At 69.2% G+C, this 904,264-nt stretch carries 917 protein-coding genes, 13 tRNA genes, 9 pseudogenes and 1 riboswitch (1 of these 940 cut by a window edge); of the genes and pseudogenes, 389 read left to right on the top strand and 550 right to left on the bottom strand.

Features of this window, described 5'->3' with window-relative positions:
• Positions 1 to 69: 69 nt before the first annotated feature.
• From sucD to ND450_RS36310, 3 genes are all read right to left on the bottom strand, one after another.
• A complete protein-coding gene (sucD, locus tag ND450_RS36320) occupies positions 70 to 957 on the bottom strand; it encodes a succinate--CoA ligase subunit alpha (protein ID WP_089915029.1) in 888 nt (295 codons plus the stop codon).
• A 5-nt stretch (positions 958 to 962) separates the two neighbouring features.
• The gene (gene sucC, locus ND450_RS36315; RefSeq protein ID WP_089915033.1) at positions 963 to 2,129 is read right to left on the bottom strand and encodes an ADP-forming succinate--CoA ligase subunit beta; all 1,167 of its coding nucleotides are present in this window, start codon (positions 2,127 to 2,129) and stop codon (positions 963 to 965) included.
• Between the two features lie 212 nt (positions 2,130 to 2,341).
• Positions 2,342 to 4,021: a hypothetical protein gene (locus ND450_RS36310; RefSeq protein WP_253322712.1), complete on the bottom strand. Its 1,680-nt coding sequence runs from the start codon at positions 4,019 to 4,021 to the stop codon at positions 2,342 to 2,344.
• A 134-nt stretch (positions 4,022 to 4,155) separates the two neighbouring features.
• Between ND450_RS36310 and ND450_RS36305 the strand changes: the two genes are divergently transcribed.
• Together ND450_RS36305 and ND450_RS36300 are read left to right on the top strand one after the other, a co-directional pair.
• The gene (locus ND450_RS36305) at positions 4,156 to 5,136 is read left to right on the top strand and encodes a triacylglycerol lipase (RefSeq protein ID WP_253322711.1); all 981 of its coding nucleotides are present in this window, start codon (positions 4,156 to 4,158) and stop codon (positions 5,134 to 5,136) included.
• A 281-nt stretch (positions 5,137 to 5,417) separates the two neighbouring features.
• On the top strand, positions 5,418 to 6,134 hold the full coding sequence (locus ND450_RS36300) for a M23 family metallopeptidase (RefSeq protein ID WP_253322710.1): 717 nt from the start codon (positions 5,418 to 5,420) through the stop codon (positions 6,132 to 6,134).
• 1,233 nt (positions 6,135 to 7,367) lie between these two features.
• On the opposite strand, the gene pcrA is transcribed toward ND450_RS36300, so the two are convergent.
• The gene (gene pcrA / locus ND450_RS36295) at positions 7,368 to 9,674 is read right to left on the bottom strand and encodes a DNA helicase PcrA (RefSeq protein ID WP_253322709.1); all 2,307 of its coding nucleotides are present in this window, start codon (positions 9,672 to 9,674) and stop codon (positions 7,368 to 7,370) included.
• A gap of 60 nt (positions 9,675 to 9,734) precedes the next feature.
• Positions 9,735 to 10,220, bottom strand: coding sequence for a hypothetical protein (locus ND450_RS36290; protein WP_253322708.1), 486 nt, complete (start codon positions 10,218 to 10,220; stop codon positions 9,735 to 9,737).
• Between the two features lie 219 nt (positions 10,221 to 10,439).
• Here ND450_RS36290 and ND450_RS36285 point away from each other — a divergent pair, with 219 nt between their 5' ends.
• Entirely contained in the window at positions 10,440 to 10,703 is a 264-nt protein-coding gene (locus ND450_RS36285; protein WP_089915050.1) for a chorismate mutase, read from the top strand.
• Positions 10,704 to 10,720: 17 nt separating this feature from the next.
• Here ND450_RS36285 and ND450_RS36280 read toward each other — a convergent pair whose 3' ends face one another.
• Positions 10,721 to 11,773: a histone deacetylase gene (locus ND450_RS36280; RefSeq protein WP_253328089.1), complete on the bottom strand. Its 1,053-nt coding sequence runs from the start codon at positions 11,771 to 11,773 to the stop codon at positions 10,721 to 10,723.
• A gap of 70 nt (positions 11,774 to 11,843) precedes the next feature.
• On the opposite strand from ND450_RS36280, the gene ND450_RS36275 reads away from it, so the two are divergent.
• The 6 genes from ND450_RS36275 (at position 11,844) to ND450_RS36250 (ending at position 18,451) form a co-directional block, all read left to right on the top strand.
• Complete coding sequence (locus ND450_RS36275) at positions 11,844 to 12,170, top strand: hypothetical protein (RefSeq protein ID WP_253322707.1); 327 nt, start codon at positions 11,844 to 11,846, stop codon at positions 12,168 to 12,170.
• Between the two features lie 112 nt (positions 12,171 to 12,282).
• Positions 12,283 to 13,140, top strand: coding sequence for a hypothetical protein (locus tag ND450_RS36270; protein ID WP_253322706.1), 858 nt, complete (start codon positions 12,283 to 12,285; stop codon positions 13,138 to 13,140).
• 226 nt (positions 13,141 to 13,366) lie between these two features.
• Entirely contained in the window at positions 13,367 to 14,161 is a 795-nt protein-coding gene (locus ND450_RS36265) for a hypothetical protein (RefSeq protein WP_253322705.1), read from the top strand.
• 206 nt (positions 14,162 to 14,367) lie between these two features.
• A complete protein-coding gene (locus ND450_RS36260) occupies positions 14,368 to 15,207 on the top strand; it encodes a hypothetical protein (protein ID WP_253322704.1) in 840 nt (279 codons plus the stop codon).
• A 147-nt stretch (positions 15,208 to 15,354) separates the two neighbouring features.
• The gene (locus ND450_RS36255; RefSeq protein WP_253322703.1) at positions 15,355 to 16,686 is read left to right on the top strand and encodes a serine/threonine-protein kinase; all 1,332 of its coding nucleotides are present in this window, start codon (positions 15,355 to 15,357) and stop codon (positions 16,684 to 16,686) included.
• A gap of 157 nt (positions 16,687 to 16,843) precedes the next feature.
• On the top strand, positions 16,844 to 18,451 hold the full coding sequence (locus ND450_RS36250; protein WP_371927505.1) for a protein kinase: 1,608 nt from the start codon (positions 16,844 to 16,846) through the stop codon (positions 18,449 to 18,451).
• A 13-nt stretch (positions 18,452 to 18,464) separates the two neighbouring features.
• Here the strand turns inward: ND450_RS36250 and ND450_RS36245 are convergent, their stop codons facing one another.
• The gene (locus tag ND450_RS36245) at positions 18,465 to 19,367 is read right to left on the bottom strand and encodes a LysR family transcriptional regulator (protein WP_253322701.1); all 903 of its coding nucleotides are present in this window, start codon (positions 19,365 to 19,367) and stop codon (positions 18,465 to 18,467) included.
• 81 nt (positions 19,368 to 19,448) lie between these two features.
• On the opposite strand from ND450_RS36245, the gene ND450_RS36240 reads away from it, so the two are divergent.
• The 3 genes from ND450_RS36240 (at position 19,449) to ND450_RS36230 (ending at position 22,460) form a co-directional block, all read left to right on the top strand.
• Complete coding sequence (locus tag ND450_RS36240) at positions 19,449 to 20,375, top strand: DMT family transporter (protein ID WP_253322700.1); 927 nt, start codon at positions 19,449 to 19,451, stop codon at positions 20,373 to 20,375.
• Positions 20,376 to 20,496: 121 nt separating this feature from the next.
• A complete protein-coding gene (locus ND450_RS36235; RefSeq protein ID WP_089915073.1) occupies positions 20,497 to 20,916 on the top strand; it encodes an SsgA family sporulation/cell division regulator in 420 nt (139 codons plus the stop codon).
• 260 nt (positions 20,917 to 21,176) lie between these two features.
• Positions 21,177 to 22,460, top strand: a complete 1,284-nt coding sequence (locus tag ND450_RS36230; protein ID WP_256557353.1) for a serine/threonine-protein kinase — start codon at positions 21,177 to 21,179, stop codon at positions 22,458 to 22,460.
• Here the strand turns inward: ND450_RS36230 and ND450_RS36225 are convergent.
• Genes ND450_RS36225 through ND450_RS36215 form a run of 3 tightly spaced genes read right to left on the bottom strand, consistent with a single transcriptional unit; the run spans position 22,453 to position 24,857 of the window.
• The gene (locus tag ND450_RS36225) at positions 22,453 to 23,034 is read right to left on the bottom strand and encodes a phosphatase PAP2 family protein (protein WP_253322699.1); all 582 of its coding nucleotides are present in this window, start codon (positions 23,032 to 23,034) and stop codon (positions 22,453 to 22,455) included. The genes ND450_RS36230 and ND450_RS36225 overlap by 8 nt on opposite strands.
• Before the next feature lie 6 nt (positions 23,035 to 23,040).
• Positions 23,041 to 23,691, bottom strand: a complete 651-nt coding sequence (locus ND450_RS36220; RefSeq protein ID WP_089915080.1) for a response regulator transcription factor — start codon at positions 23,689 to 23,691, stop codon at positions 23,041 to 23,043.
• Complete coding sequence (locus ND450_RS36215; protein WP_371927503.1) at positions 23,688 to 24,857, bottom strand: PspC domain-containing protein; 1,170 nt, start codon at positions 24,855 to 24,857, stop codon at positions 23,688 to 23,690. Before ND450_RS36215 ends, ND450_RS36220 begins: the two co-directional genes overlap by 4 nt.
• Before the next feature lie 132 nt (positions 24,858 to 24,989).
• On the opposite strand from ND450_RS36215, the gene ND450_RS36210 reads away from it, so the two are divergent.
• The 4 genes from ND450_RS36210 to ND450_RS36195 all read left to right on the top strand — a co-directional run bounded on the left by ND450_RS36210 (position 24,990) and on the right by ND450_RS36195 (position 28,120).
• Entirely contained in the window at positions 24,990 to 26,162 is a 1,173-nt protein-coding gene (locus ND450_RS36210; protein ID WP_253322697.1) for a PspC domain-containing protein, read from the top strand.
• The gene (locus ND450_RS36205) at positions 26,155 to 26,352 is read left to right on the top strand and encodes a hypothetical protein (RefSeq protein ID WP_089915090.1); all 198 of its coding nucleotides are present in this window, start codon (positions 26,155 to 26,157) and stop codon (positions 26,350 to 26,352) included. The genes ND450_RS36210 and ND450_RS36205 overlap by 8 nt, the downstream gene beginning before the upstream one ends.
• A 131-nt stretch (positions 26,353 to 26,483) precedes the next feature.
• Entirely contained in the window at positions 26,484 to 26,981 is a 498-nt protein-coding gene (locus tag ND450_RS36200; protein WP_253322696.1) for a DUF4365 domain-containing protein, read from the top strand.
• Positions 26,978 to 28,120 (top strand): hypothetical protein, encoded by a 1,143-nt coding sequence (locus tag ND450_RS36195; RefSeq protein ID WP_253322695.1) that lies wholly within the window; start codon positions 26,978 to 26,980, stop codon positions 28,118 to 28,120. The genes ND450_RS36200 and ND450_RS36195 overlap by 4 nt, the downstream gene beginning before the upstream one ends.
• 43 nt (positions 28,121 to 28,163) lie before the next feature.
• Here the strand turns inward: ND450_RS36195 and guaA are convergent, their stop codons facing one another.
• Positions 28,164 to 29,723, bottom strand: coding sequence for a glutamine-hydrolyzing GMP synthase (gene guaA / locus ND450_RS36190; protein ID WP_089915092.1), 1,560 nt, complete (start codon positions 29,721 to 29,723; stop codon positions 28,164 to 28,166).
• Between the two features lie 19 nt (positions 29,724 to 29,742).
• Between guaA and ND450_RS36185 the strand changes: the two genes are divergently transcribed.
• Together ND450_RS36185 and ND450_RS36180 are read left to right on the top strand one after the other, a co-directional pair.
• On the top strand, positions 29,743 to 30,411 hold the full coding sequence (locus ND450_RS36185; RefSeq protein ID WP_253322694.1) for an aminoglycoside phosphotransferase family protein: 669 nt from the start codon (positions 29,743 to 29,745) through the stop codon (positions 30,409 to 30,411).
• 10 nt (positions 30,412 to 30,421) lie between these two features.
• A complete protein-coding gene (locus ND450_RS36180) occupies positions 30,422 to 31,867 on the top strand; it encodes an aldehyde dehydrogenase family protein (protein WP_253322693.1) in 1,446 nt (481 codons plus the stop codon).
• Here ND450_RS36180 and ND450_RS36175 read toward each other — a convergent pair.
• From ND450_RS36175 to ND450_RS36145, 7 genes are all read right to left on the bottom strand, one after another.
• Positions 31,862 to 33,088 carry an FAD-binding oxidoreductase gene (locus tag ND450_RS36175; RefSeq protein WP_253322692.1) on the bottom strand — a complete coding sequence of 409 codons (1,227 nt, stop codon included), beginning with the start codon at positions 33,086 to 33,088 and terminating at the stop codon, positions 31,862 to 31,864. The genes ND450_RS36180 and ND450_RS36175 overlap by 6 nt on opposite strands.
• Positions 33,072 to 34,304, bottom strand: a complete 1,233-nt coding sequence (locus tag ND450_RS36170; RefSeq protein WP_253322691.1) for an FAD-dependent monooxygenase — start codon at positions 34,302 to 34,304, stop codon at positions 33,072 to 33,074. Before ND450_RS36170 ends, ND450_RS36175 begins: the two co-directional genes overlap by 17 nt.
• The gene (locus ND450_RS36165) at positions 34,301 to 35,260 is read right to left on the bottom strand and encodes an MBL fold metallo-hydrolase (protein ID WP_253322690.1); all 960 of its coding nucleotides are present in this window, start codon (positions 35,258 to 35,260) and stop codon (positions 34,301 to 34,303) included. Before ND450_RS36165 ends, ND450_RS36170 begins: the two co-directional genes overlap by 4 nt.
• 12 nt (positions 35,261 to 35,272) lie before the next feature.
• The gene (locus ND450_RS36160) at positions 35,273 to 36,949 is read right to left on the bottom strand and encodes an FAD-dependent oxidoreductase (protein WP_253322689.1); all 1,677 of its coding nucleotides are present in this window, start codon (positions 36,947 to 36,949) and stop codon (positions 35,273 to 35,275) included.
• Between the two features lie 33 nt (positions 36,950 to 36,982).
• Positions 36,983 to 37,522 (bottom strand): type II toxin-antitoxin system RelE/ParE family toxin, encoded by a 540-nt coding sequence (locus tag ND450_RS36155; RefSeq protein ID WP_253322688.1) that lies wholly within the window; start codon positions 37,520 to 37,522, stop codon positions 36,983 to 36,985.
• On the bottom strand, positions 37,515 to 37,835 hold the full coding sequence (locus tag ND450_RS36150; RefSeq protein ID WP_253322687.1) for a type II toxin-antitoxin system Phd/YefM family antitoxin: 321 nt from the start codon (positions 37,833 to 37,835) through the stop codon (positions 37,515 to 37,517). Before ND450_RS36150 ends, ND450_RS36155 begins: the two co-directional genes overlap by 8 nt.
• Positions 37,836 to 37,898: 63 nt before the next feature.
• A complete protein-coding gene (locus ND450_RS36145) occupies positions 37,899 to 38,117 on the bottom strand; it encodes a hypothetical protein (RefSeq protein ID WP_143091564.1) in 219 nt (72 codons plus the stop codon).
• A 100-nt stretch (positions 38,118 to 38,217) separates the two neighbouring features.
• Between ND450_RS36145 and ND450_RS36140 the strand changes: the two genes are divergently transcribed.
• On the top strand, positions 38,218 to 38,430 hold the full coding sequence (locus ND450_RS36140; RefSeq protein ID WP_253322686.1) for a hypothetical protein: 213 nt from the start codon (positions 38,218 to 38,220) through the stop codon (positions 38,428 to 38,430).
• Here the strand turns inward: ND450_RS36140 and ND450_RS36135 are convergent, their stop codons facing one another.
• Together ND450_RS36135 and guaB are read right to left on the bottom strand one after the other, a co-directional pair.
• Entirely contained in the window at positions 38,431 to 39,564 is a 1,134-nt protein-coding gene (locus ND450_RS36135; protein ID WP_089915117.1) for a GuaB3 family IMP dehydrogenase-related protein, read from the bottom strand. It abuts the gene before it with no gap.
• Positions 39,565 to 39,625: 61 nt separating this feature from the next.
• Positions 39,626 to 41,137 carry an IMP dehydrogenase gene (gene guaB / locus ND450_RS36130; RefSeq protein WP_253322685.1) on the bottom strand — a complete coding sequence of 504 codons (1,512 nt, stop codon included), beginning with the start codon at positions 41,135 to 41,137 and terminating at the stop codon, positions 39,626 to 39,628.
• A gap of 127 nt (positions 41,138 to 41,264) precedes the next feature.
• Between guaB and ND450_RS36125 the strand changes: the two genes are divergently transcribed.
• A complete protein-coding gene (locus tag ND450_RS36125; protein ID WP_253322684.1) occupies positions 41,265 to 41,648 on the top strand; it encodes a DUF5319 domain-containing protein in 384 nt (127 codons plus the stop codon).
• Between the two features lie 151 nt (positions 41,649 to 41,799).
• On the opposite strand, the gene ND450_RS36120 is transcribed toward ND450_RS36125, so the two are convergent.
• The 6 genes and pseudogenes from ND450_RS36120 to ND450_RS46140 all read right to left on the bottom strand — a co-directional run.
• The gene (locus tag ND450_RS36120) at positions 41,800 to 42,693 is read right to left on the bottom strand and encodes an anti-sigma-D factor RsdA (protein WP_253322683.1); all 894 of its coding nucleotides are present in this window, start codon (positions 42,691 to 42,693) and stop codon (positions 41,800 to 41,802) included.
• Positions 42,694 to 43,266, bottom strand: coding sequence for a sigma-70 family RNA polymerase sigma factor (locus ND450_RS36115; RefSeq protein WP_089915126.1), 573 nt, complete (start codon positions 43,264 to 43,266; stop codon positions 42,694 to 42,696).
• Between the two features lie 321 nt (positions 43,267 to 43,587).
• On the bottom strand, positions 43,588 to 44,184 hold the full coding sequence (locus tag ND450_RS36110) for a response regulator transcription factor (RefSeq protein WP_030471988.1): 597 nt from the start codon (positions 44,182 to 44,184) through the stop codon (positions 43,588 to 43,590).
• An 81-nt stretch (positions 44,185 to 44,265) separates the two neighbouring features.
• Positions 44,266 to 45,162, bottom strand: a complete 897-nt coding sequence (locus tag ND450_RS36105; RefSeq protein WP_253322682.1) for a hypothetical protein — start codon at positions 45,160 to 45,162, stop codon at positions 44,266 to 44,268.
• Positions 45,163 to 45,363: 201 nt separating this feature from the next.
• Positions 45,364 to 45,930: a hypothetical protein gene (locus tag ND450_RS46145; protein WP_371927813.1), complete on the bottom strand. Its 567-nt coding sequence runs from the start codon at positions 45,928 to 45,930 to the stop codon at positions 45,364 to 45,366.
• A gap of 138 nt (positions 45,931 to 46,068) precedes the next feature.
• Positions 46,069 to 46,302: pseudogene (locus ND450_RS46140) on the bottom strand (MerR family transcriptional regulator); the annotation flags it as partial.
• Positions 46,303 to 46,482: 180 nt separating this feature from the next.
• On the opposite strand from ND450_RS46140, the gene ND450_RS36095 reads away from it, so the two are divergent.
• Positions 46,483 to 46,779 carry a WhiB family transcriptional regulator gene (locus ND450_RS36095; protein WP_089915132.1) on the top strand — a complete coding sequence of 99 codons (297 nt, stop codon included), beginning with the start codon at positions 46,483 to 46,485 and terminating at the stop codon, positions 46,777 to 46,779.
• A 94-nt stretch (positions 46,780 to 46,873) separates the two neighbouring features.
• On the opposite strand, the gene groL is transcribed toward ND450_RS36095, so the two are convergent.
• Positions 46,874 to 48,502, bottom strand: a complete 1,629-nt coding sequence (gene groL, locus ND450_RS36090) for a chaperonin GroEL (RefSeq protein ID WP_253322681.1) — start codon at positions 48,500 to 48,502, stop codon at positions 46,874 to 46,876.
• 84 nt (positions 48,503 to 48,586) lie between these two features.
• A complete protein-coding gene (gene groES / locus ND450_RS36085; RefSeq protein ID WP_030478362.1) occupies positions 48,587 to 48,880 on the bottom strand; it encodes a co-chaperone GroES in 294 nt (97 codons plus the stop codon).
• A gap of 172 nt (positions 48,881 to 49,052) precedes the next feature.
• Between groES and ND450_RS36080 the strand changes: the two genes are divergently transcribed.
• Positions 49,053 to 50,558: an alkaline phosphatase gene (locus ND450_RS36080; RefSeq protein WP_253322680.1), complete on the top strand. Its 1,506-nt coding sequence runs from the start codon at positions 49,053 to 49,055 to the stop codon at positions 50,556 to 50,558.
• Positions 50,559 to 50,614: 56 nt separating this feature from the next.
• Here the strand turns inward: ND450_RS36080 and ND450_RS36075 are convergent, their stop codons facing one another.
• From ND450_RS36075 to alr, 8 genes are all read right to left on the bottom strand, one after another.
• On the bottom strand, positions 50,615 to 51,031 hold the full coding sequence (locus ND450_RS36075) for a WXG100 family type VII secretion target (protein WP_253322679.1): 417 nt from the start codon (positions 51,029 to 51,031) through the stop codon (positions 50,615 to 50,617).
• A 365-nt stretch (positions 51,032 to 51,396) separates the two neighbouring features.
• Positions 51,397 to 52,452: a tRNA (adenosine(37)-N6)-threonylcarbamoyltransferase complex transferase subunit TsaD gene (gene tsaD / locus ND450_RS36070; protein ID WP_089915145.1), complete on the bottom strand. Its 1,056-nt coding sequence runs from the start codon at positions 52,450 to 52,452 to the stop codon at positions 51,397 to 51,399.
• Positions 52,445 to 52,903: a ribosomal protein S18-alanine N-acetyltransferase gene (rimI, locus tag ND450_RS36065; protein ID WP_089915148.1), complete on the bottom strand. Its 459-nt coding sequence runs from the start codon at positions 52,901 to 52,903 to the stop codon at positions 52,445 to 52,447. Before rimI ends, tsaD begins: the two co-directional genes overlap by 8 nt.
• The gene (gene tsaB / locus ND450_RS36060) at positions 52,900 to 53,580 is read right to left on the bottom strand and encodes a tRNA (adenosine(37)-N6)-threonylcarbamoyltransferase complex dimerization subunit type 1 TsaB (RefSeq protein ID WP_253322678.1); all 681 of its coding nucleotides are present in this window, start codon (positions 53,578 to 53,580) and stop codon (positions 52,900 to 52,902) included. The genes rimI and tsaB overlap by 4 nt, the downstream gene beginning before the upstream one ends.
• Before the next feature lie 132 nt (positions 53,581 to 53,712).
• Positions 53,713 to 54,057 carry a hypothetical protein gene (locus tag ND450_RS36055; RefSeq protein ID WP_253322677.1) on the bottom strand — a complete coding sequence of 115 codons (345 nt, stop codon included), beginning with the start codon at positions 54,055 to 54,057 and terminating at the stop codon, positions 53,713 to 53,715.
• 63 nt (positions 54,058 to 54,120) lie between these two features.
• A complete protein-coding gene (gene tsaE, locus ND450_RS36050) occupies positions 54,121 to 54,579 on the bottom strand; it encodes a tRNA (adenosine(37)-N6)-threonylcarbamoyltransferase complex ATPase subunit type 1 TsaE (RefSeq protein WP_245786103.1) in 459 nt (152 codons plus the stop codon).
• Complete coding sequence (locus tag ND450_RS36045) at positions 54,576 to 55,673, bottom strand: alpha/beta fold hydrolase (RefSeq protein WP_177229729.1); 1,098 nt, start codon at positions 55,671 to 55,673, stop codon at positions 54,576 to 54,578. The genes tsaE and ND450_RS36045 overlap by 4 nt, the downstream gene beginning before the upstream one ends.
• Positions 55,670 to 56,755, bottom strand: a complete 1,086-nt coding sequence (alr, locus tag ND450_RS36040) for an alanine racemase (protein ID WP_253322676.1) — start codon at positions 56,753 to 56,755, stop codon at positions 55,670 to 55,672. The genes ND450_RS36045 and alr overlap by 4 nt, the downstream gene beginning before the upstream one ends.
• Before the next feature lie 115 nt (positions 56,756 to 56,870).
• Between alr and ND450_RS36035 the strand changes: the two genes are divergently transcribed.
• Positions 56,871 to 57,494, top strand: coding sequence for a maleylpyruvate isomerase N-terminal domain-containing protein (locus tag ND450_RS36035; RefSeq protein WP_253322675.1), 624 nt, complete (start codon positions 56,871 to 56,873; stop codon positions 57,492 to 57,494).
• Here ND450_RS36035 and ND450_RS36030 read toward each other — a convergent pair.
• Entirely contained in the window at positions 57,491 to 58,873 is a 1,383-nt protein-coding gene (locus tag ND450_RS36030) for an NAD(P)H-hydrate dehydratase (protein WP_253322674.1), read from the bottom strand. The two genes, ND450_RS36035 and ND450_RS36030, sit on opposite strands and share 4 nt — an antisense overlap.
• Positions 58,874 to 60,733 (bottom strand): glutamine--fructose-6-phosphate transaminase (isomerizing), encoded by a 1,860-nt coding sequence (gene glmS, locus ND450_RS36025; protein ID WP_253322673.1) that lies wholly within the window; start codon positions 60,731 to 60,733, stop codon positions 58,874 to 58,876.
• Positions 60,734 to 60,867: 134 nt separating this feature from the next.
• On the opposite strand from glmS, the gene ND450_RS36020 reads away from it, so the two are divergent.
• Entirely contained in the window at positions 60,868 to 61,713 is an 846-nt protein-coding gene (locus tag ND450_RS36020) for a dienelactone hydrolase family protein (RefSeq protein ID WP_253322672.1), read from the top strand.
• Between the two features lie 57 nt (positions 61,714 to 61,770).
• On the opposite strand, the gene ND450_RS36015 is transcribed toward ND450_RS36020, so the two are convergent.
• The 15 genes from ND450_RS36015 to eccCa all read right to left on the bottom strand — a co-directional run bounded on the left by ND450_RS36015 (position 61,771) and on the right by eccCa (position 84,609).
• Complete coding sequence (locus ND450_RS36015; RefSeq protein ID WP_253322671.1) at positions 61,771 to 62,223, bottom strand: hypothetical protein; 453 nt, start codon at positions 62,221 to 62,223, stop codon at positions 61,771 to 61,773.
• Positions 62,220 to 64,919 (bottom strand): hypothetical protein, encoded by a 2,700-nt coding sequence (locus tag ND450_RS36010; RefSeq protein ID WP_253322670.1) that lies wholly within the window; start codon positions 64,917 to 64,919, stop codon positions 62,220 to 62,222. The genes ND450_RS36015 and ND450_RS36010 overlap by 4 nt, the downstream gene beginning before the upstream one ends.
• 6 nt (positions 64,920 to 64,925) lie before the next feature.
• Positions 64,926 to 65,138: a hypothetical protein gene (locus ND450_RS36005; RefSeq protein WP_253322669.1), complete on the bottom strand. Its 213-nt coding sequence runs from the start codon at positions 65,136 to 65,138 to the stop codon at positions 64,926 to 64,928.
• A gap of 329 nt (positions 65,139 to 65,467) precedes the next feature.
• Positions 65,468 to 65,818, bottom strand: a complete 351-nt coding sequence (locus ND450_RS36000; protein WP_253322668.1) for a hypothetical protein — start codon at positions 65,816 to 65,818, stop codon at positions 65,468 to 65,470.
• 19 nt (positions 65,819 to 65,837) lie between these two features.
• Positions 65,838 to 67,172: a phosphoglucosamine mutase gene (gene glmM, locus ND450_RS35995; RefSeq protein WP_253322667.1), complete on the bottom strand. Its 1,335-nt coding sequence runs from the start codon at positions 67,170 to 67,172 to the stop codon at positions 65,838 to 65,840.
• Between the two features lie 188 nt (positions 67,173 to 67,360).
• Positions 67,361 to 67,909: a 30S ribosomal protein S9 gene (gene rpsI, locus ND450_RS35990; RefSeq protein ID WP_089915758.1), complete on the bottom strand. Its 549-nt coding sequence runs from the start codon at positions 67,907 to 67,909 to the stop codon at positions 67,361 to 67,363.
• Positions 67,910 to 67,935: 26 nt separating this feature from the next.
• Positions 67,936 to 68,379, bottom strand: a complete 444-nt coding sequence (rplM, locus tag ND450_RS35985) for a 50S ribosomal protein L13 (protein ID WP_089915189.1) — start codon at positions 68,377 to 68,379, stop codon at positions 67,936 to 67,938.
• 258 nt (positions 68,380 to 68,637) lie between these two features.
• A complete protein-coding gene (locus ND450_RS35980; protein ID WP_253322666.1) occupies positions 68,638 to 68,916 on the bottom strand; it encodes a WXG100 family type VII secretion target in 279 nt (92 codons plus the stop codon).
• Between the two features lie 70 nt (positions 68,917 to 68,986).
• The gene (locus ND450_RS35975) at positions 68,987 to 69,298 is read right to left on the bottom strand and encodes a WXG100 family type VII secretion target (RefSeq protein ID WP_253322665.1); all 312 of its coding nucleotides are present in this window, start codon (positions 69,296 to 69,298) and stop codon (positions 68,987 to 68,989) included.
• 148 nt (positions 69,299 to 69,446) lie between these two features.
• Positions 69,447 to 69,833, bottom strand: a complete 387-nt coding sequence (locus tag ND450_RS35970) for a hypothetical protein (RefSeq protein ID WP_253322664.1) — start codon at positions 69,831 to 69,833, stop codon at positions 69,447 to 69,449.
• A gap of 23 nt (positions 69,834 to 69,856) precedes the next feature.
• Positions 69,857 to 71,665 carry a type VII secretion-associated protein gene (locus tag ND450_RS35965; RefSeq protein WP_253322663.1) on the bottom strand — a complete coding sequence of 603 codons (1,809 nt, stop codon included), beginning with the start codon at positions 71,663 to 71,665 and terminating at the stop codon, positions 69,857 to 69,859.
• 73 nt (positions 71,666 to 71,738) lie between these two features.
• Positions 71,739 to 74,597 carry a BTAD domain-containing putative transcriptional regulator gene (locus ND450_RS35960; RefSeq protein WP_253322662.1) on the bottom strand — a complete coding sequence of 953 codons (2,859 nt, stop codon included), beginning with the start codon at positions 74,595 to 74,597 and terminating at the stop codon, positions 71,739 to 71,741.
• 2 nt (positions 74,598 to 74,599) lie between these two features.
• Positions 74,600 to 77,266, bottom strand: a complete 2,667-nt coding sequence (locus tag ND450_RS35955; protein WP_253322661.1) for a BTAD domain-containing putative transcriptional regulator — start codon at positions 77,264 to 77,266, stop codon at positions 74,600 to 74,602.
• Between the two features lie 151 nt (positions 77,267 to 77,417).
• The gene (locus tag ND450_RS35950) at positions 77,418 to 79,751 is read right to left on the bottom strand and encodes an AfsR/SARP family transcriptional regulator (RefSeq protein ID WP_253322660.1); all 2,334 of its coding nucleotides are present in this window, start codon (positions 79,749 to 79,751) and stop codon (positions 77,418 to 77,420) included.
• Between the two features lie 832 nt (positions 79,752 to 80,583).
• Entirely contained in the window at positions 80,584 to 84,609 is a 4,026-nt protein-coding gene (gene eccCa, locus ND450_RS35945; RefSeq protein WP_253322659.1) for a type VII secretion protein EccCa, read from the bottom strand.
• A gap of 229 nt (positions 84,610 to 84,838) precedes the next feature.
• On the opposite strand from eccCa, the gene eccD reads away from it, so the two are divergent.
• Positions 84,839 to 86,242: a type VII secretion integral membrane protein EccD gene (gene eccD, locus ND450_RS35940; protein ID WP_253322658.1), complete on the top strand. Its 1,404-nt coding sequence runs from the start codon at positions 84,839 to 84,841 to the stop codon at positions 86,240 to 86,242.
• Positions 86,239 to 87,654 (top strand): type VII secretion-associated serine protease mycosin, encoded by a 1,416-nt coding sequence (mycP, locus tag ND450_RS35935; protein WP_253322657.1) that lies wholly within the window; start codon positions 86,239 to 86,241, stop codon positions 87,652 to 87,654. Before eccD ends, mycP (ND450_RS35935) begins: the two co-directional genes overlap by 4 nt.
• A gap of 66 nt (positions 87,655 to 87,720) precedes the next feature.
• Here mycP (ND450_RS35935) and ND450_RS35930 read toward each other — a convergent pair whose 3' ends face one another.
• From ND450_RS35930 to eccB, 3 genes are all read right to left on the bottom strand, one after another.
• Positions 87,721 to 88,785 (bottom strand): WXG100 family type VII secretion target, encoded by a 1,065-nt coding sequence (locus ND450_RS35930; RefSeq protein ID WP_253322656.1) that lies wholly within the window; start codon positions 88,783 to 88,785, stop codon positions 87,721 to 87,723.
• Between the two features lie 10 nt (positions 88,786 to 88,795).
• Positions 88,796 to 89,113 carry a type VII secretion target gene (locus ND450_RS35925; protein ID WP_089915225.1) on the bottom strand — a complete coding sequence of 106 codons (318 nt, stop codon included), beginning with the start codon at positions 89,111 to 89,113 and terminating at the stop codon, positions 88,796 to 88,798.
• An 87-nt stretch (positions 89,114 to 89,200) separates the two neighbouring features.
• Positions 89,201 to 90,817, bottom strand: coding sequence for a type VII secretion protein EccB (eccB, locus tag ND450_RS35920; RefSeq protein ID WP_253322655.1), 1,617 nt, complete (start codon positions 90,815 to 90,817; stop codon positions 89,201 to 89,203).
• Positions 90,818 to 91,091: 274 nt separating this feature from the next.
• On the opposite strand from eccB, the gene eccE reads away from it, so the two are divergent.
• From eccE to ND450_RS35905, 3 genes are all read left to right on the top strand, one after another.
• Positions 91,092 to 92,297 carry a type VII secretion protein EccE gene (gene eccE, locus ND450_RS35915; RefSeq protein ID WP_245786105.1) on the top strand — a complete coding sequence of 402 codons (1,206 nt, stop codon included), beginning with the start codon at positions 91,092 to 91,094 and terminating at the stop codon, positions 92,295 to 92,297.
• Positions 92,294 to 93,022, top strand: coding sequence for a hypothetical protein (locus ND450_RS35910; protein WP_253322654.1), 729 nt, complete (start codon positions 92,294 to 92,296; stop codon positions 93,020 to 93,022). Before eccE ends, ND450_RS35910 begins: the two co-directional genes overlap by 4 nt.
• Before the next feature lie 220 nt (positions 93,023 to 93,242).
• Entirely contained in the window at positions 93,243 to 94,805 is a 1,563-nt protein-coding gene (locus ND450_RS35905; protein WP_253322653.1) for a S8 family peptidase, read from the top strand.
• Between the two features lie 319 nt (positions 94,806 to 95,124).
• Here the strand turns inward: ND450_RS35905 and truA are convergent, their stop codons facing one another.
• The 12 genes from truA to secY form a co-directional block, all read right to left on the bottom strand.
• Entirely contained in the window at positions 95,125 to 95,919 is a 795-nt protein-coding gene (gene truA, locus ND450_RS35900; protein ID WP_253322652.1) for a tRNA pseudouridine(38-40) synthase TruA, read from the bottom strand.
• A gap of 59 nt (positions 95,920 to 95,978) precedes the next feature.
• Positions 95,979 to 96,548, bottom strand: coding sequence for a 50S ribosomal protein L17 (gene rplQ, locus ND450_RS35895; RefSeq protein WP_089915245.1), 570 nt, complete (start codon positions 96,546 to 96,548; stop codon positions 95,979 to 95,981).
• Positions 96,549 to 96,599: 51 nt separating this feature from the next.
• Positions 96,600 to 97,658, bottom strand: coding sequence for a DNA-directed RNA polymerase subunit alpha (locus ND450_RS35890; protein ID WP_089915248.1), 1,059 nt, complete (start codon positions 97,656 to 97,658; stop codon positions 96,600 to 96,602).
• A 151-nt stretch (positions 97,659 to 97,809) separates the two neighbouring features.
• On the bottom strand, positions 97,810 to 98,415 hold the full coding sequence (gene rpsD, locus ND450_RS35885) for a 30S ribosomal protein S4 (RefSeq protein WP_089915251.1): 606 nt from the start codon (positions 98,413 to 98,415) through the stop codon (positions 97,810 to 97,812).
• A 23-nt stretch (positions 98,416 to 98,438) separates the two neighbouring features.
• The gene (gene rpsK / locus ND450_RS35880) at positions 98,439 to 98,846 is read right to left on the bottom strand and encodes a 30S ribosomal protein S11 (protein ID WP_065915981.1); all 408 of its coding nucleotides are present in this window, start codon (positions 98,844 to 98,846) and stop codon (positions 98,439 to 98,441) included.
• A 37-nt stretch (positions 98,847 to 98,883) separates the two neighbouring features.
• Entirely contained in the window at positions 98,884 to 99,264 is a 381-nt protein-coding gene (rpsM, locus tag ND450_RS35875; protein WP_089915254.1) for a 30S ribosomal protein S13, read from the bottom strand.
• Positions 99,265 to 99,484: 220 nt separating this feature from the next.
• On the bottom strand, positions 99,485 to 99,598 hold the full coding sequence (gene rpmJ / locus ND450_RS35870; protein ID WP_010148647.1) for a 50S ribosomal protein L36: 114 nt from the start codon (positions 99,596 to 99,598) through the stop codon (positions 99,485 to 99,487).
• Positions 99,599 to 99,623: 25 nt separating this feature from the next.
• Positions 99,624 to 99,845: a translation initiation factor IF-1 gene (gene infA, locus ND450_RS35865; RefSeq protein WP_005166804.1), complete on the bottom strand. Its 222-nt coding sequence runs from the start codon at positions 99,843 to 99,845 to the stop codon at positions 99,624 to 99,626.
• Positions 99,846 to 99,967: 122 nt separating this feature from the next.
• Entirely contained in the window at positions 99,968 to 100,549 is a 582-nt protein-coding gene (locus ND450_RS35860) for a hypothetical protein (RefSeq protein WP_253322651.1), read from the bottom strand.
• Positions 100,550 to 100,834: 285 nt separating this feature from the next.
• The gene (map, locus tag ND450_RS35855; RefSeq protein ID WP_253322650.1) at positions 100,835 to 101,617 is read right to left on the bottom strand and encodes a type I methionyl aminopeptidase; all 783 of its coding nucleotides are present in this window, start codon (positions 101,615 to 101,617) and stop codon (positions 100,835 to 100,837) included.
• 109 nt (positions 101,618 to 101,726) lie between these two features.
• The gene (locus tag ND450_RS35850) at positions 101,727 to 102,287 is read right to left on the bottom strand and encodes an adenylate kinase (protein ID WP_089915262.1); all 561 of its coding nucleotides are present in this window, start codon (positions 102,285 to 102,287) and stop codon (positions 101,727 to 101,729) included.
• A complete protein-coding gene (gene secY / locus ND450_RS35845; RefSeq protein WP_089915265.1) occupies positions 102,288 to 103,604 on the bottom strand; it encodes a preprotein translocase subunit SecY in 1,317 nt (438 codons plus the stop codon). It lies immediately after the preceding gene.
• A gap of 727 nt (positions 103,605 to 104,331) precedes the next feature.
• Between secY and ND450_RS35840 the strand changes: the two genes are divergently transcribed.
• Positions 104,332 to 104,712 (top strand): hypothetical protein, encoded by a 381-nt coding sequence (locus ND450_RS35840; RefSeq protein ID WP_253322649.1) that lies wholly within the window; start codon positions 104,332 to 104,334, stop codon positions 104,710 to 104,712.
• Positions 104,713 to 104,780: 68 nt separating this feature from the next.
• On the opposite strand, the gene rplO is transcribed toward ND450_RS35840, so the two are convergent.
• The 25 genes from rplO to rpsL all read right to left on the bottom strand — a co-directional run bounded on the left by rplO (position 104,781) and on the right by rpsL (position 119,331).
• Positions 104,781 to 105,224, bottom strand: coding sequence for a 50S ribosomal protein L15 (gene rplO / locus ND450_RS35835; protein ID WP_166044653.1), 444 nt, complete (start codon positions 105,222 to 105,224; stop codon positions 104,781 to 104,783).
• Complete coding sequence (gene rpmD / locus ND450_RS35830) at positions 105,221 to 105,406, bottom strand: 50S ribosomal protein L30 (RefSeq protein ID WP_089915761.1); 186 nt, start codon at positions 105,404 to 105,406, stop codon at positions 105,221 to 105,223. The genes rplO and rpmD overlap by 4 nt, the downstream gene beginning before the upstream one ends.
• Positions 105,407 to 105,408: 2 nt before the next feature.
• Positions 105,409 to 106,017, bottom strand: coding sequence for a 30S ribosomal protein S5 (rpsE, locus tag ND450_RS35825; RefSeq protein WP_030473451.1), 609 nt, complete (start codon positions 106,015 to 106,017; stop codon positions 105,409 to 105,411).
• A 34-nt stretch (positions 106,018 to 106,051) separates the two neighbouring features.
• Complete coding sequence (gene rplR / locus ND450_RS35820; protein WP_089915272.1) at positions 106,052 to 106,453, bottom strand: 50S ribosomal protein L18; 402 nt, start codon at positions 106,451 to 106,453, stop codon at positions 106,052 to 106,054.
• Position 106,454: 1 nt separating this feature from the next.
• On the bottom strand, positions 106,455 to 106,994 hold the full coding sequence (gene rplF / locus ND450_RS35815) for a 50S ribosomal protein L6 (RefSeq protein ID WP_089915275.1): 540 nt from the start codon (positions 106,992 to 106,994) through the stop codon (positions 106,455 to 106,457).
• A 12-nt stretch (positions 106,995 to 107,006) separates the two neighbouring features.
• Entirely contained in the window at positions 107,007 to 107,405 is a 399-nt protein-coding gene (gene rpsH / locus ND450_RS35810) for a 30S ribosomal protein S8 (protein WP_030473454.1), read from the bottom strand.
• 119 nt (positions 107,406 to 107,524) lie between these two features.
• Positions 107,525 to 107,710 carry a type Z 30S ribosomal protein S14 gene (locus ND450_RS35805; protein WP_030473455.1) on the bottom strand — a complete coding sequence of 62 codons (186 nt, stop codon included), beginning with the start codon at positions 107,708 to 107,710 and terminating at the stop codon, positions 107,525 to 107,527.
• Positions 107,711 to 107,714: 4 nt separating this feature from the next.
• Complete coding sequence (gene rplE / locus ND450_RS35800; protein WP_089915278.1) at positions 107,715 to 108,278, bottom strand: 50S ribosomal protein L5; 564 nt, start codon at positions 108,276 to 108,278, stop codon at positions 107,715 to 107,717.
• A gap of 2 nt (positions 108,279 to 108,280) precedes the next feature.
• Positions 108,281 to 108,595, bottom strand: coding sequence for a 50S ribosomal protein L24 (gene rplX / locus ND450_RS35795; protein ID WP_045309812.1), 315 nt, complete (start codon positions 108,593 to 108,595; stop codon positions 108,281 to 108,283).
• Positions 108,596 to 108,597: 2 nt separating this feature from the next.
• Positions 108,598 to 108,966, bottom strand: a complete 369-nt coding sequence (gene rplN, locus ND450_RS35790) for a 50S ribosomal protein L14 (protein WP_089915281.1) — start codon at positions 108,964 to 108,966, stop codon at positions 108,598 to 108,600.
• Positions 108,967 to 109,040: 74 nt separating this feature from the next.
• Positions 109,041 to 109,322 carry a 30S ribosomal protein S17 gene (gene rpsQ / locus ND450_RS35785; RefSeq protein ID WP_089915284.1) on the bottom strand — a complete coding sequence of 94 codons (282 nt, stop codon included), beginning with the start codon at positions 109,320 to 109,322 and terminating at the stop codon, positions 109,041 to 109,043.
• Positions 109,319 to 109,561 (bottom strand): 50S ribosomal protein L29, encoded by a 243-nt coding sequence (gene rpmC / locus ND450_RS35780; protein ID WP_089915286.1) that lies wholly within the window; start codon positions 109,559 to 109,561, stop codon positions 109,319 to 109,321. The genes rpsQ and rpmC overlap by 4 nt, the downstream gene beginning before the upstream one ends.
• Positions 109,561 to 109,980 (bottom strand): 50S ribosomal protein L16, encoded by a 420-nt coding sequence (gene rplP, locus ND450_RS35775; protein WP_089915289.1) that lies wholly within the window; start codon positions 109,978 to 109,980, stop codon positions 109,561 to 109,563. The genes rpmC and rplP overlap by 1 nt, the downstream gene beginning before the upstream one ends.
• Positions 109,981 to 109,983: 3 nt before the next feature.
• Positions 109,984 to 110,817: a 30S ribosomal protein S3 gene (rpsC, locus tag ND450_RS35770; RefSeq protein ID WP_089915292.1), complete on the bottom strand. Its 834-nt coding sequence runs from the start codon at positions 110,815 to 110,817 to the stop codon at positions 109,984 to 109,986.
• Positions 110,817 to 111,215, bottom strand: a complete 399-nt coding sequence (gene rplV / locus ND450_RS35765; RefSeq protein ID WP_089915295.1) for a 50S ribosomal protein L22 — start codon at positions 111,213 to 111,215, stop codon at positions 110,817 to 110,819. Before rplV ends, rpsC begins: the two co-directional genes overlap by 1 nt.
• A 34-nt stretch (positions 111,216 to 111,249) precedes the next feature.
• Positions 111,250 to 111,531: a 30S ribosomal protein S19 gene (gene rpsS / locus ND450_RS35760; protein ID WP_030478300.1), complete on the bottom strand. Its 282-nt coding sequence runs from the start codon at positions 111,529 to 111,531 to the stop codon at positions 111,250 to 111,252.
• Between the two features lie 18 nt (positions 111,532 to 111,549).
• Positions 111,550 to 112,383: a 50S ribosomal protein L2 gene (rplB, locus tag ND450_RS35755; protein ID WP_089915298.1), complete on the bottom strand. Its 834-nt coding sequence runs from the start codon at positions 112,381 to 112,383 to the stop codon at positions 111,550 to 111,552.
• 19 nt (positions 112,384 to 112,402) lie between these two features.
• Positions 112,403 to 112,702, bottom strand: coding sequence for a 50S ribosomal protein L23 (rplW, locus tag ND450_RS35750; protein WP_065915972.1), 300 nt, complete (start codon positions 112,700 to 112,702; stop codon positions 112,403 to 112,405).
• Positions 112,699 to 113,403, bottom strand: coding sequence for a 50S ribosomal protein L4 (gene rplD, locus ND450_RS35745; protein WP_253322648.1), 705 nt, complete (start codon positions 113,401 to 113,403; stop codon positions 112,699 to 112,701). The genes rplW and rplD overlap by 4 nt, the downstream gene beginning before the upstream one ends.
• Complete coding sequence (gene rplC / locus ND450_RS35740) at positions 113,403 to 114,053, bottom strand: 50S ribosomal protein L3 (protein ID WP_253322647.1); 651 nt, start codon at positions 114,051 to 114,053, stop codon at positions 113,403 to 113,405. Before rplC ends, rplD begins: the two co-directional genes overlap by 1 nt.
• A gap of 27 nt (positions 114,054 to 114,080) precedes the next feature.
• Positions 114,081 to 114,386 (bottom strand): 30S ribosomal protein S10, encoded by a 306-nt coding sequence (gene rpsJ / locus ND450_RS35735; RefSeq protein WP_003938093.1) that lies wholly within the window; start codon positions 114,384 to 114,386, stop codon positions 114,081 to 114,083.
• A 577-nt stretch (positions 114,387 to 114,963) separates the two neighbouring features.
• Complete coding sequence (tuf, locus tag ND450_RS35730) at positions 114,964 to 116,157, bottom strand: elongation factor Tu (RefSeq protein ID WP_086669027.1); 1,194 nt, start codon at positions 116,155 to 116,157, stop codon at positions 114,964 to 114,966.
• Between the two features lie 146 nt (positions 116,158 to 116,303).
• A complete protein-coding gene (gene fusA / locus ND450_RS35725; protein ID WP_253322646.1) occupies positions 116,304 to 118,406 on the bottom strand; it encodes an elongation factor G in 2,103 nt (700 codons plus the stop codon).
• Between the two features lie 78 nt (positions 118,407 to 118,484).
• On the bottom strand, positions 118,485 to 118,955 hold the full coding sequence (rpsG, locus tag ND450_RS35720; protein ID WP_030473470.1) for a 30S ribosomal protein S7: 471 nt from the start codon (positions 118,953 to 118,955) through the stop codon (positions 118,485 to 118,487).
• 1 nt (position 118,956) lies between these two features.
• Positions 118,957 to 119,331: a 30S ribosomal protein S12 gene (gene rpsL, locus ND450_RS35715; RefSeq protein WP_030473471.1), complete on the bottom strand. Its 375-nt coding sequence runs from the start codon at positions 119,329 to 119,331 to the stop codon at positions 118,957 to 118,959.
• 306 nt (positions 119,332 to 119,637) lie between these two features.
• Between rpsL and ND450_RS35710 the strand changes: the two genes are divergently transcribed.
• The 7 genes from ND450_RS35710 to ND450_RS35680 all read left to right on the top strand — a co-directional run bounded on the left by ND450_RS35710 (position 119,638) and on the right by ND450_RS35680 (position 123,197).
• Positions 119,638 to 120,147, top strand: a complete 510-nt coding sequence (locus ND450_RS35710; protein ID WP_253322645.1) for a hypothetical protein — start codon at positions 119,638 to 119,640, stop codon at positions 120,145 to 120,147.
• The gene (locus tag ND450_RS35705; RefSeq protein WP_253322644.1) at positions 120,144 to 120,593 is read left to right on the top strand and encodes a hypothetical protein; all 450 of its coding nucleotides are present in this window, start codon (positions 120,144 to 120,146) and stop codon (positions 120,591 to 120,593) included. The genes ND450_RS35710 and ND450_RS35705 overlap by 4 nt, the downstream gene beginning before the upstream one ends.
• A 51-nt stretch (positions 120,594 to 120,644) precedes the next feature.
• Positions 120,645 to 121,469, top strand: a complete 825-nt coding sequence (locus ND450_RS35700) for a phosphotransferase family protein (RefSeq protein ID WP_253322643.1) — start codon at positions 120,645 to 120,647, stop codon at positions 121,467 to 121,469.
• Positions 121,470 to 121,509: 40 nt separating this feature from the next.
• On the top strand, positions 121,510 to 121,821 hold the full coding sequence (locus ND450_RS35695) for a zf-TFIIB domain-containing protein (RefSeq protein ID WP_089915336.1): 312 nt from the start codon (positions 121,510 to 121,512) through the stop codon (positions 121,819 to 121,821).
• A gap of 93 nt (positions 121,822 to 121,914) precedes the next feature.
• Entirely contained in the window at positions 121,915 to 122,361 is a 447-nt protein-coding gene (locus ND450_RS35690; protein WP_089915338.1) for a hypothetical protein, read from the top strand.
• Positions 122,358 to 122,795: a hypothetical protein gene (locus tag ND450_RS35685; protein ID WP_253322642.1), complete on the top strand. Its 438-nt coding sequence runs from the start codon at positions 122,358 to 122,360 to the stop codon at positions 122,793 to 122,795. The genes ND450_RS35690 and ND450_RS35685 overlap by 4 nt, the downstream gene beginning before the upstream one ends.
• Before the next feature lie 120 nt (positions 122,796 to 122,915).
• A complete protein-coding gene (locus ND450_RS35680; protein WP_253322641.1) occupies positions 122,916 to 123,197 on the top strand; it encodes a DUF4287 domain-containing protein in 282 nt (93 codons plus the stop codon).
• Positions 123,198 to 123,421: 224 nt separating this feature from the next.
• On the opposite strand, the gene ND450_RS35675 is transcribed toward ND450_RS35680, so the two are convergent.
• The 15 genes from ND450_RS35675 to rplJ form a co-directional block, all read right to left on the bottom strand.
• Positions 123,422 to 127,318, bottom strand: coding sequence for a DNA-directed RNA polymerase subunit beta' (locus ND450_RS35675; protein ID WP_089915352.1), 3,897 nt, complete (start codon positions 127,316 to 127,318; stop codon positions 123,422 to 123,424).
• Positions 127,319 to 127,420: 102 nt separating this feature from the next.
• On the bottom strand, positions 127,421 to 130,906 hold the full coding sequence (locus ND450_RS35670; RefSeq protein ID WP_253322640.1) for a DNA-directed RNA polymerase subunit beta: 3,486 nt from the start codon (positions 130,904 to 130,906) through the stop codon (positions 127,421 to 127,423).
• Between the two features lie 897 nt (positions 130,907 to 131,803).
• Positions 131,804 to 132,622, bottom strand: coding sequence for a hypothetical protein (locus tag ND450_RS35665; protein ID WP_253322639.1), 819 nt, complete (start codon positions 132,620 to 132,622; stop codon positions 131,804 to 131,806).
• Between the two features lie 87 nt (positions 132,623 to 132,709).
• Positions 132,710 to 133,210, bottom strand: coding sequence for a hypothetical protein (locus ND450_RS35660; protein ID WP_089915360.1), 501 nt, complete (start codon positions 133,208 to 133,210; stop codon positions 132,710 to 132,712).
• Positions 133,210 to 134,442, bottom strand: a complete 1,233-nt coding sequence (locus ND450_RS35655) for an MCE family protein (protein ID WP_253322638.1) — start codon at positions 134,440 to 134,442, stop codon at positions 133,210 to 133,212. The genes ND450_RS35660 and ND450_RS35655 overlap by 1 nt, the downstream gene beginning before the upstream one ends.
• Positions 134,439 to 135,578, bottom strand: coding sequence for an MCE family protein (locus tag ND450_RS35650; RefSeq protein ID WP_253322637.1), 1,140 nt, complete (start codon positions 135,576 to 135,578; stop codon positions 134,439 to 134,441). The genes ND450_RS35655 and ND450_RS35650 overlap by 4 nt, the downstream gene beginning before the upstream one ends.
• On the bottom strand, positions 135,575 to 136,741 hold the full coding sequence (locus ND450_RS35645) for an MCE family protein (RefSeq protein ID WP_253322636.1): 1,167 nt from the start codon (positions 136,739 to 136,741) through the stop codon (positions 135,575 to 135,577). The genes ND450_RS35650 and ND450_RS35645 overlap by 4 nt, the downstream gene beginning before the upstream one ends.
• The gene (locus tag ND450_RS35640) at positions 136,738 to 137,739 is read right to left on the bottom strand and encodes an MCE family protein (RefSeq protein WP_253322635.1); all 1,002 of its coding nucleotides are present in this window, start codon (positions 137,737 to 137,739) and stop codon (positions 136,738 to 136,740) included. Before ND450_RS35640 ends, ND450_RS35645 begins: the two co-directional genes overlap by 4 nt.
• Positions 137,736 to 138,767 carry an MCE family protein gene (locus ND450_RS35635; RefSeq protein WP_253322634.1) on the bottom strand — a complete coding sequence of 344 codons (1,032 nt, stop codon included), beginning with the start codon at positions 138,765 to 138,767 and terminating at the stop codon, positions 137,736 to 137,738. Before ND450_RS35635 ends, ND450_RS35640 begins: the two co-directional genes overlap by 4 nt.
• On the bottom strand, positions 138,764 to 140,068 hold the full coding sequence (locus ND450_RS35630; RefSeq protein ID WP_253322633.1) for an MCE family protein: 1,305 nt from the start codon (positions 140,066 to 140,068) through the stop codon (positions 138,764 to 138,766). Before ND450_RS35630 ends, ND450_RS35635 begins: the two co-directional genes overlap by 4 nt.
• The gene (locus ND450_RS35625; RefSeq protein WP_090065886.1) at positions 140,065 to 140,874 is read right to left on the bottom strand and encodes an ABC transporter permease; all 810 of its coding nucleotides are present in this window, start codon (positions 140,872 to 140,874) and stop codon (positions 140,065 to 140,067) included. Before ND450_RS35625 ends, ND450_RS35630 begins: the two co-directional genes overlap by 4 nt.
• A 2-nt stretch (positions 140,875 to 140,876) precedes the next feature.
• A complete protein-coding gene (locus ND450_RS35620) occupies positions 140,877 to 141,662 on the bottom strand; it encodes an ABC transporter permease (RefSeq protein WP_089915383.1) in 786 nt (261 codons plus the stop codon).
• On the bottom strand, positions 141,659 to 142,726 hold the full coding sequence (locus tag ND450_RS35615; protein ID WP_253322632.1) for an ABC transporter ATP-binding protein: 1,068 nt from the start codon (positions 142,724 to 142,726) through the stop codon (positions 141,659 to 141,661). Before ND450_RS35615 ends, ND450_RS35620 begins: the two co-directional genes overlap by 4 nt.
• Positions 142,727 to 143,107: 381 nt before the next feature.
• Complete coding sequence (gene rplL, locus ND450_RS35610) at positions 143,108 to 143,494, bottom strand: 50S ribosomal protein L7/L12 (RefSeq protein WP_089915389.1); 387 nt, start codon at positions 143,492 to 143,494, stop codon at positions 143,108 to 143,110.
• Between the two features lie 56 nt (positions 143,495 to 143,550).
• Positions 143,551 to 144,105, bottom strand: a complete 555-nt coding sequence (rplJ, locus tag ND450_RS35605; RefSeq protein WP_089915392.1) for a 50S ribosomal protein L10 — start codon at positions 144,103 to 144,105, stop codon at positions 143,551 to 143,553.
• 245 nt (positions 144,106 to 144,350) lie between these two features.
• Between rplJ and ND450_RS35600 the strand changes: the two genes are divergently transcribed.
• Together ND450_RS35600 and ND450_RS35595 are read left to right on the top strand one after the other, a co-directional pair.
• Entirely contained in the window at positions 144,351 to 145,052 is a 702-nt protein-coding gene (locus ND450_RS35600) for a hypothetical protein (RefSeq protein ID WP_253322631.1), read from the top strand.
• A 9-nt stretch (positions 145,053 to 145,061) separates the two neighbouring features.
• On the top strand, positions 145,062 to 145,832 hold the full coding sequence (locus ND450_RS35595) for a methyltransferase domain-containing protein (RefSeq protein WP_253322630.1): 771 nt from the start codon (positions 145,062 to 145,064) through the stop codon (positions 145,830 to 145,832).
• On the opposite strand, the gene ND450_RS35590 is transcribed toward ND450_RS35595, so the two are convergent.
• Positions 145,791 to 146,681: an NAD(P)-dependent oxidoreductase gene (locus tag ND450_RS35590; RefSeq protein WP_253322629.1), complete on the bottom strand. Its 891-nt coding sequence runs from the start codon at positions 146,679 to 146,681 to the stop codon at positions 145,791 to 145,793. The two genes, ND450_RS35595 and ND450_RS35590, sit on opposite strands and share 42 nt — an antisense overlap.
• 84 nt (positions 146,682 to 146,765) lie before the next feature.
• Here ND450_RS35590 and ND450_RS35585 point away from each other — a divergent pair, with 84 nt between their 5' ends.
• Positions 146,766 to 147,734: a GlxA family transcriptional regulator gene (locus ND450_RS35585; RefSeq protein ID WP_253322628.1), complete on the top strand. Its 969-nt coding sequence runs from the start codon at positions 146,766 to 146,768 to the stop codon at positions 147,732 to 147,734.
• A gap of 61 nt (positions 147,735 to 147,795) precedes the next feature.
• Here ND450_RS35585 and rplA read toward each other — a convergent pair whose 3' ends face one another.
• The 12 genes and pseudogenes from rplA to ND450_RS35525 all read right to left on the bottom strand — a co-directional run bounded on the left by rplA (position 147,796) and on the right by ND450_RS35525 (position 155,702).
• Complete coding sequence (rplA, locus tag ND450_RS35580; RefSeq protein ID WP_089915404.1) at positions 147,796 to 148,506, bottom strand: 50S ribosomal protein L1; 711 nt, start codon at positions 148,504 to 148,506, stop codon at positions 147,796 to 147,798.
• An 80-nt stretch (positions 148,507 to 148,586) separates the two neighbouring features.
• Entirely contained in the window at positions 148,587 to 149,021 is a 435-nt protein-coding gene (gene rplK / locus ND450_RS35575; protein ID WP_065915943.1) for a 50S ribosomal protein L11, read from the bottom strand.
• 85 nt (positions 149,022 to 149,106) lie between these two features.
• The gene (gene nusG / locus ND450_RS35570; RefSeq protein WP_253322627.1) at positions 149,107 to 149,907 is read right to left on the bottom strand and encodes a transcription termination/antitermination protein NusG; all 801 of its coding nucleotides are present in this window, start codon (positions 149,905 to 149,907) and stop codon (positions 149,107 to 149,109) included.
• A 40-nt stretch (positions 149,908 to 149,947) separates the two neighbouring features.
• Positions 149,948 to 150,361 (bottom strand): preprotein translocase subunit SecE, encoded by a 414-nt coding sequence (secE, locus tag ND450_RS35565; protein WP_089915773.1) that lies wholly within the window; start codon positions 150,359 to 150,361, stop codon positions 149,948 to 149,950.
• Positions 150,362 to 150,397: 36 nt separating this feature from the next.
• Positions 150,398 to 150,470: transfer RNA gene (locus ND450_RS35560), tRNA-Trp, on the bottom strand.
• A 238-nt stretch (positions 150,471 to 150,708) separates the two neighbouring features.
• Complete coding sequence (locus tag ND450_RS35555) at positions 150,709 to 151,128, bottom strand: MaoC/PaaZ C-terminal domain-containing protein (protein WP_253322626.1); 420 nt, start codon at positions 151,126 to 151,128, stop codon at positions 150,709 to 150,711.
• Positions 151,125 to 151,574, bottom strand: coding sequence for a MaoC family dehydratase N-terminal domain-containing protein (locus ND450_RS35550; RefSeq protein ID WP_253322625.1), 450 nt, complete (start codon positions 151,572 to 151,574; stop codon positions 151,125 to 151,127). Before ND450_RS35550 ends, ND450_RS35555 begins: the two co-directional genes overlap by 4 nt.
• A gap of 70 nt (positions 151,575 to 151,644) precedes the next feature.
• Positions 151,645 to 151,809 carry a 50S ribosomal protein L33 gene (rpmG, locus tag ND450_RS35545; RefSeq protein WP_053733184.1) on the bottom strand — a complete coding sequence of 55 codons (165 nt, stop codon included), beginning with the start codon at positions 151,807 to 151,809 and terminating at the stop codon, positions 151,645 to 151,647.
• Between the two features lie 101 nt (positions 151,810 to 151,910).
• Positions 151,911 to 151,983 (bottom strand) — tRNA-Met (locus ND450_RS35540).
• Between the two features lie 45 nt (positions 151,984 to 152,028).
• Positions 152,029 to 152,101: transfer RNA gene (locus ND450_RS35535), tRNA-Thr, on the bottom strand.
• Positions 152,102 to 152,173: 72 nt separating this feature from the next.
• A complete protein-coding gene (locus tag ND450_RS35530; RefSeq protein ID WP_253322624.1) occupies positions 152,174 to 154,780 on the bottom strand; it encodes a bifunctional diguanylate cyclase/phosphodiesterase in 2,607 nt (868 codons plus the stop codon).
• 158 nt (positions 154,781 to 154,938) lie between these two features.
• A pseudogene (locus ND450_RS35525) lies at positions 154,939 to 155,702 on the bottom strand (PhzF family phenazine biosynthesis protein).
• A gap of 30 nt (positions 155,703 to 155,732) precedes the next feature.
• Between ND450_RS35525 and ND450_RS35520 the strand changes: the two are divergent.
• Both ND450_RS35520 and ND450_RS35515 read left to right on the top strand, forming a co-directional pair.
• Complete coding sequence (locus ND450_RS35520) at positions 155,733 to 156,545, top strand: GNAT family N-acetyltransferase (RefSeq protein ID WP_253322623.1); 813 nt, start codon at positions 155,733 to 155,735, stop codon at positions 156,543 to 156,545.
• A gap of 140 nt (positions 156,546 to 156,685) precedes the next feature.
• Positions 156,686 to 156,895, top strand: a complete 210-nt coding sequence (locus ND450_RS35515; RefSeq protein WP_245786109.1) for a hypothetical protein — start codon at positions 156,686 to 156,688, stop codon at positions 156,893 to 156,895.
• Positions 156,896 to 157,017: 122 nt separating this feature from the next.
• Here ND450_RS35515 and ND450_RS35510 read toward each other — a convergent pair whose 3' ends face one another.
• Both ND450_RS35510 and ND450_RS35505 read right to left on the bottom strand, forming a co-directional pair.
• On the bottom strand, positions 157,018 to 157,752 hold the full coding sequence (locus ND450_RS35510) for an SDR family NAD(P)-dependent oxidoreductase (RefSeq protein WP_253322622.1): 735 nt from the start codon (positions 157,750 to 157,752) through the stop codon (positions 157,018 to 157,020).
• The gene (locus ND450_RS35505) at positions 157,749 to 158,567 is read right to left on the bottom strand and encodes an NAD(P)-dependent oxidoreductase (protein WP_253322621.1); all 819 of its coding nucleotides are present in this window, start codon (positions 158,565 to 158,567) and stop codon (positions 157,749 to 157,751) included. The genes ND450_RS35510 and ND450_RS35505 overlap by 4 nt, the downstream gene beginning before the upstream one ends.
• Before the next feature lie 82 nt (positions 158,568 to 158,649).
• Between ND450_RS35505 and ND450_RS35500 the strand changes: the two genes are divergently transcribed.
• A complete protein-coding gene (locus ND450_RS35500) occupies positions 158,650 to 159,003 on the top strand; it encodes a helix-turn-helix domain-containing protein (RefSeq protein ID WP_253322620.1) in 354 nt (117 codons plus the stop codon).
• Between the two features lie 7 nt (positions 159,004 to 159,010).
• Here ND450_RS35500 and ND450_RS35495 read toward each other — a convergent pair whose 3' ends face one another.
• Together ND450_RS35495 and ND450_RS35490 are read right to left on the bottom strand one after the other, a co-directional pair.
• The gene (locus ND450_RS35495; protein ID WP_253322619.1) at positions 159,011 to 159,688 is read right to left on the bottom strand and encodes a protein phosphatase 2C domain-containing protein; all 678 of its coding nucleotides are present in this window, start codon (positions 159,686 to 159,688) and stop codon (positions 159,011 to 159,013) included.
• 92 nt (positions 159,689 to 159,780) lie between these two features.
• The gene (locus ND450_RS35490) at positions 159,781 to 160,131 is read right to left on the bottom strand and encodes a nuclear transport factor 2 family protein (protein ID WP_253322618.1); all 351 of its coding nucleotides are present in this window, start codon (positions 160,129 to 160,131) and stop codon (positions 159,781 to 159,783) included.
• A gap of 78 nt (positions 160,132 to 160,209) precedes the next feature.
• Here ND450_RS35490 and ND450_RS35485 point away from each other — a divergent pair, with 78 nt between their 5' ends.
• Positions 160,210 to 161,004 carry a MerR family transcriptional regulator gene (locus tag ND450_RS35485; RefSeq protein WP_253322617.1) on the top strand — a complete coding sequence of 265 codons (795 nt, stop codon included), beginning with the start codon at positions 160,210 to 160,212 and terminating at the stop codon, positions 161,002 to 161,004.
• Between the two features lie 237 nt (positions 161,005 to 161,241).
• On the opposite strand, the gene ND450_RS35480 is transcribed toward ND450_RS35485, so the two are convergent.
• Positions 161,242 to 161,322: transfer RNA gene (locus ND450_RS35480), tRNA-Tyr, on the bottom strand.
• Positions 161,323 to 161,441: 119 nt separating this feature from the next.
• Between ND450_RS35480 and ND450_RS35475 the strand changes: the two genes are divergently transcribed.
• Together ND450_RS35475 and rfbA are read left to right on the top strand one after the other, a co-directional pair.
• Complete coding sequence (locus tag ND450_RS35475) at positions 161,442 to 161,933, top strand: YajQ family cyclic di-GMP-binding protein (protein ID WP_089915440.1); 492 nt, start codon at positions 161,442 to 161,444, stop codon at positions 161,931 to 161,933.
• Positions 161,930 to 162,802: a glucose-1-phosphate thymidylyltransferase RfbA gene (gene rfbA / locus ND450_RS35470; protein ID WP_253322616.1), complete on the top strand. Its 873-nt coding sequence runs from the start codon at positions 161,930 to 161,932 to the stop codon at positions 162,800 to 162,802. Before ND450_RS35475 ends, rfbA begins: the two co-directional genes overlap by 4 nt.
• Here the strand turns inward: rfbA and htpX are convergent.
• From htpX to ND450_RS35450, 4 genes are read right to left on the bottom strand one after another with little or no spacing between them, the layout of a single operon-like run.
• On the bottom strand, positions 162,799 to 163,662 hold the full coding sequence (htpX, locus tag ND450_RS35465) for a zinc metalloprotease HtpX (protein WP_253322615.1): 864 nt from the start codon (positions 163,660 to 163,662) through the stop codon (positions 162,799 to 162,801). The two genes, rfbA and htpX, sit on opposite strands and share 4 nt — an antisense overlap.
• A gap of 17 nt (positions 163,663 to 163,679) precedes the next feature.
• Positions 163,680 to 164,132, bottom strand: a complete 453-nt coding sequence (locus ND450_RS35460; protein WP_089915449.1) for a 4Fe-4S binding protein — start codon at positions 164,130 to 164,132, stop codon at positions 163,680 to 163,682.
• On the bottom strand, positions 164,129 to 164,659 hold the full coding sequence (locus ND450_RS35455; RefSeq protein WP_253322614.1) for an NADH-quinone oxidoreductase subunit C: 531 nt from the start codon (positions 164,657 to 164,659) through the stop codon (positions 164,129 to 164,131). The genes ND450_RS35460 and ND450_RS35455 overlap by 4 nt, the downstream gene beginning before the upstream one ends.
• Positions 164,656 to 165,066 (bottom strand): NADH-quinone oxidoreductase subunit B, encoded by a 411-nt coding sequence (locus ND450_RS35450; RefSeq protein ID WP_089915455.1) that lies wholly within the window; start codon positions 165,064 to 165,066, stop codon positions 164,656 to 164,658. Before ND450_RS35450 ends, ND450_RS35455 begins: the two co-directional genes overlap by 4 nt.
• Before the next feature lie 225 nt (positions 165,067 to 165,291).
• Between ND450_RS35450 and ND450_RS35445 the strand changes: the two genes are divergently transcribed.
• The gene (locus tag ND450_RS35445; protein ID WP_253322613.1) at positions 165,292 to 166,323 is read left to right on the top strand and encodes a LysR family transcriptional regulator; all 1,032 of its coding nucleotides are present in this window, start codon (positions 165,292 to 165,294) and stop codon (positions 166,321 to 166,323) included.
• 24 nt (positions 166,324 to 166,347) lie between these two features.
• On the opposite strand, the gene ND450_RS35440 is transcribed toward ND450_RS35445, so the two are convergent.
• From ND450_RS35440 to ND450_RS46125, 6 genes and pseudogenes are all read right to left on the bottom strand, one after another.
• On the bottom strand, positions 166,348 to 166,500 hold the full coding sequence (locus ND450_RS35440; protein WP_177229733.1) for a hypothetical protein: 153 nt from the start codon (positions 166,498 to 166,500) through the stop codon (positions 166,348 to 166,350).
• Positions 166,501 to 166,639: 139 nt separating this feature from the next.
• Positions 166,640 to 166,990 (bottom strand): annotated as a pseudogene (locus ND450_RS35435) (transglycosylase SLT domain-containing protein); the annotation flags it as partial.
• Between the two features lie 932 nt (positions 166,991 to 167,922).
• Positions 167,923 to 168,300, bottom strand: a complete 378-nt coding sequence (locus tag ND450_RS35430) for a hypothetical protein (RefSeq protein WP_253322612.1) — start codon at positions 168,298 to 168,300, stop codon at positions 167,923 to 167,925.
• A gap of 9 nt (positions 168,301 to 168,309) precedes the next feature.
• Positions 168,310 to 168,711 carry a phosphotransferase gene (locus ND450_RS46135; RefSeq protein ID WP_371927801.1) on the bottom strand — a complete coding sequence of 134 codons (402 nt, stop codon included), beginning with the start codon at positions 168,709 to 168,711 and terminating at the stop codon, positions 168,310 to 168,312.
• Complete coding sequence (locus tag ND450_RS46130) at positions 168,708 to 168,968, bottom strand: hypothetical protein (protein ID WP_371927812.1); 261 nt, start codon at positions 168,966 to 168,968, stop codon at positions 168,708 to 168,710. Before ND450_RS46130 ends, ND450_RS46135 begins: the two co-directional genes overlap by 4 nt.
• A gap of 124 nt (positions 168,969 to 169,092) precedes the next feature.
• A pseudogene (locus ND450_RS46125) lies at positions 169,093 to 169,287 on the bottom strand (DUF6196 family protein); the annotation flags it as partial.
• Positions 169,288 to 169,851: 564 nt separating this feature from the next.
• On the opposite strand from ND450_RS46125, the gene ND450_RS35420 reads away from it, so the two are divergent.
• Positions 169,852 to 170,229, top strand: coding sequence for a MerR family transcriptional regulator (locus tag ND450_RS35420; RefSeq protein ID WP_253322610.1), 378 nt, complete (start codon positions 169,852 to 169,854; stop codon positions 170,227 to 170,229).
• Positions 170,230 to 170,450: 221 nt separating this feature from the next.
• On the opposite strand, the gene ND450_RS35415 is transcribed toward ND450_RS35420, so the two are convergent.
• The 5 genes from ND450_RS35415 to ND450_RS35395 form a co-directional block, all read right to left on the bottom strand.
• The gene (locus tag ND450_RS35415; RefSeq protein ID WP_253322609.1) at positions 170,451 to 170,750 is read right to left on the bottom strand and encodes a putative quinol monooxygenase; all 300 of its coding nucleotides are present in this window, start codon (positions 170,748 to 170,750) and stop codon (positions 170,451 to 170,453) included.
• Between the two features lie 367 nt (positions 170,751 to 171,117).
• Positions 171,118 to 171,498: an MEDS domain-containing protein gene (locus ND450_RS35410; RefSeq protein ID WP_253322608.1), complete on the bottom strand. Its 381-nt coding sequence runs from the start codon at positions 171,496 to 171,498 to the stop codon at positions 171,118 to 171,120.
• A gap of 632 nt (positions 171,499 to 172,130) precedes the next feature.
• Entirely contained in the window at positions 172,131 to 172,580 is a 450-nt protein-coding gene (locus ND450_RS35405) for a hypothetical protein (RefSeq protein WP_253322607.1), read from the bottom strand.
• Positions 172,580 to 172,966: a helix-turn-helix domain-containing protein gene (locus ND450_RS35400; RefSeq protein ID WP_253322606.1), complete on the bottom strand. Its 387-nt coding sequence runs from the start codon at positions 172,964 to 172,966 to the stop codon at positions 172,580 to 172,582. Before ND450_RS35400 ends, ND450_RS35405 begins: the two co-directional genes overlap by 1 nt.
• 65 nt (positions 172,967 to 173,031) lie before the next feature.
• The gene (locus ND450_RS35395) at positions 173,032 to 173,376 is read right to left on the bottom strand and encodes a type II toxin-antitoxin system RelE/ParE family toxin (RefSeq protein ID WP_253322605.1); all 345 of its coding nucleotides are present in this window, start codon (positions 173,374 to 173,376) and stop codon (positions 173,032 to 173,034) included.
• A gap of 583 nt (positions 173,377 to 173,959) precedes the next feature.
• On the opposite strand from ND450_RS35395, the gene ND450_RS35390 reads away from it, so the two are divergent.
• On the top strand, positions 173,960 to 174,448 hold the full coding sequence (locus ND450_RS35390; protein ID WP_253322604.1) for a hypothetical protein: 489 nt from the start codon (positions 173,960 to 173,962) through the stop codon (positions 174,446 to 174,448).
• A gap of 378 nt (positions 174,449 to 174,826) precedes the next feature.
• On the opposite strand, the gene ND450_RS35385 is transcribed toward ND450_RS35390, so the two are convergent.
• From ND450_RS35385 to ND450_RS35375, 3 genes are all read right to left on the bottom strand, one after another.
• Complete coding sequence (locus ND450_RS35385) at positions 174,827 to 177,829, bottom strand: tetratricopeptide repeat protein (RefSeq protein WP_253322603.1); 3,003 nt, start codon at positions 177,827 to 177,829, stop codon at positions 174,827 to 174,829.
• A gap of 19 nt (positions 177,830 to 177,848) precedes the next feature.
• The gene (locus ND450_RS35380) at positions 177,849 to 178,178 is read right to left on the bottom strand and encodes a trypco2 family protein (RefSeq protein WP_253322602.1); all 330 of its coding nucleotides are present in this window, start codon (positions 178,176 to 178,178) and stop codon (positions 177,849 to 177,851) included.
• A gap of 110 nt (positions 178,179 to 178,288) precedes the next feature.
• Positions 178,289 to 178,996 carry a haloacid dehalogenase-like hydrolase gene (locus ND450_RS35375; protein ID WP_253322601.1) on the bottom strand — a complete coding sequence of 236 codons (708 nt, stop codon included), beginning with the start codon at positions 178,994 to 178,996 and terminating at the stop codon, positions 178,289 to 178,291.
• 79 nt (positions 178,997 to 179,075) lie between these two features.
• On the opposite strand from ND450_RS35375, the gene ND450_RS35370 reads away from it, so the two are divergent.
• From ND450_RS35370 to ND450_RS35350, 5 genes are all read left to right on the top strand, one after another.
• A complete protein-coding gene (locus tag ND450_RS35370) occupies positions 179,076 to 180,281 on the top strand; it encodes a helix-turn-helix domain-containing protein (RefSeq protein WP_253322600.1) in 1,206 nt (401 codons plus the stop codon).
• Between the two features lie 103 nt (positions 180,282 to 180,384).
• Positions 180,385 to 180,627, top strand: coding sequence for a hypothetical protein (locus ND450_RS35365; protein WP_253322599.1), 243 nt, complete (start codon positions 180,385 to 180,387; stop codon positions 180,625 to 180,627).
• Positions 180,624 to 181,496, top strand: a complete 873-nt coding sequence (locus tag ND450_RS35360) for a Scr1 family TA system antitoxin-like transcriptional regulator (RefSeq protein WP_253322598.1) — start codon at positions 180,624 to 180,626, stop codon at positions 181,494 to 181,496. Before ND450_RS35365 ends, ND450_RS35360 begins: the two co-directional genes overlap by 4 nt.
• A gap of 2 nt (positions 181,497 to 181,498) precedes the next feature.
• Complete coding sequence (locus ND450_RS35355; RefSeq protein WP_253322597.1) at positions 181,499 to 182,356, top strand: helix-turn-helix transcriptional regulator; 858 nt, start codon at positions 181,499 to 181,501, stop codon at positions 182,354 to 182,356.
• A gap of 94 nt (positions 182,357 to 182,450) precedes the next feature.
• A complete protein-coding gene (locus tag ND450_RS35350) occupies positions 182,451 to 183,368 on the top strand; it encodes a phosphotransferase family protein (RefSeq protein ID WP_253322596.1) in 918 nt (305 codons plus the stop codon).
• Here the strand turns inward: ND450_RS35350 and ND450_RS35345 are convergent.
• Together ND450_RS35345 and ND450_RS35340 are read right to left on the bottom strand one after the other, a co-directional pair.
• Positions 183,365 to 184,780, bottom strand: a complete 1,416-nt coding sequence (locus tag ND450_RS35345) for a hypothetical protein (protein WP_253322595.1) — start codon at positions 184,778 to 184,780, stop codon at positions 183,365 to 183,367. The genes ND450_RS35350 and ND450_RS35345 overlap by 4 nt on opposite strands.
• A gap of 183 nt (positions 184,781 to 184,963) precedes the next feature.
• Positions 184,964 to 185,332: a GntR family transcriptional regulator gene (locus ND450_RS35340; RefSeq protein WP_253322594.1), complete on the bottom strand. Its 369-nt coding sequence runs from the start codon at positions 185,330 to 185,332 to the stop codon at positions 184,964 to 184,966.
• Positions 185,333 to 185,449: 117 nt separating this feature from the next.
• On the opposite strand from ND450_RS35340, the gene ND450_RS35335 reads away from it, so the two are divergent.
• The 12 genes from ND450_RS35335 (at position 185,450) to ND450_RS35280 (ending at position 193,126) form a co-directional block, all read left to right on the top strand.
• Positions 185,450 to 185,839: a hypothetical protein gene (locus ND450_RS35335; RefSeq protein WP_253322593.1), complete on the top strand. Its 390-nt coding sequence runs from the start codon at positions 185,450 to 185,452 to the stop codon at positions 185,837 to 185,839.
• Between the two features lie 194 nt (positions 185,840 to 186,033).
• Positions 186,034 to 186,246, top strand: a complete 213-nt coding sequence (locus tag ND450_RS35330) for a hypothetical protein (protein WP_253322592.1) — start codon at positions 186,034 to 186,036, stop codon at positions 186,244 to 186,246.
• Complete coding sequence (locus ND450_RS35325) at positions 186,243 to 186,509, top strand: hypothetical protein (RefSeq protein ID WP_253322591.1); 267 nt, start codon at positions 186,243 to 186,245, stop codon at positions 186,507 to 186,509. Before ND450_RS35330 ends, ND450_RS35325 begins: the two co-directional genes overlap by 4 nt.
• A 3-nt stretch (positions 186,510 to 186,512) precedes the next feature.
• Positions 186,513 to 186,698 (top strand): hypothetical protein, encoded by a 186-nt coding sequence (locus tag ND450_RS35320; protein WP_253322590.1) that lies wholly within the window; start codon positions 186,513 to 186,515, stop codon positions 186,696 to 186,698.
• A gap of 79 nt (positions 186,699 to 186,777) precedes the next feature.
• Positions 186,778 to 188,148 (top strand): FtsK/SpoIIIE domain-containing protein, encoded by a 1,371-nt coding sequence (locus ND450_RS35315; protein WP_253322589.1) that lies wholly within the window; start codon positions 186,778 to 186,780, stop codon positions 188,146 to 188,148.
• A 48-nt stretch (positions 188,149 to 188,196) separates the two neighbouring features.
• Complete coding sequence (locus ND450_RS35310; protein WP_253322588.1) at positions 188,197 to 188,658, top strand: hypothetical protein; 462 nt, start codon at positions 188,197 to 188,199, stop codon at positions 188,656 to 188,658.
• Positions 188,655 to 188,981 (top strand): WhiB family transcriptional regulator, encoded by a 327-nt coding sequence (locus tag ND450_RS35305; protein WP_253322587.1) that lies wholly within the window; start codon positions 188,655 to 188,657, stop codon positions 188,979 to 188,981. The genes ND450_RS35310 and ND450_RS35305 overlap by 4 nt, the downstream gene beginning before the upstream one ends.
• Positions 188,981 to 189,166, top strand: coding sequence for a hypothetical protein (locus tag ND450_RS35300; protein ID WP_253322586.1), 186 nt, complete (start codon positions 188,981 to 188,983; stop codon positions 189,164 to 189,166). The genes ND450_RS35305 and ND450_RS35300 overlap by 1 nt, the downstream gene beginning before the upstream one ends.
• Positions 189,167 to 189,174: 8 nt before the next feature.
• A complete protein-coding gene (locus ND450_RS35295; RefSeq protein WP_253322585.1) occupies positions 189,175 to 189,966 on the top strand; it encodes a hypothetical protein in 792 nt (263 codons plus the stop codon).
• 82 nt (positions 189,967 to 190,048) lie between these two features.
• The gene (locus tag ND450_RS35290) at positions 190,049 to 191,395 is read left to right on the top strand and encodes a replication initiator (protein WP_253322584.1); all 1,347 of its coding nucleotides are present in this window, start codon (positions 190,049 to 190,051) and stop codon (positions 191,393 to 191,395) included.
• Complete coding sequence (locus tag ND450_RS35285) at positions 191,379 to 191,582, top strand: AlpA family transcriptional regulator (protein WP_253322583.1); 204 nt, start codon at positions 191,379 to 191,381, stop codon at positions 191,580 to 191,582. The genes ND450_RS35290 and ND450_RS35285 overlap by 17 nt, the downstream gene beginning before the upstream one ends.
• Positions 191,579 to 193,126, top strand: a complete 1,548-nt coding sequence (locus ND450_RS35280) for a tyrosine-type recombinase/integrase (protein ID WP_253322582.1) — start codon at positions 191,579 to 191,581, stop codon at positions 193,124 to 193,126. The genes ND450_RS35285 and ND450_RS35280 overlap by 4 nt, the downstream gene beginning before the upstream one ends.
• Positions 193,127 to 194,039: 913 nt before the next feature.
• Here the strand turns inward: ND450_RS35280 and ddaH are convergent.
• The gene (gene ddaH / locus ND450_RS35275; RefSeq protein ID WP_371927492.1) at positions 194,040 to 194,924 is read right to left on the bottom strand and encodes a dimethylargininase; all 885 of its coding nucleotides are present in this window, start codon (positions 194,922 to 194,924) and stop codon (positions 194,040 to 194,042) included.
• 75 nt (positions 194,925 to 194,999) lie between these two features.
• Here ddaH and ND450_RS35270 point away from each other — a divergent pair, with 75 nt between their 5' ends.
• From ND450_RS35270 to ND450_RS35255, 4 genes are all read left to right on the top strand, one after another.
• Positions 195,000 to 195,440 (top strand): Lrp/AsnC family transcriptional regulator, encoded by a 441-nt coding sequence (locus ND450_RS35270; protein WP_089915782.1) that lies wholly within the window; start codon positions 195,000 to 195,002, stop codon positions 195,438 to 195,440.
• A gap of 10 nt (positions 195,441 to 195,450) precedes the next feature.
• On the top strand, positions 195,451 to 196,191 hold the full coding sequence (locus tag ND450_RS35265) for an enoyl-CoA hydratase (protein WP_253322581.1): 741 nt from the start codon (positions 195,451 to 195,453) through the stop codon (positions 196,189 to 196,191).
• 211 nt (positions 196,192 to 196,402) lie between these two features.
• Entirely contained in the window at positions 196,403 to 198,241 is a 1,839-nt protein-coding gene (locus ND450_RS35260; protein ID WP_089915483.1) for a 2-oxoacid:acceptor oxidoreductase subunit alpha, read from the top strand.
• Entirely contained in the window at positions 198,238 to 199,287 is a 1,050-nt protein-coding gene (locus ND450_RS35255; protein ID WP_253322580.1) for a 2-oxoacid:ferredoxin oxidoreductase subunit beta, read from the top strand. Before ND450_RS35260 ends, ND450_RS35255 begins: the two co-directional genes overlap by 4 nt.
• A gap of 61 nt (positions 199,288 to 199,348) precedes the next feature.
• Here the strand turns inward: ND450_RS35255 and ND450_RS35250 are convergent, their stop codons facing one another.
• Entirely contained in the window at positions 199,349 to 201,370 is a 2,022-nt protein-coding gene (locus ND450_RS35250; RefSeq protein ID WP_253322579.1) for a hypothetical protein, read from the bottom strand.
• A gap of 145 nt (positions 201,371 to 201,515) precedes the next feature.
• Here ND450_RS35250 and rarD point away from each other — a divergent pair, with 145 nt between their 5' ends.
• A complete protein-coding gene (rarD, locus tag ND450_RS35245) occupies positions 201,516 to 202,439 on the top strand; it encodes an EamA family transporter RarD (protein ID WP_256557346.1) in 924 nt (307 codons plus the stop codon).
• A 21-nt stretch (positions 202,440 to 202,460) separates the two neighbouring features.
• Here rarD and ND450_RS35240 read toward each other — a convergent pair whose 3' ends face one another.
• From ND450_RS35240 to ND450_RS35150, 19 genes are all read right to left on the bottom strand, one after another.
• On the bottom strand, positions 202,461 to 203,444 hold the full coding sequence (locus tag ND450_RS35240) for a polyprenyl synthetase family protein (protein WP_253328085.1): 984 nt from the start codon (positions 203,442 to 203,444) through the stop codon (positions 202,461 to 202,463).
• A gap of 37 nt (positions 203,445 to 203,481) precedes the next feature.
• The gene (gene nuoN / locus ND450_RS35235) at positions 203,482 to 205,059 is read right to left on the bottom strand and encodes an NADH-quinone oxidoreductase subunit NuoN (protein WP_253322577.1); all 1,578 of its coding nucleotides are present in this window, start codon (positions 205,057 to 205,059) and stop codon (positions 203,482 to 203,484) included.
• Position 205,060: 1 nt separating this feature from the next.
• Complete coding sequence (locus tag ND450_RS35230; protein WP_089915504.1) at positions 205,061 to 206,629, bottom strand: NADH-quinone oxidoreductase subunit M; 1,569 nt, start codon at positions 206,627 to 206,629, stop codon at positions 205,061 to 205,063.
• Positions 206,626 to 208,563, bottom strand: coding sequence for an NADH-quinone oxidoreductase subunit L (nuoL, locus tag ND450_RS35225; RefSeq protein ID WP_253322576.1), 1,938 nt, complete (start codon positions 208,561 to 208,563; stop codon positions 206,626 to 206,628). The genes ND450_RS35230 and nuoL overlap by 4 nt, the downstream gene beginning before the upstream one ends.
• A 10-nt stretch (positions 208,564 to 208,573) precedes the next feature.
• Positions 208,574 to 208,873, bottom strand: coding sequence for an NADH-quinone oxidoreductase subunit NuoK (nuoK, locus tag ND450_RS35220; RefSeq protein WP_030473209.1), 300 nt, complete (start codon positions 208,871 to 208,873; stop codon positions 208,574 to 208,576).
• The gene (locus ND450_RS35215; RefSeq protein WP_371927491.1) at positions 208,870 to 209,724 is read right to left on the bottom strand and encodes an NADH-quinone oxidoreductase subunit J; all 855 of its coding nucleotides are present in this window, start codon (positions 209,722 to 209,724) and stop codon (positions 208,870 to 208,872) included. The genes nuoK and ND450_RS35215 overlap by 4 nt, the downstream gene beginning before the upstream one ends.
• Positions 209,721 to 210,236 carry an NADH-quinone oxidoreductase subunit NuoI gene (gene nuoI / locus ND450_RS35210; protein ID WP_089915513.1) on the bottom strand — a complete coding sequence of 172 codons (516 nt, stop codon included), beginning with the start codon at positions 210,234 to 210,236 and terminating at the stop codon, positions 209,721 to 209,723. Before nuoI ends, ND450_RS35215 begins: the two co-directional genes overlap by 4 nt.
• A gap of 2 nt (positions 210,237 to 210,238) precedes the next feature.
• Positions 210,239 to 211,534, bottom strand: a complete 1,296-nt coding sequence (gene nuoH, locus ND450_RS35205) for an NADH-quinone oxidoreductase subunit NuoH (protein WP_089915791.1) — start codon at positions 211,532 to 211,534, stop codon at positions 210,239 to 210,241.
• 23 nt (positions 211,535 to 211,557) lie between these two features.
• Complete coding sequence (locus ND450_RS35200) at positions 211,558 to 214,005, bottom strand: NADH-quinone oxidoreductase subunit G (protein WP_253322575.1); 2,448 nt, start codon at positions 214,003 to 214,005, stop codon at positions 211,558 to 211,560.
• On the bottom strand, positions 214,002 to 215,282 hold the full coding sequence (gene nuoF / locus ND450_RS35195; RefSeq protein ID WP_253322574.1) for an NADH-quinone oxidoreductase subunit NuoF: 1,281 nt from the start codon (positions 215,280 to 215,282) through the stop codon (positions 214,002 to 214,004). Before nuoF ends, ND450_RS35200 begins: the two co-directional genes overlap by 4 nt.
• Positions 215,283 to 215,290: 8 nt before the next feature.
• Positions 215,291 to 216,010, bottom strand: coding sequence for an NADH-quinone oxidoreductase subunit NuoE (nuoE, locus tag ND450_RS35190; protein WP_253322573.1), 720 nt, complete (start codon positions 216,008 to 216,010; stop codon positions 215,291 to 215,293).
• Positions 216,007 to 217,404: an NADH-quinone oxidoreductase subunit D gene (locus ND450_RS35185; protein ID WP_253322572.1), complete on the bottom strand. Its 1,398-nt coding sequence runs from the start codon at positions 217,402 to 217,404 to the stop codon at positions 216,007 to 216,009. Before ND450_RS35185 ends, nuoE begins: the two co-directional genes overlap by 4 nt.
• Positions 217,401 to 218,150, bottom strand: a complete 750-nt coding sequence (locus ND450_RS35180) for an NADH-quinone oxidoreductase subunit C (protein WP_253322571.1) — start codon at positions 218,148 to 218,150, stop codon at positions 217,401 to 217,403. Before ND450_RS35180 ends, ND450_RS35185 begins: the two co-directional genes overlap by 4 nt.
• Positions 218,147 to 218,698, bottom strand: a complete 552-nt coding sequence (locus tag ND450_RS35175) for an NADH-quinone oxidoreductase subunit B family protein (RefSeq protein WP_089915533.1) — start codon at positions 218,696 to 218,698, stop codon at positions 218,147 to 218,149. The genes ND450_RS35180 and ND450_RS35175 overlap by 4 nt, the downstream gene beginning before the upstream one ends.
• 7 nt (positions 218,699 to 218,705) lie before the next feature.
• Positions 218,706 to 219,071: an NADH-quinone oxidoreductase subunit A gene (locus tag ND450_RS35170; RefSeq protein ID WP_030478224.1), complete on the bottom strand. Its 366-nt coding sequence runs from the start codon at positions 219,069 to 219,071 to the stop codon at positions 218,706 to 218,708.
• Positions 219,072 to 219,336: 265 nt separating this feature from the next.
• Positions 219,337 to 220,602 carry a geranylgeranyl reductase family protein gene (locus ND450_RS35165; protein ID WP_089915536.1) on the bottom strand — a complete coding sequence of 422 codons (1,266 nt, stop codon included), beginning with the start codon at positions 220,600 to 220,602 and terminating at the stop codon, positions 219,337 to 219,339.
• Between the two features lie 210 nt (positions 220,603 to 220,812).
• Entirely contained in the window at positions 220,813 to 221,529 is a 717-nt protein-coding gene (locus ND450_RS35160) for a demethylmenaquinone methyltransferase (RefSeq protein WP_253322570.1), read from the bottom strand.
• 35 nt (positions 221,530 to 221,564) lie between these two features.
• Positions 221,565 to 222,662 carry a glycosyltransferase family 1 protein gene (locus ND450_RS35155; protein ID WP_253322569.1) on the bottom strand — a complete coding sequence of 366 codons (1,098 nt, stop codon included), beginning with the start codon at positions 222,660 to 222,662 and terminating at the stop codon, positions 221,565 to 221,567.
• Positions 222,659 to 223,732, bottom strand: coding sequence for a glycosyltransferase family 1 protein (locus ND450_RS35150; protein ID WP_253322568.1), 1,074 nt, complete (start codon positions 223,730 to 223,732; stop codon positions 222,659 to 222,661). The genes ND450_RS35155 and ND450_RS35150 overlap by 4 nt, the downstream gene beginning before the upstream one ends.
• Before the next feature lie 144 nt (positions 223,733 to 223,876).
• Between ND450_RS35150 and ND450_RS35145 the strand changes: the two genes are divergently transcribed.
• A complete protein-coding gene (locus ND450_RS35145; RefSeq protein ID WP_253322567.1) occupies positions 223,877 to 224,707 on the top strand; it encodes an inositol monophosphatase in 831 nt (276 codons plus the stop codon).
• Here ND450_RS35145 and ND450_RS35140 read toward each other — a convergent pair.
• From ND450_RS35140 to ND450_RS35105, 8 genes are all read right to left on the bottom strand, one after another.
• Positions 224,692 to 225,312, bottom strand: coding sequence for an ECF transporter S component (locus tag ND450_RS35140; protein WP_253322566.1), 621 nt, complete (start codon positions 225,310 to 225,312; stop codon positions 224,692 to 224,694). The genes ND450_RS35145 and ND450_RS35140 overlap by 16 nt on opposite strands.
• A 117-nt stretch (positions 225,313 to 225,429) precedes the next feature.
• Positions 225,430 to 225,885 carry a hypothetical protein gene (locus ND450_RS35135; protein ID WP_253322565.1) on the bottom strand — a complete coding sequence of 152 codons (456 nt, stop codon included), beginning with the start codon at positions 225,883 to 225,885 and terminating at the stop codon, positions 225,430 to 225,432.
• A 149-nt stretch (positions 225,886 to 226,034) separates the two neighbouring features.
• Complete coding sequence (gene paaE, locus ND450_RS35130; protein WP_253322564.1) at positions 226,035 to 227,075, bottom strand: 1,2-phenylacetyl-CoA epoxidase subunit PaaE; 1,041 nt, start codon at positions 227,073 to 227,075, stop codon at positions 226,035 to 226,037.
• Positions 227,076 to 227,567 carry a 1,2-phenylacetyl-CoA epoxidase subunit PaaD gene (gene paaD / locus ND450_RS35125; RefSeq protein WP_089915550.1) on the bottom strand — a complete coding sequence of 164 codons (492 nt, stop codon included), beginning with the start codon at positions 227,565 to 227,567 and terminating at the stop codon, positions 227,076 to 227,078.
• Positions 227,564 to 228,448 (bottom strand): 1,2-phenylacetyl-CoA epoxidase subunit PaaC, encoded by an 885-nt coding sequence (gene paaC, locus ND450_RS35120; RefSeq protein WP_253322563.1) that lies wholly within the window; start codon positions 228,446 to 228,448, stop codon positions 227,564 to 227,566. The genes paaD and paaC overlap by 4 nt, the downstream gene beginning before the upstream one ends.
• The gene (paaB, locus tag ND450_RS35115; RefSeq protein ID WP_089915556.1) at positions 228,445 to 228,729 is read right to left on the bottom strand and encodes a 1,2-phenylacetyl-CoA epoxidase subunit PaaB; all 285 of its coding nucleotides are present in this window, start codon (positions 228,727 to 228,729) and stop codon (positions 228,445 to 228,447) included. The genes paaC and paaB overlap by 4 nt, the downstream gene beginning before the upstream one ends.
• Positions 228,726 to 229,667, bottom strand: a complete 942-nt coding sequence (paaA, locus tag ND450_RS35110; protein ID WP_253322562.1) for a 1,2-phenylacetyl-CoA epoxidase subunit PaaA — start codon at positions 229,665 to 229,667, stop codon at positions 228,726 to 228,728. The genes paaB and paaA overlap by 4 nt, the downstream gene beginning before the upstream one ends.
• A 9-nt stretch (positions 229,668 to 229,676) precedes the next feature.
• Complete coding sequence (locus ND450_RS35105; protein WP_253322561.1) at positions 229,677 to 230,108, bottom strand: DUF3592 domain-containing protein; 432 nt, start codon at positions 230,106 to 230,108, stop codon at positions 229,677 to 229,679.
• A 78-nt stretch (positions 230,109 to 230,186) separates the two neighbouring features.
• Between ND450_RS35105 and ND450_RS35100 the strand changes: the two genes are divergently transcribed.
• A complete protein-coding gene (locus tag ND450_RS35100; RefSeq protein ID WP_253322560.1) occupies positions 230,187 to 231,419 on the top strand; it encodes an isochorismate synthase MenF in 1,233 nt (410 codons plus the stop codon).
• A gap of 3 nt (positions 231,420 to 231,422) precedes the next feature.
• On the opposite strand, the gene ND450_RS35095 is transcribed toward ND450_RS35100, so the two are convergent.
• From ND450_RS35095 to menD, 6 genes are all read right to left on the bottom strand, one after another.
• Positions 231,423 to 232,172 (bottom strand): SDR family NAD(P)-dependent oxidoreductase, encoded by a 750-nt coding sequence (locus ND450_RS35095; RefSeq protein ID WP_253322559.1) that lies wholly within the window; start codon positions 232,170 to 232,172, stop codon positions 231,423 to 231,425.
• Between the two features lie 50 nt (positions 232,173 to 232,222).
• Positions 232,223 to 233,521: a hypothetical protein gene (locus ND450_RS35090; protein WP_253328165.1), complete on the bottom strand. Its 1,299-nt coding sequence runs from the start codon at positions 233,519 to 233,521 to the stop codon at positions 232,223 to 232,225.
• A gap of 23 nt (positions 233,522 to 233,544) precedes the next feature.
• Complete coding sequence (locus ND450_RS35085) at positions 233,545 to 234,084, bottom strand: DUF3558 family protein (RefSeq protein WP_253322558.1); 540 nt, start codon at positions 234,082 to 234,084, stop codon at positions 233,545 to 233,547.
• A gap of 9 nt (positions 234,085 to 234,093) precedes the next feature.
• Positions 234,094 to 234,546, bottom strand: coding sequence for a hypothetical protein (locus ND450_RS35080; RefSeq protein WP_253322557.1), 453 nt, complete (start codon positions 234,544 to 234,546; stop codon positions 234,094 to 234,096).
• 187 nt (positions 234,547 to 234,733) lie between these two features.
• Complete coding sequence (locus tag ND450_RS35075) at positions 234,734 to 236,236, bottom strand: M1 family metallopeptidase (protein WP_253322556.1); 1,503 nt, start codon at positions 236,234 to 236,236, stop codon at positions 234,734 to 234,736.
• Between the two features lie 54 nt (positions 236,237 to 236,290).
• A complete protein-coding gene (gene menD, locus ND450_RS35070) occupies positions 236,291 to 237,862 on the bottom strand; it encodes a 2-succinyl-5-enolpyruvyl-6-hydroxy-3-cyclohexene-1-carboxylic-acid synthase (RefSeq protein WP_253322555.1) in 1,572 nt (523 codons plus the stop codon).
• Between the two features lie 19 nt (positions 237,863 to 237,881).
• Here menD and ND450_RS35065 point away from each other — a divergent pair, with 19 nt between their 5' ends.
• Together ND450_RS35065 and menE are read left to right on the top strand one after the other, a co-directional pair.
• Entirely contained in the window at positions 237,882 to 238,784 is a 903-nt protein-coding gene (locus tag ND450_RS35065; protein ID WP_371927487.1) for a 1,4-dihydroxy-2-naphthoyl-CoA synthase, read from the top strand.
• Positions 238,785 to 238,813: 29 nt separating this feature from the next.
• Positions 238,814 to 239,848, top strand: coding sequence for an o-succinylbenzoate--CoA ligase (menE, locus tag ND450_RS35060; protein ID WP_253322553.1), 1,035 nt, complete (start codon positions 238,814 to 238,816; stop codon positions 239,846 to 239,848).
• Positions 239,849 to 239,934: 86 nt separating this feature from the next.
• Here menE and ND450_RS35055 read toward each other — a convergent pair whose 3' ends face one another.
• Positions 239,935 to 240,336 carry a hypothetical protein gene (locus ND450_RS35055; protein WP_253322552.1) on the bottom strand — a complete coding sequence of 134 codons (402 nt, stop codon included), beginning with the start codon at positions 240,334 to 240,336 and terminating at the stop codon, positions 239,935 to 239,937.
• A gap of 139 nt (positions 240,337 to 240,475) precedes the next feature.
• On the opposite strand from ND450_RS35055, the gene ND450_RS35050 reads away from it, so the two are divergent.
• Positions 240,476 to 241,567 carry an SH3 domain-containing protein gene (locus tag ND450_RS35050; protein WP_253322551.1) on the top strand — a complete coding sequence of 364 codons (1,092 nt, stop codon included), beginning with the start codon at positions 240,476 to 240,478 and terminating at the stop codon, positions 241,565 to 241,567.
• Between the two features lie 47 nt (positions 241,568 to 241,614).
• Positions 241,615 to 242,487, top strand: coding sequence for a 1,4-dihydroxy-2-naphthoate polyprenyltransferase (locus ND450_RS35045; RefSeq protein ID WP_253322550.1), 873 nt, complete (start codon positions 241,615 to 241,617; stop codon positions 242,485 to 242,487).
• 4 nt (positions 242,488 to 242,491) lie between these two features.
• Here the strand turns inward: ND450_RS35045 and ND450_RS35040 are convergent, their stop codons facing one another.
• From ND450_RS35040 to ND450_RS35000, 9 genes are read right to left on the bottom strand one after another with little or no spacing between them, the layout of a single operon-like run.
• Positions 242,492 to 242,893: a hypothetical protein gene (locus ND450_RS35040; RefSeq protein WP_253322549.1), complete on the bottom strand. Its 402-nt coding sequence runs from the start codon at positions 242,891 to 242,893 to the stop codon at positions 242,492 to 242,494.
• Positions 242,893 to 243,342 (bottom strand): hypothetical protein, encoded by a 450-nt coding sequence (locus ND450_RS35035; RefSeq protein WP_253322548.1) that lies wholly within the window; start codon positions 243,340 to 243,342, stop codon positions 242,893 to 242,895. The genes ND450_RS35040 and ND450_RS35035 overlap by 1 nt, the downstream gene beginning before the upstream one ends.
• Positions 243,343 to 244,314, bottom strand: coding sequence for a hypothetical protein (locus ND450_RS35030; RefSeq protein ID WP_253322547.1), 972 nt, complete (start codon positions 244,312 to 244,314; stop codon positions 243,343 to 243,345). It lies immediately after the preceding gene.
• Complete coding sequence (locus ND450_RS35025) at positions 244,311 to 244,730, bottom strand: hypothetical protein (protein WP_253322546.1); 420 nt, start codon at positions 244,728 to 244,730, stop codon at positions 244,311 to 244,313. The genes ND450_RS35030 and ND450_RS35025 overlap by 4 nt, the downstream gene beginning before the upstream one ends.
• Positions 244,730 to 247,807 (bottom strand): hypothetical protein, encoded by a 3,078-nt coding sequence (locus ND450_RS35020; RefSeq protein ID WP_253322545.1) that lies wholly within the window; start codon positions 247,805 to 247,807, stop codon positions 244,730 to 244,732. The genes ND450_RS35025 and ND450_RS35020 overlap by 1 nt, the downstream gene beginning before the upstream one ends.
• Positions 247,804 to 248,109, bottom strand: a complete 306-nt coding sequence (locus ND450_RS35015) for a hypothetical protein (protein ID WP_089915611.1) — start codon at positions 248,107 to 248,109, stop codon at positions 247,804 to 247,806. The genes ND450_RS35020 and ND450_RS35015 overlap by 4 nt, the downstream gene beginning before the upstream one ends.
• 54 nt (positions 248,110 to 248,163) lie before the next feature.
• A complete protein-coding gene (locus tag ND450_RS35010) occupies positions 248,164 to 249,252 on the bottom strand; it encodes a PLP-dependent cysteine synthase family protein (protein WP_089915614.1) in 1,089 nt (362 codons plus the stop codon).
• Between the two features lie 27 nt (positions 249,253 to 249,279).
• Positions 249,280 to 249,549: a DUF4229 domain-containing protein gene (locus ND450_RS35005; RefSeq protein WP_253322544.1), complete on the bottom strand. Its 270-nt coding sequence runs from the start codon at positions 249,547 to 249,549 to the stop codon at positions 249,280 to 249,282.
• A gap of 4 nt (positions 249,550 to 249,553) precedes the next feature.
• Complete coding sequence (locus ND450_RS35000) at positions 249,554 to 250,018, bottom strand: Lrp/AsnC family transcriptional regulator (RefSeq protein ID WP_253322543.1); 465 nt, start codon at positions 250,016 to 250,018, stop codon at positions 249,554 to 249,556.
• A 164-nt stretch (positions 250,019 to 250,182) separates the two neighbouring features.
• Between ND450_RS35000 and ND450_RS34995 the strand changes: the two genes are divergently transcribed.
• Both ND450_RS34995 and ND450_RS34990 read left to right on the top strand, forming a co-directional pair.
• The gene (locus ND450_RS34995; RefSeq protein ID WP_089915625.1) at positions 250,183 to 250,389 is read left to right on the top strand and encodes a BldC family transcriptional regulator; all 207 of its coding nucleotides are present in this window, start codon (positions 250,183 to 250,185) and stop codon (positions 250,387 to 250,389) included.
• A 57-nt stretch (positions 250,390 to 250,446) separates the two neighbouring features.
• Entirely contained in the window at positions 250,447 to 250,614 is a 168-nt protein-coding gene (locus ND450_RS34990; RefSeq protein ID WP_086667950.1) for a hypothetical protein, read from the top strand.
• Positions 250,615 to 250,669: 55 nt separating this feature from the next.
• On the opposite strand, the gene ND450_RS34985 is transcribed toward ND450_RS34990, so the two are convergent.
• The 4 genes from ND450_RS34985 to ND450_RS34970 all read right to left on the bottom strand — a co-directional run bounded on the left by ND450_RS34985 (position 250,670) and on the right by ND450_RS34970 (position 255,452).
• Positions 250,670 to 252,145 (bottom strand): AAA family ATPase, encoded by a 1,476-nt coding sequence (locus ND450_RS34985; RefSeq protein ID WP_371927485.1) that lies wholly within the window; start codon positions 252,143 to 252,145, stop codon positions 250,670 to 250,672.
• Between the two features lie 102 nt (positions 252,146 to 252,247).
• Entirely contained in the window at positions 252,248 to 253,159 is a 912-nt protein-coding gene (gene ccsB, locus ND450_RS34980) for a c-type cytochrome biogenesis protein CcsB (protein WP_253322542.1), read from the bottom strand.
• Positions 253,159 to 254,634 (bottom strand): cytochrome c biogenesis protein ResB, encoded by a 1,476-nt coding sequence (locus ND450_RS34975; RefSeq protein WP_253328082.1) that lies wholly within the window; start codon positions 254,632 to 254,634, stop codon positions 253,159 to 253,161. Before ND450_RS34975 ends, ccsB begins: the two co-directional genes overlap by 1 nt.
• Positions 254,635 to 254,675: 41 nt before the next feature.
• On the bottom strand, positions 254,676 to 255,452 hold the full coding sequence (locus ND450_RS34970; RefSeq protein ID WP_253322541.1) for a cytochrome c biogenesis CcdA family protein: 777 nt from the start codon (positions 255,450 to 255,452) through the stop codon (positions 254,676 to 254,678).
• A gap of 132 nt (positions 255,453 to 255,584) precedes the next feature.
• On the opposite strand from ND450_RS34970, the gene ND450_RS34965 reads away from it, so the two are divergent.
• On the top strand, positions 255,585 to 256,571 hold the full coding sequence (locus ND450_RS34965) for a M64 family metallopeptidase (RefSeq protein WP_253322540.1): 987 nt from the start codon (positions 255,585 to 255,587) through the stop codon (positions 256,569 to 256,571).
• A 377-nt stretch (positions 256,572 to 256,948) separates the two neighbouring features.
• On the opposite strand, the gene ND450_RS34960 is transcribed toward ND450_RS34965, so the two are convergent.
• From ND450_RS34960 to ND450_RS34880, 17 genes are all read right to left on the bottom strand, one after another.
• Positions 256,949 to 257,506, bottom strand: coding sequence for a TlpA disulfide reductase family protein (locus tag ND450_RS34960; protein WP_253322539.1), 558 nt, complete (start codon positions 257,504 to 257,506; stop codon positions 256,949 to 256,951).
• Positions 257,503 to 258,132, bottom strand: coding sequence for a histidine phosphatase family protein (locus tag ND450_RS34955; RefSeq protein ID WP_089919035.1), 630 nt, complete (start codon positions 258,130 to 258,132; stop codon positions 257,503 to 257,505). The genes ND450_RS34960 and ND450_RS34955 overlap by 4 nt, the downstream gene beginning before the upstream one ends.
• Positions 258,129 to 259,424: a glutamate-1-semialdehyde 2,1-aminomutase gene (gene hemL / locus ND450_RS34950; protein WP_253322538.1), complete on the bottom strand. Its 1,296-nt coding sequence runs from the start codon at positions 259,422 to 259,424 to the stop codon at positions 258,129 to 258,131. The genes ND450_RS34955 and hemL overlap by 4 nt, the downstream gene beginning before the upstream one ends.
• An 11-nt stretch (positions 259,425 to 259,435) precedes the next feature.
• The gene (locus tag ND450_RS34945; RefSeq protein ID WP_253322537.1) at positions 259,436 to 259,786 is read right to left on the bottom strand and encodes a hypothetical protein; all 351 of its coding nucleotides are present in this window, start codon (positions 259,784 to 259,786) and stop codon (positions 259,436 to 259,438) included.
• A gap of 5 nt (positions 259,787 to 259,791) precedes the next feature.
• Positions 259,792 to 260,211, bottom strand: coding sequence for a DUF3093 family protein (locus ND450_RS34940; protein ID WP_253322536.1), 420 nt, complete (start codon positions 260,209 to 260,211; stop codon positions 259,792 to 259,794).
• Entirely contained in the window at positions 260,211 to 260,810 is a 600-nt protein-coding gene (locus ND450_RS34935) for a hypothetical protein (protein ID WP_253322535.1), read from the bottom strand. Before ND450_RS34935 ends, ND450_RS34940 begins: the two co-directional genes overlap by 1 nt.
• The gene (locus ND450_RS34930) at positions 260,807 to 261,211 is read right to left on the bottom strand and encodes a hypothetical protein (protein WP_089919025.1); all 405 of its coding nucleotides are present in this window, start codon (positions 261,209 to 261,211) and stop codon (positions 260,807 to 260,809) included. The genes ND450_RS34935 and ND450_RS34930 overlap by 4 nt, the downstream gene beginning before the upstream one ends.
• Positions 261,208 to 261,651 carry a hypothetical protein gene (locus ND450_RS34925; RefSeq protein WP_253322534.1) on the bottom strand — a complete coding sequence of 148 codons (444 nt, stop codon included), beginning with the start codon at positions 261,649 to 261,651 and terminating at the stop codon, positions 261,208 to 261,210. Before ND450_RS34925 ends, ND450_RS34930 begins: the two co-directional genes overlap by 4 nt.
• A gap of 10 nt (positions 261,652 to 261,661) precedes the next feature.
• Positions 261,662 to 262,171: a hypothetical protein gene (locus tag ND450_RS34920; protein WP_253322533.1), complete on the bottom strand. Its 510-nt coding sequence runs from the start codon at positions 262,169 to 262,171 to the stop codon at positions 261,662 to 261,664.
• A complete protein-coding gene (gene hemB, locus ND450_RS34915; RefSeq protein WP_253322532.1) occupies positions 262,156 to 263,130 on the bottom strand; it encodes a porphobilinogen synthase in 975 nt (324 codons plus the stop codon). Before hemB ends, ND450_RS34920 begins: the two co-directional genes overlap by 16 nt.
• A 78-nt stretch (positions 263,131 to 263,208) precedes the next feature.
• On the bottom strand, positions 263,209 to 264,741 hold the full coding sequence (locus ND450_RS34910) for a bifunctional uroporphyrinogen-III C-methyltransferase/uroporphyrinogen-III synthase (protein ID WP_089919018.1): 1,533 nt from the start codon (positions 264,739 to 264,741) through the stop codon (positions 263,209 to 263,211).
• A gap of 18 nt (positions 264,742 to 264,759) precedes the next feature.
• Positions 264,760 to 265,695, bottom strand: a complete 936-nt coding sequence (hemC, locus tag ND450_RS34905; protein ID WP_253322531.1) for a hydroxymethylbilane synthase — start codon at positions 265,693 to 265,695, stop codon at positions 264,760 to 264,762.
• On the bottom strand, positions 265,692 to 267,005 hold the full coding sequence (locus ND450_RS34900; protein ID WP_253322530.1) for a glutamyl-tRNA reductase: 1,314 nt from the start codon (positions 267,003 to 267,005) through the stop codon (positions 265,692 to 265,694). The genes hemC and ND450_RS34900 overlap by 4 nt, the downstream gene beginning before the upstream one ends.
• Positions 267,006 to 267,042: 37 nt before the next feature.
• Positions 267,043 to 267,798, bottom strand: coding sequence for a redox-sensing transcriptional repressor Rex (locus tag ND450_RS34895; RefSeq protein ID WP_245786294.1), 756 nt, complete (start codon positions 267,796 to 267,798; stop codon positions 267,043 to 267,045).
• Positions 267,799 to 267,966: 168 nt separating this feature from the next.
• Positions 267,967 to 269,436, bottom strand: a complete 1,470-nt coding sequence (locus ND450_RS34890; protein ID WP_253322529.1) for a molybdopterin-dependent oxidoreductase — start codon at positions 269,434 to 269,436, stop codon at positions 267,967 to 267,969.
• A gap of 64 nt (positions 269,437 to 269,500) precedes the next feature.
• Positions 269,501 to 269,737, bottom strand: a complete 237-nt coding sequence (locus tag ND450_RS34885; RefSeq protein WP_253322528.1) for a glutaredoxin family protein — start codon at positions 269,735 to 269,737, stop codon at positions 269,501 to 269,503.
• A 4-nt stretch (positions 269,738 to 269,741) separates the two neighbouring features.
• Complete coding sequence (locus tag ND450_RS34880) at positions 269,742 to 271,217, bottom strand: AMP-binding protein (RefSeq protein WP_253322527.1); 1,476 nt, start codon at positions 271,215 to 271,217, stop codon at positions 269,742 to 269,744.
• Positions 271,218 to 271,428: 211 nt separating this feature from the next.
• Here ND450_RS34880 and ND450_RS34875 point away from each other — a divergent pair, with 211 nt between their 5' ends.
• The 3 genes from ND450_RS34875 (at position 271,429) to ND450_RS34865 (ending at position 274,070) form a co-directional block, all read left to right on the top strand.
• Positions 271,429 to 272,001: a sigma-70 family RNA polymerase sigma factor gene (locus ND450_RS34875; RefSeq protein WP_253322526.1), complete on the top strand. Its 573-nt coding sequence runs from the start codon at positions 271,429 to 271,431 to the stop codon at positions 271,999 to 272,001.
• Between the two features lie 138 nt (positions 272,002 to 272,139).
• Positions 272,140 to 273,132: a DUF5667 domain-containing protein gene (locus ND450_RS34870; RefSeq protein ID WP_253322525.1), complete on the top strand. Its 993-nt coding sequence runs from the start codon at positions 272,140 to 272,142 to the stop codon at positions 273,130 to 273,132.
• A gap of 41 nt (positions 273,133 to 273,173) precedes the next feature.
• A complete protein-coding gene (locus ND450_RS34865; RefSeq protein WP_089919001.1) occupies positions 273,174 to 274,070 on the top strand; it encodes an HAD family phosphatase in 897 nt (298 codons plus the stop codon).
• Here ND450_RS34865 and ND450_RS34860 read toward each other — a convergent pair.
• Positions 274,063 to 274,713 (bottom strand): helix-turn-helix transcriptional regulator, encoded by a 651-nt coding sequence (locus tag ND450_RS34860; protein ID WP_253322524.1) that lies wholly within the window; start codon positions 274,711 to 274,713, stop codon positions 274,063 to 274,065. The two genes, ND450_RS34865 and ND450_RS34860, sit on opposite strands and share 8 nt — an antisense overlap.
• A 66-nt stretch (positions 274,714 to 274,779) precedes the next feature.
• On the opposite strand from ND450_RS34860, the gene ND450_RS34855 reads away from it, so the two are divergent.
• The gene (locus ND450_RS34855) at positions 274,780 to 276,051 is read left to right on the top strand and encodes an isocitrate lyase/phosphoenolpyruvate mutase family protein (RefSeq protein ID WP_253322523.1); all 1,272 of its coding nucleotides are present in this window, start codon (positions 274,780 to 274,782) and stop codon (positions 276,049 to 276,051) included.
• Here ND450_RS34855 and ND450_RS34850 read toward each other — a convergent pair.
• The 14 genes from ND450_RS34850 to ND450_RS34785 all read right to left on the bottom strand — a co-directional run bounded on the left by ND450_RS34850 (position 276,020) and on the right by ND450_RS34785 (position 287,972).
• The gene (locus ND450_RS34850) at positions 276,020 to 276,979 is read right to left on the bottom strand and encodes a lysophospholipid acyltransferase family protein (protein ID WP_253322522.1); all 960 of its coding nucleotides are present in this window, start codon (positions 276,977 to 276,979) and stop codon (positions 276,020 to 276,022) included. The two genes, ND450_RS34855 and ND450_RS34850, sit on opposite strands and share 32 nt — an antisense overlap.
• A 15-nt stretch (positions 276,980 to 276,994) precedes the next feature.
• On the bottom strand, positions 276,995 to 278,032 hold the full coding sequence (locus ND450_RS34845; protein WP_089918993.1) for an NAD-dependent epimerase/dehydratase family protein: 1,038 nt from the start codon (positions 278,030 to 278,032) through the stop codon (positions 276,995 to 276,997).
• A 263-nt stretch (positions 278,033 to 278,295) separates the two neighbouring features.
• Positions 278,296 to 278,397, bottom strand: a complete 102-nt coding sequence (locus ND450_RS34840; protein ID WP_015105422.1) for a 30S ribosomal protein bS22 — start codon at positions 278,395 to 278,397, stop codon at positions 278,296 to 278,298.
• A gap of 120 nt (positions 278,398 to 278,517) precedes the next feature.
• Positions 278,518 to 278,730 (bottom strand): helix-turn-helix domain-containing protein, encoded by a 213-nt coding sequence (locus ND450_RS34835; RefSeq protein ID WP_030477960.1) that lies wholly within the window; start codon positions 278,728 to 278,730, stop codon positions 278,518 to 278,520.
• A gap of 138 nt (positions 278,731 to 278,868) precedes the next feature.
• On the bottom strand, positions 278,869 to 279,678 hold the full coding sequence (proC, locus tag ND450_RS34830; RefSeq protein ID WP_253322521.1) for a pyrroline-5-carboxylate reductase: 810 nt from the start codon (positions 279,676 to 279,678) through the stop codon (positions 278,869 to 278,871).
• A 10-nt stretch (positions 279,679 to 279,688) separates the two neighbouring features.
• Complete coding sequence (locus tag ND450_RS34825; protein ID WP_089918989.1) at positions 279,689 to 280,471, bottom strand: thioesterase family protein; 783 nt, start codon at positions 280,469 to 280,471, stop codon at positions 279,689 to 279,691.
• Positions 280,468 to 281,364 (bottom strand): proline dehydrogenase family protein, encoded by an 897-nt coding sequence (locus tag ND450_RS34820; RefSeq protein ID WP_253322520.1) that lies wholly within the window; start codon positions 281,362 to 281,364, stop codon positions 280,468 to 280,470. The genes ND450_RS34825 and ND450_RS34820 overlap by 4 nt, the downstream gene beginning before the upstream one ends.
• A gap of 233 nt (positions 281,365 to 281,597) precedes the next feature.
• Positions 281,598 to 282,443, bottom strand: a complete 846-nt coding sequence (locus ND450_RS34815) for a sugar phosphate isomerase/epimerase (protein ID WP_253322519.1) — start codon at positions 282,441 to 282,443, stop codon at positions 281,598 to 281,600.
• Positions 282,440 to 283,720 (bottom strand): hypothetical protein, encoded by a 1,281-nt coding sequence (locus tag ND450_RS34810; protein WP_253322518.1) that lies wholly within the window; start codon positions 283,718 to 283,720, stop codon positions 282,440 to 282,442. Before ND450_RS34810 ends, ND450_RS34815 begins: the two co-directional genes overlap by 4 nt.
• Positions 283,720 to 284,700: a Ppx/GppA phosphatase family protein gene (locus ND450_RS34805; protein WP_253322517.1), complete on the bottom strand. Its 981-nt coding sequence runs from the start codon at positions 284,698 to 284,700 to the stop codon at positions 283,720 to 283,722. The genes ND450_RS34810 and ND450_RS34805 overlap by 1 nt, the downstream gene beginning before the upstream one ends.
• A 27-nt stretch (positions 284,701 to 284,727) precedes the next feature.
• Complete coding sequence (locus ND450_RS34800; RefSeq protein ID WP_089918981.1) at positions 284,728 to 285,408, bottom strand: response regulator transcription factor; 681 nt, start codon at positions 285,406 to 285,408, stop codon at positions 284,728 to 284,730.
• Entirely contained in the window at positions 285,405 to 286,577 is a 1,173-nt protein-coding gene (locus ND450_RS34795) for a cell wall metabolism sensor histidine kinase WalK (protein ID WP_253322516.1), read from the bottom strand. The genes ND450_RS34800 and ND450_RS34795 overlap by 4 nt, the downstream gene beginning before the upstream one ends.
• Before the next feature lie 199 nt (positions 286,578 to 286,776).
• Complete coding sequence (locus ND450_RS34790; protein ID WP_253322515.1) at positions 286,777 to 287,523, bottom strand: phosphoglyceromutase; 747 nt, start codon at positions 287,521 to 287,523, stop codon at positions 286,777 to 286,779.
• 5 nt (positions 287,524 to 287,528) lie between these two features.
• Positions 287,529 to 287,972 carry a VOC family protein gene (locus tag ND450_RS34785; protein ID WP_253322514.1) on the bottom strand — a complete coding sequence of 148 codons (444 nt, stop codon included), beginning with the start codon at positions 287,970 to 287,972 and terminating at the stop codon, positions 287,529 to 287,531.
• 59 nt (positions 287,973 to 288,031) lie between these two features.
• Between ND450_RS34785 and ND450_RS34780 the strand changes: the two genes are divergently transcribed.
• Positions 288,032 to 288,676 carry a TetR/AcrR family transcriptional regulator gene (locus ND450_RS34780; RefSeq protein ID WP_253322513.1) on the top strand — a complete coding sequence of 215 codons (645 nt, stop codon included), beginning with the start codon at positions 288,032 to 288,034 and terminating at the stop codon, positions 288,674 to 288,676.
• On the opposite strand, the gene ND450_RS34775 is transcribed toward ND450_RS34780, so the two are convergent.
• The 6 genes from ND450_RS34775 to ND450_RS34750 all read right to left on the bottom strand — a co-directional run bounded on the left by ND450_RS34775 (position 288,654) and on the right by ND450_RS34750 (position 295,199).
• On the bottom strand, positions 288,654 to 290,216 hold the full coding sequence (locus tag ND450_RS34775) for a 4-coumarate--CoA ligase family protein (protein ID WP_253322512.1): 1,563 nt from the start codon (positions 290,214 to 290,216) through the stop codon (positions 288,654 to 288,656). The two genes, ND450_RS34780 and ND450_RS34775, sit on opposite strands and share 23 nt — an antisense overlap.
• 409 nt (positions 290,217 to 290,625) lie before the next feature.
• Positions 290,626 to 291,387 carry a DUF4349 domain-containing protein gene (locus ND450_RS34770; protein WP_253322511.1) on the bottom strand — a complete coding sequence of 254 codons (762 nt, stop codon included), beginning with the start codon at positions 291,385 to 291,387 and terminating at the stop codon, positions 290,626 to 290,628.
• A gap of 144 nt (positions 291,388 to 291,531) precedes the next feature.
• Positions 291,532 to 292,011, bottom strand: coding sequence for a YbjN domain-containing protein (locus ND450_RS34765; protein ID WP_089918968.1), 480 nt, complete (start codon positions 292,009 to 292,011; stop codon positions 291,532 to 291,534).
• Positions 292,008 to 293,255, bottom strand: coding sequence for a D-inositol-3-phosphate glycosyltransferase (gene mshA / locus ND450_RS34760; protein WP_253322510.1), 1,248 nt, complete (start codon positions 293,253 to 293,255; stop codon positions 292,008 to 292,010). The genes ND450_RS34765 and mshA overlap by 4 nt, the downstream gene beginning before the upstream one ends.
• Complete coding sequence (locus ND450_RS34755) at positions 293,252 to 294,016, bottom strand: alpha/beta fold hydrolase (RefSeq protein ID WP_253322509.1); 765 nt, start codon at positions 294,014 to 294,016, stop codon at positions 293,252 to 293,254. The genes mshA and ND450_RS34755 overlap by 4 nt, the downstream gene beginning before the upstream one ends.
• A gap of 43 nt (positions 294,017 to 294,059) precedes the next feature.
• Positions 294,060 to 295,199 carry an Ig-like domain-containing protein gene (locus tag ND450_RS34750; protein ID WP_253322508.1) on the bottom strand — a complete coding sequence of 380 codons (1,140 nt, stop codon included), beginning with the start codon at positions 295,197 to 295,199 and terminating at the stop codon, positions 294,060 to 294,062.
• A gap of 93 nt (positions 295,200 to 295,292) precedes the next feature.
• On the opposite strand from ND450_RS34750, the gene ND450_RS34745 reads away from it, so the two are divergent.
• Complete coding sequence (locus ND450_RS34745) at positions 295,293 to 296,024, top strand: SDR family oxidoreductase (RefSeq protein ID WP_253322507.1); 732 nt, start codon at positions 295,293 to 295,295, stop codon at positions 296,022 to 296,024.
• On the opposite strand, the gene ND450_RS34740 is transcribed toward ND450_RS34745, so the two are convergent.
• Both ND450_RS34740 and ND450_RS34735 read right to left on the bottom strand, forming a co-directional pair.
• Positions 295,978 to 296,991 (bottom strand): S1 family peptidase, encoded by a 1,014-nt coding sequence (locus ND450_RS34740; RefSeq protein WP_253322506.1) that lies wholly within the window; start codon positions 296,989 to 296,991, stop codon positions 295,978 to 295,980. The two genes, ND450_RS34745 and ND450_RS34740, sit on opposite strands and share 47 nt — an antisense overlap.
• A 255-nt stretch (positions 296,992 to 297,246) precedes the next feature.
• Complete coding sequence (locus ND450_RS34735) at positions 297,247 to 298,347, bottom strand: UDP-N-acetylmuramate dehydrogenase (RefSeq protein WP_253322505.1); 1,101 nt, start codon at positions 298,345 to 298,347, stop codon at positions 297,247 to 297,249.
• On the opposite strand from ND450_RS34735, the gene ND450_RS34730 reads away from it, so the two are divergent.
• From ND450_RS34730 to purU, 4 genes are all read left to right on the top strand, one after another.
• Positions 298,346 to 298,834, top strand: a complete 489-nt coding sequence (locus ND450_RS34730) for a DUF2505 domain-containing protein (protein ID WP_253322504.1) — start codon at positions 298,346 to 298,348, stop codon at positions 298,832 to 298,834. The two genes, ND450_RS34735 and ND450_RS34730, sit on opposite strands and share 2 nt — an antisense overlap.
• Entirely contained in the window at positions 298,813 to 299,619 is an 807-nt protein-coding gene (locus ND450_RS34725; RefSeq protein WP_253322503.1) for a class I SAM-dependent methyltransferase, read from the top strand. Before ND450_RS34730 ends, ND450_RS34725 begins: the two co-directional genes overlap by 22 nt.
• Positions 299,620 to 299,709: 90 nt before the next feature.
• A complete protein-coding gene (locus ND450_RS34720) occupies positions 299,710 to 300,435 on the top strand; it encodes a maleylpyruvate isomerase family mycothiol-dependent enzyme (protein WP_253322502.1) in 726 nt (241 codons plus the stop codon).
• A 13-nt stretch (positions 300,436 to 300,448) separates the two neighbouring features.
• Entirely contained in the window at positions 300,449 to 301,324 is an 876-nt protein-coding gene (purU, locus tag ND450_RS34715; RefSeq protein ID WP_253322501.1) for a formyltetrahydrofolate deformylase, read from the top strand.
• 142 nt (positions 301,325 to 301,466) lie between these two features.
• On the opposite strand, the gene ND450_RS34710 is transcribed toward purU, so the two are convergent.
• Positions 301,467 to 302,441 (bottom strand): aminotransferase class III-fold pyridoxal phosphate-dependent enzyme, encoded by a 975-nt coding sequence (locus ND450_RS34710; RefSeq protein ID WP_253322500.1) that lies wholly within the window; start codon positions 302,439 to 302,441, stop codon positions 301,467 to 301,469.
• Positions 302,442 to 302,569: 128 nt separating this feature from the next.
• Between ND450_RS34710 and ND450_RS34705 the strand changes: the two genes are divergently transcribed.
• Positions 302,570 to 303,637: an LOG family protein gene (locus ND450_RS34705; protein WP_253322499.1), complete on the top strand. Its 1,068-nt coding sequence runs from the start codon at positions 302,570 to 302,572 to the stop codon at positions 303,635 to 303,637.
• 1 nt (position 303,638) lies between these two features.
• On the opposite strand, the gene ND450_RS34700 is transcribed toward ND450_RS34705, so the two are convergent.
• From ND450_RS34700 to ND450_RS34690, 3 genes are read right to left on the bottom strand one after another with little or no spacing between them, the layout of a single operon-like run.
• Positions 303,639 to 304,091 (bottom strand): hypothetical protein, encoded by a 453-nt coding sequence (locus tag ND450_RS34700; protein WP_253322498.1) that lies wholly within the window; start codon positions 304,089 to 304,091, stop codon positions 303,639 to 303,641.
• Complete coding sequence (locus ND450_RS34695) at positions 304,088 to 304,519, bottom strand: hypothetical protein (RefSeq protein WP_253322497.1); 432 nt, start codon at positions 304,517 to 304,519, stop codon at positions 304,088 to 304,090. Before ND450_RS34695 ends, ND450_RS34700 begins: the two co-directional genes overlap by 4 nt.
• A gap of 55 nt (positions 304,520 to 304,574) precedes the next feature.
• On the bottom strand, positions 304,575 to 305,846 hold the full coding sequence (locus ND450_RS34690; protein WP_253322496.1) for a hypothetical protein: 1,272 nt from the start codon (positions 305,844 to 305,846) through the stop codon (positions 304,575 to 304,577).
• Between the two features lie 111 nt (positions 305,847 to 305,957).
• Between ND450_RS34690 and ND450_RS34685 the strand changes: the two genes are divergently transcribed.
• A complete protein-coding gene (locus ND450_RS34685; protein WP_253322495.1) occupies positions 305,958 to 309,371 on the top strand; it encodes a WD40 repeat domain-containing protein in 3,414 nt (1,137 codons plus the stop codon).
• Here ND450_RS34685 and ND450_RS34680 read toward each other — a convergent pair.
• The gene (locus ND450_RS34680) at positions 309,351 to 309,899 is read right to left on the bottom strand and encodes a YbaK/EbsC family protein (protein ID WP_253322494.1); all 549 of its coding nucleotides are present in this window, start codon (positions 309,897 to 309,899) and stop codon (positions 309,351 to 309,353) included. The genes ND450_RS34685 and ND450_RS34680 overlap by 21 nt on opposite strands.
• Positions 309,900 to 309,974: 75 nt before the next feature.
• Here ND450_RS34680 and ND450_RS34675 point away from each other — a divergent pair, with 75 nt between their 5' ends.
• Positions 309,975 to 310,733, top strand: a complete 759-nt coding sequence (locus ND450_RS34675) for a MerR family transcriptional regulator (RefSeq protein WP_253322493.1) — start codon at positions 309,975 to 309,977, stop codon at positions 310,731 to 310,733.
• Between the two features lie 27 nt (positions 310,734 to 310,760).
• Here the strand turns inward: ND450_RS34675 and ND450_RS34670 are convergent, their stop codons facing one another.
• From ND450_RS34670 to ND450_RS34650, 5 genes are all read right to left on the bottom strand, one after another.
• Positions 310,761 to 311,312 (bottom strand): type 1 glutamine amidotransferase domain-containing protein, encoded by a 552-nt coding sequence (locus ND450_RS34670; protein ID WP_089918941.1) that lies wholly within the window; start codon positions 311,310 to 311,312, stop codon positions 310,761 to 310,763.
• Between the two features lie 9 nt (positions 311,313 to 311,321).
• The gene (locus ND450_RS34665) at positions 311,322 to 311,978 is read right to left on the bottom strand and encodes an alpha/beta fold hydrolase (RefSeq protein ID WP_253322492.1); all 657 of its coding nucleotides are present in this window, start codon (positions 311,976 to 311,978) and stop codon (positions 311,322 to 311,324) included.
• On the bottom strand, positions 311,975 to 312,268 hold the full coding sequence (locus tag ND450_RS34660; RefSeq protein ID WP_089919150.1) for a DUF2516 family protein: 294 nt from the start codon (positions 312,266 to 312,268) through the stop codon (positions 311,975 to 311,977). Before ND450_RS34660 ends, ND450_RS34665 begins: the two co-directional genes overlap by 4 nt.
• Positions 312,269 to 312,536: 268 nt before the next feature.
• Positions 312,537 to 313,196: a hypothetical protein gene (locus ND450_RS34655; protein ID WP_253322491.1), complete on the bottom strand. Its 660-nt coding sequence runs from the start codon at positions 313,194 to 313,196 to the stop codon at positions 312,537 to 312,539.
• 5 nt (positions 313,197 to 313,201) lie between these two features.
• A complete protein-coding gene (locus ND450_RS34650) occupies positions 313,202 to 313,579 on the bottom strand; it encodes a helix-turn-helix domain-containing protein (RefSeq protein ID WP_089918933.1) in 378 nt (125 codons plus the stop codon).
• Positions 313,580 to 313,696: 117 nt separating this feature from the next.
• Between ND450_RS34650 and ND450_RS34645 the strand changes: the two genes are divergently transcribed.
• Both ND450_RS34645 and ND450_RS34640 read left to right on the top strand, forming a co-directional pair.
• Positions 313,697 to 314,764 (top strand): methyltransferase domain-containing protein, encoded by a 1,068-nt coding sequence (locus ND450_RS34645; protein WP_253322490.1) that lies wholly within the window; start codon positions 313,697 to 313,699, stop codon positions 314,762 to 314,764.
• A gap of 72 nt (positions 314,765 to 314,836) precedes the next feature.
• Positions 314,837 to 316,852 carry an NACHT domain-containing NTPase gene (locus tag ND450_RS34640; protein ID WP_253322489.1) on the top strand — a complete coding sequence of 672 codons (2,016 nt, stop codon included), beginning with the start codon at positions 314,837 to 314,839 and terminating at the stop codon, positions 316,850 to 316,852.
• On the opposite strand, the gene ND450_RS34635 is transcribed toward ND450_RS34640, so the two are convergent.
• Genes ND450_RS34635 through ND450_RS34625 form a run of 3 tightly spaced genes read right to left on the bottom strand, consistent with a single transcriptional unit; the run spans position 316,788 to position 320,220 of the window.
• Positions 316,788 to 319,016: an FtsX-like permease family protein gene (locus ND450_RS34635; protein ID WP_253322488.1), complete on the bottom strand. Its 2,229-nt coding sequence runs from the start codon at positions 319,014 to 319,016 to the stop codon at positions 316,788 to 316,790. The two genes, ND450_RS34640 and ND450_RS34635, sit on opposite strands and share 65 nt — an antisense overlap.
• A gap of 5 nt (positions 319,017 to 319,021) precedes the next feature.
• Positions 319,022 to 319,699 (bottom strand): ABC transporter ATP-binding protein, encoded by a 678-nt coding sequence (locus ND450_RS34630; RefSeq protein WP_253322487.1) that lies wholly within the window; start codon positions 319,697 to 319,699, stop codon positions 319,022 to 319,024.
• Positions 319,696 to 320,220: a PadR family transcriptional regulator gene (locus tag ND450_RS34625; RefSeq protein ID WP_253322486.1), complete on the bottom strand. Its 525-nt coding sequence runs from the start codon at positions 320,218 to 320,220 to the stop codon at positions 319,696 to 319,698. Before ND450_RS34625 ends, ND450_RS34630 begins: the two co-directional genes overlap by 4 nt.
• Before the next feature lie 85 nt (positions 320,221 to 320,305).
• Here ND450_RS34625 and ND450_RS34620 point away from each other — a divergent pair, with 85 nt between their 5' ends.
• Complete coding sequence (locus ND450_RS34620; protein WP_245786286.1) at positions 320,306 to 320,791, top strand: CGNR zinc finger domain-containing protein; 486 nt, start codon at positions 320,306 to 320,308, stop codon at positions 320,789 to 320,791.
• Here ND450_RS34620 and ND450_RS34615 read toward each other — a convergent pair.
• Positions 320,764 to 321,960, bottom strand: a complete 1,197-nt coding sequence (locus tag ND450_RS34615; protein WP_245786298.1) for a DUF445 domain-containing protein — start codon at positions 321,958 to 321,960, stop codon at positions 320,764 to 320,766. The genes ND450_RS34620 and ND450_RS34615 overlap by 28 nt on opposite strands.
• Before the next feature lie 269 nt (positions 321,961 to 322,229).
• Here ND450_RS34615 and ND450_RS34610 point away from each other — a divergent pair, with 269 nt between their 5' ends.
• From ND450_RS34610 to ND450_RS34590, 5 genes are all read left to right on the top strand, one after another.
• Positions 322,230 to 323,393: a pyridoxal phosphate-dependent aminotransferase gene (locus ND450_RS34610; protein WP_253322485.1), complete on the top strand. Its 1,164-nt coding sequence runs from the start codon at positions 322,230 to 322,232 to the stop codon at positions 323,391 to 323,393.
• Positions 323,394 to 323,489: 96 nt separating this feature from the next.
• A complete protein-coding gene (locus ND450_RS34605; protein ID WP_253322484.1) occupies positions 323,490 to 324,020 on the top strand; it encodes an RNA polymerase sigma factor in 531 nt (176 codons plus the stop codon).
• Positions 324,017 to 324,376 carry a hypothetical protein gene (locus tag ND450_RS34600; protein WP_253322483.1) on the top strand — a complete coding sequence of 120 codons (360 nt, stop codon included), beginning with the start codon at positions 324,017 to 324,019 and terminating at the stop codon, positions 324,374 to 324,376. Before ND450_RS34605 ends, ND450_RS34600 begins: the two co-directional genes overlap by 4 nt.
• On the top strand, positions 324,373 to 326,613 hold the full coding sequence (locus tag ND450_RS34595) for a CHAT domain-containing protein (RefSeq protein ID WP_253322482.1): 2,241 nt from the start codon (positions 324,373 to 324,375) through the stop codon (positions 326,611 to 326,613). Before ND450_RS34600 ends, ND450_RS34595 begins: the two co-directional genes overlap by 4 nt.
• 811 nt (positions 326,614 to 327,424) lie before the next feature.
• A complete protein-coding gene (locus ND450_RS34590; protein ID WP_253322481.1) occupies positions 327,425 to 328,243 on the top strand; it encodes a hypothetical protein in 819 nt (272 codons plus the stop codon).
• A gap of 297 nt (positions 328,244 to 328,540) precedes the next feature.
• Here the strand turns inward: ND450_RS34590 and ND450_RS34585 are convergent, their stop codons facing one another.
• Positions 328,541 to 329,977: a PLP-dependent aminotransferase family protein gene (locus tag ND450_RS34585; protein ID WP_253322480.1), complete on the bottom strand. Its 1,437-nt coding sequence runs from the start codon at positions 329,975 to 329,977 to the stop codon at positions 328,541 to 328,543.
• Between the two features lie 61 nt (positions 329,978 to 330,038).
• Here ND450_RS34585 and ND450_RS34580 point away from each other — a divergent pair, with 61 nt between their 5' ends.
• Entirely contained in the window at positions 330,039 to 330,692 is a 654-nt protein-coding gene (locus tag ND450_RS34580) for a YitT family protein (RefSeq protein ID WP_253322479.1), read from the top strand.
• On the opposite strand, the gene ND450_RS34575 is transcribed toward ND450_RS34580, so the two are convergent.
• Both ND450_RS34575 and ND450_RS34570 read right to left on the bottom strand, forming a co-directional pair.
• Positions 330,643 to 331,170 (bottom strand): Clp protease N-terminal domain-containing protein, encoded by a 528-nt coding sequence (locus ND450_RS34575; protein ID WP_253322478.1) that lies wholly within the window; start codon positions 331,168 to 331,170, stop codon positions 330,643 to 330,645. The two genes, ND450_RS34580 and ND450_RS34575, sit on opposite strands and share 50 nt — an antisense overlap.
• Positions 331,167 to 331,376: a helix-turn-helix domain-containing protein gene (locus ND450_RS34570; RefSeq protein ID WP_089918904.1), complete on the bottom strand. Its 210-nt coding sequence runs from the start codon at positions 331,374 to 331,376 to the stop codon at positions 331,167 to 331,169. The genes ND450_RS34575 and ND450_RS34570 overlap by 4 nt, the downstream gene beginning before the upstream one ends.
• A gap of 61 nt (positions 331,377 to 331,437) precedes the next feature.
• Between ND450_RS34570 and ND450_RS34565 the strand changes: the two genes are divergently transcribed.
• Positions 331,438 to 332,148, top strand: coding sequence for a protein phosphatase 2C domain-containing protein (locus ND450_RS34565; RefSeq protein WP_253322477.1), 711 nt, complete (start codon positions 331,438 to 331,440; stop codon positions 332,146 to 332,148).
• 48 nt (positions 332,149 to 332,196) lie between these two features.
• On the opposite strand, the gene ND450_RS34560 is transcribed toward ND450_RS34565, so the two are convergent.
• The 5 genes from ND450_RS34560 to ND450_RS34540 all read right to left on the bottom strand — a co-directional run bounded on the left by ND450_RS34560 (position 332,197) and on the right by ND450_RS34540 (position 333,623).
• Positions 332,197 to 332,270 (bottom strand) — tRNA-Phe (locus ND450_RS34560).
• Positions 332,271 to 332,284: 14 nt separating this feature from the next.
• Positions 332,285 to 332,358, bottom strand: a tRNA-Asp gene (locus ND450_RS34555).
• 53 nt (positions 332,359 to 332,411) lie between these two features.
• Positions 332,412 to 332,484, bottom strand: a tRNA-Glu gene (locus tag ND450_RS34550).
• Positions 332,485 to 332,633: 149 nt separating this feature from the next.
• Complete coding sequence (locus ND450_RS34545; protein WP_253322476.1) at positions 332,634 to 333,263, bottom strand: ScbR family autoregulator-binding transcription factor; 630 nt, start codon at positions 333,261 to 333,263, stop codon at positions 332,634 to 332,636.
• A 114-nt stretch (positions 333,264 to 333,377) separates the two neighbouring features.
• Entirely contained in the window at positions 333,378 to 333,623 is a 246-nt protein-coding gene (locus ND450_RS34540; RefSeq protein ID WP_089918898.1) for a hypothetical protein, read from the bottom strand.
• Between the two features lie 151 nt (positions 333,624 to 333,774).
• Here ND450_RS34540 and ND450_RS34535 point away from each other — a divergent pair, with 151 nt between their 5' ends.
• The 4 genes from ND450_RS34535 (at position 333,775) to ND450_RS34520 (ending at position 337,482) form a co-directional block, all read left to right on the top strand.
• Positions 333,775 to 334,035 (top strand): hypothetical protein, encoded by a 261-nt coding sequence (locus ND450_RS34535; protein WP_253322475.1) that lies wholly within the window; start codon positions 333,775 to 333,777, stop codon positions 334,033 to 334,035.
• Between the two features lie 55 nt (positions 334,036 to 334,090).
• On the top strand, positions 334,091 to 334,297 hold the full coding sequence (locus tag ND450_RS34530) for a heavy-metal-associated domain-containing protein (protein WP_089918894.1): 207 nt from the start codon (positions 334,091 to 334,093) through the stop codon (positions 334,295 to 334,297).
• Positions 334,297 to 336,480, top strand: coding sequence for a cation-translocating P-type ATPase (locus ND450_RS34525; protein WP_253322474.1), 2,184 nt, complete (start codon positions 334,297 to 334,299; stop codon positions 336,478 to 336,480). The genes ND450_RS34530 and ND450_RS34525 overlap by 1 nt, the downstream gene beginning before the upstream one ends.
• 696 nt (positions 336,481 to 337,176) lie before the next feature.
• A complete protein-coding gene (locus tag ND450_RS34520) occupies positions 337,177 to 337,482 on the top strand; it encodes a hypothetical protein (RefSeq protein ID WP_089918890.1) in 306 nt (101 codons plus the stop codon).
• 86 nt (positions 337,483 to 337,568) lie between these two features.
• Here the strand turns inward: ND450_RS34520 and ND450_RS34515 are convergent, their stop codons facing one another.
• Positions 337,569 to 337,772 carry a cold-shock protein gene (locus ND450_RS34515; RefSeq protein WP_030477903.1) on the bottom strand — a complete coding sequence of 68 codons (204 nt, stop codon included), beginning with the start codon at positions 337,770 to 337,772 and terminating at the stop codon, positions 337,569 to 337,571.
• A 413-nt stretch (positions 337,773 to 338,185) separates the two neighbouring features.
• Between ND450_RS34515 and ND450_RS34510 the strand changes: the two genes are divergently transcribed.
• On the top strand, positions 338,186 to 339,256 hold the full coding sequence (locus ND450_RS34510; protein ID WP_253322473.1) for an Ig-like domain-containing protein: 1,071 nt from the start codon (positions 338,186 to 338,188) through the stop codon (positions 339,254 to 339,256).
• A 158-nt stretch (positions 339,257 to 339,414) separates the two neighbouring features.
• Here ND450_RS34510 and ND450_RS34505 read toward each other — a convergent pair whose 3' ends face one another.
• Together ND450_RS34505 and ND450_RS34500 are read right to left on the bottom strand one after the other, a co-directional pair.
• Positions 339,415 to 340,230, bottom strand: coding sequence for a glutamate ABC transporter substrate-binding protein (locus ND450_RS34505; RefSeq protein ID WP_253328081.1), 816 nt, complete (start codon positions 340,228 to 340,230; stop codon positions 339,415 to 339,417).
• Between the two features lie 82 nt (positions 340,231 to 340,312).
• Positions 340,313 to 341,095, bottom strand: coding sequence for an oxygenase MpaB family protein (locus tag ND450_RS34500; protein ID WP_256557340.1), 783 nt, complete (start codon positions 341,093 to 341,095; stop codon positions 340,313 to 340,315).
• A 64-nt stretch (positions 341,096 to 341,159) separates the two neighbouring features.
• Here ND450_RS34500 and ND450_RS34495 point away from each other — a divergent pair, with 64 nt between their 5' ends.
• Positions 341,160 to 341,570, top strand: a complete 411-nt coding sequence (locus ND450_RS34495; RefSeq protein WP_253322471.1) for a PPOX class F420-dependent oxidoreductase — start codon at positions 341,160 to 341,162, stop codon at positions 341,568 to 341,570.
• Positions 341,571 to 341,656: 86 nt separating this feature from the next.
• Positions 341,657 to 342,148 (top strand): hypothetical protein, encoded by a 492-nt coding sequence (locus tag ND450_RS34490; protein ID WP_253322470.1) that lies wholly within the window; start codon positions 341,657 to 341,659, stop codon positions 342,146 to 342,148.
• Here ND450_RS34490 and ND450_RS34485 read toward each other — a convergent pair.
• Genes ND450_RS34485 through ND450_RS34475 form a run of 3 tightly spaced genes read right to left on the bottom strand, consistent with a single transcriptional unit; the run spans position 342,138 to position 349,008 of the window.
• Complete coding sequence (locus ND450_RS34485; protein WP_253322469.1) at positions 342,138 to 346,556, bottom strand: DNA repair ATPase; 4,419 nt, start codon at positions 346,554 to 346,556, stop codon at positions 342,138 to 342,140. The two genes, ND450_RS34490 and ND450_RS34485, sit on opposite strands and share 11 nt — an antisense overlap.
• Positions 346,553 to 348,478, bottom strand: coding sequence for a flotillin family protein (locus ND450_RS34480; RefSeq protein ID WP_253322468.1), 1,926 nt, complete (start codon positions 348,476 to 348,478; stop codon positions 346,553 to 346,555). Before ND450_RS34480 ends, ND450_RS34485 begins: the two co-directional genes overlap by 4 nt.
• 2 nt (positions 348,479 to 348,480) lie before the next feature.
• Positions 348,481 to 349,008 carry a hypothetical protein gene (locus ND450_RS34475; protein ID WP_089919141.1) on the bottom strand — a complete coding sequence of 176 codons (528 nt, stop codon included), beginning with the start codon at positions 349,006 to 349,008 and terminating at the stop codon, positions 348,481 to 348,483.
• A gap of 92 nt (positions 349,009 to 349,100) precedes the next feature.
• Here ND450_RS34475 and ND450_RS34470 point away from each other — a divergent pair, with 92 nt between their 5' ends.
• Together ND450_RS34470 and ND450_RS34465 are read left to right on the top strand one after the other, a co-directional pair.
• Complete coding sequence (locus ND450_RS34470; RefSeq protein ID WP_253322467.1) at positions 349,101 to 349,898, top strand: LLM class F420-dependent oxidoreductase; 798 nt, start codon at positions 349,101 to 349,103, stop codon at positions 349,896 to 349,898.
• Positions 349,899 to 349,909: 11 nt separating this feature from the next.
• Positions 349,910 to 350,818, top strand: coding sequence for a GTP-binding protein (locus ND450_RS34465; protein ID WP_253322466.1), 909 nt, complete (start codon positions 349,910 to 349,912; stop codon positions 350,816 to 350,818).
• 6 nt (positions 350,819 to 350,824) lie between these two features.
• Here the strand turns inward: ND450_RS34465 and ND450_RS34460 are convergent, their stop codons facing one another.
• The 3 genes from ND450_RS34460 to ND450_RS34450 all read right to left on the bottom strand — a co-directional run bounded on the left by ND450_RS34460 (position 350,825) and on the right by ND450_RS34450 (position 354,142).
• Positions 350,825 to 351,847 carry a serine hydrolase gene (locus ND450_RS34460; RefSeq protein ID WP_253322465.1) on the bottom strand — a complete coding sequence of 341 codons (1,023 nt, stop codon included), beginning with the start codon at positions 351,845 to 351,847 and terminating at the stop codon, positions 350,825 to 350,827.
• A complete protein-coding gene (locus tag ND450_RS34455) occupies positions 351,844 to 352,968 on the bottom strand; it encodes a serine hydrolase (RefSeq protein ID WP_253322464.1) in 1,125 nt (374 codons plus the stop codon). The genes ND450_RS34460 and ND450_RS34455 overlap by 4 nt, the downstream gene beginning before the upstream one ends.
• 100 nt (positions 352,969 to 353,068) lie before the next feature.
• Positions 353,069 to 354,142: an aldo/keto reductase gene (locus tag ND450_RS34450; RefSeq protein WP_253322463.1), complete on the bottom strand. Its 1,074-nt coding sequence runs from the start codon at positions 354,140 to 354,142 to the stop codon at positions 353,069 to 353,071.
• 185 nt (positions 354,143 to 354,327) lie between these two features.
• Between ND450_RS34450 and ND450_RS34445 the strand changes: the two genes are divergently transcribed.
• Positions 354,328 to 354,403: transfer RNA gene (locus ND450_RS34445), tRNA-Lys, on the top strand.
• A gap of 78 nt (positions 354,404 to 354,481) precedes the next feature.
• Here ND450_RS34445 and xerC read toward each other — a convergent pair.
• The 8 genes from xerC to ND450_RS34405 all read right to left on the bottom strand — a co-directional run bounded on the left by xerC (position 354,482) and on the right by ND450_RS34405 (position 360,541).
• Complete coding sequence (gene xerC, locus ND450_RS34440; protein WP_371927482.1) at positions 354,482 to 355,459, bottom strand: tyrosine recombinase XerC; 978 nt, start codon at positions 355,457 to 355,459, stop codon at positions 354,482 to 354,484.
• 200 nt (positions 355,460 to 355,659) lie between these two features.
• On the bottom strand, positions 355,660 to 355,854 hold the full coding sequence (locus ND450_RS34435; RefSeq protein ID WP_065915790.1) for an AlpA family transcriptional regulator: 195 nt from the start codon (positions 355,852 to 355,854) through the stop codon (positions 355,660 to 355,662).
• Between the two features lie 17 nt (positions 355,855 to 355,871).
• Positions 355,872 to 357,446 carry a replication initiator gene (locus ND450_RS34430; protein WP_253328080.1) on the bottom strand — a complete coding sequence of 525 codons (1,575 nt, stop codon included), beginning with the start codon at positions 357,444 to 357,446 and terminating at the stop codon, positions 355,872 to 355,874.
• A 26-nt stretch (positions 357,447 to 357,472) separates the two neighbouring features.
• On the bottom strand, positions 357,473 to 358,936 hold the full coding sequence (locus tag ND450_RS34425) for an FtsK/SpoIIIE domain-containing protein (RefSeq protein ID WP_253322461.1): 1,464 nt from the start codon (positions 358,934 to 358,936) through the stop codon (positions 357,473 to 357,475).
• 438 nt (positions 358,937 to 359,374) lie between these two features.
• Positions 359,375 to 359,635, bottom strand: a complete 261-nt coding sequence (locus ND450_RS34420; RefSeq protein ID WP_253322460.1) for an AMED_5909 family protein — start codon at positions 359,633 to 359,635, stop codon at positions 359,375 to 359,377.
• Positions 359,622 to 359,882 (bottom strand): hypothetical protein, encoded by a 261-nt coding sequence (locus ND450_RS34415; RefSeq protein WP_253322459.1) that lies wholly within the window; start codon positions 359,880 to 359,882, stop codon positions 359,622 to 359,624. Before ND450_RS34415 ends, ND450_RS34420 begins: the two co-directional genes overlap by 14 nt.
• Positions 359,882 to 360,082 (bottom strand): hypothetical protein, encoded by a 201-nt coding sequence (locus ND450_RS34410; RefSeq protein ID WP_065915786.1) that lies wholly within the window; start codon positions 360,080 to 360,082, stop codon positions 359,882 to 359,884. Before ND450_RS34410 ends, ND450_RS34415 begins: the two co-directional genes overlap by 1 nt.
• A 3-nt stretch (positions 360,083 to 360,085) precedes the next feature.
• Entirely contained in the window at positions 360,086 to 360,541 is a 456-nt protein-coding gene (locus ND450_RS34405; RefSeq protein ID WP_253322458.1) for a hypothetical protein, read from the bottom strand.
• 158 nt (positions 360,542 to 360,699) lie between these two features.
• On the opposite strand from ND450_RS34405, the gene ND450_RS34400 reads away from it, so the two are divergent.
• A complete protein-coding gene (locus ND450_RS34400) occupies positions 360,700 to 361,443 on the top strand; it encodes a DUF5919 domain-containing protein (protein WP_253322457.1) in 744 nt (247 codons plus the stop codon).
• A 10-nt stretch (positions 361,444 to 361,453) separates the two neighbouring features.
• On the top strand, positions 361,454 to 361,927 hold the full coding sequence (locus ND450_RS34395; RefSeq protein ID WP_253322456.1) for an NUDIX hydrolase: 474 nt from the start codon (positions 361,454 to 361,456) through the stop codon (positions 361,925 to 361,927).
• Here the strand turns inward: ND450_RS34395 and ND450_RS34390 are convergent.
• A complete protein-coding gene (locus ND450_RS34390; protein ID WP_253322455.1) occupies positions 361,912 to 362,478 on the bottom strand; it encodes an HD domain-containing protein in 567 nt (188 codons plus the stop codon). The two genes, ND450_RS34395 and ND450_RS34390, sit on opposite strands and share 16 nt — an antisense overlap.
• Before the next feature lie 233 nt (positions 362,479 to 362,711).
• Here ND450_RS34390 and ND450_RS34385 point away from each other — a divergent pair, with 233 nt between their 5' ends.
• Together ND450_RS34385 and ND450_RS34380 are read left to right on the top strand one after the other, a co-directional pair.
• On the top strand, positions 362,712 to 363,890 hold the full coding sequence (locus ND450_RS34385) for an ATP-binding protein (RefSeq protein WP_253322454.1): 1,179 nt from the start codon (positions 362,712 to 362,714) through the stop codon (positions 363,888 to 363,890).
• Positions 363,891 to 363,939: 49 nt separating this feature from the next.
• On the top strand, positions 363,940 to 364,824 hold the full coding sequence (locus tag ND450_RS34380; protein ID WP_253322453.1) for a hypothetical protein: 885 nt from the start codon (positions 363,940 to 363,942) through the stop codon (positions 364,822 to 364,824).
• 843 nt (positions 364,825 to 365,667) lie between these two features.
• On the opposite strand, the gene ND450_RS34375 is transcribed toward ND450_RS34380, so the two are convergent.
• Both ND450_RS34375 and ND450_RS34370 read right to left on the bottom strand, forming a co-directional pair.
• On the bottom strand, positions 365,668 to 366,423 hold the full coding sequence (locus tag ND450_RS34375; protein WP_253322452.1) for a class I SAM-dependent methyltransferase: 756 nt from the start codon (positions 366,421 to 366,423) through the stop codon (positions 365,668 to 365,670).
• Between the two features lie 156 nt (positions 366,424 to 366,579).
• The gene (locus tag ND450_RS34370; RefSeq protein ID WP_253322451.1) at positions 366,580 to 368,025 is read right to left on the bottom strand and encodes an MDR family MFS transporter; all 1,446 of its coding nucleotides are present in this window, start codon (positions 368,023 to 368,025) and stop codon (positions 366,580 to 366,582) included.
• A gap of 258 nt (positions 368,026 to 368,283) precedes the next feature.
• Here ND450_RS34370 and ND450_RS34365 point away from each other — a divergent pair, with 258 nt between their 5' ends.
• Positions 368,284 to 368,970 carry a hypothetical protein gene (locus tag ND450_RS34365; RefSeq protein ID WP_253322450.1) on the top strand — a complete coding sequence of 229 codons (687 nt, stop codon included), beginning with the start codon at positions 368,284 to 368,286 and terminating at the stop codon, positions 368,968 to 368,970.
• Here the strand turns inward: ND450_RS34365 and ND450_RS34360 are convergent.
• Positions 368,935 to 369,411, bottom strand: coding sequence for a DUF6328 family protein (locus ND450_RS34360; protein WP_253322449.1), 477 nt, complete (start codon positions 369,409 to 369,411; stop codon positions 368,935 to 368,937). The genes ND450_RS34365 and ND450_RS34360 overlap by 36 nt on opposite strands.
• A 77-nt stretch (positions 369,412 to 369,488) precedes the next feature.
• Between ND450_RS34360 and ND450_RS34355 the strand changes: the two genes are divergently transcribed.
• Positions 369,489 to 370,034 carry a superoxide dismutase gene (locus ND450_RS34355; RefSeq protein ID WP_253322448.1) on the top strand — a complete coding sequence of 182 codons (546 nt, stop codon included), beginning with the start codon at positions 369,489 to 369,491 and terminating at the stop codon, positions 370,032 to 370,034.
• On the opposite strand, the gene ND450_RS34350 is transcribed toward ND450_RS34355, so the two are convergent.
• Together ND450_RS34350 and ND450_RS34345 are read right to left on the bottom strand one after the other, a co-directional pair.
• Positions 370,031 to 371,119, bottom strand: a complete 1,089-nt coding sequence (locus ND450_RS34350) for an IS630 family transposase (RefSeq protein WP_253322447.1) — start codon at positions 371,117 to 371,119, stop codon at positions 370,031 to 370,033. The genes ND450_RS34355 and ND450_RS34350 overlap by 4 nt on opposite strands.
• Positions 371,120 to 371,161: 42 nt before the next feature.
• Positions 371,162 to 371,842, bottom strand: coding sequence for a DUF4241 domain-containing protein (locus ND450_RS34345; protein WP_253322446.1), 681 nt, complete (start codon positions 371,840 to 371,842; stop codon positions 371,162 to 371,164).
• 123 nt (positions 371,843 to 371,965) lie between these two features.
• On the opposite strand from ND450_RS34345, the gene ND450_RS45785 reads away from it, so the two are divergent.
• The 6 genes from ND450_RS45785 (at position 371,966) to phoU (ending at position 378,811) form a co-directional block, all read left to right on the top strand.
• Positions 371,966 to 372,094, top strand: a complete 129-nt coding sequence (locus tag ND450_RS45785; protein ID WP_256557337.1) for a hypothetical protein — start codon at positions 371,966 to 371,968, stop codon at positions 372,092 to 372,094.
• Between the two features lie 53 nt (positions 372,095 to 372,147).
• Complete coding sequence (gene dusB / locus ND450_RS34340) at positions 372,148 to 373,314, top strand: tRNA dihydrouridine synthase DusB (protein WP_253328079.1); 1,167 nt, start codon at positions 372,148 to 372,150, stop codon at positions 373,312 to 373,314.
• Positions 373,307 to 373,759: a hypothetical protein gene (locus ND450_RS34335; RefSeq protein ID WP_253322445.1), complete on the top strand. Its 453-nt coding sequence runs from the start codon at positions 373,307 to 373,309 to the stop codon at positions 373,757 to 373,759. Before dusB ends, ND450_RS34335 begins: the two co-directional genes overlap by 8 nt.
• A gap of 141 nt (positions 373,760 to 373,900) precedes the next feature.
• On the top strand, positions 373,901 to 374,749 hold the full coding sequence (locus ND450_RS34330; RefSeq protein ID WP_089919127.1) for a GGDEF domain-containing protein: 849 nt from the start codon (positions 373,901 to 373,903) through the stop codon (positions 374,747 to 374,749).
• 298 nt (positions 374,750 to 375,047) lie between these two features.
• Positions 375,048 to 378,074, top strand: coding sequence for an LCP family protein (locus ND450_RS45900; RefSeq protein WP_305885185.1), 3,027 nt, complete (start codon positions 375,048 to 375,050; stop codon positions 378,072 to 378,074).
• A 71-nt stretch (positions 378,075 to 378,145) separates the two neighbouring features.
• Positions 378,146 to 378,811 (top strand): phosphate signaling complex protein PhoU, encoded by a 666-nt coding sequence (gene phoU, locus ND450_RS34320; protein WP_089918836.1) that lies wholly within the window; start codon positions 378,146 to 378,148, stop codon positions 378,809 to 378,811.
• 9 nt (positions 378,812 to 378,820) lie between these two features.
• On the opposite strand, the gene ND450_RS34315 is transcribed toward phoU, so the two are convergent.
• From ND450_RS34315 to ND450_RS34285, 7 genes are all read right to left on the bottom strand, one after another.
• A complete protein-coding gene (locus tag ND450_RS34315) occupies positions 378,821 to 379,981 on the bottom strand; it encodes a hypothetical protein (RefSeq protein WP_253322444.1) in 1,161 nt (386 codons plus the stop codon).
• A gap of 28 nt (positions 379,982 to 380,009) precedes the next feature.
• Positions 380,010 to 380,786, bottom strand: coding sequence for a phosphate ABC transporter ATP-binding protein PstB (pstB, locus tag ND450_RS34310; RefSeq protein WP_089918831.1), 777 nt, complete (start codon positions 380,784 to 380,786; stop codon positions 380,010 to 380,012).
• A gap of 10 nt (positions 380,787 to 380,796) precedes the next feature.
• Positions 380,797 to 381,711, bottom strand: a complete 915-nt coding sequence (gene pstA, locus ND450_RS34305; RefSeq protein WP_089918829.1) for a phosphate ABC transporter permease PstA — start codon at positions 381,709 to 381,711, stop codon at positions 380,797 to 380,799.
• Positions 381,708 to 382,772, bottom strand: a complete 1,065-nt coding sequence (gene pstC, locus ND450_RS34300; RefSeq protein ID WP_253322443.1) for a phosphate ABC transporter permease subunit PstC — start codon at positions 382,770 to 382,772, stop codon at positions 381,708 to 381,710. The genes pstA and pstC overlap by 4 nt, the downstream gene beginning before the upstream one ends.
• Positions 382,773 to 382,805: 33 nt before the next feature.
• Positions 382,806 to 383,921: a phosphate ABC transporter substrate-binding protein PstS gene (gene pstS / locus ND450_RS34295; RefSeq protein WP_253322442.1), complete on the bottom strand. Its 1,116-nt coding sequence runs from the start codon at positions 383,919 to 383,921 to the stop codon at positions 382,806 to 382,808.
• Positions 383,922 to 384,120: 199 nt separating this feature from the next.
• A complete protein-coding gene (gene mshD / locus ND450_RS34290; protein ID WP_253322441.1) occupies positions 384,121 to 384,996 on the bottom strand; it encodes a mycothiol synthase in 876 nt (291 codons plus the stop codon).
• 10 nt (positions 384,997 to 385,006) lie between these two features.
• A complete protein-coding gene (locus ND450_RS34285; RefSeq protein ID WP_089918821.1) occupies positions 385,007 to 385,765 on the bottom strand; it encodes a response regulator transcription factor in 759 nt (252 codons plus the stop codon).
• A gap of 159 nt (positions 385,766 to 385,924) precedes the next feature.
• Between ND450_RS34285 and ND450_RS34280 the strand changes: the two genes are divergently transcribed.
• The 11 genes from ND450_RS34280 to ND450_RS34235 all read left to right on the top strand — a co-directional run bounded on the left by ND450_RS34280 (position 385,925) and on the right by ND450_RS34235 (position 395,158).
• Positions 385,925 to 386,662 carry an alpha/beta hydrolase gene (locus ND450_RS34280; protein WP_256557335.1) on the top strand — a complete coding sequence of 246 codons (738 nt, stop codon included), beginning with the start codon at positions 385,925 to 385,927 and terminating at the stop codon, positions 386,660 to 386,662.
• Positions 386,659 to 387,480, top strand: a complete 822-nt coding sequence (locus ND450_RS34275; protein WP_089918816.1) for a DUF2993 domain-containing protein — start codon at positions 386,659 to 386,661, stop codon at positions 387,478 to 387,480. Before ND450_RS34280 ends, ND450_RS34275 begins: the two co-directional genes overlap by 4 nt.
• A complete protein-coding gene (locus ND450_RS34270) occupies positions 387,477 to 387,884 on the top strand; it encodes a thioredoxin family protein (protein WP_253322439.1) in 408 nt (135 codons plus the stop codon). The genes ND450_RS34275 and ND450_RS34270 overlap by 4 nt, the downstream gene beginning before the upstream one ends.
• 79 nt (positions 387,885 to 387,963) lie before the next feature.
• The gene (locus tag ND450_RS46120; protein ID WP_371927800.1) at positions 387,964 to 388,041 is read left to right on the top strand and encodes a putative leader peptide; all 78 of its coding nucleotides are present in this window, start codon (positions 387,964 to 387,966) and stop codon (positions 388,039 to 388,041) included.
• A 42-nt stretch (positions 388,042 to 388,083) separates the two neighbouring features.
• Positions 388,084 to 388,551: a DUF4395 domain-containing protein gene (locus ND450_RS34265; RefSeq protein WP_089918811.1), complete on the top strand. Its 468-nt coding sequence runs from the start codon at positions 388,084 to 388,086 to the stop codon at positions 388,549 to 388,551.
• A 31-nt stretch (positions 388,552 to 388,582) separates the two neighbouring features.
• Complete coding sequence (locus ND450_RS34260) at positions 388,583 to 389,428, top strand: sulfurtransferase (protein ID WP_253322438.1); 846 nt, start codon at positions 388,583 to 388,585, stop codon at positions 389,426 to 389,428.
• Positions 389,428 to 389,727, top strand: a complete 300-nt coding sequence (locus tag ND450_RS34255; RefSeq protein WP_253322437.1) for a DUF1416 domain-containing protein — start codon at positions 389,428 to 389,430, stop codon at positions 389,725 to 389,727. Before ND450_RS34260 ends, ND450_RS34255 begins: the two co-directional genes overlap by 1 nt.
• A gap of 480 nt (positions 389,728 to 390,207) precedes the next feature.
• On the top strand, positions 390,208 to 390,819 hold the full coding sequence (locus ND450_RS34250; protein WP_253322436.1) for an FABP family protein: 612 nt from the start codon (positions 390,208 to 390,210) through the stop codon (positions 390,817 to 390,819).
• A 283-nt stretch (positions 390,820 to 391,102) separates the two neighbouring features.
• Complete coding sequence (pxpB, locus tag ND450_RS34245; protein ID WP_253322435.1) at positions 391,103 to 391,690, top strand: 5-oxoprolinase subunit PxpB; 588 nt, start codon at positions 391,103 to 391,105, stop codon at positions 391,688 to 391,690.
• Positions 391,687 to 392,538 carry a biotin-dependent carboxyltransferase family protein gene (locus ND450_RS34240; RefSeq protein ID WP_253322434.1) on the top strand — a complete coding sequence of 284 codons (852 nt, stop codon included), beginning with the start codon at positions 391,687 to 391,689 and terminating at the stop codon, positions 392,536 to 392,538. The genes pxpB and ND450_RS34240 overlap by 4 nt, the downstream gene beginning before the upstream one ends.
• 133 nt (positions 392,539 to 392,671) lie before the next feature.
• Positions 392,672 to 395,158 (top strand): glycosyl hydrolase family 18 protein, encoded by a 2,487-nt coding sequence (locus tag ND450_RS34235; RefSeq protein WP_253322433.1) that lies wholly within the window; start codon positions 392,672 to 392,674, stop codon positions 395,156 to 395,158.
• Between the two features lie 12 nt (positions 395,159 to 395,170).
• On the opposite strand, the gene ND450_RS34230 is transcribed toward ND450_RS34235, so the two are convergent.
• The gene (locus tag ND450_RS34230) at positions 395,171 to 396,013 is read right to left on the bottom strand and encodes an aminodeoxychorismate lyase (RefSeq protein WP_253322432.1); all 843 of its coding nucleotides are present in this window, start codon (positions 396,011 to 396,013) and stop codon (positions 395,171 to 395,173) included.
• A gap of 72 nt (positions 396,014 to 396,085) precedes the next feature.
• Between ND450_RS34230 and ND450_RS34225 the strand changes: the two genes are divergently transcribed.
• Genes ND450_RS34225 through ND450_RS34205 form a run of 5 tightly spaced genes read left to right on the top strand, consistent with a single transcriptional unit; the run spans position 396,086 to position 400,231 of the window.
• Complete coding sequence (locus tag ND450_RS34225; protein WP_371927799.1) at positions 396,086 to 396,475, top strand: Fur family transcriptional regulator; 390 nt, start codon at positions 396,086 to 396,088, stop codon at positions 396,473 to 396,475.
• Positions 396,472 to 397,533 carry a folate-binding protein YgfZ gene (locus ND450_RS34220; protein WP_253322430.1) on the top strand — a complete coding sequence of 354 codons (1,062 nt, stop codon included), beginning with the start codon at positions 396,472 to 396,474 and terminating at the stop codon, positions 397,531 to 397,533. The genes ND450_RS34225 and ND450_RS34220 overlap by 4 nt, the downstream gene beginning before the upstream one ends.
• A gap of 18 nt (positions 397,534 to 397,551) precedes the next feature.
• Complete coding sequence (locus ND450_RS34215; protein ID WP_089918789.1) at positions 397,552 to 398,376, top strand: 3-keto-5-aminohexanoate cleavage protein; 825 nt, start codon at positions 397,552 to 397,554, stop codon at positions 398,374 to 398,376.
• A gap of 60 nt (positions 398,377 to 398,436) precedes the next feature.
• Positions 398,437 to 399,006 carry an aerial mycelium formation protein gene (locus tag ND450_RS34210; RefSeq protein WP_089918787.1) on the top strand — a complete coding sequence of 190 codons (570 nt, stop codon included), beginning with the start codon at positions 398,437 to 398,439 and terminating at the stop codon, positions 399,004 to 399,006.
• A gap of 43 nt (positions 399,007 to 399,049) precedes the next feature.
• A complete protein-coding gene (locus ND450_RS34205; protein WP_253322429.1) occupies positions 399,050 to 400,231 on the top strand; it encodes an MFS transporter in 1,182 nt (393 codons plus the stop codon).
• Here the strand turns inward: ND450_RS34205 and ND450_RS34200 are convergent.
• Positions 400,174 to 401,034, bottom strand: a complete 861-nt coding sequence (locus tag ND450_RS34200; protein WP_089918783.1) for a hypothetical protein — start codon at positions 401,032 to 401,034, stop codon at positions 400,174 to 400,176. The two genes, ND450_RS34205 and ND450_RS34200, sit on opposite strands and share 58 nt — an antisense overlap.
• A 173-nt stretch (positions 401,035 to 401,207) precedes the next feature.
• On the opposite strand from ND450_RS34200, the gene ND450_RS34195 reads away from it, so the two are divergent.
• Entirely contained in the window at positions 401,208 to 401,396 is a 189-nt protein-coding gene (locus ND450_RS34195) for a DUF3073 domain-containing protein (RefSeq protein ID WP_191297952.1), read from the top strand.
• Positions 401,397 to 401,469: 73 nt separating this feature from the next.
• Here ND450_RS34195 and ND450_RS34190 read toward each other — a convergent pair whose 3' ends face one another.
• Together ND450_RS34190 and ND450_RS34185 are read right to left on the bottom strand one after the other, a co-directional pair.
• The gene (locus tag ND450_RS34190; protein WP_089918779.1) at positions 401,470 to 402,465 is read right to left on the bottom strand and encodes an NADH:flavin oxidoreductase/NADH oxidase; all 996 of its coding nucleotides are present in this window, start codon (positions 402,463 to 402,465) and stop codon (positions 401,470 to 401,472) included.
• Positions 402,466 to 402,547: 82 nt separating this feature from the next.
• A complete protein-coding gene (locus ND450_RS34185) occupies positions 402,548 to 403,324 on the bottom strand; it encodes a pentapeptide repeat-containing protein (protein ID WP_253322428.1) in 777 nt (258 codons plus the stop codon).
• Between the two features lie 134 nt (positions 403,325 to 403,458).
• On the opposite strand from ND450_RS34185, the gene ND450_RS34180 reads away from it, so the two are divergent.
• Positions 403,459 to 404,625, top strand: a complete 1,167-nt coding sequence (locus ND450_RS34180) for a transposase (RefSeq protein WP_253322427.1) — start codon at positions 403,459 to 403,461, stop codon at positions 404,623 to 404,625.
• Positions 404,626 to 404,700: 75 nt separating this feature from the next.
• Here ND450_RS34180 and iolD read toward each other — a convergent pair whose 3' ends face one another.
• The 9 genes from iolD to ND450_RS34135 are packed head-to-tail and all read right to left on the bottom strand — an operon-like array spanning position 404,701 to position 414,108.
• Positions 404,701 to 406,569 carry a 3D-(3,5/4)-trihydroxycyclohexane-1,2-dione acylhydrolase (decyclizing) gene (iolD, locus tag ND450_RS34175; protein WP_253322426.1) on the bottom strand — a complete coding sequence of 623 codons (1,869 nt, stop codon included), beginning with the start codon at positions 406,567 to 406,569 and terminating at the stop codon, positions 404,701 to 404,703.
• On the bottom strand, positions 406,566 to 407,453 hold the full coding sequence (gene iolB / locus ND450_RS34170) for a 5-deoxy-glucuronate isomerase (protein WP_253322425.1): 888 nt from the start codon (positions 407,451 to 407,453) through the stop codon (positions 406,566 to 406,568). The genes iolD and iolB overlap by 4 nt, the downstream gene beginning before the upstream one ends.
• On the bottom strand, positions 407,450 to 408,355 hold the full coding sequence (locus tag ND450_RS34165) for an aldolase (RefSeq protein ID WP_253322424.1): 906 nt from the start codon (positions 408,353 to 408,355) through the stop codon (positions 407,450 to 407,452). Before ND450_RS34165 ends, iolB begins: the two co-directional genes overlap by 4 nt.
• Positions 408,352 to 409,284, bottom strand: a complete 933-nt coding sequence (gene iolC / locus ND450_RS34160) for a 5-dehydro-2-deoxygluconokinase (protein ID WP_253322423.1) — start codon at positions 409,282 to 409,284, stop codon at positions 408,352 to 408,354. The genes ND450_RS34165 and iolC overlap by 4 nt, the downstream gene beginning before the upstream one ends.
• Positions 409,281 to 410,051: an ATP-binding cassette domain-containing protein gene (locus tag ND450_RS34155; protein WP_253322422.1), complete on the bottom strand. Its 771-nt coding sequence runs from the start codon at positions 410,049 to 410,051 to the stop codon at positions 409,281 to 409,283. Before ND450_RS34155 ends, iolC begins: the two co-directional genes overlap by 4 nt.
• A complete protein-coding gene (locus ND450_RS34150; protein ID WP_253322421.1) occupies positions 410,048 to 411,097 on the bottom strand; it encodes an ABC transporter permease in 1,050 nt (349 codons plus the stop codon). The genes ND450_RS34155 and ND450_RS34150 overlap by 4 nt, the downstream gene beginning before the upstream one ends.
• Positions 411,098 to 411,112: 15 nt before the next feature.
• Positions 411,113 to 412,099, bottom strand: a complete 987-nt coding sequence (locus ND450_RS34145) for a sugar ABC transporter substrate-binding protein (protein ID WP_253322420.1) — start codon at positions 412,097 to 412,099, stop codon at positions 411,113 to 411,115.
• A 14-nt stretch (positions 412,100 to 412,113) separates the two neighbouring features.
• Positions 412,114 to 412,974: a TIM barrel protein gene (locus tag ND450_RS34140; RefSeq protein WP_253322419.1), complete on the bottom strand. Its 861-nt coding sequence runs from the start codon at positions 412,972 to 412,974 to the stop codon at positions 412,114 to 412,116.
• Between the two features lie 3 nt (positions 412,975 to 412,977).
• On the bottom strand, positions 412,978 to 414,108 hold the full coding sequence (locus ND450_RS34135; protein ID WP_253322418.1) for a Gfo/Idh/MocA family oxidoreductase: 1,131 nt from the start codon (positions 414,106 to 414,108) through the stop codon (positions 412,978 to 412,980).
• Between the two features lie 133 nt (positions 414,109 to 414,241).
• On the opposite strand from ND450_RS34135, the gene ND450_RS34130 reads away from it, so the two are divergent.
• The 4 genes from ND450_RS34130 (at position 414,242) to ND450_RS34115 (ending at position 418,630) form a co-directional block, all read left to right on the top strand.
• Positions 414,242 to 415,312 carry a LacI family DNA-binding transcriptional regulator gene (locus ND450_RS34130; RefSeq protein ID WP_253322417.1) on the top strand — a complete coding sequence of 357 codons (1,071 nt, stop codon included), beginning with the start codon at positions 414,242 to 414,244 and terminating at the stop codon, positions 415,310 to 415,312.
• On the top strand, positions 415,309 to 416,802 hold the full coding sequence (locus ND450_RS34125) for a CoA-acylating methylmalonate-semialdehyde dehydrogenase (RefSeq protein WP_253322416.1): 1,494 nt from the start codon (positions 415,309 to 415,311) through the stop codon (positions 416,800 to 416,802). Before ND450_RS34130 ends, ND450_RS34125 begins: the two co-directional genes overlap by 4 nt.
• Positions 416,803 to 417,857: 1,055 nt before the next feature.
• The gene (locus ND450_RS34120) at positions 417,858 to 418,124 is read left to right on the top strand and encodes a hypothetical protein (RefSeq protein ID WP_253322415.1); all 267 of its coding nucleotides are present in this window, start codon (positions 417,858 to 417,860) and stop codon (positions 418,122 to 418,124) included.
• Positions 418,121 to 418,630 (top strand): BTAD domain-containing putative transcriptional regulator, encoded by a 510-nt coding sequence (locus tag ND450_RS34115; protein WP_253322414.1) that lies wholly within the window; start codon positions 418,121 to 418,123, stop codon positions 418,628 to 418,630. The genes ND450_RS34120 and ND450_RS34115 overlap by 4 nt, the downstream gene beginning before the upstream one ends.
• A gap of 46 nt (positions 418,631 to 418,676) precedes the next feature.
• On the opposite strand, the gene ND450_RS34110 is transcribed toward ND450_RS34115, so the two are convergent.
• From ND450_RS34110 to ND450_RS34095, 4 genes are all read right to left on the bottom strand, one after another.
• A complete protein-coding gene (locus tag ND450_RS34110) occupies positions 418,677 to 419,807 on the bottom strand; it encodes an IS30 family transposase (protein ID WP_253328013.1) in 1,131 nt (376 codons plus the stop codon).
• 171 nt (positions 419,808 to 419,978) lie between these two features.
• A complete protein-coding gene (locus ND450_RS34105; protein WP_253322413.1) occupies positions 419,979 to 421,490 on the bottom strand; it encodes a tripartite tricarboxylate transporter permease in 1,512 nt (503 codons plus the stop codon).
• On the bottom strand, positions 421,491 to 422,012 hold the full coding sequence (locus tag ND450_RS34100; protein WP_089918749.1) for a tripartite tricarboxylate transporter TctB family protein: 522 nt from the start codon (positions 422,010 to 422,012) through the stop codon (positions 421,491 to 421,493).
• The gene (locus tag ND450_RS34095) at positions 422,009 to 422,977 is read right to left on the bottom strand and encodes a tripartite tricarboxylate transporter substrate binding protein (protein WP_253328077.1); all 969 of its coding nucleotides are present in this window, start codon (positions 422,975 to 422,977) and stop codon (positions 422,009 to 422,011) included. Before ND450_RS34095 ends, ND450_RS34100 begins: the two co-directional genes overlap by 4 nt.
• 130 nt (positions 422,978 to 423,107) lie before the next feature.
• Between ND450_RS34095 and ND450_RS34090 the strand changes: the two genes are divergently transcribed.
• On the top strand, positions 423,108 to 424,646 hold the full coding sequence (locus ND450_RS34090) for a sensor histidine kinase (protein WP_253322412.1): 1,539 nt from the start codon (positions 423,108 to 423,110) through the stop codon (positions 424,644 to 424,646).
• Positions 424,643 to 425,308 (top strand): response regulator, encoded by a 666-nt coding sequence (locus ND450_RS34085; protein WP_253322411.1) that lies wholly within the window; start codon positions 424,643 to 424,645, stop codon positions 425,306 to 425,308. The genes ND450_RS34090 and ND450_RS34085 overlap by 4 nt, the downstream gene beginning before the upstream one ends.
• Positions 425,309 to 425,311: 3 nt before the next feature.
• On the opposite strand, the gene arfB is transcribed toward ND450_RS34085, so the two are convergent.
• The 6 genes and pseudogenes from arfB to ND450_RS34055 form a co-directional block, all read right to left on the bottom strand.
• Entirely contained in the window at positions 425,312 to 425,734 is a 423-nt protein-coding gene (gene arfB / locus ND450_RS34080) for an alternative ribosome rescue aminoacyl-tRNA hydrolase ArfB (protein ID WP_253322410.1), read from the bottom strand.
• Between the two features lie 651 nt (positions 425,735 to 426,385).
• Positions 426,386 to 426,844: pseudogene (locus ND450_RS34075) on the bottom strand (SigE family RNA polymerase sigma factor); the annotation flags it as partial.
• A 54-nt stretch (positions 426,845 to 426,898) separates the two neighbouring features.
• Complete coding sequence (gene purM, locus ND450_RS34070; protein WP_253322409.1) at positions 426,899 to 427,960, bottom strand: phosphoribosylformylglycinamidine cyclo-ligase; 1,062 nt, start codon at positions 427,958 to 427,960, stop codon at positions 426,899 to 426,901.
• Between the two features lie 30 nt (positions 427,961 to 427,990).
• Positions 427,991 to 429,517, bottom strand: coding sequence for an amidophosphoribosyltransferase (purF, locus tag ND450_RS34065; protein ID WP_089918742.1), 1,527 nt, complete (start codon positions 429,515 to 429,517; stop codon positions 427,991 to 427,993).
• Positions 429,518 to 429,644: 127 nt separating this feature from the next.
• On the bottom strand, positions 429,645 to 429,947 hold the full coding sequence (locus tag ND450_RS34060; protein ID WP_253322408.1) for a hypothetical protein: 303 nt from the start codon (positions 429,945 to 429,947) through the stop codon (positions 429,645 to 429,647).
• On the bottom strand, positions 429,947 to 430,693 hold the full coding sequence (locus tag ND450_RS34055; protein WP_253322407.1) for a maleylpyruvate isomerase N-terminal domain-containing protein: 747 nt from the start codon (positions 430,691 to 430,693) through the stop codon (positions 429,947 to 429,949). The genes ND450_RS34060 and ND450_RS34055 overlap by 1 nt, the downstream gene beginning before the upstream one ends.
• 95 nt (positions 430,694 to 430,788) lie before the next feature.
• Between ND450_RS34055 and ND450_RS34050 the strand changes: the two genes are divergently transcribed.
• Positions 430,789 to 431,112 carry a type VII secretion target gene (locus ND450_RS34050; protein WP_253322406.1) on the top strand — a complete coding sequence of 108 codons (324 nt, stop codon included), beginning with the start codon at positions 430,789 to 430,791 and terminating at the stop codon, positions 431,110 to 431,112.
• Positions 431,109 to 433,079: an alpha/beta hydrolase gene (locus ND450_RS34045; protein WP_253322405.1), complete on the top strand. Its 1,971-nt coding sequence runs from the start codon at positions 431,109 to 431,111 to the stop codon at positions 433,077 to 433,079. Before ND450_RS34050 ends, ND450_RS34045 begins: the two co-directional genes overlap by 4 nt.
• A 7-nt stretch (positions 433,080 to 433,086) precedes the next feature.
• Here the strand turns inward: ND450_RS34045 and ND450_RS34040 are convergent, their stop codons facing one another.
• On the bottom strand, positions 433,087 to 433,434 hold the full coding sequence (locus ND450_RS34040) for a sterol carrier family protein (RefSeq protein WP_371927798.1): 348 nt from the start codon (positions 433,432 to 433,434) through the stop codon (positions 433,087 to 433,089).
• 89 nt (positions 433,435 to 433,523) lie between these two features.
• Between ND450_RS34040 and ND450_RS34035 the strand changes: the two genes are divergently transcribed.
• Together ND450_RS34035 and ND450_RS34030 are read left to right on the top strand one after the other, a co-directional pair.
• Positions 433,524 to 435,185 (top strand): hypothetical protein, encoded by a 1,662-nt coding sequence (locus ND450_RS34035; RefSeq protein ID WP_253322404.1) that lies wholly within the window; start codon positions 433,524 to 433,526, stop codon positions 435,183 to 435,185.
• Positions 435,182 to 436,870 carry an FtsK/SpoIIIE domain-containing protein gene (locus ND450_RS34030; protein WP_253322403.1) on the top strand — a complete coding sequence of 563 codons (1,689 nt, stop codon included), beginning with the start codon at positions 435,182 to 435,184 and terminating at the stop codon, positions 436,868 to 436,870. Before ND450_RS34035 ends, ND450_RS34030 begins: the two co-directional genes overlap by 4 nt.
• Here ND450_RS34030 and ND450_RS34025 read toward each other — a convergent pair.
• The 5 genes from ND450_RS34025 to ND450_RS34005 all read right to left on the bottom strand — a co-directional run bounded on the left by ND450_RS34025 (position 436,865) and on the right by ND450_RS34005 (position 441,746).
• Positions 436,865 to 438,508 carry a glycosyl hydrolase family 28-related protein gene (locus ND450_RS34025; RefSeq protein ID WP_253322402.1) on the bottom strand — a complete coding sequence of 548 codons (1,644 nt, stop codon included), beginning with the start codon at positions 438,506 to 438,508 and terminating at the stop codon, positions 436,865 to 436,867. The two genes, ND450_RS34030 and ND450_RS34025, sit on opposite strands and share 6 nt — an antisense overlap.
• A 56-nt stretch (positions 438,509 to 438,564) precedes the next feature.
• On the bottom strand, positions 438,565 to 439,371 hold the full coding sequence (locus tag ND450_RS34020; protein WP_253322401.1) for an ESX secretion-associated protein EspG: 807 nt from the start codon (positions 439,369 to 439,371) through the stop codon (positions 438,565 to 438,567).
• Entirely contained in the window at positions 439,368 to 440,636 is a 1,269-nt protein-coding gene (locus ND450_RS34015) for a PPE domain-containing protein (protein WP_253322400.1), read from the bottom strand. Before ND450_RS34015 ends, ND450_RS34020 begins: the two co-directional genes overlap by 4 nt.
• 15 nt (positions 440,637 to 440,651) lie before the next feature.
• The gene (locus ND450_RS34010; protein ID WP_253322399.1) at positions 440,652 to 441,023 is read right to left on the bottom strand and encodes a transcriptional regulator; all 372 of its coding nucleotides are present in this window, start codon (positions 441,021 to 441,023) and stop codon (positions 440,652 to 440,654) included.
• A 123-nt stretch (positions 441,024 to 441,146) separates the two neighbouring features.
• A complete protein-coding gene (locus ND450_RS34005; RefSeq protein ID WP_253322398.1) occupies positions 441,147 to 441,746 on the bottom strand; it encodes a DUF3558 domain-containing protein in 600 nt (199 codons plus the stop codon).
• A 150-nt stretch (positions 441,747 to 441,896) separates the two neighbouring features.
• Here ND450_RS34005 and ND450_RS34000 point away from each other — a divergent pair, with 150 nt between their 5' ends.
• Positions 441,897 to 444,536 (top strand): glycoside hydrolase family 2 TIM barrel-domain containing protein, encoded by a 2,640-nt coding sequence (locus ND450_RS34000; RefSeq protein WP_253322397.1) that lies wholly within the window; start codon positions 441,897 to 441,899, stop codon positions 444,534 to 444,536.
• Here ND450_RS34000 and ND450_RS33995 read toward each other — a convergent pair.
• From ND450_RS33995 to ND450_RS33985, 3 genes are read right to left on the bottom strand one after another with little or no spacing between them, the layout of a single operon-like run.
• A complete protein-coding gene (locus tag ND450_RS33995) occupies positions 444,533 to 446,335 on the bottom strand; it encodes a glycoside hydrolase family 15 protein (protein WP_253322396.1) in 1,803 nt (600 codons plus the stop codon). The two genes, ND450_RS34000 and ND450_RS33995, sit on opposite strands and share 4 nt — an antisense overlap.
• A 20-nt stretch (positions 446,336 to 446,355) precedes the next feature.
• Positions 446,356 to 448,521: a bifunctional diguanylate cyclase/phosphodiesterase gene (locus ND450_RS33990; protein WP_177229856.1), complete on the bottom strand. Its 2,166-nt coding sequence runs from the start codon at positions 448,519 to 448,521 to the stop codon at positions 446,356 to 446,358.
• A 60-nt stretch (positions 448,522 to 448,581) separates the two neighbouring features.
• Complete coding sequence (locus tag ND450_RS33985) at positions 448,582 to 449,397, bottom strand: SAM-dependent methyltransferase (protein ID WP_253322395.1); 816 nt, start codon at positions 449,395 to 449,397, stop codon at positions 448,582 to 448,584.
• Positions 449,398 to 449,468: 71 nt separating this feature from the next.
• Here ND450_RS33985 and ND450_RS33980 point away from each other — a divergent pair, with 71 nt between their 5' ends.
• Together ND450_RS33980 and ND450_RS46115 are read left to right on the top strand one after the other, a co-directional pair.
• Positions 449,469 to 450,341, top strand: a complete 873-nt coding sequence (locus ND450_RS33980) for a pentapeptide repeat-containing protein (RefSeq protein WP_089918719.1) — start codon at positions 449,469 to 449,471, stop codon at positions 450,339 to 450,341.
• A gap of 256 nt (positions 450,342 to 450,597) precedes the next feature.
• A pseudogene (locus ND450_RS46115) lies at positions 450,598 to 451,050 on the top strand (pentapeptide repeat-containing protein); the annotation flags it as partial.
• A 150-nt stretch (positions 451,051 to 451,200) separates the two neighbouring features.
• Here the strand turns inward: ND450_RS46115 and ND450_RS45895 are convergent.
• On the bottom strand, positions 451,201 to 452,103 hold the full coding sequence (locus ND450_RS45895) for a LysR family transcriptional regulator (RefSeq protein WP_371927479.1): 903 nt from the start codon (positions 452,101 to 452,103) through the stop codon (positions 451,201 to 451,203).
• A 75-nt stretch (positions 452,104 to 452,178) separates the two neighbouring features.
• On the opposite strand from ND450_RS45895, the gene ND450_RS33960 reads away from it, so the two are divergent.
• A complete protein-coding gene (locus tag ND450_RS33960; RefSeq protein WP_089918717.1) occupies positions 452,179 to 453,018 on the top strand; it encodes an aldo/keto reductase in 840 nt (279 codons plus the stop codon).
• A 42-nt stretch (positions 453,019 to 453,060) separates the two neighbouring features.
• On the top strand, positions 453,061 to 453,849 hold the full coding sequence (locus ND450_RS33955) for a lysozyme (RefSeq protein WP_253322393.1): 789 nt from the start codon (positions 453,061 to 453,063) through the stop codon (positions 453,847 to 453,849).
• Between the two features lie 38 nt (positions 453,850 to 453,887).
• On the opposite strand, the gene purL is transcribed toward ND450_RS33955, so the two are convergent.
• The 4 genes from purL to ND450_RS33935 all read right to left on the bottom strand — a co-directional run bounded on the left by purL (position 453,888) and on the right by ND450_RS33935 (position 457,822).
• Positions 453,888 to 456,146, bottom strand: coding sequence for a phosphoribosylformylglycinamidine synthase subunit PurL (gene purL, locus ND450_RS33950; protein ID WP_253322392.1), 2,259 nt, complete (start codon positions 456,144 to 456,146; stop codon positions 453,888 to 453,890).
• Entirely contained in the window at positions 456,143 to 456,814 is a 672-nt protein-coding gene (gene purQ / locus ND450_RS33945) for a phosphoribosylformylglycinamidine synthase subunit PurQ (protein ID WP_253322391.1), read from the bottom strand. The genes purL and purQ overlap by 4 nt, the downstream gene beginning before the upstream one ends.
• On the bottom strand, positions 456,811 to 457,050 hold the full coding sequence (gene purS / locus ND450_RS33940; RefSeq protein WP_030477798.1) for a phosphoribosylformylglycinamidine synthase subunit PurS: 240 nt from the start codon (positions 457,048 to 457,050) through the stop codon (positions 456,811 to 456,813). The genes purQ and purS overlap by 4 nt, the downstream gene beginning before the upstream one ends.
• Before the next feature lie 232 nt (positions 457,051 to 457,282).
• Positions 457,283 to 457,822 (bottom strand): hypothetical protein, encoded by a 540-nt coding sequence (locus ND450_RS33935; RefSeq protein ID WP_253322390.1) that lies wholly within the window; start codon positions 457,820 to 457,822, stop codon positions 457,283 to 457,285.
• A gap of 149 nt (positions 457,823 to 457,971) precedes the next feature.
• Between ND450_RS33935 and ND450_RS33930 the strand changes: the two genes are divergently transcribed.
• Complete coding sequence (locus ND450_RS33930) at positions 457,972 to 458,952, top strand: NAD-dependent epimerase/dehydratase family protein (RefSeq protein WP_253322389.1); 981 nt, start codon at positions 457,972 to 457,974, stop codon at positions 458,950 to 458,952.
• On the opposite strand, the gene ND450_RS33925 is transcribed toward ND450_RS33930, so the two are convergent.
• Positions 458,936 to 459,862 carry a serine protease gene (locus tag ND450_RS33925; protein ID WP_177229853.1) on the bottom strand — a complete coding sequence of 309 codons (927 nt, stop codon included), beginning with the start codon at positions 459,860 to 459,862 and terminating at the stop codon, positions 458,936 to 458,938. The two genes, ND450_RS33930 and ND450_RS33925, sit on opposite strands and share 17 nt — an antisense overlap.
• 264 nt (positions 459,863 to 460,126) lie before the next feature.
• Here ND450_RS33925 and ND450_RS33920 point away from each other — a divergent pair, with 264 nt between their 5' ends.
• Positions 460,127 to 460,750, top strand: a complete 624-nt coding sequence (locus ND450_RS33920) for an MBL fold metallo-hydrolase (protein ID WP_253322388.1) — start codon at positions 460,127 to 460,129, stop codon at positions 460,748 to 460,750.
• Here the strand turns inward: ND450_RS33920 and ND450_RS33915 are convergent.
• Positions 460,713 to 461,363, bottom strand: a complete 651-nt coding sequence (locus tag ND450_RS33915; RefSeq protein ID WP_253322387.1) for a DUF2334 domain-containing protein — start codon at positions 461,361 to 461,363, stop codon at positions 460,713 to 460,715. The two genes, ND450_RS33920 and ND450_RS33915, sit on opposite strands and share 38 nt — an antisense overlap.
• A gap of 50 nt (positions 461,364 to 461,413) precedes the next feature.
• Positions 461,414 to 462,289, bottom strand: a complete 876-nt coding sequence (locus ND450_RS33910; RefSeq protein ID WP_253322386.1) for a phosphoribosylaminoimidazolesuccinocarboxamide synthase — start codon at positions 462,287 to 462,289, stop codon at positions 461,414 to 461,416.
• A gap of 88 nt (positions 462,290 to 462,377) precedes the next feature.
• Here ND450_RS33910 and ND450_RS33905 point away from each other — a divergent pair, with 88 nt between their 5' ends.
• Positions 462,378 to 462,824, top strand: coding sequence for a hypothetical protein (locus tag ND450_RS33905; protein WP_253322385.1), 447 nt, complete (start codon positions 462,378 to 462,380; stop codon positions 462,822 to 462,824).
• Here ND450_RS33905 and ND450_RS33900 read toward each other — a convergent pair.
• The 7 genes from ND450_RS33900 to ND450_RS33870 are packed head-to-tail and all read right to left on the bottom strand — an operon-like array spanning position 462,821 to position 468,248.
• Positions 462,821 to 463,609 carry an MOSC domain-containing protein gene (locus tag ND450_RS33900; RefSeq protein WP_253322384.1) on the bottom strand — a complete coding sequence of 263 codons (789 nt, stop codon included), beginning with the start codon at positions 463,607 to 463,609 and terminating at the stop codon, positions 462,821 to 462,823. The genes ND450_RS33905 and ND450_RS33900 overlap by 4 nt on opposite strands.
• Before the next feature lie 2 nt (positions 463,610 to 463,611).
• Complete coding sequence (purB, locus tag ND450_RS33895; RefSeq protein ID WP_253322383.1) at positions 463,612 to 465,030, bottom strand: adenylosuccinate lyase; 1,419 nt, start codon at positions 465,028 to 465,030, stop codon at positions 463,612 to 463,614.
• 25 nt (positions 465,031 to 465,055) lie between these two features.
• Positions 465,056 to 465,823, bottom strand: a complete 768-nt coding sequence (locus ND450_RS33890; protein WP_253322382.1) for a hypothetical protein — start codon at positions 465,821 to 465,823, stop codon at positions 465,056 to 465,058.
• Positions 465,820 to 466,353: a SigE family RNA polymerase sigma factor gene (locus tag ND450_RS33885; protein ID WP_089918696.1), complete on the bottom strand. Its 534-nt coding sequence runs from the start codon at positions 466,351 to 466,353 to the stop codon at positions 465,820 to 465,822. The genes ND450_RS33890 and ND450_RS33885 overlap by 4 nt, the downstream gene beginning before the upstream one ends.
• 57 nt (positions 466,354 to 466,410) lie before the next feature.
• Positions 466,411 to 466,992 carry a TetR/AcrR family transcriptional regulator gene (locus ND450_RS33880; RefSeq protein ID WP_253322381.1) on the bottom strand — a complete coding sequence of 194 codons (582 nt, stop codon included), beginning with the start codon at positions 466,990 to 466,992 and terminating at the stop codon, positions 466,411 to 466,413.
• Positions 466,993 to 467,019: 27 nt separating this feature from the next.
• Positions 467,020 to 467,709, bottom strand: coding sequence for a hypothetical protein (locus ND450_RS33875; RefSeq protein ID WP_253322380.1), 690 nt, complete (start codon positions 467,707 to 467,709; stop codon positions 467,020 to 467,022).
• Positions 467,710 to 467,729: 20 nt separating this feature from the next.
• Positions 467,730 to 468,248, bottom strand: a complete 519-nt coding sequence (locus ND450_RS33870) for a SigE family RNA polymerase sigma factor (protein WP_089918690.1) — start codon at positions 468,246 to 468,248, stop codon at positions 467,730 to 467,732.
• A 183-nt stretch (positions 468,249 to 468,431) separates the two neighbouring features.
• Here ND450_RS33870 and ND450_RS33865 point away from each other — a divergent pair, with 183 nt between their 5' ends.
• On the top strand, positions 468,432 to 469,373 hold the full coding sequence (locus ND450_RS33865; protein WP_371927797.1) for a low specificity L-threonine aldolase: 942 nt from the start codon (positions 468,432 to 468,434) through the stop codon (positions 469,371 to 469,373).
• Position 469,374: 1 nt separating this feature from the next.
• Positions 469,375 to 469,971 (top strand): HAD-IA family hydrolase, encoded by a 597-nt coding sequence (locus ND450_RS33860; protein WP_089918689.1) that lies wholly within the window; start codon positions 469,375 to 469,377, stop codon positions 469,969 to 469,971.
• Here the strand turns inward: ND450_RS33860 and ND450_RS33855 are convergent.
• The 9 genes from ND450_RS33855 to ND450_RS33820 all read right to left on the bottom strand — a co-directional run bounded on the left by ND450_RS33855 (position 469,915) and on the right by ND450_RS33820 (position 476,787).
• Complete coding sequence (locus tag ND450_RS33855) at positions 469,915 to 470,640, bottom strand: potassium channel family protein (RefSeq protein ID WP_253322379.1); 726 nt, start codon at positions 470,638 to 470,640, stop codon at positions 469,915 to 469,917. The genes ND450_RS33860 and ND450_RS33855 overlap by 57 nt on opposite strands.
• Positions 470,641 to 470,679: 39 nt before the next feature.
• A complete protein-coding gene (locus tag ND450_RS33850) occupies positions 470,680 to 470,829 on the bottom strand; it encodes a hypothetical protein (protein ID WP_177229852.1) in 150 nt (49 codons plus the stop codon).
• Between the two features lie 56 nt (positions 470,830 to 470,885).
• Positions 470,886 to 472,016: a pyridoxal phosphate-dependent aminotransferase gene (locus tag ND450_RS33845; RefSeq protein ID WP_253322378.1), complete on the bottom strand. Its 1,131-nt coding sequence runs from the start codon at positions 472,014 to 472,016 to the stop codon at positions 470,886 to 470,888.
• 54 nt (positions 472,017 to 472,070) lie between these two features.
• Positions 472,071 to 473,240, bottom strand: a complete 1,170-nt coding sequence (locus ND450_RS33840) for a transglycosylase SLT domain-containing protein (RefSeq protein WP_371927476.1) — start codon at positions 473,238 to 473,240, stop codon at positions 472,071 to 472,073.
• A 1-nt stretch (position 473,241) separates the two neighbouring features.
• Positions 473,242 to 473,376, bottom strand: coding sequence for a hypothetical protein (locus ND450_RS45780; protein WP_256557334.1), 135 nt, complete (start codon positions 473,374 to 473,376; stop codon positions 473,242 to 473,244).
• 305 nt (positions 473,377 to 473,681) lie between these two features.
• The gene (locus tag ND450_RS33835; RefSeq protein WP_371927475.1) at positions 473,682 to 474,404 is read right to left on the bottom strand and encodes an ESX secretion-associated protein EspG; all 723 of its coding nucleotides are present in this window, start codon (positions 474,402 to 474,404) and stop codon (positions 473,682 to 473,684) included.
• A gap of 38 nt (positions 474,405 to 474,442) precedes the next feature.
• Positions 474,443 to 475,723 (bottom strand): hypothetical protein, encoded by a 1,281-nt coding sequence (locus tag ND450_RS33830; protein ID WP_253322376.1) that lies wholly within the window; start codon positions 475,721 to 475,723, stop codon positions 474,443 to 474,445.
• Between the two features lie 9 nt (positions 475,724 to 475,732).
• Positions 475,733 to 476,329 (bottom strand): DUF3558 domain-containing protein, encoded by a 597-nt coding sequence (locus tag ND450_RS33825; RefSeq protein ID WP_253322375.1) that lies wholly within the window; start codon positions 476,327 to 476,329, stop codon positions 475,733 to 475,735.
• The gene (locus tag ND450_RS33820; protein WP_253322374.1) at positions 476,326 to 476,787 is read right to left on the bottom strand and encodes a hypothetical protein; all 462 of its coding nucleotides are present in this window, start codon (positions 476,785 to 476,787) and stop codon (positions 476,326 to 476,328) included. Before ND450_RS33820 ends, ND450_RS33825 begins: the two co-directional genes overlap by 4 nt.
• A 332-nt stretch (positions 476,788 to 477,119) precedes the next feature.
• Here ND450_RS33820 and ND450_RS33815 point away from each other — a divergent pair, with 332 nt between their 5' ends.
• Together ND450_RS33815 and ND450_RS33810 are read left to right on the top strand one after the other, a co-directional pair.
• Entirely contained in the window at positions 477,120 to 478,307 is a 1,188-nt protein-coding gene (locus tag ND450_RS33815; protein WP_253322373.1) for a hypothetical protein, read from the top strand.
• Between the two features lie 49 nt (positions 478,308 to 478,356).
• Positions 478,357 to 479,205: an AraC family transcriptional regulator gene (locus tag ND450_RS33810; protein ID WP_253322372.1), complete on the top strand. Its 849-nt coding sequence runs from the start codon at positions 478,357 to 478,359 to the stop codon at positions 479,203 to 479,205.
• On the opposite strand, the gene ND450_RS33805 is transcribed toward ND450_RS33810, so the two are convergent.
• The 5 genes from ND450_RS33805 to ND450_RS33785 form a co-directional block, all read right to left on the bottom strand.
• Positions 479,195 to 480,103: an ADP-ribosylglycohydrolase family protein gene (locus tag ND450_RS33805; protein WP_253322371.1), complete on the bottom strand. Its 909-nt coding sequence runs from the start codon at positions 480,101 to 480,103 to the stop codon at positions 479,195 to 479,197. The two genes, ND450_RS33810 and ND450_RS33805, sit on opposite strands and share 11 nt — an antisense overlap.
• Entirely contained in the window at positions 480,100 to 481,356 is a 1,257-nt protein-coding gene (purD, locus tag ND450_RS33800; RefSeq protein WP_089918667.1) for a phosphoribosylamine--glycine ligase, read from the bottom strand. The genes ND450_RS33805 and purD overlap by 4 nt, the downstream gene beginning before the upstream one ends.
• 16 nt (positions 481,357 to 481,372) lie before the next feature.
• On the bottom strand, positions 481,373 to 482,353 hold the full coding sequence (locus ND450_RS33795; RefSeq protein ID WP_245786272.1) for a TAXI family TRAP transporter solute-binding subunit: 981 nt from the start codon (positions 482,351 to 482,353) through the stop codon (positions 481,373 to 481,375).
• Positions 482,340 to 484,229: a TRAP transporter fused permease subunit gene (locus ND450_RS33790; protein WP_253328074.1), complete on the bottom strand. Its 1,890-nt coding sequence runs from the start codon at positions 484,227 to 484,229 to the stop codon at positions 482,340 to 482,342. Before ND450_RS33790 ends, ND450_RS33795 begins: the two co-directional genes overlap by 14 nt.
• 125 nt (positions 484,230 to 484,354) lie before the next feature.
• Positions 484,355 to 484,615, bottom strand: a complete 261-nt coding sequence (locus ND450_RS33785; RefSeq protein ID WP_253322370.1) for a UBP-type zinc finger domain-containing protein — start codon at positions 484,613 to 484,615, stop codon at positions 484,355 to 484,357.
• Between the two features lie 29 nt (positions 484,616 to 484,644).
• Between ND450_RS33785 and ND450_RS33780 the strand changes: the two genes are divergently transcribed.
• Positions 484,645 to 486,192 (top strand): Na+/H+ antiporter, encoded by a 1,548-nt coding sequence (locus ND450_RS33780; RefSeq protein ID WP_253322369.1) that lies wholly within the window; start codon positions 484,645 to 484,647, stop codon positions 486,190 to 486,192.
• Between the two features lie 66 nt (positions 486,193 to 486,258).
• The gene (locus ND450_RS33775; protein ID WP_253322368.1) at positions 486,259 to 487,341 is read left to right on the top strand and encodes a glycerophosphodiester phosphodiesterase; all 1,083 of its coding nucleotides are present in this window, start codon (positions 486,259 to 486,261) and stop codon (positions 487,339 to 487,341) included.
• Here the strand turns inward: ND450_RS33775 and ND450_RS33770 are convergent.
• The 5 genes from ND450_RS33770 to ND450_RS33750 form a co-directional block, all read right to left on the bottom strand.
• Positions 487,331 to 488,455 (bottom strand): LLM class flavin-dependent oxidoreductase, encoded by a 1,125-nt coding sequence (locus tag ND450_RS33770; RefSeq protein ID WP_253322367.1) that lies wholly within the window; start codon positions 488,453 to 488,455, stop codon positions 487,331 to 487,333. The genes ND450_RS33775 and ND450_RS33770 overlap by 11 nt on opposite strands.
• On the bottom strand, positions 488,452 to 489,426 hold the full coding sequence (locus ND450_RS33765) for an ABC transporter substrate-binding protein (protein WP_371927473.1): 975 nt from the start codon (positions 489,424 to 489,426) through the stop codon (positions 488,452 to 488,454). The genes ND450_RS33770 and ND450_RS33765 overlap by 4 nt, the downstream gene beginning before the upstream one ends.
• A complete protein-coding gene (locus ND450_RS33760; protein ID WP_253322366.1) occupies positions 489,410 to 490,111 on the bottom strand; it encodes an ABC transporter ATP-binding protein in 702 nt (233 codons plus the stop codon). Before ND450_RS33760 ends, ND450_RS33765 begins: the two co-directional genes overlap by 17 nt.
• A complete protein-coding gene (locus ND450_RS33755) occupies positions 490,096 to 490,905 on the bottom strand; it encodes an ABC transporter permease (protein WP_253322365.1) in 810 nt (269 codons plus the stop codon). Before ND450_RS33755 ends, ND450_RS33760 begins: the two co-directional genes overlap by 16 nt.
• Positions 490,906 to 491,033: 128 nt before the next feature.
• Complete coding sequence (locus tag ND450_RS33750; protein WP_191297873.1) at positions 491,034 to 492,323, bottom strand: adenylosuccinate synthase; 1,290 nt, start codon at positions 492,321 to 492,323, stop codon at positions 491,034 to 491,036.
• 110 nt (positions 492,324 to 492,433) lie between these two features.
• Between ND450_RS33750 and ND450_RS33745 the strand changes: the two genes are divergently transcribed.
• Together ND450_RS33745 and ND450_RS33740 are read left to right on the top strand one after the other, a co-directional pair.
• Positions 492,434 to 493,042 carry a hypothetical protein gene (locus ND450_RS33745; protein ID WP_253322364.1) on the top strand — a complete coding sequence of 203 codons (609 nt, stop codon included), beginning with the start codon at positions 492,434 to 492,436 and terminating at the stop codon, positions 493,040 to 493,042.
• A gap of 104 nt (positions 493,043 to 493,146) precedes the next feature.
• On the top strand, positions 493,147 to 493,776 hold the full coding sequence (locus ND450_RS33740) for an HNH endonuclease family protein (protein ID WP_253322363.1): 630 nt from the start codon (positions 493,147 to 493,149) through the stop codon (positions 493,774 to 493,776).
• 159 nt (positions 493,777 to 493,935) lie between these two features.
• Here ND450_RS33740 and ND450_RS33735 read toward each other — a convergent pair whose 3' ends face one another.
• Both ND450_RS33735 and ND450_RS33730 read right to left on the bottom strand, forming a co-directional pair.
• On the bottom strand, positions 493,936 to 495,096 hold the full coding sequence (locus ND450_RS33735; protein WP_253322362.1) for an aromatic acid exporter family protein: 1,161 nt from the start codon (positions 495,094 to 495,096) through the stop codon (positions 493,936 to 493,938).
• 348 nt (positions 495,097 to 495,444) lie between these two features.
• On the bottom strand, positions 495,445 to 495,855 hold the full coding sequence (locus tag ND450_RS33730; protein WP_089918642.1) for a DUF3151 domain-containing protein: 411 nt from the start codon (positions 495,853 to 495,855) through the stop codon (positions 495,445 to 495,447).
• Between the two features lie 288 nt (positions 495,856 to 496,143).
• Here ND450_RS33730 and ND450_RS33725 point away from each other — a divergent pair, with 288 nt between their 5' ends.
• A complete protein-coding gene (locus tag ND450_RS33725) occupies positions 496,144 to 497,265 on the top strand; it encodes a hypothetical protein (protein WP_253322361.1) in 1,122 nt (373 codons plus the stop codon).
• Here ND450_RS33725 and ND450_RS33720 read toward each other — a convergent pair.
• Positions 497,231 to 497,602, bottom strand: coding sequence for a helix-turn-helix domain-containing protein (locus ND450_RS33720; RefSeq protein ID WP_253322360.1), 372 nt, complete (start codon positions 497,600 to 497,602; stop codon positions 497,231 to 497,233). The two genes, ND450_RS33725 and ND450_RS33720, sit on opposite strands and share 35 nt — an antisense overlap.
• Before the next feature lie 84 nt (positions 497,603 to 497,686).
• On the opposite strand from ND450_RS33720, the gene ND450_RS33715 reads away from it, so the two are divergent.
• The gene (locus ND450_RS33715; RefSeq protein ID WP_253322359.1) at positions 497,687 to 498,514 is read left to right on the top strand and encodes an SDR family oxidoreductase; all 828 of its coding nucleotides are present in this window, start codon (positions 497,687 to 497,689) and stop codon (positions 498,512 to 498,514) included.
• 51 nt (positions 498,515 to 498,565) lie between these two features.
• Here the strand turns inward: ND450_RS33715 and fbaA are convergent, their stop codons facing one another.
• Entirely contained in the window at positions 498,566 to 499,600 is a 1,035-nt protein-coding gene (gene fbaA, locus ND450_RS33710) for a class II fructose-bisphosphate aldolase (RefSeq protein ID WP_089918636.1), read from the bottom strand.
• Between the two features lie 157 nt (positions 499,601 to 499,757).
• Between fbaA and ND450_RS33705 the strand changes: the two genes are divergently transcribed.
• Complete coding sequence (locus ND450_RS33705; RefSeq protein WP_253322358.1) at positions 499,758 to 500,042, top strand: DUF427 domain-containing protein; 285 nt, start codon at positions 499,758 to 499,760, stop codon at positions 500,040 to 500,042.
• Here ND450_RS33705 and ND450_RS33700 read toward each other — a convergent pair.
• The gene (locus tag ND450_RS33700) at positions 500,032 to 500,805 is read right to left on the bottom strand and encodes a TIGR03620 family F420-dependent LLM class oxidoreductase (protein ID WP_253322357.1); all 774 of its coding nucleotides are present in this window, start codon (positions 500,803 to 500,805) and stop codon (positions 500,032 to 500,034) included. The genes ND450_RS33705 and ND450_RS33700 overlap by 11 nt on opposite strands.
• Positions 500,806 to 500,843: 38 nt before the next feature.
• On the opposite strand from ND450_RS33700, the gene ND450_RS33695 reads away from it, so the two are divergent.
• Both ND450_RS33695 and ND450_RS33690 read left to right on the top strand, forming a co-directional pair.
• Positions 500,844 to 501,770, top strand: a complete 927-nt coding sequence (locus ND450_RS33695) for an aldo/keto reductase (RefSeq protein WP_253322356.1) — start codon at positions 500,844 to 500,846, stop codon at positions 501,768 to 501,770.
• A gap of 45 nt (positions 501,771 to 501,815) precedes the next feature.
• A complete protein-coding gene (locus ND450_RS33690) occupies positions 501,816 to 502,667 on the top strand; it encodes an SDR family oxidoreductase (RefSeq protein WP_253322355.1) in 852 nt (283 codons plus the stop codon).
• Here ND450_RS33690 and ND450_RS33685 read toward each other — a convergent pair.
• Positions 502,657 to 502,938 (bottom strand): YciI family protein, encoded by a 282-nt coding sequence (locus tag ND450_RS33685; protein WP_253322354.1) that lies wholly within the window; start codon positions 502,936 to 502,938, stop codon positions 502,657 to 502,659. The two genes, ND450_RS33690 and ND450_RS33685, sit on opposite strands and share 11 nt — an antisense overlap.
• Positions 502,939 to 502,978: 40 nt before the next feature.
• On the opposite strand from ND450_RS33685, the gene ND450_RS33680 reads away from it, so the two are divergent.
• The 9 genes from ND450_RS33680 to ND450_RS33640 all read left to right on the top strand — a co-directional run bounded on the left by ND450_RS33680 (position 502,979) and on the right by ND450_RS33640 (position 510,185).
• Positions 502,979 to 503,542 (top strand): SigE family RNA polymerase sigma factor, encoded by a 564-nt coding sequence (locus ND450_RS33680; protein ID WP_253322353.1) that lies wholly within the window; start codon positions 502,979 to 502,981, stop codon positions 503,540 to 503,542.
• A 12-nt stretch (positions 503,543 to 503,554) separates the two neighbouring features.
• Entirely contained in the window at positions 503,555 to 504,145 is a 591-nt protein-coding gene (locus tag ND450_RS33675; RefSeq protein WP_253322352.1) for a GNAT family N-acetyltransferase, read from the top strand.
• Positions 504,146 to 504,248: 103 nt separating this feature from the next.
• Complete coding sequence (locus tag ND450_RS33670) at positions 504,249 to 505,157, top strand: ROK family protein (protein ID WP_253322351.1); 909 nt, start codon at positions 504,249 to 504,251, stop codon at positions 505,155 to 505,157.
• Positions 505,157 to 506,308 (top strand): N-acetylglucosamine-6-phosphate deacetylase, encoded by a 1,152-nt coding sequence (nagA, locus tag ND450_RS33665; RefSeq protein ID WP_253322350.1) that lies wholly within the window; start codon positions 505,157 to 505,159, stop codon positions 506,306 to 506,308. Before ND450_RS33670 ends, nagA begins: the two co-directional genes overlap by 1 nt.
• A gap of 4 nt (positions 506,309 to 506,312) precedes the next feature.
• On the top strand, positions 506,313 to 506,507 hold the full coding sequence (locus ND450_RS33660; RefSeq protein ID WP_089918620.1) for a hypothetical protein: 195 nt from the start codon (positions 506,313 to 506,315) through the stop codon (positions 506,505 to 506,507).
• Positions 506,508 to 506,530: 23 nt separating this feature from the next.
• Positions 506,531 to 507,247: a DedA family protein gene (locus ND450_RS33655; RefSeq protein WP_253328072.1), complete on the top strand. Its 717-nt coding sequence runs from the start codon at positions 506,531 to 506,533 to the stop codon at positions 507,245 to 507,247.
• 140 nt (positions 507,248 to 507,387) lie between these two features.
• Positions 507,388 to 508,533: a glycoside hydrolase family 18 protein gene (locus ND450_RS33650; RefSeq protein ID WP_253322349.1), complete on the top strand. Its 1,146-nt coding sequence runs from the start codon at positions 507,388 to 507,390 to the stop codon at positions 508,531 to 508,533.
• A gap of 2 nt (positions 508,534 to 508,535) precedes the next feature.
• Entirely contained in the window at positions 508,536 to 508,736 is a 201-nt protein-coding gene (locus tag ND450_RS33645; protein WP_089918618.1) for a hypothetical protein, read from the top strand.
• A gap of 33 nt (positions 508,737 to 508,769) precedes the next feature.
• The gene (locus ND450_RS33640) at positions 508,770 to 510,185 is read left to right on the top strand and encodes an amidohydrolase family protein (RefSeq protein ID WP_253322348.1); all 1,416 of its coding nucleotides are present in this window, start codon (positions 508,770 to 508,772) and stop codon (positions 510,183 to 510,185) included.
• On the opposite strand, the gene ND450_RS33635 is transcribed toward ND450_RS33640, so the two are convergent.
• Positions 510,182 to 511,558, bottom strand: a complete 1,377-nt coding sequence (locus tag ND450_RS33635) for an FAD-binding oxidoreductase (protein ID WP_253322347.1) — start codon at positions 511,556 to 511,558, stop codon at positions 510,182 to 510,184. The genes ND450_RS33640 and ND450_RS33635 overlap by 4 nt on opposite strands.
• A 157-nt stretch (positions 511,559 to 511,715) precedes the next feature.
• Between ND450_RS33635 and ND450_RS33630 the strand changes: the two genes are divergently transcribed.
• Positions 511,716 to 512,384 (top strand): DedA family protein, encoded by a 669-nt coding sequence (locus ND450_RS33630; protein WP_253322346.1) that lies wholly within the window; start codon positions 511,716 to 511,718, stop codon positions 512,382 to 512,384.
• A gap of 7 nt (positions 512,385 to 512,391) precedes the next feature.
• On the opposite strand, the gene ND450_RS33625 is transcribed toward ND450_RS33630, so the two are convergent.
• Genes ND450_RS33625 through ND450_RS33610 form a run of 4 tightly spaced genes read right to left on the bottom strand, consistent with a single transcriptional unit; the run spans position 512,392 to position 516,398 of the window.
• Complete coding sequence (locus ND450_RS33625) at positions 512,392 to 512,796, bottom strand: hypothetical protein (RefSeq protein ID WP_253322345.1); 405 nt, start codon at positions 512,794 to 512,796, stop codon at positions 512,392 to 512,394.
• A gap of 46 nt (positions 512,797 to 512,842) precedes the next feature.
• Positions 512,843 to 514,951, bottom strand: coding sequence for a helix-turn-helix domain-containing protein (locus tag ND450_RS33620; RefSeq protein ID WP_253322344.1), 2,109 nt, complete (start codon positions 514,949 to 514,951; stop codon positions 512,843 to 512,845).
• Positions 514,952 to 514,953: 2 nt separating this feature from the next.
• On the bottom strand, positions 514,954 to 515,589 hold the full coding sequence (locus tag ND450_RS33615; RefSeq protein ID WP_089918601.1) for a nucleoside/nucleotide kinase family protein: 636 nt from the start codon (positions 515,587 to 515,589) through the stop codon (positions 514,954 to 514,956).
• A complete protein-coding gene (locus ND450_RS33610; RefSeq protein WP_253322343.1) occupies positions 515,553 to 516,398 on the bottom strand; it encodes a PfkB family carbohydrate kinase in 846 nt (281 codons plus the stop codon). The genes ND450_RS33615 and ND450_RS33610 overlap by 37 nt, the downstream gene beginning before the upstream one ends.
• Positions 516,399 to 516,432: 34 nt before the next feature.
• Here ND450_RS33610 and ND450_RS33605 point away from each other — a divergent pair, with 34 nt between their 5' ends.
• Positions 516,433 to 517,407 (top strand): LacI family DNA-binding transcriptional regulator, encoded by a 975-nt coding sequence (locus tag ND450_RS33605; RefSeq protein WP_089918598.1) that lies wholly within the window; start codon positions 516,433 to 516,435, stop codon positions 517,405 to 517,407.
• Entirely contained in the window at positions 517,401 to 518,132 is a 732-nt protein-coding gene (locus tag ND450_RS33600; protein WP_253322342.1) for a sugar phosphate isomerase/epimerase, read from the top strand. Before ND450_RS33605 ends, ND450_RS33600 begins: the two co-directional genes overlap by 7 nt.
• Here ND450_RS33600 and ND450_RS33595 read toward each other — a convergent pair.
• The 7 genes from ND450_RS33595 to clpB all read right to left on the bottom strand — a co-directional run bounded on the left by ND450_RS33595 (position 518,122) and on the right by clpB (position 525,291).
• Entirely contained in the window at positions 518,122 to 519,219 is a 1,098-nt protein-coding gene (locus tag ND450_RS33595) for a glycoside hydrolase family 76 protein (protein ID WP_253322341.1), read from the bottom strand. The genes ND450_RS33600 and ND450_RS33595 overlap by 11 nt on opposite strands.
• Before the next feature lie 25 nt (positions 519,220 to 519,244).
• On the bottom strand, positions 519,245 to 519,922 hold the full coding sequence (locus tag ND450_RS33590; RefSeq protein ID WP_253322340.1) for an RNA methyltransferase: 678 nt from the start codon (positions 519,920 to 519,922) through the stop codon (positions 519,245 to 519,247).
• Positions 519,882 to 520,250 carry a DUF2784 domain-containing protein gene (locus ND450_RS33585; protein ID WP_253322339.1) on the bottom strand — a complete coding sequence of 123 codons (369 nt, stop codon included), beginning with the start codon at positions 520,248 to 520,250 and terminating at the stop codon, positions 519,882 to 519,884. Before ND450_RS33585 ends, ND450_RS33590 begins: the two co-directional genes overlap by 41 nt.
• A gap of 59 nt (positions 520,251 to 520,309) precedes the next feature.
• Complete coding sequence (gene pyrE / locus ND450_RS33580) at positions 520,310 to 520,858, bottom strand: orotate phosphoribosyltransferase (protein ID WP_253328071.1); 549 nt, start codon at positions 520,856 to 520,858, stop codon at positions 520,310 to 520,312.
• A gap of 43 nt (positions 520,859 to 520,901) precedes the next feature.
• Positions 520,902 to 521,675: an SDR family oxidoreductase gene (locus ND450_RS33575; protein WP_253322338.1), complete on the bottom strand. Its 774-nt coding sequence runs from the start codon at positions 521,673 to 521,675 to the stop codon at positions 520,902 to 520,904.
• Positions 521,676 to 521,718: 43 nt separating this feature from the next.
• Positions 521,719 to 522,456, bottom strand: coding sequence for a hypothetical protein (locus ND450_RS33570; protein ID WP_253322337.1), 738 nt, complete (start codon positions 522,454 to 522,456; stop codon positions 521,719 to 521,721).
• A gap of 252 nt (positions 522,457 to 522,708) precedes the next feature.
• On the bottom strand, positions 522,709 to 525,291 hold the full coding sequence (clpB, locus tag ND450_RS33565; RefSeq protein WP_253322336.1) for an ATP-dependent chaperone ClpB: 2,583 nt from the start codon (positions 525,289 to 525,291) through the stop codon (positions 522,709 to 522,711).
• A gap of 126 nt (positions 525,292 to 525,417) precedes the next feature.
• Between clpB and ND450_RS33560 the strand changes: the two genes are divergently transcribed.
• Positions 525,418 to 525,801: a VOC family protein gene (locus ND450_RS33560; RefSeq protein WP_089918577.1), complete on the top strand. Its 384-nt coding sequence runs from the start codon at positions 525,418 to 525,420 to the stop codon at positions 525,799 to 525,801.
• Here the strand turns inward: ND450_RS33560 and ND450_RS33555 are convergent.
• Together ND450_RS33555 and ND450_RS33550 are read right to left on the bottom strand one after the other, a co-directional pair.
• The gene (locus ND450_RS33555) at positions 525,699 to 527,375 is read right to left on the bottom strand and encodes an MDR family MFS transporter (RefSeq protein WP_371927470.1); all 1,677 of its coding nucleotides are present in this window, start codon (positions 527,373 to 527,375) and stop codon (positions 525,699 to 525,701) included. The two genes, ND450_RS33560 and ND450_RS33555, sit on opposite strands and share 103 nt — an antisense overlap.
• 215 nt (positions 527,376 to 527,590) lie before the next feature.
• On the bottom strand, positions 527,591 to 528,208 hold the full coding sequence (locus tag ND450_RS33550; protein WP_342717527.1) for a pyridoxamine 5'-phosphate oxidase family protein: 618 nt from the start codon (positions 528,206 to 528,208) through the stop codon (positions 527,591 to 527,593).
• A 332-nt stretch (positions 528,209 to 528,540) separates the two neighbouring features.
• Between ND450_RS33550 and ND450_RS33545 the strand changes: the two genes are divergently transcribed.
• Both ND450_RS33545 and glyA read left to right on the top strand, forming a co-directional pair.
• Positions 528,541 to 529,644 (top strand): FAD-binding oxidoreductase, encoded by a 1,104-nt coding sequence (locus ND450_RS33545; RefSeq protein ID WP_089918571.1) that lies wholly within the window; start codon positions 528,541 to 528,543, stop codon positions 529,642 to 529,644.
• A 6-nt stretch (positions 529,645 to 529,650) separates the two neighbouring features.
• Positions 529,651 to 529,735: riboswitch (ZMP/ZTP riboswitch) on the top strand.
• A gap of 13 nt (positions 529,736 to 529,748) precedes the next feature.
• Entirely contained in the window at positions 529,749 to 530,966 is a 1,218-nt protein-coding gene (gene glyA / locus ND450_RS33540) for a serine hydroxymethyltransferase (protein ID WP_253322334.1), read from the top strand.
• On the opposite strand, the gene ND450_RS33535 is transcribed toward glyA, so the two are convergent.
• A complete protein-coding gene (locus ND450_RS33535; protein ID WP_253322333.1) occupies positions 530,949 to 531,524 on the bottom strand; it encodes a TetR/AcrR family transcriptional regulator in 576 nt (191 codons plus the stop codon). The genes glyA and ND450_RS33535 overlap by 18 nt on opposite strands.
• Positions 531,525 to 531,609: 85 nt before the next feature.
• On the opposite strand from ND450_RS33535, the gene ND450_RS33530 reads away from it, so the two are divergent.
• On the top strand, positions 531,610 to 532,509 hold the full coding sequence (locus ND450_RS33530; RefSeq protein ID WP_253322332.1) for an SDR family oxidoreductase: 900 nt from the start codon (positions 531,610 to 531,612) through the stop codon (positions 532,507 to 532,509).
• Here ND450_RS33530 and ND450_RS33525 read toward each other — a convergent pair.
• The 9 genes from ND450_RS33525 to ND450_RS33485 form a co-directional block, all read right to left on the bottom strand.
• A complete protein-coding gene (locus ND450_RS33525; protein ID WP_253322331.1) occupies positions 532,491 to 532,994 on the bottom strand; it encodes a hypothetical protein in 504 nt (167 codons plus the stop codon). The two genes, ND450_RS33530 and ND450_RS33525, sit on opposite strands and share 19 nt — an antisense overlap.
• Complete coding sequence (locus tag ND450_RS33520) at positions 532,991 to 533,419, bottom strand: heat shock protein transcriptional repressor HspR (protein WP_089919078.1); 429 nt, start codon at positions 533,417 to 533,419, stop codon at positions 532,991 to 532,993. Before ND450_RS33520 ends, ND450_RS33525 begins: the two co-directional genes overlap by 4 nt.
• Positions 533,420 to 533,424: 5 nt before the next feature.
• Positions 533,425 to 534,588, bottom strand: coding sequence for a molecular chaperone DnaJ (dnaJ, locus tag ND450_RS33515; RefSeq protein ID WP_089918563.1), 1,164 nt, complete (start codon positions 534,586 to 534,588; stop codon positions 533,425 to 533,427).
• A 183-nt stretch (positions 534,589 to 534,771) separates the two neighbouring features.
• Complete coding sequence (gene grpE / locus ND450_RS33510) at positions 534,772 to 535,404, bottom strand: nucleotide exchange factor GrpE (protein WP_089918561.1); 633 nt, start codon at positions 535,402 to 535,404, stop codon at positions 534,772 to 534,774.
• Positions 535,401 to 537,269 carry a molecular chaperone DnaK gene (gene dnaK, locus ND450_RS33505; protein ID WP_253322330.1) on the bottom strand — a complete coding sequence of 623 codons (1,869 nt, stop codon included), beginning with the start codon at positions 537,267 to 537,269 and terminating at the stop codon, positions 535,401 to 535,403. Before dnaK ends, grpE (ND450_RS33510) begins: the two co-directional genes overlap by 4 nt.
• Before the next feature lie 181 nt (positions 537,270 to 537,450).
• A complete protein-coding gene (locus tag ND450_RS33500) occupies positions 537,451 to 538,293 on the bottom strand; it encodes a DUF4097 family beta strand repeat-containing protein (protein WP_253322329.1) in 843 nt (280 codons plus the stop codon).
• 77 nt (positions 538,294 to 538,370) lie between these two features.
• A complete protein-coding gene (locus tag ND450_RS33495) occupies positions 538,371 to 538,925 on the bottom strand; it encodes a hypothetical protein (RefSeq protein ID WP_253322328.1) in 555 nt (184 codons plus the stop codon).
• A gap of 4 nt (positions 538,926 to 538,929) precedes the next feature.
• On the bottom strand, positions 538,930 to 539,505 hold the full coding sequence (locus ND450_RS33490) for a TetR/AcrR family transcriptional regulator (protein ID WP_253322327.1): 576 nt from the start codon (positions 539,503 to 539,505) through the stop codon (positions 538,930 to 538,932).
• A gap of 8 nt (positions 539,506 to 539,513) precedes the next feature.
• Positions 539,514 to 539,837 (bottom strand): multidrug efflux SMR transporter, encoded by a 324-nt coding sequence (locus ND450_RS33485; protein WP_089918551.1) that lies wholly within the window; start codon positions 539,835 to 539,837, stop codon positions 539,514 to 539,516.
• A 144-nt stretch (positions 539,838 to 539,981) separates the two neighbouring features.
• Here ND450_RS33485 and ND450_RS33480 point away from each other — a divergent pair, with 144 nt between their 5' ends.
• A complete protein-coding gene (locus tag ND450_RS33480) occupies positions 539,982 to 542,243 on the top strand; it encodes a (Fe-S)-binding protein (RefSeq protein WP_253322326.1) in 2,262 nt (753 codons plus the stop codon).
• Positions 542,244 to 542,304: 61 nt separating this feature from the next.
• Here ND450_RS33480 and ND450_RS33475 read toward each other — a convergent pair whose 3' ends face one another.
• The 3 genes from ND450_RS33475 to ND450_RS33465 all read right to left on the bottom strand — a co-directional run bounded on the left by ND450_RS33475 (position 542,305) and on the right by ND450_RS33465 (position 544,705).
• Positions 542,305 to 542,685, bottom strand: a complete 381-nt coding sequence (locus ND450_RS33475; RefSeq protein ID WP_253322325.1) for a phage holin family protein — start codon at positions 542,683 to 542,685, stop codon at positions 542,305 to 542,307.
• Between the two features lie 32 nt (positions 542,686 to 542,717).
• On the bottom strand, positions 542,718 to 543,992 hold the full coding sequence (locus tag ND450_RS33470; RefSeq protein ID WP_253322324.1) for a hypothetical protein: 1,275 nt from the start codon (positions 543,990 to 543,992) through the stop codon (positions 542,718 to 542,720).
• Between the two features lie 161 nt (positions 543,993 to 544,153).
• On the bottom strand, positions 544,154 to 544,705 hold the full coding sequence (locus ND450_RS33465) for a MarR family winged helix-turn-helix transcriptional regulator (protein ID WP_253322323.1): 552 nt from the start codon (positions 544,703 to 544,705) through the stop codon (positions 544,154 to 544,156).
• Positions 544,706 to 544,970: 265 nt separating this feature from the next.
• Between ND450_RS33465 and ND450_RS33460 the strand changes: the two genes are divergently transcribed.
• A complete protein-coding gene (locus tag ND450_RS33460) occupies positions 544,971 to 545,951 on the top strand; it encodes a cation diffusion facilitator family transporter (RefSeq protein ID WP_253322322.1) in 981 nt (326 codons plus the stop codon).
• Here the strand turns inward: ND450_RS33460 and dcd are convergent.
• Positions 545,948 to 546,529 carry a dCTP deaminase gene (dcd, locus tag ND450_RS33455; RefSeq protein ID WP_089918540.1) on the bottom strand — a complete coding sequence of 194 codons (582 nt, stop codon included), beginning with the start codon at positions 546,527 to 546,529 and terminating at the stop codon, positions 545,948 to 545,950. The two genes, ND450_RS33460 and dcd, sit on opposite strands and share 4 nt — an antisense overlap.
• Before the next feature lie 73 nt (positions 546,530 to 546,602).
• On the opposite strand from dcd, the gene ND450_RS33450 reads away from it, so the two are divergent.
• Positions 546,603 to 546,676, top strand: a tRNA-Gly gene (locus ND450_RS33450).
• Between the two features lie 68 nt (positions 546,677 to 546,744).
• On the opposite strand, the gene ND450_RS33445 is transcribed toward ND450_RS33450, so the two are convergent.
• Positions 546,745 to 547,161: a hypothetical protein gene (locus tag ND450_RS33445; RefSeq protein WP_253322321.1), complete on the bottom strand. Its 417-nt coding sequence runs from the start codon at positions 547,159 to 547,161 to the stop codon at positions 546,745 to 546,747.
• Between the two features lie 117 nt (positions 547,162 to 547,278).
• Between ND450_RS33445 and ND450_RS33440 the strand changes: the two genes are divergently transcribed.
• The gene (locus tag ND450_RS33440) at positions 547,279 to 547,641 is read left to right on the top strand and encodes a hypothetical protein (protein ID WP_253322320.1); all 363 of its coding nucleotides are present in this window, start codon (positions 547,279 to 547,281) and stop codon (positions 547,639 to 547,641) included.
• Here ND450_RS33440 and ND450_RS33435 read toward each other — a convergent pair.
• The gene (locus tag ND450_RS33435) at positions 547,601 to 549,109 is read right to left on the bottom strand and encodes a sodium:solute symporter family protein (protein WP_253322319.1); all 1,509 of its coding nucleotides are present in this window, start codon (positions 549,107 to 549,109) and stop codon (positions 547,601 to 547,603) included. The two genes, ND450_RS33440 and ND450_RS33435, sit on opposite strands and share 41 nt — an antisense overlap.
• Positions 549,110 to 549,386: 277 nt before the next feature.
• Between ND450_RS33435 and ND450_RS33430 the strand changes: the two genes are divergently transcribed.
• Positions 549,387 to 550,025, top strand: a complete 639-nt coding sequence (locus tag ND450_RS33430) for a response regulator transcription factor (RefSeq protein WP_253322318.1) — start codon at positions 549,387 to 549,389, stop codon at positions 550,023 to 550,025.
• A gap of 120 nt (positions 550,026 to 550,145) precedes the next feature.
• Here the strand turns inward: ND450_RS33430 and ND450_RS33425 are convergent, their stop codons facing one another.
• Positions 550,146 to 550,721 (bottom strand): TetR/AcrR family transcriptional regulator, encoded by a 576-nt coding sequence (locus tag ND450_RS33425; RefSeq protein WP_253322317.1) that lies wholly within the window; start codon positions 550,719 to 550,721, stop codon positions 550,146 to 550,148.
• A gap of 81 nt (positions 550,722 to 550,802) precedes the next feature.
• On the opposite strand from ND450_RS33425, the gene ND450_RS33420 reads away from it, so the two are divergent.
• Both ND450_RS33420 and ND450_RS33415 read left to right on the top strand, forming a co-directional pair.
• Positions 550,803 to 551,837, top strand: a complete 1,035-nt coding sequence (locus ND450_RS33420) for an NAD(P)/FAD-dependent oxidoreductase (protein ID WP_253322316.1) — start codon at positions 550,803 to 550,805, stop codon at positions 551,835 to 551,837.
• A 151-nt stretch (positions 551,838 to 551,988) separates the two neighbouring features.
• Entirely contained in the window at positions 551,989 to 553,824 is a 1,836-nt protein-coding gene (locus ND450_RS33415; RefSeq protein ID WP_089918528.1) for an acyl-CoA dehydrogenase, read from the top strand.
• Between the two features lie 71 nt (positions 553,825 to 553,895).
• Here the strand turns inward: ND450_RS33415 and ND450_RS33410 are convergent.
• Positions 553,896 to 554,921, bottom strand: a pseudogene (locus ND450_RS33410) (Cmx/CmrA family chloramphenicol efflux MFS transporter); the annotation flags it as partial.
• A 172-nt stretch (positions 554,922 to 555,093) separates the two neighbouring features.
• Here ND450_RS33410 and ND450_RS33405 point away from each other — a divergent pair.
• Positions 555,094 to 555,540: a hypothetical protein gene (locus tag ND450_RS33405; protein ID WP_253322314.1), complete on the top strand. Its 447-nt coding sequence runs from the start codon at positions 555,094 to 555,096 to the stop codon at positions 555,538 to 555,540.
• On the opposite strand, the gene ND450_RS33400 is transcribed toward ND450_RS33405, so the two are convergent.
• The 4 genes from ND450_RS33400 to ND450_RS33385 all read right to left on the bottom strand — a co-directional run bounded on the left by ND450_RS33400 (position 555,504) and on the right by ND450_RS33385 (position 560,570).
• Positions 555,504 to 556,295 (bottom strand): DUF1206 domain-containing protein, encoded by a 792-nt coding sequence (locus ND450_RS33400; protein ID WP_253322313.1) that lies wholly within the window; start codon positions 556,293 to 556,295, stop codon positions 555,504 to 555,506. The two genes, ND450_RS33405 and ND450_RS33400, sit on opposite strands and share 37 nt — an antisense overlap.
• A 47-nt stretch (positions 556,296 to 556,342) precedes the next feature.
• Positions 556,343 to 558,142 carry a VanW family protein gene (locus tag ND450_RS33395; RefSeq protein WP_371927796.1) on the bottom strand — a complete coding sequence of 600 codons (1,800 nt, stop codon included), beginning with the start codon at positions 558,140 to 558,142 and terminating at the stop codon, positions 556,343 to 556,345.
• A gap of 283 nt (positions 558,143 to 558,425) precedes the next feature.
• On the bottom strand, positions 558,426 to 558,719 hold the full coding sequence (locus ND450_RS33390; RefSeq protein WP_089919073.1) for a co-chaperone GroES: 294 nt from the start codon (positions 558,717 to 558,719) through the stop codon (positions 558,426 to 558,428).
• 36 nt (positions 558,720 to 558,755) lie between these two features.
• The gene (locus ND450_RS33385; RefSeq protein WP_253322311.1) at positions 558,756 to 560,570 is read right to left on the bottom strand and encodes an NHL domain-containing thioredoxin family protein; all 1,815 of its coding nucleotides are present in this window, start codon (positions 560,568 to 560,570) and stop codon (positions 558,756 to 558,758) included.
• Positions 560,571 to 560,661: 91 nt separating this feature from the next.
• Here ND450_RS33385 and ND450_RS33380 point away from each other — a divergent pair, with 91 nt between their 5' ends.
• Positions 560,662 to 561,153: a helix-turn-helix domain-containing protein gene (locus ND450_RS33380; RefSeq protein ID WP_253322310.1), complete on the top strand. Its 492-nt coding sequence runs from the start codon at positions 560,662 to 560,664 to the stop codon at positions 561,151 to 561,153.
• A 112-nt stretch (positions 561,154 to 561,265) separates the two neighbouring features.
• A complete protein-coding gene (locus ND450_RS33375; protein WP_371927467.1) occupies positions 561,266 to 561,730 on the top strand; it encodes a PIN domain-containing protein in 465 nt (154 codons plus the stop codon).
• An 18-nt stretch (positions 561,731 to 561,748) separates the two neighbouring features.
• On the opposite strand, the gene ND450_RS33370 is transcribed toward ND450_RS33375, so the two are convergent.
• Genes ND450_RS33370 through ND450_RS33360 form a run of 3 tightly spaced genes read right to left on the bottom strand, consistent with a single transcriptional unit; the run spans position 561,749 to position 563,626 of the window.
• Entirely contained in the window at positions 561,749 to 562,162 is a 414-nt protein-coding gene (locus ND450_RS33370; protein WP_253322308.1) for a DUF4259 domain-containing protein, read from the bottom strand.
• Positions 562,163 to 562,191: 29 nt separating this feature from the next.
• The gene (locus ND450_RS33365; protein WP_253322307.1) at positions 562,192 to 563,085 is read right to left on the bottom strand and encodes a pentapeptide repeat-containing protein; all 894 of its coding nucleotides are present in this window, start codon (positions 563,083 to 563,085) and stop codon (positions 562,192 to 562,194) included.
• Between the two features lie 22 nt (positions 563,086 to 563,107).
• Entirely contained in the window at positions 563,108 to 563,626 is a 519-nt protein-coding gene (locus ND450_RS33360) for a hypothetical protein (RefSeq protein ID WP_253322306.1), read from the bottom strand.
• A gap of 116 nt (positions 563,627 to 563,742) precedes the next feature.
• Here ND450_RS33360 and ND450_RS33355 point away from each other — a divergent pair, with 116 nt between their 5' ends.
• Positions 563,743 to 564,795, top strand: coding sequence for an NAD(P)-binding domain-containing protein (locus ND450_RS33355; protein ID WP_253322305.1), 1,053 nt, complete (start codon positions 563,743 to 563,745; stop codon positions 564,793 to 564,795).
• Positions 564,796 to 564,798: 3 nt separating this feature from the next.
• Here ND450_RS33355 and ND450_RS33350 read toward each other — a convergent pair whose 3' ends face one another.
• Positions 564,799 to 565,467 (bottom strand): dienelactone hydrolase family protein, encoded by a 669-nt coding sequence (locus tag ND450_RS33350; RefSeq protein ID WP_253322304.1) that lies wholly within the window; start codon positions 565,465 to 565,467, stop codon positions 564,799 to 564,801.
• Positions 565,468 to 565,493: 26 nt separating this feature from the next.
• On the bottom strand, positions 565,494 to 566,408 hold the full coding sequence (locus tag ND450_RS33345) for an SDR family oxidoreductase (protein ID WP_253322303.1): 915 nt from the start codon (positions 566,406 to 566,408) through the stop codon (positions 565,494 to 565,496).
• 96 nt (positions 566,409 to 566,504) lie between these two features.
• Between ND450_RS33345 and ND450_RS33340 the strand changes: the two genes are divergently transcribed.
• Entirely contained in the window at positions 566,505 to 567,176 is a 672-nt protein-coding gene (locus ND450_RS33340) for a TetR/AcrR family transcriptional regulator (RefSeq protein ID WP_253322302.1), read from the top strand.
• Between the two features lie 7 nt (positions 567,177 to 567,183).
• Positions 567,184 to 567,957 (top strand): HAD family hydrolase, encoded by a 774-nt coding sequence (locus ND450_RS33335; protein WP_253322301.1) that lies wholly within the window; start codon positions 567,184 to 567,186, stop codon positions 567,955 to 567,957.
• Here the strand turns inward: ND450_RS33335 and ND450_RS33330 are convergent.
• From ND450_RS33330 to ND450_RS33310, 5 genes are all read right to left on the bottom strand, one after another.
• The gene (locus ND450_RS33330; RefSeq protein WP_253322300.1) at positions 567,947 to 568,291 is read right to left on the bottom strand and encodes an NTP pyrophosphohydrolase; all 345 of its coding nucleotides are present in this window, start codon (positions 568,289 to 568,291) and stop codon (positions 567,947 to 567,949) included. The genes ND450_RS33335 and ND450_RS33330 overlap by 11 nt on opposite strands.
• Before the next feature lie 14 nt (positions 568,292 to 568,305).
• A complete protein-coding gene (locus tag ND450_RS33325) occupies positions 568,306 to 569,676 on the bottom strand; it encodes a S28 family serine protease (RefSeq protein WP_253322299.1) in 1,371 nt (456 codons plus the stop codon).
• 52 nt (positions 569,677 to 569,728) lie between these two features.
• Complete coding sequence (locus tag ND450_RS33320) at positions 569,729 to 570,580, bottom strand: NAD(P)-dependent oxidoreductase (RefSeq protein ID WP_253322298.1); 852 nt, start codon at positions 570,578 to 570,580, stop codon at positions 569,729 to 569,731.
• 230 nt (positions 570,581 to 570,810) lie between these two features.
• A complete protein-coding gene (locus ND450_RS33315; RefSeq protein WP_169746017.1) occupies positions 570,811 to 570,957 on the bottom strand; it encodes a hypothetical protein in 147 nt (48 codons plus the stop codon).
• 158 nt (positions 570,958 to 571,115) lie between these two features.
• Positions 571,116 to 572,309 carry an ATP-binding protein gene (locus tag ND450_RS33310; RefSeq protein WP_191297794.1) on the bottom strand — a complete coding sequence of 398 codons (1,194 nt, stop codon included), beginning with the start codon at positions 572,307 to 572,309 and terminating at the stop codon, positions 571,116 to 571,118.
• A 154-nt stretch (positions 572,310 to 572,463) separates the two neighbouring features.
• Between ND450_RS33310 and ND450_RS33305 the strand changes: the two genes are divergently transcribed.
• Together ND450_RS33305 and ND450_RS33300 are read left to right on the top strand one after the other, a co-directional pair.
• The gene (locus ND450_RS33305) at positions 572,464 to 573,078 is read left to right on the top strand and encodes an SIMPL domain-containing protein (protein ID WP_089919064.1); all 615 of its coding nucleotides are present in this window, start codon (positions 572,464 to 572,466) and stop codon (positions 573,076 to 573,078) included.
• 83 nt (positions 573,079 to 573,161) lie between these two features.
• The gene (locus tag ND450_RS33300; RefSeq protein ID WP_253322297.1) at positions 573,162 to 573,899 is read left to right on the top strand and encodes a trypsin-like serine protease; all 738 of its coding nucleotides are present in this window, start codon (positions 573,162 to 573,164) and stop codon (positions 573,897 to 573,899) included.
• Here the strand turns inward: ND450_RS33300 and ND450_RS33295 are convergent.
• Positions 573,829 to 574,089 (bottom strand): hypothetical protein, encoded by a 261-nt coding sequence (locus ND450_RS33295; protein ID WP_253322296.1) that lies wholly within the window; start codon positions 574,087 to 574,089, stop codon positions 573,829 to 573,831. The genes ND450_RS33300 and ND450_RS33295 overlap by 71 nt on opposite strands.
• 83 nt (positions 574,090 to 574,172) lie before the next feature.
• The gene (locus ND450_RS33290) at positions 574,173 to 575,378 is read right to left on the bottom strand and encodes an acetyl-CoA C-acetyltransferase (RefSeq protein ID WP_253322295.1); all 1,206 of its coding nucleotides are present in this window, start codon (positions 575,376 to 575,378) and stop codon (positions 574,173 to 574,175) included.
• A 53-nt stretch (positions 575,379 to 575,431) separates the two neighbouring features.
• On the opposite strand from ND450_RS33290, the gene ND450_RS33285 reads away from it, so the two are divergent.
• Positions 575,432 to 576,667 (top strand): 3-oxoacyl-ACP reductase, encoded by a 1,236-nt coding sequence (locus ND450_RS33285; RefSeq protein WP_253322294.1) that lies wholly within the window; start codon positions 575,432 to 575,434, stop codon positions 576,665 to 576,667.
• Positions 576,667 to 577,428, top strand: a complete 762-nt coding sequence (locus ND450_RS33280; RefSeq protein ID WP_253322293.1) for a MaoC/PaaZ C-terminal domain-containing protein — start codon at positions 576,667 to 576,669, stop codon at positions 577,426 to 577,428. Before ND450_RS33285 ends, ND450_RS33280 begins: the two co-directional genes overlap by 1 nt.
• Here the strand turns inward: ND450_RS33280 and ND450_RS33275 are convergent.
• Positions 577,417 to 578,052, bottom strand: coding sequence for a TetR/AcrR family transcriptional regulator (locus ND450_RS33275; RefSeq protein ID WP_089919062.1), 636 nt, complete (start codon positions 578,050 to 578,052; stop codon positions 577,417 to 577,419). The two genes, ND450_RS33280 and ND450_RS33275, sit on opposite strands and share 12 nt — an antisense overlap.
• Positions 578,053 to 578,155: 103 nt before the next feature.
• Here ND450_RS33275 and ND450_RS33270 point away from each other — a divergent pair, with 103 nt between their 5' ends.
• The 3 genes from ND450_RS33270 to ND450_RS33260 all read left to right on the top strand — a co-directional run bounded on the left by ND450_RS33270 (position 578,156) and on the right by ND450_RS33260 (position 580,501).
• Positions 578,156 to 578,785, top strand: coding sequence for an SCP2 sterol-binding domain-containing protein (locus ND450_RS33270; protein WP_089918477.1), 630 nt, complete (start codon positions 578,156 to 578,158; stop codon positions 578,783 to 578,785).
• A 15-nt stretch (positions 578,786 to 578,800) separates the two neighbouring features.
• Positions 578,801 to 580,015: an acyl-CoA dehydrogenase family protein gene (locus ND450_RS33265; RefSeq protein WP_089918473.1), complete on the top strand. Its 1,215-nt coding sequence runs from the start codon at positions 578,801 to 578,803 to the stop codon at positions 580,013 to 580,015.
• Positions 580,016 to 580,120: 105 nt separating this feature from the next.
• Positions 580,121 to 580,501, top strand: a complete 381-nt coding sequence (locus ND450_RS33260; protein ID WP_253322292.1) for a hypothetical protein — start codon at positions 580,121 to 580,123, stop codon at positions 580,499 to 580,501.
• Here the strand turns inward: ND450_RS33260 and ND450_RS33255 are convergent.
• Together ND450_RS33255 and ND450_RS33250 are read right to left on the bottom strand one after the other, a co-directional pair.
• Complete coding sequence (locus tag ND450_RS33255; protein ID WP_253322291.1) at positions 580,498 to 580,824, bottom strand: hypothetical protein; 327 nt, start codon at positions 580,822 to 580,824, stop codon at positions 580,498 to 580,500. The genes ND450_RS33260 and ND450_RS33255 overlap by 4 nt on opposite strands.
• A gap of 67 nt (positions 580,825 to 580,891) precedes the next feature.
• A complete protein-coding gene (locus tag ND450_RS33250; protein ID WP_253322290.1) occupies positions 580,892 to 581,812 on the bottom strand; it encodes a MerR family transcriptional regulator in 921 nt (306 codons plus the stop codon).
• Positions 581,813 to 581,873: 61 nt separating this feature from the next.
• Here ND450_RS33250 and ND450_RS33245 point away from each other — a divergent pair, with 61 nt between their 5' ends.
• Positions 581,874 to 583,001 (top strand): pentapeptide repeat-containing protein, encoded by a 1,128-nt coding sequence (locus ND450_RS33245; RefSeq protein ID WP_253322289.1) that lies wholly within the window; start codon positions 581,874 to 581,876, stop codon positions 582,999 to 583,001.
• Here ND450_RS33245 and ND450_RS33240 read toward each other — a convergent pair.
• The 3 genes from ND450_RS33240 to pdhA are packed head-to-tail and all read right to left on the bottom strand — an operon-like array spanning position 582,995 to position 586,619.
• Complete coding sequence (locus ND450_RS33240) at positions 582,995 to 584,383, bottom strand: dihydrolipoamide acetyltransferase family protein (RefSeq protein WP_253322288.1); 1,389 nt, start codon at positions 584,381 to 584,383, stop codon at positions 582,995 to 582,997. The two genes, ND450_RS33245 and ND450_RS33240, sit on opposite strands and share 7 nt — an antisense overlap.
• Positions 584,384 to 584,397: 14 nt before the next feature.
• Entirely contained in the window at positions 584,398 to 585,423 is a 1,026-nt protein-coding gene (locus tag ND450_RS33235; protein WP_253322287.1) for an alpha-ketoacid dehydrogenase subunit beta, read from the bottom strand.
• On the bottom strand, positions 585,423 to 586,619 hold the full coding sequence (gene pdhA, locus ND450_RS33230; protein ID WP_253322286.1) for a pyruvate dehydrogenase (acetyl-transferring) E1 component subunit alpha: 1,197 nt from the start codon (positions 586,617 to 586,619) through the stop codon (positions 585,423 to 585,425). Before pdhA ends, ND450_RS33235 begins: the two co-directional genes overlap by 1 nt.
• A gap of 355 nt (positions 586,620 to 586,974) precedes the next feature.
• On the opposite strand from pdhA, the gene ND450_RS33225 reads away from it, so the two are divergent.
• Positions 586,975 to 588,393 (top strand): M20/M25/M40 family metallo-hydrolase, encoded by a 1,419-nt coding sequence (locus ND450_RS33225; protein ID WP_253322285.1) that lies wholly within the window; start codon positions 586,975 to 586,977, stop codon positions 588,391 to 588,393.
• On the opposite strand, the gene ND450_RS33220 is transcribed toward ND450_RS33225, so the two are convergent.
• On the bottom strand, positions 588,344 to 590,377 hold the full coding sequence (locus ND450_RS33220; protein ID WP_253322284.1) for a hypothetical protein: 2,034 nt from the start codon (positions 590,375 to 590,377) through the stop codon (positions 588,344 to 588,346). The genes ND450_RS33225 and ND450_RS33220 overlap by 50 nt on opposite strands.
• Before the next feature lie 136 nt (positions 590,378 to 590,513).
• Between ND450_RS33220 and ND450_RS33215 the strand changes: the two genes are divergently transcribed.
• The 7 genes from ND450_RS33215 to ND450_RS33185 all read left to right on the top strand — a co-directional run bounded on the left by ND450_RS33215 (position 590,514) and on the right by ND450_RS33185 (position 601,273).
• Positions 590,514 to 593,168, top strand: coding sequence for a glucosidase (locus ND450_RS33215; RefSeq protein WP_253322283.1), 2,655 nt, complete (start codon positions 590,514 to 590,516; stop codon positions 593,166 to 593,168).
• Between the two features lie 241 nt (positions 593,169 to 593,409).
• Positions 593,410 to 594,228: a transporter substrate-binding domain-containing protein gene (locus ND450_RS33210; RefSeq protein ID WP_253322282.1), complete on the top strand. Its 819-nt coding sequence runs from the start codon at positions 593,410 to 593,412 to the stop codon at positions 594,226 to 594,228.
• Between the two features lie 73 nt (positions 594,229 to 594,301).
• Positions 594,302 to 595,099 (top strand): amino acid ABC transporter permease, encoded by a 798-nt coding sequence (locus ND450_RS33205; protein ID WP_089918445.1) that lies wholly within the window; start codon positions 594,302 to 594,304, stop codon positions 595,097 to 595,099.
• Positions 595,096 to 595,857, top strand: coding sequence for an amino acid ABC transporter ATP-binding protein (locus ND450_RS33200; RefSeq protein WP_253322281.1), 762 nt, complete (start codon positions 595,096 to 595,098; stop codon positions 595,855 to 595,857). The genes ND450_RS33205 and ND450_RS33200 overlap by 4 nt, the downstream gene beginning before the upstream one ends.
• A gap of 175 nt (positions 595,858 to 596,032) precedes the next feature.
• Entirely contained in the window at positions 596,033 to 598,141 is a 2,109-nt protein-coding gene (locus tag ND450_RS33195; protein WP_253322280.1) for a hypothetical protein, read from the top strand.
• 52 nt (positions 598,142 to 598,193) lie between these two features.
• Positions 598,194 to 600,362, top strand: coding sequence for an NEW3 domain-containing protein (locus tag ND450_RS33190; RefSeq protein WP_253322279.1), 2,169 nt, complete (start codon positions 598,194 to 598,196; stop codon positions 600,360 to 600,362).
• Positions 600,363 to 600,373: 11 nt separating this feature from the next.
• Positions 600,374 to 601,273 (top strand): ROK family protein, encoded by a 900-nt coding sequence (locus tag ND450_RS33185; RefSeq protein WP_253322278.1) that lies wholly within the window; start codon positions 600,374 to 600,376, stop codon positions 601,271 to 601,273.
• A 140-nt stretch (positions 601,274 to 601,413) separates the two neighbouring features.
• Here the strand turns inward: ND450_RS33185 and ND450_RS33180 are convergent, their stop codons facing one another.
• The gene (locus ND450_RS33180) at positions 601,414 to 602,193 is read right to left on the bottom strand and encodes a LamB/YcsF family protein (RefSeq protein ID WP_253322277.1); all 780 of its coding nucleotides are present in this window, start codon (positions 602,191 to 602,193) and stop codon (positions 601,414 to 601,416) included.
• A gap of 97 nt (positions 602,194 to 602,290) precedes the next feature.
• Here ND450_RS33180 and ND450_RS33175 point away from each other — a divergent pair, with 97 nt between their 5' ends.
• The 5 genes from ND450_RS33175 to ND450_RS33155 all read left to right on the top strand — a co-directional run bounded on the left by ND450_RS33175 (position 602,291) and on the right by ND450_RS33155 (position 607,141).
• On the top strand, positions 602,291 to 602,977 hold the full coding sequence (locus ND450_RS33175) for a GntR family transcriptional regulator (protein ID WP_253322276.1): 687 nt from the start codon (positions 602,291 to 602,293) through the stop codon (positions 602,975 to 602,977).
• 105 nt (positions 602,978 to 603,082) lie between these two features.
• Positions 603,083 to 603,349 (top strand): DUF3311 domain-containing protein, encoded by a 267-nt coding sequence (locus ND450_RS33170; protein ID WP_253322275.1) that lies wholly within the window; start codon positions 603,083 to 603,085, stop codon positions 603,347 to 603,349.
• A complete protein-coding gene (mctP, locus tag ND450_RS33165) occupies positions 603,349 to 604,983 on the top strand; it encodes a monocarboxylate uptake permease MctP (protein WP_253322274.1) in 1,635 nt (544 codons plus the stop codon). The genes ND450_RS33170 and mctP overlap by 1 nt, the downstream gene beginning before the upstream one ends.
• 71 nt (positions 604,984 to 605,054) lie before the next feature.
• On the top strand, positions 605,055 to 606,302 hold the full coding sequence (locus ND450_RS33160; RefSeq protein WP_253322273.1) for a hypothetical protein: 1,248 nt from the start codon (positions 605,055 to 605,057) through the stop codon (positions 606,300 to 606,302).
• Positions 606,299 to 607,141 carry a septum formation family protein gene (locus tag ND450_RS33155; RefSeq protein ID WP_253322272.1) on the top strand — a complete coding sequence of 281 codons (843 nt, stop codon included), beginning with the start codon at positions 606,299 to 606,301 and terminating at the stop codon, positions 607,139 to 607,141. Before ND450_RS33160 ends, ND450_RS33155 begins: the two co-directional genes overlap by 4 nt.
• A gap of 286 nt (positions 607,142 to 607,427) precedes the next feature.
• Here ND450_RS33155 and ND450_RS33150 read toward each other — a convergent pair whose 3' ends face one another.
• The 6 genes from ND450_RS33150 to ND450_RS33125 form a co-directional block, all read right to left on the bottom strand.
• Positions 607,428 to 607,640: a hypothetical protein gene (locus ND450_RS33150; RefSeq protein WP_253322271.1), complete on the bottom strand. Its 213-nt coding sequence runs from the start codon at positions 607,638 to 607,640 to the stop codon at positions 607,428 to 607,430.
• Between the two features lie 74 nt (positions 607,641 to 607,714).
• Entirely contained in the window at positions 607,715 to 609,526 is a 1,812-nt protein-coding gene (locus tag ND450_RS33145) for a phosphoenolpyruvate carboxykinase (GTP) (protein WP_089918426.1), read from the bottom strand.
• 311 nt (positions 609,527 to 609,837) lie between these two features.
• The gene (locus ND450_RS33140; protein ID WP_253322270.1) at positions 609,838 to 610,524 is read right to left on the bottom strand and encodes a DUF6802 family protein; all 687 of its coding nucleotides are present in this window, start codon (positions 610,522 to 610,524) and stop codon (positions 609,838 to 609,840) included.
• A gap of 104 nt (positions 610,525 to 610,628) precedes the next feature.
• The gene (locus tag ND450_RS33135; protein ID WP_253322269.1) at positions 610,629 to 612,449 is read right to left on the bottom strand and encodes a dynamin family protein; all 1,821 of its coding nucleotides are present in this window, start codon (positions 612,447 to 612,449) and stop codon (positions 610,629 to 610,631) included.
• Positions 612,446 to 612,811 carry a nucleotide exchange factor GrpE gene (grpE, locus tag ND450_RS33130; protein WP_089918417.1) on the bottom strand — a complete coding sequence of 122 codons (366 nt, stop codon included), beginning with the start codon at positions 612,809 to 612,811 and terminating at the stop codon, positions 612,446 to 612,448. The genes ND450_RS33135 and grpE (ND450_RS33130) overlap by 4 nt, the downstream gene beginning before the upstream one ends.
• Positions 612,808 to 614,310, bottom strand: coding sequence for a dynamin family protein (locus ND450_RS33125; protein WP_253328070.1), 1,503 nt, complete (start codon positions 614,308 to 614,310; stop codon positions 612,808 to 612,810). Before ND450_RS33125 ends, grpE (ND450_RS33130) begins: the two co-directional genes overlap by 4 nt.
• Before the next feature lie 81 nt (positions 614,311 to 614,391).
• On the opposite strand from ND450_RS33125, the gene ND450_RS33120 reads away from it, so the two are divergent.
• Positions 614,392 to 614,814 (top strand): hypothetical protein, encoded by a 423-nt coding sequence (locus ND450_RS33120; RefSeq protein ID WP_253322268.1) that lies wholly within the window; start codon positions 614,392 to 614,394, stop codon positions 614,812 to 614,814.
• Here ND450_RS33120 and ND450_RS33115 read toward each other — a convergent pair.
• Together ND450_RS33115 and ND450_RS33110 are read right to left on the bottom strand one after the other, a co-directional pair.
• Entirely contained in the window at positions 614,799 to 615,167 is a 369-nt protein-coding gene (locus ND450_RS33115) for a GntR family transcriptional regulator (RefSeq protein ID WP_089918413.1), read from the bottom strand. The genes ND450_RS33120 and ND450_RS33115 overlap by 16 nt on opposite strands.
• Positions 615,164 to 615,832, bottom strand: a complete 669-nt coding sequence (locus tag ND450_RS33110) for a hypothetical protein (RefSeq protein ID WP_253322267.1) — start codon at positions 615,830 to 615,832, stop codon at positions 615,164 to 615,166. The genes ND450_RS33115 and ND450_RS33110 overlap by 4 nt, the downstream gene beginning before the upstream one ends.
• Before the next feature lie 116 nt (positions 615,833 to 615,948).
• Here ND450_RS33110 and ND450_RS33105 point away from each other — a divergent pair, with 116 nt between their 5' ends.
• Both ND450_RS33105 and ND450_RS33100 read left to right on the top strand, forming a co-directional pair.
• Complete coding sequence (locus ND450_RS33105; RefSeq protein WP_371927463.1) at positions 615,949 to 617,127, top strand: sensor histidine kinase; 1,179 nt, start codon at positions 615,949 to 615,951, stop codon at positions 617,125 to 617,127.
• A 9-nt stretch (positions 617,128 to 617,136) separates the two neighbouring features.
• Positions 617,137 to 617,793 (top strand): response regulator transcription factor, encoded by a 657-nt coding sequence (locus ND450_RS33100; protein ID WP_253322266.1) that lies wholly within the window; start codon positions 617,137 to 617,139, stop codon positions 617,791 to 617,793.
• Here the strand turns inward: ND450_RS33100 and ND450_RS33095 are convergent.
• From ND450_RS33095 to ND450_RS33085, 3 genes are read right to left on the bottom strand one after another with little or no spacing between them, the layout of a single operon-like run.
• Entirely contained in the window at positions 617,790 to 618,710 is a 921-nt protein-coding gene (locus ND450_RS33095; RefSeq protein WP_253322265.1) for an SDR family oxidoreductase, read from the bottom strand. The two genes, ND450_RS33100 and ND450_RS33095, sit on opposite strands and share 4 nt — an antisense overlap.
• Entirely contained in the window at positions 618,694 to 619,167 is a 474-nt protein-coding gene (locus ND450_RS33090) for a pyridoxamine 5'-phosphate oxidase family protein (RefSeq protein ID WP_253322264.1), read from the bottom strand. The genes ND450_RS33095 and ND450_RS33090 overlap by 17 nt, the downstream gene beginning before the upstream one ends.
• Positions 619,160 to 619,696, bottom strand: coding sequence for a TetR/AcrR family transcriptional regulator (locus ND450_RS33085; RefSeq protein ID WP_253322263.1), 537 nt, complete (start codon positions 619,694 to 619,696; stop codon positions 619,160 to 619,162). Before ND450_RS33085 ends, ND450_RS33090 begins: the two co-directional genes overlap by 8 nt.
• Before the next feature lie 48 nt (positions 619,697 to 619,744).
• Here ND450_RS33085 and ND450_RS33080 point away from each other — a divergent pair, with 48 nt between their 5' ends.
• Positions 619,745 to 620,527, top strand: coding sequence for an HAD family hydrolase (locus ND450_RS33080; protein WP_253322262.1), 783 nt, complete (start codon positions 619,745 to 619,747; stop codon positions 620,525 to 620,527).
• Here ND450_RS33080 and ND450_RS33075 read toward each other — a convergent pair.
• Complete coding sequence (locus tag ND450_RS33075) at positions 620,524 to 620,958, bottom strand: PPOX class F420-dependent oxidoreductase (protein ID WP_253322261.1); 435 nt, start codon at positions 620,956 to 620,958, stop codon at positions 620,524 to 620,526. The genes ND450_RS33080 and ND450_RS33075 overlap by 4 nt on opposite strands.
• A 130-nt stretch (positions 620,959 to 621,088) precedes the next feature.
• Between ND450_RS33075 and ND450_RS33070 the strand changes: the two genes are divergently transcribed.
• The 3 genes from ND450_RS33070 to ND450_RS33060 all read left to right on the top strand — a co-directional run bounded on the left by ND450_RS33070 (position 621,089) and on the right by ND450_RS33060 (position 623,756).
• Positions 621,089 to 622,000: an ABC transporter ATP-binding protein gene (locus ND450_RS33070; protein ID WP_089918398.1), complete on the top strand. Its 912-nt coding sequence runs from the start codon at positions 621,089 to 621,091 to the stop codon at positions 621,998 to 622,000.
• Positions 622,001 to 622,005: 5 nt separating this feature from the next.
• Positions 622,006 to 622,761, top strand: coding sequence for a hypothetical protein (locus ND450_RS33065; protein WP_253322260.1), 756 nt, complete (start codon positions 622,006 to 622,008; stop codon positions 622,759 to 622,761).
• Positions 622,762 to 622,853: 92 nt separating this feature from the next.
• Positions 622,854 to 623,756: an ABC transporter ATP-binding protein gene (locus tag ND450_RS33060; RefSeq protein WP_253322259.1), complete on the top strand. Its 903-nt coding sequence runs from the start codon at positions 622,854 to 622,856 to the stop codon at positions 623,754 to 623,756.
• Here the strand turns inward: ND450_RS33060 and mycP (ND450_RS33055) are convergent.
• The gene (gene mycP, locus ND450_RS33055; protein ID WP_253322258.1) at positions 623,722 to 624,870 is read right to left on the bottom strand and encodes a type VII secretion-associated serine protease mycosin; all 1,149 of its coding nucleotides are present in this window, start codon (positions 624,868 to 624,870) and stop codon (positions 623,722 to 623,724) included. The two genes, ND450_RS33060 and mycP (ND450_RS33055), sit on opposite strands and share 35 nt — an antisense overlap.
• 167 nt (positions 624,871 to 625,037) lie before the next feature.
• Here mycP (ND450_RS33055) and ND450_RS33050 point away from each other — a divergent pair, with 167 nt between their 5' ends.
• The 5 genes from ND450_RS33050 to ND450_RS33030 all read left to right on the top strand — a co-directional run bounded on the left by ND450_RS33050 (position 625,038) and on the right by ND450_RS33030 (position 630,711).
• On the top strand, positions 625,038 to 625,547 hold the full coding sequence (locus tag ND450_RS33050) for a hypothetical protein (protein ID WP_253322257.1): 510 nt from the start codon (positions 625,038 to 625,040) through the stop codon (positions 625,545 to 625,547).
• Between the two features lie 82 nt (positions 625,548 to 625,629).
• Positions 625,630 to 626,274, top strand: a complete 645-nt coding sequence (trmB, locus tag ND450_RS33045; RefSeq protein WP_253328068.1) for a tRNA (guanosine(46)-N7)-methyltransferase TrmB — start codon at positions 625,630 to 625,632, stop codon at positions 626,272 to 626,274.
• Between the two features lie 132 nt (positions 626,275 to 626,406).
• Positions 626,407 to 627,513 (top strand): nitric oxide synthase oxygenase, encoded by a 1,107-nt coding sequence (locus ND450_RS33040; RefSeq protein ID WP_256557331.1) that lies wholly within the window; start codon positions 626,407 to 626,409, stop codon positions 627,511 to 627,513.
• 301 nt (positions 627,514 to 627,814) lie between these two features.
• Positions 627,815 to 628,972, top strand: a complete 1,158-nt coding sequence (locus ND450_RS33035; protein ID WP_253322255.1) for a sensor histidine kinase — start codon at positions 627,815 to 627,817, stop codon at positions 628,970 to 628,972.
• Between the two features lie 431 nt (positions 628,973 to 629,403).
• Positions 629,404 to 630,711, top strand: coding sequence for an amidohydrolase family protein (locus tag ND450_RS33030; protein ID WP_253322254.1), 1,308 nt, complete (start codon positions 629,404 to 629,406; stop codon positions 630,709 to 630,711).
• Positions 630,712 to 630,715: 4 nt separating this feature from the next.
• On the opposite strand, the gene ND450_RS33025 is transcribed toward ND450_RS33030, so the two are convergent.
• Positions 630,716 to 631,393 carry an SDR family oxidoreductase gene (locus tag ND450_RS33025; RefSeq protein ID WP_253322253.1) on the bottom strand — a complete coding sequence of 226 codons (678 nt, stop codon included), beginning with the start codon at positions 631,391 to 631,393 and terminating at the stop codon, positions 630,716 to 630,718.
• A gap of 12 nt (positions 631,394 to 631,405) precedes the next feature.
• On the opposite strand from ND450_RS33025, the gene ND450_RS33020 reads away from it, so the two are divergent.
• On the top strand, positions 631,406 to 632,581 hold the full coding sequence (locus ND450_RS33020) for an MFS transporter (RefSeq protein ID WP_253322252.1): 1,176 nt from the start codon (positions 631,406 to 631,408) through the stop codon (positions 632,579 to 632,581).
• Here ND450_RS33020 and ND450_RS33015 read toward each other — a convergent pair.
• The 5 genes from ND450_RS33015 to ND450_RS32995 all read right to left on the bottom strand — a co-directional run bounded on the left by ND450_RS33015 (position 632,554) and on the right by ND450_RS32995 (position 639,262).
• Complete coding sequence (locus ND450_RS33015; RefSeq protein ID WP_253322251.1) at positions 632,554 to 633,093, bottom strand: DUF3455 domain-containing protein; 540 nt, start codon at positions 633,091 to 633,093, stop codon at positions 632,554 to 632,556. The genes ND450_RS33020 and ND450_RS33015 overlap by 28 nt on opposite strands.
• Before the next feature lie 46 nt (positions 633,094 to 633,139).
• Entirely contained in the window at positions 633,140 to 633,676 is a 537-nt protein-coding gene (locus tag ND450_RS33010) for a DUF3455 domain-containing protein (protein WP_253322250.1), read from the bottom strand.
• Positions 633,677 to 633,793: 117 nt separating this feature from the next.
• Positions 633,794 to 635,887 (bottom strand): PhoX family phosphatase, encoded by a 2,094-nt coding sequence (locus ND450_RS33005; protein WP_253322249.1) that lies wholly within the window; start codon positions 635,885 to 635,887, stop codon positions 633,794 to 633,796.
• Positions 635,888 to 636,016: 129 nt separating this feature from the next.
• Positions 636,017 to 638,038, bottom strand: coding sequence for a PhoX family phosphatase (locus ND450_RS33000; protein ID WP_253322248.1), 2,022 nt, complete (start codon positions 638,036 to 638,038; stop codon positions 636,017 to 636,019).
• Positions 638,039 to 638,095: 57 nt separating this feature from the next.
• A complete protein-coding gene (locus ND450_RS32995) occupies positions 638,096 to 639,262 on the bottom strand; it encodes an MFS transporter (protein ID WP_253322247.1) in 1,167 nt (388 codons plus the stop codon).
• 66 nt (positions 639,263 to 639,328) lie between these two features.
• Between ND450_RS32995 and ND450_RS32990 the strand changes: the two genes are divergently transcribed.
• On the top strand, positions 639,329 to 639,958 hold the full coding sequence (locus tag ND450_RS32990) for an HAD family phosphatase (protein ID WP_253322246.1): 630 nt from the start codon (positions 639,329 to 639,331) through the stop codon (positions 639,956 to 639,958).
• Here ND450_RS32990 and ND450_RS32985 read toward each other — a convergent pair.
• Positions 639,907 to 640,488 carry a hypothetical protein gene (locus ND450_RS32985; protein ID WP_253322245.1) on the bottom strand — a complete coding sequence of 194 codons (582 nt, stop codon included), beginning with the start codon at positions 640,486 to 640,488 and terminating at the stop codon, positions 639,907 to 639,909. The genes ND450_RS32990 and ND450_RS32985 overlap by 52 nt on opposite strands.
• A gap of 39 nt (positions 640,489 to 640,527) precedes the next feature.
• Between ND450_RS32985 and ND450_RS32980 the strand changes: the two genes are divergently transcribed.
• Positions 640,528 to 641,262, top strand: coding sequence for an SDR family NAD(P)-dependent oxidoreductase (locus ND450_RS32980; RefSeq protein ID WP_253322244.1), 735 nt, complete (start codon positions 640,528 to 640,530; stop codon positions 641,260 to 641,262).
• A 39-nt stretch (positions 641,263 to 641,301) separates the two neighbouring features.
• Here ND450_RS32980 and ND450_RS32975 read toward each other — a convergent pair whose 3' ends face one another.
• Positions 641,302 to 642,387: an inositol-3-phosphate synthase gene (locus ND450_RS32975; RefSeq protein WP_089919046.1), complete on the bottom strand. Its 1,086-nt coding sequence runs from the start codon at positions 642,385 to 642,387 to the stop codon at positions 641,302 to 641,304.
• A gap of 30 nt (positions 642,388 to 642,417) precedes the next feature.
• Positions 642,418 to 642,957, bottom strand: coding sequence for a PadR family transcriptional regulator (locus ND450_RS32970; RefSeq protein WP_089918364.1), 540 nt, complete (start codon positions 642,955 to 642,957; stop codon positions 642,418 to 642,420).
• Between the two features lie 164 nt (positions 642,958 to 643,121).
• On the opposite strand from ND450_RS32970, the gene ND450_RS32965 reads away from it, so the two are divergent.
• From ND450_RS32965 to ND450_RS32930, 7 genes are all read left to right on the top strand, one after another.
• The gene (locus ND450_RS32965) at positions 643,122 to 643,520 is read left to right on the top strand and encodes a DUF5318 domain-containing protein (protein WP_253322243.1); all 399 of its coding nucleotides are present in this window, start codon (positions 643,122 to 643,124) and stop codon (positions 643,518 to 643,520) included.
• Between the two features lie 317 nt (positions 643,521 to 643,837).
• Positions 643,838 to 646,381: a transglycosylase domain-containing protein gene (locus tag ND450_RS32955; RefSeq protein WP_305885184.1), complete on the top strand. Its 2,544-nt coding sequence runs from the start codon at positions 643,838 to 643,840 to the stop codon at positions 646,379 to 646,381.
• 426 nt (positions 646,382 to 646,807) lie between these two features.
• Entirely contained in the window at positions 646,808 to 647,290 is a 483-nt protein-coding gene (locus tag ND450_RS32950; RefSeq protein WP_253322242.1) for a hypothetical protein, read from the top strand.
• 196 nt (positions 647,291 to 647,486) lie between these two features.
• Positions 647,487 to 650,951 carry a hypothetical protein gene (locus ND450_RS32945; RefSeq protein ID WP_253322241.1) on the top strand — a complete coding sequence of 1,155 codons (3,465 nt, stop codon included), beginning with the start codon at positions 647,487 to 647,489 and terminating at the stop codon, positions 650,949 to 650,951.
• A gap of 96 nt (positions 650,952 to 651,047) precedes the next feature.
• Positions 651,048 to 654,929, top strand: a complete 3,882-nt coding sequence (locus ND450_RS32940) for an SGNH/GDSL hydrolase family protein (protein ID WP_253322240.1) — start codon at positions 651,048 to 651,050, stop codon at positions 654,927 to 654,929.
• Entirely contained in the window at positions 654,926 to 655,375 is a 450-nt protein-coding gene (locus ND450_RS32935) for a hypothetical protein (protein ID WP_253322239.1), read from the top strand. Before ND450_RS32940 ends, ND450_RS32935 begins: the two co-directional genes overlap by 4 nt.
• Positions 655,376 to 655,425: 50 nt before the next feature.
• Entirely contained in the window at positions 655,426 to 657,039 is a 1,614-nt protein-coding gene (locus ND450_RS32930; RefSeq protein ID WP_253322238.1) for a glycosyltransferase family 87 protein, read from the top strand.
• Here ND450_RS32930 and ND450_RS32925 read toward each other — a convergent pair.
• Genes ND450_RS32925 through ND450_RS32915 form a run of 3 tightly spaced genes read right to left on the bottom strand, consistent with a single transcriptional unit; the run spans position 656,951 to position 660,148 of the window.
• Entirely contained in the window at positions 656,951 to 657,958 is a 1,008-nt protein-coding gene (locus tag ND450_RS32925; protein WP_253322237.1) for a GDSL-type esterase/lipase family protein, read from the bottom strand. The genes ND450_RS32930 and ND450_RS32925 overlap by 89 nt on opposite strands.
• 19 nt (positions 657,959 to 657,977) lie before the next feature.
• A complete protein-coding gene (locus ND450_RS32920) occupies positions 657,978 to 659,354 on the bottom strand; it encodes a glycosyltransferase family 87 protein (RefSeq protein WP_253322236.1) in 1,377 nt (458 codons plus the stop codon).
• Between the two features lie 23 nt (positions 659,355 to 659,377).
• Positions 659,378 to 660,148, bottom strand: coding sequence for a deoxyribonuclease IV (locus ND450_RS32915; RefSeq protein WP_253322235.1), 771 nt, complete (start codon positions 660,146 to 660,148; stop codon positions 659,378 to 659,380).
• A gap of 131 nt (positions 660,149 to 660,279) precedes the next feature.
• On the opposite strand from ND450_RS32915, the gene ND450_RS32910 reads away from it, so the two are divergent.
• From ND450_RS32910 to dnaB, 6 genes are all read left to right on the top strand, one after another.
• Positions 660,280 to 661,212 carry a hypothetical protein gene (locus ND450_RS32910; RefSeq protein WP_253322234.1) on the top strand — a complete coding sequence of 311 codons (933 nt, stop codon included), beginning with the start codon at positions 660,280 to 660,282 and terminating at the stop codon, positions 661,210 to 661,212.
• A gap of 101 nt (positions 661,213 to 661,313) precedes the next feature.
• Complete coding sequence (gene rpsF, locus ND450_RS32905; RefSeq protein ID WP_089919040.1) at positions 661,314 to 661,622, top strand: 30S ribosomal protein S6; 309 nt, start codon at positions 661,314 to 661,316, stop codon at positions 661,620 to 661,622.
• A gap of 29 nt (positions 661,623 to 661,651) precedes the next feature.
• Complete coding sequence (locus tag ND450_RS32900) at positions 661,652 to 662,161, top strand: single-stranded DNA-binding protein (protein ID WP_089918350.1); 510 nt, start codon at positions 661,652 to 661,654, stop codon at positions 662,159 to 662,161.
• Positions 662,162 to 662,219: 58 nt separating this feature from the next.
• Entirely contained in the window at positions 662,220 to 662,459 is a 240-nt protein-coding gene (gene rpsR / locus ND450_RS32895) for a 30S ribosomal protein S18 (protein WP_030480165.1), read from the top strand.
• Positions 662,460 to 662,477: 18 nt separating this feature from the next.
• Positions 662,478 to 662,930 (top strand): 50S ribosomal protein L9, encoded by a 453-nt coding sequence (gene rplI / locus ND450_RS32890; protein ID WP_089918347.1) that lies wholly within the window; start codon positions 662,478 to 662,480, stop codon positions 662,928 to 662,930.
• Positions 662,931 to 663,474: 544 nt separating this feature from the next.
• A complete protein-coding gene (gene dnaB, locus ND450_RS32885; protein ID WP_253322233.1) occupies positions 663,475 to 665,502 on the top strand; it encodes a replicative DNA helicase in 2,028 nt (675 codons plus the stop codon).
• A 110-nt stretch (positions 665,503 to 665,612) separates the two neighbouring features.
• Here dnaB and ND450_RS32880 read toward each other — a convergent pair whose 3' ends face one another.
• Positions 665,613 to 666,209, bottom strand: a complete 597-nt coding sequence (locus ND450_RS32880; protein ID WP_253322232.1) for a TetR/AcrR family transcriptional regulator — start codon at positions 666,207 to 666,209, stop codon at positions 665,613 to 665,615.
• A gap of 118 nt (positions 666,210 to 666,327) precedes the next feature.
• On the opposite strand from ND450_RS32880, the gene ND450_RS32875 reads away from it, so the two are divergent.
• Both ND450_RS32875 and ND450_RS32870 read left to right on the top strand, forming a co-directional pair.
• Positions 666,328 to 667,173 (top strand): SDR family oxidoreductase, encoded by an 846-nt coding sequence (locus ND450_RS32875; RefSeq protein WP_253322231.1) that lies wholly within the window; start codon positions 666,328 to 666,330, stop codon positions 667,171 to 667,173.
• Positions 667,174 to 667,229: 56 nt separating this feature from the next.
• Positions 667,230 to 667,598, top strand: coding sequence for a GGDEF domain-containing protein (locus tag ND450_RS32870; RefSeq protein ID WP_253322230.1), 369 nt, complete (start codon positions 667,230 to 667,232; stop codon positions 667,596 to 667,598).
• A gap of 70 nt (positions 667,599 to 667,668) precedes the next feature.
• Here ND450_RS32870 and ND450_RS32865 read toward each other — a convergent pair whose 3' ends face one another.
• The 3 genes from ND450_RS32865 to ND450_RS32855 form a co-directional block, all read right to left on the bottom strand.
• Positions 667,669 to 670,623, bottom strand: coding sequence for a chaplin family protein (locus tag ND450_RS32865; RefSeq protein ID WP_253322229.1), 2,955 nt, complete (start codon positions 670,621 to 670,623; stop codon positions 667,669 to 667,671).
• A 254-nt stretch (positions 670,624 to 670,877) separates the two neighbouring features.
• On the bottom strand, positions 670,878 to 671,654 hold the full coding sequence (locus ND450_RS32860) for a hypothetical protein (protein ID WP_253322228.1): 777 nt from the start codon (positions 671,652 to 671,654) through the stop codon (positions 670,878 to 670,880).
• 151 nt (positions 671,655 to 671,805) lie between these two features.
• Positions 671,806 to 673,983, bottom strand: coding sequence for a translocation/assembly module TamB (locus ND450_RS32855; RefSeq protein WP_245786701.1), 2,178 nt, complete (start codon positions 673,981 to 673,983; stop codon positions 671,806 to 671,808).
• 79 nt (positions 673,984 to 674,062) lie between these two features.
• Here ND450_RS32855 and ND450_RS32850 point away from each other — a divergent pair, with 79 nt between their 5' ends.
• Together ND450_RS32850 and ND450_RS32845 are read left to right on the top strand one after the other, a co-directional pair.
• Entirely contained in the window at positions 674,063 to 675,214 is a 1,152-nt protein-coding gene (locus ND450_RS32850) for an AI-2E family transporter (RefSeq protein ID WP_253322227.1), read from the top strand.
• A 4-nt stretch (positions 675,215 to 675,218) separates the two neighbouring features.
• Complete coding sequence (locus ND450_RS32845) at positions 675,219 to 675,662, top strand: SRPBCC family protein (RefSeq protein ID WP_253322226.1); 444 nt, start codon at positions 675,219 to 675,221, stop codon at positions 675,660 to 675,662.
• Here ND450_RS32845 and ND450_RS32840 read toward each other — a convergent pair.
• Positions 675,659 to 676,861 (bottom strand): diguanylate cyclase, encoded by a 1,203-nt coding sequence (locus ND450_RS32840; protein WP_253322225.1) that lies wholly within the window; start codon positions 676,859 to 676,861, stop codon positions 675,659 to 675,661. The two genes, ND450_RS32845 and ND450_RS32840, sit on opposite strands and share 4 nt — an antisense overlap.
• A 117-nt stretch (positions 676,862 to 676,978) precedes the next feature.
• On the opposite strand from ND450_RS32840, the gene macS reads away from it, so the two are divergent.
• The 3 genes from macS to ND450_RS32825 are packed head-to-tail and all read left to right on the top strand — an operon-like array spanning position 676,979 to position 679,328.
• Positions 676,979 to 678,139, top strand: coding sequence for a MacS family sensor histidine kinase (gene macS / locus ND450_RS32835; RefSeq protein ID WP_253322224.1), 1,161 nt, complete (start codon positions 676,979 to 676,981; stop codon positions 678,137 to 678,139).
• Between the two features lie 11 nt (positions 678,140 to 678,150).
• The gene (locus ND450_RS32830) at positions 678,151 to 678,798 is read left to right on the top strand and encodes a response regulator transcription factor (RefSeq protein ID WP_089927531.1); all 648 of its coding nucleotides are present in this window, start codon (positions 678,151 to 678,153) and stop codon (positions 678,796 to 678,798) included.
• Between the two features lie 20 nt (positions 678,799 to 678,818).
• A complete protein-coding gene (locus ND450_RS32825) occupies positions 678,819 to 679,328 on the top strand; it encodes a DUF1707 domain-containing protein (RefSeq protein ID WP_253322223.1) in 510 nt (169 codons plus the stop codon).
• On the opposite strand, the gene ND450_RS32820 is transcribed toward ND450_RS32825, so the two are convergent.
• Positions 679,312 to 679,758 carry a nuclear transport factor 2 family protein gene (locus tag ND450_RS32820; RefSeq protein ID WP_253322222.1) on the bottom strand — a complete coding sequence of 149 codons (447 nt, stop codon included), beginning with the start codon at positions 679,756 to 679,758 and terminating at the stop codon, positions 679,312 to 679,314. The genes ND450_RS32825 and ND450_RS32820 overlap by 17 nt on opposite strands.
• A 104-nt stretch (positions 679,759 to 679,862) precedes the next feature.
• Between ND450_RS32820 and ND450_RS32815 the strand changes: the two genes are divergently transcribed.
• From ND450_RS32815 to ND450_RS32770, 10 genes are all read left to right on the top strand, one after another.
• The gene (locus ND450_RS32815; RefSeq protein ID WP_253322221.1) at positions 679,863 to 680,393 is read left to right on the top strand and encodes a TetR/AcrR family transcriptional regulator; all 531 of its coding nucleotides are present in this window, start codon (positions 679,863 to 679,865) and stop codon (positions 680,391 to 680,393) included.
• A 36-nt stretch (positions 680,394 to 680,429) separates the two neighbouring features.
• Positions 680,430 to 681,884, top strand: a complete 1,455-nt coding sequence (locus ND450_RS32810; protein ID WP_253322220.1) for an SDR family oxidoreductase — start codon at positions 680,430 to 680,432, stop codon at positions 681,882 to 681,884.
• Between the two features lie 36 nt (positions 681,885 to 681,920).
• Positions 681,921 to 682,952 (top strand): L-threonine 3-dehydrogenase, encoded by a 1,032-nt coding sequence (gene tdh, locus ND450_RS32805; protein ID WP_253322219.1) that lies wholly within the window; start codon positions 681,921 to 681,923, stop codon positions 682,950 to 682,952.
• The gene (locus ND450_RS32800) at positions 682,952 to 684,130 is read left to right on the top strand and encodes a glycine C-acetyltransferase (protein ID WP_089927473.1); all 1,179 of its coding nucleotides are present in this window, start codon (positions 682,952 to 682,954) and stop codon (positions 684,128 to 684,130) included. The genes tdh and ND450_RS32800 overlap by 1 nt, the downstream gene beginning before the upstream one ends.
• A gap of 97 nt (positions 684,131 to 684,227) precedes the next feature.
• Positions 684,228 to 685,046, top strand: coding sequence for a helix-turn-helix transcriptional regulator (locus ND450_RS32795; protein WP_253322218.1), 819 nt, complete (start codon positions 684,228 to 684,230; stop codon positions 685,044 to 685,046).
• Positions 685,047 to 685,054: 8 nt separating this feature from the next.
• Positions 685,055 to 685,222 (top strand): DUF397 domain-containing protein, encoded by a 168-nt coding sequence (locus ND450_RS32790; RefSeq protein ID WP_253322217.1) that lies wholly within the window; start codon positions 685,055 to 685,057, stop codon positions 685,220 to 685,222.
• A gap of 29 nt (positions 685,223 to 685,251) precedes the next feature.
• A complete protein-coding gene (locus tag ND450_RS32785) occupies positions 685,252 to 685,725 on the top strand; it encodes an RNA polymerase sigma factor (protein WP_253322216.1) in 474 nt (157 codons plus the stop codon).
• On the top strand, positions 685,710 to 686,720 hold the full coding sequence (locus ND450_RS32780) for a hypothetical protein (RefSeq protein ID WP_253322215.1): 1,011 nt from the start codon (positions 685,710 to 685,712) through the stop codon (positions 686,718 to 686,720). Before ND450_RS32785 ends, ND450_RS32780 begins: the two co-directional genes overlap by 16 nt.
• A complete protein-coding gene (locus ND450_RS32775) occupies positions 686,717 to 687,571 on the top strand; it encodes a LysR family transcriptional regulator (protein WP_089927454.1) in 855 nt (284 codons plus the stop codon). Before ND450_RS32780 ends, ND450_RS32775 begins: the two co-directional genes overlap by 4 nt.
• Before the next feature lie 64 nt (positions 687,572 to 687,635).
• Positions 687,636 to 688,040 (top strand): Rid family hydrolase, encoded by a 405-nt coding sequence (locus tag ND450_RS32770; RefSeq protein WP_253322214.1) that lies wholly within the window; start codon positions 687,636 to 687,638, stop codon positions 688,038 to 688,040.
• Here the strand turns inward: ND450_RS32770 and ND450_RS32765 are convergent.
• Both ND450_RS32765 and ptsP read right to left on the bottom strand, forming a co-directional pair.
• On the bottom strand, positions 688,033 to 688,182 hold the full coding sequence (locus ND450_RS32765) for a hypothetical protein (RefSeq protein ID WP_253322213.1): 150 nt from the start codon (positions 688,180 to 688,182) through the stop codon (positions 688,033 to 688,035). The two genes, ND450_RS32770 and ND450_RS32765, sit on opposite strands and share 8 nt — an antisense overlap.
• Positions 688,183 to 688,238: 56 nt before the next feature.
• Positions 688,239 to 689,870, bottom strand: a complete 1,632-nt coding sequence (ptsP, locus tag ND450_RS32760) for a phosphoenolpyruvate--protein phosphotransferase (RefSeq protein ID WP_253322212.1) — start codon at positions 689,868 to 689,870, stop codon at positions 688,239 to 688,241.
• 103 nt (positions 689,871 to 689,973) lie between these two features.
• On the opposite strand from ptsP, the gene ND450_RS32755 reads away from it, so the two are divergent.
• Entirely contained in the window at positions 689,974 to 690,948 is a 975-nt protein-coding gene (locus ND450_RS32755) for a nitrous oxide reductase family maturation protein NosD (RefSeq protein WP_253322211.1), read from the top strand.
• A gap of 164 nt (positions 690,949 to 691,112) precedes the next feature.
• Here the strand turns inward: ND450_RS32755 and ND450_RS32750 are convergent, their stop codons facing one another.
• From ND450_RS32750 to ND450_RS32730, 5 genes are read right to left on the bottom strand one after another with little or no spacing between them, the layout of a single operon-like run.
• Positions 691,113 to 691,976, bottom strand: coding sequence for a ribokinase (locus ND450_RS32750; RefSeq protein ID WP_253322210.1), 864 nt, complete (start codon positions 691,974 to 691,976; stop codon positions 691,113 to 691,115).
• Positions 691,973 to 692,887: a substrate-binding domain-containing protein gene (locus ND450_RS32745; RefSeq protein WP_089927439.1), complete on the bottom strand. Its 915-nt coding sequence runs from the start codon at positions 692,885 to 692,887 to the stop codon at positions 691,973 to 691,975. Before ND450_RS32745 ends, ND450_RS32750 begins: the two co-directional genes overlap by 4 nt.
• A gap of 30 nt (positions 692,888 to 692,917) precedes the next feature.
• Positions 692,918 to 693,823 carry an ABC transporter permease gene (locus tag ND450_RS32740; protein ID WP_253322209.1) on the bottom strand — a complete coding sequence of 302 codons (906 nt, stop codon included), beginning with the start codon at positions 693,821 to 693,823 and terminating at the stop codon, positions 692,918 to 692,920.
• Positions 693,820 to 695,229, bottom strand: a complete 1,410-nt coding sequence (locus ND450_RS32735) for a sugar ABC transporter ATP-binding protein (protein WP_253322208.1) — start codon at positions 695,227 to 695,229, stop codon at positions 693,820 to 693,822. Before ND450_RS32735 ends, ND450_RS32740 begins: the two co-directional genes overlap by 4 nt.
• A complete protein-coding gene (locus ND450_RS32730; RefSeq protein ID WP_253328066.1) occupies positions 695,226 to 696,191 on the bottom strand; it encodes a LacI family DNA-binding transcriptional regulator in 966 nt (321 codons plus the stop codon). The genes ND450_RS32735 and ND450_RS32730 overlap by 4 nt, the downstream gene beginning before the upstream one ends.
• 102 nt (positions 696,192 to 696,293) lie before the next feature.
• On the opposite strand from ND450_RS32730, the gene ND450_RS32725 reads away from it, so the two are divergent.
• Both ND450_RS32725 and ND450_RS32720 read left to right on the top strand, forming a co-directional pair.
• Positions 696,294 to 698,378: a DUF2339 domain-containing protein gene (locus tag ND450_RS32725; protein ID WP_253322207.1), complete on the top strand. Its 2,085-nt coding sequence runs from the start codon at positions 696,294 to 696,296 to the stop codon at positions 698,376 to 698,378.
• 258 nt (positions 698,379 to 698,636) lie between these two features.
• Positions 698,637 to 699,593, top strand: a complete 957-nt coding sequence (locus ND450_RS32720) for a hypothetical protein (protein ID WP_253322206.1) — start codon at positions 698,637 to 698,639, stop codon at positions 699,591 to 699,593.
• Here ND450_RS32720 and ND450_RS32715 read toward each other — a convergent pair.
• The gene (locus ND450_RS32715) at positions 699,524 to 701,647 is read right to left on the bottom strand and encodes an MMPL family transporter (RefSeq protein ID WP_253322205.1); all 2,124 of its coding nucleotides are present in this window, start codon (positions 701,645 to 701,647) and stop codon (positions 699,524 to 699,526) included. The genes ND450_RS32720 and ND450_RS32715 overlap by 70 nt on opposite strands.
• 112 nt (positions 701,648 to 701,759) lie before the next feature.
• On the opposite strand from ND450_RS32715, the gene ND450_RS32710 reads away from it, so the two are divergent.
• Entirely contained in the window at positions 701,760 to 702,473 is a 714-nt protein-coding gene (locus ND450_RS32710; protein ID WP_253322204.1) for a TetR/AcrR family transcriptional regulator, read from the top strand.
• 44 nt (positions 702,474 to 702,517) lie between these two features.
• Here ND450_RS32710 and leuS read toward each other — a convergent pair whose 3' ends face one another.
• Positions 702,518 to 705,295 carry a leucine--tRNA ligase gene (gene leuS, locus ND450_RS32705; protein WP_253322203.1) on the bottom strand — a complete coding sequence of 926 codons (2,778 nt, stop codon included), beginning with the start codon at positions 705,293 to 705,295 and terminating at the stop codon, positions 702,518 to 702,520.
• 250 nt (positions 705,296 to 705,545) lie between these two features.
• Between leuS and ND450_RS32700 the strand changes: the two genes are divergently transcribed.
• Positions 705,546 to 705,950, top strand: coding sequence for an SdpI family protein (locus tag ND450_RS32700; protein ID WP_371927460.1), 405 nt, complete (start codon positions 705,546 to 705,548; stop codon positions 705,948 to 705,950).
• Positions 705,951 to 706,020: 70 nt separating this feature from the next.
• Here the strand turns inward: ND450_RS32700 and ND450_RS32695 are convergent, their stop codons facing one another.
• Positions 706,021 to 706,599: a YqgE/AlgH family protein gene (locus ND450_RS32695; protein WP_089927416.1), complete on the bottom strand. Its 579-nt coding sequence runs from the start codon at positions 706,597 to 706,599 to the stop codon at positions 706,021 to 706,023.
• Between the two features lie 235 nt (positions 706,600 to 706,834).
• On the opposite strand from ND450_RS32695, the gene ND450_RS32690 reads away from it, so the two are divergent.
• A complete protein-coding gene (locus ND450_RS32690; protein ID WP_371927459.1) occupies positions 706,835 to 708,178 on the top strand; it encodes an MFS transporter in 1,344 nt (447 codons plus the stop codon).
• Here ND450_RS32690 and ND450_RS32685 read toward each other — a convergent pair.
• Complete coding sequence (locus ND450_RS32685) at positions 708,107 to 708,361, bottom strand: LuxR C-terminal-related transcriptional regulator (protein ID WP_143091946.1); 255 nt, start codon at positions 708,359 to 708,361, stop codon at positions 708,107 to 708,109. The genes ND450_RS32690 and ND450_RS32685 overlap by 72 nt on opposite strands.
• Before the next feature lie 95 nt (positions 708,362 to 708,456).
• Positions 708,457 to 709,893: a CCA tRNA nucleotidyltransferase gene (locus ND450_RS32680; protein WP_253322201.1), complete on the bottom strand. Its 1,437-nt coding sequence runs from the start codon at positions 709,891 to 709,893 to the stop codon at positions 708,457 to 708,459.
• Positions 709,894 to 709,935: 42 nt separating this feature from the next.
• On the opposite strand from ND450_RS32680, the gene ND450_RS32675 reads away from it, so the two are divergent.
• From ND450_RS32675 to ND450_RS32635, 9 genes are all read left to right on the top strand, one after another.
• A complete protein-coding gene (locus ND450_RS32675; protein WP_253322200.1) occupies positions 709,936 to 710,451 on the top strand; it encodes an NUDIX hydrolase in 516 nt (171 codons plus the stop codon).
• Positions 710,448 to 712,745 (top strand): DUF6049 family protein, encoded by a 2,298-nt coding sequence (locus ND450_RS32670; protein ID WP_253322199.1) that lies wholly within the window; start codon positions 710,448 to 710,450, stop codon positions 712,743 to 712,745. Before ND450_RS32675 ends, ND450_RS32670 begins: the two co-directional genes overlap by 4 nt.
• Positions 712,742 to 714,400: a murein biosynthesis integral membrane protein MurJ gene (gene murJ, locus ND450_RS32665; RefSeq protein WP_253322198.1), complete on the top strand. Its 1,659-nt coding sequence runs from the start codon at positions 712,742 to 712,744 to the stop codon at positions 714,398 to 714,400. The genes ND450_RS32670 and murJ overlap by 4 nt, the downstream gene beginning before the upstream one ends.
• 37 nt (positions 714,401 to 714,437) lie before the next feature.
• Complete coding sequence (locus ND450_RS32660) at positions 714,438 to 715,958, top strand: protein kinase family protein (RefSeq protein ID WP_253322197.1); 1,521 nt, start codon at positions 714,438 to 714,440, stop codon at positions 715,956 to 715,958.
• 202 nt (positions 715,959 to 716,160) lie between these two features.
• On the top strand, positions 716,161 to 716,778 hold the full coding sequence (sigM, locus tag ND450_RS32655) for an RNA polymerase sigma factor SigM (protein WP_089927514.1): 618 nt from the start codon (positions 716,161 to 716,163) through the stop codon (positions 716,776 to 716,778).
• A complete protein-coding gene (locus ND450_RS32650) occupies positions 716,775 to 717,521 on the top strand; it encodes a hypothetical protein (RefSeq protein ID WP_253322196.1) in 747 nt (248 codons plus the stop codon). The genes sigM and ND450_RS32650 overlap by 4 nt, the downstream gene beginning before the upstream one ends.
• Positions 717,522 to 717,599: 78 nt before the next feature.
• The gene (gene trxB / locus ND450_RS32645; protein WP_089927395.1) at positions 717,600 to 718,580 is read left to right on the top strand and encodes a thioredoxin-disulfide reductase; all 981 of its coding nucleotides are present in this window, start codon (positions 717,600 to 717,602) and stop codon (positions 718,578 to 718,580) included.
• 34 nt (positions 718,581 to 718,614) lie between these two features.
• Positions 718,615 to 718,944, top strand: a complete 330-nt coding sequence (gene trxA / locus ND450_RS32640; RefSeq protein WP_089927392.1) for a thioredoxin — start codon at positions 718,615 to 718,617, stop codon at positions 718,942 to 718,944.
• 222 nt (positions 718,945 to 719,166) lie between these two features.
• On the top strand, positions 719,167 to 720,306 hold the full coding sequence (locus tag ND450_RS32635; protein WP_089927389.1) for an N-acetylmuramoyl-L-alanine amidase: 1,140 nt from the start codon (positions 719,167 to 719,169) through the stop codon (positions 720,304 to 720,306).
• 65 nt (positions 720,307 to 720,371) lie between these two features.
• On the opposite strand, the gene ND450_RS32630 is transcribed toward ND450_RS32635, so the two are convergent.
• Both ND450_RS32630 and ND450_RS32625 read right to left on the bottom strand, forming a co-directional pair.
• The gene (locus ND450_RS32630) at positions 720,372 to 721,340 is read right to left on the bottom strand and encodes an IS481 family transposase (protein ID WP_253320933.1); all 969 of its coding nucleotides are present in this window, start codon (positions 721,338 to 721,340) and stop codon (positions 720,372 to 720,374) included.
• Positions 721,341 to 721,444: 104 nt separating this feature from the next.
• Positions 721,445 to 722,077 (bottom strand): GNAT family N-acetyltransferase, encoded by a 633-nt coding sequence (locus ND450_RS32625; RefSeq protein ID WP_253322195.1) that lies wholly within the window; start codon positions 722,075 to 722,077, stop codon positions 721,445 to 721,447.
• A 133-nt stretch (positions 722,078 to 722,210) separates the two neighbouring features.
• Here ND450_RS32625 and ND450_RS32620 point away from each other — a divergent pair, with 133 nt between their 5' ends.
• A complete protein-coding gene (locus ND450_RS32620; protein ID WP_253322194.1) occupies positions 722,211 to 723,527 on the top strand; it encodes a PLP-dependent aminotransferase family protein in 1,317 nt (438 codons plus the stop codon).
• Between the two features lie 16 nt (positions 723,528 to 723,543).
• Positions 723,544 to 724,488, top strand: a complete 945-nt coding sequence (locus ND450_RS32615; protein WP_253322193.1) for a D-alanine--D-alanine ligase — start codon at positions 723,544 to 723,546, stop codon at positions 724,486 to 724,488.
• Positions 724,489 to 724,626: 138 nt separating this feature from the next.
• Here the strand turns inward: ND450_RS32615 and ND450_RS32610 are convergent, their stop codons facing one another.
• From ND450_RS32610 to rsmG, 3 genes are all read right to left on the bottom strand, one after another.
• Positions 724,627 to 725,601 (bottom strand): ParB/RepB/Spo0J family partition protein, encoded by a 975-nt coding sequence (locus tag ND450_RS32610; RefSeq protein ID WP_253322192.1) that lies wholly within the window; start codon positions 725,599 to 725,601, stop codon positions 724,627 to 724,629.
• Positions 725,598 to 726,473, bottom strand: a complete 876-nt coding sequence (locus ND450_RS32605; RefSeq protein ID WP_253328064.1) for a ParA family protein — start codon at positions 726,471 to 726,473, stop codon at positions 725,598 to 725,600. Before ND450_RS32605 ends, ND450_RS32610 begins: the two co-directional genes overlap by 4 nt.
• A 95-nt stretch (positions 726,474 to 726,568) precedes the next feature.
• On the bottom strand, positions 726,569 to 727,216 hold the full coding sequence (gene rsmG / locus ND450_RS32600; protein ID WP_253328063.1) for a 16S rRNA (guanine(527)-N(7))-methyltransferase RsmG: 648 nt from the start codon (positions 727,214 to 727,216) through the stop codon (positions 726,569 to 726,571).
• A gap of 208 nt (positions 727,217 to 727,424) precedes the next feature.
• Here rsmG and ND450_RS32595 point away from each other — a divergent pair, with 208 nt between their 5' ends.
• The gene (locus ND450_RS32595; RefSeq protein ID WP_253322191.1) at positions 727,425 to 727,862 is read left to right on the top strand and encodes a hypothetical protein; all 438 of its coding nucleotides are present in this window, start codon (positions 727,425 to 727,427) and stop codon (positions 727,860 to 727,862) included.
• 816 nt (positions 727,863 to 728,678) lie between these two features.
• Here ND450_RS32595 and ND450_RS32590 read toward each other — a convergent pair.
• From ND450_RS32590 to rpmH, 5 genes are read right to left on the bottom strand one after another with little or no spacing between them, the layout of a single operon-like run.
• Positions 728,679 to 729,248, bottom strand: coding sequence for a R3H domain-containing nucleic acid-binding protein (locus tag ND450_RS32590; RefSeq protein ID WP_089928276.1), 570 nt, complete (start codon positions 729,246 to 729,248; stop codon positions 728,679 to 728,681).
• A gap of 30 nt (positions 729,249 to 729,278) precedes the next feature.
• On the bottom strand, positions 729,279 to 730,316 hold the full coding sequence (yidC, locus tag ND450_RS32585) for a membrane protein insertase YidC (RefSeq protein WP_089928279.1): 1,038 nt from the start codon (positions 730,314 to 730,316) through the stop codon (positions 729,279 to 729,281).
• A 5-nt stretch (positions 730,317 to 730,321) separates the two neighbouring features.
• Positions 730,322 to 730,579: a membrane protein insertion efficiency factor YidD gene (gene yidD / locus ND450_RS32580; RefSeq protein WP_030480223.1), complete on the bottom strand. Its 258-nt coding sequence runs from the start codon at positions 730,577 to 730,579 to the stop codon at positions 730,322 to 730,324.
• Positions 730,576 to 730,917, bottom strand: a complete 342-nt coding sequence (rnpA, locus tag ND450_RS32575; protein ID WP_089928282.1) for a ribonuclease P protein component — start codon at positions 730,915 to 730,917, stop codon at positions 730,576 to 730,578. The genes yidD and rnpA overlap by 4 nt, the downstream gene beginning before the upstream one ends.
• A gap of 26 nt (positions 730,918 to 730,943) precedes the next feature.
• Positions 730,944 to 731,087, bottom strand: coding sequence for a 50S ribosomal protein L34 (gene rpmH, locus ND450_RS32570; RefSeq protein WP_030465619.1), 144 nt, complete (start codon positions 731,085 to 731,087; stop codon positions 730,944 to 730,946).
• Between the two features lie 349 nt (positions 731,088 to 731,436).
• On the opposite strand from rpmH, the gene dnaA reads away from it, so the two are divergent.
• From dnaA to ND450_RS32505, 13 genes and pseudogenes are all read left to right on the top strand, one after another.
• Positions 731,437 to 733,059 carry a chromosomal replication initiator protein DnaA gene (gene dnaA / locus ND450_RS32565; protein ID WP_089928285.1) on the top strand — a complete coding sequence of 541 codons (1,623 nt, stop codon included), beginning with the start codon at positions 731,437 to 731,439 and terminating at the stop codon, positions 733,057 to 733,059.
• Positions 733,060 to 733,901: 842 nt separating this feature from the next.
• Positions 733,902 to 735,026, top strand: a complete 1,125-nt coding sequence (gene dnaN, locus ND450_RS32560) for a DNA polymerase III subunit beta (protein WP_089928288.1) — start codon at positions 733,902 to 733,904, stop codon at positions 735,024 to 735,026.
• 44 nt (positions 735,027 to 735,070) lie between these two features.
• Positions 735,071 to 735,985, top strand: coding sequence for a phosphogluconate dehydrogenase (NAD(+)-dependent, decarboxylating) (gene gnd / locus ND450_RS32555; RefSeq protein ID WP_256557328.1), 915 nt, complete (start codon positions 735,071 to 735,073; stop codon positions 735,983 to 735,985).
• A gap of 3 nt (positions 735,986 to 735,988) precedes the next feature.
• The gene (recF, locus tag ND450_RS32550; RefSeq protein WP_253322190.1) at positions 735,989 to 737,095 is read left to right on the top strand and encodes a DNA replication/repair protein RecF; all 1,107 of its coding nucleotides are present in this window, start codon (positions 735,989 to 735,991) and stop codon (positions 737,093 to 737,095) included.
• A gap of 118 nt (positions 737,096 to 737,213) precedes the next feature.
• Positions 737,214 to 737,747: a DciA family protein gene (locus ND450_RS32545; protein WP_089928297.1), complete on the top strand. Its 534-nt coding sequence runs from the start codon at positions 737,214 to 737,216 to the stop codon at positions 737,745 to 737,747.
• A gap of 225 nt (positions 737,748 to 737,972) precedes the next feature.
• Positions 737,973 to 739,943, top strand: a complete 1,971-nt coding sequence (gene gyrB, locus ND450_RS32540; RefSeq protein WP_253322189.1) for a DNA topoisomerase (ATP-hydrolyzing) subunit B — start codon at positions 737,973 to 737,975, stop codon at positions 739,941 to 739,943.
• 55 nt (positions 739,944 to 739,998) lie between these two features.
• The gene (gyrA, locus tag ND450_RS32535; protein WP_253322188.1) at positions 739,999 to 742,542 is read left to right on the top strand and encodes a DNA gyrase subunit A; all 2,544 of its coding nucleotides are present in this window, start codon (positions 739,999 to 740,001) and stop codon (positions 742,540 to 742,542) included.
• 388 nt (positions 742,543 to 742,930) lie between these two features.
• Entirely contained in the window at positions 742,931 to 743,542 is a 612-nt protein-coding gene (locus ND450_RS32530) for a DUF3566 domain-containing protein (protein ID WP_245786736.1), read from the top strand.
• 74 nt (positions 743,543 to 743,616) lie between these two features.
• Positions 743,617 to 743,690: transfer RNA gene (locus ND450_RS32525), tRNA-Ile, on the top strand.
• A gap of 134 nt (positions 743,691 to 743,824) precedes the next feature.
• Positions 743,825 to 743,944: pseudogene (locus ND450_RS32520) on the top strand (DLW-39 family protein); the annotation flags it as partial.
• Between the two features lie 40 nt (positions 743,945 to 743,984).
• Positions 743,985 to 744,057 (top strand) — tRNA-Ala (locus ND450_RS32515).
• Between the two features lie 163 nt (positions 744,058 to 744,220).
• Positions 744,221 to 744,520 (top strand): hypothetical protein, encoded by a 300-nt coding sequence (locus ND450_RS32510; protein WP_253322187.1) that lies wholly within the window; start codon positions 744,221 to 744,223, stop codon positions 744,518 to 744,520.
• Complete coding sequence (locus tag ND450_RS32505) at positions 744,487 to 744,909, top strand: hypothetical protein (RefSeq protein WP_253322186.1); 423 nt, start codon at positions 744,487 to 744,489, stop codon at positions 744,907 to 744,909. Before ND450_RS32510 ends, ND450_RS32505 begins: the two co-directional genes overlap by 34 nt.
• A gap of 247 nt (positions 744,910 to 745,156) precedes the next feature.
• Here the strand turns inward: ND450_RS32505 and ND450_RS32500 are convergent, their stop codons facing one another.
• Complete coding sequence (locus ND450_RS32500) at positions 745,157 to 745,552, bottom strand: DoxX family protein (RefSeq protein ID WP_089928310.1); 396 nt, start codon at positions 745,550 to 745,552, stop codon at positions 745,157 to 745,159.
• Between the two features lie 110 nt (positions 745,553 to 745,662).
• Here ND450_RS32500 and ND450_RS32495 point away from each other — a divergent pair, with 110 nt between their 5' ends.
• Entirely contained in the window at positions 745,663 to 746,196 is a 534-nt protein-coding gene (locus ND450_RS32495; protein ID WP_253322185.1) for a DUF2020 domain-containing protein, read from the top strand.
• A 1-nt stretch (position 746,197) separates the two neighbouring features.
• Here the strand turns inward: ND450_RS32495 and ND450_RS32490 are convergent, their stop codons facing one another.
• Positions 746,198 to 746,764, bottom strand: a complete 567-nt coding sequence (locus ND450_RS32490) for a hypothetical protein (protein ID WP_253322184.1) — start codon at positions 746,762 to 746,764, stop codon at positions 746,198 to 746,200.
• Positions 746,765 to 746,857: 93 nt separating this feature from the next.
• On the opposite strand from ND450_RS32490, the gene ND450_RS32485 reads away from it, so the two are divergent.
• Both ND450_RS32485 and ND450_RS32480 read left to right on the top strand, forming a co-directional pair.
• Positions 746,858 to 747,406: a peptidylprolyl isomerase gene (locus ND450_RS32485; protein ID WP_253322183.1), complete on the top strand. Its 549-nt coding sequence runs from the start codon at positions 746,858 to 746,860 to the stop codon at positions 747,404 to 747,406.
• Complete coding sequence (locus ND450_RS32480) at positions 747,403 to 748,326, top strand: rhomboid family intramembrane serine protease (protein WP_253322182.1); 924 nt, start codon at positions 747,403 to 747,405, stop codon at positions 748,324 to 748,326. Before ND450_RS32485 ends, ND450_RS32480 begins: the two co-directional genes overlap by 4 nt.
• 1 nt (position 748,327) lies before the next feature.
• Here the strand turns inward: ND450_RS32480 and ND450_RS32475 are convergent, their stop codons facing one another.
• Together ND450_RS32475 and crgA are read right to left on the bottom strand one after the other, a co-directional pair.
• Positions 748,328 to 748,723: a PH domain-containing protein gene (locus ND450_RS32475; protein WP_253322181.1), complete on the bottom strand. Its 396-nt coding sequence runs from the start codon at positions 748,721 to 748,723 to the stop codon at positions 748,328 to 748,330.
• A 233-nt stretch (positions 748,724 to 748,956) separates the two neighbouring features.
• Positions 748,957 to 749,223 carry a cell division protein CrgA gene (crgA, locus tag ND450_RS32470; RefSeq protein ID WP_089928319.1) on the bottom strand — a complete coding sequence of 89 codons (267 nt, stop codon included), beginning with the start codon at positions 749,221 to 749,223 and terminating at the stop codon, positions 748,957 to 748,959.
• A gap of 210 nt (positions 749,224 to 749,433) precedes the next feature.
• Here crgA and ND450_RS32465 point away from each other — a divergent pair, with 210 nt between their 5' ends.
• Both ND450_RS32465 and ND450_RS32460 read left to right on the top strand, forming a co-directional pair.
• Positions 749,434 to 750,615 (top strand): class E sortase, encoded by a 1,182-nt coding sequence (locus ND450_RS32465; protein WP_253322180.1) that lies wholly within the window; start codon positions 749,434 to 749,436, stop codon positions 750,613 to 750,615.
• Positions 750,615 to 750,770: a hypothetical protein gene (locus ND450_RS32460; protein ID WP_089928321.1), complete on the top strand. Its 156-nt coding sequence runs from the start codon at positions 750,615 to 750,617 to the stop codon at positions 750,768 to 750,770. Before ND450_RS32465 ends, ND450_RS32460 begins: the two co-directional genes overlap by 1 nt.
• Here ND450_RS32460 and ND450_RS32455 read toward each other — a convergent pair.
• The 3 genes from ND450_RS32455 to ND450_RS32445 all read right to left on the bottom strand — a co-directional run bounded on the left by ND450_RS32455 (position 750,757) and on the right by ND450_RS32445 (position 753,070).
• Positions 750,757 to 751,212 (bottom strand): hypothetical protein, encoded by a 456-nt coding sequence (locus ND450_RS32455; RefSeq protein ID WP_253322179.1) that lies wholly within the window; start codon positions 751,210 to 751,212, stop codon positions 750,757 to 750,759. The genes ND450_RS32460 and ND450_RS32455 overlap by 14 nt on opposite strands.
• Positions 751,209 to 751,622, bottom strand: a complete 414-nt coding sequence (locus tag ND450_RS32450) for a hypothetical protein (RefSeq protein ID WP_253322178.1) — start codon at positions 751,620 to 751,622, stop codon at positions 751,209 to 751,211. Before ND450_RS32450 ends, ND450_RS32455 begins: the two co-directional genes overlap by 4 nt.
• Before the next feature lie 104 nt (positions 751,623 to 751,726).
• Positions 751,727 to 753,070 (bottom strand): FAD-dependent oxidoreductase, encoded by a 1,344-nt coding sequence (locus ND450_RS32445; protein WP_253322177.1) that lies wholly within the window; start codon positions 753,068 to 753,070, stop codon positions 751,727 to 751,729.
• A 77-nt stretch (positions 753,071 to 753,147) separates the two neighbouring features.
• Here ND450_RS32445 and ND450_RS32440 point away from each other — a divergent pair, with 77 nt between their 5' ends.
• Positions 753,148 to 753,789, top strand: a complete 642-nt coding sequence (locus ND450_RS32440; protein ID WP_253322176.1) for an aminodeoxychorismate/anthranilate synthase component II — start codon at positions 753,148 to 753,150, stop codon at positions 753,787 to 753,789.
• Positions 753,790 to 753,856: 67 nt separating this feature from the next.
• On the opposite strand, the gene pknB is transcribed toward ND450_RS32440, so the two are convergent.
• The 7 genes from pknB to ND450_RS32405 are packed head-to-tail and all read right to left on the bottom strand — an operon-like array spanning position 753,857 to position 763,496.
• Positions 753,857 to 755,860 (bottom strand): Stk1 family PASTA domain-containing Ser/Thr kinase, encoded by a 2,004-nt coding sequence (gene pknB / locus ND450_RS32435; RefSeq protein ID WP_253322175.1) that lies wholly within the window; start codon positions 755,858 to 755,860, stop codon positions 753,857 to 753,859.
• A 55-nt stretch (positions 755,861 to 755,915) separates the two neighbouring features.
• Positions 755,916 to 757,352, bottom strand: coding sequence for a serine/threonine-protein kinase (locus tag ND450_RS32430; RefSeq protein ID WP_253322174.1), 1,437 nt, complete (start codon positions 757,350 to 757,352; stop codon positions 755,916 to 755,918).
• Positions 757,352 to 758,824 carry a penicillin-binding protein 2 gene (locus ND450_RS32425; RefSeq protein WP_253322173.1) on the bottom strand — a complete coding sequence of 491 codons (1,473 nt, stop codon included), beginning with the start codon at positions 758,822 to 758,824 and terminating at the stop codon, positions 757,352 to 757,354. The genes ND450_RS32430 and ND450_RS32425 overlap by 1 nt, the downstream gene beginning before the upstream one ends.
• Positions 758,821 to 760,293, bottom strand: coding sequence for an FtsW/RodA/SpoVE family cell cycle protein (locus tag ND450_RS32420; protein ID WP_253322172.1), 1,473 nt, complete (start codon positions 760,291 to 760,293; stop codon positions 758,821 to 758,823). The genes ND450_RS32425 and ND450_RS32420 overlap by 4 nt, the downstream gene beginning before the upstream one ends.
• A gap of 3 nt (positions 760,294 to 760,296) precedes the next feature.
• Positions 760,297 to 761,736: a PP2C family serine/threonine-protein phosphatase gene (locus tag ND450_RS32415; protein WP_253322171.1), complete on the bottom strand. Its 1,440-nt coding sequence runs from the start codon at positions 761,734 to 761,736 to the stop codon at positions 760,297 to 760,299.
• Complete coding sequence (locus ND450_RS32410; protein WP_030465595.1) at positions 761,733 to 762,194, bottom strand: FHA domain-containing protein; 462 nt, start codon at positions 762,192 to 762,194, stop codon at positions 761,733 to 761,735. The genes ND450_RS32415 and ND450_RS32410 overlap by 4 nt, the downstream gene beginning before the upstream one ends.
• A gap of 51 nt (positions 762,195 to 762,245) precedes the next feature.
• Entirely contained in the window at positions 762,246 to 763,496 is a 1,251-nt protein-coding gene (locus ND450_RS32405; protein WP_253322170.1) for a DUF3662 and FHA domain-containing protein, read from the bottom strand.
• 117 nt (positions 763,497 to 763,613) lie between these two features.
• Between ND450_RS32405 and ND450_RS32400 the strand changes: the two genes are divergently transcribed.
• The 5 genes from ND450_RS32400 to ND450_RS32380 all read left to right on the top strand — a co-directional run bounded on the left by ND450_RS32400 (position 763,614) and on the right by ND450_RS32380 (position 766,189).
• Positions 763,614 to 763,696 (top strand) — tRNA-Leu (locus ND450_RS32400).
• A gap of 116 nt (positions 763,697 to 763,812) precedes the next feature.
• Entirely contained in the window at positions 763,813 to 764,178 is a 366-nt protein-coding gene (locus ND450_RS32395; protein ID WP_253322169.1) for an alcohol dehydrogenase catalytic domain-containing protein, read from the top strand.
• Positions 764,148 to 764,408 carry a hypothetical protein gene (locus tag ND450_RS32390; protein ID WP_253322168.1) on the top strand — a complete coding sequence of 87 codons (261 nt, stop codon included), beginning with the start codon at positions 764,148 to 764,150 and terminating at the stop codon, positions 764,406 to 764,408. The genes ND450_RS32395 and ND450_RS32390 overlap by 31 nt, the downstream gene beginning before the upstream one ends.
• Before the next feature lie 461 nt (positions 764,409 to 764,869).
• Positions 764,870 to 765,487: a hypothetical protein gene (locus ND450_RS32385; protein WP_089928501.1), complete on the top strand. Its 618-nt coding sequence runs from the start codon at positions 764,870 to 764,872 to the stop codon at positions 765,485 to 765,487.
• A gap of 45 nt (positions 765,488 to 765,532) precedes the next feature.
• The gene (locus ND450_RS32380) at positions 765,533 to 766,189 is read left to right on the top strand and encodes an NAD(P)H-binding protein (protein ID WP_253322167.1); all 657 of its coding nucleotides are present in this window, start codon (positions 765,533 to 765,535) and stop codon (positions 766,187 to 766,189) included.
• 178 nt (positions 766,190 to 766,367) lie between these two features.
• Here ND450_RS32380 and ND450_RS32375 read toward each other — a convergent pair whose 3' ends face one another.
• Complete coding sequence (locus ND450_RS32375) at positions 766,368 to 767,651, bottom strand: D-arabinono-1,4-lactone oxidase (RefSeq protein WP_253322166.1); 1,284 nt, start codon at positions 767,649 to 767,651, stop codon at positions 766,368 to 766,370.
• An 86-nt stretch (positions 767,652 to 767,737) separates the two neighbouring features.
• Between ND450_RS32375 and ND450_RS32370 the strand changes: the two genes are divergently transcribed.
• Positions 767,738 to 768,919 (top strand): amino acid deaminase/aldolase, encoded by a 1,182-nt coding sequence (locus tag ND450_RS32370; protein ID WP_253322165.1) that lies wholly within the window; start codon positions 767,738 to 767,740, stop codon positions 768,917 to 768,919.
• Here ND450_RS32370 and ND450_RS32365 read toward each other — a convergent pair.
• The gene (locus ND450_RS32365) at positions 768,916 to 769,560 is read right to left on the bottom strand and encodes a TetR/AcrR family transcriptional regulator (protein ID WP_089907494.1); all 645 of its coding nucleotides are present in this window, start codon (positions 769,558 to 769,560) and stop codon (positions 768,916 to 768,918) included. The genes ND450_RS32370 and ND450_RS32365 overlap by 4 nt on opposite strands.
• Before the next feature lie 82 nt (positions 769,561 to 769,642).
• Between ND450_RS32365 and ND450_RS32360 the strand changes: the two genes are divergently transcribed.
• From ND450_RS32360 to ND450_RS32350, 3 genes are read left to right on the top strand one after another with little or no spacing between them, the layout of a single operon-like run.
• Positions 769,643 to 770,890 carry a GH1 family beta-glucosidase gene (locus ND450_RS32360; protein WP_253322164.1) on the top strand — a complete coding sequence of 416 codons (1,248 nt, stop codon included), beginning with the start codon at positions 769,643 to 769,645 and terminating at the stop codon, positions 770,888 to 770,890.
• Between the two features lie 40 nt (positions 770,891 to 770,930).
• Positions 770,931 to 772,091 (top strand): MFS transporter, encoded by a 1,161-nt coding sequence (locus tag ND450_RS32355; RefSeq protein WP_253328061.1) that lies wholly within the window; start codon positions 770,931 to 770,933, stop codon positions 772,089 to 772,091.
• Positions 772,091 to 772,873: an SDR family oxidoreductase gene (locus tag ND450_RS32350; protein ID WP_253322163.1), complete on the top strand. Its 783-nt coding sequence runs from the start codon at positions 772,091 to 772,093 to the stop codon at positions 772,871 to 772,873. Before ND450_RS32355 ends, ND450_RS32350 begins: the two co-directional genes overlap by 1 nt.
• Before the next feature lie 245 nt (positions 772,874 to 773,118).
• Here ND450_RS32350 and ND450_RS32345 read toward each other — a convergent pair whose 3' ends face one another.
• On the bottom strand, positions 773,119 to 773,478 hold the full coding sequence (locus tag ND450_RS32345; protein ID WP_030480258.1) for a hypothetical protein: 360 nt from the start codon (positions 773,476 to 773,478) through the stop codon (positions 773,119 to 773,121).
• A gap of 13 nt (positions 773,479 to 773,491) precedes the next feature.
• Entirely contained in the window at positions 773,492 to 773,767 is a 276-nt protein-coding gene (locus tag ND450_RS32340) for a hypothetical protein (RefSeq protein WP_245785796.1), read from the bottom strand.
• 207 nt (positions 773,768 to 773,974) lie between these two features.
• On the opposite strand from ND450_RS32340, the gene ND450_RS32335 reads away from it, so the two are divergent.
• Together ND450_RS32335 and ND450_RS32330 are read left to right on the top strand one after the other, a co-directional pair.
• Complete coding sequence (locus ND450_RS32335) at positions 773,975 to 775,357, top strand: helix-turn-helix domain-containing protein (RefSeq protein ID WP_089907501.1); 1,383 nt, start codon at positions 773,975 to 773,977, stop codon at positions 775,355 to 775,357.
• Between the two features lie 99 nt (positions 775,358 to 775,456).
• On the top strand, positions 775,457 to 775,789 hold the full coding sequence (locus ND450_RS32330; protein ID WP_245785797.1) for a hypothetical protein: 333 nt from the start codon (positions 775,457 to 775,459) through the stop codon (positions 775,787 to 775,789).
• A gap of 91 nt (positions 775,790 to 775,880) precedes the next feature.
• Here ND450_RS32330 and ND450_RS32325 read toward each other — a convergent pair whose 3' ends face one another.
• On the bottom strand, positions 775,881 to 776,591 hold the full coding sequence (locus ND450_RS32325) for an SDR family oxidoreductase (RefSeq protein WP_253322162.1): 711 nt from the start codon (positions 776,589 to 776,591) through the stop codon (positions 775,881 to 775,883).
• Between the two features lie 87 nt (positions 776,592 to 776,678).
• Between ND450_RS32325 and ND450_RS32320 the strand changes: the two genes are divergently transcribed.
• A complete protein-coding gene (locus ND450_RS32320; RefSeq protein ID WP_253322161.1) occupies positions 776,679 to 777,506 on the top strand; it encodes a LysR family transcriptional regulator in 828 nt (275 codons plus the stop codon).
• Here ND450_RS32320 and ND450_RS32315 read toward each other — a convergent pair.
• From ND450_RS32315 to ND450_RS32300, 4 genes are read right to left on the bottom strand one after another with little or no spacing between them, the layout of a single operon-like run.
• The gene (locus ND450_RS32315) at positions 777,499 to 778,518 is read right to left on the bottom strand and encodes a copper resistance D family protein (protein WP_253322160.1); all 1,020 of its coding nucleotides are present in this window, start codon (positions 778,516 to 778,518) and stop codon (positions 777,499 to 777,501) included. The two genes, ND450_RS32320 and ND450_RS32315, sit on opposite strands and share 8 nt — an antisense overlap.
• Positions 778,515 to 779,045, bottom strand: coding sequence for a copper resistance CopC family protein (locus ND450_RS32310; RefSeq protein ID WP_253322159.1), 531 nt, complete (start codon positions 779,043 to 779,045; stop codon positions 778,515 to 778,517). Before ND450_RS32310 ends, ND450_RS32315 begins: the two co-directional genes overlap by 4 nt.
• Complete coding sequence (locus tag ND450_RS32305; RefSeq protein ID WP_253322158.1) at positions 779,042 to 779,776, bottom strand: YcnI family protein; 735 nt, start codon at positions 779,774 to 779,776, stop codon at positions 779,042 to 779,044. Before ND450_RS32305 ends, ND450_RS32310 begins: the two co-directional genes overlap by 4 nt.
• 52 nt (positions 779,777 to 779,828) lie before the next feature.
• Positions 779,829 to 780,344: a hypothetical protein gene (locus ND450_RS32300; RefSeq protein WP_253322157.1), complete on the bottom strand. Its 516-nt coding sequence runs from the start codon at positions 780,342 to 780,344 to the stop codon at positions 779,829 to 779,831.
• A 59-nt stretch (positions 780,345 to 780,403) separates the two neighbouring features.
• Here ND450_RS32300 and ND450_RS32295 point away from each other — a divergent pair, with 59 nt between their 5' ends.
• Entirely contained in the window at positions 780,404 to 782,053 is a 1,650-nt protein-coding gene (locus tag ND450_RS32295) for a BCCT family transporter (protein WP_253322156.1), read from the top strand.
• Here ND450_RS32295 and ND450_RS32290 read toward each other — a convergent pair.
• A complete protein-coding gene (locus tag ND450_RS32290; RefSeq protein ID WP_253322155.1) occupies positions 782,031 to 782,465 on the bottom strand; it encodes a DUF6474 family protein in 435 nt (144 codons plus the stop codon). The genes ND450_RS32295 and ND450_RS32290 overlap by 23 nt on opposite strands.
• A gap of 83 nt (positions 782,466 to 782,548) precedes the next feature.
• Here ND450_RS32290 and ND450_RS32285 point away from each other — a divergent pair, with 83 nt between their 5' ends.
• Positions 782,549 to 784,192: a TM0106 family RecB-like putative nuclease gene (locus tag ND450_RS32285; protein ID WP_253322154.1), complete on the top strand. Its 1,644-nt coding sequence runs from the start codon at positions 782,549 to 782,551 to the stop codon at positions 784,190 to 784,192.
• Between the two features lie 25 nt (positions 784,193 to 784,217).
• Here the strand turns inward: ND450_RS32285 and ND450_RS32280 are convergent, their stop codons facing one another.
• Positions 784,218 to 784,976: an SDR family NAD(P)-dependent oxidoreductase gene (locus tag ND450_RS32280; RefSeq protein ID WP_089907526.1), complete on the bottom strand. Its 759-nt coding sequence runs from the start codon at positions 784,974 to 784,976 to the stop codon at positions 784,218 to 784,220.
• 336 nt (positions 784,977 to 785,312) lie between these two features.
• Between ND450_RS32280 and ND450_RS32275 the strand changes: the two genes are divergently transcribed.
• Complete coding sequence (locus tag ND450_RS32275; protein WP_253322153.1) at positions 785,313 to 787,094, top strand: gamma-glutamyltransferase family protein; 1,782 nt, start codon at positions 785,313 to 785,315, stop codon at positions 787,092 to 787,094.
• On the opposite strand, the gene ND450_RS32270 is transcribed toward ND450_RS32275, so the two are convergent.
• From ND450_RS32270 to ND450_RS32260, 3 genes are all read right to left on the bottom strand, one after another.
• On the bottom strand, positions 787,091 to 787,300 hold the full coding sequence (locus ND450_RS32270) for a hypothetical protein (RefSeq protein ID WP_253322152.1): 210 nt from the start codon (positions 787,298 to 787,300) through the stop codon (positions 787,091 to 787,093). The two genes, ND450_RS32275 and ND450_RS32270, sit on opposite strands and share 4 nt — an antisense overlap.
• 93 nt (positions 787,301 to 787,393) lie before the next feature.
• Complete coding sequence (locus ND450_RS32265) at positions 787,394 to 787,738, bottom strand: hypothetical protein (RefSeq protein WP_253322151.1); 345 nt, start codon at positions 787,736 to 787,738, stop codon at positions 787,394 to 787,396.
• A gap of 65 nt (positions 787,739 to 787,803) precedes the next feature.
• Positions 787,804 to 788,061, bottom strand: coding sequence for a hypothetical protein (locus ND450_RS32260; protein ID WP_253322150.1), 258 nt, complete (start codon positions 788,059 to 788,061; stop codon positions 787,804 to 787,806).
• Positions 788,062 to 788,134: 73 nt separating this feature from the next.
• On the opposite strand from ND450_RS32260, the gene ND450_RS32255 reads away from it, so the two are divergent.
• Complete coding sequence (locus ND450_RS32255) at positions 788,135 to 788,947, top strand: helix-turn-helix transcriptional regulator (protein ID WP_089907538.1); 813 nt, start codon at positions 788,135 to 788,137, stop codon at positions 788,945 to 788,947.
• 17 nt (positions 788,948 to 788,964) lie between these two features.
• On the top strand, positions 788,965 to 789,144 hold the full coding sequence (locus tag ND450_RS32250; protein WP_253322149.1) for a DUF397 domain-containing protein: 180 nt from the start codon (positions 788,965 to 788,967) through the stop codon (positions 789,142 to 789,144).
• A 10-nt stretch (positions 789,145 to 789,154) separates the two neighbouring features.
• On the opposite strand, the gene ND450_RS32245 is transcribed toward ND450_RS32250, so the two are convergent.
• The 4 genes from ND450_RS32245 to ND450_RS32230 all read right to left on the bottom strand — a co-directional run bounded on the left by ND450_RS32245 (position 789,155) and on the right by ND450_RS32230 (position 794,810).
• A complete protein-coding gene (locus tag ND450_RS32245; protein ID WP_089907541.1) occupies positions 789,155 to 789,529 on the bottom strand; it encodes a hypothetical protein in 375 nt (124 codons plus the stop codon).
• 343 nt (positions 789,530 to 789,872) lie between these two features.
• On the bottom strand, positions 789,873 to 791,015 hold the full coding sequence (locus ND450_RS32240; protein ID WP_253322148.1) for a methyltransferase domain-containing protein: 1,143 nt from the start codon (positions 791,013 to 791,015) through the stop codon (positions 789,873 to 789,875).
• Positions 791,012 to 793,720 carry a glycosyltransferase family 4 protein gene (locus tag ND450_RS32235; RefSeq protein ID WP_253322147.1) on the bottom strand — a complete coding sequence of 903 codons (2,709 nt, stop codon included), beginning with the start codon at positions 793,718 to 793,720 and terminating at the stop codon, positions 791,012 to 791,014. The genes ND450_RS32240 and ND450_RS32235 overlap by 4 nt, the downstream gene beginning before the upstream one ends.
• Complete coding sequence (locus ND450_RS32230) at positions 793,713 to 794,810, bottom strand: hypothetical protein (RefSeq protein WP_253322146.1); 1,098 nt, start codon at positions 794,808 to 794,810, stop codon at positions 793,713 to 793,715. The genes ND450_RS32235 and ND450_RS32230 overlap by 8 nt, the downstream gene beginning before the upstream one ends.
• Positions 794,811 to 795,107: 297 nt before the next feature.
• Between ND450_RS32230 and ND450_RS32225 the strand changes: the two genes are divergently transcribed.
• The 3 genes from ND450_RS32225 to ND450_RS32215 are packed head-to-tail and all read left to right on the top strand — an operon-like array spanning position 795,108 to position 798,303.
• Positions 795,108 to 796,829, top strand: coding sequence for a hypothetical protein (locus tag ND450_RS32225; protein WP_253322145.1), 1,722 nt, complete (start codon positions 795,108 to 795,110; stop codon positions 796,827 to 796,829).
• A 26-nt stretch (positions 796,830 to 796,855) separates the two neighbouring features.
• On the top strand, positions 796,856 to 797,821 hold the full coding sequence (locus ND450_RS32220; RefSeq protein ID WP_253322144.1) for a hypothetical protein: 966 nt from the start codon (positions 796,856 to 796,858) through the stop codon (positions 797,819 to 797,821).
• Between the two features lie 29 nt (positions 797,822 to 797,850).
• Positions 797,851 to 798,303, top strand: a complete 453-nt coding sequence (locus ND450_RS32215; protein WP_253322143.1) for a hypothetical protein — start codon at positions 797,851 to 797,853, stop codon at positions 798,301 to 798,303.
• Here ND450_RS32215 and ND450_RS32210 read toward each other — a convergent pair.
• From ND450_RS32210 to ND450_RS32195, 4 genes are read right to left on the bottom strand one after another with little or no spacing between them, the layout of a single operon-like run.
• Positions 798,284 to 798,640 carry a septal ring lytic transglycosylase RlpA family protein gene (locus ND450_RS32210; protein ID WP_253322142.1) on the bottom strand — a complete coding sequence of 119 codons (357 nt, stop codon included), beginning with the start codon at positions 798,638 to 798,640 and terminating at the stop codon, positions 798,284 to 798,286. The two genes, ND450_RS32215 and ND450_RS32210, sit on opposite strands and share 20 nt — an antisense overlap.
• A gap of 45 nt (positions 798,641 to 798,685) precedes the next feature.
• Positions 798,686 to 799,078, bottom strand: a complete 393-nt coding sequence (locus ND450_RS32205; RefSeq protein WP_253322141.1) for a contact-dependent growth inhibition system immunity protein — start codon at positions 799,076 to 799,078, stop codon at positions 798,686 to 798,688.
• A 28-nt stretch (positions 799,079 to 799,106) separates the two neighbouring features.
• Positions 799,107 to 799,736, bottom strand: coding sequence for a hypothetical protein (locus tag ND450_RS32200; RefSeq protein ID WP_253322140.1), 630 nt, complete (start codon positions 799,734 to 799,736; stop codon positions 799,107 to 799,109).
• A gap of 39 nt (positions 799,737 to 799,775) precedes the next feature.
• The gene (locus tag ND450_RS32195) at positions 799,776 to 802,565 is read right to left on the bottom strand and encodes a BTAD domain-containing putative transcriptional regulator (protein ID WP_256557327.1); all 2,790 of its coding nucleotides are present in this window, start codon (positions 802,563 to 802,565) and stop codon (positions 799,776 to 799,778) included.
• A 312-nt stretch (positions 802,566 to 802,877) separates the two neighbouring features.
• Between ND450_RS32195 and ND450_RS32190 the strand changes: the two genes are divergently transcribed.
• Positions 802,878 to 803,663, top strand: coding sequence for a cytochrome P450 (locus tag ND450_RS32190; RefSeq protein WP_253322138.1), 786 nt, complete (start codon positions 802,878 to 802,880; stop codon positions 803,661 to 803,663).
• Here ND450_RS32190 and ND450_RS32185 read toward each other — a convergent pair.
• Positions 803,638 to 804,066, bottom strand: a complete 429-nt coding sequence (locus ND450_RS32185; RefSeq protein ID WP_089907574.1) for an OsmC family protein — start codon at positions 804,064 to 804,066, stop codon at positions 803,638 to 803,640. The two genes, ND450_RS32190 and ND450_RS32185, sit on opposite strands and share 26 nt — an antisense overlap.
• Positions 804,067 to 804,194: 128 nt before the next feature.
• Here ND450_RS32185 and ND450_RS32180 point away from each other — a divergent pair, with 128 nt between their 5' ends.
• The gene (locus tag ND450_RS32180) at positions 804,195 to 804,422 is read left to right on the top strand and encodes a hypothetical protein (RefSeq protein WP_253322137.1); all 228 of its coding nucleotides are present in this window, start codon (positions 804,195 to 804,197) and stop codon (positions 804,420 to 804,422) included.
• Between the two features lie 308 nt (positions 804,423 to 804,730).
• Here the strand turns inward: ND450_RS32180 and ND450_RS32175 are convergent.
• Together ND450_RS32175 and ND450_RS32170 are read right to left on the bottom strand one after the other, a co-directional pair.
• Positions 804,731 to 804,806, bottom strand: a tRNA-Gly gene (locus ND450_RS32175).
• A gap of 32 nt (positions 804,807 to 804,838) precedes the next feature.
• A complete protein-coding gene (locus ND450_RS32170) occupies positions 804,839 to 805,237 on the bottom strand; it encodes a hypothetical protein (RefSeq protein ID WP_089907576.1) in 399 nt (132 codons plus the stop codon).
• Between the two features lie 159 nt (positions 805,238 to 805,396).
• Here ND450_RS32170 and ND450_RS32165 point away from each other — a divergent pair, with 159 nt between their 5' ends.
• The 4 genes from ND450_RS32165 (at position 805,397) to ND450_RS32150 (ending at position 808,612) form a co-directional block, all read left to right on the top strand.
• Complete coding sequence (locus ND450_RS32165) at positions 805,397 to 806,716, top strand: sigma-70 family RNA polymerase sigma factor (RefSeq protein WP_253322136.1); 1,320 nt, start codon at positions 805,397 to 805,399, stop codon at positions 806,714 to 806,716.
• 94 nt (positions 806,717 to 806,810) lie between these two features.
• Complete coding sequence (locus ND450_RS32160) at positions 806,811 to 807,248, top strand: DUF983 domain-containing protein (protein ID WP_089907581.1); 438 nt, start codon at positions 806,811 to 806,813, stop codon at positions 807,246 to 807,248.
• Positions 807,249 to 807,263: 15 nt separating this feature from the next.
• The gene (locus tag ND450_RS32155; RefSeq protein WP_089907583.1) at positions 807,264 to 808,130 is read left to right on the top strand and encodes an Fpg/Nei family DNA glycosylase; all 867 of its coding nucleotides are present in this window, start codon (positions 807,264 to 807,266) and stop codon (positions 808,128 to 808,130) included.
• Positions 808,131 to 808,165: 35 nt separating this feature from the next.
• The gene (locus ND450_RS32150; RefSeq protein ID WP_253322135.1) at positions 808,166 to 808,612 is read left to right on the top strand and encodes a hypothetical protein; all 447 of its coding nucleotides are present in this window, start codon (positions 808,166 to 808,168) and stop codon (positions 808,610 to 808,612) included.
• On the opposite strand, the gene ND450_RS32145 is transcribed toward ND450_RS32150, so the two are convergent.
• From ND450_RS32145 to ND450_RS32135, 3 genes are read right to left on the bottom strand one after another with little or no spacing between them, the layout of a single operon-like run.
• The gene (locus ND450_RS32145; RefSeq protein ID WP_253322134.1) at positions 808,600 to 809,184 is read right to left on the bottom strand and encodes an LUD domain-containing protein; all 585 of its coding nucleotides are present in this window, start codon (positions 809,182 to 809,184) and stop codon (positions 808,600 to 808,602) included. The two genes, ND450_RS32150 and ND450_RS32145, sit on opposite strands and share 13 nt — an antisense overlap.
• Positions 809,177 to 810,595 carry a LutB/LldF family L-lactate oxidation iron-sulfur protein gene (locus ND450_RS32140; protein WP_253322133.1) on the bottom strand — a complete coding sequence of 473 codons (1,419 nt, stop codon included), beginning with the start codon at positions 810,593 to 810,595 and terminating at the stop codon, positions 809,177 to 809,179. Before ND450_RS32140 ends, ND450_RS32145 begins: the two co-directional genes overlap by 8 nt.
• The gene (locus ND450_RS32135) at positions 810,577 to 811,284 is read right to left on the bottom strand and encodes a (Fe-S)-binding protein (protein WP_089907595.1); all 708 of its coding nucleotides are present in this window, start codon (positions 811,282 to 811,284) and stop codon (positions 810,577 to 810,579) included. Before ND450_RS32135 ends, ND450_RS32140 begins: the two co-directional genes overlap by 19 nt.
• 111 nt (positions 811,285 to 811,395) lie before the next feature.
• On the opposite strand from ND450_RS32135, the gene ND450_RS32130 reads away from it, so the two are divergent.
• Positions 811,396 to 812,655 (top strand): sensor histidine kinase, encoded by a 1,260-nt coding sequence (locus tag ND450_RS32130; RefSeq protein ID WP_089907598.1) that lies wholly within the window; start codon positions 811,396 to 811,398, stop codon positions 812,653 to 812,655.
• 157 nt (positions 812,656 to 812,812) lie between these two features.
• Here the strand turns inward: ND450_RS32130 and ND450_RS45775 are convergent, their stop codons facing one another.
• A complete protein-coding gene (locus tag ND450_RS45775) occupies positions 812,813 to 812,941 on the bottom strand; it encodes a hypothetical protein (RefSeq protein ID WP_256557326.1) in 129 nt (42 codons plus the stop codon).
• 62 nt (positions 812,942 to 813,003) lie between these two features.
• Between ND450_RS45775 and ND450_RS46110 the strand changes: the two are divergent.
• Both ND450_RS46110 and ND450_RS32125 read left to right on the top strand, forming a co-directional pair.
• Positions 813,004 to 813,330: pseudogene (locus ND450_RS46110) on the top strand (DddA-like double-stranded DNA deaminase toxin); the annotation flags it as partial.
• 2 nt (positions 813,331 to 813,332) lie between these two features.
• The gene (locus tag ND450_RS32125; RefSeq protein ID WP_253322132.1) at positions 813,333 to 813,749 is read left to right on the top strand and encodes an Imm1 family immunity protein; all 417 of its coding nucleotides are present in this window, start codon (positions 813,333 to 813,335) and stop codon (positions 813,747 to 813,749) included.
• Positions 813,750 to 813,980: 231 nt separating this feature from the next.
• On the opposite strand, the gene ND450_RS32120 is transcribed toward ND450_RS32125, so the two are convergent.
• On the bottom strand, positions 813,981 to 814,148 hold the full coding sequence (locus ND450_RS32120) for a hypothetical protein (protein WP_166048541.1): 168 nt from the start codon (positions 814,146 to 814,148) through the stop codon (positions 813,981 to 813,983).
• A gap of 102 nt (positions 814,149 to 814,250) precedes the next feature.
• Here ND450_RS32120 and ND450_RS32115 point away from each other — a divergent pair, with 102 nt between their 5' ends.
• The 11 genes from ND450_RS32115 (at position 814,251) to ND450_RS32065 (ending at position 824,356) form a co-directional block, all read left to right on the top strand.
• Positions 814,251 to 815,111, top strand: coding sequence for a S49 family peptidase (locus tag ND450_RS32115; protein ID WP_089907607.1), 861 nt, complete (start codon positions 814,251 to 814,253; stop codon positions 815,109 to 815,111).
• 72 nt (positions 815,112 to 815,183) lie between these two features.
• Complete coding sequence (locus tag ND450_RS32110; RefSeq protein WP_253322131.1) at positions 815,184 to 816,041, top strand: LytTR family DNA-binding domain-containing protein; 858 nt, start codon at positions 815,184 to 815,186, stop codon at positions 816,039 to 816,041.
• Positions 816,038 to 816,466 (top strand): hypothetical protein, encoded by a 429-nt coding sequence (locus tag ND450_RS32105; RefSeq protein ID WP_253322130.1) that lies wholly within the window; start codon positions 816,038 to 816,040, stop codon positions 816,464 to 816,466. Before ND450_RS32110 ends, ND450_RS32105 begins: the two co-directional genes overlap by 4 nt.
• A 1-nt stretch (position 816,467) precedes the next feature.
• Positions 816,468 to 818,267, top strand: a complete 1,800-nt coding sequence (locus ND450_RS32100) for a cation acetate symporter (protein ID WP_253322129.1) — start codon at positions 816,468 to 816,470, stop codon at positions 818,265 to 818,267.
• Positions 818,268 to 818,525: 258 nt separating this feature from the next.
• Positions 818,526 to 818,876, top strand: a complete 351-nt coding sequence (locus ND450_RS32095) for a DUF485 domain-containing protein (RefSeq protein ID WP_253322128.1) — start codon at positions 818,526 to 818,528, stop codon at positions 818,874 to 818,876.
• The gene (locus ND450_RS32090) at positions 818,873 to 820,468 is read left to right on the top strand and encodes a cation acetate symporter (protein ID WP_253322127.1); all 1,596 of its coding nucleotides are present in this window, start codon (positions 818,873 to 818,875) and stop codon (positions 820,466 to 820,468) included. Before ND450_RS32095 ends, ND450_RS32090 begins: the two co-directional genes overlap by 4 nt.
• A 117-nt stretch (positions 820,469 to 820,585) precedes the next feature.
• The gene (locus tag ND450_RS32085) at positions 820,586 to 821,080 is read left to right on the top strand and encodes a SigE family RNA polymerase sigma factor (RefSeq protein WP_253322126.1); all 495 of its coding nucleotides are present in this window, start codon (positions 820,586 to 820,588) and stop codon (positions 821,078 to 821,080) included.
• On the top strand, positions 821,077 to 821,970 hold the full coding sequence (locus tag ND450_RS32080) for a hypothetical protein (protein WP_253322125.1): 894 nt from the start codon (positions 821,077 to 821,079) through the stop codon (positions 821,968 to 821,970). The genes ND450_RS32085 and ND450_RS32080 overlap by 4 nt, the downstream gene beginning before the upstream one ends.
• Before the next feature lie 52 nt (positions 821,971 to 822,022).
• Positions 822,023 to 822,367, top strand: a complete 345-nt coding sequence (locus ND450_RS32075) for a rhodanese-like domain-containing protein (RefSeq protein WP_253328060.1) — start codon at positions 822,023 to 822,025, stop codon at positions 822,365 to 822,367.
• Positions 822,368 to 822,369: 2 nt separating this feature from the next.
• Entirely contained in the window at positions 822,370 to 823,275 is a 906-nt protein-coding gene (locus ND450_RS32070; protein ID WP_253322124.1) for a DUF4328 domain-containing protein, read from the top strand.
• A 67-nt stretch (positions 823,276 to 823,342) separates the two neighbouring features.
• Positions 823,343 to 824,356: a glycerophosphodiester phosphodiesterase gene (locus ND450_RS32065; RefSeq protein ID WP_253322123.1), complete on the top strand. Its 1,014-nt coding sequence runs from the start codon at positions 823,343 to 823,345 to the stop codon at positions 824,354 to 824,356.
• Here ND450_RS32065 and ND450_RS32060 read toward each other — a convergent pair.
• Complete coding sequence (locus ND450_RS32060; RefSeq protein ID WP_253322122.1) at positions 824,353 to 825,537, bottom strand: cytochrome P450; 1,185 nt, start codon at positions 825,535 to 825,537, stop codon at positions 824,353 to 824,355. The genes ND450_RS32065 and ND450_RS32060 overlap by 4 nt on opposite strands.
• A gap of 255 nt (positions 825,538 to 825,792) precedes the next feature.
• Here ND450_RS32060 and ND450_RS32055 point away from each other — a divergent pair, with 255 nt between their 5' ends.
• The 5 genes from ND450_RS32055 (at position 825,793) to ND450_RS32035 (ending at position 829,530) form a co-directional block, all read left to right on the top strand.
• The gene (locus ND450_RS32055) at positions 825,793 to 826,533 is read left to right on the top strand and encodes a glycerophosphodiester phosphodiesterase family protein (RefSeq protein ID WP_253322121.1); all 741 of its coding nucleotides are present in this window, start codon (positions 825,793 to 825,795) and stop codon (positions 826,531 to 826,533) included.
• Between the two features lie 28 nt (positions 826,534 to 826,561).
• Entirely contained in the window at positions 826,562 to 827,497 is a 936-nt protein-coding gene (locus tag ND450_RS32050; protein WP_253322120.1) for a DUF5926 family protein, read from the top strand.
• Positions 827,498 to 827,542: 45 nt separating this feature from the next.
• A complete protein-coding gene (locus ND450_RS32045; protein ID WP_253322119.1) occupies positions 827,543 to 827,881 on the top strand; it encodes a DUF952 domain-containing protein in 339 nt (112 codons plus the stop codon).
• Between the two features lie 108 nt (positions 827,882 to 827,989).
• Positions 827,990 to 828,397 (top strand): YciI family protein, encoded by a 408-nt coding sequence (locus ND450_RS32040; protein ID WP_089907654.1) that lies wholly within the window; start codon positions 827,990 to 827,992, stop codon positions 828,395 to 828,397.
• Positions 828,398 to 828,399: 2 nt separating this feature from the next.
• On the top strand, positions 828,400 to 829,530 hold the full coding sequence (locus ND450_RS32035) for an RNA polymerase sigma factor (RefSeq protein ID WP_253328059.1): 1,131 nt from the start codon (positions 828,400 to 828,402) through the stop codon (positions 829,528 to 829,530).
• Positions 829,531 to 829,598: 68 nt separating this feature from the next.
• On the opposite strand, the gene ND450_RS32030 is transcribed toward ND450_RS32035, so the two are convergent.
• From ND450_RS32030 to ND450_RS32015, 4 genes are all read right to left on the bottom strand, one after another.
• Positions 829,599 to 830,159 (bottom strand): ferritin, encoded by a 561-nt coding sequence (locus ND450_RS32030; RefSeq protein WP_253322118.1) that lies wholly within the window; start codon positions 830,157 to 830,159, stop codon positions 829,599 to 829,601.
• 100 nt (positions 830,160 to 830,259) lie between these two features.
• Positions 830,260 to 831,447, bottom strand: a complete 1,188-nt coding sequence (locus ND450_RS32025) for an arginine deiminase (RefSeq protein WP_177229569.1) — start codon at positions 831,445 to 831,447, stop codon at positions 830,260 to 830,262.
• Between the two features lie 147 nt (positions 831,448 to 831,594).
• Complete coding sequence (locus ND450_RS32020; protein ID WP_253328058.1) at positions 831,595 to 832,293, bottom strand: CPBP family intramembrane glutamic endopeptidase; 699 nt, start codon at positions 832,291 to 832,293, stop codon at positions 831,595 to 831,597.
• Between the two features lie 90 nt (positions 832,294 to 832,383).
• Positions 832,384 to 833,148 (bottom strand): DUF2470 domain-containing protein, encoded by a 765-nt coding sequence (locus ND450_RS32015; protein ID WP_253322117.1) that lies wholly within the window; start codon positions 833,146 to 833,148, stop codon positions 832,384 to 832,386.
• 87 nt (positions 833,149 to 833,235) lie between these two features.
• Here ND450_RS32015 and ND450_RS32010 point away from each other — a divergent pair, with 87 nt between their 5' ends.
• Positions 833,236 to 833,700 carry a hypothetical protein gene (locus ND450_RS32010; protein ID WP_245785805.1) on the top strand — a complete coding sequence of 155 codons (465 nt, stop codon included), beginning with the start codon at positions 833,236 to 833,238 and terminating at the stop codon, positions 833,698 to 833,700.
• A complete protein-coding gene (locus ND450_RS32005) occupies positions 833,697 to 834,155 on the top strand; it encodes a hypothetical protein (protein ID WP_253322116.1) in 459 nt (152 codons plus the stop codon). Before ND450_RS32010 ends, ND450_RS32005 begins: the two co-directional genes overlap by 4 nt.
• On the opposite strand, the gene ND450_RS32000 is transcribed toward ND450_RS32005, so the two are convergent.
• Together ND450_RS32000 and ND450_RS31995 are read right to left on the bottom strand one after the other, a co-directional pair.
• A complete protein-coding gene (locus tag ND450_RS32000) occupies positions 834,142 to 835,029 on the bottom strand; it encodes an NAD(P)-dependent oxidoreductase (protein ID WP_253322115.1) in 888 nt (295 codons plus the stop codon). The genes ND450_RS32005 and ND450_RS32000 overlap by 14 nt on opposite strands.
• 15 nt (positions 835,030 to 835,044) lie before the next feature.
• Positions 835,045 to 835,890, bottom strand: a complete 846-nt coding sequence (locus ND450_RS31995) for an alpha/beta fold hydrolase (RefSeq protein ID WP_253322114.1) — start codon at positions 835,888 to 835,890, stop codon at positions 835,045 to 835,047.
• 74 nt (positions 835,891 to 835,964) lie between these two features.
• On the opposite strand from ND450_RS31995, the gene ND450_RS31990 reads away from it, so the two are divergent.
• The gene (locus ND450_RS31990; RefSeq protein WP_253322113.1) at positions 835,965 to 836,414 is read left to right on the top strand and encodes a MarR family winged helix-turn-helix transcriptional regulator; all 450 of its coding nucleotides are present in this window, start codon (positions 835,965 to 835,967) and stop codon (positions 836,412 to 836,414) included.
• Here the strand turns inward: ND450_RS31990 and ND450_RS31985 are convergent.
• From ND450_RS31985 to ND450_RS31970, 4 genes are read right to left on the bottom strand one after another with little or no spacing between them, the layout of a single operon-like run.
• Complete coding sequence (locus tag ND450_RS31985) at positions 836,411 to 837,553, bottom strand: VWA domain-containing protein (RefSeq protein ID WP_089907675.1); 1,143 nt, start codon at positions 837,551 to 837,553, stop codon at positions 836,411 to 836,413. The genes ND450_RS31990 and ND450_RS31985 overlap by 4 nt on opposite strands.
• Positions 837,550 to 838,182: an IclR family transcriptional regulator gene (locus ND450_RS31980; RefSeq protein ID WP_253322112.1), complete on the bottom strand. Its 633-nt coding sequence runs from the start codon at positions 838,180 to 838,182 to the stop codon at positions 837,550 to 837,552. Before ND450_RS31980 ends, ND450_RS31985 begins: the two co-directional genes overlap by 4 nt.
• On the bottom strand, positions 838,182 to 839,345 hold the full coding sequence (locus ND450_RS31975; protein ID WP_253322111.1) for a fumarylacetoacetate hydrolase family protein: 1,164 nt from the start codon (positions 839,343 to 839,345) through the stop codon (positions 838,182 to 838,184). The genes ND450_RS31980 and ND450_RS31975 overlap by 1 nt, the downstream gene beginning before the upstream one ends.
• Positions 839,342 to 840,205, bottom strand: coding sequence for a hypothetical protein (locus tag ND450_RS31970; RefSeq protein WP_089907684.1), 864 nt, complete (start codon positions 840,203 to 840,205; stop codon positions 839,342 to 839,344). Before ND450_RS31970 ends, ND450_RS31975 begins: the two co-directional genes overlap by 4 nt.
• A 70-nt stretch (positions 840,206 to 840,275) precedes the next feature.
• Here ND450_RS31970 and ND450_RS31965 point away from each other — a divergent pair, with 70 nt between their 5' ends.
• Genes ND450_RS31965 through ND450_RS31940 form a run of 6 tightly spaced genes read left to right on the top strand, consistent with a single transcriptional unit; the run spans position 840,276 to position 847,760 of the window.
• On the top strand, positions 840,276 to 841,448 hold the full coding sequence (locus ND450_RS31965; protein ID WP_089907686.1) for a homogentisate 1,2-dioxygenase: 1,173 nt from the start codon (positions 840,276 to 840,278) through the stop codon (positions 841,446 to 841,448).
• Positions 841,449 to 841,481: 33 nt separating this feature from the next.
• On the top strand, positions 841,482 to 842,645 hold the full coding sequence (locus ND450_RS31960; protein WP_253322110.1) for an SWIM zinc finger family protein: 1,164 nt from the start codon (positions 841,482 to 841,484) through the stop codon (positions 842,643 to 842,645).
• 49 nt (positions 842,646 to 842,694) lie between these two features.
• Positions 842,695 to 844,125, top strand: coding sequence for a DUF5691 domain-containing protein (locus ND450_RS31955; RefSeq protein WP_253322109.1), 1,431 nt, complete (start codon positions 842,695 to 842,697; stop codon positions 844,123 to 844,125).
• The gene (locus ND450_RS31950) at positions 844,122 to 845,207 is read left to right on the top strand and encodes an AAA family ATPase (RefSeq protein ID WP_253322108.1); all 1,086 of its coding nucleotides are present in this window, start codon (positions 844,122 to 844,124) and stop codon (positions 845,205 to 845,207) included. Before ND450_RS31955 ends, ND450_RS31950 begins: the two co-directional genes overlap by 4 nt.
• Positions 845,200 to 847,365, top strand: coding sequence for a DUF5682 family protein (locus ND450_RS31945; protein WP_253322107.1), 2,166 nt, complete (start codon positions 845,200 to 845,202; stop codon positions 847,363 to 847,365). The genes ND450_RS31950 and ND450_RS31945 overlap by 8 nt, the downstream gene beginning before the upstream one ends.
• Before the next feature lie 20 nt (positions 847,366 to 847,385).
• A complete protein-coding gene (locus tag ND450_RS31940; protein WP_253322106.1) occupies positions 847,386 to 847,760 on the top strand; it encodes a hypothetical protein in 375 nt (124 codons plus the stop codon).
• A gap of 44 nt (positions 847,761 to 847,804) precedes the next feature.
• Here ND450_RS31940 and ND450_RS31935 read toward each other — a convergent pair whose 3' ends face one another.
• Complete coding sequence (locus ND450_RS31935) at positions 847,805 to 848,368, bottom strand: TetR/AcrR family transcriptional regulator (protein ID WP_253322105.1); 564 nt, start codon at positions 848,366 to 848,368, stop codon at positions 847,805 to 847,807.
• Between the two features lie 54 nt (positions 848,369 to 848,422).
• On the opposite strand from ND450_RS31935, the gene ND450_RS31930 reads away from it, so the two are divergent.
• Together ND450_RS31930 and ND450_RS31925 are read left to right on the top strand one after the other, a co-directional pair.
• Positions 848,423 to 849,640 carry an amidohydrolase family protein gene (locus tag ND450_RS31930; RefSeq protein WP_253322104.1) on the top strand — a complete coding sequence of 406 codons (1,218 nt, stop codon included), beginning with the start codon at positions 848,423 to 848,425 and terminating at the stop codon, positions 849,638 to 849,640.
• Entirely contained in the window at positions 849,637 to 850,485 is an 849-nt protein-coding gene (locus tag ND450_RS31925) for an alpha/beta hydrolase (protein ID WP_253322103.1), read from the top strand. Before ND450_RS31930 ends, ND450_RS31925 begins: the two co-directional genes overlap by 4 nt.
• Before the next feature lie 3 nt (positions 850,486 to 850,488).
• Here the strand turns inward: ND450_RS31925 and ND450_RS31920 are convergent, their stop codons facing one another.
• Positions 850,489 to 850,860, bottom strand: a complete 372-nt coding sequence (locus ND450_RS31920; RefSeq protein WP_253322102.1) for a cupin domain-containing protein — start codon at positions 850,858 to 850,860, stop codon at positions 850,489 to 850,491.
• Between the two features lie 55 nt (positions 850,861 to 850,915).
• Here ND450_RS31920 and ND450_RS31915 point away from each other — a divergent pair, with 55 nt between their 5' ends.
• Positions 850,916 to 851,365 carry a MarR family winged helix-turn-helix transcriptional regulator gene (locus ND450_RS31915; RefSeq protein ID WP_253328057.1) on the top strand — a complete coding sequence of 150 codons (450 nt, stop codon included), beginning with the start codon at positions 850,916 to 850,918 and terminating at the stop codon, positions 851,363 to 851,365.
• 127 nt (positions 851,366 to 851,492) lie between these two features.
• Here the strand turns inward: ND450_RS31915 and ND450_RS31910 are convergent, their stop codons facing one another.
• Complete coding sequence (locus tag ND450_RS31910) at positions 851,493 to 852,074, bottom strand: TetR/AcrR family transcriptional regulator (RefSeq protein ID WP_253322101.1); 582 nt, start codon at positions 852,072 to 852,074, stop codon at positions 851,493 to 851,495.
• 87 nt (positions 852,075 to 852,161) lie between these two features.
• On the opposite strand from ND450_RS31910, the gene ND450_RS31905 reads away from it, so the two are divergent.
• Complete coding sequence (locus tag ND450_RS31905) at positions 852,162 to 852,878, top strand: siderophore-interacting protein (protein ID WP_253322100.1); 717 nt, start codon at positions 852,162 to 852,164, stop codon at positions 852,876 to 852,878.
• A gap of 92 nt (positions 852,879 to 852,970) precedes the next feature.
• Positions 852,971 to 853,330, top strand: a complete 360-nt coding sequence (locus ND450_RS31900; protein ID WP_253322099.1) for a darcynin family protein — start codon at positions 852,971 to 852,973, stop codon at positions 853,328 to 853,330.
• A gap of 187 nt (positions 853,331 to 853,517) precedes the next feature.
• Here the strand turns inward: ND450_RS31900 and ND450_RS31895 are convergent, their stop codons facing one another.
• Positions 853,518 to 854,108 (bottom strand): TMEM165/GDT1 family protein, encoded by a 591-nt coding sequence (locus ND450_RS31895; RefSeq protein ID WP_256557325.1) that lies wholly within the window; start codon positions 854,106 to 854,108, stop codon positions 853,518 to 853,520.
• Between the two features lie 317 nt (positions 854,109 to 854,425).
• Here ND450_RS31895 and ND450_RS31890 point away from each other — a divergent pair, with 317 nt between their 5' ends.
• Genes ND450_RS31890 through ND450_RS31875 form a run of 4 tightly spaced genes read left to right on the top strand, consistent with a single transcriptional unit; the run spans position 854,426 to position 860,967 of the window.
• On the top strand, positions 854,426 to 855,880 hold the full coding sequence (locus ND450_RS31890) for a cytochrome ubiquinol oxidase subunit I (RefSeq protein WP_253322098.1): 1,455 nt from the start codon (positions 854,426 to 854,428) through the stop codon (positions 855,878 to 855,880).
• Positions 855,881 to 855,890: 10 nt separating this feature from the next.
• A complete protein-coding gene (cydB, locus tag ND450_RS31885) occupies positions 855,891 to 856,862 on the top strand; it encodes a cytochrome d ubiquinol oxidase subunit II (RefSeq protein ID WP_253322097.1) in 972 nt (323 codons plus the stop codon).
• Positions 856,862 to 859,855, top strand: a complete 2,994-nt coding sequence (gene cydD, locus ND450_RS31880) for a thiol reductant ABC exporter subunit CydD (RefSeq protein WP_253322096.1) — start codon at positions 856,862 to 856,864, stop codon at positions 859,853 to 859,855. The genes cydB and cydD overlap by 1 nt, the downstream gene beginning before the upstream one ends.
• A gap of 5 nt (positions 859,856 to 859,860) precedes the next feature.
• Positions 859,861 to 860,967: a GAF domain-containing sensor histidine kinase gene (locus tag ND450_RS31875; RefSeq protein WP_253322095.1), complete on the top strand. Its 1,107-nt coding sequence runs from the start codon at positions 859,861 to 859,863 to the stop codon at positions 860,965 to 860,967.
• On the opposite strand, the gene ND450_RS31870 is transcribed toward ND450_RS31875, so the two are convergent.
• On the bottom strand, positions 860,945 to 861,562 hold the full coding sequence (locus ND450_RS31870) for a response regulator transcription factor (protein ID WP_256557324.1): 618 nt from the start codon (positions 861,560 to 861,562) through the stop codon (positions 860,945 to 860,947). The genes ND450_RS31875 and ND450_RS31870 overlap by 23 nt on opposite strands.
• 109 nt (positions 861,563 to 861,671) lie before the next feature.
• Between ND450_RS31870 and ND450_RS31865 the strand changes: the two genes are divergently transcribed.
• On the top strand, positions 861,672 to 862,118 hold the full coding sequence (locus ND450_RS31865) for a GNAT family N-acetyltransferase (protein ID WP_253322094.1): 447 nt from the start codon (positions 861,672 to 861,674) through the stop codon (positions 862,116 to 862,118).
• Positions 862,119 to 862,178: 60 nt separating this feature from the next.
• Here ND450_RS31865 and ND450_RS31860 read toward each other — a convergent pair whose 3' ends face one another.
• Positions 862,179 to 862,697, bottom strand: coding sequence for a macro domain-containing protein (locus tag ND450_RS31860; protein ID WP_089910202.1), 519 nt, complete (start codon positions 862,695 to 862,697; stop codon positions 862,179 to 862,181).
• A 147-nt stretch (positions 862,698 to 862,844) separates the two neighbouring features.
• Between ND450_RS31860 and pheA the strand changes: the two genes are divergently transcribed.
• Both pheA and ND450_RS31850 read left to right on the top strand, forming a co-directional pair.
• The gene (pheA, locus tag ND450_RS31855; RefSeq protein WP_089907719.1) at positions 862,845 to 863,735 is read left to right on the top strand and encodes a prephenate dehydratase; all 891 of its coding nucleotides are present in this window, start codon (positions 862,845 to 862,847) and stop codon (positions 863,733 to 863,735) included.
• The gene (locus tag ND450_RS31850) at positions 863,732 to 864,325 is read left to right on the top strand and encodes a histidine phosphatase family protein (protein WP_253322093.1); all 594 of its coding nucleotides are present in this window, start codon (positions 863,732 to 863,734) and stop codon (positions 864,323 to 864,325) included. Before pheA ends, ND450_RS31850 begins: the two co-directional genes overlap by 4 nt.
• On the opposite strand, the gene ND450_RS31845 is transcribed toward ND450_RS31850, so the two are convergent.
• The 4 genes from ND450_RS31845 to ND450_RS31830 all read right to left on the bottom strand — a co-directional run bounded on the left by ND450_RS31845 (position 864,322) and on the right by ND450_RS31830 (position 866,891).
• Complete coding sequence (locus ND450_RS31845) at positions 864,322 to 864,975, bottom strand: hypothetical protein (protein ID WP_253322092.1); 654 nt, start codon at positions 864,973 to 864,975, stop codon at positions 864,322 to 864,324. The genes ND450_RS31850 and ND450_RS31845 overlap by 4 nt on opposite strands.
• Positions 864,975 to 865,400, bottom strand: coding sequence for a hypothetical protein (locus ND450_RS31840; protein ID WP_253322091.1), 426 nt, complete (start codon positions 865,398 to 865,400; stop codon positions 864,975 to 864,977). The genes ND450_RS31845 and ND450_RS31840 overlap by 1 nt, the downstream gene beginning before the upstream one ends.
• Before the next feature lie 88 nt (positions 865,401 to 865,488).
• Positions 865,489 to 865,839 (bottom strand): metallopeptidase family protein, encoded by a 351-nt coding sequence (locus ND450_RS31835; protein WP_089907725.1) that lies wholly within the window; start codon positions 865,837 to 865,839, stop codon positions 865,489 to 865,491.
• Positions 865,836 to 866,891 (bottom strand): septum formation family protein, encoded by a 1,056-nt coding sequence (locus ND450_RS31830; RefSeq protein ID WP_253322090.1) that lies wholly within the window; start codon positions 866,889 to 866,891, stop codon positions 865,836 to 865,838. Before ND450_RS31830 ends, ND450_RS31835 begins: the two co-directional genes overlap by 4 nt.
• Positions 866,892 to 867,045: 154 nt before the next feature.
• Here ND450_RS31830 and ND450_RS31825 point away from each other — a divergent pair, with 154 nt between their 5' ends.
• The 3 genes from ND450_RS31825 to ND450_RS31815 are packed head-to-tail and all read left to right on the top strand — an operon-like array spanning position 867,046 to position 869,370.
• The gene (locus ND450_RS31825) at positions 867,046 to 867,723 is read left to right on the top strand and encodes a hypothetical protein (protein WP_371927454.1); all 678 of its coding nucleotides are present in this window, start codon (positions 867,046 to 867,048) and stop codon (positions 867,721 to 867,723) included.
• 6 nt (positions 867,724 to 867,729) lie between these two features.
• A complete protein-coding gene (locus ND450_RS31820) occupies positions 867,730 to 868,893 on the top strand; it encodes a glutathionylspermidine synthase family protein (RefSeq protein WP_089907735.1) in 1,164 nt (387 codons plus the stop codon).
• A 21-nt stretch (positions 868,894 to 868,914) separates the two neighbouring features.
• The gene (locus ND450_RS31815; protein ID WP_089907738.1) at positions 868,915 to 869,370 is read left to right on the top strand and encodes a DUF350 domain-containing protein; all 456 of its coding nucleotides are present in this window, start codon (positions 868,915 to 868,917) and stop codon (positions 869,368 to 869,370) included.
• A gap of 69 nt (positions 869,371 to 869,439) precedes the next feature.
• Here the strand turns inward: ND450_RS31815 and ND450_RS31810 are convergent, their stop codons facing one another.
• The gene (locus ND450_RS31810; protein WP_253322089.1) at positions 869,440 to 869,610 is read right to left on the bottom strand and encodes a hypothetical protein; all 171 of its coding nucleotides are present in this window, start codon (positions 869,608 to 869,610) and stop codon (positions 869,440 to 869,442) included.
• A 95-nt stretch (positions 869,611 to 869,705) separates the two neighbouring features.
• Between ND450_RS31810 and serS the strand changes: the two genes are divergently transcribed.
• The 8 genes from serS (at position 869,706) to ND450_RS31770 (ending at position 877,869) form a co-directional block, all read left to right on the top strand.
• Complete coding sequence (gene serS, locus ND450_RS31805) at positions 869,706 to 870,953, top strand: serine--tRNA ligase (RefSeq protein WP_253322088.1); 1,248 nt, start codon at positions 869,706 to 869,708, stop codon at positions 870,951 to 870,953.
• A gap of 93 nt (positions 870,954 to 871,046) precedes the next feature.
• Entirely contained in the window at positions 871,047 to 872,417 is a 1,371-nt protein-coding gene (locus ND450_RS31800) for a hypothetical protein (RefSeq protein ID WP_253322087.1), read from the top strand.
• Between the two features lie 108 nt (positions 872,418 to 872,525).
• Positions 872,526 to 873,224 carry a UDP-N-acetylglucosamine acyltransferase gene (locus tag ND450_RS31795; RefSeq protein WP_089907746.1) on the top strand — a complete coding sequence of 233 codons (699 nt, stop codon included), beginning with the start codon at positions 872,526 to 872,528 and terminating at the stop codon, positions 873,222 to 873,224.
• A gap of 33 nt (positions 873,225 to 873,257) precedes the next feature.
• Positions 873,258 to 873,497 (top strand): acyl carrier protein, encoded by a 240-nt coding sequence (locus tag ND450_RS31790; RefSeq protein WP_089907749.1) that lies wholly within the window; start codon positions 873,258 to 873,260, stop codon positions 873,495 to 873,497.
• A complete protein-coding gene (locus ND450_RS31785) occupies positions 873,490 to 874,224 on the top strand; it encodes an SDR family NAD(P)-dependent oxidoreductase (RefSeq protein WP_253322086.1) in 735 nt (244 codons plus the stop codon). The genes ND450_RS31790 and ND450_RS31785 overlap by 8 nt, the downstream gene beginning before the upstream one ends.
• Positions 874,221 to 875,594 carry an AMP-binding protein gene (locus ND450_RS31780; protein WP_253322085.1) on the top strand — a complete coding sequence of 458 codons (1,374 nt, stop codon included), beginning with the start codon at positions 874,221 to 874,223 and terminating at the stop codon, positions 875,592 to 875,594. The genes ND450_RS31785 and ND450_RS31780 overlap by 4 nt, the downstream gene beginning before the upstream one ends.
• Positions 875,591 to 876,646, top strand: coding sequence for an acyl-protein synthetase (locus ND450_RS31775; protein ID WP_253322084.1), 1,056 nt, complete (start codon positions 875,591 to 875,593; stop codon positions 876,644 to 876,646). Before ND450_RS31780 ends, ND450_RS31775 begins: the two co-directional genes overlap by 4 nt.
• Positions 876,643 to 877,869, top strand: a complete 1,227-nt coding sequence (locus ND450_RS31770; protein ID WP_089907761.1) for an acyl-CoA reductase — start codon at positions 876,643 to 876,645, stop codon at positions 877,867 to 877,869. The genes ND450_RS31775 and ND450_RS31770 overlap by 4 nt, the downstream gene beginning before the upstream one ends.
• 3 nt (positions 877,870 to 877,872) lie before the next feature.
• On the opposite strand, the gene ND450_RS31765 is transcribed toward ND450_RS31770, so the two are convergent.
• From ND450_RS31765 to ND450_RS31750, 4 genes are all read right to left on the bottom strand, one after another.
• A complete protein-coding gene (locus ND450_RS31765) occupies positions 877,873 to 878,421 on the bottom strand; it encodes a hypothetical protein (protein ID WP_253322083.1) in 549 nt (182 codons plus the stop codon).
• 147 nt (positions 878,422 to 878,568) lie between these two features.
• Positions 878,569 to 880,119 carry a hypothetical protein gene (locus ND450_RS31760; protein WP_253322082.1) on the bottom strand — a complete coding sequence of 517 codons (1,551 nt, stop codon included), beginning with the start codon at positions 880,117 to 880,119 and terminating at the stop codon, positions 878,569 to 878,571.
• A 126-nt stretch (positions 880,120 to 880,245) separates the two neighbouring features.
• Positions 880,246 to 881,418, bottom strand: a complete 1,173-nt coding sequence (lhgO, locus tag ND450_RS31755; protein WP_253322081.1) for an L-2-hydroxyglutarate oxidase — start codon at positions 881,416 to 881,418, stop codon at positions 880,246 to 880,248.
• Between the two features lie 130 nt (positions 881,419 to 881,548).
• Complete coding sequence (locus ND450_RS31750; protein WP_089907773.1) at positions 881,549 to 882,295, bottom strand: glycosyltransferase; 747 nt, start codon at positions 882,293 to 882,295, stop codon at positions 881,549 to 881,551.
• Between the two features lie 278 nt (positions 882,296 to 882,573).
• On the opposite strand from ND450_RS31750, the gene ND450_RS31745 reads away from it, so the two are divergent.
• The gene (locus ND450_RS31745) at positions 882,574 to 884,676 is read left to right on the top strand and encodes a YfhO family protein (protein ID WP_253322080.1); all 2,103 of its coding nucleotides are present in this window, start codon (positions 882,574 to 882,576) and stop codon (positions 884,674 to 884,676) included.
• A gap of 57 nt (positions 884,677 to 884,733) precedes the next feature.
• On the opposite strand, the gene ND450_RS31740 is transcribed toward ND450_RS31745, so the two are convergent.
• Positions 884,734 to 886,335, bottom strand: coding sequence for a hypothetical protein (locus ND450_RS31740; RefSeq protein ID WP_253322079.1), 1,602 nt, complete (start codon positions 886,333 to 886,335; stop codon positions 884,734 to 884,736).
• A 225-nt stretch (positions 886,336 to 886,560) separates the two neighbouring features.
• Here ND450_RS31740 and ND450_RS31735 point away from each other — a divergent pair, with 225 nt between their 5' ends.
• Positions 886,561 to 888,762, top strand: a complete 2,202-nt coding sequence (locus tag ND450_RS31735; protein WP_253328053.1) for an alpha-N-acetylglucosaminidase — start codon at positions 886,561 to 886,563, stop codon at positions 888,760 to 888,762.
• A gap of 53 nt (positions 888,763 to 888,815) precedes the next feature.
• On the opposite strand, the gene ND450_RS31730 is transcribed toward ND450_RS31735, so the two are convergent.
• Together ND450_RS31730 and ND450_RS31725 are read right to left on the bottom strand one after the other, a co-directional pair.
• The gene (locus tag ND450_RS31730; RefSeq protein WP_256557323.1) at positions 888,816 to 889,787 is read right to left on the bottom strand and encodes a Gfo/Idh/MocA family protein; all 972 of its coding nucleotides are present in this window, start codon (positions 889,785 to 889,787) and stop codon (positions 888,816 to 888,818) included.
• A complete protein-coding gene (locus ND450_RS31725) occupies positions 889,784 to 890,881 on the bottom strand; it encodes a DegT/DnrJ/EryC1/StrS aminotransferase family protein (RefSeq protein WP_089907779.1) in 1,098 nt (365 codons plus the stop codon). The genes ND450_RS31730 and ND450_RS31725 overlap by 4 nt, the downstream gene beginning before the upstream one ends.
• Positions 890,882 to 891,106: 225 nt before the next feature.
• On the opposite strand from ND450_RS31725, the gene ND450_RS31720 reads away from it, so the two are divergent.
• Positions 891,107 to 892,120: a lysylphosphatidylglycerol synthase transmembrane domain-containing protein gene (locus ND450_RS31720; protein ID WP_253322078.1), complete on the top strand. Its 1,014-nt coding sequence runs from the start codon at positions 891,107 to 891,109 to the stop codon at positions 892,118 to 892,120.
• Between the two features lie 233 nt (positions 892,121 to 892,353).
• Here ND450_RS31720 and ND450_RS31715 read toward each other — a convergent pair whose 3' ends face one another.
• Positions 892,354 to 893,157 carry an HAD family hydrolase gene (locus ND450_RS31715; protein ID WP_253322077.1) on the bottom strand — a complete coding sequence of 268 codons (804 nt, stop codon included), beginning with the start codon at positions 893,155 to 893,157 and terminating at the stop codon, positions 892,354 to 892,356.
• Positions 893,158 to 893,224: 67 nt separating this feature from the next.
• Between ND450_RS31715 and ND450_RS31710 the strand changes: the two genes are divergently transcribed.
• The 3 genes from ND450_RS31710 to ND450_RS31700 all read left to right on the top strand — a co-directional run bounded on the left by ND450_RS31710 (position 893,225) and on the right by ND450_RS31700 (position 897,505).
• Positions 893,225 to 894,130, top strand: a complete 906-nt coding sequence (locus ND450_RS31710; protein WP_089907787.1) for an LLM class flavin-dependent oxidoreductase — start codon at positions 893,225 to 893,227, stop codon at positions 894,128 to 894,130.
• A 115-nt stretch (positions 894,131 to 894,245) separates the two neighbouring features.
• Positions 894,246 to 895,430 carry a UDP-galactopyranose mutase gene (glf, locus tag ND450_RS31705; RefSeq protein ID WP_253322076.1) on the top strand — a complete coding sequence of 395 codons (1,185 nt, stop codon included), beginning with the start codon at positions 894,246 to 894,248 and terminating at the stop codon, positions 895,428 to 895,430.
• Between the two features lie 170 nt (positions 895,431 to 895,600).
• Complete coding sequence (locus ND450_RS31700; protein ID WP_256557322.1) at positions 895,601 to 897,505, top strand: glycosyltransferase; 1,905 nt, start codon at positions 895,601 to 895,603, stop codon at positions 897,503 to 897,505.
• Positions 897,506 to 897,563: 58 nt separating this feature from the next.
• On the opposite strand, the gene ND450_RS31695 is transcribed toward ND450_RS31700, so the two are convergent.
• The 8 genes from ND450_RS31695 to ND450_RS31660 form a co-directional block, all read right to left on the bottom strand.
• On the bottom strand, positions 897,564 to 898,136 hold the full coding sequence (locus tag ND450_RS31695; protein ID WP_253322075.1) for an MmpS family transport accessory protein: 573 nt from the start codon (positions 898,134 to 898,136) through the stop codon (positions 897,564 to 897,566).
• A gap of 151 nt (positions 898,137 to 898,287) precedes the next feature.
• The gene (locus tag ND450_RS31690; RefSeq protein WP_253322074.1) at positions 898,288 to 899,100 is read right to left on the bottom strand and encodes a carbohydrate ABC transporter permease; all 813 of its coding nucleotides are present in this window, start codon (positions 899,098 to 899,100) and stop codon (positions 898,288 to 898,290) included.
• Positions 899,097 to 899,975 (bottom strand): carbohydrate ABC transporter permease, encoded by an 879-nt coding sequence (locus tag ND450_RS31685; protein WP_253322073.1) that lies wholly within the window; start codon positions 899,973 to 899,975, stop codon positions 899,097 to 899,099. The genes ND450_RS31690 and ND450_RS31685 overlap by 4 nt, the downstream gene beginning before the upstream one ends.
• The gene (locus ND450_RS31680; protein ID WP_253322072.1) at positions 899,972 to 901,201 is read right to left on the bottom strand and encodes an ABC transporter substrate-binding protein; all 1,230 of its coding nucleotides are present in this window, start codon (positions 901,199 to 901,201) and stop codon (positions 899,972 to 899,974) included. The genes ND450_RS31685 and ND450_RS31680 overlap by 4 nt, the downstream gene beginning before the upstream one ends.
• Positions 901,202 to 901,297: 96 nt before the next feature.
• Positions 901,298 to 902,200, bottom strand: coding sequence for a glycosyltransferase (locus ND450_RS31675; protein WP_253322071.1), 903 nt, complete (start codon positions 902,198 to 902,200; stop codon positions 901,298 to 901,300).
• Positions 902,201 to 902,203: 3 nt separating this feature from the next.
• On the bottom strand, positions 902,204 to 903,025 hold the full coding sequence (locus ND450_RS31670; RefSeq protein ID WP_253322070.1) for an ABC transporter ATP-binding protein: 822 nt from the start codon (positions 903,023 to 903,025) through the stop codon (positions 902,204 to 902,206).
• Positions 903,026 to 903,041: 16 nt separating this feature from the next.
• On the bottom strand, positions 903,042 to 903,953 hold the full coding sequence (locus ND450_RS31665) for an ABC transporter permease (RefSeq protein ID WP_253322069.1): 912 nt from the start codon (positions 903,951 to 903,953) through the stop codon (positions 903,042 to 903,044).
• 59 nt (positions 903,954 to 904,012) lie between these two features.
• Positions 904,013 to 904,264, bottom strand: partial view of a class I SAM-dependent methyltransferase gene (locus tag ND450_RS31660; RefSeq protein WP_253322068.1) — the 3' end only. It continues 600 nt past the right edge of the window; only the last 252 of its 852 coding nucleotides appear in the window; the start codon falls outside the window, past its right edge; its stop codon occupies positions 904,013 to 904,015.

Here is a 904,264-nt window from a genome sequence, read left to right as displayed (position 1 = left end):
GACTCCGAAACTACTCGGAACCCGGCCTTCGTGTTGCTCTGCGTGTTGTGACACTCCCAGAAGCGGAGGTCAGAGCGCCTGCATGATCTCCCGCATCAGGGCGGCGGTCTCGGACGGCGTCTTGCCGACCTTGACACCGGCGGCCTCGAGGGCCTCCTTCTTCGCCTGCGCGGTGCCCGCCGAGCCCGAGACGATGGCGCCGGCGTGGCCCATGGTCTTGCCCTCGGGAGCGGTGAAGCCCGCGACGTAGCCGACGACCGGCTTGGTCACGTTCTCCTTGATGTACGCGGCCGCGCGCTCCTCGGCGTCGCCACCGATCTCACCGATCATCACGATCGCGACGGTCTCCTCGTCGGCCTCGAAGGCCTCCAGGGCGTCGATGTGCGTGGTGCCGATGATCGGGTCGCCACCGATGCCGATCGCGGTGGAGAAACCGAAGTCCCGCAGCTCGTGCATCATCTGGTAGGTCAGCGTGCCCGACTTCGACACGAGGCCGATCTTGCCGCTGCCCGCGATGTTCGCGGGGATGATGCCGGCGTTCGACTTGCCGGGGCTGATGATGCCGGGGCAGTTCGGGCCGATGATGCGGGTCTTGTTGCCCGTCGCGACGGCGTGCGCCCAGAAGTAGGCGGTGTCGTGCACCGGGATGCCCTCGGTGATGACGACGGCCAGCTCGATCTCGGCGTCGATCGCCTCGACCACGGCGGCCTTCGAGAAGGCCGGCGGGACGAAGATCACGGTCACGTTCGCGCCGGTGGCCTCCATGGCCTCCTTGACGGTGCCGAAGACCGGGAGGACGGTGCCGTCGAAGTCGACCTTCTCGCCCGCCTTGCGCGGGTTCACGCCACCGACGATGTTCGTGCCGGACGCGAGCATGCGCTTGGTGTGCTTGGTGCCCTCGGCACCGGTCATGCCCTGGACGATGACCTTGCTGTTCTCGTTGAGGAAGATAGCCATCGTTCTCAGACCCCCGCAGCCGCGAGTTCGGCGGCCTTGGCGGCCGCGTTGTCCATCGTGTCGACAACGGTCACCAGCGGGTGGTTGGCCTCGGCGAGGATCGCGCGGCCCTCCTCCACGTTGTTGCCGTCGAGGCGGACGACGAGCGGCTTGGTGGCCGAGTCGCCGAGGATCTCCAGCGCCTTCACGATGCCGTTGGCCACGGCGTCGCACGCGGTGATGCCGCCGAAGACGTTGACGAAGACGGAGCGGACGGCCTCGTCGCCGAGGATGACGTCCAGGCCGTTGGCCATGACCTCGGCGGACGCACCGCCACCGATGTCGAGGAAGTTCGCGGGCTTCACGCCGTACTGCTCACCGGCGTACGCCACGACGTCCAGGGTGGACATCACGAGACCGGCGCCGTTGCCGATGATGCCGACCTCGCCGTCGAGCTTGACGTAGTTGAGGCCCTTCTCCTTGGCCTTCGCCTCGAGGGGGTTCTCCGCCGCCTTGTCGACCAGCTCGGCGTGGGCCGGGTGGCGGAAGTCGGCGTTCTCGTCGAGCGTGACCTTGCCGTCGAGCGCGACGATCTTGCCCTGCGGGTCGCGGACGAGCGGGTTGACCTCGACCAGCGTGGCGTCCTCGGAGACGAAGGTCTCCCAGAGCTTCACGATGGTGTCGACGACCTGGTCCTTGACCTCGGCCGGGAAGTTCGCGGCGTCGGCGATCTCCGTCGCCTTGGCCACGTCGACGCCCTTGATGGCGTCGATGGCGATCTTCGCGAGGGCCTCGGGCTTGGTGGCCGCGACCTCCTCGATGTCCATGCCGCCCTCGACGCTCGCCATGGCGAGGAAGGTGCGGTTGGCGCGGTCGAGGAGGAAGGAGAAGTAGTACTCCTCCGCGATGTCGGAGGCGGGCGTCACCAGAACGCGGTGAACGATGTGCCCCTTGATGTCGAGGCCGAGGATGGCGGTCGCCTTCTCCTCGGTCTCCTCGGGGGTGGAAGCGAGCTTCACACCACCGGCCTTGCCGCGGCCGCCGGTCTTCACCTGGGCCTTGACGACGACGGCCTGGCCGAACTTCGCGGCGATGGCCTTGGCGTCGGCGGGGTTGGTGGCCACATCGCCCGGCAGTACCGGGACGCCGTGGGCGGCGAAGAGGTCCTTCGCCTGGTATTCGTACAGGTCCACTCGGGTCTCCTGCGACGTCGGTGTCGGAACACAACACCGCGCCTGGGTGGTCCTCAAGGGGCCAAGCGAACCCACTTGACGCGGCTGGGCCCAGACACTATCGAGCTGCGGGTACCGCTCGCACGCCACCACCGGTGAGGTCGGTCTCAACGGCGGTGAGGTCGATCACGCGCCCGCGCGCGTGACGGCGAAAAGCGGGTCCACGTCACGTTTCAGCGGGTCGCGCGGGCACCCATCAGGCCGGCCGCGACCAGCAGGGCAGCGATCGACGCCAGTGCGAGCCACGTGCCGGGAGCGGCGGTGGCGCCCTCGACCCGGTCGCCCGTGAGCGGCAGTTCGAGCGCGCGGACGCCGAGGAGCAGCGCGAGTCCGGCGAGGGTCGCGGCGCCGCGGGCGGGCCTCGACCTGAAGACCAGCACGAGGGTGGAGATCAGCAGCACGAGGCAGATCAGGAGCCCCCAGGAGACGGCGGGCTCGTTGTCCGGGATCACCGTGGGCGCCGTGTACTTGGCACCGCGCAGGGTCGGCAGCACGAAGGCGCCGACCGCGAAGAGCCCGGAGAGCAGGACCGCGCCCAGTTCGGCGACCGGCACCTGCTCCTTCTTGATCTCGCCCGCGTTCTCCCGTTCGGTGGCGCCCGCGAGGCCGGCGCAGGCGAGCGCCAGCAGGCCGAGCGGCGCCTCGACGACCATCAGCCAGAACCCGGCGCCCGGTTGCGCGACGCCCAGCTGGCTCGCCGCCACCACGACCTGGGTCATGCCCGCCGCGGCGAGCTGCATGGCCAGGTAGCCGCCGGCCAGTGCCGGGCGCACCACCGGGGCCGCCGACGGCACGAACAGCAGGAGTCCCAGCACCCCGAACGCGAGGCCGGCCGCCCAGAGCAGGTTCACCGAGGCCAGGTCGGGCGCCGCGCCGCCGGTGGTGAGGACGAGCTGAGGCAGCAGCGCGCCGACCAGCATCGCGAGGGCGGCGAGCACGGCGAGGACGCCCGCGGCGACGTGCATGCGCCGCAGGGACGGCAACGCCAGGTCGCGCGTCTCGTCACGCTTGCCGCTGAGCAGCCGCGCGGTGCGGCCGAGCAGAGGCGCGGCGGGCAGGAGCAGAGCGGCGACGAACGCCGACACCGATCCACCGGTGATGCCCAGCCCCGGCGCGACGGTGCCCGCGGCCAGCGGCGGCACCACGACGGCGAGGAGGGCCAGCGAGACGCCGATGGTCCCGCCCACGCGCGTGTCCGGGTCGGGCGAGCTCGCCGCCAGCGCGGCCGCGAGCGGGGCGGCCAGCGCGATCAGCAGGCCGCCGACCAGGCCGAGCACGGGCAGTTCCCACGGTCCCCGGTCGAGCTGGAACGGGTCGGCCGAGGTGAACGGCTTGCCCAGCAGGCCGACCGCGGCGACCAGGGCGATGAGGACGGGGAAGACGACGAGGCTCGGCGGCTCGGACTCGTCCGCGGGCATGCCGGCGCGGCCGGACGCGAGCGCGCCACCGGCGATCACCAGCAGGTGTCCGGCGAGCAGCAGCCACACCCCCAGCGAGGGCGTCACCGCGACGAGGGTCGCCGGCCGGAACAGCTCCGGCCGAGCCACCTCCATCGCGTCGAAGACGATCAGCAGGTCGCTCAGCAGCCGGCCGACGCCGAAGACGCCGTCCGCGGCGAGCAGCCCCGCCGCGACGAACGGGCGGCCGCGCATCAGCAGCACACCTGCGACGACCGGTGGCAACAGCGCCAGCACGGCGAGCAGCGGCCACGACGTGAAGGCGGGTTCGGCGCCGCCGACCACGCCGAGCAGCGGCCCGAGGGCCAGTAGGAGGGCGCCTGCCGCGGCGAGGGCCCACGACGTGCGCAGCCTGGCGGCCGCCGGGGTCTGGTTCTCGAGCTCGGTGCGAGTCATCGCGGGCGAACCTAGCAATAGAAGGGTCGGGTCAGGCGTCCCGTGCCGGGCCTACTGAGATGAATTTCGTTCGCATGTGGAAAACATCCGCCGGGTAACCCAGGCGCGTGACTTCATCACTTAACGTCGCTCACATGAGCGACGAGGGCAGGTCGTGGATCGCGCGTCTGACCGACGCCGCCCTCGACCGCGCCGGGTGGGGCGTCCACACCGCTCGCGACGTCGCCGAAGAGGTGAAGGTGGCGCTGCGGGCGATGGCCACGCCCGGCGGCGTGCGCGGTGTCGCGATGGAGGCGGCGTGGCTGACGGCCCACGCGGTGCTCTACCCGTGGGGCGCGATCACCGAACAGCTGCGCCCGGACGGCCACTACCGGCACTACCGCACCGACGGCCTGCCGCTGGTCCAGCGCGGCCTGGTGGTTTCGGCCATGGAGGCGGCGGGCACCCCGATCGTGCTGGTGCACGGCATCGGGGACAACCGCTCCGCCTTCGCGGTGCTGTCGGGGGCGCTGCGGAGGCGGGGCTTCGGGGTCGTGCACGCCATCAACTACAGCGTGCTGACGGCGTTGACGGGTGACGTCCGCCGGTCGGCGGCGCTGCTCGGGGCCCAGATCGAGCGGATCTGCGAGCAGACCGGTTCGGATCAGGTGCACGTCGTCGGCCATTCACTCGGCGGGCTCATCGCCAGGTATTACGTACAACGACTGCACGGCGACTCACGCGTTCGCACACTCGTAACACTGGGGACGCCGCACAGCGGCACTCTCGCCGCCTATCTCCTGCCGACTCCGCTCACCCGGCAGCTGCGTCCGGGCTCCGAACTGCTGGAGGAGCTCGCCGAGCCGTGCCGCTCGTGCCGCACGCGTTTCGTCGTGGTCTGGTCGGAGATGGACCAGGTCATCGTCCCTCAGCGCAACGCCCGGCTGGAGCACTCGTCGTTGCTCGTCGAGGAGCACCAGATACGTGATTCAGGTCACCTTTCCCTGCCGGTTGACACGAGGACTCTTCACGTAGTTGTGACCGCCATCACCCGATCGGATGACTTGTCAACTCACCCCATCGCCGCTGGCGGTGAGGCGTTTCGCGCGCCCGATACGACCGACGGTCACAGTTGACAGTTGAAACTCCCTGGTTGCCGCCCATTGGGAGGACATAACGAACTGGGGTTTGCCCTCCGAGGCTTCGCGCCGTTACTGTCCCCCGGTCCGTTGTCACGGTCTGATCACAGAAGGACACCGAGTCAGAACCCCGAATCCTGACTCACCGGGAATCCCCCGCCCGGCGGTCCACCCGATCAGGCTCCCCGAAGGCGGAAGGGCAAGCTTTGAGTCACCACCGCTCCCCCGGCGGCCATGAACGCAGTGCTGCGCTTGAAGAGGCAGTCGACCGCGCGTCAGTGCGCCCGGTCAGCTCGCACCGGCTCCCCCCGCCACCGTCGGCGCTTCGCGGACGCATCGTCGTCGCCGCCGTCGCAGTAGGCGCCTTCGCAGCGGCAGGCGCGGGCCAGCTCGGCCAGGCAGCCACCGACGACAGCGGCGACGTCCAGCTCGCGAACCACTCCGGTGGCGCCGCGACCTTCGACGGCGTCGGCGGTGACACCGCTCCCGCCCCCCAGATCCTCGCGGTCTCCAAGACCACGTCCGAAGGCTCCGCCGAGGCAGCCAAGCTGCTCCGCAGCCAGCAGCTCACCACCGAGCGCGAGGCCGTCGAGGCCGAGAAGAAGCGCCCGAAGTTCGTCCGCCCCGCCGCCGGCGAGTTCACCTCCGGCTACGGCGGCCGCTGGGGCACCATGCACCTCGGCATCGACATCGCGGGCCCCATCGGCACTCCGATCGTCGCCGCCGCCGACGGCGTCGTCCTCGAAGCAGGCCCCGCGTCCGGCTTCGGCCTCTGGGTCCGCGTGCAGCACGAAGACGGCACCATCACCGTGTACGGCCACATGGACACGTTCAGCGTCCGCGAGGGCCAGGCGGTCAAGGCCGGTCAGCAGATCGCCCGCATGGGCAACCGCGGTTTCTCCACCGGCCCCCACCTGCACTTCGAGGTGTGGAACCCCGGCGGCCAGAAGATCAACCCGTTGACCTGGCTGAACGCTCGCGGTGTGACCGTCTGATCTCTGCTTTTCCCGGTTGGCGCGTTGCTGGTTGTGGGGTTGCCGTTTTCGTGGCGACTGAACCTCTCGTCCGGTGACTTCAGGCGGGTTGATCAAGTTCGCCTTCTGCTGAACTACGGCTCAGTAGCTTTCTGACGGCGTTTCGCGGCCGGGGCGCCCTCCGGGTGCGGGTTCGCGTGTTTCTCGCGTCTCAGGGGCTCCAGTGGCGCTCTAGCGCGGCTCTGGCTCCGGGCGGGCGAAGTACGTCGCCGCTACTCGCCAGACCGAGCACATGTGCCTGCGCCAGCGAGGGCCGCACGCACTGCAGGCCCCGCCCTCTGTCGGCGCGTGGTGGCTGAGCAGAGTGCGCCAGGCTTCGACCAGCTTCGCGGTCTCCGGAGATTCCAGCTGGTTGAGGATTGCGAACACACGTTCGTGTAGAACGCCGGCCAGTACGTGATCCATTCCCCGCTCTCCCGCCTGGGTTGTGACCTCATGCGGTTGATGATGCTCCGGGGGTCTGACAATTTTTGAGCTCATGGCCGGTGAACTGCGGCGATCTTCGGGTGCGGCCGTTCGCCCGGTTGTGTCGCGGCCGTGTGTCGCGGGCTGTGGCGTGAAGAACGCTTGGTGAGGCGGTCCTGAAGTGACAGTCCTGGGCGGACCTGTCCTGTCCTGAGAAGACAGTGCGGCCGGACCGCTCTCCCGTTCGGTCCGGCCGCACTTCGCCGCGAAGATAGGCCCCCGCCGTCCCTTCGCTCCCCTTCGTGCGCAGGCTGCTCGTTGTGCCTTGGAGCGCCCCGAGCGTTCCCTGGCTGTGCTGCTTGCGACACCCACATAGACGCACGTGGTGGGCTGTCGTTGCGCCGGATTCCGGGGATTTTTTGGCGAGGTCGGCAAGACAGGGGAAGTGCTGGTCAGGTTGGTGGGCTGTGGGGCCGTGCGCGCCAGTTGGGCAGGTGTTCCGGCTTCTTCCCGGGGCTCCGCCCCAGACCCCGCCGATCTGATCAAAAACCGGGCCGGCGCCGCTCGCGGGTTGATGGCACGCCTGGTGCTTTCGGCAGCTGGGCGTTGCTTTGGTGGTTGCGGAGTCGTGGGGTGGTTTCGTCACGAGACGAGCCAAGAGCCGCCACACCCGAGGAGGGGTGTCAAGAGCTGTGGCACGACTCGTGACGAAACCACCCCACCCAAGATTCTTGGTGAGGACGGCTCGCCTTCGACATCGCGGCCGTCAAGCGTGCGTTGGGCTGCTGCCTACAGTTTTGTCATCGGGACGCTGCCGATCAGCATCAGGCGGACCGTGCCCGAGCCGCCGAAGTCGATCGTCGCCGTTGCCCGCAGGCCCGCGCCGTCCACCGCCACCACTCTGCCCAGGCCGTACTTGTCGTGGGTGACGCGGTCGCCCACTTCCAGCTTCATGGCCGGGGCGTCCTTCCAGCCCGCCTTGCCTGGCGCCGGGCGGGAGAGGCCTCGGGAGGCTATGCCGCCTGAGGCCGAGCGGCCCCACGTCGTGGCCGCGGTCGGGGCCGAGCGGGAGGGTTCGACCCTGCGCCAGTCCATGAGGTCCTGGGGGATCTCGTCCAGGAAGCGGGAGGCCGGGTTGGCCGAGGGCTGGCCCCAGGCCGAGCGGACCAGTGCCCTGGAGAGGTAGAGGCGGCGCTGGGCCCTGGTGATGCCCACGTAGGCGAGGCGGCGTTCCTCCGCCAGTTCTGCCGGGTCGCCGAGGGCTCGCATGTGCGGGAAGACGCCGTCCTCCCAGCCCGTGCTGAAGACGACCGGGTACTCGAGGCCCTTGGCCGTGTGGATGGTCATGAGGGTGACCACGCCGTCGGACTCCGCGTCCGGGATCGAGTCCGCGTCGGCCACCAGGGAGACGCGTTCCAGGAAGGCCGGGAGGGACGGAACCGGGTCGGCGCCTTCCGGGAGTTCCAGTTCGGTGAACTCGCGGGCGACGGTGACCAGCTCGTTGAGGTTCTCGACCCTCGTGTGGTCCTGGGGGTCCTCGCTGGCTTCCAGTTCGGTGCGGTAGCCGGTCTTCTCCAGGACCGCTTCGAGGATGTCGGCCACGTCGTCCTCGCGGGCGACCATCTCGCCGAGCTCGTCCATCATCTCCACGAAACCCGCGATGGCGTTGCGGGAGCGCGGGTTCAGCATCGGGACCTTGTCGAGGTCGCGGAGGGCCGCGGCGAAGCTGATGCGTTCGCGTTCCGCGTAGGCGGAGACGCAGGCTTCCGCCCTCTCGCCGATGCCGCGCTTCGGGACGTTGAGGATGCGGCGCAGCGAGACCGTGTCCTCCGGGTTCGCCAGGGTGCGGAGGTAGGCGAGGGCGTCGCGGACCTCCCTGCGCTCGTAGAAGCGGACGCCGCCGACCACGCGGTACGGGAGGCCGAGGCGGATGAAGATCTCCTCGAACACGCGCGACTGGTTGTTGGTGCGGTAGAAGACGGCGATCTCGGAGTTGTTGACCTCGCCGCTGTCCACGAGGTGGTCGATCTCGTTCGCGACGAACGCGGCCTCGTCGTGCTCGTTGTCCGCGACGTAGCCGACGATCTTCTCGCCCTCGCCGAGGTCGGACCAGAGCGACTTGTCGCGGCGGTTCGGGTTGCGGGAGATCACCGCGTTCGCGGCGGTCAGGATGTTCTGGGTGGAGCGGTAGTTCTGCTCCAGCAGGATCGTGGTGGCGTCCGGGTAGTCGCGCTCGAACTCCACGATGTTGCGGATCGTGGCGCCGCGGAAGGCGTAGATGGACTGGTCCGCGTCGCCCACCACGCACAGTTCGGCCGGGGGGATCTCGCCGCCCGCCTTGCCCACGAGCTCGCGCACGAGGGTGTACTGCGCGTGGTTCGTGTCCTGGTACTCGTCGACCAGGACGTGGCGGAAGCGGCGGCGGTAGTGCTCCGCGACCTCCGGGAAGCGCTGCAGGAGCTCGACGGTCCTCATGATGAGGTCGTCGAAGTCGAGCGAGTTCGACTCGGCCAGACGCCGCTGGTAGACGGTGTAGACCTCGGCGACGCGGCGCTCCAGGTCGTTCGTGGCCTGGGCGGTGGCGGTCTCCGGGTCGACCAGCTCGTTCTTGAGGTTCGAGATGTGCACGGCGAGGGTGCGGGCCGCGTACTTCTTCGGGTCGAGGTCGAGGTCCCTCGCGACGAGCGTGATGAGGCGGCGCGTGTCGTCGCTGTCGTAGATCGAGAAGTTCGACGACATGCCGAGGGTCTTCGCGTCGCGGCGCATCACGCGCACGCACATGGAGTGGAACGTCGACACCCACATCGAGCGGGCGCGGGCGCCCACCATGTCGGCGACGCGCTCCTTCATCTCGGCGGCGGCCTTGTTCGTGAACGTGATGGCCATGATCTGGCCGGGGTGCACGTCACGAGCCGCGAGCAGGTACGCGATCCGCCGGGTGAGGACGCGCGTCTTGCCGGAGCCCGCGCCGGCCACCACGAGCAGGGGTGAGCCGGCGTGCTCGACGGCACGGCGCTGCGCGGGGTTCAAGTCGTCGAGCAGGTGACCCGCGCGGGAAACGGGGGGACTTGAGGGCAAGTCGAACAAGGCGCTCATCGTCCATCCACGGTACCGGGCGGCACCGACGAATCCGGTACCGCCCGACCATGTGTTCGATCAGGTGCTCAGATCGATGCGGTACGGGACGCCCGCGTGGGAGGCCTCCGCACCGCCGGACTCCGCGTACACGTCGATCGTGTCGCTGTGGTGCTCGAGCCCTTTCGTGTGGATCTGGAGCGTCGGGAACGCCTCGCCCGGCACGGCCAGGAAGGCCGCCGTGCAGTGCACGCCCTCGACCCCGGGACCGCCCTCGACGCTCCAGCACCTCCAGTACTCGCCGTCCCAGCCGGTGACCGCCAGCTTGGCGGGCGGCAGCGAGATGCGGACGTGGAGGTCGGAGACGTCGCGGTCCGACCGGTTGGTGATGTTGACGTCGAACGTGGCCGGGAAGCCGCCGCGCATCGTCCAGTAGCCGGTCTCCAGGACCTTCCACCCCGCCGACGGCGTCATCTCGACGCCCGCCCACCCGGTCTCCGCCGCGCCGGCGGAGGTGGCGGACGTGGACAGGAGCAGTGCGGAAGCCACACCCAGAAGGCGCTTCACGATGACCCCAAACGGTCGTGGATGGGACTGGAGCAGCCTAGGTCGGCTTCTTGTGGCACACTAGGTCCGTGCGCGCGACGTTCTTCGAGTTTTTCTACGGGATCCGGACTCCGGCTCCCGTGGTCGTCCAGCGCTGACAAAGCCACCACGAAGCCCCGGAGTCCTCGGACCCCGGGGCTTCGCTGCTTCCGGGCCGGGACTCGAAGTTCTCGAGAGGTCATGACGATGGATACCACCACCGAACCCGACATCAACCTGCTGCGCGAGGAGATCGACCACCTGGACGCGGAAATACTCCGACTCGTCCAACGGCGCGTCGAGGTGTCCAAGGTGATCGGCGCGGCCCGCATGGCCGCCGGCGGCACGAAGATCGTGCACAACCGCGAGATCGACGTGCTCAACCGCTACAAGCCGCTCGGCCCCGAGGGCAAGGACCTCGCGATGATCCTGCTCAAGATGGGCCGCGGCCCGCTCGGCAGGTAGGCACGCCCGGCCCGGCGTCACAGGACGCCGGGCCAAAAAGGCTCCAGGGCCGCACGGACGCGCTCGAAGTCCGCGTCCGCGAGCTGGGAGTCGTCCGGCACGTACGCCAGCGGGTCCTCCAGCAACGGCTCCGGCAGCTCCAGCAGGCCCTCGACCAGCGCGTGCAGGCACAGCGCCGAATAGCCGCGCAGGTAACCGCCCTCCTGGGTGAGCACGACCCGGGGGCCGGACGACGCCACCCGCCGTCCGATCTCGCGGTAGCCGTCCGCCGTGAGGTTGTGACGGCCGTTGGGGTCGAACGCCGACCCGTCGAACCCGGACGCGCACACCAGCAGGTCCGGCGCGAAGTCGCGCAGCAGAGGGAACGCGATTTCATCGAGCGCACGTATATATGTCGTGTCGCCCGCACCGAGCGACAGCTCGATGTTCACGTTCCGCCCGTCGGCGCCCACTTCTGATGGCGCACCCGTCTGCGGGTGGTTCGTGCCCCACGCCCCGTGCCGCATGTGCACCGAGATGGTCAGCACGTCCGGCCGGTCGTAGAACACCTCCTGCGTGCCGTTGCCGTGGTGCACGTCCCAGTCGAGGACGGCGACGCGCATGCCCTGGCGCCGCGCGGTCTCCGCCACCAGCGCCGCGTTGTTCACGAAGCAGTAGCCGTCCGCCAGGTCCGGCTGCGCGTGGTGTCCCGGCGGCCGCACGAGCGCGTAGGCGAGAGGCGCGCCCGACTCCAGCGCCGCCAACGCCGTGCCCGCCGCCGCTGACGCCGCACGCCACGTCTCCGGTCCTACGACCGTGTTCACCTCCAGCGCCACACGCTCCGAGACACGCAACGAGTCCAGGTAGCCCGCTGTGTGCACGCGCAGAAGCTCGTCGACGGACGCATGGCGCCCCTCGTGCCACCTCAGGTGCGGCGCCACCGGTCCGTGCGTCAGCGCGTGCCGGAACGTGCGCAGCCGTGCCGCGCTCTCGGGGTGCGGTTCGGCGACGTCCAGCCACGGCCAGGAGCCGGGCAGCTCCCACAGTCCCTCACCGGCGTCGTGCTCGAGGCAGTCGTCGTGCCAGAACATGTCCACGCGAATCGGATATCAGGGCGATCACGGATGGTCCACCGGAAAAATCTGGGGGCACACTGGAGGCATGGGCCTCATCGCCGCACTGATCGCCATCGCCGGCCTGCTCGCCGCCTTGGCGCACGACGCTTACCTGGGCTTGCTCGGTTCGGCCGCGAACAAGAAGGGCCTCTCCGGAGCACCTGTCTCGCAGTTCGTCCGCAGCCGGTGGAAGACCGCGATCATCACGACCGCCGGCGCGGTGATCGGCCTGCTGATCACCGGGGGCGACTCGCTGGGCGCCGACGTGATCGGCGCGCTGATCGCGGGCGGCAGCGGCCTCGCCGCGCTCAACGGCGTGCAGAACACGCGCAAGCAGCTCAACAGCGGTCAGGCGCAGCTCCCGCCACGCTGAGGGCTGATCCGATTCACACAAAAGAGTGTCACTCGTCCTGAACACCCCCATTTGGTTGCTTCGGCACCTCCGGACGGCCCTACTCTGATTGCGTCGCAGAGGGGTGTCGGGGATGGACGAACTGCCGGGCAAACATCGTCTGGACGACGGGCCGCAACCGCCGCGGTCGAGGCCCGTCGCCGGGGGCGACCGCATCCCGCTGCCGCGCGGGCGCCAGATCGATCCGCTGCAGGACACGGACGGCCTGCGCAAGTTCAACATCGGCCTCGTGCCCGCCTCGGTCACGCCGCCGCGCACCTGGAGGCGGGCGGCCTGGTTCGCGGTCGTGTCCTCGGTGCTCGTGCTGGTCGGGCTGAGCGTCGCCGCGGCCAAGCTGGTCAGCGGGGGCGGTGACGTCGAGACGGTCGGCCTGCCCGGCTACCCGTCGGACGTGCCGATGATCTCCCCGCTCCCCACGGGCGGTACGACCCCCTCGGCCACGGGCACCAGGCCGTCGGCCGCGAGGACGGGTCAGAACGCACCCGTCCCCGGCACGGGCAGGGGCACCGGGTCCAGCAGCGCGCCCGGCACGAGCGGCCCGGCGTCCGCGCCGAACCCCCAGCCGTCCGGGACGGTCCCGCCGGTCATCACGACCGTGCCGGTCACACAGGCGCCCGTCGTCGACGGCGGCAAGATCGCCCAGCAGACCGAGCACTTCTACCGCGAGATGGCGACGAACGCGGACACGGCGCTCGCCATGACCACGGACGCGGTGCGCTCGAACGCCGACGCGCTCCTCGAGGGCCGGCTCGCCGACATCTCGCTGATCGAGGTGAAGGAGATCGCCGTCGATCCGAGCAAGGGCCTCACGGTCAGCCTGCTGCAGGTGACGAAGAAGGACGGCTCGGTCAGCACCGAGAAGCGCGAGCTGAGCTTCACGCTCGGCGACCTGCCGCTGATCAACGGTGAACGGTTGAAGACCGGCGGCTGAAGTGGCTCAAGGTCGCGGCCGGACCTACCGAACGTAGTAGGTAGCACCATCGAGCGAATCCTGAACGCCGCTGGCCGCCACGGACGGGTGAATACGAGCCAGACACTGGCATCTTCGACCACGACCACGGTACGTCTTCAGGTGCACACGGACAGTACGGAGGACCCGAGCAGTGCAGCGTCCCGCGACGACCGGCCGGAGACACACCCGCGTCGGCTCGATCAGCGTGGCTGAGCTGATCAAGCAGCAGCCTGGCCCGATGCGCATCCTCTCGACCGAGGAAGCGGCCACCGACGCACTGGTCACATCCCTGCTCGGCCCAACCGAGAACATGACCGCGACGACCGCGGTGATACCCGTCACACCCGGCCGTCGCCGCCGCACGAAGTCGAGCCGCACCGCCAAGGCCGCGGGTCTGCTCACGGGCGCGATCGTGCTCGTCTCCTCCGTCGCCGGCGCGGCCGTCCTGGCCGGCAACCGCCCGCCGAACGCCGGCATCCCCGTCACCGAGCGCGCCGTCGCGCTGTCCGGGTCGAGCGCGCTGCGCCCCGACGTCCTGTCGGCCCAGTTGCCGAACGAGCGCCCACCGGCCCAGACCACCCCCGGCGCCGCGGCGGCCCCGATGCCGCAGCCGTCCGAGCTGTTGCTGGAGACCGGCGCCGCCTCGGCACCGGCGAGCGCCGAACCGTCGACGCCCGAGGTCTCGATCGGCCCGTTGCCGCAGGTCGACGTGGTGAAGAAGTTCTACGAGCTGCTCACCACCAGGCCCGGGTCGGCGGCCAAGCTGCTCTCACCGGACCTGGTCGGCCCGAACACCGCCGACTTCGTGAAGTCCTGGGGGAAGATCAAGGTCGTGAACGTCGACCAGACGTCGGTGCGGCCGGACGGCTCGGTGCTGGCGGTCGTCTCGATGCAGGAGGCGGACGGGAGCTGGCTGCGGATCGAGCAGATCTTCTGGCTCACCAGCACGACCCAGCCCCGGATCATCGGAACTGAAGTCCTTTCGGCGCAGAGGAGCTGAACCCCGGAAGTTAGGTCGCGCCCAACTGATTCGCCGTTCGCAGTCGAACGGTGACCGCTCGTCGCGAAAACCGGGTTTCGGTCGTGAAAATTCCCCCATAGGGGTTACATCTCGGGTCACGATTCGGTATCCATGTTCCCGCCAGTGCGCAAACGCGAACTTGGAAGGGTGAACGAGCGGTGTCGATTGAGGACCATCGTCGGCGGTTGAGCGGTTCGGCCGAGTCGACCGGGCAGCTGTCCGTCGCCGAGCTGATCGCCCGCCGCGAGGCGGAGACCGTCGAGATCCCCGTGATCACCGACGACATCACCCCCGAGGCGTTCGAGCAGACCGTCAAGTTCAAGCCGGTCAAGTCTCCTGGCAAGAAGAAGCAGCCCATGAAGGAGCTGCACATCACCGAGCTCCTGCGCAGGGAGGGTCGCGCCGACGACACCCAGCGCGGCGGGTTCACCGTCGGCAAGCTGGCCGCCGCGGCCAGCGGTGGCGTCATCATCTGCGGCTCCGTGGCGTTCGCCGCCTCCTCGTGGCTGTCCTCGCCGGACGAGCGCCCACTCGCCGAGGTGCGGTTCGACGAGCGCGCCCAGGCCCGTGGCGCGAGCTCGGGCACCGAAGGCGTCGTGAAGCTGCCGTCGAACAAGACGCAGCAGTCCGACGCGAGCGAGACGCAGGCGGCGCCGACGACGGAAGAGACGACGCGCGTCGCCCCGTACGTCCAGACCCAGCAGCAGCGCCCGACGCAGCAGCAGACCCAGACGCAGACCCAGCAGCCGACGCAGCAGCCCAGCTCGGAGACCTCGACCTCGACGACCCCGTCGACGCCGACGGAGACCAGCACGCCGCCGTCGAGCCAGACGCCTCCCCCGCCGAGCTCGTCCACCACGCCCCCGTCGAGCGGCAGCACCAGCACGCCGCCCAGCTCGGACAACTCGACGCCCCCTCCGTCCAACCCGGTCGACGTGAGCGTGGACCTCGGCGTCCTCGACCCGGTCCTCGACACCGTGGGCGACGTCGTCGGCGGATTCGACTTCTTCGCCCCGGCGAACTGATGTACGACAGGTAGCTCGGCGACGGCCCCCGGCAGGTACCCTGTGCGGGCATTCCGGACGACCCGCTGACTACCGCACGAGGAGCACGAGCGTGGGATCTGCTGCCGCAGCCGCAGTCACGCCTTCGAGCACCCACGGGGTGGGCTTGTGACGACGTCCGGCACCTCGGACGGCCGTCTGATCGCCGACCGCTACCGCTTCCTCGACCGCATCGGCTCCGGCGCGATGGGCATCGTCTGGCGCGCCCACGACGAACGCCTCGGCCGTGAGGTCGCCATCAAGCAGTTGCTGCTGGCACCCGGTCTCGACGAGGCCGAGCAGGACGAGGCCATCCAGCGCGCCATGCGCGAGGGCCGCATCGCCGCCAAGCTGCACCACCCGAACGCCATCGCCGTGTACGACGTCGTCGAGGAGGACGGCGTCCCGTGCCTGGTCATGGAGTACCTGCCGTCCTACAGCCTCGCCGACGCGCTGGCCGAGGGCGGGCCGATGGACCCGGTCGAGGTCGCGAGCATCGGCGCCCAGTGCGCGGCGGCGCTGGCCGCGGCCCACGCGGCGGGGATCGTGCACCGCGACGTGAAGCCCGGCAACGTGCTGATCGCCGACAACGGCGTCGTCAAGATCACCGACTTCGGCATCTCCCGCGCGTCCGACGACATCACGGTCACCAAGACCGGCCTGATCGCCGGCACGCCCGCGTACCTCGCACCGGAGATCGCGCGGGGCCAGGACCCGACGCCTGCCTCCGACGTCTACTCGCTCGGCTCGACGCTGTTCGCCGCGATGGAGGGCGAACCGCCCTACGGAGTGAGCGAGAACACTCTCGGTGTTCTGCACGCCGTCGCGGCCGGGCGGATCAACCCGCCGACCGTCGACCACCCGCTCGCCGACACGCTGCTGTACCTGCTCAACTTCGAGCCGGACGACAGGCCGACCATGGCCCAGGCGCGCGAGGTGCTCAACGCCGTCGCGCACGGGCGTTCGCCGTCCTTCAACGGGCTGGCGGTGGTCCCGGGTCCCGACCCGACGACGATCGTGGAGCCCGAACGGACCCGTGTGGTCCGCGCGGTGCCCCGCACCTCACCTCCGCGGACGGCCCCGCCGATGGCGCCTCCTCGTGGCGAGGAGAACAACCGCCCGTTGGTGATCGCGGCGGTCGTGCTGGCGTTGCTGCTGGTCATCGGCGGTCTGATGGTCGCGCTCGGGGTGTTCAACAGGGGCGAGAAGACCCCTGTGGCTCCGCCCGCGAGCAGCTCGCAGACGGTGGAGCCGACGACTTCGGCGGCTGAGGTGACGACAACCACCCCTCAGGCAACGACGACGGAGCAACCGACGTCCAGCACTACGACGACGACAACCACGACCACCACTACGACGACCACAACGACGACAACCACAACGACGACGACTCCCAAGCCGTCGTCTTCGCCGCCGCCGGTCGTGACAACGACAACGGTGCCGCCGCCTCCGGCGGGCTAAGCGTCATTGCGCCGTAGAAATCTCGTATGGTGGGTACCCGCACCGATGGGTGATCTGAACCCGAAGGTGTGATCAGCCGTTGAACAGAGAGCAAGTGACCGCACAGCGGGGAGCAACTGTGACCGACGATGGCCGATTGGTCGCTGGTCGCTACCGATTGAGCCAGCGGATCGGCAGCGGCGCCATGGGCGTCGTCTGGACGGCACACGACGAACGCCTGCACCGCACAGTCGCGGTCAAGCAGCTGCTCCTGCAGCCCGGACTGGCCGAATCCGACACCGACGAGGCCAAGAGACGGGCGATGCGGGAGGGCCGCATCGCGGCGCGCCTGCAGCACCCCCACGCCGTGGCCGTGTACGACGTGGCCGAGGACGACAGCCAGCCGTGGCTGATCATGGAGTACCTGCCGTCGAAGAGCCTGTCCGCGGTGCTCTCCGAGCGCGGCACGCTCCCGCCGCGGGACGTGGCGTCGATCGGCATGCAGGTCGCCTCCGCGCTGGCCGCCGCGCACAACGCCGGCATCGTGCACCGCGACATCAAGCCCGGCAACGTGCTGCTCGGCGACGACGGCACGGTCAAGATCACCGACTTCGGCATCTCCCGCGCGACCGGTGACGTCACCGTCACCGCGACGGGCATGCTCGCGGGCACCCCCGCCTACCTCGCCCCCGAGGTGGCCAAGGGCTACGACCCGGGCTCGCCGTCCGACGTGTTCTCCCTGGGCTCGACGCTGTACGCCGCGATCGAGGGCGAACCGCCGTTCGGGCTGAGCGAGAACACCATCGCGCTGCTGCACAAGGTCGCGTCCGGCAAGGTCAACCCGCCGCGCAACGCCGGCCCGCTGACCGCGCTGCTGATGCGCCTGCTGCGCGCGGAGCCGGAAGACCGCCCGACGATGGCCGAGGCCCGTGACGCGCTCGCCGCCGTCGCGAACGGCCAGGCCGCGCCCGCCTTCACGCCCGCCGTGGTCGCGCCGACGCACCCGCCGTCGTGGCGCGGTGCCCCCGTGCAGCAGCCACAGCAGGCCGCGACGAGGGCTCTGACGCCTCCGCAGGTGCAGCAGCAGGCACCGCCGCCGCCCAACGCGACGCGGGTCGACCTGCACACGCCGCCGCGCGCCGTGCCCACGCAGCAGCAGCCGTCGAACCACCGGCCTGCCGCCGCGCCCCAGTACTCACAGCGCCCGAAGCCGTCGAGGCCCTCAGCGCTGGCGTCCGCCACGAAGAACAAGAAGTCGACGGTCTACACGGCGCTCGCCATCGTGGCGGCGGCGGTCATCGGCATCATGTTCGCGAGCATCATCTCGAGCGGCGGTGGCGGCGACAACGGCTCGAACAGCATCGCCGGGCCGAACACGTCGAACCAGCAGACGCAGGGCAACGACGCCACGGGCGAGTCGACGCCGCCGAAGTCCGCCGGCAAGGCCGGTCAGTGGACCGACACGCCGACCGACGAGGACAAGAAGACGCTGCTGGAGGACTACTTCCAGCTCGCGACGAGCAAGCCGGCCGACGCCTGGGCGATGGGCAACGCGAACTTCCAGGGCCAGTACCCCGGCGGCATGGACGGCTTCAAGTCGTTCTGGGGCGGCATCAAGAAGGCCAAGGTCACCAGCATCGAGGAACGGCAGTCGTACTACTTCGTGGTGACGCTGGAGATCGAGAAGAAGGACGGGTCGAAGTCGTCGATGCAGCGGCAGGTGTCGCTGGAGTGGCGCTCGCCGAACTTCCTGCTGAGCTACGACAAGCCGTTCGGCAGCGCCTGAGCACCCGCGCGGGTCAGCCGGCCCGCGCGGCCTTCTCCAGGGCGTCCGCCAGCGTCAGCACGGCCGGGTTCCACGCGGCGTCCTCGCGGTACACGACGTGGATGTGCCGCACCGGTTCCGGGTTGCGCACCTTGCGCAGCACGACGCCGGGGTGGGCGAACCCCAGCCCGAGCCTCGGGATGAGGGTGACGCCCAGCCCGGCCGCCACGAAGCCCTGCGCCGTCGCGTAGTCGTCGCTCTCCACGGCGATCTGCGGTGAGAACCCCGCACCCGCGCACGCGTTGCGCACGAGGTCGGCGCACGGCCCGGAATAGCTGCAGTCCCCGTCGACCCACGGTTCGTCGGCCAGGTCGGCGAGGTCGAGCACGCGCTTGTGGGCGAGGGCGTGGCCGCGCGGGAGGACGGCGTAGAGCGGGTCGGCGAGCAGGTGCCTGCTGATCATGCCCTCGGGGGCGGGCGCGTCCTGCTCCAGCACGGTGATCGCCACGTCCGCGCGGCCCGCCGCCAGTTCGACGAACGGGTCGGTCGGCTCGGTGAGCTTCAGGTCGAGCTCGACGCCGGAGCGCTCGGCGCGGAACGTCGCCACCGCCGGTGGCACCAGCGCCGCGCCCGCCGTGGCGAAGTAGCGCACGCGCAGGGTGCCCGCGCAGCCGTTGCGCAACGCCGTGAGGGCGCTCTCGGCCTCGGCGAGCTGTTCGGCGAGGCGACCGGCGTGCTCGGTGAGCAGGCGGCCGGCCGCGGTGGGCCTGATGCCCCTGCCGACGCGTTCCAGCAGCGGCATCCCCGCCTGCTTCTCCAGGCCCGCCACCTGCTGCGAGATGGCGGACGGGGTGTAGCCGAGGTTCGTCGCCGCGGCGGTGATGGAACCCGTGCTCACGACGGCCCTGAGCACCTGCATTCGTCGCACGTCCAGCATGCTCCGACCATACAGCGGCGCTTAAAGGTCGCGTACAACTATTAAATTGTTTTCACGTGTTCGCGGGCGCATGGTTGAGGTGTGAACCAACGCGGAACGTTGATCAGGATGGGCGTGCTCGCCCTGCTGTGGGGATCCAGCTTCCTCTGGATGAAGCTCGCGCTCGGCAGTCTCGCGCCCCTGCAGATCTCGCTCGTGCGGACGTTCTTCGGAGCGGCCGTGCTGTTCGTCGTGCTCGCGCTGGCGAAGATGTCTCTGCCGCGTGACCGCCGGATCTGGGGTCACATGCTCTTCGTGGCGTTCTTCGGCAGCGCCGTCCCGTTCACGCTGTTCGCGTTCGGCGGCCAGACCGTCGACTCGGGCGTCTCCGGCGTGCTGAACTCGACGACTCCGCTGTTCGCGCTGGCCATCGGCCTCGTGCTGGGCAGCGAGAAGATCAGCGACGTGGTCCGGATGCTCGGTCTCGCCCTCGGCTTCGGCGGCGTGCTGCTGATCTTCGCGCCGTGGGAGTCGACCAACGGCATCGCGAGCTGGGGCGCGGTGCTCTGCCTCATCGGCGCCGCGAGCTACGCCGTCGGCTACTCCTACGCCGGCCGCTTCCTGGTCAACACCGGCGCCACCTCGACGCAGCTCGCCGCGATGCAGCTGACCACCGCGATGGGGATGCTGCTCCTGGCGACGCCGTTCGGCGGCCTGCAGCCGCTGCACCTGCACTGGGTCGGCGTCGCGGCCGTGATCATCCTGGGCGTGTTCGGCACCGGCGTCGCGTTCATCCTCAACTACCGCGTCATCGCCGACGAGGGTGCCACCACGGCGACTACCGTCGGTTACCTCTTGCCCGTGGTTTCGGTACTCCTTGGAGCGATCTTCCTCGGAGAGCAACTCAACGCAAGGGTCGTCGCCGGCATGCTGGTGGTACTGCTGGGCGTCGCGTTGACCCGTCGGAAGGCCGTCTCGGCAGGTCAGACCATCTCACCAAACGAGACACGCGACCTGGTCAAACGCTGAAGGGTGAGACGCACGTCTCCCCCAGAAGGATGGTTCCGAGACGAATCGCGTCCTTATCGGGCTGCTTGGCCGTCTCCTTCTTGTGAGCGGACATGGAGACCAGCCTGAAAGGGACATCGACATGAACAACGAAAACCTGAAGGTCACGACGAGGACGACTTTTCAGCTCCTCGCGCCCGGCGTGGCTCCCGCGCCGGTCGAGGCCGAACTCGTCTACGACGCGGAGGACCCCTACGCCGTCGCCGTCATCTTCTTCACGGGCTCCGGCCGGGTGGAGTGGATGTTCGCCCGCGACCTGCTGGCCGACGGCCTGCTGACGCCGTCCGGTGAGGGCGACATCCTCGTCCGGCCCGCCTCCGACGACCCGGAGCGCGTCCTGGTCGAGCTGAACGCGCCCACCGGGTTCGCCATCCTCAGCGCCGTCGCCGAGGACGTGGCGGAGTTCCTGGACGCCTCCTACGACGTCGTCCAGCCCGGCGAGGAGGACCTGTGGATCGACTTCGACCGCGAGTTGCAGAAGCTGGTCTCGACGATCGACTAGTCCCCGGCGGTTCCACCGGGGGTCGCAAGGGCGCGGGACGAGGTGCCGGCACGCGGGGCAGCGTGGCCGACCAGCTCGTCACCTGAAGACCACCGGAACGCGGTGCCGGACGTCGTGGGCAGCGACGGCGGCACGTCCCACCAGGCTGAACGGGTTCACGACGCAAGTCCCCACCGGTGAACCCCGGTTCGAAGCGATCTGCACCACCTCGCGAGCGGGAACGCCGAATCCTCGTCTGAGCGATTGACTAGTCTCAGGGTGTGACAACCATCGGCGGCCGCTACACGCTGCTCGAGCGCATCGGCAGCGGTGCGATGGGGGTGGTCTGGCGAGCCCGGGACGAGGTGCTGGCCCGCGAGGTCGCGGTGAAGGAGCTCGTCACAGGCGACCACCAGCGCGCGATGCGGGAGGCCCGCAACGCCGCCCGGCTGCACCACCAGCACGCCATCGCCGTGTTCGACGTCGTCGGCACGGACGACGAGCAGCCGTGGATCGTCATGGAGTACCTCGCCTCGCACAGCCTCTCGGCGCTGATCGCCGAGCGCGGGCCGCTCAAGCCGGCCCAGGCGGCGAGCATCGGGGCCAAGGTCGCCTCGGCGCTGGCAGCGGCGCACGCGGCCGGACTGGTCCACCGCGACATCAAGCCCGGCAACGTCCTGATCGGCCACGACGGCACGGTCAAGATCACCGACTTCGGCATCTCCAAGGCCTCCGGCGACGGAACGATGACCGACACGGGCATGATCTCGGGCACCCCCGCCTACCTCGCTCCCGAGGTGGCCCGCGGCGAACACCCCGACGAGGCGTCCGACGTGTTCTCGCTCGGCGCCACGATCTACACGGCCATCGAGGGCGAGTCGGTCTTCGGGCCGAGCGACAACAGCTTCGGCCTCATCTACCGCGCCGCCAGCGGACAGCTCCGCGACCCCAAGAACGCGGGCGAGCTCACCCCGTTGCTCAAGCGGCTGCTCTCGCAGGACCCGAAGGACAGGCCGACCGCGCAGGAGGCCGCCGACCTGCTGGCCGCCGAGCCGCAGCCGTCGCAGCCCCTGGCGATCCCGCAGCAGCAGCCACCCCGGCTCAAGCGGCCGAACAACCGGATCCTCGCGATCCTGTCGGTCATCGCGGTGCTCGCGATCGGGGGTGGCGCGGCCGCGGCGTACTGGGGCGGCACCGGCGACGCGCCGGTGAGCCGGTCGGAGTTCCCGAACAACCAGGGCAAGTACGTCGTGTTCTCGGCGGACCAGGCAAACGAATTCGTGCAGTTCCACTACCGGTTGCTGCCGGCCGACGCCGACCAGGCTTGGGAGAACCTGCGCGGCAACGCCGTCGAGCCCAAGGCCGAGTACCTCAAGCGGTGGAGCTCCTACTCGAAGGTGGAGATCGCCGGGCCCGGCACCGTCCGGTCGGAGGGCACGAACTGGGTGGTCGCCATCGGCCTGATCACCACGAAGGCGGGCGTCACCGAGAACGGCGTCTACGACATCGAGGTCGGCAACGTCGAAAACGAGATGAAGATCGTCAGCACCAGGCGGGTCAGCTGAGCAGCCAGAAGCTGCCGCCGCCGACGACCACGCCCATCACGGACCCGGCCAGCACCTGCGCCGTCGTGTGGTCACCCAGTTCGACGCGCGACCACGCCACGAGGGCGGCGGGCAGCGCCAGGAGCAGCCACCACGGGCCGTAGACGACCGCCAGCGTCACCACGGCGGCCCAGGCCACGGCGGCGTGCAGCGAGATCTTCCACTTCAGCCCGAACGTGATCGCCATGCTGACGATCAGCGACGCGAACATGCTGCCCGCCAGCGCGAGCATGGACCGCGGCGCGTCGCCGAGGAACATGATCACCGTGCCGGCGGCCAGCGACGCACCCGCCGTGACCAGCGGGACGACCCTGCCCTCGCGGTTCGTGACGTGGTGGCCGTCCCACTTACCTTTTCTGGCGCCACGCACGATGACGGCCATGGGGATGACCGACGCCGTCAGTGCGACGACGAACCCCCACAGCAGCGTCATCCAGACGCTTTCCGTCGCGTACGCGACGCCGAACGGCAGCAGAATCACCCAGACCCACGGCGCCAGCACCTCGGTGGCACCGCGGGCGACCTTTTCGACCAAAGCCCCTCAGACCAGTCTGCGATCCGTCGCCCAGCGGGACAGCTCGTACCGGTTGGAGAGCTGGGTCTTCCGCAGGACGCTCGACACGTGCGTCTCCACCGTCTTGACGCTGATGAACAGCTCGGACGCGATCTCCTTGTAAGCGTAACCGCGGGCCAGCAGCCGCAGGACGTCGCGTTCGCGCGGCGTCAGCAGGTCGAGTTCGGGGTCGCTGATCGGCGCGGCGCCCGGCCTGTCCGCGAACGCGTCCAGCACGAACCCCGCGAGGCGCGGCGAGAACACAGCGTCGCCCTCCGAGACCCGTACGACGGCCTTGACCAGCTCCTGGCTGGAGATCGTCTTCGTCACGTACCCGCGCGCGCCGGCGCGGATGACGTTGATGACGTCCTCGGCCGCGTCGGACACGGACAGCGCGAGGAACGTGACCTCGGGGATCTTGGTGCGGATCTGCCGCAGCACCTCGGCGCCGCCGCCGTCGGGCATGTGCACGTCGAGCAGCACGACGTCCGGCCTGTGGTGCGCGATGCCCGCGACCGCCTCACCGACGCCGCCGGCCTCACCGACGACCTCGACCTCCTCGGTGATGCTCTCGAGCTCCGCCCGCACCCCCGCCCGGAACAACGCGTGGTCGTCCACCAGGAACACCCTCACACTCACGTCCTGGCCTCCTGCTTCCTCGGCATCTCGAGCTGCACCTCGGTCCCCTCTCCCGGAGCCGTGCGCAGTCGCACCTCCCCGCCGTGCCTCGACATTCTCCCCCGGATGCTCCCCGCGAGGCCATGCCGGTCCTCGGGCACCGCGTCGGGGTCGAAGCCCTTGCCGCGGTCGCGCACGAACACCGTGACCTTCTCCGGCTCGACCTCGGCGTAGACGCTGACCTCGGCCACCCCGGCGTGCTTGGCCGCGTTGACCATCGCCTCCTTCGACGCCTGGACCAGCGCGAACATGCCGTCCTCCAGCTCGCAGTCGCCCACCACGACCTGCGAGACGGCGATGGCGAAGTCGTCCTCGACGTCCGCGCAGACCTGGGCGATCGCGACGCTGATGGAGTGCGGCTGCTCCCCCACCTCACGGCCGTAGAGCCAGCTGCGCAGCTCGCGTTCCTGGCTGCGCGCGAGGCGCTTGACCTCCCGCGACGACTCGGACTGCTTCTGGATCAGGGCAAGCGTTTGCAGCACGGAGTCGTGCAGGTGGGCGGCGATCTCGGCGCGTTCCTCGGTGCGGATGCGCGCACGGCGTTCCGAGTCGAGGTCGCGCACCAGCCGCATCCACAGCGGCACGGTCAGCACCGCGACGCCGACCAGCGTGGCGATGACGGAGAGCACGACGGTCGAGAGGTTCGCGATGGAGTCGTTCACCACGAGGAACGCGGCGACCCCCGCCACGACCAGCGCGCCTCCCGCCACCGTCCGCACGATCCCCGTCTTCCCCTGCGAGAAGGCGCCGTCCCGCCAGCGGCGGCGCTGCGCCTCGTCGGCCTCGCGCCACACGACCGCGGCGCCGATGAGCGCCACGGCGATCGGCCCGGTGATCCACCCGCTCCACGCTCCCCCGAGCAGGCCGGTGAACACCGCGACGCCGATGCCGAGGGCGGCGAGGCCCACGGCCTGCTGCCACTCCTTGCGGTCGGTGTCGGTCTCCGGCTCCGCCACCGCCGACTGCGGGACGAACATCCAGAGCAGCCCGTAGGCGATGATCCCGGCCCCGCTGAACGCCGCGAACAAGGCGAACACCGCGCGCACCCAGAAGACGGGTGCGCCGAGGTGGTCCGCCAGTCCGCTCGCGACGCCCGCGACCACCCGGCCGGTGCGTCGACGGCGCATCGGCTCAATCCGTGCACTCACCATCCGATCGTCACACGTCCTCCCGGGTTGTTCATCAGGGATGACCCCGGTTCCCTGAATCAGGGCTGGTCCCTGATGTGGTCGAGCGCCTGCCGTAGCAACCTTGGTGACGTGAGCGGGACTGAGAAGGCAATGCAGGGCGTGGCGGACACGCTCAGAGAGTTCTGGGCGCACCGTCCGGTGCGGCCCCGTGCAGGGCGCAAGCTCGGAGGCGTCGCCACCGGGATCGCCCTGCGCTACCAGATCGACCCGGTGATCGTCAGGATCGCGTTCGTCGCGCTCGCGCTGTCGGGTGGCGTCGGCCTGCCGATGTACCTCGCCGGCTGGCTGCTGCTGCCGGAGGAGGGCGACCAGGCGTCGCCGCTCGAGTCGTTGCTCAACAGGGGCCACAGCTCGACGTCGCAGGGCCAGACGGTCCTGCTGGGCGTGCTGATGTTCCCCGCCCTCGCGTTCACGTTCGGGAGCGGCGGGTTCCAGGTCTTCGTGACGATCGCCGCGTCGGTCGCGTGCATCTACCTGCTGCAGAAGAACCGTGGGCACCTGCAGCCTGCCACGACGCTCGCCGACCCGCCGCCGACGCCACCGGTGCCGGGCGCACCGGCCTGGGACCCGCTGGGGGCCGCGCCGTTCGCGTGGGACCTCCCCGAACCGACCCCGAAGCCGCAGCCGCCGGCCCCCCGCCCGCGCAAGCCGCGCGTGAGCGGCGTGACGCTCGGCGTGGCACTGCTGGTGGGCGCCGCGGCCGCGATCGCCGGGACGTGGATCCCCTGGTTCACCGCCCCGCACGTCGTCGGTCTCGTGATCGCGGTGCTGGCCGCGGGCCTGCTGGTCGGCGCGTTCACCGGGGGCGGTCGCGGTCTGATCTGGCTGCTGGTCCCGCTGTCGGTGGTGGGCTTCGGCCTGACCGCGGTGAAGTTCGAGGGCCCCGCCAACGTGGGCGACCTCAACTTCACGCCCAAGTCGGTGGGCGAGGTCGAGTCCCGCTACGAGCTGGGCGTCGGCAGCCTGGTGCTCGACCTGCGCGAACTCCCGGACTCCGGCTCGGTGAAGACCCAGGTCGAGTCGAACCTCGGCGAGGTGCTCGTGCACGTGCCGGCGAACGCCGACGTGACGTTCCGGTGCGAGGCGGACTCCATCGGCGAGCTCGACTGCCTCGGCAAGCGGGCGGACGGCACCGGCGTGCAGGTCGACGGCACCGACCTGGGCGCCAACGGAGAAGGTGGGCTGAAGATCGACCTGGACGTTCTGACGAGCGTCGGAGAGGTGAGGGTGCTCCGTGACTGAGCAGCAGCAGGTGATGCGCAGGCGGATCGACCCGCTGGGGCTGGTCTTCGGGATCGGTGGCGGGCTGATGGCGGCCTACGTGCTGAGCAACGGGACGTTCTGGTTCGACCTGAGGTGGGCGCTGGGGGGAACGGCCATCCTGGTCGGCCTGGTGCTGCTGACGAACTCGTTGAGGCGCAAGAACTCCTGAAGAACGCGAAGGGCCCCTGGTCTCCCAGGGGCCCTTCGCACTTTCGAGTGATCATCGGGCGGATCCCCCTTTCGTCCGTCTCGGCGACTCCTACCGTGCTGCCGGTGATACCGCTTGACGGTGGTCTCCCGATGACCGCCCGCCAGGAGCAGTTCAGCCTGGCGTTCGTGAGGATGGTCGCGGCTGCCGCCGGCTGCTCGATCAAATGGCATGAGACGGACTACGACGGCGTCGACATCACCATCGCGTCCTCCACCGAGTACTCGACGTATTACTGCCCGGAGTTCGAGCTCCAGCTCAAGTGCACCACCCAACACGACCGGCTCCGGGACACGCACTTCTCCTGGAAGATGGACCGCGATCCTTTTCTCAAGCTCACTCACGGCAAGCGGTACAACGAGGCGTTTCTCGGTGTGCTGGTGATCCCGCGTGACGACGAGCCGTTGTTGAGCCAGAGCGAGGAACACCTCCTCACAGCCAGCCGCATGTACTGGGAGCACGCCAGGCTTTTGGGTGATATCGGTGACGGTGCCAGCAGCAAGACAGTGCATCTACCGAGAACTAATCTCTTCGATGTACAAAGCCTGAAGAGCATCATCCAAAGGGTCGGCGAAGAAGGTGCGTGGTGAGCAGCCCACCGGTCGACGACTACCGCGAGCTCGCCGACAGCCTCCACCCGTTGGCCGTGCAGCAGTACCTGGCCGCCAACGACTGGCAGCTCGAAACGCAGATTCCCGACGTGCGGCAGATCTGGCGCCTCAACGACCAGGCACGGGTGATGCTCCCGCTGGCCACCGACTTCGTCGACTTCGCCCAGCGATTCCGCGACACCCTGCGGGCTCTGGCCACGGTCTACGACTGGGATCCCGGCCGCCTCGCGGAGAAGATCACCGCCACGCGCGCCGATCTCTTCTTCGTCCGGTTCGACCAGGTCATGGTCGACGGCACGCTTCCGTTCAAGCAGGCCGAGAAGGCCCTGGACGGTCTGTACAAGATGATGAAGGCGGCCGCGACCTCGGCGGACGACCCCACCCACTCCCACCGCGGACGCCGCTCCAGCCTCGTGAACGACTTCCTGGACGAGGACGTGCGTCTCGGGCACACCAAACGCGGCAGTTTCGTCTTCACGGTCGTCACGCGGCTCGGAGATCCGCTGCCCGACCGCGACGGCTCCCACTCGTCCCCGTTCCCGCGGCGGGTGATGGAAACGCTGGCCACAGGCCTGCACGCGGCCAAGGACCTGTCGCTCAACTGGAACGCTTCCGCTGTGGAGCGAGCCGCTGAACGCGGCCTCAGCGCGAACCTCGTGGAGTCACTGCAGGATCTCACGGAGTCGGACTCGGTGCGTGAACTGGACCTCTCGTTCGCCTGGGCGACAGGCGAACCTCGACCGCAGGTCCCCTCCTCGCGGATCGTGGTCGACCGTGACGCGATGGCGGGCCTGCCCCGTGTCCGGGAGCGCCTCGTCCGGCGTGAGGAGCCACCACGCACGGAGACCGTCGTCGGTCAGGTCCGGTCGCTCACCCGTGAAGAACCCGGTGGCGACGAGCAGGAAGAGACGACGATCGTCCTGAGTGCCGAGGTCCGGGGCCGAACCAGGAAGATCCACGTCCTCCTCGGCGGAGAGGACTACGACTGGGCGATCTTCGCTCACCGGAGCAAGCTGCCGTTCACCGTCACGGGCAACCTGGCCTTCGAACGAGGGGCCTGGCGCATGACAGGCCCGGTGACGGTCGACTCCAGTTTTCTGCAACACCAGCAGCGCTGAAGAACGAAGGGCCCCTGGTCTCCCAGGGGCCCTTCGCACGTTCCTACTCCCACTCGATGGTGCCCGGCGGCTTGGACGTCACGTCCAGCACCACGCGGTTGACCTCCGCCACCTCGTTGGTGATCCGGGTCGAGATCCGCTCCAGCACCTCGTACGGCAGGCGCGTCCAGTCCGCGGTCATCGCGTCCTCGGACGACACCGGGCGCAGCACGATCGGGTGCCCGTACGTGCGGCCGTCGCCCTGGACGCCGACGCTGCGGACGTCCGCGAGCAGCACGACCGGGCACTGCCAGATCGAGCGGTCGAGGCCGGCGGCCGTCAGTTCCTCGCGTGCGATGGCGTCGGCCTGGCGCAGCGTGTCGAGGCGGTCCTGGGTGACCTCGCCGATGATGCGGATGCCGAGGCCCGGGCCGGGGAACGGCTGGCGCTGCACGATCGTCTCGGGCAGGCCGAGTTCGGTGCCGACGCGGCGGACCTCGTCCTTGAACAGGGCGCGCAGCGGCTCGACCAGTTCGAACTGGAGGTCGTCCGGGAGGCCGCCGACGTTGTGGTGCGACTTGATGTTCGCGGTGCCCGCGCCGCCGCCGGACTCGACGACGTCCGGGTAGAGCGTGCCCTGCACGAGGAAGCGGTAGTCGCCCTCGGCCTTGAGGTCGCGCTCGGCCTGCTCGAAGACGCGGATGAACTCGCGGCCGATGATCTTGCGCTTCTCCTCCGGGTCCGTGACGCCGGCCAAAGCGCTCAAGAAGCGCTCGCGGGCGTCGACGGTCACCAGGTTGATGCCCGTGGCGGCCACGTAGTCGCGCTCGACCTGGGCGCGCTCGCCGGAGCGCAGCAGGCCGTGGTCGACGAAGACGCAGGTGAGGCGGTCGCCGATGGCGCGCTGGACGAGGGCCGCGGCCACGGCGGAGTCGACGCCGCCGGAGAGGCCGCAGATCGCCTTGCCGTCACCGATCTGCTCGCGGATGCGGCTGACCTGCTCGTCCACGATGGACGACGTCGTCCACTGCGGACGGATGCCCGCGATCTCGTGCAGGAACCGGCGCAGGACCTCCTGGCCGTGCGGCGAGTGGTGGACCTCGGGGTGGTACTGGACGCCCGCGAAGCGGCGCTCGGTGTCCTCGAACGCGGCGACCGGCGCGCCCTCGCTGGTCGCGGTGACGGTGAAGCCCTCGGGCGCCTTGGTGACGGCGTCGCCGTGGCTCATCCACACCGGGTGCGAGCCGGGCAGTTCCTCGTGCAGCGACCCGCCCGTGCCGGACACGCCGAGGTCGGTGCGGCCGTACTCGCGGGTGCCGGTCTGCTCCACCGAACCGCCGAGTGCGCGCGCCATCGCCTGGAAGCCGTAGCAGATGCCGAAGACCGGGACGCCGGTCTCGAACAGCTTCGGGTCGACCTGCGGGGCGTTCTCCTCGTACACGCTCGACGGGCCACCGGACAGCACGATGGCCAGCGGGTTCTTGTCGAGGATCTCGCTGACGCTCGCGGTGTGCGGGACGACCTCGGAGTAGACCTGGGCCTCGCGCACGCGGCGCGCGATCAGCTGCGCGTACTGGGCGCCGAAGTCGACGACGAGAACAGGGCGGTTGCTGGTGTCGGACACGTCCCCAAGGATCTCATGGGTGGACGGTGAACTGCTGACCGGTGGCGGGCTGAACCAGGTGTTCAGGGTGGGTGACGCGGTGCGCAGGCCGGCCGGGCCGTGGGCTCCTCGGGTGCACGAGTTGTTGCGGCGCTTGGCACCGCTGGGGATCGCGCCGGTGCCGCTGCGGCTGGACGACGAGCACGAACTGCTCAGCTACCTGCCGGGTGAGGTTGGCCACGTGCCCCCTTCGAGCGACAGGTCGTTGATCGAGTCGGCACTGCTGCTGCGGCGGCTGCACGACGCGACAGCACCACTGGTCGACGGGCTGGACGGGTGGCAGCACTCCGCCCGCGAACCCGTCGAAGTCGTGCTGCACGGTGATTTCGCCCCGTACAACGTCGTGTTCCGCGACGGGACGCCGACGGGCGTCTTCGACTGGGACAGCGCGCATCCGGGGCCGCGCTGGTGGGACGTCAGCTGGGCGTTGATCCAGTTCGTGCTGGCGCTGCCGGACGACCGCGAGCGGCGGACGCGGTTGTTCTGCGAGACCTACGGGATCGAGTACGAACCCGAGCACATGTTGGTCCGGTTGCAAGACATGATTCGGACGATTCAGGAGCACCCGGCGTTCGTGACCCAACGAGCGGAAGGGCATGTCGACCACTACTTGGATCTCATCAGGTACGTACAGGCTCGTAGGGCTTAACGTGAGGCTCATGGACGCGTTCACCCCGCAACCCCGGCCCTGCTGGGTCGCCGGCCGCCCCGAGCAGGGCGAGCAGGCGTTGGAGGTTCTCCACCCGTTCGACGGCACCGAGGTCGCCTCGGTGGCGGTGCCGGGCAGAGACCAGGTGGAACGTGCGATCGCCGCGGCCGCGTCCGTGGCCAAGGAGTTCCGGCGAACACCCGCCCACGTGCGGGCCGAGGCGTTGCTGCAGGTCTCGAAGGCCCTCGCCGACCGGGCCGAGGAGATCGCCGAGACGATCACGGCCGAGAACGGCAAGCCGCTCAAGTGGGCCGAGATCGAGGTGCAGCGCGCGGTCAACACGTTCCGGTTCGCCGCGGAGGAGGCGCGCCGGTTCACCGGCGAGCTGCAGCGACTCGACACCGAGGCCGGTGGCGTGGGGCGGATGGCGATCGTCCGGCACGTGCCGCGCGGGCCGGTGCTCGCGGTGGCGCCGTTCAACTTCCCGCTGAACCTGGTGGCGCACAAGGTCGCGCCGGCGCTCGCGGTGGGCGCGCCGGTGATCGTGAAGCCCGCCTCGGCGACGCCGCTGTCCGCGTTGCTGCTCGGTGAGGTCCTCGCCGAGACCGACCTGCCCGAGGGCGCGTTCTCGGTCCTTCCCGTGCGCGGCAAGGACATGGACGCCCTGGTGAAGGACGAACGGCTGCCGATCATCTCGTTCACCGGGTCCACGAAGGTCGGCTGGTCGCTGATGGATGCCGCGCCGCGCAAGCACGTCGTGATGGAGCTGGGTTCCAACGCGGCGGCGATCATCTGTCCTGATTGGACGGACCTGGACCACGCGGCGCGGCGCATCGCGACGTTCGGCAACTACCAGGCCGGGCAGTCGTGCATCGCCGTGCAGCGGGTGATCGTCGACCGCTCGAAGGCCGACGAGTTCGTGCCGAAGCTCGTGGAGGCGGTGGCAGCGCTCAAGACCGGCGACCCGCACGACCCCGAGGTCGAGGTCGGGCCGCTGATCGACGAGGACAACGCCAAGCGCGTCGAGGAGTGGGTCAACATGGCCACCGACGTCGGCGCCCGCGTGCTGCTGGGCGGCAAGCGGACCGGCGCGACGGTCGAACCGACCGTGCTCACCGACGTGCCGAAGACCGCGAAGGTCTGGACCGAGGAGATCTTCGGGCCGGTGCTCGTGGTGTCGGTCGCGGACGGCGTCGAGGACGCGTTCGCGCAGGCCAACGACTCCAAGTACGGGCTGCAGGCCGGGGTGTTCACCCGTGACGTGCAGGTGGCGTTCGAGGCGGCGGCCGAACTCGAGGTCGGTGGCGTGATCATCGGTGACGTGCCCTCCTACCGCGCCGACCAGATGCCGTACGGCGGCGTGAAGGGCTCGGGCACCGGGCGCGAGGGCGTGCGGTCCGCGATGGAGGACTTCACCGAGGAGCGCATCACCGTGCTGACCGGGATCCAGCTATAGGCCCTGTTCGAACGCCAGCACGCGATCGGGGTCGTACCGGTCCGCGACCTCCTTGAGGCGCTTCAGGTTGCGGCCGTAGTACGCGGCCGGCCAGTCGGGCATCTCCGGGTCGATGTAGTTCACGTACCCGGTGGTGCCAGCACCGAGCCCGTCGCGGAGGCCCGCGAGCAGCGCACGGGCCCGCGCTTCCGTCAGGTCGCCCAGGTGCACGTAGACCTGGGCGCTGGCCGTGGCGTCGCGGTGCGGGAAGGCGGTGGCGTCGGGCGCGACCCGTCCGACCACGCCGCCGAACGAGTCGAACTGGATCATGCACGGCGGCTGCCCGTCCACCAGCGCGGCGACCTTCGACCCCGGCACGGGCGAGTGCAGCATCCGCGACGACGCCACGTACGGCTCACCGGTTTCCGCAGGTCCGGCGTAGTGCCGCATCGCCTGCAGGTAGGTCATCTCCTCCACCTCGCGAGCGCCGCGAGGCATCCGGTCGAGCAGCCGGTGCAGGTCCTTCGCCGTGCCCGCGTACGTGCCCCGGACGCTCGGCACCGACGGCGAGCCCGAGTCGACGCGCAGGCTCGTCCACAGCTCGTCCGGCGCGTCCGCGATCCAGTCCTGCCAGGCGTCGAGCACGTCCGCCGTCGTGCCGTCCGGGTAGTCGAGGCCGAACACGACCAGGTCCGGCGCCGGGTCCGTGTGGAACGTGAACTCCGTGACGACGCCGAAGTTGCCGCCTCCGCCGCCCTTCAACGCCCAGAACAGGTCGGGCTCCGACTCGTCCGAGGCCGTGCGCAGGACGCCGTCCGGGGTGACGATCCGCGCCTGCACGAGGTGGTCGCAGGTCAGGCCGTACCGGCGGGAGATCACGCTGATGCCGCCGCCGAGGGCGAGCCCGGCGATGCCGACCGTGCGGCACGATCCGGCGGGCAAGGCCTGGCCCGCCGCGCCGAGTGCCTCGTAGACGTCGTACATCCGGGCACCGGCACCGATCGTCGCCCGCCGGCCGTCGACCCGGACGTGCGACAGCCCGCCGAGGTCGAGCACCAGACCGCCGTCCGGCCACGAGTAGCCCGCATAGCTGTGGCCACCGCTCCGCGCGGCGACCGGAATACCTTGGCGCGCAGCACGTTCCAGACCTGCCTGGACGTCCTCGACGCTCCCGCACCTCACCACCGCGAGCGGTTTCCGGTGTGCGTACAGGGTGTTCTGCGGTTCACCACCCGAGTGCACGGCGTCTCGTCTCCTCGTCGTCGCGGCCGGCGACGTGGCCGTCGGGCCTGATCAGCAGGCCGTCCCGGACCGTGAAGCCGGGACCTGCCGTGCGGGACCCCTCGACGAGCACACCACCACCCTCGTAGGCGAACGGGGTGAAGAGCTTGCCCGAATCGATGCCCTCACCGGTCTCGAGCGCGTGTTGCCGGTGCGCTCGTTCCTCGGGGGTGCCCGGCACGAGGAACCGCATGGTCTCGCCGGTGATGCGGAGGTTCTCGTCGGCGGCGGCACCGCGTTCGGCGTCGTAGGAGGCGAGCAGGTGCGGGCCCGCCTCGCCGCGGCGGTCGGCGGCGATCTTCCAGGCCGCGTTGTCGGCGTCGCAGATGCCCGAGTTCAGGCCGCGGGCGCCGAACGGGCTCATCACGTGCGCCGCGTCGCCCGCGAGCAGGATCCCGCCTTCCCGGAACCGCGCGGCCCGGCGCTGGTGGAAGCGGTAGGTGGACTGCCAGACGACCTCGTACGGCCTGTCACCGACGATCGCGCGGATGTGCTCGTCGCTGAGGTGGACGTCCCCGGCGACCTGCCAGTCGATCCGCCAGACGCCGTCCGGTTGCGGGTGCAGGAGGACCTGGCGGCCGGGGTTCCAGGGCGGGTCGAAGTAGAAGCGGCGTTCCGGCGTCGCGAAGTCCAGATCGACGCGGACGTCGGCGATGATGAACCTGTCGTCGAACGAGAAGCCCTCGAACGGGATGCCCAGCAGCTCGCGGACCTTCGAGTGCGCGCCGTCCGCGGCGACGCAGTGGGTCGCCCGGATCCCGTCCGGTGTGGACACCCCCTCGTCGTCCTGGGTGAGGGCTTCGAGCGGGTGCCCGTAGCGGAGTTCGACCAACGGCTCGGCGCGGACCCGTTCCTCCAGCAGTCGCTCCACCACGGTCTGCGGGGTGTTCACGAACGGCGGGAAACCACTGGCCTGCGGGAAGGTCAGGGTCAGCACCTCGCGGTCGCGGTGGAAGGTGCGGCCGGTGTACCAGGTGACGCCCGCATCGGCGACGGCCTGCCCGACGCCGATCCGTTCGAGGACCTCCAGCACGTCGCGCTGCACGCAGATCGACCGGCTGCCGGCCTCGGCACGTCGTTCCCGGGCCTCCAGCACGACGCTCGGCACGCCGGCCCGCGCGAGGAACAGCGCGGCGGTGAGCCCGACCGGCCCCGCACCGACGACCAGGACGGTCATTGCAGGGCGTCCCACACGGCCCGGTCGCGTTCGGCGGTCCAGATCTCCGGCCAGTCCCTGCCGTCGCACTCGTCCCAGTAGCGCTTCACGTCGAACGGCAGGCAGTGCTCGAAGATCGGCCAGCGCCCGTAGCGGCCGACGAGGGTCCGGTGCGCCAGTTCGAAGGCCTGCTTGAGCGTGCCGCCCTCGGCGTGGACCCCGCCGACCGTGCGGCGCAGCTCGTTGAGGAAGTGCCTGCTCTGGTTGATCGCGGCCTCGACCTCGATGCGGTCGCGCGCGACCTTGCCGCGCCCGCCGACGAGGACCTCGGCGCCCAGGTCCTCGATCTCGTCCAAAGTGGACGTCGCCCACTCGTCGTGGAACGCGTCCCCGGTGTAGAGCGCGGCCTGCGACTCGACCAGGTCACCCGCGAACAGGATGCGTTGCTGCGGCAGCCACGCCACGATGTCGCCCGCGGTGTGCCCGCGCCCGAGGAACTGCAGCACCAGGTCGCCGCGCTCGCCGCCCAGCGGGATCGTCATGCGGTCGGAGAACGTGAGCGTCGGCCAGGTCAGGCCGGGGATCTCCTCGGGCTGCTCGAAGAGCCGCGGCATGCGGCCGAACTCGCTCTCCCAGTCCTGCTGCCCGCGTTCGGCGATCAGCACCCGCGTCATCTCGTGCGCGACGACCTCCTGGGCGTCGAACGCGCTGGCCCCGAGCGTGCGCACGGCGTGGTAGTGGCTCAGCACGAGGTACCGGACCGGCTTGCGGGTGTGCTCGCGCAGCTGCGCGAGCCACCTCCGCGCGGCGGCCGGTGTCGCGCGGGCCTCGAAGCAGATCAGGAAGTCCTCGGCCTCGATGGCCGCGACGTTGGGGTCGCCTTCGGCGGTCAGGGTGTAGACGCCCTCGGCGAGTTCTGCGAAGACCTCGTCCTTGGGGGCGAGGTCGGCGCTGGAAGCGAACGGCTTTTTGGCCATGCCTCCACCGTGTCAGGACGCCTTCACGATCGGCAACCGCAATGCGGCTGGAGCTTGATCGGGAACCGCCGGGTTCTTCGGCTTCGTCGGGTTGATCCGCCGGTAGGGCTGGTCCTGGGCCGGTCGCTGGTCCACCTCGCCCTTGTTCGGCCACAGCGAGAAGGCCCGCTCGGCCTGCGCGGTGATGGTGAGGCTCGGGTTCACGCCGAGGTTCGCACTGATCGCCGAACCATCCACAACGGACAGTCCCGGGTAGTTGAACACCCGGTGGTACGGGTCGATGACGCCCCGGTCGGCGTCGGACGCGATCGCGCAGCCACCGATGAAGTGCGCGGTCAGCGGGATGTTGAACAGCTCGCCCCACGTGCCACCCGCGATGCCGCCGATGTGCTTGGCGGCCAGCAGGTTCGCCTCGTGACCGGCCGGGATGAACGCCGGGTTCGGCTCGCCGTGGCCCTGCTTGCTGGTGAGCTTGCCGCGTTTGAGGAACGTCGTGATGGAGTTGTCGAGGCTCTGCATGACCAGCAGGATCACGGTCCGCTCGCTCCACCGGTGCACGCTGAGCAGGCGCAGCAACCGCAGCGGGTGGCGGACGGCCTGCTTGACGAACTGCAGCCACCGCGGCGTGCTCAGCGCACCGTCCGTGGCGAGGGTCTGCAGCATGCCCATGGCGTTGCTGCCCTTGCCGTACCGGACGGGCTCGATGTGCGTGATCTCGTCGGGGTGGATGGAGCTCGTGATCGCGACGCCCTGCGTGAAGTCGGTGGCCGGGTCGACCGCGTAGCGCGCGGCCCCGATGATCGACTCGGAGTTGGTGCGGGTCAGCTCGCCGAGCTTGGGCGAGATTTTGGGGAGCGTGGTGGCCTTCGCCTTGTGCAGCAGCTGCTGCGTGCCCCAGGTGCCGGCGGCGACCACGACCTGGTCGGCCGTGAAGGTCCTCGTGGCCCTGCCACCGGTCGTCTTCGTGTCGATGGTCCACTTGCCGTCGTTCTCGTGGAGCTTCGTGACCGTGGTCAGCGGGAAGACCTGCGCACCGAGCTTCTCCGCGAGGTACAGGTAGTTCTTGACCAGCGTGTTCTTCGCCCCGACCCGGCAGCCGGACATGCAGCTGCCGCATTCGGTGCAGCCCGTCCGCTCCGGCCCGGCACCCCCGAAGAACGGGTCGGCGGTCTTCTTGCCGGGCTCGCCGAAGAACACCCCGACGGGCGTCGCGTGGTAGCTGTCCTCGACGCCCATGTCCTTCGCGACCTTCTGCATGACGACGTCGCTCGGGGTGGTCGTGGGGTTCGTGACGACGCCCAGCATCCGGCTCGCCTGGTCGTAGAACGGCTCCAGCTCGTCCTGCCAGTCGGTGATGTGCGCCCACTGCTGGTCCTCGTAGAACGGCTTGAGCGGCCGGTACAGCGTGTTCGCGTACACGAGGGAGCCGCCGCCGACACCCGCGCCGGCGAGCACCATGACGTTGCGCAGGGTGTGGATGCGCTGGATGCCGAAACACCGCAGCTGCGGCGCCCACAGGTAGCGGCGGAGGTCCCAGCTGGTCTTGGCGAACTCGTCGTCGGCGAACCGGCGCCCCGCCTCGAGGACGGCGACGCGGTAGCCCTTCTCGGTCAGGCGGAGTGCGGCGACGCTGCCACCGAACCCGGAGCCGACGATGACGACATCGAAGTTACCGGCGAGTTCACCCATGAACCGGAGAGTAGGCGTTACTTCCGGTAACGCCTAGTCCCCTATCGGTTCAGATGGGCGGGACGCGGTCATGAAGTCGGTCCAGAGGTCGACGGCCTGCTGCAGGCTCAGCGCCGCGACCTGCTCCAACGGGATGCCGGCGGTGTGCACGAGACGCTGCGCCAGCCAGTCCGGAACCGGCTCGCGCGGGGCGACCTCCTCGACGGCCACGTCACCGGCCAGGCGTCCGAGCCGGGCGATCACGTCGGCCAACCTCGCCAGGGTGGAGCCCTCGTCGGCCGCCGATGCGACCCGCGCCGCCGCCTCGGCGTAGACCTCGGAGTCCGAGCGCACACCCACGCACCAGACCTCGCAGACTTCGACGGCCCCGTCGGAGGTGATCCGGTAGACGATCCGCCAGTGGTTGCGCCCCACGACCAGCTTGCGAAACCCGGTCAGCTCACCGCCGAGCGGGTACCCGGCCTCGGGGTTGTCGAGCAGGAGCTGGATCTTCTCGAGAACCTTCGGCACCACGTCGGGACCGAGTCGGCGCAGGTCGTCGATCGCCGCGTCGGTGAACAGCACTTCAGCCATCGAGCGAGTCGTCGTCCTCCACCGCCGCCAGCGACTCGCGGGTGTGCCCGAACGCTGCCAGCACGTCGTCGAACGAAGTGCGCCTGCCCGAGTCGGCCGCCGACCGGGCGAGGACGAGCGCCAGATCCCTCAGGTCCGCCGCCGCCTCGTCGATCTCCGCCAGGCGGCTCACCGGCACGACCGCGGCCACCGGACGGCTGTGTCGCGTGACGACGATCGGACCGCCGTGCTCGGCATCGGCGACCAGCCCGGCGACACCACGTTTCGTGGCCTCCGTGACGGTCAGCTCGCGAACATCGCGCATTGCGGTCATGCACAGAACTGTACAGAAAAATGCACAGGTTGACGGGTGCGCCCGTGGGCGCACCCGATCAGCTCAGAGCACCAGGCCGTTGATGACCCAGACCGTGAACGCCACGGCCAGCGCCGTGATCACCAGGCCGCCGCACACGAACAGGGCCAGCGCCTTCCAGCCGATGCCCCCGACCCGGTCGTCCTCCTCGGGAGCGTCCTCGAACTCTGTGACGTCGGCGTCCGGGTCGATCGTGTCCACATCACTGTTCTTGCCGTCGCCGAACAACGCATCCAAATCCACGCTCAAGTGGACGCGCGGGGTGCCCGTTCGGTTGCAGCATCAGGTTTGGGCCCAAGCAGCGACCGGCAGGCTGAGGTGTACGCCCACGTCAGGGAGGCCCGTGACAGCCGAAATCGTCTCGCACCTCGACGACGACGTCCATGCCGCTCACGTCGAACGGGTCGTGTTCGCGGAAGCGCAGTTCGACGTCGCCGGGCTGAAGGTTGCCGTCGTGGAGAGGGCTCCTCGGCGCACTCGACCGCGAGCGGCACGGCACCCAGCAAAGCAGAAGGGCGCGTCCCAGGTCGGAACGCGCCCTTCTGCCGAGCTGTGATCAGCCGCGGATGGTCAGGCCGACCTTCTGGAACTCCTTGAGGTCGGAGTAGCCGGTCTTGGCCATGGCCCGCTTCAACGCGCCGAACAGGTTCGTCACGCCGCGCGGGTCGGCGGACGGGCCGAACAGCAGCTTGCGCAGGTCGAGCTCCTGGTCGACGGCCTCGGCGACGAGGCTGCGCGGCACGGACGGGTGCGCGGACGCCGCCGTCCAGTACAGGCCCTGGCCCGGTGCCTCGGTCGCGGCCGCGAGCGGCTCGCCGAGCATCACGGCGTCGGCACCGCAGGCGATGGACTTCGCCACGTCGCCCGAGGTCGTGACACCGCCGTCGGCGATGACGTGCACGTACCGGCCCCCGGTCTCGTCGAGGTAGTCGCGGCGCGCGGCCGCGGCGTCGGCGATCGCGGTGGCCATCGGCACGCCGATGCCCAGGACCTGGTCGGTGGTGGTGACGCCGGGCGTGTAGCCGTAGCCGACGATCACGCCCGCCGCGCCCGTGCGCATGAGGTGCATGGCGGTGCGGTAGTCACCGACGCCGCCCGCGATCACCGGGATGTCGAGGTCCGCGATGAACGACTTCAGGTTGAGCGGCTCGCCACCGCGCGTGACGTGCTCGGCCGAGATGATCGTGCCCTGCACGACCAGGATCTCGACGCCCGCGGCCAGCAGGTCCGGGGTGAGCTCGGCGGCGCGCTGCGGGCTGACGCGGACCGCGACGGTGACGCCCGACTCGCGGACCTGCTTGACCGCCTCGGCGATCAGGTCCATCCGCAGCGGCGCGGCGTGCAGCTCCTGCAGCACCTTCACCGCGGCGGCCGGGTCCTCGTTGTCCTCGGTCGCCTGGACCAGGCGGAACAGCGCCTCGTCCACGTCGCCGTGCCGCGCCCAGAGGCCCTCGGCGTTCAGCACGCCGAGGCCGCCGAGCTCGCCGACCGCGACCGCCGTGCCCGGCGACACGATGGCGTCGGTCGGATGGGTGATCAGCGGGATGTCGAAGCGGTAGGCATCGATCTGCCAGGTCGTGGAGACGTCCTTCGACGACCTCGTCCGACGCGACGGGATGATCTCGATGTCGTCCAGCTCGTAGGCCCGCCTCGCGGTCCGGCCCATGCCGATCTCGACCAGATCGCGCACCTGTGGTTCCTCTCCAGAGCTTTAGAACGAGCGTGCAAGCAGCCGGAACGGCCGAGTGACTCTAACGGGTGGTGTAGTTCGGCGCCTCGACGGTCATCGTGATGTCGTGCGGGTGGGACTCCTTCAGGCCCGCCGCCGTGATCCGCACGAGCTGCGCGTCCTGCAGCTCGGTGATCGTGCGGGAGCCCGTGTAGCCCATGGCCGCGCGCAGGCCGCCGTTGAGCTGGTGCACGACCTGGGACAACGGGCCGCGGAACGGCGTGCGGCCCTCGATGCCCTCGGGGACGAGCTTGTCCTCGTTGAGCACGTCGTCCTGGAAGTAGCGGTCCTTGGAGAACGACTTGTTCTCGCCGCGGGACTGCATGGCCGCGAGCGAGCCCATGCCGCGGTAGGTCTTGAACTGCTTGCCGTTGACCAGGATCAGGTCGCCGGGCGCCTCCTGGGTGCCCGCGAGGAGCGATCCGAGCATCACGGCGGACGCGCCGGCCGCGATGGCCTTGGCGATGTCGCCGGAGTACTGGATGCCGCCGTCACCGATCACCGGCACACCGGCCGCGCGGCAGGCCAGCGAGGCCTCGTAGATCGCGGTGATCTGCGGGACGCCGACACCGGCGACGACGCGCGTGGTGCAGATCGAGCCGGGGCCGACGCCGACCTTCACGCCGTCCGCGCCCGCGTCGATCAGGGCCTGGGCACCGGAGCGCGTCGCGACGTTGCCGCCGACGACGTCCGTCGAGTCGCCGAGCTCCTTCTTGATGCGGGCGACCATCTCCAGCACGCCGCGCGAGTGGCCGTGGGCCGTGTCGACCATCAGCACGTCGACACCCGCCTCGGCCAGCGTCATCGCGCGGACGAACGAGTCCTCGCCCACACCCACGGCGGCGGCGCACAGCAGGCGGCCGTCCGGGTCCTTGGTGGCGTTCGGGTACTGCTCGGTCTTCACGAAGTCCTTGACCGTGATCAGACCCTTGAGCTTGCCGTCGCCGTCGACGATCGGCAGCTTCTCGACCTTGTGGCGGCGCAGCAGGCCCAGCGCGGCCTCTGCCGACACGCCGACCTGCGCGGTGACCAGCGGGCCGTTGGTCATGACCTCGCTGACGCGCTTGCTGTGGTCGAGCTCGAACCGCATGTCGCGGTTCGTGATGATGCCCACCAGCTTGTTGTTCGCGTCCGTCACCGGCACGCCGGAGATGCGGTAGCGCGCGCACAGCGCGTCGACCTCGGCCAGCGTGGCGTCGGGCGAGCAGGTGACCGGGTCGGTGACCATGCCGGCCTCGGACCGCTTGACGGTCTCGGCCTGGCGGGCCTGGTCCTCGATGGAGAGGTTGCGGTGCAGCACGCCGATGCCGCCCTGCCGGGCCATCGAGATCGCCATCCGGCCCTCGGTGACCGTGTCCATCGCGGCGCTGGCCAGCGGGATCTTGAGGGTGATGTTGCGCGAGATCCTGGTGCTCGTGTCGACGCCACTGGGGACGACGTCGGACTCGGCAGGCAGCAGGAGCACGTCGTCGAAGGTCAGTCCCAGCATGGCGAACTTGCCCGGGACTCCGTCAGCGTTGAGCTCGCTGGTCATAGCGGGTGACTTGCCTTCCGTCGTGCGGTTTGCTCCCCCTCCTGCGAGCGTGGTTTCCGCAGGCGGAGGCGGTGCGACCCATGGTATCTGGACGGCTCCGGGGGCACGGGGGGTACCGTGCGGGGTCGTGCCGCACGACGCGTTGCCACCAGACCCCTTCGCAGGCGACCCAGAGGACCCAGCGCTGTCCCTGGGCGAGCCCGACCACGACCATCCCCCGATGGACGACGACGAACGGACGGAGCTGGTCAGCGACCTGAGCGACCTCGCCGTCTACCAGGCGCTGCTCGAACACAGAGGCGTGCGCGGCATCGTCGTGGACTGCGGTGAGTGCGAGGAACCGCACTACCACGACTGGGCGCTGTTACGAGCCTCACTGGAGCAGTTGCTCGCCGACGGGCACATGCGCCCGCACGAGCCGGCGTTCGATCCGAACCCCGGGGCCTACGTGAGCTGGGAGTACTGCCGCGGGTACGCGGACGGGGTCACCGCGACCGAGTCGGCGCGCTGACTCCCGGACGGCCTGTGAGGTGTGCCGCACCCCGGCGGGCGGTCCGCGCAACTCGACCGGTCACATTCCACCTGACGTGTGAACGCCCGAGCATGTGAACGGCCCCTGACCTGCGAGGGTCAGGGGCCGTTCACACTGCGTCTCAACCGGCTCAGCTGCCGGTGGTCTGCCCGGCGGTCTCCGCGTTCGTCCCGGTCCCGCTCGACCCGGGGTTCTCACCCGTGCCGGGGTCCGGCGGCGGAGGCGGCGGCGGGTTCTGCTCGCCGTTCGACGTCGGCGGTGCCGGGGTCTCGGACGACGGCGGCGTGGACGGCTCCGTCGTGGTCGGCGGCGTGGACGACGTGGACGGCGTGACCGAAGGCTCCGAGGACTTGGGCGGCTTCGTCGGCTTCGGCGTCGTCGTGGTCGGCGGCGCGGTCGAGGTGTTGGTGTCGAGCTGCTTCTCCAGCTCCTTGTGCTTCTCCTCGAGCTGCGCCTTGCCGTCGGCCGTGGAGACCGAGCCGAGGCTCGCCTCGACCTTGTTCAGCTTCTCGCGGGCCTCGTCGACCTTGCCCTCGCGCAGCGCCAGACGCGCCGACTCGAGGTCGGTGTTGATGATGGCCGCGGCCTCGATCGACTTCGCGTGCTCGGAGTAGAGCACCTGCGTGAGGCCCCACAGCGTGTCGCCGGGCTGTGCGTCGCGGGCCACCAGGCTCACGCCGGTGAAGGCGATGGCCAGGACCGCGGCGGCACTCGCCAGCGGGATCAGGAAGCGATGCCTGCTCACGGGCTGCGGACGGGCAGCCTGGATCGTGGCGATCGCCGTGTCGGTGTCGACGAGCTCGGTGAACGGCTCCGTCTCCACCTCGTTGCGCCACGCGAGCAGCAACGCGTTCAGCTCGTCGTCGACGAGTGAGCCGGCCGCACCCGGTGTCGCAGAACCCAGCGCGTCCAGCAGCTTGTCATCAGCCTGCACTGCCGAAAGATCGTCGGCGACGGGTTCGTGCGGGGCTCTGTCGTCCTGTCCGCGCACTTCCTCGTCGTCCTTCCCGTGTTCGTCGGCCACTCAGACCACCTCCTCCGCTGCCAGCGACTTGCGCAGACGAGCGAGCGCGCGGTGTTGCGCCACCCGTACCGCACCCGGCGTCGAACCGACCGCCTCGGCCGTTTCCTCGGCGGAGAGCCCGACCACCACCCTCAACAGCAGGATCTCCCGCTGCTTCTCCGGCAGGACGCGCAACAGCACCGCCATCCGGTCGGAGAGTTCACCCTGCATCGCCCGCTGCTCGGGACCGGCGTCGGTCTCCGGCGCGTCGGGGACTTCGGGAACGGGCTCGGAGCGGTTCCTGGCTGCGGACCGATGTGCGTCGGCGACCTTGTGCGCCGCGATCCCGTAGACGAACGCGAGGAAGGGCCGACCCTGGTCGCGGTAGCTGGGCAATGCCGTGAGCACCGCGAGACACACCTCCTGGGCCACATCGTCCGCCGAAGCGAAGCTCCGCTCCTGCCTGCCAACTCGGGCGCGGCAGTACCGCACCACCAAGGGACGTATGGAGGCCAGCAGGCGTTCGATCGCCTGGCGGTCGCCGTCGACGGCCGCGCCCACTTCGGCGTCCAGTCCGTCCCCCAAGTTGGTCATCGCAGACAACAGCCCTGGTGTTACTTGTTGGCGTACCGACAGGAAACAGCACGAGTCACTCACAGCGACCCGTTGCAGCAGCTTCACCGTACCGTTCTGCGGGCGTTCTGTTCATAGGTGGGGTATGGACACCCCGCGTGAACAGCCGACACGCCCGAACGGCTTACAGCCCGGCGACATTGTCACCGGGCTGGGCTAATTGCGCGACCCCGAGAACCACCAGTTGCACAGGTGGGCCGGAGTGGGCCGTCTCACGCCACCGGCCCCGCTTCCCCACATGCGGCATATGAGGACGCGGGGCCGGTGCGGCAAGAGCGACTCCTACTGGACGAGGCCTCGCCGGAAGCCGTGCGCGACCGCCTGAGCGCGGTCACGAACACCGAGCTTGCGGAAGAGACGACGTGCGTGCGTCTTCACCGTGTCCTCCGACAGGTAGAGCTCGCGGCCGATCTGGCCGTTGCTCTTGCCCTGGCTCATGCCCCGCAGCACCTGGAGCTCACGCTCCGTGAGCTGCACGCCGGGGTCGGAGGGCTGCCTCGGTGCCGGCACCGAGGTGCTGGCGAGCGTGTGCGCGAGGGCTGCCACAAGCTCGGGACGCGACGCGTCCCACCTCAGGTAGCCGCGGGCACCGCCGGCGATCGCCGCGGCGATGCTCCCGGCGTCGTCGGGTGCTCCGAAGACGATGACGTTTGCCTGCGGATTCGCGGAGACGAGCCGACGGGTTGCTTCAACCCCGGTCGGGACGGCGCGCTGGGTTCCCACCAGGACGACGTCGACCGGCTGCCTTGAAAAGCGAGCCAACAACTCGTCACCGTGCGCTACGCAGTCGATGCGGCTAACCCCGGGGACAGCCGACATCACGCGGGTGAGACCCTCCCGCACACTGCGCCGGTCGTCGCAAATAAGGACCGTGGTCACGGGGACTCCTTTCCTGCAGCCGAGTGACGTTCCATCTCCCCTATCGGACGCTGGAGGCCCGACCTTGACACGATCCGGTGCTTAATCCGTCAAGAAGTTCGCCTGAGGGTCTGCGTTCGGGGGTTCCCCGGAACGGAGCAGCTCACTCGGCACCCACGGGGAATCAAGGGCGACCCGGCGGCTGACGGGATCAGCTCTCCGCAACACGCAGCTCAGAGCCTTAGTCGCCCGGTCGAGGGCGGTTGCGCCCATCGTGGGAGCGTGGCTCGCCAGAACGAGAGCGCTCGGCCAGATCAACGGCTGAAGCCCGTTTTGAGCACTGTGATTTAGCTCACACTCGACTAGTTCAAGCCCGCGATTCAGGCCGTCGGGTGTCCCCCACACGACCAACGAGGTGCCCAGGACGAGTGCCGACTTGAGCTCGTGCCGGAGCGCCTTCCTGCTCGTCGCCACCTCGTACGCCGCCTCCGCGGGGGCCACTGCTTCTCGTGCCAGACCCGACGCCAGGGCGATCTCGGCGGTCACCCACCCCTTGCGGACCTCGCTCCGCCACGACTGCGTCTCAACTCGTGCGAGCAACCTGCGGGCCTCGTCCAGGCGTTGAGCACCGAGCGAATCGGCGGCGAGACCGAGCAGGGCGTCGGCCCTGGCTCCCGCCGCGTCGATTCCGTCTTGGTCCTGGGTGCCCGTTTCTCGGAGTTCGACGAGGGCGGCGCCGTCGAGGGGGCGGGCCAGGTGGTGCGCCCCCAGCTGACGGTGGTGGGACGCGCGAGTTGAGAGAGCGAGGGACGCGATCACCGGGTCGAGGTCGTGACGGAGCGCGTCCAAGGCGGTGGCCGCGGCGGCGTAGTGGCCTTGGCCGCCGAGCACCACCGCCGCCAGCCATCGGGTTCGGGGGCTCGCGGCGGAGAGGGCGGGCCAGACGTCTCCGCCGGGCTGGTCGCCGAACGCGGCGCGGCGCAGCTGCTCTTCGGTCACGGCGAGGAGTCTGCCGCCCGGTGGGGGCGGCGTGGTGGGGGTGGGGTGGGACCGAGCCTGGAAGAGCCGGTCGTCGCGCTTGGGCAACGGGTAGCAGGTCTGAGGCGTCAGGCAGCGGGAGTCTGGCGGCAGGCAGCGCGCGCCTGGTGTTAGGCACCAGGCAGCGGGCACCAGTCAGCGTCAGGCGTCAGGCAGCGGGCGTCAGGTGACGGCCGCCTCCACCGCGTCCACCGCCGCCGCCAGGTCCTCCACCCGCTCCGCCGGCCCGGCCACCACACCGCGCCGCCACCCCGGCCCTCCCACGAACAGCCTCACCTGCTGCCGGGTCCGGGGCAGCGCGGAGATCACCCCCGGATCGGCGTACCGCGGCAACTGCGCCCACAGCACCACCGCGGACGGGGCGGTGCGGCGCACGGCGGCCGCCAGCGCGTCCATCGGCAACGCCGCTCCCAGCTGCCTCACCACGACGCCTCGCTGCGCCAGTTCCGCGGCCAGCGGGTAGAGGGGGAGGTTGTGCCTTTCCTCCGGCATGCAGGCGAGCAGCACCGGGCGGTGGTTGCGTCCGGCGCTGACCAGGGGTGTGGCGCGCACGAAGGCCGCGAGCACGCACTCGTTGAGCAGGTGCTCGACCTCCACGCCTGCGCCGGAGAGCTGCCAGCGGGCGGCGACGGCCGTCAGGACCGGGCGCACGACTTCGTTCCAGGTGGCGATGACGCCGTCGGCGGCCAGGGAGTCGGCGAGCATCTCCTGGACGGCGATCGAATCCATGGCGAGCGCTGCCCGGCCCAGTCCGCGGGCAGAACGTGAAGCTCCTGGCAATTTCAGGCCGCGGCCGCCGGTGGGGGCCGCGGGCGCGTCGCCGTGGGTCATCGACGATTTCGAGTCGAGTGCGAAACGGGCCGCTTCGGCCGATGAGGCGCCGCGAAGAAGTGCGCGCTGCATCAATTCGAGCCTGGCCACGTCGGGCGGTCCGTATTTGCGGTGCCGGCCCGTGGTGTGGCCGGTCGGGCCGAGGCCGTAGCGGCGGTCCCAGGTGCGGAGGGTGGCGGGAGCCACGCCGAGTCGCCTGGCCACCGCGGCCACTGAGAGAAGGGGCTCACTCGTGTGACTACCGGTCGATTTGATCTCCGGTGGTGTCATCACGAGAGCCATGTTCCGTTCACCTCATCCGGTCGGCAACTCCGGGCGGTGAGTGATCGAACACGCGTGCCGTCACCCATCAGTTGATAAGGGTCTTCAGCCTCTTGAACAAGTTTTGACGCGGTTCTACGGTGGATCATCGTTAAGCCGAATGGAGCAGTCGTCACGGAGGCGGTCTCGATGGCGGACACCCGAAGGCTCCCCGGTCCCAACGCAGATCTCTGGGACTGGCAGATGCGCGGTTCGTGCCGGGGCATGGACAGCGCGTTCTTCTTCCACCCCGACGGCGAACGGGGTCCGGCGAGAGCCCGGCGGGAGGCTCGCGCCAAGGCTGTCTGCCTCGCGTGCCCCGTGCTGGAGATGTGCCGCAAACACGCTCTCGCGGTGCAGGAACCGTACGGAATCTGGGGCGGGCTCTCGGAATCGGAGCGCGACCACATCATCAAGGCACGAAAGCGACAACTGGCAATAGTCTGAACGAAAAACCGGGGTTGGCACCAAATGAATGGCGCCAACCCCGGTTTTGTTCGAGCTCGAACTCGTCGTCCCACCAAACGCGGGACGGACGAACTCAGTGGCCGTGCCCGTGGCCGTGGCCGTGACCGGCCGCAGCCGAGAGGGGCTCGTCTTCCTTCTTCTCGACGACGGCGCTCTCGGTCGTGAGCACCATGCGCGCGATCGAGGCGGCGTTCGCCACGGCGGAACGCGTGACCTTGACCGGGTCGATGATGCCCTGCTCGAGCAGGTCGCCGTACTCGAGCGAGGCGGCGTTGATGCCGAAGCCCCACTCGCCCTCGCGGACCTTGTTCACCACGACGGCGCCCTCGAGGCCCGCGTTCGCGGCGATCCAGAACAGCGGCGCGGACAGGGCCTTCGCGACGAGCGCGACACCCGTGGCCTCGTCACCGGTCAGGCCGAGGCCGCCGTCGAGCACCTTGGAGCCGTGCACGAGAGCGGAGCCACCGCCGGGGACGATGCCCTCCTCGACCGCGGCCTTCGTCGCGGCGACCGCGTCCTCGATGCGGTGCTTGCGCTCCTTGAGCTCGGTCTCGGTGGCGGCGCCGACCTTGATCACGGCGATGCCGCCGGAGAGCTTCGCGAGGCGCTCCTGGAGCTTCTCGCGGTCCCAGTCGGAGTCCGTCGCCTCGATCTCGCGGCGCAGCTGCTCCGCGCGGCCGGCGATGTCGGCCTTGGTGCCGCCGCCGTCGACGATCGTGGTGTCGTCCTTGGTCACGACGACGCGGCGGGCGGTGCCCAGCTGGTCGAGCGTGGTCTCGGACAGCTTGAGACCGATCTCCGAGGAGATCACCTCGCCGCCGGTGACGACCGCGAGGTCGTCGAGGAACGCCTTGCGGCGGTCGCCGAAGAACGGCGCCTTCACGGCGACGACCTTCAGGGTCTTGCGGACGGCGTTGACCACCAGCGTGGACAGGGCCTCGCCCTCGACGTCCTCGGCAATGATCAGCAGCGGCTTGCCGGACTCCGCGACCTTCTCGAGGATCGGGAGGACGTCGGCCAGGGCCGAGATCTTCTCGCGGTGCAGCAGGATGCGGACGTCTTCGTAGACGGCCTCCTGCGCCTCGAGGTCGGTCGAGAAGTGCGTCGACACGTAACCCTTGTCGAACTGCACGCCCTCGGTGATCACGAGCTCGGTCGCGAGCGTGGACGACTCCTCGACGGTGATGACACCGTCCTCTCCGACGCGCTCGATGGCCTCGCCGAGCAGGGCGCCGATGGACTCGTCACGCGACGAGACCGTGCCGACCTGCGCGATGTTCTCGCGGCCCTTGACCGGGGTGGCCTTGCCCTTGAGCGCGTCCACGACGGCGTCGGAGGCGGCCTGGATGCCACGGCCGAGCGCGGTCGGGTTGGCGCCCGCGGCGATGTTGCGCAGGCCTTCCTTGACCAGGGCCTGTGCCAGCACGGTGGCGGTGGTGGTGCCGTCACCCGCGACGTCGTTGGTCTTGGTGGCGACCGACTTGGCGAGCTGAGCGCCGAGGTTCTCGAACGGGTCGTCCAGCTCGATCTCGCGAGCGATGGTGACACCGTCGTTGGTGACCGTCGGGCCACCGAACTTCTTGTCGAGGACGACGTGGCGCCCGCGCGGGCCAAGGGTGACCTTGACCGTGTCCGCGAGCTTGTTCACGCCGCGCTCGAGAGCCCGACGAGCGTCCTCGTCGAAGCTGATCTGCTTGGGCATTTGACTCAAAGCCTCTCTGGGTAGCGAAACGCCCCGGAAGCCCCGGATGGGGCGCCGGGGCGTCAGGCATGACAGCCGAGCGTCTTAGTTGACGACGGCCAGCACGTCGCGGGCGGAGAGGATCAAGTACTCCTCGCCGTTGTACTTGACCTCGGTGCCGCCGTACTTCGAGTAGATGACGACGTCGCCGACGGCCACGTCCAGCGGGACGCGGTTGCCCTTGTCGTCGATGCGGCCGGGGCCCACCGCGAGGACCTTGCCCTCCTGGGGCTTCTCCTTCGCGGTGTCCGGGATCACGAGGCCGGAGGCAGTGGTCGTCTCGGCCTCCGAGGCCTGAACGACGATCTTGTCCTCGAGCGGCTTGATGTTCACGCTCACCGGGATGACCTCCACGGGTCGTTGGCAGGTTCGAATTAACGGCTCCTGCCACCCCGCCGTCGCGGGGGTCGGGGCGGTGCTGGTGCCGTGCAATTGGCACTCTACCCATGAGAGTGCCAAGGCTTCAACGAGACCCCCGAACCGATCACCATCCGGGAGCCGTATTCAGGGCATGTCCCCGTTGACGCGCCGAACGCTGCTGCTCGCAGGCGTGGCAGGAGTCACAGCGCTCACCGCCGCCGCTTCGGCGCGGCCCGCCGACCCTTTCACACTCGGTGTGGCCTCGGGCGACCCGGCACCCGACGGGGTGGTCCTGTGGACGCGGCTGGCCGTCGACCCGCTCGCCGACGACGGCCTGGGAGGCATGCCGTCACGTCCGGTCGAGGTGCTGTGGCAGGTCGCCGCGGACGAACGATTCACCCGAATCGTGCAACACGGCTCCACCACGGCTCGACCCGAGGACGCGCACAGCGTCCACGTGGAACTGGTCGGCCTGGAGCCCGGTCGCGAGTACTTCTACCGCTTCAAGGCCCTCAACCACCTCTCGCGGACGGGCCGTACGCGCACGGCACCTCCTCCTGGCGCATTGCACGTACCGCTGACGATGGCCTTCGCGTCGTGTGCGCAGTACGAGCACGGCTACTTCACGGCCTATCGAAGACTCGCGGAGGACGAACCGGACCTGGTGCTGCACCTCGGCGACTACACGTACGAGTACGAGAGCGGCATCCACGTCGCCCCGAGCGGCAACGTCCGCCACGTCGAGGGCCCGACCACGGTCACGCTCGCCGGGTACCGCCGCCGCCAGGCGCAGTACAAGACCGACCCGGACCTGCAGGAAGCGCACGCCGTGGCGCCGTGGGCGGTGATCTGGGACGACCACGAGATCGACAACAACTGGGCGGGCCTGCTGCCGGACAGACCGCAGCCGGACTTCCCCGCCCGCCGCGCCGCGGCGATCCAGGCCTACTACGAGAACATGCCCCTGCGCAGGTCACCAAGGCTGTACCGGCGGATCGGCTGGGGCTCGCTGGCCACGTTCCACATGCTCGACACCCGCCAGTACCGGACCGACCAGGCGTGCGGCGACGGCCTGCAGCTCTGCCCCGAACGGCTCGAACCCGAACGCACGATGCTCGGCGCCGCGCAGGAGGAGTGGCTGTTCGCCGGCTTCCGCGGCTCGCGGGCGCGCTGGGACGTGCTCGGGCAGCAGGTGTTCTTCTCGCAGTACGACTACATCCCCGGCGAGGTCGACAAGTTCCTGCTGGACGCGTGGGACGGCTACGTCGCCGACCGGGACCGGGTCGTCGCGGGGTTCGCGGACGTGCGGAACCCGGTCGTGCTGACCGGGGACGTGCACGCGGCGTGGGGCGCGGACGTGAAGGAGCGATGGGACGACCCGTCGTCGAAGACCCTCGCGACCGAACTCGTCACGACCTCGATCACGGCCGGAGGCGACGGCTCGGAGGAGTACGCCGAGACACCGCTGTGGCTGCGCGAGAACCCGCACGTGAAGTACTTCAACAACCGGCGCGGTTACACGATCAGCAGGTTCACGCCCGATGAGCTGCGCACGGACTTCCGCGGGCTGGACTACGTGACGCGGCCGGGGTCGCCGGTGCGGACCAAGGCGTCGTTCGCGGTGGAGGACCGGAGCCCTGGCCTGCACCGGTTGTAGGACGGCGGGTCACCTCGGGGACCGTGGGGGCGGTCAGGCCGCACAACCACCCGGCGTCACTCCTTCCGCACCGGAGCCATCGGACCCTCCACGAACATCCCGGCCCTCTTCTCCTCCATCGGAGTGAACGAGGCGTGCACGAGCCGCCCCGTCTCCATCCCCACGAGCCCTGGACCGGCCGGGATGTTGTTCGCCTCGGCGACGTGGGCCTCCTCGCCGGCCGTGATGACCTTGCGATTGGCGTGCATGAGGTTGATCATTTCGCTGAGCTTGCCGGCGATGAAGTAGCAGTCGTCCATCCAGGCCTGCATCGACGAGTCGAAGGCGGCGGAGGCGTCACCCGTCCAGGTCGACTTCAGGCCGTACAGCGCGTCGTCGACTGCCGTGACACCGTTTCTGACCAGGCAGAAGACGTCGGTGAGGTAGCCGGCCGCCTGCACCATTCCCGGGGTGGTGGTGGACGTTCGCGCCATTGGAGTTCTCTCCTAGCTCTGTACGCACCGGCAGCGGGATCGAACCGCTCGATCGCAGGTCACTGAGCGAGAATGAACCACAGCGTCAGCCAGGAACTTCGAAACCTACTCGCGAGTAAGGGTTCCTGCGGGAGGATGCTGCACGTTCAGTCACTCGCGGCGCGCGGAAGGCGAACGGACGGGGGCGTGGCGACGGCAGGAGACGAGCCGGTCGCGGCCACACCGGCCTCCGGCGCGCGGACCGGGCCGCGTTTCCGTTCCTACCGCGACGAACAGCCTGTTGGATTTGCCGGACGAACTCGTGCGGCTACTGCGCACACGAAGAACGACCAAGGCCGTTCTTCGTGCACCTGCCCCGTCCGCGTTCAGAAGATCTGGACGGTCCCGACCGGCAGGCCCGGGTTCGTCGAGATGTCCATCGAGGACGGCTTGGCGCCCGCCGCGACCAGGTGGGCGCCGAGCGCCGCGATCATCGCGCCGTTGTCGGTGCACAGCCGCGGCCGCGGCACGCGCAGCTCGATGCCCGCCTCGGCGCAGCGCTCGGCGGCGAGGCCGCTCAGGCGCGAGTTCGCCGCGACGCCGCCGGAGATGACCAGCGTGCCGACGTCCAGGTCCTTCGCGGCGCGGATCGCCTTGGCGGTCAGCACGTCCGCGACGGCCTCCTGGAACGACGCGGCGACGTCGGCCAGCGGGATCTCCTCGCCGGCGCGCTCGGCGCGCTCGACCCAGCGGGCGACCGAGGTCTTGAGGCCCGAGAACGAGAAGTCGTACTTCGCGTCGCGCGGGCCGGTGAGGCCGCGCGGGAACGCGATCGCGCAGCCGTTGCCGGTCTTCGCGAGCTTGTCGATGGGCGGGCCGCCGGGGTACGGCAGGTCGAGCAGGCGCGCGACCTTGTCGTAGGCCTCGCCCGCCGCGTCGTCCACGGTGGAGCCGATCTCGGTGATCGAGTTCGCCAGGCCGCCCTCGACCAGCAGCAGCTGGGAGTGGCCGCCGGAGACCAGCAGCGCGAGGCAGCGCTGCGGCAACGGGCCGTGCTGCAGCGTGTCCGCGGCGACGTGGCCCGCGAGGTGGTTCACGCCGTAGAGCGGCTTGCCGAGCGCGGCCGCGTACGCCTTGGCCGCGGACACGCCGACCAGCAGCGCGCCGGCGAGGCCCGGACCGGCCGTGACGGCGATGGAGTGGATGTCCGAGAGCTCGACCTTCGCGGTGTCGAGCGCGCGGCGCATCGTCGGGACGAGCGCTTCGAGGTGGGCGCGCGAGGCGACCTCGGGCACGACGCCGCCGAAGCGGGCGTGCTCCTCGACGCTCGAGGCGACCTCGTCGGCGAGCAGTTCGAGCGAGCCGTCCGGACCGAGGCGGACGATCCCGAAGCCCGTCTCGTCGCACGAGCTCTCGATGCCGAGGATCAGGCGATCAGACACTTTGCGCAGGCCTTCCCATCGTGTACGCGTCGGCACCCGACGGCTGGTAGTAGCGGCGGCGCAGGCCGAGTTGCTCGAAGCCGTGCGCCTTGTACATCGCGATCGCGGGCTCGTTGTCCGTGCGGACCTCGAGGAACACGGGAACCCCGATCTCGTCGACGCGGGTCAGCAGGTCGCGCAGCAGCATCTTGCCGACGCCCCTGCCCTGCCAGTGCCCGATGACGGCGATCGTGTGCACGCTGGCCTCGTGCGGCGACGCGGCGAGCCCGGCGTACCCGATCAGCTCGTCGCCGTCGTACGCGCCGACGTAGTAGTTGCCGTTGTCGAGCTCGCTGTGGAACGCGTTCTCGCTCCACGGGTCGTCACCGGGGAACAGGGCCAGCTCGATCTCGTGGCACTTCGGCACGTCGGCGTGCCGCAGCGGCGCGAGCGTGACGGTGCCCGTGGTCATGCCCTGGTCACCCGCTTGCGCCCCGTCGGCTCGACGGCGTCGGGGCGGCGCAGGTAGAGCGGGGTGAGCGCGGCCGGGCGGGCCTTCGCGAGCACCTCGGCGGCCGCGGCGGCGACCAGGCCCTCCGGGCTCGGGTGCTTCGCGTCCAGGAGTTCGAGGCCCAGCACCTCGGCGTAGATCTCGGCGCCCTCACCGGTCGCCTGGTGCACGCCCAGCGCGGGCAGCTTCCCGGCGAGGTCCTGCGGGCGTTCGACGTGCGGCCCGTCCGTGCGGCGGCCGGCGGCGTCGTAGGCGGCCCAGTAGACCTCCCTGCGCCGCGCGTCGGTCGCGACGAGCAGCGGGTGGCCGCTGGCGGCGTCCTTGGCGATGGCGTCGGTGGTCGCGACCGGGTAGACCGGGAGGTTCAGCGCCTGGCCGAGCGCGGCGGCGGTGGCGAGGCCGACCCTCAGGCCGGTGAACGGGCCGGGGCCCGCGCCGACGACGATCGCGTCGAGGTCGGCGAAGGTCCTGCCGGCTTCCGCGAGCGAGTCGGTGATGTGCGGGGTGAGCAGCTCGCCGTGCGCCTTGGCGTTGAGCGTCACCCGCTTCGCGAGCAGGCGCGGCGGGGAGTCGGGCGCGAGTTCGACCACACCGGCGGTGACTGCGGGGGTGGCCGTGTCGACGGCGAGCACTAGCACGGTTGACCAGGGTAGTACCAGCCCCCGGCGGCCATCCGGTGGGTGGTTCCAGCGGGCGAAGCGCCGGAACCACCCCGGAGGACCGCCGGGGATGGCAGACGGGCTCGTTCTGCCATCCCCGGCGTCCGTCGATCAGCCTGCCGAGTTGCCGTTGCAGGCGACGTAGGACGGCGAGTGGTCGACCGTGAAGATCTCCAGCGGGCCGTTCCACTGCCACGGCGCGACGCAGGCGTTGTCCAGCACGCTGATGCCGTCGCCACCGCGGCCGGTGTGGTTGTCGTTGCACGCCGCGTAGCCGGGCGCGTGACCCTCGTGCAGCAGCGAGAGCGGACCGTTCCACTGCCACGGGGCGGCGCAGAAGTTGTCGGCGACGCTGATGCCGCCGTCGCGGTCGTGCTCGCCCGCGGCGGCGGGAACGGCGGCCGCGATCAGCGCGCCACCGATGACCGCGGTGGCGAGGAGAGTCTTCTTGATCATGCGCGACTCATCGGCCCGCCGAGGTCTGTCCTTAATGGACTTCACTCCAAGCGGCACACAACGTCACACCGGGAGGGGACGGGACGTCCATTCACCCTGCGGAACGAGCTGAGCTGTGCGAACGTCGTCGATTCCGCGTTCGAGGCGGATCAACAGATGATCTTCGTTGAGGCGTTCCGCGACACCCTCGCCCCACTCGACGGCGACCACCGCGTCGACGAGGTCCGTGTCCAGGTCGAGGTCGTCCAGCTCGTCCAGGTGACCCCCGAGCCGGTACGCGTCCACGTGCACCAGCCGCACGCTCCGCCCCTCGGCCGGTTCGTGGACGCGGGCGACGACGAACGTCGGCGAGGACACCCGGCCCTGCACGCCCATGCCCCGGGCGAGGCCGCGCACGAACGCGGTCTTCCCGGCCCCCAACGGACCGGCGAGCAGCAACAGGTCGCCCGCACGCACGAGTTCACCCAGCTTGCGGCCGAACTCCTCGGTGTCCTCCACCAACGGCAGTTCGACGGTCTTCACGCTCGGCGCCACCACTTCTTCCGACTCTCTCCGCGATCGGTCGCGCACCGTTCGATCAGCGCGACCAGGTGGTCGTTGACCAGATCAGCCTGCTCCATCATCACCATGTGCCCGGCACCGGGGGCCCGGACGAGGGTGGCGTGCGGCATCTCCTCGGCCATCCGCTCGGCGTGCGAGAACGGCGTGAGCCTGTCCGCGTCGCCGCTCAGGATCAGCACCTCGCAGTGCCGCAGGCCCGCCAGCGCCTTGTAGCGGTCGTGCGTGCCGAGGGTCTCCAGGAACTCGGTGAGCACCTTCACCGTCGTCCCGTTGATCATCTGCTCCATCAGGTCCACGAGGGACGGAGCCACCTTGCGGTCGCCGAACGCACCCATGCGGATGCCGCCCCAGGTGAGGCTCTTCGCGCTCTTGCGCACCCACTCGACGAGCCCCGGCTGCACACCGGCGAGCCGGCCGACGCCGAGCGTCACGGGGTTGTAGCGCGACAGCACGGACTTCGGCAGCCCCGCACCGCCCACCGCGCCGGCGGCCGTGCCGATCAACGCGACGCCGCGCACCCGTTCCTCGAAGAGCTCCGGGTGCTTCTCGGCCAGCGCCATGATCGTCATGCCGCCCATGGAGTGCCCGACGAGCACCAGCGGCCCCTCCGGCACGACCGAGCGGATCACCGAGTCGAGGTCGAGCGCGAGCTGGTCGATCGTGCTGTGCTCGGCCGACGACCGTCCCGAACGGCCGTGGCTGCGCTGGTCGTAGAGGACCTGGTGCACGCGCGGGTCGATGAGCTCGGCGAGGTCGCGGCGCTGGAAGTGCCAGCAGCGGCGGTCCAGCGCGAACCCGTGCACGAGCACGACGGTGATGTCCGGCTCGCCGCCGTCCGCGGGGTCGACCTCCTCGACGGAGATCGGCACGCCGTCCTCCGCCGCCACCGTCGACTCGCGGTCAGGCCTCAGCTGACCGAGGGGTTCCTCGGCGAGGCTGTCGATCGCGGTCTTGCGCTCGTGCGAGACCTTGGCGGTCTGCGCCACGGCCGCACCGGCCACGACGGCACCCACCGCGCCGCCGACCCAGCCGACGACCTTCCACACCGGCTTCACGTGTAGACCCTCCGCACCCGCGGCCGGTACATCCCGCAGACGATCTCGTAGTCGATCGTCCCGGTCAGCTCCGCCCACTCCGTCGCCGTCGGCTCCCCCCGCCGGCCGTCGCCGAACAGGACGACCTCCGCACCCTCCGCGATCTCGTCGTCCCCGCAGTCCACGACGACCTGGTCCATGCAGACACGCCCGACCACCGGACGGCGCCTCCCCTCCAGGAGCACCTCCATCCGGCCGGAGAGCGCCCTCGGGACACCGTCCGCATACCCGGCCGGCACCAGTGCCAGCGTCGTGTCCGTCTGCGCGGTCCATGTCATCCCGTAGGAGACGGACTCCCCGGCGGGGATACGTTTCGTGAGCGCCACGCGCGACCGGAAGCTCATGACCGGCCTCAGGTCGTGATCGGTCGGCACCGGGTTCAGGCCGTAGATCGCGATGCCGGGCCTGACCAGGTCGAAGTGCAGGTCGGGCCTCGTCAGCAGGGCCGCGGAGTTCGCGATGTGCCGCTTCGGGTCAAGGCCGTGTGCGCGGGCGACCTCGTACGCCTCGTCGAACCTCTTGGCCTGCAGGTCGATGGACGGGTCACCGATCTCGTCCGCGGACGCGAGGTGCGACCAGATGGCCACGACCTCGTGCTTCTTCGCGGCCTCGACGAGCGCGGGCCAGTCGCGCGGCTGGCAGCCGTTGCGGCTCAGGCCGGTGTCGATCTTCAGGTGCAGCCGCGGCCGGGCGTCGGCCTCCTCCGCGGCCCGCTCGATGCGGCGCAGGTCCGAGAGCGAGGAGACGGCCATGTCGACGTCGGCGGCGAGACCGGCGGCCAGGTCCTCGCCGGGGGCGTCGAGCCACGCGAGGATCGGCGCCTGGATGCCCGCTCTGCGCAGTGCGAGGGCTTCCTCCGTGCTGCACGACCCCAGCCAGGTGGCGCCTGCTTCGAGGGCCGCGCGGGCGACCTGCACCGCGCCGTGGCCGTAACCGTCCGCCTTGACGACGGCCATCGTGTCCGCGGACGGCGCGAGACCGGCGAGCAGGGCGACGTTGTGCCGCAGCGCGCCTAGGTCGACGACAACTTCTGAACGGGCCATAACCTGTTCATCGTGCCACGTGCACGCAGCTCAGGGACTATGGCGCAACTCGCACGCGTTTCGCCGAGCGTGGAACGCGGCTCCGGGCGGCCCGCGTTCTGCCAGGGTGGCGGACATGGCCGTGCAGAACACCTTCATCGCCACCGCACACGCTTTCACCGGGCTGGTGGACGCCGTCCCCGCCTCCCGCCTCGCCGGACAGGGGCTCGGCGACTGGACGGTGCGCGACCTGGTCGGCCACGCCGTCTCCGCCGGACTGGCGGGCGTCCTGGCCGCGCTCGGCAGGCCGGCCACCACCGAGGACATCGCCACGCCGGAGGCCTACTACGCCCTGGCGAAGACCGTCGATCCCGCCGTGGTGGACGCCGTCGTGGCCCTCTCCACCACGGACGCGCGGGAGTGGGGTGCACGCCTGGGCGAGCGGCCGGCCGACCAGGTCCGGCAGCTGACCGGCCAGGTGGTCACCGCCGTCTCCGGCACCGCCCCGGACGCGCTGGTCACCACCGCGGCCGGGGGCATGCGACTCGACCAGTGGCTGCCCACGAGGACGTTCGAACTGGTCGTGCACGGCTTCGACCTCGCGGCCGCGGTGGACCTGCCGTTCCAGCCGCCCGTCGACGCGCTCGCCGAGTCCGCGGCGCTCGCGGCACGGCTGGCGGCCGTCACCGGCGACGGTCGTGCCGTCGTGCTGGCGTTGACCGGCAGGCACGACCTGGCCGCGGGCTTCTCCGTGGTCTAGTGAGCCCTGATGGCGCGAATCGCGTCCGGGATGGCCTGCATCAGCCCCGACGCGGGCACCGGCGCCCCGTCCGCGCCCAGCTCCGCCGCCAGCACGTGCGCGTACGCCGCGTACCCCGCCGCCAGGAACGGGTCCAGCCCGCCGGCCAGCAGCGCGCCGATGATCCCGGACAGCACGTCCCCGGACCCGGCCGTCGCGGGCCACGACGACGTCGCCGAGTTGACCAGCGCGCGGCCGTCCGGTGCCGCCACGACGGTCCGGTGTCCTTTCAGGAGCACCACGGCGTTGAAGCGCTGGGCGGCTTTCCGCGCTGCCGCGACGCGATCGGGGCCGACCGGGCCTGCCAGGCGTTCGAACTCGCGGTCGTGCGGGGTCAGCACCAGCGCCGAGTCGGGGTCGCGGGCGTCCCACAGCTGCGGGTTCGACGCGAGCAACGTGATGGCGTCCGCGTCCGCGATCACCGGGACGTTGGCGTCCAGGACGAACTTCAGGACCTCGGCCGACGACGTGCCGGTGCCCATGCCGGGGCCGACGACCCAGGCCTGGACGCGGCCGGCGTCGGTGATCGAGCCCGTGCAGATCGTCTCGGGCCAGCGGGCGCGGATGGCGTCGGCGGCCGGACCGGCGTAGCGGACCATGCCGGACGTGGCGAGCACGGCCGCGCCGGTGGACAGCACCGCGGCACCCGGATAGGTGGAGCTCCCGGCCGCGACGCCCGTGACGCCCTGGGTGTACTTGTCGTCGGACGGGCCCGGCACGGGCCACGTGACGTCGGACCGGTCGAGCAGCACGAAGTCCGGATCGGACGGTCGCAGGCCGATGTCGACCAGGTGCACCTCGCCGCAGTCGGCCAGCGCGTGCACCGGCTTCAGGCAGCCGAACGTGACGGTGGTGTGCGCGCGCACGTGCGGCCCGGAGATCTCACCGGTGTCCGGGTCGATGCCGGACGGCAGGTCGACCGCCAGGACCGGAGCGGTCACGGAATCGACCAGCGCGGCGGCGTCCGGACGAAGGGGACCGCGCGCGGACAGGCCGACGATGCCGTCGATGACCAGGTCCGGGGTGCCGACCTCGTCGGCGATCCGGCCACCGGCGCGGCGGAACGCCGCCAGACCCTCGGCATGCGCCTTGGCCGGGTTCAGCAGCACCGCGGACACCGCGACCCCGCGGCGGCGCAGGAAGTAGCCGGCCCACAGGGCGTCGCCGCCGTTGTTGCCCGCACCCACGAGCAGCGTGACGCGGCGACGGCCCGAAAGAAGCCTGAGGGCGTGGGTGGCCACACCGAACGCGGCCTTGCGCATCAGCGAGCCCGGCGGGACGACCGCCATGAGCTCCTCTTCAGCGGACTTGACGCGTTCGGTGTGCCAGACGCCTCTCACTCACTCGACGGTAACGGACTTCGCGAGGTTGCGAGGCTTGTCCACGTCGTAGCCGCGGGCGGTCGCGATCTCGGCCGCGAGCACCTGCAGCGGGATCGTCGAGATCAGCGGCTGCAGCAGCGTCGGGACGGCCGGGATCTCGATCAGGTGGTCGGCGAACGGGCGGACCGTCTCGTCGCCCTCCTCGGCGATCACGATCGTGCGGGCGCCGCGGGCCTGGATCTCGCTGATGTTCGACACCAGCTTCGAGTGCAGGACGGCACGGCCCTTGGGCGACGGCATGACCACGACGACCGGGAGGTTCTCCTCGATCAGCGCGATCGGGCCGTGCTTGAGCTCGCCCGCCGCGAAGCCCTCGGCGTGCATGTAGGCGAGCTCCTTGAGCTTCAACGCGCCTTCGAGGGCCACCGGGTAGCCGACGTGGCGGCCGAGGAACAGCACGGCCTTCGAGTCGGCGAGCTCGCGGCCGAGCGCCTTGACCTGGTCGATGGTGCCGAGCACGCGCTGCACGGCCTCGGGCATGGCCTCGAGCTCGTGGAACTCGCGGGCGACCTCGTCCGGGTACTTGGTGCCGCGCGCCTGCGCCAGGGCCAGGCCCACCAGGTAGTTCGCGGCGATCTGGGCGAGGAACGCCTTCGTCGACGCGACACCGATCTCCGGACCGGCGTGCGTGTACAGCACGGCGTCGGACTCACGCGGGATCTGCGCGCCGTTGGTGTTGCAGACGGCTAGGACGCGGGCCTTCTGCGCACGGGCGTGGCGCACGGCCTCCAGCGTGTCCGCGGTCTCGCCGGACTGCGACACGGCGACGACGAGCGTGTCGCGGTCGAGGACCGGGTCGCGGTAGCGGAACTCGGAGGCGAGCTCGACCTCGACGGGCAGGCGGGTCCAGTGCTCGATCGCGTACTTCGCGACGAGACCGGAGTGGTACGCCGATCCACAGGCGATCACGAAAACCTTGTCGACGTCGCGCAGGTCCTGGTCGGACAGGCGCTGCTCGTCGAGGACGATCCGGCCGTTCGCGAAGTGGCCGCGCAGCGTGTTCGCCAGCGCCTCCGGCTGCTCCTCGATCTCCTTGAGCATGAAGTACTCGTGGCCGCCCTTCTCGGCGGCGCTGAGGTCCCAGTTGACCGTGAACGGCTTGGCCTCGGCGGGCTCGCCGGCGAAGTCGGTGACCTGGTAGCCGGAGCGGGTCAGCACGACCATCTGGTCCTGGCCCAGCTCGACGGCCTGCTTGGTGTGCGCGATGAACGCGGCGACGTCGCTCGCGACGAAGTACTCGTCCTCGCCGACGCCGACGACCAGCGGCGAGTTGCGGCGTGCGGCGACGACCGTGTCGGGCTCGTCGGCGTTGGTGAAGACGAGCGTGAACGCGCCCTCCAGGCGGTTCACGACCTTGCGCACGCTCGCGACGAAGTCGCCCTTCGTGTCGCCCTCGTTGTAGGCGAACGACACGAGGTGCGCGACCGTCTCGGTGTCGGTGTCGGACGCCATCTCGACGCCGAGCCCCTCGAGTTCGGAGCGCAGCGCGAGGAAGTTCTCGATGATGCCGTTGTGCACCACGGCGACACGGTTCGTCGTGTCGCGGTGCGGGTGCGAGTTCCTGTCGATCGGCGCGCCGTGCGTCGCCCACCGGGTGTGACCCATGCCGACGGTGCCCGCGAAGTTGTCGCGCCCCACCTCGTCGAGCAGCGTCTCCAGGTTCTGCAGCCGTCCGGCCTTGCGTTCGACGGCGAGGTCGTCGCCCGTCACGACCGCGACACCCGCCGAGTCGTAACCCCGGTACTCGAGGCGCCTCAGCCCGTCCAGCACCACGTCGAGCGCCGACTGGTGACCCACGTATCCCACGATTCCGCACACGGGAAACAGACTAGCTAGACCACGCCACTAACCCTAATGAGTGAGAGCCCTCCGTAAGCGCAGGTCAGCGACACATGTGGTGTAGACCAATCTCGGATGTGGTGCGCACGACAGGATCGACTACGGTTCACCCCATGGCTCGCCGCGTGATCACGCTGTCCGCGAAACAGGCCCTCGAGCAGCTCAGCAGGCCCGGCCCGCATCCCGTGCTGCGCGGAGACCTCGCGCTCGTCGGCCTACCGGGCGTGATCTTCACGCCGCAGTCCGGCCTCGGTCTGCCCGCCGTCGCGTTCGGACACGGCTGGATGCAGCCCGTGCGCCGCTACCACGGTCTTTTGCGCCACCTGGCCTCGTGGGGCGTGGTCGCCGCGGCACCGGCCGTGGAGCGCGGGCCGCTGCTGTCGTCGCGGGTGCTGGCGGCGAACCTGCTGACCACTTTGGACATCTGCACCGGAGTGCGGCTCGGCACCGGCGAGATCAGCGTCGACCCCGCCCGGCTCGCGCTGGCCGGCCACTCGATGGGCGGCGGCGCGGCGGTGCTGGCGGCCTCGGGCGCGGACCGCGTCCGGGCCGTTGTGACTTTGGCCGCAACGGAGACGCGCCCCTCGGCCCTCGACGCGGCACGGGAGGTCCGGGCGCCCGGACTGCACCTCGCGGCGGGCGAGGACCGCATCGCGCCGCCCGTCGGCCACTCCGAGGCGATCGCGCAGGCGTGGGGTGGTCCCGTGCAGCTGCGGTTGCTGCCCAAGGCCTCGCACCTCGGGTTCACCGAGGGGCGGCACTGGAGCGAGCTCATGCTGGACGGCAGCGGTGAGCGCGGCGCGCAGAAGCTCGGGCGCGCGTTCGTGACGGCGTTCCTGCTGCGGGTGATGACCGGGGAGCGGGCCTACGACGAGCTGCTGGACAGCGACCTGAAGAACGCGAACCTGGTGTTCCAGCGGGAGGCGCTGCCGCGGCGGGAAGCGCTGCCGCAGCGCTGACGGACCGACGGCGAAGGCCCGCACCGGTGACGGCGCGGGCCTTCGTCGTGAATCGGGTCAGCTGAGCCAGGTCTGGCCGCTCAGGTCGTCATCGTCGTCCGCCGGCGCCGGACGACGCCGGTGGACCGGCGGTGGCGGCGCGACCGGCGGCGGAGGTGGTGGCAGTGGCGGAGCGGCCACCGGTGCCTGCTGCTGGTGTTGCTGTGCCGGCGCGTAGCCGCCGTCGTCGTCCTCCGGGCCGAACGCCAGCTCGCCCGCACCGCGCTCGGGCCGGTCCCACTGCGGCTTGCGCGGCTGCTGCTGCCGTTCGCCCTGCGCGACGAGGTTCTGCGCGCGCTCCTGAGCCGCCGCGACGTCCTGCTTGTGCTTCTCCTCGCGCGCCGCGATGTCGGCGGCGACCTTGTCCTGGTTCGCCTTGAGCTCCGCCGAGACCTCGGCGGCGGCACGGCGGGTCTTGGCGATGTTCTCGTCGAACAACGCCTGCACGCGCGGGTCCACTTCCCCGATCATCGCCATGGGTTGGCGGCCTCTCCTCGGTCATCTCCCAGCGTGGTCTGCATGGCGCTCAACGGGTTGCTGTTGTCGTCGTCGAACAGCGTGCCCGTGGTGCGCCACTGGCTGGCGCCGCGCTCGGAGTCGCCGCCCTGCTGGCCACCGGCTCCACCACCCGCCATGCCGCCACCCATCATCCCGCCGCCCATCATGCCGCCGGACGACGCACCGCTCGGCGCCTGGCCGCCTGCGTCCTGCATCGACGGCAGGTTCGCGGAGCCCGGCTGACCGGCTTCGGAGGCGTTCGTGTTGAACGAGCCGCCGTTGCCGTCGTTCGAGTTCGGGCTGCTCCACGCGCTGTCGGCGTTCGAGCCGCCGAGCACCGACTCGCCGCCACCGCTGCCGCTCGTGAACGAGACGCCGGACGTCGTGGTGCTGTCCGTCGCCTGCGCGAACTGCGGGCTCTCGGTGGAGATCCGGGGCTCGCCGAGGCTCGGCATGATGCCGTTGTCCTCGACGTAGCTGCGGGCCATCGAGTCCTGGAAGCGCTCGGCCACGTTCGGCGCGGCCTCGCCCGGCGCGCTCCAGACCTGCTCGCCCGCCGGAGCGGGCATCGCCTGGAACTCGGCGGGAGCGGGCATCGGCCGGAACTCCGCCTCGGCGGGCATGGTCCTGACGTCCTCGACCGCCTGCGGGAAGTCGGCGTCCGGCGTGCGCAGGCCGTCCTCGAGCCGGGCGCCGTCGGAACCGCCACCCGAACCGGACTCCGCGCCCGGCGTCTGCGCGGCGGGGTTCTCGTCCTCGCCGAAGCCGATGCCGATCTTGTCGGGCGTGCCGTCGCCGTTGTCCGCGGTCAGGTTGATCTCACCGGTCTCGGTGTTCACCTCGGCCGTGAAGTTGACGCCGTCCTGCTCGATGTGGATCTTGCCGTCCTCGCCGACCTCGACGGGGATCGGGTTCGACTCCGAGCCGAGCGGGCCCGTCGCCCCGGGAGCGGCGCCGCCACCGGGTGCCGGCGTGCCGCCCGCGGCCGGGGTCTGCCCGCCCGCCGTCGGGTTCGACGCCGTGAGCTGGTTGGCCATGTTCGTGATGGCCTGCGTGCCGTTCTGGCCCATCAGGGCCTTGGCGGCCTCGGGGTTCTTGCTGAAGTCGAGGTCGTAGGTCTTCGGCTCGCCCTTGGGCGTGTCGATCGTCATCTTCACGTGCCCGTTCGAGTCGGGCTCCGTGACCTTGATCGTGTTGTCGCCCGCCGTGACCGTGACGGTCTCGAGCTCCTCCTCGGGCTTCGGCTGGTCGGGCTTGCCGTCACCGTCGAGGTCGTCGGGCTTGCCGTCGCCGTCGGTGTCACCGGGGACGTCCGGCTTGCCGTCGCCGTCCTTGTCGAGCGGGTTCTCCGGCTTCGGCATCTCCGGCGCGCCACCGCCACCACCGCCGCTCGGGCTGCCGCCACCGCCGCCACCGTTGCTGCCGCCGCCACCACCGTTGTTGACGTTCTTGCGGCCGCCGCCCTGGTCGGAGAACGCCGGGGGGTCGCCGATCGGGCCGAACGTGTCCTTGAACGCGTTCTTCATGGCCTCGAACATGGTCTTGTAGTCGGCTTCGACACCGGCCTGCACGGCCTGGCAGTAGCCGTCGAACGCCTTCTTCTTGCCGTCGAACTCCTCGCAGAACGCCTTCAGCTTCTGCTTGGCCTCGTTGATGATGCTCTCGCGCCGGTCCTTCACCCAGGAGTCCCAGCCGAGGGCCGCGAGAGCACCTCCGAGGATGCCGCCGGTGAGAGCGCCCACGACACCGCCGACGACCCAGCCCGGCAGGCCGGAGAGTCCGTCGAGGATGCCCGCGTCGTTCTCGTAGATGTCGCCGTTCGCCTGGCGGATCGCCCGCTCGGTCTCCTCGACCGTCATGCCGCCGCACTTGTCGGCGTACTGGTCGTGGATCTGCTGCGCGAACTCCTTGACGTGCTTCTGCAGGTTGGCCACGCCGGCGTTGATCGCTCCGGGGGCCGTGCCCGCCTGCTGCACGAACGCCTTCGAGGCACCGGCGAACTTCTTCTGGTACTCGCCCGCAGCCTTCGCGGCGGGGCCCTCCCAGGAACCGAGCCCGTTCCAGGCGGCACCGAGCGCGTTGTCGCTCGCGTCCGCCTTCTTCACGTTCTCGGTGAGCTTGTGGGCGTCCTCGCGGAACTTCGCGAAGTCGATGTCGCGGACCTCGTCGTACTTGCGGTAGATCTCCGCTTCGAGGTTCGGCGCGGCACCACCGTGCCCGCACGCGGCCGCGGCCTTGGGGTAGAGCGGGATGAACGTCGCGAAGAACCGCAGGCCGGGGGCGCCGGCATCGAGCAGCACGTTGCTGTTCGGCACGTCGCCCTGCTCGTTCAGCACCTTCTGGGTCGAGCCGAGCTCGCGCTCCACCTTGGCCTGTTCGAGGACCTTGTCGGCGTCGCCGCCCTTCTTCTCCCACTGGGAGCGGGTGACGTCCTTGCCGGCGACGTAGCCCAGGCTCAGGCCTCCGGTGGGAACCGCGGCCGCCGCGCCGAGAAGGTAGCTGCCGACGCCGGGGTCGCTCGGAACGTCGACCCCGTTGGCCTTCGCGTACCGCTCGACGTCCTCCTCCGAGGCACCGGCACCGGCCAGCGCGGGGACGAGCTGCTTCTTGGTCTCCGGAGTGACGTTCGGGTCGTCGAGGAGCTTCTTGATCTCGTTCTGATCCGCCACGACTCGTTACCCCTTGAACTGGCTCGAGGTCTGCGCCTCGTTCGACTCGTACGTCTTGGCGACGTCCTTCAGACGGGTGGCGATGCCGGTCGCCTCCTTGCCGAACTTCTCCAAGTCCTGGCCGAAGAGGTCGAAGCAGGCCTTGTACTCGGCGGCGACGCCCTGGAACTTGCGGCCGACCTGCCCGGCCCCCACACCCGGCACGGCAGCGGACTTCATCTGGATCAGGGCTGATCCCTCTGCCTCGTACGTCCCCGCAGCCTTGGTCAAATCGCCGGACTGAACGCCGAACCCCGACATCTGCTCGCCTCCCCTAGTCCCCGATCTGACGCAATTCGGCCTCATCGGGTTCCGCCATACAGTGCCAGCTCCGGCCACGCGGTGACCGGAGCTCCACGATGTCGGTTGCCTTAGTAAACAGCCATTCGGACCAAGACGCTGATGATCATCGCTGATCGGGTGGCGCCCGGTCGGCGAAGGTCGGCGGCGGGCAGGTCAGCGGCAGTTCTCAGCGATCCGCGGGAGTCGTCGGTGCGGCGGCCGGCTGATCAGCGGTGGCCCGGTGCGGGCGGCTGCTGGCCGGGTGGTGGCACCTGCTGCGGGTACGCCGGAGACGGGTACGGCTGCGCGGTGTGGCCCGGCTGCTGGTAGCCCTGCGGCTGGAGGCCCTGCTGCTGCAAGCCCTGCGGCGGGTACGGCTGCTGGAAGCCCTGCGGCGGGAAACCCTGCTGCTGCTGCTGCTGCTGCGGGTAGCCCTGCACCGGGAAGCCCTGGTGCGGGTGGCCCGGCGGGAACGGGGGCTGGGCGGGTCTGCGCTTCGACGTCACCACGACCACGGCGGCGACCGCGGCCGCGCCTCCCAGCAGCACCAGGAGTACGAGCAACATCAACGCGGTCATCCCCAGCCCCCATCAGTCCTCAGTGCACCGAGGAAACCACACCCGCGAGGCGCTGGGCGGCCGACTCGGCCTGTTCGTGACTCGTGGCCTCGACCATCACCCGCACGAGCTGCTCGGTGCCGGACGGGCGCAGCAGCACGCGGCCCGTGTCGCCGAGCTCCGCCTCGACCTCGGCCACGGCCTGGCTGACCGACGCCGCCTTGGCCACGGCCGCCTTGTCGGTGACCTTCACGTTGATCAGGACCTGCGGCAGGCGGCGCATCACCGAGGCGAGGTCGGCGAGCGACTTGCCGGTCTCGGCCATGCGGGCCATCAGGCGCAGCGCGGTGAGCAGGCCGTCGCCGGTGGTGGCGTGCGCGGGCAGCACGACGTGGCCCGACTGCTCGCCGCCGAGGGAGTAGCCGCGGGTCTTGAGCTCCTGCAGCACGTAGCGGTCGCCGACGGCGGTGGTGCGCAGCTCGATCTTCGACTCGCGCATGGCGATGTGCAGGCCCAGGTTGCTCATGACGGTGGCGACGAGCGTGTCCTCCACCAGTTCGCCCGCGTCGCGCATGGCGATCGCGAGGACGGCGAGGATCTGGTCGCCGTCGACCGGTTCGCCGTTGGCGTCCACGGCGAGGCAGCGGTCGGCGTCGCCGTCGTGCGCGATGCCGAGGTCGGCGCCGTGCTCGCGGACGGCGGCGGCCACGACGTCGATGTGGGTGGAACCACAGCCGTCGTTGATGTTGAGGCCGTCCGGGGTCGCGTTGATCGCGATCACCTCGGCCCCGGCGCGGCGGTACGCGTCCGGTGCGGCCACCGACGCGGCACCGTTCGCGCAGTCCACCACGACCTTGAGGCCGTCGAGGCGGTGCGGCGTGACCTTGAGCAGGTGCTCGACGTACTGGGTCTCGGCGTCGGGGACATCGCGCACCCGGCCGATCGCGGCACCCGTGGGGCGGTCGAACCCGGCGCCCATGTGCTGCTCGATCTCGTCCTCGACCTCGTCGGGCAGCTTGTGGCCACCGGCGGCGAACAGCTTGATCCCGTTGTCCGGCATCGCGTTGTGCGACGCGGAGATCATCACGCCGATGTCGGCACCGAGCGCGGCGACCAGGAAGGCGACGGCGGGCGTGGGCAGGGCGCCGACGCGCAGCACGTCCGCACCGGCCGAGGTGAGGCCCGCGGTGACGGCGGCGTCGAGCATCTCGCTGCTCGCCCTGGGGTCCCGCCCGACGACGGCCACGGGGCGGTGGGAGCGGTCGTGCTCGGCGAGCACCCGCGCCGCCGCGGCGGCGACGGACATCGCGAGCTCAGGGGTGAGATCGGCGTTCGCGAGACCGCGCACACCGTCGGTGCCGAACAGGCGGGCCATGAATCCTCCGAATTGGACACTGCGAGGCGGCGGGAAAGACCCGGAAAACACTGCGGGAGCAGCAGTTCGAGGTGAACTGCTGCTCCCGCAGGTAGAACTGGATGACGCTCGGGGCGCGGGGTGTCCCCGCTGTCACCGGGGAGCCGTGGTCTGACGAACGCAGACACAGCTCCCGCGGTGACGGAGCATCAACGCTTGGAGTACTGAGGCGCCTTGCGGGCCTTCTTCAGACCGTACTTCTTGCGCTCCTTGACCCTCGGGTCACGGGTGAGGAAGCCGGCCTTCTTCAGGACCGGGCGGTCCTCGGAGTCGACGGCGATCAGCGCACGCGCGATGGCGAGACGCAGCGCACCGGCCTGGCCGGTGATGCCGCCGCCACGCAGGTTGGCGATCACGTCGAAGGTCTCGGGCTTCTCCGTGGTGACGAGCGGCTCACGGATGAGCTGCTGGTGCACCTTGTTCGGGAAGTAGGCCTCGAGGGTCTTGCCGTTCAGCGTGAACTTGCCGGTGCCGGGCACGAGGCGGACGCGGACGACGGCCTCCTTGCGGCGGCCTACGGTCTGCGCGAGGTGCGCGGCGCCGTTCAGCGAGGGCGCGACCACCGGCGCGGAGGTCTCCTCAGCGACCTCGGCCTCGTCGGCCTCGGCCTCAGGAGCCTCGACGACCTCGGCCTCGACAACCTCAGCCTCGACCTCGGGGGTCTCGACCTCAGGGGTCTCGTTCTCAGGGGTGGTCACAGGAACTTCCTCGGTGTACTCGTCGCTCACTGGGCGATCTTCTTGATCTCGAAGGCCTGGGGCTGCTGCGCCTCGTGCGGGTGGCTCGGGCCGCTGTAGACCTTGAGCTTGTTCGCGATCTGACGGCCAAGGCGGTTCTTGGGCAGCATGCCCTTGATCGCCTTCTCCACCAGGCGGTCCGGACGGGTGTCCAGGACCTCACCGAAGGACTGCTTGCGCAGACCACCGGGGAAACCCGAGTGGCGGTACTGGAACTCCTGGTCCCGCTTCGAGCCGGTCAGGGCGACCTTGTCAGCGTTGATGATGACCACGAAGTCACCGGTGTCAACGTGAGGGGCGTAGGTCGGCTTGTGCTTGCCGCGCAGCAGCGTCGCGGCCTGGGTGGCGAGCCGGCCGAGCACCACGTCCTGGGCGTCGATCACGTGCCAGGTGCGGGTCACCTCACCGGGCTTCGGGCTGTACGTGCGCACGGATCTACCTCGTCGTCACTTGCGTCTGGGGTCACTGCGGCGGTTGCCCCAGACCGATCTTGGACTGGCCAAGCGGTGGTTCCGAGACAGGCGCGGCACACATGGGCGCCAGCTACCGCACAACAACGTAAGAAGATACCGGATGGGTGGTGCGGGGACCAAAACGGGTCCTCCGAAGGCACCTCCACCCGGACGTACGCGAGCCCCGGACCACGTGGTTCCGGGGCTCGCGAAGGGTCTAGCGAAGGCCGAGCAGACTTACCAGCGCTGCGTGTTCGCGCGCTCAGCGGCCTCGTACGCCTCGCCGGCCTGGCCGACGGCGGTACCGATGGCGGCGAGCACGGCCTGCAGGTCCGCAGCGGCCTCGTCCCACTTCTTCTGAGCCGCCTCGTACGCCGCACGGGCGTCACCCTGGTAGTTGGCCAGGGTCTTCGTGACCTCCTGGCGCAGGTCGTCCAGCTGGCCCTGGACCTGCGTGGCCGAGCTGTTGATCGTGCTGGACGCGTTGGTGATCTCGGCGAACGTAACCTTCAGCATGTCATCTCCCCTGGAGCTCTAAGTCAGTCAGAAAGTCTTGCGGCACTGCGAGTCTGAGCAGTTCGGCGAATCAGCTGCCGCCGAGGCGGGCACCGATGCCGGAGATCGACTGCTTGTTGTCGTCTTCCTGGCGGGCGTAGACGTCCGCGGAGCTCGCGACCGACTCGGCGATGGTGCGCAGGGCCTCCTGCAGCTTCTTCGCGTCGGCCTGGAAGCGCTCCATCAGGTTGGAGAACGCCACGGCGGCGTCGCCGGCCCAGGAGGCGCGCACGGTGTCGACCGCGCCGGAGACCTGGCGGAGGGTGCCCTGCGTCTCCTCGTCGACCGCGATGATGCGCTTGGCCAGGGCGTCGAGCTCGGCTGCGGTAACTTCCAATGCCATTGGGAGATCCCCCTTCAGAGAACTTCAGGTCGTACTTCTTGGTCCGTACGCCTCTTACGACGCATGACCCTGCCACGCCGGTTCCGTCCTGTCGCGACTTCTTTCGAAGTAGTTGCGCTAGTAAACGGCACCGGGTGAAACCGCCATCTCAGTAGAGGATTCGCGACTGCGAAAAGTCCTCGTCATCGTCACTCACACGAGGAAGCTGACCACTCGGACCGGCGACGGCCGAAGAACCGAGAGTGGCCGCCGGCGTCTCAACTGGAACGGGCGACGCGGGCTCGGGAGCGTCCGGAACGTGCTCGACGGCCAGGCCGCGGCCGACGCGGAAGTCCTTCGCGGCCTCCCGGACGTCGGCCGGGGTGGCATCCGCACCGGGCCCGGCCTTGCGCTCACGCGCCTGCGCCGCGAGGTCACGCGTGCGTTCCCGCAGCTTGGCATTGCGTTCACCTATCTCACCGGACGCGCGGCGGGCGCGGGTGAGGGCCGCTCCGACCTCGGCGCGGAACCGGGCGAGGGTCTCGGTGGCGGACATCGGCGACTCCCCTGACGTGGCGGCTAGGACTTGATGACGAGCGAGCGGACGACCTGCTCGCAGGCGGCGCGGACCTGGTCCTTCGTGGCCCCGGTCGCCTGGCAGCCCACGCTCACCTGGACCTCGCCGGCGAACTGGATGTACCACTCGACCTCGGTCGACTCGACCACTTCGCGATAGTGAACAAGAGACTTCCCCGCGAATGTGGCGTCCTCGGCGAAGGCGGCCACCCCATCGCCTTTGTCCTTGCGTTGCTGATAGGTGTTCTTCAACTCGTTCAACGCGCGAGTGCGATCCCGGTCGCTGTTGTACTCGAGAGTTTGCTCCTGCACAGCAATTCGCGCTTCCGGTTGTTTGCTATCGGAATTCGTGCGCTCAATCGGTTGCAAAAGCACCTGGCGGTCCTTGGCGGCGCCGCCGGTCTGCTCCCACCCTCCCGGACGGGTGAAGCTGTAGTCGTAGACGGCGATCTGGTCACCGGCGGGCGCGGGCTGCTCCGGCGTGCCCTTCGGTTTGAACCAGAAGTAGGCCCCGACCCCGGCCGCCGCGAGCACGACGACGACACCGATCGCGACGAACAACGGCGTCCTGCTCTTCTTCCGCGGCGGCGGTGGCGAGGCCATCGGGAACGGAACGGGGAACTGCCCCGGCGGCGGGGGCGTGATCCGGCGGGTGATCTTGCGGGTGGTCTCCTCGCCGACGCGGATGTTGTGAGTGACCTCACCCGACGGCCCCGGGGACTGCTGAGCGACGCCCCCGGTCCGTTCCGGGTCCAGGCTGACCGCCCGCAAGGCGCCCCGGGCCACCACGGTCTCCGGCTGGTCGATGCTCGTCGGCACGATCCGCAGCTGCTCGTGCACCATCCGCGCGACGAGCGGGATCCGGCTCGAGCCGCCGACCAGGAACACCCCGGCGAGCTGCTGGGGCGCGAGTCCGGCGTCGCGCACGGCGGCGGCCGCGAGTCCCGCCGCCCGGCTCAGCGGTGCGCTGACCAACTGTTCGAGGTCCGACCGCGTCACGTGCGCGTCGGGGAACGGCGGCGGCATCGGCACGTCCGTGTAGGCGTGCCGGGACAGCGTCTCCTTGGCGCCGCGCACGTCCTGCCGCAGCACCCGCCGCTTGCGCCGGTCGGCCATCTCCCTGCCCTCGACGAGCTGGCGCCAGGCCTCGGGGTCCTTGGCCGCGACGAGCCCGCCGACGTGCTCGAGCAACGCCTGGTCGATGTCAGCGCCGCCGAAACTCGGGTCACCCTTGGCGGACAGCACCCGGAAGCTCTTGCCCGTTCGCGTCACCACGCTGGCGTCGACCGTGCCACCGCCGAGGTCGAGCACGGCGAGCGAGGCACCGTCCGGAACGGAGTGGCTCGCGGAGTGGAAGACGGCGGCGGCGACGGGTTCGGGCACCAGCACGACCTCGCGCCCCAGACCGCGGGCCGCCTGCAGCAGGACGCGCGTGCGGACCGTGCCCCAGTCGGCGGGATGGGTGAGCACGAGAAGGTCGACGGGCGCGCCACCACCAACGCGCCGTGCCTCACCAACGGCACGCGCCAGCACCGCGCGCACAACGTCCACAACGGGCAGCACGGTGCTACCGAGCAGCAACTCTCCCTCGTCGACGCGGCGCTTCGGGTGCGGCTCGTAGCGGGCGGGGTCGACGGCGGCCTGCCGCTCGGCCTCCTGGCCGACGAACAGCGTGCCGTCGGCCGCGGCGAACACCGCGGACGGCACGAGCGGCTGGCCGTCGAACACGACGACCTGCGGCTCCCGGCCGTGCGCGGAGATCGCGACGCAGGTGCTCGACGTGCCGAAGTCGACCGCGACGTGCAGGCTCATGCACCTTCCCCTCTTCCGCGCACATGCTTACCCGATATGACCGGCTCGAACGACATGGATGACGAGAGTCGCCTCAAGAGTTCAGCGCGGCGCCCGGAGGTCGTCCTCGCCCGGTGGCACGCGCCAGCACGGCCCGCAGCCGTTCCTCCGCGTCGGCGTCGCCCGCGTCGGCGTAGTCCCGCAGGGCGGCTTTCGCGGTGCCGGCCGCGTTCTCCGTCAGGCCGAGCGCGAGGCTCGCCTCGGTCATGACGGCCAGCGCCCGAACCGCCCCGCGCCGCTCGCCGAGCTGCTCGAAGATCGACAACGCCTTCTCCCCACCGGCCATCGCCGGCCCGGCGTCACCGCGGGCCAGGTCGATCTGGGCCAGCTGGACCGTGCAGTAGGCGATGCCGCGGATGTCGTCGGACCCCGCCATCATGTCCAGGGCCTCACGGCACGCCCCACCCGCCCGTTCCAGGTCGCCGTTGGCCAGCGCGCTCGCGGCGATCCGGCTGAGCACCAGCGCGACGTCGCCGGTCGTGCCTTCCAGCCTGCTGATCGACAACGCCTCGTCCAAGACCCGCACCGACTCCTCGTAGCGGCCCGTGGAGGACAGCACGGTGCCCAGTTCGCGCAGGTTTCCGGAGTACAGGTTCGGCACACCGCTCGCCCGTGCCGCGTCCACCGCGCGTTCAGCGAGCTCCACCTGAGGCTCTCCGGTGTGCACCATCCTGTAGTAGGCCAACGCGCCCAGCGCGCCGGCGAGCTCGGCGTGAGCTCCCAACGCCTCGAAGGCGTCGGCGCAGCGCCGGTAGTCGGCGAGCACGGTCTCGGTGACGCCGCGGGTGACCCGCTGGTGCACCAGGTCCAGCTGCGACCGCCACGCGACCAGGTCGTTCCCGTCGGCGAACGCCGCCTCGCGAACGAGCTCACGCAGCTGCAGAACACGGTCGTGGGTGTAGTAGACGTCCAGGAAGTGGAGTGCGCGGTCGACGAGGTCGGCGGCGTGCTGGACCCAGTTCCGCCGCAGGCACCACATGATCGCGTGGTCGATGTTGACCTGCTCCACGTGGAGGAACTTCTCGTCGGACGCGAGCCGTTCGAGCTCGGAGCGGTCGAGCGCGGTGGACGCGACGATGGGCTGGAACGGCAGCGTGTCCCCCGCGCTCCAAGCCGCGGCGGAGAGGTCGGTGAGAGTCAGCAGCAGGCGGACGTAGTCGCGCATCGCCGCCGCGACCACGTCGTCGTCCTCCGCCCTGACCAGCTCCGCGGCGTACACCGCGAGCAGGTCGTGCAGGCGGTACCTCGGCTCACCGGTCATGTCCAGACCGACCTCGTCCAGGAGGTTCGCCTCGACCAGCCGCTCCACGAGCCGCTCGCCGTCCCCGCCCGCCAGCACGCCGACCGTCCAGGAGGCCACGTCCGTCGCCCCGAGCAGGCCGAGCCTGCGAAACGCCGTCGCGGCGTCGGCGGGCAGTGCCTCGTAGCTGGGACCGAACGTCGCGCGCACCTCCAGGTCGCCCATGGTGAGCTCGTCGAGGCGGTGGCGTTCGTCGGACAGCCGGCGGGCCAGCGACCTCAGCGGCAGCGACTCGCGGGCGGCGAGACGGGCTCCCGCGACCCTCAGCGCGAGGGGCAGTCCCCCGCACGCGGACGCGATCGCGCGCACGGCGGACGGGTCGGTGCCCGCGCGTTCCGCCCCGAGCACACTCGACAGCAACGCGATGCCGTCCTCGGTGGCCAGCGGAGGCACCCTCAGGGTGCGCGCGCCCTCGACCTGGACGAGCTGCTGCCTGCTGCTGATCAACACCGCGCTGCCCGACGTCCCCGGCAACAGGGGCCGGACCTGGTCGGGTCCGCCCGCGTCGTCCAGCACGACCAGCATCGAGCGGTCGGCGAGCCGCGAGCGGAAGGCCGCGCTGCGCGCCTCCAGGCCGTCCGGGAGGCCCATCACCGGCATGCCGAGGGCGACGAGCAACTCGGCCAGCACCTCGGAGGGTTCGCGGGGAGCGTTTCCCGCGCCGTTGAGGCGGACGAAGAGCTGACCGTCGGGGAAGCGCTGCCGCAGGCGGTGCGCGGCCGTGATCGTGAACGCGCTCTTGCCCACGCCGGGAGCACCGGTCAGCACGACCACCGCGACGCCGGGCGCGGTGAGCTTCTCCTCGACCTGCCGGAACAACTCGGTCCTGCCGACGAACCCGGCGGTGTCGGGCGGCAGCTGGCAGATCACCTCCTGCCGTGGCGGTGTGTCCACCTCGCCCTTGAGGAGCGCGAGGTGCAGCCGGCGCAGGTCCGGCGACGGGTCGACCCCGAGTTCCTCCGCCAGCAGTGCGGTGAGCCGGCGGTAGCTCTCCAGAGCCTCCGCCTGCCGTCCGGTCCGCGCGAGCGCCGTCATCCGCTGTGCCCAGAACCGTTCCCGCAGCGGGTGTTGCTGGACCAACTCGCCCAGCTCGGCCACCAGCGGGCCCGCGCGGCCCCGGTCCAGGTCGGCGTCGATCCTGTTCTCCAGCGCGGCGAGGCGTTCCTCTTCGAGACGCGGTACCTCGTCGCGGTGCAGGGCGTCCGACGCCACGTTCGCCAGCGCGGGACCACGCCACAGCTCCGTCGCCGAGGCGAAGTCGCCGGTCCGCACGAACTCGCGGAACCGCAGCAGGTCGAGCTCCTCCGGTGTCACCTCGGCCAGGTAGCCGCCCGCGGCCGTGCGGACCCTGCTGGCCGCGCCGAGGGCCTGCCTCAACCGCAGCACCACGGTCTGCAACGTCCTGTGCGCGCGGTCGGCGGTCGGCGGCTCGCCCTCCCACAGCCGCTCGACCAGCTCGTCGACGGACACGAACCTGTTGGGGCGCAACAGCAACGTCGCGAGCAGCAGTCGACCTCGCCCGGCCGGGACGGCGACGGGTTCGCCGTCCGCGAGCACCTCCAGCGGTCCCAGCACCCGGAACTCGACGTTCACCGTCACCCCTCCAACTCCGCGATCCTGGCCCGCAGCTGCTCCGCAACCTTCTCGTTGCCCAGGTCCTCGCGCACCCGCAACGCCTCCTCCAACGCGACGAGGGCGTCCTTCGCACGTCCGGCGCGGACGTGCGCCTCGGCGAGGTTCTCCAGCGTGACGACCCTGATCGCGTCGGGCAGCTGGTCGGCGGGCAGGGCGAGCACGCGTCCGAACACCCCCACCGCCTCGTCGAGGTGACCGCGTTCCAGGTGCAGCAGACCACGGGTGTCCAAAGTGGACGCGACCAGGTCGGTCATGCCCGCCTCCTCGACGACCGCGCGGGCCTCGTCGTTCGCGGCGAGCGCGGCGTCGAAGTCCCCGAGCGCCAGCAGCGTCATCGAGTAGTTGTTCAGCGCGATGGCCAGGCCGGACGGCGAGCCCTGCTCCACGCGCTTCGCGACGGCGCGTTCGTGCAGGACCTTCGCCTGCGCCAGGTCGCCGCTCAGCGCGTGGTTGATCGCCCACTGGTCGAGGGTGACGGCGATGCCGTGCAGGTGGCCGATCTCCTCGCGCACCCGCAGCGCCTCGGCGTAGTGGCCGTCGGCGGCGGTGAAGTCGCCCAGCGCCGAGAGCGCGTTGGCGAGCGAGTGCAGCGTGACGCCCTCCGCGTACCTGTCCCCGCTCGCCCTGGCCGCCGCGAGGGCCACGTGGGTGAGCTCGATCCGCTCGGACGGGCGCCCGCGCAGGTAGAGGTAGCCGAACATGACCGTCGCGAGCTGCCAGGCGTGCTGGTGCAGGCCGTGGTCGCCGGCGAGACGGACGGCGGCCAGGAGGTTCTCGTGCTCGGTCTCGCACCAGGCCGCCGCCACCGCCGGGTCGTCGAACAGCACCGGCCGCACGTCGTCGGGCAACGGGCTCAGCGCGACGTCCGACCGGCTGCGGCGCAGCACTCCGTCGGCGCTGTCCACCGAGTGCAGGTAGAACTCCAGCAGCCGTCGCACCGCCGCCGGCCGTTCGTCCTCCGGCAACGACCGGGCGTACGCGCGCAGGAGGTCGTGGGACGCGTACCGGCCGGGCGTGTGCTCGGTGCCCAGGTGCATGCGCGCCAGCGTTTGCAGCGACCTGTGCACCTCGGCGCGGCGGCGGCCGTCGAGAGCCGTGGCGGCGTCGAGCGAGACGTCCGGGCCCGTCGTCGCGCCGAGCAGCCGGAAGAGCCTCGCGGTGGCGGGGTCGAGTCGGCTGCAGGACGCGGCGAAGACCGCTTCCACGTGCGGCATCGGCCCCGCGGCGAGTTCACCGACGAGGGCGCGCAGGGTGAGACCGGGGTCGTCGGCGGCCCTGGAGGCGGCGACGGCGAGCGCCAGCGGCAGGCCGCCGCAGAACGCGACCAGGTCCGCGACCGCGTCCGGTTCGGCGGCCACGCGAGCGGCACCGAGGTGGGTGGTGAGCAGCGCGACGGCGTCGTCGTCGCCGAGCAGGCCGAGCGTCACCGGGACCGCGCCCTCGCGCACGACGAGCCCGGTGAACCGGTTGCGACTGGTGATCACGGCCACGCAACCCGGGCCGGCGGGCAGCAGCGGGCGGACCTGCTCGACGTCGCGGGCGTTGTCGAGGACCACCAGCACGCGGCGGCCGGCGAGGACGCTGCGGTAGAGCGCCGCGCGTTCGGGCAGGTCCGCGGGAACCCTGCCGCCGGACACCCCGAACGCCCCGAGGAACGCGGCCAGCACCTCGGCCGGGCTCGTGGGGTCGGCGGACGGGTCGAAACCGCGCAGGTCGGCGTACAGCCGGCCGTCGGGGAAGCGGTCCGCGACCGAGTGCGCCCACCTCACCGCCAGCGCCGTCTTGCCGATGCCCGCCGTGCCGTCGATCGCGGTGATCACCACCGCCGACCCGGCCTCGGCGGCCTCGGTGAGCCTCGCCAGTTCGGCGTCGCGGCCGGTGAAGTGCTCGGCCACCGCGGGCAGCCCGCGCGGCGCGCCCGGCCGCGAACCCGGGTCGAGGAGCCGCGCGTGCAGGTCGCGCAACGGCCGTCCGGGCTCGACGCCCAGCTCGTCATCGAGATGGGCGCGGATCTGCTCGTACGCGGCCAGCGCCTCCCGCGGCCGTCCCGCCTGGTGCAGCGCCTGCACCAGCTGTGCCCAGAAACCCTCGCGCAGCGGGTGTTCCGCGGTCAGCTCCCGCAGTTCGTCCACCAGTTCGGCACCCCGCCCGCACGCCAGGTCCGCGTCGATCCGGCGGCCGTGCACCACCAGCCGTTCCTCGACGAGCGGCGGCACGTCCTCGCGGTGCAGGTGCGGCGAGTCCACGTTGGACGCCACCTCGCCACGCCAGTGCGCGAGCGCCGCCGCGAACTCGCCTTCGTCGGCGAGGCGCCGGAACCGCGTCAGGTCGAGGTCGTCCTCACCGACCTCCGCCAGGTAGCCACCGGTCGCGGTGCGGACGCGGTTGGCGTCTCCCAACGCCATCCGCAGCCGCCGCACGACCTCGTGCAACGTCTTGTGCGCGCGGTCGAGGGTGGGCGGCGCGCCGTCCCACAGCCGGTCCACCAGCTCGTCGACGGACACGAACCGGTTGGGCCGCAACAACAACGTCGCCAGCAGCGCCCGGCAGCGCCCGGCGGGAACCGCCACGGGCACGCCGTCGCGCAGCACCTCCAGCGGTCCGAGGACGCGGTACTCGACGTTCATGGCTCCTCCCTGGATCGCGTGTGACCGGAGTGTGAGCGGCGACCGGCAAGGTCATCACCAGCCGAGGACCACAGCGACAGGGACTGCCTGGGGGGCCGCTGTGCTCCGGCGCCGTCGCGGTACACCTCTTCCACCGCGGCGGCGCCTCGGCTCACAACCCGGCCAGCCGTTCGGCCAGCACGTCCGCCCGCGCGCTGCCGATGTCACGCCACAGCGCGATCGCGCGTTGCCACGACACGACCGCCTCGTCACGCCGGTCCACCGCCAGCAACGCGTTGCCGAGCAGTTCGCGCAGGCCCGCCTCTCTGCCGGGGTCGACGAAGGGCGCCCGCGCCGTGATCCCGGCATGACGGTCTCCCGTCTCGCCCATCAGCTCGAGCGACCTGCGGTACAGGTGAAGGGACTCGTCCCGCCGTCCCACGTCCTCGTGGACCGACGCCATCTTGAGCCCCAGCAGCGCCTGCTCGTGGGGCGAGCCGAAGCCCGCGACCGCCTCGAACATCCCCACGGCCTCGTGGCGGTGGGCGGGGCGCACGGTGATGTGGTCGAACAGGTGCGTCGTGATCAGCAGGGCGGGCCGCTCCCAGCCCCGCCTGATCGCCGCGGTCGTGACCGCCTTCAGGTTCTCCCACTCCTGGCGGCGCCACATGAGCGCCTCGAACCGGCTGGAGAACTGCTGGGGCACCACACCCGACGTCACCTCGTCCGCCGGCACACCCGCGTCGACGCCGTTGTCCGCCGTGGCGTTCTGCAGGGTGTGGAGGTACCACTCGGTCAGCCGCAGCGCCGCGGCCTCGTCGTCGCCGCACAGCTCCGCAGCGTAGGCGCGCAGCAGGTCGTGCACGCAGTAGCGGCCGAGCCACCGCGTCTGCACGAGACCGTCGGCGGCCAGTCGTTCCAGCAGGCGGCGCGCCTCGGAGACAGGCCGGTCCACCAGCGCGGCGACGGCGCTCACGTCGTAGTCGGCTCCGGGGTGGACGGACAGCAGCCGGAACATCCGCGCCGACTCCTCGTCGAGGGCCCGGTACGACCAGCTGAACACCGCGCGCACGTCCAGGTCGTCGAAGTCGCTCAACGCGTCGAGCCGCGCGCTCTCCAGTTCCGCGACGAACTCCCGCAGCGACGTGTCCGGGAAGCGCGACACCCGTTCGGCGAACACCCTCAGCGCGAGCGGCAGTCCCGCGCACCGCCGCACGATCTCGCGCGCGGACTCCGGTTCGGCGTCGAGCCTGTCCTCGCCGAGCACGGCGGCGAGCAGCGACCGCGCGTGCTCGACCCCCAGTTGCCTCACCTCGACCGACGTGGCGTCGTGCCGGGAGACGAGCGCCCGGAGCTGGTTGCGGCTGGTGATCACGACCCGCGGACCGGGCGCGCCGGGCAGCAGCGGGAGCACCTGGCTCGACGTCGCGGCGTTGTCGAGGACGATCAGCACCCGCCGGTCGGTGAGGGTGCCGCGCAGCAGCGCGAACCGGGCTTCTGCCCCCGCGGGCACGTCGTCCACGCCCAGCCCGACCAGCAGGGTCTCGGCGGCGGACGCCGGGTCGACCGGCTGACCGTCCGGGTCGAACCCCCGCAGGTTCACGTAGAGGTCGCCGTCGGGGAACTCGTCGCGGACGGCGTGGGCCCAGCACAACGCGAGCGTCGTCTTGCCGATGCCGCCGACGCCGTGCACGACCGCGACACCGGCGGACCCGTCGAGCAGCCCGAGCTCCTCGTCCCGGCCGACGAAGTTCCGCACCACCGCCGGCAGCTGGCGCGGCACCCGCGGACGGGCGCCGGGAGCGACGTCCGAGCGCAGGATCTGCTCGTGCAGCTCGCGCAACGCCGTTCCGGGGGCGACGCCGAGCTCGTCGGCCAGCAGCTCCCTGATCTCCTGGTACGCCCGCAACGCCTCGGCCTGCCGCCCCGACCGGTGCAGCGCGAGCACCAGGTGCCGCCAGAACGGCTCCCGCAGCGGGTGTTCGGCCACCAGCGACCGCAGCTCCGCCACCAGTTCCCCGGACAGCCCCTCGTCGAGGTCGGCGTCGATGCGCCGCTCCAGCACCGCGATCCGTTCGGCGACCAGCCGCGGCACCTCGTCGCGGTGCAGCCGCTCCGACACGACGTTGCCGAGGACGGGCCCGCGCCACAACGCCGACGCGGCACCGAAATCGCCGGACCTCGCCAGCTCGCGGAACCTCAACAGGTCGAGCTGCTCGGGGTCGAGCTCCGCCAGGTAACCGCCGGGCCGCGTGCGCACGCAGTCCGCCGCGCCCAGCGCCACCCTCAACCGCCGCACGACCATCTGCAACGTCTTCGGCGCACGATCGGCCGACGGCGGATCACCGTCCCAGACGTGGTCGACCAGCTCGTCGACGGACACGAACTGGTTGGGCCGCAACAGCAGTGTCGCCAGCAGCACGTGGCACCGGCCACCCGGGACGGGCACCGGCTCGCCGTCGAGCAGCACCTCCAACGGCCCCAGCACGCGGTACTCGGCTCGCATCGGTCCCCCAGGTTCCGCGACCAGTTTAGACGGTGTGTGATCGCGGTGTGAGCGAAGTGTGAGCGGGGCCGTGCAGAGTGTTCCTCAGCGGTGCTGGTGGCAAAGGTTCCTGGGGGGCCACCAGCACCGCTCGCCAGTTCCCGGCCTCCACCGGTGTGAGCGCACCACCGATGGGTCGTGCGTGGCCGGTCCTTCCGCGGTACCTCCCTCTTCACCGCGGAGGGACCGGTCGCCCGCTCGGTCGCAGAGCGGTGAGTGCACGGGCCCGGACCCGGTGTGACCGAAGTGTGAGCGCGACCGGGCAGAGTGGACCTCAGCCGGAACGACGGGAGTGACGTCGAAGTCCTGGGGGTACGTCACCACCGCCGTGCCTCGTCCGAGCCGCCCTCCCAGTGGTGCGGTCCGGGCGGGAATCCGGTCATGGGGGGAACCGGACGGTCCCCTGCTGTCCGGTCAAGGCCCGCGGCTCCGGCCGCGGGCCTTTTTCATGCCCGCGAACGCTCACGCGCGACGTCATCAAGACGTGAGCGGCGCGTGAGCGGGGTGGGGAATAGTCCTCACCAGCCGGTTCGGTGGAGTCAGATCTGGGGGAGGCTCGGCGGACCGGCTCGGAACCCGGCGCGGTCGCCTCCCTCTTGACCGCGCCGGTGATGGGGGGAACCGGACAGTCCCCTGCTGTCCGGCCATGGCCCGCGGCTTCGGCTGCGGGCCTTTTCCGTGTGCGCGGCAGGCTGTGCGGGCTCGTTCGGTGTTCGTGGCGAGAACCCTGAAACGACTCGTGGGTGGCCCCGCCGCCAAGGCGAGACCACCCACGAGAAACCGAACCGGAGTTCTAGTCGGGCGGGATCCAGGCGAACTGGATGCGCTGCTGACCGTGCTTGCGGGTCACGAGCGTGCCCCGGCCGGGAGGCTGCGCCGACGGCTTCAGGTTGCCGACGATGTTGCCCTCCTCCTTCGAGCCGGACCCGACGAAGATCGGCGCCGAGATCTCCTTCAGCTTGCCGATGACCGGGTCGTACATCGCGCGGTTCGCACCACCCATGCGGCGGGCGACGACGATGTGCAGGCCGACGTCCTTCGCCTGCGGGATGAACTCGGACAGCGGCTGCATCGGGTTCGCGCCACCCTGCGGGGCGACGAGGTCGTAGTCGTCGACGATGACGAAGACCTCGGGGCCCTTCCACCAGGAGCGGTTCTTGAGCTGCTCCTGCGTGACGTCCGGGCCGGGCATGCGGCCCTGGAGCGAGCCGCGGACCTCCTGGACGTTCTGGGTGAACTGCGGACCGGACACCGCGTAGCTGAGCAGGTGGTCGGTGTCGATGAAGCCGAGCATCGTGCGGCGGTAGTCCGCGAGCAGGATCAACGCCTCGGACGAGGTGTAGCTCTGCATGATGCCGCGGACGATCGTGCGCAGGATGTTCGTCTTGCCGGACTCGCCGTCCGCCAGGGCGACGAAGTGCGGGTCCGCGTCGAAGTCCAGGTAGACCGGGGCGAGCTCGTCCTCGTTGACGCCGATCGGGACCAGGTGGCCGCGGTTGGGCATGACCTGCTGGACGTGCGCCATGAGCTGACCGTGGTCGAGCAGGTCGGGCAGCATCCGGACCTGCGGGGCGTGCTGGCCCTGCCAGGACTGGGTGAGCTTGGCGGCGAGGTCCTGGACACCGGCCGTGACCGTGTTGGCGTCCTGCGAGGTGTCGATGCGCGGCAGGCCGACCAGGAAGTGCAGCCTGCGCCCCGTCGAGCCGTCGAGCGTGATGCCGCGGCCGGGACGGCCGGGCGGCACGTTCACCGCGACCTTGCGGTCGACCTCGGACTCGCTCGGGTCACCGAGGCGGAGCTCGAAGCGCGTGCCGAGGAGGTCCTTCATGGCGGGGCGGATCTCCGCCCACCGGCTCGCACCGACGATCACGTGCACGCCGTACGACAGACCCTGCGCGGCGAGCGCCTGGATCTGCGGCTCGACCATCTCGAACTCCTGGCGGAAGTTCATCCAGCCGTCGACGATCAGGAACGCGTCGCCGAAGGCGTCGTCCTTGATCTCACCGCGCCGCTTGCGGTTGCGGAACTCCGCGAGCTCGATGCGCTGGTCGCGCCAGCGGACCTCGCGCTCGGAGATCAGCGTCTGGAGCTCGGCCACCATGCGGCGGACCTTGTCGACGTCGAGACGACCGGCGAATCCACCGACGTGCGGCAGGTCCTCCATCGCCGCGAGCGAACCACCACCGAGGTCGATGCAGTAGAACTGCACCTCCTCCGGCGTGTGCGTCAGCGCCATCGACGCGATGATCGTGCGCAGCAGCATCGACTTGCCGGACTGCGGACCGCCGACGATCGCACCGTGGCCCGCGGCACCGGAGAAGTCGGCCCAGAGCAGGTCGCGGCGCTGTTCGAACGGCTTGTCGACGATGCCGACGGGGATCTGGAGCGTGCTGTTGGCCGGGTAGCCGGGCGACGTGAGACCGCGGTCCGGCGTCACGTCGAGCGGCGGCAGCATCGTGTCCATCGTGGGCGGCTCGTTGAGCGGCGGCAGCCACACCTCGTGCGCGGGCGGGCCCTGGCCGACGAGCCGGTTGACGATGAGCTCGAGCTGGGTCGGCTCGTTCGCGTCCTCCTTGACCGGCTCCGCCACCTTGACGGGCTCGACCGGGCGCTCCGGCTCCTTCGGGATCTCGATGAAGTCGGGCACGAAGAACCGCGGCCGCTTGTCGCTGCGCACGGCCACCGACTCGCCGACGGACTGCATGCCCGCCGGGCGGTAGGTGCCCGAGACGTAGAGCGCCTTGAACCTGGTCAGCGGCATGCCCTGCACGCTCAGGTAACCCGAGCCCGGGATCGGCGGCAGCTCGTAGGCGTCCGGCACACCGATCGCCGCGCGGGACTCCGCCGCGTTGAACGTCTTCAGACCGATCCGGTACGAGAGGAACGTGTCCAGACCGCGGAGCTTGCCCTCCTCCAGTCGCTGCGACGCGAGGAGCATGTGCATCTGCAGCGACCGGCCGACACGACCGATCTGGAGGAAGATGTCGATGAAGTCCGGCTTCGCCGTCAGCATCTCGGAGAACTCGTCGATGCAGATGAAGAGCGCGGGCAGCGGGTCGAGCTGGGCGCCGTTCTCCCGGGCCTTCTCGTAGTCCCAGACGTTCTTGTAGTTGCCCTTCGCCAGGACCTCCTGACGACGCGACACCTCGCCCTCGATGGCGTCCTTCATGCGGTCGACGAGGCTGAGGTCGCCGGCGAGGTTGGTGATCGTCGCTGCGACGTGCGGGGCCTTGTCCAGGCCGAGGAACGTCGCACCACCCTTGAAGTCGACGAGGATCATGTTGAGCGCCGTCGAGGAGTGCGAGGCCAGCAGGCCCAGCACCAGGGTGCGGAGGAACTCCGACTTGCCGGAACCGGTGGCGCCGATGCACAGGCCGTGCGGGCCCATGCCGTCTTCCGCCGCTTCCTTGATGTCGAGCTCGACCTGCTGGCCGTGCTCGCCGATGCCGAACGGGATGCGGTAGCGGTCGCGCTTGGGCCGGGGCCGCCACGCGTTCTGCACGTCGAACGTGATCGGGTCGCCGGGGATGCCCATGAACTCGAGCAGCGGCGGGTTGTTGCTCATCGCCAACGGGTCTTCGCCGCTGTCGCCACCGGCCTCGCCGGCCGCGCCCATGCGGTAGGGCGAGAGGCGGCGGGCCAGGGCCTCGGACTCCACGACGGACAGGCGGTCCGGCGCGCCGAACCACTCGACACCGCTCGCGGAACGGGCGCCCAGCTGGTTGTTCTCGACGACGAGGCGCAGGCCGCGGCGGGCCGTCAGGTTGCCCAGGCACTCGGAGAGGTCGAGCAGCGTGACGCCGACCAGGCCCTCCTCCAGGATGATCATCTCTTCGCGGCTGATGTCGCCGTCGTCGATGACGATCACGATGTGCGGCTGGTCGGGCGGCGGCGGGGCGTTGCGGGTGAACCGCTGCCGGTCGCGCAGGTTCTCGTCCAGCATCGCCTCGATCTCGGCGAGCGAGTTCGCCATCATGCGGCGCTGGCCGATGCCGTCGATGTCGGTGGGGTGCTGGGCGTGCGGCAGCCACTTCGCCCACTCCCACAGCTGCTTGGTGCGGCCCGCGCTCACGATCGCGATCAGCAGGTCGTCCGGGGCGTGGAAGGTGACGAGCTGGGCGATGAGGGCGCGCGCGAGGTCGCGGCGGTCGTCGATCTCGCCGAGCAGGCCGACGGCGGCGAACCCGCGCAGGGCGATGGAGATCGGGAGGTCGGGCACGAGCGAGTGGGCGCGCACGAACCGGCGCAGCGCCAGCGTCGCGATCGGCTCGAGCTCCTCGACCGGACCGGTCTGCGGCGGCACCAGGCGGGTCGCGAGGCGCTGCGAGCCCCGTCCCGCGCGCAGGTGGCAGAAGTCCGGGTCGTTCTGGCGGCGTTCCCACATGCGGCGGGTGGTGGCGAGCGACCACAGCATCTGCGGGTCCGGGTGCACCCACTCGCGCTCGGCGCGCTGCTCGTCGGCCGCCTCGCGGGCGCGGTCGCGCATCTGGCCGAGGTACCGCAGGTAGTCCTTGCGGTCCTCGTTCATCTCGGCTTTCTTCTGGCCCTTGCCCGAGCCCATGCCGCTCGCCATCATGCCGATGGTCGAGATCATCATCATGCCCGGCATGATCATCGCCGCGGGCTGCCGCGGCATGAAGACGAGCATCATGCCCATCATGCCGACGGACGCCACGATCATGACGACGGGCATCGCCTTCATCATGATGTTGCCGGGGATGATCCGGGGGACCTCGGGTGGCGGTTCGAGGTGGACCTCACCGCCCGGAGGCCGGGGAGCAGCAAGGCGTGCCGTTCGCTTGAACTGCAGCGTGCTCAACTGACAGGCACCTCTTCGACTCGTTACACCACCAGTAGCAACCGACACTATTGCGCATCGTTGCGCGTCACGAAGGTGGGTCGGAAAAAAACCCAGTCGAACGTGTTCTGCGAACCACAGGTGCAGAAGGCGTCGGTGACGCCATACTAGGGCCGCCCGGCCACGATCCTGGTGGACGAATAGGGTCGGGCCGTTGATTTCTGGTGCTGATCTGACTTAGGGGGCCCTGGTGGCGACCGGTACGACGGTGTTCAGCCGTGTCACGGTGGTGGCACCTCGAACGCGTATCGACGTCGCGCTGCCTGCCGACGTGGCGGTGGCCGATCTCCTGCCCATGCTGCTGGACATGGCGAGAGAGGCCACTCCGGACGGTGGTGTGCGGCACGGTGGCTGGTGCCTCGCCAAGCTCGGCGACACCCCGCTCGACCCGGCGCGCACGCTGGCGTCGCTGGGCGTCGTCGACGGCGACCTGCTGCAGTTGCGGCGCCGCAACGAGAACCCGCCGCCGCCGTTGTACGACGACGTCGTCGACGCGATCGCGGAGTCCGACCCGGACTCGTTCCGGCCGTGGACCAAGGAGACCGCCCAGCGGTTCGGTCACATCGCCGGCGCGCTCGCGCTGATCGCGGCCGCGGTGGCGCTGTTCCTGTCCGGGCCGCTGACGGAGGGCGGTGCCGGCAGCGGTCTCGCGGCCGCCATCGCCGGTGGTGTCGGCGCGATCGCCCTGCTGGCCGCGGGCGCGACCATCGCGCGGGCCTACAGCGCGGTGTCGACCGGTGTGCTGATCGCCGCGTGCGGTTCGCTGCCGCTGGCGTTCGTCGCGGGTTTCCACGCCGTGCCCGGCGCGGGCTTCAACCCGAAGATGCTGCTGGCCTCCGCGTTGATGATGATCTTCGCGTGGGGCGGCATCCTGCTGATCGGGCAGGGCATCACGGTGTTCATCGCCGCGGCGACCGGCGGCACGCTCGTGGCGCTGGCGTTCCTCGTCGCAACGTTCGTCGAGCACCCGCTGCCGGGTGTGGCAGCCGCGACCGGTGCCGTGGCGCTCGCCGCGCTGTCGATGCTGCCGAGGCTCACGCTGCAGCTCGCCAAGATCCCGCCGCCCGTCGTGCCGACGAACGCCGAGGACCTCAAGGAGGACAGCGGCTTCCCGGAGTACGCGGTCATCGAGCGCCGCACGGCCGTCGCGCACGAGTACCTGACCGGCATGATCATCGGCACCGGCGTCGTCGCGGCGCTGGCCGCCATGGTCGCCGCCACCGCCGACACGATCTGGGGCCCGATCTACGGCGTGGTCGTCGCGATCGTGCTGATGATGCGCGGCCGGGCGTACGCCAACGGCGCGCAGGCCGTCGCCCTGCTGTCGACCGGCATGTTCGCGAGCGCGGGTATCCTGCTCGGCTGGCTGATCACGACGTCGTCGTTCAACCGCATCGCGTTCGTCTTCGGCGCGCTGCTGGTGCTCGGCGCCCTCGCGCTGGTGCTCGGCGTGATCTTCCCCGGCCAGAAGTTCTCGCCGCCGCTGCGCCGCACCGTCGACATCATCGAGGCGATCCTGATCGCCTCCGTGCTGCCGCTGGCGCTCGCCGTCATGGACATGTACTCGGTCTTCCGGGGCCTGATCTCGCTATGAGGACCGGCTTCAGGCGCACCACGGCGGCAGCGACCGCCGGACTGCTTCTGCTGACGGGGACGCTGCCGCAGGCCTCCGCTCAGCCGTCGTCGTCGAACGCGGCGACAGCACGGCCGAACTCGGTGCCGCCGGACCTGCCGGCCGGCACCCCGCCGCCCAAGGACGACGGCAAGCCCGACGTCCCGTACGAGCGGACGAACAAGGGGTGCGTCGAGTCCGACACGAAGAGCGAGCTGATCAAGACCAAGCCGTGGGGCCAGGTGCAGCTCAACCTCGACCAGGCGCACCGGTTCGCGACCGGCAAGGGCATCAAGATCGCGATCATCGACACCGGTGTCGACCCGCGCAACCCGCGGTTCGGCAACAGGGTCGAGCCCGGCGGTGACTACGTCGCCGACAAGAACGGCGTCGACGACTGCGACGGGCACGGCACGGAGGTCGCGGGCGTCGCCGCCGCCGCGAAGACGGAGGGCGACTTCGTCGGCGCGGCACCGGAGGCGACGATCCTCGCGATCCGCCAGACCAGCGACCGGTTCGAGTTCAAGGGCAACGCGGCCAATCCGGAGAAGCGGGCCAGCGCCGGCAAGGTCGGCACGCTGGCCCAGGCCATCGTCCGCGCGGCGGACAAGGGCGCCAAGGTCATCAACATCTCGTTGACGAACTGCAGCGCTCCCAAGGGCTTCAGCGCGGACGACCGGAACCTGCAGGCCGCGATCCGGTACGCCGTGGACGTCAAGGACGTCGTCGTCGTGACGGCGGCGGGCAACCTGAGCGACCAGGGCGTCGGCTGCGCGGCGCAGAACAACAACATGGACCCGAACACCGTGAACTCGGTGTCCTCGCCTGCCTGGTTCGCGAACGACGTGCTGTCGGTGGCGTCGATCGCGCAGTCCGGCGCGGTCTCCTCGTTCAGCGTGTGGGGTCCGTGGGTCAGCATCGCCGCTCCGGGCGAGGAGATCATCTCCGTCGATCCCAAGGGCACCGGCCTGACGAACGCGAACGTCACCGCGCAGGGCGTGCAGGACATCAAGGGCACCAGCTTCGCCTCGCCGTACGTGGCGGGCATCACAGCGCTGGTGCGCGAGCGGTTCCCGAACCTCAAGGCGCGTCAGGTGATGGAGCGCCTCAAGACGACGGCGCTGCACCCCGGTGGCGTGACCGGCAAGGACAACAAGACCGGCTTCGGCATGGTCAACCCGATGGCGGCGCTCACCGCCGTGCTGCCCGCCGAGGCCGCCGGCTTCAAGCCGCAGCAGCCGCGGGAGATCACGACCTCGGTCACCCCGCCGCCGGGACTCGACTGGCCGCCGATCATCGTGGCGCTGAGCGGCATCGGCATCGGTGGTCTGCTGCTGGCGCTGACGTTGTTCATCAGGAACTCGCTCAACCGCAAGCGGGGCAGCCCCGCCTGACGGACCCCGAACGTGCGACGGCCCCGCTGAAACTGGTTCAGCGGGGCCGTCGCACGTTTTCAGGTGTCAGTCGTCGCCGATCGACTTGGGCGCCGCCTTCTTGGGCTTGCCGAGCAGGTCCTCGATGGAACCGGTGATCCGCTGCTTCGGCTTGTGCTCCTTGTCGCCGCCGCCCTGCTGCCCGCCCATGGCACCCATCATCGGCGCCATGCCGCCCATCATCCCCATGCCACCGGGAGCGGCCCCAGAACGGCCACCAGCGGCCGCGGCGGCCTGTCCGGCACTCGCACCCCTGTCGGCAGCCGGAACCTGCTCAGCGACGCCCGTGGCGCCACCGAACTGCATCGGCTGCTCGGCCGCCGCGGGAGTGCCGGCCGAACCGCCCACCCCGCCACCGACACGGCCGCCACCACCGCCGACCGCGCCACCCGGTGAGGCACCGGTGCTCGCGGCCGCGGTGGCCGAAGCCCTGGCGGGTTCGGGCATCTTGGTCTCGGGCGTGGAAGGCGCCGTGTAGGTCCAGTTCTGCTCGGGGTAGCGGTGCTCCATGCGCACGGCACCGAAACCGTCCGCCTCACCGGAAACCCCGTCGCACAGCTTCAGGAAGGCCTCCAGCACCTGCCGCGCCGACTCGTGCAGCTCGCGGACCGGGTGCGCGACCTCCTCGATGTGCCTGACCGCCCGCTGGTCGCCGCCGAGCGGCAACGAGGCCGTGCCGGACACCGAGTCGGCGACGTCGGCGAGCACGTGCGCCATGTCCTGCACGATCACGCGCACGCCGTCCGCGGTCTCCTCCAGCGCGTCCGCCATGGCGTTCATCGCGTCGGACATGTCCCCGCCCGCGAGCCCGACCCTGCGCATGTGGTCGAGGAACGCGTCGGCGTCCTTGCCCTCCCACCGCGCGTCGACCCCGCCCAGCGGCGCGGAGACGTGCTCGGTGACGGCCTCGGTCACCTTCGCCGCCTTGCGCCAGCGCTCCGCTTCCTCGCGCAGGTCGTTCCAGTCGCCCACCAGCGGGTCGAAGAAGTCGTGCACGAGGTCCACGACACCGAGCTCGCGGCTGACCCGCGAGAGGTAGTCGAGCTCGGGACCGACCTCGGCCGCGATCCGCTTGCCGTCCTTGGTCACCATCACGGGCCCCCTACCGCCGGTCGGCCTTCTTGATGGCCTGCACGCCCTCGTCGTCGCCGTGCCCGTACTGCTCCGCGACGGCGTGCAGACCCCGGGCGGCCGCCTCGAGGGTGTCGCAGGCACGGGCGAGCTGCGAGTTGAGCAGTTCGGCCGCCCGCGCGTACCCCTGTGCGGTACCGGCGGTTCTGCCGATCTCGCCGAACGACTCCGGGCGCAGCGGGGACACCTTCATGGCGTCCCGCACGCGCCGCAGGTCGTCCGTCGTGCCGTCGATGCGGTCGGCGTACTTCTCCAGCCACGCCGCGTCGACGCTGATCCGACCGGCCAAGACTCAGTCCCCCAAACAAAAACTCCGGGTGCATTCGTCCGTTTCGACGATGATGCACCCGGAGTGGTTCCGCCACTTCCCGGCGAGCTACTTCTGGGTGGCCGCCTGCGGGTCCTTGAGGGTGCCGCCCGGAGCCGGGATCGAGTCGTAGCTGCGGTTGGCCTCGTTCTTGTTGAGCTGCGGCCCCATCGGCAGCAGGCTCAGGATCTGGTTCGGTGCCGGCGGGAACGTCCCGTCGAGACCCAGCGCCGTCGCGGTGCCCGCGTCCGGCACGCCGTAGCGCACGCCGCGGCCCGTGACGATCTGGACCGGACCGGTGCCGAAGTCGCCCTTGCCCTGGCTCGCCCGCACGACGGCGGCCTTGCCCGGCATCATCAGGAACTCGTCGACGATCTCACCGGACGCGCCCGCCGCGTTCAGCTCGACCGGCGTCATGTCCTTCGGGCCGGGCAGCCGCGAGCCGATCGTGACCGTGGTGTGCTCGGCCTTGGTCTGCTCGGTGAAGTTGTCGGCCTTCCAGCCGAGGCACAGGACGGTGTTGCCGGCGTTCGCCTCGAGCGTGCTGGGGATCTTCTTCGGGTAGGAGTCGAGCTTGAGCGGGTTCGTCGGCGCCTGCCGGTTCGAGACCGTGCTCGGCGAGAGCAGCACCGACTCCTTGTTGTTCGCGTACGACCAGCGCAGCAGGTCACCGACGGTCTCGTCGACGGTCTGGAAGCCGTCCTCCAGCACCACCATGGACTCGAGGCCGCCCTGCCGCTCGACCCGGATCACGTCCCCGATGTTGACCTTGGTCTCGGTGACGTAGGTGGCCTGCTTGCCCTGGTTCGGGATCTGCGGCGCGGCCAGCGGGGAGACCTCGGGGATCGTGGTGAGCAGCGCGGTGCTGATCGAGCGGGCCTGCTTGCCGGTCAGCTTGAGGGCGTTGACGACCTTGTCGTTCTTGAGGTCCACCTCGGCGCGGACGGTCGACGACGAGATGTCGGTGCGGCTGTCCGGCTTCTTGTAGATCAGGTAGGCCTTCTTGGCGCCGGTGCGCTGCTGCACGAGCACCGCCTCGTCGCCGAGCTGCGGGTTGCCCTCGCTGACGCCCGCGATCACGGAGGTCTTGATCTGGTTCTCCGCCGCCTGGTTCTCGCGGAACTCGTCTAGGTCGAGGGTGTCGCAGACCGACCACTGCGCGTCGATCCGCATGTCGCCCGGCGGCAGCACGTCCGGCGCGTCCGGCAGACCCGTGAGCCTGCCGCGCGGCAGGCTCGCCAGCGCCTTCTCGCTCACGAGCTTCGGGGCGCCGCCGGCGGCCTCCTGCGGGGCTCCCGCGGTGCCGCCCGGCGCGTCACCGCCGACCTGGCCCTGCTGCGCGTCGGGGTTGTTGCGCGAGTACCAGAGCAGCCGGGCCGACGCGAGGTTCGTCATCGGGATCAACCGCCGCGGCGCGTTGTCGACGACGTAGACCTGGCCGGTCTCCTTGCTGATGGCGATCTGCGTCTGGTCGTCGAGCTTCGGCGCCGGGCTGAAGAGCCCGACGATCAGGAAGCCGAGCAAACCGACGACACCCAGGACCACACCCACCGCTGTCGCACGCGAGTGGTTGCGCATGGGGTCGTGCAACATCACGGCGTCTCTGCGGACCAGAGCAGACTGCATCCGCCGCAGGACGAATTGGTAGGCCTGGACCTGTGACTTGGTGGTGGGTGTTGATGCCATTCTCGGCTCGCTGCTCTCCCAGTCGCGGTACGGTTCGGCAGGATAGCCGGACGCAGGTTGCTTCGTGGGCCGGTTCGCCAAGCCCACCGAACCATCGAGGGGAAAGAGACCACAACGGATGTCCGTGACCACTCCACATCCGCCCCGGCCCAACCCAGGGATGGCACGGCCGCAGGGACCTGGGGGTCCTCCTGGCCAGCAGGCACCCGCGCCTCCGCGTCCGGTCGGGCGTGTCCGTCGCAGAGCAGCGGGTGTGAGCCTCGGCTCGTTGCCCGTGTCGAACGTAGTCACGATCGAGGTCGGTCTCGCCATCGCCCTCCTCGTGCTGGCGATCATGGGCGTGAAGCAGGGCGACGCGCTGAACGTCGTCTCCGTCTCGATCGCGGGCGGTGTGCTCCTCGTCGCACTGATCCTGGCGTTCACCCGTTCGCGTGGCCGCTGGCTCACCCAGTGGATCGGCATCCGCCTGCGCTACAACTTCCGGTCGCACAGCCGCACCGCGAAGCGCGCGGAGCAGCAGGAGTCCAAGCCCGGTGACGACGAGATGCAGGTGCTCGGCCCGGAGGACCCGCGCGTCGCGTTGCTGCGCCTGGCGATCCCGGACCTGGTGATCGCGAAGGGCGTCGACCACGAACGCCGTCCGCTCGCGCTGTCGTGGCACGACGGCGTGTGGACCGCGGTGCTGCTGGTCGACCCGACGCCGCCGCTGATCTCCGCGGTCGGCTCGGCGCCGTCGCTGCCGCTGGGAGCGCTCACACCGTGCCTCGAGGACCGCGGTGTCGTGCTCGACGCGATCACCGTGATCTGGCACTGCTACCCCGGCAGCGCGGCACTTCCGCCGAACTCCCCGGCCGTCAGCTCGTACATGGAGGTGCTCGGCCCGCTGCCCGCGGCGGCCCGGCGCACCACGTGGATCACGGTCCGGCTGGACCCGCGCCGCTGCGGCGAGGCGATCCGGGAGCGCGGCGGCGGCGTCGTCGGCGCGCACCGGGCGCTGATCGGCGCGTTGTCCCGCGTCCGCAACGCCCTGGAGTCCGCCGGCGTCACGATCCGCCCCCTCGACTCGGACGAGCTGCTGCGCGCGGCGATCTCGTCGGCCGAGCTGACCGCGGCGGTAGGTGGCACGAACCCCGTGTCGCTGCGGGAGAAGTGGAAGGGCGTCACCGCGGGTGGCGTCGGTCACGCGAGCTACGCGATCACCGGCTGGCCGTCCAAGGGCCTCAAGGGCAACCTGAACTCGCTGACCGGTGTGCGCGCTCTCTCGTCCACGCTCGCGATGTCCATCTCACCGTCGCGTGAGGACGGTCAGGTCTCGCTGCGCGGCCTGGTGCGGGTGAGCGCCCGCACGCCGAGCGAACTCGACAGGGCCGAGGACCAGCTGTCGAAGCTGGGTGACAAGCTCGACATCACGCTGACCCCGTTGCGGGGCATGCAGCTCGCGGGCCTCGCCGCGACGCTGCCGCTGGGAGGTGTGGCATGAGCTCGTCGTCCCGTCTGCTCGACTCGCGCGGCCGCGGCGCGGTGGCACCGGAGTTCCTGGTGTCGCCGGCCATGCTCGACCTGGTCAGCCCGAGTGGCGACCGCGGCGGCATGATGCTCGGCCAGGGCACGAAGGGCGAGCCGCTCAGCGTGTCCGTCCTGCGCCCGACGCCGACCCGCATGGTGGTCGTGGGCGGCCTCTACCTGGCCCGCCAGATCGCGTTGCGCGCCATGGCGACCGGTGCGTGGATCATCATCGCGACGGGCCGCCCGCAGGCGTGGCAGCCGGTCGTGCGCGCCGCGGGCCAGGGCCCGGACGGGCGACCGTCTCAACTGGTCCAGTTGCGCCGACTGTCCCCGGCGGACCTCCCGCGCCCGACCGAGGACATGCCGCTGCTGGTGATCCACGACGGCGGCCACGTCCCGCAGGAGCTGTTCCCGCCGCGGGCGGCGTGGCAGACCACGATGTACGTGCTGCCGTACCTGCACCCGCAGGCGTCGTCCACGGCGAACAACGCGGACCTCGTGCTGCTGCAGCGCCTCCCGATGGGTCAGGCGCAGCTGGCCGGCCAGATGTGGCGCCTGCGCCCGCAGATGTTCCAGCAGCTGACCCAGTTGAAGGACGACCAGGTCATCGCGATGGGCCAGGACATGTGGGCGCACCTGCGCCTGTACACGACGCCCGGTGAGCAGCAGATCCTCGGAGCCGTCCGCCGCGGCGATTGAGTGCCGTGTCCGAATAGGCGAAACATGCGCCCCGAACGGTTCATCGTTCGGGGCGCAATTGTTTTGTAAAGAGATCAGCCGCAGCAACCGGTTCACAGCCACCCGCAAATCTGTGGATTCGCCATTCGATGGCAATGTCGTGGACCGTCTTGTGCGCATTCAGTCCGCACCACTAAGAAAATTCTCACTGCACAACCCTGCGACGAGGGAGCTTGCTGCTATGGGAGAATCGTGGGCCAGACGAGCGGCTGGAATCGGGCTGGTGGCGGGCACTGCGCTCGTCCTGTCGTCCGTCTCCGCCACCGCTGCGCCCGAGGGGGAGATTCGCAACCTCGGTGCGCCCAACTCCGTCAAGGACAGCTACATCGTGGTGCTGAAGGACTTCAGCACCACGAGCACGGACGACCTCAGCGCTAAGTACGGCGCCAAGGTGAAGCACTCGTACAAGTCCGCTTTGCGCGGTTTCTCGGCGCAGATGTCCGAATCGCAGGCCAAGCGCCTCGCCGCGGACCCGGCCGTCGCCTACGTCGAACAGGACGGCGAAGTCCGCATCTCCGAAACGCAGGCGCCGACCCCGTCCTGGGGCCTCGACCGCATCGACCAGCGAGCGCTCCCGCTGGACAACAGCTACACCTACCCGAACCGCGGCGCGGGCGTCACGGCGTACATCATCGACACCGGCATCCGCCTCACCCACACCGACTTCGGCGGCCGCGCCGTGTCCGGAACGGACACCGTTGACAACGATGCCGACGCCTCCGACTGCAACGGCCACGGAACCCACGTCGCGGGCACCGTCGGCGGCACGAGGTTCGGCGTCGCGAAGGACGTGAAGCTCGTCGCCGTCCGAGTCCTGAACTGCTCGGGCTCCGGCACGTTCGCGGGCGTCATCGCGGGCATCGACTGGGTCACCGCGGACGTCCAGGCCAACCCGGCCCGCAAGCCCGCGGTGGCCAACATGTCGCTGGGCGGCGGCGCCAACCAGACCGTCGACGACGCCGTCTCCCGCTCCATCGCCGCAGGCGTGACCTACGGCCTCGCAGCGGGCAACGACAGCGGCGGCAACGCCTGCAACACCTCGCCGGCCCGCACCCCGGAAGCCATCACGGTCGGCTCCACGGACCGCACGGACGCCCGTTCGAGCTTCTCGAACCTCGGCACCTGCCTCGACATCTTCGCCCCCGGCCGCGACATCACGAGCGCCTGGCTGACGAACGACGACGCCACCAACACCATCAGCGGCACCTCGATGGCCACCCCGCACGTCGTGGGCGCGGCCGCCGTCTACCTCGGCTCCAGCCCCACCGCCACCCCGCAGCAGGTCCGCGACGCCCTGGTCGACAACGCCACCTCCGACGTGGTCACCTCGCCCGGCACCGGCTCCCCGAACAAGCTGCTCCACATCACCGGCACGGCCCCCGGCAACCCGCCCGGCCAGTGCCCCGCCATCACCAACGACGCCGTCACCGCCATCCCGGACGCGGGCGAGATCAAGTCCCCGATCACCATCGCCGACTGCAACGGCAAGGCAGGCGCCACCGCCACCGTGAAGGTCGCCATCACCCACACCTACCGCGGTGACCTCGAAGTGGCCCTCATCGCCCCCTCGGGCGCGGTGAAGACCCTCAAGGTGGGCAACGGCTCGGACAGCGCCGACAACCTCAACGCCACCTACACCGTGAACGTCTCGACCGAGGACGCGAACGGCACCTGGCAGCTGCGGGTGCGCGACCTCTACCGCCAGGACACGGGCACCATCGACTCGTGGACGCTCGACCTCTGAGCCCCCGATCCTCTCAGCCGCACCACCAGGAGCCCCCGGCACCCGCCGGGGGCTCCTCCCAGTGGTGGGGAGAAGGGGGAGCGACGCCGGGGTGCGTGGAGACGGGATGAGAGGGCTGGGCAGGCACGGCGGACAGGTGGAGCGGAACCGCGCCGGGCCAGGAGCAGTCTGACGCAGGCGTCACCTCAACCGGAGAGCCGCACAACGCGACCCGGCCAACCGCCAGGCGCTCGCCAGTCGCCGGCCAACCGCCAGACGCCGGCCAGGTGCACCAGGCGTCCCACCAACCCCGAGCCGCGCCGACACGACCCGGCGCGCATCACCGGTCCAGAGTGCGAACCCGCCGAGTCGCCTCAGCCCGAGCCGCCAACTCCGCATCCTCAGGAAAATCCACCCGGACCAGGGACAACCCGTGGGCAGGAGCCACAGCCACCCCGGAGGCCCGCCCGGTCAACGACAACAGGGACGCAGGCCACTCAACAGCCTTCCGCCCCTCCCCCACAGCCAGCAAAGCCCCGATCAACGACCGGACCATCGAGTGGCAGAACGCATCGGCGGACACGAACGCCGTGACGACACCGTCCTCCGCAGACCGCACCAACTCGAGCCGCTGCAACTCACGAATGGTCGTAGCACCCTCACGCCGCTTGCAAAAAGCACAAAAGTCGTGCTCCCCCAACAACAACTCGGCGGCGACGTTCATCGCGGGAACGTCCAGCGGCCGGGGCCAGGCAAGCGTGTCCAACCGCCGCAACGGATGCGCGCCGAAAGCGGCGTCCGTGACGCGGTATTCGTAATGCCGACGCAATGCCGAAAAGCGAGCGTCAAAAGCAGCAGGCACCACACGTGCCGAAAACACGCGCACGTCCGACGGCAACGCACGGGCAAGCCGCTTGGGCAGGGCCGCAACATCCACCGACTCGGGCAGATCAGCGTGGGCCACCTGGCCCGCGGCGTGCACGCCCGCGTCGGTGCGGCCGGCGACGGTCAGGGACACGTCCTCGCGCAGCACCATCGACAGCGTGTCCTCCAGGACGCCGCACACGGTCCGGCGCGACGGCTGGCGGGCCCAGCCGGAGAACTCCGTGCCGTCGTAGGCGAGGTCGAAGCGCACACGAACGAGCCCGCCGCCCCCGGAAGCGGGAACGGCGGGCTCGTCAGCAGTCGGACTGCTCAGGACTTGTCCTTCTCGGACTTGTCCTCAGCCGCGACCTCGGCGCCCTCGGCGGGCTCCTCAGCGGCGTCCTTGGTGGCGGACTCGGGCGCCTCGGCGTCCTGGTCCTTCACCTCGTCGTCCGCCTCGACGACCGGGGCCTCGGCGGCGGCCGGCTTCTCGTCCTTGGCGAACTTGGTCTTGCGCGCAGCCTCGGCCTCGGTGGAGACGAGCTTCTGCTGCACCAGCTCGATGATGGCCATGGGGGCGTTGTCGCCCTTGCGCGCCAGCGTCTTGGTGATGCGGGTGTAGCCACCGGAACGGTCGCTGAAGAACGGACCGATCTCGGCGATCAGCTTGTGCACGACGTCCTTGTCGCGGATCACCTTCATGATCTCGCGACGGTTGTGCAGGTCGCCGGCCTTGGCCTTGGAGATGATCTTCTCGGCGTACGGACGCAGCCGCTTCGCCTTCGCCTCAGTGGTCTTGATCCGGCCGTGCTGGAACAGCGCCGTCGCCAGGTTGGCGAGCAGCAGCCGCTCGTGCGCCGGAGACCCACCGAGCCGTGGGCCCTTGGTAGGGGTGGGCATCGCTTGCTCCTGTAGTAACTAAAAGAGATCCTCTAGCTCTGAATCAGAGCGTCAGAGCTGCTCGGTCTCCGCGTAGTCCTGACCGTCGTCGTGCGGGTCCAGGCCGGCACCGGCGCCCCAGCCCGTGTCACCGGGGTGGTAGTCGGCAGCAGCCGCGGACGGGTCGAACCCAGGAGGCGAGTCCTTCAGGGCGAGGCCGAGGCCGACGAGCTTCATCTTGACCTCGTCGATCGACTTCGCACCGAAGTTGCGGATGTCCAGCAGGTCCGCCTCGCTGCGCGACACGAGCTCACCGACGGTGTGGATGCCTTCCCGCTTCAAGCAGTTGTAAGACCGGACCGTGAGGTCCAGGTCCTCGATAGGCATCGCGAACGCGGCGATGGTGTCGGCTTCGGCCGGCGACGGGCCGATCTCGATGCCCTCGGCGTCGATGTTCAGCTCGCGAGCGAGGCCGAACAGCTCCACCAGGGTCTTGCCCGCGGAGGCAACCGCGTCCCTCGGGGTGATCGAGGGCTTGGTCTCCACGTCGAGGATCAGCTTGTCGAAGTCCGTGCGCTGCTCGACACGAGTCGCCTCGACCTTGTACGTCACCTTGAGAACAGGCGAGTAGATCGAGTCGACGGGGATGCGGCCGATCTCGGCGCCCGCCTGCTTGTTCTGGACAGCCGGGACGTAGCCGCGACCGCGCTCGACGACGAGCTCGATCTCCAGCTTCCCCTTGCCGTTCAGGGTCGCGATGTGCAGGTCGGGGTTGTGCACGGTGACACCGGCCGGAGGCACGATGTCGCCCGCGGTCACCACACCGGGGCCCTGCTTGCGCAGGTACATGGTCACCGGCTCGTCCTCCTCGGACGAGACGACGAGCTCCTTCAGGTTCAGGATGACGTCGGTGACGTCCTCCTTCACCCCGGGAACCGTGGTGAACTCGTGCAGCACGCCGTCGATGCGGATGCTCGTGACAGCAGCACCGGGGATCGACGAGAGCAGCGTGCGGCGGATCGAGTTGCCGAGCGTGTAACCGAAGCCCGGCTCCAGCGGTTCGATGACGAACCGGGAACGGGTCTCGGAGACCGCTTCCTCGCCGAGCGAGGGGCGCTGGGAAATCAGCACTGGGTTCTTCCTTTCAGCAACGACGCCCGCTATTTGACGCCGTCAACAACAGCCAGCCGCGAGGACCGGCAAACGCACTCGGCACACCCTTCGCGCCGATGCGGGACCCGACCCGAGCCACCGTCCAAAGCAGACAGTGGCCCGGAGAGGATCACTTCGAGTAGAGCTCGACGATGAGCTGCTCGGTGACAGGCGTGTCGATCTGCGCGCGCTCGGGCAGCTGGTGCACGAGGATGCGCAGGTTCGAGGGAACGACCTGCAGCCAAGCGGGAATCGGGCGGTCACCGAAGGACGCGCGAGCAGCCTCGAAGGGCAGCGTCGGCATGGACTTCGGCTTCACGTCGATGATGTCGAACTTCGACACCTGGTAGCTCGGGATGTTCACCTTGTGGCCGTTGACCAGGAAGTGACCGTGAGCAACCAGCTGACGAGCCTGGCGACGCGTGCGGGCGAGGCCCGCGCGGTACACCACGTTGTCGAGGCGGGCCTCGAGGATCTGGAGCAGGTTCTCGCCGGTCTTGCCCGGGCGACGAACCGCTTCCTTGTAGTAGCGGACGAACTGACGCTCAAGAACGCCGTAGGTGTAACGAGCCTTCTGCTTCTCCTGGAGCTGCAGCAGGTACTCGGACTCCTTGACCCGGCCACGGCCGTGCTGGCCGGGCGGGTACGGACGGCGCTCGAACGCCTGGTCCCCACCAACGAGGTCGACCTTCAGGCGGCGCGAGATGCGCGTCGCGGGTCCCGTGTAACGAGCCATTAGTTCTTACTCCTCCCCGTGCCTCAGACCCGGCGCCGCTTGGGCGGGCGGCAGCCGTTGTGGGGCTGCGGGGTCACGTCCTGGATGGTGCCGACCTCGAGACCGGCGGCCTGCAGCGAACGGATCGCGGTCTCACGGCCGGAGCCGGGACCCTTCACGAACACGTCCACCTTGCGCATGCCGTGCTCGGCGGCCTTGCGGGCGGCGTTCTCGGCAGCCATCTGCGCCGCGAACGGCGTGGACTTGCGCGAGCCCTTGAAACCCACGTGGCCGGCGGACGCCCAGCTGATCACGTTGCCCAGCGGGTCCGTGATGGACACGATGGTGTTGTTGAACGTGCTCTTGATGTGCGCCTGGCCGTGCGAGACGTTCTTCTTTTCCTTGCGCCGGATCTTCTTGACCCCGGCGCCCTGACGGGACTTCGGTGGCAAAACGAGCTCCTAAGTTGAGGGCAGTAGACGCGAGGTCTTACTTCTTGCCGGCCTTCTTCTTGCCGGCGACGGTCTTCTTCGGACCCTTGCGGGTGCGAGCGTTCGTCTTGGTGCGCTGACCGCGAACGGGCAGGCCGCGACGGTGCCGAAGACCCTCGTAGCAGCCGATCTCCATCTTGCGACGGATGTCGGCCTGAACCTCACGGCGGAGGTCACCCTCGACCTTGTAGTTCGTCTCGATGTGGTCCCGCAGCTTGGCGAGGTCGTCGTCCGTCAGATCCTTCACCCGGAGGTCCGGGGAGATCTCCGTGGCGGCGAGCAGCTCCTTGGAGCGCGTACGACCGATGCCGAAGATGTAGGTGAGCGCGATCTCCATCCGCTTTTCGCGGGGGAGGTCGACGCCAGCGAGTCGTGCCATGTGGCGGTTAACTCCTGTCGATTACTTCCAGGTCTGCTCCTCGTCCAGTTCCGGTGACTGACTCGCTGTGTGTCGTTCCGGCTGCTCTCACAGCCGGTGTCCCGGCCCCGGCCTGGAATCCGGGGGTGTCCGCACGCTTGAAGCCCTGCGTGCGGCAGGTACGAGGAGGCTTCTCGTTACTGCGTCATCGAAAGACCTCGACGAGCGCGAGTGGAACTGCTCAGCCCTGGCGCTGCTTGTGGCGCAGGTTCTCGCAGATCACCATGACCCGGCCGTGACGGCGGATCACCTTGCACTTGTCGCAGATCTTCTTGACGCTCGGCTGAACCTTCACGCCTGAGATCTCCTGCTACTGGAGGTCACTTGTAGCGGTAGACGATGCGCCCGCGGGACAGGTCGTAGGGCGAGAGCTCCACGACAACCCGGTCCTCAGGGAGGATGCGGATGTAGTGCTGTCGCATCTTGCCGCTGATGTGCGCGAGTACCTTGTGACCGTTCTCCAACTCGACCCTGAACATCGCGTTGGGGAGCGGCTCGACTACGCGGCCCTCGACCTCAATGGCCCCGTCCTTCTTGCCCATGTCCTCCGCGTTTCGTGACGGTGATAAATACGTTTGGGCGCGTCCCAGCTCGGCTCGATCTCACCTGCGAGGGCATGACAGAACCGGCGCGACAGATGCGCCACCTGACCAGTGTACGCAGTTCACAGCGGCAACCCAAATCGGGTCCGGTCGGAGCCCTGGTCGGGCAGCGCGCCCCGCTCGAGCACCGGTCGCAGGCGCTCGACGTCGTTGAACTCCGACTCGTGCCTGCCGAGCACGGACCTGAGCGTGCGCAGGCGTTGAGCGGCGGTCCTCGACCCGTAGCCGGTCTCGTCGGAGCACCTCTGAGCTGCGTTGTTGAGCGCGAGGTCGCCGGATCCGACCCCGTAGCTCGCGAGACTCGGGTCGCCGGGCCCGAGCTGGGTGAACCCCGCCCGGTCGAGGCAGTGCAGCAGCGTGGCCTCGGTCGCCCGCGTCTCGGCGGCCTCCGGACCCGACTGGAGCAGCGCCTGCCACTCGTGCACGACGACGTCGTGGAGAGCCGTGATGCGTTTCACGGCGTTGACGTACTCCCACGGCGCGGCAGCACGCACGCTCCCGCCGCAACCACCGTCGACCGGAGGTGGCGGGCCGGTGAAGTTCGGACGCCTCACCACCACGTCGGAGAACGGCGGCTCGCAGCCCTCGGTCTCGGCTATGAGGTCGGCGAGGAAGAGCCGGTCGGCGATCCGTTCCGCCGGCACGTCCTGGTAGGTGAAGTCGGTGGCCGGCTTCGTGGCAGCACAGCCTGCTAGTGGAATCAGAAGGGCGGACAGGACGAAACGGGTTACCCCCACAATGCCCCCCAAGCATTGGACTCGCTCGTCACCTCGACCGTATCCGTGCGCGCAAACGAAATAGCCCCGTTCGCCGGAGGGCGAACGGGGCTGCGTTCGAACGCTGTTCTCGGGGTGTGGGGTGTCCCCGCTGTCACGCGGAAGAGCGAAGGTCCGGCGAACGCGGACGCAGCTCTCCCAGCGATGGAGGCGTCAGTCCTCCTCGGGTGCCGTGAGCACCCAGGGGCCGTCCTCGGTGATCGCGACGCTGTGCTCCCAGTGCGCGGCACGCGTGCCGTCGAGCGTGATGACGGTCCAGCCGTCCTCCAGCTCCTGCGAGTCGTCCGTGCCGAGCGTCAGCATCGGCTCGATCGCGATGGCCATGCCGACCTTGAGCTTCGGGCCCTTGCCGGGCTTGCCGTAGTTCGGCAGGAACGGGTCCATGTGCATCTTGGTGCCGATGCCGTGGCCGCCGTAGTCCGCGACGATGCCGTACTCGATGCCGTCGCGCTCGCCCGACTCGATGGCCGAGGTCTCGATGGCGAACGAGATGTCCGTGAGCCTGCCGCCGGGCACCGCGGCCGCGATGCCCGCGAGCATCGACAGCCTGGTCGCCTCGGACAGCTTGTGGTCCGCGGGCGACAGCTCGCCGACGCCGACCGTGACTGCCGAGTCGCCGTGCCAGTCGTCGAGGATCGCGCCGCAGTCGATGGAGATCAGGTCTCCCTCGGCCAGCACCTGCTGCTTGCTGGGGATGCCGTGGACGATCTGGTCGTTCACCGACGCGCAGATGCTCGCCGGGAAGCCGTGGTAGCCCTTGAACGACGGGATGGCGCCGGCGTCGCGGATGGTCTGCTCGGCGATCTCGTCGAGCTCCCACGTGGAGACGCCGGGCTTCACCGCGGCGACGACGTTCTTCAGCGCCCGCGCCACGACCAGGCCGGCGGCGCGCATGGCCTGCAACTGGCCGGGCGTCTTGATCTCGATCTTGCTCATGCGTTCACCGAATGACTCGACAGGGCGGGGTGGTCCCCCGGCAAAGGACACGGGCTCCGGTGACGTCGGCCGATGGCCGACGAGCACCGAAGCCCGCCTCGTACAACTGCTACTTCTCGTCGCGCAGGGAGTTCAGCGCGGCCAGTGCCCGCTCGCTGATCTCGTCGATCTCGCCGACGGCGTCGATGGAGATGACCTTGTCCGCGTAGTAGTCCAGCAGCGGCGCGGTCTCGTTGCGGTACACCTGCTGGCGGTGCCGGATGACGTCTTCCTTGTCGTCCGTGCGCCCGCGTGCGAGCAGCCGCTCCACCACGACGTCCTCGTCGACCCGGAACTCCAGCACCGCGTCGAGCGAGTGGCCGCCGACCGCCAGGAACTCGCCCAGCTTGTCGGCCTGGGCGACGTTGCGGGGGAACCCGTCGAGCAGGAACCCGTCCGCCGCGTCGGCCTCGGCCAAGCGCTTGCGCACCATCTCGTTCGTGATGGAGTCCGGCACGAGAGCGCCCTCGTCGAGGATGCTCTGCACCTCCAGCCCGAGCTCGGTCTGGTTGCTGATGTGTGACCGGAAGAGGTCGCCCGTCGAGATGTGCGGCACGCCGAGCTTGCGGCTCAGAACTTCGGCCTGGGTGCCCTTGCCCGCACCGGGCGGGCCAACGAGAACGAGTCGCATCTAGCGGAGGAACCCTTCGTAATTGCGCTGCATGAGCTGGCTCTCGATCTGCTTCACGGTGTCGAGACCGACACCGACCATGATCAGAACCGCGGTGCCGCCGAACGGGAAGTTCTGGTTCTGGCCGTCGCCGGTCAGGTCCAGGAACAGGTTCGGCAGGATCGCCACGATGCCGAGGTAGAGCGAACCGGGGAGCGTGATGCGACCCAGGACGAACTTGAGGTACTCGGCGGTGGGACGACCGGGGCGGATGCCGGGGATGAAGCCACCGAACTTCTTCATCTCGTCCGCACGCTCGTCCGGGTTGAACGTGATGCCGACGTAGAAGTACGTGAAGAAGACGATGAGCAGGAAGTACGAGGCGATGTGCACCCAGCTCGACTGCTTGACCAGGTAGGTCTGGACGAAGGTGGAGAACCAGTTCGTCTCGGTCGAGGTGCCCTGGGTCAGGCGCACGATCAGGTCCGGCAGGTACAGCAGCGAAGAGGCGAAGATGACCGGGATGACGCCGGCCTGGTTCACCTTGAGGGGGAGGTACGTCGACGTGCCGCCGTACATGCGGCGGCCGATCATGCGCTTGGCGTACTGCACCGGGATGCGGCGCTGGGCCTGCTCGACGTAGATGACGCTCGCGATGATGAGGAGAGCAGCAGCCAGGACGAGGAAGAAGGTGATCCGGCTTTCGTCCTTGTCCCAGATGTTCTTGCCCTCGGCCGGGATGCGGGCGGCGATGCCGGTGAAGATCAGCAACGACATGCCGTTGCCGATGCCCTTCTCCGTGATCAGCTCACCCAGCCACATGATGACCGAGGTACCGGCGGTCATGGTGATGACCAGCACGATGAGGGTGAAGATGCTGTCCTTGTTGGGGATGACGTCCTGGTCGCACTCGCCGAAGAGCTGACCGCGCACCGCCAGCGCCACGAGACCGGTCGACTGCAGGATCGCGAGACCGATCGTCAGGTAGCGCGTGTACTGCGTCAGCTTGCCCTGACCGGCCTGTCCTTCCTTCTTCAACTGCTCGAACCGCGGGATGACCACGGTGAGCAGCTGGATGATGATGCTCGCGGTGATGTAGGGCATGATGCCCAGCGCGAACACGGACAGGTTGAGCAGTGCACCACCGCTGAACAGGTTGATCAGCGAGTAGATGTTCTGGCCCTCGAGCGCTTCGGCGCACGCCCGCACGTTCTTGAAGGACACGCCCGGCGCGGGCATGGTCGCACCAAGCCGGTACACAATGATGATCCCGAGCGTGAAGAGGATCTTCTTGCGTAGATCCGGCGTCGCGAGAGCCGAGCGGAATGCGCCGAGCACGCGAACCTCCTGAGCGTTGCCGACCCCCAGGGACCGGCACATGCGGTAGTTGGCAGGCCGAGGTAGGTAGCCACGACCAATCAACCCGGAGGACATCCGGGTTCAGCCCGCAACACTAACAGGGCCTCACGACCTGGCCGTACCCAGTGGCCAATCACAGGTTGCTGACGGTTGATCATTCACTGGTCCGATGGGCCATACGGCCGAGCGACCTGCGGGATTCCGTGCTAAGGCGGCTATACGCCGAGAGCGAACGCCGCCCCGACCGCTCCGCCGAACGGCCCAGTTGCACACCCGGGAATCCCTCCGACCAGCACCGACGACCGAGCGGATTCACGAGGACCGAACTCGGGTTGTGACGCATTTGCACCTCCCCTAGTCTCGGCCGGGGGAACACGAGATGTCCGGAGTGTTCCCGAAGTGGGAAACATGAGAGCTGGGGGCTCGATCATGCTTTCACGCACCGGAAGAATCCTCGCGTCGCCACCAGCACTGCGGGCCGACGGCGAGAGAACCCGCCGTTTAGGCCGGTGAGCCGGGTGCGCAGGCCGGCAGTGCTCCCTCACGCGGGCACTCGTCCCGCCTAGCGCCGCACATTTCCGCATCAGCGCAGGCAATCCTCGTGGGCGCTCGAAAACGCGCCGCACGAGCCGAGTTCCGGTGCGCCCGTTCGATTTCCGTCTTCGCCGACGTTCTTTGGCGACCCCGAAAACAAGGAGAGATCACCATGATTCGTCGTCTCGCTTCCCTCGCCATGGCAACTGGTGCCGCGATGGCAGCCCTGAGCGCACCGGCCGTCGCCAAGACGGTGGACTCCATCCCCGCGTCGATCCTGGCCTGCCACACCGCCGACGCTCCCACCTCGGGCGGGGGCTGGGTGCACGGCAAGGGCTGGGGAGAGTGCCGGCAGAGCGTCGACGTCTTCGTGCAGCGGTTCGGCTGGACCTGGGAGATCTACGCCGAGGCCCACTACAACGGGCCCGGCAGCGCGGTCGCGTCGTACAACTGCACAGGTACCGGCCACTACAGCTACCGCACGCTCGTCCAGTGGTACGACGGCACCGGTCCGAAGAACGCGATCTCGGACGAGCGCCGCTTCTTCTGCTGACCCGACCGACGCGAAGGGCCCCGAGGCGGATGCCTCGGGGCCCTTCGGTGAGTTCTGGTGTCAGAACATCAGGACGCGACGGTGGACGAGCCACCCGCAGCGGCCAGCTTCTCCACAGCGGACTTGGAGAACTTGTCGGCGGTGACGTCCAGCTTGACGCTGACGTCGCCATCGCCCAGCACCTTGACGAGCTTGCCCTTGCGGACGAGGCCCGCCAGCACCAGCGCGGGAACGTCCACCGTGCCGCCCTCCGGGAAGGAGGCAGCGATGGCGGAGACGTTCACGACCTGGTACTCGGTGCGGAACGGGTTCTTGAAGCCCTTGAGCTTCGGGAGCCGCATGTGCAGCGGCATCTGGCCACCCTCGAAGCGCGGCGAGACGTTCTTGCGAGCGCCCGTGCCCTTCGTGCCGCGGCCGGCGGTCTTGCCCTTGGAGCCCTCACCGCGACCGACGCGGGTCTTGGCGGTCTTGGCTCCGGGGGCGGGACGCAGGTCGTGGATCTTGATGGTCACGACTGGACCTCCTCAACAACCACCAGGTGGCGCACGGCCTTGATGAGGCCGAGGACCTGGGGGGTGTCCTCACGCACGACCGACTTGCGGATCTTGCCGAGCCCGAGGGTCCGGATCGACTCGCGGTGGTTGTGCTTGGTACCGATGGTGCTGCGAACCTGCGTGATCTTGAGCTGAGCCATGATCACACCCCCTGGCCCGCGCGAGCGCGGATCATGCCGGCGGGGGCGACGTCCTCGAGGGGCAGGCCACGACGGGCCGCGACCTCTTCGGGACGCTGCAGGCCCTTGAGGGCCGCCACGGTCGCGTGCACGATGTTGATCGCGTTGTCGGAGCCGAGCGACTTCGACAGCACGTCGTGCACGCCGGCGCACTCGAGGACGGCGCGGACAGCGCCACCCGCGATGACACCGGTACCGGCCGAGGCCGGACGCAGCAGGACCACACCAGCGGCCTTCTCACCCTGGACCGGGTGGGGAATCGTGCCGGCGATGCGGGGAACGCGGAAGAAGTTCTTCTTCGCTTCCTCGACACCCTTGGCGATGGCCGCGGGAACTTCCTTGGCCTTGCCGTAGCCGACGCCGACCATGCCGTCGCCGTCGCCCACCACCACGAGGGCGGTGAAGCTAAAGCGACGACCACCCTTGACCACCTTGGAGACGCGGTTGATCGCAACCACGCGCTCGAGGTGGGGGGTCTTCTCCTGGGCCGCGCCGCCGCGGCCGCCGTCACGACGGTCGCGGCGCTCTCCGCGCTCGCCCCCGCCGCCTTCGCGACGCGTACGTCCTGGCATCAGGCGTCCCTCTCAATTCCGGTGATGATCATTGTCAGAACTCCAGCCCCGCCTCGCGAGCGGCGTCAGCCAGAGCGGCGATGCGGCCGTGGTACGCGTTGCCACCGCGGTCGAACACGACCGCCGTGACGCCGGCGTCCTTGGCACGGGCCGCGGCCAGCTGGCCGACCTTGGCCGCACGGGCCTTCTTGTCGCCCTCGAGGGCACGGACGTCGGCCTCCATGGAGGAAGCGGACGCGATCGTGTGGCCCTTGAGGTCGTCGATGATCTGCACGGTGATGTGCTTCGACGAACGGTGCACGGCCAGGCGCGGACGCTCGGCGGTGCCGTTGACCTTCTTGCGGAGGCGGAAGTGGCGACGGGTCTTGGCAACACGACGCCTGGTGGAGATGTCCTTGCCCACCGGCTTGCGCTTCGTAACAGTCGACTCGCTCATGTCACTTACCCGTCTTTCCGACCTTGCGACGGATCTTCTCGCCCGAGTAGCGGACGCCCTTGCCCTTGTACGGGTCGGGCTTGCGCAGCTTGCGGATGTTGGCGGCGACCTCACCGACCAGCTGCTTGTCGATACCCGAGACGGAGAAACGGGTCGGGGTCTCGACCGCGAAGGTGATGCCCGCGGGGGCCTCGACCTTGACGGGGTGCGAGTAACCGAGCGCGAACTCGAGCTCAGAGCCCTTGAGCGCGACGCGGTAACCGACGCCGTGGATTTCCATCTTCTTTTCGTAACCCTGGGTCACACCGACGACCATGTTGTGCACGAGCGTGCGCGACAGGCCGTGGAGCGCGCGGTTGCGGCGCTCGTCGTTCGGGCGCTTGACCTCGAGCGTGCCGTCCTCAGCCTTCTCCAGGCTGATCGGCTCAGCGATCGTCAGCGTCAGGGTGCCCTTCGGGCCCTTGATGCTCACGTCCTGGCCGGCGATGTTCACGTCGACCCCGGAGGGGACAAGAATCGGCTGCTTACCGATGCGCGACATGTCTACTCCCCCTTACCAAACGTAGGCGAGGACTTCTCCGCCCACGCCTGCCTTGTTGGCCTGGCGGTCGGTCATGAGACCACCAGAGGTCGAAATGATCGCCACACCGAGGCCACCGAGGACTCGGGGCAGACCGGTGGACTTCGCGTACACGCGCAGGCCGGGCTTCGACACGCGGCGGAGACCCGCGATGCTGCGCTCCCGGTTCGGGCCGTACTTCAGCTCGACGACGAGGTTCTTCGCGACCTCGCCCTCCTCGTCGCGGTACGAGGCGATGTAGCCCTCGCGCTTGAGGATCTCGGCGATGTTGGCCTTCAGCTTCGAGTGCGGCATCACGACCTTGTCGTGGTAAGCCGAGTTCGCGTTGCGCAGACGAGTGAGCATGTCTGCGATCGGGTCGGTCATCGTCATGGTGACCTGGTCAACCTTTCTCGCTGCGGTTCACCGCTCAGGGTCCAGACCCGCCCTCCCCCGGAGGGGAGGACAGGACGGTCGTGTGCGGGCCTACAGCGAAGTAATGGAGCTTTGAATTACCAGCTGGACTTGCTCACGCCAGGCAGCTCACCGCGGTGAGCCATCTCGCGCAGGCAGATCCGGCAGAGGCCGAACTTGCGGAACACCGCGTGGGGGCGGCCGCAACGCTGGCACCGGGTGTAACCCCGGACCTTGAACTTCGGCTTCTTCGCGGCCTTGTTGATCAACGCCTTCTTGGCCATCGACTCAGTTCTCCTTGAACGGGAAGCCCAGGTGCTTCAGCAGCGCCCGGCCCTCCTCGTCGTTCGTGGCGGTGGTGACGACGGTGATGTCCATGCCGCGAGGCCGGTCGATAGCGTCCGGGTCGATCTCGTGGAACATCGACTGCTCGTTCAGACCGAACGTGTAGTTGCCGTTGCCGTCGAACTGCTTGCCCGACAGGCCGCGGAAGTCGCGGATGCGGGGCAGCGCGATCGTCAGCAGGCGGTCGAGGAACTCCCACATGCGGTCGCCGCGCAGCGTGACGCGCGCGCCGATCGGCATGCCCTCGCGCAGCTTGAACTGCGCGATGGACTTGCGGGCCCGACGAACCTCGGGACGCTGGCCGGTGATGATCGAGAGGTCGCGCACGGCGCCCTCGATCAGCTTGCCGTCACGGGCGGCGTCGCCGACACCCATGTTGACGACGACCTTCACGACGCCCGGGATCTGCATCACGTTGGCGAAGGAGAACTGCTTCTGCAGCTCGCCCTTGACCTCGTCGCGGTAGCGCGTCTTGAGCCGCGGGATGATCTTCTCTGCGGTAGTCATGATCAGATGTCCTTCCCGTTACGACGGGAAATGCGGACCCGCTTGCCCTCGTCGTTCGTCCGGTAACCAACACGGGTCGGCTTGCCGTCCGAGTCGACCACCATCACGTTGGAGACGTTGATCGGGGCTTCCTGGGTCACGATGCCACCAGACTGCGCGCCCCGCTGGGTCTGCGTGATCTTGGTGTGCTTCTTGATCCGGTTGACGCCCTCGACCAGGACCTTGCCGGTCTCCGGGTAGGCCTGGATGACCTTGCCCTTCGCGCCCTTGTCCTTGCCGGCGATGACGACGACCGTGTCGCCCTTCTTCACCTTCATGGTCAGAGCACCTCCGGAGCCAGCGAGATGATCTTCATGAACCTCTTGTCGCGCAGCTCGCGCCCGACCGGGCCGAAGATGCGCGTACCGCGGGGCTCGTTGTCGTTCTTGATGAGCACGGCGGCGTTCTCGTCGAAGCGGATGTACGAGCCATCCGCGCGGCGGCGCTCCTTGACGGTGCGAACGATGACGGCCTTGACGACGTCACCCTTCTTCACGCCGGCGCCCGGGATCGCGTCCTTGACGGTCGCGACGATGATGTCGCCGATGCCCGCGTAGCGGCGGCCCGAACCACCGAGAACACGGATGCAAAGGATCTCCTTCGCACCGGTGTTGTCGGCGACACGAAGCCGCGACTCCTGCTGAATCACTTACTTGCTCCTTGACCATTCCTGGCCCGCCGGATTTCCGACCCGACGGGCTCGGTCTGTCTAGAAAGGAAGAACTACTTGGCCTTCTCGAGGACCTCGACGAGCCGCCAGCGCTTGGTCGCCGACAGGGGCCGGGTCTCCATGAGCAGGACGCGGTCGCCGATGCCCGCCGTGTTCTCCTCGTCGTGCGCCTTCACCTTGGTGGTGGAGCGCATGACCTTGGAGTAACGCGGGTGCTTCTTGCGGTCTTCCAGCGCAACCACGATCGTCTTGTCCATCTTGTCGGACACGACGAGGCCCTCGCGGACCTTGCGGTCGTTGCGCTTCTCGGTCTGGACTTCGTTGCTTTCGGTCATGCCGCACCCTCACCAGTGGAATCCGGCGAAACGGAGAGCCCGAGCTCCCGCTCCCGCATCACGGTGTAGATCCGGGCGATGTCGTGCCGGACCGTGCGCAGCCGCCGGTTGTTGTCGAGCTGGCCCGTGGCCATCTGGAAGCGAAGGTTGAAGAGCTCTTCCTTCGATTCCTTCAGACGCAGCACGAGCTCTTCCTCGGTGAGCTCACGCAGCTCGGAAGCGGTGGTACCCGCTGCCATCAGAACTCACCACCCTCACGCGTAACGATGCGGCACTTCATCGGGAGCTTGTGGATCGCGCGGCGGAGCGCCTCGCGAGCGACCTGCTCGTTCGGGAAGGCCATCTCGAAGAGGACGCGACCCGGCTTGACGTTGGCCACCCACCACTCCGGCGAACCCTTACCGGAACCCATGCGGGTCTCGGCCGGCTTCTTCGTCAGCGGACGGTCCGGGAAGATGTTGATCCAGACCTTGCCGCCACGACGGATGTGGCGCGTGATGGCGATACGAGCGGACTCGATCTGCCTGTTGGTGACGTACGCCGGCTCCAGAGCCTGGATGCCGAACTCACCGAAGGTGACCTTCGTGCCGCCCTTGGCAGCGCCCGACCGCTTCGGGTGGTGCTGCTTGCGGTGCTTGACCCTACGAGGGATGAGCATGACTCAGCTCTCCGTCTTCTCTGCAGAAGCCGGGGCCTCGGCTGACGCGGAAGCGTCAGCTGCGGCACGGCCGGCCTCGGTGCTCGTCGCGGTGGTGCCGCTGGCACCCGAGCGACGGGCCCGGTTCGGACGCTCGCCACGGTCGCGGCGCGGAGCGCGGTCGGCCTGCGAAGGCGCAGCCGCGTCGAGCGCGCGCTTGGCGGAGATGCCACCGACGATGTCGCCCTTGTAGATCCACACCTTCACGCCGATGCGGCCGAACGTGGTGCGGGCCTCGAAGAAGCCGTAGTCGATGTTCGCGCGGAGCGTGTGCAGCGGCACGCGGCCGTCGCGGTAGTGCTCCGAGCGGGACATCTCGGCGCCGCCGAGGCGACCGCCGCACTGCACGCGGATGCCCTTGACCTGCGGCGAACGCATGGCCGACTGGATGGCCTTGCGCATCGCGCGCCGGAAGGCGACGCGGTTGGACAGCTGCTCGGCGACACCCTGTGCCACGAGCTGCGCGTCCGACTCGGGGCTCTTGACCTCGAGGATGTTCAGCTGGACCTGCTTCTTGGTGAGCTTCTCGAGCTCACCGCGGATGCGGTCCGCCTCGGCACCACGACGACCGATGACGATGCCCGGCCGGGCGGTGTGGATGTCGACGCGCACCCGGTCACGGGTCCGCTCGATCTCCACCTTGGAGATGCCGGCACGCTCCATGCCCTTGCTGAGCAGGCGGCGGATCTTGACGTCCTCCGCCACGTACTCGGCGTACTGCTTGTCTGCGTACCAGCGGGACTTCCAGTCGGTGGTGATCCCCAGCCGGAAGCCGTGCGGGTTGATCTTCTGGCCCACTACCGCGTTCCCTTCGCGCTGGTCTTCTTGGGACGAGACTCCACCTCGATGGTGATGTGGCTCGTCCGCTTGCGGATCCGGTACGCGCGGCCCTGGGCACGCGGGCGGAAACGCTTGAGGGTCGGACCCTCGTCCACGTAGGCCACCGACACCCAGAGGGTGGAGGGGTCCAGGGACAGGTTGTTCTCGGCGTTGGCCATGGCGCTGGCGAGCACCTTCGCGACCGGCTCAGAGGCGGCCTGGGGCGCGAACTGGAGCACGGCCAGGGCCTCGCTGGCGTTACGACCCTTGATGAGCTCGATGACGCGACGCACCTTCATGGGGGTGTCGCGAACGTAACGAGCCCGAGCCACGGCGCGCGGAAACTCCGCTGCCTCAGCGTCCTTACGGGCGTTCATCGCTGCTTTTCCCTTGCTCTTCTCAGTTCGGCGCCTAGCGGCGACGAGACTTCCGGTCGTCCTTGATGTGGCCCTTGAAGGTGCGGGTCGGGGCGAACTCGCCCAGCTTGTGCCCGACCATGGCCTCGGTCACGAACACCGGGACGTGCTTGCGACCGTCGTGCACCGCGATGGTGTGGCCGAGCATGTCCGGGATGATCGTGGACCGGCGGGACCACGTCTTGATGACGGTCTTCTTGCCCGCTTCGTTCTGAACGTCCACCTTCTTGAGCAGGTGGTCGTCGACGAAGGGACCCTTCTTAAGGCTGCGAGGCATCCTTCACTCCCTCCCTGCTCAGCGCTTCTTACCGGTGCGACGACGCCGGACGATGAGCTTGTCGCTTGGCTTGCGGCGGCGGGTACGACCCTCGGGCTTACCAGCCGGGTTGACCGGGTGGCGACCACCGGAGGTCTTACCTTCACCACCACCGTGCGGGTGGTCGACCGGGTTCATGGCGACACCGCGGACGGTGGGCTTCTTGCCCTTCCACCGCATGCGGCCGGCCTTGCCCCAGTTGATGTTCTGGTGCTCGGCGTTGCCGACGGCGCCCAGCGTGGCGCGGCAGCGCACGTCCACGTTGCGGATTTCGCCCGAGGGCATCCGCAGCTGGGCGTACGGGCCGTCCTTCGCCACGAGCTGGACCGAGGCACCGGCCGAGCGGGCGATCTTCGCGCCGCCGCCGGGGCGGAGCTCGATCGCGTGGATCACGGAACCGACCGGGATGTTGCGCAGCGGCAGGTTGTTGCCCGGCTTGATGTCGGCCTTGGGGCCGTTCTCAACCGTGTCACCCTGCTTGAGCTTGTCCGGGGCGATGATGTAGCGCTTCTCGCCGTCCGCGTAGTGCAGCAGCGCGATGCGAGCGGTGCGGTTGGGGTCGTACTCGATGTGAGCGACCTTGGCCGGCACGCCGTCCTTGTCGTTGCGACGGAAGTCGATCAGGCGGTAAGCCCGCTTGTGACCGCCACCCTTGTGCCGCGTGGTGATCTTGCCCGAGGCGTTGCGGCCACCCAGCTTGTGCAGCGGGCGGATCAGCGACTTCTCCGGAGTCGACCGAGTGATCTCGGCGAAGTCGGAGACGCTCGCACCGCGACGACCGGGAGTCGTCGGCTTGTACTTGCGAATGCCCATCTCTACGCAGTCCTCGTCATCAGGCGGCAGGGCCGCCGAAGATCTCGATCGCCTTGCTGTCAGCCGACAGCGTCACGATCGCGCGCTTCGTGTCCTTGCGCTTGCCGAACCCGGTGCGGGTGCGCTTGCGCTTGCCCTGCCGGTTGATGGTGTTGACGCTGACGACCTTCACGCCGAAGACCTTCTCCACGGCGATCTTGATCTGGGTCTTGTTCGAACCCGGCGCCACCAGGAAGGTGTACTTGTTCTCCTCGAGCAGCCCGTAGGACTTCTCGGAGATCACCGGTGCGAGCAAAATGTCCCTGTGGTCGGGGATCACTTGGAACCCTCCCCATCTTCATCAGAGTCGGCAGTCACGACAGTCGCCGTGGCCTCGGCCGAGCCCGAGCCCGACTGGGCCTTGCTGGCGAGGAACACGTCGAGCGAGTCCTTGGTGAACACCACGTCGTCGTTGACGAGCACGTCGTAGGTGTTGAGCTGGTCGGGCGCGATCACGTGCACGTGCTGCAGGTTGCGCACGCTGACCCACGAGACCTCGTCGGTGCGGTTGAGCACCACGAGAACGCGACGGGCCTGGGTGACCGACTCCAGGACCTTGCGCGCGGTCTTGGTCGACGGGGTGTCCCCGTCCACCAGGCCGGACACGACGTGGACCTGGTTCGCGCGGGCCCGGTCGGAGAGGGCGCCACGCAGAGCGGCGGCCTTCATCTTCTTGGGCGTCCGCTGCGAGTAGTCACGCGGCTGCGGGCCGTGGACGACGCCACCGCCGGCGAACTGCGGCGCACGCGTCGAACCCTGGCGGGCGCGACCGGTGCCCTTCTGGCGGTACGGCTTCTTGCCACCACCGGACACCTCGCCGCGGGTCTTCGTGGCGTGCGTGCCCTGGCGCGCGGCGGCCTGCTGGGCCACGACGACCTGGTGCAGCAGCGCGACGTTCGCCTGCGCGTCGAAAACAGCCGACGGGAGCTCGACCGTGCCGGCGGACTTGCCGTCCGGGGTGCGGATCTCAACAGTCGACATCAGGCACCACCCTTCGCGGCAGTCCGGACGAACACCAGACCACCCTTGGGGCCGGGAACAGCGCCCTTGATGAGCAGCAGGCCGTTCTCGGCATCGATCTTGTGCACCTTCAGGTTCTGGGTCGTGACGCGCACGTGGCCCATGCGGCCGGCCATGCGCAGACCCTTGAAGACGCGACCAGGCGTGGCGCAGCCACCGATGGAACCCGGCGAGCGGTGCTTGCGCTGGGTGCCGTGGCTGGAGCCGAGGCCCTTGAAGTTGTGGCGCTTCATGACACCTGCGGTGCCCTTGCCCTTGCTGGTGCCGGTGATGTCGACAACAGCGCCGGCCTCGAACACCTCAGCGGTGATCTCCTGGCCGACCTCGTAGTCGCTGGCGTCGACCGTGCGCAGCTCCACCAGGTGGCGACGGGGCGTGACCCCGGCCTTGGCGAAGTGGCCCGCGACGGGCTTGTTGACCTTGCGCGGGTCAATCGCGCCGGCCGCCAGCTGGACGGCGGTGTAGCCGTCCTTCTCCTCGGTGCGAACCTGGGTCACGACATTGGGCTCAGCCTTGACGACGGTCACCGGGACGACCCGGTTGTTCTCGTCGAAGACCTGAGTCATGCCGAGCTTGGTGCCCAGGATGCCCTTCATCTGCCTGTCAGACATTGGTCCGTTACTCTCCGCGCCCAACGCTTACTGGATGTTGACGTCGACACTGGCCGGCAGGTCGATGCGCATGAGCGCGTCCACCGTCTTCGGCGTCGGGTCGAGGATGTCGATCAGCCGCTTGTGCGTGCGCATCTCGAAGTGCTCGCGCGAGTCCTTGTACTTGTGCGGCGAGCGGATGACGCAGTACACGTTCTTCTCAGTGGGCAGCGGCACCGGCCCGACGACCCGAGCGCCGGTGCGCGTCACGGTCTCCACGATCTTGCGCGCAGACGCGTCGATCGCTTCGTGGTCGTAGGCCTTGAGCCGGATGCGGATCTTTTGTCCCGCCATGATGGCTTGCCGTTCCTCTGCTTCTCGTTACCGCTGCGGTGCGGTGCCTCGGATGAGGCCTGTTACAGCCTCTTGGCGCGCTCCGCCCCTGTTGAAGTGTCATGGTGCCCGGTCCACGCGGTCGGGCGTGTCGCGCCCGGTGCGCATACCGGTCCCACTCAAGGTCTCCCCGGTGGGATTGGGCCTACCACAGCCCTTGCACCCTGATGCCCATCTCCGCAAGGAGGCGTTCACTAACAGGGCGCGGACGCTCGATCGAAACTTCCGGGCACGCACGAGGCGAACCCGGCCCTTCATCGAGCAACCCGTAAAGGATGCCACACGGGCGGGAGGCGATCCAAATCGGGGTGGGTGACTTGGAGCCAGATCACGTCCGGATCTTGGCCGGTGAGCCGCCGCCTCCGTCGCGTGTGGAGGGTCGGGCCGACCGGTTCCGTTGTCCGGCAACAGGATCCCCGGAACGTCTCCGCGGCCGTGCGCCCAGGGGTGAGCTGACGCACATTTCGCCGTTCAACGACGAAGGCCGGGCCAACGAAGATCGTTGGCCCGGCCTGTCGCCGAACTGGGTCGAGCTAGGTCACTTGATGATCTTGGTGACCGAGCCGGCGCCGACGGTGCGGCCACCCTCGCGGATCGCGAAGCGGAGGCCCTCGTCCATGGCGATCGGCTGGATGAGCTTGACGTCCATACCGGTGGTGTCACCCGGCATGACCATCTCGGTGCCCTCGGGGAGGGTCACAACGCCGGTCACGTCCGTCGTCCGGAAGTAGAACTGCGGACGGTAGTTGTTGAAGAACGGCGTGTGGCGGCCACCCTCGTCCTTCGACAGGATGTAGACCTGCGCGGTGAACTCGGTGTGCGGGGTCGTGGTGCCCGGCTTGACGATGACCATGCCGCGCTCCACCTCCTCGCGCTTGATGCCGCGGAGCAGCAGCGCGGCGTTGTCGCCGGCGCGGCCCTCGTCGAGGAACTTCTTGAACATCTCGATCGAGGTGACCGTCGTCTTCTTCGACGTCTCCTTGATACCGACGATCTCGATCTCGGAGTTCACGTTGATGATGCCGCGCTCGATGCGACCGGTCACCACGGTGCCGCGACCGGTGATCGTGAAGACGTCCTCGACGGGCATGAGGAACGGCTTCTCGGTGTCGCGCTCCGGCTCCGGGATCGCCGTGTCAACGGCGGCCATGAGCTCGAGAACGGACTTGCCCCACTGCTCGTCGCCCTCGAGCGCCTTCAGCGCCGAGACGCGCACGACCGGCAGGTCGTCGCCCGGGAACTCGTACTCGGAGAGCAGCTCGCGGACCTCGAGCTCGACGAGCTCCAGGATCTCCTCGTCGTCCACCATGTCGGCCTTGTTCAGGGCGACAACGATGTAGGGGACGCCGACCTGGCGGGCCAGGAGGACGTGCTCCTTCGTCTGCGGCATGGGACCGTCGGTCGCCGCCACAACGAGGATGGCGCCGTCCATCTGCGCCGCGCCGGTGATCATGTTCTTGATGTAGTCGGCGTGCCCGGGGCAGTCGACGTGCGCGTAGTGACGGTTCTCCGTCTGGTACTCGATGTGCGCGATCGAGATCGTGATGCCGCGCTGCTTCTCTTCCGGCGCCTTGTCGATCTGGTCGAACGCGAACGAGGCGTTGACATCGGGGTACGCGTCGTGCAGAACCTTGGAGATCGCCGCGGTCAGCGTGGTCTTGCCATGGTCGATGTGACCGATGGTGCCGATGTTGACGTGCGGCTTCGTCCGCTCGAACTTCGCCTTGGCCACTGGATTGTCCTCCTGGACTTCTTTTTTGCTGGTCCGGCGGGCATCTGTGGCCACCCGCCGGACTACACGTCAGGGTCGAAAAGTGCGGACCCCAGGGATCACCCCCGGAGAGCCCGCGATGGAACTGCGGTGCTCCGGTTGGGGAATTACTCCCCGGTCGCCTTCGCGATGATCTCCTTCGAGACGTTCGCGGGAACCTCTGCGTAGGAGTCGAACACCATCGAGTAGTTGGCACGACCCTGGGTCTTGGACCGCAGGTCACCCACGTACCCGAACATTTCCGACAGCGGAACCAGTGCCTTGACGACACGGACGCCGCTGCGCTCCTCCATGGCCTGGATCTGGCCACGGCGGGAGTTCAGGTCGCCGATCACGTCACCCATGTACTCCTCGGGCGTCGTGACCTCGACGGCCATCAGAGGCTCGAGGATCGCGGGAGACGCCTGACGGGCGGCTTCCTTGAGGGCCATCGAACCAGCGATCTTGAACGCCATTTCCGAGGAGTCGACCTCGTGGTAGGCGCCGTCGAGCAGCGTCACCTTCACGCCGACCAGCGGGTAGCCCGCCAGCACGCCGTACTGCAGCGCGTCCTGCGCACCCGCGTCGACCGACGGGATGTACTCGCGGGGGATGCGACCACCGGTGACGGCGTTGACGAACTCGTAGAGCGCGCCGTCTTCCTTCTTCTCCAGCGGCTCGACGGTGACGAGCACCTTCGCGAACTGGCCGGAGCCACCGGTCTGCTTCTTGTGGGTGTAGGAGTACTTCTCCACCGCCTTGCGGATGGTCTCCCGGTACGCCACCTGAGGCTTGCCGATGTTGGCCTCGACCTTGAACTCGCGGCGCATGCGGTCCACCAGGATGTCCAGGTGGAGCTCGCCCATGCCGGCGATGATGGTCTGGCCGGTCTCCTGGTCGAGGTTGACCCGGAACGTCGGGTCCTCCTCGGCCAGCTTCTGGATCGCGGTGCCGAGCTTCTCCTGGTCCGCCTTCGTCTTGGGCTCGATGGCCACCTGGATGACGGGCTCGGGGAAGGTCATCGACTCGAGCACGATCGGGTGCGCCGGGTCGGCAAGGGTCTCACCGGTCGTGGTGTCCTTCAGACCGATCACGGCGTAGATGTGGCCCGCGATGGCCTCGGTGACCGGGTTCTCCTTGTTGGCGTGCATCTGGAAGATCTTCCCGATGCGCTCCTTCCGGTCCTTGGTCGCGTTGACGACCTGGGTGCCGGAGGCGACCTTGCCCGAGTAGACCCGGATGTAGGTCAGCTTGCCGAAGAACGGGTGCACGGCGATCTTGAACGCCAGCGCCGAGAAGGGCTCCTCGGAGGAGGCCTTGCGCGACACGACGGTCTCGCCGTCCTGCAGCGTGCCCTCGACCGGCGGGAGGTCGAGCGGCGACGGCAGGAAGTCGATCACCGCGTCGAGCATGGGCTGGACGCCCTTGTTCTTGAACGCGGAGCCGCAGAGGATCGGGTAGGCGGTGCCCTCGGCGACGATCTTGCGGAGGCCCGCCTTGATCTCGGCGACGGACAGGTCACCCTGCTCGAAGTACTTCTCGGTCAGCGCGTCGTCGGTCTCGGCGACGGCCTCGAGGAGCTGCTCGCGGTACTCCTGCGCGCGCTCGACGAGATCCGCGGGGATCTCCTCGATGGCGTAGTCCTCGCCCTTCTGGACCTCGCCGCGCCACGTGAGCGCACGCATCTCGATCAGGTCGACGACGCCGATGAAGTCGCTCTCGGCACCGATCGGGATCTGGATCGGCAGCGGCTTGGCGGCCAGCCGGTCCTGGATCGTCTTGATCGTGAAGTAGAAGTCCGCGCCGAGCTTGTCCATCTTGTTGACGAAGCAGATGCGCGGGACGTCGTACTTGGTCGCCTGCCGCCAGACCTGCTCGGACTGCGGCTCGACGCCCTCCTTGCCGTCGAAGACGGCAACGGCGCCGTCGAGGACGCGCAGGTTGCGCTCGACCTCGACGGTGAAGTCGACGTGGCCGGGCGTGTCGATCAGGTTGATCTGGTGGTCTTTCCAGTAGCAGGTCGTCGCGGCCGACGTGATCGTGATGCCGCGCTCCTGCTCCTGCTCCATCCAGTCCATCACGGCCGCGCCGTCGTGAACCTCGCCGATCTTGTAGCTGATCCCGGTGTAGAAGAGGATCCGCTCGGTCGTCGTGGTCTTGCCCGCGTCGATGTGCGCCATGATCCCGATGTTGCGGACCTTGGCGAGATCAGTGAGCACGTCCTGTGCCACGGGTCTTTCCCCTGTCTTGAGCTTGTGAGCTCACTAGGGCTGGGAGCGCCCGGCCTGTCGTCCAGGCCGGGCGTCACATCACCAGCGGTAGTGGGCGAAGGCCTTGTTGGACTCGGCCATCTTGTGCGTGTCCTCACGGCGCTTGACGCTCGCACCGAGACCGTTGCTCGCATCGAGCAGCTCGTTCATCAGACGCTCGACCATCGTCTTCTCACGGCGCTGCCGGGAGAAGGTGATCAGCCAGCGCAGCGCCAGCGTGGTGGAGCGGCCGGGCTTGACCTCGACCGGGACCTGGTAGGTCGCGCCACCGACGCGGCGGCTCTTGACCTCGAGGGCCGGCTTGACGTTGTCGAGCGCGCGCTTCAGCGTGACGACCGGGTCGGTGCCGGTCTTCTCGCGAGCACCCTCGAGCGCTTCGTAGACGATCTTCTCGGCCACCGAGCGCTTGCCGTCGACCAGCACCTTGTTGATGAGCTGGGTCACCAGCGGCGAGCTGTAGACCGGGTCGGAGATCAGCGGCCGCCTGGGGGCCGGTCCCTTGCGGGGCATCTCAGCTCTTCTCCTTCTTCGCGCCATAACGGCTGCGAGCCTGCTTGCGGTTCTTGACACCCTGGGTGTCGAGAGAGCCACGGATGATCTTGTAACGAACACCCGGGAGGTCCTTCACACGACCACCGCGCACGAGCACCATCGAGTGCTCCTGGAGGTTGTGACCCTCACCGGGGATGTACGCCGTGACCTCGATACCGCTGGTCAGCTTCACGCGAGCGACCTTGCGCAGTGCGGAGTTCGGCTTCTTGGGGGTGGTGGTGTAAACGCGGGTGCACACACCGCGCCGCTGCGGCGAGCCCTTGAGGGCCGCCGTCTTCTGCTTCGCCACCTTGTCCTGGCGGCCCTTGCGGACCAGCTGCTGGATCGTTGGCATTCGCCGGCTGCTTCTTCCGTCTTGCGGGATCCCCTTGCGGTTCACCCTCGTGTTTCTTGTTCCCTCTCTGCACCCGAGGTCGGGCGTGTCGCCCGCTCCCAAGGTCCGCAGGCAACAGTTCAACTGCCCCTGCGAGTGGAGGACACCGCTGCCTCACGGGCACGCGGAGCGGCCCGACATGGGTCGGGCACGAGTAGCAAAGATACCCGCCCACGTCTACCCGGGTCAAAACGGGGGTACCGCGTTCGTGCGTGCGCTAGACATGTCGCGCTTCGTCAAGATCTTCCGGGGACGGCTTTGTCGCGCGTGCAGAAGTTCGAAAGCCGGTACTACGGCGTCATCGCAACCGCGTGCGCCCTCGTCATCATCGTACCGATCGTCTACTTCGTGGCGCGCGATCTCGCCCCGAACCCGCTGGTGGGCGAGTGCGTGAAGCAGGTTCGGCACGACGCGGCGGACCTCACGTTCGAAGAGGTCGCGTGCAGCGCCGCCGGGCGGAGCTCGCGGTCGACGGGCCGGGAGTTCGAGGTCGGAGCGATCGAGAAGACCTGCCCGCCCGGTGACTACACGGCGGTTCCCAGGGACGACGAGATGACCTGCTATCTGCCGACTCTGCACGTGGGTGTGTGCTTCAAGTCGCAGCAGTTCCGCAACACGGACAAGGCCGTCCTCGTCCGCGGCGACTGCGACCACCCCGGCGCGGTCAGGGTCGAGGAGAACCTCCTGGACGTGTCCGACAAGTCGAAGTGCAAGAACCCGGAGATCTCACTTTCGTTCTCCCAACCGGCCCGGACCGTCTGTATGAAGAAGCCGTGAGAACCACCACTCTGGTCGCCGCGGTCCTCCTGGCGCTGTCCGGGTGCGCCGGCTGCTCGCAGCAGGCCGGTGTCGGCGAGTGCGCCAAGCAGGTCGACGTGAACAGCACCGAGGTCGAGATGACCGAAGTGGACTGTTCTTCTTCTGAGGCCGTGTACCGGGTTTCGTCCCGTGAGCGGCGCACGATGTGCCCCGAGGGCGACTACCTGACGGAGTCGTCCGGCCGCACGCGGACGAGCGGCAAGACGCGGCTCTGCTACGTCCTCAACGTCCGGGAGGGCGACTGCCTCAAGGCGGTCAACCAGTACTTCGAACGGGTGGCGTGCGAGGCTGACGCGCGCAAGGTCACCAAGGTCGTCGACGGCAAGGCGGATCGCGCGCTGTGCGACGGTGACGACGCGAAAACGTATGTGCAGCCGGTGAAGACGATCTGCATCGCCAACTGATCCGATCCACTCCTGCACGGGTCGCCGCGACGCGCCTGATTCACTGTGCGCGTGGACGACCTGATCGCGGCGATGGCCTCGTTGACCGGCTCCTCCGCCGCCCCCGAGGTGCTCGGCGGTGACCGCGGCGACGTCGTGGTCGTGCGCGTCGGCGACGTGGTGGCCAAGGCGTTGCCGGCGGACACCGACGTGGCGGCGTTGACGCAGCGGCTGGAGATCGCGGCGGCCCATCCCGAGTTGTTCGTGCCGCCGCTGAAGTCCGTGCAGTTCGTGGACGACCGGCCGGTGACGGTGTGGCCGTACGGCACGCCGGTGAGCCAGGCCGACCCCGACGCGGCGCCGTGGGAGGAGAGCGCGGCGCTGCTGGCCCGGTTGCACGCTTTGCCCGTGCAGGGGCCTGTGGCCGGTGCACCGGAACGGATTGTGCGGGCCATTCGGGCGTTGCCGCCGGAGTTGCCGCATGCCGATGTCGTGTTGCGGGCGTACGAGGTCTTGCCGCCGTTGGACATGAACGGGCGTGCGTTGATCCACGGCGATTGGCACCTTGGGCAACTGGTTCACCTGGGGTCGTGGCGACTCATCGACGTGGACGACCTGGGGGTCGGTAACCCGGTCTGGGACCTGGCCCGACCTGCGGCTTTGTTCGCCGCGGGAATCCTGCCCGGTGATCTTTGGGCGCGGTTCCTGAACGCCTACCGTGAAACGGGCGGTGTGGCCCTGACGACATCGGAATGGGATGTCCTCAACATTCCGGCTCAGGCGTACGTTGTGCAGATGGCAGCGCGGGCACTAGTGACCGGTCTGCAAGCTGTGGAACCGCTGGTCGAGGCTTGTCGTCGGATCGTCACGACGCACGAGAACGGAGACCGCGGCTAATATCGTTTTTGTCCGGTCCCACCGCAGGAGGCTCACCACGATGCAGTGTCCCAAGTGTCATGCGAACATGCGCACGTTCGACCGCATGGGCGTTCACATCGAGCAGTGCGACGGCTGCCGCGGGGTCTTCCTCGACTACGGCGAGCTCGAGTCGATCACGCGCCTCGAGGCCCAGATGCACACGCCGCCGCCCGCGGCTCCTGCCCCGCCGCCCGTCGCCTACCCGCAGCCGGCCCAGCCCGCGTGGGGTGCCGCGCCGCAGCAGATCCACCACCACCACGGCGGTCACGCCGGCTACGGCTACGGCCACCGCAAGCACCACGGTCTGGCCGGCCTCTTCTTCTCCTCCTGATCCTGCGCGCGACGGCCCCGGATCCCTGCTCCGGGGCCGTTGACGACTACCGAAAAAAAGGTGGATAATCGGTAGTCAACGGGAGGAGTAGCCATGTCCGTCGCGACCGAGGCCGCCCAGATCCGCGACCTCTTCGACACGATCGAGGAACTCGAAGCCGTCGCGTCGTCCCTGTCCGAGGACGACGAACGCCGCGCGCGCCTCGACGGCGTGGTGGCGAAGACCCTCCGCCAGGCCCCACCCGTACGCCCCGTGGTGGCAGGCGAACTCCTCGACCTCACCGAGAAGACCGTGAAGGCCTGGGCCCGCGAGGGCGTGCTGGCCATCCACAGCCAGGAACCGCGCATGCTGCTCGACACCGTGCGCCTGCACGAGGTCCTCCACCTCGTCTCCGACCTCCGCCGCGCCGGCAAGACCCGCGGCCTCATCGACGAAGTCCACCGCCGCCTGAGCGACCAGTCACTGCTGGACCGCCAGGACCTCGCCACCTCCCTGGACGAGATGCGCAGCGGCAGGGGACGCGTGGTCCGCCCGGCTTGATCGAGGTAATCGAGACCCACACCGCACACGCCCAGGCCGACGGCCTGCGCGGCCGCGCCCGCGTGGCCTACGAACGGTTCCTGGACGAACTCGCCCACTCCGGCTGCGCCGCCCTCGGCTACCGCGTCACCGGCCCAGAGCCGCTGCCACGCCTGTGCGTGAAGCACCTCCGCGGCGCCGACCGCGTCGTGGTCGCCTTCCCCTCCCCCGACGTCGTGTGGGTGCTCCTGGTGGGCCCGCACGACGACGACCCGGGCCTGGACCTCTACGAAGCGCTCTACGAGATGGCCGGCGTACGGCCGCGGATGTCGGAGAAGCGCACCAAGCCCCGCTGCTGCACCGACGAGTCGGGCGTGCCGCCGCTGGTCGACGAGCACCTGGTGGACGACCTGGTCATCCGCGCCCGATCCCTGGCCCGCGCCCGCCGCCGCTAGCTGCAGTGGCAGAGCCAACGGACTCAAAACCCGTCCAGCGTGCGTGCTCCACCGACAAATTTTCTTGTCAAGACAGCCGTAGTTGTCCTACGCTCGTCCCAACGACGAACGGAGACCGCGATGTCCTTCCAGGCCTACCTCGACGGCGCCGAGAAGAAGACCGGCAAGACCCCGGCCGAACTGCTGGCCGCCGCCACCGAACGCGGGTACGACGGCACGACGAAGGCCGGTGTGTTCCTGGAGTGGCTGAAGACCGACTACGACCTGGGCCGCGGCCACGGCATGGCGCTGTACCACGTGCTCAAGAACGGCGCGGAGATCAGCGCCAAGCACGTCGGCACCGGCGGCAGCCACCGCGACGAGTCCACGACGCTGCGCCTGGACGGCATCGCCCACCGCTAGAGCCCCGCGCGGGTCGAGTCGGCCGCGGGCGGCGTGCCGGCGCTGCACGGTCGTGGTGAACGTGCCACCGCGAGGATCGAACGCCCTGTCCCACAACGCTTCCGCGAGCTCCGGACAACGCCCGCGTTCGGACGTGATCGCCATGACCGCGCAGGCTCGCCTACCGGGGAAACGGGAACGGCCCCCGGAGCGGGAGGCTCCGGGGGCCGTTCCAAGACAACCGACTAGCGGTAGTCGCGACCGAAGTCGTAGTCGTCCAGCGGCACCGCGGCACCAGTGCCCGTGCCGAAGACGTCGGGGGTGTAGTACCCGTCGTCGTACGAGGGGATCGCGTACGCAGCGGCACGCGCTTCCTCGGTCGGCTGGACCTGGATGTTGCGGTAGCGGTTGATGCCCGTACCGGCCGGGATCAACTTACCGATGATGACGTTCTCCTTCAGACCGATGAGCTTGTCCGAACGCCCGTTGATGGCGGCGTCGGTCAGCACACGCGTGGTCTCCTGGAACGACGCGGCGGAGAGCCACGAGTCCGTCGCCAGCGAGGCCTTCGTGATACCCATCAGCACCGGACGTCCGGCCGCCGGCTCGCCACCCTCGGCGACGACGGCGCGGTTGCCCGACTCGAAGTCCGCGCGCTCGACCAGCGAGCCCGGGAGGAACTCCGTCGCACCCGAGTCGATGATCGTGACCCGGCGGAGCATCTGCCGGACGATGACCTCGATGTGCTTGTCGTGGATGGCCACACCCTGGGCGCGGTACACCTTCTGCACTTCCTGCACCAGGTGCAGCTGGGCCTCGCGCGGGCCCATGACGCGCAGGACCTCGTGCGGGTCCGGAGTACCTTCCAGCAGCTGCTGGCCGACGGCCACGTGGTCGCCGTCCTGCAGCGGGCCGGTCGCCGTGTTGGCGAGACGCTGACGCTTCGACAGCTTCTCGAACACGATCTCCTCGGAACCGTCGTCCGGGATCAGCGTGATCTTCCAGAAGCGGTCGCCGTCCTCGATGCGGACGCGGCCGTCGACGTCGGCGATCGGCGCCTTGCCCTTCGGGACGCGGGCCTCGAAGAGCTCCTGGACACGGGGCAGACCGGTCGTGATGTCGTCACCGGCCACACCACCCTGGTGGAACGTGCGCATCGTCAGCTGCGTGCCGGGCTCACCGATCGACTGGGCGGCGACGATGCCGACGGCCTCGCCGACGTCGACCAGCTGGCCGGTGGCCATCGAGCGGCCGTAGCAGGACGCGCACACACCGACCGCGGACTCGCAGGTCAGCACCGAGCGGACCTTCACCCGGATGATGCCCGCGTCGACCAGCGACTGCAGCGCCGGGTCGCCGAGGTCGTCACCGCGGTTCAGGACCAGGTTGCCCTGGGCGTCGGTGATGTCGTCCGCGACCGTGCGGGCGTAGACCGACGTCTGCGCGAACTCGTGCAGGCCGACCTTGTCGCCCAGCTGCTCGCCGACGGTCATCTGGACACCACGGGTGGTGCCGCAGTCGACCTCGCGGATGATGACGTCCTGCGAGACGTCCACCAGACGACGGGTCAGGTAACCCGAGTCGGCGGTGCGGAGCGCCGTGTCGGCCAGACCCTTGCGGGCACCGTGCGTCGCGATGAAGTACTCGAGCACCGACAAGCCCTCGCGGAACGAGTTCTTGATCGGGCGCGGGATGTACTCACCCTTCGGGTTGGTCACCAGACCACGCATACCCGCGAGCGAACGGACCTGCGTCATGTTGCCGGCGGCGCCGGACTGCACGATGACGCGGATCGAGTTGTCCTCGGGGAAGTTGTCTTCCATGATCTCGTGGACCTGCTCGGTGGCCTTCGTCCACACCTTGACCAGCTCGGAGTTGCGCTCCTCGTGGGAGAGCTGACCGCGCTGGTAGCGCTTCTCGACGGCGTCCGCGAGGCGCTCGTGCTCCTCGAGGATGTCCTGCTTCGCCGCCGGGACGAGGACGTCCGAGATCGCGACCGTGACACCGGAGCGGGTGGCCCAGTGGAAACCGGCGTCCTTCAGCTTGTCCAGCGTCCGGGCGACGGTGACCATCGGGTACCGCTCGGCGAGGTCGTTGATGATCACGGCCTGCCGCTTCTTGGGCATGACCTCGTTGATGAAGGCGTAGTCCTGCGGCAGGATCTCGTTGAACAGCACGCGACCCAGCGTGGTCTCCGCGAGCCACGGCTGACCGGGCTCCCAGCCCTCGGGCTCCTGGCCCTTCGGCGGGTTCTTGTCGGAGACGCGGATCTTCACCATCGCCTGCAGGCCCAGGACCTTGCGGTCGAACGCCATCAGGGCCTCGGCGGGCGACGAGTAGAAGTGGCCCTCGCCGATGTCGCCGGCCTTGTGGCGGGTCAGGTGGTACAGACCCGTCACCATGTCCAGACGCGGCATGGCCAGCGGCTTGCCGGACGCCGGGGACAGGATGTTGTTCGACGACAGCATCAGGACGCGGGCCTCGGCCTGCGCCTCGGCGGACAGCGGCAGGTGGACTGCCATCTGGTCACCGTCGAAGTCGGCGTTGAACGCTTCACAGACCAGCGGGTGCAGCTGGATGGCCTTGCCCTCGACCAGCTGCGGCTCGAAGGCCTGGATGCCGAGGCGGTGCAGCGTAGGTGCGCGGTTGAGCAGCACCGGGTGCTCGGTGATGACCTCTTCCAGCACGTCCCACACGGCCGGGCGCGCACGCTCGACCATCCGCTTGGCGGACTTGATGTTCTGCGCGTGGTTGAGGTCCACGAGCCGCTTCATGACGAACGGCTTGAAGAGCTCCAGCGCCATCTGCTTGGGCAGACCGCACTGGTGCAGCTTGAGCTGCGGGCCGACCACGATGACCGAACGGCCGGAGTAGTCGACGCGCTTGCCGAGCAGGTTCTGGCGGAACCGGCCCTGCTTGCCCTTCAGCAGGTCGGACAGCGACTTGAGCGGGCGGTTGCCGGGACCGGTGACCGGCCGGCCGCGGCGGCCGTTGTCGAACAGCGCGTCGACGGCCTCCTGCAGCATCCGCTTCTCGTTGTTGACGATGATCTCGGGCGCGCCGAGGTCGATCAGTCGCTTGAGGCGGTTGTTGCGGTTGATCACGCGGCGGTACAGGTCGTTCAGGTCGGACGTCGCGAAACGGCCACCGTCGAGCTGCACCATCGGGCGCAGGTCCGGCGGGATGACCGGGACGCAGTCCAGCACCATGCCCTGCGGGTTGTTGCGGGTCGCCTGGAAGGCGGCAACGACCTTGAGGCGCTTGAGCGCACGCAGCTTCTTCTGGCCCTTGCCGCTGCGGATCGTCTCGCGCAGGACCTCGGCCTCGGCGTCCACGTCGTAGTCACCCAGGAGCTTCTGGATGGCCTCGGCGCCCATGGCACCGGTGAAGTAGTCGCCGTAGCGGTCGTACAGCTCGCGGTAGAGCAGCTCGTCCGCGATCAGCTGGGCGCGCTCGAGCTTGGTGAAGGTGGACCAGATCTCGTCGAGGCGGTCCAGCTCGCGCTGGGCGCGGTCGCGGAGCTGGCGCATCTCACGTTCGCCACCCTCCTTGACCTTGCGGCGCACGTCGGACTTGGCACCCTCGGCCTCGAGCTCGGCCAGGTCGGCCTCGAGCTTCTGGGCGCGGGCCTCCACGTCGGCGTCGCGGCGGTTCTCGACGCGCTTGCGCTCGACCTGCATCTCGCTCTCGAGCGTCGGCAGGTCGTTGTGGCGCAGCTCGGCGTTCACGCCCACGATGACGTAGGCGGCGAAGTAGATGATCTTCTCGAGGTCCTTGGGGGCCAGGTCGAGCAGGTAGCCCAACCGGCTGGGGACGCCCTTGAAGTACCAGATGTGCGTGACCGGAGCGGCGAGCTCGATGTGGCCCATGCGCTCACGACGCACCTTCGCACGGGTCACCTCGACGCCGCAGCGCTCACAGATGATGCCCTTGAAGCGCACGCGCTTGTACTTGCCGCAGTAGCACTCCCAGTCCCGGGTGGGACCGAAGATCTTCTCGCAGAACAAGCCGTCCTTCTCGGGCTTGAGCGTGCGGTAGTTGATGGTCTCGGGCTTCTTGACCTCGCCAAAAGACCACTGGCGGATGTCGTCCGCGGTCGCGAGACCGATGCGGAGCTCATCGAAGAAGTTGACGTCGAGCACGTCTACTCTCTTCCCCTTTTTAGATCGGTGGCAAAAGGAGCTGGTCGGGAAGGCTGGGGAGCGCTACGCGGGAGGCATTGCGCTCCCCAGCCGGCGAGGTGACTAGTTGACGACGTCGTCCACGGAGGGCGACTCGGACCTCGACAGGTTGATGCCGAGGTTCGCGGCCGCGCGCTCCAGGTCCTCGTCGTCGCCGTCGCGCATCTCGATCGCGGCACCGTCCGAAGACAGGACCTCGACGTTGAGGCAGAGCGACTGCAGCTCCTTGAGCAGCACCTTGAAGGACTCCGGGATGCCGGGTTCCGGGATGTTCTCGCCCTTGACGATGGCCTCGTAGACCTTCACGCGGCCGAGCACGTCGTCGGACTTGATGGTGAGCAGCTCCTGCAGGGTGTATGCGGCGCCGTACGCCTGCATCGCCCAGCACTCCATCTCACCGAAGCGCTGACCACCGAACTGCGCCTTACCACCCAGCGGCTGCTGCGTGATCATCGAGTACGGGCCGGTCGAACGCGCGTGGATCTTGTCGTCCACCAGGTGCAGCAGCTTCAGGATGTACATGTAGCCGACCGACACCGGGAACGGGTACGGCTCGCCGGAGCGACCGTCGAAGAGCTGCGCCTTGCCGTTCTCCTTGACCATCCGCTCACCGTCGCGGTTCGGGATGGTGGAGCCCAGCAGGCCCGTGATCTCCTCTTCCTTCGCACCGTCGAACACCGGGGTGGCGGTCTTGGTGCCGGGGTCGACGTCGTACAGCTCCTCGGGCAGGTTCTTCGCCCAGTCCGGGTCGCCGTTGACGCTCCAGCCCTGCTTGGCGATCCACCCGAGGTGGGTCTCCAGCACCTGGCCGATGTTCATACGACGCGGCACACCGTGGGTGTTCAGGATGATGTCGACCGGCGTGCCGTCCTCGAGGAACGGCATGTCCTCCGCGGGGAGGATCTTGCCGATGACGCCCTTGTTGCCGTGGCGGCCGGCGAGCTTGTCACCGTCCTGGATCTTGCGCTTCTGGGCCACGTAGACGCGGACGAGCTCGTTGACGCCCGGAGGCAGCTCGTCGTCGTCCTCACGCGAGAAGACGCGGATGCCGATGACCTTGCCGTACTCACCGTGCGGCACCTTGAGCGAGGTGTCGCGGACCTCGCGCGCCTTCTCACCGAAGATCGCGCGGAGCAGGCGCTCCTCCGGCGTCAGCTCGGTCTCGCCCTTGGGCGTGACCTTGCCGACGAGGATGTCGCCCGGCTGCACCTCGGCACCGATGCGGATGATGCCGCGCTCGTCGAGGTCGGCCAGGACCTCCTCGGAGACGTTCGGGATGTCCCGGGTGATCTCCTCGGCGCCGAGCTTCGTGTCGCGGGCGTCGATCTCGTGCTCCTCGATGTGGATCGAGGTGAGAACGTCGTCCTGCACGAGGCGCTGCGACAGGATGATCGCGTCCTCGTAGTTGTGGCCTTCCCACGGCATGATCGCCACGAGCAGGTTCTTGCCGAGCGCCATCTCACCGTTCTCGGTGCACGGCCCGTCGGCCAGGACCTGGCCCTCCTGCACCCGGTCGCCCTCGTTCACGATGGGCTTCTGGTTGATGCAGGTGCCCTGGTTCGAGCGACGGAACTTGTGCAGCGCGTAGGTGTTGCGCGCACCGTCGTCGGCCATGACGGTGATGTAGTCGGCGGAGACCTCCTCGACGACACCTGTCTTCTTCGCGACGACGACGTCACCGGCGTCGACCGCGGCGCGCAGCTCCATGCCGGTGCCGACGAGCGGCGACTCGGAGCGGAGCAGCGGCACGGCCTGGCGCTGCATGTTCGCACCCATCAGGGCGCGGTTCGCGTCGTCGTGCTCGAGGAACGGGATCATGGCCGTCGCGGCCGACACCATCTGGCGCGGCGAGACGTCCATGTAGTCGACGTCGGTCGGGTCGATGAACTCGACCTCGCCGCCCTTCTTGCGAACAAGAACGCGGTCGTCGGTGAAGTTGCCCTCGTCGTCGGTCGGCGAGTTCGCCTGCGCCTTGACGAAGCGGTCTTCCTCGTCCGCGGTCAGGTAGTCGATCTGGTCGGTGACCCGGCCGTCGGTGACCTTGCGGTACGGCGTCTCGATGAAGCCGAACGGGTTGACCCGCGCGTAGCTCGAGAGCGAACCGATCAGACCGATGTTCGGGCCTTCCGGCGTCTCGATCGGGCACATGCGGCCGTAGTGCGACGGGTGGACGTCGCGGACCTCCATGCCGGCCCGCTCACGGGACAGACCACCGGGACCCAGCGCCGACAGGCGGCGCTTGTGGGTCAGACCCGCGAGCGGGTTGGTCTGGTCCATGAACTGCGACAGCTGCGAGGTGCCGAAGAACTCCTTGATCGCCGCCACGACGGGACGGATGTTGATCAGGGTCTGCGGCGTGATGGCCTCGACGTCCTGCGTGGTCATGCGCTCGCGGACGACGCGCTCCATGCGGGACAGACCGACGCGGATCTGGTTCTGGATCAGCTCGCCCACGGTGCGCAGACGGCGGTTGCCGAAGTGGTCGATGTCGTCGACCTCGACGGGCACGTCGCCACCGGCGGCGGCGTCCATCATCGTCTCACCGGCGTGCAGGCGGACCAGGTACTCGATCGTCGTGACGATGTCGTCCTCGGTCAGGACACCCGTGTTGATGTCGGTGTCCAGGCCCAGCTTCTTGTTGACCTTGTAGCGGCCAACCTTCGCCAGGTCGTAGCGCTTGTCCTTGAAGAACAGGTTCTCCAGCAGGGCCTGCGCCGACTCCTTCGTGGGCGGCTCGCCCGGACGCAGCTTGCGGTAGATGTCGAGCAACGCCTCGTCGGTACCCGCGGTGTGGTCCTTCTCGAGCGTGGTCAGCAACGTCTCGCTGAACGCGAACCGCTCGCGGATCTGCTCCGTGCTCCAGCCCAGAGCCTTCAACAGCACCGTCACCGGCTGGCGACGCTTCCGGTCGATGCGGACACCGACGGTGTCGCGCTTGTCGACGTCGAACTCCAGCCAAGCACCCCGGGACGGGATGATCTTGACGCTGAAGACGTCCTTGTCGGTCGTCTTGTCGACCGCGGTGTCGTAGTACACACCGGGCGAACGCACGAGCTGAGAGACCACCACGCGCTCGGTGCCGTTGATGATGAACGTGCCCTTGTTCGTCATCATCGGGAAGTCACCCATGAACACCGTCTGGCTCTTGATCTCGCCAGTGGTGTGGTTGGTGAACTCCGCCGTGACGAACAGAGGTGCCGCGTACGTCATGTCCTTGTCCTTGCACTCTTCGGTCGAGGCCTTGACCTCGTCGAAGCGCGGGTCGGAGAAGGACAGTGACATGGAGCCGGAGAAGTCCTCGATCGGCGAGATCTCGTTGAGGACCTCTTCGAGGCCGCCCGTCGGGGTCTCGTCACCGGCGTCGACGCGGCGCTGGAACCACGCCTCATCGCCGGTGAGCCACTCAAAGGACTGGATCTGCAGGTCAAGCAGGTTGGGCGTCGACAGCGGTTCGTGAATCTTCGCGAACGAGACCCGCTTCGGCGCTCCGGGGATCCCCGACGTGGAGTTGGTCGCAGCAGTGGCCTTGGTCGCGCGAGAGATCGCCAAGATGCGTCCTTCCAGGGACAGGTAGCTGGCTAGAGCGAACTAGCACGGCTGTCAAGGGTGCGGCGATGCCCGCATAATCCACGCTCTCGGCGAAGGGCAAGCGGAAAATGGGCAGCGCAAAGGGGCAGTCTAGCCACGCGCACGGCGACTGTCGAGAGGCACCTGGAAGGACCCTCCTCTTGCTCACCGACAGAGTGACCCTGCATGAGCGTGCAGTCAAGATGTTGCGAACCGATCCACCCTCTGGATGGAGCGCCGTTTGCTTCTTTTCACCCATTCAACCTGCACAAACACGTGTGCGGCCGTTTTGGTGGGAAGTTGGCGGCTTCAAGTGGGGTTGCAGAGCGCCACGAGAATCGGTGTGACCGAGATCACGCGTGTCGGGGCTGGCGGAGGGGGTCTCATCGGTGCTTCTGGGGCTGGTGGGACGTCCTCACAGCGGTAGTTGATCTTAGGGGACGGGTGGGTGGTACCCGGCGCCGGCCCGGGCCAAACGACCTGGGGCTGGGTGGAGGGGCTGAGTGGCCTTGGGGTGGGGGCGGCGCGCACTGTGAGGCGTGGGCGTCAGGTGGGTGCGCGCGAGGTGCGGCGGCGCTGCGAGGCGGGGGCGTCATGTGGGTGCGCGAGGTGCCGCGGCGGTCCGAGGAGCCGGCAGGTGGGGTGGGCGCAAGGTGCGGCGGCGAGCCGAAGAGCGCGACGGCAGGTGGGGTGCCCGTCCGCGAGTGGGCGGCGGGCCGAGGAGCGCTGGGCATGGACGGTGCGCCCGAGGTGCGGTGGCGGGCCGAGGAGCCGGCAGGTGGTGTGCGCCGTGAGCAGGCGGGTGCGGGCCGCGGGTGCCGGACCGGCCACCAGCCCTGGAGGTGGCCGGTCCGCGTTCCCGGAACCGGAGCCGGCCCGTCAGCAGCCCTGGAGCTGCTGGTTCTGCTCCGCCGTCGCGCCGAACATCTCCATGTTGTCGATCTTCCAGCGGCCGCCGTCGTCGATCGTGCTCACGCGGAGCATGGCGGTGCCGCCGCCCGACTGGTTGTCGGTGGTGCGGGTGGTGACCTGGTCGGCGAAGACCAGGACGGTGGCGCGGTCGCCCTTGAGGGACGACACGGCCGAGGAGACCACTCGGACGGTCACGACGAGCTTCTGCTGCGGCGCGACCTCCCTCACCGGGCCGAAGACGGCGTTGTACTGGCACAGGGCCTTGCCGGTGAGAAGTTCCTTCGCGGCCTTCTCGGTGGCCTCGACGTCGGCGAAGTTGTACGAGAACGACTTCTCGACGGCCTCGCGGACCTGGCCGTTCACCTCCGAGGTGGTGGCCGAGTCGACCAGCGCGGCGTCGTAGGACACCGAACGCGACTTCACCAGGAAGAACGTGCCCAGGCCGCCGAGCAGGACCGCCAACAGGAGCAGGGCGGCCGGGAGCAGCCAGCCGGGCCTCGCGGCCGGGGAGGACGGCTCGGCACCGGACTTCTCCCCCGCGGGTTCCTCCTCGGCGGGCTCCTCCTCAGCGGCGGCGGGAGCAGCCTTCTTCGAGGGCTTCGCGGTGGCGGAGGGCTTCCAGTCGTCCGGCTCCGGCGCCTTGAGGTCCGGCTCGACGTCCGCCTTCTCGTCCACGACGTCCTCGACGTCCACAACGTCCTCGGCCACGACCTCGGGCTCGACGGCCGGTTCGGCACCAGGCTCGACAGCGGGGCCGGCGGGCGTGCGGCGGTTCAGGCCGGCCACCTTCGGGCGGCCTCCTGCCGGGGGCGTGGGGATGGGGCGGCGGCGGGGTGGAGGCACGTGCACTCGTTCCAATCAGCTCTGGCCGAATCAGACGCCTGACCGCAGCGGGCCGAGCTGGCTCAGCTTCCAGCCGTCCTCGGTGCGGGTGAGCTTGGTCAGGTACCGGTTGATCTTGGTGACCTTCTGGCCGCCGTCGGGGACCACGGTGCTCTCGACCACGGCGATCATGGACGCGCTGCCGGCGCGGTCGTCGAGCTCGGTGATGGCCGCGTCGAGGACCTTCGAGGTCGTCACGGACTTGGCGTCGACCAGCTGCTTCTTGCGCGAGTCCTTGTCCCTGTCGATCTCGGCGCGCAGCTCGCCGGTGGACGAGTTGAGCCAGCGCTGCAGGTCCTCGTCGACCTTCTTGTAGTCGAGCGTCAGGAAGTTCGCGACGCCGACCTGGCCGGAGCGCAGGGCGTCGTCGCGCACCGAGGCGAACGACGACTCCGACGAGTTCGACGCCGAGTACCAGGCCACGCCCGCGTAGGCGGCGTAGCCGAACGTCAGCACCGCCAGCACCGCGGCGACCACCGTGAAGATCCGCACTACTTCTTCCCCTCCGCGGGCAGCCCCAGCAGCTGGCCCAGCGACGTCAGCAACGGCACCTCCGGCACCGCGGCCTGGCCGGTCGGTTCCTGACCCGGCTGGGTCGTCGCGTTGCCGACCGGCGTCGTCGGCGTCCCACCGTACGGCGCGTTCTGCGAGCCTCGCACCGATGTCGCCGACCCGCGCGCGAGGGCGCAGTACGCCTGCGTGTTCAGCGGCGCCGCCGACGTGTCCGCGCCGGTCCGGATGGTCGTGCCCTCGTAGCCCACGGTGCACGGCAGCGGGTCGAACACGTTCAGGGCCAGCCCGAAGTGCGCCTTGCCGTCCCCCGGCGCCACGGTGAAGCCCCCTGCCACGGCGATGGGGTACGTCACCGCGATCTGCTCCAAACCGTCGCGCCTGGTCACGAGGATGTTCGAGGTCGTCAGCAGGTTCGCGAAGACCACGCCGAGGTTCGGCCCGCTCTCCTTCAGCAGCGCCGACACCTGCTCGGACGCCGGCGGCACCGCCACGATCAGCCGTCGCAGGTCGCCGTCGGAGGCCTTGAGCTGCTCGGCGAGCAGCCGCAGGTCACCGCTGAACGACCGGATCGCCCCGCCCGACGCGGCCTGCGTGGCCAGCACGATCCGCCCGTCCTGGAGCAGCTGCGTCGTCTGCGGCAGGTGTTCGCGAGCCGCCGCCGTGAACGCCGCGGTGTTGTCGATCAGCACCTGCAGGTCGCCACCGGTGCCGCTGAACGCCGTGTGCAGCTCGTCCACGACGGTCCGCAACGAGTCCGTCGGCACCGAGGAGGCGAACGAGTCCAGGTTGGACAGCAACCCGTCGACGGGCGGCGGCGTGCGGGTCGAGGACCGCGGGATGACCGACCCGGCCTCCAGGTACGGGCCGTCGTCGCTCTTCGGTCGCAGGTCCACGTACTGCTCACCCACGGCCGAGCGGTTGGCCACCACGGCCTCCAGGGCGGACGGCACGCGTGGCGCGTCCGCGTCCAGCTCCAGGTCGACCTCGATGCCGTCCGACGTCAGCCGCAGCTGCCCGACCCGTCCGATCGTCACGCCGCGATAGGTCACCTCGGCGTTGGAGAAGATGCCGCCGGAATCGGCCAGCTGCATCGTCACGACCGTCGACGACGACTTGAACAGACCGATGTAGGTCGCACTCACGTACGACACGCCCAGCAACGCGACCAGCACGAACGCGCCGATCTTGAGCTTCGTCGACCGCAGGATCACTTGCGACCACCTCCCAGCAGCCCGCCGAGCAGGTCGCCCAGCCCGGACCCGGTGCCCTGCCCGAGGATCGGCAGCGGGATGTTCGGCATCGGCAGCGGCGTCCCCTGCGACGGGATCAGCGAGTCGACCGGCGACTGCCGCGACCGCCCGAGGTTGTCGAGCACGGTGCCGAGGTTCAGGTCGAGGTCCATGAACGCGTTGGTGTAGTCGCCCTTGATGCCGTCGAGCGCCTCGTCCGGGAACGGGTAGGTCAGCAGCAGCTCGAGCGACTTCGGCAGGTTCTGGCCCGACTGGGCGAGCTTCGTCAGCGTCGGCTGCAACGCCTTCAGCGACGCCACGATGTCGTCACGGCTCTTGTTCACCGTGTCGGTCGCGACGTCCGAGAGCTTGTCCAGCGACTGCAGCAGCGTCACGAGCTGCGTCCGCTGCTCGGCCAGCACCTTCAGGCCGGGCTCCAGGTCCGTCAGCGCGACCGCGATCTTCTCGCGCTGCTGCGCCAGCGTCCCGGAGAGCCGGTTGAGGGAGTCGAGCGCGCGGACGATCTCCGCCTTGTGCTTGTCGAACTCCCCGACGAACGTGTTGAGGTTGCCCAGCAACGAGCGGATCTCCTGCTCGTTGCCCGCCATCGCCGCGTTGAGCTCCTTGGTGATGTTCTGCAGCTGCGCGACACCACCACCGTTGAGCAGCATCGACAACGCCCCGAAGACCTCTTCGACCTCGGGGTTGCGGTTGGTCTTGTCCAGCGGGATCACGGCGTTGTCCGCCAGCGTGCCCGAGGCGTCCTTGGGCTTGCCCAGCTCCACGAACTTCTCGCCGAGCAACGCCGACTGGCGCAGCTTCGCGAACGCGTTGGCGGGCAGCCGCACGTCGCCGTTGACCAGCATGGTCACTTCGGCGGTCCAGCCGTCGGAGCCGAGATCGATCTTCTCGACCCGCCCGACCGGCACGTCGTTGACCTTCACGCCGGCCTGCGGCACCAGGTCGAGAACGTCCTTGAACTGCGCCTTCACCGTGTACGGGTGGTCGCCGACGTCCGCGCCGCCGGGCAGCGGCATGTTGTAGACGCCGTCGAACCCGCCCGAGCCGCAGCCCGACACGAGCACCACCGCGGAGAGAACCAGGGCCAGCTTCCTCACTGCGGCACCCCCGCGAGCGGCAGGGGCAGCGGCAGCTTGCCCGCGTTCAGGTCGCCCAGCACCTCGGCCGGCGTCTTCAGCGGCAGCGCGCCCGTCAGCAACGGCTCCAGCTGCCGGCACGTGTCCGCCAGAATCGGCGGCACGTTGTTCGGCGTCGCCTGCTGGACGAGCTTGCAGACCAGCACGATCGGCGGCTGGTTCAGCTCGTTGATGTCCGCGCGGACGTCGAGCGTGCCGGACGCCGCGTTGTAGGAGTTCTGCAGGTTGCCCAGCGCCAACGGCGCCACGTCCAGCGTCTCCGCGAGCGCGGCCCGCTGGTTCACCAGCACCTGCGTGATCGAGGCGAGCTTGTCCACGTTGGACTTGAGCACCTCGCGGTTGTCCTTGATGAACCCCTGGACCTGGCCCAGCGCGGTCGCGAGCTCGCTCAACGCCGCGCCGAGGTCCCCGCGTTCGTCGGCGAGCATCTTCGACACGTCCGCGAGCTGCTTGTTGAAGTCGCGCACCTGGCTGTCGTTCGCGGCCAGCATGGCCGTGAACTTCTGCAGGTTGTCGACGGTCGCGAAGAGGTCCTCCTTGGACCCCGACAACGTCCGGGTGGCCTGGCCGAGGTTCTTCAGCGTGTCGTTGAGCGCCTGGCCGTTGCCTTCGAGGTTGCGGGCCGCGGAGTTCAGCAGGTCCGCCAGCGCCCCGTCGGCGTTCGCGCCGTTGGGGCCCAACGCGGTCGTGAGCTTGTCGAGCGACGAGTACAGCTCGTCGAGCTCCACCGGTGTCGCGGTGCGCTCGCGCGGGATCACGGCGTTGTCGGCCAGCGTCGGACCGCCGGTGTAGGCGGGCGCGAGCTGCACGTACCGGTCGGAGACCACGCTCGGCGAGACCACGACGGCCTGCGCGTTCTCCGGCACCCGCACGTCGCGGTCGAGCGTGAAAACGACCTTCACGGTCTTGCCCTCGGGCGTGACCTCGTCGATCGTGCCGACCTTCACGCCGAGCACCCGCACGTCACCGCCGGGGTAGACGCCGACGGCGGCCGCGAAGTGCGCGGTGACCTTGCGCCCGTTCATCCCGGCGAAGACCCACCACAGCGCGGCCGTGACGACCAGCGCCAGCACGCACGCGATCGCGATGAACCTGCCGACCTTGGAGTTGGCCACTTCCGTCATCGCTTCACCCCCGGAGGCAGGCAGCCTTCCTCGTTGAACCCGACGACGCCGAGGTTCACCGCGGGCGGCAGCAGACCGCAGATGTAGGTGTCGAACCAGCGCCCGTTGCCCAGGGTGTTCGCGAAGACGCGGTAGAACGGCGCCATCAGCGCGAGGCTGCGGTCGAGGTTCTCCTGGTTGCGCTCGAGGATCGTGGTGACCCGGCCGAGCTGTTCCAGGGCCGGCTTGAGCTGGCTCTGGTTGTCGTTGACCAGCCCGCTGAGCTCACGGGAGAGGTTCCGCGTGCCGGTCAGCAGCGCGCTGATGGCCTCGCGGCGCTTGCGCAGTTCGCCGAGCAGCAGGTTGCCGTCCGACAGCAGCTTCTCGAACTCGGCGTTGCGGTCGGCCAGCGTCTTGGTCAGCTGCCGGGTGTTGTCGAGCAGCTTCGCCAGCTGCTCGTCGCGCGAGGAGATCGTCTTCGACAGCGCGGACAGGCCGTCCAGCGCTCCCCTGACGTGCTCGGGCGAGTTCTTGAAGGTGTCGGACAGGACCGTGAAGCTGTCCGCGAGCTGCTTGGTGTCGATCTGCCCGACGGTCGTCGCGAGCCCGTTGAACGCCTCGTTCACGTCGTACGGCGCGAGCGTGCGTTCCTTCGGGATCGGGTCGCCGGGCGAGAGCGGCTGGGTGCCCTGCGGGTCCAGCGCCACGAACTTCTGGCCCAGCAACGTCTTGATGCGGATCATCGCGGTCGTCCGGTCACCCACCCAGGCGTCCTTGACCTTGAAGGTGACCCGCACCCTGTCGCCGTTGAGCTTGACCTTGGTGACCTTGCCGACCTTCACGCCGGCGACGCGGACCTCGTTGCCCGGCACCAGTCCCGCGGCCTCGCTGAAGTCCGCGGCGTAGCTCGTGCCGCCGCCGACGATCGGCAGGTCGTCGGAGTAGAACGCGGCCAGCAGCAGCAGGGCGATCAACGTCAGGCTGATCGCGCCGGTCCTGATCGGGTTGGCGGTCCTCATCGGCGGCACCTCTGCTGTGTCACCGGCAACGCCGTGATCGGAATCGGGTTGGTGATCAGCGGCGGGACCGCGACCTGGCCGGTGCCCTCGCACAGGTAGAAGTTGAACCACGAGCCGTAGGTCGCGGTCCGCGTGATCGTCTCCAGCTTGTTCGGCAGGCGCTGCAACATGCCGTCGACCACCGCCTCGCTGTCGCCCAGGGTCTTCGAGACGATGCCGAGCTGCGCGATGTCGTTGCGCAGCGGCTCGCGACCCTGCTCCAGCAGGCCGGAGGTGGCCTGCGTCAGGTCGCCGAGCGCGGTGATCGCGTCCCCGATCGGCTGGCGGTCCTGCGCGAGCCCGGACACCAGCGTCTGCAACGTGATCACGAGGTTGTTGAAGTCCTCGTCGCGCGAGTTGACGGTCTCCAGCGCGGTGTTGAGGTTGTCGACGACCTCGCCGATCACCTTGTCCTTGCTCGCCAGCGTGCTGGTCAGCGAGGCCGTGCGCTGCAGGAGGCTGTCGATCGTGCTGCCTTCTCCCTGCAGCACCTGGATGATCTCGAACGACAGCTTGTTCACGTCGTCGGGCGAGAGGGCCTGGAAGAGCGGCTTGAAGCCGTTGAACAGCACGGTGAGGTCGAGTGCGGCCTTCGTGCGCTCCAACGGGATCGTGCCGCCCTCGGGCAGCACGGCCGCGGTGTCACCGGTGCCGGACTCCAGCGCGATGTACCGCTGCCCCACCAGGTTGCGGTACTTGATGGTCGCGGTGACGGCCTCCGGCAGCTTGCGGTCGCCGTCGATCGAGAACGACACCTCGGCGGTCTTGCGGTCGACGACCTTGATCTCGTCGACCTGCCCGACGCGGACACCGGCGATGCGGATGTCGTCGCCCTCGTTGAGCGCGGTGACGTCGGTGAACCGGGCCTTGTAGTCGGTGGCGCTGGCCAGGTTCACGTTGGCGATGGTGACCGCCAGCAGCGACGTGGCGAGGATCGTCACGACGGCGAACGCGATCAGCTTGAGCAGCGGGGAGAGCAGGCCTTTCACTCGACCGTCACCTCCGTTCCGCGGACGAGCGGACCGAGCAGCAGGCTCGACCAGCCGGGCATGTCCTGCGGGTCGACACCGACGCGCGGCCCGAAGAGCGCGGCGATCAAGCGGGCCTCCTCCGGGGAGTTGGCGAGCCTCAGCACGTCCGCGGACTGCGGCACGGTCGCGCCGGGAGGGATCAGGCCGTCGCTCGCGTTGCGGGCGGGCGGCGGCGAGCTGGACCCGTCCTTCACCGGCCCCTCCGGCGGGTACTGCGGGAACGGGTCCGGCCGCGGGATCAGGTCGTAGCAGCGGGGGCCTCGCTTGTCGGCGTACTCCGGCTCGTCGAGGTTCGGCTTGTACTTGCCGCGGTTCTGCGTGATCTCCAGCGTGATGTGCAGACCGGGCTTGTCGGTGCCGGCGCCGAACGCCTTGCTGATGATCGGTTCGAACTCCGCGAGTCCCTTGAGCAGGCACGGGTACTCGGGCGCGTACTTCGCGAGCAGCTCGAGCGTCGGCCTGCCGGTGTCGGCGAGCGCGATGATGTTGTTCTTGTTGACCGTGACGAAGCTGGTGAGGTCCTGCGACGTCGTGGTCAGCGACCCGTAGAGCGCGAGCAGGTTGTCGCGCTGCTCGACGACGGTCTTGGTCGTCGTGGTCATGTCGTTGAGCGCCTGCAGCAGGTCCGGCGCCGCGTCCGCGTAGACGTTCGAGACGTCCGCGAGCCTGGAGATGTTCTCCTTCAACGCGGGCAGCTGCGGGTTGAGCTCACCGAGGTAGGAGTCGAGCGACACCAGCGTCTCGCCGAGCGGCTTGCCCCGCCCGTCGAGCGCCTGCGACAGCGCCGTCAACGTGGTGGCGAGCTTCTCCGGCTGGATCGCCTGCAGCACCGGCATCAGGTTGTCCAGCACGCGTTCGAGCTCGATCGCGCTGCTGGTGCGGTCCTGCTCGATGACCGCGCCCTCGCTGATCGCGGCCTGCTTCTGCTGCGGCAGCACGAGGTTCACGTACCGCTCGCCGAACAACGTCTTGGGCAGCAGGCGCGCGCTGACGTTGGACGGGATCTGGCCGACCTTGTCCGGCTCCAGGGCCAGCTCCAGCTCGGCGCCGTCACCGCTGGTGCGCACGGCCTTCACCGAACCGACGATCAGCCCGCGCACCTTGACGTCGCTCGCGGTCTGCAGCTGGTTGCCGATGTGGTCGGTCTTGAGCGTGACCTTCACGTACTCGCTGAAGGCGTCCTTGTAGAGCGCCACCGTGAGCGACAGGAACATGGCGATCGCCAGGAGGAAGGCGATGCCCAGCACGCGTTTCCTCATCCGGCGATCCTCACGGTCGTAGTGGCACCCCAGATCGCGAGGCTCAGGAAGAAGTCGAGCAGCGCCGTCGTGACGATCGCGGTCCGCACGGCGCGTCCGACCGCGACACCGACGCCGGCCGGACCGCCGGACGCGCGGTAGCCGTAGTAGCAGTGGGTCATGATGATCACGACCGCGAAGACCAGCACCTTGCCGAACGACCAGAGCACGTCGATCGGCGGTAGGAACAGGTTGAAGTAGTGGTCGTACGTGCCCGCCGACTGCCCGTAGAACTCCACGGTGATCGTTCTCGCCGCGAGGTAACTGGTCAGCAGGCCGATCACGTACAGCGGGATGATCGCGACGAAGCCGGCGATGATCCGCGTGGTGACGAGGAACGGCAGGCTGGGGATGCCCATGACCTCCAGCGCGTCGATCTCCTCGGAGATCCGCATCGCGCCGAGCTGCGCTGTGAAGCCGCTGCCGACCGTGGCACTCAGTGCGAGCCCCGCGACCAACGGCGCGATCTCACGGGTGTTGAAGTACGCGCTGACGAAGCCCGCGAACGCACTCGTGCCGATCTGGTTGAGGGCCGTGAAGCCCTGCAGACCGACCACCGTGCCGGTGAACACGGAGAGCCCGACCATCACGCCGATCGTGCCGCCGATGACCGCGAGCGCACCGCTGCCGAAGCTGACCTCGGCCAGCAGCCGCAGCGTCTCCTTGGAGTACCGCTTGAGCGCGCGGGGCGTCCAGGCCAGCGCCTTGATGTAGAACGACAGCTGGTCGCCGAACCCGTCGAGGGTGGAGAGCACCTTGTTCGCCATCGTCAGCTCCCCTTCGCGGGCACGACCTGCAGGTAGATCGTGGTGAGGACGAAGTTGACGAAGAACAGCAGCAGGAACGTGATGACCACGGCCTGGTTGACCGCGTCGCCCACGCCCTTGGGCCCGCCGGCGGGGTTGAGGCCCCGGTAGGCGGCCACGATGCCCGCGATGAACCCGAAGATCAGGGCCTTGATCTCACTGATCCACAGGTCGGGCAGCTGGGCCAGCGCGCTGAAGCTCGCGAGGTAGGCGCCCGGCGTGCCGTCCTGCATGACCACGTTGAAGAAGTAGCCGCCCATCACGCCGACGACGCTCACCATGCCGTTGAGCAGCACGGACACGAGCATCGCCGCCAGCACCCGCGGCACCACGAGCCGGTGGATGGGGCTGACGCCGAGCACTTCCATCGCGTCGATCTCTTCACGGATCTTGCGCGAGCCGAGGTCCGCGCAGATCGCGCTGCCACCCGCTCCGGCGATCAACAGCGCCGTCACGATCGGACTGGCCTGCTGGATGATCGCGAGCACGCTGGCCGCGCCCGTGAACGACTGCGCACCGATCTGCCGCGTGAGAGACCCCAGCTGAAGTGCGATGACCGCGCCGAACGGAATGCTGACGAGGGCCGTCGGCAACACCGTGACGCTGACGATGAACCAGCTCTGCTGGATGAACTCCCGGAACTGGAACGGCCGCCGGAACGTCGTCCGCACGACGTCGATCCCGAGCTGGCAGAGCTTCCCGGTCTCCCGCAGCGCACCGGCGCCGGGGAACGACGTCTGCGTGGTCACAGCACACCACCCCGCCGGGGCCACGGGCTGGGCGTCGGCGCCACCGCGGGCACACCGGCGTGCACGCCGTACCGCACCTGCTCCTCGGCGGTCAGGCTCTCGATGATCCCCTGCTGGGCCTCGTGCGGCAGCTGGTGGATGATCGACATGACCCGGTCCTTGCGCCGGCGCACGGCGTCCCGGTACGGCAGCCCTGGCGTCGGCTCCAGCTGCGGCACGATCCCGCGGACGTCACCCTCGGGCGACCCGTCGGAGTGCCCGGCGTCGGCGTGCGCCTGCTCGGCCGCCATCGTGGCCGTGTCCTTCTCCTCGGACATGCCGATGGGCCCGAGCCGCCGCCCGTTCAGGAACTGCTCGACCACGGGCTCGTCACTCGTGAGGAGGACCTCCCTGGGCCCGAACATGATCAGCTCGCGCCGGAACAGCATGCCGAGGTTGTCCGGCACGGTCCGCGCGATGTTGATGTTGTGCGTGACGATCAGGATGGTCGCGTCGATCTGGGCGTTCAGGTCGATCAGCAACTGGCTCAGGTAGGCGGTCCTGACCGGGTCCAGCCCGGAGTCCGGCTCGTCGCACAGGATGATCTCGGGATCGAGCACGAGCGCCCGCGCCAGCCCGGCCCGCTTGCGCATACCGCCGGAGATCTCACCGGGCAGCTTCTTCTCGGCGCCGACGAGACCGACCATCTCCATCTTCTCGAGGACGATCCGCCGGACCTCGGCCTCCGTCTTGCGGGTGTGCTCCCGCAGCGGGAAGGCGATGTTGTCGTAGAGGTTCATCGACCCGAACAACGCGCCGTCCTGGAACAGCACGCCGAACATCTTCCGGATCTCGTACAGCCGGTGCTCAGAACAACGCACCAGGTCGGTCCCGTTGATGACGATCTTGCCCTGCTCGGGCTTGAGCAACCCGACCAGCGACTTCAGGAACACGCTCTTGCCCGTACCCGACGGCCCGAGCATCACGCTGACCTCACCCGGCGGCAACGTGAGCGAGACGTCCTGCCAGATGGTCTGCTTGCCGAAGGACTTGGTCAGGCCCTCGACGACCACCTCGACACCCATCCACCGCACCTCCGCACACGCCCGACGACGCCGCAGCGATCGGCGTCACACCTGGGCAACGAGTTCGTTCGCGGGAGGTTACTCACCAGTTGGGCTAATGGCGGTTGCTTTCAGATAACAGCACGCTGTGTGACCTCGCAAAACGGTCACCACGGCCTGGTTCGTCGCCTGATGACAGGAACTTTCGAGACTGATGTGACTCCGAACACAGGCGGCAAGCACCCAAGTCCGGCGCGCGTGGAGCGAGCCGTAGTCGTCCTCGCAAGGCGACCCGCCCCCACGAACGCGACCACCCGTCAAACGCAAAACGGGCGTGCACCACAAGGTGCACGCCCGTTCAGGCACTGCAAGGCAGAACGCCGGCCCCCGAAGGGGCGAGTCTCACTTGAGCGAGATCTTGGCGCCGGCAGCCTCGAGCTTCTCCTTGGCGGCCTCGGCAACGTCCTTGGCGACGTTCTCGAGGAGCGGCTTCGGAGCGGACTCGACGAGCTCCTTGGCCTCCTTCAGGCCCAGGCCCGAGACGACCTCGCGGACGACCTTGATGACCTGGATCTTCTTGTCGCCGGCGCCCTCGAGAACGACGGTGAACTCGTCCTTCTCCTCCTCGGCGGCGGCAGCGGGGCCGGCCGGGCCCGCAGCGGCAACGGCGACGGGCGCCGCGGCGGTGACCTCGAAGGTCTCCTCGAACTGCTTCACGAACTCGGACAGCTCCAGGAGGGTCATCTCCTTGAAAGCGTCGAGCAGCTCTTCGGTGCTGAGCTTCGCCATGATCGGCGGTCCTTTCTAATCTCCCGCGCGAAAGCGCCGGGCGTGTCTTCGGGTGATCAGCTTTCGGCGGGAGCGTCGGCCTCGGCGGCGGGAGCCGCAGCGGCCTTCTTCTCCTGCAGGGCAGCAGCCAGGCGAGCGACCTGGGAAGCCGGGGCGTTGAACAGACCCGCGGCCTTGGCCAGGTTGCCCTTCATCGCGCCCGCGAGCTTCGCGAGCAGCACCTCACGGCTGTCGAGGTCCGCGATAGCGGTGACCTCGTCGACCGAGAGCGGGCGGCCATCCATGTAGCCGCCCTTGATGACCAGGGCCTTGTTGTCCTTCGCGAAGTCGCGGATCGCCTTGGCGGCGTCGACGGGCTCGCCCTCGACGAACGCGATGGCGGTCGGACCGGAAAGAAGGGCCTCGAGGCCCTCCACACCGGCGTCCGCGGCGGCCAGCTTGACCAGCGTGTTCTTCGCGACGGTGTACTTGGTGCCCGCGCCGAGAGCGCGACGCAGCGTGGTGAGCTGCGCCATGGAGAGGCCACGGTACTCGGTGACAACCGCTGCCGAGCTGCTGCGGAACTGGTCCGCGAGCTCAGCGACCGCCGTAACCTTCGTGGGCTTCGCCATGATCGCCTCCTCTCTGGGCTGGGTTAGACCGCCGATCAGAGAAGGCTCCGAAACAACAGAAACGCCCACGCGCACAAGCAGCACGGGGCGTCACAAGAAGCTGGGCCTCGTCCTCCCTGCGCGGGCCGCCCGTGTTGCAACGGGGCCTTCGTTCTCCTCGCGGAGAAAACCTGCGGTCTTCGGTAGAACCAGGCAAGAGAGTACGCGAGTCGTATCCGCAGCTCCAAATCGGCATGATGTGACCTGTGACCGACGAGCCCGGCAAGGACCTCGCGCCCCGCCAGCCGCAGCCGCCGCAGCCGCCCGCGCCGCAGATGGATCCGGAGCAGCTGCGGCAGTTCCAGGAGTTCCAGCGGTTCCAGGAGTACCAGCGCTACCAGGAGGCCACGGGCCAGGCCCCCAAGCCGCCCGGTGGCAAGCGCTGGTGGCTGGTCGTGCTCGGCAGCGGCCTGTTCTGGCGCGCGTTGTTCTTCCTCCTCGTCGTCTTCAGCGCGGTGTGGGCCTACAACCACTTCTTCGGCGTCGACGACCCCGGCGACGTCGCGCAGGACAGCGGCGGTGTCACCGGACCGGCCCAGGGCCTCTCCGCACCGGCCGGCCTGCAGGGCACGGTCGGCATGTTCTACAAGCACGTGTCGTTCGCCGACACCACCCGCGCCTGCACGCTCTTCCTGCGCGACGACACCCGCCAGAAGTTCGCGAACGCCTATGGCGCAAGCGATTGCGCCGCCGCCGTCACGCAGCTGAAGACCCAGGTGACCAGCGTCGACCGGTACCAGCAGGTCATGTTCCCGCCGGACATGCTCAAGACCCCGACGTCCACGAAGGTCACCATCGACTCGTGCGCGCTGACCGTCGAGGGCGGCCCGCGCCTCGGCACGTTCGTCGTCGAGAAGATCAACGCCGGCTGGGTGATCACCGACTGGAGCCCCAGCGCCTGTGGTTGATTGGGGTGCATGCCACATGCACTGGGGGTACCGAGCCCCAACAAGGTCGCGTACATGGCGGACGCCGCCGACCTAGGCCGGGACTACAAGCACCACCTGCTCGTCTCGCTCGACCTGAAGCCCGGTGACACGGTCCTCGACGTCGGCTGCGGCCCCGGCACGGACTTACCGGTCATGGCCGACGCCGTCACGCCCTCCGGCCGCGTCATCGGTGTCGACGTGGACCCGGCGATGGTGGCCGCGGCCAGGAGCTTCTCGCACTTCTACCCGCAGATCGACATCCGCCGGGGCGACGCGCACGCGCTGCCCGTGGACCCCGGCACCGCCGGGCGGGCTCGCATGGATCGCGCATTGCAGCACGTCGAGGACCCGGCCGGCGTCCTCGCCGAGCTCCACAAGGCGCTGGAGCCGGGTGGTCTGCTGCGCATCGCCGAACCCGACTGGGACGCCCTGCTCGTCGACGGCGACCTCGAGATGAACCGGGCGTTCAACCGGTTCGTCTGCTCGACCATGGTCCGCAACGCGACGATCGGCCGTGAGCTGCCCCGCCTGGCGCGGGAAGCGGGCTTCGAGGTCGAGGGCGTCCGCGCGGTGACGACGGTCCTGCGCGACTTCGCCAGGGCCGACTACACCCTCGCCCTCACCCGCAACACCGAACGAGCCGTCCGGGCGGGTGCGATCGAGCGCGCCGACGGGGAGCGCTGGCTCGCGGAACTGCGGGAGGGCGACTTCCTCGCGTCACTGACGATCTTCCTGCTGTCCGCCCGCAAGCCCCGGTGAGACAAGACCGAACGACTCGACGACACGGGAGAGGCTCGCCTCCCCGTGTCCCGAGTCGACCTGCAGGTCGACGAGGGCCTGGAGCGCGTCGAGCCCGGCGAACGGCACGCCCTGCGCCTCGGTGGCGCGGATGAGCGTGGCCACGCCGGACCGGTTCATCGCGATGCTCGACTCCGCGTTGTCGTAGCTGCCGGCGTCGATCTCCTCCGCGAACGTCGTCAGCGCCGGTTGGAGGTCCTCCAACCAGGCCAACAACATGGGCGTGAGCTCGGTGACGTTGATGCCACCGGCTCGCGCCAGCGCGGCGGCGTGCAGGAAGCCGCCGAGCAGCCCGTACATCCCGGACAGGATCGCCACGTCGTATCCGGAGGCGCGACCCGCATCCTCACCCAGGAACGTGACCTTTCCCAGCAGCGCCAACGGTTCCCGCCAACGCTCGGGCACGGCCGGCGAACCGCTGTAGATGATCGACGACGCGTCGGTGCCGATCGTCTGGGGCACCGCGTACACCGCCCCGTGCAGGTACTCGGCACCGTTCGCCGCAGCCCACTCGGCCAGTTCACGCGCTTCGCCGGGCGTGCCGGAGGTGAGGTTCACCAGCGCCCGCCCGCGCACGTCCACACCGCGCAGGACCTCTTGCGCCGCTTGGTGGTCGAGCACGGCGACGACCACGAGCCGATTGGCCGCCACCGCCTCCGCCGCACTGCCGGCGACGGTCGCCGCGAGCCCGGCAGCCTTGGCCGCGGACCGGTTCCAGACCGTCACGGGGTGGCCCGCCCGCACGAACGCCTCCGCCAACGCGCGTCCGAGGTTTCCCAGTCCCAGCACGGTGATCGCTTCAGATGTCATGCGTCCAGCCTCGCCGCGCGTGATCACCCCGACCAGTGACCGGAATGACCACCACCACCAAATTCCTGCCATAGGCTGGACCGCATGAGCGCTGGATCCGTCGCCCTGATCGTGCCCAGCGACTTCGGCGTGGCCGACCTCTACGAACTGGGCGTCCCGGCAGCCGTCTTCGGCACTCCGCAGCCCGACCTCGCCGACCCCTGGTACGAGTTGTGGTTGTGCGGCACCGGTTCCCGCACACACGACACCAAGCCGGGCTTCACGCTGCACAGCACTCACGGCCTGGACGACGTCGTGCGCGCGGACACCGTCATCGTGTCGTGGGTGCCGGACGAGGTCATCGAGGACAACGCGCCCGTTCCACCCGATCTGGTCTCCGCGCTGCGCCAGGCCCACGACAACGGCGCACGGATCGTCTCGGCATGCGTCGGCGCGTACGCGTTGGCCGAAGCCGGCCTGCTGGACGGCAAGAGGGCCACCGCGCACTGGATGCACACCGCCCTGCTGGCCGAGCGCTACCCGAAGGTCCAGGTCGACGACTCGCAGCTCTACGTCGACGAGGGAGACGTGCTGACCAGCGCAGGCATGTCCGCGGGTCTGGACGTCTGTCTGCACCTGGTGCGCCGCGACCTGGGCGCCCACGTGGCGAGCCAGCTCGCCCGCCGGATGGTCGTGCCGGGACACCGGCCGGGCCACCTCGGCCAGTTCGTCGACCTGCCGGTGCCCGCGAGCGACGAGCAAGGGCTGACACCGGTGCTCGACTGGGCTCGTGCCCGCCTGGACGAGCCGCTGACGATCGACGACCTGGCGCGCAGGGCCGCGATGAGCCCGCGGACCTTCTACCGCAGGCTCCAGGCCACCACGGGCACGACACCGTTGCAGTGGCTGCTGAACGAGCGCATCACCAGGGCGCAGGTGCTGCTGGAGTCCACCGACCTGCCGTTGGAGAAGGTCGCCGCGCTGAGCGGCATCGGCACGGCCAACAACCTCCGCCACCACTTCCTGAAGCAGGTGGGGCAGTCCCCCGGCGACTACCGCCGCACCCGTCGCTGAACAGCAGAAAGGCCCCCGGCGAACCGGGGGCCTTTCTCAGCTAGCTGTGAACCGGCGAGGCTCAGGCCTCGTCCACCAGCATGTTGCGGGTGCGGTTCGGGTCGACCGGGATGCCGGGGCCCATCGTCGTGGAGACGGTGACCTTCTTGACGTACCGGCCCTTGGCCGCGGACGGCTTGGCGCGGAGCACCTCGTCCAGCGCGGCCGCGTAGTTCTCGACCAGCTTCTCGGAGTCGAACGACACCTTGCCGATGACGAAGTGCAGGTTGGCCTGCTTGTCAACGCGGAAGTTGATCTTTCCGCCCTTGATGTCGTTGACGGCCTTGGCGACCTCGGGGGTCACGGTGCCGGTCTTGGGGTTCGGCATCAGGCCACGCGGGCCGAGGATGCGGGCGATGCGGCCGACCTTCGCCATCTGGTCGGGGGTCGCGATCGCGGCGTCGAAGTCGAGCCAGCCACCCTGAATGCGCTCGATCAGGTCCTCGGAGCCGACAGCGTCCGCACCGGCGGCCTCGGCCTCAGCGGCCTTGTCACCGGTTGCGAAGACGATCACGCGGGCGGTCTTGCCCGTACCGTGCGGCAGATTCACGGTGCCGCGGACCATCTGGTCGGCCTTGCGAGGGTCGACGCCGAGGCGAATCGCGACCTCGACGGTGGCGTCCAGCTTCACCTTGGACGTTTCCTTGGCGAGCTTGGCGGCCTCCAGCGGCGAGTACAGCCGCTCCCGGTCCACCAGCTCGGCGGCGGCCTTGTAGGCCTTGCTGCGCTTCATAACTCTGTCCTTAATTGCTGTGGATCAGTCGTGGTTCGTGAGCCGCGCTCGGCTCTCCCACGCTTTCAAAGGGGGTGCGATCAGCCTTCGACCGTGATGCCCATGGAACGGGCGGTGCCGGCGATGATCTTCGCGGCCTGGTCGATGTCGTTCGCGTTCAGGTCGACCATCTTGGTCTGCGCGATCTGACGCACCTGCTCCATGGTCACCTTGGCGACCTTGACGCGGTGCGGCTCGCCGCTGCCCTTGTCGACACCAGCGGCGGCGAGGATGAGTCGCGCGGCCGGCGGCGTCTTCAGCTTGAAGTCGAACGAGCGGTCTTCGTACACGGAGATCTCAACCGGCACGACCTGACCGCGCTGCGACTCGGTCGCGGCGTTGTAGGCCTTGCAGAACTCCATGATGTTGACGCCGTGCTGACCAAGCGCGGGACCGACGGGCGGCGCCGGGTTGGCGGCACCAGCCTTGATCTGCAGCTTGATGATCGCTGACAGCTTCTTCTTCTTGGGAGGCATTGTCCGTACTTCCTGTTATTGCGGTGTCCGCGCGCGGCTCTGCCAGCCGCAGCGTGGCCGATCGGTCTCCCTCGCGGGAGACCGCTCAGATCTTGGAGACCTGGCTGAACGACAGCTCGACCGGCGTCTCCCGGCCGAAGATCGACACCAGGACCTTCAGCTTCTGGCCGTCCGCGTTGACCTCGCTGATCGTCGCGGGCAACGTGGCGAACGGGCCGTCCATGACGGTGACCGACTCGCCGACCTCGAAGTCGACCTCGATCGTCGGCTTCGACACGGTGGTGGAAGCGGCCTTCTTGCCCTCGGCCGGCTTCTGCTCCTGCTGCGGGAGCAGGAACTTCAGCACCTCGTCGATCGTGAGGGGCGAGGGCTTCGAGGTGGCTCCGACGAACCCGGTCACGCCCGGCGTGTTGCGGACGGCGCTCCAGGACGCGTCGGTGAGCTCCATGCGGACCAAGATGTAGCCGGGCAGCACCTTGCGCTGCACCAGCTTGCGCTGGCCGTTCTTGATCTCGGTGACCTCTTCGGTCGGCACCTCGACCTGGAAGATGTAGTCCTCCATGTCGAGCGTGTGGATACGAGTCTCGAGGTTCGCCTTGACCTTGTTCTCGTAACCGGCGTACGAGTGCACGACGTACCAGTCGCCGGGCGCGTGGCGCAGGGCCTGACGCAGCTCTTCGGCGGGGTCGGCGATCTCTTCGTCGATCGGGGTCTCGTCGATGGCGAGGACGTCGACGTCCTCGGCCTCGTCGGTGTCCTCGGAGTCCACGTCTTCGGAGTCCACAGCCGCCGACTCGACCGTCTCGTCGGCCGCGGTGTCCTCGGACACCTCGTCGTCGATGAGGTCGGTCTTCTCCTGGGCGTCAACGCCGTTGTCGGAGCTCACTGTGGATCTCGCTTCCTGGTTGCAGCGGCAGCTGTCCGGCTCAGCCGAACAACTCGAAAACAGCCGCGCCGAAGCCGAGGTCGAGAGCCCACACCAGCGCAACCATGAAGACCACGAACACCATGACCACGCCGGTGTACGTGATGAGCTGCTTGCGCGTCGGCCAGATCACCTTGCGGAGTTCGCCGACGACCTCGCGGATGTAGCGGAAGCCCCGCCCGATCAGCGAGGGACGCTTCTCCTGTCCTTCACGGGTCTTGGTCGGGCGACCCTTCTTCGCGTCCTCGTCCGAAGCCTCGGACTTGGCGACGCTCTTCTTCGACTCAGCGCTGCTGCCGTCCTTGCGGGCGGCCGGGCGAGAGGAGGCACGACGTTCACGTCGCGCCGCAGCAGTGGACGGCCGGACAGCGCCTTCGCGCTCCTCCGGCTGGTCCTGCTCGCGGCCCTCGCTCATGCCGTCCTCCACTCCACCCATGACGCGCTTCGACAGCAGGGGCGACAGGACTTGAACCTGCAACCTGCGGTTTTGGAGACCGCTGCTCTGCCAGTTGAGCTACACCCCTTTGAGATCCCGGATGGGGATCCCCTGGCCCAAGCAGGAAGTGTACGGGAGCCTGTCCCGTCCATTCCAACCAGACCGCTCAAGCACTTGCCGAGCGGCCTGTCGCACAGCCTACCCATAGCCGGACCGAGAACACGAATCAGGGTCGTGCAACCGCGCACCGCTGCGCGCCCGAATCCGGCGTGAGCACGGCAAACACCACCGGACCGGGTCGTCCGGTGGTGTTCTTGATCACAAGATCAGCCGACGCGCACGCGGGCGAACGCACCCGTCAACACCGACTTGCCGTCAAAAGCCGCGTTGATGTTGACCTTCACAGTTCCGTCCCCGAGGTCCTTGGTGACCTTCGCGGTGACCTCGACCAGCGCGCCCTCACCGTCGTTCGGCACCACGACGGGCCGCCCGAACCGGCACCCGTACTCGACGATCGCGCCGGGGTCGCCGATCCACTCCGCGACGATCCGCGAGGCCACGGCCATGGTCAGCATGCCGTGCGCGATCACGTCCGGCAGGCCGACGTCCTTGGCCGTCTTCTCGTTCCAGTGGATGGGGTTGAAGTCCAGCGAGGCGCCCGCGTACCGCACCAGGTCGTCGCGCTTGAGGCGCACGGACAGCGCCGGCAGTTCGGTCCCGACCTCGGTGTTCACTGCTGCGCTCACGCGTCTTCTCCCCTCACGACGAGCATCGACTTGGCGGTGGCGACGAGCTCACCGTCGACCGTGCTGATCTCCGTCCGCACGGTCACCATGTCGTTGCCCATGCGGGACGTGATGGAGTCGATGTGCGCGGTGCTGACGAGCTGGTCGCCCGCGGTGATCGGCCGGTGGTGCGTGAAGTTCTGGTCGCCGTGCACGACGCGGCTGTAGTCGAGCTTCAACTCCGGGTCGAACATGACCGTCTCGTTCGTCTTCATCGACACGACGATCGCGAACGTGGGCGGCGCGATGACGTCCCTGTGCCCCAACGCCTTCGCCGCTTCGGCGTCGCGGTAGGCCGGGCTGGTCGCGCCGATGGCGTCGGCGAACTCGCGGATCTTCTCGCGGCTCACGTCGTACGGCTGCGACGGCGGATAACTGCGTCCGATGAAGGCGGGGTCAAGAGGCACCTGAAGAGCCTATATGCGACGAGGCCCGCCCCACGTGTGGGACGGGCCTCGGTCGAAAGCCGCTACGCGCTCAGCGGGTTTCCTTGTGCGCGCGGTGCGTCTTGCAGTTCGGGCAGAACTTCTTGACCTCCAGGCGGTCCGGGTCGTTGCGCCGGTTCTTCCTGGTGATGTAGTTCCGGTGCTTGCACTCCTCGCACGCGAGGGTGATCTTCGGACGTACGTCGGTTGCAGCCACGGTCCTTGCCTTCCTGAGAGCACACGAGACCCCGTGGAACCCAGTCCGGGCTTACCGTCTGGCGGGGCGGGCGACGAAGTCGCCCGAGGGATCTTGCTGAGTAGCGGTGGCCGGACTTGAACCGGCGACACAGCGATTATGAGCCGCTTGCTCTACCAACTGAGCTACACCGCTTTACACAACTCAAGCCGCAGCGCTCAGCACTGCGGCCAGTTGTAGAGCCCCTTTACGGAATCGAACCGTAGACCTTCTCCTTACCATGGAGACGCTCTGCCGACTGAGCTAAAGGGGCCAGCTCTTCGTTCCTGCTGACACGTAGAACTCTACAACACGCCTCAACCAAGAACGAAATCCGGGGGTCCCCTTAGTGGACCAAGGTGAGCACCGTCTCATCGCGAGCACCCCTGACCTGCACCGTTCGTGCGCGCAGCCACGCCTCGAAGCGGTCCTCGGACAGCGGCCGGGAGATCAGGTATCCCTGCGCGACGTCGCAGCCCATCCCGACCAGCTGGTCGCGAGCGGCGTCGTCTTCCACGCCCTCCGCGACCACGACGAGACCGAGCGAGTGCCCGAGCTCCACGATCGACCGGACCACGGCCATGTCGCCGAGGTCCGTGCCCATCCCGAGCACGAACGACTTGTCGATCTTCACCTCGTCGACCGGCAGCTGGCGCAGGTAGGCCAGCGAGGAGTACCCGGTGCCGAAGTCGTCGACCGCCAGCACGACGCCGATCGCGTGCAGGCGCCGCAGCACCGGCAGGGCGCGCTCGGGATCGGCCATGACGCCCGATTCGGTGAGCTCGAAGGTCAGCAGACCCGAAGGCACGTCGTGGCGTTCCAGAGCGGCTTCCACGCGGTTCGGGAAGTCCTCGTCGCCCAGCGTCCGCACCGACAGGTTCACCGCGATGGACATCCGCAGGCCGCGGTCGAGCCAGCGGCGGACGCGTTCGAGCGCCCTGTCCATCACGAAGTCCGTCAGCACGTCCACGAGCCCGGTGGCCTCGACGGCCGGCACGAACTCGTCCGGGTCGACGCGGCCGAACTCCGGATGTGTCCAGCGCACCAACGCCTCCGCGCCGACGACCTGACGTGACGGCAGCGCGACCTTCGGCTGGTAGTGCACCGAGATCTGGCCCGTCTCGACGGCCTGGCGGAACTGCGTGACGAGCTGGAAGCGGCGCAGGAACAGGTGGCCCATCGACGGCGCGTAGGCCTTCACGGGCGTGCCCTCGGAAGTGGCGCGCACGGCGACGTCTGCCCGTTGCAGCAACACGTCGGGATCCGGGTCCTCGGTCTCGGAGTCCGCTTTGGACGCGTAGCCCACCACCGCGGAGGCCTCGACGGTCAGGCGGTCGACGGGGTACGGCACGGAAAGGCCTGCGCGCAGCCGTTCCGCGGTCTCGTGGGCCGTGGCGGCGCGTTCGTCGTCGAGGTACGCGGCGAACGCGCCGCCCTCGAGCCGGGCGAGCGGCACGTCGGGGCCGAGCGCGTCGCGCAGCCTGCGTCCGGCGGCGACGACCATGCGGTTGCCCCAGGCCTGGCCCAGCGCATCGGAGACCGTCGACAGGATGTCGAGGTCGATGCGCAGCACCACTCCCCTCTGGGACTCGCGCAGCGGTTCGGCGCACGCCTCGCGGAGGCCCGCGCGGTTGAGCAGGCCGGTCAGCGGGTCGTGGTAGGCGTCGTGCCTCAGGCGGGCCAGCAGGCGCCGGTTGTCGACGGCCGTGGCGAGGTGCGAGGCCAAGGTCCTGAGCAGCTGGATGTCGGCCTTGCCGAAACCGCGCCAGCGCGAGAGCCGGTCGTGGGCCTCGACGGCGCCGAGCAACTGGGTCGCGCCGCGCAACGGGACGACCAGCGCCTCCTGGGCGTCGCGGCGCAGGAGGGCCTCGGTGACGTCCTCGGTCGCGTCCGCCACGCGGTAGTAGCGGACGTGCGTGCCGGGCAACTGCAGCACCGGGTCTTCGCGCACGGCACGCGGGTCCGTCGCGGTCATCTCCTCGGGCAGCGGTTCGCCGGCGACGAGGGTGATCATGGCTTCCTGCGGGTCGGTGCGCAGGCGCAGCACGACCCTGTTCGCGTTGAGCTGTTCGCGGATGCGTTCCGCGATGAGCTGCCACTCGTCCTCTTCGACGCCCGTGGTGAGGTCGTCGTCGGGCTGGCGCGGGCCGGTGCCGTGCTGGCCCGACCTCGCGACGCGGAGGCTGACCTCGCTCAACGCCTCCAGGTCGCGCTGTTCGCGCAGCAGCCCGGAGTAGGCGAGGTAGGTGGCCACGATGCCCGCGAGCACCAGGATGATCAGGACGCCGCCCCACGCGGTGGTGGCGACGATCTGGTAGCCGACGAGGCCGATCGAGGTGTTCAGCAGGGCCACGACCAGCGTCTGCAGCACGAGCCGCAGGCTGTTGCCCACGCGCATCGACTTGCCCATGAGGCGCAACGCGCAGAGGCCCAGCACGCTCGCGAGCATCGGCACGGTGATCGTGCCGACGAAGGCGCCCGCCCAGAACGGTCCGCCCGCTCCGATCATCCGGTTCACGGCCTCCGCGGCGGCGAACGCCACGGAGATCTCCATGAACATGAGGCCCGCGTTGTAGACGGCGCGGTCGAGGATCCGCCTGCCGAGCAACGTGCCCACGCCCGCGACCACGTGCGCGGCGAGCACGACCTCGAACGGGGCGACCAGCAGGCCGAGGACCAGCGGGATCTCCGTGAAGGAGATCGTCCACGCGACGCCGCTGCGGACGTCGACGTTGATCGCGAGCTGTTCCGCCAGCAGGAAGCCGACGACCAAGAGGGGGCCGATCCAGAACAGGGAGGTGGTCTCCCGCTCCGGGAGCCATGCCGCGACCATGCCCGCGCAGACGACGCCTGCCACCAGGAGGGTGACGGCGAACGCGCTGAAAGCGCGGTTGGTCGACTTGGCCGACCAGGCGGCCGAGTCCGACACGGGGGCCGACGCTCGGTCGGACATCCAGCCTCCTCGTCGGCCTGGGTGGGGGAACCTCTAGGCGTGACTGAGGGGTCCCGCACTTGGCGATCAGGACCCCTCCAGGGGCACCAATGTACCCCGCTCGGGGGACGAAATGGCAGGTCGAGCACGTTTGGTGACGTCGATTCACCCAGACGTGGTTAGACGGTGAGCCGTCCTCGGAGCACCGTCACGGCCTGCCCGGAGAGCAGCACGCGATCTTGCGCGAGGGTGGCCCTGACGAACCCGCCGCGCGGCGACGCCTGCTCCGCGAGCAGGTCAGCGCGCTGGAGCCGAGGCACCCAATAGGACGCAAGGGTGCAGTGGGCCGATCCGGTGACGGGGTCCTCCGGCACGCCGACCGACGGGTAGAAGCACCGGCTGACGACGTCCGCATCACCGTCTCCGACCGCCGTCACGATTACTCCCCGTGACGGAATTTGTGCCAGTCCTTGGACGTCGGGTCGCACGGAACGGACCTCCGCGGCGCTCTCCAACTCGATCAGGAAGTCGAAGCGCCCACGTGACACGGACTTGATCGTCGCATGTGGCAGCGCTTCCGCTAGACCGATTGGCGGGTCAGTCAACTTCGGGGGGTCCGCGGGGAAGTCCATCCGCACCCATCCATCGTCATTCCATCGTCATTTGTGCATGTGAGCACGCCGCTACGCGTGGTGAACGACTGCTCGCCGCCCAGCACGTGCGCGGTGGCGAGCGTGGCGTGCCCGCAGAGGTCCACCTCGGCCTCCGGCGTGAACCAGCGGAGGTGGTTGTCGGGCGTGACGAAGGCGGTTTCGGCGTGCTTCATCTCGGCCGCGACGGCCTGGAGCCAGGCGTCGTCGCGCGGTTCGGCGAGGAGGACGACCCCGGCGGGGTTGCCCGCGAAGGGCCGGTCGGTGAACGCGTCCACGACGAAGATCTCCACAGGGCCGACCCTGCCATGGTCGGATGGGGCGTGACCGAGATCTTTTCCTTCACCGAGACGGATCCGGATTCGCTGGGGGCGACCTGGGGACCGCTGCGCCTGCACCGGCTGACCTGGCGGCCCGGCTGCGACCTGCCCGCGTTGCTCGACGAGTGGGAGCCCCGGCTCACGCACCCCGGCGACACCGACACCGCGGCGGTGGTGACGCTGCCGAGCCACGCCGACGTGCTGCCGTTGGTCCACCGCGGTTTCGCGCCTCTCACCGTGGTCGCCGAGCGCCTGGCCGGCCGCTCCCCCGCGCCGCGGCCGTCCGGTGTGGAGGTGCGGGCGGCGACCCGTGCCGACCTGGACGTCGCGGTCGAGCTGAACCTGCACACGGTCCGGTACGACACCACGTTCGGCATGGTCACCGAACGCCCGAACACGGCGGAGCACCTCCGGACGGCGCTCGCCGAGGTGCTCGAGCGCGACCACGAGGCGATGTGGCTCGCGGTCGACGGCGGCACGCCCGTCGGCATGATCTACGTCGACATGCCGCAGGACGCCGGGTGGATGGAGCGGTTCACCTCGGCGCGCCCGTTCGCGTATCTCGCCCATCTCGGCGTAAGGCCCGATGTGCGAGGCACGGGCGCAGGCAGCGCTCTCGTGGCACACGCGCACTCGGTGCTGGACGACGCCGGAGTGGCGTCCACGCTGCTCCACCACGCCCTGCCGAACCCGCGTTCGACGCCGTTCTGGTACTCGAACGGCTACCGCCCGCGCTGGACGGTGTGGGTCCGCCGCCCGGCGTTGCGCGCTTCCACCGGCGTGTCTTCGCAACCCGAACGGCCTAGTGAGACATGATCTACCCGTTCACACAAGCGAAGAACCCGAACGAACCCGTACTTGTGGAACGAATCCGACCTCTATTTCGACAAAGGGGTAAGTGATTCGGACACCACTCCTGGGGGGTCGAGATGGAACTCAGCGGAAGAGCGAGGGCGATGCTGCGGGCTGTCGCCGCGGGACGTGCCGAGGTGACAGGCGGTACCGAGCCCGACCTGTACGTCGACGGGCTGCCCTGTTGCGACCGGACGGCGACGCACGACCTCGTGCACGCGGGCCTGCTGCGCCCCTCGCAGCCGACGAGTTTCGGTCTCCGGGTCTGCGCGGAACTGACCGACGACGGCCGGGCGGCACTCGCCGCCAGCTGACCGGCGTGTTGATCGCCCAATGATCGAACATTTGTTCGACATGGGGTACGCTTCGCGCTGAAGCCGGCACGCAAGAGAGAGGAAGCTCTTGCGCGCCGGCTTCTCCTTTTCCGGCGCAGACCTCAGGCGCTGATCCCCTGGCCGAGCCCGCCGTCGACCGCGAGCTCGGCGCCCGTGGTGAACGTGGCCTCGAAAGCCAGGAACAGCACGGCGCTCGCGACCTCGTCCATCGAGCCGTGGCGCTTGAGCGGCGTGATGCGGTCGCCCTCCTCCTTGAACTGCTGGAGGACCTCCTCGGGCACACCCGTGACGCCCATCGACGGCGTGTCGATGAAGCCGGGGCTGACGACGTTCACCCGGACGTTCCTGGGCGCGAGCTCCGCGGCGAGTCCCCGTGCGAACGCCCGCACCGCCGCCTTCGCACCCGCGTAGACGCTCAGGCCCGGCGACCCGAGCACGGTGGCGACGCTCGTGGTGAAAACGATCGAACCGCCGTCCTTGACCAACGGTGCGAGGTGCTGCGCCGTGAAGAAAGCGCCCTTGGTGTTCACGTCGAACGTGCGGTCGTAGTCGGCCTCGGTGGTCTCGTCGAACGGCGTGAGGGTGGAGAACCCGACGTTGACGAACAGCAGGTCGATGTCCTGGAACCGTTGCGCGACCTCGGTTTTGAGGTTGGCGATGTCGTCGAGGTTCGTCGCATCGGACGCGATGGCGTGCGCCTTGAGGCCTTCGGCCTGCGAGGTCGTGCGACCGGTCAGCACGACCTCGACGCCGTTGTCGACCAGCATCTCCACCGTCGCCCGCCCCATGCCGTGCGTGCCGCCCGTGACGACGGCCTTCTTGCCCAGGTACTTCACTTCCGGATCTCCTCGATGACGCTCGCGATGCTGTGGTTGCCGTGGCCGTTGCTCTGCGCGCGCTCGAACAGCGCGTGCAATGCCTGCGGCAGGGTGGTGTCGAGGCCTTGTTCCGCGTTGGCCTCGGTGAGCAGGCGCAGCCCGGACACGTTGATGTCCAACGCGGACACGTCGGTCTCGTAGCTCCTGGTTTTCGTCTGCTCGCCCATCTCGGGCAGGAGGGTGCTCATCTCGTTGAGCCAGCTCATGGCCATGGGCGTGAACGTGCGCGGCTCGATGCCCTCGCTGCCCATGAGCGCGACCGCCTGCAGGTAGCCGCCGAACACGGACCACATGAGGCCGAGCAGCGCCAGGTCGTACAGCGCCGCGAGCCCGGCGTCCTCCCCGACGTGCACCGGCTCGCCGAACGCGTCGAGCACGTGGTGGTTCTCGTTGCCGCTGAACAGGATCCTGGCCTGCGGCGTGCCGATCTGCTGCGGCACCGCCATGATCACGCCGTCGACGTACTCGACCCCGTTGTCCTCCGCCCACCGCGCGGTCCTGCGGGCTTCGTCCGGCGTGCCGGACGTCAGGTTGACGAGCGTCTTGATCTCACCGGTGAGCAACGGCTGCTGGACGTCGTACGTCGACAGGCAGGTGACGACGACGTCGCTCTTGAACGCTTCTTGTGGCGTGGCAACGCTTCTGGCGTTCGGGATGGTTTTCGGCGTGCGGTTCCACACGGTCACTTCGTAGCCCTCTTCGACGAGGGCGTTGGCGAGCGCGCTGCCCATCCGGCCGAGGCCGAGCACGCTCACGGTTTCCTTGGTCCCCATGCCGAGAATGCTCGTTGCGGCACTGACTTCTCGACAAGTACCTACTATTTTGTCAGGTACCCACTTTTCGGTAAGGATCCTGATGAAGCCACGAAATTACGTCTGCGGCCTCGACGCGGCGATCGACGTGATCGGCGGCCGCTGGAAGGCGCTGATCCTGTGGGCGCTGCACGAGGGCCCCGTGCGCACGGGCGAACTGCGCCGGTCCGTCTCCGGCATCAGCGAGAAGATGCTGATCCAGGTGCTGCGCGAGATGGAGGCGGACGAGATCGTGCACCGCGAGGTGTTCCACGAGGTCCCGCCCCGCGTCGAGTACTCGCTGACGCCGCTCGGCGTGCGGCTGAACGAGGCGCTGCTGCCGTTGGGCGACTGGGGCGAGGACAACATGCGGGCGATCGCCCGGCGCCGCGGCATCGAACCGGCGCCGCGGCACTGAGTTCTTGTTACCGGTCGAGATACACGACGGTCGCGTCGTCCGAAATCTTCTGGCGCGGCCACTCCACGGCTTTGGCGTCTTCCTTTTCGACCGCGCGCATTTTGCGGATGAGGTCGTCCGGCCCGTTCGCCGCCATCAGTTCGAGAGCCTGACGCCAATCGAAGAGGTCGAACAGGTCGACCGCCCGAGCAGCGCCGTCGGACAGGATCGCCACTCGCCGCACATCGGACAGCGACACCTCGCCGGTCAGCGCGTGCTCGACGTCAGCGGCCTTCGCCCCGGCCGTCCGGTTCGTCTGCGTGTCGCTCACCACGAGCAACTCGCGCTTGGTGTCGATCACGACCGTGGCGTCCCCGAGCACCAGGTACCGCAGCACGTCGTCCTTGATCTGCACCACCGCGATCGCCACGCTGGGCGAGTCCGGGTGATCGAGGTCGCACGTGCCCGAGTGCAGCCCGGCGGCCTGCGCGATCGCCTCCCGCAGAGCCCCGGCGGGCTCCAGGTGGGCGAACCGCAGGATCTCCGCGGACAGCTGGTCGGCGAACCACCCGACCCCGTGCTCGCACCCCGTCTCGGGCTTGGCCGTCACGCCGTCGAGCACGGCGAGCAGGTTCGGCCCGACCAGGGCCCGGTCCTCGCTCGGCGCGGTCGTCCGGCCGGCCTCGGTTGCCATCTGCGTGCGCACTGAGATCTCCTCGGTCCGGCCTCACGAAGCTGCGCGCGAACGCTATCAAGGTCGATCAGGCCGGTGACCGCACCGAGGACGAGAGGGTTCGGTCAGGCCGTGTGGTTGGCGATCACGAGTTCGGCGACGAGGTCGTCCCGCAACGCGAACCGGTAGTCGAGTTCGGCGACACCACCCGGGAAGGTGCCCTCGAGCCGCACGGTCACCACCCAGTGGGCGTCGTCGACGCGGTGAGCGCCGATCTGTTCGGTCGTGTACTCGAACTCGGACCCGGCGTCCCGCAGGAACGCGTGGACCTCCTCCCGGCCGCGGAAGGTCTCGTCCTGGTCGACGACCACCACGTCCTCGGTGAGGAACGACGAGGCGGTATCGGCGTCGCGGACGACGTGGGCGGCGAAGAACTCGCGCACGGTGGTGGGGAGCAGATCGGTGTGCTGTGTCATGACCCCACCGTGCGACCTCACGGCGCGGGAGGGTCAAGCCGTGGAGTCTCCCCCGGGGAGAGAGTCCAGAATGCGGAGGTGCTGACCATCGGGGAGTTCTCGCGGCTGACCCACCTGAGCGTGCGGACCCTTCGCCGGTACCACGAAGCGGCCCTGCTAGAGCCCGCCGTGGTCGACGAGTTCACCGGTTACCGCTACTACGCCGTCGACCAGATCCCGACCGCACAGGTCATCCACCGGCTCCGCGAACTCGACGTCCCCCTGAACGACGTGCAGCGAATCCTCCGCACATCCGACCCCGGTGTCCGGGCGGCCCTGGTCGCGGACCACCTGCAACGCCTCGAGGACGAGCTCGACCGCACCAGAGCCGCGGTCGTGTCGCTGCGGCGCCTGCTCAGGCCAGACCCCGCGCCGATCGACGTCTCACTGCGCGCCGAGCCCGCCAGGACGGTCGCGGCGGTGGAGGCGGTGGTCGAGCACCGCGACGTCGAGGCCTGGTTCGCGGGCGCGATGGCCGAACTTTCGGCGGCCGTCGGCGACACCGCGTCCGGGCCACCGGGCGGCAACTACGACAACGCCCTCTTCGAACAGGAGCGCGGTTATGCACTCGTCTACCTGCCGACCGCGGCGCCCCCTCGCATTGGACGCGTGCACCCCGCGACCCTCCCGGCCGTGGAACTGGCCGTCACCACCCATGCCGGTGAGCACGACGGCATCGACGTCACCTACGGCGCGCTCGGGACGTGGGTGGTGGAGAACGCGATGTCGGTGGCCGGGCCGGTGCGGGAGGTCTACCTCGTCGGCCCCCGTGACTCGAGCGATCCCGCCGCGTGGCGCACCGAGATCGGCTGGCCGGTCTTTCGCGTCACCTGAAGGTTCGGTGTGGAGTGCGGAATCGACCGTCACCACGCAATTAGGGCGTGGGCAGGCCACAGCCTGAAGGTGCTGCTGCGCACGTACGGCAGCGCTAGGCGGACCGCCGCCGCCGAACTTCGGTACGTCCTCGGTACAGCCATTCGGAGAACGCCGGTTCGAGCCGTACACGACCGGACAGCACTAGAAAGGCCCCGTGACCAGAACTTCCTGGTCACGGGGCCTTTCTCACTGCTGTGGCGGGTAGAGGATTCGAACCTCTGTAGCTTTCGCGACGGATTTACAGTCCGCTCCCATTGGCCGCTCGGGCAACCCGCCCCACACCGTCGTAACGGTGCGGGCAGAACAATACATAACCCCTTCGGGGCGCCCCAAATCGGGGTACCCCAGTAGCATCGACGCTGGCTGTGACCCCGAGATCGTTGAGGAGTGAAGTCGTGGCGGACCCGTCGTTCGACGTGGTGAGCAAGGTGGACCGGCAGGAGGTCGACAACGCGCTCAACCAGGCGGCCAAGGAGCTGAGCAATCGCTTCGACTTCCGGGGGACCAACACCACGGTGGCCTGGGCCGGCGAGGAGGCGATCACCTTCACCTCCGAGACGGAGGAGCGCTGCAAGGCGGCGATCGACGTCTTCCAGGAGAAGCTGGTCAAGCGCAACATCTCGATGAAGGCGTTCGAGGTGGGCGAGCCCGCGGTGTCCGGGAAGGTGTTCAAGGTCACGGGAAACCTCGTGCAGGGCATCACGTCCGAGAAGGCCAAGGAGATCGCCAAGAAGATCCGCGACGAGGCGCCCAAGGGCGTTCAGGCGCAGATCCAGGGCGACCAGTTGCGGGTGTCCGGCAAGAAGAAGGACCACCTGCAGGACGTCATCGCACTGCTGAAGGGCTCCGACTTCGGCATCGCCCTCCAGTTCACCAACTACCGGTGAAGGGCATCGTCCTCGCCGGCGGCAGCGGGACGCGCCTGCACCCGATCACGCAGGCCGTCTCGAAGCAGCTGCTGCCGGTGTACGACAAGCCGATGATCTACTACCCGTTGTCGGTGCTCATGCTGGCCGGCATCCGGGAAGTGCTGATCATCAGCACCCCGACCGACTTACCGCTGTTCCGGCGGCTGCTCGGCGACGGGTCCCAGTGGGGCATGGCCTTCTCCTACGCGGAGCAGGCCGCCCCGAACGGGCTCGCGGAGGCGTTCGTCATCGGGGCCGGCTTCGTCGGGGACGACGACGTGGCGCTGGTGCTGGGCGACAACATCTTCTACGGCCAGGGCTTCTCCACCACGCTGCGGCACCACGCGTCCACTTTGGACGGGTGCGTGCTGTTCGGGTACCAGGTGAAGGACCCCGAGCGGTACGGCGTGGGCGAGGTCGACGCGACGGGCAGGCTGCTGTCCATCGAGGAGAAGCCCGCGAAGCCGAAGTCGAACAGGGCCATCACCGGGCTCTACTTCTACGACAACGGTGTGGTGGACGTCGCACGGAACCTCAAGCCGTCGCCCCGCGGCGAGCTGGAGATCACCGACGTCAACCTGCACTACCTGCGCGACGGGCGGGCTCAGCTCGTCGACCTGAGCCGCGGGTTCGCGTGGCTCGACACCGGCACGCACGACTCGCTGCTCGAGGCCGGGCAGTTCGTGCAGGTGCTGGAGCACCGGACGGGCGTGCGCATCGCGTGTCCCGAGGAGATCGCGCTGCGCATGGGCTTCATCTCCGCGCAGGAGTGCTACGCGCTCGGCGAGAAGCTCGGCAAGTCCGGGTACGGCGAGTACCTCATGGCCGTGGCGAAGGCCGGGCGCTAGCGCCTGGCCATCTCCTCGAGCCTGCGGATGCGGTCGGCGATCGGCGGGTGGGTCGAGAACCACTTGGCGAACTGTTCCCCCGAGCGGAACGGGTTCGCGATCATCAGGTGGCTCTGCGACACCACCTCCGGTTCCGGCGCGAGCGGCGCCGCCCGCGTCCCCAGTTCGATCTTGCGCAACGCACTGGCGAGCGCCAGCGGGTCGCCGGTGAGCTCGGAGCCGGACTGGTCCGCCTGGAACTCGCGCGAGCGGCTCACGGCCAGGCGCACGACGGTGGCCGCGATCGGGCCGAGCAGCGCGATCAGCAGCAGCCCCAGCGGGCCGGGGCCCTCGTCGTCCGAGTCGCCGCCGCCGAAGATGCTCGCGAACATGGCCAGGTTGGCCAGCATCGTGATCACGCCGGCCAAGGCGCCGGCCACGCAGCTGATCAGGATGTCGCGGTTGTAGACGTGCGCGAGCTCATGGCCGAGCACGGCGCGCAGTTCGCGTTCGTCGAGCAGGTCCAGGATGCCCGTGGTGCAGCACACGGCGGCGTTGCGCGGGTTGCGGCCCGTCGCGAACGCGTTCGGTGCGGCCGTGGGGCTCAGGTAGAGCCTGGGCATGGGCTGGCGCGCCTTCTGCGACAGCTCCCGCACGATCGCGTAGAGCACTGGTTGCTCCACTTGCGACACGGGCACCGCCCGCATCGCGCGCAGCGCGAGCTTGTCCGAGTTGAAGTACGCGTAGGCGTTCACGCCCAAGGCCAACATCAGGCCGATGACCAGTGCCGTGCGGCCGAACAAGCTGCTGACCAGCACGATCAGCGCGCTCATCCCACCGAGCAGCACAGCCGTCTTCAACCCGTTGAAGTGCTTGTGCACGGTTCCGCCTCCGGGTTTTACGTCCTACCCCTCAACGAACCAGGGCGCCTGCCGGTTCCTGTGGCGGTTTCGGGCGCGGCCTCCGCGGCCGGGTCGAGCGCGGGCGGTGGCGGCACCTTCTCGACCCACGTGGACAGCACGTCCCGTTCGTGGACGAGCTCCGCGACGGCGCCCTCGCCGTCGATCGAGCCCGTTCCGGGGTAGCCGAACTCCGGCGCCCAGTGCAGGGCGTCGAACGGGCACACCTCGACGCAGATGCCGCAGTAGAGGCACTGGCCGTAGTCGATCGCGAACCGGTCGAGCACGTTGCGGCTGCGCGGGCGGGCGCTGCCGGGCTGCTCCTCGACCTCGGTGTGCGACGTGATGTGGATGCACCAGTCAGGACATTCGCGCGCGCAGATCATGCAGACCGTGCAGTTGGCCTCCAACAGCGCGATGACGCCCCTCGTGCGTGGTGGCAGGTTCGTCACGACGGGCTCTCCTCTTCACGGCGCGGGCCCCACGACGGGTCCGGAACGCCAGGTGGTGCGGTGCGGCGGCGGCTCGGGGCACTCGTGTTGTCCTCGCCGGGTTCGAGACGGCCCGGCCACGGACGCACGACGCGTGAGGCGAGCACGAAGTCCTTGCGCAGCGGATGGCCCTGGAAGCTGTCGGGCAGCAGCAGGTGTTCGGTGTCGCTGTCCACGGTCACGCCGAACATCTCCGCGGCCTCGCGCTCGTGCCAGCCGGCGCCCTTCCACAGGTGCGCGACGCCCGGCAGCGACTCCCCCGCGCCGATCTCGGTGCGCAGCATGACGCCCTCGCGCGTGCGCGGGTCGATCACGTGCAGGAACACGGCGTGGCGCGCGCCCACCGCCCCCGGCCGGCCCGCGTCCTCGACGCCGAGCCAGTCGAACATCACGAACCCGTCGGCGTGGTGGGTGGTGGCCGTCGCGAGCCAGTCGGCGAGCTCCACGTGGTGGATCGTCTGGCCGAACGCCGTCTTCGGGGTGGTCACGCGTTCACCAGCCCGTGCAGCGCCTTGAGGCCTTCGAGCAGCGCTTCGGGCCTGGGCGGGCAACCGGGGACGGCGACGTGGACCGGAAGGGCCTGGTCGATCCCTTTGGTGACGCTGTAGGAATCCCAGTACGGGCCGCCGGTGTTGCTGCAGGCGCCCACGGAGATCACGTAACGGGGTTCGGGCATGGCCTCGAAACTGCGGAGGACAGCAGGCAACATGACGTCCGTGACGGTGCCGGAGACGACGAGAACGTGCGCCTCGCCGGCGCCGTCGACCGGCGTGACGCCGAGATCGGGAAGGCGGTCGAGAGCTGCCATCACTTCGACTCCGCAGCAGGCGAGTCCGAGTTCGAGCACGGTGACCTGGTAGGTGGTGCCCCAGTCCAGGCGAGCGGAAGCCGTCACAACGGCTGAGGGTAATACTTGGGGGCCCGCGGGCTTGCGCCCGGCGGACCCCCACCCCCCAATGATTCCCCCCGGAATCGGCTCCCACGCGTGGTCGCCGCAGATAGCTTTGTACACCGCGCGATAAGTGTCCAGGGATTTGCCGACAGGATCTCCAGATAATTTGTCGGTGAAATGCGGTCAAGTTCAGTTCAACTGATCAGTAGAACATCAGAGAGGGTCCCGATGTCCGGCTCGTCCCAGTTGGTGCTCCCCACCAGCACCTCGCTGCACCGCCTGCTGAACATGCCCGGTGCACTACTGGATACCACGATGGACCAGCTCAGGACCCTTTTGACCGTTCACGAGACCCGTTCGGCCCTGCGTGCCGCCCGCGCGCTGGGACGGGAGCAGTCGAGCGTGCAGAAGCAGCTCGACACGTTGAACAGGAACTTCCTGGAACTGTGCGGCGAAGCGCTCGTCGTGAAGCAGGGACGCGGAAAAGACGTGCTGTTCACGCCCACTGGTGAGTCACTCGTCGAATTGGCGCGGGAGACGCTCGCGGAGTGGCTCGACGGAATTCACGATTGCCGCCGCAAGCTCGGCACGACCGTCACCGTGGGCACCACGCGGTACATGCTCGACACGCTCGCGAAGGCGTGGCACCACGTGGCGGACGAGTTCCGCGAGCGCGACGTCGACCTCAAGGTCGTGCACATCCGCACCAAGGACATCTGGACGAAGCTGGAGACGCAGGAGGTCGACCTCGTCTGCGGCAGCGTCGTGACGCGGGCCGGCGCCGGCTGGCAGCGGGGCGAGTTCGACGTGATCGAGTGGCGGCGCGGCGGGCTCGCGTTGCTCACGAACCTGCCCGAAACGGTTGTGGGCGAGCGCGTGCGGGTACCCCAGCTGAGGTCGATCCCGTTGGTCGTGCCGGGGGCGGGGTTGATCGCCGAGTTCCTGCGGGGCTGGTTCGGGGCCGACTACCGCCAGGGGCTCGACATCGCGGCCGAGATCGACGAGATCCAGTACGGCATCTCGCTGCTGCGCTCGAACCTCGTCCAGGGAGCCATGATCGTGACGTCTGGTTTGGGCGTGGTGGCGTCGAACAACGAGCTCCGGGAGGGAGGCGGCCTCCGGGTCGTCGAGCTCGCAGATGACTCGCTGGAGCGACTTGTGGGCGTTTTCGCCCGAACGGATGAGCTGTCGAAGCATCCGGCCGATCACCCGCTCAACCTGCTGTGGTCGGCCTTCCAAGCAGAAGCGCCCCGGCCGTAGCCAGGGCGCTGGTGCTTCGTTCTCCTACTTGTTCGCCGCGGGTGTCATGGCGTCGTGCTCAGGCGTGCGTTGCTCGACTTTGGGACGGTGCTGGGCTTTGGCCATCTTGGCCAGCCAGTTCGTCGCCTCCGAGCGGACCTTCGCCAGCTCGTCGTCGCGTGCCTGTTGCTCGTTCATCGGCCACTCCCTGCGTTCGGGGATCGCGTTCGATGGGAGCACTACCGGGCGTGTGCCCGCTAGGGCCGCCATGCTTGTGGGTGAACCTGATTGACAGCATCGCGCGCCGATGGGTTTCCCGCACCCCGACGGGACCCTTCTAGTACCCCAGGTACCCGCCGCCCAGGTTCATGTTGACCAGACCCGGGTGGTTGTGGAAGCCGCCGTAGCGCGCGTAGGTGTAGCGAACGCCCGCGATGATGTTGTCGACCGGCGCGAGGATGTTGTCGTAGCCGGGCAGCTTGTAGGCGCGGAACGTCGGGTCGATGCACTGCATCAGGCCCTTGGACGGCGTGCCCCGCATCGCGTTGGAGTCCCAGTTGTTGACGGCGTTGGGGTTGCCGTTCGACTCCTTGATGATGATCGTGTAGATCTCGTCGACGCTGCTGTTGTCGATGTTCGTGCCGTTGGCCTGCAGGATCTTGATGGCGTCCTTGATCCAGCCCTCGATCTCGCGCTGCTTGGCGGGCTTGCGCATCTCCGCCTGGCGCTCGGCCTCGGCCTTGGCGGCCGCCTCGCGCTGGGCGTGCGAGTCCGCGGCGAGCTTCGTGGCCTGCTCGAACGTCTGCTGCGCGTACATCTGCTGCATCTGCAGGATCTGGCTGACCTTGGTGCCGGGGTTGACGTTGTGCACCGTCTGGATGTTCTGGACCTGCCGGTCGGGAACAGCACCCAGCTCGGCGGCACCCGCGGCGAGCTCCGTCGCGGGACCGCTGGTGGCGGCGTTGGCGATGGCGGCGGTGCCGGCGGCGACACCTGCGGCGACGACGATCGCGCTCACGCGGTGAGCCAGCGGGACCTTGTCGTCCTCAACGCGATGCGCGCCGGGTTTGAACTCTGCTCTGGGCACGACCGTGTACACGGTTCGGCCATCGGCCTTGCTGTGCCGGGCCAAGGGGGAGCCTCCTGCGTCGGGGAGCTTGGTCTCCGGCGAACCCGGGCGGGGGACTCTGGGCGGACAAAGGGCCCTAGTAGCTGCGGCTCCTGTGTCCTGCCGGTGACCAAACCGTTATCGGCGGGCGAGAACGTAACCTCGCGTCACGAGCACAGGCAAGCCTGAGCGCCCGTTGGGTGACTCTCGTCACGTTTCCGATGAGTTGGGCTATCCGTTGCTGACAGACAGTCAGCGAGCCGTGTTCGGTTTTCGTGAGTTCATCGTTGCCTCCTGACGAACTGACGGAGCTGTCTGTTGGTTCGCTGCTAGCCCGGCTCTCGTTATGGGTTACGTCCACGACCACGCGATCGAGTTAACCGATCACGCTTGGTGATTGTTTCGGGGTGCGGTGTCGCTGACCTGCGGGGACCTGATAGCGGGACAGCGTGTTCTGGGGTCTGCTCAGGTGTACGGAGAGAACGTGCTTCCGGTTCACCCGATGTTGTGGGTTAACGGTTGCGCTTCTGCTCCAGGGCCTTGAGCACCCAGTCCGCGCTGTCGCCGGCGCTGTCGTTGAAGGCGAGCGCGGCCTCCGGCTGTTGCCAGTGCACCTCGTTGACGACGGCTTGGAAGAGCTCCAAGAGCCCCGGTCCCTTGCGGATGCCACCGCCGACCACGACCACGTCGTAGTGCTTGCTAACGAGCTTCTCGGCGAGCTTGGCCTGGGCGCGCCCGTCGAGTTCGTCGAAGTCGATGAGGAAGAGGTCCTCAGCGAGCCCGAGTTCGGCGAACTGCCTGCTGCCCTGCGCGATGGCGGCGGCGACCGGTTCGGGGTCGAAGCCGGGGATGGTGTGCGGGTCGAAGCCGATGACGAGGACGTCGGTCATCTCGTGACGCTACTGCTCGTGCCAGAGGCCGGCGACGAGCTCTTGCAGGAGCTCCAAGACCCGCGGCCGGTCGAAGGGGAGGTCGGCGACCAGATGGGACGCCTCGCGCACCTCGCACTCGATGCGGAGTGTCCGGAGGGGGATCTTCGTCTCGTCGGCGATGAGGGCGAGCACGGCGTGCATGTGCGGGCCGCTGAACCGGGCCAGGAAGAACCAGTCGTCGAGCGGGTCGCCGAAGCGGGCCCACTCGAAGTCCAGCAGTGCCGTGAGCTCGGTGCCGTTCGCGAGCCAGTTGTCCCAGTGGCAGTCGGCGTGGACCGGGACCGTGGTGCGTGCTTCGAGGGGCGCGCGGGACGCGATCTCACTCAGGCCGTCGGCCACGTCCGGTGGGATTGATTCCTTCTCGATCACGGTGACGAACGCGTCCCGGCCGGCGAACCCACCGTGGTCGAGGACCTCGGCGAGGACCTGTCCGGCAGGCGGCGGGGCGTCCAGGCGTGCAGTGCTTTGAGTCGCTGGATCGCCTGCCGCGCGAGGACGAGCGCGTCCTGTTCGCTGACACCGCGGAGCCCCATGCCGGGCGCGGCACCGGGTGCGAGGGCGATCTCCCGGTCCAGCCGCGTGTGGTCGTCCGCGGCGATGAGCTTCACCACGACGTCGGAGCCCACGTGCACCTGGTGCGAACGGCCGCTGACCGGTGCCAGCGGGCCGGGGTCTCGTCCGACGGCTTCTGCGGTGACGTCGCGAGCGTCCGTGCCTTGAGGCTTTGAGGTCGTCCTCGACGATCCTGGCCGGCCAACCGACGAACCCGTTGTTGTCCGCCTGGTCGGTGAAGTGGAACGAGAGGATTCCGAAACGTTCGACGTCGTCGGTCCGCCGGGCACGTTCGTCGCAACACTCCCGCGAGGCAGAAAATCTATGGTGACGGGAGTAGACATCCCCCACTGGGCAGATGTAATCTTCTCTTCGTTGGAAGAGAGACAACATGACACGGGAGATGACGAACTACCCGTGAGCTCGATCGCAAGACGGTCAGGTGCACCGGAGCTGCATTTCGAAGGCTTCGGGCAGGCGACCGGAGGCAGCCGGTGAGCAACACCAGAAGTACGCAGGAACCCGGAACCGGCAGCCGCTCGATCAGCAAGTGCAAGACGCAGTCGAAGCAAGTGCAGGACGGTCAGATGTGCCGGAGCCGATCGGCGAAAGGGTTCCGGCAGGTGACCGAGGGCTGTCGGTGGAAGTGAAGCCGGCACGTGCATGAGGTCCGGTGCCGACAGCCACGTGAGAAAAGTAGTGATCAGAGGAGAAGGGAAGGGTTGCACACCATCGGATCGCCCGCCTTCGGCTGAACTCGGCCGGACGGGTACCGCGGTTCCATCAGATTGGAAGGTGGTCTTCGGTTACGCACACGCGATCCCCGCTTCACCCGCTACCGACAGGGGTCATGCGGACAGAGAGAGTCGATCTCACGGTCGGCTAGGTGGAAGTGAAACCCAACAACCCTGGGGCCCCGGTGCTACGGCACCGGGGCCCTCGTGACGCGGAGGCGCGATGACCCCAGGTAGTCCTGAGAGAGCGGACAACGAGCCGCAGACCACAGCCGAGAAGTTCGACGACGAGCACTACCCCGCCTACACGATGGGCCGGGCCGCGGAACTGCTCAACACGTCGGCGAACTTCCTGCGCAGCCTCGACGAGGCGAAACTCATCGAGCCTCAACGCTCGGCCGGCGGGCACCGTCGCTACAGCCGCCACCAACTGCGTCTGGCCGCCCGTGTTCGCGCCCTGGTCGACCAGGGCACCGGCCTGGACGCCGCCTGCCGCATCGTCACCCTGGAAGACCAGCTCCAGGAAGCTCGGGCGCTCAACGCCAAGCACATGGCCGCGTCAGCACCCGAGGAGCCGCACCCGCCGTTGCGGGGCGTGTGAGCACATCCGAGGACCAGACGCATCGCACAACGGCGGCGCCCAGCGGAAGCCCGGTTCGGGCCCCGAAGGGACTGCGCGGGCGAGGTCCAATGAGGTCGAAGTGGTTCCGACGCTTGATCACCAGATCGGAGACGGCGACCGAACACGGAGTGGCGGCGATCGACTGACCGGACCGCTGCGGGGGGATCATGGCCCGGGGTCTCCCCCAGGCCATCACCCCGCTACGACGGGATCTTGTCGGCGATGATGTCGATCTTCTCCACCTGCGGCTCGGAGAAGAGGACCCCGGTGTTGGGCCCGAGGGCCTGACCCACACCTCCGGCGAGGTGGGCGTCCCGGGCTTCGTCGTCGGGGAACACGTCGTACACGCCGAACGTCGAGGGCCCGAACCGGATGGCGAACCACGCGACGGTGCCGGGCTCCTCCATCACGATCGACCGCGCCCGGGTGAGGAACTCCGCGAGCTCGGCTTCCTTGCCCGGTAGTGCCTCGAGACGTACGAGAAGTGCTTTGGTCAACATGAGTCGGACTCCTTCGGATGGGAGGTACTCGGTTGGGGTCGCGGCCATGGTTCTCAGGCGCACCGGGCGCCTGCGTCCCGTGAACACGTGTTCTCGACGCGCCGGAGCCAGATGACTGCCCCGCTCAGCCGTGGTGCGGCATCGAGAGCGCTGTCAGCTCGACTCGCGAGCGGATGTCGAGCTTGTGGTGGAGGTCCTGCAGCCACGCAGGGGACGACGCACTGCTCGGCGTCGGTGAGCGACGCCCAGCCGCGGTCCGTGCCGGCCTGGCTGTCTTCGTCCACCTTGACCGTGGATGACCGGGTCGCCGCAGCGGAAGCTGCACCAGCCGTGTACTCCGCAGGGTGCACGGACCGGGAGTTGTCGATCACGGTGAGATCCAGCAGCACCATGGGGTGAGTGCGAAGAACCTCGACGAGGTGGTCGAAGGCCGATTCGTGGAGGAACCGGTCATCGCGGGCGGGGCGCCGGGCAGCACCCACGACATCTCGTCGGCAGCCCGGAGAAGGTCGAAGTCGTCGTCGATCGCCGCGCGTGCCCCAGGCCAGGCTGTCCCCACGACGCGATCCCGGACCGGCGCGGCCTCCATGTCGTCTGTCAGGCACAGACACTTGTCGCCGCGCCGCAGCCCTTCCTCCAGGAAGGGGAACAACAGTGTTTCGCGCTCGCCGGTCGTGAGCAGAGGGCGCAGAAGCGGGTCCCAGGGCTGCTCCCCCGACTCCGGGATGACGAGGCGCGAACCGTTCATGGTGGCCCCCGTCAGCGAGTCTCGGAGAAGAATCCGACGCTACCCGCATTTGGCGCAGGCTGCTGCCCCGGCCGGCCGAGTCTGCGGGGCAGGCGATCGGCAGGTGCTCGCAAGGTCGAATCGACGCCTGCGGCCCGCGAGGTGGGAGTAGGCCGGGCATGCGGTCGAGGTCCTGGTGAAGGTTCACGCACGAGTGCTGGACGGTTAGCGGGAGACGTCGAACTACAAGATCGACGGCACGGTGAACGAACTGACCGACTCGGCCCGGCAGGTGCCTGACGTCGGTCAGTTGCGTCCCCTGGAGCGTGACAACAACCGTCGTTCGGCGCCGGTCAGTGACGGACGCGTTTACCGCCGAGAACAGATCAGCGCTGGTCAGAACCCATTTCAGGGCTCCGGCCAGCGCCGGTCTGAAGGACTGCGTGGGCGAGGTCTAGCCGCGCAGTTCCATCGTGCGGCGTTTGACTGAAGCCCGAGCAACGCGTCTACCTGCATAGAGATGGGTGAAGTAGAGATCTGTCCCGTGGCTGTCCCGTGCAACTCTGATGGCGAGCGCAGCGATGACGCCATGATTGACCGATCGGACTCTGTCGTTCTGTAGCAGGAGCGGCCGAACTGACTCTACTTTGCAGTCAGCTTGTGGATGCTGCGTGTTCATCAGTCGACACCGGATGGGTCGCGAACTGAGCTTCCCAGGTCGGGTCGGTCTTTCCGTCAACGGTCGCTCGCCAGGCGTACGTAACTCCAGGCTTGAGCGGCATTCCTGGCCCAAGGTTGACCACGAGCGGCGCCGTCACAGGAGCACCTGGCTCAGACTTGAACTCGACAGTTGACTCCAACTTGAGATGCACAGGCTCTCTACCAGGAACTTGCAACGCCGCTGGTCGACCGTCTTCTTCAAGCAGCTCAAGGACACAGTCGTGCTGGCCGGTCACATCCTCACCGGGCTCGAACTGAATGAGCGCAATCACAGCCATCGATCCGGTGATCGGCGCGGTTCGCGTCCAGCCGAGCCCAAGAGCGTGGATCTTGCCTGTCTGATCAGCCTGAGCAGAGTCAGCCAGCAGTACGTAAACCTTCACTACGACGCCATCCGAACTTGCCTATTGGCCGCCATGTACACGGGACCGCTGAAGCTGCCAACCTCAGCCTCAGGGGCGCGCGCGGGCACGTGAGACGGCACTTCCTGGTCAAAAGTGACCAGGAACTTGATCTTTGCGCCCACCGCACGGGCGTACCTCAGGATGGTCGAAAACTTCGGATCTCCGCCGATGCGCTCGAAGTTCGAGACAGCAGACTGGGTCGTACCCATCGCCTCAGCCACGTCCTGCTGGTGCAGCCCCTGGTCGTGACGGGCAAGACACAGCGTCGCAACAAGGTTGCTGAGCGTAGAGGAGTCCTCCTTGGCCGCAACGATCCGAGGATCGTTCTCGTCGTAGCCAAGCATCGCGAGCAGACCTTTGGCCATGCCGCACCTCCGTGGTTGTCCCCTCATATCGTACGCACACGATATCCCGGGAGGGAGTGTGGATGTTACGCCCGATCGCGCCAACTCCGCAGCCGGTCCGCCGCAAGGTCAACGTCCTTGCGGGCGTTCTGCACCTTCTTGGCAAAGAAGTGCAGCCCAAGCAGCACCAAGCCGCCGTCCAACTCCGCGTAGAGCATCCGATACGTGCGCTGTGCGCCATCGATCTTGATCTCCAGGACGTCGTCCCTGAGATACTTGACCTCGCCCGGCATGGCCTCCCCCGCAGCCACGCGGTCCATCGCTTCTTCGACGCGCACAGCATCCCAGGGGCTCAGCTTGAGCTTTTGCATCTCCTTCTCAACAGGACAGCCACCACCTGGGGCGGTGTAGTAGTCCCATTCGCGCGCCACTCGCGCCCCTCCCGGTCGAGCCGATACCAAGCCCGTCGACCACGCCCCCCATCGTGTTACGCAGGTCCACGAGAGTGCCCCCGGGGTGGTCGGCTCGCACACACCGTAATCGCTACGGCATCCAAGAGTGTGAACCGCCCCACGGTCGCATGCAACCAAGTCGAACCTATGTTCGGACTACATGTTGCGTCGATCCACAGGGGGCGCCACCAGATGTTGACGAACACGTGGTTTAGACAACCATTCTGACCTGGTGTTATGTCCGCGTGAAGCAGGTTGTCCACAGGCATGTCGATGATCCGCTTAGAGTTATCCACAGAAAGTCACGACGAACGAAGGGTTGTGTTCGTCGGCGTGTCGCAGAGAGCTACGACCGAGTGACACCGATGAAGCTGGCACGTTGGCAAGCCTGTGGGCTGGTTGACGCCGCCGAGGCGGCGAGCTGTCCACAGGCGCGGCAGCCGAGCGCCGTGCCCACTCGATTAGCCGGCCACTCGGCGCTCGTTCCTAATGACCAAGTGCGTTCGTCGCACTTGTGTGACCGCGTTCACAACTTGCCAACGAGGGCGGCTAACGTCGCCGCATGCTGTATTTACTGCTGCCAGACTTGACCATGAAGTGGGTAGACGTTCCGGCAACATCCACTCTTAAGCTTGCGCGTGAGAACGACGCAGACTTGAGCCAGCTGCCGTGGGAGCCGTCAGAACGTCGCGCTTCGACCACAGTCGTGCGATGGGCGCTGCGGCACGGGGTGCCGACCGCTCACGGCCTCGTTCTGCATGCCCCTGAGTTGTCGGTCGTGGACACTCCGAACGAGATTAAGAAGGCGCACGAAGGCGTAAAGCAGAGTCGTGAGCAGCTCGCGAACTCCGCAGCCAGCCGACTGGTTGAGCAGATCATGCCGGGGTCAGCTGAGCACGGCAGGCAGCTTGATGCCGAGGTCGACAGCAGCACTGCGGCTGCCTTGCTGGAAGCCGAAAAGGAGCTTCAAGAGTCGCTCTCCGCCGAGGCAGATCACGACCTGATCGACCACTGGAAGAAGCTAGGCGGCGCTCTGCCGGTTCCAGTCTGATCGCGGCGGGACGATCAGACTGCGTCTCAACACATAAGTTGAGTCGACTTCTGCGGCTCCCTGGCGGGGGCCGCTGGTCGTGACCTCGTCCGTCGCGGACAGCTCCGGTTGCCTCGCCGGCGCCGACGCGGGCCGCCAGGCCCGCTTGGAGGCGCCGAACAACAATCTCCGGGCTGGACTCCGCGACGGACTAGGGCACGAACGACCAGCGGCCCCCGCCAGGGGGCCGCCTTGATGAAGAAAAGAAACTCTGAACACCGCGGCAGCCAGTGCGATGTCGTGTTTCGGCTGATGCGTGACACACGGACTCCACCTGAGCATGAGCTGCTGGGCGGATATGTAGATGGGCATTAGCTGCGAGGCAGGCGATCTCTGCGGCTATGTGGCACTTTGGTTACCTTGTAACCATGCCAGTACACGCAGGCACCGATTGAGATCATCGTCATGAACTGTGGGCCGCTGCTCGGCCAACCGGCGGCAGACCTCGACGGCTTCGCTGATCGCCGCCAACCCCTCCTCCCGCCGCCCCAACGCACCCAGCCGGATCGCCAGGTTGTTCAGACTCATCGCGAGATCGGGCAGGAACGCCTCGGGCCGCTGCTCGGCCAACCGGCGGTAGACCTCGACGGCTTCGCCGATCGCCGCCAGCCCTTCCTCTCGACGCCCCAACTCACCCAGATCGACCGCCAGGTTGTTCAGGCTGATCGCGAGATAGGGCACGAACGCATCAGGCCGCTGCTCGGCCAACCGGCGGTAGACCTCGACGGCTTCGCTGATCGCCGCCAACCCCTCCTTCCGCCGCCCCAACGCACCCAGCTGAATCGCCAGGTTGTTCAGGCTTGACGCGAGATTGACCAGAAAAGCCTCAGGCCACTGCTTGGCCAACTGGCGCCGGATGTCGACGGCTTCGTTGATTACCTCCAACCCCTCCTCCCACCGCCCCAACGCACCCAACCTGCCCGACAGGTTGTTCAGACTGATTGTGAGATCGGGCAGGAACGTCTCAGGCCGCTGCTCGGCCAACCGGCGGTAGACCTCGACCGCTTCGCTGATCGCCGCCAACCCCTCCTCCCGACGCCCCAACGCACCCAGCCGGTTCGACAGGTTGTTCAAGCTTGACGCGAGATCGGGCAGGAACGTCTCAGGCTGCTGCTTGGCCAACCGGCGCCGGATGTCGACGGCTTCGTTGACTACCTCCAACCCCTCCTCCCGACACCCCAACGCACCCAACCGGACCGCCAGACTATTCAGGCTTAACGCGAGGTCAGAGGGATCTGAGCTCGGGTCTTGTGCCAGAACGGCGCGGTGCCGTGCAACCAGTGTTCGGCCGAGGATCACTGCCGTTTCGGCCAGCACCTGGCTCTGCCGTGGCAATGCCCGCTCCAATTCGGCAAGGACGTCTGCGTCGGCCGTGATATCGCCTACCGCCTGGTCAATTGCTTGTACCAGCGGCCCCGGTGCCTCTACCTGAGTAGCGACCTGGATCGCCGGCACCAGCAGCGTCTCGGCGTGTCTGGTGCACCAGCGGGTAACGGCCTGACTGACACTTTCGCCGAACACAGCATGTGCTGCCGCGCGCGTGCAGACCGTCAGCAGCCGCGTTGCCTCTAGGGGTTGCACAGTCGGTGCCAGTACGTCGACCACGTTGGCCCGGCTGTGATCGAGGGTCAGTCGTCCGATCAGCCTTTCTGCCAATCGATCTGGCTGCAGTCCTTCGAACGTTCCCTGCTCGCCAGCGGGGTAGAGGTGCATGAGCCACCCGCGTACCGCTTCGTGCCGGTCGGTGGGTTGGTCGGCCATGCCCGGTACCCGTGTGAGCACGTCGCCCACTTCCTCAGGTGTAGTTGGCCCCAGCAGCACTGTGGCGGCCACGACGTCGATCAGTGTGGCCGACGTCAGGTTCAGGCCCTGTGACTGTGCGGTGCTCTGCCAGTAGCGGCGTTCGTGGTCCAGCACTCGATCCTCCGGGCCACGCGACCCACCACCAGCACCTGCGGCTTCGGTGGAGGACGACGGGTGGGCGGTGTCGAGCAGGTCCGCCAACGCGCCCATCTGCACCGCCAACACCGTCCGACGCTGATCGCTCATCTGTGGTGGCCGCGCGGACAGGACAGACGCCGGAGTGGCCCAGGGGGTGTCTTGTAGTCCTGGCACCCGGTTCAGTGCCGCCGCGAAAGCGTCAACCGCAGCCTGATACGTCTCCGCACGCGCCGACGCGGTGTCATCCAGCACCGGCAATACCTGTACCTGCGCGGTATCCATCGCATCGCGCACCACATCGTTCGTGGCCGCCAACTGGTCCCACCACCCGCCCGCAGTGCGCGCCAGCAGCAGGACCTTCACCGGCGAACTGTGCCGTCGGCGCGTCAGCGTCTCCAGCAGTGCGACCAGCTGCCCGGTCCGGGTCTCGGCATAGTCGATCACTATCAGCAGAGGCGTCACGGTATCGGCCAGGACAGTTAGTTCCTCTGCTCTGCAAGCGGGGTCGAGCCAGACCACCGCCCAGTCTCTCTCGGCCAGCTGTTCGGCAAACTCATAGGCCAACCGCGTCTTGCCCTGACCGCCCGGACCGTGCACCAATCGCAGCACACCCGCTGCCCCGGCCCACTCGTGCAACTCGGCGAGAGGCTTCTCTCGTCCTCGGAACGGCACCACCGCTCGCCTGGCTGGCAACAGACCTGCCGGTGATCCGAACGCCGCCTGAGGTTGGGACCGTGACTGCGCATCCACCAGTTCCCGCAACTCGATCGCCTCGCACCGCACTCCGGAAAGCCCGACATGCGCCGTCACGACCGCGGTGAAACCAGGATCACGCACCAACACATACGCAGGTACCGCCTCCAAGGCGGCGTGCCGTCGCCCGGCGGGATCCATGGCGATGACCCCGACCAGCAGATCACCGCAGAACAACGCCGCCCCAGACAGCCCGCCCCACGGTGAGGAGCCCTCTGGTGGGTGAGCGGTCAAGTTCATCACGTACCGGTCGCCGACCATTCGGTCCCCGGCGTTCAATGTCCCTGCCTGCTGCGACACCTCGACCGGCTTCCTAGGGCGTTGAACCAGATTGGGAGCACCCCAGCACTCGCACGCGATTCCCGGCCGGTGGGTGACCGAGCGTCCGAACACCACGACACCACCCGGCAACGGTGTCCACTGCGGGTCGTCGATCTGCACCAAGGCCGCATCGTCACGACCAGCCGAAGTGCCGCACCACACAACCTGGCCGGCGAATTGTCCTGTCCGGCCTGGCCGGAACACCGTCACCGATGCGCCCACCGCACCAACCACATGCGCCGAGGACAACACCAGCCGCGGGCCGATCACATATCCCGAGCCCGGCCCGCCGACACCAGCAACCGCAGCAACACGCTCCCACTCCATCCCGCCCTCCGGACAGCCGTCAGCGGCCGACGTATCCCGACACGTCCCCCGGCCCATTCGGGCGGTCCTTCTCGCCGGCCACCAGCAGATCCCCGCCACCAGGGAGACGGGGCGTCAACTGCAGGGTGACGCGATGCTTGCTGGTCCGCGACGCACCCGCCTCAGCGTCAGCGGAGACCACCCACGCCTTGAACCCCGCCTTGACCTTCGTGTCAATCTTCAGCTCAACACTGAATTCCAACTCGATTGGCCCTACCGCAAACTCCACCCCAGCACCGGTGGCGCGTTTCGCAGCCTCCAACAACTCATCCCGCACCGCCGCGACCGCGTCCGCCAACTCAATGTCCATGACACACAGATCGCCGCAAACGCACACTTCGCTACACAGGGCAACTGCAGAAGCTAGCGCTGCCGCTGACGTGCATCACTAGATGAGGCTTTCAGACCAGAGCTTGCTTGCTAAGACTCGATCAACCTTTGAAGTCGAGCTGTGTCTGACAGATTGTTGAGCACGTTAACCGCTCCAGCGGCCTTCAGCTCCTCAACGTCACTGCGTCCACTTGCCACGGCGATCACCTTTACGCCCGCGGTCAAGGCGGCGGCTACGTCCCGCGGAGTGTCGCCGATGAGTACTGTGTCGTCCGAGGCGAACTGCCTGTCGAGTTGCTGGGCCGCACGCTCCCTGGCGATCGCCACCAGCTCTGCTCGGTCGGCGTGGTCGTCGCCGTACGAACTGGTCTCCAGGTCGAGGAACTGTTCCAGTCCAAGAGCCACCAGCTTGATACGCGCGACGGCCCGAAGGTTTCCGGTCAGTACCCCTTGGTGGACAGTCGGTTCAGCCTCCAGTGCTGCCAGAGCTTCCCGCGCTCCCGGTAGCGCTCGGGCTCGTGACGCGAACTCGTCGCGGCCAGCCTCGTAGCTGTCGATGAGCGCGTTCACGAGCTTGCCGATCGCCTCATCGGTCGGCTCGACCCCGTGAAGCTTCAAGGTCTCGGCGATGATGTCCAGCTCGGTCCTGCCGCTCACATCGGCAAGCTGCTGGAAAGGCCGGCCGATCGCCACCGGGACCGCTCGCTCATACATCTCGCGCCCCATACCGCGAGACTGAAGCAACGTGTGGTCGATGTCCCAGAGCACGAGCCGTCGCAGCTCGTTCGGCGCGATCATTCTTCGAGTCTGTCACTCGATTGGGGGCCTCGCTCTGGGGCATAGGATCAGTGCAGGTCAACGCTTCACAGGGGTGAGGATGGACGAACAGCTCGCAGCCGCCATCGGTGAACGAGTGCGTCTGCGCTGTCTCGCGTCGCGCCTGCCGAAAATCGTGATCGCCGGGCTGGCGGGCATCACGCCTGACTACCTCTACCAAATCGAACGCGGCCTTAAGCTCCCCACGGTCGCGGTGCTGAAGCAGCTGGCCGAGGTGCTGAACGTGTCGGCTGACGAGTTGTTGAGCTCCACTTCGACGCGGAAGACGTCGACCAGACCGGAGCCAGCGGGCGACGCGCTGTATCGAGCGTTCACCAGGCCGACGGCATCCGATGCCATACCCGTCGACCTGAAAGCATTGCGCCGCAACGTTTTGGATGCTTGGCAGACCTGGCAGACGTCGGCCACGCGATACAGCCAACTTGCCCCGGAGCTTCCGGCACTCGTGATCCAGACCGAGCAAGCCTTGCGTGACCGCGCGAACGGTTCAGCGGCTGATCAGCGAGAGGTCCAGTGCTACGCTGCTGACCTGTACGCGTTGCTGCGCAGCGTGGCCAAGAGGCTGGGCAGGGTGGACGTCTCGCTACTCGCGGCCGATCGCGCGATCCGTGCCGGCGAGAACGCAGACGACCCGCTGCGGTTGGCGATGGCCCAATGGAACCTCGCTCAGGTACTGCTTGCCGATGGCGAAGCTGAGGGTGCTGAAGACGTCGCGATGCACGCGGCTGAGGCCCTGTCCCCCTGGACGGATAACGACCTCGACGCCGTCGCGCTCCGCGGTGCGCTCCTGCTCGTCGGTTCCATCGCGGCCGCACGTCGAGGAGATGTTTGGCGGGCGCGGGAGCGCGTGCAGACAGTTGAGCCGCTGGCGAAGCAGACCGGTGAACGCAACACGTTGTGGACGGTCTTCGGTCCGACGAACGTCGCGATGCACTCGGTCAGCGTGGAGGTGGAAGCTGGCGCGGCTGCGGATGGGTTGCGGTTGGCCGAACGGATCGACCACGACCGCTCCCCCTCGATCGAACGCCGTGTGGCGTTCCTCCTCGATCAGGCCAAGGGCCAGGTGCAGCGCCGCGACTACGGCAGCGCGTTGGTGATGCTGTCCGCCACTGAACGCGAAGCACCCGAGGATCTGAAGCACCGGCCGGCCGCGCACCAGCTGCTGGGAACGCTCGTGCAACGGGCTCGGCGTTCGGTCGCGACGGAAGCCGCGCGGCTGGCGACGCGGGTTGGCGCACCTCTCTGAGCAGCAGCGCTCCCGGCCTGGCCTAGCCGACAGCTCGGGTTACTGATCAGTAGTCGACCTAGCGTCGCTGCTGTCCGGTGCTCAACAGCTGTCGCGTCGAGGAGTGCTCACCGTGTTGTCGCCCGAGGATGTCGACTTGGTCGCGGGACTTCGCAAAGTCTCGGAACTGATGCCCGGCATCGCGTTCGACATCGTCATGGAGACCCTGACGCCCGAAACCGAGCGTGAGTTCGGCCGGATCCTCGTTGCGCTCGGCGAGACGCTGTCCGACCGTGCCGAGAGACGAGAGCCACCTGAGAGGGCGATAGACGGCCGCGGGACCGCTGACAGCTTGGGGTCCCAGTGACGAGGAACTTCCTCCCATCAATGGCTGAGCGGGCGATCGGCCGCGAACTGCGAAGGTGGCGGAACGAGGCTGGTTTGAGTCTCTCTGTTGCCTGCCAGCGGGCGGGGTTCTCGGCTGCGACGCTTAGTCTGACCGAGAACGCCTTGAAGCCGTTCGACCCGCTGGACATCATGCTGCTCGGGCGCATCTACGAGCTTCCGAACCACGTCTGGAAGCAGACGGCCAAGCTTGCCGAGACCGTCACGAGGGAACGCGCCAGAAGCGCGAACGGACAGCACGGTTTGGTTGAGCTGAACGCGGCCAGGGACCTGGATGACGCGTATCTGGAGGCTGTGACGATCCGCGCCTTCGGTGCAGCCCTGATTCCACGCTTCCTCCAGACACCTGAGTACAGGATCTCTGCCACTGCTCTGGGATGTCCCACCTATCCAGCCGATTACCCGGACCGCACCGCGGCGCTACAGACGCGGTGGACGGACAGCCTGACGGCAACTGGTGGACACGGTCCGGCAGTAGAAGTCCTGCTCAGCAGGCGGGCACTTCGCCAGGTAGTCGGCAACCCGACGATCACGAACGCAGCCCTCCTCCAGCTGGTACGGCTTGCTGAAAGCGAGACCTTCACGGTCCAGCTGACCGACGGCGAGCCTCTGCCGGAAATCTCATACCTCCATCTCGCATTCCCACACCGACAACACGGCGACGCGGTGTACGTGGAGGGCAACGGCAACGCGAGGTACATCGAAGACCCGACCGTGTGCCAACTGGTCAACCAGAGCTTCCGGGCGCTGCAACATGCCGCCCTCAGCCCGGCGCAGTCCATAGAGGCGATCGCCGAGACGGCCAGCACCATGACAGACAGAGGCAACTGAGCATGGATCGAACACCACTCACGCCGCGCAGCTGCGAGCTCGGCGACGAACTCCGAACCCTGCGGGAGCGATTCGCCAGAGGGGCCGAGTTCGCCAAGACGCTCGACTGGGACCCGAGCAAGGTGTCCAATATCGAACGCGGGAAGGTACATCCGACCGACGTCGACCTCGCGCAGTACCTGACGGCGTGCGGCAAAGATCGAAGCTGGATCACCGACTTCATCGGTCGCTACCGGCTAGCTTTTGAGCCGTACTTCGCCCAAGAGCCAACGAACTCCACGACGATCATCTTCGCCGAACGCACCACGACCGCCATTACCGGCTACGGCGGGCCGACGATCCCGGACCTGTTTCGGACCGATGCCTACACCGAGCATGTGCTTCAGCAGACCGGGGCAACCCCGGAGCAGATCCAGTCCGCGGTTCGGTCCCAGCAGGAACGCCGCTGCATTCTGCGAGCGCCAAGGCAGCCGGCATGCGTGTTCTACGTGAACGAAACGACGGTCAGAGCGCAGCTCGGCGACGACCGCACGCGGATGGATCAGCTGGAGCTGCTCAAGCTCATGTCGTGGGCACTTCGCGTCGTTCCCACAGGCAAGGAGCTGTCCTCCTCATCCGGCTTCACGCTCTACGAATATGAGAAGATGCCGGCCACAGTCGTCGTGGATTGCGATGTCGCGAAGGTCTTCGTGCAGGACGATGCGGCCACGTCTCGATGCCGGAGGGTGTTGGCGAGTCTGGACGACACGGCCTTGAATCACTCCGAGTCGAGAGACCTCTTCAGCCAGTTGCTCACAGATGAGTGCGTCGCTGCTATCGCGGTCGCATCGAGTGAGCGTCCAGACGCTTCGTCACGCTGACCTGCACTTAAGCGAGCTCAGGTTCAGCTCTCGCCCCCTTCGGGCACCTAGAAGAGCCTGGCGGGCTAAAAACCGAACCTCTAGCGTGAACGGGGTGCACAACGTGCTTGAAGCAGACATCCCAGACGGACCTTTCAGCTCCGGTCTCGTGTCTGCTGTGCTGAAGGCGGCTTCCGCCCACACGGGAATCGACTCGGCCGATGCGCGCTTGATGCGGCTGGGCGAGAACGCTCTGTTCCATCTCCCGAATTCGTCCGCGGTCGTGCGCATCGCCCGGAAACACGACCACTGGGACGACGCAGTCAAGGAAGTGGCGGTTGCCAACTGGCTCGCTGAAAGTGGCTTGCCCGCCGCGCGGCTGTACGACCTCGATCAGCCGATCTCGGTCTCCGGATACCCGGTGACGTTCTGGCGCTACATCGACGGTCGCAACGGCGGTCGCGGCGACGTCGGCGCCCTGGGCCGCCTGCTGCTGAAGCTGCACCGGACGCCGCGCCCGACAACGTTCGAGTTGCCTGAGCAAGACATCCTTGCGCGTGTTGAGCCCCGGATCGGATCGGCCGGCGTGCCAGACGCTGACAAGCGCTTCCTGCGGAGCAGGGTCGCCGAACTCCGGGACGAGATCAGCGGGCTCGAGTTCCCGCTTGAACCGACGGCGATCCATGGGGACGCACACGTTCAGAACCTGATGATCAGCGATGGAGCGGCGGTCCTGATCGACTTCGAGCGCTTCTCGTGGGGTCAGCCGGAGTGGGACTTGGCCATGACGGCGACTGAGTACCTGTCTGCCGGCTGGTGGACAGCGGACGAGTACCGCGAGTTTTGTGAGGCCTACGGCTACGACGTCACGCGGTGGGACGGTTTCAAGGTCCTGCAAGCCACACACGAGATCAAGATGACCACCTGGATCATGCAAAACGTCGGTGAGTCCGACGAGATCGCTGCCGAGTACGCCACGCGGATCGAGACCATGCGGACTGGGCGTGCCACGGAGCCGTGGCGGCCCTTCTAAGCGATCCGTGTCAGCAGTGCGGCGGTTCCGAGGTCGAGGCCTGGATAGTGCCGAATCACCCGCTCGACGAACAGGCGCGTGCGGTGATCGTTCGTGTGGAGCGCCGCAAGCTGCGCGTGAAAGTCAGTCAGGTAGCGCACGTACCTGCTGGATTGCAGCGGACCAGCGAGGTCTACCGCGTCGATCGCCAGGTCAACGGCTTCCTCCAGGTCGCCGTTCGTGAGCGCACCGGCGGCCGAGACCATGCCGATGAAGGCTCGCGTGCGTGGCGGAGTGTCGTCCGGGGCGATAGCTCGCGCGGCGTAGAGCCGGGCCTTCTCCGACTGCTTGAGATCGCGGAAGCCGTGGGCGGCCTCCCCCGCGAGTTCCTCGGCGTTGAAGTAGCTGATCCACGGCGGCTCGTCGTCAGGGACGTGCTGGCTGAAGTAACGCTCTGCCTCGTGCATCACGCGGGCAAACTCGCGGGCCTGGCCGCTGCTCGCCAGCGCCCTGGCCTCCATCGCGAGGAACATCGCCGTAACCGCCGGCGTGGCCTTGGCGATGGTCGAACCCTGCGCCGCACGTGCGAACTGGACGGCGTCGTTGAAGCGGCCAAGGTAGTTCGCCTGGTGGCTGAGGTTCGCCAACAACCGTCCACCTAGGACAGGATCTTGAGCCTCGCGGGCAAGCCGAAGTCCCTGCACGAAGTACCGCTGCGCTGCTCCGTGGCGGCCTGCGTCGTAGGCGCTCCACCCGAGCAGCTGCGCCACCTCCGCAGCTGCGCTGAACAGGTCGCGCCGCTCCGGCTCGCTGTGAGTGCCTTGCAGAAGCGGGGTGATCTCGGTCTTGAAGTAGAAGAGCAGCATCTTCCGGACATGCCCGCCCCCGTACCGGAAGTCCAGGTCCATCAGGTTTGCTGCCGTCGCACGGATCGCCGATGCCGCTGCTCCCCCGCCTCGGCGCAGCTCGTCAGCATCCGCCACGTGCAGCGAGTCGCCGAACATGTAGCCGGTGATGATGCTCGGCGTCGCCTCCTGCGCCCACTGGGAACGCACAAGGGCGGGCTGATCTTCGAGGTCAGCCGCGGTCAGCTGGCTCATCAGGTCAACGGCGGCGTCTGCGCTCGGCGGGTACTCCGCACCGTGCTCAGTCGCATCGGGGCCAACAGGCTGAAGACCGCCGTTGAAGCCGATCTCCGCGAGGTCGACGCGCCGGCCGAGCTTCGATCCGAGCGCAAGAGCGATGTAGTTCTGAGTCGCCGCCTTTGGACGCGTTCCATCCAGCCAGCGACGAACGGACACATGATCGGCTGAGACCGTCTGACCGTCTCGTTGGGCGAGTTCCCGCACCCGTGCGGCAAGCCCCTTGTTGCTCATGTCGGCTTCCGACATCACCGCAGCTAGGAGCTTGTTCGGTTCGCTGTTTCCGGTCAAATGATCACCGTGTCTGCACGCCGTGCACCTCCCGTGCACCCCTTCCGCGCATCAATGCACCCCCTTGAGCACACTGCAATGCACCCCCTCACCTGCCGTTCTATGTCTACATGAACGGAACACCGGATGAGTTGGAATTCATCAGCCTCAGGCTGCGTCAGTTGCAGTTCGCCATAACGAGGGTCACTGAGAAGGTGGAACAGATCGAGGATCGTCGGCGGCTTCGAGCTGCTCGACACGCTCAGTCAGATGCAAGACCGCCGCCTGCAATTGATCAAGCTGACGAATGACCGTCTCGATCGTGACCGGGCTTCGATCCTCGGCCGGCGGTTCTTGGACGAAGACGCCTACGGCTGGTTGCGAGACCACCCATCCCTCGGTCTCAAGGATCTGCACAGCCTTCTGCGCGGTCCCGAGCGCGACGCCGTGTTGCTCGGCGAGTTTGCGGTGACCGGGTAGCCGAGCGCCCACTTCCAGGGCTCCGGACCGAATGTCCTTCTTCACCGCTTCGACAACCCGCTGGTACGCGGCAAGTCCTGGCTGGTCGCTCACGACGTCAGCCTAACTTCACTGACCCACACTGCTACAGATCACCCGATTGGACTATGCCATTCGATCCATACTGCTCTACATTGGTATGTATCAGTTGCTCATCACCGGAGGTACGACATGGCTCTGAACGACATCCCCGTGATCCTGTCCCACTACAAGCTCCTGATCACCGAAGCGCCCTGCGTGAAGATGCGCGAACTCGACGGTGGCCAGCTCGTGCCCGTGGTCGACCGCAACACGAACGAAGAGCAGTTCGTCGTGGTGCTGTTCGCCAAGGCCCGTCCGACTGAAGGCCGCCGCAAGACGAAGGGCGAGGAGATCCGCGTCAACCTTCCAGGCGACCCCGGCGCGGGGTTCGAGGAAGGCGACTACGTCGAGCTGATCAACCCCGTGATCAACACGTACGAGATGCGCGGGGAGGACGGCAAGATCACCGCCTCCGGTCTGTGGTTCAAGGCGGACGGCCTTACCCCTGCGGCGCGCATCGTGTCCGCTCCCGCGGCTTAGTCCCGCAAGCCCTGCCCGGTAGGCCGGTAGCCCGCTTCGAGTCGGGCCAGGGCACTCACATTTGTTCTTTGAGAATTACACAGTGAGTCGAACCATGCCTAAATCCGGAGCACTTCACGTGCTCCGGGAGATTGGGTGAATCCAGGTACGCCTTCGTTCCTGGATTTGCCGTGCCTCCTGAAAGGAGTTTCAGCATGGATGAGCGCTCGTACCCGATCGAACTTACTGATCCGGACGGCGATGACCCGCGCTTCACGTTCGGCCTCGTTCATGAGGTCGGGGAAGTCCTTATGAAGCACGGCTTTCCGGGCGTCGGCGAGAGCTGGCGCGATCACCTGGAGTTGCAGCAAGCGTTGTACCGCTTCATCTACGTCGGCGACTTGAGGACTGAGAGGTTGGCCAGTTGATCCAAGAGATGTTGAACGACCGTGCCCAACAGCGGTACGGCTCGTTCGTCGGCGCGATGGACTTCGTTGAGGAGTTGTTGGTGCCGCTGGAAAAGCTCATCAACCGGATGAGCGTGAAGCCCGGCAAGGCCGGTGGCTGGCGGGTCGCGACGCCCGACGAACTCAAGGGCTACCTGCGGACCGCGCGGAACGACCTCAGTGCGCTGCGGGAGCAGGCCAAGCGGCACGAGATCAATTTGAAGGCCAAAGAGTGGGGAGCCTGATCGATGTCTCACCAGCTCGACAATGCCGTGTCCAACCTGGACCAGGCGATGAAGCAGCTCCGCACGGCAATGGACGGCATCCCCGTTCGCCGTGAGGGCTTCACGGACCTGCGACGCCGGTTCGTCCGCTCGGTCAGCGTCCTGACCACGGAAGCGTCCTACGCCCGCGGGCAACTGCCCAACAACTGAATCCGCACTGATCAACGCGGCGGCCGATCTTCGACACGTTCGAGGGTCGGCCGTCGCGCTTCCTCTGAGGAGTACTGCAATGGGTTGGAAGTGGAACGCAAGCAAGCGCGTCGTGGCCGCCGAGTTCCGCGCGGCACGATGGCTGGCCAGGAACCCGGAATGGATGCTCGCCCCGTCCGCCGTCGCGGCCGGCGCCTGCACGCTTGGCCCGACCGTCACGGGCTACGTCCTCGGCGGCGCAGCTGGCGCGACCGGGCTTTGGTACCGGGGTCACCCGGACTCGTTCGACACCTTGGCCGCTCCGACGCTGCGGGCGTGGCAGCGGCGGTGGTTCGGGGCCTACGTCGGTGGGCGCTGGCGGGACCTGATGGACGTGCACAAGCTGACAACCGAGCACCGCCGGAAGAAGGTCACGAACTATCCGCGCGTGGTGCGCGTCCGGTCGTACTCGCCGTCGATCGACACCGTGTTGGTGAAGCTCGCGAAGGGCCAGTCACCGATGCACTTCGCCCGGCAAGCCGAAGAGCTGGCGCACGCGATCGAGGCTGAGCGGGTCGCTATCGAGCTGGTGAAGCCCGGCTACGTGGCGCTCGTCGTCCAGAGAAACGAACCGTTCACGGAGATCATCCCGGCGCCGGACATGCCCGAGCACTCCGAAGATGTGGACCTGCGGGCGGTGCTGCTGGGTGAGGACGAGTACGGCGGCGACTGGACCGAACCCGTGCAGGGCACGCACACCCTGACGGCAGGCGGAACCGGGTCGGGCAAGAACTCGCTGGCGTTCGCCAAGCTGCGCTCGATGGCCCCGCTGATCAGGGACGGCATCGTCCGCCTGTGGGTGTGCGACCCAAAGTACCTGGAGTTCGCGGCCATCAAAACAATCACGGAGAACCGCTACGCCGATGACGCGGGCGATTGCCTGGAGCTGATCGAGATGTGGGTCGACGACATGGAGCGCACCCAGAAGCGGATGCAACGGGCTGGGCTCCGGTCGGTCCAGCCTTCGCGTGAGTGCCCGCTCAACCTGCTGATCGTGGACGAGATCGGGTCGTTGGTCGCCTACCGGCCTGAGTACGCCCGGCAGATCACGGCCCTGCTGGCTCGGGGTACTTCGATGGGACGCGCAACCCTTCACGTCGCGGACGCCTACATCCAGGAACCGGACAAGGACACGCTGTCGATCCGGGACCTGTTCCCCAACCGCATCTGCCTGCGCACCACGTCACCGACGCACCCGGACATGGTGCTGGGTGAGGGCGCACGCGAACGAGGTGCGATCGCCGACCAGATTCCCGCGATTCCTGAAACGGCCGGCATCGGCTACCGCACTGACGAACGCTCACGCGTTCCCCGCCGGGTCCGCGCGGCGTACACGACAGACGAGAACATCCGCGAACTCGTGGAATTCGTCCGCGACGGTCAGACCGGCTCTCTTCGCTCGATCGCCTGACCTTCCTTCACCCCAACACTTATCGCCACTAATCGTGGAGGCCTTGCCATGCCCGAAAACAACGCTCCTCGCCGCCTTGACGGCCTGCTCCGCTCGATCCGCGGCCACATCCGCACGCTCGACCTGCCCCGGCCGGATCGCCTGGTCATCTCTACCCCGTCCGGCTCGGTGCACGCCGAATTCACCTCCGGCACCGCACCCGATCGGCTGGCATGCCTGCTGGTCTGGGCGGCCTCGCTGCACGGGGTCGAGTTGACCTGGACCCTCCAGGCCGCTGGAACCCTCTCCGTCGCGGCGACCGGCCGCACAGCTTCCGGGGTCATGCTCGGGCTCGCTGCGTCGGCCTCGGTGGTCGAACTGGGCGGCAAGGTCAAGTCGGGCTCGGGGGCGGTGCTCGCCAAGGCCTTCCGACTGGCCGTATGCGCGCCGGAACAGGTCACCTTCGATGAAGTCGCCCAGGTCGTCCAGGCCGCGCGAAAGTCCGCACCTCGGCTGGCGGTGGCGGCATGAGGAACAACGACGCTGAAGCCTTCGGCTACCGGGTGTTGATGCGGGTCCTGTTCGGACCGACTGACGGACCACCTGCCTGGCGTGAACGGGCTGCCTGTGCGGGCTCCGACCCGAGCCTCTTCGACACCGCCGGCCGAATCGCCGCCGCGAAGAAGGTGTGCGCGTCCTGCCCGGTCATCGACGAGTGCCGCCAGGACCAACTCGACTGGGAAGCCACCAGCCCCCGATTCCGGGCCAATGCCTCCGGCGTCGTCGGCGGCCTCACCGGTGCTGATCGGCGCCGCATCCACCACCTCGCTAGGAATGCAAAGGACGTGGCCTAATGAAGCTCGTACTCGCCGTACCGGTGAACCTCCGCGGCTTCGTCCGCCTCGCGCACATGGCAACCGCCGCCGTGACCTCCTTGGTCTGCATGTACCTGCTGTTCGGCATCGTCGGGTGCCTGGTGCTCGCTGCCGAACTGCTGTGGCTGGCGTGTCTGCTCCTTAAGGCAGCTCACGGGGAGTAGGTGGCCAGGTGTCGGAGAAGTCCAATCACAGCAACGAAACCGAGTCCAACGAATCGCGCGAGACGCGAACCGTTCGACGGCTGCGGGCACAACTCGATGAGGCGCAGGACATCCACCAGCTCACCGCGAACCCGTTGCTGGCGGCCGTGCAGGCGGACCGGTTCCGCGTGTCGGTGACGCGCTCCATGTGGTGCTTCCTGACCTGTGGCCTCGGCTTCACTGCGACTGGTGTTCAAGCTTTTCTCGCCGGGCACCTCGGGCCGTCTGACCCGATGTGGTGGGGCGCGTGGCTCGTGGAACCGGCCTTCGCCGGAATCCTGATCACGCTCCTGCGGTGGGAAGCGCAGATGCTCGCTCACGGCCTGGCGGTCGATGACCGGCCGGTCAAGTGGCTCAAGCGGGTGCTGCTCGGTGCAACGCTGATCACCAACGTGTGGTCGTCGCTGCGGCCTCCGGACGGACAGATCAACGTCGGGATGGTGTTCCTGCATCTCGTGATCCCGCTCGTGGTGTTCCTGCTTGCCGAAGTCATGCCGGTGATCCAGGCACGCTGCAACGCCGCCCGTGACAAGGCGGCTGAGGTCGTTCCTGCGCCGACGTCCACCGCGCCGAGCGCAGTCACTCCGGCGGCACCCACTCGAACCGCGCTGAGGCTTCCCGGACACCTGCAAGGTGCACTGGATGCCAAGGCGAACGAGGTTCACGCGGAGGGTCGATCCCTAACCGCACAGGACATCCAAGACGCGCTCAACGTGCCCGAGGAGTACGCCGCGCGGCTCGCTGCGCAACTCGCAGCCTGACCCATCTCAACCACGCGGGGCATGACCAGAACACCGGTCATGCCCTGCCTTTTTCTTTTCCCGCAGAGAAAGGAGGGCCACCGTGCTCACTCTGGAAGACCGCATCACCGCGCGAGTCAAGGCGGTCGACTTCCGGGCATGGCGAGACCGGGTGACCGCGATTGGCGGCTGTGCCGCGCCCATCCGGTTGTCCGGCGCCTTCCAACTCCAGGACCTCAGTGGCGGACTGATCGAGCACTTCGGCGGGGACGTCATGGTTCCGTGCGGCAACCGCCGGGAGTCGGTCTGCCCGGCCTGCTCCGACCGATACGCGGCCGACGCCTACCACCTGATGCACGCGGGCCTGGCCGGTGGCTCCAAAGGCGTTCCTGAGACGGTGTCTGAGAAGCCGCGCGTGTTCGCGACGCTCACCGCACCATCGTTCGGTCCGGTCCACAACCGCCCGTCCAACTCGACCGGCAAGATCCGGCCCTGTACCGGCTGCGGGGAATGGCATCACGGCGACGATCCGCGCATCGGCGGTGCTGTCGACCCCGGCACCTACGACTATGAAGGCGCGGTGCTCTGGCAAGCACACGCCGGGAAGCTGTGGCACCGGTTCACGATCGCGCTGCGCCGCAAGCTCGCTGGCGCGGCCGGCCTGAAGGTCTCCGAGTTCAAAGACCATGCCCGGCTCTCGTACGCCAAGGTCGCCGAATATCAGCGGCGCGGCCTCGTCCACTTCCACGCCGTCGTTCGTGTTGACGGTCCTGACGGGCCGCACGACCCCACTCCGGTGTGGGCCACAGCCGAACTGCTCGGCGACTGCATCAAGGCGGCGGCTCGGGCGGTGCGGATCGACACCACGCGGCCGGACGGCTCGGCGCTACGCCTGCTGTGGGGCGAACAGGTCGACACCAAGGGAATCCGCGGCTCCCAGGTGGAGGACGAGTTCGGGGAGATCAGCGAGGCTCGGTTGGCGGGCTACGTCGCCAAGTACGCCACCAAGGGCACGGGTGCGAAGGACACGGCGGACCGGCCGATCCGCTCCCAGCTGGACATCGACATCCTCCAGATCTCCGAGCACCACCGACGGATGGTGCAGACGGCCTGGTACCTCGGCGGCCTGGCCGACTTTGAGGAACTGAACCTCCGGAAGTGGGCGCACATGCTCGGGTTCCGCGGGCACTTCCTCACGAAGTCCAAGCACTACTCGACCACGTTCCGCGCCATCCGTGAGGAGCGCCGGACGTTCCGGACGCTCGAAATGTTCGAGCGCCTCGAACTCGATCCCGCGGCCGTGGCCGTCGTCAACGACTGGCAGTACGCCGGATCCGGCTACGACAACGACGCGGAACGCGAACTCGCGGCCGGCATCGCCGAACGAGTCCGCGCTCAACGACTGCGCAAGTACGAACAGGAGGGGAAGAACCATGTCCGAGCTGCCTAACCCAGACGAAGACCTGATGACCGTGGCCGTGGTCTGCAAGCTGCTGAAGATCAGCCCGGACACGTTCTACCGGTGGCGGCAGCTCGGCAAGGCCCCTGTGGCTTTCCTGCTGCCCAACGGGTCTCTCCGCGTTGCGATGTCGGACTACCGGGCCTGGCTCGGTGAGCGGAGGAGTGAGGCCGCATGAAGCCGACGTTCAAGGTCCGGTTCTGGGCCATCCAGCACAAGAAGACGCGACGGCGGCCCTACGGCGTCCGGTGGGTCACTGAGGGCCAGGAGCACTCCGAGTGGTTCACGCTCAAGACACAGGCGGACAACCGGCGCTCGGACTTGATGCAGGCCGCTCGCCGGGGTGAGCCGTTCGATGTCGTCTCCGGCCTACCTGAGTCGGAGTACCGGCAGCGCAACGCGAAGTCACTTCTCGTCCTGGTCCAGGCCTACATCGATCACCACTGGCAGCACTCGGCGCCGAACACCCGGCGGCGCCACGTCGACACGATGGCCGTCGCGGTCGCTGCCTACGTTCTGCCGGACAAGTCGGCTCCTGACGAGAGGCTGCTTCGGCTGGTCCTCACGACCTGCCTGCTGCCAGCGAATCGGCGGGAGCGTGAGTTGTCTCCTGAGGAAGAGAAGGCCGCGCGGTGGATTGAGCGGGCGTCGCGTCCGGCTCGGGAGCTGGCGGACAAGATCGAGGCGGAGAAGCTGTTGCAGGCGCTGTCTCGAAACCTCGGCAGCAAGACGGCGGCGTCCTGGACCACCCGCACGCGTCGGGGTGTTCTACATCACGTCCTGAACTTCGGGATCGACACCGGGGCGCTCGACGTCAACCCGCTCCCGCGGACCAAGGTCGCCATTGAACGGGGCAACAGCGAGGTTGATCCGCGCGTGGTGCTCAACCCGATGCAGGCTCGTCAGGTGCTCGCCGCGCTGACCTACGCGGGCACGAGCACCGGTCAGTACGACTACCTGCACGCGTTCTTCGCGACGATGTACTACGGCGCACTGCGGCCGGCCGAGGTCAACCGGCTGCGGGAGCAGGACTGCAAGCTGCCTGAATCCGGCTGGGGCGAGCTGCTGTTGGAGAAGTCCGCATCACGTGCGAACGCCCGGTACACGGACTCCGGCGAGACCTGGGAGGTTCGGAACCTCAAGCGGCGGGCTCAAGGCTCGATCCGGCGAGTTCCGATCCCTCCTGCGCTGGTGCAGCTCCTTCGCTCGCACATCGAGCGGTTCGGCGTGACGGAGGACGGGCGGCTGTTCCGCGGAACGATCAGCGGCGGGCCGATCAACGCCACGGTCTACACGGATGCCTGGGACCGGGCTCGCAAACTCGGGCTGAGTCCGGAGCAGTACGCCTCCCCGTTGGGTGAGGACCCGTACGACCTTCGGCACGCTGCGGTGTCGACCTGGTTGGCGGCTGGCGTTCCCGCGGCTGAGGTCGCTGAGCGGGCGGGGCACACGGTCGAAGTGCTGCTGAAGGTCTACGCGCGAGTGCTGGACGGCCAGTTGGGCACCTCGAACGACAAGATCGACGGCACGTTGAGGGAGCCTGTCGCCCGGACTCAATCGGAGACGGACTGGGAGCAGTTGGAAGCCTGGCTGGGCCTGTCCAAGGACGAACGGCGGATGCTGCGCGACTTGGCACACCGCGCGCCGGAGCGGTTCAAGCACCTGATCCCGGACTGGGACGAGGGCGACGACGGCATTGCCGGGCTGATCGCCGGGCGCTAGCGGTATGGTGTTCGCACAGTTCAGAAGGCCCTCGGTGATGATCGCCGGGGGCCTTTTCTGTCCCGCGGAGCGTGACAACAGCCGTCGTTCAGGCCGAGGATGTCGCAGCTCACGCCCCCAGGCGTGCTCTCTATGATGATCCGGTCAAGGACCACAGCAGGAGGGGAGGCCAGTGAGCAACCTCGGCGTACAGCTCCGAATCTTGGCCACTGCTCCCTCTTGCCTGCTGAACCGGCTCGTGGATGAGTGGATCTCCGCCAGCGAGGTCAAGATCCTCAAAAAAAAGTCCATCAAATCGCGATTGGTCTAGCTAGTGATTTTGAGTCCGTCCACCAGAGCGGATCGAATCACATCCCCATCCGCCCGTAAGCGTTGGGTGAACAGCTTTCACCGACACGCATTGGTCTACTCGATGATGGCTTCTCCAACCGGCCGGCGCGGGTCTGTATCGGACCTGTTGGAACCGCCTCAGGCGAGCCCTGGTAGGGCCTGAATCCTGAGCATTACCGCTCATCGCTCGGCAAAGACCCGTGCGACATGCAGCCGTCTCGACCTGGCTCACGGTGGCGTGGCGTTCCCGCGGCTGAGGGCGAGGAGCGGGCGTGCCACACGGCCGACGTCCTGTTGAAGATCTATGCGTAGGTGCTCGACGGACAGCGGACAGGCCCAACGACAAGATGGACGGAACGTTGGACGAGTAAGAGGTAGAGTGTTCGTGCAGGTCAGAAGGCCCCCGGTGATCATCGCCGGGGGCCTTTTCTGTCCCGTGACTGTCCCGTGGAGCGTGACAACAGCCGTCGTTCGGTGCCGGTCAGTGACGGACGCCGTTAAGCCCGAAAAACAGATCAGCGCTGGTCAGGACCCATTTCGGGGTTCCAACCAGCGCAGATCCAGATGGCTGCGTGGGCGAGGTCTAGCCGCGCAGTTCCATCGTGCAGCACTTCGGGCCGCCGCCCGACTTGCGCAACTCCGAGATGTCCACGAACACGGGCTCGAACCCGCGACGAGCCACCTGCTCGGCCAGATGAACGGCCTCCACAGGCATCACAACGTGCTTGCCGTCCGAAACGGCGTTGAGACCCAGGCAAACGGCGTCGTCGTCGTTGGCGATCACAGCGTCCGGGAACAGGCGCCTCAAAACCTGCTGCGAACCGGGAGAGAACGCCTCCGGGTAGTAGGCGACCAGAGGCGAGGAAGACTGGTCGTCGAGCATGAACAGGGCCACGTCGAGGTGGTAGAAGCGCGGGTCCACGAGCTGCAGGGACACCACGGGGACGCCCAGCACCTCCTGGGCCTCGGAGTGCGCCCCGGGGTCCGTGCGGAAGCCCGTGCCGGCCAGCAGCAGCGAGCCGGTCCACGTGAAGTCGCCCTCGGCCTCGTTCACGGCGGTGGGCATGACGACGGACTTGTAGCCCGCGCCCAGGAACCAGCGGCGGAAGTGGTCCGCCTCGGCCGAGCGCTGGGCGGCGCGGAAGCGGGAGCCCAGGACCCTGCCGTCGATGACGGTGCCGCTGTTGGCTGAGAAGACCATGTCCGGCAGGCCGGGCACGGGCTCGATCACCTGGACGTCGTGTCCCAGGCGCTCGTAGGTCTCCTTCAGGGCGGTCCACTGCTCCACGGCCAGCGTCGTGCTGGTGGGCTGGGTGGGGTCCATCCACGGGTTGATGGCGTACTCCACCGTGAAGTACGTCGGCGGGCACATCAGGTACCGACGGGTGGTCGGCACGCGCGTCGGCGCGAGGGGCTGCGCGATGTCGAGCGTGATCGGCTCGCCGGGCCCGGAGATGGAGACGGTCATGGATCGAAATGTAAAGGGCCGTTGGACCATCGAACAACGCCGCGACATTGCGTTGATTAGGGCAGAATGTTGCGTGTGGACAGCATCGACCAGCGAATCATTTCGTGCCTGATGGCCAACGCCCGTTCCAGCTACGCGGAGATCGGCAAGGAGGTCGGGCTGAGCGCCCCGGCGGTGAAGCGGCGGGTGGACAAACTGCTGGACACGGGGGTGTTGCGGGGGTTCACGGCGGTCGTGGACCCGGAGGCGCTCGGGTGGGGTACCGAGGCCTTCGTCGAGGTGCACTGCAAGGGGAACGTCGCGCCCCACGACATCCAGCACCGGCTCGAGCCCATGGCCGAGGTCAGCGCCGCCTACACGGTGTCGGGGGCGGCGGACGCGATCGTGCACCTGCGGGCGGCGGACATCCACCACCTCGAGACGGCACTGGAGCGGTTGCGGGCCGTGGAGATCATCGACCGGACCGTGTCGACGGTCGTGCTGTCCCGGCTCCTGGACCGGCCGATCGCGCCCTAGGGTGCGGTCCATGGCTGAGGTTCTCCTGGAGCACCACGACTCCGTCGCCGTGATCACGATCAACGATCCGGACCGGCGCAACGCACTGACGATCGACCTGTCGCAGCAGCTCGCGGACAGGGTCGAGGAGGCGGAGAAGAGCGCCAACGCGCTGATCGTCACGGGTGCGCCGCCCGCGTTCTGCGCCGGCGCGGACCTCACGCAGCTCGGCAGTTCCAAGGACGAAGGCCTGAAGCGGATCTACCAGGGCTTCCTCGCCGTGGCGAACGCCACCATCCCGACGATCGCCGCGGTCAACGGCGCGGCGGTCGGCGCCGGGCTCAACCTCGCGCTGGCCGCCGACGTGCGCGTGGCCGGGCCGAAGGCGCGGTTCGACGCGCGGTTCCTGCAGCTCGGCATCCACCCCGGCGGTGGCATGACGTGGATGTTGCAACGCCTCACGAACCCGCAGACGGCCACGGCGATGACCCTGCTCGGGCAGATCCTCGACGCGGACGAGGCCGTGCGGCTGGGGCTGGCCTACGCGAAGGCCGAAGACCCGCTGGCACTGGCGGAGGAGCTCGCGAAGGCGGCCGCCGAGGCGCCGGCGGAACTCGTCCGGACCATCAAGGCCACCATGCGCCTGACCGATGCAATGCACGACCACGCGGAGGCGGTCGAGGCGGAGCTGCGCCCACAGGTCGCTTCGATCGACACTCCAGAGTTCGCTGCGAGGCTTGCCGCGATGAAGGCTCGGATCAGCGGGCGGTAGGTGTTACCTTGGGTAACAGGTATCGAGGGTGACGTCCGCCGCATTCGGGTATGCGCAGGTAGTGGTGTGCTTACCGTTGAGTTAAGGACCCGTTGCGGCAGATGGGACAGTTCGTCTCGCCTGGTGGTACACGGCCCGTCTCGCGGGCGGTCCTGGCGACTACCCTCGTGGTGGGGCACGGCCACCCTTGGAGAGAGGTATCGGCGTAGGAATGAGCACTGAGACCCGCAAGCTGGATCGCGTTGTGATCCGCTTCGCCGGCGACTCCGGTGACGGCATGCAGCTCACCGGAGACCGGTTCACGTCGGAAGCGGCGGCGTTCGGCAACGACCTCGCCACGCAGCCCAACTTCCCCGCCGAGATCCGCGCACCACAGGGGACCCTGCCCGGTGTGTCGTCGTTCCAGCTGCACTTCGCCGACTACGACATCCTGACGCCCGGCGACCGTCCCGACGTCCTCGTCGCGATGAACCCGGCCGCGCTCAAGGCGAACGTGGGCGAACTGCCGGACGGCGGCATCCTCATCGTCAACACCGACGAGTTCTCGAAGCGGAACCTGACGAAGGTCGGCTACGACTCGAACCCGCTCGAGGACGACTCGCTCGAGAAGTTCCAGGTCCACAAGATCGCCATGGCCACGCTGACCATCGGCGCCCTGGAGGAGACCGGTCTCGGCAAGAAGGACGCCGAACGCGCGAAGAACATGTTCGCGCTCGGCCTCCTGTCGTGGATGTACCACCGGCCGACCGAGGGCACGGAACGGTTCCTGCGCGAGAAGTTCGCGAAGAAGCCCGACATCGCCGAGGCCAACGTCCTGGCGTTCCGCGCCGGCTGGAACTACGGCGAGACGACCGAGGCCTTCGCCGTCACCTACGAGGTGGCGCCCGCGAAGCTCAACGTCGGCACGTACCGCCAGATCACCGGCAACACGGCGACGGCGTACGGCATCGTCGCGGCCGCGCAGCTGTCGAAGCTGCCCGTCGTGCTCGGCACGTACCCGATCACGCCTGCGTCGGACATCCTGCACGAACTGAGCAAGCACAAGAACTTCGACATCACCACGGTGCAGGCCGAGGACGAGATCGCGGGCATCGGCATCGCCCTCGGCGCGTCCTACGGCGGCGCGCTCGGCGTGACGTCGACGTCGGGTCCCGGCATCGCGCTGAAGTCGGAGACCATCGGCCTCGCCGTCATGACCGAACTGCCGCTGCTCGTGATCGACGTGCAGCGCGGTGGCCCGTCCACCGGTCTGCCGACGAAGACCGAGCAGGCCGACCTGCTGCAGGCGATGTTCGGCCGCAACGGCGAGTCGCCGGTGCCGATCGTGGCGCCGCAGTCCCCCTCGGACTGCTTCGACGCCGTCGTCGACGCGTGCCGGATCGCGCTGAAGTACCGCACCCCGGTGCTGTTCCTGTCCGACGGCGCGGTGGCGAACGGCTCCGAGCCGTGGATGATCCCGGACGTCGAGTCGCTGCCGGACCTCACGGTCGAGTTCGCGACGGACCCCGAGAACTTCCAGCCGTACTCCCGTGATCCGGAGACGCTGGCCCGTCCGTGGGCCGTGCCGGGCACCCCTGGTCTGCAGCACCGCATCGGCGGTCTGGAGAAGCAGGACATCACCGGCAACATCTCCTACGACCCCGAGAACCACGACAAGATGGTGCGCCTGCGCCAGGCCAAGATCGACGGCATCGAGGTGCCGGACGTCGAGGTCGAGGACCCGGACGGCAACGCCCGCGTGCTCGTCGTGGGCTGGGGTTCGTCGTACGGCCCGATCGGTGCGGCGGCACGGCGGGTCCGCAAGCTGGGACTCCCGGTCGCGCACGCGCACCTGCGCCACCTCAACCCGTTCCCCAAGAACCTGGGCGAGGTGCTCCGCAAGTACGACAAGGTGATCGTGCCGGAAATGAACCTGGGCCAGCTGGCGTTGCTGCTGAGGGCGAAGTACCTGGTGGACGCCGTGTCCTACACCAAGGTGCAGGGCCTGCCCTTCAAGGCGGAAGAGCTGCAGGACGTGCTCGCTGACGTGATCAAGGGGGTGTCGGCGTGACTGCCATCGACCTCGGAATCCCGGGCCTGACCGGAGTTCCCACCACCGACGAGAAGCAGACGGCCAGGGACTACAAGTCCGACCAGGAAGTCCGCTGGTGCCCCGGCTGTGGCGACTACATCGTGCTCAACACCATGCAGTCGTTCCTGCCGTCGCTCGGCCTCAAGCGCGAGAACATCGTGTTCGTCTCGGGCATCGGGTGCTCGTCCCGCTTCCCGTACTACATGAACACGTACGGCATGCACTCCATCCACGGCCGTGCGCCGGCCATCGCCACGGGTCTCGCCGTGGCGCGGCCCGACCTGAGCGTGTGGGTGGTGACCGGTGACGGCGACGCGCTGTCCATCGGCGGCAACCACCTGATCCACACGTTGCGCCGCAACGTGAACCTCAAGATCCTGCTGTTCAACAACAGGATCTACGGCCTCACCAAGGGCCAGTACTCGCCCACCTCCGAGGAGGGCAAGGTCACCAAGTCGACCCCGCTCGGGTCGCTCGACCACCCGTTCAACCCGGTGTCGCTGGCGCTGGGCGCGGAGGCCTCGTTCGTCGGTCGCGCGCTGGACTCGGACAAGGCCGGTCTGACCTCGGTGCTGCGCCAGGCCGCGGAGCACCGCGGGTCGGCGCTCGTCGAGATCTACCAGAACTGCCCGATCTTCAACGACGGCGCGTTCGACGTGCTGAAGGACGCGGACGAGGCACAGCGGCGGATCATCAACGTCGTCGACGGCGAGCCGATCCGGTTCGGTCGTGAGGGCGAGTACTGCGTGGTGCGCGAGGGCTTCGGGCTCGCGGTCGCCAAGTCGGCGGACGTGGACGCGTCCGACATCGTGGTGCACGACGCGTCGGACCTGAACCTGTCGTTCGCGCTCTCGCGGCTGTCGACGCAGGACCTCACGCACACCGTCACCGGCGTTTTCCGGCGTGCGGACCGCGTCACGTACGACGACGGCGTGCGGGCGCAGGTCGGCGCGGCCAAGGCCGCCAAGCCCGCGGACCTCAACAAGCTGCTGCACGGCAAGGACACCTGGACCGTGGTCGGCTGACCCCGGAACAGCAGAAAGGCCCCCACCGCGTTCGGTGGGGGCCTTTCTCGTGCCTGTCAGGTCACGGCGCCGGGCGGAAGCCCGCCTTCTCCGCGTCCGCCTCCGTGCGGAACCACACGTCGGCGCGGGTCTCGCCGAAGTTCGCCGACCCCTCGCTGTAGTAGCGGCGGCCGGTCAGCGTGGCCTTCACCGCGAAGTCCGCGGCCGGTGCGTGGCCGTCCGACTTCGGCAGCACCGAACCCGGGCCGAACGGCGAGCGCGGGTTGAAGCCCTCCGGCTGCTGGAACCTCGCCGGCGCGCCCGAGGGAGCGGTGCCGTTCGGGCGGCCGCCGGTGGACGGCGAGAAGCCGACCGGGCGGGGGCGTTGCGGTAGTGCTGCCGGGGCGGCGGGTGCTTCCGGCTTCGGGGACTCGAAGGCCGCGAACGCCGGGAAGCTCTGCTGGCGTTGTTGCGTGGTGCTGCGCCTGGCCTCGCGGATCGGGAGGCCCGCCTCGGTGTGCCGCAGTTCGACCGGGACCGGTTCTGGTTCCGGCTCCGGCGGGGCGGCCAGCAGGGGCTCGTCGCTCGGCACGAACTTCGGTACGAACGGCTGGTCGTTCGACGTGTCCGGGAGCGTGCGGGTCTGGCCGAGGGCCGGCAGCGGCTCGTCGGCGTCGAGCAGCGGCTCGAAGAGCGAGCGCGACCGTTCGGCTGCGGGAGCTGCCGGGGGCGCGGGGGTTTCCGTGCCGTGGGAGAACGCGGCGCCGACGGCACGTGGGGTGCGCTCCGGCGTTTCCTCGGTCTCCACGCGGGGTTCGAAGGCCGAGAACGGCGCGGGTGGCGGGGCGCCGGGCGTCGTGAACGGCTGGGTGAACGACGCCGTGTACTCGGGCTCGACGAACTCCCGGTAGACCGGCTCCTGGTAGGCAGGTTCCTCGTGGGCAGGCTCGTGGTGAACCGGCTCCTCGTGGGCCGGCTCGTCGCGCAGCGAGTGGGTGGACTCCCTCTCGGGCTCCTGCTCCTCGGCGAGCGTCGACTCGAAGACGCCGTTGCGGACGCTCGGGGCGTCGAGGTCGGCGGGCTCGTCGGTGATCGGCTCGATCAGGCCGGTCTGCTCGGCCGGGGACTCCGGCTCCACCTCGGGCTCGGGGTCCGGCTCGGTGAAGCCGTCCAGCTGGCCGGAGAGCTCGTCGCGCAGGGCCGGGTACTCGCCGGTGAGGTCGTTGTCCGGCCAGCTGCTCTCCTCGACGGCGATGAACGTCGTCTGCTCGGAGCGGGTGCCGGCGGGCTCGTCCTCCTGCTCGGCGGCCTCGTCGAGGAACGTCTCCGGTTCCTCCTGCGCCCACACCTCGCGCGGCTGGTAGATGAAGTCGTCCGCCTGCTCGTCGACCTCGGGACCGGCGGTCGGCCGCGGCGACGGGACGCCGGGCTCGGCGACCGGCTCGACGGTGGGCACGTACGAGGTCTGCTCGGCCGGGAGTTCCGGCTCGTCGTCGAAGTCCGCGGCCTCGAGGCCCGACTGCGACAGGACCGTCGTCTGCTCGGCCGGCGTCTCGGCGGGGACCTCGCCCGGACCGAGGCGCTCGAACAGCGACCGCGGGCGGTCGTCGTCGGCCTCGGCCAGTGCCTTCTGCTCTGCCAGCTGCTCCTCGAAGCGGCGCTGGGCCTCGTCGGGCTCCAGGTACTGCCGGACGGGCGCGGACGGCTCCTCGTCGACCTCGGGCCGGGACTCGAGCACGGAGGTCTCGTGTGGAGCGGGCTCCTCGACGACCGGCGGCAGCACCGGTGCGGGCGCCTGCACGGGCTCGCCGAAGTAGGCGGGCGGCTCCACGTACGGCGCCGGTGCCGGAACGGGTGCGGGCGGCGGCGCCAGCACCTCGTCGGTCAGCGACCGCGGAGGCGCGTTGTCCCAGTCGTCGACCTCGAAGTCGTCGACCGGAACGGGCTTCGCCGCCGGCCGGGCCGACTTCCGCGCGTCCCGAAGTTGATCATCGAGGTCGGCGATCTGCTTGCGTGCGGGGCGCACATACACCAACCAGGTGATCAGCGCTCCCGCAACGAAGGACAGCAGGCTCCACAGCCAGACCTGCCCGAAGATGTTCACGGGTAAGCCCCTTCTACGACCACACTCCGACCCCACTCACTCGGAAGGGTGAGCATGGCCAAACTACAGTGCCTTTGATGATGCTCCGTCACTACGCCGTTCAGCGCAAATAACGGGTGGAAAGCCCAGCGTAGAGTGGGATTTTGTGCCCCCTCTGACCACCTCTGCCATCAGTTCGCCAGAACTTCACACCCAGGGGCGAGGGGTCACCAGCGGCGCACTCGCCTACGTCCTTTGGGGCTTGTTCCCGGCGTACTGGCCACTCCTCGTACCCGCCCAGCCGGTCGAGGTGCTCGCGCACCGGATCGTCTGGTCGTTCGTCACGCTCGCCGTCGTCGTCGGGGTTCTCCGGCGCTGGCGGCCCTTCCTCGAACTGTCGGGGAAGGGCTGGTTGATCGTTACCGCAGCGGCCGTCCTGATCACGGTCAACTGGGGCACCTACATCTACGCCGTGAACAGCCATCATGTCGTCGAGGCCGCCCTCGGCTACTTCATCAACCCGTTGGTGAGCGTGGCACTAGGCATGATCTTCCTCAAGGAACGATTGCGCATCACCCAGGTGGCCGCCATCGGTGTGGCCGTGGTCGCTGTGATCGTGCTCACCGTCGACTACGGCCGGCTGCCGGTGATCTCCCTGGTGCTGGCCTGCTCGTTCGGCGTCTACGGGTTGCTGAAGAAGAAGGTGCCGCTGGACGCGATCTCCAGCCTCACCGCCGAGAACGCCGTCATCGCGCCGATCGCGCTGGTCTACCTGCTGACGCTGGGCAGTGCGAACACCTTCGGTTCGGCCGGCACCGGCCACGTCCTGCTGCTGCTCAGCACCGGCTTCGTGACGGTGATCCCGTTGCTGCTGTTCGGCGTCGGTGCGCGGCTGATCCCGTTGAGCACCATGGGCATGCTGCAGTACATCGCGCCGATCCTGCAGTTCGCGTGGGGCGTGTTCGTCGTGCACGAGTCGATGCCGGCCAGCCGGTGGATCGGGTTCGGCCTGGTGTGGCTGGCCCTGGCGATCTTCACGTTCGACGCGCTGAGCAACCGGCGCAAGCAGGCGCTCGCGCCGGTCAGCTAGGGCGGTGGCCGCCGCCCTGCCTCAACGGGTGCGTTCCACCACGTACGTCGCGAGCTCCTCGAGAGCGTCCCGCGCGGCGCACGGCGGCAGCTTGCCCAGCTCCGTGCGGGCACGGTCCGCGTACTCGTCGAGGACCTCGCGCGACCTGTCCATTCCGGACGACTTGCGCAGCAGGCCGAGGGCCTCGTCCACCAGCTCGTCGTCGCTGATCGGACCGGCCAGCAGCTCGGCGAGCCGCGTCTCGGACGGGTCGGCGAGCGCGTAGAGCATCGGCAGCGTCTTCACGCCCTCGCGCAGGTCGGTGCCGGGGGTCTTGCCGGACTCCACGGACGGCGACGCGATGTCGATCACGTCGTCCGAGATCTGGAACGCGGCCCCGATCACCTCGGCGTACGCGCGCAGGGCGTCGATCTGCTCCTCGGTGGCGTCGGAGAACATGCCGCCGAACCTCGCCGCCGTGGCGATCAGGACGCCGGTCTTCTCCTCGATCACCTTGAGGTAGTGGGAGATGGCGTCCTCGCCGGGCTGCGGGCCGACGGTCTCGCGCATCTGGCCGGTCACCAGGACCGAGAAGGTCTCCGCGATGATCCGCGCCGCGTCCGTCCCCAGGTCGGCCGTCAGCCGGGACGCGTGGGCGAACAGGAAGTCGCCCGTCAGGATCGCGATGCTGTTGTCCCACTTGACGTTCGCGGAGACCGCTCCGCGCCGCATGGTCGCCTCGTCCATGACGTCGTCGTGGTAGAGCGTCGCGAGGTGAGTGAGCTCGACCACAGTGGCCGCCTTGACGACCTTCTCGCGGTCCCAGTCGGCGCCGAACTGCGACGCGAGCAGTGTGAAGAGCGGGCGGATCCGCTTTCCGCCCGCCTCCACAAGGTGAAGCGAGGTCTCCGTCACCGGGGCGAACTCGCTCTGCACGACGTCGTGCAGGTTGCGCTCAACCTCGGCCAGGCCGTCCTGGACTACCTCGGTGAGCACGGGGTCCACCAACGCGAACCCCGGTCCCACATGCTCGCTACTGGTCACACCAGCAGACTACGTAGTCCTAGCTGAGGAAGGTGCCGGTACCCGCCCAATCGAGCACGAAGGTGGGCCACAGACCCAGCACCAAGGTCACGACGGCACCCAACGTGATCGCGATCGTGGTGAACGCGCCGGGCACCGTGACGGTCGGGCCGTCCGGGGCCGGGTCGCTGAAGTACATCAGCACGATCACCCGCAGGTAGAAGAACGCCGCCACGGCCGAGGCCACGAGAGCGATCACCACGAGCGGCGTGAGGCCGGCCTCGATCGCCGCGCTGAACACGACGAACTTGCCGATGAACCCGGACGTCAGCGGGATGCCGGCGAGGGCCAGCAGCAGGAACGTGAAGACCGCCGCCACGATCGGCGACCGCTTCGCGAGGCCCGCCCACTGCGACAGGTGGGTCGCCTCGCCGTCCGAGTTGCGGACCAGCGACACGATGCCGAACGCGGCGATCGTGGTGAAGCCGTACGCCAGCAGGTAGAACATGGTCGCGCTCACACCGGGGGCGTCGCCCTCCGGCGTGAGGGCGATCGAGCCGATCAGCAGGAAGCCCGCGTGCGCCACCGAGGAGTACGCGATCATGCGCTTCACGTCGGTCTGGGTGAGGCCGAGGATCGCGCCGATCACCATCGACACGACCGCGACGCCGTACAGCACGCCGCGCCACTCCCACTGCGTGTTCTCGAACGCCACGGTGAGCACGCGCAGGATGCCGCCGAACGCGGCGACCTTCGTGCACGCGGCCATGAACGCCGTGACCGGCGTCGGGGCGCCCTGGTAGACGTCCGGGGTCCAGGCGTGGAACGGACCGACGGCGGCCTTGAACAGCAGGCCCACCACCAGCAGGCCGAAGCCCGCGAACAGCAGCGTGTCGGAGCGGTCCGTGCCGCCCGCGGCCGTCGCGATGGCCGAGAGCTTCACCGAACCCGCGTAGCCGTAGAGCAGGGCCACGCCGTAGAGGAAGAACGCGGACGCGAACGCGCCGAGGAGGAAGTACTTCACGGCCGCTTCCTGCGAGAGCAGGCGGCGACGGCGAGCCAGGCCGCACAGCAGGTACAGCGGCAGCGACAGCACTTCCAGCGCGATGAACATCGTCAGCAGGTCGTTCGCCGCGACGAACGTCATCATGCCGCCGAGCGCGAACAGCGTGAGCGGGAAGACCTCGGTCTGCATGCCGGTCTTCGTCGCCTGGGCGCGGTCCTGGACGGTGCCCGGACGGATCGCGGCCTGCGCCACGAACGCGCCGCCGGGCTCCACCGAGCGGTCGGCGATCAGCAGCACCGAGCCGAAGCCCAGCACCAGCAGCGTGGCCCACAGGAAGAGCGACGGCGAGTCGACCGCGATCGCCCCCGACAGCGTCGAGACGCCCTGCTGGGGGCGCTCCGACGTCGCGTAGAGGATCAGCGAGCCGACGGCGCCGACCAGCGTCACGAGCGTGAGCACGAGCTGCACGGCCCACCGCTGGTGCTTGGGCAGCAAGGCCTCCAGCAGCACGCTGACGCACGCGGCACCGAGCACGATCAGCAGCGGCGCGATGGCGCCGTAATCGATCTCCGGCGCCTCGATCGTCTGCGCCTGAGCGACGAGAAGGTTCACGTCACTTGCCTTCCTGCACGGTGACCGGGTCGGTCACGCCGACCTCGGTCAGCGTCGCCCCGACAGTCGGGGTGATGACGTCGAGCACCGGCTGCGGGTAGAACCCGAGGGCCAGCACGATGACAACGAGCGGTGCCAGGATCGCGATCTCGCGCTTGTCGAGGTCGCCGATCGTGGTCTTCTTCTCCGGGTCGCCGACGGCACCCGGACCGGCCGCGGCACCGATGAGGGCGTCGCCGCGCAGCGGGCCGGTCATGACCCGCTGGTAGAGCCACAGCACGTAGAGGGCCGCGAGCACCATGCCGACCGTCGCGATGATCGTGAACACCGGCTGCGTCGGGAACGAGCCGATCAGCACGAGGAACTCCGAGACGAACGAGTTCGTGCCCGGCAGCGACAGCGTGGTCAGACCCGAGATCAGCAGCATGCCCGCGAGCAGCGGCGCCACCTTCGACATGCCGCCGTAGTCGGAGATCAGCGACGAACCACCGCGCGCGATCACCATGCCGACCACCAGGATCAGCATGCCGGTCGAGATCGAGTGGTTGAGCATGTACGACACCGAGCCCACGCCGGCCTGCGACGTGAACGAGAAGATGCCGAGCGCGATGAAGCCGAAGTGCGCGATCGAGACGTACGCGAGGAACCGCTTCATGTCCCGCTGGCCCGTGGCGAGCAGCGATCCGTAGAGGACACCGGCCACCGCGAGCACGAGCACGAACGGCGCCAGGTTCTTCGACGCCTCCGGGAACATCGGCAGCAGGTAGCGCAGCATGCCGAACGTGCCGACCTTGTCCAGGATGCCGACGACGATCACCGTGACGCCGATGGGCGCCTCGGCCGCGGCGTCGGGCAGCCAGGTGTGGAACGGCACGAGCGGCGCCTTGATCGCGAACGCCAGGAAGAAGCCGAGGAACAGCCAGGTCTGCGTCGTCGAGTCGGCGTCGCGGACCACGGTCACGAGCGTCGCCCAGTCGAACGTGCCCTTGCCGAGCTCGTCCGACGCCATCGCGTAGGCGCCGATCGCGGAGGCCAGCATGATCAGGCCGCCGAGGAACGAGTACAGGAAGAACTTGACCGCCGCGTACTGCCTGCGCGCGCCGCCGTAGCCGCCGATCAGGAAGTACATCGGGATGAGCATGACCTCGAAGAGCACGTAGAACAGGAAGACGTCGGTGGCGGCGAACACCGCGACCGTCACGGCCTCCTGGACGAGGATCAGCGAGAGGTACCCGCCCTGCGAACGGCCGGCGGGCAGCTTCTCCGTCCAGCCGGCGCCGATCACGAGCGGGATCAGCAGCGCGATGACCGCGATCATCACCAGCGCGATGCCGTCGATGCCGAACGAGAGCCGCACGCCGAAGGCCGGGATCCAGTCGACGCCGGTGGCGAGCTGGATGCGCTCGCCGTCCGGGTCGTAGGCGATCCACAGCAGCACGCCGAGCACGAGCTCGACGAGCGAGAACGCGAGCGCGACGAGCTTGGCCTTCTTGTCGTCCTTGCGCAGGAACGCCACCACCAGGGCGCCGACCAGCGGCACCACCAGCAGTGCGATCAGAACCCAGGTCACGAGAACCTCACCACCAGGAGCGCCCCGAGCACGAAGATCGAGCCCAGCAGCATGGACAGTGCGTAGGAGCGGACGAACCCGGTCTGCAGCCTGCGCAACCGGCCGGAGCTACCGCCGAGCAGCGCCGCGGTGCCGTTGACCAGACCGTCGACGCCCTTCAGGTCGAGGAACACCAGCGCGCGGGTGAGCCAGGTGCCCGGCCGCGCGAAGAGGGCCTCGTTCAGTGCGTTGCCGTAGAGGTCCGCACGGGCCGCGCGCACCGGGAACGACACCCGCGCCGGGCGCTCGACCGGCTGCTTGCCGCGGCCGAAGAGCAGGAACGCGAGCCCGGCGCCGACCACCGCGAGCGCGACGGTCAGGATGCCGACCATCCCGTGCGAGATCACGCCGTGCTCTTCCTTGAGCTCGCCCAGCGACGGCTCCAGCCAGCCGGCGAGACGTCCGCCGGAGGAGAGGAACCAGCCGCCGCCGATCGAGCCGACCGCGAGGATGATCATCGGAACGGTCATCGACAGCGGGGACTCGTGCGGGTGGTAGTCCTTGCCGTTCTCCGCCTTCAGGTCCTTCCAGCGGGGCTGGCCGAGGAAGACGAGGATCAGCAGGCGCGTCATGTAGAACGCGGTCAGCGCGGCACCGAGCAGTGCGACACCGCCGAAGACCCACGGGCGCCAGCCTTCCCCGGTGAACGCCGCCGCGATGATGGCGTCCTTCGAGAAGTAGCCCGCGAACGGCGGGATGCCGATCAGCGCGAGGTAACCGAGCGTCCAGGTGACGAAGGTGATCGGCAGGTACTTGTAGAGCCCGCCCATCCGGCGGATGTTGCCCTCGTCGTTCATGCCGTGCATGACCGAACCGGCACCGAGGAAGAGCCCGGCCTTGAAGAAGCCGTGCGTCAGCAGGTGCATGATGCCGAGCGCGTAGCCGATCGGGCCGAGGCCCACGGCGAGGATCATGTAGCCGATCTGCGAGACCGTCGAGTACGCCAGGACCTTCTTGAAGTCGTCGTAGGCGCAACCGATGATGCAGCCGATCAGCAGCGTGACGCCACCGATGATCATGACGACCAGGCGGCCGTCCTCGCTCAGGTTGTAGAGCGGGTTGGAGCGGGCGATGAGGTACACGCCCGCGGTGACCATCGTCGCCGCGTGGATCAGGGCCGAGACGGGGGTCGGGCCCGCCATCGCGTCGGGCAACCAGGCCTGGAGCGGGAACTGGCCCGACTTGCCGCAGGCGCCGAGGAGCAGCAGCAGCGTGATCGCGAGGACCTCGGCCGAGGAGAACTCGCCGACGCGGCTGAAGACCTCGGTGTACTGCGTCGTCCCGAGCTTGTTGAACATCAGGAAGATCGCGATGGCGAGGCCCAGGTCACCGACGCGGTTCATCAGGAAGGCCTTCTTGGCCGCCGACGCCGCTTCGGGCTTGTACTGGTACCAGCCGATCAGCAGGTACGAGGCGAGACCGACGCCCTCCCAGCCGAAGTACAGGGTCACGAAACCGTTGCCCAGCACCAGCAGGAGCATCGCCGAGACGAAGAGGTTGAGGTAGGCGAAGAACTTGCGCCTGCCCTCCTCGTGCGCCATGTAGCCGATCGAGTAGATGTGGATCAGCGAGCCCACACCGGTGATCAGCAGCACGAACGTGAGCGACAGCGGGTCGAGCCGCAGTCCGAACTCGACGGTCAGCGCGTTGACGTCGATCCAGTTGAACAGGTGCAGGTTCTGCACCCGCTCCTCGGGGTTCGAGACACCGAGCGTCGAGAAGAAGAGCGCGAGCGCGTAGGCGAACGACGCGAGCAGCACGCCGCTGCCGAGCAGGTGGCCCCACTTGTCGGCGCGCTTGCCGCCGACCAACAGCACCGCCGCGCCGAACGCGGGCAGCGCCAACAGCAACCAGGCGAAGCTCGCGACCCCGCTGGCGACAACAGGTTCCGTCACCGGTGACCCCTCAGTACTTCAGCAGGTTCGAGTCGTCGACCGAGGCCGAGCGACGCGTCCGGAAGATGGACATGATGATCGCGAGGCCGACGACGACCTCCGCCGCGGCGACGACCATCACGAAGAACGCCATCACCTGACCGTCGAGCGAGCCGTTGATCCGCGCGAACGTCACGAGGCTCAGGTTGACCGCGTTGAGCATGAGCTCGACGCACATGAAGACCACGATGGCGTTGCGCCGCACCAGCACGCCGACGGCGCCGATGCTGAACAGCAGTGCCGACAGCAGCAGGTAGTAGGTGGGGGTCACGACTCACTTCCCTTGAGCGCGTGCGCGTCGGGCTCGTGCGCGGTGCCGGCCACCTCGGCGACGTCGTCCGAGAGCGTGGACTTGTCGGTGGCCTCGATGACCTCGAACAGCGACTCCTCCGCGACGCTGCCGTCGGGCAGCAGTGCGGGGGTGGCCACCGAGTTGGCGGTGGCGAAGACGCCGGGGCCGGGCAGCGAGCCGACCCGCTTGCCGTCCTGGAAGCGCTCCTCGACGAGTTCCTTCTGCGTCTTCTTGGCGGGCTTCCCGTCGCGGCCGACGAAGGCCAGGATCATCGCGCCGAGGGCGGCGGTGATCAGCAGGGCCGACGTGAGCTCGAACGCGAACAGGTACTCCGTGAAGAGCTTCGAGCCGATGTTGCCGACGTTGCCGCCGTTGGTGGTGTTCACCTCGGCGAGGCCTCGGGCGTCGACACCGGTCAGCGCGCGGCCGACCGAACCGACCAGCAGCACGGCGAACCCGATGCCGAGCAACGCGGCCGCGAGTCGCTGGCCGCGGATCACTTCGACGACCGAGTCCGAACTGTCGCGGCCGACCATCATCAGCACGAACAGGAACAGCATCATGATCGCGCCGGTGTAGACGATGATCTGCACGAAGCCGAGGAACGGCGCCTGCTGGATCATGTACAGCACACCGAGGCTGAGCATCGTCACGACGAGCCACAGCGCGGAGTGCACGGCGTTGCGCGCGAAGAGCATGCCGAGCGCGCCGGCCAGGGCCAGCGGGCCGAGGACCCAGAACGCGATGGCCTCGCCCGTGGTGACGGTGTCGACCACGCGCTGCACCGGTTCCGGCTGCTGCTGCGCGAGGAACTGGACCAGGAGGCTCACTGCTGAGCCTCCTTCGCCAGACGCGGGCCGTTCACGTAGTAGTCCTGCTCGTTGTCGCCGAGCCGCATCGGATGCGGTGGCTGCTCCATGCCGGGCAGCAGCGGGGCGAGCAGGTCCTCCTTCGTGAAGATCAGGTCCTGGCGGTTGTCGTCGGCGAGCTCGTACTCGTTCGTCATCGTGAGCGAACGGGTCGGGCAGGCCTCGATGCACAGGCCGCAGCCGATGCAGCGCAGGTAGTTGATCTGGTAGTCGGCACCGAAGCGCTCACCCGGTGAGTAGCGGGCTTCCTCGGTGTTGTCGCCACCCTCGACGAAGATCGCGTCCGCGGGACAGGCCCACGCGCACAGCTCGCAGCCGACGCACTTCTCCAGGCCGTCCGGGTGCCGGTTCAGCTGGTGACGGCCGTGGAACCGCGGCGCGGTCACCTTCTTGACCTCGGGGTACTCCTCCGTCACCACCTTCTTGAACATGGTGCCGAAGGTGACGCCGAAGCCTTTCAGGGACTCGAACATCCCTACTCAGCCTCCTTACCGGTGGTGACGGCTGCCTTGTCCGCGGGGATGTTGGCGACCTTGACCTTGCGCTTGGGCGCTGACTTGGGGACCGCGAGGTCGAGCGGCGGGACGGGGAAGCCCGAACCCGCGAGCGGAACGCCCTTGGTGTCCTGGACCTTCTTGTCCGGCAGCAGGAACGAGACCAGCAGCACGAGACCGACGACGACGCCGAGCGCGATGAGCCGCTGCGCCGTGGAGAGCTGCTGGATCGCGCCGGTGCGGATGACCGCGACGGCCATGATCCAGACGAGGCTGGTCGGGACCAGCACCTTCCAGCCCAGGCGCATGAACTGGTCGTAGCGCATGCGGGGCAGGGTGCCGCGCAGCCAGATGAAGAGGAACAGGAAGGCGAGCGTCTTGATGATGAACCAGAGCAGGCCCCACCAGCCGGTGTTCATGAACTCGCCGCTCCACGGGGCGTGGTAGCCGCCGAGGAAGAGCGTGGTCGCGAGCGCCGAGACCGTCACCATGTTCACGTACTCGGCGAGGAAGAACAGCGCGAACTTCAGCGAGCTGTACTCCGTGTGGAAACCACCGACGAGCTCCGACTCGGCCTCGGGGAGGTCGAACGGGGCGCGGTTGGTCTCGCCGACCATCGACACGACGTAGATCGCGAAGCTGGGGAAGAGCAGCAGGCCGAACCAGCCGGGTGCGAACCCGAGCACGGTCGAGGCCTGGGCGCCGACGATGTCACCGGTCGACATCGAGCCGGTGAACATGATCACCGCGACGATCGACAGGCCCATCGCGATCTCGTAGGAGATCACCTGCGCGGCCGACCGCAGCGCGCCGAGCAGCGGGTACGGCGAGCCGGAGGCCCAGCCGGACAGCACGATGCCGTAGACGCCGATCGAGGAGCAGGCGAGCACCACGAGCACGCCGACCGGGAGGTCGACGAGCTGCAGCGCGGTCTGCTCGCCGAACAGGTTGACCTCACCCGCGAGCGGGATCACCGAGAACGCGAGGAACGCGGGGATGCAGGAGATCACCGGGGCGAGGAAGAACACCCACTTGTCCGCGAGGACCGGGCGGATGTCCTCCTTGAACGCGAGCTTCAGACCGTCCGCGAGCGACTGGAGCCAGCCGTTCGGGCCGACCCTGTTGGGGCCGGGGCGGTGCTGCATGCGCGCGACGACCTTGCGCTCCCAGTTGATCATGAACAGGGTCATGACCACGAGGAAGGCGAAGATGGCGACGACCTTGATCAGGACGAGCCAGATCGGGTCGTCCGCGAGGAGCTTGGCGGTCTCGCCGATCTCCGCTGCGACGACGTGCTGGGTCATGAGGTCCCTCCGCTGACGGAGACGATCGAGCCGTGGCCCGCGCCGAGAGTGGCCCGCACGGTCACGTCACCCGAGTTGGTGGGCAGCCAGATGACGCCCTCGGGCAGGTCGTCGGTCTCGACCGGGAGCGTGATCGCGCCGCGGTCGGTGGAGACCGTCACGTAGCCGCCGGTCGCGAGCCCGAACTGCTGGGCCGTGGCCTCCGCGACCTTCGCGACGACCGGACGCGCGGTGCCGGCCAGGTGCGGCTCGTCGACCTGCAGCGAGCCGTTGCCGATCAGGCGGTGCCACGTGGCGAGCACGGCCTTGCCGGGGCCCGCCGGGGACTGCAGCGGCGCGGCGACGTTCAGCGAGGAGCCGGTGACGGCGCCCTCACCGAGCCGGGCCAGGTCGGCGGCCGAGGCGGCGGGCGTCTGCGTGAACAGGTCCGCGTCCATCTCCACCGCGAGGGTGTCGAGCACGCGGCAGTCCGGCAGCGAGCCGGTGCCCTCGAGCGTGGTGCCGAACTCGCGGCGGCGGCCCTCCCAGTTGAGGTAGCTGCCGGCCTTCTCGACCGCCGGGGCGATCGGGAGCACGACGTCGGCGTGCGCGGTGACCGCGCTCGGACGCAGCTCCAGGCTCACGATGAAACCGGCCCCCGCCAACGCCTTCTCCGCGAGCCGCGGGTCGGGCAGGTCGAACGGGTCGACGCCGCCGACCACCAGGCCGGACAGCTGACCGCTCGCGGCGGCCTCGAGGATGCCCGTGGTGTCGCGGCCGGGCGTCGCGGGCAGCGAGCCCTCCTCGACGCCCCAGGTGCGCTCGACCTCCAGGCGGGCCGCGGCGTTCGCGACGTGGCGGCCGCCGGGCAGCAGGTTCGGCGTGGCACCGACCGCGAGCGCACCGCGCTCACCGGCGCGGCGCGGGATCCACGCGACCTGGGCGCCCGTGCGCTCGGCCAGGCGGGCGACCGCGGTGAACGCGCCGGGGACCACGGCGGCGCGCTCGCCGACCAGGATCACCGCACCGGGCTTGGAGAGCAGCTCGACGACGTCCGACGCGTGCTCCGGCAGCGCGTTGATCGCGTTCGCCTCGGCACCGGGCACGCAGGCGAGCAGCGTGCCGAACGTCTTCTCCACGGCCGGGGTCGTGAACTGGCCGAGGTGGAAGACCTTGGTGCCCTTGCGGGCCGCCTTGCGCAGGCGCAGGAAGACGATCGGGGCCTCCTCCTCGGGCTCGAAGGCGACCAGCAGCGCGGCCGGTGCCTTCTCGATGCCCTGGAAGGTGACGCCGTTGTCCGGGTTGGTGAACACCGTCGTGCCGGACAGGAACTCCAGCTCCTCGGCGCTGTGCGGCCGGGCGCGGAAGTCGATGTCGTTGGTGTGCAACGCGATCCGGGCGAACTTCGAGTACGCGTAGGCGTCCTCGACGGTCAGCCGGCCACCGGTGAGGACACCGACGCCGTTCGCGTCGCGGGCCGCCGCGAGACCGGCCGCCGCGACCTGCAGCGCCTCGGTCCAGGACGACTCGCGCAGCTCGCCGCTCTCCTTGTCACGGACCAACGGCCGCTTGATGCGGTCACCGGTCGTGGCGTAGCGGAAGGCGAACCGGCCCTTGTCGCAGATCCACTCCTCGTTGACCTGCGGGTCGTCGCCGGCGAGCTTGCGCTGCACCTTGCCGCGCCGCCAGTCGGTGCGCTCGGCACAGCCGGAGGAGCAGTGCTCGCAGACGCTCGGCGTCGACACGAGGTCGAACGGACGGGCGCGGAAGCGGTAGGCGGCGCTGGTGAGAGCACCGACCGGGCAGATCTGGATGGTGTTGCCGGAGAAGTAGCTCTGGAACGGCTTCTCCTTGGCCACACCGATCTGCTGCTGCGCACCGCGTTCGAGGAGCTCGATGAACGGGTCGCCGGCGATCTGCGCGGAGAACCGGGTGCAGCGCTGGCAGAGCACGCAGCGTTCGCGGTCGAGCAGCACCTGCGTGGAGATGTTGATCGGCTTCGGGAACGTGCGCTTGTGCTCGTGGAAGCGGGAGTCGCTGCGGCCGTGGGCGATCGCCTGGTTCTGCAGCGGGCACTCACCGCCCTTGTCGCAGATCGGGCAGTCCAGCGGGTGGTTGATGAGCAGCAGCTCCATCACACCCTGCTGGGCCTTGTCGGCGACCGGCGAGGTCAGCTGGGTCTTCACGACCATGCCGTCCGCGACCGTCATCGTGCAGGAGGCCTGCGGCTTCGGCATCGGCCGGCCGCCCATCTCGACCTCGACGAGGCACTGGCGGCAGGCGCCCGCGGGCTCCAGCAGCGGGTGGTCGCAGAAGCGCGGGATGACGGTGCCGAGGCGCTCGGCGGTGCGGATCAGCAGCTCACCCTTGGGGGCCACCACCTCCACGCCGTCGATCACGAGCTTGACGTGGCCTTCCGGCACGACGAGCTCGGTCGCGTTGGGCTTGTCAGGCGCGATGGTCATGCGTTCGCTCCAGCCAGGACCTTGGAGTTCTGGTCGCACAGGGCGAGGAACTCGTCCTTGAAGTACTTGATGCCGCTGGTGATCGGGCTGACGGCACCGTCACCCAGCGCGCAGAACGAGCGGCCGAGGATGTTGTCGCAGACGTCGAGCAACGTGTCGATGTCGCTCGCCGTACCGTTGCCCGCCACCATCCGCTGCAGGATCTGCACGAGCCAGTACGTGCCCTCGCGGCACGGCGTGCACTTGCCGCACGACTCGTGCTTGTAGAACTCCGTCCACTTCATGACGGCCCACGGCACGGACACGGTCTCGTTGAAGATCTGCAGCGCCGTCGTGCCGAGCATCGAACCGGCCTCGGCGGCACCCTCGAAGTCCAGCGGCACGTCGAGGTGCTCTGCGGTGAACAGCGGGGTGGACGAGCCACCCGGCGTCCAGAACTTCAGCGGGATGCCGTCCTTCATGCCGCCAGCCATGTCGAGCAGCTGCCGCAGGGTCGTTCCCATCGGCGCCTCGTACTGGCCGGGCCGCGTGACGTGGCCGGACAGCGAGTAGATCTTCGGACCGGGCGACCGGTCACGACCCATCTCGCGGAACCAGTCGGCGCCACCGTTGACGATGAAGGGAACCGACGCGATGGTCTCGACGTTGTTCACCACGGTGGGCGACGCGTAGAGGCCCGAGGTCGCGGGGAACGGCGGCTTGAGCCGCGGCTGGCCGCGACGGCCCTCCAGCGAGTCGAGCAGCGCGGTCTCCTCGCCGCAGATGTACGCGCCGGCGCCGGCGTGCACGACGACGTCCAGGTCGAACCCGCTGCCGAGGATGTCCTTGCCCAGGTAGCCCTTGGCGTACGCCTCGCGCACCGCCGCGTTGAGGCGGCGGATGCAGTGCAGGACCTCGCCGCGGACGTAGATCGCCGCGAAGTTCGCGCGGATCGCGTACGACGTGATGATCACGCCCTCGATCAGCGAGTGCGGGTCCGCCATCATCGTGGGGATGTCCTTGCAGGTGCCCGGCTCGCCCTCGTCGGCGTTGATGACGAGGTAGTGCGGCTTGCCGTCGCCCTGCGGGATGAAGCCCCACTTCATGCCGGTGGGGAACCCCGCGCCGCCGCGGCCGCGCAGTCCGGAGTCCTTGCACTGCTGGATGAGCTGGTCGGGGTGGGCCTTGAGAGCCTTCGGCAGCGCGGTGTAGCCACCGGTGCGCTCGTAGGTCTCCATGGTCCAGGACCTGGGCTCGGTCCAGCGCTTGGTGAGAACGGGAGTCAGCGGGTCAACCATTTTCGTCCCTACTTCTTTTCCGGCAGGGCGGGGAACTCGGCATTGGACGGCATGGCAGGCGCGTCCCAGCCGCGTTCCTTGGCGATCTGCGCACCGGCCAGCGTCTCCGGCGCCGCCGACGGGCCGTCGAGGTCGGCGTCGCGACCCTCGAAGAACCCGGCGAGCTGGAGCTCGGCCTGCTTGAAGTCGGTGAGCGGGGCGCCGCGGGTCGGGGCGGGCTTCTCCCCCGCCTGCAACGCCTGCACGAGTCCCAGGGCCTTCTCGGGCGTCTGGTTGTCGTAGAACTCGTAGTTGACCTGGAGCACCGGGCCGAGGTCGCACGCGGCGAGGCACTCGGCGTGCTCCAACGTGATCGAGCCCGGCGTGCCCGGCTCGCCCGCGGTCTCCTCGTGGCCCACACCGAGGTGCTTCTTGAGCTTCGAGTAGATCTCGTCGCCACCCAGCGCAGCGCACAGCGTGTTGGTGCAGACGCTCACGAGGTGCTCGCCGCACGGGCGGCGCTTGTACATCGTGTAGAACGTCGCGACCGCGCTGACCTCGGCCTCGGTCAGGTCGAGCTGGCCGGCGCAGAACCGGATGCCCTCCTGGGAGACGTACCCCTCGACGGACTGCACGAGGTGCAGCATCGGGAGCAGCGCGCTGCGGGACTGCGGGTAGCGGGCGATGATCGCCTGCGCCCGGTCCACAGTGGACTGGTCGAACGTGGTGTTCTCAGCTGCCTGAGTCATCGGTCGCAACCACCCATCACCGGGTCGATCGAGGCGACGGCGGCGATCACGTCGGCGACCATGCCGCCCTCGCACATCGCGGGCATCGACTGGAGGTTCACGAAGCTCGGTTCGCGCAGGTGCACGCGCATCGGCCTGGTGCCGCCGTCGGAGACGACGTGGTAGCCGAGCTCGCCGCGCGGCGACTCGACCGGTACGTAGACCTGGCCCGCCGGAACCTTGAAGCCCTCGGTCACCAGCTTGAAGTGGTGGATCAGGGACTCCATGGACTGGCCCATGATCTTGCGGACGTGCTCGAGCGAGTTGCCCATGCCGTCGCTGCCGATCGTGAGCTGCGCGGGCCACGCGATCTTCGCGTCCTCGACCATCACCGGACCCGTCGGCAGGCTCTTCACGACCTGCTTGATGATCTTCAGTGACTGGTGCATCTCCTCGAGGCGCAGCAGGTACCGCGCGAAGCAGTCCGCCGCGTTCGAGGTCGGGACGTCGAAGTTGTAGTTCTCGTAACCGCTGTACGGCTCGACCTTGCGCAGGTCCCAGCCGAGGCCGGCCGAGCGCAGGATCGGGCCGGTGATGCCGAGCGCGAGGCACGCGTCGACGGGCAGGTAGCCCACGCCCGCGAGGCGGTTGCGCCAGATCGGCTGGCCGGTGAGCAGCTTGTCGTAGTCCGGGAGCCGCTTCTCCATGACCTTGACGAACGCGTTGATCTTCTCGACCGCGTCCGCCGGCAGGTCCTGCGCGAGGCCGCCGGGACGGATGAACGCGTGGTTCATGCGCAGACCGGTGAGGTGCTCCAGCAGGTGCAGCGCTTCCTCGCGCTCGCGGAAGCCGGAGGTCATGCCGGTGAGGGCGCCGAGCTCCATGCCGCCGGTGGCTAGGGCGACGAGGTGCGAGCTGATGCGGTTGAGCTCCATCAGCAGCACGCGGATCGCCTGCGCCTTGTCCGGCACCGTGATGCCGAGCAGCTTCTCGACCGACATGCAGTACGCGGCCTCGTGGTGCAGCGGCGCCAGGTAGTCGGTGCGCGTCACGAACGTGACGCCCTGGACCCAGTTCCGGTACTCGACGTTCTTCTCGATGCCGGTGTGCAGGTAGCCGATGACGCTGCGGGCGTGGGTGACCGTCTCGCCCTCGAGTTCGAGCACCAGGCGGAGCACGCCGTGGGTCGACGGGTGCTGCGGGCCGAGGTTCATGACGATGCGCTCGTCGTGGACCGCGTCCGCGAGCACCTCGTCCCAGTCGCCGCCGGTCACCGTGTAGACGGTGCCCTCGGTGGTCTTCCGGGAGTCCGCGACCTCCGGGGTGTGCGGGCTGGTGTCGACGTCGTCCGTGCTGTCGCTGCCGGTCGAGCTGGTGTTCGTCCCGGTGGTGACGTCCGAAAGCCGCTCGGTCATGAGTACGACCGCCTCTGGTCCGGCGGAGGAATCTCCGCGCCCTTGTACTCCACCGGGATGCCACCCAGCGGGTAGTCCTTGCGCTGGGGGTGTCCGTCCCAGTCGTCCGGCATGAGGATGCGGGTCAGTCCGGGGTGACCGTCGTAGATGATCCCGAACATGTCCCAGGTCTCGCGCTCCTGCCAGTCCGCCGTCGGGTAGACCTCGACGAGGCTCGGCACGTGCGGGTGCTCGACGTCGACCGCGACCTCGAGCCGCACGCGGCGGCGGTACGTCATCGACGTGAGGTGCACGACCGAGTGCAGGCGCTGCGGCACGTCGGCGCCGTAGTCCACACCGGACACCGAGCTGCAGAGCTCGAAGCGCAGCGCCGGGGTGTCGCGGAAGATCCGCGCGACCTCCAGCAACGTCTCCGGCCTGAGGTAGAAGGTGATCTCGCCGCGGTCGACCGTCACCTGCTGCACCGTGTCGGCGGGCAGGCCCTTGTCGCCGATGGCGGCGAACAGCTCGTCCGCGACCTCGTCGAACCAGCCGCCGAACGGGCGCTCGGACGGCGCCGCGACGTGGGCGGGCAGGCGCAGGCCACCGAAGCCGGACGTGTCACCGGAGCCGGTGACGCCGAAGAGGCCCTTGCGCTCCTTGCCCGCGAGGATCGGCGCCTTCTCGCGCGCCTCGACGGGGTTGGTCTTCTCGAGGTCCTCCCCAGCGCGGTTGACGCTGGAGTGCTCTCCCCCTGGCTCGGTCACTTCTTCCTCGCAAAACGCTCGGACGACGGGATGAGATCGGTGCGGTAGCCCGAGTCGGCGAGCGCCTTGGCGCGCACGGCGCCCAGCGGCTCGTCCATGATCTTGGCGTGGATCTTGAGGATCGCGTCCATCAGCATCTCCGGCCGCGGCGGGCAGCCCGGCAGGTACATGTCGACGGGCACGACGTGGTCGACGCCCTGCACCACCGCGTAGTTGTTGAACATGCCGCCGCTGCTGGCGCACACGCCCATGGCCAGCACCCAGCGCGGCTCGGGCATCTGGTCGTAGATCTGCCGCAGGACCGGCGCCATCTTGTTGGTGACGCGGCCGGCCACGATCATCAGGTCCGCCTGGCGCGGTGAGGCCCGGAAGACCTCCATGCCGAAGCGGGCGAGGTCGTAGCGCGGACCACCCGTCGTCATCATCTCGATGGCGCAGCAGGCCAGGCCGAAGGTGGCAGGCCAGAGCGAGGACTTGCGGGTCCAGTTGACCAGCTTCTCGACGCTGACCAGCAGGATGCCGTTCGGGAGCTTCTCCTCGAGACCCATGACTTCCTCAGTTCCAGTCGAGGCCGCCGCGACGCCACACGTAGACGTACGCGAAGCCGACCGTGGCGACGAACAGGACGATCTCCACCAGCCCGAACAGGCCGAGCTTGTCGGCCGCTACGGCGAACGGGTAGAGGAAGACCATTTCGATGTCGAACAAGATGAACAGCATCGCCGTCAGGTAGTAGGCGACGGGCATGCGCCCACCACCCACGACCGGCTGCGGGCTCGGCTCGATGCCGCACTCGTACGCGTCGAGCTTCGCCTTGTTGTAGCGGCGGGGTCCGATGTAGGGAGCTGCGGTCACCGAGAACAGCGCGAACGCCCCGGCAAGCGCGAACATCAATACGAGGGGGAGGTAAGGGTCAAGCACGCTCCGTCGTCCTTTCCTCGCGGTCGACCGCACCCTAAGGGTGTTGTTCTCCGACTCGTTTGTTAGGCGAACCTAACAAACGCTTGTGAAACAGTTCACAAGCTTGTTCACACTGTTGTGAAGTGATTCACAAGGTCGCTCGCCAGTGTAGAACGCCTGTAAATGACCTGGATCACAGGGTCTGACCTGGGGGTTTAACTTGACGGACACAAACGAAACGGCACCGGCTCGTATTGAGCCGGTGCCGTCACCTATTCGGAGTAATTTACGCCGTCGGAGCGAGCTTCGTGGCGGCCACGATCAGCTTGTCCATTGCGTCGCCGTCCTTGGGGTCGTAGAGGCCCGCGAGTAGCTTGAGCACGAGTTTCATCAGGCGTTTCCGCGGCATTCCGTACTTCGTTGCGGTCCGCATGATCGCCGGGTTACCGATGAGCTTGGAGAAGACGTTCCCGAGCCGGTAGTAACTGCCGAGCGCCTCCTCGATCCGCACCGGGTAGCCGTGCAGCGCCCGTTCACGGTTGACGCCGGTCCGCGCGAGGGCCTGGACGATGCTCTCGGACGCGATCTTGGCCGACTCCATGGCGTAGCCGATGCCCTCGCCGTTGAAGGGGTTGACCATGCCGCCCGCGTCACCGACGAGCACCAGGCCCGCCCGGTAGTGCGGCTTGCGGTTGAGCCCCATCGGCAGCGCGGCGCCGCCGATCCGGCTGGTGGCGTTCTCCTCGCGGAAGCCCCACTCCTCCGGCGTCGCGTCGAGCCAGCTGCGCAGGAGCTGGCGGTAGTCCGTGGTGCCGTAGGCCTTGGACGTGCTGAGGATGCCGAGGCCGACGTTCACGCTGCCGTCGCCCATGCCGAAGATCCAGCCGTAACCGGGCAGCAGCTGCCCGTCCGGCGCCCACAGCTCGAGGTGGCTCTCAAGGTAGTCGTCCTTGGTGCGCGGGCTGTTGTAGTAGCGGCGGACCGCGACACCCATGGGCTTGGCGTCGTCCTTCTGCAGCCCGACGCTGAGTGCCAGGCGCGCGGAGACGCCGTCGCAGCCCACGACGATCGGGGCCCGGTAGGTGACCGGGTTCTTCTCCGGGCCCTGCTTGGCCTCGACGCCGACCACGCGGCCGTTCTCGATGATGGCCTTCGTGACGGTGGTGTGCTCGTGCATGCGCGCGCCGGCGGCCTTCGCGGCGTTCGCGAGCATCTCGTCGAAGTCCATGCGCGGGCGCACGACACCGTAGTTCGGGAACGTGGCCAGGTCCGGCCAGTCGAGCTCCATCGTGACGCCGCCGCCGACGACCCGGAGGCCCTTGTTGTGCAGCCAGCCGTTGCTCTCGCGGGTGTCGATGCCCAGGTCGATGAGCTGCTTGACGCCTCGCGGGGTCAGGCCGTCGCCGCAGACCTTCTCCCGGGGGAAGGTGCTCTTCTCGAGGAGGAGGACGTCGAGGCCCGCCCTGGCGAGGTAGGTGGCCGCGGTCGAGCCCGCCGGTCCAGCGCCGACGACGATGACGTCGGCGTCCTCGTTGATCCCGCGCCTGCTCATCCAGACTCCCTGCGTGTACCGGTTGCAGCTTCTGTTTCTGACTCTAACCGGACGTTGCTGAGGGTTCTGCGGGAGCGGGTGCGGGTCGTGGGCGGCTTGTGGGGTCGGCTCACGGGCCGGCGGCGGATCCAGCGGGGTCTGCCGGTTCGCGAGGCCTGGTCGCCATGCCAGGCCGCGTGCGTGGTGGTGGCCTGCGAGGGCCGACCGCCCCTATGCCTCGGCGGGCTCGTCCGCCTTCGGCTTCGGCTTGGTGGCGCGGTGCAGCGCGACCATGCCGCCGGTCAGGTTGAACCAGGCCACGTCCTCCCAGCCCGCCTGCGAGATGAGCTCGCCCAGGGCGCGCTGGTTCGGCCAGGTGGCCATCGATTCGGCCAGGTAGGAGTACGCGACCGGGTTCGAGGACACGAACTTCGCGATCAGCGGCAGGAGCTTGAGCAGGTACCGCATGTAGACGAAGCGGAACGGCTTGAAGACCGGGGTCGACACCTCGCAGATGACCATGCGGCCGCCAGGCTTGGTCACGCGCGCCATCTCCGTCAGGGCGGCGACCGTGTCGTTGAAGTTGCGGATGCCGAAGGACACCGTGACGGCGTCGAACGAGTTGTCCTTGAAGGGGAGGCGGAGGGCGTCCGCCGCCACCTTCGGGACCCGGCGGTGCGCGCCCGAGGCGAGCATGCCCACGGAGAAGTCCGCTGCCACGCACCAGGCGCCCGAGGCGGCGTACTCGACGGTGGAGACGGCGGTGCCCGCGGCGAGGTCGAGGACGCGCTCACCTGGGCGTGCGTCGAGCACGCGGCGGCTCCACTCCCGCCAGCGGCGGTCGAAGCCCAGCGTCATGACCGAGTTCGTGCGGTCGTAGCCCTTGGCCACGCCGTCGAACATCTCGGCTACCTCGCGCGGGTTCTTGTCCAGGCCGGCTCGCGACATGTCTAGAGACTAAGTCAGGGTCGCTGAGATCATCTTCAGGGCACCTTCAGCGCGGTGAGCATGCCGGTGACGGCGGTGTGCCACGGGTACTGCTCGGCGCGGGCCCTCGCGGCCTCCCGGGAGCCCGATTCCAGCAGGTGTCTGGCCGCGGTGGCGAAGGCCTCGGCGTGGTCGTCGACGGCCGCGCCGCAGGAGGGTTGGACTATCTCCTTGAGGGCGCTGCTCTGGCTGACGACCACCGGCGTGCCGCTGGCCAGGGCTTCGAGGGCGGCCAGGCCGAAGGTCTCGTGCGGGCCCGGCGCCAGGGAGAGGTCCGCCGACGCCAGGAGCGAGGCCACGTCCAGGCGTGACTTCACGAAGCCGAGGAAGGTGACCGGCAGGCCTGCCGCGCGTTTTTCGAGGGCGGCGCGTCTCGGGCCGTCGCCGGCGATCACCAGGCGGGCCGAGTGGCCCTGCTCGTGGAGTTCGGCGAGGGTGTCGACGGAGCGTTCGACGTGTTTCTCGGGTGACAGGCGTCCACAGTGGATCAGCAGGTTCTGCTTGCCCTGCAACAGGTCTTGGCGGAGGTCCGCGGAGTGTCTACTCGGGGTGAACGTGGCCAGGTCGACGCCGAGCGGGACCTGGGTGACGTTGGTGGCGCCGATGCGGTCGAACTCCTCGCGCGCGAAGCCCGTCGTGCAGACGACCGTGTCGTAGGAGGCGGCCATGCGGCGGTTCGCCCAGTCCGCGCCGCGTTCGGCCGGGTTCTCCGGCAGCACGAAGCGGAGAAGGCGGTCGAGGCGTTCGTGGGAGATGACGACGTTCGGGATGCCCCGCTCGCTCGCCCAAGCGCCCATGCCGCGCAGGGTCAGGCGGTCGGAGACCTCCAGGCGGTCGGGCCTCAGGTCGTCCACCAGGGACTTCACCCGCCACGGGTCGACCACGCGGTAGCCGCCGGTGTACGGGATCTTGAGCGCCGGGAGCGTGACGCGGCGGACGCCGCCGGGCAGTTCCTCGTCCGCCGCGCGGGCGCCGGGCACGACCAGCACCACCTCGTGGCCCAGCTGGCTGTAGCCGGTGCCGAGGTGGTGCAGTGCCGTGCGGAGGCCGCCGGACTTCGGGCCGTAGAAGTTGGCGAGCTGGACGATCCTCAAGCGGCCGCCTGGTGGGTGAGTCCCATGACCGCCGCGTAGTGGCCCATCAGCTGATCGCAGATCGCGGGCCAGGTGCGGGTGAGCACCGACTTGCGGGCGGCCAGGCCGAAGCGCCTGCGGCGCAGCGGGTCGCGCAGCAGGTCGACGTACTGGGTGATGTCGTCGTCGAACAGGTAGCCGGTGCGGCCGTGGTCGACCAGGTCGCGGGGGCCGCCCGCGTTCGGTGCCAGGACCGGGAGACCGGTGGCCAGGGCTTCCTGGACGGCCTGGCAGAACGTCTCGTGCGGGCCGGTGTGGATGAAGACGTCCAGCGACGCGTAGGCCTCGGCCAGCTCCTGGCCGGTGCGGAAGCCCAGGAACTCGGCGCCCGGCATGTCCTTCTCGAGCTCCTCGCGGTCCGGGCCGTCGCCGACGATGCGCAGCTTCACGCCGGGCAGGTCGTGCAGTTCGCGCAGCCGCTGCACCTGCTTCTCCGGGGCCAGGCGGCCGACGTAGCCGATGGTCAGCTCGTCGTTGTGCCTCGGACGCGGGTGGAAGAGGTCGATGTCGACGCCCCTGCCCCACCTGTGCACGCGAGGGACGCCGTGCTCCTCCAACGCTTCCACCGCCGAGCTCGACGGAGCGAGCGTGCGGTCGGCGAGCGTGTGCAGGCGCTTGGTCCACCTCCACGCGGCGCGCTTGGTGAGGCCGAGCCCGTAGTTGCCCGCGAACCCGGCGACGTCGGTCTGGTAGACCGCGACGGTCGGGACGTCGAGCTTGCGCGCTGCTCTGAGGCCGTACGCGCCGAGCACGAACGGGGAGGCGAGGTGCACGACGTCGGGCCGGAAGTCCGCGAGCGCGTGCAGCACTCTCGGGCCCGGCACGCCGATGGGGAGGCTCGTCACCAGCGGCACGTCGACGGAGGGGACCCTGACGACGGGCGTGCCGTGGTGTTCTTCCGCGCCGGCGCCGGGCGCGACGACCAGGGCCTGGTGGCCGCCTCTGCGCAGGTGCTCCAGCACGCGCAGCACCGAGTTGGTGACGCCGTTCACCTGGGGCAGGAAGCTCTCGGTCACGATCGCTACTCGCACACCGACACCTTGAGGTGCCCGCATGAAGTCCGCGTGACGCACGATTTGACGTGGACGGAACACCTCACGTCGTGGCCAGGTGATCGTCATTTCGTCATCTGCGCTTCGGTTTCCGGACACACGACGCGGTGAAACTAGGCCAGCATGACCGTCTTGTCGTCCCGTCCCGCGCACCCGGTGGACCCCGGACTCGTGTCCATCGCACTGGAAGTGGCCGGTCGCCTGGCGAACGACGCCTCGGACGTCATCATGGCCACCGCCGGCCGCGGCGTGCGTCCCGACTCCGGCGAGTCGCCGTTCGACTGGGTCACCGACACCGACCGCACCCTGGAACGCCACACCCGGCGCGTGCTCACCGCCGAGTTCCCCTCGATACCGGTGTTCTGCGAGAACTCCGACGACGTGACCGGTGACTCCGAGTTCCGCTGGGTCGTCGACCCCGTGGACGGCACCGCGAACTACACGGCGGGCATGCCCTGGTGCGCCTACAGCCTCGCGCTGGTGGACCGCTGGGGCCCGGTCGTCGGCGTCGTCGCGGACCCGTACCGCTCGCAGATCTACGCCGCCGCCCGAGGCCGCGGCATGCGCGCGAACGGCACCCCGGTCCGCCTGACCGAACGACAGGGCGACTCCCTGGTCGTGTGCACCGAGATGACGCGCACCGGTCCGTGGCCGGGCATGGGCGACTTCATCTCCACGGCCGCTATAGCAGGCACGGGCGTGCGCGTCCTCGGCTCGAAGTGCCTGGCCGTCGCACAAGTGGCGCTGGGCCACGTGGCCGCCGCCGTGCTGCACGGCTACCACGAGTGGGACGTGGCCGGTGCGGTCTCGTTGGCCGTGGAATCGGGTGCGGTCGTGCTCGACAGACGCGGCGAGGGCGCCCAACTACCCGTGGACGGACTCCTGGTGGCCGCGCCGGAGGCGGCCGACGAGGTGCTGAGCTGGTGGCAGTCGGCGCTTCAGGCCGACAGCTGAGGGAGCTGCTTCTCCAGCACCTCGAGGTGCGTGCGCGCCTCGTCCAGCTCCGGGTGGTCGAACATCTGCAGCGCCACCCGCCCCACCTCGTTCTCGAACGCGTGGAAGTCGTGCGTGGCCTTGAGCAGCCGCTGGTAGACGGGGTGCTGCCGGTCGACGGCCCCGAGCGCCCGCCCGAGCTGCGCGATACCGCGCACGTCGTCGAGTTCCGTGACGAGCTTCTCGGTGATCCGCTGCAGCCACTCCTTGGCGGGCGAGTTCGGCACCGTCTGCACCGCGGCCGACACCCGGCGCGTCGACTCCGCGCAGCGTTCGACCAGGTCGGACCACATGTCGTAGGGCTGCTGCGGGACCGGCGGGTGGTACATCGGCGGCGGCACGTGGCGCGGCTGCCGGACCGCGTTGCGGATGGCTCCGACCACCGTGCCGACGACGGCTCCGGGGATGCCTCCGAACAGGAAGGAGACGAAGGCGATCGCGATGAAGGTGATGAACACGGACGAGTCGGTGTCACTCGGCGTGGACACGTCGATGACCGTGGTGAGGGCGCCCATGAGCAGGGTGCCGATCAGGGCACCCCAGAGGGCTGAACGGACGACCACCATGCGCTCGATCGTGCCACGTTCACCGGCTGTTCGTGGGTGTTGTCCGACATCGCGGGTGACATAACTCTGCTATTGTTCTTGTTGTCGGTTCCAATAGGGATCGGAAGTGGACCCGGTTCACCGTCCGGACGGTCGGTTGCCGGGTTTCGCGCTGTCTGGGCACTGATCGAGCCTCACCACCGCGTCGAGCATCGGCTGGATGCGCTGCCGCCAGTCGCCTCCAGCCCCGAAGCACCACGCGAGTGCATCACTCGCCCACAGCACCGGGTCCTCGGCCGGCCGCAAGTGCTCGTAGGTGAACGGCTCGTCCACTTTCGCCAGTGCGGTGGCAAGAGTTTGCCGGTCCCGTACGTCCTGGTGTGCACAGCTCTCGATCGCGAGCCGGGTGGCACCTAGTTCCTGGAGCCAGCTCGCCGCAGCGGACAGGCACAGCTGACGAGCACGGACGTCATCCGAGTCGCGAACCGTCCACACCCCGGCCCGCAGGCCCATCTCGCGCAGCCGGGAGACGAGTTCGCGCCTGCGCGAGTCGCCCTCCTTCTTGAAGTGGACGCGGCGCTGGCCGGGCCTCACCAACCGACGCAAGGACGAGCGCACCGCATCCAACTCGCGGGGTCTGACGACGACCGCAACGACGAGGTAGGTCGCACCTCGACGCGACTCGTCCACAAAGCCATGCCACATGGACCATATGGTCTCAAAGGAGTAACGGACTACTCCGCTCAGGCGTCGAAGTCGACCGTCACGGACTCGCTCGTCGGCAGCGCCTGACACGTCAGCACGAACCCCGCCGCCACCTCCGACTCGTCGAGCGCGTAGTTGCGCCGCATCTCGACGGTGCCCTCCGTGACGAGCGCACGGCACGTGCCGCACACACCGCCCTTGCAGGCGAACGGCAGGTCGGCGCGCACGCGTTGGGCGGCGTCCAGGATCGGCTCGTCGGCGGGCAGAGGCAGGGTGGTCGTCTTGCCGTCCAGCACGACCGTCACCGAGGCGGCGGCGTCCACGACGGCCTCCTTGCGGCGCGGTGGGGGCGGCGGCTCGTCGACGTAGAAGAGCTCGTGGTGCACGCGGTCTGGAGCAACGCCTCGATCGCGCAGCACGGCCGTGGCGTCCTGCACCATCTCGTAGGGGCCGCACAGCCACCACTCGTCGATGGCGTCGAACGGGACGACGCTGCCGAACAGCGCCGTGAGCTTCGAAGCGGTCAGGCGGCCCGTGAAGAGCTCCACGTCGCGCGGTTCGCGGGACAGGACGTGGATCAGCTGGAACGTGGCCGGGTAGCGGTCCTTCAGGTCGGCGAGCTCGTCGGCGAACATCACCGTGTTGGTGCTTCGGTTGCCGTACAACAACGTCACGCGGGCGCCGGTGGCGAGGACCGTGGCGGCGATCGACAGGGCCGGGGTGATGCCCGAGCCCGCGACGACCAGGCCGTGGTGGGTGCCGGTACCGGACGGGGTGAACTTGCCCAGCGGTGGGAGCACCTCGAGCACGTCACCGACGGCGACGCGGTCCACGAGCCACGTCGAGAACTGGCCGCCGTCGACGCGTCGCACGCCGATGCGCGGGGCGGCGCCGGTGGGCGCGCAGATCGAGTACGAGCGGCGTTCGTCGCCCTGGCGCAGGGTCAGGTACTGGCCGGCGGTGAAGGCGAACTCGTCCGCCAGGTCCTCCGGCACGGTGAAGGTGACGGCCACGGCGTCGTCGCAGAGGCGGTCGACGCTCGCGACCGTCAGCTTGTGGAAGGCAGCGCGGCGGGCCACTCAGATCTCCTTGACGTGCTCGAACGGTTCGGCGCAGGCGTGGCAGCGGCGCAGGGCCTTGCACGCGGTCGAGCCGAACCGGGAAATCTCCGACGTGTTCGGCGAACCGCACTGCGGGCACGCGACCTGGCGTGACGGCGGCACGAGGTTCAGCGGGACGGGGCCCGCGGCGACGGGGCCGATGCGCGCCGGGGGCGCGATGCCGGCCTCCGCGAGCTTCGCGCGGCCCTCGTCGCTGATCCAGTCCGTGGTCCAGGCCGGGGAGAGCGACAGGCGCACCTCGACGTCGGTGAAGCCCGCGCTCACGAGTGATCGGCGCAGGTCGGCGCCCATCTCGTCGATCGCGGGGCAGCCCGAGTAGGTCGGGGTGATGGTGACGACGACGCGACCGTCCTCTTCGGACACCTCGCGCAGCACGCCGAGGTCAGCCAGCGTGAGGACCGGGAGCTCCGGGTCCCGCACGGCCGACGCGACCTCCAGCGCCGTCGTCACCAGACGGCTCCGGGCAGCGAGCGGTGCAGGTGCTGCATCTCGGCCAGCAGGTAGCCCATGGCCTCGGTGTGCACGCCGTCGCGGCCCGCCATGCCCGCCACCCGTGCGGCCTTCGTGTCCGCGGGACGCGTGAGGCCGGCGGCATCGAAAACCGCCTCCAGCACACCGTCCACTTCGGACCGCAGTGACGCCGGGTCGACGGCCACGCCGGCCAGCACGGTGTCGACGGAATGCGTCGCGAACAGCTCGTCGACGAACGGCCACACGCGGTCGAGGCCCGCCTGCATGCGGCGGTGCGACTCGTCGGTGCCGTCGCCGAGCCGGACGGTCCACTGGGCCGCGTGGTCGCGGTGGTAGGCCAGTTCCTTCAGGCCCTTCTCGGCGATCGCCTTCAGGACCGGGTCGGCCGAGCCGCGCAGCCGTGAGAACAGGGCCAGCCGCCACGACGAGAACACCAGCAGGCGCGCGATGGTCGTCGCGAAGTCGCCGCCAGGGCCCGGGCCGCAGTCGATCTCGGCCAGGTGCACGTTGCGGAACTCGCGTTCGTCGCGCAGGTAGGCGAGCTCGTCCTCGTCCTTGCCCAGCACCTCGCCTGCGCGCGTGAGCAGCATGCGGGCCTGGCCGAGCAGGTCCAGGGCGATGTTGGCGAGCGCGATGTCCTCCTCCAGCTCGGGAGCGCGCGAGCACCACTCCGCGAGCCGCTGGGAGCAGATCAGCGCGTCGTCGCCGAGCATCAGGCAGTACGCGGCGAGCGCGTCCTTGTCGACGCCCGCGGGGAACTCGCGGTTCACGCCGGACAGGGCCTCGGAGAAGCCCGTTCCGAACGCCCAGTGCGCGTCCTCGCCACCCAGCAGCGACTCGTAGGCGTTGTCGAAGCTCATAGGTGCGGCACGTCCTCGGGAATCGCGTAGAACGTCGGGTGCCGGTAGACCTTGTCCCCGGACGGCGCGAAGAACGGGTCCTTCTCGTCCGGCGAGGAGGCCGTTATCTCCGTGGCGGGCACGACCCAGATCGACACGCCCTCGTTGCGGCGCGTGTAGACGTCACGGGCGTTGCGCAGCGCCATCTCGGCGTCCGGCGCGTGCAGCGAACCGACGTGCACGTGGTTCAGGCCGCGCTTGCCGCGCACGAACACTTCCCACAACGGCCACGACGTGCTCACGCGGCACCTTCCTTACGTGCGTCGTTCTTGGAAGCGTGCGCGGCGGCGGCCTCACGGACCCATGCGCCGTCCTCGTGCGCCTTGCGGCGGTGAGCGATGCGCTGTTCGTTGCAGACGCCGCCACCCTTGACGACCTGCCAGAACTCGTCCCAGTCCGGCGAGCCGAAGTCGTACTGCCCGCGCTCTTCGTTCCACTTCAACTCGGGGTCGGGGAACGTCACGCCGAGGGCCTCGGCCTGCGGCACGCTCATGTTCACGAACTTCTGCCGCAGCTCGTCGTTGGTGTCGCGTTTGATCCGCCACGCCATGGACTGCTCGGTGTTGGTCGACTCGGCGTCCGGCGGTCCGAACATCATCAGCGCCGGCCACCACCAGCGGTTCACCGAGTCCTGGACCATGTCCTTCTGCTGCTGGGTGCCGCGCATCATCGTCATGAGGAGCTCGTAGCCCTGACGCTGGTGGAACGACTCTTCCTTGCAGATGCGGATCATCGCGCGCGCGTACGGCCCGTAGGAAGTGCGGCAGAGCGGCACCTGGTTGCAGATCGCGGCGCCGTCGACCAGCCAGCCGATGACGCCGACGTCGGCGAACGTGAGCGTCGGGTAGTTGAAGATCGAGGAGTACTTCTGGCGGCCCTCGATGAGCTTGGTCGTCAGGTCCTCGCGGTCGGCGCCGAGCGTCTCCGTGGCCGAGTAGAGGTACAGGCCGTGACCCGCCTCGTCCTGCACCTTCGCCAGCAGGATCGCCTTGCGGCGCAGCGAGGGCGCGCGGCTGATCCAGTTGCCCTCCGGCTGCATCCCGATGATCTCGGAGTGCGCGTGCTGGGCGATCTGCCTGATCAGGGTCTTGCGGTAGCCGTCGGGCATCCAGTCGCGCGGCTCGATGCGCGATTCGGCCTGCACGGTGCGCTCGAAGCGCAGCTCCAGGTCATCCGCCATACACCGATGTTACATCCGGGCGCCGAACCTGCGTAGAACTGTCACAACCGCGGCGATGACGATCCAGACGGACACGAGGAACGTTCCGACGGGGAGCAGGGACAGCACGGCGGTCCGCCCGGCGACGCGCGTCAGCTCGGGGTTCGTCTGGTCGTACTCGACCCGCACGTTGTCCCCGACCTTGAGCCCGTCCGGGTAGAGCACGCCCTGGGACGGGATGATCACGCGCCCGTCCGGTGTGGCGTAGCGCACAACCGTCCGGTTGAAGGACACGGAGTCGACCTGCGCGACCGCCTGCCCCATCGACCGCTCGATGGCCACGTCGTCCCGCCAGCACGCGATGGGCAGAAGCACGCACACGAGCGTGATCACGCCACCGACGACGAACAACACTCTGCAGACCGCACGGCGGACGCGTACACCGCGGGGCGTCTTGGTCACTGCGTCCTCCACCACAACTGAGAAGTCTAGAGCCGGGCGGATGCCGCGCTTTCAGGTTCATGTCCATACAGTCGGACTGTGACCTCTGCACCGACATCGCGAGCACGGCAGCGAATCCGCGTCCGGTCGAAGCGGGACACCGCCGGTGACCTGCTCGGTCTGCTGCCGGACCCGGAGCGCGCGCTCGCCTGGGTGCGCGAGGGGTCCGGGCTGGTCGGCTGGGGCGAGGCCGCGCGGTTCGAGGTCAGCGGCCCCGACCGGTTCGCGAAGGCCGACAAGTGGTGGCAGGAGTTCGTCTCCCACCTCGACGTGGACGACGAGCTGGGCGTACCGGGCAGCGGCCCGGTGGCGTTCGTCTCGATGGCGTTCGCCGACTCACCGGGCGACTCGGTGCTGATCGTGCCCGAGGTGGTCGCCGGGCGGCGCAACGGCGAGCAGTGGGTCACGACGATCGGCGCCTCCGACCCGGCCCCGCACGTCACGCCTCTCTCGCGCCCGACCTCCGTCCGTTACTCCAACGGGCAGCTGCCGGTCACGCAGTACCGCGAGGCCGTGCGTGAAGCCGTGCGGCGGATGCGCGCCGGCGAGCTGGACAAGGTGGTGCTGGCGCACGACCTGATGGCCGTGACCGACAAGCGGCTGGACCAGCGGTTCGTGCTGCAGGGGCTCGCACGGCGTTATCCCGAGTGCTGGGCCTACGCCGTCGACGGGCTGGTCGGCGCCACGCCGGAACTGCTGCTGCGCCGGACCGGTTCGGTCGTGGACTCGCGGGTGCTGGCCGGGACCACGTGGCCGCACGACGGCATGTCGGACGAGGAGCTCGCGGCGGCGTTGATGTCGTCGGAGAAGAACCTCGAAGAGCACGACTACGCGATCCGCTCTCTCGCGGACACCTTGCGGCCCTTTTGCACGACCATGTCCGTGGAGGGGCCCTCGGTCCTGAGGCTGCCCAACGTGTCACACCTGTCGTCTGACGTGATCGGCACGCTGGAGTCGTCGGTGTCGCTGCTGCACCTCGGCTCGGCGGTCCACCCGACCGCCGCCGTGGGCGGAACGCCGCGGCTGGACGCCACCCGGCTGATCTCGCAGTTGGAGGGCATGGACCGCGGGCGCTACGCAGGGCCCGTCGGGTGGATCGACGGCAACGGCGACGGGGAGCTCGGCATCGCTCTGCGGTGCGCGCAGATCTCGGGGTCGACGGCCCGGTTGTTCGCGGGGTGCGGGCTGGTGGCCGACTCCGATCCGGACATCGAGGTGCAGGAGGCGCACGCCAAGATGCGCCCCATGCGCGAGGCCCTCGAAGGCATCTGATTTTTAACCGTGCGGTCCGCCGCTGACGTAGATCACCTGACCCGTGACGTAGTCGGCGTCTTCCGCCGTGAAGAACAGCACGGCACGTGCGATGTCATGAGGCGTGCCGACGCGCCCGCGCGGGATCGACTTCCGCTGCACCTCGATGTGCTCGTCGAGCGTGCGCCCCGCACGGGCCGCGGACACCTTGGTCATCTCGGTCACCACCACGCCGGGCCCGATCGCGTTCACCGTGATGCCGAACGGCGCGAGGTCCAGCGCCGTGGCGCGGGTGAAGCCCTCCAGGCCCGCCTTGGCGGCGACGTAGTTGGCGCGATCGCTGTCGACCAGCGCCGAGATGCTGGAGATGTTGACGACGCGACCCCAGCCCGCCTCGCGCATGGCCGGCGCGGTGGCCTTGAGCATCAGGAAGCTGCCGCGCAGGTGGGTGGCCATCACGGAGTCCCAGTCGGCGAGCGGCATGTCGAGGACCATGTTGTCCCTGGCGAAGCCGGCGTTGTTGACCAGGACCTCGACCGGGCCCAGGGTGGCGGTGACCTCTTCGGTGGCCTGAGTGACGGCGTCGGGGTCGCTGATGTCGGCCAGCACGGCGATCGCCGTTCCGCCTGACTCCCTGATCTCGTCGGCCACGGCTTGCGCGCGGTCGGTTCTGTCGACCAGAGCCACCCGATTTCCTTGGGCTGCCAGGGCTTTTGCTGTTCCGGCGCCGATTCCGGAGCCTGCGCCGGTGACGAGCGCGACACGAGAGTTCACCCGTTGATCGTGCTCGTCGCCGGGGTCGAAGGCCACTGAGTTTGCGGCGGTCAGTCGCCGATCACCGGCGGGGCGACCATGCGGTCGTCGTCGAAGTACTCGTCGGTGGGCACGAGGTAGTTCGACTTGTGTTCCTTGTCCTCCTCGCCGTTGCCCGCACCGCCGCCCATGCCACCCGCGCCTGGGGCGCCGGGCCTGCCCGCGGTGCCCGCGTTGCTACCGCCGCGGGTGGTTCCTTCCGGGCCGTGGGCGACTCCGGCGGCGCCGCCGGGGTTGGAGGGGCCGAAGGTGCCGCGGCCCTGCGAACCGATACCTCCAGCGCCACCTGCGCCGAAGCCGCCGGCACCGCGCCCACCTGCGCCGGGGCCGAACGCACCCGCGCCGCGTCCGCCTGGGCCTGCCGGGCCACGGCCGGTCCCGCCCTGCCCGGTGGGGCGGGGGTCGTTCGGCCTCATGCCGGGCGGGAACGGACCAGCGCCGGGAAGCGACGGCCTGCGGTCGTTCGGGTTGCCGCCGTTGGGGAGTCGGCCCGGTCGGGTGGGCTGGGTGGTCGGTGGGGCGACCCACGAGGGGTTGGTGGTGCCGTTGTTCTGGCCCGGGTTGCCGATGGGCGGGGTGCCCGCGACGGGGTTGCCGACAGCGGAGTTCCCGACAGCGGGGTTGCCGACGGATGCGATGCCGGTGGACGAGTTGGCGGTGCTTCCCACCTGCGCGGGCGGGGTGACCGAACTCGTGGTGTGCGCGCACGTCGTGCTGCTCGTCGTGGTGACACCCTGGTCGCCGTTGGGCAACTGGGGGGCCTCCTCGAACGTGGGCATCGTCGCGGCGGCCGCGGCGAGCGAGTTGTCCCGCTCCTGCATGACCCGCTCGGCCTCCTGCTTGGCGGCCTGCGACTTCTCCCGCTGCGCAAGCATCTCGAACGGCGCCGCGGCCATCTTGAGCGGGTTCAGGCTGGTCGCGGCGTCCTTCAGCATCTGCTGCGGGTTGTACGGGACTTCCTGAGGGAACTTGTTCTTGGTGGCTTCCGCGGCCTCCACCTGGCGGTTGATGACGCCGCTGGTCGCCGAGAAGGAGGCCGACAGCTGGTCGGTGAAGTTGCCGACCTTCGTCAGCGCTTGGGAGGCCGCGGCGCCTGCCGTGCCGGTCCAGCCGGCGCGCAGGCCGTTGACCACGGTGTTGAGTCCGACGGCGACGTCGACGAGTTCAGTCGAAATCGACTTCCACATCGCCGCGATCTTGCCCGCTTCACCCGGATCGTTGCCGTCCATCGCCTGCTGGTGCATGGCGGCGTGGCTGTGTCCTGGGTAGTTGGCGGTCGGCTGCGGAACCTGCGGTCTGTCGTACGCCATCGGTCATCCCCTCGAACTGCGGCTCAGGACAACTTGCCCACGACGAAGTCAGCGGACTTCTTGGCCATCTCGCACGCCTTGGCCGTATCGGTGGTCGCAGCACCGGCACTCGCGATGATCTGCACGCTCGACGAGTCGCTGACCGAGATCACCGCGTGGCACATGTAAGCGGTCTTCTTCGCCCCTGCCACGGTGAAACCGTCGTACTTCCCGAACTTCCAGGGAGTTTTCACATCGCCCTCGTAGTTCAGGCTGTCCGCCCCCTCCTCTGGCTCGACTGCGACCGTGAGGCCGCCGTTGCCGACGCCGTCCCACTCGCACACCCCTTGGCCGAGGGACTGGCTGGGCGTCGGCGACTTGATGCTGAGATCGCTCGCCTCGCCGTCGCTGATCAGTTCGCACGGCTTCACAGAGGCGAGTCGGGAGTCGCCGGTCGCTGACGGCGACGTGCTGGTCGGGCTCTCGCTGGTGCCGCCGGGCTTGGCTTCACCCGTGGTCGGCCCACCCGAGCAGGCCGCAGCGAGCAGAGCGAGTCCGGCAATGGCGATACGCACGTGCTTCATGGGTTCCTGTCACAGTCGGTTCATGGTGCCGGACGTGCCCTCATCCACGTTCCGGTAGGACTTGCGGCTCTTGTCCAACTGGGCCTTGAGCTCACTGATCGCCTTGATCAGGCCCGGGATGACCTCGGATCTCGCGGCCTCACCGATTCCCTCGTTGAACTTGCCGATCTGATCGGCGTACCCCCCGCCCAACGGGGTCTTCGTCGCGAGGTACGCAGAATTTCGGGCGATCTTCTCCAGGACGGCCGCGAAGTCGTCCAGCTTCTTGATCGCCGTGTCCACGGCCTCCGGGTCGTGCTGGAGCGCGCCCGCCTCCGCGGCGGCCTCCACCGACTTGGCCGCGGCCAGGATCGTACTGACGCCGCCGCTCATGAAACCCGTCAACGGGCCGCCGGACTGCGCGTAGTAGCGCTCCAGGGCATACGCCTGCGCGCTTTCCTGCGCGCTGCTCTGACCCGTCACGAGTTCACTCCCCCACGTGCACTGCGAACTGTCGTTTGAAGGTAAAGCAAATGGGGCGGAGCGCGGATCTGTACGACTACTTGCACCCGTTCGACGTAACCAGCAGCACCCGATCCAGGGTCACACGGACACGAGCCGTGCAGGCCACCCTGGAGTGGCCTGCACGGCTCGTGAACGGAGAAGCGGTCTACTTGTGGGCGTCGAGCAGTTGGTGCGTCAGCTGGATCTTGGCGTGCGACTTCGGCTCCGCGGTGACCGACAGGGTCTTCGCGGCCGCGTCGGCGGTGCGGCCCGGGGCCTCGGCCGGCTTGCCCTTCGTGAAGAGCCACGTCTGGAAGAGCTGGTCGAGCTGCTGGCCCGAGACCCGCTCGGCGACGGCGATGAACTCCTCGATCGTGGCGTCCGAGAACTTCTTCTCGGCGACCCAGGTGCGCAGGATCTCGAAGAACTTCTCGTCGCCCACGGCCACGCGCAGGGCGTGCACGGCGAGGGCGCCTCGGTCGTAGACCGCGCCGTCGAAGACCGCGCCGGCGCCGGGGTCGCCGGGCAGGACGTTCCAGAACGGGCTGTCGGCCGGGTAGAGGTCGTACGTGAAGTCGGCGTTCTCCTGGGCGGTGCCCTCACCGATGTGCTCGGACCACAGGAACTCCGCGTAGGAGGCGAAGCCCTCGTTCAGCCAGATGTCGCGCCAGTGGTGCACGGACACGGAGTCGCCGAACCACTGGTGGCCCAGCTCGTGCGCGACGACGTAGGTGTTGGCGCCGCGGCGGAAGAAGCCCGTGTCGTAGGTCGGGCGGGTCTGGTTCTCGAGTGCGTAGCCGAGGTTCGGGGTGACGACGCCGCCCTGGGCCTCGAACGGGTACGGGCCGAAGTTCTCGGCCAGGAACTCGTTGATCTCCGGCGTGCGCTCGATGCTGGCGCGAGCGGCGTCGGCGTTCTCGCCGAGGCGCTCGGAGTACGCGTTGACGTACGGCTGGCCCGAGGGCGTGGTGCCCTGGCGGAGCTCGAACTGGCCGATCGTCAGGAACGTCAGGTACGTCGCCTGCGGCTTGGTGCTGCGCCAGTTCCAGCGCGTGTAGCCGTTGATCTGGCGGGTCTGGCCGACGAACGTGCCGTTCGAGATCGCCTCGACGCCGTTCGGGACGGCCACGTTGACGTCGAAGGTGGCCTTGTCGGTCGGGTGGTCGTTGGACGGGAACCACCAGGAGGCGATCTCCGGCTCACCGATGGCCAGGGCGCCGTCGACGGTCTTCGTCCACGCCGTGAAGCCGTTGCGGTCCTTCACGGTGGACGGGCTGTCGGCGTACGTGACGACGATCGTCAGGTCCTGGCCCTTGCGGACGCCGCCGCGCGGGGTGAGCGTGAGCTCGCCCTGGTCCGAGACGAACGACGTCGGCACGTTGTTGACGCGCACCGACTTCACCTTGAGCAGGAAGTCGAGGTTGAACTGCGTGAGGTCCTCGGTCGCCTTGGCGAGGATCGTCGTGGTGCCCGAGAGCTGGTCGCCGTTCGGGTTGTAGTTGAGCCTGATGTCGTAGTGGGAGACGTCGTAGCCGCCGTTGCCGTACGTCGGGAAGTACGGGTCGCCGGCGCCGGGAGCACCTGGAGACGCCGCCAGCGCCGTACCCGCGAAAAGGGTCATCGCGGCCGCGGACGCCACCGCGGCCGTCGCCTTCGATCTGATCGACATGCGGCGGACGCTATCCAGACGATCATGGGCGAGCCACCGACTTACGTATGTTTCCTATCTGGTGAAAACGGTTGACACCGTCGCCTTGAGACGTTGGTGCAGTGCGCGCAGTTCGTCGCGTTTTGCCTGCACTTCGACCACTTGGAGGCCCTTCGGCGCCGCAATCGCGCTACGGAACTCCTCCTGGTCGTCCACAATGGAGTGCGGAATTCGGTAGCCCGCGCACAAAGCGGTCAGATCAGTCCCGTGCGGGGTGCCGAAAATCCTCTCGAAACTGCCGTCGTACTCCGGAGCGCCCTGTTCCAGCAATGAGAAGATCCCGCCCCCGTCGTCGTTCAGCACGACGATCGTGAGGTCGGGCCGGCGGTCGGCGAGCAGGCCGTTGCTGTCGTGCAGGAACGTCAGGTCGCCCATCAACGCGTACGCGGGTCCGTCGTGCACGAACGCCAGGCCCAGCGCCGTGGACACGCTCCCGTCGATGCCCGCCGCACCCCGGTTGGCGTGCACGGCGACGTCCGAACGGCGTTCCGCGGCGAAGTCCACGTCCCGGATCGGGTTCGACGAGCCCACGAACAGCAGGGACCCCGACGGCATCCCCTGCACCAGGTCGCGCGCCACGTGCAGACCCGTCGGCCACGGCGTGGCGTCCAGCAGGTCGTCGACGGCCACGCCGACGTCCTTCACCGCTCGCTGCCACGCCTGCGTCCACTCGCCGTCCAGGGCGGCGGGCTCCGGCAACCACGTGGAGGCGCGGGTCGCACTGAACGGGACGTCCGGCCACTGCGCCTGATCCCCCACCGCGTGCACGATTGGAGTCGCTCCAAGCAGGGTCTGCTGCCCCCTCGACAGGGTGACGCGCCCCACGACGAGCACCGCCTCGGGCCGCAGGTGCTCCGGCAGGCCCGCGTTGAGCAGCAACGAGCCGTGGCGCAGGCCGCCGGGCGCGGTCGGCTCGGCGATCACCGGCCAGCCGAGCCGCGAGGCCGCGAGCAGCCGCTCCGGGCGGTCGTCGCCGAGCAGCACGAGGGTGCGGGCGGGCAGCTCCGACGCGCGGGTCTCCAACGCGAACGCGCGGTCCGTCTCCGTCCACGCGCCGCGGCCCGACGCCGGCCACTCGTCGTCGGAGGGCGTCAGCGGAGGCCGGAAGGGCACGTTGACGTGCGACGGACCGTCCGCGGCGATGGCACGGCAGATCAACGACCGCGTCACGGCCTCACCGCCGCCCTCCGGCATGTGCAGCGTCGGGATGCCCAGCAGGTCGTACTGGTTGATCGTCTGGCTCGCGCCCGTGCGGTAGAGGTCGACCGGGCGGTCCGCGGTGAGCGCGATCAACGGCACGTTCGTGAGCTGCGCCTCGATCACGGCCGGGTGGAGGTTCGCGACGGCCGTGCCACTCGTGCAGGTGACGACGGCGGGCGTGCCGGTCTTGGCGAGACCGAGCGCGAGGAAGCCGGCGCTGCGCTCGTCGATGCGCACGTGCACCGAGAGCAGGCCCTTCTGTTCGGCCTGGTGCAGGGCGAACGACAGCGGGGCGTTGCGCGAACCGGGGCACAGCACGGCGTGGCGGACGCCGTTGCGGACCAGTTCGTCGACGATCACCCTCGCCTGCGCCGTGGACGGATTCATGCGCCTAGAGTCTCAGACCGTGGCAGATCAGGAGCTCTTCGACCCGTCGTTGTGGAAGCCGATCGAGGGCTTCGACTTCACCGACATCACGTACCACCGCGCGCTCGACCAGGGCACGGTCCGCATCGCGTTCAACCGGCCCGAGGTGCGCAACGCGTTCCGGCCGCACACGGTGGACGAGCTGTACCGGGCGCTCGACCACGCGCGGATGTCGTCCGACGTCGGGTGCGTGCTGCTGACCGGCAACGGGCCGAGCCCCAAGGACGGCGGCTGGGCCTTCTGCAGCGGCGGTGACCAGCGCATTCGCGGTCGCAGCGGCTACCAGTACGCCTCCGGTGAGACGGCCGAGACGGTCGACCCGGCACGCGCGGGGCGGCTGCACATCCTCGAGTGCCAGCGGCTGATCCGGTTCATGCCCAAGGTCGTCATCGCGGTCGTGCCCGGCTGGGCCGCGGGCGGTGGCCACAGCCTGCACGTCGTGTGCGACCTCACGATCGCGAGCGCCGAGCACGCCAGGTTCAAGCAGACCGACGCCGACGTCGGCTCGTTCGACGGCGGCTACGGCTCCGCGTACCTGGCCCGGCAGGTCGGCCAGAAGTTCGCCCGCGAGATCTTCTTCCTCGGCCGCACGTACTCCGCCGAGGACATGTACAAGATGGGCGCGGTCAACGAGGTCGTGCCGCACGCCGAGCTCGAGACCACGGCGCTGCAGTGGGCGCGCGAGATCAACGGCAAGTCGCCGACGGCGCAGCGCATGCTCAAGTACGCGTTCAACCTGATCGACGACGGACTGGTCGGCCAGCAGCTCTTCGCCGGCGAGACGACCCGGCTCGCGTACATGACCGACGAGGCCGTCGAGGGCCGCGACAGCTTCCTGGAGAAGCGCGACCCCGACTGGTCGAACTACCCGTACTACTTCTGAGCCCGCACTCCTCATGGGCAGGTAAAAGCATGCTCGACGAACTGCGCGCGGCCCTGAGCGGCGGCGAGCCCCTGGTCGACGGACCGCTCGACGGCTGGGAGAAGCGCGCCGTGCTCGGCGTGCCCACCTCCGGGTCGACGGGCGAGCCGAAGACCGTCCTGCTCGACGCGGACGCGCTGACGGCGTCCGCCGAGGCCACCCACGAGCGGCTCGGCGGGACCGGCACGTGGCTGCTGGCGCTGCCCACCGGTCACATCGCCGGGGTCCAGGTGCTGGTCAGGTCGATCATCGCCGGCACCACGCCCGGCGTGCTCGACCTGTCCGGCGGCTTCCGCGCCATGGGCTTCGCGCAGGCCTCACGGCCCGTGCTGGCCCAGCCCGGCCGCCACTACACCGCCCTGGTGCCCACGCAGCTGTCGCGGCTCGTCGTGGGCGAGGGGCCGGGGCTGGAGGCGCTGCGGCAGTTCGACGGCGTTCTCATCGGCGGGGCCGCCACCCCGCCGAAACTGCTGGAGCAGGCGCGCGCTCTGGGCGTGCAGGTCGTCACGACGTACGGCATGAGCGAGACCTCAGGCGGGTGCGTGTACGACGGCGAGCCGTTGCGTGACGTGTCGTTGCGCACCGACGACGTCATCGAGATCAGCGGACCGGTGCTGGCCCTGGGATACCGCGGCAGCCCCGAGCCGTTCGGCGAGTGGTTCCGCACCGGCGACCTCGGGCGGCTGCGCGACGGGCGGCTGGAGGTGCTGGGCCGCGCGGACGACGTGATCGTCACGGGTGGCGAGAAAGTGCCTCCGGTGCTGGTCGAACGGGCTCTGGCGACCGTGGACGGCGTGCTGGAGGCCTGTGTCGTGGGCGTGCCCGACGACGAGTGGGGCCAGGTCGTGGCCGCCGCCGTCGTGACGCACGACGGGGAACCGTCGATCGAGGAGCTGAAGGCCGTCGTCACCGAGGCCGTCGGACGGGCCGCGGCGCCGAAGCTCGTGCGGTTCGTGCACGAACTGCCGCTGCGCGGGCCGGGCAAGGTCGACCGGACCGCGGTGGCCGACGCTTTTAGGTCATGAACTCGTCGCGGGAGGGAACAGACGGATCGCACCTGTTCCCCGGCTTCGAGGGCCGATAGGCTTGCTGCTTCCGCCCTGAATGGCTGTCAGGGTAGGCGCTGCGTTTGCCACGACAAGCAGCGCGCGTCGAACGGCTGACCACCATCGGCACGGAACACGATCGGTCTGGACTCGACTTTCAGACGCCGGGCCGATCCCGGAGGTCCGTAGTTCCCAGCCCCGAGGTTTGCACGCAGTGCCGTGTACGCGTCCACGGTCTTGCCGATCACCCGAATCGTTGGCTGCGCTGCAAGCCCGAACCGTTCCCGCAGTTCGGCATAGAAGAGCTTCTGCACATCGAACCGCCGGTACTCACCCAAAGCGTGCATTCGCGCGGACAACCACGACGCAGCCGCGTTGCAGGTGTGCACAGTCGCCAGCAGTGCCGTCGCCTGTTCACGCGTCGGCATCAACCGAACCTGCACCGACTGCTTCACGTCGACCAGCATCGCACTGTCCACGCCCTCAGAAGGGGGTGATCAGTCCCGCTCGCCATCGCTGATTTAGGTGAACCTTTACCGCTGAGGAAGACCCTCGCCGCGAAGCGTGCGGAACTTGGCCGTGCGCGTTAGCGATGGGGGTTTCTTCATGCGCTACCTGGTACCGCTGATCACCGGCGCCGCGTTGGTGGCCGGACTGGCGTCTCCCGCGCAGGCGGCTCCGGCGTCGAACGAGTGGACCGCCGACGTGAGCGGCCGCGCCGTCACGTGGGGCGGCTCCCCGCGCACGGGCCTGGTCGAGCTCGGCACGCACAGACTCGCGCAGCCCGCCAACGCGGTCACGGCGGCGGTGACCGGCGACGGCGTCGTCGACGTGCGCGGTCTGCGCGCGGACGGCCAGTGGACCGAGTGGCTGGAGGCTCCGGCGACGTTGCCGGTGACCACGTCCACCGTCGAGACGCGCGTGGTCCTGAGCAGCGGCAAGGCCTCGAAGGTGAGGCTGACGGCGTCGAAGGTGCCCGCGGCGGAAGACGTTTCCGTTGCCGCGGCTGGACGTTCGTACCGCGTCTACGCGACCCGCGAGGGCCTTGTCGGTGGCACGACGGCGAACGGGCACGTGATCCGGTCGCGCGACCACTTCGTGGCGCTGCCGTCGCGGCGTGGGCTGGCCAACAACAACTCCGGCAACTACAGCGTGCAGGTGTGCGCTTCGAACGGTCGTTGTGAATGGGCGCCCGTGTGGGACGTCGGCCCGTGGAACACCAAGGACGACTACTGGAACCCGTCCACCACCCGTGAGATGTGGAAGGACCTGCCGCAGGGCAAGCCCGAGGCGCAGGCCGCGTACGAGAACAACTACAACGGCGGCAAGGACCAGTTCGGCCGCGAGGTCGCGAACCCGGCCGGCATCGACCTCGCCGACGGCACGTTCTGGGACGGCCTCAAGCTCACCAACAACGCGTGGGTGACCGTGACGTACCTGTGGACCGGTTCCGGTCCTGTGGGGACGGTCCGCACGTCCGCCGCCAACGGCACGGTCAACGTGCGCAGCGGGGCGAACTCCTCGTCCTCGCAGGTCGGACTGGCCGCGAACTACGCGCAGGTCAGGGTGACGTGCCAGCTCACCGGTGAGTCGGTGTCGGGCACGCAGGGCACCTCGAACGTCTGGTACCGCATCGCGTCCGGCAAGCACATCGCGAAGGCGTACGTGGCGGGCGTCTCAGGCGCCACTGCCTGCTGATACACCCCTTCGGCGGGTCCTCAGGAGCCATGTCGGAGGATAGGGGCATGGCCTCAGTCGTCCAGTGGATCCAGGGGACCCGCCCGCGCACGCTGCCGAACTCGATCGCCCCGGTGGTCGTCGGAGCGGCTGCGGCGCACCACATCGACGAGTTCAACGCGCTCTACACGGTGCTGGCGCTCGTCGTCTCGGTGGCGTTCCAGATCGGCGTGAACTACGCGAACGACTACTCCGACGGCATCCGCGGCACGGACGACAACCGGGTGGGGCCGTTCCGCCTGACCGGGTCCGGTGCCGCCGAGCCGAAGAAGGTGCGGCTGGCGGCGTTCATCTCGCTCGGCATCGGCGCGCTCGCGGGTGTGGTGCTCGTGGTGTTGTCCGGGTTCTGGTGGCTGCTCGCGCTCGGTGCCGTGTGCATCCTCGGCGCCTGGTACTACACGGGCGGCAAGCGTCCGTACGGCTACGCGGGCCTCGGCGAGATCGCGGTGTTCCTCTTCTTCGGACCGGCCGCGGTGCTGGGCACGCTGTACGTGCAGACCGGTGAGATCACCGGAATCGGCATCGGGGCGTCCATCGCGATGGGAGCGATCTCGGCCGCGGTGCTGGTGGCCAACAACCTGCGCGACATCCCGACGGACGCCGTGACGGGCAAGCGGACGCTGGCCGTGGTGCTGGGCGACAAGGACACGCGCCGGCTCTACCTGGCGCTCATCGCCGTGCCGTTCCTGATCGCGCTGGGCATGGTCGTGCGGGTGCCGTACGCGTTGCTCGGGTTCCTGGCGGCGCCGATCCTGCTGCCCGCCGTGCGTCGCGTGGCCGCGGGGCGGGGCGGCAAGGACCTGATCCCGGTGCTGCAGTTCACCGGGATCGCCATGCTGGCGTGGGCCGTGCTGGTCAGCGTCGCCCTGGTGCTCGACTAGGGCGCTACCAGGCGTCTTCGGTGAACTGCAGGGGCTCGTCGTCGTCCGTGCGCGCGGGCCTGCGCGGGGGTGGCGGCGGGGCCGTCTCGCCCTGGATCAGCTCGTCCAGCTTCGCGCGGTCGGCTTCGAGCGCCTGGCGCACCAGCGGGTCGTGGCCCGCTTCGCCGGTGAGGACCTGACGCCAGCTCAGACCGGCGCCGCGCGCGATGCGGTCCGCGAGTTGACGCATCGCCGGGGAGGCCTCGCTCGACTTCGCGAACTGCATCACCCTGCGGATGTCCTCAGTGGACGGTTCCTTGCCCCGGAGGTTCTGCTGGGCCGTCCGCATCGCGCGCTCCGCGTCGGCGACGGCGCTCGTCAGGAAGTCCTCCGCCGCGAGGACGTCCGGTGTCCGCCAGGCCGTCATCACCACTTGTCCTCCGTGAAGATGTCGGGGTCGAGCGCGTCACCGTCGTCGTCGGGACCCCGGCGCGGCCGCTGGGCCTCCATGATCTCGTCTGCGGTCATGCCCTCCTGCAGCATCTGGAAGGCCTGCTTCATCTTCTTGACGTTCTCCTGCTGCATGGCCTGCACGTCCGGGTCCTGCGCGGCCTTGCCGGAGACGACGTCCTCCCAGGTGAACTCGCCCGCGTCCACCTTGCGCTTCAACGCCTTGAGCTGTTCGGGCGCGTCCCGCTCCTGCGCGGCCCGTTCGACCTGCTGGGCGATCGCCTTGAAGTCGACCGGCGGAACGGGCGGCAGCGGCGTCTCCTTGAGCCGGTTCGCGAGGTCCTGCGCCTCCTTGAAGCGCGCGTCGACCTGCGCCTCTGCGGCCCTGAGCTCGGCGGACTTCCAGCTGTCGTTCGGGGTGGTCATCTAGTTCTCCCTCCCGAACAGACCGCGCCGGATCGGCCGTGCGTCACCGCGGATGTCGGTGACCTCGCTGCGCTGGGCGATCGTGCGCCACTGGCGGAAGTCCACCTCGGACAGACCGAGCTCCTGGGCGGTTTCGTAGTTCTCGCCGAGGAAGTGCAGCACCGCCTGGTCGCCCAGGACACCGACGATCTCGAACTCCGCGCCGCGGTACGTGCAGATCGTGCGGACGAGCTGGAGGTCCTCCACGACCGCGTCCGGCACCTCGAGGAACCCCTCGGTGAAGTCCGGGGGCGTGGGCCTGCCGGCGAGCGGGTGCAGGAGGACGGACCCGGCCGCGGGCCCGAAGTCGACGTCGAAGTCCTCGTCCCGGTAACGGCCGATCAGTCCACGACGGACGGTCGGGCGGTGCGGAACCGGTGCCTGCCAGTACCTCCCCGGCCCGAAGCCGACGTCGCCGGTCGGGATCCAGCCGGTCTGGCGGTGGACGTACTTGCCGACGCTGCGGCCGGTGCCGTCCGGTTCGAAGCGCCACAGCTCCGTGCCCGCCGGGAGTTCGGCGAGCTCCATGACGTACTCGGGGATCGGGTTCGCGCTCGGCGTGTAGCCGGTGCCGGTGAACGGGACCGGGTAGACGCGGGTGGTGCCCATCTTCTGCGCGCCGTCGAGCGTCGGGCCGCCGAAGCTCGTGTCGAAGAGTTCCGCGGTGTGGGCGAGGAAGCGCAGCAGGTACTGCGTCCCGCGCGGCCAGTCCGCGACCTTGTCGACGCCGAACGCCTCGGCGAACTGGTCGGACGTGCCCTGCGGGAAGTCCTGCCCGCGCGTCACGAACCCGGCCGCGCGGTGCGGTTCGAACTTGCCGGGCACCACGACGTTGCCCAGGTAGAGCTGCGCGATCGCGGGGTGGACGATCTTCTGCAGGATCGTCTCCGGCCCGATGCCGGCCGCCTTGCGCACGGCCTGTGGGGTGCTCATCCCGGGTTCTTCTCCTTCCACCGCGCCAGGAAGTCGGTGCGGTCGACCTGCACGTCCTCCAGCTCGCCCTCGTCGAGCGTGGCCGTGTAGCCGTTGTACTGGTCGCCTTCGAGCCCGTTGCGCTGGGCCCAGACGTACTCGCCGCCCGCGTACCCGGCCTCCGCCTTGCCGTCGTGCGTGGCGACGACGTTGAACGGCTGCCCGCGCCACGTCGCCTTGCAGGTCTCGCGGTACCAGGCGTCGAGGTCGGTGACGGCGACCGTCTTGAGCTCACGGTTGCCGTACGTCTGGAAGCCGTCGTCGTGCTCGTAGGACACGCCTGGGACCTTGCGGATCCAGACGTGGTCGGGGCCTTCGGCGCCGGCGAAGAACGTCTCGCCCCGGTACTCGGCCATCTCCTGGGAGTACTGGGTCATCAGAGCTTCGTCCAGCCGAACCTGCGGTCGTACACGGCGTGCAGTTTCTCAGAGCCGTCCGCGTTCACCTGCCAGATCTCGGCACGATCGGGCAACGGTGTGCCGCCGTCGACGCGCCACTCCGGCATCCCGCCCATCGTGGAGCCCGTCCCGGTGAACGGGTCGAAGCCGTCGTAGACCTTGGTCGTGCCCCCGGCCGCCGCCATCTGCTGCTGCGACGCCTCGTAGTGCGCCTTCTCCTGCGGCGACTGGTACTCGTTCGCCCCGTACGGCCCGGGCTGGCTGAAGTCCGGCGTGTCCTTCTTCGGCCCGCCGAACGGCACGTTGTGCGCCGCTTCGTTCTGGGCGGTCACCTCGTACCGGAGCTGCATCGCCTCCTGCGCGCCCGCGGGGATCGGGGTCCAGCCCTGGCCCTTGTCGTCGAGGGCGAGACCGTCCCGCAGGCCCTGCGGGGTGTTGACGCCGACCACGTCCTGGCCGCGGGCGACCGAGCCGCCCATCTGGTTCTGCCAGGTCTCCTTCTGGCTGCCCGGCGCGTGCGGCGTGTCGGGCAGGTACGTGCTGAGCGCGCCCTGGTTGAGGGCCTTGGTGACGATGTCGCCGCTGCCGACCGTGATCTGGTTGCGGACGTCGGCGACGTGCTGGGCCTCCTGCGGGCTGAGGTTGGTGGAGAGCTCCTTGCTCAGCTCGACGTAGCGGTCGCGGTCGGCCTGGTTGGGCAGGATCTGCTCCAGCTGGTGCTGGTAGCCCTGGCCCTGCGCGGCCATGGCGGCGGCGTCGAAGTGGCCCTTGAGGTCGGGGCCGGTGGGCGGCGGCGGGTTGCCGCCGTCGTGGTCGCCGTGGTGGTCGCCGTCGCCGGTGTTGCCCGGGGTCGCGTCTTCGTTGCCGGGCCTGGGGTCGGTGTCGTGGGCCGGCGGGGTGTCGTGGTCGGGCTGGGGATCGTGGGGGCGGGCGTCCTCGGCACCGCTGGTGTCGGTGTCGTGGGGCTTGCCGTCGGTGTCGTGCGGCTTGGTGTCGCTGTCGTGCGGCTTCGGGTCGGCGTCGTGAGGCCGGGAGTCGCCGTCGTGGGACTTCGGGGGCTGGCCGTCCGTGTCGTGGGGCCTGGGGCCGGAGTCGTGCGGCTTGGGGTCGGCCGGCCCGCCGGACGGGGTGTCGTGGGGCTTCGGCTGGTGCGCCCCGGCGGACGGGGTCGTGTCGTGCGGGCGCGGGGTCGTCGAGTCGTGCGGCGTGGTGCCGGAAGGCGTCGGGTGGTCCGTGCCGGGGCTCGGGTGTCCGGGAGGCGACGGCAGGCCGCCACCCGCGCTCGGAGCGGGGTGTCCGGGAGGCGAAGGGAGGCCACCACCGGCACTCGGGGCCGGGTGTCCCGGAGGCGACGGCAGGCCACCGCCCGTGTGGGACGGCGCCGGGGCCGTCGCGGTGCCGGAGCTCGCGCTCGGGTGATCCGGAGGGGTGGGAAGGCCGCTGCCCGGCGTCGGGTGCGAACCCGAGTTGGGCGGGGTCGGCAGGCCCGAGCCACCGGGCGTCGTGTGGCCACCCGTGTTCGGGGGCGTGGGAAGGCCGCTGCCGGAGCCCGGCGTCCGGTGCGAGTCCGGCGTCGGGTGCGTGCCGGAGCCGGGCGTCGGGTGCGTGGCGGGGCCCGACGGGGGCGTCGGCAGGCCCGTGGACGGCCTCGAGCCCGAAGCGGGCGTGCCCGAACCCTGGCTGGGAGGCGTCGGGAGGCCCGAGCCCTGTCCAGGAGGCGTGGGCAGGCCGGTGGACGGCTTGGGGCCGCCCGTGGGCGCGCCCGCGGACGGGAACGCCGGCACGCCGCCCGCGCCGGGGCGTGAGCTGGAGCTGCGGGTCTGGTCGCCGCCGCCCGCTCCTGGCGCCATCGGGGCGCCCATCGGCATCGCGCCGCCCATCGGGGTCTGGTGCGTTCCCGTGGGGGCGGCCGCGGGGGCCGCCGCTGCCGCGTGCGTCGTGTCCGGACGTACCGGAGCCGCCGGGCCGCCCGAGTGGCCGCCGCCCGCGGGGGCGCTGGAGTGGCCGCCGGTGGGGATGCCGCCCGTGGGCGCACCGCCGCCACCACCTCCGCCGAGGGAAGGCGGGGCCGTGGCGGCCGGGCCCGTGGCCGCTGCCGCGTGGGTGGAGGTCGGGGCGTCGGGGCCGCCGTGCAGGGTCGGCGGGGCGGCTGCGGGGGCGCCGCCCGGTGCGACCGACGAGACGGCGGCCGGTTTGGTCTCCTCCGAGCCGCCTGGCGGACTGTAGATCTCGCGGACCTGCGAGCCGACGTCACGGCCGCGGTCGGCGATCTCCGTGGCCGACTCCTTGATGTTCGAGAAGTCGTCGTGGATGTCGTTGACGGCGTTGCGGACGTCGCGGCCCGCCTCGGCCACCTCCTGGGTGGCGTTCATGGCCTCGGCGAGGGAGTCGGCGTCCTTCAGCTTGCCGATGGCGGAGAAGACGCGGCCGACGGCGTCGAACAGGGCTTTGACGTCCGAGATGAGCTTCTGGACCGTCTCGATGATGTCCATGACGCGCCGGTAGATCTGGTAGGCGTTCCAGACCATCTCGGCGGCCTTGATCCAGCCCGCGACCGGGATCCAGACGGTGGCGGCGGCCTCGAGCAGCTTGTTGACCAGGTAGTCGAGCAGGCGTGCGGCCTGCTTGCCCAGGGCCTCGGCGCCGGACGCGACCGTGTCGAAACCCTTCGCGATCAGCTGGGCCACGCCCATCTCGGCGAGCAGGCCCGCCTTCCAGCCGAGGGCGATGTACTTCTCGTGGGCCTTGGCCGCGTCGCCGTCCCAGTGGCCGCGCACCTTGCCCACGGCGTCCGTGAGGTTGTACGAGACGTCGTTCATGGCGTTGCCGACCATGCGCCACGCGTCGCCGTCCGCGCGGATCTTCGACCAGTCGCCGGTGATCGGCGTGATGATCGTGGAGACCAGCGACTCGCCGGTCACCGCCTCGAACACCCAGTTGACGGCCTGCACGCCCCAGCCCTGGTCGCGCAGGACGTCGTTCAGGGACGCCGTGTCGACGTCCGGCTGCTTCAGCGAGGCCGCGACAGGACGAACGGCGCTGTAGGAGGTCGTCACTTGAGCAGCCCCTCGAAGATCCGCCGCTGCAGGGCGTCGATGTCCTCGTAGGTCTTCGCCGTCGCGTCCACCGCCGTGGCCGTGCCCTCGAGCTTCGACTTGCCGAAGTCGAGCGTCTCGTCGAACAGCGCCCGCACGACGTCCACGCCCGGCTGCAGCAACGCCAGCAGGCCCGTGAAGCCCGCCTTGTCGCACGCCGTGGCGTGGACGTACTTGCGGATCGTCTCGAACTCTTGGGCCTCGGTGCGCAGGTACTCGGCGTACGCGCGCATCTCGGCCGCGTCGGTGAACAGCGACGACACAGCGTCCCCCCTGCGGACTCGGTGCTCAGGTCACGCTGTGACGCACAACCCTCGTCACCAGTTCCCCGTGCGGTGGAAGTTGTTCAGGCGTTCGTGGCAGGGGTCGAGGTGCAGGCCCTGTGCCGCTACCCATGTGTCGTCGTAATAGGTGTTCGCGTAACGCTCGCCGCCGTCGCACAGCAACGTCACCACGCTCCCGCGCGCACGGGACTGCCGCATCTCGGCGATGATCTGGAACGCGCCCCACAGGTTCGTGCCGGTCGACCCGCCGACCCGCCGTCCGAGCAGGTCCTCGACGTACCGGATGGTCGCGATGGAGGCCGCGTCCGGCACCTTGATCATGCGGTCGATGACCTCGCCGATGAACGACGGCTCCACCCGCGGCCGCCCGATGCCCTCGATGCCGGATCCGCGCGTCGCCACCAGGTCGCGGTTCCCGTCGCGCCACGCGTCGAAGAAGACGGAGTGCTCGGGGTCGACGACGGCGAGGCGCGTGTTCAGCTTCTGGTAGTGGATGTACCGGCCGATCGTGGCCGACGTGCCGCCCGTGCCCGCGCCGACGACGATCCAGTCGGGCTCGGGCGACGGCTCCAGCTTCATCTGCTGGAAGATCGACTCGGCGATGTTGTTGTTGCCCCGCCAGTCCGTCGCGCGTTCGGCGTGCGTGAACTGGTCCATGAAGTGGCCGCCGAGCTCGGAGGCCAGCCGGCGCGACTCGTCGTAGAGGGCCGACGGCTCGTCGATGAAGTGGCACTTCCCGCCCTGGCGCTCGATCAGCGCGACCTTCTCGGCCGAGGTCGAGCGGGGCATCACCGCGATGAACGGCAGCCCGAGCAGCCGCGCGAAGTACGCCTCGGACACCGCCGTGGAACCGGAGGAGGCCTCGATCACGGGCGTGCCACCGGTGATCCAGCCGTTGCAGATCGCGTAGAGGAACAACGAGCGGGCCAGCCGGTGCTTCAGCGAGCCCGTGGGGTGCGTCGACTCGTCCTTCAGGTAGAGGTCGATGCCCCATTCGAGCGGCAACGGGTACCGCAGGAGGTGCGTGTCCGCGCTGCGGTTCGCGTCCGCCTCGATGATCCCGACGGCCTCGCACACCCAGTGCCTGGTCCTGCTGCAAACGCGGTCAACGGAGGTACTCACAGCCCGCACGATAACCGGGCAGACGTCCTACGCCTGGGTGACAGGACCTTCGTCACCACGCAGTTCGCTGCGCAGCTTGTCGCGCTCGGACCTGCGCGCGGCCTGGTGCGCGTCGAGACCGACCGCCACCCGCTGCCGCAGGCCCTTGAAGATGAACAACGACGCCGGCAGCGCCACGACCACACCCACGGCCAGCGCGGGCAGCAAAGGAACCTTGAACAAGATGAGCGCGCCCGTCACCACCGCGACGAGGCCGAGGCGGGCGAGGACGTAGAGCGTCACATCTCGAGCGAGCACCCGTTCAGGTTACGTCGCCTTCCTCGTCCCCGGTGTTCGGGCGTCCCTCGAACCGCGTGGAGAGCACCACAGTCGTCCGTGTGCGGGCCACGCCGTGGATGCGCCGCAACCGCCCGAGCGCGCGCTCCAGGTCGTCGACCGTCGCCACCCGGACCTTCACGATGAACGACTCGTCGCCCGCGACCCGGTAGCAGGACTCGACCTCGTTGAGCTCGGCCAACGCGACCGCGACCTCGTTGTCGTCGGCGATGTCGGTGGGGTGGATGCCGATCAGCGCGGTCACGCCCAGGCCGACGGCGCTGGGGTCGACGACCGCGTGGTAGCCGACGATGACGCCGCTGGACTCGAGCTTGCCGACCCGCTCGTGCACGGCGGACGCGGACAGGCCGACCTGCCTGCCGAGATCGGCGTACGTGGCCCGTCCGTTGGTGCGCAGAGCGGCGATGATCTGTCGATCAAGAGCATCCACCCGCGACACCCTATGCCTACAGAGTGCCTGCACATCGCCTACGGGTCCCATGTCCGGTTCGCGACGCTCGTCCCTTACTACCTCTTTACCAAAAAACAAGCGTTCGAGTACCTGATGGGTCAGATGCCACGATCAGACCAGAACGTCTGATCTGAGGAGGACGAGTGACTGCAGCCACCGAGCGGCTCTTGACGCCTGGGGAAGTCGCCAATCTGTTCCGGGTCGACCCGAAGACCGTGACCCGATGGGCCACCGCAGGTCGCATCGGCTCGATCCGCACCCCTGGAGGACACCGCAGGTTCCGTGAGACCGAGGTGAAGCAGCTCCTTTCGGAGCTGACGACCGAGGCGACTGAACCCGTTCGCCACTGAAACCGTAGTTATCCCTGGGCCGCGGGTAATCTCGTGGCAAAGGGAGGTGGCGACACGATGATCTACCTGCTGGCGGTGATCGGTGCGCTCACCGTGGCTGTGCTCGTGTGGCGAGCGTTCGCCCCGCAGCACTCGGAGTACACCCCAGGCCGCAAGGTGATCGCACCCGACGACGACCCGGAGTTCCTGCGCAAGCTCGACGAGCAGCGCAAGCGCGACGAGTGAACGGAAAAGGGGCCCTGATCCCAGGACCCCTTTCCGCCACTGTCGAGTGTCCCGCTCAGTTGTGCGGGAAGTCGTCCGCGACGACCGCGGCGAGTTCCAGCAACGCGAGGCGGGTCTCCGGCGCGAGCTGGTCCAGCGCGATCTCGGCGCCCTCTTCGAGGTGCTCGTCGAACGGCAGGCGGACCACGGCACGGCAGCGCTGCTGGAAGTGGGCGGCGAGCTTGTCGAGGTCGACCTTGCCCGACTTCGGGCGCACCGAGTTGATGACGCACACGGACTTCGCGACCAGTTCGCGGTAGCCGTGCGCCTCCAGCCAGTCGAGCGTCGCGGCGGACGTCTGCGCGCCGTCGACCGAACCGGACGACACGAGGACCAGCAGGTCCGCCTCGTCCAGCACGCCCTTCATCGCGGAGTGCATCAGGCCGGTGCCGCAGTCGGTGAGCACGATGTTGTAGAAGTGCTCCAGCAACGCCACCGTGCGCCGGTAGTCGTCCTCGCTGAACGCCTCCGACACGGCCGGGTCCTGCTCGGACGCCAGCACCTCGAGGCGCGCCGGCGACTGCGAGGTGTACGCGCGCACGTCGCTGTACTTCGTGATCCGCGGGGCGTCGCGCAGCAGGTGCCGCACGGTCGCCGTGGTCTCGCGCGGGATCTTCAACGCCAGCGTGCCGCGGTCGGGGTTCGCGTCGACGGCGATGACCCGGTCGCCGCGCAGCGACGAGAACGTCGAGCCCAGCGTCGTGGTCGTCGTGGTCTTGCCGACGCCGCCCTTCAGGGACAGCATCGCGATCTTGTAGCACCCGCGCAGCGGCTGGTTGATCCGCCCGATCAGCTCACGGCGCCGCACGTCGGCGGGGCTCTCGCCGAGGTTGATGGCGCCGCCGGTGATCGAGTGCAGCGACTTGCGCCACCCGGACGTCGGCGGGCGCTTGTCCTTCTTGATCAGCTGCTGCGACGACACCTGCTCGGCCTGCGAGCGGTACTCCTGCTGCGGGAAGTTGTTCGGGAACGGCTGGTTCGCGAACTGGCCGTACTGGCCCGTGGGGTGCGGGCCGGACTGACCGCCGCCGACCGGGTACCCGCCCGACTGCGAGCCGGGCGCCGGGTAGGGACCGGACGCGTTGCCGGGCACCGCGTAGGGGCCCGAGGCGTTGCCGGGGACCTGGTACGGACCCGAGGCGTTGCCCGGCACCTGGTACGGGCCGGAAGCGTTGCCCGGCGCCGGATACGGACCGGAAGCGCTGCCGGGAACCGCGTATGGGCCTGAGGCGTTGCCGGGAACCTGGTACGGACCCGAGGCGCTCTCGGGCACCTGGTACGGGCCCGAGGCGCTCTCGGGCACCTGGTACGGGCCCGAGGCGTTGCCCGGCACCTGGTACGGCCCCGACTGGTTGCCCACCTGGTGCGGGCCCGATTGGCTGCCGCTGACGTTCTGCGGGCCGGATTGCTGCGGGTCGAGGTAGGCCGCCGCCTGCGGGTCGACGTACTGCGGGCCGGAGCCCTGTTCCTCACCCGGTGATTGCCAGTTCACCGCTGTGGCCCTCCCTGAGCAAGAGAGACCGAGACTTCCCCGACCCCCGGGTTGCGACGGTACGCAACCGTCAGCGGTTCCATCGACGTGGGGGTTAACTCGTTAGAGACCAGCGTACGAATGCAACCCAGTAGTGACCAAGTTGATGAAGAACAGGTTGAAGACGTTCAGGGCGAAGCCCGCGACGTTGATCCAAGCCGCCCCACGACCACGCCATCCGGCCGTTGCTCGCGCGTGCAGGTACGCCGCGTAGACCACCCACGAGACGAACGCGACCGTCTCCTTCGGGTCCCAGCCCCAGAACCGGCCCCAGGCCGCCTCGGCCCAGATCGCGCCGCAGATGATCCCGGCCGTGAACAGCGGGAACGCGAGCACGGTGGTCCGGTACGACATGCGGTCGAGCACGTCGGCGGACGGCAGCCGCGGGAAGCGGTCGGCCTTCGAGTCCTTGAGCAGGTAGAGGATCGACGTCACGCCGGGGATCAGCAGCACGCCGGACGAGATCGAGATCACCGAGACGTGGATCACGAGCCAGTACGACCGCAGCGCCGGCTGGACGGGCGCGGACTCGGCGTACAGGACGGTGCCGCCGAGGAACAGCAGCACCAGGATCGGCGTGAGCACGAACGCGCCGAGGCGGCGGATCGGGAACTTGGCCATCAGCACGATCCACGTCACCACGGCCGCGAGGCACAGCAGCGACATGTACTCGTACATGTTGCCCCAGGGCGCGCGCCCGGCGGACAGACCGCGCATGACCAACGACCCGAGGTGCAGCACGGCACCGAGGACGGTCAGCGCGGCGCCCATGCGGCCGATGCGCTCGGCCAGGCTCAGCTCGGCCTTCGGCTCGTCGACGAGGACGTCCGGGCCGCCGGCGCCGACCAGCGCCTTGCGCGGGGCGCGGGCGAAGGCCTGCTCCACCGCGTACAGCAGGATCGCGAAGAGGTAGACGCCCAGCGCGCTGCGGTACAGCCAGTCGCTGTAGGTCGCCAGTGTCTCGTTGACCGGCATCAGGACTTCTCCTCGTTCAGCACCGCGCGGGCGAGCCGCGTGAACTCCTCGCCGTATCCCGCCTGGTCAGTGCGGGCGAGGCCACCGACCTCGACCAACGTACGCCCGTCGTCCAGACGGGTCGCACGCACCCACACCCTGCGGCGCTTGACGGTCAGCGAGACCCCCAGGCCGAGGATGATCAGGACGGCGAACGCGAGCACGTAGATCTGCGTCGGGTCGTGCGAGACCTGCAACGACACCCAGTCGTTCACGGAGTCGAAGCGCACCTTGGTGCCGTCGTCGAGCACGATCTCCTCGCCCAGCGCGAGGTTCTTGCGCGCGACCTTGGCCAGGCGGCCCTGCTCGACCATCTTCTGGTCGATCGAGAAGATCGACTGGCCGCGTCCGTCGTCCACGCCCAGATCACCCCGGTACACGTCGACCGCGACCATCGGGTTGTCCAGAGCGGGGAACTTCGAGTTCAGGATGCCGCCGTGCAGCAGCGGCGTCGGCGCCAGCAGGCCCGTCACGGCGATCTGGTTCTTGCGGCGCGTCTCGGAGTCGGTGATGCCCGGCGGGTCGAACTTCGTCGCGCCCTCGGAGGCCAGCGTGACCTGGTCGGCGGGCAGCCACTGGATGCCCTGCGTGCGCTTCTCGCCGTTGGGGAACGTCACCGTGAACGTCGGCGTGTAACCGTGGCCGAGCAGGTAGACGCGGTCGCCCTCGGTGCGCAGCGGGTGGTTGACCTGCAGCGTGTACGGCCTCCACGTGTTCGACGCGAGGTCGTCGCCCGACTGGTAGCGGATGTCCGCCTGGAACCCGACCGGCTGGCCGTTCTCGAGGTACTCCGCGGAGAACTTGCCGATCTCGACGCAGAACGGCGTGAGGTCCGTGCCGTCGACCTGCAGCCCGGGCCGGAACTGGTCGTAGTTGAAGATGCCGCCGTTGCAGAACTGGCCGCCGTTCGCCTGGACGATGACCTGGCCCTCGTAGTTGAACATCTTGCCCAGCGCGAACGACACGAGCAGGCCCAGCAGCGCGAAGTGGAAGACGAGGTTGCCGGTCTCGCGCAGGAACCCGCGCTCGGCGCTGACCGTGCCCTCGCCGGTCTCCATCCGCCAGCCGCGCATGGCCTTCCTGGCCTTGTCGACGGCCTCGTCGGGCGTGATGTCGAGCTCGGCCTGCGCGTGGTGCGGCATGCGCGAGAGGTTGCGCGGCGTCAGCACCGGCTTCGAGCGCATCTGCTTGAAGTACTCCCACGTGCGGGGCAGCAGGCACCCGACGAGGGACGTGAACAGCAGCAGGTAGATCGCGGCGAACCACGGCGTCGCGTAGACCTCGAAGAAGCCGAGCTTCTGGAGCAGCTCGCCCCACCAGCCCTTCTCGGCGACGTACTGGTCGACCTTGGCCGAGTTGAGCGAGCGCTGCGGCAGCAATGCGCCGGGCAGGGCCGCGAGCGCGAGCAGGAACAGCAAGGTGAGCGCGGTCCTCATCGAGGTGAGGCCGCGCCACGTGTTGCGCAGGAAGGCGATCACTAGAGCGGCAACTCCACGACGTCGACGAACGAGTAGCGCAGCCACCCGACGAACTCACCCCAGAGCCCCGTGACCAGCGCGACCCCGACCAGGATCAGCAGCACGCCACCGAAGATCTGCACCTGCCGGGCGTGCGTGCGCAGCCACTTCGTCACCCCCAGCGCCCACCGCGCGCCGAGCGCGAGCACCACGAACGGCAACCCGAGCCCCAAGCAGTACGCGAGCACCAACACGGCCCCACGAGCCGTGGACGACCCGATCTCCGTGCTGCGCGCCACGGCAAGCACGCCCGCAAGCGTCGGTCCGAGGCACGGCGTCCACCCGAGCGCGAACACGGCCCCGAGCACCGGCGCCCCGACCAGCCCGGCCTTGGGCTTCGTGTGGAACCGCACGTCCTTCTGCAGCGCCGGAACGAGTCCGAGGAACACCAGTCCCATCAGGATCGTGACGACGCCACCGATGCGTTGGAACAGATCGGCGTTGAGGAGCAGCGCGTCCGACGCACCGAGAATGGCCATCGAGGCCAACGCGAAGACAACGGTGAACCCGAGCACGAACAGCAACGAGGCCCCGGCGACCCGCCACCGCCCCTGCTTCGCCGGTTCGTTCGCCTCGACCCGAGGCGCCTCGGCCCCGACGAGCCCGGCGAGGTAGGCCAGGTAGCCGGGCACGAGCGGCACCACGCACGGCGACGCGAACGAGATGAAACCAGCGAGCAGCGCAACCCCGGTGGCCAGCAGCAACGGCCCGGAGATCGCCAGATCGGTGGGGTTCACACATCTCAGAGTAGGTAGTTGCCCAGATCACGCCACGACCGGTGTCCGTTTTCCAGGCCGGAACAATCCTTGGGCCAAAAGTGCCAACTATTGCCGCTTGTGGGTGACGTCACGGTTGCTTAGCGTCAACACATGCATCGTTCGCGGCTGCTCCTCCCAGCTCTGACCGTCACCGCGCTGACCCTCTTCGCGCAGGTACCGGCTGGCGGCGCCGCCCCGGCGATGGAATGGCGCGAGGTCTTCAACGAGGACGGCACGATCACCCAGGCCCTCACCCCGAAGGCCCCGGCGGAGAAGTCGGCGGACCTCCGCCTGATGGCCGCCGCGGAGGTGGTCCCCGTCCAGGTGACCGGCGACTCGGCAGACCGCTTCGACCTCGTCTTCGTGGGCGACGGCTACACCACCGACGACCTCCCGACCTACACCGAGAACGTGAGGAGCAAGTGGGAGGAGCTCTCCGCGGTAGAGCCCTTCGCCAGCTACAAGCAATATTTCAACGTCTGGCAGGTCAACGTCGTCTCGCCGGAGTCCGGAGTGGACAACGACCCGACCAAGGGCGTCGTCAAGGACACGGCCCTCGACATGGGCTTCTGGTGCCAGGGCCGCGACGCGAACACAGAGCGCCTCCTCTGCGTGAACGAGACGAAGGCCAAGGAGTTCGCCGCCCTGGCCCCAGCTTCCGACCAGGTCATCGCCCTCGGCAACACCACGAAGTACGGCGGCGCGGGCGGCTCGGTCGCCACCGCCGCAGGCTCCAACGCCCAGGCGGGCCAGATCGCCATCCACGAACTCGGCCACTCCATCGGCGGCCTCGCGGACGAGTACGACTACCCGTACCTCAACTACACGGGCACCGAACCACGCGAGATCAACGTGACCAAGGACCCGGCAGGCGCCAAGTGGGGCGACTACCTGGGCCAGCCGTCCCCGGACGGCGGCGTCATCGCCCCGGTGGAGGGCGCGCGCTACTACAAGACCGGCCTGTACCGCCCGACCGCGAACTCGATCATGCGAACCCTGGGCAAGGAGTTCAACTCGATCGGCAGGGACGCGATGGTGAAGGCCTTCAAGGCGAAGATCCCGTCGCTGAACGAGCCGGTGGTCCCGGCCGCGCGGTAGGAGTGGGTTGGGCAGCGCTGGTGGAGGCTGGGCCGGTACCGGGGCTGGGCTGAGGCCGGGGGCGGGCTGGTAGCGCGGCGAGGCCGGCAGGGCGGGGTCTCAGGTGGCGGCGCGGCAGCAGGTGGCGCGGCTGAGCTGACACCAGGCCTGGGCCGGTAGCGCGGCGAGGATGGGTGGAGCCGCAGCGGGGCTAGCGCCGCTGGGCCACGCCTGATGGCCGCGATGCGGAAGGCGAGCCGTGCGATCGATGCGACCCCACCGCCACCGCACGTCCCTACCCCCAGCGCTGGCCCCATCTCAGATTGTCGGGGGCCTGGGGGCAGAGTCCCCAGGGAAAGCACGCAACAGCGACAGGCCGCCCGCAAAAAGACCCCGAACTACTCCTTCGCCAACTCATCCAAAACAGGCTGCAGGTCCGAAGCCAACACCGGCACCAAAAAGGCAGCAGCAACCCGATGCTCCTTGTCCACGACGAACGTGGACGGCACAGCATTAGCCGGAACACCCTTGAAAACGTTGATAAAACTACGAGCAGAAGCATCATAAATGGACGGATAGGTCAAAGACCGATCCTTCATGAAGTCACGAGGATGATCCTTCGACGTCTCCTTGACGTCGACCCCGATCACCTGGGTCCCACCCTCGAAGATCTTCTGCATCTCCGGCGCCTCAGTCCGGCAGGGCCCACACCAGGCCCCCCAAATGTTGATCACAACGGGCTTCCCCGCGTAATCGGACAGCCGAACGGTGGCACCCTCCTCCAGAAGGGACTCCCCCTCGAGCCCCTTCAACGCCTTCCGCTCCCCAGGCGCATACCGGATCTCGACCTTCCCGCCAGGAGCAACGAGATAAAAATCCCCGCCCCCGATCTGAGCAGCGTCCTTCCCGGTGGAACACCCGGCGACCAACAACAAAAGCACCAAAAGACGCTTCATGCCCCGGTCACCCGAGGATTGGTGGCCCCGACAGGCTCGGAATAGGAAATCCGAACCAACTGCTCACCCTCGAAGATCAACGAGGTCAAGGAAGCAAGCGAGCACTCCCGCCGACGCGGGTCGTGCCACATCCGCTTCCCCTCCAGGAACCGCCGCACAGTCCAAATCGGCAACTGGTGCGACACGCAAACCGCCTCGTGCCCCTCAGCCTCGGACCGAGCCTTCTGCACGGCCCCGAGCATCCGGTGAGCGATCTCGATGTACGGCTCACCCCAGGAGGGCCGGAACGGGTTGACCAGCTTCGGCCAGTGCTGTGGGGACCGGAGAGCACCGTCCCCCACAGCCACCTTCAACCCCTGGAACTGGTTGTCGGCCTCGATCAACCGCTCGTCGGTCGCCAGCTCCAGCCGATGCGAGTCGGCAATGGGCGCGGCGGTCTGCTGTGCACGGTCCAAAGGGGACGCCACGACGTGCACGATGTCGTGGTCTGCCAGGTGTTCGGCGACGGTCAGCGCCTGCTTCTGGCCGCGCTCGGAGAGCTTGAAGCCGGGCAGGCGGCCGTAGAGGATGCCGGTCGGGTTGTGCACCTCGCCGTGGCGGAGCAGGTGGACGACGGTGCGGGTCACTTGCGGGCCTCCTTGGCGGCACGGGCCGCGTGCGGCAGTGCGTCGGCGATCACGGCGAACTCCTCTTCACCCATGGCGGCGTTCACGAACCACGCTTCGAACGCCGACGGCGGGGCGTAGACGCCCCGTTCCAGCAGTGCGTGGAAGAACGGCGGGAAGCGCCACGTCTCGCACGCCTGGGCGCCCGCGTAGTCCTTCACCTCGGTAGAACCGAAGAACACGCTCACCAGGTTCCCGGCGAACTGCACGCGGTGCTCGACACCGGCGTCGGTCAGAGCCGAGGTGAACAGGGCGCCGAGCCGGGTCGCGTTGCGGTTCAGGGCCGCGTAGACCTCGTCGTCCGCAGCGCGCAACGTGGCGAGACCTGCGGCGACGGCCACGGGGTTACCCGACAGCGTGCCCGCCTGGTAGACCGGGCCGGAAGGCGCGAGACGGGCCATCACGTCCGCACGGCCACCGAAAGCGGCCGCGGGCAGACCACCCGACATGACCTTGCCGAACGTGTAGAGGTCGCCGCGCACGCGCTCCAGGCCGTACCAGCCGGCGCGCGAGACGCGGAAGCCGGTCATGACCTCGTCCATGATCAGCAGCGCGCCGTCGGCGTCGCACAGCGAGCGAAGCGACTCGTTGAAATCAGCAGTGGGCGAAACCGCGCCCATGTTGCCCGCCGCGGCCTCGGTGATGATGCAGGCGATCTCGCCCGGGTTCTCGGCGAACGCCGCGCGCACGGCCTCGACGTCGTTGTACGGCAGGACGATCGTGTCCTCGGCCTGCGCGCCCGTGACGCCGGGCGACGACGGCAGACCCAGGGTCGCGACGCCGGAGCCCGCCTGGGCGAGCAGCGCGTCGACGTGGCCGTGGTAGCAGCCGGCGAACTTGATGACCTTGCGGCGCTCGGTGAAGCCACGCGCGAGGCGGATCGCGCTCATCGTGGCCTCGGTACCCGAGTTGACCAGGCGGACCTGGCGGACCGGCTCGACGCGGTCGATGATCTCGGCCGCGAGCTCGATCTCACCCTCGGTCGGGGTGCCGAACGACAGACCGGACGCGGCCGCCTTCTGCACGGCCTCCACGACGGACGGGTGGGCGTGCCCGAGGATCATCGGGCCCCACGAGGCCACCAGGTCGACGTACCGGTTGCCGTCCGCGTCCCACAGGTGCGGGCCCTCGCCCCGCACCATGAAGCGCGGGGTGCCGCCGACGGAGTGGAACGCCCGCACCGGAGAGTTGACCCCGCCGGGGGTCAGCGTCGACGCGCGCTCGAACAGGGCCTGGGATCGACTCGCAGTCACGTACCCCAGTCTCACATGTCGGAGTCGGCGGCTTTCTGCGGCCGGGTGCGCACGGCCAGCATGATCTGCCGCACAGCGTCCAGGGCGAGCACCACGGCGAGCGTGGCGGCGCCGACCGCGCTGCCCAGCCAGTTGCCGTGGTAACGCGTGGAGATCAACGGCTCACGGCCCTCGAACGGGTACTCGAGCCGCACGACGCCGCGGTTCCAGCACCACACGGCGGCGACCACCAGCAGGACGATCGCGACGACCTCGGCCGCGGCGATGAGCCACCGCTTGGGCTGGTGCAGGCCGGGGGCGGCCGGGGGGACCTCTTCGGGCTCGTCCACCACGGTCTCCGGCTCGGTCACGGCCTCTGTCACGCCGCTCACCTTCTCACGACCCGCCGCAGCGCCGCGAGCAAGGCTTCCGGATCACGCGCCCAGCCGAGCACCACCGTGCCGTCGACCAGCCGCAGCGGCACCGCAGTCGTCCCCTTGGGCACCGACCAGCCGCCCCCGAGCACCTTGGCTCCGGTGGGCGCGCCGACGTCGGTGAACGCCTCGATCATCGCCACGGGCAGCTTCTCCCGCCCGAACCGGGCGTCCTCGGCCGTCAGTTCGACGCTGCCGGTCTTCACCCGCAGGTTCACCCACACCACCGCGCAGAGCGTCAGCACGAGGCCTACGATGGTCCACAGCGCCGCGGACGCGGGCCCGGTGACGAGCTCGACGAGGTACCCGAAGACGGCGAACGCGGGCCCCCACAGCAACGGCCACCAGCTGCTGCCGGACTCCCGGTAGAGCACTAGCGGACGTACCTGTTCGAGGCGGGCAGGAACTGCAGCACCACGGCCGCGACCGTCAGCCCGATCACGACGACGCAGATCGCCGCGCCCGGCTGCCACACCGGGAGCTGGAGCTCGAGCGTCAGCGTCACGATCATCGCCAGGACCCCGAGCGCCCCGAGGATGGTCAGCAGGATGCGCGCCCAGTTGTGGCCGTTGCGCAGCACGACCGCGAACGCGATGTACGGCGCGGCCGCCACGAGCATGCCGAAGCCCGCGAACACGGCGATGGTCCGCAGCCCGAGCTCACCGGCCCGTCTGCTCTCCTCCGTGATGGTGCGGTCCCCCGCGATCAGGTAGTCGGCGTTGACCAGCAACAGCACGGGGACCACGGCGACGGACAGCACCGCTCCCGCGATCCAGATCCACAGGGCGGCCGTGATCGTCGGCGGTCGCGGCGGCGCCATCTCCTGCGGCAGCACGGGCGCGAGCGGCGTCATCCCGAAGCCGCCCTGGCCGACGTGGTTCACCTGGTACTGGCCGCCGGGATAGCCGCCGGCGGGGTTCTGCCACTGCACGTCGCCGGCGGGGTTCTGCCACGGGTCCTGCGGATGGGTCACGGCTCACGCACCTCCGCGAGCCACTGTGCCGTACTCGCCTGCCAAGTGAAGACGATTGCGGCGCAGATGAGCAGCAACGTGACCAAGTTCGACGCGCTGATGCCGACGAACAGGATCCACACCATGTGCGCGATCGCGACGAACGACAGCGTGATCCGCGCCCAGTTCTTCCGCTTCAGGAACAGCCGCGTCAGCACCGCGTAGGCCACCACGAACACCAGCGCGACCCCGGTCAGCGTGGCGAGGAAGCTCGTGACCTGCCCGGACGTCCAGTCCGTCAGCCGCTGCACCTCACCGCGCTGGAACCAGAGCCCGACCGTGGTGAACAGCACGAACACGGCGGTCGCGAGCCACAACCCGACCGCGATGCGCACGGCCCGGGGCCTGTCCTGCTCCTTCACGCCAGCTGCTCGCGCTCGGTCAGGTAGTCGGTCGACTGCCGGAAGTAGAACAGCACCAGGCCCGACATGGCGATCAACGCCGGGGTGAGCGCCCAGCCGTTGCCGAGCATCTGGAAGAAGAGGTTGAGCAGCACCGTGATCATGAGGCCGGTGCGGCTCTTCTTCAGGCCCGCCTTCACCTTGCCGGCGAACCACACGGCGAGGCCGGCGAGCAGGACCGAGATCGCCAGCACGACGACCAGCGTCACCGTCACCGACGACTCGATCATCTCCTGGGTCAGTGCCGGATCGTTCGTGCTGCTCCGCACGGCGTCGATCAGGTCCTGCCTGAGGGAGAACTGGTACACCGCAGCGAGCACCCAGAGGGCGGCACCCGCCACGACCAGCCAGTAGCCCGCGACGATCGTGCGCGGGATGCCCGATTCCTTCGGAGACGTCACGCTCGCGAACCTATGTGCGCAGGAAGTCGGTGTCCACCGCGACCCGCTTCTTCGCGAAGTGCCCGGACGCCCGGTACATCAGCACGATCGCGGACGCGTCCAGCACCGTCGTGACGACCGTGACGCCCAGGTCGACCGGCCGCATCTCCACGCCGAGCGACGCCGCCACCCCACTGGCCCAGGCGGTGAGCCGGAACAGTCCGAACGCGACGGACGCACCACCCAGCACCGTCAGCACGATCCGCGCCCAGTTGCGGCCGCGCGCCATCGCGTTCGCCAGCCGCGTGTACGCGACCAGCACGGCGAGGGCGATCACGAGTCCGAAGAGGACACCGCCGTTCACGCCCGCGTCGATCTGGTCCTGGCTCAGCCCGGGGTTCTGCCTCCGGGCCTCGGCCACGAGCATCTCGCGGTCGAAGAGCTCCGCGACGAACCGCAGCATGCCGACGCACGCGCTGGCGATCCACAACCAGCGCGCGACGTCGACCGGCTTCGGAGGACCCTCTACCTGTCGAGCCACCGGGCGGCTTCCACTGCCCAGTAGGTGAGCACGATGTCCGCGCCGGCCCGGCGGATGGACGTGAGCGACTCGAGGATCGAGCGCTCGCGGTCGATCCAGCCGTTGCGCGCGGCGGCCTCGATCATCGCGTACTCACCCGAGATCTGGTACGCCGCAACGGGAACGTCCGAGACCTCGGCGACCGCGCGGAGCACGTCCAGGTACAGCAGGGCGGGCTTGACCATGACCATGTCCGCGCCCTCGGCGAGGTCCAGCTGCACCTCGCGCATCGCCTCGCGGGCGTTGGCCGGGTCCTGCTGGTAGGTCTTGCGGTCACCCGCGAGCTGCGACTCGACCGCGTCGCGGAACGGGCCGTAGAACGCCGAGGCGTACTTCACGGCGTACGCGAGGATGCCGGTGTCGGTGAAGCCGGCGGCGTCCAAGGCGTTGCGGATGAACGCGATCTGGCCGTCCATCATGCCGCTGGGGCCGACGACGTGGGCACCGGCGCGCGCCTGCGCCACGGCCAGTTCGCCGTAGGCCTGCAGGGTCGCGTCGTTGTCCACGGTGCCGTCGGCGGCGAGCACGCCGCAGTGGCCGTGGTCGGTGAACTCGTCGAGGCAGCAGTCCGACATGACGACGGTGCTGTCACCCAGCTCCGCGCGCAGGTCGTTCAGCGCGACGTTGAGCACGCCGTCCGGGTCGGTGCCCGCGGACCCGACGGCGTCGCGCTCGGCCGGGACGCCGAACAGCATGATGCCGCCGACCCCTGCCTGCACGGCCTCGACCGCGGCTTTGCGCAACGAATCACGCGTGTGCTGGAGGACGCCGGGCATGCTGCTGATCTCGGTCGGCTCGGTGAGGCCTTCCTTGACGAACATGGGCAGCACGAGCTGGCGGGGGCGCACCTCGGTCTCGGAGACCAGGCGGCGCATGGCGGGCGTCGTGCGCAGACGCCGCGGCCGGTGCAGTGGGTACATCTGGAGACTCCCTGACGGAAGAGAGTCGAAGGGGCCACCCAAAGAGTTCTTGAGTGGCCCCGACGGCTTCAGCGTGTTCTAGCTCCTGCGCAGACGCTTGGTCTTGCGCGGAGGAGGCAGCGCTCCCTCGGCGCGCAACCGGGCGGCGTGGGCGGCCAGCGCGTCGACCAGCGCGGGCACGTTCGCCTCCTCGGGCTGCACGTCGACCCGGAGGCCGAACTCCCGCGCCGTCTCGGCGGTCTGCGGGCCGATGCACGCGACGAGCGTGCGGGCGTGCGGCTTGCCCGCGATGCCGACCAGGTTCCGGACCGTGGACGACGAGGTGAAGCACACCGCGTCGAAGCCGCCGGACTTGATCATCTCGCGGGTGTCGGCGGGCGGCGGGGCCGCACGCACGGTGCGGTACGCCGTCACGTCGTCGATCTCCCAGCCACGCTCGCGCAGGCCCGCGGCCAGCGTCTCGGTGGCGATGTCGGCCCGCGGCAGCAGCACGCGGTCGACCGGGTCGAGGATGTCGTCGTAGGGCGGGAAGTCGTTGAGGAGACCCTCGGACGACTGCTCACCGGACGGCACGAGCTCGGGGATGATGCCGAACGAGCGCACCTTCGCGGCCGTGGCCTCGCCGACGCAGGCGATCTTCACGCCGGAGAACGCGCGGGCGTCCAGGCCGAACTCGCGGAACTTCTCCCACACCGCGCGGACGGCGTTGGTCGAGGTGAAGACGACCCACTGGTAGCGGCCGTCGACGAGACCCTTGACCGAGCGCTCCATCTGCGCGGGGCTGCGGGGCGGCTCGACCGAGATCGTCGGCACCTCGACGGCGATCGCGCCGTGCGAGTGCAGGCGCTCGGACATCGCGCCGGCCTGCTCCTTGGTCCGCGGGACCAGCACGCGCCAGCCGTACAGCGCCCGCGACTCCCACCAGGAGAGCTTCGAACGCGCGGCGGCGGCGGCACCGACGGTGACGACCAGCGGGCCGCCCATCTCACCGGCGTCGGCCGCGACGGCGGCCAGCGTGGTGTCGACGGTGCGCTGCTGGAAGCCCGTGCCCTCGGCGGTCACGGCGACCGGCGTCTGGGGCGCGAGGCCGTTCTCGACCAGGTTCGACGCGGCCTCGGCCAGGTGCGAACCCGTCGCGTGCAGCACGAGCGTGCCGGGCGAGGCCGCGAGGCCAGCCCAGTCCGTCACCGCGCGGACGTCGACCTCGGTGTGCACACCGCCGAGCGCGACACCCGCGTAGGCGGGGACCGCGGTGCCGGAGGGCACGCCGGGGACGACGTCGAACGGGATCGTCGACTTCGCGACGGCCTGCGCCTCCTTCACGACCGCGTCGAGCGTCAGCGGGTCACCCGCGACGAGGCGGACGACGGTCGAACCGTTCTTCGCCTCGTTCACCAGGTCCTTGGCCACGTCGGCGGCCTCGCCGACAGCGGGGCGGACCTCGACTCCCTCGGCCACGGTCGCGAGGACGTCCGCGGGGACGTCCGGGTCGGTGACCACGAGTTCAGCCCTGGTGAGCAAGTCGTGGGCCCGGACCGTGAGCAGCCCGGTGTCGCCTGGGCCGGAGCCCACGAAGGCGATGCGTCCGGGGGTCTTGCGTGCGCGGGTCATCAGGGCACTCCCCATCGATTACGCCTCTGGACCGCTGAGAACCGCGGCCCCGAGGTCGAGCAACTCGGCGGCCAGCGCCCGGCCAAGCTCCTCAGCTTCGGTCAAGTCACCGGTGGCGGACGCGCGGAGGAGATCGTTCTCCGGCGTCGCTGCGACCCCGCGCAGGGAAAGTCGGTACACGACCTTGCCCTCGTCGTCGAGGTCTTCCACCACATCGGCCAGCGCGCCGACCGGCGCGCTGCAGCCCGCCTCGAGCGCGGCCAGCATGGCGCGCTCGGCGGTCACAGCGGCCCGGCTGGCCGAATCGTCCAGAGTGGACTGGATCAGGTGCTCGGCATCGACGTCGTCGATCCGGCACTCGACTGCCAACGCACCCTGCGCGGGTGCGGGAAGCATCTGGATGGGCTCCAGCGTCTCGGTGATCTCCGCGACGCGACCCAGGCGCGCGATGCCGGCACGGGCCAGCACCACGGCGTCGAGCTCACCGCTGCGGACCTTGCCGATCCGCGTGTCCACGTTGCCGCGCAACGGAACGATGTTCAGCCCGAGGCCCAGGGCCTCCAGCTGCGCGGCACGGCGCGGGGACCCGGTGCCCACGGTGGACCCCGGCAGCAGCTCGCCGAGCGTGAGGCCGTCGCGCGCCACCAGGGCGTCGCGCGGGTCCTCGCGCTGGGGCACCGCCGCGAGCACCAGACGGGGGTCCGGCGCGGTCGGGAGGTCCTTGTAGGAGTGGACGGCGATGTCGATCTCCCCGGCCGCCAGCGCGTCGCGCAGGGCCGACGTGAAGACACCGATGCCGATCTGCGCGATCGGCGCGTCGGAGAGGTCGCCCGGCGTCTTGATGACGACGATCTCGACCTGGGCTCCGGCAGCCCTGAGCGCCTCGGCGACGGTCCCCGTCTGCGCGAGCGCTAGTGCGCTGCCTCGGGTACCCATCCGTAGGGTGCGGGTCACCGCGTTTCACCATCCACTGAAGACTTGGTCTGACTGACTGCCCCAGGCGTCTGGGGGTCGAGCCCGAACAGCTCGCGGAGAGCCTCCGCGTAGCCGGTACCACCAGGGGCGGAGGCGAGCTCCTTCACCCTGACGGTCGGCGTGTGCAGGAGCTTGTCTACAACGCGGCGCACCGTCTTGGCCAATTCACCGCGTGTCGCGGCGTCCAGTTCGGGAAGTCGCGAATCAAGACGGAGCAGTTCGGCGTCGACCACCTCGGCCGCGCGCTTGCGCAGGGCCGTGACGGTCGGCGTGACCTCGGCGGACCGCTGGCCCGCGAGGTAGGCCTTCACCTCGTCGGCCACCAGCGTGGCCGCGAGGCGGGCGTCCTGGCCGGCGGGCGCGTCGGAGAGACGGCGCTGCAGCGTTTCCAGGTCCACCACACGAACGTTCGGCAGTTCGGCCGCCGCGGGGTCGACGTCCTTGGGCAGGCCCAGGTCGCACATCACCAGCGGCCGCGAACGCTTGCTGATCATGTCCGCGCGCACGGTCAGGCCGATCGACCCGGTGCAGGCGAAGACGATGTCCGCGAGGTCGATCTCGACGGCCAGCGCGCCCAGGTCGACGGCCGTCGCGGGGACGCCCTCGGCCTTCAGCGACGTGGCGAGACGCACACCGTTGGCCTGCGTCCGGTTCGCGATGACGACCTCGCCGATGCCCGCGCGGCGCAGGTGGGCGGCGGCCAGGCCGCCCATGGCGCCGGCGCCGACGAGCAGCGCGCGCTTGCCGACGAGGGTGCCCAGCTCGGCCTCCGCGTCGCCGAGGGCCTCGGACACGACCGACGCGCCCGCGTGGTCGATGCCCGTCTCGGCGTGCACGCGCTTGCCGACGCGCAGCGCGTTCTGGGTGAGCTCGTGGACGGTCTTGCCGACGGTGCCCGCCTCGTCCGCCGCCGCGTACGCGCCGCGCAGCTGGCCGAGGATCTGGGACTCGCCGACGACCATCGAGTCGAGGCCGGCCGCGACGGAGAACAGGTGCTCGACGGCAGCGGCGGCGTAGTGCACGTAGAAGTGCTCGTAGAGGGCTTGGGGCTCGATCTGCGCGTGCTGCGCGAGAACCTCGACGACCTCGGACATGCCGCCGTGGAACGACTCGACGACGGCGTAGACCTCGACCCTGTTGCAGGTCGACAGGACCATCGCCTCGGAGACGCTGGGCGCGGCGAGCAGCTGGCCGAGTACCTTCGGGAGGTTCGGCTCGGCCACCGTGACGCGTTCGAGGACCGGGACCGGGGCGGTGCGGTGCGAAAGACCGACTACGAGCACGCTCATGCACTCACCACGTCTGCCGGAGCCGCCTGGCTCACGCTCACGGGCGAATCACCATCCCGTCCACACCGAGTCCGTTGTTGCCGACCGAGACGCTGGCAGCCTCGTCCGCACGTCGAGCGACGTGGAACGACAGGATCTGCATCTCGACCGCCAAGTCAACCTTGCGCACCTCGACGTTGTCTGGAACCTGAAGGACAACCGGTGCGAAATTAAGAATGCACTGGACGCCCGCAGATACCAAACGGTCGCAAACCGACTGAGCGGCCGGTGGCGGCGTCGCGATGACGCCGATCGACACCTCGCGCTCGAGGCAGATCGCGGTGATCTCGTCGATGTGGTTGACGGGGATGCCCCCAACAGGGATTCCGATGAGATCGGCGTCCACGTCGAAGAGGGCGGTGACCGGGAAACCGCGGCCGGGGAAGCCGCCGTAGTTCGCGAGAGCGTGACCAAGGTTACCGATGCCGACGACGGCCACCGAGTGGTTGCGCGTGAGGCCCAGGATGCGCTCTATGTGGCTCACGAGGACCTCGACGTCGTACCCGACGCCCCTCGTGCCGTAGCTGCCGATGTAGCTCAGGTCCTTGCGGAGCTTCGCCGCGTTGACGCCGGCCGCCTGGCTCAGTTCCTCGCTGGAGACCGCCGTGACGCCCTGGTCGGCCATGCCGGACAGGACGCGGAGGTAGACGGCGAGCCGGGCCACGGCCGCCTCGGGGATCGCACGGGCGCGCTCCCTGTCGGCAGGCTCCGCAGGGGTGGTGGTCGTCTCACCTTCGCCCCGCTGTGCTGCCACGCTCTCCGACCTCCGGGTGTGCTTCACCGCAGGGAGTCCGCGGCGTTGGTGATACCCACACCGTACCGCTTGTGAACGCATGCACAAAGTCGGTGATCGGGTGTCACAGCCCCGGTGACAGGGCGTGACCAGCGCTTCCTCGGTTCATGATCACTACGGGGTGAGCGCCTACTCGACGGTGAAGGTGACCGAATGCCATCCCGTCGCACCGTCGGGAACCGGGTCCAGGCGTGCCTGGTCCTGCGTCTGGCCGGACTTGTCGGTGGCCCTGCACTCGACCGTGTGACTGCCCCGGGACAGCTCGAGCTCCAGCCGCCACATGCGCCAGGTGGTGTCGCTGACGTCGGCCCCGAGCTGGGCCTCCTGCCACGGGCCGCCGTCGACGCGGACCTCGACCTTGGCCACGCCCTTGGGCTGCGCCCACGCCGTTCCGGCGATGACCGACTTCCCCGGCACCTTCTGCATGCGCTTCGGGCGGTCGATGCGCGAGGACGCCTTGATCGGCGCCCGCGTCGCCCAGCCGCGCGGGATCCAGTAGCCCTGGTCCTTCGCGAACGTGGTGACGTTGAGGTCGGTGACCCACTTGGTCGCGGACACGTAGCCGTAGAGGCCGGGCACCACGAGCCGCGCCGGGAACCCGTGCTCGGCGGGCAGCGGCTCGCCGTTCATGCCGATGGCGATCAGGCCGTTCTCGAGGACGTGGTCGAGCGGGCTGCCGGCCGTGAAGCCGTCGTCGCTGGTGCTGAACAGCTGGTCGGCGCCCTGCTTGACGCCGGCCTCCCGCAGCACGTCGCCGATCCGGATGCCGACGAAGTTGCCGGTGGAGATGTACGGCCCGCCGACCTCGTTGGAGACGCACGTCAGCGTGACGGTCTCCTCGACCAGGTCCCTCCGGCGGATCTCGTCGAAGGTGAGCACCATCGGTCGCTCGACCATGCCGTGCACGCGCAGCGCCCACTCCTCGGCCCGGATGCGCGGCACGCTCAGCGCCGTGTCGATCCGGTAGAAGTCCTTGCCGCTGGTGATGAAGCTCGGGGTGCCGTCCTGCACGAAGTCGGCGCCGAGCGGGATCTCCGGCGCCTTGGTCTTGGGCGTGAGGTCGCCGACGGCCTGCCTGCTGCCCTCGACGTCCGTCCGCGCGCCGAAGACCTGCCCCACGACACCTGCCGTGACGGCCAGGCCGGCGGTGATCAGGAACCCGCGCCTGCTCTCGCTGTCCTGGGCTTCTTTGTGCAGGTAGCGGAACACGTAGGCGCCCGCGGCGGTGCTGGCCACGGGGGCGAGCAGGGCGAGCTGACCGACGTCGGGCCTGGTCACGACGGCGATGACGCCCACGAACCCGAGCAGCACGACGACCAGCGTGCCCGGCCCCGGGTTGTTCCGGCTGGCCAGGCCCGCGCCCACGGCGATGCCCGCGAGGACGACCGCCATGCCGAGGAGCAGCACGAGCTTGTCGGCGGTGCCGAACGTCTCGACGGCGAAGTCCTTCAGCCAGGACGGGGTGATGTCGATGAACGCGTTGCCCACGGCCAGGTACGGGGAGGCGCTCAGGCCGACGAAGGCCGCCACCAGGTGCCCGGCCGCGAGGGCTGCGACTAGGGCGAGCAGTCCGGTGAGGGCGGCCTTGGCGGGCTTCATGGCTCTAATTCGACACCAGTGGGGCGGTGGTTCGCCGAAGTCGTAAGGGGCCGGTAATCAACTTTCAGGCGAGGGCCGCCCGCAGGCGGTCCTCCTCCACCTTCCAGTACCCGTGCTCGGCCCCGTCCACCAGGAACACGGGCACCCGGTCGCCGTACTCGGCCCGCAGCTCCGGGTCGCTGTCGACGTCCTCGACGGACCAGGTGGCACCCACCTCCGCGCAGATCCGCTCGATCTCGACGGCGGCTTCCTCGCAGGCGTGGCACGACACCCGGCTCATCAACGTCACGTGGTGGGACATGCCCTCATGCTCCCAGGGGCTTGCGCAGCACCGCGCGCGCCAGCTTGCCGGTCGGCGAGTGCGGCAGGGCCGGGGCGAACTCCACCGAGGTCGGCACCTTGAACTTGGCCAGGCGGGCGGTGCAGTGGGCGACGACCTCGTCGCCGGTCAGCTCCTGGCCGTCGCGCAGGACGATCACGACCTTCACCGACTCGCCGGTCCTCTCGTCGGGCACGCCGACGGCCGCGGCCTCCAGCACCCCGTCCAGTTCACCGACGACCTGCTCGACCTCGTGCGGGTAGACGTTGAAGCCGTTGACGATGATCAGGTCGCCCGCGCGGTCGACCAGGTGCAGGTCGCCGTCGGCGTCGATGAAGCCGACGTCGCCCGTGCGGAACCAGCCGGAGGCGTCCGGGCCGTGGGCGCCGTCGGGCCAGTAGCCGCTGAACAGGTTCGCGCCGCGCGCGGACACCAGGCCGGTGCCGGGCTCGTCCTCGTCGATGTCGAGCACGGAGCCGTCGGTGTCGACCAGGCGGATCTCGACGCCCGGCAGCGCCTGGCCCACCGAGCCCGGCTTCGGGGTGCCGCCGACCAGCGTGGACGTCAGCACGGGGCCCGTCTCGGTGAGGCCGTAGCCCTCGTAGACCGGGATGCCGATCGCGCCCTTCATCTCCGCGATGACGCCCGCGGGCAACGGCGCCGCGCCCGAGGTGAGCAGGCGGACCGTGGCGAGCTTCTCGCGCAGCACCTCGACGGGGTGGGCGAGCAGCGCCCGGTACATGGGCGGCACGCCGACCATCGTGGTGACGCGGTGCTGCTCGATGACGTCCAGGGCGTGCGACGGGTCGAAGCGCTCGAGCAGGACCGCCGTGGCGCCCGCGCCCGCGACCTGCAGCAGGCCGGGGCCGAGGCCGTAGACGTGGAACAGCGGCAGCGCGAGCAGCACCCTGTCGCCCGCCGTCACGGGGGCGGGGCGCAGCGAGGCGCACTGGGTGACGTTCGCGATCAGCGCGCGGTGGGACAGCATCGCGCCGCGCGGCACGCCGGACGTGCCCGAGGTGTAGCCGAGGACGGCCAGGTCCTCGCCCCCGCGGACGGCCTCGAACGGCTCGGCGGTGGCCTCGACGTCGGGGACGTCGACCACCGTGGCGTCGGAACCCTCGCCATCGCCCACGAGCAGCGCGGCGCCGGAGTCGGCGAGGATGCGCTGGAGCTCACGCGGCGGGATGCCGGGGCCGGTGGGGACGACGACGCCACCCGCGCGGAGAATCCCGAACACGGCGACCACGAACTCGGGGCTCGTGGGCAGCCGTACCGCCACCCGGTCGCCCGATTCGAGTCCTGAATCGGCCAAATGGCGGGCGAAAGCATCGACCGCGCCGTCGATGGTCTCCCACGTGAGGCTCTTTCCGCTCGCCACGTCGACCAAGGCGGCGTGGCCCGGTCCCCGCTGTGCCGAGGCGCGGACCAGATCTGAGACATTGCGAGCGGAAGTCAACATGGCCTCCTCATGAACAACTGGACGCTTCGAGCAGTCTTCCACGCGTGACGAGCGTCATGAAGCCGCGGTTCACACGTCTCCACACAGCAAGCCCGTCCGCTACCTACTACGGAGTAACAACACGTATGCTGCCGCCACGGCGACTCTGTGGAGGTGCCGCGAGCCGATGACCGCGCGGGCACGACCGAACACGATCAGGACCACCCGGACCATGACGGGGGGTCAGCACGACGACGCCGACGAGCCGTGGCAGCTCGTCAAGGCCGCCCAGCAGGGTGACACCGGGGCGTTCGGAGTGCTGTACGACAAGTACGTCGACATGGTGTTCCGCTACGTCCTCTTCCGGGTGGGCGGCGATCGCGCGTTCGCCGAAGACGTCACCAGCGAGACGTTCCTGCGCGCGCTGCGGAGCATCGGGTCGGTCAGCTACCAGGGCCGCGACGTGGGCGCGTGGTTCGTCACGATCGCCCGCAACATCGTGTTCGACCACGTGAAGTCGAGCCGCTACCGGCTCGAGGTCACGACCGCCGAGCTGCAGGACAACCGCGAGGAGACGAGCGGTCCGGAGCAGGAGGTCATGACCGAGGCGACCAACGCGGAGCTGCTCCGGTGCGTTTCCCAGTTGGGTGACGACCAGCGCGAGTGCATCACGCTGAGGTTCATCGAGGGCAAGTCGGTGTCCGAGGTCGCGCAGCTCATGGACCGCAACGAGGGCGCCGTGAAGGCGTTGCAACACCGGGCCGTGCGACGGCTCGCACAGATCCTCCCGTCCTGGTTGCGGTGATCGCGATCGCAGGGGCGTAACCCAAAGCAGATCAACTTCGTTACTCGGGCTGAGATGGACGGCAAGGGAAGAACACCGCGGTGGCGGCAGACGGAGCACGAGCGATTCGCCCGTGCCGTTGAAGGCGGCCCACAGCCGGTGGGGAACGACGACCTCGCTGAGGACCTCGCGATCGTCGAACTCCTCCGGAGGATGGACGTCGGCCCGGACGCCGATACACGCGAACGGATGAAACAGCGCATCCTCACCGCGCCGCCGCCGGAGAAGCCACTGGTGCTCCCGTCGGTAAGACGCGTGGGAGCGCGCGGGCGGGTGGCGGTCGCGGCAGCCGCGGTCCTCTGCTTGCTGTTGTCCCTCACCGGTATGAGCGTGCTGCTCAGCCGTGACGCGCTCCCGGGAGACCCGCTCTACGGCGTCAAGCGCACCACCGAAAGCGCCTCGCTCGGCCTGACGTTCGACGACCAGGACCGCGCCCTCAAGCACCTCGAGTTCGCCGCCTCCCGCGTCACCGAGATGGAGACACTGGCCGACCGGTCCTCCGCCTCGTCCGCGCAGCTCACGGCCCTCACCGACCTCGACGCCGACGCGGTGGAGGGCTCCCGCCAGCTCACCGCGTACGCGACGACCTCCGACAAGGCCGCGCTGCCGGACCTCCGCGACTGGGCGCTCGGGCAGTACGAGAAGCTCGGCACCCTGAGGCCCCGCCTGCCCGACGACGCGCGCGCCCACGCCGAGACCACGATGTGGCTGCTGGCGAGCATCGCCCAGCGCGCCCACGACCTGGCCGCCCGCGCCGGCTGCAACGTCGTGACCAGCGGTTCCTCGGACACGCTCGGCCCACTGCCGGCCAAGGACGACTGCGTCCCGGCCGTCACGGACCCGAGCAAGTCACCGGGCAGCAGGCCGTCCTCGGTGGCGCCCACCCGGTCGGGCGTGCCGGTCCCGTCCGGTTCGGCGGACCCGCCGGTGCAGCCCACCCAGTCGGTCGCACCGGGTTCCTCGGCCGCGCCGACGTCGAAGCCGGGCACCTCCCCCCAGCCCTCGACGAGCAGGCCGGAGATCACGATCCCGCTGCCCCTCCCGCTGCCGAGCATCTCGCTCCCGCTGCTGCCCGGCATCAGCTTCGGCTGAGTCGGGCGGTTTCCGGCGAACCGGATCGCTAGGCTTGTGACATGGCAGGCAAGCGTGACGTGGAGAGCGACCGGCTGGCCGAGCTGGCCGGCGAGGCATCGGCAGAGGCGGCGATCCAGGCCGCCGCGATGGCGCCGGAGCTCGAGACCGCGCTGACCGTCCCGCCCGACCTGACGGCGGCCGCCTTCTTCGACGTGGACAACACGATGATGATGGGCGCGTCGATCTTCCACTTCGCCCGCGGCCTCGCCGCGCGCAAGTACTTCTCCTCCTCCGACCTCGCGGGCTTCGTCTGGCAGCAGCTGAAGTTCCGCGTCGGCGGCCGCGAGGACCCGGAGTCCGTCAAGGCCTCCCGCGAGCAGGCGCTGTCGTTCGTCTCGGGCCGCAGCGTCGCCGAACTCGTCTCGCTGGGCGAGGAGATCTACGACGAGCTGATGGCCGACCGCATCTGGAAGGGCACCCAGGCCCTCGCCCAGATGCACCTCGACGCGGGTCAGCGCGTCTGGCTCGTCACCGCCACGCCCGTCGAGCTCGCGCAGATCATCGCCCGCCGCCTCGGCCTGACCGGTGCCCTGGGCACCGTCTCCGAGTCGGAGAACGGCATCTACACGGGCCGCCTGGTCGGCGACCTCCTGCACGGCAAGGCCAAGGCGCAGGCCGTGCGGTCGCTGGCCGCCAAGGAGGGCCTCGACCTGCGCCGCTGCACCGCGTACTCGGACTCGTCGAACGACGTGCCGATGCTGTCGGTGGTGGGCACCGCGGTGGCCGTGAACCCGGACTCGCAGCTGCGCGAGGTGTCGCGGCGCAAGGGCTGGGAGATCCGCGACTTCCGCACCGGCCGCAAGGCGGCCAAGATCGGCGTGCCGTCGGTGCTGGGCGCCGGCGCGCTGGCCGGGGCGGTGGCGGCCACGATGGCCTACCGGCGCCGGGTCAAGTGAGCCCGAGGGCCTTCCAGGCCTGCTCGCCCACCGGCGTGAGCACCACCGCGCGACCCGTGCCGATCCTGCGCACCCACTCCCGTTCGAAGAACGCCTCGCACAGGAACGCTCCGGTGGCTCCGGCGAGGTGCGGGACGCGTTCGGTCCAGTCCAGGCAGGCCCGGCTGAGCTCGCGCTTCCCCGGCTCGAAGCCGAGCTCCTTCATCCAGATCATGCCCGGCTCGGTGATCGTCAGCTCGGCGCTGACGACTCCGAGCTCGAGAAGCCCGCGCTTCAGCGCGATGCCGAGCTTCCCCGCCAGGTGGTCGTAGCAGGTCCGCCCCCGAGCCATCGCCTCCGACACCGCGGCCGCCCGCAACCCGCGCGGCGCCACCCGCGGCCCGGCGAACGCGACCATCGCCTCCAGCAGCTCGGCGACGTGCGGTCCGGCCAGCGCGACGTACCGGTGCCGTCCCTGCCGGTGCTCGACCAGCACACCGCCCTCGACCAGCTTCGTCAGGTGCTCGCTGGCGGTCGAGGCGGCGACTCCGGCGTGCGCGGCCAGTTCCCTCGCGGTCCAGGCCCGTCCGTCGAGCAGGGCGCCGCAGATCGCGGCACGCGTGGAGTCCGCGAGCAGTCCGGCGACCTGGGCGAGTGCTTCCACCCCGCCATTCTGCGGCCAGGACACTTCGGCCGGCACCGAAGCGTCCAGCCCCTACCGTCGTTGGGCATGAGCGAAGAGCTGCTGCTGCCGGTCCCGTCGGTCCCGCCAGGAGACACGGGCGTGGCCTGGCTCCAGTCGTCCGTGGTGAGGTTCAGCAACGGCCCCGACCACACCCGCCGACGCGCCCTGACCGAGCGGCTGCTGGACGGCGTGCGGGCCGGCAGCCTCGACGAACTGGCCATCGCGCTCGGCCTGCCGGGCTCGCTGGACGACATCGCGCGGATCGCCCCGAGCTACCAGCCCCACGAGCCGATCACCGCGGCGGCCGACGCCGCCGTCGAACGCCTGGCCACCACCCACGACGAGGAGACCGCGGCCCGGATCGGCCTGCTCGTCCAGGCCTGGGCCGCCACGCACGCCCTCGCCGACCGCCTCCGCACAGGCGACACCGCGCCACCGGTCCCCCTCACGCGCCGGGACACCGGCAACAGCGTGATCGAGGTCGGCCTGGCGAACCACCCGTTCGGCCGCGGTCCGCACGCCTGTCCCGGACGGCACCTGGCCACGCGGATCGCCAAGAACACGGCGTTCCGGGCCCTGCACCAGCAGGCGGACCCGCTGGTCCTCCCCAACGCCTGGGACCACGCCTCCGCCGTCGCCCTGCACGCTGCGGGCTTCCCGGCGGTCGGCACGACGAGCCTCGGCGTGGCCGCCGCGCACGGCATCCCGGACGGCATGGGCCTGGCAGGCGACCAGGCCGTCGCGCTGGCCCGGCTGCTCGCGGACCTGCCGTTCCCCGTCACGGCCGACCTGGAGTCCGGGTTCGGGGCGCCGCCGCACGAGGTCGCGGACCTGGTGGCCGGACTCGGGGTCGCGGGCGTCAACCTGGAGGACGGCCGCCCGCACGGCCTCGCCACCCCCGCCGAGCAGGCCGAGCTGATCACCGCCGTCAAGACCCGCGCGCCCGGCGTGTTCCTCAACGCCCGCATCGACACCCACTGGCTGGGCCTCGCACCCGAGGAGACCGCCGACCGCGCCCGCCGGTACGTCGACGCCGGCGCGGACGGGATCTTCGTCGCGGGCCTCACCGAGCCCCGCGAGATCGAGGAGCTGGCCGCCCTCGCACCGCTGAACGTGCTGGCCCAGCAGCGCACGCCGAAGGAGCTCGGCGAGCTGGGCGTCAAGCGCGTCAGCACCGGGTCACTGCTGTTCAGGGCGGCACTGCACCACACCGTCGCGACCGCGGAGGCCGTGCGCGACGGTGGAACGGCACCTGCGTTCAGCTACGAGGACGTGCAGGAGCTCGTCAGCCGAGGAACACGTTCCGCCGCTGGGTGAGCAGCCGGTACAGGGTCTGCTGGATCGTCTCGCGCACCTGGTCGGTGAGGTTGAAGACGAGCATCGGGTCGTCGGCCGCGTTCTCGCCGAACACGTCCGTGCGGATCGGCTCGCCGAACTCGATGTACCACTTCGACGGCAGCGGGATGGCGCCCAGCGGCCCGAACAGCGGGAAGAACGGCGTCACCGGGAAGTACGGGAAGCCCAGCAACCGGGCGAGCGTCTTGATGTCGCCGATCATCGGGTAGATCTCCTCGGCGCCGACGATCGACACCGGGATGATCGGCACGCCGGTCTTCAGCGCCGCCGACACGAAACCGCCGCGGCCGAAGCGCTGCAGCTTGTAGCGGTCCTTGTACGGCTTGCCGATGCCCTTGAAGCCCTCCGGCCACACGCCGACGAGCTCACCGGACGACAGCAGCCGCTCGGCGTCGGCGTTGCAGGCGAGCGTCTGGCCGCCCTTGCGCGCCAACGCGCCCAGCACCGGCGTGCGGAACACCAGGTCCGCCCCCAGGCCGCGCAACGGCCGGTGCGCGGGGTGCTCGGACGCGATGCCGTACGCCGTCATCAGCGCGTCGAGCGGCACGGTGCCGGAGTGGTTCGCCACGATCAGCGCGCCGCCCGCCATCGGGATGTTGTTCAGGCCGATCGTCTCGACGCGGAACCACTTCTCGTAGAGCGGCTTCAGCGGCGGCATCAGCACGTTCTCGGTGAGGTCGCGGTCGAAGCCGAACTCGTCGATCTGGTAGTCACCCGCGATCCGCCTGCGCGCGAACGCCAGCAGGTCGGTCAGCCTGCGTTCCCAGTCCGGTGTCGCGGACTGCTGCTGCTCGGGTTCGGGGACCACCTCGACGTGGCGCGATCTGCGCGCGGCGTCGCGTTCCGGGTCGTGCAGCGGGATAACGCGTGCTCCTGCCACTGCGTTCATCTCCTCAAGCAAAGATCAGCGGAAACGGGCGGCCGCGTCGAGGATTCCCCGTTCCGCGGCTTCGATCGTCTCCGGGTCGATGAGCGGCTTCAGGCCTCGGCCGTTCACGTAGTCGTCGAACGCCTGCTGGGTGGTCCACCGCGGCGTGAACCCGAACTCCTTGCGCAGCAGAGTGGTGTCGACCACGCGCCCCCAGTTGAGGAACCTCATCTGGTCGGGCGAGAAGTCGACGAGCCGGGCGCTCCGGAAGAAGCCACCGACCGTGGGCACGGCCATGCTGGGCACCGGCAGGTTCAGCCTGCCCGCCCGCCGGATGGCCTGCGACAGCAGCAGCACGCCGTCGCCGCCCACGTTGTACACACCTGGCAGGTCGTGCAGCGTCGCACGTTCGAGGACCGCCAGCGCGTCCTCGGAGTGCAGCAGCTGCACACGAGCGTCGTACCCCAGGACGGTGGGCACGACCGGTAGGGCGAAGTAGCGCGTCAGCACCGTGTCGATGCGCGGGCCGATGAAGTTGGTGAAGCGCAGCGTCGTGACGTTGACGTCCGGCCTGCGGCGGCCGAACCCGCGCACGTAGCCCTCGACCTCGACCGCGTCCTTGGCGTAGCCGGACGACGGCAGGTCCTTCGGGCCCATGTCCTCGGTGAACACCGCAGGGTCGCGGCTGCTGGACCCGTAGACGGCGCTGGTGGACTTCACGACGAGCTTCTGCACCTTGGGCGACTTCTGGCACGCGGCCAGCAGCTGCATGGTGCCGATGACGTTCATCTCCTTCATCACCGTGCGGCCGGTGGGCCCGGCCGGGCTCGCGGTGACGGAGGCGTGGACGACCGTGTCGACGTTCGCGGTGGAGATGACCTTGGCGATCAGCGGGTTGCGGATGTCGGCCCGCACGAACTCCGCCCGGCCCATGCGGCGCAGCAGGTCGCGTGGCGGCGGCTCGGTGTCCACACCGAGCACGCGCTCGATGTCCGGGTTCGCGGCGAAGCGCGCGGCGAGGTGGCCGCCGAGGAAGCGGCTCACTCCGGTGACGAGGACGACCTTGGGCGTCATGCGACTCCAAGCACGAAGGGCGTGGCGATTGGTCGATGCTACAGACCGGATTGAGAACCGCACGGGGCCGGAACGCCGTCTTGACGCAGGTCACGCGGGCTTTACCGCCCAATCACCCGAACGGCGGCGACTGATCCCGTGTTTCTCACCGTTCGTCTCACTGGGTGATATCCGTGCCGCCGCAAGGACCTGTGCGGGCCCGGAAAAACGCAACCGCCGCCGGTCTCCTCGCGGAGACCGGCGGCGGCAGAGCGCATGCGGGCTTACTTGCCGCGCTTCCTGCGCTGGACCCTGGTCTTGCGCAGCAGCTTGCGGTGCTTCTTCTTCGACATGCGCTTGCGGCGCTTCTTGATGACCGAGCCCATGCGGGTTCCTTAGCTCTAGACGTTGCTTTGACTGGCGCGCCCCAGCCTTGGCCGTGTCAAGCACGGCGCGCCGGTAAGCACGATCGGCCTACCAGTCTACCCGGCGGGGTTCACCAGCCTTCAGCCAGCGTCGAAGTACGCGTTCTCCAGGTAGGCGTGCACCGCTTTTTCCGGCACCCGGAACGACTTGCCGACCCGCACCGCGGGTAGCTCGCCCGAGTGCACCAGGCGGTACACCGTCATCTTGGAGACCCGCATCATCGAGGCCACCTCGGCCACGGTCAGGAACTGCACCTGAGCGAGGCCTGTTCGTTCGTTCTCCTTCGCAGGCATGAAATCACCGCATCCTTAGACACGTGTCGTGCCGTCGGTCTTCCCCACCGACGGTTCGACACGCACGTGCTGCCCTGAGAGTAGCGGGACTGGTGTGACTCCTGCGACGTCCAAGTGGGGCCGGTCCCTCACTTCGACCTAGTCCTCGTGCTGTTTGCCCAGCTCGACGGACCGGTCACGGGCGCTCTCGATGGCCGCGAGAAGGGCGGCGCGCACGCCGTGCTTCTCCAGCTCGCGGATGGCCATGATGGTCGTGCCGGCGGGCGACGTGACCGCCTCGCGCAGGATCACCGGGTGGTTCGAGCCCTCGTTCAGCATCGTCGCGGCGCCCACCGCGGACTGGATGATGAGCTGCGAGGCCAGGTCGCGCGGGATGCCGAGCAGGATGCCCGCGTCGATCATCGCCTCGACCAGGAAGAAGAAGTACGCGGGACCGGACCCCGACAGCGCCGTGACCGCGTCCTGCTGCGACTCCGGCACCACCGCGACCTTGCCGACGGTCGACAGCAGCTCCTCGACGACCTTGAGGTGCTCGGGCGTGGCGTTGGACCCGCCGGAAACGGCGCTCATGGCCTCACCGACGACCATGGGCGTGTTCGGCATGACCCGCACCACCGGGGTGCCCGCGGGCAGCCTGCGCTCGTACAGGGCCGTCGGCAGGCCCGCGCACAGCGAGACGATCAACGTGCCGGGACGCAGCACCGGCGCGAGTTCGGTGAGCAACGGCTCGATGTCCTGCGGCTTGACCGCCACGACGAGCACGCCGGCCTGCGCCGCCGCGCCCGAGACCGTGACGGCCTCGAACCCGTACTGCTCGGTCAGGGCCTTCGCCCGCGACTCGTGCTTCTCGGTGAACAGCAGATCCGAGGCCGCGCGACCACCCTGCAAGAGCCCGGACAGCAGCGCCTCACCGATCTTGCCCGCGCCGAGCACCGCGATCTTCGTCATCGGTCAAGTCTCACACAGCGGGCGTCAACGCAAGCTGCCGTGCCTGGCACACCAGCCGCCCGGCCGAGTCGATCACCGTGGCGTCCTCGTCGAACCACTGCCCGTGCACCGCCTGGCACGTCACGTGGATGCGCAACCAGCCGGGAGCAGGCCGCGCGCGCAGCAACGCCGTCAGCTGCACCGTCGGTGACCAGCCGAAACGCCCGAGGTTGAACGTGACGGGCATCGACAGGTCGCCCGCGAGCAACGCGAAGTACGGGTCGGGCTGCTCGTCCGTGGGCCGCGCCCACAGCTTGAGCGTCAACGGCCCGTCCGTGCGCCGGTCGAGGAACGTCGCCGACTCGCGGTCCACCCGCAGGTCGCACAACGCACCGACCTTGTAGCTCCCGCCGGTCGGGAAGTTCGCGAGCTCCACCGCACCGGGCGGCGGCGCGGCGGGCATCGCCGGCAGGTTCACGTAGTCGGCCCGGTTCTCCGGTATCCGCCCGGTCGTCACCGACGCCTCGACGCACACCTGACCGCGCTGCTCCAGCGACACGGCGATGACCGTGGCCGTCCGCCCGGCCTTGCGCACGTCGGTCCGCACCAGCACGGGCCCGACCTCCGGCGCCCGCAGGAACTGCGCGGACACGACCAACGGGTCCGCGTCGGCGACCTGAGCCGCCGCACGGGTCATCACCGCGAGGAGGAAACCACCGTGGGGCTTGGGCCCGACGGTCCACTCGGCGGGCAGGGACGCGGTGAAGGTTCCGTCACCGAGCGACCGCACCGCACTGGACTTCGAGAAGGTCATGAGCGGCTGGCCAGCGACCGCAGGAAAAAGGTCACGTTGGCAGGCCGTTCAGCTAGTCGCCGCATGAGATATCCGTACCACTGCTCACCGTAGGGAACATAAACGCGAGTCCCGAGACGCCTCTGCTCCTCGGTCCGGATGCCGTAGAGCATCTGGTACTCGAAGTCGGTTTTGTCATACCAGCGCGCCCGCTCGCCGATGATCTCGATCAGCCGCGGGTCGTGCGTGGCGAACATCGGGTAACCCTCTCCAGCGAGGAGAACGTTCACACACCGCACGTAGTTCAGATCAACCTCTGATGGATTCTGAATCGCAACCTCGGGAGGCTCCGCGTAGGCCCCCTTGACCAGCCGAACCCTGCTCCCGGCCCCCGCGAGCCGCTCGCAGTCCTCCAGCGTCCGGTGCAGGTACGACTGCAACACCGCCCCCACCCACGGCCAGGTGCGCCGCAGTTCCTCGAGCACCCGCAACGTCGAGTCGGTGGTGGTGTGGTCCTCCATGTCGAGCGTGACCGTCGTCCCGCACTGCTCGGCGGCGGCACAGATGCGCGAGGCATTCGTCAGGGCGAGCGCCTCGTCGAGCGTCTGCCCGACCGCGCTCAACTTCACGCTGACCTCGGCGTCCTTCGCGAGCCCAGCGGCGTGCAACGCGTCGAGCAACTCGAGGTAGGCCTGCACGGTCTTCTCGGCCTGGGCCTTGTCGGTGGTGTCCTCACCCAGGTAGTCCAGCGTCACCGGCAACCCGAGCCCCCGCACCACCTCGACCGCGTCGGCGGTGGTCTCGCCCGCGACGAAGCGCTTCACGACGTCACGGCTGATGGGCGCGTTGGCGACGAGGTGGCGGACCGTCTCGTTGCGAGACGCGGCCATGATCAACGCTCGCAGCGGGTTCACACGGGAACCCTAACTCGCCGCTCAACTCAGGGGCGGCGAGGACTCGCGAGCGGAGCACGGGACGGGCGGGAGGCGACCACGCTCGCAGGCCCGGCGTGAGGCGTGAGGCGACCACACACGCAGGCCTCGGGCCAACCGCACTCGCCCACCCACCGCAACCACGCACGCAGCCGCGGAGCGCGGTGCCAACCGGCGCTCGCCCACGCAAAGTGACCTGCAACAAGCCGCCGAAATCAGCGACCAAGCCCGGGCCGGGCCTTCCCGGCCCCGCCCTCAGCAGCCCAATCCAGGTGCAACCGCGCGAACAACAACGACTCGGCCAACATCTCCCGCCGAGCCTCCACGCTCCCGGCACGCCGCGTGTTGACCTCCAGCACGACCTGCCCGTCGAACCCACCCCGGGCCAGCATCTCGCACAGCTCGGCACAGGGCTGAGACCCACGCCCAGGCACCATGTGCTCGTCCTTGGGCGCCCCGGACCCGTCCGCCAGGTGGACGTGCCGCAACCCGTCCCCCATCCGCTTCGCCAGCTCCAGCGCGTCCATGTGCGCGGCAGCCGAGTGCGACAGGTCCAGCGTGTAGTTCGCGTGCCCCACGTCGGTGGGATCCACAGAAGGCTTGAACGCGTTCATCTCGACCGAACGCCCCCGCCCGAGCGGGCGCTTCACCGGGAACATGTTCTCCACGGCGATGGCGATCCCGCTCTCGGCCTCCAGGAACGCGACCAGCTCGGCGAACCCGTCCGCGTACTTCCGCTGCCACCGGAACGGCGGGTGCAGCACCACGGTGGGCGCGCCCAGGTCACCGGCCGCCTCAACCGCACGCCTGAGCCGTTCGGACGGGTCCGGCGACCACACGCGCTGAGAGATCAGCAGGCAGGGGGCGTGCACGGCGAGCACCGGCATGCCCGTTCGGGTCGACAGGCGGTCTACCGCGCGGATGTCCTGCGACACCGGGTCGGCCCACACCATCAGCTCGACGCCGTCGTAGCCCAGGTCGGCGGCCATGTCGAACGCCGCTCCGGCGGGCTGCGGGTAGACCGACGCCGTGGAGAGCCCGACCGGGATGCGGGCGGTCAACTCTTCACCAGCAGCATCGCCGCTGGTGAGACTGTCACGATGAGGCCCACGAGCACGGCCAGGACGGTGGTCTGCAGATCGTCCGCTCGGCGGATCTTTCGCACCAGCAACACCAGACCCACGGTAACCGCCAGGGCGACCACGAGGGCGGCGGCGGGGATGGCGCGCCAGAGGTAGTTGAAGGCGAGCCACAGGCCGGCGCCGCCCAGCACGCCGACGGCGAGCTGGCCGATCATGACCAGCCACTCCTTGCCGGCCGAGCGCGGTTCCGGTTCGGCTTCCTCGTCGATCTCGGCGGCGTCGTCCAGGCCCGCCGGGCCGTCGTCGTCGTCCTCGTCGTCGGAATCGTCCGCGAGGTAGTCGTCCTCGGCGCGGTAGGCGGCGTACTCCTGCGAGTCGTCGTCCACGTACGGGCCGGGGTGCGCCGCGGTCGACTCCATCGGCGCCATCGACAGGTCGGTGTGGGCGTTCGGGTCGTCGTCGCCGAACCAGGCGTCGGGCTGGTTGCCCGGCAGCGGTTCCGGCAGCTTCGGCGGGGCGGGCGGCACGATCAGCACGGACTCGGTCTCGAGCGCGGCGATCTGGTCGACCGGCGCCTTCGCCGGGATGCGCGGGAGCTGCTCGGTCATCGCCTCGCGCGGAGGCGCGGCGACCGGCATCTGCACCGACGGCGGCACGGACTTCGGCCGGGCGATGTTCGGGCGCGACGGGTTCGGCGCGGCCGTGGTCGCCTGGTCGAGACGGGCCTCCAGGCGGCCGGGCACGTCCGGGCGCGGCATGTCCGAGCGCGACGGCTGGTCGCGGACCTGCGGCACCTGCCGGGTCTGCTCGGCGGCCGCGGGAGGCGGCGGCACGGGCGCGGCAGGCTTCGGGGGCGCCGGCTTGGGAGCGGCCGGGGCCGGTCTGCGGACCTGCGGCGGCTGGGCCGGCGGCAGCGGCATCTGCTGCGACGGCTGCGGCTTCGGCGGCGCGACGGGCGGGGCGACCGGCGGTTTCGGCTGGTACGCGGTGCGCTCGGCGGCGGGCGGCGGTTCCGGTGCGGCGCGACGACCGGGCTGCGGTGCGTCGTCGTCGCGGATGGCCATCAGGCGGCCGCTGTCGGACAGCACCCGCTCGATGATCGTCTGGGGCGCGGTCTCCGGCTGCTGGACGTCGTCTTCCTCGTCAGCCGCCCGGCGGCGTCGCCGACGTGGCGCACTCTCTGCGCTGCCCCCGTACTGGGCGAGCAGCTCAGCGACTGTGCGCTGCGTCTGGTCCGATCCGCTCTCTCGACTCATCAACTCCACCGTGCCCCGGTCTGGCCAGTCCGTCCAGTATCGCTCTGGTCCGTGCCGTCAGTGTGGTCCAGCCGTCGGAGGATGACACCCTCCCGGAGTGCCCAGGGGCAAATCTCCAGCTGGGTGAGTGACAGGGCTCGCATTGTGGCCTCCGCGACCAGCGCGCCCGCGACGAGCTGGTGGGCGCGCGAGGTGCTCACGCCCTCCAGTTCCGCGAGGTCACTGGCCGACATCCGGGAGATGAACGCGATCAGCTGCCGGAGCCCGGCGTCGGTGAGCACCCGACGCGCCCTGGGCCCGGCAGACGATGGCGCGGCCCCGGTGAGCCGCGCCAGCGTTCGGAAAGTTTTTGAGGTTGCAACCACCCGATCGGGTTCCCCCGCGCGTTTCAGCTTCCGCGCCACGGGCGCGAGCTGCTCGGCGAGCCAGTCGGTGGTCTCGCGGACCTCCGAGCGCCGGGGCGGGTCCTTGTGGAACCGGGTCCTGGTGAGCCTTCCCGCGCCGAGCGGCACGGAGAAGGCGAGGTCCGGGTTCTCGTCCCGGCCGATGGCGAGCTCCAGCGAGCCGCCGCCGATGTCGAGGCTGAGCAGCTTGCCCGCGGACCAGCCGTACCAGCGGCGGACCGCGAGGAAGGTGAACTTCGCCTCGTCCTCACCGGACAGGACCTTCAGCTCGACCCCGGTCTCGGTGCGCACGCGGTCGAGCACCTCGCTCGAGTTGCCCGCCTCGCGCACCGCCGAGGTCGCGAACGCCATCAGGTCCTCGCAGCCGGACTTCTTCGCCGACGCCTTGGCGGCGGCGACGGCGCGAACGAGCTGGTCAGCGCCCGCTTTGCGGAGCTGCCCCTTGTCGTCGAGCTGCTCGGCGAGACGAAGGATCGTCTTCTCGGACGTCATCGGGATGGGGTGGGCACCACGATGCGCGTCCACCACTAGGAGGTGGACGGTGTTGGAACCCACGTCGAGAACGCCCAGGCGCACGCCGGAAACGGTACCTGGTCGTGTCCGTCAGGACTCGAACTTGTAACCCAGACCCCTGACCGTGACGAGGTGCCGGGGAGCCGACGGGTCGGGTTCGATCTTGGACCGCAGCCGCTTGACGTGCACGTCCAGCGTTTTCGTGTCGCCGACGTAGTCCGCTCCCCAGACCCGGTCGATCAGCTGTCCGCGGGTCAGGACGCGGCCGACGTTGCGGAGCAGGTACTCGAGGAGGTCGAACTCCTTGAGCGGCAGGCTGATGTCCTGGCCGCCGACGGTGACGACGTGGCGTTCCACGTCCATCCGCACCGGACCGGCCTCGAGGATCTGCGGGAGCAGGTCCTCGGACTCGCCGCCGCGGCGCAGCACCGCGCGGATGCGGGCGATGAGCTCGCGGGCCGAGTACGGCTTGGTGACGTAGTCGTCGGCGCCCAGTTCCAGGCCCACGACCTTGTCGATCTCGCTGTCGCGGGCCGTCACCATGATCACGGGGACGGCGGACCGCGCGCGCAGCTGCTTGCAGACGTCCGTGCCGCTCATGCCGGGCAGCATCAGGTCCAGCAGCACGATGTCGGCGCCGTTGCGGTCGAACTCCTCGAGCGCCTCCTGGCCGGTGGCCGCGAGGGCCGCGGTGAACCCCTCCTTGCGCAGCAGGAAGGCGAGCGGATCGGCGAAGGACTCCTCGTCCTCCACGATGAGCACCCTGGTCACAGCTCTCCTCCTGGGTCACCCGTGCCAGCCGGCACGAGAGTCGGATTCGGTTCGGTCGCCGCGGCGGGGAGCCGCAGCGTGAAGGTGGAACCCGTTCCTGGCAGGCTCCACAGCTTCACCTCACCGCCGTGGTTGGCGGCGACGTGCTTGACGATCGCGAGCCCGAGGCCGGTGCCCCCGGTGGCCCGCGACCGCGCCTTGTCGACGCGGTAGAAGCGTTCGAAGACCCTGATCTGCTGGTCCTCGGCGATGCCGATGCCGCGGTCGGTCACGGCGATCTCGACGTGCCCGTCCACCAGCCGGCGGCTCACGCTCACCGGACTGCCGGGCGGCGAGTACGCGACGGCGTTGTCCAGCAGGTTCGTCAGCGCCGTGACCAGCAACGACCGGTCACCCGGCACGACGAACCCGCTCGGCTCGTCGGTGGTGATCGCGATGTTGACGGACTCGGCGGCGAGCTGGGACCGCGACAGCGCCTCGTTGATCACGACGTCGATCTCGGTGTCGGACAGCTCCGGCAGCTTCTCGGCCCCCTGCAGCCGCGACAGCGCGATCAGCTCGGTGACGAGCGTGCCGAGGCGCGTCGCCTCCTGCATGATCTTCGCGCTGAACCGGCGGACCTCCTCCTGGTCGTCGCTCGCGTCCAGCACGGCCTCCGCGAGCAGCGCCAACGCGCCGACGGGGGTCTTCAGCTCGTGGCTGACGTTCGCCACGAAGTCGCGCCGGGTCTTCTCCAGCCGCACCGACTCGGACTCGTCCGTGGCGTCGACCACGATGAAGTCCTCGACCAGCCGCCGGACCTCGGCGTGCACGGCCTCCGGCTGGCGGCCACCGCGCTGCCCGTCCAGCGGCGAGAGGTCGACGTAGACGACCTCGTTGCTGCTGCGGACACCCTCGGCGGCCTTGCGGGCGCGGTCGTCGACGCGGTTGTTGCGGACGATCCCGAGCTCTTCGGCGCGAGGGTTGTGGATCACGACGTCACCGAAGTGGTTCAGCACCACGATGCCGTCGTGCGAGTCGTGCACGATCTGCTGGATCAAGTCACCGACGGTGAGGCCTTCCGGCTTCCTGGGGTGTCTGGGAGCGGTGAACCGGCCGATGAAGAAAGCGGCTATCACGCCGATGAGCGCGAGGCCGATCGACACAGCGAGGTAACCCGTTGTGGTCACGAGGCGAATGGTAAGCAGCTCAGAGGTGTCCTGGCCTAGTGCGGAAGCGTGAACCGTGATACCCGCGACACCTCAGGACGGGGTTGTTTCTCCCCTGGTCAGACGTCGTTCACCCAACCGTGTCCTTTGGACGGTCGGGATACGAAAAATGCACGCGCGCACCGTCGTCCGGCACACGCGTGCATTTCCCGAAATGTGGTCAGCGACCCTGGTTGGCGACCGCCGCGATGGCGTCCTTCGCGGCGTCCGGGTCGAGGTACTCGCCGCCCGGCTTGAGCGGCTTCAGCTCCTCGTCGAGGTCGTAGCGCAGCGGGATGCCGGTGGGGATGTTGAGCCCCGCGATGGCCTCGTCCGAGATGCCGTCGAGGTGCTTCACGAGCGCGCGCAGCGAGTTGCCGTGCGCGGCCACCAGGACCGTCTTGCCGGTGCGCAGGTCCGGGACGATCGACGACTCCCAGTACGGGATCATCCGCTTGACGACGTCGAGCAGGCACTCGGTCAGCGGCAGGTCGGGGCCGAGACCCGCGTAGCGCGGGTCGGTGTCCTGGCTGAACTCGCTGCCGGGCTCGATGGGCGGCGGCGGTGTGTCGTAGGAGCGGCGCCAGAGCATGAACTGCTCCTCGCCGAACTCCTCGAGCGTCTGCTTCTTGTTCTTGCCCTGCAGGGCGCCGTAGTGGCGCTCGTTGAGGCGCCAGTCGCGCTTGACCGGGATCCAGTGCCGGTCGGCGGCGTCGAGGGCCAGGTTGGCGGTCATGATCGCCCGGCGCAACAGGCTCGTGTGCAGGACCTCCGGCAGGACGCCGGCCTCCTTCAGCAGCACGCCGCCGCGGCGGGCCTCCTTCTCGCCCTTCTCCGACAGGGGAACGTCCACCCAGCCGGTGAAGAGGTTCTCCGCGTTCCACGTGCTCTCGCCGTGGCGGAGCAGGACCAAGGTTCCGACAGACATGCCGGCTAGCCTGCCATGCCGACCCGCCTGCCGTACCCCGGCCGGGCACCGTGATCCACACCATGGGACTCGTCGGTGTACATGTGGATCTCCAGCCCGTCGGGGTCGTTGAAGACCAGCAACCAGCCGATGCTCGCCTCGATCTCCGGCGAGTGCGGGATGCCGAGGCCGTCGAGGTGGGCGATCCACTCGCCGAGGTCCCCGCGCGTCCCCACGGCCCAGTTGACCGGGTCGAAGCCGGCGACCGCCCTTGCCTTCCCCGGGTTCTCGCGCAGGCTGAGGCCCGCAGCGCCGCCGCTCACGTGACCCGAGACCCCCCGGACCACGCCATCGGCGTCGGCGAACTCCCACTCGGGCTCGAACCCGAAGACCTGGCGGTACCACTCGGTGCTCTTCGCGAGGTCGGTCACCGGGATCTTCACGCCTCTGATGCCTCTGAGCTGCGCCATCTCGGTCACTCCTTTTTGAGTGCACTACGACTGCAACCAATGTGGTTAGACTGCGCTCGATGAAGGACGAAGTCAAGCGTTCGTACAGCTCACCGCTGCGGGAGCAGGCGGCTCTGCGCACGCGCGCGCAGGTGCGGGAGGCGGGCCACCGGCTGTTCGCGCGGGACGGGTTCGTGGCGACGTCGATGCGGCGGATCGCGTCCGAGGCGGGCGTGTCCGAGCGGACGGTGTACACGCACTACCGCAACAAGGTCGAGCTGTTCCAGGACGCGCTGAACGTGGCGATCGCGGGCGACGAGGAGCCCGTGGCGATGCGGGACAGGCCTGAGTTCTCCGAGGTGCTGGCGACGCCGTCGGCCCGCGACCTGATCGCGGAACTGGTGGGGCGCAACGCGGTCGTGCTGGAACGGGCCGGTGCGCTGATCATGGCCGGCATCGAGTCGTCGGGGGCCGATCCGGACATGCGGCGGATCTCGGACGAGGGCGAGCAGGCGATGCGGGCCAACTGCCTCGCGTTGGCGGAGGCGTTGGTGGGGACCGGGGAGGTGCGGGAGGAGTTCGACGCGGACGCGGTGGCGGACGTGCTGACGACGATGTCGTCGCCGCACGTCCACCAGGTGCTGGGCTGGCCCGCCGGCCGCTACCGCGACTGGCTGGCCGGCACCCTCACCGCGTCACTGCTCAGGCCTGTTCGCGAGCCCTGAGGTCCTTGCGCAGGATCTTGCCCGCGGCCGACTTCGGGATCGCCTCGATGAACTCGACCACGCGCACCTTCTTGTGCGGCGCCACGTGCGAGGCCACGAACGCGATCACGGCGTCCCCGTCGATCTCCGACCCCGCCTGCCGCACGACGAACGCCTTCGGGATCTCCTCGCCGTCCGCGTCCTTCACGCCGATGACGGCCGCGTCGGCGATCTCCTCGTGGGTCAGCAGCACGGCCTCGAGCTCGGCCGGCGGGACCTGGTAGCCCTTGTACTTGATGAGCTCCTTGACGCGGTCGACGATCGAGACGATGCCGTCGGCGTCGATCACGGCCACGTCGCCGGTGTGCAGCCAGCCCTCGTCGTCGAGGGTGGCGGCGGTGGCCTCCGGGTTGTTCAGGTAGCCCTTCATGACGTTCGGGCCGCGGCACCACAGTTCGCCGCGGTCGCCGACGCCCACGTCCTCGCCGGTGGCCGGGTCGACCAGGCGGCACTCCAGGTTCGGGATGATCACGCCCACGGTGCCGACGGAGATGTCGTCGCGGCTGTCCGGGATGGCGTGGCTGACCGGGGACATCTCGGTCATGCCGTAGCCCTGCGAGACGCGGCAGCCCAGGCGCTTGCTCACGGCGGCGGCGAGGTCCACGTCCAGGGGCGCGGCGCCGGAGAAGATCGCCTTGAGCGGCGAGAGGTCGTAGTCGTCGACGATCGGGTGCTTGGCGAGGGCCACGGCGACCGGCGGGGCGATGTAGACGCGGTCGGTCCTGTGCTCGGCGATCACCCGCAGGAACTCGGGCAGGTCGAACCTCGGCAGCGTCACGACGGTGGCGCCCACGCGCAGGCCGCCGTTCATCAGCACCTGCATGCCGTAGATGTGGAAGAACGGCAGCACCGCGAGGATGCGGGTCTCCTCGTTCAGCTCCAGCAACGGCTGGCACTGCTCCAGGTTCGCCACGAGGTTGCGATGCGTCAGCATCACGCCCTTGGGCAGCGCGGTCGTGCCGGACGAGTACGGCAGCACCGCGACGTCATTCGCCGGATCGATGGACACCTCGGGCACCGGGTGCGAGTTCGCGAGCAGTTCCGGCAATGACGGGTAGCCCTCGGCGCCGTCCAGGACGACCACGTCGGTCACGCCCGCCTTGGCGGCGCCCGGAGCGGCGTTCGGGAGCAGCACGGACACCGTGAACAGCATCTTCGCGCCCGCGTCGTGCAGCTGGTGGGCCACCTCGTCGGGCGTGTAGAGCGCGTTGATCGTGGTCGCTGTGGCGCCCGCACGGAGGATGCCGTGGAACACCACGGCGTAGTACGGCGTGTTCGGGCTCAGGATGCCTACGACATCACCTTTGCCGATACCTCGCGCGGCCAGCGCCGCGGCCATCCGGTCGATGGCGCCGGCCAACTGGCCGTAGGTCATCTCCGCGCCGGACATGCCGTCGATCAGCGCAACCCGGTCCGCGCGGTCGGCGATGTCGCCGAACAGCAGCTGGTGCAGCGACACGTCGGGGATCTCGACGTCGGGGAACGGACTGCGAAAGACCATGCGGCGACCTCATTCACATCGCTGTACATCGCTGTACACCCAGCCTGTGGGCACATCGTGATCCAGCCCACTGGGCTGGTCAAGGACAACTCGATCGCTACAGGGCCGTTACTTTGCGCGGCTAAATACACTCGAATGGAGCAATACAAGCACTTGTGATCGCAAGGACGTATCTGAGAAGTTGATACCGCCTCCGCGAGTCGGCTCCCACGCTTACTCGACGAGCGCGAGGCACATGCGCGGTTCGTCATCCCCCGTCGAATCGTGTGGCCCGCTTGGGATCCGGGAACTCCCCCCGTCCACGGATCCATGCAGCGGGGACCTTTGACGCGGAACGGCTCGATGCGACTCCCCCTCTCTCCCGAGCCGTTCCGCGCATCACCAAAGGCACACTCTCAGTAGAACTTGATCACCCTGCTTCGTTCGTCCGGGTGATCCGACGCCGTCGGCGCAGCAGGTAGACCACCACGAAGGCGGGCACCCCCAGCGCCACCGCGAACGGCAGCATCGCGCCCAGCCCGATCAGGACCACCCCGGTGACCGCGACCAATGCGTTCCAGCCGCCGGCCAGGGCGCCGAGGAAGCCGACCTTCTCCTCCTCCGGCGGGGCGATCGGCGTCGTCGCGACGTCCACGGTCAGCGTCGCCATCGCGACCTGGCCCTTCAACGACTCGCTGCGCCGCTGCATCGACTCCAGCTCGGCCTGCCGCTTGGTCAGCTCGCTCTCGACCTGCGCGACCTCCGAGGTGGACCCGGCACGCTCGAACAACGCCCGCAGCCGCTCCACGCTGGCCCGCTGCGTGGCGATGCGCGATTCGACGTCCACCAGCTGGTCGGTGACGTCCTGGCTCTTCACCTCGCTGCGGGTGACCTCGCCGACGCTCGCCAGGTCCTGCACGAGCTTGTCCAGCTCGGCCGACGGCACGCGCACGGTCACGGACCCGGACTTCTTGGTCGAGTTCTCCTGTCCCGCGAACCCGCCCACGGCCCGCGCCCGGTCCTTGACCTGGCCGATGGCCTTCAGCACGTCGTCAGCCCGCAGGTCGACGTCGGCCGTGCGCACCAACTGGCGCTCCTGCTGCTGCACCGGCTGCACGGCCGGTGCGTTCTCCTGCTGAGGCGCCGCGTTCTGCGCCGCCTGAGGCGGTGCGGCGGCATCCTTCGCCGACATACCCCCACTGTTCGAACTGCTGCCACACCCCGTTGAAACCAGGGCCAGCAACACCGCTCCCACCCACAGCACTGGTCTACGCATGCCTGTCGGACGGGCGGGAGCGGAGGTGGGGTTGCCGGGGAAGCCGAAACGAGTCGGCGGCTACTCCGAAACGAGATGTTGAAACGCGGCCAGGTTCGCGAGCGACTCGCCGCGCGACACCCGCCAGGCCCACTCGCGCCGGATCGCGTCGGCGAACCCGATCTCGAGCAACGGGTTGAAGTCGCCGTCCGCCGCCTCCAGCACCTGTCCGAGCACGCGGTCCAGCTCGTCGGCGGTCACGGCGTGCTTGCCGACCCGTCCGACCAGGTAGATGTCACCCTCGGCGTCGATCGTGTAGTGCACGCCGTACAGCCGTGCGTTGCGCCGCAGCAGGAACCGGTACACGTCCTCGAACGACTGGTCCGGCCGCCGGCACACGAAGGCCTCGACGACCAGGGCGTGCGAGGTCTCGACCAGCCACACGTTGGTCTGGAGCTTCTTGGTGCCCGGCAGCGTCACGAAGAACTTGCCCGGCTCGCGCCGGTCGTACTCGAGCTCCCGTTCGTCCAGGAACTCCTTGATCACAGCGTCGACGCTCAAGCGAAAACCTCCCGGCGGAACACCTCTGCCGCCTCTTGATACCCCGCCAGCAGGGCATCAGTCGTGCGGTCCCACGAGAAGCGTCGTGCATGTCCCACGGCGTTGCTCGCCAGGTGCTCCCGTTGCGGCAACGCCACCCCGCTGATCGCCGACGCCCATTCGCCGGGTTCGTGCCCGTGCACGAGCACCCCGGACACGCCGTCGTTGACCGCCACGGGCAACCCGCCGACGGCCGCCGCGACCACGGGCGTCCCGCACGCCTGGGCCTCCAGCGCCACCAGCCCGAACGACTCGTTGTGGCTCGGCACCGCGACCAGGTCGGCGGCCCGGTAGACCTGCGCCAGCGCCGGCCCGGGCTGCGGCGGCAGGAACCGCACGACGTCGGTGATCTGCAGCTGCGCGGCCAGTTCCTCCAGCGCCTTCGGCCGTTCCGTGCCCGAACCCGAGGGCCCGCCGACGATCAGCACGACCAGCCGCGACCGCAGCCCCGGATCGCGCACGAGCATCTCCGCGGCGGCGCGCAGCAGCACGTCGGGGGCCTTCAACGGCTGGATCCGGCCGACGAACGCCAGCACGACCGCGTCCTGCGGCACGCCGATCGACCGCCGGGCGGCGCCCTGGTCACCGGGCGTGAAGCGGTCGAGGTCCACCCCTGGTGGCACGACGGCGACCTTGGACGGCTCCGCGTCGTAGAGCTTGATCAGTTCGCCGGCCTCGATGTCGGTGTTCGCGACGAGCCGGTCGGACTCGCTCACGACCTGGTCCTCGCCGATCACGCGCATCCTCGGCTCCGGGGTGTCGCCCTCGGCCAGCGCCAGGTTCTTCACCTTGGCGAGCGTGTGCGCGGTGTGCACCAACGGCACGCCCCACCGTTCGCGCGCGATCCAGCCGACCTGCCCGGACAGCCAGTAGTGCGAGTGGATGGCGTCGTAGTAGCCGGGCTCGTGCCGTGCCTCGGCGCGCAGGACGCCCGCGGAGAACGCGCAGAGCTGGCCGGGCAGCTCCTCCTTGCCCAGGCCCTCGAACGGGCCCGCGGCGACGTTGCGGACGCGCACGCCCGGTGCCAGCTCGACGACCGGCGGCAGTTCCGACGACGTGGCCCGCGTGAAGATCTCCACCTCGACCCCGCGCTGGGCCATCCGTGTGGCCGTCTGCACGATGTAGACGTTCATCCCGCCCGCATCACCCGTCCCCGGCTGTTCGAGCGGCGAGGTGTGGACTGAGAGCACCGCCACGCGCTTCATCGGGCGACTCGCAGGAGTTCGGCGGCGAACCGCTCCGGCCGTTCGAGGAACGGCGCGTGCGCGGTGTCGGGGTACAGGCTCAACTCGGCTCCGGGGATCAGGGCGGCGGAGTACTCGGCGGCGGCGGGCGCGACCACCTCGTCTTGAGTTCCGTGCACGACCAGGGTCGGCACGTCTACGGCCTTCAACACATCGGCGCTGCCCACGTCCCTGCGGAACAGCTCACCTCGCACTTTATGGCTGACCGAGGTGGCGGCGGCTGTGAGTTCGCCGACGGTCGAAGCGGGCAGGCCGGGGGCCATGGCCCGGCAGAACGCCGCCAGCACGGCGTCGTCGGTGATCGCGCCGGGCAGCGCGGCCCGCATGACCGGCCCGGTCTCGCCTCCGGGGCGACCGCGGCCGATCTCGGTGATGGCGCTCACGAACACCAGGGCGTTGATGCCCGCCGTGCCGTGGAAGCGCAGGTAGTCGGTGACGACGAGCCCGCCGTAGGACCACCCGACGAGGGTCGCGGGGCCGGTGTGGCCGAGCACGGCCTCGATGTCGGCGGCCCAGTGCGCGGAATCGCGGTAGTCGCCGAAGTCGTCGGATTCGCCGTGTCCGCGCAGGTCGACGGCGTAGGTGCGGAAGCCGGGCAGGTCCCAGACGGCACCCGTCTGCGCCCAGCCGTGCAGCAGGACCACCGCCGGCGCGCCGGCCGGACCCGACTCGCGAACGGCCAGTCGTCCCCCGCCGGCCGCCGTCACGCGTGTCAGATGCACACCTGCGCAAACGACCTGGCCGGGGGACGCATTCCCGCCGGCCCTACTTGATGGCCGACTTGCCCTTCCACTGGTCCCACGAGAGCTGCCAGTCGTACCAGTCGAACTGCGCGGGCAGCGTGGTGATCGAGCCGGTCACCTCGACCGGGTCGCCGACCAGCGCGGAGTCGAAGTACGCCTTCGCGTCGGCTTCGAGCAGGTTCGCGCAGCCGTGCGAGGTGTTGTTCGTGCCGATGTTGCCCGCGTTGTCGTTGTTCTCGTGGATGAACTCGCCGTGGTTCGAGAACCGCACGGCCCACTTCTTCACGACGTTGGTGTAGCCGTAGCGCGGGTTGTCGAACGAGAACGTGTCGTGCTTCGACATGACCACGAACGTGCCGTTCGGCGTCGTGAGCTCCGGGTCGGCGTCCTTGCCGAACGACGCCGGGTAGTCGGCGGTCTGCTGGCCGTCGCGGAACACCTTGAGCCGGTGAGTCGGGTTGTCGATCTTGACGACCTGGTTGCGGCCGATGGTGAAGTCGCTGGTCACGTCGGCCTTGCCGAACGCGCCGCCGCCGTAGTTGACGCCGTAGAGCTTGGCCTCGACCTTCACGGTGGTGTTGGCGGGCCAGTACTTCTCCGGCCGGTAGTGCACCTCCTGGGCGTTGAGCCACGCCCACGAGCCCTGCACGTTCGCCGAGTTGGTGACCTTCAGCGCCTTCTCGACGGTCGCCTTGTCCTCGACCGGGGCCTCGAACTTGACCATGATCGGCGCCGCGACGCCGACGGTCTGGTTGTCGGACGGCCAGAGGGTCGCGCGGGTCTGCGAGCCGGGCGCGACGGTGGTGAACGAGCCCTTGAGCTCGACCGGCTTGCCGTCGGAGCCGACGACCTTGCCCGAGTAGCTGTACGTCTTGCCGTAGCCGAGCGGCTCGGCGATCGTCCAGCCGGACTTGTCCTCCGTCAGGGTGCCCTTGACGTCCTTGCCCTCGGGCGACTTCACGGCGACGGACTCGATCTTGCCATCGACCACGGTGACCTGGACCGGGGTCGTGACCTGCACGTCCTTGGTTCCGTCGACCGGGGACAGGGTCACCTTCGCGGACGGCAGCGAGCTGTCCGCCTTCGGTGAGCCCGCCTCGACACTCGAGCAGCCGGTCAGCAGCGTCAGTCCGGCGACCAGCGCGACAAGTGTTCTCTTCACGGTTTCGACCTCCCACCATGGTGGACGTCCAACCCGACCGGGTGGTGCGAGTGACGTCGGTCACAGACGATCCGGCGGCCTACGATCGGGGTCGTGAATCGACCTGTCGCAGTAGTGACCGGAGCTAGCGCGGGCATCGGCGAGGCCACCGCGCGGCGGCTGGCCGCCGAGGGCTTCCACGTCGTGCTCGGAGCACGTCGTCTGGACCTCCTCCACGTTATCGCGAAGGAGATCGACGGGACGGCCATCGAGCTGGACGTCACGGACGAGGCCTCCGTCGCCGCCTTCGCGGACCGGGTACCCCACGCGAACGTGCTCGTGAACAACGCGGGCGGCGCTCGCGGGCTCTCGACCGTCGCCGAGGGCGATCCGGCGGAGTGGCGGTGGATGTGGGAGGCGAACGTCCTCGGCACGCTGCTGGTCACCAAGGCGTTCGTGCCGAAGCTGATCGCGTCCGGGGACGGGCACATCGTGTCCGTGACGTCCGTTGCGGCACGTGACGCGTACGACAACGGTTCCGGCTACACGAGCGCGAAGCACGCGCAGTCGGCGCTGCACCGGACGTTGCGCGGCGAGCTGCTGGGCCAGCCGGTGCGGATCACCGAGGTCCTGCCGGGCATGGTCGAGACCGACTTCTCCACCAACAGGTTCGACGGCGACACCGAGCGCGCGGCCAAGGTCTACCAGGGCCTCACGCCGCTGACGGCCGACGACGTGGCGGACGTCATCGCGTTCGCGGTCACCCGGCCCCCGCACGTGAACCTGGACGAGATCGTGCTCAAGCCCCGCGCCCAGGCCTCCGCGACTCGGGTACACCGGGAGTGAGCAACTCCACGTCGAGCTGACGCAGGACCGGCCCGACGGGGTTCGCGAACCCGGTCGGGCCGCTTCCGGCCACGTACAGGCCGACGACGCGGTTGTCGGCGTCGACCAGCACGGCGCCGCTGTCGCCGTGGTCGCCGAAGCGCTCGGACGAGTGCACGCGGATCTGGTCCCGCAACGTCCGCGGGCCGATCCCGTCGCCGAAGTCGAGCCGGACCGTCGCGTCCGTCGACTCGACCACGCCGTACGTGAGCTGCGTGGTGCGGCCGCGTTTGCGCACGGACGAGCCGACCACGGCCTGGGCGCTGCCGGTGATGGCGCCGATGTCGAGCACCTCCGCGCGCAACGGCCTGTCGCCCATCCGCAGCCCCGCCGCCGACACGGCGCCCGCGAGCGCGGCCCGGTCCAGCACGCCGATCTCGTCGGCGCCGGGCACCCCACCGTCCACTCTGGACGGGTGCACGAACTCGTCACCGACCGACCACGAGTCGTCGACACAGCCGACGTGGAAAGTGGTGAGCCCCAGCACTTTTCCCGGTTCGTCCAGCGTCACCGCGAACGCGCCGAGCGTGCCGGCGATCACGTACTCACCGGCCCGCTCGACCTCGGGCGGCACGACCCGGAACGACCTCGCCGGGCCGATGCCGATGCCTCCGCGCAGCACCGGATGGCGTTCCGCCGCAACGGGGTTCTCGCCGGACGCACGGGTGATCCTCGCCCGGTGCAGCACGATCGACTCGGCCACCACGTCGGTCGGCACGCCGCCGACCTCCACCGGGATCTGCCGCGGGTGCTCAGGCCCCTTGGCGCACACGTAGACCACGATCGCGGCCCTGCCGGTCGGGCGTCCGCCGGTGACCTTCTCGCCGATGTCGACGCCGATGACGCCGGGCCGGGCGAGGAACTCGTCTTCGACCATGCGCTTGATCGGCCTGATGACCGCTCGCGCGTTTTCGTCGAGGTAGCTCATAGCGACCTCCGATGCCTCTACCTCAATGAAACACGCCTGGTAGCGGCTGGTCACATAGAGTCACTCGAACAGACCTACGATCTTCGAGCAGGACCTAGTGGTGTGGCTCAGGACGTTGCCGGTGTATTCGTGGTCAGACGGGTGTGTCGTGGTGCCGCCCCCACGTCCTCGTACTGGTTGTACGGGGGCGTGGGGGCGGTGCCGCGACGGATCCTGCTGAGCGCGGATACGCCGCCAACGTTCTGTGTCACACCACTAGAGCTCGACTCCCACGAAGACCGGTTCCGGGTGCAGCTCCACGCCGAACGCGGCCCGCACGCCGTCGCGCACCTCGCGCGCGAGGTCCAGCAGGTCCTCGGTCGACGCGCCGCCGCGGTTGGTCAGGGCCAGCGTGTGCTTGCCGGACAACGACACGCGGCCACCGGGACCCTGGTGGCCCTTGCGGAAGCCCGCGCGTTCGATCAGCCATGCGGCCGAGAGCTTCTTCTGGCCGTGGCCCGCCGGATAGCTCGGCACGTCCACGTCGGCACCGAGGCGTTCGGCGATGCGGATCAGCACGCCCGAGAACGTCGAGTCGTCGATGATCGGGTTGGTGAAGAACGAGCCCGCGCTCCACGTGTCGTGGTCGGTGGCGTCGAGCACCATGCCCTTGCCGCGGCGCAGCTCCAGCACGGCCTTGCGGGCCTCGTCGGCCGGAACGCGATCACCTTGCGCCACACCGAGGACGCGCGCCAGCTCGCCGTAGCGGATCGGCGCGGACATGCCCCCGGCGGTGAGGGAGAACCGGGTGCGCAGCACGACCGCGTTGTCCGTGCCCTTGAGCACGCTGGTGCGGTACGCGAGGCCCAGCTTCGCGGCGGGCACCTGGTGGACCTTGCCGCTGCGGCGGTCCAGCAGGTCGACCGACTGCAGCACCTGGGAGATCTCGACGCCGTACGCGCCGACGTTCTGCACGGGAGTGGCGCCGTTGAGGCCGGGGATGCCCGAGAGGCACTCGAGGCCGCCGAGGCCCTGCGCGACCGCCTCGGCGACGACCGCGTCCCACTCCTCGCCCGCCTCGACGGTGAACTGGACGATGCCGCCGCCCAGCGGGTCGAGGCGGAAGCCCTTGGTGGCGACGTGCACGACGGTGCCGTCGAAGCCGCCGTCGGAGATCACGAGGTTGGACCCGCCGCCCAGCACGAGGACCTTCTCGTCGGCGGTGGCGTCGGCTGTTCGCACGGCTTCGACCAGCTCAGCGGCGGTCGTGGCGTGGACGAACCGCGCGGCCGGGCCACCGAGTCGGAGCGTGGTGCGCTCGGCCAGAGGTACGGACTGCGTGGTGGTCACAGACGTCAACGGTAGCCTCCGCGACATGGCACGCCGCATCGAGCACCACACCACGTCACCCCATTCGGCGGAGAAGGTCTTCGGCGCGATGACCGACGAGACCTACCTGCGGGACAGGCTGGCCGCGATCGGCGGCACGAACTCGGCGCTCATCTCGTTCGACAAGACCGACGAGCGGACGTCGTACCAGCTCAAGCAGGGTGTGCCCGCCGAGCACCTGCCGTCGGCGGTCAAGGCGGCGCTCGGCGGCGACCTGGTGATCCAGCGCACCGAGACCTGGGCGGCGGGCGCCGGCACGGTCGAGGTGGCCGTCAACGGCGTGCCCAGCCGCCTTGAGGGGTCTTTCACCGTCCTGGACAACGGCTCAGGCAGCAAGACCACCCTCACGGGGGAGGTCAAGGTGAGCATCCCGCTGCTGGGCGGCAAGCTCGAGAAGCTGATCGCCGAGCAGGTCGCCGTGCTGCTCGACAAGGAGAGCGAGTTCACGTCCGAATGGCTCGCAAACCGCGGCTAGCCGCAGGCCGGGCCCGCGCGCTCGGCCTGCCGACGCGCGGCACGACCAACCCGAACCGCCTGCGCCGGGTCGACCGGTGGATGACCGGCACGCTGTCGTCGTTCCTGGTGGAAGCCGCCGATCCGCTCGTGGTCGACCTCGGGTACGGGGCCACGCCGATCACCACCGTCGAGATGGCCTCCAGGCTGCGGACGGTGCGTCCCGACGTGCGCGTGCTCGGGCTGGAGATCGACGCCGACCGGGTCGAGGCGGGCAAGGCCGTGGCCGACCCGCCGTGGCTCGACTTCCGGCGCGGCGGCTTCGAACTGGCCGGCGCGCGCCCGGTGTTGTTGCGCGCCTTCAACGTGCTGCGCCAGTACACCGAGGAGCAGGCGTTCGAGGCGTGGGACACCATGCTGTCGCGAATGGCTCCCGGCGGGCTGGTCGTCGAGGGCACCTGCGACGAGATCGGCCGCCGGTGCACGTGGGTGACGCTGTCGGCCGAGGGGCCTCGGACGTTCACGCTGGCCGTGAAGCCGTCCGGGATCGAGGTGCCCTCCGACGTCGCCGAGCGGCTGCCCAAGGCGTTGATCCACAAGAACGTGCCGGGCGAGCGCGTCCACGCCCTGCTGGCCGAGCTGGACGCCTGCTGGGCCACCGCGGCGCCGTTCGCCCCCTTCGGTCCGCGGGCGCGGTGGGTGGAGTCGGCGCGGCTGCTGGCCGAGCGCGGCTGGCCCGTGCTGGACGACCGGCGGCGGTGGCGGCTCGGCGAAATCACGCTCGAATGGGCCGCCGTCGCGCCTTAGGGCCTGTGTCGAGGTCCGGTTCGATGTGAGGCGCGCTTGAAGGCCCGGCTGTCGCGGATCTGACCTCGACACAGGTCCTAGGGTGATCGGGTGGACTTCGTCGGGGAGATCGAGAAGCAGGCGTCGTTGTTGCGTTCGGCCGCATTGAAGGCCGGTCCGGAAGCCGAGGTGCCCACCTGTCCTGATTGGACGGTGTCGAAGCTCGTGCGGCACATCGCCGAGGTGCACACGTGGGCGGCGCAGTCCGTCGTCACCGATCCCTCGTCCGGCCGTCCGGCGTGGCCCAAGGCTCCCCGCGAGTGGGACGAGGCGCTCGCCTGGTGGGACACCGGGCTCTCGACGCTGCTGCAGCGGTTGCACGAGGTGCCCGCCGACCGTCCGGCGTGGACGTTCCAGGGCCCGAAGGTAGCCGGCTTCTGGGCGCGCAGGCAGGCGCACGAGACGGCGATCCACCGCCTGGACGCGGAGCTCGCGACCGGCCACGAACTGCCGTCGCTGGTCTTCGACCCCGAGTTCGCCGCGGACGGCGTCGACGAGATGCTCACGATCATGATGCCCCGCCAGCTGGTGCTCGGCCGCACGGTCGAGGCGACCGGCAGGATCCTCGTGCACGCCGCCGACGCGGGCCGCACGTGGGAGATCTGGCTCGCGCCGGGCGAGCCGCCGGTCGTGACGGACGTGCTCGGCTCGGCCGTCGACACCGACGCGAGCCTCGCGGGTACCGCCGACGCGGTCTACCGCGCGCTGTGGGGCCGTCCGCACCACGCGATCGTGTCCGGCGACGAGTCGCTGTTGGCGGCGCTGCCCAGGCCGTGAATACTCGTGCGTCGTGTCATCGCCTGAACGCCGCTATGTGATCACCTTCGGCTGCCCGGACCGCACCGGCATCATCGCGAGGATCTCGTCGTTCCTCGCGGAGAACGGTGGCTGGATCGTCGAGGCCGCGTACCACACCGACCCCGAGACGGGCTGGTTCTTCACGCGCCAGGAGGTCCGCGCGGACTCCCTGCCGTTCGGCGTGGACGAGCTGCGTACCCGCTTCGCCGACGTGGCCGCGGGTCTCGGCGCGCAGTCGACGTGGACGGTGACCGACACGGGCTCGCGCAAGCGCGTGGTCATCCTGGTGTCGAAGGAAGGCCACTGCCTCTACGACCTGCTGGCGCGCGTCGCGACCGGCGAGCTGGACGTCGAGGTGTCGGCCGTCATCGGCAACCACCCGGAGCTCGGCGACATCACGCGCGCGCACGGCATCCCGTTCCACCACGTGCCGTTCCCGGTCAACGACCCCGAGGGCAAGCAGGCGGCATTCGCCCAGCTGCGGCAGCTGGTCGAGAAGCACGACCCGCACGCCGTCGTCCTGGCGCGCTTCATGCAGATCCTGCCGCCGGAGCTGTGCGCCGCCTGGTCCGGCCGCACGATCAACATCCACCACAGCTTCCTGCCGTCGTTCATCGGCGCGCGCCCGTACCACCAGGCGCACCGCCGGGGCGTGAAGCTCGTGGGCGCCACCTGCCACTACGTGACGGCCGACCTGGACGCCGGGCCGATCATCGAGCAGGACGTGATGCGCGTGCACCACGGCGACTCGGTGGCGGACATGGTGCGCAAGGGGCGGGACATCGAGAAGGTGGTGCTGGCGCGCGGGTTGCGGTGGCACCTGGAGGACCGCGTGCTGGTGCACGGCAACCAGACGGTGATCTTCTGAGCGAGACCCGCGGGTGGCAGTGTGGTGCTGCTGGCGGTCGTCGGCATGATCGCGGGGACCGCGGCGGTCACGGTCGTGGCGGCGCTCGACTGAGGCGCTCGTGCTGGACGTCCTGGTCTGGACGCCCAGCACCTGACAGGTCTCAGATCTTGTTGGCGGCCATGCCCACCGCCTCCACCAGCCACCCCGCGTCCGCCGCCGACAGCACGGCGGGCGGGGTGAAGCTGACCGTGCGCCCCCGGAAGTCCGCGAGCACCCGCCGCCGCAGCAGTTCCCCGGTGAACACGTCCGCCGCACGCTGATCCGGCAGCTCGACACCCAGCATCAGCCCGCGACCGGTCGCGTGGGCCTTGCCCGCCACGACGGCCCGCAGCCCGAACAGCAGCTCGTCGCCCAGCAGCTTGGCCCGTTCCACGAGCCCCTCGGAGGCCGTGACGCGCAGGCAGGCGTTGACGGCGGCCGATGCCAGCGGTGAGACGGCGTCGGGGCCGCGCCACAACGGGACGTGCACGGCGGCCGAGGCGACCACGGCGGCGATCGGGAGCACGCCGCCGGACAGGCCCTCGCCCACCAGCATGATGTCCGGCGTCACGCCGTCCAGGTCGGAGCCCCACCACACACCCAGGCGCCCGAGACCTGAGCGAGTCTCGTCGACGACGAGCAGGGCGCCGGCCTCGCGGCACGCCTCGGCGACGCCGCTCAGGTAACCGGTGGGCGGGGGCGTGCCGCCGCGGACGGGTTCCACGAGCACGCAGGCCGGTGGGCCGGAAGCCAGGACGGCGCGCAACGAGTCGATGCCGCCGTACCGGACGTCGCCGGTGGTCAACACACGTGGGCGGCCGTTCGCCTGTGCGAGTGCCACGGCGAACTGGGCGGCCTCGGAGGCCGACGGGAAGGTGTGGACGTGGTCGAGGCCATGGGGCGTGACCAGGTCGAGCACGAGGCGGTCGAGCAGGGACGGCCGGCGCACCTGGCCGACCACGGCCCGCACGACGGCCGGGTGGGCGTGGCCGAGAAGAGGGACTCCGTACCCGCCGCAGTCGAGGTACTCGACGCGGTGGGGGTCTACCACTCGGGCGCCGCGGGCGGCGCATCCTGTCAGCAGTTCGGTGGCCATGGCGGGGAACCTTTCCTGGGCAGCGCGGCCCGCGGCCGCTCGTCGGGGACGGCGAGCGGACCTCAGTTCCCACCAGGTCATTCGGATTCCGCGACCCGTTGGTTCGCCCGGGGCATAGGCTTTTTCCCGTGCGGATCGAAATCACCGACCTCGACCAGTTGCGGGCAGCCCCTGACCTGCGCAAAGCCGTCATCATCGGGCTGGACCTCACGCGCGAGGACGTGCGGGTGCCGTTCGACGGGGCGTTGCTGCTCGGCTGCACCCTGAGCGAGACCATGCAGCGCCGGGCGGAAGCCGCCGGAGCGCTGGTCTTCCCGGTCATCCCGGACCTGCCGTACGACGTCTACCGGTCGAGGCTGTACACGCCGGAGGAGCTGTTCGCGGGCTTCGACCCGGCGAACCCGAAGTCCTACGCCGACACCCCGGACGCGGAGATCTACCGGCACAGCAGGCAGCAGGGCCACCACCCCGACCCGTTGCACGCGCTGGCCGAACGCCTGCACGACCACTCGATCACCGAGGCCCTCGACGACACGCTGACGGGCTCACCGGTCGCGGTCATGGGCGGCCACGCACTGGCCCGCGGCTCCGGCGGCTACCGCAACGCCGTCGCACTCGGCGCCGCGCTGGGCAATGCGGGCTTCACCGTGCTGACCGGCGGCGGCCCCGGCGCGATGGAGGCCGTGCCGCTGGGCGTGCGGCTCGGCGAGGTCGACGACGCCGTCCTCGACACCCTCGCGCAGGCGCCGGGCTTCGGCCACGACGACGAGTCGATCGGCCGGTGGCTCGCGGCGTTCCCGGAGATCCGCCGCTTCGACACGCCCCGCACGATCGGCATCCCGACCTGGTTCTACGGCCACGAGCCGCCCAACCCGGCCTGCGAGCTGCACGCGAAGTACTTCGCGAACTCGGTGCGCGAGGAGGGCCTGCTCACGGTCGCGACCGGCGGCATCGTCTACACGCCGGGCAAGGCGGGCACGGTCCAGGAGGTCTTCCAGGACTTCACGCAGAACTACTACGGCAGCGTCGGCCCGGCCGCGCCCATGATCTTCCTGGGCACGGAGTTCTGGACCGACGAGGTCCCGGCCGCGCCGCTGGTGCAGAAGCTCGCGGCGGGCCGGGAGGCGGAGCAGTGGATCCTCGTCACGGACGACATCGACGAGGCGGTCGCACTGCTGTCGAAGTACCAGGCCTAACTCACTGGAACTGGTACTCACGGTCGTAGGTGCGCGGGCTGCCGTTGGGACGGTCCCACCAGCCCTGCTTGCCTCTCACCGTGCTGTCCTCGTAGTAGTTCTTGTTGCACGAGGCCCAAGTGCCCGCGCCGTGCCCGTTGATGCAGCGGCCCTGCCGGTAGAGCGAGCCGCCGCGGTAGTTCTTCCACTCGACGGTCGCGGACGCGCTGTCGGCGTCGTTGTCGTACACCCACCAGCGGTCGCCGTGGATCTCGTAGCAGACCCACACCTTCGCCTCGATCGTGTCGGCGCAGATCAGGTACTCGCTCGACGGCGGCGTGCCCTGCACCGCCTCGTTGTTCTCCCAGTCGGGTGCGGCCATGGCCGTGCCCGGCGCCAGCACGCTCATGACGGCGGCGAGGGCCATGGTCGACGCGAGAACGAACTTCCGCATGTACGTCACGCCCTTCGTCATCCCTGGAACCGCCAGTCCTGCGGGTAGAACGTCCAGGTCTTCTCCTTGTCGCGGTCCCAGTACCCCTGGTGACCCTTCAGCTCGCTGTCCTCGTAGTAGTTCTTGTTGCACGACGCCCAAGTGCCCGCACCGTGCGAGTTGATGCACAGGCCGGTGCGGTAGATCTTGTCGTCGCGGTAGTTCCTCCAGTCGACGAGCGCCGACGCGCTGTCCTCGGCGCGGTCGAGCACCCACCAGACGTCACCGTCGCGGTCGTAGCAGACCTGGACCTTCTGCTCGGGTTCGGCGCACCCGGCGCTCGCCGGCGGCGCACCGCCCAACTTCGCGTAGTCGGTCTCGAGGTCGACGGCGGCGAACGCGGTGCCGGGAACCACGAGACCGAGGGTGGCCACGACGGCCATCATCAGAGCAAGCACGAGCTTGCGCATGGATCTCCTCCAGTTTTCGAGCATTCCGCCTCGAAGCAGGCGGACGTGGGTGGGCTCAGCCGATCGAGCTGAGCGGAACGGCGAAGATCGCTCGCCGGTCGATGAACGTGCCGCCGTCCTCGCTCCAGGCGTGCTCCGTGACGGTCCAGAGCTTTCCGGCGGTGATCCCCGGGCCGTGCTCGTGGTAGAGGTCCTCGCCGCCGATCGCCCAGCTGTGGGAGTCCGTGGTGCCGTTCAGGACACCGGAGTGCATCCAGCTGTGGTTGCGGTTCGAGCTGCGGCCGAGGTAGTAGCGGCCCTGCCAGGTCTGGACGCCCTGGAGGTTGCTGCGCGGCACGGTCACCACGTCCTGCGGCACGGCCTTGCCGCTGGTGAGCTCGAGTTGGCGCGACGAGGCGTCGACGCGGTAGCGGACCACCCGGCCACCGTCGACGGCGGTGTCGGTGCTGCGCCCGTTGCGGTACTCGCCGACGACGAGCGTGTCCGGGGTGGTGCTGCGGTCGAGCGACAGCGACGAGAAGCACAGCTGCGAGGCGCTCGGCACGCAGTCGGTCCGCACGGACTGCCGGTACCAGCCGACCTGCGGCAGCACGTACTTGTAGTTGTAGGCGTAGTAGTTGCTGCCGCTCTTGCCGATGCTGTCCTGCGCGTCGGACACCTCCAGGAGGCGTTCGACGTCGAACACGCGCAGGCCGCCGTCGGTGTCGGCCACGTAGAGGTAGTGGCCGAGCCACGCGAGCCCGCCGGCGTGGATCGGCACGGCCTTGTAGTTCGCGTTCGCCGTCGGCTCGACGAGCAGCACGTGCCGGTACTTGCGGTTCTTCATGTCGACGAACGAGACGCGCACGCCCTTGTCCGGTGCGGAGTCGTCGTAGTGCCAGCTGACGAGCAGGATGCGGTTCTCGCCCCACAGACCGTCGTCGTCGGCGTCGGCGGAACCGGTGACGCCCTGCGGGATCCAGTAGTCGACCTTGCTGTCACCGGGGTCCCAGCAGTACTTCTCGCTGCTGTGCAGGATCTGCCCGGACGTCAGCGGGTAGTCCGTTCGGTCGTAGTTCTCCGGGAGCGCCTGCTGCTGCGCGCTGTTGCACGACGCGAAGTCTCGGTTCGCGTCGCGCAGCAGAGCCGCGACCGACGTCGTGGTGCCCACGGCGGCCTGCAGCTGCGCCGCGGAGGACTCGAGACCCCAGTCGGGCGTCAGGGAGAACGGTGCCGTCGGGCGGCTGTGGATCAGGTCGTCCGCGACTTCCTGCGCCTGCACGGGCAACGCCGCGCTCACCACACCCGTCCAGGCCAGTAGAAGTGCCATGCGCCAGCGTCCGGTCATCATCGCTCCTGCTCAACCCGATGTCGTTGCGGCACCAGGTTTAGAGCGGGTCGGGTTGATCAGGCAGTGGCGCGGGCGCTGATCAATCAACTCAGATCAACTGGAGTGCGGGTGGGCAGACGAGAGCGGCCGATCGATCCCGAGGAGGGCCCCGTCCAGCGGTTCGCGTGGGAGCTGCGGCAACTGCGGGAGAAGGCGGGCTCACCGAACTACCGGACGCTCGCCCAGCGCGCGCACTACTCCGCCACGGCGCTGTCCCAGGCGGCCGCGGGGGAACAACTCCCCTCGCTCCCGGTGACTCTCGCCTACGTCCAGGCGTGCGAAGGTGATGTGGCCCAATGGGAGCAGCGCTGGCGCCAGGCCGCCAAGGGCGAGACCGACCCGACGCCGTACCTCGGGCTGACGGCGTTCGGCATCGGGGACGCCGACCGGTTCTTCGGACGGGACGAGCTCGCCGCCGACCTCACGGACCGCGTCCGGCGGCAGCGCGTGGTCGGGGTGTTCGGACCGTCCGGCTCCGGCAAGTCCTCGTTGATCCACGCCGGGGTGCTGCCCGCGCTGACGGACTGGACGATCGTCACCGCGACGCCCACGACCTGGCAGGGCGACCGGGCCGACCTCGTGGTGATCGACCAGTTCGAGGAGCTGTTCACGCACTTCGACAGCGCGGTCGACCGGGAGGCGTTCGTCGCGTCGCTGCTCGAGGGCGACCAGCGGGTGCTGCTGGCGGTGCGGGCGGACTTCCTCGGGCACTGCGCCGCACTGCCCGCGCTGGTGGAGGCGTTGCGCGACGCCCAGGTGCTGGTCGGGCCGATGACCGACGACGAGCTGCGCGCCGCCGTCGAGATGCCGGCCGCACGGGCCGGGCTGAAGGTGCAACCGGACGTGCTCGCGGCCGTGCTGGCCGACGTGCGCGGACAGTCGGGCGCGCTGCCGTTGCTGTCGCACGCGCTGCTGGAGACGTGGCGGAGGCGCGAGCGCGGCCGGCTGACGCTCGACGGCTACCGGGCGAGCGGCGGGGTCACCGGTGCCGTCGCCGCCACGGCCGAGAGCACCTACGCCGAACTGTCCTCCCGTGGACAGGCCGTTGCGCGTGCGGTGCTGCTCAGGCTCGTGCAGACCCACGACGACGTGAACGACCTGCGCCGCCGTGCCCCGCTCGACGAGGTCATGGCCGCGGGCAGACCGTCGGACACCGCACACGTCGTGAACGTCCTCGCGAACGCACGGCTGATCGTCGTCGCGGACGGCGTGGTCGAGCTCGCGCACGAAGCGCTCGTGCGCGCGTGGCCACGATTACGCCAGTGGATCGACGACGACCGGGTGTCGTTGCGGCTGCACCGCGACTTCACCACCGCCGCGGCCGCGTGGCACTCGGCGGGCCGCGATCCCGGTGAGCTCTACCGGGGTGCCCGGCTCGCGGCGATGCGCGAGCTGGCGGGCCGGTTCGAGTGGACCGTCTCGTCCAACGAGCTGGAACGCGAGTTCCTGCAGGCGGCGGTGGACGAGGAGTACGCGTCCCGGGAGGCGGCCGACCGGCAGGCGCGCCGGCTGCGGACGCTGGTGAAGTCGCTGGCCGTGCTGGCCGTGGCGTGCCTGGTGGTGATGTCGGTCGCCGTCGTGCAGGGCAACGCCGCGCGCAGGGAGCAGCGGGTCGCCGAGTCGCGCCAGCTCGCCGTGCAGGCGCAGGACCTCAGCGCGTCCTGGCCGGACGCCGCCGCCCAACTGGCCGTGGACGCCTACCGCACCTCCGCGACCGCCGAGGCACGCGGGGCGTTGCTCAGCACCGCGGCCTACAAGCCGGCCCGCACGGTCCTCAAGGACCACCGCGGACCGGTTCGCGCTGTCGCGTTCAGCGCCGACAGCGCGTTGTTCGCGACTGCGGGCGAGGACCACTCGGTGCTGCTCCGCTCGCCCTCTTCGGCCGCGTCGCCCGTGACTTTGTCGCAGCACAACGGAACTGTGCGCGCGCTCGCGTTCATGCCCGGCGGCTCGGTGCTGGTGTCGGCAGGCGACGACCGGCGGATCATCCTGTGGGACACCGGAACGCACCTGCCGTTGCGGACCATCTCCCTCGACGCCGAGGTACGGGTGCTGGTGCTCTCGGCGGACGGGTCGACCGCCGCGGTGGCGACGGCCGACGGGCTGATCTCGTTGTGGCGCACGGACGACTGGACGCGCACGGACACCGTTCTGCACGAACTGGGCGAGGTCCACTCGTTGTCCTTGAACGGCTCCGTGCTCGCCGCGGGCGGGCAGAAGGGCACGTTGGTGGTGGAAAACGGCGTGGCGCGCACATTCACCGATCACGTCGCTGCCGTCCGCACGGTCGCGTTGAGCCCCGACGGCCGTGTACTCGCATCGGGCGGCGACGACTACCAGGTGGTGCTGCGGGTTCTGGCCACCGGCAAGACGTCGGGCCTGCGCAGGCATGTCGGCGCCGTGCACTCGGTGCAGTTCGACGCGAGCGGCACCAAGCTCGTGTCGACCAGCGACGACGGCAGCATCCGCTGGTGGACCGTCCCCGACGGCGGTTGGCTGACCGGCCTGATCACCCGCACGCACCCGTTCTACGTGGCGGCGCTCAGCCCGGACGGCACCTGGTTCGCGGCGGGCGGCGACGAGAGCGTGAGCCTCTGGAACCTGCCCCTGCCGCCCCTGACCGGCCACACCAGCCCACCGGACGGCATCGCGCTCTCCCCGGACGGCGCGACGCTCGCCACCGGCGGCCGCGACCGGATGGTCCTGCTGTGGAACCACGAGGGCAGGCAGGTCGGACGCATCGACGTCCCGGCACACGTGACGGCACTGGCGTTCCGGACCGCCGACGAACTCGTGGTCGCCGACGTGCGCGGCGTGCTGTCGTCGTGGCGGACCGACGGCCAGCTCCTGCACACGTGGCAGGCGCACCGAGGCGCGATCAAGAGCCTGGTCGTCTCCGGCGACCGCGCGGTGACCGGAGGAGCAGACGCCGCGGTCGTGGTCCAGGACCTGAACTCGGCCGAACCGGGCCGCCCGCTGCCAACGGGTCACGCGGGCCCGGTGAACACCGTGGCGCTGCTCGGCGACCTCGTCGTCTCCGGCGGCGCCGACGGGCGCGTGCTGCGCTGGACGGGCGACCAGGCCGAGGTCGTCCGGGAGTCCGGCCCCGCGGTGAAGTCGATCGCCGCCGTACCGGGCTCGGACCTGCTGGTGGTGGGCGACGCGGGCGGCGAGGTCGCCCTGTGGGGTCTCGACGGCTCGGCGCGCACACTCGTCACCGGCCGGGGCGCGGTCGGAGCGGTCGCCGCCAGTCGCGACGGCAGGACCGTGGCGGCCGCCGCGAACGACAGCCTGATCACGTTGTGGCACGTCACCGACGGCGCCCAGGTCGCGACGCTGACCGGGCACACCGGTCCGGTCAACGCCGTGCTGTTCGACGCGGACGACGACCTCACGTCGTCGGGGCCGGACCCGCGGGTGATCAGGTGGGACCTGGACCCCGACCAGGTGATCGGCCGGCTGTCAGCGCGCCAGGTCCGGTAGGACCTCGGCCCCGGTGAGCTTCATCAGCACGTCGCCGGGGATGAGGATCTTGCTGCCGCGGATGCCGCTGCCCACGATCAGCTCCGGGGCGGCGGCCACCTCGGGCGAGACGAGGATCGGCCAGTCCGCGGGCACACCGATGGGCGTGATGCCGCCGTACTCCATGCCGGTCAACGCCACGGCCTCGTCCATCGGCGCGAACGACGCCTTGCGCGCGTCGAGCCGCTTGCGGATGACGCCGTTCACGTCGGCGCGCATGGTCGCGAGCACCATGCAGGCTGCATAACGCACGACGTCACCGCGCTTGCCGGCGACGACCACGCAGTTGGCGGAGGCTTCGAGCGGGGAGCCGTAGTGCGCGCAGAACTCGGCGGTGTCGGCGAGGGTCGGGTCGATCTCGGCCACCGCGACGCGGTCGGCGCCGTCCAGGGTCTTGAGGGCGGCCGCGACCGGCTCGGGAACCAGGTCGAGGCGAGAAAGCACAGGTACGGGTTCCAGCGAACCAGCGATAGTCCACATGGTGTTCATCCTGCCAAACTCGGTTTGACCTTGACGCAACGTCAACCCCTACCTTCAGTTCCAGAGCGCGAAGGGGGAACCGGAATGGCCTGGTCGATCGCCCAGGTGGCCCGGATGTCGAAGGTGACGTCCAGGACGCTGCGGCACTACGACTCGATCGGGCTGCTGCCGCCGGCCTGGATCGGCGACAACGGTTACCGCTACTACGAGAAGGAGCAGGTCCACCGCCTGCAGCAGATCCTGCTGCTGCGCGACCTCGGCCTGGGCCTCGACGTGGTGGCGCAGATGTTGAACGGCACGGACCAGCTGACCGTCCTGCGCGACCACCACCGGTGGCTGCAATCGGAACGGCAACGGCTGGACCGGCTCGCCAACACCGTCGCGCGGACGATCGCGGAACTGGAAGGAGGGGACGAGATGAAGATGGAAGAACTGTTCGACGGCTTCGACGCGAAGAAGCAGGAGCGCCACGAGGCCGAGCTCGTCGAACGCTATGGCGACGGTGCGCGCGAGCACATCGCCCACAGCAAGGAGAAGATGAAGGGCTGGACGCGTGCCGACGCGGACCGGTTCATGGCCGAGTGGCGCGACATCGCCGCGGAGCTCGGCGCGTTGTACATGGCGCGCACGGCGATCGACGCTCCCGAGACGCAGGAGCTCGTCGACCGCCACTACCGCTGGATCTGCCTGAGCTGGACGCCGAACCGGGAGGCCTACCAGGGTCTCGGCGACCTCTACGTCGACTCGGACGAGTTCCGGGTCAACTTCGAGGTCGAGGACGGCGGCAACATGGCCGAGTGGCTGCGTGACGCCATGGCGCACTACGCCGTGACGCGCCTGTAAATGAGTGCCGGGAGCTGCAGATCCCGGCTACTCGGACAGCCCGAACACCTTCAACGCCTCCCGGTTGAACGCCGGCAGGTCGTCGGGGTTGCGGGAGGTCACGAGCGTCCACCCGTTCATGTCGCAGACCCTGACCTCCTGGTCCGCCCAGTCGGCGCCCGCGTTGCGCAGGTCGGTTTGCAGGCTCGGGAACGAGGTGACCATCTTGCCGCGCACAACGTCGGACTCGACGAGCAGCCACGGTCCGTGGCAGATCGCCGCGATCGGCTTGCCGGCGGCCACGAGGGCCTTGACCAGCTCCACGGCGTCCTTGTCCATGCGCAGGAAGTCGCTGTTGGCGACACCGCCGGGGATCACCGCGCCGTCGTAGTCGTCCGCGCTGGCGTCGGCGAAGGTCGTGTCGACGGGGAAAGCGTCGGCGGGCGTGAGGTGGTGGAAGCCGCGGACCTCACCGAGCTTCGGCGCGAGCAGGCGCGGCACACCGCCGGCCTTCTCGACGTGGGCCCACGGGTCCGTCAGCTCGACCTGTTCGATGCCCTCTTCCGCCACCAGGAACGCGATCTTCTTCTGTTCAGCCATGCACTTCGGCTACCCGGCGAAGAAGGAGACCAACCTGTGCCTGATCTCGCTCCGATGGGTGATCATCGGTGACGGCGAGTCGATCAGCCACAGCTCGCCGTTCGGGAACGCGGCCGCCGTCTCCTTCGCCACGTCCTCGGGGTGCAGCGGGTCACCGGTGGCCGCGATGACCAGCACCGGAGCCGACACCGCCGCCAACGACGACGCGTCGGGAACGGCCACCTGACCCGGCAACTGCTCGGCGGCGGCCTCCAGGCGCTTCAGCGCGGCCCGTCGTTCGGCCACGTAGATCGGCGGCCCGGTGGTCAGGTCGGAGAGCATCTGGAGCGTGAACGGCTGCCGGGGCCGGTCCAGCACCGCGGGCAGCAGCAGGGCGACGCGCCGGAAGCGGTCGGGCTCCTGCGACAGCAGCCGGACCAGCGCACCCGCGCCCAGCGACACGCCGACCGCGTGATCGGCCTCGACGGTGCCCAGGTCGGCCGCGATCCGCCCGTAGTCCCAGTACCCGGCCGGCGCGTCCGGGGCGTCACCGTGCGACGGCAGCGTCACCACCACACGGGTGCCGGGCAGCCCGGAGGCCGGGATGCGCGCCTCGCCGGGCGTGGCTCCGAGGCCGTGGGCGACGAGCGTGACCGGTGCGCCGGAGCCGTACGAGTGGGTGATCACCAACGCGGGCCGCGCTGGACCTCGATCAGCTTCGGGCGCACGTCCACCATGTAGACGAGCACCGCGACGAGGCCGGCCAGCCAGAAGATCGCGCCGACGTCGCCGGGCCTGAACAGCAGCAGGGCCGCGGCGCCACCGCCGGTGATCCCCAGCCAGGCGGGCTTGGTCATGCGCTCGATCGCGGTGAACGCGTCGACCCGCTGGCTCAGGACGTGGAAGAACGCGAACAGGCCGAAGATGCTGAACCCCACGTCGGCAAGGAAGTAGACGATGCCGTCGAGGTTCCAGATGCTGATGACCGGCAGGTAGAACACAGGGCCAGCCTACGTGCCGGTACGCGAAGAGGGGAGCGGCCCTGTTCGGGCCACTCCCCTCTCAGGGGTCTGTGTCGAGGTCCGGTGCGATGAGAGCCGCGCCCGGGGTGGTTCCTGGTGGTGCGGCCGGATGGCCCGCGTACCGGTGTTGTACGTGGGTCGTCCGGCCGTGCCGCCAGGGGCCGCGCTGGGCCCGGCTGTCGCGGACCGGACCTCGACACCGACCCCAGCAGACCTCAGCGACTCACTTGGTGGTGTTCGGCGTGGTCTTCTTCGCAGCGGTGGTGGTGCTGCGGGTCGTGGTCGCCGGCTTGCGCGGCGCGGTGCGGTTCGCGGTCTTGCGGGCGGTGCTGCGCACCTCGTGCGCGGCCTCGCCACCGACCTCGACGATCTCCTCGGCCAGCTTCTCGGCCGCGTCCTCGACCTCGAGGGCGACCTTCTCGCCGACCGAACGGGTGCGGCGGGTCACCTTGCCGAGCACGTCGTCCGCGAGGACCTTGGCGTCGGCGGCGGCGGACTCGGCGCGCTTCTGCGCGGCCTCGACGGCCTGCTCGACCTGCTCCACGGCCTGCTTGACCTGCGGCTGGGCCTTGATCTGCTCCAGCGTCTGCTCGCCCTGGTCGGCGAGGTAGGTGTACAGGTTCACAGCGGAGGCGGTGTAGGCGTCGACGAGCTTCTTCAGCTCGGCCGGCTGCAGCTTCTCGCGCAGGTCCTTGAGCTCGTTCGGGATGTCGACGGCCTGGCTGCGGGCCTCGTCGGCGCGCTCCTTGGCCTTGCCCAGCGCCTCGACCACGGCCTTGGCGGCGAGGTCACCGGCACCGAGCGCGGCGAGCAGCGTCTGGCGGGCGGCGTGGGCGGCCTGCTCGGCACCCTTGCGAACGTCGTCCTGGGTCAGCTTCGGCATGGAGATCAGTCCTCCTGTTGTTTGGCGGCGTTCTCCCGCCTGAAAGATTCGTAGACGTCGAGCAGCACCTGCTTCTGCCGCTCGGTCAGATCGGTCGCGGCGACGATGGCGTCCGCCAACGCACCGCCTTCGCGCTGCTGGAGGATCCCGGCCTCGACGTAGAGCACTTCGGCCGAGATGCGCAGCCCCTTGGCGATCTGCTGCAGGATCTCCGCACTGGGCTTGCGCAGTCCCCGCTCGATCTGGCTGAGGTAGGGGTTCGACACACCCGCCTGCTTCGCCAGTTCCCGCAAGGAGATCTTGGCGGAGTTGCGTTGCTCGCGGATGTACTCACCGATGTTGCGGCCGAGGTCCGCGACTGCTTTGTCGATGGACTTGTCCACTGTTCCCGCTCCCGTTCCTCGTGCCACCGACCACGTTAGCGACGAGTGCTAGCAGTTGCAAGCACCCTGCTAGCAATCGCTGCGTGGGCTCCGCCACAGCGATACCGTGGGGGTGACATGGACGATGCCGCAGCCCTGCGCGCCGAGCTGGCGGACCACCTGCTCGGCACTGGAGTGCTGCGCGATTCCCAGTGGCACAAGGCTTTTCGCTCGGTCCCCCGGCACGGGTTCCTGCCGCACCTCTACCGGCAGCTGTCGAGCGGCGACTGGGAACGCGTCACCGCGGACGACCCCGGATGGCTGGAACTGGTCTACGCCGACCGGGTGTGGGTTACCCAGTTCGACGGCGACGACACGGTGACCGGGGGCACACCGACGTGTTCGTCGAGCATGCCCACGATCATGGCGATCATGCTGGAGGCGTTGGAGGTCCACTCCGGACAGTCGATCCTCGAGGTGGGCACCGGTACCGGCTACAACGCCGCACTTCTGTGCCAGGCCTCGGGTTCGGGCAACGTGACCACGATCGACGTCGACCCCGGCATCTCCGCCCGCGCACGGGAACGCCTGCACGACAACGGCTTCTTCCCCACCTGCGTGACGGGGGACGGCGCGCTCGGCCATCCGGCGCGCGCGCCGTACGACCGCTTGCTGGCCACCTGCTCCGTCGCGACCATCCCGCCCGCCTGGCTGGAGCAGACCCGGCCGGGCGGTCTGGTGGTGACGACGTTGCACCGGCCCATCGGCGCCGGGCTGGTGCTGATCACGTCGAACGGCGACGGCACCGGCGACGGCCGCGTGCTCGCCGCAGATGGGCGCTTCATGCCGTTGCGCGCGCACGCCCACCCACCGGCGCTCGCCGGGACAGGTGAGTTCGAGCGGCGCAGCACCACCGTGCCGTTCACCACGGTGCTCGACCCGGCGAGCCCGTTCGAGTTCTTCGCGGGCACGGCGCTGCCGGGCGTGGTCGCGGGGCCCGGCCGGTTGGCCCATTCGGACGGGTCCTGGGTGCACCACCGCGGCTCGCACGTCGACCAGGGCGGCCCGCGCCGGCTCTGGGACGTGGCCGAGGCCGCGCTCGCCGAGTGGCGTGAGCTGGGCGAACCGCGCCGCGGCCAGTTCGGCGTCTCGGTCCGCCGGGACGGCCAGCACCTGACGCTGGGCGACCTGAGCTGGCATCTGTGATCAACAACTGAACGTCACGACACGGGTCACTGAATCGACCCCGGGCGGATGCGGTGCGTCATGATTCGTCGCATGTCCAGATTCCGTCAGCAGGCGTTGCTGACCGGCTGCGTGCTGACCGCGCTGCTCACCGCGGCCGGGCTGTTCGTCACCGACCACGGCATCAACCCGCACCTGTGGCTGGTCGTGCTCGCGCTGGCGTTCCTGGGCTTGCTGGCACTGCTCGACCCGTGGGTCCGCCGCAGGCACAACGCCGAACTGAGCAGCGACGAGCACCTCGACGCGGCGTGCCGCGCGCTCGCCGTCGGTCTGCAGGCGCAGTGGAACGAGGAGGTCCGCTCCCGCGGCCTCACCGACCCGGACGTGCTCGACCTGCACTGGGTCGCGCCCGAGCTGGACGTGAGCGACGAGCCGGACGCGCCGCCCGGACGCAGCGACGCCGTGGTGGGCGCGTTCGAACGGCAGCTCCACCACCGCCTGGTGGTCATCGGCGAGGCGGGCAGCGGCAAGTCGACGGTCGCGATGCTGCTGACGTGCGGCCTGCTGGACCGCTACGACGGCGGCATGGTCCCGGTGCTGCTGCCGCTGTCGACGTGGAACCCGGCGGTCGAAGACGTCCGCACGTGGCTCACGCGCAGGCTGTACGAGGACCACCCGGCGCTGCGCAACACCGAGCTGTACGGCAGCTACGCCGGCGATCTGCTGGTCGAGCAGCACCTGGTCCTGCCGATCCTCGACGGGCTGGACGACATCCCCGCCCACCAGCGCGCGGACGCCCTCACCCGGATCACGAAGGCGTTCGGGAACCGGCCGCTGGTGCTGACCTGCCGCACCGACGAGTTCGCGCAGGCCGTCCACCTCGCCGGGCCGCTGCCGGGCGCGGACGTCGTCGAGCTGACCCCGCTCGACCTGGACGAGGTCGCCGCCTACCTGCGGGCGAGCGCCGACAGCTGGGGCGCGGCCCGCTGGGAGCCGGTGTTCATCCAGCTGCGCGAGGAACCGGACGGCAGGCTCGCGGACGCGCTCTCCACGCCGCTGACGATGTGGCTGGCCAGCATGGTCTACGCGGACAGCGAGGCCGAACCGACCGAGCTGCTCGACCGCGGCCGCTTCCCGGACGCGCGGGCGATCTCCGACCACCTCTGCGACGAACTGGTGTCGCGGGCGTTCGGCAACAGGGCGTTCGCGCACCACGCCAAGGCCTCGCAGGTCTGGCCGCGGGACAGGGCACGCAAGTGGCTCGAGTTCCTGGCCCACGAGATGCGCGACCGGGGCATCCGCGAACTGGCCTGGTGGGAGCTGCGCCGGTCGGTCGGCAGCACGTGGCTCGCGGTGCTCGGCGCGCTGGTGCTGGGCGCCATCGGCGGCTTCGGTGTCGGCTGGCTGATGGCGTACTCGATCACGCCGAAGCTGGCGCCGATCACCGGACTGGTCGCGGGCATCGGTGTCGGCGCGGCCGCGCTCACCGCGTCGCAGGAGCGCAAGACCAAGCCACGGCTGGGGATCTGGCGCAGCCTGCTGCTGGTGCCCGGTGTGCTCGGCCTCGCCGCCGGGCTCGTCTTCGGTGCCCTGTACGGACTTTCCGCGGGTCTCGTGGTCGGCCTCGGGCTCGCCGTGGCGATCGCGCTGCGGTTCGCGCTGTCGAGCGCGGCCGAGCTCTCCCAGGCCTCCAGTCCTCAGTGGACGATGGCGCGCGACCGGATCGCCGTGTGGACGGGTTCTCTCGTGCTGGCCGTGGTGTTCGGCTCGGCGGCCGCGCTGGTGTTCGGTCCAGGCCAGACCGGGATGGTCGGGCTGGGACTCGCGTCCGGCCTGATGCTCGGCTTCGCGCTCGCGGTGCTGCACCTGCGCTGGTGGTGGTTCACCGTCGCGCGGATCTGGCTGGCGCTGCGCGGAAAGCTGCCGTGGGAGCTGATGGTGTTCCTGGAGGACGCGCGCAAGCTCGGCGTGCTCTGCCGGGCGGGGGCCTGCTACCAGTTCCGGCACGGGCTGGTGCAGGACCGCCTGGCAGAGCACGAGGTCACTACTCGGTCCGCAGGCCAAGTGCTCCGGTCGCCCTTCTCAGCGAGGGCAACGTCAGAGCAGTGACCAGCACGACCAGCCCCACCGAGATGCCGGTGACGACGCCGATGCCCGTCCAGTCGTAGTGGACCTCGGCGTCGAACGCCTTCGTCACGAGCACGCCGAGCAGGATCCCGGTGCCGACCGACACGACCGTCGAGATCACCAGCGGGATCCCGTTCTGCCACACCAGCGACAACGCGAGCGTGCGGCGCGGCACGCCGCTGGCCGCCATCGAGGCGAGCGGACGCCGTCGTTCCCGCACCTGCTCCATGCCCACGACCAGCAGTGACGCGCCCGCGAGCAGCAACGTGAGCAACGCGGCCGCGTAGAGCGCCCTGCGCACCGCGAGGAACACCTGCTCGATCTCGGAGGTGCTGTCCTCGCCGTAGAAGATCGTGTGCACCCGCCACGAGTAGGGCGCGAGGGCGTTGCGCACGTGCTCCACGACGTCCGGCCGCGAGGTGTCCACCTCCGCCTGGAGTTCGGTGTGCGAGCCGGTCAGGTCGAGGCCCGCGGCGGCGGCCGGGGTGGCGTAGAGGCCGAAGAGGTTGCCGTTCGCGCGCTCCACCTCGGGCACCGTCCACGTCCCACCGGTCTTCGCGAAGGTGAGGGTGTCACCGGCCTTCGGGTCGCCGACGCCGTTGCCGGAAGCCACGAGGTAGACCTCGCCGTCCGCGCAGTCCGCGATGCGCACCACCAGTTCGAGTGCGGCGCACGTTCCCACCGAAACGGTGGTGTGGTCGTTGTCCTGCGTCATCCCGTACGTGCGCCGGAGGCTTTCCACCCCACGGACACCCGGCGTCCCGGCCAGCACGCCCGGCAACTCCGGCAGCGGGGTGGTCTCGTTCACCGTGATGGAAAGGGAGGGGTTGTCCCTCTCCCGCTGGTCCTCGGCCCTCACCTCGTTCTCGACGCTCGCGAGGGTCATCTGCAGCGTCACGGTGCCCGCGAGCACCACCGCCACCCCGCCGACGACCCGCGCCGCCGTGCCCGCGTCGAGCTGCAACCGGCGCACGGCCAGTTGCAACGCGGGCGTGGCGCCGCGCACCTGGTGGACGACCCGTTCGACGAGCCACGGCAGCAACGCGGGCACCGCGAACATGAGCAGGACGACACCGCCGACCACCGGCCACGACTCGGCCTTGCTGCCGTTCGCGAACTTGCCGAACTGGCTCCCCAGCAGTGCCACGCCGCCCAGCGCGGGGATGACCCGCCACCACAGCCTGCGCCGGACCGGCTTCTGCTCGCGCACGACGCCGAGCGGTTCGACGATCGTCCGCCGCATGGCGAACACCGAGGTCAGCACCGCCAGGACCGGCACGGAGACGATCACGACGAGCGTCAGCGGCAGAGTCGGGGTGAGGTCGCTCGGGAACGTCGCGACCTCGGGCAGCGGGATGTCGTCGGCGAGCGGCCTGATGGCGAACATCAGCCCGAACCCGATGAGGAGTCCCACCACCGCGCCCGCCAGCGCCTCCCCGGAGGCGATCAGCCTCACCCGGGACGCACCCGCTCCGACCAGCCGCAGGGCGGCCAGGCGGCGGTCGCGCTGAGCCGCCGCCAGCCTGGTCGCGACGCTCACGAAGACCAGCACGGGGAACAGCAGCACGACCGCGCCGACGATGCTCAGCATCAGCAGGACCGTCGGCAGCCCGCCGCCGCTGCCCTCCCTGCCGAACCCGTGGGCCTGGTTGCCGTCGTTCGGCTGGATCGTCGCGTCCCCCGCGAGGAACCGCAGGTCGAGCGGCCCGTCCATGCCCTCCGGGGCGAACGTGCCGATCACCTTCTGCGGGAATTTCGGCCGCAGCAGTGCGCCCTCGGGGCTCGCCAGCAGATCGGCGAGGTGCGGCGACACGATGATCTCGCCGTCGCCCGGCAGGCGGTCGACGCCGGGTGGCTTGGGCGCGTCCGGCACGAGCGCCCGCACGTACTCGCCCCGGACGTAGTCGGACCGGAACGCGACCGATCCGTTCTCCACCAGCAGCGGCGCGGGCCCGGTGCCCTCCTCCACGACCTCGCGGGCGTCGTCGCGCAGGTCGCGGTTGCCGAAGGCGGTCGGGATGGACGCGGCGAGCAGCAGCACCGCCACGCACATGCCGATGCCGGCCCCTTGGAGTGCGCGCCTCACCCAGGACTTCCGGCTGCCCCCGACAGCCAGCCGGACGCCCAGGGCGAGATCGCTCAGCACGCGCCTCACCTGACGAACTCCACGTCCCGCGAACGGCCGTCGCGCACCACGACCTCGCGGTCGGAGTAGGCGGCGACCCGCGCCTCGTGCGTCACGAGGACGACGGCCGCGCCGGTCTCCCTGGCCGCGGTCGTGAGCAGGTGCATGACCCGTTCGCCGTTCAGCGAGTCGAGCGCACCCGTCGGTTCGTCAGCGAAGACCACCTTCGGCGCCGTGACCAGCGCACGGGCGACCGCGACGCGCTGGCCCTGGCCGCCGGAGGTCTCGCCGGGACGCTGGTCCGCGACGGTGTCGACCTCGAGCCTCGCCATCCAGTCGCGGGAGGCGCGTTCGGCGTCCTTGCGCTTCATGCCGCTGAGCCGCAGCGGGAGAGCCACGTTCTCCAGGCACGTCAGCTCCGGCACGAGCTGGCCGAACTGGAAGACGAACCCGAACTCGGACCTGCGCAGCTCGCTGCGGGCGTTGTCCCTCATCGCGGTCAGGTCCTGGCCGCGGTAGGTGACCGTGCCCGAGTCCGGCGGGAGGATGCCCGCGAGGCAGTGCAGCAGGGTCGACTTGCCGGACCCGGACGGGCCCATGATGGCGACGACCTCGCCCTCGCGGATCGCGATGCCGGCGCCGTCCAGCGCGCTCGTCTTCCCGAACGACTTGTGCAGGCCCTCGGCGGACAGGAGCGTCGTCATCGGGCCACCTCCTCGGCGAGTGTGTCCAGGCGTGCCGCGGTCAGCTCGAGCCACCGCAGGTCGGCTTCGAGGTGGAACAGGGCGAAGTCGCAGATCAGCTGGTCGGCGAGGTCTCCGTCCAGCTTGCGCTTGGTGAGGCCGCGCATCGTCGCGAGGTGCGCCGCGCGCTGGGTGTCGAGCACCTCGGTCGCGCTGCGGCCGGACAGCAGGGCCAGCACGACCTTCGCGTAGAGCGTGTTCTGCAGGTACGGCTCGGGCTTCTCCGGCGTGCCGAGCCAGCGTTCCACGTCGGTGACCCCGGCGTCCGTGATCGCGTACCGCTTGCGCTCCGGACCGTCCCCCGCCTCGACGCCCGCCTCGCTCACGAGGCCGTTCTTCAGCAACCTCGACAGGGTCGAATACACCTGTCCGTAGTGCAACGGCCGGTCCTGCCCGAAACGCTCGTCATAGGCGCGCTTCAGGTCGTACCCGTGCCTTGGACCGCCTTCCAGCAGCCCCAACAGTGCGTGTCCGATCGACATGAGCACCACTATACACACCATGTATACACCGAGTGTATTCCTCGGACGGCCTGACGGCGACCGCCGTGACGCCTACAGTGGTGGGGTGACTGGTCTGACTGTCGGCTGGGATCACGACGTCGAACTGCTGCTCGACTTCCTGAACACTCGACACGTACTGGACAGTGAAGCCTCCTGGCGCGCGTGGGTAGCCGAGCGCGGCCTCGGGCGGAGCAGCGAAATCGCGCAGGCGCGCGCCGCTCGTGCGGCACTGCGGTCGTCCATCGAGGGTTCCTCGGGACCTCAGACGGCAGCGGGTGTCGTGCACATCGAGCTGACCGACGGCGTCCCGGTGCTGTCGAGCTCGGACGCGCTCGGCGCGGTGCTCGCCGCGTCCGCCCGCCTCGCGGTGCTGGGCTCGTGGGAACGCTTCAAGATCTGTCCGGCCGACGATTGCCAACGCGCGTTCTTCGACCGTTCCCGCAACCGCTCACGCACCTGGTGCTCGATGCAGGTGTGCGGCAACCGCGAGAAGGCGCGCACGTTCCGCAAGAGGACAAGAGCTCAGAACAGCACGTTGGCCACGGTGTAGATCACCAGGCCGGCGAGCGCGCCGACCACGGTCCCGTTGATCCGGATGAACTGCAGGTCCCTGCCGACCTGCAGTTCGATCTTGCGCGAGGTCTCCTCCGCGTCCCAGCGCTCGACCGTGTCCGTGATCAGCGTGGTGATCTCCGCGCGGTAGTTGCTCACGACGTACCCGGCGGCCTGCTCCAGCCAGCCGTCGACCTTGGCGCGCAGCTCGTCGTCGGTCGTCAGGTTGGTGCCGAGCGTGATCAGCCCCTGCGTGACCCGCTTGCGCAGCTCGCTCGACGGGTCCTCCGCGGCGTCGATGAGCATCTTCTTGGCCGTGCCCCAGGCGCTGCTGATCACCTTCTGCACGTCGGGGTGGTTGATCACCTGCTGCTTGACCTGCTCGGCCTTCTGCATGGTCGTCGGGTCGGTCTGCATGTCGCTCGAGAACTCGATCATGAACTGGTCGACCGCGAGCCGCATCGGGTGGTTGACGTCGGTCTTGACCGCCCACGCGAAGTTGACCAGCTCGGTGTAGACCTTGTCGCCGAGCATCGCGTCGACGAACTTCGGCGACCACGTGGGCGCCCGGTCCGTGACGATGAGGCTGACCTTGTCGTAGTTGTCGCGCACCCACTCGTAGGCGCGGTCGCACATGAGGTCGACGAGCTTGTGGTGCGCCCCGTCCGTCAGCACCTGTTCGAGCAGCTTGCCGAGCGGCGGCCCCCACGGCTTCTCCGTGACGCGCTTGACGATCGCCTGCTCGACGACGGCCTGGACCTCCTCGTCCTTGAGGACGGTGATCGCGCCCTTCAGCACGTTCGCGAGCTCGGTGGTGATCCGCTCGGCGTTCTCCGGCTGCTTGATCCACGCCCCGGCGCGCTCCGCGATGCCCGCCCGGCGGAGCTTGTCCTGCACCACCTCGGGGCTGAGGAAGTTGACGCCGACGAAGTCGCCGAGCGTCTGCCCGAACATGTTCTTGCGCTCGGGGATGATCGCGGTGTGCGGGATCGGCAGGCCGAGGGGGCGCCGGAACAGCGCCGTGACGGCGAACCAGTCGGCGAGCGCGCCGACCATGCCGGCCTCCGCGGCGGCCCGGACGTACCCGACCCAGGCGCCCTCGAAGAGGTGGGTGCCGAAGAAGATGACCGTCGCGCCTATCAGGAAGCTCGTCGCGACGAGCTTCATCTTGCGCAGTTCTGTGCGCTTCTGCTGGTCAGCGGCGGTCAGTTGCTCCACACGTCCATTGTCCGTCAACTTCCGGCTCGAGGGCCGATCTTGCTGGATCAGCTCTCCGGCGCATCTCGCTTCAGCCCACCGCCGGCTGCCGTGAACGAGCCGCGTCAACGACTCCTTCACCTGTCCGCACGGCCGGGTCACGTCGACAACAGCGGATTTCTCACATCCCGGTGGGGCGGACTTCCCTCAACCCGCGATCCAGGTGAAGATCCTGCGTTGTGCGGGTACCAGCGCTAGTTCCTCGTTTGCAGCCGTTCACGTCGACCATCTTCGCGGAGATGACGGCGCTGGCCGTGCAGCACGACGCCGTCAACCTCGGTCAGGGCTTCCCCGACACCGACGGGCCGGGGTCGATGCTCGCGGCGGCCCAGTCGGCCATCGCGTCGGGCGTGAACCAGTACCCGCCCGGCCCGGGCATGCCGGTGCTGCGCCGCGCCGTCGCCGCCCACCGTTCGCGGTACGGGCTCTCGTACGACCCGGACACCGAGGTGCTGGTGACGGTCGGTGCCACCGAGGCGATCGCCGCCTCGCTGCTGGCGCTGGTCGAGGCCGGTGACGAGGTCATCCTGATCGAGCCGTACTACGACTCGTACGCCGCCTCCGTGGCGATGGCCGGGGCGACGCGCGTGACCGTCGGCCTGCGCGAGGACGCCTCCGGGCGGCTCGCGCTGGACGTGGACGCCCTGCGTGCGGCCGTCACGCCGCGGACGCGGGCCATCCTCGTCAACTCGCCGCACAACCCGACCGGCACGGTCTTCCGCTTGGAGGAGCTCCAAGCGATCGCGGCCCTGTGCGTCGAGCACGACCTGCTCGCGATCACCGACGAGGTGTACGAGCACCTGGTGTTCGACGGGCTCGTCCACATCCCGCTGGCCTCGCTGCCGGGGATGGCGTCGCGGACGTTGTCGATCTCGGGCGCCGGCAAGACGTTCAACTGCACGGGCTGGAAGATCGGCTGGGCGTGCGGGCCCGCCGAGCTCGTCGGAGCCGTGCGTGCGGCCAAGCAGTTCATGACCTTCGTGGGCGGTGCGCCGTTCCAGCCCGCCGTGGCCCACGCCCTGACCGCCGAACTGGACTGGGTCACGTCCCTGCGCGACTCCCTCGCCTCGAAGCGGGCGCGTCTGGCCGAGGGCCTGCGTGCGGCCGGGTTCGAGGTTCGGTCGTCGGAGGGCACGTACTTCATCTGCGCCGACGTCCGGCCTCTCGGCTACACCGACGGCCTGGCGTTGTGCCGCGACCTGCCCGCCAAGATCGGCGTCGCGGCCGTGCCGGTCCAGGTGTTCACGGACACGCCCGAGCAGTGGAAGCACCTGATCCGCTTCGCGTTCTGCAAGCAGGACGCCGTGATCGACGAAGCTGTGGAGCGCCTCCACAAACTGTAGTTGTCCACAGGTGTGGATGAGTTTCTCCACAGCTGTGGACAACCCACTTTCGGGTGAGGTGTGGAGCCTCGGGCCCGGGGTTCGACTCCAAATGGCATGGACTCGAACACTGAGGTTCTCGTGGGGTGGCGTTCCGGCCTGCACGGCTGGGACGCCCTCGTCGAACGCTACTCCCGCCTCGTCTGGTCGGTGCCCAGATCGTTCCGGCTGAGCCAGGCCGACGCCGCCGACGTCTACCAGTGCACGTGGCTCTGCCTGGCCGAACAGCTCACCCGGCTCCGAGAACCCGAGCACCTCGGAGCGTGGCTGGTCCGTACCGCCACGCGGCAGTCGATCGCCGTGCTGCGCGTGCGCGGACGCGAGGTCTCGTACGACCTGTGGGAGCCCGCCTCCGTCCTGCCGGCCCCCGACGAGGTCGCGATCACCAACGACCGGCAGCGCCGCCTGTGGTCCGCGCTCATGACCTTGAACGAGCGGTGTCAGCGACTCCTGCGGATCGCCGCCCACAGCCCCGAACTGAGTTATGCACAGGTTGCCGACGCCCTGGGGATGAAGGTGGGGAGCGTTGGCTCCACGCGCACCCGCTGCCTCGCTGACCTGCGGCGGAAGCTGGAGGGCCTGCGATGAGGGACGCGCTGCTCGACGAGATCGCCTGCCTGTTCGGCTCGGACATCCCGCCGTCCGTCCCCACCCCGCGCCCGACCGGCCTCGCCCCGATGGAGGCTGTGGACGAACCGTTTCGCGGCCCGTCCCGGCAGCTCGCGTTCCACGTCGGCACCGGCCGCCTGCACCTCCAGGTCGACCCCGGCCACCTCACCGGCGTGCTGGACGGCACCACCACCCCTGTCGAGGTCCACTCGCCGACGTCGAAGACCACCCTCCAGCCGGACCCCGAAGGCTGGTTCCGCACAGCCGTCAAGCCCGGACCGGTGTGCGTGACCGTGCCCGGCCTGGGCCTCACGACGGGCTGGTTCGTCGCATGAGCGCCAGCGCCGATCCCCGGGCAACCATCGCGACGACCGAGGTCCGCGGCACGAAGGCACAACGCGCCGACGCGCTGCACGACCTCAGCGTCGCCCACGTCGAGCTCGGCCACCTCGATGTCGCCGCACGGGTCGCGCGGCGCGGGTTGCGGCTCACCGGGGAGGCGCGGTTCCACCTCACGCTCGCGTGGATCGACCTCGACCGGGGGCGGCGGAGGCAGAGCCTCCGGCACCTCGACGCGGCCACGCCGCACCTGCGGGGGCGCGAGCTGGCCAGGGCGAGGTGCCTGCGCGGGCTGCACCTCTGCCAGACGGCCGAGCCCAGGCTGGCCGTCGCCGAACTCACCGCGGTCATTAGAGAGCTGCGCCGGTACGGCGACGACCGGTGGCTGGCGAACGCGCTGATCGGGCGCGGGATCGCGCGGTGCGGCGCCATCAGGCTGGGTGCGGCCGAGGCCGACTTCGCCTCGGCGCAGACGCTGCTGCAGGCGATCGGGGAGCCGGGGCGCGCGGCGATGGCGCTGCACAACAGAGGGTTCGTCGCGATGCTCGCCGGCGACCTGCCGCTCGCACTCCGCCGGTACGAGGAGGCGGCGAAGGCCGGTCTCGACTCCACGAGCCGGCCCGAGGCGCTCGTGGACCGGGCCGAGGCGTTGCTCGCGGCCGGACTCACCACCGAGGCGCGACGCGTGCTCGCTCCCGCGATGGAGTTGCTGCGCCGGTGCAACCGGCACGTGCCCGAGCTGGCCGTGTTGAGCGCGCGGTGTGCGTTGCGCGACGGGGATCCCGAGCCCGCGCGGAGGCTGGGCGGCACCGACGTCGAGTTCATGCTCGCCGCCGGAGAGCTCGACGCCGTTGCGGCGCACCGGTTCCGCGGGCCGGCGCAGACGCGGGCGCTCGGGTGGCTCGCGCAGGCCCGCCGGTCGGATCGTCGCGGCGCGCTGGCGGCCTGCCGGGCCGGGCTCAAGGTGCTCGACGAGCACCACGGCGACTGGCCGCGCCGCGAGCTGACCGGGCACGCGCTCGAACTCGCCCGGACCGCGCGAGAAGTCCTGCACTGGTCGGAGCAGCACCGCCGCAGGGTGTCGTTGCCTCCCAACGATCCTGAGCTCGCACAAGCGCTCGCACGCCTGCGCCGGGCACGCGCGTACGGGCTACCGGTCGAGGCGCTGGAACGGGACGTCCGCCGGCTCACCCTCGCCTCCGCGCCGCGCTCCGGCGACTCGCCCGCGACGCCCGATCTGCCGCTGGTCAGCTTCGTCTTCCACAAAGGACGGATGCGGGCCGTGACGGTCGAGAACGGACGCGCGAGCCTCGGCGAGGTGGAGGACCCGGCACGGCTGGTGCGGGAGGCGAGACTGGCGGTCGCCGCCGGACGGCCGGTCCCCGGTCTCCTCCCCGACGCCGAAGAGGTGGTCGTGATCCCGGACGGCGTGCTCCACGAGATGCCGTGGGCGGCACTGGGTCAGCGGGTCCACGTCCTCCCGTCGCTGCGGCACTGGCGACCGGCGACCAGAGGGGGTCACCGGATGTGGGTGACCGGACCGGGCGTCCGCAGTGAAGTCCCCGCACTCCAACGAGAACACGGCGGCACGGTCGTCAAGTCCACTGTGGAGGCGACGCTCGCGGGCATGGAAGGCGCGAAGATCGCGCACATCGCGGCGCACGGGCACGTCCACTCCGGCAACCCGCTCTTCTCGCACCTCGACCTCGGTGACGGCCCGCTCTACGGCTACGACGTCGCGCGGCTCGGGAACCCACCGGAGGTCGTCGTGCTGTCCGCCTGCGAGTCCGGGCTCGCCCGGGCCTTCCTCGACGCCGGCACCAGGACCGTGATCGCCAGCGTCCTGCCGGTACCCGACGCGCGGGTCGGCGAGGCCATGGCCGAGGTGCACCGCCGGATCGACCACCCCGCGGAGGCGGCGAGGGCCGTCGCCCACCTCGGGTTCAGCTGTTACGGCACCGGCACCAGGGTGGCGGCGTGCAGCGCGGCGGCGAAGGAGGTGCCCGTGCAGAGGAGCTGCGAGGAGCCGACGGTGGCCGGCACGTCGACGCCGGACGCGACCACGTCCACCCACGGGCCACGTCCCGAGAAGCCGGCCGGAGCACCCACCGCCGTCACCGCGGGCAGGGCCGCGGGCCACCAGGGGCGGTCGGAACCGCCGTTGCCCGCCGCGGCCACGACGTTGCCGCCGCACGAGGCCAGCACCGGCGGGCAGAGGTCGTCGAAGGAGTAGGTGCCCGAGGCCACCAGCACCACCGGCAGGTCGCGGGTCGCGCGCAGGGCGGCGGCGAGCGTCAGGTCGTCGCCGAAGCCGGCGGCGCACAGCACGGGGAACGGGCGGACCGAGGCGCCGTGGTGGCGGAGCACGCCCGCGACCAACTCGCCGTGCGGGGCGTCGAGAGGAGTGTCGAGCAACGCGACCGTGCCCTCGCCCAACAACTCGGGGATCCGCTCGCCGTCCACCGGCCGGGAGGTGCCGATCATGATCGGGCACGAGAAGTGGACGTGGTTGGGAGTGGCACCGACGTCCGCCGCGATCTCCACGACCCGTTCACGTTCGGACGATTTCAGGTGCATGCGAATGGCGCCGGAGGCGATCTCCTCGTGCGAGTAGACGCCGCGCAAGCGCTTGCGCACAGTGGGTGCATCCGTTGGCAGCACGATCAGTTCCCCCGAACGGACCAAGCACTCGTTCGGTCCCGCTCGATCGTGCACCACGACCGGACCGAGCGCCGCGGAGGCGTGATCGGCCAGCTCAGAGAGGCTGTTGACCTGCTTGGGCGCGTCCACATCGGACACCATCCCGCGCCGCGACACGGTCCACACGGGACCGAAGCGCAATGTCACTCGATCCGATGACGACACTGAGGGTGTTCGTGCCTGATCAGGCGGACACGGACAGCCGCACAAGACCGCCCTTCCGGGTGTTTAACGCCGAGTTGGTTCACGAAGTCACCCTCCGGTGCTAGACATAGCTCTACGTCGACCTCCGACGGCGCTGTGCGTTGAGGGTGAGCCTGAAACGGTGGACGGGTGGTGATCCTGTGGCTAGTGGTGGAGTTCGTGCACTGCTGCTGCGGACCGCTGCCCTCGGCGGCTTCACCGCCGCCGCCTGGCTGCTGAGCGGGACGTCCGCGGCCGCCAGCCCGGAAGAGCCCCCTGCCGTCGAGATCACCGCCGAGACCACCGCCTCCGAGGCCCCGCAGCTGCGGGAGGACCCGGCCGGGTGGGCGGAGGCGTTCACCGCGTCCGTCCTCGAGAAGCACCAGGCGGCGAGGCTCGTGCCACCGCCCGCCGTGACGCGACCCGCCGAGGAGCCCGCCCACGAGGAGCCCGCGGACGAGGAGCCCGCGGACGAGGGCCCGGTCCTCGACTTCACCGGTGGCTCGCAGGGCAACAGCCGCTCGGGCTCCGTCACCAACGAGGCGCCTCCCGAGGTCGTCGCCGCCAAGGCCCAGATCCGCGCCGCCAAGGTCGCCGCGAAGCTCGCGGCCGAGGCACCCCCGCCCCCTCCGCCGCCGCCGCCCGCACCGCCCGTCGTGGTGCCCAAGCAGGCCGTGCCCCTTTTGCCCGATCTTCCGGTGCCCACTCCCGTGAAGACCGAACCCGCGCCGGCGAACGACTACAACTGGTCGGCTCCCGGCCCGGACGCGCCGCTGCCCACCCCGCAGCCCGCACCCGCGGTCGCGACGGCCTCCGTGTCGTCCGGCCACACCGACAACTCCGGCGGCACGCGCGGCGTGCTCGCCGTCCTGACGTCGCACAACTCGCTCTTCCCGCCCACCACGTGGTCGGTCGAGGAGCGTCGCGACGGCACTGCGCCCGGCAGCATTCCGGGCCTTCCCGCAACGTCACCCGACTGAGTCCGACAGGACAAGTCTGCCCTCTGCGCGATTTGTGACCCTCTCGTGGCGTCGCGCCAGTAACTCCGCAAGACATTTCCCGTTGTACGCAAGGAACCCAGTCTTCCTGACCTGCCAACCGCGCCCTGGCAGGTCGGGTCTGGTCCGAGAGCCGCGCTGCCCCCGCAGCCTCGGACCGCACGGGAAACCTGCGGACGGGGGACGTCAATCCCTGGGACGTTCCCCGGCCGCAGGCCACCCGGTTTGTTGGTTCGTCGGCCCGGTCTCCACCGCTGCGGGAGACCGGGCCGACGTGTCTCACGCGACCGGCAGCGACAGGTCGGCGTCCGCCGGAAATCCTGTTCCTGCAACGGATGCAGCCACCACACCCAAACGGCCGATCGCTTCGCGCAGCACTTCGGGCGACTGCGTGTACGGCACTCGGAGCATCTGCTCGCAGCCCCCGTGCACCGCGAAGCGAGGACCGGGGACGAGCCGCAGGCCGTGGTTCTGCGCCACCACCGCGATGCGCGTGCTCACCGGGCCGTCGAGGGCGCACCACACCCCGAGCCCTCCGGCCGGCACCAAGAAATTCCACTGTGGACAGTTTTCGCGCAACGCCGTGACCGCCACGTCCCGCTGTTCGAGAGCCTCCGCCCGCCGCTGCCGCAGCACGCTCTCCGGCGACTCCAGCAACGCGGCGAGCACGAGCTGCTCGAACACCGGCGTGCCGAGGTCGATCGCCGCCCGCGTCGACAGCAACCGGTGCACCACCTCCGCGGACGCCCTGATCCACCCGATCCGCAGGCCGCCCCAGTGCGACTTGCTCGCGGACCCCAGCGTCACCACCGAATCCCCGCCGAACGCGGCCATCGGCAAAGGCGCAGGTGAGTCGTCCAGCGCGAGCTCCACCAAGGTCTCGTCGACGACCAGCGGCGTGCGCGCCCGGCGGAGCACGGCGGCGAGCGACTCCCGCGCCTCGGACGACATCCGCAGTCCGGTCGGGTTCTGGAAGTCCGGGATCAGGTAGGCCAACCGGGGTCCCGCCTGGCGCAACGCGGCCTCGAAACCGTCGAGGTCCCAGCCGCCGGCGAGCATCGGCACGGGCACCGGGATGCCGAACGACGCCCGCACCGCCTCCAGCGCGTTGGGGTAGCTCGGCTGCTCCACCAGCACCCGGTCGCCGGGCCCGACGAAGAGCCTCAGCACCAGTGCCCACGCGTGCTGCGCACCGGACGTCACCACGATCTGGTCGGGGGACGTCGGCAGGCCGCGCGCCGTGTAGCGGTCCGCGATCCGTTGCCGCAGCACCGGAAGACCCCGTTCGTCGTACCCGTGCGACGCGAGGTGCTCCGGCATCTGGCCCATCGCGACGTCCATGGCCAGCCGCACGGACGGCAACGCGGGCGGCGCGGCCCGGGACAGGTCGATCAGCGTGTCGTCCGCGCCGGTGATGCCACCGCCGGAGCCCACCGGTCCGTTGATCCACGACCCGGCGCCGCGCCGCGACTCCACCACGCCCTCGGCGCGCAGCAGGTCCAGTGCCGCGGTGATCGTGGTGCGGCTCACGGGCAGCGCGTCCGTGAGCTCGCGCTCGGACGGCAACCGGGTCCCGACGGGCAGCCGTCCGTCCGCGACCAGCAGTTTCAGCGCCGCGACGAGATCAACGACGCACTGCCGGGGCCCGCCACGACGCCATTCGCCGAGCAACCGGGCGAGCCTGGGGCCCGATATACGTCCACCTGGTGGGAGCATGAGGCCAATTATGACGAATTGGCTATGGATTACCAGGCCAATCGGAGCGCAACATGGCCACATGGCCTCCATGACCGCACTCCACCAGGTCTCCGTCCGGATCGCACCCGCCCGTCGCCTCCCGCAGCTCGCCGCAGGTCTGTGGCTCTACGGCGCGAGCATGGCGTTGCAGATCCGCGCGACGCTCGGCCTGAACCCGTGGGACGTGCTGCACGAGGGCCTCACCAAGCTCACCGGGCTGAGCTTCGGCCTGATCACCGCGATCGCCGGCGTCCTGGTGCTGCTGGCCTGGATCCCGCTGAGGCAGAAGCCCGGTATCGGCACGATCGCGAACGTCGTGGTCATCGCCGTCGCCGTCGACGTGACGCTCGCGATCCTGCCCGCGCCGCAGGGACTACTGCCGAGAATCGTGTTCCTGACCCTCGGCATCGTGCTCAACGCCGTCGCGTTCGCCGCGTACGTCGGCTCGCGGCTCGGACCGGGCCCGCGCGACGGACTGGTGACCGGGTTCTGCCGCCGCACGGGCGTCTCGCTGCGCGTGACGAGGACCGTGCTCGAGCTGATCGTGCTCGGCACCGGCTGGCTGCTCGGTGGCACGGTCGGCATCGGCACGGTCCTCTACGCGCTCGGGATCGGCCCGCTCGCGCAGCTGTTCCTGCCCGCGCTCACGTGGCGCGAGCGCTCGCGGCCCGCTTGCGGATCTCCCCGTACGTGACGTCCCGCTCGTTCAGCACCTCGGCCACGATTCCCTTGCCCTGCAACAACGCCAGCAGGATGTGTTCCACACCGAGGTAGTTGTGGCCGAGGTCGCGCGCCTCGCGCAACGAGTTCTCCAGCACCTTCTTGAAGTCCGCCTCCAGCGGCATGCCGAACCACCGCCGGCGCGGGCCGGGCCGCAGCACGCCCTTGCCGAGCGACTGCTCGGCCGACTCGATCACCGCGTCGACGTCGATTCCCAAGCCGCGCAACGCATCCGTGTCGGCCTTGGTCAGCCCGCCCTTGCGCCGGTAGTCCCGGAACGCCGTCTCCAACTCGTCGCGCGGCAGGTCGAACCCGGCCAGCACCGGCGCGTCGAGCAACGCGAGCATCAGGTGTTCCACGCCGACCTCGGCCGCGTGGACCTCCTCCGCCTCCCGCACGGCGGCCTTGACCGCCTCACGGGCCTCCCTGGTGAACCGCTCCGCGATCATCATCGCCCCCCGTGCTTCTTGTGCACCGCTTGGCGGGACACCCCGAGTTCCGCCGCGATGTCCTGCCACGACCAGCCCTTGGCCCGCGCACTGCGGACCTGGGCGGCCTCCAGATGTTCCAGCAGTCGCCGCAACGCCCCGACGGCCCGCAACCCCACCTTCGGGTCGTGGTCCCCGGCCGCCGTGGCGAGATCCGTTGCTTCCGTCATGCTGTCAACTTACGTTGACAATCAGGATTCGTCAACCAAGGTTGACACGTACGGTGGATCCGTGAAGATCGAGACCGCTGAGCAGGGGGCTCCGGGCCGGGTCACCGAGGACCGGATCAGGGTGCTGCCGAACGCCGTCGTCGTGCTGGACGGCGTGACCTCGCGAACCAGACCTCCGAACCGCAACGGCGGTTGGTACGCAACGGAACTGGCCGACGAACTGGCTCGGTCGATCAACACCACCGACCCGCTGACCGACCTGCTGTCCCGGGCCATCACCACCCTCGCCGAGGCGCACGGCCTGGTCCCCGGCGACTCCCCCTCGTCCACCGCGGCGATCGTGCGCTGGAACGACGAGACGATCGACGCCCTCGTCCTGTGCGACACCCCGGTCGTCGCGTTCGGACAGTCCACTCAAGTGCTCGAGGACACGAGGCTCGAGGACCTGCGGCCAGACCCGAACATCCTCCGGTGGAAGAACAAGCCCGGCGGCTACTGGGTCGCGGAGGCCGATCCCGTGGCGGGACAGCAGGCCCTGACCGCGTCCTGGCGGCGCGACGAGGTGACGAATGTGATCGCTCTCACGGACGGCGTCTCGTGCGGGGTCTCCGAGTACGGGCTCTTCGCGTGGGAGGACCTGTTGCGAATGCCGCTGGGTGAAGTCCTCGACCGAATCCGGGAAGCGGAGCGCGGTGATTCGGAACACGAGCGCTGGCCGCGCTACAAAACGCACGACGACCAGGCGATCGCGCGAATCAGCTTCACCGCATAACGAAAGAAGCCCCGCAGCGAGTGCTGCAGGGCTTCTTTCCAAGAAGGATGGCCAGGGGCGGGGTCGAACCGCCGACCTACCGCTTTTCAGGCGGTCGCTCGTACCAACTGAGCTACCTGGCCATGAGAGAGAAAAGCGACCCAGACGGGACTCGAACCCGCGACCTTCGCCGTGACAGGGCGACGCGCTAACCAACTGCGCCACTGGGCCTTGCTTGTTGCTGGTCTTACCGTACTGCAAGAACTGTACTGCATGTTACTGCGTGCCCCCAACGGGATTCGAACCCGCGCGACCGCCTTGAAAGGGCGGGATCCTAGGCCGCTAGATGATGGGGACTAGCTGGTCTCTGGAAGCATCGTAAGCATATGCCATAGGTCCGCGCACCTCCAAAACGGGGGTCCTACTTATGCGCTGACCTGCTCAAACCCGCTTCAGGGCCGGATCGGCCAGATCAACAAATGCCTGTTCAGGGCACTTCGGGCCGTTCACGGGCCTTCAGACCCGGTTTGTGATCCAGACAACTTCCACTCCGGAGCCGCGACGCAGGGCAGCACGTGCGCCAGAACCTCGCGGATCCGTGCCGGGAAGTCGGTGCACGCCGTCGTCGCCGAGGAGATCAACCGGGAACCGAGGGCGGCACTGCACAACGTCCGCGCCACGGCTTCGGGATCCGCGCCGGCGCGCAGGTGGCCGCGCTCGCCCGCCTCGGCCACGTAGGTGGCGACGAGCTTCTCCCACAGGACGTGCGAACTCGGCACTCCCGGATACCCGACCTCGCGGTCGGCGTTGAGCCGCACGCCCGCGCGCAGCACGACGTCGGCGGCGATCCGGTCGGCCGACTCGGTGAACATGCCGTGCAGGGTGCTCAACGGGTCGAGCCCGCGCAGCCGCCACGACTCCCGGAGCCCGGTCCACAGCTCGCTCTGCCGCTCGACCAGTGCGTCCGCCACCGCTTCCTTGGAGGGGAAGTGGAAGTAGAAGGCGCCCTTGGTGAGTCCGGCGCGCGCGAGCACGGCGGTCAGCGACGTGCGCTCGTAGCCGAGCCGGTCGAACTCCTCCGCCGCGGCGTGGAGTATCGCCTCGCGTGTCGCGTACGCCCGGTCCTGCTGGGGCATGGGCCAAGGTTAGCCGTTGCCGCGAAAGAGACCCGTGGGTATGTTTCGGCCTGCGGCCCTGTTCTGCGGACGCGCTCCGGGGGGTGCGCGTCTGGAGTCAGGGCCGCTTCCGCTTCACCGCTGGACCGGAGGAGTGCCGCCGTCCTCGCCCGGTGACAGACCGAGCATGTCCAGCAGCATCCGGCAGTCCTCGGTTCCCAGGGCGCTGCGCGCGACCGCGAGCCTCGCCCGGTGGACCTGGTCGTCGGAGATCCGCGAGGGCTCTCCGTTGCGTTGGGCCGGCACGGTGGGCCCGCCCTGCCGTGACATGCCGTCGTCCTGTGTGAACAGGAACTTCCGCACTTCCAGTGACCCGCTCATAGCACCCTCCCCGACTTGAGGTGTGGCGAGGCTAAGCGACCTGGGACAACGGCCGCAGCCCCCCGCAGAGTGATTCCACCGCGACCCAGCGTTACTTTCCGTACAGGTGCGGCGCGTGCCTCGTGGGAAACCGACCGGGGATGATGGATCCATGACCGACCCCACGCCGGAGCCTTCCCCCGAAGCAGAGGGCCAAAACTCCTCCCAGACACCTCCCTCCGTCGACCAGGAGGCGATCTTCAGGGCGATCAGCGGCATCGACCTGAACACCATCGAGGCCGACATCGAGTCCTCGTTCGGCGCCAGGCTGGCCGAGCTCGACAAGATGCTCGAGGGCCTCGACGACCTGGTCAACAAGATCGAGGGCGACCTCCAGAACCTGGACCAGCCCAAACCCGAGAGTCCTGAGTAGATCGCGTACCCCAGGGGGGTATAGACTCGGAGCCCCGTACAGAGAAAGGGCTCTCATGTCCGTCACTGCCACCTACACCGTCACCGGCATGACCTGCGGCCACTGCGTCAGCTCCGTCACCGAGGAGCTGACCGAGGTCGCTGGCGTCACCGCTGTCGACGTCGTCCTGGAGACCGGCGCGGTGACCGTCACCAGCGACCGCGAGCTCGGTCGCGACGAGGTCGTCGCCGCCGTGACCGAGGCGGGGTACAAGGTCGCCTGATGACCACGACCGAGCCTCGTCACGTCGAGCTCAGCATCAGCGGCATGACGTGCGCTTCGTGTGCGAACCGCATCGAACGCAAGCTGAACAAGCTCGACGGCGTCTCCGCCACCGTGAACTACGCGACCGAGAGGGCCAGCGTTCAGTTCCCGGACAACCTGCAGGTGGGCGACCTCGTGTCGACCGTGCGGGCGGCGGGCTACGACGCGGAGGAGCCCCGGCCGGAGGCTCCCGAGGACGACGAGGCCGACGAGCTGGGCCTGAGGGTGGTGCTGGCCGCCGCGCTCGGCGTGCCGGTGATCGTGTTCTCGATGGTCCCGGCCTGGCAGTTCCCCACGTGGCAGTGGGTGTCCATGGTGCTGGCGAGCATGGTCGTGCTGGTGTGCGGCTGGCCGTTCCACCGCGCCGCGTTCGTGAACGCACGGCACGGCACCACCACCATGGACACCCTCGTGTCGATGGGCGTCTTGGTCTCGTACGTGTGGTCGCTTTACGCGTTGTTCTTCGGCGAGGCCGGCGTCATCGGCATGCGCCACGAGTTCAGCCTGATGCCGCGCCCCACCACCTCCGGCGACATCTACCTCGAGGTCGCGGTCGGCGTGACCGTGTTCGTGCTGCTCGGCCGCTGGCTGGAGGCCCGGTCGAAGCGCAGTGCGGGCGTGGCCCTGCGGGCGTTGCTCGCGCTCGGCGCCAAGGACGTGGCGGTGCTGCGCGACGGCGTCGAGACCCGCGTGCCCGTCGGCCGGCTGAGGGTCGGTTCGCGGTTCGTGGTCCGTCCGGGTGAGCGCATCGCCACGGACGGCCTAGTGGTCGAGGGCAGTTCGGCCGTGGACCGCTCGATGGTCACCGGAGAATCGGTGCCCGTCGAGGTCGGCGAGGGCGATCCGGTCGTCGGCGGCACGGTCAACGCGGGCGGCCGGCTCGTCGTCGAGGCGTCGTCGGTCGGCGCGGACACGCAACTCGCCCGGATGGCCCGGCTCGTCGAGCAGGCCCAGGCGGGCAAGGCGGAGGTGCAGCGCCTCGCGGACCGGGTGTCGTCCGTCTTCGTCCCGGTCGTCGTGCTGATCGCGCTGGCGTCGTTCGGTGCCTGGCTGCTCGCCGGACGCCCGCTCGAGTTCGCGGTGACGACGGCCGTGGCCGTGCTCGTGATCGCCTGCCCGTGTGCCCTGGGACTCGCCACCCCCACGGCGTTGCTCGTGGGCACCGGCCGCGGCGCGCAGCTCGGCATCCTCGTGAAGGGCCCCGAGGTGCTCGAGTCGACGCGGCGGGTCGACACCGTCGTGCTCGACAAGACCGGCACCGTCACTTCAGGACGGCTGACCGTGGTCGACGTAGTGCCCGTCGCCGGCGTGTCGCGCGACGAGGTGCTGCGGTTCGCGGCGGCCGTGGAGAACGCGTCCGAACATCCCATCGGCGCGGCCATCGTGCGCGCCGCGGACGACGTGCCACCGGTTTCGGACTTCGCCTCCACCGACGGCGTGGGCGTCAGCGGCCTGGTCGAAGACCGACGCGTCGCGGTCGGCCGCGTGCGCGACGCAGAGCTCCCCGAGGAACTTCGTGCGGGCACGGCCGCCCACACAACTCGGACTGTTGTCGCGGTTTCCTTTGATGACAAGGTTGTCGGAATCGTTGCCGTGTCGGACGTCGTCAAACCCACGTCCGCACAAGCGATCCGAGAACTCAAGGAACTCGGCCTCCACCCGGTCCTGCTGACCGGCGACAACGCCGCGGTGGCCGCCGCCGTGGCGGACGAGGTCGGCATCTCCGAGGTCATCGCCGACGTCATGCCCGCCGGGAAAGTCGCCGCGATCCGGAATCTCCAGGCACAGGGCCGAGTTGTCGCCATGGTCGGCGACGGCGTGAACGACGCGCCGGCCCTCGCCACCGCGGATCTGGGGCTGGCCATGGGAACCGGCACCGACGTGGCCATCGAGGCGAGCGACCTCACCCTCGTCCGCGGCGACCTGCGCGTCGCGGCGGACGCCATTCGGTTGTCCCGCAAGACGTTGGGCACGATCAAGGGCAACCTCTTCTGGGCGTTCGCCTACAACGTCGCTGGACTCCCGCTCGCGGCGCTCGGGTTGCTCAACCCCATGATCGCGGGGGCCGCGATGGCCTTCAGCAGCGTGTTCGTTGTTACCAACAGCTTGCGACTACGGGGTTTCCGTCCATCGGCAGCATAAGAATCTCGTGGCGAACACTCCCCAACGAGCGCGTGCGCGTGCAACAATCCAAAAGCTGACACACCCCCGGTCAGCGCCTGTGGAGATCCCCTCCGGCCCCCGCGTTCCTCCCCCTGGCGCGGGGGCCTCCTCCCTCTCGCGAAGGCTGCTCGCGCTGCGCGCTTCGCCGCCTTCGTGAGTCGGAGTGTTCATCTGGGGGGCCGAGCCCCCCAGACCCCCAGCCGGGGGCACGCCCCCGGACCCCCATCGGTTCTGCGGCCTGCGCGGGTGTCCCGGCTCGCCTCGCCTTCGGCGTTGGCCGGTCGCCCCGCCTCAAGAGGCTCACCTCGTCACCATCACGCCGCTCTCATCACGCCGCGCCGCTCTTGCCCGGCCCCCCACTCTCGCCGCCCCTCCCCTTTCCATCTCGCCGTCATCCCGGCCATACCCAGCCATGCGGCACCCTCTCCGTCACCCCGCCGTACCCACCCATCGGCACCCCGCCGTCCCACCCGCGCGACGCCGACCCTCGCGCGCCGCACTCCTTCCCCCTCCGCGCTCACCCACGCCGCGCCACCACCACGCCTCACCCGACCGCATGCGCCCCGGCCCGTTTCATCTCGCCCTAGATCCACTGTGAGTAGCAGGCATTTACACCTTGGGGTGACCCGGGTCACAGGGGTTTGGGTTCTGTGACCTAGCCGTTATCGTGTTCCGGTGCCTATCGGATCCCTCGGACGCTCCAAGTCTGGCCGTCATCGTCCCGCGGACGAACCGCAGGTCGAAGCGACGTCGCCCGACGAGGAGCTGACCTCGTACCTGGCTGCCCTGGCCCCGGACTCGGACAACGAGACCACCGCGTCGGGTTTCGGCAGCTCGCAGGTGTACCAGCTGAGGCTGCAGCTCATGGCCAACGAGCAGCTCAAGGAGCTCGCCGCCGAGCGCCAGACCTCGCCGCAGGCTCTCGCCACGGAGTGGGTCATGCAGCGCCTGGAGTGGGAAGCGCGGCAGCGCGGCCACTAGATCCAGCGAACGAAGAAGGACCCTCGACCGAGCCCGGTCGAGGGTCCTTCTCACATACGGCTCAATTGCGGCTTTGCAACAGACTTTCAGACCGCGCGGACGTTCTGGGCCTGCGGACCCTTGGTGCCCTGGCCGACCTCGAACTCCACGCGCTGGTTCTCCTCCAGGGTGCGGAAGCCCTGACCCTGGATCTCCGAGTAGTGGACGAAGACGTCAGCGCCGCCGTTGTCCTGGGCGATGAAGCCGAAGCCCTTTTCGGAGTTGAACCACTTGACAGTGCCCTGTGCCATGAACCTGCCTCCATCGCAGGAAAGCTTGGGGCTGCACCGTGCAACCCCGGCCGTCCCGGGGGCGTTCGGCAAACTCGCTTAGAGCGCACCGCACGCCCGCGTGTCGTTCCGCGAGCGTGTGAAGCACGAACACAGAAACCACGGCCTGCGCGGGTCAGCCTAACGTGTGATTGGTCATAGCACTACAGGTCATTACCGGCCAGTTGGGTGCCTCAATAGGGGGAAAGCCGCTGGTCCGGGTGGGTGATCGCGAATTGCCGAGCAACGTGCTCACGCCCGACGCGTCTTCTTCAACATCAGACGAGGGGATCTTGGGGGAGCACGTGTTCAGGCCACTGGTTTTGGCTCTGCTGCTGGGTTTGACCGCCTGCAGCGCCGCACCCGACGCACCGCCGTCATCCTCTGCTCCGGTCGTGGAGCAGAAGGCGAAGGCCGCACTGACGGTGACGCCCGCATCGGGTGAGGAGATCAGCCCGGCGGGTCCGTTCGAGGTCGGCGTGACCGGCGGATCACTGACGGCCGTCGCCCTGACGGGTGCCGACGGTCGGGTGGTGAAGGGGGAGCTCACCGCCGCCCGGTGGATCGCCACCGAGAACCTGGGTTACAACAAGGCCTACACGTGGTCGGGCACGGCCAAGGGCGAGGACGGCGCCGAGGTGCCGGTCACCGGTTCGTTCCGCACGGTCAAGCCGCAGCGGCTCGTCAACGCCTCCCTCAACGTCGGCGACCACCAGACCTACGGCATCGCGATGCCGATCAGGGTCAAGTTCTCCGCACCCGTGCAGGACAAGGCATCGGCGCAGAAGGCCATGACCGTCACGACCTCCGTGCCGACCGAGGGCTCGTGGGCGTGGCTGTCCGACACCGAGGCGCACTGGCGGCCGCGTGAGTACTGGAAGCCCGGTACCGAGGTCACGGTCGACGCCGGCGTCTACGGCGTGCCGCTGGGGGGCGGCGCGTTCGGCACGGACGACGTGCACGTGCAGTTCAAGATCGCCGACAGGGCGTTGGTGGCCAAGGCGAACACGCAGACCAAGCGGTTCGAGATCTACCGCGACGGCGTGCTGCTGCACGACCTCCCGGCGTCGTACGGCCTGGAGAGCGACCCCGGCCGCGTCACCCGGTCCGGCATCCACGTGGTGCAGCAGAAGGAAGCCTCGCGGAGGATGAAGAGCACGACGTACAACTACGACGTGCCGGTCACCTGGGCGGTGCTGATCTCGCAGAACGGCGAGTTCGTGCACGAGAACAACGGCACGATCCCCCAGCAGGGCAAGGAGAACGTGTCGCACGGGTGCGCGAACCTGTCCGGCCCCAACGCCAAGACCTTCTTCGACCTGACGATGGTCGGCGACCCGGTCGAGGTCGTGGGTTCCTCGGTGCAGCTCGGCCAGGCCGACCCGAACGGGCCGGCTCCCGGCGACTACTGGCAGTGGACCGTGGACTGGGCGGCCTGGACCGCCAAGTCGGCCGCGACCAACTAGCGGTGTGGCGCAGAACGTTGCCGGGGGAATTCGCGGTCAGACGGGTGCATCGTGGTGCCGCCCCACGTCCTCGTACTGGTGGTACGGGGGCGTGGGGGCGGTGCCGCGAGGCGCCCTGCTGAGCGTGGATCACCTCGCCAACGTTCTGCGACGCGCCGCTAGCTCTTCTCGGTGATCTGGGGTGGCTGCGGGATCTCGTAACCCGACGGACCGACGTTGCGTTCGAGGGCCCGCTTCCACTCACCGCTCGAAATCATCTTCTCGATGGCCTCGTTGACGGCGTCACGCGACTCGGCGTCGCCCTTCGGCACGCCGATGCCGTAGCGCTCCTTGGAGAACGTCTTGCCGACGAGCTTGAGCAGCTCGGGGTTCTCCGCGGCGAATCCGGCCAGGATGACCTCGTCGGTCGTGACGGCGTCGACGTTGCCGGCCATGAGAGCGATCACGCAGTCGGAGTACTGGCCGTACTCCTCCAGCGTCACGCCCTTCGAGTAGTCCGCCTTCACCTTCTGCGCGGAGGTGGAACCCTTGACCGAGCACAGCGTGCGGCCGTTCAGCGACTCCGGCCCCTGGATGGCGTTCTCGGTGAAGCGCACCAGGATGCCCTGGCCCGTCTCGAAGTACGGGCCGGCGAACGCCACCTTCTCCTTGCGGGCGTCGGTGATCGAGTACGAGGCGATGATCAGGTCCGCCTCGCCGTTCTCCAGCATCGACTCGCGGGCGGCGCCGCGCGCCTCCTTGAAGGTGATGCCGCTTTCCTTCACACCGAGCTCGTTCGCCACGTACTTGGCCACGTCCACGTCGAAGCCGACGTACCGGCCGTCGAGGCGCCGCTCGCTCAGGCCCGGCTGGTCGTAGCGGATACCGATGGTCAGCTTCCCGGAGTCAGCACGTCCGATGACTGTGCTGGTGTCACCGCTCCCACAGGCGGTGGCCAACACCGCAACGGCGGTCAGGAGCGCGGCACGACGGATCACGACAGGCCTTCCAAGGGTGTTGTGGAGTCGTGCGCAATGCTACGGACCTGCGGCGATGATCAACTGTGACGTATGACAACTACGGCAGTCGCGCTCGACTGGGCGTCACATGCTTCCCGTGCCGCTCGATCGCGCGCTTCAGGTGGCCGGGAGGAGCCAGTCTCCTGATCTTGCCCGGCACCAAAAGCGCAGCTCGGCGCATCATTCGCAACCAGAGGTCCGCGTGCGCGTAAGGCGGGCGGCCGTGCAGCTCCAGCGCCCAATCGGGCAGCACGGAGTACGCCAGGTGGCCCACCAGCACGCGGTAGACCGGGAGCCCGTGGCGGACGAAACCTTGCACGGGTGGTCCGTGCAAGAAGGTGTAGATCACATCTGAATCGTGTGTTCGACGCAAAACAGGACGCATCCGCTCGAAGTAACCGAGCATCTCGCGCCGTGATCCCGGTACTTCATCCGGGTGCAATCCGACCAAACTCGCCGCGAAGCGCTGCTCTTCGTAGTAACGGTCCTTCTGGCGGTCGGACAGGCCGTACCCCGCCCGATCGAGAACTGTTTCGAAGCAGTAAACCTCCGAGCAATGCACCCACAACAACAGTTCGGGTTCGTCGACGCGGAACGACCTGCCGTCGACGACGCCGCGCAGGCTGCGGTGGGTGGCGCGCACGCGTGCCGAGGCGGTGGCGATCTCCTCGTCGGTGCCGTAGACGCCCAGGCCGACGAAATCGGCCGTGCGCTTGAGCCTGCCGAGCGGGTCGGCCTGGAAGTTGGAGTTCTGCACGACCCCCGCGACGGCCTGGGGGTGCAACGCCTGCAGGTAGAGGCTCGCGATCCCGGCGATCCACATCGTCGGGTCCGCGTGCATCTGCCAGCTGACGGAGTTCGGATCCGGCATGCGGACATCGTCCCGCGTCACCAGGATGAAGACCATGGAACTGGACCAGGCACGGGAAGTGCTCCGCAGCCAGCACCGCGCGGTGTTCTGCGCGCTCAAGTCGGACGGCACGCCGGCCATGTCGCCGGTGCTCGTCGCGTTGGACGACAACGGGGACGTGCTCGTCTCCACACGGGCGACGGCGTACAAGACGAAGCAGGTCCAGCGCGATCCGAACGTGTCGCTGTGCGTGCTGCCGGACAGCTTCTTCGGGCGCTGGATCCAGATCAACGGAACGGCGACGGTGGTGCCGCTGCCCGACGCGATGGACCTGCTGGTGCAGTACTACCGGACGATCTCCGGCGAGCACTCGGACTGGAACGACTACCGGGCCGCGATGCAACGCGAACAGCGCGTGGTCCTGCGCATCGCCCTGACCGGCGCGGGACCCGATAAGACCGGCTGATGAGCATTCGGTAACACGGTTACCGGGCAGGACGATTCCACGGGGACGGCGGCTACCGGGCAGGCGGAACCTGGGGAGCGGAAGCGATGACTGGTGTCAGACGCCGCGGCTACTTCTCAGCCGCGGCCGCGGTGATGGGCGCTGCCCTCATCGCGGCGTTGCTGGCGGCACCCCCGGACAAGCCGGTCGACATCCGCCTGGTGGCACCGCCGCCCCCGTCACCCGAGGTCATCACCGCGACGGCCACGACCACGGTCTCCGCGATCGGCGCCCACCGGCCGCCACCGCCTCCCCCGCCCCCGCCGCCGGGGCAGGACCCGCCGCCCCGGCACCGGCCCGACCACCGGCCGCCGCCACCGCCGGGACACTTACCTCCCGGGCAGTCCAAGCCCGATCTGCTGGACATGCTGCGCTGCGACTCGAGCCTCCTCGGCGAGGAGCTCGAGCGCTGCCTCCGGCTGCCGCTCGACGAGGCGTTGTGCGACCTCCTGGAGGAGTACGACCTGAAGCCTGCCGACCTGCGCGGGCCGGACGGCAGGCCTCTTCAGCTGAAGTGCGACAAGCCGATCAGGCCTTGAGCTCGCGCAGCCTCGCCAGGTTCGCCTCCGCCAGCGAGCCGAGCAGCTGCGCCTCACCGAGGTAGTGGTCGTCGATCAACGCCTCGACCTCGGCGTCGTTCATCGCCGGCACGATCCGCGCCGCCATCCTGTTCATGTTGCGGTAGCTGCCCTGCAACAGGAACGGCTGCCCGGACGGATCGGCCGCGGACGCGATGTAGGCCTGGTTGACCTTCAGCACGACCTCCTGGACCCGTTGCAGCTTGCGGACCACCGACAGCATCCTCTCCAGCTCGACGGTCTCGTACTCGTGCCGGACGCTCTCGCCGTTCGCCAGGCGCACCAACGGTTCCACGTCGACACCGCCCAGCGTCGGGTTCGAGCCGGACGCGTTCTCCAGGTAGCTCAACGCGAACAGCGCGTCGCGACCGGACAGCACGTCACCGAGGTTCCACACGTCCGCGCGGTTCGCGAGCATGTCCGGCACGCGGAACGCACGACCGGTCTCGGTGTACGGGTTTCCGGCCATCGACACCGCGAAGCGCTTGCCCCGCAGGTCGAACGTGCGCGGCTCGCCGTCCCAGACGCCGTCGATCCGGCGTTGGGCGTCGCACAGCGAGATGAACTTCTGCAGCAGCTCCGGTGAGGTGTGCTGGATGTCGTCGAGGTGCAGCAGGACGTTGCTGCCCAGGGCGAACGCGAAGTTGATGCGCTCGACCTCCTGGCGTGCGGTGGCGTTCGGCGCCTCCTCCGGGTCGAGCGAGGTGACGCCCGTGCCCAGCGCAGGGCCGTTGACCTTGACGAACACCATGCCCAGTCGGTTCGCGACGTACTCGATCAGCGTCGTCTTGCCGTAGCCGGGCGGGGAGATCAGCATCAGCAGACCGGTGCCGTCGTTCAGCTGCTTGGTGAGGTTGTCGCCGATCAACGGCAGGTAGACCTCGTTCAGCAACCTGTTGCGCACGAACGTGTTCAGCACCGCGGGCTGGTACTCGTCGAGCCGGAGCCTGCGCCGTTCCTCCGCCAGCAGCTCGTCGCGCCGGCGTTGGTAGGCGCGGAAAGCGGGCACCTGGTCGGTGTTGAACCTGCGCAACCTGGTGAGGGTCTCGTCCAGCCGCAGGTCCATCGACTGGTTGTGCACGCGCGGGTGCACGCCGAGCAGGCCGGTGACGGTCTCGGTCAGCGACGCGCTGGAGTCGTAGCGCGGCAGATCGGTGAGCAGGACCGCGACGACCTCGGGGAACTCCGGGCAGTCCTCGTCCTTCAGGAACGCCTTCAGCCACGCCTCGATCAGGTCGCGGTCGTGGAGCTCCTCGCTGACGACCGCGCGGAACCTGTCGATCACCGCGCGGGCGGCCTTGCTCGTGACGAACCCCCGGGGCTCGCAGGCCAGTTCCTCGAACAGGTACTCGGCGGCCAGGTCCCCGATGCCGAACTGGCTCGTCAGTTCCGGGATCCCGTGCGTGCCGCCGAAGATCGTGCGGGCACGGGCCAGCGACTCGGCCTTGCGCGCCCACACCGCACGCTGGTCTTCTCCTTGCCCGGCCCAGAAGAGTTGCGCCTCCGCCCTCGCCGCGGGCGGGTACCGCAGCAGTCCGGCGCCGGCGTGGAGTCGTTGCAGGACAGCGAGGATCTTCTCGGCGTCGTGGTCGTGGACGCCCTTCTCGTAGCCTTCGTCGTAGCGCTCCGCGGCGGCGTTCACGACGTCCGTGCGGCCCTCCGCCAGCAGGCACCCGGCCAGGTGCTCGGACCGGTAGACGTCCTGCGTCTCCGAGACGAGCAGCTGGTCCCAGAAACCCCTGGTGTCGGCGAACCCGGGATCGGTGACCTCACTGCGGTAATCGGTGCCGGTGACCGCGTAGAACAGCCTGCCGTCGCGTGGAACCAGCGTGAGGTTCATCGGCTCGGTCGTCACCGGGAAGCGGTGGCGACCGAGCACGATCGACGCGCCGTCGTACAGATCGGCCCGGTCGCGCAGTGCCCGGCCTCCCTCTTGCCTGGCGTCGCGCAGACTCCCGTCGAGCTCGTCGGCCCTGACGTCGCCGAGCTCCCGGAGCTGCTCGGCGACCGCGCGGACCTTCGCGACCATCGGGTCGCCGGCGAAGTAGGTGTTGATCTCGTCGGTCGAGGTCAGCTTGGCGAGGCGGCGGCGGATCGTGCCGAGCACCCGTTCCGCCGACTGCACGAGCCGGTCGGACTTGCGCGCCCGCTCGTCGAGCAGGGTCTGCTTGCGGGCGGAGAACGCCTCGTAGACGTCCGTGCGCTTGGCACCGACCTGGGCCAGGAAGTCGTCGAACTCGCCGAAGCGCGACTCCAGGTTCTCCAGCTGCAGCAGGAGCCGTCCGAGCTGGTCGTCGCAGCGCTGCGGGGTGTCGGCGACCGAGAGCGCTCCCGTGATGGCCTGGCCGAGCAACGCGAACTCCGCGGCGAACTCGGCGCGGCCCTCGGCGTTCGCGAGCTGCGCCCTGCGACCGTCCACAGTGGCCCGCGCGCGGTTGACCGCGGCCAGCACCTCGCCGATGCTCGCCAGGATCTGCGTGCGGGTCGTGGTGTCGGCGGCGTCGAGCGTGCTGACGACCTCGGTCAGCACCTCCAGGCCGGTCTGCTGCTGCGCGAGCCGTTCACGCAACGGCCCGGCCTCGGCCGCGGTCTTCAGCTCCGCGGCCGCGATCTGCTCGATCTCCTCGTGATACTGGGCGAATGCGTTCTCACCGCTGAGGAACGCGACGGCTCGGCGTGCGGACGCGCCGAGCTCCTCGACCAGTTCGGCCTCTCGCCGGTCGATCTCCTCCAGATCGACGTACTTGAGGTCTTTGAGGGTGATCAGGCGGCCCTGGGCGGACCTGAGGTCGGCGAGCAGGCGGACCCACTCGTCTGCGCTTCGGGGAGCCGCCGACCTGGCCAGTCGGATGAGGCTGGCCAGCTTCTCCGCGGCCTCGTGCAGTTGCTGCGCGGCGTGCTCGGTGAGCGTGCGGACGGCCTCGAACTCGTCCAGCACCTGCTCGGCGGTGGCCCGGACGGCCAGGACGTCCTGCTTGAGCCCCAGCTCGTCGAGCCAGAAGACGCTGTCGACCACCCTGGTGCACAGGGCGATCAGGCCCTCGAACACCGGCGCGCTCGGGGTCGTCTCGGCGCTCATCCTGGTGATGGACAGGCAGTCCGAGATGCCGCGGACGAGCTCGGCGTTGCCGATGCGGGCGAGCGGGCCCGCCTGGTCCGGCAGGGTCTCGTCGGCCATGAACGGCGTGCGCCAGACCTGCATCGGGTGCACGCGCACCGGGTCGGAGCCCGTCTCGCGGAAGACCACCAGCGTGCCGTCGGCGAAGAGCGAGTAGCCGTGGCACGTGATCGGGGTGGCGACCTCCTTGCGGATCACGTTGTAGGGCAGCAGGAGGCTGCGGCCCTCGCGGCGGGCGTGGTAGACGAACAGCACGTCCTCGCCGTTCGCGGACTTGACGACCCGTTCGAACTCCAGCTCGTCGGTGTCGACGTCGAACGTCTTGTCCGCGCCCGTGACGAGGTAGTAGCCGCCGGGGAAGATGATCCCCTGGTCCTCCGGCAGCCGCTGGCACGCCTGGCCGATGCCGTCGAGCCTGGTGACGACCTTGGTGCGGGTGTTGAAGACCAGGTGCCGCCAGACCGTCTCCTTGTACGGCAGGATCTTGAGCAGGATCAGCGGGCCGACGCGAGCGTAGTGGATCTCGGCGTCCGCGAGGCTCTGCAACGGCTCGTCGACGGGCTCTTCGTAGACGCCCTCGCCGGACTCGGTGTTGTTCTCGACCTTGACGGTCAGCGTGCCGCCGACCGTCTCGACGAAGACCTCACCGTCGATCGCGATGTGCGGGTGCCGGCCGAGCACGTGCTGTTCGCGGGTCGTCTCGACCCACCTGAAGTCGTGCGAGGGCGGGAAGACGTGGTCGCGGTCGCCCCGGTTGTCGACGTAGGTGACGGTGCCGTCGACCTTCACGTCCCAGCGCAGGACGTGGATGTCCTCGATCCGCACGCCGGTCTGGAACACCGCGAGCAGCCGCTGCTCGACGATGCGCAGCTGGAGCAGCCGCGTCTCGCGGTAGTAGCGGTACAGCTCGGCGAAGTCGTTGAGGAACCTGGGGTCCCGCAGGAACTCCGCCTCGACCGCGGCGAAGTCCCTGCCGTGCGCCGCGAAGACGTCACCGACCTTGGTCTCGGGCTTGAGGCCCATGAAGACGTTGTAGCCGAACAGCATCACGTCGCCGAGCGCCACGATGTCCCGTGGCACGCAGTTGTTCTCGGTGCGGATGCGTTCGGTGGCGACGAGTTCGAGGGCCGTGCTGCCGAAGGTCTCGACGCGCTGGTCGTTCAGCGCCTCGGTGCTGCGGGCGAGCTCGGCGGCCTGGTCGGCCAGCCTCGCCCGCAGCACCTCGTAAGTGCCGGCGTCGAGAGCCGTCATGCGGTCTGGCCGTTGTTCTTGGCCATCTGGGTCAGCGCGATCGCCGCGGCGATGTTCTGCGCGTCACCCGTCGTGAACGAGCTGAGGATCTTGGTCAGGTCCTCCGGGAAGTTGTTCGTGCCGTCCATCCACTTGGAGCCCAAGGCCTGCACGACGTCGGAGTTGCCGACGAAGCTGTCGACCTGCTTGCCCGCCGTGATGGACGCGGCGATCTTGTCGAAGAACATCGTGTCGCCGCCGACGATGTCGATGTCGGCCTTCTCCAGGCCGGCCGCGAGGACCATGGCCTGGGCCTCGGCGACCTGGCGCTGCACGTCGATGCCCTTGAGGCGGATCTCCTTCTCGGCTTCGAGGCGCAGGCGGTACTCCTCGTGCTCGCGCGTGGCGGTGTCGAGCGCGGCCATGGCCTCCGCCTTGTGCGACAGGCCTTCCGCCTCGCCCTTGAGGCGTTCCTTGATGCCCTCGGCGTCGGCGAGCGCCTTCTCGCGGTCCACGACGGCCTCGGCGCGGCCCAGCGCCTCGGACGCGGCGGCGTCCCGTTCCTTGACCAGCGCGTCCGCCAGACCCTTCGCCGCGGCCTCGGCCTGCGTGCCCTCGGCGAGGCGGATCTTGGCGCGCGCGTCGAGGTCGGCGGCCTGCTGGCGCGACTCGGCGAGCACGACGGCCTCGCGGGCCTTGTGCTGCGCGGCCTGTTCCGCGGCCTCGGCGGCCTTGATGTCCTTGACGAGCGACTGCTGCGCCTCGGCCTCGGCCATGATCACGATCTGCTGGCGCTCGCGCTCGGCCTCCTCGACCGCGCGCAGGCGCTTGATGTTCTCCTCCTGCTCGGCCACCGTCTTCTCCACGGCGACGCGCTCGCGCACCAGGTCGGCGATCGCGCGGCGCTCGTGCTCGAGCTCCTTGTCCTTCTCGATCATGCGCAGCGAGGTCTCGCGCTCGCGGGCGATGACCTCCAGCAGGCGGTCCTTCTCGATGCGCTCGGTCTCGACGGCGATCACGCGCTCGCGGTTCTTCTCGGCGACGGCGATCTCGCGGGCCTTGTTCTCGGTCTGGATGCCGAGCTGCTCCTCGGTGCGGATGAACGCGGTGTTGGCCTTGAGGCGCTCCTCGGCCTGCACCTTCTGCGTCTCCGCCTCCTGCTGCGCGCGGGCGGTCTCGATCTCGCGCTTCTGCTTGATCTCCGCGTCGGCCTGGCGGCGTTCGAGTTCCAGGATCGCCTCACGCGCGCTGACGTTCTGGCGCGTGATCTCCTTCTCCTCGTTGCGGGTGAACTCGTTGGTCTTGACGTGCTCGATCGCGGTCAGCTCGGTGATCTTGCGGATGCCCTGCGCGTCCAGGATGTTCGCGGGGTCGAGCTGCTTGAGCGGCGTCTGCTCCAGGTAGTCGATGGCCGCGTCCTCGAGGCTGTAGCCGTTGAGGTCGGTGCCGATGACCTGCACGATCCGGTCGCGGAACTCGTCGCGGTGGGTGTAGAGGTCGACGAAGTCGAGCTGCTTGCCGACGGTCTTGAGCGCCTCGGAGAACTTGGCGTTGAACAGCTCCTGCAGCGTCTGCTCGTGGCTCGCGCGCTCGGTGCCGATCGCCTGCGCGACCTTGATGACGTCCTCGACGGTCTTGTTGACCCGCACGAAGAACGTGATGCGGATGTCGGCGCGGATGTTGTCCTTGCAGATCAGGCCCTCGTTGCCGGCCCTGCGGATCTCGATGGTCTTCACCGAGATGTCCATCGTCTCGCAGCGGTGCAGCACCGGGAGCACGACGGTGCCCGTGAAGGTCACGTCGACCTTGCGCATCTTCGAGACGATGAGCGCCTTGCCCTGCTCGCACTTCTTGAAAAGTCTGCTCAGCGTGATCAGTGCCAGGATCAGCACTACCGCGATCACGGCGATCAGCACGATCAACCCTGTGGAGATCGCACCCATGTTCAGCCCCCTGTGGTGATGTCCACGACCCAGAAGAACTCGCCGTCTGCGTCGTAGTCGAAGATCAACGCGGTCTGTCCCGCCCTGAGTTCGGTGCTCTGCGCCGCCCGCACCTGAACGACCGCCGTACCGCCGTCGTCGGCGGTCACCTCGGCCTGCCCGTACTGCTCGGTGACCCTGGCCGTCCGCACGATCGCGGTGCGGCCCACGAAGTCGTTGCGGGACGCCGGTTTCTCCGGTTTCGTCCACCTCTTGACCGGGATGAGAAGGATCCTGGTGACGAGCGCGCCCACGAGCAGGGCCCCGGCGAGGATCGCGTACCGGAGCTTGCCCTCGGGAGTGAGCACCGTGCCGACCAGTGCCGCGAACCACGTGATCACGACGAAGATCGAGATCGAGACCGGCATCACCGGGGCGTCGAAGTCCAGGCCCACCAGCGCCACCGTCAGCCAGTACGCCAGCACCAAGAGCAACAGGAAGCTGAACACCACTGTCGGAAACGCCAGCGCGGCAGCCAGGAACTCGGTCATCATCGCCCCCCTTCTCGTCATTCTGATGCGCCGACCGGCCGTTTCGTTGCACTTTCGGGAATGATCGATGGAAATCGATGGTTGGCGCGGTCATGGACATCGGGGTGCAGGGACTCAACGTCGGTGACGCTGCGAGGCCGGACGAGACGCGACGGCTCGCCCGACTGGCCGAATCTCTCGGCTACAGCTCTTGGTGGGCGTCCGATCACGTGGTGCTGCCGTCGCCGCGCGTGGACCCGTCACCGTCCGAACCGGACACGGTGTTCCTCGATCCGCTGACCCACCTGGGTTTCGTGGCGGCGGTCACGTCCACCCTGGAGCTGGCGACCGGGATCGTGATCCTGCCGCAGCGCAACCCGGTGGTGCTCGCGAAGCAGGTCGCGTCGCTCGACCTGCTCAGCGGCGGCCGGTTCACGCTCGGCGTCGGCGCGGGTTACCTCGAACCGGAGATGACCGCGGTCGGGGTGTCGTTCGCCGACCGCGGTGCCCGCACCGACGAGTACCTGGACGCGATGGACCAGCTCTGGCACGCGGACGCGCCGTCGTTCGCGGGCAGGTTCGTGTCGTTCTCCGGGATCGACGCCCATCCCCGGCCGTCGAACGTGCGGGTGGTCGTCGGCGGGCACAGCCCCGCGGCGTTCCGTCGGGCCGTGACGCGTGCGCAGGGGTGGTTCGGCATCGGCACCCCCGACGAGATCCGCGGCCACCTCGCGCGTTTCCCCTCCCGCCCCGACGGGTTCCGGATCAGCGTGTCCGCGCAGGTCCCGCTGTCGGCGCCGGTCGTGCGGGAGTACGAGGACCTCGGCGTCGACGAGCTGGTGATCTACCCGCCGCTGTTCGACGGCACGGTGGACGAGGTGCTGGAGAGGTACGCCGAGTTCACCGGCTAGCCTCGGACGTCGTGATCCCCGTAGTCGTGCTCGCCGGCTTCCTCGGTTCCGGCAAGACCACCCTGCTCAACCACCTGCTGCGCACGTCCGGCGGCACGCGGATCGGCGTCGTGGTGAACGACTTCGGGCGGATCAACATCGACGCGTTCGCCGTGTCCGCCCAGGTCGACTCGATGGTGTCGCTGTCGAACGGCTGCCTGTGCTGCGCGGTCGACGGCACCGAACTGGACGGGATGCTCTCGAAGCTGGCCTCGGCCGACCTGGACGTCATCGTGATCGAGGCGTCCGGCCTGGCCGAGCCGGCGGCGATGGTGCGGATGGTGGTGCAGGCGCCCGGTGTGTCCTACGGCGGGCTGATCTACGTGGTCGACGCGGTGGAGCTCGACGCCGTGCCGCACCTGGAACGCGATCTCGCGCTGGCCGACCTGGTGGTGCTGAACAAGGTCGACCGCGTTCCGTCGCCGCCGTCGCTGCCCTGCTCCGCGCCGGTCGTGCCGGTGACGTACGGGCAGATCGACCCGGCGTTGCTGTTCGAGGTGCGCCCGCCGGACCTGGGACCGCGGCAGCTGTCGTTCGACGACCTGGACGACCACTCGACGCACGCGCACGCCTCGTACGACAGCGTGTCGTTCGAGTCCGCGGAGCCGTTGCACCCCAAGCTGTTCATGGACTTCCTCACGGCGCGGCCCGAGGGGTTGTTCCGCGCCAAGGGTTTCGTGCGGTTCCCGCTCGGCACGTTCATGCTGCACACCGTCGGCGCCTACGTGTCGTTCGAACCCGTCGACGAAGCCCCGACGCAGCTGGTGCTGATCGGGGCGGGCATCGATCCGGAGGCGTTGACGGACTGGCTGATGGCGTGCGAAGCGGACGGACCGGTCACCGAACAGGACATGCTCTGGGTGCTCCGGTACGCCCGCTGATCTTCGCTACTTCTTGCAGAGCGCGGTGTCCATCACGTCGTACATCCGCTGGAACTTCCGCATCGGGTCGTCGCCGAACGTCCCCGGCAGCGCGGTGATGGTCATCGCCGCGTGCCTGCCGCCGTCGGTCGCCCCGCCGAACGACGCCCAGCCGTGGATCGACCCGCCGTGGCCCCACCAAACCCCGCCGCAGCTGAGCTCGGTGCTCTCCAGGCCGAGCCCGTAGGCGCTCTTCTCGTCGATCGCGACGGTCCTGCGCATCTCGTCGAGCTGCGGCTTCGCGAGCAGGCCTCCGTTGAGGAGCGTCTTGAAGAACTTGGCCACGTCGCTGGGCGTGGACACCATCGCACCGGACGCCCACGCCGCCGACGTCTCGATGTCGGTCGCGTCGACGACCTGCGACTTCGGGTCGAGCAGGTCGCTCAGCGCGAAGGCCTGCGCGTGGCGGCCGCGGATGCGCTGCTCGCCCTGGCTCGGCCAGTAGGTGTCCTTCAGACCGGCCTGCTTGACGACCTCGTCGATCGCCTCGCCGACCGGGCGCCCCGTCACCTTCTGGATCAGCAGGCCGGCGACGACGTAGTTCGTGTTGCTGTACTCGTACTTCTCGCCCGGCTGGAAGCTCGGCGCCTTGGCCAGCGCGGCGTCCAGCAGGTCGTGCGGCGCGAAGTACCTGTTCCGGACGTCGGCGATCTTCGGCACCCCGACGTCGACCACGTAGTCCGGCAGGCCGCTGGTGTGCTGCAGGACCTGGCGCACGGTGATGTGGCCGTCCTTGATGTGCGGCACGTACCTGTTCACCGGTCCGTCGAGCTCGACCTTGTTCTCGCCCACCAATTTGAGCGTCGCGACGGCCACGAACGACTTGGTGATGCTGCCGATCCGCACCTGGCCGTTGACCGGAGCGTTGCCCCGCGCGAGGTTCCGGCCGTTGACATGGGCTTCGACCCCGGGCGACTTCTCCTGGACGATCTGGTCGAGCTGTTGCGGCACGAGCAGGGCGAGCGCGGTCAACGCCGCCACGGCGATCACTTGGCACCGCACAAAGCAGCGTCCACAGTGGCCAGAACCGCGTCGTGCGCCTTGCCGGCTTCCTCGGGCGTGTCCTGGAAAGTACCGGGCAGCGCCGTGACGGCGACCGTGAAGGCCCGGCCGGATTCCGTGACCCCACCACGCGTCTCGAAGCCGTGGATGTCCCCGCCGTGGCCCCAGGAGACCCCGCCGCAGGACAGCGGCGAGCTGGCGATCCCGAGCCCGTACCGAGCACCCGGCCACATCTCACCGGCGGTGTCGACGGTCTTCTGCATCTCCTGGACCTGCGCCCGCGGCACCAGCTCGCCCTTCAGCAGCGCGCGGTAGAAGGAGTTGAGGTCCTTGGTCGTCGAGATGATCTGGCCGGCGGCCCAGCCCCAACTCGGGTCCATCTCGGTGACGTCCTCGATCCCGTTGCCGGTCTTCGAGTACCCCTTCGGGTGCTTGCCGCGGATCGTCTCGTCACCGACACCGGGCCAGTAGGTGTCCTGGAGCCCGGCCTTCTTGATCACCCGGTTCTCGACCACCTCCGCGACCGGCCGTCCGGTGACCTTCTGGACCAGCAGACCGAGCAGCACGTAGTTCGTGTTGCTGTACTTGAACTTCTCGCCAGGCTCGTTCGTGACGGGGTTCGCGTTGCCGACGTCGAGCAGCTCGCGCGGCTCGAAGTAGCGGTGCCGCACGTCCTCGAACTTCTCGAGCCCCAGGTAGCCCGTGTAGTTGGCGAGGCCGCTGGTGTGGTTCAGCAGCTGGCGGACCGTGATCCGGTCGTCCTTCACCGCGCCGGGCAGGTAGTGGTTGATCGGCTTGTCGAGCTCGACCTTCTTGTCCGCCACCAGCTGCATGACCGCCACGGCGACGAACGCCTTGGTGTTGGATCCGGCGCGCACCTGCCCGTTCTTCGGCACCGGCGTCCGCTTCCCGAGCTCGGCCGTGCCCGACGTGTAGGCCGTGGCCCTGCCGTTGGCCTCGGTCGTCGTGCCGAGCGCCGCCGGGAACCGGTGCTCCTTCGTGAGCCCGTCGAGCTGTTTCTGCGCGCTGCCCGCCGGCGCGGCCATGACCGTTCCCGCTCCGGTGAACAGCATGGCCGCCGCCAACACGCCTACCAGCGTCTTCTTCATCCTGTGCCTCCCCTTGCCGTGGTGAGGACAAGATTTCCGCTTCCGGGGGTCTCGGCGCAGTCGCGCACACTTCCGTTCTCGAGGTGGAGCAGGCTCTACCTCAGTACCGGACGCTGCTCTGCAGCAGCGGCGGGTAGACCGCGGAGTGCTCGCCGTCCACCGTCGTGCCGGCGAACTGCAACATGGCCCTCAACTCGCCGTGGAGGTTCGCCGGGTAGTTGAGATCAGGCCGCGACACGGCGTCGAGGGTCGCGAGCTGGTCTGCGGTGAGCGTCACCTCCTCGAGGTTGCTCTCGAGGTGCTCCAGCTTCCGCGCCCCGATGATCGGCACCACGGTCCCCTCACGCTGCCGCAACCAGGCCAGCGACACAGCTGCCGCAGTCGTTCCGGTCTCGTCCGCGATGGCCGTGACGACGTCGATGACCTTGAACTCGTCCTCGGTAGGCGGGTTGACGAACTTCGCCCGCTCCGAGTCCGCGACCTGCACGTCCCGCCGGTACTTGCCGCTCAGGAACCCGTTCTTGAGCGGACTCCAAGGCACGAGCGCCATACCCGCGTCCCTGGCCAGCGGCGCGACCTCCCCCTCCACCGTCCGCGCGAGCAACGAGTACTCGACCTGCAACGCGATCAGCGGCGTCCAGCCGTTGAGGACGGCCATCGTCTGGGCCTGCGCCGTCACCCAAGCGGGCACGTTCGAGAACCCGATGTACCCCACCTTGCCCGATCCCACCAGGTCGTCGAGGACCCGCATCGTCTCCTCGACGGGGGTGTTCCGATCCCAGTTGTGCATCCAGTAGAGGTCGAGGTGGTCGGTCTGCAAACGCCGGAGCGTCTGCTCGAGCTGCCTGCGAATGGAGCTCCGCCCCGCCCCACCACCGTTCGGGTCACCGGGGTGCATGTTGAAGAAGAACTTGGAGGCCAGCACCACCCGATCCCGGCCACCGTTGCTCCGGAAGAAGTCGCCGAGGATCTTCTCCGAGTGCCCGTTGGTGTAGAAGTTGGCCGTGTCGACGAAGTTCCCGCCGCGGTCGAGGTAGGTGCGCAGGATCTTCTCGGACTCCTCGACGCTCGCGCCGGCGGCCCCGGGGTCCTCGCCGAAGGTCATCGCGCCGAGGGCGAACGGGCTGACGCGGAGGCCGGAGCGGCCCAGGGTGACGTAGTGGTCGAGCGGCATCTTCGTGGCTCCTTCTGGTCGTTCGCTGTGCCTCCAATTCCAGCGTTCTGGGGGGTCGGGGCGGTACGACGATCCAGCTTCGTTCTTGCCTGATCCTCTCTTTGGGAGTGGATTGGGGGCCGTGACCGTGAGGTTGGCAACCCGGAGGACATGCGGGGGTGGAGATCGGTAGGCTGTCCCGGCGAGGGCTGCTAGCTCAATTGGCAGAGCAGGAGACTTTTAATCTTCGGGTTCAGGGTTCGAGTCCCTGGCGGCCCACCAAACCCCCAGGTCACAGGCCTGGGGGTTTCGCTTTGGAAGATCACTGATACGCCTTTGATGCGCTTTACTCGCTGACTCTCAATCTGCGCACTCGGTCGGTTCGCCCTGCTCAGGCCGGTCAAGCGCCCCTTCCAACGCATCAGCCGCCTTCCGATCGACCGCCTTTCGGGCCAGGTAGGTGTCCTGGGTCATGGACGGCCGAGCGTGGCCGAGCTGGTCCGCGACGACCCGCGCGGAGAGCCCCGCCTCATCGAGGATGGTGGCCGCCGTCTTGCGGAAGACGTGCGAGGTCACCCACGCGAACTCGTCTCCTCCCCGAGCCTTCCGGATGTCCCTGCGAGTGTTCGACGGGTCCCGCAGGCCACCCAGGCTGTTCGGGAAGACCGGCCCGTTCGGGAACAGCGTGGCCGCACGACGCCGCCGCAACATGTCGAGCGCCCACCTGGGCAGCGGAAGCGTCCGCTCTCCCGCCTCCGTCTTGGTCGACTTCCTGATCAGCCCGAGCCCACCGGCCCGGATGACCGTGTAGTTCACGTCGACCGTTCCGGCCTCGAAGTCGACGTCCTCCCAGTAGACGGCCAGCGCCTCACCGATCCGCACGCCCGTGGCCATCATGAACCGCGACAGGTCAGGCAGGTCCTTCCGAACCGCCGCCGGGTCGGACTCCAGCATCTCCAGCCACAACAGACGCTCCTCCCGCGTGAGCGCCCTGGGGCTTTTCTTCCGGCCGCTCTCCAGCGGGTCCGTGTCCCGGACGGGGTTCGTGTCGAGCGCCCGATCCCGCACCGCGATCCGCAGGGCACCCGAGATCACCGAGCGCGCCGTCTTGGCACTGTCGACGCCGACCGACCTCCACAGCGCACCCAGGAACGCATCGATCCGGGCGACCGTCATCTCACGAATCCGCAGCTCACCGAGGCCCGGAAGGACATGCCGGCCGAGGATGCTCCGGTAGGTGTCGAGGCTGCTCGGCGACCGCTTGCCCATGTCCACGAGCTTCTGGAACTTCACCTGCCACGCTTCGAGCGCGTCCTTGAACCGACTGTCTGGCGTCAACGAGTCTCCCGCCGGGCCTTTGCGCTCAGCGAGCGCCTTCTTGAGCCTCCGCTCAGCCTCAGGCTTGGTCTTCCCCCTGCGAAGCACCGGCCGCGTCTTACCGTCGAAATCGCGGTAGTTCGCGACGGCTACCCAGCCGGACTCCGTTTGACTGCAACGAATCTTGCCGTACGTGCCGATGTCGAGCGGCGGACGAGCCATCAGGCCGCCTCCTCAAGCAGGTGCTCGAACCAGCTCCGCACCTCGGACGGCAGGTACCGCAGGTGCTTCCCCAAGCGCCGTGCGGGCGGGCCGTAGTTCTTGGTCCTCCAGCCGTAGAGCGTGTGGACCGGGACGTTCAGGTAGGCAGCAACGTCGCTGACTGTCCACAGTGGCTCGAACTGGTGTGTCTCCATGATGTTCCCCCTTCAGATCAAGCAGCGTGCGAAGTTGCCGAACTCCCCGGAGGTCCGGCAGATGCGAGCAGCGCGGCCGTGTATTCGGCCTTCCACCTCCGCCGCTCAGCGACGGCACTCAGCAGCAGGTGTGCTCGAGGCGGCACGTTCGGGTCGCCGGGCTCGACGTTGTTCCAGACGACCCGTTGCGGCTGGTCCTCGGGCTTGATGCCGACGTCCGCGAGCAGTTGCCGAACGAACGTCTTCCGGTCGTGCTTGTGGTCGGCGAGCGACTTCCCGGACCACTTCCGCGACACGAGCACCCGCCGCCCAGCAACGCCGAACGTGGTCCGCTTGTGCGCCTTCCCCTTGCACTTGCCAGGCACCGTGGACAGCCGAGCCCCGCGAGGCTGGACGCCATAGAGCAACCAGACCGGACACTGCGGCGAGCAGGGCGTGACCGCGAGCTCAGCGCAAAGGCGTTCGGCGTGGTCCTCCTGGCGGGCGGTCTGCGCCTCGAAGCACTCGTTGATGCTCTTGGTGAGGTACTTCGTCAGGTAGCCGATGTGTCGGCCAGCCTCTTCAGTCCCGCCGAGAATGCCCTTGGAGTGCACCTGCACCCCGAACCGCGCCACATGGGCGGGCCGTTCCACCTGGTCGAGCGCGTCGTCCCAGGTAGGCAGGGCCTTCCGCGTCTGCGGATCAACGAAGCCCTTGGCCCGCACGTCCCACACCGGCAGGTTGTCGCCGCCGTACTTGATCTCGTCATGCTCAGGCCACCAGACTTGGTGGTACGTGGCCTCAGCAACCGCCCGCAGCTCCGCCCGCGAGATCGAGCCCCGAACCGCCGCGTGCCAGTGCGGAGCCAACCGCTTCTGAGGCTCGACAGTCGAGAAGTACTGGACCTCCCAGCCGACACAGCGCCGAAGGTTCTGGACGAACCGATCGAGCAGCGCCGCGAAGTGCACCGCGTCCCGAGCCGCACGCCGGTAGTTGTAGGTCGCCGGGTCAACAGGCGTGCCGTCGCTGCGCACCTTGCCGTAGGTGTCCAGCGTCAGCGTGAGGAACGTCGAAGGCTGGTACTTGCCCCCGAACACCTTCCCGACCGTGCGCTTGCTGACCGGCCGCCGAGGCAGGTTGGGCGCGTCCTGCCGCCGCCTGGTCGACCGCTTTCGAGCCGCCTTGAGCGGCACTTCCAGGGAGGGGAGTGAACCGCGGACTCCGAGTTGCCGAAGTTCGGCGTCGACCTCTGCGACCTCCTCCCGGACCTCCTCAGCTCCGACCTCGTCACCCTCATCGAGGGCCAGGCGGAAGGCCTTCACGAGGTCAGCCCGATAGGCGGTCAGCTCCCGCTGATCGTCGCTCGGAGCGTCCGGCGTGAAGTCGGGCTCTTCGGTGAGGTGCCATCCCTCGCGGCACTGCGCCATCCGCAGACGCCGGTTCTTCTCCGCGCAGGTGGGACACACGCTGGCCACGGTCGAGCCGCATGGCACCGGGACGATGTCGACGCGTCCGGTGTCGAGATCGATCCGTTCCTTGGCCAACGGGCGGACGCAGACGCCATGCTCCTCAGCGACGGCCCGAGCGATGTCGAGCGCGGCCGGCTGCTTCATCCGCTCCGAACGGGTCAGGTACTCGGTCACGCCGCCGCCCTCCCTTCACCGCTGGTCGGGAACTCGTGCACGGTCGCCGGAGCGAAGTAGACGCCCAGCTCGACAAGGTCCGCGTCCGTGACGTGGAAGGCCCTCGCACGCTCGGGTTCGCGCTGCCCGTCCTCCTTGAGCCAGGCGACACCAGGTGTGTTTTCGCTGATCTCGTGAGCGGCCGCGCCCCGTTGCCGAACGCCATCGCCCAGCACCATGTCCACCTGGACCGGCTCATCCAGCCGCAGCGCAACACGCGTGGTGAACAGGTGTCGGAAGGAGACGACCTCCTTGCGCGGGTCCTGGACGAGGCCGACGACGGCGTAGCCAGGAGCGCGTCCCTGCGAGGTGATGGTCTGGACGGCCCGCGTCGCACGCTCGCGGAGGTTCCGGTCAGGCTGGTAGGCGATCAAGTCGGCCAGCTCATCGACGATCAGGACCGTGAACGGCTCACCCGTGCCACGTGCCCACAAGCGCCGGATGCCCCGGTAACGCGCCGCGCGTTCCTTGACCTCTGCGGCGATTTCTTCAAGCAGGGCAACAGCTTCCGGGCCGTTGTCGTAGATCACCTTCTCGAACGCGTCCGGACATTGACCCAGCTCCATGCCGCCCTTGGGGTCGATCCCGACGAGCCGGACCATGCCAGCCTTGATGGCCGGGGCGAGCTGCCAGACGATCGACCAAAGCACCGAGCCCTTGCCAGCGCCGGGCACCCCGACGACCAGGACCTGAGAGCCGAGCAGCTTCAGCCGCCAGGGCTTACCGGTCTCGGTACGGCCGACGACGACGCGCTTCAGGTCAACATCGCCGACAGCGACAAGCTGCGGCACCGCGACCGGACGCGACAGCGGATCGGAGTGAATGAAGTCGAGCTCAAGCACGCTCGGCCGCAGCACCCGCACCCGACAAGACCGTGCGTTGAACGAGTGCGCCAGGTTGTCCCGCCGAGCTTCCCATTGCTCCGGAGACTGAGCCGGGATCATGCGAACCCGGACCTTGTCCCGCCAGCCCTCCGACCGGACGCGGCGCAGCTTCGGGCGGTACTCCCTGCCTCGGTTGTCCTTGGCCAGCTCTGCCAGCCGCATCACGGTGCGCCAGTGCGGCACGTAGACCGTGAGCCTCCGCCACTCGGTCAGGACGCGGTACCAGCCGTGCCGCAGGAACGAACCACGATCGAGGCCGTACCAGACCGTCAGAGCACACACGAGCGACAGCAGGGCCAAGACCAGCGGCGACAACCCGAATTGGCGATAGCCGATATAGCCGCCGAGGCAGGCCGTGACCGCGACCGGGTACCGAACCGCCACGAGGACGAGCTTCACGGCCAGTCGGCCGGCGAGCCAGATCAACGCGAACGGCGCGAGCACGACCTTGATACAGCCGGGCAACCACACCCACCACGGGACCTGCGGACGTGCGCCTTCGAACGGTGCGGGATCGACCCAACGGTTGCCCTTCATCGCGCACCGCCAGAGCACTTGAGGCACTGGAAGACAGTGCCAACGCTCGGGATGCGTCCAACGGGTCGAAACGCTCCCGACTCCGTCGTGTGCTGCGTCTTGCAGGTCAGGCACTCGAAGCCCTCAGCCTGCGCGGCCGTGAGTTCCAACGTCTCCAGGCTGCCGCCGTCGAGCATCACGACGTAACTGGAGACGGTCTGCTCGTTGGAGATCATTCGATCCCACAGCAGTTGCTTTGTAGCCCTGTCTGGCGCGGGAATGCGCCCAGGCTCTACGCTCATCTTGTTCACTCCTGAGTTGGGTGGACAACGCAGGAGCGGCGAGGTTGGTAGCCGGGTTCCGCTCCTGCGTCTCACGTTCTCTTTGCGCCGCAACAAGATGTGCGGCATCGCCACGTGACCCAGCGGAGTCACGCGCTCTATCCAATAAGGACTTCTACTAGTTCTTCGCGGTCTTCGTGACCTTGATCGCCTCCCCCTTCTCGCGCTCACGGTTCGCCCAGTACATGGCCTCGTGGTGGTGGCTGCGATCGGTCTCGGCGACGCGGGCGTAGATGGCGGCCGAGCGGAGGTAGTAGTCCCTCAGCACCTCGGGCGCGGACTTGGGATTGGGCAGGAGCTTGCTCAAGACGTCGTGCGCCTCGCTCAGCGTCCGAGCCTGTTCCGCCAGCCCCCAGTGCATGGCATTAGCCGTGGACATCGGGAGCCTCCTCCGCGAGGGCGTGACGCCCCTCCTGGTCGCCGAGGTGGTCAGCCAGCTTGGCCGCCTCCCGCGACAACTCCCGGCAGAACCGCATCAGCACGTCCGAGCCGCCGGGGAAGGGCGGGAGTTGGATCGCGATGTTGACCGGGTCGAGGTAGATGGCCAGCGCCGGGACCTCAGGCGTCACCCGGATCATGGCCGCGCCCGCGTCTTGGCCGGGCGTGCAGGTGGCGTTGAACCCCATCACTGACCACCCCGCGCCGCATCGAGAGCGGTCTGTCCCTCAGCGACAGCCTCAGCAAGGCGAGGCAGTGCCTCCGCGTCGACCACCAGGACTGCCGGGAACGCGTTGCCCAGCCGGAACTCGACCCGTCCAGCGAAGACGAGCGGTTCCACCCGGATCGGCAGGTTCGCCGTCAGGTGCAGGCGCATCAAGTCGGCCACGGATCACGCCGCCTTAGGTGCGGGCTTAGCCGCCACGGCCGCCTTCATGCCGGTGGCGCGCAGGCTGTAGCCCAGCTTCGCTCGGCAGCGGTGACGCTCACCGACGTGGCCACCACGGCAGCCCTTGTCATCGATCCACGGCGTGACCGTCAGCCCCTCGAACACGGCGGGCCGGATGTCCGTGCCGGGGATCGCCTCAGGCGGAACGGGCCGGTGGGGTGCGGAGATCTTGACCGTGACCGCCGCGTCCGTCTTGCGCTCCGCCGCCTGGTCGATCACGAGGACTGACCACACGAGCTGCCCATTGTCCTTGTCGACCTCCTGCTCGACGGGGAGCCCCTTGGCGCGGTCCTCAGCCGACTGGAACTTGAGCACCGGCTCGACGCCCATCACGAGCGCGCCCCTCGGGAACACGAAGTCGTGACCCGCCGGGAGCCTGCTCCCACCTGTGATCGCCATCGTCGTTCTCCTGTCGTTCGTGCCGGTCGGGGCTGTTCCCCGACGTTTCGACACCTACGACTTTCGACGAATCGGCAGGACGTCAACACCACACATCAGGACAACTACAGACGTCTCGGCTACATTGAAGTCGTCCCTAGTTGTACGGAGGATGGGTCATGCCGAACCAGCGCCTGCGGGATGCGTTGCTGCGCAACACTTTGGGCTTCGATGAGGTCGCCAAGGCAACCGGCGTAGACCCGAAGACCGTCGAACGGTGGATCACGCAGGACCGGACGCCGTACCCGCGCCACCGGCACGCCATCGCCGCGATGGTCCGCGAGACCGAGACCTACCTCTGGCCGGACGCCGTCGCGCCGGAGAAGAAGAAAGAGATCAACGAGTCCGAGGTCGTCCAGGTCTACGCACACCGCCACGCCGTGCCGCAGGACATCTGGGGGCACCTGATCGAACAGTCCAAGATCAGCATCTCGATCCTGGTCTACGCCGGCATGTTCCTCGTGGACAACCCCGCCCTGATCAAAACGCTGCGCCAGAAGGCAGAGAACGGCGTTCGGATCCGGTTGCTGCTCGGAGACCCGGCCAGCCGGGAGGTCGCACGCCGCAGCGAGGAAGAGGGCATCGGCAAGACCACGCTTGGCGCGAAGATCCGGAACGCCCTCGCGATCTACAAGCCGCTGGCCGAGGTGCCCGGCGTTGAGATCCGACTTCACGGCACGACGCTCTACAACTCGATCTACCGCTTCGATGACGAGATGCTCGTGAACACGCACGTGCACGGCTTCATGGCAGCTCACGCCCCGGTCCTGCACCTGCGGCGACTGTCCGGGGGCGACTTGTTCGAGACGTACGCCGAGAGCTTCCAGGGCGTCTGGGATGGCGCGAAGCAGCCGAAGTGGTAGGCAGGTAGGCATGGCTCGCACTGATCACTACAACGACCCGAACGCACCGAAGGCGACCAACATCGTCGTGGCGGTGACGGCGTTCGTGCAGGACGAGCAAGGCCGGCTGTTGATGATCCGGCGCACCGACAACGACCTGTACTCGATCCCCGGCGGAGCCCAGGACGTCGGCGAGACCATCGGCCGCACCGTCGTTCGCGAGGTCAAGGAAGAGACCGGCATCGACGTCGAGCCCGTCGACATCATCGGCGTTTACTCCGACCCCGCCCACGTCATCGCCTACACGGACGGAGAGGTACGTCAGCAGTTCTCCATCTGCTTCCGGGCACGGTTGATCGGTGGGGAGCTGCGGACCAGCGACGAGTCCAGCGAGGTTCACTGGGTGAGCCGCGGAGACCTTGACGCGCTCAACATCCACCCGTCTATCCGGCTTCGGATCGAGCACGGGTTCGAGAAGCGCGCGACGCCCTACTTCGCCGTGTAGTCGACTCCCGCCGCACGTAGCCGTTCCTCGGTGCGCTCAACCGCACCAACCAGTTCAGGCTTGGCCTGCCGAATGAAGAAGGTCACCAGGTCTTCCGGGCCGTAGCGCTTCTGAATCTCCTCAATCCGGTCGTGCACACTCGTAGGTTCACCGTCTGGCGTAGTGGTCATATCGGCCCACCACAGCGCATCCCGAACCGCCGTCTGCTCATCTGTCCACGCAGCCAGATCCGCAGACATCCCCCGCAACTCAGCCTCCCTGTAGGCGCATGAGTGATGCGCCACCAGGCCGCATAGGCGAGTTGACTCCCCGAGTTCTCTCAGAAACACTGCCCCATCCAGCGGATGGAATCCCGTTAGCGCGAGATTCGGCGCGTATCCGATATCATGAAGAACAGAAGCCGAGACAAGCAACTCGCTTTCCTTCGCAGAAAAAAGTGAAGCTGCTTCTGCCGCTCGTTTGGCAACCCCTTGAACGTGCGCCCACCGACGAGGTAGCGGCCCCATCAAAATATCCTGCGCCAACTTGAAAGCCCGCATCTCGGTCGTCACACGTAGAAGCATACATCCGTGAGTCGATACGAGTGGATGATGGCAAGTGAAGCAAATAGTTCTACTTACTTCAATTATCGAGACTTCGCAGTTGTGATACATGCGTTCGCCGCCGACCCTCGCCCCTACTCCGATCGGGTGAAGGTTAGTCACACGTGAAACTCTGCGCGTACTCCAGCGATATCCCAGCTACGCTGGCTCGACCTGAGACCAGCAGAGGTGGAGCGCCCAGAATGGCATGGATCAAGTCGGTCACATTTACTGGACTTGCGGGCAACAATAAGGAAAGGACGATCAAGTTCAACCGCGATGTAAACATCATTTGGGGTCTCAACGGATGCGGAAAGACATCCCTATTGAAGATCTTGCATGGTGCAATGCTTCGCTCAACAGACGAGCTCTCACGAGTTCACTTTCGATCCGCAAGCGTCGAAATTGTGTCGGGCGATCACACTTTTGTTCGCTCCATCAGAAGGCCTACTGAAGAGGAAGTAGAGCAGGAGAACCTCTTCGAAATTAGCGAAATGGAGCGCTCCCGACTTAGCCCAGCAGAGCGAGCCAGGCGTACCCGCGCAGGAAGATGGCAGACCGAGCCGGCGACCCAGGACGCATTGAAAGCTCAGTTCGATCACCGCTATCTACCGGTTTCCAGGCTTTCCGGCGTAATGCCTGCCGATGTTCGTTATCGACTCGCCCGAGCAGAGAGGCCAGACCGTGGCGGCGAATCGGAGTTCTGGGACGAGCTATTCGCTGCGGCCTTGCAAGAAACATGGCGCGACTACGCCACACAGGAACTCGAAGTAATTCGACAGATCCAACAACGTGGCCTAGCAGATGTTTTGACCGCTGTAATCGGCAGAGAGGAGGACGGGGAAACATCCAAGACCGAACGGCCTATTAACGCTAGAGAAGCCTCGCGTGCCGTATCGCGATTCTTCAAGAGCCAAGACATCCGACTCCCGGAGGAATCGATTCGGCGTCTAGTTCAGGAATATGCCGAGGATGCGGTGCTTCGTGACGTCGTCGCCCAGATTGTCGAGGTTCAAGAGAAGGTCGACGCTGCCCAAGAGCCAACTAGGAAGATCGAGAAGCTGGTTGCAGACCTCTTCTCAGGCGACAAACGAGCCCACTTTCATGCCGGTCGGCTCATGATCACACTGGGCAAGAAGCCATTGGGAATCATGTCGCTGTCCAGCGGAGAAAAACAGCTTCTTCGACTCTTTGTTGAATGTCGAGTAGCCGGAACCGGCGCCATCATAATCGATGAACCCGAACTCTCCATGCACGTCGACTGGCAACATTTTCTCATTGAGTCCATGCAGTCGATCAATCCGGACGCTCAAATCATCGTGGCCACGCACTCACCTGAAGTAATGGCTCGGGTGCCAGACGAGAAGGTATTCCAGCTCTGATATGACAAAACTGGCCTACAGCCCGCAGTCGGTACGGCGCAGGATGCTAATGAGCACTGCGCAGATATTTGTTGTTGTCGAAGGAACTGACACGGATCGATGGTTCTATGATCAACTGTGCGCGCAAAGTCCCCTACTGAAGCGCAATCGCTGGCTAATATGGCCGGTTGAGCAGTTCACCCGACACCTTTCCAATGCAGCCCGCAAAGGAAAGAACGCTGTGCTTGAACTTTTTACACAAGCACGTAACGGCGGATACCTTCGCGTCGTCAACGGTTCCAAGAGCTGCAGTCTCTTGTTCTGCGCAGATGCTGACCTAGATCGCTTCATTGGAGGAATGAAAAGATCCAACCACCTACACTACACAAAGCTGCCCGACGTCGAGGCCGAGGTAATAAAATACTGTAGCCTAACGCGCGCTCTAGCCTCTCTGGCATCTATACCAGCATCAGAGGCAGACGACATCTTGAAACAGTCAGGAGATTTCCACAAAACTCTTGGCGTAGCGTATACCGACCTGATCTCGCTCTATTGTGCAGCCAAGAAACTAGGCGCACAGCGCGTTCCTACTCTCCCAAAGCCTGAGGATGCCCGCGAATTTCCTTCCGATCGCCTTGCTGGCACCGAATTTGCCTACGAATACAAGCTCGTACAGGCGAGCGCAGATTGTCGACCAGACGAGTTTGACACCCAATTCAAGGAGTTTCAGAGTAAGTTTCAGGCCTTAGCGTCAGCCAGAAAGAGCCATTCTTTCCTTAAGGGAAAGTGGATCCGCGACTATCTTTTCTTTGAGCTCAACGAGCAACTCAAGTCCAGGAGTCTCCCCACCATCAGAGCCAAGGACGCAATTACTGCAGTCCTTCGTGCGTGCTGCGCACCCCAAGGAGTCAGCGCTCGCATGTTCACCGAACGATTGGCGACAATTCTGGCTTGATCTGCCGAATTCCGCTCTTCAGGATCAAGGCCGCCGCAGGCGGCACGCTCCGCGCATACGGCGAACACCTTCCATCCCGGCACTCCCGGCATCCGCTTCGCTGCGCCGGTCGGCCGGGCGGCGCTGCGCGCCGTCCTCCGGCCTTGGCCCCAGCCGACGAGCTGACCCGCACAGCCATGTCGGCCAGCAGCTCCCTACGAGCGCCGTCAGAGTCACTGCGGATTGCTGGTCCTGGCGCTCGACTGCCGCGACGGCTGCGCCGCCTTGCCACCGATCAGGCACCGGTCAAAGCAGCGGGGCGCCTCGACGAGCACCAGGTCAAGCCACACCCGACGCCGCGAGCGTGACAACGGCCGGCGGCACCGCGTCAAGGCTGGAACGAGCACCTTGACACAGCACCACCGGCCGCGTCCGAGGCTCAGTGTCGGGATGATGGCAGGGGTGTGGACGGTCCAGAAGGACCAAGATCATGATGCGCTTTAGTCTCGTAAAACGTCGATAAACGTCGAGAAGCGACTGTCCACAGTGCTTAGATCAAGACTGCATCCGCGCAGGTAGCGAGCACTGTCGAGGAAGATCGACGAACAACGCCAAGCGAGTGCTCTTACTCTTCGGGTTCAGGGTTCGAGTCCCTGGCGGCCCACTGAACGCCCAGGCCAACGGCCTGGGCGTTCCTCATGCCCGGAGCGCTGGCATACCTTTGATGCGCTTTACCCCCTGGCTCCCAAGCTGCGGCACGAGGCGAACCGTCCTCGAACTGGTCGTCCAGCATGGGTCACGGCGCTCGACGGCCGCGGCGCCCTGCCACGCGTCAGGGCCCGCCACAGGCTGAGAGCCCGTTGTCTACGCCTTGCTCGCCACCACCATGTAGTTCTCGGCCTCGAGGTTGAACGTGCTCATTTCCGTCCGGAGTCCGACCCGGCGCAACTCGGCTTCGAGCTGTTCGTATCGGTAGGGCCAGCTCGACAGCAGTTCCGAGCGGGCCAGAACCGACCCAGCCGCATCCAGTTGCGCGATCGCGATCTCGATGTGGTGCTCGTCCTCCCAGTTGGACGCAATGTTCCAGCGGTAGATCACGACGGCATCGCGACCGTTTCGGCGGACGAGTCGGTCACTGATTTCCAGCCGGGAACCTCTGGCCCTCACGAGTTCCCAAGTACGGGAAGTGAGTACCAAGCGACCGCCGCGGCGCAGAAGCCGTGACATCGACTCCAGGGCAGCGATTCTGCCTCGCGAGCCCTCGGCATGGTGCAGCGAGTTGCCAACGCAGAAGACCATGTCGAAGGTGTCGTCATCGAAATGGTCGGGCAACTCCTGCCAGTCCGCCCGCACTGTCCGGACCGGAGCCCTGAACTGCTCAGACAACTCCGCAGTCCGACGAACCATCGCTTCACTGGCGTCAGTTGCGACCACGTGCATGCCTAGACCGGCGAGGCCGACTGCCAGCTGTCCAGTTCCGCACGAACAATCGAGGACGTGAGCGTTCGACGGCAGGAGGCTGAGGACGTCATCGAACGACGCGGCGAACTCGGCCGGAGCCAGCTTCACATCGGAGATCAGCCACTCGTACACCTCGGCAAGCGCGTTATAGCCACTCACGACTGCTACCTCCGTCACACGTCAAACTCACGGTGGCATCAGTACATCAGCGGAGTAAGTCGGTCACCAATCTTTTTTTATGAAAGGCAACGCGTCCGAGCATGCCGCATTTCGGTCGCACAGGAACGCAGCATTCGCCAATGGCCAGCGTGATTCTCAGTGCGCCATTACGTCACCGGACGTGGTGGTGCGGTTCGGCAGGAGGGCCGCCACCACGATCGTGATTGCGGCCAATGCAGTGGCGATCACGAAGGCCAGCTTCATGCCGCTCAGCTGCGCCGCCGCCTCCGCCGTGCCCTCGGCGACCAGGGAGGTGGTGCGGGCCGACATCACGGTGACGACGAGGGCGGTGCCCAGGGCTGCCGCCACCTGCTGGAGGGTGCCGAGGATCGAGCTGCCGTGCGGGTACATGTTCGGCGGGAGGGCGCCCATGCCGAGGGTGAAGATCGGGGTGAAGGTTGCTGCCAGGCCGATCATCAGGAGTGCGTGGAGGGCGAGGATCTGCCAGTACGGCATGGTCGTCGAGATCTGGGTGAAGCCCGCCAGGGACAGCACGATGCCGATGGAGCCCGGGATGACCAGCGGGCGGCTGCCGAGGCGGTCGTAGATCCTGCCGACCGTGGGGCCGAGGAGGCCCATGGCGAGGCCGCCCGGCATGAGGAGCAGGCCCGTCTGGAGCGGGGTGAGGCCTCGGAGGTTCTGCAGGTAGAGGGGCAGCAGGATCATCGAGCCCATCATCGCCAGGAACGCCACGCACATGAGGGTCAGCGACAGGGCGAAGGTGCGGTGGGTGAGGGTGCGCAGGTCCATCAGCGGGGCGCCGGTCCGCTGCAGCTTGAGCTGGCGGAGCACGAAGAACGCGATGGTGGCGGCGCCCGCCACGACGATGCCGATGCTCGGGCCGAGGTGTTCCGCGCCCTCGCCGAAGAGGCTCAGGCCGTAGACCAGGCCGCCGAAGCCGAGGGTGGCCATGGCCGCCGAGGCCCAGTCGAGGGTGCTGACCTGGGGCTCGCCGATGTTGTCGAGCTGGCGGAGGCCGAAGTACGTCACGGCGCCGGCCACCGGGAGGACTGCGACGAACAGGAGGCGCCACGAGCCGAGTTGCAGGATCAGGCCGGAGATGGCCGGGCCGAGGGCCGGGGCCACCGAGATGGCGAGGGTCACGTTGCCCATCACGCGGCCGCGGTCCTGTTCGGGGACGACGGTCATCAACGTGGTCATGAGCAGCGGCATCATCACGGCCGTGCCTGCTGCCTGCACGATGCGGCCCAGGAGCAGGACGGTGAACGTCGGCGCGGCCGCGGAGAGGGCGGTGCCGGCCAGGAAGACGCCCATCGCGATCGCGTAGCCCTGGCGGGTGGTGACGCGCTGCAGGAACCAGCCGGTGACCGGGATCACGGCGGCCATGGTGAGCATGAACGCGGTGGACACCCATTGGGCGGCCTGTTCGGTGACGTGCATCGACTCCATGAGGCGCGGGATCGCGTTGATCATCAGCGTCTCGTTGAGGATCACGACGAACGTGGCCAGCACCAGGAGGCGCACCACCAGCGGTGTCTTGCCCGCCTCTGTTGTCGGGCGGTCTTTCACTGCAGCAGGCATGTCAGGCCCTCACTCGGTTGCTGGCATCAGGTTCTTCGCGACACCCGAGAAGACCCGCAGCGCTGAAGGAACTCATCGGTACGTCCGAGTCTTCCTCATCGCGGCTCCGGTCTCATCCGGGTTTTCTCGCCCTACACCTGTTCGTCGAACCGGCGAGCCGTGAATCGACACGGCCGCTCAAGAGTTTTGGAGAACCGGTCGGCGTCTAGGACCACGGGCCGATCACAAGCCCCTTGAACACTGACAGCGTCCACGGCCATGAGGTTTCCGAACGGGTGGGTCGGTGGCGCGGCGCTGATCGCCGGGCCCGTGTTGTTGCTGGTGGGCACGCTGTTGCGGTCGCCGTTCCACTACTTCTTCCCCGACCAGCTCAAGGCTCTGCACGAGCACCCGGAGCTGGTGCGCGCGGCCTACACCGCGTTCCTGGCGGGCAACGTCGTGATGTGGGCGGCGGTCGCGCACGTGGTGCAGCGGATCGGCACCCGGTGGGCCGCCTGGGGCGGGGTCCTGGTGACGGTCGGGCTGTTCGCGCGGACCTTCCACGCCGGCGTCGACCAGGCCGCCTTCAACGCCACCGAGCAGCTGGGCGTCGAGCGCGCCACGGCGCTGGTCGCCGGCGGGTACGGCGAGCTGCACCTGTTCAGCGCCCTGTCGTTCACGATCGTCTCCGGCTGGTTCGTGCTGGCGTTCGCGGCGTACCGCGCGAAGACGTTCGGGCTGGTCAGGTCGGTGGCTCTGGCGACCGCGGGGTTGTTGCCGCTCGGGGTGCTGAAGGGCACCGAACCGCTGTCGGTCGTCGGCACGGCCGGGTTGTGCGTTGCGCTGGTGCCTTCGGGGGTGCAGGTGTTGCGGGAGCTGCCGCGGCCCACGCGACGGAACGTGCTGACGGCTGTGCCCGTCGCGCTCGGGTTAGGGGCGCTCGCCGTCCTGAGCACGCTCGGATGAGGCGAACGGCAGCAAGAACCAGAGGCCGGAGAAGACGACGAACGCGAACGCGCCGACCACGATCGCGGGCCAGCCTCCCAGGACCACCTCGGCGAGCAGCAGGACGGTGCCGGTCATCGCCAGCGCCAGGAAGGCCAGTCCCACCAGGGCGAACGTGTTGCCGTGATCAACGACGTCCTCGCGGCGACCCTGGCGGAACAGGACGCGGTGCCACGCGGCGGGGGCGGTGAGGAAGGCGACGGCGACCGCGGCGCACAGCACCGTGATCAGGTGGGTCACCCGGATGTAGTCGCTGACGGAGGCGTACTTGTCCGTGAACGCGATGGAGAGCAGGAAACCGAACAGGATCTGCACGCCGGCCTGGGCCACGCGCAGTTCCTGCATCAGCTCGTTGACGTTGCGCGCGAGTCTGCGCTGGTCGGACTCCTCCGCTTCGCTCACGAACCCCGCGTACCCGTCTCCGAGCGGCTGAAACCAAAAGATGCAGAGCTGGACCGTTGGCAGTAAGCAAGAGGTCCATGAAGACGCTTGCAGTCGCGGTCGCCGCCGCGCTCCTGTTCACCGGAACCGCGCACGCCGACCCCGCGACCGTGGCCCACACGTCCGCGACGTTCGAGAGTTACCGCGACAAGGCGAAGGCCATCACCTACGACGCGAAGGTCCCGGCCGGCGCGAAGGTCACCGTCGTCGGGGTGCCGTCGGTCGGCGGACGGACGACGGTGCTGTTGGTGCTCAAGGGATTGCTGCCGAACCGGGCCTACGGCGCGCACGTCCACGTGAAGAAGTGCGGCGCGGCTCCCGCCGACTCGGGCCCGCACTTCCAGCACGTCAACGACCCCGTGCAGCCGTCCGTCGACCCGGCGTACGCCAACCCCCGCAACGAGATCTGGCTCGACGTGCACACCGACGCCAACGGGTTCGCCCTCGCGGACTCCACTGTGGACTGGCAGTTCACCGAACGGCACGCGCAGTCCGTGGTGCTGCACAACGAACACACGCACACGGGACCCGGCGAGGCGGGCACCGCCGGGCCACGACTGGCGTGCGTGAACGTCGCCTTCTAGTGTCTTGAGTCGTTAATTCGCTGGCAGTAGGCGGCGAGTGACTCGAGGATCTGGTCTGCGGTGCGGGTCCAGACGTAGGGCTTGGGGTTGGTGTTCCACTGCTCGATCCAGCTGCGGATGTCCTTCTCCAGGGCGGTGACCGAGCGGTGGACGCCCCGGCGTAGCAGTTTGACGGTGATCTCGGCGAAGAACCGTTCGACCAGGTTGAGCCAGCTTGAGCTGGTCGGGGTGAAGTGCAGATGGAAGCGTGGATGCTTGAGCAGCCACGTCTTCACCGCGGGTGTCTTGTGGGTGCTGAGGTTGTCGAGGATGACGTGGACGTCCAGGCCGGCGGGCACGTTGTGGTCGATGGTGCGCAGGAACGCGAGGAACTCCTGGTGCCGGTGACGGCGTTTCACCGCGCTGATCACGTGTCCGGTGGCGATCTCCAGTGCGGCGAACAGGCTTGTGGTGCCATGCCGGATGTAGTCGAAACTCTGTCGCTCGGGCACCCCGGGCAGCATCGGCAACACGGGCGCCGAGCGGTCCAGTGCCTGGATTCCGGTCTTCTCGTCCACGCACAACACCACCGCTTTCGCGGGCGAGTCGAGATAGAGGCCGACGACGTCGCGGACCTTGTCCACGAACAGCGGATCCTTGCTGATCTTGAAGGTGTCGACCTTGTGCGGCTTGAGGCCGAAGGCCCGCCAGATTCGCGAGACCGCCGACTGTGACATACCGATCTGCGTGGCCAGTGATCGGGTCGACCAGTGCGTCGCGTTGGCCGGCTTGGTCTCCAAGGTCGTGACCACGATCTGCTCGACCTGATCGTCGGTGATCGTGCGCGGCCGACCCGGCCGCGGTTCGTCTGACAACCCGTCCAGCCGGTCGCGCAGGAACCGGGCTCGCCAGGTCGCCACCGTCTGACGACCTAGGTTCAACCGTTGCGCCACAACGGTGTTCGACTCACCGGCCTCGGCGCATGCCAGCACGATCCGGGCTCGCAATGCCAACGCCTGCGCGGTCGTTCGCCGACGCGTCCAGCCCTCCAGGACTCGACGCTCGTCATCGGACAGGGTCAGCGGCACCAATTTCGGGTTCGGCACCAGCACAACCTAGTGCTGATGCCGATTTAACGACTCAAGACACTAGACCTTGTTGATCACGAAGAAGTCCGTCACGAACGCGACCGGGTCGCCCGCGGTGTTGCGGCCGACCCACGTCGGGTAGACGCCGTCGCCCCACCCGGTCGAGAACGCCACGACGTTCAGGCCGGACCGGGCGTCGGTCACGTTGGCGGGACCACGCCCGCCGCCCACCGCGCCGAGCGCGTCGATCAGGTCGCAGTTGCCCAGCTCGTCGTCGCTGACGAGGCGGTCGACCGCCGTGGCCGCGGCGAGGTCGAAGAACGCGCCGGTGCTCGACTTCACCTCGTACCCGAACTCCGGCATGACCGGCAGCATCGGCACGTGCTCACCCGGCACGACCGCCGGACGCCACGAGTACGCGGGCTCGTCCTTGATCGTCACCTTCGCGGCCGCGACGCGATAACCCTGTCGCTCGTCGGGAACGCCGTCGCCGTCGATGTACGACACCAGCGAGACCGACACCGGGTAGCTGCCCGGCTCGACCTCGTCGGTGAACGCCTCCGCGTCCTCCGGCCAGACGACGAACGGGTCCGCCGCCACGAGCCTGCCCGTCGGCAGGGCCAGCTCACCCACCTGTTCGACGGTGATGACCTGCTGTTCGCCACCGCCGGTCGACCTGCCGACGGGTCCGTCGACGAAGAACCGCTCGAACCCGGACCTGATCAGTGCAACCGCCCCCATGAGCTAGGCCACCTCCAAGGGCATGTTGGCAGAAGGGTCCGACACCCGATCGGGGCACCTTGGGTGTTCGCCGTGGGTGAAGACCCCAGGTGTCGCAACGAATCCGCTGCCACGCTGGTCAGCGTGGGGACGATCGACGTGGTGCGCGGCGGCACCACTCGACAGGAAGTCGACATCATCGTCGCGGTGGCGAACGGGTCGTTGCCTGGGCCGGTGTGGGAGGCGGCGGGCACGGCGAGGACGAGGTGCTGACGAGTCGCCACGTCCGGTCGTTGCGACTGGCGCGGACGCCCCGCTGGTCACTGATGGTGAAGATCACGGCAGGTCAGTGCCGTAACCTGGAGGGCGTGTCCGTTCCCTCCACGCTGAAGATCGGCCCGTTCGCCGTCGACCCGCCCGTCGTGCTGGCCCCCATGGCCGGCATCACCAACGTGGCGTTCCGGCAGCTGTGCCGTCAGTACGGGGCCGGGCTCTACGTCTGCGAGATGATCACTGCGCGCGCCCTGGTCGAGCGCGACCCGATGACCATGCACATGATCACGTTCGACGAGGGCGAGAGCCCGCGGTCCATGCAGCTCTACGGCGTGGACCCGAAGAACGTCGGCGAGGCCACGAAGATGATCGTGGACGAGGACCTCGCCGACCACATGGACATGAACTTCGGCTGTCCCGTGCCCAAGGTGACGCGCAAGGGCGGTGGCGCCGCGCTGCCGTACAAGCGGGAGCTGTTCCGGCAGATCGTGCGGGCCGCGGTCCGCAACGCCGGGGACATGCCGGTCACCGTCAAGTTCCGCATCGGCATCGACGACGACCACCTGACGTACCTCGACGCCGGACGCATCGCGGCGGACGAGGGCGCACAGGCCGTGGCACTGCACGCGCGCACAGCGTCGCAGCGGTACTCCGGCAAGGCGGACTGGTCGGCCATCGCGCGGCTCAAGGAGGCCGTGACGAGCATTCCCGTGCTGGGCAACGGCGACATCTTCAGCGCCCAGGACGCGCTCGACATGGTCGCCGAGACCGGGTGCGACGGCGTGGTCGTCGGGCGCGGCTGCCTCGGCAGGCCGTGGCTCTTCCGGGACCTGCAGGCGGCGTTCCGCGGCGAGCCCGTCCCCGAGGGGCCGACCCTCGGGGAGGTCGCCGAGGTGCTCAGGACGCACGCGCGGCTGCTCGCGGCCCACGACGGTGAGAACAAGGGTCTGCGGGACCTGCGCAAGCACATGGCCTGGTACTGGCACGGCTTCCCGGTCGGCGGTGACACGCGCAGGGCGTTCGCGATGGTCTCGAGCCTGCAGGAGCTGGACGACCTGATCGGCACGCTCGACAAGGCGGTGCCGTTCCCCGCGAACGCCGAGGGGCCGCGCGGCCGGCAGGGCTCGTCGGCGAAGGTCGTGCTGCCCGAGGGCTGGCTGGACGACCCCGAGGACGCCACGGTGCCGTCCGGCGCGGACGTGATGCACTCCGGTGGCTAAGCGACTCGTGGTGCTCATGGCCGCGCTCGCACTGCTCGCGGGCTGCGGCGGACCGATCGCGGGCACGCCGCGCCCGGCCCAGCTGGGTGACGGCGAGCGGACGAAGTTCAAGGACTACTACGCGCGGGTCAACAAGGCCGGTGACGAGGGCGCGGCCCAGCAGGCCGAGCTGCTGAAGGACACGCAGCACCCCGACTTCCGGCAGAAGACCTGCGACCTGCGCGGCGCCACCATCAAGGTCGAGCCGACGTGGACGACGCTGCGCGCGGACGCCGACTGGGCGCCCGCCGGCGAGAAGGCCCACCCGCGCGGTGACGTGTACGTCGTCGCCGTCACGATCACGATCCGCCAGAAGGACCAGGTCATCGGCAGCCAGATCGGATCGATGCACGTCGTGCTCCTGGACGACGAGGTGTACGGGTTCGCGCCCTGCCTCGGTGGCTGAGCGGGTTGTTGATCTTCCAAGCTCACTGGATCGGAGCAGTTGACGGTCAACCGGACGGGGGAAATCCCGTCCACAGGTGTCTCCGTAGCTCAAGCGCCGCCTCTCCGGGGACGACACCTGGCAGGTAAGGAGGTGACCGCGATGACCGCACTGCGACCCGAGACCGCAGAGATCCAGCAGGCCGACGCCAGCGTCGACAAGCAGGGTCCCGGCCTGGTGGGGCTGCACGAGTCCATCGCGACGTTGCTCGCCTCCCGCGGCCAGTGGCGCCAGGCGTACCAGCACCTGCGTTCCGCGCTCGATCTCGTCCACGCGGACCAGGTCGAGGAGCCGCACGTCCCGGAGCAGCTGCGCCGCGAGGTCGACAGGCTGCGCCGGGAGCACGCCGAGGCACGCGAGCAGAGCCTGCGCGACAGCCTCACCGACTCCTACAACCGCCGTTACCTCGACCAACGGCTGATGGACCTGCTGACCGAGCACGGAGCGTGCCGGCACGGGCTCGCCATCGCACTGATCGACCTCGACTGGTTCAAGCAGGTCAACGACACCTTCGGCCACCTCCTGGGCGACCGGGTGCTGCAGCGCGTGGTCGAGCTGCTGCAGCAGGGCCTGCCGGAGGGCGCCTTCTGCGCCCGCTACGGCGGCGAGGAGTTCGTGCTCGTGCTGCCCCGCGTGGACGCCGCGAGCGCGGTGGAGATCGCCGAGGCGGCCCGCGAACGTGTCGAGCGTCACCCCTGGCAGGAGATCGCGCCGGGGTTGCGCGTGACGGTCAGCGCGGGCCTCGCGTACGAGCCGCCCGCGGACGAGGCGCCGGAGCGTCCGGCGGTCGGGGCCGAGCAGCAGCTGCTGCGCGCCGACAGCCTCCTCTACACGGCCAAGCAGTCGGGACGCAACGCCGTGGCGTACCGTGCCGACGGACGGGTTCGCCTCGCAGGTGCTGCCTCGGGCAGGCGTGCGATCGCCGAAACACGTGTTCTCGGTTACTACTGAGTGACCTTGCTCACCCGTTCAGGGCAAGCCTCGTACTCGTAATCGCGTACGGATCGCAGCCGTATCACCCGGAGTGGTCGTCAGAACTCGGCTACATCCGTAGTATCGCGGGCGCAACTGACACGCCGGTGATGCAACCCTTGTGTCCCGGTCGTCGTCACTTCGTAATGACGAACCGCTTTTGCTTCTGACCCAGAAGGGAGATTGGGTGCCCGACGACCCCCGACGTGGCGGCCCCTCTTCCCGTGGTGATCAGGATCCCCAGCACGACCAGCCGACCGGCCGTAGACGTCGCTCGATGGAAGGCTCTGGGGGCCTGAGCGTCTCGGACCTCATCGAGCAGCACAGCAGGACGGACATCCCCCGGCCCGTTCCGCCTGGCTCGCCCGACGCATCCACGACAGGCAGGCGTGCCCTGCCCGATCCCCCCGCGACCAGCGGCAGGCGGGCTCTGCCCGATCCGCCGGTCCGCCACCAGCAGCAGCCTCCGCAGGCACCGCGGCAGCAGCCACCCGCGGCTCACCGGCCAGGTGAGCAGACGGGTGCGCGCCCGCGGCCCGAGCAGGCACCGCAGAACTTCACCGGCGAGCAGACCGGCAGGCGGCGCAGGGCCGAGAGCCCCGAACCGGCCGGTCCGCCGCAGACCGGTCCCCGGCCGAGGCCTGCCCAGAACCCGGAGCAGAGCGGCGCCTACCGCGTTCCTGGTGAGCAGACCGGCCAGCGGCCGAGGCCCGACGCGCCTCGCCGCCCGGCCCCCGGCGAGCAGCCGGGTCAGCCGACCGGCACGGTCCGGCGGCCGGCTCCGAACGGCGCCCCGCAGGCGGGGCCACCGCCGCGCAGGCCCGCTCCGGGCGACGTCCCGTCGTCGAACGGCATCCCGCGGCCGCCCGCACCCGACGGCACCGCGAACGGCATGCCCAGGCCGCCGGCTCCCGGCGACCCGCGGCGGATGCCTCCCGGTGACGTGCCCTCCGCGAACGGCATCCGGCGTCCCGTCCCCGGTGTCGCGCCTGAGGCAGGTCTGCCGAACGGCACGGTCCGCAGGCCCGACGCCGGTGGGGCACCGCCGCGCAGGCTCCTGCCGGGCGACGCGCCGTCGTCCAACGGCATCCCGCGCCCGCCGGTGCCCGGCGAGGCCGCGCAGCCCGGTGGCCCGAAGCGTCCCGGTGAGCCGAACGGCCTCCAGCGCCCGCCCGTCCCGGGAGCAGCGCCGGAGGGCCCCGCGCCCCGTCGCCTCCTGCCGGGCGAGGCACCGTCCTCGAACAGCATTCCCCGTCCTCCGGCCCCCGGCGAGGGTCCTGATCCCGCCGGACGCCGCCCCATGCCCCCGAACGGGGACGTGACGGGCAGGCAGCCGATGCCGTCGCGCGCCGAGTCGAGCGGCCCCCGGCCGATGCCCCCGCGGGCGGAGTCGAGCGGTCCCCGTCCGGTCCCCGGCGGCATCGCGAACCGGCTCGGGTCCGAGCCGGTGGACGAGCCGAAGGCCGACGCGCCCGGCCCCGAGGCCACCCAGATCGCTCCGGCGGCGGGTGTGGCCAAGGTCGAGAAGCGCGAGGACATGGACCCGTTGAGCCTCACCACCGAGATGGAGGCCATCGGCGACGACGTGAAGAAGCGCCGCGAGGTGGACCACACCCTCGCGCGGTTCTCCGCGGTGCACGACGAACTGCTCGAGCAGGAGCGCCAGCGCAAGGAGCGGCGCGCCAAGCTCATGCCTTGGGTCAAGGAGGGCGACGACGGCGAACTGGTCGACGAAGCGACCGAGTACGCCGAACCCGTTGCCCTGGACGAGGAAGACGGCGAACCGCGGGTCACCGGCCGCACGCCCCAGCAGCGCAAGCTGATGCGCACCGCGCGGATCGGCGCGATCGCCGCCGCGGCCGTCGTGTTCGCGTCGACGGGCATCGGCTGGACCGCGACGAAGTGGGCCGACTCCAAGTTCCAGAAGATCGACGCGCTCGGCGGCAACTCGCAGGCCGTGCTGCAGGCGGACAAGCAGCTCGGTGACGAGAACTTCCTGCTGGTCGGCTCGGACACCAGGGCCGGTGCCAAGGCGGGTGACAACGTCGGCACCCAGGACCAGGAGGGTGGCGCGCGGTCGGACGTGATCATGCTCGCGCACATCCCGAAGGACCGGAAGCGCATGGTCATCGTGTCGCTGCCGCGTGACGTGCGCGTGGACCGCCCGGACTGCCGGACGTGGAACCCGGACAACGGTCAGTACGCGGGTCCGCTGGCGCCGGAGAAAGAGGTCATGGCGAACTCCGTCTACAACGACGGGGGGCCCGAGTGCGTGGCCAACATGATGACCCAGCTGACCGGCCTCAAGATCAACCACTTCGTCAGCATCGACTTCGTCGGCTTCCGCGAGATGTCGACGGCGATCGGCGGCGTGGAGATCTGCACGCCCACGAAGATCGTGGACGACGAGCTCGGCGTCGTGATCGACAAGCCGGGCAAGCACGTCCTCAAGGGCGACCAGGCGCTGTCGTACGTGCGCGCCCGCAAGGTGCAGGCGCAGGGTGACAGCGGCACGGACTTCGACCGCATCAAGCGGCAGCAGGGTTTCCTGTCGGCGATGCTGCGCCAGGCGCTGTCGAACGAGGTGCTGCTGAGCCCGACCAAGCTCAACAACTTCATCAACGCGCTCACGAAGTCCACGGCAGGCGACAACATCGACGTCGCCTCGCTGCTGGAGCTCGCGAACTCGTTGCAGAGCCTCGAAGCGGGCCGCGTCTCGTTCGTGACGATGCCGCACTGGACCGACGAGGGCCCGACGTTGTCGAACAACGACAACATCGAGCGCCTCAAGAACGACGACATCAAGGCGTTGTTCCAGACGATCATCGACGGAACCCCGCTGCCGCAGGAGAAGGCGGCCGAGCCGAAGCCCGGCGACGCCAACCCTCCCGCCCAGCAGCCCGGCACCGTGATCGACCCCAAGCAGGTCAGCATCCAGGTGCTGAACGGGGACGCGTCGAACGGCGGCGCGGCAGACCGGACGGCGAACGCGTTGGCGCAGAAGGGCTTCCAGATCGCCACCCGCGGCAACGCGCCCAGTGCCGAGAAGACGATCATCAAGTTCGCGAAGGGCAACGAGAACAAGGCGGCCACGCTCAAGGCCGCGGTGCCCAGTGCGGAACTGGTCGAGTCGCCGGAGATGGGCGGCGCGGTCGAGCTGGTCATCGGCAAGAACTTCGACGAGAAGATCCAGGCTCCGGGAGAAGGCGGCCAGCAGGGCACCCAGCAGGGACAACCCCAAGGTCAGCCGGGCACCGATCTGTCCATTGTGAACGCGGCACAGGACCCCTGCGCGGCGAAGTGATTCGCCTGGGGTTCACCTCCGGTTCATCCTGGCATGTCGCTGCCGCGATGGTCGGGACGTAGGCTGAGCGCATGCGCGAGGCCTACCACGACTCTCTAGAAGAGCTCGCCGAACGACTGGCCGACATGACCGGCATGGTCGCCGAGGCGATGCAGAACGCGACCGCGGCCCTGCTGGGTGCAGACCTCGGTCTGGCCGAGCAGGTCATCAGCGGTGACCAGAAGGTCGACGACGTCCGCTCCAGCATCGAGGAGCAGTCGTACGCACTGCTCGCCCTGCAGGCACCGGTCGCGACCGACCTGCGCACGGTGCTCGCGGTGATCCACGCCGCCGAGAGCGTCGAGCGGATGGGCGACCTCGCCCTGCACGTCGCGAAGGCCGCACGCCGCCGGCACCCGGCGTCGGCGCTGCCGGACGACGTCAAGCCGTACTTCGAGGAGATGGGCCGCATCGCGGTCAAGCTCGCGAACGAGGCCGCGGAGATCATCCGCGCGAAGGACGTCGACCGCGCGCGCAACCTCGAAGAGGAGGACGACGCGATGGACGACATCCACCGCCACCTGTTCTCCGTGATCATGGACAAGGAGTGGCAGCACGGCGTTCCCGCCGCGGTGGACGTGACGCTGCTGGGCCGCTTCTACGAGCGCTACGGCGACCACGCCGTGTCGGTCGCCAAGCGCACGGTCTTCGTCGTCACCGGCCGGATGCCCGGCTACGGTGGCGACGACAACCTCTAGCTCCTTCAGTTACCGAAACTGCCCATCGCGCTCTGCCACCAGCTCCGGATCGGCGTAGGCCTCGGAGAACTCGGCGAGCACGGTGGGCAGTTCTTCGTCCCACACCGCGCGTGCCTCGTCCCGCGGCAGGTCCCGCGCGTCGACGGTGAAGTACGCCCACGCGCGCACGATGTCGGGCAGCAACGCCAGATCCGCGTCGGACACGTGCAGCTTCGCCGCCACGTCGAGGATCAGCACGGCGGTCAGCGACGCCGGTCCGTAGACGACGGGGTCGCGGTTCTGTTCCACCGCGGCGGAAGTGACGATCCGCGCGAACGCCCGCGCGGCCTCGACGTCCGCGATCCCGTGCTCCGAAGCCAGGAACGCGTCGACGACCTCGTCCGTCCTCTCCGGACTGACGGCGGGGATCTCGTACTCGCTGGGCACCAACGCGCTCACGCGGGCGTCGGCGAGTGCGATCAGCTGCACGGGGTGCCGCACGTCCTCCTCGCCCATGAGGCCTTCCTCGGCCTCCTCGTCCGGCCCGTCCGCCCAGAACTGCTCGACGTCCGGCCACACGCGGTCGTAGACGTCGCTCGCGCTCAGGGCGGTGATCTCGTCGCGGAACGCCTCGGGCGTGGAGGCGATCATGTCCTCCAGCAACGCGACCGTGCCCTCGTCCGGCGTGGAGAACAGCTCGATCGCGGTCGCGCCGAGCACCGGCTGGCGCATGAACAGCACGGTCTCGCCGACGCCCGCGCGCTCCTGCGTGATCGCGATGACCTCGACGTCGCCCAGCAGGTTCGTGACGAGGAAGGCGTCGCGGAAGTCCGCGACGGTGCCGGCGACGTACCACGGCGGCTCGGCGACACCGCGTGCCGCAACGACTTCGGCGGCCGCGAAGGCGGCGGCCCTGCTCTCCTCGGAGCCCACACCGGACAGCGCGCGCAACGCGGTGAGCGCCGCCGGGTCGTCCATCGCCTCCAGCGCCTCGATCAACGGCGCGGTGCCGGATCCGGCCAGCCAGAGGGTGGCGTAGAGCTCGCTCGCCCAGGCGTCCGCGAGCAACCAGGACTCGGAACGCACCGCGGCCGCCGACTCGAGCAACGCCCCGTACGGGGAGTTGTTCTCGGGCCTGCGGCCGGGTGCCTTGCCTTGCTTCTTCTTGCGGCTCTTGCTCTGCGGGCTCACCCGCAGCAATTTAGTGCAACGTGGAGATTTAGCCGAACCGGCCGGAGATGTAGTCCTCGGTCGCCTTCTGGCCGGGGTTGGAGAAGATCTTCTCCGTGTCGTCCACCTCGATCAGCTGTCCGGGCTGACCGACACCCAGCAGGTTGAAGAACGCGGTCTGGTCGGACACGCGCGCCGCCTGCTGCATGTTGTGGGTCACGATGACGATCGTGTACTCCTTCTTCAGCTCGGTGATCAGGTCCTCGATCGCCAGCGTGGAGATCGGGTCCAGGGCCGAGCAGGGCTCGTCCATGAGCAGCACGTCGGGCTGCACCGCGATGGCACGGGCGATGCACAGACGCTGCTGCTGACCACCGGAGAGGCCGCCGCCCGGCTTGTCGAGCCGGTCCTTGACCTCGTTCCAGAGGTTGGCGCCGCGCAGCGAGCGCTCCGCCACCTCGTCGAGCTTCTTCTTGTCCTTCACGCCCGAGAGGCGCAGGCCCGCCACCACGTTGTCGCGGATGGACATCGTGGGGAACGGGTTGGGGCGCTGGAACACCATGCCGATGGTGCGGCGCACCTCGACCGGGTCCACAGTGGACGCGTAGATGTCCTCGCCGTCGAGCAGCACCTTGCCCTCGACGCGGGCGCCCGGCGCGACCTCGTGCATGCGGTTCAGCGAACGCAGCACGGTCGACTTGCCGCAACCCGAGGGGCCGATGAACGCCGTGACGTTCTTCGGCGGCACCGCGAGCGAGACGTTCTCCACGGCGTGGAACTTGCCGTAGAAGAGGTTCAGGTCCTTGATGTCGAGTCGCTTGGCCATGTCCGCCCGCTCACTTCGTCTTCGGCGCCAGCGCCCGCGAGATCACGGTCGCCAGGAGGTTGAACAGGGTGATGAGGACGACGAGGGTGATCGCCGCGCCCCAGATGCGCTCAAAACCGGCCTGCGTCGGGTTGTTGCGCTCGTTCACCATCATCAACGGCAGCGAGGCCATCGGGCCGTCGAACAGGTTGTAGTTGATGAACGGCGCGTACGCCGCGAGCACCAGCACCGGCGCGGTCTCGCCCATGACGCGGGCGAGGGCGAGCATGATGCCGGTCAGGATGCCGGAGAGCGCCGTCGGGATGACGATCTTGACGATCGTCTTCCACTTCGGGATGCCGAGCGCGTAGGAGGCCTCGCGCAGCTCGTCCGGGACGATCTTGAGCATCTCCTCGGTCGTGCGCACGATGACCGGGACCATCAGCAGCACCAGCGCGATCGACACGGCGAGGGCGCTGCGGCCGAGGCCGAACGTCGTGATCCACACCGTGTAGACGAACAGCGCGGCGACGATCGACGGGACACCGGTGAGGATGTCGACCATGAACGTCGTGGACTTCGCCAGGCGCGAGCGGCCGCCGTACTCGACGAGGTAGATGGCGACCATGATGCCGATCGGCACCGAGATCACGGCGCAGACCAGGCCCTGGACCAGGGTGCCGTAGATCGCGTGGTACGCGCCGCCGCCCTGCTGGCGGGCCAGCAGACCGGACATCGACTTCTGCCACCAGTCACCGTCGAGGATGACCGGGAAGCCGCGCTGGATCACGGTGTAGAGCACCCACACCAGAGGGATGATCGCGATCAGGAAGGCGCCCCAGACGAGTCCGGTGGCGATGCCGTTCTTGATCCGGCGCGAGACGCTGACCGACTGGAACGTCGGCGGCGTCGCGAGGCGCGTGGGGTCGGCGAGGTTCGTGCTCACTCGTACTCCTTGTGGCCGGCGACGATCGAGCGCGCGATTGCGTTCACGACGAAGGTCAGCACGAACAGCACCAGACCGGCGGCGATGTAGGCGCCGGCGGAACGCGGGTCGTTGAACTCGGGCGCGGCCAGCGCGATCTTCGAGGCGAACGTCGAACCACCGTCGAACAGCGACCAGCCGAACGAGCTGGTGGCGGTGCTCAGGATGATCGCGACGGCGATGGTCTCACCCAGTGCGCGGCCGAGGCCGAGCATCGAGGCGGAGACGTAACCCGCCTTGCCGAACGGCAGGACGGTCGTGCGGACGACCTCCCACTTGGTCGCGCCGAGCGCGATGGCGCCCTCGACGTGCATCGTGGGCGTGCGCTCGAAGACCTCGCGGCTGACGGCCGTGATGATCGGCAGGATCATCACCGCGACGACGATGCCCGCGGTGAAGATGGTGCCGCCGAGCTGCACGTTCACGTTGCCCTTGGCGAGCAGCGGGATCCAGCCGAGGTTCTCGATCAGCCACTCCGAGAACGGGAAGAGCACCGGGCCGAGCACGAACAGGCCCCACAGGCCGAAGACGATCGAGGGGACCGCGGCCAGCAGGTCCACCACGTACGCGAACGGCCGGGCGAGGTTGCGCGGCGCGTACTGCGTGAGGAACAGCGCGATGCCCAGTGCGATCGGCATGGCGATCAGCAGGGCGAGCAGTGCGACGACGACCGTGACGAGCGTCAGGTCGAGGATGCCGAACCGCAGGTTGGACGGGTCCGTGGTGTTCCACTCGCGACTGGTCAGGAAGTTGACGTTGTCCAGCCCGAGCGACGGGATCGCCTGCAGGATCAGGAACAGGCCGATCGCGCCGATGAGGACGACGATGAAGACACCGGACCCCGTCGCCAGGCCGCGGAAGATGCGGTCACCAGGCCGGACGTGAGGTGCCTTGGTCGTTTCTGGAGCTTCCGGTGTCGGGGGAATCGGAGCCTCCGAGGCGTGGGGAGCAGCCGCGACGCCCCGCTCCGCCCCGGTGTCACCGGGGCGGGCGGGGCGCTTGGCCACGACGGGATCTTTCATCGCGTCTGCGTCAGCCGAAGTTTCGCATCAACCTCAGGCGATCGCCTTCACAGCGGTCAGGATCTTGTCCTGGAACGCCTTGGGCAGCGGCACGTAGCCCGCGTCGGCGAGCTGCTGCTGACCGGTGGTGGCGGCCACCGTGAGGAACGCCTTGACGGCCTTCGCGGTGTCGGCGTCGTAGCCCTTCGAGCACACGATCTCGTAGGTCGCGAGCAGCAGCGGGTACGCACCGGCGGCCTTGGAGCCGTAGATGGAGTCGAGGTCGAGGACCAGGTTGTTGCCCTCGCCCTTGACCTTCGCGCCGTCGATGGCCTTGCCCGCCGACTCGGCGTTCAGCTCGACCGCACCGGCACCGGAGTCGATCTTGGCGATCGAGAGCTTGTTGTCCTGCGCGAAGGACCACTCGACGTAGGTGATCGCACCGTCGATGGAGCCGACGGCCTGCGCGACACCGGCGGACTTCTCCTTGCCCTCGCCGACACCGCCCTTGAACTGCTTGCCGTCACCCTTCGTCCAGCCGCCGGCGACCTTCAGGTACTTCTGGAAGTTGTCGGTGGTGCCCGACTCGTCCGAGCGGTAGATGACCGCGATGTCCTTGTCCGGCAGGGCCGCGGAGCCGTTCAGCGCCTTGATGGCCGGGTCGTTCCACTTCTTGACCGCACCGGAGAAGATCGCGGCGGTGGTCTTGGCGTCCAGCACGAGACTGTCCACGCCGGAGACCTTGTAGCCGATGGCGACCGGGCCGAAGACCAGCGGGAGGTTCCACGCCGGGTTGGTCTGGCAGCGCTTGGCGGCGGCCTCGGTCTCGGCGCCTTCCTTGAGGGCGGAGTCCGAGCCACCGAAGTCGACCTGGCCGGCGTTGAAGTTCTTCACGCCCGCGCCGGAGCCGGAGGGGTTGTAGGCGAGGTCCACACCGGGGCAGGCGGCCTGGTAGGCCTGCACGAACGCGTCGACCGCGTTCTTCTGCGCGGAGGAGCCCTCAGCGTTGAGCTTGGTCTTGCCACCGCACTCGACAGGCACAGAGGCAGCGTTCGACGAGGTGCTGTTCGTGCCACCCGCCGGCGCGTTGTTGTCGCTGCCACATGCACTGAGCAGCAGCGCGCTGGCCGCGACGAGGCCGAGCACGGCACCGTGCCGCTGGATCTTCACCTTGGTCCTCCACCTTGCGGAAAGCAGTAGCGGTTTCGCGACGGACGCCGCCGCTCGTTGTGGAAGGTAGGTAGCCAGGGTGGACAACCCACCTAGACAAGGTGAACGGGAGGTGAACACAGGACGGGAAGTGACGGGTCACACGGCCGAACGAGTGATTGCGTGACCAGCGCGTATGCGTTTTGTGACGGTCCGTTGACTACCGCGCGTACTGGACGTCGGCGTCCCAAAGGGTGAAGCCGAGCTTCGTGTACACGCGCACCGCCGCCGAGTTGTCGGACTCGACGTAGAGCATCACTTCCTTGACGCCCTGTTCGCGCAGGTGGCGCAGGCCGGCGAGGGTGAGCGCCCGGCCGAGGCCACCGCCCTGGCGGTCCGGGTCGACGCCCACGACGTAGACCTCGCCCAGTTCGGGCGTGTGCACCTTCGTCCAGTGGAAGCCCGCGAGCCTGTCGTCGGCGTCGAACGCGAGGAGGAACCCCTCCGGGTCGAACCAGTCCTCTTCTTCTTTGGCGCGGACGTCCTCGATGGACATCGCGCCCTGCTCGGGGTGCCAGTCGAACGCCCGGTGGTTGACGTAGACGACCGCGGCCTCGTCCTTGCCGGGCACGAACGCCCGGATCGTGAGGCCCTCGGGCAGCTTGGGCTCGGGGAGGTCGTTCTCGACGCGCAGCCTCATCCGCAGCAGCTCACGCACCTTGCGGAAGCCGAGCTTCTCGGCGAGCCGCTCGGCGTCCGGGTGGCCGCCGTGCGCCCAGATGCGCAGTGAGTCCTGAGGCAGCGCTTTCACCAGTGCCTCGCCCACGCCCTGATGGCGGTGCTGCGGGTGCACGGCGAGTTCCGCGACCTTGTTGCCGCCGGAGTCACCGATCAGGTCGACGTGCGCGTACCCGGCGAGTTGCCCGTCCAGGTGCGCGAGGAGGTGCCTGCTGCCCGTCGCGCCCGGCCGCATGCGCAGCCGGACGGCCTCGCCGACCGGGGCCACGCCGTCAGTGCTCTCGGCGGCCTGCAAAAGCCACGTCACCTCGGCGGCCTGGTCGGCCGTCAGCTCCTCGAACCAGCTCAGTTGCGCCACACAGGCGAACCTACCGCGCGATCAAACGCTCATCCAGGACACGGGCGGAGTCGTCCATCTCCACCTCGGCCACGTCGGGCCGGCGGGTCGAGCCGGGACGCGGCGGGCGGACGAACTTGTAGCCCACGTTGCGGACCGTGCCGATGAGCGCCTCGTGCTCGGGGCCGAGCTTCGCGCGCAGCCGTCGCACGTGGACGTCGACCGTCCGGGTGCCGCCGAAGAAGTCGTAGCCCCAGACCTCCTGCAGCAGCTGGGCGCGGGTGAAGACCCTGCCCGCGTGCTGCGCGAGGTACTTGAGCAGCTCGAACTCCTTGTAGGTGAGGTCGAGCGGGCGGCCCTTGAGGCGCGCGGTGTAGGTGGCCTCGTCGATCACGAGGTCGCCGAGCTGCAGCGCGCCGTCGCCACCGGGCTGGGTCGTGCCGCGGCGCGAGCGCACGAGGCGCAGGCGGGCGTCGACCTCGGCCGGGCCGGAGTTCGGCAGCAGGATCTCGTCGACGGACCAGTCGGAGTTGACCGCGACCAGACCGCCCTCGGTGACGACCGCCACCACGGGCACGTCCACACCGGACGAGTCGAGCAGGCGGCACAGCGAGCGGGCGCCGACCAGGTCGGTGCGCGCGTCCACCAGCACGATGTCGTGGGGACCCGCCTCGAGGAGCGCGGAGACCTCCGGGCGCAAGGGGCGCACGGCGTGAGGCAGCAGAGCCAGCGCGGGGAGCACAGCCTCCGGGTCCGGGTCTGTCGTCAGCAGAAGCACGTCGATGCTCATCGCGGCGCCCTCCAAATCGGCCGTGGTCGGTCACCTGAACCAGACCAGCGGCGTACGGTGACCGGGCCCCGTTGCCTGCGGATGACGGAGACAATACCGGTGCACCCCGAGAAAGTCCCAGGTCAAGAAGCCGTGCTCACACTTGTTTCCACAGACGTCATGCCTGTTACATCCATGTCACATGACGGAGTGCGCCTGCACGGCGTCCACCACAAGTGTGAAAGCGATGTCGCTTTCGTTGTGGGACACGGGTTCACGAACAACGTGAGGCGGCCGTACGTCGCCCGCGTGCTCGCCCGCATGGCCCGCAGGGCCGGTGTCGTCGCGTTCGACTTCCGCGGCCACGGACGCTCCGAGGGGCGCTCCACGGTCGGCGCGGACGAGGTCCACGACATCGAGGCGGCCGTGCGGACGGCCCGTTCGCTGGGCTACTCGAAGATCGCCACGATCGGGTTCTCGATGGGCGCGTCGATCGTGCTCCGGCACGCGGCACTGGGTGAGACCAGGCCGGACGCCGTCGTCTCCGTGAGCGGGCCCGCCCGGTGGTGGTCGCGCGAGACCGCTCCCATGCGCCGGGTGCACTGGCTGCTGGAGCAGCCGCACGGCAAGCTCGCGGCCCGTGCGCTGGGGGTTCGGCTCGGCGAGAGCTGGGTACAAGCGCCGGAGAGTCCGCTGGAGGTGGTCGGCCGCATCACGCCGACCCCACTGCTGATCGTGCACGGTGACCTGGACCACTATTTCTCGGTGGAGCACGCCAGGTCGCTGCACCGCGCGTCCTCCGGACATGCCGAGTTGTGGATCGAACCCGGCATGCGGCACGCCGAATCGGCCGCGACTCCAGACCTGGTAGACCGGATGGCGGCATGGATCGCCGTTAACGTCGAGGACGAGGGATGACTGCGCAGACGCCCGCACGGCCGCGGAAGAAGAAGTCACGCCGTGGGAAGTTCCTCATCATCACAGTGATCGTGCTGGGCGTGCTGCTGGTGGCGGCCGACTTCGCCCTGGCGGCCGCGGGCGAGTACCAGATCGCCCAGCGGATGCGGGAGAAGCTGCAGCTCAACGAGGACCCGTCGGTGCGCATCAACGGGTTCCCGTTCACGTTGCAGGCGTTGCGCGGCGACTACAAGCACGTGGAGATCCGCGCGTACGGCGTGCCGATCCGCAACGAGCAGCAGGGCGTCGACCTGCGCGACCTCGACGTGGAGGCGGATCTGCTGCACACCCGCGTCGAGCTCTCGGACCTGCTCGCGGGCAACGTCTCGAAGGCGACCATCGACACGGTCAAGGGCAGCGTCCGGATCAAGGCGATGGACCTGAACCGGCTCGCGAACCAGGTCACGCCGTTCGACAAGCTCTCGATCGAGCCGGACAACCGCGCCGCCGCCACGCAGGCCCCGGCCGACCCGGCTGCCCCGAAGACGACCGCCGCGATCAAGCTCTCCGGCGAGACCAACGTCGCCGGCAAGGTCGTCACGCTCACCGCGTACGGGCAGATCGCACTGGTCAGCGGTGCCATCCAGATCAACATCGACGACATCGAGCTCAACGACGCGTCGCTGAAGCAGATCATCCCGCAGCTGCGCCAGGCGCTGGCGATCAAGATCGACCCCGGCACGCTGCCGTTCGGGGCGACGCCGACGGCCGTCGAGGTGGAAAGCGGCTCGTTCAAGCTGTCCGGCGAGATCGCGAACGTACCCTTGAGCCAGCGATGACAGGTGTGTGGGCGCTCCTGGGCGCGCTGGCCGTGGCCGGCGCGCTCGCCGTGCTGCTCAAGGTCCGCGAGGGCCGCATCTCCCGTCGTCCTGTGGCTGCCGACCTGCCCGCTCCCGTGCGCGACCTGCTCGCGCCGGGGGTGACACTGGTGCAGCTCTCCACCACGTTCTGCGCGCCGTGCCGGCACGCGAAGGTGATCCTGCGCGACCTCGCCGACCGCACGGACGGCCTGACCCACGCCGAACTGGACGTCACGAACCTCCCCGACGTCACCACCTCGCTGGGCGTCATGCGCACCCCCACGACGCTGGCCCTGACGGCCGACGGGACCGAGGTGTTGCGAGTCGGCGGCGTGCCGAAACGGGACTCGTTGCTCGAGGCATTGCGCCCGCATTTGCCCTAATCCGGTCGGGTGAACCTGCGCTGTTCCATCAAGTGGACATACCTCCCGCACCGAGAGATTGAGGACTACCCTCGCTGCCATGACCTTGCTGCTCACGAAGCGACGCGCGGTTGACCTGTGCCGCGTGCGCAGCAGCCTGTGTCGCACGACGGGCTGAACTGGGCTGCTTGACGCCCATCAGCTACCTCTGCCGGACTGAATGCCCTCGTCCGTTTGCCCGGAGGTCGTCGTGCTCAAAGACTCCCCTGTAGACCCGCGCGGACCGCGCTTCTCCGCCTGGATGACGACCGTCATCCTCGCGATCGTGTTGCTCACCGGCTGGTGGCGTCTCCTCGCCGCGCAGACGGTGCTCTTCGCGATGTGCGCGTTCATCTCGCTGAAGCTGAACCCGTGGGGTCACGTCTACCGCTACGCGATCCAGCCCCGCCTGACCCCGACCACCGAGCGCGAAGAGGCGGCCCCGCTGCGGTTCGCGCAGGGCGTCGGCTTCGTCTTCGCACTGATCGGCACCCTCGGTTACGCCACCGGCCTCACCACGCTCGGCATGGTGGCCACCGGTTTCGCACTGGTGGCGGCCTTGCTGAACGCGGCGCTGGGCCTGTGCCTCGGGTGCGAGATGTACCTCGTGCTGCGCAGGTACGTGCCTGCACTCGCTCGACCGCAATAACGACACCGCACTACTACAGGAGCAACTTCCCATGAGCCGTGAGAACGTGCTGGTCTCGGCCGCCTGGTCCGAGGAGAACCTCCAGACGCCGGGCGTCGTGTTCGCGGAGGTCGACGAGGACACCACCGCGTACGACGGCGGGCACATCCCCGGCGCCGTCAAGATCGACTGGAAGAACGACCTCCAGGACCCGGTCCGCCGCGACTTCGTCGACCGCGAGGGCTTCGAGAAGCTCCTGTCCGCCAAGGGCATCTCGAACGACGACACCGTCATCCTCTACGGCGGCAACAACAACTGGTTCGCGGCCTACGCGTACTGGTACTTCAAGCTCTACGGCCACACCAACGTGAAGCTCCTCGACGGCGGCCGCAAGAAGTGGGAGCTCGACGGCCGTCCGCTCGACAAGGAAGAGGTCTTGCGCGAGGCCACCTCCTACACCGCGCAGGAGCAGGACCTCTCGATCCGCGCGTTCCGCGACGAGGTCGTCGACGCCATCGGCAACAAGAACCTCGTCGACGTCCGTTCCCCCGACGAGTTCTCCGGCAAGCTCCTCGCCCCGGCCCACCTCCCGCAGGAGCAGGCGCAGCGCGGCGGCCACATCCCGTCGGCCGTGAACGTCCCGTGGTCCAAGGCGGCCAACGAGGACGGCACCTTCAAGTCCGACGAGGAGCTCCGCGAGCTCTACGCCGAGGCGGGCTTCGACGGCAGCCGCAAGACCATCGCCTACTGCCGCATCGGCGAGCGCTCGTCGCACACCTGGTTCGCCCTGCGCGAGCTGCTGGGCCACGAGGACGTCAAGAACTACGACGGTTCGTGGACGGAATACGGCTCGCTCATCGGCGTGCCGATCGAGCTCGGTTCCGGCAAGGAGTCCTGATGACCAACGGCTGCGGAGCCCCCGCCCAGGGCGGCTCGATCGACGTCTCGACCACGGAAACGGTCCTCGAGGGCAAGGTCCTCTCCGAGGGCACCCCGGTAGGCGGCGCGTTCGTCCGCCTCCTGGACTCGACCGGCGAGTTCACCGCGGAGGTGGTCACCTCACCCGAGGGCGACTTCCGCTTCTTCGCCGCACCGGGCAGCTGGACCGTCCGCGCGCTGCACCGCTCCGGCAACGGGCAGGCCGACGTGTCGGCCTCCGGTCCGGGCGTGCACGCGGTGGAGATCGCGGTCGCCTGACCTGATCGGTACGTGGGAGGCCCTGGCGGTGTGTCACCGCCAGGGCCTTCGGCGTCGGGGCACCTGATGGCCGCGATGCCGGAGCCGAGCCGTGCGATCGGTGCGACGCCGCAGGCGAGCCGCCTTTAGCAAAGAGGAACCGGCGGTGGGCCGCTCTACGCAACAGGCGTGCCATCTACCTGCCCACGGCGCTGGCCCCCATCTCAGATTGCCGGGGTCTGGGGCAGAGCCCCGGGGGAAGCACTCAAGGCGACCAGGCCGCACGCAACAGCAGCCACGCAGAAGCCGCGACAGGCGCCCGAATCCACACGCCGCCAAGCAGCAGCAGCGGTGTCGTCCACCACCACAACCCTGCACGTCAAACCAGTCGAGATATCCTTACCCCGTGGAACACATCTTCACCGGACTCCTGGTGCTAGTGACGATCGCCGTTATGTGGTTCGCCGGCTACGTCGTCTACCGCCTCTACTCCGACCAGCGATGAGCAGCGGCGACGAGGCCATCCGCCTGGCGGAGGAACGCGCGGCGGCCACCAGGGAACGCAACCTCCCGCAGTTCACCGACATGCCGATCCCCGGCGACACGGCGAACCTGCGCGAGGGCGCGAACCTGAACGACGCCCTGCTGGGCGTGCTGCCGCTCGTGGGTGTCTGGCGCGGCGAGGGCGAGGTCGTCTACCCGACGATCGACGGCCCGTTCCGCTTCGGCCAGCAGATCACGTTCGCCCACGACGGCCGTCCGTTCCTCGTTTACGAGGCGCGGTCGTGGCTGCTCAACGAGGCGGGCGAGGTCATCCGTCCCGCGGCCCGCGAGCAGGGGTTCTGGCGTCCGCAGGAGGACGACACGATCGAGCTCCTGCTGACCCACAACACGGGCATCGTCGAGCTGTACTACGGCAAGGTGCGCACGCAGACGTCCTGGGAGTTCGAGACGGACGCGGTCATCCGCTCCGCTTCGGCCAAGGAGGTCAAGGCGGCGCAGCGCCTGTACGGCGTCGTGAACGGCGACCTCGCGTACGTCGAGGAGCGCGCCATGATGGGCCAGGACATGCAGCCGCACGCGTCGGCGCACCTCAAGCGCATCGTCGGGTAGTTGTGACGGCGGCCGGCTGGGCTGGCCGCCAGGTGTGGGACGCGAGCTGGGACGGCTGCTGGAGGGCCGACGGTCAGCTGGGACGGCGGGATGAAGTGGCGGTTGGTGAGCCGACCGCCGACGGAACGGTGCAGGCTGGACCCGGCGGCTGGCTGGACCTGGGCGTCGGCGTGACCCGTGGGCGGCCCACCCACCATCCATCACCCACCCGCCACCACGGATTGTTCAACGATTCGCGTGTCGGATTGTTCAACAATCCCACGATTCCCCGTAACATGGGGGCATGCTTCTGCGGCGCTGCGGAACCGACGCGCTCCTGGTCGAGGTCGACTCACTGACCGAGGTCGCGGCCGTCCGCGCCGCCCTCGAGAAACTCGACGGCATCGAGGAACTGGTCCCCGCCGCGAGAACGGTGCTGGTCAAGGGCGCACTACCCGCGGTCAGGGAGGCCCTCAGGGCGGTGGACCTGACCAAGGCCCCCACCACGCACCCGCGCGAGATCACCATCCCGGTCGTCTACGACGGCCCGGACCTCGACCTCGTCGCCGAAACGGCGGGCACCACCCCGGACGAGGTCGTGAAGCTCCACACCGACGCCACCTACGAGGTCGCGTTCTGCGGCTTCGCCCCCGGCTTCGGCTACCTCACCGGCCTGCCACACCCGCTCCAGCAGCCCCGGCTCGACTCGCCGCGCACGAAGGTGCCGCAGGGCTCGGTCGGCATCGCGGGCGAGTTCACCGCCGCCTACCCGCGGGCGACACCGGGCGGCTGGCGGTTGATCGGGCGCACCGAGATCACGCTGTTCGACGCCAAGGCCGAGACCCCCGCGCTGCTGCAGCCCGGCGACCTGGTCAGGTTCGTGGTCGCATGAGGCGCCGGATCAGGATCATCAAGACCGGGCCGCAGGCGCTGGTCCAGGACCTCGGCCGGCCCGGCAACGCGCACCTGGGCGTGCCGCCGTCCGGTGCTCTCGACCAGGAGTCGCTCAAGCTCGCCAACCGGCTCGTCGGCAACGCCGAGAGTGCCGCCGGGCTGGAGTTGCTGCTGGGCGGGCTCGTGCTCGAAGCGGACACCAGTTGCACGATCGCGGTCACCGGGCCGCCCACCGAGCTCCGGGTCGACGGCAGGCTCGCCGACTCCCACCAGCCGGTGCACCTGAAGCCGCGGCAGACACTTGAGATCGGCACCCCGCAGACCGGGCTGCGCACCTACCTCGCCCTCTCCGGTGGCGTCGACGTGCCGCAGGAGCTCGGCAGCCGGTCCACCGACCTGCTGTCCGGAATCGGTCCAGAGCCCTTGCGGGACAACGACGTCCTGCAACTCGGTACACCGAAACCAGCTCGAGGCGCCGATGTCGTGCCGCCTCACCGGGCACTGCAAACGTTGGTCATCCCCATTCGGCTCGGGCCGCGCGACGACTGGTTCGAGGACGCGGAAACCCAGCTGCGGCAAGGCGAGTGGACCGTGTCGGACCGCAGCAACCGGGTCGGCGCGCGGCTCAACGGGACGAAGCTGAATCGTCGTGACGGGGAGATTCCCAGCGAGGGGATGATCACCGGCGCGGTCCAGGTGCCGCCGGACGGGCAGCCCGTGGTGTTCCTCAACGACCACCCGACGACCGGCGGGTACCCCGTCATCGGCGTCGTCGACGGCGACCACCTGCGGTTTCTCGGCCAGGCGCGGCCGGGGACGACCGTCATCTTCCGTCCGGTCGGCTGAGCACCGGAGCATTGACGTTAGTGGTCCAGACCAAATACCGTAACCACCAGGCCGCCGCGGAATCTCTACCAAACTGGAGTTCCGCATGCGCCGAATCCCTGCACTGTTAACGGTTCTGGTCGCCCTGCTGGCCTTGGCGGTCCCTGCACAGGCCGCCACCGGCATCACCGCGACCTTCTCCCGCACCGGCACGAGTGGCAAGTTCGTGGTCGCCAACGCGAGCACGGCCGCGCTCAACGGGTGGTCGATCAAGTTCGACCTCCCGGCCGGTGTCACCGCGTCCAGTCCCCAGAACGCGACGATCACGCAGAACGGCACGAGAGTGACGCTCACTCCTGCCTTCTACATCAACAACCTCCCCGCCGGGCGCAACACCGAGCCGTACAGCCCGACGTTCGCGCTGAGCGCCGCGGCCGACCCGACCACCTGCACGATCAACAACATGGCGTGCGACGGCAGCGGCACCCCGCCGCCGGCACCCACCGGGCTCACGGCCGAGTACTCGGTCGCGAGCGGCACGGCGAAGTTCGTCGTCCGCAACCACGGCACCACAGCGGTCACCGACTGGTCGATCTCCTTCACGCTGCCCGCCGGCGTGACGGTGAACAACGGCCAGAACGGCACGGTCGCCCAGAACGGCACCCAGGTCACCGTCACCCCCGCCCACTACAACAAGACCATCAACGCGGGAGCGAGCACCGAGCCGTACAGCCCGACGTTCTCCATCAGCCAGAACGTCGACCCGGTGACGTGCCGGATCAGCAACGCCAACTGCGACGGCAGCGCCGACACCCCGCCGACGGCGCCGACGAACCTGACGTCGCCGACGAAGACCACGCGCACGGTGAGCTTGCAGTGGAACGCCTCCACGCCGGGCTCGTTGCCGGTGGCGAGCTACGACGTCTACAACGGCACCAACGTCGTCGGCACCTCCACCACCACGTCCACGACCGTCACCGACCTCACCCCGAACACGGCGTACTCGTTCACGGTGCGCGCCAAGGACTCCAAGGGCACGCTGAGCCCGGCGAGCACCGTCCTCCCCGTCACCACCAACAACCCCGCCGACGACACCACCCCGCCGACCGCGCCGGGCAACCTGCGCGCCACGGCGAAGGACGCGGGCAGCATCACGTTGGCGTGGAACGCGTCCACGGACAACAAGGGCGTCGCGAACTACGACGTCTACGTCGGCAGCACCGTCAAGACCACGGTCGCGGGCACCACAGCCGTCGTCAGCGGCCTGTCGCCGTCGACGAACTACACGTTCACCGTCAGGGCACGAGACCTCTACGACAACGTCTCGTCCCCGAGCAACGCGCTGAACGAGCGCACTGGTGACATCGTCGGCGGATACGCCCGTGTCGGCTACTTCGTGCAGTGGGGCATCTACGGGCGCCAGTACTTCGTGAAGGACATGGACGCCGCGAAGATGACGCACGTCAACTACGCGTTCGGCAACATCGACCCCGTCAACCTGACGTGCCTGCACGGCGTCACGAAGGGCACGAGCCCGAACCCGCAGGACCCGAACCAGGGCGACGGCGCCGGTGACGCGGAAGCCGACTACAGCAGGCCGATGAGCGCGGCGCAGTCCGTCGACGGGGTGGCGGACAGCGGCTGGGAACCGTTGCGCGGCAACTACAACCAGCTCAAGAAGCTCAAGGCGAAGCACCCGCACCTCAAGGTGCTGATCTCGCTCGGCGGTTGGACCTACTCCAAGTACTTCAGCGACGTGGCGGCGACGGACGCGGCGCGCAAGAAGTTCGTCTCGTCGTGCATCGACATCTACATCAAGGGCAACCTTCCCGTGTACAACGGCGCCGGCGGCCCTGGCAGTGCGGCGGGCATCTTCGACGGCATCGACCTCGACTGGGAGTGGCCGGGCGCGGAAGGCCACGCGGGCAACCACTTCGGGCCGCAGGACAAGGTCAACAACACCCTGCTGATCGAGGAGTTCCGCCGGCAGTTCGACGCGCTGAGCACCACCACGGGCAAGCGCTACCAGCTCACCGCGTTCACCCCGGCCGACCCCGGCAAGATCGAGGCGGGCTGGGAGCTCGGGCGGGTCGCGCAGTCGATGGACATCTTCAACGTCCAGGGCTACGACTTCCACGGCTCCGGCAGCGACAACTCGTGGGAGCCCAACCGGACCGGTCACCAGGGCAACCTCTACACCGACCCGGACGACCCGTACACGACCAAGTTCAGCGTCGAGAGCACCGTGCAGGCCTACCTCGACGCGGGCGTGCCGTCCCGCAAGATCACGCTCGGGCTCGCGTTCTACGGTCGCGGCTGGCAGAACGTGGTCAACGGAGGGAAGAACGGCGAGTGGCAGCAGGCGGGCGGCGCGGCTCCCGGCCAGTTCCCGGAGGAGTCGGGCACGCGCGGGTACGCCAACCTCGTGGCGTCGGTGCCGAACTGCACCGTCTTCCACGACGAGGTGGCCGTGGCGACGTCCTGCTACACCGGCAACCAGTGGTGGACCTTCGACGACGTGTGGTCGATCCAGAAGAAGACCGCATGGCTGAAGTCGAAGAACCTGCTGGGCGCGATGTTCTGGGAGATGTCCGGTGACCGCGGCCCGTTGATGGCCGCGGTCGACGCCGGACTCAGGTAACCCCCGGAACGATCAGTACTCGGACTCGTACAGGCCCTGCAGCTCGGTCAGCAGGGCCGACGAGTCGGGCAGCTGCTTGCCGTCCAGCACCGTGACCCGCGTGATCTTGCGGACGCTGGACGCGAGGAACACGCCCTCGGCGTCGTAGAGCTCGCCGGCCTGGATCGGCTCCACGAGCACGGTCCAGCCGGCGCGCTCGGCGGCGCGGAACAGCGCGTACTGCGTGGTGCCGGGCAGGATGCCGAGCTTCGACGGCGGCGTCACCAGGGTCTTGCCGCGCACGAGGATCAGCGTCGAGGTCGGGCCCTCGAGCACCGAGCCGTCGGACGTCGTGAAGACGACCTCGGCGGCACCGCGGCGCTCGGCCTCGCGCAGCGCGGCCATGTTGATCGCGTACGACAGCGTCTTCGCGCCCAGCAGCAGCCACGGCGCGCGGTCGGCGAGGCCCGGGTCGATGCCGCGGTCCAGCGTCACGGCGGACAGGCCGTCGGCGCGCTGCTTGAGCACCTTCGCGCCGATCTCCATGCCGAGCGCGAAACCGGTGGGCGTGCCGTCGCCGCCCTCGACGCCGCGGGTGTAGACGAGCTTGAGGGCGAACTCCTCACCGCCCGTCCAGTTGCCGATGACGAGCTCGACCGCGCGCTCGAACTCGGCGCGGGGCGGCGGTGCCATGTCGAGCATGGCCGCGGACCGGTCGAGCCGGTCGAGGTGGGGCGTGAGTTCGCGGGGCTTCCCGCCGACCACGAGGATCGTTTCGAAGACGCCGTCACCGCGCATCAGCCCGAGGTCGTCGACGCGGATCAGCGGCGAGTCGGGGTCAGCGAGGGTTCCGTCGAGCAGTGCCAGCACGCGCATGTGAGCGAGCCTACTAACATCGGGTGCGTGGAGACCGCAAGAGGCCTGCGGAAAACGCTGCACGACCGCGGCATGAGGATGACGCCGCAGCGCCAGCTCGTGCTGGACGCGGTCAGGGCGCTGGAGCACGCCACTCCGGAGCAGATCTGCGCGCGCGTCCAGGAGACGGCGCCGACGGTCAACATCACGACGATCTACCGCACGCTCGACCTGCTCGACCGGCTCGGGCTGGTGCGGCACACGCACCTGGGCCACGGCGCGCCGAGCTACTCGGTCGACGAGCACCAGCACGTGCACCTCGTGTGCCACGTGTGCGGCTCCGTCCAGGAGATCCCGTGTGAGCTTCTCGACCCGTTGGTCGGAACATTGCGGGGGCGCGACGGGTTCGAACTTGATGCAACTCATCTCGCGCTGTCCGGCACGTGCCGCGACTGCTTGAAGCAGGAGCAGGAGACCGAGTGACCCTCCCAGGAGCCGTCCCGCCGCCCGACGAGTCCATCGATGCCGGCGTGGCCTGGCACTACGGGGACCCGTTCGCGGAACAGCGGTCCGCCGCCCGTTCGGTGGTCGTCGTCGACCGCTCGAACCGCGGTGTCGTCGCGATCCCCGGCGAGGACAGGCTCAAGTGGCTGCACCAGCTCACGAGCCAGCACTTCGAGCAGCTCGGCGAGGGCGCGGCGACCGAGGCGCTGATCCTCGACGCCCAGGGCCGGCTGGAGCACCACATGGTCGTCGCGAACGTCGGCGGCACCGTGTTCCTCGACGTCGAGAAGGTCGACGACCTGCTGGCGTACCTCAAGAAGATGGTCTTCTGGTCCAAGGTCGAGCCGCGCGACGCCACCCCCGAGTTCGCGCTGCTGACGATCACCGGCCCGGACGCCCCGGCGTTGCTGGAGAAGCTCGACATCCCGCTCCCGAAGGGCGCCGACGCACTGGGCGAGGGCTTCGTGCGGCGCGCCTCGTGGCCCGGCCAGAACTCGTTCGACCTGCTGGTCCCGCGCGAGGACAAGGCAGCGTGGTGGCAGAAGATCACGGACGCCGGCGCGCGCCCCGCGGGCAGCTACGCGTTCGAGGCGCTGCGGGTCGAGTCGCTGCGCGCACGGCAGGGCATCGACACCGACGAGCGCACGATCCCGCACGAGGTCGGCCTGATCGACCCGGCCGTGCACCTGAACAAGGGCTGCTACCGCGGCCAGGAGACGGTCGCGAAGGTCCACAACGTGGGCCGCCCGCCCCGGCGGATGCTCCTACTCCACCTGGATGGTTCTGCGGATGCCCAGCCCGAGCCCGGTGATCCGGTCGTGCTGGACGGCCGCCCGGTCGGCCGGGTGGGCAGTGTGGCACTGCACCACGAGCTCGGCGCGATCGCGTTGGCGCTGGTCAAGCGGTCCGTACCGGTCGACGCGGAGCTGACCGCGGGTGCCCCCGAACGTGAGGTCGCGGCCCGGATCGACCCCGACTCGGTGCCCGCGGACACGCCCGGATTGGGCCGGGAAGCTGTTCGCAACTTGAGGGCTTGACGCCCTAAAGTCCGGGGCATGTCCCTGGGCACGCTCATCACTGTCGCTCCCACCGGAGCGGAGCACGCGAAAGCCGACGTCCCGCAGCTTCCGGTGACCCTGGAAGAGCTGGTCAAGACGGCGCAGAGCTGCGAGCAGGTCGGCGCGGCGATGATCCACGTCCACATCCGCGGCGAAGACACCAAGCCGTCGCTGGACCTGGGTCTGCTGAAGGCCACCGTCGAGGCGTTGCGCTCCGAAACGAACCTCGTCGTGCAGCTGTCGACCGGCGGGTCGGTGCACGACCCCGAGGAGAACCGGCTGCGCGTGCTGGAGGCGATGCCGGACTCGGCGTCCTGCACGATGGGCACCGTCAACTTCGGCGACGACGTGTTCCTGAACCGCTGGGAGTTCATCGTCTCCCTGCACAAGGGCATGCAGGAGCGCGGCATCGTCCCGGAGTACGAGATCTTCGACATCGGGCAGCTCGCCTCGTTGAAGCGCCTGCTCGACCAGCACGGCCTGCCCGCGGGCGGGCACGTGCACGTCGACTTCGTGATGGGGGTGCCCGGTGGCATGCCGGGTGACGCGGCGACGCTGGTCGCGGCCGTCAACGCACTGCCGGACGGCGCCACGTTCTCAGCCACCGGGATCGGCCGGACGACCCTGCCGGTGATGTTCACCGCTTTGGGTGCGGGTGGCCACCTCCGAGTGGGTATGGAAGACACCGTCAGCTACTCGCGGGGGGTGCCGGTGCGGGACAACGCACAGCTCGTGGCACGTGCGGCAGGTCTTTCCAAGATCGCCCAGCGACCCGCTCTGACGCCCGACGAGGCGCGGAAGCTGCTGGGTGTGCACATTTGAGACAAGTTTGGTGCATGGGATGTGTTGGCGGGTGAGGAGGATCTACCGCAGGATGGACACGTGATCGAGGTGCGTCCTGGCGGGCGCCGCCGAATCGACCGGGTGCTCGCCCCCGACTACACGGAGGGCGTCGAGCAGCGCCCGCTCGTCGAGGTGCGCGAACTCCGCGACGAGGCCGCGCAGGAAGAGACAGATCTGTCCTACCTGCGGCGGCTGTTGCACGCACGCATCGACATCGTGCGTGCCGAACAAGAGCGCCGCAGCTCCGGTGGCTCTGCGGTGGTCGACCAACTGGCCACGATCCTGTCCACGAACGCCGTGGGTCCCGCGACCGGCCTCGGTCGGTACCAGACCCACGAGCCGTCACGTGCTGACGCGCATCAACGGCACGTTGAGGCGCTCATCTCCGACGTGGACCTCTCCGACGTGAGCTCGCTCACGGACGAACGCCTCGGCGAGGTGCTGGAGACGTTCATCTCGGAAGAGGCGTCCGTGTCGGTGCGGCGGCGTGAGGTGCAGGTCGTGGTGGACAGGCTCAACTCCGAGATCGCCTCGCGCTACCAGCGCGGGAGCGCGTCGGTGGACGAGCTGCTGGCTGCCGAGCGCGGCCACCACCGTCCCAAGAAGTAAGACAACCGTTCCACTTTCTGAGCAGCCGACCTAGCGTGCCCTCATGGGGTACCGCTGGGTCGTGCTGTCTGTCGGGGCGTTGGCGCAGGGCACGAACGCGGCGGTGTTCCTCGGCCTGCCCGCGATCAGCCCGCAGCTCCAGCAGCACTTCTCCCTGACGTTGCCGCAGGTCGGGCTGCTCCTCGGTGCGGTCAACCTCGGCACGATGATCGCTCTCGTGCCGTGGGGAGTTCTCGCGGACCGACGCGGTGAACGGCTCGTGATGACCATCGGCGGCGTGGGTGCCGCGGCCTGTCTTCTCGCAGTGGCGCTCGGCAACGCCTGGCTCGCCGGTCTCGCGCTGCTCGGCGCCGGTCTGTTCGGCGCGAGCGTCAACGCGGCCAGCGGGCGAGCGGTGATGTCGTGGTTCAGCAGGGAGTCGCGCGGTCTCGCCATGGGCGTCCGGCAGACGGCGACCCCGCTCGGCGCGGCGTTCACCGCGGCCGTCCTGCCCGGGATCGCCCTCTCGGCCGGCGTGCCCACCGCGTTCGTCGTGCTGGCGGGCGTGACGGCGTTCGTGGCGCTCGCGGTGGCGCTGCTGGTTCGCGAGCCCCCTGGCGCGATCCGGGGGAGCTCCGAGCACGGCCTGGTGCTCCGGGACCCGCGGCTGCTGAGGCTGTCGCTCGCCAGCGGCCTGCTCGTGGTGCCCCAGTTCACCGCCACGGCCCTGACGGTGCCTCTCCTGCACGAGCACCGCGGCATGAGCGTCACGGCCGCTGCGGCCGTGTTCGCCGTCGCCCAGGTGCTGGGCGGCGCCGGACGGCTCGCCGCGGGCGTGTGGTCGGACAGGGCACGCAGCCGGATCGGGCCGCTGAAGATCGTCTCGCTGGTCACCGCGGGCGGGTTCGTGCTGGTCGCGGCACTGGACCAGGCGCCGTTGCCGCTGCTGGTCGCGGTGCTGGTGCCGACCTCGCTCTTCGCGCTGTGCTGGAACGGCCTCGCGGTCACCGAGGCCGGTGAGCTCGCGCCGGACGGCCGCAGTGCGACCGCGATCGCCATGCAGAACTCGGCGAACTACCTCAGCGCCTCGCTGACCCCGTTCGTCGCGAGCTTCGTCGCCGTGACGGTCGGCTGGCCGGCGGCGATGGTGCTCGCGGCCGTGTGCGCCGTCACCGCGCGGGTGCTGCTTCAGCCGTGGCGTTCCCTGCGGGCCAGTTCGCTCCAGAACTCGCGCAGCGACTCGTAGCGCAGCGCGACCTCTTCGGCGTCGTCGGCCTCGAGGGCGTCGACGATGGCGTTCACGTCGGCCGCCGAGGTGTCCTCGAGCAGGTCCTTGTCCTCCAGCAGCTGCACCAGGCCGCCGTAGTCGAGCTCCACGGCCGCGTGCGGGTGGAAGTGCTCGAGCCAGCGGCCCGTGTCGGCGAGGACCTTGGCCGGGCCCTCGTCGCCCAGCGAGCGCTTCACGACCTTCAGGGCCCGTGCCACGCGGCGCCGGGCATCCGCCATGGCGACCCGCCACGACACCTGCCGTTCGGGGTCGTCCTGCGAGCCTGCGAGCACCACCCGGCGCTGGGCCGGGTCCACGAGGGCGAACCACGGGAGCGGGATCGTCCAGGTCGTGGAGATGACGTGGACGGCGCCCGCGGCGAGTTCGGCCATCACGGCGGACGCGCGGGCCCGGACCGTCTCCGGGGAGAGGTTCAGGGCCGCGTCCTGCAGGATCGGCGGAGCGGTCGCCAGGAAGCCCACGAGGGCGGCGGCGGAGCGGGCCCTGATGTCGAGCGGGCAGACGAGCGGAGCGGGGCCGACCTTCGCGGCCTCGGAGGTCGGAACCTCGGCCGGACTGATCGTCATGACGTCGAAGGACTCGCCCGGGAGGAGCTTTTGTCCCAACTGTGATCGCAACCACAGCTCCCGTTCCCTGTCGCCTGCCTCCGACCGGGGGATCGGGCCCGCTTCCAGGGCTTTTTCCACCTTGGAAGCTAGCTTTGCGTCCAAGACCGATAACGGTTCGTACACCCGTAGGTAGGCGACGAACGGTCTGGGCACCTGTGCATCCTTCCACTCGGGGGCGGTAGCGAGATTTGGCGGTACGTGTCACGCCTACCGCGTCGCGAGGAACCCCATCGGCACGGTACGGTAGTTACCAGGAATCAGTTGTCGAGACGAGTGGGGCCGCCGTTCCCCCGGCCGCCCCCGTCCCTGTGCGAGGGGGTCGAGCCATGGGGCGCGGCCGAGCTAAGGCCAAGCAGACGAAGGTCGCCAGGGAGCTCAAATACAGCTCTCATGAGACCGACTTCGCTGCGTTGCAGCGCGAGCTGTCGACTGATGAAAGGTCGGCGAACGGGAGTGGTGGTGGCGACGAGCCACACGACGACCCGTACGACGACTACGACGATTACCGTCGCTGAATTCAGCCTTCGGAGTTCAAGGGTTGGGCAACCGGTAACCCCGGCGCCCAGCCCTTGAACTCTGAGGGCTCTTTCAGAACGCCCTGGCGTACTGCTTCGGCGCCCTGACCTCCACACCCAACTGCTGTGCCGCGTGCAGCGGCCAGTACGGGTCGCGGAGCAGTTCGCGCGCGAGCAGGACCAGGTCGGCGGAACCGTCCGTCAAGATCTGTTCGGCCTGCTTCGCCTCGGTGATCAGGCCGACCGCACCCGTGGGCACGTCTGCCTTGCGTCGCACCGCCTCGGCGAGCGGCACCTGGTAGCCGGGCCCGATCGGGATGTCCGCCTGCGCGGTGTTGCCACCGCTGGACACGTCGATCAGGTCAGCACCCGCTGCCTTGAGCGCCTGTGCCAGCACGACGCTGTCGTCGGCGGTCCAGCCGCCCTCCACCCAGTCGGTGCCGCTGATCCTCACGATCACGGGCACGTCCGGGCCGACCGCTGCCCTCACGGCCGCGGTGACCTCGACGGGGACGGCGATGCGTTCCTCGGTGCTGCCCTCGTTCGTCAGCGGCGAGTAGTACTCGTGCAGCAGGTAACCGTGCGCGGCGTGGATCTCGAGGACCTCGAAGCCGGCTTCGAGCGCGCGCAGGGCACCGTCCACGAACGCCTTCACGATCGCAGTGTGGTGGGTGAGCTTTTCCGGCTGGTTACCGCCGGGGAACGGCTCCGTCGTGGGCGCCACCGGCACCCAGTCGCCGATCGCCTTGCGGCCGGCGTGCGCGAGCTGGATCGCGGGCACCGAGCCGTGCTCCTTGATGAACTTCGTGATCGGCTTCCAGGCTTCGACCTGCTCGTCGTTCCAGATGCCGACGTCCTGCGGCGAGATCCGGCCGCGCGCCTCGACGGCCGTGGCCTCGGCCATGACGAGCCCGGCGCCACCGACCGCCCGGGAACCCAGGTGGACGAGATGCCAGTCGGTGGGGACGCCGTCTTCCTTTTCGACCGAGTACTGGCACATGGGGCTGACCGCGATGCGGTTGGGCAGCGTGACCGAGCGCAGGGTCAGCGGGGAGAACAACAGGCTCACGAGAGCTCCCTCGAACGTTCGTAGACCTAACTAAGTGTTCAAGGGAGCGGCTCGGCGGGTTGTTCCCCACCGACGGGTCGTCTCAGTCACTGAACAACGACGCGGAGACACGGGCCGGCGTGAAGTCGGGCGGCCAGAGCGTCCCGCGGTTGACGCGCGCCCCGGTCAGGACGGCCTTGTCCAGGTTGACGGCACGCATGTCGGCGCCGCGCAGGTCCGCGTCCGTGAGGTCGGCGGCGCGCAGGTCCGCGCCTTCGAGGTGGGCGACCCGCAGCGAGGCCTCGCGCAGGGAGGCCCCGCGCAGGTCCGCCTGCGTCAGGTCGGTGGCGTCGAGGACGCACCGGTCGAGGCACGTGCCGAACAACCGCGCCCCGGCGAGGTTCGACCGGCGGGCCACCGCTCCCGCCAGTTCCCGCTTGCCCAGGTCGGCACCCCGCAGGTCGACGTGGGACAGGTCGACCGCCGCGCCGGGCCGGCCGAGCAGGATCGCCAGGGCCTTCTCCACGTCCGGGCTCGCCCCGGCCTGCCCCGGCGGCTGGTCGGTCGGCCACGGGGACCGCTCGCGCAGGAAGTCCCCGATGGTGTCGTCGACGAGCACGCGGCTCCTGGCCGCCTCCTTCGCGATCTGTTCCAGCGCGTGCAGGCCGTCGATCCGCACCTCGGCCTGGTCGCTGCCGAGGTTCTCGACGGCCTGGCGGTAGCGGGTGACCAGCTGGCCGTCCCTGACCTGCAACCAGGCCAGCGCACCTCCGGCGACGACCAGCAGCCCTCCGAAGACCATCGATCGCGGAGAAGCCAGCAGGGCGACACCGAGCACGACCAGGGCGACCGCCCCGAGCCGGACCATCCGCTTGCTCACGGAGGGTCATCATCCGCGAAAGCCCTCTCACAGCGGTATCCGCTGTTGGAGTTCAGCTCAGCTGGTCACAAGGACCTGCGAATGTCTGGTTTCGACCCAATCGAGGTGATCCCAACCGATGTACGGTCTCCGCCGTGAAGATCGTGGTGCGGGTGAAGCTGCTGCCGGACGTCGTGCAGTTGGCCGCTTTGGCCGCGACTCTGCACGGCTGCAACGAGTCCGCGGGCTGGGTGTCGCGGACCGCGTTCGACCACGGGGTCTTCCGTGAATACGCGTTGCGCAAGCACACCTATGCGGAGTTGAAGGCCCGCGGCCTGGGCGCGCAGGCCGCCCAGCACGTGATCAAGAAGGTCGCGGACGCCTATGCCGCGCTGCACGCGGCCATCCGAGCCGGAAACCTCGGCAAGCCCGGCTCGAAGCGCCGGGTCAAAGCCGGGTCGAAGCCGATCGCGTTCCGGCTGGATGCGGCGCAGCCCTTCGACGACCGGTGTCTGTCGTGGAACCACGACGCGGGCACCGTGTCGATCTGGACCACGGCGGGCCGGATGAAGAACGTGCGGTTCGCGGGTTCTCCTCACCAGCTCAAGACATTGCGTGAGCACCGCAAGGGCGAAAGTGACCTGCTGCACCGCGACGGCACATGGTTCCTGCTGGCGACCTGCGAGGTGCCAGAGGAGCCGCAGTTCGAACCGGTCGACTGGCTCGGCGTGGACCGCGGCATCGTGAATCTCGCGACCACCAGCGACGCGGACGACCACCAGGGCCGCGGGGTGAACCGCTACCGGCGCCGGCACGCCCGCGTCCGCTCCGAGTTGCAGGCCAGGAGAACGAAGTCGGCGACCCGGCGGCTGAAGAAAAGAGCGCGTCGCGAGCAGCGGCACTCGACACACGTCAACCACAAGATCGCCAAGCAGTTGGTGGCTGTTGCCGAACGCACCGGTCGCGGGATCGCGCTCGAGGACTTGAGCGGTATCCGCGACCGGGTCACGGTTGCCCGGCACCAGCGAGCCACCCACAGCTCATGGCCGTTCCACCAGCTCGAAGCACACATCCGCTACAAAGCACGCCGCGCCGGAGTGCCCGTGCTCGTCGTGGACGCGCACTACACCTCGCAGACGTGTCCGCGCTGCAAGGACACGTCTCGTTCCAACCGTCCCACCAGGGACACCTTCTGCTGTCGCCGGTGCGGTCTCGCTGGACCCGCCGACGTCGTCGCCGCCGTGAACGTCCGGAACCGGGCACGGTCGGCGTGGGTGCACGTCAACGCACCCGAACCCGCCGCCGCACAAGCGGCGGGTTGATGCGGCCCGCACGTCACACCCAGTGGCGCACGGAGAACGCGACCTGGCTTGAGGTCCGAGCATCACGCTCGATCCTCAGGGCCGAGAAGTTGACCTCATGTAGCGGACCTGCCTGGCCTTGCCCTCCAGCACCTCCGCACGGGCCGACGCGATCTCGTCCCGGTGCGACACCTCCGGCACGCCGACCTCCCACCAGGCCCCGGCTTCCGTCCACGACGACGGGTGCGTGCGGATCACGACCACGGCCGGGCGCTTCTCCGCGACAGCCGCTTCGCGCGCCTTGCGGTAAGCGCCTTCCAGGTCACCGAGGGAGTCGACGGTGAACACCGCGCAGCCCATGGCGGCGGCGTGCCCCGCGAAGTCGGTGCGCGGGGGTTCCCGGTGCGAGGAGGTGCAGTCGGCGTAGAGGTTGTTGTAGCCCGCGCCGCCCTGACCGGTCTGGAGGCGGTGGATCACGGCGTAGCCGTCGTTGTCGCAGACCACCGCCACGAAGCCGTGGCCCGCGAAGGCCGCGGAGAACAGTTCGGAGTTCAGCATCAGGTAGCTGCCGTCGCCGAGGAGCGTGGTGACGACGCCCTGGGTGTGGGCGATCGCGGCTCCCCAGGCGCCCGCCAGTTCGTAGCCCATGCAGGAGAAGCCGTACTCGACGTCCATCGTGGACTCGCCGGTCGCGCGCCAGCCGCCGATCAGTTCGCCGGGGAGGCCGCCGGACGCCGTCATGACGTAGTCGGTGGGCTCGCTGACGTCGTTCACGACGCCGACGACCTGCGCATAGGTCGGGAGGCCTTCGCCCGGGGTGCGGAGCTTCGTGATGTGGACGTCCCACTTCTCGCGTTCGGTCCGGGCGCGCGCGGCCCAGTCCGCGGGCGCCCGCCAGGACGCCAGCAGGTCGGTGAGCTCGCGCAGGCCCTCGTCGGCGTCGGCCACCAACGCGGTCGAGCCGTGCTTCACGGCGTCGAAGCGGGCCGCGTTCAGGGAGAGCAGGTGCGCGTCCGGGGAGAAGACGGTCCAGGACGCGGTGGTGAAGTCCTGCAGGCGCGTTCCGACGGCGATGACCAGGTCGGCCTCGCCCGCGAGGACGTTGGCCGAGGTCGAGCCGGTGATGCCGAGCGGACCGGCGTGCAGCGGGTGCTCGTGCGGGACCAGCGTGCGGCCCGCCGTGGTCTCGACGACCGGGATGCCGTGCTGCTCGGCGAACCGCAGGGCGCGGCCGGCCGCGCCGGAGTAGCGGACGCCACCGCCCAGCACCAGCAACGGCCGGGAGGCGCTCCGGATGGCGGCGGCCGCCGCGGAGAGCGCGTTGAGGTCGGGGCGCAGGCGCAGCGGTCGGTGCAGGACCGGGGCGAACAGGGCGTCGGGGAAGTCGTAGGACTCCGCCTGGACGTCCTGCGGCAGTGCGAGGGTCACCGGGCCGCAGTCGGCCGGGTCGGTGAGGACGCGTGCGACCTGCGGCAACGTCGACAGCAGCTGCTCGGGCCTGGTGATGCGGTCGAAGTAGCGGCTGACCGCGCGGAACGCGTCGTTGACCGTCGCGGTCGGGTCGTGGAAGTGCTCGACCTGCTGCAGGACCGGGTCCGGGGCGCGGCCGGTGAAGGTGTCGCCGGGCAGCAGCAGGAGGGGCAGGCGGTTGGCGTGGGCGACGCCTGCCGCGGTGACCATGTTGAGGGCGCCGGGGCCGATCGACGACGTGGCGACGCCGACCTGGCGGCGGTGCGTGACCTTGCCGATGCCGACGGCCGCGAGCGCCATGCCCTGCTCGTTGTGGCCGCGCCACACCGGGAGGCGGTCGCGGACCTCCTCCAGGGCGTTGCCGATGCCCAGGACGTTGCCGTGCCCGAAGATCGCGAACACGCCGGGGAACAGCGGTGCCGTGGTGCCGTCCTGCAGTTCGGTCTGCTGGGCGAGCATCCAGCGGACCAGCGCCTGCGCGGTCGTGAGCTTCACTTGACGCGCCCCTCTGCTGTCGTGACCGGGCAACGCGGGTCCAGTTCCTGCGTCGCCCAGCTGTCGCGGACCCAGGTGTGGGCCGGGTCGTCGCAGAACGCCATCGAGCGCTCGGGGCCCGGACCAGCGAGAACGTTCAGGTAGTACATGGGGTAGCCCGGCGCCGCGACGCACGGGCCGTGGTAGCCGCGCGGGATCAGGAAGACGTCGCCGTCCCGCACGGTCACGTCCTCGTCGATCGTGCCGTCGTCGGTGTACGTGCGGTGGAAGCCGAAACCGGTGCGGGACGGGGTGACTCCGTCGCGGTCGGCGACGCGGAAGTAGTAGATCTCCTCGTTGTTCACCTCGCACGGCTCGGACTCGTCGTGCTTGTGCGGCGGGTACGAGGACCAGTTGCCGTCCGGCGTGATCAGCTCGCACGCGTTGAGCTTGTCCGCGTGGTCCCACACCCCCGGCACGCCGAAGTTCGTGACCTGGCGGGTCGCGTTGCCGGAGCCGCGCACCTCGACGGGCACGGCGTCGGCCGGGCCGTACTTCGGCGTGAGGCGGTTCTCGCAGCGCGCCATGGGAAGCGCGATCTCGCAGCCGTCCACAGAGGACAGCCGAACCGAGGCGTCGCGCGGGACGTAGGCGAAGTCGGTGACGCGGGTGAAGACCGACTCGCGGCCCTGCAGTTCGAAGCGCTCGTCGTCGGCCTCGACCACCAGCGATCCGGCCAGCGGCAGCACGAACGCCTCGAACTCGCCGGTCTCGACCGTGCGCGTGCCGCCGGCCTCGATCCGCAGCACGCGCAGGCCCGTGTAGGCCCAGCCCGCGTCCTCCGGGGTCAGCGCGATGACGTCGCCAGAGGTCGAGAGCGTCCCGTGTGGACGGTGCAGACTCATTCCGTGACTCCCTTCGCGGCGCGCAGGATCTCGGCGGCGGCGGCGACGGCGGACGCCACGTCACCGTCCGGCGGGTAGAGCAGCGCCCGGCCGACGACGAGTCCGCGCACGGTCGGATGTTGCAGCGAGCGGCCCCACGACTTGAGGTCGTCCTCAGGCCGTTCGGAGGGCACACCGCCGAGCACCAGCGCGGGCAACGCGGTGGTGTCCAGCACGACCTCCGGCTCCTCCGGCGCGGGCAGCTTCAGCCACGTGTAGGCGGAGGTCGAGCCGAGACCGGCGGCGACGGCCGACGCGCGGGAGAGCGCCGCGGCGTCCTTCTGCAGCACCAGCTTGTCGTTGTGGTCGCGCTTGTACGGCAGCGGTTCGACCATCGCCATCAGGCCGTGCTCCGCGAGCTCGGTGACGGCCCGCGCGCAGCCTTCCAGCGTCGGGATCGTGCCGGGGTCCGAGTCGACCAGGCGCAGCAGCATCTTGCCGCCGTCCAGGCCGAACGTCGCGATGGACGACGCGTCGTACGCGGTGAACCTGTCGTCGATCTCCCAGTCCGCGCCGGCGAGGCCGCCGCGGTTCATCGAGCCGATGACCACGCGTTCGTTCAGGCCGTCGAGCAGCAGCAGGTCCTCGATCACGTCCGGCGTGCCGAGCACGCCGTCGACCTCGGGGTTCGCCAGCGCCGTCAGCAGGCGGGCCAGCAACGACCGGCGGTCGGCCATCGCCAGCGGGTCGCCGCCGACGCCGAGCGCGCCGCGCGCCGGGTGGTCCGCCGCGACCAGGAACAGCGTGGACTTGCCGTTCAGCAACGAGTTCCGCCGCTTGCGGGACTGGTAGGCCCGTCTGATCGAGCCGGGGTCCTCCGCCCGCCGCCACAACAGTTCCCGCCACTGGCCATCGGTGATCAAAGCAGTTCCTCGATCTCTTCCTGATCCGGCATCGCGTCCGCGCAGGCCAGCCGGGACGCGACGATCGCGCCGGCCGCGTTGGCGTACCGCGCGATCTTCACCGGGTCCCAGCCGGACAGCAGGCCGTGCACCAGGGAGCCGCCGAACGCGTCCCCGGCGCCGAGCCCGCACACGACCTCGACGGGGTTCGGCTCGACGGTCCACCGGCCGGCCGGCGTGGCCACGAGCACGCCCTCGGCGCCCTTCTTGACCAGGGCCAGCGAGATCCCGTGCGCCAGCAGCCGGTCGGCTGCCTCGTCGGGATCGGCCGTGCCGACGGCGATCTCGCACTCGGTGCGGTTGCCGACGGCGACCGTGACGTGGTCGAGCATCCAGCCGATCTCGGCCCGCGCGGTCTTCACGTCCGGCCAGAACATCGGCCGGTAGTCCAGGTCCAGCACGGTGTGCCCGTTGCGCGCGCGGTTCGCGAGCATCATCCGTTGCGACGTCCTGGCCGGCTCCGCGGAGACGCCCGTGCCGGTGACCCACAACAGCGGGACCTCGCGCGTGAGCGACCACGGCACGTCGTCCTCGCCGATCGTCAGGTCGGGCGCGATCGGCAGGCGGTAGAACAGCAACGGCGGGTCGGCGGGCGGGTCGAGCTCGCAGAACACCACCGGGGTCAGCAGGTCCGGCGAGGTGCCGACGTACTCCGACGAGACGCCGAAGCCCTCCAGCGCCTCGCGGACGTACGTGCCGAAGCCGTCCGGGCCGACCTTGGTCAGCACCCCGGCACGGCGGCCGAGGCGGGCGGCGGCGACCGCGACGTTGGTCGCGGTGCCGCCGAGCGACTTGGCGAAGGTGCTGACCCGGGCCAGCGGCACCCCGGACTGCTCCGGGTACAGGTCGACGCCGACCCGGCCGACGGTCAGCACTTCCAGCGAACTCACGCCTCGACACCTCGCAGCTCGTGCTCCAGCGCCTCGAGTTCGGCGCCACCGGCCATCTGCTTGGTGAGTTCGTTGATGTCGATCTCGGACTTCTCGTAGCTGCCCAGCGCGCGGCCCCGCTTGAGCAGCAGGAACCGGTTGCCGACCGGGTAGGCGTGGTGCGGGTTGTGGGTGATCAGCACGACGCCGAGCCCGCGATCACGCGCCTGCGCCACGTACTTCAGCACCACACCGGCCTGCTTGACGCCGAGCGCCGCGGTCGGTTCGTCGAGGATCAGCACCTTGGCGCCGAAGTGCACGGCGCGGGCGATGGCGACGCACTGCCGTTCACCACCGGACAGCGTGCCGACGGGCTGCTCGACGTCGCGGAGGTCGATGCCCATGTCGGACAACGCCTTCTTGGTGACCGCCTTGCCCTTCTTGCTGTCCAGGAAGCCGAACTTCGTCGTCGGCTCGGAGCCCAGGAAGAAGTTGCGCCACACCGACATCAGCGGCACGACCGCCAGGTCCTGGTACACGGTCGCGATGCCGCGGTCCAGTGCCTCGCGGGGCGACGAGAAGCGGATCTCCTCGCCCTCGACCTTGAACGAGCCCCGGTCGTGCTGGTGCACACCGGCCAGGATCTTGATCAGGGTCGACTTGCCGGCGCCGTTGTCGCCGAGCACGCAGGTGACCTCACCGGCGTTGACCACGGTGGACACGTCGCTCAGCGCGATGACGCTGCCGTAGGTCTTGCCGATGTCCTCGGTCTCGATCAGTGACGTCATCGCCTGACCCTTTCCGCCCGGCGGCGCAGCATGTTGTTGACCAGCACGGCGGCCAGCAGCATCACGCCGAGGAACAGCTGGAACCAGTCGCTGTTCCAGCCGGCGTACACGATGCCCTGCCGCGCCATGCCGAAGATCAGCGCGCCGATCGCGGCACCTACCGCGGAGCCGAAGCCACCGGTGAGCAGGCACCCTCCGATCACCGCCGCGATGATGTACTGGAACTCGAGGCCGATGCCCTGGTTCGCCTGCACGCTCGCGTACCGCAGGATGTTGATCGAGCCGACGAGCCACGCGGCGAACGCCGTCGTCATGAACAGCAGGATCTTCGACCGCACGACCGGCACACCGACCGCGCGCGAGCTCTGCGCGGCGCCGCCGATCGCGAAGATCCAGTTGCCGAACCTGGTGCGCAGCAACACGGTCGAGGCGACGACCGTGAACAGGACCCACCAGATGATCGACACGTAGAAGCTCGTGCCGCCGATCTGGAACGTCGAGGCGAACAGGAACCCGGCCGACTCGTACCCGGCCGCCTCCCGCATGCCCGACACCTGCACGCTGCCCGTGACCAGGCGCGTGATGCCGAGGTTGAGGCCCTGCAACGCGAGGAAGCTGCCCAGCGTCACGATGAAGCTCGGCAGGCCCGTGCGCATCACGAGCCAGCCGTTCAGCGCGCCCACCGCCAGCGCGAAGGCGAGCGAGACCAGCAACGCGAGCCAGACGTTCAGCCCGAGCTGGGTGGCGAGGAGAGCCGTGACGAGCGCGGTGGACGCGGTCATGACGCCGGCGGACAGGTCGAACTCGCCGCCGATCATCAGCAGTGCCACCGCGACCGCCATGATCCCGAGCATGGAGGCGTCGTCCAGCCAGGTGGCCGCCCCGCCCATGCTCAGGAACTGCTCGGTGACCACGGAGAAGAACAGGAACACCAGCAGTGCGCCGAGCATCGCGCCGATCTCAGGGCGTTTGATCAGCTGATCCATCACCCTGGGCTTGCCCAGTCGTTCGTCGGCAGCCGGTGGAGCTGTGGCCGTCACGGTCATCTCCCCGCCTCCTCCTTACCTCTTGCCGTTCTTGGCGTACTCCGCGACCTTGTCCACGTTGGACTTGTCGACGAAGCCGGGACCGGTGAGGACGGGCTTGCCACCACCGAGCGTGTTGGCGTTGTCCTTGAAGAGCTTCAGCATCACGACCGGCAGGTAGCCCTGCTGGTACTGCTGCTGGTCGACGGCGAAGAGCACCTCGCCGGCCTTGATCGAGTTGACCACGTCCGCGTTGAGGTCGAACGTGGCGACCTGCGCCTTGGAGCTCGCGCCCTTGATGGCGGACGCCGCGTTCACGGCGACCTGCGGGTTGAGGGCCAGCACGCCGTCGACCGCGGTGTCGGACTGCAGCTTGGCCTTGATGCGGGCCTCGACGTCGGTCGGGTTGGAGATGTCGACCTGCAGGTTCTCTACCGCGCCGCCGAAGCCGGTGCGGGCACCGTCGCAGCGCTGGTTGAGGCCCGAGTTGCCGGCCTCGTGGATCACGCAGAGCAGCTTGGTCTTGCCGGCGGCCTTGAGCTTCTTGCCGGCTTCCTCACCGGCGATCGTCTCCTCCTGGCCGACGTGCGCCATGGCACCGAACTCCGCGCTTTTCGCGCTGCCGGAGTTGATCGTGATGACCGGGATGCCGGCCTTCACCGCGTTCTCGATGGAGGTCTTGAGCGCGTCCGGGTTCGCCATCGACACCACGATGCCGCCGACCTTCTGCGACACGGCGTTGTCGATCAGCTTGGCCTGGGCGCCGGGGTCGCCGTCGGAGTTGTAGGTGACGCCGACGCCGAGCTGCTTGCCCGCGTCCTCGGCGCCGACCTTCACGACGCTCCAGAACGCGTCGCCCGCGGTGCCGTGCGTGATCACGGACACCTTGAGGTCACCCGAGGCCTGCGAGCTGTTGTTGCTGCCGGTGTCCTGCGTGTTCGTACCAGTGGGACCGCTACAGGCGGCGAGTAGAGCAACACCCGCGAGCGCCACGCCCGCGCGGATGACCAGACGAGACTTCATCGTCTCCAGTCCCTTCAGAGGATCTTGCTGAGGTGCGCAAGGCTGCGCGCGGTGTCCTGAAGTGGCTTGTCCACCGGACTTCCGTGCTTGAGCTGGGTGTCCTGCTCCAACACGAACCAACCGGTGTAGCCCGCCTCTTGAACAGACTGCACCAGCGCTTCCACGTCCACGTCACCGTCCCCGAGCGGCACGTAGATGCCCTGTTCCACGGCATCGGTGTAACTGAGCTCGCCGCTGCGCACCTTCGCCGCGATCTCGTCACGCACGTCCTTGAGGTGCACGTGACCGATCCGGTCCGGGTAGCGGCGCGCCAGCTCGACCGGGTCCGTGCCACCGATGAGGAGGTGGCCGGTGTCCAGGCAGAGCTGGAGATCGGAGTCCGCGAGGAACCGGTCGACCTCCGCCTCCCGCTCGACGTGGGTGCCCACGTGCGGGTGCAGCACGGTCTTGAGGCCGTGCTTCGCGGCGATCTCGCGGATCTTCGCGCAGGTGTCGACGAGCGTCTTCCACTCGTCGTCGCTGAGCTTCGGGGTCTCGTCGTAGCCGTCCAGGCCGGTCGCCGCGGCCAGCACCAGCACCTCGGCGCCACCTGCCTCGAGGATGGCGGCGACGCGGTCGGCTTCGTCCAGTGTGGACTGGACGTCGGTGTGCAGCGTGACCGCCAGGAAGCCGCCGACGAGGCCGAGTTCGTGGCTTTTCAGCAGGGTCTTGAGCTGCTCGGGGTCGGCCGGGAGGTAGTCGGGCGGGCCGAGTTCGGTGGCGGTGAGGCCGAGTGAGTGCATCTGGCTCAGGACCGTCTCGGACGGGAGCACGTCACCCCAGCCCGGAACCTCGCAGACACCCCAGGAGATCGGTGCTCCAGCGATCTTCGCCATGCCTCAGTTCCCCTCTGTGTTCAACTGCGCCGCCTCCGGCGTCGCGGAGGAACCGCCTTCAAGTCGGCCGTCCGGCCGACTCGCTTCCGCCGAATTGGGCTCCGCCGAATTCGACGGAAGCGGGTGACCGGACGACCGACGCGGTTCCTCGATCCTCACCGGTGCGCCGCTGCGACGCGACTGTTCACAAGCTTCTGCCAGGCGGAGGCTGATCAAACTCTCCCGCGCCGGGGACGGATTCGCGACCTCGCCCTTGATGACCTGCGTGAACAGGTTCATCTCGTTGACGTACGCGCGGTGGAAGCGCTCCGGGAAGCCGGGGTAGGCGTCGTCTCCCGCCACGTGACCGCCGGGTTCCAGCGAGTTGAGCGGGGTGCGCGGGTCGACGCCGGCGACGAGCGAGTCCTTGCTGCCCATGACCTCGATGCGGTGGTCGTAGCCGACCGGGTCGTGCCGTCCGCCGGCCAGCGTGGCGTGCGCGCCGCCCTCGAACTTCAGCATCACGACGGCGTTGTCCACGTCGTCCGCGTCGGCGAACGCCTGGTGCACCAGCACGGACCCGCTCGCGTAGACCTCGACGACCCGCTGGCCGACCAGCCACGGCACGCAGTCGAGGTCGTGGATCAGCAGGTCGCGGAAGATGCCGCCGGACGCCGGCAGGTAGGAGAAGTCCGGCGGGTTCGCGTCGTTGCCGATGGCCCTGACCAGGTAGATGTCCCCGACCTCGCCCGCCCTGATGCGGCGGTTCAGCTCGTAGATCGCCGGGTCGAACCGGCGCTGGAAGCCCACCAGCACCTCGACGCCGGACTTCTCGACGTCCTCGACCAGCGCCGTCATCTCGGCGACGTCGCTCGCGATCGGCTTCTCGCACAGCGTCGGGACGCCCTTGGCGATCGCCGCGCGCAGCATCTCGGGATGGGTGTTCGTCGGGGTCGCCAGCAGGACGCCGTCGACGTTGCCGAGCAACGTGTCGAGGTCGTCGACCGCCTTCGTTCCGGCGAGGTCCGCTGACGCCTGCGCTGCGCGACCGGGCACCGGGTCGAAGAGGAGCACCTCGTCGACCCGATCCAGTGCGGCGAGGTTGGTCGCGTGCATGGTGCCGATCCTGCCGACACCCGCTACTCCGATCCGCATCGCAGGTTTCCCCTGTTCATCGGTTTGATCTGTTAGAGCGCTCTATTGGTTGGAGCGCTCTAATGCTGTAGCTTGCGTCACACGGGTGTCAAGGGTGCGTTTCCTGCCCGTGACGTGAGGGGAGGTGTTGCCGGTGGTCAGGCCGACGATGGAAGACGTCGCTCTGCGCGCGGGCGTGTCGCGCGCCCTGGTGTCACTGGTGATGCGCGGTTCACCGAAGGTGAGCGAGCTGCGACGCAGTGCTGTCCTGAAGGCCGCGGAGGAACTGGGCTACTCGCCGCACGCCATGGCGCGCTCACTGGCGTCGCGCACGTCCACCGTGCTCGGCGTGATGGTGTCCGACCTGCACAACGCGTTCTTCGCGGAGGTCGTGGACGGCATCGACGAGGTGGCGCGCGAGCAGGGGTTCGACGTCATCATCAACACCGGCGGCCGCTCTCCCGCCCGCGAGCGCCGTGCTTTGGATTCGTTGCTGTCCTTCCGGCCCGCCGGGCTGATCCTGTTGTCGCCCGTCGTGCCGGCGACGGCTATTTCCAAGGCTGCGGAGCAACTCCCCGTCGTGCTGGTGGCCCGGTCGTCTCGTGTGTCCACTGTGGATACCGTCAACGACGACGGCGAGGTCGGGGCGCGGCTGGCCGTGGACCACCTGGTTTCGTTGGGGCATCAGCGGATTGCTCACTTGGACGGCGGTGAGGGCACGCAGGCCGGACCGCGTCGGCGCGGGTATGTCGCGGCCATGGAGTCGCATGGGCTTGTGCCTCAGGTCGTGTCTTCCGAGTACACCGATGCTGCTGGGGCTCGGGCGATCCGGTCGTTGATTTCGGATCGTGTTCTGCCCACGGCGATCTTGTCTTGCAACGACTTCAACGCCGTGGGGGCGATTTCCGCGTTGGAGGACGCCGGGTTGCGCGTGCCGGGCGATGTTTCCGTTGTGGGGTACGACAACACTTCGTTGGCCGCGTTGCGGCACGTTTCTCTCACCACGATCGACCAGCCCCGTGCCGAGTTCGGCCGGTTGGCCGCCGGAGCGCTTCTGCAGCGCGTCCGGGAAGAGCGCACGGAGCCCGTGCGCCATCTCCTCACACCCTCACTCGTTGTTCGCAACACGACCGCACCGCCAGCGACTTCGCGTCGGACGGCCGACTTCGAGGCGAAGTCGGCGGAGCGGCGAAGCCGCGACCAAGAACACGGAGGCTTGCGTTGAGCACCATCCCCCACTGGATCGACGGCGCCCGCACCAGCGGCGTGTCGTCCCGGACCTCGGACGTCTTCAACCCCGCCACCGGCGAGGTCGCCGCCCAGGTCGTGCTGGCCGAGCAGGCCGACGTCGACCTCGCCGTCTCCTCGTCGCTGAAGGCGGCGCAGTCCTGGTCGGAGTCGTCGCTGGCGACGCGCTCGCGGATCCTCTTCGAGTACCGCCACCTGCTGCACACGCACCGCGACGAGCTCGCCGCGATCATCACGTCCGAGCACGGCAAGGTGTTGTCGGACGCGGCCGGTGAGGTGCAGCGCGGGCTGGAGGTCGTCGAGTTCGCGTGCGGGATCCCGCAGCTGCTGAAGGGCGAGCACTCCGAGCAGGTCTCGCGCGGGGTCGACGCGTACTCGTTGCGGCAGCCGCTGGGTGTGGTCGCGGGCATCACGCCGTTCAACTTCCCCGTGATGGTGCCGATGTGGATGTTCCCCATCGCCATCGCGACCGGGAACACCTTCGTCCTCAAGCCTTCCGAGCGCGACCCGTCGGCCTCGGTGCGGCTGGCCGAGCTGTTCCAGGAGGCCGGCCTGCCCGACGGCGTGTTGAACGTCCTGCAAGGCGATGCCTTCGCGGTCAACGCGCTGCTCGACCACCCGGACGTGGCCGCGGCGTCGTTCGTCGGCTCGACTCCGATCGCACGGCACGTCTACGCGCGCGGCACGGCGGCCGGCAAGCGCGTGCAGGCGTTGGGCGGCGCCAAGAACCACATGGTCGTGCTGCCCGACGCCGACCTCGACGTGGCAGCCGACGCTGCCGTTTCCGCTGGTTACGGGTCTGCTGGCGAGCGCTGCATGGCCATTTCGGTGGTCGTGGCCGTGGGCTCGGCGGGTGACTCGTTGGTCGAGAAGATCGCCGACCGGACTCGTGAACTGCACCCGTCTGTGCTGCCAGGGACTGATCCCTCTGCGCAGATGGGGCCGTTGGTCACCGGGGTGCACCGGGATCGGGTTCGGTCCTATGTGGATGCGGGTGAGGCGGCCGGTGCCTCGTTGGTCGTCGACGGACGTGGGCACGCGCCCGCGGGTGCCGAGGGCGGGTTCTGGCTGGCGCCCACGTTGTTCGACCACGTGACGCCGGACATGACGATCTACACCGACGAGATCTTCGGGCCGGTGCTGGCGGTCGTGCGCGCGGAGACCTTCGAGGACGCGCTCGAGTTGGTGAACGCCAACCCGTACGGGAACGGCACTGCGATCTACACCGGTGACGGGCTGGCTGCGCGGGAGTTCCAGCGGCGGGTTCAGGTCGGGATGGTCGGGATCAACGTTCCGATCCCCGTGCCGATGGCCTACTACTCGTTCGGCGGGTGGAAGGACTCGCTGTTCGGGGACACGCACGTGCACGGGGCTGAGGGCGTGAAGTTCTACACGCGGGCGAAGGCCGTGACGGCTCGGTGGCCGCAGCAGCACGGCGTGAACCTGGGATTCCCGACGCACGGCTGATCCGTTCGGAGCAACGGCCGCTCTGTCCGCCTCGGGTGAACAGAGCGGCCGTTTTCATCTGGTACGAACCAATTCGAACGCGGACGACTCGCTGATCTGGTCAGATGAACTAAGCGAACGATTGTCCTGCTGAATTCGAGTTCAGTTTCGCTGATCTTGGAATATCCGGACGCGGCGGATCGATTCGACAAAGGCGCTGGACGCGGAGGTAGGATCCGCGTTCACACAGCCGAACATCGCTTCCTTTCTCGCGAACGCCGCACCGTTCGTTACACCGGAGAAAGGAAGAGCCCTCAGCAGGAGGACCGAACACGATGTCGCCCAGTGAGGACGACAGTCCTTTCGCGACGGCATGCCGCGCCCGCAACCACGCCGAGTTCATCTGCGCACTGAACCAGCTGCGCCTGTCGAGAGGGCTTTCGTTCCAGGACGTCTCGGTCAACGCGGGTGAGCACGCGTTGGCGAAGAGCAGCGCACACGCGATGTGCAGATACCGCCTCCCGAAGCAGGAAGAGCCGCTCAGAGCCTTCCTCACCGGCTGCGGAGAGCCTGCCGGGGCGCTCGACGGCTGGGTGGAGCAGTGGCGGCGCGTGACGGCCTCCCGCGCCAACAGGAGGCCGCACCCCGCTGCTCAGCTGGTCCCAAGCTCGGCCAGGGGTTTCTCACCACCGGAATGACGCTCCGGGGCGTGCGCGAGCCTAGCGGCCCACCACCACACCGACCAGACGGTTGGACGGCATTGGACGTCGTCAATACGAACAATTGCCGACGACGTGGTCAGCAGCGCCGCGGAAGATGACAGAAACTGGTCATTTGGACTCCGTTGGACGAGTTCGGACGCCGTTGCACGAGCCGCGAAAAACCTGGACGGTGATTCGGTTGGCAATCACCCGTGTGAGTGACATCCTCGTAGTCGAGCCGTTATGTCGCCGAGTTCCGCGGCAACGCCAATTGCCCGCGTGGACGCATTCCGCGCATTCGGCTCGGAGCTGTTCCCACACCAGCTGGTCCCCTTCGGCGCACGGTGACGCGCCGAGCCCTTTCCAGGAGTTTCGATGACCACTTCGCCCTACAACGGGGCGCTGCACCCGCGCAGGCGCTGTGCCACCTCCGGCACCAGCACGGTCCTGCTGGCCGCGGCCGCCTTCGTCTTCACCGCGTGGATGCTCGCGCACGACCACTCGCCGGTCGTGTCCGTGTCGACGACGGCCGCCGTGCTCGCGGTGACGATCACGCTGAGCCGCAGCCGGCCGTTCACCGCGAGGTTCGGGCCGCTCCCACCGGCGGGCCCGGTGGTGGTCTGGGAGGACGACCAGCGATGACGTGTCCGGACGGCGAGTCGATCGAGCGCCTGAACCGGCTCTGGGCACAGCTGCTGCACGGCATGTCGAGACAGGGCAGGCGTTCGGACGCGATCGCGGCCTACTACGAGGTCAGCGCGGTTCTCGAGAGCGAGCTCGGCATCGAACCGCGACCGGCGCGCCCGTTGCTCGCGACGTCGACCGCCGAACTGCGGGCGGCGACCGAGACCGAGTTCGTCGAGCTGTTGCGGACGATCCGGACCCGGTCGGGCCTGAGCCTGCCGGAGATCCACCGCCGCGCGGGCAGCGTGTTGCCCCGCAGCCAGGTCTACTCGTTGCTCAAGCGCGGCAAGCTGCCGACGAAGCCCGAGCAGGTGCGGGCGTTCGTGAGCACGTGCGGCCTGTCCGAGCCGCAGGTGGCCCGCGTGATGGAGCTGTGGGCGACGTTGCGCGAGCAGACCGAACTCGCCGTGCGCGGGCCGGAGGACGACAAACCGTTCGCGATCCTGATCGTGCGCAGCGCATGAGAAAGCCCCCGCCGGTGCTTTCAAGGGGTCGTTGCAACACAGATGGCTAACTGGCTTCGGTCAGGAGCTTAACGAGACGCTCGGCTGGGTTGTCCCAGCCGAGCGTTTTGCGTGGGCGGCCGTTGAGTCGTGCGGCGATCATGTTGAGGTGTTCGGCGCTGTGGACCGAGAGGTCGGTGCCTTTGGGGAAGTACTGGCGCAGCAGGCCGTTGGTGTTCTCGTTGCTGCCGCGTTGCCAGGGTGAGTGCGGGTCGCAGAAGTAGACCGGCAGGCCCGCGGCGGTGCTGAACTGGTGGTGCAGAGCCATTTCCGTGCCCTGGTCCCAGGTCAGGGAGCGTTTCAGCTCGGCGGGCAGGGTGGCGATGGTGGCGGCCAGGGCGTCACGGACGGTCTCGGCGGTCCGGTCGCCGGGCAGGTGCACGAGCATCACGTAGCGAGTCGCGCGTTCAACCAGGGTACCGATCTGGGATTTCTGGTCCTTGCCGATGATCAGATCGCCTTCCCAGTGTCCAGGGACGGCCCGGTCCTCGGCTTCGGCGGGACGGTCACTGATCATCACCATCGGCGCGATGAACCGGGAAGCACGCTGATCGGACCTGGTCTGGGGCTTGCGATAGGTGCGGCCGGTGCGCAACGCCCGTGTCAGCTCGCGCCGCAACTCACCGCGGCCTTGGACGTAGAGGGCTTGATAGATGGTCTCGTGCGACACCCGCATCTCCGGCCGGTCGGGAAACTCCCGCCGCAGGCTACGGCTGATCTGCTCCGGGCTCCATTCCAGCCCCAGCCACCCCTGAACGACCTCGCGCAACTCCGGGCAAGCGGCCAGTTTCCCGCCCTTCGGACGAGCCCGTCGCGCATCCGCACGAGACTGCGCGGCATGCGGCCGATAATCGCCACTGACCTGGTGAGAGTTGCGTTTGAGTTCCCGGCTGATCGTCGAGGGCGGCCGGCCCAGCTCGACCGCGATCGCCCGCACCGTCACCCTGGCCCGCCGCAGATCCGCGATCACGATCCGCTCGTCCTCGGTCAGGAAACGAGACGAGGTCCCGTCCACCCGCACCGTCTTGCGCGCTGGTGGACGAGACCTCTTCACACGGCCTTCCGGCCGTCCTCGACGCCACTCACGCCCGGTCCGCTCGTTGACCCCCACGACCCGGCACGCCTGAGTGTTGCTCATCCCCTGATCCATCAGGGAAAGGTAAAGCTCCCGCTCACGTACCAGCTTCTTCCGGCCCTGCGGCCCCCGATCGCTCCGGATCTCGAAGTCCACCGCAACCCCTCAACTCAGGTGTTGCAACGACCACTTGAACCCAAGGCCGGGAGAGCGGGGGCTTTCTCCACAACGCGATCAGGCGTCGACCTTCTCGCGTTCCGGCTCCGCCGCCGCGGGCGGCTTGGGCAGGAACCTCTTGATGAGCGGGAAGAACAGGATCACCAGGATGACCACGTAGACGATGACCGCCATCGGGCTGTTGACCAGCCCCGTCAACGAGCCGTCCGACAACTGGAGTGACCGGCGCATCTGCTGCTCCGCGGCCGGGCCGAGGATCACGCCGATGATCGCGGGCAGCACCGGCAGGCCGTAGCGGCGCATGCCGAAGCCCAGCAGGCCGATCACGAACATCAGCAGCAGGTCGAAGATGTCCGCGTTGACCGCGTAGGCGCCGACCGAGGCGAAGAACAGGATGCCCGCGTAGAGGTACGGCCTCGGGATCCGCAGCAGCTTCGCCCACAGCGGGGCCAGCGGGAGGTTGAGCACCAGCAGCAGGGTCAGGCCGATGAACAGCGACGCGATCAGCGCCCAGACCAGGCCGGACTCGCGCTGGAACAGCAACGGGCCGGGCTGGATGCCGTACTGCTGGAACGCCGCGAGCATGACGGCCGCGACCGCCGTCGTCGGCAGGCCGAGGGTCAGCATCGTGACGAGAGTGCCCGCGGCGGAAGCGGAGGCGGTCGACTCCGGGCCCGCGACGCCCTCGATGGCGCCCTTGCCGAACTCGTCCTTGTGCTTGGAGAGCCGCTTCTCCGTCACGTACGACAGGAAGGTCGGGATCTCCGCGCCGCCGGCCGGGATCGCGCCGAACGGGAAGCCGATCACCGGGCCGCGCAGCCACGGCTTCCAGGTGCGCTTCAGGTCCGCCTTCGAAAGCCACGGGCGGCCCACCGGGATCGGCTCGAACGGCTTGCGGCGCAGGTGGGCCGCTACCCACAGGGCCTCGCCGACCGCGAAGAGAGCGACGGCGACCACGACGATGTCGATGCCGTCGGCCAGGTGCAGCGAGCCGAACGTGAGGCGTTGCTGGCCGGTCATCTCGTCCAGGCCGACGAGGCCCAGGGTCAGGCCGATGAGCAACGACGCGACGCCGCGGATCCGGGAGGCACCGAGCACCGACGTGACGGCGATGAACGCCAGCACCATGACGGCGAACAGGTCCGGGGCACCGATGTCGACGGCGTGCTTCGCGACGAACGGGGCCAGCAGGACGATCAGGATCGTGCCGATGATGCCGCCGGTGAAGTGGCCGATGGCGGCGGCGGCAAGCGCTTGCGCCCCTCGGCCCTTGCGGGCCATGGGATTGCCTTCGAACGCCGCCACGACCGCGGCGCTCTCGCCCGGTGTGTTCAGCAGGATCGACGTGGTCGAGCCGCCGAACATGCCGCCGTAGTAGATGCCCGCGAACATGATGAACGCGCCGGTCGGCTCCATGCCGTAGGTGACGGGCAGCAGGAGGGCGACCGCCATGGCCGGGCCGATGCCCGGCAGGACACCGATCGCGGTGCCCAGCAGCACGCCGACGGCGGCGAGCAGAAGGTGTGTCGGCGTCAGCGCCGTGGCGAAGCCGTCGAGCAGTTGTTCCACCTAGAACACCTCCATCAACGGGCCACCGGGGAGCGGGACGCCGAGCAGGTTGTTGAACATGACGAACGTGAAGATCGACAATCCGGCCGCGATCAACGGGTCGCGCACCAGGTTGCGGCTGCCGAGGGCGTAGGCGGAGCCCCAGAAGAGGATCGCGCCGGAGATCGGGAAGCCGACCACGCCGATCAGCGCGGCGTTCGCGAGGAAGGCACCGCACAGCAGCAGGACCGTGCGCCAGTCGGCGGGCGCGGACAGGTCGACGTCCTCGCCGGCCTCCGCCTCGCCCTTGCCGCCGCGCAGCACGTCGCGGGCCAGCAGGGCGGCGACGACCAGCAGCAGCGAGCCGACGAGGATCGGCACCGCCTTCGGGCCGACGGGGCCGCGCTGGGCGAAGTCCGTCGGGATGCTCAGCGCGTCGGTCAGCACCAGCACGCCGAGCACGACCAGCAGGACGCAGATGCCCAGCTCGGAGTGTTCGCGGAACCAGCTCCTGCGCTGGTCCGGCTCGGTCACGGTCGTCATGCCAGCCCCAAGTCCTTCAGCACCGTTGCCACCCGCTTGTTCTCGTTCTCCAGGAAGGTCCCGAACTCGTCTCCCGGCGCGAAGGCGTCCGTCCACCCGTTGCGCTGCAGGGCTTCTTTCCACTGCGGCGTCTTCTGCAGGTTCTGGAACACCTCGACCAGCTTCGCCCTGTCGGTCGGCGAGATCCCCGGCGGCGCGACGATGCCGCGCCAGTTGGTGAACTCGACGTCCACACCGGACTGCCGCAGCGTCGGCGCGTCGACGCCCTCGATGCGGTCCTTGCTCGTCACCGCGAGCACCCGCAACGTGCCGGCCTGGATCTGGTCGCGGTACTCGCCGACGCCGGAGACGCCGAACGCGACCTTGCCGCCCAGAACGCTGGCCAGCAGCTCACCACCGCCGTCGAACGGGATGTAGTTGACCGTCTTCGGCTCCAGGCCCACGGCCTTCGCGATCAGCATCGGCGCGAGGTGGTCGGGGCCGCCGGGCGCCGAACCCCCGCCGACCGTCACGGTGCCGGGGTTCGCCTTCCACGCGTCGACCAGTTGTTGCATCGACGTGTACGGCGAGTCCTTCGCGACCACGACGATGTCCGGCTCCTCGATCAGCTTCGCGATCGGGGTGGTGTCGAGCAGCGAGTTCGGCGACTTGTTCGTGTACACCGCGCCGACGACTCCCAGGCCCATCGACATGATCAGCTTGCCGTTGCCGCGCTCACCGACCGTGCGGCCGAGCCCGACCGTGCCGCCGGCGCCGGGGAGGTTGAACACCTCGGCGTTGCGCAGCAGGTCAGCGTCCTCCATGGCCTTCGCCGCCGTGCGCGCGGTGATGTCGTAACCGCCGCCGGGCGCGTTCGGCACGAGCACCCGCAACGCCCTGACCTGGTTCGTCTCACCGCTGTCCGCACCGGGCGTCAGCAGCGGTGGGACGAGCAGGACGGCGAGCAACGCCGTCGCCACCGCCACCCACACCTTCACCGACACTGTGATCCCCGCCTCTCGTCCGCGTGGTTGGACATGTTGCTCTCGTGTAAACCTTGATGTCGCTCTTGCGCTCTCAAGGTTTCTTTCGGTCTTTCTGGTCACGGGAGGTCACATGCGTCGTCGCCGATCCCTGGCCAGCCAACTCCTCGCATGGCAACTCGTAGTCGTCACGCTGCTGCTCGGCGCGGTCGGCGCGCTGACAGTCGTCCAGACGGGCAGCAACTTTCGCTCCAACGAGGAACGGCGGATGCTGGCGGTCGCCGAGACGGTGGCCGCGAATTCGCTGGTCCAGGAGCGGATGGGCAACTGGCGCGAGCTGTCCGCACCCGCCGAGACGGCCCGCAGCCTGTCCGGCGCCTCCTACGTGCTGATCCTCAACGACAAGCAGCTCGTGATCGCCTCTCCGGACCCCGCGCAGATCGGGTCCACTCTGGACACCAGGGACACCGCGCTCGAGGGCCGGTCGTGGACGGGCACGATCGGCGACTCCATCGAGGCGCACGTGCCGGTGTTCGACCCGGTGAGCCGCCGCGTCAACGGCATGGTGATCGCGGGCGCGCAGGACCCCGGCATCTTCGCGGGCGCGCTGGAGCAGCCCGTCGACGTGCTGCGCTACCTGGCGATCGCGCTGATCATCGGCGTCACCGGGTCGTTGCTGCTGGCGCGCAGGGTGAAGAACCAGACGCTCGGGCTGGAACCGCACGAGATCACCGCGCTGGTCGAGAACCGCGAGGCGTTGCTGCACGGCATCCGCGAGGGCGTCGTCGGTCTCGACGGCCACAACCGGATCACGCTGGTCAACGACCACGCGAGCGACCTGCTGGCGTTGCCGGAGGACGCGGTCGGCCGTTCGGTCGAGGAGCTCGAGCTCAACGACCGGCTGCGCGACGTGCTGACCGGCCGCGCGACCGGCGTCGACCAGCTGGTGCTGCGCCAGGGCGTCGTGCTGACGCTGAACCGCATGCCGATCGACGGCGGTGAGGGCGCGGTCGTGACGATGCGGGACCGCACGGAACTCCTTGCGCTGCAACACGAGCTCGACGCCTCGCAGCACGCCACGGACACGCTGCGGGCGCAGGCGCACGAGTTCGCGAACCGGCTGCACACCATCGCCGGGCTGATCTCGTTGAAGGAGTACGACGAGGTCACCAACTACATTCACCAGATCAGCTCGGCGCAGGACCAGTGGCGGACCGAGGTCGGTTCGTCGATCGGCGACCCCGCCGTGGCCGCGCTGCTGATCGCCAAGGCGTCGCTCGCGGCCGAACGCGGCACGGCGCTGCGGCTGGGCCCGGACAGCGTGCTGGGCAGGGTCGACGAGGCGTTGTCGGCGGACCTGGTGATGGTGCTGGGGAACCTCGTCGACAACGCGTTGGACGCGCTGGGTTCGTTGAACGCGAACGGCGCGGGGAAGTGGATCGAGGTGGGTGTGGTGCAGCTGGACGACGAGGTCCAGGTCGTGGTGCGGGACTCGGGGCCGGGCGTGGCACCGGAGCTCGCGGAAGAGGTGTTCCGGCACGGGTTCACGACCAAGGCGGCCTCGCACGGCGAACGCGGCATCGGCCTCGCGTTGATCAGGCGGGCGTGCCTGCGCCGCGGCGGATCCGTGAGCGTGTCCGGGTCGGTCTTCACGGCAAGGCTGCCCTGGTGATCCGGGTGCTGGTCGTCGACGACGACTTCATGGTGGCGAAGGTCCACAGTGGATACGTGACGCGCACCGAGGGCTTCGAGGTGGTCGGCGTCGCGCACAACGGCGCGGACGCGCTGAAGGCGGTCTCGGCGCTGAAGCCCGACCTCGTGCTGCTCGACGTCTACCTGCCGGACGTCAACGGGCTCGACGTGCTGAAGTCGTTGCGCGCCAACGAGGACGTTGACGTCATCGTGATCACGGCGGCGACCGACGTCGACACCGTGCGCAGCGCGATGCGCGGTGGCGTGCTGCACTACCTGATCAAGCCGTTCGACTACTCGGCCCTGCGCGACCAGCTCGCGCACTTCGCGTCGCTGCGCGAGAGGTTCCACGGGCTCGACGCGGCCGGGCAGGCGGACGTGGACCAGGTGTTCGGTGCGCGGCCGACCTCGAAGCCGTTGCTGCCCAAGGGGTTGACGCCGGAGACCGCCCGGCTGGTCGAGAACGCGCTGCGGGCGCACCCGCAGGGGCTGTCGGCATCGGAGTGCGCGTCGTCGACCGGTGTGGCGCGGGTGAGCGCGCGCCGGTACCTGGAGCACTTCGTAGCGATGGGACGGGCCGAGGTGCGGTTGCGCTACGGCGGGACCGGACGGCCGGAACGGATCTACGCGATGGTGGTGTGAGGCTCAGTCCCAGGAGCCCGAACGGCCGCGCTTCGTCTCGGCGCGGCGCTTCTTGCCGGCGATGCGCCGCTCCTTCGACCCCTTCGTGGGCTTCGTCGCCCTGCGCACCGGAGGCGGCGGTGCGGCCGCGGCCCGCAGGACCGCGGCGAGGCGTTCGCGGGCGGCCGCGCGGTTCTGCAGCTGCGCGCGGTGCTCGGACGCGGCGATCGTGAGCACGCCGTCGACCAGCCGGCCTGCCAGCCGTTCGAGCATGCGGCTCTTCAGGTGCTCGGGGACCGACGGCGAGGCAGCCAGGTCGAACGAGAGCTCCACACGGCTGTCCGCCGTGTTCACCCCCTGCCCGCCCGGCCCACCTGACCTGGAGAAGCGTTCGCGCAACTCGGACGCCGGCAGCACCAGCGTCCTCGTCACGGTCACGTCGTCCATGCCTCCAGGTTAGAAGGCGAGGGCCGGTGATGTCGCGATCTTTATGACCGCCTCCCTGCCCAGGACCGGTTCCGGCCTGGTCACGGCGTCGGTCTCGGGATCGCGGTTGTCGCTCCTGACCTCGATCCGTGCGCCGTTGGGGCGCACCACCTCGGCGACCCAGCCGACGACGCCACCGGGCTCCTCCAGGAAGCTGGTCCGGACGTGGTACCCGGTCGCCGGGTCGACGTAGCAGTCCCGTGCCGACGCCGGTTGGGGGCACGTGAGGTTCTGAGGCGGGGTGACGCGGTCGATCGCGACCTTCAAGCCGCTCGTGCCCAGCGCGTCGGTCAGGCGCACCGCGGCGTACGGGGACCCGTTCGCCGAGCGGTAGGTCATCGCCCTGCCCTCCGCGAGGTCGTCCAGCACGACCCCCGCGGGGACGACGTTCGCGGCGCGCAGGACCTCGGCCAGTGCCACGTTGCGGTTGAGCGTCGAGGACGTCGCTGACCCGGAACTGTCGCGCGGTTGCGCCAGATAGGCGCTGGTGCCGAGCCCGGCGAGCAGCACGAACGCCAGTGCCGACGCGATCGCGGCACGCCTGCGCACGAGCTTGGTCCTGCCCTTGCGGATGACCTCGGAGCGGTAGATCCGCAGTTGCGGCTCGTCCTCCAGCAACGCGCGCAACGCGGCGAGCCCCTTGGCGGCCTGGCTCTTCACCGTGCCCTCCGTCCTGCCGAGGATGCGGGCGGTCTCGGTGATGCTCAGGTCCTCCCAGTAGCGCAGCACGACGACGGCGCGTTGCCCCGGAGGCAGGGCGTCGAGGGCCTCGCGCAGGTCGAGGTCGGAGGCGGAGTCCGTGACGGCGGACTCGGGCACGGCGTCGACGGTCCGTTCACGCTGGAAGAAGCCGCGTCGCGTCTCGTCGATCGCGGTCCGCACGAGCACCTTGCGGGCGTAGGCGTCGGCGCTCTCCTTGCGCACGCGCGACCACGCCACGTACATCTTGATCAACGCGGTCTGGACTATGTCCTCCGCGCGGTGCCAGTCGCCGCACAGCAGATAAGCCGTGCGACGCATGACCAGCGCACGTGCGTCGACGAACTCCCCGAACTCGCGGTCCCTGTCCAAGTGCCCCCTCCTCGGTCGCCGCTTAGTACGCGGCGACCGGGTCAGGAGGTTGCCTCAGAAACGCGGGTGATCGCCAACGAGTGCGGCGCCGCCCTCGTCGGACTTGGAGATCTCGCCGAGCACCCACGCCGGCACGTGGCGGGCGGTGAGCACGGCCAGCGCGCGGTCGACGTCCTCCGGCGCGACGACGGCGACCATGCCGACGCCCATGTTGAACGCCTTCTCCATCTCCTCGCGCTCCACGCGGCCGCGCTGGGCGATGAGCTGGAACACCGGCGCGGGCGTCCAGGTGCCGCGGTCGAGCTTCGCGTGCAGGCCCTCCGGCAGCACGCGGGCCAGGTTCGCGGCCAGGCCACCACCGGTGACGTGGGAGAACCCGCGGACCTCGGTCTCGGCGATCAGCGCCAGGCAGTCCTTGGCGTAGATCTTGGTCGGCTCCAGCATCTCCTCGCCGAGGGTGCGGCCGAACTCCTCGACATGGCCCTCGAGCGGCATGCGCGCGATCTCCAGCAGCACGTGCCTGGCGAGCGAGTAGCCGTTGGAGTGCAGGCCGGACGAGCCCATCGCGATCACGACGTCGCCGTCGCGGACGCGGTCCGGGCCGAGCAGCTTCGACTGCTCGACCACGCCGACGCCGGTGCCGGAGATGTCGTAGTCGTCGTCGCCCATCAGGCCGGGGTGCTCCGCGGTCTCGCCGCCGAGCAGCGCGCACCCGGCCTGGACGCAGCCCTCGGCGATGCCCTTGACCAGCGACGCGATCCGGTCCGGCACGACCTTGCCGACCGCGATGTAGTCCTGCACGAACAACGGCTCGGCGCCGCACACGACCAGGTCGTCCACGATCATGGCGACCAGGTCGATGCCGACGGTGTCGTGCTTGTCGAGCGCCTGCGCGATGGCGATCTTGGTGCCGACGCCGTCCGTGGACGAGGCGAGGACCGGCTCCTTCCAGCGGTCGAGCTTGAGCTGGAACAGGCCCGCGAAGCCACCGATGCCGCCCAGCACCTCGGGCCGGTGCGCCTTGGCCGCCCACGGCTTGAGCTTCTCCACCGCCTCGTCACCTGCGGCGATACTGACTCCGGCGGCGGCGTAGGTGGCCTTGGCGCTGTCGGTCACGTCAACTTCTTCCACTTGGATATCGGGTGCTCAGGGGCGACGCAAAGCGTCTTCGGCACCATAGCCGTTGGGCAGGACCGGAGCGGCCGAGCCCGACACGCCCTTGAGGCCCTCGAGCAGGTGCTTGCCGATGAGCGCGTCCTGCGGCAGTTCGATCGGGTAGTCGCCGTCGAAGCACGCCGAGCACAGCCGCGACTTGGGCTGTTCGGTGGCCGCGACGAGCTGCTCCAGCGACACGTACCCGAGCGAGTCGGCGCCCACCGAGCGGCGGATGCCGTCGTCGTCCAGGCCGTTCGCGATGAGCTCGGCCCGCGAGGCGAAGTCGATGCCGTAGAAGCACGGCCACTTCACGGGCGGCGACGCGATCCGCACGTGCACCTCGAGCGCACCGGCCTCGCGCAGCATGCGCACGAGCGCGCGCTGGGTGTTGCCGCGCACGATCGAGTCGTCCACGACGACCAGGCGCTTGCCGCGGATGACGTCGCGCAGCGGGTTCAGCTTCAGCCGGATGCCGAGCTGGCGGATGGTCTGCGACGGCTGGATGAACGTCCGGCCGACGTAGGCGTTCTTGACCAGGCCCGACCCGTACGGGATGCCGCTGGCCTGGGCGTACCCGATGGCGGCGGGCGTGCCGGACTCCGGCACCGGGATCACCAGGTCGGCCTCGACCGGGTGCTCCTTGGCGAGGCGGCGGCCGATCTCGACGCGAGTGGCGTGCACGCCGCGGCCGGCGATCGTCGTGTCCGGGCGCGCCAGGTAGACGTACTCGAAGATGCAGCCCTTGGGCTCGGGGGTGGCGAACCGGGTGGACCGCAGGCCGTCCTCGTCGATCGCGATGAGCTCACCGGGCTCGACCTCGCGCACGAAGCTCGCGCCGACGATGTCCAGCGCCGCCGTCTCGCTCGCGACGACCCAGCCGCGTTCCAGCCGGCCGAGCACCAGCGGGCGGACGCCGTGCGGGTCGCGCGCCGCGTACAGCGTCGACTCGTCGGAGAACGTCAGGCAGTAAGCGCCCTTGACCGTGGGCAGGAGCTCCAGCGCGGCCTGCTCGATGCCCTTGTCCGCCGCCGCGTGGGCGAGCAGCGCGGTGAGGATGTCGGAGTCGGTCGTCGCGCCGTTGCGGCTGCTGATGCCGAGGCCCTCGGCCTTCTCCAGCAGTTCGGCGGTGTTCACCAGGTTGCCGTTGTGGCCGAGGCTCAGCGCACTTCCGGTGGCCGTCGTGCGGAACGTGGGCTGCGCGTTCTCCCAGGTCGTGGACCCGGTGGTGGAGTAGCGGCAGTGGCCGACGGCCACGTAGCCCTTGAGCGACTGCAGGACCTGCTCGTCGAACACCTGGCTCACGAGACCGAGGTCCTTGAAGACGACGACCTGCGTCCCGTCTCCGACCGAGATGCCGGCCGCCTCCTGCCCGCGGTGCTGCAGGGCGTAGAGGCCGTAGTAGGTCATCTTCGAGACGTCTTCACCGGGAGCCCAGACGCCGAAGACGCCGCACTCCTCACGGGGTTCCTGTTCGGACTGGGAATGGTCGTCGACCACCGAATTGGCTCCCTCAGGCATGGGGCTGGCTGCAACCCGAGTGTAAGTGGCGCAGCACGTGGTAGACCCCCCTCAGACCCCTGGTGAGGTGATGAAACTCATGCCTTCGGCCCACTTCAGGCCTTCCCGCACCCGTTGAGCGTCCGCATCACACCTTTTTGCAGTTCGTGGTCTGGGTGCGGGTGGAGATGTGCTTCTCGTTGACGCGTTCCTGCACCACGTGGCAGACCACCTCGTCACCGACGGCGACGGGTTCCACGAAGTCCTTGGCGGCGACGCGGCCCGAGTACCAGTCGCTGATCATGTCGGCGGGCTGCTTCCCGGCCAGCACGAGGTCGTACCCCTCGGAGTCCGCCTTGGTGACCTTGAACCTGACGTCGCCCTCGAACCTCTGGTCACCGCAGGCGGTCAGCGCGAGGCAGCCCAGCAAGACGATCGCGAGTGCGCGCATCAGTGCCCCCGTCCGACCTGGAGGACGTCCAGCAAGCGCCGGTCGCCGGTCATCTCCTTGAGGTTCATGCGGTTCCAGAGCCAGAAGTAGACGAGTTCGGCCTCACCGGTCACCTGCGCGTCACCCTCCTCACCGGGGGCGGCGGCACGGACCTCCGGCACCTCGCCGGGCCTCAGGGAGATCAGCCACGACTCCGGCACGTCCGTCGGCCGGACCGTCGCGGTGCCGGACACCGGGTTCGGCACGTCGCCGTCGAGCTGGGCCGCGACGATCGTCGTCAGCACCTCGTCGATGCCGTCGGCGCACAGGTCGGCGTCGGTGGCGACGACCCCGCGGACGACCGTCTGCGCGTCGAACCGGCGCAACACGGTCTCGTGCGCGATCCGGCGGTGCCACACCCACGCGAGGTCGGGCGCCGCGGGCGAGAACGTCCAGACGGGCCTGTTCCCCGGCACAGCGGTGAGGATCTCCGCGGCGGCGGTGATCTGCAGGTCGAGGTACTCGAGCGGCGACAGACCTGCCCGGGGAGGCGGCGGCCGCAGCGCCGTGCGGCTGCCGGTGCGCAGGTACGGGGTGGAGGTCTCCAGGAAGCGCCCGAGGTGGATGACCAGGTCCTGGACGGTCCAGCCGGGACGCGTCGGCACCTGCGCCGCCGGGTCGGCCTCCACGACGGCCTTGCGGAACATCTCGGCCTGTTCGATGAACACAGCGGTCCACCGCTGAGCCGTCCACCCTGTCTGCACCATGAACCACATCGTGCCCGAAACGTTCATCGCGCGAGAGGGGAACCGGTGATGATGTAGCTGCGTCGCAGTGATCGAGGACCAACACGGGGGTGGCGATGTTCGGCGTTGAGCCAGACCTGCTGCGCGACGCGTCCAAGGAGTTCGGCAACGGCTCCGACGCGGTGCGCGAGGCGGCCGAGATGATCTCGATGCTCCGGCTCGACGCGGGCGCGCTCGGCGAGGTCGACGCCGCGGCGGAGTTCGCGGACGCGCTGGCGAGGTTCGTCGGCACGCACTCCCAGGACCTGCAGCGCGGCTCCGCGTGGATGACCGATGCCGCGGAGGGTCTCGTGTCGAACGCCGAGGCCTACCAGCGCACCGACGACGAGCACGCGTCCGTGCTGAAGAAGCTTCTGAGCGGTTTTGGGGGCGGCAAGTGAGCTTCACGGATCCCGAAAGCCTGTACGGCCGGCTCGCGTCCGGTGACGTCGGCCGCATCGCTGCCGCCGCCGACCCGATCACCGGTGCGATCAGCGCGGTCGGCCGCGCGGGCGAGTCCGTCGCCAACGGCGGGAAGACCGCCGTCAGCAACTGGACCGGTGACGCCGCCACGAAGTTCACCGCCAGGGCCCAGCTGTCCGCGAACGCCGCCAAGGCCGCCGCCGAACGACTCGGCGCGGGCGTCGACATCGTCCAGGCCGCCTCGCGCGCCTACGGTCAGATGAGGGGCGCGGCGGACCAGGCGATCAGCGTGTGGCGCGGCCGTCCGCCGGGTCTGGACGCCGAGCAGACCCGTCAGCTCGCGAACCAGGTCAACAACGCGCTGAACAACGTGAAGTCGGGTTACGACAACGTCCTGCGCTCCTACGCGAGCGCGCTGACGAAGATCCCGCCGGGCTTCGAGGAGGCCGCGCGGTCGGACAGCGGCTGGAGCCGCGCCGCCCAGGCCGGTGCTCCTGGTGGCGCGCTGCCGCCGGTGCCGCCGCCGGGCTCCGACCCCAAGGCCGTCGCCGACTGGTGGAAGTCGCTCAGCAAGGACCAGCAGGAAGCGCTCAAGAACACGAAGTACCAGGAGCTCGGCCAGCTCCGCGGCCTGCCCGCAGAGGTGCTCGACTACGCCAACCGCAGGCGGATCCCCGAGGACGCGGCGCGGTTCAACGCGGAGAAGGACCGGCTCCAGCAGCAGCTCGCCGACCGCGCCCGCGAGCTCGGCGTCGACCCGAACTCGTCCGAGGGCCAGCGCGCTCTGCGCAACGACGCCCAGGGCTCGCAGCTGATGTCGCAGTACGACGAAGCGGCTCGCCGGGCGAAGAACGCGGACGACGCGGTCGGCGCGTTGGACAAGGCCGGGCAGCTCAGCGAGGAGACCGGCAAGCGGGCCTACGTGCTCGCCTGGAGCCCGGACGGTGCCGGCGCCAAGGAAGGCGCGATCGCCGTCGCGTTCGGCAACCCGGACACGGCGAAGAACCTCGCGGTGTGCGTGCCCGGCACCACGTCGACGCTCAGCAGCTTCGGCCTCGACCAGGCCTCCAACCTCAGCGCGAAGATGGGTCAGGACGGCGCCGCGATCCAGTGGCTCGGCTACGACGCTCCGGAGTTCCTCCCCGGCCAGGTGAACGACCCCGCGCAGGCCCGCGAGGGAGGCGCGATCCTCGCGAAGGACGTCGAGGGCTACCGCGTCACCAACCCCGGGGCCCACGTCACGGTGGTCGGCCACAGCTACGGCAGCACGGTCGTCGGCTACTCCGCGATGGACAACGGCCTGAAGGCGGACGACATCGTCTTCGTGGGTTCGCCGGGCGTCGGCGCGTCCCACGTCGACCAGCTCTCCGCCGGTGCCGGCCACGTCTACGTCGGTGGCACCGAGCACGACCCGGTCATCCAGGCCACGAGCGGCGACTGGTTCACCAAGGACGGCTCGTCGACCGGCCCTTACGACTCCTCGTTCGGCGCCAAGACCTTCGGCACGTCCGGCGAGTCGTGGATCGGGCACGCCCACTCGTCCTACTACGACCAGGGCACCGAGTCCCTCGACAACATCGCCAAGATCGCGAACGGCGAGGGCGGCAGCGTCACCGAGCAGCGCTGGCAGGACTCGCCGCAGCCCGTCGAGGTGCCCGGTTCGAACCTGCCCGGTGTCGGTCCCGTCATCGACTGGGGCGTCAACACCGGCAAGGAGGTCGTCGACATGGGCGAGGACCTCTGGCGCGGTGGCGGTCAGGTCGTGGACGACATCTCGAACGGCCGCTGGGGTGACGCGGCCGGGCACGCGGTGGACACCGTCGGCGAGGTGGCGAGCGACGTCGGTGACGTGGTGGTCGACACCGTCGGCAACGCGGTCGAGCTGGGCCGGGACGTCGTCGAGGGCGTCGGTGGCGTGGCGAAGACGATCGGGTCCTGGTTCTAGACGTTCTCTAGAACTTCACGACCGGCAGCAGCGGTGAGAGGTCGGCTCGGGTCCCCGACGCGGTGACCCGGGCTCCGTCCAGGGCGGCGTCCCACCCGAGGGCGCCCGTGGCCAGCTCCAGCCACGTGCGGGCGTCGGTCTCGACGACGTTCGGGGGCGTGCCGCGGGTGTGGCGCGGGCCCTCGACGCACTGCACCGCGGCGAACGGCGGCACGCGCACCTCGACGCTGCGGCCGGGCGCGATCTGCTCGAGCGTGCGCAGGCTCAGCCGGACCGCCGCGGCGAGCACAGGACGTTCTGGCTGGTCAGCCTCACCGCGCAACCAGGGGAGCACGGCCTGCACGGCGGCGCGCATCTCGGCGGGGTCGACGGCTTTGGCTGGCACGCCGCCCACATTAGCGAAGGGGCGGCGGCGCTCCGGGGGCTGTTGGTATACCTGGGGCCGTGATCAGGAACTTCGCCGTCGTCGGTCCCGGGCAGGCGACCAGGGAGCGGCTCACGACGGCGCTGGCGGCGGCGCCGAACATCTCGGTGTACCGGATCGGGCGGGGCGCGGACCCGTTGCCCGTCTCGGCCACCTTCGACCCGGCCGACGCGCCGGGCTGCCGCAGCCTGCTGGACTGGTTCGAGCGCGGCGCGCCGTCGGGTGCCGTGCTGCTGATGGACGACTGGGCCCTGTGCGCGGGCCTCGACCGCGAGCTGGACAGAACGGTCGAGTGGATCGCGGCGTTCGGGCCGGCGCGGGGCGTGCAGGTCGTCGTCACGGCGCGGAAGTGGTCGGACGTGCCGGACCGGCTGCGGCGGCACCTGCACGGCGAGGCCACGGACTTCCTGGCGCTGCACGAGATCGAGCCCGACCTGGGCAACAGGTACCAGCGCCGCGACCTCAGGGCCGCCATCGGCGCCGACCCCCGCGGCTGGCCCGTCTACATCGACGTCAACAGCACCCTCGCCGCCTGCCTCGGCCGGCCGGCGGACCGCGAGCAGAAGCTGCTGAGCGCGTTGCTGGGCCTCATGGTCACGCACTCGTCGGCCGACCTGAACTTCGCGCTCTTCGACATGAAGAACGTCGGGCTGTTCGACGGCCTGGAGACGGCGCCGCACGTGGCGTGCGCGCTGTCGGGCGAGGACGACGACGAAGTGCTCCAGCAGTTCCACGACGGTCTGGCCGCCGAGCTCGACCGCCGGCGCCGGCTCAGGCAGGCGGGCGAGCCCTTCCCCGCCCTCATGGTGTGCGTGGACAGCCCCGAGACGCTGGTGGAACGGTGCCCCGCCTACCGCGGCCTGCTGCAGTCGCTCAGCGGGGCGGGCCACGAGCTCGGCGTCCACCTGCTCTACTCCGGCGACGGGCTCGCCGCTCCGCTGCCGGCGCAGATCCCGGCCTGGCCCGCCGCGGTGCCGCCGTACGACCTGGAGGAGTGGGCCGAGGTCCTGCCGCCGGCGCTCGCCGGCACCTGCCCGCCCGCGCACGTGCTCGCCCAGCCACCGGCCGGGGCGTTCCAGGCCACGCAGAAGCTCACCCTGCCGCCGCGTCCGTCCACTTCGGACGTGGTGGGGGAGGTGGTGCAGCCAGTGGAGTTGGTGCCGCCGGTGGACGCGGTACGGCCAGTGGACGCGGCACGACCAGTGGACGCGGCACGACCAGTGGACGTGCCGCCACCTCCGTCCCCTTCGGGCCTGTCGCTCGACATGCTCCCGCCGGGGGCCATCGGCCTCGTGGACCTGCCTTCCGAGCAACGCCGCGACGTCCTGGTCCCCACCTTCACCCAGGAACGGCGCCACGGCGCCATCGTCGGCAAGCCGGGCACCGGCAAGAGCACGACCCTGCGCACGCTCGGCACCGTCCTCGGCGACCCCGAGCGCTACCAGCTCCTCGACGGCCCCGGCGAACCCCTCGACCCGCAACGCCACATCGTCGTCACCGCCCGCTCCTGGGACCAGGTGCCGCCGTTCATCAGGAACAGCCTGGCGTTCGCCGTCGAGTTCCGCCTCGACGACCCGGCCACGTCACTGGTCGACGCCCGGCAGGCCGCCCGCGTGCCGGACCGGCCGGGGTTCGGCCTCTCCCTGCCCGGCCGTCTCCACGCCCAGATCGCCCTCCCGTGAACCACCTCGGCCTGGTCGGTCCGCCGGACCTCGTCGCACGCCGGATCGCCGCGGTGCCAGGGCTCTACCGCATCGGCCGGGGTGAGGTGCCGGGTGTCGCGGTGAGCTTCGAGCCCGGTGACGAACGGCGGCGGCAGAACCTGCTGGCCTGGTTCGAGCGCGGTGCGGAACCCGGCGCGACGCTGCTGGTCGACGACTGGAAGTACTGCTGTGACAACGATCCCGGGCTCGCCGACACCGTGCGGTGGATCGCGGCGGCCTCGTGGAACGTGCGGGTGATCGTCACGGCTCGTGCGTTGGACGAGTTGCCGGAGCGGTTGCCGTTGCGGGTCGAGGTGCTGGACTTCCTGTCGTTGCACGGGATGGCGCGGTTCACCAAGGCGCTCGCGTGGAAGGGGCGGTGGTGGAAGGTTCCGGTCGGTGTTGACGAGAGCGGTGCGCCGGTCGTCGTGGAGCTGACGCACTTCGCTGACGGCAAGTGGCGCACCGGGTCGCACCTGGCCGTCCCGTGGCGGGAGGCCTTCCGGAGTCTGGTGCTCGGGCTGATGACGACGCACTCGCCCAAGTTGTTCCAGGCGTGGTTCATCGACGCGCACGACTCCGACGTGTTCGACGGGCTCGACCGGGCTCCGCACGTCGTGGCACGTCATCGGCACGTGGCGCGGGATCCGCACAAGATCGCCGACCTGCTCGTCGAGGAGTCCGAGCGCCGGCTCGAGGTCGTCGGCAACACGTGGACCGTCTTCGACCACCGGGGTTTCGACCAGGTGTTGCCGCAGCTCCTGGTGTGCGTGAGCGGGTTCGGGGACATCGGCGCGGAGGTGTTCGAGGCCGTCGCGCAGGACGTCGGCAAGTCCGGGGTGCAGCTCCTGCTCGACGGGCCGAGCGGACTGGCCGATCTGGTGGTCGGCGACTGCCTGGTGCCCGCGAACCTCGACGAGGCCGCACGGGATCTGCCGGCGTTGATGCACCAGGACGAACCCGCGCCCGGCTTCTTCGCGCTGCACGAGATGCCGAACAGGCACGCGTGGCGGTCGCGACCGGTCAAGCTGCAGTACCGGGTGCCGGTCGGCGTGGACGAGCACGGACAGCCGGTGGAGATCGACCTCAAGTCGAAGCACCTGCAGGACGGCATGGGGCCGCACGGCGAGGTGATCGCGCCCGCTGACAAACGGGCTGAAGCTGTTCGGGCGCTGGTGCTCGGGCTGATGGCACGGCATTCGCCGGACGAACTCCAGGTCGTCCTCGTCGACTTCCACGGCAGCGGTGTGTTCGCGGGGATCGACGGCGCACCGCACATCCGGCACGGCATCGTGGACCTGCTGGAGGATCACGAGCAACGCACCAGGACTTTGGCGCACAACAACTTCCGCAACATCTGGGACTACCGGGCCGCCGGGCTCGTCCTGCCCGAGCTGCTGGTCTGCGTCGACGGCGTGCAGGCGTTGCTGGAGGAACGCCCGGAGTTCGCCGAGGTCCTGCGGACGCTGGCCACGGCGGGGCGCACCTACGGCCAGCACCTGCTGTTGTGCGATGCGGTACCAGGCGAGCACGGCTCGTACCGGCTGGAGTTCACCGAGCGGGGCTGGGTGCGGCGGATCGGCAGGTCGGTGGAGAGGGTCGTGCTCCCCACCGACCTGAACGACGTCGTGTGGTCGTTGCCGATCAGGATGGCCGAGTCATGAGCGGCGCAGCTTCCGCTGTGCGTCGTAGAGGTTGCGCGGGACCACGGACGTCGTGCCGTAGAGCTCCAGGCGGGAGTTCAGGTCGCCGGTGAAGTCCGGCTTGTCGACCTGACCAAAGTCGCGGACCTCGGAGATCGCCACGGTGGCGCTGCACGGCGCGACCTGGTCGATGCGGACGTTGCCGGCCCGCTGGTTGGTGACGGTGACGTTCCAGTGTGTGAAGCGGGCGCCGTAGAGCGGGCCCGCGTTGGCGCTGCCGCCGTGGGCGCCCACGTTGTTGATGGTGATCTCGGTGCGGACGTTGGCGAACGGCAGGCCGCGGTGGGTGTCGAAGACGTCGTGGTCCATCCGGCCGCGCGTCCAGACGTTGCCGCAGGAGAGGCCCTCCACGTTCAGGCCGTGGTTGCCGGCGCCCGCCTGCGACGGTTCGGACGGGGCCTCGATCATGAAGCCGTCGGTCAGGTTGTCGTGGGACTGCTCGCGCACGGCGTACGCGTGGTGGTGGCCTCGCCCGGAGACGCGGGTGTTCAGCAGTGAGATCCCCTTGGAGGACACCAGGAGGAACCCGTTGTCGACGTCCTGCACGTGCACGTCGTCGGCCCAGCAGTCCCACGCGCACTGGAACGCGAGGCCGTTGTACCCCTTGTCCTGCAGGTGCTTCGGGGTCGGCACATTGAACATCTCGATCTTGATGCCCTCGACGCCGGCACCGGTGATCACGGGCGCCATCGTGGTGAGACGCGCCTTCCACTCCGGGCGGATCTCCAGCGGCAACGGCTGCGCGAGCTTGACCCTGTTGCCGCGCACCCACTCCACGCGCACCGGCCACAGGAACGGGAAGTACGACAGGAGCTTGTCCTTGTCGTCCCAGCGGTAGCTCGCCGTGCCGGGGACGTCGCCGCACATGTGCTTGGGCAGCGAGTACTCCGAGTCGTCCAGCCGCAGCAGCACGCGTTGGCCCGCCCGCAACGACCGTCCGTTCTCGACGGTCACGACGAACGAACCCCTTGCGGTGGAACCGGTCACGGCCGTCAGCGTCGAGCCCTGCTCCAGCTCGTTGCCCGTCCAGCCCTCGAACGGCCACCTGCGCGCCTTGATCGCGTCGACCAGCGGCTGGTACCGGTCGCGGTGGCAGACCCACACGAGGCCGCCCGACCAGCTCCAGGCCGAGTTCTCCGAGCCGTACCGGCTGCGGTTGATGCCGACGATCTCCTCGAGCGACCTGGTCGCGTAGAAGGTCGTCCTGCCGCTGCCCGCGCCGCGCAGCACGACGTTGTCGTAGCCGATGCGGACGACGTCGTCGATGCGGTAGCGGCCCGGTGGCACGTGGACGGTGCCGCCGCCGAGCCTGCCGACGAACTCGATCGCCTTGTTGATCGCGGCGGAGGCGTCCGCCGACCCGTCGGGCCGGGCGCCGAAGAACAGCACGTTCGCGAGAACGGGCCGGCGGGCGGGCTTCTCACCGGTGCGGTAGCCGGCGTAGGCGACGTTCGGGATCTGCGGGTGGTCGAACGGGTCGGCAACGAACTCCTGCCACAGCGAAGCGGAGGACTGCGCGGAGGCAGTCCCCGTCATCGTCGACGTCCCGACCAGTGCCGCTCCCGTAGCCAGCAGGAACGACCTTCTGTCGATGCTCATTTCGCCGTCTCCAAGGGGTCTTGGCCACGGCGGCGGTGATCAGATCAAACCAGACGTCAGACGCCCGCGGAACGGCTCGCTTCGGCGATCAGCTCGTCGACCTGGTGCATCATCCGGCGCGCGTCGGTCGGCGTGAACGTGCTCCACGGCGGCTGACCGTTCGAGGCACGCCGTTGTTGCAGGTAGCGGCCCTCTTCGGTGTCGAAGAACGCGACCACGCGCTCGGGGCGCCAGCGCTTGCCGTACTTGTCGCGGGCGGCCGCGCCGAAGTTCCCGGTGTGCACGAGGCCGGTGAACATCTTCACGAGGGCCTTCGCGTCGTCCTCGCGCAGCCCGATGCCGCGGAACGCGGCCTCCATCGACTTCGGCGAGCCGTCGGTCTTCGCGATCGCCTTCTCGATGTCCTCGCTCGGCAGCGTCACGGACATGCCCGTGCCGGCGGGGTGCGCGGGGAGGACGGACAGCACCGCCGAGGCGAGCCCGGAGCCCGCCCACGGCTGGAACGTCAGCTGGTCGTCCCGCAACGTCGCCAGCGCGCCCCAGTCACCGTTCGCCACGGCGAGGACGCGCAGGCTGTGACCGAGCCAGAGGCGGCCGTCCGCCTCCCTCTCGGGCTTCACGAACAGGCGCAGGAGCCCTTCCAGCTGGGACGAGAGCCCGCGCGAGTTGCCCAGGCGCCGGTGGTCCAGCTGCTGGTAGACGCGGTTCTCGAGCTGGATGCGCTCGTCGCGCGTCTTGCCGGGGGTGGGAACCTTCAGCACGAGCGGCATGGGGCCGACGTCCATCCGTTCCCACACGACGTCGAACTCCTCGGCGGAGAGGGTGATCGGCTCCCTCTCCGCTGCTGCGCCGAACAGGCTCACTCCGACAGGCCGCCGATGACCGGCGGCGCGACCATGCGCTCGTCGCCGAACACGTCGTCGGTCTCGACCAGGTAGTCGGCCGCCTTGTGCTCGATGTCGTCCTCGCCCTCGCCCTTCTGGCCGTGGGCACCGCCGCCGCCCATGCCGGCACCGGCCGCACCGCCCTTGCCCGCGCCCGCACCGACGCCCGCGGCACCGCCGCGCATCGCGTCAGGACCGGAGCCCATGGCGCCGGACAGGCCGCCGGGCATGCCACCGGGCTTCATCGCGCCCTGCTGGCCGGCGGAGCCGAGCGAGCCGGACATCGGCCCGAACGCCTTGCCGCCACCGGCGCCGAGCTGACCACCGCGCACGCCACCCGAACCGCCGGGGCCACCGGGACCGGTCAGGCCGGGTCGGGTGAACACCGGACCGCCGGGAGGCGTCGGCGTCGGGTTGTGGGTCTGGCCCGGGTTGGGCAGCGTCGTGGGAGGCGGGGTGTGCGTGGGAGGCGGCGTCGTCGTCGGAGGCTGCGTCCACGAGGTGTGCGTGGTGTCGGTCGGCGGAGGGGTCCAGCCGGTCGAGACCTGCTGCTGCGGGGTCGTCGTCGAGACCGGCGTGGCCCACGACGGGGTGGTCGTGCCGGTGCCGGAGGGACCGGCCGAACCGGTCTGGCTGTAGCCGACGCGCGTGCTGCCCGTGCCGGTGTCGGCGGGAGGCGGCGTGTCGATCACGACCTGCGGCGGCGTCGGGAACTCGCCGAGCGTCGAGGAGTTCCAGCGGCTGTCCGACTGGTAGTCCTCCATGACCTTGACGGCCTGGGCGGCGGCGTTGTCCGCGGCGGCTTCCTGCCGCTCGTGGTCCACCTGCTGGCTCACGACGTGCGCCATGCCGACCGGACCGGTCAGCGCGCCCGCGGCGATGTCGAGGAAGCCGGGCTTCTCGGTCGTGACGGGGACGACCTCGGGCATCTTCTTGCGCGCGTCGGCGATGTACTCGCCCTGCAGGCGCGCGGAGGACTCCATGGTCGTCGCGCCGGTCTCGGCGAAACCGGCCCACTCGGCCAGCGGCGACAGCGCGCCCTGGGCGGCGTCGGAGGCGTCGGACTCCCAGTCCGCGCCCATCTTCGCCAGACCGGCGTGCAGGTCGTCGTCGATCTGCTTGAGGGTCGCGGCGACCCTCTTCCAGCCCTGCTCGACCGGGATGGAGGCGGCGACGCCGGGACCGGAGTTGATCATGTTGTAGAGCTCGGGGTGCCCGTACCCCTGGAAGCGGTGGTCAGTCATCGGTCAGTCCCCCTCTCAGGCCTGGTCACGCAGGTGCTTGCCCCACATCGCGGCGTTGTCGCCCTCGGTGAGGATGTACTGCTGCTCGATCGCCTTGAGCTGGTCGATCACGCCGACGAGCTGCTTGCGGTAGGCGGTCAACGCCTCCAGCGCCTTGTCGCTCGTCTGCTGGTTGAACTTCTTGGACGTCTCGTCGCTGATCGGGTCTTCCGCCCACGGCCTCGTGGGGAGGTCGGCCACGGCGTCGGTCAGCTTGCCGTCGAACTCGTCCAGCGCCTTCTCGAAGGCGGCTCTTGCCTGTGGAATCGCTGACGGGTCCACCTTCAGCTTGCGCTGACCGAACTGGGGCGGCGACGACGCGCCACCTCCACCATCCGCGAGAAACACGGCACACCCTCCTCAGTACGGCCCCTCAGGAATGGACCGTGTGTGCATTTGGGACGACTTTAGCTCTGATGCATGACGGCGGCGGGTGGTTCCCGGTAAAAGCGGAGTAGTTCTACTCAACCGTCAGGCGGTCGCGAGGGCGGTGCCGACGGCGGCACCGACGCTCTTGCTGAGGTCGCAGGCACCGTCGAGCGGAGCCTCCACCCCGATCAGCGGACCCATCTTGACCAGCAACAACTGCCCGTCGTTGGCGTCGATGTAGAGGTCGCAGCTGTCCGGCTGCGACCCCTCGGTGATGTTCTTCGCCAGGTAGGCGGGATACCCCGAAGCGGTGGTCTCGGTGAGTTCGGTGGTCTTGCCCACCGTCCTCTTGAGGCGATCCACACCACCGTTGGTGAGCGTGTAGAGGCTGCCGCCGTAGGTGCGGGGCTGCTGGAACAGCAGGCCGCACGACTTGGTGCCCTCGCCGTAGTCCGCGGGGGACTCCCGCTCGGTCGCCGACTGGATCTTGAGCGTCGTCTTCGCGTCCGCGGTGATCAGCCCGCACACGTCCACGGACTTCATGTCGACGGCCTTCGGCCTGTTCACCGGGGCGTTCCCGGCCGAAGAACCGGTCGTGGGCGCGGAGCCCGTCTGGTCCCCCGCCGAGGGCTTGCCGGGCTCTGTCGATGAACACCCGGTCAGGACCGCTGCCAGCAGGAACGGGACGGCAAGTCGACGCATGACGGCCAAGTTATCGGATCACCGAGCACGGGGTGTGGCCGATGGCGTGTCCCGCGTCACCCGTAAAGCCCATTGCCGGTGACCGAATATAAAGGAAACCTTCTTTACGATACCCCGAAGCGCCGCCGCCCCGATGCGTCGAGGAGCGACATGCTGCGCAACCGACCACTGCCGACACTGGTCGTGGCGGCGGTGGGCCTGGCCCTGCTGGTGCCGGGCGCCTCCGCCAACGCGGGCCCCGTGCCCGGCACGGGAGCGGCGCTGAAGGTGGCCGCCGTCCCGGGACAGACCTCCACCGTTCCCGACTGGCGCATGCAGAGCAGCGCCTCGGCCCCGCAGGCCGGCAACGTGATCTCCGGGCCCGCCTACTCGGACGTGGGCTGGCTGACGGTCCCCGCCCGGTCGACGGTGATGGCCGGGCTGATCGCCAACGGCAAGTACGGCGACGTCAACCACTCGGAGAACCTGAAGCGCGCCAACGCGAACGACTTCAAGGTGCCGTGGTGGTACCGCAAGGTCTTCCAGGCCGACCCGCAGCCGGGCGTGAACACGTTCCTCAAGCTCAACGGCGGCGTGATCGCACGCGGTGAGGTGTGGCTGAACGGCACCAAGGTCGCCGGCACGGACACCGTGATCGGGGCGTACCCGACGTTCGAGTTCAACGTCACCGGCCTGCTGCGCAAGGGGGACAACGCGCTCGCGATCAAGGCGTCGCCGTCCGACCCCGCCAGGGACCTGGTGATCCACTTCATCGACTGGTCCCAGCTGCCGCCCGACCGCAACCAGGGCCTGTTCCGCGACGTCGACCTGACGGCGAGCGGACCCGTGTCGGTGCGCGACCTGCACGTGCTGAGCGACCTGCCGCTGCCGGACCTGAGCAGCGCCAAGGTGACCGTGAAGGTCGACGCGCGCAACAACACCGGCGGCCCGGTCACCACCACCGTCGCCGGCAGCGCCGCGGGCCAGAACTACAGCCAGGTCGTGAACCTCGCGGCGAACGAGACCCGGACCATCACGTTCTCGCTCGACGTCACGAACCCGCAGGTCTGGTGGCCGTTCCAGATGGGCGCGCAGCCGCTGTACGACGCGACGGCGGCCGCGACCGTCAGCGGTGTGAAGTCGGACAAGCAGAAGACGACGTTCGGCATCCGCGAGGTCACCTCGAAGATGATCAGCGGCAACGTCCAGTACCAGGTCAACGGCAAGCCGATCCTGATCCGCGGCGGCGGCTGGGCGTCGGACCTGTTCCTGCGCACGGACGCGCGGAAGATCGCCGACGAGATCCGGCTGACGAAGTCCATGGGGCTCAACACGATCCGGCTGGAGGGCAAGCCGGAGAACGACGAGATCTACGACCTCGCCGACCGCGCGGGCGTCCTGCTCATGACCGGCTGGGAGTGCTGCTCGAAGTGGCAGAACACCGGCGGGTTCACCGCGGAGGACAAGCGGGTCGCGGGCGCGTCCGCCGAGGGCGAGGCCAAGCGGATCCGCAACCACCCCAGCGTGTTCACGTTCCTGATCGGCTCGGACGAGGCGCCGGTGGCCGACGTCGAGAAGATCTACCTGGACGCCCTGAAGCGCGCCGACTGGCAGACGCCGGTCATCACCGCGGCCGCCCGCCGCAGCTCACCGCAGCTCGGTGACTCGGGCATGAAGATGGACGGCCCGTACTGGTGGGAGCCGCCGGTCTATTGGTACAACAACCAGAAGGGCGGCAGCGCGGGCTTCGCGTCGGAGATCGGCCCCGGCCTCGCCATCCCGGAGATGGACGAGCTGAAGAAGTTCCTCAGCCAGGCCGAGATCACCAAGCTCACGGACTACAACGCGCAGCAGTACCACCTGTCGCCGTCGGGGAACTTCAGCAAGATCGGCTTCTGGGGCACGGCGCTCGACAACCGCTACGGCAAGCCGTCGAACGTCGAGGACTTCGTGAAGAAGGCGCAGCTGCAGCAGTACGAGACGAACCGCGCGCAGTTCGAGGCGTTCGGCCGCGACTTCTCCGACACCGGCGCGAACCAGGCGCAGGGCGTCATCTACTGGATGCAGAACGACCCGTGGCCCAAGCTCTTCTGGCACCTCTACAACTACAACCTCGCCACCGCGGGCTCGTACTTCGGTGCCAAGACGGCGAACAAGGCGTTGCACGCGCAGTACTCCTACGACGACAAGTCGCTCGCCGTGGTGAACATGGGCCTGGAAGCCCTGCAGGGCCTGCAACTCCAGGTCACGGTCTTCAACTCCGACGGCACGCAGAAGGCGAACGAGACGCGTCCCGTTCCGGCCAAGGCCAACGGGTCCGTGCGGGTCGGGAACCTGCCGCAACCGTCCGGGCTGTCGACGGCTTACTTCGTGCGGCTGCTGCTCAAGGACGCGAGCGGCAAGGAGGTCGACCGCAACGTCTACTGGCTGTCCACCAAGGCGGACACGCTGAACTACAACGCCGGCGACTGGTGGTACACGCCGCAGGCCCAGTACACGGACCTGAAGTCGTTGAGCTCGCTGAAGGCAGGCCAGGTGACGGTGGCCTCCACGACGACGCCGGGTGCGGACGGCCGGCAGTCCACGAGCGTGACGGTGAAGAACACCGGTACGTCCGTGGCGTTCTTCCTGCGGGCGTCGCTGCGCAAGGGCCAGGGTGGCGCCGAGGTGCTGCCGGTCGACTGGAGCGACAACTACATCACGCTGTTCCCCGGTGAGTCGCAGACGATCAGGGCCGACTACCGCACGTCCGACCTGGGCGGCACGGCTCCGGTCGTGCAACTCTCCGGGCACAACGTGAGCAAGCGCTAGCCGCCGTAACGGTTCGCGACGACGTCGGGTCGTTCCACGGGACGGCCCGCGTCGAGCGACCACGCCAGCCGCACGTACTGCGCGTGCGTCCAGGCGAGTGGAGTGGCCGCGCCGGTGCCGCGGCCGTTCCACACCTGCTCGGGCAACATGAGTCCGCTGTTCGCGGTCGCGGCGATCTCCTTCAGTCGCTTGGCCGCGCTCGCCCTGTCACCCGCGAGCAGCTCGTACTCACCGCGTTCGCCGGTCAGCAACGGCCAGAGCCTCCCGTACGTGCGGGTCGGCGTCGGCCAGTTGATGCCCCACGGCCTGCCGTCGGCGGTCTCGCCGTAGCCGTCCTGCGTGAACCGGTGCCAGTAGCCCTGCTCCTTCAGCTGCTGGTCCACGACCTGCACGGTGTTGCGGACGACCGGGTCGTCGGCGCGCTTCACGCCGAGCCTGACCAGTTCGAGGAAGCTCGGGTCCACCACCGCGCGCTGGTCGATGTCGGTCGGGTTGTTGTCGCCCAGGTCGTACTTCGTGCCCTGATCGGGCATTCCGTCCTTGGTGACGCGCAGGTAGTACGGCTTGGGCTCGTACGGGCCGGTCTTCGTGGCGGTCCAGCCCTCGACCTGCTGCTGCCAGGAGTCGGCTGCCGCGAGGTACTTGTCGGCGTTCTGCCCGTTGCGCTGCAACAGGTCCGCAAAGCACACCAGTCCGGCGACGGCCGAGGCGACAGTGGCGGGCGAGTAGCCGTCCTGGTTCTCCCAGCGCTCCTGCTCGCTGAACGGAGCGTTCGGGTACGCCAGCAGGTAGTCGGCGGAGCGGCGCAGCGAGTCTAATGTGGACTTGTCCTGACGGCCCAGGTGCCACGCGAGCAGCAGCGGCGCCGCGACCTGGTCGAGCTGGACCTTGAGCCACACCGGCGTGCCGTCGACCCGCGTGTTCTGCGGCAGGTGGCCATCGGGTTGTTGTTGCCTGGCCAGCATGAAGTCGAGTGACCGCTGGGCGAAGCCGACGTCTCCGGCGGCGATCATGGCCGTGGAGACGTGGTACAGGTCGCGCGGCCACACCAGCGCGTACGGGCCGAGCTCCGGCGCCAGTTCGCGGTCGAACCCGAACGCCCACGGGAAGCTCGGTGACGCGATCGACGCGCCGGGGTGGGTCTTGTCCTCGGTCGCGGCCAGCACCATGACGGACATGTCGTAGAGGCGCCGGTCCGCGGACTTCGGGCGCTTCAGGCCGTCGAGGTAGGTGTGCCAGCCCTGCGCGTACTCCTTCGCCGCGGCGCGGAACCCGCGGTTCAGCGCTGCCTGGGCGACGCCGTCGCCGAACCCGACCGCGAACGTGCCGTACGCGCGCCGCACCGGTTTGGTCGGCAACGTGCTGACGACCTCGCTCGAACCCTTCATCGGCACGTGCTCGATCGACAACCGCACGGGTCGCTGCGCCTTGAAGTCCACCACCGCGAGCACGGCCGCGCGCTGCGGATCGGTGACGTAGGTGATCTCGGCCTGCCAGCCGTCACCGCGCACGTGCTGCCGGAACGTCAGCGACCGGTCGTCGGCGGGTTCGGTGCGGGCCTCGCCGGGCTCGCCGTCGACGAGCAGCCGGGTCTCGCGGGTCGCGGGAGTGCTGAGGTCGGGGTGGAAGATCTCGGAAAGCCCCTGGTGGCCGAGGGTGAACCACACCGGGCTGGCGGCGGACCGGGCCGTGCCGAACGCCTGCTTGTCGGCGGGGAGCGGCACGACGTCCGGAGCATCAGCGCGGGCGATGGGAGCCGACATGACCAGCAGGAGCACGACGAGCGCCAGTGGCTTCATGCCCACCGGGGTGCCCCGGTCTAGAGATCACCACGCAACAGGCTGTCGATGTTCTCCGGCGGTCCCGGCCGCGCGAAGAACCATCCCTGGCCCGTGTCACACCCGAGGCGCAGCAGCCGCGCGGCCTGGGCGGGCGTCTCCACGCCCTCGGCCGTGACGCCCAACGACAGGGCGTGCGCGAGCTGCACCAGCGTCGCGACGATCTGCGAGTCGACCGGGTCTTCCTCGTTCTCGGCGCGCAGCCCCTCCATGAACGAGCCGGCGATCTTCAGCTCGTGCACGGGCAGGTGCTTGAGGTACGCGAGGTTCGAGTAGCCGGTGCCGAAGTCGTCGATCGCGATGCGGACACCCATGTCGCACAACGCCCGCAGCGCCTCCAGCGGCTCGTCGGCGGTGCCCATGATCGCCGACTCGGTGAGCTCCAGCTGCAGGTGGTGCGGCGGCAGCGAGCACTCGTCGAGGATCTGCTTGACGTCGCGGACCAGCTCGGGGTCGCGGGACTGCCGCACGGCGAGGTTCACCGACACGAACGGCGCCGAGTCGCCGAACTCCTCGAGCCAGCGCCGGGCCTCCTCGCAGGCCTTGCGCAGCACCCACCGTCCCAAGGGGACGATCAGGCCGGTCTCCTCGGCCAGTTCGATGAACCTGTCCGGCGCGAGCCGCCCGAACTCCGGGTGCTGCCAGCGGACCAGGGCCTCGACGCCGGTCACGGTCGAGTCCTCCAGGCGCACCAGCGGCTGGTACTCGACGTAGAACTCGCCGCGTTCCAACGCGCGAGGCATCGTCGCGGAGAGCGTGAACCGGGCGACCTCGCGGGCGTTGCGCTCCGGGTCGTACAACGCCCAGCGCGCCTTGCCGTCCGCCTTCGCCCAGTAAAGCGTGATGTCGGCGTCCCGCATCAGGTCGGCGGACGTCGTGCCGGACAGCTGCCGTTCGACGATGCCGATCGACGCCGACACGGACAGCTCGTGACCCGCTATCCGGATCGGCGCCTCCAGCGCGGTCAGCACCCGGTCGGCGACCTCGACGATGTCCTGCTCGCCGGACGAGCCCTCGACGAGGATCACGAACTCGTCGCCGCCCATGCGCGCGACGAGCTTGCCCTCGCCGGACACCGACTGGTCGAGCCGGCGGCCGACCTCGACCAGCAGCTGGTCGCCCGTGTCGTGGCCGAGCGAGTCGTTGATGACCTTGAAGCCGTCCAGGTCGAGGTAGCAGAGGCCGGCCCGCACGTGCTTGGCGCGGTTGTTGAAGACGCGGCCGAGGCGTTCGAGGAACAGCGCCCGGTTCGGCAGCCCGGTCAGCGGGTCGTGCAGCGCCTGGTAGCGCAGGCGGTTCTGCAGCAGGTGCCGGTCGGTGACGTCCTCGATCATCGCCACCTGGTACTGCGGCTCGCCGTGGTCGTCGCGGACCAGCGACAACGTCAGGTGCGTCCACACCTGCTCGCCGTCGGCCCGGTGGAAGCGCTTCTCGGCGCGGTAGTGGTCGCACTCGCCCGCGATGAGCTGGTCGTAGAGCCGCCAGACGCTGCCCGCGTCCTCGGGGTGCATGAGGTCGCGGACGTTGTACTGGCGCATCTCGTCGACGCTGAACCCGAGCATGTCCTGCAACGCCTGGTTGACGTCGAGGATCCGGCCGTCGATGTCGGCGATGCCGATGCCGATCGCGGCCTCGGTGAACATGGCGCGGAACCGCGCCTCGGACGCGCGCAGCATCGACTCGGCCTGGTCGCGGGCGTCCAGCACGGCCGCCCTGATCGCCTCCTGCTCGGCCAGCGTGCGTTCGCGCAGCGCACGGGCGTACCCGGCGGCCAGCGCGCCCTGCAGGGCCGCGAGGCGGGAGGTCAGCCGTTCGTCGCCGGGGAAGCCCAGGTCGGCCAGCAGGTCGTCGCCGAGCAGCTGGACGGTGCGGCCCAGCGTGTCGGTGCCGGTGAAGTGCGCGTCGACCAGCCGCGAGCCGATCTCGTGGCCGGGCGCGGTGCGGAACGGTTTCGCGAACAGCGCGGCGACCAGCAGCTCGGTGAGGTCCTGCAGGTGCTGCGCGACCTCGGCCCTGGTCATCGGCACGTAGCTCGACCCGATGACGGCAGTGGCCCAGCTGCGCGCGAACACCTCGGCACCGGCCAAAACGGCCGGGTCCAAAGGAGAGCGGTCCTCACGCACTCGCTGGTCAACCCGTTCGGTCATCTGCTCGGCCTTAAGCCCACGAACGCGCAGCATACGGCCGGTAGCGGTCCGGAGTCATCTCTACTCCTTCCGGCCTACCGCGGCGAAGCCCGGGAAGCGCCTCCCGGCCTCCTCGACGTCGGCCGGTGACTCCGGGTGCCAGGCCGGCACCCGGACGACACCCGGCTCGACCAGCGTGAAGCCGTCGAACAGGCGGCCGAGCTCTGTCCTGTTGCGGAACGTGGACTGCGTGACCTGCCGGTCGTAGATCCGGCGCGCCCGCACCGAGGCGGACGACTCCACGTCGTCCTCGTCGTAGCCCGCCTGCGAGATCGCGAGGTAGCTGCCGGGCGCGAGGCGGTCGCGGTAGCGGCCGATGATGCCCCACGGGTCGTCCTCGTCCGAGACGAAGTGCAGCAACGCGATCATCAGCACGCCGACGGGCTCGTCGAAGTCGAGCTGTTTGGTCACCTCGGGGGACGACAGCACGCCCAGCGCGTCGCGGATGTCCGCCTGCAACACGCTGACCTGTGTGTTGTCGCCCAGCAGCGAGCGGCTGTGCGCGACGGCGACCGGGTCGAGGTCCACGTAGACGACCCGCGCCCCGGGGTCGGCGGCCTGCGCGATCTCGTGCACGTTGCCCACGGTCGGGATGCCGGAGCCGAGGTCGAGGAACTGCCGGACGCCCTGGCCGAGCAGGTAGCGGACGGCGCGGCGCAGGAAGGCGCGGTGGTTGAGGACCACGGTGCGGATCTCCGGCATCGCCTCGAGCGTCTTCTCCGCCGCCGCCCTGTCCGCGGCGAAGTTGTGCGCGCCGCCGAGCCAGTAGTCGTACACGCGCGCGACGCTCGGCCGTTCCAGGTCAATGTCCCCCGGCGCCCAGTTCGGCCGCTCCACTCGCTCTCCCCACCGCGTTCGGACCCGTTCCACCCCATCATGCACCCGGTGGTTGGCAGAATGCCGACCTCGTGAGGAAAAGTTTGCTGCTGTCGACCATTCTCGCGTCGATCGGCGCGTTTCTGCTGGTCGGCGGCGCGCTGCTACTCGTCGACCCCGGCGCGCCGAAGCACGAGGCGATCAAGACGGGCGGTCTCGCGGGCGGCGCGATCGTCGCGCTGTACGCGTTGTGGCTGAACGACCGGCGCCGCAAGGTCGAGGAGGCCCGCCAGGAGCTCGAGAGCCAGCGCATCGACCACGACCGCTCCAGGGTGGCCGACGAACGGTTCGCGCGCGCCGTGGAGCTGCTGGGCCACGAGACCGCCCAGGTGCGGGTGGGCGCGATGCACGCGCTGGCCGGCCTCGCCAAGTCCAGGGTCGAGTACACCCAGACCGTGCTCGACATCCTCTGCGCCTACCTGCGGCGGCCGTTCAAGCGGAAGCCGGACGACGAGGACGCCGGCGAGATCGAGCTGGAGGTCCGCCTCACCTCGCAGCGGCTGATCGAGGACCTGTTGCCGCGCCTGGAGGAGAAGGACCCGGTCCGCTACGACCTCAACCTCACCAAGGCCCACCTCGAGTACATGGACCTGTCGTACCGGCAGGTCGGCGACCTGATCATGCGGGTCGCGCACCTGAACGAGTCCAACGCGTTCCACCACATGGTGGTCCACGGCGACGTCTACCTCACCGACGCCGAGGTGACCGGCCGGTTGTACATGCACCACAACGACTTCCGCCGCAAGGCGTGGTTCAGCAGGGTCAAGGCGAGCGGTCTCGCCGTGTTCACGGAGACGAAGTTCGGCGGCGAGACCAAGTTCGCGAACTCCGAGTGGGCCGACGTGAAGGCGGACGGCTGCACGTTCGCCGTCGAGGCCGATCTTCCGGAAGCGTGGAGGAACTGACGTGAAGTGGCTCGTCGCGGTCATCTTGGCCGCCGTGGTCACCGCCGTGACCGCGGTGCTGCTCGTGCTGGTCAAGGCACCCCCGGTCGAGGTCGTGAAGACGGCCGGGGTCGCGGGCGGCGCCGTCGTCGCGCTGTACGCCCTGTACCTCAACGACCGCAAGCACAACCTGGAGAGCGAGAAGGTCGCCGACGAGCGGTTCGCGCGCTCGGTCGAACTGCTCGGCAACGAGGCCGACCAGGTGCGGGTGGGCGCGATGCACTCGCTGGTGTGGCTGGCGAACTCGACCCCGCGCTACAAGCAGACGGTCATCGACGTGCTGTGCGCCTACCTGCGGCGCCCCTTCCACCACCCGTCCTGGGACGAGAACGGCGCCGACCCCGACACCGTGCTCCTGGAGGACATCGACCCGGCCGTGCAGCAGGAGCAGCAGGTCAGGCGCACCGCGCAGCGACTGATCCGGGACCTGCTCTCGTGGGGCGACAAGCAGAAGAAGATCCACTACGACCTCGACCTGACCGGGGCCGCGCTGGAGTACTTCCAGCTCGACGGCAGGCGGGTGCAGAGGTTCACCGCCCGCCGGGCCCACTTCTACGGCATCACCCAGTTCCGGAAGCTGCACGTCACGAAGCCCGCGCTGTTCTCCGGCGGGACCTTCCACGGCCGGTTGACCCTGGCCGAGGTGAGGTTCGACGGCGGGGTCGCGTTCAGCGAGGTCACGTTCCGGCGGGAGGTCGACTTCCGCGCCGCGTCCGTCGGCACGTTCCTGGCGCTCACAGACCCGGCGCCCGCGACGCAGCTCGGTGAGCTGGAGCTGCTGCCCGGCACGGCGATGCGCACCGAGCACGCCGGCTGGCGGCTATCCGGCAGCCCTGAGCCTGCCGGCCCGCGCCTCGAAGACCATGTCGAGAAGAACCCCGGCGGCCGCACCGGGGGTGTTCCCGGTGACGACGACCGTTTCCGCGAAGGGGACGTCTACGTCGCCGCGGAGGCCGATGCAACGAACCAGTTCCGACTTGAGGGAGAAGGACTGGGGGACGAGCGCGACCCCGAGCCCGAACCCGACGAAGTCAAGAAGTGAGTGCACGTCGTTGACCTCGACGGCGACGTGCCGCTCGACCCCGGCGGCCGCCAGCGTGCGGTCGACCTCGTCGCGCGTGCCCCAGTCGGCGTTGAAGTCGACGAACGGCTGACCGGCCAGCTCCTGCAACGCGACCGACTCCCTCGCCGCGAAGGGGCTGTCCGGCGCGCACGCGAGCACCAGCGGTTCACTGGCCAAAGTGGACATCCGCAGGTCGTCGGCGATCCGGTGCTGCCGCGTGACGAACGCGAGGTCGAGCCGGCCCGCGCGCACGTCCTCGACCAGTTCGGCGTTGCCCGCCTGGCGCATCCGGATCTCCACGCCGGGGTGCAGCTCGTGGAACCGCGCCAGCACGGCGGGCAGGTGGACCACGTGCAGGCACTGCAGGCTGCCGACGGACAACGTGCCGCGCACCAGCCCCTGCACGGCGGCGACGGCGTCCTTGGCCGAGGCGACGCTGTTCAACGTCCGGCGCGCCTCGGGCAGCAGCGCCCGTCCGGCCTGGGTCAGCTCGACCTGGCGGGTGGTGCGCAGGAAGAGCGGCGCGCCGAGTTCGACCTCCAGCGCCCTGATCGAAGCGGACAGCCCCGACTGGGCGACGTGCATGCGTTTGGCGGCCCTGGTGAAGTGGCACTCCTCGGCCGCGGCCACGAAGTACTCGAGCTGTCTGAGTTCCACCATTCATCACCCAAGCTGCTGAATGAGATCACATCCTTGCGTTGGACAGCTTAATCGGAAGGGTCCAAGGTGGAACACATGCAGAAGCGTCGTATCGGAGACACGGAAGTCAGCGCCATCGGCCTGGGCGGCATGCCCATCTCCGTGCAGGGGAGGCCGGATCGCGCGCAGGCGATCGAGACCATCCACGCCGCCCTGGACGCGGGCGTGACGTTCATCGACACCGCCGACGCCTACTCGCTCGACGACAGCGACTTCGGCCACAACGAGGAGCTGATCGCGGAGGGGCTGCGCGGCCGTTCCGAAGAGGTGTTCGTGGCGACCAAGGGCGGCCACACGCGCGTCGCGGGCGGCGGCTGGGAGCTCGACGGACGGCCCGAGTACCTGCGCAAGGCCGTCGACGGGTCGCTGCGGCGACTCGGCGTGGACCAGATCTTCCTCTACCAGTTCCACCGGCCGGACCCGAAGACACCGATCGCGGAGTCCGTGGGCGCCCTGAAGGAACTGCTGGACAACGGCAAGATCCGCTACGCCGGCGTCTCGAACTTCAACCCGGACGAGATCGTGCAGGCCAACGACATCCTCGGCGGCCGGCTCGCGGCGGTGCAGAACCAGTTCTCGCCGCTGTTCCGGTCGAGCGAACCCGAGCTGGAGCTGTGCGCGAAGCTCGGCATCGCGTTCCTGCCGTGGAGCCCGTTCGGCGGCATCGGGAAGGCGGGCGCGCTGAGCGGTCCGTTCAAGGAGGTCGGCGACGCCCACGGCGTGAGCGCCCATCAGGTCTGCCTGGCGTGGATGCTGGCGAAGTCGGAAGTGGTAGTCCCCATTCCGGGTGCTTCCCGACCGGCGAGCATCCAGGATTCGGCCTCCGCCACCCACCTGGAGTTGACCGCCGAGGAGCTCGCCCGCCTGGACGGGTGACCCCGGTAGCAAATTGCGACAAATGGTCGCACGATCTACTCCATGCGGACCTTGATCAGCATCGTGGCGATCGTCGCCGGCATGTCGCCGGCACCCGCGTCCGCGGCGCCCTTGCCCGAGGGCTCCGCGGACCACACGGCGGGCTCCCAGATCCTCAAACACGAGGGCTCGGGCGACCTCCGCGCGGAGTCACCGCCCACCGAGGGCAAGGTGCCCGGCATGGACGTCAGCAGCCATCAGGGCGACGTCGACTGGAAGTCCTCGTGGGACAAGGGAGCCCGGTTCTCCTACGTGAAGGCGACCGAGGGCACCCACTACAAGAACCCGAAGTTCACCCAGCAGTACAACGGCTCGTACAACATCGGCATGATCCGCGGCGCCTACCACTTCGCGCTGCCCGACCGCGCGAACGGCGTGGCGCAGGCGAACTTCTTCGTGGACAACGGCGGCGGCTGGTCGGCCGACGGCAGGACCCTGCCGCCCGCGCTCGACATGGAGTACAACCCGTACGGCGACACCTGCTACAACATGAACCAGACGGCCATGACCGCGTGGGTCAAGGAGTTCAGCGACACCGTCTACGCGCGCACGAAGCGCCATCCGATGATCTACACGTCCACGAGCTGGTGGAACAAGTGCGTCGGCGGGTCGATCAAGTTCGGCGACGACAATCCTCTGTGGATCGCGCACTACAGCGCGAAGCTGGGAGCGCTGCCGGCCGGGTTCGACTTCCACACGATCTGGCAGTGGCAGGCGGCCGGGCTGTTCCCCGGTGACCAGAACCTGTTCAACGGCAGGATGGAACAGCTCCAACGCATCGCCGCGAGCTGACGGAGGCCCCGTCGCGGTGACGGGGCCTCCTCCACGTTCTAGTCGAACAGCGCCGGGAGGGTGCCCTCCCAGGCCTCGCGGAGCTCGTCCAGCGGGATCTCGCCGAGGCCCTGGACCTCCAGGGCCTTCGACTCCGGGTCGACCACGCCGACCTTGCGCCACGGCAGCCTGCGCGCCGTGCACATGTCGACGAACCGCTGCTCCTCGGTGCGCGGGACGGCGACCAGGACGCGGCCGGCCGACTCGCTGAACAGCGCGGTGAACAGGTCGCCCTCGGGGAAGACCCGTGCGCCCACCTCGCCGATCAGGCACGTCTCGACCAGCGCCTGGGCCAGACCGCCCTCGGAGAGGTCGTGCGCGGCGGAGATCATGCCGTCGCGGGAGCCCGCGACGAGGACCTCGCCGAGCAGCTTCTCCCGCTTCAGGTCGACCTTCGGCGGCAGCCCGCCCAGGTGGCCGTGGACGTGGTGCGCCCACTCCGACCCGCCGAACTCGTCGCGCGTCTCGCCGAGCAGCAGCAACGTCTCGCCCGCCTCGGCACCGATCCCGGTGGGGATGCGGCGGCGCACGTCGTCGATCACACCTAGGACACCGACGACCGGCGTGGGCAGGATCGGGGTGGAGCCGGTCTGGTTGTAGAAGCTGACGTTGCCGCCGGTCACCGGGATGCCGAGCTCCGCGCAGCCGTCCGCGAGGCCCTTCACGGCCTGCTCGAACTGCCACATGACCGCCGGGTCCTCCGGCGAGCCGAAGTTGAGGCAGTTCGTGACGGCGACCGGGGTGGCGCCGGTGGCGGCGACGTTGCGGTAGGCCTCGGCCAGCGCCAGCTTCGCGCCCTCGTACGGGTCGAGCTTGGTGTAGCGGCCGTTGCAGTCGGTGGAGAGCGCGACGCCGCGGCCCGTCTCCTCGTCGATGCGGATCATGCCGCCGTCGCTCGGCTGCGCGAGGACGGTTCCACCTCGCACGTAGCGGTCGTACTGCTGCGTGACCCACTTCTTCGAGGCGAGGTTGGGGCTGGCCGCCATGGTCTTGACCAGGGCGAGCAGCTCGTCCTTCGCGGGCCTGGCGAGCCCGTCCGGCGTCTTCGCCTGCAGCTCGTCCTGGTCGGCCGGGCGCTGGATCGGCCTGTCGTAGACCGGGCCCTCGTGCGCGACCGTGCGCGGCGGCACGTCGACGACGACCTCGTCGTGGTAGGTGATGACCAGGCGGTCGCCCTCCGTCACCTCACCGATCTCGGTGGCGATGACGTCCCACTTCGCGCAGACCGCCATGAACGCGTCGACGTCGTGGGGCTCCACGACGGCGCACATGCGTTCCTGGGACTCGCTGGACAGGATCTCGGCCGGGGTCATGTTCGCCGCCCGCAGCGGCACCCGGTCGAGGTAGACGTGCATGCCGCCGTCCCCCGCGGACGCCAGCTCGGACGTCGCGCAGGACAGGCCCGCGCCCCCGAGGTCCTGGATGCCCGCGACGAGGCCCTTCTCGAAGAGCTCCAGGGAGCACTCGATCAGCACCTTCTCGGTGAACGGGTCGCCGACCTGCACGCTCGGCAGCTTCTTGCGCTTGCCCGCCGTGTCGTCGAACGTCTCGCTGGCGAGCACGCTGACGCCACCGATGCCGTCGAGACCCGTGCGCGCGCCGTAGAGGATGACCTTGTTGCCGGTGCCGCTCGCGTGCGCGAGGTGCAGGTCCTCGACCCGCATCGCGCCGACACACAGCGCGTTGACCAGCGGGTTGCCCTGGTAGGACTCGTCGAACACGACCTCGCCGCCGATGTTGGGCAGGCCGAGGCAGTTCCCGTAGCCGCCGACACCCGCGACGATGCCGGGCAGCACCCGCCTGGTGTCCTCGGCGTCGGGCTTGCCGAACCGCAGCGGGTCCATGACGGCGAGCGGCCGCGCGCCCATCGCGAGGATGTCCCGCACGATGCCGCCCACGCCCGTCGCGGCGCCCTGGTAGGGCTCGACGTACGACGGGTGGTTGTGGCTCTCGACCTTGAACGTGACGGCCCACCCGTCACCGATGTCGACGACGCCGGCGTTCTCGCCGATGCCCGCGAGCATCTTGCTGCGCATCTCGTCGGTCGTGGTCTCACCGAAGTACTTGAGGTGCACCTTCGACGACTTGTAGGAGCAGTGCTCGCTCCACATGACCGAGTACATCGCCAGTTCGGCGTCGGTCGGCCTGCGGCCGAGGATCTCCTTGATGCGCGCGTACTCGTCGTCCTTCAGGCCCAGCTCCTTGTAGGGCTGCTCCTGGTCGGGCGTCGCCTCGGCGTTCTTGACGGTGTCGATCATGCCTTCACCACCGTGTCGAGCAGGGACAGGAACATGCCCAGTCCGTCGTCCGTGGGGCCGGTGAGCGCGTCGATGGCGTGCTCGGGGTGCGGCATCAGCCCGACGACGTTGCCCCTGGCGTTGGTGATGCCGGCGATGTCGTTGCGGCTGCCGTTGGGGTTGTCCCCGACGTACCGGAAGACGATCCGGTGCTCGTCCTCCAACTCCTTGAGGGTGTCCTCGTCGGCCTGGTAGCTGCCCTCGCCGGACTTCAGCGGGATGAGGATCTCGGCGTTCCTGTCGTACCGGCCGGTCCACGCCGTGGTGTTGTTCTCGACGCTGAGCCACTGGTCGCGGCACACGAAGTGCAGCTTCTCGTTGCGGGTCAACGCACCCGGCAGCAGATGCGCCTCGGCGAGGATCTGAAAGCCGTTGCAGATGCCGAGAACGGGCATCCCCTTGTTCGCGGCCTCGACCACTTCCTGCATGACGGGCGCGAACCGCGCGATGGCACCGCACCGCAGGTAATCGCCGTAGCTGAACCCACCGGGCACGATGACCGCGTCGACACCCTTGAGGTCGTGGTCGCCGTGCCACAACGGCACGGCCTCGCCGTCGGCGTGGCGGACGGCACGCTGTGCGTCGACGTCGTCGAGCGTGCCGGGGAAGGTGATGACACCGACCCTCATGCCTCGACCCTGCGCACGGTCCAGTCCTCGATCACGGGGTTGGCGAGGAAGGTCTCGGCGATCTTGGCGAGCGTGGCGTCGTCGACGTCGTCGGCGACCTCCAGCTCGAAGTGCTTGCCCTGGCGGACGGCGGTGACGCCGTCGAAGCCGAGACGGGGCAGCGCGTTCGCCACCGCCTGGCCTTGGGGGTCGAGGATTTCGGGCTTCGGCATGACGTCGACGACGACTCGGGCCACGACAGACTGCTCCTGGGAATGGGGAGGGCTGGCGGTACCTCGTGACCCTACCTGAGCTGGGCGTTCATCCCCGCTTCACGTGTTCGGGGGCACATCGGGCGGCGGTCCACCATCGGGTGAACGAGCTTGCCTCGCTCTGGCGGTTTGGTAGAATCGAACTCGCCGAGGCCCGTAAGCCGAGGAAGTGTACCCAGCCCACGTCCGGACGGTCGACGGCTGGGTATCGCGCTTTCTAGGGGCAGTCCAGGTCGACGATCGACTCGACGACCGGCATCACCCGCTCCCGCCATTCGCCGCCGGAGCCGTAGCACCAGGCGACGAAGTCCGCGATCCACAGCAACTCCTCGCTGTTGCTGCGGCAGTGCTCGTAGACGAGGTTCGTGGACAACGCGGCATGGCCGAGTGAGGTGCGGATCGTCAAGAGGTCGTGCTGATCCCGTTGAGCCCGGGAATCGAGGACGAGCCGATGAGCACCGGCTTCCAGCAGGTCAACGACGAGCTGCCGCAGGCACGCCTGACGCGCCTGCTCGTCGCCCTGGTCACAGCTTCGCTTGTACAAGCGCACGGACACCTGCGCGTCCACCAGCCGTGAAGTGATCGCTTTGCGGCGGCTGGGAGTCTCCTTCTTGCAATGCAGCTCCCGCTGTCCCGGCATCAGCAGGCAGCGCAGAGCTTTGCGGAACTTGTGCAGCCGGCCGGGCGGCACGAGGGCCACCGCCAGCAGGTACGTGTTGTTGCGCCGAGACTCGTCGACGAACGCGTGCAGACTCACGGAACGTCCATCGGCCGGTTCCGAACACCAGTTCAGCAAGTCCAACCGATCGGGACCGAACGACTCCGCCTTGGACTTGTTCCAACCGGCTGTTTCGCCGAAAGCGAGACCACTGGCAGCCAGGCCCGATCGGACGGATGCTGGGGGACATGAAGATCCTCGTGCTCGGCGGGACCGTTTTCCTCAGCAAGGCGATCACGGCGGAGGCGGTCCGCCGGGGCCACGAGGTGGTCTGCGCTGCTCGGGGCGCCTCGGGCGGCGTGCCGGAGGGCGCCACGCTGGTCCAGGTCGACCGGGACAGGCCCGGCACGTTCGACGCGCTGGCCGGGGAGCGGTTCGACGCGGTGGTCGACGTGTCGAAGTACTCGGTGAACTGGGTGCGGGACGCGCTGGAGGCGTTCGGGGCGACGACGCCGCACTGGACGTTCGTGTCGAGCATCTCGGTCTACGCGGACCACTCGACCGGCAGTGACGAGCTGCTCCCGCCGCTGGAGGACGACCCTTCGCAGGAGTTCACGGCCGAGCGGTACGGCAGCGTCAAGGTGGCCAGCGAGATCGCGGTCCGGGAGGCGGTGGCGAGCCGCGAGTTCATCGTCAGGGCGGGCCTGATCACCGGGCCCGGCGACCCCAGTGACCGGTTCGGGTACTGGCCGTCGCGGATGGCGCGGGGCGGGCGCGTGGTCGTGCCGGACAGCCCGGACCTGGGTTTTCAGCACATCGACGCGCGGGATCTGGCGCAGTGGATCGTGTTCGCGGCCGAGGAGCGGGTCACCGGCACGTACGACTCGACCGGGCCCGTCATGCCGTTCCAGATGGCCATCGGGGAGATCGCCGGCGCTACGGCTCCGCCTGGGACGCAGCTCGTTCCCGTCAAGGAGAGCGTGCTGAAGGAGCTGAAGATCAACCCGTGGTCCGGGCCCCGGTCGTTGCCCCTGTGGCTGCCGCAGGAGTGGGCCAAGATGGTCGGCCGCGACGTGAGCAACGCGCTGGCGAACGGGTTGCGGGTGCGGCCGCTGGCCGAGACCGCGCTCGACTCGCTGGAGTACGAGCGCGGCCTCGGACTGGACCGGCCCCGCAAGGCCGGGCTCACGGCGGAGGAGGAGCAGGAGATCCTTACAGCAGTGAGTTGACCTGCGCGGCGACGAGGTCGATGCGCACGCCCTGGTTCGGGCAGCCGCCGAAGTGGTGGAGCCCGATCACCTTGTGCGTGCGCCTCGACAGCACGGGTGAGCCGGACGAGCCGCCCTCGGTGTCGCACATGTAGCTGATGTCGGACTGCGACGAACTGCCGTTCACGCGTACGGCACGCACGACGCAGTAGCCACCGCCGTTGTTGTTGTCGCGCAACGACAGCTTCTTCAGCTTCCCGGCCGGGTGGCCGACGATGTACATCTCCTCACCCACGGCCGGAACGCGCGCGTCCAGCTCGAGGTAGCCGAACGAGCTGATGGCCGCGAAGTTGTTCACGGTGAAGAGGGTGTAGTCGAGGGCAGCGCTGTACTTCAGCACCGACGCCGCCAGCACCTTCGTGACGGTGGCCGTGGCCGTGCCGCCGCAGGTCGGGCACTGGTAGTTGAACCACACCTCGATGCCGGTGGTGCTGGTGAAGCAGTGCTCGTTGGTCAGCATGCGGTTGTTCGGGCCGACGCGCCACGCCGTGCACAGCGAGCTGCCGTTGCGCAGCAGCTTCGCCACGGCCGGCGTCTTGCCCCACTCGGTCGGGTTGCTCGACTGGTAACAGACCGCGTCCTTGTAGTCGTTCGTGCCGCAGATGCTCTGCACGGACGGCTGCGAGGACATCTCGGCCTCGGTGTAGCCCCGCGTCAGCTTGTCGACCCGGACGCGCGACGCCGGATTCGTCACGGAGACCACGGCGCGGTCACCCGTGATCGACATGGCCCAGAAGCCGGTGGCGTCGGGCGTGGCCGTCAGGGAGGCCTTCAGGTCGCTCGTGTACGTGTACTTCTCGGTGCCGTCGGGGTTCGACACCGTGAGCACGTCACCGGACTGGATCCGCAGGTCCGTGAAATGCAGCTTCACGTAACCGGATCCCGGTCGTTCGACCACCGTCGAACGATTCGCGCCACCCACGCGTACTGAGACCTTTTCCTCAGTTCCGATTTCCTGCGACTGCGGCGACGAGGCCTGCGCAGGTGTAGAGGTGGTGGTAGCAGGGATGATGGACGTCATCGGCAGGGCAAGCGCCAGTGCCGTGAGGAGATGCAGGGTTTTCCTCATGCCCTTTGATACTTCCGACGTCACCTCATCGTGTCAGCCCGCCAAACGTCGGTAATGGAGGTTTCCGTGAAAGTTGTCCATTTCGGTCATGCCTGCGTGCTGCTCGACACGGGGACGACCCGCATCCTGATCGACCCCGGCACGTTCTCCGCGGGGTTCGAGGACCTCACCGACCTGGACGCGGTGCTGATCACGCACCAGCACTTCGACCACATCGACGTCGAACGGCTGCCGGCGCTGCTCGCGGCGAACCCGCAGGCGCAGTTCATCGTCGACGAGGGCACGGCACCCACCGTCGAGAACGCGACCGTCGCCCGGCCGGGTGACACGTTCAAGATCGGCGACCAGTCCGTCCGGGTCGCCGGCGGGCAGCACGCGGTGATCCACGCGGACATCCCGACCATCCCGAACGCCGCCTACGTGATCGGCGACGGCGCGTTCTACCACCCCGGCGACTCGCTGGTCGTGCCCGACGAGGACGTCGACGTGCTCGGGCTGCCCGCGGGCGCGCCGTGGCTGAAGACCGGCGAGGCCGTCGACTTCCTGCGCGCCGTGAAGCCTCGCGTGGCCGTGCCGATCCACGAGAAGACGCTGGCCAGCCCGCAGATGGCCGTCCGGTTCTTCGACATGTTGAAGCCGGACGGCACGGACGTCAGGCTGCTGACGCCTGGCGAGGAGACGGCAGTCTGACGTAGGTGGTCGGCGCGGCGTCGTGGGCGAGGGCGATGTCCACGGCGTCGAGCACGGCCTGCCGCGCACCGGGCCGGTGCAGGTCGCGGGCGTCGACGGTGATCCGGGTCAGCCCGCCGCGGCGCGCGGACCTGGCCGTCGCGTAGACCAGCGCCAACGACCGCAGCTCACCGAAGCTGTTGCGCTCGGTCAGCGCGTGCAGCCGGCCCAGCGTCGCGAGCCCGCTGCCGACCTCTCGAACGGCGTGCGCGTCGGCGCAGAGCTTGAACCTGTGCTTGGCCAGCGCGAGCAACGTGCCGGGCGACGCCACGCACCGCCGTGGGGCGAACGTGTCGGAGTTGAGGCCGATGGCGTCCATCTGCAGACGGGCGCCCATCAGCAACAACCCGGCTTCATAGGCCGGCAGCCGCCGTTGACCGAGACCGTGCAGCACGACGGCGTCACCGAGTGAGGCGCGCTGCCGCACCCATTCCTGCGCCGTGCCGAGCTCGCGAGGTACTACGAGCAACGACAACGGCACCTGCCGCGGGTCGAGGGCCGCGGCGAGCTCAGCGCATCGGTCGAGTGTCTGCGGACCGATGCCGGACAGGGAGACCACGAGCTGTGAGTGCACCGTATGAGTGCGCCACGCCGTGGTGACGTCCGCGTGAAAGCAGAGCTAACTCAGGCGAGCCAGTCAGCGAAAGACCGGCCAGTGAGCCGCTCGTACGCCTCGACGTACCGCGCACGGGTGGCCTCGACGATGTCCGCGGGCAGCGGAGGCGGCGGCACGTCCGACTTGCGGTCCCAGCCCGAGGCGTCGGACGTCAGCCAGTCGCGCACGAACTGCTTGTCGAACGACGGCTGCACGCGACCGGGCTCGTAGCCCTCGGCCGGCCAGTAGCGCGACGAGTCCGGCGTGAACACCTCGTCCGCGAGGATCAGCTCACCGGACGCGTCCAGCCCGAACTCGAACTTCGTGTCCGCGAGGATCAGGCCGCGCGTCAACGCGTACGCGCGCGCCTCGCTGTACAGCTCGATCGTGCGGTCGCGCAGCTTCGACGCCAGCTCGACACCGTGCTTCTCGGCGATGACCTCGAACGACACGTTCTCGTCGTGCGCGCCGATCTCGGCCTTCGACGCGGGCGTGAAGATCGGCGGGTCCAGCTCGGACGCCTCGACCAGCCCGGCCGGCAGCTCGATCCCGCAGACCGCGCCGGTCGCCGTGTAGTCGGCCATGCCCGAGCCCGTCAGGTACCCGCGTGCCACGCACTCCACGTCGACCATCTGCAGCTTGCGCACCAGCAACGCGCGGCCGCGGACCTCGGCGGGGATGCGCGGGTCGTCGTACGCGACCAGGTGGTTCGGGGAGAGCCGCTCGAACCAGAACACGCTCATCGCGGTGAGCACGCGCCCCTTGTCGGGGATCTCCGAGCTCAGGATGTGGTCGTACGCCGAGATGCGGTCGGACGCGACGAAGAGCAGCAGCTCGTCGTCGACGTCGTACAGATCGCGAACCTTGCCGCGGGCGACGTGCTGGTAGTCAGCGAGCGTAGGCACGCTGGTCAGCCTACGTGCCCCTGTTTCGGCGACCGATGTACACCCCGCACCCCTACAGATCAAGGGCGAAGAAGCTTAAGGTGCACCCGTGCTCACCAGAAAGGCCCTGTGGATCCCGGCGTTGGCCAGTGCGGCCTTGCTGATCGTCCTGGGCGTCGCAGGGTGGAGCTTCGACTCCAGCCCCATCTCGTCTCCCACGTCGGGAGGCTCGCAGAACACGAGCGGGAACCAGTCGGTCAGCATCGTGCCGACTCCGGACGTCGCCGACATCTCGGTGAAGACATCGTCGTCATCGACCTCGACGACGACCACCACGAAGACCACGCAGCCGAAACCGCCGCCCGCCCAGCCGCCGGCGGCCACCCAACAGCCACCCGCGACCACCAGCGAACCGCCGCCGCAGCAGGGGCTCCTGGTCAACGAGGGCGCCCGGTGCGATCCGGAGGGCGCCACCGGCATCGGCCTGCTCGGCGAGAAGCTGGTGTGCCGCAAGGACCCCCAGCGCGGCGACCGGCTGCGCTGGCAGAAGGTCTAGGTGCGCCACTCCAGCACGTCGACCTTGTCCCCGACCGACATCGTTCCGGTGCGTGTGACCTGGGCCTTCATCCCGAACGTCACACCGCCGTCGGGATCACGGCGGTAGGTCGCGAGCGACCGGATCGGCTCGGGTCCGGCCTTCAGCCCGGTCTCCTGGTCGACCATCGGCACGGCACACCGCACGCAGTCCTTGGCGTAAGCCAGTTCCACGTCACCGATCACCGCTCGCCGCACCCGGTCCTCCGTGTGCGGTTCGGGCCAGCCGGACACGACCACGTTGGGGCGGAACCGGTTCATCGGCACCGGCTCGCCGCCGCGCTCCAGGATGCGTTCGTTCACACCGTCCAAGGAGGACAGCGAGAGCACCAGCAACGCGTTGCCGTCCGCGTACCCGACGAGCCCGGTGGTCTCGCCCGTCGTCTCGCGGCGCAGGTCCGGTGGTGTGCGCACGAGCCGCACGGACTTGCCCAGCACGTCGGAGAAGTACGCCGCCGGGGCGTCGCCCTGGTCCACTCCGGACCCGTGCCAGGTGTGCACGACGACCGGCACCCGCGGCCCGTCCAGCAGGACCGGGAAGGACTCCCCGCCGATCGACAGCGCCGAGTCCGCGAGGGACGGCCGCAGCGCGGCCATCGCCGGGACCTTGCGCTGCGACAGGAACACGCCCTCGTCGTCGACCAGCATCATCATCCGGTCGTCGCGCAGGCCGGTCGCGTCCACGGCGGAGGAGGCGACGGAGTACCCGCCGCACCCCTTCACCGGGTACACCACCAGGTCGGACACGATCACAGGATCGGCTCCGGCTCGTAGGCCGGGTACTTGTCGACGACCGCGGCGACCTGCTCCACGACCGACGCGACCTGCGCCGACGCCACGCCGGTGAACGACAGGCGGTCGGCCAGCAGCGCCTCCAGGGCGGCCTTGTCGAGCGGCAGGCGGTCGTCGGCGCCGAGGCGGTCCAGCAGGTCGTTCTGCGCGAGACCCTGCTCGCGCATCGCCAGCGCGACGGCCACCGCGTTCTCCTTGATGGCCTCGTGCGCGGTCTCGCGGCCGACACCCGCGCGCACGGCCGCCATCAGCACCTTCGTCGTGCCGAGGAACGGCAGGTAGCGGTCCAGTTCGCGGGCGACGACGGCCGGGTAGGCGCCGAACTCGTCCAGCACCGTCAGGAACGTCTCCAGCAGGCCGTCGAACGCGAAGAACGCGTCGGGCAGGGCGACCCGGCGGACCACCGAGCACGACACGTCGCCCTCGTTCCACTGGTCGCCCGCGAGCTCGCCGACCATCGACAGGTAGCCGCGCAGGATCACCGCGAAGCCGTTCACGCGCTCGCACGAGCGGGTGTTCATCTTGTGCGGCATCGCGCTGGAGCCGACCTGGCCGGGCTTGAAGCCCTCGGTGACGAGCTCGTGGCCCGCCATCAGCCGGATCGTCTTCGCGACCGACGACGGCGCGGCGGCGAGCTGCACGAGCGTCGAGACGACGTCGAAGTCGAGCGAGCGCGGGTAGACCTGGCCGACCGACGTGAGCACGCGCTCGAAGCCGAGGTGGCCCGCGACCGTCTGCTCCAGCTCCTGCAGCTTCTCGGGCGTGCCGAGCAGGTCGAGCATGTCCTGGGCGGTGCCGACCGGGCCCTTGATGCCGCGCAACGGGTAGCGCGAGATCAGCTCGTCGAGGCGGGAGAACGCCACCAGCAGCTCGTCGGCGCCCGTCGCGAAGCGCTTGCCCAGCGTCGTGGCCTGCGCGGCCACGTTGTGCGAACGGCCCGCCATCACCAGGTCGGAGTGCTCGGCGGCGAGGCGCGCGAGGCGGCCGAGGACGGCGGCGACCTTGGAGCGGATCAGCTCGAGCGAGCGCAGCACCTGCAGCTGCTCGACGTTCTCGGTCAGGTCGCGCGAGGTCATGCCCTTGTGGACCTGCTCGTGGCCCGCGAGCGCGTTGAACTCCTCGATGCGCGCCTTCACGTCGTGCCGGGTGACCCGCTCGCGCGCGGCGATCGACTCCAGGTCGACCTGCTCCAGCACGCGCTCGTAGTCCGCGACCGCCGTCGCCGGCACCTCGATGCCCGCGGCCGCCTGGGCCTTGAGCACGGCGAGCCACAGCTGGCGCTCCAGCACGATCTTGTGCTCGGCCGACCAGAGCGTCGCGAGCGACGTGGAGGCGTACCGACCTGCGAGGACGTTGGCGATGCGGGGCTTCGTCACGCCCTCAGGTTAGTGCACCCGGCCGTCACTCCCAGGCGATGACCGAGTCCGTGGTGAGCGCTGTGAGCACGTCCACACCCACCGGGATGTTCTGGCGGATGCCGTTGCCGGTCGACGGATTGCGCGAGTAGCTGGAGATGATGACCGACCTCCTGCCGTCCTCGAACGTGCGCATCGACACCGCCTTCACCACCTCCGAACCGTCGCGGAACTCGGCCTCGGTGACGACCGAGCCGTCGTTCTGCCGCACGTCCCGGCAGAAGAGCGCCGTGCCGGAGTTGCACAGCTGGCCGGGCGAGATCGCCGAGCCCGTGGTGACCAGCAGTGCCGTCGGCCCGATCGCGTCGGTGAAGTAGACGAAGCCGTAGAGGTCGTTCGAGTCCTGGGACGTGCTGACGGGCTGCAGCGGCACCTCGGGCTTCAACCCCGGCCCGCTCCAGTTGAAGCTCCCGTAGACCTCCTTGAACTCCGGCCGCTGCCGCTGCAGCCGGTCCGCCAGCGCGTCGCCGATCTTCTGGTGGCGTCTCCTGTCCGGCGTCGACGGCGTGGCCGACGGTGCGGCGCTCGTCTCGGTCTCCGCGCCGAGCTGGCTGTCCCGGTCGCGCGGCAGCAGGCCGGGCAGCGCGAACGACGCCACGGCGATCACCGCCGTAGCCACTCCCACAGCGACCAGCGCTCGGCGACGACTTTTTTTCTGCTCGACCCGCCTGATCAGGGTGTCGGGGTCGAAGTCGAGCGGCGGCTCGTCCCAGACGGCCAGCAGCATTCCCTCGCGGATCTCCTGCTCACTCACGACGCGACCCTCCCCGAACTGTTGTCGAGCTTCTCCACGATGGTGCGCAGTGTCGCGAGACCGCGCGCCGTCTGGCTTTTGACCGTTCCCTCGGTGCACCCCATGGCCACCGCCACCTCGGCGACCGAGAGGTCCTCGAAATAACGCAGCACGAGCACCGCCCGTTGCCTCGGGGGCACCTGCAACAACGCGGTGTGGACCAGTTCGCGGGCCCACAGCTTCGCGCTGGTCGTGTCGGGGTCCACGGTGGCGTCGGCCGCGTCGGGCAGTTCCCCGTCCCGCTGCTCGGCTCTGCGCCACGGCCTGCGCTTCTCGTCGAGCCACGTGCGCAGCAGCACCTTGCGGGCGTACGCGATCAGGTTGTCCAGGTCCTTGATGCGCTTCCACGCCAGGTACATCTTCATGAGGCTCGACTGCATCAGGTCTTCGGCTGTGTGCCAGTCGCCACAAAAGAGGTACGCAGTACGACGCAAAGACGCGGCATTGGCTGCCGCGAATTCACGAAAGCCCTGTTCATCGGCCTTGCGCATGCGATCCCCTCTCGCGTCCTCACCCAGGGACACGCGTCGGAGGAACGCGAGGTTGCATCACTCGTGACGCGAAAGGGCCGAACGGAGCATCCTGCCCGCCACGCCCCGCGGATCGGACTTCAGCTCGATGAACGAGTTGACCACCGAGCCGTCCACCAGCGCGATCAACTCCTCGACCCGCTCGCTGCCGACCTCACGGCCGGCGCGCGCGAAGACGTCGGTCACCAGCACGCGCAGCTCGGTCGACAGCTCGCGCATCAACGGCCGCAGGTACGGGCGGCGGCCGGTCGCGACGAGGCGTTCGTAGCGCAGCAGCACGGCCTCGATGTCGGTCGCGTCCTCCCCGACGAGCAGGTCGAGGACGAACTCGACCAGCGCGTCGTCGGTCATCCGCTCCTGGATCGACGAGAGCCGCCGCCGGAAGCTCGCGAGCTCGCTGCGGCCGTGGAACTCGACCGCGGCGGTGATCAGCTCGTCCAGCGAGTCGAAGTAGTACGTGGTCGACGCGAGCGGCAGACCGGCGCGTTCGGCGACGGCGCGGTGCCTGACCGCGTCGAAGCCGCCCTCGGAGAACAGGCCGGACGCGGCCTCCACGAGCGCCTGCCGCCTGCGCTCACCCTTGGGAGTTGCTGCCGTCATAGTCGCGCCAGGGTACTCGGCGGACGATCAGAACCTCGGCGCCAGTGCGTCGGCGAACCGCTGGACCTGGCCCTTCAGCTCACCGTCGCCCTGCGTGAAGACGTAGAGCTCCTGCCCACCGGTGGTCCTGAGCCTCGCCGCTGCGGCGGGCGCCTCGAACGGCTGCGGCGAGACGATCGCGGTGATCGTCAGCCCGTCGATCGTGAACGCGGCCGCTCGGGCGTCGGGCGGGCAGGTCACCGCCGGCGCGATGGCGTCGTTCGACGAGACGGCGGGACCCGGTGAGACCGAAAGCTCGGCGGCGAGGGCGTCGGCGAGCTCTCGGTCCACACCTGCGCAGCCCTGCACTGCGCTTTCACCGGCCGAAGGGCCGGTGCTCCCCGGCGCCGACTTCTCCCCCTGCGTGGAGTCGTCCTTGCCGGTGAAGTTCGTGGGGGGCGCTTGAAGCGCGGTCATCGGCGATTGTGCACCGTTGTCGTTCTGCTGCCCACCCTCGGCACTGGTCGAGGTGCTCTCGCCCCCGCCCGTCCAGCCGTTGGCGGCGAAGATCCCGCCGAAGCCGAGCACGACCACCAGGGTGGTGCCGGCCGCGATCGAGTTGCGCCTGCGCAGCGTGGCCTTGCGCGAGGCCGTCCGCACGTCGCCCGCGTCGAAGGACGCCGGTGGCGCGTCCTGTGCCGCGTCGCGGAACAGGCCCGCGAGCTTCTGCTCGTCCATCTACGTCCTCCTCTCGCCGGTCACGACGCCGGTCGCAGGTCGTCGATGGCGTCACCCAGGGCTTCCCTGAGCGCCGCCAGCCCGCGGGCGGTCTGACTCTTCACAGTTCCTTCCGAGCACTTCAGCGTCTCTGCCGTCGCCGTGACGTCCAGGCCCTCGAGGAACCTGAGCACGAGCACGGCCCGTTGCCTCGGCGGGACTCTGCGCAGGCCCTTCAGCAACGCCTCGCGGGTCGCGACGGTCTCCCCGATCTCGGTGTCCGCGACCGGAGCCTCGGGCATCTCGTCGGTGAACTTCTCGCGACGCCACGGACGGCGCGACTCGTCGATCACCGCGCGCACGACGCTGCGCCGGACGTAGGCGTCCAGAGCCTGCTTGTCCCGGATCTTGCGCCACCTCCTGTGCAGTGCCACGAACGCGGTCTGCGCGAAGTCGTCAGCGCGGTGCCAGTCGCCGCACAGCAGGTATGCCGTTCGGCGCACGGCCTCACGGCGAGCCACGAAGTACTCCGCGAACTCCTGCTCGTCGCGCTGATCCACGCGGACTGCTCTCCGCTCGTTCCTCGAGTTGCACTGACAGGACGGAAACTGCGGCACCAACGGTTGCACGAACCCGCGGGGAGAGCTACATCACCCCCTCGGTCGTTCGCCCGATGTGATGTGATCGAGCTCGTGACCCCCATTGACCTGCGCTCGGACACCGTCACCAAGCCGGACGAGGAGATGCGCCGCGCGATGGCGGCGGCCGAGGTCGGCGACGACGTCCTCGACCACGACCCGACCATGGCCGCCCTGGAGGAACGCGTCGCCGCGTTGCTCGGCGTCGAGGCCGCCCTGTGGGTCCCCTCGGGTTCCATGGGCAACCTCATCGCGCTCTTCCTGCACCTGGCCCGCGGTGACCGGTTCCTCGCGCCGCTCGGCGCGCACGTGCTCGACGCGGAGCTCGGGACCGCCGCGTGGCTGGCCGGCGGTATGCCGCACGCGCTCACGTCGGTGACACCCGAGGCCGTGGTCGCGGCCGGTGGTGGCGAGTCGCCCTACTACGGGCTGAAGACCACGCTGCTCAGCCTGGAGAACACGCACAACGCGTCCGGCGGCACGGTGACGTCCGCGGACGACCACGCGGCGCTGGTGGCGGCGGCCCGGTCGATCGGGCTGGCGGTGCACCTCGACGGGGCACGGCTGTGGAACGCGTCCGTCGCGCTCGGGGTGCCGCTGACGTCGCTGACCGCCGGGGTCGACACCGTGCAGGTGTGCCTGTCGAAGGCGCTCGGGGCGCCGGTCGGGTCGGTGGTGGCCGGGTCCGCGTCGTTCGTCGCCGAAGCGCGGCGGGTGCGCAAGATGCTGGGCGGCGGGGTGCGCCAGGGCGGGGTGCTGGCGGCCGCCGGTCTGGTCGCGCTGGACCGGATCCCGCGGCTGGCCGACGACCACGCCCACGCGTCCTCGCTGGCCGCCGGGTTGCGCGAGCTCGGGTGGGACGTGGCCGAGCCGGCGACGAACATCGTGCTGGCGTCGGTGCCGGACCTCGACAAGACGCTGCTCGCGCTGGGCGAGGCCGGGGTGCTCGCGAGCCCGATGGCGGGCAAGGTCCGGTTCGTGACGCACGGCGACGTGGACTCGTCCGATGTCGCCGAGGTGCTGCGCCGGGTGCGGGAGGGTGTCTGAGGTGCGCTGGATCGTGTTCGACTTCGGCGAGGTCATCAGCCCCCGCAACCCCGCGCTGCCCGCGATCGCCACGCGGCTCGGCGTCTCGCTGGAGGCCTTCGAGGCCGCCTACTGGGATCGTGACGCGTACGACCGGGGCGGCTCGGACGCCGCGTACTGGGCGTTGATCGGGTCGTCGCTGGGGCGGACGTTCGACGACGACGAGGTGCGGGAGCTGACCGCGCTCGACAACGCCGGGTGGCTCGACGACCCGGTGGTGGAGACGGTGGCGCTGATCGAGGACCTGGCGGCGCTCGGCGTGCCGCTCGCGTTGCTGTCGAACGCGCCCGCGACGTTCGCGCGGCTCGCGGAGAAGATGCCGTGGGCCGAGCACTTCCAGCACCTGGTGTTCTCCGGCGACCTGGGCTCGGCGAAGCCCGACGCGGCGATCTGGCGGCACGTGGAGTCCGTGATCGGATCTTCGGACGTGCTCTTCTTCGACGACCGGCAGTCCAACGTGGACGGCGCGCTGGCCGCCGGCTGGGACGCGCGGCTGTGGACGTCAGCCCTGGCTGCGCGTGCCGAGCTCCGCGCGGAGTTCGGCGATCTCCGCGCGTAGGTTCCGGAGTTCCTGCGCGGCCTCGAGTTCGGCGTTCTCGACGCCGCGCAACTTCTCCACGAGCCAGCTGGCGATCGTGCCGGTGATGACACCGAGCAGCGCGATGCCGCCGACCATCAGCAACCCGGCGACCAGCCTGCCCTCGCCCGTGACGGGGTAGCGGTCGCCGTAGCCGACGGTCGACATGGTGGTCAGCGTCCACCACAGCGCGTCGCCGAACGTGGTGATGCTGGCGTTTTCCGCGTGCCTTTCCGCGTCCAGCACGGCGAGGCTCGCACAAAACGCGACGATGGCCGTCACGCCCGCCACGTAAATGCTGACCCGTTGCCTGATCTTGTGCTGGAACTTCTTGTTCAGCAACGTCATGACCGTGATCAACCGGAGCACCCTGAGCTGGCGCACCATCGGCAGAACGACCGCGGCAAGATCGAAAAGATGCGTTCTGAGGAATTTCAGCTTGTTCTGCGCGAGCGTCAGCCGCGTGGCGAACTCGGCCGCGAACAACGCCCAGACCAGCCACAACGCGATCTCCAACGGCACGTGCATCGGCCCGTGATCGTCGAAGACCTGCCACGCGTAGGCGGCGAGGAACACCACGGCGAGTGCCGTCAACGGCCACTCGACCTTTCGTTCCCACCGCTCGAGGCGGGCCTCGTTGGCTAGCAACACCGCCTCATGGTGAGCGGTGCGATCTCATTTATCCAGGGGTCAGCGCTTGGATTTGATCGCACCGTAAGCCGCGGTGCCTGCGAGGAGTAGTCCTCCAATCACAGCGAGCCAGAAAAGGCCTTTCACGACGGCTCCGACGACGGTCAGCACGATCCAGATCGCCACCAGCCACCCGATGATCGCCCACATGGGATCCCCCTTCCTCCGCTCTGTGAACGTCCCGGTGCCCTGTTTTGTTGCTCGTCTCAGAGCCAGGCCTTGAGACGGCGCAGGGCCTCCTCGACGTCCTGGGTGGAGCCCGCGAACGACATGCGCACGAAGTGGTGCCCGTCGACGGGGTCGAAGTCGATGCCGGGCACGATCGCGACACCGGTGTCGTCCAGGAGCTTCTGGCAGAACGCCATCGAGTCGTCCGTGAGGTGCCGCACGTCCGCGTAGACGTAGAACGCCCCGTCCGCGGGCGCGAGCTTGTCGATGCCGAGGTCCGTCAGGCCTTCGAGCAGCAGGTCGCGGTTGGTCCGGTAGCGCTCGAGGTGCCCGGCCGTCTCGGCGTAGGAGTCCTCGTGGAAGGCCTCGACCGCCGCGTACTGGGCGAGCGCGGGCGGGCACAGCGTGAAGTTGCCGGTCAGGCAGTCCACGGCCCTGCGCAGCCGCTGCGGCAGCAGCATCCAGCCGAGCCGCCAGCCGGTCATCGCGAACGCCTTGGAGAAGGAGTTCACGACGATCGCGTCCCGGCTGGTCTCCCAGGCGCAGTGGAGGGGTTCGCCGTAGCTGATGCCGTGGTAGATCTCGTCGCTGACCAGCTGGACGCCGTTGCGCTCGCACCACAGCGCGATCGGCTCGACGTCGGCCGTCGTGCCGGTCGGGTTGGCGGGGCTGGCCACGATCACACCCTTGAGGCCCAGGTCGAGCATCTCCACCGTGGGCTGGAAGCGCGTCTCCGGCCCGCACGGCAGTTCGACGACCTCGCAGCCCAGCGCCTTGAGGATGTTGCGGTAGGCCGGATACCCGGGCCGGGCCAGCGCGACCCTGTCGCCCGCGTCGAACGCCGCCAGGAACGCCAGCGTGAACGCGCCGGACGACCCCGTCGTCACCACCACGTCGTCCGCCGACACGTCGAGGTCGTACTGGCGCCGGTAGTGGCCCGCGATGGCGCTGCGCAACTCGGGGATGCCGAGCTGCTCGGTGTAGCCCAGGGAGTGCGCGTCGAGGGCCTTCGCCGCGGCCTCGCGCACCGGGCGGGGCGCGGGGCTCGACGGCTGCCCGGCGGCCAGGGAGATCACGTCGCCGTGCGTCCGCTGCCTCTTCGCGGCGGCGGACAGCACGTCCATGACGTGGAAGGGCGGGACGTCTGCGCGGGCGGCCACGGTCAGCATGCCGCCAGGCTAACTCGCCCGCGGCGGAGTGCCCGGCGGGTTTCCATCACACCCCTAGTAGCCCTGGTAACCGCCGCCCTGCGCCATCGCCTTCAGGCCGGGGTGGCCCTCGAAGCCGCCGTAGCGCGAGAACGTGTAGCGGACGCCGGCGATGATGTTGTCGACCGGGTTCCAGATGTCGTCGTGGCCGGGCAGCTTGTGGGCGTTGAACGTCGAGTCGATGCACTGCATCAGGCCCTTGGAGGGCGTGCCGGCCTGGGCGTTCGAGTCCCAGAGGTTGATGGCGTGCGGGTTGCCGCTCGACTCCTTCTCGATGATCTTCCAGATCTCGTCGATGTTCTCCTCCGTGACGGGGATCCCGTTGGCCTGCAGGATCTTGATGGCCTCGCGGATCCACTCCTGCACGTTGCCGGGAGGTGGGCTGCCCGAGGGCGGGCCGCCGCTGGAGCCGAGGCCGCCCATGCCGCCGCCCTCACCTCCGCCGCCACCGCCACCGCCTCCGGACGCGCCGCCACCGCCACCGCCGCCGTGGTTGGCGGCCGCCGGTGCGGGAGCGGGTGCGGGCTGCGAGTCCGCTGTGGACGAAGCCTTGGTGGACTCGTCGGGTGGTGCGGCCGGTGCCCACTCGACGGGCTTGCCGGGCGCGGGCGTGAACGACTGGCTGTTCGGGTCCTCGAGCGACGAGAACTTCGGGGACAGCGCGCCGGGGCGGCCCTTCAGCGTGCCGGCGGCGGCGTTGACGGCGCTTTCCGCTTGCGTGACAACGGGTTGCGCGTCGCTGACCCCCTCGGCGCAGTAGCCGCGAATGACGCTGTCGACGTCCTCCTGGGGCTGGCCGTGCAGCTGCTGACGGGCCTGCCGGGCGCGGCTCAGCACGGTCTCGCAGATGCGGCTCATCGAGGACTTCGCGGTCTCCAACGCGGTCGCGGCCGCCTCCAGGTCGGCCGCGGCACCGTTGAGCGCTTCCGCCATCGAGGTGCCGCACTTCGCCACGTTCGCCATGTAGGCGACGAACCCGTCGGCGGACGCGCCCTCCCAGGCACCGTCGAGCTGCGCGACCGAGCGCTGCAGGACGTTCGTCTGGTCACCGCACTTGCCGGCGGCCTGCTTCCAGCGGTTCGCGATGTCGCGCACGGCCTGCGGTTGCGCGGTCTCCACCTTGTCCGCGAGCGCGGCCAGCTCACCGCCGCCGGGCAACGCCGCGACCTCGTCCATCGCGCTCACGTCAGACCGCCCTCATGGAGTTCTTGTTGACCTCTTCGACGTCCGCGACGTTGGTCTGGATCGCGTCGAGCGCGCCTTCGACCTTGCGCAGCACCTTCTCGGCCGCGTCGAACTCCCGCGCGCCGGCCTCGTCCATTCCGGACACGGCACCGGAGATCGCACCGGAAGACCCGAGTTTTCCGAAGATGTCCGAATTGCCGTACTGACCGGAAAAGCCGTCGCCGATCGCCCCGAATTGCCCGGCCTGACTGCTCACAGTAGTTCGGCACTGTTCCATGGCTTCGGCGTTGAACCTCGTAGGAGCCACGCGCCTTACCCCCTCAACGTCTACTCGCCGACCCTAGAACGAATTGCACCGGCTGGTGCGCGAATTCGCTCGTTCGAACGACGATGCCCGCCCGTCGAATGTTCGACGGACGGGCACGCGTGGAGGTTCCGTGATCAGACTTCTTGGAGCAGCTCCCAGATCGAGCCGGCGAGCCGCTGGTTGTCGACGGGCGTGATCGTGCACCAGTTGCGCCCGTCACTGCTCGGCTTGAGCTGACGCAGGTACCGCCCGTTGTGCGTGTCGTGGAAGGAGACGACGCGGTTCGCCCGCCGCCCGCCCCGCTGCACCCCGAACTGCCCGCGCGTGGACATGCCGTCGAGCATCCCGGCGAGCTCCTGCGCGTCACCGAGCCGCATGCCCCGCCGCTCCAGCGTGGTGATCATCCGCTGGGCGTCGAGCCCGACGTCCTTGGCAGCAGCCACCAACTCGTCGTAGGGCGCGCTGATCGACCGCCCGAACCCGGCCGGCATCTCCCCGGCGACCGACACGGCGGCCTCGGCCAGCGCCGTGCCACGAGCCTCGATCAACCACATCTCGTCGCGGTCCTGCACGGCGAGGATCGCCTCGTCCCCGATCGCCGCCGCCAGCCCGCTGATCTGCCGGTCGGCCCAGATCCACAGGTCGATCGCCACCTGGTGGTTCGCCAGCAACGCGAACCCGTCCGCCAACTCGGGCACGACCCGCCCGTTGCGGGCGAGCCCACGAGCCTCCAGCGACTCCCAGGCCCGCTTCACCACCTCGGCCTTCTCGGTGTGCGTGACGGACGGGATGCGCGTGTCGAGCGCAACGTGCGCGGCCGGGAGGCGCTGAGCCTCCCAGACCACGGCGAACTCCACTGTGGACAGAACCACAGAACCAGGCGCGCTCAACGGATCTACTTGTCCTTCGGGTCTTCGCCGATGACGGACTGCACCACCATGCGGTCGTCACCGAACATCTCGTCGGAGTCGACGCCGTACTTGCGCACGTGCTCGCCGTCCTCCTCGCCCTCGCCCCTGGCAGCACTGGCGGCGGGCGACATGAGCGACCCGGCACCCTTGCCGGCCACCCCACCCTTGCCGGCCGCGGCCGCACCACGGCTGCCTTCGGGCCCGACACCGCTGGCGCCGCCGGGCGTCATCGCACCGGGTCCCTTGCCGGCAACGCCGGTACCGCCTGCTCCGGCGCCACCTGCGCCCGTTTTGCCTCCACCGATCGTGCTCGGTGCGCCCTTCGGTCCCGACGGCGCGATGGCGGTCTTCGGGGCCTGGCTCGGTCCGCGTCCACCGCCGACGACCTGGGCGCCGCGCGCGCCGGCCGTGCCGCCTGCCAGACCCGCGGCCGCTGCCGCTGCGGCGGCCACGCCGATGGACGGGGCGCCGAAGGGCTTGGGGAGGCCTGGGCCGGTGGCGATCGGGGTTCCGGTGCCCGTGCCGGGGATCACGCCGGTGGAGTTGCCGGGGATGCTCGGGGTGGGGGCGCCTGGGGTGCCCGTGAAGCCCGGGGTTCCAGGGCTGCCGGGCGAGCCGGTGAAGCCGGGGCCGCCCGGGATGCCGGGCGTGCCGGCGGTCGGGGTGCCGACCTGGGTCCCGACAGGGGTGGCGACGGCGCCACTGGTGACCACGATGTCCGGGGGCGGGTTGGGGGCACGGAAGCCGTCGAGGGAGTTCTGGCTGCCGGAGACGTACCCGTTCAGGCTGTCGATAGCCTGCTGGCGGGCCGCGTTGGTCGCGGCGACCTCCTTGGCGTGGTCGGTCTCGATGCCGAAGAAGCCGCCGACCTTGTCCCCGAAGTTCTGCTCGGTGTCGCCACGGAGGTCCTGGGACGGCGGGGTGCTGTAGCGGGCCTGGCTTGTGCTCTCACCCTGCTGCGTGATTGCTTTGGAGCTCTCGTTGGACGCCTGGCTGCTGTCGTCGAGGCCAGCCGCGACCACGTCGGTCTTCTGGTGGCTCTTCTCGCCTGCCGCGCCGCCCCAGTCGATCTTGAGTGCTTTGAGCTGGTCCCGAACCGTCCGGTCGACCGATTCCAGCTTCCCGGCCAAGTCGCGCAACGCCGCAGACGCTTCACCGAACTCGGCTGCAACCGCACTGCTCGAGAGCTTCTGCACTTCGCTCGCGAGCTCCCCGTTCGACCAACCGTCGAAGTTCCAGTCAGTGAGCTGTCGATAACCCGACATCACTCCCCCTCACTTCAATGTCTTGAGCGTTGCGAGTGCGAGGTCTGCGGCTTTTTCGGCCTTCCCGCACAGTACGGACTGATCCTTCTCACTGGCCGAAGTCGGAACGTAGCTGACCATCAACTGCTGACCATCGGCAACATCGATGGCAACAGAGCAGTCGAACCCGGAGCCGCCCTTCAACTCGATCTCGACCGCACCGAAGTCGGCAACGCTGATCACCTTGGTGTTGACGTTGCCCGGGTTTCCGAGCCAGTAGGCGACGCCCTTGTGGGTCACGGCCCCGACGGTGTAGGTGAAGCTGTCCTCACCCCTGTAATGACAGCTGGGTGATTTCGCCCCCCTGACCAGGTCGAGCTCCACCGGCCTCGTCGCAACAGCCTGGATTTGCTTCATCTGATCTGGCGTCAACAGCTTGCAGGCATCCACCGAGCCCAGTTGAAGACTGGACGGACGAGCAGGAACCTCACTACCCGAGGTGCTCTGGGAGGATGTACTCGAAGACGAGGCCGGGGTGGGGTTTCCCTTCTCCCCACCGGTCGTGCAGGCCGACAACACCGCCGCGACGAACACGACGGTGGCCAGTTTGAAGAGTCGAATGATCACGATTTCGGCCTGAACGTCGTAGTGATCTCTTCATCGGTGAAGCCGTACTGCTGCGCCGACGCCTTCAACTGGTCGGAAAGGCTCTTCAAAGCGTCTTTGTAGAGCTTGATCCGGTTGGCGTAGGAATCTTCGTGGATGACTAGGCGATCATTCCAGGCCTCGATCACGTCCGAAGTGACCTTGTCGCCTTCTGATGTGATGCGCAACCTGGGCACGATGTCCAGATAAGCCTCGTCAAGCAGCAACCACTGCTCGTGGACGACCTTACCCGCCTGCAGCACGGTGTCCTTCTCGACGTGGAACTTCTGGCTGCCCCCGCCAGCGAAGCTCTCCGAGACCCGATCCATGACCGAGTTGGCGGCCCTCAACGCGCTGAACGCCGCGCCCGCCACTCCGCCGGCCGCCCCCGCCAAAGCGGCACCGAGAACGGCATCCGCCCCCGCGTTCTCCTGTGTCACGACGTCCTACCCCCGTACGGTCGGTAACGGTTCGGTCCCGCTTCGCAGGTTACCAACGCCTGCGTAAGACGTACCTGTGGTTGGACGAAGAACACCCCTGGTTGGTTCCCTCGTCACTCTGCGTCTCGTTTCCACTGGCGGGGTGCCGCGATTCCGGTAGCTTCCGCGAGTTGGGGAGGAACGCACACGACCACCTGGGGGAACGCGTGAATGGGCCGCAGCAGCCTTACCCGGTGCAACACCCGTATCAGCAGCCATATCCGTTTCAACAGCACGCGCCACAACCGCCGCGGAAAAGGCGCACAGGGCTGATCATCATCGCGATCTGCGCAGTGCTGATCTTGGTCGGTGGAGGTGTCACGGCCGCTGTCCTGATCAAGAACAGCAACGGCGGCGAAAGGGCCGTGGTGCAGGAACCCGAGGAGCCGGACGCGGTCGTCGTCGTGCCCAAGAGCGAGCCCGAGGTCGTCAGGTACGGGGACTTGGCCGTGCTGGACGCGTGCACGGTGATGCCCGCGACGATGATCGAGGAGCTCGGGTTCAGGTCCGCTGCGCACGGGTGGCGCAACCAGACGTACGTGCCGCGGTCGGTGGAGGCGACAGTGGCGGACCAGATCGGCGACCCGATCTCGTCCTGCCTGTACGAACCCTCCGGCGGCGAGGAGATCACCAGGTTCACCCTGACGGTGTGGCAGACGCCGTTCAACGACCTGGGCCGCGTCGACCGGGTGAGCGAGGACGAGATTCCGCTGCAAGTGGCCGGGGTCAAGGCGTACCTGACCCCTGGCGACAAGCCTGACGCCTTCAGCGCTCGCATCGTCAGCGGTGACAGCAAGACAGAAGCGTTCCTGAGCGCCCGGACGATGGCCGACAACAAGGAGATCACCGACTACCGGGCGACGTTCGTCAAGCTCGTGGAAAGCGTCTCGACGAACATCGTCAAAGGGCCGCAGGGACGAACCACCAACGTGCACACCGGCCGCTACGAAGGCGTGCCGAACGTCTGCGACGTCTTCAGCGCCGAGCTGTTCGAGGAGCTCACCGGGAGCAGGGACTCCGGAGTGGTCGAGGGCGACTTCCACGAGCAGGAGAGCTTCGGGAAGTTCGTGACGGACAAGCAAGAAACGCGGTACTTCTACTCGAACAAGCAGGACTGCAGACGCCTGTCGCCCGAGTGGTCGAACGCCGCGCAACGCAGCGGGGGCAAGGCGCTGAAGATCGAGCTCAAGACCTATCGGAACGCGGAAATGGCCGTGAAGGACGCCCACGACTGCGACCCCCACTCGCCCGCCCGCGCTGTCACCGGCGAGGCCTTCCTGACTGAGGAGAGGATCGGCGACTTCGCGACCTGCAGTTTTCTGTTGGGCAAGTCGCCGACCATGTCCTTCGTGGCCGGACGTACGCAGGTGCAGCTGACCGGTGACGGCGACTGGGCGCCAGATGACCCCAGGAAGTACAACGAGGTCTTCACGCCGCTCGCCAAGCGCGTCGTGGACGAGGTGCGCAAGGCGATCGGATAGGGCACAGCAAGTCGGGTGCGAAAGCGACCAGCCTCCTAACGTTGAACACGTGCTGGAACGACTCAACGAGGCCATGGCCCGCATCGAGGACGACCTCGAAGGCGAGGTGGACGTCAAGGTGCTCGCACGCATCGCGGGCACCGGCGAGTACCACCTCAGAAGGATGTTCAGCGCGCTGGCGGGGATTCCGCTGAGCGAGTACATCCGGCGGCGCAGGCTCACGAAGGCGGCGAACGAGGTCCTCAGTGGACAGGGCTCGTTGCTCGACATCGCCGTCAAGTGGGGCTACGGGTCCAACGAGGCCTTCGCGCGGGCCTTCAAGGCCATGCACGGCATCGGGCCTCAGGAGGCCAGGGCTTCGAAGAAAGCGTTGCAGTCGCAGCAGATTCTCACGTTCAGACTGGTTGTGGAGGGGAGTACGAGCATGGAGTACCGGGTCGTCGAGAAGGACGCGTTCCAGGTCGTCGGTCGGGGGACGCGGGTGCCGTTGGTGCACCTGGGAATGAACCCCGCGATCGTCGAGTTCGTCAAGGGCATCGGGATGCCGGCGCTCGACAGGATGAAGGCCCTGAGCGACGGGGAGCCGGGCGGGATGCTGGCGCTCACGTCCAACCAGGAAGGGAACCAGGAGGGCGACATGCTCGACTACTTCCAGGGCGTGGTGACCAGCCAGGAAGCGCCGGAGGACATGGAGACGCTCCAAGTTCCCAAGGGCACGTGGGCCGTGTTCACGGCCGAGGGGCCGTATCCCGAGACCATTCAGTACATGTGGCGTGACGTGTACACGCAGTGGTTCCCGTCCAACAGCTACGAGAGCGCGGAGGGGCCGTCGATCCTCAAGACGGAGATCGACGGCGCCAACGCACGAGCGGAGTTGTGGATTCCCGTCACCAGCTGAGGACGAGGCGTTCCATCACGTCTCGCAGTTCCAGCACGGAAAGCCACTCCGCAGGAATCACGTCGACACCGTCCCGGGCGCCCAGGATGTTGCCGCAGATCGACCCCGTCGAGTCGCTGTCGCCCGAGTGGTTCACGGACAGGCGCAGCGCGGACGGGAAGTCCGGCGCCACGAGTGCGGCGTGCAGGCCGATGGCCAGGGCTTCCTCGCCCACCCAGCCGCCGCCCAGTTCGGAGGCGATCTCCTCCGGGGTCAGCGGGCCGAGGCCCATGACCTTGTCCAGCAACGAGGTCTGCTCCTCGTGGCCGTCCCAGCGGACCAGTTCGGCGCGGGCTGTGCCCACGGCGGAGACCAGGTCCGCGCCGGCCAGCAGTTGCTGGACGATCACGGCCAGCGCGCCTGCCGACAGGTAGCCGCTGGGGTGGTGGTGCGTCATCTGGGCCGTGCCCACGGCCAACGAGAACACCTCGCGCACGTCTGACGACCAGACGGCGACCGGGGCCGCGCGCATCACGCCGCCGCAGCCCTTCGAGTCGTTCTTCTCGTTGTGCTTCAACGCGGTGATGCACGTGTGGCCGGGCGCCCGCCGCGAGTGCAGGCGCTGGTCCGCCATCAGCCAGCCGTCGTCGGCGACCGGAGGGCCGCCCTGCGTGTGCAGCCAGCGCCCGTAGGCGGCCCGCACGGTCAGCAGCGGGTCCACCCCGAAGTTCCTCGCCAGCACGAGGCCTTCGAGGGTGAACAGCACCATCTGGGTGTCGTCGGTGATCTCCAGCGAGGGGAGGTCGACGACGCCGGCCGGGCCGTGCTGGTGGCGGATCGTGTCGATCGAGGAGAACTCGATCGGCGCTCCCAGGCCGTCACCCACGGCCCCGCCGAGCACGCACCCGAGGAGGCTCACGGCAGGACGATCTTGCCGTCGACCGCCTTCGACGCGATGTCCGTGCGGTGGTGCGAGCCGGTGAGGTGGATGTCCGCGACGCGCTTGTAGGCGCGCTCGCGGGCCTTCGCCAGCGACTTGCCCGTGCCCACGACCGACAGCACGCGGCCGCCCGCCGAGACCACGGCGCCGTCCTCGCGGCGGCGCGTGCCGGCGTGCAGGACGCCCTCGACCTCGGAGCCGGTGATCACGTCACCGGTGCGCGGGCGGTTCGGGTAGCCCTCGGCCGCGACCACGATGGTCACCGCGTAGCCGTTCTCCCACTCCAGGGCGGGCAGCGAGGAGAGCTTGCCGGTCGACGCCGCGAGGAACAGCGCGGAGATCGGCGACTTCAGCAGGGCGAGCACCGACTGCGTCTCCGGGTCACCGAAGCGGCAGTTGAACTCGATCACCTGCACGCCGTTCGACGTCAGAGCCAGACCTGCGTAGAGCAGGCCGACGAACGGCGTCTCGCGGGCGCGCAGCTCGTCGACGACCGGCTGCACGCACCGCGTCACGATCTCCGACACCAGGCCCTCCGGCGCCCACGGCAGCGGCGCGTACGCACCCATGCCGCCGGTGTTCGGGCCGGCGTCGCCGTCACCCACGCGCTTGAAGTCCTGCGCCGGGATCAGCGGCACCACGGTCTCGCCGTCGGTGACGCAGAACAGCGACACCTCCGGACCGTCCAGGAACGACTCCAGCAGCACCGGGTGGCCGCCGTCGAGCAACGTCATGGCGTGCGCGCGGGCCGCGGCCAGGTCGGACGTGACGACCACGCCCTTGCCGGCGGCGAGGCCGTCGTCCTTCACGACCCACGTCGGGCCGAAGCGGCCCAGAGCGGCGTCCAGGCGGGCCGGGTTGTCCACGACCTCGCTGTGCGCCGTCGGCACCCCCGCGGCGTTCATGACGTCCTTGGCGAACGCCTTGGACCCCTCGATGCAGGCCGCGGCCTTCGAGGGGCCGAAGCACGGGATGCCGAGGGCGCGGACCGCGTCCGCGGCCCCGACCACCAGCGGTTGTTCGGGGCCGATGACGACGAGGTCGGCCTTCCACTCCTTCGCGAGGCCGGCGACGGCCTCGGCGTCGGACACGTCCACGCCGTAGATCTCGGCGTGCCCGGCAATGCCTGCGTTGCCTGGCGCGCACGCCAAGGCAGTCAGTTGCGGGTCGCGCGACAACGCGAGGACAAGGGCATGCTCACGGGCTCCAGACCCGATGACCAGGACGCGCACGAGGCCCCAGAGTAGTTCAGCCCAGCGCCTGCTTCGCCCCAGGGTGCAGCGGGACGGGGTCGGAGGCCGACGCCTTGTCCTTCGAGATGTCCTTCACGGCCGGGTGGACCTTCTCCAGGTCAGCCTTCTTGTCGAAGATCAACTTGGTGACCGCGCAGGCGTTGTTGGCCGCGAAGTCCTCGCGCACGAGGAGCAGGTTCGGCACCACGATCGTGGGAACCTCGGCCACCCCGTAGGTCGCCGCCGGGATCGGCGCGGTGTCGTACACCGGGCTGATCTTCTTCATCTCCGGCAGCAGCGGCGTGATGTCGATCAGCTTCACCCCGCCCTTCATCGACGTGGTGATGTCCGTGATCTGCGGCGTCGGCAGACCGCCCGACCAGATCAGGCCGTCGATGCTGCCGTCCTTCATGCCGTCCGCGGTCTTGGTGAGGTCGAGGCGCTGCGCCTGCACGTCCGAGTCGATGTTGAGCCCGGCCGACTTGAGCAGGCGCCCGGCGATGACCTCGGTGCCCGACTTGGGCGAACCGGTCGAGATCCGCTTGCCCTTCATGTCCGCCACGGAGTTGATGCCGGAGTCCGTGCGCACGAGCACCTGGGTGTAGTTCGGGTAGATCCGCGACAGCGCCGCGACCTTCTCCTTCTTGCCCTGGAACGCGCCCGTGCCGTTGACGGCGTCCGCGGCCGTGTCGGCCAGCGAGAACGCGATGTCGTACGTGCCCGCGACGAGCTGCTGGATGTTCTGCACCGACGCGCCGGTCTCGGCGGACGACGCCTTCAGCTTCGAGTTGTCGGAGATCAGCTTGGCCAGACCGCCGCCGACCACGAAGTACACGCCACCGGAGTTGCCGGTCGCGATCGTGATCCGGCCGTCGGACGCCTCGCAGGACGCACCGCCACCCGAGGCGTCCGGGGTGGTGGGTGTGCGCTTGCCGCCACACCCGGAAACGGCGAGCGCCAATGCGATCGCGCCGATCGCGTACTTATGCAGCTTCACGAACCCTCCCACGGGTCACCAGGTGTACCGCCACGGCCACCACGAGGAACCCGGCCCCGATGGCGATCGTCAACGGCTGCAGGTAGAGCAGGAATAACGCGGCCGGCACGCACAGCACGCGTTCCGGCCAGCGCGCGGGACCGAACAACCAGCCGCCCGTCAGCACGGCCAGGGCGGCCACCCCCAGCGCGGACGCCCCGAACGCCCACACCGAGTCGAGCAACGGCCCGCGCAGCAGCAGCGAGGAGCCGGCGTCGGTCAGCACGAACGCCAGCGGCACGAGGAACGCGGGCAGCGTGTACTTCCAGGTCTGCCACATGGTCTTCATCACGTCGCCGCCGGTCAGCGCCGCCGCGGCGACGGCGGCGAGCGCGGTCGGCGGGGTCACCTCGGACAGCACCGCGTAGTAGAAGATGAACATCGCGGTCTCGGCGGGCTCGACGCCCAGCGTGATCAACGCCGGCCCGATCACGACCCACGAGATGATGAACGACGCCGTCACCGGCACCGCGAGCCCGAGCACGGACACCGCCACGGCCGCGAACACGGCCGTCAGCATCAGCACGACGGTCTCCGAGGACGCCAACGCCGACGCCAGGTCCACCAACGAGCCCGCAAGCGCTTGCCCCAGCCCGGTCTTGGTGATCGTCGACGTCACCACACCGGCCGCGGCGCACACCGCGATCACCGGGAACGCCGACCGCACGCCGACCGACAGCGCGTCCGCGATCAGCCGCGGCCACTCGCGGCGATGGTTGATCAACGCGAACAGCGCGGCCACGCCCGTCGCGTACACGACGGCCTTGTAGACCGGGATGTCCAGCGCCAGGAAAACGATGATGATCCCGAGCGACAGGAAGTGGTACCAGCCGAGCTTCAGCACGTCGAGGAACCGGGGCGCGTCCACGTCGACCGGCTTGGCCCCGAACCGCCGCGCGTCGGCCTCGACGGCCAGCGCGATGCCCAGGTAGTAGAGCAGCGTCGGGACGATCGCCCAGATCAGCACGTCGAGGTACGAGACCTTCAGGTACTCGGCGATGATGAACGCCGCCGCGCCCAGCGTGGGCGGCGACAGGATCGCGCCGATGCCGGACGCCGCGAGCAGCCCACCCGCGTTCTCCTTGGGGTACCCGGCCTTCTGCAACATCGGCCACGTCACGGCGCCCAGCGACACGGTCGTCGCCGTGCCGGACCCCGACACCGTGCCCAGCAGAAAGCCCGCCGTCGCGGCCGTGCGACCGGGAGCGGTCCGCGACTTGCGGAACGCGGCGAAGCTGATGTCCACGAAGAACTTGCCCGCGCCGGACGCGTTCAGCACGGCGCCGTAGATCGTGAACAGCACGATGTAGGTCGCCGCCACGTCGAGCGGTGTGCCGTAGAACCCGCTGCCGTCGTTGAAGAACCCGTTGATGATCTGCGGGAAGTCGACGCCGGAGTGCGAGATCGACCACGACGGCGGCAGGAACCCGCCGTAGTAGGCGTAGAGGACGAACGCGACGCACACCACCGGGAGCACCCAGCCGGTCGTGCGCCGGCAGGCCTCCAGGATGAGCACCAGCAGCACCGATCCCGCGATCACGTCGAGCGTCGTGAGCTGGCCCTGGCGGTTCAGGAACTCGTCGTAGCCGCCGAACAGCGGGTACGCGCCGACCACGAACGCCAGCGCGGCGAGCACCCAGTCCCACCACGGCGGCGTGTGCCCGCGGCCGTAGGCGAGGAACACCAGCGGCAGCGTCACCGCCAGGAAGATGATCAGGTAGTACTGGCTTCCCTTGGAGAACGGGAAGAACACCTGCTTGAGCACCAGGAGGGCGATCAGCAGGCCGGCGATCCACAGCGCCCGCTCCCACCTGGGTGAGAGCGAACGCGACGGCATCTCCTCGTCGTGCTCCGCGACGATGCGGGCGAGGTCCGGGTTGGCCACGGACCGACCGTACTGTGGGGCCGATCACAGCCCCAGGGGATCAATCCAAAGGAACTGCAAAGACTCGGACCGCGTGCTCAGACGATGGCACCGTCCACATAGCACCAGCGCCAGTCCTCGCCCGGCTCGACCGAGCGCATGACCGGATGCTGGGACGCGCGGAAGTGCGCGGTCGCGTGCCGGTGAGGGCTCGAGTCGCAGCACGCCACGTGCCCGCAGGACAGGCACATCCGCAGGTGGGCCCATTTGCGTTCGCCCAGGGCGAGGCAGTCGACGCAGCCCTCGGTGGACTCCGGCACGACCGACGCGGGCAGCGCGCGCACGTGCGAACAGGTCATGGCTTCCATCATTACGCAAAATAAGCGTCATGGTCGGGCCTGAGATCCTGCTGCTGCTCCTCGGAGCGTTGGTCGTCACGGCGATCGCGCGCCGGTTGAACTGGTCGGCGCCGCTGGTGCTGGTCGCCGTCGGCCTGGTGGTGTCGTTCATACCGGGCGTGCCGGAGTTCGAGCTCGACCCGCACCTGATCCTGCTGGTCGTGCTGCCGCCGCTGCTCTACAGCGCGGCGCTGGACAGCTCGTACCTCAACATCCGCGCGAACCTGCGGCCGATCGGCCTGCTCGCGGTCGGGCTGGTGCTGTTCACGACTCTGGTGGTCGGGGTCGTGGCGAAGATGGTCTTCCCCGACCTGCCGTTCGCGGCGGCGCTGGTGCTCGGCGCCGTCGTGGCACCGCCGGACGCCGTCGCCGCCGTGGCGATCGGGCGCAAGCTCGGGCTGCAACGGCGGGCGATGACGTTGCTGGTCGGCGAGAGCCTGATCAACGACGCCACGGCGCTGACCGCGTTCAAGGTCGCGGTGGCGGCCGCGGCGGGCGCGGCCATGCACCCCGTCGAGGGAGTCGGGTTGTTCCTGCTGGTCACGGCCGGTGGCATCGCGGTCGGACTGGTCGTCGGCGTGGTGGTCCGGTTCCTGCGCAGGCGGCTCTGCGAGGGCGTGCTGGAGAGCGCGCTCGGGATGCTCGTGCCGTTCGGCGCCTACCTGCTCGCCGAAGAGGTCGCGCACGTGTCCGGTGTGCTCGCGGTCGTCGTCGCGGGCCTCTACATCGGCCACCACTCGCCGCGCGGCACGTACACGACGCGGCTGCAGGACGCGGCGGTGTGGCGCGCGCTGGACGCGCTGCTGGAGGCGTTCGTCTTCGCGCTCATCGGGCTGCAGGTGTCGACGATCATCCGGGACGTCGAGCTGGACGCCGCCCTGCTGCTCGGCGCCGGTGCCGTGCTGCTCGCCGCGATCCTCGCGAGGTTCGTCTGGATGTACCCGGCCACGTACATCCCGCGCTACCTGTCCAAGCGCGTGCGGGAGCGGGAACGACCGCCGCACCTCGGCCAGGTGACGGTGATCGCGTGGGCCGGCATGCGCGGCGTGGTGACGCTCGCCGCGGCGGCCGCGGTCCCGGAGAACGTCCCGGGACGCGACATCATCCTGTTCTGCGCCTTCGTGGTGACGGTCGCGACCTTGCTGCTGCAGGGCCTGACGTTGCCGTGGGTGATCAACAAGATCGGTTTCGAGGGCGACGACGCCCGCCAGGACGCGCTGGCCGAGGCGCAGGTGCAGCACCGGGCGGCGCAGGCGGCGGTGACGAGGCTCGACGAGGAGATCGCCGACGTCCCCGACCACGTGCGCGACCAGCTGCGGTCGCTCGCCGAGCACCGGGGCAACGCCGCGTGGGAACGGCTCGGGCGCCAGGACGAGGAGAGCCCGGCGGCCGCCTACCGCAGGCTGCGCCGGGTGATGCTGAGCGCCGAACGTGACGAGTTCGTCAAGGCCAGGGACAAGGGCGAGATCGACGACGAGGTGCTGTTCCGGGTGCTGCGCGAACTCGACCTGGAGGAAGCCGCACTGTCCCGTGAGTAACCGTTCACCTGCATTTCGTGTTGCGATGCTTGGGTGCGCTCTCAACACGAACTGGGAGGTCGAACGATGTATCGGAGAGGTCTTGCCGCCGTAGTCCTCGTGTTCGCGGGTGCGGTGGTGGCGTCCCTGCCCTCCGCCTCCGCACACGACGACAAGGGCCCGATCGTCATCGGGCACCGCGGCGCGTCGGCGTACCGGCCGGAGCACACGCTGGCGGCGTACGAGCTCGCGGCGCGGATGGGTGCGGACTTCATCGAGCCCGACCTGGTGCCGACCAAGGACGGCAAGCTGGTCACCCGGCACGAGAACGAGATCGGCGGCACGACGAACGTCGCCGAGAAGACGCAGTTCGCCGACCGCAGGAAGACCAAGACCGTCGACGGCGTCGCGGTCACCGGCTGGTTCACCGAGGACTTCACGCTCGCCGAGCTGAAGACGTTGCGCGCGAAGGAACGCATCCCCGCGATCCGCCCGCGCAACACGCTCTACGACGGCCGTTTCGAGATCCCGACGCTGCAGGAGGTCATCGACCTCTCGAAGCGCCTGTCCCGCGAGCTGCACCGCGAGATCGGCATCTACCCCGAGACCAAGCACCCGACGTACTTCCAGTCGATCGGTCTCGCGCTGGAGCCGAAGCTCGTCGACGTGCTCAACCACAACGGCCTCAACCGCAGCAGCGCCAAGGTGTACGTGCAGTCGTTCGAGGTCGCGAACCTCAAGGAGCTCAACCGGTCGCTGCGCGTGCCGATCGTGCAGCTGATCAACGCCTCGGGTGCGCCGTACGACTTCGTCGCCGCCGGTGACAAGCGCACCTACGCCGGCCTCGTCACCCCGGCCGGTCTGCGCGAGGTGCGCTCCTACGCGGACGGCGTCGGGCTCACCAAGGACGTCATCATCCCGCGTGACGCCGGCGGTTTCCTCAAGACGCCGACCACCGTCGTGAAGGACGCCCACCGGGTCGGCCTGGTCGTGCACTCGTGGACGTTCCGCAACGAGAACTCGTTCCTGCCCGCGGACTTCCGGTCCTCCACCGACCCGGCCGCGTACGGCCGGGCCTTCGAGGAGTACGACCTGTTCTTCAAGCAGGGCATCGACGGCGTGTTCGCGGACAACCCCGACACGGCCGTGGAGGCCAAGGTCAAGCGTTAGTCAGCGCGAGCGTGCGGTCCTCGTCGAGCAACCCGCGTTGCTTCAGCAGGGGCCGCACGCCCTCGCCGAACCAGTACGCCTCTTCGAGGTGCGGGTAGCCGGAGAGCACGAACTCCTCGATGCCGATGGAGTGGTACTCCTCGATCAGGTCGGCGACCTCCTCGTGGGACCCGACCAACGCCGTTCCCGCGCCACCGCGCACGAGCCCGACGCCCGCCCACAGGCCCGGGTAGATCTCCAGGCCCCGCACGCCCCGGCTCAGGTCGCCGCCGTGCAACGCCACCATCCGTTGCTGGCCAACGGACTCCGACGCGCCGAGCTGGGCTTGTGCCTTCGCCACCTGCTCCGGGTCGAGCGCGTCGAGCAGCTTCGCGGCCGCCTCCCACGCTTCGGCGGAGGTGTCCCGGCTGATCGTGTGCAGCCGGATGCCGAACCGGATCGGCCGGTCCGTCAGCGCCCGCACCCGCGCGATCTTCGCCGCCACGTCGGCGGGTGGTTCGCCCCAGGTCAGGTAGACGTCGGCGCGAGCAGCGGCCACCGGCAACGCGGCGTCGGAGGATCCGCCGAAGTAGATGGGCGGCACCGGGTCCGGCGCGGCCAGGACCGTCGCGTCCTGCACCTGGTAGTGGGCGCCGTGGAAGGTGAACGGCTTGCCGGTCCAGATCCCGCGCACGACCTGGAGGAACTCGTCGGTGCGCGCGTAGCGCTGGTCGTGGTCGAGCCAGTCGCCGAACCGTTGCTGCTCAACGGAATCGCCGCCGGTCACCACGTTGAGCAGCAGCCGCCCGCGGGAGATCCGCTGGTACGTCGAGGCCATCTGCGCGGCGAGCGTCGGCGAGAGCACGCCCGGCCGGAACGCCACGAGGAACTTCAGCGTCTTCGTCTGCGCGATCAACGCGGCCGTGGTCAGCCACGCGTCCTCGCACCACGTGCCGGTCGGCGTGAGCACGCCGGTGAACCCGACCTGCTCCGCCGTGCGCGCGATCTGCGCCAGGTAGTCGATGTCCGGGTCGCGACGGGCCCCGGCGGCGGGTGCGCGGTTGGCGTGGAAGTGCTCCACGACCGTGCGTCCGTCACCGGAGGTCGGCAGGAACCAGTGCAGCGTGATGCTCATGCGAGATCTCCCTGGAACCGCGTGTCCACGAACTTCGCGAAGTCGACCTTGCCCGGCAGCGTCTTGTCCTCGGTGAACGCGTCCGCGAGCTCCTGCTCCGACTTGATCACCGCGTCGTCCAGCTTCACCGGCAGGTCACCACCGCGTTCCACGGCGGCACGCGCGACCTCGTACTTCAGGCCGGTCTCCGCGGACCAAGCCCTGGCCCACTCGTCGCGGTGCTCGTCGGCCCACTTCTGCGCCTTGTGGTACCGGATCAGGTACTCCTTGATCGCGGCGACCTTCCCCTTGTCCTCCAACGCCTTCTTGCCGGCGACCTGGAAGCCGTAGCCGTTCGCCGTGCCCTTGCCGTCGGCGAGGACCCGTGCACCGGCCTCCTTCTCGGCCTGCGCGGTGTAGGGGTCCCAGGTCGCCCACGCGTCGACCTTGCCCTGGGTGAAGGCGCCGTAGGCGTCGGCGGGCTGCAGGAAGTTCAGCGTCACATCCTTGGTCGTGAGGCCGGCCGCGCGCAGGGTCGTGAGGATCTGCCCGTGCGCCGAACTCCCCTTCGCCACGGCGATGTTCTTGCCCTTGAGGTCCGCGACCGTCTTCAACGTCGAGTTCGCGGGCACGAGGATCGCGTCGCTGTCCACGTTGCCCTTGGACGAGCCGACCGCGGCGATCTTCGCGTTCGCGGCGGCGGCGAAGATCGGGGGCGTGTTGCCCACGCCCCCGATGTCGATGGCTCCGGCGGACGCGGCTTCGAGCAGCGGCGGGCCGGAGGTGAAGGTGGACCACTCGATCTTGTGGGGGAAGTCGTTGAGCAGCCCGGCGGCGGTCAGCAGCGACTTCGCGCCGCCCTTCTGGTCACCGACCTTCAGCACGACGTCGCCGGGCGGCGTGTCCTGCGGCTGCGCGGAGGTGGAGCACCCGGTGGCGAAGAGGATCGCGGCCAGCAGGGCCAGGAGCAATCTGTCAGGCAGCTTCTTCAACGTCCACTCCCAGATCGGCGAGCACGCGGGTGCGTTGCTCCACAACGGATGCCCGGCGGCGCGGGCGGGGCAGGTCGACGTGGTGCGTGGCGACGATCCGGCCCTCGTCGAGCACGAGGATCCGGTCGGCCAGCAGCAACGCCTCGTCGACGTCGTGCGTCACGAGCAGCACGGCGGGCTTGTGCCTGGCCCACAGGTCTTCCACCAGGTGGTGCATGGCGAGCCTGGTCAACGCGTCGAGCGCGCCGAACGGTTCGTCCAGCAGCAGCACGTCCGGCTCGCGCACCAGAGCCCGCGCGAGCGAGACCCGTTGCGCCTCACCGCCGGACAGCGTGAGCGGCCACGCGTCGGCGTGGTCGGTCAGCCGCACCTCCTCCAACGCCTTGAGGGCGACCTCGCGCCCGTCAGGTTTGTGCAGGCCCAGCGAGATGTTCTTCCAGACCTTGCGCCACGGCAGCAGGCGCGGCTGCTGGAACGCGATCGACACCGTGCCGGGGACGTCCGCGGTCCCCTCGACGTCGCGGTCGAGGCCCGCGAGGATCCGCAGCAACGTCGACTTGCCGCAGCCGCTGCGCCCGAGCAGCGCCACGAACTCGCCCGGCTGGACTTCGAGGTCGATGCCGTCCAGCACCGTCCGTGCGCCGAACGCCTTGGTCAGGCCGCGCACGCTCACCGCTTTTGCCATCGCAGGACCCTCCTCTCCAGCAGTCGCACCAGGGCGTCGGTCGTCAGGCCGAGCAGCGCGTAGACCACGAGGCCGACGACCACGACGTCGGTGCGGAGGAACTCGCGGGCGTTGTTGATCAGGAAGCCGAGGCCCGCGTCGGCGTTGACCTGCTCGGCGACGATCAGCGACAGCCAGGCGGTGCCGAACGCGATCCGCAGTCCCACCAGCGTTTGCGGCACGGCGGACGGCAGCACGACGTGCACGATCCGCTCGAACCTGCTGTAGCCCAGCACCTTCGCGGCCTCGACCAGGCCGGGATCGGTCTGCCGGATGCCCGCGTGCAGGTTGAGGTAGAGCGGGAACGCGACGCCGGCCGCGACCAGCGCGAGCTTGGGTTCCTCGCCGATCCCGAACCACAGGATGAACAGCGGGATCAGGCCGAGGTGCGGCAGCGTGCGCAACATCTGGACAGGTGGGTCCAGCAGCGTCTCGCCCCAGCGGGAAAGGCCGGAGGCGAGTCCCAGAACAACACCGGCCAGACCGCCGATGAGAAATCCGAAGAAAACGCGCGTGATCGACACGGCGAACGCTTCGCCCAATTGGCCGTCCGCGATGAGCTCACCGGCGGATTCGGCGATCGTGACGGGCGAAGCGAGTTTGTCGGGGGACAGCACACCCGTTGAGCTGGCCAGTTGCCACAGCAGGACCAGCGCTATCGGGCTGATCCAGCGCAGTGGCAGCTTCAGTTTTCGCGCCTGTTGAGGCGGCGCGGATTTAGGCCGCGCGGCTACGCCTGCCATGGACAAGGTCATAGGCAGGAAGTACAGGCGAGTGGAACAAGTGAGTCAACGACGCCCAAATCCTGATAATGCGTCGTACTTCGAGCTAATCGGAAGTGGGTGGTTTCCCAGAATTCGGAAACCACCCACCGCGTGTGCTATCAGCCGAGGACGTCGTGCCGGACGATCGTCTGGTCGCGGCCCGGGCCGACGCCGATCGCGGAGACGCGGGCGCCGATGATGCTCTCCAGGTACTCGACGTACGCCTTCGCGTTCGCCGGCAGCTCGTCGAACGAGCGGCAGTGCGAGATGTCCTCGAACCAGCCCGGCAGCTCCTCGTAGACCGGGACGGCGTGGTGCACGTCGGTCTGCGTCATCGGCATCTCGTCGACACGGCGACCGTCCACTTCGTACGCGACGCAGACCGGGACCCTCTCGAGGCCCGACAGCACGTCGAGCTTGGTGAGGAAGTAGTCGGTGATGCCGTTGACGCGGCTCGCGTAGCGCGCGATCACGGCGTCGAACCAGCCCGTGCGGCGCGAACGCCCGGTCGTGACACCGAACTCACCGCCCTGCTTGCGCAGGTACTCGCCCTGGTCGTCGTTGAGCTCCGTCGGGAACGGGCCGGAGCCGACGCGCGTCGTGTAGGCCTTCAGGATGCCGATCACGGTGCTGATGCGCGTCGGGCCGACACCGGAGCCGACGGTCGCGCCACCCGAGGTCGGGTTCGACGACGTGACGAACGGGTAGGTGCCGTGGTCGACGTCGAGCAGGGTGCCCTGCGAGCCCTCCAGCACGACGATCTCGTCGCGGTCGAGCGCCTGGTTGAGCAGCAGGCGGGTGTCGGCGATGCGGTGCACGAAGTGCTGGCCGTGCTCGAGGACCTGGTCGACGACCTGGTCGGCGTCGAGCGCCTTGCGGTTGTAGACCTTGACCAGCACCTGGTTCTTGAAGTCCAGGGCGGCCTCGACCTTCTGCCGCAGGATCTTCTCGTCCAGCAGGTCCTGCACGCGGACGCCGACGCGGGCGAGCTTGTCCTGGTAGGCGGGGCCGATGCCGCGACCGGTCGTGCCGATCTTCGCCTTGCCCAGGTAGCGCTCGGTCACCTTGTCGATGGCCACGTGGTACGGCATGATCAAGTGCGCGTCCGACGAGATCAGCAGCCCGCTGGTGTCGACGCCCTTCTCCTCCAGGCCCGCGAGCTCCGTGAGCAGCACGCCGGGGTCGACCACGACACCGTTGCCGATCACGTTCTTCACGCCGGGCGTGAGGATGCCGGAGGGGATGAGGTGGAGGGCGAACTTCTGACCGTCCGGGAGGACGACGGTGTGACCCGCGTTGTTGCCGCCCTGGTAGCGAACGATCCACTGGACACGCTCACCGAGGATGTCGGTGGCCTTGCCCTTGCCCTCATCGCCCCACTGGGCACCGATCAGCACGACGGCCGGCATGTGAAACTCCAAGCACTTGGACTGGTTCGAGCGAATGCCGGTAAGTGAGGGTAGACCAGGAGATGACCGTGCGCGGAATCGTGTTGGCCTGCGGAAACACGCAGTCGCCAATGATCGCTCAACGTGACGACGTGGTGGCCGTCCCGGCCCGTCCCGGCAAGGACCACGTCGACCACCACCTGGACGCCGACCGGCTCGTCGTGGTGGGCACCGACGCCGACCTCGCCGCAGTGGCGTTGAGGTTGCTGCGCAAGGAAAAGCTCGGCTCGGTGGCACTGGGATACGTGCCCGTGGCCGATTCGTCCGTTGCCGCCCTCTGGGGGCTTTCGACCGATCCCGGCCGCGCCCTGGACGTCGCCCTGAACGGTGACGTGGATCCCGTCCCGCTCGTCCGCGACGACGTCGGCGGAGTGCTGGTGGGCCTCGGCGTGTTGTCACCGGTTCGTGGCGTTGGTTACAGCGACGCGGACAACGTGCTGCGCGGGCAGGCGTCGCGGATCGAGTGCACGCCCGACCCGGACGGCGGCCTGGGGCTGCGGATCCGAATCGTCAACAAGCGCCTGTTCGGGTCGAAGGTCCGGGAGAGCCGTCCGCGCGCGTTCCAGCTCGGCTGCCTGCCGACGACCGCCGTGCAGGACGGCCACAAGCACCCGCGCCCGGTCGACAAGTGGACCTGGTACCGCCACACCGAGGACTTGAGGCTCGTCCGAGGCCTCTAGGCATCTGCTTGTCATTCACTTGAGTGTCACTCGAAGGCATTGCTTAATTTCACAGCGTGACTGAGGGTAGGCCCGATCACTTTCCAACGAGGAAGGTCGGGCCGATGTCAAAAGTTAACCGAACCATTGGTGTTCTGGTTGCCAGCGCAGCCATCACCTTCGGTTTTGTTTCCCCTGCACTCGCGACACCGCCGAACATCCCCACCGCCACCACCGCCAAGTCGGAACTGGCGGGCCTCACCGTCCGCGCGGACGGCTCGATGACGGGCTATTCGCGCGACAAGTTCCCGCACTGGATCACCCAGTCGGGTACCTGCAACACCCGCGAGGCCGTGCTGAAGCGCGACGGCACCAACGTCGTGACGGACTCCGCCTGCGCCGCCACCTCGGGCCGCTGGTTCTCGCCCTACGACGGCGCGACCTGGTCCGCGGCCTCCGACGTGGACATCGACCACGTCGTGCCCCTGGCGGCCGCCTGGAGGTCCGGAGCGGCGTCCTGGACCACCGCCCAGCGCCAGTCGTTCGCGAACGACATGTCGGGCCCGCAGCTGATCGCCGTCACGGACAACGTGAACCAGGCGAAGGGCGACCAGACCCCTGCCACCTGGAAGCCGCCGCTGACGTCCTACTGGTGCACCTACGCCAAGATGTGGGTACACACCAAGTACCGCTGGAACCTCAGCGTGAACTCGGCGGAGAAGACCGAACTGACGGGCATGCTCGGAAGGTGCTGATGGCGTCCCTCTCCACGCTTTTCGTGGCAGGCCCCGGTGGCGTGATGACCGACGAGGTCGGCGTCGTCACCGGAGACCTCGAACTGTGCACGGACCTTTCCGAAGACGGAAATCTGCGCGCACTGGTCCGCTACGAGGGCGCGGAGGAGTGGTACGCGATCACGGGCGCTTCGTGCGCCCTTCTCGATCCTCGTGATCACGAGCAGGTGCATTCCCTGCTCGTGGGCCTTCTGAACCGGCCGGAGGGCTGAGAGGCGGCAACGCCTCCATCGCCTCGCTCCGGCTCACCCCGGTCGCCTGCAGCAGGTCCACCGCGACACTGCGGATCTGCGCCAGCACGACCTTGGACGAGAACCCGTCCCCACCGAGACGCCGCGCGGTGAGACTCCGCGCGGCGTCCCGCACGGCCTCCCTGGTCGCCTTCGGCTCCTTGCCCTTCTCCAGCTCGCCCCTCAGGCAGTCCACGGCGTCCGCGTACTCCTTGAGCACGTCCGGCACCCCGTCCGGAATCAGCTCGTCGGCCTTCAGCGCCGCCATGGTCCTGCGAGCGAGCACACGGGTGTTCCGAATCGCGTAGTCCACCGGCCCGGCCGCCGTCTGGTACCGGCTCAGCTCGTCCTTCGACCGCCATCGGATGGGCGCGATCTTCGCGATCTCACTACCGGTCTGCAGCGCGGACTTGTAGTCGTCGATGGTCGTCTGACTGGTCCGCAACTCGGCCAGCACCCCGGCGGCCTTGACCGCGTCCTTCTCCTCGAGTGCCAGGGCGATGTTCCGCAGCGCGCCGCTGAGCGTGTTCGTGAGCACCTTGAGCTGCCGCTGCGCCACTGTGACGGGATTGGCGGGAATGAGCGCCGCCACAGCCAGCCCGACCAGCCCACCGGTCAACGCGTCGATCATCCGGTCGAACCCACCACCAGCACTGGGCGGCAACAACGTGGCCACCAGCACGGCGGAAGAGCCTGCCTGCAACGCGATGACCGTTCCACCGTCCAACAACACGGCCGTCGACATCGCCAACGCCACCACGAGCGCGATCTGCCAGGGCCCGCTCCCGATCCAGCCGATGAGCGCGTCCCCGACCCCCACCCCGACCGACACGCCGACGACCAGCTCACCCACGCGCCGCAGCCGCTGCCCGAGCGAAACCCCAAGGCACACGACAGCCGCAATGGGAGCGAAGAACGGGTGCGCGTGCCCGATGAGCACCGTCGCCACCACCCACGCCAGCCCAGCGGACAGGGCACATTGGACGATCGGCAACGCGGCCCCGCGCCACCGCGCGAGCCCACGCCCGACCGCATCCCTGACCGCGCCCACCACTCACCCCGACCCGCTAGTACGCCGATGCCCGCCGCCAGTCTCGAACCAACGGACACCGGTCACAACCTGCCGTCCGCCTTTCCTTGCCCAGGGGCAAGGAACCTCACACGTGGCGGGGAGGTGAGGGAGGGCGCGGGCGGGATGCGGGGCGGTGGGGGCGGCGCAGGGATGAGGACCGGGTGGGGTCGGCGGTGACCGGGGCCAGGGTCTGGGCAAGCGGGGCAGGTCAGCGCGAAGCGCGAGACCGCCCGCGATGCCGCAGGCTCAGATTGCCGGGGTCCGGGGCAGAGCCCCAGGGGAAGCACGCAAAGCGATCAGGCCGCCCGCAAAACAACCCGAAAACGATCAGACCAACCCAAGCGCAGCAGGCGCCTTGGGGTCCGAGTCAGCGAGGAAAGTCGAACACCGCGACCACTCCTCGTCCTCCCCGATCTCCCGAGCAGCCCGGGCCAACGCCCCAAGAGCCCTCAAAAACCCCTGGTTGGGCCGGTGATCCCAAGGAACGGGCCCGAACCCCTTCCACCCGGCCCGCCGCAACTGGTCCAACCCCCGGTGGTACCCGGTGCGCGCATACGCATAGGCAGCCACAGGGTCCCCAGCGTGCAGCGCGCGCTCAGCCAGCAGGGCCCAGGCCTCGGAGAAGTCCGGGTAGGCGCGCACGATCTTGGCGGGGTCGGTCCCGCCGTCAGCGGCGGCCTGCGCCTCAGGGCGTTCGGGAAGACGGGTCGGCTCGGGCCCGAGGAGGTTCTCAACCATGCGACCCATCGTGCCGCATGGGACAAACCGAGCTAGACGAACATCCTCATGACGGAGACCACAACGGCCAGCATCAGCACGGTGACGAGCACGCCGGCGATGATGCGCTGCTTCGTGGTCGCCTTGTAGCCGTCGTTCGCGTCGGAGCTCATGGCCGTGCACCTTGCCGTGAGCGGCACGAGAACTTCAACGTCGTTCACTCCATCGTGCGCACGAATTGGAAACATCAGGGTAAAACCAGGGACGTTCTCCCTACCTGGACACCCGAGGCGCGCTCATGATGTTCGGATGATTCAGGGGGCAAGGCAGTTCCGGGACCTCTACTGGGAGCGGGGCGCGCCGGGCAGGGAGACACCGGCGGCGCTCACGAAGCGGCTCTACCAGTGGTGGCTCGTCGGTCTGCTGCTGAAACTGATCGGGTCGTCGTGGGACGTCTCGTGGCACTTCAAGTGGTTGCGCGACGACCTGGCGCCGCCGCATCTGATCAACACGGTCGGCACGGTGATCGTGGTCGGGCTGACGTTGTTCCACACGTTCACCGGGTACGGCGGTGACAAGCCGACGATCCGGTTGATGCAGGTCGGGTCGGGGATCTTCCTCATCGCGCTGCCGATCGACGTCATCAACCACCGGGTCAACGGGCTCGACATCACCAGTTGGAGCGGGTCGCACGCGCTGCTGTACCTCGGCACGGCCGTGATGCTGGCCGGCGCGATCCGCGGGTGGATGCGGAACTACCCCGGAGGCAGGACCAGGACGCTGGGGCTTGCGGCGCTGTGGTTCTTCTTCCTGGAGAACGTCTGGTTCCCCAACCAGCACCAGGAGTACGGCGTGCGCGCGTTGCAGGCGTACGACAGCGGACGGCCCGAGGCCGAGCCGATCCTGTTGCAGTTCGCGGCCGACCAGCTCGGCGTCCCGGTCGGGCGCGAGGCGGTCGTGAACTTCGCGCTACCCATCGCGGACTGGGTCTACCCCGTGTGGGGACTGGTCGCGGCGGCGATCGTGCTCGTCATCGCGCGCAGGACGATCGACAAGAAGTGGGCGGCCACGGCGGTCGTCGGCGGATATGTCGCCTACCGGTGTCTGATCTGGCCCTTGCTGGCCGGGATCGACTTCCCGAAGTCCGCCGTGCCGCTGTTCCTGGTGCTGGTCGGGCTCGCGATCGACGCGGCGCACGCCGTCGACATGCCGACGCCCGCCAAGGCGGTGCTGGGGTCGGCGGCCGTCACGACGGTCGGGTACGTCGGGATCTGGTTCCAGCAGGAGTACCTGTGGGGGCCGCCGATCTCCTTCTCGTCGGCGGCGGTCACGGCCGTGCTGCTGGCGGTGCTGTGGACGGCCGGGGACCTGCTGATCCACCGCCGGCTCGCCGGCGTCACACCTCGAGCCGGGCTGCCAGCCGCGTCGTGATCCGGCCGAACAGGTCGGCCAGCGGCTCGCCGACGTCCCGCCCGAACTCGGTCAACCCGTAGGTGACCTGGGGCGGGGTCGTCGGCTCCACCCTGCGCCAGATCAGGCCGTCGTCGACGAGGCCGCGCAACGTCTGGGACAGCATCTTCTCGCTGATGCCCTGGATGCCGTCGCGCAGCTCGAAGAACCTCAGGTCGTTGGTCTGCAACGAGATCAGCACCCAGATGCCCCAGCGGCTGGTGACGTGGTCGACCATCTCGCGCGCGGGGCAGTTGGTGTGAAACACGTCATAGCGCCCGTTGTTCTCGGGGCGCGTGAACTGAACTCCGACCGCCATGTCCGGAGCTTACCCAGAGGTACGTCCTTACGAAATGTAAGCCCGGTTCCTAGCGTCGTGCCCACATCGACGAAGGAGCTGGACATGATCGTGGTAACCGGTGCGACCGGGAACGTCGGCAGGCCGCTGACCAGGGCGTTGGCGGAGGCCGGCGAGCAGGTGGTGGCCGTGTCCCGGCACGCGGCGGAGGTGCCGGACGGTGTGCGGCACCAGGTGGCGGACCTGTCCGATCCGCACAACCTCGACCTGAGGGGCGCGAAGGCGTTGTTCCTGCTGCTGTCCGGAGACCTGCACGCCGTCGGGGCCAGTCCCGTCCAGCTGGTCGAACGGGCCGCCGCGCACGGGGTGGGCCGGGTGGTGCTGCTGTCGTCGCTGGGCGTGCGGACCAGGCCGTTCGGCACGACGCGGGTCGAGCTGCGCGCGCTGGAGGACGTGCTGCGCGAGTCCGGCCTCGACTGGGCCGTCCTGCGGCCCGGCGGGTTCGCGTCCAACGCGCTGTGGTGGGCCGAGTCGGTCCGCACCCAGCGGACCGTCGCCGCACCGTTCGGCGACACCGGGGTGCCGGTCATCGACCCGGCGGACATCGCCGAGGTCGCGGCCACCGCCCTGCTCAGCGACAGGAACGGCGTCCTGGAGCTCACCGGGCCGGAGGTGGTCACGCCGCGGCAGCAGGCCCAGGCGATCGCGGACGCGCTCGGCGAACCCGTGCGGTTCCACGAGCTCACCCGCGCCGAGGCCAAGGCCGGCATGGAACAGCTGATGCCCGGTGAGCTCGCCGACGACACCCTGGACATCCTCGGCTCGCCGACCGCGGACGAGCTGGCGGTGAGCCCGGACGTGGAGAAGGTCCTCGGCCGCGCCCCGCGCACGTTCGCCGACTGGGTGCGACGCCACGTCGAGGCGTTCCGCTGACAACGCAAAGGGCCCCCGGCGCGAGACCGGGGGCCCTTCTCCAAGCCGGTGTCAGCCCGCGATCATGCGGCCCGACGACTTGAGGTGCTCGCACGCCGAGGCGATGCGGGCGGCCATGGCCTGCTCCGCGGCCTTGAGGTAGCTGCGCGGGTCGTAGGCCTTCTTGTTGCCGACCTCGCCGTCGATCTTCAGCACACCGTCGTAGTTCGCGAACATGTGCGCGGCGATCGGACGGGTGAACGCGTACTGCGTGTCCGTGTCGATGTTCATCTTGATGACGCCGTACGACACGGCCTCGTGGATCTCCTCGAGCAGCGAGCCGGAGCCGCCGTGGAAGACCAGGTCGAACGGCTTCGAGCCGGCCGGGAGGCCGAGCTTCTCCGCCACGACGTCCTGGCCCTGCTTGAGGATCTCCGGGCGCAGCTTGACGTTGCCCGGCTTGTAGACGCCGTGCACGTTGCCGAAGGTCGCGGCGAGCAGGTAGCGACCCTTCTCGCCGGCGCCGAGGGCCTCGACGGTCTTCAGGTAGTCCTCGGGCGTCGTGTAGAGCTTGTCGTTGATCTCGTTGTCGACGCCGTCCTCCTCGCCGCCGACGACGCCGACCTCGATCTCGAGGACGAGCTTCGCCTTCGCCGAGAGGTCGAGCAGCTCGGACGCGATCTGGAGGTTCTCCTCCAGCGGCACGGCGGAGCCGTCCCACATGTGCGACTGGAAGAGCGGGTTGCCGCCCTTGTCGACGCGCTCCTGGCTGATCGCGATCAGCGGACGCACGTAGCCCTCGAGCTTGTCCTTCGGGCAGTGGTCGGTGTGCAGCGCGATGTTCACCGGGTACTTCGCGGCGACGACGTGCGCGTACTCCGCGAGCGCCACGGCACCGGTCACCATGTCCTTGACCTTGGTGCCCGAGGCGAACTCGGCACCGCCGGTCGAGACCTGGATGATGCCGTCGCTCTCAGCCTCGGCGAAGCCGCGCAGAGCCGCGTTGAGCGTCTCCGACGACGTGACGTTGATGGCGGGGTAGGCGAACTCGTTCGCCTTGGCCCGGTCCAGCATCTCCGCGTAGACCTCGGGAGTTGCGATGGGCATCGGTGGTCCTCCTCAGGCGCCCTGAACGGGTGTCGCCCCGCATCCTACGAGCCGGTGTCACGGGGCCGTAACAGTGGCCGCCCTCACAGGAGGATCGATCAAGTACCAGCTGACCAGCCGGTCTGCACTACTCGCCGGTAGGGGGATGATGGATGACATGGCAACCGCGAGTTGGAACGGCAAGATCATCGCTTCGAGCGACGACACGGTCGTCGTCGAGGGCAACCACTACTTCCCCCTGGAATCCGTCGACCCGGACGTCCTCAAGCCCACCGACCACACGTCGCACTGCCCGTGGAAGGGCGATGCGAACTACTACTCGCTGCAGGTCGACGGCACCGAGAACACCAACGCGGCCTGGTACTACGCCGAGCCGAAGGAAGCGGCGGCGGAGATCAAGGGCCGCGTGGCGTTCTGGAAGGGCGTCGAGATCAGCGCCTGAGTCCCAGGGCCCCGGCCAGTTCCGCGTGGTGGCCGTTCAGCGACTGGACGGCCACGTGGTCGGCCCCGGCGTCGACGTGCGCGTGCAGCTTGGCGGCCACCTGGTCCGGGCTGCCGTGCGCGACCAACGCGTCGATGAGGCGGTCCGAGCCCTTCACGTCCTCCTCGGTGAACCCGTACCGGCGCCAGTTGTTCACGTAGTTCGTGAGTCCGAAGTAGAACGAGAGCTTCTCGCGCGCGATGGCCCGTGCGGCCTCCGCGTCCTCCTCGACCACGACGGTCACCTCGGGCGCGAGGAGCTTGTCGCCGAGCACCTTGCGGGCCTCGGCGGTGTGCTCGACCGGCACGAGGTACGGGTGGGCGCCCGCGGTCCGGCCGGCGGCGAGCTGGAGGACCTTCGGGCCGAGCGCGGCGAGCACCAGCCGGTCGGCGGGCACGTCGAGCCGGTCGAGGTAGTCCACGAGCTTGTCGTAGGGCTTCTCGTAGGCCTGGTCGAGCTGCCGGTGCCCGACACCGACGCCGAGCAGGAACCGGTCGCTCGCGAGGCGGTGGAACTCGGAGGAGACCGCTTCCGGCTCCGACTGCCAGACGTTGACGATGCCGGTCGCGATGGTGATCGACTCCGTGGAGTCCAGCGCCTGCCCGACCGCGGTGAGCTCGGGCGAGCCGCCGATCCAGAACGCGCCGAACCCGAGCGCCTCGACCTCGGCGTACCTCCCGGCCCACTCGTGGTGCGAGCCCCAGACCCCGAACGTTCCCAGCATGCGAACCCCCATCACGTCGGCGGACTACCTTTCCGAGTATGCCGATCTTGAGCAGCACAGACCTGACCGTGTCGAGGCTCTCGCTGGGTGGGAACGTCTTCGGCTGGACCGCCGACGAGGAGCAGTCGTTCGCCGTGCTCGACGCGTACGTGGAGGCGGGCGGGAACTTCGTCGACACCGCCGACGCGTACTCGGCGTGGGCGGAGGGCAACTCCGGCGGCGAGTCGGAGACGATCATCGGCAGGTGGCTGGCCGGGCGCGGCCGCCGCGACGACGTCGTGGTGGCGACGAAGGTCGGCATGCTCGCCGGGTTCAAGAACCAGAAGCGCGACACGATCCTGACCAGCGCCGAGCGTTCGCTCAAGCGGCTCGGTGTCGACCACATCGACCTCTACTACAACCACCTGGACGACCCGGGCACGCCGCTCGAGGAGACGCTCGCGGCCTACGACCAGCTGGTCCGCGACGGCAAGGTCCGCTACGTCGCCGCCTCCAACTTCTCCGCCGAACGGCTCGCGAAGGCGCTCGAGATCCAGGAGCGCGAGGGCTTCGCGAAGTTCGTGGCGCTGCAGCCCGAGTACAACCTGGTCAGCCGCGACAAGTTCGAGGGCGACCTGCAGCAGGTCGTGGCCGAGCACGGCCTCGCCACCGTGCCGTACTGGGGCCTCGCGAGGGGCTTCCTGACCGGCAAGTACCGGCCGGGCGTCGCGGTCGAGAGCGTGCGGGCGGGCGCGGCCTCGCAGTACCTCGACGAGCACGGCCTGCAGGTGCTGGAGGTGCTCGACGAACTGGCCGAGACGCACGAGACCACGGTCGCGGCGGTCGCCCTGGCGTGGCTCGCCCAGCAACCCACGGTGGCCGCGCCGATCGCGTCCGCGCGCACGTTGGAGCAGCTCAGCGACCTGACGCCGCTGCTGACCCTCGAACTGACCCAGGCCGAGGTGGACCGCCTGAGTGCAATTTAACTTGCCAGTAGCTTACCGGGAGTAGGTTGCGTTACCGTGACGGGCATGGACGTCACGGGCAAGGTGGTACTGATCACCGGCGCGGCCAGGGGCATCGGCGCCGAGGTGGCGAGGCAACTGGCCGGGCGCGGGGCTCGTCTCGCGCTCGTCGGGCTCGAGAAAGCCCAGCTCGAAGAGGTGGCGCGGGAGACCGGTGGCAAGGCGTGGGAAGCCGACGTCACCGACTGGGACGTGCTCGACCGGGTCATGACCGAGGTCGCCGAGCACTTCGGCGGCATCGACGTGGTCGTGGCGAACGCGGGCATCGCGGCCACCGGGTTCGTGCGCTCGATGGACCCCAAGGCGTTCGAACGGGTCATCGAGGTGAATCTGCTCGGTGTGTGGCGCACGGTCCGCACGGCACTGCCGCACCTGATCAAGACCCGCGGCTACTGCCTGGTCGTGTCGTCGCTGGCCGCGATCGTGCACATCCCCGGCAACGCGGCCTACTCGGCGGCCAAGGCGGGCTGCGAAGCGTTTGCGGACAGCCTGCGGGCCGAGGTCAGGCACCTGGGAGTGGACGTCGGCACGGCGTACTTCTCGTGGATCTCCACGGACATGGTCAACAGCGCCGACGAGCACCCGGTCTTCGGCAAGCTGCGCAAGGGCATGCCGGGCGTGGCCGGCAAGAAGTACCCGGTCCGCAACGTCGGCAAGGCCGTGGTCAGGGGCATCGAGAAGCGGGCGAAGGCGGTCCACGTCCCCGGCTGGGTCGGCGCTCTGAAGTACTTCCGCGCGTTCACGCCGTTCGTCGTGGACCGCCAGTCGGTCGAGGAGGTGGCCGACGCCGACAGGCAGATGGCCGCGAGCGACACGTCGGGCCTGGTCGGGCCGGGCGGTCAGGCCGCTAGCCGGTGACCCAGGGGCCCATCAGCGCGTTCCACTCGCGGATGGTCCACTCGGCCACGCCGGCGGGCGTGTACGGGTCGGCGGCGATGATCTCCTTCAGCGAGGCCTCGTCCGCCGCCTCGTAGATGATCAACGCGCCGGCGTCGTCGGCGTACGGTCCCGAGGCCAGGATCACGCCCTTCTCGACGAGGGACGCGATGTACTCGCGGTGCTCGGGGCGTACTGCGAGACGCTTCTCACGGTCGGGACCGAACACCAATTCGACTGCAAAACGGGCCATGCCTCCACCGTAGTGAAGCTGACCGGTACCGTCCTACATCGTGGTTGGCGAAGAAACCCCGCGCACCGTGCAGGACACCCTGACCAACCTGCGAATCAAGGACGGCGTCGCAGGACCTCCCACAGGGCCGCTCACGCTCGAAGACCTGTACAAGCAGCACCGCATGCGCCTCATCAGGCTCGCGCTGCTGCTCGTGGACGACCCCGCGACCGCCGAGGACGTGGTCCAGGAGGCGTTCACCGGCCTGCACCGCAACTGGAAGGGCCTCCGCGACGCCCAGGCGGCCGTCGGGTACCTCCGCACGGCCGTGGTCAACGGCTCCCGCAGCGTGCTGCGCCGGCGCAAGACGGCCCGCGACTACACGCCCCCGCACGTCGCGAACGCGCGTTCGGCCGAGTCGCTCGCCATGCTGACGGCGGAGCACCAGGCCGTGGTCAAGGCGTTGCAGCAGCTGCCGCCGCGCCAGCGCGAGGTGCTCGTGCTGCGCTACTACGGCGACCTGTCGGAGGCCGAGATCGCCGAGGCCACCGGCATCTCGAAGGGCACCGTGAAGTCGACGGCCTCGCGTGCGCTCGACGCGTTGCAGAAGATCATGGCGGGCTGAGGGCCGGTACCCGTGCCGGTCATCCTGTCGGTGCCGCCCGCAGGGGCGGTTCCCGCGCTGCGGCTGCGGCCGTGGCGGCCGGACGACCTTCCGGCGCTGCTCGCGGCACACCGCGATCCGGCGCTGCGCCGCTGGCTCGCCACCTCCCTGACCGGTGACGCCGACGGCCGGAGGTGGCTCGAGGTGCAGGTCGCCGGCTGGGCGACCGCCACCCGGTTCAGCTTCGCCGTGACCACCGAGACCGACGACCCGGTGGGCCACGTGGTGGTGAAGGTGGCGGGGCCCGGCACCGCCGAGGTCGGCTACTGGACCGCCGCCCAGGCCCGCGGCCGGGGAATCGCTGCCGGCGCGGTGGACGCCGTGTCGCAGTGGGCGTTGGACGTCCAGCGGACGGTCGCGGTCTCCCGGCTGGAGCTGGTGCACGCGGCAGGCAACGAGCCGTCCTGCCGAGTGGCTCTCAGGTGCGGGTACGCCTTGGACGACCCGCTGCCCGCCGTGCCGCCCGCGTTTCCCGACGCAGGGCACCGGCACGTGCGCACCGCCGACGTCGCGTGCATCGGACCGGCTCCAGAAGTAAGTAAACTTTCCCATTTCCCCAGCTGACGCCGATTTGACCGTTCCGACTGGTTTCAGCTCGTAAGACCACCCGCCCAAATCGGTACTTGGTATAGACCAATAGGCCCCCCATGCCGCAGGATCAGATCCCGTGGCACGCAGACACGTGGTCGCCGTTGACATCGGTGGCACCGAAACCAAGGCGGCGCTGGTCTCCGGCACGCGGGAGTCCGTCGCGGCGGAGAAGCACGCGCGCAGGGCGACGCCCGGCGAGCTGGAACCCCTCCTCGCCGTCATCGGCGAGCTCGTCGAGGAGCTCGCCAACGCGTCCGAGCACGAGATCGACGCCGTGGGGATCGTGGCGCCGGGCATCGTGGACGAGACCAACGGCGTCGGCGTGTACACGACCAACCTGCCGTGGAGCCGGTTCCCGTTCAGCGAGGTCATGACCGAACGCCTGGGGCTCCCGGTCGCGTTCGGGCACGACGTGCGCGCCGCGGGCCTGGCCGAATGCCGCATGGGTGCCGCCAGGGACCTGCGCAACGCGGTGATCATGCCCATCGGCACCGGGATCGCCGGCGCGCTGCTGCTGGACGGGAAGATCTACGGCGGCGGGGGCTACGCGGGCGAGATCGGACACGTGGACGTCGGCCACGGCGTGCCCTGCGCCTGTGGCCAGATCGGCTGCGTGGAGACGGTGGCGTCCTCCGCGGCGATCGCCCGCCGGTACACCGCACGTACCGGCACCCCCGTCAACGGCGCCGCCGAGGTCGCACGCAGGGTCGCCGACGGGGAGCAGGACGCAGTCGCCGTGTGGCACGAGGCCGTGGACGCGCTCGCCAGGGGGATCCTGGTGCTGGCGACGCTGCTCGGTCCGGAGGCCGTCGTCCTCGGCGGTGGGCTCGCACTCGCAGGAGATCTGCTGGTGGAGCCCCTGAGGGAAAGGCTGGACGGCCTGATCGCCTTCCAGCGCCGACCGGAGCTTCGGCTCGCGGCGCTCGGCGACGAGGCGGGCTTCCTCGGCGCGGCGCTGCTGGCCATCGACACGCTGGAGGCGTGATGAGCACGTGGGGTGGACCAGTCGACGTGACCCTGACCGGTGGTCGGGTCGTCACGCCGGGAGGGGTGCTCGAGAACGGGTGGGTGAGCGTCCGGGACGGGCGGATCGCCGCGGTCGGTGAGGGCGCCGCGCCCGACGGCCCGACGACCGACGTCGCCGGCGGCACGATCGTGCCGGGGTTCGTCGACATCCACTGCCACGGCGGTGGCGGCGCCGCGTTCACCAGTCCCGACCCCGAGAAGGTCCGCAAGGCGGCGGCCGCGCACCGCAGGCACGGCACCACGACGGTGCTGGCGTCTCTGGTCACGCGCCCGGTGCCGGAACTGGCCGACCAGGTCTCCGCGCTGGCCGAGCTGGTCCAGGAGGGCGTCGTCGCGGGCATCCACCTGGAGGGACCGTTCCTGTCGGCCGCCCGCTGCGGCGCACACGACCCGGCGATCCTGTGCCCGCCGGAGCAGACTTCGGTGACGAAGCTGCTCGACGCGGGCAAGGGCACCGTCCGCATGATCACCCTCGCGCCCGAGCTCGAAGGCGCCGTGCACGCCGTGCGCCAGCTCGTGGACAACAACGTCATCGCCGCCATCGGCCACACCGACGCCACCGAGGCCCAGGTCCGCCCCGCCGTCGACGCGGGCGCGTCCGTGGCGACGCACCTGTTCAACGGCATGCGCCCGCTGCACCACCGCGAGCCGGGCCCGATCGGCGCGCTGCTGGACGACGAACGCGTCACCGTCGAACTCATCTGCGACCTGGTCCACCTGCACCCGACCGCCGTCCGCCTGGCGGCCCGTCACGCGGGCCTCAAGCGCACGGTTCTCATCACCGACGCCATCGCGGCGGCGAGCGTGGGCGACGGCGTCTACGACATCGGCGGCCTCGAGGTGCGCGTCGTCGACGGGGTGCCGACGTTGGCAGGTGGCGCCTCCCTCGCCGGCAGCACGCTCACGATGGACATGGCGTTCCGCAACGCCGTCAACTCGTGCGGCCTGACACTCGTCGAGGCCGCGTACGCCGCCTCGACCCGCGGTGCCGAGCTCCTCGGCCTCGACACGGGCAAGCTGGAGGCCGGGCTCGCTGCGGACCTCGTCGTCCTCGATGCAGAATTGAAGCCGAGGGACGTGATGGTCAGGGGCGAGTGGGTCAAGGACTAGGTGGATGGCGGACGATCCGGAGCGACTGGTGACCGACGCCCTGCGCGCGCAGGCGACCAGCACGAATGCCGGATTTGTCGCACCTGTCCCAATCGCTGACGAGGCCCCCGCACCCATGTCCGCGTGGTGGGTGCTGGGCCTCGCCCTGCTGTTGGGCCTGGCAGCGGGCACGGTGGCCGCAGTGATCACCCTGAGCTGACCTGTACCGTTGTCGCCGTGACGATTGCATTGGGCCCTGACTGGCTGGACCCCACCGTTCTGCTGAACGGGCTCGGCCCGTACATGCTCATCGGGTTGTGCCTCATCATCTTCGCGGAGTGCGGGCTCCTCGTCGGTTTCTTCCTGCCGGGCGACTCCCTGCTGTTCACAGCGGGTCTCTTCGTCGCCGCGGGCACCATCGACACCCCGCTCTGGCTCGTCTGCGTGCTCCTGACGGTCTGCGCCTTCGTCGGCAACGTCGTCGGCTACTACATCGGCAAGAAGGCCGGCCCGGCGCTCTTCAGCAAGCCGGAGTCGAAGATCTTCAAGAAGGAGTACGTCGACAAGACGCAGGAGTTCTTCGACAAGTACGGCGCCCGCGCCATCGTGCTCGCCCGGTTCGTGCCGATCGTCCGCACGTTCATCACGGCGATGGCCGGCGTGGGCCGGATGGACCCGAAGAAGTACTTCACGTACTCCGCGATCGGTGGCGTCGCGTGGGCGGCGGGCCTGACGATCCTCGGCTACTTCCTCGGCCAGGTGTCCTTCATCAAGGACAACCTCGAGATCACGCTGCTCGCCATCGTCTTCCTGTCGATCGTGCCGATCATCATCGAGGTGATCAAGGCGCGCAAGGAGAAGAAGTCGCTCCTGCAGGAAGAGGCGGACGACATCACCCAGGTCATGGACGCGCAGCTCCAGGACGACTCGACGCAGATCATCCCGCGCGTCGAGCGCTGACACCGCACGAACTCCGAAGGCCCGTCCGCTCCGGCGGGCGGGCCTTCGCGCATCCTTGGACGCGTGTTCGCCGACGGCCTTGCGGCAGACCTCCGACCGCCCCTAGGTTTGCTAGTGGTCCAGACCACTGGAGGTCCGTGATGTCGTTGCTCCGCAAGGGATTGGCGGTCGTCCTGGCCGCGCTTTCCGTCTCGGTTGGCATCAGCACCGCCGACGCCTCGCCCAAGAGGATCGTCGGCGCGTACTACGGCAACTGGTACAGCGCCTCGAAGCCCATCTCGGCCATCCCGTCGGACACGCCGATCACCCACCTGTTCTACGCCTTCTCCACCATCGAGAACGGCAAGTGCACGATGACGGCCCCCACGGCGGCCAAGGACTTCCAGGACATCCGCGACCTCAAGAAGCGCAAGCCCCGACTCAAAGCGCTGATCTCGCTGGGCGGCTGGGGCGCGGGCGGGTTCTCCGGCGCCGCGCTGACCCAGGCCTCCCGCGCCACGCTCGTCCAGTCCTGCCGGGACCTCTTCTTCCGCGACGGCACGTTCGACGGCATCGACATCGACTGGGAGTTCCCCGTCTACGGCGGTCCGGCCGAGATCACGGACCGGCCGGAGGACCGGCGCAACATGACGTTGCTGACCAAGGACTTCCGCAAGGCGCTGGGCGCGAAGAAGCTCGTCACCGCCGCGCTGCCGGCCGGTCGGTTGCAGACCGACGGCCCGTACGACCCGGCGAAGTCGTTCGAGTTGCGCGAGCTCTCGCGGATCATGGACTTCATCAACGTCATGACCTACGACCTGGGCACCGGGTTCTCGCCCGTGGCCACGTTCAACGCCGGGTTCCGCGAGGTCGCGAACGACCCGATGCCGGCCGCCGACCGCAGGTGGAACAACGTCGTCGGCGCCATCGACCACTACCAGCGGCACGGGGTCCCGCCGCGGAAGATGGTGCTCGGCACGCCGTTCTACGGGCGTGGCTTCACCGTGAAGAGCGAAGGGCCTCAGCACGGGCTCTACCAGCCCTACGACAGCGCGTTCTGGGTCGACGGGTACGAGGAGGCGGTGAAGTTGAAGGCGACGCCCGGCTGGAAGGAGTACTGGCACCCGGTCGCGCAGTCGCCGTGGCTCTACAACGCGGCCGAGAAGAAGTTCGTGTCGTACGAGAACCCGCGGTCGATCGGGATCCGCGCGGACTTCGCCAGGGCGCGCGGCCTGCTCGGCACGTTCATGTGGGAACTCGGGCACGACGACGCGCAGCACTCGCTGCTGAAGGCCATGTCCCGCTGACGATGCACAGGACCGAGGACCGCATCGCCCTGCTGCGCCAGGCTCTGAGGAGCCCGGACGTGTGGCAGGTCTCGGCCGCGCTCGCGTACGTGGCCGAGAAGCTGGAACCCGAACACCGCGCGGCGCTGGTGCCGGACCTCGTCGAGTTGTGCGCCAGCCCGCTGTGGGCGTCGGACGCGCGCGAGGTGCTCGAAAGGATTTGAGTCTCCAGCAACGTCAAGGTGTTGGTTGGGCTCATGACCACCACTCGACGTGAAGTACTGGGATGGCTGGCCGGACTCGGTGCGGCGGCCGGCCTGCTCCCACGCGAAGCCGGCGCCTCCCCGCGCGTCACGGCGTTGCGCGGCGCGACTCTCATCGACTCGTCCGGTGTCCGGCCGAACACGACCATCGTGCTGGCGGACGACCGGATCCTGGCGATCGGGCGCGACCTGCCGCTGCCACGCGGCTCCACGGTGCTGGAAGGCAGGTTCGTCATCCCTGGCCTGTGGGACATGCACGTGCACGGCGCGTTCCTGGACCGGATCACGTTGCCGCTGTGCCTGGTCAACGGCGTCACGGGCATCCGCGAGATGTGGGGCTTCCCGCCGATCTACGAGCTGCGCGGGCAGATCGAGCGCGGCGAGGTGCTCGGACCGAGGCTGGTCGTCGGCAGCGCGATCATCGACGGCCCGCACTCGACGTTGCCCGGCGCGCTGATCGCCACCACACCGGACGAGGGACGACAGGCCGTGCGGGACGCGAAGGCGCAGGGCGCGGACTTCGTGAAGGTCTACTCGTACCTCGACCTCCCCACGCTCACGGCCATCGCGGACGAGTGCGCGAGGCAGGCCATCACGTTCGCCGGACACTGCTCGAACCACGTGCCGCTGGGCGACGCGAGTGACCTGGGGCAGAAGACCTTCGAGCACATGTACGGCCTGTCGTTCGCCACCAGCACGCGGGAAACCCAACTGCGCCAAGCGATCGCGGACCTTCCGCTCGACCCGGCGAACTCGTTCGCGTGGTTCAAGCAGGTGCTGGAGTTCGAACGGCAGGCCGCCCTCACGCACAGCCGGTCCAAGGCCGTCAGACTCGCGAACCGACTGCGGCGCAACAACTCCGCGCTGTGCCCGACGATGGTCGCGATGCGGGTCTACTCCAGCCCGGCGGACCGGTTCGCGAACGACCCGCGGATGAAGTACATGCCGGCCTTCTACCGCGACCTGTGGCGCGATCAGCTGAAGAACTGGGCTCCGGTGTCGCAGCAGGAGATCCGGCAGCAGGCCGAGTTCTTCCGCCGCCGCCAGGACCAGGTCGCGGAGATGCACGAGCACGGCGTCGAGGTCCTCGCCGGCACGGACGCGGGCAACCCGTACTCGTTCTCCGGTTTCTCCGTGCACGACGAGCTGGAGCTGCTGGTCGAGGCAGGCCTGTCCCCGAAGGCGGTGCTGAAGGCCGCCACCCGCGACGCCACCGTGCGGCCGGGGGACGCCGCGAACCTCGTCGTGCTCGACGGCGACCCGCTCGACGACATCCGCAACACGCGACGCGTCCACACCGTGCTGGCCAGGGGGAAGGTCCTCGGGCCGGTGGAACGGCGGACGATGCTGGCGGACGTGGAGAAGGCCGCGCAGGAACCGTTCCCCACCGTCCAGCGGACCTGTTGCTAGAGGCTGAACATCGAACCGGGGTTGAACAGGTTCTCCGGGTCCAGCGCGCGCTTGATGTCGCGGTGTACCCGGAGACCGACCGGCCCGATCTCCTTCTCCAGCCACTCCCGCTTGATCTTGCCGATGCCGTGCTCGCCGGTCACCGTGCCGCCCAGCGCGAGGCCCACCGCGAGGATGTCGTCGAACGCCTTCTGGGCGCGCGCGAACTGGTCGGCGTCGGCGGGGTCGTAGACGATCGTCGGGTGCATGTTGCCGTCGCCCGCGTGGCCGACGACGGCGATCTTGAGGCCGACCTCCTTGGAGATGTCCTCACAGCCCTGGATGAGCTCGGCGATGCGGGTGCGGGGCACGCACACGTCGTCGGTCAGCCACGAGCCGTAGATCTCCAACGCGGTGAGCACGGCCCTGCGCGCCGTCAGCAGGTCACGGCCCTCGTTGACGTCGGTCGTCGAGTAGACGAGGTCCGCCTCCAGGCAGATCTCCTCGATCTTGGCCAGTTCGGCGCGCGCCTGCTCGCCACCGGCGTCGGACTGGCAGATCAGCAGCGCCGCGCAGCCGGGCCCGGCGCCGAGCTCGGTCTTCAGGTACGTCTCCGCGGCCTCGATGGAGACCCGGTCCATGATCTCCATCAACGAAGGCACCAGGCCCTCGCGGACGATCCGGCTGACCGCGGCACCCGCCAGCGCCGTCGTGCTGAAGGCGGCGACCAGCGTGGCCGGGGCCTGCGGCAGCGGGCGCAACGCCAGGGTCGCCTTGGTGATCACGCCCAGCGTGCCCTCGGAGCCGATGAAGAGCTTCGTGAGGTCGTAGCCCGCGACGCCCTTGACCGTGCGGCGACCCGTCCGCAGCACCTCGCCGTCGGCCAGCACGACCTCCAGCCCGAGCACCGAGTCGGTGGTCACGCCGTACTTCACGCAGCACAGACCGCCCGCGTTGGTGGAGAGGTTGCCACCGATGGTGCACCAGTCGTAGCTGCTCGGGTCCGGCGGGTAGAAGAGGCCGTCCTTCTCGACGGCGCCGCGCAGGTCGAGGTTGACCACACCGGGCTCGACGACGGCGAGGCGGTTGTCCGCGTCGATCTCGACGATCGCGTTCATCTTGGTCGTGACCAGGACGACGCAGCCCTCGACGGCGTTCGCGGCGCCGGACAGGCCGCTGCCCGCTCCCCGCGGGACGATCGGGACGCGATGGCTCGCGCAAGCTCGCACCACCGCCTGGACCTGCTCGGTGTTCACGGGGAACACCACCGCCAACGGACTGCCGTGCGGCGCCAACGGCATCATGTCGCGTTGGTAGCTCGCGGTGACATCCGTGTCGGTCAGGACGCCCGAGTCACCCAGTGCGGCGCGGAGTTCAGCGAGCAAGGTCTCCATACCCGCCACGCTAGCCGGAAACGCCTGGTTCACTCGATGGTCAATCCGAGCGGAGAGGTGTTCACGCCGTGACTCAGCGTGCTCAACGCAGATTTCGCCCGCCCGTCAACCCGATGTCGCCGTGCCGCCGCCACATCAGGACGTAGGCTGGTTCACCGTGGCGCACGCATTCGCCTCGCTGGAGACCGCGGGTCCGGTGGCCGTCTGGGTCATCGTGCTGAGCTTCATCTTCGTCGAGTGCGCTTTCATCTTCGGGCTGTTCCTGCCCGGCGACTCGCTGCTGTTCGCGGCCGGTGTGGTGCTGGCGACGCACAACAGCGAGCTGTCGGCGTGGCTGCTGTCGCTCACGGCCCTGGTCGTCGCCGTCGTCGGCAACCAGGTCGGGTACTTCATCGGCCGCGGCGCCGGCACGCGCGTGCTCGCCCGCAAGGGCGGCAAGGTGCTGAACAAGCAGAACCTGACACGCGCGGGCGAGTTCCTCGACCGCCGCGGGTTCTGGGCCGTGGTGCTCGCGCGCTGGATCCCGTGGATCCGCACGCTGGCACCGATGATCGCGGGCGCGGCCCGGATGGACCTCCGGAAGTTCACGCTCGCCACGACCATCGGCGCCATCGCGTGGGTCCCGACGCTGGTGCTGGCCGGCTACTACGGCGCCGGCATTCTGCAACAGCTCCCCTGGCTCGAGACCGCCGCGATCGTCGTCAGCATCGCCTTCTTCCTGGGCGGCACCGGCTGGGGCATCTGGCGCTACCGCCAGGAGATGGCGAAGCCGATCGACGAGACCAGCGAGGACCTGGAGCACGTCAGCCACCCCCAGGCCGGCTGACGACGTCTCACAGGAACAGGTGCGACGCGTTGTTGTTCTTGGTGGCGACGAGAGGCCTGCAGGTCCCCGCGGGAATCGTGTCGTAGGCGCCCTTGTGGTCGCTGTTGAAGTACACGCGGACCGCCCGTGACCTGAAGTTGCAGGCGTGCTCGGCGTTGTTCTTGACGCACTGCTCGTAGCCACCGCGGTCGGGCGTCTTGAACTCGTAGCAGGTCGGCTGCGAGGTGCCGTAGGTGTCGATCGACGTCGTGAAGTCCGACGCCGACCAGGCGGTGCCGGGACCCCAGTACAGGCAGAACTCGTTGGTCTCGCAGACGCCGTTGCGCGCGGCAGCCGACGCGGAAGGCGTGGAGACGAGAACGGCCACGGCGGCGATCGCCCCCGCCAGGAGTTTCTTCGAGAAGTTGTTCATGTCGTCGATCGTGGCGAGAACGTACGGGCCCCAACAGCGACAACCTCTACGAAGCACCTCCACATTTCGCGAGATGCCGCCGCAGGCTCGCCTGCCGCCGGAGGTCGCCGTGGCGTTCGGCGATGTGGAGTCCGCGCCGCAACGTCTCGGCCGCCGCCGCGCGGTCGCGGCGCAGCAGGTGCACGAGTCCCAGTTCCTCCAGGCACGCCACCTCGCCGACGGGGTCGCCGCCCTCGCGGAACAGGTCGAGGCTCCGCGCCAGCGCCGTCTCGGCGTCCTCGGTCCGGCCGGACCGCCGGTGCAGCGCACCGATCCGGTGCAGCACGCCCGCGCACGCCCGGTCGTCGCCTTCGAGTGAGCTCAGCCGCAGGCTGTCGAGGTAACAGCGCAGCTCACGCGCTTGGTCGCCCGTCTTGCCGTACGCGCTGCCGAGCTGTTCCAGGACCGCGGCCTCGACGCACCTCAGTTCCAGTTCGCGGGCCAGGACGAGGCTCTCCTCGCCGATCTCGACCGTCTCGAGCACCTCGCTGAGGTTCGTGAGGCAGACCGCCACGCCGTTGGTGTCGCCCAGCTCCCGGAACGCGTCGAGCGCGCGGCGCAGGTGGCCCGCGTCGCGCAGCGCCACGCCCAGGTCCATCTCGACGATCGCCCGTGCCGCCGGATCGCTCGCCGCGGGCAGCGCCAGCCCGCACACCTCGGCCCAGTCCGCGCGGTGGTCGCGGCTCAGGTAGTACGGGAACAGCCCGATCGCGAGCCTGACCAGCGCTTCGGCCGGCACACCCGGTGTCCGGCAGAGGTCGGCGAGGTGCGGGCGGTGCTCGTCGAGCCACGCGAACGCCGCCGCGGCCGTGGTGAAGTCCGGCGCGCCCGCGGCCCACGCCGGGTCGGCCCAGAGCCCGCGCAGGCTGTGCGGCACGGCGAGCGCCACCGACCGCCACGCCACCGCGACGAACAGGTCGGCGACCCTGCCCAGGGCCTCGGGATCCGGCGGCTGCTCGCGCGCGTAGGTCCGGACGAGGTCGTGCATGCGGTAGCGGCCGGGGGTCGTGGCCTGCAGCAGGTGCAGGTCGGCCAGCCGTTCGAGGACCAGTTCGGCGGAGAGGGAGTCCACGTCGAGCAGGCGGGCGGCAACCGGCAGCGAGACGTCCTCGAAGACGCCGAACAGCGTGAACGCCGTCCGGTCGTCCGGGTCGAGCTGGTCGACGGACACGGCGAAGCTCGCCCGGATGCCCGCGTCGTCGCGGTCCAGCTCGTCGAGCCTGCGCACGGCCAGGCGCCGCGCGAGGTGGGCGATCGGCCAGGCCGGCCGGGACGCGAGCCGCGCGCCGGCGAGGTGGACGGCGAGCGGCAGCCGTCCGCACAGCTCCACGACCTGCTCGGCGGCCGAGGCGTCGGCGGTCCGTTCCGGTCCCGCGTAGGCCGCGAGCAGGTCGAGCGCCTCGCGTTCGGGCAGCACGTCGAGCCGCAGGTGGTGGGCCTGCGGAAGGGTGTCCATGGCCCGTCGGCTCGTCACGACCGCCGCGCAGCCGACGGTGCCGGGCAGCAACGGCTGGACCTGGGCGGCCGTCGCCGCGTCGTCGAGCACTAGCAGCACCCGCCGCCCGGCGAGCGCCGACCGCAGCCGCGCGGAGGTCTCGGCGAGCGTGCCGCCGTGGTCGGGCCGGTCCAGCGCGCGCAACAACTGCCCCAGCGCGTCCTCCGGCGGCAGGCTCCCGCGCAGGTCGAGGTAGAGCTGGCCGTCGGGGAAGCGCTCCGCCATCAGGTGGGCGACGTGCAAAGCGAGCGAGGTCTTGCCGACGCCGGCCATGCCCGCGACGACCACCGTGCCGAACCGTGCGAGCAGGTCCGCCAGTTCAGCGACCTCGGCCTCCCGCCCGGCGAACCGCACGGGCGCGGCGGGGAGCTGCCGGACCGGGGTGGACGCCTCGCAGCGGGGCCGGGGCGTGCGGGCGGCGGCCGCGGCGAACTCCGCGCGGTCGTCCGCGTCCAGCTCGAGGGCGTCGGCGAGCCTGAGCACCGTCTCGCGGTGGGGATGGCGGCGGTCGCCCCGTTCGAGGGCGCCGACGGCCTGACCGCTCAGCCCCGCCTTCTCGGCCAGCGCCTCCTGGGTGAGCCCGGCGGCGAGCCGGTGGCGCCGCAGCAGGTCGCCCAGCACGCCTAGAGGACCTCGGTGATCAGCAGGTCGGCGGCGCCCTTCGACGAGTTCACCATCAGCGCGTTGACGTGGTCGGTGCCGTGCAACACCCGTTCCTCCGCCTCGGACAACGTGCGCCCGTACCGCAGATGGCGGTCGATCAGGCGTTGCACGCGCACGTCCTCGTCGATGAACAGGAACCACGCCTCGTCGAGGATGATCCGGACGCGCTTCCACTTGTCGTAGTTGAGCAGCAGGTAGTTGCCCTCGGTGATGACGAGCGGGACGTCCGGGTGCACCGGCACGGCGCAGGCGATCGGTTCCTCGATCTCGCGGCGGAACTGCGGCGCGTAGATCATGTCCGGCCCGCACGCCTTGATCCGGCCGAGCAGGTCCACGTAGCCGGGGATGTCGAACGTGTCGGGCGCGCCCTTGCGTTCGACCAGCCGCAGCCGTTCGAGCTCGCTCTGCGCGAGGTGGAACCCGTCCATCTCGACGAGCACGGCCTGGCCGTCGAGCGCCTCGACGAGCCGCCGCGCGAGTGTCGACTTGCCGGAACCGGGCGCGCCGCCGATGCCGAGAATCTTGCGCTCACCCTGATCGGTGAGCACCCGAGCCCGCTCTAGCAGCTCGTCGAACCTGACCTGCTGTCCTGCCACCGCGCCAGCTCCTCAACCCAGTCCCCGACCGCACCGACGCGAACGGCGGCCGCTTCCGTCGCGAAGCCGATGGATCGCACCGGGTCCGCCCCTGACGCCAGCGCGTAGGCGTACGCGCCGTGCCAGACGTCACCGGCACCGTTCGTGTCCACCACCTCCGCCGCGGGCACGGGCAACTCGCCGGACGAGCCGTTCCGCGACCAGGTGACCGGCTTCGCACCGTGCGTGCGAATGACCAGCGGCACCCCGTAGGAGTGCACCTCGGCCTCGGACCGCTCGAACCCGGAAGAGCAGGCGGCCACGTCCACCAGCGGCAACAGGTGATCGAGGACAGGTTTCCAGCTCCCGGCGTCGAGCACCACAGGCAATCCCAGAGCTTTTGCGCGTTGGGCCGCGGGCAAGGCCAGGCCTTCGTGGTGTCCGTCCAAGAGCACGACGTCCGCGGCGGCGAGAAGTCCGGTCAAATCGGGCGCGATCACCGGGACCGACGCGTTGCGGGACACGACGGTGCGCTCGCCATCAGCGTCTCTGACGACGACCATGCTCACGGGCGTCGTCCCCGCGACGGCGGTCACTTGGACCGGCTCCAAGGAATCACGCACGAAATCACCCAGTGCGTCGGCGCCAAGGGCGGTGAGCAACGCCGCCTTTCCACCCAAAGCGGCGACGGCGCGGGCCGCGTTGGCGGCGGGACCACCGGGCGACAGGGCCGCGCCGAGCGAACGGACCTTCTGGCCGGGCTCCGGGAAGTCGCTCACCCGTTGGGTCACGTCGAGAGTTGTGAGCCCGACACACAGCACGGCTGCCATCTGGGCTTCCTCCAAACGGGTATGGTCCCTGGTCATGGTCACCATGCGGGATGTCGCGGCTCTCGCGGGGGTCTCCATCACCACGGTGTCACACGTGATCAACGAGACGAGGCCGGTCGCAGGGGACACGCGCGAGCGCGTCCAGAAGGCGATCGACGAGACCGGGTACACGGGGGACGCCATCGCGCGTTCGCTGGTCATGGGCGGCACGAAGTCGCTGGGCCTGGCCGTGTCACTGGTCTCGCACCCGTATTTCGCCGAGCTGATCGCCGCCATCGAGTCGGAAGCGACCCGAAGCGGCTACTCGCTCGTGCTGATCGACACGAGGGACACCCCCGAGTCCGAGCAGGCCGCCGTTCGAATGCTGCGGTCGCGAAGAGTCGACGGGTTGCTGCTCACACCCTCGGCGGGCGGCGGGAGCCTCGTGCTGCCGGAGCTCAAGAGGCTCAACATACCGACGGTGCTGGTCGACCGGCTGACCGTCGCGAAGGACATCGACCAGGTCGGGCCGGAGAACGTCCAGGCCACGTCCGGTCTGGTCAGGCACCTCGCGGAACTGGGGCACCGGAGGATCGGCATCGTCTGCGGCAAGGCGGGCGTGGCGACGACCGAGGAGCGGATCCTCGGCTACCGGCTGGGTCTCGGCCGCGCGGGCCTGAAGTGGGACGAGGCGCTGGTCTCGCAGAGCGGCTGGCTCGCGCCGCTGCTCGACCAGGAGGACCCGGCCACGGCCGTCGTCGCCGCCGACCACCTCGTCACCGTCGGCATGCTGCACGAGATGCGCGCCCGCGGCCTCAAGCTCGGCACAGACCTCGCGGTCGTCGCCTACGACGAGGTCGAGTGGGCGACGTTGATCGAACCGCCGCTCACGACCCTGGCCCAGCCCGTCGAGGAGATCGGACGGACCGCGGTGAAACTGCTGCTCTCCCGCATCGCCGACCCGGAGAGGCCCCCGGAGACGATCCGGCTCGCACCCTCCCTGATGCACCGGCAGTCCTGCGGATGCTGATCCCCGGGCTCGTCTCGGTGACGTTCCGGCAGCTCACGGTCTCCGAGATCGGTGAGCTCGCGACGGAGTGCGGGCTGCAGGCCGTCGAGTGGGGCGGCGACGTGCACGTGCCGCCCGGCGACTTCGCAGCGGCGCGCAAGGCGCTGGACACGGGTCTGAAGGTCGCCGCCTACGGGTCGTACTACCGCGCGGGCGTGTCCGACCGGGCGGAGCTGGCACCGATCCTGGAGACGGCGGCCGAACTGGACGCGCCGTACGTGCGCGTCTGGGCGGGCAGGACCGGCTCGGAGGAGTGCCCCGACCGCGCGCCGGTCGTCGAGGCGTTGCAGCACGCCGTCGAACACGCCGAGGCGATGGGCACGAAGATCGCCCTGGAGTACCACCCGAACACGCTGACGGACACGCTCGACTCGGCGGTGCAGCTGCTCGACGAGGTCGACGGCGTGGTGTCGTACTGGCAGCCCGTCGGCGGTCAGGACGTGTTCTCCGCCGTGCACGAGGTGCGCACGGTGGAACCGGTGACGGTCCACGTCTTCTCGTGGGGTCCCGGAGGCTTCCAGGACCGCCTCCCGCTCGCCGGGCGGCGCGACCTCTGGAAGCCGGTGCTGACGGAGCTGGGGCGCGACGGCATCGACCGCAACGTGCTGCTGGAGTTCGTGCTCGACGACTCGCCGGAGCGGTTCCGCGAGGACGCGAAGACGCTGCTGGGCTGGCTCAGGCAGTAGCGACGTCGAGCCCGTTCCGCTCGAGCAGGGCGGCCGCCTCCAGGCACATCCAGCCGCCGAGCTGGACGGACAGGTCGCGGCCCTCGCTCTCGTCGGCCGGAACCGTCCACTCCGGACCGAACAGCGGTCCGCTGACGGCCATCACCCGGTTCGTCCACGCGGCCTCCGCCGACTGCACCACGAGTTCCCTGGCGAGGTCCGCCGTCACGGCCCTGGTGGGGTCGAGGTCCGGGATGACCAGCGCGGCCTGGGCGAGGTAGCGCGTCAGGATGCCCGCGAACAGGCCTCCGTCGCCGCCGCCCTGGCCCTTGATCACACCGTTGGTGGCGAGGTCGTCGTGCACGGCCGTGATCGTGCGCGCAGCCTTGTCCAGCCACTTGTCCTGCTGGCCGTGCTTCGCGAGCTCGACGCACGCGCCGATGAGAACCCCTTGGCAGTACGTGAAGATGTTCTTCTCGTACTCGCGGATCTCACCGTTGGGGTGGACGTGCAGGCCGTCCCACGCGAGACCGCTGCCGGGGTCGATGAGGTGCTCCTCGACCCAGTCCACGATGGACCGTGCGCGCGCGAGGTCGGTCCGTTCGTTCTGGCGGGCCAGGAAGATCGCGGCCGGGCCGTTCGCGGGGACGTTCTTGAAGTCGTCGTTGCGCTTCCACCAGATGCCGCCGCCGGCGTGGTCGGTCCAGCCGTCGCGCAGCCGCTCCGCGATCGCGTTCAGCGCCTTGGGCTTCGCGATGCCGACGTCGTTCTGGGCGCGTTGCAGGGCGAGGCCGAGCCACGCGACGTCGTCGTAGAAGTCGTTGGTCCAACCCAGGACGTTGCGGACCCGGATGCCGCGCACGACCTTGGTGATCGCGGCCTTGCGCAGCTCGTTGGGCGAGCGCAGGTAGCCGTCGATCAGGCAGTCCAGCAGGTGCGCCTGCCACCAGTAGTTGAAGCTCGTGTGGATCTTGTCCTTGAAGAGCGGGGGCCACGCCCTCGCTCCGAGCAACGTGCCCGGCACACCCCAGACCCGCCGCAGGTGCCTCGAGTACACCGCGCGCTCGGCGACGCCCGCGCGCGCCGCCAGCAGTTTCGCGATCGCCACCAGATCATGGTGCGTGCTTGACCGGTCAAGAAGCTCGGTGAATCGCCCAGTGGTACAGGCCCATGGCGACAGAAGTTGTCAGGTTGTAACTGCTGACCCTCTCCCGCATGGGCAGCCGGACGATCCGGGACGCCTTCGCGCGCACCTCGTCGGAGATGCCGTGGCGTTCCGAGCCGAACGCGAGCACGGCGTCGTCCGGGATCGGGCCTTTCAGCAGGTCACCGTCCGCGTCGAACGCGATGAGCTCACCCGCGAAGTCGAGGTTGGTGACCCTCGCGACGGGCAACGCGAAGTGCAGTCCGGCGGATCCGCGCAGCACGTTCGGGTGCCACGGGTCCACGTCACCGGTGGAGATCACGCCCCCCGCGTCGAGGCCGGCGGCCACCCGGATGGCGGCACCGAAGTTGCCGAGGTTGCGCGGGTTGTCGAGCAGGACGACCGGCGCGTTCCGGTCGAACGGCAGGTCGGGCTGCTCCGCGAACCCGGCCACGCCCGTCGGGTGCGTGCGGCCCACCCGCAGCTTGAAGTGGTTCTGGTCGACCTCGGTGGCGGTTCTGAACCGCTCGACCAGGTCGGGCGCGTGCGTCTCGGCGAGGCTGACCGCGGCGGCGACGTCCGTCGTGATCAACGGGTGCACGTCGGCGCCGAAGCGCAGCGCGTGCTTAACAGCGTGAAAGCCTTCGAGCAGCACGGTGGCCAGCATAGAAGCCGATCCACGAGACGATCACGATCGTCCCCAGCACCAGCTGGACCAGCACCGACGCGCTCTCCGGGTACCAGACGCCGTCGATGTAGTGGTCGATGAACCCGGTCTCGAGCACCGGCATCCCGGCCATCGCGCGGAAGTCGTTCTCCCACACCGTGATCGGGCACACGGTCGGCGTGATGATGCTCAGCACGGCCCACGCGCCCAGCGCGAGGTGCGGGTAGATCACCCAGCGCCACCGCCAGGCGAGGAACCCACCCACGAGCAGGAACGCCAGCACCGCGAAGTGCAGCAGCATGACCGCTTCGGCGAGCACTCCAGCCATTCGCACCACCCCGTCCTCCAGACTAAGACGGGGTGGCTCGAAGCGCTCTCGACAAAACCTCAGGCGAGCCCGAGGTCGTCCAGGTCGAGCAGGTAGCGGTACTGCAGGCCCTCGGCCTCGATGGCCTCCTTGGCGCCCGTGCCCCGGTCGACGACCGTGGCCACGCCGATCACCTCGGCCCCGTGCTCGCGCAGCGCCGTGACGGCCGTGAGCACCGAACCGCCCGTGGTGGAGGTGTCCTCGACCGCGAGCACGCGCTGACCGCGCACGTCGATGCCCTCGATCTGCCGCTGCATGCCGTGAGCCTTGCTCGCCTTGCGCACGACGAACGCGTCGAGCACGTCACCGTCGAGCGCGGCGGAGTGCATCATCGCGTAGGCCACCGGGTCCGCACCGAGCGTGAGACCGCCGACCGCGACGAAGTCCCAGTCGGACGTGAGCTGCCGCAGCAGCTTGCCGATCAACGGGGCCGCCGCGTGGTGCAGCGTCGCCCGCCGCAGGTCGACGTAGTAGTCGGCTTCCTTGCCGCTCGACAGGGTCACCTTGCCGTGCACCACGGCCAACTCGCTCACCAGACGGGCGAGTTCCGACTTCGCGTTCGCGTCCAAGACCACTTCAGTTCGCACGGGTCGCTAGCCTCGCACACCCCGGTCAGGTGCGCCCACGGCCACCCGCGAACCGCGACGCCATCCTGCGCACGACCGCTCGCGGCAGGAGCCTCGAGACGGTCACGATCGCCTTGTACTGCGCGCCCGGGATCGACAGCGGCTTGCCGCGGCGGAGGTCGCGCAGGCCGTCGTGCACGAGCTTGTCGGCGTCGACGTAGAGCCAGTTCGGCGTCTTCGACATGTCGATCTTCGCGCGCTTGTGGAACTCGGTCCGCACGAAACCGGGGGCGAGCGCCATGATCCGCACACCGGTGCCCTCCGTCGCGAGCGACATGCCCTCGGAGAACGCCGTCACCCACGCCTTGTCTGCGCTGTAGCTGGTGCCGCGGCCGGGCAGGAAGCTCGCGACGCTGGACACGTTGACCACGTCACCCTTGCCGCGCGCGATCATCGCCGGAAGCGCGGCCCTGGTCAGGCGCAGCACCGTGGCGACGTTGACGTCGAGCTGGGCCTGCAGCTTCTCGACGTCCGCGTCGAAGAACTCACCGGTGTTCGCGAAGCCCGCGTTGTTGACCAGCAGGTCGACGGCCTGCCCGGCCAGCCGTTCCTCGACCTTGAGGCGCTCCTCGTGGACGCTCAGGTCCGCCGGCAGGACGTCCACGTTCACGCCGTGGCGGTCGTGCAGCTTCTTCGCGAGTTCCTCGAGTGCGGGCGCGTTGCGCGCGACCAGCACGAGGTCATACCCCTCCGCCGCGAGCCTGCGGGCGAAGGCGGCCCCGATCCCGACGGTCGATCCGGTCACCAGTGCGGTTGGCATACCGCACGGTAACCGGAAAGCGACCGCGGCCGTTAGGGGTCGGTCAGGGCTGCTTGCGGCCGAACGACGGGCGGTAGACCTCGCCGCCCTCGTCCTCCTCGGCCACCGGCTCGTCCTCGCGCTCGGAGGGGTCCGGGTCGAACGGGTCGATGACGTCCGCGAGCTCACCGACGTCGCGCAGCAGCCGTTCGAGGCGCGCGGGCGACGAGTTGGGCGGCGCGGCGGCCAGCACCCAGTCGTTCTCCATCCAGACGACCGTGACGTCGCCACCGATCTCCTCGGCGGCGTCGATCAGGTCGGGCGTGATGACCTTGCGAGCGGCCGGCACGTCCGTCACGAACGCGTACCGCGACCCCACCGGCCCGAGCAGGTCGGGCATCGGCATCTTCTCGTTGTCGCGCTGGAACGGCACGGTCGACAGCCACAGCTCGATCACCACCGACAGCGATCGGCGGCAGCGCACGCCGACGAGCACGGAGTTCACCTTGCCGCCGGTCTCGTGGTCGAGGACGTAGACCTGCCTGCGGCCGTCCGCGGTGAAGGTGGAGCCAGCGACGACGTCACGGGCGAGCCCCGTGCCGTAGTACGCGATGGCCCCGGCTTCCCACCGGGTCGGCAGCACGTGGTCTGTCTCCTCGAACTGCCAGCCGCGCAGGGCAGCCCAACGGCGCCGTTCACGATTACGCGCGGTTCGTTGCGCCCGGTCGGTCGCGAGCAGGGCGAACCCCGCCACGCCCGCCACCGCGGCGACGGTGAACCAGACCCACGCCGGTATGCCCACAGGGGGAGCCTAGTGGGTCGGAGGCGTGGAACGAAGATCACTTCCGCGCGTCGTGACCGGGACGTGCCTTTCCTCAGGTCAAGAAGGCCGACGCCAGGCGGCTCGCGTCGCCCGCCGCGCGGCGGATCTCGCCTGTTGCCGGCATCGGCGGCACCCGGAGGAGCTTCAACGCGAAAGCGCACGTGAGGGGGACCCGCACGGATCCCCCTCACACCGCCGACCGCAGTCGGCTGGCTCAGAACCTCACGAACGTCACGCCGCGCGGCCCACGATCAGACCGCTGTTGTCGTCCAGCACGTCGACCCGCACCGTGTCGCCGTCCCGCACCTCGCCGGCCAGCAGCTCCTTCGCGAGCTGGTCGCCGATCGCCGACTGCACCAGCCGCCGCAGCGGCCGGGCCCCGTAGATCGGGTCGAAGCCGTTCAGCGCCAGCCAGTCGCGCGCCGAGGCCGTGACGTCCAGCGTCAGGCGACGGGCCGCCAGCCGACCAGCCAGCCGGGCGATCTGGATGTCCACGATGGACGTCAGTTCCTCGGTGGCGAGCGCGTGGAACACCACGACGTCGTCCAGCCGGTTCAGGAACTCCGGCTTGAAGTGCCGCTGCACCACCGCGAGCACGGCGTCCTTGCGCTCGGCGTCGGTCAGCGTCGGGTTCACGATGTTCTGCGAACCCAGGTTCGACGTGAGCACCAGGATCGTGTTGCGGAAGTCGACCGTGCGGCCCTGGCCGTCGGTCAGGCGGCCGTCGTCGAGGACCTGCAGCAGCACGTCGAACACGTCCGGGTGCGCCTTCTCGACCTCGTCCAGCAGCACGACCGAGTACGGGCGGCGGCGGACCGACTCGGTGAGCTGGCCGCCCTGGTCGTAGCCGACGTAACCGGGAGGCGCGCCGACCAGGCGGGCCACCGAGTGCTTCTCGGAGTACTCGCTCATGTCGATGCGGATCATCGCCCGCTCGTCGTCGAACAGGAACGACGCCAGCGCCTTCGCGAGCTCCGTCTTGCCGACGCCGGTGGGGCCGAGGAACAGGAACGAGCCCGTCGGGCGGTCCGGGTCGGCGACTCCGGCGCGCGTCCTGCGCACCGCGTCCGACACGACGCGCACGGCCTCGGCCTGGCCCACGACGCGGCGGCCCAGTTCCTCCTCCATGCGCAGCAGCTTGGCGGTCTCGCCCTCCAGCAGCCTGCCCGCGGGGATGCCGGTCCACGCCGACACCACGTCCGCGACGTCGTCCGGGCCGACCTCCTCCTTGAGCATCGCGGCGTCCTGTGTGGACTCCGCGGCGACCGCGAGTTCCTTCTCCAGCTCGGGGATCCGGCCGTACCTCAGCTCGGCCGCACGGCCGAGGTCGCCGTCGCGCTCGGCCCGTTCGGACTCGCCGCGCAACGACTCCAGCTGCTCCTTCAGGCCGCGCACGCGGTCGATGGAGCCCTTCTCGTTCTGCCAGCGGGCCGTCAGCGCGGAGAGCTCCTCGCGCTTCTCCGCGAGCTCGGCGCGCAGGGCGTGCAGCCGTTCGACCGACGCCGCGTCGGACTCCTTGGCGAGCGCCATCTCCTCGATCTCGAGGCGGCGCACGGCGCGTTCGACCGTGTCGATCTCGACGGGCCGGGAGTCGATCTCCATGCGCAGCCGGGACGCGGCCTCGTCGACCAGGTCGATGGCCTTGTCCGGCAGGAAGCGCGCGGTGATGTAGCGGTCGGACAGCGTCGAGGCGGCGACGAGAGCGGCGTCGGTGATGCGCACGCCGTGGTGCACCTCGTAGCGCTCCTTGAGGCCGCGCAGGATGCCGACAGTGTCCTCCACCGACGGTTCGCCGACCAGCACCTGCTGGAAGCGGCGCTCCAGGGCGGCGTCCTTCTCGATGTGCTCGCGGTACTCGTCCAGGGTCGTGGCACCGACCATGCGCAGTTCACCGCGGGCGAGCATCGGCTTGATCATGTTGCCGGCGTCCATCGCCGACTCACCGGTCGCGCCCGCACCGACGATCGTGTGCAGCTCGTCGATGAACGTGATGACCTGCCCGGCCGAGTCGGTGATCTCCTTGAGCACGGCCTTGAGCCGCTCCTCGAACTCACCGCGGTACTTGGCGCCCGCGACCATCGAGCCGAGGTCGAGCGACACGACCTTCTTGCCGCGCAACGACTCCGGCACGTCACCGGCCACGACGCGCTGCGCCAGGCCCTCGACGATCGCCGTCTTGCCGACTCCGGGCTCGCCGATCAGCACGGGGTTGTTCTTGGTGCGCCGGGACAGCACCTGCACGACCCGGCGGATCTCGGCGTCACGGCCGATCACGGGGTCGAGCTCGCCCTTGCGCGCACGTTCGGTCAGGTCGACGCCGTACTTCTCCAGCGCCTTGTAAGTGCCCTCGGGATCGGCCGACGTCACCCGCGCCGACCCGCGCACCTTCGCGAAGGCCTCGGTCAGCGCGTCCGGGGTCGCGCCGTGCCGCCGCAGCAGGTCGGCCACCTGGCCACCGTGCTGCGCGAGCCCCACCAGCAGGTGCTCGGTCGACACGTACTCGTCGCCCATCTCGGTCGCCAGCTCCTGCGCCTTGCCGATCACCCGCACGGCGTCGCGCGAGAGCTGCGGGGCGGAGACGGTCGAACCGGAGGCGCTCGGCAACGAGCGCGAGAGCTGCTCCAGTTCCTTGCGCACCTGCGCCGGGTCGGCGCCCACCGCCTCGAGCAACGGCGCGGTCAACCCGTCCGTCTGCGCCAGCAGTGCACTGAGCAGGTGCACGGAGCCCACGTCGGGGTTCCCGTTCAGCGTGGCGGCCTGCACCGCCGCGGACACGGCCTGCTGCGTCTTGGTCGTCGGGTTGAAAGCGTCCATTCCTCCACCTCGTGGTCAGCCTCCAGCATGGACCATCATCCCGCACAACGTCAGAAAAGTTGAGTCTGTTCCGCTCAACCCTGAAAACGGCTCAGATCACAGCCCGGACTAGGCCAAGATCAGCTCATGACGTCCATCATCCACAGCATCACGATCGACACGCGCGACTCGTACGCGCTCGCCTCGTGGTGGAGCCAGGTCCTGGGCCTGCCGCTGCACCCCGACGACAACCCCGGCGACCCGGAGTCGCTGATCGAGATGCCGAACGGCATCCGCTACCTGTTCATCAACGTGCCCGAGGGCAAGGAGCTCAAGAACCGCCTGCACCTCGACCTGCAGCCCACCGACGCCACCCGCGACGAGGAGGTGGAACGCCTGGTGGGCATCGGCGCGACGGTCTTCGACGATCAGCGCAGGCCGGACGGCACCGGCTGGGTCACCCTGCGCGACCCGGAGGGCAACGAGTTCTGCGTGGAACGCAGCGCAGCCGAACGAGCCGCGACGTCCTGACCAGCGTCACTCGAAAGCACCAACAGCTTGTCCACAGCAGGTGCGGAGTTGTCCACAATCCGCTGGTCAGTATCCACAGGTGAGTCGAGCTCAGTCGCGACCGTCTGTGCACCAGAACCCGTTGGAGTGACAACTTCGTCGTCCACGGAGTCCCGCAGCGGCTGTTCCTTGATCAGCAGCACCGCGACGACCGTGAACACGGCGAGCCCGGCGGCGATGAGGAACAGCTCGCCCATCGCGTCACCGTAGGAGGCCCGCACCGCCGGGGAGAGGGAGCCGGCGTCGAGCGTCGTCGTGCTCACATGGGCCGCGAGCACGGCCCCGAGCACCGAGACGCCCGCCGTCCCGCCCAGCGACCGCAGGAACGTGGCCGTGGAGCTGGCCGCCCCGAGATCGGCCATCCCGACGCCGTTCTGCACGGCCAGCACCAGGTTCTGCATGGTGAGCCCCACCCCGACACCGACCAGCGCCAGGTAGGCCCCCATCAGCACGAGGTTCGTCGTGTGGTCGATCGTCCCGAGCAACGCGAGCCCGGCGACCAGCGAGAACGAACCCCAGACCAGGTAGCTCTTCCACCGGCCGCTCTTCGCGATGAGCTGCCCGCTCACCGTCGACGAGACGCTCAGCCCCAGGACCAGCGGCACGGTCAGCAACCCGGCCTTGGTCGGCGAGAACCCGCGGGCGATCTGGAAGTACTGCCCCATGAACACCGAGGCCCCGAACATGGCGGTGCCGACCGCGACACCACCGAGCATCGCGAGCACCACGGTCCGGTTCTTGAACAGGCGCAGCGGGATGACCGGCGCCGAAGCCCGCCGCTCCACGAAGTAGGCCCCCACCAGCGCCAGCAGCGCACCGCCGACGAACAGCGCGCTCTCCGCGCTGATCCACGCGAAGTCCTTGCCGGCGAACGAGACCCACATCAGCACCAGGCTCACGCCACCGGTGATCAGCGTGGCACCGAGGTAGTCGATCTTCACGTGCTGCTTCTTGACCGGCAGGTGCAGCGTCTTGTGCAGCACGGCCAGCGCCACCAGCGCCAACGGCACGCAGACGAAGAAGCACCACCGCCACCCGGGCCAGTCGACGAGGAACCCGCCGACCAGCGGCCCGCCCACGGTGCCGGCGGAGATCACCATGCCGGTGTAGCCGCTGTACTTGCCGCGCTCACGCGGGCTCAGCAGCGCGCCGACGACGACCTGCCCCAGCGCCTGCACACCGCCCAGCCCCAGTCCCTGGACGACCCGGAACCCGATGAGCTGCTCCATGTTCTGGCTGAAGCCCGACAGCACGGAACCGACGACGAACAGCACGATCGCCGTCTCGAGCAGCTTCTTCTTGTCGAACAGGTCCGCGAGCTTGCCCCACAGCGGCGTGCTGGCCGTGGACGCGAGCAACATCGACGTGATGACCCACGTGTACTGGGTCTGCGTGCCCTTGAGCTCGGCGAGGATCGTCGGGAGAGCGTTCGAGACGATGGTGGAACTGAGAATGGCGACCAGCAGCGCCACCCAGATGCCAGAAAGCGCTTCGAGGATCTCCCGATGCGACGAGGGCCGACTCAAAACCGGCACACCTCCAGTAATTAGTTGATGTCATACAACTATATCTGGAGATAGTTAGCTACGCCAACTAAATCGGTGGCTGATGGGTCACACCCAGGGTGGGGCAGGGCGCTGGAGGCAGGCCGGAACGGGAGCCGGAGTCCGGGCGAGGCCGGAAGCGGGGCTCGACAGGGCGGCAGGAGCGGTGACCGGGCCGGAGGGTGCCCACTCCCGCGAGCGGTGGGTCAGCCCTCCGCAGCGACCTTCTTCCCGGCCTTCACCTCGAAGAAGTCGCCGCCCTTGCGCTTCACGTCATCCGTCCCCCAGTCCCGGATCCGGTCCACGGGGATCATCCGGGGGATGTGCTTGCGGCAGTGGATGTAGGCCTCCTCCACGGACACCACGACCCACCGCTCGATCCGCCGGTCCTCCCCGGCGAACTCCTCGAACTCCTCCCGAGGGGCGATCCGGGCACGACCGTTCACGTGCAGCCCGATCAGGTCCTCGGTGAAGTCCAGCATCAGCATGCCGATGTGCGGGTTCTCCATGATGTTGCCGAGAGACGCCATCACCCCGTTCCCCCGGTACTCGGGGTAGACGACGGTCCGCGAGTCGACCACCCGGAGGAACCCGGCAGGCCCCGCACGCAGGGAGGAGTCGCACTCACCGTCCGCGTCCGCGGTCGAGATGAACGCCATCTCCATCCGGCCGACGAACTCGGCCATCGCGGGGTTGAGGTGGTCGAGGACCTGATCCGAGTAGAAGCGCCTGGCGCGATCGGACGTCTCCAGGGCACATTGGAGGTAGTGCTCACCCCGTGAGCCAGGCAGTTCGACACGGTCGGGTGAGGTGGTTTCAGTCAAGTCAGGCAGGGACACGCGGCCAACCCAAGCACGCAAGCACGCAACCCGGTACAGACGGACCCTCACATTCACACTGTTGCGGTAACAACTACTCACCTAGAGTGACCATGCTTCGCTCGAAGGTGGCATCAAGGAGTCAAACAGCTCGAACAGGGGTTACTGTCCACCCTGTCGGGGGACGGATGCTTGACGAGGAACTACCGCGCCCTACCCGGCGCACCAGAACGCCCTAATGAGAACGTGGAGACTGCGCGCGGACCATGACTGCGAACGCTGTGCTGAGCCCCATCCCAACCCCGCCACACCGAGAGCCCCCGCCCGGCGTCACCGCGATGGTGCGCATGATCCGGGAGAGCTTCGCGGTGGTGGAACCGCACGCCGAAGAAGTGGCGAAGTTCTTCTACGGCATGCTCTTCTCGCTCTCGCCCGCCACACGCGAGATGTTCCCCGCGAACATGGAGGTGCAACGCAGCCGCCTGCTGCGCGCCCTCGTGCACGTGGTGCAGATGGTCGACCGCCCGGACGACCTCATCCCCTTCCTGCGTCAGCTGGGTCGTGACCACCGCAAGTTCGGTGTCATCAACGTCCACTACGAGGCGGTGGGGACGGCACTGCTGTCCGCGGTGAAGAAGTTCTCCGGCGCCGCCTGGACGCCCAAGGTCGAGATGGCGTGGGCCGAGGCCTACACCCTCATGGCCAGGGCGATGCAGGAGGCGGCCGACGCCGACAACGGGCCCGCGTACTGGCACGCGACGGTGCTGGACCACCAGCGCGTCTCGTGGGACCTCGCCGTCGTGCGGCTGCAGCCGGACCACCCGGTCAACTACAAGGCCGGCCAGTACGTCAGCGTGGAGACCCCGCAGCGCAAGCGCCTGTGGCGGTACTTCTCGCCGGCGAACGCACCGCGCGAGGACGGCGTCATCGAGTTCCACATCCGGTCCGTGGACGGCGGATGGGTGTCGCGCTCGGTGGTCGGCCACACGCAGGCCGGTGACACGTGGCGCATCGGACCGCCCATGGGACGTCTCTCGGTCGACCGCACGGCCGGGACCGACATCCTGATGGTGGCCGGTGGCACGGGTGTCGCGCCGATGCACGCGATCATCGACGAGATGGCGCAGTACGGCGAGAACCCGCGCGTGCACCTGTTCTACGGCGGCCGCACCCGCGAGGACCTCTACGACCTCGACAACCTGCAGCGCATCGCGACCACGAACCCGTGGCTCACGGTCGTGCCGGTGCTGGAGTCGGACCCCGGCGTCCGGGGTGTCGAGCAGGGCAGCCTCGCCGACGTGGTCACCCGCTACGGCGCGTGGGAGGACCGCGACGTCCTGGTCTGCGGCAGCCCGGCCATGATCAGGTCCACGGTGTCCCGCATGCTGGTCGCCGGAACGCCGCTCGACCGGATCAAGTACGACCCGTTCACCCTGGACTAAACTCGGCACGTCGAAAGCGACTGGCGTGCCGAGGGTGGAACTGACCACCGGGAAGCGACGGCCGAGCGCACCGAACGCCTGGGTGCCCGGCACGGAGTGATGCCGTGCTGCGCGAAGTCGATCCCGAGATCGCCACCCTCATCCAGGCCGAGGAACGCCGTCAGGCCAGCAAGCTGCGCATGATCGCGTCCGAGAACGACGTCTCGCCCGCCGTGCTCGAGGCAACAGGCTCGGTGCTGACGAACAAGTACTCCGAGGGCTACCCCGGAAAGCGCTACTACGAGGGCCAGCAGGTCATCGACCAGGTCGAGCTGCTGGCGCAGGACCGCGCGAAAGCGCTCTTCGGCGTCGACCACGCGAACGTCCAGCCGTACTCGGGCTCCCCGGCGAACCTCGCCGTCTACCTGGCGTTCCTGCAGCCGGGCGACACCGTGATGGGCATGTCGCTGCCGATGGGCGGCCACCTCACGCACGGCTGGAGCGTCTCCGCCACCGGCAAGTGGTTCCGCAGCGTCCAGTACGAGGTCCGCAAGGAGACCGGCCGCGTCGACATGGACGAGGTCCGCACGCTCGCCCAGGTCGAGCGCCCGAAGGTGATCTTCTGCGGTGGCACGGCGATCCCGCGCACCATCGACTTCCCCGCGTTCGCCGACATCGCGAACGAGGTCGGCGCGCTCCTGGTCGCCGACATCGCGCACATCGCGGGCCTGGTCGCGGGCGGTGCGCACCCGTCGCCGGTCGGGCACGCGCCGGTGATCACCACGACCACGCACAAGACGCTCCGGGGCCCGCGCGGCGCCATGATCCTCACCGACGCCGCCCACGCGAAGGCGATCGACCGCGCCGTCTTCCCCGGTCTGCAGGGCGGTCCGCACAACCACACGACCGCCGCGATCGCGGTGGCGCTCAAGGAAGCGGCCACGCCGGAGTTCCGCGAGTACGCGCACACGATCGTCGCGAACGCGCAGGCGCTCGCGGAGGCGTTGCTCGAACGCGGCTTCGACCTGGTCTCCGGCGGCACGGACAACCACCTGGTGCTGATCGACCTGACGTCGAAGCTGATCGGCGGCAAGCCGGCCGCGCAGGCGCTCGACCGGGCGGGCATCGAGCTGAACTACAACGCCGTCCCGTTCGACACGCGCAAGCCGTTCGACCCGTCCGGCATCCGGCTCGGCACGCCGGGCGTCACCACCCGCGGCCTCAAGCCCGCGCAGATGCCGTTGATCGCGGACTGGATGGACCGCGCGATCACCGCGCACGACGACGACCAGGCGCTGGACCGCATCGCCGCCGAGGTCGAGGAGCTACTCGGCTCGCTGTAGGGAGGCCGCGGCCTCCCGCACGTCACGGAGCGTCCGGCGGGCGATCTCGCCGAAGTCCCCGCCGGCCTCCAGCCAGTGCCCGTACCCGCGGTCGAACGCCAGCACGCCCAGCTCGGCGGCCACGGCCGCCTCCAGTTCCGGCACCCCGCGCCGCTTCAGCGCGTCCGTCATCGCGACGGCGAACCCGACCATCTTCAAGGCGGCCCGTTCGCGCAGCTCGTCGTTGCCCTCGATCACCGCCAGCCGCTGCGGCCCGTGCGCCCGGCGCTCGTCCGTGAACGTCCTCGCCGTCGCCACCAAGGCCGCCTCGACCGCCACCAGCGGCCCCGCCCCGGCAGGAGTACCGGCGATCGCGCCGCTCATCAGCTCGGCCAGCACCTCCTGACCGCCGAACAGCACCTCCCGCTTGTCGCGGAAGTGCCGGAAGAACGTGCTCTTCGTGAGCCCCGCGCGCTCGGCGATCTGCGCCACCGCCGTGTTCTCGTACCCCTGCTCGCTGAACAGGTCGAGCGCGGCGCGCACCAACCGCTCCCGCGCGTCCGGTTCCCATCGAGCCATGCGCCCATCATAAGTGACGAGACTAAGTCCCATCACTCTGCTACGGTTGATGAGACCAAGTCCCATCACTTCGAAGGACAGGCACATGAAGGTCTTCGTCACGGGTGCCAGCGGCCACGTCGGTTCAGCGCTGGTGCCGGAACTGCTGGGGGCAGGGCACGAGGTCGTCGGGCTGGCCCGCTCGGACGCGTCCGCCGCCAAGCTCGAGGCCCAGGGCGTCACCGTCCAGCGCGGTGACCTCGACGACCTCGACGGGCTGCGCAAGGGCGCCGCCGAGGCGGACGCCGTGATCCACCTGGCGTTCAAGCACGAGCAGATGTACGCGGGCGACTACCAGGGCGCCTCGGACGCCGACCTCGCCGTGGTCCGCGCGTTCCTCGACGAACTGGCGGGCACCGGCAAGGCGCTGGTCGGCACGGCGGGCACGCTGGTCTACTCCGGCCTCGGCCGCACGGCCACCGAGGAGGAGCGGATCTCCAGCGAGGGTCCGCGGGGCGCCGCGCGCAACGCGATCATCGACGCGCAGGGCGTCCGCGGTTCGGTCGTCGTGCTGCCGCCGACCGTCCACAGTGAACTGGACACGGCCGGCTTCATCCCGATCCTGATCAGAACCGCCCGCGCCACCGGCGTTTCCGGCTACCCCGGCGACGGCTCGAACCGCTGGTCCGCCGGGCACACGCGGGACGCGGCACGGCTCTACCGGCTCGCGGCCGAGAAGGCGCCGGCGGGCTCGGTGCTGCACGGGGTGGACGAGGAGGCCATCACCATGAGGGAGATCGCCGAGGTCATCGGCCGGAAGCTGGGCGTGCCGGTCGAGGGCATCCCGGAGGAACGGGCGCAGGAGCACTTCGGCCCGCTCGCGTTCATGGTCTCGCGGGACGCGCCGACCTCGGCCGAGCGCACGAAGTCGTTGCTGGGCTGGGAACCGCAGGAACCCGGCCTCCTGGAAGACCTGGAAGCCGGGTTCTACTTCGACGAGAGGTGAGCTTCGAGTTCCGCGTGCGCGTCGGAGAGCACGCCACCGGGATCGGGCTCGCTCAGTGCCGCTCGTTCCAGCACGGCCAGCGTTTCCGGCGTGCGGCTCCACTCGGTGAGCGGTCCGTCCTTCGGACCCTCGCGCACGAGTCCGGCCAACGCGATCGGCGTGGCGAGGAAGTACTCGCGCAGGGCCGCCTGTTCGCGCGGGTCGCCCTTCTCGTACGCCTCGGCGACGAGCCGGAGCCAGAAGAAGTCCGCCTCCAGCTCACCGAGTGCGATCAGCTCCACCACGCGCGGGAGCAGGTAGCGCACGAAGTTCTCGTCGCCGATCGTCCCCGATTTCAGCCAGAACTTCCCGACCTGTTCGGAAGTCAAGTGGCGCAACGGAACCGTGGTGAACGGCGCGACGTTCGCCGCGTCCACGCAGTGGTCGCAGAACTCGACCACGCGCGGACGCGGCGTCGCGAAGACCTCGTACAGGCGCTCGATCACTTGCGGGGCTTCGGCTTCCACACGACGAGCGCGGTCTCCTGCCGGATCGGCACGAGGTCGCGCCGGTAGGAGGCGTGCACGGCGGCGGCCGTGGAGTCGGCTGCCGCCAACGCCTGCGCGAGCTCCTGCTGGAGCTCGGCCACGCGGGAGCGCAGGGCGTCGACCTGGTTCTCCAGGTCGATGATCCGCTTGATGCCGGCGAGGTTGACGCCCTCGTCCTGCGAGAGGCGCTGGACCTCGCGCAGCAGCACGATGTCGCGCATCGAGTAGCGGCGGCCGCCACCGGACGTGCGGCCCGGCGACACCAGGCCCATCCGGTCGTAGGACCGCAGGGTCTGGGCGTGCAGGCCCGACAGCTGGGCCGCCACCGAGATCACGAAGAACGGCGTGTCTTCATCAGTCCCGGGAGGGAACGGAAAACCCACCGAACTCACCGCCCTTCAAGGAGTGCGTTCAGGTCACCGCGCGGGTCGTGGTCGGTCGTCACGTCGGCGTACGCCTGGAGGGCCTTGCGGGCCTCCGACGACAGGTTGTTCGGCACGGCGACCTCCAGGGTGATCAGGAGATCGCCCGCGGTCCCGTCCCGCTTCGTGATCCCCTTGCCCCGCGCCCGCAGCACCCGCCCGGAGGACGTGCCCGCAGGCACCTTCAAGGTCACCTTGCCGTCGAGCGTCGGCACGGTCAACGTCGTTCCGAGCGCGAGCTCGGGGAAGGTCATCGGCGCGGTCAGCGTCAGGTCGTTGCCCTGACGGCCGAACACGCTGTGCGGGTTGACGTGCACGCGCACGAACAGATCGCCGTTCGGACCACCGTTGCGCCCCGGTTCGCCTTGTCCCGCAAGGCGGATGCGCTGGCCGTCGTCGACACCCGACGGGATCCGCACGGTCAGCGTGCGGGTGCGGGTGCTGACGCCGTCGCCACCGCACTCGGGGCACGGGTCGTCGATGATCTTGCCCGTGCCACGGCAGTCGCGGCACGGCTCGCTGAACGCGAACGCGCCCTGCGAGCGCGTGACCAGGCCGGAGCCCGAACACGTCGCGCAGGTGTGCGGCGTGGTGCCGGGCTTGGCACCGGAGCCGTTGCAGGTCGTGCAGGCGGCGGGCGACGACAGGCGCAACGGCACCGTCGCCCCCTGCACCGCCTCGGTGAAGTCGATGCGGACGTCGGTCTCGACGTCCTCACCACGACGCGGCCTCGTGGCCGAACCCGGCGACGCGCCACCGCGCCGGTTGAACAGGCCGCCGAGCAGGTCGCCCAGGCCTCCGCCACCGGTGCCCTGCGCGGCACGGCCGAACAGGTCGTTGACGTCGAAGCCGCCGGAGCCGAAGCCACCGGAGCCCGGGAAACCGCCGCCGCCCGCGAACAGGCGGCGGGCCTCGTCGTACTGCTTGCGCTTGGCCGGGTCCGACAGGACGCCGTAAGCCTCGGAGACCGCCTTGAAGCGGGCCTCGGCCTTGGCGTCACCGGGGTTCGCGTCGGGGTGCAGCTCGCGGGCGAGCTTGCGGTACGACTTCTTGATCTCGTCCGCGGTCGCCTCTGAGGAGACGCCCAGCTCGCGGTAGAAGTCCTTTTCGATCCAGTCCCTCTGACTCACCGGACGTCTCCTCCTTTCCCTGTGCCGTGACCGGCAGCCTTGCCTCGTGTTTCGGTGTTCAGACGGGTGCGTCGCGGTGCCGGCCCCGCGTCCTCGTCCTGGTTCGGCCGTGGACGTGGGGCCGGTGCCGCGAGGCGCCCTGCTGGGCGCCGGAAGACGCGGCGGCGGTTGCCGGTCGTGGCACTAGGCGTCTTCGGCCGGGGCTGCTGCGGCGGGCTCGTGGTCGGTCACCGCGACGAGCGCGGGCCGGACGAGCTTCTCGCCGAACGTGTAGCCGCGGCGCAGGACGGCGGTCACGGTCGGTCCGTCGACGTCCGGGGACGTGCTGTGCTGCACGGCCTCGTGCACCGACGGGTCGAACGCCTCGCCCTCGTGCGCGAACGGCTCCAGGCCCGACTTCTGCAACGTGGAGACGAGCTTGTCCGCGACCGCCTTGAACGCACCGGTCAGGTCGCCGTGGGCGGCGGCCCGCTCGATGTCGTCCAGCACCGAGAGGAGCTCGGAGGCGACGGACGCCTTCGCGTTGGTGATCACCGCTTCGCGGTCGCGTTCCACCCGCTTGCGGTAGTTCGCGTACTCGGCGGTGAGCCGCTGCAGGTCGGCGGTGCGCTCGTCGAGCTGGGTCTTCAGCTCGGCGGCCACCTCGTCCACGACCTCGGCGACCAGGGGCTCTTCGGAAACCGGAGCAGCGCCTTCCTCGGGTGCCGCGTGGGCCGGCGGCCGGACCTCGCCCGTTTCGGGGTCGATCCGGCGCCGGTCGTTCACGACGACCTGAGGCTGCTCCTCGTCAGGGGCGGCATGCCTCGGTTCGGTCACTTCTTCTCGTCCTCGTCCACGATCTCGGCGTCGACGACGTCGTCGTCCTTCTTCGCACCGGCACCCGCACCCGCGGCACCCGGAGCCTCAGCACCGGGGGCCTCGGCGCCGGCGGCACCGGGGGCGTTGGCGTAGATCGCCTGGCCGATGGCCTGCGACTCGGTCGCGAGCTTCTCCACCGCGGCCTTGATGGCGGCGATGTCGGTGCCCTTGAGCGCCTCGTTCGCCTCGGTGATCGCGGCGTTGACCTTGTCCTTGATCTCGGCCGGGAGCTTGTCGTCGTTCTCCTTGACGACCTTCTCCGTCTGGTAGACGAGCGTCTCGGCCTGGTTGCGGACCTCGGCCTCCTCGCGGCGGCGCTTGTCCTCCTCCGCGTGGGCCTCGGCGTCCTTCACCATGCGGTCGATGTCGTCCTTCGGCAGCGCGGAGCCACCGGTGATCGTCATCGACTGCTCCTTGCCGGTGCCCAGGTCCTTCGCCGACACGTGGACGATGCCGTTCGCGTCGATGTCGAAGGTGACCTCGATCTGCGGCACGCCACGCGGGGCGGGCGGCAGGCCGGTCAGCTCGAACATGCCGAGCTTCTTGTTGTGGGCCGCGATCTCGCGCTCGCCCTGGAAGACCTGGATCTGCACGGACGGCTGGTTGTCGTCGGCCGTCGTGAAGGTCTCGGAGCGCTTCGTCGGGATCGTGGTGTTGCGCTCGATCAGCTTGGTCATGATGCCGCCCTTGGTCTCGATGCCGAGGGACAGCGGGGTGACGTCGAGCAGCAGGACGTCCTTGACCTCGCCCTTGAGGACACCGGCCTGCAGGGCGGCGCCGACGGCGACGACCTCGTCCGGGTTCACGCCCTTGTTGGGCTCGCGGCCGCCGGTCAGCTCCTTGACGAGCTCCGCGACGGCGGGCATGCGGGTCGAGCCACCGACGAGCACGACGTGGTCGATGTCGCCGACGGAGACGCCGGCGTCCTTGATCACGTTGTTGAACGGCGCGCGGGTGCGCTCGAGCAGGTCGGACGTGATGCGCTGGAACTCGGCGCGCGACAGCGTCTCGTCGAGGAACAGCGGGTTCTTGTCCGCGTCGACCGTGATGTACGGCAGGTTGATCGACGCCTGCGACGAGCTGGACAGCTCGATCTTGGCCTTCTCAGCGGCCTCGCGGATCCGCTGCAGGGCCATCTTGTCCTTGGTCAGGTCGATGCCGTTGGCCTGCTTGAAGCGCTCGACCAGCCAGTCGACGACGCGCTGGTCCCAGTCGTCGCCACCGAGGTGGTTGTCACCGGAGGTCGCGCGGACCTCGACCACGCCGTCGCCGAGCTCGAGCAGCGAGACGTCGAACGTGCCGCCACCGAGGTCGAAGACCAGGATGGTCTGCTCCTTCTCGCCCTTGTCGAGGCCGTACGCCAGAGCGGCGGAGGTCGGCTCGTTGACGATGCGGAGCACGTTGAGACCCGCGATCTGGCCGGCCTCCTTGGTGGCCTGGCGCTGCGCGTCCTCGAAGTAGGCGGGGACGGTGATGACCGCGTCGGTGATCTCTTCGCCCAGGTACGCCTCGGCGTCGCGCTTGAGCTTCATCAGCACACGCGCGCTGATCTCCTGCGAGGTGTACTTCTTGCCGTCGATCTCGTCGGTCTGCCAGGTCGTGCCGACGTGGCGCTTGACCGAGCGGATCGTGCGGTCGACGTTGGTGACGGCCTGGTTCTTCGCGGGCTGACCCACGAGGACCTCGCCGTTCTTGGCGAACGCGACGATGGACGGGGTCGTCCTCGAGCCCTCCGAGTTGGCGATGACCGTCGGCTCACCGCCCTCGAGAACGGCGACGACGGAGTTGGTCGTCCCCAAGTCGATGCCGACTGCACGCGCCATTGGAGTTCCTTCCGCTAGTACTTGTTGAGCGTTGCTGGCTCAAGTTTGCCATCTCACCCAAACTTGAGCCTACCCGACTCAAGCTTTCTGACTGGCTCAACGGCCGGGAAGGTCCCGTTGTTCCCTCAGAACGCACCGAGGGCCACCCCTTGTGGAGTGGCCCTCGACACAATCCCCTGGTCTAGATGCCCACGACCCGGACGTCCCCCGACCCGGTGTCGAGCCGCAGCTCGGTCTTCCCCGACGGATCGGTCGGCACGTTGATCCGCCGGTCACCGCTGCCCGACTGCCCGAGGACCTTGAACGGACCGCCCGGCACCCGCAGGAGGATGTCGCCGGATCCGGAGTTCGCCCGCACCGGCCGCTCCGAGAGCAGCGTCAGGGCGATGTTGCCCGAGGAGGCGTCGGCCGTGACGTCGTTCTCCATCGCGGTGCCGTTGATGTCACCGGAGTGGGTGAGGAGCGTCGCCTTGCCCTTGATCGCGTCGAGCGTGATGTTGCCCGAGGAGACCTCCACGATCAGGCTCCCGCCGACCCCCGCGGCGTCGACGTCGCCCGATCCCGAGCTGACCCGGACGTCCCCCCGGACGTCCTGGATCTTGAGGTTGCCGGACCCCGTCCGGTAGTCGACCCCGGCCACGCCGTCGAAGATGCCGTCGCCGGACCCCGTCGAGCCCTGCACGGTGATCTTCTCGTCCGGGACCAGGACCTCGTAGTTGATCTCGCAGTCCCGGCCGCACCCGTCGAGCACCAGCGTGTCGCCCTCGACCCGGTGCGCGACGCCCGACGGCTTGGTGTTCTTCGTGTGCTCGACCCGGCGGTGGATCTTCGCCTCGGTCAGCCCCTGCTGGTACCGGATCGTCACGTCGCCGGCGTCGTCGTCGCTGCGGACCTTGACCGACGTGAACTTCTCCGCGACCACGTGGTCGTCGGAGAACTCGTACTTCACGATGCGGATGCCACAGCCGGTCGACACCATGAGCACCGCCCCCGCAACCAACGCCACCAGCGCCGTCCTCATCATGACCTCAAAAGTAGAGGCGGCGGGGCTCGGCGACACGGCTGCACGCCCCCGGAGCAGGGGTGGGGTTCTCCCTACCCTCAGGCCAGTTCCTCCAGCACCGCGCGCAACGCGGGGGCCGTGCGGGCCGGGTCGTTCAGGAAGCGGGTCGACGCCAGCACGTGCGCGGGCGCGATGCGTTCCCACAGCAGGCCGTCGACCGGCACCTCGGCGATGTGCAGCTCCACGCTCTGCGCCCACCGGCCGATGCGCGACTCGATGCCGCGCAGCACGTCGCCGATCGGCAGCGCGGCAGGGCTCTGCACGCGGTGCAGCTGCTCGATGCCGGGCTTCAGCGCGAGCACGGCGGCCCGGCTGGCGGGCCTGGTCAGCAACGCCGTGGCGTCCTCGGGGGCCGGGGGTTCGGCGCCGCGCGTGCACGCGTCCAGCGCGTCCGCCCACCAGCCCGGCCACTCGGCGGTCACGGCGGCGCGGTCGGTGCCGAGCGGCACCTGCACCGGCAGCGACGGCTCCAGGCCCGGCACGTGCGGTTCGACGTCGACCGACAACGCCAGCGAGTCGCGCACGTACAGCGCGGCGAGCAGCCCCAGGCTCACCCCGTGGCTGATGCCGGACACCTCTCGCGCGAACTTCATGGCCTCATTCTTCCCGCGGGGCGGCCGTGAGTTCGTCGCGACCGCGGATCAAGAAGGACACGATTGGCTCCAGCTCGGCCTCGTTCGGGGCGACGTCGGCGATCAGCCCCTGGATGAGCAGCCCGTCGATCGCCGCGAGGAACGCCCGGAACCCGGTGGGGTCGGCGGGCCTCGCGAGCTCCGCGACCAGGTCGAGCCACCGGCGCGCGGCGGGCTTGAGCTCGGGACGGCGGCCCGCCAGCAGGTACAGCTCGTACTCGGCGAGCGTGCGGCCGCGGTGCTCGTCGACGGCCCGTGCGAGGCACTGGGCGATCTCCCGCGCGCTGCCGGTCGCGACGACGTGCAGCATCTCGTCGCACAGTTCCTCGGCGGACCACAGCAGCGTGGCGATCAGCAGGTCGTCGAGCGTCGCGTAGTAGTAGGTGGGCGCCGTTGTCGGCACGCCGGCCTCACGGGCGACGCTGCGGTGGGTCACGCCGGTGACGCCGTCGCGTTCGATCACCCGCAGGGTGGCCTCGACGATGGCGCGCCGCTTCTTCTCGCCGCGCGCCTTGCGGCCGTCGACCTTCTGGAACTCCACTACCGCGGTCAGTGCGTCCTCCCGAGTTCGAGCGTCACCACGCCTCCGATGATCAGGGCCAGCCCGACGACCATCGTGGGGTTGAGCGTTTCGCCGAGGAACTTCCAGCCGATGACGGCGACGGCAGCGACACCGATGGCAGACCATACGGCGTACGCGACACCCACGGGCATACCCAACTTCAACGCGCGCGAAAGTGCGGTGAAGGCGATGGCGTAGCCGACGACGACCACCACGGACGGCCAGAGCCTGCTGAAGCCCTCGGACAGTTTCAACGACACGGTGGCGGCGATCTCTCCCACGATCGCCGCAGCGAGGTACAGGTACAGCACGGCGACCTCCGGGGTCTCAGACCAACTACCTGAACAAGTGTTCCATAAGTTTTTGATCAACTTCTGGCTACTTGACCGGTACGTGACGAGACACCGGCCACGTCCAAGTGGTTACTGATCAGTAACGTGGCCTAGACTCCCGCCATGACCCTCCAGCTGGTTCTCGGACTCGTCGCCGTGGCGGTGAGCGTCGTCGCCTGGGGCGTGTTCGTCGCCGGGGTGCTGAAGCAGATCAAGATCATCCGGCTCGGCCAGCCGGACGGCACCCGCTTCGGGCCGTTCGTGCCGCGCATGAAGACGATGATCGTCGAGTTCGTCGCGCACACCAGAATGGCGAAGTTCCGCTCGGTCGCCCCCTGGCACTGGATGGTGATGTGGGGCTTCCTCATCGGCTCCGCGGTGCTGTTCGAGGCGTACGGCGAGGTGTTCGACCCGCACTTCCACTGGCCGATCATCGGCACCTGGTCGGTCTGGCTGCTGCTGGTCGAGCTGCTGGGCCTCGGCACCGTCGTCGGCGGTGTGGCCCTGGCGGTCATCCGCCAGCGCAACCACCCGCGGCGCGCCGACAGGGTCTCCCGCTTCCAGGGCTCCGACTTCAAGTCCGCGTACTTCGTCGAGGCCGTCGTCATCATCGAGGGCATCGGCATCCTGATGGTGAAGGCGTTCAAGCAGTCGAGCGGTCTCGAGTCCGCGCCGCTGTGGACGTCGTTCGTCACGCAGCCGCTCGCGCAGATCCTGCCCGCCGCACCGATCTGGGTGTCGGTGATGGCGCTGGTCAAGCTGCTGAGCGGCATGATCTGGCTGGTCGTCGTCGGCCGGAACCTCACGATGGGCGTCGCCTGGCACCGCTTCTCGGCGTTCTTCAACATCTACTTCAAGCGCGAGGACGACGGCGGCGTCGCCCTGGGTGCGCTGAAGCCGATGATGTCCGGCGGCAAGGTCCTCGACCTCGAAGAGGCCGACCCGGACAAGGACGTGTTCGGCGTCGGCAAGGTCGAGGACTTCAGCTGGAAGGGCTGGCTCGACTTCTCCACCTGCACCGAGTGCGGCCGCTGCCAGTCGCAGTGCCCCGCCTGGAACACCGGCAAGCCGTTGTCGCCCAAGCTGGTGATCACGCAGCTGCGCGACCACGCCTACGCCAAGGCGCCGTACCTGCTGGCCGGCGGCTCGCGCGACATGGCCGGTGACGAGGTCGGCCTGACCGAGGACAAGTACGAGGACTACAAGAAGCGCCTCGAGTCCATCGACGTGCTGGCGATGGCCGAGTCCGAGCGCCCGCTGGTCGGCGGCCCGGACGAGCTGGGCGTCATCGACCCCGAGGTGCTGTGGTCGTGCACGACCTGCGGCGCGTGCGTCGAGCAGTGCCCGGTCGACATCGAGCACGTCGACCACATCGTCGACATGCGCCGCTACCAGGTGCTGATCGAGTCGAACTTCCCGACCGAGCTCGGCGGGATGTTCAAGAACCTGGAGAACAAGGGCAACCCGTGGGGCCAGAACGCCAAGGACCGCCTGGCGTGGACCGAGGGCCTCGACTTCGAGGTGCCGGTGTTCGACGGCGAGCTGGGCGACGCGGAGTACCTGTTCTGGGTCGGCTGCGCCGGTGCGTTCGAGGACCGCGCGAAGAAGACCACGCGCGCCGTCGCCGAGCTGCTGCACACCGCGGACGTCAAGTACACCGTGCTCGGCCCGGAGGAGACCTGCACCGGTGACCCGGCCCGCCGCGCCGGCAACGAGTTCCTGTTCCAGATGCTCGCGCAGCAGAACGTCGAGGTGCTCAACTCGGTGTTCGAGGACCGGCCCGCCGGTCAGCGCAAGATCGTCGTGACGTGTGCGCACTGCTTCAACACGCTGGCCAACGAGTACCCGTCGGTCGGCGGCACGTACGAGGTCGTGCACCACACGCAGCTGCTCAACAAGCTGGTGCGCGAACGCCGCCTGGTGCCGGTCGCGCCGGTCACCGAGGACGTCACGTACCACGACCCGTGCTACCTGGGCCGCCACAACAAGGTCTACGAGGCACCGCGTGAGCTGATCGGGGCGTCCGGCGCGAAGCTGCGCGAGATGCCGCGGCACGAAGAGCGCTCCATGTGCTGTGGTGCCGGTGGCGCCCGCATGTGGATGGAGGAGCGGATCGGCAAGCGCATCAACCTCGACCGCGTGGACGAGGCGCTGGGCACCGCACCGTCGAAGATCGCGACCGGCTGCCCGTTCTGCCGCGTGATGCTGACCGACGGCGTGACCGCGCGGCAGTCCGACGGCCAGGCAGGTGCGCACGTCGAGGTGGTGGACGTGGCGCAGATGCTGCTGGAGTCCGTCCGCCGCGGCACGGAGAAGAAGGACACGCCGACCGACGAGGTCCCGACCGGCACGCCGCTGCCGGACGAGGACAAGGCGAAGGCGTAGCCGCAGCAAGCGAAAAGGCCCTCGGTCCGTTGTGGACCGAGGGCCTTTCCCGTTGGTACGACTAGTCGTTGTCGGTGATCTTGTCGTAGACCACGTTCAGCACCCAGCCGGTCAGGGCGACGATGATCGCGCCCCAGAACGCGGGCCAGAAGCCGTCGACGCGGAACGGCAGGTCGAGCTGCTCGGCCAGCCACCCGGTGAGCATGAACAGCAGCGCGTTCACGACGAGCCCGATCAGGCCGAGCGTGAGCAGGTAGAACAGGCAGCCGAAGAACTTCACCAGCGGCTTCACGATCGCGTTGACCAGGCCGAAGATCACGGCGACACCGATCAGCGTGAGGATCCTCGAGCCGGTGGAGCCCTCGCCCAGGTCGATGCCGGGGAGGGCGGTCGACACCCAGACCGCCACGGCGGTCAGCAGCACTTGCACCAAGATGCCCATGCCGCAGCCTAGCCGTGGCGGGTCCTAAGTGGTCAGGACCGGCGGCGGCGCGCCACGAGGAACGCCGAGGCACCGACCGCCAGCAGCACCGCGCCCAGCGCCAGGGGACCGAACACCGACGCGCCCGTGGACGCGAGGCCGGACCCGTTGCCCGCCTTGGCCACGGCCGGAGCGGTCGTGGTCGGCGCGGCGCTCTGCGACGGCGAGGCCGACGTCGTCGGAGCGGTGGTGCCCTTCTCGACGACCTTGACCGCGATCGGCGGCAGCAGGATGTTGTTCTTGCGGTCGACGTCCTGCAGGTTGCCGAAGTTGAAGCGCACGATCGGCTGCACCTTGTCGAACGTGAGGTCGTTCAACTCGACCTTGAGCACGACGTCCGCCTGCTCGCCCGGCAGGATCTTCGCGACGGTCTCGAACTCGTCGTCCTGGCCGTTGATCAGCTTGATGTTGTCGCTGTGCGACACCAGCTTCGCGACGAACTCGGCCATGACCACGGACGGGACGACCGGCACGTTGCCCTTGTTCGCGAGCGTCAGCTTGACGTCGACCTGCTCGCCGAGGACGTAGGAGTCCTTGGCGGGCACGACGGACGCGGCCAGCGCGATGTCGGCCCTGGCCTCGACGTACCGCACGTCGGCCCGGACCTCGCGGTTGTCGGCGCCGACGAGGGCGGTCGTGCCCGAGACCCAGTCGACGTCCGCGGCCGTCCTCGGCTTCGCGAGCGCCAGGCCGTCCTTCGTGAGGTCCGGCGCGGTGAGCGTGAGGGCACCGAACGGGAGGTCGAGCTGGTAGGCGCCGTCCGGGCCGGCCTGGGCCTCGCCGCTGAACTGCGCGCCGGAGTGGACCTGGCCGGTCACCTTCACCTTGCCGCCGTGGGTCTTCTCCTCGGCCTGCTTCACACCGTCGCCGTTGGTGTCGACGAAGGTCACGCCGTTGAGGAAGTAGCCGCGCAGCGGGTAGTCGGCGTCGGTCCTGGACTCGGACGCGTCGTGTCCGAGCCTGGTGCTGGAGTAGTCCTTCTCCAGGCTGCTGGTGACGTACTTCGGGCCCTTGGGCAGCACGGCGCGGTAGCGGCCGTCCGGACCGGTCGGGAAGGTGCCGACCAGCTCGTTGGTGCCCTGGACCCGGATCTGGACGCCCGGCCCGCCGGCTCGGACGTTCTCCCCGGCGGTGAAGGCGTTGTCGCCGTTCCGGTCGATGTAGAACAGACCCTCGACGGTGATCGTCTCGCCCTGCGCGGCGGCGGACACGGCCGCCGAAGGCAGGACGAAGGCAGCCGTCATCGCGACGGCGAAGAACTTCTTCACTGATCCCCCAGTGTTCGATTGCTCCATTTAGGACATCGGGCACCGGGGGTCCGGCGTTGCGTGATCCGGGCCACTCATTCCGACAGCGGGTAGCCACCCATCTCGCACCCCTCCCTCTCGCGCTCATTAGCACGATATCGGATAGTACGAGATCGTAGCAATTACTCCTCGGCGTCGAGTGCGAGCCGCGTGCGGCGGTGCGCGGGCCCCAGTTCGCCGGACAGCACCTCCATCACCTGACGCAGCAGGTCGCGGAGGTTCTCGAGGTCGGCGCCGGGCAGCGCGGTGAAGAGGTCGCGCTCCCGTTCCGCCTGGCCCGCGACGATCCGCAGGAAGATCTCGCGGCCGGCGTCGGTCAGCGTGGCGGGCAGCGACCGGCGGTCGCTCGGGTCGAGCTCGCGGACCACTAGCCCCGCCTTCTCCAGCCGGTCGAGCCGGCTCGTGATCGTGGTGGCCGGGCTCAGCGTGCCGTTCGCGAGCTGCTTGGGCGTGAGCCGGTGCGGCGGCCCGATCCAGAAGAGGCGGGCGAGGATCTCGTAGTCGGCGCGGTTGAGCCCGTGCGGCGCGGCGATCTCCGTCGCCAGGAAGTCGAGGTACTTGCTGATCTGGTGCACCCGGTCGACCACGCCCTCGACCACCGGATCGATCTCCGGAACCGCGGCCCGCCACGACTCGACCTCGGCATCGGTGTCGTCCGCACCCCGTTCGCCCATCTCACGATGGTAGTTGCGCCCCACATGCGGAACGGCCCGCGTCTCTCCCGGACGCGGGCCGTTCCGTCTTACCCCCTGGTGATCAGCGTCCCCCCGGTGCGGATCCCAGCCTTAAGACACCCCAGACCCGGCGGATGTTGCCCCGGCCGCCGAATGTCACTCGAATGCAGTAACGACCAGACGGACGCAACACGACTCCGGCCACCTTTCGTTTTCCGATCGCCACAACAGGTGCACGCACGTCCAGCGTCCTAGGCTGATCGTCATGAGCGAGAAACCGCAGGGCTCAGGCGAAAGCAACCTCACCGTCGTCCTGGCCCTGCTGGTGAATCTGGCGATTGCGGTCATGAAAGCCATTGCGGGCGTTTTGACCGGTTCAGCCGCGATCCTCTCCGAAGCCGCGCACTCGGTCGCCGACACGTTCACCGAGGCGTTGCTGCTGACCGCCCTGCGCCGCTCGGACCGCCCCGCCGACCGCCGCCACCCGTTCGGCTACGGCAAGGAGCGCTACTTCTGGTCGCTGCTGGCCGCGGTCTCGATCTTCGCCTCGGGCGCGGTGTTCGCGTTCTACGAAGGCTTCCGCACGGTCTTCGGCCACCCGGAGGAACAGACCCGCCCGCTCGTCGGCTACATCGTGCTGGGCCTCGCGTTCGCGCTGGAATCAGTCTCGTGGACGCAGGCGTTCCGGCAGGTCCGCTCCGAGTCCAAGGCGCACGGCCGCGGGTTCTGGGACTTCCTGCGGGTCTCCGACGACCCGACCGTGAAGACGGTCTTCCTGGAGGACTCCGCCGCCCTGGTCGGCCTGCTGCTGGCGTTCGCGGGCCTCGGTCTGCACCAGCTGACCGGCTCCTCGGTGTGGGACGGCCTCGCGTCGCTGGCGATCGGCCTGCTGCTGGCGGTGGTCGCCTACGTGCTGGCCCGCACCAACCGCGGCCTGCTCATCGGACGGCAGGCGGACCCGGTGCTGGTGAAGGCGATCTGGCGCCGGCTCGGCGAGGTGCCCGAGGTGGACGCCGTCGTGGACGTCCTGACGATGCTCATCGGCACCGACCGCGTGCTGCTGTGCGCCCGCCTCGACTTCGACGACGCCCTCACCGCGCACCAGCTGGAGAACGCCTGCGTGCGCATCTCAGCGGAGCTGCGCACGGAGTTCCCCGACCTCGACGAGATCTTCCTCGAACCCGTCCCGCGCACCGACCCGGAACTGCGCCGCCGAGTGCTGGAACGCTACGGCGACCTGAGCTAGCGGCGCGTGTCCGTGCGGTGGAAGTTGAGGTACGCGCGGCTCGGCGTGGGCCCGCGCTGCCCCTGGTACCGGCTGCCGGCCTGCGACGAACCGTAGGGGTGCTCCGCCGGGCTCGACAGCTTGAACAGGCAGAGCTGCCCGATCTTCATGCCGGGGTGCAGCGTGATGGGCAGGTTCGCGACGTTCGACAGCTCCAGCGTGATGTGGCCGGAGAAGCCGGGGTCGATGAAGCCCGCCGTGGAGTGCGTCAGCAACCCGAGCCGCCCGAGGCTGGACTTGCCCTCGAGCCGCCCCGCCAGGTCGTCCGGCAGCGTCACCATCTCGTAGGTGGACCCGAGCACGAACTCGCCGGGGTGCAGCACGAACTGCTCGTCCGCCGGCGTCTCGATCAGGCTCGTCAGGTCGTCCTGCTGCTGCGCGGGGTCGATGTGCGTGTACTTCGTGTTGTTGAAGACCCGGAAGAACCGGTCGAGCCGCACGTCGATGCTCGACGGCTGGAGCATCTCGACGTCGAAGGGGTCGAGGACGAGACGGCCGGACTCGACCTCTTTGCGCAGATCCTGGTCACTCAGCAGCACCCGGACAGGCTAACCGAAGATGCGCGCGGGTCACGTTGCACGCCTGTGTATGATCGACGACGAGCTTGCTCATGCGGGTGTAGTTCATTGGTAGAACGACAGCTTCCCAAGCTGTAGAGGCGGGTTCGATTCCCGTCACCCGCTCCACTCGAAGGCCCTCCTCGTGAGGGCCTTCGTCGTTTCAGCGGCGAGGCGGGCAGGGGTCGGCAGGCTGACTAGTCGACCGGCAGACCCCACGGGCGGCGGTCCAACTCCACCCAGCCGCCGCCTTGAGCGAGTGCGGCGCGCACACCGGCCACGTGGTCCGCGAACGACGCGAGGTCGCCGTGCAGGAGTTCGGCGCGTTCGACGTCGAGGGGGTGTGTGTCGTCGTGCCACAGGTCGACGGCGAACGAGGCCACGAAGGACATGGACTGCAGCAGTTGCAGCAGGGCGACGGACGGGCGTGCGGTCTCGGCGAGGTAGGCGGTGCGGATTTCCTCGCACACGGCGAGGAGCGCGCGCACCTGGCGGATGGCGTCGGCCGGTGTGCCGTCCCAGGAGGGGTCCGGCCACACGCGGTCGCTGAGTTCCAGCCAGAGTCGCCAGCCGGTAGCGAGTTCCGCGTCGTCTGAGGGAGACCACTTGCCCATGCATTCACTGTGCATGGGCAAGCTACAAGTGTCTCGTGACGATGACGCACGCCACGACAACCGATGCGCCACATGTGCGTCCTGTAGCGCATGACGCGTTCCTGGCAAGGACAGAGCGTGAAGAGTCTTGTGATCGGGCTCGCCGTGGGCGTGGTGTTGACGGTGCTCGCGATGCCCGCGCTGAAGTACGAGGTCACCGATCACGCCAACCTGCTGACGCGCGTGCTCGCCTACGGGTTCCTGTTGGTGCCGGTCGCGGTCGTCACCGTGCTGAAGAGCGAGTTCCCGGTGACGCACACGACCGGACTGGTCCTGGGGGCGACGGTGGTGCTGGCGGGCACGGCCACCACCTACACGGGCACGCCGATGCCCTACGTGTGGCTCGCGGCGGCGACCCTGTTCGGGTGCGCCGCCGCGAGGATCATGCGGAACGAAAGGCTTACGCCTTCACCTTCTCCTGGTCCGGCTCGTCGGAGCTGAGCGAGTCGAGCAGTGCGTCGCGCTCGGTGGACGGCTCCTTCTTGAGGAAGCCGATCGCCAGGTAGAGCACCAGCGAGAGCAGCAGCGGCCACGAGACGAGCACGCCCTTGGTGACCCACGCGGCCTTGTTCAGCTGCTCGATGTAGAGGAACGCCCACATGCCGAGGCCGCCGACGACCGACGCGATGGCCGCCGTGGAGCCGATCCTGCGGAACCACGGGAGCAGGCCGAGCATCAGCGGGATCGCGATCGGGCCCATCGTGGCGGCGACCAGGTCGACCACCACCTTGAGCACGAAGCCCTGGCCTCCCGAGGCGATGGCGATGATCATGCTGACGCCGATGAAGGTGAACGTCGTGATGCGGGCCAGCTTCAGCTGGTTGTCCGCGGAGAACGTCTTCACCTTCTTCCACAGGTGGGGCAGCATGTCGCGGTTGATCACGGCGGCGATGACGTTCGCGTCCGACGACACCATGGCCATGGTGTGCGAGAAGAAGCCCGCCAGGACCAGGCCGATCATGCCCGCGGGCAGCATCTGCTTGCCCATCTCGATGTAGGCGTTCTCCGCCTGTGCGCCTTCGAGGCCCGGCACGATCAGCGGCGCCGCCCACATCGGGAAGAACAGCACGAGCGGCCACACCAGCCACAACGCCGACGAGAGCAGCGCGGACCGCTTGGCCGCGAAGCCGGACGGCGCGGCCATGTAGCGCTGCGCCAGGTTCCACATGCCGCCGTTGTACTCGAGCGTCTTGATCAGGAAGAGCGCCATGAGGAACGTCGACGTGTACGGGCCCGCCAGCGGGTCGCTGTGGCTCTCCGGGAGCTTGTCCCAGATCGTCACGGGGAAGCTCCAGCCGAGGGTGCCGGCGACGGCGAAGAACATCGCGAAGCCCGCTGCCGCCTGGATGATGAACTGGCCGAAGTCGGTGAGCGCGTCGGCCCACAGGCCGCCGAGCACGGAGTAGACCATCGTGACCAGGCCGATGATGATGATGCCCCAGGTGATCGGGACACCCGCGAAGCCGCGGAGCAGGATCGAGACCGCCGCCCACTTCGCGGCGATGTCGACGACCTTGAGCAGTGCGCCCGCGTAGGCCATGACCTGCTGGGTGGGCAGGTTGTAGCGCTTGGCCAGGTACTCGAGCGGCGACTTGACGTCGTGCTTCGAGCGCAACCGGTTCCACCGCGGCGCGAACAGGAACGCGCCGATGCCGACGCCGACGCCGATCGTCAGCGACCACCACACGTAGACGGTGAGCCCGAGCCGGTACGCCTCGGAGGCGAACGCCACGAACATGACCGCGCTGTAGCCCGACATGTGGTGCGAGATGCCGGACAACCACCACGGCATCTTGCCGCCGGCCGTGAAGAAGTCGGCGATGTTCTGGACCCGCCCACGCGACCAGAGCCCGATCGCGACCATCACGAAGAAATAGCCGACAACCACGATCCAATCGAGGGTGCCCATGTGACCTCCTTGCGTGCACACACGTGTGCCCGCGAGAGCACCAGGCCTCATGGCGGCGGAACCTGGCACATCCGCACGGGATATGTGACGTAGGTCTTACGAGACTGTTGCCCCGCGGCGGAAGGGTTTCGCCGGTCTTGAATCACATTCGTGACCCTTGTTCATACATGCGAACCTGAATGGGCCGTTGTCATTTCCGGTCCTCTTCCCGGCCTTTTTTCGCGTCACGCGATCGGGGTAACGGCGTCACCCCTCCGGATGCACGAAGGAGGTGCTGATGCTCCCGCCAAGCCGGCCTGCTCCCGGCGTCGCGCTGATCGATCCCGTGCCGCTCTACCGCGAAGGCCTGTCCGCCCTGGTCAGGAGGACTCCCGGCCTGCGCTGGCTGGGGTCGACCGGCGACGTGGGCGCCGCCGTTCGCCTGCACGAACGACTGCGTCCCGACGTGCTGCTCATCGACTCCCTGCTCGACCCGGTCGGCCACCTGACCCGCCTGCTGGTCGAGCGCGACCCGGCCCTGCTCGTCATCGGACTGGTCCGCGGCGCGCACTCGCACGTGAACCACGTCACGACCGCGCTGGAGGCGGGGGTCCGCGGTGTCGTGCCGCGCAGCGCCCAGCCGGAGCAGATCGTGCGGGTGATAGCTGAAACCTGCCGTTCACGTGCGTATGTGCACCCCGACCTGAGGGCGGGTGAACGGCCAACGCTGACCAAGCGTGAGCACGAGGTGCTGACGCTCATCGCGGACGGCCTGGAGAACCAGCAGGTCGCCGACGAGCTGGTGTTGTCCGTCGAGACGGTGCGCACCCACGTGAAGGGGATCTTGCGCAAGCTCAGTGCTCGCGACCGGACGCACGCGGTCTCGCTCGCCTACCGGTCCGGGTTGCTGATCGGGCGGGCGGCGATGCCGGAGTAGAGGGGTGAGGTCGCGGTAGACGGGTGGCGCAGGGTGCTGGCGTGCAGGGTGCTGACGGGTGGAGCGCCGAAGGGCTGACCATCGGTGCCCAACCAGGCCCGACTGAGCCCGACCGCCCGGTCAGCGCTGCCGATCACCCGCCCAGCCGTGCTCGAGCAGGCCGAACACCTCGTCTGCCGCCCGTGCGCGGTCCGGACGGTCGAAGATCACGTCCCTCGCGTCCAGCGCGAACCTGGCCAGCGCGGCGCACCTGACGTCGTCCGGTGGCGCGCCCGTCTCCTCCGCGATGGCTCTGGCCAGTGCGTCCTGGTGGCGCGTCCACATGCGGTGGCCGTACTCGCGCAGAGCCGGGGTCTCCAGCACGAGGCGCTGGAAGACCTCGAACTGCGGGTGGCCGGCGTGGCCCTCCGCCGCCTGGACGAAGTGGTCGCGCAGCGCCATCGGGATCGACCTGCCCTCGCGGTTGCGCACGACCTGCACCAGCGCCGACTCCTGCTCCTCGTCCTCGTCGAAGAGCAGCGCCTCCTTGCTCGGGAAGTGCTTGAACAGCGTCGTGACGGACACGTCCGCCGTGTCGGCGATCTCCTTCACGCCCACGTCGTCGAAACCGCGGTCGAGGAACAGGCGCAGTGCCGCCTCGGCGATCGACTGGCGGGTCTGCAGCTTCTTCCGCTCGCGGCGGCCGAGCTCGGTCACCGGGCGACTGTACCACCAAGGTTGATTCAGTTCAAAAGTGTAGTGGTTGCACTTTTTGAGTCGATGCGCTTTGCTGGGGACATGACTTCGCCACGCATCGCCATCGCCGGGGCCGGCATCGGCGGCCTGACCTGCGCCCGCGTCCTCCAGCTGCACGGCTTCGAGGACGTTGCCGTCTTCGAGCGCGAGAGCTCGCCGGAGGCCCGCCAGCAGGGCGGCACCATCGACCTGCACGCCGACAGCGGCCAGGAGGCCGTCCGCGCCGCCGGGCTCTTCGACGAGTGGCGCGCGCTCGCCCGGTTCGAGGGGCAGGAGCAGCGCAAGGTCGACCACGCCACCGCCGAGTTGGTCGAGCACCAGCCGCCGGAGGGCGACTTCCGGCCCGAGATCGACCGCGGCCAGCTCCGCGACCTCCTCCTCGGCTCGCTCGCGCCGGGAACCGTGCGGTGGGGGCGGGGCGTCGGGTCGGCGCGGCCGGGCGAGGTCACGTTCCTCGACGGCTCCACGGAGGCGTTCGACCTGGTCATCGGCGCGGACGGGGCATGGTCCCAGGTGCGCCCCGCCCTGTCGCCCGCGGTGCCGCGGTACACCGGCGTGCTGTTCGTCGAGACCAGGCACGACGGTGACGAGGCGCTGCTCGCCCTCACCGGCCAGGGCACGATGGTCGCCGACGACGAGGGCCTGATGCTGTGGGCACAGCGCAACAGCGGGGACCACGTGCGTGCGTACGCCTGTCTGCGCGCGGACGAGGATTGGAGGCCCTCCAACGCCGAGCTGCTGGACCTGTTCGCCGGCTGGCACCCCTCACTGCGGGCGTTCCTCGAGGGCGAGCTGATCCACCGGCCCCTGTACTCGCTGCCGGTGCCCCACACGTGGGAGCACACACCCGGTCTCACACTGCTCGGTGACGCCGCGCACCTGCAGCCCCCGCTGGGCGTCGGCGCGAACCTCGCCATGCAGGACGCGGCCGAGCTCGCCCTCGCGATCGCGGAGCACGGTGTCCGAGACGGGGTGCCGACCTACGAATCGGTCATGGTGCCGCGGGGCGTCAGCTTCGCCGAGCGCACGAATCCGGCGCTGCTCGAGATGGTCGGTGAGCGGCCCATACGCGTCTGACCGGCTCTCATGCCCGATTCAGGTCACTCGGAGGACTGTCTGATTCGCCACCAGTGGGTGGTCGGCCTTGCCGGGGTTACTGTCGAGTAATACTCTGTTGTTACCGGTCAGTAGGCGACCCCGCCGCGACCCTGAGGAGTGAGCTGACGAGATGGGCCACTACAAGAGCAACGTCCGGGACCTCGAGTTCAACCTGTTCGAGGTCTTCAACGTGCAGGACCACCTCGGCACGGGGCCGTTCGAGCAGTCCGACGAGGACACCGCGCGCAGCGTGCTGGCCGAGATCAAGAACCTCGCGGAGGGCGTCCTCGGCGACTCCTTCGCCGACGCCGACCGCAACCCGCCGGTGTTCGACCCGGCGACGCACACGGCGACCCTGCCGGAGTCGCTGAAGAAGTCGTACCAGGCGGTGTGGAACGGCGAGTGGTACCGCCTGTTCCTGCCGGAGGAGCTGGGCGGCTTCGGCACCCCCCGGTCCGTCATGTGGGCCGCGTCCGAGCTGCTGCTCGGCGCGAACCCCGCCGTCTACATGTACCTCGCGGGCCCGAGCTTCGCGACGGTCGTGCACAACAACGGCACCGAGCGCGACAAGCACTGGGCGCAGCTCATGATCGACCGCGGCTGGGGCGCCACGATGGTGCTGACCGAGCCGGACGCCGGTTCGGACGTCGGCGCCGGTCGCACCAAGGCGATCAAGCAGGACGACGGCTCCTGGCACATCGAGGGCGTGAAGCGCTTCATCACGTCCGCCGACCAGGACCTGACCGAGAACATCATGCACATGGTGCTCGCGCGTCCCGAGGGCGAAGGCATCGAGGCGAAGCCCGGCACGAAGGGCCTGTCGCTCTTCCTGGTGCCGAAGTTCCACTTCGACCCGGAGTCCGGTGACCTGGGCGAGCGCAACGGCGCCTTCGTGACCAACGTCGAGCACAAGATGGGCCTCAAGGCGTCCACCACGTGCGAGCTGACCTTCGGCCAGCACGGCGTGCCCGCCAAGGGCTGGCTGCTGGGCGAGGTGCACGACGGCATCGCGCAGATGTTCGACGTCATCGAGTACGCCCGCATGATGGTCGGCACCAAGGCCATCGCGACGCTGTCGACCGGCTACCTGAACGCGCTGTCCTACGCCAAGGAGCGCGTGCAGAGCGCCGACCTGACGCGCATGACGGACAAGACCGCCCCGCGCGTCACCATCACCAACCACCCGGACGTCCGCCGCAGCCTGATGCTGCAGAAGGCGTACGCCGAGGGCCTGCGCGCCGTGTACCTGTACACCGCGACGTTCCAGGACAAGGTGCTGCTCGGCGGCGACGACGCCAAGCTCGCGGCCCAGGTCAACGACCTGCTGCTGCCGATCGTCAAGGGCGTCGGCTCGGAGCGCGCGTACGAGCAGCTGGCGCAGTCGCTGCAGACGCTGGGCGGCTCGGGCTTCCTGCAGGAGTACCCGATCGAGCAGTACATCCGCGACGCGAAGATCGACTCGCTGTACGAGGGCACCACGGCCATCCAGTCGCTGGACTTCTTCTTCCGGAAGATCATCCGCGACAAGGGCCAGGCGCTCGCGTTCATCAACGGCGAGATCCAGTCGTTCCTCGACAACGAGGGTGGCAACGGCCGCCTGAAGGAGGAGCGGGCGCTGCTCAAGCAGGGTCTCGAGGACCTGCAGGGCATGCTCGGCGCGCTAGTCGGCTTCCTGACGAGCTCGCAGGAGGACGTCAGGAACATGTACAAGATCGGCCAGAACTCGGTCCGCCTGCTGATGACCGCGGGTGACGTCCTCGTCGGCTGGCTGCTGCTGCGCCAGGCCGAGGTCGCGCTGCAGAAGCTCGACGGCACCCCGTCCGCCAAGGACAAGGCGTTCTACGAGGGCAAGATCGCGGTGGCGTCGTTCTTCGCGAAGAACGTGCTGCCGGAGCTCACCTCGCGCCGCAAGATCGCGGAGTCCACGGACAACGCGCTCATGGACATCGACGAGAGCGTTTTCTAGAACGCCTCAGGACGACGGGTCCGTGCACCTCCTGCCCGAGGTGCACGGGCCCGTTTTTCGTTGCGTCAGAACAACAGCGGACCGATCGCGGCACCGACGTTGAACGCCGCCGTCGCGTAGGAGCCCGCCATCGTGGGCGCCCCCGCCGCGTGGTGCAGCACGCGCGCGATCAAGGTGCTGCCGACCGCGAACGACACCGCGCCGAGCACGAACACCAGTGCCAGCAACGGGATCGGCTCCCGGCCCAGCACGTCGAGGCACAGCCAGCCGGCCACGGCCAGCGGTCCGCCGAACGCGACGACCGGCAGCGGTGACGAGTCGGCCAGCCTTCCGCCGGCGGTGACACCGGCGAACGAGCCGACGCCGAACAACACGAGTGCGACCGGCACCCACCACTCGCTCAGGCCCGTGTTCGTCACCGCCGGGGCGAGGAACGTGAAGCGGCCGAACGTCACCGCGTTCACGGCCACGGCGAGCACGACGACCAGCACCAGCCGCGGCTGGAGGAGCTCGGCGAACTCCGGGCGCAACGCGGGCATCAAGACGTGCTCACGCCGAGCCGGAATTCCTTTCAGGACACCGATCGCCGCCGGCACGCAGAGCACGGCGACCGCGAGAAACGTCGCGCGCCACCCGAAGGCGGTGCCGAGCAACGACCCGCCCGGCACACCGGCGATGGTGGCGACCGTCGTGCCGGACAACAGCACGGCGAGCGCCCGCCCACGCCGTCCCGGTGGAACGAGCGCGACGGCCGTCGTCAGTGCCACGGCTAGGAATCCGGCGTTGGCGAGTGCGGCGACCACACGGGACGCGAGCAGCACGGCGAAGCTCGTCGTGAGAGCGCCGGCGACGTGGGCCGCCAGGAAGACGAGCACGAACCCGAACAGGCTGCGGCGGGGCGGCCACCTGCGGGCGAGCACCGCCATCAGAGGTGCGCCGACGGCCATGCCGGCCGCGAACGCGGAGGTGAGCAGACCGGCGGTGGCCACCGGGACTTCGAACGCGGCAGCGATGGACGGCAGCAGTCCGGCGAGCATGAACTCGGAGGTGCCCATGGCGAACACGGCCAGGGCGAGCAGGTACAGCGAAAAGGGCACGGAGGAACTCCGGAGGCATCAGGGGTTTTCGGGGCTGACGGCTAGACCGCAGACCCGACCCTGGATGCCTCAGGACTCGACATGCCCGGCACGGTAGCGTGACCGAGTCCCACGACGCAGCTTGATTTCGTTGTCGGTTGACAGGCCCTCGTTCGGAATCAAAGATTGCCGGGTGTTCCTGTACCTGCTGATTCTGTGCGCGGTCGTGGGCGTCGTGGCGCTCGCGACGATCGTTCTACGACGCCTGAAGAACCGGCGGGTGCGCCAGGACGCGCTGTGGTCCGCATACCGGCAGCACATGGACGAGCTGCGCGAGGCGTCGCCGGAGGCCGAGCTCGCGAACGTCGCGCAGGTGTACCAACGGGCGGGCAGCGGCGCCAAGGCCGCGATCGTGTGGCAGCGGACCGGGGTCGCCCAGGACTCGTGGTTCGAGGGGATGAACCCGAGTCCCGGCGACCTCCTGCTGCTGCGCGGCGGCCCCGGCTGGGGGCCGGACGTCAGCAGCCCCAACGTCTTCTACATCGCGCCGGGGCAGGTCCTGTCGTCGATGACGCTCGAGGCCCAGGAGGCCGCGGACCGCCATCACTCCTTGAGTGCGCGCGCCGCCGCGAAGCAGTAGACGCCGAACGCGGCGATGCCGATCGCCACGGCGGACAGCAGGAACATGCCGTAAGGCTGTGCTGCCAACGTCTTCAGGGCCTTGTCCATGCCGCCGGACTGCCCGGGGTCGGCGTTGATCGCGGCGAGCCCGACGAGAACGCCGATCACGCCGTACGCGCTGCCCTTGCCGATCCAGCCGATCCTGCCGACGGGCTCGATCCACTTCGGGGCCTTGCCCATGTCGAGGTCCTTCTCGAAGGACTTCTTGATGCCCTTGTAGATGATCACGCCGGCGATGGCGAGGATGCCGATCGCGACCGCGCCGACGATGAACTGACCGCCGGGCCAGGAGAGCACCTGCGCGGTGAGTTCCTGCTGCTGCTGGTTCTGGTCCCCGCCGCTGCCGGAGCCCGTCGCGTACTTGAAGGCACCCAGTGCGATACCGGTCGCCGTGACGGCACGAGCCGCGGAACCGATCCGCTTGGAGATGCGCTTCCGCTTCTTGCCGATGTAGGTGTACCCGACGAAGGCGAGCAGCAGCTGCCACAGGGCGAAGAACACGAGCCCGATGCCGAGCAGCCAGAGCAACCACGGGCCGCCCTGAGCGATGTCGCTCACCGCGCCCTTCGAGTCGGCCTGTTCGGAGTCGCCGAACGCGACCTGGATCGCAAGCCACGCCACCAGGACGTGCACGACCCCGTACAACACCATTCCCGCGCGCCCCAGCGTCTGGACGACGGGGTGTCTTCGCGCCTCTTGCGCAACAGTGGCCACGAACGGGTGAATACCCGCGCGTGGCCACTGTTGAACCAGCTTTTGTGTCAGCCGCCGGGCGGCGGCTCACAGATGATCTTGAACTGCGGGTCGTACTTGACCGTGCGCGACTCGCTGCGGGACTGGCCGCTGCGTCGGTCCGTGATCGTGCGGGTGTCCGTCACCGAGAAGCCGGGGGCGCCGTTGCTCGGTGCGCAACCGGCCTTGTTGACCTTCTTCTCCTGCGGCTGGGTCGGGTTGAACTCGCCGCTGGTGGAGCCGGTGACGTCGTAGTTCTTGGTGCCCCACAACACGATCTTGATCGACGACGGCGTCCAGATCGTCTGGATGGCGACGCCCGTGTCGTCCGGGTTCGTGAACGCGATGTCGATCAGGCTGTTGCCCGCGTTGTCCATGAACACGGTGGCCTCGCGGCCCTTCGGGTACCGCGTGATCCAGTAGCTGTGCTCCCGGTGACCCGCGTCCTTCATGCCCGCGTAGTAGTACGCGTTGTAGAGCGTGGTCGCGAACTGCGAGATGCCGCCGCCGACCGCCTGGCCGGGGATGCCGTTCTCGATGATGCCCGCCTCGACGTAGCCCTGCGCGGTGCCGCGGGGGCCTGTGTACTTGTTGAGGCTGAACGTCTCCTTGGGCTTCACGATCGCGCCGTTGACCTTCTCGGCGACGACGCGGATGTTGACGCCCGAGGTCGCGGCGAAGCCACCGGTCTGGAACTCGCCGATGACCTCCTTGATGCCCATCTTGTTCGCCTGCTCGGTCGTGACCTTCGCGGGCGTGTGCTTATACTCGAACTTGACCTCGCGCGCGTCCTTCTTCTTCAGCGTGTCGAAGTAGGGCTGGAGGTTCTTGTCCCAGTCGAGGTCGAGGCCGTCCACCGAGGGCTTGACCGTGGGCTTGCCGCCCTCGAAGACGATCTCGGCGTCCTTGCCCTCCTTGATCGTGTCCTTGAGCTGCGGCGTGGTGACCTCGGCGAGCTTGTCCTTGTTCGGCGTGACGTTCAGCGCGCCACCCTCACCGGGGGCGAACGCCAGCGTGGCGCCGATCTGCTCGGGCGTGAGCGTCGCGTCCTTGCCCTCGCCCTTGATGACGACGGGGCCGGACACCGCGGTCTTCACGACCTCGTTGAGCGCCTTCTCCACGCCCTCCTTGGTCGTCTTGACCGGGGTGAAGTCCATCGGGACGTCGACGGGGCTGCCGGACGCCCAGTTCGCGACCACGGCGCCGACGGCGTCCTCGGCCTTGAGCTTCTGACCGTCGTGCGGCTCGACGGCGACGGGGTTGGCGCCCTCGAACTTGATCGTGCCCTCGATCGGGTCGTGGTCGAGCTCGGGGCGCAGGGCCTCGAGCGCACCGGACACCTTCGCGTCGTCGGCCTTCGTCGCCACACCGACCTCGCGGCTGGTGAAGAACGAGGTGACGCGCGTGAACGGGCTGAGCGGCTGGCTGCCGGCGCGGTCGATCGTGGCGTTCCAGTCGAGCTCCAGGCCCGCGGCCTTCGGGTCAAGCTCGGCAGTGACGTCACCGGCCTTGAGCGCGACGGGCTTGCTCAGGCGCGGACCGATCTCGTCGCGGAGCTTCTTCTCGGCGTCGCCGTGGCTCATGCCGCCGACGTCGACGCCCGCCACCGTCACGCCGCGCGGCACGTTGCCGCTCGAGACGAGGATGTCGAGGCCGTAGAGCAGGCCGAAGGCGCCGACGACGGCCGCGGCCACGATCAGCGCCTTCTTGCGGTTGAACTTCGGCTGCGCCTCGTCCTCACCCGGCTCGATCATCACGGGCCCGTAGACGCCGGTGTCGTTCTGCGGCTGGGGCTGCGGCTGCGGTTCGGGTGGCGCCACCGGCTTCATGTACTCGGTGGCGGCGTCGCCCGCCGGGAAGCCGACGCCGGGCAAGGCCGCGGCGATCGTCGGCTCGTTCGAGTCCGGCTCCTCAGACGGCCACGCCTCGGTCGAGGCGTCCACCTGGACCGGAGTGATCTTGGTCGTCTGCTCCGAGGACGTGCCGCCGGGACCCACCGGAGGCATCGCTCTCGTCTTGTCAGCGTCGTACGGCACAGCTCTCCCCGTTGCCCTGTCTCTCCTGAGGTGGCATATGTGTGTAGCTATCAGGCGCAGATCACGAACCGGCGGCTCATAGGTACAGACCAGTACCGTGCTCGGTGAGCTCAGTCGCAACCGCGTGCAGATCGCGTTCCCTCATCACGAGGTACGTGGTGCCCTGCACCTCGACCTCGAGCTGGTCCTCCGGGTTGAACATCACCCGGTCGCCGACCTTCACGTGGCGCACGCTGGTACCGACTCCGAACACATCACCCCACGCCAACCGCTTCGCCATCTGGGCCGTAGCGGGGATCACGATGCCTCCGCTGGAACGCCGCTCGCCGTCCTCGGGCGAGATGCGGACCATCACGCGGTCGTACAGCATCTGGATCTCGAGCTTGACATCAGGCACCAGCAGAGTCTACGTGCCTTGCGGACCCTCCTCGTCCATGCCGCCCATCAGCAGCGGGAGCCTGGTGGGTGCATCCGCAACCACTCGAACGGGCACTCCCCAGTCCTGCCTGGTCAGACGGCAGACGGGGTGTTCCTCGGCCGGGTCGTCACTACAACTCGCGGCCTGCGCGACGACGTGCAGCACGCCGTTCGTGACCTGATCGTTGATCCGCAACGCGCGTACCAGTCCGGTGGTGACGCCCGCGCCCTCGAGGATCAGCTCCGGGGGTGAGCTGGTGATCTCCAAACGCGTTGAGGGGCCGTACCTTTCGTCCAGTTTGGTGCCTTTCGGCGGGGTGAAGACGACGGCGAGTTCGAACGCCCCCGCCGCGATGTCGGTGGACGGCCGCTTCACCTCGTGGGCCGCGCCGTCGATCTTGGTGGCGGAGGCCGCGAACCGCTCGAGCCGGTGCGCCGCGGACGCGACCACGACGAGTTCGCCGTCGACGACGAGCGCGTCGGACGGCTCCGCGACGTCCGTGGCGATCGTGGTCAGCGTCTTGGTCTCGGGATCGAAGCGGCGGATCGCGTTGTTGTAGGTGTCGCTGATGACGACCGAGTGGTCGTCCAGGACCGTGACTCCCAGCGGGTGCTGCAGCAGGGCCTCGTCCGCGTCGCCGTCCTTGTGGCCGAACGCGAACAGCCCCTTGCCGACGACCGTGGTGACCTCGCCGTGCTCCAGGTACCGCAGCGCGCTGGTCTCGGAGTCGACCATCCACAGCCGGTCGCCGTCCGCCGCGAGCCCGGACGTCTGCGCGAAGAAAGCGCCTTCCGCGGGCCCGTCGTTGATGCCCTCGACGGTGGTGCCGGCGAGCCTCCGGACGGTGCCGGACGCGGGGTCGAAGAAGCCCAGCGTGTGGTTGCCGGCCATGGCGATGGCGACGCCGCCGTTCCACCAGGCCACGTCCCACGGACTCGTCAGCTCGATCTTGTCGGCGGGCCCGTCGGTCTCGCCGTCGCGCCACTGTTCCCCGGTGCCCGCGAGGGTCGTGACCTCGCCGGTGTCGAGGTCGAGGCCGCGCAGCAGGTGGTTGACCGTGTCCGCGACGACGACCTGGTTGGTGCCGGGGATCAGGGTGAGGCCGGCGGGCTCGGAGAAGGTGGGGTTGAGGCCGTCCTGCCTGCCGCGTTCGCCGGTGCCGAAGCGGCGGAGGACGGTCTCGCCGTCCGCCTCCAGTTCGACGACGCTGTGGTGGGCAGAGTCGCTGACGAGGATCGTGTTCCGCGGCGTGACGATGGCCTTGGCGGGGAAGCGGAGCGTGGTGTTCTCGGGCTCCGGCGCCTGGTACGGCCCGGTGCCGCGGTGCAGCGTGCCCTTCTCGTCGTGCTCCTCGACGAGTTCCTTGATGATCGTCCGGAGGGCCTCGACGTGCCCCTCACCGGCGGCGACGTGCACGACGTAGCCCTCGGGGTCGATCAGGTCCAGCGTCGGCCACGCCTTCACGGCGTAGTTCTGCCACGTGGTGAGCTCCGGATCGTCCAGCACCGGGTGGTGCACCCCGTAGCGTTCGACGGCGGCCTTGAGCGCGTCCGGGTCGGCCTCGTGGACGAACTTCGGCGAGTGCACGCCGATCGTCACCAGGACGTCCTCGAACTCCTCCTCGAGGGGACGCAGCTCGTCGAGGACGTGCAGGCAGTTGATGCAGCAGAACGTCCAGAAGTCGAGCAGCACGATCTTGCCGCGCAGGTCGGTGAGTTTGATCTGCTCGCCGCCTGTGTTCAGCCAGCCGCGTCCCACCAGTTCGGGGGCGCGGACGCGGGCACGGCGCTTGGGGGTGCTCACGGCCGTATCCAACACTGTGGACGCTCGGGCTGTTCCGGGGTCCACATGGTGGACCTCTTTCGTTTTGTTCGTTTTGAGCTAGCATGAACACATGACGGCAGGCGGGAGTGAGCGAACGGTGCTGCCTCCGGCGCGGCCGGAGAGCTTGTCCGCCTGGGTCGCCGCGCTGACTCGCTCAGGGAACGAGACCGCCGCACTCGTCGCACCCGACGGCACGCATCTCCCGCTGCCACAGGAGATCTTCGACGTGCTCCGAGACGTCGTGTTCGCGATGTCGCGAGGTTTGGCGATCACGGTCGCCCCTCAGCACACCATTCTCACCACCAGCGAAGCCGCACATCTGCTGGGCGTGTCCAGGCCGACCTTGGTGCGACTGCTGGAAGCGGGCGAGATCCCGTACGAGCGGCCCAACCGGCATCGGCGAGTCCGTCTGGCGGACCTCCTCGCCTACCAGGACCGTTCCCGCAGGGCACGCGCCGCCGGACTGGACGAGATGGTCCGCGACGGTGAGGACGGCGGCCTTTACGACCTTCCGTTGGAGACGCCGTTCGAACGGTTGCCGACGAACGACGACCTCAGGTGATCAGTGCTTCCCGTCTTCATCGACACGTGCGTCCTTACTTAAGCCCTACCTCTGCGACACGCTGCTGACGATCAGTGAGTGCGGCGTCTACCGTCCGCTCTGGTCCACCGATGTGCTGGCCGAGCTTGATCGAAACTTGCGCAAACGAGGCGCCTCCGAACACCAGGTGGCTCACAGGCTCGGACAGATGCGACGACACTTTCCCGACGCCGAGGTGACCGGGTACCAGCACCTCGTCGAGGCGATGGAGAACGATCCCAAGGATCGGCACGTTCTCGCGGCAGCCGTGTGCGGCGGGGCCGAATTGCTGATCACCGAGAACCTGAAGGGCTTTCCTGCTGCCGCCGTCAGCAGGTTCGACATCGAGGTGCTGCACCAGGACGAGTTCCTGCTCGATCGACTCGATCTCGCCCCGGAACTGGTGATCGCAGCCCTCCGGCGCCAGGTGTCCCGGCACAGACGAACGCCGCGCACCGTCGATGACCTGCTCGACATCCTGGCCAACGAGGGTCACCGCTGCAGCGGGTTCGCCGATGCGCTTCGCAGCGCCGGAGCGTTCGGCACTTGGAGAAGTTGACCTGCTGGCAGCGGAACGTCAGGCGAGGAGAACGGCCTTCAGGTCGGCGATGCTCTGCCGCCACTGCGGCCCGTACTCCGTCTCGTCCCACAGCTCCGCGAGCTCCGACTCCATCCCCAGCACCCGGTCCAGCGCCTGAGCCGCAAGCGCCCGCAGGTCTTCCGGCAGAGGCGGCAGCAGCTCGTCGGGGCCGTACGCGGTGGTGACCGGTGTGCCGCCCGGCAGCTGTGCGGCGATCAGCGCGGCCGAGGCCACGGCCTGGCACGCCTCGTAGCTGTCGAGGAACTCGTCGGACTCGATCGTGCTGGTCAGCGCGGTGCGGATGATGGCCTCGCGCTCCGCTTTCGCCGCGTCGTCCAGCTTGCCGGAGAAGTCCGCGGCGGTGTCGTTGTCGAAGTGTCCGACGTCCCAGGTGCCCATGGCGGTGATCATGACACCCGGCACCGACAATTCCGGGCGGGTCAGGGCAGCTTCAAGCCCGGCTTCTCGCCCTCGTCGAACACCGGCGCGACCCTGATCACCGCCTCCGAGAGGTCCACCTCGCCGCCCGCGAACCGCGCGCCCCGGAACGACACCTCGCCCGCGTTGAGTTCCGCGCCCTCGAACTTCACGCGGCCGCCGGTGAACCGCGCGCCGTGGAACGTGACCCGCGCGCCGCTGAAGGTCGCGCCGCCGAACCACACCTCGCCGCCGCTCACGCGCATGCCGTCGAACGACACCCGGCCGCCGGGGAAGCGCGCCAGGCTGAGCACCAGGTTGCCGCCGGTGACGTGGACGCCGGCGAAGTCCGCGGCGCGCAGCACCGCCCTGGTCAGGTGGAAGTCGTGACCCTGCCAGCTCACCGGGGCGCCGTCGCGCAGGTGTGCGGTGATGAGGCTGGTGACCGACAGGCGGACCTCGGTCTCCTCGTCGTGGTCCCACTCGGAGTCGAGCGACGGCTCGTACGGGATGCGGAGGTACGCGCACAGCACGTCGATGCACGTCTGGCGCTGCTCGGTCCACTCGTCGGCGAGCGACGCCATCGCGTAGAGGCCCGCCAGGCGGACGGTGGGCTTGTCGTGGCCGATCTGGGTGCAGGCGGTGGCGAAGCGCTCGTTGAGCACCTTCGCGTGCTCGCGCTTCTCGGCGGACTCGCTGATGCGTTGCTTGCGGTAGGCCACGACCAGGGCGACCACACCACCTACGCCGGCGACGACCGACAGTGCGATCTTGATGATGTCGACGCGCGTGTTCAGCGCGGTCGGCAGGCCCAACCCGAGCCACAGCAGTCCTGCCGCCGCGGCGAAGACCGCCAGGCCGATCAGCACCACCGCGCTGATGTGCGTCCGGATCGACCAGAGCTCGCGATCAGCCACGGCGCGAGCCTAGTGGCGCGCGTCAGGTGCTGGTGTCGTAACGGAAGATCACGCTGGGCGTGACGTCCGCCCAGTGCACGACCACGCGGGTCTGCCCGCCCTTGGTGTGCCGCATCGTCAGCGTGAGCGGGGACCACGTGCCGCCAGGCTCGGTGACGCCGGTCGACGTGCACGCGATGTCGCGGTCGCCCTCGCACTCCCAGCCCTCGCCGCCGACGGTCAGGTCGCCCTCGCCGTCCATGTCCTCGACGACGAACCGCAGCCGCGCGTCCGACTGCGGTGTGCTGCCGGTGTTGCGGGGTGTCAGCGTGAAGTCGACGGGCTGGCGGCGGTAGACGAACCCCATCTCCTCCGGGGAGTTCCGCCACTCGCGGACGCCCTGGGCGTCCGTCTTGATCTCGAACGGCTCCTGCAGCGGCGGAGTCGGCGGCATGGTGGTGGTCTCGCCCGTCGGGTCGGGGGACGTGGGGGGCGCGGGTGCGGCCTGGGAGGTGCAGGCGCCCAGCAGCAACGTCAGCGCCGTCACCGCGATGAGCCTCATGGACCCAGCGTAACGGCGTGGTGCTCGTCCGGCGCGTCCGCAGAGCGGGACGGTCGCCCGCGATACGCCATCAGCGTTCATGATGGAGGCAGACCGCCCGTCTGAACCTTTTCGCCGTGATCGGCGTAGAGGACGCCGGGAGGTGCGTGATGGTGGAGTACCTGGTCGTCGGTGCGGGTCCGGCCGGCCTGCAGATGGGGCGCTTCCTGCACGGTGCGGGCCGCGACTACCTGATCGTCGAGGCGGGGCCGGAGCCGGCGGGGTTCTTCCGGAGGTTCCCCCGGCACCGCGTCCTGTCGACGGACGACAACTGGCTGTTCGACGGCGCGCCGTTCACTCGCTACAGCAAGCGGTCCTTCCCCGACGCGGACGACCTGGTGCGCTACCTGGAGGACTTCGCGCGGCCGTTGAACATCCGCTACGGCACGCCGGTCGACGACCTGGGCCGGTACCGGGCGCGGCACGTCGTCGTCGCCACGGGCAAGAAGCCGCACCTGCCCGCGATCCCCGGCATCGAACACGCCGAGACGTACGCGACCGCCAGCACCGATCCGACCGCGTACGCCGGGAGGCGCGTGCTGATCATCGGACGCGGGCACAGCGCGTTCGAGACGGCGGACAACCTGTCCGCCACGACCCGTCTCACGCACACCGTGGGACGGTCGGTGCAGCGGATCGTCAAGGAGGGCGACGAGTTCGTCGCGACCATCGACGGGACCGGTGAGCTGCGGTACGACGACGTCATCGCGTGCACCGGTTTCCGCCGGGACACCGCGCTCGACGCGCCGGGCGTGCACGTGCTCACCGGCGACTCGATCAAGGCGATCCGGCACGCCGCCAGGGCGTTGCACCGGTCGCTGGAGGCCGAGCACCACGGCGTGCCGTGGCCGCACCGCAAGCTGCGCAACCGTCCCGACTCGCTGGCGGCGACGATCGCCACACGCGCGGGGAAGATCCCGGACGGACTGGCGGACGTCGTTGTGCCGCAAGGACAACACGCGCTGCTCTACGACGAGATGCCCACGACCGAACGCAACGGGTTCGTCGTCACGAGCACGCAGGTGAGGCACTACCGGCGCAACGAGCTGATCGCCGTCGAACGCCGGTTGCACCGCAAGCCGCTGGAGAGGTTCTTCTCGCAGCAGCTCGCGGTGCCGTGCATCGCCTGAACCTCAGGCCGGCAGCGTGCGCTTGAGGAACTGCCCGGTGATGTCCCACGCGCGGTCGGCGGCGGCCTGGTCGTACCAGGGCCCGAGGTGGTTGAGGAACGCGTGGCCGGCGGGCTCCAGGTGGACCTCGGCGTTCTCGTGCTCCTCGGCGGCGTCCACGACGGCCTGGTAGCCGGTGATGAACGAGTCCTCGGTGCCGAAGTGGAACAGGATCGGGCAGGTCACCCGCCCGAGCGTGCCGATCTGGTCCGGCACGCCCGAGCCGTAGAACGACACGGCGGTGTCGGGGTCGGAGGCGACGGCGGCCGCGTAGGCCAGGGTGCCGCCGAGGCAGAAGCCGAGCACGCCGACGCCACCGGTGACCTCGGGCAGGCCGCGCAGGTACCGCACGGACGCGACGACGTCCTGCACGGCGAGCGGGAAGTCGAGGTTGCCGGTGACCTCCATCGACCTCGCGATGCCCGCCTCGTCGTGCTCACCCACCCAGCCCGGCTGGAAGCGGTGGAACAGCTCGGGCACGGCCACGACGTACCCGAGCGCTGCCAGCTTCTCCGCGACACCCCGCAGGTACCCGTCCAGACCGAAGATCTCCTGGACCAGCACGATGCCGGGCCCGGTCCCGGACTCCGGCAGCCAGAGCGGCAACGGCATCTCGTCAACTCGATGGGTCATGTCGCGATCTTGCCCGAGCGCCGGGGTCAGCCGCCTACGGCCACCGACGTTCCGGTGAGGCGCTCGGCCTCGGCCCACAGGCGCGCGGCCACGGCCTTGTCCCGCGCGGTCCGGGGCGTCGAGACGGGCCTGGTCGGACCCACGACCGCCCAGCGCGGCCCGTAGTAGCCGCCGGCGACCGCGCCGGGGTCGGCCGTCGCGTACAGGAGCGGTTCGGTGCCCTGCTCGACCCCTTGCGAGGGAACGACCTTGTAGCCGATGGACTCGATGAGACCGGGCTTGCCGCCGTTCAGGCGCGGGCCCGAGGTCATCAGGTTGGTGCGGGTGTAACCGGGGTGCGCGGCGACCGACAGCAACGGCCAGTCCCGTTCGGCCGCCAGGTCCGCGAGGTGCAGCGTCATCAGCAGGTTGGCGAGCTTCGTGCGGGAGTAGGTCAGCGTCGGGCTGTAGCGGCGACGTCCCTGCAGGTCGTCGAAGTCGATGCGGCCGCGGTACGCGGCGCCGCTGCTCATGGTCACGACTCGGGGCGCGGGAGCGGCCAGCAGCAACGGCAGCAGCCGCACGGTGAGGGCGAACGGGCCGAGGAAGTTGCTGGCCAGCTGGAGCTCGAAACCGTCGGCGGTCTCGGTCCGGGCGGGCACGTTCATCACGCCCGCGTTGTTGACCAGCACGTCCAGCGGCCTGCCGTCGGCGAGCAGGCCCTCGGCGAACGCGCGCACCGACGCCTGGTCGGCCAGGTCGAGCCGCCGGACCTCCACCCGAGCGCCGGGGTGCGCGGCCAGGACCTCCGCCTTCGCCTGCTCGCCCTTGGCCTCGGTGCGCACCGCGAGGACCACGTCCGCCCCGGCTCCTGCCAGGCGCTTGGCCGCCTCCTTGCCCGTGCCGCTGTTCGCGCCGGTGACGACGATCCGCTTGCCGTGCTGGTCAGGAACCTCGTACATCGCGACCCCTCGTTAAGTACTGCCGGTCTCTTATGCACCCAACATAACGGACCGACGGTCTCTTAGTAAAGTACCGCTGGTCTGTAACATGCGGGCATGAGCTTCCAGCGGGCGCGCACCGACGAGCAGCGCGGCGAACGGCGGCGGCAGATCCTCGCCACCGCGGCCGCCATGCTCACCGAGATGCCGGTCGCCGGGCTGACCCTCACCGCGCTCAGCCGCCGGGTCTGCCTGGCCAAGGCCAACGTCCTGCGCTACTTCGAGTCGCGCGAGGCCGTGCTGCTGGCGCTGCTGGAGGCGGAGGTCGCGGACTGGATCACCGAACTGGAGTCCGCGCAGGCCGCGGACGGCGGCTCGGCCCGGGAACGCGGAGACCGGTTCGCCGAGCTCCTGGCGACCTCGCTGGCACGTCGCCCGGTGCTCTGCGACCTGATGAGCGCGCAGTCCACGGTGCTGGAGCACAACATCTCCGCCGAGACCGCGCTGCGGCACAAGCGCACCGTGCACGGCTACCTGGAGGTGCTCGTCCGGTTCACCGCGGGGCACCTGCCCGAACTGGGCGACGAGGACGCGGCCGCCCTGATGCAGTCCGTCATGCTCGTCGCGGTCGCCGCCTGGCCGGCCAGCCGTCCCCCGCAGGCGGTGCTCGACGCCTACGCCACCGACCCGGCCCTGGCCGTGATGTGCGTCGACTTCGCGGACGTCGTGCGCCGCACCGCCGCGGTGACCGTGTCGGGTCTTCTCGCCCGCGAGCGCCAGCCCCGATAATCGCCCGATGATCAGGCTGATCGCGACCGACCTCGACGGCACGCTGCTCCAGCCCGGCGGGGTGCTGAGCGACCGCACGCGCGCCACGCTCCACGCCGTCGACGCGGACGTCGTGGTCGTCACGGCGCGACCGCCGCGGTTCGTGCAGGACCTGGAGCTCACCGGCACGGCGATCTGCTCCAACGGCGCGATGATCTACGACCTCACGAACCGCGAGGTGACGCACGCGCAGACGGTGCCGCTCGACGTCGTGCGCAAGGTGTCGGAGGCGTTGGCCGAGGTCATCCCGAACGTCGGCATCGCGGTCGAGACCGGCATGGAAGTCCTGTCGGAGCCTGGTTTCCAGGGCTTCGGACCGAAGAATCCACACAGGACGCTGGAGCTGCTCGACCACGTCCTCGAGGAGGCGCACCAAGTCGTGCAGATGCTCGCGTGGGCGCCGGACGCCGAGGCCGACCACATGATGGAGATCGCGCGGGAGGCCGTCGGGCAGCACGTCTCCGTCACGCACTCGGGCGGCCTCGGGCTGCTGGAGATCAGCCCGCCGGGCGTCTCGAAGGCCGCCACCCTCGAATCCCTCTGCGGCACAAGGGGAATCGGCAAGCACGAGGTCGTCGCGTTCGGGGACATGCCGAACGACCTGTCGGTGCTCGGGTGGGCCGGCACGGCGTATGCGATGGGCAACGCGCACCCGCTCGTGAAGCAGGCCTGCACGAACCACGCGCCGCCGAACACCGAGGACGGCGTGGCTCAGGTCCTCGAAAGCCTCTTCAGGATCTAGGCACCGAGGTGGGTCCGGCCACCTCGGCTCCCAGGGCGACCACCCGACGCCGCAACTCGCGGTCGGCGGTCACCACCGTCACCTGACGTCCGGCGCCTTCGGCTCGCACCACCTCGACGATCGTGTCGTCGCCCTCGCCGGGAGCGGCGACGACACGGACGCCGTCGATCGAGGAAACGTTGCGCGCCTTGCCTTCGACGACGAGGACGACCTCCTCGTCACGGCCGCGCAGCGCGTCGCGGAGGCGTTCGGCCGCGGCCGCCCTGTCCCGCCACCACCCGTCGGGGACCGACCCCACGACGTTGGCTGCGTCGACCACGAGCAACGGCTTCACGCCTCCAGCGTGCCTCAGCCCCGGCGGGCGCGCAGTTCGTCCAGCGAGTCCGGACCCTCGTCCACGGCAAGTGCCGCAACGGGGGCAGCGGACACGCCGGCCCAGCGCAGCACGGCGGCGGTGGCGGCGGCCCGTTCCTTCTCGGGCAGCTTGGCGATGTTCGCGCCGTGGTTGCCGCCGGGAACCGTGTACGACAACGAGTCGCGCGTGCCGCGGCCGAGGCGGAACGGTTCCGCGCTCCACGGGTCGTTCTGGCCGTTCACGAACAGCAGCCGCGAACCCTGGTGGCGGACCCACGTGTCGATGTCGCGCATCGCGGAACGGTCGAAGCGCGGGAACCCGATGTCCGGCGACACCATAGAGCGCGGCACCGAGGAACCGGGGTAGCGCAGCAGGTCGCGCACGGCCGACTCGTCCGCTTCGGGCCAGCCGAGCTGCGTGCCCGCCTGGTAGTAGTACGCCGTGTAGGGCGCGACGCCCGCGTCGGTGTAGAAGTCCCAGCCCACGGTCTGCTCGATGAACTTCCACAGGTCGTCCACCGAGGCGCCGTCACCGGGCACCAGCGCGCACTGCTCCTGCGTGCCGTACTGCCAGAACGTGAACGGCGTGTCCAGCACCAGGATCTCCAGCGCCTTGTGGGCGTTGCCGAACTGCTCGTAGGTGTAGCCCTTCGCTTCGAGCCTCGCCACGAACTCGTCGCGCTGCTGGAGGATCTGCCGTTGGACGCCTTCGAGCCGTCGGTTGCACGTCGGGTCGTTGCCGACCTCGCGGATGAACTCGCCGTAGACGTCGCGGTCGTTCACCACGTCGTTCGGCGCCACGTACGCGATGGTCGCGTCGACGTCGCGCGGAAAGTAGCGGCGGTGGTAGATCGACGTCATGCCGCCCTTGCTGGCACCCGTCGAGAGCCACTTCGCGCCGTAGATCTTCTTGAACGCGCTGACGATCCGGTGGTGGTCGTTCGCGGCCTGCCAGATGTTCAGGTCGTCCCAGTCGGCCGGGGCGGGGCGGGACGGCGGGAAGAACCGCTGCTCGACGCTGATCTGGTTGCCGTCGACGAGCCGGGCGGGCTCGGACGCGCTGACCGAGCCGGGCAGGTTGTAGCCGGTGGTGTGCAGCACCATCGGCTTCGACTCCGCCTTGTGCAGCAACGAGAAGCGCTGCTCGAACTTCGTGCCGCGCGGCTTGCGGTGGTCGGCGGGCTGCTGGATGCCGAGGACGAACGTCCGCGCGGTGCCGGACGTCCCCTCGCTGATGATCCGCACGCCGGGGACGGCGGCGACGCGGTCCTTGATGTCGGGGGCGGCGGACGCCACGGCGGCGGTGGCGGCGACCTGCGCCGATGCCAGGCCGAACGCCAGCAGGGAGCGTACGAGTCTGTTCACCGCACCAAGCTATTGAGCCCGCACGCCCCGCCGGACCGGCCGATCGTCGGGCTTATTCGAAGCTCGCGAAGTAGGACGCCGCCATGTCCTTGTCCCCGTGCCCGCCGTCGACCGCGCGCTTCAGGCGTTCGGCGGAGGCCTGCGCGACGTCCAGCCGCACCTTCGCCCGGTCCGCGGCCTCGGCGACGAGCAGGGCGTCCTTCAGCGCGTTCTCGACGGTGAAGGCGGGCTCGAACGAGCGGGCGATGATCGCGCCGCCCTTCATCTGCAGGTACGGGGTGTCGATGGCGCCGCCCGAGATGGCCTCGAGAAGCAGCTTCGGGTCGAGTCCGGACGCCTCGGCCAGTGACACGGCCTCGCCCACCGCGGCGGTCAGGGCGAGCACCCAGCTGTTCGCGACCAGCTTCAGCTTCGACGACGCCCCGGCCTCGCCGATCCACATCGTGCGGGCGCCGATCACGTCGAACACGGGCTGCACCCGCGAACGCAGTTCCTCGGCGCCGGACGCGAGCACGACGAGCTTGCCCTCGGCGGCGGGCTTCGTGCTGCCGAGCACGGGGGCGTCCACGAACTCCAGCCCGAGCGAGCGGGCGAGCGCGATGTGGTCCTCGGTCGCGTCGATGCCGACCGTGGACGCCTGGATCCACACGGCGTCGTGCGGCAGTGACGGCGCGGCGGCCTGGATGGCCGAAGTGACCGCGGGGCCGTCGTTGAGGACCGTGAGCACGACCTCGACGCCCTCGACGGCCTCCGCGGGGCTGCCGGTGACGGTGGCGCCCTTCGAGGCGAGCGGTTCGGCCTTGGCACGCGTGCGGTTCCATACCCGGACGTCGTGTCCGGCCGCGGCGAGGTTGGCTGCGATGGGGGCACCCATGAGGCCGGTGCCGAGCACGGCGATCTTCATGTCCCCCAGCAAACAAGAAACCTCGCGGTGCTGCCAGGTCGGGGGTCCGACAGCACCGCGAGGTCAACAGTGACATCGGCGGACCGACGTGCGCTGTTACAACACCATCATACTGTGGCGTGGATCACGTTTAACAGAATGAAACCCCTGGAGCGCGGGAGGTGCTCCAGGGGTTCCCGTTGGGGAGGCACTCGCGACGGGGCGCCGCGCGAGTGCCGGGTCTTCGAAAGTCAGCGCAGGGTGGTGACCTGAGCCTGGGCGATGGCCATCAGCTCGTGACGCATGGACGGGGTGGTCGCCATGTCGATCGCGCGAGCCACGGCCTTCCGGTTGCGCGCCTCGGCACGACGGGCGCGGAGCTTCGCTGCGAAGTTCATCTCGGTCTGCACTTCCCTCTTCGAGGTCTTGTTGGCTGGTGACTCAAGTATGCACCTTCGTAGGCGTAAACGCACGCGATTGTCCGGTGAGGTGGCGCACATGCCGATGAATCATCGGCCGACAACGTGGACAGCCGGACAACGACGGGTAACCGCCATCACTCCTCCCGGCCGAGCAGGAAGCGCCCGAAGTGCGGCACGGTGAAGGCGATCTGCCCCCGTTCCGCGCTGTAGACCAGGCCTTTCTTGATGAGCGAGTCCCGCGCGGGTGACAGCGACGAGGGCTTGCGGCCGAGGTGGTCGGCCACCTGGGCGGTGTTGACGCCCGCATCCTTTCCGTCGGTCAACTCGGCCATCGACCGGAGATACTCGCGTTCAGCGGGCGTTGCACGCTCGTATCGGGAGCCGAAGAAGCCCACGGCCAGCTCCGCGTCGGCCTCCGGAGCCGCCACCGAGACGTCCAGCGCGGTGATCGGGTCGGCCGGAGCGGCGTCCCAGGCGGCCTTGCCGTAGGCCTGGATGAAGTACGGGTAGCCCCCGCTCGCGTCGAAAAGGGCGTCGAGCGCCTCGTCGGTGATGCCCGCGTCCTCGCGTTCGACCGGGGCCAGCACGGCGCGGTCGGCGTCCTCGCGGCTGAGCCGGTCGATGCGGACGTAGCGGAAGAGGCGTTCCGAGTACGACTTGCTCGCACTCAGAACCGCGGGCAGGTGGGGCAGGCCGGCACCGACGACCACGAGCGGCGCGCCGATCTGCGAGAGCTCGTGGCAGGCCGCGCACAACGCGCTGATGTCGTCCGGCTTGAGGTCCTGCATCTCGTCGATCAGCAGCGCCACGCCCGTGCCGACGTCCTGCGCCAGCTCGGCGACGTCGGTGAAGAGCTCGACCAGGTCGATCTCGATGTCACCGGAGTCCGCGCGGCCGGACGCGGCGGGCACGTCGATGCCCGGCTGCCAGCGGTCGCGCAGCTTGGCGCCGTCGGGGGCGGCCCTGAGCGCGAACGCCTTCAGAATGCCGAGGATCGCCTCGACCCGGTCCGGCGCGCGGTGCCGCACCGCGAGGTCGCGGATCGCCCGGTGCAGCGCGGCGCTCAAGGGCCTTCTGAGGTCGGCGTCGGGCCTGGCCTCGACCTTGCCGGCACCCCAGCCGCGTTTCACGGCCATCGACCGCAGCTCGCCGAGCAGCACCGTCTTGCCGACCCCGCGCAGTCCCGTCAGCACGAGGCTGCGTTCGGGACGGCCGCGGGCCACGCGTTCGAGCACCACCTCGAACGCACCGACCTCTTTGTCCCGGCCGGCGAGCTCAGGAGGCCGCTGGCCTGCACCGGGAGCGAACGGGTTGCGCACCGGGTCCATGGCTCGCACCGTATCCGCGTTTCTAGGACCCGCCTTAGAGACGCGCAGACTCGCGTCGAAATGCGGCCGGATGCCGCTCTCTAAGTTTATCTAGTGATTGAGCAATAGAGTCGAATAGTTGCGGATGGTGTGCCGTGCCGGTTGGCTGACACACGTGGCTGAAGTCGTGACGAAGGGGACAGGCGAGGTCGAGCGCACCGCCGACCGCGCGCAGGTCGACGTGACGTTCGAGGCGCTCGGCGCCGAACGCTCCGAGGCGGTGAGCACGCTCAACCAGCGCATTTCCACGATCGAGCCGCTGCTCGAGGAGTTCGAGGTGCGGTCGCGGCAGCTGTCCGCGCACGACAACTGGGACAACAACCAGCGCGTCGGCAGCCGCGCGTCGCAGCAGTACGTGATCTGGGTGAAGGACCTCGACCGCCTCGACGCGCTGCTCGGCGAACTCGTCCAGGCCGAGCCGTCCTGGATCAACGGTCCGTCGTGGGCGTTGGTCGACGACGGCGAGGCCATCCGTGAGGCGCAGCGGGAGGCTGTCGCCGATGCGCTGCGTCGCGCCGAGGGGTACGCGTCTGCCCTGGGGCGGCGGCTCGGGCCGTTGCTGCGGATCGGCGACACGGAGGGCGGCGCGCACTACCAGCCGCGAATGATGAGCGGTGCGGCGTCGTTCGAGATGGCCGGGCCCGCCGGGATGGTGGACCAGCTGAACCTGAAGGCGCAGCAGATCACCGTGTCCGCGTCGTGCACGGCCGCGTGGTCGTTGCTCGACTGACGGCCGTAGTCCTGAGGTCTGACCCGCGGATCATGCCGCGGTGCGATCCGCGGTGACGGCGTCGATCCATACCGTGCCGATCCATGCGGAACTTGTTGATCGGCATGGTCGTCGGGGCGGCGGTGATGGCGTCCATCGCGCCCGCGCACGCGATCATCGGCGGGGAGACGGCGACCGGGGAGCACACCTGGATCGCCGACCTGGGGCACGACGACAACGGGCACGGGTGCGGTGGCGGGCTGGTCGCGCCGCGGTGGATCGTGACGGCGGGACACTGCCTGGGGCGGGCCGCGGTCGGCACGTCGGTCCGGGTCGGGTCGAACGACCGGCTCGAAGGCGGCAGCGTCGTCGCGGTCGCGAGCGTGCACAAGGGCGACCACGGCGACATCGGGCTGGTCGAGTTGGAGAAGCCCGTCGCCGAGACGCCCGCACTGGTCGGTCCGATGCCGGTGTCCGGGCCGATCCGGTTGCTCGGCTGGGGCATGGACGCGCAGGAGAACCCCACCTCTCCGCGGCACCTCAAGCAGCTCGACACCGAGGTGCTCGGGCAGTGCGGCGGGAGCGACGAGATCTGCGTGAAGCAGTCCGCCGAGGCCGCCGTGTGCCACGGTGACTCGGGGACGCCCGCGATCGTCGACGGCAGGGTGGTCGCGGTGACGAGTCGCGGGCCGATAGGGCCGTGTGGCGCCGAAGGCTGGACCGTCTACACGGCCGTGGCGCCGCATCAGGCCTGGATCGACAGCACGATCGCTAACCCTCGTCGAGAGACTCCATCGCGTGCTGCACCGCGGCCGCGTCCCGATCGTCCGGTCGGGCCTTGAGCCACCGCCTGAGCCACTCGACGCGCCGCCGGGCCGCCGCGGCCAGCGTCAACGTGATGTAGGCGCGGCGTTCCCACTCGCGGGCCGACCTCATGGCGTCGGCGGCCGGCCGCCACTCGTCGCGCATCGTGCCGGTGAGGGCGCGTGCCAGCACCGGATCTCTCTCGGGATCGACTTGCAGGTCGTGCATGCGCCCCCCACCCCCCAGTACCGCCACGCCGCGGTCCAGTGAGTGTGCATGAGGGGCCCTCGGCTTCGGCAAGCCTTGGTGCGTCACCGTTCCAGAATCGCAGTGATCCCCTGGCCGCCGGCCGCGCAAATGGACACGAAACCGCGTCCACTTCCCTTCTGGTGCAGCAACTTGGCGAGGGTCGCGACGATGCGGGCGCCGGTGGCGGCGAACGGGTGGCCTGCCGCGAGCGACGAGCCGTTGACGTTCAGCTTCGCCCTGTCGATCTCGCCGAGCTCCTTCTCCCAGGCCTTCAGCGTCGCCAGCACCTGGGACGCGAACGCCTCGTGCACCTCGTAGAAGTCGAAGTCCTGGAGTGTGAGGCCCGCCTTGTCGAGCATGCGCGGTGCGGCGTGCACGGGTGCTATGAGCAGGCCCTCGCCGCCGTGCACGTAGTCGACGGCGGCGGTCTCGGCGAACGTCAGGTACGCGAGCACGGGCAGGTTGCGCGCGGCCGCCCACTCCTCGGTCGCGAGCAGGACCGCGGAGGCGCCGTCGGACAGCGGGGTCGAGTTGCCGGCGGTCATCGTGTCGCCGAAGACGGGCTTGAGCTTCGCGAGCTTCTCCACGCTGCTGTCCGGGCGGAGGTTCTGGTCGCGGGTCAGGCCGAGGTACGGGGTGACGAGGTCGTCGAAGAAGCCCTCGTCGTAGGCGCGCGCGAGGTTGTGGTGGCTGCGCGCGGTGAGTTCGTCCTGGTCCTCGCGCGTGATGCCGTACTCGGCGGCGGTGACGGCCGCGTGCTCGCCCATCGACATGCCGGTGCGCGGTTCGCCGTTGCGCGGCAGGTGCGGGACGACGTGGCTTGGGCGCAGCTTCGTCAGGAGGCTGATCCTGCGGGTGCGGTTGAACTCCAGCAGGAGCTTGCGGAAGTTCTCGTTCACGCCGATCGGCGCGTCGCTGGTGGTGTCGACGCCGCCCGCGATGCCCGCCTCGATCTGGCCGAGCGCGATCTTGTTGGCCACGGCGATGATCGCCTGCAGGCCGGTACCGCATGCCTGCTGGAGGTCGTACGCGGGCGTTTCCGGGCTGAGCCTGCTGCCGAGAACGGACTCGCGGACGAGGTTGAAGTCGCGCGAGTGCTTGAGCACGGCGCCCCCGACCACCTCACCGAGGCGTTCACCCTGCAGGCCGAAGCGGCTCACCAGGCCGTCCAGCACCGCCGTGAACATGTCCTGGTTCGACGCGGTGGCGTACGGGCCGTTCGAGCGGGCGAACGGGATGCGGTTGCCGCCGATGATCGCTACTCGCATGCCGCCATACTACCTACTAGCGGGTAGACTTACTAGCGAGTAGGTTGTGGTTCGTGGACAGGTACCAGAAGTTCGCAACGTCGGGGCTCGGCCGTCAGCTCGTGCGCAGGCTTGGCCTGCCGGACCCGTATCCGCTGCGCCGCGACGCCGCGCTGGCCACACCGGTGCTCGTCGGTGGCGCCACCCGGCTGCCCTTTCTGAAGCAGCTGGAAACAGGGCCTGCCCCGTACGGCGCGCTGGTGTTCGACGCGTCGGAGCTCTCGTCCGCCTCCGACCTGCGGCAACTGCACGAGTTCTTCCACCCGGCGATCACGCAACTGGGGCCGTGCGGGCGGGTCGTCGTGATCGGGCGGTCGCCGGACTCCGTGGCGCAACGGGCGTTGGAAGGCTTCGTGCGATCGGTCGGCAAGGAGCTGCGCCGCGGTGGCACGGCGAACCTCGTGTACGTGGCGGACGGAGCCGAGGACGGGGTCGAGTCGACGCTGCGGTTCTTCCTCTCCGGACGGTCCGCGTACGTGTCCGGGCAGGTCGTGCACGTCTCCGGGAACGCCGCTCCGGCCACGCTGAAGGGCAAGGTCGCGCTGGTCACGGGCGCCTCGCGGGGTATCGGCGAGGCGATCGCGGCCACGTTGGCCCGCGACGGCGCGCACGTGGTCTGCCTCGACGTGCCCGCGGCGGGCGACGAGCTGTCGAAGGTCGCGAACTCCCTCGGCGGGTCCGCGTTGCAGCTCGACATCACCGGCGACCCCGCCCGGCTGACCTCGTACCTGCTGGAACGGCACAGTGGCGTCGACATCGTCGTGCACAACGCCGGCATCACGCGCGACAAGACGCTGGCGCGCATGGACTCCTCGCAGTGGGACTCGGTGCTGGAGGTCAACCTCGCCTGCCAGGAGCGGGTCAACGACGCGTTGCTGCACGACGGCGTGCTGCGCGGCGGTGGACGGATCATCGGGGTGTCGTCGATCGCCGGGATCGCGGGCAACCGCGGCCAGACCAACTACGCCACGTCGAAGGCGGGCGTGATCGGCATGGTGCAGACGCTCGCGCCCGTTCTCGCGGCTCGGGGCGCCACGATCAACGCCGTGGCACCCGGTTTCATCGAGACGAAGATGACGGCCGCGGTGCCGTTCGCGACGCGCGAGGCCGGGCGGAGGATGAACAGCCTGTCGCAGGGCGGGTTGCCGGTCGACGTCGCGGAGACCGTGGCGTGGTTCGCGTCGCCCGGCTCCGGTGGCGTGAACGGCAACGTCGTGCGGGTGTGCGGCCAGATGCTGCTGGGGGCCTGATGCTGCTGCGCGCCGCCCTCACGTCGTTCCGGCGCGGCGAAACGCTTGCCGCGCAACCGGTGTCGGCCTCCGTCGACGTCTCGCTGAAGCACCTCGCGGCCTACAACTCGGTGTGCGGCTTCGGTTTGCGCGACGCGTTGCCGTTGACCTACCCGCACGTGCTCGGGTTCCCGTTGCAGATGAGGCTGATGTCCGGCACCGGGTTCCCGTTCCCGCTGCCCGGCCTGGTGCACGTGGCGAACCGGATCACGCAGTCGCGTCCGCTGACCGCGGACGAGCCGCTGGAGATCACGGTGTCCGCGCGGGATCTGCGGCCGCACCCGCAGGGCACGCAGGTGGACGTGGTGACGTCGGTTTCCGGTGTCTGGGAAGGCGTTTCGACCTACCTGCGACGCGGCGGCGGCTCGTCCGGTCCCGGCGAGAAGCTGGACCGGCCGACCGGCTCGGCGGTGTGGCGCGTGCCCGCGGACATCGGGCGGCGCTACGGCGCGGCGTCCGGCGACCGCAACCCGATCCACCTGCACCCGTTGAGCGCCAAGGTGTTCGGCTTCAAGCGAGCGATCGCGCACGGCATGTGGACGAAGGCCCGGTGCCTGGCCGCGCTGGAGGGACGGCTGCCCGAGGCCGTGACGGTCGACGTCCGGTTCAAGAAGCCGCTGCTCATCCCCGGTCGCGTCGAGTTCTCGGCGAGCGAGAACGGCGGCGGCTGGGAGTTCGCCGTGTGGGGCAAGGGCCCCCACCTGCTCGGCTCAACGTCGTGACGGTGGATGCCAGACGTTGCCGTCGACCAGGTCGCCGAACCCCATCCAGACGAGGTTCATGAGGCGGGCCGCCACGACGCCGGCGGGTTCCTCGGGGTGGTCGAGCCACCAGTCCGCGAGCGACTCGCCGGCCCCGACCAGCGCGGCGGCCAGCGACTCGGCCTCGAGCTTGGTCGCCGGAGCCTTCGTCGACTGGGTCAGCAGCGCCGCGACCAGCGACACCGCGCGAGCGCGCATGTCCATGAGCTCCACCGCGAACGGACCGCCCTGGTTGGACGCCTGCCGGTGCAGCACCTGCCAGCTCGCCCGGTTCTCCCCGACGAACCCGAAGAACGCCCGCAGGCCGCTCCACAGCTGCACGTCGGGTTCCTGGTCGGGCTCGACGCCCGTCGCGATGGCCTCCATCATGCGGGTGGCCTCACGCCGGATGCACGTCGCGAACAGCTCCTCCTTGGAGCCCAGGTAGGCGTACAGCATCGGCTTCGAGATGCCCGCGACCTCGGAGATCTCGTCCATGGAGGCCGAGTGGAAGCCGAGCCGCGAGAACACGTCGACGGCGGCGTCCATGATCTGCCGCTCACGCACGGCGCGTGGCAAGCGCTTGGCTCGACCTTCTGTGCGCATCACTACCCCTCGGTTCGAAGCCGCAAGATTATCCGATCGGCTTGCCGCTCTATCTACTCATCAGTAGTCTTACTCGCGAGTAGGTACCAGGAGGTGTCCCACCATGACGCTCGACCTCAGCACCGAGGCGATCGCGAAGCTCAGCCCGGCCGAGCTCATCAGCACGCTGGAGAAGACCTCGCCGGACGACCCCGCCCTGAAGGACGTCGACATCGACGTCATCGCCCGCGGGATCGACCCGAAGAAGCTGGGCAAGGACGACTTCGCGGCGCTGCTGCGGGCGTTGGGCAGGCTGGCGGACGGCGGCGCCGACCTCGACCTGTCGAAGATGGACCCGTCGAACTTCGCCCGCATCATCTCGCGCGCCTCGAAGGACCAGATCGAGGCCGTCGTCGCCGACGAGGCCCTGCGCGTGCGCGTGCTGGACGAGGTGTTCCGGCGCATGGAGGTCCACTTCCGGGCGGACCGGGCCGGCGCCACCAAGGCGGTCGTGCACTTCCACGTGCTCGAAGACGTGTACGAGGCCATCATCGAGAACGCCGAGTGCACCATCAACAAGGGCGTGACGCGCGAGGCCCGCGCCATCGTGACGCTGACGCCCGCCGACTTCCTGAAGCTCGCGACCGGCAACGCCTCCGCCCCCGTGCTGTTCATGACGGGCAAGCTGAAGGTGAAGGGCGACCTGGGGTTCGCGGCCGGGTTCATGAGCCTGTTCAACATCCCGAAGGCCTGACGGAGAGGTTTTGCAGTGGGTGGCTTCTCGCTCGAGCTGAACGAAGACCAGACCGACCTGCGCGACTGGGTGCACGGTTTCGCTCGCGACGTGATCAGGCCGGCGGCCTCGGAGTGGGACGAGCGCGAGGAAACGCCGTGGCCGGTGATCCAGGAGGCGGCGAAGATCGGCCTCTACGGCTTCGAGGCCCTCGCGACCTGGTTCGCCGACCCCATCGGGTTGTCGTTGCCCATCGCCACCGAGGAGCTCTTCTGGGGTGACGCCGGCATCGCGTTGTCCCTGATGGGCACCGGTCTGGCCGTAGCCGGCATCTTCGCGGGCGGCGAGCCCGAACAGCTCGCCGAGTGGGTGCCGGAGTGCTTCGGCGACGAGTCGGACCCGAAGCTGGCCGCCTTCTGCGCCTCCGAACCGCAGGCGGGCTCGGACGTGGCCGGCTACCGCACGCGCGCCCGTTACGACGAGGCCACCGACGAGTGGGTGCTGAACGGCCAGAAGGCCTGGGCCACCAACGGCGGCATCGCGAACGTCCACGTGGTCACCGCCGTCGTCGATCCCGCTCTGGGCTCGCGCGGCCAGGCCGGTTTCATCGTTCCGCCCGGCACGCCGGGGTTGTCGTCGCCGGGCAAGATCAAGAAGCACGGCATGCGCGCCTCGCACACGGCCGACGTGTTCCTGGACGACGTGCGGGTGCCCGGGCGCTGTGTTCTGGGTGGCCGGGAGCGGCTGGAGGCACGGCTGGCTCGTGCGCGCGAGGGTCTTCGCGCGGGTGGTCAGGCCGCGATGGCGACGTTCGAGACCACGCGCCCGACCGTTGGGGCGATGGCCGTTGGTGTCGCACGGGCTGCCTACGACTACGCGCTGGAGTACGCGAAGGACCGCGAGGCGTTCGGGCGCAAGATCATCGAGAACCAGTCGATCGCGTTCGACCTCGCCAACATGCGGATGGAGATCGACGCGTCGCGGCTGCTGGTGTGGCGGGCGGCGTGGATGGGGCGCAACAACGTGCCGTTCACCGCGGGTGAGGGCTCGATGTCGAAGCTCAAGGCGTCCGAGGTGTCGGTGTGGGCCACGGAGCGGGCGATCCACATCCTGGGTGGGGCCGGGTACACCCGTGAGCACCCGGTGGAGCGGATGCACCGGGACGCCAAGATCTTCACCATTTTCGAGGGGACTTCGGAGATCCAGCGACTGGTGGTCTCGCGCATGATCTCCGGGATGCAGATCAAATAGAGGTGGTGGCCCGCCGTTCCCCTGCGCCGGCGGGCCACTCGCACCACGTTCCCGGTTCCCGGTTATGGCCCGGTAAACGGGCTGATGGCCCTAGGGTCGCAAGACATGAGACCGTCTCAGCTCCAGTGGGCATCGCTCCTGGTCGTCTTCGTCAACGCGGGTGTCGTCCTCGGCGGATTCGTGACCGGGAGCCCGGTGTTGCCGCGGGCGGCGAACGTCGTGCTGGTGGTGATCTCGGTGGTGCTCATGCTGGTGACGCGGGTGCTGGTCAAAGGCGGGTACAGCTTCGCCGGGATGCTGCGGCCGGCGTGGATGGCCGTGGTGTCCCTGGTCGCGTTCTTCAGTGGTGCCGTGCTCTTCGCGATCCCGTTGCTGACCGGGGAGCAAGACGGCGTGGTGAACCAGCTCGGCTGGGCCGGCCTCGCCCTCGCGTTCGCCGGCGGCACGCTCATGTACGCCGGCATCCGCCGGGGTGAGTCGGCTTAGAGCGGCAGGGCCAGGACCGCGCCGACGCGCTTGAGTTCGCGGCGGTGCACGGCAAGCAGAACCGTGTCGCTGGGGCGGCGGAAGTGCAGCACCACGAAGTTCGGGTGCGGCGGGTCGTGGTCGATGATCTGCTCGACGCGGCCCTCGTCGTCGCTGAAGACGATGCGCTCGTCCCAGATGATCTTGGTGGGGCCGAAGAACAGCTCGCCCTCGTGCCACTCGCCGTCGAGGAAGACGTCGCCGTCGCCGCGCGTGTGGTCGTCGCCCGACGGACCGAAGGCCTCTGCGAGAACTCCCCCGAGAATCTCGAAAAGCACTGACATGACGAACCCCCTTCGTTGCTAAAGGAACGAGCTGGGCGCCCAGCTGGTTCCCGTTGCAGGAGAAGGGCTAGCCGAACGGCTGGCCGGCTTCGCGCAGCCAGGCGCGCTCACGCGAGTGGTCCGGCATCGCGGGCCAGCCGTTGACCTTCGCAATCAGCACCCAGTACCGCTCGGCGCGGGGATCGGCGAAGTCGGAGAGTTCGCGCAGCTTCGCCACGAGGGTCTCGTCGTTCGGCAGGCCCAGTGCCTCCGCCCAGTTGGCGTTCACGCGGTCCACGACCTCGCGGGCCTGTGCGGACTCGGGCGCGATGCCGGCGTCAAGGGCTTCTTTCGCTTGGGCGATCGCGAAATTGAACGCCTCCATCTGGTTCTCCGAGCGCGGACCCATGTCCTCACCGTTGCGGCGGTACTCCTCGTGCTGCCGGGACATCCGCTTGACGGCAGCGCGGAAGTCCGGGTCCTGCACGAGCTTCGCGAGCTCGACCCACGCCTCCAACTGCTCGGTCGACGGGTCGTCCGGCAGCTCGATGCGCACGGACCGCATGTGCTGCTCGAACTGCGGGTCCATCTCGTAGGGGCCGAACACCTCCTCGAAGAAGTCGTCGAGGATCCGCTGGCGCTCCTCGTCCGACATGCGTGCCAACTCGTTCATCAGTTCCATCTCCCCTCCTTTGGCGACGGCGCGCAGCACGGCCCGCCTGAGCCGCAACGTCTTCATCTGCGCGTCGATCGCATCCGCGTGTGCACGCGCCACGTCGGTCACCGACACCTCGCGGGCCAGCACCTTGCCGGCCGTGGGCAGGTCCACGCCCAGGTCTCTGAGCGTGCGGACCAGCCTGAGCCTCGCGACCGCGTCGGCGTCGTAGGTGCGGTAGCCGCCGGTGGTCCTGTCCGCGGGCGGGATGAGGCCCGAGTCGGAGTAGAACCTGATGGTGCGGACGGTGAGTCCGGTCATCCTGGCGAGCTCGCCGATCTGGTAGCGCGTCACGGGACAACTGTGAACCCTCCAGTTGCTGGAGGGTCAACCTGAATAGGGCACGATCACCTGTGTGGGGTCGAACACCTGGCAATACGCGGCTGTGGGGGCACTGGCCGTGGTGTGGCTGCTGTTGCTCGCCCGGCGCTTGAAGCTGCCAGTTCGACGTCGCCGCAAGCGCGAGGCGCAATCGCCGGTCTGGGTGTCGATCATCGGCTGGCTGGTGGTCGCGCTGCTCGTGGCCGCGGCGGCGGGTGGTGGGCTGCTGTGGATCCTCGGCTGGCCGACGATGCCGAAGCAGGCCGCGTTCACCACGACCGAGATGCTGGACCTGCTGAAGATCGGGCTCGCGGTGGTCGCCGGGTTCGGTGGCGTGGTCGCGCTGGCGGTCAACTACCGCAAGCAGCGCGTCACGGAGGCAGCCCACACGCACGCGCTCAACCAGGAGGAACGCGAGCGCACCAAGCTGTTCAACGAACGCTTCAAGGTCGCCGCCGAGCTGCTGAGCGGTGAGCAGCCCGGCCTGCGCATCGCGGGCGTGTCCGCCATGGCCGGTCTCGCGGACGACTGGGAAGCCCAGCGGCAGACGTGCGTCGACGCGTTGATCGACCAGCTGCGGCTGCACGAGGACGACGCCCAGACGGCGAACAAGATCTTCCGCGCCCTGCGCGACCGGCTCGGCACGCATCGCGAGGCGGGACCGTGGTCGGAGCTGAACTTCGACTTCACCGGAGTCCGCTTCGTCGACGCCGACTTCAGCGAGCGCACGTTCACCGGTGCGGTCGTCCTCGACGGTGCCGAGTTCACCGGTGACCACACGTCGTTCGAACGCACCGCGTTCAGGAACACCACGTTGAGCTGCCACGGCACGACGTTCACCAACACCGAGGTGAACTTCCAGGACGCGTACTTCGACTTCGGGGCCATCGAGTTCGTCGGCTGCACGTTCGACCGGACGACCTTGAACCTGCATCGCCTGGACGCGCTCTACAGCAGGATCGACTTCTACCGCAGCACCTTCACCGGCAGCAGCGTCGTCGGGCACGACCTGACCCTGTCGCTGCCGGTGCGGGTGGAGCTGTGCACTTTCCTCGACAGCACCATCGACCTGCGCACGTTCGAGGCCGGCTTCCAAGCCGTGCGCTACGTCGGTGGGGAGCCCGGAGGACTCCCCACCGCGTCGAGCGAACTACCTCAGTAGGTCATCGCGATGCCCGGCTCGGCCAGCAGCGCGCCGACGTCGGCCAGGAACTGCGAACCCTGCTGCCCGTCGACCACGCGGTGGTCGAAGGAGAGCGCGAGCTGGCAGATCTTGCGGACCTTGATCTCGCCGTCGACCACCCACGGCATGTCGCGGATCGCGCCCAGGGCGAGGATCGCGGACTCGCCGGGGTTGAGGATCGGCGTGCCGGTGTCGACGCCGAAGACGCCGACGTTGGTGATCGTGATGGTGCCGTTCATCATGTCGGCCGGCGACGTCTTGCCGTCCCGGGCGACCGTGGCCAGCTCGTCCAGCGCGACCGCGAGTTCCTTCAACGACATGCGGTCGGCGTCGCGGACCTTCGGCACCACCAGGCCGCGCGGCGTCGCCGCCGCGATGCCCAGGTGGACGTAGTCCTTGTAGACGATCTCGTTCGCCGCGGCGTCCCAGGTGGCGTTGACGTCCGGCGTGCGGCGGGCCGCGAGGATGACCGCCTTGGCGCAGAACGCCAGCGGGGTCAGCTTCACGCCGCGGAACTCCGGCGCGTTCTTGAGCTTCGCGCGCAGTTCCATCATCGGGGTCACGTCGACCGTCAGGAACTCGGTGACGTGCGGTGCGGTGAACGCGCTGTCGACCATCGCCTGGGCGGTGGCCTTGCGGACGCCCTTGATGGGCACCCTGCGTTCACGCGTGCCGTTGTCCACATAGGAGGCGGCAGCTGCCGCCGGAGCGGCGGGGGCGGAGACGGCGGTTTCGACGTCCTCGCGGGTGATGACGCCGCCGGGGCCGGAGCCCGTCAGGACGTGCAGGTCGACGCCCAGGTCCTTGGCCAGCTTGCGCACCGGCGGCTTGGCCAGCGGCACGTAACCGCCGGGCGCCACCGGAGCGGGAGCCTGGACCACCGGCGCCGCAACGGGAACCGGAGCAGGAGCGGGAGCCGGCGGGGCCGTGACGGCGGCAGCGGGCGCGGCGTCCTTGCGGGCGCGGCGCTTCGCGGTGCCGGACTTCGGGCCGTAGCCGACGAGCGTCGCGATGCGCCCGCCCGGCATCTCCTCGCCGATCTTGCCGGACGAGGTGCCGTTCGCCTCGGCCGAAGCCGCGACGGGTGCGGGGGCCGCGGGGGCGGCCGCGCCACCGGGGTCGGTGTCGATCGTGATGATCGGGACGCCGACCTCGACGGTCTGGCCGGGCTCGGCCAGCAGCTCGGTCACGACGCCGGCCCACGGGCACGGCAGCTCGACGGCGGCCTTGGCCGTCTCGATCTCGACGATGATCTGGTTGACCGCGACGGTGTCACCCGGCTTCACGTGCCAGGTGAGGATCTCGGCCTCGGTCAGCCCCTCCGCCGTGTCGGGCAGGGGGAATTGCTTGTACTGCGGCATTTCCGGTTGTCCCCTTACCAGGCGAGAGAGCGGTCGACGGCGTGCAGCACCCGGTCGAGGTCGGGGAGGAACTCCTCCTCGAGCTTCGACGGCGGGTACGGGGTGTCGAAACCGGTCACCCGCAGCACCGGTGCCTGCAGGGAGTAGAAGCACTCCTGCTGGACCTTGGCTGCAATCTCGCTGGCGATCGAGGACTCGGACGGCGCCTCGGACACGACGACCAGCCGGCCGGTGCGGCGCACCGACTCGAACACGGGCGCGAGGTCGAGCGGCGACAGCGTGCGCAGGTCGATGACCTCGAGCGACGTGCCGTCCTCTGCGGCCGCGTTGGCGGCGTCCAACGACGTCCGGACCATCGGGCCGTACGCCACCAGCGTCGCGTCGGTGCCGGGACGCAGCACGCGCGACTCGAAGAGCTTGCCGGGCTGGGCCGTGGTGTCGACCTCGCCCTTCTCGTAGTAGCGGCGCTTCGGCTCGAAGAACAGCACCGGGTCGTCGCAGTCGATCGCCTGCTGGATCATCCAGTACGCGTCGGACGGGTTCGAGCACGAGACGACCTTGAGGCCGGCGGTGTGCGCGAAGTACGACTCGGGCGACTCCGAGTGGTGCTCGACGGCACCGATGCCGCCACCGAACGGCACGCGGATCACGATGGGCATCTTGATCTTGCCCTGCGTGCGGTAGTGCAGCTTCGCGACCTGCGACACGATCTGGTCGAAGCCCGGGAAGATGAAGCCGTCGAACTGGATCTCGCACACCGGGCGGTAGCCGCGGATCGCGAGGCCGACGGCGGTGCCGATGATGCCGGACTCCGCGAGCGGCGTGTCGAGCACGCGCTGCTCACCGAAGTCCTTCTGCAGGCCGTCGGTGATGCGGAAGACGCCACCGAGCTTGCCGATGTCCTCGCCCATCATGATGACCTTGGGGTTGGCCTCCATGGCCGCCCGCAGGCCCAGGTTGAGCGCCTTCGAGATCGTGAGCGTCTGCACCGGGGATGCCGGAGCAGCGGCAGAGGAACGGTCCATCGTCGGAGCAGCCATCAGTGCTCACCTCCAGCAAAACCCGAGACGTAGTCGAGGAATTCGTCGCGCTGCGCCTCGAGGTTGGGGTTCCCCTCGGCGTAGACGTTGCTGAAGATCCGTTCAGCGGCCGGGTCGGGCATGTTCGTGCAGAACTCCCGCAGTTCCTCGCCCAGCGCGTCGGCCTCGGCCTCGACGCCCTCGAAGAACTCGCTGTCGGCCCACTGCTGGCGCACGAGGTAGACCTTCACGCGCTCGATCGGGTCCTTGAGCTTCCACATCTCGAGCTCGTCGGACAGCCGGTAGCGGCTCGGGTCGTCGGAGGTGGTGTGCGCGTCCATCCGGTAGGTGAACGCCTCGATCAGGATGGGACCGTTGCCGTGGCGGCACTCGTCGAGCGCCCACTTCGTGACGGCGAGCGTCGCGAGGACGTCGTTGCCGTCGACCCGGATGCCGGGGAAGCCGTAGCCGCGGGCGCGCTGGTAGAGCGGCAGGCGCGACTGGCGTTCGGTGGGCTCGGAGATGGCCCACTGGTTGTTCTGGCAGAAGAAGACGAGCGGCGCGTCGTAGACCGCGGCCCACACGAAGCCCTCGTGCACGTCACCCTGGCTGGTCGCGCCGTCGCCGAAGAAGCACATGGTGGCTTCTCCCTCGTCGTCGCCGACCTTGCCGTCGAACTTCTGGCCCATCGCGTACCCGGCCGCGTTGAGGACCTGGTTGCCGATGACGATCGTGTAGGGGTGGAAGCGCTTCTCGACCGGGTCCCAGCTGCCCATGTCGGTGCCGCGGAAGATGCCGAGCAGGTCGGTCGGCTTGATCCCGCGCGTCCACGCGATGCCGTGCTCGCGGTAGCTGGGGAAGGCCATGTCGGTCTCGCGCATCGCACGGCCGGCGCCGATCTGCGCGGCCTCCTGACCGAGCAGCGGCACCCAGATGCCGAGCTGGCCCTTGCGCTGCAACGCGTTCGCCTCGCGGTCGACGCGGCGGATCAGGACCATGTCGCGGTACAGGCCGCGCAGTTCCTCCGCCGTGATGTCGATGTCGAAGTCGGGGTGGCTGACCCGCTCGCCCTCGGGCGTGAGGAGCTGCACCAGGTCGGCGCCGCCCTCGTCGGTCGCTCGCAAGCCCGCGATCACCTGCTCCGCCGTCGGTTTCGCGGCAGTGGCGGCCGGCGCTGCGTCCGGCTCAGGGTGCGTCCATTGCTCAGGGGACGACATGCGCCTTCTCCTCTGTCTACTCCGACCGCCCGATCGCTCGTGACGACCTCGTGCGGCGACGTCGGCGGTCACCGCCAGCCCTGTGGGGCCGGAGGCAGCCGTCGACGGTGACGGTGGCTTACGACCACATCCTGACACGGCCTCACGCGAGTTGGTGAGACCCGTCCCACTTCGTAACACACGAGTCAACGTTCTGATCAGCGACAACTGTCGGAAGTTCGACCTTTTGTCCTCCGACAGTTGTTGTCCGGAGAACGGACAACACTGTCCCGGTTACCGATCGTTAACTTCGTGCGAGGCCTTTCCCAAGAGGCTACGGACGCGAGCGGAGGCGGAGTCGTGACAGGATCGAGAGGTGGACCGCTCAGTTGTGACCAGCACCGTCAGGACGCTCTGGGACGACGACATCGTCCCGAGCCTGTCTCAGCTCGTCGCCGTGCCGGCGATCTCGCCCGCGTTCGATCCCGCCTGGGAGGAACACGGAGAGTTGGCGGCCGCGATCGACCACGTGAAGGCGTGGATCGCCTCGCGGAACCTGCCAGGCACGTCGCTCGACGTCGTCCAACTGGCGGGACGCACGCCGCTCCTCGTGGTGGACGTGCCCGCGTCCGGTAACTCGGGCGACGACACGGTGTTGCTCTACGGACACCTCGACAAGCAGCCGCCGGTGGGGGGCTGGGGCGAGGGACTGGGCCCGTGGACCCCGGTGCTGCGTGACGGACGTCTCTACGGCCGTGGCGCGGCCGACGACGGTTACTCCGGATATGCCGCAATCGCCGCGATCGAGGCCGTGCGCGCGGCCGGTGGCTCGCACGCCCGGTGCGTCGTGCTGCTGGAGACCGGCGAGGAGTCGGGTTCGCCCGACCTGCCCGCGTACCTGGAGCACCTCTCGGACCGGCTGGGTCGCGTCTCGCTCGTCGTCTGCCTGGACTCGGGCGGCTCCGACTACGACCGCATGTGGCTGACGACGTCGCTGCGCGGCCTCGTGCAGGTCACGGCCACCGTGCGGGTGCTCGACGGCGGCCTGCACTCGGGTATGGCGTCGGGCATCGTACCGTCGTCGTTCCGGATCGCGCGGATCCTGCTCGACCGGATCGAGGACTCGGAGACCGGCGAGATCCTCGTGCCGGAGATGCACGTGGAGATCCCGGCGGGTCGCCTGGCCGAGGTGCGCGAGGCCGTCGAGGCCGCGCCCGGCGCGCTGTGGGACCCGGTGCCGCGCGTTGGCGACCTCAAGCCCATGTCCGACGACGAGGTCGAGCTCGCGCTGAACTCCGGCTGGCGGCCGACCCTGTCCGTCACCGGCGCCGAGGGCCTGCCCCTGCCGGACGACGCGGGCAACGTGCTGCGGCCGTACACCTCCCTCGTGCTCTCCTTCCGCCTGCCGCCGACGGCTTCCGCGTCGGCCGCCCTGGAGGCGGTGCGCCAGAAGCTGACCACCGACGTTCCCTACAACGCGACGGTGGAGCTCTCCCGCGTCGAGTCGGCCGACGGCTGGAACGCGCCCGAGCTGGCACCGTGGCTCTCCGCCGTGCTGGACGAGGCGGGCAAGGAGATCTTCGGCGCGCCGTGGCGGACCGTGTCGCTGGGTGGCTCGATCCCGTTCATGGGGCTGCTGCACGAGGCGTACCCGGACGCGCAGTTCGTGGTGACGGGCGTGATCGGGCCGGACTCGAACTGCCACGTGCCGGACGAGTGGCTGCACCTGGCGCACGCGGCCCGCGTCACCGAGGCGATCGCGCTGGTCCTGGACTCGCACGCGAAGCAGAGCTGAACTCCTCCAGCAGGGCCAGGCCCGTGGCCGGGTTGCTCCCCGCGTAGCGGCGCGCTCTCGCGAGTGCGTCGACCTGCGCGGGGACCACCTCGGCCAGGTCGTCCGTGAAGTGGTCGCGGACGACGGCGAGGAACGCGATCCGCGCCGCCGCCCTGTCCGCGAGGTCCCCGATCGCGGAGTGCTCCTTCGCGTAGGAGGCCTGCACGCGGTCACGCAGGGTGTGCAGGTCCGGATCGGGATCGACGAGCACGCGCAGCAGTTTCGTCACGCCGTCGCGGTCGTCCAACGCTGTCAGCGCGTCGCTCGTCGTCTTGCACACCCTGTCCAGCTCGTCGTCGACCAGCCTCGCGGTCACCGCACCGAGCGATGTGCCACGCGGCTGCCGGACGATCGCGCGGGCCGAGCGGGTGAGCTGCCGCGCGAGTCCCCCGGAGAACGCGTAGGCGAGCGCGACGAACACCTCCGGCAGGCCGTCCACCGACCTGCTGATGAGGCCGCGGGCCAGCTGGAAGTCCAGGTAGTCGACCCGGACGACCTCGTCGAACGAGCTGTCGAAGACGCTGCGCAGGCCCATGCCCGTCAGTTCGAAGTCGTGTTGCGCCTCGGTGGACACCGACATCAGGTAGTAGCAGCCGGGTACGTCGAAAACGGCCTTGATCTCGTTGAGGAACCTGCGGGCGGGCTCACCCGCGCCGATGCGGTCGATCTCGTCGATGGCGATCACCACGCGCACCGGGTCCAGCGCGCGGGCGACGGCGCCTACGAACCCGCGGAAGTCGTCCACCACCTCGGGATAGGTCCGCGGGCGGCCGGTCAGGCTGGTCGCGCGCTTGTGAGCCAGCTCGGCTCCCCGGAACCCGAACTTCCCGCTCGTCTCCCCGGTGAGCGTCTGGACGTAGGCGATGTCCCGGAGTCCGCGCTGCGCCGACCTGGCCAGCCGATCCCGTTCACCGCGCCGGACCCGCCAGCGGCGCCGGACGCCCTTGCCGGCGGTCTCGCGCAGGTGGGCGAGCACCGCGTGGCAGGCCTGCGCGTAGAGGTGCAGGACGAACTCACGGGGGACGTAGTCGACCGGCGCCGCGACCAGCACGCTCAGGTCGGCGACCTGGTCCTGCCCCCGGTAGGCACCCCGGCAGAAGGCCCTCAGCAGGTTGGTCTTGCCGGAACCCCGCGGTCCGGCGAGCGCGAAACTGCCGCCGTCGAGCGTGTCGACCAGCTCGGCCAGCTCCCTGCCGGCCGGCACCGGCTGGTGGCTGATCAGCGACCCGCCCCGGTGCAGGCTCTTCGCATCGCCGAACACCAGCTCGGTGCCGGGGACGACCCGGTCGCCGCCGGACGCGGCGCGCAGCGCGGGCAGCACACCCTCCTGCAGCATCGCCGACCTCCACTCCTCGAGCGCCTGGCGCGCCGCAGCGAACCGGGCGCTGACCATCGGCGGTGACAGCAGCGCGGTGAGAGCCGTGGTCAGGCGGGACACACCCCAGACGATGCCGATCCCGAGTGGCACGGTGGCGAACAACGTGAGCCAGGAGACGGTGATCAGCGCGCCGAAGATCGCGCTGACCACGGCGAGGGTGATGAAGCCCAGCCCGAGGACTCCCCAGAACCACGCGGCCGCCCTCCCGACCGCGTTCGTGTACGAGATCCCCAACGCCACCGCGGCGATCGCGACGACGGGCGCGGTGTCGCGGACGACGGGTATCGCGGGGTTGCCGTTGACCCCGTACTTGAACAACAGCACCGCGAGCACCCACTCCGTCACAGGAATGACGAAGAGCAACAGGCAGCGCCACAGGAACGGGTGCTTCGTCACGAAACCCGAACTCACGACCGAGAGCTTCACGTAGCGGTCTTGTTGGGCACGCGCCGCAGCGACTATCCACGGTTTGGCGTCGCGCAGCACGGCCCGCATCGCCTCGGAACCACCGGGCGGTGCTTCCAGCGCCACCTCGACGGCCTCGTCGAAGACCTCGTCCTCGGTCACCCGTGCATGGTGCGCTCGTTCGGGAACGTCCGAAATGCGCCGAACAGGTCACGCTCCACCCGGCCTTGAGTGAGCTAGGACTCAGCCGAGACGTGGGCCCGACCGGCCGTCCTACCTGGTGTCCCACACTGGGCGGATGGTCGAACATGCGGAACGGGCGCGCCTCGCGGAGTCGGACACCCCGACGTCGCCGTGGCGGCTGTGGGGGCCGTACCTGTCGGGCCGCCAGTGGGGCACGGTCCGCGAGGACTACTCGCCCGAGGGCGACGCGTGGGCCTCGTTCCCGTTCGACCACGCCCGGTCGCGCGCGTACCGGTGGGGCGAGGACGGCATCGCCGGCATCTGCGACGTGCACGGGTTCCTGAACTTCTCCGTGGCCCTGTGGAACAGCAGGGACCCGTTCCTCAAGGAGCGGTACTTCGGCCTCACCAACGAAGAGGGCAACCACGGAGAGGACGTCAAGGAGCACTGGTGGGTGACCGACGGGACGCCCACCCACTCCTGGATGCAGGTGCTCTACCGGTATCCGCAGCGCGAGTTCCCGTACGAGCAGCTCAGGGAGATGGCGCGCAACGCGGGGCGGGAGAACCGCGAGCCCGAGCTGAGCGACACCGGGGTGCTCGACGGGAACCGGTTCTTCGACGTCCAGGTCACCTACGCGAAGGCCGACACGGACGACATCTGCGTCGAGATCAGCGCCACCAACCACGGGTCCGAGGACGCGCCGCTGCACCTCCTGCCGCAGCTGTGGTTCCGCAACACGTGGGCGTGGGGGCGGGACCAACGGCCGTGTCAGCTCGTTGCGAGCACCACGGCCGGACGCAAGGTCACGGCCGATCACGGCAACCTGGGCCGCTACACGCTGCACCTGGACGACTCGCCGTCGATGCTCATGACGGACAACGAGAGCAACGAGGTCGCGCTCTTCGGGGCCGCGCGCAACCCCTCGCCGTGGGTCAAGGACGGCATCTGCGACTACGTGGTGCGCGGCAACACGCGCTCGTGCCAGGTCGTCGGGCCGGACGACGCCGGGACCGCGGGCACGAAGTTCGCGGCCTGGTACTCGTTCGACCCGGTCGAGCCGGGCGAGACGGTGACGGTCAGGCTGCGGCTCGTCGGCGGTGACGGGCACCTCGACCCGTTCGGCCCGAGCTTCGACGAGGTCATGAGCAGCAGGAAGGCCGAGGCCGACGAGTTCCACGACACCATCGCGCCGCAGGCCGGTCCCGAGGAGAGGCACGTGCTGCGGCGCGCGCTCGCGGGTCTCATGTGGACCAAGCAGCACTACCGGTTCCGCACCCGCGACTGGCTCGACGGCGACCCGACCAAGCCCGAAGCGCCGTCCAGCAGGAGAACGGCCAGGGCGCGCAACGTGCACTGGCGCCACCTCGACGTCGCCGACGTCATCTCGATGCCGGACGAGTGGGAGTACCCCTGGTTCGCGGCGTGGGACCTGGCGTTCCACACCATCCCGTTCACGCTGGTCGACCCGGCGTTCGCGAAGGAGCAGCTGCTGCTGTTCTGCCGCGAGTGGATGATGCACCCCAACGGCCAGATCCCCGCGTACGAGTGGGAGTTCGGCGACGTGAACCCGCCGGTGCACGCGTGGGCGGCGCTGCAGGTCTACCGCGCGGACGGCAGCAGGGACCGCGGGTTCCTCGCCAAGGTCTTCCACAAGCTGCTGCTGAACTTCTCCTGGTGGGTCAACCGCAAGGACGCCGACGGCAGCTACCTGTTCGAGGGCGGGTTCCTCGGCATGGACAACATCGGGCCGGTCAACCGGTCCGAGCCGATGCTGGGCGAGTGGCGGCTGGAGCAGTCCGACGCCACCTCGTGGATGGCGGCCTACAGCCTGCACCTCATGCAGATCGCGCTGGAGCTGGCGCGCGACGACGAGTCCTACGAGGACGTCGCCACGAAGTTCGTCGAGCACTTCCTGTCGATCGCGGAGGCGTTCACGCACTTCGGGTCGCACGGCGGCGGGATCTGGCACGACGAGGACGGCTTCTGCTACGACCGCGTCTCACGACGGCGTCCCGATGGCGAGATCGAGTCCGAACCGGTGCGCGTGCGGTCGATGGTGGGCCTCATCCCGTTGCTCGCGTCGGCGGTCTTGGAGCCGTGGGTGCTCAGCGACCTGCACGGCTTCACGAGCCGGTTGGACCACCTGCTCAAGCGCCGGCCCGAACTGCGGCAGTTCATCACCTTCCACTACGAGCGCGGCGCGTTCGTGTCGTTGCTCGACGAGAGCAAGCTCAAGCGCGTGCTGCACCGGATGCTCGACGAGCAGGAGTTCCTGTCGCCGCACGGGATCCGCTCGCTCAGCGCCGCCCACCGCGAGGGCCTGGAGGTCAAGGTCGCGGGCCAGGACCACCGCATGGGCTACGAGCCGGGCGAGTCGCACACGCCGATGTTCGGCGGCAACTCCAACTGGCGCGGCCCGATCTGGCTGCCGACCAACGCGCTGCTGGTGGAGGCGTTGCGGACGGTCTGCGCGTTCCACGACGGCATGTTTCAAGTCGAGATGCCGACGCACTCCGGGCGCTGGGTCACCGCGGGCGCCGTCGCGGACGAGCTCTCGGACCGCCTCGTCGGGCTGTTCCTTCCCGACCAGGACGGGCGCAGGCCGTCGGACGGCAAACGCGTCGAAGCGTCCGAATCACCTCTTTGGCGCAGTCACGTCACCTTCAGCGAGTACTTCGACGGCGACACCGGTGAGGGTCTAGGAGCCACTCACCAGACCGGGTGGACGGCTCTGGTGGCGGGTCTGTTGACCGAAAGAACACGCTGACCAGCACTGTCGTGATCAAATCCTGATCAAGGAGACACTCGCGTATCGTAATCATTCGTGTGCAATACGTGAAGAAGTTGTGTGATCTGAGCCAACCGGCGCAAGATTTTGTGATCAGAAAGCCGATTTGACGCAAAATCGTTGCAAGGGAGTGGCCTGTAACACGCACGTGCTGTCCACCACGTCACCCGAGTGGCAGGATCCCGTTCACTCGTCCGCGACAGTTACGAGGAGTGACGCAGTGGCTCGTCGACCCAGGCACGTGCTCGCCCTGCTGCCCGCAGCGGCCCTAGCGCTGACCGCGCTCGCCGGTTGCGCGACGAGCACCAACAGCGGTGGAGGCACCACCGACGGTGGCATCAAGCTTGTCAAGGAAGGCAAACTCGTCACCTGCACGCACCTTTCCTACAAGCCGTTCCAGTTCACCGAAGGCGACAAGACCGTCGGCTTCGACGTCGACCTGGTGGACCTGATCGCCAAGGACCTCGGTGTCACGCAGGAGATCTTCGACACCCAGTTCGAGACGATCACCTCCGGTGCGAGCTTCAACGCCAACCAGTGCGACCTCGCGGCCGCCGGTATGACGATCAAGGAAGAGCGCAAGCAGGCGATCGACTTCTCCGACCCGTACTTCGAGGCCACGCAGGCGCTGCTGGTCAAGAAGGACTCGCCGATCAAGGCGCTGGCGGACCTCAAGGGCAAGAAGATCGGCGTCCAGCAGGACACCACCGGTGAGATCTACGCCAACGAGAACAAGGCCGCCAACGGCTACGAGGTCATCCAGTTCGAGGACCTCCCGCTGATGGAGACCGCCGTGCGCACCGGCGCCGTCGACGCCGCGATCAACGACAACGGCGTGCTCCTGGACTACGCCAAGGAGTTCCCGGACACCGTCGTGTCGGCCGAGTTCAACACGAACGAGCAGTACGGCATCGGCATCAAGAAGGGCAACACCGCCCTGGCCGAGAAGGTCAACGCCGTGTTGAAGAAGGCCAAGGAAGACGGCACGTACGACACGATCTACGAGAAGTGGTTCGGCAAGAAGCCGGAGAAGAAGTAGCGATCTCGAGCTGACGGGGCGGCGGACGACGCCGCCCCGTTCGCGTTCCGAACCACATCCGCTAGGAGTCAGAATGGCGCTGTCGAAGCGCAAGCGGGCTGAGTACTTCCGGTACTCGCAGTACACGCTGCTCGCCGTCATCGCCGTCGTGATCGCGTTCCTCGCCGACTGGGAGCAGATCCGCACGGCGTTCTTCAACTTCAAGACGATGGGGGAGATGTTCCCCAACGTCATCACCATCGCGTTGAAGAACACGCTCATCTACACCGCGCTCGGCTTCGCGTTCGGCCTCGGGCTGGGCCTCGTCCTCGCGCTGATGAAGCTGTCGTCCATCGCGCCGTACCGGTGGATCGCGACCGTCTACATCGAGTTCTTCCGCGGCATCCCGGCTCTGCTGGTGTTCATCGGCCTGGCGTTCGGCGTGCCGCTCGCGTTCCAGATCCAGTTCGACATCTACTCCACGGTCATGCTGGCGCTCGGCATCGTCGGTGCCGCCTACATGGCCGAGACCATCCGCGCCGGCATCCAGGCCGTGCCGAAGGGCCAAGTCGAGGCCGCGCGCTCGCTCGGCATGTCGCAGGGCCGCGCGATGATCACCATCGTGATCCCGCAGGCGTTCCGGATCATCCTGCCGCCGCTCACCAACGAGCTGATCCTGCTGACCAAGGACTCCTCGCTGATCTACATCATCGGACTGGCCCGCGACCAGTACGAGCTGACGAAGTTCGGGCGGGAGACGCTGAGCCGCAGCCCGTCCCTCACCCCGATCCTCGTGGTCGGCCTCTGCTACCTGATCATCACGTTGCCCCTCGGGTACCTTTCCCGGTACCTGGAGCGCCGCTCCGGCGGGAAGAAGGTGTCCGTCCTGTGAGCGAGATCAGTGTCGAGATCACCGGGCTCAAGAAGTCGTTCGGTTCGCTGGACGTGCTCAAGGGCATCGACGTCACGGTCAACCGCGGCGACGTGGTCTGCATCATCGGCCCGTCGGGTTCGGGCAAGTCGACCCTGCTGCGCTGCGTGAACCTGCTCGAGGAGCCGAACGACGGCAAGATCGTCGTCAACGGCGTCGAGCTGACCGACCCGGACGTCGACATCGACCAGGCGCGCACGAAGATCGGCATGGTCTTCCAGTCGTTCAACCTGTTCGCGCACCTCAACGTCCTCGCGAACCTCACGGTCGCGCAGCGCAAGGTGCTCAAGCGCGGCGAGAAGGAGGCGCAGGAGATCGCCCTGCGCAACCTCGACCGGGTCGGCCTGAAGGAGAAGGCCAACTCGATGCCCGCGCAACTCTCCGGCGGCCAGCAGCAGCGCGTGGCGATCGCCCGCGCGCTGTCGATGGACCCGGACGTGATGCTGTTCGACGAGCCCACCTCGGCGCTCGACCCCGAGCTCGTCGGTGACGTCCTGGGCGTCATGCGCCAGCTCGCCGACGAGGGCATGACGATGCTGGTCGTGACGCACGAGATGCAGTTCGCCCGCGAGGTCGCCGACAAGGTGATCTTCATGGACGGCGGCTACATCGTCGAGGAGGGCCCGGCGGCCGAGGTGATCGGCAACCCGCAGGAGCCGCGCACGCAGGAGTTCCTGGCGCGCGTTCTGGACCCGACGCACCAAGGCCCGAAGGACTAGGTCCTGTGTCGAAGTCTGGTTCGATGAGAGGTGCGCTCGAGGTGGTTTCTGGTGGTGCGGCCGGGACGGCCGCGTACCGGTGTTGTACGTGGTCGTCCCGGCCGTGCCGCCAGGGGCCGCCTCGGGCCCGGCTGTCGCGGATCCGACTTCGACACAGGACCTAGGTCCGAACCTCGTGGCGAGGGGGAAGGTCGCCGCGGCCGACGTGCTGCGGGGCCTGTTGGGGGAGAACGAGAACGCCGGCGGTGGCGGGTGGAGGTTGCCTCGGCGCAAGCCGAGCACCCCGCCCGTCATCCGCGTGGTGGACCGGGTGGTCACCGACGTGCTCGACCTGCGCGCGGTCGAGGTGCCGTACGTGCTGGAGTTCGAGCGCTGCCAGTTCGAGGCGGCCCCGGACCTGCGGCAGGCCAACCTGGCGGGCATCTCGTTCAGCGACTGCGACCTGCCGGGCCTCGAGGCGCGGAACCTGAGCAGCAGCAACGACGTCTCGTTGCTCGACTGCAGGGTGTCCGGGCTGACCGACCTCACCGACGCCGAGATCGCGGGCTCGGTCCTGTTGCGGGACACCAGGTTCAGCGTGCCGGGCGGGCTGTGCCTGCACGGTGACCGGCTGACCGTCGCGGGCGCGCTGCTCGGGTTCGGGATCATCACCGAGGGCGAGGTGCGGTTCGCGGGCGCGCGCATCGGCGGCAACGTCAACCTCGGCAGCGCCGTGCTGGAGAACGCCGACGGGTTCACGTTGAACGGCAACGGCATGCAGGTCGGTGGCAACTTCCTGGGCGCGTTCACCTCGCACGGCGTGGTCTTCCTGGCCAACGCGCGCATCAGCTCCACGCTGTCGTTGAGCGGCGCCGTCCTCTCCCGCGGCTCGGACTTCAAGGACACCGACGACCCGCACGCCGACCCGTCCGCGACGCTCTTCCTGGACCGCGTGCACGTCTCGGGTGATCTCGAACTGGACCGCGGTTTCACGAGCCGGGGCACGATCCGCGCTGTGAGTGCGCACATCGGTGGCACGTTCTCGTTGGCAGGGGCGGTTCTGGACGCCGTGTCGCCTCCCGCCGTCGGCACCGACCCGACCGGCTCCGGACGCGCGTTGCACGTCGACGGCACGGAGATCGGCGGGGACGTCGTCGGGCGCCGGGTGAAGGTCAAGGGCCAGCTGCGGATGGTCGACACGCACGTGCGCGGCAGCATCACGCTCGAACGGGCCACCGTGGACAACCCGGCCGCCGACGCCGTGCTGGCCAACCGGTCCCAGATCGGCAGCAACTTCGTGGTGCGCGAGTCGGACGTCGCCGGCGGCCTGGAACTGCGCGGCATCACCGTCGGCGCGAACCTCGACCTGCGCGGCAGCAGGCTGACCAGCCCGGGCACGTACCGGCACCAGCCGCGGGAGAAGCCTTCGCTCGACATCGGTGGCGCCACGATCGGCCGTGACCTCATCTGCGCACGCGGTGAGAAGGAGTTCGTCGCGCATGGCGGCGTGCGGTGCCGTCGTGCCGTCATCGGTCGTATGGCGAACTTCAACGGCGCGGTGCTCGGGTACAAGCTCGACAGCCACGCGTTGAACGCGATGGGCATGCAGGTGCAGGAGCTGATGCTCAACGTCGTGTCGCCGCCCAAGGGCCTGGTGACGTTGCGACAGGCGCGGTGCACCTCGTTGGACGACAACGAGAACTTCTGGAGCGCCACGGGGTACATCGACCTCGACGACTTCCGCTACGACTCCCTCGCGTACCCCATCGACCTGCGCGACGACGACCAGGTGCAGCAACGGCTGCGCTGGCTGCGGCAGGCCATGCGGCGCAGCTACCACCCGCGCCCGTACGACCAGTTCGCCGAGATGCTGACCGCGGCCGGCAACGAGGAGCACGCCTCGACCGTGCTGATCGAGAAGCAACGCCTGCGGTACAAGGCGGTCGCCGAGGGCATGCGGTTCTTCGGACCGTTGGTGCTGCTGTGGAGCTTCCTGCAACGGTCGATGGTCGGCTACGGCTACCGCCCGGCGCGGGCGCTCGGGTGGCTGATCGCGGCGTGGGTCGTGGGCAGCCTGTGGTTCCAGTTCAAGGGGCCGCTGGTCGAGATCAACGACGACGACCACCTGCCGTGGAACGCGTGGCTCTACACGATCGACCTGGTGGTGCCGATCGTCGATTTCGGCAACAAGAACCGCTGGCAGACGCCGGGCGCGTCGCAGTGGATCGCGTCGGGGCTGATCGTGACGGGCTGGATCCTCGCCACGACGGTCGCCGCCGGTCTCACCCGCATGCTCAAGCGCTAGCTTTCGCCCCCATCGGGGAATTCCTCCGGGAGCGGAACAGTGGTGCGATCGTGTGGTGATCGCCGCCGAGTCGACCGAGCTGTTCGTCGGGCCTCGGACCGCGCTGCTGCAGGTGGTGCGGCTGAGTGCGCCCCTTCTTACGGGACCGGTGCACGCGCACGTGTCCGGGCCCGGGCTGCGTTCGCCGCGGCACGGCGGTTCGCTGGTGCACGGGCCGTTCGGCTACGAGCTCGGCGTTGACGTCTCCGAGCACCCTCCTGGCGCCGTGCTGCCCGCTCAGGTCGTGGTGCGGTCTTCGGCCGGCGAGGAGACCTGCGCGTTCTCGCTGGTCGTGGGCTCGCCGGGGTGGACCGTGCACCTCGTCGGGCACGTTGCGGCCGATGCGCCGTTCGCCGCTCTGCGGGCCCATCTGGACCTGGCGCTGACGGACCGCGCGTACCGGTTCGCCGTGACGTCGGTGGAGTTGTTGCAGCCCTACTGGGACACGTTCCCGGAGCACCGCGCGCTGCTGTTGCGGCTGGTCGCCGAAGGGCGGGTCGAGGTCGTCGGGGCCGAGTCCACTGTGGTCGGTGTGCAGCCGGTGCTGTCCTCGCTGCCAGCGGGGTTGCCGCTGCGGGGTTCGCTGGCCGAGGCCTCGCGGGCGGTCTACTCGTCGTTCCTGCGGCTGCGGGCCGGGGCCGCCGCGCCGCACGTGATGTTGCCGGTCGGGGACGCCCGGGAGGCTCCTGACCCGTTGGTGATGGCGATCCATCACGACTGGAGCGCGCGCTACACCTGGCCTCGGGTCGTCTGTTCGTTGCCGCGCGACTACTACGTCCGCGGCTCTGTGCCCGTACCTCGTGTTGCGGAGGACGACTCGCCTGCTGCTGTGTTCGCTTCGCACGCGTGTCGGCTGACCGGGGCCGCGTTTCCCGTCGCCGCCCTCTCCCGTGCTGCCGTCGCGCACCCTCGGGAGGCCTTCGACCTGCAGTCCGAGGTGGTGTCGCGGTCTTTGCGGGCGTTGACGTCCACTGTGGAGTCTTCGGTGGTCGTGTGGAACCCGACGGCCTCTGCTTGCACCGACATCGTGTCCGTGCACCTGCCGTGCGCGCGCAACGTGCACGTCGAGTCCGACGGGGTCGTATTGCCCACGTTGGTCGACGGTGTCACCGTGACGTTCCTGGCGCGTGACGTGCCAGCGCGCGGATGGCGCACCTACTCGTTGGTCGAGGACGATGTCGACCACGGCTGGAAGCGCGGCTACGGCACTGAGATCGCGTCCACTCACTACGTGCTGTCGTACGACCCGATCGCCTCCCTCGTCGCCGTGGACGGTCCTGTGCTGGAGGCGCCTCATCTCGTCGGCCCGATCAGCGTGTGGCACAGCGAGGTCGGCGAGAAGATGGTCGGCTCCACGACCGTCGTGCTGTGGAACGGGGTCGGGCACCTGGGTCCGTCCGCGTTGGTGGGCGTGCTCGGCTCGCGGTCGCCTTCGTGCGGCACGCTGCCGTCCGTCGCGTCCCGGCTGACGTCGGCCGGCCCCGCGCTGGGACCCGCGTCGCCCGAGGTGACACCGGTGTTCGCGCGCTATTGGCTGCACGAGCCGGCACCGTTGGGCGGGCTGCCCGCGAACGTCCGCATCGAGGTGCTCGGCCCCGCGTTGCTGCGGGTGGTGGTCGTGTCGGACGGTGAGGCGTTCTCGGGTGTCGTCCGGCTCTCGCTGCCGCCGGGGTGGTCGGCGTCGTGGGACTCGATGCCGGTGTCGGTGCCGGCGGGCGGCCACGTGTCCGCGGAGGTGCGGCTGGTCGCTCCACGCACGCCCGGCTGCCACCCGGTGCGCGCGGTGCTGGAGGGCCTGCCGTTCGAGGTGTACGACGTGGCGTTGCTGGGGGTGCCCGAGTGGGACGGCGACGATCCCGTCGAGGTGCTGTGGGTGGCGTCGACGCCTTCTCCGGTCTCGGTGCGGCCGGGCGGGTCGGCGTTGGTGCGGGTCGTCGTGGCGTCCGGCGCGCACGGCGACCTGCCCGTGCAGGCACGTCTGTTGTCGCCGCGCCCGACGTGGGAGCTCGTAGGCCCGTTCTGCGTGGGCGGCCTGCTCCCGGCGCAGGGCCGGCTGCCGCTCGACTTCACCTTCGAGGCACCGCCGTGGGCCACGCCGGGCAGGTGGTCGGCCGTGGTCCGCGTCACGGCGGGCTCGCTCGTCAGGACCACTGCGCCCATCCGCCTCGAAGTGGCTGATTAAGCTGGTCCACCGTGACTGATCTGGTGCTGGCACTGGACTTCGGCGGCACCAAGATCGCCGCCGCCCTGGTGGACCCGTCCGGTGTCGTGGTGCGGTCCTCCCGCGTGCCGACGCCGCCCACCGACACGTGGGACGCCGTCGTGTCGGTGATCGCGTCCGTGGTCGAGGACACCGCCGTGGCGGGCGTGGGCATCGCCTCCGCGGGCCCCGTCGACACCACGACCGGCACCGTCTCCCCGATCAACGTGCCGATGTGGCAGAACTTCCCGCTGCGCGCCTCGATCGCCTCCCTGTTCCCCGGCGTCCCGGTGGAACTGGCGGGCGACGGCGTGTGCATGGCGCTGGGCGAACACTGGCGCGGCGCCGGCCAGGGCAGCGGCTTCATGGTCGGCCTGGTCGTGTCGACCGGCGTCGGCGGCGGCCTCGTGCTGGACGGACGCCCCTTCGGCGGCCGCACCGGCAACGCGGGCCACATCGGCCACGTCGTGGTGGAGCCCGACGGCGAACCCTGCACGTGTGGCGGTCGCGGGTGCGCGGAGACCGTGGCGGGCGGACCGCGCATGGTGGCGTGGGCCCGCCGCGCCGGCTGGCAGGCGCCGGAGCACGCCGATGCGGCATTGCTGGCCGCTGCCGCTCTGGCCGGTGAGGAGATCCCGCAGGTCGCGTTCGAGCGGGCCGGGCGGGCCGTCGGGATGGCGATCGCCGGGGCGGCTGCGGTGTGCGACCTCGAGTTGGCCGTGGTCGGGGGTGGGGTGGCGCAGGCCGGGGAGTTGTTGTTCGAGCCGGTTCGGCGGACCTTGAAGGCTCACGCGGGGTTGTCGTTCTTGGACGGGTTCGAGGTCCGGGCCGCCGAGTTGGGTGGCGAGGCGGGGCTGGTGGGGGCCGCGGCGCTGGTGCGTCAGGCGGGCTGACGCCGGCAGGTGCGCCAAGCTGCCACAAGAGTCGGCGGCAGGGGCCGCTCTGCTGCGGGGCGCGGTTGGGCGGCGTGCGCGGTAAAGCTGGGGTGGCGAGGCGCGCCGGTTCCGGTGCGCGGGTGCCGGTTGCGGTGCGGTCAGGCCGGCTGGCGCGTGTGGCGGAGCGGCGACCCCACGCGGGCCACCGCCACGCCCGCCGACTCCAGTGCCGCGCGGACCGCGCGGGCGATCTCCACCGCGCCTGGCGTGTCGCCGTGCACGCAGATCGAGTCCGCCTGGACGCGGACCGGGCGGCCGGAGACGCTGCGGACCCAGCCCTCCGTTGCCAGCTGCACGCAGCGGGCTGCGATCTCGGCCGGGTCGCGTAGTACCGCGCCTGGTTCGCCTCGTGGGACCAGGGCGCCCGAGGGTGTGTACGCGCGGTCTGCGAACGCCTCGTGCCACACGCGCAGGCCCGCCACCGCGGCTCGCTTCAGCCACACCGCGCCTGGTGCTCCCAGGACCGCCAGCGTCGGGTCGAAGAGGCGGACCGCGTCCACCACGGCGTCTGCCTGGGCCTCGTGGCGGAACAGGGCGTTGTAGAGGGCGCCGTGTGGTTTGACGTACGAGACGCGGGTGCCTGCGGCGCGGGCGAAGGTCGACAGGGAGCCCAGTTGGGCCAAGACCTCGTTCGTGAGGGTGTCTGGAGCCACGTCGATGAAGCGGCGGCCGAAGCCCGGTAGGTCTCGGTAGCCGACGTGGGCGCCTATGGCCACTCCTGCCGACGCGGCGGAGGCGCAGGTCTCGCGCATCGTGTCCGGGTCGCCCGCGTGGTGGCCGCAGGCGATGTTCGCGCTGGTGACGACCGCCAGCAGCGCCTTGTCGTCGCCCAGGGTCCAGTGGCCGAAGCCCTCGCCCAGGTCCGCGTTCAGGTCCATGGCCGTCCTCCCCCGAGCTGCGCATGTGTTGACTTGTAGGATTGTTGAACGATTCTACGATAGTGCAATCGAACGATCCTGCAAATAGACTTCTCAGGTGACCGAGACGTGGGTGTCGACGCTGGCTCAGGGCAAGGCCGACCTGGAGCGCGCCAGCACCGCGCAGAAGGTCGCCGACATGCTGCGGGAGCGGGTGCTCGACGGTGAGCTGGAACCGGGCCTGCGCCTGAGCGAGGAAGCGATCGGCGGCGCGCTCGGCGTCAGCCGCAACACGCTGCGCGAGGCGTTTCGGCTGCTCACCCGCGACCGGATCCTGGTGCACGAGCACAGCCGCGGCGTCTTCGTCCGCCGCCCCACCAGCGACGACGTCCGCGACCTCTACGCCGCCCGCCGCGCGATCGAGTGCGGCGCCCTCCGCCTGTGGAACGACGTCACCGAGGCCCGGCGGGAGGCCGTGCGGGCGCCGGTCCGCCAGGCCGTGGCCAGGGCCGAGAAGAACGACTTCAGCAAGACCGGCACCGCCAACATCCAGTTCCACCGCGGCATCGTCGGCCTCGCGGGCAGCGCGCGGCTCAGCGACGAGTCCGACCGGCTCTTCGCCGAGCTCATGCTCGCGTTCCGCGTCGCCCGCGAGATGGACGCCTTCCACCAGACGTACCTGCCGTGGAATCGCAGGATCGTGGAATTGTTGAACAAGGGGACTGTGGAACAGGCGGTCCTGCAGCTCGACGAGTACTTCGACGCCGCCGAACGAGACCTCGCCAGCCGTCTGTCGGCGGATTAGTCCAAAGAGAACGTTAAGCCGAAGACAACGATTGCAATCTCTAGGCTGACGCCACACTTCATCAGGCCTAACATCCGCGCAACATCGCGTACACGGAGGGCCACCATGCCGTCGGACCACAAGACCGGCTTGCGCTGGAGCAACTGGAACCTGCTGCTGATACTCCCGTTGTTCATGCTCATCACGCCGTGGTTCAACATCGACGAGCCCCGGATCCTCGGGCTGCCGTTCTTCTACTGGTACCAGTTCCTGTTCGTCCCGCTCGGCGTCGCGTGCGTCGGGATCGTCTACGTCAAGACCAAGGACGAGCCCGTGGTCACCGGCAAGCCCGACAAGCTCGGCGTTGACGACCTGGACGAGGGAGCGAACTGATGCAGTGGACCGAGCTGATCGTTTTCAGCGTCCTCTTCCTGCTCGTCACGGTCATGGGCTTCGTGGCCGCGCGGTGGCAGAAGGGCGAGACGCTCGACCACCTCGACGAGTGGGGTCTGGGCGGCCGCAAGTTCGGCAGTTGGATCACGTGGTTCCTGGTCGGCGGTGACCTCTACACCGCCTACACCTTCGTCGCGGTGCCGGCGCTGATGTTCGGCGCGGGCGCGCTCGGCTTCTACGCCCTGCCGTACACGATCATCCTGTACCCGCTGGTGTTCCTGCCGCTGGTGCGGATGTGGTCGGTCAGCCGCGTGCACGGCTACGTCACGCCCGCCGACTTCGTGAAGGGCCGCTACGGCTCGCACTGGCTGGCGCTGATCATCGCGGTCACCGGCATCGTCGCGACCATGCCGTACATCGCGCTGCAGCTCGTCGGCCTCGAAGCGGTGCTGCGGTCCATGGGCCTCAACGGTTCCGGCATCCTCGGCCACCTGCCGCTGTTCATCGCGTTCCTGATCCTCGCGCTCTACACCTACCAGTCGGGTCTGCGGGCGCCGGCGCTGATCGCGTTCGTCAAGGACATCCTGATCTACCTGGTGATCCTGGTCGCGATCATCTACCTGCCCTCGAAGTTCGGCGGCTGGGGCGAGATCTTCAACGACGCGCAGGCCAAGTTCGACGCCACGCCGAGCAAGGCCGACGGCATCCTGCTGACCGGCACGAACCAGCTGCAGTACGCCACGCTGGCTCTCGGTTCCGCACTGGCGCTGTTCCTCTACCCGCACTCGCTGACCGGCATCCTCGCGAGCCGCGGCCGCAACGTCATCAAGCGCAACATGGTCGCGCTCCCGGCGTACTCGCTGCTGCTGGGTCTGCTGGCGCTGCTCGGTTTCGTGGCGATCAGCGCGGGCACCAAGCCGATCGTCAACCAGGCCACCGGCCGTCCCGACACCAACACGATCGTCCCGGAGCTCTTCGGCGCGAACTTCCCGTCGTGGTTCGCGGGCATCGCGTTCGCGGCCATCGGCATCGGCGCGCTGGTGCCGGCGGCGATCATGTCCATCGCGGCGGCGAACCTGTGGACGCGCAACGTCTACAAGGAGTACGTGAAGAAGGACGCCACCCCGGCGGAGGAGGCCAAGCAGGCCAAGCTCGCCTCCCTGGTGGTGAAGTTCGGCGCCGTCGCGTTCATCGTGTTCGTCGACCCGCAGTTCTCCATCGACCTGCAGCTCATCGGCGGCGTCATGATCCTGCAGACGCTCCCGGCGGTCGCGATCGCGCTCTACACGCGCTGGTTCCACGTGTACGGCCTGATCGCCGGCTGGGTCGCGGGCATGGGCTACGGCATGTGGCTGCTCTACAACATCGGCAACCCGGCCGTGGGCAAGGCGCACTTCGCCGGTTCCGCGCTGCCGCTCGGCAACATCTCGATCTTCGGGTGGCACCCGTTCGGCGCCTCGACGACGCAGATCTACGTCGGCATCGTCGCGTTGCTGGTCAACCTGGTCGTCGCGGTGATCGTCACGCTGATCGCGAAGAAGGCCAAGTCCCCCAACGGCGTCGACCACACCGACCCGTCGGACTACCACGTCGACGAGGACAACCCGCGGGTCAAGCCCGTGGCTGCGCACTGAGACGCAGTCGGCAACACTATGGGCCACCCGTCGGTTACGGCGGGTGGCCCTTTGCGTCGAGGATCGTCTACGTGAAAACCATCGCCGGACTGGTCGGACTGACCGCTCTCGCCGTCACCCTGAGCCCTGCCGTCGCGCACGCGCAGGACGCCGACTGCTACGACACCACCGCCGCACTGACCGTCGAGGAGCAGCGGCTCGACGACGTGCTCGTCGTCGGCGGTCCCGCCGTCGGCCCGTCGCTCGTGAAGCTGGCCGGGTTCGACGGCCGCGTCACGGACTTCACCGCGAAGCTGTGCCGCCAGGTCCTGCCGAGGCAGGCGCAGCAGTTCGTCGAACGCGAGGGCAACGCGCTGTGGAAGGCCGCCGTCGCCCGTGCGCAGAGCACAACACCTCAGGCGCACGACGCCTACGACGACCGCCCGCTCTACTGGGCTCGGCTGCAGCTCAGTTCCGCGCTGCGCCAGTGGAAGCCGCGCTTCACCCTGTCACCCCACGACCGCGCGACGCTCATCCAGAAGTTCGACTGGGCGTCCCGCGGTCTGAGCGACGCCAAGTTCCCCGCGAGGCCCGGCGTGCGCAAGATCGCGGTCACCGGCTTCGACCCGTTCCAGCTGACCGGCGTGAACGTGCGGCGCGCGAACCCGGCCGGCGCGGCGGCGTTGCAACTCGACGGCCGTGAGATCGACACGCCCACCGGCAAGGTCGTGCTGCAGGCCGCGGTGCTCCCGGTGCTGTGGGGCGCGTTCGACGAGGGTGTCGTCGAGCAGTTCTACGGAACGGCGTTGCAGCAGAAGCCCGACGCGTTCGTGACGATCAGCCAGGGCAGGCCCGGCCGCTTCGACGTCGAGCGGTGGGCGGCGCGCTGGCGCGGTGGCTTCGCGGACAACAACAACGTCGGCTCCTACGGCAGCGTCCCGAACGCTCCGGGCTGGCCGCAGCCGACGAACGAGTTCATCGAGACCTCGCTGCCGTTCCAGAAGATGATCGACGCCGGCACCGGCCCGTTCGCCGTGAACTACAACCTGGCCTTCTGCGAGTGGGTCGTCGTCGGCTCGCAGCAGTCGTGCCGCACGGACCAGCCGACTCCGGGCAGGGTCGCGGCGTCCGGAGGCGGCGGTGACTACCTCTCCAACGAGAGCATGTACCGGGCCAACAGGCTGCGGATCGGTTACGGCGCAACGAACGTCCTCGGCGGACACCTCCACACGCCGGTGCTCGGGCAGCCCGCCGATCCGGCCGCGCTGACCGACGCCGCGTTCGAAAAGCAGCGTCGGGACATCGCCGATCAAGTGAAGGCCCTAGTCTCTGTGGTGTGACTCGTGTGCGGCTGGCGGTGGCAATTGTCCTGAGCGCGCTGACGCTGTCCGCGTGCGCGATCCAGGTGGGAGGGCAGGCGGTCCCGGGACCGATGCCGTCCACGGCCTCCGCCTCCGCGCCCACGCTGCCGAAAGCGGGGCAGTGCATGAACGCCTACGAGCTGAAGGTGCTGCAGTGCACCGACTCGCACGAGGCCGAGGTCATGAGCGTCGGTGAGATGACCGGCCTGCCGTCGGCCTACCCGGACACGCAGGTGCTCCGCAAGGCCGCGCTGCCGCCGTGCCGCCAGACGCTCAGCGAGTACCTGGGCAGCGGCGACGCGGACTCGACGCGCCTGCGGGTCTGGGCGTTCTGGCCGAACGAGCAGGGCTGGAAGGACGGCCAGCGCTGGCGCCTGTGCACCGTCGTGGAGATCAGCCCCGACGAGAAGCCGCTGGCGCGCAAGGGATCCGTCAAGGAGATCCTGAAGGGCAACGGCTTCAGCACGTTCCAGACCTGCACCCAGGGCTCGCCGTCGAAGGACCAGGAGGTCAAGGTCGTCGCGTGCAACACCGCGCACCTGGCCGAGGCCGTGCCCGCCGGTGTCGTGTCGCTCGGCAAGTCGTCCGACCCCGCTCCGTCCAAGGAGCAGATGAACTCCATCGCGAACGAGAAGTGCACCAAGGCCGTGCACGACTACCTGGGGTCGAGCAAGCGCACGGACGTGTTCCCGGCGTGGCGCAACCCCGGTTCGCAGGCCTGGTCAGAGGGTTGGACCAACGCCGTCTGCTACGCGGAGGCCACCAAGGTCTTCAACGGGACCCTCCTCGGCATCCGGGACAACCCGCTCCCGAACTGATCCGGCGATCACGACCATCAGCACGGCGGCCAGGGACAGCACCAACATCGCAATTCCCGCGATACCCACGGCACACCTCCCTTTCCGCCTCGGTTGACGATCTTTGTGACCGCCATCACATACCTAAGACGTTCCCGGAAGGGGCCAGGTTCATTCCTGGTGCAAGACCGTTTTCACGACCTATGGAGAAGTCCCCAGGCTTGTCCACAGCTATCCACAACATGTGCACAACCCCGTCCACAGGTGTGGACAACTTCGTCCCAAGTGGACGATGAGCTGCGCTGATTCAGAGAAAATTGCTGCACAGGACCACGCCGGCCACCACGCCGATCGCTAAACCGACGACGAACACGAGCGTGTAGCGCCACCACGGCGTGCGGGTCGGCTCGGCGGGTGGTGGCACCGGGTAGTAGCGCACGATGCCCGTCGTCGGGCCGACCTCCACATCGCGCGTCGAACCGTCGTAGTTCAGCCCGCCGAGGAAGTCGTCCTGCTTCACACGACTAGTAGTACCCCAAAAAGAAGCCCCACCGGTCGCCGTTGACCGATGGGGCTCCTGCGAACACCCGGGAACTAGCCCAGGCGCTGCTTCAGGGCGGCCAGCTCGTCGCGGAGCGTGGTCGGGACCTTCTCGCCGATCTTGGCGAACCACTCCTCGACCAGCGGGATCTCGGCACGCCACTCGTCGGCGTCGAACGCCAGCGAGGCCTCGATGTCCTCACGCGACGCGTCCAGGCCCTCGAGGTCCAGGTCGTCGGCGGTCGGCACGTACCCGATCGGCGTCTCCTGCGCGGCGGCCTTGCCCTCGAGGCGCTCGATGGCCCACTTCAGCACGCGCGAGTTCTCGCCGAACCCGGGCCACAGGAAGCGCTTGTCCTCGCCGCGGCGGAACCAGTTGACGTAGAAGATCTTCGGCAGCTTGTCGGCGTCGGCGCGCTTGCCGAGGTCGACCCAGTGCTGGAAGTAGTCGCCGGCGTTGTAGCCGATGAACGGCAGCATCGCCATCGGGTCGCGACGGACGACGCCGGTCTTGCCGACCGCGGCGGCCGTGGTCTCCGACGACAGCGTGGCGCCCATGTAGGTGCCGTGCTGCCAGTCGCGCGACTCGGTGACCAGCGGGATCGTCGTGGCGCGACGGCCGCCGAAGAAGATCGCGCTGATCGGCACGCCCTTCGGGTCGTCCCACTCGGGCGCCTTGATGTCGCACTGCTCGATCGGCGTGCAGTAACGGGAGTTCGGGTGCGAGGAGAGCTCCTCGCTGTCCGGCGTCCAGTCCTGGTGCTTCCACGAGGTGAGGTGGGCCGGGGGCTCGCCCATGCCCTCCCACCAGATGTCGCCGTCGTCGGTCAGCGCGACGTTCGTGAACAGCGAGTTGCCCTTGGCGATGGTGCGCATCGCGTTCGGGTTGGTGTGGTAGTCGGTGCCGGGCGCGACGCCGAAGAAGCCGTTCTCCGGGTTCACCGCGTACAGGCGGCCGTCCTCACCGAAGCGCATCCAGGCGATGTCGTCGCCGAGCGTCTCGACCTTCCAGCCGGGGATGGTCGGCTCCAGCATGGCGAGGTTCGTCTTGCCGCAGGCCGACGGGAACGCGGCGGCGATGTAGTACGCCTTGTTCTCCGGCGAGGTGAGCTTGAGGATCAGCATGTGCTCGGCGAGCCAACCCTCGTCACGCGCCATCACGGACGCGATGCGCAGCGAGTAGCACTTCTTGCCGAGCAGGGCGTTGCCGCCGTAGCCGGAGCCGAAGCTCCAGATCTCGCGGGTCTCCGGGAAGTGCGAGATGTACTTGGTCTCGTTGCACGGCCACTGCACGTCTTCCTGGCCGGGCTCGAGCGGAGCGCCGAGGGAGTGCAGCGCCGGCACGAAGTCCGCGTCGTCACCGAAGACCGCGAGGGCCTTGGTGCCCATGCGGGTCATGATGTGCATGGAGACGACGACGTACTCCGAGTCGGTGATCTCCACACCGAGCATCGGCTTCTCCGCGTCGAGCGGGCCCATGCAGAACGGGATGACGTACATCGTGCGGCCACGCATGCAGCCCCGGTAGAGCTCGGTCATGATGGCCTTCATCTCGGAAGGGTCCATCCAGTTGTTCGTCGCGCCCGAGTCCTCCTCGCGCACCGAACAGATGTACGTGCGCTCCTCGACCCTGGCCACGTCGCTGGGGTCCGAGGCGGCCCAGAACGAGTTCTGCTTCTTCTTGAGCGGCACGAACGTGCCGGCGTCCACGAGCTTCTTGGTGAGGCGGTCCCATTCGCCCTGGGACCCGTCGGCCCAAACAACCTCGTCGGGGCAGGTCAGCTCAGCGACTTCCTGAACCCATGCGAGCAAGCGCGCGTGGTTGGTAGGTGCCTGTTCGAGACCGGGAATGGTCACTGCCGTCATCTCGTCTCGTCTCCTGACTGAACGCCTCGGCAACCCGAGCACGTGGTGGTCCGGTGCAGGACTTCGTCGTCCTCGGGAATAGCTCCAGACGCCCGGTGGGGCCGGGCGTGCGTGGAAGGGGATGGACCGAGGTTAGCCCGGTGAATGGCAGGTAAAGCACCCCCAGCCTGTCGGTTCCCTCACAAAACCGATTCTGGAATCGATTCAGCACTCGGACGGCGTTAAGCGCCCGTGGCGGTGGGAAAAACACAAGAGGCCCCGGTGCGGTTCTCACCACACCGGGGCCTGTGACCTGCGCTTCAGTTAACGGTTCAGTTCGGGCTGATCCACTGCCCCGTTGTGGAATCGATTCGGACGACGCCGTCGAAGCGTTCTTCCTCGAGCCACTCGTCCGAGTCGTCCAGAATGCCGCTCTTCGAGTCGGTCACGTACCGGCCGTCGGACTCGATGTGGCCGTGCTCGACCTCCACCCAGTCGTCACCTCGGTGTTCCGACATCGTGACCTCGCCGGACCGCGTGATCTCGGTCGCCACGTCGGCCTTGCCGTCACCGTTCTTGTCGGTGAACAACCACGTGTCGCCGTCGTCGTCGCGGACGACAACGGTGTCAGCCTTGCCGTCCCCGTCGGTGTCCTCGGTGGCCGGACCGACCTTTCGCTCCCCGTCGTCGGTCTCCACGACAATCGCCTGTTTGGAAGTCGAATTCGTCTTTTCGTGCTGCGAGTCGTTGGGGTCGACGGCCACCCACTCACCGGAATTCTCCTCGAACCGCGCCTGGCTCAGGAGATTGCCGTCCTTGTCGAACGTGCTCATCAGATCGGCGTCGCCGTCGCCGTTCGTGTCGGTGAACGCGAGATGACCGCCGTCATCGGTCTCGACCACGGCGGAGTCGTTCACGCCGTCCTGGTCGAGGTCGAAGGTGACGTCGGCGGTGTACTCCTCGTCCTCGACGGTCACCTTCAGCTCGGCGTCGGCCGCACCGTTCTCGTCGATGTACACCGGGACACACCTCCATACCTGCTCATGTACCGGTATGACCCACGTTATGCCGGTTTGGTTCCGCCGCCAACCGTGTGCGCCGGTCCGGATGACCTTCGGCGGTGTCAGGCGCGGTCGCGCACGGACCTGATCCGGCCCAGCAGCTCCTCGGCCTTCGACAGCCCCGACTCCACCTCGGCCAGCTGACGGGTGGCGGCCTGCAGCTCGCGCCCCCGCTCCCCGGCCTCCATCCGCAACGCCCGGTCGACCTCCCGCAGCTCCGCCTCGATGGCCTCGATGCGCTTGGCCAGGGCCTCGTCCAACGCCAGCGACAGGGCCTGCTCCGCCTCGATCAGCTGCTCGGCGGCCAGTTGGTCCACAGTGGAGCGGGCGTCCGCGATGGCGTCGGAGAGCCACTGCTTGACGTGCTGCTTCTCCGCGGTGTGGGTGCGGGTGCGGGCCATCCACCAGCCGGCGCCGAGGCCCAGGGCGATCGTGACGGGCAGGACGATCGGGTTCAGGACCGCTATGCCGAGGCCGGCGAGTGGCATGACGGCGAGCTTGCCCGCGCCCAGGCCGCCCGAGACGCCCATGAACACCAGCAGCTTGTCCTCGGCCGTCGGTGGGCGCTTCTCCTTGGGGCGCAACACGACCGGCGGGTGCTCGCCTCGGGCGAACTGGCCTCGGATCAGGGTGAGTTCCTCGGGCGAGAACAACGTGGCGAGCACGGCGTCGGTCACCTGGGACAGGCGGACGGACAGGGCTGTGGAGATCCGGCTGGACACGACCTGCAGGGCCGTGTCGACCTGGCCCGGCAACGCCGCCAGGGCCGTGCGGTCGGCCGCGTCGATGGCCTGGCGGTACCAGGTCTGCAGGTCGCGCATCTGGCGGGAGATCTCGTGCGAGTTCTCGATGCGGGCCCGTTGGACCTCGCCGCGCAGGCGGACCTGCCAGCCCCGCGTCGAGGAACGGCGTTCGGTCTGGAGTTCTTCGCGGCGGGCGCGGAGCACTGCAGCTTCGTCTTCGCCTACGGAGAGAGCGCGCTTCTCGTGTTCCAGGCGTACTACGAGCTCTGCCAGGACTGTGGTGAGTGCGCGGAGGGCGTTGGCCTCGGCGAGCATGCCGGCCCGGCCGGTGACCAGTTCCTGCAACGAGGTCTGCAGCGCGGAGATGCCGGAGCGTTCGCGCAGCATCGAGGCGGCGTCCGGGTTCGGGGCCTGGGCGGCCATGCCGAACATGCGCGAGGAGACCGGGTACCAGGTGGCGTCGGCGAAGCGGGGGGCGTGCTCGGCGAGCAGGGCGCGGTTCGCGTCGAGGACCTGGCGCCAGCCGCGGTACTGGTCGGTCTTGGTGAGGGCGAAGACGACGGTCTCGACGCGGTCGCCGACGCGCTTCAGGAAGTCCAGCTCGCCTCGGGTGAAGGGGGACGAGGCGTCGACCACGAAGACCAGGGCGGTCGCCGAGGTGACGGCCTCCAGGGCCAGTTCGCCGTGCACCGACTCCAGGCCGCCCACGCCGGGGGTGTCCACGACGGACATCCGTTCCAGCAACGGGATCGGGGCGTCGACCTCGACGTAGCGCGGGGGGAGTTCGCCCTCGGGCAGGTCGTGGGCGGCGGAGACCCAGTTGATCAGCGCGGGCAGCGGGAACGAGACGGGTGCGAGCAGGCCGGGGTAGCAGGCGCGCGCAGCCCACGACGGGCCGTGCTGGAAGACGAGGTACGTCGAGGTGGCGACGTCCGCGTCCACCGGGGACAGACCTGGGGTGGCCAGCAGGGCGTTGACCAGCGACGACTTGCCGCGGTTCGTCTCGCCGACGATCACGACGGAAGACACCTCGGGCGTCGCGCTCCGCGTCACCCAGTCGGCCATCGACGGGTCCAGCTCGCGCACGAGAGAGGTGAGGCGCTCACGCGTCTGCCGGACTGTCTGCGAGAGGTTGCTCATCGGGCCGTGTAGACCGTCACGATCGGAGCGCGCAGAACGCGGCCGCGGTCGCAGAAGCCTGGGACCTCGGTCTCGGCGACCAGGCCCTGCAACGACAGGTCGTCCGTCGGGACGGCGCCGCCGGCCTCGTGCCGTGACGGGTCGAAGCGCTCACCGTCGGCCCGCATCGCCACGACGCCTATGGACGACAGGCCTTCCTCGATGCGTTCGACCACGCCCGCACTGGCGCGGTCCAGCGCGTACAGGCACAGCTGGACCAGTGCGCGGCGTTCGGCCAGCGCCTGGTCGAGCAGCTCGTCGGCAATGGTCTCCACACCGTCGTCCGACGTCAGATCGGGGTGTTCGGTTCCGTTCACGCTCATCGGTGCCCCCCAGCACGTAGTTGCTGCCAGATGAGGAAATACGCCCGGTGGACGACGTGCGCCACCCGAGCCTGCGCCGGAGTCGCGCCGAAGGAGGCGAACGAACGCCACCACCCGGCTCTCTCCAGGGCGAACGCCGTCAGCTCCGCGACCGGTCTGCCGACCAGGCCGAGGCGGGCGGCGACGTCGGGGGTGCTGCCGACGCGCAGCACCTCGTCCGTCAGGTCGGGCGCGAAGGCGACGGCGCCGGACGAGACGAGTGTCAACGCCTCCAGCAGCCGCAGCTGGTGCGCCTCGGGACGGGCCAGCAGCACCTCGATCGCGTCGTGCACGCGCTGCCGTTCGCCGGGGTCGCCCGCCGCCAGCGACGTGATCGAGGCCAGCGCGGCCGCCGCCTTGATGCCGTCGGCGCGGGCGCGGAAGACCGCGTCGAGACGGCCTCGGACGGCGGCGAACCCGGACGCGTCGAACAGCACGCGCCGCAACGCCCCGGCGGGCAACGCGGGTTCGGCGTCCAGCGCGAGAAGCGCACGGCCGATGCCGTACAGGTCCAGCTTCTCCAGCAACCGGGACCGCACCCCGGCCGCGACGTCGCACTCCCACGACGTGAAGAGGTCACCGGACATCAGCATCATCGTGCGGGTGTCGGGGTCCAGGGCGGCCAGCGCCCGCAGCGCCTCCGCGTCGGCCGAGGTGAACTCGCCGGTCTCCGCGGACTCGGCGAGCAGGCTGATCACCGGCAGGACGTCCGCGACCCGCGGCTTGAGCAGGTCGGCCTGCTTCGCCGCGAGGATCTGCGCGGCCCGCCAGACGTCCCCGTCCGCGCCCTCGACGGTCTCCGGCGCCACGGCGTCGACCTTGTTCAACGCGGCGATGGCGTTGACCGGGCCCGCCTCGCGGGACGCGGTCGCGGCGGTGAAGGCGGCCAGCGTCGACTGGTCGTCCGCGCGCACGCCCTGCGTCACGACGTAGAGGACGGCCTCGGCGCCTGCGACGGCGTTGCTCGACACGGGGTCCAGCAGTTCCTCGGTGCGGGCGACCGACGTCGCGTCCAGCGAACCGAGCCCCGGGGTGTCGATGACGGTGAAGTCACGCAGCACCGCGTTCGTCAGGTACGCCTCGATGTGCGAGACGCCGTCCAGGCCGAGAGAAGCGGGGATCATGCCGTTCGCGTCGAACGGCAGCACCTGGCGCCTGCCGTCCCGCAGCACGACTTCGATGCGATCGACCGTGCCGTACTGATAGCGCGTGACGAGCCGTGTGCACTCACCGACATCGGTCGGGGCGACCCGGCGGCCGATCAACGCGTTCACGAGAGTCGACTTGCCGGACTTGATCCGGCCGGCGACGGCGACCTGCAACGGCGCGTGCAGCCGGCGCAGCACTTCCTGGAAACCGGCGGCGGTCCGGGGTGACACTTGTGGTTGCAGGGCAACGCAGAGATTGGCCACCGCCGCGCACAGCGGACCGGCCAACTGTTGTCCCTGCAACGCCGTCACGAGCACTGATCGTGCCACGGTTTGTGCGCGTGCGTGCGCGGGTAGCCACAGCGCATGGGTGACAGCTACGTGACGTTCCTAGTGCTGGGGATCGTCCTGGTCGCGATCGACGGCCAGCTGATCTACCACAGCGGCAAGGGATATCTGAAGCGCGCTGCGTACGACGAAGAGCAGGTCGGCGGCATGATGAAGCTGACGGCCGTGCTGTTCCACCTCGTCGTGCTCGGCCTGTTGGCGCTGGTGTCGATCGTCAACGTCGACACCGGTGATGCGGCGAAGAACGTGGTCGTGAAGCTGGGCATCGTGCTCTTGCTGCTGGCACTGGCTCACGGCGCAACCATGGCGATCCTGGCCAGGATCAGGGATCGCCAGATGCAGCAGCAGCTCGCGGACCAGATGGCCGAGGAGCACCGGATCTACGAAGAGCGCCAGGAAGAACGTCAGGCGCACATCGGCGAACCGCGACCCGCACCCAAGATCGAGTCGCCTTACTCACCCAAGTAACGGGCTCGCACGGCGTTCAGTGCCTCCCCCTCACTGGCGCCGAGCGACCGAGCGATGGCGACGAACTCCGCCGCGGCGGCGGAGAGCGGGTCCGGTGCATGTGAAGGCAGGGCGGCCACCACGGTGCCCTGTCTTCGCCCTGTCGTGATCACGCCCGCCACCTCCAGCTCCCGATAGGCCCGCGCGACCGTGCCGGCGGCGAGCCCGAGGTCGGCGGCGAGCTGCCGGATGGTCGGCAACCGCGACCCGACCGGCAGCACCCCGGCGCTGATCAACCGGACGAGCTGGTCGCGGACCTGGCGCCAGGGCGCGACACCGTTCTCGACATCGACGACGATGCGGGGAGCCGTCACCAGGCGATCTTCTTGGACACGACGTTCGTGTTGGCCATCATGACCCACGCGAAGACGCCCAGGAACAGGTAGCCACCGCCGATCAGCGCGCAGATCATGGCCGCGCCGATGCCCGCCGACACGTGCACGCTGCGGGTGCGGAGCACCCGGTCCACCTCCTCGTCACCATCCACCGGACGGGCGACGGCCGCCCAGATGACCGTCGCGACCGCGGCCACGGACACCACGAAGACGGGCAGCTGGGTGATCTGCAGGTTCACGACGAACCAGACCAGCCCGAACAGCACGACCACCGCGTACGCGCCCAGCACGTACTGCGAGGCGATGTCGAACAGGCCGCGCGGGGCGAGCGAGGCCGACCGCTGACGGCCTTCGCGCGGCAACGCCAGCGCGATGAGCTCGGCGAGCAACGTGCCCCCGAGCACGATCGCCGCGAGCGACCCCAGACCGCGACCGCTGGCGAACGGCACGAACGACAGACCGACGAACAGCAGCGGGTAGAGCAACCGCCGCCGCTTCAGGTACCGGACCGCGTCGTCGACCTGCGCGGGCGTCGGGTCGGACACCTTCCAGCTCCTGAGCAGGCGCCTGCCGGTCGACTGCGTCGGCCACAGGACGACCAGCAGGACCAGACCGATGCCGGCCGACATCAGGACGTCGTACATGGCGAACCCCCGAACTTTGTATCAACCCCTCGACACAATAACTCACACTGAAGTCGTACGGAGCGTCAACCCGTGGCGCGACGCGCGGAAGTTCGATCCGAACCTAATCTTGTCCGGTGCGGCGGTTCAGCCTGTGGATGAAGTCTCATCCGGCGTTCGGGGACTCCCTGATCGCCGGATTTCTGCTGATCTTCGACCTGGGCTTCGCGGTCACCGGGATCGACAGGGGCGTGTCCTTCTCGGCCTTCCTCGCCGTGACGCTGCTGATGCTCGGCCCGCTGCCGTTCCGGCGCCACCACCCGCTGGGCGCGAGCTACCTGATCCTCGGGGGCGCGTTCCTCCAGCTGTTCACGCACGGCGGCACCGACGGCGGCATACCGGTGCGGATGTCCGACTTCGCGCTGGCCGTGGCGCTGTACACGCTCGTCGCCTACACGAACCGCAAGACGGCGCTGATCTACACGGGGTGGCTGCTCGCGGGCACGTTCCTGTGGGCGGTCTTCCAGGTCGGCGACATCGAGGCAGTGTTCCTGGTGTTCCTGATCCTCGTGATCTTCGGCTTCAGCTGGGCCATGGGCGAGTTCGTCGGCGCCCGCCGCGCCTACCAGGGCGAGTTGGAACAACGCCTGCTGCTGCTGGAGACCGAGCGCGACCAGCAGGCGAGGATCGCCGTGGGCGAGGAGCGGTCGCGGATCGCCCGCGAACTGCACGACGTCGTCGCCCACGCGGTGAGCGTGATGATCGTCCACGCCGACGGCGCCGCGTACACGATAAGGAGTCAGCCGGAGGTGGCCGAGAACGCGGTCCGCACGATCGCCGACACCGGCCGGCTGGCCCTGACGGAGATGCGCCGGCTGCTCGGCGTGCTGCGCAGCGAGGACGCCGAGACGCAGTGGGCTCCCCAGCCGGACGCACGGGGTGTGGTCGAGCTGGCCGAGAACACCCGCGCGGCCGGGGTGCCGGTGCGCCTCGAGATCACCGGTGACGTGGACGACCTGCCCGTGGGCGTCGGGTTGAGCGTCTACCGGATCGTGCAGGAAGCGCTCACCAACGTGATCAAGCACGCCGGCGCGGACACGACCGCCATGGTGCGGCTGGCCCGCACGCCGGAGGAACTGCGCCTGGAGGTGACCGACGACGGTTTCGGCACACCGCACGACGTCGTCAAGGTCTCCGGCGGCAACGGACTGATCGGCATGAGGGAAAGGGCTGCGGTGCTGGGCGGCGAGTTCGAGGCGGGCCCCAACCCCGGTGGGGGCTGGCGCGTCCGCGCGATCTTCCCGCTGGCCGCATAGGGTGATCGAGTGATTCGGGTGCTGCTGGTCGACGACCAGGAACTCATGCGCATGGGCTTCCGCATGGTGCTGGGTGCGCAGGAGGACATCGACGTGATCGGCGAGGCGGCCGACGGCCTCGACGCCGTGCAGATGGCCGACAAGCTGCGCCCTGACGTGGTGCTGATGGACGTCCGCATGCCCGTCATGGACGGCGTGGAGGCCACCAAGCGCATCGCCGAGGCCGACACCGCGAAGGTGCTGGTCATGACGACGTTCGACATGGACGAGTACGCCCTGTCGGCGTTGCGCAACGGCGCCAGCGGCTTCCTGCTGAAGGACACCCCGCCGTCCGACCTCGTGTCGGCGCTGCGCGCGGTGGCCTCCGGCGACGCGGTGGTCTCGCCGTCGGTGACGAAGCGGCTGCTGGGCAGGTTCCTCGGCGACGGCGGCGGTGAGCTGCGGGACGCCTCGGTGCTCGACGTGCTGACCGAGCGCGAACGCGAGGTGCTCGTGCTGATCGCGAAGGGCCTGTCGAACACCGAGATCGCCCGCAAGCTCTTCCTGTCCGAGGCGACGGTGAAGACGCACGTCGGCAGGATCCTCGCGAAGCTGGAGCTGCGAGACCGGGTGCAGGCCGTGGTGCTGGCCTACGAGACCGGTCTCGTCCGCCCCGGTGACGCCTAGCGGTACTTCTCCGGGTCGGCGTCCACGGTCTCGCCGGCCATCCGCGGCTTCACGACCTCGTCCCACCAGCGGCCCCAGTCGGGCTGTGAGCCGTCGAGGTCGGTGAACCCGTACTCGCGCTTGAGCTTCCACGACGAGAGGCACTGGCCCGCGAACCGTTGGCGGTCCTTGTCCGCCGCCAGGTGCGCAAGGCCGCGACCGAGGTAGTGCGGCGTCTCGGACAAGGCGTAGTCCGGCACGTCCTTGATCGCGTCACGCCAGTTCGCCTCGGTGACGCCGAAGCCCTCCAGCATCTGCTCGGACCGCAGGAACCCCGGCGTGGCCGCGAGAGCCGTCACGTTCGGGTGGTCCTTCAGGTCCTTGGCCAGCACCTCGCCGAACCGCCGCACGGTGCTCTTCACCGCGTCGTACGGGAGGTTCACGAAGTACGCCTCACCGTCCTCGCCGTCGGTCACCTCGACCACGAGCCCGTCGTCGGACTTCAGCAGGATCGGCATCAGCTTGTGGATGGCGATCAGGTGCGTCTCGACGCCGTTGCGCCACATGTGCAGCTGCTTGTCGAGGTCGTGCTCCCAGAACTTGCCCCACTCGACGAGGTTCTCGCCGCCCCAGGCGTTGTCGATGAAGATGTCGAGCTTCTCGATGCGCGCCGCCAGAGCGTCCACATCGGACGGTTTCGTCAGGTCGCAGCGGACCGCGATCCCCTTGCCACCCGCGGCGTCCACCAGTTCGGCGGTCTCCTCGATCGTCTCCGACCGCCCGATCTCCGACTGCTGCTCCCGCGTGCTCCGGCCTGCGACGAACACCGTCGCACCTGCCGCGCCCAGTTCGATCGCGATCGCCCTGCCCGCACCGCGCGTGGCGCCGGTGACGACCGCGACCTTCCCGCTCAGATCGGGTTCATTTCTTTGCGACACGACGAGTTCCCCTTCCCTCGCGCCAAGAGAGGACGATCATCTCGTCGCCCTCGGTGGTGAGCTGCACGACCTCGGTGACGTCGAACCGGAACAGGTCGAGCACGTCGGGATTCCACCCCGTGCGGTCGAACAGGTCCTTGAGGTAGTCCGCCTGGTCCGTCCAGAACTCGGCGGTGCCGCTGATCTTGGCGTCCCCCGCCTCCGTCACCGACGCGGTCGTGCTCATGCAGTGCAACGCGAACCTCGGATCGCGTTGCAAGTCCTTCGACTTCAACGAATCGTGCATCATGCCCGCCCAGACCTGCCCCCGCGTGAAGTCCGGTTCCACGCCGCTGATGCGCGGCGAACCGTCTTTTCGCAGCGTCGCGAGCATCGCGTGCCGGTCCGCGGCGAACCGGGCCTCCACGAACGCCGCCATGTCGGGCTGTTCCGCCGCGAACTCCGCCCAGCTAGCCATTTCCGCGCATCCCCTCCAACACCAGATCAACGTCCTCGGCCATGCGCTCCAGCAGGTCACCGCGCGGGCGCACCGACCAGTCCATCGAGATCCCGTACACCAGCGCGGCGAGGACGCGGGCCGCGTTGGGCGGCAGTTCCTCGGCCGCGCACAGGACCTCCAGCTCCTCCTCCAGCGCCGCGTAGTGCTTCGCCAGCAACGCCCGCAGTTCCGGGTCGATCAGGTCGACCCCGAGCTGCGCCAGGTTGTTCGTCGCGACCACCGGGTCGTTGAGGCGGTCGAACCACATCATCAGCGCGGCCCGGACGCTGCCCGCCTCGCGCATCCGCCGCACGACCTCCTCGGTCCCCGCCTTCGTGAGCGCCTGCAGCAGCCCGCTCTTCGACCCGAACCGCTTCGCCACCGCGCCGACCGACACCCCCGCCTCCGCCGCCACGTCCGCGACGGTGAACTCCGGTCCGCGCCGGTCGATGACGGCCGCCACGGCGTTCAGGATCCGTTCGTCGGTGATCGTGCGAGGTCGTGCCACGCAGTTAGTGAACCACAATTCACTAACCTTGGCATAGGGTGGTGACACGTGAGCTGGAGACCGCGCCTGGTAGCGCTGGACATCGACGGAACCCTGACCCCGGTCGGCTCGAACGACATCTCGCCCGCCGTGCAGGCGGCCATCACCCGCGCCACCGACCACGGCGCCCACGTCGTGCTCTGCACCGGTCGCAGCCTCATCGGCATCAGCGAGGTCGCCGCGAAGCTGCCCGCTTCGTACGCCGTGTGCTCGAACGGCGCCGTGTGGTGGGACCCCGCCCTGCGCGAGGTCACCAAGCGCGTCACGTTCGACCCCGGCCCGACCATCAAGACGTTGCAGGCGTTGCTGCCGAACGCGGTGTTCGCGGTGGAGCAGACCGGCGTCGGCAACCTGTCGCTGGGCGAGTTCCTGCCGGGTGACCTGTGGGGCACGACGACACAGGTGACGTTCGAGGAGATCTCCGTGCCGACCTCACGGCTGGTCATGCGCTGGCTCGACCACACTCCGGCCGAGCTGTCGTTCGCCCTGCGGGAGCTGGAACTCCCGGGAGTCGAGTGGTCCGTCGACCACACCGAAGCCTGGCTCACCGCCGTGCCTCTCGACGTCAGCAAGGGCTCGGCGCTGGACGAGCTCAGCACGCGGCTCGGGGTGACCCCGGCGGACGCGCTCGCGATCGGCGACGGGTCCAACGACGTCGAGATGCTGACGTGGGCGGGGCTCGGGGTCGCGATGGGCCAGGCGCCCGCGCACGTGCAGGCGATCGCGGACGAGGTGGCGCCGACCGTGCTGGAGGACGGCGCCGCCCAGGTGCTGAACCGCTTCTTCCCCTAGTCCGAGACGTTCCGGACGGCGACGACCTTGCCGACCTTGACCCGCACGACCATCTCGCCGGGCACGCCGTTGCGCTCGGCGTACTCGTCGGCGCGGTCGTCGCCCATGTAGCGCGCGGCGGTGCGGCCCGCCCAGTACTTGAGCTGCTCGGGGTCCTCGTCGACCACGGCCTGGCCGGTGATCGTCACGAAGTCGAACGGCGGCAGCTCGTTGTCGAAGCACAGGGCCACGCGGCCGTCGCGCAGGATCGACTTGCCCTTGACCGTGTCGCGCGCGGTCAGGAAGACCACGTCGGGGCCGTCGAGGTCCACCCAGACCGGTGCGACGTGCGGCGACCCGTCCTTGCGGGTGACCGCGAGCTTCGCCGTGCGCGCGGGCTTGGCCAGCACGAACTCACGCCACCAGCCGTCGGGAGCTTCCGTGTATCCCATGTGGCTCATTCAACTACGACCGAGGTAGCGCCACACGACGACGGAAGTTGACGCACGCGCAGACCGCAGGCCGATGTGGTGGCACCCCTCGGAGCGGGAAGGTGTTCCCATCACCGAGAGGGGAAAGCCAATGATCGAGGCAATCGGCCTCACCAAGAGATACGGCAGGACGGTCGCGGTCGACGACCTGTCGTTCACCGTCCAACCTGGACGGGTGACCGGATTCCTCGGTCCGAACGGCGCAGGCAAGTCCACCACGATGCGCATGATCCTGGGGCTCGACCGTCCGACGGCAGGCCGCGTGCTGATCGACGGCAAGCCCTACACCGAGCTCAACCGTCCACTCCAGACCGTCGGCGCGCTGCTCGACGCCAAGTGGGTGCACCCGAACCGCTCGGCTCGCGCCCACCTCAAGTGGCTCGCCGTGTCCAACGGCCTGCCGAAGAGCCGCGTCGACGCGGTGCTGGAGGCCGTCGGCCTCACACAGGTGGCGAGCAAGAACGCCGGCGGGTTCTCGCTCGGCATGTCGCAGCGGCTGGGGATCGCCGCGGCACTGCTCGGCGACCCGAAGGTGCTGCTGTTCGACGAGCCGGTCAACGGTCTCGACCCGGAGGGCATCCTCTGGATCCGCACGTTCATGCAGAACCTCGCCGCCGAGGGCCGCACGGTCCTGGTGTCGAGCCACCTGCTGTCGGAGATGGCGCTCACGGCCAGCGAGCTCGTGGTGATCGGCCGGGGGAAGCTGATCACGCAGAGCAGCACGCAGGAGTTCATCGACCGCTCAACGGGTAACACCGTGCTCGTGCGCAGCCCTCAGCTCTTCAAGCTCGGCCCGCTGCTCGTCGACAAGGGCTTCACGGTTCGTGACGGCGCGGACGGCGCGTTGTCCGTATCGGGTGCCACCAGTGACCAGATCGGGGACATCGCCGCTGCGAACGGTGTCGTCCTGCACGAGCTGAGCCCCCAGCGCGGTTCGCTCGAAGAGGCGTTCATGCAGCTGACCGGCGATGCTGTCGAGTACCACGCAGAGATCGGGAAGTGAGTCTGATGACCCTGTTGGCAGTTGAGAGAATCAAGCTCTTCTCGACCCGCTCGCCGTACTGGTGCAGCGCGCTCGCCCTGGTCCTCGGCGTCGGGCTCACCGCGATCATCGCGGCCTCGACCGACAACGGCCAGCTGTCCCTCGGCGCCACGCAGTTCGGCAGCAGCCAGCTCGCGCTGTCCGTCGTGCTGGTGATGGCGGCCCTCGCGGTCACGACCGAGTACCGCTTCAGCACGATCCGCGCCACGTTCCTCGCGGTGCCGAACCGCACGTCCGCGCTGGTCGCGAAGACCGTCGTGGTGGCGTTCATCGCCGCGATCCTCGGCGAGATCATCGCGTTCGGCTCGGTGGGCATCGCGAAGGTGCTCTCGCCCGCCTCCGACCTCGCGATCACCACGGGCGACGAGTGGCGGCACGTGGCGGGCGTCGGCCTGCTCTACGGCATCGGCGCGGTCATCGCGATCGCGGTCGGCATCCTGGTCCGCCAGACCGCCGGCGCCGTCGCCATCCTGCTCGTCTGGAACATGCTGCTCGAAGGCCTGATCGGGATCATCCCGAAGGTCGGCGTGAAGATCCAGGCGTGGCTGCCCTTCATGAACGCCAACCACTTCCTGCAGCTCGGCGGGGACAACCCGGCCGAACAGGCGGGGGCGGGCGTCGACTTCAAGCTGAGCCAGTGGGGCTCGCTCGGCTACTTCGCCGCCATCGCGGTGGCGCTGCTGGTGGTCGCACTGATCGTCGCGAAGCGGCGGGACGCGTGACCTGTTCCAGGTAAGGGGGAGAGGGACCTGGGTCATCCGTCGGGGGGTGACCCAGGTCCCTGTCGGTTTCTTCGAGCGCACCGGGAGAGGTCATGATCGAAGCAGTCCGCCTGCAGAAGCACTACGGCAAGACCAAGGCCGTCGACGACCTGTCGTTCAGCGTCCGGCCGGGCCGGGTGACCGGGTTCCTCGGACCGAACGGCGCCGGCAAGTCCACGACGATGCGGATGATCCTCGGCCTCGACACCCCCACCGGTGGTGACGTCAGGATCGACGGCAAGCACTACGCCGAGCTCAAGCAGCCGTTGACGAAGGTCGGCGCACTGCTCGACGCGAAGTGGGTGCACCCCAACCGTTCCGCGCGCTCGCACCTCAAGTGGCTCGCGGTCTCCAACAAGATCCCGGTCAGCCGGGTCCAGGAGGTGCTGGAGGTCGTCGGCCTCACCGAGGTCGCGCACAAGAACGCCGGTGGCTTCTCGCTCGGCATGTCCCAGCGGCTCGGCATCGCGGGCGCGTTGCTCGGCGACCCCGAGGTCCTGCTGTTCGACGAGCCGGTGAACGGCCTCGACCCCGAGGGCATCCTGTGGATCCGGCAGTTCATGCACCGCCTCGCGAACGAGGGCCGCACGGTGTTCGTGTCGAGCCACCTGCTCTCGGAGATGGCGCAGACCGCCCAGGACCTGATCGTGATCGGCAAGGGGCAGCTGATCGCGCAGACCTCCACCGAGCAGTTCATCGCCGACGCCACCCAGGACACCGTGAGGGTGCGGTCGCCGCACGCCGCGAAGCTGCGCGAGATCCTCGCCGCGCACGCGACGGTGACGGACGACTCGGTGAGCGGAAGCCTGGTGGTGCACGGGATCCCGGCGCAGCAGATCGGCGAGCTCGCGGCGGAGAACCAGATCGTGCTGCACGAGCTCAGCCCTCAGCGAGGGTCGCTGGAGGAGGCCTTCATGCAGCTCACCAAGGAGTCGGTGGAGTACCAGGCTCACTGACGCGCTCGGGGCGCCGCGACCTGATGGCGGGCAACGCGATCAGCAGTGCCGTCATCACGGCGGTGCCGCCCGCCATCGCGGCGACGAACGGCAGCCGGTCGCTCAGGTCGACCGGTTGCCGCTGGGGGCGTTGCGCGGCGAGGGTCGGGGTCGGTTGTGCCGTCGGCGGTGCCGGCGCGGGCAGCAACGGGTTCCGTTCCACCGGCGGGAGTTTCGCGGTGAGCGCCCCCATCGGGTTGACCATCCCGAACCCGGTCGTCGCGTCGCGGCCGGGTTCCGCCAGGTCCGTCGCGGTGCTGATCAACGCGTTGATGACGTCCTTCGCGGGCATCTCGGGGTGCTCGGCGCGCACCAGCGCCGCCACGCCGGACACGATCGCCGACGCCGCGCTCGTGCCGTCCATCTCGGCGTACCCGCTGGCGTAGACGCCCTCCGGTGCGGTCGTCACGATGCCTTCCGCCGGAGCCGCGAGCACCGTGTCCGCGCCCACGTTGGACGACGCCCACGGCTTGCCCGCCCTGTTCGTGCCCGCGACCGCGATCACGCCGCTGATGTTGGCGGGCGCGGAGACCTCCTTGCCCTCGTTGCCGGTGGCGGCCACGAGGACGACGTCCTTCTCGATCGCGTAGTTCACGGCCTTGACCAGCGACGGCGTCATCGAACTGGAGAAGCCGAGCGACATGTTGACGACCTTGGCGCCGTGGTCGGCGGCCCACCGGATGCTGTCGGCGACGACGTCGAGGCCGAACTGCTCCTTCTCGTCGGCGCTCGCGATCGGCAGGATCTTGGCGCCGGGTGCGATGCCGAGCGCGCCGCCGCCCTTGCCGGTCGCGGCGATAATCCCGGCCATCCCGGTGCCGTGGCCGTCGACGTCGGTGGTGCCGTCGGTGCCCTTCGAGCGGCCGAAGCCCGTTCCGGGCAGGACCCGTCCGGCGAGGTCCGGGTGTTTCGCGTCGACGCCGGAGTCGATCACCGCGACGACCACGCCGTCCCCGCGTGCCCTGGCCTGCGCCGAGTACACGTCGAGCGCGTCGAGGTGCCACTCCTGCTCCTCGATCGTCTGCGCGGCGAGCAGCAACGGCAGCGCGGCGGCGAGCGCGGGGAGCAGGGGCACGACAGCTACATCGTGTTTCCACCTCACAACGCAACGTGCCTGCGGTCACAGGTTGTGCGGCGAATTGCGTAAGAGGGCTGTTAACAACCGATAAATACCGGCATTTTGGACATCATCGACGTTTGGTTTCCCGTTCAATGGGGTTATCCCCGCTGCGGAGGTGGCCAGTGGTCCGTGTGGAAGCAATGCTCGGTCTCGAGTGGTCCAGTGCTCTCGAAGCTCCCAACCCTGCCGAAATCGCCCTCACCCCGGCTGACGCGCGCCGCTCGTGGGTGAACCGCGCCCCCGAGCACGAGGTGCTCACGATGTACCGCTCGGTGCGTGACGCCGAGAACGCGCCCGCGCCGTGGTGGCTGCGCGCGCTGGACCGGGGTCGCCTGCGCTCCCGTGCCGAAGGTCACGCCGTCGAGGACGCGGTGAGCGAACTGCTCTCCTCCCGTCCCGGCTGGGTGTTCGTGCCCTGGGTCGACCTCGGCGAGGTCGGGTACTGGGAGTACGTGCCGTCCGAGAGCGGTGTCTACGGTCCCGCCACCCCCACGACGGTGCAGTTCACGGACTCGCACCGCGGTTTCGTGCACCTCGTTCCGGCGCACCGCGGCGCCGGTCGCCCGGAGGCCATCGACTTCACCGTCGCTGACCTGCGTGCTCAGATCGAGGACATCGAACTGATCGCCTAGTTCCCGGTCATTAGAATGTCCGGTCGTGACCAGCCCTGAGTTCCCCCGCTCCATCGTCAGCTTCGTCCAGCGCGGCGAGCGCATGACCGTGGGACAGGAACGCGCCTGGGACACGTACTGGGAGAAGATGGGCAACGACGTGAAGTCGTTGCCCGACGGACCCATGGACTTCGACTCGTGGTTCGGCCGCTCCGCGCCCGTGCTGCTGGAGATCGGGTCCGGCATGGGCGAGACCACCTCGCAGCTCGTCGCCGCCGCGCCCGAGCTCAACTACGTCGCCGCCGAGGTCTACAAGCCCGGCCTCGCCCAGCTGCTGCTGCGCGCCGAGCACCTCGGCGGTCTCGACAACCTGCGCGTGCTGCGCGGTGACGCCGTGGTCCTGCTGACCGACCACATCGCTCCCGCGTCGTTGCACGGCGTGCGGATCTTCTTCCCGGACCCGTGGCCGAAGAAGAAGCACCACAAGCGCCGGCTCGTGCAGCCGGAGTTCGTGTCGCTGATCGCGTCGCGGCTGGAGCCCGGCGGCGTGCTGCACCTCGCTACGGACTGGGAGAACTACGCCGAGCAGATGCTCGAGGTGTGCTCGGGCGAGCGCCTGCTGACCAACGTGTACGACGGCTGGGCCCCGCGGCCGGACTGGCGGCCCGTCACCAAGTTCGAGCAGCGGGCCGTGAACGAGGGCCGGGTCTCGCACGACCTGATGTTCCGGCGGAACGACCTCACCTGATCGAGGTCTCAAGCCGAACGAGTGAACACCCCGGGTCTACCGTTCACTCGTTGGAGTGGCCGGTGTTGATCACCCGAAATGCCCCGAGTGGCAGTGACGCGTGAGGCTGTTCCGGGCTTAGCGTTCCGCTCCGTGACCCCCGACGTCCTCCCCGTCGCGGAGGAGTTCGTCCGCATGTTCCACGCGGCGCACTCCGACGCAGGCTCGCTGTCCGCCCGCATCGCCCAGGTGCGCGCCGAGATCGCCGAGACCGGAACCTACCGCCACACCACCAACGAACTCGCGTACGGCGCGCGGATCGCGTTGCGCGATTCCGGGTGGTGCACCTCGGGTGTGCCGTGGCGCCGGCTCAAGGTCCGCGATCTGCGCGGCTACCGCAACGCCGCCGCCGTCGCCGGCGAGTGCGTGGAGCACCTGCGCCTCGCGACCAACGGCGGTGAGATCCGGCCGCTGGTCACGGTCTTCGCGCCGGACGCCCCCGGCTCGCCCGGACCGGTGATCTGGAACGAGCAGCTGATCCGGTACGCCGGGTACGCCGACGGGATGGGGGACCGCCGGTACACCGGGTTCACCGAGTCCATGCAGGGCATGGGCTGGCGTCCGCCCGTGCGGCGGTCACGCTTCGACCTGCTGCCGTTGGTGGTGGAGACGCAGCACGAGGGCCCGCGGCTGTTCACGCTCCCGTCCGAGATCGTGCACGAAGTGCCTCTGGAGCACCCGACCCTGCCGTGGTTCGGCGAGATGGGCCTGCGCTGGCACGCGGTGCCGGTCATCTCGAACATGCGGCTGTCGATCGGCGGCGTGCACTACCCCGCCGCGCCGTTCAACTCGTGGTTCGTCGGCGCCGAGATCGGCACGCGCTCACTGGCCGAAGAGGGCGCTTACGGTGTGGCGCGCGAGGTCGCCGAGGCGTTGGGTCTGGACACCTCGTCCGAACGCACGCTGTGGCGGGACTTCGCGACCGTTCACCTGAACGCTGCAGTTCTGCACTCGTTCGACAAGGCGGCCGTCACCATCACGGACCACCACGCGGAGGCGTTGCACCGCCTCGCCTGGCTGCGTTCCCGCCAGCGGCCGTCCGCCGCACGTCCCGCGTTCCGGTTGGACACCGCAGCCGCGGCGCGCGCACGGAACGGTTCTCCGGCGCGCTTCACGGCCGCGTTGGACGAGACGCGTCCCCAACCGACGAGCAGGCTGGCGGAACTGCTCCGCCAGCAACACTCCCTGACCAGCGCCTGACTTCCCCATCACACGCTGGTGTGCGGTCTTCCCTAGTGCTTCGAGTCGATCATCACGCCCGAGAGGGCCATCAGCGCAAGGACCAACAGGCCGACCACAGCGGCGGCCCAAGTGAACACAACTGACAACATGGCGTCCTCCGTCTTCCCCGACTTCCTGCACTCCAGAGTCCGTGACCGTCGCGTAATCCGGCATCCGCCGTGAGGGTGTTTCCGCAGGTCGCCTCATCAGCCTTCTGGCTGATGCCCGGGTAGCCCCTGGTCGGACGCGGGGTCGCACTTGCGGCCCTAGGGTTGCTCGGGTGGAGAGCACGGACTTGAACTGGCGGCTGCTCGCCAAGCGTCAGTGGCCGCTGGCGCTCTCGCTGGCCGGGATCGTCATCGCCGAGACCGGTTCGATCGACACCGCGTCCGGCTGGTGGCAGGTCCCCGGCGTGCTGGTCGTCTGCGCCATCTCGGTGCTCGCACCGCGCAGACCGTTCGACGCGGCACTGGCGGCGGCGTTCGCGATCGTCTGCGTGGCGATCTACATGCGGCTGCTCGGAGTTCCGATCGAGCCGCACTTCTTCCTGAGCGGAGCCAGCATCTCGATCACCGGCGCCGCCATGGCGACCGTGGCGATCCTGGTGCGCGAGTCGTCGCACTGGCGTGCGGTGATCGGAACCCTGCTCGTGATCGCGGCGATGATCGCGATGGAGGTCCTCGGGTGGCCGATCGTGTCGGAGCTCGAGTACCGCAGGTGGGAGCCGGATCCGTCGTCGTACCTCTTCGGCGCGTGCATCATGCTCGTGCTCGCCGTCGGCACCGGTCTGTACTTCCGCGCCCGGGACAACGAACGCGCGTCCCAGCTCGCCGCTTCCGTTGCGGCGGCTCAGAACTCCGAGCGGATGGCGTTGGCGCGGGAACTCCACGACGTCGTGGCGCACTACGTGACGGCGATCGTCGTGCACGCGCGAGCGGGTCAGCTCAACCGCGAGTTCGACGTGCTGCCGGGCATCGAGGCGTCCGGGAACGAGGCGCTCACCGCGATGCGGCGGCTGGTGGGAACGTTGCGGGACGGTGAGTCTCCCGGCCCGGCCGCGTCTTCGTCACTCGTCGACGACGTGCGTGCGCTGGCGGCGGAATCCGAGCTGCCGGTGCGGCTCTCGTTCGACCTGCGGGACGCGGTGCCGCAGGAACTGGCCCGCTCGGTGTTGCGGTTGGTGCAGGAATCCCTGACGAACACGCAGAAACACGCGTTCGCGGTGTCCTCAGTGGACGTTTCGCTGTCCTCGGGCGAGGGGGTGCTGCACCTGGCGGTGCTGGACGACGGTGTCGCCTCGGGCGTTCCCGTCGGCGGTTCAGGCGGGTACGGGCTCGTCGGCATGCGCGAGCGCGTGGAACTGCTGGGTGGGACGTTCTCCGCGGGCCGACGCGAACCGACCGGGTGGACGGTCCGCGCCGATCTGCCGATCAGCTAGCTCATGCGTCGTCGCGGATGACTTCGAACTCCTGAGTCATCTCGAGGTCGCTCTGCTGGTCGTCGTTCTGAGGGTCGATGTCGGCCACTGATGCCTCCGCATGATCACGCCCGTACCGTGGACCGTGATCATGCCAACTCAGCGCCGGGTCGGCGGCTTGGGGGTGGCGGGCTTCTGCGCGCGGCGGAACTGACCGGCAGACGTGCACGACTTCTTCGACATGATCTTGAGACGCCCCTGTCCTGCCCGCGGTTGCTCGTGAATGCACAAAGGGCCCGTCGGCTCATGCTCTGACGGGCCCCTTGGATGGGGAGAAGTTTTAGGCCGGGGCGGACCCTGGGGGTCGGCCCGCGCCCGACACAGCGAGGATGCCCAGGGCGTCCGGAAGTATGCATGCGTGTGATCGGCATCACAATGGCAGGATTCTCCGCATGTCACTGCGTCTGCACGCCCCGGTGGTCCTGCCCTGCGACCCGTCCTGCGCCGTGTTGCGCGACGCGGTCGTGGACGTCGTCGACGGCCGGATCACCTACGTGGGTGAGCTCTCGTCCGCTCCGGCCTTCGACGGCGAGGTCCGTTCGCTCTCGGGCATCCTGCTCCCCGGCCTGGTCAACACGCACGCCCACAGCCCGATGACGGTGCTGCGGGGCCTCGGCTCCGACCTGCCGCTGCTGCGGTGGCTGCAGGAGCAGATGTGGCCGAACGAGGCGCAGATGACCGCCGCCGACGTGGGCACGGGCATGCTGCTCGGCGCCGTCGAGATGCTGCGGCACGGCGTCACCACCTCCGCCGAGATGTACTTCCACGGCCCTGAGCTGGTGTCCTCCGTGCTGGCCGCCGGCTCGCGGGTCGTGTTCGGCGGGGCGATCCTCGACGTGCCGGGCATGGACTGGAAGGCGCAGACCGACGAGATCTCCTCGTGGATCGACGCCGACGGCCTGCGGTTCGGGCCCGGCGAGCGCGTCGAGCTGGCCTACGGGCCGCACTCCGCCTACACGCTGTCCGCTCCGCAGCTGTCCTCCATCGCCGTGGAGGCTCGTGCGCGCGGTGCGCTGTTCATGGTGCACGTGGCCGAGTCGCCGTTCGAGGACGAGGCCGCTCGCGCCGAGTTCGGGTCGGTGCCGGCGCTGATGAAGGCGTCGGACGTCTTCGGCGGCCGGGTGCTGTCCGCGCACTCCGTGCACCTGTCCGATGACGACATCGCCCTGTACGCGTCCTTCGGCGTCGGCGTGGCGCACTGTCCCGGCTCGAACACGAAGCTCGCGTCCGGGATCGCCCGGGTTCCCGAGATGCTGGCCGCCGGCGTGTCCGTCGGACTCGGGACGGACGGGCCCGCGTCCAACGACGACCTGGACCTGTTCGAGGAGGCCCGACTGGCCGGGTTGCTGGCTCGGGTGTCGAAGATGGACGCGACCGTGCTGGGTGCGGCGCAGGCGTTGTTGATGGCGACCAGGGGTGGAGCTGCTGCTCTCGGGCGTGACGACATCGGGGCGCTGGAGACCGGGCGGTGGGGCGATGTCGTGCACATCGCCGCCGACGACCCCGCCTTCGCGACCGGGTTGGACTCGCCGGACTCGCAGCTGCTGGCGAACCTGGTGTGGGGGTCGGGGTCGCGGCGGGTCACCGACGTGTGGGTGGCCGGGGAGCAGGTCGTGGCCGGTGGGGAGTCGACTCGGGTGGACCGGGCCGAGGCCCAGGCCGGGGTCGCCGCGGTGGCGCGGCGGCTGCGGGCGAGCTGACCGCTCAGTGCGGGCGAGACCGCACGTTGATCTCGGTGATGTGGGCGTCGGGCGTCGCCAGCACGGCCGCCGCCACCGCCCGCCCCACCGAGGCCGGGTCCAGGTACTTCGACGGGTCGTACTCGCCGCCCTCCTGCCGCCGCACGTCCTCCTGCATGGGCGTGGCGGTCCGGCCGGGGTACACCGTGGTCACGCGGATCGACGGCTCGTCGCCGCGCAGGGCGTCGGCGTAGGCGCGGAGGGCGAACTTCGAGGCCGCGTACACGCCCCAGCCCGGGTTGGCGTTGAGGCCGGCGCCCGAGTTGATCAGCACCACGTGCCCGCCGGCGGCACGCAGCTGCGGGAGGACCAGGTTGGTCAGCTCGGCCACGGCGAAGACGTTCACGTCGAAGGTCTTCCGCCAGTCGTCCTGGGTGGCCTCGCCCAGCGGGCCGAGCAGGGCGATGCCCGCGCTGTGGACGACCACGTCGAGCCGGGAGAGAGCGCTGAGGTCGGCTGAGGCGGCGTTCGTCAGGTCGAACGGCCACGCCTGGGCTCCCGGGAGTTCCGCTGCCAGCACGGACAGGGAGTCCTCGTCGCGACCGCCCAGCAGGAGGTCGTGCGTGGGGGCCAGACCGCGGGCGATGGCCGAGCCGATTCCGCTGGATGCCCCGGTGACGAGGGCGACCGGACGATCACTCATGGGGGAACCTTAATGCCCAGGAAGTTCATCCTGCCGTTCCTGTGCCTGCTCTACTTCGTCAACTACCTGGACCGCGTCAACATCGGGTTCGCCGGGCCCAACGGGATGTCGGACGAACTGCGGCTCACCTCGACCGTGTTCGGGTTCGCGTCCGGGGTGTTCTTCATCGGGTACCTGCTGCTCGAGGTGCCCAGCAACCTGGCGCTGCACCGGTTCGGGGCGCGGCGGTGGATCGCGCGGATCATGATCAGTTGGGGGGTCCTCGCCACGGCCATGGCGTTCGTGCCCAACGGGACCGTGCTGATCGTGCTGCGGTTCCTGCTCGGGGTGGCGGAGGCCGGCTTCTTCCCGGGGATCATCCTCTACCTCACGTACTGGTACCCGCAGAAGGACCGGGCGCGGATCGTCGCGTCGTTCATGGTGGCGGTACCGATCTCGACGGCGCTCGGGGCCACGTTCAGCGGGCTGCTGATCCAGTGGACCGACTGGCGCACGATGTTCCTCGTCGAGGGGTTGCCGGCGATCGCGCTGGCCTTCGTGGTGTGGTTCTGGTTGCCGGACAAGCCCGCGGACGCCGTGGCACAGCCCGCGGAAGAGCACTGGCCGTTGAAGAAGGCCCTCACGCACCCGCGGGTCCTGGCGTTGAGCTTCGTGTACTTCGGGATCGTGTACGGGCTGTACACGCTGGGGTTCTTCCTGCCGACGATCATCAAGGGGCTCGCACCGGGCGCGGGCGTCGTCGAGCGCGGGCTGATCAACGCGATCCCGTACGTCCTCGGTGCGGTCGCCATGGTCCTGTGGGCCAGGCACGGTGACCGCACCGGAGAACGGAAGTGGCACGTCGCCGCGCCCATGGTGCTCGGTGGAGCCGCGATCCCGTTCGCGCTCCACCTCGACAACCCCGTCGCCGCGATGGTCGCGGTCTCCGTCTGCGCCATCGGCGTCTGCGCTGCCCTGCCGACGTTCTGGGCACTTCCCACGAGTTTTCTCGGCGGCACGGCCGCGGCGGGCGGGATCGCGTTGATCAATTCGCTGGGCAACGTGAGCGGCTTCGCGGCGCCGTACGTCACCGGGTGGCTGCGCGACCTCACCGGGACCCAGAAGACCGGTCTCTGGGTCGTCGGCATCACGATGGTCGCGGCGGCGGTCGTCGCGCTCGTTCAGAGGGCGGGCACGGAGAAGGTGTAGAGCGCCTCGTAGCGGACGGAGGTCTGCGCGCCTTCGGTGCACGCACCGGTCGGGGCGAGACCGCCCTTGGTGTTGAGGCGCTGCACGTAGCTGACTCCCGCGAACACGCCGTCGCCCCTGGTGGACTTGGCCTTCAGCAGGAGCTCCGGAACGGCGCCGGGCACCTCGTTGCGGGCGCCGTCGACCGGGGCGGCCTCGACCGCGCTGCCGTCGACGGTGGACACCCAGATCGGGCCGCGGGAGTGCAGTCCGACGGCCCTGCCGAGCCGGTCCGCCAGGGTGGCGGCGGGTTCGAGGCCCTTCCACGCCCCGGCCGTGCAGGTGTAGGTCTGCACGCCCTTGGCCTGGAGCCTTTCGACGACCTTGTTGCCGGGCGGGACCTGGACCGCGGGTGCGACCCTCGCGGAGGCCTCGCTCATGGCACCCGCCGTCGGCGCGGCGGTGGAACCCGCGCCTCCCAACGCGATGCCCAGGAGAGTTGATGCGACCAGGACGATGCCAGTTCGTTTCATCACCCCCGGTCGTACGGCCCGGTCAACGGACCGGTTCAGTCTCGTCTCACTTGGCGGCGTAGAAGGTGTAGAGCGCCTTGTACGGGACGGACGTCTGCGCGCCGGCCTTGCACCCGCCCGCCGGGGCCACGCCGCCCTCGGTAGCGAGGCGCTGGACGAAGGTGACCTTGCCGAACAGGCCGTCGCCGCGCACGGTCTTGGCCTTCAGCAGGAGTTCGGGAACGGCGCCCTTGACGTCGTTCTTGGCGCCGTCGACGGGCGTCGCCTCGACCGCGCTGCCGTCGACCGTGGAGATCCAGACGGGACCGCGGGAGTGGATGATGATCGGCTTGTCGTCCTCGTCCACGAGCGTCGCGGTGGGCTCCAGGCCCTTCCACGCGTTGCCCTGGCAGGAGTAGGTCTGGACGCCCTCGGCCTGGTACTTCCCGACCAGCTCCTGGCCCGCCGGGACCTGGACGGCCGCCGCGACGGGCGTGTCCGCGGCCTGGGCGACGGGAGTGGGGGTGGCGGTACCGGCGGTGGGGGTGCCACACGCAGCGAGACCCAGAAGAGCAGCAGCACCAACGAGAAGACGAACGTTCACAGCTCACTCCAAAGTGGACGACCAAAGTGGACTTCTGGCTGTCCGCGGTGCAGCCACCCATCACACGGACGGGCAGCCGCACCGGTTCACGGCGTCGGAGTGAGCCGGACCACAGGATCAGTCGCAGATCCTGCGGCGGTCCTTGCGCCACACCACCGCGACGGACGGACGCGGCTGCGAGGTGCCGCCGTCCGGCCAGTGCGACAGCGGGTTGTTCGCCGACGCGCCGTCGATCTCGCCGGGGTGCTGCACGGACACCAGCACGAAGTCGTCCGTGATGACGGGACCGCAGGTCTCCGCGCCCTTGGGCACGGTGAGGAACTGCTTCACCTGGCCGCGGCGCTTGCCGGAGACCGGCACCGCGAACAGGCCGTCGTTGGAGCCCAGCGCGTTGCCGTCCGTGGAGATCCACAGGTTGCCGCGCGAGTCGAACGCGACGTTGTCCGGGCACGAGATCGCGCTGACCTGCGACTTGTCGAAGCCGCCGAAGTACGTGCCGGGGTCCTTCGGGTCACCGCAGACCAGCAGCAGTTTCCACGAGAACGACAGCGCCGTGTTGTCGCTACGGCGCTCCTCGATCTCCAGGACGTGGCCGTGCTTGTTGCCGTTGCGCGGGTTGATCTCGGTCGGGCCTTCCTTGCCGGCCTTGCCGCGGTCGGTGTTGTTGGTCAGCGCGGCGTAGATCCGGCGGTTGTGCAGCGAGGGCTCGACGTCCTCGGGGCGGTCCATCTTCGTGGCGCCCACCTTGTCGGCGGCCAGGCGCGTGAAGACGTAGACCTCCTCGGCGGTGAAGCCGGGCACGAACGACTTGTCGTTGTGCGCCAGCGCGATCCACTCGCCGGAGCCGTCGAACTCGCCGTCGGCCGGGAGTGTGCCGGTGCCGTCGATCTCGGCGGCCGGGCTGTCACCGGTGAACTTGGCGACGTACAGCGTTCCCTTGTCCAGCAACTGCTTGTTGTGCTCGCGGGCGCGCTTGGAGTCGCCCTTCTGCATGCGCTCGTCGGAGACGAACTTGTACATGTAGTCGAAGCGCTCGTCGTCGCCCATGTACGCGACCACGCGGCCGTCCTTGGCGACGATGACGTTCGCGCCCTCGTGCTTGAAGCGGCCGAGCGCGGTGTGCTTGACCGGCGTCGACTTGGGGTCGAGCGGGTCGATCTCGACGATCCAGCCGAACCTGTTGGCCTCGTTGGGCTCCTGGGCCAGGTCGAAGCGCTTGTCGAAGCGCTCCCACTGGCGCAGCGTCGCGCCGCCGCTGATGCCGTAGCGGGCGAACTTGGCCTTGGTGTCCGGGTCGGTGACGGTGCCGCCGTTGGCGAAGTACTGGTTGAAGTTCTCCTCGCCGGACAGGATCGTGCCCCACGGCGTGACGCCACCGGCGCAGTTGTTCTGCGTGCCCAGGACCTTGCGGCCCGTCGGGTCGGCGGAGGTCTTGAGGAACTTCGATCCGGCGGCCGGGCCCTTGACCTCGAACGGCGTGGTGAGCGTGATCCGGCGGTTGTACTTCTTCATGTCGTTCTTGGAGACGACGAGCTTGCCGGAGCGGCGCTCGCGCTCGACCTTGACGACCGACAGGCCGTGCGCGGCCCACGCGATCTTGGCGTGCTTCTCGGTGATCTTGTCGGACGCCCAGTCCTTGAACATGAACGACTCGGTCGTGTACTCGTGGTTGCTCACCATGAGCCAGCTGTCCCAGGAGCCGGGCAGCGGGACGAGGCCGCAGAAGTCGTTGTTGAAGCCGAACTGCTTGGCCTGCGCCTCGGGCGTCTGGTTGTCGAAGTCGAACTTCGGCGCGTCCGGCAGCACCGCGTCACCCCAGCGGATGACGACGTCCTGCTCGAACCCCTTCGGCACGCTGACCTGGTCGAGGGTGTTGGGCGCCACCGGCTCGAAGTTCAGGCCGTCGTTGCCGCGACCGCGCAGGTCGAGGTCGAGGTCGACGCTCACGGGAGGAGCGGCGGCGGCCGAGCCGGAGAACGCGAGCGCACCGGCGCCGGCGGCCGCGACGACCGCACCGGCCTTGAGCATGCCGCGGCGGCTCACGACCTCCTTGACGACGTCGCCGAAGTACGCGTTGGCCGACGAGTTGGGCGCCTCGTGCGAGCAAGCGTTGCCGCAGCGGAACTCACAGGTCACGGCCTGACGCCCGAGCGGGTGGTTCGTCGGGAGCAGGGGCAGCAGGCGGCGGCCCCGATCGGTGGATGAGGACACGCAGGCCTCCGAGATCGGTCAGTGTGGGAACTGGCCGAACCTAAGAGCCCAACGAGATCACCTGCCGTCCAAGAGGTGAACGGCAGGCGAACTCGTACTACTCCCGAACGATCACAGCACGCGCCGTGATCAGCCGATCTCACCCAGTTGACGACGGCCCTCGCGCCACACGGCCACGACCGACGGACGCGGCCTGCTCGTGCCGCGGTCCGGCCAGTTCGAGACGGGCTTGTCGGCGTTCGCGCCGTCCACCTCGCCGGGGTGCTGGACGCAGACCGTGATGACCCGTTCGCCGATCACCGGGCCACACGTCTCGCCGCCGCGCGGCACCGTGAGGAACAGCTTGAGGTGACCGCGTTCCGGGCCCTCCAGCGGAACCCCGTAGAGGCCGTCGTTGAGCCCGTCGAGCTTGCCGTCGGCGTCCGTGGAGATCCACAGGTTGCCGTGCCGGTCGAACGCGACGTTGTCCGGACTGGAGATCGGGCTGACCTGCGACTTGTCGTACCCGCCGAAGTAGGTGTTCGGGTCGTCGGGGAAGCCGCAGACGAGGAACAGGCCCCAGTTGAACGTCAGCGAGAGCGCGTCACCGCGGCGTTCGACGATCTCCAGGACCTGTCCGTGGCGGTTGTTGATCCGCGGGTTGGGCTCGGTCGGGCCCTCCTTGCCCGCCGTGACGCCGCGTTCGACGTTGTTGCTGAGCGCGCAGTAGACCGTGCCGGTGCGCGGGTGGCACTCGATGTCCTCGGGGCGGTCCATCTTCGTCGCACCGACCTTGTCGGCCGCGATGCGCGTGAAGACGTAGACCTCCTCCGCGGTCATGCCCGGCACGAACGACTTCTTGCCCGACGCCAGCGGGATCCACTCGCCGCTTCCGTCGAACTTGCCGTCGCTCGGCAGCTTGCCGGTGCCGTCGATCTCGGCCGGCGGGCTGTCGCCGGTGAACCGGCCGACGTAGAGCGTGCCGTCGTCGAGCAGCGTCATGTTGTGGCGGCGCGCGGCCTTGCTGTTGCCGCGCTTCATCTTCCCGTTGGAGATGAACTTGTAGATGTACTCGAACCGCTCGTCGTCACCGGAGTACGCGACGATCCGGCCGTCCTCGGCGACGCGGATGTTCGCGGTCTCGTGCTTGAAGCGGCCGAGGTGCGTGTGCTTGACCGGCGTGGAGTCCGGGTCGTGCGGGTCGAGCTCGATGACCCAGCCGAACCTGTTGACCTCGTTGGGTTCCTGCGCGAGGTCCCAGCGCTTGTCGAAGCGCTCCCACTTGCGCGTGGTCGCCGTGCCCGTGACGCCGTAGCGGGTGAGCCTCGGGTCGTTGCGGCCGGCGGCGTTCGCGAAGTACTGGTTGAAGTTCTCCTCGCCGGACAGGATCGTGCCCCACGGCGTGACGCCGCCGGAGCAGTTGTTGATCGTGCCGAAGACCTTCTTGCCCGTCGGGTCGACCGAGGTCTTGAGCAGGTCGCTGCCCGCGGCCGGGCCGCGCACCTCGAACGCCGTGCCGAGCGTGATGCGGCGGTTGTACTTGCTGAAGCGCGGCTTGTAGTGGCCGGAGAACAGCGAGCGCTTGATCATGAACACCGAGAGCCCGTGCGCGGCCCAGGCGATCTTCACCTGTTCCTCGGTGGGGTTGTTCGCGTCGTAGCCGCGGAACATGAACGGCTCGCTGGTGTACTCGTGGTTCGTGACCATGATCCCGGTCAGTTCCAACGGGTCCAGCGGCAGGATGGCGGCGAAGTCGCAGTTGAAGCCGAACTGCTTCTCCTGCTTCGCGGCCGTCTGGTCGTCGAAGTCGAACTCGGGGACACCGGGGAAGAGCGGGTCGCCCCAGCGGATCACGATCCCCTGCTCGTACCCCTCGGGGACGACGACCTCGTCCTTGGTGTTGACCTCGACGGGCTTGAAGTCGAGTCCCCGTGGTGGGCGGCCCTGAGACTGCTCGGGTGCCGCGGCGGCGGCCGTCGCGGGGGTGGCGATGGTGGCCGCGGCCGCGACGACCGCACCGGCCTTGAGCGCGGTGCGGCGGCTGACCAGATCACCGAAGTACGGGTTGTCCGAGGTGTTCGGGACGTCGTGGAAGCAGGCGTCGCCACAACGGTATTCGCAGGTCACCGCAGCTCTGCCTACGCGGTGGTTGACGAGCGGCAGGGGGATCATGGTGGTGGCCTCCTACGATCGGTGCGGGAACACGCACCGACCGTAGTTCACCCTTTGTTAACCGACTAGCTGCTCGCTCGCGATCACGACTTCCGTAGGTACTTCGCGCGTGTCCGTCTTGTTGAACGCCAGCAGCACGGCCGCGACCGCGCAGAGGACGGCCGCCACGACGAACGGCTGGGCGAGGTGGCTCACGAACGTCGCCGCCAGCGCACCACCGAGCCAGCGCAGGAAGTTGTAGCCGGCGCTCGCCACGGGTCGCGGCGCGTCGCTGACGCTCATCGCGGTACCGGTGAACAGCGTGTTCAGCAGACCGCTGACCAGTCCACTCACGATCACGGCGACCACCAGCAACGGCTTGCTGGGCACCGCCATCAGCAGCATCAGCACGGCGAACGCGAGCACCGACCCGATGATCGCGCGCTTCTCGCCGATCCGGTCCGCGAGCCGCGGGGCCAGGAAGACGCTGGAGACGGCGACGCACACGCCCCAGCCGAAGAAGATCAGTCCGATCTCGACGGCACCCCACCGCAGCACGAACGGCGACCAGGCCAGCACGGTGAAGAACGCGGCCGTGTAGAGCGCCGCTCCGACGGAGGTCCTGAGCAAGACGGGGTTCTTCAGCGCCTTGAGCGGGTCGAGCAGACCGATCTTCGGACGTTCGTGGTGCGAGTCCTTGGCCAGGAACGTTGCACAAAGGATCAGCGCGGCCGCCATGAGGATCGCGGTGCCGAGGAACGGCCCGCGCCAGGAGATGCTGCCGAGCAGCGCGCCGAGCAGCGGCCCGACGCTCAGACCGAGACCGAGAGCGGCCTCGTAGAGCAGGATCGCGGCCTTCTGCCCGCCACTGGCCGCGCCGACGATGACGCTGAGCGCCGTGGCGATGAAGAACGCGTTGCCGAGTCCCCACACGGCCCGGAGTCCGACGAGCTGTCCGATGCTCCCTGCCGCCGAGCACAACAGCGTCGCGACGACGATCAGCGCGAGCCCGCCGACGAGCGTGCGCTTGGCCCCGAACCGGGCCGTCGCCGCGCCGGTGAAGAGCATCGCCACGACCTGCACGCCGAGGTAGGAGGAGAAGAGGAGGGTGACCTGCGACGGTGTTGCGTGCAGACCCTCCGCGATGGACAACAGGATCGGGTCCACGAGCCCGATCCCCATGAAGGCGATGACCGCGGCGAACGCCGTGATCCACACCTGCTTGGGCTGAGCTTTGAAATTCACTTCGCCATCCTAACCGATTTTGATTAGCATAGCGAAGTATCGTGGGCCACAGGGTACGGTTCTCCGGTGGATGCGGTGATCTTCGACCTCGACGGCGTGCTGATCGACTCCGAGCAGGTGTGGGACGAGGTGCGCCAGTCGTTCGCCTCCGCCCACGGGGGGACGTGGACCCCGACCGCCACCCGCGACATGCAGGGGATGTCGACGCCCGAGTGGGCGGAGTACCTGGTGTCGGCCGTGGGGGTGCGGTTGCCTGCCGCCGAGGTCTCCGCCGGGGTGATCGCCGCGATGGAGAAGGCCTACGCGGCGCACCTGCCGGTGATCCCCGGCGCCGTGGACGCGGTTCGTGCCGTGGCATCGCGGTTTCCGGTGGCGATCGCTTCGTCCGCACCGGCCGTGCTGATCCGGGTGTTCCTCGACGTGACCGGGCTGCCGGTGCCGGTGGCCGTGTCCTCGGAGGAGTGTGCCGCCGGGAAACCTTCGCCGGACGTGTACCTGCTGGCGGCTTCCCGGCTCGGGGTTTCCCCGGCCTCCTGTTACGCCGTCGAGGACTCGACGAACGGGTTGAAGGCGGCGCTGGCCGCGGGGATGACCGTGCTGGCCGTGCCGAACCCGCACTTCCCGCCTGCCGCGGACGTGCTGGCTCAGGTGCGGGTGCTGGGTTCGGTCTCGGAGTTGCCGGACGCGCTGGCGTAGCTGGTCGCGGCCATGCCGATCGCGATGCAGGTGCAGGCGAGGACGCCCTTCGGCCAGTAGATGTGGCTGCTCAGGAACAGGAAGCTGCCGACCAGCAGGAAGAACGCGCCGGGCACAGCCTTGAGGCGGTGCCGGAGCAGCGCGCAGACCGCGATCGCAAGGCTGGCCGCGAAGAAGCACCAGGCACCGACGGTCCCGAGCTGGTTGCCGATCCTGAAGATCGCCGCGTCGCCGGGCGAGCGGCCGCCGTTCTGCACCGCCAGCGCGCCACCGCCGATGCCCGCCAACGCGTCGAGCGCGCCGTAGAAGACGACGTAGCCGAACGCGGCGGCGCGAGCCGGGTAGCGGACGTAGCGCGGGCTGCCGTCGAGCAGCACCCACTGCGCCGCACCGAGCAGCGGGAAGATCACCGCCAGGACGATGTGCATGTTCTGCCACCACAGCGCGGTCGACGCGTCGAGGTGGTGCGGATGGGTCAGGCCGATGCCGGCCAGGACCAGGCCCGGGAGGGCGACGAGCAGCGTGCGCACCGCGCCGAAGGTAGCGCAAGCACGGCTAGCGTGACCGGTATGACGCAACGAGTTGCCGTGGTCACCGGCACGGCGCAGGGCATGGGGCGGCGCATCGCCGAGGTGCTGCGCGAGGACGGCTACACCGTCGTCGGCTTCGACCTGCAGGAGAGCGAGGGCGGGATCGTCGGCAACGTGGCCAGCGCTGCGGACGTCCAGCGCCTGACCGACCACGTCCGGACCACGCACCACAGGGTCGACGTGCTGGTCAACAACGCGGGGATCGCCGGCATCGTGCCGTTCGAGGACACCACTCTCGAGCAGTGGGAACGGATCATGGCGGTCAACCTGACCGGGCCGTTCCTGCTCACGCAGGCGCTGGGCAGGCTGATGCTCGAGCAGAGGTCCGGCAGCGTCGTCAACATCGCGTCCGTCGCCGGGCTGCAGGGCGTGGCGGACCGGGCCGCGTACAACACGACCAAGCACGGGCTGATCGGGTTGACGCGCACGCTCGCCGTCGAGTGGGGCGGGCGGGGGATCCGGGTCAACGCCGTGTGCCCCGGCTGGGTCAAGACCGAGATGGACGTCGAGTCGCAGGCCGGCGGGTACTACGTCGACGACGACATCACCGACCACGTGCCGGCCGGGCGGTTCGCCGCGCCGGACGACATCGCGCAGGCCGTGCGGTTCCTCGCCAGTGACAACTCGAGGTACGTCAACGGCGTCGCGCTGCCCGTCGACGGCGGGTGGACCGCGGACGGCAGCTGGCAGAAGCTGCGGCTCTCGAAGCGGTGAGAGAAGGGCCGCCCTCCCGGAGGAGGGCGGCCCCGCACGTCACGCTTCGCCGCGGATGAACTTCTCGACGGCCTCGTGCGCCTCGGAGTCCGAGTACTGCACGGGCGGGGACTTCATGAAGTACGACGACGCCGAGAGGATCGGGCCGCCGATGCCCCGGTCGAGGGCGATCTTCGCCGCGCGGACCGCGTCGATGATGATGCCCGCGGAGTTCGGGGAGTCCCAGACCTCCAGCTTGTACTCGAGGTTCAGCGGCACGTCGCCGAACGCGCGCCCCTCGAGGCGGACGTAGGCCCACTTGCGGTCGTCGAGCCACGCCACGTAGTCCGACGGGCCGATGTGGACGTTGCGCTTGCCCATCTCGCGGTCCACCTGGGACGTGACGGCCTGGGTCTTGGAGACCTTCTTGGACTCCAGTCGCTCCAGTTCCTTCATGTTCAGGAAGTCCATGTTGCCGCCCACGTTGAGCTGCATGGTGCGGTCGAGCTGGACGCCCCGGTCCTCGAACAGCTTCGCCAGCACGCGGTGCGTGATGGTGGCGCCGACCTGGGACTTGATGTCGTCACCGACGATCGGGACACCGGCCGCGCGGAACTTCTCCGCCCACTCCGGGTCCGACGCGATGAAGACGGGCAGGGCGTTGACGAACGCCACACCGGCGTCGATCGCGGCCTGGGCGTAGAAGCGGTCCGCGTCCTCGGAACCCACGGGCAGGTACGAGACCAGCACGTCGACCTCGGCGTCGCGCAGGGCCTGGACCACGTCGACCGGCGCCGCGTCCGACTCCTCGATCGTCTCCCGGTAGAACTTCCCGAGGCCGTCGAGGGTGTGACCGCGCTGCACGACGACGCCGAGCGGCGGCACGTCCGCGATCTTGATCGTGTTGTTCTCGCTGGCCCCGATGGCCTCCGAGAGGTCGACACCGACCTTCTTCGCGTCCACGTCGAACGCTGCGACGAACTCGACATCGCGCACGTGGTAGTCGCCGAACTGCACGTGCATCAGACCGGGCACGCGGGTGCTCGGGTCGGCGTCCCGGTAGTAGTGGACGCCCTGCACCAGCGACGCCGCGCAGTTGCCAACCCCGACGATGGCCACTCGAACGGTGCGGCGGTTTTCGCCCATTGCCGAGTCCTCCTTGATCAACATGTGAAGTTACTGCTCGTCCTGCTCGGACTGTTCGTGCGCGATGAGCTCGTTGAGCCACCGCACCTCGCGCTCCGTGCTCTCCAGGCCTTGGCTGTGCAGCTCACGGGTGTAGCGGTCGATCTGCTCGCCCGTGCGGGCGAGCCGCTCGCGGAGCCCCTCCCTGCGTTCCTCGACCCACCGCCGGCGGCCCTCCAGGATGCGCATCCTGACGTCGGCCGGCGTGCGGGAGAAGAACGCCAGGTGGACCCCGAACGAGTCGTCGTCCCAGGTCTGCGGCCCCGCCTCGGACAGGAGGTCGGCGAACCGCTCCTTGCCCTCGGGTGTGAGCTTGTAGACCTTGCGAGCCCGACGTCCCCAAGAAAGAGCCGATTCCTCCGGCCCCTCCTCCACGATCAGGCCCGCCCGTTGGAGTCGCCGCAGTGTTGGGTACAGCGATCCGTAGGAGAACGCGCGAAACGCTCCGAGCAGGTCATGCAAGCGCTTGCGCAGCTCGTAGCCGTGCATGGGCGCCTCGTGCAGCAGGCCGAGCAGCGCGAACTCGAACACGAGTCACCTCCTCGCACCTGCACCGATAGGTGAGGTGATTATATCGGCGCGATACATCGTGTGCTCCTCAGAACTGTGGGATGTGGCACACCGTGATACCGCGTCCAGGACTGCTGCCCTGAACGGCCCATCATCGAAAAGCGCCCGGCACGTACTCTTGTCACGTGTTGACCCAACGACAGGTGGTGGACTACTCGCTGCAGCGCCGTGCGCTGCTGGCGGAGGTCTATGCCGGTCGCACGGGCACCATGGAGGTCTGCGACGCGTCCCCGTACCTGCTGCGAGCTGCGAAGTTCCACGGAACGGCGACGGAAGTGCCCTGCCCCGTGTGCCGGAAGGAACCCCTGACCCACGTCTCGTGGGTCTACGGTGACGAGCTCAAGCACGCGGCCGGCTCGGCGCGCGCACCTGAAGAACTGGTGAAGATGGCGAACCTCTTCGACGAGTTCTCCGTGTACGTGGTTGAGGTTTGCCGCACGTGCAGTTGGAACCACCTGGTGCAGTCATACGTCCTGGGGAAGCGTGGGCTGGAAAAGCCACGCAGGAGGACTGCGGCGGAATGACCCACAGGTGACACTGCTCCGAATGAAGTACGACCACCGAACCGTGTGCTGACGCACGCCGGTCTGGGAGGCCTTTTCACGTGAACGACCAGCATGATGACCGGCAGCGCGGAGGCGAACCGCAGTGGCCGACCGGGGACGACCCGGACGGCGGCGGTACGAGGCGCGATGTCCCGAATCAGCCACGACCGGGCACCCCGCCCGGCGGTTTCGCGCGCCCTCCCCAGGGTGGCACGCCGCCCGGTGGATTCCCACAGCAGCAGCCCCCGCGCCGCCCGAACGGACCAGGCGGTCCGCAGGGAGGTCCCGGGCGCCCGGTGAACGGCCCCGGCGGGCCTCAGGGCGGTCCCGGCGGACCGCAGGGCGGCCCCGGCGGACCGCAGGGCGGCCCCGGCCGTCCTCCGACGCCTCCCGGCGGCATGCCGATCGCCCCGCCCCCCGGTGCCCGTCGCCCCGGTGGGCCCGGCGGTCCCGGCGGCCCCCAGGGCGGTCCCGGTGGTCCGGGCCGTCCCGTTCCCCCGCGCAACCCCGGTGAGGAACGCACCACGCAGATGCCGCCGGTCAACCGGCCGACGCAGCGCGAGCCCGAGCTCATCACCCACCGCGAGCCCGAGGACGAGTTCCTCATGGCCGGTGCCGGCGACGATGACGACGACTACGAGTACGACGACGAGCCGGAGCTCACCGAGGACGAGGAGCGTCGTCTGCGCAAGAAGAAGATCTGGAAGCGCGTCCGGATCGGCGCGTTCGTCGCGATCGGCCTGATGATCCTGGGTCCGGTGATCGCCGTCGCGGTCGCCTACCCGCTCGTCGACTGGCCCCGCCCCGACGAGATCGCGGCCAAGCAGGACAAGACGATCACGCTGCTCTACTCGGACGGCTCCGAGATGGGCAAGATCACCTCGCCCGGTGAGAACCGCACGATGCTCACCTACGAGGAGCTCCCGGACACCGTCAAGAACGCGGTCATGGCCGCGGAGGACGCGAACTTCTTCGAGAACCCCGGGTTCGACGCGAAGGCCATCGTCCGCGCCGTCTGGATCCAGGCGACCGGCGGCAGCTCCGGTGGTTCCGGCCTGACGCAGCAGTACATCAAGAAGGCCACCAACAACGAGGCTCCGACGCTGACGCGAAAGTTCACGGAGCTCGTCAAGGCCTACAAGATGAGCAACGAGTCGGACCACCCGACGATCCTCACCGCGTACATGAACACGGTGTACTTCGGCCGGGGCGCGAACGGCATGAAGGCCGCGGCGCAGGTCTACTACGACAAGGAGATGAAGGACCTCACCCCCTCCGAGGCCGCCTTCATCGCCGGCATGATCCAGATCCCCTCCTGGTCCGAGGACGAGGAGCACGCGAAGAAGCGCTGGGAATTCGTCATGGGGCAGATGCTCCAGAAGGGCTGGATCAGCCAGGCCGACTACGACGGCCGCAAGTACCCGGCACCGCTGCCCTTCGAGCAGACGCAGCCCGCGAGCCTCGACGGCCCGCTCGCCCGCGTGAGCCAGCGGGTCCAGAACGAGCTCGACAGCGAGCTCGTCGGCATCACGATGGAGAAGGCGCAGAAGGAAGGCGTCACCATCACCACGACGATCGACCCGAAGATGCAGCAGGCCGCGGTCGACGCCGTCAACTCCGTCATGGAGGGCCAGGACCCGGAACTGCGCACGTCGCTCAGCGCGATCGAACCGCAGTCCGGTGCCGTCCGGGCCTACTACCCGGGCAAGGACGGCCTCAAGGGCATCGACTACGCCATGGGCACCGCCCAGGAGGCCGGGTCGTCGTTCAAGCCGTTCGACCTGGTGGCCGACCTGAAGCGCGGCAAGGGCATCGGCGACACGTACGACAGCACGCCGCGCACGATCGCCAAGCAGCCGGTCCGCAACGCGAGCACCACCACGTGCGGTAAGGAATGCACGGTCAAGCAGGCCATGAAGGAGTCCCTCAACACCGTCTTCTACGAGATGGTGGCGGGCGACAACGGCACCGGTACGCCGGCCGTCGCGCAGGCCGCGCACGAGGCGGGCATCCCGAAGACCATCAGGATCGAGGGTCAGGACAAGCAGACGCTGGTCGGCGAAGGCGGCAACCCGCCCAGCGCCGGTATCTCCATCGGCGCCGAGAGCGCCCAGGTGCGGCCGTTCGACATGGCCTCCGCCTACGCCACCTTCGCGGCCCGCGGCATCTACCGCGTTCCGTTCTTCGTCAGCAAGGTCACGGGTCCGAGCGGCGACGTCCTGTACCAGCACGTCGACCAGCCGGTGCCTGCCTTCGACCCGGTCGAGACGAAGAGCCGCGACATCGCCGACAACGTCACCGAGACGTTGAAGGAGATCCCGGCCTACTCGAAGATCCCGTGCGCGGGCAACCGCGAGTGCGCCGGCAAGACCGGTACGCACGAGCTCGCGGACAGCCTCGACCAGAACTCGAAGGCCTGGATGGTCGGCTACACGCCGCAGTTGTCCGCCTCGGTCTGGATGGGCAAGGACGCCGGTAACGTCGCCATCAGGAACAAGGAAGGCAAGGCGATCTTCGGTTCGGGCCTTCCCGGCCAGATCTGGAAGAAGTTCATGGACGGGGCGCTCGCGGGCGCGCCGAAGGAGAAGTTCGCGAAGCCGAACCCGCTCGGCAACTTCAACCCGACGCGCAAGTCCGAACCGCCGGTCGCTCCGACGAGCAACCAGCCGCCGAGCACGCCGCCGAGCACGCCGCCGTCCCAGACGTCGGAGCCCGGCAAGCCGTCGCAGACGAAGCCGAACCCCGGCTGCATCCCGGGCATCAACTGCCCGGACCCGTCCGAGGAGCCTGATCCTCCGACCTCCACCGGCCGCCCGAGGAGTGGCCCAGGAGACGGCTGATCCGCCAACGGGACGGCGCGCACCTGAACCGCTCCCCGGAAGCCGGACTGGAGATCCAGTCCTGGCTCCCGGGGAGCGGTTTTTGCATTCACAGAGTTCTTTGTCCGTTGCGGGCGATTTCCGCCGCTCAGCACACCGAGCGCTTTTGCGCAACTATCCACCCGCGCAGTTGACCACGCTCCGTGCGCTTGACGTCGCTCTGCGCATCAGCTTCAATTCTCCTGGCGCGACAGACTCTGGGGGTTTCCGCGCCGAAGGGCCTCACGTCCGCCTGGGCGTTCCGGAGCGATGTCGCTCTCGGTGAGCCTTGATCAGCTAATGCACTTCCGCACAGGAAAGTGCCTGTCTTCGCATGCCGGCATGCGACAACAGGCTTCTTCGCCGTGCTCCAAAAAATGAATCGGGGGAAAGAAGACAATGAAGAGTTTGTCCATCGCTCTGACCGCCACGGCATTCGCGCTGTCAGGCCTCGCGCTCCCCGCGCAGGCAGCACCCGCGCAGGACTACTGCGTGGCCGTGGTGAGCAAGACCGGCCAGGTCGCGAAGACGTGCGACGTCCGGCAGGGCACGCCCAAACTGCTCGCCGCCAGAGCCGCCGCGAGTTCGAAGCTGATGACCTGGTACGACAACTGGAAGTTCGACGCCTCCGCCGGCGCCGTCGAGTGGTGGGGCAGCTTCGGCACCTGCGACAAGGACGGGTACACGATCAACATGGATGCGAACAACTTCCCCAGCTGGAAGAACCGCATCTCGTCGTTCCGGGTGCACGAGGCCTGCTGGGTCACGATGGCGTACTACGACGCCTACTCGCCGAGTGGTCCTTCGGCGAGGTACACCGGCAGCGTGGAATGGGTCGGGAACGACTACCGCGAGAACGACAACTTCGAGGGCTTCCACGTCAGCACCTGAGATTGTGCTCGCGTTGCTCTGAACCGCGGTCAGATTCATTTCGGCGATGCGATTCAGTTCGTCCGAGAACAGGCGTTGTTTCACATCCTTGCCAAGGCTGGTAGCCGCACACGTCCTCATGCGGTTACCAGCCCGATCGGCATGCCCGAAAACCTCTGGAGGTTTCGTGAAACGTCTCCGAAGAAGTCTGAGGAGATTGGCTCTTTGCACAGCCGCACTGACACTTCTGTCCGCAACGACAGCGGTCGCGGCGCCCGACCCCGCGCCGAACGTCGAGGCGGAGCGGCCCAAGCCCACCGACCCGTCGTCGGTCACGCCGCAGCGACGGGCGGAGGTGCTCGGGGGCGACTGGCAGCGGTCGGACGACAGGATGTGGACGACGACCGGTGACCAGACCGGTTTCCACGTCATGGTCGCTTCGGCGAAGTCCGGCTATGCCTGGAAGACGGTGGCGACGCTGAACCACCCGGCGGTCGAGGCCGACCTGTGGATCGGCAACGCGTGTGCGACGGGCTCCGGTGATCGGATCGTGGTGGTCTACGCACCGCGGACGTACACCAACAAGGAAGACCTGATGGCTCGCGGCGCGTTCACAGCGACCGTAGACCTCAACACGGGTGCGGTGAAGAAACTGCCCGTGCGCACCACGCTCGCCTATTACAACCCCGGTTGCGGTCTCGACGAGACGGCTGTCCTCACCCAGGACGCGACCGAGGACAAGGGCAAAACAGGGTTGATCAAGCTCGATGCCGCTACCGGCGTGTTGAGCAAGCGCGTCGAGGTTCTCGGGCAGGTGACATCGGCGGTTCCCGCCCGCGACGGCGTCATCGCCAGCTCCGGATCCTCGCTGGAACGCATCGCCGACGACGGCAAGCGGACCCGGTTGGCGTCGACGACCGGTGTGGCGTTCGAGCTCAAGCCCGACGCCGCCAACGGTGTCGTCTACCTGGAGGGCGACGACCGGACGAACCGCGTGCAGCGGCTCGACCTCGCGACCGCCAAGCAGGCGGCCGTGCCTTCCACGCTCGCAGCGGGCAAGGCCGGCGACGTCGGTCTCGCTCGCACGATCGGCGGCAAGGTCGTCATCACCGGCAAGACCGACAAGGTCGAGAAGCTGCCCGCGACCGTCTCCCGGCTCGACGTTCCAGCCGGCGTGCAACTCTCGTCGCGCGGCGAGTCCTCGATCACCGAGGTGGCGCGGGCCGATGGCAAGACCCCTGGCGTGTTCTCCCTGACGCCCGGCAAGGCCGAGCGCGTGCACATCAAGGCCAAGAGCACGAAGACGGGCAAGGACATCGGGTTCACCGTCGACCCGGCGGCAGACCGGCCGGTGGTCAACGCGCTCTCCGAACCCGGCCCGAGCGGCCAGTCCGAGATGGGGACGCTGGCCAACCAGGACATGAGCGAGGCAGCCGCCACCTGCGCGATCCGTCGCAACGACCTGAGCAAGCAGATCTACCAGCCCAAGCCCAAGCAGGTCGAGTGGGCGGCGAACTGGGCGGTGAACGGCGGGCTCATGTGGGAACGGCCACCGAACTGGCACAACAACGGGCTTTCCTTCCCCTACAAGCAGCAGGAAGGCGGGATGTTCCCGTCGATTCCGCTCAGGGGCGGTGGCAAGGTCCCGGTTCAGGTCATGCTCGGCATCCTCGGCCAGGAGTCGAACCTGTGGCAGGCGAGCCGGCTCGCGCTTCCCGGTGAGTGGGCGAACTCGCTGATCGGCAACTACTACGGCAACGACATCTACAACGGAACCGAGGCCGACGACTGGGACATCGACTTCTCCAAGGCCGACTGCGGCTACGGCGTGTCCCAGACGACCGACGGCATGCGCCTCGCGGGCAGGGAACGTCCGGGTGAGACGGCCAGGTCGTACGCGCACCAGGTCATGATCGCCACCGACTACGCGGCGAACGTGGCGGCGGGTCTGCAGATCCTGCAGGAGAAGTGGAACCAGCTGCAGGACGCGGGCGTCACGATCAACAACAACGATCCCGGCAAGCTGGAGAACTGGTTCGGCGCCGTCTGGGCCTACAACTCCGGTTACCACCCGGCGGGCGAGGGCGGCTCCAACGGCGCCGTCGGCCTCGGCTGGGGCAACAATCCCGCCAACGCGCGGTACCCGGCGAACAGGTACGAGTTCGGCCGGAGCCCCGCGGACTTCGCGACGCCGCAGAAGTGGCCCTACCCCGAGAAGGTGATGGGCTTCGCGGCGAACCCGCCGTCGGCCTTCGAGGACGAGAACACGGAGGTGCGGTTCTTCAACGCCGCCTGGTGGAACGGTGACGAGAAGCTGCCGGACACCGACCCGAAGTCCTCGAAGTACAACAGGAAGACCGTCAAGCCTCCGATCAACACGTTCTGCACCCCGGCCCGCAACGACTGCTACCCCGGCGTCCAGTTCACGCCGAACGCCCCCGAGGTCGTGGGCGAGCCCGCGGGACCCTGTGCCCACAAGAACTCGGCCGGCCAGTACGACCTGAAGTGCTGGTGGAACAACCAGGCCGTGTGGAAGGCCGACTGCGACTACACGTGCGGCAACGAGAACTACCGCTACTACCCCGACTACCCCCGTGAGCCCGACGACGCCCTCGGAATGCCGACCTGCGGCAACGCGAAGCTGGTCGCCGACGCGATGGTCGTCGACGATCTGGACCGCGCAACTCCGCCGCCCTTCCAGTACGGCAATCCGCCGGCGAGGACCTGTCCCAGGACGAACTTCGTCGACGGGACGTTCAGCATCGACTTCGCGACACCGTCGTCACGAATGGACCTCCACCACGCGACGAGCGGCTACGGGGGCCATTACTGGTTCTCCCACGCCCATGCCGACGACGAGGTCGGGCGCAAGTTGCGCATGACCGCCACCTGGACTCTCGGGCGCACGGTGAACGCCCCGGTGAAGGTGCTGGCGTTCCAACCGCCGAGAGCGCTGAACTCCTCGCAGCTGACCTACTCGGTCCACAGCGCGGACGGCGTGCAACAGGTGAACGTCAGTCCGGGCACCAAGGACGAGCCGTGGGTCGAACTCGGCGTCTTCTCGTTCACCGAGAACCCGAAGGTCTCCCTGAGCTCCATCAACGCAGCCGGAAACGAGCAGGCCGTCGCGTTCGACGCCGTCGCCTTCGTCCCGGCGGGCGACGTCTGGCAGGGCGATCAGATCGTCAAGCTGGTCAACGAGAACAGCGGGCGGTGCCTGAACATCGGCACGCCCAACCCGCACGGTCAGGTCCTGGCCGAACAGAGGGCCTGCTCCGACGACCTCAAGGAGAACTGGGTCTTCCACCTCGTGCGCACCGGCACCACCACGGGCCCCAGCGGACCGGTGAAGACCTACGACTACACGATCAAGAACCGGGTCACCGGCCAGTGCCTGGTGGGCGGGGAGCCCCTTGACGGCGTGATCATGGGCGACTGCAGCACGGCCACGGGGAATCTCACGTCGAAGCTCTGGCGGGCGTACGGATTCCAGTACGAGGGAAGTTTCAAGACAACCTTGGAGTGGCGCAAGAACTACCAGTACACGCTCGCTGTGTATCAGTGCGACAAGGAAGACGGCGGATTCGTCACCACCGAGAAGTTCTGGGGCGAGTCGGCCCAGCGAGGATGCCCGACCGGCGTCTGGGGCTGGGACTGGAACGTCGTACGTCTGAACAGGTGACCTGGGGGCCGGTGCGATCTCGCACCGGCCTTCTCCTCGACCGAAAGTCCGTGAACCGCGAAGACTCCTGGGGGAGCACGCATGCGCAGAAAACGCATGAGAAGAACGATCGTGCCCGTGGTGGCTCTGGCCCTGCTGGCAGGGCAGGCGCAGTCCACAGCAGCACCCGAACCGGCCCGGCCTCCCGCGGCGGCGCCGGTGGCCGAGTCCGACCCGAGCTCGACCGATCCCGCCAAGCGCGGAGAAGTGCTCGGCGAGGACTGGCAGAAATCGGGCGACCGGGCGTGGACCACGAGTGGCGACGGTGACGGCTTCCACCTGTTGGTCGCCGACGCGTCGACCGGCTACACGTGGCGCACCGCCGCCACGCTGTCCGAAGCCGGCTTCGACGCGGACCAGTGGATCGGCAACGCCTGCGTGACGGAGTCCGGCAAACGCGCCGTCGTCGTCTACGCACCACGGATCTTCACCAACCGCGAGGAACTCTCGTCGCGTGGCGGGTTCAGCGCGGTGGTCGACCTCGACTCCGGCGCCGTGACGAAGTTGAAGGTCAGGTCCAGCCTCGCCTACTTCAACCCGGGCTGTGGTGCCGGCGAACAGGCGGTGCTGACCCAGGAGGCCGACGACTTCGGCAAGACGGGTCTCAACCGGGTCGACGCGGCCGCGGGCTCGACGACCCAGCGCATCGAGGTCGACGGCCAGGTCACCTCGGCGGTGCCGACCAGAGCCGGCATCGTCGCGGCCGCTCGCGACGCCGTCGTCAAGATCGACGAAAAGGGTGCCAGCACGCGGGTCGCCGCCGCCACCGGAACGCCGTTCCTGCTGAAGCCCGACGCCGACGGCGGTCTTGTCTTCCTCGAACGCCTGAAGGACGACGTCCGGGTGCGGCGGGCGCTGCCGGCCGACCCGAAGGCGAAGCTGTCGACGCTGGCCACCGGCGCGTTGAAGGACCTCGCCGTCACGTCCGGTCGAGCGGGCAAGGTCTTCATCACCGGTGCCGCCAAGACGGTGTCCGCTCTGCCTCCTTCGGTGGCGAAGCTCGACGTCGCGAGGGATGCCACCGTCTCCACCGAGGGCAGGAGCGCGGTGGAGAAGTCCGAGTGGGACGCGGCGGCGGTGAAGCCCGGGGAAGCCCGTCCGGCGAAGGTCGAGTTGAAGGTCCTCCCGACGGGGAAGAAGGTCGGGTTCAAGATCGACCCGTCGGCGCGCGTCAGCGACGCTGCCGCCTCCGGACGCGCACTGCACCCGAAGCTCGGCGACGGCGAGGTCAGGGCAAAGCTCGCCGCCACCGACCTCACCGACCCGGTCGACGCAGAGCGGGTGTGTTCGATCCCTCGCGGTGATCCCGACCAGATGGCGACGCAGCCGACGCCCCTGCAGGTCGAATGGGCTGCTGACCGAGCCGTGCTCGGCACGCTCGAGCAGGACACCGGCGCGCAGAAGATGTTCCCGCGGGTCGCGATCGACGGCGGGGACAAGGTGCCGCCACAGATCCTGCTCGGCATCATGGCCCAGGAGTCGAACCTCTGGCAGGCCGCGCGGTTCGCGATCCCCGGCGTCACCGCGAACCCGTTGATCGGCAACTACTTCGGGCTGGAGATCTACAACGACAACGGCGACGACGACTGGGACATCCGCTGGGACAAGGCCGACTGCGGCTACGGCATCACCCAGGTCACCGATGGCATGCGCATGGCCGGCAGGGAGGGCGACATCGCCAAGCACGGCCGTGCTCTTCCGCTCGACCAGCAACGCGCCATCGCGCTGGACCACAAGTCGAACATCGCCAAGGGACTCAGCATCCTGGCGAACAAGTGGAACGAGACGCGGCGAGCAGGGCTGATCGTCAACAACGGCAGCTACCGCAAGATCGAGAACTGGTTCTTCGCGGTCTGGGCGTACAACTCCGGGTTCAACGCGGACAAGGGCGACGGCTCACCGTGGGGTCTCGGGTGGACGAACAACCCGATCAACCCGCGATACCTGGAGAACCGCGCCGCGTTCCTGGACACCTGCCAGTGCGACGCCAAGAACCCGCAGTTCTGGCCGTACCCCGAAAAGATCATGGGTTGGGCCGCGCACTCGATCGGAACGCCGTACGGCGAGCACGGTGCCGGATTCTCCGCGGCGTGGTGGGTCAACACCACCTACCGCTCGGAGGTGAAACCGCCGGTCGACTTGTTCTGCAAGGCGCAGAACGACTGCTACCCCGGTCAGAAGTGGACACCGGATGACCCGTCGGTGCTGCCGGAGCCTGGCGAAAAGCCGGAGAAGCCGGGCCCGTGCGGGCACAAGAGCGCGGCGGGCAAGTACGACCTGAAGTGCTGGTGGCACTTCCCCGCGACGTGGAAGAACGACTGCGACACGACGTGCGGAAACTGGGACTTCCGGTACGACGTCGAGGACAGTCCCGGATGGGGTGGCAACTACCCGCCCCGATGCGGGCTGGAGACGCTGCCGCAGGACGTGCTGATCGTCGACGACGTGCCGAACACGCCCCAGCTCCCGTCGTCCAGGTGGGCTGATCCGGCGCGCAAGTGCGAGCGCGGCTGGAACAACCAGGGCAAGTTCAAGCTGGAGTTCTCGAACCCGTCGGCGAAGATCGACTTCCACCAGATCGGCGCCGGCTTCGACAACCACTTCTGGTTCGGCCACACCCGGCTGAACGATGCCGCGGGCGAGCGCGGCAAGGTCACCGGTACCTGGGAGCTGAACCGGCGGCTCGACGGATGGGCCAGGGTGATGGTGCACATCCCCGACCACGGAGCGCACACGCAGCAGGCGCGATACGAGATCTCGACCGGGCTGGCCACCAAGACCAGGGTGATCGCGCAACGGACCGAGGCGAACAAGTGGGTGTCGCTCGGCGCGATGCAGTTCGCCGGCGTCCCCACGGTGAAGTTGTCCACCACCACGGAAGACGGCATGGGAACCGAGGACGTCGCGTGGGACGCGGTCGCCTTCCAGCCCTTGCCGCAGAAGCCCGAGATGATGGTCGCACTCGGTGACTCGTACTCCTCCGGAGAGGGCTCCGGCGACAACTCGCAGTACTACCGCGAGTCGAACATCGACGGCGACCAGGACAACAACGACCCGGAGTTGCAGAAGCTCAGCACGCGCAACGCGTGCCACAGGTCGCCGAACGCGTGGTCACGGCAGGGCAAGCTGGCGCGGCACAACGGCCCGACGATCGGCCAGGTCGCTGACTTCTACAACGACCCCACGCTGGATTACCACCTGCTCGCCTGCAGCGGTGCGAGAGTGCGGAACCTGCTGCCCAGGGCGATGCCGGACGGATCGCCGCCTCCCAAGGACGCCTCCGGCAACGGTGGTGACAGGCAGTACCGCGAACTCGCCCAGTTGGAACGCGGTTTCGTGGATCAGGACACCACACTGGTGACTCTCTCCATCGGTGGCAACGACACCATGTTCACGCCGGTCATCACCGAATGCGTCATGAACATGAAGCCCTGCCGCGAGGCCCAGATCGACTCGATCGGACCTGGGCCGTTGCGTGAATCCCTGCCCAAGCTGATCAGGGAGAAAGCCGTGCCTTCGGTGGCCACCGCTGTCAGGACCATCCACAAACTGGCTCCGAATGCCAAAATCGTGCTCATGGGTTATCCGAAGCTGGTCGCGACGCAGCAGACGGCCAACTGCCCTGTCACGCCTGACGACGCGAGTTGGCTCATCGACATCGCGAACCTGCTCGGTGACGAATACCTGGCGCTGGGCAGGCAACTCGCCGAGGTGGAGCGCATCCCGATGGTCGTGGGTGACCCGAGGTCCAAGTTCGACGGCAGAGCCGCGTGCGGCGCCCAGCCGGCGATCAACCAGGTCCTCGCCGCACCGTGGACGGACGGGGACAAGCCCTTCCCCGGTCAGCTCGTCCCGGCGAACGTCTTCCACCCGAACAAGGACGGATACCGGTTGTACGGCGAAGTGCTGACCGAGTCCCTGCGGCGGCTCGGACTTTGAGCACCCGCCTGATCGCCGCCGCCGTGCTGAGCGCTCTCGTGCTCAGCACGGCGGCGTGCAAGTCCACTGCGGAGCAGGCGTTCGAGTTCGCGGTGGCGGACGCGCGCAGCGCCGCCGAACAGGGGCGGCAGGAGCTCGAGAAGGTCGCGAATCGTGGCGGGAACGTCGAGGCGGGAGCCAGAGCCGCCATCTTCGGACCTCACACCGTGTTCGCCAGCCGGAACGTCGAGGGCGGCTTCGAGATCGATGCCGTGTACTACGGCGCGGGACGAGCCGGAAGTGCGGGGACGTACGAAGGGACGTCCGTCCGCCTTTGCGTGCGGTTCGAGGTCCACCCCGGTCGTGATCCGCTGGTCGGGACCTCGGACGTCGAGTGCTCCTCCGAACTGCCCACCACCGTCGGCTACTACGGGACGGTCACCCGAACCGTGCGGCTCGAGGACTAGCGACGACCGACTGACCACGGCGAAACGGTCTTGGCCGTAACATCCGCCACGTGCCCAGCAGCCCTGCCGAGCGTCCCGCCGAGGCCCCGGAGCCCGACCTCGCCGAGGACACCGCTTCGCTCACCCGCGAAGAGCGCGTCGCGCCCACGTGGACCGAGTCGCTCGCCCGTGGTCTGAGCAGACCCTTCGGCGGTCCGCTCGGTGAGCACGCGCTGGTCGGCCGGAACTACTTCTGGACGGCCGTGCGGGTGATCCTGATGCTCGCCATCGTCACGTTGCTGCTGGGGTGGGTGCAGAAGTCGCCGTGCATCCAGCAGTACGTGGACGACAAGGGCGTCGTGCAGCTCGACTGGCGGGGGAGCAAGCAGTTCACCGCGCTCTGCTACTCCGACACCGTGCCGCTCTACACCGCGGAACGGCTCGACCAGCGCGGGTCCTTCCCGTACGTCACCTCCTGGAAGGACGACGAGGGCAAGCCGACCGAGCACGTCCGGTACATGGAGTACCCCGTGGTCACCGGCCTGTTCATGTGGCTCAACGCGCGGGTGGCGCAGGGGCTCGTGGCGCTCGTGCCGGGGCTGCCGATGACGGTGATCGTGTTCTTCAACGTCACCGCGTTCTGGCTGGCCGTGGCGTGGCTGGTGACGGTGTTCTCGGTCGCGCGCATCGCGCGGCGCAGGACGTGGGACGCGGCCATCGTCGCCGTGTCGCCGCTGGTCATCGTGCACGCGTTCACGAACTTCGACACGATCGCGACGGCGTTCGCGACGGCCGGTCTGCTGGCGTGGGCGCGGAAGAAGCCCGTGCTCGCCGGTGTGCTGCTGGGGCTCGGTGGCGCGGCGAAGCTGTACCCGTTGTTCCTGCTCGGGCCGTTGCTGTTGTTGTGCTGGCGGTCGAACAGGATCAAGGTGGGCCTCACCACCACTGCCGCGGCCATCGGCGCGTGGGCGCTCGTCAACGCCCCGATCGCCTTGAACCCGGCCTCGCACACGGGGTGGCGGGAGTTCTTCCGCCTCAACACCGAGCGCAACGCGGACCCCGACACGCTCTACAACGTGCTGGTGCAGTGGACGGGCTGGCAGGGCTTCGACCCCGGGCTCACGCAGGGGCAGCCGCCGACGGTCCTCAACACGGTGAGCATGGTGCTGTTCCTGGTCTGCTGCGCCGGCATCGCGTACGTGGCCCTGAGCGCTCCCACCAGGCCGCGGCTCGCGCAGCTCGGGTTCCTGGTCGTGGCGGCGTTCCTGCTGACGAACAAGGTGTGGAGCCCGCAGTACTCGCTGTGGCTGGTGCCGCTGGCCGTGCTCGCGTTGCCGCGCTGGAAGCTGCTGCTGGCGTGGATGACGGTCGACGCGCTGGTGTGGGTGCCGCGCATGTACTTCTACCTCGGCACGGACAACAAGGGCCTGCCGATCGACTGGTTCCTCGGCGCCGTCCTGCTGCGGGACGCGGCCGTCATCACGTTGTGCGTGATCATCCTGAAGGAGATCTACCACCCGGAGCGCGACAAGGTGCGGCTGGCGGGCGACGACCCGCTGGAGGGCGTGCTGGCCGGCGCGCCGGACCGTCCGCTCGTCACACCCTCACGAGGCGAGCCATCGCACCGAATGCGGTCCCGTTCGGGTGCAGGTGATCACCGGAGTCGAACTCCGGACGCAGTCTGAGCGGGTCGGCGGGGTCGCGCACGGCCCTGTCGAAGTCGATGGCGCCGGGGAAGGTGGCGCGGATCCACGCGTTCACCTCCTGCCGCTGCCGCTCCCGTTCCTCGGTCCAGGCCGACCAGCCGCGCCACGGCGTGATGGTGCCGACGTGGAACTCCACGCCCTCCTGGCGGCACCGCAGCTGGACCGTGCGGATGCCGGCGATGACGTTCGCGGCGTTGACGCCGTTCTGGATGTCGTTGATGCCGCCGAGCAGCACGACCTTGCGCACTTCTTTGCTGAAGAGGACGTCACGGCCCACACGGAGGACCATCGGCGCGTTGCCCAGCACCACGCCGTTGCCGTTGATGCCGGCGTTCAGGACCGCGTAGTCGGTCTGGACCAACGACGGCCAGGTGTTCTCGTACCAGCCCTCGGTGATCGAGTCGCCGAACATCACCACGGCCCCCGGTGCGGTGAAGCCCGCGACCTCGACCGCCGAGACGAGGCAGATCTGCTCACGCGTCGAGGTGATCGTGCGATGCGCACGGGCCTGGCACGGCGTTCCGGCCGGGGCGTACGTGCTGATCTCCAGCGTCTTGGTGACCACGAGCAGCACGGCGTCGCTGTAGACCTCGGCGCGAGCCCTGATCGTGACGGCACGGGACCGGCCGAACGTGAGCTGCCGCGTCTGACCGCCGGCCGTGACCGTGACCTGCTCGACGCGGACGGGCCTGGTGCCCATCAGGTTCGACAGGCGCACCCGGACGGAGGTGCCGCCCGCCGCGAGGTCGACCGTCGTGCGCACGCTCTGGTCGGGCACGGAGGCCGAGAGGGTCGGCACCGCCTGCCACACGGGCAGCCAGCGGACCACCTCCGACCGCACGGGCACGCCGGAGGCACCGCAGGCCAGCAGCAACGCCAGCACGATGATCACCCTCACGGGTGGAGTGTGCTGCCGATCAGCGCCGCGCTGCTACGTCTCCGCGGAGGAACTTCAGATCTTCGCGGTCGTCCTCGGTGACGTCCCCCGACTTCAGGAACACGACGAACAGCGCCACGAGCAACGCGGCACGGCCCCACACGCCGATCATCACGGCCTGCGCGGAGAAGCTGTCGTAGATCCCAGCCGGCTGGCCGAACTCGATCGCCCAGAACCACCGGAAGATGCCGATGCCCATGGCCAGGTCGACCACGAAGTACGCGAACGCCCACATCAGCCGCACGCGCAGCAGCACGAGGAACGGCACCAGCCACAGCGTGTACTGCGGCGAGTGGACCTTGTGCAGCAGCATGAAACCGCACAGCATCGCGCCGGACACCGCGATCCACGGGTAGCTGCCCTCGCGCCGGAACCGCATCCAGCCGTAGCCGGCGGCGATCGCGAACGAGACGAGGATCGTGATCGGCGAGATCACGCCGACCAGCGACTGCATCGCGTCGTCGCCGATGAACGGCCGCAGGCCCCAGTACCAGATCGAGTTCGTGGTGATGTCGACCCGGCGCAGCCCCTGGAACTCGAACGACGCCGCCCAGCCGTCGTACCCCGCGATCGCGAACGGCACGTTGACCAGCACGACCGTGACGATCGAGGCGAGCCCGACCTTCACCGCGCCGGCGACGTCGACCTTCTTGCCGTCCGGCATCTCCTGGCCGCGCCAGCCGCCGGTGGCCACGAAGAGCATCAGCGGCAGCACGAAGGCCGCCGGGTAGACCTTGAACGCGAACCCGAGCCCCAGCAGCACGGACGCCACCGTGGCCCGTTCGACCAGCGGTCTGTTCCACCGGTGGACGACGAAGACCGCGGCGACCGAGCACAGGACCACGGGCAGGTCCCAGTTGTGGAACGCGTACAGGACCAGCGGTGGCCCGATCGCCCACAGCAGGGCGCGCCAGCGGGCGAGCTTGCCCAGCATCCAGCCCGTGAGCAGGCCGAACGGCGCCATCAGCAGCGACGAGTAGAGCAGGTACTCCGCGTCGTTGTGCGCGAAGATCGCGCCCGCCCAGATGAGCAGGCCGGAGAGCACCGGGTACTCGACCGAGCCCCCGATGAGGATGCCCTGCTCGTTGATGTTGCCGTCCACGTACGGGAAGACGTGGCGGTCGATGTCGCGCCCGATCCAGAGGTGCTGGATGTCGGAGTAGCAGACGTCCTGCTTGTTGCGCTCGTCGTAGTCGGGCTGCGTGCGGCCCCACTGGTCGAACGCGGGACCGGTGCAGCGGTCCTTGTTGATGAAGCCGAGCAGCAGGGTGAGCCCGCACAGGAGCACGAGCACGACGAGAGCGGCGCTGCCGAAGCGGTTCGTGGAACGCCCTCCGTCGCCTCGCTCGGGCGTCACGCTCACCACCTCGTGCACGGTGTTCACCGGCCGGCGTGGTCGCGCAGGAAGGCGATGTCGTCTGCTTGGCCCTCGTCCGGTGTCTCCACCACTACCGGGCATCCGGCGGTGGCGACCACGGCCGCCAGCTGGTCCGCGTCGATCGTGCCAGTCTTGATGTTGTCGTGCCGGTCGCGCGAGGACCCGAACTCGTCGCGCGAGCTGTTGAGGTGCACGAGGTCGATCCGCCCGGTGATCGCTTTCACCCGATCGACGATGCCGACCAGGTCCTCGCCGGCGGCGAACGCGTGGCAGGTGTCGAGGCAGAAGCCCGCGCCGAACTCGCCGACCGCGTCCCAGAGCAGCTTCAGGGAGTCGAAGGTGCGGGCCATGGCGCCGTCGCCGCCCGCGGTGTTCTCGATCAGGACCGGGACCGCGAAGCCGCCCTCGGCGACCTGGCGCTCGAAGAACTTGCGCCAGTTCGCGAAGCCCTCCGCCGGGTCCTCGCCCTTGGTGACGTGGCCTCCGTGCACGATCAGGCCCTTGGCGCCGACGGTCGCGGCGGCCTCCGCGTGCTGGACCACGTTCTTGCGGGACGGGATCCGGATCTTGTTGTTCAGCGACGCGATGTTGATCATGTACGGGGCGTGGACGAACACCTCGAGATCGGAAGCGAGCAGGGCCTCCGTCTGCGGATGAGGTTTCGGCTTCTTCCAGCCCTGGGGATCCGACAGGAAGAACTGGACGACCTCGGCCCCGCGTTCGGCCGCGGCGCCGACCGGGTCGTCGTCGCGTACATGGGCCCCGATGCGCATACGCAGGAGGGTAGTCGGCGTCCGCAACGCGATCGCAGCCGCCGCCGATAGGAGTAATTGCGAAAACTGGGACTGGTTCGCGTCACCACCAGGACCTACGGTCGTTACTTGAGAGTAGGAAAGGGGTTCGCATGAGGCTGATGAGCGTCGCCGCCACGGCGCTGCTGGCCCTGGCGTCCGCTTCGGTGGGCGGGGTCGCGCACGCGGCTGATCCCATCGTGGTCGGCAGCTGTGCCACCACCGTGCAGGGCGCGCCCGGCACTCCTGTCTCCCTCAGTCCCGCCGCCGTGACGCAGCCGATCACGGACCTCGTGCGCGCCGTCCCCGTGCTGGGACCGCCGCTCGCCGAGCCGTTCAAGCAGGCGTTCTCGCAGGTCAAGCCCATTCCAATCGGTGCTGTTCAAGTCGGTACGACGACCATCACCGGTGGCACGATCGCGAACGCCGTCATGGTCGAGGTCAACAAGATCCCGCTGCTCGGGCCGATCCTCGGCACGCTCGACAAGACCGTGCGCGCGACGCTGACGGGCGGGTGCAAGGTGACCGTCGTCGGCGTGAACCAGGTCGCCGCGCCGATCCAGGACACGTCCAAGGGACTCGCCGACGCCTCCCAGCAGGCGGTCGGAGCGGTCCCGGGCGCGCCGAAGCCGCCTGCCCAGCAGCCCCAGCCGCAGCCCGGCACCAACCCCGGCACGCAGCCGGGCACCCAGCCCGGCGTTCCCGGTGTGGGCGCGGGCGCTCCGAGCAACCGCGACTTCTCGCTCTACCCGATCGGTTCGAACTTCGGCCGCGTGCCGCTGTTCAGCTACGGCTCGCTGCCGTTCGCGATGCCCGGCCTGTACTCGCCGTCGCCCGGCGTGCGCTACGGCTCGCAGGTGCCCCGCGCGTCCAGCGGCACCGGCGTCGAGGGCGACTCGGTGCAGGCCGCCGGTCGCGCGACGGCGTTGCCCAGGCTCTCCGGTCCCGGCGGCGTCGGCGCTCCGGTGCTGGTCGCGGTGCTGATGCTGGCCCTGGTCACGGGCGCGCTGGTCCGGACCTGGGTGCTCCGCCGCACCCCTGCGTAGTCACCGGACGCGCTCTGTTAACCTTTGTCAGTTGCTGACGCGACGACCCTCCTGCCACGGAGAGCCCGTGGCCGCGAGTCCACAGGAGGTGAGTGGTCCTCATGCGTCATTACGAAGTGATGGTCATCCTCGACCCCAGTCTCGACGAGCGCACGATCGCGCCGTCTCTCGACACGTTCCTCAACGTCATCCGCACCACGGGCGGAAACGTTGAGAAGGTCGAGGTGTGGGGCAAGCGCCGGTTGAGCTTCGAGATCAACAAGAGCAGCGAAGGCATCTACGCCGTGCTCGACCTGACCTCGACGCCGGACGCGGTGAAGGAACTGGACCGCCAGCTCGGTCTGCAGGAGACGGTGCTCCGGACGAAGGTCCTGCGCCGCGAGCCCGCCAAGTCGGCCGCCAAGGCCTGACGAACCTCGATTAGGGGAGCTCCCAAGACATGGCTGGTGAGACGACGATCACGGTGGTCGGGAACCTGACTGCCGATCCCGAACTCCGCTTCACCCAGAGCGGTGCCGCGGTGGCGTCCTTCACGGTCGCCTCCACGCCCCGCACCTTCGACCGCCAGTCCGGCGAGTGGAAGGACGGCGAAGCGCTGTTCCTGCGGTGCAACGTGTGGCGGCAGGTCGCCGAGAACGTGGCCGAGTCGCTCACCCGCGGTTCGCGAGTGCTCGTCTCCGGACGGTTGCGCCAGCGTTCCTTCGAGACGAAGGAAGGCGAGAAGCGCACTGTCGTGGAGCTGGAGGTCGACGAGATCGGCCCCTCGCTGCGCTACGCGACCGCGAAGGTCAACAAGGTCAGCCGTGGAGACGGCGGCGGTGGCGGCGGCTTCGGCGGCGGCGGCGGTCAGCAGTCTCGTGGCGGTGGCGGCGGCGCGCCGGCAGACGACCCGTGGGGTTCCGCCCCGCCGGCCGGCTCCGGTGGCTTTGCCGACGAGCCCCCCTTCTAGACCGACTGCACCGGTCACCCAGTACTTCATTCACCGCGTAACCAGGAGTTAGAGACACATGGCCAAGCCGCCTGTGCGCAAGCCCAAGAAGAAGGTCTGCGCCTTCTGCAAGGACAAGAGCGCGTCGCTGATCGACTACAAGGACACGACGCTGCTCCGCAAGTTCATCTCGGACCGGGGCAAGATCCGTGCCCGCCGCGTCACGGGCAACTGCTCGCAGCACCAGCGCGACGTCGCTGTTGCCGTGAAGAACGCCCGTGAGATGGCCCTGCTGCCCTACACCTCGACCGCTCGCTAAGAGAAGGGAACTCCTGCGATGAAGCTCATCCTCACCGCTGACGTTTCCGGCCTTGGCGCGCCCGGCGACATCGTCGAGGTCAAGGACGGCTACGGCCGCAACTACCTGCTCCCGCGCGGCTTCGCCATCGTCGCGACCCGCGGCGCGCAGAAGCAGATCCAGGTCATCACCCGCGCGCAGGACACCCGCCGCGTGCGCGACCTGGACCACGCCAAGGAGATCAAGGCCGCGCTCGAGGGCCTCTCCGTGGAGCTCAAGGCCAAGGCCGCCGCCGGCAGCACCAAGCTGTTCGGCTCGGTCACCGCGTCGGACGTGGCGGCTGCCGTCAAGTCCGCCGGTGGTCCGGTCCTGGACAAGCGCGCCATCGAGCTGCCGGGTCACATCAAGACCACCGGCAAGCACTCGGTGACGGTTCGCCTCCACCCGGAGGTCACTGTCGCCCTGCCGCTCGTAGTGACGGCGGGCGAGTAAGTCCTTCGATCTCGTCGGGCCTGCCGCACCACTCGTTGGTGGGGTTCTCCCACGGTTCGGTTTGCTGAAGCGCTGCCCGTCCGGAATGCTCCGGGCGGGTGGCGCTTTCGCTCGTTCGGACTAGTGCCGCGTTGTCCACGTCCTGTGGATAAACGCATCGCCCGGCGCGTGTGCGACACGCCGAAGAAGGTGTTTTCCGCGACACGCCGAGGGTGTGGCCCACAACTTCTTCCACAACTTGTGCACAGCCTCTGATCTGGGGTTACTTCCGTCACTCCACCGGTTGTCAACAGGTTGTCCCCAGCGTCGCGACCCCTGTGAGCAACCATCCACAGGTTGTCCCCCAGTTGTCCACAGGTCGATCCACACGCTGGTTTGCTTGCTCCGGACGGGTCCCTCTAGCGTCGCGGCCAGGGCGACGCCATCGCACAGCGTGGCCGCCCGGAATTGTCGGTGCCGCGCGGTACAACTAGGGGACTCAGGCACCGGCTCTCGACTTCTTCGCAGGGGTGATTCGGCAGTGGCGCTCGTGGACGACCGGGGCATGGCAGAACCCGCATTCGAGCGTCAGCCGCCCCAGGACCTGGCTGCGGAGCAGTCCGTTCTCGGCGGCATGCTGCTGTCCAAGGACGCGGTCGCGGACGTCATCGAGGCCCTTGCGCCGAACGACTTCTACCGCCCGGCACACCAGGCGATCTACGACTGCATCCTCGACCTGTACGGCCGGGGTGAGCCCGCCGACCCGATCACCATCTCCGCGGAGCTCGAACGCCGCGGCGAGCTGATGCGCGTGGGCGGTGCGCCGTACCTGCACACGTTGATCGCGACGGTCCCCACGGCCGCGAACGCCGGCTACTACGCCGAGATCGTCGCCGAGAAGGCGGTGCTGCGCCGCCTGGTGGAGGCCGGCACGCGCATCGTGCAGCTGGGGTACAACGGCGCCGAGGGCGCGGACGTCGACGAGGTGGTCGACCGGGCGCAGGCCGCGATCTACGAGGTCACCGACCGCCGCACGACCGAGGACTACGTCGCCCTCGAGGACCTGCTCCAGCCGACGATGGACGAGATCGACGCCATCGCGTCGCGAGGCGGCATCTCGCAGGGCATCCCGACGGGCTTCGCCGACCTCGACGCGCTGACCAACGGTCTGCACGGCGGCCAGATGATCATCGTCGCCGCCCGCCCCGGTGTCGGCAAGGCGCTCGCCCTCGACACCCCGCTGCCCACCCCGTCCGGCTGGACCACGATGGGCGAGGTGCGGGTCGGCGAGTTCCTGATCGGAGCCGACGGCCGACCGACCCGCGTGGTCGCCGCGACCGAGGTGATGACGGGCCGCCCGTGCTTCGAGGTCGAGTTCTCCGACGGCACCGTGATCGTGGCCGACGCCGAGCACCAGTGGCTGGCGGAGTCGTGCAGCGAGACCGGCGGTTTCTGGGCGATCCGCACGACCGCGCAGCTGTTCGACCGGGTCGGCCTGTGCCGCATGTTCGTGCGCATGTCCGCCGCCTGGGACCTCCCGGCCGCAGATCTGCCGCTGTCCCCGCGCAAGCTGGGCCTGTTCCTCTCGGGCCTCGGCGACCTGGAACTGACCGACGACGAACTGCGTGTCGCCAAGGAACTGGACCTGGCCGACGACCCGCACATCCCCGCCGCCTACCTCCGGGGTTCCTACAAGCAGCGCGCCGAACTGCTGGCCGCCCTCCAGATCGACGGCCGATTCGCCCGCCTGCGCCGCGACGTCGACGAGCTCGTCGCAAGCCTCGGCGAGCACGACCGGGTGGAGATCACCGCGGTGCGCCCCGTCGCGTCCGTGCCGGTCAGGTGCGTGGAGGTCGACAACCACGACCACCTGTACCTCGCGGGCGAGACGATGATCCCGACCCACAACTCGACGCTGGGCCTCGACTTCGCCAGGTCGTGCTCCGTCAAGCACGGCCTGACCAGCGCCATCTTCAGCCTGGAGATGAGCCGCACCGAGATCGTCATGCGCATGCTCTCCGCCGAGGCCCGCATCCGCCTCGGCGACATGCGAGGCGGCACGATGAGCGACGACGACTGGACCCGCCTGGCCCGCCGCATGAGCGAGATCAGCGAGGCCCCCCTCTTCGTCGACGACAGCCCGAACCTCACGATGATGGAGATCAGGGCCAAGGCCCGCCGCCTCAAGCAGCGCCACGACCTCAAGCTCGTCGTCGTCGACTACCTCCAGCTGATGTCGTCGGGCAAGAAGACCGAGTCCCGCCAGCAGGAGGTCTCGGAGTTCTCCCGATCGCTCAAGCTGATCGCCAAGGAGCTCGAAGTCCCGGTCATCGCGATCTCGCAGCTCAACCGAGGCCCGGAACAGCGAACCGACAAGCGCCCGATGCTCTCCGACCTCCGCGAGTCAGGCTCCCTCGAGCAGGACGCCGACATGGTCATCCTGATCAACCGCCCGGACGCCTGGGAGCGCGACGACCCCCGCGCGGGCGAGGCCGACCTGATCATCGCGAAGCACCGCGCCGGCCCGACCGCCACCATCACGGTGGCGCACCAGCTGCACTACAGCCGCTTCACGGACCTCGCGCAGACCTGATCGGGCGAACCGTGGTGTGCCGCTGGCGGGTGGGCAGGCGGCAATGGCTCCAAACTGCCGCCATCGCCCCGGAACTACGGCGCGGCCACGACCTGCCTCCGCCCGCGCTGCTACCGCTCGCGCGGCAGCAGCCCCCGTAGCGCCGTCTCCACCACCTGCTCCGCGTACTCCCTGGTCAGCGGCGCCGTCCGCTGCAACCACCGGTTGAGGATCGGCCCCCAGATCAGGTCGATCGCCACCTCCAGGTCCACGTCCTCGCCGATCTGCCCCGCCTGCTGGGCCGACCGCAGGCGGGCCTTCTTGAGCTCGCGCATCGGGTTGTCGAGGCGGGTGGCGTAGTCGGCGGCCAGGGCCGGGTCCAGCACGATCTCGGTGTTGAGGGCTCGCATCGCCTGGTCGAGGCGGTCGTCGTTCAGCTCGTCGACGGTGGCCCTCAACACCAGCTTGAGGTCTGCCGCCAGGTCGCCCGTGTCCGGGAGGGCCGCTGCCTCGCCGTCGCCCGCGAGGTCGAGGAACGCGTCGAAGAAGAGCGCGCCCTTGGAGGGCCACCAGCGGTAGATGGTCTGTTTGCCGACGCCCGCTGACTTGGCGATGCGCTCGATGGTGAGTTTCGCGTACCCCACCTCTCCTACCTGGTCTATGGCGGCGGTGAGGATGGCTCGCCGGACGGCGTCGTTGCGCCTGGTGGGGTCTGGGGCCGTGGACACGGGGTGAACCTATCAAATGGCGAGACGAGACGTCTCGTCTTGACAGACCCGATCTACCCGTGCAGACTTCCGGCCAACGAGACGAGACGTCTCGTCTCGCCATAGGGGAGGAACACGAATGACTGCCTCAGCTCGCGTTTGGTTCATCACCGGTGCCAGCCGTGGTCTCGGCCGTGCGTTCACCGAGGCGGCCCTGGCCGCCGGCGATCGGGTCGTCGGGGTGGCTCGGGACGTCAGCACGCTCGACGAACTCGTTCAGCACCACCCGGAGCGGTTGCTGGCGTTGAGCCTCGACGTGACCGATCGGGACAAGGTGTTCGAGGTCGTCGGGCAGGCCGTGGAACGGTTCGGGCGGCTCGACGTCGTGGTGAACAACGCCGGGTCGCTGTTCAGCGGCATGGTGGAGGAGTTCACGGAGGCCGAGGCCCGGGCTCAGATGGAGCTCAACTTCTTCGGCGCGTTGTGGGTCAGCCAGGCGGTGGTGCCGCACCTGCGCGAGAGCGGTGGCGGGCACCTGCTGCAGGTGTCGAGCATCGGTGCGCTGGGCGGGTTCGCGAGCACCGGGTTGTACAGCGCCAGCAAGTTCGCGCTCGAAGGCATGAGCGAGGCGTTGGCCGCGGAGGTCGCGCGGTTCGGGATCAAGGTGACCATCGTGCAGCCCGGCGGGTACTGGACCGACCTCTACACGAGCAGCCGGGCGACCGAACCCAGCGCCGTCTACGACGAGCTGCGGGAGGAGTTGCAGAAGATGTGGGCCGAGGGGTCGGTCGACAGCGAGCCGCGGCTGGCGGCGGACGCGGTGATGCAGCTGGTCGGCAGTGACGAGCCGCCGCTGCGGCTCCTGCTCGGGAGCATGGTCTACGACGTCGCGTTCGACATCTCGCGGCGGCGGATGGAGACGTGGGCCGCCTGGGAGGAGACGAGTCGTGCCGCTGAGAAGGCCGTTCCGAACCCGGTTGCCTGAACGGCTCACCGCCGGGGGTGCTGGTCAACGGAACCGGGCTCCGCTAGAACCGGACTGTGCTGCACGACCCGCTGACGGGGCTGCCCGGACACGCGTTGCTGCTCGATCGCCTGGAGCAGTCGCTGATCCGCGCCCGCACCAGGGGCACGCTCGTCACGCTGGTCCTCGTCACCGGGCCGGACGACCTGCTGCGGACGGCGAAGGCCCTGCGGCAGAACCTGAGGCCGGACTTCACGGTCGCGCGATGCGGCGACGCGGTCCTCGCGGTGCTGGCCGAGCACGACTTCGGGGACGGGTCGCCGATCGCGGAGCTGATCAGGCAACTGGCCGGGGAGGGGCCGCACGTCCACTGGGTGACGAGCGACGGGGACGCGGAGCCCGAGCAGGTCCTCCGGACAGCGCGAACTCCCCCGGAACGGCACTGAGCCCCGGCGACACCGTCGTGTCGCCGGGGCTCAGCCTCTTACCGGAGGAGGGTGGTGCGAATGCGGGGTGTTACAGCGAGCCGGTCACCGTCTGGAACAGGTTGGCCGGGTCGATCATCGAGAGCGCCGGGGCGCCCAGCGGCAGCTGCGGCAGCGCGCGCTCGCCGGCCTTCGGGGCCAGGCCCTGGGTCGGGTTCAGGTTCAGACCCGAGAGCGAGGCCGGGCCGTCGACCGGGAGGGCCGGCAGCGAACGCTCGGTCGGCAGCGCGGGCAGCTGCACCGGCACCGGCAGGGCCGGGGCGGTCACCGGGAGGGACGGCAGCGAACGGCCGGTGGCGCCGGCGGGCACCAGGCCCTGGGCGACCTCGAGCACCTGGGCCAGGGGCAGGCCCTGGACGTTCGGGGTGATGCTGCCGGTGCCACCGTTCAGCGGCAGCGACGAGCGCTCCTGCGCCACACCGGGCAGAGCCGGGGTGGGCAGCTGGCCGGTCAGCGAGGTCAGGTCAGCCGGGTTGGGCAGCTGGTTGACCGGGAGCTTGCTGTCGAGGCCGTGGAACGCCGGGACCTCGTTGGCCTTCATCAGGCTGTCGACGCCCTTGGGGAGCTCGAGGCCCTTGAGCTGCGTGGCGCGCAGGGTGCCGGCGTCCTCGCCGGTGAGCTGCGTGTCGTCGCTGACGCCCTCGGTCACGGCCTGGCCGACGACCTCGACGGGGATGCGCGCGACGTTCGCGGCGGCCTCGACCGGGACGGTCATCTCGCGGGCGGTCAGCGGTCCGCTGCCCTCCGTGAGCATCTCGCCGCCGGCCTGGGTGTACGACGACTTGTCCGTGACCGTCGTCGCGTTGCCCGCGACCGCGACCGCGTCCGCGTACACGCCGGCGACGGCGTTGGCGGGGACGTGGATCAGGTTGCCGGAGACGGAGGCGTCGTCGGCCGAGGTGTAGCTGTCGTCACCGGAGATGACCTTGGTGTCGGTCACCACGTCGGAGTTGGTGATGCCCGCCGCCGCGACGGTGTTGCCCGGAACGGCCGGGAGCACGGCCGGCTGCGCGCCGATCAGGTTGCCCGAGACCGCGCCCTGGTCACCGTCGCTGTTGACGTCGCCACCGGCGACGGACGACAGCGAGTTGGTGGAGAAGGCGTCGACGTTGCTGCCGCCGCCGACCGACCAGCCGAGCACCTGGGTGCCCGTGGCGACCGGAGCCGAGACGGCGTTGCCCGCGATGGAGCCCTTCTCGCCGGTCGTGATGGCGTCGCCGCCGGCCTTCATGTCGGTGGCGTTGTCGCCCTTGGTGACGTTGTTGCCCACCAGGGTCACACCGTCGGCGAAGACCTGGGCCGGCGTCGAGGTCGGGACCTGGACGATGTTGCCGGCGACCGAGCCCTTCTTGCCGGTCGCGTGGGGGTTGTTGCCCGCCTTGACCGTGGTGTCGTTCGACGTGTCCGAGAAGGTATTGCCGACCAGGCCGGCGGTCACCGCGAAGACCTGCGGCGCGGCCGCGGTCGGGGCGGTCACGATGTTGCTGGAGACCGTGCCGTGGTCGTCCTCGGTGTTCGGGGTACCGCTGGAGCGGACCTCCTTGACCTCGTCGGCCGAACCGGTCGCCTGGCCACCGAGGGTGGCGGCGAGGCCGTAGACCTCGGCGGGCGTCGCGACGGGGGTCGACGCGATGTTGCCGGAGATGACGGAGTCGGTGCCCGTCGTGCCCTGGTAGCCCGAGGTGATCGACTTGACGTCGTTCTCGCAGGTGCCCGCGGCCTGGCCGGCCAGCGTCGCACCGTTGCCGCACACGTCGATGGCCGTGGCCGGCGGGACGTCCGCGATGTTGCCGGACAGCACCGAGTGGTCGCCGACCGTGTAGGCCTCGCCACCGGACTTCGAGTAGGACTCGTTGGCGTGGTCGGTCAGCGCGTTGCCGACGATCGACGCGCCGTTGCCGCCCGCGGAGGTCGGCAGCGCGATGGGCGCGCCGGCGATGTTGCCGGACGCCGTGGAGCCGTCGCCGAAGGTGTGGATGATGCCACCGGCGACCGACTCGTTGGTCGTCTCGCTGACGGCGGTCGCGTTGCCACCGGCGGCGGCCGCGTTGTCGTCGACCGTGACCGGGCCCGAGAGGGCGGGCGCCACGACGTTGCCGGCCAGCGTGGCCGGGTCGCCGTTGGTGTCGGTCTTGCCACCGGCGTACGCGGTGCCGGACTGCACCGAGTCGGTGGTGGCGTTGCCCGCGGCGCCGGCCGCGTTGCCGTTGACCTCGGCCAGCGGGGCCAGGGCGACGGGCACGGTGTTGCCGGAGATCGAGCTGTTCTTGCCGCTCGTCAGGACGTCGCCCTCGGAGGAGGCGAACGTGTCGGCGGTCGAGTTGGCCTCGGCGATGCCGGCCGCACCCACGCCGTTGCCGGTGATCTGGACCGGGGTCGCGCCGTGCTCGGCGACGACGTTGCCGGAGATGGCGCCCTTGTCACCGTTGGTGGTGATGTCGCCGCCGGTCGTCGAGACCTGCTCGGCCCTGGTGTTCGTGGCGGCGTTGCCGCCCGCCCCGATCGCGTTGCCGGTGATCTGGACCGGGAGGATGTGGTTGACGGCCACGACGTTGCCGGCGAGTGCCTGGCCCGCGCCGTCCGTGACGATCGTGCCGTCGCGGTGGGTGTGCTGCTGGCAGTCGGCGGTCGCCTCGGTGTTCGCGAGGACCGCGATCGCGTTGCCGCAGATGTTGATCGGCACATCGACGTGCGCCTGGATCGTGTTGCCGCGCACCACGTTCTGCATCGGCGTGTTCTGCAGGCGCTCACCGGCCTGGCGGACGAGCGGGTTCGCGACGGGCGCTGCCGTGCGGGTCGGCACCACGCTGGTGACGCGGTCCGTGCTGATCGTGCGGTCGATCTTGGGGAGGGTGACTTCCCGGACCGGCGTGGCGAGCTTGTTCTGGTCGGCCTTGATCGGGATCGCGGCCGCGACGTCGACGGCCGGAGGCGCGGCGTCCGGGTCGACGTTCTCCTGGGCAGAAGCGATGCCCGTACCGAGCATCAGCAAACCACCAGTGACAAACGCGGTCTGAAGTCCGCGCTTTGCCCAGGTCTGCATTAGAACTCCTTCATTGGGTTTCCCGTCCAAAACGACGGGGGCTCAAAGGGGGCGGGGCCGAAGCGCGCAGGGGAAGGCGCGCCATCACCGGGGGAGTCGCACGCGGTGATCGACCGAATTGAGCGCAAGAAAAAAGCGCGACGGTCGACTTCCGGACAGCCAGGGGAGGAAGGGCTGTCGCGGACCGCGCGCTGGAATCAGTCGGGGTTGATACCGGGCTGCTTGCCCGGCGTCACGGTGACCTCGTCGGTGGACGGCGCGAGAGCGCGCGTCGACGAGATGCCGTGAGCGTTGCCGGACGCAGCGAGAGCAGCGATGGCGCTGCCCTTGGCCGAGCCAGACCCGTCGTGGCACGAAGAGCACTGCACCGGCGCGGGGGCCGGGACGGGCAGCTTCGGCATCGGGGTGCTCGGCAGGGACGGGAGCTGCTCGGAGGGCACGACGAAGTCGTTGTGCTCCAACAGATCCGTCCACGAGGCACCGGACACGCCGGTGACCTGCGGAACCACCGGAGCCGACGACTGGACGGCTTCGGTGGCGGGAACGGCCGGGGTCTCCGGGAACGTCACGTCCAGCATCCGCTCGGTGGCGGGGGCTTCGGACTGACCGATCCGGGAAACCTGCGGCACGATGTGCGAGACGATCTGTTCGACCGCCTGGGAGACCTGCATTTCCGGCAGAGCGGCGCGAGCCTTCTCGTGCTCGGTGCGCAGGGTCTCGTCGATCTTGTGAACCGCCGTGGCGGCGGGGGTGACGACCGGCAGCTTCTCGTCGGTCTTCGTGACGAGCTTGCTGATGACGTCGACCTGCTGCGCCTCGGCGGGCGCCACCTCGTCGGCCGCGTGAGCCGCCGACGTGCTGAGCACCCAGGCAACCGCGGTGCCCGCGATCGCACCACCAACCGCGAGCAGCGCTCGGGTGGCGAAACGGCGCACGCCGTTCGCTCCCGTCTTCGCTCGCAGATCAGCGGACAACGCAGGAAACCTCGCTACTCGGTGGCACTCAAGGGATTTCGCCGACGATCATGCTGATCAAGTCGACGTCGGCGACTCTGCCAGTCCATCCACCCCGAATGCACGCTCTGAGCGCTCGGTTAACTACATCGTGTGAACGCCTTCCCCTGCCTCACACCCGCTTCAGCACGCGCGCCGCACCCGCCGCCGCGGTCGACGCGAGGATCCACCCGACGGCCACGAGCAGCGCCGATATCCATTGCGACGCACCGGTGAACTGCCACTTGCCGTCGTGCCCGAAGTCGATGATCGGGATCAACAGGTCGAGCGCGAGGAGCGCGGCGTTCCACACCGGGTCCTCGTCCTTGTTGAGCTTGACCATGGGGTGCCAGGTGAACCAGAGCGCGCCGAAGAGCCAGAACACGGCGAGCCAGCAGATCGCGAGCCACGGCCGGTAGCCGTAGCCGACCGTCCACCGCTGCACCGCGCCCCACACCCGTCCCGCGCGGCCGAGTTCGGAGTAGCGGCGGCGTTGCTTCTCCAGCTGGACCTTCTGCGCGAGTTCCTCCTCACCGCCCTGCTGGTAGACGGCGGCGAGCTGTTCGTACGGCCCTGGCGCGAAGTCCGGCTGCACCTTGACGAGCCACTCGAGCCGCGTCTGCACGGGCACGTCCGGGTCGGCGGTGATGCCGGCGAACTCGAAGTCGTCCACGGCGACGCCGCCCTCGGCGTCCCACAGGCCCGGCCCGTCGGTCACCGACACGGCCTTGAGGCGGCTCAGCACCACCTTCCCCTTGGGCTGCTGGCCCGCGGGGATGTGCAGGCGGAACTGGTGGACCGTCAGGCCGTAGGCGTTCAACGCGATGTCGGCCGCGGTCGAGCCGAGGTGCGAGTCGCTGAACGTCGCCATCTTGCCGACCTCGCCCAGGCGGATCCGCACGCCGCCGACCGCGGTGAACCCGCGGCTGCACAGGAGGTCCTTGCCGATCGTGATGGCGCGGGCGTCGAGCGACGGCTTCTGCGTCCCGTTCGGACGCAGCCGCGGGAGGGTCAGCTCGGCGCCGGAGAGGTCGAGCGTGGAGCCGATGTTCGCGTTCTGCAGGCGGATCGAGCCCTTGGCCCTCAGCTCGCGCAGGAAGAGCGTGCCGCCGACCTGGAGGCGGTCGGCGAACAGGACGTCGATGCCGGGCCCGTGCAGCGAGACGCCGGACATGCTGGCGCTGCCCATGATGTGCGCGTTCGACAGCCGGACCTGGCCGTAGGTGCGCAACGCGGGTGACCGGGTGCCGCCGCCGTTGACGGCGCTGCGGGCCTCGACGTCGCCGCGGACCTGCATGCCGTCCGCGTGCAGGGCGACCGGGATGCGGTTGGTGACGTCGCCCGCGAGCTCCTCGGCGACCTCGCGCGGGCCGATCACCGCGCCGCACAACCTGAGGTAGCCGCCGATGCTCGCGTTGGGCAGCCGGACGGTGCCGGTGCTCGTGAAGCCGTCGTCGAGCTCGAGGTTGCCCTCGACCCGGATGCGGTCGGCCACGAGCGTCGCGGCCTCGTCGGCGGACCCGTGCGGCAGGACCAGGACCTGGTTGTCGACGCGGTGGGTCGAGTTCAACCGGGCGCCGGTGAACTCGAGGTTCCCGCCGACGCGCGCGCCGTCGAACAGCACCCTGCCGTCCGCGGTGAACCGGCCGCCCTCGGCGTTGCAGAAGACGTTGCCCGCGACGACGATCCCGGACGCGTCCAGTGCGTCCTTGCCGGCGTTGATCAGCCGGGCGCCGCCGAGGTGGACGCTGCCGCCGATCGCCGAGCCCCGGAGCCGGACCTCGCCGTTCGCGCGCATCGCGATGGCCTGCACGGAACCGCTCACCCGCAGGCGCGCGCCGAGCAGGGCGTGGTCGGAGTCGGAGCGCAGCACCGCGCCGGCCAGCCGGAGCGTGCCGTCGACGGCGGCGTCGGTGAGGTCGACGGTGCCGGTGCTGGTGAACCCGGCCTCCAGGACGAGGTCGCTGAACACCCTGAGGTTGCGGCCCTGCAGGCCCGGCACGCGGGTGCCGCGCAGCCTCAGCCCGATGAGGCGGGCCATGCGGAGGTCGAGCGGTTCCTCGAACGTGCAGTGGGTGAGGTCGATGACCCGCGTGACGCGGGTGCCCTCGAGCTCGAACTTCCCCGTGATCCGCGCGTTGCGGAGCCTCAGAGCGGGTAGTCCCTTGCGCGGAACGCGGTACATGCCGGTCAGCAGTCCGGTGAGCACCTCGCCGCGAGCGCTCTGCCCGGTCAGGTCGATCTCGGTCCCGCCCGCGTAAGCCGCCGCGACCTGGCGCTCGACATCGGTCAAGTCATCCGGCTTGATCACTTCGTCCTCCCCTGACGAGTCGGATCATCCCTGGTGGAGTTCCGGCTTGGCGAGGGTCCGAACAGTTAACGTGAGGTCCATGAGCACGCCGGAGTCGGAGATCAGCAACCGCGTTCCGAAGTTGCTGCGGGTGAGTGCCGCGCTGAGCTGGCGGTTCGTCGTGGTGGTCGCCGCGCTGTACGTCGTGGCCTACGTCTTCGGCTACCTCGCGTCGATAGTGATCCCCGTCGCCATCGCGCTGCTGCTCGCGGCGCTGCTGTCGCCGGGTGTGTCGAAGCTCGTCGAGTGGCGGGTGCCGCGCGGCGTCGCGGTGACCGTGATGATGATCATCGGCCTCGGCGTCCTCGGCGGCGTGCTGACGTTCGTGATCAGCGAGTTCTCCCGCGGTCTGCCCGAGCTGCAGACGCAGGTGGCCGCCTCGCTCGACACCATCCAGACGTGGCTGAAGGACGGGCCCGCCCACCTGTCCGACGCGCAGCTGCAGAACTACGTCAACGAGATCGTGAAGACGATCAAGGAGAACCAGGCCGAGATCACGTCCGGCGCGCTGACGACCGCCGCGACCCTCGGCGAGGTCCTGACGGGCCTGCTGCTGGCGCTGTTCACCCTCATCTTCTTCCTGCACGACGGCGACGGCATCTGGCGCTTCGTGACGCGTGCGGTTCCTCGCGACGTGCGTCAGCGTGTGGACGTGGCCGGCCGTCGCGGGTTCGGCTCTCTCGTCTCCTACGTGCGCGCGACGGCGGTGGTCGCGATCGTCGACGCCGTGGGTGTGGGCATCGGCCTGGCGATCATCGGCGTGCCTCTGGTGGTTCCGCTGTCGGCGTTGGTGTTCCTCGGTGCGTTCATCCCCATCATCGGTGCGGTGTTCACGGGCGCCGTGGCCGTGTTGATCGCGTTGGTGACCAACGGACCGATCGCGGCCCTCGTGGTGCTGGCGGTTCTGATCGGCGTGATGCAACTGGAGTCGCACGTGCTCCAGCCGATCCTGCTGGGCCGCGCGGTCAAGCTGCACCCGCTGGCCGTCGTGCTGGCCATCGCCGGCGGCCTGGTGACCGGCGGCATCGCGGGCGCGCTGCTGGCCGTACCGTTGCTCGCGGTGCTGAACTCGGGCATCCGGTCGCTCGTGTCCGACGCGGACGCCGACCAGAACCCGGAGAAGGTCGACGTGCTGAACCCGCAGGACACAGCGCCGAAGGACGACACGAGCGAACGGGTCAAGGAGCTTTAGCGCGGTGCGGACCGGAACCTTCGACTACACGATCAACGGCAGGGGCACGGTCGCGTCGGCGGTCGACCTGATGGCGGACGTGCCGCGGCTGGTCACGATGCACCCGCTGGCCGTGCGCGCGGAGGCCGTACCGCCGCCGTCGCCGGAGGTCCTGCGCAGCACCGCGGTGACGTCGCGGCTCAAGTTCGGGCCGGTGGGCATGCACATCACCTACCGCGCCGACCTCGTGGTGCGGGGCGAGGACGAGGTGCTCACCGTCGCGCACCAGCAGCCGCGGACGACGTTGACCAGCCACGTGCGGGTGGCGGAGGTGGGGGACGACCGGGTGCGGATCAAGGTCGTCGTCACGTTCGAGTGCCCCGCGCTGCTGTTCTCCTACGCGTTCGGGAAGGCGCGGTTCGCGCACATGCACATGGCCACGCAGATCTCGAGTCACCTGAACCGCTAGGCCATCGAGACGAGGTTGCGGCCGTACGCCTTGGCCGCCAGCAGGGCCGCGTCCGCCGCCACCAGCAGGTCCGGCAGCTCGTACCCGAACCGGGTCGTCGTCGCCACGCCTATGGACACCGTGAGGCCGCGTAGCTCGTGCGGCAGCCCGTTGGTGGCCATCGTGGGCACGCGGAGGTTCTGCACGGCCGTGCGCACGCGTTCGGCCACGATCTCGGCCTCGTCCGGGGTGGCCTCGGGCAGCAGGACGACGAACTCCTCGCCGCCGAACCGGCCGACGAGGTCGCCGCGGCGGACGGTGCCGCGCAGCAGCAACGAGATCGCGGCCAGGGCGGCGTCGCCCGCCAGGTGGCCGACCTCGTCGTTGACCCGTTTGAAGTGGTCGAGGTCCAGCAACATCACCGCCATCGGGCGGGTGCGTCCGGAGCCCTTGGTGAGTTCGTAGCGGGCGCGGCTGTCCCAGTGCACGGCGTTGGCGAGGCCGGTCTTGGCGTCGCGCTGGGCCGAGCGGCGCCACTGGGGGAGTTGGGCCGCTCGTTCCAGCAGGGCGAGAGGTGGGCCCGCGATGAGGGCGTGGATCGCGTTCGACTCCGCCACGCAGCCCATCAGGCCGCCGATCGACACGGCGACGATGCCGAGGACGGCGTCGATGGGTTCGCCGACGTTCTCCTCGAAGGTGGCGTCCGGGCGGCGGAGCTTCAGGCCGAACGCGATCAGGGCGGCGCGGAGGATCAGCAGCGCGCTGGCGCCGAGCGTCATGATCAGCAGGTTCGCGCGCGGGTCGACCCAGCCGAGCAGGTAGCGGGTGCCGAAGACGGCCAGGGTGGTGGCGCTCAGCGTGAACAGCCAGCGGTGGGTCTCCGGGCGTTGCGCGAGCAGGCAGTGCAGTGCCGGGCCGAACAGCAGGAGCACCATCAGGTTCGGCGGGAGGGCGATGATGCCCGCCGTCAGGTACGAGAGGTGCGCTGCCCACGGGTTGCGTTCGGTCTCGCCGAGGCGGTGGCTGTAGATGGAGCTGCCGATGACCACGGCACCCGCCGTGCCCGCGATGGCGGCGAACCTGGCGATTTCGGAGGGTGACGGCGTTTCGGAGGAAACGATCGCATACGTGACCGTGGCGAAAGCTGCGGCGTCGATCAACAACCAGTAGCAGAGCGCGGGCCGCCGCAAAGTCCACAACGGCCAGTCGCGCACCCTCATTCGCCCTCCCCCGAACCCGGAGAGCGTCGCACATTCCTCCGTTCGGCAGAAGACGGCCACCTGGGGGTTAGCCAGCACACGTTCACGCGGCAGGATGGTGCTCGAAAGGAGCACAGCGTGCGCAACGAGCCTGCCGAACGTGTGACGAAGGTGATCGAAGACCCGGCCACGCCCCTGTGGCGCGGGACGATTGCGCTACGCATAGTCACATTCCTCTTCGCCGCGGTGAACGTCATCGAGAACCACTCCGGGTACGTCCGGCCGTGGCTCGCGTGGGTGACGCTCGGGGTGATGGCGCTGTGGTCCGTCTTCACCAGCCGCGCCTACAGCACGACGTGGGGCAGGCGGTGGCCGATCGTGCTCACCGACCTGGTTCTGACCTGCGGTCTCATGTCGCTGTCCCAGTTGATCATGTCCGACCACCAGCTGCTGACCCTGAACGTCCCGCTGATCACGACGATCTGGGCGTGCGTGCCGGCCGTGGCGCTGGGCGCGCTCGGTGGGGCGTACGCGGGTCTCGCGGGTGGGCTGGCGGTCGGCCTCTCCACCTACCTGTCGAAGGGCGTGCCGAGCCTCGACCTGCTGCGCGACGTCGTGCTGCTGGGTGGCGCGGGCATGGTCGTCGGCATGGCCTCGGCCACGGCACGGCGGTCCGCGGTGCTCCTCGCGCAGGCCTTGAGGGCCGAAGCGGCGACGGCGGAACGCGAGCGGCTCGCCCGCTCGATCCACGACAGCGTGCTCCAGGTCCTCGCCCGCGTGCGCAAGCGCGGCCTGGAGGTCGGTGGCGAGGCCGCCGAGTTGGCGAAGATGGCCGGTGAGCAGGAGGTGGCGCTGCGGAACCTGGTGGCCGCCGCTCCCGTCGACTCCACTGTGGATGGAGAGATCGACCTGCGCCCCGGGCTGCAGGTCCTCGCCACGCCCAGGATCCAGGTCTCGACGCCCGCCACGCAGGTGATGTTCGCGTCCGCCGCGGCCGTCGAGCTCACGTCGCTCGTCCGCGAGGCGCTGTCCAACGTGGACAAGCACGCCGGCGAGGACGCGCGGGCCTGGGTGCTGCTGGAAGACCTCGGTGAGGAAATCGTGCTCAGCGTCAGGGACGATGGTCCGGGGATCCCGGAAGGCCGGATCGCGGTGGCCGCCGCGGAGGGCAGGATGGGGATCGAGAAGTCGATCAAAGGCCGGGTGGAGTCGCTCGGCGGAACGCTGGAGCTCCAGACCGGGCCGGGGGAGGGCACGGAGTGGGAGGTTCGGGTGTTCAGGAAGGGGGCGGCAAGGTGACGGTCTCGGTGATGGTCGTGGACGACCACCCGATGTGGCGCGAAGGCGTTGCGCGTGATCTCCAGGAGCGCGGCTTCGAGATCGTGGCGACGGCGGGCGACGCGCCCTCGGCCGTGCGCATCGCGAAGGCGGTGCGGCCGAACGTGGTCCTGATGGACCTCAACCTCGGCGAACTGTCCGGGGTGGACGCCACCGCGATGATCACCAGCGAGCTGCCGGAGACGCGGGTGCTCGTGCTGTCCGCGTCCGGCGAGCACGACGACGTGCTGCAGGCCGTGAAGGCGGGCGCGTCCGGCTACCTGGTGAAGTCCGCGTCCTCCGAGGAACTGGTCGAGGCCGTCTCCCGGACCGCCGCCGGCGACGCGGTGTTCACGGCCGGGCTCGCGGGCCTGGTGCTGGGCGAGTACCGGCGCATGGCCGCCGCGCCGGACGACTCGGAGGAGAAGCCCCAGCTCACCGACCGGGAGACCGAGGTGCTGCGGCTGGTGGCCAAGGGCCTGACCGCACGACAGATCGCGAACCGCCTGGTGATCTCCCACCGCACGGTCGAGAACCACGTCCAGTCGACTTTGCGGAAACTCCAACTGCACAACCGGGTGGAGCTGGCGCGTTATGCCATCGAGCACGGTCTCGACGCCGAACCGGAGGCAGAGAAATGACAGACCCGAGAGAGTTACGCGTGTCCGACGCGGAACGTGAGCACGTCGTCAGCCTGCTGAACAAGGCGGTGGGCCGGGGCATGATCACGCTGGACGAGTTCACCGTCCGCACGGACACCGCACTGGCGGCCAAGACGCGCGCCGACCTGAACGGTGTGCTGGTCGACCTGCCCGGCATGGTCAACAACGAGCTGGCCCGCGAGCGCACCGAACTGAAGAACACGATGAGCACCACGACCCGCAAGGGCCACTGGGTCGTGCCGAACGAGCTCGTCATCCGCAACACCCTCGGCACCACGAACCTCGACTTCACCGCCGCCGAGGTGCCGCCCGTGGTCAACGTCGACCTGGACGTGTCGCTCGGCACCGTGAAGATGCTGTTGCCGCCGGGGGCGTCGCTCAACTTCGACGCCGTCGAGATCACCGCCGGTGAGGTGAAGGACAAGGTCCGCAACACCGCCGGCAGCCCGCACTTCCAGCTCAGGGGCGTGGTGCGCGGCGGGACCGTGGTGATCAAGAAGAAGCGCTGACCCCGCTCGTCAGCCGTGCGCAGAGGTCGTCGAGCACGTTCGCGGCCCGAGCGAGCCCGATGTGGTCGAAGTAGTCCCGCGACTCGACGATCAGCCCGTCGCGGACCCGCAGGACGATGACACCCGGCACGGCCCAGCCGTCGCCGCGGTAGGTGAACTCGCCGACGACCACCTCGGGATCGGCCGTGTGGTGCACGCGCACGTCCTCGACGCGGAACCCGGACGCGGTCGGCCGTCCCGCCGCGGCGAAGTGCTGCCGGAGTGCCTCCCTGCTCAGGAGTGGTGTGTCGCCGAGCGGTGCCATCGGGTGCCGCACGTCGGTCTCCTCCGCGTAGTACCCGGCCAGCCGGTCGACCTGGTCGCGATCACCGTCGCGGAGCCGCCGAACGCTGTCGAGCAGGGCGCGGAACACGTCTTCGGGAGTTCGCATCGAGCACCTCTCAATCGGAGTCTTCACTCCGGATAATACGGAGTCGCCACTCCGGATATCAAGGCGCTAGTGGCCGCCGGACCGCCGCGAGGGAGGATGGGCGGATGCGGAGCGACGCGCGGGCGAACCGGGACCGGGTGCTGGCCGCCGCCGAGGAGGTCTTCGCCGAGTCGGGCGGCGCCGGCTCGACCGAGGAGGTCGCGCGCCGGGCCGGGGTCGGGATCGGCACGGTGTTCCGGCACTTCCCGACCAAACAGGCGCTGGTCGAGGCCACTGTCGTCCGGCACCTCACCCTGCTCGCCGACACGGCTCGGGCGCGGGGTGAGGCCACCGACGCCGGGGCGGCGTTCCGGGAGACGTTCCGCGAGATGGTCTTCGGCGCTCCGGCGAAGATCGCGCTCCTCGCGTTGCTGGAAGCGCCCGCCGGCGAGGCGCTGGCAGCGGCCGCCGCTCTGCGCGAGGCCGTCGCGGACCTGCTGTCCCGCGGCCAGCAGGCGGGCGAGGTGCGCGTGGACGCGACGGTGGACGAGGTGTACGTGCTGATCACGGCACTGGCCAACGTCCGCGGTGACCGCGCTGTCCTGGAGAGGGCGGTCGGCGTGGTGCTCGACGGACTGTCCCCGCAGGCCTCCTGATCTGCGGCGGGACCCGTCACCCCGCAGGATCGAGGCATGCGATGCCTCGTGACCGGCGCGACCGGATACCTCGGCGGACGGCTCGTGCCCCGGCTCCTGGCCGAGGGGCACCAGGTCCGCTGCCTGGTGCGGTCGCCGGAGAAGCTGCGGGACGTCCCGTGGGCCGCTGACGTCGAGATCGTGCGCGGAGACGTGCTCGGCGACCTCGACGAGGCCATGCGGGACGTCGAGGTCGTGCACTACCTGGTGCACTCGTTGCAGTCGAAGGACTTCGCCGACGCCGACCGCAAGGCCGCCGAGAACACGGCGGCCGCCGCCGAACGCGCCGGGGTCAAGCGGATCGTCTACCTGGGCGGACTGCACCCCGAGGGCACCAAGCTGTCGCCGCACCTGGCCTCCCGCAAGGAGGTCGGCGACGTCTTCCTGCGGTCGCGGGTGGAGGCCGTCGTGCTGCAGGCGGCGGTGATCATCGGGTCGGGGTCGGCGAGCTTCGAGATGCTGCGCTACCTCACCGAACGGCTGCCGGTCATGGTGACGCCGCGCTGGGTGCACAACCGGATCCAGCCGATCGCCGTGCGGGACGTGCTGCGCTACCTGATCGGCGCGACGACGCTCGAGGGCCACAACCGCACGTTCGACATCGGCGGCCCGGAGGTGCTGACCTACCTGCAGATGATGTTCCGCTACGCCGAGGTCGCCGGCCTGCCCAGGCGCCGCGTGCTGCCCGTGCCGTTCCTGACGCCGCGCCTGTCCTCGCACTGGGTCAACGTCGTGACGCCGGTGCCGAAGTCGATCGCGCAGCCGCTGATCGAGTCGCTGGTGCACGAGGTGGTGTGCCGCGAGAACGACATCCACGAGGTGCTGCCCGGCGAGAACATCGGCTACGAGAAGGCCGTGGAGCTCGCGCTCGACAAGATCCGCGACGCCGACGTCGAAACGCGCTGGTCGGGCGCCTCGCTGCCGGGTGCGCCGAGTGAGCCGCTGCCGAGCGACCCCGACTGGTCGGGTGGTTCCGCCTACGTCGACGAACGCGAGAGGCACACGACGGCGAGCCCCGAACGGCTGTGGGAGGTCGTCGAGGGCATCGGCGGCGAACGCGGCTGGTACTCGTTCCCGCTGGCCTGGGCCGTGCGCGGGTGGATGGACCGGCTGGCCGGGGGTGTCGGGCTGCGGCGCGGGCGGCGGGACCCGCACCGGCTGAACGTCGGCGAGGCGCTCGACTGGTGGCGCGTCGAGGAGATCGAGCGGGGGCACCTGCTGCGGCTGCGGGCCGAGATGAAGGTGCCCGGCAAGGCGTGGCTGGAACTTCGAGTGGCGGGCGGCGAGGGACACGGGTCCACTTACCGCCAACGCGCCGTGTTCGTGCCCAAAGGGCTCGCCGGACACCTCTACTGGGCGGCCGTCTGGCCGTTTCACGGCGTGGTGTTCAACGGCATGGTGCGCAACATCGCCAATGAAGCTGAACTGCACAACAACTTCAGAAAGTCCTGATGGACTGCACAAGCAGCAAAGGGTGAGACTTCCCGCATGAAGGCTCTCGTCAAGGTCGCCGCTGGGCCTGGACTCGAACTGACCGACGTCCCCGACCCCACACCGGGTCCGACGGACGTGCTGGTCAGGGTGTTGCGCACCGGCATCTGCGGCACCGATCTGCACATCGACTCGTGGGACGACTGGGCCGCGACCAACATCAAGGCGCCGCTGGTCCTCGGGCACGAGTTCGTCGGCGAGGTCGTCGAGGTCGGCGCCTCCGTCACCGGCGTGAAGGTCGGCGACCTGGTCAGCGGCGAGGGCCACCTCGTCTGCGGGACCTGCCGCAACTGCAAGGCCGGCCGCCGCCACCTCTGCGCGAACACGCGTGGTCTCGGCGTGCACTCCAACGGCGCGTTCGCGCAGTACGTCGTGCTGCCCGAGCAGAACGCCTGGGTGCACCGCACGCCCGTCGACCTGGACGTGGCCGCGATCTTCGACCCGTTCGGCAACGCCGTGCACACCGCGCTGAGCTTCCCCGTCATCGGCGAGGACGTGATCATCACCGGCGCCGGCCCCATCGGCATCATGGCCGCCGCCGTCGCCAAGCACGCGGGCGCGCGCAACGTCGTCATCACCGACATCTCCGAGCACCGCCTGGACCTCGCCCGCAAGGTCGGCGTCGACCTCGCCGTGAACGTCTCGCAGATGACGATCGCGGACGCCCAGGCCGAGCTCGGCATGGCCGAGGGCTTCGACGTCGGCATGGAGATGTCCGGCAAGCCGGTCGCGATGCGCGACATGATCGCGAACATGGCCCACGGCGGCCGCATCGCGATGCTCGGGCTGCCCGCGGACGAGTTCTCCGTCGACTGGAGCAGCGTCGTGCTGAAGATGCTGCACATCAAGGGGATCTACGGCCGCGAGATGTTCGAGACCTGGTACTCGATGACCGTGCTGCTGCAGCGCGGCCTCGACCTCGCGCCGGTGATCACCCACCGGTACGACCACACGCAGCACGCGGAAGCGTTTGCGACCGCGCGCGAAGGCAAGTGCGGCAAGGTCATCCTCGACTGGACGGGAGCCTGATGTACGGCGAGCTCAAGAACGACCTCCTCAAGACCATCGGGGAGATCAGGGAGGCCGGGCTCTACAAGTCCGAACGCGTCATCGCCACCCCGCAGAACGCCGCCGTCAGGGTCGGTTCCGGTGACGAGGTGCTGAACTTCTGCGCCAACAACTACCTCGGTCTCGCCGACCACCCGCAGCTCATCGAGGCCGCCAAGAAGGCCCTCGACGACTGGGGCTTCGGCATGGCCTCGGTGCGGTTCATCTGCGGCACCCAGGAGCCGCACAAGGAACTGGAGCGCAAGCTCAGCGAGTTCCTCGGCACCGAGGACACGATCCTCTACAGCTCCTGCTTCGACGCCAACGGCGGCCTGTTCGAGACGCTGCTCGGCGCCGAGGACGCGATCATCTCCGACGAGCTGAACCACGCCTCGATCATCGACGGCGTGCGCCTGTCGAAGGCTCGCCGCTTCCGCTACAAGAACCGCGACATGGACGACCTGGAGCGCCAGCTCAAGGACGCCTCCGACGCCCGCTACCGCCTCATCGCGACCGACGGCGTCTTCTCGATGGACGGCTACCTCGCGCCGCTCGACGAGATCTGCGACCTGGCCGAGCGCTACAACGCCCTGGTCATGGTCGACGACTCGCACGCCGTCGGCTTCACCGGCCCGACCGGCCGCGGCACCCCGGAGCTGTTCGGCGTGCAGGACCGCGTCGACATCGTCACCGGCACGCTGGGCAAGGCACTGGGCGGCGCGTCCGGCGGCTACACGTCCGGCCGCAAGGAGATCGTCGAACTGCTGCGCCAGCGCTCGCGCCCGTACCTCTTCTCGAACTCGCTCGCGCCGTCGATCACCGCGGCCGCCATCGCCACGCTGGACATGCTGTCGTCGTCCACGGAGCTGCTCACCCAGCTGCGGTCGAACACCGAGCTGTTCCGCCGGCGGATGACCGAGGCGGGCTTCGACCTGCTGCCAGGTGAGCACCCGATCATCCCCGTGATGATCGGCGACGCGGCGGAGGCGGCGCGGCTCGCGGACCTGTTGCTGGAGCAGGGCGTGTACGTGATCGGGTTCTCGTACCCGGTCGTGCCGCACGGCAAGGCGCGCATTCGCACGCAGATGTCGGCTTCACACACCACCGAGGACGTTAACCGCGCTGTCGACGCGTTCATCGCCGCACGGGAGAAGATGTAAAGGTAGGACTTGTACCGGCTCCAAGAACTACTTCCTTCAGGCACATTCGGAAGGAAACAATGGAGCCGGTACGGGTTCTGCTTCTACTTTCGTCGGCATGCCACGACGAAAGTCCAGTGTGGTGGGACGCGAGTTCGGTGACGCCGTTCGGCGGATCATCGACCAGACCGGCTTGACCCACCGCAAGATCGCTGAAGAACTCGGCTGGGACGAAGCGAAGCTGTCCGACATGGTCCGCGGCAAAGGCGGCGTGACCGAAGCCGAAGTGATGCAGCTGCTCGGCTACTGCCGCGTCAAGCCGGACGTGACCCGGCACCTGCTCGCGCTGTACCGCGAGACTCGGGTGCGCGGGTACCTAAAGTTCCCTGATGACCGGGTACCCGCACTCCTGGAGCAGGAACGCCTGGCCAACGAGATCACCGTCTGGTCTTCGCTCCTCATCCCGGGTCACCTCCAGACCACCGACTACATGCGTGCGGCCATCGAGGGAGTGGTTCGCCCGGAGGCGGTCGACTACGAAGAAGTCATCGCCGCGAAGCTCGAACGCCACAAGCTCTTCCACTGGAGCCGCACGTTCGTCTTCTACATCCACGAATACGCTCTCCGCCTCCCGGTAGGCGGACCGGACGTGATGAAAGACCAATACATTCACCTCCTGGGGATGGCGCAGCGTTCTTACGTCACCGTGCGAATCGTGCCGGCCGCGATCGGCGCCCACGCCGGTGTTTCAGGGTCATTCATCCGCCTCGGCTACGAGAAGTTCGAGCCCGTGGTCTTCCTGGAGGGCGAAAACTCCGGTCTTTTCCTCGAAGACCCGGCCTCACTCGCCGTCTACGCATCAGTGGTGAAGCGGCTCGACGATCAAGCTCTGAATCCGGAAGAATCGAGGCAGCTGATCACCGGCATCCTGACCTGAGGAGACGCATGTCGACCTGGCGCAAGAGCTCCTACAGCCCCAACTCCAGCGACTGCGTCGAGGTCGGCCGGGGCGTCGGCATCCGGGACAGCAAGGCGCCGGCCACCCATCTGCCGGTTTCCGTCGAGGCCTGGTCGGCGTTCCTCCGTGATGTGACGCGCGTCACCACACAGTAAGAATCGGCCCGGCCACCGCACTTCCTGTCGTGGAGGACTTCTCGGCCGTCTACCGCGAGTGCTACCCGCGGGTGCTCGCCTATGCCGCGAGCCACGCGGGGCCAAGGCTCGCGGAGGACATCACCAGCGAGACCTTCACGATCGCGTGGCGCAAGTCCGGTCAGATGCCGTCGAACGCGCTCCCGTGGCTGCTCGGGATCGCCCGCAACCTCGTCCGCGCCGCCCACCGCCAGACGACGACCTACGAGCTCACCGACTTCCCGGCCGACGACGACTTCGCGGTGATCGAGCTGCGGGCGGCGTTGTCGAGCCTGTCGGAGGCCGACCAGGAGGTCCTCACGCTGATCGCGTGGCACGGGCTGGCGGCGGCCGAGGCGGCACAGGTGCTGGGGTGCACGACGGCGACGTTCTTCGTGCGGCTGCACCGGGCTCGGCGGCGGTTGCAGGCCGCTCTGTGGACTCCGAAATTCGACAGTGCGAGGGAGTCATGGAAGACGTCCTGAAAAGTCTGGCCGAGGCCAGGCCGCCTGTTCCTGAGGTCGACGCCGCCCGGATGGAACGCGACCTCGCGCGGATCGTCACGTTGCCGAGGGAGAGGCCGGTTCGGAAGCAGTTCGTGCGGCGGTTCGCACCGTTGGCTGTCGTCGCTGCCGTGATCGCCCTTGTGGTCGTGGCGCTGCCTGCGCCCCCTCAGCCCGTGCAGCCTGCTGCGCCAACCCCGTGGTGGCGGGTGTTGCGGCAGCAGTCGTCGTTGATGGTCGTCGGGGAGCCGGCGAAGCCTTACGTCGTGCGGTTCGGCTCCAAGACCGATCAGTGGCAGGCCGGGAACCGCGAGATCGCGGTGGTGCAGAAGGACGGCGAGGTCAAGCCGTACTCGCGGGACGACGACGCCGCGTGGGAGGCGGCGGGCCGGCCGGAGGTCGTGCCCCAGCTCGGCGGCAGCCGGTCGGTGCGCATCGGTCCGATGGCGCCCGCGGTGCAGGAGTCCTACGTCAGCGGACTCTCCCTGACCTCCGCCTACTGGGAGCGGCTGGAGTCGTTCGACGACCTGCCCGCGGACCCGGCGGGCATGAGGGCGAAGTTGCAGCCCGAGGAGAAGGGCGCCTACGAGCTCGCGGACCTCGTCATGGCGGTGATGATCGCCAACGTGCGCGACGACCAGCGGCGGGGAGGGTTCGAGCTGCTCAAGTCGCTCGACGGGGCGCGGTACCTCGACCACGTGCGCCTGCCCAACGGCGGGGAGGGCGTCGGGGTGGCGATCCCCGCACCGCCGCAGTTCCAGTTCAGCGGCGTCGAGACCTGGTTCGTCATCAACCCCGGCACCGGCAAGCCGGTCCTCAAGCGGAACGTCCTCACCACGCCCCAGCACGGCCTTCCCGTGAACACGCCGATCTCGGAGGAGCAGTACTTCCTGCTGGAGAGGACGAACGTCGAGCCGGTCCTGCCGCTGGGCGTCCCCGTGAACGGCAAGGTGGAATCCCCCATCATTGAGCGGTGATCGACCCACGACGGCTCCGCGTCTTGCGCGCGCTGGCCGACCACGGCACGGTGACGGCCGCGGCCGCCGCGCTGCACCTCACGCCGTCGGCGGTGTCACAGCAGCTGGCGGCACTGGAGTCCGAGGCGGGACATCCGCTGTTGGTGCGCAAAGGCCGTCGCGTCTCGCTGACGCCGGCCGGGTCGTTGCTCGTCACGCACGCCCACGTCGTCGCCGCGGAACTGGAACGTGCACAGGCCACTTTGGACGCTCTCGCCTCCGGCACGGCGGGCCGGGTGGCGGTGGCGGCGTTCGCGTCGGCGATCACGCAGGTGGTGGCGCCGGCGTTGGCGGCGTTGAAGGAACGGTCGATCGAACTGTCCGTGCGCGACGCCGAGGGACACGAGAGCGTGCGGCTGCTGCTCGACGGCGAGATCGACGTGGCGATCACCGAGGAGCACCGCACGACCGAGCGCTTCACCCGGTTCCCGCTGTACACCGAGCCGTTCGACGTCGTGCTGCCGCCGGGGCGCGAGGCGTCCGGGCCGGTGGACCTGGCGTCGCTGGCCGACGAGGACTGGGTCGTCACGCTGCCCGGCAACCCGTTGCGCGACGTCGTGGAGATGGCGTGCGCGCAGGCCGGGTTCACGCCGCGCATCCGGCACACGTCAGACGACTTCCGCGCGATCGAGGCACTGGTCGCGGCGGGCGCGGGGGTGGCGCTGGCGCCGCGCAACGCGGTCAGCGGGGTGAAGGCCGTGCGGCGGGCCGTGGCGGGCGTGGCACCCCTGCGACGGGTGGTGGCGGCGGTGCGGCAGGGGTCGGAGGACCACCCGCTGATCAGGGCGGTGCTGGACGAGCTCCGGCCCTAGCGGATTACTTCACGCTTGAAGTCATGTACGGTTGACTTCAAGCGTGAAGTCATTGGAGGCAATCGTGAGCAAGCCGGAGTTCTTCGCCACCCCCGGATACGGCGAGACGCAGCTGGAGAACATGCGCTACAGCCAGGCCGTGCGCATCGGCGACCGGGTCGAGATCTCGGGCCAGGGCGGGTGGAGCGACGAGTTCGAGTTCCCCGAGTCGCTCGAGGACGAGATCGTGCGCGCGTTCGACAACGTCGAGCGCACCCTCGCGACGGCGGGTGCGTCGTGGACCGACGTCGTGCACGTGAACTCGTACCACGTGCTCGGCGGCGACACGTTCGACGACCACAACCGGGTGATGGTCGCGCAGTTCCGTGAGCGGATGGGTGAGCGGGCGCCGATCTGGACGGAGAGCGGGGTCACCGCGCTCGGGCACCCGAAGATGCGCATCGAGATCCGCGTGACGGCGATCAGCTAGACGCGGGGGAGGTGAGCGGCGACCTCGTGACCCAGACGACGGAGATCACCGCCGTGTTGCCGGCGCCGTCGGCGCCCTTCTTGCCGCCGCCCCCGCCGTCCAGCGGGATGACCTTGCCGTTCTTCGTGATGAACCGAGTCATGCGACCACAACGCGGGGGCCGAGCCCCCGCGTTGATCACACGATCGGGTGGGACCCCTAGTGCGGGGCGCGGGCCGCGAGCTTGGCCGAGGCCGGGTCGCCCGCCGCCATTGCGCCGCGGGCGGCGAGCTGGCAGATGTCCACGCTGGTGGTCGCCAGCTTGGCGCCGACGCCCGGGAGTGCCGTGTGGTTCATCGAGAGGGACGTGATGCCCATGCCGATGAGCACGCACGCGAGCAACGGGTCGGCCGCTGCCTCGCCGCACACGCCGACGGGCTTGCCGGTGGCGGTGGCGGCCTCGCCGACCAGGGCGATGAGGCGCAGGAGCGCCGGCTGCCACGGGTCGTTCAGGGCCGCGACTCCGCCGAGCTGGCGGTCGGCCGCGAAGACGTACTGCGCCAGGTCGTTGGTGCCGATGGAGATGAAGTCGACGACCTGCAGGATCTCGCGAGCCGACAGGGCGGCGGACGGGACCTCGACCATGACGCCGGCTCGCTTGATGCCGGCGGCGCGGGCCCGTTCGACGAACCAGGCGGCTTCGGCGGCGGTGGCGACCATCGGGGCCATGACCGACACGTCCGCGCCCGAGGACGCGGCCGCGGCGGCGATGGCTTCGAGCTGGCGGTCGAGGATTTCGGGGCGGTCGAAGGCGACGCGCAGGCCGCGGACGCCCAGGGCCGGGTTGGGCTCGGGGTCCGGGTTCAGAAACGCCAACGGCTTGTCCGCGCCCGCGTCGAGGGTGCGCACCACGACGGGTTTGCCCGCAAACGGCGCCAGCACCGCTTCATAAGCAGCAGTCTGTTCAGCAACGGTCGGTTCCTCCGCCGCGTCCAGGAAGCAGAACTCGGTGCGGAAGAGGCCGACGCCCTCCGCACCCGCGGCGGCAGCGGCTGCCGCGTCGGCCGGGGAGCCGACGTTGCCGAGGACCTTGACGCGGTGGCCGTCCTTGAGCGCGCCGACGCCGTTCCACTGGGCCTTCTGGCCGGTGCCGGCGGCGCGGACCTTGCCGTCGGACTCGCGGATCTGGCCGGTGTCGCCGTCGACGTCGAGAGAGGTGCCTTCGAACGCCAGGATGCCGCGGCACGCGACGACGGCCGGGATGCCGAGCGAACGGGCGAGGATCGCGGTGTGGGAGGTGGGGCCGCCCTCCTCCGTGACCAGGGCGAGGACCTTCGACGGGTCGAGACCCGCGGTGTCGGCGGGCGCGAGGTCGCGGGCCACCAGCACGGACGGGGAGGTCAGGTCGGGGACGCCGGGCGCGGCCAGGCCGAGGAGTTCGGCCACCACGCGGTCGCGCACGTCCTGGACGTCGCGGGCGCGTTCGGCCATGTACCCACCGGCGGCCTGCAGCGCGGAGATGAACTTCGCGGCGGCCTGGTGGACGGCGCGGGCCGCGGGCAGGGACTCGTCGGACACGAGCTTCTCGGCGGACTTGATGAGCGACGGGTCGCCCGCCATCGCCGCCGTGGTCTCGAGAACGGCGCGCGCGTCGCCCTCGACCGTCTTCGCGCGCTCCATCAGGCGCTGCGCCACGACCTCCGTCGCCGGGCGGATGCGCGCGGCCTCGGCCGCTGTATCCGCGGGTCGGGGACCCGCGGGAGGTTCGGGAAGGGCCTCCGCGACCCTCACCACGGGACCGGTCGCCCGGCCGCTGCTGACACCGACACCGCTGAGCCGCGTGCTCGACATGGTCTAGACCATACCCTCCGACCGTACACCCAGGACAGTTCAGTGTGCCCAATGGAACGCCCGCGCGTGGAGTAGGCCGTTCGGAGCAGTACCGTGACCAGCCGTGCGCCTTCCGTACGTCCTCGCCGCAACGCTCCTGGTCGCCGGATGCGCGGCGGCCCGACCGGACCTCGGTCCCGAGATCTCCGTCCCGGCGGAGGCGCGCACCATCCAGCAAGCCGTCGACGCAGCAGGCGAAGGCGCGACCATCGTCGTCGCCCCAGGTGTCTACGAGGAGACGGTGCACGTTAAAACCAGGGGTCTGACGATCAGGGGCGCCCGGCGCGGCAGCGTGATCATCGACGGCGAGACCGAGCGTCCCAACGGGATCGTGGTCGCGGCGCCGGAGGTGTCCGTGCAGAACCTGACGGTCCGCAACCACACGTCCAACGGCGTGCTGATCTCCGCGCAGCGGGACTTCCGCGTCTCGTACGTGACGGCGAGCAACAATGCGTTGTTCGGCATCCACGCGTTCGACGCGCAACGCGGCGTGATCGAGCAGAGCTACACGAGCGGCAGCGCGACCGCCGGCATCTACGTGGGCCACTGCAGGCCGTGCGATGTCGTCGTGCGCGGCAACGTGTCCGAGCGCAACGCCGTCGGCTACGAGGGCGCCAACGCGTCCGGCGGGATGTTCGTGCTGGGCAACAGGTTCAGCGGCAACCGGGTCGGCCTGCTGTCGAGCGCCGAACGGCAGGACCAGGTCACGATCGCCGGCAACCTGATCTCGGACAACGACGAGGCGTTGTCGCCCGTGCGGGCCGACGGCGCGTTCGGGGTGGGCATGAGCATCACGTCCAGCCCGAAGAACGTGGTGTTCCGCAACCTCGTCGTCGGCAACCCGAGGGGTGACGTGGTCGTCGGTGCGCCCTCGAAGAAGTCCAGGGCACCGCGCGGGATCCCGTTCACGCAGGTCGCCGCGCCGCCCGTCCAGCCGGAGATGCCGGGCGGGCCGTTGCCGGGCAGCGAGCCGGACGCCGAGGCGTACGCGCTGCCGGACGAGGACCTGTTCGACGACCGCGCGGCGGTGCGGTCGTAGGGCCTGTGTCGAAGTCCGATTCGATGAGAGTCGCGCTTGAGGTGGTTCCTGGTGGTGCGGCCGGTATGGCCGCGTACCGGTGTTGTACGTGGTCGTACCGGCCGTGCCGCCAGGGGCCGCCTCGGGCCCGGCTGTCGCGGATCGGACTTCGACGCAGGCCCTTGTCAGCCGACTTCGGCGGCCGTCGGGTAGGACGGCTGCGCGCCCGCCTTCGTGACGGACAGCGCGGCGACCTTCACGGCGTACTCCGCGGCCCGGACCAGGTCGTCGCCGTCGGCGAGCCGGGCGGACAGCGCTCCGGCGAACGCGTCACCGGCGCCGGTCGTGTCCACGACCTCGGCGACCTCGACCGCGGGCACCTCGACGACACCGGACCGCTCGACCACGGCGACACCGCGCGAGCCGAGGGTGACGACGGCCGAGGCGGGGCCGAGGGCGAGCAGGCCGGTCCAGTCCTGGGCGAGTTGCGCTGCCTCGTGCTCGTTCACGACTAGGACCGTGAGCTGCCGCAACGTCTCCGCGGGCAGGTCGGCGACCGGGGACAGGTTCAGCACGGTCCGCACACCGGCCTGCGAGGCGGCGCCGATCGCGTGGACCACCGTCTCCAGCGGCACTTCCAGCGAGCAGGTCAGCACCCCCGCGCCGTCGAACGACAGCCCGTCCACATCGGACGGTGCCACGTCGGAGTTGGCGCCGGGCGAGACGACGATGGAGTTCTCGCCGTCCGGGGTGACGGTGATGTACGCGATCCCGGTGGGGCGCGCGGAGGTCTTCACCAGCGCCGTGTCGACGCCGGACGACTCCAGGGACTCGCGCAGCAGCGAGCCGTACCCGTCGTCACCCAGGGCTCCGACCAGCGCGACGGACGCTCCGACGCGGGCGGCGGCGACGGCGGTGTTCGCGCCCTTGCCGCCGGGCAGCACGACGGTGTCGCCGCCGAGCACGGTCTCACCGCCGCCGGGCCGCCTGCCGACCTCGACCACGAGGTCGGCGTTGGCGGACCCGAGAACGAGCAGAGTCTGTGTCACTTGACGAACTCTGCCACGTTCTTCGCCGTGATGACCTTGACCTCGACGTCCACGACCTGCTGCACGGACTCGCCCTTGGCCGCGTGCACGGCCTGCTCGACGGCCTTGGAGCCGAGGAGCTTCGGCTGCTGCGCGACGGTCGCCGCGAGCGTGCCGTCCTGGATCGCCTTCAGGCCGTCCGGCGTGCCGTCGAAGCCGACGACCTGCACGTCCTTGCCGGCACGGGCGCCGAGGGCCTTGATCGCGCCGAGCGCCATCTCGTCGTTCTCGGCGAAGATGCCCTTGATGCCGGGGTTGCCCTGCAACAGGTTCGTGGTCTCGTTGAGGCCCTTGGCGCGGTCGAAGTCCGCGACGGCCGTGGCGACGACCTTGATGTTGCCGCTGTTCAGGCCCTGCTCGAAGCCCTGACCGCGGTCACGGGACGCCGATGCGCCCGGGATGCCCTTGAGGTGCGCGACGTCGCCGGAGGTGGCGCGGCCGAGCTCGATGGCCGCGAGGCTGCCGCCCGAGACGTTGTTGGACGCGACCTCGGCCGCGACCTTGCCGCCCTCGACCGCGCGGTCGACCGAGATCAGCGGGATGTTCGCCGTCTCGGCGGCCTTCGCGGCGGGCGCGGACTGCTTGGAGTCGACCGGGTTCAGGATGATCGCCTTGACGCCCTGCGTCACCAGCGTCTGCACCTGGTTGACCTGGTTCGTCGCGTCGTTCTGCGCGTCGACCACGGTGAGCTTGGCACCGAGCCGGTCCGCCATCTCCTGCGCGCCCTGCTGCAGTTCCACGAAGAACGGGTTGTTCAAAGTGGACACCGCGAGGCCGATGGTGATGTCTCCGGACGCCCCAGTCCCGCTGCAGCCGGTCGCCACGAGAGCAGCGGCACCGAGCGTCAACGCGATCCGTCGGGTCACCTTCATTGGTGTGTTCCTTACCTGTTGCGGGTTTTCTCAGCGACGGCGAAGTGAGTCGAGCAGCGCGGCGAGAGCGATCACCACGCCGATGACGACCTGCTGCCAGAACGGCGGCACCTGCAGCAGGTTGAGGCCGTTGCGCAGGACGGCGAGCACGAGTGCGCCGACCAACGTCCCGGTGGCGCGGCCGACGCCACCGGACAGCGACGCACCACCGATGACCACGGCGGCGATGGCGTCGAGTTCGTAGCCGGCCGCGGCCTGCGGACCGGCGGACCCGAGCCGTCCCGCGAGCACGAGGCCCGCGGCGGCGGCGAACAGGCCGGAGAGCGCGTAGATCCAGAGCTTGTTGCGGCGCACGTCGATGCCGCTGAGCTTCGCGGCCTCCTCGTTGCCGCCGATCGCGTACATGCGGCGGCCGAGGTTGGTGCGCGTGAGGACCAGGCCCGTGACACCGAAGAACGCGAGCATCAGCAGCAAGGGCAACGGGAGGCTGGGCGCGAGGTTCGAGCCGAGGAACGTGACCAGCTCGTCCGTCTCGTGCGGCTGCCCCTCGGAGAACACCAGCGTGAGACCGCGGGCGACGCTGAGCATGGCCAGGGTCGCGATGAACGGCGGCAGCTTGCCGTAGCTGATCAGCGCGCCGTTGACGAGACCGCACAACGCACCCACGAGGAGCCCGACCGGTCCGGCGGTGAGCGCGCCGACCATCGCGGCCAGCGCGGCGATGCTGCCGACGCTCAGGTCGATGCCGCCCGCGACCACCACGAACGTCATGCCGAACGCCATGATCGCGATGACCGCGGCCTGCACGCCGACGTTGAGCAGGTTCTGCGCGTTGAGGAACGCGGGCTGCATCAGGGCGATGACCAGGGCGAGGACCAGAAGCCCCGCGAGGGCGCCGTTCTCGCTGGCGTACTTGCGAATGCTGATCGTGCTCACGCTGGAATCTCCTGCACGGCGAGTGCCATCACCTGGTCTTGGGTCGCGCCCTTGGGCAGCTCACCGGCCACGCGGCCGTGGGCCATGACGACGACCCGGTCGCTCATCCCGATCACCTCGGGAAGGTCGCTGGACACGAGCAGCACGGCCCGGCCCTGCGCGGTCATGCGGTTGATCAGCTCGTAGATCTCGACCTTGGCGCCGACGTCGACGCCCCGGGTCGGTTCGTCGAGGATCAGCACCTTCGGGTCGGCCAGCAGCCACTTGCCGATGACGACCTTCTGCTGGTTGCCGCCGGAGAGCTCCTTCACGGGCTGCTCGACGCGGCCCTTGATGCGGAGCTTGCCCGCGATGTCGTGGAGCCGTTTCTCGTCGCGGTCGTCGAGCGTGACGAGTTCGAGGTTCTGGCCGACGGTCGCCGTCAGGACGAGGCCCTGGCCCTTGCGGTCCTCGGGGACGAGCCCGAGACCCGCCTTGATCGCGGCCTGGACGTTGTGGCGCGGCAACGGTTTGCCGTCGACCGCGACCGTGCCGTGGTCGTAGCCGTCCACGCCGAACGCGGCGCGCGCGACCTCCGTGCGGCCCGCGCCGACCAGTCCGGCGATGCCGACGACCTCGCCCGCGTGGACCTCGATGGTGACGTCCTCGAACACCCCGCGCCTGGTCAGGCCCTGGATGTGGAGCAGCGGAGCGCCCGGACGTCGTTGTGCGCGCGGGTACTGCTCGTCGATCGGGCGGCCGACCATCAGCTCGATCATGTGCTGGGTGGTGGCCCTCGGGCCGAGGACGCCGACGCTGCGCCCGTCGCGCAGGACCGTGATGCGGTCGGCGATGCGCTGGATCTCGTCGAGGTGGTGGGTGATGAACACGAGCCCGACGCCGTTGTCGCGCAGCTGGGCCATGATCTCGAGCAGCCGGTCGGTCTCGGTGTCGGTGAGGACCGCGGTCGGCTCGTCGAGGATCAGCACGCTCGTGTCCTTGTCGAGCGCGCGGGCGATCTCGATCATCTGCTGCTGGGCGATGCCGAGGTCCTTGACCTTGGCGTCCGGGTCGACGTTCAGACCGACTTTCCGGAGCAGTTCCGGTGCCCGGCGGCGCATCTCGGCGCGGTCGACGAAGCCGAACCTGCGGGGGAGGCGGTTGAGGAACAGGTTCTCGGCGACGGACAGTTCGGGCACCAGCGCCAGTTCCTGGTGGATGACGGCGAGGCTGGCGCTGCCCTCGATCGTGCCCGCGTCGTGGCCGTGGATGCCCGCGAGGACCTTGACCAGCGTGGACTTGCCCGCGCCGTTCTCGCCGAGCAGGACGTGGACCTCACCCGCGAAGATGTCGAGGTCCACGCCGTCCAACGCCTTGGTGGCGCCGAAGTGCTTGGTGATCCCGCGGGCGGTGATCAGGGCGTTCACAGCTCGGCCTCCCCGAGCGAGCCGCGCAGCACGAGCTTCGCGGTCAGGCGGACGTCGTCGGGCTGCTGACCGTTGATCAGGGCGAGCAGGCTTCGGGCGGCGGCCCTGCCCATCTCGACGGTCGGCTGCGCGACGACCGTGATCGGCGGGTCGAGCAGCGGGAACCACGGCTGGTCGTCGAACACCGCGAGCGCGACGTCGTTCGGGATCTGCAGGCCGCGGGCCCGGATCTCGCCGAGCGCGCCGAGCCCCATCAGGTTGTCCATCGCGACGAGTGCCGTGGCGCCGCCGTCGAGGAGCTTCGCGGCGGCCTGGCTGCCGCTCTCCTGCCGGAAGTCGCCGTGCACGACCTGCGCGAGGCCGCCGAGCGACCCCGTGAGCACGTCGGTCCGCTCTCTTCCGGTGGAGGTGTTCGGCGGACCCGCGATCACTCCGATGCGGGTGTGGCCGGCGCCGACGAGCCGCCGGGCGAGCGCGGTCAACGCCTCGCTGCCATCGGCCCGGACGACGGGGCATGTGGCGCCCTTGACCGTCCGGTCCAGCAGGACGACGGGCACGCCGCCTGCGCTCACTTCGCGAACCAGACTCGGGTCGTCGGTCGCGGGGCACAGCAGGAGGCCGTCCACCCGGCGGTCGAGCAGGGTGCGCACGTAGGTGGCCTCCTGCTCGGCGCTCTCGTCGGCGTTCCCGATCACGACGCAGTAGCCGTGTGACCGGGCTTCGTCCTCGACCGCCCGGGCGATCTCGGCGAAGAACGGGTTCAGCAGATCGCTGATGACCAGACCGAGGGTCTGGGTGCTGGTGGTGCGCAGGGACCGCGCCAGCGCGTTGGGCCGGTAGCCGAGCTTCTCGATCGCGGCGAGCACCCGCTCACGGGTCTCGGGCGTCGGCGCGGCATGGCCGTTGAGCACGCGCGACACGGTGGCCGTCGACACGCCCGCGTGCTGCGCGACGTCCTTCATGGTCGTCACGGAGCAGTAGTTAATCGATTACACATGGATCTAGTCAAGCGGATGAGTAGGTGTACGGATGTCACCGGGCGTGCGCTGCCTCACTCTGATCACATGGACGGACAGGATCGCCTCGGGTACGAGCAGCGCCTCGCCCTGGAGCTCGCCGCTATCGGGCAGCGGCTCTCGACGATCAGCTCGGAGATGCGCGAGCACTCCGCCTCGGTGGCAGTGGCCGAGGCACCTGAGGTGGCACGGCCCGTCGGGGTGCCGCAGCCGCCCGCCACGACTGTTCCGACGCCGCCCGCCGGGGTGCCGCAGCAGGGTGTGCCGCCGCAGCAGGCACCTGCCGGGGTTCCGCCGCAGGTCACTGGCATGCCGCAGCCTGCCGGTGTGCCGCAGCAGCCGAACCCGTGGTCGTCCCAGGCCGCCTCCGCCCAGCTGCCGGCGCCTCCCGCCGGTCAGCAGGTCCCCGGTCAGCAGGTCCCCGGTCAGCAGCCGCCACCGCCCGGAGCCCAGTTCCCGCCGCCCGGCCCCCAGTTCCCGCCGCCTCCGCCCGGCCAGCAGTGGCCCCACCCGCAGCAGCCGTGGGCCCCGCAGCCCCCGCGCGAGACCCTGTTCGAGAAGCTCGGCAAGGACGGCGCCGGCGCCAAGCTGCTGGCCTGGGTCGGCGGCGCGATCACCGTGCTCGGGTTCGTCCTGCTGCTGGTCCTCGCCGTGCAGCGCGGCTGGCTCGGCCCGTTGCCGCGCGTCATCGGCGGTGCCGTGGTCAGCGCCGCGATGGTCGGCATCGGCATGCGGCTGTTCCGCAATCCCGCCAACCGCACCGGGGCGATGGCGCTCGTGTTCACCGGTTTCGCCGGGCTCTACCTGGACGTCATCGCCGCCACGAGCCTTTACCACTACCTGCCGGAAGGCGTGGGGCTCGTGCTCGGGCTCGGGGTCGCGGCCTCCGGTGTCGTGCTCGCCCTGAAGTGGGAGTCGCAGGCGCTGGCGGTTGCCGTCGTCGCGGCGTGCGCGTTCTGCGCGCCGATCATCACCGAGGGCTTCTCGGCGCTGCTGGTGGCGTTCCTGCTGGTCCTGAAGCTCGCCAGCACCCCCGTCCAGCTCCGGCGGAACTGGCCCGGTCTCGCGATCGCGGGCGGGTTCCCGCCGATCCTCGCCTCGCTGCTCACCACCGCGAACGCGATCCCGCGCTCGTTCGAGTGGACCGTCGTGGGCATCGCGGCGGCCACGACCGCCGTCGGCATCGCGGTGGCGTTCCTGACGATCCGCAAGCGTCCCGACGACGTCGTCGCCATCGCGCTGGTGGTGGGTTCGGCGTTGCCGTCGTTGTTCGCGACGACGCTGCTGTCCGACCCGGTCAACTCGGTCCTCGCGGGTGCGGTCGCCGCGGTGCTGCTGGCCATCTGGATGGTGCCGGACCTGCCCCGCGCGTTCACGACCGCGGCCGGTGCGACGGGCATGCTCGCGTTGTTCCAGACCACGGTGATCGCGCTCGACGGCAACGTCCGCACGGCGATCGTGCTGGCGGAGGCGGTGCTGCTCGCGTTCCTCGCGGCCCGGCTGAACAAGAAGAGCGCGCTCGCCGGCTCGGTCGCGTTCGGGCTCGTCGGGTTCTTCATGGCGATCGGCCTGGCCGTGCCGATCACCTGGCTGGTCGAGGAGCCGCGGTTCTTCGCCGACGTCACGCCCGGCGACTACGCGGCCGGTCTGGTGACGGCGATCGTGCTGGCCGTCTTCGCGGCCGTGCTGCCGTGGGCCGCGCTGAAGATGCAGGTGCTGCGCGAGCCGGCCAAGCACCCGTTCCCGTGGATCGTCTCCGCGCTCGTGATGCTCTACGGCGCGGCCGGTGTGGTGCTGTGCGCGGCGCTGCTCGTGTCGCCGGACGAGACCGGGTTCCTCTTCGGACACTCGGTGGTCACCGTGTCGTGGACGATCGCCGCGTTGTTCCTGCTGGTCAAGGGGATCAACAACAAGGCGCTGCGGATCTCCGGCCTCGTCCTGGTCGCCGCCACCGTGCTGAAGCTGGTGCTGTTCGACCTCTCCGCGCTCGACGGCATCGCCCGCGTGCTGGCGTTCCTCGGTGCCGGTCTGGTCCTGCTCACCGCGGGCACCCGGTACGCGAAACTGGTGTCGTCGGCCAAGGCTCCTGGACCGCAGCAGCCCCAGCAGATGGCGCCGCCCACCTACCAGTAGGAACCGTGAACCGCACCGAACGGCTGTACGCGCTCGTCGAGGAACTCCGTGGTCTTACTACGTCCAGGCAAAGATTTCCCTCGACCGAGTGACTGAAGTGGATCGAAAGCACCCGGAAGTGTTCCCATCGGCCGTATGGCAAAGCCACGCCTCGTGGCCGCGGTTCTAGCGCTCTCAGCGGCCTTCGCGGCGACGGGTGTCCACCAGGGACACGAGTACACGACCACTTCCTCCGCATCGGTTTCACCGCTTGCGTACGTGGTGGGGAAGACCGGTCTCGTGCAGGTCGTGGACACCCGCAACGGTGCCGTTCTGGTGCAGGCCGACACCGGCGGGCGCGTGACGGGTGTCGCGGTGTCCCCCGACGGGCGGCGCCTCTACGTGGTCAACGGGTGGACGGGCGCGATCACCGCGGTCGACCCGTCCACCGGCGAGATCGTCGACAGGCTGTTCACGCAGGTCCAGCTCTCGCACGCGGCGATGCGCCCGGACGGTCAGCGGCTCTACGTCTCGGCCAGCGGTGGCGTCGCGGTGGTGAACCCGGAGAACTTCCAGCTGGTCGCGGTGGTCAAGGCCGGCGGACAGCCGCAGGGCCTCGCGGTCCACCCGGACAACAAGGTCCTCTACGTCGCGAACTCGCAGGACGGCACGGTCGGCCTGATCGACACGGCGACGGCGTTCCAGACGTCGACGGTGCAGGTCGGCGGGCTGCCGCAGCACCTCGCGCTCTCCCCGGACGGCAAGCGGCTCTACGTGAGCGGCATGCGGCTCGGGAGCACCACGCCCGGCACGGTGTCGGTGATCGACACGACCACGAACCAGGTCGTCGGCGCGGTGGAGGTCGGCAGGGGAGCGGGCAGCATCGCCGTCACCCCGGACGGTGCCACGCTCTACCTGACGCTGCCGAAGGAGCGTTCGGTCGTGGTGGTCGACGCGGCGACCATGACCGTGCGCGAGCGTCTGTCCATCGACTCGCCGAGCGTCGCCATCGCGCCGGGGGACACGAGGGTTTTCCTCGCGACCGGCGCGACGACGACGGTGCTGGACAGCACGAACGCGGTGCTCACCACGTACCGGATGAAGACGGGTGAGCTGCAGGAGGCGAGGCCGCGCCCGTTCGACGCGGCCGTGGTCGCCTTCCCGCCTCAGCCGACCGGGACCGGCTTGCGCACCTCGTCGTCGAAGTCGTCCAGGTCGTCCACCGGCTCGTCGTGAAGCGCGAGGCGTTCCTGGATCTTCTTGAGCGGGCCGGGTGACCACCACGCGGCGTTGCCGAGGAGCTTGAGCACGGCCGGCACGAGCAGCATGCGGACCACGGTGGCGTCGAGCGCCAGCGCGAGGATCATGCCGACGCCGACGAACCGCATCATCGCGACCTGCGAGAACGCGAACGCGCCGGTCACCACGATCAGCAGCAGCGCGGCCGAGGTGATCACGCGGCCGGTCTTGGCGAGGCCGGTCGTCACCGCCTCTTCCGTCGTCGCGCCCTGGCCGCGGGCCTCGACCATGCGGGACAGCAGGAAGACCTCGTAGTCCGTCGACAGACCGAACACGATGGCCGCCATCAACACGACGATGCCGGACTCGAGCGGTCCCGGCGTGACACCGAGCCAGTCGGCGCCGTGGCCGTCCTGGAAGACCCACACCAGCACGCCGAACGTCGCCGACAGCGACAGCGCGCTCATGACCACCGCCTTGATCGGCAGCACGACCGAGCCGAACGCGAGGAACATCAGGACCAGCGTCGCGCCGACCAGCAGCGTGATCATCAACGGCAGGCCGTCCGCGATGGCGTCGAGCGAGTCGCTGACCACCGCGGTGTTGCCGCCGATCAGCACCTCGGCACCGGCCGGGGGCTCGAGCGCGCGGACGTCCTTGAGAGCCTGCTTCGACTCCTCGCTGAGCGCGTCGTTCTCCAGCCCGGCGGACGCGGCCGTGACGCCCTTGTCCGAGCCGGTCGGCTGCACCTCGCCGACGCCGGGCACGTTGCCGACCTTGCCCAGGAACTCCTGGACGGCGACCTGCTCACCACCCTGGACGACGACCTTGAAGCCGGTGTTGGAGAGCGCGGAGAAGTTCTGGTTGATGTTCTCGGTGGCCACGCGCACGGCGTTGCCCTCGGGCAGGACCTTCTCGGTGACCTGGCCGAACTGCACGCCGAGGAACGGCGACCCGAGCGCGATCAGCACACCGATGATCGGCACGGCGATCAGCACGGGACGCTTCATGACCGCGCCGCTGAGCTTGCGCCAGCCGCGTTCGCTCGGCTCCTTCTTGCGCCACGGCATCGCGAGCTTGTCGACCCGCTTGCCCAGCACACCGAGCAGCGCGGGCAGCAGCGTGATCGAGACCAGCGCCGCGATCGCGACCGACGCCACACCGCCGTACGCGAGGGACTTGAGGAAGCCGTGCGGGAAGAGCAGCAGGCCGGCCAGCGCGATGACCAGCAGCGTCGCACTGAACACGACGGTGCGGCCCGCACTCGCGACCGTGCGGCCGACGGCCTGTTCGGTCGTCCGTCCCTGGGCCAGCTCCTCGCGGAACCGCCCGACCATGAACAGCCCGTAGTCGATCGCCATGCCGAGGCCGAGCAGCGACGCGACGTTGACGGCGAACGAGTTGACCTCGGCGAAGAGGGCCACGGCGTGCAGCACGCCGAGCGCGCCCATGATCGCGAGGCCGCCGACGACGACCGGAAGGCTGGCCGCGACCAGTCCGCCGAAGATGACCACGAGCAGCAGCAGGACCAGCGGCAGCGAGAAGATCTCGGCGCGCGTCAGGTCCTCCTGGGACATGTCGTTGATGGCCTTCTGGGTGGGCACGAGCCCACCGACCTGCTGGCTGAAGCCGTCGATCGCGAGCTGCGGCTCCACGTCCTGGAACTGCTTGATCTGCTCGTTCGAGTCACCGCTGGTCAGCGTGATGGCGACGAGCGCCTGCCGCTTGTCGTCCGACGGCACCGGCCCGACGGCCTTGAGCACGTCGTCCTTCGGGAAGCCGCTGATGTGGTCGGCGATCTTCTTGAGCTCGAGCGGATTACCGAAATCGCCACGATAAATGACGATCACATCACCGTTCTGCCGCCCGAACGCCTCCTCGGCTACCTTGTCGGCCCGCGCAGCCTCACTGGAAGGAGCCTCGTAGCCACCCTGGCTGAGCTTGTCGAACACGCCGATGCCCCACACGCCGCCGAGCACCGCGAGCAGTACGGTCGCGATCAACACCACCCACCGGCGGCGATATGCGATAGAGCCCCACTTCGCGAACATCGACGACGGCCTCCTGGGTTACCGTGCTGTAAATCCCGTGAACTCTTGTAAACACCGTTCACCAAAACCGTACGGGGCGGTGGACGGGGTCTACAACCCGATGGAGTGACATATGACCGAGGCCACTCGCCGAGAACGACTCCGCGCCGAGACCGAGCGTGAGATTCGGCAGGCGGCCCGCGCCCTTTTGGTCGAAAGCGGCCAAGATGCGGTTACCCTCCGTGCGATCGCACGCAAACTAGGCATCACCGCCCCCGCGCTGTACCGCTACTACGACTCGCACGACGCCCTGCTGCGGCAGCTCTGCGACGACATCTGCGCGGACATGGCGGCCGCCCTGTACGCGGACCTCGCCGCGGACACGTCAGGCCAGGTCGGGTGCAAGGTTCGCGCGGTGTGCCACGCCTTCCGCCGCTGGGCCCTGGCACACCCGCAGGAGTTCGCGCTGGTGTTCGCCTCCCCGCGGGACCCGCTGGGCGCCGACCAGTTCGGCTCGGTGTTCCTGCAGCTGGCCGGGCCGCTGATCGCGTCCAACCAGGACGCCAACCACGTGGACGAGCCGGTGCCCGCCGTGTTGCACGAGGACCTGGTGCGGTTCCAGCAGGTGCTGCGGGACGCGGTGGCGGAGCACGGCGTGACGCTGGCGGACGAGGTGCTCAACCTCGGGAAGATCTACCACGTGGTGCAGTCGTGGGTGCGGCTGTACGGGCACGTGGCCCTGGAGGTGTTCGGGCGGTTCCCGTTCGCGGTGAGCAACCCGGAGCCGATGTTCGACAGCATGCTGGACCAGATGCTGGCGGACATCGGGTTCGCGGAGAACGACTGAGGGGCGCCGCACCGAAGCGCAGCGCCCCTCACCCCGAGCCAGAACTACAGAACGATGTTCACCAGGCGGCCGGGCACCACGATCACCTTGCGCGGCTCACCACCCGCGACCAGCTCCGCGATCTTCTCCTCGGCCAGGGCCGCGGCTTTGATCTCGTCCTGCGCCGCGGACGCCGACACGACGACCCGCGAGCGGACCTTGCCGTTGACCTGGATCGGGTACTCGACCGTGTCCTCGACCAGGTACTGCTCGTCGGCCTTCGGGAACGGGCCGTGCGCCAGCGAGCCGTCGTTGCCCAGCTTCGTCCACAGCTCCTCGGCCACGTGCGGGGCCTGCGGCGCCAGCATCAGGACCAGGGGCTCGGCCAGCGCGCGGGGCGTGCCGGCGGCGTAGTGCTTGGTGACGTAGTTGTTCAGCTCGATCAGCTTCGCGCCCGCCGTGTTGTAGCGCAGGTTGGCGTAGTCGTCGTGGACGCCGGCGATCGTCTTGTGCAGCAGGCGCAGCGCTTCGGCCGAGGGCTCCTCGTCGGTGACGCGCAGGGAGCCGTCGGTCTCGTCGACCAGGTTGCGCCACAGGCGCTGCAGGAAGCGTTGTGCGCCGACAACGTCCTTGGTCGCCCACGGGCGTGAGACGTCCATCGGGCCCATGGACATCTCGTAGAACCTGAAGGTGTCTGCGCCGTAGCGCTCGCACATCTCGTCGGGCGTGACGACGTTCTTCAGGCTCTTGCCCATCTTGCCGTACTCGCGGTGGACCACTTCGCCGTTGTAGGTGTACTTGCCGTCCACCTCGACGACCTCGTCCGCGGGCACGGGGGTGCCCCGGTCGTCGCGGTAGGCGTAGGCCTGGATGTAGCCCTGGTTGAACAGGCGGCGGTACGGCTCGTCGCCGGACAGGTGGCCCAGGTCGAACAGGACCTTCTGCCAGAAGCGCGAGTACAGCAGGTGCAGGACGGCGTGCTCGACGCCGCCGATGTACAGGTCGACGCCGCCGGGGTCGTTCGCGCCGTGCTCCGCCGTGCGCGGGCCCAGCCAGTACTTCTCGTTCTCCGCGTTGACGAACCGCTCGGTCTCGACCGGGTCGACGTAGCGCAGCTGGTACCAGCACGAACCCGCCCAGTTCGGCATCGTGTTCGTGTCGCGGCGGTAGGTCTTCAGGCCGTCGCCCAGGTCCAGCTCGACCGTCGTCCACTCGGTGGCGCGCGACAGCGGCGGCGACGGCTCGGTGTCCGCGTCCTCCGGGTCGAAGGTGCGCGGCGAGTAGTCGTCGACGTCCGGCAGCTCGATCGGCAGCATCGACTCGGGCAGCGCGATGGCGGTGCCGGCCTCGTCGTAGACGACCGGGAACGGCTCGCCCCAGTAGCGCTGGCGGCTGAACAGCCAGTCGCGCAGCTTGAACTGGACGGTGCCGCGGCCGTGGCCCTGCTCCTCCAGCCACGCGATGATCGTCTTCTTGGCCTCGTCGATGGCCATGCCGTCCAGGAACCCGCTGTTCACCGCAGGTCCGTCGCCGGTGTAGGCCTCGCCCTCGAAGCCCTCCGACGGCTGGACCGTGCGGATGATCGGCAGGTCGAACTTCTTCGCGAAGTCCCAGTCGCGCTGGTCCTGGCCGGGGACGGCCATGATCGCGCCGGTGCCGTAGCCCATCAGCACGTAGTCGGCGATGTAGACGGGGATTTCCTTGCCGTTCACCGGGTTCGTGGCGTACGCCCCGATGAAGACGCCGGTCTTCTCCTTGTTCTCCTGCCGGTCCAGTTCGGACTTCAGGGACGCTGCGCGCCGGTACGCGGCGATGTCTGCCACGCGATCGGGCGTCGCAATCTGGTCCACCAGCTCGTGTTCCGGTGCCAGGACCATGTAGGTCGCGCCGAACAGCGTGTCCGGACGGGTCGTGAAGACCTCAATGTTCTCGCTTCCCACCGCAAATCGGACTCGGGCACCGTGCGAGCGCCCGATCCAGTTGCGCTGCATGGCTTTGACCTTGTCGGGCCAGTCCAGCCGGTCCAGGTCGTCGATCAGCCGGTCCGAGTACGCGGTGATGCGCATCATCCACTGGCGCAGGGATTTCCTGAACACGGGGAAGTTGCCACGCTCACTGCGACCGTCCGCGGTGACCTCTTCGTTCGCCAGCACAGTACCCAGTCCGGGACACCAGTTGACGGGCGCCTCCGACATGTAGGCCAGGCGGAATTCGCCCAAGATCCTTTGCTGGTCGGCAAAAGACAGCTCAGACCACGTGTGGCCGCCGGGAACGTCCCGGTCGCCAGACTCGAACTGCGAGATCAACTCGGCGATCGGACGCGCGCGCTTCAGGTCGGCGTCGTACCAGGAGTTGAAGATCTGCAGGAAGATCCACTGAGTCCACTTGTAGTACTCGGGGTCGATCGTCGAGATGCGGCGGCGCTCGTCGTGACCCAGTCCCAGCCTGCGGATCTGGCGCAGGTAGGTGTTGATGTTGTCCTCGGTGGTCTTGCGCGGGTGCTGACCCGTCTGCACCGCGTACTGCTCGGCGGGCAGGCCGAAGGCGTCGAAGCCCATGGTGTGCAGCACGTTGCGGCCGTTCATGCGGTGGTACCGCGCGAAGACGTCCGTGCCGATGAAGCCCAGCGGGTGGCCGACGTGCAGGCCGGCGCCGCTCGGGTACGGGAACATGTCCTGCACGAACAGCTTGTCCGCGGGCACGTCACCCTTGAGCGCGCCGACGGGGTTGGGCGCGTAGTAGGTGCCGTGGTCCTCCCAGTACCGCTGCCACCGCTCCTCGATCTGGTTCGCCAGCTCGGCGGTGTAGCGGTAGGCGGGGATCTCCGCCGCGTCCGTGCTCATTTCAAGGTCCCTCTCACGTCTGTTCCTGCCCCTGACATGACGAAACCCCCCAGCCCAGATGGGCATGGAGGGTGGCCGCGCCGACCGTCTCTCGAACAGGTCGTCGCGGCTAGATAAGGAGCAGGCGGGCCGTGCTCATGTGGTCAACGGTATCAGCGCAGCGCAAGCGCGATGCACTCGGCGGTGGCCTGAGGCACATCTGCACGGGGTGAGGTCGAGGTGAACGCGGGCACCGGCTTACCCTCATGAGGTGAACATCGTGCTGTCGGTCGTCCTGGGTGTGCTCGGCGTCGCTCTCGGCGCGGTCGGTCTCATGGGTCTGCAGGGCAAGCTGCGCCGCAACCGCTTCCTCGGCGTGCGCACGGCCGCCGCCCTGCGCGACGAGGAGACGTTCGCGCTGGCCAACAGGGTCGCGGGCGTGCCGAACGTCGCAGCAGGCGCGGTGGCGATCGTGTCGGGCGCGATGGCGTTCGTCATGTCCGACCTCGCCGTCACCGCCGGGATCATCGGCCTGGTCGGCGCGCTGGCGATCGCGTTCGCCGGCGGGGTCGTCGGCAACCGGGCGGCGGAGGCGCTGCCGGAGCCGGTCAAGCCCAAGGGCTGCGGTGGCTGCGCCTGCGGTGGTGGCGGGTGCTCGCCGCTCGCCGGGCTCTGACGCTCCCGCAAGCACCAAGGCCGGGTCACTGGGTGATCCGGCCTTTTTCGTGCGCGAGGTTTCACGTGAATCAGTTGTCGCGGACGTCCTTCGGGTAGGTCGACAGCAGCGCCAGCGGCATGCCCTGCCGGCGCAGCACCCTGCCCCACAGGTCGACGTTCGCGCCGACCAGCACGTCGTCGGCCAGGCCGGTCACGACGATCCAGTCGCCCCGGTCGATCTCGCCCTGCAACTGGCCCTCGCCCCAGCCCGAATAGCCCGCGAACACCCGCAGGCCGCGCACCAGCGGCATGAGGTCGTCGGGTTCGGCGTCGAGGTCGACCAGGGCGACGGGGCCCTGCACCGCGACGAGACCTTCCACGCCGGACGGGTCGGTACCCGGCTTCAGTGCGGCGAGGCACAGCGCCGTCTTCTGCTCGACCGGGCCGCCGATGTGGATGCACTGCGGCTTCGTGACGTGCGGGCCCCACGGCGGCAACACGTCGTGGACCGCCACCTCGGAGGGGCGGTTCAGCACGACGCCGAGGGTCCCCTCTGGACGTTGGTCGATGATGTAGACGACCGTGCGCGTGAAGTTCGGGTCGTTGAGGCTCGGAGCGGCCACCAGCAGGGAGCCTGACTCGACTTCGACTTCGTCATCGGGACGCACGTCACCATGAAATCACTCGTGATCGCCGGAACAACTCAGGCCCGCGTCCCGTTAGACTGAGGTGTCGGATGTCTTTGTGTCCCCCGGGCTCAACAGACAACCGCCTTCGCGGAATACCGTTCGGCTGGAGCCGCGTAGTGCACCGCGCCGTGAGGCGACCTGGCATCCGGCACCAGGAGAGCCGGACCGAGAGGTCCGGCTTTCGTGGTTTTCGCCACCACGCGCATAGAGTGCAATGGTGACAACGCTTGCGGTGGAGAAGCACCACTGGGGATCACGCCGGTTCCTCGGCATTCCCGAGTACCGCAGGCTCCTCGCCACCCGCCTCGCGTCGCAGTGGGGTGACGGGCTCTTCCAGGCCGGGCTCGCCGGCGCCGTCCTCTTCAACCCCGAACGGCAGGCCGATCCGGCGGCGATCGCGGCCGGGTTCGCGGTGCTGCTGCTCCCGTACTCGCTGATCGGGCCGTTCACCGGCGCCCTGCTGGACCGGTGGGACCGCCGCAAGGTCATCGTCGTGGCGAACGTCACGCGGGCCGCGTTCGTCCTGCTCACGGCCGTGGCGGTCGGCGCGGGACTCAGCGGGCTGCCCCTCTACGTCTCCGCGCTCATCGTCATGGGCATCGGCCGGTTCGTCGGGTCGGGGCTCTCCGCGTCACTGCCGCACGTCGTCCCCGAGGACCACCTCGTCGAGGCGAACGCGCTGGCCACGACGGCCGGCGCGATCATGGCCGTGATCGGTGCCGCGTGCGCCATCGGGTTCCGCACGGTGCTCGGCGCGGGGGACGGCGGGTCGGCGTGGACGACCAGCATCGCCGTGTTCGGGTTGCTGCTCAGCGCGTTCATCGCCAGCCGGTTCAAGCCGGGTGTGCTCGGGCCGGACGAGGTCGACGAGCCGCACAACGCCATCAGCGCCGTCGCCCGCGGCCTGGTGGACGGCGCGAAGGCCACCTGGCGCACGCCGAGCGTCACGGCCGGGCTGGCCGCGCTGCTCGCGCACCGGGCCGCGTTCGGCATGAGCCTCATGATCACGCTGCTGCTGATGCGCTACAGCCTGGAGGACGTCGGCATCCTCAAGGCCGGCATCGGCGGGCTCGGCGAGGTCGCCGTCGCGGGCGGCGCTGGTGTGCTGCTCGCGGGCATCCTGACCGACCGGATCGTCGACAGGTTCGGCGTCCGGCGCACGATCTGCGGCGCGTTGCTGCTCACGGCCGCGGCCCAGGTCGGGCTCGGGCTGCCGATGACGCTGGTGACCATCCTGCTGGCCAGCTTCGTCATCATCTTCGCCGGTCAGATCGTGAAGCTGTGCGTGGACACCGCCGTGCAGCACGACGTCGGCGACGAGGTGCGCGGGCGCGTGTTCGCCCTCTACGACACCCTTTTCAACATCGCGCAGGTCACGGCGGTGTCGATCACGGCGACGGTGGTCCCCCTGGACGGGCGCTCGCCCGGCCTGATCCTCGTCGCCGCGTCCCTCTACCTGGTCGGACTGGGCGCCTACCTGTTCCTGTCAGCGCGGAAACGGCAGGTGCAGCATCCCGGCCTCGTGCGCGAAGACGACGGCCGCCACTCGATCGGGTAGATCCAGGCGCCGCAGGATCTCGGCCACCTCGTCGGCCACCTGCTGCTGCCCCATGCCGAGCACGCGCGCTATCTCGTGCTCGGCGTGACCGCGTGCGAGACACCGCAGCACGGCCCGTTGATCGTCGGTCAGAACTTCCAGGTCGTAGACGGCAGGACCTGCGGAAAGTCCCCAGGCGAACATCTGCACCACCCCCCATGCGCCCTGCGGCGCACTTCAATGGTGCCTCCCCGCGCTGACACTTCGCTAACGCGGGGATTGCATTCGCTCACGATCAGTTACGACGTCGGCGGCGTGATCCCCTGTTCGCGCGCCCAGTCGAGCAACGCGGTCTCGGCCTCGTCGCGCTCCAGCGGCCCCCGGTCGAGCCTGAGCTCCTTGAGGTACTTCCACGCGGCACCGACCTCACGGCCCGGAGGCAGACCGAGGAGCTTCATGATCTCGTTGCCGTCGAGGTCCGGACGTACGCGCGCGAGGTCTTCCTCGGCGGCGATGCGCGCGATGCGTTCCTCGAGAGAGTCGTAGGTGCGGCGCAGCAGGTTCGCCTTGCGCTTGTTCCGGGTCGTGCAGTCGGCACGGACCAGCTTGTGCAACCTCGTCAGCAGGTCACCCGCGTCCGTCACGTACCGGCGCACGGCCGAGTCGGTCCACTCGCCGTTGCCGTACCCGTGGAACCGCAGGTGCAGGTAGACGAGCTTGGCGACGTCCTCGGTGATCTCCTTCGAGAACCGCAACGCCCGCAAGCGCTTGCGGACCATCTTCGCGCCCACGACCTCGTGGTGGTGGAACGAGACGCCGCCGCCGGGCTCGAACTTCCGGGTCGCCGGCTTGCCGATGTCGTGCAGGAGCGCGGCGATCCTCAGCACCAGATCGGGTGACTGATCAACATCTTCAAGATCAATTGCCTGTTCCAGCACAACCAGCGAGTGGTCGAAGACGTCCTTGTGCTGATGATGTTCGTCGATCTCCAGCTTCATGGCCGTGAGCTCGGGCAGCACGACGTCCGCGAGCCCCGTCTCCACCATGAGCTCGATGCCGCGGCGCGGATGCGCGCCGCACAGGAGCTTCGAGAGCTCCACCTGCACGCGCTCCGGCGTGATGCGGGTGAGCTGGCCTGCCATCGACCGCATCGCCTCGACCACCCGCGGCGCGGCCGTGAAGCCGAGCTGCGAGACGAACCGGGCGGCGCGCAGCATCCGCAGCGGGTCGTCGCCGAACGACTCCTGCGGCGTCGCCGGGGTGTCCAGCACGCCCTCGCGCGCGGCGGCCAGTCCGCCGGTCGGGTCCACGAACTCGGACGCCGCGATGTCGTACGCCATCGCGTTGACCGTGAAGTCGCGCCGGACCAGGTCGCCGTCGATGGAGTCGCCGAAGGTCACCTCGGGGTTGCGGGTCACGCCGTCGTAGACGTCCGCGCGGAAGGTCGTGATCTCGATGATCTCGCCCTGCTTGGACGCCCCGACCGTGCCGAACGCGATGCCGGTGTCCCACTGCGCGTCGGCCCAGCCGCTCAGCAGTTTCTGGATCTCCGCAGGTCGCGCGTCCGTCGTGAAGTCGAAGTCGTTCGTCGGGCGCCCGAGCACGGCGTCGCGCACACTTCCACCCACGAGGTAGAGGCGCTTGCCCCCGGCTGCGAACCGGGCGGCGAGCTCGGCGACGACTGGTGTGATGGCGGGCTTCTCCACCACCGCATTCTGCTGGAGCGATCGAGACACGAGAAACCAGCGTACTTAAGGTTCGTAAGTACGATCGGCCGTATGTCCCCGTCAGCCGCGCGTTCCGGGAGTCCCACACCGGGACGCCGGAAGAGGCGTCGGGGCCGGAGGCTCAAGACCGTCGACGAGACGTCGGCGGGTGGCCTGGTGCTCGACGGAGAGCAGCGGGCGGCGGTGATCGGCAGACTTGACCGGCGGGGCCGGTTGCTGTGGTCTTTGCCCAAGGGTCACATCGAGGCCGGCGAGACCGCGGAACAGACCGCGGTGCGCGAGGTCGCCGAGGAGACCGGTATTCATAGCAGGGTGCTGCGCCCGCTGGGGTCGATCGACTACTGGTTCGTCGCGGACGACCGCCGGGTGCACAAGACGGTTCACCACTTCCTCCTCGAAGCGACGGGGGGAGAGCTTTCCGACGAAGACGTGGAGGTCACCGAGGTGGCGTGGGTGCCACTCGGCGAGCTGGACGAGCGACTCGCGCATGCCGACGAGCGCCGCCTGGTCCGCCGAGCCGCCGAACTGCTCTCCGACCACTGCCGGGACGGAGCGGGGTCGGCGTGAGCCTGAGGAAGCTCGTCTGCACAGCCGCCGTCGCCGCGTTCGTGGTGATCGCAGCGCCGCCCGCGAGCGCGCAGCAGTCACAACCGGACGAAGTGGACGCGCTGCCGTTCATGCCCGCGCCCGCCACCCAGGTGTGGGCGACCAGATCGCTCTCCGCCCAGCCCGGCCAGGCGCAGCCGCAGTTCCTGCGGCTCGACATAGGCCAGCTCACCCCCCGGTTCGTGACGAGCGACTCCCCGTCGACCGTCAAGATCACCGGCAAGATCGTCAACGTCGGCGACCGCAAGGTGTCCGACATCGTGCTGCGCCTGGAGCGCGGCGAGCCGCTGGCCGGCGAGGACGACCTGCGCAACGCGTTGCGCGAGCCCGCTGCCGCCGAGGCCGTGCAGCCGAAGTTCACGCCCGTGGCCGGTGAGCTCCAGCCCGGTGAGCAGAAGGACTTCACGCTGGAGGTGCCGCTGCGCGGTACCGACGCGACGTCGCTGCAGGTGGACCAGCCCGGCATCTACCCGATCCTCGCGAACATCAACGGCAGGCCGGACTTCGGCGGCCAGGCGCGGCTCGCGGCGCTGTCGACGCTGCTGCCCGTGCTGGGCGTGCCCGGCGGCGAGACCAAGGGCAAGGTCGGCGCCGGCGCGAAGATGACGGTCCTGTGGCCGATCGCGGATCGCCCGCGCCTGGTGAGGCTCGGCGGCGAGGGCCAGTCGGAGCTGGTCGACGACGACCTCGCGACGTCCCTCTCGGTCGGCGGCCGGCTGTACGGCCTGCTGCAGGCCTACGAGCAGGCGATCTCGCAGATGAGCACGGCAATGTGCCTCGCCATCGACCCCGACCTGCTGCGCACCGTGCGGGCCATGAGCACCGGGTACACGGTGCGCGGCGGCGCCGAGGGCAAGGGCCAGAGCGAGGCGGAGCTGTGGCTCGACCGCCTCAAGCTCGCCGTGACGGGCCGGTGCGTCGTCGCGCTGCCGTACGCCGATGCCGACCTCGTGGCGTTGAACAGGGCGAAGCTCGCCACCATGCGCACGCTCGCCGTGACCGACGGCCCCAAGCTCATCCAGGACGTGCTGGGCGTGCAGCCGCTGCCCGATCTGGTCTGGCCCGAGGACGGCGTGCTCGACCAGTCGACGTTCGACGAGCTGGTCACCCCGCAGCCCGACAAGCGCTACCCCGGGGCGAAGTCGCTGCTCCTGGACCCGACGGGCCTCTCGGACGCGCCGGGCACCGCTCCCGTCGGCATCGGCGGCAAGACCCCGGTCACCGCGGTGAAGATCGACTCGATGGTCTCGGACGCGCTGCAGGGCAGCGACTCGCGGCCGCGCACGCTGTCCGGCGTGACCGCGCCGGTCGAGAGCCAGCCGGTGTCGGTGCAGAACGCGCTGTCGGTCCTGGTGTTCCGCGCCGGATGGCAGGGCGACGGCCGCAACGTGCTGGTCGCGCCGCCGCGCCGCTGGCACGCGCCGCTCTCGGAGATGACCGAGTTCCTGACCGCCGCCCAGAAGCTGCTGGCCGGCGGGTACGCGACCCAGACCGGTCTCGCGGAGCTCACCAGCGCCACCCCGTCGGTGACGAACGCCAAGGTCTCCTACCCGCCGGAGGCAGGCGCCAGGGAGATCTCGGCGATCATCTCGGACTCCGTCACGAACCAGAGCGTCGAGCTCAACGGCCTGGTCGCGGCCATGCAGCAGGAGGACACCGCGCACGCGTCGCCCGCCGACCTGGCCGACCCGCTGTGGCTCGGGCTGCTGCGGGTGATGTCCGGCGCGTGGAGGGGCAACGAGCAGGGCGCCCGGTCCGCGGCCGAGGTCAGCCAGGGCGAGATCGACCAGCTCACCGGCATGGTCGGCGTGACGCAGCCGAACAGCCCGATCCTGCTGGGCTCCGGCGACAGCCCGATCCCGATCACCATCACGAACAAGCTCGACGTCCGCGTGACGGTCCGGATCAACCTCGCCGACACCCCCGGCATCCGCAAGCTCGACCTCGCGGACCAGGTGCTCCCCGCCCGCGGTGAGCGCGTCGTGCGGGTGCCGGTCGAGGTGCTGCGGTCCGGCCGGTTCCCGGTCAACGTGCGCCTGACCACTCCCGAGGGCGTCCCGCTCGGCGACACTGTCAAGCTGGAGGTGTCGTCGTCCGCGTACGGCACCATCACGGTGATCGTCACCGTGCTCGCCGGGATCGCGCTCGTCCTGCTCTCGGGGCGGCGCATCTACAAGCGGGTTCGCGCCCGCAACGGCGAGAACGGCGCCGCACCTTCCATCGAGAACGTCACACCGGAGAAGTCGAGCGCGTGAGCGAGACAGCCACGACCACCCAGCCAGAGCAGCAGAAGCAGCAGAAGCAGCAGCCGTCGGTCGCCAGGGCCAGCGGCTCGATGGCGATCGCGACGATCGTCAGCCGGGGCACAGGCCTGCTGTCGAAGGTGCTGCTGATCGCGGTGATCGGTGCCGAGGTCCTCGGCGACTCGTACCAGGCGGCCTCGACGTTGCCGACGATGATCAACGAGCTGCTGCTCGGCGGCGTGCTGACCAGCGTGGCGATCCCGCTGCTGGTCCGTGCCGAGAAGGAGGACGGCGACGGCGGTGAGTCGTACGCCCAATGGCTCATCTCGATGGGCACGTTGATCCTCGGCATCGGCACGGTCATCGCGATGGCCTGCGCGCCGCTGCTGACCAAGATCTACATCTCCGACTCGCAGGACGCGAACCCCGAGCTCGTCACGGCGTTCGCCTACCTGGTCCTGCCGGGCATCGTGTTCTACGGCCTGACGGCGCTGCTCAGTGCCGTGCTGAACGCACGGCACGTGTTCGGCATCCCCACCTGGGCGCCGGTGCTCAACAACGTCGTCGTGATCGGCGTGCTGGGCGTCTACGCGTTGCTGCCGGGCGAGCTCACGCTCAACCCGGTTCGCATGACCGACACGCACCTGCTGGTGCTCGGCCTCGGCACAGCGCTCGGCGTCCTGGTGCAGGCCTCGGTGCTGTTCCCGGCGTTGAAGAAGACGGGCTTCAAGTTCAAGTGGCGGATCGGCTGGGACTCACGCCTCTCGGAGTTCGGCGGCCTCGCGTTCTGGGTGCTGCTCTACGTCGGGCTCGGCCTGGCCAGCATGACCGTGCTGACCAAGGTCGCCACGAGCGCCGCCGGCACGCTGACGGCGTTCAACTACCAGTGGTTGATCGCCCAGGTGCCCTACGGCGTCCTCGGTGTCTCGCTGCTGACGGCGTTGATGCCGAAGATGAGCCGGGCGGCCGCGAACGACGACAACGAGTCGATCGTGCGCGATCTGCTGTTCGGCAACCGGATGTCTGCCATCCTGCTGATGCCGTTCAGCGCGTTGATGACGGTCTCCGGCCTGGCGATCGGCCTCGCGGTCTTCGCCCTGGGCGCCTCGGGGGTCGAAGGCGGCACGAGGATCGGTCTCGCGCTGGCGCTCTCCGCGTTCGGTCTCGTGCCCTACGCGATCACGCTGCTGCAGCTGCGGGTCTTCTACGCGATGAAGGACGCTCGCACTCCGACGGTCATCCAGGCGTTGATCGTGGCGGTCCGCATCGGACTGCTCTTCCTCTTCCGCGAGGTGTCCGCGCCGGGCGACGCCTCGCAGCTCGCCGTCGGCGTGTCGCTCGCGATGTCGCTGAGCTTCGTCTTCGGCGCGATCGTCGGCCAGGTGTGGCTGAGGATCCGCCTCGGTCGGCTCCGGACGGGTTTCACGATCTGGACCGTCTGCCTCACCGTCGTGGCCTCCTCCCTCGCGTTCGGTGCGGCCAAGGCCCTGAACTGGCTGGTCCAGGACCTGTTCGGGTTCTCCAGCGTGATCGTGGCCAGCTGGGTCGAGGTCGTCCTCGTGACGCTGATCGGTCTGCCGCTCGCGTTCGGCCTGCTGGCCGCGTTCCGGGTGCCGGAGATGAAGCCGGCGATCGACAAGATCAACCGTTTGGTGCGGCGAAGGTGACTCCAGTCCGTGACCGTCGTCCCGTACCCTCGTTTCCGTGAGTAGCGGAGTCCACGCCGCCCTGGTTCCCGGCGGCGTCATCGGCAATGGCCGCTACCGGCTGCTCGCGAAATCAGGCGCCGACGCGAGGTCCAACGCGGAGCTCTGGCGCGCGCGGGACGGCCAGCTCAACCGGGACGTGGCGCTGACCATCCTGCTGGGCGACCTGGCGAACGGCGAGGCCGCCGCCCGAGCACGGCGGACGGTCGAACGGGCGATGCACGCCTCGTCGTTCACGCACCCCGGTGTGTCGAGGGTGATCGACGTGCTGACGCCCGGCACCGGCATCCGTCCCGACGAGGGCATCCTCGGCATGGTCATCGCCGAGTGGACCCAGGGCACCGACCTGATGGACCTGATCGCGGAGGGCCCGCTGCCGGCGGGCGCCGCGACCCGCCTGCTCGAACCGCTCGGCGCCGCCATCGAGGGCGCGCACCACGCCGGTCTCGTACTGGGCGCCGACCACCCGCAGCGCATCCGGGTCACCTCGGACGGCCGTCTGCGCCTCGCGTTCCCCGGCCCGCGGCCGGACGCGATCGCGCGCGACGACGTCAAGGGCCTGGGCGCGATCCTGTACCTGCTGCTCACCGGCCGGTGGGCGCTGCCGGGCGGCCCCCAGGGCGTGCCGGTGGCCCCGACGGGCCCGGACGGGTCCGTGGTCGCGCCGAACGCGTTGCACCCGTACCTGCCGCACGACCTGTCGTCCGTCGCGGTGCGTTCGCTCGAGGACACCTCGGTGGGCGGCATCCGCACGTCCGCGGCGATCCTGCAGGTCCTCGACCAGATCGCGGCCGAGGAAGCGCAGACCGCGCTGCTCTCGCCGGTGTCGTCCCGCGACGACGATGACGACGAACAGGTCGTCTGGACGACGCAGAAGCCGCGCCAGGACAAGCAGACGAAGAAGAAGCTGTGGATCAGCGTCGCGGTGCTCGCCGTCGCCACGCTGACCGTGATCGTGTGGCTGAGCGTGCAGATCGTCGGGTTCTTCAGCGACGAGCCGACCAAGGGCGGCGGCCCGACCGTGGTGATCAACCAGCCGGGGTCGAACGGCCAGACCGCGCCCCCGCCTGCTCCGGCCGGACCGGTGCAGCCGGGCCAGATCGGCGTCTACGACGTCACGAACCAGCCCGACAGCGCGAACCAGGCCAGCAGGGCCGTCGACGGCAACGCGGGCACGTTCTGGCGGACCGACAACTACTTCCAGCCGTTCCCGACGCTGAAGCCGGGCATCGGGCTGATGGCGTCGTTCGCGGAGCCGGTGAAGCTGGCCTCGGTCACCGTCACCTCGCCCAGCAAGGGCACGAAGGTCGAGATCCGCGTGGCGTCGGCGCTCGACTCGCCGCTGGAGGAGACCAAGGTCATCGGGGTCGCGGACCTCTCGGACGGGCAGACGCAGATCCAGCTGAACGAGCACGAGGCGACCGGGCACGTGCTGATCTGGATCACGCAGCTGGCCAGTCCCGGTGGCGGCAAGAACCAGACGGAGATCCGAGAGATCGTCTACACCAGGGCCCAGTGACATCGGCCGCTGGCGCGGCGGCGAGGTCGCCGAGCAGTCGGCCGTCCGCCCGACTCGCCCGCACCGAAATGGGCTTCGCCGATTTCGGCACGAGCGGGTGACCGGACGACCGACGCGACCTCGCAAACCACGTAGGTCTACTCAGCCACGCTGGGTAGACCTGTCCGGGTGACCTGTGATCGTCCTCGCTAAAGTGCGTCTCGTGACCGCCGCAGCCAGCTCGGACGCCGATCTCATCTCGGCCCACGCCGCAGGTGACCCCTACGCGTTCTCGGAGCTGGTCAAACGGCACCGGGACCGGATGTGGGCGGTGGCGTTGCGCACGCTGCGCGACCCCGAAGAGGCCGCGGACGCGCTCCAGGAGGCGTTCATCTCGGCCTTCCGGGCGGCGTCGTCGTTCCGCGCGGAGTCACAGGTGACCACCTGGCTTCACCGGATCGTGGTGAACGCGTGCCTCGACCGGATGAGACGCCGACAAACAAGACCGACAGTGCCGTTGCCCGAGGCCGGTCCCGGTGAGCCCGTCGCGCCGCGTGACGCGATGAGCGACCGCGAGACGAGCCTCATGGTGCAGCAGGCGTTGATGGAGCTGCCGGAAGAGCAGCGGGCGCCGATCGTGCTCGTCGACGTGGAGGGATACTCGGTCGCGGAGACGGCCAAGCTCCTCGGCATCGCGGAGGGCACGGTCAAGAGCCGGTGTGCGCGAGGTCGCGCCAAGCTCGCCAAAGTTCTCGGGCACCTCAGGAACCGAATCGCAGATGCGAACGTCCCAGCTGACGGTGTGAATGTGCAAGAGCAACGTCAGTGGGAGGGTCGATGACCGGCATGGAGCGCGTGCCGATGGGTCCGCCGTGGTCGGTCGACCTCATCGCGGACCTCCACGCGGGTGTGCTGCCCCCTGAGGTCGCCGCACAGCTGCGCCCGAGGGTGGAGGCCGATGCGGAGGCCGCCGAGATCCTCGCGGCCCTCGACGCCACGCTGGAGGACCTCCAGGCGTTGCCGCCGATCCCGATGCCCGACCACGTGGCTGCCCGGATCGACGCGGCGCTGGCCGCCGAGGCCCGTCCCGGCATCGCGCCGGTGGTCTCGCTGAACGACGCCCGCAAGCGCCGCAACCGCAGGCTGGGCCTCGGCGGTGGCGTGCTGGTGGCCGCCGCGGCCGCGTTCGGCATCGTGTTCGCCGTGGCGCCCGGCGGGGACCAGGCGAACAACACGCCCGGTGACGCCGCGCCGGCACCCACGACGAACTCGAACTCGGCGTCCGCCCCGCTGTCGCTGCGGCGCGACGAGCTGGGGTCCGCGGTCGGCGAGGTGCTCAAGGCCCAGAACTACGGCCCGCTGGAGACGCCGGACAGGTTGGCCGGCTGTCTCCAGGGCGGCGGCATCACGAGCTCGGGCACGCCGCTCGGCATCAGCCCGATCAACCTCGAGGGCAAGGACGCCGTGATGGCGATCCTGCCCGCGGGACTCGGCGAGTTCCGGCTGGTCGTGCTGGATCCGAAGACCTGCGGACCGGACCAGCCGGCGGGCGTGCTGGCCGACACGACCATCAAGCCGAGGTAGTCGCTCAAGTCACGGAATTAGCTGCACCTACGATCCGTTGAGCCAGTCAGACGACGAGATCGAGGAGTTGCATCAGCCGTGAGCGTGCGCAACGTGATCATCATTGGATCGGGCCCTGCGGGTTACACCGCGGCGGTCTACGCGGCACGTGCGCAGCTGGAGCCCCTGGTCTTCGAGGGTTCGCAGTACGGCGGCGCCCTCATGACGACGACCGAGGTCGAGAACTACCCCGGCTTCCGCGACGGCATCATGGGCCCCGAGCTCATGGAGCAGATGCGCGAGCAGGCCACGCGCTTCGGCGCCGAGCTGCGCGCCGAGGACGTCGAGTCGGTCGAGCTGACCGGTGAGGTCAAGAAGGTCGTCGCGAACGGCGTCACCTACGAGGCGCGCGCGGTCATCCTCGCGATGGGTGCCGCCGCCCGTTACCTCGACATCCCCGGTGAGCAGGAGCTGCTCGGCCGCGGCGTGTCCGCCTGTGCGACGTGCGACGGGTTCTTCTTCCGCGACCACGACATCGCGGTGGTCGGCGGCGGCGACACGGCGATGGAGGAGGCGACGTTCCTCACGCGCTTCGCCAAGTCCGTGACGGTCATCCACCGCCGCGAGGAGTTCCGCGCCTCGAAGGTCATGCTCGAGCGCGCCCGCGCCAACGAGAAGATCAAGTGGCAGCTGAACACGCAGGTCACCGACGTGCTGGGTGACGGCACGGTGTCGTCGATCAAGGTCAAGGACACCCAGACCGGCGCCGAGTCCGAGCTGCCCGTCACCGGCTTCTTCCTCGCGATCGGCCACGACCCGCGTTCGGCGCTGGTCAAGGGCCAGGTCGACCTGGACGCCGAGGGCTACGTCGTGACCAAGGGCAAGACCTCCTACACGAACCTCGACGGCGTGTTCGCGGCCGGCGACCTGGTCGACCACGAATACCGTCAGGCGATCACCGCCGCCGGTTCCGGCTGCAGCGCCGCGATCGACGCGGAGCGGTGGCTCGCCGAGCACGGCACCGAGCAGGCCGAGATCGCCGCCGAGGCCGTCGGCGGCGGCTACGGCAAGAGCAACTGAAGTTCCTTCTGCGAGATCTTTTAGGGAGAGCAACATGGCAGGCGCCACCGTCACGGTGACCGACAAGTCGTTCGCGGACGACGTGCTGACCAGCGAGAAGCCCGTGCTGGTCGACTTCTGGGCGACCTGGTGCGGCCCGTGCAAGATGGTTGCCCCGGTGCTCGAGGAGATCGCGGCCGAGCACGGCGAGAAGCTCACCGTCGCCAAGGTCGACATCGACGCCAACCCGTCGATCGCCCGTGACTACCAGATCATGTCCGTGCCGACGCTGATCCTGTTCCAGGGCGGCCGTCCGGTGAAGCAGATCGTCGGCGCGAAGCCCAAGGCCGCGCTGCTGAACGACCTGTCGGACGTCCTGGCCTGAGCAGGAAAAAGTTGCATGGAGCTGAGAAGTTCTTTGCAACGCGCAACGTGACCCGCCCGTCTATCGATAAGACGAGCGGGTCACGTTCGTTTTGGTGCCGAGGCGGTGATCTCGGTGCGACTGTGAGTAGCCCTGCATCGATCACTCTGCGGTACAGGGCACAATGAAGACTTCCCAACTGACGCGCCGACCAGGTTCGGCGCCCTAGTCGAGCGAGGGTGCATGCAGCTGCTCCGCCGCGGGGACGTCGGAAGTGATGTTGCCGAGATCCGGTCGACCCTGACCAGGCTCGGACTGCTTCCGCCGGCCGACCCACAGGCGCCGCCGGTGTTCGACCAGCAGGTCGAGCACGCAGTGCGCGCGTTTCAGCAGCAGCGGGGGCTGATCATCGACGGCATCGTCGGTCCGGCGACCTATCGAACGCTCCGCGACGCGACGTTCCGGTTGGGGGACCGGCCGCTCGCCTTCCTGATGTCGCAGCCGACGACCGGTGACGACGTCCTGATGCTGCAGGAACGCATGCTGGAACTCGGCTACGACGCCGGCCGCGCCAACGGCGTGTTCGGCCAGCAGACCGAGCAGGCGCTGCGGAACTTCCAACGCGACTACGGCCTGATCGTCGACGGCATGTGCGGTCCGGACACGGTGCGCGCGTTGCGCCAGCTCCAGCCGAAGGTCCGCGGTGGCCGTCCGCAGCTGCTGCGCGAGCAGGAGCGGCTGCGCGGCGCCGGTTCACGCCTGTCGGGCAAGCGGATCGTCATCGACCCCGGCCACGGCGGCCAGGACCGCGGTGTGGTCGTGGACGGGCTGTCCGAGGCCGACCTGATGCTGGACCTGGCCCGTCGCCTCGAGGGCAAGATGGCCGCCACCGGCATGGAGGCCCTGCTCACGCGCGGCCCCGACAACTGCCCGGACGAGGGGGAGCGCGCCCGATTCGCCAACGAGGCCGGCGCCGACCTGATCCTGTCGCTGCACAGCGACGGCAACTCGTCGCCGAACGCGCAGGGCGTGGCCACGTTCCACTACGGCACGGGCAACGGCACGTCGTCCACGGTCGGTGAGGCGCTCGCCGGGTTCATCCAGCGCGAGGTCACGGCCCGCACGACGATGTCGAGCTGCGGTTCGCACCCGAAGACGTGGGACCTGCTGCGGCTCACCCGCTGCACGGCCGTCCGCGTCGAGGTGGGCTACCTGACGAACGCCGAGGACCGCGCCCGTCTCGCGACGCCCGGTTTCCGCGACATCGTGGCCGAGGGCATCCTCGTGGCCGTGAAGCGGCTGTACCTGCTCGGCAAGGACGACCAGCCGACGGGCACGTTCACGTTCAACGACCTGCTGCGCTACGAGATGTCGAAGAGCTGATCTGACGAAAATGGCCCCCTCGCTGCCGGCGAGGGGGCCATTTTCGTTGCTCTAGATGTACTTGGTCATGAGGTTGGTGACTGAACGCGGCTGATGGGTGGGTGCCCGTTGAGTGCGTGGTGACCGCGTTCAGTGTTGTAGTGGTTGAGCCAGGGCGCCAGCGCTGCGGTGCGGGCGTCGTTGTCCAGGAAGATTTCGCGGTAGGCCCACTCGGTTTGCAGGGTGCGGTTGAGGCGCTCGACTTTGCCGTTCTGCCAGGGGCAATGTGGCTTGATGGTCTTGTGGCGAGCGCCGATCGCCGCGATCGCGGCGGCGAAGTCGCGGGAGATCAGATAGTTCTTGGCGTTATCGGTCAGGACTCGGTGAACACGTGGGATGCCTTGCTCGGCGAACCAGGCTGTGGCGCGGAGCAGGAACCCGGCGCAGGTGGTGCCGCGTTCGTCGGCGAGGACTTCGGCGTAGGCGAGCCGGGAGTGGTCGTCGATGGCGGCGTGGACGTAGTCGTAGCCCAGGCCGCGGCGGGAGCCGGGACGCAGGCCGCGGCCGTGAGCGCGCCAGCCGCCTCCGGGCGGGATCTTGCCGATCTTCTTGACGTCGAGGTGGATCAGGTCACCTGGCTGCGGGTGTTCGTAGCGGCGGGTGGTGTGTCGGCTGGCGCGGATGCGTTGCCCGGTCAGCGGATCGCACTCGGCCAGCCTCGGCACGCCATACCGGGCCAGCACCCGCGACACAGTGCGAGCGGGTACGCCGGTGCGGGCGCTGATCCGGGCCGGTCCGCACCGCAGCTCGCTGCGTGCCGTCACGATCTGCTGCTCCGTTCGAGCCGATGTCCGCGACGGTATGTGATGCGGTCGGCTGGACCGATCGGCCAGGCCGGCGGCGCCTTCGTCACGGAATCGGCGGACCCAGCGGTGCGCGCACTGCCGTGACACACCGAGCTCTTTGGCCACGTGGGCGACCGGTCTGCCCGCGGCGACCCTGGAAACCAGGACCAGGCGTCCGTGCACAGTCAGGCGGGCGTTAGCGTGTGCCATCGAGGCCTCCGGCTGTGGTGACTGACTTCGCAATCACCACCGCACCGGAGGCCTCACCCATGATCAAGCCAACACACCGTCACCAACGTGTTGGCCAAGTACATCTAGACCGGTCGGAAGCTGGGTTCCGCGGTGGAGACGGTGACGCTGTTGAGAAGGCGCTCCAGGGCGGCCTCCACGTCTTCCTTCCAGGTGATGGAGCTGCGGAGCTCCATGCGCAACCGGGGCCAGCGGGGGTGCGGCCGCACGGTCTTGAAGCCGACGCTCGTGAGGAACTCGGCCGGCGTGACGCAACTGGCCTCTTCGTCATCCGGGCGCATGTCGCCGAACGCCTCGATGGCCTTCACGCCACGGCGCGTCAGATCCTTCGCCACGGCCTGCACGAGCACGCGCGCGAGTCCGCCCCCTCGGAACTCCGGGAGGACGTCCAGCGACGTCATGAGGACCGCGTCCGGGCTCACCGGGGAGGTGGGGAAGGCGGCGCTGCGCGGAACGGCGGCCGGTGGTGCGTAGAACACCGAACCGGCGGGGATGCCGTCGCAGTAGATCAGGCGACCGCACGAACCCCATTCGAGCAGGACGCTGGAGACCCAGGCTTCCTTCTCGAACTCGGTGTCGCCGTACTCCTCGGCCTGTTCGCGCAGGTGAGGAGCCAACTCCCAGAAAACGCACGTCCTGCTGTGCTTGGAGAGATGCTCCAGGTTGTCCAGCGTGACGCCCACGACGCGACGGGACACCCCGACCTCCACCCGTTAACACACACAGTGAACCCATACGAGGGTAGGCGAATGTGACGGAACCCGGAAGGCGCGTGCCCTGAACGGGACGACGGTTACACTCGCTCGGGACATTTCCCATACAGGAGTCCCCATGACGATGCCCGGTCAGCCTGCCAAGCAGGGCCCCAGAAGCCTTGACCCCCACCTCCGCCGCTACGCAGCGCGCACGGCAGGGATGACGGCATCGGAGATCCGGGCACTCTTCGCGGTCGCGTCCCGTCCCGAGGTGGTCTCGCTGGCCGGCGGCATGCCGCACCTGGCCGCGTTGCCGCTGGAGTCGCTGTCCGAGGAGATCGGTCAGCTGGTGGCGTCGGAAGGGCTCGTCGCCCTGCAGTACGGCTCGGCGCACGGTGTCCCGTTGCTGCGCGAGCAGATCTGCGACGTCATGGCGCTGGAAGGCATCAACGGCCACCCGGACGACGTGGTGGTGACCGTGGGCTCGCAGATGGGCCTCGACATGGTCACCCGGATCTTCTGCGACCCAGGTGACGTGGTGATCGCCGAAGGGCCTTCTTATGTGGGTGCCCTCGGGTCGTTCACGGCGTACCAGGCGCAGGTCGTGCACGTGGCGATGGACGCTGACGGTCTCGTGCCCTCGCTGCTGCGTGAGGCGCTGGAGGCCTGCAAGCGGGCCGGGCAGCGAGTCAAGTTCCTCTACACGATCCCGAATTTCCACAACCCGGCCGGCGTGACGCTGGCGGTGTCGCGGCGGGCCGAGATCCTGGAGATCTGCCGGACCTACGGCGTGCTGGTCGTCGAGGACAACCCGTACGGCCTGCTGGGCTTCGACGGCCAGACGTACCCGGCACTGCGCTCCATGGACCCGGACAACGTCGTGTACCTCGGGTCGTTCTCCAAGACGTTCGCCGCCGGTCTGCGAGTCGGCTGGGTGCTGGCGCCGCACGCCGTCCGCGAGAAGCTGGTGCTGGCGGCCGAGTCCGCCACGCTGTGCCCGCCGACGCTGAACCAGATGATCGTGTCCCGGTACCTGTCGACGCAGGACTGGAAGGGTCAGATCAAGACCTACCGCGAGGCGTACCGGGAGCGTCGGGACGCGGCCATCTCCGCTCTCGAACAGCACATGCCGCAAGGTTCCACGTGGAACATCCCCGACGGCGGTTTCTACGTCTGGGTGACGGTGCCGGAGGGCATCGACACCAAGGCCATGCTTCCCCGAGCCGTGACGGCCCGCGTGGCCTACGCGTCCGGCACGGGTTTCTACGCGGACGGGTTCGGCTCCCGGCAGTTGCGCATCTCGTACTGCTACCCGACCCCGGAGCGCATCCGCGAGGGCGTCCGCCGCCTGGCGAACGTCATCGAGGAGGAGATGCAGCTGGCCGCGACCTTCGGGGCGACGCCGGGCCGTCAGCTGTCCGGTCCGCAGACCCCGTCGCCTGACACCGCCTGATCCTTGGAGTTGTGCTGTGGCTGACCGCATGGTCGCTGTGCTGTCCGGTGGGCTCTCCCACGAACGCGAGGTCTCGATCCGCTCCGGCCGCCGCCTGTCGGCCGCCCTGCGGTCGGTCGGCCTCACCGTGGAGGAGTGGGACGCCGACGCCTCGTTGCTCGGCCGGCTGGGCTCGAACCGGCCGGACGCCGTCGTCGTCGCGCTGCACGGCGGTGAGGGCGAGAACGGGTCGGTGCAGGCGATCCTCGAGATGTTCGGGGTGCCGTACGTGGGCACGGACTCGCGGGCGTGCCGCCGGGCGTGGGACAAGCCGACGGCCAAGGCCGAGCTGGCCCGTGCCGGCCTGGCGACGCCGGAGTGGATCGTGCTGCCGCACGCCACGTTCCGGGAGTTGGGCGCCCGGCCCGTCCTCGACGCGATGGTGTCGACGCTCGGCCTGCCGCTGATGCTGAAGCCGGACCAGGGCGGGTCCGCGCTGGGCGCCCAGGTCGTCCGTGACGCGGCCGAGCTGCCGCCCGCGATGGTCGGGTGCCTGGCGTACGGGGACACCGTGCTGGCCGAGCAGTTCATCTCCGGCGTGGAGGTGGCCGTGTCGGTGGTCGACGGACCCGAGGGTCCGTACGCGCTGCCCGCGGTCGAGATCGTTCCGGAGAGCGGGGTGTACGACTACACCGCTCGGTACACGGCAGGACTGACGGACTTCCACGCGCCGGCTCGGTTGGACGCGGTCGCGGCCAAGGCGGTCGGTGAGCTCGCCGTCGCGGCGCACCGGTTGCTCGGGCTGCGGGACGTGTCGCGGACCGACGCCGTGGTGGCCGAGGACGGGACCGTCTACTTCCTCGAAGTGAACGTGTCACCGGGGCTGACCGAGACGTCGCTTCTGCCGATGGCCGTCGAGGCGGCGGGGCAGTCGTTGGGCGAGATCTACGCCGGGTTGATCGAGCGCGCTGTCGCTCGCTGATTTTCGCTTGTTCCGGGGCGGTGCCGACGCTGTCGGTGCCGCCCTTTTTTCGTATCGAAATAGGTGACGCCCCGTATCCTTGCGGATGCGGAGCGTCATCGTCACCGTGACATAAGGCCCTGGTGTGATCCTATGGGCCTACTCCGATGTCCGAATTGTCGTTTCCGGGCTCATCATGCCGATGATCCTTTGAAGATCGTCAACTGACCCGAACTCGACGACGATCCGGCCCTTCCGCTGCCCGAGTTCGACCTTCACGCGGGTGTCGAAGTTGTCGGAGAGGCGCTCGGCGAGCTCCTGCAGACCGGGCGCGTGCATCTGCTTGCGCGGGGCGGCCTTCTCCTTCTTCGGCTTCTCGTTCTTCGCGATGGTCACCGCTTCTTCGGTCGCGCGGACCGACATGCCCTCGGCGATGATCCGTGCGGCGAGGTCTTCCTGCGCGCCCGCGTCGTCCAGGCCGAGGAGCGCCCGCGCGTGGCCGGCGCTCAGCACACCCGCCGCGACCCGTCGCTGGACGGGGAGGGGGAGCTTCAGCAGCCGGATGGTGTTCGTGACGACGGGGCGGCTGCGGCCGATGCGGTCGGCGAGCTCCTCGTGCGTGACACCGAACTCCTCCAGCAACTGCTGGTAGGCCGCCGCCTCTTCGAGCGGGTTCAGCTGGACGCGGTGGATGTTCTCCAGCAGGGCGTCGCGCAGCATGTTGTCGTCGGCGGTCTGCCGCACGATGGCCGGGATCGTCTTCAGCCCGGCCTGCTGCGTGGCCCGCCACCGGCGCTCGCCCATGACGAGTTCGAACGTGTCCGCGGTCAGCTCGCGGACCACGATCGGCTGCATGAGCCCGAACTCCTTGATGGAGAACGAGAGCTCGTCGATCGCGTCCTGGTCGAACACCTGGCGCGGCTGCTTGGTGTTCGTCCTGATCGCGGTCACCGCGATCTCGCGGTACACCGCCCCCGCGACCTCACCGGCCGGCTGCTGCGGCGCGGACCTGGCGGCGGTCCCGTTGCCGACCGCCGCCGCGGGCCGAATGGTGCTCGGCGCACCGGCCGGCGGACCCTGGGGGATGAGTGCGGCCAGACCGCGCCCGAGTCCGCCCTTGCGCTGCTCCGTCATGCGCCCTCCCTCTGTGCCCCGCGGTGCGCGATCTCCTTGGCGGCGTCGAGGTAGCTCATCGACCCGCGCGAGCCCGGGTCGTACGTCAACACCGTCTGCCCGAATCCTGGTGCCTCGGAGACCTTCACGCTGCGCGGAATCACGGTCTTGAGGGCGACGTCGCCGAAGTGCCCACGCACCTCACTGGTCACCTGGTCCGCGAGCTTCGTGCGGCCGTCGTACATCGTGAGGAGGATCGTGGAGATCGCGAGGTCGGGGTTGAGGTGCTGCTGCACCAGCTCGATGTTGCGCAGCAGCTGGCTCAGACCCTCCAGCGCGTAGTACTCGCACTGGATGGGGATCAGCACCTCCTGCGCGGCGACCATCGCGTTGACGGTCAGCAGGCCGAGGCTCGGCGGGCAGTCGATGAAGACGTAGTCGGGCTGCAGCTGGTCGAGCGCCTCGGGGCTCAGCGCTTCCTTGAGCCGCGACTCGCGGGCCACCATCGAGACGAGCTCGATCTCGGCGCCGGCGAGGTCGATCGTCGCGGGCACGCAGTAGAGGTTCGGTGACGTCGGGCTGACCTGAGCCGCCTCGGCGATGGAGATCTCACCGATCAGCACCTCGTAGACGGACGGCGTGCCGCTGCGGTGCTCGACGGAGAGCGCCGTGCTGGCGTTGCCCTGCGGGTCGAGGTCGATCACGAGCGTCTTGAGCCCGTGGATGGCGAGCGCGGCGGCGAGGTTCACCGTGCTCGTCGTCTTGCCGACACCACCCTTCTGGTTGGCGACGGTGATCACCCGGCGATGGGTCGGGCGGGGGAGCAGTGACTCGTCGGGGTGCAGCACGCTTGCCGCACGAGCCGCCTCTTCTGCAATCGGGGTCCACACCACGGCGCTGTCATCTCCGTTGTTGGTCGGCTTGGCTTTGGGTTTGGAGGGCTTCGTTTCACGTGGAACATCGGCAGCCTGGAACTCCGGGTACACGCTCACCGATCTCTCCGCGTCTGGCGCTCCACGATGAGCACCGTCGTAGGCACCTCAAGTACGTCCGCTCCCACGACGACGACCCGCGGGTTCACGCCCCCGGCTTTGGCCACTGCGGCACCGTCGCGGTCCAGCTCTTCTGCAGCACGCTCACCCTTGAGCGCCACCATCCGTCCGCCGCCCTTCAGGAGCGGCAGGCACCACTTCGTCAGCTTCTCCAGCGGAGCCACCGCCCGCGCCGTGACCACGTCGCAGTTCAGCAGCTGCTTCCGGATCGGTCCCTCCTCGGCACGGCCGCGAAGGACCGTCACGTTGTCGAGGCTCAGCCGTTCCTTCACTTCCTCGAGCCACGCGACACGGCGCGCCATCGGCTCGAGGAGCGTGATCCTCAGATCAGGCCGCGCAACGGCCAGTGGAACCCCAGGCAACCCAGCGCCCGAGCCCACGTCGACGACCCGTTCGTTCTTCTCGAACAGCTCCTCGATCACCGCCGAGTTGAGCACGTGCCGTTCCCAAATCTTGTCGACCTCGCGGGGACCGATGAGTCCACGCTCGACGCCGTGCTCCTCCAGGAGCCTGACGAACTCGGCGGCACGCTCAACGTGCTCACCGAAGACGAGCTTCGCGTTGTCGGGCAACTCCCCGGCCATGTTCTCCGTCCGTGAGCGTTTCACGTGAAACCACGCGGCGGCGACGTTCCGGCGGCCGGTGGAAAAGCTGGCGAATGCCAGGGCACCATCATGACGGATCGACGGTGGGTGGCGCCAAATCCTGAGCGCCGTTTCACGTGAAACTTGGGGGAAAGTTGCTTCCGACTCTCTACACGGTGGACTGGGACGGGCCCGCGTCGTTTCGACGATGGCTCATCCGGCCGGCGGCGCGTTGCTGGAGGGGAAGGCGCAGGGGTTGCGCCGACTCGGGGTCGACGTGCTGGTGTCCGCTCAGACCGATTCGGAACGGGTCGAGTGCGACCTCGTGGATCAGGAGCGGGTGGTGGTGGCGGCCGGGTTGCGGTACGTGTGCTTGCCGATTGCGGATCGGTCGGTGCCTGATGTGGATGCGGCTGTGGCTGTTGTGGGTGGGGTGCATGCGCTGTATCGGCGTGGGGCGCATGTGGTGTTCCACTGCTGGGCTGGGATTGGGCGGTCTTCGTTGTTGGCCGGGTTGTTGTTGGGGATGGAGGGGGTGGAGCCGGAGGAGGCTTGGCGGTTGATCTCGGCGGCTCGGGGGTTTCCTGTTCCGGACACGGGGGAGCAGGAGGAGTGGTTGGCCGACTGGTGGGCTGCGCGGGGGTAGCTGAGGGCTTCTGGTTTCACGTGGAACGTCGGCTTGAGGTGCGTTGGTGCGTTGCGTTCCAGCGGAGGGGTCACCGAACGCGGTCCGGTCACGTTGGAAGGGTGGTCGCCTTGAGTCGTGACGAGCCGGTGCCGGTCATCGCCGCTTCACGACGATCGCGATTGGGGCTGAGTCACCACCGCTTGCCCGGGAGCGCTAGGCAGGGACGCCTCGGCTTCGCCATTGCCGTTGATGGGGGTGGCTCGCCTTCGGCGTTACCCGTGACGGGCGGGGGAGAGGGTTGCCGGGTTGGTCGAGTGGCTGCGCGTCGGTTCGCGCGTCTCACCGGTCCGCCCCCACACCGCGCACGCCGGATCGCCCAGCCCGACCGCTCCGCCCGACCAATCGCGCTCGCCGTTCCGTCTCGCCGTTTCAACCACCCGTTCCGCCCTGCCGCTCCCTCCCTCCCATTCCGTCCCGCCGTCCCGGTCAACTCACCGCTCCCTCCCTGCCACTCCGCCACCCAGCCCGCCGCCACCCAGCCTCAAACCTTCCGCCCCCGTCCGCCCGCCCTCACTTCACTCACCTCGGGCCCCGCAGCTTCGGCGCCCATCCCCGCCCCGCTCCCTCACCATCGCCCGGTACACCTCGCCCCCGCTCCACGCCCCACACCTCTCCTACCGCGCCGCCGTTCCTCGCCGTCCCGCCCACCCGCGCCAGCGCGCGCGAGGTCGTCCCGTCTCACCCCTCGCCCAGCCGCCGTGTCCCTCCTGGCTCGGGACAGCGAACGGCCCCTGGTTCCGGTGGAACCAGGGGCCGTTGGTGCTGCGGTGCCGGTTACGGCTTCGGGAAGATGATGACCCGTCGCTGCGGCTCCTCGCCCTCGCTCTCGCTGTGCACGCCTGCCACCGAGGCGACGGCGTCGTGGACGACCTTGCGCTCGAACGGGGTCATCGGGTGCAGGCGGGCGCGCTCGCCGGAAGCGACCACCTTTTCTGCGGTGGAGCGGCCCAGTTCGGCCAGTTCGGCTCGGCGGCCTGCTCGCCACTGGGCGATGTCCAGCATGAGGCGGGAGCGGACTCCCGTTTCCTGCTGGACTGCCAGGCGGGTGAGTTCCTGGAGCGACTCGAGGACGTTGCCTCGGGGACCCACCAGCTTGGCGAGGTCTTCGCCGCCGTCGATGCTGACGATGGCCCGGCCGCTCTCCACGTCCAGGTCGATGTCGCCGTCGTAGTCGAGCAGGTCGAGCAGGCGCTCGAGGTAGTCGCCCGCGATGTCGCCTTCCTGGACGAGCAGGTCCTCGGTCTTGCTCTGCGACTGGGGCTCGGCCTCGGCCGTGGTCTCGGACTCGGCTGCGGCCTCCGACGACGCCTCCACGTCGTCGGTCGCCTGCAAGGTCTCCGACACGATGTCTCCTCTCCGGGGCAACGCCCGAAATCAGCGGCGCTTCTTGCTGCCCGGCTTCTTGCTGGTGGATCGACCTGGGGTCAGGCCGGGGATCTCGGTGTTGGCGGTGCCGTTGGTGGCGTCCGCCGACGGGGACGCGGCCTTCGGTGCGCCGCTCGGGCCCGCGGTCGGCATGCGCTTGGCGCCGTTGGCCGGCTTGGCTCCGGGGGCGGGCTTCTTCGGGTTGACCGGCTTCGCGCCCGGCTTCGGGGCGAGGGCCTGGCGGGTCTCGACGGCCGTGGCCTTCTTCTCCTCTTCCTCGGCGTCGATGCGCTTGTAGACGAAGTGCTGCTGGCCGAGGGTCCAGGCGTTGTTGGACAGCCAGTACAGCAGGATCGCGACCGGGAAGAAGAAACCGCCGGCGAGGACGCCCAGGGGGAAGATCCAGAGCGTCAGCTTGTTCATGATGGCCGTCTGCGGGTTGTCCAGCGCGGCCTGGTTCTGGCGGGCGACCGAGTGGCGGGCCGTGAAGTGGGTCGCGATGGACGCCACGATCATCAGCGGCACCGACACGAGGATGACGTTCAGGCGCTCGGTGCCGAACTGCGCGAGCTGGTCGGACGGCATCGTGATGAACGTCGAGAGGTTCGTGCCGAAGAGCTTGGCGTTGACGAACGAGTCGACGCCCTGCTTGTCGAAGAAGTAGACCTCGCCCCAGCCGGGCTTGAACGAGCGCAGCACGTGGAACAGACCGATGAACACCGGGATCTGCACCAGCATCGGCAGGCAGCCGCCGAGCGGGTTGACGCCGTGCTCGGACTGCAGCTTCTGCATCTCCTGCGCCTGGCGCTGGCGGTCGTTCGGGTACTTCTTCTTGATCTTCTGCATCTCCGGCGCGAACTCCTGCATCCGCCGCATGGAGCGCACCTGGCCGACGAACGGCTTGAAGAGGATGGCGCGGAGGGTGAAGACCAGGAAGATCACGGCCAGCGCCCAGGCGAACCCGCTCGCCTCACCGAAGACCTTGCCGAACACCCAGTGCCAACACCACAAGATGAAGGACACCGGGTAGTAGATGAAGTTGAGCACGGGAGCTACTCCTCGGTGGATACGTCGGGGACCTGCCGCCTCGGCGGAACGGGGTCCAGGCCTCCAGGGTGCCAGGGTCCGCAGCGCAGCAACCGGCGGATGGTCAGCCAGGTTCCTCGCAGCGCACCGTGGACGGTCAACGCCTCCACCGCGTATGCGCTGCAGCTGGGGTAGAAGCGACAGGTCGGTGGCAGCAGCGGCGAGATGAACTTCCGGTAGAAGTGCACCGGCAGCAGCGCGACCTTCGCGGGCAACGTGGTCATCGCAGCACCTTGCGCAGGGCGGAAGAGAAGTCGGCGGCGAGCTCTGAGCTCGACGCCTCGGCTGCTGGTGCCAACGCCCGCACCACGACGAGAGTTCCCGGCGGCAGCTCTTCCAGTGCCGGGCGGACGACGTGGCGCAGGCGACGGTAGACGCGGTGGCGGACCACCGAGTTGCCAACTGCCTTGCTCACGACGAAGCCCACCTTGGACGAATCCAAGGTGGGCACGTCGGGCTTCAAGACGTGGACGACCAACCGGGGTCGTCCGGCGCGGCGGCCTCGGCGGACCACCAGGCCGAAGTCCTGGCTGCGGGTGAGCCGGGCGGCCGGTGGTAGCACGACGACGCTGCGCTTACCAGCCGCTGTCAGGCGGACAGAGTGGCACGGCCCTTGCTGCGGCGCGCGGCCAGAATGGCGCGGCCGGCGCGGGTCCGCATGCGCAGCCGGAAGCCGTGCGTCTTCGCGCGGCGGCGGTTGTTGGGCTGGAAGGTGCGCTTACCCTTGCTCACGGTCGGTCTCCCGGTGCTTCACTGCTGACAAAGCCTGTGTGGTCGTCCCCGACGGCAGTGGACGTAGGCGCGCAAAAGGCGCCCGTCGCAAGCGGGAGACTCGTACGAGGGTACGCATGCCCGGGTGCGCCGACCAAATCGGGGTGGCCGAGGCCACGTCTTGTGACGCGTGCCGGGCCTTGTTACCGTTCGTCCTTCGCGCGTGCCGGATCTGGCGTGGGAGCCGCCATCTGACCGGCAACACAACGCACCTTTTAGTGCACAGTTGTGGATAACTCTGTGGATACCTCTATTCTCCGTGTCCACATGTGGAGTCTTGGGCTCCGGCGGAGGGGAGGGGAGCGCGGAGGTGTCGAACCAGCAGGTCGATCTTGGTCTCGTGTGGGCCGAGGTGGTGCAGGAGCTCGCCACGAGCCACCTGTCCCCTCAGCAGCGCGCGTGGATGAGGGTCACCCGTCCCATCGGTTTGCTGGACGGAACGGCACTGCTCGCTGCTCCCAGCGACTTCGCGAAAGAGGCGATCGAACGCGCGCTGCGCGACCCGATCACCGACGCGCTGTCCCGCAGGCTCGGCCGCTCGGTCTCCCTCGCGGTGAAGGTCGACTCGCCGGAACCGGTGAGCCCCGTCGTGAGCCCGCCGACCACACCGATCTCGATGCACGCGATCCAGGCCGCCCAGGCGGCTCAGGTCGTCCAGCCCGTGGCGCCGGTCGTCCCCGCGATCCCCGTCGTCGGCAACGGCGACACGCCCGGCCCCGTGATCACGGACGACCCGGCCCTCGACGGCGGTGAGGAAGAGGTCGACGAGGCCGGCGACGCGCTTGCGGCCGTCTCCGAGATCTGGCCGACGTTCAACACGGCCAACACCGCGGGCGGGATGGCGCCGAACGCGAACCTCCCGTACACGAGGCCGGCGAACCCGTCGCCGTCGCAGACCCGGCTGAACGAGAAGTACAACTTCGACACGTTCGTCATCGGCGCCTCGAACCGGTTCGCGCACGCCGCGGCCGTCGCGGTGGCCGAGGCTCCCGCCCGTGCGTACAACCCGCTCTTCATCTGGGGTGAGAGCGGCCTCGGCAAGACGCACCTGCTGCACGCCGTCGGGCACTACGCCCAGCGCCTGTTCCCCGGCATGCGCGTGCGGTACGTGTCGACCGAGGAGTTCACCAACGACTTCATCAACTCGCTGCGCGACGACCGCAAGGTCGCCTTCCAGCGCCGCTACCGGGACATCGACGTCCTCCTCGTGGACGACATCCAGTTCCTGGAGGGCAAGGAAGGCACGCAGGAGGAGTTCTTCCACACGTTCAACACGCTCCACAACACGAACAAGCAGATCGTGGTGTCGAGCGACCGGCCGCCCAAGCGGCTGGAGACGCTGGAGGACCGCCTGCGCACGCGCTTCGAGTGGGGTCTGATCACGGACATCCAGCCGCCCGAGCTGGAGACCCGGATCGCGATCCTGCGCAAGAAGGCGGCCCAGGACCGGCTCGCGGCCCCGGCCGAGGTGCTCGAGTTCATCGCCGCCCGCATAGAGCGGAACATCCGCGAGCTCGAAGGCGCGCTCATCCGCGTGACGGCGTTCGCGTCGCTCAACCGCCAGCCGGTCGACGTCCAGCTCGCCGAGATCGTGCTGCGCGACCTGATCCCGGACTCGCACGCGCCGGAGATCACCGCCCCGATGATCATGGCGGTCACCGCGGAGTTCTTCGGGGTGTCGATCGACGACCTGTGCGGCCCCGGCAAGACGAAGGCGCTCGCGCAGGCGCGGCAGATCTCCATGTACCTGTGTCGCGAGCTGACGGACCTGTCGCTGCCGAAGATCGGCCAGACGTTCGGCGGCCGCGACCACACGACGGTCATGCACGCGGACAAGAAGATCCGCAAGGAGATGGCCGAGCGCCGGCGCATCTACGACCAGGTGCAGGAGCTGACGTCGCGCATCAAGCAGCGCGCCCGCCACACTCCCTGATCCACCCGGGTAGCCACGAAGGGGTCCTCCACCGCGGAGGGCCCCTTCTTCATTCGCGCCCGGGGACGGCGAACGGATGCGGGCGGGCGCCCCGGACGGGACCGGGCGGCTCGCCGGCGAACACCTGGGGGCGGTCGGCGGGCCGGGACCGAGCACCTGGGGACGCGGCGACCGCCCGACGGCGAGCACCCGGGGACGCGGCCGCGGTTCGGACGCGAGCACCCGGGGAGCGGTTCGGCGATGACATGGGGATACATCAGTACGTGCGGCGCCAACCACCACCACGAGCGACGCACGGACCCGGGTAAACGAGGCGCGATCGCCCGCCCGGCGAAGCTTTCTGTTCGCCCCAGGCACTCGAAGGGGTGGGGACAACTGGAAAAGTCTGTGGCCCCGGCCACGATCTGGCCACGGAAGCCTGTTGAACACCCGGGTACAACTGGCCCGCACCCGGGGACGCACCCGGGGACAACTGTGGACGATCTGTGGACCGAGACCTGTGCACAACTGGCTGTCCCCGGGTGCGCCGATCTGTCCCCGGGTGCCATCCCCCCTTTGTCCCCATGGTGGGTGACACGCTGACCTGCGGGTTCAACGTCTGTCCCCACAATCCACAGCCCTTACTGTTACTGCTGTTGGTTCTCTTCTAGGAAGAACTCAAAAGCAAAACAGCGGGGGATGGTTCCCGGGGATCGGTGCCCGAACCCCGAAGTGACGGGAAGGGCCAGGACGCTCTAACGTGGTTGCTCCGCACCTCGGGTAGCCGAGGGTCGAGGCTCCCCTGACCCCCACTGGCACGTTGTCGTGGATGGGCTTGTCGACTGTCGAGGAAAGGACGCCTCATGAAGATCCGCGTCGAACGCGACGGCCTGGCCGACGCTGTCGCCTGGGTCGCTCGCAGCCTTCCGTCCCGTCCGCCGGTTCCCGTGCTGGGCGGCGTGCTGCTCGACGCGGAGTCCGACGACTCGCTGACGGTCTCCGGGTTCGACTACGAGGTCTCCGCCCAGGTCGGTGTCCCCGCGACGATCGCCGACGGCGGCCGCGCGCTGGTCTCCGGGCGTCTTCTCGCCGACATCACCAAGGCGCTCCCGAACCACCCCGTCGAGATCGCGGTCGACGGCGCTCGCATGATGATCAGCTGTGGCAGCGCCAGGTTCAGCCTCCCGACGATGCCGGTCGAGGACTACCCGGCCCTGCCGTCGATGCCGCAGTTGATCGGCGAGCTGCCCGGCGAGGTCTTCGGCGAGGCGGTCAGCCAGGTCGCCGTCGCGGCCGGCAAGGACGACACGCTCCCGATGCTGACCGGCGTCCGCGTCGAGATCGGCGAGGGCAAGCTGACCCTCGTCGCGACCGACCGGTTCCGCCTGGCGATGCGCGAGTTCCCGTGGGAGCCCGACGCGTCCCTCGGCGAGGTCGCCGTCCTGGTTCCCGCCCGCACCCTGGGCGACGCGGCCAAGACTCTCGGCTCCGGCGGCAGCAAGGTCGAGATGTCGCTCGCCGCCAACGACGGACTGCTCGGCCTGTCGGGCTCCGGCAAGCGGACCACCACCCGCCTGCTCGACGCCGACTTCCCGAAGTACCGCCAGCTGCTGCCCTCCGAGCACTCGGCCGCGGCGATCATCGACATCGACGCGCTGCAGCAGGCGATCAAGCGCGTGTCGCTCGTCGCCGAGCGCGGTACGCAGGTGCGCCTCGAGTTCGTCGACGGCGGTCTGCGCCTGTCGGCCGGTGGCGACGACGAGGGCTCGGCCGAGGAAGAGCTCCCGGTCGAGTACACCGGCGACCCGGTGACCATCGCGTTCAACCCGGGCTACCTGCTCGACGGCCTCGGTGCCGTCCGCACGCAGAAGGTCCACTTGTCCTTCACCACACCCAGCCGACCGGCGCTGCTCAAGCCGGTGGACGAGGATGGGAACGTGGCGCCGGGCTACCTGTACCTGCTGATGCCCGTTCGCCTTCCCGGCTGAGAAAACCCTTACCGGGGAACAGAAACGTAGTAGGGGAGAACACCGTGCAGCTCGGACTCGTCGGCCTCGGCAAGATGGGTTTCAACATGCGCGAGCGGGTGCGCAGGGCCGGTCACGAGGTGATCGGCTACGACCGCAACCCGGAGGTCACCGACTCGGAGTCGTTGGCGGACATGGTGTCCAAGCTCGAGGCTCCGCGCGTGGTGTGGGTGATGGTGCCCGCGGGCGACATCACCAGGAACACGGTGAAGGAGCTGTCCGAGCTGCTGTCGCCCGGTGACCTCGTCATCGACGGCGGCAACTCCAAGTTCACCGACGACCGCATCCACGCGGACCTGTTGGCGGAGAAGGAGATCGGCTACGTCGACGCTGGCGTGTCCGGTGGCGTGTGGGGCCTCGAGAACGGCTACGCGCTGATGGTCGGCGGCGACGCGCAGCACGTCGAGCAGGCGATGCCGATCTTCGACGCGCTGCGTCCGGAGGGTCCGCGCGAGGAAGGTTTCGCGCACGCGGGCAAGGTCGGCGCCGGCCACTACTCGAAGATGGTCCACAACGGCATCGAGTACGGCCTGATGCAGGCGTACGCCGAGGGCTTCGAGCTGCTCGACAAGACCGACGTCGTCGACAACGTGCCCGCGGTCATCTCGGCCTGGCAGCGCGGCACCGTCGTGCGGTCGTGGCTGCTCGACCTGCTGGTGCGCGCGCTGGAGTCCGACCCGGAGCTCGACGACCTGCGCGGGTACGTCGAGGACTCGGGCGAGGGCCGGTGGACCGTCGAGGAGGGCATCAACAACGCGGTGCCGCTCCCGGTGATCTCCGCAGCGCTCTTCGCGCGGTTCCAGTCCCGGCAGGAGGACTCGCCGGCGATGCGTGCCGTCGCGGCGCTGCGCAACCAGTTCGGCGGCCACTCGGTGCACCTCGCCGGTCCGTCGTCCGGCGGCGGCAGCACCCAGGGCTAACGAGTGCACGTCAGACATCTCCAGGTCAGCGACTTCCGTTCGTGGAAGCTCGCCGACCTGGAGCTCGAGCCCGGCGCGTCGGTGCTCGTCGGCCGCAACGGCCAGGGCAAGACGAACCTGGTCGAGGCGATCGGGTACGTGGCGACGCTGGCGTCGCACCGGGTTTCCAGCGACGCGCCGCTGATCAGACATGGCGCCCAGCGCGCCGTGGTGCGGGCAGCCGTGGTCAACGACGACCGCGAGCTGCTCGTGGAACTGGAGATCACCGCGGGCAAGTCGAACCGGGCCCGTATCAACCGGGGCCCGGTGCCGCGCACGCGCGACGTGCTCGGGATCCTGCGGACGGTGTTGTTCGCACCGGAGGACCTCTCCCTGGTGAGGGGCGATCCGAGCGATCGGCGGAGGTTCCTCGACGAGATGCTCGTGTTGCGCGCACCGCGTTATGCCGGTGTGCGCAGCGATTACGACCGCGTGTTGAGGCAGCGCAGCGCGTTGTTGAAGACGGTGAAGCACTCGCGGTCGGCGGACCTCTCGACGCTCGACGTCTGGGACGGGCACCTCGCCCAGCACGGCGCGGAGCTGCTGGCCGCGCGGTTGAAGCTGGTCCGCGACATGGCGGATCACGTGACCTCGGCTTACGCGGAGGTCGCACCGGAGTCCCGTCCGGCGCTCATCTCGTACCGGTCGAGCGTCGGCGATCTGCCCGAGGACAGGGAGAGCATCGAGGACCTGCTGCTGGCGGAGCTCGACCGGGTGCGGAAGCAGGAGATCGAACGCGGCGTGTGCCTCGTCGGTCCGCACCGGGACGACCTGGACCTGACGCTCGGTGAACTCCCCGCGAAGGGCTACGCCAGTCACGGAGAGTCATGGTCCTTCGCGCTCGCCCTGCGGCTCGGAGGCTACGAGCTGATGCGTGTCGACGGCATCGAACCGGTGCTCGTGCTGGACGATGTCTTCGCGGAGCTCGACCGCGGCCGGCGGCAGCAGCTGGCCAAGGTGGCCGCCGCCGCCGAGCAGGTGCTGATCACCGCGGCGGTGGCGGAGGACGTTCCGGACGAGCTGAGCGGTGCCCGGTTCGAGGTCCACGGCGGGGAGGTGCGACGTGTCTGACTCAGGGACTGACTCTGGGGGTTCGAAGCCCCCACATGTAGCTCGATCGGGTGTGTCCGCCCACACATCTGGGGACAAGTCTGTGGATGGTGTGGATAACTCCGTCACAAATCCGGACTTGTCCACAGGTTCATTCACACCTGAGGGTGAGCCACTGAAGGGTTCGGACCTCGCGCGGGCTGCTCTGGAGGCCGCGAAGGCCAGTGCGAAGGCCCGCGGACGGGTGCCCGGCAGCAAGTCGAAGGGCCGTCCGGTCAACCGCAGCCGGCGTCGCTGGTCCGGTCCGGGGCCCGACGACCGCGACCCCCAGCCGCTCGGGCGGATCGCGTCCAGGATCGCGGCGGACCGCGGCTGGGTCGAGCAGCTCCAGGGTGGCCAGGTCTTCGGTCGTTGGGCAAAATTGGTGGGAGAGGACGTCGCCGAGCACGCGAAACCGATCGCGCTCAGTGACGGGGAACTGACGGTCCAGGCGTCGTCGACGGCGTGGGCCACCCAGCTGCGCCTCCTGCAGCGCGAGCTGATCAAGCGCATCGCCGCGGGCGTCGGCCACGGCATCGTCAAACGGCTCAAGATCAAGGGTCCGGACGCTCCGAATTGGCGACACGGCCCCAGGCACGTTCCTGGGCGCGGTCCGCGTGACACCTACGGGTGAGGCTGCCTCAAGCGCTCAGCGGCCGTTCTGTGGCTCAATGAGCGTTCACCTGCGGATTTGAACCCCCTTTTCAGCCGTCCTGACCCGTCTTGAGCCGGGAGAGGGCGTCTGTGACTGATTCAAAGGTGTCCTTGGGCCCTTTCTGTCGGGGTGGCCCGGTAGAATCACAGGAGCGTCACCCATCACCGTGCGGCTCGCCCGCATCAGCGAGGAGACTCCAGGCCCGTGTCAGCGAAGAAGAATGAGTACGACGCGTCCTCGATCACCGTCCTCGAGGGTCTCGAGGCAGTGCGCAAGAGGCCGGGTATGTACATCGGCTCGACCGGCGAGCGCGGTCTGCACCACCTGGTCCAGGAGGTCGTGGACAACTCGGTCGACGAGGCGATGGCCGGCTACGCGACGACGGTCGACGTCACCCTGCTGGCCAACGGCGGCGTCCGGGTCATCGACGACGGTCGTGGCATCCCGACCGGCATCCACCCCGTCGAGGGAGTGCCGACCGTCGAGGTCGTCATGACCAAGCTGCACGCGGGCGGCAAATTCGACAGCGACTCCTACGCGGTGTCCGGCGGTCTGCACGGCGTCGGCATCTCCGTGGTCAACGCGCTGTCGACCGCCGTCGAACTGGAGATCAAGAACGCCGGCTACGTCTGGACCCAGCGCTACGAGGGCTCGAAGCCCGCGTACGCGCTGAAGCAGATCGAGCCGACCACGGAGACGGGCACGTCCGTCACGTTCTGGGCCGACCCGGAGATCTTCGAGACCACCGAGTACAACGTCGAGACGATCGCACGCCGCCTGCAGGAGATGGCGTTCCTCAACAAGGGGATCACGATCATCCTGCGCGACGAGCGGGTCTCGGCGGAGGACGAGGAGGCCGACGCCGAGGGCCACAAGGCCGCGGTGAAGGAGCGCACCTTCCACTACCCGGGTGGTCTGGAGGACTTCGTCCGCCACATCAACCACACGCGCGAGGCCGTGCACCAGAAGGTGATCGGCTTCGAGGCGCAGGGGGAGGACCTCCAGGTCGAGGTCGCGATGCAGTGGAACACGGGCTACACGGCCTCGGTCTACACCTTCGCGAACACGATCAACACGCACGAGGGCGGCACGCACGAAGAGGGCTTCCGCGCCGCGTTGACGCGTGTCGTCAACGAGTACGCGCGCGAGAAGAAGCTGCTCAAGGAGAAGGACGCCAACCTCACCGGTGACGACATCCGCGAGGGTCTCGCGGCGATCATCTCGGTGAAGTTGAAGGAGCCCCAGTTCGAGGGCCAGACGAAGACCAAGCTGGGCAACAGCGAGGCGAAGTCGTTCGTGCAGAAGTCGACGAACGAGCACCTGGCCGACTGGTTCGAGCGCCACCCCAACGAGGCCAAGACGATCGTCACCAAGTCGGTGTCGTCGGCGCAGGCCCGCATCGCCGCCCGCAAGGCCCGCGAACTGGTGCGCCGCAAAGGCGCGCTGGACATCGGCGGCCTGCCCGGCAAGCTGAAGGACTGCCGCTCGACGGAGCCGGAGCGCTGCGAGCTCTACATCGTCGAGGGTGACTCCGCAGGCGGCTCGGCCAAAGAAGGCCGGGACTCCATGTACCAGGCCATCCTGCCGATCCGCGGCAAGATCATCAACGTCGAGAAGGCGCGCATCGACCGCGTCCTCAAGAACACCGAGGTCCAGTCGCTGATCACGGCGCTCGGCACCGGCATCCACGACGAGTTCGACCTCACCAAGCTGCGCTACCACAAGATCGTGCTGATGGCCGACGCCGACGTCGACGGCCAGCACATCCGCACGCTGCTGCTCACGCTGCTGTTCCGCTTCATGCAGCCGCTCATCGAGCACAACCACGTCTACCTCGCGCAGCCGCCGCTGTACAAGATCAAGTGGCAGCGCGCGGAGCCGGAGTACGTCTACTCCGACCGCGAGCGCGACGCCGTGATCAAGGCCGGCATCGAGAGCGGCAAGAGGCTCGGCAAGGACGACAACATCCAGCGGTACAAGGGTCTCGGTGAGATGAACGCCGAGGAGCTGTGGGAGACCACGATGGACCCGTCCAACCGGATCCTGCGGCAGGTCACCATGGACGACGCGGCCACCGCCGACGAGCTGTTCAGCGTGCTCATGGGCGAGGACGTCGAGGCACGCCGTTCGTTCATCACCCGCAACGCCAAGAGCATCAAGTTCCTGGACATCTGATTCCGGCTTGGTTTCTGGGCACCCTGGCGTTTCTGGCGAGTAAGGAAAGAGAACAGTGACCGAGACGACTCTGCCGCCGGACCACGACCGCATCGAGCCGGTCGAGATCCAGCAGGAGATGCAGAACTCGTACATCAACTACGCGATGTCCGTCATCGTGGGTCGTGCGCTGCCGGACGTGCGCGACGGGCTGAAGCCCGTCCACGTCCGCGTTCTGTACTCGATGTTCGACTCCGGCTTCCGTCCCGACCGCGGCTTCAACAAGTGCGCGCGCGTCGTCGGCGACGTGATGGGCAACTACCACCCGCACGGTGACTCGGCGATCTACGACGCGTTGGTGCGTCTCGCCCAGCCGTGGGCGCTGCGCTACCCGTTGATCCAGGGCCAGGGCAACTTCGGCTCGCCGGGCAACGACCCCGCCGCCGCCATGCGGTACACGGAGTGCCGGCTCTCCCCGCTGGCCATGCACATGCTGGCCGACATCGAGGAAGAGACCGTCGACTTCCGCGACAACTACGACGGCCGCATCCAGGAGCCGGTCGTCCTCCCGTCGCGCATCCCGAACCTGCTGATCAACGGCAGCTCGGGCATCGCGGTCGGCATGGCGACCAACATCCCGCCGCACAACCTCCGCGAGGTGGCGGACGCGGTGGTGTGGGCGCTCGACAACCACGAGGCCTCCGACGAGGAGACCCTCGAGGCCATGATCGCCAGGATCAAGGGCCCGGACTTCCCGACGTACGGCCAGATCCTCGGCACCTCCGGCATCGAGGACGCGTACCGCACCGGCCGCGGCTCGGTCCGCATGCGCGCGGTCGTCGAGATGGACGAGGACGCCAAGGGCCGCACGATCCTGGTCGTCACCGAGCTGCCGTACCAGGTGAACCCGGACAACCTGGTCGAGAACATCGCCTCGCTCGTGCGCGACGCGAAGCTCACCGGCATCTCGAACATCGCCGACGAGTCGAACCGCCGCATCGGCATGCGCATCGTGATCACGCTCAAGCGCGACGCGGTGGCCAAGGTCGTGCTGAACAACCTCTACAAGCACACCCAGCTGCAGTACTCGTTCGGCGTCAACATGCTGGCGCTGGTCGACGGCGTGCCGCGCACGCTGCGGATCGACCAGATGATCCGCCACTACGTGAAGCACCAGATCGAGGTCATCCAGCGGCGGACCAGGTTCCGCCTGCGCAAGGCTGAGGAGCGCGCGCACATCCTGCGCGGCCTGGTGAAGGCGCTCGACCACCTCGACGAGGTGATCGCGCTGATCCGCCGGTCCGAGACGCCGGACATCGCGCGCTCGGGCCTGATGGAGCTCCTCGCGGTCGACGAGATCCAGGCCAACGCGATCCTGGAGATGCAGCTCCGCCGGCTCGCCGCCCTGGAGCGCCAGAAGATCATCGACCAGTTGGCCGAGATCGAGCTCGAGATCGCCGACCTCAAGGACATCCTCGAGAAGCCCGAGCGGCAGCGGAAGATCGTCCGCGACGAGCTCACGGCGATCGTGGAGAAGTTCGGCGACGACCGCCGCACGAAGATCATCCCGTTCGACGGCGACGTGTCCATGGAGGACCTGATCGCGGTCGAGGACGTGGTCGTCACGATCACGCGCACCGGCTACGCCAAGCGCACCAAGACCGACCTGTACCGGGCGCAGAAGCGCGGCGGCAAGGGCGTTCAGGGCGCGCAGCTCAAGCAGGACGACATCGTCGCGCACTTCTTCGTGTGCTCGACGCACGACTGGATCCTGTTCTTCACGAACAAGGGCCGGGTGTACCGCACGAAGGCGTACGAACTGCCCGAGGCGAACCGCAACGCCCGCGGCCAGCACGTCGCGAACCTCCTCGCCTTCCAGCCGGACGAGGAGATCGCGCAGGTCATCCAGATCAAGAACTACGACGTGTCGCCGTACCTGGTGCTCGCCACCCGGAAGGGTTTGGTCAAGAAGTCCAAGTTGTCGGACTTCGATTCCAACCGATCGGGTGGACTTATCGGCATCAACCTCCGCGAGGACGACGAGCTGGTCGGCGCCGTCCTGTGCTCGGCGGACGACGACCTGCTCATGGTGTCGGCCGACGGCCAGTCGATCCGCTTCCACGCCACCGACGACGTGCTGCGCCCCATGGGCCGGGCCACGTCAGGCGTGCAGGGCATGCGGTTCAACGCCGATGACGAGCTGCTTTCCGTCGGTGTCGTCCAAGAAGGTCTGTTCGTTTTGGTCGCGACGGACGGTGGGTACTCGAAGCGAACGCCCATCGAGGACTACCCGGTCCAGGGGCGTGGCGGCAAGGGTGTGCTGACCATTCAGCACGACCGCCGACGTGGCAGGCTGGTCGGAGCGCTCATCGTCGACGTGGACGACGAGCTCTACGCCATCACCTCGACCGGCGGGGTCATCAGGACCAAGGCCGAGCAGGTGCGCAAGGCTGGACGGCAGACGAAGGGCGTGCGGCTGATGAACCTCGGCGAGAGCACCACTTTGATCGCCGTCGCACGCAACGCGGACGAGCCCAGCGACGTCACTAACGGTGAGACGTCTGTCGCGGAGGACTCTGCCGCCGACCAGGCAGCCACCCCCACCGACTCGGCCGAGTAGCCGGAATCGCTAGCGAGAGGTCAAGGACAAGCTCGTGACTCCACCCGAGAACCGCGAAGGTCGGGACGCGGACAAGACCGCCGTGATCACCAAACCGACTCCCCAGAAGTCCGCGAGCAAGCCCGCGGAGAAGGCGGATTCGGCAGCGGCCTCCGGTTCCTCGGGTGGAACCGCGCAGGACAAGACCAAGCCCGTGTCGGCGGAGAAGGCGGCGGAGGCCGCCGCGCCGGCCCAGGAGAAGCCGGCCGAGAAGGCCGCGGCCACCCCGGTCGAGGAGAAGACGGTGTCGATCGACACCCCGCCGACTCCCGCTCCGACCGCCGCAGCCACTCCCGCCCCCACCGCCGACGAACCTGTCGTCGTCTCGGCGCCGCCGCCCTGGCAGCGCGTGACGAACGACACGGAGGCCGGCCAGCACGACGCGACCGAGACGTACACGGCTCCGGCCGCGCCGCCCGTTCCGTCCGAGCCGGCCCCGGCCTTCCCGCAGACCGACCCGGACACCGTCAAGGTGCAGAAGCCGGTGGTCACGGGCTCGGCGGTGCCCGCGGGTCTCGGCAGCAGCCGGACGTCGGTGAACCTCGGCAACGGCGGTGCCCGTCCCGCCGCGTCCACGCCGTCGGCCCGCCGCCCCGGTCGCGGCCCGCGCCGCGCCTCGCTGCAGGTGAAGCGCGTCGACCCGTGGTCGGTGCTCAAGCTCGCCCTGGTGCTCGGCGTCGCGCTGTTCTTCGTCTGGCTCGTGGCGGTCGGCGTGCTCTACGGCGTGCTGCACGGCATGGGCGTCTGGGACAAGATCAACAGCACCGCGAACGACCTGCTCCAGGCCAACGAGCCGGGCGAACCGCTGATCAGCGCCGGCCGCGTGTTCGGCGTCTCGGCGATCATCGGTGCCGTCAACATCGTGCTGTTCACGGCCCTCGCGACCGTGGGCGCGTTCGTCTACAACGTGTCGGCGGATCTGGCCGGTGGCTTGGAGTTGACGCTCTCCGAGCGAGAGTGACCCCCGATTTGGGAGCGGCGAGGACGATCCTGTAAGGTTCTCCTCGTCGCCCCGAGCGGGTGACAGTTGATCGAGGGCCTATAGCTCAGGCGGTTAGAGCGCTTCACTGATAATGAAGAGGTCGGAGGTTCAAGTCCTCCTAGGCCCACTCGATTCGAAACTCTCTCGAATCACTATCTCGATTCTGTCCGGATGCGAGTTCCGGAGCCCCGGCTGGAGACCCACAAAGCCTGTAGGCTGGTCCGGTAGGTCGGGGCACAACTGTCTTTGGAGGGGTTCAGAGTGGCTAAGAAGATCATCGCACTCGTCGTGGTCGCCGGTGCGGTCCTGTTCTTCGTGAAGCGCAGCCGTTCGGCCAAGGCCGACGCGGACCTGTGGCGCGAGGCCACCGCTCCCACCGACTGATCTTCGCTCTGACGGGTGGTTCACCACCCTCAGGCTCGGGGACGTAGCTCAATTGGCAGAGCACCGCCTTTGCAAGGCGGGGGTTAGGGGTTCGATTCCCCTCGTCTCCACGGTGCACACATCTCGGGCCGGGTGGCTCCGCATTTCGCGGAACCAGCCGGCCCGAGTCAGTTCCAGGTCATCGGTCCGCGAAGCGGAGCGTGTCGGCGCAGGCGGGCCCAGCGGCGCGAGGAAGCGGCCGGAGCAGGGCGCAGCGCTGACGGGGTGTGTGCAATGGCTCGGCTGAACAAGTCCGTTCTCGTCGACGCGCTGTCAGGAAAACAGGAGTGCGTTCTCGCGGTATCGCTCACGATCCTGCACCTGGGAACAGGCCTGTCGTATTCGTTGCTCGCGCTTTACCTGGTGCGTCACGTTCATCTCGACCCCGCGCTGTACGGCGTGGGGATGAGCGTGGCCGCATTCCTGGGCCTGGTCTCCGGACCCGTGGTCGGCCACCTCGCGGACCGGGTGAACGGCTACCGCCTGTACGCCTTCCTGGTGTGGACGATGAGTGTGCGGCGACGGCCGCCGTGATCGTCTCCGGGCCCTGGCTCGCGCTGGCGTTGCTGAGCGTGCTGACGATTGTCGGCCGGACGGTGCCCGCGGAGCGTCGTGTCCGCTACCGCGCGGTCGTGAAGTCGATGACGAACGCGGCGATGGTGGCCGGTCTAGGACTCGGCGCCCTCGTGCTGCTGGTGGACTCGAAGTCGGCGTTCCAGATCGGGTTCGCGGCCGAGTCGGTCACCCTGGTCGTCGTCGGTCTGCTGGTGTGGCTCTCCGCTCCAGGTCGTGCGCGGGACCTGGTCGAACCCGCGGCCGGGAACGCGAAGGCCGGGCCGTCCCGGTTCGCCGTCCTCAGGGACCGGCAGTTCGCCGTGCTGGTCGTGCTGAACTGCGTGCTCACGGTCTCGAGCCGTCGCTGACCCCACGACGGACCGCTCGCGGTGGCCACAGTGGTCTCTGCTCGGCCGGGTCGTGGGGGCTCGTGTACGGCATCGCCCCCGAGGAGAAGCTGCTGGCTGGGTCGTGCTGGCCGCCGTCTTCCTGGCGGCCGCGCTGCTCCTGGTACCTCAGCACGATGAGGAGTGCGTCGGGGCGCACCGCCGTCACGACCTGACCGACTGAAGCCCCTGTTCGCGCCGTTGGGAACGGGGCATCAGCGCACTCGCGTCACGCGGTGGCGAGCGACTTCTCGGCGGACTTCTTGCGGAGGTGGTCGATGCTCCAGGCACCGGCTCCCGTGAAGACCAGGAGCAGGAACGCCCAGGAGTAGACCGCGGCCAGCTCGCCGCCGTTCTGGATCGGCAGCAGGCCCTTCGGCTGGTGGACGACGAAGTAGGCGTAGGCCATCGCGCCCGAGCTGATGAGCGCGGCCCAGCGCGTCCAGAGGCCGATGAGGACGAGAGCGCCGCCGATCAGTTCGATCAGGCTCGCGGGCCCGCCGGGCCACGACAGCAACTCGGTTCCCTTCGAGATCTTCTGCACGCCGTGGAAGACGAAGAGCAGGCCGATGACGATGCGGAACAGTGCCAGTGCGTGCTCTCGTCGTTGCTCCAGGAACTCCATGGTCAACGTCCTTCCGGGGCGCGGTGGCAGGGGACAGGGCACAAAAGGTATGGACCAATCCTGAGTGTGCCGGTTCCGTCGCTCCGCGTATCTGGTTGACTGTTGCCCCTATGAAACGAGCACTGTTGCTGCCCCTGCTCGGCGTCCTCGCCGCGTGCGGCACGGTCGGCGGCCACGCCTCTCCGGTGCCGACCGGTCAGCCCCAGCAGGTCACCACCACGACCAGCGCGGCTGCGACCGTGCCGCCCGCGCCCCAGCCCGCGAAGGACGGCACGTGCCCGTACCTGGCGACCGCTTTCGTCGCGCAGGCCAACGGTCAGCTCGTGCCCAAAGTGAAACTGTCAACGGACGAACCCCACCCGGCGTGCTTCTTCTACGCCAACGCGACGGAGATCCAGCTGACCGTGCGCGTGTACGTGGGTGACGAACGCGTTGCGAAGACGATCGTGAACGAGGCGGCGCCGGACGGTTCACAGCCCGCGAACTCGCCCACCGGGTGGACCGGGGGGTACGTGAACGGCGACAGCGGCGTCGTCTACGCCGTGGCGAAGAGCGACGCCGCTGTCGTGGTCACGAGCAACCAGAAGCAGTCGATCAAGGCCCGCAGGATCGCGGAAGAGGCGATCAAGGGCCTGAAGCTCTGAACTACTTGACCGGTTCCTTCTGGCTCGGAACCTGACCGTTGAGGACGGGCTCCGCGTGCGGGGCCTGCTCCTCCTCCTGCAGGTACACCTCCTGCGGCCGGCGCGTCATCGCGACGTAGCCCGCCGCGGCCGCCGCGACCAGGAGGCCCAGCACCCACGGCCAGCGGCGGCGCTTCGGTGCGTCGGCACCGAGCTGGGCCGCGGCCTTGCGGATCTCCTTGGCGCGCACCTTCGCGTCCTTGCGAGCGTGCTTGGCCGCCTTCTTCACTTCCTTGCGCACGACCTCGGCCTTGGACACGAGGTCCGCGCGGGTCTTCGCGCTCTTCTTCGCGAGGCGCTTGCGGGAGCGACGGGTCTGCTTCTCCCAGTCCTCGGCCTTGCCCATGAGCGTGTCAGCTCGCTCGACGAGTGCGCCGCGAACCTGGTCGGCTGTGATGCCGCGGTCGGCCAGCTTGGCCTCCGCGACGTGACCAGCGCGAACGACACCCTGACGCGCGGCCTTCAGACCGGTGCCGACAGCCTTGCCCACGTTCTCGCCGGCTCGGGTCATGACGTCCACCTCGTCCATCCTCTGCTCCACACGTTGTCGTCCGGTGATGAGATAGAGGTACCCATCGTGCCCCTTTCTGAACATCGGCGCCTGTGATGGCACGATGGGGTGGTGGCTGACAGCAACGAATCCTTCGTCGGGACCAAGGTGACGGCGACCCTGCACACCACGCAGGGCGACATCCGCATCAACCTGTTCCCCGACCACGCCCCCAAGACGGTGGCGAACTTCGTCGGGCTCGCCGAGGGCACCCGGGACTACACCGAGGCGAACGCGAGCGGCACGAACTCGGGTCCGTTCTACGACGGCACCCTGTTCCACCGCGTCATCGCGGGCTTCATGCTCCAGACCGGTGACCCGACGGGCACCGGCCGCGGTGGCCCCGGCTACCGCTTCGCGGACGAGTTCCATCCCGAACTGCAGTTCAACAAGCCCTACCTGCTCGCGATGGCGAACGCCGGGCCCAACACCAACGGCTCCCAGTTCTTCGTCACCGTGGCGCCGACGACGTGGCTGAACTTCAAGCACACGATCTTCGGTGAGGTCGCAGACCAGGAGTCGCGCGACGTCGTCGACGCGATCGGCAACACCACGACCGGCGCGGGCGACCGTCCGGTCAACGACATCAAGATCGAGCGGATCACGATCGAACGCGCGTGAGCAACGCACAAGTGCCACCGGAAGGGCCGATCGGAGCGGAGCCGGAAACCCCGGTCTGCGCACGTCATGCCGATCGGCCCACCCGGCTGCGCTGCACCAGGTGCGAGCGCCCGGCGTGTCCGGAGTGCCTGCGCGACGCCTCGGTCGGCATGCAGTGCGTCGACTGCGTCAACGAGGGCGCCCGCTCGGTCCGCCAGGCCCGCACCTCCGCGGGCGCGGTGCTCTCGAACGGCCGTCCGGTCATCACTCAGGTGATGATCGCGCTCAACGTGCTCGCGTACGTGGTGACGGTCGTCCAGTCCGGCAGCCCGATGAACAACCAGCGTTCGGGGCTGTTCACGGCGACGTCGATGATCCCGGAGCTCACCGCCAACGGTGAGTGGTGGCGCGTCTTCACGTCGGGCTTCATGCACTTCGGCCTGATCCACCTCGCGCTCAACATGGCCGCGCTCTTCGTGGTCGGCCCCGTGGTCGAGCAGGAGCTCGGCAAGCTGCGGTACAGCGCCGTGTACCTGCTGTCGCTGCTCGGCGGCAGCGCGGCGGCGTTCTACTTCGGCACCGTCTGCCAGCAGCTCGCCGGCGCGTCCGGCGCGGTGTTCGGCCTGATGGGCGCGCTGCTGATCGTGTTCAAGCGGCAGAAGCGGGACATCTCCACGATCCTCGTGGTCGTCGGCATCAACCTGGTGTCGAACCTCTTCACCAACGCCTCGCTGCTCGGGCACCTCGGCGGGTTCGTCATCGGTGGCCTGCTGACGCTCGCGATGGTCAGGGCGCCGCGGGAGAACCGCAACGCCTACCAGATCGGCGCCGTGGTGGCGGCGGTCCTGTTGCTCGGCGGCATGTTCGCATTGCGCTCCACCGAACTCGACACGGCAGCGGAACTCGTCCTCGAGTACGCCAGGACGTGCGGCCCGAACTGATTCACGGGCGCAGTGCGTGCAGAACTCCGGCGACTTCTTCGGGATCGGCGCCGAGGTCCAGTCTCGTGAGCACCACGAGCCGGTCGTCGGCGTCGAGTTCCAGCGTCTGCTGTTCCCTGCCGAGGCGGCGGGTGGTCTGCAGCTTGACCTTCACCTCGTGCCACGGCAGCAGCGTCGTGCTCGCGAACCCGCGCACGGCGAGCCCGTCCGCGTCCGCCGTGAGCCTCGGCCTGGCGATCGACGCGAACGCCGCGAGGTAGCTGACCAGCAGCGTTGCCAGCCCGATGAGCAGACGGCCCGCGTTGTCGTCGGCGAGCAGCGTCGCGAGGGCGAGGGCGGCGGCGGCGACCCACCCGACGGCGACCAGTGGGGCGGGGGTGGACCAGGTGCGAGTCACACTGTCGAGTGTGCCGCATGAATGTGGACAACCGAACGGGTCCTTAAGAGGGAAAACCGTCGCTTGTGCATTTTGGTGCAAAGTTGTCCACAGGACTTGTCCCCAATGGGGATGACTTACAGCTGTGTGCTTCGGTGACGCCCGGATGAACCGGGTGAACCTGGTGCGAACAAAGGTCGGCCCGGACGTGTGACGTCCGGGCCGACCTGTACGAACTGTGAGCCGGCGCGCACCTAGCGCCAGCGCATCGTCATCAGCAGACCGATGATCATCAGCGCGAAGCCGATGGCGAAGTTCCACGCGCCCAGTTCGAGCATGAACGGGATCTTCTCGGCCGCGATGTAGTTGACGACCAGCCAAGAGAGGCCCAGCAGCATGAAGCCGAGCATGACGGCGACGTAGACCGGGTGAGACGGCCCCGCTGCCTTGACCTTGACCGGCGTGCGGCGGTCAGTGGGTGCGGTGTAGACCGCCTTCTTCCGGACCTTGGACTTGGGCATGCTGTCCTCGCCTGACGTGTATCCGTGAGTGACGCGAGTTTACGTGCACTACTCAGGAGACACGTTAACGTAGCGATGGTGGTCAGCGAACCATCCTTGTAGACGCAGTTGTTTTCAGTTCACAGTGCGCGCGGAGGTTCTCAGGTGAACTCGGGACCGCAGCAGCCGCCTCCACGGCGTCCTGCACCCCGTCGTGACGACCTTCAGCAGGTGCGGCCCACTCCTTCTGCCCGCCCGCTGCCTCCGCCGGAAGCAACGCAGTTCACCAGCGCTTTCTCCGGAAGCCTTCCCCCGAACGCGCCGCCCCGGCACCGCCAGGGCCCGCCGTCCTTCGGCCAGCCGGGCCAGCCCTTCCAGACCCCCGCGCCCGGCACGCCCGCGCGCGGAATGCCGCAGCCGGGCCGTCCCGGTCCGCCGCCCGGAACCCCGCCGCAGGGCATGCCGCGCCGCCCGATGCCGCCGCGTCCCCGCCCGGTCGACCCGCCCACCGAGGTGATCCCGCGCGTCGAGGACGACTACGACGATTACGACGACGAGTACTACGACGACGAGCCGGCCAAGGACGAACTGCCGCCCGAGAGCTTCGGCCGCAAGGCGGTGCGCGGCTTCGGTGAGGCGCTCATCACGATGGGCCTCGTCGTGCTGCTGTTCGTCGTCTACGAGGTCTACGTGACCGACCTGCTCTCCGCGGGCAAGCAGGAGGACGCGACCGCCGCGCTCGACTCCGAGTGGAGCTCGAACGTCGTCACGCCGCCCCCGGCCGACCCGAACCGGCAGTCGAAGCTCAACCTCATCGAGGGCAAGGCCTTCGCGAAGATGTACATCCCGGTGTTCGGCAACGACTGGAAGTTCTCCGTCGTCGAGGGCACCACGGACAAGCACCTCGAGATCGGCCCCGGCCACTACAAGGACACCGCGCAGCCGGGCGAGGCGGGCAACTTCTCCATCGCGGGCCACCGCGTCGGCAAGGGCGCGCCGTTCAACGACCTCGACCTGCTCGAGTCGTGCAACTCGATCGTCGTGCAGACCCAGACCCAGTGGTTCGTCTACCGCGTGCTTCCGATGAGCAGCGAGGTGGCGGGCTGGGCTTCGAACCCGAAGTCGAAGGAAGCGGCCTGCGCCGGCGTCGCGCCGCTCTCGACGACGCTGGGCGACGCCTACGCGAAGACCGTCGGCCAGGAGATCGTCGCCCCGACCCAGGGCGAGGTCATCGCCCCGATCCCGCACCAGGTGGGCGCCGCCGTCCCCGCCGACAAGCAGGCCCGTCTGCTCACCCTGACGACCTGCCACCCGCGCTTCTCCGACAAGCAGCGCCTGATCGTGCACGCCATCGAGACCAAGAGCTACCCGGTGGCCGACGGCTTCGTGCCGCCCGAGATGACGGAGGCCTGATGTACGGCTGGATCTGGCGGCACCTGCCGGGCCCGCTGTACCTGCGGATCGCCGAGGCCGTCGTGCTGGTCGTCGGCATCGTGGCGCTGCTGATGTTCGTGGTGTTCCCGTGGGCGGAGCCGCTGCTGCCGTTCAACAACGTCACCACCGAGTGAGCTGCTCCTCGGCTCGTCGCAGGTACTCGCGCGCGTAGCCGAGGAACGGCTCGGGGTCGGTGTCGTACCTGGCCAACGCCCAGAAGACGCCGTCCTGCTCGTCGTTGACCTCGATGGTGATCCGCCAGGTCGCGTCCTCCCACTCGGCCCGCGGCGCGCCCGCCACGATCTTGCGGGCGGTCTCGCGGCCGAGGAACCAGTTCGCCTCGTCGTGGGTCATCGGCGTGTGGCCGAGCTCGACGACCACCTGCCGGACCAGCGCGGCGGCGTCGCCCGCCTCCAGCCGCGTCGGCGACTCGCCGGCGAGCTCGCACAACGCCGGGGTGTCGAGGCCCGCGATCAGCAGGTCGCAGGCAGTCCACACCGCCCGTTCCGGGTCGAGCGAGCCGTCGGCCCCCAGCACGTGCAGGCGCAGCAGCCGCTCGTCGAGTTCGGTGGTCACGACGTCCACCCCCTGATCCGTTCGTCGGCGACCCGGACGAGGTCGCGGGCCAGCGCGAGCACCTCGTCGGCCACCTCGTCGGGGTCGAGGAACGCGCGGGCGCTCAGCGCGGCGACCTCGGCACTGCGTCCGAGCGCGCCCACCGACGCCACGCAGCACGACCAGTGATCGGGGGTGATCTTGCCGCTGATCACGTCCAGGGCGATCCCGCGATACCCGATCCAGTCGGCCTGCTCGAGTGTCAGCCGGGGGAGCCCGAGCTCGGCGACCACGCGGCCGAAGAGCGCCGTGGCGTCTTCCGAGCGGAGCTGCGTCGGCGCCTCTCCTGCCAGCTCGGCCACCGCGGGCGACTCGACGCCCGCCACCGGCAGGTCACAGGCGAGCAAGCGGTTGCGGAGTTCGGCGTTCACGGAACCAGTGTCCGCACGGCCGCGACCGAAATAAGTGAAACCGCCATCGCGCCCACACGCGATGGCGGCTTCATCGAGGAACGGCGTTCAGCCGTTCAAGCCGTTCAGCCGTTCGAGACGGTGGTCATCTCCTCGCGCGAGACGACCTTCACGCGCTCACGGCCGTGCGCGGCGCCGAGGGCGATCTCGTGCGCGTCGAGGCGGCTCCAGCCCTCGTTGGTCACGAACGGCACGCCGCGCTGCGTGAGGAACTCGACCACCGCGTCCGGCGACGGCGACGTGGCGAGGGGGAGTGCGGCCGCGTCCTCCAGCAGGCTCGTGATGGTCTCCAGGGCGTCGCCCTTGGTGTGGCCGATGAGGCCGATCGGGCCGCGCTTGATCCAGCCGGTCGTGTAGACGCCGGGCATGGGGACCTCGTCGAGGTCCAGCACACGGCCCGCCAGGTGGGGGATCGTGCCCGAGACGTGGTCGAACGGGATGTCGGTCAGGTGCGTCGAGAGGTAGCCGACGGCGCGGTAGACGGCCTGGACGTCCCAGTCGGTGAAGACGCCGGTGCCGTGGACGTTGCCGTCACCGGTGAGCTCCTGGGTCTCGGTGCGCAGGCCGGTGACGTGATCGGAGCCGAGGACCTCGACCGGCGCTTCGAGGAAGTGCAGGTGCAGGCGGCGCGGGCGGGTGCCGACGTCGCGGATCGCCCACTCCTGGAGGGTCTTCACGATCATCTCGACCTGCTTGTTGGTCCTGATCGCGACCATCGAGGCCTCGTCGAACTCGATGCCCTCGGCGTGCACGATCACCTCGACGTTCGGCGAGTGGTCGAGCTCGCGCAGTTCGAGGGGCGTGAACTTGGCCTGGGCCGGGCCGCGGCGGCCGAAGACGTGCACGTCGGTGACCGGCGAGGACTTGAGGCCCTCGTAGACGTTCTGCGGGATCTCGGTGACCAGCAGTTCGTCGGCGGTCTTCGCGAGGATGCGGGCCACGTCCAGAGCGACGTTGCCGACGCCGAGCACCGCGACGGAACTGGCCTCGAGCGGCCAGGTGCGCGGGACGTCCGGGTGGCCGTCGTACCAGGAGACGAAGTCGGCGGCGCCGTAGCTGCCCGGCAGGTCGATGCCGGGGATGTCGAGGGCGCGGTCGGCCGAGGCGCCGGTCGAGAAGATGACGGCGTCGTAGAACTGCCGCAGGTCGTCGAGCTTGATGTCGACGCCGTACTCGACGTTGCCGAAGAAGCGGACCGACGGCCGGTCGAGCACCTTCTGCAGAGCGCCGACGATCCCCTTGATGCGGGGGTGGTCGGGCGCCACGCCGTAGCGGACGAGACCGTAGGGCGCAGGCAGCTTCTCGAACAGGTCGATCTGCGCGTCGACGTCGGACTTGGTCAGGATGTCGGCGGCGTACACGCCGGCCGGTCCGGCGCCGACGATGGCGACGCGCAAGGGGCGACTCATGACACCTATTTTAGGGTAGCCTTACCTAGGTGAAGACGAGAGCTAACTCACTCGACGCGACAGACTAGGCTTCCTCCATGCGCGTGCTCGTGGTCGACAACTACGACAGCTTCGTCTACAACATCGTCCAGTACCTGGCCCAGCTGGGTGCGGAGTGCGTCGTGCGGCGCAACGACGAGGTGGACCTCAACGAGATCGACCAGGTCGACGGCGTCCTCGTCAGCCCGGGGCCCGGGACACCGGAGCGCGCGGGCGCGAGCGTCGACGTCATCAAGAAGTGTGCCGACATCGGCAAACCCGTCTTCGGCGTGTGTCTCGGCCACCAGGCCATCGGCGTGGTGTGGGGCGGCACGGTGGATCGTGCCCCCGAGTTGCTGCACGGCAAGACGAGCATCGTCTTCCACGAGGGCCACGGTGTCCTCGCGGGCGTGCCGCAGCCGTTCATCGCGACCCGGTACCACTCGCTCACGGTGCTGCCGGAGACGATCCCGGCGGAGTTCGAGGTCACCGGCAAGACCGAGACCGGCATCGTGATGGCGATGCGCCACCGGGAACTGCCGGTCGAGGGCGTGCAGTTCCACCCCGAGTCCGTGCTGACCGACGGCGGCCACCGCATGCTCGCCAACTGGCTGAAGGTGTGCGGGTTCGAGGTCCCCGAGTCCACGGTCGCGCAGCTCGAGAACGGCATGCGCACGCTCGCCGCGGCCGCGCGCCTCTGACGAGCGGTACGAGCACGAAAAAGGGCGGCTCCCGCAGTGGGAGCCGCCCTTTTCCACGTCCTGCGTGCTAACTGCCGCCGATCCCCAGCGAGCCGACGGTCACGGTGACCGCCGTGCCCTTCGTGATCGCCGTGCCCTTCGCCGGCTGCTGCGAGAGCACCTGATCGCGCTTCGTCGGGTCCGTGGTGGACTCCTTCTGCACGTTGAAGGAACCGTTCCAGCCCAGCGACTTCAGCTTGTTCTCGGCGGTCCTCTGGTCGAGGCCGACCAGGTCGGGCATTTCGATCTGGTTGCCCTTGGAGACCTTCAGCGTGACGGTCGTGCCCTTGTCGACCTTGCTGTTGGCGCCGGGTGTCTGCGACAGGACCGTGCCGGCGGGCCGGGCGCTGTCGACCTGCTCGATCTGCACGGTGAAGCCGGAACCCTCCAGCGTCTGGCGGGCGTCGTCCTCGTCGCTGTTCACCACGCCGGGCACGTTCACCTTGTCCGGCGCCTTGCCGAGCTGGATGGTGATCGTGCTGCCCTTCTTCAGCTTCACGCCGACGTCGGGGTTCTGCTGCGCGACCTTGCCTGCCTTGCTCGCGTCGTCGACCGCGACGGTCTCGGCGGCCTGCTCCAGCTTGAAGCCGTTCGGGTCCTTGTCGAGGATCGCCTGGGCCTCCGCCGGGGTCTTGCCCTTCAGGTCGGGGACGGTGCCCTCACCGGGAGGCGCGCCGACGGAGATGGTGACCTGGCCGCCCTTCGAGACCTGGGTGCCCTCCGGCGGGTTCGTGCCGATGACCTTGTTGATCTGGTCGGCGTTGCACTTCGCGGGGGCGCCACCGGCACCGGGCTCGCAGGCCACGTCCTCCTGGACGGCCACGAGACCGGCGTTCCTGATCTTGTCCTTGGCCTCGAGCGGGCTCAGTCCGACGATCGACGGGACCGTGGCCTTCTCCGGCGCACCGGAACTCTTGTCCATCACGTTCGCGGTGATCCACGCGGCGAGGCCGAGCACGGCCACGCACAGGATCACGACCAACGTGACCATGAGCGCCTTCTTGCGCCTCGCGCGACGCTCTTCTTCCTCGTCGGCGAGCGGGTCGTAGGCGTCGTCCGGTTCCGACTTCAACGCCGCCGGGCGGTGCCTGCCACCGGACACGACCTGCGTGCGCGCGGGACGGGCGGCCGCCTGCTCGTTCATCACGGCGGTGCGGTCCTCGGCCGTCATCACGGCGGGCGCGGACGGGCGCTGTCCCGACAGCACGCGCACCAGGTCGGCGCGCATCTCCGCCGCCGACTGGTAGCGGTTCGCCGGGCCCTTCGACATCGCCTTCAGCACGATCGCGTCGAGCTGCGGCGACACCTTGGGGTTGAGCTGCGACGGTGCCTTCGGGTCCTCCCGGACGTGCTGGTACGCGACCGCGACGGGGGAGTCGCCGGTGAAGGGCGGCTCGCCGGTCAGCAGTTCGAACAGCACGCAGCCGGCCGCGTAGACGTCGGAACGGGCGTCGACGGACTCGCCGCGCGCCTGCTCCGGCGACAGGTACTGGGCGGTGCCGATGACCGCCGCGGTCTGGGTGACCGCGGCCTGGCCGTCGTGCAGCGCACGGGCGATGCCGAAGTCCATCACCTTCACGGCGCCGGACTTCGTGATCATCACGTTCGCCGGCTTCACGTCCCGGTGCACGATGCCGTGCCGGTGGCTGAAGTCGAGCGCGGCCGACACGTCGGCCATGACCTCCATCGCGCGCTTGCCCGACAGCGGGCCCTGCGTCTTCACGATGTCGCGCAGCGTTCGCCCGTCGACGAACTCCATCACGATGTACGGCAGCGGGCCGTACTCGGTCTGCGTCTCACCTGTGTCGTAGACGGCGACGATCGCCGGGTGGTTCAGGGCGGCGGAGTTCTGCGCCTCACGGCGGAAGCGTTCCTGGAACTGGGAGTCGCGGGCGAGATCGGCTCGCAGCACCTTGATCGCCACGTCCCGGCCGAGGCGGACGTCCCGCCCCTTGTGGACCTCGGACATGCCGCCGTACCCGAGGGTCTCGCCCAGTTCGTAGCGGTTTGAGAGCAGTCGCGGAGTGCTCATCGGTGCTTCGTCCCGCTCCTCGTCGACGGTGTTCCCAAATCGGTTCTGGTCTTGCTCATGGCGCGCACGTCACCTTCACCTGCGAGCCGACCGGCACCTCGCCTGTCGGCTCGATGGCGGTGACCCTGCACTTCTTCAGGTCGCCCGGCGACGTGCCCTGCGCGCTCTGCACCCGTGGCTCCAGGCCGTGGTCGATCAGGTCGATGCTGACCTCGTCGCCGGAACGACCGATGTAGTCGTCCTCGTTGATCCGCTTCGGCGAACTCCCCGGTATCCGGTCGGCGGAATCGGGCTTCGCCTGCCCGTTCGCCGGCGCGTTCGGGTTCACCGAAGTGGAGGTGATCGGCCGGCCACCCTGCCCGGTGCCTTCGTTCGACCCCGCGGTCATCTTCCACAGCACGACCACGCCGAGCACCAGGAGCACGGTCACCAGAAAAGCGACCATAACCCAGACGACGGTCCGGTTTCTCCCCGGTGGTGTCGGCATGGGGGTGAACGTTCCGGTCTGGTGCGGCGGGTGGGCGCCCGTGAGCACCGGTCCCGTCGGGTGGTGCGCGGACTGCTGCGGGATCGGCAACGGCTGGGACACCTGGGGCGGTGGCTGCACGACCTGCTGCGGGATCGGTGGCATGACGAATCCGGACGGTGTCGGCAACGGCTGGCCGACCCGCACGGCGCTGACCGCGGCGGCGAACTCCCCGCCCGTCCGGTAGCGCTGCCTCGGGTCCTTCACCAGCGTGGCCTCGATCAACGCCCGCGCGCCCGGAGGCACGTCGCGCGGCAACGGCGGCGCGATGTCGCGGATGTGCATCATCGCGACGGTCACGGCGTTGTCCGACAGGAACGGCCGGTGACCGGCCAGGCACTCGTAGCCACACACCGCCAACGAGTAGACATCGCTCGCCGGTTCGGCCTCACCGCCAAGAGCTTGCTCCGGGGCGATGTAGTGCGCCGTGCCCATCACCATGCCGGACCGCGTCACGGGGGCCGCGTCCACGGCCTTCGCGATGCCGAAGTCGGTGATCTTCACCTTCCCCGACGGCGTGACCATGATGTTGCCGGGCTTGACGTCCCGGTGCACCAGGCCGCGTTCGTGGGCGGCCTGCAACGCGTTCCCGGTCTGCTCCAGCAGGTCGAGCGTCACGTCGGCGGTCAGCCGGCCGCGGGAGATGATCGTCGCGAGCGGTTCGCCCTCGACGAGTTCCATCACCAGGTAGGCCGTGTCCTCCGGCCCGTCCGCGATGGACGCCGTCTCGCCGTAGTCGTGCACCGACGCGATACCGGGGTGGTTGAGCGACGCGGTCATGCGCGCCTCGGTGCGGAAGCGGTGCAGGAACTCGGGGTCCCCGGAGAGCTCCGCCTTGAGCACCTTCACGGCGACGCGGCGGTCGAGCCTGTCGTCCGCCGCCTCCCAGACCTCGCCCATGCCACCGACCGCTATCCGCCTGGTGAGGCGGTAGCGGTCGGCGAGAAGCTGGCCCTTGGTCAGCATCACTTGCCTGCCAGGTACGCGTTCATCACGGCGCGCCCGATCGGCGCGGCGACCTTGCCGCCGGTGGCGCCCAGACCGCGGTCGCCGCCGTCCTCCACGATGACCGCGATCGCGATCTCCGGCTTCTGCGCCGGGGCGAAGGCGATGTACCAGGCGTGCGGGTTGTTCTCCAACGGCTTGGCGCCGTGCTCCGCGGTACCGGTCTTGGACGCCACCTGCACGTTCTGCAGGCGGCCCTCGCCACCGGTGTTGATCTCCGACTGGATCATCATGTCCCGCAGGGCGTTGGCGTTCGCCGTGCTCATCGCGGTGTCGACCTGGTCGGGATCGGTCTCGTCGATCGGCTTCAGGTCCGGGCCGAGGACCTTCGACACGAGGTACGGCTGCATGCGCTTGCCGTTGTTCGCGATCGTCGCCGCGATCACCGCGTTCTCCAGCGGCGTGATCTGCACGTCGCGCTGGCCGATGCCGGTCTGCCAGAGCGCGGCCTCGTCCGGGATCGGGCCGAGCGTCGAGGTCTCGACGGCCAGCGGCACGGTGAGGTCGGGGTCGTTGAAGCCGAACTTCTCCGCCTGCCGGCGCAGCTTGTTCGCGCCGACCTGGCCCGCCATCTCGCCGAACGCCGTGTTGCACGACTTGGCGAGCGCGGTCTCCATCGACACCGTCTCACCGGGGCCGCAGGGGGTGCCGTTGAAGTTCGGCAGGTCCGTCTGCGTGTTCGGCAGCTTCACAGTGCCCTTGGCGGTGTACTGGGCGTCCTTGTTCTTGCCGTCCGCCAGCGCGGCCGCGGCGACGACGACCTTCAGCGTCGAGCCGGCCGGGTACAGCGCCTGCGTCGCGCGGTTGACCAGCGGGTCGTTCGCGTCCTTCGAGGTGAGCTGCTTCCAGGCCGCCGCCTGCTCGTTCACGTCGTGGCTCGCGAGCAGGTTCGGGTCGTAGGACGGCGTGCTCGCCATCGCGAGGATCTCGCCGGTGTCCGGCTTGATCGCGACGACGGAACCGGTGTAGCCCTTCGCCGTCAGCTGGTCGTACGCGGTCTGCTGCACCTTGGAGTTCAGGGTGAGCTGGACGTTGCCGCCGACCGGGTCGCGACCGGTGATCAGCGCGGAGATGCGACGGGCCAGCAGCCTGTCGTCCGAGCCGTTCAGCAGGTCGTTCTCGGCGCGCTCCATGCCGGAGGTGCCGTAGGTGACCGACAGGTACCCGGTGACGGGCGCGTAGGCCGGGCCCGCGTTGTAGGTGCGCAGGAACCGGAGGCGGTCGGTCGTCTCCTTGACGTCCGCGATCACCGTGCCGTCGGCGACGGTGATGAGACCGCGCTTGCGGGCGTACTCGTCGAGCAGCACCCGGCGGTTGTAGGCGTTCTTGCGCCACTCGTCGGCGTTGATCACCTGGACCCACGTGGCGTTGCCCAGCAGGAGCAGGATCATCACCATCATGGCCATGCCGACGCGGCGGAGCGGTGTGTTCATTTGGGACGCTCCACCATCACAGTGTGCTGGTCCGCGATGGCCGGTTGTTGCGGTTTCGGCTTCGCGACCCGCTGCGGGGCCCGTGCCGCCGCAGAAATTCGCAGTAGCAACGCGACCAGGATGTAGTTCGCGAGAAGCGACGAACCGCCGTAGGACAGGAACGGCGCGGTGATACCCGTCATCGGGATCAGCTTGGTGACACCGCCGACGACGATGAACACCTGGAAGCAGACCGCGAACGCGAGGCCGCCGCCCAGGAGCTTGCCGAAGCTGTCGCGCACGGCGATGGCGCTGCGCAGGCCGCGCAACGCGAAGATCATGTAGACCAGCAGCAGCGCCGCGAAGCCGACGAACCCGAGCTCCTCGCCGATCACGGCGGTGATGAAGTCGGTGTTGGCCTCGGGGATCATCTCCGGCCGGCCCGCGCCGAGCCCGGCACCACCGATACCGCCGGTCGCGAGCCCGAACAGCGACTGCGAGATCTGGTAGCCGCCACCGATGACGTCGTAGCGGGCGATCGGGTCCTGCCAGTTCGCCACGCGCTGCTGGACGTGCGTGAAGAGCTTCCACGCGACGACCGCGCCACCGGCGAACAGGCCGAGACCGAGCACCACCCACGCAGCGCGTTCGGTGGCGACGTAGAGCAGCACGAGCACGATGCCGAAGAACAGCAGCGAGGAACCGAGGTCCTTCTGCAGGACCATGACCGCGACCGTGACGCCCCAGGCCGCGAACAGCGGGCCCAGGTCGCGGGCGCGCGGCAGGTCCATGCCGAGAAACCGGCGGCCGGCCGTGGTGAAGAGGTCCCGCTTCGACACCAGGAACGCGGCGAAGAAGACCATCAGCAGGATCTTGGCGAACTCACCCGGCTGGATCGACAGCGGTCCGATGCGCAGCCAGATCTTCGCGCCGTTGATCGTCGGTGCGATGAAGCCGGGCAGCACACCGGGCAGCAGCAGCGCGACCAGTCCGACGAGGCCGAACGTGTAGCCGAACCGCGCGAGCATGCGGTGGTCGGTGAGGAACTTCAGCGTCGCCGCGAACAGCAACAACCCGATGGCGGTCCAGATGACCTGCTTGAACGCCACCGGGTCCCACACCGAGCCGTCCGGGAAGACGGTGCCCTCGAGCGCCAGGTCGATCCGGTGGATGACCACCAGGCCGAGCCCGTTGAGCAACGCGACGCACGGCAGGATCGCCGGGTCGGCGTACGGCGCCCACCTGCGCACGGCGAGGTGAGCGCACGCGAAGAGCCCGAGGTACGCGAGGCCCAGGTACAGGATCCTCATGCTCAGCGAGCGTTCCTGGTTCAGTTCGACCAGGATCAGTGCCAGCGTCACGAGACCGGCGGCGAACGACAGCATCACCAGTTCGGTGCCGCGTCGCGTCGGCGCCTTGAGCCCTGGCGACGTGTTGGTCGCCACCGACGCGCCTGGTGAGCCTTCCCCGGCGGGGGTGGGCGAGCCCATCAACTACGGACCCTCCCGGCATTCCACACCCGGCTTCTGCTGGGAGGGGGTGAGCGAAGGCTCGGTGGACGTGGACTCGGTCGACCCGTTGGGCGGCGGCGCCGTGCTGGACACGCTGCCTGGCGTGCTGCCGGGCGTGCTGCTCGTCGTGGACGGAGGCGTCGAGGGCGTCGTGCTGGTCGACGTCGACGACGTGTCCTTGCACAGCGGCAGCATGTGCTCGGTGCGCAGCAGGCGGACCGCGGCGCGCGCGCCGTCCAGGCCGTTGTCGCTGCGGATGCCGGCGGTGATCGTCTTGCGACCGGCTTCCTGCAGGTCCTTCAGCGTGATCGGGGTGCAGCCCGTGGATCCGGGCGGGCACGAGTCCTCGACCTTGGACGACAGCTTGAAGCCGAGCACGGAGCCGTTGAGACCGCGGAAGATCGCGACCTGGCCGTCCTCGGTGGCGCCGACGTAGTACTGGGTGTTGAGCCACAGCTTGCCGCCGACCGCGACGACACCGGCCAGCAGGAGCAGCACGAAGATGAGCGCGAACGCCTTGAGGGCGTTGCGCTTCTTGCGCTTCGGGTCCTGCGGGGGCGGCGGCGGGGCCTCCATCCGCTGCGGCATCGGCGGGCGCTGCTGCGTGAGCGCGCTCGCCCGTGACGCCGCGGAGTCCGGCGGGGTGTTGTGCTCCTCGCTGCCGTCACCGGCCGCGCCACCGACGATCGGGTAGTCGTCGCCGAAGGTGACGTCCTCGACGTCCGCCACGATCACCGTGACGTTGTCGGGACCGCCGCCCTTGAGCGCGAGCTCGATCATCCGGTCCGCGCAGGCCTGCGGGTCGGGGATGCGGATCGCCTCGTCGAGCGTCTCCAGGCTCACGACGCCGGACAGACCGTCCGAGCAGAGCAGGAACCGGTCGCCGGCGCGCGCCTCGCGCACCGTGAGGCTCGGCTCGAAGTCGTGCCCCGTGAGGGCGCGCAGCAGCAACGAGCGCTGCGGGTGCGTGGCCGCCTCGTCCGGGGTGATCCGGCCCTCGTCGATCAACGACTGGACGAACGTGTCGTCGTGCGTGATCTGGGCGAAGGACCCCTCCCTCAGGAGGTACGCGCGCGAGTCGCCGATGTGCACGAGTCCGAGGCGGTTGCCCGCGAACAGGATGGCCGTGAGCGTGGTGCCCATGCCCTCCAGGTCCGGGTCGCTCGTCACGAGCTCGGAGATGGCGCCGTTGCCACTCGCGACCGCGTCGCGCAGCTTGCCGAGGAGGTCGTCACCAGGCTCGTCGTCGTCGACGTGGGCCAGCGAGGCGATGACCACCTTGCTCGCGACCTCACCGGCGGCGTGGCCACCCATGCCGTCGGCGACTGCGAGCAGGCGGGGGCCCGCGTACACGGAGTCCTGGTTGTTGGAACGAACCAGGCCCCTGTCGCTGCGGGCCGCGTATCGAAGAACCAAGGTCATGAGCGCAGCTCGATCACCGTTTTGCCAATGCGGATCGGGGTGCCGAGAGGTACGCGCAGGGGTGCGGTGACCTTGGCTCGGTCTAGGTAGGTGCCGTTCGTGGAGCCGAGGTCCTCCACGTACCAGTCGGTACCGCGCATGGACAGCCTCGCGTGCCTGGTCGACGCGAAGTCGTCGTCCAGGACGAGGGTGGAGTCGTCAGCGCGGCCGATCAGGATCGGCCTGCCGTCGAGCGAGATGCGGGTGCCGGTCAGCGCCCCGTGGGTGACCACGAGTTGCCGAGGCGCCTTGCTTCCCCTCGCCGACTTCTCGGACCTCCGGAATCCGGGCAGACCTGACGCCCGGAGCCCTGAGGCTGCGTAGAGATCAGAGCGGACCACACGTAGGGCGGCCAGCACAAAGAGCCAGAGGAGCACGAGAAAGCCCGCTCTGGTCAGCTGCATCACCAGCTCTGGCACCGGTTGTAACCGCTCCTGCCTTGAGTTGCTTACCGACGCCCGTGTCGACCTCTAGCCCGCGGTGCGGAAGACCAGTGACGAGTGGCCGATGCGGACGACGTCGCCTTCCGCGAGCTGCCAAGTCTGCACTGGCGTGCCGTTCACCGTGGTGCCGTTGGTCGAACCGAGATCAGCGAGCATCGCATTCTGCCCGTCCCAGGAGATTTCCAGGTGGCGCCTGGAGACTCCCGTGTCCGGGAGGCGGAAGTCGGCTTCCTGCCCACGTCCTACGACGTTTCCACCCTGCTTCAGGTTGTACGTCCGGTTGGATCCGTCGTCGAGGTGCAGGGTCGCGTTGAGCTGGCGGTTGGCGCCCTGGGTGGCCGGCGGGGCGTATCCGCCCTGGTTGTAGCCCTGGTCGTAGCCGCCAGGCTGGCCGTAGCCCTGCTGCTGGCCGTAACCCTGGTCGTACCCGCCCTGCTGGCCGTAACCCTGGTCGTAGCCGCCGCCCTGCTGCTGGCCGTAGCCCTGGTCGTAGCCGCCGCCCTGCTGGCCGCCGCCGTAACCCTGGTCGTAGCCCTGCTGCTGGCCGCCGCCATAGCCCTGGTCGTAGCCCTGCTGGCCGTAGCCCTGCTGCTGGCCGTAACCCTGGTCGTAGCCGCCGCCCTGCTGGCCGCCGCCGTAACCCTGGTCGTAGCCCTGCTGGCCGTAGCCCTGCTGCTGGCCGTAGCCCTGGTCGTGCCCCTGCTGGCCATAACCCTGCGGCTGGCCGTAGCCCTGCTGCTGGTCATAGCCCTGCTGGTCGTAACCCTGCTGGCCGTAGCCGCCCTGACCATAAGGGTCCTGGCCGGGCTGGCCCTGTCCTTGTCCGTAGCCGGGTGGCTGGCTCATGGATCGGTCTCCTGCGGTGCGAGGTGGTGCTGACCGTCGGCTGGCCGCTTTCACGTCGGGGTCGACGGACGAGCTGGTTCGGAACTGTCCGGTGTGCAGCGCCTCGGAGCGCTCCAGGGAGACTACGACGTCACCATAGGTATCCCATCCGGACTCGGCCAGGTGCTCTCGCAGGCCCTCTGCGAGAAGCTGTGTGATGCGTAGTTCATCCTGCTCGTCGCCCGCAAGACGTTCGTGGTCCTGAGGTCCGAGGAGCACCTTGTAGTGGTTGGGGGCTAGCAGTCTGCCACCCGCGAGTTCGCGGATGTTGCTGTCACCCTCCCGTTGCAGTGCCTGTGCCACCTCTTGGGGCACGACGCTGCCGCCGAACACGCGCGCGAAGGTGTTGCCGACCAGACCTTCCAGCTTGCGCTCGAAGCGTTGCAGGCCCATGTCGACTCCTTCCGCGCGGACGGGCTCCTGTACCGATCGTATCCGGGTACGACCGGGCCTACAGGGGGCGATTAGGAACCTGGTTTGGACGCGTGCTAGTGTTTCCAACGTCTCCAGGGGCAAGTGGCGGAATGGCAGACGCGCACGGTTCAGGTCCGTGTGTCCGAAAGGACGTGGGGGTTCAACTCCCCCCTTGCCCATAGATAGACAGAGAGAACCCCTCTCGCGGAAATCGCGAGGGGGGTTCTTTCGTTGATCGGCAGTATCGGATTCCTTGATCCACCGGGTGATGTCTGTCACTCGTTCGGGGGGCACCATGTGGGCGATCGCGGCGGCCGCTTTCGGCGCGGACCTCGAACTCGTCGAGCTCCCGGAGCCCGTGCCGGGCCCAAATGAGATGAAGGTGCGGCTGCTCGCCGCGAGCGTGAACCCGTTCGACCGCAAAGTCGTGAACGGGATGCTCCGCGACTCCGCTCCGCATCAGTTCCCGTTGGTTCCCGGAACCGATGGTGCGGGAGTGGTGGAAGGGTCGGGGGAGAGGATTTTCGGAACGTTCTTCCGGCGTCCTGTCGGCGGCGGTACATACGCCGAGTACGTCACAGTTCCGGCCGGAAACCCGTTGGCTCCGTTGCCGGATGACATGGATCCCGCGTGGCCGCCGCATTGCCCACCGCGGGCATGACCGCTCTGCAGTTGGTCGAGTCGCTCGGCGACTCCCGGTCCGTTCTGGTCGTTGGTGCGTTCGGCGGCGTCGGGTCGTTCGCCGTTCAGATCGCCCGTGCGGCCGGGAAGCGTGTGATCCCGATCGGCCGCGGCGACTCTCTCGTGGAGGCCGACGCGCTGATCGACCTCGTGAGCACTGACCGTTCGTCGTTCGAGGCTCCGCCGATCCCGCGCAGAACTTCGGCTTGAAGGGCTCGCGAGAGGCGTTGGTGCGCCTCGCGTCGTTGGTGCAGGCCGGCGACCTGGAAGTGCCGATTTCGCGGCGTGTGCCGTTGCGCGACGCTGTTGATGTTTTCGCAGGTCACGGACCGGGTAAGACAGTGATCATCATGTAGGTGGTCGTTCTGGCGCGGTGAACGGTCGGCGGGCGGCGACCGGCGCCGGTGAGCGGCATTTCGCCGCCACGCCTGAAGGACCCACTTTGAGCAGGTCTTTTGGTGCGTCCATACGGATTAACGTCACCCAGACGGCAGCACCGTAGGACCGAACTCCCCTCGCCATTCCTCGACCGGTCACCGACCGGTCGGCGCCGTCGATCGCAGGGGGTCCTGTGACCTGGGGGCGGGCCGTGCGCTTCCTGCTAATTCTTATCCAGAGCACGAGTCGAAACGTGGCGGATCTCCCGCCGCGGGTGACGAGGAGGCACTGGCGTGAGCAGCACCCCAGCAAGGATCGCGGCACTCGACAGCTCGAACGGTCTGTCGACCACCCCGGTCCCGGTTCCGGAACTGCCCGCGTCCGTCGAGGAGTTGGCAGCCGCTGCGGCGATCCGCCTCGGCTGGCACGGTGTGGTTCTCCCCGAAATGGTCCTCATGGGCCGCAAGGTCGTCGTCGTGGCCGAACTGCTGGCCGACGCCCACGCCGAGCGCGTGTGCGTGGGTGCGGGCCCCGAGGCCGACAAGACCACCGTCTCCACCTGGGTGTGGCCGGAGATGGAAGGCCGCGTCCCGCCGGCCGCCGTCCGCATCGTCGGGGTCCTGGCCGTCGCCCGCCACTGGCGCACCGCCCTCGCCTCCGCGGTCCCCTTCGCCCGCTACGGCAACGCCGCGGTCGTCCTCCCCGAGTCGGTCGCCTTCTCGCACGACTACCTCGCGAACTGCCTGCCGCGCGTCCGCCGCTACGGCGTCTCCGTCCTGCTGGCCGACGACGAGAAGGACCTCTCCGTCGACGTGTCCGGCCGCCAGGAGAACGCGCCCGCCGAGGACACCGCCATCACCCGCTGGGTCAACGAGCTGGTCTACGAGCAGGTCCTCGCCACCGCCTCCTGATCCACGCGTCGTGCCGGCAGCGGTTCACTGATCTACGGTCGGACCATGCGAGTAGTCATAGCCGGTGGGCACGGGCAGATCGCGCTGCTCCTGGAGCAGCAGCTGGCCGCCCGTGGGGACACCGCCACCGCACTGGTCCGCAATCCCGATCATTTTGGTGACGTGCAGGAAGCCGGAGCCGTTCCGGTGTTGTGCGACCTGGAGTCCGCCGATCTGGACTCGGTCGCCTCGTATTTGAACGGCGCTGACGCGGCCGTGTTCGCCGCTGGTGCTGGTGCCGGATCGGGTGCCGCCCGCAAGGACACCGTGGACTACGGGGCCGCTGCGCTCTTCGCCTCCGCTGCCGTGGAGGCGGGGGTGCGGCGGTTCCTGCAGGTGTCGACGGTGGGGATCGAAGCCGCTGACTCCCCTGAGGTGGATCCTTCGTTCGCGGTTTATCTGAAGGCCAAGAAGTTGGCTGAGGAGGACCTGCGGGGGCGGGATCTGGAGTGGACGATCCTTCGGCCTGGGCCGTTGGTTGACGATCCTGCGACTGGGCTGGTGACCCTTGCTGCGCCTCGGTTGCCTCGGGCTTCGGTCACTCGGGCTGATGTCGCCGCTGTGTTGGCGGAGTTGGTGAGCGCTCGGAACACGATCGGGAAGACCTTGGAGCTCACCAATGGTGAGACTCCTGTGGCTGAGGCTGTTCGAGCGATTCTCTGACGGGTGCCGGCTGCCGGTCCGTGGTCTTGTCGCGTGCGGCCTGTTCCTGTTGCTCAGAGCGGCTGCGTGTTGCCTGGTGTGGTGCGGTGGCGGTGGGTCCCACCACCGGCACCTCTTGCTGAAGACGGCTCACCTCCGGCATCGCACCTGGTACGGCTCGCCTGCGGCATCGCGCCGATCAGGCGCCCAGCACGCGGTCCAGGTACGCGTTGCTGAACGTCCTGCCCGGGTCCACCTCGTCCCGCACCCGCAGGAAGTCGTCGAAGTGCGGGTACAGCGGGCGGAGCTCGGTCGCGGTGAGGTCGTGCATCTTGCCCCAGTGCGGGCGGCCGCCCACTGACGCCGCGATGCTCGCGTACGCGTCGAAGAACGCCTTGTACTGCATGCCCAGTGCCTGGTGCATCGAGATGTACGCGGTGTCGCGGCCGTTCGCCGTGGAGAGCCAGATGTCGTCGGCCTGGGCCACTCGCACCTCGCACGGGACGATCAGGTGGTCGCGCTCTCCCAGCTTGGCGGCGACGGCGCGGAGTTCGCCGATCACGTCCAGGAGGGTGTCGCGGGGGATGGAGAACTCCGTCTCCACGAAGCGGACTCGGCGTGGGGTCACGAAGACGTTGTGCGAGTAGTCCGAATAGGACCGTTCGGAGATCAGGGAGCCGCAGAGTTCGTTGAGGCGCTTGGTGTAGCGCGGGAAGCTGCGAGCGACCTTCGTGACGGCGCCGAATGCGGCGTTCTCCATCACCTCGTACTCCCACGTCTGGCGGAGTTTCGAGAGGGGCCTTGCCGGGTCGGTGATCCTGTTGTTGCGCTTGAGGATCACTCGGTCCGAGTGGGTGAACCAGTGGAACTCGACGTGGTCCTCGACCGCGCAGAGGTCGTCGAACTGTTCCAGGACGGCGTCGAGGCGGCCCGGGGATTCGGACGCCTGGAGGACGAACGACGGCACGCAGCGCAGGGTCAGGGTGCTGATGATGCCCAGGGCGCCGAGGCCCACTCGGGCCGCGTTGAAGAGGTCGGGGCGTTCCGTTCGGGAGCAGGTGACCACTGAGCCGTCGGCCAGGACCAGTTCGAGGGACTCGATCGCTGTGGCGAGGACGCCCAGCTTGGCGCCTGTGCCGTGGGTCGAGGTGGAGACCGCGCCGGCGACTGTTTGGGCGTCGATGTCGCCCAGGTTCGGCATGGCCAGGCCCAGGCGGTGGAGATCTGCGTTGAACTGCCGCAGGGGAGTGCCGGAGCGGACCGTCACCAGGCCGGTTTCGGTGTCGGCTCGGACGATTCCCGTCCAGCGGTCCAGGTCCAGGGCGGTTTCTGGCGCCACGGCGATGTCGTTGAACGAATGGCCGCTGCCTCGGGCCCTCACTCGGCCCGTGGAGAGGACGGCCGCGGCGATCTCGTCCGTGCTGGACGGGTGGACCACGCGCACGGGGGTGCAGGTGGCCGTTCTAGCCCAGTTCGTCCACACGCGAACCTCCACGAGAGAGTGTGACCTGCCAGTAACGTAAGTGAAAGCTCTTCACGTTTCAAGGGTTGAGGACGTACCGTCAGAGCATGCGCAGAACTCGACTCGACGCCGCGACGAAGGATCTGGATCCTCCGTTCGCGATCGTCGACCTGGACGCCTTCGACCACAACGCGGCGGACCTCGCCCGTCGCGCTGCCGGTCATCCCATCCGGGTCGCGAGCAAGTCGATCCGCGTGCGCGAGCTGGTGAGCCGGGCGCTCGAACGGTCCGGTTACGCCGGTGTCATGTGCTACTCGCTGGCCGAGGCGTTGTGGTTGTCGGAGCAGAACGTCAGCGAGGACCTGCTGGTCGCCTACCCGACCGCGGATCGGGCGTCGCTGCAGAAGCTCGCGGCCAACGAGACCGCGCGGCAGCGCGTCACGATCATGGTCGACTCGCTGGAGCACCTCGACTTCGTGGACGCGGCGATCGGGCCGCACGCCGACATCCGGGTGTGCCTCGAGCTCGACGTGTCGTGGCGGCCGCTGCCGGGGGTGCACATCGGTCCTCGTCGGTCGTCGATCCACACGGCCCAGCAGGCGAAAGCGCTTGCGGCCAAGATCGTGCAGCGCGGCGGGTTCAAGCTCGTCGGCGTGATGGCGTACGAGGGTCAGATCGCCGGGCTGGGGGACAACCCGCCTGGTCAGCCGTTCCGGGCGCTCGGGATCCGGTTCATCCAGCGCAGGTCCGGGCCCGAGCTGGTCGCGCGGCGGACGGCCGTGGTCAGCGCGGTCCGGCAGGTCGCCGAGCTGGAGTTCGTCAACGGTGGCGGGACCGGCAGCCTGGAGCTGACCGGGTCGGACCCGTCGGTGACCGAGCTCGCGGCGGGATCGGGGCTCTTCGGGCCGACGCTGTTCGACGCCTACCAGTCGTTCAAGCCGGAACCCGCCGCGCTGTTCGCGCTCTCGGTCGTGCGCAAGCCGACGAAGCGGGTCGCCACGCTCTTCGCCGGCGGCTACATCGCGTCCGGCACGCCCACGCCCGACCGCCAGCCGTCGCCGTACCTGCCGGAAGGGCTGAAGACGCTCGGGTTCGAGGGCGCGGGCGAGGTGCAGACGCCGGTCACCGGCAAGGCCGCGGAACAGCTCGGGATCGGCGACCGCGTCTGGATGCGGCACGCCAAGGCCGGTGAGCTGTTCGAGCGGTTCGACGAGGTGCACCTGGTGCGCGGTGACAGCATCGAGCGCACCGTGCCCACGTACCGCGGCGAGCGCCGCAACTTCGGCTAGGCCGGCAGGCGCGACGACAGGTAGCCCCTGACCAGCGCCTTCGCCTCGACGAGGATCGCCTGGTCGCCGTTCGGGTTGTTGCGGAACGCCATCTTCAGCACGGCGTCGGCCGCCTCGACGGCGATGGCGATCGGCAGGCCGACCTCGCCGAACGGGATGGCGAACTTGCCCGAGATCAGCTCCGAGATCTTGTCGGAGATGACGGCGTTGTTGTCGCGGCGGTCGTCGAGCAGGCGCATGTCCACGACGTCGCCGAAGTGCAGCTTCCCGAACGCGGGGATCTCGCGGTGCATCGTCACGTAGACGTCGAACACCGTGTCCACGGCGTCCCACCAGTGCTCGAGCGTCGCCTGCTCGAGCCGTTCGGTGATGCCCTGGGAGAACTTGTCGACGTTGCGCAGCGTCAGCGCCTGCACGACGGCTCTCTTGTCGGGGAAGAACTGGTAGAGCGAGCCGACCGCGACGCCCGCCCTCTCCGCGATCAGCGTCGTGGTGACGCCGTCGTAGCCCACCTCGTCGATGAGAGTCGCGCACGCCTCGAGCATGCGCTCGACTCTCTTGGCGCTGCGCTGCTGGACGGGCTGACGGCGAAGCGGGGTGGTGCTCGTCACGGCGACTCCCAGTGGTTCGGGTACTTCCATCTTGCCCGTTGCACGGCTCTTTCACTTCCCTGAACCTGTCAACACGCCTACGATCCGAACAAGTTTCACATTTGGAGGATCGATGAGCGACTTCCTCTGGGGAGTGTCGACGTCCGCGTTCCAGATCGAGGGCGCGTTCGATGCCGGCGGCCGGGGTCCCTCGGTGTGGGACGAGTTCACTCCGGTACACGAGAACCAGAACGCTTCCGTTGCGTGCGACCACTACCACCGGTGGCGTGAGGACGTTGCGCTCATGACGCAGCTCGGCGTGAACGCGTACCGGTTCTCGGTCGCGTGGCCGCGCATCCAGCCGTCCGGCAAGGGACCTGTCAACGCCGAGGGCCTCGACTTCTACGACCGCCTGGTCGACGCGCTTGCCGACGCCGGAATCGCCCCCGTGGTGACGTTGTACCACTGGGACACGCCCCTGGCCCTGGAAGCTGAGGGCGGGTGGCTGAACCGCGACATCGCCGACAGGTTCGCCGACTACGCGGCACTGGTCGCGGAGCGCCTGGCCGACCGCGTGAAGTTGTGGATCCCGATCAACGAACCCGCGATGGTGACGTTGCAGGGCTACGCGATCGGTGAGCACGCCCCTGGCAAGACGTTGCTCTTCGACGCGTTGCCCACCGCCCACCACCTGAACCTGGCTCACGGCCGTGCGGTCGAAGTGCTCCGTTCGTCCGGCGCGCAAGCGGTTGGCACGGCGAACAACCACACCCCCGCGTGGCCTGCTGGGCCGAATGACGTAGCAGCCGCCGAGGCGTACGGCGAAATCCACAACTGGATCTACGCGGACCCCGTGTTGTCGGGCCGATATCCCGACGCAGTCGCCGAGCGTTTGCCTATCGCCGATGGTGACCTGGCCACGATCCACCAGCCGCTCGACTTCTACGGCGTCAACTACTACAACCCGACGCGGCTCAGGGCGCCGTCCGAGGGCAACCCCCTGCCGTTCGAACTGGTGGAGATCGACGAGTACGAGCGCACGGGGTTCGGCTGGCCGATCGTGCCGGCCGGACTGACCGAGGTGATCAACGCGCTGCGCGAACGCCATCCGGACCTGCCGCCGGTCCACGTCACCGAGAGCGGATGCAGCTTCCCGGCAGGCCTTCAGGACGCCGAGCGGATCTCCTACCTCGACGGACACCTCAAGGCGGCCCGGGCGGCGGGCGTCTCCGGGTACTTCGTGTGGTCGCTGCTCGACAACTTCGAGTGGGAGGCCGGGTACTCGCAGCGGTTCGGCCTGGTCGAGGTCGACTACGACACGCAGGTCCGCACGCCCCGCGACTCCTTCCACTGGTACCGCGGGGTGATCAGAGGTGAGTGAGGCGCTCGCCGAACCGGTCGTCCCGGTCCGCAGGGGCTGGATGGCCTGGCTCTTCGCCGCGAACCTCGGGCTGTGGCTCGCGATCTACGCGCCCATCCAGGTGCTGTTGCCGCAGCAGGCCGAACTGCTCGACAAGGCCGACAAGGAACTGGTGTTCGGCATCGTCACCGGCGTTGGCGCGCTGGTGTCGTTGCTGGTCGTGCCGCTCATCGGGTTCCTCAGCGACCGCACGACCTCGCGGTTCGGCCGTCGCCACCCGTGGACGCTGGCCGGCGCGGTTGTCGGCGCCGTCGGCCTGGCCGTTCTCGCCAACGCGCCGTCGGTGCTGGTCATGACCATCGGCTGGAGCCTGGTGCAGGCGGGGATCGGCGGCATGCTCGCCGCGCTCACCTCCGCGGTGCCGGACCGCGTGCCCGTCGTGCAACGGGCGCAGGTTGGCGGGCTCATCGGCATCAGCCAGATGCTCGGCACGGTGCTGGGCGCGGTCGTGGTGACGTTGCTGGTCAGCGGACTGACCAACGGCTACCTGGCGTGCGCGGTCATCGTGCTGGTGGGGGCCCTTCTGTTCGTGTGGCGAACGCCGGACACGCAGCTCATCGCGAAGCCGGTGAAGCCGACGTTCTGGATCTCCCCGAGCGAGCACCCGGACTTCGCCTGGGCCTGGCTCGGCCACCTGATGATCAACCTCGGCAACGCGTTCGGGACGCTCTACCTCCTCTACTTCCTCGGCGACGTCGTCCACCACCCGTCGCCGGAGGACGGTCTCCTGGTGCTGATGGCGCTCTACGGGGTGGCGCTCGCCGCAGGAGCGGTGCTGTTCGGCGCACGAAGTGATCGTTCTGGCCGCCGGAAGCCGTACGTGTACCTCGCGTCGGTCGTCATGGCCCTCGCGGCGCTGTTGCTGGTCGTCTGGCCCACCTGGACCAGTGCGCTCGTCGCCGCGCCGTTGCTCGGCGTCGGCTTCGGCACGTACTGGGCCGTGGCGATCGCGCTGCTGACGCAGGTGCTGCCGGCTGCGTCCGACCGGGCCAAGGACCTGGGTGTCCTCAATGTTGCGAACGCGTTACCGCAGGTCATCGCTCCCTTGCTGACAGCGTTGATCTTGGCGAACCTGGGTGGCTACCGCGGTCTGTTCGCGGTGTCGGCGTTGGCGACGACGCTGGCGGCGGTGTTGATGAGTCGAGTGCGATCGGTGGTCTGATGCGGGTCGAGGGCAAGAACGTTCTGGTCACGGGTGCGTCCCAGGGCATCGGCGCGGAGGCGGCCTTCCGGTTCGCCGCGCACGGCGCTCATGTCCACCTTGTGGCCCGGAGCGCCGAACTGCTCGATCAACAGGTCAAGCGGATCCTGGAGTTCGGCGGCTCGGCGACCGCCCACCCGGCCGATCTGGCCGACGCCGCGCAGATCCGCGCACTCGCCGAGGAGGTCCCGGCACCGGACGTCCTGGTCAACAACGCGGGTGTCGGGCGCTGGCTCTTCCTCGACGACACCGAGCCGGACGAGCTGGTCGCGATGACCGCGGTGCCGTACCTGGCGGCGTTGCTGCTGACCAGGGAGTACCTCGGCGCCATGCGGGCGCGCGGGTCCGGCTGGATCGTCAACGTGAACTCACCGGTGTCGCGCCTGCCGATCCCCGGCTGCGTCGGTTACCAGTCGTCGCGCTGGGCGTTGCGCGGCCTGACCGCGTCCCTGCGCCTCGACCTGCGGGGAACCGGCGTCGGGGTCAGCGAGGTGGTGCCGGGCAAGGTGAGCAGCGAGTACTTCGTCAACAACCCCGGCGCGGAGGAGCGGATCCCGGCGATCGCCCGGCTGATGATCCCGACGGTCACGCCGGCGAGGTGCGCGAAGGCGATCGTGGATGCCGTGGAAAAGGAACGCGCCGAGCACCTGTTCCCGTGGCAGCTCAGGGCGTTCGAGATCTCGGGGCGGCTGTTCCCCGGCCTGACGAGCTACCTGGCGTGGAGGACGGGCACGCACCGCTGAGCATGGAAACGGCCCCCTACCTGCGCGGGAGGTGCAGGCGGGGGGCCGATGTTGGTGACCGCGGACCGGCGACGGTCGGGGAGGGTGGGTGCACGCCACCGGCCCGCGGGAATCCGTGGAGTTGTGAAGCTGACCGGGGCTCGCGATGTCGCGGTCGGGGGTTCGCACATCGCGAGCCACCGGTCAGTAGGCGGTTTGCAGACCTGGTCGTGTCGGGGGGACGCCAGGTCGGTCGCAAACGCCCGTTAGTGGGCTCGAGCCACCGCGCGGCGGGACCGGGTGACAGGAGGGGTCACCGGGGCCTCGCGCAGGTGGCGAGCCGGGCGCGGGGCGAGTCCGCCCGCGACCAGGTGTTCGTACGCGGCGCGCCACACCGAGCAAGGTGACTTCTGCTGGCGCCAGCGGCCGGAGCACTCAGGGCAGTTGCCCTTCTCGTCCGGCTCGTGCGCTGCCAGCAGAGCACGCCATCCCTCGGTCAGCCGAGGGAGCTCGGATCGAGCCACCGACAGGAGGGACGGGGCGTCAGCGCGGCTCGCCAGCTCCGTGAGCAGGTCGAGGCGTTCCCACACAGCGTTGCGAAGAACCTGTCCGAGGATCGCGTCCATCGAAACGTCACCGTCACCTTTCCGCCTGGTCGGCGGCTTCGCGTAGCGCAGCCCTGAGCTGTACGAGCTGGTCGTGGGACAAGACTGCCGTCTCACCGGGAGGTCCCACCAGAACCACTTGGCCCTGAACGACCTTCACGGTGAGCTGGCGGTCCCGGTCGACCACGTCGCCGCAGCTGATCTGCCACGTCCGACGCTGCCCGGTCGTGCCGCGCCATGTGGGGTCGGGGTCACCCGTCTCCACAATGGAGGTGGAGTACGAGGAGGAGCTGTCCATCTGATTGGTCATTCCTCTCCGTGCTCACTCGCTTACCGGAGTCCAGATTGCGATGATTCATGCCGGAACGGGACGTCACAGCGCCCACCGGTAAAAGTCTTACGGTGAGCGGTAAGCGGTGTTCGGTAGGGCCGATCAGCTCCGCCGAAGAGGACTTCTCGGGCTCGGGGACCTGCCCCTAGTCTGCCGATGACGCCCAACGGACTGTGAGGGTGCGCGATGAACACCATGAGTTCCCAGGGCTCTCCGATCCCCACCGAGGTGTGGGACCACCAGGAGATGCGGGACGCACTGGCCCGACGAGAGATCAGCTCGGTCTACCGGCTGCTCCGAAGGCACGGCGTGTCCCAGCGCCAGATCGCGGCGCTCACTGGGCAGTCGCAGTCCGAGGTCTCGGAGATCCTCAAGGGACGCCAGGTGATGGCATATGACGTCCTGACCAGGATCGCCGTCGGCCTGGGTGTCCCACGTGGATACATGGGTCTCGCCTATGACGAGACAACGGCAGTACGGGTGGCCGCAGCCGCGGACTCACCCCATCCTGAGGAGGAAGAGTCGGTGAAGCGTCGGAAGTTCCTCGCGCACGCCGCCGCCGTGACAGTCGGCGCGGCCGTGTTCGGAGCGGACTCCGGGTCGTGGGTTTCACACCCCACACAGACTCCGGCTCCGGGACGCATCGGCATGACCGATGTGCGCCAGGTCGAAGCGGCGACTCGTGCGTTGCGGGCCCTCGACTACCAGTACGGCGGCGGTTCCTGCCGCGACGCGGTCGTCGCGCAGCTGTCCTGGGGACAGCAGATGCTCGGCGCGAGCTCCACGGACATCGTCCGCCAGCGGCTGTTCGTCGCACTGGCCGACCTGCACAACCTCGCCGGCTGGACGTCGTTCGACACCGGCCTGATGGACTCGGCCCGCAACCACTTCGGTCAGGCGCTCGACCTCGCCAAGCAGGGCGACAACGAGGCCCTGATGGCGAACATCCTGTACCGCATGGGGCGCGTCTACCTGCACCAGAACGCCCCCGACGACGCGCTGAAGGTGTTCCAGCTGGGCCAGTTGGCCGCGCAGAACTCCGGTTCCGAACTGGCCGTCGGCATCCTGTGCGCGAACGAGGCCTGGGCCTACGCGAAGATGGGCTCCGACGAGCAGGCGCTCAAGCTGCTCGGCCGCGCCCGTGACGAGTTCTCCCGCTCCAACGTCGCCGAAGCGCCGGCGTGGGCGCGGTTCTTCAACGAGATCGACCTCTCGTCCATGATCGGCACGGTGCACACCGAACTGGCGCAGTCGGTGGACCCCAAGTACGCGCGGACCGCGATCCCGTACCTCTCCAAGGCGATCAACAGCTTCGGCGACGACATGGCGCGCAGCAAGTCGTTCAACCTCACCTCCATGTCGATCAACCACCTGATCCAGGGCGACATCGACCACGGCGCCAAGGTCGGTGGCCAGGCCGTCGACCTGTCCGAGGGCTTGAAGTCGGTGCGCACCAAGCAGCGCATGGAGCCGCTGCAGAAGGAAGCCGAGAAGCGCCGCAACAACCCCGAGGCCCGCGAGCTCGCCGACCGCGTCGCGCGCTTCACGGGAGCCGACAGCGCCGCCTGATACGGAACTCGTTTGGGTCCTATAGCACCACTTTCGGATGGCGTGGGACACGAAGAGGTAACGCCAGGACCTTCGCACACGAATGCAGCATCGACGGGCGTGCAATCCACGCCTAAGGTGCGGCAGGTCGGGGCGGAGGACGAGGTGCGCGTGAGCCTTACTCGGAGGTGGCGTTCCAAGCGGGCGCTGCGGTCCGCGCAGTTGCTCGACGAGGTGGTGGACACCCAGCTGCCACTGCTCGCGGGCTTCGACGAGGAACGCCGGCGGAGGTCCGCCGACTACCTCGCCGAACTGGTGGCGCTGGCCCAGGACTACCGCTACTACGCCAACGGCTGGATCGACAGCCGCGAGCTGGACCGCCGCGGACAGCGGACGATGAACCGGCTGGCGCGGATGCGCGAAGAATCTTCGGCTCGACTGATCACCGATTAGTCCGTTCGTGGGCAGCTCGTCGCGCCGATCGGACCACTCACCGAGTCCGGTCGAAGTCGTGGATGTTTCACGTTGAACATTCGCCCCGTTCTCACCAGGGCACGGTCCCGGTGTCGTCGAACAGGCCGCCGGTAGGACCGTCGTCCGGCAGCGTGGCCAGCCTGATCGCGATCTTCGCCCCTTCCGCGGGCGTGCTCGTCCCCTGGAACCCGTTGAGGTCGGTCGCGACGTAGCCGGGGCAGGCGGCGTTGACCTTGATGTTCGTGAGCTCCTTGGCGTACTGCACCGTGAGGGCGTTGAGGAACGTCTTCGACGGCGTGTATGTGCCGTTGACCTCGCCGAACTCCACGTCCGGAGTGGTCTGCAACGTCAGTGACGCGAGGTGGCTCGACTGGTTCACGATCCGCGGTCGTGCGGAACGGGCCAGCAGCGGAAGCATCGCGTTGGTGACCCGGACGACGCCGATCACGTTGGTCTCCAGCACCTCCCGCAGGCTCCCCGGTGTGGCGGCGGACGGCGCCGCGGGCCACGCCCCGGCGATCGCCGCGTTGTTGACCAGCACGTCCAGGCGGCCGAACCGTTCCTCGAACAGTGCCGCCGCTGCCAGGACGCTCTCGTCGTCGGTCACGTCCAACGGCACGGCGAACGCGTCGACGCCGCTCGCACGCAGCTTCGCCGCTGCCTCCTCGCCGCGCCGGGCGTCCCTCGCGCCGACTCCCACGGTCATGCCGAGACCGGCCGCGATCTCGTAGCCGATGCCCTTGTTCGCGCCGGTGACCAGCGCAATCGTCTGTTCGCTCATGCAGTTGATCGTGGTCGGAGGCGTCGCCGGAACCAACACCACTCCGGTCTGGCAGCGATACCCGGCCGGTATCGATACGGTGGTCGGGTGGAGACCCGAGAGCTCCGGTACTTCGTCGCCGTGGCGGAAGAACTGCACTTCGGCCGCGCCGCCGACCGCCTCGGCATCGCCCAGCCGCCGTTGTCGAGGACGATCGCGCAGCTCGAACACCGGCTGGGAGTCGCGTTGCTGACCCGCACCAGCCGCAAGGTCTCGCTCACGGCCGCAGGCGCGGTGCTCCTGGCCGAGAGCAGGGCGATCCTCGGGGCGGTCGCCGCGGCGGAGAGGCGGACGCGGACCGTCGACCGGCCGTCGCTGGTGCTGGCCGCCAAGGCGGGTGGCTCCGGCGAACTGCTCGCGAAGCTGCTCGACGCCTACGCCGCCGAACCCGGTGCGGTTGAAGTCGACCTGCTGCTGTGCGAGGCCCACACGTCGCAACCGCTGCTCGACGGCAGGGCCGACGTGGCGCTGCTGCACGAGCCGTTCGACTCGACCGCGGGTCTCGACGCCGAGCCCCTGCACACCGAGAGCCAGTTCGCGATCGTCGCGAGCTCGCACCCGCTGGCCGGCGCCGAACGGCTGCGGATGGCGGACGTCGCCGACCTGCCGGAGCTCGTGCGCTGGCCGGAGCCCGACGGCAGCTACCTCCCCGGTCCCGGTGTGGAGGTGCACAACCTGACGCAGCTGTTCCAGCTGATCGCGCTGGGCCGCGCCGTCGCGGTCATGCCGGAGGTCGTCCGTCCCGGGCTGGGTGAAGGACTGGCCGCGGTGCCGGTTGTGGACGCGCCGAAGGTGACGACGGTGATCGCGTGGCCACCGCACAGCAGGTCGCGCGCGGTCGCCGACCTGGTCAGGGTCGCGACGGGCTTCAGCTGACGGGCGCGCGGCTCAGGACGACGGCGAGCCCGAACGCGACGCCCATGATCGTGATCTCCAGGACCGCCCACTGCACGATCGCGGTCACCTTGTGCTGGGAGATCTTCGGCAGCAGCCGCCACCGGACGTGCGCGCCGAGCACCGCGACCAGGCCCGCGCACACGAGCTTGCCGAGGAACAGCAACCCGTAGCCGGTCGTGAACAGCGACCGCGGGAACGGCACGACGGGGTTCAGGACCAGCTCCAGCAACCCGTTGAACAGGCCCGTCACCGCGACGACGATCAAACTGACGGTCGCGATCTTCGAGAACTTCGGCAGCGCGATCGCCAGCAGTCCCTTGCGGTGGGCGACCAGCGCGATCAACGCGCCGAGCCCACCGGTCCACGCCGCGGCGCCCAGCACGTGCAGCTCCATGGAGACCATCGAGTAGTCGTGGTACTTCCAGTTGGAGGCGTGCCCGGTCACGGGGATCGGCAGCAGGCCGAACATCGAGATCAGGATGCGCAGTTCGGCGGGCACGGACTCGCCTCCGCGCACGGCCATCACGCCGACGACGAGGTAGACGAACGCGCAGGCCGCGCTGAAGAGCAGGCCCTTCCCGGCGCCGACGGTCGCGACGTAGTCGACCGCGTTGCCGACGCTGACGTCGCTGCCCGGCCGCAGTTCGGCGGCCTGCAGCACGATCGCCAGCAGGGCCGTGACCATCCAGACGGCGGCGGCGACCACCGCGGCCGGCCGGGCGATCCGCATGACGGGTTCGGTGTGCGTGGGCCGGTCGAAGCCGAGCAGCTTCGGCAGGATCGACAGCCCGACGACGACCGTCGCCGAGACGTCGAGCAGCACCCGCGTGACCGGAAGGCCGTACCGGACCGCCGCCCCGGCGTCGAGGACCCCGGCGACCACCACGGGTGGTGCCAGCACGAGGCCGAGCGCGACCCCCGCGAGCGCGCCGAGCCCCAGGCCGGCGAGCACGCGGTAGTGGGTCGGGGCGGTGGTCCGGACGTCGCTCATGCCTTCGTGTTCCCGCCGCGCAGCGCGAAGAACACGCCACCGCCGAGGAGCACCACGGCACCGACGATCCACACCCACACGGGCAGTCCGCCGCCCGAGTCGGAGGCGCCGGTCGAGGCGTCGGCGTTCGCCGGAGCGGTGGGCGTGCCCGTGCCGTCCTTGGTGAGCGTGAAGGTCAGCTCACCGGAGACGGGGTGGCCGTCCGCGGACAGGATCCGGTAGCCGATCTTGTACTCACCGGCCTTGCCCAGGGCGTTGACCTTCGCGGACACCGCGGTGTCCTTGATCGTCGGGTCGCCCGCGACCTCGTAGTGGCCGCCGTTCGCGTCGACGACCGTGATCTCGTTGATGCCCTGGCCGCCCTGCACGTCCTGGTCGAACGTCAGGGTGATGGTCGAGGGACCGGCCTCCAGCGAGGACTTGTCCTTCGGGTCGCTGCCGATCAGGGCGTTGTGCGCCGCCGCGGGCGCGGCCGTGGCGAGCACGGCCGCACCGGCGAACAGGAACGCGATCAGAGCGCGCTTCATGCCTTGCGCCTCGAACGCAGGATCGCGCCGACGCCGAGACCCAGACCGAGGGCGCCGACGGCCAGACCGGCGCCACCGAGGTAGCGGGCGGTCGAGTCGGAGCCGGCCGCGGACGCCTCGTGGGTGTCACCGCCGGTGGCGGCGGTGTTGGACGCGCCGTGGCCGTGGTCGCCCTCGCCGGCCTTCTTCGGGGCGAGCTTCAGCGCGGGCGCCGGGTGCTCCGGCTCCTTGCCGTCGGCGCCCGGAGCCTGCGACCAGTCGACGACCTCGCCGTTCTCGTAGGTCTGCTTGGTCGGGAGCAGCAGGGTGTCCTTGCCCTCCGGCAGCGTGCCGAGCGCGACGTAGAACTCCTGGTACTCGTTGACGCCGATCTTGGTACCGGCCTCGGCGGTCCAGGTGATCGAGGTGAACGCCTCGGTGATCTCCTTGCCGGAGACCGTCACGGGCTTGTCGAGCTTGCCCTTGACGACCTCGGCCTTCCAGCCGGTCAGCGGCTTGGTGCGCACCGACGTGAGCGGCGTGTCCTGCGGCAGCGTCACCTCGATCTTGGTGGTCCCGGCGCTGTCCCGCTCGTTCGGGACGCGGAACGCGAAGGTGGCGCGACCGCCCTGGGTGAACTCCGCGGGCTGGGCGCTGACGTGCGCCGATGCGATGGTCGGGGTGCCGAGCACCGCGATTCCGGCAACGGCGAGGACGGCGAGCGTGCGCACGCCGAATCGATTCGTCGACATGAAGTTGTGGCTCCTGATTGCCAAAGGGTGTTCGTACGAGGGATACGGATGATCAGGAGTCACAGGGCGGGCCGCGCCGCCGATTCGCGCGCACGACGTCGAGGTAGAGCGCGTTCTGGACGTACGGCGTGCTGGTGAACGTCCGCACCGGCGTCGAGACCGGCAGCGGCGTGAGCCTGCGGGGGATCAGGCGGGTGACGGCGGCGATGAGCCTGAACAGGGCGTTCTCGGCGTGGAAGAGCAGCAGCCCGGTCAGCGTCGCCGCGACGAGGTGCGCTGCGAACATCGGCCAGGTCAGCGTGTTGTTGTGCTCGTGGTTGACCCAGGTCAGCAGCAGGTGCTGCGCGAGCTGGGCCGTGCCGAGGCCGGCGATGACCGAGAGCCTGCCGGTGCGCTTGTCGGCCAGGGACGCCGCCGCGAACGCGATCAGCACCACCAGAGGCAACGCGTGGACGAACTCACCGATCTCGCCGCCGCCCAACCCGTGGGCGGTGATGGTGAGCGCCGCGGACGTCAACGCGAGCGCGGCACCGCGAAGGGTGCGCAACTCATTCGTCCGTGTACTCACGAGGATTGAGGGTAATCGGAGGAGTTTGGTCTGGTCCACGATCGGGTAGCCCGGGCCGCATGACCGTTCAATGCGACAAGCCGGGGCGGACCGACCGGGTTGTTTTCGGCGTTGCCGCAGGTCTCACGCTTGCGTTCGTGACCTGGGGGATCGTCGGTACAGACTCGTTGGCCTCTGCCTCGAAGGCCGCGCTCGGCTGGATCATCCAGCACCTCGGCTGGGCTTTTGTGCTCTCGGCCACTGGTTTCGTGGTCTTCGCGCTGTGGCTCGCGTTCAGCCGCTACGGCAAGATCCCGCTCGGACAGGACGACGAGAAACCCGAGTTCAAGACCGTGTCCTGGGTCGCGATGATGTTCAGCGCGGGCATGGGCATCGGTCTGATGTTCTACGGCGTCAACGAGCCGCTGACCCACTTCGTGAAGCCGCCGCCCGGCACCGACGGGGACCCGTTGGAGACGGCGATGGCCACCACGCTGTTCCACTGGACGCTGCACCCGTGGGCGATCTACGCCATCGTCGGCATCGCCATCGCGTACAGCAGCTTCCGCCGCGGCCGGTCGTCGCTGATCAGCTCGGCCTTCACGCCGCTGCTCGGCAGGCGGGCCAGCAAGGGCTGGGGCCGGGCCATCGACGTCATGGCGATCTTCGCGACCTTGTTCGGCTCGGCGGCGTCGCTGGGCCTCGGCGCGCTGCAGATCGGGTCGGGCCTGAACGCCGCCGGCTGGGGCGGTGAGGTCGGCAAGGGCGTGCTGGTCGCGATCATCGCGATCCTGACCGTGGCGTTCGTCGCGTCCGCCGTCTCGGGTGTCGCCAAGGGCATCCAATGGCTGTCGAACATCAACATGGTGCTGGCCGTCGTGCTGGCGCTGTTCCTGTTCGTCGTGGGCCCGACCGTGTTCATCCTGAACCTGGTGCCCACCGCCATCGGCGACTACTTCCGCGAGCTCGCGACCATGGCGGGCCGCACCGGCGCGTCCGGTGGCGACGCGACCGAGGCCTGGCTGTCCGGCTGGACGATCTTCTACTGGGCGTGGTGGATCTCGTGGACGCCGTTCGTCGGCATGTTCATCGCCCGCATCTCGCGCGGCCGCACGATCAAGCAGTTCGTCGCCGGCGTGATCCTGGTGCCGTCCGCGGTGTCGCTGGTGTGGTTCGCGATCCTGGGTGGCACGGCGATCTTCGAACAGCGCTCGGGCGCGGACATCGCCGGTCAGTCGACGCCGGAGTCGCAGCTCTTCACGCTGCTCGACCAGTTCCCGCTCGCCGCGGTCGCCGGTGTGGTCGTGATGGTGCTGGTGGCGATCTTCTTCGTGTCCGGCGCGGACGCCGCGTCGATCGTGATGGGAACGCTCTCGCAGGAGGGCACGATCGAGCCCAAGAAGCCCGTGGTGATCTTCTGGGGCGTGCTGACCGGTGCCGTGGCCGCGGTGATGTTGCTGGTCGGCGGGTCGAACGCGCTGACCGGCCTGCAGAACCTCACGATCATCGTGGCGCTGCCGTTCATGGTCGTGATGGTCGGCCTGTGCGTCTCGCTGGCCAAGGACCTGCGCTCCGACCCGATGATCAGGCGTGAGGAACGCGTCGCCGAGGTGATGGAGGAGGTCACCGCGCACCTCGACCCCGGTCAGGTGGTCGAGGAGGCGGCAATGAAGGCGGTCGCCGAGGTGACCGGGAAGGTGCCGAACGTCAGCGAACGTTCAAACGCCTGAGCAGTTCCTGCTCCAGCACTTCCAGATCGGTCGCGACGGCCCGGTGCGCTGCTTTGCGCCGGGCCGTCGGCATGCGTTCGGAAGCGCGCACCGCGGCGAGCAACTGCGCGAGTCGTGACTCGGTCTTCGAAACCCAATCGGAATCTGCCGCGCGCACCGTCTCGAGCGACTCCGAAAAGCCGACAATTCGCGCGTGCAGCCGGGCGCCGTATCCGGAGTACTTCCCGATGTCCGCGACGTCGATGCCGAGCCGGCGCGCCCGATAGCGGTCGTACTGCTCGCTCAAAACCCCAGCTCCGCGGGCGATCACCGGGGCGAGCACCGGAATGAGCGCGGGAGCCACCACCTTCGCGACACCGACCAGGTTCTTGGCTCGGCCGGGCGTGAAGCCTGCCTTCGCTTTGCGCGCCATTCGGGTACTCCTCCTCCGTCACGTGAAACTTACTGCCCAGGTTGCCGACACAGCAGGTGGACGCGCGACATACCCTGCATCCTGTGACTTCCCAGGTGCAGCTAGACGCCGGCGTGGTCACTCGTTGTCGGCGGCGGGTGCACCTCGAAAACGATCCGGAGATGCGCGACGCTCCCAAGGCGGCGCCGGATCCGGCTTCGGAACAACGGAAAGCGGACGCGGCGAACCACCGCCGTGCGGTGGCGGACGCGCTCGGGAGAATCGTCGGCTCGAACCTCTTCGAGGTGCCGAGCGGACCCGACGTGCGCAGCGCCGACCGCGAACGGGTGACGCTCGCGGCCATGGAGATGGGCGCGCCGTACATCTGGGGCGCCGCGCTGCCCCGCGACCCGCGCGGTGGCCGTCGCGGTGGGATCGACCTGCTGGTCAAGGACACCACCGGCTACGTGCCGGTGCTCGTGGTCCGGCACAAGATCACCGACCCCGGCCACGGCGCCCGCACGAGCCCGTTGTCCATGCCGCTGCCCGACGGCAGCCGCACGGACCCGCACCGCAAGGTCCGCCCCCAGCCCCGTGACCAGCTGCGGCTGGCCCACGCGCAACGGCAGCTGCAGGCCGCCGGCCACGCGCGCAACGGACGGGCCACCGGCGGTGTGATCGGCATGGACGCCGACGTGGTGCTGTGGCACGACCTGGAGGCGCCGACGTGGCCGGGCGGCCGCAACGCGCTGGCCGAGTACGACGCGCGGTTCAGCGACAGGCTGTCCGTGGCGCTGGCGGCCGCGAACGAGAAGGAGCCGCTGGCCCGTCCGTCGCGGATCGTCGACTGCAAGACCTGCCCGTGGTGGCCGACCTGCGACAGCGAACTCAAGCGGGGCAGGGACGTCAGCCTCGTCGTGCGCGGCGAGGACGCCGTGGCGTTGCGGAAGATCGGCCTGTCCACTGTGGACGAGCTGGCCGAGCTCGACCCGTTCGCCGAGGGCCCGATCCAGCTCGTCGGCATGCCGTTCGGCGACGCCGTGGTGCTGGCGCGGGCGTGGCTGCGCGACCTCACACTGGTGCGCCGCGTGCCCGAGATGAACGTGCCGCGCGCGGACGTCGAGGTCGACGTCGACATGGAGAGCTTCGGCGACCTGGGCGCGTACATGTGGGGCTGCCTGCTGTCCGGAAAGGACATCGACGAACCGCACGGCTACCGCGCGTTCGTGACGTGGGACGCGCTGCCGTGCGACGACGAGGCCCGCTCGTTCGCCGAGTTCTGGACGTGGCTGACCGGCATCCGCCTGCGCGCGAAGGCACGCGGCCTGTCGTTCCGCGCCTACTGCTACAACGAGCTGGCGGAGAACCGCTGGCTGCTGGCGTCGGCGGAGCGGTTCGCGGGCAAGCCCGGCATCCCGACCGTCGCGCAGGTCAAGGAGTTCATCAACTCCGACTCCTGGGTGGACCTCTTCGGCATCGTCCGCGAGCAGTTCCTGTGCGCGCACGGCAAGGGCCTGAAGGTCATCGCGCCGGTCGCGGGCTTCTCGTGGCGCGACCCGGAGGCGGGCGGCGAGAACTCGATGCGCTGGTACCGGGCGGCCGTGGGGCTGAACGGCGACGAGCTCGACGTGGACCAGCGGCGGCGGCTGCTGGAGTACAACGAGGACGACGTCCTGGCCACCCACCGCCTGCGCGAGTGGATGACCTCGGACGCCATGTCCCGGTTGCCGTACGCGGGAGATCTCTAGCGCGGCGACTGCAATCGCCGCCGCGCTAGCGGGGTGCCATGCGGAGAGCGCCGTCCATGCGGATGACCTCTCCGTTCAGGTAGTCGTGCTCGATGATCGAGAGCGCGAGCTGCGCGTACTCCGACGGCTGCGCCAGGCGCTTCGGGAACGGGATGCCGGCGGCGAGGCCCGCGCGGAACTCGTCGGAGACCGTGGCGAGCATCGGGGTGTCGACGATGCCGGGCGCGATGGTCAGCACGCGGATGCCGACGTTGGACAGGTCGCGGGCGGCCGGGAGGGTCATGCCGACGACGCCGCCCTTGGAGCTCGCGTAGGCGACCTGGCCGATCTGGCCGTCGAACGCGGCGATGGACGCGGTGTTGATGATGACGCCGCGTGCGCCGTGCTCGAGTTCCTCGGTCTTGCCCATGGCCGCGGCGGCCAGGCGCAGCACGTTGAACGTGCCGATCAGGTTGACCTCGATGACCTTGCGGTAGAGGTCGAGGTCGTGCGGGCCGGACTTGCCGACCGTGCGCGTCGACGGGCCGATGCCCGCGCAGTTCACCGTGATGCGCAGCGGGTGACCGGAACCCGCCGCGGTGTCGACGGCGGCCTGGACCTCCTCGCCCGACGTCACGTCGGCGGCCAGGTACGTGACGTTCTCGACCGCCTCGGCCTTCTCGATGGCGCCGGCCAGGTCGAGCGCGAACACCTGCGCCCCACGCGCCGCCAGCGCACGTGCGGTCGCGCCGCCGAGGCCGGACGCGCCACCGGTGACGATGGCCGCGGTACCCGAGATCTCCATGCCTTCATCCTCCTCGAGAGAACTGCTCGCGAGGAGGTTAACGCTCGTTACCTAGAGCTCACGCGGTCGGTCAGGTGGAGCAGGGCCACCAGCGGCACGGCTGCCAGGAGCGCGAGGCCGATGAAGATCGTCGCGGTCATCAGAATTCCCATGCTCAGAACTGTGCCGTTCGAGCGTGTTCGAAACATCGCCCGCGCCGGTAGACCTCTGGTAGGAGATGTGTCACGGTCCGCTACGACCAAAGTCGTACGCGTCTCAGGGTCTGCTCCGTTCGGGCGTGGGGTATGCGTCACTCGGAGCCATGCAAGATAGTTAGCCTCGCGTACCTTTATGGACGTGTTCACCACGCGCCCCGAACTCGTCGGCACCTTCGGCATGGTCGCTTCGACCCACTGGCTGGCCTCCGCCTCGGCGATGGCGGTCCTGGAGGACGGCGGCAACGCCTTCGACGCCGCGGTGGCGGCCGGATTCGTGCTGCAGGTGGTGGAACCGCACCTCAACGGCCCCGGCGGCGAGGTCCCGATCATCTTCTCGGCGGCCGGAGCGGCCCCTCGGGTGCTCTGCGGGCAGGGCGTGGCGCCCGCCGGCGCGTCGATCGAGCACTACGCGGACCTGGGCCTCGAACTGATCCCCGGCAGCGGGTTGCTGGCCGCGACCGTGCCCGGTGCGTGGGACGGCTGGCTCACCCTCCTGCGCGACCACGGCACCAAGACGCTCCGTGAGGTGCTGGACAAGGCCATCGGCTACGCCCGCGACGGGTTCCCGCTGGTCGAACGTGCCGTGCACACCATCGGGATGGTGTCGGACCTGTTCCGCGACCACTGGCCGACGTCGGCCGCGCAGTGGATGCCCGACGGCGTCCTGCCGGCGCCCGGAGGCCGGTTCCGCAACCCGAAGCTCGCCGACACCTGGGAGTGGCTGCTCGCCGCCGCCGAGGCCGCCGGAGCCGATCGCGAGGCGCAGATCGAAGCCGCGCGCCGGGCGTGGTCGCAGGGGTTCGTCGCCGCGCAGATCGACGAGTTCTGCCGTTCGGAGTTCCGCGACGACTCGGGTCGTGACCACGCGGGTGTGCTGACCGGTGCCGACATGGCGTCGTGGGAGGCGTCGTACGAGGACGCCGTCGTCGCCGACTTCGGCGAGTGGTCGCTCGTGAAGGCCGGCGCGTGGACGCAGGGACCCGCTCTGGTGCAGCAACTCCGGCTGCTGGAGGGTTACGACCTGTCCTACGTGGACGGAAAGCCCACCGCCGAGACGCTGCACCTGGCCGTCGAGGCCGCGAAGCTCGCGTTCGCCGACCGCGAGGCCTGGTACGGCGACGTCCCGGACGTGCCGCTGGAGACCCTGCTGTCGCGCTCCTACGCTTCAGAACGCCGTGCGCTGATCTCCTCCGAGGCTTCCCTCGAACTGCGCCCCGGCTCGCCCGACGGCCGGGAACCGTTGCTGCCCAAGCACATCACCAGCGGACCGTCGGCTCTGGTCTCCGACCCGACCGGCGCGATCGGCGAACCCACCGTGGAGCGCTCCGGCGTGACGCGTGGCGACACCGTGCACGTGGACGTCGTGGACCGCTGGGGCAACATGGTCTCCGCGACCCCGTCCGGCGGCTGGCTGCAGTCGTCGCCGACGATCCCGTCACTCGGCTTCTGCCTGGGCAGCCGCGCCCAGATGTTCTGGCTGGACGAGGGACTGCCGAACTCGCTGGCCCCCGGCAAGCGCCCGCGGATCACGCTCTCGCCGTCGATGGCACTGCGCGACGGCCGCCCGGCGCTCGCGTTCGGCACCCCCGGCGGCGACCAGCAGGACCAGTGGCAGCTCGGCTTCTGGCTCGCGCACCGGTCGGGCCTGAACCTGCAGGAGGCGATCGACTCGCCGATGTGGCACTCGAACGCGTTCCCGAGCTCGTTCTACCCGCGTGCCTGGACGCCGGGCGAACTCGTCATCGAGAACCGCGTCGGCGCGGACGTGCTGGAGGACCTGCGTTCGCGCGGCCACCTGGTCGTGGACGCGGGGGAGTGGACTCTCGGCCGCATGTCCGCCGTGGCAAGGGATTCCGCCGGCGGACTCCTGCGCGCCGGGGCGAACCCGCGCGGTACGCAGGGCTACGCGGCGGGCCGCTAGCCGTTGACGACCTCGGTGCCGTCGTAGATCACGCCCACGTCGCTGCCCGAGTCGTGCAGCGTCGAGACACCGGCGGCACCGGCGACGTCGCTGACCTGCTCGACCTGTGGGAGCTGCGGGAGCGCACTCGCGCCGGCGGTGCCGGCCATCGCGGCGAGCGCACCGGCGGCGATCCCGGCGGACGCGACGATCTTCTTGAGGCTCAACGCGTTCCGCTCCTGGAGGTCTGGGAGAAGTGGAACGGCGCCCGATTCGAGGGGGAGGGAATCAGGCGCCGCCCCGGCCAGGGAAAGTCCGGATCAGATGTCGACGTGCGCGAAGCCGTTCCACGGCTCGGTCGGCTCGTTGAGGCCCAGCAGCGTGGCGGCGGGCACGCCGTTGCCACCGGCGTCGACGTTCTCGACGATCGCGGTGACGTCGCCGTCCAGCTCGTTGATCGCCTGGACCTTGCCGTCGACGTCGGACGTGTCGACCTTCGCGAGCTCGCCGACGGTCGCGATGTCACCCAGCTGACCACCGATGTCGGGCTGCGTGTGCGCGGTGGCGTCCGCGGTGTCGGCGAGTGCGGTACCACCCAGGCCGAGCATGACGGCGGTGCTGCCGAGGGCGACAGCGGCCCCCGCGACGGTCTTCCTGAGGTTCATGGGCGCGAACGTCCCGTGTTCGCCCCCTCTACATCAAGCTCCGTAACTCAGGCGAGGGAAGTTCTTCATCCTTTGGAGGGACGCCACTCCATTCCCACCGTGCAGACCCGAACGTCCGCCCGCCACACCGTGATCGCGTAAGTGCCCGCTTTCGTTCCGGTGCGCGCCAGGAAGTCGACGGCGCATTCGAGGGTGTAGCGGCGGCGCCACTCGTCGCCTTTCTTTATGTACCAACCGTGGTCGAGGACTTCCTCGACCTGTGCGAGGTCCAGCGCACCGCCGGGCAGCCTGCGGTGGTACTCGATGCGGTGGAGGTGGTCCATGACCAGGACGTTCCTCACTGCACCCGAGGAGTGAGAATCTCAGTTCCCGGATCTCGCCTCTACCGTTTGGACCGTGGCTGAACCCACGTTCCGGCAAAAGCGCCTCGGCGAGGCGCTGAAACTCCTGCGCGAGCGCGCCGGCCTCAGCCAGCGCGAAGCGGCCGACCGGATCGATTACAACGTTCCGAAGCTCAGCCGCATCGAGAACGGCCAGGTGCCGGACATCCACGCGTTGCGCGCGATGCTCGACGTGTACGGCGTCATCGGCGACGAGGAAACGCCGTACGTCGAGATGTGGGAACTGGCCAAGGAAAAGGGGTGGTGGAAGCAGTACCGCCTCGAAGACCAGGGTTACATCAGCCTGGAGCACGACGCGTCAGCGATCAGGGAGTTCCAGTCGAGCTACCTGCCGGGCATGGTGCAGTCCAAGGGATACATGCGCGCGGTCTTCGCCGGTGCCAGGACGCAGCGGTCGAGGAAGTGGGTCGACAGCCAGATCGCGGTGCGCGTGCGCAGGCAGGAGCGGTTGACCGGGGACAACCCGGTCCGCTACCACGCGATCATCGCCGAATCCGCTCTCCGGCACGCTGACCGAGATCAACTGCTGCACATCGCGAACCTCAGCCTGCTACCGAACGTCACCATTCAGGTCGTATTGGACACGGCTGGACTGCACGACGGCCACAACGGACCCTTTACTCTGCTGGACTTCCCGTTCGACGGAGGCCCGCGAGTTCTCTACGTCGAGCACGCCGGAGGCTCGATGCACATCGAGGACCAGAGCCGCGTGAAGGCCACTATCCTTACCTTCAAGCACCTCTCGAAGCTGGCGTTGACCCCGGAAGAGTCCGCCGCGTGGATCGAGAGGTTGGCTGCCGAGAGGTAGGGATCCAGGTGTCTGCTGTGTGGCGTAAGAGCAGCCGCAGCAACAACGGCGGAAACGGCAACTGCGTCGAGATTGCGCTGAACGGCTCAGCCGCGCGGGTGCGCGACTCGAAGAGCCGGGCGAGTTCCGAAGTCACCGCGCCCGAATGGGCATCGTTCATCAGCGCCGTGAAGCGCGGCGACTTCGAAAAGAACTGACGGGCCTGCCCTAGGCGATGGCTCCCGGCGGGAGCTTCAGCTTGAACGGCAGCGTCGTCACGACGGCGAGGTCCGAGGCCGTCGCCTTCATCAGCGTCGGGGCGTTGCGCGCGCCGGGTTCAGGCAGGTCGAGCAGCCTGTCCACGGCCTCGATCAACGGGCCCTCGTAGATCCACACGGCCTGGGCCGGCCGGGCCGAGTCGCGGACCGCGGGCAAACGCCCTGCGCGCGCCTCCGTCTCGGACCAGAACAGGATCGAGTCGATGAAGCCTCTGCGCTGCTTGAACGCCATGATTCGGTCGAGCTGCCCGGCGTCGTCCCTCAGGTGGAGGAACTGAAAGCCGCTTTCGCGCAACTCGATGACCTTGTTCAGTGCGTGGTCCATGGCGCACCTACCCGGTGTGAGGTCCCCCTTCGGGTGACCGATCAGTCATACGACCCGAAAGGATCGTACGTTAAGTCAACGTGCCGCCGTAAGACGTACTCCGAATGAGTATCTCAATTGGGGGACGTCTGTGGCGCAGGGTAATCGGTTGTCTTCTTGGTCGAGGAAACGGCCAGGAGGACCGTCACGGTTCGCACCAAGAACGCCAAACCGCCGACTGTGACTAATGTCACGGTGATCAGCATCGTCGCCTCCGAGTGGGTCCTACACCCGTAGTAGACGTCTAGCACTCGTGGCGGGTTGCAAGTGGGACCGACACCGGAGTGTCGGTCCCGGAGCGACGTCAGCTCCTCAGCTTGAGCTCGTACTCGCCGACCTCGACGAGGTACAGGTAGCTCACCCAGGTCTCGCCCGCGCGCTGGTCGGTCGCCGCCTCCAGCACGGTGCAGCCGAGCTGGTCGAACAGGCCCCGCACGAGGTCGGTGTGGATGCCGTGCATCTGCATGCTCTTGTTCGACGCGGGCTGCGGGACGGCGGGTTCAGCGGCTTCCACGGCCTCCGAGGCGGTCGCCTCCTCGACAGGGGCAGGAGCAGCAGCCGCCGAGCCGGTCACGGTCACCGGGACGCGCACGGTCGCGTTGCCGAGCTGTTCCCACCAGGCCACGTGCTCCTGGACGAGGTCGAGCTCCAGCTCGTAGTCACCGGGCTCCGCCGGGATCGACACCCGCAGGGACACCGTCGCGGACTCACCCGGCTGCAGTGCCGGCACGGTGACCCGGCCGTCGTCGCGGCGGACGAGTTCACCGTCGCGGTGCCAGTGGTTCGCGGCGTTGAGCAGCTGGCCGTACGGCCACGCGCCGTCGCTCGTGTTGCGCACCGAGAGCTCGACGTACTGCGACTCACCGGCACCGGCCGTCGCCGGTGCGTTGAGGACGGTGATCTCGGCGCGGCAGAACTCCTCCGCGATGGGCGTCGGCATCGGCAGGTGGCTCGGCAGCTGGAACACCAGGTGCCCGCCCGGCCGGACGATCCGGATCATCTCGAGCAGGTAGCGCAGCGACAGGCGCGGCGGGATGTGCTGCAACGTGATGAGGCTCAGCACGAAGTCGACGGAGTCGTCCTCGAACGGCAGGGTGCTGGCGTCGTTGTGGATGAACCGGACGCGGTCGCCGTGGGGGTTGTTCGCACGGGCCTCCTCGAGCATCGACGCGGCCACGTCGACACCGGAGACCTCCTTGCACCGCTCGGCGAGCGCGATCGAGAGCCTGCCGACGCCACAACCGAAGTCGACGGCGACGTCACCGATCGACCTGCCGTGCCGGGCGAGGAAGTCCGCCACGGACTGGACCTCGTGCCGGCCGCTCTCGAAGAAGCTCGCCCGTGCGTCGCCCCCCGCGTGCTCGCGCTCGGTCAGCACGGCCCAGTACGGGTCGGTCGAACCCAGGTGCTCCCACGTCTCGCGAACCTCGCCGAGTTCAGCGCTCACCGGGAATCCTCCGAGTTTCGTCGCTCGAGCTTGTTCTCGAGCTTCCTGATCTGACGGGCCATGTCGTCGAGACGCTTGTCGTGCGACGACACCGAGCGCGCGACGGACTCGAACGCCTGCTGGGCGCTGCCGACCAGCTCGCCCATGATCTTGCGCTGGTGCACGTCGAAGTGGTCCACCGCGCGCAGCACCGCCCGGCGCAACGCGGGAGCGAGCGGCAGCCGCGACGGGCTGCTGGTGTCCGCGCGCCACTTCAGCGCCTCGCGGGCCCTGGTGAACGGGTCCTGCGGGTCGGGGGAGTCCTGCTGTTCGCCGTAGATGGCCTGCCACCTCGCATGTGCGGCGCGGAGTTCGGTGCGCATCCAGGACGCCGCGGCATCCATGGAACGGGTGCGCAGGATGTGTTGGCGTGCCGCGTCACCGCGGCGACGGGCCTCGGCGGGGTCGTCCGCCACCTCGCGCATGGCCTTCGCCGCGGCGTCGAGGTCGGGGTCCGCCCAGAGCGCGTCGGCGGGGTAGGGGTACCAGCCCTCGCCGACCTCGACCATCTTGTACGGGATGGCCCACCCGACCGACGGGTCGAAGAACTCCGTGGTGCTCGAGTAGTCGGTCGAGATGACCGGCATGCCGCGGACCATCGCCTCGGCGACGGTGAGACCGAAACCCTCGCTGCGGTGCAGAGAGACGTAGCAGTCGCTGTCGCGGTAGAGCGCGTTCAGCTCGTCGACGCTGAGGTAGCGCTCCATCAGTTCGATGCGCGGGTCGGCGGCGACCAGCAGGCGCAGGCGTTCGGCCGCGTTGGTGTGCAGCTGGCCGTTCGTCGCCTTGATGACCAGCCGCACGTCCTGCCGATCCGACGGGAACGCGCGGCTGAACGCCTCGACCACGCCCCACGGGTTCTTGCGGCCGCCGGTGCTGTTGAAGTCGAACGCGAAGAAGAACTGGGTCGGCTTGCCGGGAGCGCGCTCCGTCCGTTGCGGCGCACCCGGATCGAGCACCGGCACCGGGATCACCTTCACGGGCACCGAGCCGTGCTGCTGGAACGCCTCGCGGCAGAACTCGCTGACCGTCCAGATCTCGTCCACGAACTCGTAGCCCGCCTGCTGCCACGGCGGCACTTCCTCGAGCTCCCAGGCCCACAGACCGATCCGGTACCGGCGGTGTCCCACCTCGGGGAAGCTCGCCAGCAGCACCTCCGTCTGGTCGGAGTTCACCGCCATCACGCTGACCGGGAACTTCGGCCTGCCTGCCGAGTCCGGCTGTTCGAGGTCCGTGCGGCAGGCCAGCGAGTGCTCCTCGACGACCGAGACGACGGGGACCTCCGCGGCCTCGACGGCCTTCAGCACGATCCGGCCCATCTCGCCCAGGCCGAGCTCCGCCGTCAGGTAGCCGGCGATGTTGACGCCGAACTCGTCGAGCGGGTCCTGCGCGGCCCTCGGCTCCCGCGGCAGCGCCCAGGTCGGGACGACCCCTTCCTCGACGCCGTACGTGCGGCACCACTCGCGGAACCCCGGGGCGTCCGCGGCACACGGCCACGGGAACGCCTTCTGCAGGTCCGGGCGCATCGCCCAGGCGAGCATGGTCATCCGGTTCAGGCCGGCGGCCTCCTCCGGCGGGGCGCCGGGACTCCGAAGCCACTCGATGAACTCGCCGTCACCACCGGAGCCGAACGGGTGCGGCGGGATCTCGGTGATCGCCCGCTTGAACAGCATCTGCTTCGCCTCGGGCCGTTCGGCCTCGATCCAGGCGTGCCGGAACATCCGGCGCATCTGGATGGACACTCTCGTGCCGTCCGCGAGCCAGTCGTACCGGTAGGTGCTCTTCTCCTGGGGCTTGCGCCAACCGGCCGCCAGGAGCTCCTCGCCATAGGCGAGGCACAGTTCCCGCAGCTCCGGGTGGTCGGAGAGCAGGATGCGCGGCCGGTGGTGGCAGTGCTGGCTCAGCAACCAGGGCTGGTCCGGCCGGTATCCGGCGAAGTGGAAGAAGCGCAGGCGTTCCCCGCCCGCGTAAAGCGTGCCGTCCGGGCCACGGGTGACCGACCGCTCGTGCGCGTTCCAGTAGCCGATGTTGAAACCGGGGTCGCGCAGGATCGTGTGCCGGAAGAGAGTCGGGATCTGGTCGGCCCACCGCTGGTCGACGAAGAGCTGCGCGCCGGGGTCGATGATCGCGTCCTGGCGCAGGCGCTCCGCCCAGAACTCGAGGAACTTCTTCGAGCCCTGGCCCACCGCGATGAAGCCGAGGTCGAACATCCCCATCGCCATCATGCCGAGGTCGCTGGGTTCGTAGCCGTCGCGCGGCATCGGCTCGAGGAGCCGCGCGGTGAGCACGATGTCGTGCTGCACGGCGAGGTCGACCACCTCGGGGTACGGCGCGAAGACCCGGATGTCCGGGTGCAGGAAGATCGCGGCGGGGGCGCCCTGGCTGAGCAGCTTGCGCAGCACCAGCGGCTTGACCGCGCCCGCGAGCTCGCCCGAGTCGTACGCGGTCGCCATGCGCTGGAAGGTCGTCTCGTCGAGGTCGAGCCAGCCCGGTCCGACCTCGGTCCACTGCTCCCGCGCCACGACACCGTCGGGACCGTCGAGCACCAGGATCACGAACTCGTGACCGGGGTGGTGCTCGCGGTAGGAGGCCGCGAGCACCTTCGCGGCGGGAAGTCCCGATCGCGTCGCGACGGTGCACGCGACCGGGAGTTTCGGCTCAGCCATTCGCTTCGAGGATCCTGAGCTGTTCGGCGACGATCCGGGAGAAGACGTCGCTGGCCTTCTGCAGGGTTTCCGTGCTCACGACCTGGATGCGCACGATGGTGTTCTTGCTCGAGTAGTGCGCACGGATGAGCGCCGGCTTGTCACCGGACTTCTCGGCCTGGCTCGCCTGCACGCCGACCGGGGCGGAGGGCATGTCCGTCAGGCCGTAGACGATCTCCTGCTGGGCGAGCTCGTCCCGGCCGGTGTCCGCCTGCGCCTTCGACGCGGCCTCGGTCGTGAAGATCAGCACGTGCACGCCGTTGTTCGACGCGGCCGACAGGCGCGACTTGCCGGCGCCCGCGGTGTTGTAGTGCTTGATCTCGTCAGGCGCGAGGAAGTTGCTCTTCTCGGCGTCGGCGAACGTCTGGATGTTCTTGTGGTCCTCGACGGCGCCCGGCAGGTCCATGATGGACAGCGAGTCCTTGGGCTTCGTCGTGGTGGTGGCCGTCTGCGACGTCGACTGCGCCGTCGTGTCCGTGGTGCCGCCACCCGAGTCGCGTCCGGCGAACCACCAGATGCCGCCGCCGATCAACGCCAGCACCAGCACCACGCCGATGATCGCGAAGATCTTGCCCTTGCCCTTGCCACCGGTCTCGTCGAACACCTCGGGACCGTGGCTCCAGCTCGCCGGCTGCTGGTTGAACTGGTCGTAGTCACCGCTGACCCACGGCGGCGGCGCCGCCTGCTGCTGCTGAGGACCGCCCTGGCCCCACGGTCCCTGCGGCGCGATCGGCGCGACGAACTGGGTGCGTTCGGCATCGGCCTGCGGGCGCTGCTGGGTGTTCACCACCTGGGTGGCGTCGGGGTTCGGGTTCTGCTGCGGCTGCTGGTTGGGCACGACCTGGGTGGCGTCCGAGGACTGCGAGGTGGGAGGTTTCGCCTCCCACTTGAAAGGACGGGCGAACGCGGCCTGCTGAGGTTGCTGCTGTGCCTGACCGCCGCCGGCAGAACCGGCGAGCACCTCGTCTCGACGCCGACGGTAGTCGTCAGCGGAGATCCGACCAGAGGCGAGTTCGTCGTCGAGCTTCTTCAGCTCGTCTTGCCAGGTCACCCCTGGCACCCCCTTCCGCGAGTACATGGACCCGAACAGTGTGCCTGGGTCCGTCGGCGGGAACCCGCGGACCTCTCGAAGTCGTGACCTGGTTGTGGCGCGCCCCACCCGCGTCCGGGCTCACGAAGGGCTCGGTGAGCGGGAGTTCGCTGACCGGCGGCCACTTCGCCGACGTGCCCACCACCACGGGTACGTTTATCACAAGCGGCACTTGGGTGTTGCGAGTAGCCCGTACGGTTACTGGGCCATGGCGGAACGGGTGCCTTCCGCCCGGCGGACGTGCGGAGGGGTCGGTTCGTGGGGGAGTCAGCGACGCAGCCGGTCGTGAGGGGCGGGGTCACCCTTCTGCTGGCCCGGACGCTCGAACGACTGGTCAGGTCCGAGGTCGTGCAGGCCTTCCACGTCGGTCTGGTCGTCTCGCTGCTCTTCAACTTCCCCCTCGTGCTGCACCCGAAGACGCTGGTCACGGGTGATCTGGGCGATCCGCTGCTGCAGACGTGGCAGCTCGCGTGGCTGCACCGGTACCTCGCCGAGGGCGGCGACCTGTGGACCTCGAACCAGTTCTACCCCGCCGTCGACTCGCTGGCGTTCAGCGACTCGTTGCTCGGCTACCTGCCGCTGAGCCTCTTCGGCGACGGTCCCGAGGCGGCGATCCTCCGGTACAACGTGGCGTTCGTGCTCGCCTTCGCCTTCGCGTTCGCCGGGGGCTACCTGCTGGTCAGGCAGTTGGGCAGCAACTGGCAGGGCGCCGCGCTCGCCGGTGCCGTGCTGGCCTGGTCGCCGTGGCGGCTGACGCACGTGCACCACCTCAACCTCTTGTCGATCGGCGGTGTCGCGCTCGCGCTCTGCGCGCTGGCCCGCGGTCACGGCTTCACGCTGCGCGGCAGGCGGGAGCCCGCACCGCGGTGGATCTTCGCCGGCTGGGTGATCGCCACGTGGCAGGTCACGCTCGGGTTCGCCCTCGGCATCACGTTCGTCTACGTGATGGCGGCGGTCGGTGTCGCGATCGCGGTGTTCGTCTGGCGGCAGCGACCGGGAATCCGCACGGTCATCGCGAACGCGTGGGGCGTCATCGTGTTCCTCGTGGTCACCCTGCTGATGGTGGCGCCGTACTTCCGCGTGCTCGACCGGTACGGCTTCACGCGGACCTGGCACGAGATCGAGCTGTTCTCACCGCCCGCGAGCGGTCTGCTGACCACGACGCGGGACAGCTGGCTGTGGCAGGCCACCGACTTCGCCGACAGCAGTGCCATCCCGCACGACGGCATCCTCGAGAAGCTGCTGTTCCCGGGCCTCGTCGTCCTGGTGCTCGGCGTGGCGGGGCTGTTCCTCAGCGCCTGGCGGTTCACCACGCGGATGGTGCTGGCGGCGCTGGTCGTCGTCCCCGCGGTGCTGGCCCTCGGCGCGTCGTTCCTCGGCGGCGCCATCTACCGGGTGCTGTGGGAGGTCGTGCCCGGCTGGGACGCCATGCGGGCGCCCGGCAGGCTGATCCTCTGGGCGATCCTGCCCCTGACGGTGCTGGCTGCGGGTGCGGTGACGGAGTTCGGCCGGCAGCTCGTCATCCGCACGCAACTGCGGGCGCGCACCATCGTCCTGCTCCTGCTGGTCCCCGCGGTCGCCGCGCTGCTGGAGGGCGTGCCGAGGTGGGCCCACGTGCCGGTTCCCGCTGTGCCGGCCGGCGTGCAGCGGGTGTTCACGCAGGCGCAGGAGCCGATGCTCATGCTGCCGATGGACACCTACGACGAGTTCACGTACCTGCTGTGGTCGACCGAGGGCTTCCCGAAGATGGCGAACGGCAACTCCGGCAACTTCCCGCCGGAGTACCGCGAGATCGTCGCGGCGACCGCGAACTTCCCGGACCAGCGCAGCCTCCAGGCGCTCAAGCGCCACGGCATCTACAAGGTCGTCGTGGTGAAGTCGCGGCCTGGGGGCGCCGACATCGCGGCGCGGCCGGTCGGCGGGCTGCCGCTCAGCCGCGTCGAGACGGACGACGTCGTGGAGTTCACGATCACCGGCTGACCTGCTTTCCGAGGAGGGGTGTGCCCGTGAGCGCGGGGGTCGAGTTCGTCGCCGACGTGGTGCGGACCGGCACGGTCCTGGGGCTCGACGCGAACCTCGGCCCGGACGTCGCGGCCGAGGTCATGGGCGGACCGGGCGGGGAGAACCGCGGCTCGCGCACGTGCTGGCGGTCGTACGGGCTGGTCGAGGTCGGCTGGTACCTCAGGGAACGCGGGCTCGGCTGGAAGGGCGAGCACCTCGCCGTGCAGGTGCATCGGCTGCGGCACGGTGACGACCGGCTGGACGACGCCGTGGCCGCGCGGTACGGCCGGTTCGGCGGGCCGGTGATGTTCGACGAGGTGCGGGCCGAGTTGGCGGCGCGCGGGGCCGGGCTCGTGCCGGTCGGTGGGCCGGAGACCGGGTACCGGCAGTACTGGCAGCCCGAGGCCCAGGTGACGCTCTACGTGGGGGTGGGGCCGGAGTTCCCGGACGGCGTTGTGGAGAAGGTCTTCACGGCGTTCGGGCAGGACTTCACCATCTCGTTCGACGGTGACCCGAAGGCCGTGTGGCAGCAGGTGAAAGCGGTTGCCGGCATGTCCGCGGAGCAGCGGGTTCGTTGGGCCACGGCGAAAGCGCCGGAGGACTTCCGGTCGTGGTGGCGGTACTGCGCAAGGCTTGCTGCCGCGCGGACGTCGTCGCACGGCGAGTTGCGCGGCCGGGACCGGTTCGTGGAGCTGGTCTTCTGGATGTGGGACCACGGGCTGCGCGAAGGCGTGTACGCGGCCAAGGAAATCGCTTACCTGCGTGCGGAGTTCGTTGCACGGCTGGAGGAGCTGCATCCGGAGCTCGCGCTGCCGAGCCACGACGAGGTCGTCGGCGCGTGTCTCGACCATGTCGGCGAGGCGATGACACGGGACGACAAGAACCTCGTCGACGCCGCGCGGTTGTTGCGGCACGGGCTCACGGACACCAGCAGGTTCGACGCGGTCTACGAGCGGCGCAGGACCGCCTGACTCAGCAGAAGATCAGGCCGCACGGCCTCGTGGTCGTCGTGGTGGTCGGCCTCGGCCGAGTGGTCGTCGTCGTGACCGGCGGCGGCGCCTTGGTGGTCGTCGTCGTTGTCACGACCGCGGTCGTGGTGGAGGTCGTTTTCGTCGTAGTCGTTGTCTTGGAAGAAGAAGACGGCTGCGACGACGAGCTGGACGCCACTGTCTGTGACGGAAGCTCGGATTCCGTGGGGAGCAACGACGGGGTGTTGATGAGCGAGACCCTGGCCGGTTCCCTGCTGCCGGACTCGGCCGGATCGCCCGCGCCGAACGACCCGGCATACGTCCCCAGCACGCCAAACGCCGCGATGGCAACGCCGACGACAGCTCCTGTTGCGAGCCGTGCAGGTCCACTCATCGCCGCGAACACTCGGATTGAGTATCTCGTTCACTCGATTGGGTCAAGCAAACCGGTCTTTTTCTACTCGTTCACACCTTTGTCACGGTGACGCCCACTACGCCCTGTGACAGGGGTGCGATCGTCTTGAACGCCTTGGGGGTCAGGTCGACGCAACGGCCGGAGATGAACGGGCCGCGGTCGTTGATCCGCACGGTCACGGTCTTGCCGTTGGAGCGGTTCTTCACCTCGACCTTGGTGCCGAACGGGAGCGTCTTGTGCGCGGCCGTCAGCTTGTTCGGGTCGAAGCGCTCACCGCTGGCCGTCGTGCCGCCGCCGGAGTAGTAGGAAGCCTTGCAGGTCTCGGCAGAAGCCACCGGGGAGAAGAACACGGCGGTGGTGACGAGGGACGCGAGCGTGAGGCCGGCGGCCGCGAGGGTCTTGGTCATGCTGCAAGCAAGTCACCCCTCGGCAAAGGCGCGCCTAAAGCCCGCCTAACCGGGAAACTGCTCGGCCGCGGAGACCAGCAGCTGCCAGTCGCCGTCCGGCAGGGTCCGCAGCCGGTCCAGCAGAGCGGTCATCCTGGTCAGCAACTCTGGGTGATCGGCCCAGAACGAGTGATCTACTCTGAGTAGCGCGGCGAGCAGGTCGCCGGGGTAGAGCGCGACCGACCGCAGGGGGTCGCCCTCGACGTGTTCCAGGGCCAGCAGCGCGGTCACGTCGAGCCCCACCTGGTGCGTCACGAGCAGGTGCAGCGACGTCGGCGTCAGCTGTCCCACCGGCAGGTCGCGCAACGCGCACAGGTCCCGGTAGAGCTGGGTCGAGGACGAGTCGGGCGTGCGCCAGTCGTCCTCGCTGAGGTGCGCCAGCGTTCTGTCGCGGTCCACGCACACATGGTCCCCGCAAACCGGCTCACTAGTGGGCCGACGGAGGCAACGGTTCGGCATTGGGCGACTGCCAGCCCACGCGGACGAGCACCTCGCCCTCGTGCAGCAGCGCTTCCGACGCGAGGCCCCACACGGTCGACGCCAGCACCACCGCGCTCACCGCCTCGCCCGCGCTCAGCCAGTCGCGTCCCAGCACCCGCAGCAGGGCTCCGTTGCGCCGTGCCGCCAGTTCCAGCTCGCAGTTCTCGGCACGGGCCGCGTGCAGCAGCCACGTCAGCGCCGAGTCCGGCACCTCGTCGGGCAGGTAGGGCCGCGGGTCGGCCCTGCGCAACGAGATCGCGGCCGCCGAGGCCACCTCGCAGTGGAACGCGTCGAGCTCCCAGCGCGGGTGCACGGACGCGACCTGGCCGTCCGGCTGCGGGGTGCGCAGCACGTGGCAGTCCCAGCCCATGGCGGACAACGCGACCCGCACGTGGTGAAGCACCGCACCACACGCGAGAAGGCCCGTCTGGTCCGTGCGTGTCGTCAGGAGTTCGAGGCACTCGTTGCCGTTGCGCCACCGACACGGCGGAACGATGCCGAACGACGGTGCTCGCGCGGCGAGTTTCAGGACTTCTTCCACGGTTCCCGCGTCGGGGGTGCGCACGCTGGTCCTCATCAGGCCAGCCTGTTCCCGTCCGGCTGCGCGGGGCCTGCGTCACGACTGCGCGGCCGCGACCACAGATGCCACCGTCATCGCCGCACCGCGCGAGAAATGCTCCTCGTACTCCTCCGGGCTCAACGCCTGACGGCACAAGGTCACGCATTGGTCGTGCGACGCCGCGAAGTTCGTGGACCCGAACAGCGGCAGGCCGACCGACTGCCACACCCGGTCCGCACCGCCCAGCAGCAGCGCGGCGTGCGACGCGGACCCGGTGATCACCGAGATCAGCGCCAGCAGCTCGACGGACACCGCGATGCCCAGCAGGTCGTGGAACTGCTCCTTGATGCGCAGCGACGTCGTGGCGAGCTCGCGGGCCTCGGCGACGTCACCGCGTCCCATCGCCACGAAAGCCAGGACGTACAACGCGAACGCGCGCGCCCACAGCTCGCCGTTCTCCTCACACACGACGCGTGCCTTGGTGCAGATCTCCGCCGCACGGTCGAGTTCGCCGGCGAACGCCGCGGTGATCGCCAACGCCACCCGTGCCATGACCACGTTGCTGTCCAGGTGCCCGAGTTCGGCGTGCCGGCGGTCGGCCTCGGCCAGCAGCCGCGCGCCCAGCGGCAGGTCGTCGTCGAACACGGCCGCGGCGCCCTGCACGTAGGTCGCGTAGACGTCGGCGTCCTCGTCGCCGAGCACCGCGGCCTCGGTGCGGCACGCCTCCAGCAACGCCGGCACGGCGCTGGTGTTGCCCTGCAACGTCGCCAGGTAGCCGGTGACCCACAACGCCTTGCAGCGCGCCCGTGACGGCTCGGTCTCCAGCGACAGCGCCCAGTTCAGCCAGTGGCGTCCCTCGGCGAACCGCCCACAGCCGACCCAGTAGAACCACAGCGTCGAGGCGAGCCGCAGTCCCGACTCGGCCTCGCCCGGCGTCGTCAGCGAGTGCTCCAGCGCCGCCCGCAGGTTGCCGCGCTCGGCCGCCATCGCACCCACGGTCGCCGCCTGCCGCGACGTGAACCAGGCCCGTTCCCCTTGCAGGGCAACGCCCGTGTACCAGTCGCGATGGCGCGCCTTCAACCGTTGCTCGTCATCGCTCGCACGCAACCGCGTCTGCCCGAACTGGCGCATGGTCTCCAGCAACCGATAGCGCGCCACGCCCGCGTGTTCTTCGCGTTGCAGCACGGACTTGTCGACCAGCCCGTCGACCGCGTCGAACATGTAGTCCGCGGTCAGCGCGTCGTCCGAGCACACCGCCTCGGCCGCGGCGAGGTCGAAACCGCCCGCGAAGACCGACGCCCGCGCCCACAGCAGCTGTTCGCGCGGCGAGCAGAGGTCGAAGCTCCACTCCATCGTCGCGAGCAGCGTCTGGTGCTGCGGCAACGCGGTGCGCCCGCCGCCGGTCAGCACCCGGAACCGGTCGTCCAGCCGCTCCAGCAGCTGCGCCGGGGTCAGCGCGCGCACCCGCAGGGCCGCCATCTCGATGGCCAGCGGGATCCCGTCGAGGCGGCGGCACAGGTCCGCGACTGCCTGCTCGTTCGCCGCCGTGATGACGAACGAGCCGGGAATCGCCGCGTCAGCGCGTTGGGCGAACAGCGTCGCCGCCGGATACGGCACGGACAACGGCGACACGGACAGGACCTGCTCTCCGTAGACGCGGAGCGCGCGCCGGGACGTGGCGATGACACGGAGGTCCGGCGCCACCCGCAGCAGCGTGTCCACCAGGACCGCGCAGTGGTCCACGACGTGCTCGCAGTTGTCGAGCACCAGCAGCGCGTCCTCGCCCGCCAGGAACTCCGTGAGCACGCTCAGCTGCCCGCGCCCGGTCTGGTCGACCACGCCCAGCGCCTCGGCGACGGCGTGCGGGACGAGGGCCTTGTCCCGCAACGCCGCCAGCTCCACGAGCCACACGCCGTCCGGCGGGTGCTCGCCGCGCGCCACGTGCAGCGCGAGCCGCGTCTTGCCCACACCGCCGACTCCGATGAGCGTGACCAGCCGGTGCCTCCGGATCAGGTCGGCGACGTGCTCGGTCTCCGGGCGGTCCACGAAGCTCGACCGGTCGGCGGGCAGGTTGCCGCGCACCGGCGCCGGGACGCGTTCCGGCAGGTCGAGGCGGGGGTCGGCGGTCAGCACCGCCTGTTCGAGGTCCTTGAGCCGAGGGCCGGGCTCGATGCCCAGCTCGCCGACCAGGACGCCACGGGCCCGCTGGAACGCGGCCAGCGCCTCGGCCTGCCGGCCGCAGCGGTAGAGCGCGATCATCAGCTGCTCCCACAGCCGTTCGCGGAACGGGTGCTGCTCGACCAGGGAGTTGACCAGCGGCGCCACCGCGGCGTGCTCGCCCAGCGCGAGCGAGGCCTCCATCAGGTCCTCCGTCGCGTCCATCCGCAGGTCGGTCAGCCGCGCGGACTCCTGCCGGGTCCAGTCGCCCGGACGGCAGTCCGCGAGGGGGTCGCCCGTCCACAACGCGAGGGCCTCGCGCAGCATCTTCGCCGACTCCAACGGTTCGTCGCTGTGCCGTGCTGCTGCGACGAGCGCCTCGAACCGTGCGACGTCAACGGTGTCCGCAGGGGCGTTCAGAACGTAACCCGGCTCGCGGGTCGTGATCAGCTCACCGAGTCCGGCGTCGCGGATCTGCCCGCGCAATCGCGCGAGCAGGCTGTGCAGGGTCTTCGTGGCGGTCGCCGGCACCTCGTCCGACCAGAGCGCGTCCACGAGCGCACTCCTCGGCACCGTCTCTCCCGGCTTCAGGGCCAGCCGTGCGACCAAGGTTCTCTGTCCCGCACTGCTGAGCTGAACTGCTCCGTTCGGACCGGTGAGTTCGAGCGGTCCGAGCAGCCGGATGATCACGTTTTTGGTCCTGTCGTCAGCCCCCGACAAAGGCCGGAACCGCGCCAAGATATCGCAATGGAATTCGACCCGAGAATCAACGCCCAGCGAGTCACCGCATATGCCGAGCTGCGTGCCGTGCTGGCTGATCCGGTGACGTTCTCCTCCCGGAACATGGCTGGTCCGCAGGTCGCGACGGTCGCCGCGCTGTTACCGCCGGAGCAGCGACGATTACTCGAATTGATGTCCTCGCTGAACGCGGCGGACGGCACGAGACATGCCCGAATTCGTGCGGTGGCGAATCAGAAATTCCCTCCAACGGCCGTGCGCCGAATGGCTGAACCCATCAGGGAACGCGCACGTCTTCTGCTCGACGAACTACCTGAGGAGGCCGACTTCGTCAGCGGTTTCGCCGCGCCGCTCGCCCTGGGAGTCGTCGGCGACCTGCTCGGCGTGCCGGAAGCGGACTTCCCGCTGTTCCGCGAGTTCACGGCGCCGGTGCTCGAACTGACCAGCGGCGAGGAGGTCAGCGAGCGCGTGCTCGGCTCGTACTTCGCCGCGATGAACGAGTTCTGCGCCTACTTCGGCCGCTCGCAGGCGTTCCGCGGCGGACAGCTCTCGGAGCAGGAACGGCTGTCGCTGTGCCTCGCGATCGTCGTGGCCGGCACCGACTCGACGACGAACATGCTGTCCAGCACGGTGCTCAGGCTGGACCCCCGCGAACGCAGGCTGGGCGGGGTGGTCGAGGAGGTCGTACGGCTCGACTCACCGTTCGTCGGCTTCTTCCGCACCGCCACCCGTCCGGTGATCATGGGCGGGGTGGAGATCGCCGCGGGCGAGCACCTGTTCCTCGACTACGCGGCGGGCAACCGCGACCCGAAGGTGTTCACCGAGGACTTCGACCCGGGCAGGCCCTCCGTGCCGGGCCACCTCGGCTTCGGCCACGGCCCGCACTACTGCCTCGGCGCCCAGCTGGCGCGCCTGGAGGGCACGATCGTGGCCGAGGAGCTGCTCGACCGCTCGTCGGAGCCGGTCGAGCAGCCCGTGCGCCACCGCAGGCACCTGATCAGTCACGGGCCCGCGGAGCTGCGGTTCAGACCAGGGCAGCGTCGAGGGTGATGTTCTCGACGGCCGCGAGCGCCTTGGAGACCGGGCAGTTCGCCTTGGCGCCCTCGGCGGCCGCGACGAAGTCCTCCTGCGACAGGCCCGGCACGTTGGCGCGGACCGTGATGTGGATGCCGGTGATCCCGACGCCCGCCTGGAAGCTCACCTCGGCCTTGGTGTCGATCGAGGTGGGAGGCGTGCCCGCGCCGGTCAGGCCGTGCGAGAGCGCCATCGAGTAGCAGGACGAGTGCGCCGCGGCGATGAGCTCCTCGGGGCTGGTCTTGCCACCGGCCTCCTCGGCGCGCGCCTTCCAGTCGATGTCGAAGCTGCCGGCGTTGGAGGTGGCGAGGCTGACGTTCCCCTTGCCCTCGACGAGGGAGCCTTCCCAGTGAGCGTTTGCCGTCTGCTTGATGGCCATGATCTCGAGGTCCTTAGGTCGAAGCGAGCTGTCCCGACCACCTTGTCACGGGTGGGCCCGGAGATCACCCCGAGAACCACGTGCCGGGACTGCGAGAGTCTCTCGTGTGAACGTCGTGCTGCCCCCGCGTGTCGCCGCCGGAGATCGGCGAGCACGCTCTCAACCGGCACGGGTACATGGCGGGCCGCGACGCCGACCGGCTGGCCGACGACGACACCACCCAACGGCTCCGCGCACTGCTGAGCGTTGACAGCCAGGGCTTGCTCGACGGCAGAGCGGGTCAGCCGAGCCTCCACGGCCAGATCATGTGTGCGGGCCTTGCGCGCAGTTGGCCAGGTACCTCGACCGCCGGCTGACACAATTCGATCCATCGGGTTCGTCGCGCGGCGTCGTGCCCGTCTGGTTCCGGTGTTCGCCGACAGCACGGACTGCGACTCGACGTGGAGCCCGGACGACCGGAGAGGTGCTGGGCGGTGTGGACGTAGGCCACGGGGAGCAACCGCTGTCGCTCGCCCTTGGACCAATCGCCGAGTTGGACGCCGACGCGGGCACGCTCACCGTCGGCCCGGCAGTGAGGTGATCCGGGGGGCTTGGGGGGTCGTCCCCCCAAAATCATGGCGAAACGAAAAGGCCCATGCTCTCCATGAGCATGGGCCTTTTCGAGTGGAGCGGATGACGAGACTCGAACTCGCGACCCTCACCTTGGCAAGGTGATGCGCTACCAACTGCGCTACATCCGCACTGCCTTACGGGAGAGAACTATACAACAGGCTCAAACGGCGTCTTGCGAGGGGGGTGCCAAACCGGCCAGCAGTTGATCTACCTCGGACAACTGCTCCTTCGGCCACCGCCACTCCCACAGCGCCCGCACCTTGGGCAGCACGTCGACCGGCAGCCACGCGGCCACCTCCTCGCGGAGGTCCCAGTCGTCGAAGACGTGCTCGTAGAAGCTGATCAGCGCGGCGTTCTCCAGGAACTGCTCCGGCTGGTGGAAGCACCAGTGCGCGAAGCCGTACGCGCGGCGCAGCACGTCGTCGTCCTGCTCGCGGTGCGCTTCCTGCGCCAGCTGGGACAGTTCGGAGAAGAAGACGTGGCAGGACCACTCCTCGGTCTCGGCGACAGCCCGAAGTTCCGGCACGAGGGCCGAAGCGCGTTCCCGCCAGTCCACCACGTGCGTGACGATAGTCGCTCGATCTTGTCCGGCCGACCGTCCGACGCCCACCTGTGACCGTCCTGTCACCGATCACGTTGCGCTGATCAGCCCACTACTAACGGATGGTCTTGTATATCGACCTGTTCTCATCGATGAGCAGTTCTGGCCCCTTGTGGCATGTTGAGGGCTGTGATGGTCGACGAGAACGAGGTCGACCGGGACCTGCTCGCCAGGGTGCGCGAGGGAGACGACTCGGCCTACGGCGAACTGTTCTCCCGGCATGCGGACGCGATCCGCCGCTTTTCCCTCAGGCACGTCCGCGAGGCGGCCGAAGCCGACGACCTCACCGCCGAGGCGTTCTTCCGCATGCTCCAGGCCATCCGGCGCGGCAGCGGGCCCACGGACCACGTCCGCACGTACCTGCTCACCGTCGCCCGCCGCGTCGCGTGGGAGTGGAGCGGACGGCGCCGGGACGTGCCGGTGGAGGACGAGGAGCTGGGCCGTCGGGTCGAGCCGGTGAGCGACAACGCGAACCGCCGGGTCGAGCACAACCTCATCACCAGGGCTTTCTCGAGTCTGCCGGAACGCTGGCGGGTCGTGCTGTGGCGCGTCGAGGTGGAGGGTGAACGCCCCGCCACCGTGGCACCGCACTTCGGGCTTTCGCCGAACGCCATGTCGGCGTTGGCCCGCCGTGCGCGCGAGGGATTGCGTGCGGCGTATCTCCAGGCTCATCTCGCGGCTGACGACGGGCGTTCGTCGTGCGCGGCGATCCGGTCGAAGCTCGGCACCTACACCGCGGGTGGGGTCCAGGGCGTCGAGGAACGCCGGATCGGTGCCCATCTCGACACCTGTTCGTCCTGCTCGCAGCTCCACACCGAGCTGAACGAGGTCTGCGCGACGCTGCGCGCCAACGCCGGGTTCCTGGTCGTGCCGGCCACGCTCGGGCTCGCGTTCGCCGGGAAGGTGTTCTTCACCAAGGCCAAGCTGGCGTTCGCCGCGGCGAGCGTGGCGACCGTCGGCCTGTTCGGGACTATGGCCGCGGTGTTCAACGGTGGCGCGGGCGTCGCCGTGGTGCAGCCGGACCAGAACCCGGTGATCGCCATGGAGACGTCGGGTTCGTCGAGTTCCTCCCGCAGCCAGGAGCTCGTGGTGGCCCAGCCGCCCGCTCCCGAACAGCAGCGGCAGGTGAAGCCGCAGGAGAACGTGGTCAACCCCGGCGCGCCGCGGCACCAGGAGACCGTGCGCAGGACCGAGTCGTCCGTGCCTCCGACCAGCAACAGGCTGGAGAAACCCCCTCCGGCCGAGCGCGCCGAGGACGTCACCACGTCGAAGGGCCAGTCCGACGACGTGAGCACGGCGCAGACCACGTCGCGTGACATCAGTTCGTTCGACGTGCAGTCGACTTCTGCCTCACCGTCCGCCTCCACGCCGTGCTCGTCGCCGCAGACCACGGCCACGACGATCACGCTCTACCCGAAACCGGCGTTCGAGGACTGACGGTGACGATCATGCTCGGCCGAGTTCACCCACAAGGCTCGGCCTGAGCCAGGTACGGTTTGTCCAAGACCGACCGAGCGTGGGAGACGGGTACATGACGCGGCTGGTGCGCGGTGCTGACGGGCGGATGTGGACGGTTCACAGCCGTGTCGAGTGGCGCAACCCGGTGGCCTCCGACGACTTCGAACACGACGTCAGCGGTGGTGTGCTGCCCGGGGTGATGATGGCGGGCATGCTCGTCGTGATGGTGGTCGTGCTGATCGCCTGGACGCCCGAGCAGGTCGTCGTGCCGGCGTGGCTGATCCTCGCGCTGATCTTCCTGTTCGCGTTCTTCCCGGTCCGCTGGGCGCTGCGCCGTCCGCACACGCTGGTCGCGGAGAGCAAGGCCACCGCAGACGAGCTGCCGCCCGAAAGGTGGATCGGCTCGGTGCGCGGTCCGCTCGCGGTGCGCCAGGAGGCGTCGCGGGTCGCCCGGACGATCGAGATGCACTCGCTGCCGGACGTCGAAGGCCCGTTGCAACCCGTCGACTGATGCGACACTGGACCGGTGCCCGAGCTACCCGAGGTAGAAGCGCTGGTCCACCACCTGCGTGAGAACGCGGTGGGCCGCACGGTGCACCGCGTCGACGTCGCGTCGCTGCAGGTGCTGAAGACGTTCGACCCGCCGTGGACCGCTCTGCACGGCCAGGAGGTCGTGGCCGCGCACCGGCACGGCAAGCACCTCGACCTGGAGGTCGCCGACGGCCTTCACCTGGTCGTCCACCTCGCCCGCGCCGGCTGGCTGCGCTGGGCCGACACCATGTCCGCACCGCCGCCCAAGCAGGGGCGCGGACCGCTCGCGTTGCGCGTGCACCTCGGCCCGCCCGGTCAGGGGCCGGGCTTCGACCTGACGGAAGCGGGCACCAAGAAGGGCCTCGCGGCGTGGATCGTGCGCGACCCCAGGTCCATCGCGAGCATCGCGCGGCTGGGTCCCGACGCGCTGGGGATCACCCGCACGCAGCTGGAGGACCTGTTCGCCAAGCGCACCGAACGGCTGAAGACGTCGCTCACGGACCAGAGCCTGATCGCGGGCATCGGCAACGCCTACTCCGACGAGATCATGCACATGGCCCGGCTCTCGCCGTACGCCACGACGGGCAAGCTCGACGAAGAGCAGCTGGACCACCTGCACGAGGCGATGCTGACCACGCTGACCGATGCGGTCGCACGGTCCGTTGGTCAGGACGCGGCCCGGCTGAAGGGCGAGAAGCGGTCGGGGCTGCGGGTGCACGCGCGCACCGGGCTGCCGTGTCCCGTCTGCGGCGACACGGTCCGCGAGGTGTCGTTCGCGGACAAGGCCTTCCAGTACTGCCCGACGTGCCAGACCGGGGGCAAGCCGCTGGCCGACCGCCGGTTGTCCCGTCTCCTCAAATAACCGCCGCTTAACCGGGGTGGACGAGCCTCGGCGACATGACTCGTCTGGGCAAAGCCATCGCAGTCCTGTCCATCGCCGCCGCGGCCTCCGTGATCGCGCCGATGAACGCCAACGCCGCCGAGTACGGGTGCACGGGTTCGCTGATCGACACCTACGCGGTGAAGTCCAGCGTGGGCAACCACCTGAGCACGATCCGGCTCTACTACAACTCCAGCACGGGCTACAACTGCGCGTCGAACGTGAAGACGGCGTACTACTCGCAGTTCAAGCACGAGGCCAGCATCACCATGTACAACCAGGACTTCCGCGAGGACGACAACAACCGTCCCGGCTACAACAACGACTTCGACTCCGGCAAGTTCCAGTACTACGCCGGCCCGGTCAAGGTCTACGCCAAGGGCAAGTGCGTGACGATCCGCGCGACGACGTACTACTACGACGAGGTGGGCACCAGGGCCGCCGTCGGAGTTCACTGCGGCTGAACGACCAGCACCTCCAGGGTGCGGGGGCCGTGGACGCCCTCCACCCGGTTGAGCTCGATGTCGCTCGTCGCCGACGGGCCGCTGATGAACGTCAGCGGCCTCGTTGGTTCCAGCCGCCGCAACGCCTCCGGCACTGACGCCGCGATCTGGTCCGTGCGGACCACGCACAGGTGGTAGTCCGGCAGCAGGGTGAGCGCGCGGCGTCCCTGCGCCTCGCCGCCGTCCAGGACGATCGTGCCGGTGTCCGCGATCGCGACCGCGCAGCCGGTCAGCACGCCGTCCGACCCGTCGAGCTCCTCGATGGTGAGCGGTTCGTGCAGCCACGTGACGCCGTCGACCAGCCACTCCGCGGGGACGTCCGCGGGCACGACGATCCTCTTGCCCCGCAAGCGTTCGAGCGCTGCCGGCACGTCGGTGACGACGTGGACGACCGCGCGGTAGTCGGCGACCCGTTCGGCGAACAGCTCGACGCCGCCGGTGCCCGTCTGGTGGTAGCCGCGGACAATGGGCTCCGCCGCGGGCACTCGGGCGTCGCGGATGCGGTTGAGGATCTCTTCTCGTGCACTAGCCACGGTTCTTCCTCCACCAGGCGCGGAACGACTCGGACGGCGGGGCGGGCACGTCGCGGGAGGACGTCCACTTCGAACCCGGCCACGGCAGCGACGTGATCCTGCCGTCGCGGGCCAGGAAACGGGCCAGGGAACCGGCTTTCTGCGCCTTCTCGTAGCGCGAGGCCTCCCTGAACACCCACGCGGCGGCCGCCATCGCGACGGACTCCGCCGTGCGCCCCTTGGCTTCCACGGCCTCGGCGCGCAGGTGCGTGAGGACGGACGGGATGTCGATCCGCACCGGGCAGACCTCGAAGCAGGCGCCGCACAGCGAGGAGGCGTAGGGGAGTGAGGCCGCCTGCGGGTCGTGCATGTCGCCGACCAGTTGCGGCGTCAGGATCGCGCCGATCGGGCCGGGGTAGACCGAGCCGTACGACTGGCCGCCGGTGCGCTCGTAGACCGGGCACACGTTGAGGCACGCGCTGCACCGGATGCACCGGAGTGCTTGGCGCCCAACGGAATCCTCCAGCGTGGCGGTGCGGCCGTTGTCGATCAGCACGAGGTGGAACCGCTGCGGGCCGTCGCCTTCGGTGACGCCCGTCCACACGCTCGTGTACGGGTTCATCCGCTCCGCCGTGGACGAGCGGGGCAGCAGCTGCAGGAAGACCTCGAGGTCCTGCCACGCCGGCACGAGCTTCTCGATGCCCATGACGGTGATCAGCGTGTCCGGCAGCGTCAGGCACATCCGGCCGTTGCCCTCGGACTCCAGCACCACGATCGACCCGGTGTCGGCGACGGCGAAGTTCGCGCCGGAGATCGCCACCTTGGTCGTGAGGAACTTCTCGCGCAGGTACACGCGTGCCGCCTCGGCGAGGTCCGCGGGTTCGTCGGAGACCTCGACCCCCATGCGGCGCTGGAAGATCTCGCGGATCTCCGAGCGGTTGCGGTGGATCGCGGGCACCAGGATGTGCGACGGCCTGTCGTCGCCGAGCTGCACGATCAGCTCGGCGAGGTCGGTCTCGATCGCGTGCACGCCACCGGCTTCGAGCGCCTCGTTCAGCCCGATCTCGGCCGTGGCCATGGACTTGACCTTGACGACCTCGTTCGCGCCCTCCTCCCGGCAGAGGTCGAGCACGATCTGGTTCGCCTCCTCGGCGTCCCGCGCCCAGTGGACGACGCCGCCGCGCGCCGTGACCGACTCCTCGAGCTGGACGAGGAGTGTGTCGAGGCGCGCCAGGACGTCGTTCTTGATCTGCTCGCCGGCGACCCTGAGCTGTTCCCAGTCGGTCATCTCGCCGACCGCGGCCGCCCTGCGCGTCCGGATGGTTCCGGTGGCCTTGCGCAGGTTCTGCCGCAGCTGCGTGTCGGCCAACGCCGTGTGCGCGGCCTTGGGGAACGTCGGGCTGCCCAGCCACGTCACCGGGTTGCGAGCCACGGGTCCTCCTCCGTCGAAGCCAGGATCTCCGCCAGGTGCACCGGCCGCACGCCCGCGCGCAGCCGCGAGAGCCCGCCGCCGATGTGCATGAGGCAGGAGTTGTCGCCCGCGCTGAGCACCTCGGCACCGGTCGAGAGCACGCTGGTCATCTTGTCCGCGAGCATCGCCGTGGACGTCTCGGCGTTCTTCACCGCGAACGTGCCGCCGAAGCCGCAGCAGTGCGTCGAGTCGGGCAGTTCCACCAGATCGAGTGCCTTCACGGCCCTGAGCAGCGCCAGCGGCTTGTCGCCGACGCCGAGCATGCGCAACGAGTGGCAGGTGGGGTGGTAGGTGACCCGGTGGGGGAACCACGCGCCGACGTCCGTCACGCCCAGCACGTCCACGAGGAACTCGGCGAGCTCGAACGTGCGCGGCGGCGACTCCCCGAGCGTCGGGTGGATCTCCCGCACCATGCCGGCACATGACCCGGATGGAGCAACGACGTGGTCGTAGTCGCGGAAGACGTCGGTGTACTTGCGCGCCAACGGCTTCGCGTGCTCCCGGTAGCCGGTGTTGAAGTGCATCTGGCCGCAGCACGTCTGGCCGAGCGGGAAGTCGACCGAACAGCCGAGCCGCTCCAGCAGTCGCACCACGGCACGGGCCGTCTCGGGGAAGAACGTGTCCGTCAGGCAGGTCGCGAACAGTGCCACTCTCACCCGCACACCCTCTCCCTGAATTCATCGGATGTCTACCCGGATCGGTGGACCGTACGGGGGTACGCCGGGCGCGCCTCTTGCTATAGGGGTGCCCCACAGCACAGCATGTGCACCGTGGGCGACCTGTTGACCGAGCGCGCCGTGCTCGGTGTCATCGCGACCCTGGCCGTTCTTGGCCTCTTCGTGATGCTGTGCCGCGCTCGACGAGTCAGCACCTCCGTCGAGGATGCTGTGATGGACATGCTCGACCGCATGTCCAGGGCGTCGAGCGACCTCCGCGCGGGCTTGACGGAGGAGGCCGCGAACAAGGCCACACCTCACCTGCGCGAGATGCTCAGGTGCGTCGCGGTCGCCATCACCGACGAAGAGGGCACCGTCCTGTCGTGGGACGGCGGCGCGAACGACCACTACGAGTACCTCCGCGACACCGTGGCCAGGGCCATCAACAACTGCCACAAGGAACACGTCGACCACCGCAAGCTCGGCTGCGAACTGCAGGGCCCGTGCTCCCTGCACAGCGTCGTCGTGGTGCCCCTCGTCGTCGAGGGCGACGTGGCCGGCACGCTGATCGTGGTCTCCGGCGTCGCCTCGAAGCGCCAGATCCGCATGGCCGAGGAGACCGCCCGCTTCGTGTCGACCCAGCTGGAGCTGGAGGTCGTCCAGAAGCAACGGCAGGCGCTCGCCCAGGCCGAGGTGAAGGCGCTGCGGGCCCAGATCTCACCGCACTTCGTCTACAACGCGCTGAACACGATCTCGTCCCTGATCCGCACGGACCCCTCGCACGCCCGAGAGCTGCTGCAGGAGTTCGCGGAGTTCACGCGCTACTCGTTCCGCACCGACGGCCTCTTCACGACGCTGTCCGACGAGCTCACCAACATCGACCGCTACCTCACGATCGAACAGGCCAGGTACGGCTCGCGCCTCACCGTGCGCCTGCGGATCGCCCCCGAGGTCCTCCAGGTCGTCCTGCCGTTCCTCGTCCTGCAGCCGCTGGTCGAGAACGCGGTCCGCCACGGCCTGGCCAAGAAGCCGGGCGGCGGCATGCTCACCATCACCGCCGAGGACAACGGCAGCGAGGCGCTGATCAGCGTCGAGGACGACGGCGTGGGCATGGACCCGGACCGTCTCGACGACATCAAGGACGCGCACCAGACCGGCGCGCACGTCGGCATCGGCAACATCAACGACCGCATGCGCACCGTGTTCGGCGCGGAGTACGCGCTGGTGGTGGAGACGGCGCCCAACGCGGGCACCAAGGTGATCCTGAAGGTGCCGAAGTTCGCGCGGAACGTGCTGCCGAACCTGAACATCGGGTCGCAGATGGACGAGCCGATGACGAACGAGCAGCCGGCGATCCGCGCCTGATCAGCGGCGTCGGCCGGCCGGAAATGGCGAGCATCGGTGAGGTGGTCGCCGCGCTGAGGCATTCAGTCGCGGACTTGTCCTTCACCGCCCTGGCAGAGGCGCTCGAATAGGCCGAGGACGCGAAGGCGTTGGTCGAACAGGCTGCCGAAGGTAGCGATCAGCCGAGTTCGCGCAGGTCATCGCGTCGTTCGAGCAAGCCGTCCACGGTATCGGTGAGCTTCAGCGGCAGCTCACCGACATCCAGCGGTCGGTCACGCAGACGGCGAACCAGCTGGAGGGGAACCAAGTATCGAGGCCACCTTCCGAGGACGTCGCGAAGCCACAAGCACCTGAGGAAAGACCACCGGGTACTGGCAGGACCACGACGGGAGGGTGCGGGGGCCAGTCGTGAGCGGTCGGGGTCAGCTTCGTGATCAGGCGGTTGATGGGCTTCGACGACTCGGTCTCGTATCCGGACGGGGGACCCTGACAGTCGCTGACCACGTCGAGGTGCAGATTGCTGTTCAAGTCGAGATCAGCGGAATGGGGAACACGACATTGGCCGTGAACAACCGTCCTTGCGATGTCGGTCCGTTCTCGTGCGACCGCGTGGTGCCGAGAGTGCTTCGACCTGGCCAACGCCTTACGGTGTACTGGCCGGGTGGAGTGAAGACGTACGTCGGCAAGGAGCGTTGACCGTGGGTTATGTGCTCGACGTGGCTTATCGCCATGATCAGGAGCCCAAACATCTCCGGAGTCGAGAGGACGTCGACGCGTTCGTCGAAGAGCTGTTGACCCTCGGGCCCGCGTACAGCGCTGCCACTGCCTACGCGGTGGAGGAGGGCAGTGACGACCTTCCCGACCACGAGTTGCTGATCGGCGCCGACGGGACCACCGGGATGGGGGCTGCGCGGTACAGCGGTGAGGCGGGCACCTGGTACGTCCGGGGGGAGCACGCCAAGCGCGGGAGCGTGTCGCTCGCGTACTTCGGGACGGCGCAGGAGTTTCCGGCAGACGCCGAGGTGCCGTTGAGCCTTGTCCGCGAGGTTCTGGTGGGACTGCTGGAGAGCGGGGGTGGGCGACCTGACGGGCTCAACTGGGCCGTGACCGATTGACGCGCCTGAACTTTCCGAAAGTTGCAAGGTCAATCATGCTCAACCCCGGCCTGCCCCGTGCCGATTGTGGTGGTGACCAATGAACAGCCGGTCGATTGAACAACCAGAGGCCGGCCGCGAGTAAAGGCCATCAACCAGTGCAGGAACAAACAGCACCCGAGCGCGTCCGCGTCTGCATCAAGTGCACCGCCAAGGGGTTCAACAGCTGCAAGTGCTGACGAGCACCGCGGCTCAGCGTGCTGCAACAGCCAAAGTCGTGATCAGCACGACGGCGCACACGCTCCAGCTCACCCACATCCAGTAGATGTGCATCGGCGTCGGCCCGGCGGCGTTCTGCCTGCCCCGGTCGTCCCACCACTCGACGTACCGTTCGAGCCAGCGGATCGGGTTGAACGTCACAGCCCGAACCTAACACCGTCAGACGTGTTCCAGGTCACGCGGGAGCAACCGACCACCATCGAGGCTCCCGCGTGTCCGCGAAACGCACGTACTGTCGAGTACATGAGCGTCACGGACAAGATCGCGGCCCGGCTCCCGAGGGTGATGGACCGGGGCGAGCGGCCCCCGGTGGTCGCGGCGGTGCGGTTGCACGGGGTCATCACCCCGCAGTCCTCGCCTGTCGCGCGCAACACGATCAGCCTCCAGAACATCGAGTCGGCGATCAACCGCGCGTTCGACAACGAGCGGCTCATCGCCGTGGCGCTGCTCATCAACTCCCCCGGTGGGGCGCCGACGCAGTCCGCCCTCATCGCGGAACGCATCCGGGAGCTCGCCACCAAGAAGCACGTGCCGGTGCTCGCGTTCTGCGAGGACGTCGCGGCGAGCGGTGGGTACTGGCTGGCGTGCGCGGGGGACGAGATCTACGCGCACGGCACGAGCCTCGTCGGGTCCATCGGGGTCGTGAGCGCGGGCTTCGGGCTCAACGGCCTGCTGGAGAAGGCCGGTGTCGAGCGCCGCGTCTACACCGCGGGCGAGAACAAGGTGCGGCTCGACCCGTTCCAGCAGGAGAAGCCCGAGGACGTCGAGTGGCTCAAGGGCCTGCACGCCGACCTGCACGAGCAGTTCAAGGCGTGGGTGACCGAACGGCGTGGCGCCAAGCTGAGCACCGACACCGACCTGTTCAGCGGTGAGGTGTGGACCGGCAACAAGGCGCAGCAGCTGGGTCTCGTCGACGGCATCGGCACGATCCGCAGCGTCATCGCCAAGCGCTTCCCCGACGCCGAACTGACGATCGCCGAGCCGCGCAAGCCGTTGCTGGCCAAGCTCGGGCTCGCCGGCGCGTCCACCCGATCGGGCGATCTCGTGACGCAGGTGCTCGCCAGTGTCGAGGAACGTGCTCGCTGGTCCCGATTCGGGCTCTGAGCATCAGTTCGGTTTCACAGGGCGTGTCGTCACCGACCCCGGCGTAGACACGACCGCACATTGGTGGGCAAGATGCCCGACACAGTGAGTACCCAAGACAACGCCGGTCTCCTCGTCCTCGCAGTCGATGACGAGGCTCCCGGCCTGAACGAGATCAAGTTCCTGCTCGAGAGCAGTCCCCAGGTCCGGCGCGTGCTGACGGCGTTCGACGCCGCCGAGGCGCTGCGCATCCTGAGGGGTGACTACGAGCAGGAGGTCATGGCGCGGACGAAGGCCGGCCTGCCGCCGGTCGACGCGGTGTTCGCGGACATCAACATGCCCGGCTTGTCCGGCATGGATCTCGCTCGGGTGCTCAGCGCGTTCCGGTACCCGCCCGCCCTCGTGTTCGTGACGGGCGTCGAGGAACGGGACGCGCTCGTGACGGCGTTCGACGTCGGCGCGCTCGACTTCATCAACAAGCCGATCAACGAGGAACGCGTCCTCAAGGCCATCTCGCGCGTGGCGGACCGGGTGGGGCGCACGGCGGCTCCGGCGGCCCAGTCCGCCCCGACGGCGCAGAACCCGGCCGAACCGACCGACGACGAGGTCATCCCCGTCGAGCTCGGCGGCACGATCAAGCTCGTGCCGCGCGCGTCCGTGCGGTACGTCGAGGCGCAGGGCGACTACGCCCGACTGCACACCCAGGACGGCAGCCACCTCGTCCGCATCCCGCTCGCGCAGCTCGAGGAGCGCTGGGCCAACGCGGGCTTCGTGCGCATCCACCGCTCGTACCTGGTGGCGTTGCCTCTGGTCAGCGAGCTGCGGATGACGGCGAACGGCTACGCGGTCGTCATCGGCACCGGTGACGGCGCGAAGGAGCTGCCGGTCAGCCGACGGCACACCAAGGAGCTCAAGGAACGGATCGTGCGGCCGCCGAAGAGCAGCTGGTGAGCAGGCACGACGCGGGGAAGCCGGAGCAGCCCGCACGGGAGGCCTGGCTCGGCGAGCAGGGCAGCAGGCCGCGCCGCCGCCGGGTCGTGCTCGCGGACTCGACCAAGAAGACCGGCAAGGCGTTGCGCACGATCATCGAGCTGGAGGAGCAGACCAGCGTCGGTGAGAAGCTGGTGCGCGACCTCATCCGGCAGCAGCTCAAGTCGGCGTTCGGGCTCGCGTTCGCGGTCCTGATCGGCATGTGCCTGCTGCCGATCACCTTCTACCTGGTCCCGTCCATCGGGGACCTGCAGATCCTCGGCATCCCCGTCCCGTGGCTCGTGCTCGGCCTCGCGCCCTTCCCGATCCTCTACGGCGTCGGGTGGGTCTTCCGCAGGCAGGCCGAACGGCACGAGAAGGACTTCGTGAACATGGTCGACCGCTGACGTGAACGCCACCTACTGGAGCCTCAGCGCCATCGTCGCCGTTGCGGCCGTGACGTTCCTGCTCGGCTACGTCGGGTCGCGCAAGGCGAACACCACCCCTGACTTCCTGGTGGCGCGCCGCGCGATCCCCGCCACCCGCAACGCCGCCGCGATCTCCGGCGAGTACCTGTCCGCCGCGTCGTTCCTCGGCGTCGCCGGGCTCGTGCTCAAGGACGGCGTCGACGCCCTCTGGTACCCGGTCGGCTTCACCGCGGGTTACCTCGCGCTGCTGCTGTTCGTGGCCGCCCCGCTGCGCCGCTCCGGCGCCTACACGCTGCCCGACTTCGCCGAGGCACGGCTGGGGTCGGCGAACGTGCGGCACTTCAGCACGTTCTTCGTGGTGTGCATCGGCGTGCTGTACCTGGTGCCGCAGCTGCAGTCCGCGGGCCTGACGCTGACCACGATCACCGGCCTGCCCGCGTGGTTCGGCGGCATGATCGTCACGGCCATCGTGGTGGTCAACGTGCTGGGCGGCGGCATGCGCGCGATCACGCTCGTCCAGGCGTTCCAGTACTGGGGGAAGCTCTTCGCGATCGCCGCGCCCACGTTCGTGCTCTTCGTGGTGTTCCTGGCCTCACCCGATCGCGGCACGCAGCCGATCAGCGACGACGGCGTGGTCAAGTTCCCGAAGGCGGAGTCGGTCACCATCGCCGAGCAGGTCGTGAAGGTCCGCGTCGACGAGCCGCTGACGTTGAAGGTGCGCGGCCAGATCGACGGCAGGGACGCGGACGGGCCGGTGTTCTGGGGTCGCGGCGTCTACGAGCTGAGCCCCGGCACGACCATGGAGTTCAGTGCGGGCAGCCCGGTGCCGGTGATCGAGGGCTCACCGACGTCGAACTACGACTGGACGCGTCCGCAGACCGGAGGCATCTCCGAGCTGATCAGGACGTACTCGCTGATCTTCGCGACGTTCCTCGGCACGATGGGCCTGCCGCACGTCCTGGTCCGCTTCTACACCAACCCGGACGGCAAGGCGGCCCGCCGCACGGCGCTGCACGTGCTCTACCTGCTGGGCCTGTTCTACATCTTCCCGACGGCGCTGGGCGTGCTGTCGCGGCTCTACCTGCCGCAGCTGCTGGTGAACGGCAAGACGGACGCGGCGGTGCTGATGCTGCCGGAGACGATGCTGCCGAACCTCGGCGGTCAGATCGTCGGCGCCATCGTCGCCGCGGGCGCGTTCGCGGCGTTCCTGTCGACCTCGTCGGGGCTCGTCGTGTCGGTCGCCGGGGTGGTCTCGACGGACATCATGCCGGGCAAGGTCCGTGACTTCCGGTGGGCGACTGTGTTCACGGGACTGGTGGCGATAGGGCTCGCGCTGCTGCTACCGCGCTCGGACGCGTCACTGACGGTGGCCATGTCGTTCGCGTTGGCGGCGTCGACGTTCTGCCCGCTCCTGGTCCTCGGCATCTGGTGGAGGGGACTGACCTGGGTGGGTGCCGTCTGCGGGCTCGTGGTCGGCGGCGGCATGGTGATCAGCGCCCAGGTCGTCAGCGTCGTGAGCTCCTACACCGGCCGCTGGGCGCCCGCGTTCATCACCCAACCTGCGCTGATCACGGTGCCGGTCGCGTTCATCACCATGATCGTCGTCAGCAAGGCGACCCGCAGACGGGTGCCGGCGGACGTCAGCCAGATCCTGCTGCGGCTGCACGCGCCGGACCCGCTGGGCTTCATCCGCGACCGCGACATCGCCCGGTTCGGGACCGCCGAGGAGAAAGCGAGGCTGGCCGAGGACAAGCGCAGGGGAGCCGGAAGCACACGGTAAGTAGCCGCCGTTTCAAATGGGTGAAATTTGGTCACTCGAATCGGTGAACGGTGATTCCGGTCACGCAGAGTGCCCTTCGTCTACGCATACCGACCGTTCATCGCATCACCCGACTGCTGGGCGCAACGGCACGAACGGGGCCTTACCTGAGTGACTCAAGTCTCCATACGGTTCTCGACCAAGAACGGACCGCACCTGGAGGCATTACGTGCACGTCACGTTGCTGACACCTACGACGAGTACCGCGAGGAGGGGCCTGTGAGCACCGTCGATCACACCCCGTCTGAGTCGTCCCCAGACGCGCAGAAGTGGGCTGACGTCCAAGCGAGCGCTGACTTCACCGAACTGAAGCACCGACTCCGAAAGTTCGTATTCCCCGTCTCCGGCCTGTTCCTCGCCTGGTACGTGCTGTACGTGCTGTTGGCCGACTACGCGCACGGCTTCATGTCCACCAAGGTGTTCGGCAACATCAACGTCGGGCTCATCTTCGGCCTGCTGCAGTTCGTGTCGACGTTCGTCATCACGACGCTGTACGTGCGGCACGCCAACAAGAACCTCGACCCGCTCGCGGAGAAGCTCCGCAACGAGATCGAGGGAGACGGCAAGTGAACGAGTCCAGCCCGATCCTCAACATCAGCATCTTCGGTGTCTTCGTCCTGATCACGCTGTTCGTGGTCATCAGGGCGAGCCGCAACACCAAGACGGCTGCCGACTACCTCGCGGCCGGTCGCGCGTTCACCGGCCCGCAGAACGGCATCGCGATCGCGGGCGACTACCTGTCCGCCGCGTCGTTCCTCGGCATCGCGGGCGCCATCGCCCTCAACGGGTACGACGGCTTCCTGTACTCCATCGGCTTCCTGGTGGCGTGGCTCGTCGCGCTGCTGCTGGTCGCGGAGCTGCTGCGCAACACCGGCAAGTACACGATGGGCGACGTCCTGAGCTTCCGGATGCGCCAGCGCCCGGTCCGCGCGGCCGCCGCCACGTCGACGATGGCGGTCTCGTTCTTCTACCTGCTGGCCCAGATGGCCGGTGCCGGTGGTCTCGTCGCCCTGCTGCTCGGCATCACGGGCACCGGTGGCCAGGCCCTGGTCATCGCCGTGGTCGGCGCCCTGATGATCGCCTACGTCCTCATCGGCGGCATGAAGGGCACCACCTGGGTGCAGATCATCAAGGCGGTCCTGCTGATCGCCGGTGCGGGCATCATGACCGTCTGGGTGCTCGGCAAGTACGGCTTCAACCTCTCCGCGCTGCTCGGCGCCGCGGTCGACAACGCGCCCAAGGCGGGCGAGAAGCTGCTCGGCCCCGGCCTGCAGTACGGCAAGACCGGGACGTCGAAGCTCGACTTCCTGTCGCTGGCCCTCGCCCTGGTCCTCGGCACCGCGGGTCTGCCGCACATCCTGATGCGCTTCTACACCGTGCCGACGGCGAAGGAAGCCCGTCGCTCGGTCGTCTGGGCCATCTGGCTGATCGGCATCTTCTACCTGTTCACGCTGGTCCTGGGCTACGGCGCCGGCGCGCTCGTCGGCCCGGACGCGATCAACGCGGCACCCGGCAAGGCCAACTCGGCCGCGCCGCTGCTCGCGCTGGAGCTCGGTGGCCCGATCCTGCTCGGCCTGATCGCGGCGGTGGCGTTCGCGACGATCCTCGCGGTCGTGGCCGGTCTGACGATCACGGCGTCGGCGTCGTTCGCGCACGACATCTACGCCAACATCATCAAGAAGGGCAACGGCGGCGAGGACAAGACCGACGAGGTGAAGGTCGCCCGCATCACCGCGATCGTCATCGGCATCGTGTCGATCGGCGGCGGCATCGTCGCCAACGGCCAGAACGTGGCGTTCCTCGTGGCGCTGGCGTTCGCGGTGGCGGCCTCGGCGAACCTGCCGACGATCCTCTACTCGCTGTTCTGGAAGAGGTTCAACACCTCGGGCGCGCTGTGGAGCATCTACGGCGGTCTGATCGTGACGATCACCCTGATCATCCTGTCGCCCGCCGTGTCCGGCACGCCGACGTCGATGTTCAAGAACGCCGACTTCGACCTGTTCCCGCTGTCGAACCCCGGCATCGTCTCGATCCCCGTCGCGTTCCTGCTCGGCTACGTCGGCACGATCCTCTCGAAGGACAAGGCCGACCCCGCGAAGCAGGCCGAGATGGAGGTCCGCTCCCTCACCGGTGCGGGCGCCGAGAAGGCCATCGCGCACTAGTCGCTCCACCTGAGAACGGGCCGTCCCTCGTGAGGGGCGGCCCGTTCTTCGTGCGTGCAACCCTGGACCGGCCGACCGCGTATTGAACGCGACGCGGCACGAGCATGGGGGACCGGAGTGCGACGGGACGAGGAGTTCTCGGAGTTCTTCACGAGCAGGTTCGACTGGGCGAGGCGCACGGCGTACGCGTTGTGCGGCGACTGGTCGGAGGCGGAAGAACTCGCGCAGAACGCCTTCGTGAAGGCGTATGCGAAATGGCCGAGCATCAGGCGGGAGACGGCGGAGGGCTACGTCCGCACCATCGTCACCCGCGCGTTCCTCGACACCAGGCGTCGTGGCCGAGGCCGCGAGCACCCGGTCGCCGAACTGCCCGAACTCGGTGTCGGAGGTGGTTTCTCCGATCCCGACGCCAAGCTCAACGCCGCGCTGCAGCAGGTGGGGCCGAAACAACGGGCGGCGCTCGTGCTGCGCTTCGTGCACGACCTCTCCATCGAGCAGACGGCGGCCGAGCTCGGGTGCTCGATGGGCAACGTCAAGAGTCAGACGGCCAGGGGTTTGGCGGCGCTCCGCGAGGCGTACGGCGAGCCCGTGAACTCGGAGCGTGATCGATGAACATCGAAGACGAGCTGCGCGGAGCTCTCCACGTCGCCGCGCCCCCTCCCACGACGACGCTGGAAGCCGTGGTGAAGCGTGGCAGGCGCCGGGTGTTCGCCCAGCGGGCCGGAGCGGCGCTCGGCGTGGTCGCGGTGGTGGCGGGCATCGGCTTCAGCGCCGCCACGCTGAACCACGCGGCGCCACCACCCCAGCAGGCGGACGAGCCGAACCACGGCCCCGCCACCGTGGAGCACGGCCTGGGCTGGCCGCGGGTGGTCACGCCGGCCCAGCAGCCGTACAGCACGTGGACGCCCGCGTCGAGCGCGCCGCCCGCCCCCGGCCGTGCGGTGGTGGACGTCCCGATGTGCAACACGCGGATGGCCACGCAGGAGGTGGTGCTCAGCACGGAGCCGTTCACCGCCGACTTCACCGCCCGCCTGCTCGAACGGGTGCCGCGGGAGCTGCCGGACAAGAAGATCGGCAACGCGCCCGGCAACTCCGTCCTGCAGGCAGTCGAGTTCGACATCACCGACGCCGGCGGCACGGGCAGCCTCCGGGTCACCGGGGGCAGGTTCACCGGCACCCCGCAGGCGTACGCGGACGACGCGTTGTGGGAGACCGGCGACTGCGAACCCCCGAAGCGGCTGGTCCTGAGCAACGGAACGATCGTGCAGTTGCACGCCGTGCGGCCGTTCGAGCCGTTCCAGTCGTTGGTCCAGAGGCTGTCCGTCTTCCGCAACGACGGTCTGCTCGTGCAACTCGAACTGCGCAACTTCGGCAGCCCGGACCTCGCACCCGACCCGAAGCAGCAGGGTCAGTGGCGGCGCACCGGTGCCGGGCGCTCGACGTTGCCGCTGTCCGAGGAGGAGTTCTCGAGGCTCGGGCTCGTCGTCGCGGCGACGCCCTGAGGGTGTCCCGTGCCGGAGGTTCACGTGCGTGCAACCTCCGGCATGGGAACATCTGGGTGTGACTGTTCCAAGCGTGGAGATCGCCGACGTTCCGGCGCAGCTGCCCGAGGGCGCCGTTCTGCTGGACGTGCGCGAGCAGGACGAGTGGGACGCGGGCCACGCGCCCGGCGCCGTGCACGTCCCCATGAGCGAGATCGCCGCCCGCCTCGACGAGGTGCCGAACGACGTGCAGCTCTACGTCGTGTGCCGCGCCGGAGGCCGTTCCGCCCGCGTGACGCAGTACCTCAACCAGAACGGCTGGGAGGCCGTCAACGTCGAGGGCGGCATGCAGCACTGGGAGGCCGCCGGCCGTCCGCTCGAGGGCGGCACCGACGGCGCGGAACCGCAGGTCATCTGATCGTGCAGCCGTTGCAGCCGATGCGCGTGGACTGGGTGGCGACCCCGCCGCCCGGTGCCTACCCGCCGCCGCGGGGCCGGTCGCAGCGGCTGACCTACGGCGGCCCGCCGACCTACCCGGTCCCGCCGCGCTGGGGTTTCCCGCTGCTCGCGTGGCGCTGGCCCACGGCCGTGCCCGGCACGGTCGAGCAGTCCGACTCCGTCGACGGCGTGCGCCGCCTGGGCCGCACCGCGCAGAACTCCCTCTGGCTCCTCGCCGCCGTGGCCGTGTGGGGCGCGTTCTCCGAGATCTGGCGCTACGTGCTGGTGTCGATGAGCCGCTTCGGCGCACTCTCGGCCGGCGTCGTCAGCGCGTCCGACGCCATGGTGGTCTCGTCCTCGGCGATCACCATCACCGGCTGCTTCCTGTCGCTGCTGCTGGGCCTGGTCTGGGTGAGGCGAGCGCGGAACGTGGCCGCCGGCCTCGTGGGCTACGGCCCGTCGCGCTCGGACCGCGACGTGCTCATCGGCCTCGTCGTCCCGGGTGTGAACCTCGTGGTCCCGGGCTCGGTGTTCGCCGAACTGGAACACGCCGTGGCCCGCAGGCCCGCCGACGAACGGCCGAAGCCGTCGAAGCTCCTGCGCTGGTGGTGGGGCCTGTGGGCGGCCTCGGGACTGATGGTCGTGGTCGTGGTCCTGTGGTCGTTCCGGTCGAGCACCCAGGCCCTGGCGGACGGCGTGCTGCTGCACGCGTTCGCCGACCTCCTGCTCGCCGGTGTCGCGGTGACGTCGGCCCTGGTCGTCCGCCGCATCACCACGCTGCTGCTGCCGGTGGACGCGGCGTCCGTGCGGCTGATGCGCGTGGTGGAGGTCAAGGACGCCCCCGAACCCCCGCTGCGGTCGGTCCGCGCGTCCGGCTCGCCCCGCTGATCTGTTCAACCGACGTTCGTCCCGGCGGTCCTTCCGACGCTCCGCGGTGAGTGCCAGGTTGGGATGCATGCGGACACTCATCGGGGCTCTGGTGATCGCGATGGCAGCGCCCGGCGCCGCCCACGCCCACCCGAACAGGGACTTCGACCTCCAGGCGCACCGCGGCGGCATCGGCCTCACCGTGGAGAGCACGCTCAAGGCGTTCGGCAAGGCGCTCGAACTCGGCGTGACGACCCTGGAGCTCGACCTCCAGATCACGAAGGACGGCCGCGAGGTCATCACCCACGACCGCAAGACGAACCCGTCGAAGTGCCTCGACACGGCGCCGGCGTTCCCCGACGACCCGCAGTTCCCCTACGCCGGCAAGTACGTGAAGGACCTGACGTTCGCGCAGGTGCGGACCCTCGACTGCGGCAGCACGCGGTGGTCGCAGTACCCGGAGCAGGAGCTCTCGCCGGGCGCCCGCATGCCCACCCTTGAGGAGCTCTTCGACCTGGCCCGCCGGCACCGGGCGTGGGGCATCCGCTTCAACATCGAGACCAAGGTCGAGGCCGCCGCCCCGCACGAGACCGCGCCGCGCGAGCAGTTCGTGCAGCGCGCGGTCCGCGAGATCCGCCGGTCGGGCTTCATGCCGAACGTGACGGTCCAGTCGTTCGACTGGGGCACGCTGATGCGGCTGCGCGAGGTCGAGCCGCGCATCCCGCTGGTGGCCCTGACGCAGCCGGAGATGCTGCGGCCCGGCTCACCGTGGACGGGCGGCCTCGAACTCGCGGACTTCGGGGGAAGCGTCGCGAAGATGGCTCGCAGCTTCGGTGCCGCCGCCCTGTCGCCGGTGCACGGCAACCCGCAGAACGGCAAGGTCGGTGACCCGGACTACGTGCCGTTCACGACCCGTGCCCTCGTGCAGGACGCGCACCGGCAGGGGCTGAAGGTGGTGCCGTGGACCCAGAACGACCCGGCCACCCTGCACAAGCTGATCGACGACGGGGTGGACGGCATCATCACCGACTACCCCGACCGCTTGCGCGAGGTCATGAAGGACCGCGGGTTCAAGCTCCCGAAGCGCTACCCGAGGCGTTAGTCAGTGCCCAGGGGCAGCGAGTGCAGGCCGCGGATCACGAACTCGGCCCGCCGGTTCGGTTCCTCGGCCAGCACCGCGCCCGGCAGCTTGCGGTGCAACGACGACAGCGCCGCCTCCACCTCGATGCGGGCCAGCGGCGCGCCCAGGCAGTAGTGGATGCCCATGCCGAAGCCGAGGTGCTGGTTCTTCTCGCGGCCGACGTCGAGGACGTCCGGGTTCTCGAACACCAGCGGGTCGCGGGCGGCGGCGCCCAGGAGTGCGGCGATCTTCTCGCCCGGCTCGACGACGTGGCCGGCGATCTCCACGCGTTCGGTGGCCGTGCGTTCGAAGAGTTGCAGCGGTGAGTCGTAGCGGATGAGCTCCTCCACGGCCGTGGGCATGATCTCGGGCGAGAGGCGCTCCCACTGCGAGCGGTGCTGCATCAGGGCGTAGACGCCGTTGCCGATGACGTTGACCGTGGCCTCGTGGCCCGCCATCAACAAGAGGACCGCGGTGGCGACGAGTTCGTCCTCGGTGAGCCTCGCGCCGTCGGTGTCGGTGACGGCGACCAGGTCGGACACGAGGTCGGTGCCGGGGGAGACGCGGCGCAGCGCGACCAGTTCGCGCAGGTAGGCGACGAATTCCGCGGCGGCGCGCTCGGCGGCCTCCTGCTGCGGTGCGGGCAGGCCGTACTCGTACATCTTCACGATGGCGTTCGACCACGGCTGGAGCAGGTGGCGGTCCTGCTGCGGCACGCCGAGCAGTTCCGCGATCACCTCGACGGGCAGCGGCGCGGCGACGTGGGCGAGCAGGTCGGCCTGGCCCTGGTCCTTGATCTCCGCGACCAGCTCGTCGACGAGGCGGTCGGCCAGGTCGGCGACCCACGGGCGCAGGCGCTCGACGTGGCCCCGGCCGAACGCGGCGGCGACCAGGCGGCGCAGGCGGGTGTGCGTGGGCGGCTCGTTCTCCAGCAGCGAGTTGCGGTGCAGGAGGTTGAACGCCATGAACTGCTCGACGGGCTTCACGTCCGACCAGATCCGGCCGAGGGAGCGGTGCCGCAGCACGGCGGAGCAGGCGGCGTGCGAGACGGCGACGGCGACGCCCATCTGTTCGTGGTGATGCACCTCACCGGCTTCGCGCAGGGCGGCGAAGGCCGGGTACGGGTCGGCGATGAACGCGGGATCGCGCTGGTCGAACGTCACAAGGCGGGACGGTAAGTCGCGATCGGCGTTTCGTCCACGTCCATTTGATTGATGACTCAAATTGTTGCGGAGACCGCAGTGCTGTGGCCGTCGGCGTTCGCCCCCTGATCCGACGTGCAGACGGGTGCATCGTGGTGCCGGCCCCGCGCCGTCATATCGGGCATATGGGGGCGCGGGGCCGGTGCCGCGAGGCGCCCTGCTGAGCGCCGGATCAGGCGGTGAAGGTCGGCGGCCACAGCACTATGGTTCGGGATTGTGCAGCTGCCCTCCATAGTCGCGCACCGCGGCGCGTCCACCGACCGTCCCGAGCACACCATCGGGGCCTACGAACTCGCCCTGAAAGAGGGAGCCGACGGGCTGGAGTGCGACGTCCGGCTGTCGAAGGACGGCGAGATCGTGTGTGTGCACGACCGCACGCTCGCACGCACGTCCAACGGTCGTGGCACGGTCAGCGCGCTCACGCTCGAAGAGCTGCGGAAGTTCGACTACGGCAGTTGGCACGGTCATCGCCAGCCGGCCGAGCTGCTCCTGCTCGACCAGTTGCTGGAGCTGGTCAAGGGCACGAACGTGCAGCTCTTCGTCGAGACCAAGCACCCGGTCCGGTACCGCAACGAGGTCGAGCGCAAGCTCGCGGAGGCGTTGAAGCGGCACGGCCTGACGAGTCAGATCGTCATGATGTCGTTCTCGGTGAGCGCGGTGAAGGCGTTCCGCGACCTCGCGCCGGACATCCGCACGGTGCTGCTGCTCGACCGGCTCGGCAGGCTCAGGAGCGGTGCTCTGCCGCCGTTCGCCGACTACACCGGGCCGGGCGTGCACCTGCTGCGCAACGACCCCGGCTACGTCGATCGGGCGAGGCGCGCGGGCCACGAGACGTACGTGTGGACCGTGGACACCGCCGAGGACGTCGCCCTGTGCCGTGACCTGGGGGTCCGGTACCTCGCGACGAACGCCCCGGCGAACACCCGCCGCCTGCTGACGGCTAACTTGGCGACCTAGAACACGCCTGAGCACGAGGAGGGCCAAGGTGGCCAAGCGGACCGCGGTCAAGGACGCACCGAAGGACGGGATCAACCCGAAGCAGCCCTGCCCGTGCGGCTCCGGCAAGCGCTACAAGGCCTGCCACGGCGCGCCCGGCGGTGCCACCGACGTGATCGTGTCCCGGCCGTTCGAGGGTCTCGCCGCCGAGTGCGAGCTGATCGCGCTGCGCGAGTTCGTGCCTTCGGCGGTCGTGAAGCTGCCGGTCAAGGACGGGCGCGAGGTCACGCTGGCCACCGTGCTGCCGATGGCCGCCGCCGGCCTGATCCGCGGTGACGACGTGCCGTTCGTCGGCCTGCAGGTGCAGACGCGCTCCGGTGACATCAGCCGCGACCTGGCGCGGGCGCTGCGGTGGGCGCAGGAGGCGAAGACCGGCGACGTGCTGCCGGTCGTGGGCCCGGACAACGGGGAGAACCCCGGCCGCCTGCAGGACCTGCTCGACGCCGACGCCGAGCTCACGCCCGTGCTGCACACCGACTTCATCTGGTGGATGCCCGAGGGCACCGAGCCGACCGGTGACGTCGCGCTGTCGCTGGAGCGCGCGAACGCCGCGATCCTGCCGACCGAGCGCGTCGACGCTCCCGGCGTGAAGGCCGCTTACTGGGTCGACGCGGGCGACAAGGCGCACCTGCGCTGGGTCCGTCCGGAGCCCGAGGAGAAGCTGCTGTCCGCGATGGCCCGCCTGGCCGCCCGCGGTGAGCTCGACCTCGGCGAGGGCTCGCGCTACGCCGGGTCGTTCCGCGCGCACGGCCTGCTCGTCCCCGTCTGGGACCTCGACCGCGAGATGCACGCCCGCGAGTGGGCGGAGCCGGCCGAAGCGCTGGGCAAGCGCCTGCTGGAGGCCCTCGCCTCCGACGAGCCGCTGACCGACGCCGAGCGCCGCGCCCGCGAGGGCCTGCGGGGACGTCAGATCACCCTGCGCTAGTCCGCGGAGTTGTCCACAAGGTTGTGCACAGGGAGCTGTGGATAAGTGCTGCTGCACATCATCACCGAGGCCGACTGGGCAGCCGCCCGGTCGGCCGGCTCCATCGTCCCCGCCGGGGGTGAGGAGTTCGTGCACTGCTCCGACCGCGGGGTCGTGCACGTGACGGCGGGCAAGTTCTTCCGCGGGCAGAGCGGGCTCCTGCTGCTCGTGATCGACCCGAAGCTGCTCGGCGTACCGGTCCGGTGGGAGGCCGTGCCGGACTCGCCGCTGTGGTTCCCGCACGTCTACGGCCCGATCCCGGTCGCCGCGGTGGTCGAGGAGCACGAGTTCCCCGCCGAGCCCGACGGTTCGTTCGTTCTGCCGGAAGCCGTCGCCGTTCTGTGATTCTCGAAAAGATCTTCGCCGGCGATGTCGAGATCCGCGTTCCGGCTCCGTCCCCGAGGTGGAAGGCGGCCAGGACGGGTCGCACCAGCACCGAGGGAGATATCAGCGATGGCGAAGTACCTGCTGCTCAAGCACTACCGCGGCGCCCCTGAGCCGGTGAACAACGTCATGATGGACCAGTGGTCCCAGGACGAGATCACCGCGCACATCAAGTACATGAACGACTTCGCGGACCGGCTGCGGGCCAGCGGTGAGTTCGTCGACGAGCGGGCGCTCGCGCAGGAGGGCACGTGGGTCCGCTACGACGGTGAGGGGCGGCCGCCGGTCACCGACGGCCCGTTCGCGGAGACGAAGGACCTCATCGCCGGCTGGATGATCATCGACACCGACACCTACGAGCGCGCGCTCGAGCTCGCGGGGGAGCTGTCGGCGGCGCCCGGCAAGGACGGCAAGCCGATCCACGAGTGGCTGGAGCTCCGCCCGCTCTACGGCACCGCTCCGACGATCACGGAGTGATCGTGGACGAGGCGCTGCTCAGGAGCCTCACGCCGGCCGTGCTCGGCATCCTCGTCCGCCGCGGAGCGGACTTCGCGGCGGCCGAGGACGCCGTGCAGGACGCGTTGGTCGAGGCGGTCCGCGTGTGGCCGGACGACCCGCCGCGCGACCCGAAGGGCTGGCTCGTCACGGCGGCCTGGCGGAAGTTCCTCGACGCGACGAGGGCGGAGACCGCGCGGCGCCGGCGGGAGGACCTCGTGGACGCCGAACCCGAGCAGGGTCCGGCGCAGGACGCCGACGACACGTTGCAGCTCTACTTCCTGTGCGCGCACCCGTCGCTGACGCCGTCGTCGGCGGTCGCGCTCACGCTCCGGGCCGTCGGCGGCCTGACCACCCGCCAGATCGCCCAGGCCTACCTGGTGCCGGAGGCCACGATGGCCCAGCGCATCAGCCGGGCGAAGAAGACGGTCGGCGCCGTGCGGTTCGACCAGCCCGGCGACGTGGCGACCGTGCTGCGGGTGCTCTACCTCGTCTTCAACGAGGGCTACTCGGGCGACGTCGACCTGGCCGCCGAGGCCATCCGGCTCACCCGGCAGCTCGCGGCCGCGATCGACCACCCCGAGGTCGCGGGCCTGCTCGCGCTCATGCTCCTGCACCACGCCCGCCGCGCCTCCCGGACGGAGAACGGCAGGCTGGTGCCGCTCGCCGAGCAGGACCGGTCCCGGTGGGACACGACGTTGATCGCCGAGGGCGTCGAGGTCCTGCAGGCGGCGCTCGCGCGGGACCGGCTGGGACAGTTCCAGGCGCAGGCGGCCATAGCGGCGCTGCACGCGGACGCGCCCACGGCCGAGGAGACCGACTGGGTGCAGATCGTGGAGTGGTACGACGAACTGCTGGAGATCACCGACAGTCCCGTCGTCCGGCTCAACCGCGCGGTGGCCGTGGGCGAGGCCGACGGACCGCGCGCGGGACTGAAAGCATTGGCGGAACTGGACGAGAAATTACCCCGCTACTCGGCGGTGTCGGCTTACCTCCACGAACGCGACGGCGACCGGCGAACGGCCGCGCGGCTCTACGTCGAAGCGGCGGAGAAAGCGTCGAACCTCGCTGAGCGGGAATACCTCACCCGCCAGGCAGCCCGGCTCAACAACTGAAAAGGCCCGCCACCCGAACGGGTTAGGCGGGCCTTTGTGATCAGGCACTCAAACGTGCGAAGAAAAACTCAGAGCGCGCCGCCCGCGGCGGTCGGGGCGCTGGTGTCGGCACCCTCGTCGCCCACGTTCTCGCGGGTGAGGAACGTCTCCACGTAGAACATGTTGCCGTCGGCGCGGTCCATGATCGTGAGCAGCGTCTTCATCGAAGAGACCTCCTCGACCTGCTCCTTGAGGAACCACTGCATGAACTGCTCGCCGATGTAGTCGGACTCCTCGCGGGCGGCCTTCGCGAGTGCCACGATCTGGTCGGTGACCTGCTGCTCCTGGCTCAGGGCCAGGGCGACGAGATCACGCGGGGACTTGAACTCGTTCAGCGGCGTCTCGACACCGGGAATCACGACCGGGATGTCGTTGTCCATGAGGAACTGCACGATCATCATGGCGTGGTTGCGCTCTTCGAGAGCCTGCTTGTAGAAGTGAGCCGCGAGGCGCGGGAGGTCCTCGTTGTCGAACCACACGGCGAGCGCGATGTACTGCTGCGACGCGGAGAACTCGTTGCCGACCTGAGCCTGCAGGAGCTCGTGGAAGTTCGACTTTCCGGACAGGATCTTCTTCACGTTCGAGGCCATGAGGAGTACGTTAACCCAAAACGGTGATTCCCGCATTCGAGGAAAAGCTAACCTTTGTTTGGAAAGGTGAACCAAACAAAGGTTAGGCGTTCCTAACGATCTACACCAATGGCGCGCGGTCGATCGGGCACGACATGCACCGGGGTCCGCCGCGGCCGGAACCCAGTTCGGAACCGGCGATCCGCAGCACCTCGACCCCCTGGTCCTCCAGGCGCGCGTTCGTCTCGACGTTGCGCTCGTACGCGACGACGAGACCGGGCGCGACGGCCAGCGTGTTGTTGCCGTCGTCCCACTGCTCGCGTTCCGCGGTGACGACGTCGAGGCCCGTGTCGATCACCCGCAGCCGTTCGATGCCCATCGCCTCAGCCGCCGCCTCCAGGAACGGCACGGGGCCGTCCACGCGCACGCCGCCGTCACCGTCGGACCGCAGCGGGTAGGCCGTCAGCGAGTCGCTGATCGCCGGATACATCACCACGGCGTCGCGGTCGACCATCGTGCAGACGGTGTCGAGGTGCATCGTGGCGCGTTCCTGCTTGATCGGCACCGCCAGCACCGTGTGCGCGAGGCCGTCCGCCAGTGCCGACCGCGCGAACGACTCCGCGCCCGCCGGGGTGGTGCGCTCACCGACGCCGATGGCGATGACGCCCGGCGCGAGCAGCAGCACGTCGCCGCCCTCCAGCGGCGCCGAGTGCGCGCCGTACGCGCGGCCCGTGCGGCGGAACCGCGGGTGGTAGGCGTAGATCAGGTCCGTGAGCGTCGTCTCGCGGTCACGGGCGGGCAGCGCCAACGACGTGATGGCCACGCGGTCGCCGACCCACACCGACGAGTCGCGGGTGAAGAGCAGGTTCGGCAGCGGGTCGACGGCGAAGTCGATCGGCAGGTGCATCTTGCGCACGAGCGACGCGCCCTCGGCGGCCGGCAGCTCCTCGAACGTCATGCCGGTCATCAGCACCTGCGCGAGCTGCGGCGCGGGCAGCGAGGTGAGGTGGCTGCGCAGCGCGTCGGCCAGGTCGATGCCGAGGCGGCGCTCGTTGACGGCGCTGTGGATGCCGGCGATGCGCGCGCGGTTGTCCTCCAGCGCCTGCACCAGCACGTCGGCCAGCAGCAGGACCTCGACGCCCTTGGAGGTCAGCGTCGCGGCGAACGCGTCGTGCTCCTCCTGGGCCCTGCCGACCCACGGCACGCCGTCGAACAGCAGCTGGTCGTTGTTGCGCGGGGTGAGCCTCTTGAGCTCGTTGCCCGGCCGGTGCAGCAGCACCGTGCGCAAGGGGCCGACCTCGCTGTCCACGCGGGGCGCGGCGTCCGGAAGTGCTTCGGTCTCAGCGATCGTGTGCGCAGTCACCGGTCGAGCGTAACCCTGAACAGCACAAATCGCCGCTCGTGAGCTTCAACAGGCAACGAATCGTGTGTGAATCTGAAGCCCGGCAACGATTTGTTAGGGCAACCAGCTGACTTTGCCACGCAACATTGCGTAGCCGACGAACGCGACGACGTCGAGGATCGTGTGCGCGATGACCAACGGCCACAACCTCTTGGTGCGCTGCCAGTAGAAGCCGAAGACGAGGCCCATGACCAGGTTGCCGACGAACCCGCCGAAGCCCTGGTAGAGGTGGTACGAACCGCGCAGCACGGCTGCTGCGAACAGTGCCGTGTACTGCCGCCACCCGAGCTGCTGAAGCCGCGTGATCAGGTATCCGACGACGAGCACCTCCTCCGCCCACGCGTTGCCCGCGGCGGCGAGGACGAGTGCCACGCTCATCCACCACTGGTCGTCCAGGGTGGACGGTTGGACGGCGAGGTTCAGCCCCAGCGCCCAGGCGGCGAAGTAGAACGCGAGCCCGGGGATGCCGATGATCGCGGCCAGGCCCAGCGCCCCCAGCGAGTCCGCGAGCTTGCGCGTGCCGTCCAACCCGATGACCCGCAGCTTGATCCCGGTGCGCCACAACAGGTACAGCCCGATGCCACCCCACGCGGCGAGCTGCAGCACGCCCAGCAGCTGCGCGACCAGGTCCAGCAGGTCGGCACGCGCCTGCGGGACGTTGATCGCGACGGACTGCTGGTTGAGCGGCGTCGGCTGCAGGAGGCTGTCGACCAGCCGCACGAGGCTGCGCAGGCCGGACAGCCCGAGCGTCATGCTGAAGACGATCAGCAGTTCGAGCTGGTAACCGCGCTTCTCTTCGGCGGGGATCAAGGTCACCCGGCTGACGCTACCTGCAGTTCCCGATCACCTCTGGGACAGGAACGGGCACCCCATCAACCGGCGGAGCTCGGCGGCGAGTTCCTGCGGGGTGCTGACCGGCTTGGAGAACGCGATCCGCACGTCGTGGTCGTCGCACTCGGCCTCGACCCGCAGCCGCAGCCCGAACCGGTCGAGCCCGAGCGGCCGCACGTGCCCGTCGCGCAGCTCCTCCGGCAGGTGGCGGGCGAGCTGCCCGACGACGTCGCGGTGCGCGGCCTCCAGGTGCCGCAGCCAGTGGTCCTCGTTGCCGCAGAACGGATCTGGTGTCGCGCTCGCGAACTGCTCCGGCCTGATCGACGACGTGCCCTCGGCGTCCGCGATCACCATCGACGCGGGCGTGAGCCGCAGCACCGAGGCGCCGTGACCCACGTCGAGCAGCCGGTGGTCGGGCCGCACGTCGGCGACGGCGAGGACCTCCTCGCGCGCCTCCCGGTCGTCGAGGGCCGTGACCCAGCCGGTCAGCCACAGCAGGCCGCGGACGGGTTCGCGCAACGCCACCGGGGCTTGGTCGGCGATCTCCAGCATCGCCGTCACCTCGGACCGCGGGGTCTGCCAGAGCTGCCCGACCAGCGGATGTTCGTCGGCCAGCAACAGGATCGTGGTGCCGCACGGGTGCACGTGGTGGAACAACGGGCTCGTGCGGGAACCGGACTGAGGAAGCAGTGCGGCGGAGCCGTGGCGGGCCGCGATCGTGCGGGCGCGTTCCGCCGCGTGCGGCGCCGGCGGGCGCCTGGTCTGGGTGTCGGTCACCGCTGCACCTCCTCGAAGGTTAGGCAAGCCTAACTTAGCTGCGCGCGGGAAGGGAAGCACCAGAAACTTCACCTGTACGGTGGACAGGTGGTCGTGCCCAACAAGCCGTCCACCGAGGTGACGGCGCTCGACGATCGGTGGACCCGGCACTGCGTCGACCGGGCGAGCAGGCGTGCCCTGGTGTGGACGATCGCCGCCGGCGCGGCCTTCGCGCTTCAGTTCGTGCTGGTCCTGGTGTGGTCGTGGTCCTCGCCGGTGGCCCTCGTGCTGCTCTTCTTCGCCGCCGCGGTCCTGTGGGTGGTCACCCGTAGGCGTCCGGTGCGTTTACCTGAAGGTGAACCGTGGCATTTCGCTCATGTGCAGTGGGAGGGAGGGCGTCTGGTCGTGCTGTCTCAACCGCCTCTGTTGCTGACCTTGAGCGTCGGTCCGCTGCTGCGCGGACGGATCGCGCGTCACAAGCGCGTGTGGTTCGTGCCGCCGGACGCGGCCGGGAACACCGTCGTGACGTTCCGCGGTGTGCCGCGGCTGATCCGGGCGCGCGTGGCCCGATGACGACGATGATCGAGAACTGGAGCGACACCTGCCTCGCGCGGGCGGACCGCCGCGCCGTCGGCCACATTCTGTTCGCCCTCGCCGTGCTCGGCGTCGTGCTGCTGATCGGCTGGATCTGGCTGACCGTCCTGTCGGTGCCGGTGGTGCTGGAACTGGCCGCACCGGGGCTGCGGCACTTCTTCCAGCGGCGCGGCACCGTCGAGCTCGTCGAGCGGTTCCCTTGGCGACCGGTGTCGGTGAGCTTCGTGGCGGGCAGGCGCATCGGCCGGCAGGCGTACCTGCGGGTCGCCGACTCGGAGAACAACCTGCGCCTGCCCGAACTCCCCGAACGGGCGCGCGTGCTCGTCCGGCACACCGGCCGGATCTGGATCGCCGGGCCGGACGAACGCGGCCGGGTCGCGGCGATGACGCGCGGCCTCGCGTTCCTCACGCGAGGCCGGGTCATCGACCGCTAGCGCGCCAAGCTCCGTGGTGCCGCTGCGGTGCGTCGGTGAACGAGACGTGTCTCGGCCGCCAGCCGAGCAGCCGGTGCGCCTTGGCACTCGACACGAGCTCGTCCTGGTCCGCGGCCACCTGCATGATCCCGCCCGCCTCCGCGGGCTCCAGCCGGATCTCGCCGGTGAAACCCGCTGCCCGCACGGCGGCCCGTTGCACGTCCAGCGCGGTCATCCGCTGGTCGTCCGCGATCACGAACACCTCCCCGGCGGGCTCGCGGTCGAGGACGCGGACGTAGGCATCGGCCAGGTCGTCGACGTGCACCCAGCTCCACCGCTTCGCGATGTCGCCGTAGAACACCGGAGTGCCTTCTTCGGCGGCGGCGAACCACTGCGCGGTCATGGACGTGGTGGCCGGGCCGCCGTACAGGAAACCGGGTCGCACCACCGTGTGCGCTATCCCGCTCGCGGCGAGCTCCGCCTCCAGCGCGAACCGGAACCCGATCGGGCTCTCCGGGTTGCCCGGCGTGTTCTCGTCCATGAGCGCCACTCCCGTGCGGCCGTAGGAGGAAATGCCGGTCGTGTAGACGAGGTGGCGCCGTCGGCCGTCCCGCTTCTCGGCCTCGGAGATCTCGGCGAACAACGTGCGGTCGGTGCCCATGGGGTCGTTGAGGTCCATGACGAGGTGCACCACGGCGTCGGTGCCGTCCAGGTGCTCGCGCCACGTGTCCGGCTTCGCGAGGTCGCCCCGCACGGGGGTGACCTCGTCGACGACCAGGTCCGCCGCGGTCGCCGGGTCGCGGGTGAGGCCGAGGACGGTGTGGCCGGCGCGGGCGAGGGCGGCGGAGACGCGGCGCCCCGCGTAGCCGGTGGCGCCGGTGACGAGGATCTGCATGGTCTGGCTCCGTGATCAGGCTGCGAAGAAGCGGGTCAGCACTTCGGCGGTGGCGTGCGGGTTGTCGGCGGCGAAGGTGTGGGCGGCGTCGGGGACGAGCTCGGCGCGGACGTCGGTGGCGGCCTCGCGGGCGCCGTTGAGCAACACGTCCTGCGGCAGGCCGTGGTCACCGTTCAGCACGAGTACCGGGACCTCGACCTTGGCTCCGGCGCGCGCGTTGCGGCCGTCCTCCAGCACCGTGGCGTAGTGCTCGAACCCGCCGCGCATCCCGCCGGGCCTGGTGAGGGTGCGCAGCAGGTCGGCGTGGTCGGCCTCGGTGATGCCGCCGCGGATCATCTGCCGGTAGAACCAGGACAGGTACTGCTCCTCGCGGCCCTCGACGAGCTTCGCCGCGAACTCGCTCTCCGCGTGGAACCCGAAGTGCCACAGGCCCGACAGGTGCTCCTCCAGGCCGAAGCCGGGCAGGAAGCACTCGCTGAGCACCAGCCTGGTCACGTCCCGCGGGTACCGCTGGGCCCAGGCGTGCACGGTCATCGTGCCGACGTCGGTGCCGAGCACGAACGCGCTGTCGTGCCCGAGGTGGTGGATCAGCTGGTGCAGGTCGTCCGCCTCGTCCTGCTTGGTCCAGTGGCCGTCGGGGATCGACGAGTCGCCCGAGCCGCGCAGGTCCGGCGCGACGACCCGGAAGCCCTGGGCCGCGAGCAGCGGCAGCAGCGCGCGGAACTCGATCCAGCTGAACGGCCATCCGTGCACCAGCACGACCAGCGGCCCTTCTCCGCCGATCACGTGGTGCAGTTTGACGCCGTTGACCTCGGCATACGCGTGTTCGAACCCCTCGGGTGCAGGAGCTGGGGTCGTCATCGGAACCCTCCTTAGCTTGCTTGCTTAAGCAAGGAATACCCCCTATTGCTTGGTTAGGCAAGTAACCTGTGAGCGTGACCGCACTCGCTCCGCTGTCGTCCGACGAAACGCAGCTCTGGCAGAGCCTCGGCCGGTTGGTGCACTCGTTGCCCCGCGCGCTGGAGGACGACATGTCCCGCACCGGCGTGACGATGACCGAGTTCGCCGTGCTGCTGCTGCTCAGCGAGGCGCCCGGCCGCCGGCTGCGGATGTCGGCGCTCGCCGCGCAGGCGGGGCTCACCGCGTCCCGGATCACCAGGGTCGTCGACGGGCTCGGCAAGCACGGTCTCGTGCAGAAGGAACGCCACGGTGAGGACGCGCGCGGCAACGACGCGATCCTGACCGACGAGGGGCTGCGGGTGATGCGCGCGGCCCAGCCCGCTCACCTCGCTAGCGCGCGCAACCGCGTGCTCGACAAGATCCCGGCCGAGCTGCTGCCGGACCTGGCGAGGACCATCACGGCCCTCGCCGACGCCTTGGCCTAACGCCCCGTCGCGATGCCCTCGGACTCGGCCCACTGCGTGAGGTCGTCCTTGCGCAGCGCCGCCGCCATCAGCTCGGGGAACTTGTCCGGCGTGCAGGCGAACGCGGGCGCACCCAGGGCGGAGAGCTTCGCGGCCAGTTCGTGGTCGTAGGCGGGTGTGCCGGAGTCGCTGAGCGCCAGCAGGTTCACGACCGTCACGCCGCTCGCGACCAGTTCGCGGACCCGGCGCTGCAGCTCGGTCTCCGAGCCGCCCTCGTACAGGTCGCTGATGATCACGACGACCGTGTCGGTGGGCCTGCGCACGAGCGTCTGCGCGTAGGCGACCGCGCGGTTGATGTCGGTGCCGCCGCCGAGCTGGGCGCTGAACAGCAGGTCGACCGGGTCGCTGAGCTGGTCGGTCAGGTCCGCGACCTCGGTGTCGAAGACGACGAGCTTCGTCGAGATCGACCGGATGCTCGCGAGCGCCGACCCCAGGACGGCCGCGTGCACCAGGGACTCCGCCATCGAACCCGACTGGTCGACCAGCAGGACCACGTCCCGCATCGCCGCGGCCCGGCTGCGCCTGCGGTGGCCGATCAGGTCCTCGACGATCACGGTCTTGTGCTGGGGCTGGTAGTTCTTGAGGTTCGCGCGGATCGTGGTCGCCCAGTCGACGTCGGGCAGTTGCGGGCGGCGGGTGCGCTTCGACCTGTCGACGGCGCCGCGGACGGCCTCGACCAACCGGTCCTGCAGGCGCCGCTCGATGTCCTCGACCACCTTGCGCACCACGGCTTTCGCGGTGTCGCGGGTGCGGGCGGGGATCGCCCTCGACAGTTGCAGCAGGGTGCTGACGAGGTTCACGTCCGGTTCGACCGACTGCAGCAGCTCGGGTTCGAGCAGCAACTGCTTCAGGCCGAGCTTCTCGACCGCGTCCCGTTGCATGACCTGCACGACGGACGTGGGGAAGTACTTGCGGACGTCGCCGAGCCAGCGGTGCAGCTGCGGGGAGCTCGCGCCGAGGCCGGCACCGCGGTCGCCACCGCCGCCGTAGAGGCCCGTGAGCGCGCCATCACGCCGTTGGTCGTCCTCGTCGAGATCGGACACGTCCTCCGCGCTCGGGCCCAGGAGCAGCCGCCAGCGCCGCAGTCGTTCATCGCTCATCGGAGAGCTGCCGCCACTTCTTCGGCCGCACGCACGACGTGAGGGCCGACGATGTCCGCGTCGAGCTTCTCCAGTGCCACCACACCAACGGACGCCCTGAGGCCCGGAACGCCGCGCACAGGTGCCGCGACGCCGTACGCGTTGGGTTGCAGCTCGCCGGCCGAGACGACCCACGCCTCGTTCGGGTGCGAGATGGCCCTGCCGGCCGCCCCGCGGTGCACCGGGTGGCGTGAACCCACCCGGTACGCCACGTGGAAAGCGGTCCACGACGGTTCGACGACGGCGACGGCCTGGGCCTCGCTGCCGTCCGCGACGGTGAGGTGCGCGGTGGCGCCGACCTTCTCCGCGAGCTCGCGCAGCGCCGGGTTGGCCGCCATGCGCAGCTGCGGCAGGACGTTGGAGGCGAGGCGCAGCACGCCCAGGCCCAGGCGGACCTTCGACCCCTCCCGGCGCACGAGACCGCGCGCCTGCAAGGGAACGAGAAGGCGGTACACCGCTGCCCTGGACGCGCCGATGGCCACGGCGAGCTCCGAGATCGACGGTGCCTCGGACTCCGCCTCAGCGACAGCCTGGAGGAGCGCCAGACCCCGTTCCAGGGTCAGCGAACTCTCCTTCGTCGCTCCGACCATCACGCACTCCGAACTGTGCCCACCACCTCGGCGAGACCGACCACGGAGCCGCCTTCACCGGGAGCCGTCGCGGTCAGCCTGACCGTGTCGCCGTCCTCCAGGAAGGACCTCGTGGAGCCGTCGTCGAGCTTGAACGGTTCCTTGCCGCCCCAGCTGAGTTCGAGGAACGAGCCGCGCTCGTCCTTCTCCGGTCCCGAGACCGTGCCGGAGGCGAACAGATCACCTGGGCGCACCGTAGCCCCGTTCACCGTCATGTGCGCCAGCTGTTGCACAAATGACCACGACATCTCCCGGAACGGAGGCCGCGCGACGATCGTGTCGTTCAGCTCCACCGTGATGGTGATGTCCAGGCCCCAGGGCTGGTCGCACGTCAGGTAGTCGTGCAGCTTGTTCGGCAGCGGCGGCGTCGGGACGCGTGCAACCGAGAACGCCTCCAGCGGCGTGATCCACGCGCCGATCGACGTCGCGAACGACTTGGCGAGGAACGGGCCGAGCGGCTGGTACTCCCACGCCTGGATGTCGCGCGCGGACCAGTCGTTGACCAGGGCGACGCCGAAGACGTGCTCGGCGGCCCTGCTCGTGGACACGTTCGCCGCCTGCGGACCGCCGCAGACGAACCCGACCTCGGCCTCGATGTCGAGGCGTTCGGACGGACCGAACTTCGGGCCCTCGCTGCCGCGCTTCTGGCCGTTCGGGCGGACGATCTCGGTGCCGGAGACGTACACCGTGCCCGCGCGGCCGTGGTAGCCGATCGGGAGGTGCGTCCAGTTCGGCGTGAGCGCGTCGCCGTCGGGGCGGAACATCCGGCCGACGTTCTCGGCGTGGTGCCTGCTCGAGTAGAAGTCCACGTAGTCGCCGACGGTGAACGGCAGCTTCGCGGTCTCGATGCCGACGAGCTCGGCGCCCTTGGGGGCGGAACTCGCCTGGACGATCTCCCGCAGCTTGGCCCGCAGCACGCTCCAGATCGGCCGGCCGGCCGCCAGCAGCGGGTCCAGCGAGTCGCCCTGGACGAACTCGCTGCACTTGCCCAGCGCGAGGCTCCCCAGGAGCAACGCCCGGTCGCCGACGCGGACGGCCACGCCCCCGTCGACGACGCCGTAGGGCAGGGTCTGCGGTCCGAACGGCTGGTCCTCGGTGAAGTTCGGGTCGCTGATCCAGCTCACAGCAGTCCAAGCCCCTCGAGGTCGGCGACAGGTTCGGAGAGCGAGCACGAGCCGTAGCTCGCGAACACGCCGCGGACGGCGTGCGCGGCCTGGTCGCTGAGCGCCTTGGCCTCGGCGGTGAGAGCCTCGGCGTCGGTGCTCGCGAGCGCCTCGCGGACGTCGCGGCCGCTCAGGGACCGCGCGGTGGCCACGAGGAGGTTCAGGAAGCCGTGGTGGGTGAAGCCCTGCTCGTCGGTGTAGCGGACGGCCTTGTGCAGGCCCGCCGTCGCCTTGAACGCGACGCCGCCGCCGCTGACGACGCTGAGGAAGTCGGCGACCTCCTCGACGCTCGGGAAGTTCTCCTGGGAGAGCCCGCCGCAGCGCAGCTTGGGCCAGCTGCCGTGCTCGATGACCCGGCGGACGCCGTCGAGCCACTCGGCTCCACCGCGGCGCGGTTCCACGACGCGGATGACGTCCTCGGGGACGAACTCCGACACGCGTTCGAGCCACACCTCGTCCACATCGGACGGTGCGGGCATCTCGACCATGCGCAGCGCCAGGAGCTCACTGCGGCTCTCGACGATGGACACGGCCTTGGGGACACCGCCGAGACCCGTGTCGATCACGAGGCTCAGGGCGATCGGCTTCGGTGGCTTGACCTTGATGAGTTCGGTGATCAGTTCGGCGAGACGGGAGGCCGGACACAGGAAGAGACCCATGACGCCGGACCACTCGCCGACTCGTCCGTCGAGGTGGCCGCGCACCGCGTCGGGCATCGACGCGCTCCCCGGAGGGAACAGCGCGGCATCGTCCACAAGCCTCGCGAGCAGGGGCGGAGTACCGCGCGGACCGGGCGCACGGAGTTCGACAGCGCTTGACACGGCTGACACGCTAGCCGTGTACCGCCAACTGAACAAAGATGTCCGATAGTCGAACGCCCTCGGAGACGTCATGGCCCACTACCGCCAGGTCGGGGAGATCCCCCGAAAGCGCCACACCCAGTTCCGCAAACCGGATGGTGGGCTCTACGCGGAAGAGCTCATGGGGGTCGAGGGCTTCTCGGCCGATTCGGCCCTGCTCTACCACCGGTACCTGCCGACCGCGATCGTCAACGCGGAGACCGTGAAGGACGAGCGCGGGACCGCCTCGCCGAACCTGCCGCTGAAGCCGAGGGCGTTCAAGACGCAGGACCTGACCTGGGCCTCCGACGAGGTCGACGCCGTGACCGGGCGCCGCAAGCTGTTCGCCAACCCGGACGTGACCATCGGTTTCGTGGTGGCGACCGTGCCGTCGCCGTTGTATCGCAACGCTTTCGGTGACGAGCTGCTGTACGTGCAGACCGGTTCCGGCGTGATCGAGACGATCTACGGGGCGCTGGAGGTGGCGGACGGCGACTACGTCGTGATCCCGACCTCGTGCACGTACCGGGTCGTGCCGTCGTCGCCGATGTCGCTGCTGGTGCTGGAGGCGACCGGGCACGTCGGGCCGCCCAAGCGCTACCTGTCGAAGGCAGGCCAGTTCCTGGAGCACTCGCCGTACTGCGAGCGCGACATCCGCGGTCCGGTGGAGCCGTTGCTGGTCGAGGGGACCGACGTCGACGTGCTCGTGCGGCACCGGGCGGGGCTCACGCGCTTCACCTACGCGAACCACCCGTTCGACGTAGTGGGCTGGGACGGCCACCTGTACCCGTGGGCGTTCAACATCCGCGACTTCGAGCCGATCACCGGCCGCGTGCACCAGCCGCCGCCCGTGCACCAGACGTTCGAGGGCCCGAACTTCGTCGTGTGCTCGTTCGTGCCGCGCAAGGTCGACTACCACCCGCTGGCCGTGCCGGTGCCGTACAACCACGCGAACGTCGACTCGGACGAGCTGATGTTCTACGTCGGCGGCAACTACGAGGCGCGCAAGGGCTCGGGCATCGGCATCGGTTCGCTGTCGCTGCACCCGTCCGGCTGCACGCACGGCCCGCAGCCGGGAGCGGTCGAGGCGTCGCTCGGCATCGACTACTTCGACGAGACCGCGGTCATGGTGGACACGTTCCGCCCCTTGGAGTTGGGCGAGGCCGCGGAGGCCTGTGAGGACCCGGCGTACGCGTGGACGTGGGCCCGTCGCGGTCCGGCCTGATTTTCTGTCGGAGGTCCTCGCTACTTTGGTCTCGTGAGGACACGAGCCGTTCCGACGCGCTGGCAGGGCCTGGGCAAGGCCCTGCCGGTGCTGTGGGGCCTCTACACGGGCTCCGGCTCCACGCCGTACCGCGTGTGCGTCGACCTGGCCGCGGGCTCGGCCAAGTGCACGTGCCCGTCCCGCAAGTTCCCCTGCAAGCACGCCGTGAGCCTGCAGGAGCTCGACCTCCCGGACGCCGCGCCGCCCGAGTGGGTCGAGGAGTGGACCCAGCGCCGGGCAGCGCGTGAGCTCGACTCGTCACCCGAAGCCGTCGCCCGCCGCCTGCGCGCCCGCGAGAAGACGGCGGCCAACCGCGCCTCGGCGATGTCCGCGGGCCTCGACGGCCTGCGCGACTGGCTGCTCGACGTGGCCTCGGCCGGCATCGCCTCCCTGCCGGGCCGCCCGGCGTCCTGGTGGCAGGCCTTCACCGCGCGCATGATCGACGCCCAGGTCCCCGGCGTCGCCGCCGCGGTGGCCGAGATCCAGGAGATCGTGGCGAGGTCGGGCCCGCGCTGGACCGCCGACGTGGCCGACCGCCTCGGTGGCCTGCACCTCCTGTGCTTCGTGCAACCGCGCTACCGCCTGGGCGTCACGATCCCGGAGGAGACGGTCCGCGCCACCCCGGGCATCTCCGACCGCTGGGTGGCCCTGCTGCGCCTGGAGACCGACGACGGCCGCGTCCGCACGGTCCGCCAGTGGTGCTGGGGCCGCCAGACCGGCCGCTGGGTCGTGGCCATCCGCCACTCCGCCGTCGGCGCCCCCGTCCCGCTCCTCCCGCACGGCCTGGAGTCCTCGGCCCTGGTCCACCCGTACCCCGCCTCGGACAGGGTCGCCCTGGGCGAGCTGGAGGGCTCGAAGGCCCCGGACCCGGTGCCCGCCCCGCCGTCGTGGCGTCTCGCCCTGGCAGCGCTGGAGCCGATGCTGGTGGCCGACCCGTGGCAGCGCCTCTTCCCCCTCGGCTGCGCCTCGGTCCGCCTGCACGGCGGCGCGTTGGTCGACGCCTCGGGTCACGGGCTGCCGGTGCGCGACGACACGGGGCTGGACATGGCGCTGGCGCTGACCGGCGGCGTGCCGTTCGACGCGTGGGGCCTGTGGGACGGCCATGCGCTGCGGCTGGGCGCGGTGTCGGTCGACGGCACCCTGGAGGTGGTCGCGTGAGTGCGCCGCGAGTCGTGCCACTTCGTCTCCACGACTTCCAGGAGGCGGCGTGAAGGCCGACTGGTCCCAGACCGTCCAGAACCTCCTCATCGGCACCACCAGAGGCGGTGGCGACCCCACAGCTCTGCTGTCGGACTGCGCCGCCCTGGGCGTGGCCGCGTTCGGCGCCACCCTCCCGCAGGAGGCGCAGGCCGACCCGCTGCCACCGGCCCCACCCGAGTCCGCCGAGTTCCCGAGACCGGCCGCCAAGGCCGTCCTCGAGGCGATCATGAGCCTCGACGACGAGGTCCTGCTCACCGAGTGGTGCGCCCTGGCCAAGGCCGGCAACGTCGTCGCCGAGCACCGCATGCTGCCCGCCCTGCTCGCCCTCGGCACCGCCCGGCCCGGACTCAGGGCGGCGGTCGTCGAGGTCCTCGGGACGCGGGGCCGCTGGCTCGCGAACACCCGCCCCGGCTGGTCCTGGGCCAGCGGCGCCACGCCGCTGGTGGACGAGGTGCCGCTCGAAGAGGTCCTCGACCTGCCCAGCGCCCAGCGCGTCCGCGCGTTGCGCCGCAAGCGCAAGGCCAATCCGATCGAGGTCGGGGCGTTCATCGCGCGCGAGTTCCAGGACTCGCGCCGGTCGGCCGACCGCCAGGTGCTGGTCAGCGCCCTCGAGACCGGCCTCAACCTGCAGGACGAACGGCTCCTGGAGTCGGCGCTCGACGACAAGGCGGCGGGTGTCCACGACGAGGCGCTGAGACTGCTCAGGCACCTCGGGCGCACGCGGCTCGCCGCCCGCGCGGCACACCGGTTGCGGCACGGGCTGCGGCTGACCGCGGACGGGCTCGACATCAGGCCGGACGAGCTGTGGACCGGGCCGGCCGACACCCCCGAACTGCGCGACCTCATGCGCGACGGGTCCGAGAAGGGCATCGCCGGGCGCATCCGGGCGGCGGCCGCGAGCGTGCCGCCGTCGTACTGGACCTCGACGCTCAAGGCCGACGACGAGAAGGCCGCCGGCATCCTCCGGCGGGGGCCGTGGGCCGCGGCGCTGCTGCGGGGTGTCGCCGACCAGCTCTCCGCGGCGAAGGACCCGCGCCCGTGGGCCGTCGCGGCCGCCGAGACGCTGACCGGCATGGAGCAGTTGGAGATGCTGGCGGCGCTGCCTTCGAAGGTCGCCGAGCTGGCGGTCGTGGCGGTGTCGAAGAACTGGCACTACGACCTCCTCGACCACGCGTGCGCCCAGCTGCCGGCGCCGTGGTCGCCCGAGACCACGCGCGCGCTGATGCACCGGTACGCCGCGTTGCCCGACCCGCGCTGGCGGGCGGGACGTCCGCCGTCCGTGCTGCTGGCGAGGGGTGACGCGGACCTGCTCGGGGAGAGCTGGGAGGCTCTGACCCGCCGCTGGCCGGAGAACTCGCTCGAGCTGGAGGTCCTCCGCCTCCGCATCCGCCTGCGCGAATCGTTCGCACCACCGCAACCGCCCCAGGAGGCACAGTGACCGCCGTGCTCAGGCCGACGGCCGAACAGCAGTACGCCGCCGAGCTTGAGGCCGTCGCGGCCCAGGACGACCGGCAGAGGCCGCCGAACTGGCGCCTGTCCCCTCAGGCCGTCGTCACCTACGTGCTGGGCGGCACGCTGCCCGACGGCACCGTGATCACGCCGAAGTACGTGGGCGCGCGCCGGCTCGTCGAGGTCGCGGTCGGCACCCTGGTGACGGACAGGGCGCTGTTGCTCGTCGGTGTGCCGGGCACGGCCAAGTCGTGGCTGTCGGAGCACCTCGCGGCGGCGATCAGCGGCGACTCGACGCTGGTGGTCCAGGGCACGGCCGGCACGAGCGAGGACCAGGTCCGCTACGGCTGGAACTACGCCCGCCTGATCGCCGAGGGCCCGAGCGAGAACGCGCTGGTGCCGAGCCCGGTCATGCGCGGCATGCAGCAGGGCGCGGTGGTGCGGGTCGAAGAACTGACGCGCATGCCGTCCGAGGTGCAGGACTCGTTCATCACGGTGCTGAGCGAGAAGTCGCTGCCGGTGCCGGAGCTCAACACGCAGGTCCAGGCAGTGCCGGGCTTCACCGTCATCGCCACGGCCAACGACCGCGACCGCGGCGTCAACCAGATGTCGTCGGCCCTCGCGCGGCGCTTCAACACCGTCGTGCTGCCGCCGCCCGCGACCGAGGACGCCGAGGTCGAGATCGTCATCACCCGCGCCCAGCAGCTCGGCAAGGCGTTGCAGCTGCCCGCCGAACCGCCCGCGCTCGACGAGGTCCGACGGGTCGTGCGGATCTTCCGCGAACTGCGCGGCGGTTCCACTGTGGACGGTCGCACGCAACTGAAGAAGCCGAGCGGCAGCCTGTCCACTGCGGAGGCGATCTCGGTCATCGCGAACGGCATGGCGCTCGCCGGCCACTTCGGCGACGGCACGCTCGGCGCCGACGAGCTCGCGAGCGGCCTGATCGGCTCGGTGATCAAGGACAGGGTGTCCGACGCGACGGTGTGGCAGGAGTACCTGGAGACGGTGCTGAAGGAGCGCTCCGAGTGGCGTGACCTCTACCGCGCCTGCCTGGACGCCAGCGGTGACTGAGCCGGTCCTGCTGGGCATCCGGCACCACGGGCCGGGCTCGGCCCGGATGGTCAAGCGGGCGCTGGAACAGGTCCGACCGGCGTTGATCCTCATCGAGGGGCCGCCGGAGGCCGACGCGCTGCTCGACCACGTCCACGCCCTCACACCGCCGGTCGCGATCCTGCTGCACGACGAGACCGAACCCGAGAACGCCGCCTTCTGGCCGTTCGCCGAGTTCTCCCCGGAGTGGCAGGCGCTCAGGTACGCCGACGAGAACGGCGCCACGGCACGGTTCTTCGACCTGCCGGCGGCGGCGTCGATCGGGGACGACGGCCCGAGCGGCACCGTCGACCCCATCGGCCTGCTGGCCGACGCCGCGGGCTTCGACGACCCGGAGCGCTGGTGGGAGGACGTCGTCGAGCACAGCGCGTCCGACCCGCTCGACCTCGCGGACGCCATCGCCGAGGCCATGGTCGCCGTGCGCAAGGAGTTCGAGCACGAAGTAGGCGAACGCACTCTGCGCAGAGAAGCGTTCATGCGCCAGACGATCCGCAAGGCGCGCAAGGAGACCGACGGTCCGATAGTCGTCGTCTGCGGCGCGTGGCACGTGCCGGCACTGCTCGCCAAACCGACGGTCGCCAGCGACACGGCTTTGTTGAAGGGCCTGCGGCGCCGCAAGATCTCCGGCACGTGGGTGCCGTGGAGCCACGGCCAGCTCGCGGCCGAGTCGGGCTACGGTGCCGGCGTCGACTCGCCGGGCTGGTACGCGCACCTCTGGCAGCACCAGGCCGACGTCGTCCCGCGCTGGTTCGCCAAGGCCGCGGCCGTGCTGCGCGAGGAGGACCTGCCTGCCTCGACCGCGAGCGCGGTGGAGGCCGTCCGCCTCGCGGAAACCCTTGCGGCCCTGCGAGAACGCCCGTCAGCGGGCTTGAGCGAGGTCAACGAGGCCGCGCTGGCCGTCCTCTGCGGCGGCGAGGAGATCCACCTCCGGCTCGTGCACCGCAAGCTCGTCGTGGGGGAGCGGCTCGGCGAGGTGGGGGAGGCCGTCCCGCGCTCCCCGCTGGCCGCGGACCTCCAGCGCCTGCAACGGAAGCTCCGCCTCCCCGCGGACGTCCAGCCGAAGCAGCTCAAACTGGACCTCCGCAAGGACAACGACCGAGAACGCTCGAAACTGCTGCAACGACTGGAAGTCCTCGGCGTCCCGTGGGGCAGGCAGGACCGGTCCAACTCCATCGGCACCTTCGCCGAGGTGTGGCAGCTGCGCTGGGACCCGGTCTTCGCCGTGTCCGTCGCCGTGGCCGCCCGCCACGGCACCACCGTCCACACGGCGGCCGAGACCGTCCTGGTCCAGGCCGCCGCGGACGCCCAGCGGGTCGCCGACGCCGCCGCGACCCTCACCAGGGCGGTCGGCTGCGAGCTGCCGAAGGCCGTCACCGCGGCCCGCAACGCCCTCGACCGCTGTGCCGCCATGGCCACCGACGCCCTCGAACTGCTCGCCGCCCTGCCCGACCTGGCGAGGACGGTCCGCTACGGCTCGGTCCGCGGCACCGACCCGGAACTGCTGCGCGTCGCCCTGCACGGCCTGCTCACCCGCGGCGCGGTCGGCCTCCCGCTGGCCTGCCGCAACGTCGACGACGACACCGCCGAACACGCGCTGCAGGTCGTCGACGGCGCCCACGAGGCCACCCGCCTGGCCGCCGACGACGACCACCAGAGGACGTGGTGGCGAGCCCTGCACGCCCTGGTCAAGGCGGAGGCGCACGGCCTCCCGACCGGCAGGGCGACCCGCCTGCTCTGGGAAGCGGGGGAGCTGACCAGCGACGACGTGGCCGCCCGCCTGCACAGGAGCGTCGCGACGGCGTTCGTGGCGGGCTTCCTGAGGGGCAGCGCGACGCTCCTGGCCGCCGACCCGCGCCTCTTCGGCCTCATCGACGAGTGGCTGAGCGGCCTGCGCGGCGAGGCGTTCGACGACGCCCTGCCCCTGCTCCGCCGTGCCGTCACGGACTTCACCCCGGCCGAACGACGCCTGCTCGGCGAACGGGTCGTCGCGGGCGAGACCCCGCAGCCCGCCGCCGGCGACGAGTGGGACCTGGAGATCGCCGAACGCCTCGCCGCGCACGTCCGCGGCCTGCTGGCGGGAGTTTCGAGGCCGTCGGATGCGGTGATCCCAGAGGCGTGAGCGCACCAGGAGAAGACCGCGTGACCGTGCCGGACGAAGAGCGCCCCGTCGAGCCGGTGGAGGACCGTGACGTCCTGCCGGACGGGGAGCGACCCGTGTCGGTGGACGAGGAGTCCGCCAGCGCCGTGGACGAGCAGCCCGGCGCGCCGGACGGGGCCACCGTGGGCGACGGTGGAGCCGTGCCAGGTGAGGACCGCGCCACGACGCGCGCAGGCGTGTCCCCGGCCGAGCGGTCCACCGAACCGCCCGGCGACCTCACGCCGCCCGACGAGGACCGCCTCGACGAGTCCCAGCAGCTCATCGACGAGGCGAAGAAGATCGCCCACGACCTCCGCGAAGAGGTCCCGGACACCGCGCCCGAGCCTCCGCGCGAAGAGGGCTCACCGGCGAACTGACGCGACCCGGCCCGCAGCCCACCGGGGGTTGCGGGCCGCGGTGCTCACCGGCCCATGCGCAGGATGAGCGCGACCGCCTCCTCCGAGCAGGCCCCCGGCGTCAGCACCTCCTGCAACAGCAGCCCCCGCATCGCCGCGACGGTCACCGTGGCCCTGGTCAGCGCCTCCGAGGCGTCGAGCCCCTCCCGCTCCGCCAGCGAGGCCAGCATCCCGGTCAGGTCGTCCAGCGAGTCGACGAACTCGCGGTAATCCTCCGGCCCGTACGCGGCCAGCCCCACGACGTGGAAGAAGCCGCGGATCCGCGACAGCCGCTCAGGACTGGAATACATCCGCCAGCTCGCCAGGACCAGGTCGTCGAACGTGCCCTGTTCGGCGGCCCGGAAGAGCCCCTCGTTGTCCCTGGCCCGCTGTGCCCTGAGCATCGCCACCAGGACGCCGGTCAGCGACCCGAAGTGGTAGCGCAGGAGCGCGTGACTGGTCTCAACTCGGACGGCGATCTCCCGGAGCGACGTCTCGGGGGTGGGCAGGTCCTCGTCGAACGCGTCGAGGAGCCGCGCCAGAAGACGTTCGCGGGCGTCACCGCTGTGTGCCGTGCTTGACAGGACCACGCCAGCAGTTTATCCATTGGAAGAGATTTATCCATTGGAAAAACCGGAGGGTCCGTGGAACGTTTCCAGGTGGTCGGCGCGACGGTCGTCGACGGGTCGGGGCGTGACCCGGCGGCACTCGCCGTCACGGTCGAGGACGGGCGCTTCGCCGACGTCGATGCCTCCAGCGCCGAACGCCTCGACGCCACAGGGCTGACGATGACGCCCGGCCTGATCGACGCCCACGTCCACCTGGGGCTGTCGAGTCCGATCGAGCCGCAGTTCTCGTTCCGGATCAGTGCCGCCGAGATCGCGGCGGACATCTTCGCCACGGCAGGCACGGCGCTCGACGCCGGGTTCACGACCGTCCGGGACACCGGCGGGATCGACGGCGGTGTGGTCACCGCGATCGCGAAGGGCAAGGTCAGGGGGCCGCGCGTGCTGTCGTGCGGGCCTGTCCAGTGCCAGACCGGCGGGCACGGCTACTACGGGGCCGAGTGGGAGCCCACCGAGCTGTGGAGCAGCCACCACGTGCCGGGCCTGGCCGCCCTGTCGATGATGGCGGGCAACGCGGACGAGCTGCGCCGCAACGTGCGCGAGGCGTTCCGCCGCGGAGCCACGTTCCTGAAGCTCTGCGTGACCGGCGGGGTGGTCTCCCACCACGACCGGCTCACCGACACGCAGTTCACCGTCGAGGAGATCGCCGTCGCCGTGCAGGAAGCCTCGGCGCGCGGCACCTACGTGACGGTGCACGCCCACAACAGCGAGGGCATCCGGAACGCGGTCGAGGCCGGTGCGCTCTGCGTCGAGCACGGCACCGACCTCGACGAACCCACGGCCGCGCTGATGGCCGAGCGCGGCGTCGCCCTCGTGCCGACGTTCGCCGTGGTCGAGCAACTGCTGCACGACACCGCCGGAACCGGCCTCGGCGAGGAGACCCGCGGGCGCGTGCTGGGCGTCCGCGAGCGGATGGCCACCGCACTGGCCGTCGCCAAGGTTGCGGGGGTGCGGATCGGGCTGGGGTCCGACCTCATCGGTCCTGCCCAGGCCCGTCGCGGCGAGGAGCTGCGGTTGCGCGCCGGACTCGAGTCGCCGATGGACGCCCTCGTGGCCGCCACGAAGACCAACGCCGAGATCCTCGGCCTCACCGACGTGGGCGTGATCGCTCCCGGCAGACAGGCGGACTTCGTGCTGTGGAACGGCAACCCGCTCGAAGACCCGGCCCTGTTCGCCGACCCCGCCAACGCCGTACTCGTCGTCCAAGCAGGACGTGTTGTGAAGGACCTCCGATGAGCGCCATGTGGCACGGCTGCCTGGCCGACACCGACTACTTCGAGATGCGGTCCACCCACGGCCACGACTACGGCGTCTGGGTCACCACGCCGCCGGGCTACGACCCCGCCACGGCGCCGGCGCCCGTCGTGTACGTGCTCGACGGCAACTGGACCGTGGGCCAGACGGCCCCGCTGATCGTCACCCAGCGGGACCCCCTGCAGCAGATCAAGCCGTACGTGCAGGTCAGCGTGGGGTACGCGGGTGAGGAGGCGGAGCACTGGGCACGCCTGCGCAACCGGGACCTCGTGCCGCCCGGCGAGCCCGTCGCCCCGGAGTTCCTCGACGCCGTGGAGACGGCGGTCCGGTCCGGGTCCATGACCCGCGACCAGGCCGACGCCTACCTCGCCGAGTTGGAGGACACGCGGGCAGACGCGTTCCTGAGCTTCATCACCGACGAACTGCACCCCAGGATCGAACGCGACCACGGCACGGCCGCGACCGGGCACGGCCTGTTCGGCTACTCCTACGGCGGACTCTTCGCCCTCTACGCCTGGCTGACCGGCACCACGCTCTTCGAGAGCATCGGCGCGGGCAGCCCCGGCGTCGCGAGCGAGGACAGCTCGGTCTTCGCCCGGCTCGAGGAACCGGGTGACCGGCCGGCGAGGCTCCACGTGACCGTCAACGACCGCGAGCTCTTCGGAGAGATGCCGATCTACCAGAACCTCGCGAAGAACGCGGCCACCGTCCTGCACCGGCTCACCTCCCGCGGTGCGACCGTCACGAGCGAGGTGCTGCGCGAGACGCACGTGACGGGCCTGCAGGCCTCGTTCCTGAGCTACCTCAGGACCTGCCGTGCCGTGTGACCGCTAGAGCGACCAGGGCGGCGTGATCGTCCGCCCGTCGGCCAGCGTGCCCCTGATGCCCACCGACGTGGCCACCAGCACCCGCGCCGGTCCGCCGGTCAGCGACAGCTCGGTGTCCGGCGGCACGACGATCGCGTCGCCGGCGCCGGCCGTCTGCCCCTGGATCGTCACCGAGCCGGACAGCACGTAGAACACCTCCTCCTTCGACGCGCGGTGCGGCGTGCCGTCGCCCCCTTCCGGCACGTCCACGGTCCACAACGCGATCTCCGCGCTGCCACGAGACGGCACGGCCAGGGAGCGGAACTCGAAACCACCGAACTCGTGCAGCTGGGCGGAATCCCCCGTGATCAGCAAGACGACCTCCAAAGTAGTCAACTGGGTTGTCTAACCTTAGAATAAGGTCAACCAGGTTGTCTACCTTGGAGTCGTGATGGAACCGGTGCCGATGCTGCTGGCGATGACGTACCGCGCCATGGGCGACCAGTTCCACGACCGCCTCAGGCAGATCGGGCTGGAGCCCCTGCGGCCCGCCCACGGCTACGTCTTCCGGTTCCTCAAGGAGAAGCGCGCCACCACCGTCGACATCGGACAGCACCTCGGCGTCACGAAGCAGGCGGCGGCGAAGATCGTCAACGAGCTCGACGAGTGGGGGTACGTGCTCAGGGAGCCGCACCCCACGGACAAGCGCGCGCAGTACGTCACGCTGACCACGAAGGGGCGCGACTACCTGAAGTTCGCGGACAACCTGTGGTCCGATCTCGAGGGCGAGATGGCCGAGGCGATCGGCGCGGATGTGCTCGCCACCATCAGGCAGGGCCTCGCGGGGTACCTGCGGCACGTCCACGGCGAGGACCAGCCGGGGCTGCGACCTGTGTGGTAGCACCCTGGTGCTGCGACGGCGTTCAACTGAGCGGGTGCCTGCGGCGCTTGTGGTGGCTGAGGCGGGCTTGGTGTTCTTCCGCTCGCCTCGCGTCGTCCTCGCACGACGGCGCCGGTGGGAGTTCGAGTCAGAGGTCGCCGAGGAGCGCCTTGATGACCTCCATGAGCTGATCGCGCAGTTGATCGGTGGGCATGTCCTGGTAGTGGTCCGAGAACATGACCAGCGGCCCGAAGATCGCACCCAGAGTGCTGCCGAGCCGGACCCGGACCCGCGGTTCGAGCCGCGGATCGGCGAAGAGCACGGACAGCTTGGTGTTCTGCTGCGCCATCCGGGCCCCGAGATCGGCGTCGTTGGCGAACAGCGCGTGGAAGACGTCCTCGTTGCGCTCCAGAACGACGAGCATCTGCCGGTGCCGCAGAACGACGTCGATGATCTGGGGCAGGGCCCGCTGCCACGCGCCCGGGTCGGTGCCGGCCACCACCAGTCGGTCGGAGGCCTCGGTGAGGACGTCCAAGGCCCGGACGACGACGACGCGGGCGATGTCGTCCTTGGCGTGGAAGTGGTGGTACACCGCCGCCTTGCTGACGCCCAGCCGCTCGGCGATGTGCCGCAGCGATGTCCCCTGATAACCCTGCCGCGCGAACAGGTCGAGGGCAACGTCGACGATGCGCTCCCTCATCGGCTTGGGGACGGGGTTGTCGGCGGTCACGGCCACAGGCTATAACTTGCCGATCGACAAGGTGAGGCTTGCCGATCGGCAAGTTCTCCTCCTGGTCGCGATGCGGAGAGGTGGATCGTGAAAAGTCGTCTGCTCGACCGGCTGCTGGTGGCCGCCCAGATCGACGCGATCGAGTCGTTGGGGCCGCGATTGCGGTTGATCACGCTGTCCGGGCCCGATCTGACCGGACTTGACTGGCAGCCCGGCCAGCACGTACGGGTGCAGGTGGCCGCCGGGCCGCCCGCCGTCGACTGGCTGCTGGGCACGCTGCGCACCTACACGGTGTGGAGTTACCGCGACCAGACCATGCAACTCGTCGTCTTCGACCACGGAGACGGGCCGGGTGCCCACTGGGCGCGGACCACCCGCCCGGGCGACGAGCTGCTGCTGATGAAACCGCAGGGCGGCTTCGTCACCGCGCCTGCTCTGTATCACCTCTTCGTCGGGGAAGAGACCGCCCAGGCCGCCTTCGGTCCGATGCTGCGGGCTCTGCAGGCCGACACCCCGGCCTTCTGTGTGCTCGAGGTCGACTCGCCCGAGGAGCGGTTGGACCTGGGGCGGGACGCGAACCTGGAGTGGAGCTATCGCCGGGGGCGCTCCGCTGCCTCCTCCGAGACCCTGGTCGAGGCCGTCCGCAGGCTCGATCTGCCCGCCGAGCCGGGCCGGGCACATCTGGCCGGAGAGGCCCGGACGATCCAGCTGATCCGCCGCCACCTGGTCGAGGAGCGGCACTGGCCGCGCCGCAACGTGCTCACGAAGCCGTTCTGGACTCCGAACCGCAAGGGCATGGACTGACCGCCGGCGGTCGACGGGGAATCGAACCGGCAAGAAGACGAGTCGTGCGCATGTTTCCGCAAACACCCACTCATGTCCTGCAAGGGGATTTCATGTCCGAATTCGAGTCCGCCGTGACAGCGTTCCTCCTCATCAAGACCAACCGTGCCTGGTTGGACCTACCCGTGCCGGAGCGTGCCGCCGCCTTCCGGGAGAACGTTCTGCCCGCCATCGAGGACAAGGCGAAGGACGTGCGCTGGCGCTACTACGACACCGAGTTCTACTCGGCCCGCGTGACCGACATCTGGGTCTGGGAGGCGCGTGATCACGACACTTTCCAGTTGGTGATCGAAGCTTTGCGCGAGACACCGTTCTGGGATCACTACTTCGAGATCGTCGAAATCATCGTGGGTGTGGAGAACGCGGTCACCAAGAACTACGGCCCCGAAATCCTGGCGACCGTCGACGCCTGAGCCCGTAGACACCCACGACCCGGCCGCGCTCAAACCGATGGTGCTGCGTGTCGCCGTTGCCACCGACCCGGTGGCAACGGCAGTCAGGTGAGTGGGTGGCCGCGTCGTTGGGGCGGCTGAGGGGGCTTGATGTCGTCTTCGGCGCCGGTGCGACCTGATGCTGATCCCGAATTGACGACTCAGCACACTAGAACACCTGGACCAGCGCGACCACGCTGAGCACCGCGAAGATCACCCCGGCCACCCGCTGGATCCAGTGCGTCGGCAACCGCCCGGCGAGCTTGCGCCCCACGAGGACGGCGAGTCCGGCCACGGCGACCAGTGCGAGCCAGGCACCGAGACCCACTGCCAGCGGCGTGCCGTACCGGGCGGTGATGCCGGCCGTCGCGAGCTGCGAGGCATCGCCCCACTCGGCGGCGAACAGGACGCCGAACGACGTGAGGGCGGCGCGCCAGAACGGCACGGCGGTCTGCGTTCCCGCCTCGTCCGCGGAGTCGTCGTCCTTCGAGAAGCCTTCGCGCAGCAGCATGAACGCGCCCACGCCGAACAGCACGGCGACCACGCCCGCCACGACCCGGTCGGGCAGCAGGGTGATCGCGGAGCCGAACGCGGCGGCCACGACGCTCTGCACGGCGAAGGCCGCGACCACGCCGACGAACACCGGCCAGGCGCGGTAGCGCGTCGTCAGCACCAGGGTCGCGACCATGGTCTTGTCGGGCAGCTCGACTAGGAACACCACCGCGAAGGCGGTGATGAACGCGAGCAATGATGTGGCCACGAGGTCCTCCACGTCCGAATACGTACCCGGACGGAGGCGCGTCAGACCCCGACCAGGCGTGCTTGCACCTGGCCGGAGGTCTCGTTCGCCCGATCGAGATCGGGTGTGGGACCGGATCCGCTCGAAGGCGGATCAGTATGTCGATCACCACGCCACCGGCCGACTGCTCCGGTGGGAACTACTCCCCTCTGGCGCACACATCGTAACCGACGCATGTCACCCACAAGGCGTGACTTCGCGCACGGGACCTTGGTCCCGAGCCGGGACGGGACCGTCGTACCTGATGAGGCCCATGATCCGAATTTACGCTCGATGACGTGGAAGTACTCGAACTCGCGCGGTGGCAGTTCGGCATCACCACCGTCTACCACTTTCTGATGGTGCCGCTGACGATCGGCCTCTCCCTCCTGGTGGCGGGGATGCAGACCGCGTGGGTGCGCACGGGCAACGAGCGCTACTACAAGATGACGAAGTTCTGGGGGAAGCTCCTCCTGATCAACTTCGCCATGGGCGTCGTGACGGGCATCGTGCAGGAGTTCCAGTTCGGCATGGCCTGGAGCGCCTACTCGCGGTTCGTCGGGGACGTGTTCGGCGCTCCGCTCGCGATGGAGGGGATCGTCGCCTTCTTCGTCGAGTCCACGTTCCTGGGCCTGTGGATCTTCGGCTGGGACAAGCTGCCGAAGAAGGTCCACCTGGCGTGCGCCTGGGCGTTCAGCCTCGCCACGATGGCCAGCGCGTACTTCATCCTCGCCGCCAACTCCTGGATGCAGCACCCGGTCGGCATCGAGATGTACGAGGGGCGTCCCCGCCTCACCTCGATCTGGGCCGTGCTGACCAACAACACCGTGCTCGCCGCCTTCCCGCACACCATCGCGGGTGCGTTCGCGGTGGCCGCCGCGTTCCTCGTGGGCATCGCCGCCTGGCACCTCTCGCGCAGGTCGGAGGAGGAACGGGTCTGGCGCAGCTCGCTCAAGCTCGGCACGTGGGTCGGCGTGGTCGCGTTCGCGGCGCTGAGCATCAGCGGTGACCTGCAGGGCAAGCTGATGTTCGAGCAGCAGCCGATGAAGATGGCCGCCGCGGAGGCGTTGTGCCACACCGAGCAGCCGGCGAGCTTCAGCGTCTTCGCGGTCGGCGACGTCACCAGGCCCGACTGCGAGAACGTCAAGAGCATTACGGTGCCCGCACTGCTGAGCTTCTTGGCGCACAACGACTTCAACAGCGAGGTCAAGGGCGTTCAGGACCTCGTGCCGATGTACCAGGAGAAGTACGGCGAGTTCTACCCCGTCGACGAACGGCTGGGTGAGCTGAGCGGCAAGCCGATCGACTACGTGCCGGCGCTCCCCGTGACGTACTGGGGCTTCCGGTTGATGATCGGGTTCGGTGCCATCTCGGCCGGCCTCGGGGTGTTCATGCTCTGGCTGACGCGGAAGAACCGGACGCCCACCGGATGGTGGTTCCCGGCTCTCGGCCTCGCCGGTATCGCGACCCCGTTCGTGGCCAACAGCGCGGGCTGGATCTTCACCGAGATGGGACGGCAGCCGTTCGTGGTCGCGCCCAACCCGTCCGGTGTGGACGGTGTCTGGATGTTCACCGCGCAGGCGGTCTCGGCGGCGACACCCGGCGAGATCCTCACCTCGCTGATCGCGCTCACCGCGGTCTACGGACTGCTGGCGTGCGTCGAGGTCTACCTCATCCGCAAGTACGTCCGCGGTGGTGTCGCGGGGGTCATGCCCGCGAAGACCGACGACGGCGCGCTGGCGTTCGCGTACTAGGGGAGAAGCTGTGGACGTTCTCTGGTTCTGCCTGATCGCCCTGCTGTGGCTGGGTTATCTCTTCCTCGAAGGTTTCGACTTCGGCGTCGGCATGTTGCTGCCCTTCCTCGGGCGGAACAACACCGAGCGCCGGGTCATGATCAACACCATCGGTCCCGTCTGGGACGGCAACGAGGTGTGGCTCCTCGTCGCGGGCGGTGCCACGTTCGCGGCGTTCCCGGGCTGGTATGCGGCGCTCTTCAGCGCCGCGTACCTGCCACTCACGCTGTTCCTGCTGGCGCTGATCGGCCGCGGCGTCGCGTTCGAGTACCGCGGCAAGGTGGATTCGGAGCGCTGGCGCAAGGTCTGGGACACCGTCATCTTCGTCGGCTCGTGGGTGGCGGCGCTGGGGGTCGGCCTGATCATCGCGACCACCGTGACCGGACTGCCGATCAACGCCGCCGGTGACCGGGTCGGCTCACCGTTCGCCGCGGTCAACTGGGAGACGCTGCTCGGGGCGCTCGCGATCGCCGGCTACGCGCTGGTGCACGGCGCGATCTTCCTGGCGCTCAAGACCGAGGGCGAGATCCGCGACCGCGCGCGGAGCCTGGCGCTGAGGATCGCGCCGGTCGCGCTGCTGCCACTGGTGGCGCTGCTGCTCCACGTCGCGGGCCTCTGGGCGCTGCCGGTGCTGGTGTTCGCCGGACTCGCCCTGTGGCGGCTCTGGGTGGCGCGTGAGGGACAGGCGTTCGCGCTCATGGGCTTCGCCGTCGCCGCGACGGTGGTCGTCCTGTTCGCCTCGCTGTACCCGAACGTCCTGCCGTCGACGCTGGATCCGGCCTACTCGCTGACCGTCGAGGGAGCGGCGTCGAGCCCGTACACGCTGAAGGTCATGACCTGGGTCGCCGCCTTCGGCACGCCCGCCGTGCTCGTCTACCAGGGCTGGACGTACTGGGTGTTCCGCAAGCGGATCGGCGTCCAGCACATCCCGGCGGCGCACTGATGAGGCGAGGTCCGCTGGGCGCTCTGCCCCAGCTCTCCCGGAGCGCCCGGCGCGCCCTCGTCGGGGTGGGCGCGCTGGCGTTGTTCAACTCCTTGGCACTCGTCGCCCAGGCCGTCGCGCTGGCGTCGGTCATCACGACCCGCGAGGGCCTGCCGCTGCTGGCCGTGGCGATCCTGGCCCGCGCCGGGCTGTCGTGGGCGACGGAGAGCGCCGCCGCCCGTGCCGCCGCCGGCGCCAAGGAGGAGCTGCGGACCCAGCTGCTCGCCAAGTCGTTCGAACGCGGCCCCGGCTTCGTCGCCGAGCGCGGCACGGCCGAGCTGTCCGTGCTCGCGACCAAGGGCCTCGACGCGCTCGACGCCTACTTCACCCGCTACCTCCCCGCGCTGGTCACGGCCGCGATCGTGCCGCCGCTCGCCGGGGCGTGGATCCTCTTCACCGACTGGCCGTCGGCCGTGCTGATCGCGGTCACCGTGCCGCTGATCCCGGTGTTCGCCGCGTTGATCGGCTGGTACACCGAGAAGCGCGTCAAGAAGGCCGCCGACGTCACCGAACTGCTGTCGGCGCAGCTCCTCGAACTGCTCCGCGCCCTGCCGGTGTTGACCGTCTTCGGGCGGGCCGAGCAGCAGGCGGGCGCGGTCCGGCAGATCGGCGAGCAGCACCGCAAGGCCACGATGGGCACGCTGCGGATCGCGTTCCTCAGCGCGTTGGTGCTGGAGATCGCGGCGTCGCTGAGCGTCGCGCTGATCGCCGTCGGCATCGGCATCCGGCTCGTGCACGGCGACATGACGCTGATGACCGCGCTGGTCGTGCTGATCCTGGCGCCCGAGTGCTACCTCCCGTTGCGTGCCGCGGGTGCCGCCCACCACGCGAGCGAGGACGGCCTGGAGGCGGTCCGGCGCGTGGCCGAGGTCGTCGACCACGAGGACAGGAGCAGGCCGCGCCTGCCCGGCGGATCGGTCCACGTCGACGACCTGCGGGTGCTCCGGCGCGGGGGATTCGCGCCGGACGGCATCAGCTTCGACGTCCGGCAGGGGGAGATTCATCGACTTGAGGGCGCGAGCGGTGCCGGGAAGTCGACGACGTTCGGGGTGCTGCTGGGCTTCGTGGAGCCGACGGACGGCACGGCGTTCGTGGCCGGCGACATCGCGTACGTGCCGCAGAAGCCCGCGTTCGCCGCGGCCACCCCGCGCGCCGAACTGGAACTGACGGTTCCGGACGCCCAGGACATCGAGCGGGTCGCGGACGAGGTCGTGGCGTCGCACCTGCTCGACCGCAAGATCACCGACCTCTCGACCGGTGAGCGCCAACGCGTCGCAGTCGCGCGCGCCCTGCTGAGGGTTCGCCACGGCGCGACGGTGCTGTTGCTCGACGAACCGACCGCCCACCTCGACCCGGTGACAAGTCGCAAAGTCGACAAAGCGATCAAGCGGGCCAGCGCCACCGCGGCCGTCGTCCTCGCCTCGCACCGCGAGAAGGAGGCGACCGACGACGAGACGTTCGCCAGGGTCGTCACCGACGAAACGCCGCCCGAACGTCCGAAGCGGCTGCCGATCCCGTGGAAGGGGGCCGGGCTGGGCGTGCTCGCGGCCGTCGCCGGCATCGCGCTGACCGCGCTGGCCGCCCACCTGATCGCCCGCGCCGCCGAGATGCCGCCGATCCTGACGCTGTCGGTGCTGGTCGTGGGCGTGCGGACGTTCGCGTTGAGCAAGGGCGTGCTGCGCTACGTCGAGCGTCTGGTCACGCACGACGAGACGTTCCGCCTCGCGACCACGCTGCGGGCCGAGTTGTGGCTCAGGCTCGTGCGGTCTCAACGTCGTGATGGGCTCCAACGGCTCGTGGAGGACACCGACACGGTTCGCGACCTGATCCCGCGGGTGCTGGTGCCGCCGGTCGTCGCGATCGGGGCGGGCATCGCGACCACGGTCCTGTTCGCGTTCATCGACCCGATGGCCGCGCTGACCCTGGGCGGGCTGCTGCTCGCGGCGGGGCTCGCCGCACCGGCCGTCGCCGTCTGGACCGAGCGCCGGGCCAGCACGAAGCTCGCCAGGGGCCGCCGCGAGGTCGCCCGCGACACGATCAACGCCCTCGCCGCCGCGCCGGACCTCATCGCGCACGACGCCCACCACCGCCTGCTGGCGCAGCTGCACGCCAAGGACGTCGAGCTCGCGGCGCAGACCCGCAAGCAAGCGTTTGGCACGGGCGCGGCCACGGCGATCGTCCTGCTCGCGACCGGTGCGGCGGCCCTCGCCTGCGCGATGACGGGCAACCCGGTGCTGGGGCTCGTCCCGCTCGCGCTCGCCGAACCGCTGGCCGCGCTGCCGCTGGCCGCCCAGCAGCGCAGGGCGTTGCGGGAGGCCTCGGCACGGCTGCGGTTCGACGCGCCCGAACGGCCCGAGGTGCACCGCGGCAGGCGGATCCGGCTGGAGAACGTCGACGTCCGCTGGCCCGGTGCGACCGAGCCGACGCTGCGCGACCTGCACCTGAACATCGAGCCCGGCACGCACGTGGCGGTCGTCGGGCCGTCGGGCAGCGGCAAGTCGACGCTGTTCGCGCTGCTCCTGGGCTTCCTGCCGCCCGAACGCGGCATCGTCGAGCTGCCACGCGCCACCTGGTGCCCGCAGGAGCCGATGCTCGTCAGCACGACCGTGAGGGAGAACCTGCGGATGTCGGGTCAGCACGACGACGAGGCGTTGAAGGACGCCCTGCGCAAGGCCTGCCTGGACGACTGGACCGACCGGCTGGACACGGTGATCAGGCCCGACCAGGTGTCGGGCGGCGAGGCGCAACGGCTGGCGCTGGCACGGGCGCTGCTGCACGACGCCGACGTGGTGCTGCTCGACGAGCCCACCGCGCACCTCGACGAGCCGACCGCGCTCCGGCTGCTGGAGCAGCTGCGGCAGGACCACAGGACCGTCCTGCACATCACGCACCGCCCGGACGAGGCGGCGAGGGCGGACCTGGTGCTGGACCTCGGCACCCCCGCATACCGTTGAGGACCATGGACCCCTCTCTGGCGCGGCGCGTGCTCGTCGCGTCCACCGAGATCACGTCGGCGGCGCTGGAAGACCCGGAGAACGTGCTGAGGCTCGTGGTGGAGGCGGCCGCGGAGATCGCGGACGCCGACCTCGTCCTCGCCATGCTCGCCACCGAGGACGACGACGGCACGCTGACCGTCGAGGCCTCGTCCGGCGAGCCGGTCACGGCGACGCTGAGCCCGCGCAGCGCCGCCGCCAAGGCCGCGCGCACGGGCGTCCCGGTGATGGCCGACGACGTCACGAGCGACCCGCGCACGGCCCCGTACGTGCCGCAGGCGTTGCGCAGCTACGGCCCGTTCGCGGTGGCGCCGTTCGGCACCTCGGACCGCAAGATCGGCGCGCTCGCGGTCTACCGGCGGCGGGACAAGCCGCCGTTCACGCCGGAGACGGTGGACGTGCTGTCGGCGTTCGCGGCGCAGGCCGGTCTCGCCGTGGTGCTGTCCGAGGGCTTCACCGCCCGGCAGCGCGTCGCGGTCTACGAGGAGCGCGAACGGATCGCCCGCGACCTGCACGACGTGATCATCCAGCGGCTCTACGGCGCCGGCGTGCAGCTCAGCCTGCTGGAACGGCGCCTGGGCAAGAAGCTCGACCACACCGACCGCGCCCGGATCAACGAGGCCGTCGACCTGGTCGACGAGACGATCGCCGAGGTCCGCGGCACCGTCCGCAAGCTGCGCAACACCGACCCGGCCGAGGGCGTAGACCTGCTCGACTCGATCAAGGCCGAGGTCCGCACGGCCGGTGAGCTGCTCGGCTTCGCGCCGCGCCTGCACGTGGCGGGCGACCTGGCGAACGTGCCGCGGCGGCACGCCGACGACGCGCGCGCCGCGTTGCGTGAGGCGTTGTCGAACGTCGTGCGGCACTCAGGTGCCACGAACCTCCAGATCGACGTACGGCGCGATGAGAAGCACCTGCTGCTGCGCGTCGCCGACAACGGGTGCGGCATCCCGTCCGGCGTGACTCAGCGCGGCCTGCGGCACCTCGCCGAACGGGCGAAGTCCGCGAGTGGTGATTTCCGCGTCGTGAGTTCGCCGAACGGGACGACGCTCACCTGGTCCGTCCCCGTTTAGCCACCCAGGCGGCGGCCTGCGTCCGTCGTTCCATGCCGAGTTTCGACAGAACGGACGTCACGTAGTTCTTCACGGTCTTCTCCGCGAGGAACAACCGTTCACCGATTTGGCGGTTCGTGAGGCCCTCACCGATGAGTTCGAGCACGCGCTGTTCCTGGTCGGTGAGTCCGATCGGGGCGGGATTGCGCATCCGTTCGAGTACCCGGCTTGTGGTCGCCGGGTCCAGAAGGGATCGTCCCGCCGCGACCTCGCGCACGGCCGTGACGACGTCCTGGCCGCGCACCTGCTTGAGCAGGTACCCCGAGGCACCGGCCATGATCGCGCCGACGAGCGCTTCTTCGTCGTCGAATGCGGTCAGCACGAGGCAACGAATGCCAAGGTCGCGCAACGACCGGCACAGGTCGACCCCGCTGCCGTCGGGGAGCTGGACGTCCACGACGGCCACGTCCGGCGGTGTCGCCGCAGCTCTGGTCACCGCCTCGCCGACGGATCCGGCCTCGGCTATGACCGAGATGTCCGTCTCGTCGTCGAGCATCTCGCGCAGACCCCTGCGCACTACTTCGTGATCGTCAACCAACAAAACGCGCACTGGCACGAATCCACCGTACGTCGAATGGCTGTTCCTGGACGTGACTCGAATTGGCACAGTTCTTGTCATGGCAGAAGGCTCGGTACGACCGGTCGAGGAAGCAGATCGCATAGTTGTGGCCCGACTGGTTCTCGAGCTGTGGGGCGCGCACACGGCCGTCGCGCACGGCGAGGTGTTCTTCCCGGCGAGTCTGCCGGGCTTCCTCGTGGAGAAGCAGGGTCACGTGCTGGGTCTGCTGACCTACGCGGTGACGAACCACCAACTGGAGATCGTGACGATCGACGCGCTGCGGCGGGGCCGCGGCGTCGGCACCGCGCTCGTCGACGCCGCGGTTCGCCAGGCGCGCTCCTCCGGGTGCAACCGGGTGCGGCTGACGACCACCAACGACAACCTCGACGCGATCCGCTTCTACCAGCGCCGCGGGTTCAAGCTGGCCGCGCTGAGACCGGACGCGGTCCGCGAGGCGCGCAAGCTCAAACCGGAGATACCGGCTGTGGGTGAGTTCGGCATCCCCATCACGGACGAGCTGGACCTCGAACGATGGGTGGCGCCACGCCAGTAGTCCACAAGCATCCACAACCTTGTCCACAGGGTTGTGCACAAGTCCTGTGCACAACCTCCGTCAGACGTGCAGGGGGTTGAAAGCCTCGTCCCACGCGGCGGCGACCTGGTGCGCGCACGTGGACGGGGCGACGCCTCCCACCCCGGTGCCGAGCCCCGGCATCGCGATGGTGCGGACGGCGTCGCGCACCGGCGTGCCGTCCTCCAGACGCCCTTCGCTCCACAGCCGGAGCACGGCGCGGGCGGCGAGGTAGGGGTGGACGGTGTCGACCGGCAGCCGTTCGCCGGGCAGGCGCATCGTCGGCGCGCTGATCAGCCACGCCGGCTCGGTCTCGCCGGTCGCCACGATCTGCGCCTCGCCCACCGGGAGCTCTCCGCCGTGCAGCGCGAGGACGGCGCTGCGGACGTTGTTCTCGACCAGGGGGAAGGCCGTGGCGTAGACGGCGTCGATGCCACCGCGCATCCAGCCCTGCGAGTTCGCCGGGCTGACGATGGCCTGCGCGTGGATGTCGAGCACGGACCCGCGATGCACCCTCACCCCGGTGCGTCCGTCGGCGACGGCGAGCCAGGCGTTCGCCATCGGTTCGTCGACCGCGCACAACACGAGTTCTGGCGCTAGAGCGGGCACGCCCCAAGCATTCCAGTTCGAACGGCCCTTGCGGAACCCAGGTTTGGCCCCTGACACAGGCGTGATTTCCGCCTCTGATCGCCGCACTACGCTGACCTGATGCCGCGCATTGCGTACTTCGGACCACAGGGCACCTTCACCGAGCAGGCAGCGATGCGGTTCGAGGGCGACCTGGTCCCGGTCGAGACGATCCCGCTCGCGTTCGCCGCCGTGCGCCGCGGCGAGGCCGAGTTCGCGTGCGTGCCGATCGAGAACTCCGTCGAGGGCGCCGTGCCCGCGACCCTGGACGCCCTCGTGCGCGACGAACCGGTCGTGGCGGTGGCCGAGACCGTGCTGGACGTCCGGTTCAGCGTCCTGGTCCGTCCGGGCACGACCGACATCAAGACCATCGCCTCGCACCCGCACGCGCTGGCCCAGGTCCGCGAGTGGATCGCCGCGGAACTGCCGGGCGTCACCTCGATCGCCACCTCGTCCACCGCCGCGGCCGCCGCCGAGGTGGAGCGCGGTGAGTTCGACGCCGCCGTGACGGCCCCCGTGGCCGTGCACCACTACAAGCTCGACGAGTACGCCACCGACGTCCTGGACGTGCCCGACGCGCGCACGCGGTTCCTGCTGCTGCGCCGGCCAGGTGCGTTGCCGGAGCCGACCGGCGCCGACCGCACGAGCGTCGTGGTGACCACCCCGAACCGCGTGGGCGTGCTGTCCGAGCTGCTCACGGAGCTCGCGTTGCGTGGCATCAATCTCACCGGCCTCGAATCGCGTCCCCAGAAGGGCAAACTGGGGACGTACCGCTTCTACATCGACGTCGAGGGGCACATCGCAGAGCCGAGGATCGGTGACGCGCTGGCCGCGCTGCACCGACACTCGCGTGAGATCCGGTTCCTCGGGTCCTTCCCGAAGGCCGACCACGAGCCCGTCGAGGCTCACAACGCCGAGTTCGCCGCAGCCGCCTCCTGGGTCGATGCTGTCAGAAAGGGCGAGCGCGGGTGAGGTTGCTGCTGGTCAGGCACGGTGAGACGGCGTCGAACATCGAGCGCAAGCTCGACACGGCCATGCCAGGACCCCCGCTCACCGAACTCGGCCGGAAGCAGGCCCGCGAACTGGCCGACCTCCTCGCCACCGAAGAGGTGGCCGCCGTCTACGCGAGCATCGGCCTGCGCGCCCAGCAGACCGCGGCCCCGACCGCCGAGCGCTTCGGCCTGCCCGTCCAGGTCCTCGAGGGCATCGAGGAGATCCAGGTCGGCTCGCTGGAGGGCCGCAACGACACCGAGGCGTACCAGACCTACCTCGAGACCGTGATCCGCTGGGCCGAGGGCGAGCTCGACGTGGCGTTCCCCGGCGGCGGCGAGTCCGGGCAGCAGGTCCTGGACCGCTTCCTGGCCGCGATCTCGTCGATCCGGCAGGACGGCACCGTCGTGGTCGTGACGCACGGCGGCTCGGGCCGGATGGGCGCGCTGGCGCTGGCGTCGAACGTGCCGGTGGAACTGGCGGAGAACCTGCTGCCGAACACCGGCGTGGTGGTGCTGGAGACCGACGGCGACGGCTGGGTGTGCCGGTCGTGGGCGGGCGTGGAGATCTAGCCGGGCGCTCGCAGCCACGCGGTGCACTCGGCGTTCCAGCCGGTCAGGCACGCGGGGCCGGCCGGGGTGTCCACGACGAGGCCCTCGATCCGCAACAGGCCGCGCGCGGTCAGGTGGACGGCGTCCAGCTCGGCGGCCGCGGCCTCCCAGTCGACGTGCGCCGTTCCGGCGGCCGTTCGCGGGTAGCGGGCCACGAGGCGCGTGTAGTCCCCGACGTCGTCGAGGTGGTGAACACGCACCTCTTCGGGGTCGAAGACCACCTCGACCGGCTCGCGGTCGTGGTCGAAGAGCGACCAGCCGGTGGAGCCGTCGGGCAGCCGGGACGACGTCCACAGCGCGCCCTGCGGCTTCTGCCCGACGACCGAGCGCGGCTCGCCGTTGGTCACCCGCACGACCGGCAGCGGCCCGTGGTGCAACTGCGGCGAGGTGAGCGACACGTCGGCGAACCACCCCGCACCCATCCGTTCGCCGATGCGCGCCGCCGCGGCATCGCTCCAGGTCCCGGGCGGGGAACCGCCGGCCACGACGGACGCGGCGAGCGCGATCTCCGCGTACAGCTCCGAGTCGGTCCACGCGTCGACGCGCGCCGGATCGTCCGCGAACCGGCTGACCAGCTCGCGCAGGACCGGCGACGCGTCGGCGCTCCCCACTACGGGCAGTTCCTGACGGTGACGCGGCCCGAGTCCTTCTCCTGGTGGGTCGGGTTGCCGTTCTTGTCGACCACGGCGTACTTGGCGTGCGAGCTCATGACCATGCCGTTGTGGCACTGGTTCCAGTCCGCGCTGAGCCGGTAGAACTTCGCGGTGCCGCTGTCGTTGCCCCACTCGGCGAACCCGACCCGCTGGGCGACCGGCGTGTAGCTGAAGAGCTCGACCGTGATGCCGAGGTAGTTCTTCTCCGTGTTGCACCGGATCGTCGCGGCCGCGTTCGTCGAGCCGGGCACGTGGTGCGAGGCGTGCGGGTTGTCGAGCTGGAAGACGCAGTCCTCGTTCGCGGCCTGCGAAGAGGGGGCGCCCACCACCGATACGGCGCCCAGCACACACGTGACGACAGCGGTCCAGAACTTGCGCTTCATCCGTCCCCCAAGGTGTTCGAAGTCGCTTCGACTACTCCGAACGGACTATTCCACGGGACGGCTGGAGGGGCGACGCAGTTGAACGGGACTAGCCCCAGCCCAGCTCGTGCAGCTTCGCGTCGTCCACCCCGAAGTGGTGCGCGATCTCGTGCACCACGGTGATGATCACTTCCTCCACCACGTCGTCCTCGGTGTCGCAGATGTCGAGGATCGCCTCGCGGTAGATGAAGATGTGGTCTGGCAGGGTGCCGCCGTAGTCGGTGTTGCGCTCGGTCAGCGCGATGCCCTGGTAGAGCCCGAGCAGGGCCGGCTCGTCGGGGTTGCGGTCCTCGACCAGCACCACGACGTTGTTCATCGCGTGCATGAAGTCGGGCGGGACCAGGTCCAGGGCCTCCTCGACCAGTTCGTCGAAGCGTGCCCTGGTCATCTCGACGGTCATCGGTTCTCCGCGCTCGAGGGGGGTGCGCCGGAGGACGACGGGTCCGGCTTGTCCGAGCCGGACGGCTTGCCCGACTCCGAGGGCTTGCCGGACTCGGAGTGCAGCGGGGCGCCGGTGGGCTCGTCCTGGGGCCTGACCGAGGTGGTCTGCGGCGGGTTCGCCGTGGTCAGCGGCGCGCCGTTGGGGTTGCGGACGCTGCCCTCCCACGCCACGAGCTTCTCGCCCTGGGGGACGGCGCCGATCTTGCAGTTGGCCTTGCGCGAGCCGACGGCCCAGCTCTCCTGGGCGCGCGTGTCCCAGGTGATGAGCAGGTTCTTCGCCTTGAGGTCGGCGCCGCCGGTGTACTCGGCGGCGATCGCGGCGCACTTCTCGGACATCACCGTGTCCTGTTTCTCGGGCGCCAGGAACTCGCCCTCGGGGTGCTCCACGACGCCGACGATCTCGAACGCGTGCGGCTTGGCGCACTCGATCGGGTCACCCACCTTGTTGTCCTCGGTGAGCGCGACGCAGACGCCGGGGTCGTACACGTTCGACTGGTCCTGGGTCTTCGCGCTGCCGAACGACGGCAGCGCGGCGCCGGAGGGCGCCGTGACCTGCAGACCGCACCTGAGCTCGCGGTACCCGCTCGACCAGCGGGTCTCGTCCGGGTTCAGGGTGCTGACGCCGTACTTGCCCAGCGGGTCGAGCTTGCCCGCCATGTACGTGGTCGACGCCTGGGCGCAGTTGTCCTGCGCGATCTTCTCCCAGGCCTCGGCGGCCGGGTACGGCGCTTCCTTCGGGTACGCGGCCGTGATGTCCGCCGTGCCGGTGACCTCGAACTTGTGCGCGGCGGCGCAGTCGACCTTCTGCGCGTCGGAGAGGTCGGCCTTCTCCCAGTTGAGGCACTCGCCGACGCCTGCCTGGTACGCCGCGTTCACCAGCTCGCGCTTGGTGCTGATCGGGCCTCCTGCCAGCACCGACGTGAACGTGGCCAGCATCAGGAGGCCGAACGCGCCCAGGAACGCACCGGCCATCACCAGCCGCGTGTCGCGGATGTGACCAGATCGACTCAACCAACCGGCGCTCGGAGACATCTCATCCATGATGCCCGTGCCGTGTGAGACCGCTGTGCGCCGGGTTGGGGTCGAGTGTTGCTTTTAGGACACTCGTCCACCAATCGGCCGTGTTTTCACAGTCTCACTAGGTACCTTGCCCGCGGGAGTGGTGATGACTGACAACAACCTGCCAGGACCTGGCCAGCCGACGCCCCAGCCTGGGCCGCCGTCGGGACAGCCCGGCCAGCCGCAACAGCCCGGCCAGCAGCCGCCGCCGTACCAGCCTGCGCCGCAGCAGGCCGGTCCGAACCAGCCTGCGCCGCAGAAGCCCACCAAGGGCAAGATGCGCCAGCAGCAGGCGGGCGTCACGAAGCCGCGTCAGGCGACGGTCGCCGAGCAACGCGCTCGCGCCGCCGCCCTCAAGGCGCAGCAGGAGCGGTTCGCCGCGGAATCCGCCGCCTTCGAGAAGAAGCGCAAGACCCGCAAACGCCTGCTCATCGGCGGTGGCGTCACCGTGGGCGTCGTCGCGCTGGTCGCGATCTGGTACGCGGCCGCCAGCCCCAAGAACGTCACGGCGCAGTGCACGGACCAGAACAACGTCATCGTCGACGACGACTACTGCTCCGACAGCTACTACCGCAGCCACGGCGGGTACAGCAGCGGCGGCTTCATCTACATCGGCAACAGCTCCTACCGCTACAACTACGGCGGCACGGGCTCGGTCGGTCAGAAGGTGAGCGGCGGCAGCTACACGATCCCGAAGGGCGCGAACGTCTCCACGAAGTCGGGCACGTCCGTCCAGCGCGGCGGGTTCGGCATCAGCAGCGGGTCGAAGAGCAGCGGAGGCTGAGCACAGTTGCGTCGTGAAGCCTCACATCCGCGGCCGAACTGGCAGCGGACGGTCTCTGACCAGGGGTTGGTCTTCGGCCTGCCCGCGAAGTACGCGAACGGCGCCGACCGCCCCTACTGGGACGAGTCGGTGCACTACGTGTTCGAGATGAGCGAGGTCCTCTCACTCGAAGCCGACGTCGAGCTGCTCCACTCCATGTGCCTCGACGCGGTCGACAACGTGGTGCTGACCGAGCGCTACCGCGACTTCGGCATCCCCGAGTGGGTGTGGCCGCACATCGCCGAGTCGTGGCGGCGCCGCGACCCGCACGTCTACGGCCGCTTCGACCTGCGCTACGACGGCTCGGGTCCCGCCAAGCTGCTCGAGTACAACGCGGACACCCCGACCTCGCTGCTGGAGGCCGCCTACATCCAGTGGTACTGGAAGGAGGAGGTCTTCCCGGACGACGACCAGTGGAACTCGCTGCACGAGCGCCTGGTCGAGCGCTGGACGGAGATCGGTGCCAAGCTCCCGTCCGGTGAGCTGCACTTCAGCTGGTCGAGCGCGGACCCGTCCGGCGAGGACCACCTCACCACCGCCTGCCTGCAGGAGACCGCGGCCGAGGCCGGGCTCAACACCGTGGGCATCGCGATGGAGGACATCGGCTGGGACACGCTGCTCAACCGGTTCGTCGACCTCGAAGAGGCCCCGATGGGCACCGTCTTCAAGCTCTACCCGTGGGAGTGGGTGGTCGAGGAGCAGTTCGGCCGGCACGCCGTCGAGTCGCTGCCCGGCACCCTCTGGCTCGAGCCGCTGTGGAAGATGCTGCTCTCCAACAAGGCGCTGCTCGCGATCCTGTGGGAGATGTACCCGGGCCACCCCAACCTGCTCCCCGCGTACCTCAACGACCCCGGCATGCTCACCGAGTACGTGCGCAAGCCGCTGCTCGGCCGCGAGGGGTCGAACATCCAGATCGTCGCTCCCGGCTACGAGACGCAGACCGGCGGCGTGTACGGCAAAGAGGGTTTCGTTTACCAGCTGTTCGATCCGCTTCCGGAGTTCGACGGCTACCGCCCCGCGTTGGGTGCCTGGGTCGTCGGCGACACGTCGGCGGGCCTCGGCATCCGGGAAACAGTCGGCCTCGTGACCGACGATGGCGCGGCGTTCGTGCCGCATCGAATTGTTGAGTAAGACTCCGAAAGGGAACAGGTAATGGACTACACGACGCTCGCGTTGGACCCCGGCTTCGGCTCGGCCATCGGCCGGGGCATCGGCGCGATCGCGCTGTACGCCGTCGTCGGTCTGGTCCTCATGGTGTTCGGCTTCTACGCGATCGACTGGACGACGCCGGGCAAGCTGTCGATCCTGGTCCGCAACGGTGCCCCGAACGCCGTGATCGTCACCGCCTCCGGCCTCGTCTCGATGGCGTTCATCGTCGTGGTGGCCATCCTCAGCGCCGTCGGCAAGCTCGACGAGGGCCTGCTCACGTCGCTGATCTACGGCATCGTCGGCATCATCGTGCAGGTCGCGGCCGTGCGCCTGCTGGAGTGGGTGACCAAGCTGGACATCGGCTCGATCATCGAGTCCGACCGCTTCGCGCCCGCCTCCGTGGTCGTCGCCGCCGCGCACGTCGCGCTCGGTCTCGTGGTGGCGTTCGCGATCTACTAGCCGGACGTGTCGGAGGGACCCGGTGCCGGTGCGGCGCCGGGTCCTTCCGCGTTGTGGCCGGTGACGGCGTCAGCGCACCCGGCGGTCCGGCGCCGGGTCGTGCCGCCTGGCCGTCTCCTGCGGCAGCCCGGACAGGGCGGCGAGCAGGCGCCCGAGGAAGCCCACGACCGCGTTCGGCTTCCGCGAGGCCTCCAGCCGGAACCTCTCGTGGTCGAAGCCGGGCGGGATCTTGTCGGTCATCGCGCACCTCCTGCGCTCACAACGCCACCCGCCCACGGCCCGTTGAACGGATATCCGGATGAAGTGCGGATACGGCGGCGACTACCCTTTCCAGGGTGATTGACCTCAAGGTGTTGCGCGAGAACCCGGAGATCGTGCGCGCGTCGCAGCGTGCCCGTGGCGAGGACGAGGCCGTCGTCGACAGCCTGCTGTCCGCGGACGAGCGCCGGCGTTCCGCCATCTCCCGCGCGGACACCCTGCGCGCCGAGCAGAAGGTGCTCGGCAAGGAGGTCGGCAGGGCGAAGGGCGACGAGCGCGCCGCACTGCTGGTCAAGGCGAAGGACCTGGCCGCCGAGGTCAAGGCCGCCGAGGCCGAGCAGAACGCCACCGCCGCCGAGGTCGACGAGCTCCTCGCGAAGATCCCGAACCTGGTGCACCCGGACGCGCCGGTCGGCGGCGAGGACGACTTCCGCGTCATCAAGACGGTCGGCACGCCGCGCGAGTTCGACTTCGAGCCGCAGGACCACCTCGACCTGGGCACCAAGCTCGGCGCGATCGACATGGAGCGCGGCGCCAAGGTCAGCGGCAGCCGGTTCTACTTCCTCAAGGGCGTCGGCGCCCAGCTGGAGCTCGCCCTGCTCAACATGGCGGCGGCGCAGGCCACGGCCAACGGGTTCGAGCTCATGATCACGCCCACCCTGGTGCGGCCGGAGATCATGGCGGGCACCGGGTTCCTGGGCGCGCACTCGAGCGAGATCTACCACCTGCCCGCCGACGACCTGTACCTCGTCGGCACGTCGGAGGTGCCGCTCGCGGGCTACCACGCCGACGAGATCCTCGACGGCGAGCGCCGGTACGCGGGCTGGTCGTCGTGCTACCGCCGCGAGGCAGGGTCGTACGGCAAGGACACCCGCGGCATCATCCGCGTGCACCAGTTCAACAAGGTCGAGATGTTCTCCTACGTCAAGCCCGAGGACGCCGAGGCGGAGCACGCCCGGCTGCTCGGCTGGGAGGAGGAGATGCTCGCCAAGATCGAGGTGCCCTACCGCGTCATCGACACGGCGACGGGCGACCTCGGCACGTCGGCGCACCGCAAGTTCGACTGCGAGGCGTGGGTGCCGACGCAGCAGAAGTACCGCGAGCTGACCTCGACGTCGAACTGCACCACGTTCCAGGCGCGCCGCCTCAACGTCCGCTACCGCGACGAGAACGGCAAGTCGCAGATCGCGGCCACGCTGAACGGCACGCTGGCCACCACCCGCTGGATCGTGGCGATCCTCGAGAACCACCAGCAGGCGGACGGGTCCGTCGTCGTGCCCGAGGCGCTGCGGCCGTTCATGGGCGGTCTGGAAGTCCTCAGGTAAAGGTTTCCCGAAACCTGTATTTCGGGTGGCCTGACGGCGTCTTCCTTGCAGAGCCACATGGGGGTGTGGTGTGCACGAGCAGGGGGAGTCGTCATGTCTTTCGAAGCAGCGGTCGGTGAAGCCGACATCACGCCGGTCCACCCGCCCTACCCGAGTCTGTGGATGGGCGGGTACGGCTGGAGTCCGCGCGGCAACCACGGGGCGATCGCCCGCCGGTTGCGCGCGCAGTGCCTGGTGCTCTGGGACGGCGATGTGCCGAAGGTCCTGGTGCGCGCGGACCTCATCAGCATCCCTAGGGACGTCAACCAGGCGATCCGGGGCGCGCTCGTCGACGAGGGCCTGGTCGCCGACGAGGACCTGATGCTGCTGGCGAGCCACACGCACTCGGGCGCGCTGTACGGCGACACCCGGCCGAACCCGAACGTGATGATGGGCCTCACCCAGGCTGACGTCGACGCGGTCAACGGCACGGCGAACCTGATCACCGACGCGCTGGTGCAGCTCGTCCGCGACACGCTCGAACTCGAGCGGACCCCGGTCGTGCTGGGTTACGCCGAGGGCGAGGCCAAGATCGGCCACAACCGGGTCGCGGACGACTTCGCCGTGCTCGACACCGTGCCGGTGCTGCGCCTCGACACGACCGGCGGCGACCTGTTCGCCGTGGTCTTCGGCGCCGCCTGCCACCCGGTCTCGCGCGGCAACGACGACGTCTTCGACGGCGAGTTCCCGGCCGTCGCGTCCGAGCTGGTCGAGAACGCGCTGGGCGTGCCCGCGCTGTTCGTCCAGGGCGCGTGCGGCGACCAGGAGGCGAACGACCCGCACAGCCCGGCCACCACCGTGCAGCTGGGCACGGTCCTCGGCCAGGCGGTCGTCGACCTGCTCGGCGACGACGTGTTCGACGACGTCACCGGCCCGGTCGCGACGGCGATGACCGAGGTCGCCCTGCCGTTCCACAACGACACCGACGACCCGGCCGTGCTGGCCGCGGTCCGGGCGAAGTACGAGCTCCGCCGCGAGGTGCTGGGCCCGGCCGACCCGAACTGGCGGCACGCGGGCCTGATGCTGGAGCAGATCGACGCGGGGGAGCTCCCCACGTCGATGCCGATGCCGATCCAGTGCTGGCGGTTCGGCGGCCTCAGCGTCCTCGCCCTGGCGCACGAGCCGCTGTCGAGCTACGACGTCAGGCTCCGCGCGGCGTTCCCCGGCACCCTCTGGGTCATGGGATACGCCAACGAGTGCGAGGGCTACGTCGCGGACAACGAGACGCTGCGCTCCGGCGGCGACCTGCACTCCGGGTACGAGGCGGGGTGGAACGAGGGCGACCCGACCATCGCGGGCGAGGGCAGCTATTGCATCTCCTACGCGTGGCCGGGCCCGCTGAAGTTCTCCGACACGGTCACGCCCGCCGCCGGGACCACCGAACGGATCGTGATGGACGCGAGCCTGGGCCTGCTGTCCTCGTAGCCGGTCCGGCCCCGTTCTGCCCGTCAAGTAGAGTGGCCCACCGGCCCCGTCGGGTGGAAGTGCCCTGGTGACGTGGGTTACACCAACTCACGGGCAGGACGGGGACCAGTGGCGAACCGCATTCACGAGACCGCGATCATCGGCAAGGACGTCGAGATCGGCGACGACAACGTGATCGGCCCGTACACGGTCATCGCCGGACCGACCCGGATCGGCGACGGCAACTTCATCGGCCCGCACGTCAGCATCGGCGGACCCGCCGAGTTCCTGAGCGCGCCGCACCTGGCCGGCTGGGACGGCGAGAACGACGGCCCCGGCGTGGTGATCGGCGACCGCAACCGCATCCGCGAGTTCGTCACGATCAACCAGGGCGCCAAGGACGCGACCCGGCTCGGCAACGACAACTACGTGATGGGCCGCGCCCACATCGCGCACGACTGCGTCGTCGACAACAGCGTCGTGATCACGAGCGCCGTGCAGATCGCCGGCCACTGCCACGTGTGGAGCGGCTCCAACATCGGCCTGGGCACCGTCGTGCACCAGGGCACGCAGATCGGCCCCGGCGCGATGATCGGCCTCGGCTCGGCCATCCGCAAGGAGGTCGGTGCGTTCACCATCACGCTGGGCAACCCGGCCCGCACCACCGGCGTCAACGTCATCGGCCTGTCCCGTCGCGGCTGCGACGAGGCCGCGATCGCCGCTCTCACCGGTTTCCTCACCGGCAAGGAGGCGGAGGTTCCCGCCGGCCTGCCGGAGGAGCTCGCCGCGCTGCTCAAGGCGTGGACCGAGCGTTCGAACGAGCACTGAGCCCCAGACCTCGAAGAGAGAACGAGAAAAACGATGGCCCTCAACGACCGTCTTCGTGGTGTCTTCGTGGACGCCCTCCAGCTCGACGACTCCGTGGACGTCGAGAACCTGAAGTACCGCGACATCGACGAGTGGGACTCGGTCGGCCACATGGCGCTCGTCGCCGCCATCGAGGACGAGTTCGACGTCCAGTTCGAGACCGAGCAGGTCATCGACATGAGCAGCTTCAAGGTCGCCGTCGACATGCTGAAGGGCTTCGGCGCGGGTGAGTGATTTCACCGGCAAGGTAGCGGTCGTCACCGGCGGCACGCGCGGCATCGGCTTCGCCACCGCCGGGCTGCTGGCGGAGGCGGGCGCGACGGTGGTCATCACCGGCCGCGACCGCGAGACCGCCGAGAAGCGCGCCGCCGAGCTGGGCGAACGCGTCCACGGCGTGGCGCTCGACGTCGCCGACTCCGCTGCCGTGAAGGACGTCTTCAAGGCCGTCGCGAAGGAGCACGGGCGCATCGACGTGCTCGTGGCCAGCGCCGGTCTGCTCGAGGGCGGCCTCATCGGCATGCTCACCGACGACCACGTGTCGAAGACGCTGACCACGAACGTCGCCGGCGCCATCGGCTCCGTGCAGGCGGCTGCGCGCGCCATGATGCGCAAGCGCACCGGCTCGATCGTGCTGATCGGGTCGATCGTCGGCGAGCGCGGCAACGCGGGCCAGATGGTCTACGCGGCGTCCAAGGCGGCGGTGGTCGCGGCCGCGAAGTCCGCGGCGAAGGAGCTCGGCAGGCACGGGATCAGGGTCAACGCGGTCGCGCCCGGCGTGATCGCGACCGACCTGATCTCGGAGCAGTCCGACGAGGTGCTGGAGCGGATCAAGGGCGACACCGCCCTCGGCCGGCTCGGCACCGCCGAAGAGGTGGCCAAGGTGATCCGGTTCCTGGTCAGTGACGACGCGTCGTTCGTCACCGGTCAGGTGCTGGGCATCGACGGAGGTTTGGTGCTGTGACGCTGCTGCACGCTCAGGCCCGCCTGCGTGACGCCGCGACCGGTGAGCTGCTCGGCGGTGCCGAGCTCGCCGGTCGCGTGTCCGAGGCGGCGAAGGAACTCGTCGATCTGCCGTCCGGGGTGCTGTTCCTCCGGGTCGGCCTGGACCTGACGAGCGTGCTGCGGTACCTGGGTGCGTTCGAGGCGGGCCGCGCCGTCGCGCTGCTCGACCCGGCGCAGGACCGCGAGGTGCTGGACGGGCTCGTGTCCCGGTTCCGCCCCGCGGCCGTGCTGGGCATCGACGACGAACCCGCGCGGGGCTACACGCAGGACTGGGTGCGCGAGGACGCGGACGGCGTCGCGCCGCACCCCGACCTGGCCGTGATGCTCCCGACCAGCGGGTCCACCGGCAACCCGAAGTTCGTGCGGCTGTCCCGCTCGGCGGTCCTCGCGAACGCCGACGCGATCGCCGAGGTGCTCGGCATCGACGAGAACGAGGTCGCGCCGACCAGCCTGCCGCTGCACTACAGCTACGGCATGTCCGTGCTGAACAGCCACCTGCGCAAGGGCGCGACGGTGCTGCTGGAGGGCTCCGGCGTGGTGGCGCGGCCGTTCTGGGACGCGGTCACGCAGTACGGCGTCACGTCGCTGGCCGGCGTGCCGTACCACTACGAGATGCTGCGCCGGCTGCGGTTCGACCCGGCCAAGTACCCGACGCTGCGCACCCTGACGCAGGCGGGCGGCAAGCTCCGCACGGACCTCGTCAGCGAGTTCAACGACAAGATGCGCGCCGTCGGCGGGCAGATGTTCGTCATGTACGGCCAGACCGAGGCCGCGCCCCGGATGGCCACCGTTCCCGCCGACCGGCTCGCCGAGAAGATCGGCTCCGCCGGTCCCGCGCTGCCCGGTGGCGCGTTCGCGATCCGCGACGAGGACGGGAACGAAATCACCGAGCCCGGTGTTGCCGGTGAGGTGGTGTACCGCGGTCCCAACGTGATGATGGGCTACGCCGAGTCCGAAGCCGAGCTCGCTCTCGGCGACGAGACCGGCGGTGTGCTCGTCACGGGTGACCTGGGATATCTCGACTCCGACGGGTTCCTCTACATCACCGGCCGGCTCAAGCGGATCGGCAAGGTGTTCGGCAACCGGGTCAACCTGGACGACCTGGAGCAGATCGTGAAGGGCTTCGGCGCGGCCGCCGCCGTGCCCGCGGGCGACAAGGTCGTCGTCTTCCTCGACAGGGCCGAGAAGGACACCTGCAAGCAGGCCGCGAAGTTGTTGTCCGAGACGCTGCACCTGCACGTCACGGGCTTCGACGTGCGCCCGGCGGAGGGTTTCCCGCAGCTGCCCAGCGGCAAGATCGACTACCGGTCCTTGGAGGCACAGGTATGAGCGTCTTCGGGCGCAGTCAGGCCGAGCGCGAGACCGCGCTGCTGGCGGAGCTGACCGAGCTGACCGAGCACCACCGCGCGCACTCCGAGCAGTACGACCGCATTCTGTCGTCGCTCGGGATCAAGTCGGGCGAGAAGTTCGGGTCGCTGAACGACCTGCCGTGGCTGCCGGTGCGCATGTTCAAGACGCACGAGCTGAAGTCCATTCCGGACTCCGAGGTCTTCAAGGTGCTGACCTCGTCCGGCACGACCGGCGGTGGCGCCTCGCGGATCTACCTCGACAAGGAAGCCGCCGGGGTGCAGACCAAGCAGCTCGGCGCGACGCTGCAGGAAGTGCTGGGCGGCAAGCGACTGCCGATGCTCATGGTCGACACCATCAGCATCATCAAGAACCGCCGCTCGTTCTCCGCCCGCGGCGCCGGCGTGCTCGGCATGGCGACGTTCGGCCGCAGCCACGTCTACGCGCTGGACGAGAACGACCAGCCGGACGTCGAGGCAGTCAAGGAGTTCCTCGCCAAGCACGGCTCCGAGCCATTCCTGATCTTCGGCTTCACCTTCATGGTCTGGCAGTACCTCTACGAGGTCGCGCGCGAGCACAAGTTGGACCTGTCGAACGGCATCCTGATCCACTCCGGTGGCTGGAAGAAGCTCATCGACATCGCGGTCGACAACGCGGAGTTCCGCAAGCGCTTCGCCGAGGACACCGGTCTGACCCAGATCTACAACTACTACGGGATGATCGAGCAGATCGGCACGGTCTTCCTGGAGGGCCGCTCGGGCAACTCGTTGTACTGCCCGGACTTCGCGGACGTCATCATCCGCAACCCGGACACCTGGGAGGAGCAGCCCGTCGGCGAGCCCGGTGTCATCGAGGTCGTCTCGACGCTGCCGCGCAGCTACCCGGGCCACGTGCTGCTGACCGAGGACCTCGGTGTGGTGCACGGGATCGACGACGGCGACTGGCCGGGCAAGCGGTTCTCCGTGCTCGGCAGGCTCCCGCGCGCCGAGGCCCGCGGCTGTTCGGACACCTTCTCTGGAGCTGTTGCCTCATGAAGCGCCGTTTCCCCGCAGGCCCCGACGTCTCCTCGGTCGACGAGCTCCTCGCGAGCATCTCCGGCGAGCCCACCGGCGGCCGGCTGAAGGTAGGCGACGAGCGGATCGTCGACTTCCTGGTGAAGTTCGCGCGCAAGCTGCTGGCCCCGCAGATGGCCCGCCGCTACCCGGAACTGGCCTCGCTGGGCTTCTTCCTGCGCCGCGGTGAGATCAACAAGGTGCTGAAGCAGCTGGAGACGCCCGCCGGTGTCCTGCGCTTCGGCCGCGGTCTGGTCTTCCACATCCCGCCCGCCAACGTCGACACGATCTTCGTGTACTCGTGGGCGCTGTCCGCGTTGGCCGGCAACAGCAACGTCGTGCGCATCTCGCCGCGGTCCGCCGGTGCCGCCGAGGCCGTCGTCGAGGCGTTGAACGACGCCCTGAAGGACGCGCACCCGGCTGTCGCGGAGACCCAGGTCATGGTCACCTACGACCGCGACGACAAGGTGACGGCCGCGCTGTCCGCCGCGTGCGACCTGCGCGTCATCTGGGGCGGCGACCGCGCCGTCAACGAGGTGCGCAAGCTGCCGCTGGCGCCGCACTCGCGCGACGTCACGTTCCCCGACCGCGCCTCGTTCGCGCTGATCTCCGTCGACGGCTGGACCAAGGCGACGCCGGAGCAGAAGCGGGAGGTCGCCGTCGGGTTCTACAACGACTCGTACTGGTTCGACCAGGCCGCCTGCTCCTCGCCGCGCGCGCTGTTCTGGGTCGGTGACGAGGTGGCGGGCCAGCAGGCGCGCACCGAGTTCCGCGCCGAGCTGAGCGCCGTCCTCGCCGCCAAGCACCACGTCGTCGAGCCGGCGATGGCCGTGCAGAAGCGCGTCTCCGCCTACGGTGTCGCCGCGGACGGTCACGCCAAGTCCATCTCGTTCGACGGCAACGCCGTGGCGACGCTGGAGCTGACCGAGGCCGCGGACGTGCCGCGCGAGTGGCTGGGCGCGGGCACCTTCCCGTTCGCCACGCTGCCGAGCCTGTCCGCGCTGGTGCCCATGGTGCAGCGCAAGGACCAGACGCTGTCGGTGTTCGGCTTCTCCCAGGAGGAGCTGGAGGCGCTGGCGCACGAGCTGGCCGGGCGCGGCATCGACCGGATCGTGCCGTTCGGCAACGCGCTGACGTTCTCCGACCACTGGGACGGCTTCGACCTGCCCGCGGAGTTCACCCGCCTGGTGACCGTCCAGGCCTGACGGTCAGAGGAGCGCGGGGGTGCAGTCGGTCTCGACCGCGCCGAGCTTGATGCGGAAGACCTCGTCGGTGTCCCCGAAGAAGACGAACTCGGGGTTCCCGGCGAACGAGTAGGCGGCGTTGTCGGCCACCTCGGCCTTCCAGCCGTCGTCGTACTCGGTGGCGTCCGGGTAGGCGCTCCGCACGTCGGCGTAGGTCGATCCGACGCCGATCCCCCTGGAGGTCTTCGCCCCCGCGGGCAGGGTGATCCGGACGACGCCGTACCTCCTGGAGACGGCGACGGCGTCGTCGGCGACGCAGGTGCGGTCGCCGGCGCTCGCCCAGGTGAGGTCGGTCAGGCCGGCCGCCCGCGCCTCCTCCAGCGTCATGCCGAGCTTGAGCGCGCCGTAGCCGAGGCGGTTGCGGTCATCCGCCTTCGCGACGGCCCGCGGTGGGGTGGTCACCGTCGTGGTGCCGGGAGAAGTGGTGCCGCCCGGCGCCGGGACGTCCGGTGTGGACGTGCACGCCGCCAGGCCGAGGACGGCGGCGGTGATCAAGGCGAGCGAGCGGTTCACGTCTTTCCCCCCGACGACGTCCTACTCGGGTCACCGCGTCCGCCCCACCCCCAGCGGAGCGGACACGGGCGACCCGTCCCCTGGAACAGCACCCTGCCGGTGACGCCTGCAAACCGTCTGCAAGTTCGCTGGTGATCCGCGGCCCGGTCAGCTGCTGAGGTAGGACCAGGTCTTGCGGAACGCACCACCGGCGTCGTCCTGCCACGTGGTCATGACGGAGCCGTCGGTGAAGCGGGCGTAGGCGGCCTTGGTGCCGTTGGCCTGGCGGCCGATGACGGGGTCGGAGGCGAGGTTGCCGCCGATGTCGTCGACGCCCGCGAAGTTCTCACCGGCGGTGTACTGCCACGCGGTGACCATGTGGCCGTCGGCGCGGCGGACGAACACCTGCATGGCGTCACCGGAGAGCTGGACGGCGGGTGCGCCGAGGACCTGCCCGAGGTCGCCGCGGACCAGGGCGGAGTCGCTGAACGCGCTGCCGGGGCTCGTCTGCCACTTGTGCCACAGCTGACCGTCGGTGCCGCGGACGAAGACGACCTTGGCGCCGTTGGCCTTGGAGATCGCGACCGGGTCACCGGCGAACGCGCCGCCGAGGTCGGCGGTGGTGAACGCGCCGCCCGGTTCGGTCTGCCACGCGGTGATCAGGTGGTTGTCGGAGCGGACGGCGAAGACGGTGAACCTGCCCTCGGCGTCGACCTGGACGGACGGCTTGCCGATGATCGTGCCGAGGTCGTCGCGGACCAGGGCGGAACTGCTGAACGCGCTGCCGGGGCTCGTCTGCCACTTGTGCCACAGGCGGCCGTCGGTGCCGCGGAGGAAGACGACCTTCGCGCCGTCCGCCTTGGTGATCACGACCGGGTCGCCGGCGAAGTCGCCGCCGAGGTCGGCACCGCGGTCGACGGCGCCGTCCGGGCCGTCCTGCCACAGGTGGACCAGGTGGCCGTCGTCGCGGCGGGTGAAGACGTTCATCTGGCCGAGGCCGTCCACGTGGGCGGACGGCGTGCCGACGGCGTTGGTGGGGAGGGTGGTCCAGCCGCTCCAGCCGGAGCCCGCGCCCGACTGCCACGAGGTGACGAGCTTGCCGGTGTTGGTGTCACGGGCGAAGACCTGCATCGCTCCGTTGCCCTCCACGACCACGGCCGGAGCCTCGTTGCCCGCGACGGTGACGTCGTCGACGATGTTGTCGTAGCGGATCGGCGTGAACCGGGCGGCGAAGGCGGCCGACCAGACGGTGCGGTGCGCGTAGATCGGGTCGCCGCCGTGGTTGAGCACGATCGGCTGCGTCCGCGCCGCGTCCGCCCACCCCGCGAAGATCGCGACGTGCTCGTCGTACTTGTTCAGCGCGTCACCGGGCTTGAGTTCGGACCGCGGGATCACGTGCGAGACCTGGTCGAGGGTGTAGGTGGTGCGGGAGGAGTTCAGGCCCCACGCCATGGACGTCATGCCCGAGCAGTCCATCCGGTAGTCGCCGTACCGGTTGGTGTAGCAGCCGCCCTGGTTGTAGGTGACGCCCGCGTCGATCCACGACTGCGCTCTGGCGATCACCTCGCTGCGCGTCACCGACCTGTTCGCCGAGTACGTGCTGCACGACAGCAGGATCAGCGGGTCGCCGCTCTGCTCGGCCGCGGTGGCCGGCGCCTGTGCCCCCAGGATCGCCGCGAAGATCGCGGTGGTCGCCACCGCGGTGGTCCGGATGTCCATCTCGTTGCCCCCTCAGTCGGTCCGCCGGACTCCCCGTCCGGCACGACCAACGATGTGGGCCACAGCTGCAAGGCACCTGCAAACAGCCTGAAGACGGCGTTGCAGGTCACTTGCAGGTCCTGCAGGTCAGTCCCGCACCAGTCCGGCGACGTGCTTCGCGATCTCCAGCGCACCCGTGGCGGCGGGCGACGGCGCGTTCAGGACGTGGATCTGCCGCGGTGCGGACTCGATGAGGAAGTCGTCGACCAGCGAGCCGTCCGGCAACATCGCCTGCGCCCGCACGCCCGCCTCGGCGCGCACCAGGTCCGCCTCGCCGACGGCGGGCACGAGACGGGCGAGACTCGCCGCGAAACGCTTGCGGGACAACGACCTCAGCACCTCCTCGACACCGGTCCGCGCGAACCGGCGGGCCAGCTTCCAGGTGCCGGGGAACCGGGCGACGTCCACCAGGTCGGCGGGGGAGAGGTCACGCCACCGGTAGCCCTCGCGGCGCAGTGCCAGCACGGCGTTGGGGCCCGCGTGCACACTGCCGTCGATCATGCGGGTCAGGTGGACGCCGAGGAACGGCAGCGCGGGGTCGGGGACCGGGTAGATCAGGCCGCGCACCAGGTTCCTGCGGTCGGAGCGCAGTTCGTAGTACTCGCCGCGGAACGGCACGATCGTCGCGGCCGGTCGCAGCCCGGCCAGCCGGGCGACGCGATCGCTGTGCAGGCCGGCGCAGTTGATCAGCGCGTCACCGCGGACCACCCCCTGCGGCGTCGCGACCTCCACCTTCTCGCCGCGGGTGCGGATGGCGAGTGCGGGTGAGTGCAGGCGCAGGTCGTGGCCGTCGAGGTCGCGGACCAGCGCCGCGCAGACGGCGGGGAAGTCGACGATGCCGGTGCTCTCGACGCGCAGCGCGGCCACGCAGGAGACCTCGGGTTCGTACTCGCGTGCCTCCGCCGCGGTGATCAGCTTCGCCGGCACGCCGTTCGCCTCCGCGCGCGAGGCGAGAGCGTGCAGGCGGGGGACCTCCTCGGCGTCGGTGGCCACGACCAGCTTGCCGCAGATCTCGAACGGGACGCCGTTCTCCTCGGCGTACCTGGCCATCGACGCGTTGCCCGCGACCGACATGCGGGCTTTCAGCGATCCGGGCCGGTAGTACAGGCCGGCGTGCAGCACACCGCTGTTGTGGCCGGTCTGGTGCCTCGCCCAGCCGCCTTCCTTCTCGAGCACGGTGACCGCGTCGCCGCGCAGCGCGAGCTCCCGGGCGACCGAGAGCCCCACGATCCCGCCCCCGATGACGATCACCTGACGCACTCGGCACGCTCCTGTCTCTCCGGCGGTCGGCTGAGAATAACCAGGCCGGTGGTGCGGATCAGCGAAAACGACGATGCGCACGTGCCATCACATCGGCACGTGCGCATCGGGGTGCGGAACCAGCGGCGCGTCAGCGGCCGTGCGTCCTGCGGTGCAGCTTGCGGATCTTGAACAGGCCGATGCCCATCGAGTAGGCGTCGTGGAACACGCGGATCGTGCTGCCCGCGCCGGTGTGGATGCGGCGGAGCTTCACCGGCACCTCGACGGGGTGGTTGCCCTCGAGTTCGGCCAGGTAGACGAGCTCCGTCGTGAGCAGGAAGCCCGGCGCCGTGAGCTTGCCGACCACGCCGCGCGCCCACGTTCCGTCGAGCACGAACGTGCCCTGCGGGTCGCGGGTCTTCATGCCGAGGATCACCCAGCGCAGGACCAGGAAGCCGGTGCTCAGCACCGCGCGCAGCAGCGTGCGGTCCATGTCCGACTTCGGGTGGGCCTTGGACCCGATGATGACCTTGTGCTTGTTCAGCCCGATCTTCTGCGCCTCGTCGAGGTCGTCGAACCCGAACGGCAGGTCGTCCGCGCTCAGCACGACCGACGAGCCGCGCGAGGAGCCGATGCCCTTCTTCAGCGCGTGGCCGAGGCCCTTCTCCGAGTGCAGCACGCGCAGTTCGACGCCGTCGAACTGCCAGTCGCGCTCCAGCTTGTCGAGCAGCTCCGGCGAACCGTCGGTCGACCCGTTCTCCACCACGAGGATTTCGGAGTGGGTTCCCTGGAGCCGGTCACCCAGCTCCTTGAGCGTGGCCTCGATCGCGTCGGAGCTGTTGTACGCCGGGATGACGTAGCTGAGCGCGAGCTGATCGGTGGGCTCTGGTGTTCCCACAGTTTCTCCCTGGCAGACTGTGTCCGGGCGGTCTTACACGACCGTAACGGCGAGCAACTTTAACGTGACCCCGGAATGTCCATTGGCTCGGGCATGCCCGAAGTGGCGCCGCACCTGAAAGGATCTTGATTGTGACTCTCACGGAACCCAGAGCCGCCGACCGGTCAGGGGCGGCTGATCCGGGGGAAGGCGCGCAGGCGGGTTCGCGGAGTCGCTGGACGGGCATTTTCACGGTCGCGGGGATTGTCGCATTCGTCGCGGTCGTCGCCCAATTGCCGTTGATCCGCAATCGGATCTTCTACTACTGGGACGACTCGGCCGCGGCGTTCCTCCCGCACTGGTACCGCATCGGTGAGCTGCTGCGGCAGGGCGACTGGCCCACGCTGGTGCCCGAGAGCTGGATGGGCGGCAACTACGCCAGCGAGGCCATGCTCGGCCTGTGGAACCCGGTGTCGCTGGGCAACTACGTGGTCGTCTCGCTGCTGCCGGACGTCGCCGTCGCCGCCACGTTCGTCAAGACCGAGTTCCTCGTGCTGCTCGCCGTCGGCGTGTACCTGCTGGCCAGGGAGTACGGCGCCGCGCGCGGTGCCGCCGCCGTCGTGGCGACCGCCCTGCCGTTCTCCGGCTACACGCTCTTCTTCGACGCCTCCGCGTGGGTCGCCGGCCTGATGGCGTTCGCCTGGCTGCCGTGGGTCTGGTGGGCCGCCCGCCGCTTCGCGACCGGGAAGTCGAACCCGATCTGGCTCCTCGTCTTCGGTTACCTGGCGATGACGGTCGGCAACCCCTACGGCGCGCTCGGTGTCGTCTTCATCCTGCTCGGCGTCGCGCTCGAGCTCGTGGTGCGCAGGAACTGGCGCAAGCTCGGCCACCTGGTCGTCGCCGGTGGCCTCGTCGGCGCCTCGTCGCTGGTCGTGTTCTTCCCGCTGCTCGGCAGCGCCGCCGTGACCTGGCGCACCGACAACTCGATCCGCAACGACGGCTTCCTGGTGCCGAACCTCGCCGACCTGCTCGGCATGAGCGCGCCCACGTTCCAGGCGCAGTTCAACACCTGGACCGGCAGCTGGATCAGCTTCCCGATCACGTACCTGGCGTGGTTCGTCGTGCCGCTGGTGCCGTGGCTCGCCTGGTCGGTGCTGCGCGACCGCTGGCGCGACTACCTCGGCCTCTACGTGTTCGCCGGCATCTACCTGCTGCTGCTCATCGGTCCGTCGAACCTGTGGCTGTTCCGCTGGCCCGCCCGTCTGCTCGAGTACTTCTACCTGCCGCTGTCGGTGGTCGTCGCGCTGCTGCTGACCAAGGGCTTCCAGACCTCGGCGTGGCGGGTCCGCGCCGTGCTGACCGGCGTCCTCGTCGGCCTCGGCTTCTACCTGTCCGTGGCGTCGACGCCGATGGCGTGGCGCTGGCACGGTCTCGCGACGGTGCTGGTGCTGGTGCTGCTGGGCGCGGTCCTGTACGCGGCCCGGTCCAAGCCGAAGCTGGTCGCGTTGGCGCTCGTCTTCGGCACTGCCGCCACGCTGGGGCTGCAGGTCGCGCACTACCGGGGCAACCTCAACGTCAACCCGTGGAACTTCCCGCACAACGTCGCGGAGATGAAGCAGAACTTCGACGAGCGCTACCAGGGCAACACCCTGCTGGTGGCGGACCTCGGCGTGCTCGAGAAGAACGCGGGCGGCGTCTCGCCCGAGACCTCGTGGCAGCACGCGCTGTTCGGCTCGCAGTGGGAGATCGCGGGCGTCGACGCGCTCAACTCCTACACCGGACTCGGGTACTCGGCGTTCTCCGAGACGTTCTGCATGAACTACTTCGGCGGCACCTGCCCCGCGGCCTACAACGCCCTGTGGAAGAACGCCGGGTCGTTCTCCACGCCGCTGGCCGACGCCGTCCGCCTGCAGACCGTCGTGGTCGCGAACGGGTACGTCAAGGAGAACGGGCCCGAGCGCATCCCGCCGGGGTGGTCGCTGCAGGAGCGCAACTCCGTGGTGACGGTGCTCAAGCGCGACGCGCCGCTGCCGTTCGAGGGCTCGCGGTTGTCGTACGCGTCGCCCGGCGTGCAGGTGTCCTCCGCCGCCTCCACCGGTTTCGAAGGGGAGCGGGTCACCTACCGCGGCTCGGGCAAGGTGCTCTTCGCCGCGCTCGCGTGGCCCGGGTGGACGGCCACTGTGGACGGCAAGGACGTGAAGGTGGAGCAGGGGCCCGCCGGGCTGATCCAGCTCGACCTGCCCGCCTCGTCCGGTGAGTCCACCGTGGAGCTCGCCTTCTCGCCGCCGGGGCTCGGCTTCGGGTGGAAGCTGCTCGTAGGCGCCCTCGTGCTCGGGCTGGCGCACGCCCTGTTCGTCGCCGTCACGTCGCGGCGGCGTTCGCGGACGTCCTCTCAGGACTGAACGTTCGGAGAACAGTGAGGGGCCGGTCGGACGACCGGCCCCTCACTGTTTCCCGGGTCAGCTGAGCAGGTAGGACCACGTGCGGTTGAACGGGGCGCCGGGGTTCGCCTGCCAGGTGGTCATGATCGAGCCGTCGGCGAACCGGGCGAAGACCGCCTTGGCGCCACCGGCCGTCATGCCGACGGACGGGTCGCTGGAGAGGGTGCCGCCGATGTCGTCGAAGCCCTGGTAGACGCCGCCGCTGGTGCTGCTCTGCCAGGCGGTCGCGAGGTGCCCGTCGGTGCGGCGGGCGAAGACCTGGACGAGGCCGTCGGGGTTGATCACGGCCGCGGGCGCGCCGGTGACCTGGCCGAAGCCGGTGTTGACGAGGGCGGAGGCGGGGAAGGTGCCGCCCTTCTCGTTCTGCCACTTCACCCAGAGCCTGCCGTCGGTGCCGCGGACGAAGACGACGAACTCGCCGTCCGCGGTGCGGACCGCGGCCGGGTCGCCCGCGAAGTCACCACCGAGGTCCCACTGCACCCACGCGTCGGTCTTGCTGGGCTGGGCGGCCATGACCAGGTGGCCGTCCGCGCGGACGGTGAACGCGGTGAGCAGGTTGTTCTCGTCGACGAGGACGGACGGCTTGCCGGTGACGACGCCCAGGTCGGGGTGCACGAGCGCGGACGGCTGGAACTCGCCGTCCGGGGTGTTCTGCCACTTGTGCCAGAGCCTGCCGTCCGTGCCGCGGAGGAACACGACCTTGTTGCCGTTGGGCTGCTTGACCGCGACCGGGTCCCCGGCGAACTCGCCGCCGAGGTCCCACCACGTCTTGATCTCGCCGTCGGGGCCGTCCTGCGCCATCTGGACGAGATGCCCGTCCTCGCGGCGGGAGAACGTGATCATCTGCTCCCGGTGGTCGAGCAACGCCGAGGGCGTGCCGGACATCGGGACGTTCATCGGGGTGTGCCAGCCCGCCCAGTTCTGACCGGGGCCGGTCTGCCAGTTCGTGGCGAGCAGGCCGCTGTTGCGGTCGCGGTTGAAGACCTGCATCGCACCGCTGGGTTCGACCACCACCGAGGCGGCCTCGTTCGTGCGCACCACCGCCTCCGCGATGATCGCGGCGTCGTTCGCCTGCACCTCGTAGCGGTCGGGGAACGCGGAGCGCTGCACCGCCTGCGCCACGTCGCCGACCGGCCTGGTCTGCCAGCCGGCCACGTTCGTGACCATGTAGTCGAGGAACTTGTTGGTCGCGTAGACCGGGTCGAGGCACTGCTCCCTGGTGCCCCAGCCCATGCTGGGACGCTGCTGGCACAGGCCGACCGAGTCCCGGTCGCCACCGTCGAGGTTGGCGTTGGAGGTCTCGACGATCGTGGTGGCCAGCGCGATCGTGGCGGCGCGCAGGGGGAGGCCCCGGTTCATGGTCGTCTGGACGACGACTCGGGCGCACGAGGTGTTGTACGCCGTCATGTGGCCGCGCATCTTCGCGGTCAGCAGGCCGTTGAGCGCGGCGGCCTGTGCGGCGTCCTCGGCCGTCGGGCCGCCCGCGACGCAGGGCAACGCCGGGAACTCGGCCATCACCTGCGCCGGTGACAGGTCGCTCGGCGCGCCGGCCGCCGTCCCCGTGCTGACCAGCAGCGCCGCCAGTGCCGCTGTGACGTGTGCGGCGATTCTCTTGCCCATCGTCCTGTCCCCCAGGATTTCGTTGTCGGAAGAAGCGATGACGCGAAGACTCGTGCCTGCGCCTCCAGAACTCCTGCAAGGGGACGTGCAGCGCATTTGCAGACGATCGCAGCGAAACGGAAAAGCCGGCAATTCGCAGTCTTGCGTAATACACCAACGGGTGTGGGCGATGGGATGATCGTGGACATCGGTCGGGGTGGGCCACGCTGGATTCTCGGCGTGGTCATGGTCGTGGTGCTGCTGGCTGCCCTGGTGGTGATCACGTCCTCGGGCAGGTCTCCCGACCAGGAGCCGACGGACTCGCCGGCGGTCCGTGCCGCGATCACCCGCCTGCTCGGCGGTGACGAACGGCGCGCCGCGCAGTTCGAGCTCCAGCGCCTGCCGCCGCGGCCGGGCGTCGCCGACTCGTTCGGCATCGGCGGCGAGGACGGGCGCGTGGTGCTGTCCGGTTCGAGCGACGTCTCGCTGCTCTCCGGGTTCGGGTGGTGGCTGAAGTACGTCGCGGGCGGGCACCTGTCGACCAACGGCGACCGGATCGCGTTGCCGGAGACGGTGCCCGCGCCCTCGAAGCCCATCAACAGGCGCACCACGCTCACCGACCGGTACGCCTACAACTTCACGGTCTTCGGCTACACCACGCCCTACTGGACGTGGACCGAGTGGGAACGCGAGATCGACTACCTCGCGGTGAGCGGGGTGAACCGCGCGCTCGTGCTCGTCGGCCAGGAAGCCGTCTGGTACGACACCTTCCAGTCGTTCGGGCTGTCCGAGTCCGAGGTGCGGGCGTGGATCGCGCAGCCGTCGCTGCAGCCGTGGCAGTGGTACGGCTCGACGAGCGGCTACGACCCCAGCGGCGGTGTGCACGCGGGCCCGGTGAGCCGGGAGCTGGTCGAACGCCGTGCCGAACTGGGCAGGCGGATCGCCGACCGGATGCGCAGCCTCGGCATCTCGCCGGTGTTCCCCGCCTTCTCCGGCCACGTGCCAGACAAGGTGTTCGCCGAGCGCAACCCGGACGCGCACGTGATCCCGCAGGGCGGTTACTCGGGCCACCCGAGGCCGCTCTGGCTCGACCCCACCGACGCCCTGTACGGCAAGGTCGCGGCCAGGTTCTACGAGGTGCAGAGCGCCCGCTTCGGCGACACCACGCACTACTCGAACGACCTGCTCCACGAGGGCGGTGAGCTGGGAGGCGTCGACCTCGGCGACGCGGGCCGCGCCGTGCAGGACGCCCTGACCGCCGCACACCCCGACTCGACCTGGGTGCTCCAGGCGTGGCAGGACAACCCGATGCGCGAGCTGATCGAGGCGATCGACCGCAGGCGGGTGCTGGTGCTCGACCTCGACGCCGACGACGGCCCGGGGTGGAAGCGCAAGGACGAGTTCTGGGGCGCGCCGTGGGCGTGGGGGACGATCCAGAACTTCGGGGGCAGGCTGGGGACGTTCGGCAACCTGTACGAGCCGGGCCGGACGCTGCCGGAGGTCCGCAAGGCCGGTCCGGCCGTGCGCGGCGACCTCGTCGGCACCGCGATGGTCCTGGAGGGCACCCACCTGAACCCGGTGGTGCAGGACCTGTTCGGCGAGATGACGTGGCGCGAGGACCCGGTCGACCTGGACTCGTGGGTCACCGCCTACGCGAAGCGCCGCTACGGCGTCGATGACCCCAACCTGCGCGAGGCGTGGAAGACGCTGCTCAAGACCGCGTACTCGTTCCGCGCCACCAACCACGAGAGCGGCGAGGGCCCGCACGAGAGCCCGTTCGTCGCGCTGCCGTCGCTCAAGATGACCTCGGCGTCCAACTGGGGCCCGAAGGTGCCCCGCTACTCGGCCGAGGAGTTCGAGCCCGCCCTGCGGCAGCTGCTGAAGGCACCCACGTCGGTCCGGCAGCTGGAGACCTACAAGTACGACCTGGTCGACGTGGCACGGCAGGTGCTCGCCGACCGCGGCCGCGCCAAGCTCACCGAGATCGCCGAGGCGTACGACGCCAAGGACCTCGCCGCGCTGGACACCACGACCGACGAGTTCCTGGCGTACATGACGCGCACCGACGAGCTGCTCGGCACCCAGCGCGACTGGCTGCTCGGCACGTGGCTGAGCTCGGCGAGGGCCTGGGGCAGCACCGACGCCGAGAAGGCCGTGCTGGAACGCGACGCGCGCGGCATCATCACCATCTGGTCGGAACCGGCGTGCGGGGTGCTGCGCGACTACGCCAACCGCGACTGGGAGGGCCTGGTCGGCGGCTACTACCTGTCCCGGTGGCAGCGCTACTTCGCCGAGCTCGCCGGCACCGTCGGGGCCGGGAAGCCGCCCACCATCGACTGGTGCGCGGTCGGGCGCGAGTTCACGTCGCAGACGACCGAGTACGCCACCGAACCCGTCGGGTCGACATACGAGGTGGCGGCGCGGATCGCCGAGGAGCTCGGCCTCTGACGGGAAAGGGGCCACCTGCCGCGAGGCAGGTGGCCCTTCCGGGCACGACGGGGTCAGGCGAGAGCCGACGCCGTGGCCTCGTGCACGACCTTGTGCGCCGGGAGGATCGCGTTGCGCTCGGCCAGTACCTCGTCCGAACCCGCGCCCAGCTCGAGCAGGTTCAGGAAGTGGTTCAGCTGCGCGGCCAGCGGCTCGGCGCTCTGCAGGATCGTCGGCAGCTCGATGACGGTCTGCGACTGGTAGCCGACGCCGTCCGCCGCGGGCGAGTCCGCCACGTGCTTGTAGATCGTGATGTCCCGGCGGAGCAGGTCGATCTCGATCAGGCGGTCGATCTCCAGCACCGAGATCTGCCGCACCTTGCGCTGGCTGATCCGCGACGCCGAGATCGTGGCGAGGGCACCGCTCTCGAACGACATGGTGGCGTCGGCCGAGTCCTCGGACTGGTTGTCCTGCGACTGCTTGTGGAAGAAGCCGAAGGAGCCCTTGACCGCGGCCGGCGCGTTGCCGACGAAGCGGATCGCGAGGTCGACGTCGTGGATGAGCAGGTCGCCCGCGACACCGGTCTTGATCCGCGGCACGAACGGCGAGTGCCGCATCGCGTTGATCTGCACGACCTCGCCCACGAACTGCTTCGCGGTGAGGATCGCCGGGTTGAAGCGCTCGAGGAAGCCGCAGACGAGCGGCAGGCCGCGCTTCTCCGACTCCGCGACGAGCTCCTGGGACTGCTCGTACGTGGCGGCCAGCGGCTTCTCGATCAGCAGCGGCTTGCCGAGCTCCAGCGCCTGCTTCGCGATCGCGTAGTGCGCCTCGGTGGCGGCCGCGATGACGACGGCGTCGACGTCCTTCAACCCGTCCAGCGAGTCGGTGTAGTCGATGCCGAAGCGGTCGGCGATGGCCTGACCGGTCTGGGCGTTGTGCTCCACGACGAACTTGAAGTCGACGCGGTCGGACTGCGACAGCACGCGGGCGTGCAGCGAGCCCATGGTGCCGGCGCCGACGAGGGCGACCTTGGGACGGGCGGTCACGCGCCGAACACCTCCCGGACGGACGAGACGATGGTCTCGAGCTCGGCGTCGGTCAGCTTCGGGTGCACGGGCAGCGAGAGCGCCTGCTCGGCGACCTTCTTCGCGACCGGCACGTCGGAGGCGATGACCTGGGGGTTGTCCCGGTAGCAGTCGTAGTCGAACACGAGCTTCGGGTAGTAGGTGCCGTTGCCGATGCCCTTCTCGGTGAGCTTCGCCGCGAGCTCGTCGCGGGTCACCGGGGCGTCGTCGCCGACCAGGATCGTGTACTGGTGCCACACGTGCTCGCGGCCCGGCAGCACGGCGGGGACCGTCAGGCCCGTCACGCCGTCGAGGCCCTTGGACAGCGCCTCGGCGTTGCGCCGGCGCGCGTCGGTGAGCTGCTGCAGCTTCTCGAGCTGCGGGATGCCCAGCGCCGCGTGCAGGTCCGTGAGGCGGTAGTTGTGGCCCGCCATCTCGTACTGGTAGCGGGCGCGCATGCCCTGGTTGCGCATGACGCGCAGCTTGTCCGCCAGCGCGTCGTCCGACGTCGTGATGACGCCGCCCTCGGCGGTGGTGATGTTCTTGGTGGCGTACAGCGAGAAGCAGCCGATGCCGAACGAACCGGCGGGCTTGCCCTCGTACGTCGCGCCGACCGCCTGCGCCGAGTCCTCGACGATCGTCAGGCCGTGCTGCTGCGCCAGCGGGACGAGGCGGCCCATGTCGGCCATCTGGCCGTACAGGTGGACCGGCATGAGGACCTTGGTGCGGTCGGTGACCGCGGCGGAGACCTTCTCCGGGTCGATGTTGAAGTCGACCGAGTCGATGTCCGCGAACCTGGCGGTCGCGCCCGCCTCCAGGATGGCGTTCAACGTGGCCACGAAGGTGAACGGCGTGGTGATGACCTCATCACCCGGCTGCAGGTCGAGCGCCTGGATGGACGCGACCAGCGCGGTCGTGCCGTTGTTGACGGCGACCGCGTGCGGCACACCGGCAACGGAGGCGAAAGCGTCCTCGAACCGCTTGACCATCGGTCCCTGTGCGATGACACCGGAGCGGAGCACTTCCAGCACGAGCGGCTCGGCGTCCTGGACGTCGACGACGGTAATCGGAATCATGCAGCAGACTTTCCACTTCCGGAGACGGTTGGATGCGTCCGGTACAGTTACCCCGGTGTTACTGCCAGGTGCAGACCAGGCGCGGACCACAGGCTACCTGCCTGGTGGAGTGATCCTTCTCAGGGTCCGTAGTGGATCCGAAACACAGAAGTTACGACCCTCATGGACGCCCAGCCCGCCGTGCCCGGCCCGCCGCTGGGGAGCGAAGCAGGAAGCGGAGAACCGATGACCGTCGAGCCCGACGTGGCTGATACCGACGCACGGCAGGTCGACCCTCCGGCTTCGGCCAAGACGCGCAAGGCGGTCGTCATCGCCTGGGCGAAGCGGGTGCTGATCGTCGCCGTGCTGGCCGCCGCCGTCTACTCGGTCTACTCCCAGTGGGACGAGGTCTACCCCACGCTGATCGCGCTGCCGTGGCCGTCGCTCGCGCTGTCGCTCGTGGCGGTCTTCGCCGGCATCTTCCTCGGCCCGCTGGTCTGGAAGATCGTGCTGTCCGACCTGGGCGCTCCCGTCCGCTTCATGGACGCGTCGAAGTTCTACCTGGTCGGCCAGCTGGGCAAGTACATCCCCGGCGCCGTCTGGGCCGTCCTGCTCTCCATGGAGCTCGCCCGCGAGGCGGGCGTCAACCGCGCGCGGAGCTTCACCGCGGGCCTGGTCGCGACCGGCATGGGCGTGCTCGCCTCGCTGATCGCGGGCCTCGCCGCGCTGCCCGTCATGCTGGGCGGGCGCCCGGAGTCGAACCAGCTGCTGTGGCTGTTCCTCCTGCTGGCCGTCGGCCTGCCGTTCCTGCACCCGCGCCTGCTCACGTGGTCGGTCAACCTCGTGCTGAAGGTGCTGCGCAAGCGCCCCCTCGAAACGCAGTTCACCGCGGGCAAGATCCTCAAGGCGCTGGGCGCGGCCGTCGCGATCTACCTCTGCTACGGCGTGCACCTGTGGCTGCTGGTCGACTCGCTGGGCTCGCCGCGCCTCGACACGCTCGTGCTGTCCGCCGGCGCGATGGCGCTGTCGATGACCGCGGGTCTGCTCGCGTTCTTCCTGCCGTCCGGCCTCGGCGCCCGCGAGCTGGTCATCACCGCCACGATCGCGACCGTGCTGCCCCTTCCGCAGGCCATCGCGCTGGCGCTGGTATCGCGTCTGATGTTCACCGTCGCCGACCTGGTCGCGGCCGGTGCGGCGGCGCTCCTCGCGTACGTGCAGAAGCGCCGCGGCGTCCCGGCGCCGGTCCCGGCCGAGGACTGACGGCCGCCTCCCGTTCAGAACAGCCGCCTCCGAGAACGCTCGGGGGCGGCTGTCGTCGTTTCCGAGGGGTCTAGTGGTGCGTCCCAGAAGGTCGGCGAGGTAATCCACACTCAGCAGGGCGCCTCGCGGCACCGCCCCCACGCCCCCGTACTACCAGTACGAGGACGTGGGGGCGGCACCACGATGCACCCGTCTGACCGCGAATTCCCCCGGCAACCTTCTGCGCCACACCACTAGAACCAGCGCTCCAGCACCTGGGCGACGCCGTCCTGGTCGTTCGTGCCGGTGACCTCGTCGGCCACCTCCAGCAGCTCGGGGTGCGCGTTGGCCATCGCGACGCCGTGGCCGACCCACCGCAGCATGGGGATGTCGTTCGGCATGTCCCCGAACGCGATCACGTTCCCGGCGGCCACCCCGAGCCGTTCCGCCACGTCGGCCAGGCCGCTCGCCTTGGTCACGTCCCGTTCGGACACCTCGATCAGCCCGGCGTTGGTCGAGTAGGTGATGGCGAACTCGTCACCCAGCACCGCCGTCGCGGCCGCCGCCATCTCGGCACTGGTCATGCCCGTGTGCCTGACCAGCAGCTTGATCGCCGCGTGCCCGAGCACCTCCGCCCGCGAGGCGACGTCGTGGCTGTCCGGCCAGGCGTGCTTGTACCGCTCCTCCGCGACGAACGTCTCGACGTCCGCCGCCCGTTCGCCCACCCGTTCCGCGGCCACCGCGCACTCCGGGAGCGCCGTGTCGAGGGCGCTGACCAGGTCGTGCAGCCGGATCGGACTGATCCCGCGCTGCCAGATCACGCGGTCCGCGCCGACGTCGTAGAGCACCGCGCCGTTCGCGCAGACCGCGTACCCGGTGGCGCCGAGGTCGTTCGCGATGCGCGGGACCCAGCGCGGCGGGCGGCCGCTGACCAGCACGAACGGGGTTCCGTCCGCCAAGACCCTGCCCACGACGCGTGCCGTGTGCCCGCTCACCCGCTCGTTCGTCCCGAGGATCGTGCCGTCCACGTCCGATGCCACCAGCGCTGGTTTCTCCACGAATCCATCCTCGCCGATGCCGGAAGTGGATTCGTCGACTGGCGGACCACGTCGCTAGGGTCGCCGGGTGCGAGTAGGCGTGGTGATCCTGCCCGAGTACCGGTGGTGGGTGGCGGAACCCAAGTGGAGAGCGGCCGAGGAGCTCGGCTTCTCCCACGCGTGGACGTACGACCACCTCGGCTGGCGCACGCTCGTCGACGGTCCGTGGTTCTCGGCCGTGCCGACCCTCACAGCGGCCGCCGCGGTGACGTCGAGGCTCCGGCTCGGCACCCTCGTGGCGTCCCCCGTCTTCCGCCATCCGGTGCCGTTCGCCCGCGAGGTCCTCACGCTCGACGACCTGTCCGACGGCCGGCTCAACCTGGGCCTCGGCTCGGGCGGCACGGGCTCGTACGACACGACCGCGATCGGCGGGCAGGAGCTCACGGGCGGGCAGCGCGCGCAGCGGTTCAGCGAGTTCGTCGAGCTGCTCGACCTGCTGCTGACCAGGGACAGGACCACGTGGAAGGGCGAGCACTTCGCCGCGGAGGAGGCCCGCGGCCACCCCGGCTGCGTCCAGCGGCCGCGGGTGCCGTTCGTCGTGGCCGCCGACGGACCGAAGGCGATGAACGTCGCGGTCCGCTACGGCACCGGCTGGATCACCACCGGCTCGCGCAGGCTCGAGAACCCCGGCTACGAGGACTGGTGGCGCGGGGTCGCGCGGGTGACCAGGCGGTTCGACGACGAGCTCGCGTCGATCAACCGCGCGCGGGGCACGATCGACCGCTACCTCAACCTCGACTCGGCGCCGGTCTACTCGCTGTCGAGCGTCGAGGCGTTCCAGGACGCGGCCGGGCGGGCGCGCGAGCTCGGGTTCACGGACCTGATCGTCCACTGGCCGCGCAGCGAGGGCGTCTACTTCGGCCACGAGACCGTGCTGGAACAGGTGGCCGGGGACGTGCTGCCCGGTCTCGCGGAGTTCGAGGCCAGGGGCTGACCGGCGTGCTCGCGATCCCTTCGGCCTGTCGCCCGCGTTTTACCTGATCAAGGCTCTACGATTCGTAGAGGGGGCGTTTAGGGCGTGTCGTGCGGCACAGGTACCCTGCCCATTCGTGAGCTTCGCTGGTTTTGACCTCATCGTCGTCGGGTCCGGTTTCTACGGACTGACCGTTGCCGAGCGCACCGCCTCCCAGTTGAACAAGCGGGTGCTCGTTCTGGAACGTCGTTCCCACATCGGTGGCAACGCGTACTCGGAAGCTGAGCCCGAGACAGGGATCGAGGTGCACCGCTACGGCGCACACCTCTTCCACACCTCGAACAAGAGGGTCTGGGAGTACTGCAACCAGTTCACCGAGTTCACCGGCTACCAGCACCGCGTGTTCGCGATGCACAACGGCACGGCGTACCAGTTCCCCATGGGCCTGGGCCTGATCACCCAGTTCGTCGGCAAGTACCTGTCCCCGGACGAGGCTCGCGCGTGGGTCGCCGAGCAGGCGTCCGAGATCGACAGCAAGGACGTGACGAACCTCGAGGAGAAGGCGATCTCGCTGGTCGGCCGTCCCCTGTACGAGGCGTTCATCCGCGACTACACCGCGAAGCAGTGGCAGACCGACCCGAAGGAGCTGCCGGCCGCGGTCATCAGCCGCCTCCCGGTCCGCTACAACTTCGACAACCGCTACTTCAACGACACCTACGAGGGCCTGCCGGTCGACGGCTACACCGCGTGGCTCGAGAAGATGGCGGAGCACGAGAACATCGAGGTCCGCCTCGACACGGACTTCTTCGACGTGAAGGACGAGATCCCGGCGGGCACGCCGATCGTCTACACCGGTCCGGTCGACCGCTACTTCGACTACTCCGAGGGCTGGCTCGGCTGGCGCACGCTCGACTTCGAGCAGGAGGTCGTGCAGACGGGCGACTTCCAGGGCACGCCGGTCATGAACTACAACGACGCGGACGTCCCGTACACCCGCATCCACGAGTTCCGCCACTTCCACCCGGAGCGGGACTACCCGAAGGACAAGACGGTCATCGTCCGCGAGTTCTCCCGCGCCGCGGAGAAGGACGACGAGCCGTACTACCCGATCAACACGGCCGAGGACCGCGAGAAGCTCGAGCGGTACCGCGTGCTGGCGAAGAAGGAAGCGGCCGAGAAGAACGTGCTGTTCGGCGGCCGTCTGGGCACCTACAAGTACCTCGACATGCACATGGCGATCGGCGCCGCGCTGAGCGCGTTCGACAACAAGATCGCGCCGCACCTGAACGAGGGCACGCCGATCAACGGCGACCTCGACTGATGTCGGTTTAGTCGCATTTTCGCCCGGCCGTACAACCTGTGCGGCCGGGCGATCGTCATTCCACAGTGAGTACTATTGGCGCCTGACGCGCCGCGCCGCGACTCTACGTGGCGATAGCCATCCATGAAGCTGACCCGAACCGCCCGAATTCGGTTCGCCGGAGGAAGCACGTGACCGAGCAGGCCAAAACACCAAGCGCTACCAAGATCAGCTCGACTCAGGTCCTGCAGCGGGTGATCATGCCGCGCGACGAGGACCCGCTGGACGTGCGTCCGCTCTACCTCGACGAGCCGGCGAGCGTGCACAGCCACGTGTCGGGCCGCCGCGCGGTGACGGTGCCGACCTCGGCGAAGGTGTCGTTCGCGTCGTACTTCAACGCCTTCCCCGCGAGCTACTGGAAGCGCTGGACCATCGTCGAGGACGTCGTGCTGCGCCTGCGCGTGCGCGGTGCCGGTCGCATCGACGTCTACCGCTCCAAGCCCAACGGCGACATCGTGCACCTCGACGGCCACGTCGTGCGCAGCCCGAAGTCGTACTCCGACGTCGCCATCAAGGTGTCGCTCAAGCCGTTCGAGGACGGCGGCTGGATCTGGTTCGACGTCTTCACCGACGACACCACGATCGAGATCGAAGAGGCGGCCTGGACGACGGAGCAGGAGCTCCCGGCGCAGACCGTCGCCATCGGCATGACGACGATGCGCCCGGTCGACGCGGTCATCGCACTGCGCGCGCTCGGTGAGGACCCGGCCGTGCTGGCCGTCCTGAAGAAGGTCTTCGTCGCCGACCAGGGCGCCGTCAAGGTCCGCGACACCGAGGGCTACGCCGAGGCCGTCAAGGCGCTCGGCGACAAGCTGGAGATCATCGAGCAGGACAACCTCGGTGGCTCCGGCGGCTTCACCCGCGGTCTGTACGAGGCGATCGAGCACACCGACGCCGACCAGATCATGCTGATGGACGACGACATCCGCCTGGAGCCGGACGCCGTCCTGCGCTCCAACGCGTTCGCGCGGGCCTCCGCCCAGCCGGTCATCGTCGGTTCGCACATGCTGAACCTCCAGGCCCGCGCCCGCCTGCACAGCATGGGCGAGGTCGTCGACCTCGGCACCTGCTACTGGCGCGCGGCGCCCGGCGCGGTCACCGACCACGACTTCGGCACCGAGTCGCTGCGCGAGACCGAGGAACTGCACGCCCGCATCGACGCCACCTACAACGGCTGGTGGATGTGCCTGTTCCCGCGCGAGGTCGTGCAGCGCACCGGCTACCCGCTGCCGCTGTTCATCAAGTGGGACGACGCGGAGTACTCGCTGCGCGCCCTCGAGCGCGGCTACCCGACGGTCTCGCTGCCCGGTTCCGCCGTGTGGCACATGCCGTGGACGGACAAGAACGACGCCACCGACTGGCAGGCGTACTTCCACACCCGCAACCGCCTCGTCCTCGCGGCGCTGCACAGCCCGTACGACGTCCGCTCCACCCTGCTCAAGCAGGGCCTGAAGCTGTCGCTGCGGCACCTGCTGTCGATGGAGTACTCCACGGTCGCCGTGCAGCAGAAGGCGATCGAGGACTTCCTGGCCGGCCCGTCGAAGCTGTTCGACTCGCTGCGCACGGCCCTCCCGGAGATCCGCGAGCTCCGCAAGGACTACTCGGACGCCCAGGTCCTCCCGTCGGCGCGCGAGTTCCCGGCCCCGACGTTCGACATGGTGCGCGCCGAGCAGATGCTGACGCCGCCCACGAACCCGGTCACCATCGCCTCCGAGGCCGCCAAGGCCCTCATGCACAACCTGCGCGAGCCCCAGGCCGCCACGGCCGAGCGCCCGCAGATCAACGTGCCGGCGACCAACGCCCGCTGGTTCCTCCTGGGCAACCTGGACAGCGCCACGGTCTCCAACGCCGACGGCAGCGGCGTCGCGTTCCGCAAGCGCGACCCGAAGGAGTTCCGCCAGCTGATGAAGCGCGCGGTGCGCAACTACCGCCGCCTCTCGGCCGAGTGGCCGCGGATGCAGAAGGTGTACCGCGACGCGCTGCCCGAGCTGACCTCGGTCGAGTCGTGGCGCAAGGTGTTCGAGGCCAACAGCTGATCTGCTGGTCGTAGCTGAAGGGCCCCCGGAGTTCCGGGGGCCCTTTCTCGTGCGGGGGCTACTTGCCAAGCGTGCCGATGTTCTCGTTGACGTTGACGACGGCGTACTGGCCGGAGGACTTGCCCTCCTTGACGACCTTGCCGTCCACGGTGATCTTCACGGTGATCTCCGGGGTGCCCTTGCCCGCCTGAGCCATGACCGACACCATCTGCAGTGCCTCGCCGGTCGGCAGTTCGATCGTCTTCGACCAGGGCAGCTTGACGTCGCCCTCCTGCTGGATCGAGGTCATGCCGTCGGTGGTGTAGGTGATGTTGTTCGCCGTGCCGGCGCCGCCGACCTCGTAGACCACGGTCTTCTTGGCCGCCGGTGCGGGCTTCTGAACGGCCGCGGGTGCCTCGACCTCTGTCGTGCCGGTGCCCGCGCTGGTGGTCGGCTCCGGGGACTTACCGCCGTTGGCGACACTGCTGATGATGATCAGCAAGAAGATCGCGCCGATTACCCACGGCCATTTCTTGGCCTTTTTCTGCGGCGGGGGCGGCGCGAAGTACTGCGGCTGACCAGGGGGCATCGGCTGCGGGTATTGCTGCTGGTACGGCTGCTGGGGCCCCTGTGGCGGCTGAGGGTACGACATGGCGAAGAACTCCCGACGGGTGGATCAGTGGCCGGACTGCGCGACCTGTTGATCCGCCTGTCGCACAACACCAATAACTCGTTACCCACATCCCTCGGATGGGCCATTCTTCGAATTTCCGGTAACAACGGGCAGTGGAGATGCGATGCGTTCACTCCTTGATGCCCGTCTCCGTCACCCCGCGCACCAGGAACCGTTGCAGCCCGACGAACACCACCACCAGCGGCGCAATCGACACAGCCGCAGCCAAGAACAACTGCGAAACCTCGATCGACTGCGAGGTCAGGAACGTCGACAACGCTACCTGCACCGTCCAGGAGTCCTGATCCTGCGCGATCACCAACGGCCACAGGAACTGGTTCCAACTGGTCACAAAAGCGATCACCCCGAGCGCCGCGAAGAACCCCTTCGAGTTCGGCACGACAACCCGCCAATAGGTCCCCCAATACCCCAGCCCGTCGATCCGAGCCGCCTCCTCCAACTCCCGCGGGAAGTTCAGGAAGTACTGCCGGAACAGGAACGTCGTGAACCCGCTGAACAGCCCGGGGATCACCAGCCCGCGCAGATCGGACACCCACCCCAGCGTCGACACGACCACGAACGTCGGCACGAACGTCACAGCCGCCGGGATCATCAGCGTCGCGATCACCAGGTACAACACGACATTCGAGTACCGGTACGGAATCCGCGCGAGCCCATATCCCGCCAGTCCGCACAAGAACAACTGACCGAAGGTCTGCAGAACAGCCACGACGGTCGAATTCACCATGCTGCGCACCATCGGCACCGCCGGGTTGCTGAACAGCAAAGCGAAGTTCTCCCACCGGACCTCCTGCGGCCAGAACGTCCACGACGGCGCGGTGATCTCCTGCTCGGTCGCCAAACCGTTGCGCAGCACCAGGTAGAACGGCACCAGGAACAGCACGGCGGCCACCGACAGGGCGAGATAGCGCACGACCTTCATCGCGTGATCACCTTGCCCTGCAACAACGTCACACCCGCGATCAGCAACGTCAGGATCACCGCGCCCGCGCTGCCGTGCCCGAAGTCCTGCCCACCGGAGCCCAGAGCCGTGTAGTAGAGGTAGATCAACGGCGGGCGGGCGAACGGTGGGTAGCCGCGGTCGGTGCCCAGTACGTTGTAGAACTCGTCGAACGCCTGGTAGGCCGCGATGAGCAGCAACAGCAGCACGGCGACCGACGTCGTGCGCAGCTGCGGCAGCGTGATGTACCGCAGGGTCTGCCAGCCCCGCGAAGCCCCGTCGATCCAGGCGGCCTCGTAGAGGTGCTGCGGGATCCGTTGCAGGCCCGCGAGGAACAGGATCAGGTAGAAGCCGAGCTGCAGCCACAGCCGCAACGTCACGAGCACCAGCCAGTACCAGGGCGGCGAGGTCGACACCGTCCACGCGACCGGCTCGGCGCCGAACCAGCCCAGGACCGTGTTCGCGAGGCCGAAGCGCACGCCGTTGAAGATCGACAGCTTCCACACCAGCGACGCCACGACGTACGAGCACGCGGTCGGCAGGAAGAACACCGAGCGGAAGAACGCCTTCATGAAGCTGATCTGGTTGACCAGCAGTGCCAACGCCAACGCCAGCACGAACGTCAGCGGCACGATGAACACCGCGAACAGGCTGAACGTGCCGAGGCTCCTGAGAAAAGGCGCGTCCGTCAGCATGTCGGCGTAGTTGCGCAGCCCGACGAACTCCGAGGGCGTCACCGTGTTGCGGGCGTCGAAGAACGACAGCAGCAGGCTCCACCCGATCGGCACGTACACGAACACGAGCAGGCCCGCCGCGAACGGTCCGACGAACAACCAGAACGCGCGTCCGTGCCTCATCCGTACAGGCGCTTCAACTCGTCACGAACCTTGCCCGCGGCGGCCTTGACCTCGGCGTCGGCCGGGGCGCCGTCCCGCACCACGCGCGACACGGCGTCGTTGAACGCCGTGCGCATCACCGAGGTCCAGTCCGGCGGGTTGGACGCCTTCGCGTTGTCCCGCACGAACCTCACAGCGTCCGCCGCCGCACCCGTGGTCAGCTTCGACGCCTTCTCCGAGATGCTCTTGCGCGGCGGGATGTGGAAGCCGTAGCTCAGGTTGAAGTCCTCCTGGTAGTCCGTGCGCTCGATCCACAGGAAGCGAACGAGCTCCTTGGCCTCGTCGATCCGCTTCGACTTGGCGTTCACCATCGCGCCGAACGCCCCGACCGGCACGCTCGCCCTGCCATCAGCCGAAAGCTTCGGGAACGGCAGCACGCCGAAGTCGTCACCCAGCGCCTTCTGCACCGCGGGCACGGCCCACAGGCCGGTCCACTGCATGGCGACGAGCCCCTGCGTGAACGCGTCCGGCTCCGCCCAGTCCTTCACCGCGCCGAGCAGCAGGCTGCCGCTCGAGTAGAGCTCGCGCAGCTTGCCGATCGCCTGCGCCGCAACGGGATCGTCGAACCCGACCTGGTGGTCACGCACGTAGTCGAGCCCCGCCGACCACAGCGCGGGCCCGGCCAGCACACCGCCGCCACCGTCGTTACCGGCGAAGAGCCCCTTCACGCCGTCGCGGGTCAGCCGCTTCGACGCGTCGATCAGCTCGTCCACAGTGGACGGCGGCTGCACGCCGGCCTTCTCGAAGAGGCTCTTGCGGTAGAACAGCATCTGCATGTCCACGGCTTGCGGGACGCCGTAGACCTTCCCGTCCACGGTGTGGGTGGCGAGGATCGACTCGGTGAAGTCGCCGCGCGCGTCACCGAAGACGTCGTCGAGCGGCACGAGCTGGCCCGCCCGGACCGAGCTGATCTGCGGGGTGGACTCGAAGACGTCCGGCCCGCCGTCGGACAGCAGGCTCGTCGCGAGCTTCGAGTCGTAGTCGCCGGGGTTCCACTGCACGTCGACCGGCGTCTTCGTGAACGACTTGGCGTAGCGCTCCACCGCCTGCTGGACGCCGGGCTCGCCGTACGCGTGGTACCACTGCTTGAGGGCCTGGTCGCTGCCGCCGCGGCCGGTGTTCGAGCCACACGCCGCCAGCAGAGCGCTCGCACCGGCCAGGGAAAGGAGTCTGCGTCGGGAAATCACTCATCCCGTCTTACTCCGATCACGACGGGTGCGCGAGCGGTTACCCGAAGTCGCCAAAGGGCGGGATCGACGACGATCCCGCCCTTCGAACGGAGCTCACTTGCGGAAGAAGCGCTCCCGCTGGCCCTGGCGCACGAGCTTGATCCACTCGACGAACGCCTTCGGGTCCCGCTTCACGCCCAGGAAGTACAGGCCGAACCGGAAGACCTCCAGCGCACCCAGCTTGCGCATGCCCGGCTGCGAGAGCAGGTAACCGCGGTTGCGGTAGGTGTAGTAGCGCTTGATCTGGTTCTCGGGGTCCTGCGCGTGGAACCGGCCACCGAGCATCGGCTTGAACTCGTCCGAGCCGTCCGGGTGGACGTAGGCGACCTTCAGCGAGGTGCCGAACGGCAGCCCGCTGCGCACCAGCCGGCGGTGGACCTCCACCTCGTCACCGCGGAAGAACAGGCGGTAGTCCGGCACGCCGACCACGTCGAGCGTCGTGGCGCGGAACAGCGCGCCGTTGAACAGCGAGGCGATGCCCGGCAGGAAGTCGGTGCCGAGGTCGGCCGCGGAGCGCTTCCACGTGAGGCCGCGGCGCATCGGGAACGCGAGCTTGTCCGGGTTCTCGATGTTCGTGACGACCGGGGAGATCTCGGCGAGGTTGCGGCGCTCCGCCTCCTCCAGCAGCACGGCCAGCACGTTCTCGTCGGCCGGGCGGCCGTCGTCGTCCGCGAGCCACACCCAGTCCGCACCCAGCGAGAGCGCGTGCAGGATGCCGAGCGCGAAACCGCCCGCGCCACCGAGGTTGCGGTGCGACGGCAGGTAGGTCGTGGGGAGCGGGCACTGCTCGACCAGGTCGTCGACCGGCTGGTCGGGACCGTTGTCGACGACGACCAGGTGGTCGGGAACGCGCGTCTGGGTGGCGAGCGCCTTCAGCGACTCGGCCAGCAGCTCCCTGCGGTGGCGGGTGACCACCACCGCGACCACGGAGCCCTTGGGCAGTGCCTCGGAGTTCACTGTCTATTCGCCGCCGTTTCCGCTGAGGACGGGGGAGGAGGTGTAGCCGAGCCTTTCCAGCTGCTCGTTGCTCATACGGTCGAACGGGTCGAAGCCCTTGTACTCGGTGAGCACCTCGCGAAGGCCGCCGTGCATCTTGACACGGCCCTCGTCCATCCAGATCGCGCTGTCGCAGAAGTCCAGCAGCGTCTCGTCGGAGTGGTTCGCGAACACCAGCAGGCCGGAGCGGGCCACCAGGTCCTTGAGCCGTTCGCGCGCCTTCGCCATGAACGCCGCGTCGACCGCGCCGATGCCCTCGTCCAGCAGCAGGATCTCGGGGTCGATCGAGGTGACCACGCCGAGCGCGAGCCGCACGCGCATGCCGGTCGAGTACGTGCGCAGCGGCATCTGCAGGTAGTCGCCGAGCTCGGTGAACTCCGAGATGTCGTCGACGCGCTTTTCCATCTGCTTGCGGCTCATGCCGAGAAACAGGCCGCGGATCATGATGTTCTCGTACCCGGAGATCTCCGGGTCCATGCCGACGCCGAGGTCGAAGACCGGCGCCACCTTGCCGACGATGCGCGACTGGCCGCGCGTCGGCTCGTAGATGCCCGCGAGCAGGCGCAGCAGCGTGGACTTGCCGGCGCCGTTGTGGCCGACGAGGCCGACACGCGCGCCGTCCTTGAGCGACAGCGTGATGTCGTGCAGCGCCTCGATGATCGGCACGCGGCCTTCCGAGCCGATCTTGCCGCCGACCTTGCCGAGCGCGAGCTTCTTCAGCGACCTCGACTTGGCGTCGAAGATCGGGAAGTCAACGGATGCGTTCCAGACGTCGATGCTGACCATGGTGTGGCCGACCTCCTCAGACCCAGTAGGAAACGCGGGCGCGGTAGTTGCGCAGGATCACCAGCGCGGCGAACCAGCCGACGACGGTGAAGCCACCGACGATCGCCCAGTGGTGCCAGTCGACCGCGTGGCCGAGCAGAGGCGCCCTGACGATCTCCACGAAGTGGAAGACGGGGTTGAGCTCGGCGATGAGCACGCGCCACTGGGAGTCGCCACCCGCCACCCTCTGGAGCACACCGGCGTCCCAGACGATCGGCGTCATGAAGAAGACCAGGTTGATGAAGCTGTTCACGACCGGCGGGATGTCGCGGAAGCGGGTGCTGATGACGCCGAACAGCAGCGAGATCCACACCGCGTTGACCGCGAGGAGGACGAAGCCGGGGATCGCGAGCACGATGGTCCAGCTCAGGCCGGGGTGGACAGGCCCGTTCTCACTGATGCGGTACTCGTGGTTCAGCGACGTGAAGAAGATGGCCAGCACGACCACGTAGACCACGAGGTTGTGCAGGAAGAACAGCACCTGCCGCCACACCATGCGCATCACGTGCACCGAGATCGGTGCGGGGAGGTGCTTGATGAGCCCCTCGTTCGCGATGAACACGTCGGTGCCCTCGGTCACGCAGCCGACGATGAAGTTCCAGATGATGAAGCCGACCGTCACGTACGGCAGGAACGTCGCGACGTCGGTCTTGAACAGCACCGAGTACAGCAGGCCGAGCGCGAGGGCCGTGGTGCCCATGGAGATCGTGATCCACAACGGGCCGATGACCGAGCGGCGGTAGCGCTGCTTGATGTCCTGCCAGCCGAGGTGACCCCACAGCTCGCGGTGGTCCCACGCCTCCCGCACGTCGGCGAACGCGCGCTTGAAGCTGCGCGACTTGACTGCAGGCGGCGCCTCGGGGTGCTCGAGGGTACTGGTGGCTTGCACGAGGACTGAGCGTACCGGCGTCCGTTCACCGACCTGGACGCCGGTACGTCACGGAGTGGTCAACGGGCGGGGATCTTGGTCACCCGCATGGTGACCTGCTCGTTGTCGAACGTGAACGCTTCGTAGCTGAACTCGATGCCGGTCTGCTCGACGTACTCGGTCCACGCCTTGTGCTCGTGGTCCATCCAGCCCGGGAAGTTGAAGTACTCGTCGAAGTGGACGACGCTGCCCTCGACCAGGCGCGGACCGACCAGCTCCAGCACGGTCTTCGTCGACGAGTAGAGGTCGCAGTCGACGTGCAGGAACGTCAC

Source organism: Lentzea sp. HUAS12 (assembly GCF_024125735.1).
GTDB lineage: Bacteria > Actinomycetota > Actinomycetes > Mycobacteriales > Pseudonocardiaceae > Lentzea > Lentzea albida.
The sequence above is the reverse complement of the archived record's forward strand: the minus strand, read 5'-3'. Positions and strand labels throughout refer to the sequence as shown.

Coding starts and splice junctions, on each gene's coding strand:
- sucD (WP_089915029.1), bottom strand. CDS start 957: ATGGCTATCTTCCTCAACGAGAACAGCAAGGTCATCGTCCAGGGCATG.
- ND450_RS36310 (WP_253322712.1), bottom strand. CDS start 4,021: ATGACTCGCACCGAGCTCGAGAACCAGACCCCGGCGGCCGCCAGGCTG.
- ND450_RS36305 (WP_253322711.1), top strand. CDS start 4,156: ATGAGCGACGAGGGCAGGTCGTGGATCGCGCGTCTGACCGACGCCGCC.
- pcrA (WP_253322709.1), bottom strand. CDS start 9,674: ATGAGCGCCTTGTTCGACTTGCCCTCAAGTCCCCCCGTTTCCCGCGCG.
- ND450_RS36285 (WP_089915050.1), top strand. CDS start 10,440: ATGACGATGGATACCACCACCGAACCCGACATCAACCTGCTGCGCGAG.
- ND450_RS36280 (WP_253328089.1), bottom strand. CDS start 11,773: ATGTTCTGGCACGACGACTGCCTCGAGCACGACGCCGGTGAGGGACTG.
- ND450_RS36275 (WP_253322707.1), top strand. CDS start 11,844: ATGGGCCTCATCGCCGCACTGATCGCCATCGCCGGCCTGCTCGCCGCC.
- ND450_RS36270 (WP_253322706.1), top strand. CDS start 12,283: ATGGACGAACTGCCGGGCAAACATCGTCTGGACGACGGGCCGCAACCG.
- ND450_RS36245 (WP_253322701.1), bottom strand. CDS start 19,367: ATGCTGGACGTGCGACGAATGCAGGTGCTCAGGGCCGTCGTGAGCACG.
- ND450_RS36235 (WP_089915073.1), top strand. CDS start 20,497: ATGAACAACGAAAACCTGAAGGTCACGACGAGGACGACTTTTCAGCTC.
- ND450_RS36215 (WP_371927503.1), bottom strand. CDS start 24,857: ATGCGCCGTCGACGCACCGGCCGGGTGGTCGCGGGCGTCGCGAGCGGA.
- ND450_RS36200 (WP_253322696.1), top strand. CDS start 26,484: ATGACCGCCCGCCAGGAGCAGTTCAGCCTGGCGTTCGTGAGGATGGTC.
- ND450_RS36180 (WP_253322693.1), top strand. CDS start 30,422: ATGGACGCGTTCACCCCGCAACCCCGGCCCTGCTGGGTCGCCGGCCGC.
- ND450_RS36170 (WP_253322691.1), bottom strand. CDS start 34,304: ATGACCGTCCTGGTCGTCGGTGCGGGGCCGGTCGGGCTCACCGCCGCG.
- ND450_RS36165 (WP_253322690.1), bottom strand. CDS start 35,260: ATGGCCAAAAAGCCGTTCGCTTCCAGCGCCGACCTCGCCCCCAAGGAC.
- ND450_RS36160 (WP_253322689.1), bottom strand. CDS start 36,949: ATGGGTGAACTCGCCGGTAACTTCGATGTCGTCATCGTCGGCTCCGGG.
- ND450_RS36155 (WP_253322688.1), bottom strand. CDS start 37,522: ATGGCTGAAGTGCTGTTCACCGACGCGGCGATCGACGACCTGCGCCGA.
- ND450_RS36150 (WP_253322687.1), bottom strand. CDS start 37,835: ATGACCGCAATGCGCGATGTTCGCGAGCTGACCGTCACGGAGGCCACG.
- guaB (WP_253322685.1), bottom strand. CDS start 41,137: ATGACCAGCGAGCTCAACGCTGACGGAGTCCCGGGCAAGTTCGCCATG.
- ND450_RS36115 (WP_089915126.1), bottom strand. CDS start 43,266: ATGACCAACTTGGGGGACGGACTGGACGCCGAAGTGGGCGCGGCCGTC.
- ND450_RS46145 (WP_371927813.1), bottom strand. CDS start 45,930: ATGGATTCGATCGCCGTCCAGGAGATGCTCGCCGACTCCCTGGCCGCC.
- ND450_RS36095 (WP_089915132.1), top strand. CDS start 46,483: ATGGCGGACACCCGAAGGCTCCCCGGTCCCAACGCAGATCTCTGGGAC.
- groL (WP_253322681.1), bottom strand. CDS start 48,502: ATGCCCAAGCAGATCAGCTTCGACGAGGACGCTCGTCGGGCTCTCGAG.
- ND450_RS36080 (WP_253322680.1), top strand. CDS start 49,053: ATGTCCCCGTTGACGCGCCGAACGCTGCTGCTCGCAGGCGTGGCAGGA.
- ND450_RS36075 (WP_253322679.1), bottom strand. CDS start 51,031: ATGGCGCGAACGTCCACCACCACCCCGGGAATGGTGCAGGCGGCCGGC.
- rimI (WP_089915148.1), bottom strand. CDS start 52,903: ATGACCACGGGCACCGTCACGCTCGCGCCGCTGCGGCACGCCGACGTG.
- ND450_RS36055 (WP_253322677.1), bottom strand. CDS start 54,057: ATGATCAAGAAGACTCTCCTCGCCACCGCGGTCATCGGTGGCGCGCTG.
- alr (WP_253322676.1), bottom strand. CDS start 56,755: ATGGCCCGTTCAGAAGTTGTCGTCGACCTAGGCGCGCTGCGGCACAAC.
- ND450_RS36035 (WP_253322675.1), top strand. CDS start 56,871: ATGGCCGTGCAGAACACCTTCATCGCCACCGCACACGCTTTCACCGGG.
- ND450_RS36020 (WP_253322672.1), top strand. CDS start 60,868: ATGGCTCGCCGCGTGATCACGCTGTCCGCGAAACAGGCCCTCGAGCAG.
- ND450_RS36015 (WP_253322671.1), bottom strand. CDS start 62,223: ATGATCGGGGAAGTGGACCCGCGCGTGCAGGCGTTGTTCGACGAGAAC.
- ND450_RS36005 (WP_253322669.1), bottom strand. CDS start 65,138: ATGAAGTCCGCTGCCGTGCCGGGTGTGGGGGCCGGGCAGGTCGGCCGC.
- ND450_RS36000 (WP_253322668.1), bottom strand. CDS start 65,818: ATGACCGCGTTGATGTTGCTCGTACTCCTGGTGCTGCTGGGAGGCGCG.
- glmM (WP_253322667.1), bottom strand. CDS start 67,172: ATGGCCCGCCTGTTCGGCACCGACGGTGTGCGCGGTCTCGCGAACGCC.
- ND450_RS35980 (WP_253322666.1), bottom strand. CDS start 68,916: ATGCTGAAGGTTACGTTCGCCGAGATCACCAACGCGTCCAGCACGATC.
- ND450_RS35975 (WP_253322665.1), bottom strand. CDS start 69,298: ATGGCATTGGAAGTTACCGCAGCCGAGCTCGACGCCCTGGCCAAGCGC.
- ND450_RS35970 (WP_253322664.1), bottom strand. CDS start 69,833: ATGTCCGCCACCGAGACCCTCGCCCGGTTCCGCGCCGAGGTCGGAGCG.
- ND450_RS35965 (WP_253322663.1), bottom strand. CDS start 71,665: ATGAGCCTGCACGTCGCGGTCGACTTCGGCACGTCGAGCACCTGCGTC.
- ND450_RS35955 (WP_253322661.1), bottom strand. CDS start 77,266: ATGAACGTCGAGTACCGCGTCCTCGGACCGCTGGAGGTGCTGCGCGAC.
- ND450_RS35950 (WP_253322660.1), bottom strand. CDS start 79,751: ATGCGAGCCGAGTACCGCGTGCTGGGGCCGTTGGAGGTGCTGCTCGAC.
- mycP (WP_253322657.1), top strand. CDS start 86,239: ATGAGGACCGGCTTCAGGCGCACCACGGCGGCAGCGACCGCCGGACTG.
- ND450_RS35930 (WP_253322656.1), bottom strand. CDS start 88,785: ATGGTGACCAAGGACGGCAAGCGGATCGCGGCCGAGGTCGGTCCCGAG.
- eccB (WP_253322655.1), bottom strand. CDS start 90,817: ATGGCATCAACACCCACCACCAAGTCACAGGTCCAGGCCTACCAATTC.
- ND450_RS35910 (WP_253322654.1), top strand. CDS start 92,294: ATGAGCTCGTCGTCCCGTCTGCTCGACTCGCGCGGCCGCGGCGCGGTG.
- ND450_RS35905 (WP_253322653.1), top strand. CDS start 93,243: ATGGGAGAATCGTGGGCCAGACGAGCGGCTGGAATCGGGCTGGTGGCG.
- rplQ (WP_089915245.1), bottom strand. CDS start 96,548: ATGCCCACCCCTACCAAGGGCCCACGGCTCGGTGGGTCTCCGGCGCAC.
- rpsD (WP_089915251.1), bottom strand. CDS start 98,415: ATGGCTCGTTACACGGGACCCGCGACGCGCATCTCGCGCCGCCTGAAG.
- rpsM (WP_089915254.1), bottom strand. CDS start 99,264: ATGGCACGACTCGCTGGCGTCGACCTCCCCCGCGAAAAGCGGATGGAG.
- infA (WP_005166804.1), bottom strand. CDS start 99,845: ATGGGCAAGAAGGACGGGGCCATTGAGGTCGAGGGCCGCGTAGTCGAG.
- map (WP_253322650.1), bottom strand. CDS start 101,617: ATGAGCAAGATCGAGATCAAGACGCCCGGCCAGTTGCAGGCCATGCGC.
- ND450_RS35850 (WP_089915262.1), bottom strand. CDS start 102,287: ATGCGACTCGTTCTCGTTGGCCCGCCCGGTGCGGGCAAGGGCACCCAG.
- ND450_RS35840 (WP_253322649.1), top strand. CDS start 104,332: ATGATTCGTCGTCTCGCTTCCCTCGCCATGGCAACTGGTGCCGCGATG.
- rpmD (WP_089915761.1), bottom strand. CDS start 105,406: ATGGCTCAGCTCAAGATCACGCAGGTTCGCAGCACCATCGGTACCAAG.
- rpsE (WP_030473451.1), bottom strand. CDS start 106,017: ATGCCAGGACGTACGCGTCGCGAAGGCGGCGGGGGCGAGCGCGGAGAG.
- rplR (WP_089915272.1), bottom strand. CDS start 106,453: ATGAGCGAGTCGACTGTTACGAAGCGCAAGCCGGTGGGCAAGGACATC.
- rplF (WP_089915275.1), bottom strand. CDS start 106,994: ATGTCGCGCATCGGTAAGCAGCCGATTCTTGTCCCCTCCGGGGTCGAC.
- rpsH (WP_030473454.1), bottom strand. CDS start 107,405: ATGACGATGACCGACCCGATCGCAGACATGCTCACTCGTCTGCGCAAC.
- ND450_RS35805 (WP_030473455.1), bottom strand. CDS start 107,710: ATGGCCAAGAAGGCGTTGATCAACAAGGCCGCGAAGAAGCCGAAGTTC.
- rplE (WP_089915278.1), bottom strand. CDS start 108,278: ATGACTACCGCAGAGAAGATCATCCCGCGGCTCAAGACGCGCTACCGC.
- rplX (WP_045309812.1), bottom strand. CDS start 108,595: ATGAAGGTGAAGAAGGGCGACACGGTCGTCGTCATCGCCGGCAAGGAC.
- rpsQ (WP_089915284.1), bottom strand. CDS start 109,322: ATGACCGAAAGCAACGAAGTCCAGACCGAGAAGCGCAACGACCGCAAG.
- rpmC (WP_089915286.1), bottom strand. CDS start 109,561: ATGGCAGCGGGTACCACCGCTTCCGAGCTGCGTGAGCTCACCGAGGAA.
- rplP (WP_089915289.1), bottom strand. CDS start 109,980: ATGCTCATCCCTCGTAGGGTCAAGCACCGCAAGCAGCACCACCCGAAG.
- rplV (WP_089915295.1), bottom strand. CDS start 111,215: ATGAACGCCCGTAAGGACGCTGAGGCAGCGGAGTTTCCGCGCGCCGTG.
- rpsS (WP_030478300.1), bottom strand. CDS start 111,531: ATGCCTCGCAGCCTTAAGAAGGGTCCCTTCGTCGACGACCACCTGCTC.
- rplB (WP_089915298.1), bottom strand. CDS start 112,383: ATGGGCATTCGCAAGTACAAGCCGACGACTCCCGGTCGTCGCGGTGCG.
- rplD (WP_253322648.1), bottom strand. CDS start 113,403: ATGTCGACTGTTGAGATCCGCACCCCGGACGGCAAGTCCGCCGGCACG.
- rplC (WP_253322647.1), bottom strand. CDS start 114,053: ATGTCTGACAGGCAGATGAAGGGCATCCTGGGCACCAAGCTCGGCATG.
- rpsJ (WP_003938093.1), bottom strand. CDS start 114,386: ATGGCGGGACAAAAGATCCGCATCCGGCTCAAGGCCTACGACCACGAA.
- rpsG (WP_030473470.1), bottom strand. CDS start 118,955: ATGCCCCGCAAGGGACCGGCCCCCAGGCGGCCGCTGATCTCCGACCCG.
- rpsL (WP_030473471.1), bottom strand. CDS start 119,331: ATGCCAACGATCCAGCAGCTGGTCCGCAAGGGCCGCCAGGACAAGGTG.
- ND450_RS35695 (WP_089915336.1), top strand. CDS start 121,510: ATGCAGTGTCCCAAGTGTCATGCGAACATGCGCACGTTCGACCGCATG.
- ND450_RS35690 (WP_089915338.1), top strand. CDS start 121,915: ATGTCCGTCGCGACCGAGGCCGCCCAGATCCGCGACCTCTTCGACACG.
- ND450_RS35680 (WP_253322641.1), top strand. CDS start 122,916: ATGTCCTTCCAGGCCTACCTCGACGGCGCCGAGAAGAAGACCGGCAAG.
- ND450_RS35645 (WP_253322636.1), bottom strand. CDS start 136,741: ATGACGGAAGTGGCCAACTCCAAGGTCGGCAGGTTCATCGCGATCGCG.
- ND450_RS35640 (WP_253322635.1), bottom strand. CDS start 137,739: ATGAGGACCGCCAACCCGATCAGGACCGGCGCGATCAGCCTGACGTTG.
- ND450_RS35630 (WP_253322633.1), bottom strand. CDS start 140,068: ATGAGGAAACGCGTGCTGGGCATCGCCTTCCTCCTGGCGATCGCCATG.
- ND450_RS35625 (WP_090065886.1), bottom strand. CDS start 140,874: ATGGCGAACAAGGTGCTCTCCACCCTCGACGGGTTCGGCGACCAGCTG.
- ND450_RS35615 (WP_253322632.1), bottom strand. CDS start 142,726: ATGGGTGTCGAGGTGGTCGTCGAGGGCCTGACCAAGTCCTTCGGCAAG.
- rplL (WP_089915389.1), bottom strand. CDS start 143,494: ATGGCGAAGCTCAGCACCGAAGAGCTGCTCGACGCTTTCAAGGAGATG.
- rplJ (WP_089915392.1), bottom strand. CDS start 144,105: ATGGCGAAGCCCACGAAGGTTACGGCGGTCGCTGAGCTCGCGGACCAG.
- ND450_RS35595 (WP_253322630.1), top strand. CDS start 145,062: ATGCCACATGCACTGGGGGTACCGAGCCCCAACAAGGTCGCGTACATG.
- ND450_RS35590 (WP_253322629.1), bottom strand. CDS start 146,681: ATGACATCTGAAGCGATCACCGTGCTGGGACTGGGAAACCTCGGACGC.
- ND450_RS35585 (WP_253322628.1), top strand. CDS start 146,766: ATGAGCGCTGGATCCGTCGCCCTGATCGTGCCCAGCGACTTCGGCGTG.
- rplA (WP_089915404.1), bottom strand. CDS start 148,506: ATGAAGCGCAGCAAGGCCTACAAGGCCGCCGCCGAGCTGGTGGACCGG.
- rplK (WP_065915943.1), bottom strand. CDS start 149,021: ATGCCTCCCAAGAAGAAGAAGCTGTCAGCGATCATCAAGCTGCAGATC.
- secE (WP_089915773.1), bottom strand. CDS start 150,361: ATGAGCGAGGGCCGCGAGCAGGACCAGCCGGAGGAGCGCGAAGGCGCT.
- ND450_RS35530 (WP_253322624.1), bottom strand. CDS start 154,780: ATGTCCGACCGAGCGTCGGCCCCCGTGTCGGACTCGGCCGCCTGGTCG.
- ND450_RS35515 (WP_245786109.1), top strand. CDS start 156,686: ATGCTGCGGGCTGTCGCCGCGGGACGTGCCGAGGTGACAGGCGGTACC.
- ND450_RS35505 (WP_253322621.1), bottom strand. CDS start 158,567: ATGGGGACCAAGGAAACCGTGAGCGTGCTCGGCCTCGGCCGGATGGGC.
- ND450_RS35500 (WP_253322620.1), top strand. CDS start 158,650: ATGAAGCCACGAAATTACGTCTGCGGCCTCGACGCGGCGATCGACGTG.
- ND450_RS35490 (WP_253322618.1), bottom strand. CDS start 160,131: ATGACACAGCACACCGATCTGCTCCCCACCACCGTGCGCGAGTTCTTC.
- ND450_RS35445 (WP_253322613.1), top strand. CDS start 165,292: ATGTCCGGCTCGTCCCAGTTGGTGCTCCCCACCAGCACCTCGCTGCAC.
- ND450_RS35440 (WP_177229733.1), bottom strand. CDS start 166,500: ATGAACGAGCAACAGGCACGCGACGACGAGCTGGCGAAGGTCCGCTCG.
- ND450_RS35430 (WP_253322612.1), bottom strand. CDS start 168,300: ATGACCGACGTCCTCGTCATCGGCTTCGACCCGCACACCATCCCCGGC.
- ND450_RS35420 (WP_253322610.1), top strand. CDS start 169,852: ATGACCCCAGGTAGTCCTGAGAGAGCGGACAACGAGCCGCAGACCACA.
- ND450_RS35415 (WP_253322609.1), bottom strand. CDS start 170,750: ATGTTGACCAAAGCACTTCTCGTACGTCTCGAGGCACTACCGGGCAAG.
- ND450_RS35410 (WP_253322608.1), bottom strand. CDS start 171,498: ATGAACGGTTCGCGCCTCGTCATCCCGGAGTCGGGGGAGCAGCCCTGG.
- ND450_RS35400 (WP_253322606.1), bottom strand. CDS start 172,966: ATGGCCAAAGGTCTGCTCGCGATGCTTGGCTACGACGAGAACGATCCT.
- ND450_RS35390 (WP_253322604.1), top strand. CDS start 173,960: ATGCTGTATTTACTGCTGCCAGACTTGACCATGAAGTGGGTAGACGTT.
- ND450_RS35385 (WP_253322603.1), bottom strand. CDS start 177,829: ATGGAGTGGGAGCGTGTTGCTGCGGTTGCTGGTGTCGGCGGGCCGGGC.
- ND450_RS35380 (WP_253322602.1), bottom strand. CDS start 178,178: ATGGACATTGAGTTGGCGGACGCGGTCGCGGCGGTGCGGGATGAGTTG.
- ND450_RS35375 (WP_253322601.1), bottom strand. CDS start 178,996: ATGATCGCGCCGAACGAGCTGCGACGGCTCGTGCTCTGGGACATCGAC.
- ND450_RS35370 (WP_253322600.1), top strand. CDS start 179,076: ATGGACGAACAGCTCGCAGCCGCCATCGGTGAACGAGTGCGTCTGCGC.
- ND450_RS35355 (WP_253322597.1), top strand. CDS start 181,499: ATGGATCGAACACCACTCACGCCGCGCAGCTGCGAGCTCGGCGACGAA.
- ND450_RS35335 (WP_253322593.1), top strand. CDS start 185,450: ATGGCTCTGAACGACATCCCCGTGATCCTGTCCCACTACAAGCTCCTG.
- ND450_RS35330 (WP_253322592.1), top strand. CDS start 186,034: ATGGATGAGCGCTCGTACCCGATCGAACTTACTGATCCGGACGGCGAT.
- ND450_RS35320 (WP_253322590.1), top strand. CDS start 186,513: ATGTCTCACCAGCTCGACAATGCCGTGTCCAACCTGGACCAGGCGATG.
- ND450_RS35315 (WP_253322589.1), top strand. CDS start 186,778: ATGGGTTGGAAGTGGAACGCAAGCAAGCGCGTCGTGGCCGCCGAGTTC.
- ND450_RS35310 (WP_253322588.1), top strand. CDS start 188,197: ATGCCCGAAAACAACGCTCCTCGCCGCCTTGACGGCCTGCTCCGCTCG.
- ND450_RS35305 (WP_253322587.1), top strand. CDS start 188,655: ATGAGGAACAACGACGCTGAAGCCTTCGGCTACCGGGTGTTGATGCGG.
- ND450_RS35300 (WP_253322586.1), top strand. CDS start 188,981: ATGAAGCTCGTACTCGCCGTACCGGTGAACCTCCGCGGCTTCGTCCGC.
- ND450_RS35285 (WP_253322583.1), top strand. CDS start 191,379: ATGTCCGAGCTGCCTAACCCAGACGAAGACCTGATGACCGTGGCCGTG.
- ND450_RS35280 (WP_253322582.1), top strand. CDS start 191,579: ATGAAGCCGACGTTCAAGGTCCGGTTCTGGGCCATCCAGCACAAGAAG.
- ddaH (WP_371927492.1), bottom strand. CDS start 194,924: ATGACCGTCTCCATCTCCGGGCCCGGCGAGCCGATCACGCTCGACATC.
- ND450_RS35265 (WP_253322581.1), top strand. CDS start 195,451: ATGGCTGAGGTTCTCCTGGAGCACCACGACTCCGTCGCCGTGATCACG.
- ND450_RS35260 (WP_089915483.1), top strand. CDS start 196,403: ATGAGCACTGAGACCCGCAAGCTGGATCGCGTTGTGATCCGCTTCGCC.
- nuoI (WP_089915513.1), bottom strand. CDS start 210,236: ATGTTCGAGTCCCTGAAAGGCTTCGGCGTCACCTTCGGCACCATGTTC.
- ND450_RS35200 (WP_253322575.1), bottom strand. CDS start 214,005: ATGACCATCGCGCCTGACAAGCCCAACGCGACCGAGCTCGTCGTGCCG.
- nuoF (WP_253322574.1), bottom strand. CDS start 215,282: ATGGTTGACCCGCTGACTCCCGTTCTCACCAAGCGCTGGACCGAGCCC.
- nuoE (WP_253322573.1), bottom strand. CDS start 216,010: ATGACTCAGGCAGCTGAGAACACCACGTTCGACCAGTCCACTGTGGAC.
- ND450_RS35185 (WP_253322572.1), bottom strand. CDS start 217,404: ATGACCGAGCGGCTTTCGGACGTCACCACCGGGACGAACACCAGCTCG.
- ND450_RS35175 (WP_089915533.1), bottom strand. CDS start 218,698: ATGGGTCTCGAGGAGAAGCTCCCGAACGGCATCCTGCTGGTCAGCGTC.
- ND450_RS35165 (WP_089915536.1), bottom strand. CDS start 220,602: ATGAGCAGGCGCGGGATCAACGAGGACGCCGACGTCATCGTCGTCGGC.
- ND450_RS35160 (WP_253322570.1), bottom strand. CDS start 221,529: ATGTCGCGAGCCGGCCTGGACAAGAACCCGCGCGAGGTAGCCGAGATG.
- ND450_RS35145 (WP_253322567.1), top strand. CDS start 223,877: ATGACCGTCTTGTCGTCCCGTCCCGCGCACCCGGTGGACCCCGGACTC.
- ND450_RS35140 (WP_253322566.1), bottom strand. CDS start 225,312: ATGGTGGTCGTCCGTTCAGCCCTCTGGGGTGCCCTGATCGGCACCCTG.
- paaC (WP_253322563.1), bottom strand. CDS start 228,448: ATGAGCTTCGACAACGCCTACGAGTCGCTGCTGGGTGGCGAGGACGCG.
- paaA (WP_253322562.1), bottom strand. CDS start 229,667: ATGGCGGATGACCTGGAGCTGCGCTTCGAGCGCACCGTGCAGGCCGAA.
- ND450_RS35090 (WP_253328165.1), bottom strand. CDS start 233,521: ATGGCGTACGACAGACCGCAGGTTCCGCAGCCGACCGCCAACTACCCA.
- ND450_RS35085 (WP_253322558.1), bottom strand. CDS start 234,084: ATGAAGCACGTGCGTATCGCCATTGCCGGACTCGCTCTGCTCGCTGCG.
- ND450_RS35075 (WP_253322556.1), bottom strand. CDS start 236,236: ATGTCGATCAGATCGAAGGCGACGGCCGCGGTGGCGTCCGCGGCCGCG.
- menD (WP_253322555.1), bottom strand. CDS start 237,862: ATGAATCCGTCCACGGCGCAGGCGAGGGTGATCGTCGACGAACTGGTC.
- menE (WP_253322553.1), top strand. CDS start 238,814: ATGCTCGACGAACTGCGCGCGGCCCTGAGCGGCGGCGAGCCCCTGGTC.
- ND450_RS35055 (WP_253322552.1), bottom strand. CDS start 240,336: ATGCTGGTCGACGTGAAGCAGTCGGTGCAGGTTCGGTTGATGCCGACG.
- ND450_RS35050 (WP_253322551.1), top strand. CDS start 240,476: ATGCGCTACCTGGTACCGCTGATCACCGGCGCCGCGTTGGTGGCCGGA.
- ND450_RS35045 (WP_253322550.1), top strand. CDS start 241,615: ATGGCCTCAGTCGTCCAGTGGATCCAGGGGACCCGCCCGCGCACGCTG.
- ND450_RS35040 (WP_253322549.1), bottom strand. CDS start 242,893: ATGACGGCCTGGCGGACACCGGACGTCCTCGCGGCGGAGGACTTCCTG.
- ND450_RS35035 (WP_253322548.1), bottom strand. CDS start 243,342: ATGACCACCCCGAACGACAGCTGGAAGTCCGCCGAGCTCAGGGCCGCA.
- ND450_RS35030 (WP_253322547.1), bottom strand. CDS start 244,314: ATGAGCACCCCACAGGCCGTGCGCAAGGCGGCCGGCATCGGGCCGGAG.
- ND450_RS35025 (WP_253322546.1), bottom strand. CDS start 244,730: ATGACCCAGTACTCCCAGGAGATGGCCGAGTACCGGGGCGAGACGTTC.
- ND450_RS34990 (WP_086667950.1), top strand. CDS start 250,447: ATGATCTACCTGCTGGCGGTGATCGGTGCGCTCACCGTGGCTGTGCTC.
- ccsB (WP_253322542.1), bottom strand. CDS start 253,159: ATGCCGGTCAACGAGACACTGGCGACCTACAGCGACTGGCTGTACCGC.
- ND450_RS34975 (WP_253328082.1), bottom strand. CDS start 254,634: ATGAGGACCGCGCTCACCTTGCTGTTCCTGCTCGCGCTCGCGGCCCTG.
- ND450_RS34965 (WP_253322540.1), top strand. CDS start 255,585: ATGCATCGTTCGCGGCTGCTCCTCCCAGCTCTGACCGTCACCGCGCTG.
- ND450_RS34960 (WP_253322539.1), bottom strand. CDS start 257,506: ATGAAGCGTCTTTTGGTGCTTTTGTTGTTGGTCGCCGGGTGTTCCACC.
- hemB (WP_253322532.1), bottom strand. CDS start 263,130: ATGTACCCACTGCACCGGCCGCGGCGTCTGCGCACGACGCCCGCCATG.
- ND450_RS34910 (WP_089919018.1), bottom strand. CDS start 264,741: ATGACCCGCGCACGCAAGACCCCCGGACGCATCGCCTTCGTGGGCTCC.
- ND450_RS34900 (WP_253322530.1), bottom strand. CDS start 267,005: ATGAGCGTGCTCGTAGTCGGTCTTTCGCACCGCACCGCCCCGGTCCCG.
- ND450_RS34890 (WP_253322529.1), bottom strand. CDS start 269,436: ATGAAGCCCGCCAAGGCCGCCCTCACCGGACTGCTCGCCCTAGTCGCA.
- ND450_RS34885 (WP_253322528.1), bottom strand. CDS start 269,737: ATGTCCCACCACGTGACGTTGATGAGCCGGGTGTCGTGCCACGCCTGC.
- ND450_RS34880 (WP_253322527.1), bottom strand. CDS start 271,217: ATGTTGACTTCCGCTCGCAATGTCTCAGATCTGGTCCGCGCCTCGGCA.
- ND450_RS34875 (WP_253322526.1), top strand. CDS start 271,429: ATGACGGGGGGTCAGCACGACGACGCCGACGAGCCGTGGCAGCTCGTC.
- ND450_RS34865 (WP_089919001.1), top strand. CDS start 273,174: ATGGCAGGCAAGCGTGACGTGGAGAGCGACCGGCTGGCCGAGCTGGCC.
- ND450_RS34855 (WP_253322523.1), top strand. CDS start 274,780: ATGAGCGAAGAGCTGCTGCTGCCGGTCCCGTCGGTCCCGCCAGGAGAC.
- ND450_RS34850 (WP_253322522.1), bottom strand. CDS start 276,979: ATGAACGCAGTGGCAGGAGCACGCGTTATCCCGCTGCACGACCCGGAA.
- ND450_RS34845 (WP_089918993.1), bottom strand. CDS start 278,032: ATGACGCCCAAGGTCGTCCTCGTCACCGGAGTGAGCCGCTTCCTCGGC.
- ND450_RS34840 (WP_015105422.1), bottom strand. CDS start 278,397: ATGGGCTCGGTCATCAAGAAGCGCCGCAAGCGCATGTCGAAGAAGAAG.
- ND450_RS34835 (WP_030477960.1), bottom strand. CDS start 278,730: ATGCCTGCGAAGGAGAACGAACGAACAGGCCTCGCTCAGGTGCAGTTC.
- proC (WP_253322521.1), bottom strand. CDS start 279,678: ATGACGAAGATCGCGGTGCTCGGCGCGGGCAAGATCGGTGAGGCGCTG.
- ND450_RS34825 (WP_089918989.1), bottom strand. CDS start 280,471: ATGACCTTCTCGAAGTCCAGTGCGGTGCGGTCGCTCGGTGACGGAACC.
- ND450_RS34810 (WP_253322518.1), bottom strand. CDS start 283,720: ATGAGTCGAGAGAGCGGATCGGACCAGACGCAGCGCACAGTCGCTGAG.
- ND450_RS34790 (WP_253322515.1), bottom strand. CDS start 287,523: ATGTCTGTCGGAACCTTGGTCCTGCTCCGCCACGGCGAGAGCACGTGG.
- ND450_RS34785 (WP_253322514.1), bottom strand. CDS start 287,972: ATGGCGCAGCTCAGAGGCATCAGAGGCGTGAAGATCCCGGTGACCGAC.
- ND450_RS34780 (WP_253322513.1), top strand. CDS start 288,032: ATGAAGGACGAAGTCAAGCGTTCGTACAGCTCACCGCTGCGGGAGCAG.
- ND450_RS34775 (WP_253322512.1), bottom strand. CDS start 290,216: ATGGTCTTTCGCAGTCCGTTCCCCGACGTCGAGATCCCCGACGTGTCG.
- ND450_RS34770 (WP_253322511.1), bottom strand. CDS start 291,387: ATGTCGGCGAAGGATGCCGCCGCACCGCCTCAGGCGGCGCAGAACGCG.
- mshA (WP_253322510.1), bottom strand. CDS start 293,255: ATGAAGCGCGTGGCGGTGCTCTCAGTCCACACCTCGCCGCTCGAACAG.
- ND450_RS34740 (WP_253322506.1), bottom strand. CDS start 296,991: ATGAGCTACCTCGACGAAAACGCGCGAGCGGTCATCAGGCCGATCAAG.
- ND450_RS34730 (WP_253322504.1), top strand. CDS start 298,346: ATGGCACGCCGCATCGAGCACCACACCACGTCACCCCATTCGGCGGAG.
- ND450_RS34735 (WP_253322505.1), bottom strand. CDS start 298,347: ATGTCGCGGAGGCTACCGTTGACGTCTGTGACCACCACGCAGTCCGTA.
- ND450_RS34725 (WP_253322503.1), top strand. CDS start 298,813: ATGGCTCGCAAACCGCGGCTAGCCGCAGGCCGGGCCCGCGCGCTCGGC.
- ND450_RS34710 (WP_253322500.1), bottom strand. CDS start 302,441: ATGGCCACCGAACTGCTGACAGGATGCGCCGCCCGCGGCGCCCGAGTG.
- ND450_RS34700 (WP_253322498.1), bottom strand. CDS start 304,091: ATGACGAAGGGCGTGACGTACATGCGGAAGTTCGTTCTCGCGTCGACC.
- ND450_RS34695 (WP_253322497.1), bottom strand. CDS start 304,519: ATGCGCAAGCTCGTGCTTGCTCTGATGATGGCCGTCGTGGCCACCCTC.
- ND450_RS34690 (WP_253322496.1), bottom strand. CDS start 305,846: ATGACCGGACGCTGGCGCATGGCACTTCTACTGGCCTGGACGGGTGTG.
- ND450_RS34680 (WP_253322494.1), bottom strand. CDS start 309,899: ATGAACACCATGTGGACTATCGCTGGTTCGCTGGAACCCGTACCTGTG.
- ND450_RS34675 (WP_253322493.1), top strand. CDS start 309,975: ATGGCCTGGTCGATCGCCCAGGTGGCCCGGATGTCGAAGGTGACGTCC.
- ND450_RS34670 (WP_089918941.1), bottom strand. CDS start 311,312: ATGGCTGAACAGAAGAAGATCGCGTTCCTGGTGGCGGAAGAGGGCATC.
- ND450_RS34655 (WP_253322491.1), bottom strand. CDS start 313,196: ATGCCGAAGCTGACCCAGGACGACGTTCGCAAGGGTGCCGAGCAGGCC.
- ND450_RS34645 (WP_253322490.1), top strand. CDS start 313,697: ATGGACGATGCCGCAGCCCTGCGCGCCGAGCTGGCGGACCACCTGCTC.
- ND450_RS34640 (WP_253322489.1), top strand. CDS start 314,837: ATGTCCAGATTCCGTCAGCAGGCGTTGCTGACCGGCTGCGTGCTGACC.
- ND450_RS34630 (WP_253322487.1), bottom strand. CDS start 319,699: ATGACGACGCTCCTGTCCGCCGAGGGCCTGCACAAGTCGTTCGGGAAG.
- ND450_RS34625 (WP_253322486.1), bottom strand. CDS start 320,220: ATGTCGATCGGACACGCACTGTTGGGGCTGCTGGAAGGCGGTCCAAGG.
- ND450_RS34615 (WP_245786298.1), bottom strand. CDS start 321,960: ATGAAGCTCGTCGCGACGAGCTTCCTGATAGGCGCGACGGTCATCTTC.
- ND450_RS34605 (WP_253322484.1), top strand. CDS start 323,490: ATGGACTCGAACACTGAGGTTCTCGTGGGGTGGCGTTCCGGCCTGCAC.
- ND450_RS34600 (WP_253322483.1), top strand. CDS start 324,017: ATGAGGGACGCGCTGCTCGACGAGATCGCCTGCCTGTTCGGCTCGGAC.
- ND450_RS34595 (WP_253322482.1), top strand. CDS start 324,373: ATGAGCGCCAGCGCCGATCCCCGGGCAACCATCGCGACGACCGAGGTC.
- ND450_RS34585 (WP_253322480.1), bottom strand. CDS start 329,977: ATGCTCCCACCAGGTGGACGTATATCGGGCCCCAGGCTCGCCCGGTTG.
- ND450_RS34580 (WP_253322479.1), top strand. CDS start 330,039: ATGGCCTCCATGACCGCACTCCACCAGGTCTCCGTCCGGATCGCACCC.
- ND450_RS34575 (WP_253322478.1), bottom strand. CDS start 331,170: ATGATGATCGCGGAGCGGTTCACCAGGGAGGCCCGTGAGGCGGTCAAG.
- ND450_RS34570 (WP_089918904.1), bottom strand. CDS start 331,376: ATGACGGAAGCAACGGATCTCGCCACGGCGGCCGGGGACCACGACCCG.
- ND450_RS34545 (WP_253322476.1), bottom strand. CDS start 333,263: ATGCCCCAGCAGGACCGGGCGTACGCGACACGCGAGGCGATACTCCAC.
- ND450_RS34540 (WP_089918898.1), bottom strand. CDS start 333,623: ATGAGCGGGTCACTGGAAGTGCGGAAGTTCCTGTTCACACAGGACGAC.
- ND450_RS34535 (WP_253322475.1), top strand. CDS start 333,775: ATGACCGACCCCACGCCGGAGCCTTCCCCCGAAGCAGAGGGCCAAAAC.
- ND450_RS34530 (WP_089918894.1), top strand. CDS start 334,091: ATGTCCGTCACTGCCACCTACACCGTCACCGGCATGACCTGCGGCCAC.
- ND450_RS34525 (WP_253322474.1), top strand. CDS start 334,297: ATGACCACGACCGAGCCTCGTCACGTCGAGCTCAGCATCAGCGGCATG.
- ND450_RS34515 (WP_030477903.1), bottom strand. CDS start 337,772: ATGGCACAGGGCACTGTCAAGTGGTTCAACTCCGAAAAGGGCTTCGGC.
- ND450_RS34500 (WP_256557340.1), bottom strand. CDS start 341,095: ATGCACGCGGACCCGACGATGTGGATCGCCGGGATCGCGAGCCTCTAC.
- ND450_RS34495 (WP_253322471.1), top strand. CDS start 341,160: ATGGAACTGGACCAGGCACGGGAAGTGCTCCGCAGCCAGCACCGCGCG.
- ND450_RS34490 (WP_253322470.1), top strand. CDS start 341,657: ATGACTGGTGTCAGACGCCGCGGCTACTTCTCAGCCGCGGCCGCGGTG.
- ND450_RS34485 (WP_253322469.1), bottom strand. CDS start 346,556: ATGACGGCTCTCGACGCCGGCACTTACGAGGTGCTGCGGGCGAGGCTG.
- ND450_RS34480 (WP_253322468.1), bottom strand. CDS start 348,478: ATGGGTGCGATCTCCACAGGGTTGATCGTGCTGATCGCCGTGATCGCG.
- ND450_RS34475 (WP_089919141.1), bottom strand. CDS start 349,008: ATGACCGAGTTCCTGGCTGCCGCGCTGGCGTTTCCGACAGTGGTGTTC.
- ND450_RS34470 (WP_253322467.1), top strand. CDS start 349,101: ATGGACATCGGGGTGCAGGGACTCAACGTCGGTGACGCTGCGAGGCCG.
- ND450_RS34455 (WP_253322464.1), bottom strand. CDS start 352,968: ATGAAGAAGACGCTGGTAGGCGTGTTGGCGGCGGCCATGCTGTTCACC.
- ND450_RS34450 (WP_253322463.1), bottom strand. CDS start 354,142: ATGCCGCTCGACCACTACGTCACCCTGGGCCGCTCCGGCCTCCGCGTC.
- ND450_RS34435 (WP_065915790.1), bottom strand. CDS start 355,854: ATGGAGACACACCAGTTCGAGCCACTGTGGACAGTCAGCGACGTTGCT.
- ND450_RS34430 (WP_253328080.1), bottom strand. CDS start 357,446: ATGAAGCAGCCGGCCGCGCTCGACATCGCTCGGGCCGTCGCTGAGGAG.
- ND450_RS34425 (WP_253322461.1), bottom strand. CDS start 358,936: ATGAAGGGCAACCGTTGGGTCGATCCCGCACCGTTCGAAGGCGCACGT.
- ND450_RS34420 (WP_253322460.1), bottom strand. CDS start 359,635: ATGTCCACGGCTAATGCCATGCACTGGGGGCTGGCGGAACAGGCTCGG.
- ND450_RS34415 (WP_253322459.1), bottom strand. CDS start 359,882: ATGGGGTTCAACGCCACCTGCACGCCCGGCCAAGACGCGGGCGCGGCC.
- ND450_RS34405 (WP_253322458.1), bottom strand. CDS start 360,541: ATGGCGATCACAGGTGGGAGCAGGCTCCCGGCGGGTCACGACTTCGTG.
- ND450_RS34400 (WP_253322457.1), top strand. CDS start 360,700: ATGCCGAACCAGCGCCTGCGGGATGCGTTGCTGCGCAACACTTTGGGC.
- ND450_RS34395 (WP_253322456.1), top strand. CDS start 361,454: ATGGCTCGCACTGATCACTACAACGACCCGAACGCACCGAAGGCGACC.
- ND450_RS34385 (WP_253322454.1), top strand. CDS start 362,712: ATGGCATGGATCAAGTCGGTCACATTTACTGGACTTGCGGGCAACAAT.
- ND450_RS34380 (WP_253322453.1), top strand. CDS start 363,940: ATGAGCACTGCGCAGATATTTGTTGTTGTCGAAGGAACTGACACGGAT.
- ND450_RS34370 (WP_253322451.1), bottom strand. CDS start 368,025: ATGCCTGCTGCAGTGAAAGACCGCCCGACAACAGAGGCGGGCAAGACA.
- ND450_RS34365 (WP_253322450.1), top strand. CDS start 368,284: ATGAGGTTTCCGAACGGGTGGGTCGGTGGCGCGGCGCTGATCGCCGGG.
- ND450_RS34355 (WP_253322448.1), top strand. CDS start 369,489: ATGAAGACGCTTGCAGTCGCGGTCGCCGCCGCGCTCCTGTTCACCGGA.
- ND450_RS34345 (WP_253322446.1), bottom strand. CDS start 371,842: ATGGGGGCGGTTGCACTGATCAGGTCCGGGTTCGAGCGGTTCTTCGTC.
- dusB (WP_253328079.1), top strand. CDS start 372,148: ATGGTGAAGATCACGGCAGGTCAGTGCCGTAACCTGGAGGGCGTGTCC.
- ND450_RS34330 (WP_089919127.1), top strand. CDS start 373,901: ATGACCGCACTGCGACCCGAGACCGCAGAGATCCAGCAGGCCGACGCC.
- ND450_RS45900 (WP_305885185.1), top strand. CDS start 375,048: ATGGAAGGCTCTGGGGGCCTGAGCGTCTCGGACCTCATCGAGCAGCAC.
- phoU (WP_089918836.1), top strand. CDS start 378,146: ATGCGCGAGGCCTACCACGACTCTCTAGAAGAGCTCGCCGAACGACTG.
- pstB (WP_089918831.1), bottom strand. CDS start 380,786: ATGGCCAAGCGACTCGACATCAAGGACCTGAACCTCTTCTACGGCAAG.
- pstC (WP_253322443.1), bottom strand. CDS start 382,772: ATGAAAGATCCCGTCGTGGCCAAGCGCCCCGCCCGCCCCGGTGACACC.
- ND450_RS34285 (WP_089918821.1), bottom strand. CDS start 385,765: ATGAGCATCGACGTGCTTCTGCTGACGACAGACCCGGACCCGGAGGCT.
- ND450_RS34280 (WP_256557335.1), top strand. CDS start 385,925: ATGCCTGTTACATCCATGTCACATGACGGAGTGCGCCTGCACGGCGTC.
- ND450_RS34275 (WP_089918816.1), top strand. CDS start 386,659: ATGACTGCGCAGACGCCCGCACGGCCGCGGAAGAAGAAGTCACGCCGT.
- ND450_RS34270 (WP_253322439.1), top strand. CDS start 387,477: ATGACAGGTGTGTGGGCGCTCCTGGGCGCGCTGGCCGTGGCCGGCGCG.
- ND450_RS46120 (WP_371927800.1), top strand. CDS start 387,964: ATGACCTTGCTGCTCACGAAGCGACGCGCGGTTGACCTGTGCCGCGTG.
- ND450_RS34265 (WP_089918811.1), top strand. CDS start 388,084: ATGCCCTCGTCCGTTTGCCCGGAGGTCGTCGTGCTCAAAGACTCCCCT.
- ND450_RS34260 (WP_253322438.1), top strand. CDS start 388,583: ATGAGCCGTGAGAACGTGCTGGTCTCGGCCGCCTGGTCCGAGGAGAAC.
- ND450_RS34255 (WP_253322437.1), top strand. CDS start 389,428: ATGACCAACGGCTGCGGAGCCCCCGCCCAGGGCGGCTCGATCGACGTC.
- ND450_RS34250 (WP_253322436.1), top strand. CDS start 390,208: ATGAGCAGCGGCGACGAGGCCATCCGCCTGGCGGAGGAACGCGCGGCG.
- pxpB (WP_253322435.1), top strand. CDS start 391,103: ATGCTTCTGCGGCGCTGCGGAACCGACGCGCTCCTGGTCGAGGTCGAC.
- ND450_RS34240 (WP_253322434.1), top strand. CDS start 391,687: ATGAGGCGCCGGATCAGGATCATCAAGACCGGGCCGCAGGCGCTGGTC.
- ND450_RS34230 (WP_253322432.1), bottom strand. CDS start 396,013: ATGCGCGTGCTGGCACTGCTCGACGGAACCCTCGCTGACCCCGACTCG.
- ND450_RS34225 (WP_371927799.1), top strand. CDS start 396,086: ATGAGGATGACGCCGCAGCGCCAGCTCGTGCTGGACGCGGTCAGGGCG.
- ND450_RS34215 (WP_089918789.1), top strand. CDS start 397,552: ATGTCCCTGGGCACGCTCATCACTGTCGCTCCCACCGGAGCGGAGCAC.
- ND450_RS34205 (WP_253322429.1), top strand. CDS start 399,050: ATGGGGTACCGCTGGGTCGTGCTGTCTGTCGGGGCGTTGGCGCAGGGC.
- ND450_RS34195 (WP_191297952.1), top strand. CDS start 401,208: ATGGGGCGCGGCCGAGCTAAGGCCAAGCAGACGAAGGTCGCCAGGGAG.
- iolB (WP_253322425.1), bottom strand. CDS start 407,453: ATGAGTCTGCACCGTCCACACGGGACGCTCTCGACCTCTGGCGACGTC.
- ND450_RS34155 (WP_253322422.1), bottom strand. CDS start 410,051: ATGACGTCACTGATCGAGACCGAGGACATCGGCAAGACCTACGGCAGC.
- ND450_RS34150 (WP_253322421.1), bottom strand. CDS start 411,097: ATGACCGTGACGGCCACAGCTCCACCGGCTGCCGACGAACGACTGGGC.
- ND450_RS34145 (WP_253322420.1), bottom strand. CDS start 412,099: ATGAAGTCTCGTCTGGTCATCCGCGCGGGCGTGGCGCTCGCGGGTGTT.
- ND450_RS34140 (WP_253322419.1), bottom strand. CDS start 412,974: ATGGCGAAGATCGCTGGAGCACCGATCTCCTGGGGTGTCTGCGAGGTT.
- ND450_RS34135 (WP_253322418.1), bottom strand. CDS start 414,108: ATGCGGATCGGAGTAGCGGGTGTCGGCAGGATCGGCACCATGCACGCG.
- ND450_RS34120 (WP_253322415.1), top strand. CDS start 417,858: ATGACCACTTCGCCCTACAACGGGGCGCTGCACCCGCGCAGGCGCTGT.
- ND450_RS34115 (WP_253322414.1), top strand. CDS start 418,121: ATGACGTGTCCGGACGGCGAGTCGATCGAGCGCCTGAACCGGCTCTGG.
- ND450_RS34110 (WP_253328013.1), bottom strand. CDS start 419,807: ATGAGCAACACTCAGGCGTGCCGGGTCGTGGGGGTCAACGAGCGGACC.
- ND450_RS34100 (WP_089918749.1), bottom strand. CDS start 422,012: ATGACGACCGTGACCGAGCCGGACCAGCGCAGGAGCTGGTTCCGCGAA.
- ND450_RS34090 (WP_253322412.1), top strand. CDS start 423,108: ATGCGTCGTCGCCGATCCCTGGCCAGCCAACTCCTCGCATGGCAACTC.
- arfB (WP_253322410.1), bottom strand. CDS start 425,734: ATGGACGACGTGACCGTGACGAGGACGCTGGTGCTGCCGGCGTCCGAG.
- purF (WP_089918742.1), bottom strand. CDS start 429,517: ATGCCTGAGGGAGCCAATTCGGTGGTCGACGACCATTCCCAGTCCGAA.
- ND450_RS34060 (WP_253322408.1), bottom strand. CDS start 429,947: ATGCGCGCACTCGCGATCGTCTTGCTGGGCTGCCTCGCGCTGACCGCC.
- ND450_RS34055 (WP_253322407.1), bottom strand. CDS start 430,693: ATGGTGCAGACAGGGTGGACGGCTCAGCGGTGGACCGCTGTGTTCATC.
- ND450_RS34050 (WP_253322406.1), top strand. CDS start 430,789: ATGTTCGGCGTTGAGCCAGACCTGCTGCGCGACGCGTCCAAGGAGTTC.
- ND450_RS34040 (WP_371927798.1), bottom strand. CDS start 433,434: ATGCGCGCCGCCGTGCAGGCCGTGCTCCCCTGGTTGCGCGGTGAGGCT.
- ND450_RS34025 (WP_253322402.1), bottom strand. CDS start 438,508: ATGAGCATCGACAGAAGGTCGTTCCTGCTGGCTACGGGAGCGGCACTG.
- ND450_RS34015 (WP_253322400.1), bottom strand. CDS start 440,636: ATGACTGACCACCGCTTCCAGGGGTACGGGCACCCCGAGCTCTACAAC.
- ND450_RS34005 (WP_253322398.1), bottom strand. CDS start 441,746: ATGCGTCGACTTGCCGTCCCGTTCCTGCTGGCAGCGGTCCTGACCGGG.
- ND450_RS34000 (WP_253322397.1), top strand. CDS start 441,897: ATGCTGCGCAACCGACCACTGCCGACACTGGTCGTGGCGGCGGTGGGC.
- ND450_RS33995 (WP_253322396.1), bottom strand. CDS start 446,335: ATGAAGCCACTGGCGCTCGTCGTGCTCCTGCTGGTCATGTCGGCTCCC.
- ND450_RS33990 (WP_177229856.1), bottom strand. CDS start 448,521: ATGACCGAACGGGTTGACCAGCGAGTGCGTGAGGACCGCTCTCCTTTG.
- ND450_RS45895 (WP_371927479.1), bottom strand. CDS start 452,103: ATGGTGGAACTCAGACAGCTCGAGTACTTCGTGGCCGCGGCCGAGGAG.
- ND450_RS33960 (WP_089918717.1), top strand. CDS start 452,179: ATGCAGAAGCGTCGTATCGGAGACACGGAAGTCAGCGCCATCGGCCTG.
- ND450_RS33955 (WP_253322393.1), top strand. CDS start 453,061: ATGCGGACCTTGATCAGCATCGTGGCGATCGTCGCCGGCATGTCGCCG.
- purL (WP_253322392.1), bottom strand. CDS start 456,146: ATGATCGACACCGTCAAGAACGCCGAGGCGACGCCCGACCAGGAGCAG.
- purQ (WP_253322391.1), bottom strand. CDS start 456,814: ATGAGGGTCGGTGTCATCACCTTCCCCGGCACGCTCGACGACGTCGAC.
- ND450_RS33930 (WP_253322389.1), top strand. CDS start 457,972: ATGAAGATCCTCGTGCTCGGCGGGACCGTTTTCCTCAGCAAGGCGATC.
- ND450_RS33885 (WP_089918696.1), bottom strand. CDS start 466,353: ATGCGCAAGGCCGATGAACAGGGCTTTCGTGAATTCGCGGCAGCCAAT.
- ND450_RS33880 (WP_253322381.1), bottom strand. CDS start 466,992: ATGACGGCAGCAACTCCCAAGGGTGAGCGCAGGCGGCAGGCGCTCGTG.
- ND450_RS33875 (WP_253322380.1), bottom strand. CDS start 467,709: ATGGACGAGCAGAAGCTCGCGGGCCTGTTCCGCGACGCGGCACAGGAC.
- ND450_RS33865 (WP_371927797.1), top strand. CDS start 468,432: ATGCGCCGCGCGATGGCGGCGGCCGAGGTCGGCGACGACGTCCTCGAC.
- ND450_RS33850 (WP_177229852.1), bottom strand. CDS start 470,829: ATGTGGGCGATCATCGGGTGGCTGGTGGCGATCTGGATCGTGCTGACC.
- ND450_RS33845 (WP_253322378.1), bottom strand. CDS start 472,016: ATGCTGACCGTGGCCGCCCGCGCAGACGTCCCGCCCTTCCACGTCATG.
- ND450_RS45780 (WP_256557334.1), bottom strand. CDS start 473,376: ATGGACGAGGCCGGCGCGCGGGAGTTCGACGCGGCCGAGAAGGTGCTG.
- ND450_RS33830 (WP_253322376.1), bottom strand. CDS start 475,723: ATGTCGGGTTATCGACAGCTCACTGACTGGAACTTCGACGGTTGGTCG.
- ND450_RS33790 (WP_253328074.1), bottom strand. CDS start 484,229: ATGCCGTCGCGTTCGCTCTCACCCAGGTGGGAGCGGGCGCTGTGGATC.
- ND450_RS33785 (WP_253322370.1), bottom strand. CDS start 484,615: ATGACCTGTTCGCACGTGCGCGCGCTGCCCGCGTCGGTCGTGCCGGAG.
- ND450_RS33780 (WP_253322369.1), top strand. CDS start 484,645: ATGGTCGGGCCTGAGATCCTGCTGCTGCTCCTCGGAGCGTTGGTCGTC.
- ND450_RS33775 (WP_253322368.1), top strand. CDS start 486,259: ATGTATCGGAGAGGTCTTGCCGCCGTAGTCCTCGTGTTCGCGGGTGCG.
- ND450_RS33770 (WP_253322367.1), bottom strand. CDS start 488,455: ATGAGCATCACGCTGCACTGGTTCCTGCCGACCTCCGGTGACGGACGC.
- ND450_RS33760 (WP_253322366.1), bottom strand. CDS start 490,111: ATGGCAAAAGCGGTGAGCGTGCGCGGCCTGACCAAGGCGTTCGGCGCA.
- ND450_RS33755 (WP_253322365.1), bottom strand. CDS start 490,905: ATGACCTTGTCCATGGCAGGCGTAGCCGCGCGGCCTAAATCCGCGCCG.
- ND450_RS33750 (WP_191297873.1), bottom strand. CDS start 492,323: ATGCCGGCCGTCGTGCTGATCGGTGCCCAGTGGGGCGATGAGGGCAAG.
- ND450_RS33745 (WP_253322364.1), top strand. CDS start 492,434: ATGATCGCTCAACGTGACGACGTGGTGGCCGTCCCGGCCCGTCCCGGC.
- ND450_RS33740 (WP_253322363.1), top strand. CDS start 493,147: ATGTCAAAAGTTAACCGAACCATTGGTGTTCTGGTTGCCAGCGCAGCC.
- ND450_RS33730 (WP_089918642.1), bottom strand. CDS start 495,855: ATGGTTGAGAACCTCCTCGGGCCCGAGCCGACCCGTCTTCCCGAACGC.
- ND450_RS33725 (WP_253322361.1), top strand. CDS start 496,144: ATGATTCAGGGGGCAAGGCAGTTCCGGGACCTCTACTGGGAGCGGGGC.
- ND450_RS33720 (WP_253322360.1), bottom strand. CDS start 497,602: ATGGCGGTCGGAGTTCAGTTCACGCGCCCCGAGAACAACGGGCGCTAT.
- ND450_RS33715 (WP_253322359.1), top strand. CDS start 497,687: ATGATCGTGGTAACCGGTGCGACCGGGAACGTCGGCAGGCCGCTGACC.
- fbaA (WP_089918636.1), bottom strand. CDS start 499,600: ATGCCCATCGCAACTCCCGAGGTCTACGCGGAGATGCTGGACCGGGCC.
- ND450_RS33705 (WP_253322358.1), top strand. CDS start 499,758: ATGGCAACCGCGAGTTGGAACGGCAAGATCATCGCTTCGAGCGACGAC.
- ND450_RS33700 (WP_253322357.1), bottom strand. CDS start 500,805: ATGCTGGGAACGTTCGGGGTCTGGGGCTCGCACCACGAGTGGGCCGGG.
- ND450_RS33695 (WP_253322356.1), top strand. CDS start 500,844: ATGCCGATCTTGAGCAGCACAGACCTGACCGTGTCGAGGCTCTCGCTG.
- ND450_RS33690 (WP_253322355.1), top strand. CDS start 501,816: ATGGACGTCACGGGCAAGGTGGTACTGATCACCGGCGCGGCCAGGGGC.
- ND450_RS33685 (WP_253322354.1), bottom strand. CDS start 502,938: ATGGCCCGTTTTGCAGTCGAATTGGTGTTCGGTCCCGACCGTGAGAAG.
- nagA (WP_253322350.1), top strand. CDS start 505,157: ATGAGCACGTGGGGTGGACCAGTCGACGTGACCCTGACCGGTGGTCGG.
- ND450_RS33660 (WP_089918620.1), top strand. CDS start 506,313: ATGGCGGACGATCCGGAGCGACTGGTGACCGACGCCCTGCGCGCGCAG.
- ND450_RS33650 (WP_253322349.1), top strand. CDS start 507,388: ATGTCGTTGCTCCGCAAGGGATTGGCGGTCGTCCTGGCCGCGCTTTCC.
- ND450_RS33645 (WP_089918618.1), top strand. CDS start 508,536: ATGCACAGGACCGAGGACCGCATCGCCCTGCTGCGCCAGGCTCTGAGG.
- ND450_RS33640 (WP_253322348.1), top strand. CDS start 508,770: ATGACCACCACTCGACGTGAAGTACTGGGATGGCTGGCCGGACTCGGT.
- ND450_RS33635 (WP_253322347.1), bottom strand. CDS start 511,558: ATGGAGACCTTGCTCGCTGAACTCCGCGCCGCACTGGGTGACTCGGGC.
- ND450_RS33625 (WP_253322345.1), bottom strand. CDS start 512,796: ATGAACAACTTCTCGAAGAAACTCCTGGCGGGGGCGATCGCCGCCGTG.
- ND450_RS33610 (WP_253322343.1), bottom strand. CDS start 516,398: ATGGCAGCCGTGCTGTGTGTCGGGCTCACAACTCTCGACGTGACCCAA.
- ND450_RS33605 (WP_089918598.1), top strand. CDS start 516,433: ATGGTCACCATGCGGGATGTCGCGGCTCTCGCGGGGGTCTCCATCACC.
- ND450_RS33600 (WP_253322342.1), top strand. CDS start 517,401: ATGCTGATCCCCGGGCTCGTCTCGGTGACGTTCCGGCAGCTCACGGTC.
- ND450_RS33590 (WP_253322340.1), bottom strand. CDS start 519,922: ATGCTGGCCACCGTGCTGCTCGAAGGCTTTCACGCTGTTAAGCACGCG.
- ND450_RS33585 (WP_253322339.1), bottom strand. CDS start 520,250: ATGGCTGGAGTGCTCGCCGAAGCGGTCATGCTGCTGCACTTCGCGGTG.
- ND450_RS33575 (WP_253322338.1), bottom strand. CDS start 521,675: ATGCCAACCGCACTGGTGACCGGATCGACCGTCGGGATCGGGGCCGCC.
- clpB (WP_253322336.1), bottom strand. CDS start 525,291: ATGGACGCTTTCAACCCGACGACCAAGACGCAGCAGGCCGTGTCCGCG.
- ND450_RS33560 (WP_089918577.1), top strand. CDS start 525,418: ATGACGTCCATCATCCACAGCATCACGATCGACACGCGCGACTCGTAC.
- ND450_RS33545 (WP_089918571.1), top strand. CDS start 528,541: ATGGTGCGCATGATCCGGGAGAGCTTCGCGGTGGTGGAACCGCACGCC.
- ND450_RS33535 (WP_253322333.1), bottom strand. CDS start 531,524: ATGGCTCGATGGGAACCGGACGCGCGGGAGCGGTTGGTGCGCGCCGCG.
- ND450_RS33530 (WP_253322332.1), top strand. CDS start 531,610: ATGAAGGTCTTCGTCACGGGTGCCAGCGGCCACGTCGGTTCAGCGCTG.
- dnaK (WP_253322330.1), bottom strand. CDS start 537,269: ATGGCGCGTGCAGTCGGCATCGACTTGGGGACGACCAACTCCGTCGTC.
- ND450_RS33500 (WP_253322329.1), bottom strand. CDS start 538,293: ATGATGAGGACGGCGCTGGTGGCGTTGGTTGCGGGGGCGGTGCTCATG.
- ND450_RS33495 (WP_253322328.1), bottom strand. CDS start 538,925: ATGAAGTTCGCGCGAGAGGTGTCCGGCATCAGCCACGGGGTGAGCCTG.
- ND450_RS33480 (WP_253322326.1), top strand. CDS start 539,982: ATGACCCTCCAGCTGGTTCTCGGACTCGTCGCCGTGGCGGTGAGCGTC.
- ND450_RS33475 (WP_253322325.1), bottom strand. CDS start 542,685: ATGGGCATCTTGGTGCAAGTGCTGCTGACCGCCGTGGCGGTCTGGGTG.
- ND450_RS33465 (WP_253322323.1), bottom strand. CDS start 544,705: ATGGGCGAACGGGGTGCGGACGACACCGATGCCGAGGTCGAGTCGTGG.
- ND450_RS33460 (WP_253322322.1), top strand. CDS start 544,971: ATGAGCGAGAAACCGCAGGGCTCAGGCGAAAGCAACCTCACCGTCGTC.
- ND450_RS33445 (WP_253322321.1), bottom strand. CDS start 547,161: ATGGGCAAGTGGTCTCCCTCAGACGACGCGGAACTCGCTACCGGCTGG.
- ND450_RS33435 (WP_253322319.1), bottom strand. CDS start 549,109: ATGGGCACCCTCGATTGGATCGTGGTTGTCGGCTATTTCTTCGTGATG.
- ND450_RS33430 (WP_253322318.1), top strand. CDS start 549,387: ATGCTCCCGCCAAGCCGGCCTGCTCCCGGCGTCGCGCTGATCGATCCC.
- ND450_RS33420 (WP_253322316.1), top strand. CDS start 550,803: ATGACTTCGCCACGCATCGCCATCGCCGGGGCCGGCATCGGCGGCCTG.
- ND450_RS33415 (WP_089918528.1), top strand. CDS start 551,989: ATGGGCCACTACAAGAGCAACGTCCGGGACCTCGAGTTCAACCTGTTC.
- ND450_RS33395 (WP_371927796.1), bottom strand. CDS start 558,142: ATGAAGCCGGTGGCGCCACCCGAACCGCAGCCGCAGCCCCAGCCGCAG.
- ND450_RS33390 (WP_089919073.1), bottom strand. CDS start 558,719: ATGCTGTACGACCGCGTGATGGTCCGCATCTCGCCCGAGGACGGCGAG.
- ND450_RS33380 (WP_253322310.1), top strand. CDS start 560,662: ATGACGGCAGGCGGGAGTGAGCGAACGGTGCTGCCTCCGGCGCGGCCG.
- ND450_RS33370 (WP_253322308.1), bottom strand. CDS start 562,162: ATGATCACCGCCATGGGCACCTGGGACGTCGGACACTTCGACAACGAC.
- ND450_RS33360 (WP_253322306.1), bottom strand. CDS start 563,626: ATGAGGCTCATCGCGGTGACGGCGCTGACGTTGCTGCTGGGCGCCTGC.
- ND450_RS33350 (WP_253322304.1), bottom strand. CDS start 565,467: ATGACCCATCGAGTTGACGAGATGCCGTTGCCGCTCTGGCTGCCGGAG.
- ND450_RS33345 (WP_253322303.1), bottom strand. CDS start 566,408: ATGTACGAGGTTCCTGACCAGCACGGCAAGCGGATCGTCGTCACCGGC.
- ND450_RS33340 (WP_253322302.1), top strand. CDS start 566,505: ATGAGCTTCCAGCGGGCGCGCACCGACGAGCAGCGCGGCGAACGGCGG.
- ND450_RS33335 (WP_253322301.1), top strand. CDS start 567,184: ATGATCAGGCTGATCGCGACCGACCTCGACGGCACGCTGCTCCAGCCC.
- ND450_RS33320 (WP_253322298.1), bottom strand. CDS start 570,580: ATGAAGATCGCCGTGCTCGGCACCGGCCTCATGGGTGCCCCCATCGCA.
- ND450_RS33315 (WP_169746017.1), bottom strand. CDS start 570,957: ATGAACTTCGCAGCGAAGCTCCGCGCCCGTCGTGCCGAGGCGCGCAAC.
- ND450_RS33310 (WP_191297794.1), bottom strand. CDS start 572,309: ATGGACCCGGTGCGCAACCCGTTCGCTCCCGGTGCAGGCCAGCGGCCT.
- ND450_RS33300 (WP_253322297.1), top strand. CDS start 573,162: ATGCGGAACTTGTTGATCGGCATGGTCGTCGGGGCGGCGGTGATGGCG.
- ND450_RS33295 (WP_253322296.1), bottom strand. CDS start 574,089: ATGCACGACCTGCAAGTCGATCCCGAGAGAGATCCGGTGCTGGCACGC.
- ND450_RS33290 (WP_253322295.1), bottom strand. CDS start 575,378: ATGCGAGTAGCGATCATCGGCGGCAACCGCATCCCGTTCGCCCGCTCG.
- ND450_RS33280 (WP_253322293.1), top strand. CDS start 576,667: ATGCTGCTGCGCGCCGCCCTCACGTCGTTCCGGCGCGGCGAAACGCTT.
- ND450_RS33275 (WP_089919062.1), bottom strand. CDS start 578,052: ATGCGCACAGAAGGTCGAGCCAAGCGCTTGCCACGCGCCGTGCGTGAG.
- ND450_RS33270 (WP_089918477.1), top strand. CDS start 578,156: ATGACGCTCGACCTCAGCACCGAGGCGATCGCGAAGCTCAGCCCGGCC.
- ND450_RS33260 (WP_253322292.1), top strand. CDS start 580,121: ATGAGACCGTCTCAGCTCCAGTGGGCATCGCTCCTGGTCGTCTTCGTC.
- ND450_RS33255 (WP_253322291.1), bottom strand. CDS start 580,824: ATGTCAGTGCTTTTCGAGATTCTCGGGGGAGTTCTCGCAGAGGCCTTC.
- ND450_RS33240 (WP_253322288.1), bottom strand. CDS start 584,383: ATGCCGCAGTACAAGCAATTCCCCCTGCCCGACACGGCGGAGGGGCTG.
- ND450_RS33235 (WP_253322287.1), bottom strand. CDS start 585,423: ATGGCTGCTCCGACGATGGACCGTTCCTCTGCCGCTGCTCCGGCATCC.
- pdhA (WP_253322286.1), bottom strand. CDS start 586,619: ATGTCGTCCCCTGAGCAATGGACGCACCCTGAGCCGGACGCAGCGCCG.
- ND450_RS33215 (WP_253322283.1), top strand. CDS start 590,514: ATGGTCGAACATGCGGAACGGGCGCGCCTCGCGGAGTCGGACACCCCG.
- ND450_RS33205 (WP_089918445.1), top strand. CDS start 594,302: ATGGCGCTGTCGAAGCGCAAGCGGGCTGAGTACTTCCGGTACTCGCAG.
- ND450_RS33180 (WP_253322277.1), bottom strand. CDS start 602,193: ATGGACCTGAACGCGGACCTGGGCGAGGGCTTCGGCCACTGGACCCTG.
- ND450_RS33170 (WP_253322275.1), top strand. CDS start 603,083: ATGCCGTCGGACCACAAGACCGGCTTGCGCTGGAGCAACTGGAACCTG.
- mctP (WP_253322274.1), top strand. CDS start 603,349: ATGCAGTGGACCGAGCTGATCGTTTTCAGCGTCCTCTTCCTGCTCGTC.
- ND450_RS33145 (WP_089918426.1), bottom strand. CDS start 609,526: ATGACGGCAGTGACCATTCCCGGTCTCGAACAGGCACCTACCAACCAC.
- ND450_RS33135 (WP_253322269.1), bottom strand. CDS start 612,449: ATGAGCAACCTCTCGCAGACAGTCCGGCAGACGCGTGAGCGCCTCACC.
- grpE (WP_089918417.1), bottom strand. CDS start 612,811: ATGAGCGTGAACGGAACCGAACACCCCGATCTGACGTCGGACGACGGT.
- ND450_RS33110 (WP_253322267.1), bottom strand. CDS start 615,832: ATGTACGACGTCCTGATGTCGGCCGGCATCGGTCTGGTCCTGCTGGTC.
- ND450_RS33090 (WP_253322264.1), bottom strand. CDS start 619,167: ATGGCTAGCTGGGCGGAGTTCGCGGCGGAACAGCCCGACATGGCGGCG.
- ND450_RS33075 (WP_253322261.1), bottom strand. CDS start 620,958: ATGGGATACACGGAAGCTCCCGACGGCTGGTGGCGTGAGTTCGTGCTG.
- ND450_RS33070 (WP_089918398.1), top strand. CDS start 621,089: ATGATCGAGGCAATCGGCCTCACCAAGAGATACGGCAGGACGGTCGCG.
- ND450_RS33065 (WP_253322260.1), top strand. CDS start 622,006: ATGACCCTGTTGGCAGTTGAGAGAATCAAGCTCTTCTCGACCCGCTCG.
- ND450_RS33060 (WP_253322259.1), top strand. CDS start 622,854: ATGATCGAAGCAGTCCGCCTGCAGAAGCACTACGGCAAGACCAAGGCC.
- trmB (WP_253328068.1), top strand. CDS start 625,630: ATGACCGTGGGACAGGAACGCGCCTGGGACACGTACTGGGAGAAGATG.
- ND450_RS33030 (WP_253322254.1), top strand. CDS start 629,404: ATGTCACTGCGTCTGCACGCCCCGGTGGTCCTGCCCTGCGACCCGTCC.
- ND450_RS33025 (WP_253322253.1), bottom strand. CDS start 631,393: ATGAGTGATCGTCCGGTCGCCCTCGTCACCGGGGCATCCAGCGGAATC.
- ND450_RS33020 (WP_253322252.1), top strand. CDS start 631,406: ATGCCCAGGAAGTTCATCCTGCCGTTCCTGTGCCTGCTCTACTTCGTC.
- ND450_RS33015 (WP_253322251.1), bottom strand. CDS start 633,093: ATGAAACGAACTGGCATCGTCCTGGTCGCATCAACTCTCCTGGGCATC.
- ND450_RS33000 (WP_253322248.1), bottom strand. CDS start 638,038: ATGATCCCCCTGCCGCTCGTCAACCACCGCGTAGGCAGAGCTGCGGTG.
- ND450_RS32980 (WP_253322244.1), top strand. CDS start 640,528: ATGACGCAACGAGTTGCCGTGGTCACCGGCACGGCGCAGGGCATGGGG.
- ND450_RS32975 (WP_089919046.1), bottom strand. CDS start 642,387: ATGGGCGAAAACCGCCGCACCGTTCGAGTGGCCATCGTCGGGGTTGGC.
- ND450_RS32940 (WP_253322240.1), top strand. CDS start 651,048: ATGAGAAGAACGATCGTGCCCGTGGTGGCTCTGGCCCTGCTGGCAGGG.
- ND450_RS32915 (WP_253322235.1), bottom strand. CDS start 660,148: ATGCGCATCGGGGCCCATGTACGCGACGACGACCCGGTCGGCGCCGCG.
- ND450_RS32910 (WP_253322234.1), top strand. CDS start 660,280: ATGAGGCTGATGAGCGTCGCCGCCACGGCGCTGCTGGCCCTGGCGTCC.
- rpsF (WP_089919040.1), top strand. CDS start 661,314: ATGCGTCATTACGAAGTGATGGTCATCCTCGACCCCAGTCTCGACGAG.
- ND450_RS32900 (WP_089918350.1), top strand. CDS start 661,652: ATGGCTGGTGAGACGACGATCACGGTGGTCGGGAACCTGACTGCCGAT.
- rpsR (WP_030480165.1), top strand. CDS start 662,220: ATGGCCAAGCCGCCTGTGCGCAAGCCCAAGAAGAAGGTCTGCGCCTTC.
- rplI (WP_089918347.1), top strand. CDS start 662,478: ATGAAGCTCATCCTCACCGCTGACGTTTCCGGCCTTGGCGCGCCCGGC.
- dnaB (WP_253322233.1), top strand. CDS start 663,475: ATGGCAGAACCCGCATTCGAGCGTCAGCCGCCCCAGGACCTGGCTGCG.
- ND450_RS32875 (WP_253322231.1), top strand. CDS start 666,328: ATGACTGCCTCAGCTCGCGTTTGGTTCATCACCGGTGCCAGCCGTGGT.
- ND450_RS32865 (WP_253322229.1), bottom strand. CDS start 670,623: ATGCTCGGTACGGGCATCGCTTCTGCCCAGGAGAACGTCGACCCGGAC.
- ND450_RS32850 (WP_253322227.1), top strand. CDS start 674,063: ATGAGCACGCCGGAGTCGGAGATCAGCAACCGCGTTCCGAAGTTGCTG.
- ND450_RS32840 (WP_253322225.1), bottom strand. CDS start 676,861: ATGAGGGTGCGCGACTGGCCGTTGTGGACTTTGCGGCGGCCCGCGCTC.
- ND450_RS32830 (WP_089927531.1), top strand. CDS start 678,151: ATGGTCGTGGACGACCACCCGATGTGGCGCGAAGGCGTTGCGCGTGAT.
- ND450_RS32820 (WP_253322222.1), bottom strand. CDS start 679,758: ATGCGAACTCCCGAAGACGTGTTCCGCGCCCTGCTCGACAGCGTTCGG.
- ND450_RS32815 (WP_253322221.1), top strand. CDS start 679,863: ATGCGGAGCGACGCGCGGGCGAACCGGGACCGGGTGCTGGCCGCCGCC.
- ND450_RS32810 (WP_253322220.1), top strand. CDS start 680,430: ATGCGATGCCTCGTGACCGGCGCGACCGGATACCTCGGCGGACGGCTC.
- tdh (WP_253322219.1), top strand. CDS start 681,921: ATGAAGGCTCTCGTCAAGGTCGCCGCTGGGCCTGGACTCGAACTGACC.
- ND450_RS32800 (WP_089927473.1), top strand. CDS start 682,952: ATGTACGGCGAGCTCAAGAACGACCTCCTCAAGACCATCGGGGAGATC.
- ND450_RS32795 (WP_253322218.1), top strand. CDS start 684,228: ATGCCACGACGAAAGTCCAGTGTGGTGGGACGCGAGTTCGGTGACGCC.
- ND450_RS32790 (WP_253322217.1), top strand. CDS start 685,055: ATGTCGACCTGGCGCAAGAGCTCCTACAGCCCCAACTCCAGCGACTGC.
- ND450_RS32780 (WP_253322215.1), top strand. CDS start 685,710: ATGGAAGACGTCCTGAAAAGTCTGGCCGAGGCCAGGCCGCCTGTTCCT.
- ND450_RS32765 (WP_253322213.1), bottom strand. CDS start 688,182: ATGACTCGGTTCATCACGAAGAACGGCAAGGTCATCCCGCTGGACGGC.
- ptsP (WP_253322212.1), bottom strand. CDS start 689,870: ATGTCGAGCACGCGGCTCAGCGGTGTCGGTGTCAGCAGCGGCCGGGCG.
- ND450_RS32745 (WP_089927439.1), bottom strand. CDS start 692,887: ATGAAGGTGACCCGACGGATCGCGTTGACGCTCGGTGCCGCTGCTCTC.
- ND450_RS32730 (WP_253328066.1), bottom strand. CDS start 696,191: ATGAAGGACGTCGCGCAGCACGCGGGCGTGTCGACGGCCACCGTGTCG.
- ND450_RS32725 (WP_253322207.1), top strand. CDS start 696,294: ATGGACGGACAGGATCGCCTCGGGTACGAGCAGCGCCTCGCCCTGGAG.
- ND450_RS32715 (WP_253322205.1), bottom strand. CDS start 701,647: ATGTTCGCGAAGTGGGGCTCTATCGCATATCGCCGCCGGTGGGTGGTG.
- ND450_RS32710 (WP_253322204.1), top strand. CDS start 701,760: ATGACCGAGGCCACTCGCCGAGAACGACTCCGCGCCGAGACCGAGCGT.
- leuS (WP_253322203.1), bottom strand. CDS start 705,295: ATGAGCACGGACGCGGCGGAGATCCCCGCCTACCGCTACACCGCCGAG.
- ND450_RS32690 (WP_371927459.1), top strand. CDS start 706,835: ATGGTGACAACGCTTGCGGTGGAGAAGCACCACTGGGGATCACGCCGG.
- ND450_RS32685 (WP_143091946.1), bottom strand. CDS start 708,361: ATGTTCGCCTGGGGACTTTCCGCAGGTCCTGCCGTCTACGACCTGGAA.
- ND450_RS32675 (WP_253322200.1), top strand. CDS start 709,936: ATGTCCCCGTCAGCCGCGCGTTCCGGGAGTCCCACACCGGGACGCCGG.
- ND450_RS32650 (WP_253322196.1), top strand. CDS start 716,775: ATGACCGGCATGGAGCGCGTGCCGATGGGTCCGCCGTGGTCGGTCGAC.
- trxA (WP_089927392.1), top strand. CDS start 718,615: ATGGCAGGCGCCACCGTCACGGTGACCGACAAGTCGTTCGCGGACGAC.
- ND450_RS32635 (WP_089927389.1), top strand. CDS start 719,167: ATGCAGCTGCTCCGCCGCGGGGACGTCGGAAGTGATGTTGCCGAGATC.
- ND450_RS32630 (WP_253320933.1), bottom strand. CDS start 721,340: ATGGCACACGCTAACGCCCGCCTGACTGTGCACGGACGCCTGGTCCTG.
- ND450_RS32620 (WP_253322194.1), top strand. CDS start 722,211: ATGACGATGCCCGGTCAGCCTGCCAAGCAGGGCCCCAGAAGCCTTGAC.
- ND450_RS32610 (WP_253322192.1), bottom strand. CDS start 725,601: ATGACGGAGCAGCGCAAGGGCGGACTCGGGCGCGGTCTGGCCGCACTC.
- rsmG (WP_253328063.1), bottom strand. CDS start 727,216: ATGGCCGGGGAGTTGCCCGACAACGCGAAGCTCGTCTTCGGTGAGCAC.
- ND450_RS32595 (WP_253322191.1), top strand. CDS start 727,425: ATGGCTCATCCGGCCGGCGGCGCGTTGCTGGAGGGGAAGGCGCAGGGG.
- yidD (WP_030480223.1), bottom strand. CDS start 730,579: ATGACCACGTTGCCCGCGAAGGTCGCGCTGCTGCCGGTGCACTTCTAC.
- dnaN (WP_089928288.1), top strand. CDS start 733,902: ATGAAGATCCGCGTCGAACGCGACGGCCTGGCCGACGCTGTCGCCTGG.
- ND450_RS32510 (WP_253322187.1), top strand. CDS start 744,221: ATGGCTCGGCTGAACAAGTCCGTTCTCGTCGACGCGCTGTCAGGAAAA.
- ND450_RS32500 (WP_089928310.1), bottom strand. CDS start 745,552: ATGGAGTTCCTGGAGCAACGACGAGAGCACGCACTGGCACTGTTCCGC.
- ND450_RS32495 (WP_253322185.1), top strand. CDS start 745,663: ATGAAACGAGCACTGTTGCTGCCCCTGCTCGGCGTCCTCGCCGCGTGC.
- ND450_RS32490 (WP_253322184.1), bottom strand. CDS start 746,764: ATGGACGAGGTGGACGTCATGACCCGAGCCGGCGAGAACGTGGGCAAG.
- crgA (WP_089928319.1), bottom strand. CDS start 749,223: ATGCCCAAGTCCAAGGTCCGGAAGAAGGCGGTCTACACCGCACCCACT.
- ND450_RS32460 (WP_089928321.1), top strand. CDS start 750,615: ATGTACGGCTGGATCTGGCGGCACCTGCCGGGCCCGCTGTACCTGCGG.
- ND450_RS32445 (WP_253322177.1), bottom strand. CDS start 753,070: ATGAGTCGCCCCTTGCGCGTCGCCATCGTCGGCGCCGGACCGGCCGGC.
- ND450_RS32440 (WP_253322176.1), top strand. CDS start 753,148: ATGCGCGTGCTCGTGGTCGACAACTACGACAGCTTCGTCTACAACATC.
- pknB (WP_253322175.1), bottom strand. CDS start 755,860: ATGAGCACTCCGCGACTGCTCTCAAACCGCTACGAACTGGGCGAGACC.
- ND450_RS32430 (WP_253322174.1), bottom strand. CDS start 757,352: ATGCTGACCAAGGGCCAGCTTCTCGCCGACCGCTACCGCCTCACCAGG.
- ND450_RS32425 (WP_253322173.1), bottom strand. CDS start 758,824: ATGAACACACCGCTCCGCCGCGTCGGCATGGCCATGATGGTGATGATC.
- ND450_RS32420 (WP_253322172.1), bottom strand. CDS start 760,293: ATGGGCTCGCCCACCCCCGCCGGGGAAGGCTCACCAGGCGCGTCGGTG.
- ND450_RS32415 (WP_253322171.1), bottom strand. CDS start 761,736: ATGACCTTGGTTCTTCGATACGCGGCCCGCAGCGACAGGGGCCTGGTT.
- ND450_RS32405 (WP_253322170.1), bottom strand. CDS start 763,496: ATGGGCCTGCAACGCTTCGAGCGCAAGCTGGAAGGTCTGGTCGGCAAC.
- ND450_RS32395 (WP_253322169.1), top strand. CDS start 763,813: ATGTGGGCGATCGCGGCGGCCGCTTTCGGCGCGGACCTCGAACTCGTC.
- ND450_RS32380 (WP_253322167.1), top strand. CDS start 765,533: ATGCGAGTAGTCATAGCCGGTGGGCACGGGCAGATCGCGCTGCTCCTG.
- ND450_RS32370 (WP_253322165.1), top strand. CDS start 767,738: ATGCGCAGAACTCGACTCGACGCCGCGACGAAGGATCTGGATCCTCCG.
- ND450_RS32365 (WP_089907494.1), bottom strand. CDS start 769,560: ATGGAAGTACCCGAACCACTGGGAGTCGCCGTGACGAGCACCACCCCG.
- ND450_RS32360 (WP_253322164.1), top strand. CDS start 769,643: ATGAGCGACTTCCTCTGGGGAGTGTCGACGTCCGCGTTCCAGATCGAG.
- ND450_RS32355 (WP_253328061.1), top strand. CDS start 770,931: ATGGCCTGGCTCTTCGCCGCGAACCTCGGGCTGTGGCTCGCGATCTAC.
- ND450_RS32350 (WP_253322163.1), top strand. CDS start 772,091: ATGCGGGTCGAGGGCAAGAACGTTCTGGTCACGGGTGCGTCCCAGGGC.
- ND450_RS32345 (WP_030480258.1), bottom strand. CDS start 773,478: ATGGACGCGATCCTCGGACAGGTTCTTCGCAACGCTGTGTGGGAACGC.
- ND450_RS32340 (WP_245785796.1), bottom strand. CDS start 773,767: ATGACCAATCAGATGGACAGCTCCTCCTCGTACTCCACCTCCATTGTG.
- ND450_RS32335 (WP_089907501.1), top strand. CDS start 773,975: ATGAACACCATGAGTTCCCAGGGCTCTCCGATCCCCACCGAGGTGTGG.
- ND450_RS32325 (WP_253322162.1), bottom strand. CDS start 776,591: ATGAGCGAACAGACGATTGCGCTGGTCACCGGCGCGAACAAGGGCATC.
- ND450_RS32315 (WP_253322160.1), bottom strand. CDS start 778,518: ATGAGCGACGTCCGGACCACCGCCCCGACCCACTACCGCGTGCTCGCC.
- ND450_RS32310 (WP_253322159.1), bottom strand. CDS start 779,045: ATGAAGCGCGCTCTGATCGCGTTCCTGTTCGCCGGTGCGGCCGTGCTC.
- ND450_RS32305 (WP_253322158.1), bottom strand. CDS start 779,776: ATGTCGACGAATCGATTCGGCGTGCGCACGCTCGCCGTCCTCGCCGTT.
- ND450_RS32295 (WP_253322156.1), top strand. CDS start 780,404: ATGACCGTTCAATGCGACAAGCCGGGGCGGACCGACCGGGTTGTTTTC.
- ND450_RS32290 (WP_253322155.1), bottom strand. CDS start 782,465: ATGGCGCGCAAAGCGAAGGCAGGCTTCACGCCCGGCCGAGCCAAGAAC.
- ND450_RS32280 (WP_089907526.1), bottom strand. CDS start 784,976: ATGGAGATCTCGGGTACCGCGGCCATCGTCACCGGTGGCGCGTCCGGC.
- ND450_RS32265 (WP_253322151.1), bottom strand. CDS start 787,738: ATGAACCTCAGGAAGACCGTCGCGGGGGCCGCTGTCGCCCTCGGCAGC.
- ND450_RS32260 (WP_253322150.1), bottom strand. CDS start 788,061: ATGGACCACCTCCACCGCATCGAGTACCACCGCAGGCTGCCCGGCGGT.
- ND450_RS32245 (WP_089907541.1), bottom strand. CDS start 789,529: ATGGACCACGCACTGAACAAGGTCATCGAGTTGCGCGAAAGCGGCTTT.
- ND450_RS32235 (WP_253322147.1), bottom strand. CDS start 793,720: ATGGCTGAGCCGAAACTCCCGGTCGCGTGCACCGTCGCGACGCGATCG.
- ND450_RS32210 (WP_253322142.1), bottom strand. CDS start 798,640: ATGACCAAGACCCTCGCGGCCGCCGGCCTCACGCTCGCGTCCCTCGTC.
- ND450_RS32200 (WP_253322140.1), bottom strand. CDS start 799,736: ATGAGGACCAGCGTGCGCACCCCCGACGCGGGAACCGTGGAAGAAGTC.
- ND450_RS32190 (WP_253322138.1), top strand. CDS start 802,878: ATGGCTGAACCCATCAGGGAACGCGCACGTCTTCTGCTCGACGAACTA.
- ND450_RS32185 (WP_089907574.1), bottom strand. CDS start 804,066: ATGGCCATCAAGCAGACGGCAAACGCTCACTGGGAAGGCTCCCTCGTC.
- ND450_RS32165 (WP_253322136.1), top strand. CDS start 805,397: ATGTTGAGGGCTGTGATGGTCGACGAGAACGAGGTCGACCGGGACCTG.
- ND450_RS32160 (WP_089907581.1), top strand. CDS start 806,811: ATGACGCGGCTGGTGCGCGGTGCTGACGGGCGGATGTGGACGGTTCAC.
- ND450_RS32150 (WP_253322135.1), top strand. CDS start 808,166: ATGACTCGTCTGGGCAAAGCCATCGCAGTCCTGTCCATCGCCGCCGCG.
- ND450_RS32130 (WP_089907598.1), top strand. CDS start 811,396: ATGTGCACCGTGGGCGACCTGTTGACCGAGCGCGCCGTGCTCGGTGTC.
- ND450_RS32115 (WP_089907607.1), top strand. CDS start 814,251: ATGAGCGTCACGGACAAGATCGCGGCCCGGCTCCCGAGGGTGATGGAC.
- ND450_RS32110 (WP_253322131.1), top strand. CDS start 815,184: ATGCCCGACACAGTGAGTACCCAAGACAACGCCGGTCTCCTCGTCCTC.
- ND450_RS32080 (WP_253322125.1), top strand. CDS start 821,077: ATGAACATCGAAGACGAGCTGCGCGGAGCTCTCCACGTCGCCGCGCCC.
- ND450_RS32065 (WP_253322123.1), top strand. CDS start 823,343: ATGCGGACACTCATCGGGGCTCTGGTGATCGCGATGGCAGCGCCCGGC.
- ND450_RS32040 (WP_089907654.1), top strand. CDS start 827,990: ATGGCGAAGTACCTGCTGCTCAAGCACTACCGCGGCGCCCCTGAGCCG.
- ND450_RS32030 (WP_253322118.1), bottom strand. CDS start 830,159: ATGGCCTCGAACGTGAAGAAGATCCTGTCCGGAAAGTCGAACTTCCAC.
- ND450_RS32020 (WP_253328058.1), bottom strand. CDS start 832,293: ATGACGCTCGGGCTGTCCGGCCTGCGCAGCCTCGTGCGGCTGGTCGAC.
- ND450_RS32005 (WP_253322116.1), top strand. CDS start 833,697: ATGACGACGATGATCGAGAACTGGAGCGACACCTGCCTCGCGCGGGCG.
- ND450_RS32000 (WP_253322115.1), bottom strand. CDS start 835,029: ATGCAGATCCTCGTCACCGGCGCCACCGGCTACGCGGGGCGCCGCGTC.
- ND450_RS31995 (WP_253322114.1), bottom strand. CDS start 835,890: ATGACGACCCCAGCTCCTGCACCCGAGGGGTTCGAACACGCGTATGCC.
- ND450_RS31985 (WP_089907675.1), bottom strand. CDS start 837,553: ATGAGCGATGAACGACTGCGGCGCTGGCGGCTGCTCCTGGGCCCGAGC.
- ND450_RS31980 (WP_253322112.1), bottom strand. CDS start 838,182: ATGGTCGGAGCGACGAAGGAGAGTTCGCTGACCCTGGAACGGGGTCTG.
- ND450_RS31965 (WP_089907686.1), top strand. CDS start 840,276: ATGGCCCACTACCGCCAGGTCGGGGAGATCCCCCGAAAGCGCCACACC.
- ND450_RS31925 (WP_253322103.1), top strand. CDS start 849,637: ATGAGCGCCATGTGGCACGGCTGCCTGGCCGACACCGACTACTTCGAG.
- ND450_RS31915 (WP_253328057.1), top strand. CDS start 850,916: ATGGAACCGGTGCCGATGCTGCTGGCGATGACGTACCGCGCCATGGGC.
- ND450_RS31900 (WP_253322099.1), top strand. CDS start 852,971: ATGTCCGAATTCGAGTCCGCCGTGACAGCGTTCCTCCTCATCAAGACC.
- cydD (WP_253322096.1), top strand. CDS start 856,862: ATGAGGCGAGGTCCGCTGGGCGCTCTGCCCCAGCTCTCCCGGAGCGCC.
- ND450_RS31875 (WP_253322095.1), top strand. CDS start 859,861: ATGGACCCCTCTCTGGCGCGGCGCGTGCTCGTCGCGTCCACCGAGATC.
- ND450_RS31860 (WP_089910202.1), bottom strand. CDS start 862,697: ATGGCGAACGCCTGGCTCGCCGTCGCCGACGGACGCACCGGGGTGAGG.
- pheA (WP_089907719.1), top strand. CDS start 862,845: ATGCCGCGCATTGCGTACTTCGGACCACAGGGCACCTTCACCGAGCAG.
- ND450_RS31840 (WP_253322091.1), bottom strand. CDS start 865,400: ATGAAGCGCAAGTTCTGGACCGCTGTCGTCACGTGTGTGCTGGGCGCC.
- ND450_RS31835 (WP_089907725.1), bottom strand. CDS start 865,839: ATGACCGTCGAGATGACCAGGGCACGCTTCGACGAACTGGTCGAGGAG.
- ND450_RS31825 (WP_371927454.1), top strand. CDS start 867,046: ATGACTGACAACAACCTGCCAGGACCTGGCCAGCCGACGCCCCAGCCT.
- ND450_RS31815 (WP_089907738.1), top strand. CDS start 868,915: ATGGACTACACGACGCTCGCGTTGGACCCCGGCTTCGGCTCGGCCATC.
- ND450_RS31810 (WP_253322089.1), bottom strand. CDS start 869,610: ATGACCGACAAGATCCCGCCCGGCTTCGACCACGAGAGGTTCCGGCTG.
- ND450_RS31800 (WP_253322087.1), top strand. CDS start 871,047: ATGTCTTTCGAAGCAGCGGTCGGTGAAGCCGACATCACGCCGGTCCAC.
- ND450_RS31790 (WP_089907749.1), top strand. CDS start 873,258: ATGGCCCTCAACGACCGTCTTCGTGGTGTCTTCGTGGACGCCCTCCAG.
- ND450_RS31775 (WP_253322084.1), top strand. CDS start 875,591: ATGAGCGTCTTCGGGCGCAGTCAGGCCGAGCGCGAGACCGCGCTGCTG.
- ND450_RS31770 (WP_089907761.1), top strand. CDS start 876,643: ATGAAGCGCCGTTTCCCCGCAGGCCCCGACGTCTCCTCGGTCGACGAG.
- ND450_RS31760 (WP_253322082.1), bottom strand. CDS start 880,119: ATGGACATCCGGACCACCGCGGTGGCGACCACCGCGATCTTCGCGGCG.
- ND450_RS31740 (WP_253322079.1), bottom strand. CDS start 886,335: ATGGGCAAGAGAATCGCCGCACACGTCACAGCGGCACTGGCGGCGCTG.
- ND450_RS31735 (WP_253328053.1), top strand. CDS start 886,561: ATGGTCGTGGTGCTGCTGGCTGCCCTGGTGGTGATCACGTCCTCGGGC.
- ND450_RS31725 (WP_089907779.1), bottom strand. CDS start 890,881: ATGATTCCGATTACCGTCGTCGACGTCCAGGACGCCGAGCCGCTCGTG.
- ND450_RS31720 (WP_253322078.1), top strand. CDS start 891,107: ATGACCGTCGAGCCCGACGTGGCTGATACCGACGCACGGCAGGTCGAC.
- ND450_RS31695 (WP_253322075.1), bottom strand. CDS start 898,136: ATGTCGTACCCTCAGCCGCCACAGGGGCCCCAGCAGCCGTACCAGCAG.
- ND450_RS31690 (WP_253322074.1), bottom strand. CDS start 899,100: ATGAAGGTCGTGCGCTATCTCGCCCTGTCGGTGGCCGCCGTGCTGTTC.
- ND450_RS31685 (WP_253322073.1), bottom strand. CDS start 899,975: ATGAGGCACGGACGCGCGTTCTGGTTGTTCGTCGGACCGTTCGCGGCG.
- ND450_RS31670 (WP_253322070.1), bottom strand. CDS start 903,025: ATGGTCAGCATCGACGTCTGGAACGCATCCGTTGACTTCCCGATCTTC.